The organism is Streptomyces sp. NBC_01428, assembly GCF_036231965.1.
GTDB lineage: Bacteria > Actinomycetota > Actinomycetes > Streptomycetales > Streptomycetaceae > Streptomyces.
On the sequence record NZ_CP109499.1, the window covers coordinates 5,607,067 to 6,529,812 of the forward strand.

Below are 922,746 nucleotides of genomic sequence, written 5' to 3' on the forward strand. Positions count from 1 at the left end.
GCTACTTGCCCGTGAACTTCTCGTACTCCTTGAGGACGTCCTCGGTGGGTCCGTCCATGCGCAGTTCGCCGCGCTCCAGCCACAGCACGCGGTCGCAGGTGTCGCGGATCGACTTGTTGTTGTGGCTGACGAGGAACACCGTGCCCGCGCTCTTGCGCAGTTCGCGGATACGGGCCTCCGAACGCCGCTGGAAGGAGCGGTCACCGGTGGCGAGCGCCTCGTCGATCATCAGGACGTCGTGGTCCTTGGCCGCCGCGATGGAGAAGCGCAGCCGGGCCGCCATGCCGGAGGAGTAGGTCCGCATCGGCAGGGTGATGAAGTCGCCCTTCTCGTTGATGCCGGAGAAATCGACGATCTCCTGGTAGCGCTCCTTGACCTGCTCGCGGGACATGCCCATCGCGAGACCGCCGAGGTAGACGTTCCGCTCGCCGGTGAGGTCGTTCATCAGGGCCGCGTTCACGCCGAGCAGGGAGGGCTGGCCGTCCGTGTAGATCTTGCCGTTCTCCACGGGGAGCAGGCCCGCGACCGCCTTGAGCAGCGTGGACTTGCCGGAGCCGTTGGTGCCGATCAGGCCGATGGCCTCGCCCCGGTAGGCCGTGAACGACACGGACCTGACGGCGTGGACCTTGCGGACGCCCGCGGCCTTCTCGGTCTGCTTGCGGCGCAGCATGCGGTTGAGGGCGGCGGTGGCGCTGCCGCGTCCGGCGCCGGTGCCGTTGACGCGGTAGACGATGTCGACGCTCTCGGCGATGACGGTGGGGATGCGTTCGGAGCCCGCTCCGGCCGCCGCCTCGGTGCCCTGCGGCGGGGCGTCCTGCGTCGCCTGCGTCTGCTGCGTGATGGTGTCAGCCACGGCCGTAGGTCTCCTCAGCCTTCCAGAAGTAGATGAAGCCGCCGACGCCGGCGACGAGCGCCCAGCCCACCGCGAGCGCCCAGACGTGGTGCGGCAGCTGGTGCGCGTGGAAGCTGTCGATGAGGGCGAAGCGCATCAGGTCGATGTAGACGGCCGCCGGGTTGCTCTCCAGCAGGACCATCGCCCAGTGCGGCAGCTTGTTGTTGCTGAGCACCTTGTCGATGCTCCACATGACACCCGAGACGTACATCCAGGTGCGCAGCAGGAACGGCATGAGCTGGGCGATGTCCGGGGTGCGGGCGCCCATCCGGGCCATGACCATCGCGACACCGGCGTTGAAGGTGAACTGGAGCACCAGCACCGGTACCGCGAGCAGCCACGAGGCGCTGACCGGCACTCCGAAGCAGAGCAGGATCACGACGAGCGCGGCCATCGAGAACAGCAGCTGCTGGAGCTGCTGGAGGGCGTAGGACACCGGGAGCGCGGCGCGCGGGAAGTGCAGGGCGCGGACCAGGCCGAGGCTGCCGGAGATCGCCCGGGTGCCCGCCATGATCGAGCTCTGCGTGAAGGTCCAGATGAAGACGCCGGTGACCAGGAACGGGATGTAGTCCGGGACGCCGTGCTTGGTGCCGAGCAGGATGCCGAAGATGAAGTAGTAGACCGCCGCGTTCAGCAACGGGGTCATCACCTGCCAGACCTGGCCGAGCTTGGCCTGGCTGTACTGCGAGGTGAGCTTGGCGGTGGCGAACGCGGTGATGAAGTGGCGCCGCGCCCACAGCTGGCGGACGTACGCCGGCAGGCTCGGGCGGGCGCCGCTGACGGTGAGGCCGTACCGGGCGGCGAAGGCCGCGGCGTCGTCGGCGGGGGAGGCCGGTGCCGCCGTCGCGGGCGGGGTGTGGAGGACCTGGCTCACATCCGTTGCTTTCGCTCGGGGGGTGGGGTGCGGGGCGTCCTGACCGTTTCGAGGACTGCTCTTTGCCGTTCTCTTACGTCGGGACGGGACCGTATCGTCGCAACGTGAGCGTAGGGCGGTCTACGTCGGAACGCAACCGTTTCGTCGTAACGGCCTATGCTGGTCCGTATGACCACGAACGCCGACACAGCCGCGAGTGCCGCCACGCCCGCGCCTGCCGACGGGAAGGCCCCGCGTCGCCGGGCCCCCGCCGGTGCGGCCGTCCTGAGGGAGGATGTGACCGAAGCAATCCGCGCCGCCGTCTTCGAGGAGCTCGCGGCGGTGGGGTACGCCCGGATGTCCATCGAGGGCATCGCCCGCCGGGCCGGGGTCGGCAAGACCGCGGTGTACCGGCGCTGGCGCTCCAAGCGCCATCTCGTGCTCGACCTGGTCTCGGCGATCGCCGTCCAGGGTCTGCCCGCCCCGGACACCGGCTCCCTGGAGGGCGACCTCCGCCTGCTCTACGAGGTCACCTCACGCGCCCTGCGGCATCCGGTCGCCGGGCAGATCATCCCCGACCTCCAGGCCGAGGCCGCCCGCAACCCCGAGATCGCGGACGCCCTCCAGAAGGCGCTGCGGGAGGGCCAGCAGGGTGTCGCGAGCGGCATCGTCGCGGCGGCCACCGCCCGGGGCGAGGTCCGCGAGGGCGCCGACCTCGACCTGGCCCTGGACCTGATGTCCGGCCCCCTGTACTGGCGGGCGGTCGTGGTCCGCGGTCCCAAGCTCCCGAAGCCCTACCTGGCCACCCTGGCCCGCACGACGGCGGCGGCGCTCAAGGCGTTGTGATCCCCTCGACGGGTGTCCGGGGCCCGTCGGCCAGCCGGCCGGCGAGCCCCGCAAGTCCGTCCGCCCGCAGCACGCGCCCGCCCGAACCCGGCAGGGGGACGTGCAGGACCTCGGTCCAGCGGGCGGGGACGGCTTCGTCCCCGTACACGGCGCCGGCGAGGGCGCCGGTCACGGCGGCGACCGTGTCCGTGTCGCCGCCGAGGTCGACCGCCGCGCGCAGGGCGTCCTCGAAGGAGTCCGTCGTCCGCAGCGCCCACACCGCCGAGCCGAGGCAGGGCCAGACCGCGCCGTTGAACTCGGTCGCCCGGTCCGGGTGCCAGTCGCCGGCGAGGACGGTCGCGTAGCGGGCGCGATGGTCCGGGTGGACCGCGCCCAGGGTGTCCGGGAGCGCGGTGAGGGGATCGTGTCCGACCAGGGCGGTGCGGATCAGCTCGTGGAGGATCGCCGTGCCCTCCCAGGCCGCTGGGTCGCCGTGGGTGAGTGCGGCGATCCGGCGGGCGGCGGACATCGTGACGTCCCGGCCGCAGGAGGCGAAGAACACGGCGGAGGTCGCGGCCCGCATCAACGAGCCGTTGCCGGCGGCGCGTTGACTGACCTGGAAGTGCAGGGCGGACGCGAGATCCCAGGGGTCACCGCTGGTGAGAACCGCTTCCGTCTGAAGGCCGATGTCCTTCGGCTCGGCTGCCGCCCACTGCCGGAACCCGTCGAAGACGTCCGGGAGTTCGAGCCCGCCGTGCCGGACCAGTGACTCGCCGAGGACGACCGCCATCTGTGTGTCGTCGGTCGCCTCGCCGGGGTCCCAGCCGCCGCCTCCGCACATCTCCCCACCCCGTCCGGGAACGGGAAAGCGCCGCGTGAACGCCCCTTCCGGCCCGAACTCGAAGGGAGCGCCGAGCGCGTCACCCACCGCGGAGCCGAGGATCGTGCCGATGGCCGTCATGGGGCGAGCGTACGGGGCGGGCCCGGGCCGGCTCCGGGCGGCGGTTCCGGCCCGGGCCGCGTGGGTGTGCCGCTCCGGGCAGGCCCTCCCGTCGGACCCGTCGGACCCGTCGGACCCGTCGGGCCGTCAGTCCCGCTTCGCCTCCGGGTGACTGCGGGTCCAGCCTGCCCAGGCCGAGGTGATCATGTCGTCGACGTCGTGACGGGCCTTCCAGGCGAGCTCCGTGGCGATGCGGTCGGCGGAGGCGACGACGCGGGACGGGTCGCCGGGGCGGCGGGGGGTGGTGACCGGCGGGCGGTCGTGGCCGGTGATCGCGTTGATGCGGTCGATCATCTCGCGGACCGAAACACCCTCGCCGCGGCCGATGTTGAGGGTGAGATCGGTGCCGGGCGAGGCTCGCAGCGCGCGGGCCGCGGCGACGTGGGCCTCGGCCAGGTCGACCACGTGGATGTAGTCACGGACGCAGGTGCCGTCGGGGGTCGGGTAGTCGTCGCCGAAGATGCGCGGCGGCGCGTTCTCCGTGAGCTTCTCGAAGACCATCGGGACGAGGTTGAAGACGCCCACGTCGGCCAGCTCGGGGGTCGCCGCACCGGCCACGTTGAAGTAGCGCAGGGACGCCGTGGACAGGCCGGTGGCACGGCCCGACGCGCGCACCAGCCACTCGCCCGCGAGCTTCGTCTCGCCGTACGGGCTCATCGGCGCGCAGGGCGTCTCCTCCGTCACCAGCTCCACGTCCGGCATGCCGTACACCGCGGCCGAGGACGAGAAGACGAAGGCGGTCACGGACGCGGCGGTCACGGCCTCCAGCAGGACGCGCAGCCCCTCGACGTTCTCCCGGTAGTAGTGCAGGGGCAGCTCCACGGACTCGCCGACCTGCTTCTTCGCCGCCAGGTGGACGACTCCGGTGATCGCGTGTTCCGCGAGGGTCCGGGCCACCAGCTCGCCGTCCAGAGTCGAGCCCACCACCAGCGGGACGTCGGACGGCACCCGCTCGGCGATCCCCGTGGACAGGTCGTCGTAGACCACGGCGTCCTCGCCCGCCTCGCGCAGGGCGCGGACGACGTGCGCCCCGATGTAGCCGGCGCCGCCGGTGATCAGCCAGGTCATGTGGGTCGTCCCCTCGTCGGTGAGCCCATGGTGCTCCGTCGTCCGTCGCCATGTGTCCGCGTGTATCAGTGAAGCAGGCGGCCGAGCCTGCGGCGCAGCACTTCGGTCATTCCTCGCCAACCGGACGCGGTGCGCAGGGCGAGCGCGCCCGCGTGGGTCCGGTACGGCTGAAGGAGGAGGACCCGGCCCACGGAATGGTGGACGTCCAGGACGACGCGGCGGCGCAGCAGGCCGGAGCCGCCGAGCGCGTGCGCGGTGACCTCCCGGTCCGTGCCGTCGCCGAAGCGCAGCGTCAGGCGCAGGTCCCAGGTGCCCGGTGCCAGCTCCGACAGCTCCACCGGTGTCTCGCCCGTCCACACGTCGCCGTACCGGTCGGGCAGCAGGCGGGCCTCGCCGCGCAGGCCCACCCTGCCGTCCTCGCGGCGGGTGAACACCACGTGCGCCGAGGCCGGACCCGACTGCGCCACCCGCCCGTACAGCTCGTGCAGGCGCAGCCGCAGCCGGGTGGCCCGCGCGCCGACGTGCAGCTCGGCGTCGACGGCGAGGGGCAGCAGGTGGGCCGGGCGCTCCAGGAAGTGCTCCAGGGTGACCTGCGGGAGGTCCGAGGACCAGACCGGGGTGTCGTCGGAGGCGCGGGAGTACGGGGGGAGCAGCCGCGCCGGGCGGGCCGCGAGTTCGCGCAGCCGGGGAAGGTCGCGCGGCGCGGGCGACGCGAGCAGCACACGGGCGAGGAGGCGGCCGGGGGCGCTCGGGTTGAGGGTGAGGTCGGCCGCGTCGAACGTCGAGAGGTAGGCGCGGGTGTGGTCCCACCAGTCGCGGCGGTAGGCGGCGGTGCGCAGCTCCAGCTCCCGCGTGTACATCCGCAGGTCGTGGTCGAGGAACTTGGCGTGCACGGCGCGGGCGAGCCGCTTCTCGCCGGCGCCGAGGAGGATCTCGTACGCCGCCCGGTTCGCCTCGGTGCGCGCGCGCCAGTTGGAGATGTCCCCGCGGTCCAGGGAGATGGACAGCCGCTCGGCGTCGCGCCGGACGTGCCAGACGTACACGGTGTCCGGGATCAGCGCGACGCGCGGCGCGGCGGCCAGGACGCGCGCGCTGAAGACGTAGTCCTCGTAGGGGTAGCGGCCCTCGGGGAAGCGGATGGCGTGCTCGCGCAGGAAGTCGGTGCGGTACAGCTTGTTGACGCAGAGGGTGTCGTGCGCGAGACGGGGGCGCCGGGAGGGGTTGGGGAGCACCGCGGGGCCCGCGTAGAGCGCGCGCTCCCAGGGGACTTCGCGACCCGACGGCAGCTCGCGGCGGACGCAGAGTCCGGCCGCGACCGGGACGCCGTGCGCCTCGGCGGTGCCGAGCAGGGCGTCCACCGCACCGGGAGGCAGGACGTCGTCGCTGTCGAGGAACATGACGTACGGGGCGGTGGCCGCGTCGATGCCGTCGTTGCGCGGGCTGCCGCAGCCGCCGCTGTTGACGGCCCGGTGGATCACCGTCAGGCGCGGCTCCTCGGCGGCGAGCGCGTCGAGGAGGGCGGCGCTGCCGTCCGTCGAGCAGTCGTCGACGGCGATCACCTCGCGCACGGCGTCGCCCTGGGCGAGGGCGGAGCGTACGGCGTCCGCCACATGGGCGGCGTCGTCGTAGCCGATGACGACGACGCCGACCTTCGCGCGATGAGGGGTCATGAGTGCGGTCCACGGTCCGGAATCGGATGAGTTGCCGCAATTCTCCGTTAAGGGGTCCTCAGTGTCCTGTCCGGAGACCGACGAGGGCGCGCCGCGCGCCGCGCGTCCGGCGCTGCGGGATGCGGCCCGTCGTGGCCGGAGGCAGTCCCGACCGCCACAGCCGTACGAGTGACAGGCCCGCCGCGGTGGCCAGCAGGCCGTTGCGCACGAGCATCAGCAGGCAGCCCGTCCAGGTGCTGTGGATCACCTCGCCGTACATCGCCGGGTACACGACCGTGCTGACCGCCGTCGCCGCCGCGATCAGCGCGGCGACCGGGCGTTGGGTGGTGTGCCGGGAGGTCAGGCAGACGGCGGCCAGACCCAGCAGCCACACCATGTACTGGGGACTGATCACCCGGCTCGTCACCGTGAACAGCAGGACGGCGGCGAGCGCCGCGTCGTACGGGGTGGCCGCGGTCCAGTGCCGAGCCCGCACCCGCCACAGCAGCAGGACCCCGAACGCCGCGACGGTCAGGGCGAGCGAGGCGGCCGCGACCGAGCTGACGTAGGGGCCGACGAACTCCATGGCGCCGTACTGGTAGCGGGCCGTTCCCGGCCAGCCGGCGTGACGCGCGAACCCCAGTACCGTGCCGCCGAGCGACTCGATCTGCACGCCCCGGCCGCCCTGCTGGCGCAGGAAGTCGAAGGGGTTGCGGAACGCGGCGGCGAGGACGGCGAGCAGCGCGGCGGCCGCGACCACGGCCGACGTCCAGGCCTCGCGGGTGGTCCGGCCCCGGGGCGTGCCGATCAGCGCCAGGGCGGGCCACACCTTCACCAGGGCGCCCAGCGCGGCCAGCGCCCCGCCCGCGCGCGGGGAGCGCGACAGCGCCAGCAGGGACAGCACGGCGAAGGCGGTGACCTCCACGTCGTACCGGGCGAGCGGGATGTGCAGCAGCAGCGGCAGGCCGAGCACCCACAGCAGGGCGCCGCGCAGACTGCGGCCGGTCCGCCGCCCCGCACACGTGAGGGCGACGGTGATCACCAGGTCCGCCACGAGGGTGAGCGCCACGAACGCCGTGACGTACGTCAGCCACGGCAGCAGCGCGGGCGCCAGCAGGACGGGCCCCGCGCCGGGCGGGTACTGCCACAGCCGGTCGCCCGCCGGGAACGCGCCCTGGGACAGGACGCCGTACCAGCGGAAGTAGAGATGTCCGACCTCGCGGGACACCCCGCCCCGGCCGAGGAGGCGGAGGTCGTCGTGGGCCAGGAGCCACAGCATCAGCGCGCGGGTGGCGAGCCAGGCGGCGGCGAGGGCAAGCGGGCGGAGGTTCCTGAGGGCGCTCATCAAGGCCGGATGGTAAGCCGCATGGATGGGCTATTGCGGGCGATACGCCGTCAATACCGGCCAAAGGTTGTTTAATAGCAAAAAATTTGGCCCATGGTGTATGCGTGGGTCAGGCGGTCGGCAGCGGGACGTCCGGAGACAGTGGCTGTGCTCGTGCCCGTGCTCGTGATGCTCGCGATCGGGCTCTGGGGACTCGACCGCGGTGCCATGTGGCGCGACGAGGCGGTGACCTTCCAGGTCGCCCGGCGCTCGGTGCCCCAGATCTGGCATCTGCTGCACACCGTGGACGCCGTGCACGGCCTGTACTACCTCGGGATGCACGCCGTCCTCGCCCCGCACCCCGGCGAGATCGCCCTGCGCCTGCCCTCCGTCTGCGGCGCCGCCGCGACCGCCGGCCTGGTCGCCGCCCTCGGCGTCCGGCTGTGCCGGCCGCGGGTCGGCCTGTGGGCGGGGCTCCTCTACGCCGTCACGCCCATGGCCGGCCACTTCGCGCAGGAGGGCCGCTCCTACGCGCTCGTCGCGGCCGGTGCGGCGGGAGCGACCCTGCTCCTGGTGCGGGCCGTGCCGTCCCCGCGGCCGGGTCCCTGGTGGGCGTACGGCAGCACCCTCGCCGTCACCTGTCTGCTGCACGAGATGGCCCTGCTCCTGCTGCTCGCGCACGCCTGCACGCTGGCCCTCGCGCGGCTTCCGGTGCGGATCTGGCGACGCTGGCTCACCGCCGCCGCGGGGGTGAGCCTCGTCCTGCTGCCGCTGCTCCTGGTCTCGCGGGGGCAGTCCGCGCAGGTCGCCTGGCTGTCACGGACCGGGCTCCGCAGCGCGGAGCGCCTGCTCGACACGTTCACCGGCCCGGCGCGGCTCGTGGTCCTGCCCTATCTCCTGCTCGCCGCCCTCGCGTTCGTGCCCGGCCTGCCCCGCCGCGGCGGGCTCACCCTCCCGGCCGTCGCCCTGCCGCTCGCCGCGGTGCCGCCCCTGGTGCTGCTGACCGTGTCGCGCTGGTGGCCCCTGTACGACGAGCGCTACGTCCTGTACGCGCTGGCCGGAGCCCCGCTCCTCGCGGCGGCCGGAGCCGACCGCCTCACCGGGCTGCTGCCCCGGCTCGTGCCGCACGCGGTCCTCAGCGGCGTCCTCGGCATCACCCTCGTCTTCGCGGTCCAGCTCCCGATCCTGCGTCAGGACCGCAGCCCCGACCGTCGCCCCGACAACCTGGCCGCGGTCTCCGCCGTCGCCCACCGCGAACTGCGCCCGGGCGACCCGGTGCTGTTCCTGCCCTCGCTCGCCCGGCGCGCGGCCCTGGCCTACCCGAGGGGGTTCCTGGGAATCCGCGACATCGCGCTGAGCGTCCCCGCCCCGGCCTCCGGCACGCTGTACGGCCAGGAGGCGGACGCCGCCGACCTGCGCCGCCGGCTGGCGGGCCTCGACCGGGTGTGGCTGGTCGCCGAACCGTTCGCGACGGTGCCCTCCTGGTATCCGGACAGCCCCACCGAACGCGTCAAACTCGCCGTGGTCGACGAGCAGTTCGTGCCCCGCGAGCAGGTCGTCCGCCGCGGGGTGACGATGCGTCTCTACGTGCGCAGGCCTATGCGGAGCCCGGCGTTTCCGACCGAGCCGCCCGGTCGAGAGCGGCCGTCAGTCGGTCGAGCCGGTCCCGGAGCTCTCGGATCTCCTCCAGGTCCGCCCCGGTAGCCGCCGCGATCCGCCGCGGCACGGACACCGCCCGCTCCCGCAGGGCGCCGCCCTCCTCGGTGAGCCGCACCTGCACGGACCGCTCGTCGCGCGTGCTGCGCTCGCGCAGGACGAGGCCCGCCGCCTCCAGTCGCTTCAGCAGCGGAGAGAGCGTCCCCGAGTCGAGCCGCAGATGCTCGCCGAGCCGCTTCACGGGCAGCTCGCCGTGCTCCCACAGCACCAGCATCACCAGGTACTGCGGGTAGGTGAGCCCGAGGTCCTTGAGGATCACCCGGTAGACACCGCCGAAGGCGCGCGAGGCGGCGTTCAGCGAGAAGCAGATCTGCTGGTCGAGGCGGAGGAAGTCCCCGTCGGAGGGGGCCGGGGAGATCGGCGCGGGTGTCGCGGTCATGTCCTCAGGATAGCTCGTGCGAGCCATTAAGTTGTGCACAACTGAATTGCGTGCTCTAATTCTGGTCGTGGGACCGCCGGACCGGCGGTCCCGCCAAGGAATCGACTTGAGAGGGATGGTCCTCATGGACACGCTCTACACCGCAGTCGCCACCGCCACCCACGGCCGCGACGGCCGTGCCGTGAGCTCCGACGGCAAGCTCGACCTCCAGCTGGCGATCCCGGTGGAGATGGGCGGCAGCGGGCAGGGCACCAACCCCGAGCAGCTCTTCGCCGCCGGCTACGCCGCCTGTTTCGCGAGCGCCCTCGGCGTCGTCGGCCGCGCCGCGAAGGTCGACGTCTCCGAGGCCGCCGTGACCGGCGAGGTCGGCATCGGCAAGCAGGGCGAGGGCTTCGGCCTGGCCGTCACGCTCCGCGTCGAGCTGCCCGACACCGTGGACGAGGCCACCGGCCGCAAGCTGGTCGAGCAGGCCCACCAGGTCTGCCCCTACTCCAACGCCACCCGCGGCAACATCCCGGTCGAGCTCGTCATCGAGTAGCAGGCGGGCGAGGCCGGTCAGCGGCCGGTGCGCACCGCCGGGCGGACCGCCGCGCCGGTGTCCCCGCCGCCGGCCGTCCCGGATCCCGTGCCGACCCGGGCCAGCACCTCCCCGGTCTCCCGGCTCCACGCCACCACCGTCGCCTCCTCGGGAACCCGCCGCCAGCGCGTCAGCAGCAGCCAGCGGACGTGGTACCGGCGGGCGACGGCGGTGCGTTCGGCCCGTGTCGAGGCCGGGTCGAGATAGGCGCGGACCGCCGCGACCCGCCGCCGCCGCTCGCCCTCGTCGAGGGCGGGGTCCGGCCAGGCGGGCGCGGCGAGGTCGGGGCCGTAGCCCGCGATCAGGTGCACCGCGTAGTACCCGTCGGTGATGACCGCCTCACCGGGCCCGATGTGCCGGGCCGCCCAGTCGTACGTCGGCCAGTGCGGCGGCTGGTCGAAGCCGACCGGGTCCAGCGCGCGCGGCACCACCGCCCCGGCCTGCACGGTGAGGAACCCGGTCAGCGCGGCACAGGCCGCCACCCACCCCAGCAGGCGCCGCCCCCGGCTCCACGGCCGCGGCGCCGCCAGCTCCACCCCGAGCGCGAACTGGAGCGGCACGAGCGTGAGCCCGAGGATCCTGCCGTACGTGTAGTGCCCGCTCGCCCAGCCGTAGGCGACCACCGCGCAGTCCAGCGCGAACAGCAGCACCAGCGGGTCACGCCATCCGTGCCCCCCGGGCCTGCGGGCGTTCCGGGCCCGCAGCCACAGGGCCGGCAGTCCGGCCAGGGCCAGCCAGAAGTGCCCGGGCATCCCGTCGTACAGCCGCTCGTGCATGGCGTCCACGCTGCGGTCCCCGGTCAGCGCGAGGACGTCGAAGTAGGGCCAGGCGTACGCGACGAGGAGGGCCACCGCGCCCGTCAGCAGCCAGCGGCCCACGACGGCCGGGCGCCGGACGCGCCGCGAGCCCGCCACGAACGCCACGGCTCCGAGCGCCGCCGCGATCGCGGTGATCGGGTGGACGAGCAGGATCAGCCCGTACAGCCCGCCGAGCGCCGCGTACCCCCACCAGCTGCTGAGACCCGCCGGGCCGACGAAACGGACCGGGCCGCCCGTGGTGCCCGCCGCGCGGGTGGCCGTGAGCGCCCAGGCCCAGAAGGTCAGTCCGATCGCGAACGTCGACGGATAACCGAGGTTGCCGGTCATCGACATCAGTCCGAGATAGCCGCTCCACCAGGCCCGCTCGGTGCCCCAGAGCAGCACCATCGCGAACAGGCAGAGGACCGGCGCCCACGGCCGGGGTGTCAGGCTCCGCACGAAACGGCCGATGCCCGTCAGCAGCACCAGCAGGTTCACCGGTCCGGACAGCCGCACCACCGCCCAGCCGCCGAGCCCGGTCAGCCGGGCGAACGCGCCCTGCGCCACCGCGTACGGCGAGTAGTACGGGCTGCCCGCGCCCGGCAGGTCCGCCATCGGGTGCAGCGGATGGAGCAGATGAGCCCGCAGGCGCTCGACGACCGCCGCGTGCTGGCCCGCGTCGCAGCACAGCGGGACACGCCAGTAGGCGAGCGTCACCACCAGCCAGAACAGGCCGCCGAACAGCTGGTACGGCGTCGGGCGCCAGGTGCCGCCGCCGCGCAGTGCCGTCGCGCCCCGGACGGCCCCCCGCCGGGCGAGGACATCGGCGCTCATCGGGCGGCGGGGAGGGCGGGCTCAACGGTTTGTGGCATCTGCGGTATATGCCCGTCGGTGCCGGGCCGCTAGCCCAAGATCACCTCATCGGGCGACCTCGGCGTCCCGCCGGGCGGGCCCCGGCACCGCGCCGGAGAGAGCCCGTACGCCCGGACGGACGACCGCGTCCAGGAGCAGCGGCAGGCCGACCACCGGGAGCAGCCACAGCACCACGATCAGCCGGTCGCCCCAGATGTTGATGTCCGGGTGCCCCGCCTGGTTCAGCACCCCGGTGAGCGCCGCCGCCAGCAGAAAGGGCGCGAAGGCGCGGTGCCGCCGCAGCGCACCCCACCCGGACGCCAGCACGGCCGCCAGGAACAGCGGCTCCCACAGCTGCCGGCGCAGCCACTCGATCCAGAACGCGCTCTCCAGATGGAAGAACTCCGGCCACGGACGGGCCCGGTCGGGGCGGGAGAAGTGCCCGGTCAGGAGATCCTGGAGGCTCTCCGACTCGGAGGGATAGTGGAGCACCTTCGCGAGCAGCACGGTGCCGAGCGCCGCACAGCCGGCGACCACCCCGAGCGTCCGCAACGGCCCGTCCCAGCGCCGCCGGCGCACCAGGTCCAGCGCGCAGACGGCGGCCAGACACAGGCCGAGGAAGAGCGCCTGCGAGTGCTTGACCGTGAAGAGGACGGCAAGCGACCCGCCCACCAGCCAGGTCCCGGCCCGCGCCCGGCCCTCCAGGAGCAGCGCGCAGCCCCACAGCGCCGCCAGCGTGACCGTCATCATCAGGCCCTCGGTCATCGGGCGCATCGCCGTCGTCCCGCACGGCAGGACGTAGAAGAGCGCCTGACCGGTCAGGGCCGCGCCGGTGGAGGTGCGCAGGGTCCGCAGCACGAGGAACACGAGAACGCCCCCGGCCACCGTCACGAGCACACTCGACACCCACAGGCCCCACGTCACCCCGAGGACCGTGACGAACGGCACCAGCAGCACCGGATAGCCGGGCCGCACCTCGAAGATCCGCATGAAGCGGGGCGGCATGAACGGCACCGTGCGGCCGGCCGTCTGACCGGCCGCGAGCCGCGCGGACACCCCCCGCCACTCGGCACGACGGCACTCCTCGACCACCCGGCGCGTCGGACTGGCGCGGTGGAAGCGCACCACGTCGACGGCCTGGTTGCGGCGGGCGACCGACGCCCTGCTCGCGCACGCGTAGTCGATCGTCCGGGCAGCGGCCTCGTGCTTGCTGTCGCCGCTCAGACTCAGCGCGTACGACAGGTAGTTCTTGGTGTCGGGGGTGTCCCGGCCGGTGATGTTGGCGAGCTGGAGCACGGCGAAGACCGCGGCGATCACCATCACCCAGCCGCGCGGGGACCGCGGCCGGCGCAGCGCCCGCGACCAGGAACGCGGGGAGCTCACGAGGACGCGAGGACGTCGTGTCCCGCCTGCGCGGGAACCGCGACGGCCGGGGCAGGGACATCGGGCCGCTCGCCGAGCATCAGCGTCCGCACCACCCGCTCGGCGGCCCTCCCGTCGTCGAACTCGCAGAACCGCGCCCGGAATCCGGCCCGCAGCCGCGCCGACTCGGCGTCCCGCCAGGACCCCGACGCGAACAGCCACGCCAACTCCCGCTGGGTGCCCGCCACATGGCCCGGAGCGTCCGAGGTGACGTCGAAATAGACGCCCCGGCTCGCCGCGTACGCGCCCCAGTCGTCGGCGAGGAGCACGATCGGCCGGTCGAGGTTGGCGTAGTCGAACATCAGGGCCGAGTAGTCGGTGACCAGGGCGTCGGAGGCGAGCATCAGGTCCTCGACGGACGGCTCGTCCGTCGCGTCGACCAGGACTCCCCGCCGGTGCAGCTCGGCCAGGCCCATCCCGCGCGCCGGACCGTCCGCGAGCGAGGGATGCAGCCGTACGACCAGGGTGTGGCCGTCCCCGAGATCGTCCGCGAACCGGGCCAGGTCGAGCCGGTCGGCATGCCCGCCGCGCACGTAGTCGCGTCGCGTCGGCGCGTACAGCACCACCCGGTTCTCCGCCGGGATGCCGAGGCGGGCGCGGACCGCGGCCCCGGCCCCCTCCTCGGAGCGGGCCCGCACGAGGATGTCGTTGCGCGGGCTGCCGGTGCGCAGCGAGGTGAAATGGCAGGGGTAGGCGCGGTCCCAGACCAGCTCCGAATGCCGGTTCGCGACCAGGCTGTAGTCCCACCGGTCGGCGCGGCGCAGCATCTGCGGCACGTCGAAGCCCTGGCGGGCACCGGGCTTGTGCAGCAGGTCCGCGGCCATGAACTTCAGCGGAGTGCCCTGATGCGTGTGGATGTGGACGCTGCCGGGGCGCTTCACCAGGGAACCGGGCCAGTTGACGTTGTTCACGAAGTACGTGGCCCGCGCGGTCACCCGCCGATAGCGGGGCGAGTCGAGCAGGACGTGCTCGGTGCCGGGCGGCAGCAGCGCGGCCTGCTCCTCGTCGCGGACGACCCACACACCCCGGATGTGCGGCGCGAGTTCACGCGCGGCCGTGTACACGGCCGCCGGGTCGCCGAGGACCCCGCGGTGCGAGAACGCCGAGTACACCGCGAGGTTCGGGTCCAGCGGGCGGTGTTCGTGCAGCGTGGACCAGCCGCGCTTGACCCGCACGGTCGCCGCCCTGCGCACCTGCTGCCCGCGCCGGCTCAGCTCCCGTCCCGCCCGCACCGCCTGCCGCCGCAGCCGGTACCGCGTGAACCCGCCCTCCAGCACCCGCAGTTCGGGCGGCACGGGGCCGCTCCGGTGCTTGCGGAACAGCGCTGCCGTCAGCCGGAAGAACTCGGCCTTGTCACCCTCCGGCAGCCGGTCCGGCTTGGAGAGGATGTCGAGACAGTGCTCGCCCATCTTGTGGTGCAGGTAAGGGCGCCAGCTCGACAGCTCGGGCCGGGCGTCGACGAACGCGAAGACCCGCTCGTACTGGTCGTGGATGTCGAAGTGCTTGCGGCTGGTGGTGGACAGGATGTTGCCCTGCCTGCGCTGCCGGTAGGCGAGGCAGATCCGGTCCAGCGCGGCGATCCGCCGGGCGCTGAGCATCACCGGGAACGTCCACGGCGTGTCCTCGTAGTAGCCGGGCGGGAAGGCGAAGCCCTCCGTCTCGACGAACCCGCGCCGGTAGACCTTGTTCCACACCACCATCAACAGGTCGAGGATCTCGGGGTGTTCGGACGCCGAGAAGGTCCCCGCGCCGGCCTCCGCGAGCACCCGGGCGAGCACGTTCCTGCGGGTGCCGCCCCACCAGTAGGTGCGGGCGTAGTCGAAGACCAGCACGTCCGGGTCCGCGGTCTCCTCCAGCCGGTCGGCGACGGCGCGCAGCGCCCCCCGCGTGAGGGTGTCGTCGCTGTCGAGGAAGAACAGGTAGTCCCCGGTGGCCAGGGGCATGCCCGCGTTGCGCGCGCGGCCGAGCCCCACGTTCTCCGGCAGGTGCAGCACCCGCACGCGCGGGTCGCGGTCCGCGTACTCGTCGAGGATCGCTCCGCAGCCGTCCGGGGAGCAGTCGTCGACGGCGATCACCTCGAGGTCCGTGTACGACTGCTCCAGGACCGAGTCGAGACACTCGCGCAGAAAGCCCTGCACCTTGAAGACGGGGACGATGATGCTGAAGCGGGGCACGTCAGCTCCTTACGAGGGTGGACGCGGCGGGAGCCGGGCGGCGTTCGGCGAGCGGCAGGACGGGCGGGATCGCCTCGGGGGGTTCGCCCAGCAGCACCCTGCGGACGACCCGCTCGGCGGCCCTTCCGTCGTCGAACTGGCAGAACCGCTCGCGGAACCGGGCGCGCAGAGCCGTCGCCTCCGGGTCGGCGTACGAGCCGTCGGTGAAGAGCGCGGCCAGTTCCCCGGGGGTGCGCGCGACCCGGCCCGGCGGCTCCTCCATCACGTCGAAGTAGACGCCCCGCGTCTCCCGGTAGACCTCCCAGTCGTCCGCGTACACGACGACGGGGCGGTCCAGGTTGGCGTAGTCGAACATGATCGACGAGTAGTCCGTGATCAGCGCGTCCGCGGCCAGGCAGACGTCCTCGGAGGAGCGGTGCCCGGTCACGTCGATGATCCGCCCCGAGCCGCGCCCGCTGCCCTCGTCGTAGAAGTAGTGGGCCCGCAGCAGGACGACGAACTGGTCCCCGACCGCCTCGCAGAACGCCTCCAGGTCGAGGCGGGACTCGAAGCCGGTGCTGTGGTCGCGGTGGGTGGGGGCGTACAGCAGGGCCGTCCGCCCCTCGGGCACCCCGAGGCGCTCACGGACCCGTGCCACGTCCTCGGCGGTCGCCGTGCAGTACACGTCGTTGCGGGGATAGCCGTACTCCAGGGCCTCGTAGCCGCCGGGGAAGGCCCGCTCCCACATCTGGGTGGAGTGCCGGTTGGAGGAGAGGTTGTAGTCCCAGCGGTCCACCCGGGACAGCAGCTTGGTGAAGCTGCCGGTCGCCGCGGCCACCACCGGATACGTCGACTGGTCGACGCCCATCTTCTTCAGCGGGGTGCCGTGCTGCGTCTGGACGTGCACGGAGCCGGGCCGTTTGACCACCGCGTCCGCGAAGTTGGCGTTGTTCACCAGGTACTTGGCGCGGGCGAGCACCTCCCAGGAGCGCCGGCTGCCGATCACCGCGTGCTCGACGTCCTTCGGGACCGCGTCCACCGCGTCCGGTTCCACCAGGAACACCGAGCGGATGTGCGGGGCCAGTTCACGGGCCTTGGCGTGGATCGCGGCCGGGTTGCAGGCGTATCCGCGGCCCCAGTACGCGCAGTACACGGCGAGGTTCTCGTCGAGCGGGCGGCGCAGCTGGGCGGCGTAGAAGGCCCGGGTGCGCAGCATCCTCGGACGCGGGACCCGCCGGACCGCTCCGGCCGCGGCCCGGTTGGCGCCGCGCAGGGCGCGGAACGCGCTGTAGGCGCCCGTAGCGAGCAGCCGGTGCTGCACGCCGAGGCTGCCTCCCGGAACGCGGTAGCCGGCCGGACGGTGGCGCCGGTAGAGCCGCCCCGCCCGGCGGAAGAAGGCCCGGCGGCGGCGCGCCGGCACCCGGGTGGGATGCGCGGCCGTCTTCAGGACCAGGGTGAAGAGCTGGCCGAACAGCGCCTTGGACCGGGCGGCGGGCACGGTCTGCTCGGCCACCCGGGCCAGCACCCGCTCGACCTGGTCGAGGAGTTCGAAGTGGTGCTCGCCCGGGGCGTTGAGCCGGCTGCCCTGGCGGCGCAGATGGTGGCGCACGCAGACCGTGCGCAGCACGGCCGTCCGCTCGGCGGCCACCGTCACCAGCCCGCCCCAGCCGGCGTCGGTGAAATGCCCCTCCGGGAAGGTGAGTCCACGCTCGACGAGGAAGGCGCGACGGTAGGCCGCGCTCCATGCCGGGACGTGCACGCCGAGGACCTCGGGGGCCTTGTCGAGCGGCGGTGTGCTCGGCTCGCCCTCCCACCAGTGCACCCGCTGGTGCCCGAAGTAGAGGACGTCCACACCGGCCGGCAGTGCAGCGTCCAGCGCGGTGAGCGCACCCTGCGCCAGCTCGTCGTCACCGTCGAGGAAGAGGACGTAGGTGCCGGTCGCCGCCGCGATCCCGGCATTGCGGGCCCCGCTCAGGCCGCCCGAGGGCGGCGAGTGGACGGGCGCCACCCGGGGGTCGCGGGCGGCGTATCCGGCGGCGACCGCCGCGGCCGGTGAGTCCGGCTCGTCGCAGACCGGGATCAGCTCGACGTCGCCGAAGGACTGGGTGAGGACCGAGTCCAGCGCGTGGGACAGGCGCCCGGCGACTCCGAAGGTGGGCACGATGACGCTGAAGCGGGGCATTCTGTTCTTTCTCTCAAGGGGCGCCGAACGGGGGTTTCATCGCCCGGGGCGCCCGGTCGGCCGCCACGTGGTCGGCCGGGTGGGGGTGGGCCGCGACGGGCTGGAGGGCACGCGGACTCCGGTTCAGTGCTGTTCGGTCAGGGGGAGGGCACCGCCCGGCGCCGGAACGGCCGCGAGCGGCGCGGCGGCGGCGACCTCGGGCGGGGCGGAGGCCCCCGTGCGGGGAGGCGCCTCGACGGCCGAGGGGACCGGGTGCCGCTCCGCGAACGGGATGAAGGGCGGCAGCCCCGCCGTCTCCCCGAGCACCACCCGCCGCACCACCCGCTCGGCGGCGCGCCCGTCGTCGTACGGGCAGAACCGCTCGCGGAACGCGGCCCGCAGCTGCGAGGAGCGCGAGCCCCGCCAGTGGCCGGTCGCGAAGATGTCGATCAGTTCGTCCTCGCTGCGGGCGACCGCGCCGGGCGGGAAGGCGCGCAGGTCGAAGTAGGTGCCGCGGGCGGCCTCGTACGCCTCCCAGTCGTCGGCGTGGACGACGATCGGCCGGTCCAGGCCCGCGTAGTCGAACATCAGGGACGAGTAGTCGGTGACCAGCGCGTCCGAGGCGAGGCAGAGCGACTCCACGCTCGGATGGTCCGACACGTCGATGAGCCGGCCGGCCGGGGCGTCGGTGAGCGGCGCGCCGTAGCGGTGGTGGGCGCGGGTGAGGATCACGAACCGCGGCCCGAGCTGCCGCAGCACCCGCTCCAGGTCCAGGGTGCGGCGCTGGCCGCTCCGGTAGTCGCGGTACGTGGGCGCGTACAGCACGGCGACCGCGCCCTCGGGGATGCCGAGCGACGCGCGCAGCCGGGCCACGTCGGCCGAAGTCGCCTGCTGGAACACGTCGTTGCGCGGCATCCCGTACTCCAGCGTGTCGTACGAGGAGGGGAAGGCGCGTTCCCAGACCAGCGTGGAGTGGCGGTTGGCCGACAGGCAGTAGTCCCACGTGTCGGCGTCGCGCAGCAGCTCGGCGAAGTCCGTGCCGCGGGCGGCGGCCGGCCGGTCCTGGAGGTCGAGGCCCATGTGCTTGAGCGGTGTCCCGTGCTGCGTCTGGATCACGACCTGGCCGGGCCGCTTCACCAGACTCCGGTCGAAGTCGACGTTGTTCACGAGGTACTTGGAGCGGGCGAGGGCCGTCCAGTAGCCGGCGGTCCCGGGGCGCAGCCGGCCGGTGGCGGCGGGGATCGTGTGATGGTGTTCGAGGTCGGCGATCCAGGTGGTGCGGACGTGCGGCGCGTACGTGCGGAACGCCGACTCCAGGGCGCCCGGGTTGCAGCCGTGTCCGCGGCCCCCGTGGCTGGAGAACACCGCGCGGTCGGCGCGCAGCGGGAGCCGGAGCTGCACCCGGTAGTGGAGCCGGAGCGCCGCGGTCCGTGCCGAGCGCCGCAGGGCGCCGGTCAGCCGCACGGCTCTCTTCCGGGCCCGCGACAGGAGCGACAGCAGCCGGTAGGTGCGGTGCGTGCCGAACCTGACCAGGACGTGCCGCAGAGGCAGCCGCAGTCCGGCGGGGGAGCCCGGCACGCGGTAACGCCGGTAGTGGTCGCGGGCCTTGCGCAGGAACTCGGCCCGCGCGCCGCGCGGCAGCCGGTCCCGCTTCACGAACACCGTGGAGAAGTGGTCGACCATGCGGCGGAACAGCAGCGGACGCCACCGCTCCAGCTCCGGGTGCGCGGCGACGTGCGCGAACACCCGGTCGTACTGCGCGAAGACGTCGAAGTGCTTGCGGCTGCTGGTGCCGAGGATGCTGCCGTGCCGCCGCTGGCGGTAGTGCACGCACACCCGGTCGAGCGTGGCGATCGACTCGGCGGACATCATCGCCGGATAGGTCCACGGCGTGTCCTCGTAGTACCCGGGCGGGAAGGTGAGGCCCTCGCGCTCGACGAACTCCCGGCGGTACGCCTTGTTCCAGACCACCATCAGCAGCCGGAGCAGGCCCGGCCGTTCGTCGAGCCGGAAGGGTGCCGGGCCCTCCTCGGACAGCTCCGCCGCGAGCTGGTTCCGCCGGACCTCGCCCGACCAGTAGGTGCGGGCGTAGTCGTAGACCAGCACGTCCGGTTCGGCGGTCTCCTTCAGCCGGTCGGCGATCGCGTGCAGTGCGTCCGGGGTGAGGGTGTCGTCGCTGTCCAGGAAGAGCAGGTAGTCGCCGGTGGCGCGTTCGATCCCCGCGTTGCGGGCGCGGCCGAGTCCCACGTTCTCCGGCAGGTGCACCGCGAGGACCCGCGCGTCGCGGGCCGCGAACTCGTCGATGATCGAGCCGCACGCGTCGGGCGAACAGTCGTCCACCGCGATGAGTTCGAGATCCGGATACGACTGTTCGAGCACCGATTCGAGGCACTCGTGCAGGTACGCCTGAACCTTGAACGCGGGGACGATGACACTGAACCGGGGCACGGGACATCCATGGGTCGGCGCGGGCATACCTGCCCGGGAACGGCCGAAGGGGTGACTTGGTTACGCCAGATGTGGCATACGGGGGATGTCCGGTGAACGGCGAGGGGCGGGCCGGTGTCCGGCCCGCCCCTCAAGTGCTCGTGCAGCCTGCTTATTTGACCGCGCCGGCCATCACGCCGGACACGAACTGCCGCTGGAACGCGAAGAACACGGCGAGCGGGATCACCATCGAGATGAAGGCGCCGGGCGCCAGCACGTCGATGTTGTTGCCGAACTGGCGTACCTGCGTCTGGAGGGCGACCGTGATCGGCTGGCTGCCCGAGTCGGAGAACACCAGCGCGACCAGCATGTCGTTCCACACCCACAGGAACTGGAAGATCCCCAGCGAGGCGATGGCGGGCCCGCCGAGCGGCATCACGACCCGGGCGAACAGCCGCAGTTCACCCGCGCCGTCCAGCCGGGCCGCCTCCAGCAGCTCCCGGGGTATCTCCGCGAAGAAGTTCCGCAGCAGGAACACCGCGAACGGCAGTCCGTACCCGACGTGGAAGAGGACCACGCCGATGATGGAACCGAAGATGCCGATCTTCCCGAAGAGTTCGGCGATCGGGAGCAGCGCCACCTGCACCGGCACCACCAGCAGGCCGACCACGCCGAGGAACCACCAGTCGCGGCCGGGGAACTCCATCCAGGCGAAGGCGTAGCCCGCCAGCGAGCCGATCACCACCACGAGGAGCGTCGCCGGCACGGTGATCAGCACCGTGTTGAGCAGCGAGTTGGTGATGTCGCTGTTCTCCAGGAGCTTCTGGTAGCTGTCCAGGGTGAGCTGCGAGGGCGTGGTGAAGACCTTCCACCAGCCGGTCGCGCTCATGTCCTCCGGCTTGCGCAACGAGGAGAGCAGCAGCCCGAGCGTCGGCACCAGCCAGAACAGGCCGACCAGGAGCAGGAAGACGCGCAGGACGCCGCCGCTGACGGCGCCCGCGATCCGTGAACCGAGCGACCGCCGGGCCGTCTTCGCCTCGGGTGCCGACGCCGTGTTCGTGAGACTTCCGGCATGGGCCGTCATCGCCGCACCTCCCGCCTGAGCCTGCGGACATTGAAGAGCATCACCGGGATCACCAGCAGCAGCAGGAACACCGCGATGGCGCTCGCGATGCCCGGCTGGCCCTCGGCGAACCCCTTCCGGTACAGCTCCAGGGCCAGCACGTTCGCGTCGTCCTGGGAGGAGCCCGGAGCGATGATGAAGACCAGGTCGAACACCTTCAGCACGTTGATCATCAGCGTCACGGCGACCACCGAGAGGACCGGCGCGAGCAGCGGCACCGTGATCCGGCGGAACACCTGCCACTCGTTCGCCCCGTCGACCCGGGCCGCCTCCAGGAGCTCACGCGGCATGCCCGCGAGCCCCGCGGCGATCAGCACCATCGCGAAGCCCGCCCACATCCAGATGTACGAGCCGATGATGGCGGGCGTGACCAGTGACGGGCCGAGCCAGTCGAGGCCGTTGTACGGCTCCTTGAAGTTGTCCGCCGGGAGCCGCAGCAGCGCCCCGTCGGCCTTGTCCGAGAGGGTGAACGTGCCGTCGCCGCCGACCGTCGTCGAGTCGACGACCTTGCCGTCCTTGACCGCCTCGATCCGCATCCCGGAGTAGCCCAGCTCGCTCGGGTCGACCTGGCCGAGCTTCCCCACGCCCTTGCCGCGGGTGAAGTCCTGCCAGGCGGTGCCGGTGACCTTGCCGGGGTCCGTGCTCGCCCGCACCGCCTTCTTGGCGCTGTCCGGCATCTGGTCCGGGGCGACACCCACCAGCGGCAGGGACACGGACTGTCCGGCCCGCACGGCGTCCCGGGTGACGAAGCCGCCCCCGTCGGCCTTCAGGGGCGACTCCCGGCCGAGGTGGGCCTTCGGGAACGCCGACGACGAGGCGAAGGTGTCGTGCACCCCCACCCACACCGCGTTCGCGATGCCCTTCTCCGGGTCCTGGTCGTACACCAGCCGGAAGATGATGCCGGAGGCGAGCATCGAGATCGCCATCGGCATGAAGACGACCAGCTTGAACGCCGTTCCCCAGCTCACCCGTTCGGTGAGCACCGCGAAGATCAGGCCCAGCGCGGTCGCGACCGTCGGGGCGAACACCACCCAGATGATGTTGTTCTTCAGCGCGGTGCGGATGCCGTCGTCGCTGAACAGCGCCTTGTAGTTGTCGATCCCCGCGAAACCGTCGCCCGACTGGTCGTAGAAACTGCGCACGACCGAGTACCCGATCGGGTAGACCACGAGCGCGCCGAGCAGCACCAGGGCGGGCAGCAGGAAGAGCGCTGCCACGGTCCTGCGGGTGCCGGTCACGCTCTTGCGCTTACGGGCCGGGGGCACCGGTGCGGTGCCCCCGGCCGTTGCCGACGTCATCGCCGGATCAGCCCTTGTAGGCCGCTGCGGCGTCGGCTTCGAGCTTCTTCTGGGCGCCCGCGACGTCCTTCGGGTTCTTCAGGAAGTCCTGGAGGTCCTTCCACTCGCCCTTGCCGGGCGTACCGCCGAACGACTGCGGGGCCTGGTCGGACATGTCGAAGCGGAAGTCGTCACCGGCCGCGACCAGCGCCTTGGCCATCTTCTGCTGGACCGCGTTGGGGTAGGCCGACAGCGCCACGCTCTTGTTCGGCGACAGATAGCCGCCGAGCTTCGCCTGGATGGTCGCCGCGTCGGGCGAGGCCAGGAAGGTGACGAGCGCCTGGGCCGGCTTGGAGTCCTTCAGGACGACCGCGGCGTCGCCACCGCTGACCACCGGCGGCTTGGCACCGACCGCCGGGAAGGGGAACACCTTCGCGTCCGTGCCGATCTTCGCCTTGGTCTCCGCGATGTTGACGGCCACGAAGTCGCCCTCGAAGACCATGCCCGCCTTCGGCTGGTCGCCACCGGTGAACGTCTGCGTCACCGACGCCGGGAACTCCGTCTGGAGCGCGCCGTCCGGGCCGCCCGCGATGAGGTTCTTGTCGCCCCAGATCTGGGCGAGCGTGGTCAGCGCGTCCTTCACGGACGGGTCCGTCCACTTGATCTTGTGCTGGGCGAGCTGGTCGTACTTCTCCGGGCCCGCCTGGGAGAGGTAGATGTTCTCGAACCAGTCGGTGAGCGTCCAGCCGTCCGCGCCGCCCACCGACACGGGGGTGACACCGGAGTCGTAGACGGTCTGCGCGGTGGTCAGGAAGTCCTTCCAGGTCTTCGGCTCCTTGGCGCCCGCGTTCTCGAAGACCTTCGCGTTGTACCAGACCAGCGACTTGTTGGCGGCCTTGTAGTAGACGCCGTACTGCTTGCCGTCGACCTTGCCGAGGTCCTGCCACCCCTGCGCGTAGTTCTTCGCCAACTGCGCCTGGGCCTCGGGTCCGACGGGCTTGGCCCACTTCTTGTCGACGGCCTGCTTGATGGCGCCGACCTGGGGGAGCATCGCGACGTCCGGCGGCGCGCCACCGGCGATCTTCGAGCCGAGGAAGTTGATGATCGGGTCCTGCGCGGGTACGAACGTGACCTTCGCGCCCGTCCGCTTCTCGAACTCCGCCAGCACCTTCTTGAAGTTGGCCTGTTCGGCGCCGGTCCAGACGGCGGCGACCTCCAGGGTGTCGCCGTCGAGCTTGGGCAGGGTCACGGAGCCGGTGTCACCGCTCGCGGTGGCCTTGCCGCCGTCGGTTCCCTTGTCCTTGCTGTCGTTGTCGCCGCCGCACGCGGTGAGCGTGAGCGCCCCCGCGACGAGCGCGGCAGCGGCGGCCTGCGCGGTCCTGCGTGAGCGGTGCGTGGCGTGATCGGTCGACCTGCGTGTACGAAGAGTGCTGCGCATCAGTGCCCCGTTCTCCGTTCTGCGTTCCTCGTTGAACGTCCGAACAGCTGTCCCGTGCGCTCCGGTCTACGCCTGGTCGCTCGAGGGCGGCAAGAGCGCCGGTACTGTCAAGTGAGCGATCGTGATTGGGTCGTGACGTCGGGCACCCCTGCGCGCGACCCGAACAGACCTCGCGAACAGGGCACTTGAGGCGGGTTCCCCGCTCCGGAAGCGTCGCTCAGGATCGGCCCGGGGCCGGACCGATCCCTCGGATCCACTACAGCAGCGACGGCACCTCGGCGGCGGAGACGGAACGTGCCGCGCGCTCCAGCGCGCTGGCGAGCAGGGCCAGGTCCGTCGGGCCGTTCCCCAGCTCGCGGACGGGGCGGCGGGCCGGCGGGTCGCCCATCCGATGCCACTCCAGGGGGACGACCGTGGGGCGCAGTGTCGCCGTGCGGGGGATGCGTCCGGTGACCCGGCCGCCCTGGAAGGGCGTTTCCCGCCCGTCCCGGCGCAGCAGACGGCCCCGCCCGGGGGAGGGCTCGTCCGGTCCCGGCGACGGCGCGTCCAGGGCGACGCGCAGCGCGGCGGACCGCGCCAGCTCCGACCCCGCCGTACGGCCGTCCACCGCGGACGCCGCCACGAGGTGCACCCCGAGCCGGTCGCCCTCGCGGGCCACGGCCTCCAGCGCCCGCACGACCGAACCGGCCGCCGGACGTCCCGGGGACCCCAACGGCGGTGACAGCAGGGCGTCCAGGTCGTCGACGACCACGACCAGGCGGGCCAGCGGCGGACCCGGCTCGGTCTGCCGGCGGGCCGCGGCGGGCCGCAGCCGCAGCGTCGAGCTGGACGGTGTGTCGAGGTCGGCGGCGCCGGTCGACGGCCTGGTGCCCGCCGACGGGCCGGGCGCGCGCTGGGCGACCAGCCGGCCGGACACCGCCTGCCCGGTGTGCCACTCGCCGAAGCCGAGCCGGCCGAGCAGCTCCGAACGCCGCTTCAGCTCCGCGCTCAGGGACTGCGCGAACTCCCGCATGCGAACGGGGTCGTTGGTCGTCAGATGAGTGGTGACGTGCGGCAGGTCGGTGCAGACCTGGAGGCCCTCACCGGCGGCCGCCGTGCCGTGCCCGCCCGTGCCGTCCCGGCCCTCCATCAGGACGATGCCGAGCCGGTCGGGCCGCTCGGCGGCGGCGAGGGACGCGGCGACCGAGCGCAGCAGCTCCGTGCGGCCGCTGCCCGGCGGGCCTTCGATCAGCAGGTGCGGGCCCTCGACATGGAGGTCGACGGCCACGGGGCCGCGCGGGCCCGCGCCGAGGACGGCCCTGGCCCGTCCGCCGAGCGCCTCCGTGTCGTCCGCGGCGTCCGCCCAACGCGCCATCAGGGAGGCGGGGGTGGCGCGCGCGAGGCCCAACTCGTCGAGCAGGCGGGCCGCTTGGGGCAGGGGGGCGGACACGCGGGTGTGCCGGTCGCCCTGTGCGCCGTCCGTCCGCAGCGGTGCGAGCGCCCGCGCGAACCGCTCGGCCCAGGCGAGCGACACGGCGTCCACCGCGGCGACGGTGCCGTGACCGACGGGACCGCGCGCCGGCCGGCCCGCGGTGCCGGGGGAGGTGCGGCCGGGGTGCGACGAGGACGATCCGGCGCCGGACCCGGATCCTCGTCCGGCTCCCGGATGCGGGATGCCCAGGTGCGTCGATCCGTCGTGGCGCGACGAGGCGGCCGACGGCCCGGTGTGCGCGGCGCCGGAACGCGGTGACGGCACCGGCGGCCCGGTGCGCTCCGACCCACCGTCGTGGAACGGGCCGTCGTCCGGTGCCCCGGTCCGGGGAGTCCCGCCGGGGACGGGATCGCCGGTACCGCCCGGCGCCACCCGCAGCAGCCGCAGTGCCGTGGCCACGTCCCCGCTGAGCAGGGCCACCGCCCCGCAGGCACGGAACGCGGGCACGACGGCGCATGCCGCCTCGTACGTCTCCGTCACCGGGGACGCGGGGGACGCTGCGGCCGTCTCGGCGAGACACACCACGTGGATACCGGCCCGCGGGCCCTCGTGCGTGAGGCGCAGGACGGCCTCCCGGACGTCCGCGCCACCGGGGTCGCCGTCCACGACGACCACCGTGTACGGGCCGTCGAAGCCGGTGTCCGGTCCGGAGCCGGTGTCCGGTCCGCTCCCGTCGCGCGCCCAGGAGGGCCGGTGTGCCGCACCGCGCGCGGGGTCGCCGGTGCCGGGTCCGTCGTGTCCGCCGCTGTCGTGCCGCTCCGCGCGCCGGGCGGCCGGGACGGAGCCACCGTCGCCGCCGGGGCGGGTGCCCCGCCGGCCCGGTCCGCCGTCCGTCTCCGCGAGGTGGTCCTCCAGGCGGCGCAGGAGTTCGTCGGTGCGCGCCGCCGCCTGTTCGCGGTCGTACGCGAGGAGGAGACGGCAGTCCTGCCCGTGGGTGGGACGCAGATGGGGGAGCCAGCCGAGCCAGGACCACTCGGCGCTGCGCTCCTGCACGGACCGGGCCCGGTCGGCGCTGATGAGGACGATTTCCAGCGCGTCGGGGGAGTGCAGCGTGGCGAGCTGGGCGACGACCGCGCGGGCCAGCCCCGCCAGCCGGGCCCTCGGTCCCGCGAGGCCCAGGGAACCGACCTCTCGGAGTCCCGTGGTCACCGGCACGGCGGGCAGCGCGCCCGCGCCGCCCGGGGTCGTCCGGTCGGTCGTGCCGAGCCGCACGGTCAGGGCCTCCGGGTGACCGGGGCCGCGCTCCCAGAGCCGGGGGCCCGGGCCGAGGGCGGTGAGCAGCAGCGCCGCCGGGTCGGGCCAGGTCTCGGGCGAGCGGTGCACGGCGGTCGGCAGGTCCCGCACCACGAGCGCTCCGTCGTCCCACGTCTCGGGCGCCGCGCCCTCCGGTCCGCCGCGGCTTCCGGTCAGCCGGCGGGCCCAGGCGCCGAGACCGCCGCGCCTGCGCATCCCCGCCGGAACGTCCGTGCCGCGCATCGGCGTGCCCTTGCGGGCGCCCGGGATGCCCGGTCCGGCGCCGAAGGTGTCCTCGGGCTCTCCTTCGGGCCATTCCCCGGTGGTCCCCGTGTGGCCGCCGCTCCCGCCGGGGCGTCCCCGCGCCCCCGCGGAGGCGCCGCCGCGCGGGCCGCCTTCGATCCGCGGTGCTCCGCCCTGCTCCGGCACGACGGGCGGCTCCGACCCCCCGTACCGCCCGTACTCCCCGGTTCCGGGGACCCCGTCCGCGGAGGCCCCCCACTCGGAGGTGCCGTAGGTGTGGTGGGTCGCGTCCGCGGGAGGCAGGGAGCCTCCCTGGAAGAGGGAGGCGCTGTCCCCGCGCGCGTGGGGGACCGCTCCGTGCGGCTGCCGGTCGTCCGGGGAGGCGCTCGGCGACGGGGCGGACGAGGGGAGCGGTCCGGCGGAGCCGCCGTCCGGGGCGTCGCGCGGGGCGCCCGCCGACACCCGGACGTGCCCTTCGCCGTCCGGGGCCGTCGCCAACGCGCCCGGGCCGCCGGGCGGGGCGAGGCGCAGGGCCGACTCGCCGACGCGCAGCAGGGCGCCCTCGGTGAAGCGGACGGGACGCTCGCCCACGCGGGCGCCGTCCAGCGTCGTGCCGTTCGTGGAGCCGGTGTCGGCGACCGAGACCCGGCCGTCCGGAGTGACCGTGACGGCGCAGTGCAGACGGGAGACGTCCGGGTCGTCCAGGGGTACGTCCGCCCGGGCGGAGCGGCCCACGTGGATCTGGCCGCCGTGCAGCAGATGGACCCCGCCCGCGTCGGGACCGGCGACCACATGGAGCTGGGCCGAGACGTCGTCCAGGTCGGGGCCCGGTTCGGCGGGCGCGCCCAGGCAGAGCACTGCGCCGTCCGTCAGGGGTGGCTCACCGAGGGTGCAGCGCTGGGCGTCGAGCCGCTCCGCGCCCGCGTACAGCACGATCTGGCCGCCACCGGGCTCTCGGCCCCGCTCGCCCTGGCCGGTGCCCCCGCTCCCCCCGACCGCCGAGGCCAGCCCCGACGCGACCGCGGCCAGCGCCGTCCCGGCGGGCGCGGTCACCAGCACATCGCAGGCCGCGGCGCGCCCCCGCGGCTCCGAGGGCGGGCCCAACGGGTCTACGACGGTCAGCCGGATCTGCATCGCCGTCAGGGGTCCCTTCCGCGCAGGTGCCCGCGACGAGGACGAGGCTGTGCTGCGGTCCCCCACCGCAGAAATCCCCCACCGCACACGGGCACGTCGGCCAGTACTGGAGGCATCCTCGCACCTGCCACTGACAACACGCCCGCCCCCCACCCGTAAGTGATCTTGATTGGTCGGCTCTGCCCGTAAAAGTGCCTGACCGGTAGCCGGCGGGTGTCCGCTTGAGATCGGTCACGTCCGGCTTCCGGCAACCAAGCGACCGGACCGAGCGTCTTTCCATCGAACATGCACGGGTAGCCGCACGTATGCGCTTATGCAGACCACAGGCGCGCGGGGGACCTATGGGCAAGCACACGACGAGAGCAGCCCGGTGCCCGGGAAGGCGGCACTACAGTGGGTCGGAAACCTGTACCACGGTGACCACGGTGGACGGACCAGGCAAGCAAGCAACAGGGAGCGCATGACGTGCGGCCGGTAGGGAGCAAGTACCTCCTTGAGGAGCCGCTGGGGCGCGGCGCCACAGGCACGGTCTGGCGCGCCAGCCAGCGGGAGACCGCGGGCGCCGAGGCCGCCGTCGCGGGCCAGCCCGGCGAGACCGTGGCGATCAAGGTCCTGAAGGAGGAGCTCGCCAGCGACGCCGACATCGTGATGCGGTTCCTGCGCGAGCGGTCGGTGCTGCTGCGCCTGACCCACCCCAACATCGTGCGCGTACGGGACCTCGTCGTCGAGGGCGACCTGCTCGCGCTCGTCATGGACCTGGTCGACGGACCCGACCTGCACCGCTACCTGCGCGAGAACGGGCCGTTCTCGCCCGTCGCCGCCTCCCTGCTGACGGCCCAGGTCGCCGACGCGCTCGCCGCCAGCCATGCCGACGGCGTCGTGCACCGCGACCTGAAGCCGGCGAACGTCCTGCTCAAGCAGGACGCCGGCGGGATGCACCCGATGCTCACCGACTTCGGCATCGCCCGCCTCGCCGACTCCCCGGGCCTGACCCGCACCCACGAGTTCGTCGGCACGCCCGCGTACGTCGCGCCGGAGTCCGCCGAAGGACGCCCGCAGACGTCCGCCGTCGACATCTACGGCGCGGGCATCCTGCTGTACGAGCTGGTCACCGGCCGCCCGCCGTTCTCCGGCGGGTCCGCCCTCGAAGTGCTGCACCAGCACCTCAGCGCCGAACCGCGCCGCCCCTCGACCGTCCCGGACCCGCTGTGGACGGTCATAGAGCGCTGCCTGCGCAAGAACCCGGACGAGCGGCCCAGCGCCGAGAACCTCGCGCGCGGACTGCGGGCCGTCGCCGCGGGCGTCGGCGTGCACGCGACCCCCGCGCAGATCGCCGCGGCCGACGGCGTGGGCGCCCTCCTCGCGCCCGACCCGTCCCCGGCGACCGTCCCGAACATGCCGGGTGCCGCCGACCCCACGCAGGTGCTCCCGCACAACGCGGGCTCCTACGACCCGTACGGCGCCACCAGCGTGCTGCCGCACACCTCCGGCGACGCCGACCCCACCTCCGTCCTGCCGACCCGCGGCGCGGCCGACCCGACCGCGGTCCTGCCGCCCGTGCCCCCGAACCAGCCGGGCGGCGGCCAGGGAGAGGACCCGCACCCCTGGCAGAACCAGCTCCGCGCGGCCCGCGACCGCAACGACCAGACGCAGGTCCAGTACCTCGACCCGAACGAGGACCCGCTGCGCCGCCGTCCCCAGCGACAGGTGGCCCGGCCGCAGCAGCAGCCCCAGCAACCCCAGCAGCAGCGACCGCAGCGCGGCCGGCAGCAGCAGCAGCAGGGCTACGGCTACCCGCAGCAGCAGGACCCGCAGCAGTACGCGCCGCGTCACCAGCAACAGCAGCCGCAGCGCTACGCCCCGGCTCCCCAGCAGCAGCCCCAGCCGCAGCGCTACGCCGAGCCGCAGCAGCCCGCGCCGCGTCCCGCGCGTGAACCCCGTCAGCGCAGCGCCAACCCCATGAAGATCCCGGGGCTCGGCTGCCTGAAGGGCTGTCTGTTCACCATCGTCATCCTCTTCGTGGCCGGCTGGCTGGTGTGGGAGTTCAGCCCCCTCCAGGACTGGATCGGCAGCACGAAGGGCTACTGGGCCCAGCTCAGCGACTGGTTCGACACGGTCAGCGGATGGGTCGGCGACCTCGGCGGAAGCGGCTCCTCGGGCAACTGACCCTGTGGATTTGTCGATATCTGACGGGTGATTTCCGCCTCGGGAGTGAAGGTTGGCTCCTCGGACGCGTACTTTTAGCGACAACACGCGTCTGTAGGAGCAGTCTTGGCACGCAAGATCGGCAGCCGGTACACCGCGAACCAGATCCTGGGGCGGGGGAGCGCCGGCACGGTGTGGCTGGGCGAGGGACCCGAGGGTCCCGTCGCCATCAAGCTGCTGCGCGAGGACCTGGCGTCCGACCAGGAGCTCGTGGGGCGCTTCGTGCAGGAGCGCACCGCCCTGCTCGGTCTCGACGACCCCCACGTGGTGGCGGTCCGTGACCTGGTCGTCGACGGCAACGACCTCGCCCTCGTCATGGACCTCGTCCGCGGCACCGACCTGCGCACCCGGCTCGACCGGGAGCGCAGGCTCGCCCCCGAGTCGGCCGTCGCGATCGTCGCCGACGTCGCCGACGGGCTGGCCGCCGCGCACGCCGCCGGTGTCGTCCACCGCGACGTGAAGCCCGAGAACGTCCTGCTCGACATGCAGGGTCCGCTCGGCCCGGGCGGATCCCACCCCGCCCTCCTCACCGACTTCGGTGTGGCCAAGCTCATCGACTCCCCGCGCCGCACCCGGGCCACGAAGATCATCGGCACCCCGGACTACCTGGCCCCCGAGATCATCGAGGGACTGCCGCCGCGCGCCGCCGTCGACATCTACGCCCTGGCCACCGTGCTCTACGAGCTGCTCGCCGGGTTCACGCCCTTCGGCGGCGGCCATCCCGGCGCCGTCCTGCGCCGCCACGTCACGGAGACCGTCGTCCCGCTCCCCGGCATCCCGGACGAGCTGTGGCAGCTCATCGTGCAGTGCCTCGCCAAGGCGCCCGCCTCCCGGCTGCGCGCTTCCGAGCTGGGAGCCCGGCTCCGGGAGCAGCTGCCGCTGCTGGCCGGGATGCCGCCGCTGGACGTGGACTCGCCGGACGCGGAGGGCGAGGAGGCGGACGAGGAGCGCCAGGAGAACGACGAGAGCGCGGAGCCGGCGGAGCCCGCCGCGGAGCGGGTGCGGCGCGGGGCCGTGCCGCTGGTGCCGGGGGCCGCGCCCGACTCGAACCGCGACACCCACACCTCGATGCGGGTGCCGGCGCCCGACGAACTGGCCGGCGGCGCCCGCGGCACCGCGCGGGCGCCCCGGGCCGCCGGCGCCCCCAGGCCCGGGTCCGCACGGCACCGTGCCTCCGCCCGGCGGCGGCGGATCACGCTGGGGGCCGCGGCGGTCGCGCTCGTCGCCGCGGTGGGGGTCGGCACCTGGCTCGCGACCTCCGGCGACGACGCCGGCGCGAACCCCCAGGACACCAAGAACTCGGCCCCGTCGTCCCCGTGAACCCGGTGTGAGGCCCCGGGTGTGAGACCCCGGGCGGGAGCCTTTCGCCCCCCTCCGCCCCCACCCGTCCCGTCCCTGAGGGCTGCGCCCCCGGACCCCCGCTTCGGCCCGGACGGCCTCGCCCTCGATCGCCGGACCGGCTGGACCCCCGGGGGACGAGGGCGGGCCCGGTTGTCGTAGCCGTTACGCTGGAGGCGTGGCAGTCGTCGATGTATCCGAAGAGCTCAAGTCCCTCTCCTCGACCATGGAGTCGATCGAGGCCGTCCTGGACCTCGACAAGCTGAGGGCAGATGTCGCCGTGCTCGAGGAGCAGGCGGCCGCGCCGTCCCTGTGGGACGACCCCGACGAGGCGCAGAAGATCACCAGCAAGCTGAGCCACCTCCAGGCGGAGGTCAGGAAGGCCGAGGCGCTCCGCGGACGCATCGACGATCTGAGTGTGCTCTTCGAGATGGCCGAGGAGGAGGACGACCCGGACACCCGCGCCGAGGCCGAGACCGAGCTCACGGCCGTCAAGAAGGCGCTGGACGAGATGGAGGTCCGCACCCTCCTGTCCGGCGAGTACGACTCCCGCGAGGCCGTCGTCACCATCCGCGCCGAGGCCGGCGGCGTCGACGCCTCCGACTTCGCCGAGAAGCTCCAGCGCATGTACCTGCGCTGGGCGGAGCGCCACGGCTACAAGACGGAGCTGTACGAGACCTCGTACGCGGAAGAGGCGGGCATCAAGTCCACCACCTTCGCCGTCCACGTCCCGTACGCCTACGGCACGCTCTCCGTCGAGCAGGGCACCCACCGTCTCGTGCGCATCTCTCCCTTCGACAACCAGGGGCGTCGCCAGACCTCGTTCGCCGGTGTCGAGATCCTGCCCGTCGTCGAGCAGACCGACCACATCGAGATCGACGAGTCGGAACTGCGCATCGACGTGTACCGCTCGTCCGGTCCGGGCGGCCAGGGCGTCAACACCACGGACTCCGCGGTGCGCCTGACCCACCTGCCCACCGGCATCGTCGTCTCCTGCCAGAACGAGCGGTCGCAGATCCAGAACAAGGCCTCGGCGATGAACGTGCTGCAGGCCAAGCTGCTGGAGCGGCGCCGCCAGGAGGAGCAGGCCAGGATGGACGCCCTCAAGGGCGACGGCGGCAACTCCTGGGGCAACCAGATGCGTTCGTACGTCCTGCACCCGTACCAGATGGTCAAGGACCTCCGCACCGAGTTCGAAGTCGGCAACCCCGAGGCCGTGTTCGGTGGCGAGATCGACGGCTTCCTGGAGGCCGGAATTCGCTGGCGCAAGCAGCAGGAGAAGTAACCCGCGCGAACGGCCGCGCCGGGGACGGGAATTCCCGACCCGCTGCGGCGGCCGCTTTGTCGACAAGGCAACTGCCGTCCACCGGACGGCAGTTGCCTTTGTTGTGGGGGTTCTCTGGGTTTTACGTCACAGTCACATGTCCTCACGACAGGCAAATGGCGCCCTTCCGGACATCGCGTACGCAACGACCTTGACGTTGCTGTGAAAACTGGGAAGGGTGACGCGTGGCATGCGTATCTCTGGGGCGCATGTGAACCGGGGGGCCGAGAGAGGCCACCTGTGACGCCGTGGCCCCGGGCGCTGCTCCACTGACGATCAGCTACTGGGGGTAGCAGGCAGATGACCAAGAAGACGCGGATCCGCGTGGCGCGGATAGCCGCCGGTGCGGTGATTGCCGCCGGTGCTTCGCTCACCGCTGCGGGTGCCGCTTCGGCGCTCGACCTGAATGTCGGCATCGGCGCGACCACCGCCGACGACCCGACGCCCACTCCGACCGACACGGGCATCCCGACCGAGCCGACCGGTGAGCCCACCGAGCCCACCGAGGAGCCGACCCAGCCCACGGAGGAGCCCACCGAGCCCACCGAGGAGCCCACGGAGCCCACCGAGGAGCCCACTCAGCCGACCGACGAGCCGACCGAGCCGACCGAGGACCCGACCTCGACCCCGACCCAGGGCGGCGGCTCGGGCACCGGCGGTAACGACGCCGACCCCGACGGCGGCTCCTCCGCCCAGGACGAGGGCTCCTCCGCCCTCACCGACACCGGCTCGGACACCGCCCCGCAGGGCAAGAACGACGGCGAGCTGGCCGAGACCGGTGCGGGCCAGACGACCTTCCTGCTGATCGGCGCCGCCACGATGATCGCCGGCGGCATCGGCTTCCGGATGCTCCCGCGTCTCGCGGGCGGCCGCGGCACCACCGCAGCCTGACGCGCACGCGCACCACGAAGGGCCCGGAGCACCTCGCTCCGGGCCCTTCGTCATGTCAGGGGCAGGTCATCGCCCTCGGGCCGTGATCGGCCGCGAGAGGCTCAGACGGTCTGGTGGGCCACCAGTGCCAGCGCGGCGACCAGCACCGCGAGCAGGGCGATCAGTGCCATCGGGTTCATGCCCGCGAAGGGGCTCTCCTGCTGGAGCCGCTCGCGGTTCGCGCGGCAGACGCGGCAGCGGCCCTCGCTGACAGGCCCCGCACAGTTAGCGCACACCAGTCGGTCGTACGTCATGCGCCGGCCCTCCTTGCGCTGTCTTCCGCGCCGCACCGACTCCTGCGGGCGCGTCGCTCTCTTAACGCTGCGGGGAACGCAACCGTTCCCCTTCCACTGTGCCAGGTTCCGCGGATTTCGGCGCGGCTCGCCTTATCCTGCCCCGCCGAGAAGTCCGCCAGCCGCTCGGATCGAGGAAAGATCCGGAGAGATCAAGGGAGAATCGGACCTCAGATCCGTGACAAAAAGTGCAAGCCGCGCGCAACCCCGTACGCCGACTGCGCTCGCACACCCGGTTCGCGTATGGTCACGCACACCTACCCCCGGCGACCCGTGGTGCATCCGTGATCCGATTCGACAACGTCTCCAAGGTCTACCCCAAGCAGACCCGCCCCGCCCTCAGGGATGTCTCCCTGGAGGTCGAGCGCGGAGAATTCGTGTTCCTCGTGGGCTCCTCCGGCTCCGGAAAGTCCACCTTCCTGCGACTGGTCCTCCGCGAGGAGCGGTGCAGCCACGGTCAGGTGCACGTCCTGGGCAAGGACCTCGCGCGCATCTCCAACTGGAAGGTGCCGCAGATGCGCCGCCAGCTGGGGACCGTGTTCCAGGACTTCCGTCTCCTGCCCAACAAGACGGTCGCCGAGAACGTGGCCTTCGCCCAGGAGGTCATCGGCAAGTCCCGCGGCGAGATCCGCAAGTCCGTGCCCCAGGTGCTCGACCTCGTCGGCCTGGGCGGCAAGGAGGACCGGATGCCCGGCGAGCTGTCCGGCGGTGAGCAGCAGCGTGTGGCCATCGCGAGAGCCTTCGTGAACCGGCCCAAGCTCCTCATCGCGGACGAGCCGACCGGAAACCTCGACCCGCAGACCTCCGTCGGCATCATGAAGCTGCTCGACCGGATCAACCGGACGGGCACCACCGTGGTGATGGCGACCCACGACCAGAACATCGTGGACCAGATGCGCAAGCGCGTCATCGAGCTGGAGCAGGGCCGACTCGTCCGCGACCAGGCACGCGGCGTCTACGGCTACCAGCACTGATCATCGACCACGGAAAGGTCTGAGGAAGACGCCATGCGCGCGCAGTTCGTTCTGTCGGAGATCGGTGTCGGTCTCCGCCGCAACCTGACCATGACCTTCGCGGTCGTCGTCTCGGTCGCCCTCTCGCTCGCCCTGTTCGGCGGGTCGCTCCTGATGAGCGACCAGGTGAACACCATGAAGGGCTACTGGTACGACAAGGTCAACGTCTCGATCTTCCTCTGCAACAAGAGCGACGCCGAGTCCGACCCCAACTGCGCCAAGGGCGCGGTGACCGCCGACCAGAAGAAGCAGATCCTCGCCGACCTGGACAAGATGACCGTCGTCCAGAAGGTCGCGTACGAGTCCTCGGACCAGGCGTACAAGCACTACAAGGAGCAGTTCGGCGACTCCCCGCTGGCCAGCAGCCTCACGCCGGACCAGATGCAGGAGTCGTACCGGATCAAGCTCCAGGACCCGGAGAAGTACCAGGTCATCGCCACCGCCTTCGACGGCCGGGACGGCGTGCAGTCCGTGCAGGACCAGAAGGGCATCCTGGACAACCTCTTCGGGCTCCTCAACGGTATGAACTGGGCCGCGCGCGCGGTGATGGCGATGATGCTCGTCGTCGCGCTGATGCTGATCGTCAACACCGTCCGCGTCTCGGCGTTCAGCCGGCGCCGCGAGACCGGCATCATGCGCCTCGTCGGCGCCTCCGGCTTCTACATCCAGGCGCCGTTCATCGCGGAGGCCGCGGTCGCCGGACTCATCGGCGGCGGTGTCGCCTGCGGGTTCCTGCTGATCGCCCGGTACTTCATCATCGACCACGGACTCGCGCTGTCCGAGAAGCTGAACCTGATCAACTTCATCGGCTGGGACGCGGTGTTGACCAAGCTGCCGCTCATCCTCGCGACGAGCCTGCTGATGCCGGCGCTGGCCGCGTTCTTCGCGTTGCGCAAGTACCTGAAGGTGTGACACATGCCAAGAGGGCCGTACCGTCAACCGGCGGTGCGGCCCTTCGCGTTGTCCTAGACTCACCGGCATGTCAGGCCGTGACCCGTTCTGCGAGCCCCGCCGCATGTGCCGCGGGGCGGCCCTGACGTTGGTGTTCGCGAGCGTCCTCGCCGCCGGTGCGGCGACCGGATCCTTCTCCGACGGCGCGCCGAAGGCCGCGGGCGACGGGCCCCGCCCGGCACCGGCTCGCCACCAGGAGACCGTCACCCGGGCGGCCGCCGAGGCGATGGCCGACGGCAAGTCCCCCATGGAGGCCGCCGAACGCGCCGTCAGCCGCAGCGGCGACCGCTGGGGCGCGGTCTACTCCCAGGGCGAGTACGAGGAGTTCGAGGAAGCGCTCGACGGCCGGTACACCGGCGTCGGCCTCTGGGCCCGCCGTGAGCGGGACGGACGGATCGAGGTCACCCGGGTCGCCTCCGGCTCGCCCGCCGCCGCGGCCGGCATCCACGAGGGCGACCTGCTGCGCTCCGTCGACGGCACCCGGGTGGACGGCCGGCCCGTCACCGAGGTCGTCGCCTTACTGCGCGGCGAGGCGGACGACGCCGACGCCGGCACCCAGGTCTCCCTCGGCCTGGAGCGCGGTTCGCGCAACTGGAGCCGCACCCTGCGCCGGGCCACCCTCTCCACGGACTCCGTGACCGTGGGCCGGCTCCCCGACGACGCCACCGTGATCAAGGTCGCCGCCTTCACCAAGGGGGTGGGCCACGCCGTACGGACCGCCGTCGACCGGGCTCCCCGGGGCGGCGGGATCGTCCTCGACCTGCGCGGCAACTCCGGAGGCCTGGTCACCGAGGCCGTCACCGCCGCCTCCGCCTTCCTCGACGGCGGCCTCGTCGCCACGTACGACGTGAACGGCGCCCAGCGCGCCCTGCACGCCGATTCCGGCGGCGACACCGCCCGGCCCCTCGTCACCCTCGTCGACGGCGGCACGATGAGCGCCGCCGAGCTGCTCACCGGGGCCCTCCAGGACCGCGGGCGCGCCGTCGTCGTCGGGTCCAGGACCTTCGGGAAGGGCTCGGTCCAGATGCCGAGCCGGCTGCCCGACGGCTCCGTCGCCGAGCTGACCGTCGGCCACTACCGCACCCCGGCGGGCCGGTCCGTCGACGGCCGGGGCATCACGCCCGACCTGGAGGCGGACAAGAAGCCCCTGGAGCGGGCCGAGACCGTTCTGAGCGGTCTGGGCGACCCTTCGTGACGCGCCGGGCCCCCTCCCGGTAATCGGCTTTCCCCCGAGGCCCCCGGTAGTGCGAAAATGGCCAGCACTATGAGCAAGGGAATGTACGTACCGAAGGAGTCCCAGCCCAAGCAGGGAGGCCAGGCCTCCGGCAAGGCCAAGGACGGCAAGCGCAAGATCGTCGCGCAGAACAAGAAGGCACGGCACGACTACGCGATCGTCGACACCTACGAGGCCGGGCTCGTCCTGACCGGCACCGAGGTGAAGTCGCTGCGGCAGGGGCGAGCCTCGCTGACGGACGGCTTCGTCCAGATCGACGGGAACGAGGCGTGGCTGCACAACGCCCACATCCCGGAGTACAGCCAGGGCACCTGGACCAACCACACCGTCCGCCGCAAGCGGAAGCTCCTCCTGCACCGCGAGGAGATCGACAAGCTGGAGGCGAAGACCCAGGAGACGGGTCACACGATCGTTCCGCTCGCCCTGTACTTCAAGGACGGCCGGGCGAAGGCGGAGATCGCGCTCGCCCGCGGCAAGAAGGAGTACGACAAGCGGCAGACCCTGCGCGAGAAGCAGGACCGGCGCGAGTCGGACCGCGCGATCGCGGCGGCCAAGCGCAAGCAGCGCGGCCAGTGAGAGCGGCTCCGCCGGAATAGGCTGGCACCGTCGTGCGTCGGTCACGTACGATGGCACCGCACCTCACCGTGGGTGTGGGTTCCTCTTCGGAGGGCCGGGCGTCACAGGCTGGTCGGTTAAGGCGGCCACCGGAGACGCATTGATAAATCAACATGGGGATGATCGGTTTCGACAGCGGCTGTTGAAGCAGGGGAAGCGTGTCGAGGAAGCGGCAATGATCTCGTTAACCATATGTCGCAAAAAATAATCGCCAATTCCAAGAGCGATTCCCAGTCCTTCGCCCTCGCTGCCTAATAAGCAGTGAGTGAAGGACCCTTAATGGGTGTCAGCCCGGGAGTGTTCCCGACCCGGATCCTGGCATAATCTAGGGGACTAAACCATCGAGCCCGGTCACGGGGTTCGCTGGGAAATCAAACAGTGACTGAGCCCGTCGGCGACTTGTTCGCGTGATCGCCGGGGCTGAGAAAATCACAGCGAACTGCACACGGAGAAGCCCTGATTTTGCACCGTTGGACGCGGGTTCGATTCCCGCCATCTCCACTCATCCCATGTGGGCCCGGGCCCCGTCGCTTTCGAGCGGCGGGGCCCGAGTCATGTCGCGGTCCGGGGTCCGCGGTCGTCAGTACGGCGAGCGTTCCGGATACGGCGCGTTCCCCGTGTCCGACGTGGACCACCTGGTCGAGACGGACTGACCATTCCGGCGTTCGTCCTCACGTGCCGCTTCAGGGAGTCGGCGTCCGCACCCCCGTACTCCCCCTCTCCACCAGCCGAGGTGCCAACAAGGTCGCCTCCGCGACCGGTGTGCCCGCCAGTTTCCGCATCAGCAGCTCGACCGCCTGTGCGCCCACCTCCGCCGACGGGATGGCGATGGACGTGACCGGGACGGGGAGGCTCTCGGCGAGTTCGTCCGGGCAGATCGCCGTGACCGACAGATCGGCCGGCACCCGCAGGCCGAGGTGGGCGAAGGCGTCGATCAACGGTTCCAGCACGGGCTCGTTGTGGACGACCACGCCCGTCAGACCTGGTTGCTCCCGCAGGAGTTGCTCGGCCATCCGGCGTGCCGCGGCGGGGGAGGCCTCGCAGGGGTGGACGGACGACACCAGGCCGGCCCGGTCGGCGGCGGCCGTGAACCCCTCCACGACCCGTTGCGCGAACGCCGTCCCCCGCACGTACACCTCGGGCGGCGAGCCGACCAGGGCGACGACCCGGTGCCCGAGCTCCGCGAGCCGTTCCACGCAGAGTTCGCCGGCCGCCCTGAAGTCCAGGTCGATACAGGTCAGGCCCTCGGCCGCGGCCGGGAAGCCGATCAGCACCGACGGCCGGTCCAGCGCCCGCAGCAACGACAGCCGGGGATCGTGCAGTTGGACGTCCATCACGATCAGCGCGTCCACCAGCGCCGTGTCCGCGACCCGGCGCAGCCCCTCCTCCCCCTCCTCCTGCGTGAGCAGCAGCACGTCGTGGTCGTGCCGCCGTGCCTCCGTCACCACCGACACCGCGAACTGCATCACGACCGGCACATGGATGCCCGCCCGCAGCGGCACGACCAGCGCCAGGACGTTCGAGCGGCTGCTCGCGAGGGCCCGGGCGCCCGCGTGCGGCCGGTAGCCGAGGCGGCGGATGCTCTCCTCGACGCGGCGCCGGGTCTCCTCGGAGATCGGCCGTTTGCCGCTGAGCGCGTACGAGACCGTGCTGGGGGAGACCCCGGCGTGCCGGGCCACATCGGTGATCTTGACCATCAGGCGGACTCCACCTCCAGGGACAGGAAGCCGGTGCCCGCGGCGGCCCGCACCTCACGCCCGTCCACGGCCAGCCCCCAGGGGGCAGCGGGATCCGAACAGGACGCGCGCAGGGTGTTCCCCTCGCGGACGACGGTGAAGGTCACCCCGCCGACCGGCACGGTCACCCGCATGCCCCGCTCCGGCCGGTACGCGTGCAGGGTGACCCCGTCCGCGTGGTCGTAGTCGGGCCGGTCCTCCACCGACCCCACCGGGATCACCGCGCCCGGCCGCACGAGCAGCGGAACGCTGGTGAAGTCGTGCCGCTCGCGGACCCAGCGCGGCCCGGTCACCGTCCGGCCGGTGAGGAGGTGCGTCCAGACGCCCTCGGGGACGTAGTAGGTGACCTCGCCCTCGTCGCTGAAGACCGGGGCGACCAGCAGGTCGGAGCCGAGCATGTACTGCCGCTCCAGATGCGCGCACCCCGGATCGTCCGGGAACTCCAGGACCATCGCCCGCATCATCGGCACCCCCTCAGTGTGGGCGGTGCGGGCGGCCCCGTACAGATACGGCATGAGGCGGAGCTTGAGCCGGGTGAACAGCCGCAGCACGTCCACGGCCTCCTCGTCGAAGAGCCACGGCACCCGGTACGACGACGAACCGTGCAGACGGCTGTGCGAGGACAGCAGCCCGAACGCGATCCACCGCTTGAACAGCGCGGGCGACGGCGTCCCCTCGAAGCCGCCGATGTCGTGGCTCCAGAACCCGAACCCCGACATGCCGAGGCTGAGCCCGCCGCGCAGGGACTCGGCCATCGACGCGTACGTGGCCTCGCAGTCGCCGCCCCAGTGCACCGGGAACTGCTGGCTCCCCGCGGTCGCCGACCGGGCGAAGACCACGGCCTCGTGCTCCCCCCGGTGCTTGCGGAGCACGTCGAACACGGTCCGGTTGTAGAGGTACGTGTAGTAGTTGTGCATCCGCTCCGGGTCGGCGCCGTCGGCGTACGCCACGTCGACCGGGACCCGTTCGCCGAAGTCGGTCTTGAAGCAGTCGACGCCCTGGGCGAGCAGCGCCTCCAGTTTCGAGGCGTACCACGCGCGGGCGCCCGCGCTGGTGAAGTCGACCAGGGCCATGCCCGGCTGCCACAGGTCCCACTGCCAGACGCTCCCGTCGGGTCTGCGGAGCAGGTGCCCGAGTTCGCGGCCCTCCGCGAACAGCGGTGAGCGCTGGGCGATGTAGGGGTTGATCCAGACGCTGATCCGCAGCCCCTTGTCCTTCAGGCGCGCCAGCATCGCCTCCGGGTCCGGGAACACCCGCGGGTCCCACCGGAAGTCGCACCAGTTGAACTCGCGCATCCAGAAGCAGTCGAAGTGGAAGACGGACAGCGGCAGTTCACGGTCGCGCATGCCGTCGATGAAGGAGGTGACGGTCGCCTCGTCGTAGGAGGTGGTGAACGACGTCGAGAGCCACAGCCCGAACGACCAGGGCGGCGGGAGGGCCGGCCGGCCGGTCAGCTCCGTGTACCGGCGCAGGATGTCCTTCGGCGTCGGGCCGTGGATGACGTAGTACGTCAACTGCTGGGTCTCCGCGCTGAACTGGACCCGGGAGACCGCCTCGGAGCCGACCTCGAAGGAGACCCGGCCCGGGTGGTCCACGAACACGCCGTAGCCCGCGTCCGTCAGATAGAACGGCACGTTCTTGTAGGCCTGTTCGGTGGCCGTGCCGCCGTCCGCGTTCCACATGTCCACGACCTGGCCGTTCTTGGCCAGGGGGCCGAACCGTTCGCCGAGGCCGAAGACCTGGGTGCCGACCCCGAGGTTCAGCTGCTCGCGCAGGTAGTGGGCGCCGTCCGCGTCCCGCATGATGCCCATGCCCTTGGGGCCGCTGCTGGTGAGCGTGCGGCCGTTCGCGCGGAAGTCGACGTGCCAGGGCGCGGTGCGGTCCACCCGGACGGACAGCGCGCCCGCGGTGAGTGTGGCGTGCGTGTCGTCGTACTCCACCAGCGGCTCGAACTCGCCCGTCCGTACCTCGAAATGGGGCCCCCGCGACCGCTCGCCCTGGAAGTGGGTGAACGTGACGCCGATGACGTCGGGCATCGGCGCGTGCGCGCTGATCGTCACGACCGGTCCCTTCAGCAGGTCCCCGCGGTGCCGGATGGGCTGCGTGGGTGCGTGGATCTCCAGGCCGTCCGGACCAGCGGTCACGTCGAGGACCTCGACCGGGTGAGCGGCGGTGACACCGTCGCGCAGCAGCCAGTAGCCGTCCGTGAACTTCACTGTCGTACCCCTTACTTGACTGCGCCGACGGCGATACCGCGGGTCAGGGTCCGCTGGAAGAGGAGGAAGAAGACGATGGCGGGCAGGACGCCCAGCAGGGCGGCCGCGTTCGTCATGGTGGCGTCCATCAGACGCTGCCCCTGGAGGACACCGAGGGCCACCGACACCGTCTGGTTGTCGTTCGAGATCAGCATGACCAGCGGCAGCAGGAACTCGTTCCACGTCCAGATGAAGAAGAAGACGAGGAGCACACCGATCGTCGGCCGGCTGACCGGCACCACGATCCGCCACAGCACCTGCCACCGGCTCGCCCCGTCGATCCGGGCGGCCTCGATGATCTCGCGCGGGAACCGCCCGAGCACCGAGGAGAGGAGATAGGTGCCGAACGCCGCCTGGATCACCGTGAACACGATGATCACGCTGAGCCGGGTGTCGTAGAGGCCGGCCTGCTTGCTCAGGTAGTACACCGGGTAGACCAGCGCCTCCTGCGGCAGCGTGTTCGCGAGGACGAAGAACGCCAGCACCCAGGTGCGGCCCCTGATCCGCCCGATGCCGATCGCGTACGCGTTCAGGACGGACAGCACGGCGGCACCCGCCGCCACCGAGCCCGAGATCAGCACCGAGTTGAGGAGCTTGCGCCCGAAGTCGACGCGCTCCCAGAAGTCCTTCAGGCCGTCGAGGTAGAGGCCGTGCGGGAGGCTCAGCGGGCCGTGCTCGGCGTACTCCGCGGGCGACTTGACCGCGTTGAGCGCGACGACGACGAAGGGCAGCACCATGAACAGGGCACCGACGACGAGCGCCAGCAGCACCGGATACCTGCGCAGCGCGGTCATCGGCCGCCCCCTTCCTCGGCGTTCTCGGCCCGCGACTGGAACCCCAGCGCGACCAGCGCGAGGGCCAGGATGACGACGGTCAGGACGGTGGAGATCGCGGCGCCGTAGCCGACCTGGGTCTTCTCGAAGAACGTCGTGAAGGAGAAGTAGGACGGCACGTCGGTGGCGCCGCCCGGACCCCCCTTGGTCAGCACGTACACCGCCCCGAACACCTTGAGCGCCGCGATCGTGCACCACAGCAGCACGACGGAGATCTCCGGGCGGATCTGCGGCAGCGTGATGTGCCAGAAGCGTCGCCACCAGCCCGCGCCGTCCAGTTCGGCGGCCTCGTACAACTGCGGGTCCACGCGCTGCAGGCCCGCCATGAAGACGACGAGCGGGAAGCCGATCTGCACCCACACCATCACGCCCATGACGCTGTACAGCGCGATGTCCGGATCGCCCAGCCAGTCCTGCTGCCAGGACCCGAGGCCGACCGCCTTCAGCAGGTCGTTGAGCGAGCCGTCCTCGGGCGCCAGGATCCAGCTCCACACGATGCCGGCGACCGCGATCGGCAGGACCTGCGGGAGATAGAAACAGGCACGCAGCACGGAGGCCGTCCGCGACCCGAAATGCTTGCCGACGAAGTCGAACAGGGCCGCCGCCAGCACGAGTCCGAGCGCGGTCGGTACGACGGCCATCGCGACGACCATGAACAGGCTGTGCCGGAACGACGCCCAGAACTCCGCGTCGCCCATCAGCTCCCGGTAGTTGGCGAGCCCCGTGAAGTGCGGGGTGCCCACCCCTTGCCAGTCGGTGAAGCTCACCCCGGTGTTCATCAGGAACGGCGCGACGACCACCACGAGGAACCCGGCGAACCCAGGGACGAGGAAGAGGGCGTAGGAGGAGCCCGGGCGGCGCGGGCGCGACGCTCCACCGCGCCGCCCGCGCGCCACCCGGACACTCCGCTCGACGGTGGCCGTCATGTCTTCGGTACGCCCTTGTCGTACGCCTTCTGCAACGCCGACAGGTAGTCGTCCGGCTTCTCGCTCCCGGTGATCAGCTTCTGCGTCTCCGAGACCAGGACGTCGTAGAAACCGGCGACGGGCCAGTCCGGATAGAAGGCGAGACCGTCCTTGCCGGACAGGGAGTTGAAGTCGGCGATCAGCGACTTGGCGCGCGGGTCGGTCACGGCGGCCGGGTCGGCCGCCACCGGGACACCGCCCTGGTTGCCCAGCAGGTTCTGGATCTTCTTCGACAGGGTGATGTCGATGAAGTCGTAGGCGAGTTCCTTGTTCTTCGCGCCCTTGGGGACGACCCACAGGTTGCCGCCGGAGCCGAGGGTGAGGTCGCTCCCGGGCCACAGGAAGGTGCCCCAGTCGAACTTGTTCTCCGCCTTGAAGCGGCCGTACCACCAACTCCCGCTGAACAGGATCGGGTTCTTCCCCTGGATGAAGGAGACTCCGGCGTCCTCGGCCTTGAGACCCGTGGACTTCTTGCCGATGTACCCCTTCTTCACCCAGTCGGCGAAGGTCTCGGCCGCGTACGTCCAGGCCGCGTCGTGGAAGTCGGTGCGGCCCTTGTACAGCTCGTAGCGGTCGACCCAGGAACGGTCGGCCTTGGAGAGAGCCAGCTGATAGAGGTACTGCTGGGCGACGTACTCGGCGCCCGCGTTGGCGAGCGGGGTGATGCCCTTCTTCACGAACGTGTCCATCGCCGCGGTGAGCTCGTCGACCGAGGTGGGCCGCGCGATCCCGTACTTCTTGAAGAGGTCCTTGTTGTAGAAGACCATCGTGTACTCGGCGTAGTCGGGCACGCCGTACCACTTGCCCGAGCCCATCACGCCGTTGGCGTCGTACCGGCTGATGGTCCGCACCCCGCCGGTGAGCTTCTTGTCCCAGCCGCGCCGGGTCACCTCGGGCGTGAGATCGGTGAGCAGCCCCTGCTTCGACAGCAGGCCCGCGGTCGCGTTGCCCTTGTTGTACTCCATCAGGTCCGGCGCGTCGTTCGAGTTGAGGACCATGGGCGCCGTCTTCTGGATCTGCTCGAAGCCCTTCTCCTCGAACTTCACCTTCACGCCCGGGTGCTGCGCCTCGAACTCCTTGATGGCCTCCTTCCAGGCCACCCCCATCGCACTGTCCGGCCCTTCGTAGTGCCACAGCCGCAGGGTCCGGCCGTCCGAGGAGCCGCTGTCCGAGCTGCCGCACGACGTGGCCAGCAGGGCGCCCGCCAGGGCCACGGCGGCCACCGCCGCACGCCTTCTTTTCGTCAACATCCACTGCCTCCAGGGGAGTTGGATGGGTATCGGGAGCGTCACGCGGCGATTGTCGAATCGTTTCGATGCGTGACGTCGAAGCGCTTCGACGGGGGAAGGTAGGTGGGGGAGGAGGACCCGTCAATGGGCTGCGCGGGAATTGGCGCACGGGTTCGACGGGTCGGACGGCACGGCGGCCGTGGCACGGATGCCCGCGCTCCGGTCCCCGGGCTCCGTCCGTGGCCCCCGCCGCGTCACGTCGAGGCCGGCGGCGGCCGGGATCCGCCGAGGGGCACCCGGCCGCACGCCCCGCGCGGCCACCGTGAACGCGAGCGTCGCCGCCAGGACCGGAACCCCGTACCCCGCCTCGGGGGACACGTGCTCCACCACCCAGCCCCCGGCCGCCGAACCGGCGGCCATCCCGCCGAGCAGGCCGGTCACCGCAAGGGTCATGCCCTCGTTCAACCGCCCCTCGGGCGTGCGCCGCTGGACCAGCGTCATCCCGGTCACCATCGTCGGAGCGGTCGCCATGCCCGCCACCAGCAACGCGCCCGCGAGCAGCGGCAGCGAACCCGTCAGCACGACGGCGAACAGCGGCAGCGTCAGCAGGACGGCCATGGCGGCGACACAGCGCGCGAAGCGCCGTTCGGCGAGCGACGCGGGAGCGCCCCCGCCCACCCCCACGGAGCCGTACAACAGCCCCGCCGCGCACGACCCCGCCGCCTGGAGCGCGAGCACCGCACCCGCCGCGGACCGGTGCCCCCGCTCGTCCGCGAACGCGATCGTCACCACCTCCATGGCCCCGAACACCGCGCCCGTCGCGAGGAAGGTGAACAACAGCGGGGGCATCCCGGGCGCGCGCACGGGCGACCGGGACACCGTCCGCGGCCGGAGCGGCGGCTCCGTCGACCGCTGGGCCGCGAACAGCAGGACACCCGTCATCAGCAGGACCGACGCCACGAGCATGCCCGCCTCCGGGAACAGCGTCCCGGACAGGAAGGCCGCGAGCACCGGACCGAGCATGAAGCACAGCTCGTCAGCGGCCTGTTCGAAGGAGTTCGCCGTGTGCAGGGCCGCCGGGTCGTCCGCGAGCAGGTGGGCCCAGCGCGCCCGGGACATGCCGCCGGTGTTCGGGGTGGTGGCCGTCGCGGCGTACGCGGCGAACAGCGTCCAGTCCGGAGCGCCGAACCGCACGCACAGCACGAGACCGATCCCGCCGAGCAGCGCGCAGGCCGTCGTGGGCACCGCCACCCGGGCCTGCCCGTGCCGGTCCACCAGGCGCGCGGTCCACGGAGCGACCACCGCCGTCGCCACCAGGCCGGTGGCGGTGACCGCGCCCGCGAGCGCGTACGAGCCCCGAGCACTCGCGATCATGACCACGGCGCTCACGCCGAACATGCCCATGGGCAGCCGTGCGACGAGGTTGCCGAGGGTGAAGGCGCGGGTGCCCGGGCGCGCGAACAGCCGGCGGTAGGGAGTGAGGGGTGACATGCGGCAACCCTCGCCCGGCACTCCGCGGGCGGTCCAACACCTGTTCCGTGGCGATTGACGCACCTGGGTTGTAGGTTCACGTGATGCCTGGTCGACGCCCCGTCCCCGGACCTCCCCGCGGATCACTCTCCGGAGCTTTCCCCGGACCCCTCCCCGGGCCTCTTCCCGGACACCTGGACCCTCGCCTGCTGCGCGCCTTCGTGGCCGTCGCCGAGGAACTGCACTTCACCCGGGCCGCCGCCCGGATGTACGTCGCCCAGCAGGCGCTGAGCCGGGACATCCGCCGGCTGGAGCGGGAGCTGGGGGCCGAGCTGTTCGTCCGTACGACCCGGCAGGTGACTCCCACGGTCGACGCCGAGCGGCTGCTGCCATACGCACGCCGCGTCCTCGAAGCGCACGACGCCCTGCTCGCCGCCTTCGCGCACCCGGGCGGCGCCGACCGCCCGCTCCTCGTCGACGTCAACACACCCGGCCTGGTCACCGGCCGCATCCTCGAAAGAGCCCGCGAACTCGCCCCCGCCTGCGAACTGATGGCCCGCTACGAGACCGGGCTGACCGGCGCCGCGACCGAACTGCTCGCCGGACGCCTCGACGCCTCGTTCGGCCGGTTCGCCGGACTCGACCCGGCCGTGCGGGCGCGCCTGGAGCAGCACTTCGTACGGTACGAACCCATGGCGGTCGTCCTGCCGGAGGACCATCGGCTCGCGGGACTGGACGAGGTGCCGCTGGCCGCCCTCTCCGGCGAGACCGTGTACGCGGGGGCCGGCAATCCCCGGACGCTGGAGTGGACCGATCTGGCGCGTCACCTGTTCGAGGGACGGGGGATCGACCTCGCGTCACCCGCGCCGGTGGCCGTCGGGCCCGAGGAGTTCCAGCGGGTGATGGCGAAGACCCGTACCCCCGTCCTCGCGGTGGTGGACTTCCCCGCCCTGGCTGGAACGGTGCTCAGACCGCTGGTCGACCCCGTCCCCCTGTCACCGGTGTCCCTGGTGTGGCGCAAGGGACTCGCGCATCCCGGGATCGACGCCCTCAGGCGTGCTGCCACCGAACTTGCGGGCGAGGAAGGATGGCTCATGAGTCACCTGGAAGGGTGGGTTCCCGCCAGGGAATCACTCGTCCTGATGACCCATGCATGAGACGTAACCCCACGAGTCCCTCACGGCGCTACATTTTTTCCTCCGGGCGCAGTGTGATATTTGGGGGCGCTTTGACCGGGTGGGGGCCCGGTCCGGACGACGAAGAGATGTAGGCCCGGAGTCGTCGCGCACCCCGTGAACAGTCCCGTGGGGGGAAGCACGTGCGCGTGGAGAACTGGCGAAATGACGCTCAACCGAATCGACGATCCGTCGATCAGCGGGACGGGCGGACAGCCGAACCGTCCCCGGGCCCAGGAGTCGCGGATCCGGTCGTCTGGCCGGAGGCCGGCGGCAGAACGGCATCGTGGCCGAGCAGGGGAGTTGGCATCAGTCCTGAGCGTGGGGAACGCGCCGACAGCGCCGTCGGCGGCTTCGGCGGACGTGCCGAACGAACCCCGGAACCCGACACGGCGCCGCTCCATGGCCGCGCGTCCGACGGCGGCCCGCTCTCCGGTGCCGCGGGAGACACCGGTCTCCTGCCCGACCGTGCGTCCGACGGCGACGCCGTGTCCGGAGGCGCCGACACCGAGGTGAGACCGTCGGCCGGGCGTTCCCGGTCGGGCCGTTCGGGCCGGTCACGCCTCCGCTTCGGCGGTTCCGGGGAGAGCGGGACGTCCTCCCGTGGCCGGCGGGCCAAGGGCCGGCCGTTCTTCGCCGATCCGCCGGCCGCCGACACCGCCGGATCGGAACCGCCGACCGAGGTGCTCACCGGACCCGCCGTGACACCCGGGCCGGACCCGGAGGCCGTGGCAGCCGGAGCGCGTCCGGTCCCGCCGTCCTGGGAACAGCCCGACGTCCCCGGGCACAACCACGACCCGCACGAGGTCACCGTCCAACTCGACGGCACGGGACGGCGGCTGGACGACCGGCTGGTCAAGCAGACCGAGGGCGGCGCGGCGGGCCAGGAGTCGGACGGCCCGGTCTTCGTCGACGAGTCCGGCCGCCGCAGCCGCCGCTACCGCCGGCTCGGCATCTTCGTCGCCGCGGCCTGCGCGGTCTACGCCGTCGTCATCGTCGCCACCCTCCTGTCCGGGAACTCGAACGCGCCCTGGCTGCCGGTGCCGGGCCAGAAGAAGGACCAGCCCGCGGGCAAGGTCGACACCTCGCCGCTGCCGTCCAAGGCGGTGGACCCGACCGCCCCCGGCGAGGCCGCCGCGCCCGGCACGGTGGAGACGGCCGCGGACGGCTCGACGCCCGCACCCGGGAAGACCCCGAAGGCCAAGGCCTCCGGCACGTCCAAGGCTCCCAAGGCGACGGGCGAGCCGAAGCCGAGCGCGTCGACGACGAAGAAGCCGAAGCCCGGCGTCACCTCGAAGGGCCCCGACCCCAAGCCGTCGAACCCGGTCGTCGACCCGCCCGCCGAATCGACCCCGCCCACGACACCCCCGTCCACGACACCCCCGGCCTCGGATCCGCCGGCCACCGGCGGTGGGGACGCGGGCGGCGGAACCGGCGCCCAGCCGGCGGGCTTCACGCCCTCGGCACCCGCCCCGAGCGACACGAGCTCGTCGGCGTCCGCCGCGCCGAGCGGCGTGTAGTCACCAGGGATCCGCGGTGCCGTTCCGCACACGCTCCACCGGCACCCGCCGGGCGGAACGGCTCACCGGTCGCACGCACCTCGCCGCCCGACGGCACGCGATCGACCGGCCGACACCGTGCGGGGCGGCCGCGGTCCGCGGGGCCGACGCCCACCGCGTCGCACCCGGGCGGCCGGTACCGGCCCCGGGCGACGGGCTGTCGTGCACCGGGGGCCACAGCGCCGCAGGCGACTCACCGCCGGCCGTCCGTCCGCCCCACCCCGGGTGGCTGCACCGGCACCCGCCCTTCGGGGCCGCACGCGGTCGTCCTCCGGCATCCGTCGTACGGGATCGCACGCGGACGCCCCTCGACCGGTACACCCGCGACCCCGGCCGTCACCACGGCCGGGGGCAACCCCGTCGGTGTCACGCCGAACCGCACGCGGTCCCTCGGGACCGGTCACCGCACGCGGTCCCTCGGGACCGGTCACCGCGCCGCGCCGGGTCCGTCCGGGCGGCGAGCGTCCCGAGTCCCCGTACACCTCACTCGTCCCTCATCACTCGTTCCCGGAGAACCCTCTCTGATGGCTTCCCGTACCAGCCGTCACGGTCCGGCGCCCAAGGCGCCCGGGCGTGGCTCACGCACCACCACGAAACGTCATCGTGACGCCCGGCGCCGGCGACTGCCGATGCGCTTCCTGCTGCCGATGTTCATCCTGCTCGCGATGATGGCGATGCTGATGCTGCGCGGCTACGTGCACAGCGAGATCCTCGCCGACCACCGCATCCAGCCCGAGGCCGCCACCGACAAGGTGCCGGAGAAGATCCTCGACGGCGGCCCCGTCATCGACACCCGCGGCGGCCGCACGACCAGCCTCGGCATCCCCGACCACCGCCTCGTCCTCACGTTCGACGACGGCCCCGACCCGACCTGGACGCCCCAGGTCCTCGACGTCCTCAAGGCGCACCACGCGCACGCCGTCTTCTTCGTCACCGGCACCATGGCCTCGCGCTACCCGGACCTGGTCGAACGCATGGTGCGGGAGGGCCACGAGGTCGGCCTGCACACCTTCAACCACCCCGACCTGTCGTACCAGTCGAAGAGCCGCATCGACTGGGAGCTCTCGCAGAGCCAGCTCGCCCTGGAAGGCGCCGCCGGCATCCGCACCTCACTGTTCCGGCCGCCGTACTCGTCCTTCGCCGACGCCATGGACGACCAGTCCTGGCCCGTCACGAAGTACATCGGCACCCGCGGCTACATCACCGTCGTCAACAACACCGACAGTGAGGACTGGCAGAAGCCGGGCGTCGCCGAGATCGTCCGCCGGGCCACGCCCAAGGGCGGCAAGGGCGCCATCGTCCTGATGCACGACTCCGGCGGCGACCGCCACCAGACCGTGCAGGCGCTGGACACCTTCATTCCCGAACTCCAGCAGCGGGGCTACGACTTCGAGAACCTCACCGAGGCACTCGACGCGCCGAGCGCGCACACCCCGGTCACCGGCCTCGACCTGTGGAAGGGCCGGGCCTGGATCTTCCTCGTCCAGGCCTCGGAAAGGACCACCGACGTCCTGGTCGTCGGCATCGCCGTCATCGGCGTCCTCGTGTTCACCCGGTTCGGTCTGATGCTGCTGCTCTCCGCCACGCACGCGCGCAAGGTCCGCCGGGCGGGCTTCCGTTGGGGACGGACCCCGATCACCGAACCGGTGTCGGTGCTGGTGCCCGCCTACAACGAGGCCAAGTGCATCGAGAACACCGTCCACTCCCTGATGGCGAGCGAACACCCCATCGAGATCCTCGTCGTCGACGACGGGTCGAGCGACGGCACCGCCCGCATCGTCGAGGACCTGGCCCTGCCGAACGTACGCGTCGTGCGCCAGCTCAACGCGGGCAAACCCGCCGCCCTCAACAGAGGCCTGGCGAACGCCAGTCACGACATCATCGTCATGATGGACGGCGACACCGTCTTCGAACCGGCGACCGTCCGCGAACTCGTCCAGCCCTTCGCCGACCCGCGCGTCGGCGCGGTCGCGGGCAACGCCAAGGTCGGCAACCGCGACTCCCTCATCGGAGCCTGGCAGCACATCGAGTACGTGATGGGCTTCAACCTCGACCGCCGCATGTACGACCTGCTGCGCTGCATGCCGACCATCCCCGGCGCCGTAGGAGCCTTCCGCCGCACGGCACTCGAGCGCGTCGGCGGCATGAGCGACGACACGCTCGCGGAGGACACCGACATCACCATGGCCCTGCACCGCGACGGCTGGCGCGTGGTCTACGCGGAGAACGCGCGCGCCTGGACCGAGGCCCCGGAGTCCGTCCAGCAACTGTGGTCCCAGCGCTACCGCTGGTGCTACGGAACCATGCAGGCCATCTGGAAGCACCGCCGTGCCCTCATCGAACGGGGTCCCTCGGGCCGCTTCGGCCGCGTCGGCCTGCCCCTGGTCTCCCTCTTCATGGTGCTCGCCCCACTGCTGGCACCCTTGATCGACATCTTCCTTCTCTACGGGGTCGTCTTCGGCCCGACGCAGAAGACGGTCGTCGCCTGGCTCGGAGTCCTCACCATCCAGGCAGTGTGCGCGGCCTACGCCTTCCGCCTGGACAAGGAACGCATGACCCACCTGATCTCGCTCCCCCTCCAGCAGGTCCTGTACCGGCAGTTGATGTACGTCGTCCTGCTGCAGTCCTGGATCACCGCCCTCACCGGCGGCCGGCTGCGCTGGCAGAAACTGCGCCGTACAGGCGTGGTGGGGGCACCGGGATCGGCCCCGCGCCAGCGGGAGCCGCAGGACGGGAACGAACGGAGGCCGGTCGGATGACCACGCACGAGTACCCGGTGGGGTCCACACCACCGCTGGGATCACCGAGGGTGGGGGTCCCGCGGCAGCCGGAGGGAGCGGGCGCACACCCCGGTCCGGGGACGGAGTCACCTCCTGACCCGGGGTCCCGGCGCCACGGGGGAGGAGTGCCGGAGCCCGGCCGGGGCGCGGCGCACCGGCGTACAGGGCACCCCTCCGCCGATCCTCCCTCCGCCGATCCGTCGTCCGCCGGTCGTCCGTCCGCCGATCCATCGGTGGCGGAACAACCCCCCTCCGCGCCCCGCCGCCCGGGCCGCGACCGCTATCTGGACCTGCTGCGCTCCATCGCCCTGGTGCGCGTGGTCGTCTACCACCTCTTCGGGTGGGCGTGGCTGTCGATCCTTTTCCCCTCCATGGGCGTGATGTTCGCGCTGGCGGGCTCGCTGATGGCGCGTTCGCTGAACCGGCCGGCATTCAGCGTGATCCGGGGACGCGTCCGGCGTCTGCTGCCTCCGCTGTGGGCCTTCAGCGCGGTGGCGCTGGCCCTGATGTTCGCCGGCGGCTGGAACCCCGCGCACGACCCGGACACCGGCGGCGGCGCGTGGGGCGTCATCGACGTGCTCAACTACATCGTCCCCGTGGGGGCTCCGCCCTATCCCGCGCACATCGGCTCGGAGTCCGGCCTGCTGGAGGCCACCTGGGCGGAGCAGGGCGCGGGCCCGCTGTGGTACCTGCGGGCGTACCTGTGGTTCGTCGTGGCGTCACCGGTCCTGCTGTGGGCGTTCCGCCGCGTTCCGTGGGCGACCCTGCTGGCGCCGCTCGCGCTGACGGCGGTCGTCGGCACGGGGCTGGTCACCATCCCCGGTGAAACGGGCAACGCCGTCACCGACTTCGCCGTCTACGGCGGCTGCTGGGTCCTCGGTTTCGCCCACCACGAGGGCAAACTGGCCGAGATCCCGCGCTACGTCGCGATCTCCTGCTCGGCCCTGGTGATGGGCTTCGCCCTGTGGTGGGCGTCGGGCCATCTGGGCCCCGAGGGCTGGGACATGAACGACATCCCGCTGGCCGACGCGCTGTGGTCCTTCGGGTTCGTGGTGATCCTGCTCCAGTACAGCCCCTCCTGGAAGGAACTGCCGGGCCGCCTGGCCAAGTGGGACAAGCTGGTGACGCTGTCCAACAACCGCGCGGTCACGATCTACCTCTGGCACAACATGCTCATCATGGCGACGGTCCCGATCCTCGACCAGATGTACGCCCTCCCCTTCATGGACAGCGAACGCGCAGGCGCCGCCCTCGACGAGACGTACTCGCTCTGGATGTTCGTCCTGGTCTGGCCTCTGATCGGCCTGGCCATCGTCGCCTTCGGCTGGATCGAGGACATCGCGGCGAAGCGGGCACCGCGGCTGTGGCCGAACGGGGCCGGCAGGAAGAGGGAGGGACGCCGGGGAAGAGGCTGAGCGCCGGAGCCGGCGGCAGACCGCCCATCCTCGACTCCCCTCCCCGCTCCCACAGTTGGCCACCGCAGGGCTTTGCGGTGGCCAACGTGGTGACGCATTGCACGCCGCCCTGTCACTCATTCGAAGGTTCCGCGGGGCAGGTTGATCACCCTTTGCCGGTCTTTGCCCGCCTGCTGTTGCGTGCTTGATACCGTTCGCTCTGGTGTCGTCCCGCCGGCCCCCGATAGCGTGTTGCTGCCCTTCCGCACCCCACGCCGCACAGGAGCCCGCCGTGAACCGCCGCCCCCGCCTGCTTGCCACAGCCGCCGCCGGCGCGACAGCCGCGCTGCTCCTGACCGCGTGCGGCGGCGGGGACGACGAGTCCAAGGGCAACGACAAGATCGCCGGGGCGGACACGGGGGGCTCGGCTTCGGCTTCTCCGAGTGCGAGTGCGTCGGAGGCGGCGGGGCGGCCGAAGATCCAGCTACCTTCGGACCTTCATTACTCCTTCGAGTGGAGTAAGACGGGCGACAAGGAGAAGGACGCGGTTCTCACGGACAGCGAGCAGTCGATCAAAGCTGTGGCTCTGGCGATCGCCAATCAGAACGCTCTCGATAAGGGCTACCTCTTCTACTACGAGGGCGAGGCGGCTGCGGCGACCCAGAAGTTCATTGCGGCCTACGTCAAAGCCAAGGCCCGCACGACCGGCGCCTATCGCTACTACGACGCTGCGGTGAACGTGACCGGATCCGGCAGTGCCTCTCTCGTGTATTGCGAGGACCAGGGCAAGGCCTACGACATGTATCTGAAGCCGAAGAAGATTGACAAGACGGCTGTCACGAAGAACAGCTACGTGCTTTACAACACCCAGCTCCGCAAGAACGACAAGGGCGTCTGGGTCATCGAGAAGCTTCTTTCCCAGAGGGGGAGTACCAAGTGCCAGCCCTGAGCACCGGGTCGCGCGTTCTGATCTCCTCCGCGCTGATCGGTTCGATCTGCTTGTGCGCCGCGCCCGCCATGGCCGACAACAAGATTGGCGGTGGCACTCGGACGCCTCCTCCGAATGGCCAGGCCCACGGTGATACGGATGGAAACGGCAACCTTTCCGCGACTGCCGGAGTTGTCGTCTTCGACCGTTCGAAAAACGGATCCGGCGATTCGACCGGCGCGGTCACTTCAGCATCCAGCAACTGGACGCCTCCAGCCTGTTACTACGCCCCGAAGTACACGCCGGATCAGCTCCAGAAGTATCTGGAGCCCATCTGGAGCGCGGAGTCGACTGGTCCTCAGTGGGATGCTGAGCAGCGGGACAAGTACGTCAACGGTGGCGAGGCCAAGGACTTCAACAAGGCCAAGACCGGCAAGGGCTATTGGTGGGACTCGTACGTCACCAAGGGGCGTGAAGGCGACCCAGGTGCCCTGAAGTGCACCAAGGGCATCTTCTGGGTGGACACGGGAACGCCCCCGCCGGCGGATATCCCGGAAGCGATCACGCCCGAGATCCTGGCCCAGCTCGCGTATGCGGAGATACGGGTCCCGTCGACCAAGGTCGATCTGGCCCCTGCGGGGACGACGAAGGTGAACCTGCCGACCTGGGCATGGCTGGACACGGCGAAGTTCAAGCCGGTGTCGGTGACGGCTTCGGTACCGCTGCTGAACGTGTCGGCGACGACCACCGCCGAGCCGGTCTCTCTGAAGATCGAGGCGGGGACGGCGGACGCGACGACGTATCCGGCGTCGGGAGTCTGCGAGATAGTCGGCGACCGCATCGGTGAGGCCTACGCCAAGGGCAAGGCGAAGCAGACACCACCCTGTGGGGTGAAGTATCTGCGCTCTTCGGGGGACGGCTCGTTCAAGCTGCGGGCGACCATCACGTGGAAGATCCACTGGACGGGTACGGGAGTCGCCGCCGCGCAGGATCTGCCCGATGGCACGTTCGGCGCCGAACAAGATGTGGTCGTGCAGGAAATCCAATCGGTTAATCGCTGAGTCCGGCTCTCCGGACTCGCTGAGGGATCCGGAAGAGGCACAGGGCGTGGCGGAGCGGTTAGCCGTTGACGGCGATGAGCTGTCGCACTTCATGAAGATGCTCAGAAAGTCGACCGACTCGCTGAAGGGTCTGCGCAGGGCGTTGGAGGACGCCACGGTCACCGGCCTGGGCACGGACGACCTCGATCGAGCCTGCGAGGACTTCCAGGACAACTGGAAGTTCGGAGCGGACCAGATCGGTGAACAGACCGAGGACCTGGCGAAGATCGTCGGAAAGAGCAGGGACAGCTACCGCGAGGTGGACAAGGCCCTGGAACAGGCCTTGGCGCACGGCAGGAGCGGGCATGCCCCGGGCGGGGGTACGCGGTGACGTACCCGCCCGGGGAGACGGGAGCGGCACTCGATCCGCGATCCCGCGCCGACCGCTCAAGGCCGCAGGGCCTCAAGTCAGCGCCGCCCATCCCGAACCCCGACTTTCCCCACCTCGGTTTCAATCCGGTGCCCGGCAGCACGGAAACCGTGCGGGGGCTGTGCAAGAAGCTCACGGGGTGCGCGAAGGTTCTCGAAGAGACACACGATCTTGTCACCAGGCTGATGGACGGCAGCTATTGGGAGGGCGACGCAGCGGTTGCCTTCCGCGAGCAGTTGGACGGCGGTCCGCTGCCCCTGAACTTGAAGAACGCCGCCCACTCCATCCGCAAGGCAGCCAGGCAACTCGATCGCTGGGAAGGCGAACTCGACGACCTTCAACGCCGGGCCACGAGGCTGGAGCGAGACGCGAAGGACGCCCAGGACGCGGTTGACCGTGCGAAGGGACATGCCGCACAGGCCGGCGACAATCCAGAGCTCGACAAGAAGAACTCCGGGCACGCGGACGCCAAGAAGGCTTTGGCCAAGGCGAATCGGGCTGTGGACGACGCCGAAGACGCCTTGGAGAAGATCCGAGCCAAGGCTCGCGAACTCGCCTCCGAACACGAGGACCAAGCGCAACATCGGGCCGCCAAGATCCGCGACGCAACGAAGAAACTGGCTCCGCACGAACCGGGCTGGTTCGACTCGGCACTCGACTGGCTGGCGGAGAACCTGCCGGACATCTTGAGCACGGTGGGGGCGGTGATTGGGCTGGTGGCGCTCTTCGTGGTTTCGGGCGGGACGGCTGCTGCGGTTTTGCTCCTTGCCGCTGCGGCTTTGAGCGGGACGTCTCTGGCCATGAGAGTCCTGGGCGACCCAACGTTGCGCGCGTCTCTGTGGGACGGCTTCACAAAGGGCGAATTCGACACAGACTTCTGGAGCAACTTCGTCACCGTCGGTGGTGATGCGCTGGGAGTGCTGCCAGGGCTCGCTGCGGCAGGCCGAGGGGCGGCGGTCGCTGTGCGAGCTTCGGGTGAGGCAGGCGAGGCACTAACTCTCATGGCACGAGTGGGCCGGTTCGGCGACGAAACCGTTGAGCAAGCGAAGGTCATTGCAAGCCTGGATAACGCGCTGCTCGGGGTCACCATTCGCGGCGCGCGTGCCGCACAGATTACGAAGGCAGTCGAGGTCACGTCGGCATCCATCGGTGTCGGCACAGCGGGCTTCGGCCTGGCCATGACCGCGGTGGACACAGACGACGACGGAATCAAGGACGGTTCCGTGGCGAGTGTCGACGGAGCACGACTCGGCCTAGACGCAGGAGGGCTATTCAATGTCGCTCGACATGTCTTCTGAGCCGGAAAGAGAGAGAAGTCGCCTGATGGATCCGACCGGCCATCACACTGCCTGGAACTACCCTCCCTCCAGACAAGCTTGGGTGCGACACATGGGCGCGACTGCTGGGCGCCTGATCGGATGGACTGCGGTCTGGATCGCGAGCCTTTTCCTTATCGTGGCAACCCCGCCGTGGAGTGGATGGATCTTTCTTCTTCCTCTCCTCTACGCGACCTTCCGAGCCGTCCTCCAACTCGCCTATATTCGCCCCTCGCTCTACATCCGACGCGTTCTCCAGCAGTACCCCTGGCAGCTGCTGACCGGAGTTCCTCGTGGTCGGAACAAGCATCCGGCGGTCCAAGAGGACGAGATGTGGCTGGAGTTGCCCAATCCTGAGCGGCCGGACGAGCAGATCCCCCTGCTTTTCCTCTCGGGCATGCGCACCTTCTGGTGGATGCGACGGTTCGGTACCGCCCGCACGAAGCCTGAACTGAAGGCACAGATCGAGCCTCTGTGGTTCGCCGGTGACCCTCGCTTCATCGCAGTGATTGCAGCCGGCAGCCGCAGTGGCACAGCGCCAAGGAGGCTGCATCTTCTCTACCAGCTCACCGCGACGGGCCGCCGCGGCGTCGCGCCGATCGACTGGGACGCCGGCCCCGCGGCCTTGGAACGCGCCCGTCGCTCCGGAGCCCACGTTCCCGCGCCCGTGAGCCCCCACCCCCACGTACACCCGCACTGACTCGCATCCGGCAGGACCTGATGACCACAACCCCCACCTTCACTGTCGCGGAATCGGCCGAAGACCCGGAAGCAGAGATCTGGTTCGCGGAGCCGGCGGGTTTCACCCCCGTCCCCCTCACCGCGTTGCTCCCGTCGCCGGACTCACCGTCGGCCGAAGAGCTGCGTTCGGCTCTGGCGCCCGTTCTCCGTGCAGCGCCGGACGAGATGGCCCGGCAGCAGTTCATCGCCCAGCTCGCCCAGGGCCAGGAGTTGCTCAAAGGCTTGAGTGAAGCCGGAATCGTCCACTGCTCGGTCGGCCTGCATCGCGATGACGTAGACGAGACGAGTTCGGGTGGGAGCAGGCCGCTGCTGTCATTCCTCACCGTCTCCTGGGTGCCGACAGCAGTGTCGCCACGTGCCGTGACCGCAGCTCGCGCGGTAGGTGACCCCCTCGGACGCACAAGGATCGAGTGCGCGGAACTCGCCTGCGGTCCGGCAACCTTCAGCGAGACGCTTCGCACACCGAGGGCGGGCTGCGGGCTGCCGCAGGTGCCTCTGATCCAGTTCCACGCTCACCTGCCGCACCCGGACTGCAAGCGACTCGCGGTCTGCACCCTGAGCACCACGGCTGTCGCACGTCACGAGCAGTACCGAGCGATCCTCCGCCAGGTGGCGGCCACGGTGTGTTTCGACAGCCCTCTGGAGGTGGCGGCCGGCTGAGCAGGACCGGTCAAGCCCTGGTAAACCGCCCCCACCTCACTCCTACGCACCCCCACCCCCATGAAAAGCTGACCCCCGTTGCTGCTGTGAACGTGGCTGGAGCGCGGGGAGTTGGGGGCGGGATGGGTAAGCGGCAGGTTCGGCAGATGTTCCGGTTGATGGCCTCGGGGGAGCCCGTGCAGCTCACCAGCCCCATGGCCTCCGTGAAGAAACTCGCCCGACTTGCCTTCATGGCGCAGCAGTTCGGGTACGAGTACGCGGACGTACGACAGGGCAGCGGCCGCAACAACGCGCTCACCATGCTCATCGTCCCCGACCTCGCCCCGCAGGCGCAGGCGCGCGCCGCGCAGAACTGGGCCCAGTATCCGAAGGCCGGCGACGGCGTCTCCCTTCCGCCCGTCGTCCCCGATGCCCTCGAACTCCTCAAGGCCCGGATCAACTTCGACCTCACCGGCAAGAACGCCGAGAAGCGGATGCGGTACGGGTTCGTCGGTCTCACCGTCGCCTGTGTGGTCCTCGGCGTCCGGACCGGCGGTGACTCCGTCGCCTGGACCGTCGCCGGAGTCCTGTGGGCCGTCCTCATGGTCGTCCTCGGCATCGGAATCGTCGTCACGCGCAAGCGCAACGCCAAGTTCGCGGCCCGGCTGCAAGCGGCCGGATTCGCTCCCGTGACGGAAGAGGGCGGGCGCGTGCGGTACCTGCCGCCGACCGCCGGGTACGGCGGATACGCCGGTTACGGCGGCCACGGCGGCCCACCCGGCGCCGGATACGGGGCGCAGACCCCCGGACCGTACGGACCGTACGGCCTCCACGGCGCCTACTCCCCACAGACCCCACAGACCCCGCAGGCGCCCCTCACTGCGCCGGCGCAGCCCACCGCGTCGGCCCAGTCCACCCCGCCGGGCCCCTACGCCCAGCCCGGACCGCAGACCCCTCAGACCCCTCAGACGCCTCAGGGCCCCTACGCCCAGCCCCCCACCCAGGGTCAGAGTCCCTACGGAGCCCAGGCCCCCGCTGCCCCCGCCGCCCCCGGCCCCTACAACCCCTCCGGCGCCGCACTCGCCCCGCACCCCAGCCCCAACCCGTACACCAGCCACACCCAGCCGCCGACGCAGCCGCAGCCACGGCCTCAGTCCCAGCCGCCGGCCCAGTCCTGACCCCGGCCCCCGGCTCCCGGCCCAGCCACCCTGCCCTTCCCTCCCCCGCCCCCACCACCCCCGCACGAGCCGTATACCTTTCCCCCGCCTCACCCCTCGCCCCCGCTCGTCCTCCCCCTCATCCCGCGCCCCGTCCGCACGCCCTTCGCGTCGCCCGTAACAGCTCCGACATCGTGGGGAACCCTGGCTGTCATGGGGCGTTGACAGGCTCCCGGTCATTCGCGGACCTATGAGAACCCCCTTCCCGGTGGCCGACGTGTTCGGTGCCGGACCACGACTCGACGAGTGCGAGGCGAGCGCCGGTCTATGTACGACGAACAGCAGGGGTCGGATCGAGGGGCGGGGGGTGTGCCCGGGCCTCTTTCCGGGTTCACCGTGGGGGTGACCGCCGCGCGGCGGGCCGGGGAGCTCGGGGCGTTGCTGCGCAGGCGCGGGGCCGCCGTCGTGCACGGGCCCGCCCTGCGGATCGTGCCGCTCGGTGATGACGGGGAACTGCGCTCGGTGACGCGGGAGTTGGTCGAGCGCGGGCCCGATCTCGTCGTGGCCAGCACCGCCGTCGGGTTCCGGGGGTGGGTCGAGGCCGCCCATGGGTGGGGTCTCGGCGCGGAGTTGCTCGCGCGGCTGGGGGAGGCCGAACTGCTGGCCCGGGGGCCCAAGGTGAAGGGCGCGATCCGGGCCCAGGGGCTGACCGAGGCGTGGTCGCCCGTCTCCGAGTCGATGTCCGAGGTCCTGGGACGGCTGCTCGACCAGGGAGTCGAGGGCCGCCGTGTCGCCGTACTGCTGCACGGTGAACCGCTGCCCGGGTTCGTCGAGTCGCTGCGCGCGGCCGGCGGTGAGGTCGTGCCCGTGCCGGTGTACCGGTGGATGCCGCCGCAGGACATCGGGCCGGTCGACCGGCTCCTCGACGCCGTCCTCACCCGCGGCCTGGACGCGCTCACCTTCACCAGCGCGCCCGCCGCCGCGTCCCTGCTCTCCCGTGCCGGGGACCGAGGACTGCGCGCGGACGTCGTCGCCGCCCTGCGCCACGACGTGCTGCCCGTCTGCGTCGGCCCGGTCACCGCGCTGCCGTTGCAGGCCGAGGGCGTGGAGACCGTGCAGCCCGAGCGGTTCCGGCTCGCGCCGCTCGTGCAGGTGCTCTGTCAGGAACTGCCGGGCAGGGCGCGGACGTTGCCCGTCGCCGGGCACCGGATGGAGATCCGCGGGCACGCGGTGCTGGTGGACGGCGCGCTGCGGCCCGTACCGCCCGCCGGGATGTCGCTGCTGCGGTCCCTCGCGCGGCGGCCCGGCTGGGTGGTGGCGCGGGCGGAACTGCTGCGCGCGCTGCCCGGAGCCGGGCGGGACGAGCACGCCGTGGAGACCGCGATGGCCCGGCTGCGGACGGCACTCGGCGCGCCCAGGCTGATCCAGACCGTGGTCAAGCGCGGCTACCGGCTCGCGCTCGACCCGGTCGCGGACTCCAAGTACGCCGACGCCTGAGGGTGGCGGAACAGGTACAGCGCGCGGGCGAGGCAGGCCAGGGCGACGGTCGAGAGCACGGCTCGTACGACGTTCCAGGCCACCCAGGTGTCCTCGAAGCGGTCGCGTACGGCGGCGGGTTCGGCGATCCGGGTGGGGGCGCCCGCGGCGGCCAGGTCGTCGTTGAGCGGGATGTTCACGGCCGCGGTGAGGACGACTGCGAGCGCGTAGGCGGCGAGGGCGGCGAACACCCACCAGCGGTGCGGGGCGCCGCGCGACTGCCAGGCGGCGACCGCCGTCAGGGCGAGTGCGCCCAGGAAGCTGAGGAAGAACACGGGGTTCTGGATGACGTCGTTGACGTTCTGCATGACCTCGATGAAGACGCGGTCGTCGCTGCGGGCCAGGGCGGGCATGATCGCGCAGGCGAAGATGTAGAAGACCCCGGCGATCAGGCCCATCGCGACGGTCGCCGCCCCCAGGACCCCCGCCGCCGTGCCGCGCCGCCGCACCGGGCCGGTGCCGGTGCCTGTGCCTGTGCCGGTGGGATGTTCGGTGTTCGTGGTGTTCGCGTCGGTCGTCATGTCCGTCAGTCAAGCGGTCCGGTCCGGCGGGTGACATGGCCGAGGAGCGCGGTCGCATACGCGGGCGTCCACCGTTTCGCGAGCGCGGGGCCGGGCCGCGGAACGGCGTACGGCGCGGCCGGTGCGCGGGTGTCGTGAACGTGTCCGGTACGGGGCGGTACGGAGTCTTCCGGCACGGCGTGCGGGCATGCACTGTAGGAGGGACCACGGCGGGTGACCCCAAGGCGGTGACAGGCGCATGGCAGCGGGCACGGCCACAGCCTCGTACGACCTGCGGTTCGACTCCGGGCGGATCTGCCTGGACCTGACGGCCACCACCCATCCCGACGAACGGCTCGACTCCGCGGGCCGGTTGCGCGCCTGGGTCGTCGCGTCCGGCCTGGTGCCCGCGGACACCCCACTGATCTCGGTGGACACCCTCTGGCTGCTCGGCTTCCGGGAACTGCGCGGGCACATCTCCCAGTTGGTGCGCGGCGAGCTGGACGGCCGGCCCGCCGACAGCGCGCTCGCCCGGGTCAACGCCGCGGCCCTGGCCGCGCCGCCCGCTCCCTGGGCCGTCCGCGCCGACGACGGCTCGCTGCGCCGGCGGCTGCACACCGAGCCCGGCTGCGCCGAACTGCTCGCCGTGGTGGCCCGGGACACCCTCGATCTGCTCACCGACCCTGCGGCGCGGGCGAGTCTGCGACAGTGCGAGGGTGACAACTGCCCGATCGTCTATCTGGACACCTCGCGTGGCCGGCGGCGACGATGGTGTTCGAGCGAGGTGTGCGGCAATCGGGAGCGGGTGGCCCGGCATCGCCGCAGGGCGGCCCTGGCCCGCGCCTGACCACACCCGTCCGTGATCCTCCTGTGACCGGAGGTGATCGATACGCTTCCTTTTCGCTGTCTTCACAACTCAAACAGAAAAAACCCTGTGCACTTTGAACACCCGCGTACCAGCACACGTACCCGGTGATGAGCGACCGACTGGGGGAACCCCCGGACACCGGAGGTAGGCGTGCGCAAGGATTCCGCCGTGGCTGACGAACGTAGGCCAAGGGCCCGACATCGCATGTCTCAGCAGTCCTCGTCGACCGAACCCGACGAGGAGCTGATGCGTGCGCTGTACCGGGAACACGCGGGGCCCTTGCTGGCGTACGTGCTGCGCCTGGTCGCAGGCGACCGGCAGCGTGCCGAGGACGTCGTGCAGGAAACACTCATCCGTGCCTGGAAGAACGCCGGCCAGCTCAATCGAGCGACCGGTTCGGTACGCCCCTGGCTGGTGACGGTCGCCCGACGCATCGTCATCGACGGCCACCGCAGTCGGCAGGCCCGGCCGCAGGAGGTCGACCCGTCGCCGCTGGAGGTCATCCCCGCGGAGGACGAGATCGACAAGGCGTTGTGGCTGATGACACTGTCGGACGCGCTGGACGACCTGACCCCTGCTCACAGGGAGGTACTGGTCGAAACATACTTCAAAGGGCGTACGGTCAATGAGGCGGCCGAGACCCTCGGCATCCCCAGCGGCACCGTGCGCTCCCGGGTGTTCTACGCCCTGCGGTCGATGAAGCTGGCTCTGGAGGAGCGGGGGGTGACGGCATGAACACGTACGGGGGTTACGGAACAGGTGGTCCGGGAGCCATGCAGGGTCCGCGGGGACAGCAAGGCCCCGGAGACATCCACGAAACCGTCGGCGCCTACGCCTTGGGCATCCTCGACGACGCCGAGGCAAGCGCTTTCGAGGAGCATCTGGCGACCTGCGAGTGGTGCGCCCAGCAGCTCGACGAGCTGGCCGGGATGGAGCCGATGCTCGCCGCGCTCGCGGACCTGCCCGCCTCGCAGGGCAGCCCGGCCATCGCGGAGTCCCTCTCGGCCCGCCCGAGCCCACGGCTCGCGGAGCGACTGGTCGACGAGGTCGCGGCACGCCGCGCCCACAAGCGCAGGCGTGGAATGTACCTGGTGGCCGCCGCGGCCGCACTGATCGTCGGCGGTCCGCTGACCGTCATGGCCGTCAACGGCGGCAGCGACGGCGGTACGACCGTGCCGCAGGCGCACGCGACCAGCCCCGCCAAGGCCGCCTTCGACGTGATGACGGACAAGACGCAGGCCACGGACCCGACCACCAAGGTCAACGCCGTCGTCGCCGTCGAGCCGAAGGACTGGGGTACCCACGCCGTCCTCCAGCTCAAGAACGTCAAGGGCCCGCTCAAGTGCTCCCTGATCGCCGTCGGCAAGAACGGCGAGCGCGAGACGGTCACCACCTGGGCGGTCCCGAAGTGGGGCTACGGCATCCCCAACGCCAAGGCCGAGGAGGCGAAGCAGCCGCTCTACGTGCACGGAGGCGCGGCCTTCACGCCGAACCAGATCGACCACTTCGAGGTCATGACCTTCGACGGGAAGCGGCTCGTCGAAGTGGACGCGTGAGCGAACCCCGGGCGCGCACGTAGCCCGGCGGGCCCCCCTTCGCGTACGGTTGACGGCTGCCCAGCACGTCAGAAGGGGGCCCGGTGGCCGCTCAGGCTCAGCAGGAATCCGCGGTCGGTTCGGTCCGTCCGTCCGCAGCGGAGAAGTCCGCCCAGGACGACTCCGTGAGGGACCGGGAGATCGGCGTCGAACAACATCATCTGGACCGGGTCTACCGGCGCCTCGAGGAGAAGATCCATGAGGCCGAGTTCCTGATGAACGACGCCGCCCAGCGCGGTCAGGTCGGCACGCCCGGAGCGCTCGCGGAACGCGACGCCCAGGTGTTCCGCGCCGGAATCCACCTCAACCGGCTCAACAACGAGTTCGAGGACTTCCTCTTCGGCCGGATCGACCTGCTCCTCGGGAAGGACGGCAAGAAGGGCCCCGACGGCGCGTACACGGCGGTCGAGCCCGCCGAGGGCGCGGTCCGCGAGGACAACACCGCCGACATCGCCGAGACGCTCCACATCGGCCGTATCGGCGTCCTGGACGCCGACTACTCGCCGCTGGTCATCGACTGGCGGGCGCCCGCCGCGGCCCCGTTCTACCGCTCGACCCCGGTCGACCCGGGCCGGGTCGTACGGCGCCGCGTCATCCGCTCCAAGGGCCGCAAGGTCCTCGGCGTCGAGGACGACCTGATGCGCCCCGAGCTGACGGCCGCGCTGGACGGCCGCCGGCTCTCCGTCGTCGGGGACGGCGCACTGATGGCCGCGCTCGGCCAGGCCCGCAGCCACTCCATGCGCGACATCGTGGCGTCGATCCAGGCCGAACAGGACCTGGTGATCCGCGCCCCCGCCGCCTCCGTGACCTACGTCGAGGGCGGCCCCGGCACCGGCAAGACCGCGGTGGCCCTGCACCGGGCCGCCTATCTCCTCTACCAGGACCGCCGCCGGTACGCGGGCGGCATCCTGATCGTCTCCCCGACCCCGCTGCTCGTCGCCTACACCGAGGGCGTCCTGCCCTCGCTCGGCGAGGAGGGCCAGGTCGCCATCCGCGCGATCGGCTCCCTCGTCGACGGCGTGAGCGCCACGCTGTACGACTCTCCCGCGGTCGCCCGCGCCAAGGGGTCGTACCGGATGCTGAAGGTGCTGCGGAAGGCGGCCCGCGGGGCGCTGGAGACGCCGGGCGGAGCGAACGGCCGGAACGGGTCGGGCGGCTCCCGTGAAGCGGCCTCCGGGCAGCTCGCCTTCGGCGAACCCGACACCGCGCCCGCCGGACCCCCCACCCGGCTGCGGGTCGTGGCCTTCGGACGCCGCGTCGAGCTGGAGTCCGCCGAACTCGACCGCATCAAGCACAACGCGCTCAGCGGGACGGCGCCGGTCAACCTGCTGCGCCCGCGCGCCCGCAAGCTGCTGCTCGACGCGCTGTGGGCGCGGTCGGGCGCCGGGACCCGGCACTCCGACCCGGAGCTTGCCGCCGAACTGCGCTCCTCGTTCGACGAGGACGTCACCTCCGAGGACAGCTTCCTGACGTTCCTGGACGCCTGGTGGCCCGAGCTGACCCCGCGCGGCGTGCTGACCGCGATGGCCGACGAGCGGCGGCTCGGACGCTGGGCGCGGCGGATCCTCAACCCGGGCGAGGTGCGCCGGGTGGCGCGCTCGCTGAAGCGGGACGGGCTGTCCGTGCACGACGTGGCGATGCTCGACGAGCTCCAGGCGATCGTCGGGATGCCCGCGCGGCCCAGGAAGCGCCGCGACCTGGACCCGCTGGACCAGCTCACCGGCCTGGAGGAGCTGATGCCGGTGCGCGAGGAGTCGCAGCGCGAGCGCGCCGAGCGGCTCGCCCAGGAGCGCACCGAGTACGCCCACGTCATCGTGGACGAGGCACAGGACCTCACGCCCATGCAGTGGCGGATGGTCGGCCGTCGTGGCCGGCACGCCACCTGGACGGTCGTCGGCGACCCGGCCCAGTCGTCCTGGTCCGACCCGGACGAGGCGGCCGAGGCGCGCGACGAGGCCCTCGGCACCCGCCCCCGGCGCCGGTTCACGCTCACCGTGAACTACCGCAACCCGGCCGAGATCGCCGAGCTGGCCGCCAAGGTCCTCGCGCTCGCGATGCCGGGCTCGGACTCGCCCTCCGCGGTCCGGTCCACGGGCGTCGAGCCGCATTTCGCCGTCGTCCGGGAGTCCCTCGCCCAGACCGTGCGCGCCGAGGCGGCCCGGCTGCTCGACCGCGTCGACGGCACGGTGGGTGTCGTCGTCGCCATGAACCGGCGCGAGGAGGCCGCCCGCTGGCTCGCCGGGCTCGGGGACCGCGTGGTGGCCCTCGGCAGCCTGGAGGCCAAGGGGCTGGAGTACGACGCGAACGTGGTCGTGTCGCCCGCGGAGATCGCGGACGAGTCGCCGGCCGGGCTGCGGGTCCTGTACGTCGCCCTGACACGGGCGACCCAGCAGCTGACCGTCGTCTCCAGCGACCGCGACGATCCCGACGCGTCCGGCGTCCCCGACCTGCTCAGGGACTGACCCCGTCCGCTTCGACCGCTCCGGTCCGCCCCCGCCCCACGCCTCGCCGAAAAAGAACTCCCGGGACGGGAATTGCCTTACGGGGATCCTTTGTTACCTTTGACGTGACACCGGCTCGATCCAAGCCCCCGGGCCCAACCTTCGTCGCTACGAGCGACCACTTGCCGCGAGGCGAGCATGGCGGGTCGGTGTCATGAACGTCGTCCTCCTCGGAGGACCTGAAGAGGCCCACGTCACCCCGTGACGTGGGCCTCTTTCGTTGCCCGGCCGATTCTCGTATGGTGGAATCCGTTTTCCGAAACCGCGAGCCCCTCGCGAACAAAACGTTCGCAATCCGGGGCGACTACCACGTACTCAGGGGTAGGTGCGACGATCGGACGGCACAAACGCAGTGACACGGTGAAAGCAGAGGAAGTCGGCCATGGCAACGGCGCCCAGCGTCTCCTACTCGAACACGGTCCGGCTGGAGGTGCCCGCGAGCGGAACGGCGGTCTCCCAGCTCACCACGGCCGTCGAGTCCAACGGAGGCTCGGTGACCGGCCTCGACGTGACCGCATCCGGCCACGAGAAGCTCCAGATCGACGTCACCATCGCGGCGACCTCCACCGCGCACGCCGACGAGATCGTCGAACAGCTGCGCCACATCGAGGGCGTCACCCTCGGCAAGGTCTCCGACCGTACGTTCCTCATGCACCTCGGCGGCAAGATCGAGATGCAGTCCAAGCACCCGATCCGCAACCGTGACGACCTCTCCATGATCTACACCCCGGGCGTGGCGCGGGTGTGCATGGCGATCGCCGAGAACCCCGAGGACGCCCGCCGCCTCACCATCAAGCGCAACTCCGTTGCGGTCGTGACGGACGGCTCCGCCGTGCTGGGCCTGGGCAACATCGGCCCCAAGGCCGCGCTGCCCGTCATGGAGGGCAAGGCGGCCCTCTTCAAGCGCTTCGCCGGCATCGACGCCTGGCCGCTGTGCCTGGACACCCAGGACACCGACGCGATCGTCGAGATCGTGAAGGCCATCGCCCCCGGCTTCGCGGGCATCAACCTGGAGGACATCTCCGCGCCGCGCTGCTTCGAGATCGAGGCCCGGCTGCGCGAGGCGCTCGACATCCCCGTCTTCCACGACGACCAGCACGGCACGGCCATCGTGGTGCTCGCCGCGCTGACGAACGCCCTGCGTGTCGCGGGCAAGGCCATCGGTGACATCCGCGTCGTCATGTCCGGCGCGGGCGCGGCCGGCACGGCCATCCTCAAGCTGCTGATCGCCGCCGGTGTGAAGAACGCCGTCGTCGCCGACATCCACGGCGTGGTGCACGCGGACCGCTCCGACCTCGTCGCCGCGGCCCCCGACTCGCCGCTGCGCTGGATCGCCGACAACACCAACCCCGAGGGCCTCACCGGCACACTGAAGGAGGCCGTCCGCGAGGCGGACGTCTTCATCGGCGTGTCGGCCCCGAACGTGATCGACGGCGACGACGTGGCCCGGATGGCCGACAACGCCATCGTGTTCGCGCTCGCGAACCCCGACCCCGAGGTCGACCCGGCGATCGCCCGGCAGACGGCGGCCGTTGTCGCCACCGGCCGCTCCGACTTCCCCAACCAGATCAACAACGTCCTGGTGTTCCCGGGCGTCTTCCGTGGCCTCCTGGACGCCCAGTCGCGTACCGTCAACACGGAGATGATGCTCGCCGCCGCTGCCGCGCTCGCGGACGTGGTGACCGAGGACGAACTCAACCCGAACTACATCATCCCCAGCGTCTTCAACGACAAGGTCGCGGGCGCGGTCGCCGGAGCGGTGCGCAACGCCGCGAAGGCGGCGGGGGTGACGGACGCGGCCAGTACGACCGCGTAGCCGAGCGGGCCGGGCCGGACCGCAGAACCGGCCGGAAGCGGCCGGTGGCCCGCCTGTGACGGGCGCCACGACCGCCCGCAACCCGGCGCGTCGCGGAACGCGGGGCCAGTGGCCGCCTCTATGGTGGCGGCCAGGCTCAGGCCTCGCAGGCCTTTCCGTGTGACCCCCAAGGGTGTTCGTGTGACTCCCAGGGGTGCCGGATTGGCTTTCCCGCCGCAGGTGGGGGCAGGATGCGTCTTCGGGCGCGACGGTCTGGCTACGGACCCGGGTCCGGGGGCCGACCGAGGACCCTGGCAGCATCGGCTTCACTGTGCCGGATATGCGGCTCCGCCGCGTGGCACGCCTCAACAGCAAGAAGAACACGGGAGTAACAACATGAACCGCAGTGAGCTGGTGGCCGCGCTGGCCGACCGTGCCGAGGTGACCCGCAAGGACGCCGACGCCGTTCTGGCCGCTTTCGCCGAGACCGTCGGCGAGATCGTCGCCAAGGGCGACGAGAAGGTCACCATCCCCGGCTTCCTGACCTTCGAGCGCACCCACCGTGCCGCTCGCACCGCGCGCAACCCGCAGACCGGCGACCCGATCCAGATCCCGGCCGGCTACAGCGTGAAGGTCTCCGCGGGCAGCAAGCTCAAGGAAGCCGCCAAGGGCAAGTAGTCCTGGCCGGTACGTTCCCGTAGGACGGGACACGTACGAGGCGCGGAACGCCGATGGGGCGGCCCCTTTCAGGGGGGCCGCCCCATCGGCGTACGTATCGCCACGAGCTTGTCCATGCTGTGCCTGCCCGGGGGATGACCCCCGGACCCCCAGCCGCAAGTGCCTGCCGGGGGCCGGAGCCGAGAGGCTGGGTCAGCCGAGCGCCTTGCCGGGGAGCTCGACCTTCGCGCCCAGCTCCACCAGCTTGTCCATGAAGTTCTCGTAGCCGCGGTTGATCAGGTCGATGCCGTGGACCCGCGAGGTGCCCTGGGCCGCCAGCGCCGCGATGAGGTACGAGAAGCCGCCGCGCAGGTCGGGGATGACCAGGTCGGCGCCCTGGAGCTTCGTCGGGCCCGAAACGACCGCGGAGTGCAGGAAGTTGCGCTGCCCGAATCGGCAGTTCGAGCCGCCGAGGCACTCACGGTAGAGCTGGATGTGCGCGCCCATCTGGTTGAGCGCGGAGGTGAACCCCAGCCGGGACTCGTACACCGTCTCGTGGATGATCGACAGGCCGGTGGCCTGCGTCAGGGCGACGACCAGCGGCTGCTGCCAGTCCGTCTGGAAGCCGGGGTGGACGTCCGTCTCCAGGGCGATGGACTTGAGCTGCGAGCCCGGGTGCCAGAAGCGGATGCCCTCGTCGTCGATCTCGAAGGCACCGCCCACCTTGCGGTAGGTGTTCAGGAACGTCATCATCGACCGCTGCTGGGCGCCGCGGACGTAGATGTTGCCCTCGGTCGCCAGGGCCGCGGAAGCCCAGGAGGCGGCCTCCAGACGGTCCGGGAGGGCCGCGTGGGTGTAGCCGCCGAGCGTGTCCACACCGGTGATGCGGATCGTCCGGTCGGTGTCCATCGCGATGATGGCGCCCATCTTCTGCAGGACGCAGATCAGATCCTCGATCTCCGGCTCCACCGCCGCGTTCGAGAGCTCCGTGACGCCTTCCGCGAGCACCGCGGTGAGCAGCACCTGCTCGGTCGCGCCGACCGAGGGGTAAGGCAGCTGGATCTTGGTGCCGCGCAGTCGCTGCGGGGCCTCCAGGTACTGGCCGTCCTCCCGCTTCTCGATCTTCGCGCCGAACTGGCGCAGCACCTCGAAGTGGAAGTCGATCGGCCGGCCGCCGATGTCGCAGCCGCCGAGGCCCGGGATGAAGGCGTGGCCGAGACGGTGCAGCAGCGGGCCGCAGAAGAGGATCGGGATGCGCGACGAGCCCGCGTGGGCATCGATGTCAGCGACGTTCGCGCTTTCGACATGGGACGGATCGAGGACCAGCTCGCCGGGTTCCTCACCCGGACGGACGGTCACACCGTGCAGCTGCAGCAGTCCGCGCACGACACGCACGTCGCGGATGTCGGGGACGTTGCGCAGTCGGCTCGGACCACTGCCCAGGAGGGCGGCGACCATGGCCTTCGGTACGAGATTCTTCGCACCGCGGACACGGATCTCGCCCTCAAGCGGGGTTCCGCCGTGGACAAGCAGGACATCGTCGTTGACGGTCATGTATCTCGCGTTCCGATGAGTTGGGCAGGTGTGAGTCGTCGGCAGGCCGGTCGTACGGGAGCCGAACAGCAAGGGTAATGGCCGCCCACCCCCCCTCTGTAAGCCCACGGACGCCTCAGGTGCGTCATAGCTTTGCCACAACACGAACCGTTCCGAAACGGGCACGCGGGGTCACCGCCCCCGGCGTGCGCGGTCGGCGCTCCGTTGCGCCCTGAGCTGCATTCACTCGCGTACGGGTATTGGCTCCCCACGGGACGGGAATGTGCGGGATCATGTCTGGCATGACCGAGGTGTCCTCGCTCACAGGGCGGCTGCTCGTGGCCACGCCCGCCCTGGCGGACCCGAACTTCGACCGCGCGGTGGTGCTGCTCCTCGACCACGACGAGGAGGGCTCCCTCGGTGTCGTCCTCAACCGGCCGACCCCCGTGGGCGTCGGGGACATCCTGGAGGCCTGGGCCGGCCTCGCCGGTGAGCCGGGTGTCGTGTTCCAGGGCGGCCCGGTCTCGCTGGACTCGGCGCTCGGCGTCGCGGTCATCCCGGGCGGGGCGTCGGCCGAGCGGGCGCCACTCGGCTGGCGGCGGGTGCACGGGGCGATCGGTCTCGTCGACCTGGAGGCCCCGCCGGAGCTGCTCGCCTCGGCCCTCGGCTCCCTGCGCATCTTCGCCGGTTACGCCGGCTGGGGCCCGGGCCAGCTGGAGAACGAGCTGGGGGAGGGCGCCTGGTACGTCGTGGAGTCCGAGCCGGGGGACGTCTCCTCGCCGGCCCCGGAAGGGCTGTGGCGCGAGGTCCTGCGCCGCCAGCGCAGCGAACTGGCGATGGTGGCGACGTACCCGGACGACCCCTCCCTGAACTGAGCCCCGTGGGGCCCCCGCGGCTCCTCGGAGTGGCACGCGACCCTTCCCTCAACTGATGGCCTCCGGCCCCAGTACCCTTGGCTCCATGAGCACTCTTGAGCCTGAGACCCAGCCCCAGCGAGGCACGGGGACGGGGACCCTCGTGGAGCCGACGCCGCAGGTGTCGCACGGCGACGGGGACCACGAGCGCTTCGCCCACTACGTCCAGAAGGACAAGATCATGGCGAGCGCGCTGGACGGCACGCCCGTCGTGGCGCTGTGCGGCAAGGTGTGGGTGCCGGGCCGCGACCCGAAGAAGTACCCGGTGTGCCCCATGTGCAAGGAGATCTTCGAGTCCATGGGCGCCGGCGGCGACCAGGGCAAGGGCGGCGGCGACAAGAAGTAACGCCACGGCTCTCCCCGGCGCAGTACGCCGCGTGGACCGCGCGAGGCCGCGGTGTCCCTGACGAGGGACGCCGCGGCCTTGTCGTGCGCGGGGTCGGAGGGAAGGGGTGGGGTGTGGAGTTGCTGCTGCGCGTCCTGGACGCGGTCCTCGGCGGAGGGGGGCACGGCCCGGGGGCCGGGCGGTGCGGTCCCGGTCTGCGGAGGCGGGTCGCCGAGAGGCGCGCCGTCAACGACGGGGTGTACGGCGACGGGGGCTCGGAGGCGAAGGATCTGGCCGAGCTGGCCGTCGCTTTGTGCGGGGCGGTGACCGGGGCCTGCGGCCTTCTGCTCGCGCGGCAGGGCGAGGCCGGTCACCCGCCGCCGACGTGGACCGTGGTGCTCGCCGCGCCCCTGTGCGCCTCCCTCGTGTTCGTCGGCGCCGGCGGCCTGCTCCGGTGGTGGTGCGGGGAGCGGTTCCTGAGGGGAGTGCTGCTGCCTCACCCGCTGGTGAAGCTCGAGTGCGCCGCCGCGGGTGCCCTCTTCGGAGGGGCCGTCCTGCTGGCGACCGGACCCGCGGCCGAGCGGCAGTGGGGGGTGCTGTCCCTGGGTGGTCACGCGTGGCTGCTCGTCGCGTCGATCCGCGCGTTGTCCGTGGTGAGCAGGCGGGCCGCGGGGCGGGCCGCTCGCGAGAAGCGTGTGGAGAAGCGCGACAAGACGGGCGACGTGGAGGGGGCCGAGGGCTGAGCGTTGCACGGAGTGCGTCGCGTGGTCACAGAGTGGTTGAGACCTCTTGTGGGCATGTTCATGTACTCCATAGCCTCCGGGGTGTTGTGCAGAGCAAAACCGCCATTGCGCATGTTGCAACGCGCGCACCCCCACCGGAGGACGCTCGATGAAGCTCTCTGCTCCCAGAATCCGCGCCGCCCGGACGGCCGCCGCCCTCGCGGCCCTGGTCGTCGCCACCGCCTGCGCCCCCCAGACCTCCGACAACTCCTCGTCCGGCAAGGACGAGAAGAGCGGCACCCTGCGCGTCTGGCTCTTCCAGGAGGTCGGCAACAAGCCCAAGGAGAAGGTGGTCGACGCGGCCGTCGCCGCCTTCGAGAAGGCCCACAAGGGCGCGCGGGTGAACATCGAGTACATCCCCGTGGAGACCCGCGCCCAGCGCATCAAGGCCGCCTTCAACGACCCGAAGAGCGCCCCGGACGTCATCGAGTACGGCAACACGGACACCGCCGGATACGTGAAGGACGGCGGACTCGCCGACATCTCCGGGGAGTTCGCCGCCTGGGACGAGGCCAAGGACACCGACCCGACCGCACGGCAGTCGGTCACCGTGGACGGCAAGGTCTACGGCGCCCCGTACTTCGTCGGTGTCCGCGCCCTGTACTACCGCACCGACGTCTTCAAGGAACTGGACCTCACCGTCCCGAAGACGCAGGCCGAACTGGCCGAGACCGCACGCAGGATCCACGCCGCGAAGCCCGACCTGTACGGGCTCGCCGTGGGCGGCGCCTACACGTACGGCGCGATGCCGTTCATCTGGGCCAACGGCGGTGAACTCGCCCAGGGCAAGGGCGGCTCCTACGCCTCCGCCATCGACAGCGCCGAGGCCCGGAAGGGCATCAAGGCCTACACCTCGCTCTTCGGCGACACCAACTGTCCCGCCGCCAAGTGCGCGGGCATGGGCGGCAACGACACGGTGACCGCCTTCGCCTCGGGCAAGGCCGCGATGGCGATCGGCGGCGACTTCAGCCACGCGGCGGTCGAGGCCGGGACGGTCAAGGGCACGTACGCGGTGGTGCCGCTGCCCGGTGTGAAGGCCGGCTCGGTCGCGCCCGCCTTCGCGGGAGGCAACAACCTCGGTGTCCTCAAGAGCACCGCGCACCGCACACTCGCCGTCGACCTGATGGAACAGCTCGCGTCCAAGAAGACACAGAGCGAACTCTTCGACGCGATGGGCTTCCTGCCGACCTACACCGACGTCCGCGAACAGGTCGCCGACCGCGAGCCCTTCGTCGCGCCGTTCGTGAAGACCCTCGCGTCCGGCGCCAGGTTCGTGCCGGCCTCGCCCGCCTGGGCGCAGATCGACGCCTCGCTGGTCCTGCCGACGATGTTCCAGGAGATCGTCAGCGGCAAGAAGGACGTGGCGAAGGCGTCCGAGGACGCGGCGAAGAAGATGAACGACGCGTTCAGCTCCGCGGGCTGAGCGGATGGCGACGCCCGACACCCTCGCCGAGCGCCCCGGACGGAGGGCGGCCACCAGGGCCGTCCCCCGTCCCGCCGGGCGCCGTGGCCGCGGACCCGCGGCCGGCCCCTCCCCGCGCGGGCGGGCCGGCCGGACCCCCTGGCTCTACCTCGCGCCCGCCCTGGTCGTCCTCGGCGGCCTGCTCGTCTACCCGATCTACCAACTCGGCCTGATCTCCTTCCTGGAGTACACACAGGCCCAGGTCAGCGGAGGACAGCCGACCACCTTCGTGGGCTTCGGCAACTACACCGAACTCTTCGCCGACGAACAGTTCTGGCAGGTGCTGCTCGCCACCGTGCTGTTCGCCGCGGCCTGCGTGGTGTCGACGCTGGCCACCGGATGCGCGCTCGCCGTACTGCTCACCCGCGTACGGGCCCTGCCGAGGCTCGCGCTGATGCTGGCCGCGCTCGGCGCCTGGGCGACCCCCGCGGTCACCGGGTCCACGGTCTGGCTGTTCCTCTTCGACCCCGACTTCGGCCCCGTCAACCGGGTGTTCGGACTCGGCGACCACTCCTGGACCTACGGCCGCCTCAGCGCCTTCGCCCTCGTCCTGCTCGAAGTGGTCTGGTGCTCCTTCCCGTTCGTGATGGTCACGGTCTACGCGGGCATCCGCGCCGTACCGTCCGAGGTCCTGGAGGCGGCCGCCCTGGACGGCGCCTCGCAGTGGCGGATCTGGCGGTCGGTGCTCGCGCCGATGCTCCGGCCGATCCTGGTCGTCGTCACCATCCAGTCGGTCATCTGGGACTTCAAGGTCTTCACCCAGATCTACGTCATGACGGGCGGCGGCGGCATCGCCGGGCAGAACCTCGTCCTGAACGTCTACGCCTACCAGAAGGCGTTCGCCGCCTCCCAGTACAGCCTCGGCTCGGCCATCGGCGTCGCCATGCTGGTGCTGCTGCTCGCCGTCACGCTGGTCTACCTGCGGCTGCTGCGCCGACAGGGGGAGGAACTGTGAGCCTGCTCAAGGGTGTTGTCCGGCGCCCGCGGCGTCCCTGGCGGCTCGCCGCCGAGACGACCGCCCTGCTCGTCGCCGTCGTGGTCGCCTTCCCCCTCTACTGGATGGTGCTCGGCGCCTTCAAGCCGGCCGGGGAGATCGAGTCCACCACGCCCCGGCCCTGGACGGCCTCGCCCACCCTGGATTCCTTCCGCCGCGTCTTCGGGCAGCAGGAATTCGGCCGTTACTTCCTCAACAGCCTCGTCGTGGCGGGCTCCGTGGTGATCGCGTCGGCACTCATCGCGTTTCTCGCCGCGACCGCCGTCACGCGATTCCGCTTCCGATTCCGGACCACCCTGCTGATCATGTTCCTGGTGGCCCAGATGGTGCCCGTCGAGGCCCTGACGATCCCGCTGTTCTTCGTCATGCGCGACGCCGGTCAGCTGAACACCCTGGGCTCGCTGATCCTGCCGCACATCGCCTTCTCGCTGCCCTTCGCGATCTGGATGCTGCGCGGTTTCGTGAAGGCCGTTCCGGAGGCGCTGGAGGAGGCCGCCTACATCGACGGCGCGAGCCGCGCGCGATTCCTCTGGCAGATCCTTTTCCCGCTGGTCCTCCCCGGCCTCGTGGCCACCAGTGTGTTTTCCTTCATCTCGGCCTGGAACGACTTCCTGTTCGCCAAGTCCTTCATCATCAGCGACACCTCGCAGTCCACCCTGCCGATGGCTCTTCTCGTCTTCTACAAGCCGGACGAACCCGACTGGGGCGGCGTGATGGCCGCTTCCACGGTGATGACGATTCCGGTGCTGATCTTCTTCGTTCTCGTGCAGCGACGACTCGTCTCCGGCCTCGGCGGAGCGGTAAAGGACTGATGGACATGATGGAAACGGGCCTGATTCCGGCGCCCCTCGCCGTCGAGGGCGGCGAGCGCGGGGCGTTCACCCTCGGCGTGGACACCACACTGTCCGCGGCCCCCGGCACCGAGGGCACCGAACGCTGGCTGCGCTCGACGCTCGGCGCCGCCCTCGGACTGCCCCTGCGACCTGCGCCGCAGGACGCTTCCGGCGGGGTGCGGCTGCTCCTCGACGACACCCTCGGAGCGGAGGCGTACCGGCTCGACATCGGGGAGGCCGGCGCCGAGATCCGGGGCGGCGACGCGGCCGGTGTGTTCTGGGGCGCGCAGACACTGCGTCAACTCCTCGGCCCCGACGCCTTTCGCCGCGCCCCCGTCGGCCCGGTGGCGTCCCGGGAAATCGCGGCCCGCACCATCGAGGACGCCCCCCGATTCCGCTGGCGCGGTCTCATGCTCGACGTGGCACGGCACTTCATGCCGAAGGAAGGCGTCCTGCGCTACCTCGACCTGCTGGCCGCCCACAAACTCAACGTCTTCCACTTCCACCTCAGCGACGACCAGGGGTGGCGTGTCGAGATCAAGCGCTACCCGAAGCTGACGGAGGTCGGTTCCTGGCGGGCCCGCACCAAATTCGGCCACCGCGCCTCACCGCTGTGGGACGACAAGCCGCACGGCGGCTTCTACACCCAGGACGACATCCGCGAGATCGTCGCCTACGCGGCCGACCGGCATATCGCCGTCGTCCCGGAAATCGACATCCCGGGGCACTCGCAGGCGGCCATCGCCGCGTATCCGGAACTGGGCAACACCGACGTCGTCGACACGGCCGCGCTGACCGTCTGGGACAACTGGGGCATCGCCAAAAACGTACTCGCCCCCACCGACGACACCCTGCGCTTCTACGAGGGGGTCTTCGAGGAACTCCTCGACCTGTTCCCCGCGGACCCGGCGCGCTTCCCGGAGTTCTCGGGCTTCTTCCACGTCGGCGGCGACGAGTGCCCCAAGGACCAGTGGAAGCAGTCGCCCACCGCGCAGGCCCGCATCAAGGAACTCGGGCTCGCCGACGAGAACGCCCTGCAGTCCTGGATCATCCGGCACTTCGACACGTGGCTCTCCGAGCGCGGGCGTCGGCTCATCGGCTGGGACGAGATCCTGGAGGGCGGGCTCGCGCCGGGCGCCGCGGTCTCCTCGTGGCGCGGCTACCAGGGCGGGGTCACGGCCGCGCGCGCGGGCCACGACGTCGTCATGTGCCCCGAGCAGCACGTGTACTTGGACTACCGCCAGGCCGCGGGGGAGGACGAGCCGGTCCCCATCGCGTACGTACGCACCCTGGAGGACGTCTACCGCTTCGAGCCCGTTCCCTCGCAACTCACCGAGGCGGAGGCGCGGCACGTGCTCGGCACGCAGGCCAACCTGTGGACCGAGGTGATGGAGGACCACACCCGCGTGGACTACCAGGCGTTCCCGCGGCTCGCCGCGTTCGCCGAGGTCGCCTGGAGCCGTCTCCCGGCGCCCGCAGAACGGGACTTCGCCGGTTTCGAACACCGGATGACCGACCACTACACGCGCCTCGACGCCCTCGGGGTGGGCTACCGGCCGCCGGCCGGACCGCTGCCGTGGCAGCGCCGGCCCGGGGTCCTCGGACGCCCGATCGAGGGAGCGCCTCCGAACGTGTGAGGCGGCCGCGGACCGGCATGCCCCGCACCCCGCTCCCCGCTCCCCACGCGCCGCTCTTCGGCCCGGTGACCCCAAAAGGAGAAAGGCCCCAGGGGTCACCGAAGAGTGGCAATGCGCGCTCACCGGTGATGCCGTGCGAAAACGGACCATCTCCCTGACGACAGGGGCGAATGCCTCCTAGCGGACCCCCGCGCCGAGTGCCGGGGAAGATGTGCCAGAGTTGCCACGTCCGCCCTGTCAGCACGTACCGTACGGCAGCACAGGTGGGACCAGGTGGGGCAGCGGGAAGGGGCAGCCGGTTTGACCACGCACGCACCGCAGGCGGCGCAGGCCGTGACGCTGCCCGTCTCGCTGGACGAGGCGGTCGCGGCACTGTCCGCCATGCCCGCCGCCGTTCCCGTCGCCGGCGGCACCGATCTGATGACCGCGGTCAACTCCGGGCAGCTCAGGCCGGCCGCGCTGGTCGGCCTCGGCCGGATCAGCGAGATCCGCGGCTGGCAGTACCAGGACGGACACGCGCTGCTCGGCGCCGGACTCACCCACGCCCGGATGGGCCGCCCCGACTTCGCCGCCCTGATCCCGGCGCTCGCCGCCGCCGCGCGGGCGGCCGGACCGCCGCAGATCCGCAACGCGGGCACCCTGGGCGGCAACATCGCCTCGGCCGCGCCCACCGGCGACGCGCTGCCCGTACTGGCCGCCCTGGAAGCCACGTTGATCATCGCCGGGCCCGGCGGAGCCCGCCGCGAGATCCCGGTGTCGCACCTGCTCGCGGGCGTGGACATGCTCCGCGGCGGCGAACTCATCGGCTACGTGCGCGTGCCGCTGCTGCACGCTCCGCAGGTCTTCCTGAAGGCCACCGGACGCACCGGACCCGGGCGGGCGATCGCCTCCGTGGCGCTCGTCCTCGACCCGGCCCGGCGCGGGGTGCGGTGTGCCGTCGGCGCCATAGCGCCGATGCCGCTGCGGCCCCTGGACGCCGAGGCGTGGGTGGCCCAGCTCATCGACTGGGACAACAGCCGCACGATCGTCCCCGAGGCGCTGACCGCGTTCGGGGAGTACGTCGCGGCGGCCTGCATCCCCGACCCCGTCCCCGCCGAGGACGGCTCCGTGCAACCGCTTCCGCCCGCAGTACTGCACCTGCGGCGCACCGTCGCCGCGCTGGCCCGACGAGCACTCGGGAGGGCGCTGTCGTGACCGACGACCAGCACGAGGAAGGCGCCCGCCGGAGCGGCGGCCGCTGGGACCCGCTGCCCCAGGGCGACTACGACGACGGCGCGACCGCCTTCGTCAAGCTCCCCGAGGGCGGCATCGAGGCCCTCCTCGCCTCCCGGGAGCCGCTCGCGGCGCCCGGACACGGATACGTCCCCCCGCAGATCGACGTGACGCCCGCCCCGCCCGACGCCGGTGACCCGGCGGCCGGCGGGACGTGGGGCGCGCAGGGCGGCGGCTCCTGGCCCGACCCGAACGCCGCGCAGCAGGGGGCCGGCGCGCGCGACGACCGGTTCGCCTACCAGCCGGGTGCCACCGGGCAGTGGGAGTACGCCGAATACGCCGAGACCCCTCCCGAGGGCACCGGCCACGGCTACGACGACGGACGCGGCGCGGCCCACGAGGGCGGACACGGCGCCGGGCACGACGTGACCGGGCAGTGGTCGATCCCCGTCGCCGTAGGTGATCTTCCGGACGAATCGGGCGAGTTCACCACATCGGCACTCGTCGAGCAGTGGGGCGGCACACCGCCCGCCACGCTGCCCGGCGGCGCGTCGGCGCCCTGGGCGAGCGAGATCGGACAGGCCGAGATCGGGCAGGCCTGGAGCGCCGAACCCCACGAGGCGCCCTCTGAGGGCCTCGCGGACTCCGAACCGCAGTCACCTCCGCCCCCGCACTCCCAGGCCCCCCAGCAGCCCGCCGAGCCCGCCCACGAGGCAGCCGGGTTCGCCACCCCCGAACCCGGCGCCGACCACGCGCCCGAGGCGCCGGAGCGGGACCCGGCGCACGAGACGTCCGACGGTGCCGGGGACGACACGTCCGACGACACCGGGACGCACGCCCCCGGCGGCCCGCAGACGCACGGCGACGACCTCGTGGCGGACGCCGACGACGCGACCCCCGACGCGGACCACCCGGCCACCGCCCCGCACGACGAACACCCCCTCGCCTCCTACGTCCTGCGCGTCAACGGCGCCGACCGGCCCGTCACCGACGCCTGGATCGGCGAGTCACTGCTCTACGTCCTGCGCGAGCGGCTCGGTCTCGCCGGCGCCAAGGACGGCTGCTCACAGGGCGAGTGCGGCGCCTGCAACGTCCAGGTCGACGGCCGGCTCGTCGCCTCCTGCCTGGTGCCCGGCGTCACCGCCGCCGGCAGCGAGGTGCGCACCGTCGAGGGCCTGGCCACCGAGGGACAGCCCTCCGACGTCCAGCGCGCCCTGGCCAAGTGCGGCGCCGTGCAGTGCGGTTTCTGCATCCCCGGCATGGCGATGACCCTCCACGACCTCCTGGAGGGCAACCCCGCCCCCACCGAACTGGAGACCCGCCAGGCGCTGTGCGGCAACCTGTGTCGCTGCTCCGGCTACCGCGGTGTCCTGGACGCCGTGCGCGAGGTCGTCGCCGAACGCGAGCACGCGTCGTCCGCACCCGACGACGGCCCGGACACGGACGAGGCCCGCATCCCGCACCAGGCGGGCCCCGGCGCCGGCGGCGTCCATCCGTCCGCCTACGAGGACGACGACGCCTACGGCTCCCAGGCCTCGCACGAACAGCCGTACGGCCAGGACGGAGGCCAGGCGTGACCAACCAAGCCGCGACCGCGACGACACCGGCGTCGCCGGAGACGGGCCCCGAGCCCCTGCCGCACGGACTGGGCGTCTCCCTGCCGACCGCGGAGGCCCGCGCCAAGACCGAGGGCACCTTCCCGTACGCGGCCGACCTGTGGGCCGAGGGACTGCTGTGGGCCGCCGTGCTCCGCTCGCCCCACCCGCACGCGCGCATCGTCTCCATCGACACCCGGCACGCGCGCGAGATGCCCGGCGTGCGCGCCGTCATCACCCACGAGGACGTCCCCGGCAGCGCCCTGCACGGCCGAGGAAGAGCCGACCGGCCGGTGTTCGCCTCCGAGGTCGTACGCCACCACGGCGAGCCCATCGCCGCCGTCGCCGCCGACCACCCCGACACCGCCCGGATGGCCGCCGCCGCCGTCATCGTCGAGTACGAGGTGCTCGAACCGGTCACCGACCCGGAGCAGGCCTTCGAGGCCGAACCCCTGCACCCCGACGGCAACCTGATCCGGCACATCCCGCTGCGCCACGGCGACCCGGACGCCGTCGGCGACATCGTCGTCGAGGGCCTGTACCGCATCGGCCGCCAGGACCCCGCGCCCGTCGGCGCCGAGGCCGGACTCGCCGTGCCCCGCCCCGACGGCGGCGTCGAGCTCTACGTCGCCTCCACCGACCCGCACACCGACCGCGACACCGCCGCCGCCTGCTACGGCCTCGACCCCGCGCGCGTGAAGGTCGTCGTCACCGGCGTCCCCGGAGCCACCGCCGACCGCGAGGACCAGGGCTTCCAGCTGCCGCTCGGCCTGCTCGCCCTGACCACCGGCTGCCCGGTGAAACTCACCGCTACGCGCGAGGAGTCCTTCCTCGGCCACGCCCACCGGCACCCGACCCTGCTGCGTTACCGGCACCACGCCGACGCCGAGGGCAAGCTGGTCAAGGTCGAGGCGCAGATCCTGCTCGACGCGGGCGCCTACGCCGACACCTCGGGCGAGTCGCTGGCCGCCGCGGTCTCCTTCGCCTGCGGCCCGTACGTCGTCCCGAACGCCTTCATCGAGGGCTGGGCCGTCCGCACCAACAACCCGCCCTCCGGGCACGTGCGCGGCGAGGGCGCCCTCCAGGTCTGCGCCGCCTACGAGGCCCAGATGGACAAACTGGCCAAGAAGCTCGGCGTCGACCCCGCGGAACTGCGGCTGCGTAATGTCATGGCCACCGGGGACGTCCTGCCCACCGGCCAGACGGTGACCTGCCCGGCGCCCGTCGCCGAACTGCTCCAGGCCGTACGCGACTTCCCGCTGCCCGCCCTCCCCAAGGACACCCCCGAGGACGAGTGGCTGCTGCCCGGCGGCCCCGAGGGCGCCGGCGAACCCGGCGCCGTGCGCCGCGGGGTCGGCTACGCGCTCGGCATGGTCCACATGCTCGGAGCCGAGGGCGCCGACGAGGTCTCGACCGCCACCGTGAAGGTCCACGACGGCGTCGCCACCGTGCTCTGCGCGGCCGTGGAGACCGGACAGGGCTTCACCACGCTGGCCCGGCAGATCGTCCAGGAGACCCTCGGCATCGACGAGGTGCACGTGGCGCCCGTCGACACCGACCAGCCCCCGGCGGGCCCCAGCTGCCGCGGCCGGCACACCTGGGTCTCCGGGGGAGCCGTCGAACGCGCCGCCAAGATGGTCCGTACGCAGCTGCTCCAGCCGCTCGCGCACAAGTTCGGCATGTCCACCGAGCTCCTCCAGATCACCGACGGCAAGATCACCTCGTACGACGGGGTCCTGTCGACCACCGTCACCGAGGCGATGGACGGCAAGGAGCTGTGGGCGACCGCGCAGTGCCGCCCGCACCCGACCGAACCGCTCGACGAGGCCGGCCAGGGCGACGCCTTCGTGGGCCTCGCCTTCTGCGCCATCCGCGCGGTGGTGGACGTCGACATCGAACTCGGCTCCGTCCGGGTCGTGGAGCTGGCGCTCGCCCAGGACGTCGGCCGGATCCTCAACCCGGCCCAGCTGACGGCCCGTATCGAGGCGGGCGTCACCCAGGGCGTCGGCGCCGCGCTGACCGAGAACCTCCGCACCGCCCGCGGCCTGGTCCGCCACCCCGACCTCACCGGCTACGCCCTCCCGACGGCCCTGGACACCCCCGACATCCGCATCGTCAAGCTGGTCGAGGAGCGTGACGTCGTCGCCCCCTTCGGGGCCAAGGCGGCCAGCGCGGTGCCGGTCGTGACGTCCCCCGCGGCCGTCGCGTCCGCCGTCCGGGCCGCCACCGGCCGCCCCGTCAACCGCCTCCCGATCCGCCCGCAGGCAGCGGTGGTGACGGCGTCGTGACCGCGCACGAGCCCGCTCACGACGGCACGGCACCCGACACCGGCCCCGCCGCACCGGACACCGGAGTCCCGGTCACCCGGGCCACCGCCGACGACCAGCCGCGTTACGAACCCCCGCCCAGTGTCGGAAAGCTGTTCTTCTGGGTGCTGCTCTTCGTCCTGGCCGCGGTGGTCGTCGTCGCGGGCGGCGTCTACTTCACCTGAGGCTCGGATACTTCACCTGAGGCTCGGAGCCCGGGGCGTCGGTCCCTGCGGCCGCGGAGCCCGAGCCCGAGCCCGAGGATCCCGGGTGAGCCGAGGGCCTCCCGGCGCTCGCCGACAGGACACCGGCAGCAGGCAAGAGAGTCTCGCTGGGAGTCCCGCTCGCCCCTCGGACCCCGCTCGCCCCTCGGACCTTGCTCGCGAGCCGCCCCGGCATCACTCGAGGAACGCTCCAGCCGGCCTCCTCCCGTGGTGCGGATCATGGGCGTGACCTGCCCGTCCCCGGTCGCCGGGGGACCCGTTCCCAAGGCCCCCCTGCGTTGTCAGTGGGGCGGCGTATGGTTCTCGCTCAATGGGGAACTGCCGTGGTACGACCGGCCGTTCTCACCGGGGGAAGCACAAGCGTTCACATGCGCGGGGGAGCCATGAGCACGACTGACACCGATGTCGGCGGCGCGATCACACTGACCGACCACGAGCTGGATCCGTACGTCACGCACGCGTCCACCCGGCACCTCCTCACGGGCGCCGGCCTGCCTGCCGCGAGCGCGCTGCTGGGGTTCGACGCGCTGCGGGAGCACGGCCTGCGCACCCTGGCCGATCTGACCGGCGGCGCCGACAGGCTCGCCGAGGAGCTGCGCGACCGGCTCGTCATCGGGGCCCTGCGGAACCTGGACCGGGACCTGGAGTCGCTCGTCCTCGACGGGACGACGGGTGAGGTCTCCTCGGCGCACGTCCCGCGGGATCCCGCGCACCTGGACCTGTCACCGCTGGCCCCCTCCCTGGAGGCCCTGCTGCGCTTCGCGGCGGCCACCGAGGAACTGACGGCGCCCGCCGACCGTCCGGGCCCGTTCGGCCCGAAGGCCGTCGCGGAGACGGCGGACCGGCTGGGCGCGGTCTTCGAGGACACCGCGGGCCCGGACGTGCCGCCGTACTGGCGGATGGCCGCGCTGATCCGCCCGCTGGCCCGCATCGCCGGGCCCGGCGAGGGACTCGTCCTCGGTCTGCCGAAGCGGCTGCTCGACGAGGAGTTCGGGGCGGGCGGGATCATGCGCTTCGAGGACGTCGACTTCCCGCGCGCCCTGACGCACGAGCCGACCCGCCGCTTCCTGCGCGAGACGGGCCTGCCCGAGGACGGGCTCCTCTTCCAGCTGGACACGGAGGTGCCGCTGCCGGCCCTCACCGAGTACTACGCGGACGAGCGCCCCGACGCGTTCGCCGCCGGTCACCTCCCGGTGACCGCCTGCCGCCTGATCCGCCTCGGCGGCCTCGTGGAGGACACGAGCCTGGTCGTCGACGGCGCCACGGGCGCGGTGCTCGCCTGGAGCGAACCGGACCTGACCCTGCGCCCGCTCAACGCGGACATCTCCACGCTCGCCTTCACCCTCTGGCTCCTGCACCGCGAGCGAACCCTGGACGCGGTCCACGGCCTGAGCGACTCCTACGAACACCTAGCGGCGACCCTGACGGAAACCCTCGCCACGGTGGACCCCGTCGCCTGCGACCGGACCCCGACCCTCCCGGGCGACGACGGCCTGCGCCACTGGCCCGAGATATTCGAGGACCGGGCGAGCGGCTCGCTGTACGCGTAGCGCCCCGGCGCGAGCGGTACCCGCGGGGCGGGCCGGTCCACCCGACGGCCTACGCCGGGACGAGGACGGTGAGCCAGTCCGCTTCGCGTGGCCGGTAACCGTGCCGGTTGCGCAGCCCGTGGACGATCGCGGGCACGTGGCCGGCGCCGTAGACGACGGCCACCCGGAGCGGCTCGTCGCCGTGCTCCGCGTGGATCTCGCCGAGAGCGTCGAGCACCCGCCGGTCACGCCGATCGGTGAGCGCGTGCTCCAGAGGATCGTCGGCCATCAACTCGGCCCGCAGGGTCGGCGGCAGATCCTCGACCGCCAGATCCTCGTCCAGGAAGGCGCGCGGCCCCCGCAGCGCGAACACCAGGCCCATCACCGGAGCCGCCACCATGAGCAGCGCGTACGTCCACCGCGACAGCTCCTTCAGGTCCGCGATCGCCTCCGCCGCGGTCACATCCGGATTGATGACCGGGACGCCTTCGGGCAGGAGCCGTGCGTCCCGCTGCTCCTGCAGACCGTTGCGCCGCCGGCGGGGGGCGAACCGGTAGGCGAGCGTGAGGGCACTCACTCCCACCGACCGGCCCCGGATCCCCTCGACGACGACGAGGTCGCACTCCTTGAGCCTGACGCGGATCTGGGAATAGAAGGTCGGCGACGCCACGTGCAGCATCGGGAAGATCACGAACTCGAGCGGGGTCCCTGTCCGCCGCATGGTGATCACAGCAGATCGGACGGCATATCCGGTCACCTCGATGATCTGCATGATCCCCCCCCCCGCGAAGCCCGCCCGGCCGATCGCTCATCCGTACGAGGACACGAGCCGGGGGAGGCTCGCGGTTCCGTCCCGGTGCGGCCCGGCCGCGGAGTGCGTGATGCTGTTACCGGTGTGATTCGTAAAGTCGTCATATGACCGACGACTTCCACGCTGTCCTCGCCAGTCTCGATGCGTGGCTGGAGGCCAACGCGCCCGCGGACTTTGCCGCCCTCAACCCACCCGCTGCGCAGGACGGCATCGACGCGGTCTCTGACCGTCGGTTCCCTCTGCACCCGGATCTGGTGGTGTGGTTGGGTCGTCACGACGGGGTCACCGCTACGAAGGGCCATGACGGTCCCGGCGTCATCATCCCCGGCGGGTTCCTCCTGCACGGTGCCGAGGGAATGAGTGCCGGTCAACGATCGCTGGAGGAAGCGATCGCTGAATGGATCGACGAGAACGAGTCGGAAGACCCCGGCCTGCGGGACATCTATGACGGCGTGTACGGGTACTTGTTCCACGTCCGGTGGGTTCCGATCGCCACGGATATCACCGGAGGCAAGCTCATTGTCGACCACCGTGGTGGAGACCGGTTCGGGAACGTGCTCTACGGTCTGCAGGCCGGGGACACGGACGGCCCGGTGAAGGTGTGGGACAGCCTTTCTCACATGTTCCGAGACCTGCTCGCCGCCCTGACTGAGGGGACGGAGATCCGCCTGCCCGGTCATGCCGATCCGATGACACCGCGCCTCTCCGGCACCGACGACGGTGCCTTTGTGAGGTGGGGGTAGGACGGAGCGGTTGTCGCAGACCGCGAGTGCGCCCGACCGGTCAACTGAGACGGAAACTGAGACGGACGACTAAAAGGGCGGCACTCCCGAAGGGGTGCCGCCCTTTTCTATGCCTGGTCAGGCAGGCAGAGGCCGTGGCGGGAATCGAACCCGCGTAACTCGCTTTGCAGGTAGCTCACTCAGCGGTGGTACTCAGATCAGCATGACCAGCCAAGACACCCCAGGTCAACCGAGTCGGCAGGGTTGAGGCGACTTGCCTAGCTCGGTCTGACCTCTCCTGCCTGGTGTCGGCAGCCCTTGAGGCTGCCGTCCCCGTAGCCCCCGGCCAAGAGAGCGAGGCTCTGTGCGGCCCTGTGAGCCACGTTCAGAGAGGCCCTGGACTGACTGCCTAGGGGTGGGGGGTCAAGCCCGTAGAGAGCCGTACAGGGCGTACAGGGGACTACAGGCGGGGAAGGGTGAGGGTAGGTCGACGTGCCTATATCCATTGCCATTACCTGTGGCGTATTCACCGCCCCCCTATTCAAGAGAGAAGGAGAGGCAGTCACCCCAGCCAATTCCTTCCCGCTCTCACTCAATCCGATATGCAGGGGTGGCGAGATCCCAGAAAGGGCAGGCTTCCGGGACAGGCGGGTGAATCGGTATATACCTACCCGGGGGTTATTAAACTGCGTCGACACTGTGACAGTGAGACCCCACAGAAATTCGTCATACATTACCGACGTACAGGGGTGGCTAGCTGTACGGAGCGGGGAGGGAAGGGGTGTAGGGGGACTGTCCAGAACAGGCATTAACATGCAAATAAACAAAGATAGAGCCACTCTTCTTTGCTTAAAGCCTGCATATCTCTGCTCTAACCCCTCTTTCCCCCGCTACAGCAAAGAAGGGACCCAGGGCGTTAAGCCCTGGAGTCCCCTTGGCTTCACTAATGAGCCAGTACGGGGGCCTTAAGCCCCCGGGCCTGAACTACACGTTCAGCTAATGGGAACACCTCTACCCCATAGCTCCTCTGCATGCTCAGAGAACCGGGAGTACATCCCTGACTCCCCGATACGTCGCAGGTGAAGTAGGGGGGAGTCGTGTCCGACCAACCTTGCAAGGTGCGGGGTAACCAGTGCCTCATTGTCGAATCTGAATACCGACAGGGATACATGGTTCACAGCATCATCAGCGGAGGAGAAACGAGCCTCTACCCCATCCACCTCTGTCAGCTTGGCAAGGTTCTCCAGGGTGATCCTGATTCGAGTGGAGACGGTGAGGGCCACATCTTCGATAACTTCCCTCTGTCTTGTCACGTCTCCGTTGGGATCGCCGACAAGGAACCTTACTCGGCACCCCTCTCCAGCCTTCTTCCGGATAGTACCGAGGAAGTCTGGCATCTGAGTCCACAGGAAGTAGTTCGTATAGCCAGCGAAGAACAGATCCTCTTTGGCTTTCTCTGTGAGTTCCGCCCAAACAGTAGAGGGGCAGGCGGACCGATAGGGATAGCTGTGAATGATTTCCCTATCCCCGCCCGTCTTGATTCGCTCCCTGACTGCTTTGGGCCAGATCATCTCTTCGTCAACTCCCAGTGCCTTGCTGGCGTCTTCACGGTTCCTGGCGTGAGGGATCAGTTCAGAGTCACTGACCCATCGCTCCACCGTCTTCCCTGAGACACCTACCCTCAGAGCCAGTTGCCGGGGTGACAGACCAGCGGACTCCATAGCTGATCGTAGGGCAGTGTTCAAGGCTCCCCCTAGGGACGTCTGGGCGTTCTTCCAAGCTACCGCCGAAACTGCCCAACTGTCCCTAGCTATGGCCCAGTACGCCCCTACGGGATGCCGACCATCTAGGCATGACAGATGAAGCGAGAGTGCGAGCCAGGGTTCCGGCTCGGGTGGCTCGGATCACTGACGAGATCCAGAACACCTATGGGGCGTTCGTTGGCCACTCGGTCAAGTGTGAGCACTGCAAGGAGGCGGGGTGGCGGTGCGAGGTGGCCGAGGGGCTGTGGCAGGAGTACAAGGCTGCGCAGAGAGACGCCGAGGGTTCGTAGCGAGAGCGGCGTGATGCGACAAGAGGGGGCCGGAGTAATGTCCGGCCCTCAGCCATGTAGTGGGAAGGCTTCCTGCCATACTCCGTCCGACATAGATGACTCACAGGAGTGGGCGTATGCAGAATCAGGGTGAGGGTCATGGCTGCTTTGGTGCACTGCTCGGTATCGTCCTATGGATATCGAGTGCCTTCTTTCTATCTCCGCTAGTGGGACTGTTGACCGTCATCGGGGTTGGTGTTGTCGGTCTGGCCATTTCATCTCGTGGTGAGGTCGACCACGGCGTCATTAGGGGACTGAGTAATGTCTCCTTCATTCTCTTCGCACTCCTCTTCCTCGTGACCCTGGCGGACGATCCCTTGCCTGATAGGTTGGCGGGTTCCAGCTTCGGCACGAGCATCTGCTGTCTTGTTATGTTCGGAGTGTTCGGGGCATCCCAAAAGCGAGGCTGAGAAGTTGGAGAACCAAAGGGGGGCGAGGCTTAATGCCTCGCCCTTTCTATGCAGTCAGCTCTAGTTCATCCCTGATCTTCCGGTACTGGCCAGATACGTAAGAGTTGCTGACTCCAATCTCCTTGGCCACCTCTGATGCCTTCCTGTTGTTCAGGAACCCATCCCTGATTGCCTTCTGGTTGTCGGTGAGGTGAACCTCTTCAGTGATATGTGAACCCCGAGCCGGCTGAACCCCTGAATTCTGAACCTGAACTGAACTCTGAAGTGAACTCTTCTTCGAGACAGTCTTGGTCACAGTGAACTCCTTCATCTGTTCACTCAGCTCTAGTTCAACCTCCCTGAACTTCCGTCGGTAGACAGGGGCAACCTCGGCAGCGAACACAAGGATCAGCGGGGCAATGGAGTGAATACCTACACCTACCCAGTCACCCAGAGCTGTTGAGGTCCAGGTGTTGAGGAAGAGGGAGGCCGTTCCTGTGACCCACCTAAAGGCGGTAGCCCACTTCCCTGACTTCTTCCCGTGTCTGGATAGGACCGAGTCAGCCGACAAGGATAGGACTAGGGCGGCATCCACAACGGATGGAAGAACCCACCCCGTCCATACCCACTGGGAATGCAGGGCAACGAGGGGCCCTCCTGTCATAAGAGAGAACAGGATCGCTCCTGCTGCAATCACCCACATCATCCCGTCCACAACCTTCCGGGTTCGGATGATGCTCTTGAGTTCATTCGCAATGTTCATCATGGTTCAGATCTCCTAGGTTCAGATTCAGGTTCAGTTCACGGGACCCGTTAAGGGTCCCGGTTCAGTTCACTTGGTTCAGGTTCATGGTTCAGCGGGGAACCCTTTACGGGTTCCGCTGTTGGTGCACTACTGGTTCAGTTCACAACTCCACGGCCTTAATGGCCGTGGTTCACTCGGCGGGGGAGAGGTAACAGTCTCGGTTCCCTCGAATGTGGCGGGGAAGAGAAGGGCTACCGCTTCAGTCAGTCAAAGAGGTCGGCAGCCCTTAAGGCTGCCGTTCAGTCCTCTTAATCAAAACGGGGCTGTCGGGCTAAGGCCCTTCGCCCCTGGTCCAGGTTCAGTCAGAACGAGACTCCGGGCTAAGGCCCTACGTCTCTTCTCCCCGCTAGCCTTTTCTCCCCGCCAACCAGCGCAGCGCTGTCCCGACCCCTAGGGAGGGCAAGCGGAGCATCTAGGTACAGCTATCAAGCGGGGGGAGTATTGGAGAACTGAACGGTTCTTACAGTTCTACATATACGTATGGGGGGAACCGAGAACCAGAACCGTTTAGCTGGCCAGCCGGTAGATGGTTCGGTTCCCTTCCTTGGAGCGGGTGAGGGTTCCCTACGTCTCTTCTCCCCGCTATCCGAATGGTGCGTAGCCCTAGCGGAGCACCAGGCGTACTAGGTGACTCCTGCCTAGACACAACATCACGCCACGTAGGACATGCGAGAGGCTTCCTTGCGGTCGCCTCTGCCCCTACGCCGGGTGATATTAGGTTCCTACTCTTCTGGCCATAAGTAGCGAGGGGCTCAAAGGTGCTCCCCACTAGGGACATAAGTCAGGGGCTAGCTCTGGACCCTCTGCTCATAAGCTGCGAGCGAGGGAGTGCTTGCCTACTACTAGGGACATAAGTCAGAAGGCTGGGCCTGCCCTACTAGGGACATAAGTCAGGCAGAGCCCTGAACCCCTGCTGTACCCGACTCCCTACTAGGGACATAAGTCAGGTTGCGGGAGATGCACTCCTACTAGGGACATAAGTCAGAGAGCTAGGATTCCTCTACTAGGGACATAAGTCGTAACGGCTGGAGGGTGGTTCCTGCTAGGGGCATTGTTGCTTCGGTGTGGAGCATCCCCTACTAGGGACATAAGTCAGAGCAGGGGTTCCCCCTGCTAGGGACATAAGTCAGCCCCACTCCTCGCAGTACTCGCCCTCACCCTCAAGCCAAGCCCTGTCGCTGAACTCCCCGACTTGCAGAGTGAACGTGGTCTTAGCTCCTCGCTTCTCTCCAACGGTCTCGACAGTCAGCCAGCCTGCTTCAACAAGAGCCTGAACTCCTCGCTCGGTGTACGAGACGAGATTCCCTGCCCGGTTCCGAATCCCTACAGCATCAGCCAGGGAACGCCAGGGGATAGTCACCTGGGAGTCGTCCCCTGCCAGCCTGGCTATCTGCCTGGCTACATCCCTTCCGGAGCGGGGCACGAAGTGAATGACGTCTCCGTACCAAAGGGCTGCCTGATCGGTAGGCGGGCAATGCTCAACAGCAAGAGCGAAGCCTCTCTTCCTCAGTTTGCGTCGATGCTCCCTGATCTCATCTGCATAGATGGAGAGGAACTCTGTTCTGTTGTCTCCGCTTTGGCCGGGGCGTGTCCTGCTCCTCGGCTTTTCCTGCTCTGCTTTCACCTTCAGGAAGGCTTGGGTCATGAGATGTGTAGTCAGGAAGTTCTTTCCTCCGACAGTTTCCCAGTCGAATTCCGTAGTCACGTTGGGGTAGTTCATGATTAGTCTCCTTCGTTGATGCACCAGAAAGGGGCCCTAGCCGTTATCGGCGTAGGCCCCTGTGCTGACATGTTGCGTAAATATGGAATGGCCGGGCCGGCTGCACCCTGGCATTTCAATTCTTCTTCGCCTTGCTGAGGCGCTGACAGTCTTTGCAGTATTGCTTCTTCCCTGAGGGTTGGTACTTATCTCCCGAGTACTCGATAGCGTCCTTGCTTTTACCACACCCCGGGCAGACCTTCCGGCCGTTCTCCCAGTAGTGCTGTCTACTCTTCTTCTTCAGCGGCCTAAGCTCTTCTCTCCGCCTGTACTTCTGCTGGTAATGCCCATCGCAAAGGCCGTAAGAGTTCCTCGGCTTCTCGCACTCGGTGAATCCGCACTGTCCTCTACTCATGTCCTCTTCCTTCCGCTCATGGTTATGGTGCTGGCCCTAAAGCCAGTGCCTCTGTTGGTCTCGGTTGTGCTCACTGACTTCTCAGCTTCTCCAGGATGTAATTGGCGTTCCCTGATCCCAGCTTGTCTAGGTAACGTATGTCTGCCTCAGAGAAGCAGCCTCTGTCCATAGCGGTAAGGAGCACTGCCCCGAAGTACAGGGCAGACCCTCGAACCCCAGCCTTCTCCCTAACCTTCTCCAGGTTCTCTTTGATCTCCACTCGAATCTCCGGGGATGCCTGGTGTTTAACTCCTCCTTCGTGCACCCATGCCTTAACCCCCATTGCGGTGAAAAGGTCTGCTGTGCTCTGAGCCAGCGTGTACTTCCTCTTTCCCATGGTCTTCTCCTTCTGTTCATAAAGAAGGGCCCACCGGCGCAATGCCGGGGGCCCGGTTCGGGTTGCTTCTGCTTAGCTCAACGGGAGAACAGTTCTCGACTCAGTCGCTCGTATCTCTCCTTGCTGATGAGCACTGCCTTAACTGATCCGTACTTGGTGAACTCGATTGTCTCTCCAGCCTCAGCCCTGCTAACCAAATCAGGGAGTCTGTCTCGGGCTTCAGTCGTGCTTACCTTCATCTCTTACCTATCCTCCATCTTGTTTGTAAGGAACTCCGCCTCTCGTGCCGTCCACTCTCGGAACGGCATGGGGTCGATTCCAATGTGATCCTTCATTGCTCGGGAGACTTCATGCATGTCTCTCCGGTTGTGCTTGTTCAGTAGCCAGTCGTCAAGACTGGCGACGTCAGGATGAATGCCTAGCTTCTCAGCCCAGCGGAGGAGAGTGGGGTCGGCGTAGAACTCCTCCATGTGCCCTGGGACTCTGAGGTGAATCCATTCCTCCTGAGCGATTGCCTCAAGGCTGGCACCACCCTTCATGACGGCAATCACCTGAACCGGTACTCCCTGGTTGTCTCGACTGGTTATGTCCTTCAGCCTCTTAAGCGAAGGGTTCGCGGTAGTCCCTATCTTCACGTTGCCGTTAACCAACCTGATGATGTAGGTCCAGCCATCCACATGCTTGGCTGTGGGATTCACTGCGTAGATATCTCTTGCCATCTTTCTGGCTCTGGTCCGGTTGTAAGCAGCCAGATCCCAAACGTGCTCCTGGCACAGTGGAATGGTCACCAGGCCAAGCTCCTTCATGGCTCCCAGGTTGGTGCAGTCTGCGTCTGAGCAAGTAATGGTGTTCGCGTTCATGGGCTGATCTCCCTTGTATAGGCCCTGAGAGTCTTTCTCCGGGCCGTTCGTGATGTGCTGGGACTCTTCCTTCACGGCTTCCCTGGTAAGTCCCCAGAGGGCCGTATGGCGACTCTGCGTTTGTCAGGCCGCCTTCATCCAGTGGTGCGGACTCACGTTCAGATCGATGGTGAATCCCAGGGCAATCGGGTGCTTGCACCTTCCACCTCGCCCACAGTGCTTGGCGAACTCCTGCTTAGTAGAGAACTCCTCTCGGCAGGCGCAGCACTGAAAGCCGGTGAGGGTGCGGGTGTAGTGACGCTTCATGGTGGATCTCCTTTACGGTTTGCCGACGAGAGTCAGCTAGTGGACGCACGAGGCGTAAGCCTGAGTGCGGGAATGTTGTGGTACCTCGGGATACAGGTATGGGGTACCTCGGATGAAAAAAGGGGACGGCCACGCTCGGGACGTCATGTCCCGTGCTGGCCATTGGTGGTGGTCTCGGAGTGTTGGGGTACCTCAGGGCCAAAGCAAAGGGCCCCGGGTCCTCTCGCGAAGAACCAGGGCCCTGCCGTGCCGTGCTACCCACGTCCTGTGCTTGCGCATCAGTGACGGAACCGATCGTGAACAGTGGAGACCAACCACATGAAGGAAGAGGCTCATCCGTGCCTCTGCACCTCTGGGGACTCACCTACTAGAGATGAACCCTCACAGCCGCAGAGTCTTGGAGTAGCAACCTCACTAAGTAGGTAACCTCTTTCAAGGACGGTTCTGCAAAGAGCGTTACCAAAGTGTGAGCCAGATCACTTGGGTTCTCGTCGGGAAACCCTCACTTATTAGGTAGGGACTTTCAAGAGCGGTTCTGCAACGTCGCCCATTGAAGTGTGAGCCAGATCACCGAACCCCCTGAGCGGAACACCCTCACCTATCAGGCAGGGCCCCCATCGCAAGAGAAGGCAAGCACGGCCAGCAGATTTCTTTCCGGGCGTGACCGCCTGCCCTCAAGTCTAGGGCTCGCTACGGGATTGGGTCCGGAATCACCCGTACCTTCATTCCCCGCCCAGGGACGGCAGCCCTTAAGGCTGCCGCTCACCTCACCCAGGTACGACAAAGGGCCCCAGGGAAGCCCCCAGAGCCCTTGCCTACCGTCGTGGCTAGTACCTGTCTCCCAAGCCCTGTACGGCAGTCACAGCCCTACTCACGGCCATGTCTGCCCCGTACCTCCTGAGCATGGCTGGGGACTTCCATCCCCGGATAGCCATAATGTTCTCCCCGGACACTCCTGCCGTCTGCAAGTCATCGCACCACGTATGACAGAAGGAGTGCGGGGTTACTGCGGATGGTTCGTATCCCGCCTGTTCGGCCCTCTTCTTCACGATCCGATAGAGACCCATGTACTTCAGCTCTTGCCGTGACCGAGTGCCCAACCAAAGGTGGGGGTTCGTCTCGGAGAGGCTGTGCTCGGCCCTTGCCCTGAGGTACCGAGTAAGGGCCTTCACTGTCTTCGGCTGGAGGGGGATGGTTCGCCCGTCCTTGGTGTTCCTGTTTCCCTTCAAGGGGACAACCACCAAAGTGTGTCCAGTGAGGTCTAGGTCTTGAAGCCTCAGATTCAGCAACTCTTCAGCCCTGAGACCCTCTGTGAGAACCCTGATGATTGCGTGGTCCCTCACTGTCTCGAAGTCCCTTACCTTCGATGACCCGTTACCTGTAGCCCTGAGCACATCTTCGATGAACTCCGTGCTGAGGGTCTTTGGCTTACCGAGTGCGGGTGCTGCGTACTTGTGGAACTTCGGGTGACGGTAGGGAGTGGGGTGCTCGTACTCCTCTTCCAGGAACTTGAACAACGGGCGAAGGTTCCTCTGGAGGGTGTTGGTTCCCCCTGTGTATCCGCCCTTGCCGTCCTGGCTCTTGGGTACGTCGTGTTCCTGGTAGTACCAGCGGAAGAACTTGTTCAGGGTGCCCACGTCGAGAGTGGTGAAGTCACCCGAGAGTCCTGCCTCGGTCATCCAGTTGGACAGGGTCACTCCAGCGAACCGGTAAGCGTTGATGCTCTTCCGCTGATAGGGCCTGCCGTACCGGTTGTTAGTGGTGCTGAGGTGGAGGTCGAATTCCTCCAGCATCGATGTGCGTACCTCTGCCCCTGACAGCTTGCCGACTGCCCGGAGTGGGGTTGCTGCTTCCTGGTGTCGGCTGGCGTCGTAGCCAGCCGTCCTGGTGGCACTGCGGAGAGGGGTCTTCCTTGCCGACACGGGGTCTCCCTGGCACAGGGGCCTAGGCAAGTGCGAGGTAGCCAAGCGACTTGCCCAGACCGGTTCTGATGGGAGCACCACCAGGGAGAGAGCCAGTCTGACCAGAAGAGTTGCCTGGTCAGACCTACTAAGAGAGGCCGTGGCGGGAATCGAACCCGCGTAACTCGCTTTGCAGGCGAGTCCCTGAACCACTCGGGCACACGGCCGTTCTCAGGTGCGGCACGGCTCACTCGTTCCGAACCTGATGAGTCGACCGTAGGCGGGTGGGACGGGCGGCTCAAGGGGTCCGGCACCGCTGCAACGGGACTGCCACACGCCGTTCATGAACGGGAGGTGGCGGCGCGGGGCGTGGTCGTAGGACCAAAGGACCGGATGATCACCGACTTCCGACAGGAGTCAGTGAGGGCTGCGCACCTTACGCTGACGGCCATGGCAGCACTGGAGACCTCCGACGTCACGACCGTTCCCCCCGAAGTGGAGGGCGACGGTATCGCGCGCTGAGCATCGGGATCGTCTCCGTGGTGCTGGTCATCGCCTTCGAGGCGACCGCCGTGGGGACGGCGATGCCCGTCGCCGCCCGGGAACTCGACGGGGTGGCGCTGTACGCGTTCGCCTTCTCCGGCTACTTCACGACCAGCCTGTTCGGGATGGTGCTCGCCGGACAGTGGTCCGACCGGGACGGACCGCTGGCGTCCCTCACGGTCGGCATCGGCGCGTTCGCCGGGGGGCTGCTGCTGTCCGGGACGGCCGGGGGCATGTGGCTGTTCGTCCTCGGGCGTGCCGTCCAGGGGCTCGGCGGAGGGCTCGTCATCGTCGCGTTGTACGTCGTCGTCGGGCGGGCCTACCCGGAGCGGTTGCGGCCCGCGATCATGGCGGCGTTCGCGGCGGCCTGGGTGGTGCCGTCCGTCGTCGGCCCCCTCGCCGCCGGAGCGGTCACCGAACACCTCGGCTGGCGCTGGGTGTTCCTCGGTATCCCGGCCCTCGTCGGCATCCCCCTCGCCCTCGCCCTGCCCCAGATACGCCGGCGGGCCGGGGGGCCCGCGACGGACGGGGAACCCGCCGACACCCCTATCGCCGGCGGCACCGGCAGCGACGGGTTCGCCCGCACCGGCACCGGCAGCGACGGACTTGCTCGCACCGGCACCGGCAGCGACGGACTTGCCCGCTCCGGCACCGGCAGCGACGGACTTGCCCGCTCCGGCACCGGCAGCGACGGACTTGCTCGCGTCGGCACCGGCAGCGACGAGGTCGCCCGCCCCGGCACCGGCGGGTTCACCGGCACCCACCCCTTCGGGCACGCCCCCGGCGACGCCTCCCCCGACCCCCTCACCTCCGACCCCCTCACCCCCGACCCCCTCGGTGCCGGCCCCCTCGACCGCGCGCCTCTTGCCGTCGAGGCCCTCGCCGCCGAAACCCTCCCCCCGGAGCCCCTCCGTCGCGCTCCCCTCGACCGGCGGCGTATCCGGCTGGCGTTCGGGATCGCTTTCGGGGCCGGGCTGTTGCAGTACGCGGCCCAGGATCTGCGGCTCCTCTCGCTCCTGCCCGCGCTGGCCGGTGTCGCCCTGCTCGTCCCCGCCGTGCGCGGGCTGCTGCCGCACGGCACCTGGCGGGCGGCGCGCGGGCTGCCGTCCGTCGTGCTCCTGCGCGGCGTCGCGGCCGGGTCCTTCGTCGCCGCCGAGTCCTTCGTGCCGCTGATGCTCGTCACCCAGCGGGGACTCTCCCCGACGCTCGCCGGGCTGTCGCTCGCCGCGGGCGGTGCCACCTGGGCGCTGGGCTCCTGGCTGCAGGCGCGGCCCGGCGTGGAGCCGCACCGGGAGCGGCTGATGTTCCTCGGCATGCTGCTGGTCGCGGCGGCCGTCGCGACCGCGCCCAGCGTGCTCCTCCCGGCCGTGCCCGTGTGGACCGTCGCCGTCGCCTGGGCCTTCGGCTGCTTCGGGATGGGGCTCGTGGTCGCCTCCACCAGCGTGCTGCTGCTCCAGCTCTCGGCCCCGCACGAGGCCGGTACGAACTCGGCCGCCCTCCAGATCTCCGACGCCCTGTGCAACGTCCTGCTGCTCGCCTTCGGCGGAGCCGCCTTCGCGGCGCTGGGCGGCGGCGCGATGGCCCACGCGGCGACCGGCACGGCCTCCGGCGCCCACGGATCCCACCCGGCCGCCTTCGCGGCCGTGTTCCTTCCGATGGCCGCCGTGGCGCTGGTCGGGGCGTGGGTGACGACACGTGTCAGGGAGCGGCGACCCGCGGCCGGGATCGGCCAGAAAGGCTGAGGCCGCGGCCCACGGGGGCTGCCGCGCGTCACGCGGCGGCGTCGACGGGCCGGGTGCGGGAGCGAGTGCGGACCGTCATGTGACGTCAGTCCCATCCACGGCGGACCCGGCGTCGTCCGCGCGGTGACACGCCGCGGGCGCCGGTAGGGTGGCCCGGTTGTCATACGTAGCCGAGCCGACCGCCCGTCTGCCGTCACCGCCACACCGACGCGCCGCGCGCGGACCCGGAAGCTCCCCATCGCCACCCAGACCGGAGACCGTGACTACCACCGCCGCCAGCGCCTCCTCGCACTCGCACCACCTCTCACCCGCCTTCCCCGGCCGCGCCCCCTGGGGCACCGCCAACAAGCTGCGCGCCTGGCAGCAGGGGGCGATGGAGCGGTACATCCAGGAGCAGCCGCGCGACTTCCTCGCCGTCGCCACCCCCGGCGCCGGCAAGACGACGTTCGCGCTGACGCTCGCGTCCTGGCTGCTGCACCACCACGTGGTCCAGCAGGTGACCGTGGTCGCGCCGACCGAGCACCTGAAGAAGCAGTGGGCCGAGGCGGCCGCGCGGATAGGGATCAAGCTGGATCCCGAGTACAGCGCCGGGCCGCTCAGCAAGGAGTACCACGGCGTCGCGGTGACGTACGCGGGTGTCGGTGTGCGGCCGATGCTGCACCGCAACCGCTCCGAGCAGCGCAAGACGCTCGTCATCCTCGACGAGATCCACCACGCCGGTGACAGCAAGTCCTGGGGCGAGGCCTGTCTGGAGGCGTTCGAGCCCGCCACCCGCCGGCTCGCGCTCACCGGTACGCCGTTCCGCTCCGACACCAACCCCATCCCCTTCGTCACCTACGAGGAGGGGAGGGACGGCATCCGCCGGTCCTCCGCCGACTACACGTACGGATACGGGTCCGCGCTCGGGGACGGGGTCGTGCGGCCCGTCATCTTCCTCTCCTACAGCGGCAACATGCGCTGGCGCACCAAGGCGGGCGACGAGATCGCCGCGCGCCTCGGCGAGCCGATGACCAAGGACGCGATCAGCCAGGCCTGGCGCACCGCGCTCGACCCGCGCGGCGAGTGGATGCCGAGCGTGCTGCGCGCCGCCGACCAGCGGCTCACCGAGGTGCGCAAGGGCATCCCGGACGCCGGGGCCCTCGTCATCGCCACCGACCAGGACTCGGCCCGCGCCTACGCCAAGCTGATCCGGGAGATCACCGGCTCCAAGGCCACCGTCGTCCTGTCCGACGACACCGGCGCCTCGAAACGCATCGACGACTTCGCGGCGAGCGAGGACCGGTGGATGGTCGCCGTCCGCATGGTGTCCGAGGGCGTCGACGTGCCGCGCCTCGCCGTCGGCGTGTACGCGACCACCATCTCGACGCCGCTGTTCTTCGCGCAGGCCGTCGGCCGTTTCGTGCGGTCCCGGCGGCGCGGCGAGACCGCGTCCGTGTTCCTGCCGACCGTCCCCGACCTCCTCACCTTCGCCAACGAGATGGAGGTCGAGCGCGACCACGCCCTCGACAAGCCGAAGAAGGAGGGCGAGGAGGACCCGTACGCCGAGTCCGAGCAGGAGATGGAGGAGGCGAACAAGGAGCAGGACGAGGACACCGGCGAGCAGGAGCAGTTCTCCTTCGAGGCGCTGGAGTCCGAGGCCGTCTTCGACCGCGTCCTCTACGACGGCGCCGAGTTCGGCATGCAGGCCCACCCCGGCAGCGAGGAGGAGCAGGACTACCTCGGCATCCCCGGGCTCCTCGAACCCGACCAGGTGCAGTTGCTGCTCCAGAAGCGACAGGCCCGCCAGATCGCGCACAGCCGCAAGAAGCCGGACGACGAGGCGGACCTCCTCGAACTGCCCGCCGAGCGGCGTCCGGTGGTCTCCCACAAGGAGATGCTGGAACTGCGCAAGCAGCTCAACACCATGGTCGGCGCGTACGTCCACCAGAGCGGCAAGCCGCACGGCGTGATCCACACCGAGCTGCGCCGCGTCTGCGGCGGCCCGCCGAGCGCGGAGGCCACGGCCGGGCAACTGCGCCAGCGGATCGCCAAGGTCCAGGAGTGGGCCACCCGGATGCGGTGATCCGCGGTCGCGGAGATCACCGGGACGCCTGACATCCGTGTCGCCGGGACGCCTGACATCCGCGTCGCCGGGACACCTGACACCCGTGCCGCCGGACACGCGCCATCCGTGTCCGTGAGCACCTGCGGCGCCTGACGCCACCTGACACCCGTGTCCGTCGCGGTCCGTGAGCGGTGCCGTCGGCGTGTGTTCCCGGGCCGGCCGATCGTCGGCCCCGGCCCCCGCCCCGGCGCCGGACCGCGGGACCGCGGACGCACATGGAGAACCGGTTACCTCGGCGCGGCCGATATCCGGAACCCGCCCCCCCTGCGCGGCGGCTTCCCTTTCAGGGGCGCGCAACTCTTCGGACCGGCGTGCGCCTCCGCCGGTGCGCTGCGTGCACGCGCGGTGTACGCGGAGTTCCGCGCGCTCCACGTTCCGGGACAAACGGAATCAGTCCGTACGAGCCGATGCCCGGATTCTGGACGGAGACTTCCGCTGAGCGGACCGGCTCGCTACTGTCCCGCTACGCACACGCCCCGTGGCAGCGCCGCCGCGGAGCGCAGCCGTGAAGCGACTCCGCCCGGGAAGAGCCCGGGTCGCCAGCCGACCGGCGGCCTCTTGAGCGCGTCGCCGACGGGACTCGGTGACGCATCCGCCGAGCGAGGGCCGTCGACCTCACCACTAAGGAGTGGGCGTCGTGACCGCGGAGACCTCTCAGACGCTCGACCGGGGACTGCGCGTCCTCAAGCTGCTCGCCGACACGGACCACGGGCTGACCGTCACCGAGCTTTCGAACAAACTGGGCGTCAACCGGACCGTGGTGTACCGGTTGCTCGCCACGCTGGAGCAGCACGCGCTCGTACGGCGGGACCTCGGCGGTCGTGCCCGGGTCGGTCTCGGGGTCCTGCGCCTCGGCAGCCAGGTGCACCCTCTGGTGCGGGAGGCGGCGCTGCCCGCGCTGCGCGCCCTGGCCGAGGACATAGGCGCGACGGCCCATCTGACGCTGGTCGACGGGACGGAGGCGCTCGCCGTCGCCGTCGTCGAACCCACGTGGACCGACTACCACGTGGCCTACCGGGCCGGGTTCCGGCATCCGCTGGACCGGGGAGCCGCGGGCCGCGCGATCCTCGCCGCCCGGCAGGCGCCGGTGGGGGATCCCGGGTACACGCTCACCCACGGGGAGTTGGAGGCGGGCGCCAGCGGGGCCGCGGCGCCGCTCATCGGGGTGACGGGGGTCGAGGGCAGTGTCGGGGTGGTCATGCTCGCGGACGCGGTGCCGGAGCGGGTCGGGCCGCGCGTGATGGACGCGGCCCGCGAGGTCGCGGACGCCCTGCGCTGACCCGGCAGCGGGTGGCGCCGACGCCCTCCGCGACGCGCCGGCGCCTTGACCGAAGCGCCGTGCGTCGACGGAGGCCCCACCGCCCGGGGTGCTGCGGGAACCGTCGCCCCGCGACCTGGCCGCTCCGTACGGACACGGTTCCCGAACGCGGGGACGTCTCGGCCCGTACCGCCCCGTCGGCCCGGGGTGATCCTTGCCCGGCCTCGCCCCGTGGGACCTGTCCGGAGGGCCCGGCGGCAGGGGACGTTAGATTGAACCCGTGCTCTCTCGCCTCACGCGCCCCAAGGCCGTCGCCGTCTGCGCCCTCCCCGTCGTGGCCCTCCTCGCCACGGCGGTGTTCGCGCCGCTGCCCTTCTCCCTGGCGCAGCCCGGCCTGACGGCGAACGTCCTCGGCGAGAACAAGGGCGACCCGGTGATCACGATCACGGGGGCGCCCACCCGCGACACCCGCGGCCAGCTCCGGATGACGACGATCGAGGCCACCGGGCCCGACGCGAAGATCTCCCTCGGGGACGTGCTCAGCGGCTGGTTCGCCACCGACAAGGCCGTGATGCCCCGCGACTCGGTCTATCCGAGCGGCGGCAGCGTCAAGGAGATCGAGCAGCACAACGCGAACGAGATGAAGAAGTCCCAGGACACCGCCACCGAGGCGGCGCTCGGCTATCTGCACGAGAAGGGCGACGTCAAGGTCACGCTGAAGCTCGCCGACGTCGGCGGACCGAGTGCCGGGCTGCTCTTCTCGCTCGGCATCGTCGACAAGCTGGACGGCGACGGCAGCGGCGGCGACCTCACGGGCGGCCGGGTCGTCGCGGGTACGGGAACGATCGACGCCGACGGCAAGGTCGGCGCGGTCGGCGGGGTCGCCCTCAAGACGCAGGCGGCCCGCCGCGACGGGGCGACCGTGTTCCTCGTACCGAAGGCGGAGTGCTCGGACGCGAAGTCGGAGCTGCCGAAGGGGCTGCGGCTGGTCCCGGTGACGAGCCTGCAGGGCGCGGTCGAGTCGCTGGTCTCCCTGGAGAAGGGCAAGGGCTCGGTCCCGAGCTGCTAGTCCGGACCCGCGAAAGGATCCGTCCGCCGCCCCGCTCAGAAGGCCGCGGCGGCCGTCCTCGGCGCGGAGGCCAGGCGGAGGCCGACCTCCACGAGGGTCCATCCGACGCGGGCGCGCAGCCGGTGGGGGCGGGCCTCGGCCGTGAGCCGGTAGGTGTCTGCCTCGGCCCGCAGTTCGGCGGCGCGCAGGTGGTGCAGCTGGAGTTGGGTGTCCGGGTGCATCGGTGTGACCTCTCTTCGATGGGGTCGGGCGTCGGGGTCGCGTGTCGTGGTGGGGCGTAGGGATCGGGCTTCCTCGGGGTGAGCCGGCTCGTTCGCGGCCCGCCTGCTCAGTCGGACGCCTGCGGGAACACGTGGGTGTGGAAGCGCAGTTGGGCCGCCTCGGTGTCGGCCTCGGGGCGTTCGAGGGCGGCGTAGCTCTCCAGCAGGGCGTGCATTTTTTCGATCAGTTCGCGGGACTGCGCCGGGGTCAGCCGGATCGTGAAGTCGCTCATGTCGGTGGCGCGGGTCCAGTCGTCGGACCAGTCGTCACGCGTGCCGAGCCACGTCGACAGCTCGCGGGCGTGGCTGGTGGCGACCTCGTGCAGGAACATGTCCGCCGCCCCGCGCACCGCCGGGTCCGGGTCCTTGAGCAGTTCCTCGTCGAAACCGAGCCCCTGGTCGGCCGCCTGCCACCAGCGCTCACGCCCCTTGCCCCGGTCCGGCGCGTCCTCGACGAAGCCGTGCGCGGCGAGCTGGCGCAGGTGGTAACTGGTCGCCCCGCTGGACTCGTTCAGCCGCTCGGCGAGCATCGACGCGGTGGCCGGGCCCCGGCGCCGCAGGCTGCTCAGCAGTTCCATGCGCAGCGGGTGGGCGAGACCGCGCAGGGAGCGGGCGTCGAGCCGCCGGTGCTGCGGCGGTGCCGGCGGCAGGGGCGGCTCCGGCGGGAGAGGGGCGTTCGGGGGGTGCGGTGGCTGCTGCTCCGTCATGCGTACAAAGGTAGCGTTGCAAAGACTTGCTTGCAACAGTTTCTTTGCAACTACTTCCCGGGACGGCCGAGGACCGCCCCGACCGGTCAACCGCCCTGCGGATCGGCCGAGTTCGCGGTCCCGTTCACTTCTGCTTGACGAACCCCTCCGACGTCATCCAGTCCAGAGCCACCTCGTGCGGATCCTGGCCCTCCACGTCGACCTTGGCGTTCAGGTCCTGCGCCACCGAGTTGTTCAGCGCCTTCGTCACCGGCTCGATGACCTGGGCGATCTGCGGATACTTCTTGAAGGCCTTGGCGTTGACCACGGGCGCGGCGTTGTAGTTGGGGAAGAACTTCTTGTTGTCCTGCATCACCTCCAGGTTCATCGACTTGATGCGCCCGTCGGTGGTGAACACCTCCCCGTACGTGCAACTGCCCTTCTTCACCTGGGTGTAGATGATCCCGGTGTCCATCTGCGTGATGTTCTTCGCCGGGATCGACATGCCGTACGCCTTCTCCATGCCCGGCAGTCCGTCGGCCCGGTTGGCGAACTCGCTCTCCACGCACAGGGTGACGGCGCCCGGGTCCGACTTCGACAGCGCGGCCACGTCGGAGAGCGTCTTCGTGCCGTACTTCTTGAAGTTGGCCTGGTTCATGGCGAGCGCGTAGGTGTTGTTGAGGACGGACGGCGGCAGCCAGACCACGCCGTTCTTCGTGTCGGCGTCGTGCACGGCCTGCCACTGCTTCTGCGGGTCCGTGATCGGCTTGCTGTTGCCGAGGTAGGTGATCCACGCGGTGCCCGTGTACTCGTACGTCGCGTCCGCGTCCCCGTTCTTGATCGCCTCACGCGTGCCGATCGACCCCTGGATACCGGTGCGGTCGATGACCTTCGCGCCGGCCGCCTGGAACGCGATGCCCATGATCGCGCCGAGGACCAGCTGTTCGGTGAACTCCTTCGACGCCACCGTGAGCGTGGCGCCCTTGAGGGGCTGTCCCTTCCCCACGGTGCCGGGCTCGACGTCGTCGGTCATCGGGGAGCCGCTGGTCAGCCCGCACCCGGACGCCAGCACGAGCAGTCCCGCGAACAGCGCGAGGGCACGGGTCCTTCTCGTGGGCGCGGTCACTTCTCCACCTCCAGGCCGCGCGGCCGCAGCAGCAGCTCCGCGAGCGACGCCAGCCAGTCGACCAGCAGGGCGAGAGCGACCGTGAGGACGGCGCCGAGGACCAGGACGGGCATGCGCTGGGTGGTGATGCCGGTGGTGATGAGGACGCCGAGCCCGCCACCGCCGCCGAAGGTGGCGAGGGTCGCGGTGCCCACGTTCAGGACGAGTGCCGTACGGACGCCGGCGAGGATCAGCGGGACCGCCAGCGGGAGTTCGACCCGGGTGAGGACGCCCAGCGGTGACATGCCGATGCCGCGGGACGCCTCCAGCAGGGTCGGGTCGTTCGCGTTCAGGCCGGCGATCGTGTTGGACAGGACCGGCAGGATCGCGTAGATCGTGATGCCGATCAGGGCCGACTTCTGGCCGGTGCCGAGCCAGATCACCAGGAGCGCCAGCAGACCGATCGCCGGGGTCGCCTGTCCCATGTTGGCGATCGTCATCGCGATCGGGGTGGCCTTCCGGAACGCCTTGCGGGTCAGCAGGATCCCCAGCGGGATCGCGATGATCAGCACGAAGAACGTGGAGATCGCCGTCAGCTGGATCTGCTGCCACAGGGCCTTGGACACCTGGCCGTTCGACAGGGCGTTCTTGGAGATCGGGTCGAGGTCCGCCTGCTGGAACCAGAGCCAGGTGCCCAGCAGCAGGGCGATCAGCAGGGCCGGCAGGAAGGTCAGCTTCTGCCAGCCGATCCGCCGCCGGGGCGGTTCGGCCGACGGCGGTGCCTCCCGCTCGCCCTCGCCGTCGCCGTCGCTGTCGTCGCGGAAGGCGAGCCCCTTCACCTCGTGCTCGCCCTCCGGGCGGTGTTCCGTCGGGGGAGTGTTCACGCCTTCGCCTCCCCGCCGTCGACGCCCTCCTGCTCGAACTGGGTCTGCTGGGCGCGTGCCTCCTCCAGCTCGTGCTGGTGCTCCATGGCCTCCAGCCGGTCGGCCTCCAGGAGTTCGTGCACGGAGTTCATCAGCGTCTCCATGTCGACCACCCCGGTGTACTCGCCGCGCCGCCCGGTGACCGGGACCCGGCCCGAGTTGTCCGTGAGGACCGCCTCCAGCGCGTCCCGCAGGGTGGCGTCCCGGGTCACCGTGTCGTGCACCAGGGTGCCCGCCCGCGCCAGCGACCCCTTGGCCCGCATCAGGTCGCCGCGCCGCAGCCACTTGTAGGGGCGGCCCCGCTTGTCGAGCAGCAGGATCTCGTTCGTGCCGCTGGAGCGGAGCTTGCCGAAGATGTCCTGGAGCGGGTCGTCGACGGTGACCGTCGGGTAGTCGGTGATCTCGACGTCCCGCACGCGGCTCAGGTTCAGCCGCTTCAGGGCGGCGCCCGCGCCCACGAAACCCGAGACGAAGTCGTCGGCCGGGTTGGTGAGGATCGCCTCCGGGGTGTCGAACTGCGCGATGTGCGAGTGCTCACGCAGGACCGCGATCCGGTCGCCGAGCTTGATGGCCTCGTCGAAGTCGTGCGTCACGAAGACGATCGTCTTGTGCAGCTCGTGCTGGAGCCGGATCAGCTCGTCCTGGAGGTGGTCGCGGGTGATCGGGTCCACCGCGCCGAACGGCTCGTCCATGAGGAGTACCGGCGGGTCCGCGGCGAGCGCCCGCGCCACCCCGACGCGCTGCTGCTGGCCTCCGGAGAGCTGGCGCGGGTAGCGGCCCTGGAACTCGGAGGGGTCCAGGCCCACCAGGTCCAGCATCTCCTCGACCCGCGCCTTGATCCGCGCCTTCGGCCAGCCGACCATCTTCGGGACGAGCGCGATGTTCTGGGCGACCGTCATGTGCGGGAACAGCCCGGACGACTGGATCGCGTACCCGACCTTGCGGCGCAGCTTCACCGGGTCCATGTCGGTGACGTCCTCGCCGCCGATCCGGATCCGGCCGCTGCTCGGCTCGATCAGCCGGTTGATCATCTTCAGGGTGGTCGACTTGCCGCAGCCGGACGGGCCGACGAACACGACGAGTTCGCCCGCCTTGATCTCCATGTTGACGCTGTCGACGGCCGCGTCGCGGCTGCCGGGGTAGCGCTTGGTGAGGTTCTCCAGCTCGATCGTGGCGCCCGTGGTCGACGAGGCGGCGGCGGCATCGGCGGTGTCGGGCCGCTCGGTGCGCCCGGTGGTGTCGGCGGTCTCAGGCACGGATCCCCCTCGGGATGGTCAGCCGGCCGATCAGGACGTACGCGGCGTCGAACAGCAGCGCGAGGATGATGATCCCGACCGTGCCGGCGAGCACCTGGTTGAGAGCGTTCTTGCTGCCCAGCGAGCTGATGCCGCGGAAGATCTCGTTGCCGAGTCCGGGACCGGAGGCGTAGGCCGCGATCGCCGCGATGCCCATCAGCATCTGGGTGGAGACCCGGATGCCGGTGAGGATGGGCGGCCAGGCCAGCGGCAGTTCCACGCGCACCAGCCGGGCCACCCGTGACATGCCGATCCCGGTGGCCGCGTCGACCAGCGAGGGATCGACGCCGCGCAGACCGACGATCGCGTTGCGCACGATCGGCAGCAGTCCGTACAGCGTCAGGGCGATGACCGTGGGCGGGACGCCCAGGCCCACGATCGGGATCAGCAGACCGATCATGGCGAGCGAGGGGATGGTCAGGATCGCCGAGGTCGTCGTGGTGGCGAGGTTGCCCGCCCAGTCGCTGCGATAGGTGAGGACACCGATCACCACCCCGATGAGGGTCGCCACGACCATGCACTGGAAGACCGCGCTGGCGTGTTGGTAGGCGTCCGTGAGCAGCTGCTCATGGCGGCTGCTCAGGTACTCCCAGAAGTTCACGCCACGTCACCTCGGTCGCTCGGTTCAGTGCTCGGTCGCTGCCTGTTCCACCAGCGGGATGATCCGCAGCGGAACCGGGTTCTCCATGACGATCGCCGTGGACGCCCGGACGATGCCATCAAATCCGACAACCCGGTCGATCACCCGCTGGAGGTCGGCGTTCGAGCGGGCCACCAGGCGGCACAGCATGTCCCCGCTGCCGGTGGTCGTGTGCAGCTCCAGGACCTCGGGCACGGTCGCCAAGTGGGCCCGTACGTCGGCCCCTTGGCCCTGCCGGATCTGCAGGGTGGCGAACGCGGTGACCGGGTAGCCGAGCGCGGTCGGGTCGACCTGGGGACCGAAGCCCCGGATGACTCCATTCGACTGAAGACGGTCCATCCGGGCCTGCACGGTGCCCCGCGCGACCCCGAGCCGCCGGGACATCTCCAGGACACCGATGCGCGGCTCCCGCGCGAGCAGGACGAGCAGTCGCCCGTCCAGATGATCGATCGCCACAGGTGCCTCCGGGATGGTCATCATGTACAGAAAGCCCGCCGGTGTGGGCCATCCGCTGTACAGATTGCTCAGCTGATACGCGAACTATTGCGCACCTTGCGGAACGGCGGGAGTCTGCGGCCATGACGCAGACCACACACCACACCCCCGACACCGCCCGGCAGGCCGACCCCTTCCCGGTGAAGGGGATGGACGCGGTCGTCTTCGCCGTCGGCAACGCCAAGCAGGCCGCGCACTACTACTCCACGGCCTTCGGCATGCGGCTCGTCGCCTACTCCGGACCGGAGAACGGCAGCCGCGAGACGGCGTCGTACGTCCTCGAGAACGGCTCGGCGCGCTTCGTCTTCACCTCGGTGATCCGCCCGACGACTCCCTGGGGCACGTTCCTCACCGAGCACGTGGCGGAGCACGGCGACGGCGTCGTCGACCTCGCGATCGAGGTCCCGGACGCGCGCGCCGCGTTCGCGTACGCCGTCGAGCACGGCGCCCGCGGCATCGTGGAGCCCCACGAGGTCAAGGACGAGCACGGCACGGTCGTCCTCGCCGCGATCGCCACGTACGGCCAGACCCGCCACACCCTCGTCGAGCGCACCGGCTACGAAGGCCCCTACCTGCCCGGTTACGCGGCCGCCGACCCGATCGTCGAGCCGCCCGCCAAGCGCACCTTCCAGGCCGTCGACCACTGCGTCGGCAACGTCGAACTCGGCCGGATGAACGAGTGGGTCGGGTTCTACAACAAGGTCATGGGCTTCACGAACATGAAGGAGTTCGTGGGCGACGACATCGCGACCGAGTACAGCGCCCTGATGTCGAAGGTCGTCGCCGACGGCACGCTCAAGGTCAAGTTCCCGATCAACGAGCCCGCCGTCGCCAAGAAGAAGTCGCAGATCGACGAGTACCTGGAGTTCTACGGCGGCGCGGGCGTCCAGCACATCGCGCTGAACACGAACGACATCGTCGAGAGCGTCCGCACCATGCGCGCGGCCGGGGTCCAGTTTCTCGACACCCCCGACTCGTACTACGACACCCTCGGCGAGTGGGCCGGCGACACCCGCGTCCCCGTCGACACCCTGCGCGAGCTGAAGATCCTCGTCGACCGCGACGAGGACGGCTATCTGCTGCAGATCTTCACCAAGCCGGTCCAGGACCGTCCGACCGTCTTCTTCGAGATGATCGAGCGGCACGGCTCGATGGGCTTCGGCAAGGGCAACTTCAAGGCCCTCTTCGAGGCGATCGAGCGCGAGCAGGAGAAGCGCGGCAACCTCTGACCGGCCGAGGGCGGGCCGCCTGCGGGCGGTCCCCCCGGACACGTCGACCCCCTCGGGTCCGGTGGAGGCGCGGCATCCACCGGACCCGAGGCGTGCCCGGCGCCGGCCACGCCCCGCCGGCAGGGGTGCTCAGCGCACGGTCGACGGGCCCGGCGCGGGAGCCGAGGGTGACCGCGGAGCGGCCGGCGCGACGGCGGGACCCGACGACGCCGGACGCGGCGCGGGCTGCGGAGCCGCCGTTCCCGGCGCACCGGCCGCCCCCGCACTCTCCCCGGACTCCCCGGCCGCCCCGGACTCCTCTTCGTGGTCCGACGGCTCCGGCAGGCCCTCGGCCGGCGGTTCGCCCAGCGCCGCCAGCGCCTGCTGCGCCGCGGGCACCAGGAGTGGCGAGAAGGACGGGTTGATCCGCAGCGCCTCCGCGAGATGCCGGCGGGCCGGACCCGTCTTCCCCAGACCTCGCTCGATCTCCCCCCGGTGGTACGCGTACAGCGCGCTGCGCACCTCGCCGCCGTGCTCCTTGTCCATGGTCCGGGTGGCGAACGTCAGCGCCTGCGCGTCGTCCCCGGCCCGGTGCAGCGCCCAGCCCAGCGCGTCCGCGACCGCGATCCCCGGCTGCCGGTCCCACTCGGCCCGCAGCCGCCGCACCGCCTCCTGCGGATCACCGTGGTCCGCCTCCAGGAACCCGATGACCAGCTCGTCGTCCACCCCGCCCACCGCGTCCCGCCGCACCAGCTCCCGCACCAGGTCGTACTGCACGCGCGCCGCCCCGGGAAGCCCGAGCTTCTCGTACAGCTCGCCCAGCTCCAGCGCGTAGCGCGGCGCGGGCCGCTTGGCGAGCGCCGTCTGATAGGCGCGCAGCGCCTCCGAGGTCCGCCCGAGCGCCGCCAGCGCGCGCCCCTGTCCGGCGAGCGCCCCGTGTTCGTCGGGGTCGGTGTTCACCGCCGCCCGGTAGTGGTCCAGCGACTCCTGGACGTCACCGCGCTCCCACGCCAGCTGCCCGCCCTGCTGGAGGAAGGCCGCCTGCTGGGAGGGCGTCGTCGCACCGGCGGTGGCGTCCGCGATCGCCGCCCCCGCGTCCTCCCGCCAGCCTCTGTCCCAGTAGGCCCGCGCCGCGACGGCCTGCGTCACCGGACCGGACCGCAGCGCCAGCAGCTTGTCGAGCGCCCTGCGCGTCGCCTTGGGGTCGCCGAGCCCGGTGTACGCGTCGACGAGCGCGGGATACGCCGTCCACCGCTTCGGCGCCAGCTTCACCGACGCCTCCCCCCACTGCTTCGCGGTCCGGAAGTCACCGCGCGCCACCGCGAGCCCGGCGAGCCCGTCCAGCGCCGCCGCGTTGTCCTTCGGCCGCACGTCCAGCGAGGTGCGCAGCGCCTTCTCGGCCTTCGGGTAGTAGGCGGCCGTCGCCGTCCGGCGGGCCTGCTCCGCGTAGGCGGTCCCGAGCACCGCCCACGACTGGTCGTCGCGCGGATGGGCCCGCAGATGCGTCTCGCGGTCACCGATGAGCGCCGCCAGATCGGGCAGCGCGGCGGGCGCGCCGGCCCCCACGGCGGTCATCGCCCGCGCCACCGGACCGGGGGAGGGCGGCGGCGCGCCGCCCGGGCCCGTGGAGGGCAGCAGCACCAGCACACCGCCGAGCACGACACAGCCGACGGCCGCACCGATCAGCACGCGCCGGGCGAGCGGCGAGCGGCCCGCACCGGGGGCCCCCGTCACCGCAGGCCCGTCCGGCTCCCCGGATCCCGGACCCGCGGCGTCCCCGGATCGCGGACCCACGGGCTGCCCCGGCCCCGGCCCTGCGGGCACCGGCTGTCGCTCTTCGATGTCCATGCCGCTCACTGTGCGTCAGTACGAAGACCACACCCCGGCTTGCCAAGCCCCGCGCGGATGGGGTTCACACCGATGGCCCCGGGTGCGACCCTGTGATCATGAGCCGTATCGAAGCCCCGCGCGATGAGGACACGGCAGTGACCGGCGGCCTCGTCGAACGCCTGCTGGGCGGCCTGCCGGCCGAGGCCGTTCTCACCGACCCGGACGTCACGGCCGCGTACGCCAACGACATGGCGAGCTTCTGCGAGGCGGGCGTTCCCTCCGTGGTCGTCCTGCCGCGCACCGTCGAACAGGTCCAGCACGTCATGCGTGTCGCGAGCGACCTGCGCGTCCCGGTCGTCCCGCAGGGCGCCCGCACCGGCCTGTCGGGCGCGGCGAACGCCTCCGACGGCTGTGTCGTGCTGTCCCTCGTGAAGATGGACCGCATCCTGGAGATCAGCCCGGTCGACCGCATCGCCGTCGTCGAACCGGGCGTGGTCAACGCCGCGCTCTCCCGCGCCGTCAACGAACACGGCCTGTACTACCCGCCGGACCCCTCCAGCTGGGAGATGTGCACCATCGGCGGCAACATCGGCACCGCCTCCGGCGGCCTGTGCTGCGTGAAGTACGGGGTGACCGCCGAGTACGTCCTCGGTCTCGACGTCGTCCTCGCGGACGGCCGGCTGATGTCCACCGGGCGCCGCACCGCCAAGGGCGTCGCCGGCTACGACCTCACCCGCCTCTTCGTGGGCTCCGAGGGCTCGCTCGGCATCGTCGTCCGCGCGACGCTGGCCCTCAGGCCGCAGCCGCCGCAACAGCTCGTCCTGGCCGCCGAGTTCGGGTCGGCCCGGGCCGCCTGCGACGCCGTCTGCCGGATCATGGAGGGCGGCCACGTCCCGTCCCTCCTCGAACTGATGGACCGTACGACCGTCAAGGCGGTCAACGACCTCGCCCACATGGGTCTCCCCGAGACCACCGAGGCGCTCCTGCTCGCCGCGTTCGACACGCACGACCCGGCGGCCGACCTCGCCGTCGTGGGCGCGCTCTGCGAGGCCGCGGGCGCCACCCAGGTGGTCCCCGCGGAGGACGCCGCCGAGTCCGAACTGCTGCTCCAGGCACGGCGGTTGTCGCTCACGGCGCTCGAAGCAGTCAAGGGCACCACGATGATCGACGACGTGTGCGTGCCGCGCTCCCGGCTCGGCGACATGCTGGACGGCATCGAGCGCGTCGCCGAGAAGTACGCCCTGACCATCGGCGTCTGCGCGCACGCGGGCGACGGCAACACCCACCCCACCGTCTGCTTCGACGCCGCCGACCCCGACGAGTCCCGGCGGGCCCGCGAGTCCTTCGACGAGATCATGGCCCTCGGCCTCGAACTCGGCGGCACGATCACCGGCGAGCACGGCGTGGGCGTCCTCAAGAAGGAGTGGCTGGCCCGCGAGATCGGCCCGGTGGGCGTCGAGATGCAGCGGGCGATCAAGGCCGCGTTCGACCCGCTCGGCATCCTCAACCCGGGCAAGCTCTTCTGAGACCCCAAGGGCTACTCACCGTCCACGGACTCGTCCGACGGCCACGGGTCGCGCAGCCACAGGTCGTCGGCCGCCGCGGCCGCACCCTGCTCCAGCGTGGCCGACAGCCTCGGTGAGGGCGCGAGCAGCTCGGCGAGGCCGGCGTCGATACCGAGCTGCTCGGCCTCGGAACCCGGGGGGACCGTCCTCAGGGTGCGCTCCAGCCAGGCCGACACCTGCGCGGCGGGCGCTTCGAGCAGCGCGTCGCCGTCCGGTGAACTCAACGCCATCAGGACGACGGACCGGCCGCCCACCTTCGTCGGCCACACCCGCACGTCGCCGTGCCCGCACGGCCGGAACACGCCCTCGACGAGCAGCTCACGGGCGAACGTCCACTCGACGGGATGGTCCGAGCCGATGTGGAAGGTGATGTGGACGGCGTACGGGTCGTCGGTGCGGTACGTCAGCCGGGCCGGCACAGGGATGCTGCGCTCGGGCGACAGGACGAGCTTGAGCTCCAGCTCGCGTTCCACCACGGTGTGCATGTCGATGCCCTTCCCTTCGTCGTGCACGGGCCCCTGGGCGGGCCCGTACGAGTGGAGAGCGCGTCCGGGCCGGACCATTACGCGGGTCGGGAGAAGTTTTTTTTCCGGGCCCGTCTCCCTCGTTCTCGGACACCTGCCGGACAGCTTCGTGACTCCGCTGCCACGAGGTGGCGGATCCTTGCCCGAAAGGGGTGGGTACGGCGGGACAGGCCGTGACACGCCCGCTGTTCTGGTAGATGTGGACCCCCAACACGACCCCCGAGCAGATACGGGACGACGGCCATGAGCGCCCCAACTCCGGCACCCGGCGACGACAGGCCCCGCGAGGGGTACTACCCGGACCCGTCCATTCCTGGATATGTCAGGTACTGGAACGGCGCCGCCTGGGTGCCGGGCACCAGCCGCCCGGCACCGTCCGCCGGCGAACCGCTCGTCGCTCCGGCCGGAGTGCGTCCCGGCCAGGTGCCCGGGCCCGCCCCGACCCCGGCGGAGGAGACCGGCCCGCACTTCTTCGACGAGGACCCCGAGCCCCGCACCGCGACGCCCTCGGAGGCGCAGCACGGCAGCCGGCCCGAGCCCGCCGCCGCGTGGGGCGCCGACCGCTCCCGGCAGACCGGCTTCGGCGGCGACCAGGACCGCCGGGTGTCGTGGGGCGCTCCGCAGGGACCCGACCCGCGGGTGCCGCGCTCGGCGGGGCCAGCCGACACGGCGTCCCGGCCCGACGGCGTGCCTGTCCACGCGGACGGCACGGCGACGATCCCGCCCGCCGGGCCCGCGGGCGGCGCACCGGCGCCCGCGGCCGGCGGCCCGGTGGTCTTCCGCCGCCCGACCGAGCCGGTGCGGCCCGCCGGCTCCGAAGGGCAGGGCGCCGCGCGCGGCACCGGCGGCACGAGCACCGCGGGGCAGGCGGGTTCGGGCACGGCCGACGGCCGGGCGCTGCCCGCGGCCGGACGCCCCGCCGGTGACCGGAGCCCCGCTCCGTCCGAGGGGACGATGGCCATCCGCGCGCTCTCCCCGCGCACCGACCGGCAGGGCACGGCGCCGGGCGCGGGCACGGGCCGTACGCCGGAAACGGCGCCCGCCGCCTCCAGCGCTCCCGCGGCTCCCGCCGCCCCCGGCCCTTCGGCCGGTGCCGGATTCGGGGCCGGACAGGCCGCACAGGCGGCCGCGGCTCAGGCATCCGCCCAGGCTCCCGCCCCGGCGCCCGCCCCCACGTCCGCGCCCGTACCCGCCGCGCCGGCCTCTCCCGCCGTGCCCCAACAGCCCGGCCCGGCCACGCCGATGGCGCCCGGGTCCGGTGGCGGGCAGCCGTCCTGGGCCCAGCAGGTGCACCGGCTCGCGGGCGAACCGGCCGAGGAGGGGGCGCCGGTCACCCCGTGGAAGCCTCCCGTGGAGGACGTGTTCCAGGCCGCCGCGCGCCGGCAGTCGGCGGCCCGTCCGGCGGGAATCGGCAGGCGGCTGGCCGCCCGCCTGCTCGACACCCTCGTCCTCGCGGCGGTCACCGGCGTGGCCGCCGTGCCGCTCGGCACCCGGGCGATGGACCACATCGACGAGAAGATCGACGCGGCCAAGCTGTCCGGTGAGAAGGTCACCGTCTGGCTCCTCGACGGCACGACCTCCGTCTGCTTCGGCGGCATCCTCGCCGTGCTCCTCGTCTTCGGCGTCCTCTACGACGCCCTGCCCACCGCCAAGTGGGGCCGCACCCTGGGCAAGAAGCTGTGCGGTGTCGAGGTGCGTGACATCGAAGGCCACGAGCCGCCGACCTTCGGGCGGGCCCTCGGCCGCTGGCTGGTCTTCAGCGTCCCGGGCCTCCTCGTCGTCGGTGTCGTCGGCGTCCTGTGGGGTCTGTTCGACCGGCCCTGGCGCCAGTGCTGGCACGACAAGGCGGCCCACACCTTCGTGGCCCAGCACTGACACGGAGGGGACGGCGCCCCGGGAATCCCGGAATCCGTCCCCCGGACGGCCCCTCGCCGGATGCGGAGGCCCGGGGTTCGCGGTCGACTCGGGCCATGAGCAGCGAACCGCCGCCCCCGGGCCCCGGCCAGCCGGACGACGACCCGTTCACGAAGCAGCCCCCGCCCGCGCAGGGCGGGGGTTCCCCGTACGACCCGCCGCCGGCCGGCGGCCAGCCGCCGCCCTACGGGGCCCAGCAGCCCCCGCCCGGCGGCCAGCCTCCCCCCGGCGGTCAGCCGCCGCCCTACGGTGGCCAACAGCCCCCCTACGGCGGCCAACAGCCCCCCGGCGGCGGACCCTACGGCGGTCAGCAGCCCCCGTACGGCCAGGGCGGGGATCCCTACGGCGGTGGCGGACCCTACGGTGGCGATCCGCTCGCCGGGATGCCGCCCCTCGCGGAGAGCGGCAAGCGCGTGCTCGCGCGCATCCTCGACATGATCCTCGTCGGCATCGTGGTGTGGCTGCTGTCCTGGGCGTTCGGCGTCACCGAGTACAACGTCGACTCGGACAAGATCGAGTACGGCAAGTCCTTCGGCCAGTCCCTGGTGGCCGCCGTGCTCTACGTCGCCTACGACACGGTGATGATCAGCCGGACGGGGCAGACCGTCGGCAAGAAGCTGTTCAACCACCGGGTCGCCAACCTCGACAACGGCTCGACGCCCTCCGTGCAGACCTCGCTGGTCCGCGCGCTGGTCCTGTGGCTGCCGTTCGCGTTCTGCTGCGCGTGCATCTGGACGGCGATCGCGGGCGGCTGGAGCTTCTTCGACAAGCCCTACAAGCAGGGCCTGCACGACAAGGCGGCCAAGACGGTGGTGGTCCGCACCGGCTGACCGCGCGACCGCGGCGGCGGTCCGGTTCCTCGATCACGAACGGCGGGCCCGTACTGCACGGGCCCGCCGTTCGTGGTCGAGGATCGACGCCTCCGGGGCGTCCGCGCGCGGCGTCAGCGCTCCGCGTGTTCGCGTACGCGGCGGCCGGGGGCCGCGGAGACGGACGCGGTCTCCCGCTGCGCCGGCACCTGTTCGCGGACAACGGGGGCGGCGGCGGACGGTGCCTGCCTGGGGAGCGGGACCGTCATGGCCACGAGCAGTCCGAGAGCGAGCGCCGAGAGGGTGATCAGCACGATCCCCAGACTCGAACTCGTCTGTGACAGCAGCAGCATGGCGAGAGTGGAGAAGATCACGGTGCAGGAACCGTAGGCAAGCTGTGCGGCGGTCGGACGAGGCATGGCAATCGTGTCCTCGGATGGAGTGCCTCCCCCCGGGTGCCTCTCGCGACGGGGGAGGGTGCGGACAGGAATCGGGGGTGGGACAACGGTGTCGACTTGGCTTTCCGCCGACTTCCCGACGCTCCGCCAATCGACTCTAATCGCCTGCATGCCCGACAGGAACGACCGGTAAGCGTGACCTTACCCACGGTGCCGGTGCACAGGGGGCGCACGGAGTCATCACGTCCACCAAGTGGACATCTCGACGCGCCGGTTGGGGGTTTGTGAGCGCGTCCGGATAGCGAACGACCGCTCCGCATAATGCACTTGCCAGGTTCAAGTCAAGATCTGTTTTTTCTTTGGTAACTCCGGTCAAATGTCGTCACTTGAATCGCGTTGCGCGCGCGGACCTCCATGACCCGGAACCCCCTCCGCGTGAACGGGCGCGGGGGAGGACATCAAGTGACCAACAGACCATGGACGTTCAGAGCAGCAGCGGTGGGCGTCGCCCTCGCAGCGGCTACCGCCACGTTCTCTACGTTTGCCGTGGCGGAGGCCGACTCGGCCGCCAAGTCACCGGTCGTGGACCGCCACGACCCGCAGCCGGCCAAGAACACGGTCGACCACGACCTGGACGGCCCGCTGAGCAAGACGCAGAACGCACAGCGCCAGGAGGCGCTGAGCCAGGTCATATCCGGCGACGCCTCGGTCAAGGACCGCAACGGCTCGAAGGTCGTTCAGCTCAAGAGCAAGAAGGGCTCGAGCAAGTACGTCGAGCTGGGCCGCGAGAAGACCGACAAGATCTTCACGATCCTGGTGGAGTTCGGCGACAAGACGGACCCGAAGTACGGCGGCTCCGCCGGCCCGCTGCACAACAAGATAGCCAAGCCGGACCGCAAGAAGGACAACAGCACGGCCTGGCAGGCGGACTACAACCAGAAGCACTTCCAGGACCTCTACTTCGGCACCGGCAAGAAGACCGAGTCGATGAAGAAGTTCTACGAGCAGCAGTCCTCGGGCCGCTACTCGGTGGACGGCGAGGTCGCCGACTGGGTCAAGGTCCCGTACAACGAGGCCCGGTACGGCAACAACGCCTGCGGCTCCACCAACTGCCCGAGCGTGTGGAACGTCGTCAGCGACGGCGTCACCGCGTGGGTCGCCCAGCAGAAGAAGGCCGGGCAGTCGGACGCGGCCATCAAGGCGGACCTGAAGCAGTTCGACCAGTGGGACCGGTACGACTACGACGGCGACGGCAACTTCAACGAGCCGGACGGCTACATCGACCACTTCCAGATCGTGCACGCCGGTGAGGACGAGTCCGCCGGTGGCGGCGTCGAAGGCACCGACGCGATCTGGGCCCACCGCTGGTACGCGTTCGGCACCGACGCGGGCGCCACGGGCCCCGGCGACAACAAGCTCGGTGGCGCGCAGATCGGCGACACCGGCATCTGGGTCGGCGACTACACCATCCAGCCGGAGAACGGCGGACTCGGCGTCTTCGCCCACGAGTACGGCCACGACCTCGGTCTGCCGGACCACTACGACACCGCCGGCGGTGACAACTCCACCGGCTTCTGGACCCTGATGTCCTCGGGTTCCTGGCTCGGCACCGGCAAGGACTCCATCGGTGACCTGCCCGGCGACTTCAACGCGTGGGACAAGCTGCAGCTCGGCTGGCTGAACTACGACACCGCCAAGGCCGGCAAGCAGTCCACCCACAAGCTGGGCATCGCCGAGTACAACACCTGGAACAAGCAGGCGCTCCTCGTCACCCTGCCGGACAAGGAAGTGACGACCACGGTCGTCAACCCGGCCCAGGGCGCGACCCAGTGGTGGAGCGGCAGCGGCGACAACCTGAAGAACACGCTGACCCGGTCGGTGGACCTCACGGGCAAGTCGTCGGCGAAGCTGACCCTCGACGGCTGGTACGACATCGAGGCGAACTACGACTACCTCTACACCGAGGTCTCGACCGACGGCGGTGCCAACTGGACCGCTCTCGACGGCACCGTGGACGGCGCCGCGATCCCGCGTGACGGCAGCGACAAGCCCGCCCTCACCGGCACGATCGACGCCTACGCGAAGCTGTCGTACCCGCTCGACGCCTACGCGGGCAAGAAGATCGACGTGCGTTTCCGCTACCAGACCGACGGTGGCGTGGCCCAGAAGGGCTTCGCGGCCGACGAGATCAGCGTGACCGCGGACGGTTCGGCGCTCTTCTCGGACAACGCCGAGTCGGCGGACGCCGCGTGGACCGCGGCCGGCTTCTCCCGCATCGGCGCGTCGTTCACCAAGGACTACGCGCAGTACTACATCGCGGAGAACCGCCAGTACGTGTCGTACGACAAGACCCTCAAGGTCGGCCCGTACAACTTCGGCTTCTCGACGACCCGTCCGGACTGGGTGGAGCACTACCCGTACCAGAACGGCCTGTTGATCTGGAAGTGGGACACCTCGCAGGCGGACAACAACACCAGCCAGCACCCCGGTGTCGGTCTCGCGCTCCCGATCGACGCGCACCCGAAGGCGCTGTGGTGGGACAACGGCACCCTGATGCGCAACCGCATGCAGGCCTACGACTCGCCCTTCAGCACGTTCCGCACGGACGGCATCACGCTGCACAACGCGGACGTCGCGACGAAGATCCCGTCGTCGAAGGGTGTCTCGGTCTTCAACGACCACACCAGTGACTACTACGACAACCGGAACCCCACCGGTGGCGTCAAGGTCACTGACACCAACACCAAGATCGAGATCGTCAAGGAGGCCAAGGACGGCTCGACGATCTCCCTCAAGGTTGGTCCCGCGGTGAAGTAGTCAGCATTTCCGCAGGTCAGAAGCGTATCGGCGGCAACCCCCTGGCGGGTTGCCGCCGATCGTGTTTAGGTGCGTCCTGTGCCTGGCTTATTGACACCGAATCGCACGGGGGTGTGACCGCATGGCCGCAGGAGGCTTCTGCAAGTTGCCGAACGGCAGCGTCGTGGTGGCGCTGAACCTGCCCAGTCCGGCAGGTTCCGGCAGCGGCTGTGTCCGGTTCCTCGTCGTCGCGCAGAACCGCGCCCGCGCCCTGACGCGGCTGCGGAACCTCGGCCTGCGCACCGTCTACCTGCGGGGCAACGCGGCTCCGCCGACCCCCGACGAGATCACCGCCGTCCTGCACCATCCGGACGGGCTGATATGGCGGACGGCACCCGACAGCACCGTCCCCGAGCTGACCCAGGAGCTGTGGCACCCGATCAGAGCCCTGCTCAGACGCCCGGCACCGCAGCCGTGAGCTCAGCCGTGAACTCAGCCGTGATCTCGGCGGCGACCGTGACAGGCGTCACGGAGTGTCCGCAGTGTCATGGGGTGTCACGAGGAGGCGCAGGTGTGTCGCGCTCCGTGCGCCGGGCCGTGGGCCGGGCGTGAACCGCTCCGGCCGGATCCGCTCCGCTGCGCTCAGACCACGGGCTTGCCCGTGAGCTCCACGCCGGCGGCGCGCAGCTCCTCCAGCGCGCGGTCCGTCGTCTCCTTCGCGACCCCCGCCGTCAGATCGAGCAGCACGGTCGTGCGGAACCCCTCGCGGGCCGCGTCCAGGGCGGTCGCCCGCACACAGTGGTCGGTCGCGATGCCGACCACGTCGACCTCGCCGATCCCGTGGGCCCGCAGCCAGTCCGCCAGCCCGGTCCCGTTCTCGTCGGCCCCCTCGAAGCCGCTGTACGCGGCCGCGTAGGCACCCTTGTCGAACACGGCGTCGATCGCGCCGGAGGCGACCGCCGGAGCGAAGTTCGGATGGAAGCCGACGCCCTCCGTGCCGGCCACGCAGTGCGCGGGCCAGGAGTGCACGAAGTCGGGGTTGTCGGCGAAGTGGCCGCCGGGGGCGATGTGCGCGTCGCGGGTGGCGACCACGTGCCGGTAGCCGGCGGGCGCCTGCCCGATCAGCTCCGTGACGGCGGCGGCCACGTCGGCGCCCCCGGCCACCGCGAGACTGCCTCCCTCGCAGAAGTCGTTCTGCACGTCTACGACGATCAAGGCGCGGCGCATGGGCGGTGTCCTTCGGCTATGGGGTCGGCGAACGTCGGCGAACTGGGTGTGCGGGCCGGGCCGTTGAACTTCCGAGCGTAGAGACTCGGAGGGCGGTGCGGGAGGGGCTGTCCGGCAGACATCCCGGGCGGGCGGGGGGCTGTGCGGCGTCCGCGGGCCCGGCCGGGCCCGCTGGCCGTTGCATTCCCGCTCACCGGAGGTTCATGCGCGGCGCCCCACGCACCCCACCCGCCTCCGGTACCTCAGACGTACTCGGTGGGCAGCACCGGTTCGCCCCGCGACAGCTGGGCCGCCGACAGGGGGAGTCGGGTGCGGGCCGCGGCATGCCGGTCGCGGACGACGTCGAGGGACTCACGGGCCAGGACCTGGCCGCCCTTGATCAGTTCCACCAGGAGCTGCTGGTCGGCCAGCTCCGCGGGGACCGGCCCGGTGCCGATGATCTCGGCCTCGGCGACCGCGTGCTCGTCCAGCCGCCGCGCGGCCCACTTGCGGCCGCCGATGGACGTCTTGCCGCCCGAGGACTTCTTCGCCACCGGCACCAGCGGCGCTGTCGGGTCGGCCGACTCGGCGCGGGCGACCAGCTTGTAGACCATCGAGCAGGTGGGGTGGCCGGACCCCGTCACCAGCTGGGTGCCGACGCCGTACGCGTCGACGGGCGCGGCGGCCAGCGAGGCGATCGCGTACTCGTCCAGGTCGGAGGTGACGACGATCTTCGTGTCCCGCGCGCCCAGCTCGTCCAGCTGCTCGCGCACCCGGTGGGCGACGAGCAGCAGGTCACCGGAGTCGATCCGGACCGCGCCCAGCTCGGTCCCGGCGACCTCGACGGCCGTCCGGACGGCCTCGGCGACGTCGTAGGTGTCCACCAGCAGGGTGGTGCCCCGGCCCAGGGAGTCGACCTGGGCCTGGAAGGCGTCCCGCTCGGTGTCGTGGAGCAGGGTGAAGGCGTGGGCGGAGGTGCCGACCGTCGGGATGCCGTACCGGAAGCCGGCGGCCAGGTCGGACGTGGTGGCGAAGCCGCCGAGGTACGCGGCGCGCGAGGCGGCGACCGCCGCCAGTTCGTGGGTGCGCCGGGCGCCCATCTCGATCAGCGGCCGGTCCCCCGCGGCGGAGGCCATCCGGGAGGCGGCCGCGGCGATCGCGGAGTCGTGGTTGAGGATCGAGAGGATCACGGTCTCCAGGAGCACACACTCCGCGAAGCTGCCCTCGACCCGCAGGATCGGCGACCCGGGGAAGTAGACCTCGCCCTCGGGGTAGCCCCAGACGTCCCCGCCGAAGCGGTACGAGGAGAGCCACTCCAGGGTCGGCTCGTCCACGATCCCCCGCTCGCCCAGGAAGGCGAGCACGTCCGCGTCGAACCGGAAGTTCTCGACGGCGTCGAGGACCCGTCCGGTGCCCGCGACGACCCCGTAGCGCCGCCCCTCGGGCAGTCGCCGCGTGAAGACCTCGAAGACGGAGCGCCGATCGGCGGTCCCGGCCGCGAGGGCGGCCTGCAACATCGTCAGCTCGTACTGGTCGGTGAAGAGTGCCGTCGACGGAACATCCACCGGCAGCCCAAGGTCCGCTGTGTTCATGGCAGGGATCGTACCCCCATCTCGTCACTTTGACGATTTCCGGGGTGTCTCCGGTCGTCCGGGGGAGTCGCGCCCCTTTTCCCGGTCCCCGTTTGTGCGGCTGCCCCCCTCTGGTGGCAGCATGGGCGCTGTGACGGCTCCCGCACCTCTAGAGATCGAGAAGACCGAGTCGGCGGAGGAGGTCTTCGCCGTACCCGAGCCGGACGTCCCCTGGGTGACCATCGTCCACAACGACCCGGTCAACCTCATGAGCTACGTGACGTATGTCTTCCAGACGTACTTCGGCTACTCCAAGGACAAGGCGACCAAGCTGATGATGGACGTCCACCACAAGGGCCGGGCGGTCGTCTCCAGCGGCTCGCGCGAGGAGATGGAGCGCGACGTGCAGGCCATGCACGGCTACGGTCTGTGGGCCACCCTCCAGCAGGACCGGAAGTAGCCGGACCTCCTCAGCAGGACCGGAAGCGGCCGGCCCCCCAGCGGGACCGGAAGCAGCCGGACCCTGTCCACCGACCGCCCGCAGGACCGGAAGCAGCGAACCCACTCCATGCCTGGACACTTCGAACCGCTCCCCGGCGGCGGCGCGGCCGTCGCCCTCGACGAGGTCGAGATCTCCATCATCCGCTCCCTCGCCGTCCAGCTCCTGGAGCTCATCGGTCCCGGCCCGGCGGAGAACGCCCCGGACGACCCGCTCGCCGAGCTGTTCGCGGAGGGCCCGAGCGAACCGCCCGGCGACCCGGTGCTCCGGCGCCTCTTCCCGGACGCGTACAGCGGCCCCGGCGTCGAGGCAGCCTCCGCGGAGCAGGCCGAGGAGCAGCGCGCCCACTCCTCGGAGTTCCGCCGCTTCACCGAGAACGACCTGCGCGCGGGCAAGCGCGAGAACGCCCTAGCCGTCATCCGCTCGCTGGACGGTCTGACCCCGGGCGACGGGGGAGCGGTCCTGAAGCTGGACGCCGCGCAGTCCGAGCAGTGGCTGCGCGCGCTGAACGACCTGAGGCTCGCGATCGGCTCCCGGCTCGACGTCGTCGACGAGGAGGACACCGACCTCCTCTACCGGCTCCCGGACGAGGACCCGCGCAAGCCGATGGTCATGGCGTACCTCTGGCTCGGCGGCCTCCAGGAGACCCTGGTCGAAACCCTGATGCCCTGAACCTTCGCACCCTCGGCCCCTATGCCCCGACCTGTCCGGACATAACGCCTCCGGTGTTCGCTCAACGGACGCTCAAATCCGGATAACGATCGCGTCACCGCCACCGCGCCCTATGGGGCGCGGTTCGACGTTTTGTCCGGTTCTTCCTGTGGTCTGCGCAACAGCGCCCTCCCTCTCCCGACGTTGCGGCCGTGATAAATCTTCACGACCGCCCGACGGGACACCACCCACGTCCCGCCGGGTGCGCCACCGAGCCGGCGGACCGCCGGCCAGGCACAGCTCCACGTATCCGGGGGGATCGGAAACCGATCCGTAGCCAAGGGACTGGCTCGGATCGGCATGGAGAAAGGCGCACCACACATGACCTCATCGCAGGTCGACAAGCAGTACGACGGCAGTGAGGCCGTGGGCGGCGACGCTCCCGAAGAGGGGTACGAGCGCGGGCTCGGCAGCCGTCAGGTCCAGATGATCGCGATCGGCGGCGCCATCGGCGTCGGCCTCTTCCTCAACGCCGGGGCCAACATCGCCAAGGCGGGCCCCAGCCTCATCCTGATGTACGCCCTCGCCGGCGTCATCATCTTCTTCATCATGCGCGCCCTCGGCGAGCTCCTGCTCTACCGCCCGGTCTCGGGTTCCTTCGCGGAGTACTCCCGCGAGTTCCTCGGCCCGTTCTTCGGCTACTTCACCGCCTGGACCTACTGGCTCATGTGGGTGGTCACCGGCATGGCGGAGCTGACCGCGGCCGCCATCTACATCAACTACTGGTTCCCGTCGATCCATCAATGGGTGTCGGCGCTGGTCTTCCTCGTCATCCTCTTCGTGGCCAACCTGATCTCGGTGAAGGTCTTCGGGGAGATCGAGTTCTGGGCCTCGATGGTCAAGGTCACCGCCCTGATCGGCATGATCGTGATCGGCCTCGGCGTGCTCACCTTCGGCTTCAGCGCCGCCGGTGACACCGCCTCCGTCACCAACCTCTGGCAGTTCGACGGCTTCTTCCCCAAGGGCATCGGCTCGTCCCTGATGACCCTCCAGGGCGTCATGTTCGCGTACCTCGCCGTCGAGCTCGTCGGCGTCACCGCGGGCGAGTCCGAGAACCCCGAGAAGACCCTCCCCAAGGCCATCAACACCCTCCCGTGGCGCATCGCCCTCTTCTATGTCGGCGCCCTCACGGTCATCCTCTGCGTCGTGAAGTGGACCGAGTTCATGCCCGGGGTGAGCCCCTTCGTGAAGGCGTTCGCCGTGATCGGCATCCCGGCCGGCGCGGGCATCGTCAACTTCGTGGTCCTCACCGCCGCCCTGTCCTCCTGCAACTCGGGCATGTACTCCACCGGCCGCATGCTGCGCAATCTGGCCGACAACGGCGAGGCCCCGAAGGCCTTCAACAAGCTCTCCTCGACGAAGACCCCGGCCCTCGGCATCACGGTCTCCGTCCTCTTCATGGGCATCGGCGTGGTCCTGAACTACGTCGTCCCCGAGAAGGCCTTCGGCTACGTCACCTCGGTGGCCACCGGAGCCGGCATCTGGACCTGGCTGATGATCCTGATCAGCCACATCCGCTACCGCCGCGCGGTGGACGCCGGCCGGCTCCCGGCCTCGTCCTTCCCGGCCCCCGGCGGCGCCAAGTGCAGCTACGTCGCGGTCGCGTTCCTGCTCTTCGTCACCGGCCTCATCGCCTACGACGCCGACTCCCGCGTCTGCCTGTACGTGATGGCCGTCTGGGCCGCGGCCCTGGGGATCGGCTGGGCCGTCCTCAAGGCCCGCAACCCGCAGATCACGCAGCGCCGTGAGCCGGAGCTCGAAAAGATCGGCTGACCTGGGAGAACCGTCGTCGGCCCTACCGGTCCCGCCCGCTCGGGCCGGCCCCGGAGGCCGCCCCGCGGTTCACCATGTGGGCCGCTCCGTACCACCCCTCGGTACGGAGCGGCCCTTCTGCTTATCCTGGCCAGCATGCTGACCATCACCCAGGCCCTGTTCGACCAGATCGTCGCGCACGCGCGCCAGGACCACCCCGACGAGGCGTGCGGCGTCGTCGCGGGACCGGCGGGAACCGACCGCCCCGAGCGGTTCATCCCGATGCTCAACGCGGCCCGCTCGCCCACGTTCTACGAGTTCGACTCCGGCGACCTGCTCAAGCTGTACCGCGAGATGGACGACCGCGACGAGGAGCCCGTCGTCATCTACCACTCGCACACCGCGACCGAGGCCTACCCCTCCCGCACCGACCTCTCCTACGCCAACGAGCCCGGCGCCCACTACGTGCTGGTCTCCACGGCCGACACCGACGCCGCGGGCCCCTTCCAGTTCCGCTCGTACCGGATCGTGGAGGGCGAGGTCACGGAGGAGGAGGTCAAGGTCGTAGAGGCGTACTGATCTCACCCATCGGTCAAAAATCGTCCGGAATGCGAGATCACACTCCGGGACCCGTACCGGGAATCGATACGATGAGCCCATGGTTTTCCACGACGTGAGCGACAAGACGCCGGGCGCCCTGCTCGTGGCGCGGCTGCACGTCGACCTGTGCAGGCTGCAGAGCGCCATCTGTACGCGCTGACCCGCCGCCGTACGGCCGAGAGCCGCGGCACCGCAAGCCCCGTACCACCCGCACCGCCCGCGCCGCCGCGCGTCTTCCGACCTGACTTTCCTTCCGACAGGAGCCCGCAGACATGGCCATCGAGGTCCGCATCCCGACCATCCTCCGCACCTACACGAACGGCGAGAAGGCCGTCGAGGGCGGCGGGGCGACCCTTGCCGAGCTCTTCGCCGACCTCGACACCCGTCACGCGGGCATCCGGGCCCGGATCGTGGACGGCGACGAACTGCGCCGCTTCGTCAACGTCTACCTGAACGACGAGGACGTCCGCTTCCTCGACGGCATCAACACCAAGCTGACCGACGGCGACAGCGTCACCATCCTGCCGGCCGTCGCCGGCGGCATGGCCTGATCGGCCGCTGGTCCCCGATGCGCTACGACTCCCCGCTCGCCGCGGTGGGCAACACCCCTCTGGTGCGCCTGCCGCGGCTGTCGCCCTCCGAGGACGTCCGGATCTGGGCGAAACTGGAGGACCGCAACCCGACGGGCTCGGTCAAGGACCGGCCCGCCCTGCACATGATCGAACAGGCGGAGAAGGACGGCCGCCTGACACCGGGCTGCACGATCCTGGAGCCGACCAGCGGCAACACCGGAATCTCGCTCGCCATGGCAGCCAAGCTCAAGGGCTACCGCATGGTCTGCGTGATGCCCGAGAACACCTCGCAGGAACGCCGTGAACTGCTCGGCATGTGGGGCGCCGAGATCATCCCCAGCCCGGCCGCGGGCGGTTCCAACACCGCCGTACGGGTCGCCAAGGAACTGGCGCGCGAGCACCCGGACTGGGTGATGCTCTACCAGTACGGCAACCCGGACAACGCCGGCGCGCACTACGCCACCACCGGCCCGGAGATCCTCGCCGACCTCCCGTCCGTCACCCACTTCGTCGCGGGCCTCGGTACCACGGGCACCCTCATGGGCGTCGGCCGCTTCCTGCGCGAGAACAAGCCGGACGTCAAGATCGTCGCCGCGGAGCCCCGCTACGACGACCTGGTCTACGGCCTGCGCAACCTGGACGAGGGCTTCGTCCCCGAGCTGTACGACGCCTCCGTCCTCACCACCCGCTTCTCCGTCGGCTCGGCGGACGCGGTCACCCGCACCCGGGAACTCCTCCAGCAGGAGGGCATCTTCGCGGGCGTCTCCACCGGCGCCGCGCTGCACGCCGCGATCGGCGTCGGCGCCAAGGCCGTCAAGGCCGGCGAGTCGGCCGACATCGTCTTCGTGGTCGCCGACGGCGGCTGGAAGTACCTGTCGACGGGCGTCTACACGGCGGCGACGACCGAAGAGGCGATCGCGACCCTCCAGGGCCAGCTCTGGGCGTAGCCCGGACGGCGAGCCCGTCGAAGCGCGAAACGCCGGAGGGCGTGAAGACCGGACCCCGGTCTTCACGCCCTCCGGCGTTTCGACGCTCTTCTCGCTCCGTTCTTCCCGCTCGGGAGGGCCGGCCGCCGCTGCCGACCGGCTTCCGACGGTCTCAGCCCGCCAGGTTCCGCACCTGGTCCCACAGCGCCGGATCGACCACACCCACCCGGCGCCGGAAGTCCCGCACCGACACCTCGCGCAGCTCGTCCGTCTCCAGATAGCTCGGCCGCCCCTGCGCGTCCCCGACAGCACCCGGGGGCAGCGGGATCACACCGGGCCGCTCGTCGTGGTACTTGCTGGTGATCTTCGCGACGGTCACCCGCTTCCCGCGCACCGTCAGCACCAGACACGGCCGGTCCTTGGCGCCGGGCCCGTCCTCGTAGGGCACGTTCGCCCACCAGATCTCCGCCGCCTTGGGCAGCGGTCCGCCACGGAGCCGCGCGCCCCGGCGCGGACCCGTGGGCCGGCCCGGGGGACGCTGCCGCCGGGCCGGCCGGCGCCCGCGGCGCCCCCAGCCGTCCACCACCGCCGCGATCAGCGCGAGCAATACCACCGCGGCCGACGCGAGCCACCAGGAGCTGTCCATACCGAAGAAGGTACCGGCGCGCATCTGCCCACGCCCGACCGGTACGGACCCCGGTTGACCCAAGGTCCATCCGAACCGGTGACACCACAGGTGAGTTCGCCCACAACAGCCCCTGGCGGAGGAGCGACCGGCCCTGACGCGCCTTAGGCTCGACGAACCGCACGACTCCCGTTCCCGTATCCGCAACCCGAGTACCTGCGCCCCCCACCTACTCTCTGCACAACCTGCCAGCGCGGAGGTTCCAGCTCTTATGAAGCTCACCGTCGTCGGCTGCTCGGGGTCGTTCCCGTCCGTGGAATCGGCCTGTTCGAGCTACCTCGTAGAGGCCGACGGCTTCCGGCTGCTCCTCGACATGGGCAACGGTGCCCTGGGCGAGCTGCAGCGCCACTGCGGTCTCTACGACCTCGACGCGATCTTCCTCAGCCATCTGCACGCCGACCACTGCATCGACATGTGCGCGTACTTCGTCGCGCGCTACTACCGTCACGACGGCGGCCGCTGCGACCCGATCCCCGTCTACGGACCCGAGGGCACGGAGCAGCGCCTGACGACGGCCTACGCCGACACGCCGTCCGCGTCCTCGATGAGCGAGGTCTTCGACTTCCACACCGTCAAGCCGAGCACCTTCGAGCTCGGCCCGTTCACCGTGCACACGGAGCGGGTGCGCCATCCCGTGGAGGCGTACGGGATCCGGCTGGAGCACGGCGGGCGGTCGCTGACGTACTCCGGGGACACCGGGCCGACCGAGGTGCTGGACGAACTCGCCCGCGACACGGACCTGTTCCTGTGCGAGGCGGCGTTCACCCACGGCAAGGAGGAGATCCCCGACCTCCACCTCAACGGCCGCCAGGCAGGCGAGTCCGCCACCCGAGCCGCCGCCCGCCGCCTCGTCCTCACCCACATCCCCCCCTGGACGAACCCCCGGACCAACCTCGCCGACGCCCGCACGGCGTACGCGGGGCCGTTGGAACTGGCGGTGCCTCGGGTGACGTACGAGGTGTGAGGTCCTTACTGCCCGGTTCCGCTCCGCGGGCCGGGCAGTAGGCGGCCCAGCATCGCGAAGTCCTCGGTCACGCTCTGCCCGGCGCCGCGCGCGACCGCCTTGCCGTAGGCCGGTTCGACCGCCTCGTAGCGTCCGCTGGAGAGTGCGAGGGTCGCCTGGAGTTCGAAGAGCCGGGCCATCAGGTGCCGGTTGCCCGGTTCCTCGTGCGGCTCGACGGCGCTGATGCCGTCGACGAGAGCGGACAGGCGCCCGAGCAGTCGGCTCGACTCCAGCACGGTGCGGTAGTACGTGGCCTCCACGGGGCGTCCCGCACCGGCGAGCAGCGCACTGTACGCGCGGATCTCTTCGGCTCCGCCGAACCGGACCGCCAGTTCGCACAGCAGGGCCCACGCGTCGATCGTGCGCTCCGAACGGTAGTCCGGCCCGACGCCGGGTTCGGACCCCTCGAAGGCCTTCTCGAGCCGGGCGAAGGCGGCCATCAGGTCCTGCCGGGACGTGGTCCGGTAGTCCAGGGTGTCGCGGACCTCGTAGAAGACCCACTTGGGGTGGCCCGGCTCCTCGGCGGCGGCCAAGCGGCAGAGCCTTCCGTACCGGTCGCGTTTTCCGCGGGCCTCGACCACCTCCGGCAGATAGCCCGCGTGGTCGAGCCGCGCGTCGATGCCGATACGCGCCGGACTGTTCCCCGAGGCGTCGTACGGGTGCTCGTGGACGCGACCGCGGAAGCGGAGGGCACTGCCGGAGCGCAGGGCGCGCTGCGTGTTGGTGTAGGTCGGGCCGTCGATGTCGGCGATGGTCGGCGAGACGACGAAGTCCGCCTCGGGCAGGATGTGGTCCAGGACGCCGAGCGCCCGCCGGATACGGCCCGCGTGGCCGGTGGCGAGGACCTCGTCCGCGTCGACGTGCAGGATCCAGCCCTCGGTGACGTGGCCGAAGGCGAGGTTGCGGTGGTGCGCGAAGTCGTCGACCCAGGCGGCGTTCAGGACGCGTACGTCGGCGCGGGCCTCGCGGGCGCGCCGCACGGTGGCGTCGGTGGATCCTGAGTCGATGAGCAGGCAGCGGTCGGTGTCGTGGACGAGTGCGCCGAGCGTGCCCGCGATGCGGTCCTCCTCGTCGCGGCTGAGGACGACGACGGTGACGGCCGTGGGCCGGTTCTCCTCGTACGAAGCCGCCAGCAGCGCGGGATCGGACGAGGCCAGCTCGGTCTCCGCGAGGTCCAGGGACACGGTGGTGATCAGGGCCAGGTCGTCGGCGAACCGGGACGCGGGGAGTCCGCCGTCCGTACGGACGAGATCGAGCAGCTGCGCGAATTTCATCGGGGGTGATGCCTTTCCCATGGGGGGTCGGCCGAGCGGCCGGGGTCAGCCGAGGGTGTGGCTGAGGTCGAAGTCGATGTCCTGGACGTGCCCGTGCGAGACCAGGACCTTCGTCCCCTTCACCGATCCCAGATGACCCCAGACGCGGACGAAGGTCCCGCGGTCGACGCCGCTGAACGTCTCGTCGAACAGGTAGACGTCCGGGGCGTGCAGAACGGCCCGGGCTATCGACAGCCGTTGGATCTGCCCGCGGGACAGTCCGGCGCCGCTCTCCCGGAGGGGTGCGTCCAGGCCGCCCGCGAGGGTGTCGAGCACTTCGAGGAAGCAGGCCACACGGCAGGCCTCGATGATGTCCGCCGTCGGGTGGGTGACGCCGAGCGTGAGGTTCTCGCGCAGCGAGGCGGTGAGCAGGACGGGGTTCTCGGGAACATAGAGGACGCGACGGCACAGGTCGGCCTCCCGGATCCGGCCGACCTCGGCACCGCCGAGGGTGATGCTGCCGCGGTATCCGGTGTGCGTGCCCGCGAGCAGGGCGAGGAGGGTGCTCTTTCCCGAGCCGTTCGCGCCGCGCAGCAGCACGCTGGTGCCGTGGGGAATGTCCAGGGTGATGCCGGAGAGTGCCGCGCGGCCGGAGCCCTCGTGGGTGAAGCCCAGATCCCTGACGCGCAGGTCGGCCGGCTCCAGCGGTGTCTGCGCCTCCTCGTCCGGCAGGCTCTGGCGGGCGTCGTCCCGCTGGAGGATGACGTCCCGGTACCGGCCGAGAGCGGCCGACGTGCGCTGGGCGGTGACCTGGAGCGAGGCGACGGAGTCCATGGCGCCGAGGAAGTAGCCGGACATGGTGAGGAATCCGAAGACCTGGCCGACGGTGAGGGAGCCGGAGAGCATGCGGCTGAGACCGGCCCAGGCGATCACCACGGTGAAAACGGTCTGGGTGGCCGTCTTGATCACCGCGTTGATGTTCTCCAGGCGCCCCAGCCTGGTCTCCGACGTGATTCTGCGGTCCAGTGCCCGTGCCATCCGTCCGAAGGCGAATTCACGACGTCCGTAGCCGATGAACTCCGTATGTCCCCGCAGTACGTTGAGCGTCTCGGACTTCAGGGTCGCATCGCGCTGGAGAGCTTCCTCGGCGGCGCTCCTGATGTGCGGAAAGAGGAGGAAGGAGCTGAGCAGATTGACCGTCGCGGGTGGGATCAGGAAAAGGAAAAGGGTGGGGCTCGACACCAGTAGATAAGTGCCGACGGAGAGCACGACGCAGAGGTCCACGGCGGCGCGTACGGCGGCAGCGGTGATCAGTCCCTGGATCTCCTGGACGTCGTCGATACGGCTGACCAGATCGCCCGGCCTGCGGCTCTTGAAATAGTGGGCCGGAAGACGCAGGAGCTTGCCGAGATAACGCTCGGAGAGCGTCCGCTGCAGGGACTGACTCAGTGCGACGATGACCCGGCCACGCAGGAACTGGATGCCGGCCGCCGCTATCGCGACGCCGATGAACTCGGCCGACAGGAGGGCGAGTCGTCCGCGGTTCCCGTCCCCCATGACCCGGTCCACCGCCACCTGCACGAACAGGCTGTTCAGCAGGGCGACGAGGGAGACGACGACGGTGGTGACGAGGACGACCGCGAGTTGTCCGCGGTGCTCCCGGACCGTCTGACGCAGCAGCCCGGGCGGCCCGGGCCGCCGGAGTCGCGCCACTGGCGACGGCCGTGCGGCCGGGCGGTCGGTGACCAGGACCTCGCCGTGGAACAGCTCGGCCAGCGTCGCGGACGGCAGCCGCATCGGCCGGGACATCAGGGGGTCGCCGACGATGAAGTCGCCCTGAGGGGTGACCTCGTGCACGACGACGAAGTGCCGGTACCCCTCGTCGTCCATCAGGATGACCGCAGGTCCCGCCAACCGCACGGCCTGGGCCAGCCCGTCGATGTCCAGGCGCAGCAGTTCGCTGTCGACGCCGTATCCCGCGAGGGCGTCACGGAGTCGGAGGAGACTCGAACCCTGCTCGCCGAGCCCGATCGCCTCGCGCAGGATCGCGGTGTCGATGACGACGCCGTGCCGCAACAGCACCGTGCGGACGCACGACGGGCCGCAGTCCGTCTCCCCGGACTGACGGGTGTGGTAGCTCTGCCACTTCAAGCTTGGATCTCCTGGGCCTGCCGGCGGAAAAAGGAGATGCCCGCCCCCGAGCAGGGGCGGGCACCGGTCGTCCTTACAGCTTGTCGCAGCCCAGCGACTTCCAGAGCTTGTAGTAATCCCCGTAGCTGCACGACATCGGATTCCCGATCTGCGCGAAGATCCATTCGCACCGGGCCCGACTCGGCTTGCCCTCACCGGAGGCGGCGGCGGCCTCCTCGTCGGTGAGCGCGGTGAACTGCATCTCGCGAAGAGCTTGAAGACTCATCGATTTCCCCACTTGTTCTGGTCTCGGCCGGCCTTCTTGGTCGTTTTCGTGGCCGGCCCGATGCCGACCGTAGACGCAGAACAATCAAATGATCAAGGTCAAATGATCAGTGACGGTGGTCACTTTGTCCGTTCGGAGTGGTGTCTTTCTTCGGTGGATCCATCATTCCGGGCATGCCGAATTCCCCGGACCGTCGGACGGTCCGGGGAATTCCGCTGTACGGGAGGAGGCTCGGTGTTACTTGGCCTCGGCCTTCAGGAGCTCCGCGAGCTCCTCGTCGGACTCGCGGCCAGGCGTCGGGAGGTTCCACTTGGTGATCGCGAAGCGGAAGACCACGTAGTAGACCGCGGCGAAGCACAGGCCGACCAGGACCAGGCCCCACGGGTTGGACGCGATGCCGATGTTCAGGCCGAAGTCGACGACGCCGGCCGAGAAGCCGAAGCCGTCCTTCATGCCGAGCGCCCAGGTCAGAGCCATGGAGACACCGGTGAGGACCGCGTGGATCGCGTAGAGCGCCGGCGCGATGAACATGAACGTGAACTCGATGGGCTCGGTGACGCCCGTGACGAAGGAGGTCAGGGCGAGCGAGAACATCATGCCGCCGACGACCTTGCGGCGCTCGGGGCGGGCGCAGTGCACGATCGCGAGGCAGGCCGCGGGGAGGGCGAACATCATGATCGGGAAGAAGCCGGTCATGAACTGTCCGGCCGACGGGTCGCCCGCCAGGAAGCGGGAGATGTCGCCGCTCTTGCCGTGATAGTCGCCCGCCTGGAACCAGGGGTAGGAGTTGAGCAGGTGGTGCATGCCGATCGGGATCAGCGCACGGTTGGCGACACCGAAGATGCCCGCGCCGACGGCGCCCGAACCGACCAGCCACTCACCGAAGTTGTGCAGACCCGTGCCGAGGACCGGCCAGATGTAGCCGAAGACGACGCCGAGGACCAGGCCCGCGAAGGCGGACAGGATCGGGACGAGGCGGCGGCCGCCGAAGAAGCCGGCCCAGTCGGGCAGCTTGGTGCGGTAGAAGCGTTGGTATATCAGCGCCACCACGATGCCCATGACGACACCGCCGAGCACCTTGGCGTCCACCGGGGCGTCGACCATGACGACCTTGCCGTCGACGGCCGTGGCCACCTTCGGCAGGTTCTTGTCGGTGAACGTGGCGAGCACGTTCTTGAAGACCAGGTAACCGACCACGCCGGCGAGAGCGGTCGAGCCGTCCGACTTCTTGGCGAAGCCGATCGCGATGCCCACCGCGAACAGCAGGGCCATGTTGTCGAGGATCGCGTTGCCGCCGGCCGCCATGAAGCCGGCGATCTTGGTGAGGAACGTCGGGAACGACGGGCGACCCAGCATGTCGGGGTTGCCGAGGCGCACCAGCAGTGCGGCGGCGGGCAGCACGGCGACCGGCAGCATCAGGCTCCGGCCGATGCGCTGCAGGACCGCCATCACGCCGGCGCCCCTGCCCTTCTTCTCCGCGGCGGGTGCCGCGCTGGCCGTGGTCATCAACTTCCTCCAGTAGGCAAGGCGCCGCCCAGGGGACAGTGATGAGGACGGCGGCGTCTTTGGGGGTACGCGGCGACTCGTCGGCCTCGCGTGGTCTACACCACTCAGTGGTGTAGACCTGTTGTAGCACGGTGAAGGCTGGATAAGGAACCCGCTGATTTTGTGGTCTCGGCCATAACGGGAAGAACTGGTTCCGGTCATGCCGAAGGGCCCCCGGACCAGGTGGTCCGGGGGCCCTTGGGGGAGAGCGGTGCTGGTGGGCGGCCCCTTCGGGGGGAGAGGGCTACGCCTTGGTCGTGTCCTCCACGTCCTCCTCCGGCTCCCGCCCCGGCGTCTTCAGATCGAACTTCGTGATCGCGAACCGGAAGATCGTGTAGTACACGGCCGCGAAGCACAGCCCGATCGGCACGATCGCCCACGGCTTCGTCGCCAGGTTCCAGTTGATGACGTAGTCGATCAGACCCGCCGAGAAACTGAAGCCGTCGTGCACGCCCAGACCCCACGTCACCGCCATCGAGACGCCGGTGAGGATCGCGTGCACCACGAACAGCAGCGGCGCGATGAACAGGAACGAGTACTCCAGCGGCTCCGTGATGCCGGTGACGAACGACGTCAGCGCCACCGACAGCATCAGGCCGCCCACCTCCTTGCGGCGGTGCGGCTTCGCGCAGTGCGTGATCGCCAGCGCCGCCGCGGGCAGCGCGAACATCATGATCGGGAAGAAGCCCGAGGTGAACTGCCCCGCGTTCGGGTCGCCCGCCAGGAACATGTTGATGTCACCGTGCACGACCTCCCCGTCCGGCTTGGTGAAGCTGCCGAACTGGAACCAGATGGGCACGTTCAGGAACTGGTGCAGGCCGATCACCAGCAGCGCCCGGTTGGCCAGGCCGAACACGCCCGCGCCCCACGCGCCCAGCCCGACCAGCCAGTCGCTGAAGTTCTCCAGCGCGTCACCGATCGGCGGCCACACCCACACGCACAACGAGGCGAACAGGATCGCCACGAACGCCATGATGATCGGCACCAGCCGGCGCCCGTTGAAGAAGCCGAGCCAGTCCACCAGCTTCGTACGGTGGAACCGCTGCCAGAAATACGCCGACAGCAGCCCGATCACGATGCCGCCGAACACCCCGGGGTTCTGGTAGGTGAACTCGACGACGGAGTTGTCCTCCAGCTGACACCCCAGCTTGATCGCCGTACTGCCTCCCGGGCAGTCCTCCGGGAACGCCCGCAGCACGCTGTAGTAGACGAGGAACCCCACCACCGCCGCGAGCGCCGTGGAACCGTCCGACTTCTTCGCCATGCCGATGGCCACGCCCACGCAGAACAACATCGGCAGGCCGAGCTGACCGTCGAGCAGCGCGCCGCCCGCCGCCCCCATCACCTTCGAGACGTTGTCCCAGCCGAGCCCGTCCGCCCCGAACACATCCGGCTGGCCCAGCCGGTTGAGGATGCCGGCGGCAGGCAGAACGGCGATCGGCAGCTGAAGACTCCGGCCCATCTTCTGCAGACCCTGGAAGGCCTTGTTCCAGCGGTTGCGCGCAGGTGAGACGGCACTCACGGCACTCATGGGCGTCCTCCGGGCCGGGCCGGTTTGGCGACTGCCCGTCAACTGGTGTAGACCAGTTGACGACGCGTCGCTCTGTCGTGCTCGCCATCATTCGGCACCCACGACATGACCGCTCGCGAAGATGGGCCAACTGTGGGTTACTGCGACAAAGCGGTTCTGATCAGGGAGTACGACATGGCCACGAAGGCTGAGAAGATCGTCGCCGGGCTCGGCGGCATCGACAACATCGAAGAAGTCGAAGGCTGCATCACCCGCCTGCGCACCGAGGTCCACGACGCCTCGCTGGTCGACGAAGCCGCCCTCAAGGCCGCGGGGGCCCACGGCGTCGTGAAGATGGGCACGGCCATCCAGGTCGTCATCGGCACCGACGCGGACCCCATCGCCGGCGAGATCGAAGACATGATGTGAGCACCCGGACCCGCTGAGGCACCCGCCGCTCCCGCTCACCGCGAGCGGCACCCCGCCCCGGCCGACCCGGCTCACCCTTGAGGGGCTGCTTCCGTCACCGGCGGACAGCCCCTCACCCGTGTGCCGATAGGCTCAGCCGCATGTCTCGCATCGACGGCCGCACCCCCGAACAGCTGCGCCCCATCACCATCCAGCGTGGCTGGAGCAAGCACGCCGAGGGCTCCGTCCTCGTCTCCTTCGGCGACACCAAGGTCTTCTGCACGGCCTCCGTCACCGAAGGCGTCCCCCGCTGGCGCAAGGGCAGCGGCGAGGGCTGGGTCACCGCGGAGTACTCCATGCTGCCCCGCGCCACCAACACCCGCGGCGACCGCGAGTCCGTCCGCGGCAAGATCGGCGGCCGCACCCACGAGATCAGCCGCCTCATCGGCCGCTCCCTGCGCGCCGTCATCGACTACAAGGCGCTCGGCGAGAACACCATCGTCCTCGACTGCGACGTCCTCCAGGCCGACGGCGGCACCCGCACCGCGGCCATCACCGGCGCCTACGTCGCCCTCGCCGACGCCGTCACCTGGGCCCAGGGCAAGAAGCTCATCAAGGCCGGCCGCAAGCCCCTCACCGGCACCGTCTCCGCCGTCTCCGTCGGCATCGTCGGCGGCGTCCCCCTCCTCGACCTCTGCTACGAGGAGGACGTGAAGGCCGACACCGACATGAACGTCGTGTGCACCGGCGACGGCCGCTTCGTCGAGGTCCAGGGCACCGCCGAGGCCGAGCCCTTCGACCGCAAGGAACTCAACGCCCTCCTCGACCTCGCCGTCGGCGGCTGCGACGAACTCGCCGCCGTCCAGCGCGCGGTACTCGAATCCACCGGTGAGGCAACCGCGCGTTAACTCCACGCGTTCTAAGGGGTACGGGCGCACGGTCCAGCCGTGCGCCCGCCGGCCACGTCAGGCGGATCGGGACGACCCCACCGCGGGACGCACCGGCCGCCGACGCGGCCGAACGCCATCATGCCCACGGGGAGGGACCGTTCCATGGCCGCGCGCCACCGCACTCGTCGCCGTACCGCCGCACTCGCCGTCACCGCCGCACTCGTCGTCCTGCCGGCGGCCGTCGGCTGCGACGCCGTCAACAAGGCGCTCGACTGCGTGCAGACCGCCGACTCGATAGCCGACAGCGTCACCGACCTCCAACAGGCGGTCGAGAACGCGGCCAACGATCCGTCGCAGACCGACGCGTCCCTCAACTCGATCGAGAACAACCTCGACAACATCGGCGACAAGACCGACAACGCCGACGTCAACAAGGCGGTCGACAACCTGAACAAGGCCGTCGCCAACGTCCGCACCGCCGTCAGGAACGGCGACGACACCCCCGACATCAGCCCCGTCACGGACGCGGCGGGCGAACTGACCAAGGTGTGCACGCCGTAGCAGCGCTCGGGACGGCACGGGCACCGGACCGCCGCAGCTCGCGGGACCGGACGCCCGTCCCGCGGCCGCGGCCCGCTCGGAGATACTGGCGGGCATGACCCGCCTGATCCTCGCCACCCGCAACGCCGGCAAGCTCACCGAACTGAAGGCGATCCTCGCCGACGCAGGCATCACGCACGACCTCGTCGGCGCGGACGCCTATCCCGACATCCCCGACGTCAAGGAAACCGGCGTCACCTTCGCGGAGAACGCCCTGCTGAAGGCCCACGCCCTCGCCCGCGCGACCGGGCTGCCCGCCGTCGCCGACGACTCGGGCCTGTGCGTCGACGTCCTGAACGGCGCCCCCGGAATCTTCTCCGCACGCTGGGCCGGCCGGCACGGCGACGACCAGGCCAACCTGGACCTGCTCCTCGCCCAGCTCTCCGACATCGACGCCCCGCACCGCGGCGCCCACTTCGCCTGCGCGGCGGCACTCGCCCTGCCGGACGGCACGGAACGCGTCGTCGAGGGCAAGCTCCTCGGCACCCTCCGCGCCACCCCGGCCGGCACCCACGGCTTCGGCTACGACCCGATCCTCCAGCCCGACGGCGACACCCGCACCTGCGCGGAACTCACCCCCGCGGAAAAGAACGCGATCAGCCACCGAGGCAAGGCGTTCCGCGAACTGGTACCGGTGGTACGGGAACTGCTGGGCTGACCGTCGGTCGGCCGGTACGCGGAGGGGCGCGCCATCACCGGATGGCGCGCCCCTGTTCCGCGGTGGGCCCGGTGGGATTCGAACCCACGACACACCGGACCTAAACCGGCGCCCTCTGGCCAGCTGGGGTACGGGCCCAACGCGGTCACTTTACTGGTCTGCGCGGGCCGCCCGTCCGCCGAGTCCGCGAGACGGTCCCCGCCGCGAGTGGGTCGCGGTCTGGCTGTGGCAGGACGGGCAGAGGTAGCGCAGGTTCTCCAGCCGGTCGTCCCACCGGTCGCCGTTGACGTGGTCGATCTCGAGCACCAGGCGTCTGCCGCGCCACCTGTCTCCGATGCCGCACTCGGCGCACGTGTGCGGTACACCGAGGTCGTCGAGGGCCCGCCGCAGGAGCGTGGTCCGGGTTCGCCGGGAGCCGGGCGCCCCACGACGCAGGACCTGCTCGGCGGACTTCCGGCGGGGTGACGGAACACCGCGCCGGTGCCCCTGCCCGGTGAAGTGATCGAACGTGATGCCGTACCTCTCGGCGCTACGCGTCACCCGCGCACGGCTGGTCGCGTTGTCCGCCATGCCGAGCGCCTTGAGCAGCCCGGCCAGGCTGCTGGACCGGGCTGCGGCCGGCCCGAGGGTCTCGGGCGGGATCAGACGCGGGCCGTACCCGCGGCCGCGGGTGAAGTGCGAGGTGTCGATCCCGAACTGGTCGAGCTTCTTTCGCACATGGCCGTACGGGCCGGTGTCGGGTGGGTGTCCCAGATACTCGAAGATCTCCCGCACGCTGTACGAGTGGGCCGCCGCCTCGGTGAGCAACTCCCGGCTGTAGGAGCGTTTCTCGCGGACGGGCAGGGGCTCGTGGACGAAGTGCGAGGTGTCGATCCCGTAGTGGTCGAGCCTGCGTCGCACATAACGCAGGCTCGGAGGTCCCAGCGGAGCGCCCAGGCGGCGCAGCAGATCGACCAGGCTGGTCGAGAGGTCCGCCGTCCTGGCCAGCGTGTCCCGTGGATACTTCGCCACGGTCACGCCGGCCTCCGCTTGCGCCCTCGGTACGTGTCCGTCACCGCATGACAGTTGGGGCAGAGGAGACGCAGGTTCCCAGGCCGGTTGTCCCACCAGTCGCCGTTCACGTGGTCGACCTCCAGGGTGAGCGGCCTGCCGTTCCACGCGGGACCCGTGCCGCACTCGGCACAGCACTCGGCCACCCCGGAGCGCAGCAGCTCGCGGCGGAGCCGCACTCCCGGAACTCTGCCCTTCTCCGGCGGCCGCAGGGTGAGGAGTCCGCCGGACGAGACCTTCGCGGACCTACGTCTGGGGCGCGCGAAGTGGGACGTGTCGATCCCGAGCGCCGTGATCCTGCGGGCCACGTGCGCCTGGTTGCCGCCGACCTGGCTGATCCCCAGGTGGCGTACGACGTCCTTGACGCTGGTCGATGCGGTCACGGCGGCACGCAGACGCTCCTCCGTGTGCCGCACCTGGTTCGTCATGAGATGGGTGATGTCGATGCCGGCCTCGCCCATCTTCTGCCGCAGATACCGGCGACTGCCCGGTGTCGGGCTCCCTCCGCACCAGCGGACCGCGTCATCGATGTGCCGCGTCTCGCGAGCCGCTTCCTGCAGCAGCTCACGGGTGTACCTCACGCTCATGTTCCCCCGTCCCCGGTTGCGCGTTCGCACCTCGAACGGATCAACGAGCAGCTCATCGGACGGTCACGCCCGACGCGGGCTCAGTGTCCGTCCGACGCCGGGAGCTCAATGCCCCGACGTCATCTTCAGCCCCACCACCGCCACCAGCAGCAGGCCGATGAAGAAGATGCGGGCCGCTGTGGCCGGTTCGCCGAGGAGGAGCATGCCGAGGACGGCGGCGCCGGCCGCGCCGATGCCGACCCAGACGCCGTAGGCCGTGCCGATGGGGAGGGTCTTCGCGGCGTACGAGAGGAGGACCATGCTGGCGACGATTCCCGCGCCGGTGAGCACGCTCGGGACCAGGCGGGTGAAACCGTCGGTGTACTTCATTCCGATCGACCAGCCGACTTCGAGCAGACCGGCGACGAGCAGCAGAACCCAGGCCATGGGGAACCTCCGAGAGACAGGACGACGGATGGACCGAAGTGCGTCGTCTTTGCCCTTGACCCGGTACGGCGCGTCTCGTCGGGGGTGTTTCCACCGTAGCAAAGGAATGCGGAAGGGGCTGGTGACCATGGTCACCAGCCCCTTCTCGCGGGATTCACCCCTACAAATACAGGCCCGTCGAGTCCTCGGACCCCTCGAACCGGTCCGCGGCCACGGCGTGCAGGTCCCGCTCGCGCATCAGCACGTAGGCGATCCCGCGCACCTCGACCTCGGCGCGGTCCTCGGGGTCGTACAGGACCCGGTCGCCCGGTTCGACCGTACGGACGTTCTGGCCCACCGCGACGACGTCGGCCCAGGCGAGACGGCGGCCGACGGCCGCCGTCGCGGGGATCAGGATGCCGCCGCCGGAACGCCGCTCGCCCTCGGCGGCGTCCTGCCGCACGAGCACACGGTCGTGCAGCATCCGGATGGGCAACTTGTCGTCGTGGGTGTTGTGCTGTTCCCGATTGGCGCTCACGCCCAGAACCTACCTGTCCCCGAGCCGTCCGTAGCCGGGCGGGTCAGCCCTTGCGCCGCCGCGTGCCCAGCACGAGCAGCCCGACGACACCGACCGCCAGCAGGGCCGCCGGCACGATGCGCTCCAGCCGGGGCGCACCCTCCTCGGTGACGAACTGCCCCTTCACGTCACCGACGACGCGGTTCACGCCGACGTAGGCGCGCCCCAGCGTGTGGTCGATGTTGGAGGCGACCTTGGCCTTGGCGTCTCCGACAATCGTCTTGGGGTGGACCCGCACGCCGATCTCGTCGAGCGTGTCGGCGAGCGTTGCGCGGCGGTTCTTGATGTCCGCCTCGATCTGCGCCGGAGTCCTGGTATCCGACGTGTCCGACGTATCCGACACCGCGCTGCCTCCGTGGTCGTGTAGTGACTGTCTGGTTCGGACAGTCTGTCAGCTCCCGCTGCGCCGCACCCCTCGGCACCCCCCATTACGCTCGTTCCGTATCCATTCCATCCCCTTGGCCACGTGAGGTTCCGATGAGCGAGCGACTGCAGCCCGGCGACACCGCCCCCGCCTTCACCCTGCCCGACGCCGACGGCAAGGGCGTCTCCCTGGCGGACCACAAGGGCCGCAAGGTCATCGTCTACTTCTACCCGGCCGCCCTCACCCCGGGCTGCACGAAGCAGGCGTGCGACTTCACGGACAACCTCGACGTGCTGGCGAGCGCCGGTTACGACGTCATCGGTGTCTCCCCGGACAAGCCGGAGAAGCTCGCCAAGTTCCGTGAGAAGGAGAACCTGAAGGTCACGCTGGTCGGGGACACCGACAAGTCGGTCCTGGAGGCGTACGGCGCCTTCGGCGAGAAGAAGCTGTACGGCAAGACGGTCGTCGGCGTCATCCGGTCCACCGTGGTGGTGGACGAGGAGGGCAAGGTCGAGCAGGCCTTCTACAACGTGAAGGCGACCGGGCACGTGGCGAAGATCATCAAGGACCTGGGGATCTGACCCGTTCGCCGCGGGTCGGTGCGGTTCGCCGTTCCGTACGGTTCGGCGTTCCGTGCGGTCCGGTGTTCCGAGCCGTTCGGCGCGCGGAGGCGACGCCCCTTCCGGGGGCTGTCTCCGCGCGCCGCCCGGCCCGTCAGGGCTTTCTGGAGGTGAGCGGGTTCAGCGGGCCCTCGCCCGCGATGGTGCCCGTTCCGCCGTCCGTGTCCCCGCCGTCGGTGCCGCCGTCCGTGGTGGATCCGGTGGTGCCGCCGTCGGTGGTGCCCCCGCCGTCGCCCCCGCCGGTGCCGTTCGTGGCGCCGCCCCCGGTGTCGGCGCCGCCGTTGGTCTGGCCCTGGTTCTGACCCGCGGTCTGCCCCTGGGTCTGGCCGTTGGTCCGGCCCGGTGACTGGCTGGCGCCCTGTGTCTGTCCCTGGTCCTGGCCCGGGGTCTGCTGCCCGCCGTCGGTGGTGCCCCCGTCGTCGTCCCCGGTGCTGTCCGGCTCGCTGGGTTCGAAGGAGGGGACGTCCTCCTGTTCCTCGGCGCCCGGCTGGAGCCGGAGGTCGAAGTCGGACGCGTCGGTGCCGTCGAGGGCGTCCTTGGTGAACTGGGCCCAGATCTGGGCGGGGTAGCCGCCGCCGTTGATGCGGGCCTGGCCGAGCGCGCCGTACAGGGACTTGTGGGCGCCGGTCTCGGGGTCCTGGCCCATCACGGAGACGACGGTGGCGAGGTCGGGGGTGTAGCCCGCGAACCAGGCGGCCGTGTCCTCCTCGGCGGTGCCGGTCTTGCCCGCGGCGGGCCGGTCGGCGGCCTGTGCGGCCTGCCCGGTGCCGCCGTCGACGACGCTCTGCAGCATGGACGTCGTCGTGTCGGCGGCCTCGCGGCTCACCGCCTGGGTGGTCTGTTCCTTCGGCAGCTCCACGTCGTCCTCACCGTCCTTGGTGATCTTCTCGACGAGGGAGTACGTGCCGTGCCTGCCGTGGTTGGCGAGCGTGGCGTACGCCTCCGTCATGTCGAGGACGCTGGCGGTGGCCGGGCCCAGGGCGATGGAGGGGGACGCCGTCAGGTCGGGGGTGTTCGCGGGCAGGCCGAGCGCGACGGCGGTCTTCTCCACCTTGGCGGGGCCGACGTCGACGGCCATCTGCGCGTACACCGAGTTGACCGACTTGTCGGTGGCGGTGCGGACGGTGATGTCACCGTACGAGACGCCGTCCTCGTTCTCCGGTGCGTAGGTGCCGCCGTTCCAGCCCTGCACCGGGCGCTTGTCGGTGCCGTCGTAGACGGTGTTCGGGGTGATCATGCGGCCGTCCTGGGTCGTGGAGAAGTTCTGCACGGCCGAGGTGAAGACGAACGGCTTGAAGGTGGAGCCGACCTGGTAGTCGCGGCGGGTCGCGTTGTTCACGTACTGCTTGGTGTAGTCGATGCCGCCGTACATCGCGCGGACCTTGCCGCTGGACGGGTCGATGGCGACGCCGCCGGCCCGGACGTACGAGTCGACCTTGCGGTTCTTCTTGTCGAGGCGGTCCATGACCTGGTCGTTCACGGCCTTCACGAAGGCGTCCTGCTTGGGCTTCTGCAGGGTGGTCGTGATGCGGTAGCCGCCGCTGGTGAGGGTGTCCTCGTCGAGGATCTTGTTCGAGGTCAGATAGTCGTTGACGGCCTGCACGAGGTAGCCGCGCTGGCCGGACATGCCCGCCGATCCCTTGGCCTGCTTGGGCGGCTCGAAGGTGACCCGGGCACGGGCCGGCTGGGTCAGCCACTTCTTCTTGACCATGCCGTCGAGGACGTAGTTCCAGCGGGCGAGCGCCGCCGCCTTGTTCTCGGGGTGGGCGATCACGTCGAACTCGCTGGGCGCGTTGAGCAGCGCGGCGAGGTAGGCGCCCTGGGCGACGGTCAGGTTCTGGGCGTCGACGCCGTAGTAGGCCTGCGCGGCGGCCTGGATGCCGTAGGCGTTGCGGCCGTAGTAGCTGGTGTTGAGGTAGCCCTCGAGGATGTCGTCCTTGCTCTTCTCCCGGTCCAGCTTGATCGAGATGAAGAACTCCTTGATCTTGCGGGTGACCGTCTGTTCCTGGCCCAGGTAGTAGTTCTTCACGTACTGCTGGGTGATGGTCGAGCCGGACTGCTTGCCCTTGCCGGTGGCCGTGTTCCAGCCCGCGCGGATCATCGCCTTGGGGTCGATGGCGGACTCGGTGTAGAAGTCGCGGTCCTCGGCGGCGAGGGTGGCGTGCTGGGCGTCCTTGGAGATCCGCGCGAGGGACACGTTCTCCCGGTTGACGTCGCCGTCGCGGGCGAGCTGGCTGCCGTCGGCGTACAGATAGACGTTGCTCTGCTTGGTCGCCGCGGCGTTCGCCGGCGGGATCTTGACGAGGTAGTAGCCGAGCGCGAAGAGGCCGACCACGACGAGGATCAGGCACACGAGGGTGCCCAGCACCATCCGCCACGTCGGGACGAGCCGGCGCCAGCCGGTCCGCTTCCGCTTCTCCTTCCGCTTCGTGCCGGGCCCGCCCGGTCCCGCCGCGGGTTCGCCGGCCGGGCGGGGGCCCGGTTCCGGTTCCCTGGGTGCCCAGCCCTGGTCGTTCCGCTGCGGCTGCGGCTCGTCACTCATCTGTTCGCCGGACTCCTGTTTCACGTCGTACGTCGCCGTACGACCTCTTACGCCTCATACGCCTGGTGCGCCCCTCTTGAAGACTGTCGCACCCTGCGTTTCGTTCCCTGATCCCGGCACGCGTCGCGCCGGAAAATGCCTGGCGGTGCCCACGGGGCCGGGGCTAGGCTCCTGCGCTTTGGCCCAACTTGGCTCAACGCGCGGAAGGAGGACGGGTTGTGGGCACGGCGCGGTTGTACGCGTCCGTCGCGGCGGGCGGTTTCCGGCGGTACGCCACCTATCGGGTCGCCACGGCCGCGGGCGTCTTCACGAACACCGTCTTCGGGCTGATCCTCGCCTACATCTTCATCGCGCTGTGGGACACCAGGCCGCACCTCGGGGGCTACGACCAGGCCCAGGCGCTCAGCTACGTGTGGCTGAGCCAGGCGCTGCTGATGGTGGTCGCGGTGATGGGCGGCGGCTTCGAGGACGAGCTGATCGAGCGCATCCGTACGGGTGACATCGCGATCGACCTGTACCGGCCGGCCGACCTGCAGCTGTGGTGGCTCGCGCAGGACATGGGACGGGCGCTGTTCCACCTGCTGGGCCGCGGGATGGTCCCGCTGGCCTTCGGGGCGCTCTTCTTCGACCTGGCGCTGCCCGCCGATCCGCTGACCTGGCTCGCCTTCCTGGTCGCGGTCACGCTCGGGGTGGTCGTCGGGTTCTCGATCCGTTTCCTGGTGGCGCTGTCGGCGTTCTGGCTGCTCGACGGCGTGGGTGTCTCGCAGCTCACCATGATCGCCGGGGTGTTCTGCTCGGGGATGCTGCTGCCGCTGAACGTGTTCCCGGGCACGCTCGGCGAGGTCGTACGGGCCCTGCCGTGGTCGTCGCTGATCCAGGCACCCGTGGACGTCCTGCTCGGCACGGCGGACCCGCTCGGCACGTACGCGTTCCAGGCCGCCTGGGCGCTCGTCCTGCTCACCGCCGGGCGGCTGCTCCAGTCGGCGGCGACCCGGAGGGTGGTGGTGCAGGGTGGCTGACCCTGTGGAGGAGGCGGTGCTGGAGCGGACGCCCGGCGTGAGCGGGGCACCGGAGTGGACGGCGGAGCCCTTCCCGCGGCAGGGGCCGTACGAGCGGCTGTGCGACGGGCTGCGCGCCTACCGGCTGATCACGGCGATGTGGATGCGCTCGACGATGGCCTACCGGGCGTCGTTCGCGATGACCGCGCTCGGGAACTTCGCCGCGACCGCCCTGGACTTCGTGGCGATCCTGCTGATGTTCTCTCAGGTCGACCGGATCGGCGGCTACGGACTGCCCGAGGTGGCCTTCCTGTACGGGGTGGCCGGCACCGCCTTCGGGCTCGCCGACCTCGCCCTCGGCTCGATGGACCGGCTCGGGCGGCGGGTCCGCGACGGCACGCTCGACACCCTGCTGGTGCGGCCCGCGCCCGTCCTCGCGCAGGTCGCCGCCGACCGGTTCGCGCTGCGCCGCCTCGGCCGCATCGTCCAGGGCCTGCTCGTCCTCGGCTACGCCCTCGCCGTCCTCGACATCCAGTGGACGCCGCTCAAGGTGCTGCTGGTCCCGGTGATGCTGCTCAGCGGCGGCGTGATCTTCTCGGCGGTCTTCGTGGCGGGCGCGGCCTTCCAGTTCGTCGCGCAGGACGCCTCCGAGGTGCAGAACTCCTTCACCTACGGCGGCAGCACGCTCCTGCAGTACCCGCCCACCGTCTTCGCCAAGGACATGGTGCGCGGGGTGACCTTCGTGCTCCCGCTCGCCTTCGTCAACTGGCTGCCCGCGCTGTACGTGCTGGGACGGCCGTATCCGCTCGACCTGCCGGCGTGGGTCGCCTTCACACCACCACTCGTGGCGGCGCTCTGCTGCGCGCTCGCCGGGATCGCCTGGCGCGCGGGACTGCGCGCCTACCGCAGTACGGGAAGTTAGACGTGAGGGGAACGGGCGTGGCCATCACCGAGGACGGCGGACCCACCGGTCCGGACAGCGCGCCGGCGGGCCGGGGCGGCGGGCCCGCGGGCCCGGACGCGGGCTTCATCGAACTGGACGGCGTCGAGAAGGTCTTCGACGTGCGCAAGCGGACGGGTTTCCTGCGCAGCGAGCGGCGGCAGGTGCGGGCGGTCGACTCGATCTCGTTCAGCGTGCCGCGCGGCGAGATGGTCGGCTACATCGGGCCGAACGGCGCCGGCAAGTCGACGACCATCAAGATGCTCACCGGCATCCTCACCCCGAGCGGCGGCCGGCTGCGCGTCGCGGGGCTGGACCCCTCCCGGGAGCGGACCCGGCTGGCCCGCCGGATCGGGGTGGTCTTCGGGCAGCGCACGACCCTCTGGTGGGACCTTCCGCTGATCGACTCCTACCGGCTGATGCACCGCATGTACCGCATCCCCGACGCGCGGTACCGGGAGAACCTCGACCGCTGTGTCGAACTCCTCGAACTCGGCGCCCTGTTGGACGTGCCCGTGCGGCAGCTGTCGCTGGGCCAGCGGATGCGCGGCGACATCGCGGCGGCGCTGCTGCACGACCCGGAGGTGCTCTACCTGGACGAGCCGACCATCGGGCTCGACGTGATCAGCAAGGCGCGGGTACGGGAGTTCCTGCGGGACCTGAACGCGGACCGCGGCACGACCGTCCTGCTCACCACGCACGACCTGACCGACATCGAGCAGCTGTGCCGGCGCGTGATGGTCATCGACCACGGGCGGCTGATGTACGACGGTCCGCTGGCCGGGCTGCACGAGGTGGGGGAGAGCGAGCGGACCCTGGTCGTCGATCTGGAGCGGGAACTCCCGCCGATCGAGGTGGAGTCGGCGCGGGTCGTGAAGGTGGAGGGACCGCGCCAGTGGCTGGCGTTCCCCGCGGCGCTCTCGGCGGCCCCGCTGGTGGCGCGGATCGCGGCGGAGTACCCGCTCGTGGACCTCTCGGTGCGGGAGCCGGACATCGAGGCCGTGATCAGCCGCATGTACGCGGAGAAAGCGGTCTCATGACGCCTCTCCTGGGCCGGGCCCCCGGCGTGTCCAAGGCGGCGAGCGGCATGGCGAGCGGGCCGGGGAACTCGTAGGCTGCTGTCCATGACGGACGACGAACTCCCGGAGCTGCGCGCCTCCGACGCCGATCGTGAACGGGTCGCCGAACAGCTGAGGGACGCCCTCGCCGAAGGCCGCCTCGACATGGAGGAGTTCGAGGAGCGGCTGGAGGCGACGTACAAGGCCCGTACCTACGGGGAGTTGACGCCGATCACCCGCGATCTGCCGGGCGCGGCGGTCGCTGCCCCGATCTCCATGGTCAAGCAGCCCGTGGACGACGGCAGTTGGGGCTCGCGGATCGTGGGCGGCGAGGGTTCCTCGTCGTGGGGCGTGGCCGTGCTGTCCGGATTCGAGCGCAAGGGCCGCTGGACGGTGCCGCGCCGCTTCAACTCCTTCGCCTTCATGGGCGGCGGTGAGATCGACCTGCGCGAGGCGAACTTCGCGGACCGCGAGGTCGTCGTCAACTGCGTCGCGGTCATGGGCGGGATGAACGTCATCGTGCCGCCCGGCGTCGAGGTCGTCGTCCGCGGTATCGGCATCATGGGCGGCTTCGACCACCGCGAGGAGGGCCGGCCGGGCGATCCCGGGGCACCCCGGGTGATCGTCACGGGCTTCGCCTTCTGGGGCGGCGTCGGTGTGGAGCGCAAGCTCACCCGCGCCGAGCGCCAGCGCCAGCGGGAGGAGCGCCGCCAGGAGAAGCTGGAGCGCCGGGCGGCCCGCAAGGAGCTCCAGGGGTCGCAGGGCGGCCGCCTCGGTGACGTGTTCGACGTCCTCGACGACGCGCGGGACCTGATCCGCGACCGGCACGAGGACCATCACGAGTACCGCGACGAGCGGGAGCAGGAGCGCCGCGAACGCCACGAGGAGCGCCGGGACCGTCACCGGGAGCGCCGCGAGGACCGCCACCGCCGGCACTTCGGCGACTACTGAACTCCCGCGGCCGCCGGGTCCGTTGACGGCCGCGGTAGCTGCTGCGGCCCCCGTGACCGGAGTGTCCCCGGCGTCCCCAATGTCCTCGTGGACGGCCGCGGCGCGCCCGCTGTCGCGAGCGCGCCGGTGGGCGTGAGGGGCCGGATCACAGCTCCGCCGGAGCCGAACCCTTCAGCTGCTGCAGGTCGAACACCTCGGCCATCCGCCGGAAGCCCCGGTCGCTCGGGTGGAGATGGTCCCCCGAGTCGTAGTCGGTCCGCAGCCGGCGCGGGTTGTACGGGTCGCGCAGGGCCGCGTCGAAGTCGACGACGGCGTCGTACACCTTCCCCGCGCGGATCTCGGCGTTCACGGCCTCACGGACGGTCTCCCGCTGGGGGGTGTAGCCCCGGTGGCCCTGGAAGGGCATCAGGGTGGCGCCGACGACGCGCAGGCCGCGGGCGTGCGCCTGCCGGACCAGGGTCCGCAGGCCTGCCGTGATGGTGCGCGGGTCGACCTGCCTCGGGTTGCGCAGGATGTCGTTGACGCCCAGGTCGATGACGACGGCCTTGACGTTCGTACGGTCGAGGACGTCCCGCCCGAAGCGGCTCAGCCCGCTGGGGTTGTCGGCGGGACGGCCGAGGCCCGCGGCGAGGATCTGGTTGCCGCTGATGCCCTGGTTCACGACGCTGTAGCGGGGCGTCTCACCGGTTCCGGCCGAGGCGCGCAGCCGCTCCGCGAGGACGTCCGGCCAGCGCCGGTTGGCGCCCACGGTGGAGGTGACGCCGTCGGTGAGCGAGTCGCCGAGGACGACGACCGTGCCCGTCGCCTCGTCGCTCAGCACGTCGACCGCCGTCAGGTAACGCCAGTACGGCGTCTGCTCGGTGTACGAGGCGCCGCTCACGTCCTCCGTACGGTCGCCCTGCGCGACGTACGAGAGCTGGCGTGCCATCGGGTGGTAGGTGACCGGTCCGGACGGCGTCGGCGAGTACGTCGTCACGAGGATGTCCGCGCCGCGCGGGATGCGTACCCGGACGGCGTCGCTCATCACCTGACCGCCCGCCGGAATCACGACGGCCGTCGCGCCGCCGAAGGTGAGGCGGCGCATGGTGTCGGCCGCGGCGGCGGCGTTGTTGTCGGTCGCGGCGACCGCGATCGTGGCGTGCGCGAGGGCCAGCGGCTGCTGTCCGTAGAGATTGGACAGCGTGATGCGGGCGCCCGTGCCCCCGACGGCCGCGTGCACGACGTTGCGCACGGAGCGGCCGGCCATGCCGTCGGCCTCCGTGCCGGGCTCGGCTCCGGCCGGGGACGCCGACCAGGCGCCGACCCAGGTTCCGGTGGAGGCGGGCGCGGCGGAGTTGTGCGACGTGCGCCCACTGGCGACGTCGGTCCGGGTGCCGCTGCCGTCGTCGGCGGCGACACCGATGTAGATGGCCCCCGAAAGGACCACGACCACGGCGAGAACCGCGGCGAGCAGGGCATAACCGTGACGCTTGGTCATGCGGTGCGTCTCTCCTCGAAACGATGGGAGCGAAATGCTCCGATGTGATCACCCCATGATGCGGCATGGGCCGGGAGGAGCACCGACGCACCCCCCTTTGGGTCCCACCGGTCGAATCCCCATCCGAACAGACGCCGGGAACTCGTGTGCCGTTCCAGTAGTCGGTCAAGAAGAGAGGGGAAAGAGACAATATTTACGGGGTGGGTCGGGTTCTGTGGACGGGTGGAGTGAATGGAACGCACGAAATCGGGTGAACCGGACGGCATGGAGCATGCCCGCCCCGGGGGCACCGCGAACACCACGGCGCCCGCCGCGCCGCCGGGCCGCGCGATGAACACCTTCAGCGCCTCCGACATCGAGAAGCGGCGCGGGGTGCGCCGGATGAAGGCGACCGCCACCGGCCTGCTGCTCCTCGTCGCCCTGGTGTACGTGCTGGCGAAGTGGGCCTCGCACGAGGGCGCGGGCGCCTGGGCCGACTATGTCGCGGCGGCCGCGGAGGCGGGCATGGTCGGCGCGATGGCCGACTGGTTCGCCGTCACCGCCCTCTTCCGGCACCCGCTCGGCCTGCCCATCCCGCACACCGCGATCATCCCCACCAAGAAGGACCAGCTGGGCGTCTCGCTCGGCGAGTTCGTCGGTGAGAACTTCCTCTCCGAGGAGGTCGTACGCCAGCGCCTGCGGGCCGTCGGCATCGGCAGCAGGCTCGGCATCTGGCTCGCGGACCCCGAGCACGCGGACCGGGTGACCGCCGAGCTGGCGGCCGCCCTGCGGGGCGCGCTGACCGTGCTGCGGGACTCGGATGTGCAGGCCGTGGTCGGCGAGGCCATCACCCGGCGCGCCGACGCCCAGGAGATCGGGCCCGGCATCGGCAAGATGCTGGAGCGGGTCGTCGCGGACGGCGGGCACCGGCGGGTCGTCGACCTGGTGGTCAGCCGCGCCCACGACTGGCTGGTCTTCCACGACGAGCAGGTCATGGACGCCGTGCAGGGCGGCGCCCCCGGCTGGACGCCCCGCTTCGTCGACAAGAAGGTCGGCGAGCGCGTCTACCGGGAGCTGCTCCGCTTCGTCACCGAGATGCGCGACTCCCCGGCCCACCCGGCCCGCGGCGCCCTCGACCGCTTCCTCACCGACTTCGCCTCCGACCTGCAGTCCGACACCGAGACCCGGGCCCGTGTGGAGCGCCTCAAGGGCGAGGTGCTCGGCCGCGGCGAGGTCCAGGACCTGATCGCGTCCGCCTGGACCGCCGTACGGTCGATGATCGTCTCCGCGGCGGAGGACGAGCGCAGCGAACTGCGGCTGCGGGTGCGGGCCTCCCTGCTCTCCCTCGGCGCCCGCATGGCCACCGAGCCCAAGCTGCAGGCCAAGGTCGACGGCTGGGTGGAGGGCGCCGCGGTGTACGTGGTGACGACGTACCGCACGGAGATCACCTCGCTCATCACCGACACGGTCGCCGGCTGGGACGCCGAGCACACGACGAAGAAGATCGAGGCGAACATCGGGCGTGACCTGCAGTTCATCCGGATCAACGGCACGGTGGTCGGCTCGCTCGTCGGCCTGCTGATCTACACCGTGTCGCGGGCGCTGGGAGCGTGACCGGGCGGCAGACGGGAGCGTGACCGGGCGGCAGACGGGGGCGTGACCGGGCGGGAGACGGGGGCGTAGCCGGGCGGAGCGGGCCGGGGCGTAAGCGGGCGGAGATCGGGGAACACGTGCGGCGTTCGCTCGACGGAGAGGGACCCCATGACCGCACCCGCCTCGCCGGCCCCCACGCCCGCGTCCACCGGCACCATCACCACCAGCGTGCCCGCCCGGCTGGACCGGCTGCCGTGGTCCCGCTGGCACTGGATGATCGTGATCGGCCTCGGCACCGTCTGGATCCTGGACGGCCTGGAAGTCACCACCGTCGGCAACATCGCGGGCCGCCTCTCCGAGGAGGGCAGCGGTCTCTCCATCACCTCGGCGCAGGTCACCGGTGTCGCCGCGGCGCTCTACGTGGCCGGCTCCTGCGTGGGCGCCCTCTTCTTCGGCTGGCTCACCGACCGCTACGGCCGCAAGAAGCTCTTCATGGTCACCCTGGTGGTCTATCTCGCCTCGACCGCCCTGACCGCGCTGTCCTTCGACGCCTGGTGGTTCTTCACCTTCCGCTTCCTCACCGGCTTCGGCATCGGCGGCGAGTACGCGGCCATCAACTCGGCGATCGACGAGCTCATCCCGTCCAAGTTCCGCGGCCGGGTGGACCTCATCATCAACGGCAGCTACTGGCTCGGCGCGATCGGCGGCGCCCTGCTGTCGATCCTCATGCTGAACACGGACATCTTCCCGAAGGACCTCGGCTGGCGGCTCACCTTCGGCCTGGGCGTCGTGCTCGGCCTGGTGATCCTGCTGGTCAGGCGGCACGTCCCGGAGAGCCCCCGCTGGCAGTTCATCCACGGCCAGGGCGACGCGGCGGACGAACTGGTCACCTCCGTCGAGGAGGAGGTGGAGAAGGAGACGGGCAAGGATCTGCCGCCGCCCGCGGGCGAGATCACCATCGAGCAGCGCAAGAGCATCGGCTTCGGGATCATCGCCAAGACCGTCTTCGCCCGCTACCCGAAGCGCGCCGTGCTCGGTCTCGCCCTCTTCATCGGCCAGGCGTTCCTCTACAACGCCATCACCTTCGGCTTCGGCGCCATCCTCACCAAGTTCTTCGACGTCCCCACGGGCGGCACCGGTTACTACTTCGCCGTGATCGCCGCCGGCAACTTCCTCGGCCCGCTGCTCCTCGGCAAGCTCTTCGACACCGTCGGCCGCCGGGTCATGATCTCCTCGACCTACCTGCTCTCCGGTGTCCTCCTGTTCGGCACCGCCTGGCTGTTCGACCAGGGCTCGCTGAACGCCGTGACGATGACGGCCTGCTGGTGCGTGGTGCTGTTCTTCGCCTCCGCCGGCGCCTCCAGCGCCTACCTGACCGTCTCCGAGATCTTCCCCATGGAGACCCGGGCCATGGCCATCGCCTTCTTCTACGCCATCGGCACCGCCGCCGGCGGCATCAGCGGCCCGCTGGTCTTCGCCGACCTCACCGAGTCCGGCGTCGTCGGCGACACGGTGCTCGCCTTCCAGATCGGCGCAGGTCTGATGTGCGCCGCCGGTCTGGTCGCCGTGTTCTTCGCCGTCAACGCCGAGCGCCGCGGACTGGAGGACATCGCCGCCCCGCTGTCGACGGCGCCCTCCAGCACCGGCACGACGTCCTCGACTCCGTCGACGCCCTCCGACTGAGTCCCGGTGCGGGGCCCTTCCGAGTATCCGGTTCTGAGTACGCGTACTCTGTCGGGCCCCCGCCGGGCACGTAACCCTCGTACGCATGACCGAGAAGCTGCTCCGCCCCCTGCGAACGCGCCCCTGGCCGGAACGCTGGCTGACGCGCGTGCTCGGCGCCGCCCTCTCCGGCGCGGCGTACCTCCTGTGCCTCCCGTGGGACCTGCGCAACCGCCCCGCGGCACCGGGCGCCACGCCGGAGACCACCCCGGTGACCGGCACGGGCGTCCTCGCCCTCGCCGTCTGCCTGCTGCTCCTGGCCGCCTACGTCGGCCACCGCGACGCCCTCGCCTGGCCGCTGCTGCTCGTCGCGGCCCCTCCCGCGGCCCTGCTGTACGTGTCCCTGCGCACGCATCCCGGAGTGCCCGACGGCTTCGTCGACGCCTGGCCGCTCACCTGGGCGTTCTTCACGCTGCTCGGCGCGGCGGGTGTACTGGTCGTGGCTGCGGTGGCCCGCCGGTTCAGGACAGACTGGACGGAGCCGGCCGACCTCGACGAGTGGATGGTGCTCGCCCACGCCCACCGTTCGTGACGCCGGCGGACAGGGTGCGGCCGGACAGGGCAGGGCGAGCAGGGGGCGGCCGGACAGGGCACGGGCGTGCAGGGCGTCCGGACCGCAGGACGCCACGCCCGCGCACCCCGCCATCGCCCGCCACCACGCCCCGCCACAGCCATCAGGAGGCACCACCGATGACCATCCGCAGGATCGTCCCCGACTTCCAGGTCGCCTCCGACCAGGACATGACGACGAACCGCGACTTCTACGGCCTGCTCGGGTTCGAGGAGGTCATGAACCAGGGCTGGGTCATGACCCTCGCCTCCCCGGCCAACCCCACCGCCCAGATCAGCTTCCTCACCGAGGAACGCACCGCGCCCGTCGTCCCCGACCTGAGCGTGGAGGTCGAGGACGTCGACGCCGTGTACGCGCAGGTCCTGGCGTCGGGCGCGGAGATCGTGCGGGACCTGCAGGACGAGGAATGGGGCGTACGACGGTTCTTCGTCCGCGATCCGAACGGGCGGGTGGTGAACGTGCTGGGGCATCGGGGCTGAGGGGGTCCACCGGCACGGGCCGGGCTCACCGGGACCGCCCGGGCTCACCGGATTCACCGGGACGGGCCGGGCTCACGTGGACCGACCGGGCTCACCGGCTTCACCGGGTGTCACTGGGCGTGGAAGTACCGGGTCCCCTTCTCGATGAAGTACGAGGCGTAGACACGGCCGAGGGCCGGCTTGCCGCGGTACATCCCCACGTACTGACGAGAACTGTCGACGACGACGGGCCGCGTCATACAGGCGAACTTGACCCGCTGCTGCGCCTCGGCCCACTGCACGGCCGCCGGATCGACCCGGTCGCTGACCAGCACAGGGAAGGCGCCGACGCCGTTCTGGAGGCCGACGGGCAGACCGCCCTTGGTGTCCTTGGCGTACTGCATCACCTGGTCGGTGAAGGCGGCGACGACGGGCACGGTTATCTCCGGGACCGCCGCGGCCACGGTGAACAGATGCAGCTTCGTGGCCATCCAGCTCATCCGGAACTCGGCCCGCCGCCCGACGAGCACGGGCACCCCGGCCCAGTCCTCCCACCGCGTGGCGCATCCGTCCTCGGTCAACCGTCCCTGCACGAAGGCCAGGTAGGCGCCGGGCGCCGACTGCTGTTGCTGCTGTGCGTCCATGCGCGGATCCTAGGCCGCCGCCCGACGCCGTCCGTCAGGCCCCTGTCGTGGACCCGGGGCGAATGATCATCAGGACCGTGACGGTGGCCCACAGCAGGTTGAAGATCCCGGTGACTATGGCGAGCCGAACGGTCGCCGCGCGGGCGGCCGTTGCCCTCTCTCCCGGCGCCTCCTCCACCACTCGGTCCCCCTCGGCCGTCTCCAGGACGGCGCTCTGGCGAGGCAGCACGAGCAGCGCGAGGACGCCGGCCGCGAGCGCGGTCAGCACGATGGAGACGATCAGCCAGGTGTCGCCGAGCACGCCCATGTTGCTCGCCGTGGCGAACCCGAACACGGGGACGGCGACGCCGACGACGGCGTACACACGACAGATGCGGTGCAGCAGCCGCGTGGTCGCGAGGGCGTCGGCATCACCCGGCGCACCGAAGGCCCGGCGCGCGGCCGGCGGGAACATGCTCGCGGCGACGGTCACGGGCCCGACGGCGACGATGGCGGCGATGACGTGGACGGCGAGGAGGAACTTGGTCACGGGGTGACCGTACGGGCGGAGACGGAGCACGCAGAAGTGGCGCTTTTGCCAGGAGGCAACGGATTTCAGCCAGTGGAAGGGACGGGGAATCCGGGGGCCCTGGGCAGGCAGCGATCCGCCGTCCGACCTGGCCGGAGCGCCAACCGCGAGGCCGCGGAAACACCGGCACGGGCACCGGGCACCGCCGCCGGACGGCCACCGCGCCCGCCGGCGCCCGCCACCGGGTGGATGACGGAAACCCGTCGCCCCTTTACGCTCCAGCCATGCACACCGTGGCCGTACTGGCGCTCGACCAGGTCATCCCGTTCGACCTCTCCGCCCCGATCGACACATTCGGCTGGGCCAGACTGCCGGACGGCCGCCCTGCGTACCGGACCCGCGTCTGCTCGGTCACGCCGGACGCGGAGGTGAGCGCGGGTGCCTTCACCCTGCGCGCGCCGCACGGCCTGGAGGCGCTCGCCGAGGCCGACACGATCGTCCTGCCGGGCCGGTCCGACCTGTCACTGCCCCTCCCGCCGGGCGTCGCGGAGGCGCTGCGCGCGGCCGCCGCGAACGGCACCCGGATCGCGTCGGTCTGCGTCGGCGCGTTCGTCTTCGCGGCCACGGGTCTCCTGGACGGTCTGCGGGCGACGACGCACTGGCGGGCGGCGGCGGAACTGGCCGCCCGTCACCCGGCGGTGACCGTCGACCCGAACGTCCTCTACGTCGACAACGGCCAGTTCCTCACGTCGGCGGGCGCGGCGGCGGCCCTGGACATGTGCCTGCACATGATCCGGAACGACCACGGCTCGGCGGTCGCGGCCGACGCGGCACGGCTGTCGGTCATGCCCCTCGAACGGGAGGGAGGGCAGGCCCAGTTCATCGTCCACGCGCAGCCGCCGGCGCCGGCGGGCACGGCGATGGAGCCGCTCCTCGCCTGGCTGGAGGAGAACGCGGAACGCGAACTGACCCTGGAGGACATCGCCGTCGAGGCCGGCACGAGCACCCGCACCCTCAATCGCCGTTTCCGCGAACAGACCGGCACGACGCCCTTGCAGTGGCTGCACCTGGCCCGGGTCCGCCGCGCCCAGTACCTCCTGGAGACGACCCGTCACCCGGTCGAACGCATCGCGACCCAGGCGGGCTTCGGCTCCCCGACGGCGTTCCGGGAACGCTTCAAAAGGGTGGTCGGCACGAGCCCCCAGGCGTACCGGCGGGCGTTCCAGGGGGAGAGGGCGGCCTGACCGGTCCCTCGGCCCGCGCTCAGCCCCGACGGTCGGAGACGGCCCAGGAGGCGAGGGCCACGGCCCCGGCGACACCGAAGACGGCGGGCCAGGCGCCCACCTTCTTGGCCAGCGGATGCGACCCGGCGAAAGCGGCGACGTAGGTTGCGGTCAGCACCCCGGCGGCCGTGCCGCCGGCCTGCCGCTTCCACTGCTGAGCGGCAACGGCCCCGGCGGCAGCCAGCACGACCCCGCCGAGCTCCCGCCTCCTGGTCCACCGGGCAACCCCGTACCCCCCGACAAGCCCCCCTGCGGCCACCACCGCGGCCGGTACCTTCACCATGACTGCCTCCTGCTGCTGCCTACACCGCCACGCCGATCACGCACGCCGGCCGAACGAACCGAGGCTAACGCGGGCGATTCGATGGAGTGCGGCGTCCCCCGCCTTGAGCGTGAGTGTGTGGGCGGCGTCACGCGTCTCGTCCGCGTGAGGGCTTCGCAGCCAAGGTCTCCACGAAGGTTCGCCAAGAACGCGAGCCGAATGCGACGACGGACCCGGCGGCCCGCTTCGAATCCCGCACGAGGATGCCGTCCGCGTCGAGAGCGCACTCGACACACTCGCCGCCCGCGCCGTTGCTGTAGGACGACGTGAACCACGGAGAGGTGCGGACGGCCGCGGGCGGTGCAGGGTTCATCTCGCGTACTCCTTGAGGACAGTCCTGATCAGTTCGGCCGAGCGCGGCGGGCTCAGAGCCGCCGCTCGCAGTCCGTCGAAGGCCCTTGTGTACTCCCGCACATGATGCTCGCCCTCAAGATAGACGGCGTCGGTGATGCCGTCCCGATAGACGAGGTCAGGGTCCTCCTGGTCAGGGAAGCCAAGCAGAGTGAACGCGCCGGTGACCGGATGGGTACCCGAGTCGAAGGGCAACACCTGTAGCGTCACACTGGCCAACTCGCATGTCTCCAGAACTCGTTCGAGCTGCTCGCGCATGAGCGCCCGGTTCCCGATGACGTTGCGCAACGCCCCTTCGTTCACGATGAACCAGGCATCGGGGCCGCCGGGCTCCCTGAGCATCGCCTGCCGCTCCATCCTGACCCGCACCGCGCGCTCCATGGCCTGGGTAGACATGTGGGCACCGGTCCAGTGGAGCTCGCCCGCGTACGCAGGGGTCTGCATCAGCCCGGGCAGGAGTTCGCACTGGTACTGGCGGAGGTTCGAGGCGTCGCGCTCCAGGCCGATGTAGATGGAGAACCATTCAGGGACGCCGGCACCGTGGGCCTGCCACCAATCCCGCGTCTTCGCCTGGCGGGCCAGCGTCATGAGGAACTCGCGCAACTCGTCGCTGGTGGCGTAGAAGCGGCACAACGCGTCGACGTCGGAGGGCTGGACCCGGCCGCTGCCCGTCTCCATGCGATTGACCTTGGAGCCGCTCCAGTCCAACGCCGCGCCGACCTGTGCGCAGGTCAACGAACTCTGCTCGCGGAGCTTCTTCAGCTCGATGGAGAGACGCCGACGGCGTGCCGTCGGTGAACCGGCCATCTCAACCCTCTTTCGGATAGCGGGTGTTCAGTCTCGCGCCAAGGGGTGTGCTTGCCAATCACACGGAAGTGGGAATCCCGCCGTGCACATTGCACGGCGGGATGCGCTGCCACCATCCTGACAACACCACCACTCACGGTGACGGGCGATAACGTTCCGTCGCCCGGCGGGCCGATGGTGATGGCGTGCGACGAGAGGAAACCCGGCAATGCAGCAGCAGGCGTGCGTGTGGCGCGAGCCGTGGAACGTGGCCTTCCTGGCCGAACCCGAAGAAGTGGCTGTCCTGCGCCGCATCGTGCGGCTCCACCTGGAGGGTTGTGGTCTGCGCGGGATCACGGACGCGGCAGAGCTCTGCGTGAGCGAGCTGGTGTCCAACATCATCACGCACGTCGGCGCCGGCACCCCGGCCACGCTGGCGATCTCGATGAACGGAGTCCGGCTGCGCATCGAGGTACACGACCCTGACACCCGCGCCCTGCCCACCCTGCTCGACGCGAACGCCGACTCCGAGAGTGGCCGAGGCATGGCCCTGGTCGAGGGAGTCGCCGACCGCTGGGGCGTCCAACTCACCCCCGACCGCAAGATCACGTGGTGCGAGCTGGAGACGAACCTCGCACCTCCGGCGGGCCCCGGCATCTTACGAACGGAGGCCCTTCTCAGCCTCTACGGAGCCGCATGCCTGCCCTCGGAGTCCAGCAAGCTGGGCAGAACGACGGCGGAGGAACTGGCGATCGCGGCCATCACCGACTTCCTCCACTGGACCAACGCACACGGATGCGACGCGGACGAGGTGCTGGACCGGGCGCAGATGCGCTACGAGGCCGACGTCGAGGTGATTCGGGTGCCGTCCCAGACGTCCGACCAGTGCGAAGAGGTCGACTCACCCACGCAGGTAGGTATGGATCGCTGACGCGATGGCGGTGCCAAGAGGGATGGGGACGGCGTTTCCGATCTGCCGCGCGATGTCGGTCTTCGATCCGCACCAACGGAAGGTGAGGGGGAAACCCTGTATGCGGGCGGCCTCGTAGTGCGTGATCGGACGATTCTTGCTCGGATGCAAATATCTGCCCTTCTCGGGCTTGAAGAACTCCGTGCGGATCGTGACCGACGGTTCGCCCATACGCAGGCGACCCATCACATCGCCGGTTCCGGTGTTGTGGTTGTCCCAGCTGGCCGTGGAGAGGTACAGGACTGGTGTTTTCACGCCGGAGGGTTTGTCGGTGAGGAAGGTTTCGATTCTTCCGTCCCCGTGCACCGTGTACCACTTATTTCGCAGATCCTTGCGGTTGCCGCCTGCAGGAATCGCCTCATAGCGGGCGCGCGAAAGCGCTTCGGGGTTCCGCTTGAAATGCAGGTCACGAGTGGTGAAAATGCCGGGGACGATCACGCCTACTTCGGAGACATAGTCCTTGCCGTCCGGTAGTTCTGTTCCTCGCAGTGGCAGTTGCTCGGATTCCTTGAAGACATCATCGACTGCTTCCCAGTACGGCAAGCCCGCATCGACACCGTCGAGTGCGGGAGCTGGGATGGTCGGTGCGCCCTTCGGGCGGCGACTGTGTGTCTTTGCCGGGTACGCCATCCTGCGCTGATCGTCGATGTCGCGACGAACGCCGATGACGATGGCCCGCCTGCGGGCCTGAGGCGCGCCGTAGTCGGCGGCGTTCAGCAGATACCGCTTGTGCTTTGCTTCCTCAGAGTCGGAGGGCTGGTGTCCCGGAGGGTCGATCAAGCGATACTCGCCGAGTAGGCCGCCCTGTTCCACCTCGCTGAGAAGGTTGCGGAATTCGTCGGACTTGAGAAACCGGTCGACATTCTCGATGACGAAGACCTTTGGGCGGATCTTCGCAACGATGCGAACGTATTCCTCCCACAGACGATTCCGCTCAGTGCCCCTCTTGTTGCGGTTCAGGGCGGAGAACCCCTGGCAAGGAGGTCCACCGACCACCACGTCAGCGTGCAGCGCCTCCTCCGACGGCTTCCAGTCCTCGATGTCCTCGAGATGAACACGTGCTGCTGGAAGGCTCGTGTCGAGGCGCTGAGTCCCGAAGTTCACGGCGTAGGTGGCGGCTGCGGCGAGGTCATGCTCCACGGCGGCCACGCTGTGGAAGACGGGCCGCCCGTCGTGCGCCCCCTCCGGGCGGTACTCGTGGAACCCCTGGGTGAAGCCGCCGCACCCACTGAACAGGTCGAGGACGGTGATGGGCCGGGGGTCGAGGGGGCGGGACGTGTGCATGGTGCGATCTTAGCTTCGGAGGGCGGTTGCGATGGCCTCTCCGACAGCTGTCGCCAGGGGCGGTGGCATTGCGTGGCCGATCTGTCGGTAGCGGGACGTCTTCCCGCCGAAGAAGCGCCAATCTGCCGGGATGGCTTGGATCATCGCGGCTTGATCGACAGTGAGCTTGGGCTGGCCTTCCGGCGGAAACGTGGAGTCCGGAGGTTCGTCACCGAGGCTGTTGCCGTTGACGCCCAGGGAGGCCCATGCCTTCTTGCTCCCCGTAGGACCGAGGTCGGCACCGCCACGTCGTTCTGAGCCCCCGACGAGAGCAGGTGCGATGCGGTCGGCTCCGTCGACCCAGTTCGCTGCGCCGAGCCAGCCCGCCGCAGACATGGAGGGGCCGAGGACCTGGCCGATTGTCGGAGCGGAAAGCGGACTCCGCTGAGGCCATGCAAACCGAGAGAAGTATGGGTCCTTCAGCGCGACGAGGAAGCCGCTACTACGGTTCTGCGGCACGCCGAAGTCGGCCGCGTTCAGCACTCTCCAGCTCCAGCGGTAGCCTGCCTCCCCGAGTTGTGCCTCGATCCACGAGCGGTCGGTGTCGAAAGCCGGACTCTCCACGAGATCCGGCACATTCTCCAAAAGCACGGCTGTCGGGTTGATCTCACGTATCAATGCGATCACGGCCCTGAGGACGCCTCGTTCCTCCGTGTCCTCGGTACGACCGACGGTTGCCGTTGACTTCACGCGGGGGAGTCCACCGCTCACGAGATCGACCCCCTGAATCTCGGGGCGTGTGGTCGGCCTGAAATCCAGCACATCCATGCAGATCACGTCCCATTCGGGCCGATTGAGGTCGATCGTGAAGCACGCGTCTGCCTTGCTGTCGAGGAGCAGGACGGGGTCAAATCCGGCTCGTTCGAGTCCGAGCGCCTGGGCGCCGGCGCCGGCGCAGAATTCCACCGATCGGAAGCGTCGAGAAGTGACGGGCGGCGTTCCCATTCCGTTCTGAGCAGAGCGCGGCTTCTCTTCGGACACGCTTGGCAGGGAGTGCGCGGTGGCGAGGGACGGTTGCTCGACACCTGCCCCTGTGGCGCCGGTTGCCGTCGACTGCGAAGCACTGCGCTGCGCATCGACGGACTCGGCCGCCACTCTCCGCAATTCTTCGTCGAGAGCTCGTTCCTCGATGCCGTCGAAGAGGACGAAGGGGGCGAGCCGGAGAAGCCTTTTGAGGAAATCGCGTAGAGTCTCACGTTCGTTGAGGCCGGTGAAGTCGAGATCCTTCCAAACGCGCAGGATGGCTCGAACCAGATGTGGGCTGCCCCCGAGTGCCGATCGGCGCGCATAGATCTGGTCGAAGGCGGCTTCGCCGAGGATGTTGAGCGCGCTATAGGGCTCCGGATCGTCGGACGAGCGGACGAGTTGAGCCCGCCACCACAACCGACCGAAGACGTGGCGGGTGAGGTCCGTACCCAGAACGCGGTCCCTCGGAGGTTGCGGATAGCGCCAGAAGGCGACATCAGGGAGCAGGACGAGCGCGAGGAAGGCCCAGACGTCTCTGGACGCGGCCTCCGCCGGGACCATACCCATTTCGGCGTGCAGCAGGGCGGCGAGTCGAAGGTCGAATTCAGCGTTGCGGGTGCGGTCGGATTCCTCCGGGAAGCCAGCGCGCTTGGCCAGATCGATGACCCCGTTGCGCAGCTCTTGCAGCTGACGCATCGACACCCGGTCGCCGCCGGTGGCCACATAGACGGCCGATTCGTGGGTGACGGCAACCTGACCGGCCAACTCGGCTGTGCTCAGGTGTCGGTACTCCTCGAAGAGCGGTCTAGCCTGCTCGGCGAGAAGCCGTGGGTACAGGAAGCTCATCAGGACACTCCGAACATCTTGACCGCGGCCTGCAGATCGGTTGCGAACAGGGCGGGCGCCTGGCGTCTACGTAGACGGACATCGGTGATCGACTGGTCGGGAAAAAGTTGGTCGAACAGACTCAACAAGGTGGCGCCCAGTGAACCATCGGCATAGTCCGCGTCCTCAGCGAAGTCGTCGTGACTGAGGGCATGCTCGATCATGATCCGAGCCGCGTCGGCATAGACGGCGGAGAGCACGATTCGATCGACGGGTCGAGGCTTTCCCGCATTCTCGAAGGCAGTCGCCGTCACGGTGTTCTGTTCGTTGACGAGTAGGAGCAGCGATCCCATGGTGGCGCTCTCCAAGCCTCCGCTGATCTGTAGGTGCCAGGCGGCTGCATCGGGGAAGGACGTTCGTGCGAAGTCGATGACCGCCATGGGGAACTGAGGTGCGTCCCCTTGGAGACGCAGGGTCTCCCGATCGCTCCACAGCACCGAACCCGCCCGCCGAGGGGACGAAGGTCGGGCTTCGTCACGGCGCTCCGCCAGGACCAAAGCGGTGTCGAGGAGGAGAACCCCGCCCAGATCTGCCCCACTTAGGCGGGTGTTCAGCTCCACCGCGACAGTCCCGTCGGCGGCCAGTCGAACGTGCTGCGCCGGACCGCCAAGGTTGGATCCGGTTGCGGTCCACACGACGGACAGCATCAATGGTGCGTCGCCGGCAAGGCCTGTCTCCGAGCGGGCACGATCCAGGTCGACGCGAACGGTTCGGCGTAGTTGCAGATCCATCCGGTAGTCCCAGTCCGGGAGGGCATCCGGCATGGGTACGTCTCCGTCTTCGGTCACGAGCAACCATGGTTCGGCCGCCAGGACGTCCTCCGTGGGAACCCGGTAGGGGAGAACTCGGCGAGTCACGCCTCTTTCACCGCCTCAACCCTCAGGCCGATTTCGGTCATGGTGTCCGGAGCCGGGCGGACCACGGCGCGCCAGAGGGACTCGCTGCCCTCGGTGACGAGTATTTCGGGAACGTGAAGGTGACCGGCATGGTCTTCCCAGCCCAGAAGCTCGGGCATGCTGGCCCCTATGGGGGGATCCGTCTCTCGTCCGGCCGAACCCGGCAAGGTCACGGCAAGGTCGATCCTTACCTGCTGAGTTCCGGGCACGGGCAGGCGGAACTCCTGAACGAGTACGGCTGCGTCGCCGCGATCATCGAAGTAGGGGTCGCCGACGTACTGCACTCGTGGGCGACGGCGTGGTGTGCGGGGGCCGTCGAATTCCGATGCCTCGTGGATCGATGGGCCGACGTTCTCGATGCCGGTTGCGGATTCCCCTCCTGAAGTCACGAGCGAACCCGTGTCTGAGGAGGACGAAGACGCTCGGCCCGAACGTGAGGACTCGGGGATGCCGTCGACATCAGGCGTGCGTGACCTGCGTACCGCTGTGCTTCCGGGTTTGGAGTAGGCGGTGGCCCCGCCGATTCCCCAGGCTCCACCGACCAATCCGGAGAAGAGTGAACTCGCCGCACCCAGTGCCACATTGCTTGCTCCCGCACGCGCCCCTCCGCCCAGAGAAAGAAGCTGGGCCTGAGCCTCTGCGATACGGGTGAAGGTGGTCTGCACGAAAGTGCTCTCGGGCCTGTCGAGGGACTGAGGGTTCCAGGCGTCGTGAGTGGGCGGTTCAGCCTTTGCATAGATCTCGTCCATGTCCTCGACCGCACGAAAGACGCCCGCGTAGCCCTGGTTGACGCTGGGCGGCTTCGGTCCTGGCTGGTAGGTGACGACGAGTTCAGCGGGTCGCATGAGACAGACGTGATGGACAACATCCTCGATGGCGAGCATGCGGGAGGCGCGAGTGGGCTCCAGCGCCGGCATGATCCGCTTCACCAGGCCGAGACGCCCCAGACGTCTCTTCGGTTTCAGGCAGTGCAGGTCGCTGCCGCCGGACCCTGCCATCTCTTCGTAGGCCGCCACGAACATGTTGAGGGGGCGGGTTTCCCGCGGATCGGGCACAGCATGCTCGACTCCGTCGCACGTGACGGAGAAACGCATCGCGGCGGGACTTTGATCAGTCGAGATCATTTTTGGCCACAGGTGCCAGGCGATGGTCTCCGCCAGGTATTCAGCCGCCTGCGGTGGTTCGAGTTCGTCCAGGTTCGGGTCGATGACGACTGTCGTTGTCCCGGTCTCTGTGGGACCGAAAGCCTTGAGGCCGAGGCGTTGGGCGGCGGCTTCGGCCGCTGCGCCCACAAGGGGTTCGACGACGTCTCCCGAGGTGTCGCCCCACCAGTGGCGACCTGTATAGCGGCGCGTTCCGGTGGGCTCGGTTGCCGCGTAGCTCTTCCACAGAGTGCAGCCGATGAGACGGGTCTCGAAACCACCCTGTGTCGTCCGACAGCGGGAGTGGACGAGGATGGTGCCGGGCTTGGACAGCAGATAGAAGATGCCTTTGCCGAAGCCGTAGGTACCACCCCCCAGAGCTGTATCGCGTGGCTCACCGATGTTGCGGATGAACGAAACGAAGTCGCGGTCGGGCCCCACGGCGTTGTCCGCTCTGGTTGGTCCCCCGAGCCCTCGCGTACCTCGGTCCGAAACGGACAGGAGACGGATCGAGCCGTTCCTGAGCGTGTCGCGCAAGGGGAAGGTATCGACACCGATGGGCGCGCCATCACCGAGAAGCTCCCGCCATGTACTGGCGTGCGCGGGGCTGACCGTCCACATGTCGATGCGGTATTCGACAGGGTCGCTTGACGACATGACGCGAGCATCCCAACTGTTCTGGGCGGACTCGCGGACGAGAATGGTGAGGAGATCGAGTTCTGGCCGACCCAGCTGATTGCGGATGCCCTCGGCGGCACTCGCACCGTCCGGAGGGTATGGCTGGGAAAACCAACGAGGCGCCGTCATGCGAATTCCTTGATCAAATCGTCGACTACCCGGGGTACCTGCGAGGGAGCCAGCGGGGCAGGCGTCTCACCGGACAGGTCGATGGTGTAGTCGACATCTATTGCCGACACCGCAAGCCCTGCGGCGCTGAGAGTCCGGCGTGTGAGCCCGGGGAAGTCCGGGCCGACTCGATACCACCTCTCCTCGCCGACCGCGAAGCGCACATCGCGGTAGCGATCCGCGTCGGCAAGGTGGTAGCCCGCCCTTGCGAGCAGTTCGAGAAGGGCACTCTCGTCGTCGCAGAGTTCGAGCGCTCTACGGACCATCTCCACGAATGCCGTACCGGGGGTGTCGCCCGTCGTGCGTCGCAAGCGGAACCATGCGAGCCACAGGGCCCCGCCTTCGGGCGCGTCCAGTTGGTCGAGCCCGTGAATCCGCGGCCTTCGTCCTTCGTTCTCCACGCTCGACTTGACCTCGACCGCAGTGGATCCGTTGGAGAAGTCGTGACGGTGCCCACTGGGGCCAGACCACACACGCGATGCGCTCGAGTCCTCCTCGAGGATGCGAGTGAGAACCAGCAATTCGCCGAAGAGACCGGCGAGCTGGTCAGGGCCAAGGGGGGCCACCTGCGTCTTGAACAGAGCCTTCCACCGGTCCAGGACGCGGTACAGCGCCTTGACCGGGTTCTCGGGCAGGGCGACGGTCGCTCCGAGCACATCCACGCACAGGTCGGTGAACAGATCGCTGAGATCGTCACGGAGACAGGCCAGATCGGCGTAGGCCTGATAGCTCTCCTCGTCCTCGAGTGCCCGTCTGCGCAGCGTCAGTACCGGCCCGTCCAGGCCCGGGCGGACCTTGCGATGAGAGTGGATCGGGAGCAGGAGGTGACGGTGGCCGGCGTGGTCGACCGCAACCGACAACGGATCGGCCGCGGGGGCAATGGGGAGTTGCGCGACGCGAAGATGCCCTTCACCCTTGGCCTGCTCGACATCGAGCGCAGTCCAACGCTCCTCTATGAGCCTACGAAGCGCCTCGTCGCTCATGCGTCCTCGCTGTCGAGCAGGCTGTAGTCCTCGTCCTCGATTCTGACGTTGGACAGATCCGCGGAGATGTACTTCTTGACCGTGCTGTCCGTGTCGAGAGGCTTGGGGAACACCAGACCGACGCCGATGACATGCTCTTCAGCGTTCAAGGCGGCACGTCGAATCTTCGACGGACTCGGCTCGGAAACCTTGTCGATCGGATACAGAACGAGCAGGCCCGTGTCGGGCAGTTGGGTGCGTCGGGCGGCCATGATGGCTTCCTCGGCCAGGCCTGCCACGTCTCCTGCCAGGTCCACCGCGGCATCTCGGCGGCTCATCAGGGTTTTGATGTCGGCGAAATCGGGCGTGGGGTGGGAAAGATCGAGTCGAGCGCGGACGTTACGCCCCACGGACACGTGGGGCGCGAAGGTGAAGTCCTCCCCGCTGGGATTGCCGACAATCGCCACATTCCACCTTCGGAGCGAGCCGGCCGCGACCCGCTTCCTGATGTAGTCGGTGATCAGGGCGGCGTCGTTCTCCGGAGACTTCTCGTGGAACTGGTAGGACGCCAAGAAGTCCGTGATGGCGTCGTGCGGAATGTCACGGAATACCCAGCGGCCCTGTGCCGTGCGTTCCTCCACGCGCACGGCGTTCGCGACCGAGGCGGAGACCAGGCGGCGTGCCGCGTCCACGTTGCGCCCCAACCACTCCGCGTTGGTGTGGAAGTAGTGCGTCTGAATCCGCTTGCCGCCGTAGGAAGAGGCAGCCGTGACCGCATCCCGCATCTTGGCGGCTGCGGTCACTCGTAGGTTGGGGTGGGTGCGCAGGCGCACCGCGAAGGTCAGAGGGGTCTCGTCCTCCGTCATGTAGACGTCGATGTCCCGCCGCATCTCCGTCTCTACCGTGGCCAAGTGTCGGAACCACTCGGCGAGTTCATCGGTCATCCAGATGCGAGGCAGGTCCGCGTAGCCGTTGCGGAAACCGAACCAGCGCCCCATCTGCAGCAGGGTGTCGTACGCCGAGACGGAACGTACGAAATAGCTGACGGACAGCCCCTCCAGAGTCAGCCCTCGCGAGAGGGTGTTTCCACCGACCGCTATGGCCACGACGGGACCGTTTTCGTAGTCGAGTCGATCCTCGCTGCTGGAGTTGTCCATGATGATGCGGCAACTGGCCAGGACGTCCGCCAATTCGGGGAGCAGTTCCTCGAACGGGACTTTCGTCTCGCCGAACTCCTCGGCCGAAACCTGCTTGGTCTCTCGATCCCAGAGGTCGCGCAGGCGTGCGAGCAGGTCCGTGTCGGTCAGGGACCGCACAGCCCGGTCGCGCAGGCGCTTCAGAGGCCTCTCGAAGCTGTTGTGCACTGAGGTGTTGACGCTGGTGTGGATCAGCATCGTGCTGTGCGGATTGCCGGTACGGCGTACGCGGCGGGCGGCTGTGACCAGCCAGAAGTACTCGACAGCGGTCTGCAGCGAGTCGGTGATGACAGGCTCGAAACCGTCGACATCGGCCCTCGTCTCCGGACGGACGCATGCGACGTCGTCTTCGGGGATCGATCGAATCATGTCGTAGCCGTCGTCGACCTGCTCCGGATCCTCGCCGTCGAGCGCATACCGACCGAAAAGGACCTCGGTACCGAAGTGGCCATTCGGCTTGGGGAGGTTGACGACGAAGTCCTTGGGATAAAGATCCTCGGCGCTCGGGTCGATCAACAGATTCGCGAAGGGGGAAGCGGTGTAGCCGACGTATGCGCTTCGGGGCAAGGAAGCCATGATGTCGAGGATCAACGGGTTGATGGACTTCGTGGCGACAGTGGCCTGATCCGCCTCGTCGTCGATGATCAACGCAGGACAGTCCTCGAGGTAGTCCGACGCCTTCTCGAGCCAGCGAGCCAGTTTCCGCAGCACTGTTGCGTTCTTCTTCACCACGCAGATGACCCGCGTTTTGTTGCTCTTCCCGAAGTAGGACGCAGGGTTCTCCTGAGGTGTGAAATCCTTTTCCAGTCCGGTCAGTTGTGACCACATCGAGGGATTGGGCTCCACCAACTGCTGTACGAGCCGTGCTTGGGTCTGACGTCGAAGCCCGTTGTGGATGCCGGCCAGAACGATGAAGAGTTTGTAGCCGCGGTCGGCTGCCTTCGCCATGACCGAAGTGAAGTTGGTCGTCTTGCCGGACTGTACGTATCCCACCACCAGTCCGCGCGTGGAAAACTCGCGCTCCTTGGGATGGTTCAGCAAGGAAACGACGCGAGTGGAGGACTCGTCGAGACTCCTGATCGCCGGCTCGTCGGACCAGCCGTCCTTACGAAGGAGGGTCGCGATTGCGGGCCAGCACTTGTCTCTGGGCTGTGGTCCCGTGTACCAGGTGTCCCGGTTACCCAGGATTACCGCATGCGGCTCTTCCATTTCCCGGATGCGTATGGTCTGGCGCTCGTGCCGGTCCCGGATCTCCTCGACGACTTCCGGACTGATCCCGAGTTGCTCAAGCCGCTTGATCGCTTCCGTAGGAGGAAATACGTCCAAGAGCGCCTTGAAAGTGTCGTACATGCCGTCGAATTCATCGGCCATAAGTTTCGGATGCCCCCGCCCTCGTTCTATGAGCCGTCGCGCCACAGCACCCTTGCAAGCCGCCCCCCTGGCGGCAAGGCAAGGCACCCCGAGGCGGGGTGTGTGCGTCACTCCTGCGCAACATCTCCACACTATTGGTTGTGACGGCCACCGATAAGGGAAACGAAGGCGTCGGCAGAACCGGATCCCGCGGTTACTCGGCGCCGGGGAGGCCTCTTGCCGGGTTCGCGTCGGTATGGGAGTTCGGTGCTTGCCCCGGGGGCGGGGGCAACCGTCGTTCCGCGAGGGCTTCCTTGATCCGACTCGCGACGGTCGCGCCGGCCTCGTGCTCCCAGAACCGCAGGACGACCCAGCCCGCGTCGATGAGGTGCCCGGTGGTTTCGCGATCCCTTGCCATGTTCTTGTCGAGCTTGGAGCGCCACCACTCCGCGTTGGCTTTGGGCTGAGTCGCATGTTCGGGGCAGCCGTGCCAGAAACAGCCGTCCATGAAGATCGCGATCTTCGCCTTGCCGAACACGATGTCGATCGTGCGCCGGGGAAGTCCGGGCACCGGCACATTGACTCGGTAGCGGAGGCCGGAGGCGTGCAGCAGCCGTCGAACGGCGATCTCCGGTGCGGTGTCGCGGGAGCCTTGACGGCTCATACGCGCGGACACGGCACGAGAGGACGGAACAGCATCAACCACAGGAGCATTCTGCCGGACCTGCCGGTGTGCCGGCTGGTGTGAGGTCGGAGAGCAGGCCCCGGACGCCGGTTTACGCAGTGCGGGGCGCCCGGGATCGACAGTCGCGGTCAGGCCCCGTGACACTCCCCATAAGCATTCCCCGACCCGCACCAGCACCCCGCCCCCCGCGACGGCGGCCACGCCACTGCCAGGCCTCGGGCCGCCAGTGTTGTCGCGTACTGGGGGAGGAGGGTCGTGTCCGAGGGGGAGGAGGCCTCGGAGGCTGCGAAGGCTTCGTAGGAGGGGACCGTGGCGGTGACGATGCCCAGGTTCGGGGTGCCCGACGAGGCCAGTTCGCGGAGGGAGGACTCTATGGTCGCGAGGTGCTCCTCGTGGGAGGGGTACTCCTCGGCGAGGTCCGGGTACGCGGCGACCAGTTCGGCCAGTTCGGGGGCCGACCAGTGCAGGACCGCCACCGGGAACGGGCGGGAGAGGGCCTCGCGGTAGGCGCCCAGTTCGGCCTGGAGGCGGCTGATCTCGGCCTGGAGTTCCGCCGGGTTGTCCGAGCCGAGCGACCAGATCCGCTTGGGGTCGTGGAGCTCGTCCAGGGAGATCGCGGACGAGTGCTGGGTGTCCGCCAGCGCGTCCCACTCGTCGTGCGCCGCGCCCAGCATCCGGCGCACCCGGTGCCGGCCGAAGAGCAGCGAACGCGTGGCGTACGGCGGCTCCGCCACGTCCGTCAGGAGCAGGGTCGCGCCCTCGGTGAACGTGTCCTGTGCCGCTTCGAGCTCGTCGTGGGTCTCCAGGGCCTCGGCGACGATGACCCACGGCGCCGGATCCCGGGGTGCCGCCGCGCGGACGCCGTCGATGATCGCGCGGGCCTCCGCCTCGTGGCCGTACTCCCAGAGGTTCGAGGCCTTCAAAGCACGCACCAGGTGGGGGTTCTCCAGCGGGTCCGTCGAGGACAGCAGACGGTCGTAGAGCGCGGTCGCGGCTGGGCGGTCTCCGGCCAGTTCGAGGTGGGCCGCCGCCTGCACGAGCAGGTGTTCGGCGTCCTCGGGGTAGAGGCCGGCGGTCCGCTCCAGGCGTGCCGCTTCGGCGGTGTGGTCGACGTTCTCGGCAGGCGTGTCGGGGCGCATGGATGACACCGTACTGCCGTTGGCCGACAAAGAAGAGAGAGGTGCTGGCCACAGCGGCGGGAGTCACCAAGGGCATATGCGGGAGGGGTGGGAGGGGTGCCTGCCCCGTGCGGCGGGTGAGGGCGGGGGCCCGGTGCACCGGTCGTGGCGGCCCGAGTTCCCCCGTGAGTGCGGCGCGGAGCTGCCCCGTCGCTCTGGTGACTTCGCGAGGTGGCGCCTATCGTGCGGGCCGGCGAAGGGGGCGGTCGGATGTGGGCTCCGGGGATCGTGCACCACGGGACGCGGCGACGGCGGGCGGCGTACCGGCGGGTGGTCTGGAGCGGTGCCGAGGTGCTCGTCACCGTCGGGGTGGTGCTGCTCCTCCTCGTCGCGCACCAGCTGTGGTGGACCAACCGGCAGGCGCGGCAGGACGCGGAGCACAAGGTGCAGGCGTTGGAGCGGGAGTGGGGGACGGCGGGAACCCCCGGGGCGGCGGGGGCAGCCCCGGGAGGCGATGACTCCGGTTCCGGTTCCGCCTCCGGTTCCGGGGCGGGAACGGGAGACGGGGGTCAGGACGGGAAGAACGGCGCCGGGGCCTCCACGGGGACGGCGTCCTCGCGCGGGGCCTCCTCCGACAGCGCCCGGACGACCCCCCGTTGGTCCCAGGCGTACGCCGTCCTCGGCATTCCCCGACTCTCCCTCCGGGTTCCCGTCGCCGAGGGCGTCAGCAAGGCGGACGTCCTCAACAAGGGGTACGTCGGCCACTACAAGGGCACCCAGCAGCCGGGGCAGGCGGGGAACTTCGCGCTCGCCGGGCACCGGAACACGCACGGGGAGCCGTTCCGGTACCTGCCGAGGCTCAGGCGCGGCGACACGATCACCGTCGAGACGAAGAGCGCGGTCTACACGTACGTCGTCGACCGAACCCTGCCGCAGACCTCGCCGAGCGACGGCGGAGTCATCCGGCCGGTGCCCCGCAGCATCGTGCGCCCGTCGTACGGGTACAGCGAGCCCGGGTACTACATCACGCTCACCACGTGCACCCCCGACTACACCTCCCGGTACCGGATGGCGGTGTGGGGGAAGCTCACGGCGATGCGCCCCCGATGAGGGGAGGGAGGGGCGGCCAGGGGTGAGCCCTGCCGAGCCGACCGCCACGCCTCCCGCCGAGCCGCGCTCCCCACCCGTCCCGCCGACCCGACCGCGGCGCGTGCCGGCGGGCCGACGCGGCGGCCGCTTCGGGACGGCCGGCGGTGAGCATCCTGTATAACGAACGGAAGGACCGACGCACGCGCCATGGACGAGAGGAGGGGCAGCCGATGATCCGTACCTGGGCCAACGCCCGTCCCGCCGCCGTCCTGGTGCTGCTGCTGCTCCAGGTCGCCCTGTTCGACACGGGCAGCCTCTCCGCGACCGTCGCGCTCGCCGCGACCGCCGCCGCCGGGTCCGCCTTCGCGGCCTGCTCGCTCATCGTGTCGCGCTGCGCGCCCGCCGTGCCCCGCACCCGGGTCCGTACGGCCATCCGCGACCGCGCCCGTCGTACGGCCTTCCTCGCGCAACGCGATCCGGACGCCCAGGGGCGCCCGCGGCCCAGGGCGCCCGGACACGCCCTCCCGACGGCCGCGTAGGGCACCCCTCTCCACCTTCTCCACCCCCCGGTGACCCCGCGTGGTCCGTCATGCCGCATTCCGCATCCCCGGCACGACGAGACCCCCGGAGGGCTCACCCATGTCCACGTTCCTGTCCGCTTTCGCGCACCTGGTCGAGAGCTTCGCCGACCTGCTCCAGCCCCTGTTCCACGCCTCGGCGGCCGCCGTCGCGATCGTCCTGTTCACCGCGCTCGTACGACTCCTCGTGCACCCCCTGTCGCGGGCCTCGGCGCGCGGACAGCGGGCGCGGGCCGCGCTCCAGCCGCAGATCACGGCGCTGCGCAAGAAGCACGGCAAGGACCGTGAGACGTTCCAGAAGGCCCTGATGGAACTGCACGCCGAGGAGAAGGTGTCGCCGCTCTCCGGCTGCCTGCCCAGCCTGTTCCAGATGCCGGCGTTCTTCCTGCTGTACCACCTGTTCTCCAGCTCGACGATCGGCGGCGACGCGAACTCCCTGCTCGGGCACACCCTCCTCGGAGCCCCCCTCGGCGGGCGCTGGGCGGGCGCGCTCGGTGACGGTGGGCTCTTCGGGGCCGCCGGTCTCGTCTACCTGGCCCTGTTCGCCGTCGTCGCGGCCGTGGCCACCTTCAACTTCCGGCGGACCAAGCGGATGACCGCCGCGGCGGCTCCGGCCGCGGTGGGTACCGACGGCGAACCCGTGCCCGGCCTCGCCTCGATCAACAAGCTCATGCCGTTCATGTCCTTCTTCACACTCTTCACCGTGGCCGTGGTGCCGCTGGCCGCCGCGCTGTACGTCGTCACCAGTACGACGTGGAGCGCGGTGGAGCGGGCGGTGCTCTACCGGGACATGCCGGGAGCCGCACCCGTCGCGGCCGCGCTCGTCTGACACCGGGGACGCGGCCGTCCCGGCGGTCCAGTCCGTGAACGGGGTCTTGCGGACTGGACCGCGAGCTTGGAGGATCGACCAGTCATCCGATGGCTGCACCCGTCGGTCGACGCCCGCGATCGAGGGAGATGGTGATCATGAAGCTGCTGCGAGTCGGTACGGCGGGGTCGGAGCGACCCGCGCTGCTCGACGCCCAGGGGACTCTGCGGGATCTGTCGGGTCTCGTTCCCGACATCGACGGGGGACTGCTCGCCGACGAGGCCGCGCTCGGACGGATCCGTTCCGCCGCCGAGTCCGGTGAGCTGCCCGTGCTGGACGCGACCGGGCTGCGCGTCGGGCCGCCGCTGGCCCGGATCGGCAAGGTCGTGTGCATCGGGCTGAACTACCACGACCACGCCCGCGAGACCGGGGCGGAGGCGCCCGGCGAGCCGGTCGTCTTCTTCAAGGCCTCGGACACCGTGGTCGGTCCGGACGACACGGTGCTCGTGCCGCGCGGGTCGGTGAAGACCGACTGGGAGGTCGAGCTGGCCGTCGTCATCGGACGTACCGCCCGCTACCTGGAGTCCCACGAGGAGGCGCTCGCCCACGTCGCCGGATACGCGGTGGCGCACGACGTCTCCGAGCGCGAGTTCCAGATCGAGCGCGGCGGGACCTGGGACAAGGGCAAGAACTGCGAGACGTTCAACCCGCTGGGGCCGTGGCTGGTGACCGCGGACGAGGTGCCGGACCCGCAGGCGCTGTCGCTGAAGCTGTGGGTGAACGGCGAGCTGAAGCAGGACGGTACGACCGCCGAGCAGATCTTCCCCGTCGCCGAGGTCGTCCGGTACGTCAGCCACTTCATGACGCTGTATCCGGGCGACGTCATCAACACCGGTACGCCGGCGGGGGTCGCCATGGGGCAGCCCGAGCCGAAGCCGTATCTGCGGGCCGGGGATGTCGTGGAGTTGGAGATCGCGGGGTTGGGGCGGCAGCGGCAGGAACTCAAGGGCGCGTAAGCGCTCCGCTTCGTTCGCGGTGGGGTCCGCTGGGGTCGGGGTCTCCTCCTGGCCGCGGGTGCGTTGTGGCTTGTCGCGCCGTTCCCCGCGCCCCTGAGTCGGCTTCCGCCTCATGTTCGCTGCGGGTGTGTCGTGGTTGCTCGCGCGGTTCCCCGCGCCCCTGGACGGGCGGCCCAACCGGTTCGGCCGCGGGTGCGTTGTGGCTTGTCGCGCCGTTCCCCGCGCCCCTGGACGGGGCGGCCCAACCGGTTCGGCCGCCCGTGCGTCGTGGTTGCTCGCGCCGTTCCCCGCGCCCCTCTCGGGGCGCGGGGGCATGGGGCGTTATGCCTTGAGGAACTTTTCCAGGGCCTCGACCACCAGGCGGTGGTCCTCGATCTGGGGGAGGCCGGAGACCACCACCGTGCCGATGACGCCCGTGTCCTTGACCGTGAGCGGGAACGCCCCGCCGTGGGCCGCGTACGTGTCGGGGTCCAGGCGGGAGGAGTCCTCGAACGTCGTGCCCTTCGCGCGGAACCGGGAGCCGACGAGGAGCGAGGAGCAGCCGTAGCGCTCGACCACGCGGCGCTTGCGGTCGATCCAGGCGTCGTTGTCCGGCGTCGAACCGGGCAGCGCCGCGTGGAACAGTTGCTGGCCCCCGCGACGGATGTCGACGGCGACCGGCGCGTTGCGCTCGCGGGCCAGCTCGACGAGGAGCGTGCCGAGGGTCCAGGCGTCGTCGTGGGTGAAGCGGGGGAGCGTCAGCCGGCGCTCCTGCTCCTCCAGCTCGGCGATCTCGGGTGCGGCGGGCGCGTTCACAGGGACACCACCACTCCCTCGTGCGCGGAGCGGCGGGCCGCCTCCAGGACGTCGAGCGCGGCGGCGGCCTCGTGCGCGGTCACCGGGTTCGGTGCGCCGTCGCGCAGGGCGGCGGCGACGGCCGCGTAGTACGCGGGGTAGGCGCCCGGGACGGTGGGCTGCGGGCGGCCGCCACCGGTCAGCGGGGACTCGCCGGAGCCGACGCGGCCCCACAGCGACTGCGGCTCCACGCCCCACGGGGACGCGCCGCCGGGACGCTTGCCCTCGCGCAGGTCGGCCTCCTGGGGGTCGAGCCCGTACTTGACGTAGCCCGCCTGCGAACCGAGGACGCGGAAGCGCGGACCGAGCTGCGCGGTCGTCGCGGACACGTAGAGGTGGGAGCGGACCCCGCTCGTGTGCGTGATCGCGATGAACGTGTCGTCGTCGGTCGCGGCGCCCGGCCGGCGGATGTCCGACTCGGCGTACACCGAGGCGGCGGGGCCGAAGAGGACGAGTGCCTGGTCGACGACGTGGCTGCCGAGGTCGTAGAGGAGACCTCCGATCTCTGCCGGGTCGCCGGACTCGCGCCAGCCGCCCTTGGGCTGCGGACGCCACCGCTCGAAACGGGACTCGAAGCGCCAGACGTCACCCAGTTCGCCCTCGGCGATGAGTCCCTGGAGGGTCAGGAAGTCGTTGTCCCAGCGGCGGTTCTGGAATACGGAGAGCAGAAGGCCGCGCTCGTCGGCCAGGGCGGCCAGCTCGCGTGCCTCGGCCGCCGTACCGGCGATGGGCTTGTCCACGACGACCGGGAGGCCCGCCTTGAGGGCCGCCGTCGCGATCGGGACGTGCGTCTTGTTCGGGGACGCGATGACGATCAGGTCGAGTTCGTCGGCGCGGGCCCACAGGTCGTCGGGCGTGGCGGCGAACCGGAGTCCGTCGCCGAACTCGGCGCGGGCCTGTTCCTGCCGCTCCGGGTTGGAGGTGACGACCGTGTCGAGGGTCAGGCCCTCGGTCGAGGCGATCAGCGGGGCGTGGAAGACGGAGCCCGCGAGGCCGTAGCCGACGAGACCCACACGGAGGGGCGTACCAGTCATGCCTGTCATGCCTCCCACTTTCGCAACGCTGTTGCCAAAGTGCAAGCGCGGGGGACAATGGGTCCCGTGAACAGGACCGATGTGGGTGGGAGCGGTGGCGTGACCGGGGTGCCCGGGGGCTCCGCACGGGGCAGTGGTGCCGGGGAGACCGGGGGTGCGGGGTCGGCCGGGGGCGCGGGGGCCGCGTCGGTCGTCGCTGGGCCCGGGACTCCCGGGGTGAATCTCCTTGCCCTGCGCAGCCACAACGCCGCGCTGGTGCTCGACCTGCTGCGCACGGCCGGGGCCGCCGGGATCAGCCGGCTCGAACTGGCCGAGCGCACGGGACTGACCCCGCAGGCCGTCAGCAAGATCACCGCGCGGCTGCGGGCCGAGGGTCTCGCCGCGGAGGCGGGACGCCGCGCGTCCACCGGCGGCAAGCCCCGTACGGTGCTGCGGCTCGTGCCCGAGGCCGGCCACGCCGTCGGCCTGCACCTCGACCGGGACGAACTGACCGCGGTGCTCTGCGATCTCACCGGCGCGGTGGTCGCCGAGCGGCGTGCCCCCCTGGACCTCGGGGCCGGGGCCGACGCGGTGGTCGAGGGCGCCGCCGGTGAGGTGGAGGCCCTGCTCGGCGGGGTGTCCCCGCTGGGCGTGGGAGTCGCGCTGCCCGGCCCCCTCGACCACACCCTCGGTGTCCTGCACCGGGTCACGGGCTTCCCCGAGTGGGACGGCTTCGCGCTGCGGGACGCGCTGGCCGGGCGGCTGGGGCTCCCGGTGGTCGTCGACAAGGACACCAACGCCGCCGCCCTCGGTGTCGCGGTGGGAGCCGGTTCCGGTTCCGGCCCGGTGGGCGGCGGGTCCTTCGCCTACCTGCATCTCGGGACGGGGCTGGGCGCCGGACTCGTGATCGGCGGGACCGTGCACCGCGGGGCCCGCACCGGGGCCGGCGAGTTCGGACACCAGGTCATCCAGCTGGACGGCCCGCTGTGCGAGTGCGGGAACCGCGGCTGCATCGAGGTGCTCTGCCTCGACGCGGTCGGACGCGGCACCCTCGACGAGGCGGCCCGGGTGCTCGGCGCCGGGGCCGCGAACCTCGTGGGCCTGCTCGACATCGACCTCGTGCTGCTGGGCGGACGGACGGTCGCCGCCCACGAGGAGGTCTTCGTACGGGGAGTCGGCGCCGTCCTCGGGGAACGGGCCCGGCGCGAAGGCGGCGGCACGGCGATTCCGGTCGGCGTGGCTCCCGGCGGTGCGCGCGGTGTGGCCGAGGGCGCGGCCCAGCTCCTGCTGGCCCCGCTCTTCGGACGGGGGGACGGCTGAGCGGAGGGGTGGGAAGTCCGGTGGTGGAGGGCCGGTTCTCGTGGCTCGGGATCAGGGTCCGTCCGGGCGGGTGATCCGGGGCGGGCGGGGGATTTCCGCCGCCGAACGGGGGGCCGGTGCGCGTGGCGTGCCGGGCGGCGTCGGCGAGGCGTGTCAAGGTCACGGCGCCATTGCCCCGTACCGCCTGACGCTTTCGAAGCTTCCGATCCCCGTCCCCCACCGATCGGCCCGAGGCTCCCCATGCGACTGCGTACGTCCCACCCGCTCGTCCCGACCGCCCTCGCCCTGAGCGCGGCACTCGCACCGGTGCCCGCCCACGCGCTCGAACCGCGTCCCGCGTGCGTGGCGTCCGACACCCATGACTTCCCCGTCACGAGCCGGATCCACGGCGGCCCGGACGACTACCGGCCGGGCGGCGACTTCGGGACCTGGTACCTCGACCTCACCAACACCACCGCGCACACCTGCGGCGCGATCCACCCCGTCGTCGTCCTCGTGGACAGCGGCAGGACGCTGCGGCCGGAGCAGCTGCGGATGGAGTTCTACGACGGCGGGCGGGCGCACCCGGTGACGTTCGAGCGGAGCGACGAGGCCGAGAACGTGGCGCCCTTCGACGACGGATTCCCCGGGTTCACCGTGGCGCCCGGCCGCACCCTGACCGTGAAGGTGCGGCTCTCCTTCTCCTCCGCCGCGACCGCACCGAACGACGTCGTGGCGAGCGCCTCGGTCGTGCAGCGGCACGGCGGCGACGGCGACTGGGTGGGGGAGTCGAACGACTACCGGTTCCACGTCGGGGACGACGGCGAGGACACCGGGCGGGAGCGGGACACGGACGAGGGCGGCACCACGGACCCCGGCACCGCCACGGCCGACGCGGGCACCGGCAGCGCGAGCCCCGGCACGGGGACCGCGACCGGGGGCACCCGGAGCCCCGGAACCGGCACCGCGAGCCCGGGTGCGAGCGCCGGCGCTTCCGCCTCCGCCGGTACGGGCCTCGCGGCGCCGGACGTGGACGAGCTGGCCAGGACCGGACCCGGCGGCGCCCCGAACCGTCCGGTACTGGCCGCGCTCGCGGTCGCCCTGACGGTCCTCGGAGCCGGACTGCTCCTCGTGGCACGGCGGTTGCGCGGCCGCCGCCGCTGAGACCTGGCCGCCGCACGGCCCGCGCCGTCTGCGACGATCGTGTCCGTGGACTACCCGAACGACCAGGCTCCCGGCGCCCCCGTCCGCTCCGGCATCCCGGAGCACGGCCGCATTCCGAAGTACTACGCGGTGAAGGCGCACATCGCCCGGCTCGTCGACGAGCTGGGCGAAGGGGGGCTCCTCCCCACCGAGCGGGACCTCTCGGAGAAGTACGAGGTCGCCCGGGAGACGGTGCGGCAGGCGTTGCGCGAGCTGCTGCTCGAAGGGAGGCTGCGGCGGCAGGGACGCGGCACGGTCGTCGCCGGCCCCAAGCTGGAGCAGCCGCTGTCGCTGGCGAGCTACACCGAGGGCGTCCGCAGACAGGGGCGGGTCCCCGGCCGTTCGCTGATCTCGCTCGACCGGTTCCCCTGTCCGGAATCGCTCGCCGCCGAGGCGGGTCTGGAGCGCGGTGAACCGGTGTGGCACATGGAGCGGCTGCTGCTCGCCGACGACGAGCGGGTCGGCCTGGAGAGCACGTATGTGGCGGTCGCCCGGGTCCCCGGACTCGACACCGACTTCGATCCCGACTCCTCCTTCTACGCCTATCTCCACGACCGGCTGGGCATCGTGTTCGGCGACGCCGACGAGCGGATCGAGACCGTGCTGGCCACCCCGCGCGAGGCGCTGCTGATCGGCACGCCGCCCGCCCTGCCGATGCTGCTGATCCACCGGATCTCCCGGGACACCGACCGGCGGCCGCTGGAGCGGGTCCGGACGCTGTACCGGGGCGACCGGTTCTCGTTCACCGCGCATCTCGGCGACTGATTCCGGCCAGATCGAGGCGGGCTGCGGCCCGCCTCTTTTCATCACGAGAAGATAACGGGTCTAGCCCAAATGTGATAGGCAGTTCACCATCTGGTTGCTGTCCGGACCCTTCCGATTCCCCCGTACCGAGGAGCGTGGCCGTTGTGAGAGTGATAGTCGTCGGAGCCGGCGTGGTGGGCACCCTGCACGCCTGGCATGCAGTGGAACGCGGCCACCAGGTCGTACAGATCGAGCGTGAGGCGGAGGCCCGCGGGGCCTCGCTGCGCAACTTCGGCCAGATCTGGGTGAGTGGCCGAGCAGGAGGAGAGGAGCTCGACACCGCCCTGCGGGCGCGTGACCTGTGGGAGCAGATCGGCGCCCGGGTCCCGGGCCTCGGGTTCCGGGGCTGCGGATCCCTGACCCCGCTGCGCAACGAGCGCGAGATCGCCGTCGCCGAGGCCGCCCTGGCCCGCGACGACGCGGCGGCCCGCGGCTACAAGCTGCTCACCGCCGGTGAGGCGCGCGCCGTGAACCCCGCGCTGCGCGGGACCTTCGAGGCCGCCCTGTCCTGCGAGCGCGACGCGGCCGTCGAGCCGCGCACCGCCCAGGTCGCGCTCCGCGCCGAGCTGCTGAAGTCCCCGGACTACACCTTCCTGCCGGGCCGCGAGGTCCGCGAGGTGATCGGCGAGAACGCGGTCCGCGACGACCACGGCGACGTCCACACCGGTGACGTCGTGGTGCTGTGCACCGGCGCCTGGCTCGGCGGTCTCGTCCGCGAACTGGCAGGACCCGAGCTGCCCGTACGGCGCGTGCGCCTCCAGATGATGCAGACCGACCCGCTGGGCGAGCCGCTCACCACCTCCGTCGCCGACGCGGACAGCTTCCGCTACTACCCGGCCTACCGGAGCGACGCGCTCGACGCGCTCAACGAAGGACAGCCGCAGACGCCGACCGCGGCCGAGCACCGGATGCAGCTGCTCATGGTGCAGCGCGCGGACGGCGGGCTGACCATCGGCGACACCCACGAGTACGAGCACCCCTTCGCCTTCGACACCCTCGAAGACCCCTACGACCACCTCACCGAGGTCGTCGAGTCCTTCCTCGGCCGCCCGCTGCCGAAGATCCGGCGCCGCTGGGCCGGGGTGTACGCGCAGTGCACCGACACCAGCCGGGTCGTGCACCGCCAGCGCGTCCGGGACGGCGTGTGGCTGGTCACCGGGCCCGGCGGGCGCGGCATGACCTGCTCACCCGCGATCGCAGAGACCACCGCCGACCAGCTGGGATGGTGAACGAGATGACCGAGCCGAACGAACCGAACGACATACGCCTTGTGGTCCTCGACATGGCCGGCACCACCGTGGCCGACGGCGGCCTCGTGGAGCAGGCCTTCGCCGCGGCCGCCGGCGAACTGGGCGTCGAGCCCGGGTCCGCGGACCACGCGGAGAAGCTCGACTACGTCCGCGCCACGATGGGCGAGTCCAAGATCTCCGTCTTCCGGCACCTCTTCGGCGAGGAGACCCTCGCCCGGCGCGCCAACGCCGCCTTCGAGAAGGCGTACGGGGAACGCGTCGACGGCGGCGCCGTCGCGCCGATCGCCGGGGCCCGCGAGACGATCGAGGAACTCCAGGCCGGCGGTCGGACCGTCGTCCTGAGCACCGGGTTCGCCCGCGTCACCCAGGACGCCATCCTCGCCGCCCTCGGCTGGCAGGACCTGGTGCCGCTCACGCTCTGCCCGGCGGACGCCGGAGGCCGCGGACGCCCCTACCCCGACATGGTCCTGGAAGCCTTCCTGCGGACCAAGGCCGCCGACGGGGTCGGGCAGACCGCCGTCCTCGGGGACACCTCCTACGACATGCTCAGCGGTGTCCGCGCCGGCGCCGGACTCGTCGCCGGCGTCCTCACGGGCGCCCACGACGAGGACGCGCTGCGCGCCGCCGGGGCCGGGCACGTCCTCGGGTCGGTGGCCGAACTGCCCGCCCTGCTGCGTGAGTTCACCGGCACCGGTGGGGACCGGCGATGAGCAGCGGGATCCGCTTCGACCGGGTGTCCGTCGCCTACGGCGGCACCACGGTCCTCGACTCCCTCGACCTGACCGTCGAACCCGGCGAGGTGATGGCCCTGCTCGGGCCGTCCGGCTCGGGCAAGACCACCGCGCTGCGGGCCGTCGCCGGATTCGTACGGCCCGCCGCCGGCCGGGTGTTCATCGGCGACCGCGACGTGACCGACCTGCCGCCGCACCGGCGCGGGATCGGCATGGTCGTCCAGCAGTACGCCCTCTTCCCGCACCTGCGCGTCGAGGACAACGTCGCCTTCGGCCTCAAGGCGCAGAAGGCCCCCAAGGGCGAGATCCGCGGGCGGGTGGCCGAGGCGCTGGAGATGACCGGGATGGCGGCGTACGCGCGACGCCACCCGCGGGAACTGTCCGGCGGACAGCAGCAGCGCGTCGCCATCGCGCGGGCCCTCGCCATCCGGCCCGGCGTCCTCCTGCTCGACGAACCGCTGTCCGCCCTCGACGCCCGGCTGCGCTCCGGCATGCTCACCGAACTCGCCCGGCTGCACCGCGAGTTGCCCGACGTGTCGATCCTCTACGTCACCCACGACCAGGTCGAGGCACTGACCCTGGCCGACCGGATCGCGGTCATGGACAGGGCCAGGCTGCGCGACGTCGGCACACCCCAGGAGCTGTACCGGGCGCCGCGCACCGAGTTCACCGCGTCCTTCGTGGGCAACGCGAACCTGCTGCCGGTGACCGTGGGGGCGGACGGGGTCGACTTCTCCGGGACCGAACTCAAGGTTCCGACCGGCGACGCCGCCCGGGGTGCGACGGCCACGCTGTGCGTCCGCCCGCACCTCGTCGGCCTCGGCGCCGGCCCCAACCAGGTCACCGGGACCGTCGCCGAGGTGCAGTGGAGGGGGTCCACCCACCGGCTGTACGTGGACGTGGCGGGCCACCGGATGATGGCCGACCTCCGTGAGCTGCGGAACCCGCCGGCACCGGGGGACTCCGTGGACCTGCACTTCGCGGCGGAGGACGCCGTACTGCTCTCGGCGGGCGTCCGCGGCAAGGAGGCCGTGGGAGCGGCCGCTGGGGGGAGCCGGGATGGCTAGCGCCGCGGTCGCCGCCCCGGCGAAGACGGCCACCAGGACCAGGACCAAAATCCCCGCCTGGATCTGGGCCCTGCCCCCCGTCGCCGTGCTCGGGCTGGTGTTCCTCTATCCGCTCGGGCTGGTCGTCCAGCAGTCGTTCCGGCCCGACACCGGGGGAACGTCGGCGCAGGCCTACGGGGACGTGTTCGCCTCGACCGCGTTCCGGGAGGCGCTCGGCACCACGGTGTGGCTGGCCCTCGGATCGACGGTCGGCTGCCTGGTCCTCGGGTTCGCCCTCGCCCTGGTCATCGCGTTCGTACCGTTCCCCGGCGGCAGGGCGGTCTCCAGGTTCATCGACGTCTTCCTGTCCTTCCCGTCCTTCCTGATCACGCTCGCGCTGCTGTTCGTCTACGGCACCGTCGGCATGGCCAACGGACTCTGGACGGGCGCCACCGGCGCCGCCGAAGGACCCTTCCAGTTCCTCACCACGCCCTGGGGAGTGCTCCTCGCGGAGATCACGTACTTCACCCCGTTCGTGATGCGGCCGCTGCTCGCCGCCTTCTCCGGCATCGACACCGGCCAGCTGGAGGTGGCCTCCTCGCTCGGCGCGCGGCCCGCACGGATCGTGCGGCAGATCATCCTGCCCGAGGCGCTGCCCGCGCTCGCCGCCGGCGGCAGCCTGGTCCTGGTGCTGTGCCTGAACGAGTTCGGCATCGTCCTGTTCACCGGGGCCAAGGGCGTCACCACCCTGCCGATGCTCGTGTACAGCAAGGCGATCCTGGAGTCCGACTATCCGGGAGCGTGTGTCGTCGCCGTCGTCAACGTCCTGATCTCCGTGGGCCTCTACGGCCTCTACCGGGTGGTGAGCCGCCGTGCTGGTGCATAGCCGCAAGGGGAAGTGGGCCACCTGGGCCGTCTTCTTCGTCCTCTTCCTGCCCCTGTTCGCCCTGCCCCTGCTCGTCGTCCTCGCCGCGTCGTTCGCCACGAACTGGTCGAGCGCGTTCCCGTCCGGCTTCACCACCGGGCACTACAGCGCCGCCACCCGCGGCGAATCCCTCCAGGCCCTCACCACCAGCCTGGTCACCGCCCTCACGGCGAGCGTGCTCGCGCTCGTCGTGGGCACCTGGGCGGCCCTCGCCGGGCACGCCCTGAAGAAGCGCGGAAAGACCCTCCTGGACGCGCTGTTCATGCTGCCGGTCGCCGTGCCGTCCGTCGTCGTCGGACTGGCGGTCCTGGTCGCCTTCTCCAAGCCTCCGGTGCTGCTCAACGGCACCCGGTGGATCGTCATCCTCGCGCACGCCGTTCTTGTCACGGCGTTCGCCCACCAGTCGGTGTCGGCCGCCATCGTGCGTCTCGACCCGGCCTACGGACAGGCCGCCGCCTCCCTCGGCGCCCGGCCCTCCCGCGTGCTGTGGCGGGTGCGGCTGCCGCTGCTGCTGCCCTCGCTCACCGCCGCCGCGGGCCTCTGCTTCGCCCTGTCCATGGGCGAGTTGAGCGCCACGATGATGCTCTACCCGCCGGACTGGACCCCGCTTCCCGTCCAGATCTACGCGGCCACCGACCGCGGCGCCCTGTTCACCGGCTCCGCGCTCGCCGTGGTCCTCATGACGGCGACCGTGCTCGTGCTGTTCGCCGTCTCCCGGATCCGCACCAAGGCCTCCTACCGCTGACGCGCTGATCCGTCCCACCGGGCCCCACCCTCAAACGCCGTGCCTACGCAAGGAGTTCACCTCGCCATGCCCAGAAACAACCGCTCGCTCCGCCTCGTCCCGATCGCCGCCGTGACCGGCAGCCTCGTCCTCGCCGGCTCGCTCACCGCGTGCGGCGGCGACTCGGCCGCCGCCGACGCCAAGGTCGTCACCGTGTACAGCGCGGACGGCCTCAAGGGCGAGAACGGCGACGGCTGGTACGACCAGGTCTTCAAGGATTTCGAGAAGAAGACCGGCATCAAGGTCAAGTACGTCGAGGGGGGTTCGGGCGAGATGGTCCAGCGGGCCGCCCGCGAGAAGACCAACCCGCAGGCCGACGTCCTCGTCACCCTCCCGCCGTTCATCCAGCAGGCCGACGGCAAGGGCCTGCTCCAGAAGTACGCGCCCAAGGGCTCCGACCAGGTCGACGGCGCCGACAAGGCCGCCGACGCCACCTGGACCTCCGTCGTCAACAACTACTTCGGCTTCGTCTACAACAAGAAGGAGCTGAAGCAGGCGCCCACCACCTGGGACGAACTGCTCGGTGGCACCTACAAGAACAAGATCCAGTACTCCACGCCCGGTGTCGCCGGCGACGGAACGGCCGTACTGATCAAGGCGATCCACGACTTCGGCGGCAAGGACGCGGCGCTCGCCTACCTGAAGAAGCTCCAGTCCAACAACGTGGGCCCGTCCGCCTCCACCGGCAAGCTCGCCCCCAAGGTCGACAAGGGCGAACTGCTGGCCGCCAACGGCGACGTCCAGATGAACTACGCCCAGTCCAAGGACATGCCGAACCTCGGCCTCTGGTTCCCGCAGGCCACCGACAAGGCCACCGACGCCGCCGGCAAGCCCACCACCTTCGCGCTCCCCTACGCCGCCGGCCTCGTCACCAAGGCCCCGCACACCGCGAACGGCAAGAAGCTCCTCGACTTCATGCTGTCCGCCGAGGCCCAGCAGCAGGTCAGCGAGATCGGCGGCGGCTTCTCCGCGCGCTCCGACGTCAAGGCCACCGACGCCAACGCCATCGCGCTGACCAAGCTGATGGACGGCGTCGAGGTCTTCGAGCCCGACTGGGCGGACATCGACAAGAACCTCACCACGTACGTCGAGGACTGGAAGTCCGCCACCGGCAGCTGAACCGCCGGCCACCGAACGGCCTTCGGCCGGGAGGCCGTTGGCCGCGCCCGCTCCACCCGCTCTACCCGCTCTACCCGCTCCACCCCCTCCACCCGCGACGCCCCTGGACCCGAACCGCCGGGGGCGTCGCCGCGCCCGACCGCGTCACCCCTCGCTGTTCCATCCGTGCTCCACACCCTCGTCCCCCTCCCGGAGGATCACGTGTCGTCACGCATGTCCCGTCGCTCCCTGCTCGCCTCCGCGGCCGGCCTCGCCCTCGCCGCCGGACCCCTCGCGTCCGTCGCCCGAGCCGCCGCCAAGACCCCCAAAGTCCTCGTCGTCGGCCTCGACGGCACCCTGCTGAACCGCGTCAAGGACGCCGACGCCCCGAACCTCGACGCCCTCATGGCCGCGGGCCTCACCGCACCCAGCAGCATCTACGCCAACCCGTTCGCGCCCACGCTCTCGGGTCCCGGCTGGTCCACCCTCATCACCGGCGTCTGGCCCGACAAGCACAACGTCAAGGACAACACCTTCACCGGCCAGAAGTTCGCCCAGTACCCGGACTTCCTCACCCGGATCGAGACCGCCAAGCCGTCCCTGTCCACGTACGCCGTCTCCTCCTGGGCACCCCTGACGGACACCGTCTTCTCCTCCAAGGTCGACACCCGCGTGTCCACCCCGAGCGCCGAGTACGACACCGGCACCACCGCGCGCGCCGTCGACCGGCTCCGCACCGGCAACCCCGACGCGGTGTTCGTCCAGCTCGACAACGTCGACCACGCGGGCCACAGCTACGGCGCCGCCAGTCAGCAGTACCTGGACGCCGTCCACGGCGTCGACACCCAGGTCGGGCAGATGGTCGCCGCGGTCAAGGCCCGTGCCACCTACGCCTCCGAGGACTGGCTGATCATGGTCACCGCCGACCACGGGCACACCGACGCCGGCGGCCACGGCGGCTCCAGCTGGCCCGAACGGCAGACGTTCATGATCGCGACCGGCCCCACCCTGGCCGCCGGTTCGGTGCGCCACGACGTCAAGATGCCGGACGTCGCCGCCTCCGCGCTCGCCCACCTCGGCGTCGCCATCGACCCGGCCTGGGGCCTCGACGGACGGCCCGTGCAGCAGCCCGCCCCGGACGACTTCGACGCGCTGCGCCCGCAGCTCGCCACCCGCGCGGACGAGACCGGCATCGGCGCCACGGTGATCGGCTTCACCCACACCGCGCCGAGCGGCTGGTCCGTCGACAACTCCGCGATGGGCACCGGCGGCGTCACCGAGTGGCGCGGCTGGTCCTTCACCACGGACGAGTTCTGGACCAAGGCGCAGGCCGACCAGAACCGCGAGAGCAACGTCCGCGCCCGCAACGTGTTCGCGGTCGCCGACGGTGACGAGTGGGAGGACAAGACCTTCTCGGGCACCTTCGACTCCACCCTCGTCAGCCCCGCCTACCCGGTCACCGGAGGCGCCGCCGCCACCCTCACGTACACCACCTACTACCGCCACGAGTCCCCGCAGAAGGGCGAGGTCCTCGTCTCCTACGACGGCGCCGCGCCGGTCGGCGTGAAGACGTACACCGCCGACACGTCCTCCCGCGTGGAGAAGCTGACCCTCCAGGTCCCTGCCGGGGCGCGGACCGCCCGGGTCCGGTTCCGCTACACCGGCGGGAACAACTGGTACTGGGTGATCGACGGCGTCTCGCTCAAGGCCGCCTGACCGCACGGTGTGATCCCGGCGAGACCGGGATCACAGAGTCCTGACTAGGCTGGGGGCGTCGGCACAGCGTCGTTCCGGCGCCCCCGGATCGAGTGCGTACGTACGCCACAGGACGGCAGGAGACCCAGCACATGTCAGAGCGCAAGCCCATCGAGTCGTGGCTCACCGACATGGACGGTGTCCTCATCCACGAAGGGGTGCCGATCCCCGGCGCCGACTCCTTCGTCAAGAAGCTGCGGGAGTCCGGCAAGCCCTTCCTGGTCCTGACGAACAACTCCATCTACACCGCCCGTGACCTGCACGCGAGGCTGCGGCGCATGGGCCTGGACGTGCCGGTCGAGAACATCTGGACCTCCGCCCTCGCCACCGCCAAGTTCCTCGACGACCAGCGGCCCGGCGGCACCGCGTACGTGATCGGCGAGGCCGGCCTGACCACCGCGCTGCACGACATCGGATACGTCCTCACCGACCACGAGCCGGACTACGTCGTCCTCGGCGAGACCCGCACCTACTCCTTCGAGGCCATGACCAAGGCGGTCCGGCTGATCAAGGGCGGCGCCCGGTTCATCGCCACCAACCCGGACGAGACCGGCCCCTCCACCGAGGGCCCGCTGCCCGCCACCGGCGCGGTCGCCGCACTGATCACCAAGGCCACCGGCAAGCAGCCCTACTTCGCCGGAAAGCCGAACCCGCTGATGATGCGGACCGGACTGAACGCCATCGGCGCCCACTCCGAGACCAGCGCGATGATCGGCGACCGCATGGACACCGACGTGCTGGCCGGGCTGGAGGCGGGGATGCAGACCTTCCTCGTCCTGACCGGACTGACCACACCCGGCGAGATCGAGCAGTACCCGTACCGCCCGTCGCAGGTCGTCGACTCGATCGCCGACCTCGTCGAGCGCATCTGACCGGCCGGGCGCCCGCGCCGGGCCCGAAACCCGAAACGCGCCGGACCGACCCGTTCGGAGCAACGGCGGCCCGCTGAAGATGCGGGCCACCGTCGCGCGGGGGACTCTCCAGATGTCTGGAGGTTTCACGATGCGCTCAGTGCGACTCACTCTCTGTGCCGGTGCGGTGGTCGCGGCCGCGTTCACCCCCGTCGCCCACGCGGCCGACGCGGGACCGGGCGGTGTCTCCGTGACGCCCGCGGGCCCCGGCTTCGGCAGCGACATCCGGCTGCGGGCCATGGGCTGCGCCGGCCGGACCGGGACGGCGGTGTCCGACGCGTTCGTCTCCGACGCGCGGCTGACCGGTCCCGGCGGCGGCGGGCTGGTCGGCGAGACCCGCGTCCGCACCTCCCTGCACCCCGGCAGCTACCCCGTCGAGATCGACTGCGACGGACACGCCGACCGGGTCAGAGGCACCGTCACCGTCGCCGACCCCGCCGCCTCGCCCGCCGTGACCGCGCCCGCCTCGCCCGTCGCACCCGTGCACGCGGGCGGCGGCGCCACCGCCCACTTCGGCTCGGTGGACGCCCGGGAGGCCGGCCCCGGCACCAGGCAGGCCGTGACCGGCCTGGTCCTCGCGGGCGTCGCCGCGGTCGCCGTCGCGCTCCGCAGCGCACGCCGGGGCCAGGACGGCCGCGACTGACATGGCCGAACGCGAACGCTCCTCCGGCGCCGGCCGGCTGCTCACCGGGATCGCCTGGCTGGTGCTGCTGCTCGGCCTGTGGCTGTGGGGGAGCCGGGTCACGGACATCCGGCTGGGGGTGTCGGCGCCGACCACCGGGGACATCGCGGCCGTCGGACGCCCGCCCGAGGTCCGGCTGCCGCACGCCGTCAAGCCGCTCGGCAACGCCCGCCCCCAGCGCGTCGACATCCCCGCGATGGGCGTGCAGGCCCCCGTGGTCGCCCGCGGGCTCGACCGCGCGGGCGCCATCGACCCGCCCCCGTACGACCAGCCCGGCGTCGTCGCCTGGTACGCGGCCGGCGTGGAACCGGGAGCCGTCGGCACCGCGCTGATGGTCGGACACGTCGACACCGACACCCGGCCCGCGGTCTTCTACAAACTCAGCTCCGTGAAGCCCGGCGACACCGTCCGGGTGGCCCGCGACGACGGGACGGTCGCGGAGTTCACCGTGGACGACGTCCAGGTACTCCCGCGCGACCACTTCGACGCCCGGCAGGCCTACGGGCCACGGGAGTCGGGGCGGGCCGAGCTGCGGCTGGTCACCTGCGGCGGGACCTTCGACAGGACCACCGGGACCTACACGGCGAACGTGGTCGTGTCGGCGTACCTCACCGGACGCGGCGTGTGAACCGGACGCCCGGACCGCCGACGCGCCGACCGGCACCCACGGGCCGGTGACCGGCGCCGTCACCGCAGCCCGGTCGGCGACCAGCTCCCCCCGAGAAGCCGCCGACCGGGCTGGTCCTCGACCGCGCGCGCACGGATCGCGGGAGTGACCCGGCGTCGACGCGGGAGGTCTGGGTCCCCGTCCGCCGGACTCGGCGGAGGGGCGGGACAACCGGCCGGGGGCTGGGGCCGTTGGGGGCCACCTTAGAGGGAACGGGCGACCGGGCCTAGAGGGTGTCCGAGGCCAACTCGGCCTGACCCGGGGCCCGGTGACGGTCGGGGGCCGGGGCTCGGCCCCGGTCGTGTCGGGGCTGTAACAGCTCCCGGACAAGGGCCGGAGACCCCGCGGCGCGGACGGTGGGTATGTCACGATTGACCCTTAGGACGGTGCACCCAAGGGGGAGTCGGATGTACGGCAACAAGGGTGCCGGGGCACGGGCGTCCATGGCGGTGCTGGGGGCGGCACTGCTGTTCGCGGGGTGCTCCTCAGGGGGCGGCGGCGGCACGGACGAGGAATCCGGGGCGCCGGTCACGCAGCAGCCGAAGAACGCGGACCCGTTCTGGGTCAACCCGGACGGGAACGCGGCCGAACAGGTCGCCGCCTACGCGAAGGCGGGCCGCGGCGACGACGCCGCGCAGATCCGCAAGATAGCGGGACAGCCGACCGGCGAGTGGATCGGCCCGGAGAACCCGGAGCAGGAGGCGCGCGGTTTCACCGAGGCCGCCGAGAAGGCCGACCGGGCCGCGATCCTCGTCCTCTACAACATCCCGCACCGCGACTGCGGCCAGTTCTCGCAGGGAGGCGCCGCCGACGGGAACGCCTACCGGACCTGGATCGACGCGGTGGCCCGGGGCATCGGGGACCGCCCCGCCACGGTGATCCTGGAGCCGGACGCCATCCTCCACCTGGTCAACCAGTGCACCCCGGAGGAGTTCCGGGGGGAGCGCTACGACCTGCTCAAGGGCGCCGTCACCCGGCTCACGTCCCTGAAGAACACGAAGGTGTACCTGGACGCGGGCAACGCCGGCTGGGGACACCCCGACCAGATCTTCGAGCCCCTGCGCGCCGCCGGGATCGACCGGGCGGACGGCTTCGCGGTCAACGTCTCCAACTTCTACGCGACCGGGGATTCCATCGCCTACGGCAAGCAGCTCGCGTCGAAGGTGGGGAACAAGCACTTCGTCGTCGACACCAGCCGCAACGGCAACGGCCCGTACACGCGGGGCAAGCCCGACGAGAACTGGTGCAACCCGCCGGGCCGCGCGCTCGGCGAGAACCCGACGACGAAGACCGCCGACCCGCTCGTCGACGCCTATCTGTGGATCAAGCGCCCCGGCGAGTCGGACGGCACCTGCAGGGGCGGCCCGAAGGCGGGCGACTGGTGGGCCGACTACGCGCTGAAGCTCGCGAAGGCCTCCAAGTAGCGGCGTCCCTCGGCACGCGAGAGGGCGCCCTCCGCCGGAGCGGGGAGCGCCCTCTTCGTCAACGCCCGTACCGTCAGGGCACCTTGACCCACTGCGCCTTGCTGGGCGTGCCCTGGTCGTCCGTCACGAACAGCATGTACCAGCCGGACTCCACGAGGTTCCGGTTCTTCGGCACGGTCACCGAGATCCCCTTCGCCGTCCTCGTGAAGTCCAGCGCGACGGACCGCTGGTCGACGTCGGTGACATGAGTGGACGCGCTCGGCCGGATCAGCCGCGCCGTCCTGATGGACGAGGCGTGCGCCGAGGTGAACGTCGCCGAGGCGCCCCGGGCGATCGTCCGCGGGCCCCCGGACAGCGAGGGCCGCGAATCGCGGTACAGGTACGGCGGCGTGTAGATCTCGATGCGCTGCTCGAACGTGGCCGGCTTGGTGCCGGCCTTGTCCGCGTAGAGCGGGTTGGAGCCGAAGAACATCACGCGGCCGTCGGGCAGCAGGATCGAGCCCGAGTGGTAGTTCCGGCCGACCAGCGGATCGGCGACCCGGTCGAAGCTGTTCGCCTTCGGGTCGTAGATCCGCGCCTGGAGGATGTCGGAGTCGCCGCGCCCCCGGTAGTCCTCGGAGCCGCCCGACACCAGGACCGTGTCGTCGGGCAGGATCGAGGACTGCGGATAGCGGGTGCCCTTCTCCAACCCGGGCCCGTCCACGAACGCCGGGTGCGGATCCTTGAGGTCGATCAGCCGGGTCCTCCTGCTGGACAGCTTGGACTCGCCGACCCCGCCGCCCCCGATCACCAGGTACTTCTCGTCCTGCGCGGGCGGCAGCAGCACGGTCCCGGACGTCTCCATCATGTTCGGGTCGCTCAGGCCCCCGAGCTTGGTGAACGTGTTGCTCGCCAGGTCCCACACGCCGGGGTCGCGGCCCACGTCGTCGGGGCCGTAGCCGGCGTTCGAGCCCGAGTAGAAGAGCTTGCCGTTCTGCATCAGGGAGATCGCCGGATAGGTGGGGAACTGCCGGATGCCCTTGGTGTACGTCCACTTCCTGGTCTTCGGGTCGAAGACCTCGTTCTTGCCGGGGACGAGCTGGCCGATCTCGTCCAGGCCGGAGAGGCTGAGGACCTTGCCGTCGCCGAGGGTGGTCAGCGTCGGGTACCAGCGGGCCTCGTTCATCGGGTCGACCTTGATGTACCGCTCGGCGACCGGATCGAACTCGTAGGCGTCGCGGATCCCCTGGAAGTCCTTCTTGTCCAGGGCGAGCTTCTGGGCGATCCCGTACGTGTTGCGGGCGTCGGAACCGCTCAGCCCGCGGATCCGGTAGTTGTCCTGGGTGCCGGTCTCGTACTTCTGGCCGCTCTTCTGGGCCTCGACGTAGATGCGGCCCAGTCCCGGGTCGTTGCGCAGGAACGCGCCGGTCTTCCTGTCGAAGACCTTCTTGGCGCGCGGTACGAGCACCGGGTCCTTGGAGACGAACGTCCTGCCGTTCTCCTTGCCGGTGAAGGTGCTGCCCGCCGGCAGGGTGATGGGCTTGTCCGGGTTCTCGTTGTGGACGACCATCAGGCCGCCCGCCTTGGTGACGTCCCCCTTCAGGGTCTCGTACCGCTTGGTGCCGCCCGCGATCAGCAGGTTGCCGTTCGCGAGCTGGGTGTGGCCCGTGCAGAAGAGGTCGGCGGGCGTCGGGATCTTCTTGACCGTGCCCTTGACCGGGTCCCAGATCCGCGTGTCGAACTTCTTCGCGTCGAAGTTCTGCTGGTTGTTCCCCGAGCCGGCGATCAGCAGGATCTTGCCCGTGTGCAGCAAGGCCGCGTGGATCGTGTTGAGGCGGTCCTGCTTCGGGAACTCGATGACGTCCCAGTGTCCGTTGTCGGCTTTGTACTCCGGCTTGTTGATCGTGTACTGGTGGTACTTGTCCGTCCCGAAGCGGTACAGCCACGGTCCGTTCATCCCGGCCAGCGCGAGCACCACCACCCCGGTGATCCCGAGGCGGCGGGCACGGCGGCGACGGGCACCGTCCTTCATTTCTTACGTCCCCCAAGGGCGATCTGCACGGTCTGGTCGCCGCTCCCGCCCGCCGCGGCCCAGCTGGGCTTGTGCTGCGGCGCGTGCGGGGCGTGCTGCTCCTGCGGCGGGGCCGGGGCCTGCTGCGGAACGGCCACGTTCTCGGGCACCGCCCGCCCCCTGCGCCGCTCCTGCCGCAGGCTCCAGCGCCAGGCGAGGATCGGCGACGCGGTGATCAGCAGGGCGACGGCGCCCCAGGTGATCATCGCCGGGTGGGAGTGGCCGAGGACGAAGCCGGCGGTGATCGAGCCGGCGAAGACCAGGATGAAGAACAGATGGATCCGGAACGTCCCGAACAGCGTGTCGGGGCTGGCCGAGTCGCCCTTGGGCGTCACCACGAACGAGCTCTTGCGGCGCAGCACGGTGTCCATCAGCGACCGTGCGTAGATCGGCGCGGACAGCGCCGACATCACCATTCCCGCCACACCGCCGGATCCCTCCGGCTCGTGCGGCGAGACGTTGTGCCGGCGGTTCCAGATGTACAGGCCGATCTGGAGCGCCGAGGCGTTGCCGTACAGCATCAGCCAGACCGTGGGGTCGATGTTCACGCCCGAGGCGCCGAGCCCGAGGAACAGGGCGCAACTCAGCGCCGCGAGGATCCAGTTGAGCGCCGACATGGGGTAGAAGATGATCATCATGGTGTAGTTGAAGAGCTTGCCCGGAGGCATGGTGGCGAAGCCCTTCCAGTACTGCTTGAGGATCGTCTCGTAGGTGCCCCGTGACCAGCGCAGCTGCTGGGTGAAGAAGTCCGTCCAGGCGCCCGGGCCCTCGCCGACGGCCAGCACGTCCGGCGTGTAGACCGACTTCCACCTGCGGCCCGTCGCCGGGTTCTTGGCACGGTGCATCTCGAACCCGGTCGCCATGTCCTCGGTGATCGAGTCGTACAGCCCGCCGATCTGCTTCAGCGCCCTGATGCGTACGGCGTTGGAGGTGCCGACGAACATCGGGGAGCCGTAGAAGTTGCCGGCCCGCTGGATGAGGGCGTGGAAGAGGAACTGCTGGGACTCGGCGGCCTTGGTGATGGGGTTGTCGTAATTGCCGTACACCTGGGGGCCGATGACGAAGCCGACGTTCGGGTCGCGGAAGAAGCCGAGCATCCGCTCCAGGTAGTTGGGCAGCGGCACGTGGTCGGTGTCGACCGAGGCGAAGTAGTCGTACGCGTCGCCGTGCGCGTCCAGCCAGGCGTTGTAGTTGCCGTGCTTGGTCTTCGCGCGGTGGGCGCCCTTGGGCCGGTTCCACTTCTCGACGCCCTTGCGGGAGAAGTGGTGCACGCCCAGGCGCGCGCAGACCTCCTTCACGTCCGGGTCGTCGCCCTCGTCGAGGAGCCAGATGTGCAGAAGGCCCCGGTGGCGCAGCCTGACGGCGGCCTCCAGGGTCTTCGTCACCATGGCGAGCGGTTCCTTGCCCGGCACGAACGAGGTGAGGAAGGCGACTCTGGTGCCGGTCTCGGGCACCACCGGGACCGGGTCGCGGGCGACCAGGGTGGCGTGCGCGTTCGACAGCACGTTCATGCAGCGGAAGAACTCGATCAGACCGATCGAGACCAGCATCACCATGTCGAGGGCCGGCAGGAAGTCGTAGGCGGGATAGTCGCGTTCGGTCCAGTGCTCGGGCTGGAGCAGCCAGCCGAGCAGCACCAGCGAGAGCAGCGGCGCGGCCCCCAGCATGAGCGCGGCTCTGAGGCGGTGCGGTTCCTGCGAGAGCAGGGAGCGGTACTGCACCCGGTACGGCTTGTCCGGGTCGGGCTGGGTGAGCGGGCCGGCGAGCCGGCTGTAGTGCTCGTAGTCGTATCTCGGCAGTGTGCTCTTGATCCTGCGGATGCTGCCGGTGCGGTGTGACGGCATGCGCAGCTGGGTCGTCTCGGACGGGTCGAAATCCTTTCGGGCACCCGTCGGCGTCGACGTCATGAGTCATCCCCCCAACACGCGCCGTCGGGCGCGTGTTCGTCGGTTCTCTTCGTCCGCCGGGGGTCCCCCTCGACCCTTCGCGGACGTGTCAATGGCAGACCGGGGCCAGCGCGTCGTCCACACCGTATGGACGTGGAACCCCGGCCGTCCGGTTGCGCGACGCCCCCCTCGGCGTCCGGCCATGAACGGGGCCCCCAACCCCCCATGCCGCAACCGGCCAAGCCCCCCACTTCTCTCAACTGCCATAAATCGACAGCCTCTTGCGGGCCCAGGGTTCTACGTCTCCCTTCATGATCGCAAGATGCGAAACGCGGTGTTAACCGGTCATACGCGCTAATTGGGACGCGTGTACGAAGAAGGGGCACAGGGGGGCGTCCGCGCGGGGGTCCCGGGGCATGACGAAGAGCCCCCTCGTCATGACGAGGGGGCTCTTCGGTCGGTGCGCCGCCAGGGACTCGAACCCCGGACCCGCTGATTAAGAGTCAGCTGCTCTAACCAACTGAGCTAGCGGCGCCTGCTGACGCGAAAACTCTACCCGACCCACGGGGGTGCTCATGACCGCGGGGGCGTGCTCCGCAGCAGGTGGGAGGGCTCCCGTACATCATTCGGACCGTCAACATGCGACACCGGACGACAGTTGAGAAACTGACGATTGTGCAGAAATGCGGACATTTCCATCTGGAGTGTGAGGGGCAACGCATGGAGACTCCGGTATTCGAGGAACTCGATCCCGCGAGCGACTGCGACTGCCCCGGATGCGTTCACTGGCGGCGCGTCCTGCCCCCAGGGTCCCGGGCGGCGGGCCCCGTGGGCCATCCGGCGACCCTCTCCCACGTACGCGGCCTCGCCCGGGCCGGGCGGACCCCCATGGCTCTCGCGCTGGCCGCCACGGCGGGCGCCGTCCTCGCGGCCGGGCAGGCGGTGCCGGCGGTCGCCGCCGCGCACGGACCCGCCCTGCCGGGCGTTCCCGCCGGTGACGAGCCCGACACCCCGCAGGGCGGCAAGGCGCCCCTGCACGGCCCCTCGGGAAAACCGGCGGCGGCGGCCAAGCCCGGCCAGGCGGCCAAGGCGCCCACCACCACCCGGGCCGAGATCATCAACCGGGCCAAGACCTGGATCGACGCGGACGTGCCGTACAGCATGAGCGCGTACTGGAAGGACGGCTACCGGCAGGACTGCTCCGGCTTCGTCTCGATGGCCTGGGGGCTCCCGGGCAACGAGTGGACGGGCAGCCTCGACAGCTTCGGGGTGCGGATCACCCGCGACCAGCTGCAGCCCGGGGACATGCTGCTCTTCCACAACCCGGACAACCCGGAGAAGGGCTCGCACGTCGTCATCTTCGGCGGCTGGACCGACTACACCCACACCTACTACGTCGCCTACGAGCAGACCCCGCCGCACGCGAGGAAGCAGTCCACCCCGTACGCGTACTGGTCGAACTCGGACCACTACGTGCCCTACCGCTACAAGGGGCTCGCGGAGGGCGCGGGCGGTGCGGAGCCGTCCACGCCGACGCCGCCGGCCACCCCGGGCACGGCGACCCGGTTCCCGGGGGCCGCCTACTTCGGGACCGGCGCGAACAACGCCTACGTCACCCAGCTCGGCAAGCTCCTGGTCGAGCGGGGCGGCGCCCGGTTCTACACCACGGGCCCCGGACCGCGCTGGACGAGCGCCGACCAGCGGGCCACCCAGGCGTTCCAGAAGGCGCAGGGCTGGACCGGCGCGGACGCGGACGGCCGGCCCGGACCGACCACCTGGGCCTATCTGACCGGCAAGAAGGGCAAGGACATCCCGCCCGTCGCCGGCAGCCCCGGAGCCCCGGGCACGGGCACCTCGCACCCCGTTCCCGCCTACCCCGGGCGCGCGATGTTCCGGCCCGGCGCGAACAACGCGTACGTCACCCAGCTCGGGAAGCAGCTCGTCAAGAAGGGGTTCGGCACGCACTACACGACCGGCCCCGGGTCCCGCTGGGGCGAGGCGGACCGGCGCAACGTCGAGGCGTTCCAGCGGGCCCAGGGCTGGCGCGGCGGGGCGGCGGACGGCTACCCCGGGCCGGAGACCTGGCGGCGGCTCTTCTCCTGAGCGCGCAGGACCCGGACCCCGGACCGGCCGGCTTCCCCCTCGGACCGGCCGGGCCCGCCCACGGCTCGTGAACACACTTCCAGGCGCGGAGGCATGGAGGCAGCTATGACTACGACGACGTCACACACCCCGGAACACACCCCCGAGCCCGGGGAGCCGCCCTCGCCGGAGCCCCGGCCCGAGGGCCCCGCCGAGGCCGGCGGCGCACGGGCCGTCCGGCTCATCCAGAACGAGGTGACCACCGAGATCCCCGTCCACCTGCTCTTCCGCGACGACCCCGACCCGGTGTCGGTGCCGCTCGCGCCCGCCGTCGTGGGCCGGCGGCGCGGCACCGGCGAACAGCCGAGGATCAGGCGGCCCGCCGCCGGCAGACCGCCCCGCCCCGTCCCGGAGGCCGACCCCGGCCTCGTGGAGCGGCCCGCCCGTGTCCTCCCGGGACTGGCGGGTGTGCTCGCCGGGACCTGCGGCGTGGCCGGCTGCGCCGTCACCTCGTGGTGGGCCGGCGTCCTGCCGCCCGCTCTCCTGGACGCCCTGCACCTGCCCCAGACCGTGGGTGCCGGGTTCGGTCCCGCGCAGTGGGCGGCGTACGTGGGGGCCGGCACCCTCGGGCTGTTCGGCTTCGGCGGTCTCGCCCGCGGCCGGACCGGACGCGCCTGGGTGCTGGGCCTCTTCGGGCGCTACCGCGGCACCGTCCGGCGCACCGGGCTGATGTGGGTCAACCCGCTGGTGCTGCGCCGCCGGGTCGACGTCCGGCTGCGGCACTGGCGCAGCGAGCCGATGTCCGTGGTGGACGCGAACGGCGTCGCGCTGCGGGTGGTCGTGCTCGTCGTCTGGCGCGTCAAGGACACCGCGCGGGCCACGCTCGGGGTCGACGACCACCAGACGTATCTGCGCGAGTGCGTGGAGGCGGCGCTGTCGCGGGTCCTCTCGCAGCAGCCGGCCGAACTGCCCCCCGCCGTGGTCAAGGACCTGACCCTGCGCAACACCGACGCGGTCGGTGAGGCGCTGACCCGGATGGTGGCCGCGGACACGGCCCCGGTCGGCCTGGAGGTCTTCTCCGCCCAGCCGACGCGGATCGAGTACGCACCCGAGATCGCCGCCGTGATGCAGCGGCGCCGGATCGCGGCCCTGGACGCGCAGCACCGGGACAGCGTGCTCGGCTCGGTCGTCGACTCGGTGGAGGACACGGTGACCCGGCTGACCATGCGGGGACTGGTCGAACTGGACGACTACGAGCGCAAGGCGCTGGTGAAGGACCTCACGGTGGCGTTCTGCACGGGGCGCGGAGAGGTGTCGTCGTAGGCGGGTCCGCGATTGGTATGGACATGTTCAACTACCCGCAATAATCTGGGACTTGGTCTAGACCTGAACACCGCGGCGCACGGCTCACGAGAACCTCCCCCACGTCCTCCAGGAGCGGCAGCATGCGCAAACGGACGAACAAGTCCCTCATCAGCGGCAAGACGAAGATGTACGCGGCGGCTCTCGGTCTCGCCACGGCGGGCACGTTCGTGCTCTCCAGCGGCGGGGCGAGCGCCCACGGCTACACCGACCAGCCCCTCAGCCGGCAGAAGATGTGTGCCAGTGGCGGCAGCGTCGCCAACTGCGGTGCCATCCAGTGGGAGCCGCAGAGCGTCGAGGGTCTCAAGGGCTTCCCGGCGGCGGGCCCGGCCGACGGGCAGATCTGCTCCGCGGGCCACACCAACTTCAGCCAGCTCGACCAGCCCAAGACCCCCGGGGGTGCGGCCTGGCCGACGACCAAGGTCAGCGCGGGGCAGAGCTACAGCTTCCGCTGGCAGTTCACCGCCATGCACGCGACGACCGACTTCAAGTACTTCATCACCAAGACCGGCTGGAACCAGAACCACGCGCTGACCCGCGCGGACCTGGAGACCACCCCGTTCCTGACGGTCCCCTACAACGGACAGCGCCCCCCGTCCACGCTCTCGCACACCGGCACCCTGCCGAGCGGCAAGAGCGGACACCACATCATCCTCGGGGTGTGGACGGTCGCGGACACGACGAACGCGTTCTACTCCTGCGCGGACGTGACGTTCTGAGACCGGCACGGTTCTGAGCCTCTCTTGAGGCGCGGACACCCCCGGCGCGGGTAGGTTCCCCGCACGCCGTCCCGACCGAGACGGCGTGCGGGGAAGCAAGGTCCGACCACCGGGGGTCCTGATGAGTGTGTTCTTCTACGCCGTGCCCGTACTGATCATCGCCGGGGTGCTGCTCGTCGCGGTCAAGGTGGTGCGCCGCTCGCTCGAACTGCGCAGCGCCTGGAGCAGCGGCCTGACCGCCGAGGGCCACTGCCTGCGCGCCTACACCACGACCGGCGGCGGCAGCGGCGATTCCTCCGTCACCACGACGCAGCACCACGTCTACGAGTTCACGACGCGTGACGGCCGCGCCGTCCGCTTCGACGAGGACAACGGCCGCCCGACCACCGTCGCGGGAGACGTCGTCACCGTGCACTACACCGCCGCACACCCCGAGAAGGCCACCGCCCACGCGCCGAGCCCGGTCAAGGCGGCGGCGGCCACCGTCGCCGTGCTGGCGTTCTGCGGCGTGCTCGTCGCCTTCTGCGTCGGCTTCATGATCACCTACCACGAGGTGTTCGCGGGGGACTCCTTCTTCGGCGGCATGTAGGACCGGCGCGGACGGCGCACGCACGGCTCTCCACATCTGACGGTCCGTCAATTACCGTGCGGCTCATGGGGTCCAGCAGGCATACCGTCGGGGAACTCGTGGCGCAGCGGTGGGGCGACCACCGGCCGGGGCTGTGGTTCGAGGGCCGGACCGTCAGTCACCACCAGGTGGCGGCGGGCGCGGCCCGACGGGCCGCGCTGCTCGCCGAACTGCTGCCGCCCGGCGCCCGGCCGCACCTCGGCGTACTGCTCGACAACACCCCCGAGTACCCGCTGTGGCTCGGCGCCGCCGCCCTCGCCGGAGCCACCGTCGCCGGGATCAATCCGACCCGGCGCGGAGCCGAACTCGCCCGGGACATCCTGCACACCGAATGCCGCGTCCTGATCACCGAGCGGGCCCACCTACCGCTGCTGACCGGCCTCGAACTCCCCGGCGTGCGGGTCCTGGTGACCGACACGGACGCCTACGGCGAACTCCTCGCGCCGTTCGAGGGGGCGACGCCCGACGCGTCCGCCGCGCGGCCCGACAGCCGGTTCCTGCTGCTGTTCACCTCCGGCTCGACCGGCGCTCCCAAGGCCGCGATCTGCACCCAGGGCAGGATCGCGGCCGCCGGGCTCTCGCTCGCCGGCCACTTCGGGGTGCGCCCGGACGACACCCACTACATCTGCATGCCGATGTTCCACGGCAACGCCGTGATCGCCGACTGGGCGCCCGCGCTGGCGGCCGGGGCGCGCGTCGCGCTGCGGCGCCGCTTCTCGGCGTCCGGGTTCCTCCCCGACGTCCGCGCCTGCGGCGCCACCTACTTCACCTACGTGGGCCGCGCGGTGCAGTACCTGCTGGCCACGCCCGCCCGACCCGACGACCGGGACAACCCGCTGCGCTTGGGATTCGGCACCGAGGCCGGCGCGGTCGACGCGGCCGCCTTCGAGAAACGCTTCGGCGCGCGACTGGTGGAGGGGTACGGATCCTCGGAGGGCGGCGCCGCCATCCAGCGCACGTCCGGCACTCCCGCCGGGGCCATCGGGCGGGCGGCCCCCGGAGACGACCTCGCGGTCGTCGACCCGCGGACCCGCCGCGTCTGCCCGCCGGCCCGCTTAGCCCCGGACGGCCGACTGCTCAACGGAGCAGAATCGATAGGGGAGTTGGTGAACCGTGGCACCAGCCCCTTCGAGGGCTACTGGCGCAACCCCGACGCCGACGCGGCCCGGCGCCACGGGACGGACCCCCGGCCGGACGCCCCCGCCGCGGAGCGGAACTGGTACTGGACCGGCGACCTCTTCTACCGGGACACGGACGGCTACCTCTACTTCGCCGGACGCACCGACGACCGGCTCCGCGTCGACAGCGAGAACCTCGCCGCCGCGATGATCGAGAACATCCTCGCCCGGTACGGGCACGCCGCCGCCGTCGCGGTGTACGCCGTGCCGGATCCGGTGGCGGGCGACCAGGTCATGGCGACGCTCGCCCTGCGGGACGGAGCCTCCTTCGACCCCGCGGACTTCGCGGCGTTCCTGGACACCCAGCCCGACCTGGGCACCAAGATGGCCCCCCGCTTCCTGCGGATCGCGGAGCGCATGCCCGTCACCGCCACCAACAAGATCCACCGGGTGGGCCTGCGGAGCGAGGGCTTCCACTGCCCGGACCCCGTGTGGTGGCGGCCCCCGGGCGAGCGGGCGTACCGGCCCCTGACGACGGCCGACACCGACAGTCTCGTCGCCCGGTACCGGGCCCACGGCCGGGAGGACCTCCTCTCCCGACCGGCCCGCGGGGCAGGGGAGTTGCCGACCGAGCGGACCCCGCGGACGTAGCCGGACGCGCTCCGGCCGACGGGTGCCGGAAGGTGGCCGGATCCGCGCCGTGCGCTCCCGCGGGCCGGATGGTGCGCGGTCACCGGGCCCCCTTACGGTGTTCGGCATGATCCGACCGGTGGCGTACACGGGATATCTCGTCGGCGGCGTGCTGGTCGGCGCGCCCCTGTCGGTGGGACTGCTGGCCCTCGGCACCCTGGGCGCGGCGCTGACCCCCGTCCTCGTCGGGCTCCCCCTGCTCGGCCTGCTCGCGCTGTCCGGCATACCCGTCGGCATCCTCGAACGCCGACGGGTGGCGTGGCTCGACCGGTCCGCCGTGAGGGACCCCGCCCGGGGTGACCCGCACGGCCACGCGCCCGTCGACCCGCACCGCACCCCGGCCGGGCCGGGACTCGGCCCCTGGGCCAGGCTCCGCTTCACCGAGCAGGCGACCTGGCGCGAACTGGCCTACACCGTGCTGCTCGCCTTCGTGCTGTGGCCGCTGGACCTGCTCGTCCTGGCCGGAGTGTTCGCCGTCCCCGGCGCCCTGCTCGCGGCCCCGGCCCAACTCGCCCTCTCCGGCGGTGAGACACGCGTCGCCAAGCTCTGGCTCGTCGACGGCTACCCGCAGGCGTCCCTGATCGCCGCGGGCGGACTCCTGCTGCTCCTCGCCCTGTTGTGGCCCCTCGCGTTCTACGCCCGGGCCCGCGCCGCCCTCGCCCGGCTGCTCCTCGCGCCACGCGAGACCGAGGTGCGACTCGCCGAGGTGACGGAGTCCCGGGCCCGGCTGGTGGCTGCCTTCGAGGCCGAACGGCGGCGCATCGAAAGGGACTTGCACGACGGAGCCCAGCAGCGGCTGGTCGCCCTGAGCGTGCGCCTCGGGCTCGCCCGCCTCGACGCCCCGCCCGAACTGGCGGACCGTCTCGCGCAGGCGCACCGAGAGGCCGACGAAGCGCTGGTCGAGCTGCGGGAGCTGATCCACGGCATCCATCCCCAGGTGCTCGCGGACTACGGCCTCGGGGACGCGATCGCCGACGCCGCCGACCGCTCCGCCGTCCCGGTGGAGACCGACGTCGAGCTGCCCCGGTTCACCGAAGCCGTCGAGTCCGCCGCGTACTTCGCCGTCCGCGAGGCGCTCGCGAACGTGGCCCGGCACAGCGGCGCCGCACGGGCGTGGATCAGCGCCGGCTGCACGGCGGGGGACCGGCACGGACGGCGGCTGTGGATCGAGGTGCGCGACGACGGCCGCGGCGGAGCCGTACCGCCCGGCGGCGCGGCCGGGAGGACGGGAGGGTCCGCGGGCCGGGCCGGTTCCGGCCTCACCGGGCTCGCCGACCGCCTCGCCGTCCTCGATGGAACACTGGCCGTCGACAGCCCGCCGGGCGGTCCCACCGTGCTGCGTATGGAGATCCCGTGCTGAGAGTCGTACTCGCCGAGGACGGCGTGCTGCTGCGGGAGGGCCTGGTGGGGCTGCTGAACCGCTTCGGACACGAGGTGGTCGCGGCCGTCGGCGACGCGGAGGCACTGCGGGACGCCGTGTCGGCGTACGCGCCCGACCTCGTCGTCACCGACGTCCGCATGCCGCCCGGCTTCCAGGACGAGGGACTGCGCGCGGCCCTCGCCCTGCGCGCCGCCGACCCGCGCCTCCCGGTGCTGGTGCTCAGCCAGTACGTCCAGCGTGCCTACGCCGCCGACCTCCTCGACACCGGTGACGGAACCGGCGTCGGCTACCTCCTCAAGGACCGGGTCGGGCAGGTCGAGCAGTTCGCGGACGCGGTCGAGCGGGTCGCGGCCGGCGGGACCGTCGTGGACCCCGAGGTCGTACGGCAGCTGCTGCGCCGCCGGCGCGATCCGCTGGCGACACTGACACCCCGCGAACGCGAGGTCCTCGGCCTGGTCGCCGAGGGCCGATCCAACGGCGCCATCGCCCGGGAACTGGTCGTCACCGAGGCCGCCGTCGGCAAGCACATCGGCAACATCCTGGGAAAGCTGGACCTGCCGCCGGCCGCGGGGACACACCGCCGCGTTCTCGCCGTACTCGCCTATCTGCGGGGGTAGTCGAGGCCCGGCGGGGTCGTCCGGAGTGCTGTGAAGGATGCCGTGGGAAGGAGTCCCGGCCGGTTCGCGCGGGGAGGATACCGGGACACGTGAGCCGATGGGCCCGCGTACCCGACGCCCGAGCCCGGCTGGGTCCTCGAACCGATCGGAGAGACCCCCTGGGGGCCGGACCGTGCACCCGGCCCGACGGTCCGGCGGTGCCCCACCCACCCTCGACAGCACCCGAAAGGCACTCATGTCCCCCACGCATGACCCGCTCGACCGCGGCCACGCCGACGACCTGCTCGCCTTCGTCAGGGCCAGCCCCTCGCCGTACCACGTGGTGGCGAGCGCGGCGCAGCGCCTGGAGAAGGCGGGCTTCGCGGAGCTGCGCGAGCGGGACGACTGGACGGCCGGAGCCGAGGGCGGCCGGTACGTCGTCCGCGCGGGTGCGCTGCTCGCCTGGTACGTGCCGCCGGGCGCCCCGGCCCACACCCCGTTCCGGATCGTCGGCGCCCACACCGACTCCCCGAACCTGCGGGTCAAGCCCACCCCGGACACCGGTTCGGCGGGCTGGCGGCAGATCGCCGTGGAGGTGTACGGCGGTGTGCCGCTCAACACCTGGCTCGACCGTGACCTGGGGGTCTCGGGGCGGCTGGCCCTGCGCGACGGATCGACCCGGCTGGTCTGCGTCGACAAGCCGCTGCTGCGGGTGCCCCAGCTGGCCATCCATCTGGACCGGACCGTCAACGACGGGCTCGCCCTGGACCGGCAGCAGCACATGGCCCCGCTGTGGGGGCTGGGCGACCCGCGGCCCGGTGCCCTGCTCGGCCGGGTCGCGGAGGCGGCCGGCGCCGACGTCTCGGAGATCCTCGGCTGGGACCTCATGCTCCATGACGTCCAGCCGCCCGGGTACCTGGGCGCGGACGAGGAGTTCATCGTCGCGCCCCGCCTGGACAACCAGATCTCGGTGCACGCGGGCGTCACGGCCCTCGTGGCCGCCGCCGGCTCTGGCCGGCCGCCCGCGCACATCCCGGTGCTCGCCGCCTTCGACCACGAGGAGGTGGGCAGCGGCTCCGACTCCGGCGCCCAGGGCCCTCTCCTGGAACGGGTCCTCGGCCGGACGGTGACCGCCCGCGGCGGGCGGGCGGACGACTTCGACCGGGCTCTCGCGGGAGCACTCTGCGTGTCCTCCGACATGTCCCACGCGGTCCACCCCAACTACGCCGAGCGGCACGACCCGGGCCACCACCCGCTGCCCGACGGCGGCCCGGTCATCAAGGTCAACGCCAACCAGCGGTACGCCACCGACGGCGCGGGATTCGCCGCGTTCGCCGGGGCGTGCGAGCGGGCCGGGGTGCCCTGGCAGCCGTTCGTCTCGCACAACGCGATGCCGTGCGGCACCTCGATCGGCCCGATCACCGCGGCCCGGCTCGGCGTGGCGACGGTCGACGTGGGGGTGGCGGGGCTGTCGATGCACTCGGCGCGCGAGCTGTGCGGGGCACGGGACCCCGGGCTGCTGGCGCGGGTGCTGACGGAGTTCGTCACGTCGGCGTAGGCCGACACGCATGAAGGCCCCCCACACAGGTGGGAGGCCTTCATCACGGTGCGCCGCCAGGGACTCGAACCCCGGACCCGCTGATTAAGAGTCAGCTGCTCTAACCAACTGAGCTAGCGGCGCATGACTCTCGCCTCCCGCTTCCGCGGGCGGCGACAAAAGAAATACTACCTGGTCCTCCAGGGTGCTTCCGACCACCCGCGCGACACCCCGGGGGCACCGGCGGGTGCCCGGTCCGGGGATGCCGTGCGGGCCGGGCCCTAGATCGAGAGGGAGAGCAGGACGGGGGCCGCTCCGCGGTTCAGCGTGTCCGCGGCGCGGCGCAGCCGGTGGGCGTGCTCGACCGGGAGGGACAGGGCGAGACAGCCGACGGAGGAGCCCGCGGTGATCGGGACGGCCGCGCAGACCGTGCCGATCGCGTACTCCTGGAGGTCGAGCACCGGCATGGTGGCCGGCTGGGAGTCCAGGCGGGACAGCAGCAGCCGTTCGCTGGTGATGGTCCGCGAGGTGAGGCGGGCCATCTTGTGCCGGGCGAGGTGGTCACGGCGGCCGTTGTGGTCGAGCTGGCCGAGCAGGCTCTTGCCGACCGCGCTGGCGTGCGCGGCGGAACGGAAGTCGACCCATTCGTTGACCGCGGGGGTGGCCGGGCTGTCCGCGTACTGGGTGACGTGCACCTCACCGTCGATGTACCGGCTGACGTAGACCGCCGCGCCGACCGAGTCGCGGAGCCGGTCGAGGGTCTGCTGGAGCGTCTCGCGCACGGCCTGGTCGCGGCCCTCGGCGGAGCCCAGGCGGCTGAGGGAGGCACCGGTCACGTACGCCCCGTCGGCGACCTGCTCGACGTACCCCTCGCGGCGCAGCATCCTGACCAGCGCGGTCAGCCGGTCACCGCCGAGGCCGGTCTGACGGGCGAGCTCGGCGTTGGTGACGCCGGTGGACTGCCGCGCCACCGTCTCCAGGACGCGCAGGGCGTCCTGAGCCGAGTGGTACGGCGCGGTCGGCTCGTTCTTCAGCGCCACGGTTTCCCCCTGCGCTTCATGGCCCGGCTCAAAAAAGACGTCGGTCCGGACGGCTGGGCTCACCCCACGATAGCCGTCAAGCTGCTCTCTGTGAGCGCCTGTTGACGAGATTGGTGGTGCGCTCCACGGCGCTCAGCAGGAGCGCACCACTCTGGCATATGCCAAGGTCACGGCCCATGGGGCATGCCCCGCGCGCCGGACCTCGCGCCTTCCCGTCCACCCCCGTCGTCCGCCCCCGGTCCACTCCCCGTCGTCACAGCACGGCGCTGAGGAATTCCCGGGTCCGTTCCTGCTCCGGATCGCTGAAGATCTTCTCCGGCGGACCGGACTCGATGACGTGGCCGGAATCGAACATGAGCACCTGGTCCGAGATGTCCCGGGCGAAATTCATCTCGTGGGTCACACAGAGCATCGTGATGTCCGTGGTGTGGGCGATGTCCCGGAGGACGTCGAGGACGCCCGCGACCAGCTCCGGGTCGAGCGCGGACGTCACCTCGTCCAGCAGCAGCACCTGCGGACGCATCGCCAGCGCGCGGGCGATCGCCACCCGCTGCTGCTGGCCGCCCGACAGCCGGCTCGGCCGCTCGTCGCACTTGTCCGCGAGACCGACCAGGTCGAGCAGCTCCCGCGCCCGCACCTCCGCCTCGTCCTTCGACATGCCGAGGACCGTCACCGGCGCCTCGGTGACGTTTCTGAGCACGCTCATGTTCGGGAACAGGTTGAACTGCTGGAATACCATCCCGATCTTCTTGCGGACCTCGCGGACCTCCTTCTCGCCCGCCGGGAAGAGCCGGTCGCCGGCGACGGTGATCGTGCCCTCGTCCGGTTCGGTCAGCGTCATCAGCAGCCGCAGGATCGTCGTCTTGCCGGAGCCGGACGGGCCGATCAGCGTGACGTGCTTGCCCGAGTCGACCCGGAAGTCGAGGTGGTCGAGGACGGTGTTGTCCCCGAACCGCTTGGTGACCTGGTCGAAGCGGATCAGCTCGCTGCCGTCCACCTTGGGGTTGGCCAGGTCCTTCAGCGGGCTGGTGTCGGTGTTCGTGTCAGCGGACAAGGCGTCGCTCCAGGGCTCGCAGCAGCAGGGAAGCCGGGTAGGAAATGAGGATGAAGGCCACGCCGATGACCGTGAGCGGCTCGGTGAACTGGAAGTGCTGCTGCGAGTACAGCCGCGCCTCCCCGAGCATCTCCAGCACGGTGATCGTCATCAGCATCGGGGTGTCCTTCAGCATGGCGATGACGTAGTTGCCGAGGGCCGGCACCACGCGGCGGATCGCCTGCGGCAGGATCACCGCCGTCCAGGTGCGCCGCACCGGCAGGCTGAGCGCCGTGGCGGCCTCCCACTGGCCGGCGGGCACGCCCTCGATACCGGCCCGGTAGACCTGCATCGTGTACGTCGAGTAGTGCAGCCCGATCGCGACGACACCGGTGGTCAGCGCGGAGAACGTGATGTTCCACTCGGGCAGCACGTAGAAGAGGAAGAACAACTGCACCAGCAGCGGGGTGTTGCGGACGAACTCGGTGACCACCCCGACCGGCCAGCGCACCCAGCGCGTCGGTGTCCGCATCAGCAGCGCCCACACCAGACCGAGCGCGAACGCGATCACCGAGCCGAGGGCCAGCGCCTGCAGGGTGACCAGCAGGCCGTCCCAGAAGTGCGGCATGAAGTCGCCGACGGCGTTCCAGTCCCACGTCATGAGGCACCTCCCGCGTTACCGGCACCGGCACCCACACCGGTCGTCTCCGCCCGCTTCAGTTCGCGCGCGGGCATGCTGTCCGGCTCCTTGCCGACCCCGGCCTTCAGCCGCTTCTCCAGACCGCGCATCAGGCGGGTGAGCAGGAAGGCGATGACGAAGTAGATCAGCAGGACGTACGTGTAGACCTCCGCGCTCTGCTGCAGCGCGAGCCGCACCAGGTTGGCGCTGAACGTCAGATCGCCCATGCCCATCACGGAGACCAGCGCCGTGCCCTTCAGCAGCTCGATGAGCAGGTTGCTGAACGGAGGCACCATCTCGGGTACCGCCTGCGGCAGCAGGATCAGCCGCATCCGCTGCCAGTGCGTGAAGCTGAGCGCGATCCCGCCCTCACGCTGCGCCGGGTCGACCGCGTTCAGCGCGCCGCGCACGATCTCCGAGCCGTACGCGCCGTACGTCAGCCCCAGCGCCAGCGTGCCCGCCCACAGCGGGACGAGCTGCCAGCCGAAGGCGAGCGGCAGCACGAAGTACACCCAGAAGATCATGATCAGGGCGGAGGTACCGCGGAACACCTCGGTGTAGAAGCCCGCGAGGAAGCGGACGATCCACCGGCGCGAGGTGCGCGCGATGCCGACCACGAAGGACATGGCACCGGCCAGCAGGGCGCTGCAGAAGAGCAGTTGGACCGTGACCCAGATGCCTTTGAGTACGAGTTCCCAGAGTCCCGATGTCATCCGCGGCACAGCTCCTTCGCGGTCATGTCGGTCATCTCGGCCTTGGTGAAGCCGAACGGCCGCAGGATGCGGAAGAGTTCGCCGCTCTCCTTCATCTTCCGCAGCTCGACGTTGAAGGCGTCCCGCAGCCTCGTCTCCGGCGAACGGAACGCGAAACCGCCGCCGTCGACGTGCGGCTTGCCCTTGACCAGCGGCGCGAAGGGCTTGGTGCTCTCGGTCTTGCCGGACTTCCTGACCACTTCGCGGACGGTCAGCGCGGTTCCCGCGAAGACGTCGGCGCGGCCCGCCTCGACGGCGTTCAGGCCGGCGACCTGGTCGGGCACGATCAGGATCTCGCTCTCCTTGTACCCGGCCTCGACCGCGTACTGGATCTCCGCGTAGCCCGTGCCCGTCGCGAACTTCGCCTTGCTCGCCACGACGTCCTTGTAGTCGTGCAGCCCCTTCGGATTGCCCTTGCGCACGATGAACGCGTCGAGCATCTGGTAGTCGGGGTCGGCGAAGATGACCTGCTCGCACCGCTCGGCGTTGATGTACATTCCGGCGGACACGACGTCGAACTGCTGCGAGTTGAGCCCGGGTATGAGGGAGCCGAACTCGGTCGGCACCGGCTGGACCCGGTCGACGCCCAGCCGCTTGAAGACGGCCTTGGCCAGTTCCGGTGCCTCACCGGTGAGTCGGCCGTCCCGGTCGATGTACCCGAAGGGGATCTCGCCCGCGATGCCCAGACGGACGACGCCCTGCGCCCTCAGCCGGTCGAGGAGATCGCCGCCGTCGGTCGAGGACGCGGTGTCCACCCGGCTGCAGCCGGCGGCACCGATCGCACCGAGCGCCGCGACCCCCGCGAGCAGCGACCGGCGCGTGGTTCCGGATGTGTGTCTGTCGTGTGCGCGGCTGTTTTCCTGTGCTTTCCCAAAAGGTGGAGCCATGGCCGCGCGGCTACCCGAGACCATGCGAAGTATTCGGATCGATTTCAGCCCCGTACGTCTCCGACGCGCACTTGACCTCGGGGGGACCATGGAATGCATGGCTGATCGATTCATCGAAGTCTCGCTGGTCAAGCGCGGTGTGCACTGCACCGCGAAACTCCTCGACGACCGCGCGCCGATCACCTGCGCGGCGGTCTGGGACGCCCTTCCGCTGAGCGGCGACGTCTACCACGCGAAATACGCACGCAATGAGATCTACGCTCTCTTCCCCCCTTTCGCGATATCCGAGCCACCCCTGGAAAATCCGACAGTTACCCCTATTCCGGGAGACCTCTGTTATTTCGCTTTCGCGGGAACGGAGCTGGGCACCAAGGCCTACGGCTACGACGCGGACGTCCGTCCCGGCACGACGGTGGTCGACCTAGCCCTCTTCTACGAGCGCAACAACCTGCTCCTGAACGGGGACGTGGGCTGGGTCCCCGGCATCGTCTGGGGCCAACTGGTCGAGGGCCTCGACGAGATGGCCGAGGCCTGCAACGACCTGTGGCGGACCGGCGCCGCGGGGGAGACGCTCAGCTTCCGGCGGGCCTGAGGCCGGCCGCGGGTCTCCGGCACCGGCGTCACCGGTGCCGGAGACCCGTCGGCTACGCCGCGGGAGCCGCGGGGGGTACCACCCCGGCGGCGCCCGCCTCGTACAGGGCGTGCGCGGTCCGCAGGACGAGGTCGTCCCGGTGCCGGGCCGCGACGATCTGCATCCCGACCGGCAGTCCGTCGCCGTCCAGACCGACGGGGACCGTCGCTGCGGGCTGCTGCGTCAGGTTGAAGGGATACGTGAACGGCGTCCAGCCCGTCCAGCGGCGCAGTCCCGAGCGGGCCGGCACCTCGACGCCCGCGGCGAACGCCGTCAGCGGCAGCGTCGGTGTGACCAGCACGTCGTACTCCGTGTGGAACAGGCCCATGCGGCGGCCCAGCGCCATCCGGACGTCCGTCGCGGCGAGATACTCCAGCGCGCTGTACCGGGCGCCCCGGCCGCAGATCTCCCGCAGCCCCGGATCGAGCAGGGCCCGCCGCTCGGGCCCGAGTTGCTGGGTCACCCGGGCCGCCCCGCTGAACCACAGGGTGTGGAACGCCTCCACCGGGTCGGTGAAGTCCGGGTCGGCCTCGGTGACATGGGCGCCGAGACCGGCGAGGCGTTCCACCGCCCGCCGGACCGCCGCGGCGACCGCGGGTGCGACCGCGACCTGTCCGCCGAGGGACGGCGAGTACGCGACGCGCAGTCCCCGCACGCCGCCGTCGAGGGCGTCCACGAAGGAGCCGTTCGCCGGTCCGAGCGCGGACCAGTCGCGGGCGTCCGGCGCGCCGATCACGTCGAGCATCAGCGCGGCGTCGGCGGCGTCCCGGGTCATCGGCCCCACGTGCGCGAGCGTCCCGAAGGCGCTGGCCGGGTGGAGCGGCACCCTGCCGTACGTCGGTTTCAGCCCGAAGATCCCGCAGAACGCGGCCGGTATGCGCACACTGCCGCCGCCGTCCGTGCCGAGCGACAGCGGACCCGCGCCGAGCGCGACGGCCGCCGCGCTGCCCCCGCTGGAGCCGCCCGCGGTGCGCGCGACGTCGTACGGGTTGCGGGTCACGCCCGACAGCGGCGCGTCCGTGACCCCCTTCCAGCCGAACTCGGGCGTCGTCGTCTTGCCGAGGAACACCGCGCCGTGCTCGCGCAGCCGGGCCACCGACGGCGCGTCCTCGTCCCAACGCCCCTGCTCATTCACGGTCTTCGAGCCGCGCAGCGTCGGATGCCCGCGGAGCAGCAGGATGTCCTTCACCGTGACGGGCACCCCGTCCAGCAGGCCCGCCGGCTCCCCGCGCCGCCAGCGGTCCGCCGAGGCGCGGGCCCGGGCCAGGGCGTCGTCCGCGAGGAGGCGGACGAACGCGTTCACGGCGGGCTGCACCCGCTCGGCCCGTGCCAGGGCGGCGCGCGTCACCTCCTCGGGGCCGAATTCGCCCTTGCGGTACCCGTCGACGAGTTGTACGGCGGTCAGCTCGGTGAGTTCCGACATCGGCCCCTCCACGGCGGTTCAGTGCCCGGGTACGTACCCACGCTTCTTGTCGACCACGTTCCGCAGGGGCTTACCCGCCGCCCAGAGGTCGTACAACTCCAGGAACTGGGTGCCCAGTTCGTCCCGCCAGCCGATGGTGTCCCCGCTCATGTGCGGCGACACGATCAGACCGGGGACCTGCCACAACGGACTGTCGGGGCCCAGCGGTTCGTGCTCGAAGACGTCGAGGGCCGCGCCCGCGATCCAGCGCTTCGACAGCGCCTCGGCGAGCGCCCGCTCGACGACGAGCTGACCGCGCCCCACGTTGATGAACCGGGCCGAGGGCTGCATCGTCCCGAAGCGCCGCGCGTCGAACATGCCGCGCGTCTCCTCGGTGAGCGGCGCGGCGCACACCACCCAGTCGGCGCGGGCCGTCAGCCGGTCCAGCTCCGCCGGGCCGTGGATCCCGGTGCGGGGCGTGCGGCCGACCAGGGCCGTGGTGATGTCGAGTGCCTTGAGCGTGCGGACGATCGCCCGTCCGATCGGCCCGGAGCCCACCACGCAGGCCCGGGTGCCGGCCACGCGCTGCGACGCGCGGTGGCGCCACTCACGGTCGCGCTGGAGGTCCCAGGTCCGCGGCAGGTCCTTCGCCATGGCGAGCACCAGCGCCGCCACGTACTCGGCGATCGGCTGGTCGAACACCCCGCGCGCGTTCGTCACCACCGTCTCGGAGGCGGCGAGTTCGGGGCACATCAGATGGTCCACACCGGCGCTCGCGGTGTGCACCCAGCGGGGCCGCGGACCCTCGCCCGGCCACGCGCGGCGCACGGCGTCCGAGGCGAAGTCCCACACGAGCAGCGCGTCCGCGGACGGCAGCTTCTCCGCGAGGGTCGAGGCGTCGGCGTGCTCGACCCGCACGCGGCCGGTGAGGCGGCCGAGGCGGGGGAGGGGATCGGCGTCCAGGACGAGCAGGGTGGTCCCGGGGGGCGAGGAGGGGGACGGGGTGGGGGACATACGGGCGTTCATCGGAGGAAACCGTTTCGCAATGCGAGTCCGCTTCTCTGGGGTGTCCTGAGGCGAGATGACCGGGGGGACGTGCGGGCGAACAGGGGTCGAAGCCGTCTGAGATGCGCGGATTGACCACGCTCGCACCCGAACCTACCTTCGTCAACACGGGCCCGCACACGGTCCGTTGCCCACCTGTTTCCCTTCGTGAGGCCGGTGTCAGCCATGGACGTTTCCTTTCTCGGCGGTCCGCATCCGCAGCGTGGGGTCGGTGTCGTCGCCCCGTTCGACTTCGCCCTCGACCGCGAGCTGTGGCGCTGGGTCCCGGCCGAGGTCTCCCTGCATCTGACCCGCACGCCGTTCGTGCCGGTCGAAGTCAGTCTCGACCTGGCCCGGCTGGTCTCCGAGCACGAGACCCTCGGCGACGCGGTACGCGCCCTGAACGCGGTCGCCCCCGAGGTCGTCGCGTACGCGTGCACCTCCGGCAGCTTCGTCGGCGGGGTCGCCGGGGAGAAGGCCATGTGCGAGGCGATGACCCGGGCGGGCGCCCTCCCCTCGCTCACCACCTCCGGCGCCCTGCTGGACGCCCTCACGGAACTCGGTGCCCGCCGGATCGCCCTGGTCACCCCGTACACCGTCTCGGTCACCCAGTCCCTGGAGGAGTACCTCGCCGAGGCGGGCATCACCGTCACGGACCGCGCCTTCATGGGCCTGACCCGGCACATCTGGAAGGTCCCCTACCGCGACGTCGCCGACATGGCCCGCCGGGCGGTGCGCGGCCACGCCGACGCCCTCTTCATCAGCTGCACCAACCTTCCGACGTACGACGTCATCCCCCAGCTGGAGGCCGAGCTGCGGATCCCGGTGATCTCGGCCAACCAGGTGACGATGTGGGCGGCACTGCGCCAACTGGGTACCCGAGCGGTGGGCCCCTATCAACGGCTGATCGATTCCGCCGCCCGAAGGGACCCGGTACTGCCGGAAGAACAGGAAGGTTGGGCATGACCGCACTCGGATTCCTCTACCCCGGCCACTCGGCCGAGGACGACTACCCGCGCATGGAGCAGCTGCTCGGCAGCGATGTCCGCCTGACCGTCGTCCACACGGACATCGGGGAGGACGCCCACCGCGTGGACGCCCTGCTCGAGATGGGGTCCGCGGAACGCCTGGAGGCGGGTGTCGAGGAGCTGCGCCTGTCCGGGGCCGAGGCCGTGGTCTGGGCGTGCACCAGCGGCAGCTTCGTCCGCGGCTGGCAGGGCGCCCACGAGCAGGTCCGCGGCCTCGCCCGGTCGGCGGGCCTCCCCGCCTCCTCGACGTCCTTCGCCTTCGCGCACGCCGTCCAGGAGATCGGGGCGACCCGCGTGGCGATCGGGGCCACCTACCCCGAGGACGTGGCCGCGCTCTTCGCCGCGTTCCTCAAGGAGGCCGGTACCGAGGTGGTGGCCGTGAGCGCCTCCGGCGTCGTCACCGCGGCCGAGGTCGGCACCTGGGAGTACGACCAGGTGCTCGCCCTGGCGCGCGACGTGGACCGCCCCGACGCCGAGGCGGTCCTCCTCCCGGACACCGCCCTGCACACCGTGGCGCACATCCCGGACCTGGAGAAGGAACTCGGCAAACCGGTCCTCACCGCCAACCAGGTCTCGGTCTGGGAGGCACTCCGCCTGACGGACCGCCGCGTGAACGCCCCCCGCCTGGGCGCCCTCTTCACCAGGGAACCCATCGTCCAGGCGTGATCTCTTCAGCCCCTCCGGCCCTCGCGGCCATCCAGCCCCTCCGGCGGTTGAGGAGCGGGGTCCGGGGCGGAGCCCCAGGTACGGGACGGGCAGGGGCGGAGGGGGCGAAGAAGGCCGCTTTCCCCGCCCACCCCCGGGGTCAGCCGGAGGAGAAGGAGGAATAAACGGAGCCACCCTCCTGTTGGGAGACGCGAGGACACGATCGCGGAGCAACAGGAGGCACCCCCGGTGGACGAGACGGCCGAAACGGGCGAGATCCGAGGCACGACACAGGGCACCGCCCCGGTCCCCCTCTCCGTACTGGACCTGGTCACCGTGGGCGCGGGCCGCACCGCGACCGACGCCCTGCGCACCAGCGTGCAGATCGCCCGCCTCGCGGAATCCCGCGGCTTCCACCGCTACTGGGTGGCGGAGCACCACTCGATGCCGGGCGTGGCCAGCTCCTCGCCCGCGGTGATCCTCGCCCACCTGGCCGCCCACACGGACCGCATCCGGCTGGGCTCCGGCGGAGTGATGCTCCCGAACCACGCCCCGCTGGTCATCGCGGAGCAGTTCGGCACCCTCGAAGCGATGGCCCCCGGCCGCGTCGACCTCGGCCTCGGACGGGCCCCCGGAACGGACGGGGCCACCGCCGCGGCGCTGCGCCGCTCCCAGCGGCTCAACGAGGGCGCCGACGACTTCCCCGAGCAGCTCGCGGAACTCACCCGCTTCCTGGACGACGACTTCCCCGACGGTCACCCGTACGCGCGGATCCACGCCGTGCCGGGCCCCGTCCAGTCCACCTCGCCCGGCGGCGTCCAGTCCCCGCACCGGCCGCCGATCTGGCTGCTCGGCTCGTCCGGCTTCAGTGCCCGGCTCGCCGGAGTGCTCGGTCTGCCCTTCGCCTTCGCCCACCACTTCTCGGCGCAGAACACCGTTCCTGCGCTGGACCTCTATCGCGAGTCCTTCCGGCCGAGCGCGGTCCTCGACGCCCCCTACGCCCTCATCGGCGTCTCCGCGCTCGCCACGGACGACGAGCGGGAGGCCCGCCGCCAGGTGCTGGCCGCCGCCCTGAACATGGTCCGCCTGCGCACCGGCCGCCCGGGACTCGTCCCGACGCCGGAGGAGGCCGAGGCGTACGAATTCAGCCCGATGGAGCGGGAGTTCATCGACTCCTGGAACGCCAACGTCATCCACGGAACCGCCGACGAGGTGCGCACCGGACTCGACGACCTCCAGAAGCGCACCGGCGCCGACGAGTTGATGATCACGGGCAACGCGCACGGCGGCGACGTGCGGCTGCGCTCCTACGAACTGATCGCGGACGCCTACGGGTTGCCGAAGGCCCACGACACCGAGGTCTGAGGGCAGGTCCGCGGACCCGGGGGACCGGGTGAGGCGGGGAAGGGCGGGGTGGCCGCGTCCGGCCGCCCCGCCCGGGCCCGGTCAGGCCAGCGGGCAGGCGCCCGAGGTCAGCAGCGCGGAGATACGGTCCGGTGCCACCGGCCGGGAGTAGAGCCACCCCTGTCCGGTGTCGCAGCCGATCCCGCGCAGCCGGGACGCCTGCGAGGCCGTCTCCACGCACTCCGCGGTGACGGTCAGCCCGAGCCGGTGCGCGAGCTGGATCAGCGCCTCGACGATGACCTCGTCGGCCGGGTTCGGGTGGGCGGAGCTCCCGTCGGCGTTCTCGTACTGGAAGCCGCGGACGAAGGAGCCGTCCAGCTTCAGCACGGACACCGGGAGCCGGCTGAGGTAGGCGAGGTTCGAGTAGCCGGTGCCGAAGTCGTCGATCGCGATGCGGACGCCCATGTCGCTGAGCGCCTGGAGGGCCTGGAGCGGGCGGCCCGCCGAGCCCATCACCGCCGACTCCGTGAGCTCCAACTGCAGCAGATGCGGGGCGAGTCCGGTCTCCGCCAGGATCTCCGCCACGTCGGCCACCAGATCGGAGTCCCAGACCTGGCGCACGGCGACGTTGACGCTGACGAAGAGCGGCGGCGCGTCCGGATGGTCCAGCTGCCAGCGGCGGGCCTGCCGGCAGGCGGTGGCCAGCACCCAGCGGCCGAGCTGCACGATCGACCCGTCCTCCTCGGCCAGTCCGATGAACCGATTCGGCGTCAGCATGCCGAAGCGCGGATGGTTCCAGCGGACCAGCGCCTCCACCCCGTGCACGCCGCCGTCCTCCATGCCCACCAACGGCTGGTACTCCAGGGCGAATTCGCCGCGCTCGACGGCGGACCGCAGAGTGGAGGACAGGGCCTGGCGCGTCATGCGGTGCGCGTTGCGCTCCGGGTCGAAGAGTGTCCAGCGGCCCTTGCCGTCGGCCTTCGCCCAGTACAGCGTGGTGTCGGCGGCCTGCATCAGACCCGTCGCGGTCGTCCCGGTGGCCCGCCGCTCGACGACCCCGATGGACGCCGACAGGGACAGCCGCTGACCCGACAGGTCGAACGGCGCCTGGAGCGCCTTCAGTACGGACTCGGCGAGGTCCGCCACCTGCTCGGTGCCGGTCGAGTCCTCGACCAGCAGCGCGAACTCGTCGCCCCCCAGCCGCGCCACCAGGGGTGACGTGGCCCGGGCGTGCCCCGCCTCGTCGGCACAGCGCGTCAGCCGCTCCGCGACGGCCGCGAGCAGCCGGTCCCCGACCCGGTGGCCGAGGGTGTCGTTGACCGCCTTGAAGCCGTCGAGGTCCAGATAGCAGAGTCCGATCCGGCCGGTACCGCCGTCCTCGTACGCCTCCGCCTCCAGGGCCGCCGTCAGCCGTTCGAAGAACAGCGTGCGGTTGGGCAGCCGGGTCACCGGGTCGTGCATCTGCAAGTGCCGCAGCCGGGCCTGGAGTTCGCGCCGGGGACCGATGTCGGCGACCGACACCAGGACGGCCTCCTCCTGCGGGGGCAGCGGGGTGACCGTGATCTGCACCCAGAGGGAGTGGCCGTCGGGGTGCTTGAGCCGGCGGGTACAGCGCAGTCGTGCCTGCCGGCCGCGCAGCACCTCGCGGTAGGCGTGCCAGGTCCGGGCGTCGGAGGCCAGGTCCACCAGCTCGGAGGCGGACCGCCCGGCGAACGCGCGCGCCTCGACGCCCAGCAGCATGGCCAGGGACTCGTTCGCGGTGACGACGGTGCCGTCGCGGTCCACGACGGCCATCGCGAGGGGGGCGGTGGCGAACGCCGCCTGGAAGGCGCGGGGTGACGTTCCGTCGGGAGCCGCCGGCTCCACGGCCGTCCCCGGTGACCCGGAGGGCACGGGTGGTGGGGGAGGGGCGGATGTGCCGGGGGAGGACCCGGCGGACGGACGAGAAGACGTGTCGACGTGACGCTCTGTGACGGTCGGCCGGACGAGGTCTCCCGCGGGCGCCGGCCCTTCGGACGTTCCGCTCACCGCTCGCTCCCGCAGTGCAGTCGTTCTTCGTATGGGTCTCTCGGGTGGTCGGCCGGACTGGGCGGCCGCACAAGCCGTGTCGGTGCAGGAAAGTGTGCCGATCATAGAGGCTGGCCTCGGAACGGTGCAGCCCCTGTCCAGTGTCCCGGAACAACCACCCGTTCTGACAGATCGTTTCTGCCTGCATCTGGACGGGTTCCTTCCTCTGCCGACCGCATGTGACGTTCCGTGAGTGGTCGGGGGTGTCGCCCCGTCAGCCCTCTCACTCTTCTGGTGCAGACAAACAGGGCGAAGTAATACAAATACACACAGGCTGGGTGCGGTGTCCCGAAATCCGCATCCGGAGGTCGACGTGCCGCGTCCGCTCCCCCTGGGGGTTCTCACTCGTGGGACCCTGCGCGGCCTCGCCCGTGACGGGCTGCCCCGCTGGCGCAGGAACGCGGCTGCGTTCACCTCGATGACCGCGCTCGCCGCGACCTCCCTGGTGCCCGGCCCCGCGCTCGCCGAGCCCCTCGCGGACCCCTGCGCCCTGACGCGCACCGAGGCGCACCACTCGGAGGGCGCCGACACCTGGAACTCCTCCTACGTGCGCCCGACCCGTCCCCTCGACGCCGTGATGGTGTTCCTGTCGTTCCCGGACTCCACCCCGACCACCACGCCGGCCGAGCTGACCGGCGACTACTTCCCCGCCACCAGCCGTTTCTTCGAACGCGCCTCGTACGGCAGGTTCACGGTCCGCCCGCATCCCCAGCGCGCCTGGATCCAGATGCCGCACCCCTCCACCTCGTACGCCATACAGCGCGACTGGAACGCCACCGACCGGGCCGCCTATCTGCGCGACGCCCTCGCCGTGTCCGACCCGCAGGTCGACTTCTCGCGCTACGACGTCGTCTACTTCGTCGCCGACCCGGACGCGCCGGGCGTCGACTCCGACGCCACGAAGGTCGTCAACCTGGACGCACCGCTGCGCGCCGACGGCAAGGACATCCGCCGGGTCGTCACCGTCTTCGAGAAGCACCCGCCGGACCGCCTCGTCCTCGCGCACGAGACCGGCCACGTCTTCGACCTGCCCGACCTGTACCACCGCCCCGAGGACGGCAAGGGCGACTGGGACACGTACGTCGGCGACTGGGACCTCATGGGCAGCCAGTTCGGCCTCGCGCCCGACCTCTTCGGGTGGCACAAGTGGCGGCTGGGCTGGCTGGATCCGAACCAGGTCGCGTGCGTACGGGGTTCCGGCACCACCCGTCTGACGCTGGAACCGCTCGGCGCCGGGCCGCCGGCCGGATCCGCGGGTTCGGCGGGTCCGGCGGTGCGGCCGGTGGGCGGCACGGGTTCCGTCGGCGCGGCCGGCGCCTCGGGCGGGGCGCCGGGCAGTGCCGGTGGGGCGGCCGAGCCCGGAGCGCTGGGGGTCGCCGCCCTCCCGGGCACGCGGACGTTCGGTGTCGGACGGGGCACCAAGCTGGCGGTCGTCCCGACGGGCCCCGGCAGCGCCCTCGCCTTCGAGGCACGCGGCTCGGTGGGCAACGACGGCTCGACCTGCACGCAGGGGGTGCTCGTCTACCGGGTGAGCAGCGACACCGAGTCGGGCGGCGGCCCCGTCCAGGTCCTCGACGCCCACCCGCACACCGAGGCCTGCTGGGAGGACTCGGTCTACCCGCCCCTGGCGGACGCCCCGGTGAGCGTCGGCGAGAGCTTCACGGTGCCGGGCGAGAACGTCCGGGTGGCGGTGGAGGACCGGACCGCGTCGGGCTCCTGGACGGTCCGGATCACGACGGGCTGAGCGGACGCGGCGAGGTCGGGGGAGTGGGGGGAAACGACGAGAGCGGGACGCTCGCGTTTCCGCGATCATCCCGCTCTCGTTGGCGTGCGCCGCCAGGGACTCGAACCCCGGACCCGCTGATTAAGAGTCAGCTGCTCTAACCAACTGAGCTAGCGGCGCCTGCTGACGTCGTAGACCTTAGCATCCTGATCCGCGCGAGGAAAAATCGATATCCGCACCGCCGCCGACACCGCCGCACGGGCCGCCCGGACGGCCGCCCAGAGCAGGATCTCGGGTCCGGGGAGCCATGGCTGACGGGTGTCGGGGGCGACCAGCCAGCGCGCGTCGTGCCGGCCGGGGTCCGCCGTGACCCCGGGCGCGGCGAGCGCCGGAACGGTCACCGCGTCCCCGCTGCCGTGACAGAGCAGGGGCGGCACCTCGCGGCAGCGGCCCACGTGCCCGCCCGCGGCTCCGTGCCCCGCGGAGTCCCGCCCCTCGGATCCCCACTCCTCCCAGCGCATCAGGGACGGCAGTCGCTGGGCGGTGCCGGGCGCGGCGAACAGCAGCATCCGCCCGCGGTACGCGGCCACCGGGCCCGAGCCCGGGCCGTCGTCCCAGAGCCGGTCGAGCATGCGGCGGCCGAAGAGCGACGGTGCGCTGACGACGTCGAAGGCGCTGCCGCACGGCAGCACGACCGGCGCGTCCGGCCGCTCCGCCCAGAGGGCGAGCATGCTTCGCGGATACGTTCCTGCCGAGGCGAGCCAGGCGGCTCCCTCGGAGGTGACCCCCGAGGCGTCCCGCCACTCGGGCAACGGCGTTCCGGGGCTGTGCGGGGTGCTGCTGGCCGGGTTCCGTGTGCTGCTCATGACGTATACATCTACCGGCGGTGAGCGGCCCGTTCCGGAGGGTTGCGAAAAACCGGGACAGGAGCGGGTGGAGGGGAGTATCTTGCCCGCCTGGCATATGCCAGCGATCTTGCGGCGGCAGGGACGACCTGACCGTCCCCCCGGCTTCCCGGCGGCCTGCGGGTGCCTCGGCGAGGTTCCGGACGGCGGGCCGCGACGTGCCGCGCTGTGCCGGGACCGGGCCCCACCGGGAGGCGGTGCGGGACTCCGGCTCCGCCCGTCGCGCGGGGCCGGGGCCCCGGTGGGGCGGGCCGGTCCGGGCCGGGTGCCGGGGCACGTGGTCGGACCGCCGGTGGAGGCGGAGGGTCGGCGGGGCCGCGGGGCACGCCGCGCCAGGCCGGAGGCCGAGGCCTGCCGGGGCCGGCGGCGGGTGCGCGGTGACTCGGGCGGCGATTGTGCAGCCCGAGCGCCGGGCTGCACGACTCCCGGTCTGCGGGTGGCCGTGTCCTGCCGGAGGGCGAGGCGCGGCGCAGCCGAGGGGGTGGGGGAACGGGCGGAGGCTGTGGCGGTCCCCCGGCGCCGGTGGCTGCGGCCCCGGTCGGCGGGGAGGCCCGCAGCAGGCCGTGGGCCGGGTGGCCCGGACCTGGGCCGGCGGACGGTGCGCGAGGACGTGGCGGAAGCCGTGCCGTGCCCGGGGTCCGGTGGTCGCACGGCTCCCGGTACGCGGGTGGGCGCCGGCCCCGGTCAGAGGGTGTCCGACACTCCGTGGCCGTGGCCGCCGCCCTCGGCGCCGGAGAGCAGGTCGCGGCCGTACTCGACCATCTTCTTCGCGTAGTCCTCGGTCCACTCGGCCCGCTCGGCGATCTCCGTCGTGGTCAGCCGGTCGAAGCGGCGCGGATCGGCGAGCTGCGCGGCCGCGATGGCCTGGAACTCGAGCGCCCGGTCGGCAGCGGCGCGGAACGCCTGCGTCAGCTCCGTGGCCCGGTCCAGCAGCGCGTGGGGATCGTCTATCGACTCCAGGTCGAAGAAGTGCTCCGGGTCCCCGGCGGCCTCCGCGGGCTCGAAGAGCAGGGGCGCGGGGCGAAGCCGCGGTTCGTTCCGACGCGGCGTGGGCTCCGCCATGTCTTCTCCTCCTCGTACGGTTCAGGTGCCCCTCTCGGAAGAGGGCCACCGTCCATTGTCCCCTGGCGGCGCAAGTGGGCCCCCGGGGGCCGGGTGCGCCCCCTGTGCGGGGGCCCGGTCCGCCGGTTCGCGCCGGGCCGGTCCGCAGTGGCTCGGTCCGGCGGCGGGACGGTCCCTGGGCCGGGGCTCAGGGGCGCCACGCCACCCGATGTTCCTCCAGATGGGACAACACGGAGTGGTTGGCCTCCCAACCGTCCGGGAACTTCACCGTGACGCCCAGCTGGACCGGCTCGGTCGAGGGGTGGTCGTCCAGCAGGTCGCCCACGCCCTCGCGGCACACCACGATGCAGGCGTGCCGGTGCCGGGAGGCGAGCACGCACAGCCGCCCGGTCTCCAGATGGAACGCCGTGGCGTCGGGCCGTCCCGACAGCGGGTGCAGGACGACCGTGACGTCGAACTCCCGCCCCTGGAGCCGGTTCGCCGTGTCGACGGTGACGTCCGTGACGCCGAGGCCCGACAGCGCCGCGCGCACGGCCGCGGCCTGGTCCCGGTGCGCGGTGCCGACCGCGATCCGGTCGGCGGTCAGCGGCACCGGATCCGGCGCCCGCTCCGAGGTGGCCGCGCCGCCCCGGTCGAGCAGCCGCCGGACGACCTCGGCCACCGCCCGTACGGCCTCCGGGTCCGTGCGCGGAGTGTGCCGGGCGGGGAGCTGGAGCAGACCCCAACCGGACTCCGCCGCCTCGTCGATGACCCGGTCGGTCCCCGAACCGTCCGACGGGACACCGAAGTTCAGCCGCCGGTCGGCGTGACCGGTGCCGCTGCGGAACGGCGTGTACGGATAGAAGGCGTCCGAGACGAGCGGGGCCGCCGACGCGGGCAGCCGCCAGGACACCGGCAGCCGGTGCTGCGGCAGGTGCGGATTGTGGGCGAGCAGCGTCGTCACCGCGGACGCGGACGGGTCGTACGACAGGCCGGCCCACTGCTCCGAGCCGACGATGGCGAACGGGTCCAACTGGCCGGGGTCACCGACGAACAGCGCCCGCTCGAAGAGTCCCGCGACGGCGAGCAGCGCGTCCGAGCGCATCTGGTACGCCTCGTCCACGATGGCGTGCCGCCAGGGCTCGACCCCCTTGACGTGGGCCCACTTCGCCGCGGTGGAGATGACGACGTCCAGGCCCGCCAGGTCGGCCGCCTTCGTCGACTTGCGGACCTGGTCCAGGCCGTCGAGCGCCTTGTCGTACGGGTCGGAGTCACTGCTGTGCAGCCGCCCCACCGGCACGTCGGGGGCCTTCTCGGCGATCCGCAGCACCAGGTCGTCGACCTGGGCGTTGGTCTGCGCGATGACCATCAACGGGCGCCCGGCCGCGGCCAGTTCGAGAGCCGCGCGGACCACGAGCGTCGACTTCCCGGCGCCGGGAGGCGAGTCGACGACGACGCCGCGGTCGGTGCCGTGCAGGGTGTCGCGCAGGATCGCGTCGGTGGCGCGGGCGGCCTCTGCACCCGGGTCGAAGACGGCGGTCACAGGACGTCCTCCTCGGTCACCGGGTCCGGCAGCGGCAGCGCGTCCGGCTCACCCGGTGGCCCCCCGTGCGTCCACGGCGTGTCCTCCGGGTCGGGCAGCTTGGCGCCGCCGCGCTGCTCGTGCTCGAAGAGGGTGAAACAGAGGAGGTCCCCCTTCTCCGGCACGGACCCGGCCTCCGGCTCCTTGCCCCGGCCCATCTTGTCGGTGATCCGCAGCACCACGGCGGCACCCTCGTCCTCGTACCCCACGAACTCCGCGGACTGCGGTTTCCCGCCGAGCGAGCGGTACACCTTGGCCCGCTCGCCGAGGTGCGGGCGGTCGTCGGTGCGGACGGTGACCAGGGGGCGCGGACTCGGCCGCTTGCCCTCGCTGTACGCCATGACGACGTCGGTGACCTCGCCCGCGAACGCCTCTCCGGAGAGCCGCCGTCCCGCCATCACCAGCGGGTCGTCCAGCGCCTCCTGCGCTTCCAGGCGCGCCTGTTCCCGCTCGCGGGTGGCCAGCTTGTTCGCCGCGGTGACGGCGTCGTCCCGGCGCGGCTGCGGCGGCTCGCCCGCCACCACCCGGTCGCGGTGACCGGTGAACGACCAGCGGTCCCGGGTCCACCGGTCGGCCGCGCGCGGTCCCTCGGGCAGGGAGCGCAGCAGGTCGAGCCCGTGCCAGACCGCGTCCCAGGTGGGCCGGGTGACGCTCGCGACGAGATCACGGATCCGCCGCTCGGCCGCGGTCAGTTCACCGAGCCGGTCGTCCGCCTCGACGCCGTCCTCGGCGGCGGCGAACGCCGTCCGCGCCCGGTCGTACGCCTCGATGGCGGGGGCGAGCAGCTGGTTGTCGAAGGCGGGGTCGGTGGCGGGGCCGGCGGGCGGCCACACCAACTGGCCCCGGGTGTCCCGCTGGAGCTCGGCCCGCACCGCGGCCTCGGCGCCGGGCTCGCCCTCCGGAGGGTCGATCCAGGCGAGCAGTGCCCCGAGGTGCTGGTCCTCCAGGCTGCTCTGGCCGGTGGCCCAGTGCCGCGCGAGCACGTCGGTGAGAGCGAGCAGCAGGGCGGAGCCGGGCACCCGGGCCCGCTCCCCGAAGTGGGTGAGCCAGCGCCCGGACAACGGCACCCGCGGCGGCGCCGGATGCGGTGCCTCGGGATCCTGCTCGGCGGTGCGGCGGAACCGGGTGGAGCGCCCGAGGAGCCGCACGAACTCGATGCCCGCGCGGCCCGGCACGATCAACTGCGGCGCGTCCGAGCACAGTTCGACCTCGACCTTGACGCGCTTGCCGGTCTCCGGGTCGGTGTCGCTGCGCTCGGCCGCCTCGACCACGTCCGCGAACGTGTCGATGTACGGCAGGACGACGTCCGCCAGCTCGGCGAGGAACGCGAACCGCAGGTCGCGGTCGCGGGGCTGCGGCACGACCAGCAGCCGCGGCGCGTCCCGGTCGGTGCCGACGAGCGCGCCGAGCGGCGCCCCCGCTTCGCCCGCGGTGGTCAACGGCACGAACACCAGCGGCCGCTCGACGAGATGGCGGTGCAGCACGGTCGCGGTGGGCTGCGCCCGGCCGCTCTCGACGGCCTCCAGCCGGGCGAGCGTGGAGATCAGCGACATGCGCCCGCCTCCCGGCCGTCGCCCGACGCGGCGGTCGCCGACACCTGGGCCGGCACGGCGACCCGGCCGCCGAGCGCCTCCGCCCGCAGCCGGGCCGCTCTCCGCAGCGCCGCGACGGCCGGGTCCGCCGGATCGCCGGCGTCCCCGTGCGCCGCCGCGAGGACGTCGGTCACCGTCGTGAGACCGCCCAGCTCGGCACGCAGCGAACGGCCCAGGGACGTCACCACGCCCCGCGCGCGGGAACGGGCCCGGCAGTGGAAGGCCAGCTCGCAGGCGGACAGGCATTCGGGCGCGTACGTCGCGGGAACCGCCTCGACGGCCGTGATCAGCTCCTCGGCCGGGAGGTCGGGGGAGAAGCAGCTGCCCTCGGGCAGGGCCGCCGCGATGTCCTCGACCCGGGTGAGGCGCGCGAGCTGCCGGCGGGTGACGGCGCGCTGCTTGCGCACGTCGACGGCCGAGGCGGTGGGGAGGTTGGAGAAGTCCTTCGGGCAGACCAGCAGGACGCGGTGGCGGACCTCGGGAGCGGGATCGAGGCGGGCCGCGACCTCCTCCAGTGCGAGGACGTACACCGCGGACTGCCGGGCGGCGGCGCCCACCTTCGCCGGGTCGGCCGAACCGTCCAGCATCGGGAACGACTTGATCTCGACGACCGTCCAGCCGCCGTCGGGGTGCACGACCACCGCGTCCGGCTCCAGGAACGCGGCGGAACCCGCGACGTCCAGGGCGAGCATCGGATGGTCGAGCAGCGTCCAGCCGCCGGTGCCGGTGGCCTCGCGCAGGGCGAGGGCCGTACGGGCGGCACGCCCCTCGGGGCCGATCGCGCTCAGGTCGGGCACGGTACCGGAGCCGGGTGCCTCGGCGCCGGGGTCGAGCTTCTCGTGCACCAGCCGCAGCAGCTCGGCACCGCCGTCGGCCTTGACGCGGGCCTCGAACGCGTTGCCCCGCATGAAGGCGAACTGCGACTGGCCGAACGCGGACGGCGCACCGAGCGCGCCCGCCAGCTTCGCCTTGTCGACCCCCGCGCCGTCCAGCAGGGCCCGGCGGTCGCAGCCCGGGTTGGCCGCGAGCGCCGCGAGGGCGCGCGCGTCCAGTGCCTTCGGTGGGACGTCCGGACCGCGCAGCTCAGCGAGCTGCTGCCGCAGCGCCGTCCCCCGCGTCCGCGGGAGAGGCACCCGGCTCGGCTCCCGGTCCGGATCGGGACTCGCGCTGTCGGGGGATGCGTTCACCCGGGGAAGTCTGGCACCCCGCACTGACAATCGCGGAACCCTCGCCCCGCGCGACACCCGCGACCCACGGGACACGGCCCTCGAAGAGCGACCACAGGCGGTTCGCCGTGCGCATCACGAACGGGGTCAGCAGCAGGCCGACGCCCATCACGGCGGCGCCCGCGACGGCGTCCAGGAAGTAGTGGTTGGCGGTGCCCATCACGACGATCGTGGTGAACAGCGGATAGACGACACCGGCGACCTTCGCGGCGGGCGTACGGCCGTGGCGCCACAGCATCACGCCGCACCACAGCGCCCAGCCCACGTGCAGGCTCGGCATCGCCGCGTACTGGTTCGTCATCCCGCCCATGCCGCGCGGGGCGCTCGCCTCGCCGCCCCACCAGCCGTAGTCGCTGTACTGGGCCATGGTGTCGACGAAGCCGTGCCCCGGCGACAGCAGGCGGGGCGGGCACGTCGGCAGCAGCGTGAAGCCGATGAGGCCGATGAACGTGGAGGTCATCAGCCAGGTGCGGGCCGCGCGGTAGCGGACGGCCCGGGAGCGGAACAGCCAGACGAGGATGGCGGGCGTCACCAGGTAGTGCAGTGACGCGTACCAGAAGTCGGCGGGCACGCCCAGCCAGGCCTCGCGCGTGAACAGCCGGTTCAGCGGGTGCTCGGCGTTGAGGCGGAGGACCTTCTCGATCCGCAGGATCTGCAGGCCGTGGTCGACCGCGCCGGCCGTGTCGCCCCGGGCGAGCAGCCGGCCCGCCGAGTAGCACGCGTACACGAGGACTATCAGCGGGAGCTCGGTCCACCAGCGGAGCCGGCCCTGCGCGGCCGCGGACCTGCGCAGCTCGGTCCACCGGCGCAGCCGGGCGCGTGGTGCCGCCTCCGTACGCGGTGCATCGGTCTGCGGCATCCGATCGCCCTCCCCCATCTGCTCGTGGCCCTTCGTCTCGTCTGTCGTGACCCGACAGTCTGCAGTCTGCTGACGGCGGTGTGTGGCCACATGGGATTTTACGGTGCGTGCGGCCGCCCCGAAGGGGCGCCCCCGGTCCTCAAAGACGCGGAGATCGCCCCCCGGGTTGCCTCGCGCGCCGGTGCGCGATGATGGAGTGACCGACTTGTCAGCGGTTCCGAGTGCCCGTCCCCTCGCGCCGCCCGTCCCGGAAAGGCTCTTCTCCATGGCACCGCGCATCCTGCTGGCCCGGCACGGACAGACCGAATGGTCGCTGTCCGGAAAGCACACCGGCAGGACCGACATCCCCCTCCTCGACGAGGGGCGGCGCGGCGCCAAGCTGCTGGGCGAGCGGCTGCACCGGCCGCCCCTGGACGGGCTCCGCGGTGTCGAGGTGCGCACCAGCCCGCTGGTCCGCGCGCGGGAGACCTGCGAACTCGCCGGTTTCGGGGACCGCGCCGACACCTGGGACGCGCTCATGGAGTGGGACTACGGCGCCTACGAGGGGATGACCCCGGCCGAGATCCAGGCGGTCCGGCCCGGCTGGTTCATCTGGCGCGACGGGGTCCCCGGGGGCGAGACCCTGGAACAGGTCACCGCGCGCGCGGACGAGGTCGTCTCCTGGGCCCGCTCCGCCGACCGTGACGTGCTGGTCTTCGCCCACGGCCACATCCTGCGGTCGATCGGCGCCCGCTGGCTCGGACTCCCGCTGGACTTCGCGGCCCGCGTCCGCCTGAACCCGACCTCGCTGTCGGTGCTCGGCTGGGCCTACGGCGAGCCGGCCATCGAGACGTGGAACGACTGCGGACACCTGAGCGTCTGAGCGGCGATTCCGGCGATTCCCGCGGCTCCGGCGGGTTTCACGCCGTGCGCGGCAGGCTCGCGTGGCGGTCCAGGAACGCCGAGACGCCCGAGGCCCTGCGGTGCGGGAGCAGGACCCGGGCCGTGCCCGCCAGCATGGTCTGGATGCGGGAGGACTGGACCTCGCTCAGCAGCTCCAGGACGCGCAGCCCGGCGACGGCGGCCTCGTCCGGCCGCCCGCCGCGCGCCAGGTCGTCGGCCAGCTCGGCGGTGTAGAGGGCGATGTTGCGGGTGAAGTGCGGGTCCTGGAGGTCGGCCGCGCGGCGGGCGTGCCGGGCCGCCCGGGGCCAGTCGCCCAGCATCGACCAGCACTGCGCCTCCAGACCCTCCAGTTCGGCCTCCCCGTAGAACGTCATCCACTCGGGGTCCGTCTCGGCGGGGCCGCGCTCGTAGAGGGCGTGCGCACGGGCCATCGCCTGCTCGCAGCTCCTGCGGTCGGCGAGTCCCGCCCAGCCGCCCGCCTCGCGCAGCGCGAGCAGCGAGAGCAGGCGGGGGGAGCCGAGGGGGCGGGCCGCGCGCTGGGCCGCCTGGGCCGCGCGCACCGCCTCGCGCGGGCGGCCGGCGTCACGGGCGAGGAACGCGGTGTTGCAGAAGGCGTGCGCTTCGAGGCCCCCGTCGTCGGCCGTCCGCGCGGTCGCGAGCGCCTCCGCGTAGTGCGAGCGGGCGTCGTCGAAGCGCCCGGAGTCGTGGGCGAGCCAGCCCACCGAGATGGCCAGTTCTCCCGCGCCGGAGTACAGCCGGTCGGCGGTCGCCCGCCGGGTGGTGCCGGCGTCGAGCAGCTCGTAGGCGGTGCGCAGCGGGGCCGCCGCGCGCCGGTACAGGCCGTCGGCCCCGTGCCGGTCGTCGAGCAGCCGGATCTTGCGGACCGCCTCCTCCAGGGCGCCGGCCTCGGAGGTTCCCGCGCGGTGGACCCGCCGTTCGGCGGCCGCGGCGCTGTTGCCGAAGGCCACCGCGAAGGGTCCGAGTGAGGCCGCCGCCACGGTGGCGGTGCCTCCCGTCATGAATGCGCGACGCTGCACGTCGCTCTCCTCGTGGTTCTGACCGTTTTCCTCGTACGGGGCGTACGGATCGCATCCGGGATGCGGGTCGTACGGGGCGTGCGGATCGTGCGCGGCGTACGGGGGCTGCGGCTCGTAGGGGGTGGGGTGATGCGGGTTCGGCGTCTCGTACGTCCCTCGTGCCTCGTCCGTCTCATACGAGGCGGGCGAAGGGCTCGTGGGGTGCTCGGGGAGCGCCTCGTCCGTGCCCCGCGCCCCGCGTCCGCGTACCCATGAGCGGGGTGCGAAACCCAGGTCGGTCAGCGTGCGGCCGGGGAACATGTGCAGGAACACCCGCTCGTACGCGTAGTTGGGACAGCGGATCTCGCCCGCCTCGACGCGCCCGATGTAGCGCGCGTCGCAGCTCACCCGCTCGCCGATGTCGCGCGCGGCCCGCCGGACCAGCGCGGCGAACTCGCCGGGGGAGCGCGGGCCGCGCAACCGCCTGAAGGCGAGATTCGGCCGGGGTGGCCTGGGGGACGGGGACGAGGTCATCGTTGACGACGCCATGGCCGGGCCCTCTCTTGCGAACCGTCGAACCATGCCGGAGGCGGGGCGAGTTGCCCGGGTTGTGCCCAGTAGATGCCTGCTTCCGGCGGGGCAAGAACGTACCTGCTGTGACAACGCCACCACGCTGGGTTTGGCTACAAACCGGATATCTCATCCACGATCCGCCATGAACTGCCATCCTTTGCGGCGCAGTTTCGCCGTAGCCGTTGACGTCCTGGCGCGTTGAACCCGATGGACCGGGAGCCGCCCGAACTCCCGACCCACTCGTCATGAGGAGGGGTTCCGTTGGAGGCCGGGATGCAGATCAGGCAGAGCACCGAGGCACGTACACCGCTGTCGACGGCACAGCACGGACCGTCCCCGGAGTACGGCGCCCCCCAGCGCCCGGTCGCCGAGTGCGACCTCGTGACCGTTCCGGCACGTCAGGGGCTGGAGGCGGTCGACATTCTGCGCCGCGGCGCCTGCGACGCCGTGGGGCCCGTGCTGCACGACGACGACTGCGACACCCTCGGCTTCCTGGTGCCGCCGGGCACCGCGGACGCCTGGGACGTGCCGGGCAGCACCTGCACACAGACGGAGGGCCGCGGCCTGCGGCTGGCCCCCGAGCCCCCGGTCGAGGGCTCGGACTGGCTCCTGCCGCCCGGCGAGGCCGACCTCGCCACCGACCCGGCGGTGCTGCGGGCCGCACTGGGCGAGGCGGCCCGGCTCATCGAGGCCGCGGACGGCTGCCAGTGACCGCGCCCGCCGCCCGCCGTCCGTCCCCGGTGACCCGCCGCTGAGCCGAGCCCCCCGCGCCCCCCGATAATGGCGGGATGGCACGGGCGAAGAACCAGCGGTCGGACGACCGCCGCGACACGGGACGGGCCGCGCGGCGCGGTCAGGCGGCCGAGGCGGTCGTCGAGACCGTCGACGGCGGGCTCGCCGAGCTGCTGCCCGACCGGGACCGGGCGCGCGCCTGGACGCTGCTCATCGACGGCGCCCCGCAGTCCCACGTGGACCTCGACGACCCGTCCTACCTGAGCTTCGAGTACCAGCGCCGCCTCGGCCACGTCATCGACCTCGTCGCACCGACGGGCAAGCCCGTGCAGGCCGTGCACCTCGGCGGCGGAGCGTTCAGCCTCGCCCGCTACGCCGCCGCGACCCGCCCCCGGTCCACCCAGCAGGTCGTCGAGCGGGACGCCGCCCTCGTCCGACTGGTCCGCCGCGAGCTGCCGTTGGACCCGAACGCCCGGATCAGAGTGCGGTCCACGGACGCCCGCGAAGGTCTCGCCAAGGTGCCCGACGGCTGGGCCGACCTGGTCATAGCGGACGTCTTCAGCGGCGCGCGCACCCCGGCCCACCTCACGTCCGTCGAGTTCGTCACCGAGGTCCGCCGCGCTCTGAAGGCCTCCGGGGTCTACGCCGCGAACCTCGCCGACGGACCGCCGCTCGCCCACCTCCGCGGCCAGATCGCCACCGTGGCCGCCGTCTTCCCCGAACTCGCCCTGATCGCCGACCCGGCGGTGCTGCGCGGCAAACGCTTCGGCAACGCCGTCCTCGTCGCCTCCGGGCTGCCGCTCCCGGTCGCCGAACTCACCCGCCGCGCGGCCTCCGACCCGCACCCCGCGCGGGTCGAACACGGCAGGCAGCTCGCCGACTTCACGGGCGGCGCCGTGCCGGTCACCGACGCGGTGGCCGTGGCGTCACCGGCCCCGCCGCCCTCGGTCTTCCGCTGACCCGGAGCCCCATCCACGGCAGGACCGGGCCCGGCGGGACGTCAGTACGTCCCGATCTCCACGCGGGGCGGCCCGTCGTGCCAGGTGCAGAACACCGACACCCGGTCCGCGCCCGCGGAGTACTCCACGCGGATCCACGACTCGGTCTTCCACACCTGCATCGACCAGCCGGCCTTCGGCGTCGCCGAGACCAGCGTCGCGTAGGCGGGACCGATGTCGAAGACCGCCCGGCCGCCGTCGGTGTCGTAGCTCTTGACCTGGCCGGAGGCGCTGGGGGAGGCGGGCGGGGGGCTGCCGCCCGGTGTCGCGGACGCCGACGGTGTCGCGCTCGGCCGCGGCGTCGCCGACGGCCTGCCCGACGCCTTCTTCGACGGCTCGGCCCGATGGGTCGAGGAGGCCAGTGGCTTCGACTCCTGCGTCGTCGCGCCGGCCGCCGTGATGGGCAGGGCGCGCGGCGGGTCGTACGCCGTCCCCGTCATCACCGTGTGCACACCCCACCACGACAGTGTGACCGCCGCGCCCGTGGCGAGCGACCACGCGAGTACGTGTACGAATCCTCTGCGCATCGCGGCCATACTGCACCACGCGCCCCACGGGTGTCTCAGGGACCCGGCACCGCCGGGAGGCGCCGCGGACGTCCGGCCGGGATTGTCCACAGGTGCCCGGCACAGGTTGTCCACAGGCACCCTGGGCCATCGCCCGGATGGGCTACGGTGCCGCCCATGGCAAGTGTGCTCGTGGTCGAGGACGACCAGTTCGTGCGCTCGGCCCTCATCCGGCATCTGACCGAGGCCGCACACACCGTGCGCAGCGTCGGTACGGCCCTGGAGGCGCTGCGCGAGGTCGCCCATTTCTCCTTCGACGTCGTGATCCTCGACCTCGGACTGCCCGATCTGGACGGGTCCGAGGCGCTGAAGATGCTGCGCGGCATCACCGACGTGCCGGTCATCATCGCCACCGCGCGGGACGACGAGACGGAGATCGTCCGCCTGCTGAACGACGGCGCGGACGACTACCTGACCAAGCCGTTCTCGGTCGAGCACCTGTCGGCGCGGATGGCCGCCGTGCTGCGCCGTTCCCGCACGAGCACGGCCGACGCCCCGCCGTCCACGGTCATCCGCGTCGGCGGCCTCGCCATCGACCCGCTGCGCCGCCAGGCCGAACTGGACGGCGTACGACTCGACCTCACCCGGCGCGAGTTCGACCTGCTCGCCTTCCTCGCCGGCCGCCCCGGCGTCGTCGTCCCGCGCAAGGAGCTGCTCGCCGAGGTGTGGCAGCAGGCGTACGGCGACGACCAGACCATCGACGTCCATCTGTCCTGGCTGCGCCGGAAGCTGGGCGAGACGGCGGCACGGCCGCGCTATCTGCACACCCTGCGCGGCGTCGGCGTGAAGCTGGAGCCGCCGAGAGCGGAGCGACCGCTGTGAGGTGGGCCCTGGTCAAGGTCTGCGTGGCGGTGACCACGATGGTCGTCGTCGCCTTCGCGGTGCCGCTCGGCCTGGTCATCAAGGAGATGGCACGCGACCGGGCGTTCTCGAACGCCGAGCGGGAGGCCGCCGCCATCGCGCCCGCCCTCTCCATCACCACCGACCGGGACGAGCTGGACCGCGTCGTCGCCTCGGCCGGCTCGGACGCGGGCATCGGCGTGCACATACCCGCCGCCGACCGGGAACCGGCGGTCGAGATCGGCAAGCGGCGTGCCGCCGCCGAGGACATCGCCATGACCCGCAAGCTCGGCCGGGCCTCCACCACGGAGGTGGCCGGCGGATCGACCCTGCTCCAGCCCATCGCCATCAGCTCGGGCGAGATCGCGGTCGTCGAGGTGTACGTCCCCGAGGCCGAGGTCAGCAACGGCGTGGGCACCGCCTGGGCGGTCCTCGCCGCGGTCGGCGTCGCGCTCATCATCGGCTCCGTGGCGGTCGCCGACCGGCTCGGCATCCGTATGGTCCAGCCCGCGCAGCGCCTGGTCGAGAGCGCGCACGAGCTGGGCGAGGGGAAGCTGGGCTCCCGGGTGCCCGAGGAAGGGCCCACCGAACTGCGGCTGGCCGCCGTCGCGTTCAACGCGATGGCCGACCAGGTCGTCCAACTCCTCGCCAACGAACGAGAGCTGGCCGCCGACCTCTCGCACCGGCTGCGCACCCCGCTGACCGTGCTCCGCCTCAACACCGCCTCGCTCGGCGACGGTCCGGCGGCCGAACAGACCCGGGCCGCCGTCGAGCAGCTGGAGCGCGAGGTCGACACGATCATCCGGACGGCCCGGGACGCCAAGCCGCAGACCGCGGCGATCGGAGTCGGCGCCGGCTGCGACGCGGCCGAAGTGGTCCGTGAGCGGATGGACTTCTGGTCGGCGCTCGCCGAGGACGAGGGCCGCAAGGTGCGCGTGGCCGGGGTGGACCGGCCGGTCCGCATCCCCGTGGCCCGCGCCGATCTCGCGGCCGCGCTCGACGCCCTCCTCGGCAACGTCTTCCGGCACACCGCCGAGGGCACGGCGTTCGCGGTCGACGTGCACAACGGCGAGGACGCGGTGATCGTGCTGGTCTCGGACGCGGGACCCGGCATCGTGGACCCCGAGGCCGCCATGGCGCGCGGCCGCGGCTCGGGCAACGACGGCTCGACCGGGCTCGGCCTGGACATCGTGCGCCGGCTCGCGGAGTCGACCGGCGGTGACGTACGGATCGGTTCCTCCGTGCTGGGCGGGACCGAGGTGCGCATCTGGATCCAGCTGGACGGCCGGGCGCCGGTCCGCCGCGGCCACCGGGGGACGGTCCGCCGCCGCAGGCGCGGCGCCGGCGTGAGCTGAGCACGCCCGACGAGAAACGGAGCTCCGGCCGCGGGTGACCACGACGGACCGGCCGTCCGGTCGCGGCCGCGCGCCGGGACGATCCGCCCCGCGCCGGGCCGATCCGCCCCCGTGCCGGCCGTTCCCCGCCCCCGCGCCGCCCCCGCCGAACCGCCCATATTGGTCTCGACCTTTAACCGTCCCCGATGCCTTCCTTAAGCGGACCCTAAGATCCTCAACCTCCGCCCGGATGGGCCGGTTTGACCGATTCCGGATCGCTAGCGTGTGCCGCACCCCCATGGGACCCCCCCTGAGAACCCCGTGAAACCGCGAAGGCAGGCACGCGATGAGCAGTACGCACCGGCGCAAGGTCAGTGGCAGGAACAAGGCGATAGGCGGCGTGGTCGCCGCGGCCGTGGTAGGCGGCGGCGCCCTCCTGTTCACCGGCAGCGCGCAGGCGGCGAGCGTCGGCGCGGCGTACACGAAGACCAGCGACTGGTCGACCGGATACACCGCGCAGTACGTCGTCACCAACGACACCGCCCAGGCGAAGAAGGACTGGAAGCTGGAGTTCGACCTGCCCTCCGGCAACACGCTCGGCTCGCTGTGGAACGCCACGTCGAAGGTGAGCGGTCAGCACGTGACCGTGAGCCCCCCGTCCTGGGACAAGGACGGGCTGGCGCCCGGTGCGACCGTCACCGTCGGATTCGTCGTGAACGGCACCGCCGACCCGACCGGCTGTCTCATCGACGACGCCAGGTGTTCGGTGGACGGCGGCGCGACGCCCGAACCGAGCGGCCGCCCGAGCGAGTCCGCGAGCCCCACGGCGAGCCCCGTGCCGACCGCCACCGCTTCGCAGAGCGAGAGCCCGAAGCCCACCGCGACGGCCACCACCGCGACCCCCACCCAGAGCTCGGGCAGCGGCAGCGCCACGACGGCGGGCTTCGCGCCCTACGTCGACACCTCGCTCTACCCGGCCTTCGACCTCGTCAAGGCGGCCGAGGCCACCGGCGTGAAGAACTACAACCTCGCCTTCATCACCGACGGCGGCGGCTGCACCCCCAAGTGGGGCGGCGTCAGCGACCTCGCGAGCGACGCGGTGGCCTCCCAGATCGGCGCGCTGCGCGCCAAGGGCGGCGACGTCCGGGTCTCCTTCGGCGGCGCCTCCGGCTCCGAGCTGGCCACCACCTGCTCCTCGGCGGACGCGCTCGCCGCGGCGTACGGCAAGGCCGTCGACGCGTACAAGCTCACGAAGGTCGACTTCGACATCGAGGGCGGGGCGCTGCCGAACACGGCCGCGAACACCACCCGCGCGAAGGCCATCGCCAAGCTCCAGCAGCAGCACCCCGGCCTGGACGTCTCGTTCACCCTGCCGGTCATGCCCGAGGGCCTCACCCAGGACGGCGTGAACCTCCTCTCCAACGCCAAGTCGAACGGCGTGCGGATCACCACCGTGAACATCATGGCGATGGACTACGGCCCCGCGTACAGCGGTGACATGGGCACCTACGCCGAGCAGGCCGCCACCGCCACCCAGGCGCAGATCAAGGGGGTCCTCGGCCTCTCCGACAGCGCCGCGTGGAAGGCCGTCGCCGTCACCCCGATGATCGGCGTCAACGACGTCTCGTCCGAGGTCTTCAAGGTCGACGACGCCGCGCAGCTCGTGACGTTCGCGCAGTCGAAGGGCCTCGGCTGGCTCTCCATGTGGTCCGCGACCCGCGACAAGCAGTGCGCCGGCGGCGCCAAGAACTCCGCCGACCCGGTCTGCTCCTCCATCACGCAGAGCGACGGCGCCTTCTCGAAGGCCTTCGGGGCCTACAAGTAGCCATCCGAAAACGGGGGTTGCGCGCCCCGGCCGGACTCCGCACCCCCCACCCGGCCGGGGCGTCGTGGCGTTCCTCCCCGCCCGGAGACACATCGGGGCGCGGCACCCCCCTCGGTGCCGCGCCCCGTTCCCGTGTCCCCGCCCCTTGTTCCCCCCCGCGCGGGCCCGCGCGCCCGGCCTACTCGGCGGGCGCGACCGGCGCGAGCGTTCCGGTGCGTGCGGCCTGGCCGTACCAGTGGGCGCTCGACTTCGGGGTGCGGACCTGGGTCGCGTAGTCGACGTACACCGCGCCGAACCGCTTGCCGTAGCCGTACGCCCACTCGAAGTTGTCCAGCAGGGACCAGAGGTAGTAGCCGCGGACGTCCGCGCCGTCGGCGATCGCCCGGTGCACGGCGGACAGGTGGCCGTTCAGGTAGGCGATGCGCTCGGGGTCGTGGACGCGTCCGTCCGGGTCCGGCTTGTCGTCGTAGGCGGCGCCGTTCTCCGTCACGTACAGCGGCAGGCCCGGCACCTCGCGGGTGTAACGCATGATCAGATCGTGCAGACCCGACGGGTCGATCGTCCAGCCCATCTCCGTGCGCTCGCCCGGCGTCTGGTGGAACGCGACGTCGTCCGCCCCGGGCCAGGGGGAGTGCGAGCTGGCACCGTGACCGTCAGCGCGCGGACCGTCCGCGGGCGCCTCTGCGGCCGAGACCAGCGTCGGCGTGTAGTAGTTGAGACCGAGCGCGTCCAGCGGCTGCTTGATCGTCTTGAGGTCGCCCTCCTGGACGAACGACCAGTCGGTGACCGACCGGGTCGCCGCGAGGAGCGTCTGCGGGTACGCGCCGTGCAGCATCGGTCCGTGGAAGATGCCGTTGGCGAGGTCGTCGATGCGCTGCACGGCGTCCAGGTCCGCCGGGTCCTGCGAAACGGGCCTGACCACCGAGGAGTTGAGGCTCACCGCGACCGAGTTGCGGGACGGCATCACGGAACGCAGCGCCGACGTGCCGAGTCCGTGGGCCAGGTTGAGGTGGTGGGCCGCGCGCAGGGCGGCCACCGGGTCCGTCCGGCCGGGAGCGTGCACCCCGGAGCCGTAGCCGAGGAACGCGCTGCACCAGGGCTCGTTGAGGGTGATCCACTGCTCGACGCGGTCGCCGAGCGCCTCGCCCACGATCTGCGCGTACTCCGCGAACCGCAGCGCGGTCTCCCGCTCGGGCCAGCCGCCCGCGTCCTCCAGCTCCTGCGGCAGGTCCCAGTGGTAGAGGGTCACGGCGGGCTTGATGCCGTGCGCGAGCAACTCGTCCACCAGCCGGCGGTAGAAGTCGAGGCCGCGCTGCACGGCGGGACCCCGGCCGGTCGGCTGCACCCGCGACCAGGAGACCGAGAAGCGGTACGCGCCCAGGCCGAGGTCGGCCATCAGGGCCACGTCGTCGCGGTAGCGGTGGTAGTGGTCGACAGCGATGTCGCCGTGCTCGCCGCCGGCCGTCCTGCCCGGCGTATGACTGAAGGTGTCCCAGATCGAGGGGGTGCGGCCGTCCTCCCGCACCGCCCCCTCGATCTGGTACGCGGAGGTCGCCGCACCCCAGAGAAAGGCCGGAGGGAAGGTCAGGGGCGATACGGACTCAGGCATGGAAGCGCTCCCAAGGGGGTCGTGAAGACCGACGGGTTGGAGGAGGGGGAGAGGCGGGAGTACGGGGGCCGGGGCAGCGGTGGCCCGGCCCCCGGGCGAGCGGTCAGCCCTTGATCGCGCCCTGCATGATCCCGCCCACGATCTGCTTGCCGAACAGCAGGAAGGCGATGAGCAGCGGCAGGGTGCCGAGCAGCGCGCCCGCCATGATGACGGCCTGGTCGGGGATGTATCCGGTGCCCAGCGAGTTCAGGGCGACCTGCACGGTCGGGTTCTGCTGGTTGAGCGCGATGATCGGCCACAGGAAGTCGTTCCAGGCCATCACGAACGTCAGCAGGCCGAGTACCGCCATGGCCGGCCGCGCCGCCGGGAAGACGACGTGCCAGACGACCCGCAGACTGCTGGCGCCGTCGACCCGCGCCGCCTCGATCAGCTCGGTGGGCAGCGCCTGCACGAGGTACTGCCGCATGAAGAACGTGCCGAAGGCGCTCACCAGGGTGGGCAGGATGACCGTCTGCAGCTGGTTGGACCAGCCGAGGTTGCTCATCCACAGGTACAGCGGGACGACCGCGAGCTGCGGCGGGATCATCATCGTGCCGATGGTGAGCACCAGCAGCAGGCCGGAGAACCTGAACCGCAGCTTGGCGAAGGCGAATCCGGCGAGCGTGGAGAACACGACCGTGCCGACGGTGATGGTCCCGGCGACGATCGTGGAGTTGACCATCGCGGTGCCGAGCCCGGCCTGCTCCCACGCGGCCTGGAGGTTCTTGAACAGGTTCCCGCCGAACCACAGCGGGGGCGGCGACTGTGCCAGCCGCTCGTTGTTGCGGGAGGCCGCGATGGCCGTCCAGACCAGCGGAGCGAGCGAGACCAGCGCGAGGACGGTCAGGACGAGATAGGTGACCGGGCCCGCGTGGAGCTGCTTGCCCGCGCCGATGATCCTGCGGCGCCCGGGGACCCGGTCCTCCGGCTCCTTCGCCCCTGCCTGAGGTGCAGTCAGTTCAGTGGTGGTCATTGGGATTTCCTCAGCCGTCGGGTGACCAGCAGGTTGATCACGGCGATGATCAGCAGGATCAGGAACATGGTCCACGCGATCGCCGACGCCTTGCCGAGGTTGCCGATGGTCCAGCCCTGGTCGTACATGTAGAGGCCGAGCGTCTGGTACTGGTGCGCGGAGCCGCCCTTCGACCCGCTGACCCCGCCGAACAGGAGCGGCTCACCGAAGACCTGCGTCGCGCCGATGGTGGAGACGACCACGGTGAACAGGATCGTCGGCCGCAGCATGGGGACCGTCACGTGGCGGAACTGCTGCCAGCGGCCCGCGCCGTCCAGCGCCGCCGACTCGTACAGGTCGGCGGGGATCGCCTGCATCGCCGCCAGGTAGATCAGCGCGTTGTAGCCGGTCCACCGCCAGATCACGATCGAGGAGACGGCGAACTGGCCGCCCCAGTCGGACTCGCGCCAGTTGATCGGGTCGACCCCGACGAAGTGGAGCAGCCAGTTGATCATGCCGCCGTCCCACGAGTACAGCAGCGTGAAGACGAGCGTCGCCGCCGCCACCGAGGTGGCGTACGGGGTGAGCATCACGACCCGCCACACGGTCGAGCCGCGCAGCCGGTAGTTGAGCAGGTGGGCGATCCCGAGGGCCATGACCAGCTGCGGCACCGTGGAGATCACGCCGATGGTGAAGGTGTTCTCCAGGGCGTTCCAGAAGAACTCCGAGGACAGCAGGTTCTTGTAGTTGTCGAGACCGGCCCAGGTCTGGTGGTCCAGGCCGGAGAGCTGCACGTTGTGCAGCGAGTACCAGGCCGTGTAGAGCAGCGGCACGAGCCCGAAGGCCCCGAAGAAGATGAAGAAGGGGGCGATGAACGCGTACGGCGACGCCTTCATGTCCCAGCGGTACAGCCGGCTGCGCCAGGAGTCCGGGCCCGGCGGTGGCGTACCGCGACCCTGAGCGCCCCGGGCCGCGCCCGGCTGGGAGCCGGGCGCGGCGTCGGCGCTCGTCGCGGGGTGCGCGAGAGCCTGCTTGGAGCTGGTCACTGGCCGAGCACGTCCTTGATCTCCGCCTTGGCCGCGTTCCAGCCCTGCGAGGGGGACTTGCCCTTCTGCTCGACCTGGAGGATGCCCACGTCGGTGATCGCGGTGCCGATCGGCTGGTCCTTGGTGCCGAAGTTCTGGACCGGGATGGTCTTCGCCGAGTCGGCGAAGATCTGGGTGATCGGCGCGTCCGAGAAGTACGACGTCGTCGCGGTCGCCGGCTTCAGGGTGTCGTACGCCGCGGGCGTCGACGGGAAGCTGGCCTGCTTGGCGAAGACCTTCGCCTGCTGCTCGGGCGCGGTCAGCCACTTGGCCAGGGCGATGGCCTCCTTCTGGTGCTTGCCCGCCGTCGGCACGCCGATGAACGAACCGCCCCAGTTGGCCGCGGTCGGCGCGGCCGCCACGTCCCACTTGCCCTTGCCGGCGTCACCGGACTTCTCCTGGATGTAGCCCATCATCCAGGCGGGGCAGGCCACCGTCGCGAAGGAACCCTTGGCGAAGCCCTGGTCCCACGTCGGGTCGAACTGCTTCAGCTTCGCCGACATGTCGCTGGTCGCCACCGTCATCGCGGCGTTCCAGGACTTCTTCACGCCCGTGGACTTGTCCCAGATGACGTTGCCGTCCTTGTCGTAGTACCGCTGGCTCTCGCCACCGAGGGCCGCGTTGTAGACCGAGGAGGCGGAGTCCACGAACTTGGTGCCGCTCGGCGCCTTCTTCATGTACTGCTTGCCGAGGTCGACGTACTTGGCCCAGTCGCCCTTCCACTGCGCGGCGAGCTTGGTGCGGTCGGTCTCCAGACCGGCCTTCTTGAACAGGTCCTTGCGGTAGCAGATCGCCATCGGGCCGATGTCCGTACCGAGCGCGATGGTCTTGCCGTCCTTGTTGGTGGCCTGGGCGAGCTTCCAGTCCAGCCACTGCGACTTGTCGACCTCCTTGCCGAGGTCGACGAACTTGTCGGCCTGGGTCTGGACGGCCTCCGTTATGTTGCCGACCTCGATCGCCTGGATGTCGTCGGTGCCGGAGCCGGCCTGCAGACGGGTGAGCGTCTTGGGCCAGTAGACGTCGGTGCGGGTGGTGACGTTCTCCTTGATCGAGATGTCCGGGTGCTGCTTCATGTACTCGTCGTACAGACCGGCCTGCTTGTAGCCGAAGACGCCGAAGGTGCCGACGGACAGGGTCGTCTTGCCCTTGGCGTCGCCCCCGTTGTTCGCGTCCGACGAGCCGCTGTCCGGGTCGCTGGAACAGCCGGCCAGCAGCCCCGTGGCGAGCGCGGCGACGGCCGCGATGGCCCCCAGCCTGCGGGATCGGCGGGTACTCGTGCGCATTGCGTCCTCCTGTTGCCTGACGTGCCGACCCCCCGGCCAACTGCATTGGTGGCGCCCGTTGTTACTCGCTGCGGCTCGGGCGGGGAACGTGCGGGTTGTGTATGTGTCAGGTACTGTGGGAGCGCTCCCACCAGTGATGTGTTGAAGAGTCGTCGGTTCCCGCGGGGGTGTCAAGGGTGGGGGAGCGGAGAGATGCGTTCAGTTATCGGCCTGTTAGCTGAAGATGTCATTCCGCTACATGGCCAGAGTTGTCTTATAGCCCCTTCGGAGCCCGAAGGCGAGCGCCGGGGTGCGGGAAGGGCCCCCACGCGGACGTGAGCGGCGCTCACCTCGGCGGACGGGGCTGTTAGATTCCAGGCCACTTGGTGTCGACGGGAGGGCGAAGCCCATGGCAGTCCACGGAGCGCGGGGCCGCAGCGGCGGGCGGCCCACCCTCGAAGAGGTGGCCGCGCGCGCCGGCGTGGGCCGCGGCACGGTCTCCCGGGTGATCAACGGCTCCCCGCGGGTCAGCGACGCGACCCGCGCCGCGGTCGAGGCGGCGGTCGCCGAACTCGGGTACGTCCCCAACACGGCGGCCCGGGCCCTGGCCGCCAACCGCACGGACGCCATCGCCCTGGTGGTCCCCGAGCCGGAGACCCGGTTCTTCGCGGAACCGTACTTCTCGGACATGCTGCGCGGTGTCGGGGCGGAACTCTCCGACACCGAGATGCAGTTGCTGCTGATCTTCGCGGGCAGCGACCGGGAGCGGGAGCGCCTCGCCCAGTACCTGGCGGCGCACCGCGTGGACGGGGTGCTGCTCGTCTCGGTGCACGCGGACGACCCGCTGCCCGACCTGCTCTCCCAGCTGGAGATCCCGGCGGTGATCAGCGGCCGGCGCTCGGCCGAGGAGACGCTGCCGTCGGTGGACTCCGACAACTACGGCGGGGGCCGCGCCGCCGTGCAGCACCTGGTCGCCCGCGGCCGGCGCTCCATCGTCCATCTCGCCGGCCGCATGGATGTGTACGGAGCCCAGCAGCGCGTCGCCGGATACCGCCAGGGACTGCTCGACGCGGGCCGTCCGGTGGACGACCTGCTGATCGTGCCGGGCGACTTCACCGAGGAGGGCGGCCGCCGGGCCATGACCCTGCTGCTGGAGCGCTGCCCCGACCTCGACGCGGTCTTCGCCGGCTCCGACGTCATGGCGGCGGGCGCCCGCCAGGTCCTGCGCGAGACCGGCCGCCGCATCCCGGACGACGTGGCCCTGATCGGCTACGACGACTCGGCCATAGCCCGCCACATGGAACCGCCCCTCACCAGCGTCCGCCAGCCCATCGAGGACATGGGCCGCGCGATGACCGACCTCCTCCTCGGCGAAATAGCGGACCGCCGCCCCGCCACCTCCCGCACCCTGGAGCAGCGCCAACTGGTGCTGCCCGCCGAGCTGGTGGTGCGGGCGTCTTCGTAGTCCCGGTGCTCCGGCTGCTCCCGGGCCGCGGGCGAACACCTTCCAGCGTTGAACCACTGGCCGGAAGCGGTCGTGTTGAGCGTCACATGTGGCAACCGTGTCGTTCGCACAACGGGCTTCGACCCTTGTGGTGAGGCGGTGTGCGCAGATTCCCGCCCGTGGCGGATGCAAACGGAAGGGATCTTTCAGCCGTCCCCGGCCCGCTGGTGCCGTGGCCTGGGAATACCTGTGGAGACCGCTGATCCGTCTGGACTAGCGTTGCCGTCGAACCGGGGGGAAGCGGTCCCTGACCAGGACCTTTTCGTGTCCCCCCACATCGATGATCAGGGGGAAGCAATGCGCAGGACTGTAGCCCTTGCCACCGTCGCGACCGCGCTCGCGGGATCGCTGGCCGGCTTCGGAGGCCAGGCGATGGCCGTGTCGAACGGGACGGCGCCGCGAGTGTCGCAGGCGTCGTCGCAGGCGGCCGGTTGCGTGACGGTCGTCCGCTGGTACAACAAGCGCTTCAACCGCATGGTCGAGGTGAAGAACAGCTGCGCCCGCACGGCGTGCTTCAGCGTCACGGTGGCCGCACGGCGGGACCCGGACCTCTCGATCGGCAAGAACAAGAAGGAGTCCTTCGCCTACGGCGGGGTCGCCTGGACCAAGGGCTCGGGCATCAAGAACAAGGCCTGCTGACCCTCACCTCCCTCTCGCGGCCGCGTCCGGACCGTGAGCTCGAGTGACGGCCCGGAAGTGCCCTCCGCACCGGGACGCGGGACCTCCCAGGTCTCTCGCCCGGAGCGGAGGGCACTTCTCGTGCGCCCGCCGCCCCGCCACCTCCCGCACGGGCGGGTTCGACGCGCCCGGAATGCCTGGCCTGCGGTTTCCGTCCCTTCGGAGGGCTCGGTAGGGCAGGCTGATGGGCATGGTCCTGCATCCCTTGCTCGGAGTCGACGAAGTGCCCGCCGTGGAGACGTACTTGGGCCGGGTGGGTGAAGTGTTCACGGTGTTCCGTGAGCAGGACTCCGGGTGTGTGTCCTACGGAGTGCGCCTTCTCGACGGCGCCCGCTGGTTCGTCAAGGAGGCCGCCGACGAACGGGGCCGCCGCTCGCTCGACCGGGGATGGGCGTTCCACCGGTCCGTCCGGCACACCGCGATCGTGCCCCAGGTCCACCGGATGGCCGTCCGGGACGGGTGGGCGGTGGTCATGCCGTGGCGCGAGGGCGAGGTGCTCCACCACCCCACGGAGGGCAACCCACGGGACCGTACGGCCCCGGGCAGCCCGATGGCCCGCTTCCGGTCCCTGCCCGTCGCCGACATCCTGCGTGCCTACGACCGGGTCCTCGACGCCCACCTCGCCGTCGAGGCCGCCGGTCATGTCGCCGTCGACTTCTACGACGGCACGCTGCTCTACGACTTCACCGGCCGGACGGTCCACCTCGTCGACCTCGACGCGTACCGGCCCGGCCCCTTCGTCCTCGACGAGGAGCGGCTGCCGGGCTCACGACGGTTCATGGCGCCCGAGGAGTTCGAGCGCGGGGCCGTGATCGACACCCGGACGACCGTCTTCACGCTCGGCCGGGCGGCCCGTCTGCTGCTCGACGCGGGCGACGAGGAACGGGCCTGGCGCGGCACCCCGGAACTGCTGGCGGTCGTCGAGCGCGCCACGTTCCCCGCTCCGGACGACCGCTTCCCCGACGTCCACCACTTCGCGGCGGCGTGGCGCACGGCCGGCGGCGCCCGGCAGCGCTGACCTCAGCCACGCACCGTCAGTTCCCAGCGGACCTCGCCGTCCTGCCACGCGTCGGTCGGCGAAAGACCCGCCGCCGCGGCGACGGCGGCGGAGGCGTGGTGCGCGGGGTGGACATGCGCGACGACCGTACGGACGCCGAACGCGCCGGTCAGCAGCGGGACCAGGGACCGGGCCGCCTCCACCGCGTACCCGCGCCCCTGCCAGGGCGTCCCCACCACCCAGGCGATCTCCGCGGCCTCCCCCTCGACGGTGGCCTGGACGGTCCCCACCAGGCACCCCTCCGGACGCGCCCGGAGCACCCAGTTGCACCAGACGACGGCGGGGTCCGGGGAGCCCGCGACGAGCCGTTCGTACCGCGCCCGCAGCGCCTCGGCGGTGAGCGGCTCCCCGCCGATGAACGCGTGCAGCGCCGGATCGGACAGCACGGCGGCCATCTCCTCGGCGTGCGCGGCGCGCAGGGGGACCAGGTCGAGCCGGGCGGTGGTGGTGTCGGGCTCGGGGTCCATGGCGTCTCCGTTCGGCGGCCGCCCGGGGGGCCGGGGCACCCCGGGAACGCAATCAGCCGGTGACCTGTTCAACAGGTCACCGGCTGACTACTCAGGGTGAGTGACGGGACTTGAACCCGCGGCCACCTGGACCACAACCAGGTGCTCTACCAACTGAGCTACACCCACCATGTCCGGTCTTCGTGCTTCTCCGACCGGCCGAGAAAAAGTGTACAGGGTCGGAAGGGGTGCTCGCGCACGGCTTTTTCCGGGGCCCGGACGGGCCCCGTCAAAGGCCTACTCGGTGGGTACGACGTGCTTGGCGGCGATGGTGCGGGCGGTGTCCGAGTCGGGTCCGGGCTGCGGGACGAAGATCGCCTCGCGGTAGTAGCGGAGCTCGGCGATGGACTCGCGGATGTCGGCGAGCGCGCGGTGGTTGCCGTTCTTGTCGGGGCTGTTGAAGTACGCCCGGGGGTACCAGCGGCGCGCCAGCTCCTTCACCGACGAGACGTCGACGATGCGGTAGTGGAGGTAGCCCTCCAGGCTCGCCATGTCGCGCAGCAGGAAACCGCGGTCGGTGCCGACGGAGTTCCCGCACAGCGGCGCCTTGCCGGGCTCCTTCACGTGCTCCCGTACGTAGGAGAGGACCTGCGCCTCGGCGTCCGCCAGGGTCGTGCCCCCGGCGAGCTCCTCCAGCAGACCGGACTTCGTGTGCATCTGGCGCACCACGTCCGGCATCGTCTCCAGGGCGGCGTCCGGCGGGCGGATCACGATGTCCACACCGTCGCCGAGTACGTTCAGCTCCGAGTCGGTGACCAGCGCGGCCACCTCGATGAGCGCGTCATCCGACAGCGAGAGCCCGGTCATCTCGCAGTCGATCCACACCATGCGATCGTTCATGTGTCTCACCCTACGGCCCGCCCCGGCCAGGTGGACCCGCCCGTGCGCCGGGCCGCCGCGCCGGATCGCCCGGCGCACGGCATGCGTGAGGGCCCGCACCCGAAGGCGCGGGCCCTCACGGACAGGGCGGTCGGGCTAGGGCGCGCTGCGCTGCCCGGGCAGGCCGGCCCGGCCCGCGACGTACAGCTCGGGCCGTTCGCGCAGCGCGTCAGGCGCGAGCGCCGAGGCGCCCAGGGCCGCCGCGGTGCGGCGGGTCTGCATCGGGACCGGACCCGGATGCTCCTGGTGCACCGACGCCGGCGGTCCGACCGGACCCGTCACGCTCTCCGGGTCCACCGAACGTTCCGCCTGCGGCCGGCGGGCGCGGTACGCCGCCCGGTACGCGGCCGGGGACGATCCCAGCTGGCGCCGGAAGTGACCCCGCAGCGCGACCGGTGAGCGGAAGCCGCAGCGGCCCGCCACCTCGTCGACCGAGTAGTCGGACGTCTCCAGCAGCCGCTGTGCCTGCAGCACGCGTTGCGTGATCAGCCACTGCAGCGGAGCACTGCCGGTCAGCGAACGGAACCGGCGGTCGAAGGTGCGGCGGCTCATGTAGGCGCGCGCCGCCAGCGTCTCCACGTCGAACTGTTCGTGGAGGTGCTCCAGCGCCCAGGCGACGACCTCGGCCAGCGGGTCGGCGCCGATCTCCTCCGGCAGCGACCGGTCGAGATAGCGTTCCTGGCCGCCACTGCGCCGGGGCGGCACCACCAGACGCCGGGCGAGCGCGCCGGCGGCCTCATTGCCGTGGTCCGTGCGCACGATGTGGAGGCAGAGATCGATTCCGGCCGCCGTCCCCGCCGACGTGAGCACGTCGCCGTCGTCCACGAAGAGTTCGCGGGGGTCGACGTGCACCGACGGATAGCGCTTGGCCAGTGTCGGTGCGTACATCCAGTGGGTGGTCGCCGGACGGCCGTCCAGTAAACCGGCCGCGGCCAGCACGAAGGCGCCGGTGCACAGTCCGACGATGCGGGCACCTTCCTCGTGCGCGCGGCGCAGTGCGTCGAGTGCCTCCTCGGGTGGTGGCGAGGTGATCGACCGCCAGGCGGGCACGACCACCGTGCCGGCCCTGGAGATCGCTTCCAAGCCATGTGGTGCGGTGAGTTCCAGGCCCCCTGTGGTCCGCAGCGGGCCTTCCTCGCCGGCGCACACCAGAAGGCGGTAGCGCGGCACGCCGGCGTCCTGGCGGTCAATCCCGAACACCGACAACGGTATGGAACTCTCGAAGATGGGGCCGCCGCTGAACAGCAGCACCGCGACGATCTCCTTGCGGCGTCGCCCGGACAGCTTCCGGGCCGCGGCATCCGGCGCGGCAGTGGAGTCGTGGCTCATCCTGCTAAGCCCCCCTCGGTGGTCGCGGCTCCTCGGTTGTGTCGCTCCTGCACGTTTCCCCTCGGTCCTGCACGAGTCCCCCGCCGTAAGACAAGATCGAATCTACTGTGTCCCGTGGCGCCAAGGTGACCAGATCGGTACTCCGCAGAATGTCGACATGGCAACTTGGCGTGAAGCATTCGATCACGAAGCGTTGCACTCGTGGGCCGTGCAGGGAAGTGCGCCTCGTGGCCGTGGCCAATCCACGTAGGGTGCGTGCGCCCTCCGTACCCCTTTCGGTGCAGGTGGAACGGGGGTTGGGGGGTCGTTCGACCAAGGGATGGGCCATAACGAGAAGTTGGCTGAAAAGAAACGCAGGAGTGCGCGCAAACCGGTCAGTCGACCGGCTGGTTCCCCGCACCGTGACGCCCGCCACGACGGGTTCCCGAGCCGCTCGTGCCACGTTGGCCGCCCCCCGTCCCCGCACCGTTCCCGCGTCCCGCGCCCGCCGCCGGACCCGGCGCGGTCCTCCCGTGCCGGCCCCGCTGCTGCGGTGCGCGCTGCCGCGCCGACGACCGTTCGGCGTCCCGCTGTTGCTCGCGCAGGACGGCCGCGCCGCGCTCGGACCGGCGCAGCAGCACCAGGCAGGCTCCGGTCACGGCCGCGAGACCGAGGGCGGTTCCGGTCGCGCCGGCCAGTGAGGTGCCGTACCAGAAGAGGACCACGGGGACGAGGACGCAGCTGAAGGCCGCCCAGCGGACCAGGTCGCTCACCGTGTCGGTCGCGGGCGCCGGCGCGGGGCGGGGGGCGGCGTGCGCTCCGGGGTGCACCGCGGGGTGCGATCCGGACGGGGGTGCGGCGGGGCGCGATCCGGACGGGGGCACGGCGGAAGAAGAGGACGGGGCGGACGGGCGGGGGGCGGTGTCGGGTCCGGGCACGTTCTGCTCCCTAGTACTCCTGTTGTTCTCCATGCTCTCCATGGCGGTGGCTGCGCAGGGTTCAACGCCTGGTCGACCGGCCGGTCACTGCCCGGGCGCCCGACTCCGCCGTCCGGCAGGGTGGCACACGACGCGCGCACCCGCCCGTACGGTCAGGAAAGCGCCCGTCCCCGGGTGAACCCCGTGCAAACCGCCTGTACGGGGCAGCAACCATTGCGTTACGGGCGCCTCTCATGCATGCTCCCTGGAACGCCGCGTAAGGCGCGCGGGATCTGGGCAGAGGAGGCGTGCCGCCGTACCCTTGGGGGTATGGGGTCGGGAAGATGTTTCCCGGACACAGCTCTGCCGATCGCAGTCGTCCCCACCACGAGGATCCAGACGCCGAGACAATCATGGCCGGTCACGAATTCTTCGATCACGCGGACCGCAAGCGCCCGCTCGCCGATCCCACGGCGGCCGAGCCCCTGGCGGCGGAAGCTCCGCGCCAGTCCTGCGATCCCGCCTTCAAGCACGGCGTCGTCGTCGGTTTCGACGGCTCGACGTCCAGCGAGCGCGCCCTCGCCTACGCGATCGGCATGGCTCACCGCTCAGGCTCGGGCCTGATCATCGTGCACGTGGCCAACCGGCTGCCCACCACCGTGTGGGCGGGCTGCGAGCCACCCGTCTTCGTCGACGTCCCCGACCACCGCACCGAGGTGCTGGGACTGGAACTGGCCTGCGCCGAGTACCTCTCCGAGGTCCCGTGGATCCTGGTCGAGCGCGGCGGCGACATCTGCCACGAACTCGAAGAGGTGGGGCGGGAGTACGAGGCGGACGCCATCGTCGTCGGCTCCACGCACGGCATCGTCGGGCGCATCTTCGGCTCCGTCGCCGGGCGGCTCGCCAAGCGCGCCAGGCGCCCCGTGATCGTCATTCCCTGACGTCGCGTCACGCCGGCCGCACCGATGCGGGGAGCGGCCTCCCGCTTCTCCGTGAGCCTCTCCGCGCGGCGGGTCAACCTACCGGCGCGTAGCGGGTGTTCGTGCCCTGGTGGGGGGAATACACCGGACGCCGGTCCTTGTGGCGGCGACCGCCGGGACGCGCATCTTCCGCACCGGACAGCAGGACACCCGACGCCGCCCCCGGACTGCCGCGACGCGCCGCGGCCGGGGTGTGACGGCCACCGGCTGAGACCGGCGCGGGCCGGGGCAATTGGGCGGCTCCGGCCCTTCGGGGACGGTCCCCGTGCACAGGTGGCGCGCACGGGGACCGTTCATGTCCGGCTTTTCGTGGGGGACTTGGCGGAGCGGACTACTCGACGGTGACCGACTTGGCCAGGTTGCGCGGCTTGTCGATGTCCCGGCCGAGCGCCAACGCCGTGTGGTAGGCGAGCAGTTGGAGCGGGATGCCCATCAGGATCGGGTCCAGCTCGTCCTCGTTCTTCGGGACGACGATCGTCTGGTCGGCCTTCTCCTGCTCCTGGTGCGCGACCGCGAGGATCTTGCCGCTGCGGGCCTTGATCTCCTCCAGCGCGGCGCGGTTCTTCTCCAGCAGGTCGTCGTCCGGGACGATCGCGACCGTGGGGAGCGCCGGCTCGATGAGGGCCAGCGGACCGTGCTTCAACTCCGAGGCCGGGTAGGCCTCGGCGTGGATGTACGAGACCTCCTTGAGCTTCAGGGAGGCCTCACGGGCCACCGGGTAGCCCCGGACGCGGCCGATGAACAGCATCGAGCGGGCCTCGGCGTACTGCTCGGCCAGCTTTTTGATCTCGTCCTCGCGCTCCAGGATCTCGGAGATCTGCGCGGGCAGTTTGCGCAGGCCCTCGATGATCCGCTTGCCGTCGCGGACCGACAGGTCGCGGGTGCGGCCGAGGTGCAGGGCGAGCAGCGCGAACGCCACCGTGGTGTTGGTGAAGCACTTCGTCGAGACGACGCAGACCTCGGGGCCCGCGTGGACGTACATGCCGCCGTCCGCCTCGCGGGCGATCGCGGAGCCGACGACGTTGACCACGCCGAGCACCCGCGCGCCCTTGCGCTTCAGTTCCTGCACGGCGGCGAGCACGTCGTACGTCTCACCGGACTGGGAGACGGCGACGTACAGGGTGTCGGGGTCGACGACCGCGTTGCGGTAGCGGAACTCGGAGGCCGGCTCGGCGTCCGCGGGGATGCGGGCCAGCTCCTCGATCATCTGGGCGCCGATCATGCCCGCGTGGTACGAGGTGCCGCAGCCGAGGATCTTCACCCGGCGGATCTGGCGCGCCTCGCGGGCGTCCAGGTTCAGGCCGCCGAGGTGGACCGTCGAGAACCGGTCGTCGATCCGGCCGCGCAGCACCCGGTCGACGGCCTCGGCCTGCTCGTGGATCTCCTTGTGCATGTACGTGTCGTGGCCGCCCATGTCGTACGACGCGGCCTCCCACTCCACGGTGGTCGGCTCGGACGTCGTCCGGGTGCCCTCGGTGGTGTAGGTCCGGAAGTCGTCGGCCTTGAGGGTGGCCATCTCGCCGTCGTCGAGGGTGACGATCTGGCGGGTGTGGGTGACCAGCGCGGCGATGTCCGAGGCGACGAACATCTCCTTCTCGCCGATGCCGAGCACGACGGGGGAGCCGTTGCGCGCCACCACGATGCGGTCGGGGAAGTCGGCGTGCATCACGGCGATGCCGTAGGTGCCCTCGATGACCCGCAGGGTCTCGCGGACCTTGTCCTCCAGCTTCTCCTGCTGGGACCGGGCGATGAGGTGGGTGAGGACCTCGGTGTCGGTCTCGGAGAGGAACTCGACGCCGTCCGCCTCCAGCTTCTTGCGCAGGTCGGAGGCGTTGTCGATGATGCCGTTGTGGACGACGGCGACCGAGCTGTCGGCCGACATGTGGGGGTGCGCGTTCACGTCGGAGGGGGCGCCGTGCGTGGCCCAGCGGGTGTGGGCGATACCGGTGGTGCCGGCGAACCGCTTGGGGACCTTGGCCTCCAGGTCACGGACCCGGCCCTTGGCCTTGACCATCTTCAGACCGGCGGCCTTCGGGGAGGTCACGACGATGCCCGCCGAGTCGTAGCCGCGGTACTCCAGGCGCTGCAGGCCCTCCAGGAGCAGCGGCGCCACGTCACGCCTGCCGATGTATCCGACGATTCCGCACATATATACGTATTCCTCAGCCGTAGACGATGCGGCGCAGCTGCCGGAGGCTGAGCTCGGGCGGCGCGACCGCGCGGTACTTCAGGTCCGCCTCGATCCGATCGAAGATCGTCGCGTTCACCAGGCCCTGTGCCTGGAGTTCGCGGTGGCGGCGACGGACGTACTCCTCGGTCGTCTCGTCGAACCAGGCGAGCACGTCCTGGACCACACGCAGCGCCTCGCCCCGGCTCAGGGGCGTGGACCGCGTCAGATGATCAACAAGTTCGTCGTGCACCCGTTGATCCTGGGGTACCGGAAGGCGATTCGCAAGAATCCTGCCCGATATCGGGCAAGGGGTTGTTGAAACTCTTATGGACCGCTGTTTGCACGCTGTCCATCCGGCGTCTTGCGCCCCGTCGATTGCCGAGAGCAACTTCTGGAGCCATGGACACTCCACGCATGGGCGTACCCGAGCGGCTCGCCGAGAACATGAGCATGGCCGAGCAGCACGAGTACCTGCGCGCCAGGTTCTCCCGGCGCAACATGATCAGAGGCGGCGCCGTGACCCTCGGCGCCGTCGCCGGCGGCGCCTTCGTGCCCGCCGCCGTGGCACAGGCGGCGGTCCCGGCGCGGCGGACCTCCGCCCCCGCCCCGACGGAGAAGGTCGACGGCGCGCTCGTCGCCCCCTTCGGACGCCACCTCGCCTTCGGCAACGACCCGCGCACCGAGATGACCGTCTCCTGGCAGGTGCCGACCGCGGTGAGCCGCCCCTACATCCGCATCGGCGCCCACCCCTGGGACCTCTCCCGCAAGATCGACGCCGAGGTCCGCACCCTCTACACCCCGGCCGGCGTGGGCGCGAGCGGCGACCACACCCAGTACTACCTGCACGCCAGACTCACCCACCTGCGCCCCGGGAAGACGTACTACTACGGCGTCGGCCACGCGGGCTTCGACCCCGCCGCGCCCCACCTCCTCGGCACGCTCGGCACCTTCACCACCGCGCCCGACCGCGCCGAGCCCTTCACCTTCACCGCCTTCGGCGACGAGGGCGTCGGCTACCACGGCCTCGCCAACGACGCCCTGCTGCTCGCCCAGAACCCGGCCTTCCACCTGCACGCCGGCGACATCGCGTACGCGGACCCGTCCGGCGCGGGCAAGAAGGAGGACACCGGCTTCGACTCGCGCATCTGGGACCAGTTCCTCGCCCAGACCGAGACCGTCGCCAAGCAGGTCCCCTGGATGCCCGCCTACGGCAACCACGACATGGAGGCCTGGTACTCGCCCAACGGGTACGGCGGCGAGGAGGCCCGCTGGACGCTGCCCGACAACGGCCCCGACAAGGCCAACCTGCCCGGCGTCTACTCCTTCGTCCACGGCAACACGGCGATCATCTCGCTGGACGCCAACGACATCTCCTTCGAGATCCCGGCCAACCTCGGCATCTCCGGCGGCACCCAGACGAAGTGGCTGGAGACCCAGCTCAAGAAGTACCGGGCCGCGCGGGACATCGACTTCGTCGTGGTCTTCTTCCACCACTGCGCGTACTGCACCTCCACGGCGCACGCCTCGGAGGGGGGCGTGCGACAGGAGTGGGTGCCGCTGTTCGAGAAGTACACCGTCGACCTGGTGATCAACGGCCACAACCACCAGTACGAGCGCACCGACGTCATCAAGAACAACGCGGTCACCAAGAAGCTCCCGATCGGCGGCACCGCCTACCCGGAGACCGACGGCGTCGTCTACGTCACGGCGGGCGCGGCCGGCCGCAGCCTCTACGCCTTCACCGCCCCCGAGTCCTACGAGGGCAAGGAGAACGAGGTCGAGTCCGTCGCCTCCTTCGTCAACCTGAAGGACGGCAAGCAGAACGAGACGGTCACCTGGTCGCGCGTGCGCTACCTCAACTACTCGTTCCTGCGCGTCGACGTCACGCCGGCCTCCCGGGGCCGCCTGGCCACCCTGAAGGTCCGCGGCATCGCCGAGACCGGCGCCGAGGTCGACCACTTCACGGTCGCCCGCCGGGCCAAGTAGACGCCCCCGAAGGCCCCATACACCCCGAGCGCCGGGGGTACGGCCGACGGCCCCGCGAGCGGGCGGTCCTCGACACGTCTGTCCTCACAGGCGTTTGAGGACCGCCTGCTTGGCCAGCGCGAACTCCTCCTCGGTCAGGACGCCCTCCCGGCGCAGCTCGCCCAGTTCCCTGAGCCTGCGCAGCAGGGCGTCGTGATCGGCCTCGGCCGCGGGCGCGGGGATCGCGGCCCGGTCCGCTCCCGCGGCCGGCAGCGCGGCCTCCTCGGGCACGGACACCGCCGGATGCGGCAGCCGCGCCTGCACCGCCGCGGCGATCAGCGCCATCAGCGGATCCTTCTTGAAGCCCCACAGCTCCACCGAGTTGGGGTCGTACTTCGGCGGCGCCTTCGTCTCCGCGCCCCGCACGGAAAAGCGCAGACAGCCGTTCTCCAGACCCACCGCCGGATGCCACTCGACGGCCGTGATGTCGCCGAGGGCGAGCGTGCGCGCACCGGCCGCCGACTTCGCCTCCTCCGTCTTCCAGTTCCAGTCCAGGCGTACGGACTCCCCGTCGAAGGTCGCCGTGCCGTCACCGGCGGAGGCGGACAGCGGGACCGCGGGACCGGGCAGCAGAAAACCGTCGACCGGCCCCGCGGGCACCTCGTCGAGCAGCAGCGCGTTCCGCACCTCGTCCACGAAGTACTCGGCGACGCCGAATCGGTCCGCCTCGACCGTCAGCTGGTACGGATCGTTCGGCTCGCCGAGCTTGCCGCCCGTCGCCTGGAGCAGGGGGTCCGCGCCGTCCCGCAGCCGCAGCCTCAGCCGCCCCGCCTTCTTTCCCTGCTCCAGCGAGACACCCGCCAACGCCCCCAGCGGAACGGCGAGTTCGCCCAGTTCCTTGCGCAGCAGGCCGACGTTCCTGTCCCGTCCCGGGGTCAGCCGCAGCGCGTCGCCGTCGAAGACCCAGGTGCCGTCCCGCTGGATGATTTCCGCCATGAAGGGGATTGTTCCACCGCGACTGCGGGAGAGTGGTCTCGACCAATTCGACGGCACGGTGAGCGGCCCGCCCCCGGGGCCGCTCGGAGCCCGTGCCGGGCATCGATGGGAGCGCATGTGAGACAGCACCACCGAACGCCCCGCCTTCTCGGAACACTGCTGCTCGTCGCCGCGGCCGGCCTCTCCCTCTCCGGAGCCGCCCCGACCGCACCGGCCGCACCGGCCACCCCCTCCACCCCCACCCCCCTCGGCCGGGTCGTCCCCGCCCCCGCCTCCGTCGACCCGGGCGGATCCCCGTACCGCGTCACCCGGGACACCCGCATCCGCGTCGACGACTCCCGCGCCGTCCGCGCGGTCGGCGCCTACCTCGCGGACGTCCTGCGGCCCTCCACCGGCTACCCGCTCCCCGTCACCGCCCACGGCGACGGACAGATCCGACTGCGACTCGGCGGCAAGGGACTCGGCGAGGAGGGCTACCGCCTCGTCAGCGGCAGGTCGGGCGTCACCATCACCGCCGGCCGCCCCGCCGGCCTCTTCCACGGCGTCCAGACCCTGCGCCAGCTGCTCCCCGCCGCCGTCGAGAAGAACACCGTCCAGTCCGGACCCTGGCCGATCGCCGGCGGCACCGTCACGGACACCCCGCGCTACGGCTACCGCGGCGCCATGCTCGACGTCTCCCGCCACTTCTTCACCGTCGCCCAGGTCGAGCGCTACATCGACGAACTCGCCCTCTACAAGGTCAACAAGCTGCATCTGCACCTCAGCGACGACCAGGGCTGGCGCATCGCCCTCGACTCCTGGCCGCGCCTCGCCACCCACGGCGGCTCCACCCAGGTCGGCGGCGGACCCGGCGGCTTCTACACCAAGGCCGACTACCGCCGGATCGTCCGCTACGCCGCCTCCCGCTACCTGGAGGTCGTCCCGGAGATCGACATGCCCGGGCACACCAACGCCGCGCTCGCCTCGTACGCGCGGCTGAACTGCGACGGGGTCGCGCCACCGCTCTACACCGGCACCGAGGTCGGCTTCAGCTCGCTGTGCGTGAACAAGCCGGTGACGTACGACTTCGTGGACGACGTCCTCCGCGAACTGGCCGCCCTCACCCCGGGGAAGTACCTCCACATCGGCGGCGACGAGGCCCACTCCACCAGCCACGCCGACTACGTGACCTTCATGGACAAGGTGCAGCCGCTCGTCGCCAAGTACGGCAAGAAGGTGATCGGCTGGCACCAGCTGACCGGAGCCACCCCGGCGAAGGGCGCCATCGCGCAGTACTGGGGGCTCGACGACACCGACGACGCCGAGAAGGCGCAGGTCGCCCGGGCCGCGCAGAACGGCACCGGCATCGTCCTGTCGCCCGCCGACCGGCTGTACCTCGACATGAAGTACACCGCCGACACCCCGCTCGGCCAGGACTGGGCCGGACTCGTCGAGGTGCGCAGGGCGTACGACTGGGATCCGGGCGGCTACCTCGCCGGCGTGCCCGCATCGGCCGTCAGGGGCGTCGAGGCGCCGCTGTGGACGGAGACCCTCGCGAGCTCCGCCGACATCGACGTCATGGCCTTCCCGAGGCTGCCCGGCGCCGCCGAACTCGGCTGGTCGCCCGCGTCGACGCACGACTGGGACACCTACAAGGTGCGCCTCGCCGCGCAGGCCCCCCGCTGGGACGCGCTCGGGATCGGCTACTACCGCTCGCCCCAGGTCCCCTGGCCCGCCGGCTGAACCGCACGCCCCGGCCCGACATGCGACGGGCGCCCCGGAGGACCGTCTCCGGGGCGCCCGCCCGTGTGTGGGGCTCCCGGGAGCCCGGTGCTCAGAACCCGGCGATCGGGTTCTTCAGGGTGCCGATCAGCTGGAGCGCGCCCGACGGGTCCGCCAGGTCCACCATCTGCCGGTTGTCCCGCAGCTGGAGCCGGTTGAGACAGGACAGCGCGAACTCGGGGGCGAACAGGTCGTACTGCCGGAACCTGTCCTCCAGTTCGGGCGTCGCCTCCTGATAGGCACGCACCGACTCGGCGACCGTGCGCCAGAAGTCGTCCTCGTCGAGGAGGCCCTCGGCCGCCAACTGCGCCGCCAGGAAGCGGAAGTAGCAGTCGAAGACGTCCGTGAAGACGGACAGCAGCTTCTGGTCCTCGGGGACCTCGACACGGATGCGCTCGACCGCGGGCGGCAGCACCGCCTGCGGGTCCAGCACCGCGATCTCCTCGGCGATGTCCTTGTAGACCGCCCGCCGCACCGCCCCGTCCTCCAGCACCAGGATGACGTTCTCGCCGTGCGGCATGTAGACGAGGTCGTACGCGTAGAAGCTGTGCAGCAGCGGAGTGAGGTAGGCGCGCAGGTAGTCGCGCAGCCACTCCACCGGTGTCTGCCCCGACCGCTCGATCAGCGCGCCCGCGAAGGACGCGCCCTCGTGGTCGACGTGCACGAGGGACGCCATCGTGGCGAGGCTCTCGCCCTCCTGGAGCGAGGACACCGGGCTCTCGCGCCACAGCGCGGCCAGCATCTTGCGGTACGGGGAGTACCGGTCGGTGGCGGCCTCGTACTCCAGATGCCGGTAGCCGACGGCGGCCCGCTCGCGGATGATCGACAGACCCGTCGACTTCAGCACCGGGTCGTTCTCGATGAGCTGCGCCAGCCAGTCGTTGATGGCCGGGGTCGCCTCCATGTACGCCGCGGACAGACCGCGCATGAAGCCCATGTTGATGACGCTCAGCGCCGTCTTCACATAGTACTTCTCGGGGTGCGACGTGTTGAAGAACGTCCGGATCGACTGCTGCGCGAGGTACTCGTCGTCGCCCTCGCCGAGGCAGACCAGGTGGCGCTGGGCGACCTCGGCGGCGAAGGTCACGGACAGCTTGTTCCACCACTGCCAGGGGTGGACGGGGATGAGCAGGTAGTCCTCCGGGTCGAGCCCCTGCGCGGACAGCGTGCCGGCGAACCGCTCGACCGTCTCCGCGCCCAGCTCGTCCCGCACGAACGACTCGTACGCGATGCCGACACCGGCCGTGAACGCGGCCCGCGAGCGGTGCGCGGCCAGCCACACCAGCCGGACCGGGCTCGCGGTCTCGGGGGCGTAGGCGAGGTACTCGTGCACCCCGAAGCCGAGCCGCCCGTTGTTGGCGACGAAGCAGGGGTGGCCCTCGGTCATGCCGGTCTCGATGGCCTGGAAGCCGGCGCCCGCCAGCTCACGGACCGGGATCTGCGGCTTGGTGAGCTTGAAGCAGGTACCGGAGAGCGTGGAGGAGATCTCCTCCAGGTAGACCGGCAGGATCTCGTCGCTCAGCCCCAGCGACTCCTTCAGCTCGATGAAGAAGTCCAGCGCGGCCAGCGGGAGTTCGGCGCCGTCGCGGTGCCGGGTGATGGACTCGGCGTCCACCTGCCAGTGGTCCAGCGCGCGCCGGACGGCCGTGTAGCGGTAGCGGGTCTGTCCGTCGTCGCCGCGGACCTCGTACCGGCCGTCCGGCAGCAGCTCCGGGGTGATCAGCCGCTCGTGGGCGAACTCGGCGAGCGCCTTGCGGACGAGGAGGCGGTTGGCGGTGGCCCAGCGCTCGGGGGAGAGGTGGGCGACGCTGTCGGCGAGGGTCATGCCGCCACCGCCTTCTCGAACCGCTCCCGGGTGCAGAAGCTCAGCAGCGCCTTCTTCTCCGGCTTCTGGATCTCCCGCTCCGGCACGAAGCCGACGGCCTCGTTCAGCGCGTGCACCGCCTTGTTGCCCACGTCGGGCTCCACGACGACCCGGCGGGTGGCCGGGTCGGCGAACAGGTCCTCCATCACCGCGGTGATGACGGCACGCGTGAAGCCGTGCACGGGGGTGTCGCTCGGCGCGACCAGGAAGTGCATGCCGACGTCACCGGGTTCGGGCTCGTACAGGCCGACGAGTTCGATGTACCGCGGGTCGTAGCGCTCCATCAGGAAGACGGGCTCGCCGTCCAGCAGACCGAGGTACGCGTGGTGGTGCTCGCTGGCCGCTATGGCGCTGTACTCGCGCTCCACGTCGTGCAGTTTCGCCTCCTGCATCATCCAGAAGGCGGCCTTCGGATGCGTCACCCAGCGGTGCAGCAGCGGGGCGTCCCCGACGGGGTCGAGGGGACGGATGTGGAACGTGCCGATGGCGGTGCGGGTGGGGGTGGTCATACGGAGAACTCCTGGAACGCGATGGTCTTCTCGACCGGGTAGTACTCGGTGCCGAGCAGTTCTCGGATGATGTACGCGTTGCGGTACGCGCCCATGCCGAGGTCGGGCGAGGTGATCGAGTGGGTGTGGACGCCCGCGTTCTGCAGGAAGATCCCGCGTCCCGTGGTGTCGATGGCGTAGTTGCGGGCCACGTCGAAGTTGCCCTGGGTGTCGTAGCGCAGCCGGTCGCGGACCGGGGCGAGGAACGCCGGCTCCGTGTAGCGGTAGCCCGTGGCGAGGATCAGGCCCTCGGAGTGCAGCTCGTAGTCCTTGACCTGCTCCTGCTGGCGCAGGCCCAGCGTGTACGTGCCGTTCTCGTGGCGCACCGACTCCAGCGCGGAGTTGGTGAGGAGCCGCGCGGGGACCGGGCCGCCGAGGTTCTTCTGGTAGAGCAGGTCGAAGATCTCGTTGATCAGGTCGCCGTCGATGCCCTTGAACAGGCCCTTCTGCTCGGCCTGGAGACGGTAGCGGGTCGGCTCGGGCAGCGCGTGGAAGTAGTCGATGTACTCCGGGGAGGTCATCTCCAGGGTGAGCTTGGTGTATTCGAGCGGGAAGAAGCGCGGCGAGCGGGTCACCCAGTTCAGCCGGTAGCCGTGCACGTCGATCTCGCCCAGCAGGTCGAGGAAGATCTCCGCGGCCGACTGGCCGCTGCCGACCAGGGTGATCGACTCCTTGGCCTGGAGCTCCGCCTTGTTCTGCAGGTAGCGGGAGTTGTGGATGTAGTCGCCGCCGAGGCCCGCGCAGGCCTCCGGTACGTAGGGCTGGGTGCCGGTGCCGAGGACCAGGTGCCGGGCGCGGTACACCTCGCCGGCCTCCGTCCGCACGACGTACACCTCGTCCTCGTACGTCACCTCGGCGACCGTCGTCCCGAAGCGGACGCTGCTCAGCTTGTTCGCGGCCCAGCGGCAGTAGTCGTCGTACTCGACGCGCAGCGGGTAGAAGTTCTCGCGGATGTAGAACGAGTACAGGCGGCCCGATTCCTTCAGGTAGCTGAGGAAGGAGTACGGGGACGTCGGGTCGGCGAGGGTGACCAGGTCCGACATGAACGGGGTCTGGAGGTGCGCGCCCTCCAGGAACATCCCGGAGTGCCACTCGAAGTTCGGCTTCGACTCCAGGAAGACGCCGTCGAGTTCGGCGATCGGTTCGGTCAGGCAGGCGAGGCCGAGGTTGAAGGGCCCGAGCCCGATCCCCACGAAGTCGTGGGTCTTTTCCGTGGTGTCAGCAAGCGCGGTCAAGGGAGTCTCCCAGGTACTGCTCGGCGTGGCCGGCGATCAGGTCGAGGACGGCGGCGATGTCGTCCACCGTCGTCTCGGGGTTGAGCAACGTGAACTTCAGGTAGTGGCGTCCGCCGACCTTGGTGCCCGCGACGACGGCGTCACCGGAGGCGAACAGGGCCTTGCGGGCGTACAGGTTGGCGCGGTCGATCTCGGCCGGGTCGGTGACGCCGGACGGGATGACGCGGAAGACGAGGGTGGAGAGCGAGGGTTCGACCACGACGTCGAAGCGCGGGTCGGCGGCGAGCAGTTCCCAGCCCCGCGCGGCCAGGTCGCAGACCTCGTCGAAGAGTTCGCCGATGCCGTCGGCGCCCATCACCCGCAGCGTCATCCACAGCTTGAGGGCGTCGAAGCGGCGGGTGGTCTGGAGGGACTTGTCGACCTGGTTGGGGATGCGCTCCTCGACCATCCGGCGCGGGTTGAGGTACTCCGCGTGGTAGGTCGCGTGCCGCAGGGTGGCCACGTCGCGGACCAGCAGGGCCGAGGAACTCACGGGCTGGAAGAAGGACTTGTGGTAGTCGACGGTGACGGAGTCGGCGCGCTCGATGCCGTCGATGCGGCCGCGGTTCTTCAGCGAGGCGAGCAGCCCGCAGCCGTAGGCCGCGTCCACGTGCATCCAGGTCCCGAACTGCGAGCAGAGTTCGGCGACTTCGGGCAGGGGGTCGATGGAGCCGAAGTCGGTGGTGCCGGCGGTGGCGACGACGGCCATGGGGACGAGGCCGTTCTCCTTGCAGCGCTCCAGCTCCCGGGCGAGGGCGAGCGTCTGCATGCGCTTGTCGTGGTCGACGGGGATCGAGACGACGGCGTCGGGGCCGAGGCCGAGGAGTTTGGCGGACTTCCTGACGCTGAAGTGGCTCACCTCGGAGGCGAAGATCCGCAGGTCGGCGAGGTGGTCCGACTTGGCCTCCTCGCGGGCCAGGAGAAGCGCCTGGAGGTTGGACTGGCTGCCGCCGCTGGTGAACACGCCGTCGGCGGAGGGGCCGAAGCCGATGCGCTCGTTCGTCCAGTCGATGAGCTTGCGCTCGATGAGGGTGCCGCCGGCCGACTGGTCCCAGGTGTCCAGGGAGGAGTTGACGGCGGAGAGCACGGCTTCGCCGAGCACGGCCGGGATGACGACCGGGCAGTTGAGGTGGGCGAGGTAGCGGGGGTGGTGGAAGTAGATCGCGTCCTGGAGGTAGACCTCCTCCAGTTCGTCGAGGACGGCCGTCGTGTCGTGGAGCGGCTTGTCGAGGTCGATCCCCTCGATGCGGGGAGTGAGGTCGTCGACCGTGACACCCGTGAACGGGCGGGTGGTGGTGGCGAGTTTGGCCGCCACCCGCTCGACGCCTTCGGTCACGGAGCGGCGATACCGGTCCGCGGTGGTGTCGTTGAGCAGGTGCGAGCGCATGTGGGGGTCCTCCGTGCGGGGGAGAGTCCGAGCGGGACAGGAGAAAGGGCGGGTCGCGACGTTCGACTTAGGTTAGCCTAACCTAAGTCGATCACGCGTTCCGCCCGGTCCCGCTCCCGCCCGGCGTGACATACGCCTCGTGCGAGTCGCCGAAGAGCCGTCTTGTCGTGCGGTCAACTACTCCCCGCTGTCTCGCAGTTGTTCCTCCGTCAGTCCCTCTCGCCAGTAGCCGACGAAGGTGACCCGGCGGCGGTCGACGCCCCGCTCGCGCACGAGATGTCTGCGCAGTTCCTTCACACGGCCGGACTCTCCGGCTATCCAGGCGTACGGCGCCCCGGCGGCCGGGAGCCGGGCGGCCCGCACCGCGTCGAGGCCCATGGAGGCCTCCGCCCCGACGTGTCCGTCCCGTACGAGCCAGGTGATCTCGGCGTCGGCCGCCGTCACCGGTTCCTGGATGTCCTCGGTGTGCTGGACCTCCAGCCAGGCCCGCACGCGCAGTCCCGCCGGGAGCGATTCGAGGATGGCGCAGGCGGCGGGCAGGGCCGTCTCGTCGCCCCAGAGGACCACCAGGTCGGTGTCGGCCGGCGGCCGGAAGCGGATGGCCCGGTTGTCCGCGAGGGCGGGACCGAGCAGGGCGACCCGGTCGCCGGTGCGCGCGCCGGAGGCCCAGCGTGAGGCGGGCCCCGCGGGGACGGCGGCGCCCGGTTCCGTGCCGTGCAGCACGAAGTCGATGTCGATCTCCGTGGGCCCGCCGGGCTCGCGGCGCAGCGAGCGCAGGGTGTACGAGCGCATCACGGCCCGGACGTCGTCGGGGAGTTCACGCCATCCCTGCCACCAGCCCTCTCCGAGCTCGACCGGCACGGCCGGCTCGCTCTGGCCGGGGTGCGGCAGGAAGAGGGACAGGGACTGGTCGCGCCCGTCGGAGTGGAACGCCTCCAGGTCGGGCCCGCCGAAGGTCACCCGGACCAGAGACGGACCGAGCCGCCTCGTCGTTACGACCCGGAGGGAGAAGAAACGGAACGGGGCGGCTACGGCCGTCGTCATGCATGCTCCTGAGAGATCGTCAGGGGGTCACGGTCGGCGGGTGACGCCGGGGTGTCAGGCGACCTTCTTGGCGTTCTCGATGGCCTCGGCGAGCTTGTCGAGGATCGGGGTGCACTTGTCGTACGACAGGATCGGCTCGGGGGTGCGCGCGATGACCTGGCCGGCCTTGACGGCGGGCAGCTTCTTCCAGGTGGCCTCGGTGATGTCGGCCGGCTGGATGGTCGAGGTGCGGTCGTCCATGATGATGACGTCGGCCGGGTACTTGTCGACGTTCTCCCAGCTCAGGTTCTCGAACCAGCCGCCGCTGGCCTTCAGGGCCTTGGCGGAGGGCTCGACGATGTTCACGCCGAGCGCCTTGAAGTACTCCAGGTCGATGGAGAGGTTGGAGCCGGAGACGTAGAAGATGTCCTGGCTCGCGCTGCCCGCGAGGACCTTGATCTCCGGGCGGGCCTTGGCGGCCTTGCGCAGCCGCTCGGCGGCCGTCTCGAACTTCTTCTTCGCCTCGACGATCTTCGCGGACTTCACGTCGGCGCCGAGCGACTCGGCCAGGGCGAGCATCCGCTGGAGAGGCTGCGGCATCTGCACGTCGAAGACGGAGAGGCCGACGCTCGGGGCGAGCTTGAGGATCTTGTCCTTGGACTCCTCGGGGACGTACCAGAGGGTGCCCGCGGCGTCGAACATGGTGGAGATCAGGACGTCGGGAGCCAGGCCCGCGTACTTCTCGATGTTGAACTGGCCCCACTCGTTGCCGAGGACGGTCAGCTTGCTGACGTCCATGTCGCCGGCCTGGACGTCGGCCTTGCCGTCCTTGGTCGTCGTCGGGCCGAAGACACCCTTGACCTCGATGCCGTAGTCGAAGAGGGCGGCGGCGACACCGGTGAAGGCGACGATGTTCGCCGGGGTCTTGTCCAGCTTCACCGTCGTGCCGCGGTCGTCCTTGAACGTCCACGGGCCGGACTTGGCGGCCTTCGCCGCGTCCGAGCCACCGTTCTTCGAGGCGTCGTCGTCGCCACAGGCGGCGAGGACGGCGCCGAGGCCGAGGGCGCCGCCCGCGGCGAGGATGCCGCGACGGGTGAGGTGGGTGGCACGGGCGTTGGACATGAGTGTGACTGCTTTCGGCACGGGGCGGCGAAACGCCCGCCGGACAAGTTCGAAGGTAGGTTAGCCTAACCTCATCAACTGTCCAGCGGGCGGGGTGCCTCGCGGGGGGACGTAACGGGCGGAACGTCACGGACCGCCCGGGTCGCGGGGCTGCCGAGCCCCGGAGGTCCGGAGGTCAGCCCGTGAGCCCCAACTCCCGGGCGATCAGCATGCGCTGGACCTCGCTGGTGCCCTCGCCGATCTCCAGGATCTTGGAGTCGCGCCACATGCGGGCCACCGGGTACTCGTTCATGAAGCCGTAGCCGCCGTGGACCTGGGTGGCGTCCCGGGCGTTGTCGACGGCGATCGTGGAGGAGTACAGCTTGGCGATCGCCGCCTCCTTCTTGAACGGCTCACCCGCGACGAGGCGGGACGCGGCGTCGCGCCAGCCGACGCGGGCCATGTGGGCCTTCATCTCCATGTCGGCGATCTTGAACTGGATCGCCTGGTTGGCGCCGATCGGCCGCCCGAACGCATGCCGCTCCTTGGCGTAGCGCACCGACTCGTCCACGCAGCCCTGCGCGAGCCCGGTGGCCAGCGCGGCGATGGCGATGCGGCCCTCGTCCAGGATGCGCAGGAACTGGGCGTAGCCGCGGCCCTCTTCACCGAGCAGGTTCGCCGCGGGGACGCGCACGTCGGCGAAGGACAGCTCGCGGGTGTCCGAGGCGTTCCAGCCGACCTTCGAGTACGGGGCCGCGACCGTGAAGCCCGGGGTGCCGGAGGGGACGATGATCGCGGAGATCAGCGGCTTCCCGTCGGGCTTGCGGCCGGTGACCGCGGTGACCGTCACCAGGCCGGTGATGTCCGTACCGGAGTTGGTGATGAAGCACTTGCTGCCGTTGATGACCCACTCGTCGGTGTCGGGGTCGAGCCGCGCCGTCGTCCGGGTCGCGCCCGCGTCCGAGCCGCCGTCCGGCTCCGTCAGGCCGAACGCGCCGAGGATCTCGCCGGAGCAGAGCCGGGGCAGCCACTCGGCCTTCTGGGCGTCCGTGCCGAACAGGTGGATCGGCATGGCGCCCAGCGAGACGCCCGCCTCCAGGGTGATGGCCACGGACGAGTCGACCCGGGCCAGCTCCTCCAGGGCGACACCGAGGGCGAGGTAGTCGCCGCCCATGCCGCCGTACCCCTCCGGGAACGGCAGGCCGAACAGGCCCATGCGGCCCATCTCCCGCACGATCTCGTACGGGAACTCGTGCCGCTCGTAGAGGTCGCCGATCTTGGGGGCGACGACGTCGTGCGCGAACTCCTCCACCGTGCGGCGGAGCTCCTCGAGTTCGGGGGAGAGGCGGTGGTCCAGCGACATGGGGATCACTCCTGGTGGGACTGAGTCGAGTTACCGAGCGCTTTGACGGTGCGGGAGGGGCTGGGTCGGCCCAGTCGTCCGGCCATCCACACGCTGGTGGCGGTGAGGCGGCCGAGGTCGACCCCGGTGTCGATACCGAGGCCCTGGAGCATCCACACGAGGTCCTCGGTGGCGAGGTTGCCGGTCGCGGACTTCGCGTACGGGCAGCCGCCGAGGCCGCCCGCGGAGGCGTCGACGGTGCTGACGCCGTGCTGGAGGGCGGCCAGGGTGTTGGACAGTGCCTGGCCGTAGGTGTCGTGGAAGTGCACGCCGATCGCGCTGGTCGGCACGCCCCCCGCGTTCAACTCGGCCAGCAGCGACCCCACATGGCCGGGGGTGGCCACGCCGATCGTGTCGCCGAGGCTCAGCTCGTCGGCGCCCATGTCCATGAGCGCCTTGCAGACCCGGACGACCTGATGGACCGGGACCGGCCCCTCCCACGGGTCGCCGAAGCACATCGAGACGTAGGCGCGGACCGTGAGCCGGCCGTCCTTCGCGCGGCGCACCACGGGCTCGAACATGGCGAGCGCCTCGTCGAGGCCGCGGTTCAGATTGGCCCGGGCGAAGGACTCCGTCGCACTGGCGAAGACGGCGACGTGCCGGGCGCCGAGCGCGAGCGCCCGGTCCAGTCCGCGTTCGTTCGGCACGAGGACGGGGAGTGCCACCGGCAGTTCGGACACCTGGGGGAACAGCTGCTCGGCGTCGGCCAGTTGGGGAACCCACTTGGGGTGCACGAAGCTGGTCGCCTCGATGGTGGTCAGTCCCGCGCCGGCGAGGCGGCGGATGAACTCCGCCTTGACCTCGGTGGGCACGGTCGCCTTCTCGTTCTGCAGACCGTCGCGTGCGCCGACCTCGTAGATCCGCACCCGGGCGGGCAGGTCCTCGGCCGGTACGGCCATCGGCAGGCCCAGTTCGGACGTGCTCATGCTGTCTCCGCCTCCTCGGCCGGGGTGACGACCGCGAGGACCTGGTCCATCGCGACGGTGGTGCCCGGCGTGACGTCCAGCTCGCTGACCGTGCCGGCGTGCGGGGCGGAGATGACGTGCTCCATCTTCATCGCCTCGACCACCAGCAGGCTCTGTCCGGCGGTCACCTCGTCGCCGACGGCGACCTTCACGACGGTCACCGTGCCCGGCATCGGGGCGGTCAGCGAGTCGGCCCCGGCGTGCGCGGCGCCGGTCAGCGAGGCGGCCACCGGGTCGTGGTCGCGGACGTGCCAGGCGTCGCCGTCGCGGCCGATCCAGTCGCCGGCGCGGTGGAAGGTGTGGCGCACCCCGTCGAGGGTCACCGCCACCTGTCCCGCACCGACCGTGTGGGTGCCGCGCGGGGTGTAGGCGACGGGGTCGAGGACCCGCAGCGAGAACGTGGCCGGCTTCGGCGTGCCGCCCAGCCGCCAGCCGGTGGGCACGGAGAACGGGTCGGTCCAGCCGTCGCCCGCCGGGGTCAGCCCGTCGAGCCGCACGGCGGCGGCCGCCTCGTACACCTCATCCGGCACTCCGTCCGGGACCAGGCCGGCCGCCTCGCGCTCGACCAGTCCGGTGTCCAGGTCGCCGGCCACCACGTCCGGGTGGGCCAGCAGCCGGCGCAGGAAGCCCGCGTTGGTCTGGACGCCGAGGGTGACCGTGTCGGCGAGCGCGGCCCGCAGGCGGCGCAGCGCCGTCGGCCGGTCGGGGCCGTACGCGATGACCTTCGAGAGCATCGGGTCGTAGAGGCTGCCCACCTCGGTGCCCTCCGACAGGCCCGAGTCGGTGCGCACCCCGTCGCCCTGGGGCTCGCGCAGCGCGAGCACCGTGCCGCCGGAGGGGAGGAAGCCGCGCGCGGGGTCCTCGGCGCAGATCCGCGCCTCCACGGCGTGCCCGGTGAGGGTGATGTCGTCCTGCCCGTAGGGGAGCGGCTCACCGGCGGCGACCCGCAGCTGCCACTCGACGAGGTCGAGGCCGGTGACCAGTTCGGTGACCGGGTGCTCCACCTGGAGGCGGGTGTTCATCTCCATGAAGTAGTACGACGAGGCGTCGCCGCCCGGGACGATGAACTCGACCGTGCCCGCGCCGCGGTAGCCGCAGGAGCGGGCCGCCTGGACGGCCGCCTCGCCCATCGCGGCCCGGGTGGCGGGGTCGAGGAACACGCTGGGCGCCTCCTCGATGATCTTCTGGTGGCGGCGCTGCAGCGAGCACTCCCGCTCGCCCAGGTGCACCACGTGGCCGTGTCCGTCCGCGAGGACCTGGATCTCGATGTGCCGGGGACGGTCGACCCAGCGCTCCACGAGGAGGGTGTCGTCGCCGAAGGAGGCGCGTGCCTCGCGGCGGGCGGCGGCGATCTCCTCGGCGAGGACGGCGGCGTCGCGGACCAGGCGCATGCCCTTGCCGCCACCGCCCGCGCTCGGCTTCAGGAGCACCGGCACGCCGATCTCGCGGGCGGCCTCGATCAGTTCGTCGTCGGTCAGACCGCTGCCGGAGGAGCCGGGGACGACCGGGACCCCGGCCTTCTTCACGGTCTCCTTGGCGCGGATCTTGTCGCCCATGAGCGAGATCGCCTCGGGGGACGGCCCGATGAACACGAGTCCTGCGTCCGCGCAGGCCTGCGCGAAGGCGGCGTTCTCGGCGAGGAAGCCGTACCCCGGGTGGACGGCCTGGGCGCCGGTCCGGGCCGCCGCCTCCAGCAGCCGCTCCACCGACAGATAGCTCTCGGACGCGGGCGCGGGCCCGATCCGTACGGCCGTGTCGGCCTCGCGGACGTGCCGCGCGTCGGCGTCGGCGTCCGAGAAGACGGCCACCGAGCGCACGCTGAGCGCGCGCAGCGTGCGGATGACGCGTACGGCGATCTCGCCCCGGTTGGCCACAAGCACCGTGTCGAACATGGGTCCCCTCACATCCGGAAGACGCCGAACTGGGGGTCACCCAGGGGCGCGTTGGCACAGGCGGTCAGGGCGAGTCCCAGGACCTGCCGGGTCTCCATCGGGTCGATCACTCCGTCGTCCCAGAGGCGGGCCGTGGCGTAGTAGGCGTTCCCCTGCTGTTCGTACTGCCGGCGGATCGGCGCCTTGAAGTCCTCCTCGTCCGCGGCCGGCCACGACTCGCCGCGTCCCTCCAGCTGGTCGCGCTTGACCGTCGCGAGGACCGAAGCGGCCTGCTCGCCGCCCATCACGGAGATCTTCGCGCCGGGCCACATCCACAGGAAGCGCGGCGAGTACGCCCGGCCGCACATCGAGTAGTTGCCCGCTCCGTACGACCCGCCGATCACGACGGTCAGCTTCGGCACGCGGGTGCAGGCGACGGCCGTCACCATCTTGGCGCCGTGCTTGGCGATGCCACCGGCCTCGTACTGCCGGCCGACCATGAAGCCCGAGATGTTCTGGAGGAACACCAGCGGGATGCCGCGCTGGTCGCACAGCTCGATGAAGTGGGCGCCCTTCTGGGCCGACTCGGAGAAGAGGATGCCGTTGTTCGCGACGATGCCGACCGGGTGGCCGTGGATCCGGGCGAACCCGGTGACCAGGGTCTGCCCGAACTCGGCCTTGAACTCGGCGAAGCGGGAACCGTCCACCACGCGCGCGATGACCTCGCGCACGTCGTACGGGGTGCGGGAGTCGACCGGCACCGCGCCGTACAGCCCGAACGGGTCCACCTTGGGCTCGACCGACTGCTCCACCGACCAGGGCAGCCCCCCGCGCGCGGGGAGGGTGGCCGCGATGTTCCGGACGATCCGCAGGGCGTGCGCGTCGTCCTCCGCGAGGTGGTCGGTGACGCCCGACACGCGGGAGTGGACCTCGCCGCCGCCCAGCTCCTCGGCCGTGACGACCTCGCCGGTGGCGGCCTTCACCAGCGGCGGACCGCCGAGGAAGATCGTGCCCTGACCGCGGACGATCACCGCCTCGTCGCTCATCGCCGGGACGTACGCCCCGCCCGCCGTGCAGGAGCCGAGGACGGCGGCGATCTGCGGGATGCCCGCCCCGGACATCCGCGCCTGGTTGTAGAAGATCCGCCCGAAGTGGTCGCGGTCGGGGAACACCTCGTCCTGCATCGGCAGGAAGGCACCCCCGGAGTCCACGAGGTAGATGCACGGCAGGCGGTTCTCCAGCGCGACCTCCTGGGCGCGCAGGTGCTTCTTCACCGTCATCGGGTAGTACGTGCCGCCCTTGACCGTGGCGTCGTTGGCGACGATCACGCACTCCCGGCCGCTGACCCGGCCGATCCCCGCGACGACGCCGGCGGCCGGGGCCGCCCCGTCGTACATCCCGTCGGCGGCGAGCGGCGCCAGCTCCAGGAAGGGCGAGCCGGGGTCGAGGAGGGTGTCCACGCGGTCGCGGGGCAGCAGCTTTCCGCGCGCGGTGTGCCGGGCGCGCGCCTTCTCGCCGCCGCCGAGCCGCGCCGCGGCCAGCTTGTGGCGCAGCTCCTCGCCCAGCGCGCGGTGCGCGGCCTCGTTGGCCCGCCAGGCCTCCGACGCGGGATCGGCCGCGCTCGTCAGCTCCGGTGCCTCGTGCATCCTGCGGTCCCCTCACCAGGTGGTCGACCAGTTAATGAGCGTTAACGCATTTCCTTCAGGTTAACGACCGCTAACCTCCCTGTCTAGAATCACTTGTATGGCCACGAGAACCGACGCCCCCACCCGCCGCGAGCAGATCCTCAAGGAGGCGGCCCGGCTCTTCGCCGAGCGCGGCTTCCACGGCGTGGGCGTGGACGAGATAGGGGCGGCGGTCGGCATCAGCGGCCCCGGGCTGTACCGGCACTTCCCGGGCAAGGACGCGATGCTCGCCGAACTGCTGGTCGGGATCAGCGGCCAGCTCCTCACGGGCGGCAAGCGCCGGGTGGCCGAGGCGGAGGGGGGCGCCGGGGCGCTGCTCGACTCGCTCATCGAGGGCCACATCGACTTCGCGCTCGACGACCGCCCCCTGATCACCCTGCACGACCGTGAGCTGGACCGCCTGCGGGACAGCGACCGCAAGCTCGTGCGCCAGCTCCAGCGGCAGTACGTCGAGCTGTGGGTGGAGGTGGTCCGCGAGGTGTACCCGGAGCTGGCCGAGCCCGCCGCCCGGTCGGCCGTGCACTCGGTCTTCGGTCTGCTGAACTCCACCCCGCACCTCGGGCGCCCCGGCGCCCTGCCCGGGCGTGCCGTGACGGCGGAGCTGCTGCACCGGATGGCCCGGGGCGCCTTCGGGGCGGCGGCGGTGGCCCCCGGCGCGTGACGAGCGTCTCGGGCGGTGGCCCCTGGACGTCTGTCGTGACCGGCGGGTAACGTGGTATCTGAGCAAGCGCTTAGACATGACCCAGGTATTCAGGTGGAGGTGGCGGCGGTGCGCCGTACTGTGTTCAACGAGGACCACGAGGCGTTCCGGGAGACCCTGCGCGCCTTCATCGAGGCCGAGGTCGTCCCGGTCTACGACGAGTGGTTCGCCGCCGGCCAGGCGCCGCGCGACTTCTACCTCAAGCTCGCCGAGCTCGGCATCTTCGGCATCCGTGTCGACGAGGAGTTCGGCGGCGCCGGCATCGACTCGTACAAGTTCGAAGCCGTGATGTACGAGGAGACCGCGCGCGCCGGTGTCCAGTTCGGCGGCTCGGGCGTGCACGTGCTGCTCGGCCTGCCCTACATCAAGATGCTCGCCACCGACGAGCAGAAGAAGCGCTTCCTGCCGAAGTTCGTCACCGGCGAGGAGATGTGGGCCCTCGCGATGACCGAGCCGGGCACCGGCTCCGACCTCGCGGGCATGAAGACCACCGCCAAGCTCTCCGAGGACGGCACGCACTACGTCCTCAACGGCTCCAAGACCTTCATCACCGGCGGCGTGCACGCCGACCGTGTGATCGTCTGCGCGCGCACCTCCGCGCCCACCGCCGACGACCGCCGCTTCGGCATCTCGCTGTTCGCCGTGGACACCAAGTCCGAGGGCTACTCCATCGGCCGCAAGCTCGACAAGCTCGGCCTGAAGACCTCCGACACCGCCGAGCTGGCGTTCGTCGACGTGAAGGTGCCCGTCGAGGACCTGCTCGGCGAGGAGAACAAGGGCTTCCACTACCTGGGCCACAACCTCGCCTCCGAGCGCTGGGGCATCGCCTTCGGCGCCTACGCGCAGGCCAAGGCCGCCGTCCGGTTCGCCAAGGAGTACGTCCAAGAGCGCACGGTCTTCGGCAAGCCCGTCGCCTCCTTCCAGAACACCAAGTTCGAGCTGGCCGCCTGCCAGGCCGAGGTGGACGCGGCCGAGGCCGTCGCCGACCGCGCCCTGGAGGCCCTCGACGCGGGCGAGCTGACCCCCGCCGAAGCCGCCAGCGCCAAGCTGTTCTGCACCGAGGTCGCGCACCGCGTCATCGACCGCTGCCTCCAGCTGCACGGCGGCTACGGCTTCATGAACGAGTACCCGATCGCCCGCCTGTACGCGGACAACCGCGTCAACCGCATCTACGGCGGCACCAGCGAGATCATGAAGACGATCATCGCCAAGAACATGGGCCTGTAAGGACCGCGAAACGACTGCACGGTACAACTGCCCCATGAGCGAGGCACTTCAGTCCCTCCTCGATCTGCTCGACCTCGAGCGGATCGAGGAGGACATCTTCCGCGGCCGGTCCCGTTCGGCCGTCGTCCCCCGCGTCTTCGGCGGGCAGGTGGCGGCGCAGGCACTGGTCGCCGCCGGGCGCACGGTCCCGGGGGACCGGCACGCCCACTCCCTGCACGCCTACTTCCTGCGGGCGGGCGATCCGGGCGCGCCCATCGTCTACACCGTGGACCGCATCCGGGACGGCCGGTCCTTCACCACCCGCCGGGTGGTCGCCGTCCAGCACGGACAGCCGATCTTCCACCTCTCCGCGTCCTTCCAGACGTACGAGGAGGGCCTGGAGCACCAGGCGACGATGCCGCCGGCGCCCGACCCCGAGACGCTGCCCACGGCCGCCGAGCTGCTGCCCCGGTACGCCGACCGCTTCTCCGGCTCCGACGTCCTGGAACGCCTCCTGGAGACCCGCGAGTCCGTCGACCTGCGCTACGTCGACCCGCCGCCGTACGGCACCGTCGGCGAGCCCCGGGAACCGCGCTCCCAGGTGTGGTTCCGCACCAACGGCAAGCTCGACGGCGCCGTCGACCAGCCGCTGCTGCACGTCGTCCTCGCCACCTACGTCTCCGACATGACCCTCCTCGACTCGGTCCTCCTCGCCCACGGGCGCGGCGGCTGGGTCACCGGGGACGTCGTCGGGGCGTCCCTGGACCACGCCATGTGGTTCCACCGCCCGTTCCGCGCCGACGAATGGCTCCTGTACGACCAGGAGTCGCCGTCCGCGTCCGGCGGCCGGGGCCTCGGCCAGGCCCGCATCTACACCCGGGACGGCCGCCTCGCCATCTCGGTCATCCAGGAAGGCGTGGTCCGCGTCCCCCGGTAGGCCGTTCGCCGGTAAGACTGGGGCATGACTGAAGCAGCGCGGGACGAAGCGGCCGGTCCTGACGGCGGGGGCGAGAGCGTCGCCACGGTGATCGTCGCCGCCGTCGCCAATCTCGGGATCGCCCTCGCCAAGGCGGTCGCCGGCATCATCAGCGGATCCAGCGCGATGCTGTCGGAGGCCGCGCACTCCGTCGCCGACACCGTCACGGAGATCCTGCTGCTGACGGCCCTGAAACGCAGCGAGAAACCGGCCGACGAGGAGCATCCGCTGGGCTACGGCCCCGAGCGCTACATCTGGGCGCTGCTCGCCGCCGTCGCCACCTTCGTCGGCGGCGCCGTCTTCTCGATCTACGACGGCGTGCACACCCTGGTCGCGGGGGAGGAGCTGGGCAACCCCCTCGTCTCGTACATCGTGCTCGGCGTCGCCTTCCTGCTGGAGGGCTTCTCCCTGCGGACGGGACTGCGGCAGGCCCGCGGCGAGGCCGCCCGCGTCGACACCACGTTCAAGCACTACCTGCGGCACACGCCGGACACCGCCGTGAAGGCCGTCGTGCTGGAGGACTCGGCGGCGCTGGTCGGCCTGGTGCTCGCCGCGGGCGGCCTGCTGGGCGGCCAGCTCACCGGCTCGGGCGTCTGGGACGGCGTCGCCTCGCTCCTCATCGGCGTGCTGCTGCTCTACGTCGCCTGGGTGCTCGGCCGGTCCAACGCGGAACTGCTCATCGGACGGCCCCTGCCCAAGGCGATGCGCGAGCGGATCCGGGCGGAGCTGCTGGCGGTCGAGCACGTGGAGGCCGTCCTGGAGCTGACCACGCTCGTGCAGGGCCCGCGGGAGGCACTCGTGGCCGCCAAGGTCGACTTCCGGGACGTGTCGACGGCGGCCCAGATCGAGTGGGCCTGCGAACAGGCAGAGGACCGGCTCCGGACGGTGTTCCCCTCGGTGATCCGGGTCTACCTGGACCCGACGCCGGGGTACGCCCAGCGCCGGGCGGAGGGCCTGAACCCCTGGCCGTGACGGGACGCGGACCGCTCACCCGGGGATCCGGGCCACGCACGGGTGCCGTACGGCGTGCCGGGCGTTACGCCAGGCCGGCTTCCTTCAGCAGATACGCGGTCATCGGGTCGTAGTGGCGCGGGCTGACGACGTGGTCGTCGAGCGGGACCACGACCTGGACGGTGCCCTCCGCCTCGGCGAGGAACAGGGCCGGGTCGTTGCAGTCGGCGTAGCCGACGGAGTCCACGCCCTGCTGGCCCGCGCGGCCCGCCCAGCCGTGGTCGGCGACGACCAGGTCGGGCAGCGGGCGGCCCTCGCGCGCCAGGCCGTCGAGGATCGCGCGCATCGGCTCGCCGGAGTGGGTGTGCCACAGCGTGGCCCCGTGCTCCAGCATGGCGACGTCCGCGAACTGCATGACGTAGCCCTCGTCCGTCTGGAGGCCTTCCGGGATCACCACGATCTCGCAGCCGGCGGCGCGCAGCGCGGCGGCCGTGGCGCGGTGCACGTCGAGCAGACCGCCGGGGTGGCCGGTCGCGAACAGCACCCGCTGGCGCCCCTCGGCCGCCTTGCGCAGCCGGGCCGCGAGGCGGTCCAGACCGTCCACGGTCAGCTCGGGATCGATGGTGTCCTGCCCGTACCGGAACTCCGGGTCGTCGTTGACACCGACCCGCTCCGCCATCACCGCGAGCACGTCCTGCTCGTCGGTCCAGCGGTCGCCGAGCTCCAGGCCGAGCCACCAGTTGCGCTCGCCGTTGGCCAGCTTGCGGTAGTGGGAGAGGTTGTTCTCGCGGGGGGTGGCGACATCGCCCGCGATGCGGGTCTTCACGAGATGGTCGACAAGTTCGGCGCGGCTGGGAGTCCCGGGTATCGGCATACCCCCATTGTGCCGGTGGGTTCCGGTCGGGGGCGCGGCTGTCCCGGTCGCTGGGACGTGTGTCACTCGGGTGTGCCGGGAGGGTGCGGTGCCGGGGCCCGGTGGTCCGCGGCCGGGGCAGGGCCCGTTGTCAGTGGCGTGGTGCAGGATCGCTGCCACGGGTCGAGGGACGCCGGGAGATGTCCGAGGGACGGGGGAAGCAGTGGCGGTCACCAATGGTCGGGTGGGGGAGCACGCGTTCCTGCGCGGGATGTACGCCGACGGGTACTACCCGGACCACGTCGTCGACCGCGGCCGGGTGATCCTGCTCGGCCTGTGCGAGCGGATCGAGGCGGAGCGGCCCGCGGACCTCGCCGCGCTGTACGTGCTCACCCACGCGGCGACCGAGGAGTTCAACGCGCTCCAGGACGCGTTCTGGGAGGCGGACAGCGACATCGAGACGGTCGCCCGCGAGGAGATAGCGGAGGACTTCTGGTTCGTGGCCTCGGCGTACGGGTTCGCCGCCGCGGACGTGGAGGAGCTGATCGCCCCCCGGGACTGGTGAGTTCGCGGGGGCGGAGGCCGCCGGACCCCCGACGGCCCGTTCGTCACCCGGATCGGAGCGCGAACCACAACTCCATCCGCACGTCCGGATCGTCGAGGTCCGCCTCCAGCAACGCCGAGCAGCGGGCGATGCGTTGGCGGACGGTGTTGCGGTGGACGGAGAGGGCCACCGCCGTCCGGTCCCAACTGCCGTGCAGGGAGAGCCAGGCGCGCAGGGTCTCGGTCAGCGCGGGCGTCCCCGCGACGGGAGCGAGGAGGACGAGGGCGTGGGCCTCGGCGTCGCCCGCCGGGAGGAGATCGGCGAGCGCGGGGCGCTCGCCGTGCCGGACCAGGGCGGTGCGGGTCGCTCGGGCGCGGGCCAGCGCGCGGGCGGCCTGGGTGTCGGCCGCCGTCCAGGCGTCCGGGCCGGCGGGCGCGCCGACCCCGCAGGTCCAGCCGGGCTGCTCGGCGGGCACGCGGTCACCGGGGACGAGGACGCGGACCACGTCACCCTCCACGTCGACCAGCGCGGAGCCCAGAGCCGCCCCCAGCGCGGTGGCGGTGACGGCGTCCGGCGCCGGCCCTTCCCCGGTACGGCACGCGTGCACGACGGTCCACCGCTCGCCGCCGAGGAGCGGCGCCACCGCCTCGGGCGCGGCACCGAGCAGCAGCCGCACCAGCGCGGCCGACCTGGCCGCACCACTGCCGCTCTGCTGCTCCCCGGTGAGGAGGGAGAGCAGCACGGACGCGACGGAGGCGATCGTGTGGTCGCCCGGGTCGCGGCGTGGCGCGGCGACCCCGAGCACGAAGCCCTGACCGCTGCCGAGCGCGTAGGCCGCGAGATGGACACCGCCGACGGTGTCGGTGGCGGACGAGGGCCTCGGGGAAGCGGCCCCCGCCCCTTCCCACGGGCGGACGACCCCGGCCAGCTCGGCGAGGGCGGCCTCGGCGGGCGTCGCGGCGAGACGCGCGTCGGCAGCACCGGTCCCGCCGGCGGGCGGGTCAGCGGGGGTGCGGGGCGAGGGGTTCGCCGGTGAGTCGTCGAGGGCGCCGGCGGCCGTGCTCGCGCGGGTGGCCCCGGGGGTGCCGGTGGCGCCGCCCGCCGAGGTGGCCGTCGGGCCCTCCGGGGAGGCGTCCCCCGAGGCACCCCGCCCGGAGGCGCTCCCCGTCGTCGAGGCATCCGGGATCCTGCCGGTCCGGGCCAGTTCCGTGCCCTCCGGGCCGTACAGGACCGCGAGGCCGCCCACCCGCTGGGCGAGCTGGCGGAGCACGGCCGGGACCGGATCGGGGCGGGCCGCCGCTGCCGCGAGGCTCTGCTGGGCCTCCGTCACCCGCCGCAGCTCCGCGAGCCGGGCCTGCGCCATGAGCTGCCACACCGCCCGGGCGACGCCGGAGAACGTCGTCCGGGGCGGCACCTCCAGCAGTGGCAGGCCGTGGGCGTCGCAGGCCGCGACCAGCTCGGGCGGCACCCGGTAGTGCACCGGCGCCAGGCCGAAGCCGAGGGCCGCGCCACCCGCCGCCACGATCCGGGACACATAGGCGTCGAAGTACTCCCGCAGACGTCCGGCGGCGTCCCCGGCGCGCGAAGGGGCGTCCTGCCCGGCGGCCGGGTCCGGGACGTGGACCCCGGCGGTCAGCAGCAGCTCGCCGCCCAGCAGGTAGGGGTAGGGGTCGGACATCTCCGAGGTGTGCGCCCACCGGATCACGGTGCCGCTCCCGGCGGGACCGGCGATCCGCCGCAGCCCCAGGTCCTCGCGGGCGAGGAGCGCCGACAGCGCCACCGGGGGAGTCGGCGGGACGGCGGGGGCCGGGGCGACGGCGGGAGCCTGCGGGGCTGACGGTGACCGGGGGTCCGGCATGGTGGACGGTTCCTCCATCCGGCTCGGATCGAATGGATGAAACGTACACTTCGCAGTCGCTTTCCGGCCACCTAGTGTCGGTCCCGACCGGCGGCCGCGGGTACGGGCGGATGTCCCCGCGACCAGTCGCCGGCTCCCCACACCACCGCACGACACGCCACCCAGTGCCCGGAGGAGACCCATGGCCGTCGACTACACAGTGATCGTCGTCTATCTGGCCGGCATGCTGGCCATGGGCTGGTGGGGCATGCGCCGCGCCAAGTCCAAGAGCGAGTTCCTGGTCGCCGGACGGCGCCTCGGACCCGCCATGTACTCGGGCACCATGGCCGCCATCGTCCTCGGCGGCGCGTCCACCATCGGCGGCGTCGGGCTCGGCTACCAGTACGGCCTCTCCGGGGCCTGGATGGTCTTCACCATCGGACTCGGCCTGCTCGCCCTCAGCGTCTTCTTCTCCGCGCGCATCGCCCGCCTGAAGGTCTACACCGTCTCCGAGATGCTCGACCTGCGCTACGGCGGCCGGGCCGGCCTCATCTCCGGCGTCGTCATGTGGGCGTACACCCTGATGCTGGCGGTCACCTCGACCATCGCGTACGCCACGATCTTCGACGTCCTCTTCGACATGAACCGGACGCTCGCGATCATCATCGGCGGGTCGATCGTCGTCGCCTACTCGACCCTCGGCGGCATGTGGTCGATCACCCTCACCGACATGGTGCAGTTCGTCGTCAAGACCATCGGCGTGCTGCTCCTGCTGCTGCCCATCGCCGTCGTCAAGGCCGGCGGGTTCAGCGCGATGAAGGCCAAGCTGCCCACCGAGTACTTCGACCCGCTGGGCATCGGCGGCGAGACGATCTTCACCTACGTCCTCATCTACACGTTCGGCATGCTGATCGGGCAGGACATCTGGCAGCGCGTGTTCACCGCGCGCGGTGACAGGACGGCCAAGTGGGGCGGCACCGTCGCCGGCACCTACTGCCTGGTCTACGCCGTCGCCGGGGCCGTCATCGGCACCGCGGCCAAGGTCATGTACCCGAAACTGCCCAGCGCCGACACCGCCTTCGCGACCATCGTCAAGGACGAACTCCCCGTCGGAGTGCGCGGCCTGGTGCTCGCCGCCGCGCTCGCCGCCGTGATGTCCACCTCCTCCGGCGCCCTCATCGCCTGCGCCACCGTCGCCAACAACGACATCTGGTCGCGGCTGCGCGGTGCCGTGAAGCCCGGCGCCGCCGAACACGACGAGGTCAAGGGCAACCGCGTCTTCATCCTGATCATGGGCGTCGCGGCGATCGGCACGGCGATCGCGCTCAACAACGTCGTCGAGGCGCTGACCGTCGCGTACAACCTGCTCGTCGCCGGACTGCTCGTGCCGATCCTCGGCGGCCTGCTCTGGAAGCGCGGCACGGCGCAGGGCGCGCTCGCCTCCGTGGTCGTGGGCGGTCTCGCCGTCGTCGGCCTGATGGCCGGCTACGGCATCCTCGCCAACGAGCCCGTCTACTACGGGCTGCTCCTCTCCCTGGCCGCCTACGTGATCGTCTCGCTGGCCACGCCCGCGACCGACGCCGCGGTCCTGGCCGTCTGGCGCGAGCGGCTGGCCGGCCGCGGCGCCGAACCCTTGTCCGAACCGGTCCCGGTTCACCAGTAGAGTCGTACTAGTTGTACTTAGTTGTACATACGCGACGAAGCGTAGGAAAGAAGGCATCACCCCATGAGCAACGAGACGCCCCGCGGCCCCGTCGACTCGTCCCGCGTCCCGCGGTACGCCGGCCCCGCGACCTTCGCCCGGCTGCCCCGCCTCGACGAGGTCGGCACCGCCGACGTCGCCGTCGTCGGTGTGCCGTTCGACTCCGGCGTCTCGTACCGGCCGGGCGCCCGCTTCGGCGGCAACGCCATCCGCGAGGCGTCCCGGCTGCTCCGCCCCTACAACCCGGCCCAGGACGCCTCGCCGTTCGCCCTCGCCCAGGTCGCGGACGCCGGTGACATCGCGGCGAACCCGTTCAACATCAACGAGGCCGTGGAGACGGTCGAGGCCGCCGCCGACGAACTGCTCGGCACCGGCGCCCGGCTGATGACCCTGGGCGGCGACCACACCATCGCCCTGCCCCTGCTGCGCTCCGTGGCCAAGAAGCACGGCCCGGTCGCGCTGCTCCACTTCGACGCGCACCTCGACACCTGGGACACCTACTTCGGCGCCGAGTACACCCACGGCACGCCGTTCCGCCGGGCCGTCGAGGAGGGCATCCTCGACACCGAGGCGCTCTCGCACGTCGGCACCCGCGGCCCGTTGTACGGCAAGCAGGACCTCACCGACGACGAGAAGATGGGCTTCGGCATCGTCACCTCGGCGGACATCTACCGCCACGGCGCCGACGAGGTCGCCGACCAGCTCCGCCAGCGCATCGGCGACCGCCCGCTCTACATCTCCATCGACATCGACTGCCTCGACCCGGCGCACGCGCCCGGCACCGGCACCCCCGAGGCGGGCGGCATGACCTCCCGCGAGCTCCTGGAGATCCTGCGCGGACTCTCGTCCTGCAACCTGGTCTCCGCCGACGTCGTCGAGGTCGCCCCGGCCTACGACCACGCGGAGATCACCGCCGTGGCGGCGTCCCACACCGCCTACGAACTGACCACCATCATGTCCCGCCAGATCGCGGAGGCCCGGAACAAGTGACCCACGACCACGACCTGGTGCTCCGTCCGACGGCGTCGCAGACGGAGGCCGCGCTCAACCCGCCCCCCGGCCGCAACGGCGGAGACCTGGTCGTGGAGACCCTCTCCGGTCTCGGTGCGACGACCGTCTTCGGGCTGCCCGGCCAGCACGCGCTCGGCATGTTCGACGCCCTGCGCCGCTCCTCCCTCCAGTACGTCGGACTGCGCGTCGAGAACAACGCCGGGTTCGCTGCGGACGCCTACGGCCGCGTCACCGGCGAGGCCGCGCCGCTGCTGCTGTCCACCGGCCCCGGCGCGCTGACCTCGCTGGCCGCCCTCCAGGAGGCGCGGGCCGCCTCCGCGCCGGTGCTCGCCATCAGCAGCCAGATCCCCACCGCGGGCCTGGGCGGCGGACGCCACGGCTATCTGCACGAACTCCCCGACCAGCAGGCCTCGTTCCGGGGCGTGGTCAAGTCGGTCCACACGGTCCGTACGCCGTCGCAGATCCCCTCCGCGATCGCCGCGGCCTGGGAGTCGGCGCTCACGGCCCCGCACGGACCGGTGTGGGTGGAGATCCCGCAGGACGTCCTCCTCGCGGAGACCTCCCTGCCCGTGGTGACCGCGATGGACGCCACCCCCGAGGACGTCGTCCCGCGCCCCGAACTCACCGCGCTGGCCGCCCATCTGCTCTCCACGGCCGACCGCCCCGCGATCATCGCGGGCGGCGGTGTCGTGCGCGCCGACGCCTCCGGCAAACTGCGCCTGCTCGCCGAGCGGCTGAACGCGCCGGTCGTCACCACCTTCGGCGGCAAGGGCGCCTTCCCCTGGGAGCACCCGCTGTCCCTCCAGTCCTGGCTGGAGGACCGGCACACGACCGACTTCCTGGAGGACGCCGACGTCCTGCTCGTGGTGGGCTCGGGACTCGGTGAACTCTCCTCGAACTACCACACGTTCAAGCCCCGCGGCCGGGTGATCCAGATCGAGGCCGACCTCGGCAAGCTGGAGTCCAACCACCCGGCGCTCGGCATCCACGCGGACGCCCGCCTCGCGCTCTCCACGCTCCTGGAGACGGTGGAGGAACGCCCCGACGCGTCGGCGGCGGACCGGGTGACCTCGGTGCTCGCCCAGGTCGCGGACCGTATCGCCGGCCAGGAACTCACCCTGGAACAGGACGTGCTGGCGGCCGTCCGCCGCGCCCTGCCGGCCACCTCGCCGTCCTTCTGGGACATGACGATCCTGGCCTACTGGGCGTGGTCGGCCTTCGACCCGCGCGGCACCAACACCATGCACTCCGCCCAGGGCGCCGGCGGTCTCGGCTACGGCTTCCCCGCGGCGCTCGGCGCGGCCGCCGCCGACCCCTCCCGACCGGTCCTCGCGGTGTCCGGCGACGGCGGCGCGCTGTACTCCATCGCCGAGCTGGCGACGGCGAAGCAGTACGGCCTGCCCGTCACCTGGCTCATCGTCGACGACGGCGGCTACGGCATCCTGCGCGAGTACATGACGGACGCGTTCGGCCAGGCGACCGCCACCGAGCTGTCCCGCCCCGACTACGTGGCCCTCGCCGAGTCGTTCGGCGTCCCGGGCACCCTCACCAGCCCCGAGACGCTGGAGGCGGACCTGGCCGAGGCGCTGGCCGCCCCCGGCCCCTCGGTGGTCGTGCTGCCCGCCGTGCTGCGCATGTTCGCGCCGACGCACCTGGACTGACCGGGCCGGACGCGGCGGAAACACCGGAGCGCCGGGGAGTGTGCGCGACACTCCCCGGCGCTCCGTCGTGTGCCGCGGGTCAGCGCAGGGACGCGCCGAAGCGCGCCTTCACGTCGGGGGCCGCGATGGTCTTCGGGCCGAACGCGAGGGCGGACGTGGTGGTCAGGCCGGTCGTCGTGCCGCGGAGCACCCAGACCGCGCCGGCCGAGGCGTTCTCGGCGGTGGAAGAGGCGGCGAGGTCACGCCGGCCGTTGCCGTCGACGTCCAGCAGCGCGGTGGCCACGCCGAACCGGTCGTCCGTCTCGGCGACGCCGGGCATCCCGGCGGTGTCCTGGTGGAAGACCTGGGTGCCCGCGCCGGTCACGCCGGAGGCGCCGCCGTGCACGAGGGCGACCGAACCGGCGTCGGCCACACCGGCGACGTCCTCGCCGGCGATGCCGAGCGCGATGTCCGCGTAGCCGTCACCGGTGACGTCGGCGACGGAGACGGCGGAGCCGAGCTCGTCGCCCTCCTCCTGGACGCCGGGGAAGCCGGCCAGGTCCTGGTCGAAGGTCTGCACGTGGTCGGTGAGTCCGGCGGAGGAACCGTAGGCGATCCGCACCTTGTCGTTCCAGCCGTCGGCGCCGACGACGACGTCGTCGAAGCCGTCGCCGTTCACGTCGCCGACACCGGTCCCCGACGCGGTCTGGCTCACGCCGTCACCGGGGGCGTCGGTGCGCTTGAAGCCCGTCGGGCTGCCGTACAGCAGCCGGTTGCCCCAGGTCCCGTCACCGGTGTAGTACCACTGCACGATGTCGTCCCGGCCGTCGCCGTTGACGTCGCCGACCTGGCCGGAGACGACGGGACCGGTGATCGAGTCGCCGTCCTCCTCGCAGCCGCCGCCGGTGGCGCAGGTGGCGTCGTCCTCGTCGTAGCCCCACCAGGCGGACTTGTCGAGGATGTTGAGGACGGCGGCCGGCTTTCCGGCGCGCGAGACCGGGCCCTTCCACAGGGTGGCCGGGGCGCCCGCGGGGTCGTCCCCGCCGACGGACTGCGCGGAGAACAGGGCGAGGTCGGTGGTGCCGTCGCCGTCGAAGTCACCGGCCTCGGGCGCGGCGCCGTACCCGGCGATCGCGGTGCCGCCGGTGAGCCCGGAGGCGGAGCCCCACAGGACGACCGAGCCCGTCGTGCCGCCGGCGATCACGAGGTCGGTGTAGCCGTCCTTGTCCAGGTCGCCCTTGGTGAAGGCCGAGCCGAAGCGCTGGCTCGCGGTGGCGGAGCCGGGCACGCCCGCGGTGGAGCGGCTGACGATCTGCTTCTTCGCGGTGGACAGGCCGCTCGCGGAGCCGTACATGATCGCCACGTACCCGGCCTTGGCCTTGCTCGACACGGTGGCGTCCGGCGCTCCGACGACCAGGTCGGCGTAGCCGTCCTTGTTGAAGTCGTCCTGGACGGCCGCCGATCCGGTGGCCGCCTGCGCGGTCGCCCCGGTGAGGGCCCAGGCGCCGGCTCCCCCGGCCAGCAGGGCGGCGGCGGCCAGGGGCGCGGTCAGCCGCGTGGAACGGTCGCGGCGTCGTGCTCGGGACATCAGGTGCTGCCTTTCGTCGTCTTCCGGACGCGGTGGTCCGACGCGTCCACGGAGTGCGACTCGGGCAGGGCGTCACTGGTTGTACACCCTCAGGCCATTCATTTGTCACCATCCGGCGACAGCGGCGCGCATGGGCCGCCTGAACTCCCGTGATCACCGCGGGAGTTCAGGCGACTACTGCGACCGGTGGGGCTACCAGATCGCCTCGACCCACTCCGGGTGGTCGATGAACGGGTTGCGGTTGTGCTGGTAGGTGTCGTAGATGACCTGGTTGCGCTTCTCCTCGAAGGCGCTCGGCGGGTCCTGCTCGTTCCACTGCTTCAGCACGGACAGCTTGCCGATGTACGGCGCGCTGCCGTTGTTCACCTTCTCGTCCGGCTCCAGGTCGGCGAACCCGTCGCCGCCGTCGTAGCGCACGGCCATGTAGAGGATCATGCGGGCCACGTCGCCCTTGTCCGCGGCGCGCGGCTCGAAGGAGTCGGAGTCCACGCGGCTGCCGCCGCCGTTGGTCACCGTGCTGCCGCCGTTGTCGAAGTCCAGGTTGCCGCGGATGCCGTTGACCTGGACGTCCGCCGGGCGCAGGTGGTGCAGGTCGGTGCCGGGTCCGGTCACCTCGCCGAAGTCGCCGTGCGACTTGGCCCAGGTGTGCTCACGGTTCCAGTCGCCGACGTCACCGCCGTTGAGGGACTTGCTGCGGGAGACGCCGCTGTACAGCAGGATCACGTTGCTGCTGTTGTTCGGGTCCTGGTCGGTGACCTTCAGCGCGTTCCAGACCGCGGAGTACGAGATCTTGCTCTGGCTGCTGATGATCGTGTGCAGCGAGGACTTGAGGCTCGTGCCGGTCTTGCCGACCGCGTTCTTGTAGTACGTGCTGTCGTACGAGGTGTTCGTCGCGCTCGCGGGGGACGCGGTGACGGCCGGGAGGGTGAGTCCGACGAGTACCGCGGACGTCGTCAGCGCCAGGGTCTTCCAGCGCCGTATGTGCGTGGCGGGCATGGGGGTGTCCGTTCTACGCGGGTTGAATGGAGCGGATAACCGGGAGCGTGACATGGACATGCGGTGCATGGGGTTAAGGAGAAGTGTCGGTTCTGTGTCGGGATTCAACAAACTGTGCGGCGCGCACGGGAGTTGACGCGCCGGCGGCGCCCGACCGGAAACGGGCCTCCGTCGGAGGCCTCCCCGCCCGTCCCGTCCCGCCGCGCCCGTCCCGCCCCGCCGACCGCCCTCCCGGCCGTGCGGCTCCCGTCGTCAGAGCACCCGTACAGCTGTCGTCAGAACACCTGTACAACTATCGGACGCCTCGGAGAGTCATCTGGGGCGAGCGCGCCGGGGGTGCGCTCGTATCGGTCCAAGGGGATGGGAAGCCTCCATGACTCACCGGATATCCCGGGGTGCCCGTGTGCTCGCAGCGAGCCTGGGCGCCGGGGTGATCGTGCCGTTCGCGGTCGCCGCGGCTCCCGCCGCCGCCGCGCCGGCGCCCACCGTCAGCTGTACGTCGGGCAAGGCCGGTCTGGCAGCCAAACTGCAGAAGGACATCACCGCCGCGCTCGCGGGCCGCAAGGGCACCGTCGCGGTCGGTCTCTACGACCGCGGCACGAAGACCACCTGCACGCTGCGGAGCACGTCCGCCTTCGACTCGGCCAGCGTGGTGAAGGTGACCGTGCTCGCCACGCTCCTGTGGGACGCCAAGAAGCACGACCGGTACCTGACGTCCCGCGAGACGGGCCTCGCCACCGCGATGATCACCCAGTCCGACAACAACGCGACCACCTCCCTGTGGAAGCAGCTCGGCACGACGAAGGTCAAGGGCTTCCTCACCGCCGCCGGGATGACGGAGACCAAGCCGGGCGCCGACGGCTACTGGGGCCTCACCCAGATCACGGTGCGTGACGAGCAGAAGCTGCTCGCGCTGCTCACCGCCAAGAACTCCGTGCTGAGCGACAACGCGCGCGCCTATGTCCTGAAGCTGATGGGCAAGGTGATCTCCTCGCAGCGCTGGGGCACCCCGGCCGGGGCGCCCTCGTCGGTCACGGTGCACGTCAAGAACGGCTGGCTCTCCCGTGCCGCCAACGGCTGGCGGGTGCACAGCGTCGGCACGTTCTCCGGCGGTGGCCACGACTACACGATGACGGTGCTCACGCAGGGCAACAGCACCATGGACTACGGCGTCGCCACCATCCAGGGCGTCGCCCGGGCCATCCACAAGGACCTCGTCCCGGTCACCGTCAGTGCCCACCGGTACACGCCGACCTCGGCGCCCAGGGAGGCCTTCCCTGCCGTTCCGGCGCACTGACCGCGCGCCCCTCCACGCCTCCGCCCGCCCGGCCTCCGCGCCCGGCGGGCGGAGGATTGTTGCGGAGGGATGAAATCCGCTTCGTGCGGTGTTGGTGCCTCCGGCGGAGTGAGTTCTACGGAAGGTACCGGCGTGGCGACGGAACGGGGATGGGCACGGCGACTCGCCGGGTACGCGTGGCGGTACCCGAAGGACGTGGTGCTCGCACTCGGGTCGTCCCTGGGCGGCATGGCCCTGATGGCCGTCGTCCCGCTGATCACCAAGGTGATCATCGACGACGTGATCGGCGACCGCAGCCGCGGCATGGCCCCCTGGGCGGGCGCGCTGATCGGCGCCGCCGTCCTCGTCTACGCCTTCACGTTCGTCCGCCGCTACTACGGCGGCCGGCTCGCCCTCGACGTCCAGCACGACCTCCGGACCGACATGTACCGGACGATCACGCGGCTGGACGGGCGGCGGCAGGACGAGCTGTCCACCGGGCAGGTCGTGGGCCGCGCGACCAGCGACCTCCAGCTGATCCAGGGCCTGCTCTTCATGCTCCCGATGACCATCGGGAACGTGCTGCTCTTCCTGATCTCCCTCGGGATCATGGCCTCGCTCTCCCTGCCGCTGACCCTGGTCGCGCTGGCCGTCGCCCCCGCCCTCTGGTTCGTCGCCAAGCGCAGCCGCTCCAAACTGCACCCGGCCACCTGGTACGCGCAGGCGCAGGCCGCGGCCGTGGCGGGCGTCGTCGACGGCTCCGTCAGCGGCGTCCGCGTGGTCAAGGGCTTCGGCCAGGAGGAGCAGGAGACCGGCAAGCTGCGCGAGGTCGGCCGGCGCCTCTTCGCGGGACGCCTGCGCACCATCCGGCTGAACGCCAAGTACACCCCGGCCCTCCAGGCCGTGCCCGCGCTCGGCCAGGTCGCGATGCTCGCCGTCGGCGGCTGGCTGGCGGTGCGCGGCCAGATCACCCTCGGCACCTTCGTCGCCTTCTCCACCTACCTCGCGCAGCTCGTCGGACCGGTGCGGATGCTCGCGGTCGTGCTGACCGTCGGACAGCAGGCCCGAGCGGGCGCCGAGCGGGTCCTCGAACTCATCGACACCCGGCCGTCGATCAAGGACGGCACCAAGGACCTGCCCGCCGACGCGCCCGCCACCGTCGAGTTCGACGACGTGTCGTTCGGCTACGAGGAGGGCCGGCCGGTCCTCGACGGGCTGAGCTTCGAGATCCGCGCCGGCGAGACCCTCGCGGTCGTCGGCACCTCCGGCTCCGGCAAGTCGACCGTCTCGCTGCTGATGCCCCGCTTCTACGACGTGACGCACGGCGCCGTCCTCGTCGGCGGCCACGACGTGCGTGAGCTGACCACCGCGTCGCTGCGCGCCGCGATCGGGCTCGTCCCCGAGGACTCCTTCCTCTTCTCCGACACCGTCCGCGCCAACATCGCCTACGGCCGCCCCGACGCCACCCAGGACGAGATCGAGACCGCGGCCCGCGCCGCCCAGGCACACCGCTTCATCGCCGAACTGCCCGCCGGCTACGACACCACCGTCGGCGAGCACGGCCTCACCCTCTCCGGCGGCCAGCGCCAGCGCGTCGCACTCGCCCGGGCGATCCTCACCGACCCCCGGCTGCTCGTCCTCGACGACGCCACCTCCGCCGTGGACGCCCGGGTCGAGCACGAGATCCACGAGGCGCTGAGCCACGTCATGGAGGGCCGCACCACCCTGCTGATCGCCCACCGCCGCTCCACCCTGAACCTCGCCGACCGCATCGCCGTCCTCGACGGCGGCCGGCTCGCCGACATCGGCACCCACGAGGAACTCCAGGCCCGCTCCGCGCTCTACCGGCGGCTGCTCACCGACCCGGACGAACTCGGCGGCGTCTCCCCGGGCCACGCCCGCCCGGCCGCACCCCGCGAGGACACCTCCGTACGCGAGGAACTGGACGCCGAGTTCGACGCCGAGCGCGGGGTGACACCGCACCTGTGGACGGGCGACCGCGAACCCCGCGACACCGCGCTCGACGGGATGCCCGCCACCCCCGGACTCCTCGCCCAGGTCGAGGCGCTGCCCCCGGCCACCGACGTGCCGGACGTCGACGAGGCCCAGGCGGTCCGCGCCGAGGACTCCTACGGACTGCGCCGGCTGCTCCGCGGGTTCGGCGCCCCGCTGCTCGTCAGCCTCGCGCTGGTCGCCGTCGACGCCGTGATGACCCTGCTGCTGCCCGTGCTGATCCGGCACGGCATCGACCAGGGCGTCACCCGCGTCGCGCTCGGCGCGGTGTGGGCGGCCGCGGCCTTCGGCCTGGTCACGGTCCTCGTCCAGTGGGCGGCGCAGATCGGTGAGACCCGGATGACGGGCCGCACCGGCGAACGGGTCCTCTACGCGCTGCGCCTGAAGATCTTCGCCCAGCTCCAGCGCCTCGGCCTCGACTACTACGAGCGGGAACTGACCGGCCGGATCATGACCCGGATGACGACCGACGTCGACGCCCTGTCGACGTTCCTGCAGACTGGCCTGGTCACGGCCTTCGTCTCCGTCGTCACCTTCTTCGGCATCATGGGCGCCCTCCTGATCATCGACGTCCAGCTGGCCCTGGTCGTCTTCGTGACCCTCCCGCCGCTCGTCATCGGCACGTTCTTCTTCCGCCGCGCGAGCGTCAAGGCCTACGAACTGGCCCGCGAACGCGTCTCGCTCGTCAACGCCGACCTCCAGGAGTCGGTGTCCGGACTGCGCATCCTCCAGGCGTTCCGGCGCGAGGACGCGAGCGGAGCGCGGTTCACCGAGGGCAGCGACAGCTACCGCAGCGCGCGCATCCGCGGACAGTGGCTGATCTCCGTCTACTTCCCCTTCGTGCAGCTGCTCTCCTCGGTGGCCGCCGCGGCCGTGCTGATCGTGGGCGCCCACCGGATCGACGCCGGCACCCTGTCCACCGGCGCCCTGGTCGCCTACCTCCTCTACATCGACCTGTTCTTCGCGCCCGTGCAGCAGCTCTCGCAGGTCTTCGACGGCTACCAGCAGGCCACCGTCTCGCTGGGCCGCATCCAGGAACTGCTCCAGGAGCCGACCTCGACGAAGACCGCCGAGGAGCCCCTCGACGTGCTGTCGCTGCGCGGCGAGATCGCGTTCGAGGACGTCGACTTCGCCTACGGGCCCGCGGGCGAGAGCGAGGAGGCGCTCAGCGCGGTGTCGCTGCGCATCCCGGCCGGGCAGACCGTCGCCTTCGTCGGCGAGACCGGCGCGGGCAAGTCGACCCTGGTGAAGCTGGTCGCCCGCTTCTACGACCCGACCGGCGGGCGGGTCACCGTCGACGGCACCGACCTGCGCGCCCTCGACATCACCTCCTACCGGCACCGCCTCGGCGTCGTCCCCCAGGAGGCCTACCTCTTCCAGGGAACCGTCCGCGACGCCATCGCCTACGGCCGTCCCGACGCCGGTGACGCCGAGGTGGAGGCCGCCGCGCGCGCGGTCGGCGCCCACGACATGATCGCCACGCTGGAGGGCGGCTACCTCCACGAGGTCGCCGAGCGCGGACGCAACCTCTCCGCCGGCCAGCGCCAGCTGATCGCACTGGCCCGCGCGGAGCTGGTCGACCCGGACGTGCTCCTCCTGGACGAGGCGACCGCCGCGCTCGACCTCGCCTCCGAGGCGCTGGTCAACCAGGCCACCGACCGGCTCGCGGGCCGCCGTACGACGCTCGTCGTCGCCCACCGGCTGACCACGGCCGCCCGCGCCGACCGGGTCGTGCTGATGGACCACGGCCGCGTCGCCGAGGACGGCACCCACGACGAACTGCTGCGCCAGGACGGCCGGTACGCCGCGCTGTGGCGGACCTTCGTCGGCGACCCGGAGCCCGAGGAGCCCGTCGGCTCCACCGCCTGACACCGGAGATCCTGCGGCGCGGCGGACGGGGGACGGGAGTCGCCGCCGCGCGCAACCGTCCGACGTACGTTCTGCGTCCGTACACCCGTACGCTGTCTGCGGGCGGAAGGGGCGAGAGTGGACCGTGGTGCGATACGTCGACGGCTGGCGGTCGGCGTGGCCGTGCTGGCCGCGTCCGCGGTGCTCGCGCTCGTGAGCCCGGGCAGTGCCCAGGCCGCCTCCAGTTCCTGCTCGGGCCGCAAGGTCCGCACCCTGTCCTTCGCGACGGGCTCCGTGCGGATCTACCGCCGCGGCGACTACGTGTGCGCCGTGACCGTCCCCAAGAAGCCGGGCGCCCGCAAGTGGATGTCCGTCAGCGTGCAGGCCCGCGGCGGCCGCCCGGTGGTCGACTCCGGGCACTTCACCCGTCGCGCGGGCCCGGTGACCGTCCACGCGGGCCACCGCTGCGTCCTGTTCAGGGGATCGGTCGGCTCGGGTTCGGTGAACTCGGGCTGGATCCTCTGCTGAGCCGTCTCGGGTTCGTCCGGCCGGTGCGGCCGCATCACGACAAACGCACAGACTTCACCCAAGGGCCCCTGGTGTCACGGGAGTTGCTCCGCTAGGTTCCGGCGGACATCTGCCACATCCCAGGGAGGGTGCATGCGCAAGGCGCTCAGATGGCTGCTGGCGCTCACGGTGCTCATAGGCACACTGAGCACGGCCGGGGCCGCCACCGCGGCCCCGCCGGAGGCCCACGGCACCACCACCGCGGCCCCGCCGGAGGCCCACGGCACCACCACCGCGGCCCCGCCGGAGGCCCACGGCACCACCACCGGCACCACCGATCGGGCCGACGAGGACATCAAGGACCGCCTCCTCGCGATCCCGGGCATGAGCCTCGTCGAGGAGAAGCCCTACACGGGCTATCGGTTCTTCGTCCTGAACTACACCCAGCCGGTCGACCACCGGCACCCGTCCAGGGGCACGTTCCAGCAGCGCATCACGGTGCTGCACAAGGACACCGAACGCCCGACGGTCTTCTACACCGGCGGCTACAACGTCTCCACCACGCCGAGCCGCCGCGAGCCGACCCAGATCGTCGACGGCAACCAGGTCTCCCTGGAGTACCGCTACTTCACGCCGTCCCGGCCCGCGCCGGCCGACTGGTCCAAGCTCGACATCTGGCAGGCGGCCAGTGACCAGCACCGCGTCTTCCGGGCCCTCAAGCCGATCTACCACAAGAAGTGGATCGCCACCGGCGGCTCGAAGGGCGGCATGACGGCTACCTACTTCGAGCGCTTCTACCCGCGTGACATGGACGGTGTCGTCGCCTACGTGGCGCCCAACGACGTCGTCAACGACGAGGACTCGGCGTACGACCGCTTCTTCACGCAGGTCGGCACCAAGGAGTGCCGCGACCGGCTGAACGCCGTGCAGCGCGAGGCCCTCGTGCGCCGGGAGCCGCTGGAGAAGAAGTACGCGGCCTACGCCGCCGACAACGGCTACACCTTCACCACCGTCGGCAGCCTCGACAAGGCGTACGAGGCCGTCGTGCTCGACTACGTGTGGGGCTTCTGGCAGTACAGCCTGCTCGCCGACTGCGACACGATCCCGGCGAACGCCGCCACCGCCACCGACGACGAGATCTGGGACTCCGTCGACACGATCTCCGGCTTCTCGTTCTACACCGACCAGGGCCTGGAGCCGTACACGCCGTACTACTACCAGGCGGGCACCCAGCTCGGCGCGCCGACGATCCACTTCCCGTACATCGAGCGGAAGTACGTCCACTACGGCTACCAGCCGCCGCGGAACTTCGTGCCGCGTTCCATCCCGATGAGGTTCCAGGGGTCCGCGATGCGTGACGTGGACAGCTGGGTCCGCCACCACGCGCAGCACATGCTGTTCGTGTACGGCCAGAACGACCCGTGGGGCGCCGAGCGCTTCCGGGTCGGTTCCGGTGCGCGGGACGCGTACGTCTTCACCGCCCCCGGGATGAACCACGGGGCGAACGTCGCCGGGCTCGCCGCCGACCAGAAGGCGCTCGCCACCGCCCGCATCCTCCAGTGGGCGGGCGTCGCCCCCGCGGCGGTCGCGGCGGACCCGTCGGCGGCCCGGCCCCTCGCGCCGTACGACGCGAAGCTGGACCGGCGTGACGTCGAACGGGAGATGACCCTGCGCCCGTGAGACCGGGGCCGCGCCCGCTCCGCTCACACGGGGCGGGCGCAGCCCACCGTCCGCGCGCCGCCGAGCTCGACGTAGAGCGCCGTGACGGCCGGGCACGCGGCGCGGCTGGTCACCGCCGACGTCACCCGGTACTCCGGGGGTTTCCTGCCCGTGCCGTCGCACGCCGTCTCGCGGACCTCGCCGCGGCCCGCGCCGTAGACGCAGTCACCGACGATGGTGCGGGGACCCCCGCCGCCACCCGGGTCGCCGGGGTGCGGGGGTTCGAGGCCGCGCATGCAGGCGTAGCCCTGCGGGACGGTGCCGTCGCCGTCCTCGTCGGAGGCCGGCCTGCTCTCGCTGATGTGCAGCACGAAGTCGGTGGTCGCCGGGCAGGCGGGGCCGTCCGCGGCCCTGCCGTCGTGCCGGGCGACCACCCGGGCTGCGGCCCGTTCGCTGGAGCAGGGCACCTCGGTGAAAGTGGTCGTGCCGAACGAACTGCACTCGCCCCGGGCGAGGAAGACCGTTCCGTAGCCGGAGACGCGGGTCGCCGCCGGGGACGGGAGGGGCTCGGCGGCCCCGGCGCCCGACCACCGGTCGCACCCCGTGAGGGCGGCCGCGACCAGCAGCAGAGCGGCCGCCCCGCCCGCCGGACGCCGGAACACCGAGCTGGCTCGCATGGCTTCCCCCCGTACCCCCGCCCAGCGTGGCCCGCCGAGGCGGGCACACGCCAGACATCCGGGTCCCTTTGGCTCACTTGGGGGTGGGCCGCCGGGTGGGCTGCGTACGGCTAGTACGTCAGGCCGTACCCGATCGGATACAGCACCTGCGTCGGGTCGTCCGCCCGCTGCACGGCCACCGGGAGCGTGCCGCGCGGCTCCGCCCGGCCCGCGATCACCCGGGCGGCGGCGCGCACTTCGACGTCGATCCAGGAGTAGGCGGCCACGCAGGCGCCGACCCCGGGGAGCTGGGCGACGTCGTACGGATTGCGGACGGAGACGGCGACCACGGGCACGCCCGTGGCGACGAGCCGCTCGACGAGGGTCTTCTGGGACCCCGTCGCCGTGACGTTGTACGTGGCGACGACCACGACGTCGGCGCCGCCCGCCGCCGTGACGGCCTCGGTGATCTTCGCCGCCGTCGGTGCCGTGCCCGTGGACAGGGCGGTGGCGGTGAAGCCCAGTTCGGTCAGGGCGCCCGCGAGCACCGTGGTGGGCGGCCCGTCGGAGAGCGAGGGGGAGGCCGGGTCGGCACCCACCACGAGCACCTTCGGGGTGCGCCGCCGGGACAGCGGGAGCAGCTTCTCCTTGTTGACCAGCAGGGTCGTGGTCCGCTCGGCGATCCGGTCGGCCTCCCTGAGATGGGCGCGGGTGCCCACCACCCGGTCGACGGCCGCGTCCTCGACGTACGGGTCGCTCAGCAGGCCGAGCTTCGCCTTGAGCCGCAGGACGCGCAGGATCGATTCGTCGAGGCGGGCCTCGGTCAGTTCGCCGCCGCGGACCGCGTCCAGCACGGCGTTCCACGCGACGTGCAGGTCCGGCGGGTTGAGGAGCTGGTCGACACCGGCCTTCAGGGCGAGGACCGGGACGCGGTCGTCGCCGTACTTGGTCCGCACGCCCTCCATGCCGAGCGCGTCGGTCACCACCACCCCGTCGTAGCCGAGTTCGCCGCGCAGGATGCCGGTGAGGATCGGGTGGGAGAGGGTGGCGGGGTCGCCGGCCGGGTCGAGGGCCGGGACCATGATGTGCGCCGTCATGATCGAGTCGATGCCGGCCCGGATCGCCGCGCGGAACGGCACCGCGTCGAGCTTCTCCCACACCTCGCGGGTGTGGGTGATGACCGGGAAGCCGAAGTGGCTGTCGACGGCGGTGTCGCCGTGCCCGGGGAAGTGCTTGGCCGTGGCGGCGACGGCCGAGCTCTGGTAGCCCTTCACCTCGGCCGCGACCAGGCCGGCCACGGCGTCCGGGTCGGCGCCGAAGGAACGGACGCCGATCACCGGGTTGGCCGGGTTGACGTTCACGTCGGCGTCGGTGGAGTAGTCCTGGCGGATGCCGATCGCGCGCAGCTCGGCGCCGCTGATGGTGCCCACCGTCCGGGCGTCGGCCCGCGAGCCGCCCGCTCCCAGCGCCATGGCGCCGGGGAACAGGGTCGCGGGCTTGCCCACGCGGGCCACTATCCCGTGCTCCTGGTCGGTGGAGATGAGCACGGGCAGCCCGCGCGGCTGGTCCAGCGAGGCGCGCTGGATGCCGTTCGACAGGTCGGCGATCTGGTGCGGGTCGCGGGTGTTGTGCGCCCAGGCGAAGTAGATGATGCCGCCGACGCGGTACTTGGCGATCAGCTCCTCGGCGGTCCTGACGCCGATCTCCGCGAGGTTGGCGTCGATGTCGGCCTGATCGGGTGCGGTGGCCGAATGGCCGTAGACCCGCATCACGAACAGCTGGCCGACCTTCTCCTCCAGGGTCATCCGGGACACGATGGCGCGCAGCGCCTTGTCGCCGTGCGGGGCGCGGGCGCCGGACGCGTGGGCGACGGGCCCCGTGGCCAGTGCGGCGGTGACGCCCGCCGTCGCGGCGAGAACCGTGCGCCGGGAGGGTCTTGACGGTGTGTTCGGCCCGTCCGGACCGGACGGTCCTGCGGTGCTTCCCGTGCTGGAGTCGCGCACAAGCGCTCCTTCCCTCGTGAAGGAAACTTCCAAGGAGCCACGAATATCCAGGAAGTTTCTTCCAGTCAAGGGTGTGCACAGTAACGGGAGGCGGGCCGCCACCGGCGCAGTTGGAGGGGGGCGCGCCGGTGGCGGCGTGCTGCCGGCCGCAGGCGGCGGAGAGGGTAAGTCAGCGATCGCAGCCAGCAGCGAGGCCGACACCGCTCTGCGGAGACTCATCCGGCAGCATGCGGTTGGGACGAAGCGGGAGGACCCGGGGTTCCCGGAATCGGGGAGAACGCCACAAGTCGGTACGGACGGGGCGCGGGGGACCGGTGGTCCGTCGGGCCCGGCGTCGAGGAGGGCGGGGTGCCGAGGAGGGCGGGGTGCCGGTGGCACGGAGTCGGCGGCGCGGAGTCGGCGGTGCCTGTGTGCCGGGCCGCGGAGGCCCTGAACCGATCGGACCGGTGGCGCGGGCGGGCGGCCCCGTCGGGCCGGAGGGCGCAGGGCGTGGTTCATAGGGTCGGGGGTGGACGGCCCGCGCCGACCCGGGCCGGGGAGCGGCTCAGTTCCGCGCCGACACCGCGGGCCAGTGGGCCTGGAGGGTGCGGACCGTCTCCGCGATGGCCGGCCGGCGAGCCGCTCCCGAGCGCCACAGCGCGTACAGACGGCGCACCGGCAACGGATCGAGCGGCACCTCCACGACCCCGGCGGGCAGGGGTCCGCGGCCGAGCCGGGGGATGAGGGCGACGCCGAGACCCGCCGCGACGAGGGCGACCAGGGTCGGGTTCTCGTCGGCCTGGTGGACGATGTCCGGCTCGCAGCCGGCCGCGCGCAGCGTGCGCACCAGCCAGTCGTGGCAGACCCGCCCCGGTGGCTGGCAGATCCACCGCTCGCCGCCGAGGTCCTCCCGCCGCACCGAGGCCCGCCCGGCGAAGGGATGCCCGGCCGGGACGAGCAGATCGCACAGGTCCTCCCCGATCGGGGCCTGCTCCACACCGGGCGGCGCGGGCAGCGGGGCGATGTCCCAGTCGTGCGCGATCGCCAGATCGACCGCCCCCCGGGCCACCAGGTCGACGGACAGATGCGGGTCCACCTCCGTCAGCCGGGTGTCCAGCGCCGGATGGCGGACGGCCAGATCGGCCAGTACTGCGGGCAGCAGACCCCTGGCGGCCGAGGCGAACGCGGCCACCGTCAGCCGTCCGGCGGGCAGCCCCCTGCGCTCCTCCAGCTCCGTCTCGGCACGCTCCACGATCGCCAGCAACTGCTGCGCGGCCGCCGCCAGTTGCTCGGCCTGCTCGGTCAGCCGGACGCCGCGCCCGCGCCGCTCCAGCAGCACCGTCCTGGTCTCCCGCTCCAGCTTGGCGATCTGCTGGGACACCGCGGAGGGGGTGTAGCCGAGCGAGGCGGCGGCGGCGCCGACCGTGCCGTGCACCGCCACGGCGTGCAGGGCGCGCAGACGCTGGAGATCGAGCATGGGGGCCTCCCGGGACACGACATCGCACGCCGCCAGCATACGTAAGCGTTGCTTCATCCATTGATGCAGACATCCGCGCTGGTGCTACACGGTGGGCTCGTCGGATGCTCGACGCATGCGCCCCGCCCACATCGCCCTCGCCGTCCTCGTCGCCGCCGCCTGGGGCGTGAACTTCACCGTCATCGAGGTCGGCCTCGACCACTTCCCGCCCCTCCTCTTCTCGGCCCTGCGCTTCCTCGTGGCCGCCCTGCCCGCCGTGTTCCTCGTGGGCCGCCCCAAAGTGGCGTGGAAGTGGATCGTGGCCGTCGGACTCGCCCTCGGCGTCGCGAAGTTCGGGCTGCTGTTCATCGGCATGGACGCCGGGATGCCCCCCGGCCTGTCCTCCCTCGTGCTCCAGATCCAGGCGGTGTTCACGGCGCTCTTCGCCTTCGCCTTCCTCGGCGAACGCCCCACCCGCGTCCGGGTGGCGGGCATGGCGGTGGCCCTGTGCGGAGTGGGCCTCGCCGCCGTCGACGAGGGCACGGCGGGACCGCTCGGCGCCTTCGCCCTGGTCATCGCGGCGGCCGCCTGCTGGGGCGTCTCCAACGTCCTCACCCGCAAGGCGTCCCCGCCCGACCCGCTCAACTTCATGGTGTGGGTGAGCACCGTCCCCGTCCTCCCGCTGCTCGGCCTCTCGCTGCTCACCGAGGGGCCCTCCCGCGACCTCGACGCGCTGCGCGCCCTGGACTGGCAGGGCGCCGGAGTCGTCGTGTACGCCGCCTGGATCACCACCGTCTTCGGTTTCGGCGCCTGGGGCTGGCTGCTGCACCGGCATCCCGCGTCCACCGTCGCCCCCTTCTCGCTGCTCGTCCCGGTCTTCGGGATGTCGTCGGCCGCCCTGTTCCTCGGCGAGTCCGTCGGCCCGCTGCGCTGGGCGTCCGCCGCCCTGCTGGTGGGCGGGGTCGCCCTCACCTCACGGACACCCCGGGCCGCCCGGGCGGCGCGCACAGCGCTCTTGTCGAGCCCGGCGCCGGCGGTTAGCGTCCCGACGGACAGCGCTCCCCGCGCCTGCGACCCGACCGGGAAAGCGGCCCGCCCATGACCTCCGAAGCCCCCGCCCCCGCCGTCACGCTCGCCGTCGTCGGTGCCGGCGACCGGGGGACCCGCCACGCGCGCTGGGCCCTGGACCACCCCGGGCGGGCCACCGTCGTGGCCGTCGCCGAACCCCGTGAGACGCGCCGCCGCCGCTTCGCCGCCGCCCACGGCCTGGAGCCGGACGCCGCCGTCGGGGACTGGCGGGACCTCGCCGAGCGCGGCCGGATCGCCGACGCCGTCCTGATCTGCACCCTCGACCGCGAACACCTCGAACCGGTCCTGCGGTTCGCCGCCCTCGGCTACCACATCCTGCTGGAGAAGCCGATGGCCCTCACCGAGGACGAGTGCCGGCGGATCGTCGACGCCGTCGAGCGCGCCGGGGTGACCCTCGCGCTCGGGCACGTCCTGCGCTACACCCCCTACACCCGCGCCGTGAAGGAGGTCGTCGACTCCGGGCGGCTCGGCGACGTCGTCAGCGTCCAGCACCTGGAACCCGTCGGCTTCTGGCACCAGGCGCACTCCTTCGTGCGCGGCAACTGGCGCAACACGCAGGAGGCGACGTCGATGCTGATGGCCAAGTCCTGCCACGACATCGACTGGCTGCAGTACGTCCTCGGCCAACCCCCCGTCCGCGTCTCCAGCTTCGGACACCTCTCGCACTTCCGCCCGGAGAACCGGCCCGAGGGCGCGGCCGACCGCTGCCTCGACTGCGCGGTGGAACCCGACTGCCCCTACTCCGCCCGGCGCGAGTACGGCGACCGGCTCGCCCGCGGCGAACACCACTGGCCGCTCAGCGTGCTCCTCGACGACTTCACGCCCGAGGCCCTGGAGACGGCCCTGCGCGAGGGCCCCTACGGGCGGTGCGTGTACGCCTGCGACAACGACGTGGTCGACCACCAGGTGGTGTCGATGGAGTTCGCCTCCGGGGCCACCGCCACCTTCACCATGACCGCGTTCACCGAACAGGCCGACCGCCGGACCCGGATCTTCGGCACCCGGGGCGAACTGCGCGGCGACGGCGAGAACGTGAGCGTCTACGACTTCCTGACCCGGACCGAGGAGGCCGTCGACCTCGGCCGCGCGGGCGGCATGGACGCGGCGGGCGGGCACGGCGGAGGCGACGCCGGCCTGATGGACGCCTTCGTCGCCGCGGTCGCTACCAAGAACCCCGGCCTGGTGAAGTCCGGCCCGCGCGAGTCCCTCACCAGCCACCTCACCGTCCTGGCCGCCGAACGCGCCCGGCACGCCGGCACCGTGGAGACGGTCTAGACCCGACCGTCACGGGTGTCCGGCGGAATCCCGGGCCGCCAACCCCACTGCCGTGGAGCGCAGTTGATCGCGCACGGCGGTCAGCACCGGGTCGGACTCCGCGCCCGCGCGCACCGCCGCGAACACGTTCCTGGACGGCTGCGCGCCCAGGATGCCCAGCAGGGCGAGCCGTCGGTGCGCGTACAGCGGCCGGACGAGCCGCGGGACCAGGGCCACCCCCCGGCCCGCCTCGACCAGCGCGGCCAGGGCGCCCCAGTCGTCGACCGCGTGCCGGACGTCCGGGGTGAAACCGGCGGCGGCGCAGACCGAGCGGGCCACCGCGCCGCAGCAACTGGCCGGGTCGCCGACGATCCAGGGCTCGCCGGCGAGTTCGCGCAGATCGACGGGGGCGGCGCCCGCGAGCCGGTGACCGGCGGGCAGCGCCAGGTCCAGGACGTCCCGGAGCAGGTCGAGACGGTGGTAGCGCCGGTCGGTGTGCGGGGGAGCGGCCGCGAAGTCGACGGCCACGGCGAGGTCGACCTGCCCGGCGTCCAGAGCGGTGAACAGGTCCGGGGGCTCCGCCTCGACGACGTCGATCCGCACGTGCGGCAGCCGGTCCGCCAGTGCCGTCAGCGTGTCCGGGAGCAGGCCGAGGATGCCGCTGGAGAAGCAGCCGACCGTGACCGTTCCGCGGCCGCCCCCGTCGTAGGCGGCCAAGTCGGTCCGGGCGCGCTCCAGTTGCGCGGCGATCAGATCGGCGTGCGCCAGCAGCACCCGGGCCTGCCCGGTCAGCCGGACGCCCCGGCCGTCCCGTTCGGTCAGCGGCACGCCCACCTCGCGGGCGAGCGCGGCGAGTTGCTGGGAGACGGCGGAGGGCGTGAGGTGCAGGGCCTCGGCGGTGCGGGCCAGGCTGCCCCGCCGCCGGAGCTCCCGCAGCACGGTCAGGCGACGCAGATCCATGGTGAAGGTCTCGCTTACCTGTTCCACCGGAAAAGATTAACTGGACCGATGGCCCCGCGGTCGGAAACGATCGGCCCATGACCACGGACGACCGGAGCGGGACCCCGCCCACCACCGACGAGCGGCCCGCCACCCCGATCACCGCCCGGGACGGCGCGGGCGTCGAACGCTCGTTCCTCATCCTGCACGGCTGGCAGAACCACCGGCCCGCCGGCCACTGGCAGCACCGGCTGGCCGACCGCCTCCGCGAACGCGGGCAGCACGTCGTGTACCCGCAACTGCCGGATCCCGACACGCCGGACCCGGAGGTGTGGCTCGCCGAGTTCGCCCGCCACCTCGACGCGTTGCGGGGTGCCGAGCGGGTGGTCCTCGCGCACAGCGCCTCCGCCGTGCTGTGGCTGCACGCCGTCGCCCGCGCGCTGCCGGGCCTGGACGGCGTCGACCGGGTGCTGCTGGTCGCCCCGCCCTCGCCCTCCGTCCTCGCCGGTCTGCCGGAGATCGCCGCGTTCACCCCGGCCGGGCTGGACCCGCGCGCCCTCCCCGGTTCCATCCGGCTGGTCGCCGGCGACGACGACCCGTACTGCCCGGAGGGTGCCGACGCCGTCTACGGCGAGCCACTGGGCATCCCCACGGAGATCCTGCCCGGCGCCGGGCACCTCGACCTGGACGCCGGGTACGGGCCGTGGCCGGCGGTCCTGGACTGGTGCTTCGACGGTTCGGTCCGGCTCACCGGCCGCTCGGGGTAGCGCGCGGCCCGGCGGTCCGTGCCCGGGTCACGTCCCGTCCCCTCTCGTCCCGGACCCGGCGGACCGGGACGCCCTCACGCCCGCCGCTCCGCCTCGGCCGCCCGCTGTTCCGCCTCGGCCGCCCGCTGTTCCGCCTCGGCCACGAGCCGGGCGAGGTGCTCGCGCCCCGCTCCCAGCAACCCCTCCAGCGGCGCCGCCCGCTCGTACCACCGCTTCTCGTACTCCCAGCACAGCCAGCCGTCCCACCCGTTCCGTACGAGGACGTCCACGCACGCGCCGAGCGGGAGGACCCCCGAGCCGAGCGGCAGCGGGGTGGTGTCCCCGGCCGACGCGATGTCCTTGACCTGCGTGTATCCGAGGAAGGGCGACAGCGCCGGGTAGGTCTCGTCGGGGTCCTCACCGCCGAGCCAGGTGTGCATCACGTCCCACAGGGACCCGACGTGGTGGTGGCCGACCCGGCCGAGGACCCGCATCGCGTCCACGCCGGTGCGGTGCGAGTCGTGGGTCTCCAGCAGGATGCGCACGCCGAGGTCGGCGGCGTACTCCGCCGCGGTGCCGAGCCGCCGTGCGGCCGTCGCGTCCGACTCCGCTGCGCTCGCCCCGGGATCGCCGCCGGGGAAGACCCGGACGAACGGAGCGTTCACGTCCCGCGCCAGTTCGGTCAGTTCACGCATCTCGCGCAGCACCGGCGCGTCGTCACCCGGTTCCGCGACCCGCGCGTACCCCGCGACGCCGAGCACCTCAACCCCGCCCGCCGCGAACTCCGCGGCCACGGAGGCCCGTTCACCCGCCCCGATCCCGGGATGCACGGGCTCCTCCGGGTGCGCCCGCAGCTCGACCCCCTGATAACCGTGCGCGACGGCCAGCCGCACGACATCGGCGACGGGCAGCCCGGGCACACCGAGAGTGGAGAACGCCAGCTTCATGGCCGGGACCCTACGGCCTCCCCGACGGCCACCCAAGACCGCCCCGGGGCCTCGCGAGACGGGACCCGCCCCCGTCCGGCAGCGTCCCGGACGGGGGAGCACCACGGCGACGCCCGTCGGGCTCACCGCACGGCGCCGGACTCTCGGGGCCCGGGCCCGTACCGAAGTTCGGCGGCCCGTGAGACGGCCGGGTCCCGGACGCGGGCACCCGTCCCGCGGCACCGACCACCGCTTACGGCCGAGGCGCGCAGCCGTGAGACCGACGGGCGGGCCGGAGGGGGCCCAACTCCCGGGATGCCGGGAACGTGCCGGGAGGAGCCCCGACTCCCAGGACACCGGGGACAATGGGCTCGGAGAGAACCTCCACCCCCGGGACGCCGGGGAGGAGCCTCCCGTGGAGCGGAGGGGGAGTCACCCCCGGGGAACCCCGGTGGACCCTCGTACCATCAACTCGCCCCGGACCGTGGCGATCCCGCCCGGCGGAGGGTCCTCGCGGTTCATGGCGATGCGGCCGGCGCGGGCGCCCGCCTCGGAGAGCGGCAGGCGCACGGTCGTGAGGGCGGGGACCGCGTCGACGCTGAAGGGCAGGTCGTCGAAGCCCGCCACGGACACGTCGTCCGGGATGCGCAGCCCGGAGTCGCGCAGCGCCGCGCAGGCGCCCAGCGCCACGGTGTCGTTCGCGGCGACCACGGAAGTCAACTCCGGCGCCCGGCGCAGGAGTTCAAGAGTCGCCTCGTACCCGGAGCGGCGGTCGTAGCGGCCGTGCACGGTGAGCCGTGGATCCTCCTCGACACCGTGTGCGGCGAGCGCGGCACGGTGGCCCTCCAACCGGTGGCGCGTCGTCGTGCGCTCCTCGGGGCCCGCGATGTAGCCGACCCGCCGGTGACCGAGGCCGAGCAGGTGATCGGTGAGCTGCCGGCCGCCGCCGCGGTTGTCGAAGGTGAGCGCGATCGCGTCCGGAGCGTCCGGCGCGGGCGGCCGCCCGCAGAGCACCACCCGGGTGCCCGCCTCCGCCAGCCGGCGCAGCTTCGCGGCGACGGCGGCCGCGTGCCCCGGGTTCTCGATCGCGCCGCCAGTGAGGACGACCGCGGCGGCGCGTTGGCGCTGAAGGAGCGTGAGGTAGGTGAGTTCGCGCTCCGGGGAGCCGCCGGTGTTGCACACGACCCCGAGCCGCTCCCCGCCCGCGCGCCCCCCGGGGCCGCCGATCTCGGACTGGATCGCGGCGGCCATGATGCCGAAGAAGGGGTCGGCGATGTCGTTGACCAGGACGCCGACGAGGTCGGAGGTCGCGGCGGCCAGTGAACTGGCGGGACCGTTCAGCACGTAGTCCAGCTCGTCGACCGCGCGCAGCACCCGCTCCCGCGTGGAGGAGGCCACGGGATAGTTCCCGTTCAGCACACGCGACACCGTCGCGGGAGAGACCTGCGCGCGGGCCGCCACGTCCGCCAGGGTCACCGTCATCTCGTCGTCCTCCGGTCGCGCGTCCCGCCGTACCTCGTCGTACGGCGGCTACGTCGTCGTGCCTGGTCGTGCCTCGTCGAACGGCGTCGAACACGGGGGCGGGGCCGAACGCGCCGCCTCCCGTGGTCGGGGTTCGTGCAGACCATACGGCCAACGGCCCCCGTCGTTCGCCCCCTCGAACAACTCGACCTGGCGACGGTCTTGTCCCGAACAGTGAACAGAGGCTAGCTTCTCACCGCATAGAAAGCGCTTGCTGTCATGCTCGTCCGAGTATGCGCGGCGCCTGACGCGGACGAAGGGAACGACGTGACACGCAAGACGGTGCGCATCGCCATGAACGGCGTGACGGGGCGCATGGGCTACCGCCAGCACCTCGTCCGCTCGATCCTCGCCCTGCGCGATCAGGGCGGCCTCGACCTGGGCGACGGCACCTTGCTGTGGCCCGAGCCGGTCCTCGTCGGGCGCCGCGAGCCCGCCCTGCGGGCGCTCGCCGAACGGCACGGCCTCGACCACTGGTCGACCGACCTCGACGCCGTCCTCGCCGACCCCGAGGTCGAGATCTACTTCGACGCCCAGGTCACCTCCGCCCGCGAGGAGGCCCTGCGCAGGGCCGTCGCCGCGGGCAAGCACATCTACACCGAGAAGCCGACCTCCACCGGTCTCGACGGGGCGCTCGACCTGGCCCGGCTCGCCCACGCCTCGGGTGTCCGGCACGGCGTCGTCCAGGACAAGCTCTTCCTCCCCGGCCTGCTCAAGCTCAAGCGGCTGATCGACGGCGGCTTCTTCGGCCGCATCCTGTCCGTCCGCGGGGAGTTCGGCTACTGGGTGTTCGAGGGCGACTGGCAGCAGGCCCAGCGGCCCTCCTGGAACTACCGCTCCGAGGACGGCGGCGGCATCGTCGTCGACATGTTCCCGCACTGGGAGTACGTCCTGCACGAGCTGTTCGGCCGGGTCACCTCGGTGCAGGCGCTCACCGCCACCCACGTCCCCCAGCGCTGGGACGAGCGGGACAAGCCCTACGACGCCACCGCCGACGACGCCGCCTACGGCATCTTCGAGCTGGAGGGCGGCGCGGTCGCCCAGATCAACTCCTCCTGGGCCGTGCGCGTCAACCGCGACGAACTCGTCGAGTTCCAGGTCGACGGCACGGAGGGATCCGCCGTCGCGGGACTGCGCAACTGCCGCGTCCAGCACCGCGGCACGACACCGAAGCCGGTCTGGAACCCCGACATCCCCGCCACCTACTCCTTCCGCGACCAGTGGCAGGAGGTGCCCGACAACGCCGAGTTCGACAACGGCTTCAAGGCCCAGTGGGAACTGTTCCTGCGGCACGTGTACGCCGACGCCCCCTACCACTGGGACCTCCTCGCGGGCGCCCGTGGCGTACAGCTCGCCGAACTGGGCCTGCGCTCCTCGGCCGAGGGCCGCCGTCTCGCCGTACCGGAGATCACGCTGTGACCATCCGACTCCCCGGCGCCGACGGCCGGTTGCGGTCCTACGAGCCGCGCACCGACCCCCTCGTCGTGCTCCCCGACGGCGCGCCCCTCGCCTCCCGCACGGTCTTCTCGGCCGCCCACGTCGTCGCCGACCCGTACGCCGACGTGTCGCCCGGCGTGCCCGCCGCCGTCGACTGGGACGCCACCCTCGCCTTCCGCCGCCACCTGTGGTCCCACGGCCTCGGCGTCGCCGAGGCGATGGACACCGCGCAGCGCGGCATGGGCCTCGACTGGACCACCGCGGCCGAGCTCGTCCGCCGCTCCGCCGCCGAGGCGCGCGCCACCGGCGGCGCCATCGCCTGCGGTGTCGGCACCGACCAGCTCACCGGTCCCGCCACCCTCGACGAGGTCCGGGCCGCCTACGAGGAACAGCTCGCCCTCGTCGAGGAGTCGGGCGCGCGGGCGATCCTGATGGCCTCCCGCGCGCTCGCCGCGACCGCCGCCGGACCCGAGGACTACCTCGACGTCTACGGCCACCTGCTGCGGCAGGCCGCCGATCCGGTGATCCTGCACTGGCTGGGCCCGATGTTCGACCCGGCCCTGGAGGGCTACTGGGGATCCGGCGACCTCGACGCGGCGACCGAGGTGTTCCTGGAGGTGATCGCCGCCCACCCGGACAAGGTCGACGGCATCAAGGTGTCCCTGCTGGACGCCCGGCGCGAGGTCGACCTGCGCCGCCGCCTCCCGGACGGCGTCCGCTGCTACACCGGCGACGACTTCAACTACCCCGAGCTGATCGCGGGTGACGAACAGGGCTTCAGCCACGCGCTGCTCGGCATCTTCGACCCGCTCGGACCGGCCGCCGCACGGGCCGTCCGCGTCCTGGACACCGGAGACGTCAAGGGATTCCGCGAACTCCTCGATCCCACGGTCGAGTTGTCCCGTCACCTCTTCGAGCACCCGACCCGCTTCTACAAGACCGGCGTCGTCCTGCTGGCCTGGCTCGCCGGCCACCAGGAGCACTTCACGATGGTGGGCGGACTCCAGTCGGCGCGCTCCCTGCCGCACCTGGCCCGCGCCTACGAACTGGCCGACGGTCTCGGCCTGTTCCCGGACCCGTCGCGCGCCGAGACCCGGATGAAGAGCCTGCTGGCCGTCTACGGAGTGACCTCATGAACAGCCTCGCCCGGTTCTCCGTCAACCAGATGACGGTCAAGCAGCTCTCCCTGCCCGACCTCGTGAAGTCCTGCCTGACGCTCGGCGTCGGGGGTGTGGGCCTGTGGCGCGAACCCGTGCGCGCCCACGGGGTGGAGGCGGCCGCCGCTCTGGTCCGTGACGCGGGCCTGACGGTCACCAGCCTGTGCCGGGGCGGCTTCCTCACCGCCCTCGACCCGGCCGAGCGGGCGAACGCCCTGGACGACAACCGCGCCGCGGTCGACGAGGCGGCGACCCTGGGCACGGACACCCTCGTCCTGGTGTCGGGTGGACTCCCGGCCGGCTCGAAGGACCTGCACGGCGCCCGTGAACGCATCGCCGACGCCCTCGCCGAACTGGGCCCGTACGCCGCCGCCCGGGGGGTGCGGCTCGCCGTCGAACCGCTCCACCCGATGTACGCCGCCGACCGCTGCGTGGTCTCCACCCTCGCGCAGGCCCTCGACCTCGCCGAACGGTTCCCGGCCGAGCAGGTCGGCGTCACCGTCGACACGTACCACCTCTGGTGGGACGACACGGCCCCCGCCCAGATCGCCCGCGCGGGCGCCTCCTGCCGCATCCACGCCTTCCAGCTCGCCGACTGGACGACCCCGCTGCCGGAGGGCGTCCTCAACGGCCGCGGTCAGCTGGGAGACGGCTCGATCGACTTCCGGGAGTGGCGCGGGTACGTGGAGGCGGCCGGGTACACCGGGCCGATCGAGGTCGAGCTCTTCAACGACGTCCTGTGGGCCCGGGACGGCCACGAGGTGCTGGCCGAGACGGCCGCACGGTACCTGGAGCACGCCGTCTGACCTGGGATCCGACCCCCGGGAAAAAAACTTCAGAAGTCCGTGCAACCCTTCCCGCACCTCGCGGGTCGTACTTGGCATCAGGACACCTGGAGGGGGATCTGGGGGGATCGCGGGGTTCTGATACGGAGGGGAAAGCCGAGGGGCCCGGTCGACGGACCGGGCCCCTCGAAACTTTTCCGCACCGCACCGCACCGAACCTCGCCGCACCGCACCCGGGCGGGCCGCCCCGGCACGGATCGCGCGGACCGGCGGATCAGAAGAAGACCCCGCAGCGCAGCAGCACGTTCGCGTACGGCCGGGCCTCACCCGTGCGGACCACGAGCCGCGCACCCGCCGACAGCGACTTCAGCTCCTCGTGCCCGACCAGGACGAGACCGGGCACCCGCGCCACCAGCAGGTCCGCCGTCGCCGGGTTCGCCTCCCGCACCTCGCGCGCCGCCGTCCCGCCCTCCACCACCAGCTCGGCCAGCAGCCCGTCCAGCACCTCCGCGAAGGACGGCACACCCGCCCGGAACGCCAGGTCGACGACGCGCGGCCCCGCCGGGATCGGCATCCCCGCGTCGCACACCAGCACCCCGTCCCCGTGCCCCAACTCCGCCAGCGCGCCCGCCAGATGACGGTTCAGGATTCCGGACCGCTTCACAGCGCGGCCACCTCCTCGGCGGTCGGGAACGACTCCTGCGCCCCGGCCCGGGTGACCGCGGCGGCACCGACCCGGGCCGCGTACCCCGCTGCCTCCGGCAGCGACTCCCCGCGCCCCAGCCGCCAGGCCAGCGCGGCGGTGAAGGCGTCGCCCGCGCCCGTCGTGTCCACGGCCGCGACCCGCACCGACGGCACCCGGACCCGGGCGCCGGCCCGCTCCGCCACCAGCGCGCCCGCCGCGCCCAGCGTGATGACCACCGACCGCGGGCCGAGCGCGAGCAGCGCCGTCGCCCATTCCTCGGGCGAGTCCCCGAGGTCGTCCCCGGCGATCACCCGTGCCTCGTGCTCGTTCACGATCAGCGGGTCGCAGGCGGCGAGCACCTCGGAGGGCAGCGGACGCGGCGGCGACGGGTTCAGCACCAGACGACCGCCCTCCGCGAGACTCCGTACGACCTCCACGACCGTCTCCAGCGGGATCTCCAGCTGGGCCGACACCACCCGGGAGGCATGGAAGAGGCTCCCGGCGGCCCGCACGTCCTCCGGGGCGAGCCGGCCGTTGGCACCCGGCGACACCACGATGCTGTTGTCCCCGGACGGATCCACCGTGATCAGCGCGACCCCGGTCGGAGCCCCGCCGACGAGGACGCCGACGGTGTCGACGCCGGCCGCGCGCTGCGCGTCGAGCAGCAGCCGTCCGTGGCCGTCGTCGCCGACCCGGGCGAGAAGCGCCGTGCGCGCCCCGAGCCGGGCCGCGGCGACCGCCTGGTTGGCGCCCTTTCCGCCCGGGTGGACGACGAGATCGGAGCCGAGCACCGTCTCGCCCGCCGCCGGCCGCCGCTCGACCCGGACCACCAGGTCTGCGTTGGCCGATCCCACGACCAGAAGGTCGTAGTCGTACATGAACTGTCTCCCTGCAGAGATGAGTCGAGCCGATGTGCGCGGGACCGGGTGCGGCGGGCCGGCAGGTGCCGGCCCGCCGCACCCGGTCCGGTGTCAGCCGCCGAACCCGGCGACGTTCTCCTTCGTGACGACCTTCACCGGCACCTTCACCGTCTCCTGGACCTTCTTGCCCTCGGCGGCCCGCAGCGCGTTGTCCACCGCGATCCGGCCGAGCTCCTTGGGCTGCTGGGCGACGGACGCGTACAGCGTTCCCGCGGAGACCGCCTTCAGACCGTCGGGCGTGCCGTCGAAGCCGATGACCGAGACCGACTTCCCGGCCTTCGAACCGAGCGCCTTGACCGCGCCGAGCGCCATCTCGTCGTTCTCGGCGAAGACGCCGTCGACGCCGGGGTGCGCCTGGAGCAGGTTCGTCATCACGTCGAGGCCCTTGGTGCGGTCGAAGTCCGCGGGCTGCCGGGCGACGACCTTGATGCCCGGGTACGCCTTCAGGCCCTCGGCGAAGCCCGCCCCGCGCTCACGGCTCGCGGATGTGCCGGCCAGACCCTGGAGAATCACGATCCTGCCCTTGCCGCCCAGCTTCTCGGCCAGCGCCTTCGCGCCCAGCTTGCCGCCCGCGATGTTGTCGGAGGCGACGAGCGCGGCCGTCTTCGCCTTGTTGACGCCCCGGTCGACGCCGACGACGGGGATGTCCGCCGTGTTCGCCGAACGGACCGAGGGGCCCGCCGCGTCCGAGTCCACCGGGTTCACGATGATCGAGCCCAGCCCCGAACTGGTGAAGTTCTGCAGCTGGTTGGCCTGCTGCGAGGCGTCGTTCTGCGCGTCGGTGACGGTCAGGTCCACCCCGCGCTTCTTCGCCTCCTGCTGCGCGCCCGCCTTGATCTGCACGAAGAACGGGTTGTTCAGCGTGGAGAGGGACAGGCCGACCTTCTGCGTCGTCGAGGTGGACGAGCCGCCGTGCACGAAGGACATCGCGCCGACGACCGCCGCCGCGACCACGGCCGCGATGACGTACGTGGCCGCCTGCTTGCGCCGGTCCCCGCCCGAGGCGCCCCCGCCGGCGACCGGAGTCGCCCCGGCCTTGCGCCGCACGGTGTCGAGCAGCACGGCCAGCGCGATCACCACACCGATGACGACCTGCTGCCAGAACGCCGACACCGACAGGAGGTTGAGACCGTTGCGCAGTACCGCGAGGATCAGCGCGCCGATGAGCGTGCCGGACGCCTTGCCGGTGCCGCCGGCCAGCGAGGCACCGCCGATGACCACCGCCGCGATGGCGTCGAGTTCGTAGCCCTGCGCGGCCTGCGGCTGCGCGGAGGACAGCCGGGAGGCGAGCACGATGCCCGCGGCGGCGGCGAACAGCCCCGACAGGGCGTAGATCGCGAGCTTCTGCTTCTTGACCCGCAGGCCCGACAGGCGCGCGGCCTCCTCGTTGCCGCCGATCGCGTACATGGACCGGCCGATGTACGTCCGGCCGAGGATCACGGCCGTGATCAGGCCCATGACGGCCATGACCAGGACCGGCACCGGCAGCCAGCCGCCGAGCGTGTCACCGAGGTGCGAGACCGAGTCGGGGAAGGCGATCGGGCTGCCCTGCGAGATCACCAGCGACAGACCGCGGCCCACCGACAGCATGGCCAGCGTCGCGATGAAGGGCGGCAGTTTCCCGTACGAGATCAGCACGCCGTTGACCAGGCCGCAGGCGATTCCGGTGGCGACCGCGAGGAGCACCGCGATCCAGACCGGTATGCCCTGTGATGTCGCCGTCCAGGCGAGGACGGTGGCCGACAGGGCGGCGACCGAGCCGACCGACAGGTCGATGCCCGCCGAGACGATCACGAAGGTCACGCCGAACGCGAGGATGGCCGTGACGGCGGCCTGGACGCCGATGTTCAGCAGGTTGTCCGTCGTCAGGAAGTCCCCGGACAGCGCCGACATCGCGATGACGAGGACGATGAGCGCGGTGAGCGCCCCGTTGTCGAGCAGCAGGCGGCGGACCGCGGAGGCGCCGCTCGTGCCCGCTGTGCTCGGTTGCGTGTCAGTGGCCACGGGGGGCCTCCTTGTCGTTCTCGTTCGTGGTGTCGTTCGGGTGCGCGGTGGCGGGTGTGCCGACGGCCAGGGCCATCACGGAGTCCTGGGTCGCCCGGTCCGCGGTGAGTTCGCCCGCGATCCGGCCCTGGGCCATCACGAGGACCCGGTCGCTCATGCCGAGGACCTCGGGCAGATCGCTGGAGATCATCAGGACGGCGGCACCGGCGGCCGTCAGTTCGTTGACGAGCTGGTAGATCTCGACCTTGGCGCCGACGTCGATGCCCCGCGTCGGCTCGTCGAGGATCAGCACCTTGGTGTCGGCGAGCAGCCACTTGCCGATGACGACCTTCTGCTGGTTGCCGCCGGACAGGGTGCGCACGTGCTGGCCGAGCCCGGCCATCCGGACACCGAGCTGCCCGGCGATCCGCGCCGCCGCGGCCCGCTGGCCCTTGAGGTCGACGAGGCCGCCGTGGGTCGCGGAGCGCAGCGTGACCAGGCCGAGGTTCTCCTCGACGGAGGCGTCCAGGAGGAGGCCCTGGCCCTTGCGGTCCTCGGGCACGAGCCCGATGCCGGCCTCCATGGCCGCGTTCACGTCGCCCCGCCGCAGACCGGCCCCGGCGACCTTCACGGAACCCCGGTCGTAGGGGTCGGCGCCGAAGACGGCCCGGACCACCTCGGTGCGGCCCGCGCCCACGAGCCCCGCGATGCCGACGACCTCACCGGCCCGCACCTCGAAACTCACGTCGTGGAACACCCCGTCCCGGGTGAGCCCCTCGACGGTCAGCAACGCGTCGCCGGCGTCCGCCCGTTCGCGCGGGTACTGCTGCTCGATGGAGCGTCCGACCATCAGGCGGACGAGTTCGTCCTCGGGCGTGGAGGCGGGCACCTGACCGACGCTCCGGCCGTCGCGGATGACCGTGACCCGGTCGCCGAGGGCGGCGATCTCGTCCAGGTGGTGGGTGATGAAGACGACGCCGACACCGGTCTCGCGCAGCCTGCGCACGATCCGGAAGAGCTTGTCGACCTCCCCCGAGGTGAGCACGGCGGTCGGCTCGTCCATGATCAGGACACGGGCGTCCAGGCTCAGCGCCTTGGCGATCTCCACCATCTGGAGCCGGGCGACGCCCAGTTCACGCACCCGCGCGCGGGGGGACACGTTCACGCCGACGCGCTCCAGGAGCGCCGCGGCGTCCGCCTCCATCCTCTTGCGGTCGATCAGCCCGAAGCGGCGCGGCTGCCGGCCCAGGAAGATGTTCTCGGCGACCGTCAGATCGGGGACGAGGTTGAACTCCTGGTAGATGGTGGCGATCCCGAGCCGCTCGGAGTCCTGGGCGCCGTGGATGCGCACCTCCTCGCCGTCGACGAGGACGCGCCCCGCGTCGGGCCGGTAGGCGCCGGAGAGCATCTTGATCAGCGTGCTCTTGCCCGCGCCGTTCTCGCCGAGCAGCACGTGCACCTCGCCGCGGCGCAGGTCGAAGTCGACGCTGTCGAGCGCGACCACGCCGGGAAAGGTCTTGCGTATGCCCTCGATGCGCAGCAACGCGTCCTGGCCGCTCACGTCCTGGTCGCTCACGACTGGCTCCTTCGTACGGGGGACTGCTGTGCGGGGGCGGGCCGCACGGGGGCCTGCCCGGTCGCCGGGGCGCCGCACGAGCGGCGTACGACGAGACGGGCGGGGAGGGTGACGGACCGCGGGGTCCGTCCCTCGATGCGGTCGACCAGGGCGCGGACGGCGGCCCGGCCCAGTTCGCCCGTGGGCTGGGCGATCGCGGTGACCGGCGGATCGGTGTGCACGAACCAGCGGATGTCGTCGAACGCGGCGAGCGCGATGTCGTCGGGGACGCGCAGCCCGCGCGCGCGGACCGCGTCCAGCGCGCCGAGCGCCATCAGGTTGTCGGCGGCGAAGACGACCTCGGGCGGTTCGGCCAGGTCGAGGAAGGCCTCGGTGGCGCGGCGGCCGCTCTCGGCCTGGAAGTCGCCCTGCCCGATGTAGGCGTCGGGCAGCGCGATCCCGAACGCGGCGAGGGCCTCGCGGAAGGCCTCCACCCGCTCGCTGCCGGTCGTGGTGGCGGCCGGGCCCGCGATGATCGCGAGCCTGCGGTGGCCGAGGCCGTGCAGGTGGGCGACCAGGTCCCGGACCGCCGCGCGTCCGTCGGCCCGGACCACCGGCACGTCGAGACCCGGGATCCAGCGGTCCACGAAGACCATCGGAGTCCCCGCGCGCGCGGCGTCCAGCATGCCGGGGGAGCCGCCGTCGGTGGGGGAGACCAGCAGGCCGTCGATGCGCCGGTCCAGCAGGGTCCGTACGTGGTGGTCCTGGAGGTCGGGCCGCTCGTCGGCGTTGCCGATGATGACGCTGTAGCCGAGGGCGCGGGCCTCCTCCTCGACGGAGCGGGCCAGCTCGGTGAAGTACGGGTTCAGCACGTCGCTGATGACCAGGCCGAGGGTGCGGGTCTGGTCGGTGCGCAGGGAGCGGGCGACGGCGTTCGGGCGGTAGCCGAGGCTCCGCACAGCGGCCAGCACGCGGGTGCGTGCCTCCTCGCTGACCGACGGGTGGTCGTTCAGCACCCGCGAGACCGTGGCGACGGACACGCCTGCCTCGGCGGCAACGTCCTTGATGCTCGCCATCGTCGCTCCACCTCCTCGTGGAATCGATTACACGGAGGATTGGAATCGATTACACGGGCGTGGGGCAACCCCCTGACGGCATCCCGCAACCGGATCGTGATGTACCGCTTCCCGGGGCGCGTGTCCCTTTCGGGCGGGATCGTCCACAGGGGCCGCGGCGGTGTCGGAGGGGGGCGGTACCGTCGGATCATGTCCACTCAGGCGGGGGCCGACCAGCAGGGCGAGCGGCGAACGGCGACGCTGGAAGGCGTGCTGGAGCGCATCACGTACGCGAACGAGGAGAGCGGTTACACGGTCGCGCGGGTCGACACCGGCCGCGGCGCGGGCGACCTGCTCACGGTGGTCGGAGCGCTCCTCGGCGCGCAGGCCGGCGAGTCCCTGCGCATGGAGGGCCGCTGGGGCTCCCACCCGCAGTACGGCAAGCAGTTCACGGTGGAGAACTACACGACGGTGCTCCCCGCCACGATCCAGGGCATCCGCCGCTATCTCGGCTCCGGCCTGGTCAAGGGCATCGGCCCCGTCTTCGCCGACCGGATCACCCGGCACTTCGGGCTGGACACCCTGCGGATCATCGAGGAGGAGCCGAAGCGGCTCATCGAGGTCCCCGGACTCGGCCCCAAGCGCACGGGCCGGATCGCCGACGCCTGGGAGGAGCAGAAGGCGATCAAGGAGGTCATGCTCTTCCTCCAGACCGTCGAGGTCTCCACCTCCATCGCCGTGCGCATCTACAAGAAGTACGGCGACGCGTCGATCTCCGTCGTGAAGAACCGGCCCTACCGCCTGGCGTCGGACGTCTGGGGCATCGGCTTCCTCACCGCCGACAAGATCGCCCAGTCGGTCGGTATCCCGCACGACAGCCCGGAGCGCGTCAAGGCCGGCCTCCAGTACGCGCTGTCCCAGTCCACCGACCAGGGCCACTGCTATCTCCCCGAGGAGCAACTGATCGCGGACGCGGTGAAGTTGCTCCAGGTCGACACCGGCCTGGTCATCGAGTGCCTGGCCGAGCTGGCCGCCCCCGCCGAGGAGGGCGAGGAGCCCGGGGTCGTCCGCGAGAAGGTGCCGGGACCGGACGGCGGCGACCCGGTGACGGCGGTCTACCTGGTCCCCTTCCACCGCGCCGAACTGTCCCTCGCCGCCCAGGTGTTGCGCCTGCTGCGCACCGACCGCGACCGGATGCCCGGCTTCCGCGACGTGGCCTGGGACAAGGCCCTCGCGTGGCTGAAGGACAGGACGGGCGCGGAGCTGGCCCCCGAGCAGGAGGCGGCCGTCCGGCTCGCGCTCACCGAGAAGGTCGCCGTGCTCACCGGCGGCCCCGGCTGCGGCAAGTCGTTCACCGTCCGCTCGATCGTCGAGCTGGCCCGCGCCCGGCGCGCCAAGGTGGTCCTCGCCGCCCCCACCGGCCGGGCCGCCAAGCGGCTCTCCGAGCTGACCGGCGCCGACGCGTCCACCGTGCACCGCCTGTTGGAGCTCAAGCCGGGCGGCGACGCGGCGTACGACAGGGATCGCCCGCTCGACGCCGACCTGGTCGTCGTCGACGAGGCCTCGATGCTCGACCTGCTCCTCGCCAACAAGCTGGTCAAGGCGGTGCCCCCGGGCGCGCACCTGCTCTTCGTCGGCGACGTGGACCAGTTGCCCAGCGTCGGCGCGGGGGAGGTGCTGCGCGACCTGCTCGCCGACCGCGGCCCGGTCCCCGCGGTGCGGCTCACCCGGGTCTTCCGCCAGGCCCAGCAGTCCGGCGTGGTGACCAACGCGCACCGGATCAACTCCGGGCAGCACCCCCTCACCGACGGCATGAAGGACTTCTTCCTCTTCGTCGAGGACGACACCGAGGAGGCGGGCCGGCTCGCGGTGGACGTGGCGGCCCGTCGGATTCCGGCCAAGTTCGGCCTCGACCCGCGCCGGGACATCCAGGTCCTCGCACCCATGCACCGGGGCCCCGCGGGCGCCGGCCATCTCAACGGCCTGCTGCAGCAGGCCATCACCCCCGGCCGCCCCGACCTCGCCGAGAAGCGGTTCGGCGGCCGCGTCTTCCGCGTCGGCGACAAGGTCACCCAGATCCGCAACAACTACGAGAAGGGCGAGAACGGCGTCTTCAACGGCACGGTGGGCGTCGTCACCTCCCTCGATCCCGTCGAGCAGCGCCTGACGGTGCGCACGGACGAGGACGAGGAGGTGGGGTACGAGTTCGACGAACTCGACGAGCTGGCGCACGCCTACGCGCTGACCATCCACCGCTCCCAGGGCAGCGAGTATCCGGCGGTGGTGATCCCGGTCACCACCAGCGCGTGGATGATGCTCCAGCGCAATCTGCTCTACACGGCGGTGACCCGCGCCAAGAAGCTGGTCGTCCTCGTCGGTTCGCGCAAGGCGATCGGCCAGGCGGTGCGTACGGTGTCGGCGGGACGCCGGTGCACGGCCCTGGACTTCCGGCTCTCCGGCGTCTGATCCGCAGCTTCTCCGGCCTGCGGAGCGGGGGGACGCAAAAAATGATCGATCAAATGAGTCACGAAGGTCACAGAGACCTTCCGGATGCGCGGCCGGCGGGGCAGGATGAGCAGGTTGGCGGCACTGAGTGCCGCCAATAGGCCCAATGGTCGACCCCGAGTGCACTCTCCAGGGCCAAATGGGGGATGGTAGAGACAGTCAGGGCACCTCGAAGAAGAGGCACAACGTCGGTGAGGGATGACGTGAGCGACAACTCTGTAGTACTGCGGTACGGCGATGGCGAGTACACCTACCCGGTGATCGACAGCACCGTCGGCGACAAGGGCTTCGACATCGGCAAGCTCCGCGCCCAGACCGGTCTGGTGACGCTGGACAGCGGGTACGGCAACACCGCCGCCTATAAATCCGCGATCACCTATCTCGACGGTGAGCAGGGCATCCTCCGGTACCGCGGCTACCCGATCGAGCAGCTGGCCGAGCGTTCCACCTTCCTTGAGGTGGCCTACCTGCTGATCAACGGTGAGCTTCCGAACATCGACGAGCTCTCCACCTTCAAGAACGAGATCACGCAGCACACCCTGCTGCACGAGGACGTCAAGAACTTCTACAAGGGCTTCCCGCGCGACGCCCACCCGATGGCGATGCTGTCGTCGGTCGTCTCGGCGCTGTCGACCTTCTACCAGGACAGCCACAACCCGTTCGACGAGAAGCAGCGCAACCTCTCCACGATCCGGCTGCTCGCGAAGCTTCCGACGATCGCGGCGTACGCGTACAAGAAGTCGATCGGCCACCCCTTCGTCTACCCGCGCAACGACCTCGGGTACGTCGAGAACTTCCTGCGCATGACCTTCTCGGTCCCCGCGCAGGAGTACGAGCTGGACCCGGTCGTCGTCTCCGCGCTCGACAAGCTGCTCATCCTGCACGCGGACCACGAGCAGAACTGTTCGACCTCCACCGTGCGTTTGGTCGGCTCCTCGCAGGCGAACATGTTCGCCTCGATCTCCGCCGGCATCTCCGCCCTGTGGGGCCCGCTGCACGGCGGCGCCAACCAGTCGGTCCTGGAGATGCTGGAAGGCATCAAGGCCAACGGCGGCGACGTCGACTCCTTCATCCGCAAGGTGAAGAACAAGGAGGACGGTGTCCGCCTGATGGGCTTCGGCCACCGGGTGTACAAGTCCTTCGACCCGCGCGCGAAGATCATCAAGGCGGCGGCGCACGACGTCCTGTCCGCTCTCGGCAAGTCCGACGAGCTGCTGGACATCGCGCTCAAGCTGGAGGAGCACGCGCTCTCCGACGACTACTTCGTCTCGCGCAACCTCTACCCGAACGTCGACTTCTACACCGGCCTCATCTACCGGGCCATGGGCTTCCCGACCGAGATGTTCACGGTCCTGTTCGCTCTCGGCCGGCTGCCGGGCTGGATCGCCCAGTGGCACGAGATGATCAAGGAGCCCGGCTCCCGCATCGGTCGCCCCCGTCAGATCTACACGGGTGTCGTCGAGCGCGACTTCGTGCCGGTCGAGGGCCGCTGAGGCTCGTACGAGACGGTCGGGCCCCGCACGCGGGGCCCGCTGAGCCCGTACGCGGGACCGGCTGATCCCGTCCGGAGAAGCTGAGCCCGTACAAAGAAGCAGAAAACGGAAAGCGCCCTGCTACTGGTCCCCCCACGGGCCGGCAGTCAGGGCGCTTTCCTTGTCCCGGTGCGGATTCCCCCCACGGGATCCGGCCGGGCGTCTGTGGGACAGCGCCTGAATCGCTGTGTGCCGGCACGGGGCCGGCGGTGAGCAGAACGAGCAGAACCCGTCATGCCGCGGTGGTGCTCGTGCTGCGGTCGGTGCGGTGCGATCTGCCGGGACCCGTACGGATCGGGAGGGCCGCTCAAAGCTCCCCGCTGTACGCGCCCCGGCGACGCAATTTCCGGGAACGTCCCCCAAGACATCCCCAGATGTCAGTCACGCCCCCCAAGACGCTTCTGACATCGCCAACTTAGACTCACGAACCCCTTCGATGGTTACGTTCACATCACTGTGATCTGTGTCTCTTGCATATGTCCTGAAGATAGGCAAGAGCCCCGATACGGGAATCGAGGTCCCAGCGTAAGGAAGATGCGCGAGCCTTGTGAAGAGCTTATGTGAGGCTGCCGTTGGACTCTAGGGGGACTCTTAACTCCGTCGTCACGAGAATGCCCGGAGCCGAAGGCTGTTCGTCACCACGAACACCGAGGAGAAGGCCATCGCGGCCCCCGCGATCATCGGGTTCAGCAGCCCGGCGGCGGCCAGCGGCAGTGCCGCCACGTTGTAGCCGAACGCCCAGACCAGGTTCCCCCTGATCGTCGACAGGGTCCTGCGCGCCAGCCGGATCGCGTCCGCGGCCACCCGCAGGTCCCCGCGCACCAGCGTCAGATCGCTCGCCTCGATCGCCGCGTCGGTTCCCGTGCCCATGGCGAGCCCCAGGTCGGCGGTGGCGAGCGCCGCCGCGTCGTTGACCCCGTCGCCCACCATCGCGACGCTGCGCCCCTCGGCCCGGAGCCGCTCGACGACGGCCACCTTCTCCTCGGGCAGCACCTCGGCGAACACGTCGGCGGCGTCGATGCCGACCGCCCGCGCGACGGCCTCGGCGACCGCGCGGTTGTCCCCGGTCAGCAGGACCGGTGTGAGCCCGAGGGCCCGCAGGTCGCGTACGGCCTCGGCGCTGGTCTCCTTGATCGTGTCGGCGACGGTCAGGACCCCCACGGCCCTGCCGTCCAGGGCGACCACGACGGCCGTGCGCCCCTCCGCCTCGGCGGCTTCCTTCGCGCGCGCCAGCGTGTCCGGGAGCGGATCGGGGAACCGGCCCACGGTGACCTCGTGGCCGTCCACCCGGCCGCGCACCCCGCGACCGGGCACGTTCGCGAAATGCTCGGGCGCCGGAAGGCCACCGACGCGCCGAACCGCGCCTGCCGCGACGGCGCGGGCGACGGGATGCTCGGAGGCGTGCTCCAGGGCTCCGGCGAGCCGCAGGACGTCCTCCTCGGTCGTGCCCGCGGCGACGTACACCTCCTGGAGGCTCATGCGTCCGGTCGTCACCGTGCCGGTCTTGTCCAGGACGACGGTGTCGACGCGGCGGGTGGACTCCAGGACCTCGGGTCCCTTGATGAGGATGCCCAGCTGGGCTCCCCGGCCGGTGCCGACCATCAGGGCGGTCGGGGTGGCCAGGCCCAGCGCGCAGGGACAGGCGATGATCAGCACCGCGACGGCGGCGGTGAACGCGGCGGCCGTGTCGCCGGTGACGGCGATCCATGCCGCGAAGGTGCCGAGCGCGATGAGCAGCACCACGGGCACGAAGACCCCGGAGATCCGGTCGGCGAGCCGCTGCACCTCCGCCTTGCCGTTCTGCGCGTCCTCCACCAGCCGGGCCATCCGCGCGAGCTGTGTGTCGGCGCCGATCCGGGTGGCCTCGACGACGAGCCGGCCTCCTGCGTTCACGGTCGCGCCGGTGACGGCGGCGCCGACGGTCACGTCCACGGGCACGGACTCGCCGGTCAGCATGGAGGCGTCGACGGCCGACACGCCCTCGACCACCGTGCCGTCGGTGGCGATCTTCTCGCCGGGCCGCACGACGAAACGGTCGCCCACGGCCAGCCGTGCCACCGGGATCCGGACCTCGCGGCCGTCCCGCAGGACGGCCACGTCCCGGGCGCCGAGCTCCATCAGGGCCCGCAGCGCCGCTCCGGCGCGCCGCTTGGAACGGGCCTCCAGGTAGCGGCCGAGCAGGATGAAGGCGACGACGCCGGAGGCGACCTCCAGGTAGAGCGTGGAGGCACTGTCCGTACGGGAGACGGTGAAGGAGAAGCTGTCCCGCATCCCGGGCATGCCCGCGTCGCCGAAGAACAGTGCCCACAGGGACCAGCCGAACGCGGCGAGGGTGCCGACCGAGACCAGGGTGTCCATGGTGGCGGCGCCGTGCCGGGCGTTCGTCAGGGCGGCCCGGTGGAAGGGCAGTCCGCCCCAGACCACGACGGGCGAGGCGAGCGTCAGCGCGAGCCACTGCCAGTTCTCGAACTGCAGCGGCGGGACCATCGACATCAGCACGACGGGCAGCGCGAGCAGCGCGGAGACGGTCAGCCGCCGGCGCAGGGCGGCCGTCTCGGGGTCCTCGTCGGCGGTGGGCGGCGCGGTCTCCTCGGGAGCCGGTGGCGGGGGCTCCTCGGCGGTGTAGCCGGTCTTCACGACGGTGGCGATCAGATCGGCGACCTGTACCCCGAGCGGGTACGTGACGCGGGCCTTCTCCGTCGCGTAGTTGACGGTGGCGGTCACGCCGTCCATGCGGTTGAGCTTCTTCTCCACGCGCGCGGCGCAGGAGGCGCAGGTCATCCCGCCGATGGAGAGCTCGACCTGTGAGGTCGCGGTCCCGTCGGCGGCTATCTCGGGTGGTGCGGTGGACATCGTCCGGCTCCCGGAATCAGCCGGTCCGTGCGGAGGCAGTATCAGCTGGTCGGCACGGCCCGGTGCGGAGGGAAAGGTGCGGCCGCTCAGGCCCGGTCGGCGAGCTCGAAGCCGGCCTCGTCGACCGCGGCGCGGACGGCGGCCTCGTCGAGCGCGCCCTCGGAGACGACGGTGACCTCGCCGGTCGCCGCGACGGCCTTCACCGAGCTGACGCCGGGGATCTCGGAGATCTCGCTGCTGACGGCGCCTTCGCAGTGTCCGCAGCTCATGCCGCTCACCTGGTAGACGGTGGTGACGGAACCCGGGGTGTCGGTCTGCGCGGTCATGGCGTGACTCCTCGTCGAGGCGTGTGCTGCGTACGGGTACGAAGGGGGACTCCGGGTGCCCAGGGTTCCCTCCGACTGTCACCAGACTATACCCCTAGGGGGTATGAATCCAACCGACGTCGGTGAGGGGCGGGCCTGTCGGTCGCCGGGTGATTTGTCCGCACCCTATGGCAGATGCCGGGGAGGCCGCCGCCGTGACGGTGGGCGCGCTGGCGACGAAGCGGGCGCCGCGGGGCCTCAGCGGCCGTCGGCGGCTCCGCCCCCGAGCAGCGGTTCCAGATAGCGGTACATGACCGTCTTCAGCTCGGCGACGTACGCGTCCCGCTCGGCGCCCTCGTGGGCCATGATCAGCGTGAGGCCGGCCTTGAAGAGCATGAGCGTCATGTTCGCGGTGCGGCTGCGCTCCTCGGCCGGGCTGTCCGGCAGGCGGGCCGCGATCAGATCCTCCACCCGGGTGAGGATCGCGCCGTGCAGGGTGCTGATCTCCTCGACGATCCGCCCCGGGGTGTCGGGGGCGTGCATCAGGATCCCGAAGGCGGGGTTCTCCACGTTGAACGCGATCAGCGGGTCGAGCACCGCGTCGAGCATCCGGTCGAGCGGGAGGCCGGTGTTCTCGGCGGTCAGCGCCTGCCCGTGGGAGGTGGCCCAGTGCTCCAGCAACTGGTCGCTGAGGCCGACCGCGATGGCTTCCTTGTTCGGGAAGAACTGGTAGAGCGTGCCGGGTGAGACGCCCGCCTCGCGCGCGATCGCGTTGGTGCTCGCCCCCGTGTAACCGGACCGGCAGAACACCGAGGCCGCCGCCTCCAGGAGCTGGGCGATCCGGCGTTCCCCGCGCGCCTGACGGCGGCGCGGCTTCTCCTCGGCGCGCTCCTGCGGCGCCGGCGACTCCTCGGTCTGCTGATTCTCGGGCACGGGTTATCCCCAGCTTCTCGGGACGCGATTGACAAACACGAGCGCTCGCTCGCATTCTTGAAAAACGCGAGCGATGACTCGTGTTTGCCGATTCTATGGCAATGGGCGACCCATGCTGCCTGCACGGAAGCGGGCCCTCGGGGTCACGGTGAAGGGGACACCGCATCATGTCCGAAGTCAACAGCGCGGGTGACGGGCCCGGGGCGGGCCCCGACCAGGGGAAGAGCGAGCCCGCGGACCGGGGCGGCAGCGCCGCTCCGCCCCCGGCCGAGGGCGGGGACGCGGACGGTCGCGGCACCGGCGCGCGGCTCGGCGGCTGGACCCGGTTCGTCACCGCGCGGCCCCGCCTCTCCCTGCTCGTCGCCCTGCTGCTGACCGCGCTCGCCGTGGTCGCCGGCAGCGGCGTCGCCGACCGGCTCGGCAGCGGAGGCTGGGAGGACCCGACCGCCGAGTCGACGTACGCGACGAAGGCGCTGGAGCGGGAGTTCCCCGCCTCGCAGCCCAACCTGCTGCTCCTGCTCCGCGCGGGCGGCTCCTCGGTGGACGACCCCGCCGTCGCCGCCGAGGCGAAGCGCGTCACCGCGCGGCTGGCCGCCGAGCCGGGCGTCACCGGCGTCGGGTCGTACTGGCAGTCCGGTTCCCCCGCCCTGAAGTCCCGGGACGGTCACGAGGCGCTGATCGCCGCCCGGATCACGGGCGACGAGACGGCGGCCGCCGACACCCTGGACCGCCTCGCCCCCTCCTACCGCGGCAGGAGCGGACCCGTCGAGGTCGAGATCGGCGGCCCGGTCGCCGTGCGGCACGAGATGCAGACGACCATCCGCGAGGACCTGACCCGGGCCGAGCTGATCGCCCTGCCGGTGACCCTCCTGCTGCTGGTGATGGTCTTCGGCAGCGCGATCGCGGCCCTGCTGCCGCTCGGCGTCGGCATCTTCGCGATCCTCGGCACCAACGCCGTGCTCCGCGGACTCACCGAGGTCACGGACGTCTCCGTCTTCGCGATGAACCTGACGACGGCCCTCGGCCTCGGCCTCGCCATCGACTACGCCCTGTTCATCGTCCGCCGGTTCCGCGAGGAGCTGGCCACCGGCGCCGCACCGCGCGCCGCCGTCGGCACCACGCTGCGCACCGCGGGCCGCACCGTGCTCTTCTCCTCCCTCACCGTCGCGGTGTCACTGGCCGCGATGCTGCTCTTCCCGCAGTACTTCCTGCGCTCCTTCGCCTACGCCGGCATCGCCGTGGTGCTGCTGGCCGCCGGCGCCGCCCTGATCCTGCTCCCGGCCGCCCTCGTCCTCCTCGGCCACCGGGTCAACTCCCTGGACCTGCGGCGCCTGTTCCGGCGCGGCGCGCCCCGGGCCGCCGAGGGCGGGGCCGCCTGGGGCCGGACGGCCTCCCTGGTGATGCGCAGGGCGCCGCTGTTCGTCGTGGCCACCACCGCCGGCCTCATCGTCCTCGGACTGCCCTTCCTGGGCGTCACGTTCGGCACGGCCGACGACCGCCAGCTGCCCTCGACGGCCGAGTCCCATGTCGTCCAGCAGCACATCCGCGACGGCTTCCCGGGCAGCCCTGGAGGCGGCCTGGAGGTCCTGGCCGAGGGCCCGGCCACCGCCACCCAGTACGCCGAGTACGGCAAACGGATCGCCGCCCTGCCCGGGGTCCAGCGGGTGGACGGACCCCTGGTGAAGGGGGACGCGGCCTACTTCACGGTGCTGCCCAAGGGCGAGGCGGTGGACGAGGGCGCCCAGCGGCTGGTGGGTGAACTGCGCGCCACGCACGCCCCGTTCACCACGGCGGTGACCGGCACGGCCGCCGTCCTCGTCGACTCCAAGGACGCGATAGGCGACCGGCTCCCCTGGGCCGCCGGGTTCATCGCGATCGTCACCCTGCTCCTGGTGTTCCTGCTGACCGGCAGCGTCCTGATCCCCGTACAGGCGGTGCTGCTCAACGCGCTCAGCCTGACGGCGATGTTCGGCGCGGTGGTCTGGGTCTTCCAGGACGGGCACCTCTCCGGCCTCCTCGACTTCACCAGCTCCGGTTCCATCGAGACGACGCTCCCGGTCCTGATGTTCTGCGTCGCCTTCGGCCTCTCCATGGACTACGGCGTGTTCCTCCTCTCCCGCATCAAGGAGGAGTACGACCACACCGGCGACCACCAGGAGGCCGTCCGCTTCGGGCTCCAGCGGACCGGCGGGCTGATCACCGCCGCCGCCGTCATCCTCGCCGTGGTCATGGTCGCCATCGGCACCTCCCGGGTGGCCAACACCAAGATGCTCGGCCTGGGCATCGCGCTCGCCGTCCTGATGGACGCGATGGTCGTCCGCAGCCTGCTGGTCCCGGCGGTCATGCGCCTCACCGGCCGCGCCACCTGGTGGGCGCCCGGACCGCTGCGCCGCTTCCACGACCGGTTCGGCCTGAGCGAGGGGGAGGCGCCCGCGGCGGTGACGGCGCCGGCGGCCGAGCCCGCGGGGGAACCGGAGCCCGACCGGGATCCGGTGGAGGCGCGCTGAGCAGCCCTTAGGGTTCCCCGCGGAAGGTCGTCTCCGGAGAAGGGCGGGACCCATGCGGGCAGTGGTGTTCGAGCGGTACGGGGAACCGGCCGAGGTCCGGGAGGTCCCGGACCCGCGGCCGACGGAGCACGGAGTGGTGGTGCGGGTCGGGGCCACCGGCCTGTGCCGGAGTGACTGGCACGGTTGGATGGGCCACGACCCGGACATCGCGCTGCCGCACGTCCCGGGCCACGAACTCGCCGGCGTCGTCGAGGCGGTGGGGTCCCGGGTGACCGGGACGCGCGCCGGCGACCGGGTCACCGTCCCGTTCGTCTGCGCCTGCGGGAGCTGCCCCGCCTGTGCGGCGGGCGACCAGCAGGTGTGCGAGCGGCAGACCCAGCCGGGGTTCACGCACTGGGGTTCCTTCGCCGAGTACGTGGCGCTGGACCACGCCGACGTGAACCTCGTCGCGGTCCCGGAGGAGATGTCCTTCGGGACGGCCGCGTCGCTGGGCTGCCGGTTCGCCACCGCGTTCCGCGCGGTCGCCGTCCAGGGCCGGGTGCGCGCGGGGGAGTGGGTCGCGGTGCACGGGTGCGGTGGCGTCGGCCTGTCGGCGGTGATGATCGCGGCGGCGTCCGGGGCGCGGGTCGTGGCCGTCGACGTGTCCCCGGCGGCGCTCGGTCTGGCACGGAAGTTCGGGGCGGCGGAGTGCGTGGACGCCTCCGCCGTCGCGGACCCGGCGGAGGCGGTGCGCGACCTGACCGCCGGCGGCGCCCACCTGTCGCTGGACGCCCTCGGGTCGCCCGCCACCTGCGCCGCCTCGGTGAACGGACTGCGCCGCCGCGGACGCCATGTCCAGGTCGGCCTGCTGCCCTCGCCGACCGGCGTCACCCCCGTCCCGATGGCCCGGGTGATCGGCCTGGAGCTCGAACTTCTCGGCAGCCACGGCATGGCGGCCCACGCCTACCCCGCGATGCTGGAGCTGGTGCGCGCCGGAGTCCTGCGGCCCGACCTCCTGGTGACCTCCACCATCGCCCTGGACGCGGCCCCGGCCGCGCTGGCGGCCATGGGGTCGGCGCCGGGCTCGGGTGTGACGGTCATCGAGCCGTGGGGCCGAGGCTGACCCGGCCCGCGCGGCCGCGGAGCCGAGGGCGCGGGCCGGCCGTCAGACCGCGGGTGGGCCGGGGCGGCCGCGGTGGGCGGCCCATTCGTGGGCCAGGACCGACATCCGTACCGCGTCGATCCACTCCCCGTCGTGCAGCAGCGTCTGGCGCTCGACCCCCTCGGCCACGAAGCCGGCCTTCTCGTAGGCGCGCCGGGCCCGGGGATTGAAGGTGAAGACCTGCAACGAGACCCGATGCAGGCCCAGTTGCTCGAAGGCGTGGCCCACGATCAGCCGGGTGGCCTCGGTGCCGAGCCCGCGGTCACGGCCGCGCGGACCGACGAGGATACGGAACGTGCAGTTGCGGTTGTGCTCGTCCCACTCGAACAGGACGGCCTCGCCGACCAGTTCACCGGTGGCGCGGTCCACCACGCCGAGGTCCATCCGGTCCGGCTGATCGGAGCGGGTGCCGTACCACTGGCGCAGCCGCTCCGCCCCGAACTCCGCGACGGGGCTGCCGGTGAGCCGCAGGACGTCCGGGTCGCGCAGGATCTCCGCCATCACCGGGACGTCGTCCGCGGTGAACGGGCGCAGCACGGTCCTCTCACCGGTGAGGACGGGTTTCTCGGAGAAGCTCATCGGTGGATCATCGACGGACGCGCGGCGGTGCGGCAATCGAATTAGGCGCCGGCCGGAGCGGCGGGCCGGCGAGGGACCGGACGTGCGCCGGCCCGGTGCCCCGGCGGAAGCGGGGCGCCGGGCCGGCGGCGGTCAGTCGGTTCTGCGTCCCCGGTTTCCCGGGCGGGAGGCGACCCAGGCGCGGACCGTGTCCGCGTACCAGTAGGGCTTCCCGCTCTCGACGTGGTCCGGCGGAGGGAGCAGCCCGTGCTTGCGGTACGAACGCACCGTGTCCGGCTGCACCTTGATGTGCGCGGCGATCTCCTTGTACGACCAGAGTCTGGGGTCGGTCATGCGGGGCACCTCCCTGCGCGCGCCGCGGCGGCGGCCTGGGGCGGCCGGCGGGGGAGCCGGGGCGCTGCGCTGGTGATCACAAAGCCTGTGCCCCTTGAACGACACGGAGTGAGCGCCGGGCAGCGGCTGTCGACCGGGTGTGACGCAAGACCCGCGTACACGCGACATCTGTGACACGGAGGTGGCATTTGTGACACGGGTGACGCATTTGCCCCGTGTGGCCCCGCATGCCCTCGGCCCCGCATGCCCTCAGGTCCTCCGGCCCCGGGCCGTCCGGCTCCGTGCGCCGCGGCGCCCTCAGGCCCCGGCGCCCTCAAGCCCCGGCGTCCCCCCGGCTCTCAGACCCCGCAGGACCTCAGGAACGCTCGGGTGCGCCGGGCGATCGGCAGGGGCTTGTCCGGCGGGCACGGGTACATGTCCTGCTCAACGATCGCGAAGAGGTCGACGCCGAGCTGCTGCGCGGCGGCCAGCACGGGTTCCAGCGCCGGTACGCCCGACGGCGGTTCGCACATCACGCCGCGCGCGACCGCGGGCCCGAACGGCAGCTCCTCGGCGCGCACCGAGGCCAGCACCAGCGGGTCCACCTGCTTGAGGTGGAGGTAGCCGATGCGTTCCCCGTACGTCTCGATGAGCTTGACGCTGTCGCCGCCGCAGTAGGCGTAGTGACCGGTGTCGAGGCACAGGGAGACCAGCGAGGAGTCGGTCGCGTCGAGGAAGCGGGTGACGTTCTCCTCGCTGTCGATGTGCGTGTCCGCGTGCGGGTGGACGACGATCCGCAGCCCGAAGCGCTCCCGCACCTCGTGGGCGAGCCGCTCGGTCTGCGCGGTGAGACTGCGCCACTGCGTCGGCGTCAGCGTGCTGTCCTCCAGCACGGCGCCGGTCTTGTCGTCGCGCCAGAACGCCGGGATGACGACCAGGTGCTTCGCGCCCATCGCCTGGGTCAGCGCGGCGATGTCCGCGACGTGCTCCCAGGTCGCGTCCCAGACCTCGGGCCCCCGGTGCAGCCCGGTGAACACCGTCCCCGCCGACACGGTGAGCCCGCGCCGGGCCGTCTCCTCGCGAAGGACGGCGGGGTCGGTGGGCAGATAGCCGTAGGGGCCCAGCTCGATCCACTCGTACCCGGAGCCGGAGACCTCGTCGAGGAAGCGCTGCCAGGGCACCTGCCGCGGGTCGTCGGGGAACCAGACGCCCCAGGAGTCGGGAGCCGAACCGATCCGGATGCGCGACAGTGAGGACGGAGGCGACGACTCCGGCGTCGGCTGGGGCTCGGGCCGCGGCGATGACTGAGGTGACAACGACGTCATGGGCGCCAGCTTCCGGCCGCTCCGAAGAGGTGTCAAGAGCGTCGTCCGAATGTCCGGACAAAACGTTGACAGGGCTCCCCGCGCGGGGCTAGACCTGGGGACAGCCGGAGGGAAGGGAACGGGATGGCGTACGAGCTGATCACCATGGGGCGGATCGGGGTGGACCTCTATCCCCTGCAGGCGGGGGTGCCGCTGGCCCGGGTGACGTCCTTCGGCAAGTTCCTCGGCGGCTCGGCGACGAACGTCGCGGTGGCCGCCGCGCGACTCGGACGGCGTACGGCCGTCATCACCCGGACGGGTGATGATCCCTTCGGTGTCTACCTCCACGACGCGCTGCGCGGTTTCGGCGTCGACGACCGCTGGGTCACCGCGGTCCCCGGACTGCCGACCCCCGTCACCTTCTGCGAGATCTTCCCGCCGGACGACTTCCCGCTGTACTTCTACCGGCTGCCCAAGGCCCCCGACCTGGAGATCGACGCGCACGAACTCGACCTCGAAGCCGTGCGCGACGCCCGGGTCTTCTGGGTCACCGGCACCGGGCTGTGCGCGGAGCCCAGCCGCACGGCCACCCTCGCGGCGCTGGCCCACCGCGCCCGGTCCGGCACGACCGTCTTCGACCTCGACTGGCGCCCCATGTTCTGGCAGGACCCCGCGTCCGCCCGCCCCTTCTACAAAGAGGCCCTGCGCCACACCACCGTCGCCGTCGGGAACGTGGACGAGGTCGAGATCGCCACCGGGGAGCGCGACCCGCACGCCGCCGCAGCGGCCCTCCTGGACGCCGGTGTCGAACTCGCGGTGGTCAAGCAGGGCCCCAAGGGCGTGCTCGCCGTCCACCGCGACGGCACCTCCGCCGAGGTCCCGCCCCTGCCCGTCGAGGTCCTCAACGGCCTCGGCGCGGGAGACGCGTTCGGCGGCTCCCTCTGCCACGGGCTGCTCGCCGACTGGGACCTGGAGCGGATCATGCGGCACGCCAACGCGGCGGGCGCCATCGTCGCCTCCCGCCTGGAGTGCTCCTCCGCGATGCCGACCGCGCACGAGGTCGAGGACGCGCTCGCCGCCGGAGCGGTGCGGTGAGGGCGGGCCACGTCGGGGGCGCGCACCAGGAACAGGGCGGCGACGCGGGCCCGTCGGCCGGCCACGGCGCCCCGCCCACGGCCTACGCGGCGCTCCGCCCGCCGTCCCCCCGTGTCGACGTCGCCCGCCTCGCGCGCACCCGGGCCCGGCACCCCGAGGCGGTCGCGGAGGCCGCCGCGCGACGGGTGCGCCGACCCCTGCTCGGCGACTCCGGCCGGCTGATGATCGTCGCCGCCGACCACCCGGCGCGTGGCGTGCTCGCCGTCGGTGACCGCACACACGCCATGGCGAGCCGCGCCGACCTGCTGGAGCGGCTCTGCCTCGCGCTCTCCCGCCCCGGCGTCGACGGCGTGCTCGCCACCGCCGACATCCTCGACGACCTGCTGCTGCTCGGCGCACTCGACGACAAGGTGGTCATCGGGTCGATGAACCGGGGCGGCCTCGCCGGCTCGGCCTTCGAACTGGACGACCGGTTCACCGGACACCGCCCCCAGGACATCGAACGGCTCGGCTTCGACGCGGGGAAGCTGCTGCTGCGCATCGACTACGACGACCCGGGATCGCTGCGGACCCTCGAATCGGCCGCCCGCGTGATCGACGCGATGGCGGAACGCCGACTCCCGGTCTTCGTCGAACCGTTCCTCTGCCGTCGCCGGGAGGACGGCACGCTGCGCAACGATCTGAGCGCCGAGGCCGTCACCAAGTCGCTCGCCATCGCCGCCGGACTGGGCGGCAGTTCGGCGTACACCTGGCTCAAGGTCCCCGTGACCGAGAACCCCGACGACATGGCCCGCGTCATGGAGACGTCCACGCTGCCCGCGGTGCTGCTGGGCGGGGAGGTCGGCGACGACCAGGAGGGTGCCTACGAGAAGTGGCGCGGCGCGCTCCAACTCCCCACCGTCCAGGGGCTGGTGGTGGGACGCTCGCTGCTGTACCCGGCGGACGGCGAGGTCGCCGCTGCCGTGGACACCGCCGTGGGACTCCTGTGAGGAGCGCATGAGCGGTCCGGGCGCCGGGCTGCACGTGCCGAGAGGCACCGCCGCCGACGCGCACTACGCGCTCGACATCGACCCCGCGCGGGCCGGCTGGACCCACAGCGCCCTGCGGATCGTGGAACTGGCACCAGGGGGTACCCATACCTTCACCACCGGCGACAGCGAGTGGATCGTGCTCCCGCTCGCCGGTGGCTGCACGGTGCGCACCAAGGACGGCATGGACGAGCAAGAGTTCCATCTCCTGGGCAGAGAGGGCGTGTTCGACGGAGTCACCGACTTCGCGTACGTGCCCCGTGACGCCCTGGCCCACATCGCCTCCGGCGTGGGAGGCCGCTTCGCCCTGGCAGGAGCGAAGTGCGAGCGCAGACTCCCCGCCCGCTACGGCCCCGCGCCGGAGGTTCCCGTCGAGCACCGCGGCAGCGGCGGCTGCGCCCGCCAGGTGCGCAACTTCGCCGCCGCGGACGTCTTCGCGTGCGACCGGCTCATCGCCGTCGAGGTGATCACCCCCGGCGGCAACTGGTCCTCGTACCCGCCGCACAAGCACGACGAGGACGTGCCCGGCGTCGAGTCCCGGCTGGAGGAGATCTACTACTTCGAGATCGAGGGCCCGAACGGTTTCGGCTATCAGCGCGTATTCCCTTCCCGTGAGGGCGGTTCGGACGTCCTCGCCGAGGTCCGCACCGGCGATGCCGTCCTCGTCCCCGACGGATGGCACGGTCCGTCCGTCGCCCAGCCCGGCCACGCCATGTACTACCTGAACGTCATGGCCGGGCCGGGCCGGGACAGGCAGTGGCGGATCCGCTTCCACCCCGGACACGAAGAGAGCACAGGGGGATACCGATGACCTCGACGACGAGGCTGACGGTCGCGCAGGCGCTGGTGCGGTTCCTGGCCGCCCAGCACACCGAACGGGACGGCGCGCGACAGCGGTTGATCGGCGCCACCTGGGGCATCTTCGGGCACGGGAACGTCGCCGGGATCGGTCAGGCACTCGTCGAGTACGCGGACGTGATGCCCTACCACCAGGGCCGCAACGAACAGGCCATGGTGCACGCGGCGGTCGGCTACGCCCGGCAGAGCGGCCGGCTCGCCACGCACGCCGTGACCACCTCCATCGGCCCCGGCGCCACCAACCTCGTCACCGGTGCCGCCCTCGCCACGGTCAACCACCTGCCCGTCCTGCTGCTGCCCGGCGACGTCTTCGCCACCCGCCCCGCCGACCCGGTGCTCCAGCAGCTGGAGGTCCCCTTCGCCGGGGACGTGTCCGTCAACGACTGTCTGCGCCCGGTGTCGAGGTACTTCGACCGGATCACCCGCCCCGAGGCGCTGATCCCGGCGGCGCTCCAGGCGATGCGCGTGCTCACCGACCCCGTCGACACGGGCGCGGTCACGCTCGCGCTGCCGCAGGACGTGCAGGCCGAGGCGTACGACTGGCCGGAGGAGTTCTTCGCCGAGCGGACCTGGACCGTGCGGCGCCCGGGTGCCGACCCCGGTGAGCTGGCCGCCGCCGTCGCCGCGGTCCGGGGCGCCCGGCGTCCGCTGATCGTCGCCGGCGGCGGGGTCCACCACAGCCGCGCCGAGGAGGCCCTCGCCGAACTGGCCTCCGCCACCCGCATACCGGTGGCCTCCACCCAGGCGGGCAAGGGTTCGCTGCGCTGGGACCACCCGCAGGACGTCGGCGGCATCGGGCACACCGGCACGGCGACCGCCGACGAGCTGGCCCGCACCGCCGACCTGGTGATCGGCGTCGGCACCCGCTACACCGACTTCACGACCGCCTCGGGCACCCTGTTCGGCGCCACCGGCGTCCGCTTCCTCAACCTCAACATCGCCGCCTACGACGGTCACAAGCTCTCCGGCCTCCCGCTGATCGCCGACGCGCGCGCGGGCCTGGAGGCCCTCACCGGGGCGCTGCTGCCCCACCGGCACCGCGTCGAGCCCGCCTACGTCACCGAGTACACGGACGACAAGGAGCGCTGGGAGTACCGCGTCGACGCGGCCTACGAGGCCGAGGACATCGACATCCGGCCCACCCAGCCACAGGTCCTGGGCGTCCTCGACGAGCTGGTCACCGAGGACGACATCCTGATCAACGCGGCCGGCTCGCTCCCCGGCGACCTGCACAAACTGTGGCGGGCGCGGTCGCGGGACCAGTACCACGTCGAGTACGGGTACTCGTGCATGGGCTACGAGATCCCGGCCGCGATCGGCGTCCGGATGGCGGCCCCCGACCGGCCCGTGTGGGCGCTGGTGGGGGACGGCACGTATCTGATGAATCCGACCGAGATCGTCACCGCCGTCCAGGAGGGCGTCGCCATCAAGGTGGTCGTCCTGCAGAACCACGGGTACGCGTCGATCGGCGGCCTCTCCGCCTCGGTGGGCGCCGAGCGGTACGGCACGGCCTACCGCCACCGCGCTGCGGACCGTACGTTCACCGGGGCGCCGCTGCCGGTCGATCTCGCGGCCAACGCGGCCAGCCTGGGCATGCGGGTTCTGCGCGCGAAGACCGTGCGTGACCTGCGGACCGCCCTCGCCGCGGCGCGCGCCGCGGACACTCCCACTTGTGTCTACGTGGAGACCGAAACGGCAGACACAGTGTCGGGCGCGCCCCCGGCCCAGGCCTGGTGGGATGTACCTGTGGCCGAGACCGCGACCCGATCGTCGGCGGTGGCGGCCCGCGAGGAGTACGACCGGCACGTCGCCGCCCGACGCCGCCATCTGTGAAGGAGTTTTTGGCCATGACGAAGACCGTCGACCACTGGATCGGTGGCAAGCCAGTCGAAGGTGTCTCGGGTACGTACGGGCCGGTCACGGACCCGGCGACCGGGGCCGTGACCACGCGGGTCGCGTTCGCGAGCGTCGACGAGGTCGACGCCGCGGTCGCCGCGGCCAAGGAGGCCTACGCGACCTGGGGCACCTCGTCGCTGGCCAAGCGGACCACGATCCTCTTCAGGTTCCGCGCGCTGCTCGACGCCCACCGCGACGACATCGCCGCGCTGATCACCGCAGAGCACGGCAAGGTCCACTCGGACGCGCTCGGCGAGGTCGCGCGCGGCCTGGAGATCGTCGACCTGGCGTGCGGGATCACCGTGCAGCTGAAGGGTGAGCTGTCGACCGAGGTGGCCTCCCGGGTCGACGTGTCCTCGATCCGCCAGTCGCTCGGCGTCGTGGTGGGCATCACCCCGTTCAACTTCCCGGCCATGGTGCCGATGTGGATGTTCCCGATCGCCATCGCGTGCGGCAACACCTTCGTCCTCAAGCCCTCCGAGAAGGACCCGTCGGCCGCGATGAAGATCGCCGAGCTGCTCGCCGAGGCCGGCCTGCCCGAGGGCGTCTTCAACGTCGTGCACGGTGACAAGACCGCCGTCGACCGCCTCCTGGAGCACCCGGACGTCGCGGCCGTGTCCTTCGTGGGCTCGACGCCGATCGCCCGCCACATCCACACCACCGCCGCCGCGAACCACAAGCGCGTGCAGGCCCTGGGCGGCGCCAAGAACCACATGCTGGTCCTGCCGGACGCCGACCTGGACGCGGCCGCCGACGCCGCCGTCTCCGCCGCCTACGGCTCGGCCGGCGAGCGCTGCATGGCGATCTCCGCGGTCGTGGCGGTCGGCTCCATCGGTGACGAGCTGGTGGCCAAGATCCGCGAGCGCGCCGAGAAGATCAAGATCGGTCCCGGCAACGACCCGGCGTCCGAGATGGGCCCGCTGATCACCGCCGCCCACCGCGACAAGGTCGCCTCGTACGTGACGGGCGCCGCCGCCCAGGGTTCCGAGGTCGTCCTCGACGGCACGGGCTACACCGTGGAGGGCCACGAGGACGGCCACTGGATCGGCCTCTCGCTCCTGGACCGGGTGCCGGTGACGGCGGACGCGTACAAGGACGAGATCTTCGGCCCGGTGCTGTGCGTGCTGCGGGTGGACACCTACGAGGAGGGTGTGGCGCTGATCAACGCGTCCCCCTTCGGCAACGGCACCGCGATCTTCACCCGGGACGGCGGCGCCGCCCGCCGCTTCCAGCTGGAGGTGGAGGCGGGCATGGTCGGCGTGAACGTGCCGATCCCGGTGCCGGTCGGCTACCACTCCTTCGGTGGCTGGAAGGACTCCCTCTTCGGGGACCACCACATCTACGGCAACGACGGCACACACTTCTACACCCGCGGCAAGGTCGTCACCACCCGCTGGCCGGACCCCTCCGAGGCTCCGACAGGCGTCGACCTGGGCTTCCCGCGCAACCACTGAGCCCCACGGAACCCCCCCGATGAAGCCGTCCGCATAGCGGACGGCTTCATCTTTTTTTGACGCGCCCGCAACGATTCCCGTAGAGGGGGGAGGAACCGGGTGGCGCAGGGTATCTGTCGTGGCTGCCTTCGAAAGCATGGTCACATTTCACAAGGGCTTGTTGATTGATGTGCCAGAGCGTCCGAGCCTCAGAAAGTGATGTGACGTCCGTCGCTTTACGGTTGCGGATTCCGCAGGTAAACGGCCATTGACGCAACGGTTTCCGTCAAGGTTCCATCAACGCGGGAGCGGACGAAGAGACGTACGACACGAGCCGCCGGAGGCGATAACGCTCCCGCCCGAACCACCTGACGCACGAGTCGATCGGAACCGCCTTCATGACCGACACGCTCCGCCCTGTCGAGACCGCCGCCCCGGACGCCGCCCTCACGACGACCGGGAACCCCCAGAAGCTCAAGCGCTCCATCGGCATCGTCGGCGGGACCCTGCTGACGCTCTCGTGCGTGACACCCGCGTCGACGCTGTTCGTCGTGGTCCCCGACCTCTTCTCGTCCCTCGGCACGGCCACCGCGCTCACCATCGCGATCGGCTCCGTGCTCTGTATCGCCGTGGCGTTCTGCTACTCGGAGCTGGGCACCCTCATCCCCAGCGCCGGCGGCGAGTACGCCATGGTCTCCACGCTGGCCGGACGCCTCGCGGGCTGGCTGGTCTTCGTGCTCTCCCTGCTGGTCGTCATGATCGTGCCGCCGGTGATCGCCATGGGCACCGCTGACTACCTGGCGCCCCTCGTGCATCTGAACCCCTCGATCGCCGGCGCCGGGGTGATGCTCCTGGCCACCCTCGCGGGCCTGCTCGACCTGCGCGCCAACGCCTGGATCACCGGCATCTTCCTCGTCCTCGAGGTCATCGCCGCGGGCGTCGTCGCCGTCCTCGGCTTCGCACACAGCGAGCGCGGCGCCGGCAGTCTCGTCTCCCTGCAGGTCTCCGGCTCCGGCGGCCACACGGACACCGTGACGGCCATGCTCGTCGTCTCCGGACTCGCCATCGCCCTGTTCATCACCCAGGGCTTCTCGACCGCCGTCTACCTCTCCGAGGAGCTGGAGAACCCGCGCCGCAACGTCGCCCGCACGGTCCTCGCCACGCTCGCCATCTCCACCGTCATCATCCTGGTCCCGGTGATCGCCATCACCATGGGCGCCCCCGACCTGTCCGCCCTCACCGGCGGCGACATCAGCACCATGGTCACGGCCTGGTCCAACTCCGCCGTCGGCACCTTCGTGAGCCTCTGCGTGGCCCTCGCGATCATCAACGCGGGCATCGTCATGGTCATCCAGAACTCCCGCGTCCTGTTCGCCTCGGCCCGTGACAAGGCGTGGCCCGGCCCGGTCAACAAGGGCCTGTCCCGGCTCGGCCGCTTCGGCTCCCCCTGGGTCGCCACCCTCCTGGTCGGCGTCCCCGGCGCGGCCCTCTGCTTCGTCAACCTGGACACGCTGTACGGCGTGACGGGCGTCTCCGTGACGGCGATGTACCTGCTCGTCGCGGTCGCCGCGCTGCTCGCCCGGCGCGGCCACCACCGCCACACCCCCGCCTGGCGGATGCCCCTGTGGCCCGCCGTCCCGGTCCTGCTGATCGCGGTCCTCGCCTACATCCTGACCCAGCAGGAAACGGTCTACCTGCTGTGGACCGGCGGCATCACGGCGGTCGCCACCCTGTACTGGGCCTTCTATCTGCGCCCGCGCCGCGACACCCGCTGGCTGGTGTCGATCCCGGAGGACGAGCAGGTCTGACCGGGGCCCCTGCCCGCCCGGCCTCAGACCGGACGGGCCGCCGGGCTCAGCCGAAGTCCCACGTCACCACCGTGCACGTCCCGTCGTCCTTGCCGTCCGCGCTGCGGTACACGGCAAGGGCGACGTCGTTCCCGGTGTCCACGCCCACCCACATCCCGTAGCAGCCGCGTTCCCGTGCCAGGGAGGCGAGTTCACGGACCAGCGCCCGCCCGATCCCGCGCCGCCGGAAGGGCTCCGCCACCGCCAGCTCGTACAGGAACATCTCGGTGCCCTTGTCCGGGTGGACCGTCTCGACGCCGCTGACGAAGCCGACGGGATCGTCACCCTCGTAGGCCAGGAACAGGTGGTGCCCCTGGGTCTCCAGGAACCGCCGCGCCCACTCCGGACGCACGGGGTTGTCGAAGAGGTACTCGGCGGCGGTCAGTTCCGGCACGGTGGTCGCGCGGCGCAGGTCCATGGCCCGTTCGTACCACGGACGCGGTACACGGGGGCCGTACCGTACTCCCGTGGGAGGGGCCCGGGTTCAGCCGGGCGGCTGCCCCGGATGTCCGTGGGCACCCGTACCGTTGAGGCATGGATCTTCGACTGCCCCGGCCGCGTCTGCCGCGCCGGGGACGCCTGCCCGCCCGGACGGACGCGCGCGCCCGCTGGAGGTGGGCGGCCGCCGGCGCGGCCCTCGTGGTGCTCGCCGGCGCGGGCACCTGGACGGCCGTCGCCTCCGACGACCCGCAGGGCGTGCACCGCAGCGACCGGATGATGTCCATGGGCGGCGGAGTGCGGATCGACACCTCGTACTTCACCACCGGCCCGTCCGCGCAGCGCCGCCCCGCCGTCCTCCTCGCCCACGGCTTCGGCGGCAGCAAGGCGGACGTCCGCGGCGAGGCCGAGAAGCTCGCCCGCGACGGGTACGCGGTGCTGACCTGGTCGGCCCGCGGCTTCGGCCGGTCCAACGGCAGGATCGGACTGAACGACGCGCGGGGCGAGGTCGCCGACGCCTCCCGGCTCATCGACTGGCTGGCCGAGCGCCCCGAGGTCCGGCTCGACAAGGCCGGCGACCCGCGCGTGGGCATGGCCGGCGCCTCCTACGGCGGGGCCGTCTCCCTGCTGACCGCCGCGCACGACCCGCGCGTCGACGCCATCGCCCCGTCCATCACGTACTGGAACCTCGCCGACGCCCTCTTCCCGAACGGCGTGTTCAAGAAGGTCTGGGCCGGCCTCTTCATCAACTCCGGCGGCGGCTGCCAGCGGTTCGAGGCCGAGCTGTGCGCGATGTACAACCGGGTCGCGGAGTCCGGAAAACCGGACGCGGCGGCCAAGAAGCTCCTCCAGGAGCGCAGCCCCGAGGCCGTCGCCTCCCGCATCAAGGTGCCCACCCTCATCGCGCAGGGCCAGACGGACTCGCTCTTCCCGCTCGGCCAGGCCGACGCGATGGTGAAGGCGCTCCGCGCCAACCGCGCACCCGTGAAGGTCGACTGGATCTCCGGCGGGCACGACGGCGGCGACATGGAGGCGGACCGCGTCAGCTCCCGTGCCGCCTCCTGGTTCGACCGCTACCTGAAGGACGACAAGGGCGCCGACACCGGCCCCGCCTTCCGTGTCACCCGCACCGGAGGCATCGACTCCACCGACGGCGCCGCCCTGCTCCGCGGCGCGAGCGCCGACCGCTACCCCGGACTGGAGAGCGGCCGCCGCACCGTCGCACTGACCGGCCGGGAGCAGACGTTCCAGAATCCGGCAGGCGCCAGCCCGCCCGCCATCTCCGCCCTGCCCGGGCTCGGCGACTCGGGAGGCCTCACCCAGCTCTCCTCCCTCGGCGTCGGCATCGGCATCGACTTCCCCGGCCAGTACGCCCACTTCCAGTCCGCGCCCTTCCGGGACGACCTGCGCGTCACCGGCTCGCCCACGGTCACGGTGCACGTGAAGTCGAGCAGCGACGACGCCGTCCTCTTCGGCAAGGTCTACGACGTCGGCCCGGACGGCAGGCGCCAGGTGCTGCCCTCCCAACTCGTCACCCCCGTGCGGGTGGAGGGCGCGAAGTCCGGCAAGGACGTCCGCCTCACCCTGCCCGCCGTCGACCACGAGGTGCAGAAGGGCCACCGGCTCCGCCTGGTCCTCGCCTCGACCGACCTGGGCTACGCCTCTCCGGTCGCCCCGGCCACGTACACCGTCGCGGTGAAGAGCGGCCTCCAGGTGCCCACGGCACCCGGCGTGACGACCGCCGCCGCGCCGCTCCCCTCGTGGGTGTGGTGGCTGCCGGTCGCCGGCGCGCTCGCCGCGCTGGCCCTGCTGGTCACCGGCCGCCGCCGCACCACCGCGCCGGCGCCCGACCCCGCGCTCGCCGAGGTCCCGCTCCAGATCACCGACCTGAGCAAGCGCTACGCGAAGTCGGCCGACCGGTACGCCGTGCGCGATCTGTCGTTCCGGGTGGAGAAGGGCCAGGTCCTCGGCCTGCTCGGGCCGAACGGCGCGGGCAAGACGACCACCCTGCGCATGCTGATGGGCCTCATCAAGCCCGACGACGGCGAGATCCGCGTCTTCGGGCACGCCATCCGCCCCGGCGCCCCCGTCCTCTCCCGGGTCGGCGCGTTCGTCGAGGGCGCCGGCTTCCTCCCGCACCTCTCCGGCCGGGAGAACCTGGAGCTGTACTGGCAGGCCACCGGCCGGCCCCCCGAGGACGCCCACCTCGAAGAGGCCCTGGAGATCGCCGGCCTCGGCGACGCGCTGGCCCGCGCCGTGCGCACCTACTCCCAGGGCATGCGCCAGCGCCTCGCCATCGCGCAGGCCATGCTCGGCCTCCCGGACCTGCTGATCCTCGACGAACCGACCAACGGCCTCGACCCGCCGCAGATCCGCGAGATGCGCGGGGTGATGATCCGGTACGCCGCCGCGGGCCGCACCGTCATCGTGTCCAGCCACCTCCTCGCCGAGGTCGAGCAGTCCTGCACCCACCTGGTGGTCATGGACCGCGGCCGGCTCGTCCAGGCCGGCCCCGTCTCGGAGATCATCGGCTCCGGCGACACCCTGCTCGTCGGCACCGCGGCACCCGTCGACGCACCCGTCGTCGAGAAGGTCGGCGCCCTCCCGGGCGTCGTGTCGGCCCTCGCCACCGAGGACGGACTGCTCGTCCGCCTCGGCGCCGACGGCAGCGCGCAGCGGCTCGTCGCCGAACTCGTGCGCCTCGACGTGCCGGTGGCGGCGGTGGGACCCCACCGCCGGCTGGAAGACGCGTTCCTCACCCTCATCGGAGGCTCCGCATGAGCACGCTCGTCGAGCGCACCGAGACGGCGGACGGGTACCGGGCGCGCCGCACCCTGCCGCTGCGCGTGGAACTGCTCCGCCAGCTCAAGCGCCGCCGCACCCTGGTGATGGGCGCGATCCTCGCGCTGCTGCCCTTCGTCCTCGTCGCGGCGTTCGCGATCGGCGGCGAGCCGGGCGGGCGCAACGGCCAGGTCACCCTGATGGACACGGCCACCGCGTCCGGCGCCAACTTCGCCGCAGTGAACCTGTTCGTCTCCGCCGGCTTCCTCCTGGTGATCCCGGTCGCCCTGTTCTGCGGCGACACCATCGCCTCGGAGGCGAGCTGGTCCTCCCTGCGCTATCTGCTGGCGGCCCCCGTGCCGAGAACGCGCCTGCTGTGGTCCAAGCTCACCGTGGCGCTCGGCCTCAGCCTCGCCGCGATGATCCTGCTGCCGGTCGTCGCCCTCGCCGTCGGCACCGCCGCGTACGGCTGGGGACCGCTGGAGATCCCGACCGGCGGCGCGCTCTCCCCGGGCGTGGCCACCCAGCGCCTGCTCGTCGTCATCGCGTACGTCTTCGTGTCCCAACTGGTCACCGCCGGGCTCGCGTTCTGGCTGTCGACGAAGACCGACGCCCCGCTCGGCGCGGTCGGCGGCGCGGTCGGCCTGACCATCGTGGGCAACGTCCTGGACGCGGTCACCGCCCTCGGCCACTGGCGCGACTTCCTGCCCGCGCACTGGCAGTTCGCCTGGGCCGACGCCGTCCAGCCCACCCCGGAGTGGGGCGGCATGATCCAGGGCACGGCGATCTCCGTGACGTACGCGCTCGTCCTGTTCGCCCTGGCCTTCCGCGGCTTCCGGCACAAGGACATCGTGTCGTAGCGGTGTCGTCGGCCGCCGCCGGGCCGGACCCGGCGGCGGCCGACGACACCCCCAGGTCTCCGGAAGATCACCCACCGGTCTCGAAACCCCGCCGCCGTGGCCGGTTCGAGACGCTTCCGCAACGCTCCTGAGCGCTCGTCCGGGCCCCCTCCGGCGTCACAGTCACACACGTCGGGCCACACCAGGGCCGTACGACCGAGGGGGCACGGATGGGGAAGAACCACATACGCACGGCGGACGGCGCAGGCAGCGGGACCGGTGGCGCCCGGAGGACGGGCCGCCGACGCCCGAGTGTCCCGCTGCTCGCCCTCGCCGCCGCGGGCGCCGTCCTGCTCAGCGGGTGCGGCGCGGGCAGCGGCGACAACTCCTCCGACGGCAGCAAGGCCTCCCGTCACGACATCCCGCTCCCCGGTCGGCCGACCGGCGGGAGCGCCGAACGCGACCAGGAGGGCGAACAGTCGGGCGCCCCCGACGCCACCCCCTCGGCCGACTACCTCTCCACCTTCGCCCTCGACGTCGACACCGCATCGTACGGCTACGCCCGCCGCTCCCTCGCGAACGGCCGCGCCCCGGACCCGTCGACGATCCGCCCCGAGGAGTTCGTCAACAGCTTCCGCCAGGACTACGAACGCCCCGAGGGCGACGGCTTCTCCGTCACCGTCGACGGAGCCCGCACCGACGACGCACGCTGGTCCCTCGTCCGCGTCGGCCTCGCCACCCGGGCCGCCGAGACCGAGAGCCACCGCCCGCCCGCCGCCCTCACCTTCGTCATCGACATCTCGGGCTCCATGTCCGAACCCGGCCGCCTCGACCTGGCCCGCGCCTCCCTCGACGTGATGACCGACCGGCTGCGCGACGACGACTCGGTCGCCCTGGTCACCTTCAGCGACGAGGCCGAGACCGTCCTGCCGATGACCCGGCTCGGCGACCACCGCGACCGCGTCCACAAGGCGATCGACCGCCTGGAACCGACCGACTCGACCAACCTCGGGGCGGGCGTGCGCACCGGCTACGCGACCGCCGTCGAAGGCCTGCGCAAGGGCGCCACCAACCGCGTCGTCCTCGTCTCCGACGCCCTCGCCAACACCGGCGACACCGACGCCGACAGCATCCTCGAACGGATCTCCTCCGCCCGCCGCGAGCACGGCATCACCCTCTTCGGCGTCGGGGTCGGCAGCGAGTACGGCGACGCCCTCATGGAACGCCTCGCCGACAAGGGCGACGGCCACACGACCTACGTCTCCAGCCGCGACGACGCCTACACCGTCTTCTGCGACCAGCTCCCGCAGAACATCGACCTCACGGCCCGCGACGCCAAGGCACAGGTCGCCTTCGACCCCGAGACGGTCGAACAGTTCCGCCTGATCGGCTACGACAACCGCAAGGTCGCCGACGACGACTTCCGCGACGACCGGGTGGACGGCGGCGAGGTCGGCCCCGGCCACACCGTCACCGCGCTCTACGCCGTCCGCACCCGCCCCGGCGCCTCCGGCCGGCTCGCCACCGCGACCGTCCGCTGGCTCGACCCCGACAGCCGCACGCCGCACGAGAACTCCGGCCGGCTGGGGACCGGCTCGCTCCGCGCCGACGTCTGGGCCGCCCCGCCCGCCTTCCAGATCACCGCCGTGGCCGCCTACTTCGCCGACGCCCTCCGCTCGGGCGACGCGCGCTGGAGCGCCCTGCCCGGCGGACGCCCGCTCGGTGAACTGGCCTCCCGCACCCGCGATCTGGCGCGCGCCACCGACGACAAGGACGTCGAGGCCCTCGCCACCGCCATCGGCCAAGCCGACGACCTGAACGTCTGCGACCCGGACTGCCTCCGGTAGCCCCACCGGAACCCCGGGCGGGAACTGATCGTGCGCGACCCATTGAATTTCTGTTACGCGCGAGTAAGTTGACCCGGGAGTAAGGACCCTGCGACCGGGAGCCGTGATGGGCGTACGCAAGGATCTGAAGCGGGCGAAGCGGCGTGCGGGCCTGCCGAGCACGAGTCGGGTGGAGCTGGTCAGGGACGAGAGCGGTACGGTCCGCGAGGCACGTACCGCCCGTCTGGCACCGGCTCCCACCACCGGGAGCACGGCCGATCTGCCGTTCACCAACGCGGCCGAGGCCCCCGGCGCGATCGTCCTGCGCCGCCCCGGAGCCGGCGCGTGGACCCCGGTGACCGCCACCGCCTTCGCCCGTGAAGTCACCGACACGGCCAAGGGGTTGATCGCGGCCGGCCTCGAACCGGGCGGCCGGGTCGCCGTGATGTCCCGTACCCGCTACGAGTGGACGGTCCTGGACTTCGCGATCTGGGCGGCCGGCGGCCAGACCGTCCCCGTCTACGCGACCTCCTCCGCCGAGCAGGTGGAGTGGATCGTCCGGGACTCCGGCGCCCGCTTCGTGATCGTCGAGACCCCCGGCAACGCGGACACCGTGACCACCGGCACCGCCGGTCACCCCGAACCGCCGCGCCTCTGGCAGCTCGACGCCGACGCCCTCGGTGAACTCGCCTCGCTGGGACGGGACATCACCGACGAGGAGGTCGTCAAACGCCGGGCCGCGCTCACCCCCGACACGGTCGCGACGATCTGCTACACCTCCGGGACCACCGGCCGGCCCAAGGGCTGCGTCCTCACCCACGCCAACCTGCACGCCGAGGCCGCCAACACCGTCGAGCTGCTGCACCCCCTCTTCAAGGAGGTCACCGGCCAGACCGCGTCCACGCTCCTCTTCCTGCCGCTCGCCCACATCATGGGCCGCAGCCTGCAGATCGCCTGCCTGATGGCCCGCATCGAGGTGGGCCACTGCCCGAGCATCAAGCCCGACGAACTCCGGCCCGCGCTCAAGGAGTTCCGGCCCACCTTCCTGGTCGGCGTGCCGTACCTCTTCGAGAAGATCCACGCCACCGGCCGCGCCACCGCCGAGAAGATGGGCCGCGCCGCCTCCTTCGACCGCGCAGACCGCGTGGCCGTGCGCTTCGGAGCGGCGTACCTGAACAAGTTCCTCGGCACCGGCAAGGGTCCCGGTATCGGCCTCTACGCCGCCTGGGCGCTCTACGACCTGCTGGTCTACCGCCGTGTCCGCAAGGAGATCGGCGGCCGCGCGCACTACGCCATCAGCGGCGGCTCCCCGCTCGACCGCGACCTCAACCTGTTCTTCTACGCCGCCGGAATCCTCGTCTACGAGGGCTACGGCCTCACCGAGACGACCGCCGCCGCCACCGTCGTCCCACCGCTCGGCCCGCGCCCCGGCACGGTCGGGCTGCCGGTCCCGGGCACCACCGTCCGGATCGCCGACGACGGCGAGGTGCTCATCAAGGGCGGAGTGGTCTTCGGCGCCTACTGGAACAACCCGGCGGCCACCGACGCCGCCCTGACCGACGACTGGTTCGCCACCGGCGACCTCGGCGCCCTGGACCAGGACGGATACCTGACGATCACGGGCCGCAAGAAGGACATCCTCATCACCACGGGCGGCAAGAACGTCTCTCCCGCCGTGCTGGAGGACCGGCTGCGCAGCCGTGCCCCCGTAGGCCAGTGCCTCGTCGTCGGCGACAACCGGCCGTTCGTCGCGGCCCTCGTCACCCTCGACCCGGAGGCCGTCGCGCACTGGCTCGACGTCCGCGGACTCCCGGCGGACACCCCGCTCGCGGACCTCGTGACCGACCCCCGGATGCGGGCCGACGTCCAGAAGGCGGTGGACCACGCCAACGCGGCCGTCTCCCGCGCCGAGTCGATCCGCGCCTTCGCCCTGGTGGAGGGGGAGTTCACCGAGGACAACGGCCTGCTCACGCCGTCCCTGAAGGTGAAGCGGCACGCGGTGACGTCGGCGTACGCGGCCGACATCGAGGCGCTCTACGGGAACTGACGGGCCGCCCGGCCCACCCGCCCCCGGACACGGGAACAGCGGGCCGCTCCGAAGAGCGACCCGCTGTCCGCGGAGCTGAGGGTGATCAGCTGCCGGCCGAGCCGTTGCCCGACAGGACCGGGATGTTGTCCAGGATGTGCGACAGCGGCTCGTCGCCCTTGGCCTGGGTGGAGTTCTCGGTGCACTGCTGGTTCTGCGGCGCGGAGAGGATCGGCACGTCCTGGAGGACGGTGACCGGGACCAGGCCGACGAGCGAGGCCAGGTTGGCCTTGACGGGCAGGCCGACACAGGGCTTGTTCAGCGAGCCCTGCACGAGCGAGAGCTGGGGGCTCATGTCGCCGTGCGTGGCCTGGTTGCCGTACTTCTGGACGGAGCCGTTGCCGTTCGTGGTGGTGACGCCGTCATCGTTGCCGATGGCGAGCGCCTGGGGGGCGGCGGCAGCCGAGACACCGGCGATGGAAGCGGCAATGGCCGCGGTCGCCCAGAGCTTCTTCATGGTGGTTTTGCCCTTTCGGAGAGCGGACTCCGAGCGGAGCCGCGTCATGATCAACAGTGCTGCGGATGGTGCGGTTGCGGGGTGTACCCCGAATGGCCCACGGGAAGTTTCCGGGGCCGGACGTCACCGCCGCTGTCGTCGTGGAGGTGACAGCGGCAGCGGGCCGCCAAAGGTGCGGGCGGCCCGCTGTACGCGGTGACGGGTCAGCTGCCGAGGGAGCCGTTGCCCGACAGGACCGGGATGTTGTCCAGGATGTGCGACAGCGGCTCGTCGCCCTTGGCCTGGGTGGAGTTCTCGGTGCACTGCTGGTTCTGCGGGGCCGAGAGGATCGGCACGTCCTGGGCCACGGTGACCGGCACGAGGCCGACGAGCGAGGCGAGGTTGGCCTTCGCGGGCAGGCCGATGCAGGGCTTGTTCAGCGAGCCCTGGATGAGCGCCATCTGCGGGCTCATGTTGCCGTACGTGGCCTGGTTGCCGTAGATCTGCGCGGCGCCGTTGCCCTGGGTGGTGGTGACACCACCGTCGTTGCCGATGGCCAGCGCCTGCGGCGCGGCGGCAGCCGTGGCTCCGACGACGGAAGCGGCGATCGCCGCAGCAGCCATAACCTTCTTGATCACTTGCTGATCCCTTCTGGAGTAACCCCGTCCACCGGAGCGACCTGGACAACTGGACCCGGCCCGCATAGTTGCTGCGATTCACCCCAATGGCCCATATGCACGGCATGAACGTCACGTGCTCGGGCCAGAGGTTCCGTGAATTCGGACGGGGTGAACAGTCCGTTCGGGTGACGCCGCGGAACCAATCCGGCCGGCTCCGGTTGATGTGGGAGCAGGAATATGTGTCACAGGCAGGAAAGGAACCCGGAGAAATGCTCAAGAAGGCAATGGCCGTGGCTGCTGTCGCGGCTTCCGTCGTCGGTGTCTCGGCGGCGGCCGCCCCGCAGGCGCTGGCCGTCGGCAACGACGACGGTGTCACCACCACCAACGGGAACGGTGCCGAGCAGTCGTACGGCAACTCCGTCGCCAAGGGCGACCTGAGCCCGCAGGCCTCGCTCGTGCAGGGCTCGCTGAACAAGCTCTGCCTCGGTGTTCCGGTCAAGGTCAACGCGGGTTCGCTCGTCGGCGTCCTCGTCCCGGTCACCGCCCTTCAGGACGTGCCGGTCCTCTCCGCGCCGCAGAACCAGCAGTGCGCCGAGAACTCCACCCAGGGCAAGGGTGACGAGCCGCTGTCGCACATCGCGGACAACATCCCGGTCCTGTCGGGCAACGGCTCCCTCGGCAGCTGACCCCCGGCCGGGCCCGGGTCGCGCGCTCCGTCCGACGCGCGGCCCGGGCCCGCTCCGCGTTCCCGCCCGTACCGTGACGGATTTTCCTGTCGGAATTCCCGGTGCGTGAACACCCCGCGGGAAACCGTTCCCCCCTTTCCAGGGAAACGCTTCTTCTTCGCCGCACTCCCGAAAGAAGCGTTTCTCCTGCTGTGGCCGTTCGCGCGTACCGTCCGCTCAGGGCGATTCGAGTGAATTACCAAGCGGCGCGCGCTCCGCAGTTTCTTCGGTCGTCCGTCCCTCGTTTACAGCCTGCAGGTCATGGTGCGAGCCGTTCAAGTTGTGCTCGCTCGGTCTCGGCCGACAAAGGGGCATGACCGCAGAGAAGGGAAAGCACGTGAAGCACAAGAAGAGCGCTGCTGTCGTCGCCGGCGCGATCATGGCCCTGGGCATGGCTGCCCCGGCCTTCGCGGACGCGGGTGCCGAGGGTGCCGCCGTCCACTCTCCCGGTGTCCTCTCGGGCAACGTGATCCAGGTTCCCATCCACATCCCCGTCAACGTGTGCGGCAACTCGATCAACGTGATCGCCCTGCTGAACCCGGCGTTCGGCAACACCTGCGTCAACGACTGACGCTTCCCGGCACCTCAGCCGCCCCCGGCTGTGCCACGGCCGGCCTTGGACCGCAGTGCGGCCCGAGGCCGGCTTCCTCACTTCTACCAGCAGGAAGAAAACAAGAGTGCGACAGAACCTGAGTAGGGGAGTGGTCGTGGCAGCGGCCGCGACAAGCATCATGTCCCTGTACGCCAGCCCGGCCTTCGCCGACTCCGGCGCGGTGTCGGCCGCCTCGGGCTCGCCGGGCGTCGCGTCGGGCAACAACGTCCAGGTCCCGGTGAACGTGCCGCTGAACGCCTGCGGCAACACGGTCGACGTGGTCGCGGCGCTCAACCCCGCCTTCGGCAACTCCTGCGCCAACCCGTCGGGTTCGCACGGCAGGCACGCCGCACCGCGCATCCCCGCCCAGCAGGACACCGGCTCCGGCCACGGCGGCTCCGGCCATGGGGGCTCCGGCCACTCGGGCGGCGGTCACGGCGGCGGAGCGTACGGCGGCGGCCACGGAGGCTCCGGCTACGGGGACTCGGGCCACGGTCACTCCGGGTACGGCGACTCCGGCTACGGCGACTCCGGCTATGGGGACTCCGGCTATGGGGACTCGGGGTACGGGGACTCCGGCTACGGCGGACACGGTCACCACGGGGGTCACGGTGGCTCGTCCGCGCACGGCGCTGCCCACGACTCGCCGGGCGTGTTCTCCGGCAACCACGCCGGTGCCCCCGTGGATGTCCCGGTCGAGCTGTGCGGCGACACCGTCGACGTGATCGGCATCGGGAACCCGGTGTTCGGCAACGAGTGCGGTCACCAGCACACCCCGGGAGGCTACGGCTCCACCCCGGACGAGGACTGCACCCCGCCCGTCACGCCCCCGCGGACCCACGAACACCCGCCCACCGAGACGCCGTTCACGCCCGTCTCGTACACCCCGCCGCCCACGGTCCACGAGCAGCCGCCCGCGCCGCCCGCCCCGGCACACCACCGGTCCACGCCCCCGGCCGCGCTGGCGGAGACCGGCGGCGCGGGACTGGCGGAGACCGCGGCCGTCAGCCTGTTCCTGCTCGCCGGCGGCACGGTGATGTACCGGCGGAGCCGGGTCGCCTCGCGTCCCTGACACCACCGGGAGCCGGACGCGGTGACGCGTCCGGCCCCGGACCTTCGTGCCCCCGGACCCCGGGCCCGTCGGTCAGCTCCGGGCGCCGAGTTCCTCGTCGGATCCCCTCGGCAGACGGGACGCGGGCGCCGGAACCCGTGCGCCGCCCGGCTCCGCGCGCAGCCGGCGCCGTACGCCCCGCACGAGCGTGTCCGCGGTGAAGCCGGCACCCTGCACGAAACGCATGGCGGGTCCGAACGAGGACGCCGTGACCAGACCGGCCATGAACAGCCCCGGCACAGAGGACTCGAAGTCCCTGCCGATGGCGGGGGAGCCGTCGGGCAGGGCGGCCACGCCCGCCCGGAGTTCGTCGGCGAGCAGCCCGAGCCGGTCGCGCCGGCCCCGGAAGCCGGTGGCCGCGATGATGTGGTCGGTCTCCAGACAGGTCGGTGTGCCGTCCAAGTCCACCGTCTCGACGCGCAGGCCGATCCCCGACGCGTAGGCCGACGTGACCTCGTGACCCAGCATCAGCTCGACGACGGGTTCGACGCGGTCGCGCACCCACCAGGCGCCCGCGGGCCCCAGCGCGGTCGCCGCGATCCGGGTCCGGGTGGGTTCCGGGAGCCGTCGGAAGAGGCCGGGGCGCTCGGCGTAGAACCAGTTGCGCCAGCCGCAGCCGAGACCGCTGTGCGGGGCACGGGCCGCCCGCCACCACGGCCGGTCCCGGGCAGGCGGCACGTCGTTCCAGTTCAGCCGGCCCGCGCGGGCCAGCACCCGCACCCGGGTGCCCTGTTCGGCAAGGAGCGCCGCCGTCTCCAGGGCGGCCTGGCCGCCCCCGATCACCGTGACGTGACGGTCGCGGAAGCGGGAGAGATCGCCGTGGTGGCTGCTGTGCGACACCTGCTCGGGGCCGAGGTCGCGCAGCACGGGCGGCACCTCGACGAAGGGCGTGACGCCGACGGCCAGGGCGACCGTCCTGGCGCGCAGCACCTCGCCGTCGTCGATCAGCGCCTCGAAGCCGCCGGCGCAGGCCCGGACGCGGACGACCGTGCGTTCGTCGACGTGCGGCACGGCGTTGCGGGCGAACCACAGCCCGTAGGACGCGAACATCCCGACCGGGATCGGCTCGCCGTGCCGGGCCGTCACACCGCGGCCCGCGCAGTACGTCTCCAGGCGCCAGCGGCCCTCCGGGTCGGAGAGGTTCGACGCCCACGGCTCCGACTTCAGGAACATGCCGGCGGGCATGTGGTCCCGCCAGGAGGACATGGGACGGCCGAGGACGCGCAGGCTCAGCCCGGCGGCCGCGGCGTGGGACGCGATGGACAGGCCGTAGGGTCCGGCTCCCACCACCAGGAGGTCGTACATCAGTGGCTGCTCGCTTTCTCGTCGTCGGCAAGGGAGTCGGCAAGGGAGCCGGCCGGCGCGTCGGCCGACGGGGCGGGCGGGGGAGCGGGCGCGGGTACGGTCCTGGTGCCGGGGCGGGCGACGGCTTCGCCGCGCGGGCGGACGACCGTCGGGTCCGGGCCTGGGACGACGGGCCCCTCCACGGGCAGCGCGACCTCTTCGAGCGCCTCGGTCACCGCCGCCTCCAGCCCCGGCGCTCCACCGGCCGTCGCGTCGTCCGACTCCTGTGACGCGGCCGGTCCGGACAGCAGACGGGCGGCGCGCTGGGTCAGCCGGCGCGGCACGTGCCGGGTCCACAGGCTCCACATCGCCCGGCCCGGCGCGGGGTCGTCCGGCGCGTGCCAGGCGAGTTCGCGCCCCGCCGGGCGCGGACGCGGACGCAGGGCGCCGAGCGGCGCGTAGTTCTCCACGACGAACGCGCGGCCCGGAAGCGGCTCCGGTTCGGGGATCCGACGGTGGGTCAGATCCAGATGCAGGGCGCGGACGACGTCCAGGCCGCCGCCGTCCTCGAAGAGCCGGAACTGGGCGCCGGGGCGGGGGTTGAAGTCGAGCAGGTGGTAGCGGCCCGTCGTGCCGTCCCTGCGGAAGTCGAGGTCGAAGATGCCCCGGTAGCCGAGAGCCGTGGTGAGCCGTTCGACCAGCGTCTCCAACTCGGGGTTGGGCGTCCAGCGGCCGACCGCCGTGAGGCCCGCACCGCGCGGCCAGGACAGGTGCTTGCGGCCCGCGCCGCCGCCGTGCGTGGTCCCAGACCGGCCGACGTATCCGTGGAAGAACCAGTCCCGGTCGGGCCCCGGCGGCAGGAACGCCTGGAGCAGCAGCGGGCTGCCCGCCTCCGCGCCGCGCAGATAGAGGTCCTGTGCCTCCCGTGCGGAGCGCACCACGACGGTGCTGCGCAGTCCGGTCCCGGCCGGGATCAGCCACGGACGGCTCCACTTGGCCATCACCGGCAGCCCCAGCTGCCAGGCCGCGGCGGCGGCCTGTGCCGGGCTCTCCGGGATCAGGGTCACCGGGTGCGGAACACCCACGCTCGCGCAGACGGCGGCCAGTTCGGCCTTGTCGGCGACGCGTTCGGCCAGGCGGCCCGGCTGCTGCGGCAACAGGTACCCGCCGGCGAGGTCCTCGCCCATGCGGCCCACCGCCAGCGCGCTCGCGTCATCCATCGGGACCAGCACCGCCGGCCGGGAGACCCGCGCGGCCACTCGGCGCAACACCGCGGCGATGTCCGCGGTGGAGGAACCCGGCGGCGGCGGGGGGTGCATCTCGCACACGAAGCGCGATCTGCGGACGGGACTTCCCTCCGAGTCGGCGACGACGTGAACCTCCACACCGGCCCTGCCGAGTGAGCGCACGGCTCCCAGAGTTCCGTGGTGAAAGGGATTCCGGTCGATGCGCAACAGAACGGCGGGGACCCGGGTGTCGAGAATCTGCACAGGCTTTTCCTTCGGATCGGCGACGGGGTCGTTGTAGGGGTGGGGAACGCTTCAGGGGCGTTTTCGGGAACGGGCCCGGACGTTCGGTGATGGACGCGCGAGCGGGTGGGTCACCCGTGCGAGTGATCATCAGCTGCGGAGGCAGGGGCCTCGGTTGGCGGAATGGGTATTCGTATGACTGAGTGTCAGTAATCGGATACGTAAATCCGAGAAACAAGAGGGAGAGAGGAGCAGGCATGGCCCCACAGCAGCATCGGCCCCGGAACAGAAGGCTGGCGTTCGTCGCGGCCGGCATCGTCACGTCGGTCGCACTCGCGTCGGGTCCGGGATACGCCGTGGGCGCCGGGGTGGGTCGGGTCGGCGATCCGCCGGCTCCTACGCCCACGGTGGTGGCACCGCCCGCGGCCTCCCCGCCCACCGGCGGGACCCAGACCCCGCCCCCGGTCCCCAGCCCGCCGGTCGGCGCGCACGCCGCGTCCGGCAAGCCCGCGGCGGCCGGCGCGACACCCGCGCCCACCGCGCAACCCGCGGCCCGGCAGCCCGCCTTCGGCGCCTACCTGGACTACGGCGCCAGGGGTATCGCGCGGATCGCCCAGCTCAGCGAGTGGCTGGGCGGGACCGAACTGCGCGTCGGGCACACGTATCTGCCCGGTGACCGCTGGAGCAACATCGAGGGCGCGCCCGGGTTCCTGGACGCCTGGGCGGACTGGCGTCGTGACCAGGCCGACCGGATGCTCGTCCTCAACGTCCCGATGATGGAGCGCAACGAGGACCGGGTCTCCGACGACGAGGTCAGGAGCCTGCTCGCCGAGGCCTCCTCCGGAGCGTTCGACAGCCATTTCCGCGCGCTCGCCGAGCGTCTCGTCGAGCTGAAGGTGCCGGACACCGTCATCGTGCTCGGCTGGGAGATGAACGGCATCACGTACACCCATCGCTGCGGTCCCGACCCGGAGGCCTGGAAGAAGTACTGGAACAGGATCGTCACCACCATGCGCGCGGTGCCGGGGCAGAAATTCAAGTTCGACTTCGCCCCGAACCGCGGCCGGGACGGCATTCCCTGGACACAGTGCTATCCCGGGGACGACACGGTCGACATCATCGGCATGGATTCGTACGACCAGCCGTCGGGGCTCTCATTCGACGAGCAGGTGAAGGAGCCGTACGGGCTTCAGGAGCAGGTCGACTTCGCGAAGGCCCACGGCAAGCCCATTTCCTATCCCGAATGGGGCCTGTTCCGCAACGGCGACAACGCGGAGTACATGAAGCGCATGCTCGGCTGGATCGACGAGCACAAGCCGCTGTACAACACCCTCACCGACTACTGCCCGCACGGCGTGTGGCAGTGCGAGGACAATCCGAAGGCGTCCCAGGCCTACCGTGCCGCGCTGTCCGGCCGGACCGACCCGACGGCCCCGCCGTCGCCGGAGCCGACCCCCAAGCCGACACCGAAGCCGACGCCGAAGCCCGAGCCGACCGGGCCGGTCACGCCCGTTCCCCTTCCCCCGCCGAACTGTTCGCCGCTGGACCTGGGCGACTGGGTGGAGTACTGGATGGGCGGCAAGCTGTGCCTGCGCTTCGACTGGTGGTCGCGCAACCGGTGAACCCCGGGTGGCGGCGGGTCGTTCAGGGCCTGCCGCCACCGCGTTCCCTCCAACTGCGCAGCAGCGCCTTGCCCCGCCGGCGCGCGGCGACGTCGCAGACGACCGCCGACATCAGCGGTGCGGTGAACCGGCGGGCGAGGAGCAGCCGCTGGTTGACGACCGGCTCCGGACGCCAGTGCCGCTTGTACGGTTCGTCGCCGCGCAACAGGCTCAGGGTCCCGCGGCCTCCCGCCTCGGTGTGCCGGGAGCACGCGTTCAGCAGCATCACCGCGACGTCCGCCTTGCGCTCGCGCAGCCGCGGATGGGCGCCGTACAGATAGCCGCCCGCCAGGCGGGGCGACAGCAGCGTGAGGTCCACGGCGACGACCGTGCCGTCGAGACGGAACTCGGTGACCACCGCGTCCCCGGAGCGCGCCATCGGGACCACCGAGCGGACCAGATGCTCCGCGAACCGCTCCTGCACGTGCTCGCTCGTCACCTTCCGGCCCTGCCACTGCAACTGGTGCAGTTCGAGCAGCCGACGCAGCGCCGCGTCCACCTCGTCGAGGCCCACGACCCGTTGCTCGACCCCGAGCGCGGTGAGCTTGCGCAGCTTCGCCCGGACGCGCTGCGCCTTGGCCGAGGGCAGCCGGCCCACCAGTTCCTCCATCGAGGTGGCGGGCAGCTCCAGGCACAGCGAGTCGCCGACCCGGCGGCGGGGGCCGCGCCAGCTCTCGTAGATCCGCTCCACCGCCCCGCCGGGACGGACCTCGCGGAAGTCGATCAGCGCGGTGCGGGCGGCGGCCGACAGGCCCTCGGTGAGCGTGGCCGCCCACCGGTCGGCCTGCTCGTCGTCGAGGAGCACGTCCGCGTAGTCGGAGATGGCTCCGCCGAGCGGGACGAGGGCGGGCAGCGGGCGGCGCACCAGCATCAGGGGCGCGGCCGCCCGCAGCTCACCGTCCTCACGGACGACCACCAGACGCAGCCGGCCCGGTGTCCCGTACGACAGCCACCACGAATGCAGCCAGGCGTGACTCTGGAACGCGGTGACGGCGCCGCACCGGCGGTACAGGCGATCCCAGGCGGGCCCCAGCTCCGCGAACTCCCTCTCGTCGGTGATGAGTTCCGCTCGCGCGGCCCTCCGTACGCCGGTCCGGAGCGTCTCGGTCACAGCGCTCCGTGCACATCGGCGGCGGTGGCGGGGCTCGGCACGGAGGCCGGCCGGGCCGCGTCGGCCGACCGGCGGGGGCGGACCAGCAGCACGAGGCCGCCGAGCAGGCCACCCGCGCTCGCGCCGACCAGGCCGGTCACCGTCGCCGACGCGGAGGACGCCGAGGCCGGCTTCACCGCGCGGGAGAACGACAGCAGCTGGACGTGCGTGTCCTTCTGGTTGTCGTTGGCGTGCTGGGTCAGCGAGCGCGTGACCGCGTTGGCCATGTCGGCGGCGCGGTCGGGGCGGGAGGAGGTCGCCGACACGGCGACCATCGGGGCGTCCGGCGAGGTCGCCGTCCGCACGTCCGCCTGCAGCGTCCTGACGGGGACACCGGCCCACACCTGCGCGTCGCCGAGGACCGCGAGCTGGGTCGCGACCCGGCCGTACGCCTGGGCGAAGCCGAGCGCGGCCGACGGGTCACCCTTGTCGGTCGGCACGGCGATGACGTAGCTCGTCGCCGTGTAGGTCGGGGTCTTCACCACGCCGTACGCGCCGCCGAGCAGGCCGCCGAGCACGGCTCCGGCGGCGAGCAGCGACCACGGGGGCATGGATTTCGCCCGGGCGAGGCCCGTTCCCGCGGAACGGTGGCCCCTGGTGAGGTTTTCGGACATGAGGAACTCACTCCAGTTCAGGTGCGCGAGACAGCGGCCGCGTACACGTCCATGAGCCGTGCGGCGCTGCGGGTGATGCAGTAGTGGTGGGCGGCGTCCGCCGCCGCGCGGGGGGCCGGGCCCTCCGTACGGACGCGGGCCAGGGCGCGGACGAACGAGTCGGCGTCGCCCCCGACCCGCAGGGCGCCGCGGGCCGCTTCGGGCGGCAGGTCCTCGACGGCCGGGCAGGAGACGTACAGCACCGGCAGTCCGGCCGCCATCGCCTCCACCACGGCCAGCCCGAACGCCTCCTCCGGGCTGGGCGAGGCGAGGACGTCCATGGCTCCTATCAGCGACGGCAGGTCGGCGCCGGGGGAGCCGCCGGTGGGGCGTTCGCCGGTGAAGAGCACCCGGTCCGCCACCCCGGCGTCGTGCGCGGCGCGCCGCAGCACGCTCTCCTCCGTGCCGCCGCCGACGAGCAGCAGCCAGCAGTCGTCGGGCAGTTCGGCCAGCGCCCGGATCAGGACGTCGAACCGCTTGCCCGCCGCGAGGCGTCCGACCCCGCCGACGACGTACGCGCCCTCCGGCAGCCCGAGCCGGCGGCGGGTGCGTTCGCGCAGCACGGGGGCGAAGCGGAAACGGGCCACGTCGACGCCGTTCGGCACGACCTCGATGCGCGGCCCGGGCACGCCCCAGCGGCGCAGCCGGTCGGCGACCGTGGGCGACACGGCGACGGTGGACCGGCCGAGCCGCTCGCTGGCCAGGTAGAGGGCGCGGACGCCGGAGCTGAGTCGGCGCCCCTCCATCTGGGAGTCGCCGAGGGAGTGTTCGGTGGCCACGACGGCCTTCACCCCGGCCAGCCGGGCGGCGAGCCTGCCGTAGACACAGGCCCGGTAGAGGTGGGTGTGCACGAGGTCGTAGCGGCCCGCGCGGATCACCTTCACCAGCCGGGGCAGTGCCCCGAGGTCACGGTTGCCGGTCATGCCGAGGTCGATCACGCGCACACCGTCGTCGGTGAGTCCGGCGGCGACGGCACCCGGGTTGGTGAGCGTCACGACGTCGCACTCGACGGGCAGATGCCGCAGCAGCAGCCGCAGTTGCTGCTCGGCGCCGCCGACCCCGAGGCCGGTGATGATGTGCAGCGCCTTCATCAGACCCCCTCGACGGGGCGCCGGCGCAGTCGGTGCAGCTTGTGCTTCAGGAGCATGCGTACGGGGGTGTCGTTCTCGCCGACGTGCACGCGGGGGAGGGCGTGCGGGCCGGAGAGCGGGCCGGGGTCGATCGCGCACCCGTAGCCGTACCCGGCGTCGCGGACGGCGTCGACGACCCGCTCGTCGATGGTCCCGTAGGGGTAGCAGAAGCCCTCGACCGGAGCGCCGATCAACTCCGAGAGCACCGCTCTGCTCTCCGCGACCTCGGCGTGCAGCACCGTGTCGTCGGCCTTCGTCAGGTCGACGTGCGTCAGGCCGTGCGAGCCGACCTCGACACCCTCGGAGGCGGCGGCGAGCCGGATGCCCTGCTTGGACAGCAACGGCTTGCGGGGGCCCAGCGGGTCCCAGCCGTTGTCGCCGCCGAGCCGTCCGGGCAGCACGAAGAGGGTGGCGCCGAAGCCGTACCGGTGCAGGAGGGGGAGCGCCGTGTCGACGAAGTCCGCGTACCCGTCGTCGAAGGTGAGACCCACCAGGTCACGGGCCTCGCCGCGGGCGCGGGCGGCGAGCAGGTCGGCCATCCCCACCCCGCGCAGCCCGCGGCGGCGCAGCCAGCTCAGCTGCTGGTCGAGGCGGTCCGGGGAGACCGTGATGCGGTACGGGTCGTCGGAGCAGTCCCCGACGGAGTGGTACATCGCCACCCAGGGCGGGGCGTCGAGGGAGCTCGTGCCGGTACGTCTGCTGCTGTCAGCGGAAACGGGCATACGGAACCCTTCGTGTGACGGAACGGAGTGCGGGTGCGAACCCCTCGACCCGGAGGATCCAGGCCAGCAGGGCGAAGACGACGGTCACGACCGTGCCGCCGAGGACGAGGCCGAGCAGCGGGGAGTCCGGGCGGCTCGCGCACAGACCCCCGGCCACCGCGGCGACCAGCGCGGCCCGCAGCGGTTTGCCGATCTCGGTCAGCACCCGGCGGGTGCGGATCGGCACACTGCGCGGCCCCGTGCCGTACAGCAGGAGCACGGCGCTGAGGGTGATGCCGGTGGCGTTGGCGGCGGCGATGCCGCACACCCCCCACGGGCCGACGGCCAGGACGCCGATCCAGGAGGTCGCGATGATCCCGGCGGTCATCGCGAACAGCGGGTACCAGGTGGGCCGCCCCGAGGAGAAGTACGACCGCACGAGCGCGCCGACCAGCGTGTGACCGAGCAGTCCGAGCGCGTACACCCGCATGACCGACGCCGTGGCGGCCGTGTCCGCGGCGGTGAACGCGCCCCGCTGGAAGAGGAGCTGGATGATCTGCGGTGCGCAGGCGGCGACCGCCGCCGCGCCCAGCAGCACCGTGCAGGACACGAGCGCCAGATCGCGCTCCACCCGGTCGCGGGCCCGCTCCGTGTCCCCCTCGGCGATCGCCTGCGCGACCACCGGGAAGGTGACCGTGCACAGCATCAGCGAGAGGACCATCGGCATCTGCGCCACCTTCTGCGCGTAGTTCAGATGCGAGATCGCCCCGGCGGGCAGCGAGGAGGCGAGGAAGCGTTCGACGAGGACCTGGGACTGCCGGCAGAGCGCGAAGAGCAGCACCGTGCTGACGAGCGTCAGGTCCATCGGCCGGGCCGGCTCGCTCTCCAGGAGTTCTCCGGCCGACTCCTTGCGCCGCAGCTGCCGTCCCACCGAGGGGAGTTGCGCCACCACCATCAGGGCGCCGCCGACCGCCACCCCCAGCGCCGCCGAGCGCACGCCCCAGCGGCTGCCGAGGACGAACATCGCCGCGATGATCCCGGCGTTGTACGCCACGTAGATCGCCGCCGGCGCGACGAACCGGCGGTGCGCCCGCAGGGCCGCGCTGCAGTAGCCGGCCAGTCCGAAGGAGAACACGCAGGTCGCGGTCAGCCGGGTGCAGTCCACCGCGAGCCGGGGGTCGGGCAGGCCGGGCGCGAGCGCCTCGACGAGGTAGGGGGCGCCGGCGATCAGCAGCGCGCCGACCGCGGCGAAGGCGAGCGTCAGCCGCGGCAGCGTGGCGGCGACCAGGGCCCGTACGGGATCCCCCGCGTCTCCCCGCGCGCGCCGGGCGACGGCCACGCTGAACAACGGGACCAGCACGAAGGCCAGTCCGTCCTCGATCAGCAGCGTCGCCGCGAACTCCGGGACCGTCCACGCGACCAGGAACGCGTCCGTGTCCGATCCGGCCCCGAACAGGTGGGCGAGCGCCTGGTCCCGGCCGAGGCCGAGGACCGCTCCGGCGATCGAGAGCGCGACGGTGACCAGCGCGGCCTTCGCGAGGAACCGGTTGGAGGCGGCCGCTTCGGACCGGGCCTCCTGCTGCCCGGGGCCGGGAGGATCGGTGGAGGGGAGAGCGGGCGGAGCGGTACGGGCGCCGGGGAGCGCCGCACCGGCGGACGCCGTCGCCCCGGCCTCCGCCGTCGTACCGGCGCCCGCCCTCGCCCCGGGTTCCGTCGCCCCACCGGCTGCCGTCGTCGCGCCGGGGTGCGTCCCCGTACCCGCGGCCGTCGTCCCGCTGGGTTGCGCCGCCGTGCCCGTGGTTGCCATCGGTGCCCACCCCGCTGCCGTGCCGGTGGTCGAGCTGGTCGGCGCCGGGTGGCGGGCCGCGCTCGCGGCGGTCGGCCCGACGCCGGTGGCCCGCTCGGAGTTCCGTTCCGCGTCCGCCCCTGCCCCCGTGTCCGCGCCCTCGTTCGCGTCCGTGTCTTCCCCCGCCCTGGGCGGCGTGACCGTCATCGCGCCGCGGCCTCCTCGGGTACGGAAGGGGCCGCGGCCGGGGCCTCCGGGCCGGCCGGGGCCGCCTGGTCGACCAGCGCCCACCAGCCGATGAGGCCGAACACGACAGCGGTCAGCACCGTGGAGGGGCCGCCGATGTCCGCGTACACGAAGTCGGTCAACTGCCAGACGATCAGCCCGCACGCGACGAGCGCGCAGTCCGTGCCGGCCGGGATCCGGGCCCCGGCGGACCGGGCCCCCGGGGGTGTGCGCCGTACCCGGAGGAGCCCGCGCAGCGCGCACACCAGAAGCGCGAGCCAGCTGCCTCCGAGCGCGAGCAGCCCGATGAGGCCCTGCTCGCTGAGGACGAGGAGGTACATGTTGTGCGGGGAGAGCAGCGCCTGCTTGTGGAAGGCGGCGCCCGCGCCCGCGATGTCGCTGCCCGCGGAGAGGGCGAGCGAGGCGTGGCCGTCACGGTTGTCGGGGAATCCCTTCAGCCCGACGCCTGTGAGCGGGTGTTCGCGCCACATGTCGGTGGCGGCGGCCCACATCGTGTACCGGTCGACGACCGACTGGTCGGGCGCGTCCGTGACCTGTGTGATGCTCGCGATGCGCTCCTGCAGCATCGCGGTGCCGACTCCGAGGCCGCCGACCAGGATCACCCCGGTGGCGAGAACCACCGCGCCCACCTTCGCCGCGCGACGCAGGCCCGCGAGGACCAGCTGTGCTCCGCAGGCCACGGTGGTGGCGATCCAGGCACCCCGGCTGAACGACAGGGCGAGCGGCAGCAGCAGGGCCAGCGCGCAGGCCGTGGCGACCGCGCGCTGACGTGCCGCGCTCGTCCCGAGGGCCAGCGCCACCGCGCAGACCAGCCCGAACGCGACGACCGTCGCCATCCCCATCACGTCCGTCGGCCCGAAGGTGCCGACCGCGCGCACGTCCTCGCCCTGGTAGGAGGCGCCGGTCCCGGTGACGTACTGCTGCACGCCGACCGCCCCCTGCCACAGCGCCAGGCCGACGAACGACCAGGCCAGCAGCCGGAAGTCGCGCCGGTCGCGTACCGAGAGCAGGACGGCGGCGGGGACCAGCACGAAGATCTGGAGGTACCGGGCGAGGCCGGTGATCCCGGCCCCCGGGTCCGCCGCCCCGGCCGCCGCGACCGCGATGCCGACCACCGGGAGCCCGAGGACCACCGCCGCGGTCGCGGACAACGGACGCCGACGGGCCCGTACGAGACGGATCGCGCAACTCACCACGACCACACCGGACATGGCGTCCGCGATGTTCGCGCCGCCCTCGCCGCCCGGCGCGACCGGCAGCCCGAGCAGGGCGATCACCACGACGACGGGCAGCACCGGCAGCGCGCGCCGCAGGACGGCGATCGCGCTGTCCAGCGGAGTGACGGTCAGGGCGTCGCTCATCGGCTCAGCTCCCCGTCGGACGGACGAGCGCGGCGGCCGTGCGCAGCAGGATGCAGATGTCCTGCCACAGCGACCAGTTGTCGATGTAGGCGTTGTCGAACCGGCAGCGGTCCTCGATCGAGGTGTCGCCGCGCAGCCCGTGCACCTGGGCGAGGCCGGTGATGCCGGTCCGCATCCGGTGCCGGGCCGCGTAACCGGGGTAGGTCTGGCTGAACTTGGCGACGAAGTACGGGCGTTCGGGGCGCGGCCCGACCAGGCTCATGTCGCCCCAGAAGACGTTCCACAGCTGGAGCAGCTCGTCGAGCGAGGTGCGCCGCAGGAAGTGGCAGAAGGGGCTCATCCTCAGCTCGTTGGCCACACTCCAGCGGGTCGCCGCCTCGTGCGCGTCGACCGGGCGGTGGGTGCGGAACTTCAGCAGGGTGAAAGGCCGCCCGTCCTTGCCGATGCGCTCCTGCCGGAACACCACCCCCGGCCCGTCGCTCAGCCGCAGGACCACCGCGCAGAGCAGCAGCAGCGGACTGACCATGAGCAGCAGCGTCCCGGAGACGGCGACGTCCAGCAGCCGCTTGCCGACGCTGGAGCGGCGCAGCGTCATGGACAGCCGGCGGCAGGCGAACCCGGCCAGCGTGTCCCGCCCGTCCCGCTCGTACGACGGGGAGTCCGCGTCGACCTCCCACAGCTCGCAGCCCGCCTCCGCCAACGCCCGCAGCATCGGGGCGCGTTCGGCGGCGGGCTCCACCACGAGCACGGACCGCACGCCGTTCTGGATGAGGGCCCGCTGCACCTCCTCACCGGTCGTCAGGACCGGCAGGCCCTCGACGCCGGCCGGCTGGTCGGCGACGACACCGACCGGCCGGACCCCGCAGTTCGGGTGACGCAGGAAGGCCGCCGCCACCCGTTGCGCCGTCGCGGCGGGGCCGACGACCAGGGCCGCGCCCGGGTGCAGGACCAGGGACCGGCGGCGGCGCCAGTGCACCGTGCCGCGCCCCGCGCAGCTGATCGCCGACTGCGCCGCGCAGCCCAGGACGAGCGTCCGCGCGGACAGCGCGGCGTCCGGGACGAGCGCGGCGACCAGCGCCGCGAGCGTGCACCAGGTGACCGCGACCCGCGCGCACAGGGTGGGCAGTTCGTCGAGCAGGACCGGTACGGGCGCCGGACGGTAGAGCGACGCCCGCGCGTTCAGAGCGACCACGCCGACCAGCAGCGCGACGACGAACAGCGGATGCCTGCTCTCCGTGAGCGCCTGCCCGCTCGCCAGAGCCGCGACGGCGTCCACGGCGACCAGCGGCGCCCAGGCGGCCCGCCGGGCCGCCGTCCGCCGGCCGGCCGGAAATCTGAAACCACCGTCGGCCCCGCGTGGAGGGATGACCGAGACGGGCGAGAATCCGTACTCCCGGGGCTGTCCGCCGGGGGAGGGAACGGTGCTTTCCGCAGTCACGAGTGGATGGACTCCCTGCACTCGGTGTGGTCCCCGCACGCGGCGCTCCCGGCGTGCTGCGCCGGTACGCCGGCCAGCAGTTCGCGGTAGACCCCCGCGACCGCGTCGGCCGTGAGGCGCACGTCGTGCGTGGTCAGTACATGGCGGCGCCCCTGCCGGCCGAGCGACTCGCGCAGCTCCGGTTCGGACAGCAGGGCGCCGATCGACTCGGCGAGGGGTTCCGGCTCCCGCGCGGGGACCAGACAGCGGGGGTCGTGACCGGCCGGGAGGCTCTCCCGCGCGCCGTCCACGTCCGTCATCACGACCGGACGGCCGCAGGCCATGGCCTCCAGGGGGGCCAGCGCCATGCCCTCCCAACGGGACGGCAGCACCACGAGATCGGCGGCCTGGTACCAGGGCACGGCGTCGTCGGTGGCCCCGGCGAACAGCACGTCACGCGGTGCGCCCGCGCGCAGCCGGGCGGAGTCCGGGCCGTCCCCGACGAGCACCAGCCGGGCCTCGGGGACCCGCCGCAGCACCGCGTCCCACGCCTCCAGCAGGACGTCCTGCCCCTTCTGCCGGCACAGCCGTCCCACGCACACCACCAGCGGGGCAGCCGGGTCCACCCCGGCGAGCTGCGGAAGTCCTGCGCGTACGGCGTCCGGGAGCGCGGGGCGGAAGCGCTCCGGGTCGACCCCGTTGGGGATCACCCGCCACTGGGCGCTCACCCCGGCGTGCACGCCGGTCGTGCGCTCCGCGTCGCTCACGCACACCACCCGGGACGCCCAGCGCGCCCCCCACCGTTCCCACCGGAGCGCCAGCGCGGCCGCGGTGCCGTCGACCGCCTCGAACGACCAGGCGTGCGGCTGGAACACCGTCGGCACGCGTCCCCGCAGGGCGAGCCGGGCCGCGAGACCCGCCTTCGCGCTGTGCGCGTGCACCACGTCGGGCCGCACCCGCGCCAGCACCCGGCCGAGCCGGCGCACCTCCTGCGGCAGCAGCCGCCCCGGCGCGCGCGTCGCCTGCCAGGGCCGGACGTCGGCGCCGAGCTCCCGCACCTCCCGGGCGAAGGCGTTGCCGTCCGGGCAGGCGACGGTCACCCGGGTTCCGGCGGCCAGCTGCGCCCGGACGAGGTCGGCGACCACCCGGGCGACGCCGCCGTCGACCGGCTGCGTGACATGAAGGACACGCGGCGGAGGGTCGGTGGACAGATACATGCGCGGTTCCTTGCTCACGGGCGGCGCGCCGGGGCGCGCGTCACTGCTTCGCGTCGACGGCGGCGAACAGTGCCCCGACCCAGGCCGCGTCCCGGTGCGAAACGATCCGGAAGGCCAACTGGTCACCCCCGGAACGGATCCCCTTGCCGAATTCGAGAACGTCCGAGTCGTAGCCGAGCGTGTTCGAGTACGCGGGCACCCGGCGCGTCGTCGCAGGTCCGGGCTCACTGATGGTCGAATTCAGCACATCGTCACGAGGGTTGGCGGCGTCGCTCAGCACCGTGGGCGCTCCGGGGCCGGTCGAAAGGGCGAGCGAGTCACCCGTACTGCCGCGGTCGCCGTTGTACGCGACCAGGCCCACCCGGCCCCTGACGGTCCCGGGGAGCGACATCGGGCCCAGCGGCACCGAGCGCTCCGCGTCGTCCGGGCCCAGCGTCCCGAAGCCGTCCCACACGGACAGATGCCTGAGCGGCTCCGCCTTCTTCTCGTACGCCACCACCAGCGTCCAGCCGCCCCACGCACCGGCGGCCGTCCTGCCCTTGGCGACGTTGACCTGGGCCACGGTCCACAGCCCCCCGCCGCTCGCCCGCACCAGCCGCGTCACGTCCGCCGAGGCCTGGAACGCGTCCGCCCCCTGCGCCACCCGGTGCCCGACCACGCTGTCCGCGAGCAGTTCCTTGTACTGGCCGCCGGGCTCGGCGATCAGCACCCGGCCGTTGTCCTTCGGCGGCTTCTGCTCGCCGACACGGAGGTTGCCGCCCCAGTACAGGCGCGCGTACGTGACGTGCGCTCCCTTGGGCAGCCGCACCTCGGAGCGGCTGGAGTTGTAGGTGTTCGGGTCCTTGTCGACGTCGATGTAGAACATGTCGAAGTCGCCGTTGGCGGCCCGGCCGCCCGCCCGGGCGGTGGAGCACGCGTTCGCCGCGGAGCGGGTGGCGCCCGATGCCGTCGCCCCGCGCCGGTGGCCGGCGGCCTTCGCGGGAGCCGCGGGGTGCTGGGCCCGTGCCGAACCGCGGCAGCTGATCGAGGAGTTCGCCGCCCGCACGATCCCGCCGTGCTGGAGCGCGTGGTACCGCTGCGTGAAGGCCGGGCTCTCCGCCTCCGCGGCGGGTCCGGCGGCGGTCGCGGCGGCGGCCGGCGCCCACAGGGTGGCGAGGGCGGAGCAGCCCACCATCGCACGGCGCAGCAGCAGACCCGGAGAAATACGCATGACCGGCGGTGCCCTTTCGGGGGAAAAGGTTCTGGACCAGCGGAGGGACGGACATCTGCAGAGCGAATCGGTGCGCGCCGGCTCCCCGTCTCTCTTCCGGCGCCGGTCGGCGTCTGGTCGCAGGCGCCCTCGGGAGGTGGCCGACTCTAGCTGTTGTCCGTATTTATGGGTGAAACCTGTGATGTGTGTCGGATTCGTGAAGCCCGGCCGTTTGTGAGATCACCCCTTTGGAGGCACAACCCGCGTGCGCGCCGCGCGTTGAATGCAGAGCCGGGCAACCCGCCCGGATGTTGTGTCGACTTCCAAGGAGCATTTCTCCATGTCGCGTATCGCTAAGGGCCTGGCCCTGACCTCCGTTGCCGCCGCCGCCGTGGCCGGCACCGCCGGCATCGCCGCCGCCGACAGCGACGCGCACGGCGCGGCCGCCCACTCCCCGGGCGTCCTGTCGGGCAACGTCCTGCAGGTTCCCGTCCACGTCCCGGTCAACGTCTGCGGCAACACCGTGAACGTCATCGGCCTGCTGAACCCGGCGTTCGGCAACACCTGCGTCAACGGCTGACGTCTGCGCGGATCTTCTGCCGGCCGCCCTCCCCGACGGGAGGGCGGCCGGTTCGCGTTGCCCCGAACGGGGGAGACCCGCAGCGGGGCCCGGCATGGCTCCTCACCTGCGGCGATGACGGTGGTAGAGGCACCCGTCGATTACGTAGGGCATGCGAACGGTTGCAGAGTGCGATGACTGCTTTCACGGTGGAGTCAAGATCCGACGCACCACCGAAGGGAACATCCATGCGTGCTCTGCCCGTACGGCGCATCGCGACCTCCGCACTCTGTGCCACGCTTCTGATCGGGATCGCCGCACCGGCCTCCATGGCCGCCGACGGCGACCTGCCGCGTGGCCACAGCCATGCGGCGGCGCCCGTACCCGGCGCGGACGCGCTTCTGGCGCAGACCAAGACCCTGGGCGACATAAGCGGCGTCCTGGCCCCGGTCACCGCCCTGGTCGACGCCGCGCTCAAGGCGGACAACGGCCAGATTCCCGCCGACCAGGCGACGAAGCTCGGCCAGGCCGCCAAGGACGCCATCGCCAAGGTCACCGCCGCGGCTCCGGTCGCTCCGCCGGCCGCCGCCCCCGCCGTCCCGGCCGTGCCGCCCGTCGCGCTGCCGGCCGTGCCCCCGCTGTCCAAGAACGCCGAGCGCCCGCGGGCCCTGGCCGCCGCGGACGTCAAGGCCGACGCGCTGACGGCCCTGCAGACCGCCGTCGACTCGCTGGTCAAGGCGGTCACCTCGGGTGACGCCGCCTCGGTCGTCCCCGCGGCCACCGCCGTGGTGACCGGGCTCGTCAACTTCGTCGTCGCCACCGTTCTCGGCGGCGGCCTCCCGGCGCCGAACCTGCCGGGCCTCCCGGCGCTTCCGGCGCTGCCGACGAGCGCCCTCCCGACGGGTTCGCTGCCGGTCTCCTGACGGACCGTCCGCGAACCGGGCGCCTCGCCCACCGGCCGCCGTACCGACCCCGCAGGGTCGGTACGGCGGCCGGTTCCGTCTGTCCGCGCACCGTCCGCCCGCCTCTTATATGAGAATGCGACACGCCGGTCATTCGGGTGGGGTGCAGGAATTTTCTGCACGCGGGGTTTCCGTCGCGTTCGGGGCTCGTTAGCCATGTCAAAGAGGAATTCCCTCTGGTGACATGAGTTGCCGAAGAAAGGAACACGATGAAGTCCCTCAAGGCCGCCGCTGTAGTCGCCGGGTCCCTGGTCGTCGCCGGTGCCGCCGCACCCGCGTTCGCCGCCGGAGCCTCCGACCTCACGCCCTCCAGCCTCAACGGCGCCCTGGAGACCATCACCAGCCAGCGTTCGCTCAGCGTGCAGGACGTCATGCCCCTGCAGCACCAGTCGAACGCGCTCGACACCGAGAACAAGAACTCTCTGCTCAGCACCGTGAGCGGCACGACGAAGGCGCTCAACGCGGCCGGCGGCCCCTCGCAGCTGCTCGGCGGACTTCCCCTTCAGAAGTAGTGGAAAGAATTCATCGCGTGTCTTTCCTCGACGTGCGCGGGCATTTCCTTAGGCTCGTGGGCAAATCTCCGAGGAAAGGGCTGACGATGAACTCTGCCAAGAAGGCCGCGCTGATTTTCGCCACCGCCGGAATGGCCGCCGGTGCCGCCGCGGGCAGCGCTGTCGCCGACTCCGGTGCCGAGGGCGCGGCGGTCAAGTCCCCGGGTGTCGCCTCCGGAAACGTCATTCAGGTCCCCGTGCACGTTCCGGTCAACGTCTGCGGCAACACGGTCGACGTCATCGGTCTGCTGAACCCGGCGTTCGGCAACACCTGCGTCAACGACTGACGTCGTACGGCCATGCGCCGAAAGGACCGATTCCGCAGCCGTGGAATCGGTCCTTCGCGCTGTTCGAGTCGCGTCCTTCGTTCGTGTGGTCGCGCGGCCGGTCATCGCCCGGGCGGGTGAAATCGGGAAGGGGCCCGAACGGATGCGCCGATAAGGTTCCGCGGTGACCTCAACCTCAAGCCAAATGAGCCCCCTTCGGGCCGTCGATCTCGGCACGCTCGCCGTCATGGCATTCAGTGGTGAAGCTCCCGACGGCGACATGCCCTACCTCCTCGCCTACTCCCTGGGCGACGGCGAGGGCGGCCCGGAAGGATCCGCCTCCGCCATCCGGCAGCTGCTGACCGACAACGGGATCCCCGTCGGCGAGACCCTCATCGACGGGTCCAAGCACCCGAGCCTGCCGCTCACCCTGCTCGTCGAGGGCGGCCAGGCCGTCGTCCGGATGCCGCACCTCAACGCCCAGTGCGTCGCCCCGACGGAGTGGCTCGCGGCGGTGGGCGAACGCGGCTACGCCTACTTCCTGTTCGCCACCCGCGCCTGGCCCGTCGCCCAGCCCGGCAAGCCCGTCGCGCCGGAGGACCTGACGGCCTTCGCGGGCGACGAGGACACCCTGCTCAGCGCCGCGCACGTGCTGCTGCCCGCGCGCAGCCTGCGCGGCTGATGACGGCCGCCGCAGGGCCGGGGGACGGCGTCGCGGGCAGGGGTGCGCGCGGGCACGCCGTGGGCAGCAGCCGTGCCCTCGCCCTGCTGCTGGTGATCACGGGGGCGGCCGGGCTCCTCGCCGCGTGGGTCATCACGATCGACAAGTTCAAACTGCTCGAGGACCCGAACTTCGTGCCCGGGTGCAGCCTGAACCCGGTCGTGTCCTGCGGCAACATCATGAAGAGCGACCAGGCCTCCGCCTTCGGGTTCCCCAACCCGATGCTGGGCCTGGTGACGTACGGCGTCGTGACCTGCGTCGGCGTGAGCCTGTTCGCCCGGGCCGCGTTCCCACGCTGGTACTGGCTGATCCTCAACGCCGGAATGCTCTTCGGCGTCGGATTCTGCACCTGGCTCCAGTTCCAGTCGTTCTACCGGATCAACTCGCTGTGCCTCTGGTGCTGCCTGGCGTGGGTCGCCACGATCATCATGTTCTGGTACGTCACATCATTCAACGTACGACATGATTTTCTACCCGCTCCGGAATGGCTCAAGACATTCCTCGCGGAATTCACCTGGGTTGTTCCGGTCCTGCACATCGGTGTCATCGGAATGCTGATTCTGACCCGATGGTGGGATTTCTGGACGAGCTGATCATTCCTATCGGACGACTATTGCGTCCGGCGGGGGAATATTTCGCTGATGGCGTTCCCGGCATCGTTACGCGGTACGGACGCAGAGCCACCGAATCCTGAAAGGGACCGTACCTGAGATGAAGCCGACCACACGAGGAACTCTCGCCGCCGTCATGACCGGGGTGGCGGCGGTGGTGGGTGCCGCCGCCGCGACACCCGCCGTCGCGGCGGACACGGTCCCCATCCCCGTGCCGCTGAACGGTGTCGAGCAGGCCCTCAACCTGCGGACGCCCCACATCGCGGGTGAGCTGCCGGTACCGGTGCCCGGCTCGCCCGAGGGACCCCGCTACGTCGAGGGCCGGATGCTGCCCGACCGCACGCTTCCCCAGCTGCCGCTCGTCGGCGGGCTGCCCGGGGCGGACCTGCGGACGCCCCTGCCGCACATCCTCGGTGAGGGCTTCGACCACCTCGGGGTCTCGGCGCCCGCCGCCGACCTGCGGACGCTGACCCCCGGGCTGTCCCTGCAGGCCCCGCTCGGCGCGCCGAACGCCGACCACTTCGGTCTCCCCGACGTGAAGCTGCCGCAGGCCGCCGTGCTCACGCCGCTGCTGCAGACCGTCCCGGGGGCGAACGTGGAGACGGGCTCCGGCGCCTGAGACCCGCGCGGTCGCGGTCCCGGGAGTCCGGCCCGGGCCCGCCGCCCGAACCATCCGGCGCCGCCGTCGTTGAACCCTGCTGAAGACGCTGCATCCGCCTCAATCCGTGGAGGAGACAAGCATGTTCGTCAGCTGGGTGTCGAGCAGATTACGGGGGCGCGGACCGAACCGTGCGCCGGCCGGCCGGGTGCCGGGCCGGGGCGCGGAACGCCTTGCCGACACCATGGCCGTGACCCGGCGCGGTGTGACGCGGGGCCTGCTGGTCTCGGCCGTCGCCGTGGCACTGGCCCCCGTCGTCGCCGCCTCCCGGGCCTCGCGCCCCGAGCGGCAGGACGACCTCTCCTTCGACGAGGTGTACCGCGGCCGCCACCTGCTCGGCAGGAGGAGCGGCTCGGACGGCCGGGTCGCGTTCACCGGCGCGGAGTGGCTGGTCACGGTGGACGGCAGGCCCCTGCACCTGATGCGTCGGGCGGACGGCGGCTATCTCAGCATGGTGGACCACTACGTGTCGTACCCGACGGCCCTGGAGGCCGCGCGTGCCGCCGTCGACGAACTGGACCCCGCCGAACACCTGCGGGCCATGAAGGCCATGGACGGCATGGACGGCATGAAGGGGATGGACGGTGCCGGCGGCGACCGGAGCGGCGGGGGCGGGAGCACGCCGTACGGCAGCGGTACGGAAGGGGGCGGCCACCACCATGGTGTACACGCGTAAGGACGTCAGCACGCTGACCAGCTCGGAGCGGCGCCGTTTCGTCACCGCGATGCTGGAGGTCAAACGCCGGGGCCAGTACGACGAGTTCGTCCGCACGCACATCGACTACTACGTCGCGGACGGCGACGACGGGCTGCGCGCGGCCCACATGACGCCGTCCTTCCTGCCCTGGCACCGGCGCTTCCTGCTGGAGCTGGAAGGTGCCCTGCGCAAGGTGGACCCGTCGGTGAGCGTGCCCTACTGGGACTGGACACGGGACCGTGCGACGACGTCCGCGCCCTGGACCAAGGACCTGCTCGGCGGCAACGGGCGGAGTTCGGACCGGCAGGTGACGACCGGGCCGTTCGCCTACGCGCAGGGCAAGTGGATCATCAAGGAGGGGGTGACGGACGGGGTGTTCCTCACGCGGGACCTCGGCCGGCCGCGACAGCCGCTCCAACTGCCCACGGCAGGCGACCTGAACGCCGCCCTGGCGGACCCCGTCTACGACACGTCGCCCTGGAACTCCACGTCCACGCGCGGCTTCCGCAACAAGCTGGAGGGGTGGGGGCACGGGTCGGGCAACGCCGCCTGGGCCAACCACAACCGCGTCCACCGCTGGGTCGGCGGTCACATGCTGGGCGGCGGATCCGTCAACGATCCCGTGTTCTGGCTGCACCACGCCTTCGTCGACCTGCAGTGGTCGCGCTGGCAGCAGCGGCACCGCGGTGCCCGCTATCTGCCCGAGCGCCCGCCGGGTCTCGGGAACTCCCAGCGCGGCCGGATCATCGCCCGCAACGAGGAGATGCCCCCGTGGGGCGTGACGCCGCAGTCGATGGAGGACCACAGCGCCGTCTACCGGTACGCGTGAGGCCGTCCACCGTCCGCACACCGGGGACGGCGAGGCCCCCGGCAGCGACTTCCTGCCGGGGGCCTCTCGCGTGGCGTGGGTCAGTGGCCGTAGCCGTAGCCGCCGCGGTCCTTGTCCTTGCCGTGGCCGCCGTCGTTCGAGCAGTGGTTGCCGAAGGCCGGGTTCAGCAGGCCGATGACGCTGACGGTGTTGCCGCACACGTTGACCGGGATGTTGACCGGCACCTGGATGACGTTGCCCGAGAGGACGCCGGGCGAGCCGACGGCCGCACCCTGGGCGCCCGCGTCAGCCATGGCCAGACCGGCCCCGCTGATGACAACGGCACCCGTGCCGAGGGCGACTGCGGCGACCTTCGCGATGCGAGACATCACGTTCTCCTTTGGTTCGATGAGCGCGGTGGCACGGACGCGACCGCACTCCCCCTTCAACGCGCCCGCCCACACCTGGTCACGGGCGTTGACCGGGGTATCGCCCACCGACCGGCACCGGACGGGCGGCGGAAATTCGCTTCGGTCCGCCCCACCCGCTCAACTAGCCTGCCGGGCATGCCGACCGACCGATCCACCGAACGGGCCAGTGACCAGAGGGCCGAACAGCCGACCGCTCCTGCCCCGTCCGCCCCGCCTGCCCCTTCCGCCGAGCGGAGCGCACCGGCCGAGCGGACCGAGCCGGTCGAGCCGGCCGACCTCGCCGGCACGGTCGGCCTCTTCGCGGAGGAGTCCCGCGCCCGCGTGTTCGCGGCCGTCGTCCTCGGCGCGACCACCCCCGTACAGGTGACCGAGCGGACGGGCCTGTCCCCGAAGCAGGCCACCACCGCGCTGCGCAGGCTGCGGGACCAGGGCGTGATCGCGGAGGGCGCCGACGGGCTCGCCGTCGTCTACGACCGCTTCCGCAAACTCGCCCGCTCCGCACGGGAGTCGAAGCCCGCGGCCGAGAGCTACGGCTCCGGGGACGAGCAGTCCGAGACCGTACTGCGGACCTTCGTGCGCGACGGCCGTCTCGTGCGGCTGCCCGCCCAGTGGGAGCGCAAGCTGGTCGTCCTGCGGCACATCGCCGAACGGACCTTCGAGCCGGGCGTCGAGTACCCGGAGCGGACGGTCAACGAGAAGCTGCGCGCCTGGTGCGAGGACGCCCCCGTCGACCATGTGACGCTCCGGCGCTACCTCGTGGACCTGCACCACCTGCACCGCCGGGTCGGCGTCTACCGCCGGCCCGCCGAGGCCGCCTGAGCCGCGGGCCTTGACCGGCCGGCCGGGTCAGCCGAGCAGGCGTACCGGACTGCCCGCCAGGTACGCCTCGATGTCCTCGACCGCCGCGCCGTAGTACGTCGCGTAGTTGGACCGCGACACGTAGCCGAGGTGCGGGGTGGCCAGCAGGCGGGGGGCCGACCGCATCGGGTGATCCGCGGGCAGCGGCTCCACGTCGAACACGTCGATGCCCGCTCCGGCGATCCGCCCGGCGTGCAGCGCGGCGAGCAGGGCCTCCTGGTCGACGATCGCCGAGCGCGAGGTGTTGACGAGGAAGGCCGTCGGCTTCAGCAGAGCCAGCTCGGCGGCGCCGACGAGGCCCCGGGTGCGGTCGCCGAGCGCGAGGTGCACGGACACGAAGTCGCTGCCCGCCAGCAGCTCCTCCTTGGAAGGGGCGAGCTCCACCCCCACCTCCTCGGCGCGTTCCTTCGTGAGGTTCTGGCTCCACGCACCGACCCGCATGCCGAACGCGAGCCCCACCTGGGCCACCCGGGCGCCGATCTTCCCGAGCCCCAGCAGACCGAGCCGGCGGCCGTGCAGATCGGCGCCGACGGTGCTCTGCCAGGGGCCGCCCGACCGCACCGCCTCGTGCTCGGTGACGATGCCCCGCGCGAGACCGAGCAGCAGCGCCCAGGTCAGCTCGACGGGAGGCGTCGAGGAACTCGGCGTGCCGCACACGGTCACCCCGTGCGCCTTCGCCGCCGCGTAGTCGATGACGCTGTTGCGCATCCCGGACGCGACGAGCAGCTTCAGCCGGGGCAGCCGGGCCAGCAGCGAGGCCGGGAAGGGCACCCGCTCGCGCAGCGTCACGACGATGTCGAACGCGGCGAGAGCGGCGGCCAGCGCGTCCTCGTCGACGACGTGACCGTCGAAGGAGGTGACCTCGACCCGGTCCGTGACCGGCGACCAGTCGGCGATCCTGGTCGCCACCCTCTGATAGTCGTCCAGCACGGCACAGCGAAGTCGCATGTCGGATCCCTCCCAGGCTCAGCCGGACCCTATCCGAGCGACCGTGGGACGAGCCCGGCGGCCCGTGACGGACGGCTCACCGGGAAGCCCCCACGGCCACTCCCTCCCCATGGCAGTATCTGGGCTTCATGAGTGCGTCCCCTGCGGTACGGAGCCTGCGCGCGGCGGTGTTCGCCGTGCTCTGCGTGCTGCTGGCGGCCGGCGGGCACGTGCTCGCCACCGGGCAGGCCCCCTCGCGCGGCGCCGTCGGCGCGGGCCTCCTCGTCGTCTTCGCCGTCGGCTGCGCGCTGTGCGGCCGCGAGCGGTCCCTGCTCGGGATAGCCGGGGCCATGCTGGGCGCGCAGACCGGACTCCACCTCGGGTTCGGGGCCGGGCGCCCCCAGATGACGATGACCATGCACGGGGCGCACATGACGTACGCCCACAGCCACGCCCTGACACCGCACGCCACGGCCGCCCACATCGGCGCCGCCCTCCTCGCGACCTGGTGGCTGCGGCGCGGCGAGGCCGCCCTGTGGTCCCTGCTGCGCCGGGCCGTCGCCTTCGTGCCCGGGCTCGCCGCCTGGTGGAAGGGGCGCACGGGACCGGCACCCGTACGACCGCCCGGAGAGGCCGCGGGCCGCTCGGCCGAACCGCGGCCGCTCCGCCAGGCGCTGCTGCGGCACGCCGTCTCCCGCCGGGGACCGCCGGCAGGGCTCGTGTCCACGCCCTGACCACGTCCCCTCCCGTACGGAGTTCCCCAGATGTCCCCGACGAGCACCACCCTGCGCCGCACCGGCACCCTCGCCGCCCTCACCCTGGCGGGTGTCCTGGCCGCGGCGGGCGCGGCCTCCGCGCATGTGACGGTCCACCCCGAGAGCTATGCCAAGGGCGCCACGGACGGCGTCCTGAGCTTCCGCGTCCCCAACGAGGAGGACACCGCGAGCACCACGAAGGTGCAGGTGTTCCTGCCCACCGACCATCCCGTCCTCGGGGTCCTGGTCACGCCGCAGGCGGGCTGGACCGCGAAGGTCACGACCACGAAGCTGAAGAAGCCGGTGAAGACGGACGACGGCACGATCACCGACGCCGTCTCCGAGATCACCTGGACCGGCGGCAGGATCCGCCACGGCGAGTTCCAGGACTTCGACGTCGCCTTCGGTCAACTGCCCGACGACACCGGCCGGCTGAGCTTCAAGACGCTCCAGACCTACTCGGACGGCAGCGTCGTCCGCTGGATCGAGGAGGCGAAGGAGGGTGCCGACGAGCCGGAGAATCCCGCCCCCGCGCTGACGCTCACCGCCGGAGGCGCGGGGGCCGAGGCCTCGAACGGGTCCGGCGGGGCCGCCGGTTCGGACGCCGACTCGGCGGCGCCGTCGTCCGCGTCGTCCTCGGCGTCCTCGAAGGACACCAAGGAGTCCACCGCGAGCGACGCAGCCGATGACTCCACCGCCCGCTCCCTCGGAACGGCCGGCCTGGTCGTCGGCGTCCTCGGCCTGATCGCGGCCGGGTTCGCCCTCGCCCGCGGCCGGAACGCCCGCCCCTGACCCACCCCGTCACGCGCCTCGCCGACCGGAGCCTCCGGTGGGCGGGGCGCGTGACGTCCAGGGGTCTCGTACCCCCCGGCCTCAGTCCTGCGCCGGTCCCTGTTCGGGTGTCTGCTTCCGGCGGACGAAGAGGACCGCCGCACCGCCGACGAGGACGAGCGCGATGGCGACCCCGGCGATGACCGGCGTCGCGCCCGAACCGCCCGTCTCCGCCAGGTCACTGCCCCCGGAGCCGCCGCCGCCGATCGAGGCGGGGCTCGGCTCACCGACCGTCTGGGTCGTGATGTCGCTCGCGCCGCCCTGGGTCCTGCAGTCCAGCACGCCCTTGAACCGCTTCGCGAAGCCGCTCGGACCGCTGATCGTGAAGTCGTACGCCTGGTCCTCCTGGAGCGGGACCGTCATCGTCTGGGCCGCGCCCGCCGCGATGGTGTGCTCGACACCCATCAGCTCGAACGTGAACGCCTCGTCGCCCTTGTTGACCGCCGTGATGTCCACACCGCCGTCGGCGCAGTTCTTCTCGGCGGTCAGCGCGGGTATCGCACCCTTCGCCGCCCAGTCCACGGTCGCCGTGGCGGAGACGGTGGACTCGCTGGAGCCCGCCAGGATCTGCGTCTGGCTGCGGGAGTCGGAGGCGAAGGCCCGCCCGACCGGCACGCTCGTGGACGCCTGCACGGTCAGCGACGCCGATCCGTCCGCGCTGTCCTTCGGTATGTCGAAGAAGAGACGGCTGCCGTCGGCCGCCGAGGTGACCGGCTTGCCGTGCCCGTCGACGACCTTCACTCCGCTGGCGGCCGTGTCCGCGGGCGGGGCCACCGTCACGCCGTCCGCGTCCGTGTGGACCGTGACCGGGCCGAGCCGCTCGCCCGGGTGACCGGAGACCGCGGCCGGGGTCAGGGTGAGCGAGGCGTCGGGCTCCGGGAGGTTCCGGGCGTTCCTCTGCAGGTAGTCCGCGAGCTTCTCCGCCTTCGGGTCCGCCGCGTCCACGTCGGCGCCGTCCGAGTACCGCCAGATGGCCACCTGGGTGCCCGCCGCCGCGTCCTGTTCGGTGAGCCCGCCGACGCCGGCCTTCTCGGCCAGCGCCGTCAGGTCGTTCACCTGCGGGTAGGAGTTCCGCAGGATCCAGCGGATCCTGCCCGCGTCCTTGTTGCCGCTCAGCGACGTGCCGCTCCAGGAGGTCTCCTGGTACCTGGCGTCCCGCTGCGTCGGGTTGTGCAGGTCGATGCAGTACGTCTGGAGCGTCCCGCCGTCGTCGACGGACATCTCGAAGAGTCCCGCGGAGACCCAGGAGTCCTCGCCGTGGTCGTGGATGACCGCCGACCCGTACGTCTTCAGGTCGCCGAGGGTGGCGGTCGCTCCGCCGGGGCTCTGCGGCGTCTCGTCGGCGACGGCCGTGCCGGCGGTGGCGACGGCCCCCGCGGCGACGAGCCCCGACACCAACGTCGCGGCGGCGAGACGGGCTGCCCCTCGCCTGCACGCGGACAACGCAGAAAACGCGGAAAGCACAGAATTCCCCTTCATGCAGGACCCGTTGACATGGGGGGACGGTCCCGCCAGCAGAATCAGAAGCCCCGAGAGCTGTGTTCGGCATCCTAAGGAAGGCGGCACAACGCTCTCCCCGGTCAGGTCGTCCGATAACCGATCCGACTCGGAATCGTTACCGCCCTACGGCTGGGAGCTGCGCTTATCGACAAATCCACGCGGTTTGATTCACGGCGCATCCGTCGATAAGCCGCAGTCCGTCGATAAGCCGCAGTCCGGTCAGAGAGCGGCCCTCTCTGACCTCACGTCACTCCCGCCGGTTCGGACTGCTGTCGGGCCGCGTCCTCCGCGGGTTCCTCGGGCGCCGACTCCCAACTCGGCTCGGGCCGGCCGCCTGTGCCGCCCCCGGCCTGCTCGCCGTCCCTGGCCGGGCGCCTGAACGCCGACGTGCCGCGGGAGAGGTCGTGGCCGATCGCCACCGCGTCGATGTCCGCCGACGTCCAGCTCTGCCCGTCACGGGTCTCGGTACGCACCTTCAGCCTGCCCTGCACGATGACGGGATCACCCACCGACACCGAAGCCCCCACGTTCGTCGCGAGCGCCCGGTTCGCCCACACCGTGAAGAAGTTGGTGTGCCCGTCCGTCCACCCGCTCTTCTCGCGGTCCCAGTACCGCGAGGTCACCGCCAGCCGGAACCGCGCCGACGCGCCGTTCGCCAGCTCCCGGTACACGGGCCGTGTCGCCACGTTGCCCACCGCGCACACCATCGTCTCGTTCATCGCGAATTCCCTCCCGTGCGAATGCGTCCGCCGCGGCGACCGCATGCGCTGCGGTCGCCGCGAGATCAGACTGCCTTCGCCGGGCCGGGCCCGCCGGGCCCTGTGCACCGCCGGACGGTTGTGGACAACCGCGTCACCCGACCGGGGCACCCGCCGGCGCCACGCCCATGACCCGCCCGTACTGCTCCCGCACCTCGCGGTACCGCAGCAGCTCCGCCGCCACCGGATCGAGGACCCGGGCCCGGCCGCAGCCGGCCGCCGCCTCCCGCAACCGGCGCTCCGCCTCGAGGCCGTAGCGCCGGGCGGGCCCGCGGGCCGCCATCCTGCTGCTCCACTCGACGGCCGGACCGCCGACGATCCCGCACACCATCAGCAGCACCGGAACCCCGAGGTTCGGCGAGGCGATCCCGACGATCTGCGCCACCAGCCAGAGCCCGCCGACGACTTGGACGATCGTCATCATGGCCTGCGCGAGGACCGCGACCGGCCACCAGCCGGGCCGCGGCGGCCGGCCCACCGGAGTGACCGCGCGCGCCGCCATGTCGTCCAGTGCCTCGGGCAGCCCCTGCGCGCCGCGTACGGCCGCCTCGCGCACCGCCTGCGCCCAGGGGAGCGGCAGGCCGTAGGCCGCCCGGTCCGCGACCGTCCGCACCGCCTGCTCCACCCGTTGCCGCGCGGTGGCCTCCTCGTCCGCCGGCGCCCGCACGGGCAGCCGGCCGGTCGGCGGTTCGCGCCGGTCCTGGTACCAGCGCCAGAGCCGCAGCCAGGGGGTTCCGCACGCGCGGTTGGCGTTGCGGCGCCAGGCGCGTTCGGCCGCCTCGCCGGCCGCGACGGCACCCACCGCGTCCGCGAGCCGGTCCGCGAACTCGTCGCGTGCCTCCTCGCTGAGCCCGATCCGGCGCCCGGTCGCGTAGACCGGCCGCAGCCGCGCCGCCGCCGCGTCGAGATCGGCCGAAATTCGCCGGGCGGCCGCTCCGCGTTCCCCCACGAACTGGCCCAGACACTCCCGCAGTTCACCGATTCCGTCGCCGGTGAGCGCGGACAGCGCGAGGACCGTCGCGCCCGGCTCGCCGTACTCACCGAGCGCGATGCCGTCCTCGTCGAGCAGGCGCCGCAGGTCGTCGAGCACCTGGTCGGCTGCCTCGCCGGGGAGCCGGTCCACCTGGTTGAGGACGACGAAGGTGACCTCCGCGTGCCCGGCCAGCGGCCGCAGGTAGCGCTCGTGCAGGACGGCGTCCGCGTACTTCTCCGGGTCCACGACCCAGATGACGGCGTCGACCAGCGCCAGCACGCGGTCCACCTGCTCACGGTGCTGGACCGCGGCGGAGTCGTGGTCGGGGAGATCGACCAGCACCAGGCCGCGCAGCTGGGCCTCCGCCTCCGCGCTCTGCAGCGGGCGCCTGCGCAGCCGCCCGGGGATGCCGAGCCGGTCGATGAGGGTGGCCGCGCCGTCGCTCCAGCTGCAGGCGATCGGCGCCGAGGTGGTCGGCCTGCGGACGCCGGTCTCCGAAATGGCCACGCCGGCCAGCGCGTTGAAGAGCTGGGACTTGCCGCTGCCGGTGGCGCCGGCGATGGCGACCACGGTGTGCTCCCCGGACAGCTTGCGGCGGGCCGCCGCCTCGTCCAGGACACGTCCGGCCTCGGCGAGCGTCCTGCTGTCCAGCCGGGTGCGGGAGAGCCCCACCAGCTCGCGCAGCGCGTCCAGGCGGGAGCGCAGCGGCCCGTCGTACGCGAGCGGCGCGGGCGCGGCCGGTGCGGAGGCCCGGGTCTCCACCAGCGGCGTCTGGTAGCGGACGGGGGCCGACTCGTTCACGCGCCGCGCGATGAGGCCGTCGTCCCAGACCGGGCCGTCCTCCGCGCGGGCGGCGGAGTCGCCGGTACGGGGCGTGTCCGTCCGGGCCTGGCCGTCGCCCCGGGAGGCGTCGCCCTTCCTGGCGGAGCCGGCGTCCCGCGTGGCGCCGTTCGCGCGGGACGGGGCCTCGTCGCCCTCGCCCCGCGCGCGTGGCCCGGCCACCGGGGCGCTCTTGGGGGCGCCCGCACCCGAGGCGCCCTCGGTCCGTGCGCCCTTGGTCCGTGCGCCCTTGGTCCGAGCGTCCTCGCCGTCCCTGTCCGCCCCGGCGTCTTTACCGGCCCCCGCTGCCGAAGCGGCCGCCTTCGGGGCGTCGTTCTCGTCCGGGGACGCGGAGCGCCCGCCGCCGGCGGAGGCCGGGGAGCCCGCGGAGGCTGTGGGGGCCGCGGAGTCCTCGGAACGTGCGCCGGTGTCCCCGGAGGCGGTGTTCTCGGGGGTGCCCTTCTGGGAGTGGGCCCCTTCGGAGCGGGTTCCTTCGGGACGGACCCCTTCGGGACGGTCGTCGCCGGAAGGGTCCTCTCCGTGTCGGACGTCGCCGGAGGGGTCGTCTCCGGGACGGTCGGCGTGATCCGTGTGGTCAGTGACGGCAGTCACCGCGGTCACCTCTCCTTCTGCAGTACGGACAGCGCGGCGATGAGTTCGGCCTGGGGTTCCGGGTGGACGTCGAGCGCGTCGAGCGGTGCGAGCCGGCGCTCGCGTTCGGTGTGCAGGGCCCCGTCGATGAGCTCCGTGAGCAGCCGGCCGCCCTTGTCGCGGAGCCTCAGCGCCCCGTGCGCCCCGATCCGCTCGGCGAGCCCCTCACCTGCGTTGCGCGCCCTGCGGCCGCCGAGGAGGGCGGTGGCGACGAGCGCGGCCACCACGGAGGGGTCCGGCGCGACGCTCTTGTCGAGGTCGCGCACCTCCTCCTCGGCGTACTCCTCCAGGACGCGCCGCCAACGGCGTACGGCCATGCCGATGCGGTGCTCGGCGCTCTCCAGCGTGGGGTCACGGTCCGTCAGCCCCGGCGAGTCCGAGGCGGGTTCACGGCGCCAGGCGTCGTCCACGCGCTCGTCGGCGGCCGTCACCGAACACAGCAGCAGGGCGGACAGGCTCTCCACGAGCGCGTCCAGCAGCTCGTCGGCGCTGCAGTCGAGGGGATAGGCCCGCCACCGCTTGAGGGCGTCCCCGGAGAGCACGGCGCCGGCCTGCAAACGGCCCTTCACGCGTGTGTGTTCGCTGTCGTACGCCCCGTCGACGGCCGCCGTGAGCCGGGTCGCCGCCGCGTACTGGGCGGCCGCCGCGCTCGCCAGCTCCGGCATCCGCGACTTCATGGAGTCGAGCACGCCGTAGGCCGTGCGGGCCATCGCGCCCTGCCGGGCCCCTGGGTCCTGCACATGGTGCGCGAGCCAGGTGCGCAGCGGCGCGACGGCCGTGGCGGGCAGCAGGCCACCGCCCCAGGCGGACTCGGGGAGTTCGGGCACCGTGAAGCGCGGGACGTCGCCGAGCCCGGCCTTGGTGAGCAGCGCGCCGTACTGCCGGGAGACCTCGGAGACCACCTGGTGCGGCACCCGGTCGAGGACGGTCACCAGCGTCGCCTTGTGCTCCTTGGCGGTGCGCAGCAGATGCCAGGGAACGGCGTCGGCGTAGCGGGCGGCCGTGGTGACCATCACCCAGATGTCGGCCGCGCAGATGAGTTCGGCCGCCAGGACGCGGTTGTCGGCCAGCAGGGAGTCGACGTCGGGCGCGTCCAGGAGGGCGAGTCCGCGGGGGAGGGTGTCGGCGGTCTCGATGCGCAGGACCCGCTCCCCGCGGTCGCCGAGGGCGGGGAGTTCGTCGCCCGGCTCCTGATGGGGCACCCACACGCGCGTGAGCTGGGGCAGCACACGCATCCCGCTGAACCAGTGGTGGTCCTCGGGATGGCACACCAGCACCGGGGTGCGGGTCGTCGGGCGGAGCACGCCCGCCTCGCTGACCCGGCGCCCCACAAGGGAGTTGACGAGTGTCGACTTGCCGGCGCCGGTTGAGCCCCCGATGACGGCGAGAAGCGGTGCTTCGGGTTCTCTCAACCGGGGCACCAGATAGTCGTCGAGCTGGGCGAGCAGTTCGTCGCGGTTGGCACGCGCTCGTGGAGCCCCCGGAAGGGGCAGCGGGAAGCGTGCGGCGGCGACACGGTCGCGCAGGGCGGAAAGTGCGTCGAGCAGCTGAGGCCGTACGTCCAAGGTCACCACATGCGAAGAATGCCCAATTTTGGAGGCTTTCTGAAGCATATGGGTATGTCTGCGCGCCGACCGGACACAGGGGGCGGAAGGGATGACTGGGGCGCAGGCATAACGAGTGCACAACACCCGATGCGTGAGGCGCCAAAAGCGGTGCACGATTCGTACCCGCCTGCGATTATCAGGACCGCTTCACCGAACCTCCACATTGAGCCACGGAGGTGAAGCATGAGGGACAGGGATGCGGGAGCCCTATTCTTGTCCCCGGCAAGGTCAGGGATCAGCCCGTACCAGGGCACCAGGACACCGGCCGACACAACCGGCCCCCGTAGCTCAGTGGATAGAGCAGGCGCCTTCTAAGCGCTTGGCCGCAGGTTCGAGTCCTGCCGGGGGCGCCAGTCTCCGCCCTCCCTCGGGAGGGCCTTTTGCTGTTCCGGTCGCGCCCGGCGATCCCGCCGCGCCGCCCCGTCCGGGCGTCCTGGACCTCGTCGCACGCCCCTCCGGGAGGGTCCGGGGGCGCGATTTCCGGCTTCAGAGTGATCCTTTCGGCGTACGGCATTCACCTCGCCGTACGGCCGAACGGCGCAGCCGTCCCTGCCCTCCGGACCGTCCCGCGGTGCCCGCAGGTCACCTGAGCGTGTGCGAGGTCCTGCCCGAGGCGTCGTCGATCTCGTCGTGGGCCTTGGTCAGCAGGCGCATGGCGAGCTCGTTCAGCGCGCGCCCGCCGGCGACCTCCTCGCCGACCCTGGGCTGGTTCGCGTCGGACGGATGGCGGCTGGCGTATCCGTGGGCCCGCATCTCGCTCCCGTCGGGGAGCCGCACGAGGGCGGCGGCCCGCGTGCGGTGCTCGTCCTCCTCGAATTCCATCTCGACGTGCCAGCCCACCGTGGTCCGTGGCCGGTCCTTCGTCTGTGTCATCGCGATCACCTCCGGAGCCGCGTCCCCCGCCGGTCCCCCTGATGAACCCCTTGACGGATCCCCTCCTGAAAGTGTCCTCCTCAGGACGGTCCCGCACGAGACGGGCCGGAGCCCCGGGGGTCGCGAGCGGCGGGTGGGGACGGGCGGTGACGGTTCCGCTACCGGCACGGACGGTGAACCGCCAGGTCACAGCTCCCCGATGAGACTGGTTTCCGTCGAGGGGTGGCCGTCAGGCAAGATGGGGTGTATCTGCCCACTCCCGATTTCAAGCGTCCGGACGGTTTCTCTTGGCTGAGTTCATTTACACCATGCGCAAGACGCGCAAGGCGCACGGCGACAAGGTGATCCTCGACGACGTCACCCTGAGCTTCCTCCCGGGCGCGAAGATCGGTGTGGTCGGTCCGAACGGTGCCGGTAAGTCCACCGTTCTCAAGATCATGGCGGGCCTCGAGCAGCCCTCCAACGGTGACGCGTTCCTGTCGCCCGGCTACAGCGTCGGCATCCTCATGCAGGAGCCGGAGCTGGACGAGTCCAAGACGGTGCTGGAGAACGTCCAGGACGGCGCCAAGGAGCTCATGGGCAAGCTCAGCCGCTTCAACGAGGTCGCCGAGCTGATGGCGACCGACTACTCGGACGCGCTCATGGAGGAGATGGGGAAGCTCCAGGACGACCTGGACCACTCCAACGCCTGGGACCTCGACGCGCAGCTCGAGCAGGCCATGGACGCCCTGGGCTGCCCGCCCGGCGACTGGCCGGTCACCAACCTCTCCGGCGGCGAGAAGCGCCGCGTGGCGCTCTGCAAGCTGCTGATCGAGGCTCCGGACCTGCTCCTCCTCGACGAGCCCACCAACCATCTCGACGCCGAGTCGGTGAACTGGCTGGAGCAGCACCTCACGAAGTACGCGGGCGCCGTCGTCGCCGTCACGCACGACCGGTACTTCCTGAACAACGTCGCCGAGTGGATCCTCGAACTCGACCGCGGCCGCGCGATCCCCTACGAGGGCAACTACTCCACGTACCTCGACAAGAAGGCCGCCCGCCTCAAGGTCGAGGGCCGCAAGGACGAGAAGCGCGCCAAGCGGCTCAAGGAAGAGCTGGAGTGGGTCCGCTCCAACGCCAAGGGCCGCCAGACCAAGTCCAAGGCCCGCCTCGCCCGTTACGAGGAGATGGCGGCCGAGGCCGACAAGATGCGGAAGCTGGACTTCGAGGAGATTCAGATCCCGCCGGGCCCGCGCCTGGGCTCCATCGTCGTCGAGGTCCAGAACCTCTCCAAGGCGTTCGGCGACAAGGTCCTCATCGACGACCTCAGCTTCACGCTGCCGCGCAACGGCATCGTCGGCGTCATCGGCCCGAACGGCGCGGGCAAGACCACGCTGTTCAAGATGATCCAGGGCCTGGAGACGCCGGACACCGGCGCGATCAAGGTCGGCGACACGGTCAAGATCAGTTACGTCGACCAGAGCCGCGCCAACATCGACCCCAAGAAGACGCTGTGGGCCGTCGTCTCCGACGAGCTCGACTACATCAACGTCGGCCAGGTCGAGATGCCGTCCCGGGCCTACGTGTCCGCCTTCGGCTTCAAGGGCCCGGACCAGCAGAAGCCCGCGGGTGTCCTCTCCGGCGGTGAGCGCAACCGGCTGAACCTGGCGCTGACCCTCAAGGAGGGCGGCAACCTGCTGCTCCTCGACGAGCCCACCAACGACCTCGACGTGGAGACCCTGTCCTCGCTCGAGAACGCGCTGCTGGAGTTCCCCGGTGCGGCCGTGGTCATCTCCCACGACCGCTGGTTCCTGGACCGGGTCGCGACGCACATCCTCGCCTACGAGGGCGAGTCGAAGTGGTACTGGTTCGAGGGCAACTTCGAGTCGTACGAGAAGAACAAGGTCGAGCGTCTCGGCGCCGACGCGGCCCGTCCGCACCGCGCCACCTACAAGAAGCTGACCCGGGGCTGATCGGTCTTGCGCCACATCTACCGCTGCCCGCTGCGCTGGGCGGACATGGACGCGTACGGCCACGTCAACAACGTGGTGTTCCTCCGCTACCTGGAGGAAGCCCGTATCGACTTCCTGTTCCGCCCGGAGAAGGACTTCAAGCAGGGGTCCGTGGTGGCGCGTCACGAGATCGACTACAAGCGGCAGTTGGTCCACCGGCACGCGCCGGTGGACATCGAGCTGTGGGTGACGCAGATCCGTGCGGCGTCCTTCACCATCGCCTACGAGGTGAAGGACCCGGACCAGGTCTACGTCACCGCCTCGACGGTCATCGTGCCGTTCGACTTCGAGCAGCAGCGCCCGCGCCGGATCACCGCCGACGAGCGCGACTTCCTGGAGTCCTACCGGGACGACGCGGACGAGGCCGTCGCGGCATGACCGTCCTGCACCTCGCCGACGCGGGGGAGGCTGCCGATCTCGGCGCCTTCCTCGCCCGGCTGGTCCACTACGACCGTGCGGCCGCCGTGCGTCTCCAGGCGCACGGCACCACCCTCGCGGTGTTCGGCCGGCCCCCCTCGTTCGAGGTCCTCGCGATCCGCACGGCACGGCTGGCCAAGCCCTACGAGCACGGCCTCGACGACACCCTCGACGTGACCGTCTCCGCGGGCGAACTCCTGGAGTCCATCGACGAGTCGGCGGCCACCGCGACCGTCCCGGGCGCCGTCACCGGACCGCCGTGGGCCGGGGTGCTGCCGCCGCGCGGGGGCTGGCGCCAGGAACCGGGGCTGCCCGCCCCGGACGCCGTGCGCGCCACCGTCGCCGCCGTGGTCGCCGAATTCCGCTCCCGTACGCAGGAGTTGGCGCCCGAGCTGCGGACCCGCGCCGAACTCGACCGGCTCGGACGGGAGATCTGGTCCCGGCCGCTCGGCGACACCGTGCTGCCCGTCCGGGCCGCGCACGCCGCCCAGTCGCTGGGATTCCTGCGCCCCGTCGCGTCCGCCGCCGCGCGTGTCCGGCCGTCCGCCGCCCGGGTCGCGGACGACCCGCGGCTCCCGTCCGGTGAGGGCGAGTTGGGGCTGTACTCGTCGGGGGCCTGGCTGCGGCTGCGCACCCCCTTCGGGTCGATCGCCGTCCGCAGGGCGGGACTCGGCGTTCTGGACGTCAGCGTCCAATGACCCGGCCCCGGCTGGAACCGCCGGGTCACTCGGGACGGCTGTCGTCCGGCCACACGCCGATGTGGTCCGCCTCCAGTTCGAGGGCCACGCGGTCCCGCATGCCCAGCGTCCGCGTGTAGTCCGCGGGGAGCTGCAGACGCCCCGCCCGGTCGAGCATCGCGTACTCGCGGGCCACCACCGCCTCCTGGCCCGTCGCCGCGTCGACCTCCGTACGGCGCAGCACCTCCGTGGACGTCCGGCCGTCGCGGATGGCGACCGTGCGACGGACCTCCGAGGCGACCGCCTGGTCGTGCGTGACGATCACGATCGTCGTCCCCAGCCGCTCGTTGGCCGTGCGGAACGCGCCGAAGATCTGCTCGGCGGTGTGCGAGTCCAGCTCGCCGGTGGGCTCGTCGGCGAGCAGCACGGCCGGCGCGTTGGCGAGAGCCACCGCGATCGCCACCCGCTGCTGCTGGCCGCCCGACATCTGGTGCGGGCGCCGGGCGGCGCAGTCGCCGATCCCCAGCAACTCCAGCAGCTCCAGGGCCCGTTCGGACTGCGCGCGACGGCTCGTGCGGCGGGCCGCCAGCTGCATCGGCAGAGCCACGTTCTGGGCAGCCGTCAGATAGGGCAACAGGTTGCGGGCGGTCTGCTGCCAGACGAAGCCCACCACCTCCCGGCGGTAGCGCAGCCGGTCCTTGGCGCTCATCGTGAGCAGATCGCGGCCGGCGACCCGCGCCGCGCCCGCCGTCGGGGTGTCCAGTCCGGCCAGGATGTTCATCAGGGTCGACTTGCCGCTGCCCGAGGCCCCCACCACAGCCATCAACTCGCCCTCCCGGACGAGTAGATCGAGACCCTGGAGCGCCTGCACCTCCACCCCGTCCGTGGTGAAGATCCGCACCAGGCGGTCGCAGGTGATCAGGGCGTCGTGGCCGTAGGCGGGGCGGTCCCGGCGCGCGGCGGCACGGTCCGCGAGGTCGGCGAACGTCGGGCCGGCCGGCTGCGCGGAACCGGCGGCCTCCGTCGGGTCGGCGGTGGTCATGGGCGACTCCCGGTGCTGCTCGTCGAAGGGGTGCGCGAGGTGGCGGCCGGGCCGGCGGGCGACCTGCGGTGCACGGGTCCTGCCGTCGGGGCGGGCGAGCCGGTGAGCGGCCTGCGGTGCGCGGGTGCTGCCGTCATCGGCCGTCCCCCGCCCGCAGCTCCCGGACCGAACCGCGCCGCCCCGTCCACCACGCCTGCGCCAGCGCGACGCCGGTGGCGACGACCAGCACGGCGAGGGACGGGACGAGCAGCGAGAGCGCGTCCGTGCGGAGGCGGGCCGTTCCTCCGGGCGCGGGGCGGCCGGCGACCGCGATCGCCGTCAGATCGAGCCCGGGGGCGAGGAGACGGATGGCCGCCCAGCCCGTGAGCGCGCCGCCCACCGCCGCCAGCAGGGCCTGCGGCAGGGACTCCAGGACCAGCAGGCGCCGCCCCTGGGCCCGGGTGAGGCCCATCGTGCGCAGCCGGGCGAGGAGCGCCGAGCGTTCCGGGGCGGCCCGGACGAGGGCCAGCAGCAGTGCCAGCACCGCGTATCCGGCGCCTGCCGCGACCGCCGCCGTGTAGATCCGCTCGGCGCCGGACTGGAGGGGCGAGTGGACGTACGCCGTGCGCACCTCCGCGCGCAGCCGTACGTCCACGCCGCCGCCCGCCGCCCGGCGCAGGGCGGCCCCGTCGAGGTGGCCGCCGGTGAGGAGCAGCGCGGTCGGCCGCGCGGCCCGGCGGGTGAGCGCCTCCCGGTCCACGACGAGGAAGTCCAGGTCGGTCACGGCGGGCGTCACGTCCCGTACGGCGGCGATCCGCACGGTCACCTTGCTGTCGTCCTCCAGTTGTACGGAGAACGGGGCGGTTCCGAAGCGGTCGGCGAGGGAGGGGGAGGCGATGGCGGGGACCACGGCCTTGCCGCTGCCGCTGCCGCCCGGTCCGGTGGCGCGGAGGGTGCGCGCCGGGAACCCTCCGAGGTCGAGCTCCCGGGACAGCTGTCCGTAGGGGCCCGGTTCGACGCCGACCAGCGCCGCCGTCTCGCCTGCGGTGCCCGACCCCCTGCGGGCCTGGGCGCGGTAGGCGACGCTCACGGGGACCGCCTCGCGCACGCCCCGGATGTCGCGGATCCGGCCGGGCAGAGCGGTGTGCAGGGCGTGCGTGGCCTCGATGCGGGCGTCGGCGCCGGTGGCGAGGAGGGCGGCGTGGTCGCGGGCGGTGTGCACGCCCGCGAGGACCGAACCGCCGAAGGCCGCCGTGGTGAGCGCCGTGAGGAGGGCCAGCAGGGGCAGAGCGGTGGAGGCCGAGGTGCGGCCCGCGCGGGCCAGCGAGAGAGGGGCGACCACTCCGCGCAGGCGCCCGGCGGGTCCGGCCAGCCGGCGCAGGGGGAACGGATAGAGCCGGACGAGGACCAGCGCCGCGATGACGCCGACCAGCACCGGTGCCAGGGCGACCAGTTGGTCCCCGGACCCTCCGGAGGAGCCCGCGTCGTCGGTTCCCCCGCGCCGCAGGGCGGCCACCGCGGCCGTCGCGAGCACCAGCACGGTGAGTTCCGCGACCGTGCGGCGCCGTGAGGGACGGACGGAGGCGATGTCCTCGCGGCCCCCGTGGACGCGGACCGCGCGGTGGGCGAACGCGGCGCGCACCGGCAGGGCGACGCAGGCGAGGACGGTCACCGCGAGGGCGGCGGCCACGGCGGAGGAGAGGCGGGCGTGCGGAACGGCGAGCAGCGCGGCCCCGAGGCCGAGCGCCCCCGCCGGGACGGCGACCACGGCCGTCTCGGCGAGGAGCCGGCCGAGGACGCCGGGCAGCGAGCCGCCGCGGGCGCGCACCAGGGCCAGCTCGCCGCGGCGGCGCTCGGCGGCGAGGCCGCTCGCCATGAGGACGACGACCGCGGCGACCGTGCCCGCGCCGAAGGCGGCGACGGCCACCAACGGGGCGATGCCGGAGCGCAGTTCGGTGAAGGACGACAGGACCTCGTCGAGATCCGTCGTCGCGTCCGTCAGCGGGTCCACGCGCTCTCGGATCCGCGCCAGACCGGGGCCCGACTCCAGCGCGGCGACCGCCGAGGCGAGCCCGGACACGTCGTGGGCGGTCGGACCGGACGTGTCCGGGGCCACCTGCCAGTACCGCTCGGGCTTCCCGGGCGTGCCGAGCAGGACGGGTCCCGCGTCCGGCGCGAGCAGCAGGGCGCCGATCCAGTACGTGCCGCCGTCGCTGGGCAGCTGGATGAGGGACGGCTCGCGGATCAGCGGGGTGGACATCCAGTACGCGCCGTCCGGCTCGCGCGGCGCGACGATGCCGGTGATCCGTACGGCCAGCGGCGCGCGCTCCAGGCCGGGCACGTGGATCACCGAACCGACCTTGATGTGCAGGGTCCTGGCGGTCTCGGTGGTGACGGCCGCCTCCACCTCGGACGTCGTCGCGGTGACCGGGTCCGTCGCGCGGGGCAGCCGGCCCGAGGCGGGCCGGGAGTGAGCGCCGAGGGCGTTCTGCGCGACGAGGGCGACGCGCGGCGGCAGCCCGCTCGGCCGGGCCAGGAAAGAGTCCGACGCGTCGGTGGGGTCGGACGTGCGCACCCCGTACGAGGACTGGGCGCGGTCGGCGACCAGGGGCTTGTCGACGGCGGCCAGCACGGCGTCGTACCCCTTGCGCAGCGCGGCCTCGCGCAGGGCGTTCTCGCCCTCCCCCAGGGAGAGTTCGAGGTCGGGCCGCGGGGCGAAGAACTGGACGGTGGTCCGTCGCGGTGACGCGTCGTCGAGGGTCCGGCGCAGCCCCGCGTCCTCGTACCGGTCGACGGCGCGGGGGAAGGCAGCGGCCAGCGCGGCGGTGAGCGCGACCAGCAGGGCCAGGGCGAGAGCCGCTGCCGGGGCGGCACGCAGCCGGGTGCGCACCCAGGGGGCCGGCACCCGTGGCCCGGAGGCTCGGGCGGGCCCGCGCGTTCCGGCCTTCGTGCCGTCGTCCGTGCCCGTCATGTCACTCGCCTCCCTGCCGGCGCAGCGAACTGTCGGCGTCCGGGCGGCGCAGCGCCATGAACGCGGTGATGGCCAGCGGTGTCACGGCGACGCCCGCCAGCAGCACGGCGATGTGCGGCAGGGGGAGCCGCACCAGGACCGCGGGGACCGGGCGGGTGGCCTCCGAGGTCAGGACGATCAGCGGGACCACCGCGCGGGTCAGCACCGTGCCGAGCGCCGTCCCCACCACGAGGGCCAGGCCCACCAGGACGCCCTGCTCGGCGGCGATCAGCCGGGCCAGCTGGCGGCGCGGCGCGCCCAGCGCCCTGAGCACGGCGAACTCGTCCCGGCGCTCGCGCAGCGAGCCCGCCGTGCTCACCGCGAACCCGACCGCGGCCAGCGCCGCCGCGACGACGGCCGCCGCCGCGAACGCGGCCTCGGGGCCCGCTCCGAACGGGTCGTCGCGCAGCCGGTCGGCGACCTCGTCGCGCACGACGACCTGGGACGGTTCGGTGCCGGGCTGCTTCCGCAGGGCCGCCGCGACCCGTGCCGCGTCGCCCGGCGCGGTGTCCAGCCACCACTCGGTGGGCGGCACGCTCTGCCCGTGGTGCGTCTGCAACACCCGGTTCACGGCCCGCAGATCGACCAGCAGCCCCCCGCCGTCACCGTCCCCGCCGTCCGCCTCCGAGGTGGTCGGCAGGGCCCGTACGGTGTCCGCGATCGTCACGCGCACCGTCTCGCCCGCGAAGGGCACGTCCAGCTGCTGCCCCTTCCGCGCTCCCGCCGCCTTCAGGAAGCGGTCGGTCGCGACCGCCATGACCTCGGGGACGGCCGACCGGTCCGGGTGCAGACGGACCGTCACCGAGGTGACCTGCCAGGCCAGGTCGGCCGGCACGTAGCCGGTGCCGTAGCGGACGGACAGGGCCGCGGCGGACGCCTTCAGCCGCGGGCGCGTGGGGCGCGTGGCGTCGTCCGGTGCCGTCGCCGTGCTGCTGGTCTGCGCGTCGGCCTTCCAGCCGGCCGGCAGGGCGAGCCGCCGCCGTGCCCCGTCGGCGCCGCTGACGTTCACCTCCCGCAGGTCCACCCGGTGCCGCTGTGCCGTGTCGACGGGCTGGGTCATGTCCAGCTGGACGCCGGTCAGGGTCAGGGGTCCCGTCGCGAGGTCCAGTGACAGGGCGTGAAGCCGTCCGTCGGCGGGCAGTTGACCGATCCGCTCGGTGTACGGCGTCCCGAAGCGGTCCTCCAGCGTCGCCGACACGTCCACCTCCACGCGGGCGTTCGAGCTGCGCAGCCGCATCACCAGGCCGAGCCGTGTCGAGCCCTCGGGGATCGCGACCCCGCCGGTGGTCCCCTTCACCGCGAGCCCCTTCAGCAGCGGTCCCGCGGGCCGTGCCGCCAGGTCGCCGCGGAGCAGCATCCCGTCGGCGGCGTGCGCGGTGTCCAGCGCGAGGAGCGCCGCCGTACGGCCGCCCGACAGCGGCAGGGTCGTCCGGAGGGCGGGCGCCGCCGCGCGGACGCCCGGGAACGCGGCGAGGACGGCCGCCTCGCCCGGTCCGGCGTCGCTGTCCCCGGTCACGCGCACCGACGTACCGGCGCGGAAGTCCGCCTGGTCGTCCTGGGAGCGGTTCCAGGAAGCGCCCTGGCCGATGGCCAGCATGCCCATCGCCACGGCGAGGACCAGCAGCAGGACCGGGCCCGCGCCGCGCATCGGGCGCCGGCTGAGCTGCCAGCCCGCGAGCGCCGCGGGCAGCCCGCGGCCGCCGGCCGCCCGGTGCTCGGCGAGCCGGGCCACGGGGGGCAGCAGCCGCAGGGTGAGCACGGTCCCGGCGAGCAGCGCGAGGGCGGGCGCCGCCACCAGGAGCGGATCGATGCCGAGCGACCGCACGCCGGTTCCCGCGGTGGTGCCCTGCTGCCCGGAACCGCCGGTCAGGGCGCCGGAGGTCTGCCGGTCCAGCTGCCAGTAGGCGACGGCGGCGATCACCAGCAGGCCGATGTCGGCGCCCGCGCGCACCGGAGCGGGCAGCGCCCGTGCCCGTCCCGGGGGCCTGTCGCCCGAGGTGAGCGCCGGCAAGGTCACCGCGAGGGCGCAGCCCAGCGCCACTCCCGCGCCGACGAGCCACACCCCGCCCCGTCCCTGGGCGACGTCCAGGCGCAGACCGATGCGGGCCAGCGCTCCCTGCCCGGCGAGCAGCCGGGTCAGCGGTCCCGCGACCAGCGGCGCGCACAGGGCCGCCGGGACGGCCAGCAGCAGCGCCTCCAGGGCGGCGAGTCCGGCGATCCGCCGACGGGAGGCTCCCCGGGCCCGCAACACCCTTGTCTCGCCCGCCCGTTCGGCGCTCAGCAGCCGGGCGACCAGCAGCAGCGCGTATCCGGCCAGGAGCGCCAGTTGCAGGGCGACGATGAGCAGGGTGGAGCGCGACACGAGCAGCGAACGTTCGACACCGTCCAGGATCTCCGGCAGCGAGGTCGTCACGGCGGTGGCCCCGCTCAGCGCCCGGTCCTTGCGCAGGGCCAGTTGTCCGGTCCGTGCGGACTCCCGCAGGGCCGCGATGCCGTCGGGCGAGAGCGTCGAGAAGTCCGCGGAGGCCTGCCACGCGGACTCCCCGGCGCTGACCCGGCCGCCGGTGAGGACGGTGGGGTCGGCGAGGAGCGGACCGTACGTGGTGAAGTCGACCTTCTTGATCCCTCGGCCACCCAGCTCGTCCAGCCGCCAGTAGGGCGCGTCCGCCCGGGCGGGCCGGTACAGGCCGGTGACCCGGACCTCGCGCCGGGGACCGCCGAGCCGGTCGACCAGGCTGAGGCGCGCGCCCGGCTCCAGACCGAGCCGTTCGGCCGCCGCCGCGGGCAGGGCCACCTCGATCGCGGTGCCGCCGGAGCCGGCCGCCGGGCCGGGCAGCCGTCCCGCGGTGACGTCGACCTGGGTGCGGTCGAGCGCGGCGAAGTGGGTGAGGTCGGGGTCCCCGGCCCGCGCGGCGGGCTCCTGGAGGGAGCGGGGGAGCGCGTAGGAGCCCGAACGCACCAGCGTGCGCACGGTCACCGGATATCCGCCGAAGGTCCGCCGGGCCCCCGCGCGGACGGCGTCGTCGGCGGCGGCCCGCTGGTCCTCGGGAACGTCCGCGCGGACGACGAGCGCGGCGTCCGCGGTGTTGCCCGGGTCCCGGAGCGCGTGGCGCATCGAGGCGTCGCCGATGGCGGCGGAGTAGGCGGTGAGCGTCGCGAGGACCGCGGTGGTCAGCAGAACCGTGAGCAGGGCGGCGGCCAGCAGAAGGCGGTGCGCCCGCGCGCGCAGTAGGACGAACCCCGTCACCCGGCCCCCCGCCGTCGTTCCGGATCTCGGACGAGCGCGATGCTTTCAGAGGGGAGGGCCCGAGGGTAAGCGCTTGTAGGCCCGCCTTGACCGGATCGTGACCGGAATCCGACGCCGAACGACCGGAATGCGCCCGTCAGTGACCGGTGATCAGCCCGCCGTGTTCACCATCGAGGCGGCCGCGTACGTCAGGTAGTTCCACAGGGTGTGCTCGTGCTCCGCGGAGAGGCCGAGCTCGTCGACCGCGACGCGCATGTGCCGGATCCAGGCGTCGTGCGCGGCCTGGTCGACCTTGAAGGGCGCGTGCCGCATCCGCAGCCGGGGGTGCCCGCGGTTCTCGCTGTACGTCGTCGGGCCGCCCCAGTACTGGATCAGGAACAGTGTGAGCCGCTCCTCGGCCGGGCCCAGGTCCTCCTCCGGATACATGGGCTTCAGCAGCGGATCCTCGGCGACCCCCTCGTAGAAACGGTGCACGAGACGGCGGAAGGTCTCCTCGCCGCCGACCTGCTCGTAGAAGGTCTGCTCCTGCAACGTGCCGCGCCGAATCTCATTCACGTCCCCATGCTCTCAGACGGGGTGACCGAGGACCCAGGGCTTAGGACCACGCCCGGTGACCGCGGCCGCTCGCCCGGCGGGCCGTCCGGCAGCACAGTGGAGGTATGGCCGCGCATGCTCCGGAGTCCGCGACGGAGGACCTCGCCCGCCGGGCGCGGGCGGCCCTGGTGCGCGAGATCGACCGGAGCGGGGCCTTCGCCGCCGACCCGGCCTGGCGGGAGGCCTTCGAGGCCGTCCCGCGCCACCTCTTCGTGCCCTTCTACTACGTGGGCGGCGCGGCCGGCACGGGCGGCTTCGAGCGGGTGTGGAGCGAGGACCCGGACCCGCGGGCCCGGGACGACTGGCTGCGCGGCGCCTACGAGGACGCCCCGCTCGCGACCCGGGTGCGCGACGGCGAACTCGTCTCCTCCAGCAGCCAGCCGTCACTGATGGCCAGGATGCTGGCCGAGCTGGACATACGGGACGGGCATCACGTCCTGGAGATCGGCGCCGGGACCGGCTACAACGCGGCCCTGCTCGCACACCGTCTCGGCGACTCCCGGGTGACGACGATCGACCTCGACGCGGAGATCACCGAGGCCGCACGCCGGCACCTCGCCCGGGCCGGACACCACCCGCACGTCGTCACCGGCGACGGCGCCCGCGGGGTGCCCGAACGCGCGCCCTTCGACCGGATCGTCGCCACCTGCACCCTCACCACGATCCCGCCCGCCTGGCTGCCCCAGTGCGCGCCCGGCGCCCGCATCCTCGCCCCGCTGGCCACCGGCCTGATCGCGCTGCGTGTGCGGGGCCCGGGGTGCGCGGAGGGCACCTTCCTGCACACGCCCGCCTACTTCGTGCCGCTGCGCGGCGGCACCTCGCCCGCCCCGCGGCCCGACCGGCTCGGCGGGCTGCCCGGGCGGGCCCAGGGCGAGGACCTGCTCCGGTTCCTGCTGACCCTGACGGCGGGCCGCCTCGACCCGCAGGACGCGTACGCGCTGTGGGAGCGCGAGGGCCGGCCCGAGCGCGAGCGCTACGGGGTCACGGCCGGCGACGGGCCCGCCCGCGCCTGGCTGGACGATCCACGGGGGCCGTACGTCTGGCCGCTGGCCTGAGACGGCGGCCCCGGACCGGTCAGGGCGCCCGGGGACGCCCCGGTACGCCCGGAGGCGGTGTTCCGGACTCTTCCGGAACACCGCCTCCGTCGCCGCAGATCCGTCGGACCCGTGGAGCCCTCCCTCAGCCCCGCCGGATCGTGATCGTCGTCCAGGCACCCACGTGCACCCGGTCGCCGTCCTGGAGCGGCACCGGGACGAACGGCTGGATGGGCTCCTCGCCGCCGTTGACCGTGGTGCCGTTCGTCGAGTTCTGGTCGACGACCGCCCAACCGCCGTCCGGTTGCTGGACCAGGACCGCGTGCTGGTGCGAGACGCCCGGGTCCTCCGGCGGCACCGACAGGTCGATGTCCGGGGTGTCGCCGGTGGAGTGCCGGCGGCGGCCGATGGTCAGCTGGTTGCCGGTGAGCGGACGCTGCTGCTCGGGCGAGTAGGCCGGCAGGTTCAGACCCGCGGCCTCGGGGCCCGAGCGCTGCATCATCGCCATGAAGTACTCGCGGTCAGGACCGATCGTCGCACTCCACGACAGTGGCTGCTGCTGGTAGCCGGGGCCGGGCGGGGCCTGGGTGGCACCGGGCTGCGGGTAGCCGTAGCCGCCACCGCCCTGGCCGGGGCCGCCCTGACCGCCGGGCGAACCGGCCGTCGGCGGGGAGATGACCCAGTCGTCGTCACCACCGCCGAAGCCGGGGCCACCGGACTGCGGTCCGCCCTGCTGCGGCGGCCGGCCCTGGGTGAAGGGGGCGGCGGGCTGCTGGGTGTAGGCCTGCTGCGGAGCGCCCTGGCCGCCGGGCGTGGGCCCGGGCGGCTGCGGAACCGGACGCGCCGGGTCGGCGCCGAAGCCCTGGTCCCCGCCGAAGGCAGGATCGCCGCCGAAGGCCGGGGGGCCGCCGTACTGCCGGCCGGGCGGGCCCGGCGGGATCGGCTCGGCCGGCCGGTTCATCTGCGAGGGCCGCGAGCTCTGGTAGTCGAACGGATCGTGGCCGGGGCCACCGGGACCCGGGCCGCCCTGTCCGCCCGGCCCCTGCTGCTGGAACCGCGGCGGGCCGGCCTGCTGACCGGGACCGCCCTGGACTCCGGGGCCACCCTGCTGACCGGGGCCACCAGGACCGCCGGGGCGACCGGGGCCGCCGAAGGGCGACGGGCCGCCGGGACCACCCGGCGCGGAGCCGGTGGGGCGCGGCGCGGCCGGGGTGTAGGACGTCGCCGTGTTGGTGAGGTAGTTCCACCGGCACTCCTCGCAGAACGGCGCGGCGCCCTCACGGGGCGTGCGGCACTGCGGGCAGAGCTCGGGTTCGCCGTCCGGCACGGCGGACAGGTGGGAGCGCCCTCCGCCCTGCTGCGGCGAACCGGGCGGCGGATAGCCGTATCCGGCGCCGGGGGGCGGCGGGGGCAACGGGGGCACGGCACCGGCCATGCGGTGACCGCAGACCTCGCACCAGTCGTCGGAACCCGACTGGTGTCCGTTCGGGCAGGTCGGCATGTCGGCGCTTCCCCCTCTCCTTTTCCGGTCGTTGTGACCGGGTTTCTCCGCTTCCCCTCGGGAACCGGGCTCGCTACTTCTTTACACGAACAGTCTTTGTGGACCGTGTCTCGAGGGTCATCTCGTCGGCCTCCTCGACCCGGGCCTTCAATCGCACAGTACCTGCAGCGGCGTCGACCACGTCCACCACCTTCGCAAGCAGTTTCGCAGTATCGGCGTTGCCGGAGGCGCCGGCGAGCTGGACGGCCCGTCCCAGCTTGGCCGTTGCTCCGTCGACATCTCCCGCTTTGCGCAGATCCAGGCCCTGTTGGATGACTTGTGCCAGTTCGGCCTGGCCCGTGTAGTGCGCGACCTGGGGGTTGATGGACGTCGAGGCGACCATGTCGTCGGTCCACACGGCCCGTACGAGACCCTGTGCGCCGAGGTTGTGCACGCTGCCGTCGGCCTGCGGGATCACCAGGGAGACCCGGGCCGCGAGCATCTCCTGGCCGATGCCCGCCGTCGGGACCTGGACGCAGACGTGGTAGTCGCGGGACTCGTCGCCCCACGAGCCGGTGGGGTAGTCGCCCGCGCGCGGGCCGGCCTCGGTACGGCGGTCGGTCAACTCCTCGACCGTGGGCGCCACTTGCTTGACGAACTTGATCTCGGTGCCGACCGGCGTCCAGAGCCGCAGCGCCACGTCGGCGACCTCCTTGCCCATCGCCGTCTCCATCATCTGCGTGAAGTCGGCCGCCAGGGCGGCAGGGTCGGCGACGATGTCGGAGGTGCCGAGCAGCGCCGAGGCGATTCCGGTGACCTCCTTGACCTCCCAGTCGGTGCCCACACCCCGCGCGTCACAGGTGAAGCGCCCGGCGCAGGATGCGAGGGCGGCCCTCAGGTCCTCGGGCGACTCGTGCTCGTTGCGGCCGTCGGTGAGCAGGATCCCGTGCCGGATGGACACGTCCGCGGAGGACAGCAGGCGGTCGGCGAGCCGCAGCCAGGTGCCGATCGCGGTGCCGCCGCCCGAACTGAGCTTGCGCAGCGCCTGCTTGGCCTGGCCGCGGGTGGCCGCGTCGGCGACCGCCAGCCGGCCGTTGCCCGGGTAGACCTCCTTGGCGACGTGCGTGCCGCCGATCACCGCGAAGTGCACGCCGTCGCGCAGCGTGTCGATCGCGGCGGACGTCGCGTCGCGGGCGTTGCGCATCTTGGTCGGCGGGTAGTCCATCGAGCCCGAGCAGTCGACCATGACCACCACCGCGGCGTCCGGACCCTGACCGGCCGTGTACAGATGCGGCGCGGCGACCGCCGTGCCGACGGTGCCGCCGCCGGTCGAGCTCACCGTGACGATCGCGCTGACCTCACGCCCGCCCTCGGGCAGGTACTCGTTCTGGTACACGTCGACCGAGAACTGCGGCACGTTCGACTTCGAGAAATTGGCCATGCCTTCTGTGTCCCCCTCGCGCCCCCGCCACCGGCGGGGGCCATGACTGTGCGGACCGGTCCCCTTCGGTCCTCGGCCGTCCCCGTCCGTTCGTCGGCCTCAGGCCGATCCTGCCCCCTGGACGGGCGCGGGGAACGGCAGGACGGCCACTGTTACGTTGTCGTGGCCCCCGCCGTCCAGCGCGTGGCCGACCAGGACCTGGGCGCTGTGCAGCGGCCGCTCGGCGGCGTCGGGGGGCACGGCCGCGGCCATGTCCTCGGCCGCCTCCGCGTAGTTCCACAGCCCGTCGGTGCAGACCACCACCACACCCGGCCGGTCCGGCTTGAAGGACGCGGTGTGCGGCTCCAGTTCGTAGGCGTCGGCGCCCAGCCAGCCGGTGATCGCGTGGGCGCGCTCGTCGGCGTACGCCTCCGCCTCGTTCATCAGGCCCGCGGCGACCATCTGCGCGGCCCACGAGTCGTCCTCGGTGAGCCGGGCGGGCAGCGAGGTGCGGTCGACGGGAACCCAGTAGGCGCGGCTGTCGCCGACCCAGCCGACGATGAGCAGGGCCGGGGTGACGACGGCGCCGACGATGGTGCAGGCGGGCGCGTTCACGTGCGGGGCGTGGTCGCCCTGCGCGGTGGACGGGTCGGCCAGCGCGTTGACGGCCTCCGCCGCCGCGACGATCGCCTCGTGCAGGGCCTGCTGCGGGTGTGTGCCGAGCGGCAGGGCGGCCATGAGCGACTCGCTCGCCGCGCGGGACGCCGCGAGGGACGCCTCGTCGGGGCGGGTCGCCGAGGAGACGCCGTCGCAGACGATCGCGACGACGGCGGGGGAGCCGTCGGGCAGCGCGGTCGAGGAGATCGCGAACGCGTCCTCGTTGCGGTGGTGGCGCAGACCCCGGTCACTGACCGCGGCGACCGCGCCCAACTCCTGCTCCATGTGATCGCGTTCCCGCGGCTGCGCGTGGCCGCAGTTCTCGCAGTACCCGTCGGTGTCGACCTGGCCGGACCGGCACGCCACGCACGTCCTGCCGCCCGCGGGGGGCGCGGGCAGGTCGGCGGTGCGGGGGTCGGCGGGGACGGCCGGCGCTCCGGGGGCGGCCGGGACGCTCCCGGCGGCCGGCGGGGCGAGCGGGTACTCGTCGGGCTCCGGGGGCCGGTCGAACCGTACGCCCGACGGATGATCGCCGTGCGGGTGCTCCGGGTGCGGGAGTTCGGAACCGCCCGAGTCGGTGCCCCGGATGTCGGCGGCGTGGTGCACCGGCGCGGGCACGTCGGAGGTGTCGGCCTCCGGCGCCACCGGCCAGTCCACGGAAGGCGCCGGCGGGGGCGGCGGCGCCGCCGGTGCCGCGGGAGCCGCCGCGGGGGCGCCCGCCGCGGCGCCGTTGATGGCGATGGTGGGGTGGTCCTGCGGTGGTGCCGGCGCCGTCGACAGGTCGTAGCCGCACGCACCGCAGAAACGGTCACCCGCCTCCAGCGGCTCCTCGCAACTGGGGCACCGCGAAAGGGCCGTGGGCTGGGGCATCTGGGACATCAATCACACCCACGTCCGGGGGCGGTAACGGTTTGCACGTTCCACCAGGTCGATCCTCTCCTCGCCGCCCCGCGCGAGCCGGGCCAGCGTCCGGTAAGAACGTTCGAGGCCGAAACGGAGGCCGCGCTCGTCCAACGCGCTGCCGAGCAGCACATGTCCGCCTCCGGAGGCCGGAGCGGAACCCTGGCTACCGGAGAGTACCCAGTCCAGGGCGCAACCGAGGACCTCCGTCGACAACTGCTCGCGTCGCACCGCGTCGAGACCGAACCCGTCGAGCGCCTCGACCTGCCCCGCGGCGGCCGTCAGGTCGTCCAGGAACGGCGGCGCGGCGGCGTCCGCGACCGGGCGCTGCCGCAGCCGCGCCCGCACGGCGGCGACCCGCGCCGCCGTGTAGTGGATCGACGACTCCGGCACGGACTCCAGGGTGCTCACGGCGGCCCGGCGGTCCCCGGCGGCGAGCTGCACGCGGGCCAGGCCGAACGCCGCACTCACATAACTGGGGTCCGTCGTCCAGACCAGGCGGTAGTACTCCGCCGCGTTGTCCAGCTGGCCGAGCACCTCCGCGCACAGTCCGAGGGCCAGCTTCGGCGCGGGCTCGCCGGGGAAGGCGTCGTACACGGCGTCGAAGGACAGGGCCGCGATCTCGTTGCCGCCCGTCGCGAGCGCCGTGACACCGCGGTACCAGACCACCCGCCAGTCGTCCGGGTGGTCCGACTCCAGCGCCTCCACCCCGTGCTGCGCGGCGGCCACCTCGCCCATCTCCAGACGGGCCCGCAGTTCACGCAGCCGCAGCTCCGGGGAGCCGGCCGGGGCCGCGTGCAGTGCGGCGATCAGCTCGGCGGGCGCCGACGCGATGAGTCCCGCGAGGAAGCCGGCGTTCGGGTCGCCCGGGTCCACCCGCGGAACGGGCAGGGCGAGCGCGGCGGCGGCCGCGGGCACGGGCTTGACCAGCGTGGGGGAGTCCGGACGCGGCGGCAGGGCCGCCGCGCCGTTGCCGCCCGCGGGCAGCGACGGCGCCGCCCTCCTGCCGCGGACGGGCACCACCCGGGCCCCGAGCCGCGAGACGTCCTCGGCCACCGCCCCGAACAGCTCCGTGTCGGTGACCTTCGTCTCCGGCCCGAACAGCGTCGACAGCGCGGGCCGCGCCCGCCCCGTCTGGAGGGACACCACCTCGCGCAGCACGCCGGTCAGCTGCTCGGCCATCTCCTGCGCCGACGCGAACCGGCGCGCTGGATCCGGGTCGGTGGCGCGCACCAGCAGCCGGTAGAACGACTCGTACTGCCGGAAGACCTCGATGTGGCCGGGGTCGGGCAGGGAGTCCACGAAGACGTTCGTGTAGCCCTGGAAGTCGAAGGTGAGGACCGCGAGCGTCCGCGCGACCGTGTAGAGGTCGGAGGCGACGGAGGGGCCCACCTCGGCGACCTCGGGCGCCTGGTAGCCCACCGTGCCGTAGATGGCCGACTCGTCGTCGTCCATGCGGCGCACCGCGCCCATGTCGATCAGCTTGAGCTGGTCCTCGGTCTGGATCGCGTTGTCGACCTTGAAGTCGCAGTACAGCAGGTTGCGGCTGTGCAGATGGCCGAGGGCCTCCAGCGCCTCGATGCCGTACGCGCAGGCCTGTTCCACCGGCAGCGGGTCCCGCTTGCCGTCCGCCGTCCGCCGGTCGTTGGCGATCTCCTTCAGCGACTTGCCGCCGACGTACTCCATGACGATGTACCCGTCCAGCGAACCGGTCCGCTGGTCGAGGTGCTCGACGAAGTTGTAGATCCGCACGATGTTGGCGTGCTCGATCTCCGCGAGGAAGCGCCGCTCGGAGATCGCCGCCGCCATCGCGTCCTGGTCGCCCGTGTCCAGCAGCCCCTTGAGGACCACCCAGCGGTCGGAGACCGCGCGGTCCACGGCGAGGTACACCCAGCCGAGCCCGCCGTGCGCGAGACAGCCCGCCACCTCGTACTGGCCGTGCACGATGTCACCGGTCTGCAGCTTCGGCACGAACGAGTACGGGTGGCCGCACTTCGTGCAGAAACCCTCGGTACGGCCGGGCAGGTCGCCGCGTGAACGCCCCACCGGCGCACCGCAGTCGGAGCGCGAGCAGAACCGCTTGCGCTCGGGGACCTCCGGGTTCTCCTGCACCATCTCGCGCGGATCGGGACGCGGCACGCCCGGGACCTCGACGAGACCCGCGCCGAGCCGGCCCCGGCCGGAGGAACCCGCCGTCGAACCGGAACTGCGCACCGACACCGAACGGCCCGTCGAACCGCCGGACACCGACCGCGACAGCCGGCCGGACACCGAGCGCCGCGACTGCGAGGAGCGCGACGACGTCCGCGAGCTGGCCCGCGAACTCCCGCGCACACTCCCGCTGGTGGAACCGCGCGCGGCACCGCCGCCCGCCGTCACCCCCGTCGGAGGCGAGTTCACCGTCCCCTTCCCGGACACGACCGGGGCGAGCCCGCACGTGTCGCAGTACAGCTCGCCCCCGCCCATGTCCTCGTACGACCCCTCGCAACCGGGCCGCTGGCATCTCTGTCGTTCACCCACAGCGTGCTCACTCACGCCGCACCCCCTTCCCCGCTCACGCGTCGGGCCCCCTGTGCTCCGCCCGGTCCTGCGGTCCGCCCTGCTCCGGCACCCTCGGGCTCAACGCCTCCGCGGCCGCCCGCTGATACCGCAGCACCGCCTCCTCCGCCACCCGGAGATCGCAGGGAGCGCTCCACAGCATGCGCCGGGCCGCGTCGTAGCGCTCCACGAGGAACGGGTCCTCGGCGAAACCGAGCCGAGCGACCTTCGCCTTGTACGCGTCGAGCCGGCCGCGCAGCTCCGCGCGGACCGCCAGCGGCGCGGTGACCGCCGTCAACGACTCACGGGCCCGCAGCAGTTCGTCCTCCGCCTTCTCCTCCAGCGCCTCCAGCAGCGGTGACAGACGGTGCCACTGCGCGTGCCTGCGGTACTCCGCGGCCGCCGCCAGCTGTTCCTGCAACGCCGTCGGCGGACCGCTCACGGCGGGCACCTCCGACGCGGCGATCTTCGCGAGGACCTCGCCGCGGGCACTGCGCGCCTCGGCGAGCGTGCGGTCCGCCCGGCTCAGTACGTCCCGCAGCTTCACCAGCCGCGCCTCCGCGTCCTGGCGCACGGTGAGCACCGCGTCGATCTCGCGGCGCACCTCCTCCAGGGCGCGCGCCTCACGGTCGTACGCCGTCGTGTCCGGCCGGCCGCCACCGGGGGCCGAACTCCCCTGCGCCGGCGTCCAGAAGGCCAGCGGGTCGGAGATGACCTGCTCGCGCAGGGTGGTCAGGGTGCGGGTGATCCGCTCCAGGTCGTCGCCCGAGGGATGCTCGCCGGGGCGCACGCCCACGGAGTGCGCGAGCCGGCGGGTGCGCTGGAGCTCGGCGGCCAGTAAATCGATCCGGGCGGGCAGCGCGGACCACACGGCGTCCGCGCTGACGACCATGTCGAGCGAGGACGCGTACAGGTCGTTCATCCGGTCCACCAGCGCGGCCAGCGTGAACCGCTCGCTGAGCTTGCCGGTGCCGGCCAGCGTCGGCGCGTTCGCCGTGGCCGTGGTGGAACCGGCGACCGTGATGCCCGATCCCCGCAGCAGCTCGGTCAGTTCGACCAGATCCTCACGGCTGGACCAGCGCCGGCGGGAGCGGATCTCGCGCGCGGAGCGCAGCGCGTCCGCGTAGGCGTCGAAGTACGCCCACAGCAGCGTGATCGAGGCGTCCGCGGACGTCCAGCGCTCCTTGGTCGTGCCGGTGAGTTCGGCGCCTTCGAGGAGCCTGCGGCCCGCGTGGTCCTGCAGGGCGAGGAGGGAGGTCTCGATGGCCTCGTGCTCGGCGGCGAGGCGCGCCAGCGCACGGTCCGCCTCGTCCCGGTCCAGCACCGGCGCGGGGGGCTCCGTGGCGCCCATCGATCACCTCTCGCTTCCTGTCCGTCCCCGCGCGCTCGGCGGCGCGCCGGGGCAACTCTCCAGTGGTATCAGGTCGGTTACTCGTAGTGGACGGTGGGCGGTTCCTTCGAGGGGGAGTCGTCCTTGAGGGTCGGCGCGAGCCACTTGTCGTAGGACTGGCGCCAGCCGTTCTTGCGGTAGTCCGCGAGGATCTGGTTCACCCGGCGGACCAGGTCGTCCGAGTCCTTGCGCATGGCCACGCCGTAGTACTCGGTGGTGAAGGTGTCGCCCTTCAGCCTGACCGTCGGGTCCTGCGCCGCCTGGCTCGCGGCGAGCGCGCCGTCGGTCACCACCGCGTCGGCCTCACCCAGCTGGAGCCGCACCAGGCAGTCGAGCTGGTTGGGGACGGTGATGACGGTGGCGGACGCGACCATCTTGTCGGTCGTCAGCTTGGCCAGGGCCGTCGATCCCGACGCCGCGCAGATCCTCTTGCCGGCGAGGCTCTTGTCGTACCCCGTGATCGAGGAGCTGTCCGGGGCGAGCACCTGTTGGCCGGTCTTGAAGTAGGGCGCGGAGAAGGCGACGTCCTTCAGCCGGTCGCAGGTGATCGTCATCGTGCGGACCACCATGTCGACCGTGCCGTCCTTGACGGCGGAGATGCGCTGGCTGGTGGGGATGGCGCGGAACTGGACGGCGTCCGGGTCGCCGAGGATGTCCTCGGCGATGGCGTGCACCAGGTCGATGTCGAAGCCCTCCAGGTCGCTGCCGGCCTTCGGGTTGTTCGGGTCGCGGTAGCCCCAGCGGTAGCTGTTCTGGTCGACGCCGACGATCAGCCGCCGGTCCTTGCGCGCCTTGATGGCCTCGATCGTCGGCCCGTCCGCGCTCGACGGCGCGGGGCTCCGGTCCTGCGGGTCGGTGCACTTCTCGGCCGTGGCCTGGGTGCCCCGGCCGAGGCCCTGACCGCCCAGACCCGCGCCGCCCTCCCCGTGCGCGTCGCTGAGCGGCAGCAGCAGCGCGAAGACGAGCGCGACCGCGCAGGCGACCGCCATCGCGCCCACACCGCCCCAGCCGCGCAGGCTCGCCCTCAGACGTCGTGCGATCATCGCCGCTCCCCCTCTCACCGGTACTCCGAAAGCCTGCGCCCGACGCCGAACACCGCGCCGGCCGCGGCCAGTACCGCGAGGACCGCCGCGCCGACCGGAAGCCCGCTCATGGCCCCCAGGCCGTCGCTCGCCGCCTGCTTGAACTCGGTCTGCTCGTGCGTCAGCGCGCGCGTGAGGCTCTTGTCGACGCCGTTGAAGCACGCGCCCGTGGGCTTCTTGTCCGCGGAGCCGATGACCTTGTCGAGCGCGTCCTGGTACTTGCCCTGCTTGTCGAGCGCGCGGGCTTCCTTGTGGCGGACCTTCCACTCCTTCATGTTGGACGTCGCGGTCCGTACGGGCTGCTCACCCGCCGCGTCGTCCGCGAGGCTCGCCGCCACGGCGAGGCCCTTGGTGAGCTGCTTCATCTCCGTGTCGAACTCGCTGTCGTACAGGTCGACCGTCGTCTCGTCGGGCAGCGTCTTGGTCTCCGCGCCGCGGCTGACCAGGGTGAGGTTCTCGTTGCCCCGCGCCTTCAGGGACGCGATCTGCGCGTCGTGCAGCACGTTCAGGGACCGGACCCCGTGCTCGTAGGACTCGTCGAGCCCGGCCCGGGCGAGGGTGTGCCCGACGGCCAGCCACAGCAGGACGACCACGGACGCGGCGGTCGCGGCGGCCAGGCCCTGGTTCATCACGCGGTTCGTCCGGCGGTAGTTGCGCCGCTGCGCCCACACGAGCGCGCCGAGCGCGACGAGGCCGAGGGCGATCGCCGCCCACGGGTAGGGCTTCGCCTCGGCGTAGTCCGCGTTCAGCCGCTGGTTCTCCCGCGTGTAGAGCTGCTGGGCCTTCGGCAGCATCTGTTCCTGCATCTTCTCGTTCGCGTACCGCAGATAGGCGCCGCCCAGCGGGAAGCCCTGCCGGTTGTTGGCGCGGGCGCGCTCGACCAGGCCGGTGTACTCGGGCAGCAGCCTGTTCAGGTCGGCGATCGTGGCCGCCGAAGCGGAGCCGGGGTCACTGCTGTTGGCCGCGGTGACGAGCTTCTCCGAAGCCGTCCGGATGTCCCGGTCGTACTGGTCCCGGGACTCCTGCGTCTCCTGGCCGCCCGCCAGGAAGCCGCTGGCGGCCGCGGTGTTGGCGTCGGCGAGGGAGCGGTAGATGTCGGCCGCGCTCGCGCTCAGCGGCTGGCTGCTGTTCAGCACGTTGTCCGCGGCGTCCGAGCGCTGCGTCATCTGCAGGGCGGTGACCGCGCCGAAGGCGACGACCAGCAGGGCCAGGAGCGCGCCGATGATCCGCAGGCGTCCGGGCTCCGTCGTCGCCGCGGCGCGCAGCCGGTCCACGCCCTCCGCCCACGCCGTACGCCGGGGCGGAGCGGCCGGTGCCGCGGTGGTCACCGGCGGCGGCCCCTGGGGAACTCCGGGCCCGGCCGGCGGCACGGGAGGTCCGGACTGCGGCGGCACGGCCGGCATCGTCGGGGCGCCCCGACCCGGTGGCGCCGCACTGCCTTTCGGCGGCTGTGTCACTTGACCTCCCCCATGGTCATCCGTCCGGTCGCGCTCGCCGCGGACGCGGCCGGCGCGGCCGTACGGCGTAGGTGCACGGCGGCAAGTATCGCCGCCGGGACCGGCATCCGCACAGGCCTTGCCTGGATCTTGTTCGGATCACGGCGCAGCACGAAATCGCCGGCACCGCCCCCTGCCCATGAACACGTGTTCCGGTCCGGTTCGGTTCCCGCGCCGGCGCGGCGGAACGCGGGGGCGCCCCCGCGCGCGCCCCCGCGTTCCACCGGTCCGGTCAGACCCCTTCGTAGAAGGCCCGCACGCGCGCGTGGACGTCGTGCCCCGCGCTCACCCGGTCCAGGCCGAGCAGCGCCGCACCCAGCACGGGCGGGGCCGCGACCACCTGCGGGACCGCCTTCGGGGCGCGGGCGGCGAGGAGTTCGGCGATCCGGTCGTCGAGCTGCGGATGCCGGGCCGCGAGGATGCTGCCGCCGAGGAGGACCGGAGTCTCCTCCGTGAGCAGGTCGAGGCGGGTCAGCGCCACCGTGGCCATGGCGACCACCTCCTCCGCGAGCCGGTCGACGAGCCCGCGGGCCACCGGGTCGCCGTCCACGGCGGTGGCGAACAGGACCGGGGTCAGTTCGTGCCGGCGCGCGTTGCCGATGTGCTCCAGGTGGAGCGCCTCGATGAGCGCGTACATGGAGTCCAGGCCGAAGTGCGCGGGCAGGGTGCGGGAAAGGGCGGTGGGTCCGCCCCGGCCGTCCTCCGCCCGTGCCGCGTGCCACAGGGCCTCCTCGGCCAGACCCCAGCCGCCGCCCCAGTCGCCGGAGATGCGGCCGATGGCGGGGAAGCGGGCGGTACGGCCGTCGGGACGCATGCCGACGCAGTTGATGCCGGCACCGCACACCACGGCGACACCGCGCGGGTCGGCTATCCCGGCGCGCAGGATCGCGAACGTGTCGTTGCGCACCTCCACGCCCGCGCCCCACGCCCGCGCGTCCAGCGCCGCCGCCAACTGCTCCTCCTCCACCGGAAGATCGGCGTTGGCGAGACAGGCGGAGACGTGCTCGACCGAGGTGACGCCCGCCTCCGCGAAGGCCCGCCGCACGGCGTCGGCGAGCACGTCGACCGCGGTCTCGACACCGACCACCGGGGGCCGGAAGCCGCCGCCGCGCGCGGTGCCGGTGACCCGGCCGTCCGCGGTGACCACGGCGACGTCGGTCTTGCTGTTCCCCGCGTCGATGGCCAGCACGAGGCCGGTGGGGTCTGCGGGGCCGGACCCGGCGGCCGTCCCGGCGCCGGACTCCGTCGAGGTCATGCCCACGCGAGGTGCTCCCGGTTGTGCGCGATCAGCTGGTCGGTCAGGGTGTCGGCGTAGGCGTACTGGCCGATCAGGGGGTGGGCGAGCAGGGCGCGGAAGACCCGGTCGCGGCCGCCGCGCAGGGCGGCCTCCAGAGCGAGGTCCTCGTACGCCGTCACGTTCGCCATGAGACCCGCGTACAGCGGGTCCACGGCCGGCACCGCGAGCGGCGTCGGGCCCTTGGCGTTGATCGCGGCCTGCACCTCGATCACCGCGTCGTCCGGCAGGAACGGCAGGGTTCCCCGGTTGTACGTGTTCACCACCTGATAGGGGCTGCCGCCTCCGCCGAGCAGCGACGCGGCGAGGTCCACGGCGGCCTCCGAGTAGAAGGCGCCGCCGCGACGGGCCAGCAGCTCCGGCTTCTCGTCGAGCGCCGGGTCGCCGTACATGGTCAGCAACTGCCGCTCCATCTCGGCGACTTCGGCGGCCCGGGAGGGCTTGGTGCGCAGCTCCTCGACGACGGCGTCGTGCGCGTAGAAGTAGCGCAGGTAGTACGAGGGGACCACGCCGAGCCGGTCGACGAGGCTGCGGGGCAGCCGCAGGTCGTCGGCGACGGCGTCCCCGTGCTCGGCGAGCAGCTTGGGCAGCACGTTCTCGCCCTCGGGGCCGCCGAGGCGCACCCCGGTCTCCCAGGTGAGGTGGTTGAGGCCCACGTGGTCGAGGTGCACGTCGGCGGGGGAGACGCCGAGCAGGCCGGCGAACTTCCGCTGGAAGCCGATCGCCACGTTGCACAGGCCGACCGTCTTGTGGCCCGCTTGGAGGAGGGCACGGGTGACGATGCCGACCGGGTTGGTGAAGTCGATGATCCAGGCGTCCGGGTTGCTGCGGCGGACCCGCTCGGCGATGTCCAGCACCACCGGGACGGTCCGCAGCGCCTTGGCCAGACCGCCCGCGCCCGTCGTCTCCTGTCCGACGCAGCCGCACTCCAGCGGCCACGTCTCGTCCTGCTGGCGGGCCGCCTGGCCGCCGACCCGGAGCTGCAGGAGCACCGCGTCGGCGCCCTCCACGCCCGCGTCGAGGTCGGAGGTCGTGACGATCCTGCCGGGATGGCCCTGCTTGGCGAAGATGCGCCGCGCCAGGCCGCCCACCAGCTCCAGGCGTTCGGCCGCCGGGTCCACGAGGACGAGTTCCTCGACCGGCAGGGTGTCCCGCAACCGGGCGAATCCGTCGATGAGTTCGGGGGTGTAGGTCGACCCTCCGCCGACCACGGTGAGTTTCATGGTTAACCCTTCACTCCGGTGAGCGTGACACCCTCGACGAACGCCTTCTGCGCGAAGAAGAACACGAGGATCACGGGGGCCATGACCAGAACGGTCGCGGCCATGGTGAGATTCCAGTCGGTGTGGTGCGCGCCCTTGAACGACTCCAGGCCGTAGGACAGGGTCCAGGCGCCCTGGTTCTCCGAGGCGTAGATCTGCGGTCCGAAGTAGTCGTTCCAGGCGTAGAAGAACTGGAACAGCGCGACGGCCGCGATACCGGGCTTCGCCATCGGCAGGACGACCCTCAGCAGGGTCCGCAGATCCCCGCAGCCGTCGACCTTGGCGGCGTCCAGGTACTCGTTCGGGATGGTCATCAGGAACTGGCGCAGCAGGAAGATGGAGAACGCGTCGCCGAACGCCATCGGGATGATCAGCGGCCACAGCGTTCCGGACAGGTCCAGCTGCTTGGCCCAGAACAGGTACATCGGGATGATCACGACCTGCGGCGGCAGCATCATCATCGAGATGACCAGCATCAGGGACAGGTTCCGGCCCCGGAAGCGGAACTTGGCGAGCGCGTAGGCGACCGGGATCGACGAGACGACGGTCAGCACGGTGCCGAAGCCCGCGTAGAGCAGGGTGTTCTTCCACCAGGTGAGGAAGCCCGGGGTGTCGAAGACCTTCTTGTAGTTGCCCCATTCCCAGGTGTGCGGGATCAGGTCGCGGCTGAGTGCCTGGCTGTCGCTCATCAGCGAGGTCAGGAACACGAACACGAAGGGCAGGACGAAGAAGAGGGCGGCGGCGAGGCCGAGCGAGTGGATCGCCACCCACTCCAGGAGCGCCTTGCGGCGGGCGGTGCGTTCGGCGGGGGAGACGGGCTTCGTCAGTTCCGCCGGCTTGTCGAGTACGTGGGTCATCGGTCAGTCACCTGCCTGGATGAGACCGCCCCGGCGCCGCATCAGGAACGCGGTGAACACCATGGACAGGGCGAACAGCACGAGCGCGACCACACAGGCGGAGCCGTAGTCGAAGCGCTGGAAGCCGAGGTTGTAGACGAGCTGGGGCAGGGTGAGCGTCGACTTGTCGGGATAGCCGGGCTCGAACTGCGTGCCGGCGCCCTGGATGACGCCCGAGGCGACCTTCCCGGCGATCAGCGGCTGCGTGTAGTACTGCATGGTCTGGATCACGCCGGTGACCACGGCGAACATCACGATGGGCGAGATGTTCGGCAGGGTGACGTACCGGAAGCGCTGCCAGGCGGAGGCGCCGTCCAGCTCGGCGGCCTCGTACTGCTCGGTCGGCACGTCGAGCAGCGCGGCCATGAAGATGACCATCAGGTCGCCGATGCCCCACAGGGCGAGCAGGGTGAGGGCCGGCTTGGACCAGGAGGGGTCGTTGAACCAGCCGGGGGCCGGGATGCCGACCTTCTCCAGGATCGAGTTGACCGGTCCCGTGCCGGGGTTGAGCAGGAAGGCGAAGGCCATGGTGGCCGCCACCGGCGGAGCGAGGTAGGGCAGGTAGAAGAGGGTGCGGAAGACACCCGTGGCCGTCTTGATCTTCGTGATCAGCAGGCCCACGCCGAGTCCGAACAGGACGCGGAGGGTCACCATGACGAGGACCAGCCACAGGGTGTTGCGCAACGCGGGCCAGAACAGCGGGTAGTTCTCGAAGACGTAACGCCAGTTCTTCGTCCCCGCCCACGTCGGCGGCTTGAAGCCGTCGTAGTGCATGAAGGAGAAGTAGACGGTCGAGAGCAGCGGGTAGGCGAAGAAGACCGCGAACCCGATCAACCAGGGCGACATGAAGGCGAGGGTCCGAAGCGCCGCCCTGCGGCGCTTCGAAGCCAGCGTGACAGTGCTCATCGGGTGGCTACTTCGCCTGCGCGATGTCCGTGTCGATCTGCTTGGCGGTGGATTCCAGGCCCGCCTTCAGATCCTTCGTCTTGCCGCTCTCGTAGTCGTATCCGAACTGCTGGAGCGTCACGAGGTAGGTGCCGCCGTTGATGGACGCCGGCGTGGTCGTGGAGTTCGGGTTCGACGCGATGTCCAGGAACGTCTTGAACCGCGGGTCGTACTTCAGCTTCGGCGACTTGAGGGCGGCGAGCGTCGAGGGCACGTTGTGGATGGCGTTGGCGAAGCCGACCACCGCGTCCGTGTCCGTCGTCATGTACTTGACGAACTCCCAGGCCGCGTTCTGCTTCTTGCTGGTGGCCGCGATGCCCGCGATGGTGCCGGTGATGTAGCCCTTGCCGTACTGGTCCGCCTGGTCGTCCGGGACGGGCAGCGGGGCGACGCCGATCTCGAAGCCGGGCTTGGCCTCCTCGGCCATGCCGAGCCGCCACTCGCCGTCCAGCTGCATGGCGACCTGACCGGTGTGGAAGGGGTGCTTGGGGCCCCACTCGTCACCGAGCTTGGAGCGGTAGGTCTCCAGCTTCTTGAAGCCGCCGAGCTCGTCGACCAGCTTCTTCTGGAGGGTGAAACCGGCCGTGAAGGCGGGGTCCTTGGCGACGTTCGACTTGCCGCTGCCGTCGAAGTACGTCGGCGAGAACTGCCCGAAGTAGTGCTCGGTGGTGGACTCCCAGCCGTGGTAGTTCGGCATGAAGCCGAGCTGCGAATACGAGTCGCCCTTGGCGACGGTGAGCTTCTTGGCGTCCTTCTCGAACTCCGACCAGGTCTTCGGCGGGGAGGAGATCCCGGCCTTCTCGAAGGCGGTCTTGTTGTAGTAGAGGCCGTACGCGTCACCGAGCAGCGGCACCGTGCAGCGGTTGCCGTCGAACTGGGTGTACTCGTTCATCGCCTTCGGGAACGTCGTCTCCGGGTCGATGTCCGACTTCTTGAAGAAGGGGTTGAGGTCGACCAGCGCGCCCGAGGAGCAGAACTTGCCCACGTTGTTCGTGGTGAACGAGGAGATCACGTCGGGCGCCTTGTCACCGCCGGCCCGCAGCGCCTGGTTGATCTTGTCGTCCGTCATGTTGGCGACGACGTTGACGTGGATGTTGGGGTGCGCCTTCTCGAAGCCGGCGACCATCGACTTGACGGCCTTGACCTCGCCCGGCGCGCTCCAGGCGTGCCAGAAGTTGATCGTCTGTTCCTTGGACGCGTCGTCGCTCCCGCCGCTGTCGGACTGGCCGGTACACGCGGTGGCGAAGAGGGCTATCGAGGCGGAGGCGGCGAGCGCGACCGCCGCCTTTCGGGATATTCCGGGCATGACGAGATCTCCCTGCGAAGGACGGGGCGGAACGGGGTGACGGGCGGGACGGTGACGGTGATGGGCTCGGCGGTGCCGAGTCGGTGGTGCGGATCAGCGGGAGGTGTCGAAGACCTCGTCGCGGGTGGCTGCCAGGGCGCTCTCCAACGCGCCGCGCAGTACGGGGTGTTCGTGGACGCCGCCGACCACGAGGCGCGGCCGGGACGCGGCCAGCTCCTCCAGCTCGGCCTGGACCAGGGCGCGCAGTGGTTCGCCGCCCGCGGTGAGCGACGAGCCGCTGAGCACGACGAGTTCGGGATCGAGGACGGAGACCAGTGAGGCCAGACCGGTGGCGAGGCCGGTCGCGTAGGTCTCCAGGAGCTGCCGGTACGGACCGTCCGCGACGGCGGCGGCCCGCTCGACGAGGGTGGCGGCGACCTCGGTGTACGGACCCGCGGGCAGGTCCTTGATGCCGAGCTCGCGGGCGAGCTTGGGGAGCGCCTGGGAACCTGCCAGTTCCTGGTAGCCACCGCTGTTGGCCTTGGTCACCTGGCGCACCAGGGGCGCCCCGGGCACCGGCAGGAAGCCGACCTCGCCCGCGCCGCCGGTCCAGCCGCGGTGCAGCCGGCCGCCGAGGACGAGCGCGGCGCCGAGACCGCCCTCGTTCCACAACAGGACGAAGTCCTCGTGCCCCTGGGCGGCGCCGAGGCGCTGCTCCGCGATGGCGACGAGATTGACGTCGTTCTCGTACTCGACGGGCATCGGCAGCGCGGCCGCCAGTTCGTCGAGCAGCGTCGGGGTGTGCCAGCCGGGCAGGTGCGAGGCGTACCGCAGCCGGCCGGTGTTGGGGTCGAAGGCGCCGGGTGTGCCGATGACCAGGCGGCGGACGTCGTCCCGGGCGAGCCCGGCGGCCTTGACCGCGCCGTCGAGGGCGTCGGTGACCTGGCGTACGACGGGCTGGGCGGGGCGGCGGCCGGGGGTGGGCAGTTCGTACTCGCCGACCGTCCGGCCGGTGATGTCGGCGACGGCGGCGAGGACGCGGTCCGGGGTGACGTCCAGGCCCGCCGCGTGGCCGGCGCCCGGATTGACCGCGTACAGCTGGGCGTTGGGGCCCGGGCGGCCCTCGCTGGTGCCGGTGGCGAGCACCAGGCCCGCCGCTTCCAGGCGGGCGAGGAGCTGCGAGGCGGTGGGCTTGGACAGCCCGGTGAGCTTGCCGATGCGGGTCCGGGAGAGGGGGCCGTGCGCGAGCAGCAGGTCGAGTGCGGCCCGGTCGTTCATGGCGCGCAGGACGCGCGGAGTGCCCGGCGTACCGGCGGATCCTGCCATGTCTGTCGCCACCTGCCCTTCTCGGCCGACCAGCTTCCCAGGGGTGCCTTCGGTAAGTCCACCCAAGATCATTGTTAGGAAAGTTTCCTATTGCTGGTGCGAGGAAAGTAGGCCGGGTGGGGCGGAGGCGTCAAGAGAAACCACCCCCGAGGCAACCGACTCGTTACCTGCGGGGGTGGTGCTGTTCGAGGTCGGGGCACTGCCGTTCGAGATGGTGCGCGCTTGTTCGACGGCGTGACGGGTGCGACCCGTTCGCGGAGGCGGCGGTACGTGGACGGAGGCGGCACCCGAGGTGACCGGGTGCCGCCTCCTTCCGGCGGGCGAGTGCCGTCGCGCTACTTGGCCGTGCTCGGCGGGGTGGGTCCCGGGACGATCGGGGCCGCCGCGAGGGACTGCGGGGACGTCGGGTTGGCGTGCGCCGAGGGGGCCGCGACGCTCTCCGACGGGTCGACCGGCTCCTCCTCGTGGGCCGCCGCCACTCCGCCGACGATCCGGATGTCCGCCTCGTCGAAGGCCCGCTTGATGCGCCAGCGCAGCTCGCGCTCGACGGACAGGGCCTTGCCGGGCATGGTCTTCGCCGAGACGCGGACCACCATCGAGTCGAGGAGCACGCTGTCCAGGCCGAGGATCTCGATCGGGCCCCACAGGCGCTCGTTCCAGGGCTCTTCCTTGCTCATCGCCTCGGCGACGTTGTTCAGCACGGACTGGACCTGGTCCAGGTCCTCCGAGGCGCGGACGGTGACGTCCACGCCGGCCGTGGCCCAGCCCTGGGAGAGGTTGCCGATGCGCTTGACCTCGCCGTTGCGGACGTACCAGATCTCGCCGCCGTCGCCGCGCAGCTTCGTCACGCGCAGGCCCACCTCGATGACCTCGCCGGACGCGACGCCCGCGTCGATCGTGTCACCGACGCCGTACTGGTCCTCCAGGATCATGAAGACGCCGGAGAGGAAGTCCGTGACCAGGTTGCGGGCGCCGAAACCGATGGCCACACCGGCCACACCGGCCGAGGCGAGCAGCGGGGCCAGATTGATCGCGAACGTGCCGAGGATCATCAGCGCGGCGGTGCCCACGATCAGGAAGGACGCGACCGAGCGCAGGACCGAGCCGATGGCCTGCGAGCGCTGCCGGCGGCGCTCCACGTTCACCAGCAGACCGCCCAGCGAGGTGCCGTCGACGGCCTGCACCGTGCGGTTCATGCGGTCGATGAGCTTGGTGATCGCCCGCCGCACCATCACTCTCAGCACCGCGGCTATCACCACGATGAGCAGCACGCGCAGACCGATCGCGAGCCAGGTCGACCAGTTCTCCTCGACCCAGCTCGCTGCGTTGGTCGCACTTTCCTGGGCGTCCTGAAGCGTGGGGGCGACCCGACCTGTCGTCGACGGGGACGGCGACGGGGTCGGGGCGGCGGCCAGGGCCGATAGGACGGTCAGGGACACGGCAGGTACCTCCAGGCGTAGCGGTCCGCCCACGGCCGGGGACATAAGAGGCGCCGTTCGGGCAGAACCACCACACTAACGGGGCATCGTGTGTGGATCGTTGTGTTCAGTGGGGGAGAGACGGTGCTCACCTGGGGATGTAGGGGGTGTGGTCGAAAACACTCCCAGCCCGTTACCGGGACATGGTGGCGCTTCCACCAGGCATGAGGAGAGACTGGCTACAGATCGTCCCGGCGCGAGCCACGCGCCGCCGGCGTACAAGGAGGCATCCGTGCCGCACGTCCTGGTTCTCAACGCGTCGTACGAGCCGCTCGGCGTCGTACCGCTCCGCCGCGCGCTCGTCCTCGTCCTGGAGAACAAAGCCGTCTCCCTCGAGGAATCCGGCGCCTTCCTGCACAGCGCGACCGTTACTGTCCCCGCACCCAGCGTGGTCCGGCTGAAGAGGTTCGTACGGGTTCCCTACCGAGGGCCCGTCCCGCTGACCAGGCGAGCTCTGTTCGCCCGTGACGGCGGCCGGTGCATGTACTGCGGTGGCGTCGCAACCAGCGTCGACCACGTCATCCCGCGCTCCCGTGGGGGTCAGCACGCCTGGGACAACGTGGTGGCGTCCTGCCGCCGCTGCAACCACACCAAGGCCGACCGCCACCTGGTCGAGATCGGCTGGCGTCTGCGCCACAAACCCGCCCCGCCGACGGGGCTCGCCTGGCGCATCATCGGAACCGGGCACAGGGACCCGCGCTGGATGCCCTACCTGCAGCCTTACGGCGCGGACGACGCGATGGCCCGGATCGACGGCATTTCAGCCTGACGATCCGGGCTTTTGTGTTGGCACACCCCGTGCGGCACGCCGTGCCCGGACCGCCGGGAGGACCCCTGTGCCTCCCGGCGGACGGGCGCGTCCGCATGCGCGCCCCTCAGAGGTGGCGCAGCTCCGCGGGCCGCATGGAGCGGCGCAGCAGGGGCAGGGACGTGGCCGCGGCGAGCAGGCAGGCCGCGTAGACGGCGAAGGGGACCACCAGCGGCACCAGGGGGACCGTCCCGTGGCCGGCCAGCTGTCCGTACCAGAAGCCGACGACGAGCCCTCCGGCACCGGCGACCGCGACGGCCGGGGCGAGCGGCAGGGCCGTCTCCAGGAGCAGCGCGCGGCCGAGCACGCTCCGCGGCACGCCCGCCGCGACCTGCGCCGCCAGGCCCCGGCGCCGGGTGGCCAGCGACTCGGCGGTGCCCACGGCGAGCCCGGACAGGGCGAGCGCGAGAGCGATCAGGATCGCCGCACCGGTGAGGTCGACCCCGGTGGTGTAGAAGGACAGGTTCGCCCCGAGCATCCCGGGGTCGCGTCCGGTGAGGTCGTCGAGCAGCACCTGGCGTACGCCCACGAAGGCGGTCCCCACGACGGTCACCAGCAGCACCGCCGCGTGGCTGCGGGCCCCGGCCCACGGGTCGTCCCGCAGCCGTTCGGCCGCGATCAGGGTCGCCGCGTTCCCGGTGCGTTCCGCGAGCACGCGGCCGATCAGCCGGGCGGCGGCGCCCGCCGCCCGGACGGCGCCGAGGCCGGTGAGGATCACCACGGTCAGCACGAACCCCTGGGTCGTCTCGTAGCCGCCGAGGCGGCTCGGGCCGAGGGCGAGGCCGGTGAGAAGGATCACCAGCGCCGTCACGAGGACGACACGGCCCGGACCCCGTCCCCGCGCCGGACGGGTCCGGCGCACGTGGCCCAGCGGCGAGGCGACGACACGGCGCAGCGCGAACACGCTCACCAGGGCGCCCAGCACGGGCACGGCCACCGCGACCAGCGCGCACGCCGTCCAGAGAAGAGCGGGCGGGTCCGGCCACCGGTGCCACAGGTACGGAACGGCGACGGCGGTGGGGGCCACCGAGCCGATGAGGCAGGCGAGTCCGGTCTCCAGGGCGGCGATCCGCCGCACCTGGCCGGGAGCCGCCCCCGCGAGGCGCAGTGCGGCGAGCCGCCGGTCGCGGTGGACGGCGCCGACGCGGGCGCACTGCCCGAGGAAGCCCAGCACCGGCACCAGCAGGAGCACCAGGGCCAGGACCACGCCGGAACGCTCGCCGGGGTTGTCGAGCAGGCCGTCGGCCACCGGCACCCTGCGGCTCCCGCGGATCGAGAGGACCGCCACGGCGGTCAGGCCGAGGCCGGTGGCGAGAGCCGCGCCGGCCGCCGTCAGCGTCACGCGCCACCACTCCCGCCGGTCGGAGCCGCGGGTCAGGAGCAGGGCGAGTCCGAGGTCCGTTCTCACCGGGGCACCTCCTGGACCCGGAGTGCGCCGGGAGCCGTCGACGCGAGGCCGTGGCCGGCCGCCGCGCCGTCCCGCAGCGCGACCTCCCGGTCCGCGTACGCCGCCACCTGGGCGTCGTGCGTGACCAGGAGGACCGCCGTGCCGGACGCCCGCGCGGTCCGGATCAGCGCGCTCATCACCTGCTCCCCGGCGAGGGAGTCGAGGGCGCCGGTCGGCTCGTCCGCGAACACGATCCTCGGTTCCGTCGCCAGGGCCCGGGCCAGCGCCACCCGCTGGGCCTCGCCGCCGCTCATCTCGCCGGGCCGGCTCGCCGCCCGCTCCTGGACGCCGAACCGCTCCAGCCAGGCGCCCGCCCGCTCGCGCGCCGCCGGGCGGGGTGTGCCCGCGAGCATCAGCGGCAGCGCCACGTTGTCGGCGGCCGTCAGCTCGGGGATCAGCTGTCCGAACTGGAACACCACCCCGAACTCCGTCCTGCGCAGCTCGCTGAGCCGCTTCTCGGGCAGCAGGTCGAGGCGCTCACCGGCGTACTCCACCGTCCCGAGGTCGGGCCGGACGATGCCCGCCAGGCAGTGCAGCAGCGTCGACTTGCCGCTGCCGCTGGGTCCCGTGACCGCGACCACCTCGCCGGCGGCCAGCTCGATCGAGGCGCCGCGCAGGGCCTGGGTGGGCCCGTGGGCCTTGACCAGGCCGTGGGCGGCGAGAAGGGGAGTGCTCATGTCGCGTCGACCTCCGCGGTCAGAGGGACGAGCCGGGCCGCGGTGGTGTTCATCCAACGCAGGTCGGCGTCCAGGTGGTTGAGGGCGTAGTCGGCCGAGAGGACGGTCGCGAGGTCGGCGCCGGGCTCCGTCTTCACGGCGGTGAGTTCGCGCATCCGCTCCATGTGGGCGAGGCGCTGGGCGCGCAGGTAGCCGGCCGGATCCGCCGAGGCGAGGATCGAGACGACGACCTTGGCGAAGATCTCGTTCGTCACGAAGGGGGCGGGCGGGGTGATCTCGCCCGCCCACCGGGCCAGTTCGCGCGAGCCGTCGTCGGTCGAGCGGTACAGCGTCCGCTCCGGACCGCCGTCCGAGTCGGTGCCGTCGATCGCGGCGAGTCCGTCGCGGACCAGCCGTTGCAGCGTCGTGTAGACCTGCCCGTAGGCCAACGGGCGTGCCTGCGGGAAGCGTTCGTCGTGCCGTCGCTTGAGGTCGTACCCATGGCTGGGTCCTCCGGCGAGCAGCCCCAACAGGATGTGACGGGTGCTCATGGACTGAGTATGTACTCAATATATGTACTGAGTGAATAGCTGGCCGGAAGATCGCCGAAAATTGATCACCGGGGGCAGCCGTGTCCGGCCCGCGGGTCAGTCCGCGACCGCGTAAACCCCCACCGACCACAACGAATACCCGTACTTGGTCGCGCGCTTGACGCCCTGGACGCGCAGGTAACGCGCATCGCGTTCGTCGAAGCGGACGTCCTCCCGGCCGCCCCGGCTGTCCGTCACGGTGGCCGCCGTGCGCCAGACGCGGCCGTCGGCGGAGACCTGCACCCGGTAGGCGGAGGGGTGGGCGTCCTGCCAGTGCAGGGTGAGGCGGCCGAGGCGGGCCGGTTCGGCCAGACGCACCTGCCACCAGGCGCCGTCCTCGACGGGGGAGGACCAACGCGTCGCCGGGTCACCGTCGTTGGCCGCCGAGGCCGGGAAGTCCGGGGTCTCGTCGCCGGACGAGGAGGCCGTGCCGCTGCGCGCCAGGTCGGGGCCCGCCGTGCGGGGGAAGGCCCGGACGGTCAGGGTGCGGGTCTCGGAGCCGAACGTGACCGGCACCTCGTAGGTGCCCGAGGGGGTGCCCGGCGCGACCGTGACCTCGACCGGGGTGTCGACGACCGCGCCGCGCGGGAGCGTCGCGGAACTCCGCCGGACCTCGACCCGGATGCCCTTGGGGGCCTTCGCGGTCAGTTCGCCGCGGACGTCGGAGGGGCGCAGTGAGGTGATCCGGGCCGTCACCCGCAGGCTGCCGCCGATCTCCGCGTCCGCCGTCGAGCGGGTCAACTCCAGTGCGGCGGCGGGGGAGTCGGCGAACCACGGCACGAGATGCCGGACCTGGTCGCGGGTGGGCCCGCTGACCCGGAGCGCGTCCGTGCGCACGTCTGGCGTGTGGATCTCCGTCGCGCCGCCGGCCGTCAGCGGGCCGAGGCGCCGCCAGCCCTCGCCGGGCACGTGCGCCTCGACGGATCCCGTGGCGGCGGGGTCGGTGAGCACGCTCACGGCGGTCAGCGTCCGGGGGTGCGCAAGGGTGAGGGTGCGGGGATCGGCCTCCTCGCGCGCTCCGCCGTCCTGCTGTCCGCCGTCGTGCCGGGGCGCGTCGTCCCGCGCGTGACCGGAGTCGTCCCGGGTGCCGCCGCCGGTGTCCGCCCGGCCGTCGCCCTTCGGCGTCGTCCCGTCCGCCGTCCCGCCGGGCTTGGTCCGTCCGCCGGGCCGGGCCGACGGGTCGTTGTCGAGCCCGGCCCACCGCTGGTACGCGGAGCGGGCCTTCGTCAGGAACGGGTCGAGCACGCCCTTGCCGACCGTCACCCCGCTCGCCGCGAGTTCGGTGCGCAGCCGCTCCAGGGTGCGGTACGCCGTCCAGGCGGCCGTCGCGTCACCCCGCTCCTGTGCGGCGGACAGGTCGACGGCCGTCTCGCCTGCCTCCCCGTACCGGGCCAACTGCGCCGTCCAGGGCTCCACTTCGGCGGCGACGGGGCGTCCGGCGAGCCGCTTCGGGGTCTCGCGCATCACGGTGAACGCGGCACGCAGCCGCTCGGCCGCCGTCGCGTTCGCGGCCCGGTCGGTCGTCGTCCGCGCCTGCCAGAACGCCGCGATGAGCGGGCGCAGATACGCCGACTCCTCGCCGCCCAGGACGGACGAGGCCTCGTTCCCGGCCAGTGCGCGCAGCGCGGCGGACCGCCGGGCGTCCCCGTCCGCGAGGTCCTCGATCGCGGCCTTCCAGGACTCCTGCGGGCGGTAGTCCCGCGGGTTCCACGCGTAGTCGGCCGCGGTGAACAGCGGGATGCGGGAGGCCTCGGCCTGGGGCATCGCGTTCGCCAGCAGCGCCGCCGAGCCCGTCGCGACCGCGGGCTCACGCCCATCGTAAGGGCCGAGGAACACCCGGTCCTGGGCATAGTCGTTGACCGGGTAGTTGTCCATGGTGACGAGCCGGTGGCCGCCGAACACCTCGCGGGTGCGGGCCAGTTCGCCGCCCGTGATGGTCTTCGGCACGACCCCGACGCCCGTCCAGGCGACCTCGACGCCCTCGGCCAGGGCGCCCGCCAGCAGGCGCCGGTAGTCCGTCGAACCGTCCTCGTAGTACTCCGTCGGCATCAGGGACAGCGGGGCCACGTCCGGGTGGCGGGCGGCGAGGTGCCGGGCCACGGCGTTCGCCACCCGCGCCTGTGCCCGCGCCGCCGCCGCGGGCCCCGAACCGAAGGTGTCCGCGTCCGCCCCGCAGTGCCACTCGCTGTAGCTGACGTCCTGGAACTGGAGCTGGAACGCCCGGAATCCGAGCGCCCACATGGCGTCGAGTTTGCGGGTGAGGGCCGACACGTCGGCGTCCGAGGAGAAGCACATCGCCTGCCCCGGGGCCACCGTCCACGCCGGCGTCACATGGTTGCGCCGAGCCCGCTCGGCCAGGTCCCGGAAGTGCGCGCGCTGCGCGGCCGGGTACGGCTCACGCCAGCGCTCCTGCCGGTAGAGGTCGTCGCCCGGCGCGTAGACGTACCGGTTCTGCTTGGTCCGTCCCATGAAGTCGAGCTGCGCCAGGCGCTGGTCGGTGGTCCACGGGCTGCCGTAGAACCCCTCGGTGGTGCCGCGCACACCGGTTCCGGGCCAGTCCCGGACCACGGCCCCGGCGATCCTGCCGTCCGTGCGCACGAGTTGACGGAGCGTCTGGACCGCGTGGAACAGGCCGTCCTCGCCGACGCCCGCGAGCGCGAGGGTGTCGCGGCCGTCGACCCGGCCCACTGCCAGCCGGTAGCCCCCGGTGGGGAGGTCTGCGCGCGGAGCCGCGCCGAGCGCCGTGAGGGCACGCTCGAGGGCGCTCGGACCGGCACCGGGGACGCCGTTCGCGCCCCACCGCCCGCTGCCCGCCGCTTCCGTACCCAGCCGCACCACCAGGGCGTGCGCAGGAAGGGTGTCCCCCTCGCGCGCCGTGCCGATCCGCCGGGCGCCCGCCTCGCGCAGAACCGAGCGCAACGCCTCGACGGCGTACGGGTCGGGCGTGCCGTCGGAGGTGCCGGGGGCAGCCGAGGAAGCCGTCGCGTGCCGGTCGGTGGTGACCCCGGGCGCGTACGGAGTGTGCGGCGTGCCGGGGGCGTACGGGGCCGCCGTCCCGCCCGCCGGACCGGTGACCAGGACGACCTCGTCGGGGACGGTGACCGGGGAACCCTTCGCGCGCAGCGACTGCGGACGCGGCCACACGGAGGGCACACCGCCGGCGGTGGTCCCCGCGTCGTCCGCGGAGGCCGCGGGACCGGCGTCGGGCGGCGCCGCGACGGCGACGGGAGCCGTCCCGAGAGCGCTCGCGACCACGGCGAACGCGAGTGCGGTCGTCCCCTTCGCCCGCCGGAGCCGCACGCTTCCCCCTCGTAGCCAGCCGCCCGGCCACCGCGCCGGAGTGGCGACGAGCCCACCATCCGGGTGGTGGGGGTGTCAACGAGAGTGGCCGAAGTGTCAGGATTGCCCCAGCCTGGAGGGGCGGCCCGGAGGGACGGGACGGCAGCGGAGTGTGACCAGAAGCACGTTGTTCGTCCGTGTACGTCTGCCGTCGCGCCCGCTGGGTAGGGCTGCGGTGACCGCCTGGGCATGCCTCTCCGGCAACGGCACGCCACCGACCGCCGGAATGCCCTCGGACGCCGTACCCGACTCGACCAAGGAGGCCCCCGTGGCCGCATCGGCTCACCTGCTTCTCTCGGCCCTGTCCAAACGCGACGCGGAGCCGTCCTTCCCCGGCCAGCGCGGCGGACGCGCGTCCGCCGAGCCCGAGGCCGCCGACCTCTGCCTGCTCAGCGCGGAAGGCGCCTGCACGGAGCTGCCGCTGACCAGCGAACCCCCGCTGCCCGACGCGGAACCCCTGACCAGCGAGCCGCCGCTGGCCGACGCCGCGCACCTGACGAGCGAGCCCACCTCCACCGGCGCCGCGTCGGGGTTCTAGATGGCATCGAGTGGGCCCGCCGAGCCGCAGCGGACGCCGTCGGATCCGGCACCGCGGACACCCCTGTCCCGGCTCGCCGAACTGCATGGCGTCGCCCCCGCCTACAACCCCTCCCCGGACCGCACGGTCGCCGCCCCGGACGCCGCGCTCGTCGCGATCCTGGCCGCCCTCGGCGTCGACGCGAGCACTCCGGACGCCGTCACCGCCTCCCTCGCCCGCCACGAGGCCGAAGCGGCCCGGCGCCTGCTGCCGCCGACCGTGGTCTGCTGGGGCGGCCTGGCCCCCGCCGGGCTCGACGCGCTGCCCGACGGCACCCGGCTGCGCGTCACCACCGAACAGGGCGAGGCCCGCGCCTCCGCCGAGGGGCTGCCCCCCGGTGTCCACACGCTGCACGCCACCGCGCCCGACGGCCGCACCGCTGACGCCCACCTCGTCGTCGCTCCCACCCGGCTGCCCGCGCCGCCCGGACGCACGTACGGCCTGCTCGTCCAGCTCTACTCCCTTCTCTCCCGCCGCTCCTGGGGCATGGGCGACCTCGGGGACCTCGCCGAGCTGACCGCCTGGGCGGGACGCGCGCTCGGCGCCGGATTCGTGCAGGTCAACCCGCTGCACGCGGCCGTGCCCGGTCACCCCACCGACCCCTCCCCGTACCGGCCCTCGTCCCGGCGCTTCCCCGACCCGGTGCACCTGCGGGTCGAGGACGTCCCCGAGTACCCGTACGTCGAGGACCCCGAGCGGCTGCGCACGGTGCTGAAGCGGGCCGAGCAGCTGCGCGAGTCCGTCCTGGGCAAGGGCGCGCTGATCGACCGCGACGCCGTCTGGGAACTCAAGCGCGAGGCACTGGAAGCGGTGCGTGCCGTACCGCTCGGTCCCGGCCGGCGCGCCGCCTACGCCGACTTCCTCGCCGAGGAGGGCCAGGCGCTGGAGGACCACGCCACCTGGTACGCGCTCGCCGAGGTGCACGGCTCCGACTGGCGCAGCTGGCCCGAGGGCCTGCGCGACCCCCGCTCGCCGGAGACCGCCCGGGCGCGCGGCGAGCTGATGGACCGCGTCGACTTCCACAGCAGGCTGGCCTGGCTCACCGACGCCCAGCTCGGCGCCGCCCAGCGCTCGGCGACCGACGCGGGCATGGCCGTCGGCCTCGTCCACGACCTCGCCGTCGGCGTCCACCCGGACGGGGCCGACGCCTGGGCGCAGCAGGAGCACTTCGCGGCCGGCATGTCCGTGGGCGCGCCCCCGGACGCCTTCAACGCGCGGGGCCAGGACTGGGGTCTGCCGCCCTGGCGGCCCGACCGGCTCGCCGCGTCCGGATACGCCCCCTACCGCCGCCTCCTGCGCGCCCTTCTGCGTCACGCGGGCGCGCTGCGCATCGACCACGTCATGGGTCTGTTCCGGCTCTGGTGGGTCCCCCAGGGGCAGCCGCCCACGGAGGGCTCCTACGTCCGCTACGACGCCGAGGCCATGCTCGCGATCCTGGTCCTGGAGGCGTCCCGGGCCGGGACCCTGGTGATCGGCGAGGACCTCGGCACGGTCGAACCCGGGGTGCGCGAGACGCTCCAGGAGCGCGGGGTGCTCGGCACGTCCGTGCTGTGGTTCGAGCGGGACTGGGAGGGCGACGGCCACCCGCTGCCCCCGGAGAGCTGGCGCGCCGACTGCCTGGCCACCGTCACCACCCACGACCTGCCGTCCACCGCGGCCCGGCTCACCGGTGAACACGTCGAACTGCGCGCCGGCCTCGGCCTGTTGCTCGGCTCCCTCGACGAGGAGCGGGCCGCCGCCGCGGCGGACACCCGGGAGTGGCTCGCCCTGCTGTCCCGGCTCGGGCTGCTGCACGGCCCGGCCGGCGGCAGCCCCGCGTCGGCGGAGGAGGCCGAGATCCAGGCCGTGCACCGCTTCCTGCTGCGCACCCCGGCCCACATGATCGGCGTCTGGCTGCCGGACGCCGTCGGGGACCGGCGCCCGCAGAACCTGCCCGGCACGTGGGACCAGTACCCCAACTGGCGGCTGCCCGTCGCCGACGCGGAGGGCCGTCCGGTCACGCTGGAGGACCTCGCCGCGTCACCCCGGCTGCACGCCCTCCTGGAGGTCGTCCGGACGGAGAGCGGCCCGGGCGGAAGCCCGGTCGGCGAGGTCGGCGGCGGGCCCGCGCCGGGGCCGGGAGGGGCGCCGTGACCTCCGTACGGCACCCCCGGGCGCGCGCGTCCTTCAGGTGTTCGCTACGTTTGCACCGTGGACAAGAAGAACGCTCTGCGCGCCGGTGCCCTGGCCGCCGGTACGACGCTGATGATGCTGCTCATGACGTCCCCCGCGCTCGCGCTGACCCGCGACGACGGTGACGACCCCGGCAACGGGCTGAGCGTGCTGGACACGCTGGGCCTCTACGTCGCGGCGCCGCTCGTGCTGTTCGCGGTCATCGCCGGCCTGGTGATGGTCCTGGACAAGTCCGACAAGCAGCCGAAGCAGGGCTGAGCGCCGCTCGCCCCACCACGTCTCTCCGTCGAGGGAGTTTCCGCACCCACCGGGTGCGGGGACTCCCTCGACGCGTTCGCGCGGGGTTCTCCGCAGGCCGGGCGGGCCGAGCTCCCGGGACTCCGGGCGCTCCGGGCGGTCCGGCGGAGGTTCAGTCGGCGGTCGCGGCCAGCAACGGACGCAGCAGAGCGGCCAATTGGGTGGCCTGGTCGCCGTCGAGGGCCGAGAGCGCGGCCGTCTGGACGGCGAGTCCGGTGCCCACCGCCTCGTCGATCAGCCGCAGGCCCTCGTCCGTCAGGGTGACCTGCAGGCCGCGCCGGTCGTGCGGATCGGGGGACCTGCGGAGCAGTCCGGCGCGTTCCAGTTTGTCCAGGCGTCCGGTCATCCCGCCGGTGGTGAGCATGAGCGTGGCCGAGAGCTGACGGGGCGAGAGCGTGTACGGGGCGTCCGAGCGGCGCAGGGTGGCCAGCACGTCGAACTCCCCGCGCGAGATCCCGTAGCGCGCGTACGCCTTCTCCATCCGGTCGCCCAGCGCCCGCGAGATCCGGAACACGCGCCCGAAGACCTCCATCGCGGCGGTGTCGAGATCCGGCCGGACCGCGGCCCACTGCTCGATGATCGCGTCGACGGGGTCCTGGGGGGTGCTCATGGGGCCGAGTATCCGCCGCGCCGCAGGTGGCCCGCAAGAAAGTGGCCCGCAAGTGAGCGGCGTGCGAGGGGGCGGCACGAAGGGAGCGGCGCGAAGGGAGCGGCGCGAAGGGAGCGGCAGGTCAGGGAGTGGGGCGCCGCCCGGCGGATCCGCGCAGGTAGGCCGGCCCTAAGTTGATCAGCAGTAAGTATCTTGCATCTAATTAGCTTAGGGCTAAGCTAATAGTCATGGCCACGAACCGCTTCGCCCTGACCGCGCTCACCGCGCTCACCGCGCTCGCCCCGGTCTCCTGGGGCAGCACCTACGCGGTCACCACCGAGTTCCTGCCCGCCGACCGGCCGCTGTTCACGGCCGCGCTGCGCGCCCTGCCCGCGGGGCTGCTGCTCCTCGCGCTCGCCCGCGTGCTGCCGCGGGGCGTCTGGTGGGGGAAGGCGGCCGTGCTGGGCGCGCTGAACATCGGCGCGTTCTTCCCGCTGCTGTTCCTCTCCGCGTACCGGCTGCCCGGCGGCATGGCGGCCGTCGTCGGCTCGGTCGGGCCGCTGTTCGTGGCGGGCCTCTCCGTGCTGCTGCTCGCCGACCGGCCGACCCTCCGTACGCTCCTCACCGGCGTCGCCGCCGCGCTCGGGGTCAGCCTCGTCGTCCTGAAGGCCGCGGGCGCGCTCGACCCCGTCGGGGTCCTGGCGGCGCTCGCCTCCACCGCCTCGATGTCCGCGGGGACCGTGCTCACCAAGCGCTGGGGCCGGCCCGACGGGGTCGGCCCGCTCGCGCTGACCGCCTGGCAGCTGACGGCGGGCGGGCTGCTGATCGTGCCGGTGGCCCTCGCCGTCGAGGGGGCCCCGCCCGCCCTGGACGGCCGCGCGGTCGGCGGCTACCTGTACCTCGCCCTGGCGAACACGGCGGTCGCCTACTGGCTCTGGTTCCGCGGCATCGGCCGTCTGACCGCCACCCAGGTCACCTTCCTCGGCCCGCTCTCACCGCTCACCGCGGCGGTCATCGGCTGGGCCGCCCTGGGACAGACCCTCACCCCACTCCAACTGGCCGGGATGGGGCTGGCGTTCGGTGCAACGATCCTCGGCCAGCTGAGGACCCGCGAACCCGCCACGGCGGCGGCCGCCACCGCCGCCACCTCCCGCAGGGGGGCCGCGATCGTGCGACAGGCCCCTCGGCCCGTCGGTCGTGCCGAGGGGAACGCTCCGGAAGACACGATGGACCTGTCGGCTCCGGGCTCGCGACGGTAGGCCTCCGGGCGGACGCCTCGCCGGCCGCCCCTCAGCCCCGTTCCACCGCGTACAGGAAGCAGCCGTGCTCCACCGCCCGCACATGGACGAGCGCCACCTCCGGGTCGGTGAAGGCCTCGCCGAAGGCCTCCTGGAACGCGTCCGGGGTCTCCACCAGCCGGCCGCCCAGGATGTGTCCCTCGGCCGAGTAGCGGCGCAGGACGCGGTGGGCGTTCGTGAAGGGGAGATCCCCGTCCGCCGGGCCCGCGCAGTCGTCGGCGTGCACGAAGACCGGACCCTGCTCGTCGTACGCCCCCGGGTCGGTGCCGGTCCGCGCGGCCCGGCGGCGCAGCGGGGCGTACGAGACGAGGGCGATGCGCTCGCCGGGTTCGCTGCGGCGCAGGCAGCAGCGCAGCGGCGCGCCGCCCTCCGGATCGGTCAGCGCGACGACCGGGCGACCGGCGTCGTCGCCGTCGCGGAGCTCCTTCAGGACGGTCGGGGGGATGGGCCGTGCGGTGTACGTCGTCATGGCTCCAGGCTCGCGCCCGCGCGGGCCGGGCACCGGCGGGAAACGGACATCGCCTTCCGTGCGGGTCCCGTGGAAGGATGGCGCAACCCACACATAACGAGGAGATGACCGCGTGCCTGGCACAAACCTGACCCGCGAAGAGGCGCAGCAGCGCGCGAAGCTGCTCACCGTTGACTCGTACGAGGTCGATCTCGACCTCTCCGGCGCGCAGGAGGGCGGCACCTACCGGTCCGTGACCACGGTGCGCTTCGACTCCGCCGAGGACGGCGCGGAGTCGTTCATCGACCTGGTCGCCCCGACCGTCCACGAGGTCACCCTCAACGGCGACCCGCTCGACCCGGCCCAGGTCTTCGAGGACTCGCGGATCGCCCTGCCCGGTCTGCTGCAGGGGCGCAACGTCCTGCGCGTCGTCGCGGACTGCGCGTACACCAACACCGGTGAGGGTCTGCACCGGTTCGTCGACCCCGTCGACCAGCAGGCCTACCTCTACACCCAGTTCGAGGTGCCCGACGCCCGCCGCGTCTTCGCGTCCTTCGAGCAGCCGGACCTGAAGGCGACCTTCCAGTTCACCGTGAAGGCGCCGTCCGGCTGGACGGTCATCTCCAACTCGCCGACGCCGGAGCCCAAGGACGACGTCTGGGCCTTCGAGCCGACGCCGCGGATCTCGTCGTACATCACCGCGCTGATCGTCGGCCCGTACCACTCCGTGCACAGCGTGTACGAGAAGGACGGACAGTCCGTGCCGCTCGGCATCTACTGCCGTCCCTCGCTCGCCGAGTTCCTCGACTCCGACGCGATCTTCGAGGTCACCCGGCAGGGCTTCGACTGGTTCCAGGAGAAGTTCGACTACGCGTACCCCTTCAAGAAGTACGACCAGCTCTTCGTGCCCGAGTTCAACGCGGGCGCGATGGAGAACGCGGGCGCGGTCACCATCCGCGACCAGTACGTGTTCCGCTCGAAGGTCACCGACGCCGCCTACGAGCTGCGCGCCGAGACGATCCTGCACGAGCTCGCCCACATGTGGTTCGGCGACCTCGTGACCATGGAGTGGTGGAACGACCTGTGGCTGAACGAGTCGTTCGCCACCTACACCTCCATCGCCTGCCAGGCCCACCACGCGGACAGCCGGTGGCCGCACTCCTGGACCACCTTCGCCAACTCGATGAAGACGTGGGCCTACCGGCAGGACCAGCTGCCCTCGACCCACCCGATCATGGCGGAGATCCGCGACCTCGACGACGTGCTCGTCAACTTCGACGGCATCACGTACGCCAAGGGCGCCTCGGTCCTCAAGCAGCTCGTCGCCTACGTCGGCATGGACGAGTTCTTCAGCGGCGTCCAGGCCTACTTCAAGGCCCACGCGTTCGGGAACACCCGGCTGTCCGACCTCCTCGGCGCGCTGGAGCAGACCTCCGGACGCGACCTCGGGACCTGGTCGCAGAAGTGGCTCCAGACCGCCGGCATCAACATCCTGCGCCCGGAGATCGAGACCGACGCCGACGGTGTCATCACCTCCTTCGGTGTCCGCCAGGAGGCCCCCGCGCTGCCCGCCGGCGCCCAGGGCGAGCCCACGCTGCGTCCGCACCGCATCGCGGTCGGCCTCTACGACCTCGACGCGGACAGCGGCAAGCTCGTCCGCGGCGAGCGCGTCGAGCTGGACGTGGACGGGGAGCTGACCGCCGTGCCGCAGCTCGTCGGCACGCGCCGCCCCGACGTGATCCTCCTGAACGACGACGACCTGTCGTACGCCAAGGTCCGCCTCGACGAGGACTCGCTGGCCTTCGTCACCGAGCACCTCGGCGACTTCGAGTCCTCCCTGCCGCGCGCCCTGTGCTGGGCCTCGGCCTGGGACATGACCCGCGACGCCGAGCTGCCCACCCGCGACTACCTCGCCCTGGTGCTGTCCGGCATCGGCAAGGAGTCCGACATCGGTGTCGTCCAGTCGCTGCACCGTCAGGTGAAGCTGGCGATCGAGCTGTACGCCGACCCGACGGCCCGCGAGACGCTGCTGACCCGCTGGACGGACGCCACCCTCGCGCACCTGCGGGCGGCCGAGGCCGGCAGCGACCACCAGCTCGCCTGGGCCCGCGCCTTCTCGGCGACCGCCCGCACGCCGGAGCAGCTCGACCTCCTGGAGGCCCTCCTGGAGGGCCGCGAGACCGTCGAGGGCCTCGCCGTGGACACCGAGCTGCGCTGGGCGTTCGTGGAGCGGCTCGCCGCCGTCGGCCGCTTCGACGAGGCGGAGATCGCCGCCGAGTACGAGCGGGACAGGACGGCCGCGGGTGAGCGGCACGCGGCCACCGCCCGGGCGGCCCGGCCGACCGAGGAGGCGAAGGCGGAGGCGTGGGCCTCGGTCGTCGAGTCCGACAAGCTCCCGAACGCCGTGCAGGAAGCGGTCATCGGCGGCTTCGTGCAGACCGACCAGCGTGAGCTGCTCGCCCCGTACACGGACAAGTTCTTCGCCGTGGTCAAGGAGATCTGGGACGGCCGCTCGCACGAGATCGCGCAGCAGGTCGCCGTCGGTCTCTACCCGTCCGTGCAGGTCTCCGAGGAGACCCTCGCGAAGACGGACGAGTGGCTGGCCTCGGCCGAGCCCAGCGCCGCCCTGCGCCGCCTCGTCTCGGAGTCCCGCTCGGGTGTCGAGCGGGCGCTGAAGGCCCAGGCGGCCGACGCGCAGGGGGCCACCGCGTAGGACGTGCCCGACGGGAAACCGTGACGGCGGGCGGGGAGAGCGGACCGGTCTCCCCGCCCGCCGTCGTATTCCCGCACGCCGTCGTCCCGCCACCCGTGGCAGGGGCCGGTCGGCACCGGTCCGTACCGGTCAGTGGGGGACCATTCCGCCCGTGACGTTGACGAACGTCCCCGTGATACCGCCCGCCAGGTCCGAGGCGAGGAACGCGGCGGTGGCGGCGATCTCGGCGAGGGTCGGGTTGCGGCGGGTCATGCGCATCCCGGCGAGGTTCGCGAGCAGCCCCTGGAGGGCCGCGTCGTCGAGGTTCATGTTGCTGTCGACGGCGGCGAGCTTCTCCCGGGTCAGCGTCTCGGGCACCCCGGCCGCCCACAGGCCCACGACCCGCAGGCCGTGCGGTCCCTGCTCCGTGGCCAGATTCCGCACCAGCGTGTCGATCGCCGCGTCCGCCGGCCCGGTGCCGCCCATCATCGGACTGCCGTGCGCGGAACCGCTGTCGAGGGTGAGGACCACGCCCGAGCCGGAGCGGGCCATGCGCCGGGCGGCGGCGCGGGCGGTGATGAAGTTGGTGCGGACGCCGGTCTCGACGGGCCGTACGAAGTCCTCGACGGACAGGTCGACCAGCGGCAGGCCCTGCACGTCGCCGCGTGTGACCAGGTTGAAGGAGATGTCGAGGGCGTCCAGCGAGGCGATGTGCGCCTCGACCGCCGCCTCGTCCAGCGCGTCGAGCACGGCGGTCTCGGCGTGCCCGCCCGCCGCCGTGATGTCCTTGGCCACCGTCTCCAGGGTGTCGGCCGTGCGCCCCACCAGGTGCACACGGGCGCCTTCGCGGGCGAAGGTGCGGGCGACGGCGCCGCCGATGGATCCGCCCGCGCCGTAGACGACCGCGGTCTTGTCGGTGAGCAGCATGGTGATCTCCTGAGGTGTTCGTTCGCCGTATGGGTCCTGTGTCCGCGTAGGGCAGGCCGTGCCGGTCGGCCGTACGCGTCGGTCATACAGACGTCACGCCCCCGCCCCACTCATCGGTCGGCGTCCGTCCCACGGCGCGGACCGCTCGGCGGACGGGTCGCCGCATCGCTCGCCCGGCCGCTCGCCGGGCCGCTCATCGGTCCGCCGGGAGCCGCAGCGGCAGACCGAACGCGAGGAAGAGGTGCGGCTCGAACGAGGTGATCTCCACGATGCGGTCGCCCTCGATGCGCAGGACGTCCAGGACCTGGGCCCGGTAGACCGTCGTACCCGGGCGCCGTACGTAACCCCCGGCCGCGAGCTGCCCGTTGGCCCGCGCGGGCAGGTGGCGCCAGTGCCCGAGGAACATCGGGGAGGCCGGGTCCAGGCTGATCCGCAGGAACTCGGTGATCGCCTCCCGCCCCACGAACCAGAACGGGTTCGGCGGCATGGTGAGCGCGATGTCCTCGCTGAGCAGGCCGGTGAACAGCGTGAGGTCGAGGCTCTCGGCGGCGGCCATGTAGCGCCGCAGGACCTCCCGCTCGCGGGCGTCGGTCTCCGCGGTCCACTCGGTGCGGCGCCGGGGCAGCCGGTCGCGCAGCGTGGGCCGCGCGCGCTGCAGCGCGCTGTTGACCGAGGCCACCGTCATCTCCAGGGCCTCGGCCGTCTCGGCGGCGGACAGCCCGAGGACGTCCCGCAGGACCAGTACGGCGCGCTGGCGGGCCGGCAGATGCTGGATGGCGGCCAGGAACACCAGCTCCAGGGTCTCCCTGGAGACGGCGAGCGCGTCCGGCTGCTCCTGTGCCGAGGGCAGGTCCTCGTCGGGGTAGGGCTGCAGCCAGGTGACACGGGCCGGGGGCTCGGCGCTGCCGTGGTTCATGCCGGGCAGCGGCTCGTAGCGCTGCGGGCGGCGGGCCGTGCGCCGCTGGAGGTCCAGACAGGCGTTGGTGGCGATCCGGTACAGCCAGGTCCGTACGCTCGCCTTCCCGGCGTAGCCCGCGCGGGCCCGCCACGCGCGCAGGAACGTCTCCTGCACGAGGTCCTCCGCGTCGTCGTAGGACCCCGACATGCGGTAGCAGTGCACGCGCAGCTCGCGGCGGTACGGCTCGACGAGCACGGCGAAGCCGCTCTCGTCGAGGACGGACTCCGCCCCGGAGTCGTGCGCCAGGGCCTCGCGCCGGCCGGAGTCCGGCGTCGCGTGGTCGTGCGTCGCCTGGTCGTGCGTCACGCGGTCGTGCGTGACGGAATCCGGCGAGCCCGAGCCCGAGCCGGGGCCGCCGGGGTCTCCCGGGGAGGCGGGCGACGAGGGCGGGGGAGGGACCGCCGGTTCCGTCACGGCGGCGGGCGTGACGGAACCGTCCGTCGCCGAGTCGCGGGCCACCCGGGCGATGCGGCGCAGCTGTCCGACGGAGGAGGCCAGGTCGTTCACACCGGAGTAGAAGACCGACGGAGGCTGCGGCACCAGGTCCTCGACCTGCCGGCCGATCGCGGCGATCAGGCCGCGCACGGTGTCGGCGGGTGCCGCCCGGCGGTCCCGGTACGCCTTCTGCCGGCAGGCCGCCGAGCAGTACACGGAGGAACGCCCCGTGCGTCCGGCCCGCCCGGGCAGGGGCTTCCCGCAACTGGGGCACACGGTGTCGGCGACCACGGGGACCTCCGGGCTCTTTCGTCACGCGGGGACGACGTGACGCTATCGGCTCGAAGGCCCCGCGCACCGGGGAAGCGCCGTAACCGACCGGCGTCCGCGCGCCCCGCGGATCACGGGCCGCCGTTCGTGCGGAGCCGGGCCGCCGCCCTGCGGGACCCCTGCCCGTGCGACGCGGGAGCGCCCTGCGCCGGCGGGGGACGCGGGAGCGCCTTGCGCCCGCCGGGGACGCGGGAGGGGCGGGGTGCCGGCCGGCACCCCGCCCCTCCCGAACCGTCCGGTGGCCCGGAACGTCAGCTCCGGAGGTCCTTCAGCTCGGCCGCGACCAGCTCCGCGATCTGGACCGCGTTCAGCGCGGCGCCCTTGCGGAGGTTGTCGTTGGAGACGAACAGCGCGAGGCCGTGCTCGGCGGTCTCGTCCCGGCGGATGCGGCCGACGAACGACGCGTCCTTGCCGGCGGCCTGGAGGGGCGTCGGGATGTCGGAGAGGACGACGCCCGGGGCGCCCGCGAGCAGCTCGGTGGCGCGCTCGGCGGAGAGGGGCCGCGCGAAGCGGGCGTTCACCTGGAGGGAGTGGCCGGAGAAGACCGGGACACGGACGCAGGTGCCGGAGACCTTGAGGGCGGGGATCTCCAGGATCTTGCGGGACTCGTTGCGGAGCTTCTGCTCCTCGTCGGTCTCGTTCAGGCCGTCGTCGACGACGGAGCCGGCCAGCGGGAGCACGTTGAACGCGATCGGCCGCTTGTAGACCTGCGGCTCGGGGAAGTCGACCGCCTCGCCGTCGTGGGTCAGCTTGTCGGCCTCGGTGACGACCTTGAGGGCCTGGCCGTGCAGCTCGGCCACGCCCGCGACGCCCGAGCCGGACACCGCCTGGTAGGTGGCGACGACGAGCGCCTCCAGGCCCGCCTCCTCGTGCAGCGGCTTCAGGACCGGCATCGCGGCCATCGTCGTGCAGTTCGGGTTGGCGATGATGCCCTTGGGGCGGTCGGCGATCGCGTGCGGGTTCACCTCGGAGACGACGAGGGGGACCTCGGGGTCCCTGCGCCAGGCGGAGGAGTTGTCGATCACGACGGCACCCTGCGCGGCGACCTTCTCGGCCAGCGCCTTCGAGGTCGTGCCGCCGGCGGAGAAGAGCACGATGTCCAGGCCGGAGTAGTCCGCCGTGGAAGCGTCCTCCACCGTGACACCGTCGACGACCGTCCCGGCCGAGCGGGCCGAGGCGAACAGGCGCAGCTCGTCGACCGGGAAGTCCCGCTCGACGAGGATCCTGCGCATGACTGTGCCGACCTGACCGGTGGCTCCGACGATTCCGACCCTCACGGCGACTCCCTTTGCGTGCGTTTTACGTGGTCCAGCGTTTCCATCATGCGTCTGACCCGGCCCCGCGTGTCCAATCCTTTCGCCGTGCCGTCCGAGGATCGGGACGCCTCCAGGGGGCTCCGGGAGCCCGATCCTGCGGCGGTCCGACGTCCGGGTACGAAGAAATCGCCCCGCGACGAAGGGGAACCGCAAGCCGTACGGTGTGGGCCCCGTCATGGTTTCCGGTCCGGTGTGACGTACGACTCGAAGTGGGCCGAACGTTTCGGCCCGCACCGGCGTCCTAGGGGAAACGCGGGAGGGGAGGGTGGCTGTGCTGCGCAGAAAGCCACGCCGCGCACCGGGGGCGGACGACCCCCTGGACGCGGCGCAGGAACGCCGGGTGCGGGCCGTGCTCGCGCTCGGCGGGGTGCCCCAGGCGGATCTGCCGGACGGGGTGCAGCAGGTACGGCTGCGGCTGCTGGAGCGCGCGGCCAAGGGGGACGAGGCGCCGCGCGACGTGTCCGCCTGGGCGGCGGTCGTCGCCTCGAACCTGGCGATGGACTGGCACCGGGCGAAGCGCCGGCAGGAGCGGATCGGTGAACGCCTCGCCTCGCTGCGACAGGTGGAGCAGCCCTCCGACGAGGAGTCCAGCGTGCTCGCGCTGGCCGTCGCACAGGGACTGGACGAACTGCCCGACGCCCAGCGCCAGGTCGTCGTCCTGAGGTTCTACGCCGATCTGCCCGTGCGCGGGATCGCCGACGAACTCGGCATACCCGAGGGCACGGTCAAGAGCAGGCTGCACACGGCGGTCCGCGCGCTGCGCGCCCGCCTGCACGAGGACGAGGTGGTGTGACGTGGCCGAGTACGAAGGGGTCGACGCGCTGCTGGCCGCGATCACGGACGCGTCACTACCCCAGGGTGCCCGCGACGACGTCGTGTTCATGGCCGAGCACCGTGCGGCCCGCGAGGACGTGGACATGCTCCGGGAGCAGCTGATCGTCATCGGGGACGCTCTGGCGGACCCCGGGAACAGCACCGGGACCGCCGACGCCGCCAAGAAGGCCCGGCAGACCGGGAAGGCCGGGAAGGCCGGGAAACCGGCGGGTGCCAAGACGCCCACGGTCACCGGGAGGCCGGGACAGGGACGTCCGGGGAGTGCCCCGGGCCGCTCCCGCCGGCGCGGCGCGTTCGCCGTCGGCGCCCTCGCGGCGGCCGCGGTGGCCTCCCTGGTCGTCGGCATGGGCTGGCTGGTCGCGCAGGGCGGGGCCGGAGCGAACGACACGTCATCCGCCGACTCCAAGAGGGCCGACACCGGCGGGAGTCTGCTCAGTGCGCCGGGCTACCTCGCCTGCTCCCGGCTCGTGGCCGAGGGCACGGTCGCCCGCGTGAGCCAGGAACCCGGCACCGGACAGGACCGGATCACCCTCGACGTCTACCACTACTACAAGCCGGCCAAGGGCGAGAAGGAGATCACCTTCCTGATGGAGAAGGACGTCTTCCCCCGGCTGCACCAGGGCGACGAGGTGCTGGTCGGCATCCCGCGCGGCGCGGCGGGCCCCGACATCTGGACCACGGGGGACGAGGCCATCGCCCGGGAGCGCTCCTGGATCGTCAAGGCACTGCCCGAGTCCCGCGGCATGAAGTGCGGGGAGTGAGGGGCGGCCCGGCCCGCCGACCGTGACGGGTGGCGTGGGCCGGCGACGGCGACGGCGACGGTGACCGGCGGCCTGGGCGGGCGACGCCGACGGACGGTACGAGCCGCGCGCAGGGGCCGTGGCGCACACGAAAGGGCGGGCGCCCGTTTCCGGACGCCCGCCCCGTGCCCGTACCGCTCACGCGGCCGGAGGCCTACGCCGTCACGGCGTGACCTTCTCGATCTTCACGCTGCCGGTACCCGCGACGGTGCCGTGCGCGTTCACCAGCTGGACCTGACCGAAGAACTCGCGTCCCTCGGGCGCGGCCGCGGCGGCGGTGACCGAACCGGACACCGTGGCCGAGGCGCCGGTGGCGAGCTTCACCGGGGTGGAGTCGTCGACCGTGACCGTGCCGAGCGCGCTGGAGAAGAACACGTCCAGGTAGTCGTACGCGGTCGAGCCCGACGGAACCGAGTAGCCCGCGACCTCGACGGTGTACGTGCCGGCGGCGGGGGAGGCGATGGAGACGGCCTCCTCCGAGTCACCGTCCGCGGACTGCCCGACGACCGTCCCGGCGGCGTCGTACACCGTCAGGTCCAGGTCGGCGGCGGTGTCCGAGACGTTGCCGATGGACACGTCGAGCGACGCGGCGCCCGCGGGCACCTCGACCGTGGTGGTCTGCGTCGCACCGTCGGCGATGGTCGGCCGGGTGCTCTTCGAGGAGCCGAGCGGGCCGCCCTTGAGCTTGCCGTCGATCGAGGCGAAGTTGTTCGTCACCTTCCAGGAGGCGGTGGACGGGACGCCCACCTTGGCCTCCGGGACGGTCACGACCGCCGGGTCGAACGCCGCGCCGAGCACGGCGACGTCGAGCTTGTACGGGTTGTCGAGCAGCGGCGAGGTGCGGCGCGCCTCGACCTCGATCTCCCAGACACCGGCCTGCGGGTCCGCGTACGAACGCACGTCGGGCTTGCAGCCGTTGCCGTCGAGGTAGTTGTTGTAGCAGTACGGGGTGCCGGTGTCCTCGACCGGAACGCCGTACGGGTGGATCGAGATGAACCGGGTCTGGCTCTTGTCCTTCAGCCCGCCGATCGCGACCTCCAGTGCGGAGGCGCCCTCGGGGACCGTGACGAAGGAGGACGTGGTGCTGTTGCGCTGCACCGAACCCGACGCCTTGTAGGTGTACTTGACCGGCGCGGAGACGACGACGGTCGACAGGATCTGCTTGTCGACGCCCTCGGTGCGCGGGTCGTCGACCTCCAGGATCGCGCTCTTGAGACCGGCCGACCGCGGGGCGGCCTGCACCTTGACGGTCACCGGCTGGTTCAGCGGGAGCCTGACCTCGTCCGAGCCGACGATGCGGAAGGTGTTCTCGGCGTTGTTCTCGAAGTACAGCTCGTGCCGGATCGCCCGGTCCTCACCGGACGTACGCGTCACGGTGATGTCGTACGTCCTGCGCTCGCCGGCCTTGAGGCCGCCCTCGCGGTCGTAGAGACCGGTGCCGAAGCCCGGCGTCTTCAGCGCGTAGTCGATCGCGGTGTCGACCGGCGCCTTCACGGCGTAGTCGTGGGCGGTGGCGCCGTCACGGATCGAGTCCCAGGCGTCGGGGATGTTGATGAGCCCCGCACCCTCCTCGTACGCCTGGACGCCCTTGATGTGGTCGGCCGTCGACGTCAGCGCGGTGCGCAGGGTGGCCGGGGTGAGGGCGAGGCCCTTCTGCTTCGCGGCGCTGATCAGCAGGGCGGAGGCGCCCGCGGCCTGCGGGGACGCCATCGAGGTGCCCTGCAGCATCGAGTAGCCGGCCGGCAGGGTGTAGCCCGCCTCGGCGACCGGGGAGCCCGGCAGCCAGGTCTGGGTGGAGTTGATGGAGGCGCCGGGCGCGCTCAGCGTCGGCGTGAAGCCGCCGTCCTCACGCGGGCCGCGCGAGGAGAAGGGCAGCATCGCGTACTTCTTCTCCACCTGCGAGCCGTAGTTGGAGGCCCAGGTGTCCTTGGAGATGGTCGCGCCCACCGAGATGACCTTGTCGGCCAGGCCGGGGTCGCCGATGGTGTTCGCGCCGGGGCCGGAGTTGCCCGCGGAGATGACCAGCTGGACGCCGTAGGTGTCGATGAGGCGCGTGTACAGCTCGCTGCGCGCGTTGTTGCCGTCGTTGAGCGCCGGCAGTCCGCCGATGGACATGTTCACGATGTCGACGCCACGGTTGGCGACGAGGTCGATCATGCCCTCGGTGAGCGCGACGTTGGTGCAGCCGCCGGTCCAGGTGCAGGCGCGCGAGGAGACGATCTTCGCGCCGGGGGCCGCGCCGTTCATCTTCCCGCCGAACAGGCCGTTCGCGGAGGTGATGCCCGCGACGTGGGTGCCGTGCTCGGACTCGATGACGCCGATGTTGACGAAGTCGCGCTTCTGGCCGACCCAGTCGCCGCCGTACGGGTCCATCGGGACGTCCTTGCGGATCTCCACGACGAAGGGCTGGCGCTCGACGACGTCCGTCGCCGGGTTGTCGGTACCGAAGTAGCCGATCTGGAAGCCGTCCTTGTACGGCTTCATCGGCTTGTCGTCGGTGAAGTTGCCGTTGTTGTCCAGGTCGACGGTGACCGTGCCCGCGGCCGGGTCGTAGAGCACGCCCCACACGTCGGTCGTGTCGCCGTCGCGGTTCGCGTCGCCCTTGGCGTCACCGCCGGCCGTCGACGACTCGCGGAAGGTGCTGATCTCGTACGATCTCGCCGGCGCCGTCCACGTCCGGCCGCTGTACGTGAAGGTGGGCCCGGCCACGGGGGTGATCATCGGGCGCCAGGTCGCGTCGCTGTCGAGGATCGGGTCCGTCGAGGTCACCCAGTCGACGATCTTGCGCTCGCCGGTGGTGGTCTTCTGGAGCGCCGGGTGGCCGAGGTCGACGCCCGAGTCCAGGATGCCGATGGTGACCCCGCGGCCGTCCGCCTTGGGGTGGTCCTTCACGAAGTCGACGGCACCCGTCTCGAAGGACGGGTTGTACGGGTTCTCCGCCGGCGTGTTCTTGCCGGGGGCCCGGTACGTGGTGGCCGTCGAGGTGTTGCTGCCGTGCTTCGCGGTGTCGGCGCTCGGCGTCGGGTCGTCCAGCGCGATCTCCTGGCGCAGGTCGATCCCGTGCACCGAGGACAGTTTCGCCGCGGCGGCGATGGCCGCGTCCGCCCGGCCCGTCGGGACGGTCGCCCGGACGTAGCCGAGCTTGTCGTAGGTACGGCCCACGGAGCCGCCCTTGACCGCGTCCAACTGCTCGGCGACCTGCTCGGTCCGGCCGGGGGCCGTGGCGATCATCATCGTGACGTTCTTGTCGCCGTTCGCCTTGGCCTCGGTGAGGAGGTCGGCGTCGCTCGAACCGAGCTTGGCGGCTGCTGACTTGGTGCCGGGGTCGGCGGTGGGCGCACCCGGGTCAGCGGAGAAGGCCATGGGTATCGGGCCGGCCGCGGAGAGCGCGGCCACCAGGCCCGCGGCCACGGCAATGCGGGCCACGCGTCTCGCGCCCGATATCGGGGCGCGTTGAGGGTCGGAGATCATCTGCATCCCTTGTAGGTAAAGGAACGAGCGTGGAGCGGCCGGTTCCGACGGTCGATACGGGCCGGTCGCGTCAGTCCGGTATGTGGACCCGGATGACCGCTCAGCTTTGCCTAAGGGGCAGTTGTTTGGGGAGAGTTGACCGTGGCGGGATGGACACATGGCGTACTTCCGCCACACGCCATGCCGGTGATCACCTGCTATCGGGCGATATTGCGGATGATCCCGGTGTCCGGCTCTGCCGATTCGGCGCCTTTTCATGCGCGGGCCGTGGCGGCACGCTTTCGTGCTGTGACGGCGATCTGTCCGCCGAGTGTGCCCGGAGTGACCTCTCTCCCGGGCCAACGGCCGCGCCGCGCACGGGGAATGAGGCCCCCCTACCCAGGAAGGTGAACGCGGAGTGACCGGGCCCGGGCCGTTCGGACAGGGCTCCATGGACGCGCAGGGTGGGCCAAGATCCACGTACGGTGATCGGCGCCGGGCGTTGCTGCCGAGTTAACGCGCAGGTCACCCCCGCTGCCAACGATCCATGGTGAGCGGGGTGTTCGTTCCTGGCGCCCCGCGACCACAGCCGACGCGTTCGCACTCGGGGAGACCGCGCCATGTCGCGCACACGCTCTGTCGCCGCCGTACCCGCTCTCAACCGCCGCACCCTGCTGGCCGCCACCGGAGCCCTGTCGCTCTCGGCCGGCGTCGGCCTCGCCCTGCGCCCGGAGGCCCCGGCGCACGCCGCGACCCCGGGACGGGAGACCGTCGCCGACTCCGTCGCCCAGTCCGAGGCCCGGTCGGCGGCGGTCACTCCGCTCGCCCCGCCCGAGCTGGTCCCCTACACCCGCGGCACCACACTGCGCGGCGTCGCCGTCCCGCGTTCGGGCACCTCCGGATACCGGCGGCTCGGCGACGGCGCCGGCTGGCAGCGCGTCGTCCGGGACGAACTGGCCGCGGGCAAGCAGGGCCGCGCCGACCGCCGCACCGCGCTCGCCTCCTTCGTGCAGCTCACCGACCTGCACCTGACCGACGCCCAGCACCCGCTGCGCCTGGAGTACCTGCGCGCCCAGAACAAGAGCTTCTGGCGCCCCCAGGAGACCCTGACCGTCGCCGGAGCCGTGTCCCTCGTGGAGCGGGTCAACTCCCTGCGGGGAGCCCCCGTCACCGGCTCCCCGCTGCACTTCGTGATGACCACCGGCGACAACACGGACAACAACTCCAAGACGGAACTGGACTGGTTCCTGAAGGTCATGAGCGGCGGCCGCATCAGCCCGAACAGCGGCGACCCGCGGCACTACGAGGGGGTCCAGGCCAGCGGGCTGAAGACCTACTGGCAGCCGGACGCGGCCCTGCGCGACGCCGACAAGCAGGTCGGGTTCCCGCGCATCCAGGGGTTCCTGGAGGCGGCCATCCGTGAGCTGCGCAGTCCGGGCCTGAGCCTGCCCTGGTACTCCACCGTCGGCAACCACGACGCCCTTCCGCTGGGCTGCTACGGCACCCGGGGCGACTCGTACCTCACCGAGTTCGCCGTCGGCGGCAAGAAGCTGATGTCCCTGGGCGCGGCGGAGTGCGACAAACTCGCCAAGAGCATGAAGAAGGGTTCCAGCCCGAAGGGTGCCGAGGTGCACGCCCTGCTCAAGGCGCACACCCGTCAGATGCGCTCGGTCACCCCGGACGAGAACCGGGCCCCGTTCACGCCCGCCGAGTACCTCAAGGCGCACCTCGACCCGGCCCACACCGGGCCCGGCCCGATCGGCCACGGCTACTCCTCCGCGAACCTCTCCGCGGGCACCCAGTACTACACGTTCCGCATCGCCGAGGACGTCATCGGGGTCAGCCTCGACACCACCGACCCGGGCGGCCACTACGAGGGGTCCCTTGGCACGGCGCAACTGCGCTGGCTGGAGAAGACGCTGGGCGACAACAAGGACGCCTACGTCATCGTCTTCAGCCACCACACCAGCAAGACGATGCGCAACCTGAACGCCGACCCGGCCCACCCGGGGGAGAAGCGGCACGGCGGGGACGAGGTCGTCGCCCTCCTCGCGCGCTTCAGCAACGTGCTGGCCTGGGTGAACGGCCACTCCCACAAGAACGACATCACCCCGCACGCGGCCCCCGGCAACCGCTCCTTCTGGGAGATCTCCACCGCCTCGCACGTCGACTTCCCCCAGCTCGCCCGCGTCATCGAGCTGGTCGACAACAAGGACGGCACGCTCTCCCTGTTCACCACCCTCATCGAGTCCGCCGCACCGCACGCCACGGACTTCTCCGACCTCAGCCAGACGGGCCTGGCCGCGCTCTACCGCGAGCTGTCCTTCAACACGCCCGGCGCCCGCACCGACCTCGCCGGAACCTCGCGCGACCGCAACACGGAGCTGATCCTGAAGAAGGGCTGAAAACCGCTCAACGCACGCGGACCGGGCAACCCCGCGCCGCGGACCCGGGTCCGTTCCCCTGACACGTTCGACCGTGAGACGGGGGAAGACATGAGGGTACGTACGGGACTTGTGGGAATCACCACCGTGGCGATCGCCACGGCACTGGCGGGCACCGCGGTCGCGGCGCCCGCCGCGGGAGCGGGCCACGCGCCGACCCGGCAGGCCATGGAGGCGGCCGTGCGCGACGGCGTGCCGGGCGTGACGGCGACGGCCTCCGGCCGGCACGGCACCTGGTCCGCGACGGCGGGCACCGGCGACCTGCGCACCGGCGCTCCGCGCTCCACCGCCGACCGCTACCGCGTCGGCAGCATCACCAAGACGTTCGTCTCCACCGTGCTGCTCCAACTGGAGGCGGAGGGGCGGCTGTCGCTGGACGACACGGTGGACCACTGGCTGCCCGGCGTGGTGCGGGGCAACGGCAACGACGGACGGAAGATCACGCTGCGCCGGCTCCTGAACCACACGAGCGGGATCTTCGACTACACGACCGACGACGACTTCGTGCGCACCTACTTCGCCAAGGACGGCTTCCTCCGGCACCGCTACGACACCGCGACACCGGAGCACCTCGTCGCGATCGCCATGGCCCACGAACCCGGCTTCGCGCCGGGCGCCTCCTGGAGCTACTCCAACACGAACTACATCCTCGCCGGAATGGTGATCCGTGAGGTCACCGGGCACTCGTACGCCACGGAGATCCGCGACCGCATCGTCGAACCGCTCAAACTGCGCGGCACGTCCGTTCCCGGCACCACGGTGACGCTCCCGCGACCGAGCAGCAGGGCCTACTCCAAGCTGGCCAGGACCACGACGGGACCGACGTACGACGTCACCACCCTCAACCCGACGCTCGCCGCCTCGGCGGGCGGGATGATCTCCGACAACGCCGACCTGAACCGCTTCTACACGGCCCTCCTGCGCGGCCGGCTGCTGCCGCGCAAGCAGCTCGCCGAGATGAAGACGACGGTCCGTGTCGACGAGATCCCGAACGCGCGCTACGGCCTCGGCCTCATCGACCGCGAACTGAGCTGCGGCGTCCACGTGTGGGGCCACGACGGCGGCATCCACGGCTCGACGTCGTCGGCCGTCACCACGGCGGACGGCCGGCACGCCCTCGCCTTCAACTTCAACGGCGACTGGTCGGGGGACAGCGACGCCGTGATCGAGGCCGAGTTCTGCGGGAAGCGGCCGGAGCCGGTCCGGGCGGACCGGATCTCCTAGCCACGCCCGGCGCCCGCCGCCCGCCGTCTTCCGCTCTAGTCCGCGGCCGGCGCCGTGAAGCTCACCTTCGCGGTGTCGACCGTGGCCGCGTGCCGGCCCGGCGCGTCCTGCTCCCGCCAGTACAGGTTCGTGTGCGCGATGACCTGGGCGGGAGCGGGCGCGCCGTACGCGGTGAGGTCCTCCGTGGTGTGGGCGTCGCCGACGAGGGTGACGTCGTACCCGCGGGTGAACGCGCCGTGCAGGGTGGAGCGGACGCAGGCGTCCGTCTGGGCGCCGGTGACGACCAGGTGGCCGACCCCTCGCTGGGCGAGCACGTCCTCCAGGTCGGTGGCCTCGAACGAGTCGCCGTAGTTCTTGTGGACGAGGGGCTCGGTCTCCTCGCGGACCAGCTCCGGCACGTAGGTCCAGGCTTCGCTGCCGACCTTCATCCCGTCGTCCGAGTGCTGCACCCAGATCACCGGCACCGCTTCGGCGCGGGCCTTGGCGGCCAGGACGTTGATGTTCTCGATCACCTCGGCGCGACGGTGGGCGGCGTCCACCGCGCCGTGTTGCATGTCGACCACCAGCAGTGCGGTGTTCGGGCGACCGGGCAGGGTCGTCATCGGGCTCTCCCCTCGGGCGTCCTGCTCGTCACGGCAGGCACGTCGGGCCATGGATCTCCTGTCCCCTCCACAGTAGAACGGCCCACCGACAACGCCCCTCCGAACAGGGCTCCGGTCCTCCCAGACCTCCCGGACGTCCCGGCCGAGAAGGGGCGGCAAGGGTCGAGAAGGGGAGGGCGCACGGGAAGGGGCCCGCGCCGTCGCGCGAGCCCCTTCCCTCCCCTCCTGCCACCACCCCGGTCCGTCCCTACCGGGGCAGCACCACGACATGCGCCGCGGGATCGCGGTCGTCCGACGCCATCAGCGCGGTACGGACGACCGTGGCCTGCTGCTCCATCGCCTCGCGGAGCTTCTTCGGCGTGATGTGGACGACGGTGATCCCGAGCCGCTCCAGCACCTCACGCTTGCGGGCGTACTCCGACCAGAGCGCGTCCTCGTCCTGCCGCGGGGCGCGGGTGTCCAGCTCGACCGCCACCGCCTGCTCGGGCCAGTACGCGTCGAGGCCGCCGATGTGCGGGCCGCCGGGCAGCCGCAGGTCCACGTTCCACACCGGGTCGGGCAGGCCGTGCTCGCGGACCATCCGGTACAGGCGGTCCTCCGCGATCGCCCGGCCCTCCGCGAGCAGCGAGTCCACCGCGTCCACCACGTGCGGCCGGCCCAGCAGCCGGGCCGCCGTCAACTCCCGCACCACGGCGGCCGGTTCACAGTGTCCTCCGCGCACCGCTTCCGTCAGCAGCCGGCGCACGACGTCGGCGTCGGAGAGTTCCGCGACCGCGTCGGCCAGCGCGCGGGGCACCGGGGCGACCGGGACGCCGGTCACGAACGCGGGCGCGGGCAGCGAGGGCGTCCGCACGATACGGACGCAGCCCGTCGAGCGCAGTCGGCGCAGCCGGGGCACCAGCACGTCGATGGTGTCGAGGGAGAGCAGCGGCGGCGCCGTGGTGAACCCGTGCAGGGCCAGCGCCGCCAGGCCCGTGACCAGCACGTCCGCGAACCGCTGCGGGGCGTGCGGCTCCTCGGCGCCCGGCTGGACCGGGATGGAGGCCACCCGGTGGGGGGCGGGGGAGCGGGCGGTGTACAGCAGCGCGGCCTGCAGCCGCTCCTCGGCGGTGGGCGGGCCGGGGTGGAGCAGGACCACACCCGGAAGGATCTGCTGCCAGGCTCCGCCCGCCCGGCACTGCTCGTTCGTCTCGGCGGCGGTGACGCCGTGGCTGCGCAGCTGAGTCGTGGTCAGGACCCGGCGCTGCACGTGGGACAGGTGGCGGAGGGGGCGGGGGGAGAGCGGGGTGTTGTGGTTCATGATCCGGGGTTTCCCGCCCGGAAGCCGTCCTCTAACCGCTGTTACACGCTCGTCGACAAATCAGGACAAGCCTGCACTAAAGTACGGGCGTTCGAGTGCCGAAAGGCGCTGGTCCGGACGGGGACTAATAGGGGTTACGGCTCTGAATACCTGTATTTCGTAACCAGTGGTCCCGTCGGATGAAGTCACCGGAGAGGACGCCGGCCGAAGCGCCGGGGTGCGACGTGCCGCCGAGTCCACCGCCGGTGCGCCGCGGGAACACCGCGGGAAGCACGGTGAGAACGCGGCGAGAACGCGGCGAGGGCACCGGACGCGCGCGGCGCCGGTGCCCTCGAAGCGGAGTGCGTCGTGCGGGTGTTCAGCCCGCGGCGATGTCGCAGGCCTGACCGCGCAGCGCCCGTGCCAGGTCGTCGCGGGACTCCAGCACGAGCCGGCGCAGCGCGGGCGCCGCGTCCTCGTGCGCGGCGAGCCACGCGTCCGTCGCCTCCAGGGTCTCCGGGGAGTCCTGGAGTCCGGGGAACAGTCCCCTGACCACGTCCATGCCGATCTGGATCGACCGCTCCTCCCAGACCCGGTCGATCGCGGCGAAGTAGCGGGCGGTGTAGGGCGCGAGCAGCTCGCGGCCGGACGGCTGGGCGAAGCCGGCGATGGTCGCCTCGACCAGGGCGTTGGACAGCGCGTCCGACTCCACGACGGCCGCCCAGGCCTGCGCCTTGACCGCCGCCGAGGGGCGGGCCGCCAGGCAGCGGACCTGGTGCCGCTTGCCGGACGCCGTGTCGTCGCGGGCGAGTTCGGCGCCGATCACCGACTCGTCGGCCACGCCGTGCGCGGCCAGCGGCTCCAGGAACGCCCAGCGCAGTTCCTGGTCGACCTCCAGTCCGTCGATCTTCGCCGTGCCCTTCAACAGACCCTGGAGCAGCTGGAGATCGGCCTCGCCCGACGCGACGTGGGCGAAGAAGCGCGCCCACGCCAGCTGGTGCTGGCTGCCCGGCTCGGTGAGCCGCAGCTCCTTGAGCGCGCCCTCGGCCAGCGACCGCGCGCCCTCGGCACGCCAGTCCGGCGCCACGTAGTGGACGAGCGCGGAGTCCGCCCAGCCGTGCAGCGTCTGGAGGACGCCGATGTCGGACTCGCGGCCGGCGAAACGCAGCACCAGACCGATGAAGTCCCGCGCCGGCATCAGCGCGTCACGCGTGAGGTTCCACAGCGCCGACCAGCACAGGGCCCGCGCGAGCGGGTCGGTCATCTCGCCGAGGCCGTCCCGCAGCGCGGCCAGCGAACCCTCGTCGAAGCGGATCTTGCAGTACGTGAGGTCGTCGTCGTTGACGAGAACCAGGTCCGGGGCCTGTGCGCCGGCCAGGTCCGCGACGACCGTCCGCGGACCGTCGACGTCCACCTCGGCACGCGCGTACCGGACGAGCGCGCCGTCGCCGCCCTCGCGCAGCGACTCACGCCGGTAGAGGCCCACGGCCACCCGGTGCGGGCGCAGTTCGGGGTGGGACTCCGCGGCCTCCTGGAGCACCGCCAGCTCGGTGACGCGCCCCTCGGAACTCAACACCACCTGCGGGGTAAGGGAGTTGACGCCCGCCGTCTGCAGCCAGGAGCGGGCCCAGACGGCCATGTCCCGTCCACTGGTCTCCTCCAGGACGGACAGCAGGTCGCCGAGGCGCGTGTTGCCGTACGCGTTCCGCTTGAAGTAGCGGCGCGCGCCCTCCAGGAAGGCGTCCTGCCCGACGTACGCCACGAGCTGCTTGAGGACGGAGGCGCCCTTGGCGTAGGTGATGCCGTCGAAGTTGAGCTTGGCGTCCTGGAGGTCGCGGATGTCGGCGGTGATCGGGTGCGTGGAGGGCAGCTGGTCGGCGCGGTAGGCCCAGGCCTTGCGGCGGTTGGCGAAGGTGATCCAGGCGTCGGTGAAGCGGGTCGCGCCCACGTTGGCGAACGTGCCCATGAAGTCGGCGAAGGACTCCTTCAGCCACAGGTCGTCCCACCACACCATGGTCACGAGGTCGCCGAACCACATGTGCGCCATCTCGTGCAGGATGACGTTCGCCCGGGCCTCGTACGACGCCTGCGTCACGTTGCCGCGGAAGATGTACTCCTCGCGGAAGGTCACCAGGCCCGGGTTCTCCATCGCGCCGAGGTTGTACTCGGGCACGAACGCCTGGTCGTACTTCCCGAAGGGGTACGGGTAGTCGAAGTGGTCGTGGAAGAAGTCCAGCCCCTGCTTCGTCACCAGGAACACGTCGTCGGCGTCGAAGTGCGGGGCGAGGCCCTTGCGGCACATCGCGCCGAGCGGGATCTCCAGCGTCGTACCGTCGTCGAAGCTGCGCGTGTAGGAGTCCGTCACGTAGTGGTACGGGCCCGCGACGACCGCCGTGATGTACGTCGAGATCGGCTTGGTCTCGGCGAACTGCCAGACACCGTCCGCGAGTTCACCCGCGCCGTTGCTCCAGGCCGTCCAGCCCTCCGGGGCCCGGACCGAGAAGCGGAACGGGGCCTTGAGGTCCGGCTGCTCGAAGTTGGCGAACACGCGCCGCGAGTCCGCCGGCTCGTACTGCGTGTACAGGTAGACCTCGCCGTCCTCGGGGTCGACGAAGCGGTGCATGCCCTCACCGGTGCGGGAGTAGGCGCACTGGGCGTCCACCACGAGCTCGTTCTCCGCGGCGAGGTCCTCCAGCCGGAGCCGCACGCCGTCGAAGACCTCGCCCGGGTCGAGGTCGCGGCCGTTGAGCGAGACGGCCGTGACGCTCGGCGCGATCAGGTCCGCGAAGCTCGCGGCGCCCGGCTCGGCGCAGCGGAAACGGAGCGTGGTGACCGACCGGAAGGTGCGGGGACCGCCGTCCGCGTCGCCGGGCTCCGTCTCGCCGACGGCCGAGCGCAGGTCGAGGAAGACGTCGTAGCTGTCGACGGACAGCAGTGCCGCCCGCTCCTGGGCCTCGTCGCGGGACAGGTTCTCACCGGGCACGGCTGCACTCCCTCATGGCGTCATAGACATGTGTGAACAGGACCGATCCTGCCATGTGCCCCTGTGGCCGGACAGCACGGTGCCGAGGACGCCCGCGCGACGGCGCGGGCGGCCGGGAGGAGCGGAACGGGGGCGCCGTGCGGGAATGGCGCGGACGGCCTCGTGCGTTGGACCCGTAAAGCCCGCGTTCCGAGGAGAGCCATGTCCGAGCAGACCGCTCAGCCCAGTTCCGGCAAGACCCCCGTCGACTTCTGGTTCGACCCGCTGTGCCCCTGGGCCTGGATGACCTCGCGGTGGGTGCTCGAAGTGGAGAAGGTCCGCGACATCGAGGTGCGCTGGCACATCATGAGCCTCGCCGTCCTGAACGAGCCCAAGCTGGACGAGCTGCCCGAGGAGTACCGCGAGCTGCTCTCCACCAAGGCCTGGCAGCCGATCCGGGTCGTCACCGCCGCCTGGCAGAAGCACGGCGAGGACGTCCTCGGCCCGCTGTACACCGCGCTCGGCACCCGCATCCACAACGAGGGCGCGGGCCCGACCAGGGAGGCCATCGTCGGCGCCCTCGCCGACGTCGGGCTGCCCGCCGACCTGATCGACTACGCCGACCAGGACGACTTCGAGTTCGACGCCGAGCTGCGCGCCTCCCACAAGGAGGGCATCGAGAAGGTCGGCCAGGACGTCGGCACCCCGGTCATCGCCGTGCCCGGTGCCGACGGCGAGCAGATCGCCTTCTTCGGTCCCGTCGTCACCCCCGCGCCCAAGGGCGAGGAGGCCGCGAAGCTGTGGGACGGCACGCTGCTGGTCGCCTCGGTGCCCGGCTTCTACGAGCTCAAGCGCTCCCGTTCCGCCGGTCCGGACTTCAGCAACCTGTAGTCCGGCTCCCGGCCCGGCGCTCTCCGCCGGCCGGTCCGCTGCTCCCCGGGGCCCGGCACACGCCGGGCCCCGGTCGCGTGTCAGGTGGCGGCCTGGGCCTCCGGGAAGTCGCCCCCGTCCCGCCAGTTGATCCACCGCTGGAAGCGGCGGCAGCCCTTCCGCGTGCAGCGGTGATAGGCGGCCGGGTCGTCCACCTCCAGGATCCGGCGCACCTGCGCCTCCTCGTCCTTGGTGAGCTTGCGGAACCGCTGCAGCGGTCCTCCGCAGTTCGGGCAGCGCACGTCCACGGCGACACCTCCGTGTGGAACCGGTCCGGGGGCAGAGAGCGGGCACGAGGGCCGGAGGCGTCCGGGTGCCGGACGCCGGCCCCGCGAGCGTATGCGCTCCCCGGGTCGGCCCACGGTCCCAAATTCCGTCCCGCCGCGACGCCCTTTCACTCCGAGCGCCCCCTGCGCAGCACGTTCCGCTCTCATCTTGCGGCCCCGCCCCCACGAGGGTTCCGGTTCCGGCCGCGCGTGTCCTGAAGGCGGGCTCGTCGTCCGGACCGGCGTACCCGGAGATCCCGGGCAGGGGAGAGCCCCTGCGAGTCATGTCCTCGCAGGGGCTCCCTTTCTTCCGCCCGCTCCGTGAAAGGTGAGAAGACGATCACGAGCAGGACGCTTCACGCTCCAGGCGTCCGGGGGCGCGTACGGACGGGCACGCGCCCTCGCACCCCTCGCTTTATTGCGAACAGGTCGCAACTGCACGCTAGCAGCAACAGGAGGCGAGTGTGTGTCCGGGCACGCCACCGGATCGTGCGAGCTCCGGCAACCGCGCCCGGGTACGCGAAAGGGGCCCCCGCGCGATGTCGTCCTCGCGTGAGGGCCCCTCGGGCGGGGCGGCCGGGCCGGTCAGGCGCGGGCGCGGGTCCGCTGGCGGGCGTAGCCGACCGCTGCCAGGAACAGCGTCATGCCGCCCGTGGAGTAGAGCTGCACGCGGGTGTCCGGCTCCCGGGCCATCAGGGCGAAGACGGCGACCATGCCGGCCAGCGCGATCCAGGTCAGCGCGGGGAACGCCCACATGCGGACGACCAGCTTCTGCGGCGCCTCCCGGTCCAGGCGCCGGCGCAGCCGCAGTTGGGAGACCGCGATGAACATCCAGACGACCAGGATCACCGCGCCGATCATGTTCAGCAGCCAGGGGAAGACGTCGTCCGGACGCCAGTAGCTGAGGACGACACAGGCGAAACCGAAGACGCAGGAGACGAGCACGGCGACCCGCGGCACCCCCGACGAGACGCGGCCGAGGGCCTTCGGGCCCTGCCCGCGCTCGACCAGGGAGTAGGCGATGCGCGAGGAGCCGTAGATGTTCGCGTTCATCGCCGACAGCAGGGCCACGAGGATGACCACGTTCATCAGCTGTCCGGCGCCCGGGATGCCGAGGTGTTCGAGGGTGGCCACGTACGGGCCGCTGGTGACGACCGCCTCGGAGTCCCACGGCACGAGGGTGACGATGACCGCCATCGAGCCGACGTAGAAGAGCGCGATGCGCCACATCGCGGTGCGGACCGCGCTCGCGACGCCCTTGACCGGGTCCTGCGACTCGGCCGCCGCGATCGTCACGGTCTCCAGACCGCCGTACGCGAACACCGAGGCGAGCAGTCCGATGACGAGCCCCTCACCGCCGTTCGGCAGGAAGCCCCCGTCGCCCGTGAGGTTGGCGGTGCCCGGAGCGTCCGTGCCGGGCAGGACACCCGTGATGGCCAGGACGCCGAGCACGAGGAACAGCGCGATGGCGCCGACCTTGAGGGCCGCGAACCAGAACTCGAACTCGCCGAAGTTCTTCACGGCGGCGAGGTTGGCCACGCAGAAGACGACCATGAACAGCGCCACCCAGGCCCACTCGGGCGTGCCGGGCAGCCAGCCGGTGACGATCTTCGCGGCGCCGATGCCCTCCAGGCCGACCGCCGTGCACAGCAGCACCCAGAAGGCCCAGCCGGCCGTGAAGCCGGCCCAGGGCCCGATCGCCCGCTCGGCGTGCGCCGAGAAGGATCCGGAGGACGGATACGCGGCCGACATCTCGCCGAGCATCCGCATCACCAGCATGACGAGCAGACCCGATACGGCGTACGCGATGACGATGGACGGACCGGCGGCGGCGATGCCGGCGCCGGAGCCGACGAACAGTCCGGCGCCGATGACACCGCCGAGGGCGATCATCGAGAGGTGGCGCTGCTTCAGACCGTGGGACAGGGGCGCTTCGGCGCCGGCGGAGCCGGGTGGGGTGTCGCCGGGCGGGGTGTCGAGGGTGGTGCGGGACATGAGAGCGGGGGGTCCCTTACGTGCGAGTGCGTGCGAGCGGCAAAAACGCCCACAGTCTGGGCAGCCGCACCACCGGGAGGGCAAGGCCGCCCAGCATGCGGACGCGATCCGTACGGAGCGTGAGGTTCCGTTCACTTCGGGGTCGGGGTCGGGGGCCGGGCCGCAGGTGGAGCTGGGCCGGGGCGCCGGTTCGGTCACGGTGACGCGAGCGCCGCGCACCCCTCGTTGGGAACACGGCGACCCCTTTGGTGAGTCCCTACAGTCGCGCCCGGCGCCGGAGCGCGGCACGGACCACGTCACCGCAGTGACCAGCATCACCTCCGCGCGGGTGTACGGGCCGTTCTTTGTGAGGAGCCCACCAAGCGCGCGCTCCGCCCTTTGTCGAGCGCTGACGGTGATCACCCGTACGCCCCTGGGATAGCGTCACCGTGTCCCGACCTGCCTCCCCTCGAACTCCCCAGGAGTCCGTGGGGCATCCCCTTCGCCGGAGTCCCCATGAGCACCGCTGCCGCCACGTCCTCCCGACCCGGCGAGGTCCTCGCCGACCTCCTCCCGGCCTCCCGCGTCCGCGACGTCGCCCTCGTGGTCGGCGGTGCCGCACTCACCGGACTCGCCGCCCAGATCTCGCTGCCCGTCCCGGGGTCCCCGGTGCCGGTGACCGGCCAGACCTTCGCCGCGCTGCTCGTCGGCACGGCACTCGGCGCGCGCCGCGGCTTCCTGTCCCTCGCGGTGTACGCGCTGGTCGGCATGGCCGGTGTCCCGTGGTTCGCGGGCGGCGGCTCGGGTGCCGCGGCGCCGTCCTTCGGCTACGTCCTCGGCATGCTGCTCGCGTCGACGGTCGTCGGGTCCCTGGCCCGCCGTGGCGCCGACCGCTCGGTCCTGCGCATGGCGGGCACGATGCTCATCGGCGAGGCGATCGTCTACGCGATCGGCGTGCCCTACCTGGCCCTGGCCACCGGCATGTCGGCGAGCGCGGCCGTCGCGGCGGGCCTCACGCCGTTCCTGATCGGCGACGCCCTCAAGGCCGCACTGGCCATGGGCCTGCTGCCGACGGCATGGAAGCTCGTCGACAAGAAGTGACGCGCGACGAGAAGTGACGCTGGACAAGAAGTGATGCTCGACGTGAAGTGAAGCGCGTCGAGCCGGACATCACGTCCCGGAGGACGTGACGTTCAGCGGAAGAGGCCCGCCGGGGGTGTCCCACCCCGCCGGCGGGCCTCTTCCGCGTTCTCACCCGAGGTCGCGCCCGGCGGTCACGCCTCCTGGCGCGGCCTGCGGCGGACCCACCACATGCCCGCGGCCCCGGCCGAGATCAGGGCCGCGCCCGCCGCACCGAACGGCAGGACCGAACTCCCCGGACCGGTCTTCGGCAGCGAGTCCCCGCCCGGTGCCACCGGCTTGTTGTCCGTGCCCAGCAGCAGCGGGGTGGCCGGTGCGTTCGGCGACGGGTTCGTCGTCCCGAACGGAACCGGTCCCTGTTGCCAGTAGGTCTTCTTCCCGTCGCCCGTCTGGACCGGAAGACAGATCTTTCCGGTCTTTCCCAGATCGAACGTGGCATCGACGGCGAACGATTTCGACTTGCCCACCGCGAGATTGCCGACGGAACACACGAAACCGCTGTTCGAACCCTCCGGGAGATCCTTTTCTCCCATCGCCGTGCAGCCCTTCACGTTCTTGACCTTCAGGCCGTCGAAACCGACCACCAGCAGTCGGATGTCACCGCTTTCCTTTGTCCCTTCGTTCTTTACCGTGGCGGTCATTGCCGTCTTCTGCGTACTGTTGTCGACCGAGATCTTCGACGGCAGCAACGTGGTCACCTTCACGCCCGCCGGCGCCTTGTCCATGGCCTTGCCGCCCTTGCCGCTGCCCGGTCCCTGGTCGTCCGCGACGGCGGTGTGGGAAAGGATCACCACGGCCGAGAAACATGCCGCGAGCAGAGATCCCGTAATGGTCGTCGTGTGACGAGAACGCATGTTCGCCCCCCTTGGCTGCGCCTGAATTCGCAGTACTTGAAGAGGTACCACAAGATTTCTCCGCACTATGCTGGTACGGCCTGAAGTGTGACCATTGTGTTTCTGTTGTGACGGGCGAATGTGGCTGATGTTGAGGGGGTGGGGGGATTGTCGGCGCACGTACAGGGTGGTGTTCCGGGATTATTGGTGACCGGGCGCTATCGACTGGTCGAGAGTATTGGCCAGGGGGGAATGGGGCGGGTGTGGCGAGCCGCCGACGAAATGCTCGACCGGCAGGTCGCGGTCAAGGAAATGCGCATAGACGGACTCGATCCCGAGGACACCCGCACGCGCCGGGAGCGCACCCTGCGCGAGGCGCGGGCCACGGCCCGGATCGACCATCCGGGCGTCGTCCGCATCTACGACGTGGTGGACGCGAGCGAGCGGCTGTGGATCGTCATGGAACTCGTCGCCGGCCGCTCGCTCGAACGGGTCGTGGCGGAGGACGGTCCGCTGGACCCGCGTGAGGCGGCCCGTGTCGGTCTCGAACTGGTCGGCGCGCTGCGGCAGGTGCACGCCGGGGGAGTGCTGCACCGCGACATCAAGCCGGGCAACGTGCTGGTGGAGCGCGCCGGACGGCGGCGCGTCGTCCTCACCGACTTCGGGATCGCCGCGCTGCAGGACGCCGAGGCGCTCACCATGGCGGGCATGCTCGTCGGCTCCCCCGACTACATGGCGCCCGAGCGGATCTCCGGCCGCCCGCAGGGGCCGCCCTCCGACGTGTGGTCCCTCGGCGCCACCCTGTGCGCGGCCCTCGGCGGCCGCTCCCCGTTCTCCCGCGCCACCACGTACGCGACCCTGCACGCCGTCCTCTACGAGGAGCCGGTTCTCCCGGCTGCCGCCGGTGTGTTGCGGGACATCCTCGCCGCCCTCCTGGAGAAGGAGCCGGACACCCGGCCCGGCCTGGAGGAACTGGAGACGGCGCTGGAGGAGATCGCCCGGCCCCCCGCCCCCGGGTCGGCGGCCACCCGCCCGTTGACGGAGGGCCCGGAGTACGACTTCACCACCGGCGTCGAGTTCGGCCCCGCGTACGGCCGCACCCGAACCGAAGGCCCCGGGCGCACCCCGGGCGCCGGGCGGGAACCCGACCGCTCCTCGGCCCACGGGCGGCAACCGGGACACGCTTCCACGCCCGACCACGGTCAGGCTCCCCACCGCCCGCCGGCTCCGCCCCCGGACCGGACGCCCCCGACGCCTCCGGTTCCGCAACACGGCCCGGCGACTCCGGGCGCGGGTCACGAACCGGGTGACGCGACCGCGCCGGCCTCCGAACGCGGACGGACGTCCTCGACACCCCCGGGTCCCGACGGCGGACCCGGACCGGCCCGCCCCGCCGGTCCGCGTTCCGCCCGGGCTCCGGGGCCCGCGCCGACGCAGAGCGCCGCGCACGGACGGAATCCCGCCGTCCTGCCCGGCCCAGGGGCCGAACCGGGCGCCGCGCCTGCCTCACCCCCGCGTTCCGGGCAGACCCCCGGGCCCGCCTCCACGCCGGGCGCAGGGCACGGACGGCAAACCGCCGCGACGCCCCCGGGCCCCGGTCGCGGCCCGGCCCCTGCCTCCACCCCCGGTCCGCGTTCCGGGCAGGCGCCCGGGGCCGCGTCCACGCCGGGCGCCGGCCAGGGTGAGGACCCCGCGACGACGCCGGGCTCGGACCACGGACCCGGCCCGGGGTACTCGCCCACCGTCGTCTCCCCGAGCGGGCCGATCTCCGAGCGCACTCCGGCGTCGCCCGTTGGGGAGCCCGATTCCCGGCCCGGCGCCTCGGTCCCCGTGCCGGCACATCCCGCCCCCTCGGAAGCGGCGTCGGCCCCGGCGCACGACTCCGCTCCAGGACGCCGGGCCGAATCCGACGCCACACCTCCATCCACACCCCCATCCCCGTCCCCACTCGAACCGCACTCCGCGCACCGGCCGGTGACGGACCGGCGCGACGTGCCGGGCACCCCTCCCGAACCGGCCTCGGAGCCCGTCCTCGACCCGCCGCCGCGCCTCCCGTCGGGGCGCGAACCCGGCCGCGAGCGCGACTTCCCGCCTCAACCCGCCCCCGGAGCGGGGAAGTTGTCCGAACCCCCTTCGGATCTCACGGACGAGTCCGCACGTCCCGAGGCCGACGCGGCCCCTGAACCCGCGCCTGCCCCCGACCCGAAGTCCCCGGCGCCCGCAGCGTCGCCCACGCGCGCTCTGCTCGACGCCCGGCGCATCCGGGCGACGCGCCTCCCGGCGGACCTGCCCGAAGCGACCCCGCCACTGGAGGAGCCGTTCTCGGGGGAACCGGCGGAGGGTTCCTCGCCCGCGGAGGATCTCCCGCAGGACGAGGGGACGCCCGCCGACCCCGGGGGACCCCTCTCCGTACAGGACGCCGTCCCGGTCCCGCGTACGCCGGCCCGCACGAGCGCGCCCGACTTCCGGAAGCACGCGCGGGCCCGTTCCGCGGAGGGTGTCCCGGCGAGCGGCGCCGGGGCCCTCACCCGGGGCCCCGTTCCGCCGGCCACGGCCAACGCCTCCACCGAAGCGCCGTCCGAACCGCGCGGGGAACCCCGTTCGGAGACCCCGTCCCACCTGCCTACCGCACCGGTGTCCGTCCTGCCGCCACGGGGTGAACTCCCGGGCCCCGCCGCACAGTCGACTCCGGAAGCCGGGTCTCCGCCGGGAGCCGGGGAGGACGGCGGGACGGCCACCGGGCCCGGCGGGCGGGGCGGCAGGCGCCGTGTCGTCGTCGCGGCCGCCGGTCTGGTGGTCGCCGGGGCGGTCGCCGGGATCGTCCTCGCGCTGTCGGGCGGCGGCTCGCCCGAGGGCCGGAGCGCCGCGTCGCCGGGAGCCTCGTCGGCGGCCACCGCCTCGTCCGCGGACGGGGGCCCCACGTCCGCCTCACCCACCGTCGAGGGCACCTCGCGCCCGCCCAGCCTGCCCCCGGGAGCGCACCGGGAGGCCGGGGGATACGCGTGGGTGACGCCGAAGGGCTGGCGCCGCGACCTGCAGACGGGCTCGGAGGTGCACTACACCTCGCCCGACGGCGCCCAGGAACTCGCGGCCAAGTCCTCCCTCGCCAAGGGGAACCTGATGGACACCTGGCAGACCTCGGAGCAGAACGCCCGGCAGGGCCAGGACTACCGGAAGATCCGGCTGGAGGAGACGACGTTCCAGGGCAGGCCCGCGATCGTCTGGGAGTACACGTTCACGATAAAGGGGGTGGGCTGGCACGCCCGGCTGCTCGGCTTCGACGTCGACGGGAAGTCGTACCAGATCAACACCTGGTACCACCGGGACATCGAGGACGGGGCCGTCGCGACCTACCACCAGGTGAAGAAGAGCTTCACCGTGCTGTGAACAGGGAGAGGGGCCCGCGGCGCAGTGCCGCGAGCCCCTCTCCCGTCAGGCCGGGAGGGCGGGTCAGGCGCCGACCTCGGCCTGCTCCTCGTCGCGGGACGCGCTCGCGAGCGGTCCCGCGGCCGAGGACGAACCGGCGCCGAGCTTCTGCCGGACGACGGCGATGGCCACCACGACCGCCGCGACGAGCAGCGACAGCAGCACGGTCGTACGGCCGTCGTGCTCGGTGTCGGTCAGCATGTAGCCGAGCACGAAGACGATCAGAGCCGCGGTCGCCCACGTCAGGTACGGGTAGAGCCACATCTTCACGACGAGCTTCTCCGGCGCCTCACGCTGGATGATCTTCCGCATGCGCAGCTGCGAGAAGCAGATGACGAGCCACACGAACAGGGCGACCGCACCGGAGGAGTTGACCAGGAAGAGGAAGACCGAGTCCGGGAACTTGTAGTTGAAGAAGACGGCGACGAAGCCGAACACGACCGAGACGACGATGGCGGTCATCGGCACACCGCGCCGGGTGGTCCGGGCGAAGGCCTTGGGCGCGTCCCGGCGCTCACCGAGCGAGAACGCCATCCGCGAGGCCGTGTAGAGACCGGAGTTGAGACAGGACAGCACCGAGGTCAGCACGATGAAGTTCATGATCTCGCCGGCGTGCGCGATGCCGAGGGAGTCCAGGGCCGCGACGTACGAGCCCTTCTCCTTGATCGCCGGGTCGTTCCACGGCACCAGGGTGATGACGACGAGGATCGAGCCCAGGTAGAAGACGGCGATACGCCAGATGATGCTGTTCGTCGACTTGGTCACCGCCCGCTGCGGGTCCGAGGACTCGCCGGCCGCGAGCGTCGCGATCTCGCTGCCCATGAAGGAGAAGACGACCAGCAGCACACCGGTGAGGATCGCGCCGGGCCCGTGCGGCAGGAACCCGCCGTGCTCGCTCAGATTGCCCACCCCCGCCTTGTCGGCGTGGACGCCGGGCAGCACGCCGAAGATCGCGAGGGCGCCGACGACGATGAACGCGCCGATCGCCACGACCTTGATCCCGGCGAACCAGAACTCGAACTCGCCGTACGAACCCACGGAGACCAGGTTCGTCGCGGTCAGGACGATCATCACGATGAGCGCCCAGCCCCACTGCGGTACGGCGGGCACCCATCCTTCGAGGATCGTGGCGCCGGCGGTGGCCTCCACGGCCAGCACCACCACCCAGAAGAACCAGTACAGCCAGCCGATGGAGAAGCCGGCCCAGCGGCCGAGCGCGCGGTCGGCGTGCGCGGAGAACGAACCCGAGGTCGGGTTGGCGGCGGACATCTCGCCGAGCATGCGCATCACCAGCACCACGAGCGTGCCGACGAGCGCGTACGAGAGGAGGATGCCGGGGCCCGTGGTGGCGATGCCGGTGCTGGACCCGACGAACAGTCCGGCTCCGATGACACCGCCGATGGCGATCATCGTCAGGTGACGGTTCTTGAGTCCGGCCTGGAGGCCGCCACCGGGTTCTCCGGGGCCTCCTGGGGCCTGTGCGGCCTTCGTGGGGGTCGGCTGCGAGGTCATGAGGGGGATTCCTTTGCGCCGGATGAGCAGATTCCCGTACACGGCGTCCCATCCGTACGAGCGGTGTACGGGGAACGCGTCGCTCCATCGTGTGGACCGGCGTACGAGTTGGTCCAGTGAAACGGAGGCAAAGGAATTCGTGAACCTTTGAATCCAGATCGTTACTTGAGGTTTCCTTGAGGTTCTGTAGTATTGCTCACGTTTTTCGGCCGTCGGCCCCGGCGAGGCCGGACCGGGACGGGCGTGACACACTCGGACCATGCGTGTGTATCTCGGCTCCGATCATGCCGGTCTCGAACTGAAGAACCACCTCGTCGAGTGGCTCAAGGCCGCGGGCCATGAGCCCGTCGACTGCGGGCCCCACATCTACGACGCCCAGGACGACTACCCGCCGTTCTGCCTCCGCGCCGCCGAGCGCACCGTGGCGGACCCGGGCTCGCTCGGCATCGTCATCGGCGGCTCCGGCAACGGCGAGCAGATCGCCGCGAACAAGGTCGCCGGCGTACGCGCCGTGCTCGCCTGGAGCGAGGAGACCGCCGCGCTGGGCCGCGAGCACAACAACGCCAACGTCATGTCCGTCGGCGCCCGCATGCACACCGAGGAAGAGGCGACGAAGTTCGTCGAGACCTTCCTCGGTACCCCGTTCACCGGCGAAGAGCGCCACGTCCGCCGCATCCAGATGCTCGCGGACTACGAGACGACGCGGGAACTCCCGCCCATCCCGGCGCACCACCCGCAGCAGCCGTAGGACCGCGGAACCGTTCGGGGCCCGGGACGCCGGGCCCCGCGACGAAGGACCACCAGGAGGACCCGTGCCCGAGGGGCACACCATTCACCGGCTCGCCCAGGACTACCTCGGCGCGTTCGGCGGCCGCGCGGCCCGGATCACCAGTCCCCAGGGCAAGTTCAGCGACGCCGCGGCCCTCCTCGACGGGTCCGTCCTCACCACCGCGGAAGCCCACGGCAAGCACCTCTTCCTCGGCTTCCGCGACGCCGACTGGGTCCACATCCACCTCGGCCTTTTCGGCAAGGTCGGCTTCGGTGCGACGCCCGCCCCACCGCCCACCGACACCGTCCGCCTGCGTCTCGTGAACGACACCGCCCACGTCGACCTGCGCGGCCCCACCACCTGCGCCCTCATCACGGACGACGAGAAGGGCGCGATACACGACCGGCTGGGCCCCGACCCACTGCGCCCCGACGCCGACCCCGCGGCGGCCTACCGCCGGATCTCCCGCAGCCGTACGACGATCGCCGCCCTGCTGATGGACCAGAAGGTCATCGCGGGCGTGGGCAACGTCTACCGCGCCGAGGTCCTCTTCCGGCACGGCATCGATCCGTACCGCGCGGGCAAGGACCTCCGGGCGGGGGAGTGGGACGCGATCTGGGCGGACCTGGCCGACCTCATGCGCGAGGGCGTCCGCACCAACCGCATCGACACGGTCCGCCCCGAACACACCCCCGACGCCATGGGGCGGCCACCGCGCGTGGACGACCACGGCGGCGAGGTCTACGTGTACCGCAGGGCCCACCTGCCCTGTCACCTCTGCGGCGGCGAGATCCGCACCGCCGGTCTCGCCGCCCGCAACCTGTTCTGGTGCCCTACCTGCCAACAGGCCTGAAACGGGGGCCGGTCCGCGGCCCGTGCCCGGTCCTTCGCTAGAACCCGTGCGGCAGCCAGGGCGCGACCACCGACGTGAACGCCATCGACGCCTCCGCCAGCGCACCCTGACGCAGCTCCCGCACCCGCCCGGCCGCCGCGAGCGAGGCGAGCGGTACACCGCCCAGGTACGCCGCACCCAACTCCCGCACGGACAACGCCAGATCGGGTGAATCGCCGGTCCGGACGCAGGAGGCGCCCTTCGCGTCGCCGGTGAGCCGCCAACGCCCCTCGTTCCAGGGGCAGAAGGCGTCCTCGACCTCCAACACCACGTCCACCGGGGCCTGATACGTCCGCGCCTCCAGCGCCGCCCCGACGTCGACGAGCCGCACATGCAGCGCGTCCTTCAACCGCACCTGACAGCGCCGGATGTCCGAGACCAGGTGCTGCCAGTCCTCGTCCACGGGCCGGCCCCGGGTGCGCAGCGTCGTCGTCAGGTCGACGTCGGACAGGAACCGCCACAGGGCGGCCCGCGCCGGCGCGTCCGTCCCCTCCAGATCCTCCAGCTGCACCACGCCGTCGTGCCCCGCCGGACCCCAGCCCGGCTTCACCCGGAAACGCGTGTAGCCCACCGCCGAGCCGTCCCGTTCCGCGACCACGCACTGCAGAGGGGACGCGCCGTCCCGCTCGCCCTCCGGGTCGAGCACCTGGAGCCGCTCCCAGCCCGGCTGCCGCGCCAGCATCCCCGGACGCTCCGGCACGCGCCGCGCGTACACCGCCTCGCACACGTCGAGGACGTCGCCCGGCGCCGCGTACCGCAGCCGTACGTCGTCCGTCCCCGGCGGCACGGACAGCCGCACGCGACCGGTGTCGATCTCGGCGTTGATCTGCAGGGTCCCGATGCCGTAGCCGAACCGGCCGTAGATCGCCGGTTCCGACGCGGTCAGCACGGCGAGCGGCTCGTTCCCCGCACGGAGATCGTCCAGCTGCCGTCGCATCATCGCGGTGAGCACCCCGCGCCGCCGGTGCGTCGCGGCCACGCTCACCATCGTCACGCCGGCCGCCGGCACCGAGGCGCCGCCCGGGACGGTGACGCGGAAGGAGAAGGCCCCCGCCGTACCCACACACTCCTCGCCGTCCCACACGCCGAGCGAACGGTCGTACTCTGTGAGCGCGTTCCACAGTTCGCGCTCCTCGGACGACTCCGCCACACCTCCGAACGCGCGGATCAGGTTCTCGTACCACTTGTCCCAGTCGGCCTGCCGGAGCACCCGGACGTCAGTCGTCATAGCCCATGCCTACCAGGGCAATGCGGTACGAGCGAGGGAATTTCGCCCGTTGCCGAGCCCCCTGACCGGAACGTGTCGGTGAAGTTCTCTGTGAAGTTGAGCGCTCGGACGGGGGACAAGTGGGACCTCCCGTGCCAAGCACCTGGTCCGATGGATAGGGTCCCGAACTAATGGCAGCAGGACGAGAGCGGCGCTCGGAGGCCGATACGTTCGCGGCCCGGTTGAAGAAGCTGTGGCACCGGGCCCGCACAGGGCTGCGCAGATCCGCCGTGGACTACTTCCGCGGCGACGGTTCCGACTGGATCGCCCTCGCCGGCCTGCTCATCACGATCCCCGTGATCGCCGCCACCACCCTGGTGAACTCGGTGTGGTGCTCACCCGCCGTCCTCGTCCTGCCGATCGTCGCCGGCGGCCTGCTGCTCCGCCCCGCGAGCCTGCTCGGGCTGTACGCGGCGGCCGCCACCGCGCTGATAGTCGAGTCCGTGAAGCTCGGCCCCTACACGGAGGGCCCCTCCCGGGTCACCCCCGGCGTGGTCCTGGTCGTCGCGGCCTGCGGTTTCTTCGGCCTGCTGATCGCCCAGTTCCGCAGCCGGGTGGGCGTGCCCTGGCGACGCGGCGGCACCATGCTCTTCGACCTGCGCGAACGCATCCGGGTGCAGAGCAAGCTGCCGCAGCTCCCGGTGGGCTGGCACCGCGAGATGGCGCTGCGCCCGGCGGGCGGCCAGTCGTTCTCCGGCGACTTCGTCGTGGCCGCCCGGACGAACGGCGGCCGGACCCTCGAAGTCGTCCTCACCGACGTCTCCGGAAAGGGGATGGACGCCGGCTCCCGCGCCCTGCTGCTGTCCGGAGCCTTCGGCGGCCTGCTCGGCTCGCTCCCGCCGCACGCCTTCCTGACCGCGGCCAACGGCTATCTGCTGCGCCAGGACTGGGACGAGGGCTTCGCCACCTCGATCCACCTGGTGCTCGACCTCGACTCGGGCGACTACGAACTCTTCTCCGCCGGACACCCGCCGGGCCTCCAGCTCAGCGCGGGCAGCGGCCGCTGGGAGGAGAAGGCCGCGGAGGGCCCGCTCCTCGGTGTGTACGACGGTGCCCAGTTCGACCCGGTGAAGGGCTCGCTGCGGCCCGGGGACGTGTTGATGCTGTTCACGGACGGTCTGGTCGAAACCGCCGAGCGCGACATCGTCGAGGGCATCGACCGGCTCACCGGCGAGGCCGACCGCTATGTCGCCGGCGGCTTCCACGGAGCCGCCTGGCATCTCATCGAGGCCGTCGCCAAGGACGTCAACGACGACCGGGCGCTGCTGCTGATCTGCCGCGAGGGCCTGACCCCGGTGCGCTGACCCCGGTGCGGGCCGGGCGGATCGGGGCGGATCCGGGGCCCCGCCCGGACGGCAGGCCGCGGACATCACGGTTTTCGGCAAGAAGGCGGCAGCGAGGTGTTCCGAGGGGACACTGAACCCGTGACGCAACCTCTCCTGACCCTCGCCGAAGTCGAGGCGCTCGCCCGCACGGCGCACGCCGCCCAGACCGACAAGGCCGGCCGCCCGTACGCCGAGCACCTCCAGGCGGTGGCGGACGGCGTCCGCGAACGCGGCGGCGACGAAGACCAGATAGCAGCGGCCTGGCTGCACGACGCCGTCGAGGACGACGCCCTCTCCGAGGAGTGGCTGACCGAAGCCGCGCTGACCCCTCGTACGAAGGACATCGTGCTGGCGCTCACCAAACAGGACGGCGAGTCCGCGGAGGCCTACGCGCGCCGCATCCGCACCACCCGTGGCGCCCTGTTGGTCAAGGCGTCCGACCTGGCGCACAACGCGGACCCGGTCCGCCTCGCGGTCCTCGACGAGCACACCCGGGCCCGGCTGACGAAGAAGTACGCGGCGATGCGCTCCCTGCTGGGACTCCCGCCCGCCTGAACACCCCTGCTCCCGAGGCCACTTGGCCGCGTCCCGGCGCGGCCGGGAGAGCATGCCCGCGCCACGCGCGAGGGCGGGCCCGGGATCACTCCCGGGCCCGCCCTCCGCCATGTCTCCCGACGGCCGTGCGCCGTGCTTCTAGGCGTTCGCCCTGGCCCGCTCCCGGGCCAGCTCCGCCGCGTCCTGCTTGAAGGCCCACTCCATCTTCGGCTCCATCGCGAAGCGGAACATCCGCTGGACGGGCCGGGTGCACAGCACGGTGATCAGCGCCGCCGCGACGACCGTCACGAAGATCTCACCGACGGGGGTCTGCACCCAGCCGTGGTCGAGCCAGTTCCACTGCCGCGAGGCGCGGACCACGAAGCCGTGCAGCAGGTAGCCGTACAGCGTGCCGGCGCCGAGCGCCGTGAACCAGTACTGCCGTCCCGGGACCCAGGCGAAGAAGCACGCGGTGAGCAGGAGCGAGCAGCCGAAGAGCGCCAGCGTCATGACCACGCCGGCCCACCAGGGAGCGCCGAGTTCCTGTGCCGCGTCGCGGTGGTAGAACCAGGAGTCGTTCATCCGGGGCCCCGCCCAGTAGCCCACGGCCAGGGCCAGGGCGACGACGGGCACCGACAGGACGCGCACCTCGCGGCGGCGCACCATCTGGAAGTGCTCGGGCTTCATGACCAGGCCGAGCACGAAGAACGGCAGGAACTGCAGGACCCGTTGGAGGTCCAGGTCGTTACCGATCTCCGGCGAGACGCACGCGAGCGCGGCGAGGCCCAGCGCCAGGGGCACGGGCCAGCGGACCAGCTTCCACAGCGGGGCCGTCAGCCGCCAGACGAACAGCGCGATCAGGAACCAGGTGAGATACCAGGGATCCAGCAGACTGATCGTCTGGTCCGCGTTGCCTCCGACATAGCGGTCGAACAGCGAGTACGCGGTCTCGAAGAGGACGTACGGGACGACGACGCCGGTGACGAGCCGCTTCAGGCGGTCGGGGCGCATGTCGAAGTTCCGCGAGAAGTAGCCGGAGATGATGATGAAGGCCGGCATGTGGAAGCCGTAGACGACGACATAGAGCGCGTCGACCGTGCGGCTCTGCCCCTTCAACGGCTCCCAGGTGTGGCCCATCGCCACGAGCACGATGGCCAGGTACTTGGCGTTGTCGAAGAAGGCGTCGCGGCTCTTGGGCTTGCCGCCCGGCGCCGAGCCCGCGGTCGCGGAAGTTTCCGCGGGCGACGACCGGGGAGAGCGCGGACCCGGCACCCCGTCCTTCGGCTGCACCGCCGGAGGGAGTGGCGACCCGGTGCGGCCCTGGGGTCGGAGTGTGTTGGTCACAGGCCCTCCCGCCACGAACTTCCGGGGGCGGTCCTGAGCCTCGCTGCGCATACGGGAGACGTGGCGTGGTGGGACATCTGAGGCACCCTAGCGTTCTCTGTGTGTTCTCGTAAAACCTTCGATCTCATTACCTGCTATCACCTGCGCATACCCCGGATTTGAAGATGTGTGCCTGTCGATTCACACAAGATCGCGCGGGCCGATTCCCCTGCCGGGAAGGGGTGTTCTGTCCCGCTTCATACCGACTAAAGCGTGCATAACGCCCGCGGGCGACTCTGGTCATATGTCCGGTTCATTAGGCTTTAGTTACCCGTCTTGAGTGCCCGCGGTGTGCCTGTGGCAACAATTCGAATTACCTGCGAACAGGGTGTGTGGACATGGCAACGACCTCTATTGATTTCCGGTGAGGGGGTGCTCCCGAATTGCCGTACGGCGCCTCGGAGTCGGCTCCGGCGCGAGAGCGATGCCGTGCGGGCGACGCCGTGAACCGGTGTGTCCTTGGTCAGCTCTTGGGTCTGTCCTTGGCCAACGATGCGTCACCTGCCGCATACGAACGGCTCGTTGGTGGCACGATGGTTCTGGCGGGGGTGTGCGGGGCTGCACCTCCGGGCCGGGAGTGCGGGACCGACCGTAGGGTGTGATCAGTTGTGGCCATTTCGCTGTCAGTGGTGCTGCTGTTGGCGATCATCCTCGTGGTACTGATCCGAGGAGGATCGATCAAGGCGGGACCTGCCATCGTCGCGGTGCTCTTCGGCTTCTTCCTCGCGTCGACCGGCATGGCCCCGTCCATCAACCGGTTCCTCAACTCGATAGCGGAGACGATCAACTCGATCAGTTTCTGAGGCCGCCGGCCGCCGGACCTCCCGTGGGCACCCGCGACGGGAGTCGCCTCGGCGTCGACATCGGGGGATCGCCGCGACGGGTCGCCCCGAGCGCGGCACCCGAGGTCCCCTCGGCGGACGGGGCGCGCAGGGCGGCGGCGGCCGACAGCACGCGCGGAGCCCCGGGGAACGACCGAGGGCCAGGCAGAGGATCGAACCTCTGGCCTGGCCCTACGTCATATGGAGCGGGCGACGGGAATCGAACCCGCGTAGCTAGTTTGGAAGACTAGGGCTCTACCATTGAGCTACGCCCGCACAGGGTGCGCCGCAGGTCAGCGACCGCGGCACTGGAAGCATCGTAGCGGGTCGGCCCCCCTCGGCGCACACCCCGTTTCCTTCCGCGTTCCTCGCCGTGTCGACCCGGCGAAATGCGGCAGCCGCACCGCTTGCGGGCATGTACCCTACGTGTCGCACCGACGGGGTGTGGCGCAGCTTGGTAGCGCGTCCGCTTTGGGAGCGGAAGGCCGTGGGTTCAAATCCCGCCACCCCGACCACCGGCAGAACCAGCCGGGGCCCTGCCTCGGCAAGATCACCTTTTGGGGCGTGTACCGCCTGCGGTTACTATGCAAGCTGCGTGCCCGTATGTCTGCACTGTTACGTCTCTCAAGGGCCGCGCGAATCCGCCCAGCTCTGCCCGACCGGCAGAAGCACGCAGCAGAACCCCCAAGAAGTCAGCCACAAGGAGACCGAACCGTGAAGAGCGCCGTGGAGACCCTGAACCCGACTCGGGTTCGGCTCACTGTCGAGGTGCCCTTCGAGGAGCTCAAGGACAGCCTCGACGCGGCGTACAAGAAGATCAACCAGCAGGTCACGGTGAAGGGGTTCCGGAAGGGCAAGATCCCGGCGCGCGTCATCGACCAGCGGTTCGGTCGCGGCGCCGTGCTCGAAGAGGCCGTCAATGACGCGCTCCCGAAGTTCTACACCGAAGCGGTCAACGAGGCTGAGCTGAATGTCCTCGGACAGCCCGAGGTCGACATCACCGAGCTGAAGGACGGCGAGACGCTGAACTTCACCGCCGAGGTCGACATCCGTCCCGCCATCGAGATCCCGGACTACTCCGGCATCGAGGTCGAGGTCGACGCCGTCGAGGTCAGCGACGAGGACGTCGAGAAGGCCGTCTCCGACCTGCGCGAGCGTTTCGCCTCGACCTCCCCGGTCGAGCGCGCCGCCCAGGACGACGACGTCGTCACCCTCGACCTGGAGGCCAAGGTCGACGACGAGGTCCTCGAGGACGGCGTCGCCAGTGGCGTCTCGTACACCATCGGCTCGGGTGAGCTGCTCGACGGCATCGACGAGGCCGTCAAGGGCCTGGAGGCCGGTGGCGAGACCACCTTCGCCTCCGAGCTGAAGGGTGGCTCCGCCGCCGGCAAGGAGGCCCAGGTCACCGTCAAGGTCACCCAGGTCGCCGCCCGTGAACTGCCCGAGCTGGACGACGAGTTCGCGCAGCTCGCCTCCGAGTTCGACACCCTCGACGAGCTGAAGGCCGACAGCCGCAAGCGCCTCGAGAACATGAAGCAGTACGACCAGGCCACGCAGGCCCAGGAGCGTGTCCTGGAGAAGCTGCTCGAGCTGGTCGAGGTGCCCGTCCCCGAGAAGCTGCTCGAGGACGAGATCCAGACCCGCAAGCACAACCTCGAGCACCACCAGCTCGGCCAGATGGGCCTCGACCTCGCCAAGTACCTGGAGATCCAGGGCAAGACCGAGGAAGAGTTCGACGCCGAGACCAAGGAAGCCGCGGTCAAGGGCATCAAGACGCAGTTCGTCCTCGACGAGCTCGTCAACAAGGAGAAGCTGAACGTCAACCAGGAGGAGCTCACCGAGCACCTCATGCGGCGCGCGCAGTCCTCCGGCATGTCCCCCGACCAGTTCGCCCAGGCCGTCGTCGAGGGCGGCCAGGTTCCGATGCTCGTCGGCGAGGTCGCCCGCGGCAAGGCCCTCGCGGTCGTCGTCGAGGCCGCCACGGTCAAGGACACCAACGGCGAGGTCGTCGACCTGGACGACGAGGACGAGGCCGACGAGACGGCCGAGACCGTCGAGGCCACCACCGAGGCCGAGGCCGAGGACAAGCCCGAGGCCTGATCACCTCATCTTGTACGCCTGAGAGCCGCTGGGCCCCGGAGACGTTCTCGTCTCCGGGGCCCAGCGGCTTTCAGGGGGCGCGGGGAACTGCGCGAGCGACCCCCACCGCCCCGCAGCCGCGCCACGGGTGCCAGGGCCATCGGACCGCGCGGCCTGTCAAGGCCCCCACAGGCTCTCCGAGCCCCTCCGGGGACGGGATCAAAACCCCGGTCAGGCCAGCGCAGCGCATGCGCTCACAGCGAACAGTTCCCTCTGCGGGATTCCCCGGAGGGACCCGCGCGTTAGGGTCCATGAATACGAGGGCAGGGGAGTCCCCGAAGCCGCCCCGAGCGGTGTAAAGCACCGGGGTCCCACGCCCCCAGCAGAAGACGTGAGACGGCCCGGCGCCGTCGTAAGACGAGCAGGTGGATACGTGACGAATCTGATGCCCACAGCTGCCGGCGACCCCATCGGTGGTGGCCTCGGCGACCAGGTCTACAACCGACTGCTCGGCGAGCGGATCATCTTCCTCGGCCAGGCGGTCGACGATGACATCGCCAACAAGATCACGGCGCAGCTGCTGCTCCTTGCCTCCGACCCGGACAAGGACATCTACCTCTACATCAACAGCCCCGGCGGATCGATCACGGCCGGCATGGCGATCTACGACACCATGCAGTACATCAAGAACGACGTGGTGACGATCGCGATGGGCATGGCGGCCTCGATGGGCCAGTTCCTGCTCAGCGCGGGTACGCCCGGCAAGCGTTTCGCCCTGCCGAACGCCGAGATCCTGATCCACCAGCCGTCCGCGGGTCTCGCGGGCTCGGCCTCGGACATCAAGATCCACGCCGAGCGGCTGCTGCACACCAAGAAGCGGATGGCGGAGCTGACCTCCTTCCACACCGGTCAGACCGTCGAGCAGATCACTCGTGACTCGGACCGCGACCGCTGGTTCGACCCGATCGAGGCCAAGGAGTACGGCCTCATCGACGACATCATGCCCACCGCTGCCGGTATGCCGGGCGGCGGCGGCACCGGGGCGGCGTAAGCCCCTCCAGCGCCCCCGGAGGCGGCGCAGGGCCCCTGGTCGCCCCCCGGGTGACACAGGGCCCCGGCGCGGCCCCCAGCCGACCGCTCAGCCCTTTTCAGGCTTTTCAGGAGACACAGTGAACGACTTCCCCGGCAGCGGCCTCTTCGCCCGCACTGAGGCCGAGTACACCGGTCCTCGTGCGGAGTCCCGCTACGTCATCCCGCGCTTCGTCGAGCGCACCTCGCAGGGCGTGCGTGAGTACGACCCGTACGCGAAGCTGTTCGAGGAGCGCGTGATCTTCCTCGGCGTGCAGATCGACGACGCCTCAGCCAACGACGTCATGGCGCAGCTCCTGTGCCTGGAGTCGATGGACCCCGACCGTGACATCTCGGTCTACATCAACAGCCCCGGTGGCTCGTTCACGGCCCTCACGGCCATCTACGACACGATGCAGTTCGTGAAGCCGGACGTCCAGACGGTCTGCATGGGCCAGGCCGCCTCGGCCGCCGCGATCCTGCTGGCCGCCGGCACCCCGGGCAAGCGCATGGCGCTCCCGAACGCCCGTGTGCTGATCCACCAGCCGTACAGCGAGACCGGCCGCGGCCAGGTCTCGGACCTCGAGATCGCCGCCAACGAGATCCTCCGGATGCGCTCGCAGCTGGAAGACATGCTGGCCAAGCACTCGACCACGCCGATCGAGAAGATCCGCGAGGACATCGAGCGCGACAAGATCCTCACGGCTGAGGACGCGCTCGCGTACGGCCTGATCGACCAGATCATCTCCACCCGGAAGATGAACAACTCGGCGGTTGTCTGACGTACCGCTGTATCGTCTGCCGTTCCCCGGCGCGGTTCGCTGCGAAGTGAACCGCGCCAAGGGGGGCCCGAACGAGGGGCTCGGCAAGGTACCGTCGGACATAAGGCAGCACCAGGAGCCGCTGGATCCAGGCGACTCCCAGGCGAAGGGGAAGCACACCGTGGCACGCATCGGTGACGGCGGCGATCTGCTCAAGTGCTCGTTCTGTGGCAAGAGCCAGAAGCAGGTCAAGAAGCTCATCGCAGGCCCCGGTGTGTACATCTGCGACGAGTGCATCGACCTCTGCAACGAGATCATCGAGGAAGAACTCGCGGAGACGAGCGAGGTGCGCTGGGAGGAACTCCCCAAGCCTCGCGAGATCTACGAGTTCCTCGAGGGATACGTCGTCGGACAGGAGTCCGCGAAGAAGGCGCTCTCCGTCGCGGTGTACAACCACTACAAGCGCGTCCAGGCCGGTGAGAACAGCGCGGGCCAGAATCGCGAGGACGCCATCGAGTTGGCGAAGTCCAACATCCTCCTGCTGGGCCCCACGGGCTCCGGCAAGACGCTGCTCGCCCAGACCCTCGCGCGCATGCTGAACGTCCCGTTCGCCATCGCGGACGCGACGGCGCTGACGGAGGCGGGATATGTCGGCGAGGACGTCGAGAACATCCTGCTGAAGCTCATCCAGGCCGCCGACTACGACGTCAAGAAGGCCGAGACCGGGATCATCTACATCGACGAGATCGACAAGGTGGCCCGCAAGAGCGAGAACCCGTCGATCACGCGTGACGTGTCCGGTGAGGGTGTCCAGCAGGCCCTGCTCAAGATCCTCGAGGGCACGACGGCCTCGGTCCCGCCGCAGGGCGGTCGCAAGCACCCGCACCAGGAGTTCATCCAGATCGACACGACGAACGTCCTGTTCATCGTGGGCGGAGCGTTCGCCGGTCTGGAGAAGCTCATCGAGTCGAGGGCCGGCGCCAAGGGCATCGGCTTCGGCGCGACGATCCGCTCGAAGCGGGAGCTGGAGTCCAAGGACCAGTTCGAGGACGTCATGCCGGAGGACCTGGTCAAGTTCGGCATGATCCCCGAGTTCATCGGGCGTCTCCCGGTGATCACCTCGGTCCACAACCTGGACCGCGAGGCCCTCCTCCAGATTCTCGTCGAGCCGCGCAACGCGCTGGTCAAGCAGTACCAGCGCCTCTTCGAACTCGACGGCGTGGAGCTGGACTTCGAGCGTGAGGCCCTGGAGGCCATCGCCGACCAGGCCATCCTCCGCCAGACCGGCGCGCGAGGCCTGCGCGCGATCATGGAGGAAGTCCTCCAGGCCGTGATGTACGAGGTCCCGTCCCGCAAGGACGTCGCCCGCGTGGTCATCACCGCCGACGTCGTCTTGTCGAACGTCAACCCGACCCTGATCCCCAGGGACGCCCGCCGCGGCGGCCCGGGCGAGCAGAAGACGGCGTAACGCGACACCAGACGAAGAAGGGGCGCCCGGCGGATTCCGTCGGGCGCCCCTTCGTCTTGGCCGGGCGCGTGCGGCTTCCGCTGCCCGAACCGAAACGATCAAGCCATGTTCATGGGAAATCCTGAAACCGCGCTGCTCCGCGTGGTTTGGTCACCGCGTTCGCATCGACCGTGCGTTCGATTGTCTGACGCAGTGAAACGGGAGGACCCGGTATGAAGTCGCAGAAGTTCAAGCGCATCTCCATGGCGGCAAGTGTGGTCGCGGCCTTGGGGGTTGTGCCCCTCGCCACGGCAGGACCGGCCTCCGCCACGGTCAAGCAGTGCACGGGTGTGGTGAGCCACGCCGGATACGTCGTGGGCCCGAAGGTGAAGACCGCGTGCGGCTGGCCGCACGTCGGCGGGCAGGCCAACGCCATGTGCCTTCAGAAGCTGATGCTCGCCGGTGTCCGGTACGACGTGGCGAACACCGCCTGTCAGTGGGCCTGAGCGGGTAGCTGATACGCGCGGAGGGGCGCGGCCGACCGGCCGCGCCCCTCCGCTGTGCGGTGAACCGCTAGGCCTTGACGCGCACGTCCTTGCGGAACTTGGCCGTGAGGTCGGCCGCGGCGCTCAGGTCGGGGCTCTTGCCCGTCATGGCGGCGGCCAGGTCGACGTCGATGATGACGCCGAGGGTGCTGTGGTCGCCCCAGATGCACACCGGCATGTGGATCTCGCTCGGGCCGGTGCCGGACGAGTCGGTGTCCTTGACCTTCGTCTCCTGGCACTTGAGCACCGCGCCGTCGAGACCGCTCGGGGTGTAGGCCTTGGGGCTGCCGACGACCTCGCCGTCGCCGTCCTTGGTGGCGCTCTTCTTCATCTCGGCGAACATGCCGTCGACGACTGCCTCGGGGTCGGCGATGTCGCCGTACACGCCCATGAAGTTGATCATCTTCAGGGCGAGCGGGTTGTCCTTGTCCCCCGACTGGTAGCCGGCGTGCACGTCCTGGGCGTTCTTCACGCCGTGCTTCTCGGCGTCCTTGACGTCGTTCGCGTCGAAACCACCGCTGTCGGCGTCACTGGACTTCTTGTACTCGCCGCCGAGAACCGTCGCCGGAGTCGTCAGCTTGTGAGGGCCGTCGTCGGCGACGTCCGCGCCGCCCCCGCCCCCGCCGATCGCGAAGTACACGCCCACGGCTATCGCCGCGACCACGGCGACGCCGCCGATGATCAGGCCCGTCTTCTTCTTGCCGCCGGACGGCACCGGCGGCATCGGGGCGGTGTTGTACGGGGGCTGGCCGTACGGGGGCTGCTGGCCGTAGGGAGGGGTCTGCGGCTGGCCGGGCTGCGGGGCCTGCTGCGGGTAGCCGTAACCGGGCTGCGCCGGGGGAGCCTGCTGCGGGTACCCGTAGCCCGGCTGGGGAGCCTGCTGCGGCGGCTGGCCGTAGGGGCCCGGCTGGCCGTAGGGCCCCGGCTGTGGGGGCTGCCCGCCGCCCGGCTGACCGTACGGTCCGGGCTGCTGGGGCTGCCCGCCGTACGGGCCCGGCTGGTTGTAGCTCATTTCTGGGTTCCCCTCCAGATGCTTATGTGTTCCTCACATCCTGGCGCACAGGGCGAGGGGCCAGGTCTCCGGGGGCCGCACCGTTACGAAGTAATCCCGTTTCGGGACACGGGTGTGACGCCCCTAAACTGACCCCGTGACCGAGAACTCTCAGCAGCCGCAAGCAGCGCCCACCTCCGAACTGCCGACCCAGTACGCGCCGGCCGATGTAGAGGGGCCGCTCTACGAGCGCTGGGTGGAACGGGGTTACTTCGAGGCGGACGCGAAGAGCGACAAGCCGCCGTTCACGGTCGTCATCCCGCCGCCGAACGTCACGGGCTCCCTCCACCTCGGGCACGCCTTCGAGCACACGCTCATCGACGCCCTCACCCGCCGCAAGCGCATGCAGGGCTTCGAGACGCTGTGGCAGCCCGGCATGGACCACGCCGGCATCGCCACGCAGAACGTCGTCGAGCGGGAGCTCGGCAAGGAGGGCAAGTCCCGGCACGACCTCGGCCGGGAGGCGTTCGTCGAGCGCGTCTGGCAGTGGAAGGCCGAGTCCGGCGGACAGATCTCCGGGCAGATGCGCCGCCTCGGCGACGGCGTCGCATGGTCGCGCGAGCGCTTCACCATGGACGAGGGCCTCTCCCAGTCCGTCCAGACGATCTTCAAGAAGCTCTACGACGACGAGCTGATCTACCGCGCCGAGCGCATCATCAACTGGTGCCCCCGCTGTCTGACCGCCATCTCGGACATCGAGGTCGAGTACCAGGACGACGACGGCGAGCTGGTCTCCATGAAGTACGGGGACGGGGACGACGCGATCGTCGTCGCCACCACCCGTGCCGAGACGATGCTCGGTGACACCGCCGTCGCGGTCCACCCCGACGACGAGCGGTACAAGCACCTCGTCGGCAAGCTCATCCGCCTCCCGCTGACCGAACGGTCCATCCCGGTCGTCGCGGACGAGCACGTCGACCCCGAGTTCGGCACCGGCGCCGTCAAGGTGACGCCCGCCCACGACCCGAACGACTTCGAGATCGGGCAGCGCCACGACCTGCCCAACATCGCCGTCATGGACGAGCACGCCGTCATCACGGTCCCCGGCCCCTTCCAGGGCCTGGACCGCCTGGAGGCCCGCTCCGCCATCGTCGCCGCCCTGCGCGCCGACGGCCGGATCGTCGCCGAGAAGCGCCCCTACGTCCACTCGGTCGGCCACTGCTCGCGCTGCAAGACCACCATCGAGCCGCGGCTGTCCATGCAGTGGTGGGTCAAGGTCGGCCCGCTCGCGAAGGCCGCCGGCGACGCGGTCCGTGACGGCAAGGTCAAGATCCACCCGCAGGAGATGGAGAAGCGCTACTTCGACTGGGTCGACAACCTCCACGACTGGTGCATCTCGCGGCAGTTGTGGTGGGGCCACCGCATCCCCGTCTGGTACGGACCGGGCGGCGAGATCGTCTGCGTCGGACCGGACGACGAGGCCCCCACGGGCGAGGGCTGGCACCAGGACACCGACGTCCTCGACACCTGGTTCTCCTCCGGCCTGTGGCCGTTCTCCACGCTCGGCTGGCCCGAACAGACCGAGAGCCTCGCGAAGTTCTACCCGAACTCCGTCCTGGTCACCGGTTACGACATCCTCTTCTTCTGGGTCGCCCGGATGATGATGTTCGGCCTGTACGCGATGGACGGCACCCCGCCGTTCCACACCATCGCCCTGCACGGCATGGTCCGCGACCAGTTCGGCAAGAAGATGTCCAAGTCCTTCGGGAACGCGGTCAACCCGCTGGACTGGATGGACAAGTACGGCAGCGACGCCCTGCGCTTCACGCTCGCGCGCGGCGCCAACCCCGGTGTCGACGTGCCGATCGGCGAGGACTGGGTCCAGGGCTCGCGCAACTTCGCGAACAAGATCTGGAACGCCACCCGCTTCGCGCTGATGAACGGTGCGACGGTCGAGGGCGAACTCCCGCCCGCCGAGGAGCTGTCGGCCACCGACCGCTGGATCCTGTCCCGGCTGAACACCACGGTCGCCGAAGTGGACGCCCTCTACGACGACTTCCAGTTCGCCAAGCTGTCGGACGCCCTGTTCCACTTCGCCTGGGACGAGGTCTTCGACTGGTACGTCGAGCTGTCCAAGACGACGTTCATGGCGGGCGGCGAGCCCGCGAAGGTCTCCGGCCGGGTCCTCGGCGAGGTCCTCGACGTCACGCTGCGGCTGCTCCACCCGATCGTCCCGTTCGTCACGGACACGCTCTGGACGACGCTCACCGGTGGCGAGTCCGTCGTCATCGCCGAGTGGCCCAAGGACAGCGGCTTCCGCGACACCGCCGCCGAGCGCGAGATCGAGTCGCTCCAGTCGGTGATCACCGAGGTCCGCCGCTTCCGCAACGACCAGGGTCTCCAGCCCGGTCAGCGGGTCCCGGCCCGGCTGGTCCTCGACGGGACGGCGTTCGCCCCGCACGAGGCGGCCATCCGCCAGCTGCTGCGCCTCCAGCCGGAGGGCGACAGCTTCGCGGCCACGGCGACCCTGCCGGTGGCCGGAGCCACGGTCGCGCTCGACCTGTCGGGCACGATCGACATCGCCGCCGAGCGCAAGCGGCTCGCCAAGGACCTCGCCGCCGCCGAGAAGGAGAAGGCGCAGGCCAACGCCAAGCTCGGCAACGAGGCGTTCCTGGCGAAGGCACCCGATCAGGTGGTGGACAAGATCCGCACCCGCCTCGCCAAGGCGGACGAGGACATCACCCGCATCCAGGACCAGCTGACCCGCCTCCCCGAGGCGTAGTCGCCGGCCCCACGGAGACACGAAGGCCCCCGGACCGCTCGGTCCCGGGGGCCTTCGCCGTACCCGACCGAGAGTTTTTCGCCCCCTCCGCCCCTACCCGTCCCGTACCTGGGGCTCCGCCCCGGACCCCGCTCCTCAAACGCCGGAGGGGCTGAATTGTCACGAGCGCCGGAGGGGCTGAAGGAGCTCAGGCCGGCGGAGGGGCTGAAACGCCTCAGGTCGCCGGAGGGGCTGAAACGCCTCAGGTCGGCGAGAGGCTGAAAGATCTCGGGCGGCGGAGGGGGCGAAAAACACCCAGACGTCCGCACCCCCCGCCCCCTCCGTAGACTGGCCCCGTGAGCGACCTCCCCCCGCACGACAGCAGCGCGCCCGACGACCCGGAGCGTGATCCGCTCGGTCTCTTCGAGGAGATCGTCGAGGCCGAGACCGACCGTGACCCCGACCTCGCGGTGATCGCGGCGGGCAGCCGCACCCTGCGCACCCAGGGCCACGACGGCCGGCAGGCCGACGTACCCGCGCGCCCCGCCGACCCCGAGGTCGACAAGGCGCTGCGCGAGGTCGAGACGGAACTGGCCGGCCGCTGGGGCGAGACCAAGCTGGAGCCCTCCGTCGACCGGATCGCCGCGCTGATGGACGTCCTCGGCGATCCGCAGCGCGCGTACCCCTCGATCCACATCACGGGCACGAACGGCAAGACGTCCACGGCCCGCATGATCGAGGCGCTGCTGAGCTCCTTCGACCTGCGCACCGGGCGTTACACCAGCCCGCACGTCCAGTCGGTCACCGAGCGGATCAGCCTGGACGGGGCGCCGATCTCCGCCGAGCGGTTCATCGAGACGTACAACGACATCAAGCCGTACATCGAGATGGTCGACGGGCAGCAGGAGTACCGGCTGTCGTTCTTCGAGGTGCTGACCGGCATGGCCTACGCGGCCTTCGCCGACGCTCCCGTGGACGTCGCCGTCGTCGAGGTGGGCATGGGCGGCAGCTGGGACGCCACGAACGTGATCGACGGTGATGTCGCCGTCGTGACCCCCATCGACCTCGACCACACCGACCGTCTCGGCGAGACGCCCGGCGAGATCGCCGTCGAGAAGGCCGGGATCGTCAAGCAGGACTCCACCGTGATCCTGGCCCAGCAGCCGGTCGACGCGGCCCAGGTGCTGCTGAAGAAGGCCGTCGAGGTCAACGCGACCGTGGCCCGCGAGGGCCTGGAGTTCGGCGTCGTCGCCCGCCACGTCGCGGTCGGCGGACAGCTCCTGACGCTGCGCGGTCTCGGCGGCGAGTACGAGGAGGTGTTCCTGCCGCTGCACGGCGCCTACCAGGCGCACAACGCGGCGGTGGCGCTGGCCGCCGTCGAGGCGTTCTTCGGCGTCGGCGCGGCGCACGCCGAGCGGCTGGACATCGACACCGTGCGCAAGGCGTTCGCCTCCGTCACCTCGCCGGGCCGGCTGGAGATCGTGCGCCGGTCGCCGACCGTGGTGCTCGACGCGGCGCACAACCCGGCCGGCGCCCGGGCCACCGCCGAGGCGGTGAGCGAGGTGTTCGACTTCAGCCGCCTCATCGGGGTGGTCGGCGCGAGCGGCGACAAGAACGTGCGGGAACTGCTGGAGGCCTTCGAGCCGATCTTCGCCGAGGTCGTCGTCACGCAGAACTCCAGCCACCGCGCGATGGACGCGGACGAGCTGGCCGGGATCGCCGTCGAGGTCTTCGGCGACGACCGGGTGCAGGTCGAGCCGCGGCTCGACGACGCGCTGGAGGCCGCGATCACGCTCGCCGAGGAAGAGGGCGAGTACGCGGGCGGCGGCGTGCTGGTCACCGGATCCGTCATCACGGTCGGCGAGGCCCGGCTGCTCCTCGGGAGGGGCTGACTGTCGTGCGCGTGCTCTGTGCTTCCACGCTGATCGGCGAGTTCTTCGTCATCGGCTTCGCCGGTCTCGTGGCCATGAAGGAACCCGATCTGTCCACGGCCACGGTCTGGACGGTCTGCGGTGTCCTGATGCTGCTGAGCGTGCTGCTGTGCGGCATGATCACCCGGCCCGGCGGTGTCCAGCTCGGCTGGGCGCTGCAGATCCTGCTGATCGGCGGCGGCTTCTTCGTCCCGTCGATGTTCGTCCTCGGCGCGATCTTCGCCGCCCTGTGGTGGGCGTCGGTCCACTACGGGCGGAAGATCGACGAGGCGAAGGCGCGGTTCGCCGCCCAGGCCGCGTCGGGGGGGGAGGGCACCGCCCCGGAGCGGACCCGGTCCCAGCCGCAGGCGGAGGCGGGCGGCACGCCGGCGTAGGTCTGCCGGGAGGGGGCGGCGACGCGCCGCCCCGGGCCGGTCGTTGGGACGGGAGGGTGGGCGCGCGTATCACCTGACGCTGCGTGACAGCGCCCCCGACACGCCCTGTAGCCTCGGTGACCCGCACATTTGTGACCTGAAGGAGCCACCCCGTGAGCCAGCGCACCCTCGTCCTCCTCAAGCCCGACGCCGTCCGTCGCGGCCTGACCGGCGAGATCATCAGCCGTATCGAGCGGAAGGCCGGCTGGCAGATCACCGCGCTGGAGCTGCGGACCCTGGACCAGGACACGCTGGAGCAGCACTACGGCGAGCACAAGGGCAAGCCCTTCTACGAGCCGCTGGTGCAGTTCATGGCCTCCGGCCCGGTCGTGGCGCTCATCGTCGAGGGCGAGCGGGTCATCGAGGGCGTGCGCGCCCTCGCCGGTCCCACCGACCCGATCGCCGCCGCCCCCGGTTCCATCCGCGGTGACTTCGGCGTGATCGTCCGCGAGAACCTGATCCACGCCTCGGACTCCGAGGAGTCCGCCGAGCGCGAGGTGAAGATCTTCTTCCCCGGCCGTGGCTGAGCGTCGCAGCGACGTCCCGTTCCCGCGTACGGGGGGTCCGGCGGCCGTCCGGTGGATCTTTCGAGCGCGGCGCGCGGCAAATTTTCGAGAATTTTTCTGAGGGGGCGTCAGCCGCTCTCGGAGTGCCTGACCTGGGGCGGCCGTGAAATTTCCGGCCGTCCCGTGGCATATGCGTGCCGATCGGGGGAACGCGTGCCCCCGATGGCCCGTCTCCAGAAGCGAGGCGGCTCATCATCTGCTGACAATGGCGAAGACCCTCGCGCAGTGTTCGGGCAGGCGCGTCTACGATGGAAGCCTTCACGTCACTGCACCCACCTCGCCGTCCTAAAAAGCCGTCAAAGCTCCACTTGGGAAGGCCAGACGAATCCTGATGGGGAACTCAATGTCGTTCATCGGCCGTGACATGGCTGTCGACCTCGGGACCGCCAACACGCTGGTGTACGTCAGGGGTCGCGGGATCGTACTCAACGAGCCGTCCGTCGTCGCGATCAACACCAACACCGGTGGCATCCTCGCGGTAGGCGCCGAAGCGAAGAAGATGATCGGGCGGACCCCCGGCAACATCGTTGCCGTGCGTCCGCTGAGGGACGGTGTCATCGCCGACTTCGAGATCACCGAGCGCATGCTCCGCTACTTCATCCTGAAGATCCACAAGCGGCGCTACCTCGCCCGCCCCCGTGTCGTCGTCTGCGTGCCCTCCGGCATCACAGGCGTCGAGCGCCGTGCCGTCATCGAGGCGTCGTCCCAGGCCGGGGCCCGCCAGGTGCACATCATCGAGGAGCCCATGGCCGCGGCCATCGGCTCCGGCCTGCCGGTCCACGAGGCCACGGGCAACATGGTGGTGGACATCGGCGGCGGCACCACGGAGGTCGCGGTCATCTCGCTCGGCGGCATCGTCACCGCCCAGTCCATCCGCGTCGCGGGCGACGAACTGGACAACGCGATCATCCAGCACATCAAGAAGGAGTACTCCCTCCTTCTCGGTGAGCGGACGGCCGAACAGATCAAGATCACGATCGGTTCGGCGTACGACCTCGACAATGACGAACACACCGAAATCCGCGGCCGGGATCTCGTTTCCGGGCTGCCCAAGACCGTCGTCATCTCCGCGGCCGAAGTGCGCAAGGCCATCGAAGAGCCGGTCAACGCGATCATCGACGCCGTGAAGACGACCCTCGACAAGTGCCCGCCGGAACTCTCCGGTGACGTGATGGACCGCGGAATCGTTCTGACCGGCGGCGGAGCCCTGCTGCGCGGTCTCGACGAGCGGCTCCGCCGCGAGACCGGTATGCCGATCCACATCGCCGAGGACCCGCTCGACAGCGTGGCGCTCGGTGCCGGAAAGTGCGTCGAGGAATTCGAGGCGCTCCAGCAGGTTCTGGACGCGCAGCCCCGCCGATGACGTAACGCTTCGATTCCGCCGTACGAGATGATCTCTTCTCGTACGGCGGATCGTTGGTGTGGAGGCATAAACTCCTGCGACATAGAGACATAACCTCTCCCATAACAGTCACCCCGTCCTCCACTCCATCACCCCAGCCTCATCGCACCCACGGGCCGGCTTCTCGCCCGGGGTGCGCCCCTGTTGACCCATTTCGACGAGGAAGGCACGGCCGCCGCACGTGAGGGACACACGAGAGAGCCGGCTGCTCCTGGTGCTGCTGATCGCCATCGCGTTCGCACTGATCACGGTGGACATCCGCGGCGGGCAGGACTCACCGGTCGACGGTGCCCGCCAGGCCGCCGCGACGGTCTTCGGCCCGATCGAGAACGGGGTGTCGTCCGCGGTCGACCCCGTCGGCAACGCCGTCGCCGCGGTCCGCGACTCGGGCGACCGCCACGACCGCGTCGCCCAACTGGAGCACGACAACGCTGCGTTGAAGGCGAAGCTCGGCAGCGACGACCGCAACCGCAGCCGCCTCAAGCAGCTCGACAAGATGATCAAGGTGGCGGGCGAGGGCCAGTACGGGATCAAGGGCGCCGAGGTGATCGCCATAGGAGCGGCCCAGGGCTTCTCCTGGACCGTCACCATCGACGTCGGCGCCCATGACGGCATCAAGCGCGACATGACCGTCCTGAACGGCGACGGACTCGTCGGCCGCGTCACCACCGTCGGCCCGGACACCGCCACGGTGCTGCTCGCCAACGACCCCGACTTCACCGTCGGCACGCGCATGGAGTCGACCGACGAACTCGGCTTCGCCTCGGGACAGGGCGACAGCCCGCTGCGCGTCGAACTCCTCAACGCCAAGGCGAAGATCAAGAAGGGCGACCGGCTGATCACCTTCGGCTCCCAGGCCGACAAGCCGTTCGTCCCCGGCGTGCCCGTCGGCACCGTCTCCCGGGTCGACCCCTCCGGCGGCGACCTGACCCGCACGGTCTACGTCAAGCCGTTCGTCTCGTTCACCAAGCTCGACATCCTCGGGGTCGTCGTGACCGCCCCGAAGAGCGACCCGCGCGACGCCGTGCTGCCGCCGAAACCCAAACCCACGCCCACACCGACGGTGACCGTCACGGTCACCCCCTCGGCGAACGCCCCCGTCGACGGCCAGCAGCAGTAGCAGGAGGAGCCGAATCCCATGCGTTTCAACAGGATGCTGCTCTCCGTCACCCTGGTGGTCGTCGCCCTGGTGATCCAGGTGAGCGTTCTTGCCCGTCTCCATCTCCCGGGCGCCGTCCCGGACCTGGTGCTCCTGACCGTGATCGCCCTCGCCATGGTCTACGGCCACGTCGGCGGCGCGCTCATCGGCTTCGGCGCCGGTCTGCTCTCCGACGTCGTCCCGCCCGCCGACCACGCCGCAGGGCGCTACGCCCTGGTCCTGTGCGTCATCGGCTACTGCGCCGGCCTGGTCAAGCCGGAGAACGGCCGGCTCAAGTCGGCCACCGGCCCGATGGCCGTGGTCGTCGTCGCCGCGATCGGATCCACCCTGCTCTACGCGGGAGTCGGCGCCCTCGTCGGCGACACCGCCGCCCGCCACGTCGGGCTGACCAGCCTGCTGTTCACCGCGGCCCTCTACGACCTGCTGCTCGCGCCGTTCGTCGTCCCCGTGGTGATGGCACTCGCCCGGCGCGCCGAGAACGACCCGCTCGCCGAGGGCGGTTCGGCCGGCAAGGCCGGCGACGTCTCGACCGGCTGGCTGTCCTCCGGCACCGGGCTGCGCATCGGAAGCCAGCGCAGCGGACTGCGCGTGAAGGCCGCCAAGGCGCGGGTCGCCCGCGCGGGACGCATCAAGGGGGTGAAGCGCCTGTGAGGACACCGAGGAGATCCGTCCGGCCCTCGTCCCAAGCGCCGCACGGCTCACGGAACTTGGCCGGCCGCGGGCTCGCCGCGCACAGGTTCGCCGTGTACTCGTATGTCACGTACACACACTGAGAGGGGGAGGCACAAGCAGTGACCAACATCCCGGAGACCGGCCGGACCCCACGGGTCCAGATCCGGCTCGTCGTCATCCAGATTCTCGTACTCTCCCTCCTCGGCACCCTGGGCGGCCGCCTCTGGTACCTCCAGATCCGCAACGGCGACGAATACGCCAAGGAAGCCTCCGGCAACCACGTCCAGCAGGTCGTCCAGCCCGCCGTGCGCGGCTCGATCCTCGACGCGCGCGGCGTGCCGATCGCCGACAACGAGACCCGGCTCGTGGTCTCCGCCTCGCGCACCGACCTGCTGAAGATGCGGGACGACGGCCGCGCCGTCCTCACCAAGCTCGCCGGCGTCCTCGGCCTCAAGCCCAAGGACGTCATGGAGAAGGTCCGGCTGTGCGACGCCAAGACGCCGCAGCCCTGCTGGAACGGCTCGCCCTACCAGCCCATCCCCATCACCGACGAGGCCACCGCCAAGCAGGCCCTCCAGATCCGCGAGCGCTCCGAGGACTTCCCCGGCATCAGCGCCGAACCCGAGGCCGTGCGCCGCTACGCCGCCCCCGGACAGGCCAACACCGCCCAGGTGCTCGGCTACCTCTCGCCCGTCACCGACGACGAGATCACCAAGGCCAAGGACACCGACTCCCCGTACCTGCGCTCCGACCAGGTCGGACGGTCGGGCCTGGAGCGCGAGTACGACAAGGAACTGCGCGGCAAGGCCGGCGTCACCCGCTACGAGGTCGACAACCTCGGCCGTGTCATCGGCCAGGCCAAGAGCGACAAGGCCGAGCCCGGCGAGAACCTCGTCACCAGCATCGACTCCCGGGTCCAGCGGGTCGCGGAGTACGAGCTGAACGACGCGATGAAGGTCGCCCGCACCCAGTTCGACAAGATCACCGGCGAGAACTACAAGGCCGACTCCGGTGCCGTCGTGGTGATGGAGGCCAAGACCGGCCGTGTCGTCGCCATGGCGTCCAACCCGTCGTACGACCCGAACGCCTGGGTCGGCGGCATCTCGGGCAAGGACTACACCGCCCTCACCGGCAAGAAGTCGAACTACCCGCTGCTGAACCGGGCCATCCAGGGTCAGTCCGCGCCCGGCTCGACGTTCAAGGTGATCTCCACGGCCGCCGCCGTCGAGGCCGGATACGCCTTCGACGGGCACTACCCGTGCACGAGTTCCTACTCCGTCGGCAACCAGGTCTTCAAGAACTTCGAGGGCGAGAGCTTCGGCCCCATCTCCCTCGGCCGCGCCCTCGAGGTCTCCTGCGACACCGTCTTCTACGGCCTCTCCGACAACGAGTGGAAGAGGGACGGGGGCATCAGCCCGAAGAAGACCCCCAAGGACTACTTCTACAAGGCCGCCCACCAGTTCGGTCTCGGCAAGGAGACCGGCATCGACCTCCCCAACGAGGTCACCGGCCGCGTCCCCGACCGCAAGTGGAAGGCGGACTACTGGAAGGCCAACAAGGCCGTCTGGTGCAAGACCGGCAAGAAGGGCGGCACGTACGTCCAGCAGATCGCGTACGAGAACTGCCTCGAAGGCAACCGGATGCGCGAGGGCGACTCGATCAACTACTCCATCGGTCAGGGTGACACCCTCGTCACCCCGATCCAGGAGGCGGCCATCTACTCCGCGGTCTCCAACGGCGGCACGCTGTACGCCCCGACCATCGGCAAGGCCCTCGTCAGCCCCGACGGCAAGACCGTCCAGGAGATCAAGCCGAAGAAGAACGGCAGACTGCCGGTCGACCAGGCGACGCTGAGGGGGATAAACGATGCCTTCGCGGGCGTCGTCACCCGCGGTACCGCCGCCTGGAAGTTCGGCGGCTGGCCCCAGGACAAGATCCCGCTGCACGCCAAGACCGGTACCGCCGAGGTCTACGGCAAGCAGACGACGTCCTGGCTCGCCACGTACTCCAAGGACTACACGATCATCATGACGATCTCCCAGGCCGGTACGGGTTCGGGAGCGTCCGGTGAGGCCGTGCGCAAGATCTACAACGCGCTCTACGGCGTCTCCGCGGACGGCGCCATCGACAAGAAGAAGGCCCTCCTGGCCACCCCGCAGAAGAGCCTGCCGAAGATCGAGAGCGACGGCTCGATCGACTCCCCGGAGGTCTCCAAGGACCCGGTCAAGGACCTGAAGGCCAACGACGCCCTCCGGGACGGGACCACGGACCCGGGCCAGGACCTCCCCGCGGGCACGACACCCTCACCGACCGCCGCGAACCGTGACACCCGCAGGCGCTCGGCCCGCCGGGGGAAGCCGCGGGGGAAGAAGGTCCTGACATGACCACCGCGGCGACCAACGGCTTGAGGATCTGACATGACCGGAGCCAACAACTTCTCCGTCTCCGGGTACGGACCCGAGCGCGCGGGCTGGACACGCCTGTTCGCCCGCGACTCGCTCGCCCGCCGGCTCGACTGGCCGATACTGTTCTCGGCCGTCGCGCTCTCCCTGATCGGCGCGGCCCTCGTCTACTCGGCGACCCGCAACCGCACCGAGATCAACCAGGGCGACCCGTACTTCTTCCTCATCCGCCATCTGATGAACACGGGCATCGGCATCGGCCTGATGATCGGCACGATCTGGCTGGGCCACCGCACCCTGCGCACGGCCGTGCCGATCCTGTACGGCCTGTCGGTCTTCATGATCCTGCTGGTGCTGACCCCGCTCGGCGCGACGATCAACGGCCAGCGCAACTGGCTCGTCGCCGGCGGTCTGTCGCTCCAGCCCGCCGAGTTCATCAAGATCACGATCATCCTCGGCATGGCGATGCTGCTGGCCACGCGGGTCGACGCGGGCGACAAGCAGTACCCCGACCACCGCACGGTGCTCCAGGCGCTGGGCCTGGCGGCCGTACCGATGATGATCGTGCTGCTCATGCCCGACCTCGGCACCATCATGGTCGCGGTCATCATCGTGCTCGGCGTCCTGCTGTCCTCCGGAGCCTCCAACCGCTGGGTGTTCGGCCTGATCGGCGCGGGTGCCCTCGGCGCGATCGCCGTCTGGCAGCTCAAGATCCTCGACGAGTACCAGATCAACCGCTTCGCCGCCTTCGCCAACCCCGACCTCGACCCGGCCGGCGTCGGCTACAACACCAACCAGGCCCGCATCGCCATCGGTTCCGGCGGCCTCTTCGGCACCGGCCTCGGCCAGGGCTCGCAGACGACCGGCCAGTTCGTGCCCGAGCAGCAGACCGACTTCGTCTTCACCGTCGCCGGCGAGGAACTCGGCTTCGTCGGAGCGGGCCTGATCCTGGTCCTCCTCGGCGTGGTCCTGTGGCGCGCCTGCCGCATCGCCCGCGAGACGACCGAGCTGTACGGCACGATCGTCGCCGCCGGCATCATCGCCTGGTTCGCCTTCCAGGCCTTCGAGAACATCGGCATGACGCTCGGCATCATGCCGGTCGCCGGTCTACCCCTGCCCTTCGTGTCCTACGGCGGATCCTCCATGTTCGCCGTCTGGGTCGCGGTGGGGCTGCTGCAGTCGATCAGAGTGCAGCGGCCGATGTCGGCATAGGCGCCCCGGGCGGCCGGGGCGACTGCGGGACCCCTGAGGTCCGGCCGCACCGGCCGCCCGGCCGCACCCGCCAGGACGTCGAGCGGGGGCCGCAAGCCGGCCAGGAGAGGCCGATCGGGTACTGCCCAGGGCGCCGTATCGCGTCTAGATTCGGTTCATGGCGGACACGAAACGCGAGATCGAGCGCAAGTACGAGGGTCCCGCAACCGAGAACGGCGCCGACGGCCTCCCGGACCTCGGCGGCGTCCCGGGCGTCGCCGCCGTCGTGGACCAGGGCGTCACCGAACTCGACGCCACCTACTACGACACCCGCGACCAACGCCTCGCCGCCGCCTCCCTCACCCTGCGCCGCCGCACCGGGGGAGCCGACGCCGGCTGGCACCTCAAACTCCCCGTCTCCGACGGCGTACGCGACGAGATCCGCGCACCCCTCTCCGACACGGTGCCCCGCGCCCTGTCCGGCCTGGTCCGCTCCCGGGTGCGCGACACCGAACTCATCCCCCTCGTCCGCCTGTTGTCCGCCCGAGACGTCCGCCACCTCGTCGACGGCTCAGGCGCCCTGCTCGCCGAGGTCAGCCTCGACCGGGTCCGCGCGGAGCGGCTCGACGGAGGCGGGGGCACCGCCGCCTGGACCGAGATCGAGGTGGAACTCGCCGACGGCGGCGACCCCGCCTTCCTCGGCACGGTCGAGAAGAGACTCCGCAAGGCCGGCCTGCACCGCTCCGCCGCACCCTCCAAACTCGCCAAGGCGCTCGCGGAGACCGGTGAGCCGGCCGGCAAGCGAGGCCGCAAGCGGGCGCTGAAGGGCGGGCACCCGTCGAAACCCGGCCCCGCGACAGACCCCGCCCCCGCGACGGACCCCGTCACCGCGGGCGACCACGTCCTCGCCCACCTCCGCGCCCAGCGCGACGCCATCGTCGAACTCGACCCCGACGTCCGCCGCGACCTCCCCGACTCCGTGCACAGCATGCGCGTCGCCACCCGTCGCCTGCGCGGCACCTTCGGCTCGTACGCCAGGATCCTCGACCCCGCCGTCACCGGGCCGATCGGCGACGAGCTGAAATGGCTCGCCGGCGAACTCGGCGTCGACCGCGACCGGGAGGTCCTCACCGAGCGCCTCACCCAGGCCCTCGGCGAACTCCCGCGCACCCTGGTCGTCGGCCCCGTCCGCGCCCGGCTGCGCACCTGGGCGCACGCCCGCCACGGCGGCTCCCGGCGCCGCCTCCTCGCCGTGCTCGACGGCAAGCGGTACCTGGCACTCCTGAGCGCCCTCGACGCCCTCGTGAACGACCCGCCGCTGCTCCGGGCCGCCGCCGGAGACCCCGAAAGGGTCATCGCCAAAGCGGTCCGCAAGGACTTCGCGAAGGTCTCCGACCTCGTCGCACAGGCACTCGGCGGGGAGCCCGGCACCGACCGCGACGTCGCCCTGCACGAGGCCCGCAAGAAGGCCAAGCGCACCCGCTACGCCGCCGAGACCGCCCTCCCCGCGCTGGGCGCTCCGGCCGCCGGCCTCACCAAGGCCATGAAGGCGCTCCAGGGACTCCTCGGCGACCACCAGGACAGCGTGATGACCCGCGAGGCCCTGCGGGAACTGGCGGCCCTGGCACACGCGGCGGGAGAGAGCTCGTTCACCTACGGGGTGCTGTACGGCCGCGAGGAACAGCGTGCCGCGGCGGTCGAGGCGGCGCTGCCGGAGGCCTGGCGGGCGACGCTGGAGCAGGCGTCCGTCTGACGGCCACCGCCCGGGGGGCGGACGACCGTGGGCGGAGGGGGCTCCCGTCCGCGTTACGCTGAATGGTCACCCCTGTCGGCTCACGAAGGTTCGCGAGATGTCTGCCGAAACCGCTGTGTCGGTCTTCCCACAGCTCGAAGCCCTGCTCCCGCATGTGCAGAAGCCCATTCAGTACGTCGGCGGAGAACTCAACTCCACGGTGAAACCGTGGGAGGAGTGCGACGTCCGCTGGGCGCTCATGTACCCCGACGCGTACGAGGTCGGCCTGCCCAACCAGGGCGTCATGATCCTCTACGAGGTGCTGAACGAGCGCGAGGGCGTCCTCGCCGAGCGCACCTACAGCGTCTGGCCCGACCTGGAGGAGCTGATGCGCGAGCACCGGGTCCCCCAGTTCACCGTGGACAGCCACCGCCCGGTGAAGGCCTTCGACGTGTTCGGCCTGTCCTTCTCCACGGAGCTGGGCTACACGAACATGCTGACCGCCCTCGACCTGGCCGGCATCCCGCTGGAGTCGAAGGACCGCACCCTCGACGACCCGATCGTGCTGGCCGGCGGGCACGCCGCGTTCAACCCCGAGCCGATCGCCGACTTCATCGACGCGGCGGTCATCGGCGACGGCGAGCAGGCCGTGCTCGACATGACGGAGATCATCCGCACCTGGAAGGCCGAGGGCCGCCCGGGAGGCCGCGAGGAGGTCCTCTTCCGCCTCGCGAAGACCGGCAACGTCTACATCCCCGCCTTCTACGACGTCGAGTACCTCCCCGACGGCCGGATCGCCCGCGTGGTCCCGAACAAGTCGGGTGTCCCGTGGCGCGTCTCCAAGCACACGGTGATGGACCTCGACGAGTGGCCCTACCCCAAGCAGCCCCTGGTCCCCCTCGCGGAGACCGTCCACGAGCGCATGTCGGTGGAGATCTTCCGCGGCTGCACCCGCGGCTGCCGCTTCTGCCAGGCCGGCATGATCACCCGCCCGGTGCGCGAGCGGTCCATCACCGGCATCGGCGAGATGGTGGAGAAGGGCCTGAAGGCGACCGGCTTCGAGGAGGTCGGCCTGCTCTCCCTGTCCTCCGCCGACCACTCGGAGATCGGCGACATCGCCAAGGGCCTCGCGGACCGGTACGAGGAGGACAAGATCGGTCTCTCCCTGCCCTCCACCCGCGTGGACGCCTTCAACGTCGACCTGGCGAACGAGCTGACCCGCAACGGCCGCCGGTCGGGCCTCACCTTCGCCCCCGAGGGCGGCTCCGAGCGCATGCGCAAGGTCATCAACAAGATGGTCTCGGAGGAGGACCTCATCCGGACCGTCTCCACCGCCTACGGCAACGGCTGGCGCCAGGTGAAGCTCTACTTCATGTGCGGGCTGCCGACCGAGACGGACGAGGACGTCCTGCAGATCGCCGACATGGCGATGAACGTGATCGCCGAGGGCCGCAAGGTCTCCGGCCAGAACGACATCCGCTGCACGGTGTCGATCGGCGGCTTCGTCCCCAAGCCCCACACCCCCTTCCAGTGGGCGCCGCAGCTCTCCGCCGAGGACACGGACGCCCGCCTCACGAAGCTCCGCGACAAGATCCGCGGCGACAAGAAGTACGGCCGCTCGATCGGCTTCCGCTACCACGACGGCAAGCCCGGAATCGTCGAGGGCCTGCTGTCCCGCGGCGACCGCCGCATCGGCTCCGTCATCCGCGCCGTCTACGAGGACGGCGGCCGTTTCGACGGCTGGCGCGAGCACTTCTCGTACGAGCGCTGGATGCGCTGCGCCGACAAGACGCTTCCCGACTTCGGCGTGGACCTCGACTGGTACACGACCCGCGAGCGCTCCTACGAGGAGGTCCTGCCCTGGGACCACCTGGACTCCGGTCTCGACAAGGACTGGCTCTGGGAGGACTGGCAGGACTCCCTCGACGAGACCGAGGTCGACGACTGCCGCTGGACCCCCTGCTTCGACTGCGGCGTGTGCCCGCAGATGGACACGAGCATCCAGATCGGCCCGACCGGCAAGAAGCTGCTGCCGCTGACCGTCAAGAACGCGGCTCCGGCGGCCGGCGGGCACGCGCACTGAGGGCACGTGCGACGCGGAACCGAACGAGGCGCCCCCTTCCCGACGGAAGGGGGCGCCTCGCTGTGCGGCCGTCCTCAGGCGTGGCCTGTCCCCGGGCCGTACGCCGCCGCGATGTCCTTCGACGCGGCCCAGCGGCTGTAGGTGGGGGACTGGGGCCAGCCCTCGGGGGAGTCCTGCCACTCCTCCTGGCGGCCGTACGGCAGGAGGTCGATGAGCGCGAAGGTGTGGCTCAGCTGCTCGGTGCCGCGGCCTTCGGTGTGCCAGGTGCGATAGACGGTGTCGCCGTCGCGCAGGAACACGTTGACGGCGAAGCCGCCGCCGGGCGGGGCGCCGACATCCGTCCCGAACGGGCTGTCGGCCGTCGAGTACCACGTCATCCGGTTGCCGACCCGCTCCTTGTAGGCGAGCGCCTCGTCGACGGGGCCCTGGGTGACGACGACGAAGCGGGCGTCGTACCGGTCGAGGAACTCCAGGCGGGTGTACTGCGAGGTGAACCCCGTGCAGCCGGGGCACTGCCACTCCTGCCCGGCGAACCACATGTGGTTGTAGACGATCAGCTGCCGCCTGCCCTCGAAGACGTCCGCGAGCCGGACGGGGCCGTCGGCGCCCTCCAGCGTGTACTCCGGCATCTCGACCATCGGCAGCCGGCGGCGCTCGGCGGCGACGGCGTCGAGCTCCCGCGTCGCGGCCTTCTCCCGCGCCCGCAGGGCCTCCAGCCGGTGCTCCCAGGTCGCGCTGTCGACGACGGGTGGTAGTGCGCTCATGGTCCCCTCACAGAACTCGTACGCGACGTTCCCTTGTGCAGAGGCAGACTGCGCGAGGGGCGGGAACTCATCGGCCGCGTACGGCCGATGCCCGCCCGCACCGCGGCGACGCCGGTTGCCCGTGCGTCGCATCCATCGGGGTGGTCGCTGCGTCTAGGCAGGTATGGATCTGGAAAAACCGTCCGCCGGGCCGGTCGGGCCGCCCGGGGCGGGAGCCGAGGGCTGTCTCGCCGTGGCGATCCGCGTTCCCGTGCGGATCGTGGTGCTCGTGCTCGTCGTGCCGGTGCGCATGCTGTGGGACGCGTGCGTCGTGGGCGGGCGGCTCCTCCGGGACACCGCGCTGCGCCCGCTGGGGCGGGTCGTCGGCTGGGTGGCGCGGGCCCTGTTCGTCTGGCCGTGGGTGGCCCTGTGGCGGTACGTCGTCGTGCCGCTCGGCACGGCACTGGCCTGGCTGGGGCGGGTGCTGCTCGTGGTGCCGGCGGTGTGGCTGTACCGCGCGGTCCTGACCCCGCTCGGCCACGCGCTCGCCCGGTTCGCCGGCGGCGTCGGGTCGGTGCTGGGCTGGATGTACGCGCGGCTGCTCACGCCCGTGGGACATGCCGTCGCCGCGCTGCTCAGGGGCATCGGGCTCGTCCTCGGCGCCGTCGGCGGCGGTCTGTGGACCGTGGCCGCCTGGCTGGCGCGGTACCTGGTGGTCGTGCCGGCCACCTGGTTGGCGCGGTACCTGGTGGTCGTACCGGCCACCTGGCTCCACCGGTGGGTGCTCACCCCCGTGGCGAGAGCGGTCGTCCTGCTGCTCACCGGGCTCGTGTGGGTCGTACGGATGATGCTGCTCGGCATCGGCGCCGTCCTCTACTGGACGGCGCGCGTCCTGCTGGTGCTGCCCGCGCTCGCGCTGTGGCGCTGGGTGCTCGTCCCGGTCGGCCGGGCGCTCGCCGTCGTCGGACGGGAGGTCGGCGACGCCCTCGGGCACGCGTGGCGGGTCGCCGGACACCTCTCGCTCGCCGTCGGACGGTTCCTCGGACGGCTCCTGACATGGATCCTCGTGGATCCGGCCCGCTGGGCCTACCGGACCGTGCTGACGCCGGTCGGGCACACCGTCCGCGACCTGGTGCTCAAACCCGCCGCCGAGGCGGCACGCAGTGCGGGGAGGGCGGCACGGCAGGCCCTGGCCGCCGCGCGCGACGGGGCGCGCCAGGCCCGCGCCGACTTCCGCCGTCTGCTCTTCGGCCCGCCGGGGGAGCCACAGCTCGCCGGGGCCCCGGAATCACGGCCCGCGCCACCGCCGGAACCACGGGCCGGCGTCGCCCGGGAGCCGGACCCGCTCGGTCCGAGGGAACCAGTCGCGGGCGGTACACGTACTCTAGGTAGCAGTACGACCGCACTCACGAAGGACTGAACGACACTGGGCAAGCGACAGCCCGAAGGCCCGCCTCCCGCTCCCGCGGTGCAGCGCGTCCGACTGCGCTACACCAAGCGCGGCCGCCTCCGGTTCACCAGCCACCGTGACTTCCAGCGCGCCTTCGAGCGTGCCCTGCGCCGTGCCGCCGTCCCGATGGCGTACTCGGCCGGGTTCACGCCCCATCCCAAGGTGTCGTACGCCAATGCCGCACCCACCGGCACGGGCAGCGAGGCGGAGTACCTGGAGATCGCGCTCACCGAGGCGCGCGACCCGGAGAGGCTGCGCGAGCTCCTCGACGAGTCGATGCCCTCGGGCCTCGACATCATCGAGGCGGTGGAGGCCCGCACCTCGGGTCTCGCCGACCGGCTCACGGCTTCCGTGTGGGAGCTGCGGCTCGACGGCGTGGAACCGGCCGAGGCGGAGCGCGCGGTGGCGGCGTTCATGACCGCCGAGACCGTCGAGGTCAGCCGCAAGACCAAGAATGGCGTACGGACGTTCGATGCCCGGAGCGCCGTGGCGGGTCTTGAGACGGTCCCCGGGACGCACGGTCCCCAGGCTGATAGGCCGAGCGACCAGGCCTGTGCGATACTGCGGCTGGTTGTTCGGCACGTGACGCCTGCCGTTCGACCCGACGACGTCCTGTCCGGTCTTCGCGCCGTGGCCGACCTGGCGCCGCCGGTCGCCGCAGCGGTGACCAGGCTGGCGCAGGGGCTGTTCGATGAAGAGACCGGCACGGTGACCGACCCGCTCGCGCCCGACCGCGAGGCAGTCGCAGCCGCCCCAGCCGATCGCACAGGGGCCGCCGAAACTGCCGCCGCGAAGGCGTCGGCGTAGGGAAGTCCCGCGTAAGGACGCACGTCGTAGCGCCGCCCTCGTATCCGGGAGCCACCTGGGTCGGGCAGCGCACCCCACCAGAAGACTTTCGCCAGGCCGTACGCACACATGGCGTACGGAACCGGCGAGACAGGACACAGAGAGCTCCCGTGCGGCGCCCGCGCCCCGGACGGCGGCACCGCGCATCGCGCGAGCCGCGGACGTCACCGGCACTGCCGGACCAGGCGCGGCGCCCGGGAGCCTGACGGGAGATCCACCCGCATGCTCGAGCCGACCGAAGCCGCCGAGCCCTCCACGGGCGCCGGCGACAACAACAACAGCCCCAGCGACACCCTGCCGCCGCGGCGCCGCCGCCGTGCCGCGTCGCGCCCCGCCGGTCCTCCGACCGCCGCCTCCGAGGCCGCGGCCGAGACCACCGCGCCGGCCATACCGGCCGTCGCGTCCGCCGCATCCGTCGCGGACGAACCCACCACCGCGGCCACGGACCTCGTGGACCCGGAGGCCGAGGAGACGGACGAGGCGGCCCGGGCCGCAGCGGCCGAGGCTCCCGCGGCCGACACCGAGGACGCCGCACCGCGCCGTTCGCGCCGCCGCGCCACCCGCCGTGTCTCGGCCCCCGCCGGTGTGCCGGTGGCCGATGAGGCCACCGAGATCGCCGAGACCGTGGTGCCCGCCCCGGCGGCCGTCGCCGAGCCCGCCGCCCAGGCGGCCGAGGAGACCCCGGCCCCCGTCGAGGAGCCCGCTCCCGCCGGCCGCACGCGCCGCCGCGCCACCCGCAGGGTCGCCGCGCCCGCCGCCGCCGAGGCCGCCGAGACCGTGACGGCTCCCGCCGAGCCCGTCGCCGCCCCGGTGCAGGCCGAGGCACCCGCCGAGACGGTGGAGGCGGAGGTGGAGGAGGAAGCAGCTCCCCGCCGCGCCACCCGTCGCCGTGCCACCCGGCGCGTCTCCGCCCCGGCCGCCGCGCCCGAGGGCGAGCCCGCCGACGAGCGTGTGGAGGCGCCCGTGACCAGCGAGAGCAAGCCCGCGGAGTCCGAGCGTCCCGAGGCCGCCGACGCCGCACCCGCCGAGGACGCAGGCCCGCGTCGTGGCCGCCGCCGCGCCACCCGTAAGGCCGCCGGTGGTTTCTCGGCGCCCGCGCCGAAGGAGACCGACGACTCCTCGCGGCGTCCCGGCCGTCCCGCCGTCGCCGTCTTCCAGGCGCCGGTGTTCACCGAGCCGATGTTCCAGACGCCGGAGCGCGCCGCCGCCGCGGCCGCAGCCGAGGCGGCCGGAGCGAGCACCGAGGCGCCCGAGCCCGTCGAGGCCCCCGAGTCGGCCGAGGCCGTCGAGGAGCCCACCGGCGGTCGTCGCAGCCGCCGCCGTCGCCGGGCCGTCGAGGACGAGCCGGTGACCGTGGCCGCCGAGGAGCCGCAGGACGTCCAGGACGTCCAGGAGGTCCAGGAGGTCGAGGAGTCCGCCGAGGACGCCGAGGACACCGCCGAGGGTGACGACGGCGAGGAGGAGTCCGCGGGCTCCCGTCGTCGCCGTCGTCGTGGTGGCCGTCGCCGTCGTCGCGGTGACTCCGGCGACTCGGAGCACGAGTCCGCCTACTCCGGCGACGAGGACGAGGCCGCCGAGCAGGCCGCGCAGGACGCCGAGGACACCGCCGAGCAGGTCGAGGAGGACGCCGAGGAGTCCGACGACGACGAGCGCGGGGAGTCGGGCGGCTCCAGCAGCAGCCGTCGCCGGCGCCGCCGCCGTCGTCGCGCCGGTGACTCCGGTGGCGACAGCGAGGCGGGCGACAACGACCCCGAGCGCACGGTCGTCAAGGTCCGCGAGCCGCGGAGCAAGAAGGACGAGCGGCACGGCGACGCCCAGGACGAGGTCCAGTCCATCAAGGGCTCGACCCGGCTGGAGGCGAAGAAGCAGCGTCGCCGCGAGGGCCGCGAGCAGGGCCGCCGCCGCGTCCCGATCATCACCGAGGCCGAGTTCCTGGCCCGCCGTGAGGCCGTCGAGCGGGTCATGGTCGTCCGCCAGAGCGGCGAGCGCACCCAGATCGGCGTCCTCGAGGACAACGTGCTCGTCGAGCACTACGTCAACAAGGAGCAGTCGACCTCGTACGTCGGCAACGTCTACCTGGGCAAGGTCCAGAACGTGCTGCCGTCGATGGAGGCCGCCTTCATCGACATCGGCAAGGGCCGCAACGCCGTGCTCTACGCCGGTGAGGTCAACTTCGAGGCGCTCGGCATGGCCCACGGGCCGCGCCGCATCGAGTCCGCCCTCAAGTCCGGCCAGTCGGTCCTCGTGCAGGTCACCAAGGACCCGATCGGCCACAAGGGCGCGCGTCTGACCAGCCAGGTCTCCCTCCCGGGCCGCTACCTCGTGTACGTGCCCGAGGGCTCCATGACCGGCATCAGCCGCAAGCTGCCCGACACCGAGCGCGCGCGTCTGAAGACCATCCTCAAGAAGATCGTCCCCGAGGACGCGGGCGTCATCGTGCGCACCGCCGCCGAGGGCGCGAGCGAGGACGAGCTGCGCCGCGACGTCGAGCGTCTGCAGGCGCAGTGGGAGGACATCCAGAAGAAGGCGAAGAGCGGCAACGCCCCGACGCTGCTCTACGGCGAGCCGGACATGACCGTCCGTGTCGTCCGCGACATCTTCAACGAGGACTTCTCCAAGGTCATCGTCAGCGGTGACGAGGCGTGGGACACCATCCACGGCTACGTCGCGCACGTGGCGCCCGACCTGACCGAGCGCCTGTCGAAGTGGACCTCCGAGGTCGACGTCTTCGCGACGTACCGGATCGACGAGCAGCTGATGAAGGCGCTGGACCGCAAGGTCTGGCTGCCCAGCGGCGGTTCGCTGGTGATCGACAAGACCGAGGCGATGATCGTCGTCGACGTCAACACCGGCAAGTTCACCGGCCAGGGCGGCAACCTCGAAGAGACCGTGACCAGGAACAACCTGGAGGCGGCCGAGGAGATCGTGCGCCAGCTGCGGCTGCGCGACCTGGGCGGCATCGTCGTCATCGACTTCATCGACATGGTCCTGGAGTCCAACCGCGACCTGGTCCTGCGCCGCCTGCTGGAATGCCTGGGCCGTGACCGCACCAAGCACCAGGTCGCCGAGGTGACCTCGCTGGGCCTGGTCCAGATGACCCGTAAGCGGGTCGGCCAGGGCCTGCTGGAGTCGTTCTCCGAGACCTGCGTCCACTGCAACGGCCGCGGTGTCATCGTGCACATGGAGCAGCCGACGTCCGTCGGTGGCGGCGGCAAGCGCAAGAAGCGCGGCCGCGGTGGCGCCGAGCAGGTGCACGAGCACGACCACGACCACGACCACGAGACGGCCGAGGAGCCGGAGACGGTCGAGACGGAGGCCGAGGTGGCCGCCGAGGTCGCCGCGCCCGTCGCGGTCGAGCCCGACTTCCAGCCGGACGAGGAGCTGTACGGCAGCGCCGCCGAGGCGGAGGCCGCCGCGGGCCGTGGCCGTTCGCGGCGTCGCGCCACCCGGCGCGCGTCGGCTCCGGCCGGTGCGCCGAAGGCCGAGGAGCGCGCTCCCCGCAGCCGCCGCGAGGAGCGGGCCGAGCGGGCGGCCGCCCGGTCCCGTGAGGCCGCCGAGGCCGAGCCGGCCGCGGTCGAGGACCCGGTCGTCGAGGCGCCGGTCGCCGTGCGGCAGGTCGCGGAGCAGCCGGTCGTCGAGGCGCCCGTCGAGGAGACCCCGGCCCCCGTGGCCGCCGTCGCCGAGGAGGACGCCGCTCCCAAGGGCCGTACGCGCCGCCGTGCGACCCGGAAGGTGTCGGCGCCCGCCGGTTCGCCCAAGGAGGCCGAGGAGACCGTGGTGACGGTCACGGAGCCCGCTCCGGCGCCCGTCGCCGAGGCCCCCGCGGCCGAGCCGACGCCCGAGCCGGTGGCGGAGAGCGCCGCTCCGGCCCGCCCGCGCCGCCGTGCGGTCCGCAAGGCCACCGCGCCGACCGCGTCCGAGGAGGCGGCCGTCACGGTCGTCCCGTCGGCCGCAGCCGAGCCGGTCGCCGAGCCCGCCGGGACGGAGGCCGCCGAGGCCGACGCCGACGCGCCGGCCGCCAAGAAGACCGCGCGCAAGACGGCGGCCAAGAAGGCGCCCGCCAAGAAGGCCGCCGCCAAGAAGACCGTGGCGGCCAAGAAGACGGCCGCGAAGAAGACCACCACGGCCAAGAAGGCGACCACCAAGAAGACGGCCGCCAAGTCCACGGCGAAGAAGACCGTGGCCGCGGAGCAGACCGCTCCCGCCGTCACGGCCTCGGCCGACGAGGGCTGACCCAGCCCCTGACCCGCGTGTGGTCCCGCCCCTCGGGGCGGGACCACACTGGTTTGCGGGCCCGGCCCACCGGCCGGGCCCGCGCCGCGTCGGGGGCCCGCGCCGATTGCGTCACGGCGGTCTCCGGCCGAGCCCGGGCCGGTTTGACCCCGGTGGGGACGGTCTCGTAACCTGGACCGTCGGCGTGTCCATCGACACGCCACATCCCCGTAAACCTTTCTTCCTCCCGGGCACTCCGGTGGCCGGGAGAGGTTGCCCGTGTTCCTTCCCGGGCGACTGGACTGCGGGGGTGCCGTTCCCGAGCGAGAGAGAGATCCGCGTGTACGCCATCGTGCGCAGCGGTGGTCGCCAGCACAAGGTTGCTGTCGGCGACATCGTTGAGGTTGACAAGATTTCCACTGCCAAGGTTGGCGACACGGTCGAGCTCTCGACCCTGCTCGTTGTCGACGGCGAAGCCGTGACGAGCGACCCCTGGGTCCTGGCCGGCATCAAGGTCCAGGCCGAGATCGTGGATCACCACAAGGGCGTCAAGATCGACATCCTTCGCTACAAGAACAAGACCGGCTACCGCCGTCGTCAGGGCCACCGCCAGCAGTACACGGCGATCAAGGTCACTGAGATCCCCGCGGCTGCGAAGTAAGGGTAGGGACTGAGACATGGCACACAAGAAGGGCGCATCGTCCACTCGGAACGGTCGCGACTCCAACGCTCAGCGGCTCGGTGTGAAGCGCTTCGGCGGTCAGACCGTCAACGCCGGTGAGATCCTGGTCCGCCAGCGTGGCACCCACTTCCACCCCGGCGTCAGCGTCGGCCGTGGCAAGGACGACACGCTGTTCGCGCTGGCCGCCGGTGCGGTCGAGTTCGGCAAGCACCGTGGCCGCAAGGTCGTGAACATCGTTCCGGTCGCCTGATCCAGTCCCGTCGAGGCTGATCCGTCCCCCGCGGACGGACCCGTGCCTCGGGGCCCAGGCTCCGCAGAACAGAGTTCTTCGCGAGGCGGACCTCACTTCCCCCACGGGAAGAGGGTCCGCCTTTCGCGTGTTACGTAAGAGACATTCCGTACGTACAAGAAGTACCGAAGTGCTGGAGGCACCCCACATGACCACCTTCGTGGACCGCGTCGAGCTGCATGTCGCCGCGGGTAGCGGAGGTCACGGCTGTGCCTCCGTACACCGGGAGAAGTTCAAGCCGCTGGGCGGCCCGGACGGCGGCAACGGCGGCCGTGGCGGTGACGTGATCCTGGTCGTCGACCAGTCCGTCACCACGCTGCTCGACTACCACCACTCGCCCCACCGCAAGGCCACCAGCGGCAGGCCCGGCGAGGGCGGCAACCGCTCCGGCAAGGACGGCCAGGACCTGATCCTGCCCGTGCCGGACGGCACGGTCGTCCTCGACAAGGAGGGCAACGTCCTCGCGGACCTCGTCGGACACGGCACCTCGTTCGTCGCGGCCGAAGGCGGCCGCGGCGGCCTCGGCAACGCGGCCCTCTCCTCGGCCCGCCGCAAGGCGCCCGGCTTCGCGCTGCTCGGTGTGCCCGGCGGGTTCCTGGACATCGTCCTGGAGCTCAAGACCGTCGCCGACGTGGCCCTGGTCGGCTACCCGAGCGCCGGCAAGTCCTCGCTCATCTCCGTCCTGTCCGCCGCCAAGCCGAAGATCGCGGACTACCCCTTCACGACCCTCGTCCCGAACCTGGGCGTCGTGACCGCGGGCGAGACCGTCTACACCATCGCGGACGTCCCCGGCCTCATCCCCGGCGCCAGCCAGGGCAAGGGCCTCGGCCTCGAGTTCCTGCGCCACGTCGAGCGGTGCAGCGTCCTCGTCCACGTCCTGGACACGGCCACCCTGGAGTCCGAGCGCGACCCGATCTCCGACCTCGACATCATCGAGGAGGAGCTGACGCAGTACGGCGGCCTGGACAAGCGGCCCCGCATGGTCGTCCTCAACAAGATCGACGTGCCGGACGGCAAGGACCTGGCCGAGATGGTGCGCCCCGACCTGGAGGCCCGCGGCTACCGCGTCTTCGAGGTCTCCGCGGTCGCCCACATGGGCCTGCGGGAGCTGTCCTTCGCCCTCGCCGAAGTGGTCGCCCAGTCGCGTGCCGCCAAGCCCAAGGAGGAGGCGACCCGCATCGTCATCCGTCCGAAGGCGGTCGACGACGCCGGCTTCACCGTCGCGCAGGAGGAGGACGGTCTCTACCGCGTGCGCGGCGAGAAGCCCGAACGCTGGGTGCGCCAGACCGACTTCAGCAACGACGAGGCCGTCGGCTACCTCGCCGACCGGCTCGCCCGCCTCGGTGTCGAGGAGAAGCTGATGAAGGCGGGCGCCCGCTCCGGCGACGGCGTCGCCATCGGCCCCGAGGACAACGCGGTCGTCTTCGACTGGGAGCCCACCGTCATGGCCGGTGCCGAGATGCTGGGCCGCCGCGGTGAGGACCACCGCTTCGAGGCCCCGCGCCCCGCCGCCCAGCGCCGCCGCGACCAGCAGGCCGAGCGGGACGAGTCGCAGAAGGAGTACGACGACTTCGAGCCGTTCTAGCCGGACGGCCACGAGCCGTCCCCCCAGGAACAGCGAGAACAGCAGCGCGGGCCCGACCTCTCCGGAGGCCGGGCCCGCGCTGCTGTCGCGGCCTGGGGCACCGGGCGGAGCGTCAGGCGCGCCCCGTGCTGCCACCGGTCCGGGGGAGCGCACGGAAAGAGGGCCGGCGACTCGTGTCGAGTCGCCGGCCCTCCTCCTGGCTCGGCCCTGTTCAGCCGCGCCGCGTCACGCGTTGACGGAGTCCTCGGCGCCGTGGTCCTCGCTGTCCGAGGAGTCCGCGTCGGAACCGAGCCCCTGCTCGGACTCGTGCGCGGAGTCCTCGGCCGCCCCGCGCTGCGAGGGGATCTCCGCGGCGAGCCGCGCGGTCATCCGCACCCGGCGCTCGTCCGCCTTCGTGCACAGCTCCGCGATCGCCGCGTCGAAGCGGGCCAGCGACGGCGGGTCCGAGGGGCCCAGGAGGTGCTCCTTGAGTTCGGCGCGGGCCGCCGTGAACGCGTCCCGCTCCGGGTGACGGACCGCGTCCAGGAGGGCCGGGACGCCGTCGGCCGAGGGCGAGAGGATCGCGCCCGCGGACACCGTCGGGAACCCGGCGCGGAACGCCGCCTCCGGCAGGCCCGAGGTGTTGGCGACCGCGTACGGCTTCTCGCTGGACAGCCAGTCCGAGACGACCGAGGAGACGTCGCTGATCAGCAGGTCGGCCTCGTTGAAGCAGCTGAAGATCGCCGGACGCGGGCCCGTGACGATCTGGTGCTCCCACTCCGGGAAGGACGCCCAGAAGGCCGCCCCCCACGCCGCCGTGGCCCGGCCGATCTCCGCCTCGCGGTCGCCGCGCGGCGCGCCCTGCAGCAGCATGCGCTCCATCTCGTCCGCGCTCGTACGGAAGGCGGTCGAGGTCAGGGTGTCCAACTCGGCCGTGCGGCGCGCCAGTTCGGCGGCGGTCTCCGGGCCGGGACGGGCTCCGGAACGCCGGGTGTTGGCCTCGCGGATCATCGCCATGATGCGGTCGTTCGCCGCACCGGCGCGCGGGTCGACGGAACCGGTCATCGGGTGCGGCTTGTACAGCAGGCGCACGCCCTCGTCGGCGAGCAGGTGGCGCACGATGTTCTCGCCGGCCAGCACCACCGAGGTGTTGCCCGGGTTGCCGTCCCAGCCCTCCCAGGTGGGGGCGTAGAGGACGGTCGTGTACGTGCCCGTGGGCGGGCCCGAGAAGAGGCGTATCGGGGTCAGCTGCGGCCGGCCCACCTCGACGATGTTCTTGTCCTCGACGCCGACCTCGGCGAGCGCGTACCGCTCACGGGCGGCGGGACCGGCGACCCACACCTCGTCGTACGCCTTGGCGTACGGGTTGCAGGAGGACAGCTTGTCGCTCTCGCCGTGGTTGATGAACGCGTGCTTGATCGTGGGGATGCGCAGGACCTGGGAGGTCTTCGCGGCGTTCGCCGGGTGCAGCATCATCTTCAGCGTCGAGTTCTCCAGCGAGAACATCGTGGAGACCTTGGGGAAGCAGATGATCGGGACGTCGGTCGCGTCGATCTTCTGCACCATGAAGCGCTCACGCAGCACGATCAGCGGCCGGGCGTCGATCTGCGACAGCGTCGAGAGCCACATGTTGGCCTGGTACGCGGACGTGGTGCCGCCCGAGAAGTACATGGCGACGGTGGGCTGGTACTCCTCCAGCCACGAGTCGACCCACTCCATGACCTTCGCCTCGTTCTTGGCGCGCTTCCCGGGAAGCAGCCAGGTGCCGAGGTGGACGATGCCGCCGAGGGCCAGCGCGATGGCGACGCCCTCGCCGATGCCGCCCCACAGGGCGTTCGTGGTGGCGGCGGTGACGAGCAGGCCAGCCGTCGCCGGGACGGAGAGGGCCAGCAGCCGGTGACCCTGGCGGCGGGCCAGGATGCGCGGCGGCGCGGCGCTCAGACGCAGTGCGGACGCGTCGATGTTGCGGGTGACGATCGGCAGCGTACGTGTGCGGCGCACCAGGACCGAGACGGCGTGGCAGGCGAAGTGCAGGGCGTACAGGACGCATATCGCGATCAGCAGGGGCGCCTGCTCGTGCGTCGGGTTGATGCCGTCGATCCGCAGCAGCCCCACCATGATCAGCATGTCGCGCAGCAGTTGGCGGACGGTGATGTCGAAGCGGACCTTGCCGAGCAGCGAGAGCAGACCGGGGTCGCGGTACTGCAGATACACGTCCAGAAGGAGACCCGCCGCACTCGCGGCGACGAACACCGGGACGTTCGGCAGCAGCGCGGAGACGATCTGGGCCGTGAGGAAGGCGAACATCGCGAGCAGCGCGGAAAGCTGCACGATGCGACGGGGGGCGAGGCCTGCGGAGGGCACGGGCTGGGCTCCTGCGAGGGGGATGCAGCGGATGGGGGATCGTGCGGCCGAGCTGTCACCAACAGAGGGCCGACGACTGACCGTATGACCTGAAGACCCGGCTAGCAATCTTCCGTGGGAACAATCACTGCATAGGGCACATAATGCCCGGAGACTCTGTGAGCGAGCCCTCAGCAGGCCGTGTGCCGACTGGCCGGACGCCGCTCGGCGAGCCCTCCGGAAGCCACCCGGAAATCCTGCCGACGGCCACCTCGGGACCTCCGTCCGGCAGGCCCCGGAGCCCCCGCCCCGCACGGCCCCCGCACCCGCGCCTCATCGATCGGCGGGCTCCGGCGACCACGCTCCGTCGCCGCCCGGGAACCGTGGGCGTCCGCCCGTCGGAACGCGGAACCGCCGGGGAGGCCCGCTCGCGTAGATTGCAGACACCGGGCTGGTCGGAACATTGGGGATGGCGTGTCAGCGGCAAGGAATGCGGTGCGGGCGGGCGTGGCCGAGGCCCACAGGATCGTCGTCAAGGTGGGCTCCTCGTCGCTCACCACCGCCTCCGGCGGCCTCGACGCCGACCGGGTCGACGCCCTCGTGGACGTCCTCGCCAAGACGCACGGCGGCGGCGCGCGCGAGATCGTCCTCGTCTCCTCCGGAGCCATCGCCGCCGGACTCGCGCCGCTCGGGCTGCGCCGCCGCCCCAAGGACCTCGCCCGCCAGCAGGCCGCCGCCAGCGTCGGCCAGGGGCTCCTGGTGGCCCGCTACACCGCCTCCTGCGCCCGCTACGGCATCCGCGTCGGGCAGGTGCTCCTCACCTCCGACGACACCAGCCGCCGCTCCCACCACCGCAACGCCTCGCGCACCCTCGACAAGCTGCTCGCGATGGGCGCCCTCCCGGTCGTCAACGAGAACGACACCGTCGCCACGGACGAGATCCGCTTCGGCGACAACGACCGCCTCGCCGCGCTCGTCGCCCATCTCGTCCACGCCGACCTGCTCGTCCTCCTCTCCGACGTGGACGGCGTCTACGACGGGGACCCCAGCCGGCCCGGCACCTCGCGGATCGCCGAGGTCCGCGGCCCCGCCGATCTCGCGGGCGTCGAGACCGGCAGCGCGGGCAAGGCCGGCGTCGGCACCGGCGGCATGGCCACCAAGGTCGAGGCGGCCGGAATCGCCGCGGCCGCCGGCATCCCGGTGGTGCTGACCAGCGCCGTCCACGCGGCGGACGCCCTCGCCGGCCGGGACACCGGCACCTACTTCCACGCTACCGGCAAACGCTCCGCCGACCGGCTGCTCTGGCTCCAGCACGCCTCCACCCCGCAGGGCGCGCTCACCCTCGACGACGGCGCCGTCCGCGCGGTCGTCCAGGGGCGCAAGTCGCTGCTGCCCGCGGGCATCGCCTCCGTCGAGGGCGAGTTCACCGCCGGGGACCCCGTCGAACTGCGCGACAGCACCGGCCGGGCCGTCGCGCGCGGGCTGGTCAACTTCGACGCCAAGGAGATCCCCCAACTGATCGGCCGCTCCACCCGGGAGCTGGCACGGGAACTGGGGCCCGCCTACGAGCGCGAGGTCGTCCACCGCGACGACCTCGCCCTGCTCAACCCCTGAGTCACCCGCCCCGGCGTCCCCGGCCGCACCCCGGATCGACTGTCCGCTACACCCGTAAACGGCTGATTCCGCCGCCCCCACCGGGGGACGTTCCGTAAAACCGCCACACGACGGCTTCTCACCTGCTCAACTTTGTGACAGGGAGAGTCCGGGATTCGGTACGACCATCGGGTTAAGGAGGCCGTCGTGAGACGAGTGCGCCCTGGGGCGGCGGCGTCCCGCGGTGGTCCCGCCTCCCGTGCGGCAGGCGAGGAGCGAGCCCTCACGAGCGTCGCGGCCGGCGACACCTACGAGGGCGAGCAGCCCGCCGAACAGCCCCGGCTGTGGCACGTCACGCTGAGCGTCTCCGGCGGCGAGGCACCGTTGACCGAGGTCAGGCGCGGCCTCGAACAGCTCGCGCACGACCACCCCTTCCTCCTGACCAGCCGGTACGCCAACGACCACGCGGAGATCCGCTACTGGGAGGAGGCCCGCGACCTGCACGACGCGGCGGCGGTCGCGCTGCGCCTGTGGGGCGAGCACCGGCAGACCGCCAAACTCCCGCCCTGGGAGATCGTCGGCCTGGAGGTCATCGACCGCGAGACCTACCACCAGCGCATCGCCGAGGGGTACGGACCGCTGCCCGCGACCCCCGTCGGAGTTCACCCCTTTTGAGCCCGTCTCGGGGTGTGGGACAACCGCTGAACCGTCGTGCCCGGCGCACTACGCTTCCCTCATGACCACGCTCTCGCCGTACGACTCGATGTCCCCGGTCACCCAGGCCGCCTACCGCGCGAAGTCCGCCGCCGCCGACCTGGCGCCCCTGCCGCGGTCCGAGAAGGACGACGCGCTGCTCGCGATCGCGGACGCGCTCGAGGTCCGTACGAGCGAGATCGTCGCCGCCAACGCCAAGGACATCGCGAAGGCCCGCGAGGCCGGCACCAGCGAGACCGTCGTCGACCGGCTCACGCTGACTCCCGAGCGGGTGCGCGCCATCGCCTCGGACGTCCGGGACGTCGTGGCGCTGCCCGACCCGGTCGGCGAGGTCGTCCGCGGCTCGACGCTCCCGAACGGCATCGACCTGCGCCAGGTCCGCGTCCCGCTCGGCGTGGTCGGCATCATCTACGAGGCCCGCCCGAACGTGACGGTCGACGCGGCCGCCCTCTGCCTGAAGTCCGGCAACGCGGTCCTGCTGCGCGGTTCCTCCTCCGCCTACGAGTCGAACACCGCCCTCGTGCGGGTCCTGCGCGACGCGGTGGGCGGCGCCGGACTGCCCGCCGACGCCATCCAGCTCGTGCCCGGCGAGGGCCGCGAGTCGGTCCGCGAGCTGATGCGCGCCCGCGGCCTGGTCGACGTCCTCATCCCGCGCGGCGGCGCGTCCCTCATCCGCACGGTCGTCCAGGAGTCCACCGTCCCGGTCATCGAGACCGGCACCGGCAACTGCCACGTGTACGTCGACGCCCAGGCCGACCTCGACATGGCCGTCGACATCCTCATCAACTCCAAGGCCCAGCGGCCGAGCGTCTGCAACTCCGCCGAGACCCTCCTGGTCCACCAGGACATCGCCGCAGAGTTCCTGCCGCGCGCCCTCGACGCCCTCGCGGACGCCGGTGTGACCGTGCACGCGGACGAGCGCGTCCTCGCCTACGCGAAGGACTCCAGGGCCACCGTCGTCGAGGCCACCGCCGAGGACTGGGACACCGAGTACCTGTCGTACGACATCGCCGCGGCCGTCGTCGACTCCCTCGACCGGGCCGTCACCCACATCCGGCTGTGGAGCTCCGGCCACACCGAGGCCATCGTCACGACCTCGCAGCAGGCCGCCCGCCGCTTCACACAGCTGGTCGACTCCACGACGGTCGCGGTGAACGCCTCCACCCGGTTCACCGACGGCGGCCAGTTCGGCTTCGGCGCCGAGATCGGCATCTCCACGCAGAAGCTGCACGCACGCGGCCCCATGGGGCTGCCGGAGCTGACGAGCACGAAGTACATCGTCACCGGCGACGGCCACATCCGCCGCTGATCGGCCGCTGATCCGCCGGCACCGCCGCGCCCCCGGGATCCCGGGGGCGCCCGGGGCACCCGGGGCCCATGGGGCGAACCCGCGGGCCCACGGGGGCGCACGGGGCGTGCGACGGGTGGTGCGGGACCGTCCGACGACGCCCGGCGCGTCTTGTCAGGTGGATGAATTTCCGTACCGTCTGCCCAAATTGACCCCCCAGGTCTACTCTGGATCCGTGCCGGAGGACGTGGGGGGCACGCCGTTCCCTGACGGCTGGGAGCCCGACGACAACCGTGACCGCGGGGGTGCGGACGAAGAGTTCGCCTCCGTGGTCTTCGACGAGGACTTCGTCCGGGCGGCGGTGATCCACGAGCCGACCGCCGTGGAGAGACTGCTCTCCGCCGCGCAGGCCCGCGCGGAGGCGTCCGAGGCCGAGGCGCGCCGGGCGCACGCCCGCGGCCTGCGCTCCGACGACTACGAGGACGGCTTCGGGCCGGACGACCACGGCGATTTCGGCCACGATCCCGACCTGGACGACCTCGACGACAACGACCTCCTCGAAGGCCGCTACGGCGCTCCGGGGACGTACGGCCGGATCTACGGCAAGCACGCGCGCTGGCACCGTCCGGTCGCCTGGATCCTCGCCCTCGTCATGGGCGTCGGCATGGTCGCCCTGGCCTTCACCGCGGTCTACCGGGGCGCTTCCGGCGCCCACGACGAACAGATACCCCCGCCCGCCTCCACCGGCCTCGAACAGGGCCGTGAGAAGGTCACCGGCACCGGTCCCTCCGCCTCGGCCGACTACTCCCACCCGGCCGTCTCCGCGGTGCCGCGGACCCCCTGACGCCGAGGGGCCCGGCGGAGCCGTGACGATCCCTCGAACAGCGTGGCCGTCCTGGTGAGAACCTGTCAGAACTTGTCGCACACCGCAGCGTTTACCGAGGCTCCCGGAGACCTACTCTGAAGGTATGGGCGGGCCTGGAGACCCACCTGAGGGGACACCCGAGGGCGCCCCCGCCGGTGGAGAGGACGAATACCGATCCGTCGTCTTCGACGAGTCGTTCGTCCGTGCTGCCCGTCTCCAGGAGTTCTCCGCCCAGGAACGCATGGCCGACCACAGCCCGGCCGTACGCCGCCGGCCACCCCTGCGGCGCGGACTGTCCCGCCAGGCGCTGGTCCTCGTCCTGCTGATCGCCATCGCCTTCGGCACCGCGATCTACATGGGCGTGCGCCACCCGTACCAGACCCCCACCACCCAGTCGGCCGAACCGCTGCGGATGACCGTGATCCCGCTCGCCCCGCAGACCCCGGTGCCGGGCTCCACCGACCCCGAGCAGCTGTACGCCGACAGCCCCGCCGCGCAGTTCCGCATCGGCGCCGACGGCATCACCCTGCCCGCGTCCCGGCGTACCGCGCACTTCTCCGACAGCCAGGTCGTCAGCGCCCTGACCACCGCCAAGGACTACCTGGTCGAGTCCGCCCTCGACCCGAGCGTCCTGACCGGCGGCGCCACCCGGCCCGTGCGGATCCTGCTCGACCCGCGCCAGCTCGACCAGTTCGACGAGAGCTTCGAGCACCCGCTCGCCGACGGCCGGCACGCGCCGACCGGCTGGCTGGTCCGCTTCGACGCGACCCGGGCCCGGCTCGCCGACCAGCGGATCCGGGTCCAGGGCACCCTCCAGGCCGCGGAGTTCGACGCGAACACCCTGGAGGTCATCGCCGACCACACCTTCGTCTACGCGCTCAGGCCGGCCGGCGGGGACGCCCGGGCGAAGGCGTCCCTGTTCACCGTCCGGCGCGAACTGCACTTCCGCTTCGACCGCGACGACCTGCGCATGCACCAGGCCGAGCTGGCGGTGTCGTACGTCCAGGCAGGCCCGCTCACCTGCTCCGACGACTCCGTGAGCCGGCTGCACCCGCTGCTCGCGGGCCAGACGGCCAGGGCGGGCGGCCCCGCCGGCACCGACCCGTACGCCACCGGGAGCGCCACGGCCCTCTGCGGAACCCTGGCCAGGAGCGCGCAGCCGAAGCTGTAGCCGGCGAGGCGGCCACCGGCCGCCCGGCGCCGGGCGGTCAGCCGCGGCTGTCGGTGCCCTCGTCGCCCGTGTCGCCGGTGCCGCCCGCCCCGCCGTCCTTGCCGCTGCTGCCGCTGTCCTTGCCGGCCGCGCTGTCCGTGCCGCTGCCGAAGCCGCCGAAGCCGCGCCGGACCCGGCCGCCGAGGTCGCCCGCGCCGCCCGCGATGTCGCTGACCAGCTTCATCAGCGGGTCCTTGGAGTTCTTCATGTCGGTGGCGTAGCTGGCCGCCGACTGCCGGAACGAGTCCGACACCGAGGTGTCCTTGTCCTCGTCGCGCCGCGGGTAGTGGCCGTCCATGATCCGCTGGTGGTCGCGGGACTCAGCCCACTTCTTCAGCTCGGCCGCGCGGACCGCGGTGAAGGGGTGGGTACGGGGCAGCACGTTCAGGATCTTGAGCACGGAGTCGCGCAGGTCGCCCGCCGACTCGTACTCCTCGGCCTGCGCGAGGAAGGCGTCCACGTTCATCTCGTGCAGGTGGTTGCCGCCCGCGATCTTCATCAGGCCGCGCATCGAGGCCCGCAGGTCCTGGCCGACCAGGAGGCCGGCGCGGTCCGCGGACAGCTCCGACTTGCGGAACCACTCACGCAGCGCGGTCACGATCGCCATGATCGCGAGGTTGCCCAGCGGGATCCAGGCGACCCGGACCGCGAGGCTGGTGAGGAACAGCAGGATCGTCCGGTAGACGGAGTGACCGGACAGCGCGTGGCCGACCTCGTGGCCGACGACCGCCCGCATCTCCTCCTCGTCCAGCAGCTCGACGAGGCCGGTCGTCACCACGATGATCGGGTCGTCCAGGCCGATGCACATGGCGTTCGGCTGCGGGTCCTGGTTCACGTACATCGGCGGGACCTTCTCCAGGTCCAGGATGTAACAGGCGTCCCGCAGCATGTCGTTGAGGTGCGCGAACTGGGCGTCCGAGACCCGCACCGAGTCCGACAGGAACAGCAGCCGCAGACTCCGCTCGGGCAGCAGACCGCTGAGCGCCTTGAAGACCGTGTCGAAGCCGCTCAGCCGGCGCAGGGCCACCAGGGCCGAGCGGTCCGCCGGGTGCTCGTACGCCCGCGAGGAGATCCCCTCGAAGCGCCTGCGCTGCCTGCTCGGCACCTTCTCGTGCCCGTTCTGCTGCCGGTCGCCGTCGGACATGTCTTCCCCCATGTGCGTCTGCTGTGTGCCTGAATGCCTTGTGTGCCCCCGAGGCAGGGCCCAGCCTAGGCGGAGATACCGTGGACGGGCAGTACAGCGAAGGAGTCGTACGTCATGGAGCACATTCCCGCAGCCGGCTGGCTCACGGAAGCCGCGCACGCGGCGGACAAGCAGGGCCCGGGCAATCTGCTCCGCGTCGTGCTCGTCGTCATGGTCATCGGCGTGGTGTTCGCCGCCTGGTTCCTGCTGCGCGGGTACAAGCGCGAGGACTGATCCGGCACGGGACGGCCACCGGCCCCGGCGGGGCGGTCACGGCAACCGGCGTCCCCAACGGCGGAGTCGGCGTGTTCGCGGCCGGGGCGCCCGCATACGATGAGCCGACGTCTTTATCCCGCCCTCCCCACACTCGACTTCGCTCGAGCGGGGGGACCCTCATCGGATAGGTCTGCCGAGATGAGCTTCCACAGCACCGCCGCCCAGTTGGTCACCGTCGCCGCCGAGGGCGAGAACGGCGGCAACCACGAAAGCCTCAGCCCGTACCTGACCGGCGGCGGCGCCCTGGTCATCCTGCTCCTGCTGCTGTGGATCACCACGCGCTTCAACCGCGACCGCTGAGCCCCACCGGCCCCGTCCGGGGCCCCTGTCGGCCGGAGCCCGTCGGCCGGGCCGGTAGGGTCTGCACGCATGGGAGAGCAGGACATGCCTACCGGTCCGGCGAGTGACACGGGCAGCGGCGCCGACGGCGCCGCCACGGACGGCGCGAGCGGCACGGCCGGCAGCGCGGCGAAGCGGCTGACGGCCGGTCCCAGGGGCGGGCCCTCGAATCCGGGCAAGCGCCGTCTCGGCGTCATGGGCGGCACGTTCGACCCGATCCACCACGGTCACCTGGTGGCGGCCAGCGAGGTCGCCGCCCAGTTCCACCTCGACCAGGTCGTGTTCGTGCCGACCGGCCAGCCGTGGCAGAAGACCGACCGCAAGGTCACCCCGGCCGAGGACCGCTATCTGATGACGGTCATCGCGACCGCCGAGAACCCGCAGTTCTCGGTGAGCCGCATCGACATCGACCGCGGCGGGCCGACGTACACCACGGACACCCTGCGCGACCTGCGCTCGCTCAATCCCGACGCGGACCTCTTCTTCATCACCGGCGCCGACGCGCTCGGCCAGATCCTCACCTGGCGCTACACCGAAGAGCTGTTCTCCCTCGCGCACTTCATCGGGGTCACCCGGCCCGGCCACACCCTGACCGACCCGGGGCTCCCGGAGGGCGGTGTCTCGCTCGTCGAGGTTCCCGCGCTCGCCATCTCGTCCACAGACTGCCGTGCGAGAGTCGCCAAGGGCGATCCCGTCTGGTATCTGGTGCCGGACGGTGTGGTGCGCTACATCGACAAGCGTGAGCTGTACCGCGGCTAGTGAGCCGAGAGGGGCACCCGGTGAACGACCGATACGACGGATACACGGGCGGCGATCCGTACGAACTCGTCGGCTACGACGAGTTCGGGCAGCCCGTGTACCGGCAGGTGCCGCAGCAGCCTGCCCAGGGGTACGACGGCTACGGCGCCCAGCAGCAACAGGGCTACGGCTACGACCCCTACGCGACGGGCACCCAGGAGCCCGTCCACCCCGTCCAGCCGTACGACACGGGGCAGCAGCAACAGGCGTCCCCGTACGACACCGGTCAGCAGCCGACGGCGTCCCCGTACGACACGGGACAGCAGCCCACGGTGTCGCCCTACGACACCGGCCGGCAGCCGAGCGCCCAGCCCTACGGCTCCCACGACGCCTACGGCACCGGTGCGCCCGGCGCCGGCGGGCCCGCCGGGACCGGGTACGACGCCTACGGCCGGCAGGGCGCGGGCACCGGTCAGCAGCCCCGGGTCGTCGCCGAGCAGACCGCGTACATCCCGCAGCAGGCCGGGCCCCAGGAGGACGACGACAGCCCGCTGCGCGCCGACCGGGACTACCGCACCGAGCAGTTCGCCTTCGTCGAGGAACCGGAAGCCGAGTCCGAGGACGTCATCGACTGGCTGAAGTTCACCGAGAACCGCACCGAGCGCCGCGAGGAGGCCAGGCGCCGCGCGCGCGGCCGGGTCGTCGCGCTCGTCGTGGTCCTCGCCCTCGTCGTCGTCGGAGGCGCCGGCTACCTCTGGTACGCGGGCAAGCTGCCCGGCACCTCCTCGGACGCCAGGCCGGGGACCAGCACGGCCGTCACCGCCCAGAAGCGCGACGTGATCGTCGTCCACCTGCACAACACCAAGGGCGGCGGGACCTCCACGGCACTGCTCGTCGACAACACCACCACCCGGCAGGGCACCACCGTCCTGCTGCCCAACGCGCTGGCCCTGACGGACGACGACGGCTCGACGACCACGCTCGCCAAGTCCGTCGACAGCGACGGCTCGTCCGGCACCCGGGACGCGGTCGACACCGTGCTCGGCACCAACATCCAGGGCACCTGGCGGCTCGACACCCCCTACCTCAACAACCTCGTCGAACTCGTCGGCAACGTGGACATCACCACCAACGCCGACGTGCCGGACCCCGAGTCCAAGAAGAAGGGGGAGGCCCCGCTCGTCAAGAAGGGCGCGGACCAGACCCTCAGCGGCAAGATGGCCGTCGCCTACGCCACCTACCGGGCCCCCGGCGAGGCGCAGAACGCGCAGCTGGAACGGTTCGGCCAGGTCATGCAGGGAGTGCTGCGCAAGCTGTCCTCCGACAAGCAGGCCGCGACGACCACCGTGCAGACGCTGGCGCAGATCCTCGACCCGTCCCTGACGGACCAGGACCTCGGCGCCTTCCTCTCCAAGCTCGCCGACCTCGCCAAGGGCGGCGACTACAAGACCGCGCTGCTCCCCGTGCAGCAGGACGGCACCCTCGGCGAGAGCGCCTCCAGCAGCGTGATCAAGGACATCCTCGGCGGTACGGCGAAGAGCCCGGACGCCGACGCCGCGGTCCGCGTCGGCATCAAGAACGCCACCGGCGACAAGGCGGCCACCGGACAGGCCCGCGTCGTCCTGGTCAACGGCGGCTACACCTACCTGGACGCCGGATCCGCCGGCGCGGCCCAGAGCGTGTCGCAGATCACCTACGGCGACGCGGCGAAGAAGGACGACGCCGTGGAGGTCGCCAAGACGCTGGGGCTGCCGACCAGCACGGTCAAGAAGGGCACGGTCACCAACAACGCCGACGTCTCGGTCGTCCTCGGCCAGGACTACAAGGTCGACACGGCGCCCAAGGGGTGACCGCGACCACGCCCCGGGGCAGCCCGGGGCGTGGTCGCGGGAAACGCGTGGGGGGTCCTCGGCGGTCCGTGAGACCCTTGAGTCATTACTGACCGCCGACGGAAAGCCGCGTAGTGACCGCCACGGACCGCTCCATCGAGCTCATCAAGACCGCCGCACAGGCGGCCGCAGACAAGCTCGCGCACGACATCATCGCCTACGACGTGAGCGATGTGCTCTCGATCACCGACGCCTTCCTGCTGGCGTCCGCCCCGAACGACCGCCAGGTCAAGTCGATCGTCGACGAGATCGAGGAGCGCCTCAGCAAGGAGCTCGGCGTCAAGCCGGTGCGCCGCGAGGGCGACCGCGAGGCCCGCTGGGTCCTGCTCGACTACGTCGACATCGTGGTGCACGTCCAGCACAGCGAGGAGCGTGTCTTCTACGCCCTCGAGCGCCTGTGGAAGGACTGCCCCGAGCTGGACCTCCCCGAGGAGGCCAAGGCGACCCGCGGCAAGGGCGCCGAGCACGCCAAGTTCCAGGCCGAGGAGGACTCCGCCGAACTGGAGGAGCTGCGGTGACCGGTGGGGCCGAGAAGAGGCCGGGCGCGGAGAGCGGCGGCAGGCCGGGTCGCGGCCGCCGCCTCATCCTCTGGAGGCACGGCCAGACCTCGTGGAACGTGGAGCGCCGCTTCCAGGGCACCACGGACGTCGCGCTGACCGAGACGGGTGTCGGGCAGGCCAGGCGCGCCGCCCGGCTGCTCGCCTCGCTGAAGCCCGACGCCATCGTCGCCTCGGACCTCCAGCGGGCCGCGAACACGGCCGCCGAGCTGGCCGCGCTGACCGGCCTCGAGGTCACGCACGACGAGGGCCTGCGGGAGACCTACGCGGGCGTCTGGCAGGGCCTGACGCACGAGGAGATCATCGCCCGCCACGGCGAGGAGTACGCCGCGTGGAAGCGCGGTGAGGCCGTCCGTCGCGGCGGAGGCGAGCTGGAGAGCGAGGTCGCCGACCGCGCCGCCCCCGTGGTGCTGCGGCACGCGGAGAAGCTCCCGGACGACGGCACGCTCGTCGTCGTCAGCCACGGCGGCACGATCCGCACCACGATCGGCCGTCTGCTCGGCCTGGAGTCCCAGCACTGGGAGAGCCTCGGCGGGCTGTCCAACTGCTGCTGGTCGGTCCTCGGCGAGGGCGCCCGCGGCTGGCGGCTCCTGGAGCACAACGCCGGCACGCTGCCCGAACCGGTGCTCGGCGACGACGACTGAGCGGTGCCACGGAAGGCCTCCGTCCGGTCCCGCGGGCCCGGACGGACCGGATTTCACTTTCCGGCTGGTCGCAGGCTAAAGTTCTTCTTGTTCGGCCCGCAGGGCGGGAAGAACACACGGGGCTATAGCTCAGTTGGTAGAGCGCCTGCATGGCATGCAGGAGGTCAGGAGTTCAATTCTCCTTAGCTCCACGGATCGACTCCCTTTCGAGTTATCGAAGAGTCGTTGATCGCTTGTGAAGATCCCGTCCCCGGCAGGGGGCGGGATTTTTCGTTGTCCTCCGCTTGAGTCAGTTGGCGCCGCCGGGCGTATATCTCTGCGGACACCCTCCTGGCGTGCATGAATGCGCGGGCCGCGACGGCCGCGCCGGGTCCCGTGTCCGGACTGGTACGAAGGCGTCGCTGACCGTATTGCCGCTGCCGTGGCAGAATCAAACGGCCGGAAGGGGGCGCGGCCCGACGGGAGGGAGAACCGATGCCTGCCAGCATCATCGAGGAGGTCGAGGATCTCCCCGATGCGGTACTGACCCGGAAGCCAGCCACCCTCCTCGACTGCCCGTCCTGCGGATCGGCCCACATCGCCCAGGTTCTCGGCGACAATGGTGGGATCTCCTACGTGTGCACGGCCTGCGGCCACAGCTGGAGCTGATCGATGGGTGCACACAGGCGGAAGTGCGATTGGTGCGGCAGTGGTACGCCCATCGTCCGCGACATGGAGCCGGTCAACCACGACTACCAGTACTGGTGCGAGGAGTGCGCGCGGGCACTGATCATAAAAGGCGACCCGATCGAGACATATCGGGAGCTGGAGGGCGAGCCGATCTACGGCCGGCTCCTCGACGAGCACTGCACCCTCAAGCGGTTCTACTCGTTCGCCACGGCCTGACCGGGGAGTCCCGGGCCGGGTCGGCGAATCCGACATTTAGCCTCAATCGGCGCGTACGGGAAACGATTTGGTGGTTCCCCAGGGGGACCGTGTAATGTTGGCGTCGCCGCCGGGGAAACCGGGCGGAACGGCCGGGAAGCGGTTACGCCGCTGGTCGCGAGGGGCTATAGCTCAGTTGGTAGAGCGCCTGCATGGCATGCAGGAGGTCAGGAGTTCAATTCTCCTTAGCTCCACAGCAGTTGACAGCGGGTCACCCGGATCGGGTGGCCCGCTTCTTCGTTGTCCCGCGCCGGAAGGCAGCGAGAAGCGGGCCACCGGTCACCGGTGGCCCGCTTTCTCGTGTTCAGCGTCCTCGCGGGCTCATCGGCCGCTGCCCAGGGCACGCCGGCCGCGCCCCTGGGACAGCACCGGCAGGTTGTTGCGGGCCGGCGCGGCGGACCGGGTGTCCTCCTCCAGGCGCAGGGCGAGCGCCGGGCAGCGCCGTACCGCCCGCAGGGCCTTCGCCTCGGCGTAGCGGGGCACGGAGGCCTGCGCGACGGTCGGGAAGCCGTCGGCCCCCAGCTCGAAGACCTCGGGGAGGATGTCGGCGCACAGGCCGTGCCCGCGGCACAGCGTCCAGTCGACGTAGATCTTCTGGCGGCTGGAGCCCGTGTCCTGCTCGCCCTGGCCGCCCGGGATGCCCGCGGGTGCCCTGCCGCCCTCGAAGAGCGGCAGAACGCCCTCCACGGGCCGTCCGCAGCCGTTTCCGAGGACATGGGCGGCCAGGTCGTCCGTGAACGCCTTGAGGGTCGACTCGATGAACATCGCCGAGCCGTCCGGGTGGGAGCACGCGCCGCGCCGCTTCACGGACTTGGCGACCTGCTTCACGGCCTCCAGGGCCGCGGGGCCGCCGCCGTTGAGGATGTCCTCCAGGCCGCGGGCCGCGGCCGGCAGCCCGAGGTAGCAGGGACCGCACTGTCCCGCGCTCTCCTCGGCCAGCCACTGGGCCACCCGCAGCGATTCGCCGAGCGGGCAGGTCTGCTGGGTGATCGGCATGATGGCGCCGGCGCCGAGCGCGCCGCCCACCGCGGCCAGGTTGTCGCGCGAGACGATCGCCTCGTTGACCGCCGCCGCGTCCAGCCACTTGCCGTGATAGCCGCCGGTCAGCACGCCCTGCGGCATCGGCGGGGCGCCGGCCAGCTGGAGGACGTACCGCAGCGGCACGCCCGTGGGGACCTCGATCACCATGGGGCGCGCGACCGCGCCCGAGACGGTGAGCATGACGGTGCCGGGCTCGTCGTAGAGGCCCGTGTTGCGGTAGCGGTCGGGGCCGATGCGGGCTGCGATGGCCAGCTGGGCGAAGGTCTCCGCGTTCGACAGGAGGGTTGGCGCACCGCCCACACCGCTCTGTGACGCGCTGATCTTGCGGCCCGGCGGGATGGCCGGCCCGCCGTCGATCGACCGCACCAGCGAGGCGGCGGCCCCGGTCACCATCCGGACCGGATTGCGCTGCACCCGCGCGCGCAGCGGCGATCCGCGCCGGTTGCTCAGGCCGCGTTCGGCCAGCGCGGCCTCCATGGAGCGCTGGGTCGATTCGCGGGTCACGCCGATCACGAGCGTGCGCGCCCCCATGGCCTCGGCGGCCAGCAGGGCGCCGTCCAGGATCAGGTGCGGGGCACGGTTGATGAGCACCGTGTCCTTGCGGCAGGCCGGTTCGTCCTCGCTTCCGTTGACGACGACCACCGGGCGGATGCCCTTCTTGATGGCCGATTCGGCAACCGAGCGCAGTTTCTTGGCGAAGGGGAAACCGGCGCCGCCGCGCCCCTTCAGGGAGATCGCCTCGGCGAGTCCCGCGAGCTGTTCGCCACCCATCGGTTCGAGCGGACCGTGCACCTTCAGGTGCATGGGCAGATCAAGACGTTCAACCAGGTCGAAACCCGACGTGAGCTGCGGAAGTCCGACGACGCGGACCTCCGGGACGTCGGGCAGGGCCTCGTTCACTTAAAGCCTCCGGAAGGGGCGTTCCATGATTCACCGGAGCCAGGAGCGTCGAAGGCGCCCGGCAGTACGTCAGGCGTGGGACCGCTGTCGTACGTGTCGTTGGTGTTGTACGTGCGATAGGCGGCATTCGACTCACCGGTGTCGTACACGTCACTCATGCCGTACGCGTCGACGGCCGGATTGTCATAGACCGGGATGTTGTATCCCGTGTCGGCCAGCGGGTCGTACGCCGACTGCGGGGCCTCACCGACGGGGGGCGGCGAGGGGACGGGCCAGCTGCCCGACGCGCCGCCGGCGTCGACGCGGGGGAACATCTCGGTCGGCTGCATGGCCGGCGGCATCGGGAACTGCTGCGTCCCGCCGGCCCCGGAGCCGTCGCCGCCGGGGGTGGACACGGCCCGGTAGGCCGCGGCGAAACCGTTCGTGCCCGCGTTCGCCGCGCCTGCTTCCGCGGCGGTGTCGTACGGCGCGGAGGGGGAGTCCATGCGCTGGGAGGGGACGAAGTTCCCGCCCGCGGGCGGCCGGGCCGAGCGTGCCGAGAAGCCCGGCAGGGGGGCCTCCGCGTTGGCCGCGCGGGACGCGTCGAGGTCCTCGCGGAAGTCGCGGGCGCCGGGGCCGTTGTTGTTGCCCATGAGCGCGAGGACGCGAGCCGCGACCTTGCGCTTGACGGGGGCGGGCGCCACCCGCAGCGCCAGCGCGCCCATGACCGCGACGAGGCACAGGCTGTAGAGGATGGTGAAGATCGGCTTCGCCTGTCGACCCGCGTAGAGCCCGTGGACCAGCGCCGAGCACCAGGCGGGGTAGGCCAGCATGTGCACCGCGCGCCAGCGGGCCGCGATCGGCGCCGGGGAGGCGAAGGCGCTCCGCAGCGCACCGGTGATCGCGGTGAAGACCATGAGCAGGGCGGCCAGCGAGCCGAAGCCGATGAGGCCGGCCGTGCCGGTGACACCGAGACCGAAGGGGACGAGGGCGGCGAGCAGGGTGGTGTGGTCGAGCGCCAGTTTGACGGTGATGTGCAGGAACAGGAAGGCGACGGAGGAGACGGCGGTGGTCCGGTGCACGGCCTGTGCCACCAGCCGCTGGCGGGTGTTCAGGAAGATCCGGTCGGTGGCGACGAGGCCCCAGATCACCGAGCACGACAGAGCGACCAGCGACAGCACGCCGGCGCCGAAGTTCAGGAAGTCACGGACTCCATTGCCTCCCACCAGGACGACCACGGGGATGAGGAGAAGGGCGGCAGCACTGGCCGCCCCGTAGGCCGAACGGCCCGCTCGGGGAAGCGAGCTGTTGTTGCGACGAGGGTTCATGGAGGGTTACTCCCAACGGTTCGGGGAAGCGGTCCCGAAGCCGCACTCTAGGTCGAGAGATACGGGCGAGTTCGAGGTTTGAGTTATTGCGTTGTTACCAAAGGGCAATGAGGTCTTTGTGTTGTCCCCTGGTGTCCGTTACGCGAAGTAAGATTTGAACTTTGTTCAGCTTTTTCGGTGCTCGGGGCGGGTGGCACGGAGTGCCGGAGTGCGCCGAAAGCTCGTCGCGGCCCGCGCGGGCGCTGCGGTACCCTGACGCCATGCGTGCCGTACGCCTTCTGCTTAGCGAGCCGCGCTGATCAGTCCCGAACCACTGACGAATCGTGGTCGGAATCGGCGCGGCGTCCCCTCCTGTGCGAGGGGCTTTTTCATTTCCTGAGTGTCAGCCGCTGGCAGAGACGATCGATGGAGCTTTGAGGATCATGAGCGAGACGAACACCGCTGCCACCGCCGAAGTGGCCGCGCCGCACCGCTACACGGCCGCCCTGGCGGCCGACATCGAGGCACGCTGGCAGGACTTCTGGGACGCCGAGGGCACGTACGAGGCGCCGAACCCCGTCGGGGACCTGGCCGGTGATCCCGAGCTGGTCGCCAAGCCCAAGAAGTTCATCATGGACATGTTCCCGTACCCCTCCGGTGCGGGCCTGCACGTCGGGCACCCGCTGGGCTACATCGCCACCGACGTCTTCGCCCGCTTCCAGCGCATGACCGGCCACAACGTCCTGCACACCCTGGGCTTCGACGCCTTCGGCCTGCCCGCCGAGCAGTACGCGGTGCAGACCGGCACGCACCCGCGCGTGTCCACCGAGGCCAACATGGAGAACATGAAGGTCCAGCTGCGCGCGCTGGGCCTGGGCCACGACAAGCGCCGGTCGTTCGCCACGATCGACCCCGAGTACTACAAGTGGACCCAGTGGATCTTCCTGCAGATCTTCAACTCCTGGTACGACGACGAGGCCGGCAAGGCCCGTCCGATCGCCGAACTGGTCGCGCAGTTCGAGTCCGGTGAACGCGGCGTCGGCGGCGACCGCTCCTGGAACGAGCTGGACGCCGCCGAGCGCGCCGACGTCCTGAGCGAGTACCGCCTGGCGTACGCCTCCGACGCCCCGGTCAACTGGTGCCCCGGCCTGGGCACCGTCCTGGCCAACGAGGAGGTCACCGCCGACGGCCGTTCCGAGCGCGGCAACTTCCCCGTCTTCAAGGCCAAGCTGCGCCAGTGGAACATGCGCATCACCGCCTACGCGGACCGCCTGCTGGACGACCTGGACGCCCTGGACTGGCCCGAGGCCATCAAGCTGCAGCAGCGCAACTGGATCGGCCGCTCCGAGGGCGCACGCGTCGACTTCCCCGTCGACGGGGAGGCCATCACGGTCTTCACCACCCGCCAGGACACCCTGTTCGGCGCCACCTACATGGTGCTGGCGCCCGAGCACCCGCTGGTCGAGAAGTTCACCCCGGCCGCCTGGCCCGAGGGCACCCACGACGCGTGGACCGGCGGACACGCGACGCCCGCCGAGGCCGTCGCCGCCTACCGCGCGCAGGCCGCCTCGAAGTCCGACGTCGAGCGGCAGGCCGAGGCCAAGGACAAGACCGGCGTCTTCACCGGCGCGTTCGCGACCAACCCGGTCAACGGCGAGCAGGTCCCCGTCTTCATCGCCGACTACGTGCTGATGGGCTACGGCACCGGCGCGATCATGGCCGTCCCGGCGCACGACACCCGCGACTTCGCCTTCGCGCGCGCCTTCGAACTGCCCGTGCGCTGCGTGGTCGAGCCCTCCGACGACCGCGGCACCGACGCCTCCACCTGGGACGACGCCTTCGCCTCGTACGACGCGAAGATCGTCAACTCCACCGGCGACGAGATCTCCCTGGACGGCCTGGGCGTCGTCGACGCCAAGGCGCGCATCACCGAGTGGCTGGAGCGCCGGGGCATCGGCCGGGGCACCGTCAACTTCCGGCTGCGCGACTGGCTGTTCAGCCGCCAGCGCTACTGGGGCGAGCCCTTCCCGATCGTCTACGACGAGGACGGCATCGCCCACCCGCTGCCCGAGTCGATGCTGCCCCTGGAGCTGCCGGAGGTCGAGGACTACTCGCCGCGCACCTTCGACCCGGACGACGCGGACACCTCCCCGGAGACCCCGCTGTCCCGCAACGAGGACTGGGTGAACGTCACCCTGGACCTGGGCGACGGCCGCGGCCCCCAGAAGTACCGCCGCGAGACCAACACCATGCCCAACTGGGCCGGTTCCTGCTGGTACGAGCTGCGCTACCTGGACCCGCACAACGACCGGAAGCTGGTCGACCCGGTCGTCGAGCAGTACTGGATGGGCCCGCGCGAGGGACAGCCGACCGGCGGCGTCGACCTGTACGTCGGCGGCGCCGAGCACGCCGTGCTGCACCTGCTGTACGCCCGCTTCTGGTCCAAGGTGCTGTTCGACCTGGGCCACGTGTCCTCGGCCGAACCGTTCCACAGGCTGTTCAACCAGGGCATGATCCAGGCCTTCGTGTACCGCGACAGCCGCGGCATCGCCGTACCGGCCGCCGAGGTGGAGGAGCGCGACGGCGCCTACTACTACCAGGGCGAGAAGGTCTCCCGGCTGCTGGGCAAGATGGGCAAGTCCCTGAAGAACGCGGTCACTCCGGACGAGATCTGCGCCGAGTACGGCGCGGACACCCTGCGCCTGTACGAGATGGCGATGGGCCCCCTGGACGTGTCCCGCCCCTGGGACACGCGCGCGGTGGTCGGCCAGTACCGCCTGCTGCAGCGGCTGTGGCGCAACGTCGTCGACGAGGCGACCGGCGAGGTCACCGTCGTCGACACCGCCGGGGCCGACGTCGAGGAGAGCACCCTGCGGGCCCTGCACAAGGCCATCGACGGCGTGCGCCAGGACCTGGAGGGCATGCGCTTCAACACCGCCATCGCCAAGGTCACCGAGCTGAACAACCACCTGACCAAGGTGGGCGGCCCCGTCGCGCGCCCGGTCGCCGAGGCACTGGTCCTGATGGTCGCGCCGCTGGCCCCGCACATCGCCGAGGAACTGTGGCGCAGGCTGGGCCACACCGACTCGGTCGTCCACCAGGACTTCCCGGTCGCCGACCCGGCGTACGTCGTGGACGAGACCGTGACCTGCGTCGTGCAGGTCAAGGGCAAGGTCAAGGCCCGCCTGGAGGTCTCCCCGGCGATCTCCGACGAGGAGCTGGAGAAGGTGGCGCTGGCCGACGAGAAGGTCGTCGCGGCACTGGGCGGCGCGGGGATCCGCAAGGTCGTCGTGCGGGCGCCGAAGCTGGTCAACATCGTCACCGCCTAGGGCCCCACGGCTTCGCCGGCGCGGCTCGGGGTAGTCCCCTACGGGCAGGTTCGGGGTTCTTCCGGAACTCCGAACCTGCCCGCAGCGTTTACCGTTGAGAGCGCGGCCACGCCTGCCGCGACCGGTCCGAGGAGGAGTGTGATGGGAACAGTGATCACCGTGATCGCCCTGCTCTTCCTGCTGTTCGTGGTGCTGGGCGCCTACGCGACGGTGAAAGTCGTCGGTGCCGCCAAGCGCGGCGTCGACCGCACGATCACGCAGGCCCGCCGCACCGTCGAGGACCACACCCTGCGGGCGAAGACCTTCACCCAGTTCGGTCCCCAGGGCGAGCTGGCCCAGCTCCGCCTGAAGCTGCGCACCTCGATGCGGGCCACCCAGGAGGCCCTCCAGGCGAGCGTGGCGGAGGACGAGTCCCTCAAGGAGTCCCTGAGCCTCTTCGAGCGGCTCAGCGCGCACGGACACGAGCTGGACGCCGAGCTGAAGCGCCTGGAGGCCGAGCCCGACCGGGGCGCGCTGGCCACCCGGCTGCCCGGCCTGCGCGAGCGCACCGAGCGGATCACGCGGTCGGCGGACTCGCTGCGCTGGGCCGCCCGTGACCGGGCGCACCGCTTCGCGGGCGACGACCTGGACACCCTGAGCAGCCAGATCGACCTGGAGGCCGGAGCGCTGCGGCACTGGACGAAGGAGCCGGGGCCCGCAGCGTCCTGGCCCGACGCCCCCGCGGCGGACGCCGGTACAGCCGACGGACAGACCTGGCCCGAGACGCCGCGCTCCCGCACCCCGGAGCAGCCCACGCGCTCGGCCATCACGCCGCCGGGCCAACGTCCCACCTACCCCTGGCAGAAGAAGCCCCGCCCCGAGAGCACCACGTGATCCGGCCGCCCCGGTCACAGGCACCCGGGCCCGGGCTGCCACCCACCCGTATCGACAGGTAATCTCCAGCTCATGTCCCGCCATGTCGCGATCGTCACCGATTCCACGGCCTACCTGCCGACGCGGACGATGGAGCGCCACGGCATCACAGCGGTCCCGCTGACCGTCGTCCTCGGCGACCAGGCGCTCGAAGAGGGCACCGAGATCTCGGCCCGCTCCCTGGCCCTGGCGCTCCAGAAGCGCCGCCCCGTCACGACGTCCCGGCCCAGCCCCGAGATGTTCGCCGAGACCTACCGCCGGGTCGCCGCGGCCGGCGCCACCGGCATCGTCTCCCTGCACCTGTCCTCGGAGTTCTCCGGCACCTACGACGCCGCCGTGCTCGCCGGACGGGAGGCACCGGTGCCGGTGCGGGTGGTCGACACGGGGATGGTCGCGATGGCCCTCGGATTCTGCGCACTGGCAGCCGCCGAGTCCGCGGAGGCGGGCGGCACCGTCGACGACGCGGTGACGGCGGCCGAGAAGCGGGCCGCGGGCATGTCCGCGTTCTTCTACGTCGACACCCTCGACTACCTCCGCCGCGGCGGCCGGATCGGCGCCGCGCAGGCCCTGCTGGGGTCCGCGCTCGCCGTGAAGCCGCTGCTCCAGCTCGACGACGGCCGCATCGAACTCCTCGAAAAGGTCCGCACGGCGTCCAAGGCCATCGCCCGCCTGGAGGAGATCGTCGCGGAGCGTGCCGGCAGCGCCCAGGTCGACATCGCCGTCCACCACCTGGCGACCCCCGAGCGGGCGTCGGCCCTCGCCGACCGGCTGCGCGTACGCGTGCCCGGCCTCGTCGAACTGCACGTGAGCGAGGTGGGCGCGGTGATCGGGGCGCACACGGGACCCGGGCTGCTCGCGGCGGTCGTCTCGCCTCGCTGAGGCACCCGGCTCGCCGACTGCGATCGACCGAGCCGGGGCTCCCGCCGTACTTCTCCGACCGGGCCCGCGCCCGCGTGAGTGACGGAGATATCCACAAGTGGGCGGTCGTCCACCGGAATTGACCATGATCATCGCGAGTGGGCCGGATTGCCGGATCCTCGCCGCATGGCACTTCGATCGAGCTCACGCACCGCGACTCCGACCAGCGGCCCGGGCCGCGGCCCCGTCTCCGACGGCCGCAGCCGCCACCGCCGTCACCACCCACGAAGCCGCGCGCACCGCCACGAGGCGTCGGCGGCCGCCCTGCGCCTGCGTGCGGAGGCTCTCCTTGCCGAACGGACCACGAGGCACGGGGAGTTGGGGAGCGATCCGCCGGGCGCTGATCCGGAGGTGAGGGACGGCCCGGGAGCGCCGGGGGCCTTGGTGAGGCCGGCCCGCCTGGAGGGTCCCGGAGGTTCCGAGGGCTGGAGGAACCTGGAGGACTTGAGGGGATCGCGGCGTCCGCGGGGGAGCACCGTGCGGGGGACCGGGCCGCTCGGTGCCGGCGGCGGGATTCGGGAGAGCCCCGAGGTTCCTCAGGAGGAGAGGGGCGAGCGTTCGGGGCACGGCTCCGAGGGCTTTCATGACGGGAACGGGAACGGGGGCGGGGACGGGGGCGGGGACGGGCCCGCGACGGGTCTGCCGGGAGGCGAGCGTCCTGCGGAGGCGAGCGCGCCCGCGGGGTTGGCCCTCCGAGGGGTGGGGGCGTATGCCGAGTGGCAGCTTCGGGCGCGCGCCGCGTCGTTACGACCCGCCCCGGCTCGGACGGGTTCGGGGGAGGGGGCCTTGGGTGATGCGGGCCGGGACACCCGGTCTCGCCGCGGGGCCCTCGGTCGCTCGGGCGCCGAGGCCGGCCTGCAGTCGGACACCCGCTTCGACGTGCGGCGCGACCGGCATGCTGATCCCGACCGGCATTCCGATGCCCGTCTCGACCTGCGCTCCGGCTCTCGGCCTACCTCGCTTCCTGACATGGTTCCGGACGAGCTGGAGGACACCGGTGCCGGTGTTGGCGCGGGTGGAGGTGTCGGGGCGTGGCGGGAGCGGGTCGGGCCGGCCGTGCGGGAGCGGCTGCCGTTGTGGCTCCAGACGCGGTGCGGTCTGGAGCGCAGGAGCGTGGCCGCGCTGACCGTGCTGCTGGTCGCGGCGGCTGTCTTCGCCGTTCAGCACTTCTGGGTCGGCAGGCCGCAGCCGGTGCGTGCCCCCGAGGTGGTACGGGCGGCGGTCCCGTTCGGGAGCAAGGGCGGGGAGCGCGAACAGTCCGGTACCGCGCGGGGAGCGGGCGCCTCGACCGGAGCCTCCGGCCCCACCGGTGTCGCCGGGAGCCGGATCGTCGTCGACGTCGGCGGCAAGGTGCGAACCCCCGGACTCCAGCGGCTGCCGAGGGGCTCCCGGGTGGAGGACGCCCTGCGGGCGGCCGGCGGCGTGCGGCTCGGCACGGACACCGGCGGGCTCAACCGTGCGCGTCTGCTGGTCGACGGGGAGCAGATCGTGGTCGGAGCGGCGGTGCCCCCACCGGGAGCGGGGCCCGGGGCGGGGCTTTCCGGGGCGGGGTCGAATGGGGCGGGTCCGGCCGGAGCGGCAGGAGGCGCGGCCGGTGCGGCACCCTCGGCGCCGATCGCCCTCAACACGGCCACGGTCGACCAGCTCGACACACTGCCCGGCGTCGGCCCCGTGCTGGCCCGGCACATCATCGACTACCGCACGGCGCACGGCGGGTTCCGCGCGGTCGACGAACTCCGCGAGGTGAACGGAATCGGCGATCGCCGATTCTCGGACCTCCGGGACCTGGTGCAGCCATGAGCGACAGGGGAGAGAGGGGCGGCGGGAGCGGCACCGCGAAGGGCGCCGCGAGCGGCACCGGCTTGGCGGCTGACGGTCCGCAGGCCGGACCGCTTCCGGGTACGCGCTCGGCCGGACCGCTTGTGCCTTCGCGCTCGGTCGGGTCGCCTTCGGGTGCGCGCTCGGTCGGACCGCTTGCGCCTACGCGCTCGGTCGGACTGCTTGTGCCTTCGCCCTCGCTCGGGTCGCCTTCGGGTACGGGCTCGGTGGGGGCGGCGACGAGCGCGAGGGATGTGCGTCCGGCGAGCAGCGAGCCGGCATCACACGCCTCGGGCCGCAGGTCCGTCCACGCCGACTCCGGGAAGCGACTGGGCGCCGCACACCCTCGGGTGGAGGGGCCGGTGGACCTCCGGCTCGTGCCGCCCGCCCTGGCGGTCTGGGTGACGGCTGCCCTGCTGGTGGGGGCGTCGCCGGGGTGGGTCACCGGCGTGGCGGTGGTGTCCCTGGTGGCCGCGGGCCTGCTGCTGTCGGTCGGGCGGTCCGAAGCGCGTTCAGGGGTGCTAGGCGAACCTGCTTCCGCCTCGGCACTCGGAGGTTCCGTCCGCCGACGCGGGGTGTTCGCGACGTGGCGGGGGCGTGGAGGAGTACGACCGGGCGGGTGGCCCCGCGTCTCCGCGGCCGCCGTGCTGCTCTGTGTCTCCGCGGCCGCGGCCTCCGCGGGGCTGCACGGCGCGGACGTGCGGCGCGGCCCCGTGCCGGCGCTGGCGAAGAGGTTCGCCCAGGTGACGGCCGACGTGGAGGTCACCTCCGATCCACGGTTCACCCGGCCCCGGATCACCGGGGACCACATGGCGCCGACAGCGCTGCTCTTCGACGCGCGGGTCAGGAGGATCGTCGAGGCGGACGGCTCGGTGCTCGCCACCCGGACGCCGGTGCTGGTGATCGTCGACACGCGCTCGCGGCGCGGGCCCGACCGGGGCACGGGCGAGCGCTCACCCTGGCTGTCGCTGCTGCCGTCCACGCGGGTGCGGGTGGCGGCGAGGGTCGTGCCGGCTCTGTCCGGCGGGGACGACGTCGCGGCGGTGCTGCGGGTCCGGGGGAGCGCGCCGCCGGAGGTGGTGGCGGAGCCGTCGGGGCCGCAGCGGTTCGCCGGACGGCTGCGGGAGGGGCTGCGTGCGGCGACCGACGGTCTGGAGGCGGACGCCCGGGCGCTGCTGCCGGGCCTGGTCGTCGGGGACACCGCGCGGGTCACACCGGAGCTGGACGAGGCCTTCAAGGCGACCGACCTCACTCACCTCCTCGCCGTCAGCGGCGGGAACTTCACGATTCTGCTCGCCCTGTTCATCGGCCCGGCGGGCCTCGCCCAGCGGGTGGAGCGGCGCGGACTCGCACCCCGGCTCGGTGTCCCGCTCCGGGCGACCGCCCTGCTCGGCGGTGCGCTCACCCTCGCCTTCGTGATCGTGTGCCGGCCGGACCCGAGCGTGCTGCGGGCGGCGGCCTGCGGATCGATCGCGCTGCTCGCCATCGCGACCGGGCGCCGCAGATCGCTGATCCCGGCGCTCGCCACCGCGGTACTGCTGCTGGTGCTGTACGACCCCTGGCTGTCCCGCAGTTACGGCTTTCTGCTGTCGGTGCTCGCCACCGGCGCCCTGCTGACGGTCGCCCCGCGCTGGAGTGCGGCGCTGCGCCGGCGCCGGGTACCTCCCCGGCTGGCGGAGGCGCTTGCCGCGGCCGGCGCGGCGCAGGCTCTGTGCGCGCCCGTGGTCGCCGTGTTGTCGGCGCGGGTCAGCCTGGTGGCGGTGCCGTGCAACCTCCTCGCGGAGTTCGCGGTCGCGCCGGCCACGGTGCTCGGCTTCGGGACGCTGGCGACGGCCTCCGTGGCGATGCCGGTCGCCAAGGTCTTCGCGTGGTGCGCGAGTTGGCCCGCCCGGTGGATCGCGGAGATCGCGCGCACCGGCGCCGCCCTGCCCGGCGGGGGAGTGGACTGGCCGGGGAGTTGGGCGGGCGCCGGTCTGCTGGCGCTCGTCACGGTTGTCGTCGTGCTCGTGGGACGGAGACTGCTGCGGCACCCCTGGCTGATCGGCGCCTGCCTGGTGGTGTTCCTGCTGGTCGTGGTGCAGCCGCCGCCGCTGACGAGGGTGATCACGGGATGGCCGCCGCCCGGCTGGCGGTTCGCGATGTGCGACGTGGGACAGGGCGACGCGACGGTGCTGGCCGCGGGTGACGGCAGCGCCGTGGTGGTGGACGCCGGGCCCGACCCGGTCGCGGTCGACCGCTGTCTGAGCACCCTCGGCGTCACCAGGATCCCGCTCGTCGTGCTCACGCACTTCCACGCCGACCATGTCGCGGGGCTGCCGGGTGTGCTCGACGGGCGGTCGGTGGGCGCGATCGAGACAACCGGGTTCGGAGAACCGCCGGATCAGGCCGAGTTCGTCAGGAGGGAGGCGGCCGCGCGACACATCCCCGTGACCCGGGCCGCGGCCGGCGAGCGGCGTCGCACCGGCGCGCTCGACTGGCAGGTGCTGTGGCCGCCACCGGATCCGGCCCCGACGCCGGACGGTCCGAACGACGCGAGCATCACCCTGCTCGTCCGGACGGCCGGGCTGCGGCTGCTGCTGCTCGGGGACCTCGAACCACCCGCGCAGCAGGCCCTGTTGAGGTCACCCGCAGCTTTGGAGGTAGGCGGTGTGGACGTGCTCAAGGTCGCCCATCACGGGTCCTCCTACCAGGATCCCGAGCTCATACGCCGGGTGGCGCCGCGCCTCGCGCTCATCTCCTGCGGCAGGGACAACGTCTACGGGCATCCCGCCCCGAGCACGGTGCAGGCGCTGCGGGCCGGGGGCGCGGTGGTGCTGCGGACCGACGAGGACGGGTCGCTCGCCGTCACGAGTGCGGGCGGGGCCTTGAGTGTGGCGGGACACTGAGGACATGAATTCCGCACAGGCCGACGCCTACCTCCGCCGCATCGGGGCTCAGCACCCCGCGTGGCCCACGTCCGACGTGCTGCGCGAGCTTCAGCTGCGCCACCTGAGGACGGTGCCGTTCGAGAACCTGTCGATCCACCTCGGTGAGGAGATCGTGCTGGACGAGAAGAGGCTGCTCGACAAGCTGGTGGGCGCGCGCAGAGGAGGCTTCTGCTACGAACTGAACGGCTCCTTCGGGGCGTTGCTGAGCTCGCTCGGTTTCGACGTGACGCTGCTCGCGGCGCGGGTGTACGGGGATGACGGGAAACTCGGGATTCCCTACGACCATCTCGCGCTGCGGGTGCGCACGGTGGACGGAGGCGACTGGATCACCGACGTCGGCTTCGGAGCGCACAGCCACTACCCGCTGGCCTTCGGGGAACGGGGCGAACAGCGGGATCCGGGCGGGGTGTTCGGGGTCGTCGAGGCCGGACCGGACGCGGCCGGGGTGCGGGGCGCCGGCGACGGGCGGGAGAGCAAGGACCTGGACGTCACCCTGGGCGGCAAGCGCCAGTACCGGCTGGAGATGCGGCCGCGGGTGCTCGAGGACTTCGTCGTCGGGGCCTGGTGGCACAGCACGTCGGCGCTGTCGCACTTCTCCCGCTCGCTGGTCTGCTCGCGGGTCACGAAGGACGGGGGACGGATCACGCTCAGCGGCAGGAAGTTCACGGTGACGGCCCCCGACGGGGCGAAGGAGGTGACGGAGGTCGCCACGGACGAGGAGGTGCTGGCGGTCTACCGGGAGCGCTTCGGCATCGAGCTGGACCGGGTGCCGGGGGTCAGGCAGGCGAGGTGACCTCCGGGGCGAGGTGACCTCCGGCCCGGCGCCCTGCTCCCCGCCCGTGGCTCGCTAGGCTCCCTGCCCCGATGGTCCGCCCTGCTCCGCGCCCCGCTCCCGCCCTGCTCACGGCCTTGTTTCCCACCCCGTTCCGGTCCGTTCTCGTGCCCTGTCGCTCCGAAAGCCGCCCCGGGGGCAAGTCACGTCGGGCGTACCGGAAAATGTCCGGGTGAGCGAAGTGAGACATGTGCTGGTGCTGCCCGACCGTGATGCCGCGGAGGAGGCGGCGGAGGCCGTCGGGGACAGGTTCGGGCTGCACGAGGAGCCGCAGCTCGTCCGGGACGCGCTGGCCGGCGAGGACGATGCCGAGGACGCGCAGTGGCTCGTCGTCCTGACGGACGCCGACGAGCGGCTGGACCCGAAGGAACTGGACGAGTTCGCGGCGGAGTGGGACGGCTGGCGCGAGGAGCCGTGACCCCGGGCGGCCTGCGCGGGAACTCGTGACCCCGGGCGGCCCTCCCGGCCGACCCGGGCCGGTCATGTGCGGCACCCGTGTCAGGGCGGCTGTTCGCCTCGCCGGGGTCGCCCCCCGGGAAACGGGTGGCCGCCTCCCTCGGGAACGGGAGGCCCCCCCCCGGAGAACGGGAGGCCGGCCCCGCTCGGGATCAGGAGGCCGGCCCCCCCGGGGAACGGGTGGCCGGGGCGCGTGGGGGCCGTGGGAGGGCGGGTTCGGTTGTCGGTGGCGCGTGGGATGCTTTCGGGGATGGCCAAGAAGACCGCACAAGACGACCCCCTCTCCCCTGTCACGCTCGCCGTGGGCCAGGAGGACCTCCTGCTCGACCGTGCCGTGCAGGAGGTGGTGGCCGCGGCCCGGGCCGCCGACGCCGACACGGACGTACGGGACCTCACCTCGGACCAGTTGCAGCCCGGCACGCTCAACGAGCTGACGAGCCCCTCGCTCTTCGCCGAGCGCAAGGTCGTGGTCGTACGCAACGCGCAGGATCTGTCGGCGGACACGATCAAGGACGTCAAGACGTATCTCGGGTCGCCCGCCGAGGAGATCACCCTGGTGCTGCTGCACGCGGGCGGTGCCAAGGGCAAGGGGCTGCTGGACGCCGCGCGGAAGGCCGGGGCGCGGGAGGTCGCGTGCCCGAAGATGACGAAGGCGGCGGACCGGCTGGGGTTCGTGCGGAGCGAGTTCCGGGTGCTGGGGCGTTCGGCCACGCCGGAGGCCTGTCAGGCGCTGGTGGACTCCATCGGGAGCGACCTGCGCGAGCTGGCGTCGGCGGTGACGCAGCTGACCGCGGACGTCGAGGGGACGATCGACGAAGCGGTCGTCGCGCGCTACTACACGGGACGGGCCGAGGCATCCAGCTTCACGGTGGCGGACCGGGCCGTCGAGGGGCGGGCCGCGGAGGCGCTGGAGGCGTTGCGGTGGTCGCTGTCGACCGGTGTGGCCCCGGTCCTGATCACCAGCGCGCTAGCGCAGGGCGTGCGGGCGATCGGGAAGCTGTCCTCGGCGCGGGGCGGCCGGCCCGCCGACCTCGCCCGTGAGCTGGGAATGCCGCCCTGGAAGATCGACCGGGTGCGCCAGCAGATGCGCGGGTGGACGCCGGACGGGGTGTCCGTGGCCCTGCGGGCCGTCGCGGAGGCGGACGCCGGGGTCAAGGGCGGCGGCGACGATCCGGAGTACGCGCTGGAGAAGGCGGTCGTGACGATCGCCCGCGCGGCCCGCTCCGGCCGCGGCTAGGAACAGGCCCTGCCCCCGCCCCACCCTCCTCGCCCGGAGCCGACCTAGCTCTGAGCCGACCGCGCTCTGAGCCGGCCTCACCTCACGTCGGCCTTACCTCACGTCCGCCTCGCCTCACGTCGGCCGCTGTCCGATGGCGTCCCTCATGGTCAGTGCCCCACCTCACGCCGAAGGCCCCGCTCGTCTCCCGTAGGGGAGGAAGCGGGGCCTTCGGTTCGAGATGGGTGGATCCACGCCCGCGTGGCGAACGCAGATCGTGCGCGGATCCGGGGTGTCGGTCGGGAGCGGAGAGAGAGGGCCCGCTCGGGTCCGGCCGACGGTCACGTCAAGTAAGTCAGAGGGTGAGCCCGAGGGGCTCAGCCGACTCAGCCCTTGAGGGCGGCGACCTTCGAAGCAAGCGCCGACTTCTTGTTGGCGGCCTGGTTCTTGTGGATGACGCCCTTCGAGACGGCCTTGTCGAGCTGGCGCGACGCGGCGCGCGTGTACTCGGTGGCCTTCTCGACGTCACCCGCGGCCGAAGCCTCGCGGGCCTTGCGGATCGCGGTCTTCAGGGAAGACTTGACGGCCTTGTTGCGCAGCCGGGCCTTCTCGTTGGTCTTGATCCGCTTGATCTGGGACTTGATGTTCGCCACGAATGAGCCTTTACAGGTTCAGGCAGGCGAGACAGCACGTCTCACCCGCCGTTTGATTTTCTTGGGTGCGTCTCCTGCAGAGAGGGCACGAGACACAGCCACCCAGGCTACCAGTCCGCGTGCGACCGGCCCAAACCGGTCTCCGCCGCCCGCGGAGGAGGCCGTGGGGCGGGCGCGGAAGACGGCGCCGGACACCCCGATCGAGCGGGGCGATCCCCGCTCACACGGCCCAAACCGGTCGCAGCTCCCCACGCGTGGGACGATGGAGCCTACGTATCGATCCGACCCGAGGCGACAGGCGCCTCAAGAGACAGGACCCTGCGTGCCCGCGACCCCTAACAATGCGCCCGAGCCGAGCCGTACCGACCCGGCTCTGCTCCGCAATTTCTGCATCATCGCGCACATCGACCACGGCAAGTCCACTCTCGCCGACCGCATGCTCCAGCTGACCGGGGTGGTTGACCAGCGGCAGATGCGCGCTCAGTACCTCGACCGCATGGACATCGAGCGCGAGCGTGGGATCACGATCAAGTCCCAGGCCGTCCGGCTGCCCTGGGCGCCCTCCGAGGATCCGGGCAGCACCCACATCCTCAACATGATCGACACCCCCGGGCACGTCGACTTCACGTACGAGGTGTCCCGGTCCCTCGCGGCCTGCGAGGGCACGGTCCTGCTGGTCGACGCGGCCCAGGGCATCGAGGCGCAGACTCTCGCCAACCTCTACCTGGCGATGGAGAACGACCTCAAGATCATCCCCGTACTGAACAAGATCGACCTGCCGGCCGCCCAGCCGGAGAAGTTCTCCGAGGAGCTCGCCAACCTCATCGGCTGCGACCCCGAGGACGTCCTCAAGGTCTCCGCCAAGACCGGTCTCGGCGTCGAGGCGCTCCTCGACCGGGTCGTCGCCGAGATCCCGGCCCCGGTCGGCGTCCAGGACGCCCCGGCCCGCGCGATGATCTTCGACTCGGTGTACGACTCGTACCGCGGCGTCGTGACGTACGTGCGTGTCATCGACGGTCAGCTCAACAAGCGTGAGCGCATCCGGATGATGTCCACCGGGGCGACCCACGAGCTGCTGGAGATCGGCGTCTCGGCCCCCGAGATGAAGGCGGCCGACGGGCTCGGTGTCGGCGAGGTCGGCTACATCATCACCGGTGTGAAGGACGTCCGTCAGTCCAAGGTCGGTGACACGATCACCACCCTGCACAAGGGCGCGACCGAGGCCCTCGGCGGGTACAAGGACCCCAAGCCGATGGTCTTCTCGGGCCTGTATCCGCTGGACGGCTCCGACTACCCCGAGCTGCGCGACGCGCTGGACAAGCTCCAGCTGAACGACGCGGCGCTGGTGTACGAGCCGGAGACCTCGGCGGCGCTGGGCTTCGGCTTCCGTGTCGGCTTCCTCGGTCTGCTGCACCTCGACGTGATCCGCGAGCGGCTGGAGCGCGAGTTCGGGCTCGACCTGATCGCGACCGCCCCGAACGTGGTCTACCGCGTCGAGATGGAGGACCGCAGCGAGCACATCGTCACCAACCCGAGCGAGTTCCCCGAGGGCAAGATCGACAAGGTCTTCGAGCCCGTCGTGCGCGCGACCATCCTCGCGCCCTCGGAGTTCATCGGCTCGATCATGGAGCTGTGCCAGACCCGGCGCGGCACCCTGCTCGGCATGGACTACCTCTCCGAGGACCGCGTCGAGATCCGCTACACCCTGCCGCTCGCCGAGATCGTCTTCGACTTCTTCGACCAGCTGAAGTCCAAGACCCGCGGTTACGCCTCGCTGGACTACGAACCCACGGGCGAGCAGACCTCCAGCCTGGTCAAGGTCGACATCCTGCTGCACGGCGACAAGGTGGACGCCTTCTCGGCGGTCACCCACAAGGACCAGGCGTACGCGTACGGTGTCCGGCTGGTCGCCAAGCTGCGTGAGCTGATCCCGCGGCAGGCCTTCGAGGTCCCGATCCAGGCGGCCATCGGCTCCCGGGTCATCGCCCGCGAGACCATCCGCGCCATCCGTAAGGACGTCCTCGCCAAGTGCTACGGCGGTGACATCTCGCGTAAGCGGAAGCTGCTGGAGAAGCAGAAGGAAGGCAAGAAGCGCATGAAGATGGTGGGCTCTGTGGAGGTTCCGCAAGAGGCCTTCATCGCCGTGCTGTCCAGCGACGACAGCGGCGGCGGCGCCAAGGGCAAGAAGTAGTCACCCGGGATGCCGAGTTTCAGGGCCCGTCGCGCTTCGGCGCGGCGGGCCCTGTGCTTGTCTGCGGAGTGTGTCCTGGTCGAAGTGGCGGGCCGCCGCCTCTTACGCACCGGCCGGGCGCGTTCTACTCTGATCTCTGCTCGGTAGTTACTCGCGAGTTAAACAACAGCCGCAATTGAGCCAGCCGCAACGCCGCGGGCCCCGGAGGATGTCGTGAGCGACACACAGACCCTGATCGAGAACCGTCCGCCGTCCGTCGCGGCCCTCTTCCTGGAGCGCGTCGCGGCCACACCGGACGCCGAGGCCTACCGCTACCCGGTACCGGCCGCGGGTGACGGCCCCGACGAGTGGAAGTCACTGAGCTGGAGCGAGGCCGCCGAGCGGGTCTTCGCCATCGCCGCCGGTCTCATCGAACTCGGTGTGGAGCCCGAGCAGCGCGTCGCGCTCGCCTCCTCCACCCGGGTCGAGTGGATCCTCGCCGACCTGGCCATCCTGTGCGCCGGCGCGGCCACCACAACCGTCTACCCGCAGACCAACGCCGAGGAGTCGGCGTTCATCCTCTCCGACTCCGCGAGCAGGGTGCTCATCGCGGAGGACGCCGCCCAGCTCGCCAAGGCGCGGGACAAGCGGGCGGACCTTCCCGAGCTCGGCCACGTCGTGGTCATCGACGCTGAGGGCGCGGAGAGCGACGACTGGGTCCTCACCCTCGCCGACCTGGAGAAGCGCGGCGCCGCCTACCTGGAGAAGCACCCCGAGCTGATCAAGGAGCGCGTCGGCGCGATCACCGCCGACCAGCTCGCCACCCTCATCTACACGTCCGGCACCACGGGCCGCCCCAAGGGTGTCCGGCTGCCGCACGACAACTGGTCGTACATGGCGAAGGCGATCGCCTCCACCGGCCTGGTCGGCCAGGACGACGTCCAGTACCTGTGGCTGCCGCTCGCGCACGTCTTCGGCAAGGTCCTCATCTCCGGCCAGATCGAGGTCGGGCACGTGACCGCCGTCGACGGCCGCGTCGACAAGATCATCGAGAACCTGCCGGTGGTGCAGCCGACCTACATGGCGGCCGTCCCGCGCATCTTCGAGAAGGTCTACAACGGGGTCGCGGCCAAGGCACGGGCCGGCGGCGGCGCCAAGTACAAGATCTTCCAGTGGGCCGCCGAGGTGTCCCGCGAGTACGCGAAGGTCAGCCAGGACAACTTCCGCCGTACCGGCTCCGCCTCCGTGCCCTTCGCGCTCGGCGCCAAGCACAAGGTCGCCGACACGCTCGTCTTCGCCAAGATCCGCGAGGCCTTCGGCGGCAACCTGCGCGCCTGCGTCTCCGGCTCCGCCGCCCTCGCGCCCGAGATCGGCTACTTCTTCGCCGGCGCCGGCATCCACATCCTGGAGGGGTACGGACTCACCGAGTCCTCCGCCGCCTCCTTCGTCAACCCGGGCGAGGCCTACCGCACCGGCACGGTCGGCAAGCCGCTCCCCGGCACCGAGGTGCGCATCGCGGACGACGGCGAGATCCTGCTGCGCGGCCCCGGCATCATGGAGGGCTACCACGGGCTGCCCGAGAAGACGGCCGAGGTGCTGGAGGCCGACGGCTGGTTCCACACCGGCGACATCGGTGAGCTGTCCCCGGACGGCTACCTGCGGATCACCGACCGCAAGAAGGACCTCATCAAGACCTCGGGCGGCAAGTACATCGCGCCCGCCGAGGTCGAGGGTCAGTTCAAGGCGGTCTGCCCGTACGTCTCCAACATCCTCGTGCACGGCGCCGACCGGAACTTCTGCACCGCCCTCATCGCGCTCGACGAGCCGTCGATCATGGAGTGGGCGAAGGACAACGGCCTGGAGCGCAGGTCGTACGCCGAGGTCGTCGCCGCGCCCACGACGGTCGCCATGGTCGAGGGCTATGTGAAGGAGCTCAACGAAGGTCTCCAGCGCTGGCAGACCATCAAGAAGTTCCGTCTCCTGCCCCGCGACCTGGACGTCGAGCACGGCGAAATCACCCCGAGCCTCAAGCTCAAGCGCCCGGTGGTCGAGCGGGAGTACAAGCACCTGATCGACGAGATGTACGCGGGCAGCCGCGAGGCGTAGCCCCCGGCCCGGTCCCGCGCCCGCGACCTCTGCGCCCCCGGTCTCGACCGGGGGCGCAGTCGTGCACGGCCCCCGACGCCGTTGCCGGGACGCGGCCGCCGGGTCCTAGGCCCGGTCCCGGCGCAGGTCCGCGAGCAGCGCCTCCATCCGCCCCAGCTGCTCGCGGAGTCCTGCCGCGTCGTCGAGGGTGCCGGCCGCGAGCTGCCTCTCGATGCCGCGGAGCCGGTCGGCGAGTTCGTCGAACCGCTCCTCTTCACGGGCCAGCAGGCGCTCCAACTGCCGGTTCTTGCGGTGCAGATCGAGGAAGACGGTGACCTTGGCGCGCAGCACCCACGGGTCGAACGGCTTCGTCAGATAGTCGGCGGCCCCGGTCGCGTACCCGCGGAAGGCGTAGCCCGCGTCGGCGTCCGTGCCCGTCAGGAAGATGATGGGAACGTCCTTGGTCTGGTCGAGCCGCTTGATGTTCGCGGCCGTCTCGAAGCCGTCCATGCCCGGCATCCGGATGTCGAGCAGGACGACGGCGAACCGCTGCCGCAGCAGTGCCTTCATCGCCTCCTCGCCCGAACGCGCCCGTACCAACGGCTCGTTGAGGGAGCCGAGGACGGCCTCCAGGGCGATCAGGTTGTCCTCCATGTCGTCGACCAGGAGGATGCTCGCGCGCTCGCCGTTCGTTGCCTCACTCATGATGACGGTGCCTCACTCGGTCCGCGTCCTGTCGGTGCCCCGCCCCCGCGGTGCGTCGGCCGCCGGTTCGGCGGCAGCCGTGTCCGGGCCGGTGGCGGTCCCCCCGCCTTCCGCAGTACCGGGGGCGTCCGGCTCCTCCCCGTCGTCCGTACCCTCGGGATCGAGGAGGGCGCAGACGACGGTGAGGAGCCGGTCGACGTCCACCGGCTTGGGTACGTAGTCGTTGGCGCCCCGCGCGATGGACTTCTCGCGGTCGCCGGGCATCGCCTTCGCGGTCAGCGCGACGATGGGCAGCCCCATCCAGCGGGGAGCGCGGCGGATGGCGGAGATCGTCTCGTAGCCGTCCATCTCCGGCATCATGATGTCCATCAGCACCAGTTCGACGTCGGGATTGCGCTCCAGCGTCTCGACGCCCTCGCGGCCGTTCTCCGCGTACAGCACGGGCATGCCGACCCGGCCGAGCACATGGGTCAGCGCGAAGACGTTGCGGATGTCGTCGTCCACGATCAGCACCCGCCTGCCCGGCAGGACCCGGCCCGCCCGGCCCGCCTGCCAGGCCTCCAGCTTGGTGGGGGCCGGCCAGGTGTCGTCGGTGCCGTGGACCGTGTAGGGCTCGGCCGACAACTGCTCGGGCAGGGCGACGAGATGGTCCTCGCGGGTCGGTCCCGTCGCCGCGTTCCCGGGGCTCACCACCGGCACGTACAGCGTGAAGGTGGAGCCCCTGCCGGGTGTGCTCTCGGCCACGATCCGGCCGCCGAGCAGCCCGGCGATCTCCCGGCTGATGGACAGCCCGAGGCCCGTGCCGCCGTACTTGCGGTTGGTGGTGCCGTCGGCCTGCTGGAACGCCTCGAAGATCACCGGGAGCTTCTCCGGGGCGATGCCGATGCCGGTGTCGGAGACGGCGAAGGCGATCACGGTGTCGCCGCTCTCCCGACTCCGGTCGGGGTCCGTGACGCGGTCGACGCGCAGCTCGACGCGGCCGCTCGCGGTGAACTTGATGGCGTTGGAGAGCAGGTTGCGCAGGATCTGCTGGAGCCGCTGCTCGTCGGACCACATCTCGCGCGGCACGTCCTCGCCGACCGCCACCTCGAAGGCGAGCCCCCGGTCGTGGGTGAGCGGACGGAAGGTGGCGTGGACGTAGTCGAGGAGCTTGATGAGCGGCAGCCTCTTGGGGCGTACGTCCATCCGGCCGGCCTCGATCTTCGACAGGTCGAGGATGTCGTTGATGAGCTGGAGGAGGTCCGAGCCCGAGCGGTGGATGGTCGTCGCGAACTGCACCTCCTGGTCGGAGAGCCGGCCGTCGGGGTTGTCGGAGAGCAGCCGGGCCAGGATCAGCAGGGAGTTGAGCGGTGTGCGCAGCTCGTGCGACATGTTCGCCAGGAACTCCGACTTGTACTGCGAGCTGGTCGCGAGGAGGGCCGCCTTCTCCTCCAGTTCGGCGTTGGACCGCTGCAGCTCCGCCTGCTGCGACTGGAGTTCGTCGGAACGGTCCTGCAACTGGATGGCGAGCCGCTGGGACTCGCCGAGCAGCGACTCCGTACGGGAGTTGGCGATGATCGTGTTGATGGCGACGCCGATGGTGTTCACGAACTGGTCGAAGAAGGCGAGGTGGACGTCGGAGAAGCGGGAGAACGAGGCGAGTTCGATGACACCGAGGAGCTTGTCCTCGAAGAGGATCGGGATGATGACGACGCTGGCCGGAGCCGCCTCCCCGAGCCCGCTGTTGATCTTGATGTAGTCGGGCGGGGCCTCCTCGACGAGGATCCGCTTCTTCTCGCGGGCCGCCTGCCGGACCAGCCCGTGCACCGGCATGCCGCCGGTGTCGACGGTCGCGCCCTGCGCCGCGCCGTACCCGGCGATGAACGCGAGTCCCTTGGCGGGCACGGCCGTGCGCAGCGCGGGTTCGTCCTCCTCGGGGTCGGCGAGGAAGAAGGCTCCGTACTGCGCGTTCACCAGCGGGGTCAGCTCGCGCAGGATCAGGTCGGCGACCTCCATCAGGTCGCGGTGGCCCTGCATCAGCGCGGCGAGGCGGGCGAGGTTCGACTCCAGCCAGTCCTTGGCGCGGGTCGTCTCGCGCAGGTTGGCCACCATCAGGTTGATGTTGTCCTTCAGCTCGGCGACCTCGCCCTGCGTCTCCACCGTGATCGAGCGGGACATGTCGCCCTGGGCCACCGCGGACGCCACCTCGGCGATCGCGCGGACCTGGGTGGTGAGGTTGGAGGCGAGCTCGTTCACGTTCGTCGTCAGGCGCTTCCAGGTGCCGTACACGCCCTCGACCCGTGCCTGGCCGCCGAGCCGGCCCTCCGAACCCACCTCGCGGGCCACCCGGGTGACCTCGGAGGAGAACGACGACAGCGTGTCCACCATCGTGTTGATCGTCGTCTTCAGTTCGAGGATCTCGCCGCGGGCGTCCACGTCGATCTTCTTCGACAGGTCGCCCTGCGCCACCGCCGTGGCCACCTGGGCGATGTTGCGGACCTGCGAGGTCAGGTTGTCCGCCATGTAGTTGACGTTGTCGGTCAGGTCCCGCCAGACGCCCGAGACCCCGAGAACCTGGGCGCGTCCGCCGAGCCGCCCGTCCGTGCCGACCTCGCGCGCCACCCGGGTCACCTCGTCGGCGAACGCGCGCAGTTGCTCCACCATCGTGTTGACGGTGTCCTTCAGCTCCAGGATCTCGCCCCGGGCGTCGACCGTGATCTTCTTCGACAGGTCGCCGTTGGCGACGGCGGTGGTGACCTGGGCGATGTTGCGGACCTGCGAGGTCAGGTTCAGGGCCATGAAGTTGACGTTGTCGGTGAGGTCCTTCCAGACGCCCGACACCCCGCGGACCTGCGCCTGGCCGCCGAGGTTGCCCTCGGTGCCGACCTCGCGGGCGACGCGGGTGACCTCGTCGGCGAAGGCGGAGAGCTGGTCGACCATCGTGTTGATCGTCGACTTCAGCTCCAGGATCTCGCCCTTCGCCTCGACGGTGATCTTCTTGCCGAGGTCGCCCTGCGCCACGGCGGTGGAGACGAGGGCGATGTTGCGGACCTGAGAGGTCAGGTTGTCCGCCATGAAGTTGACGTTGTCGGTGAGGTCCTTCCAGACGCCCGACACGCCCCGCACCTGCGCCCGGCCGCCGAGGTTGCCCTCGGTTCCGACCTCGCGGGCGACGCGGGTGACCTCGTCGGCGAAGGCGGAGAGCTGGTCGACCATCGTGTTGATCGTCGACTTCAGCTCCAGGATCTCGCCCTGGGCGTCGACCGTGATCTTCTGGCTGAGGTCACCGTTGGCGACCGCCGTGGTGACCTGTGCGATATTTCGAACCTGTGACGTCAGGTTGGACGCCATGAAGTTGACGTTGTCGGTGAGGTCCTTCCAGACGCCCGACACCCCCCGCACCTGCGCCCGCCCGCCGAGCCGCCCCTCGGTGCCGACCTCGCGGGCCACCCGGGTCACCTCGTCGGCGAACGCGGAGAGCTGGTCGACCATCGTGTTCACGGTGAGCTTCAGTTCCAGCAGCTCACCGGTCGCCTCGACCGTCACCGTACGGGTCAGGTCGCCGCGTGCCACCGCCGTGGTCACCAGGGCGATGTCCCGCACCTGGGCGGTCAGCCGTGAGGCCATCGTGTTGACCGCCTCGGTCACGTCCCGCCAACTCCCGGACAGGCCGGTCGCCTTGGCGCGGCCGCCGAGCCGCCCCTCGGTGCCGACCTCGCGGGCGACCCGGGTGACCTCGCCGGTGAACAGGGAGAGCTGGTCGACCATCTTGTTCACGGCGCGGCCCAGCCGGCGCAGGTCGCCCCGCAGTTGACGGTTGCCGTCGTGCAGGTCGACACGCTGGGTCAGGTCGCCGCCGGCCACCGCGTCGAGCACGCGGGTCGCGTTCGCCGCGGGCGCCACCAGCGCGTCGAGCAGCTGGTTCACGTCGTCCACGCGCGTCGTCCACTTGCCGCCGCCGGGGCTGGCCGCGAGCCGCTCGTCGAGCCGTCCGTGCCGGATCAGCTCCCTGCGGACGCGCTGTACCTCGGAGTTGAAGTGCGAACTGCGGTCCATGATCTGGTTGAACATCGTGTTCAGCTCGGCGACCAGACCGTGCGCCGTCTCCGGCACCTTGCTGAAGTCGCCGTCCCGCGCCGCGGTCATCGCGGCGAGCAGGGGGCGCAGCTCCGATGCTCGAATCTGTCCGTCTTCGAGCACATGCATACCACTGTTCTCACTCATGACGGCCCACTTCGGTGACTCGACGCTTATGGGCGCGGTCAGTCTGTCACCCTGTCCGCACCGGCTGAGGTGTATTCGTCCGAACTGCTCAGGGAGCCGCACCGTGGGGGCCATTCCGACGCAACGCGAGTCCATGGCGTGCGCTCCGGGTGCGCCCGCGCACCACCGGGCCGGCCAGGACACCGTGGCCCGCACGACCCTGCCGGGCACTCCGCTCGCCCCCGGAGCCGCCCGCCGCTACCTCCGTGACACGCTCGTGGGCTGGGCCGAACTGGCCCTGCCCGGCGCGGAGATCATCGACGACCGGCTCACCGACGACGCCGCCGTGGTGGTCAGCGAACTCGTCACCAACGCCGTCGTCCACGCGGGCACCGACGTCGAGCTGCTGTGCCGCCTGGAGCACGCCCCCGACGGCCCGCCCGGCCCGCTGGTCGTCGAGGTGACCGATCATCACCCCGCCCGCGCGATACGCGACGACAGTCCCGAACGCCCCTACGGGACACCGGAGTACGGGCGGGGCCTGCGTCTCGTCTCCGCCCTCTCCGAGGCCTGGGGGATCACCTACCGCCCGGGCGTCAAGACGGTCTGGGCGCGCCTGCTGCTCGACGGCGGCGCCGACGCGTTCACGGCGGACGCCCCGTCCTCGGCCGACGTGTTCGCGGTGGACGGGGACGACCTCACGGGGAGAGGCGGCCGGGCGGGCACGGACGGCGCCGCGGGTACCGGCGGGAAGAACGGCGCGCAGGCCGGGCCGGCCGACGGCGCCTCCGGGAGCCGCCGCACGCGTGCCCACCGCCCCGGTGGACAGGGTCCGGCGGGCCCCACCGCGACCGCGTCCGTCTTCGCGGCGCCGGTCCCGGGGCACGGGGCGTCCGTCCCGGGTGGGGACGCCCTCGACCCGTCCGGCTTCCACGCGGTCACCCCGGCCGGCACGGCCCCCGGCGGCCCACGGAACCCCTCCGAGGGGCGGGACTGGCTCGACCGCGGGGCCCTCTCCTTCCTCGCCGAGGCCTCCGACCTGCTGGCCGGGCAGCTCGACGAGGACCTCGTCGCCGCGCTCGCCGGACAGCTCCTCGTCCCGCGGCTCGCCGACTGGTGCGCGGTGTGGCTGGAGGACGAGGCCACCGACCGGGCCGGCGGACTCGGGCTCGCCCTCGGACCCCGGCTGGCCCGGGTCTGGCACGGCAGCGAGAACCTCATCGAGGACCTGCGCGACGCCCTGGAGAAGGACCCGCCGCGGCTGCCCGACGCGGTCCGCTCCCGCGCCGTGCCCGTGCCCTGGCCCGGCGAGGCGCTGGGCCCGCGCGGAGCGAGCGGCGCCGCCCTGGCGTACCGGCTGATCGCGGGCGGCCGTCCGCTCGGCACGCTCGTCATCGGCAGGGCCGGACCCACCGGTTTCGCGGACGAGGTCAGCGGGCTCGTCGAGGACCTGAGCCGCCGGATCGCGCTCGCCATCGGCGCGGCCCGCCAGTACGCGCGCCAGGCCACCATCAGCAGGGTCCTGCAGCGCGGGCTCCTGCCGGGCGCGGTCGCCGAGATCCCCGGCGTGCGCAGCGCCCTCGTCTACGAGCCGCTCGACAAGGGCGGCCCCAGCGGCGACTTCTATGACGTGTTCCCGGCCGGGGACGGCCGCTGGTGCTTCGCCGTCGGCGACGTCCAGGGCAAGGGCCCCGAGGCCGCCGTCGTGATCGGGCTCGCCCGGCCCTGGCTGCGGCTGCTGGCCCGCGAGGGCTACGACGTGGCGGACGTCCTCGACCGCCTCAACCAGCTCCTCCTCGACGACGCGACCGAGGCCGCCGACGCGGCGGCCCGGGCGCTCGTGGCGGCCGGCGGCCCCGGGCTCGGCACCGATCTCGGCCCGCAGACCCGCTTCCTGTCCATGCTCTACGGCGAACTGGTTCCCTTCGAGGGCGGCGTGCGCTGCACCCTCGCCTCGGCCGGACACCCGCTGCCGCTGCTGCTGGCCCCCGACGGCGACGTACGGGAGGTGGCCCGTCCGCAGACCCTGCTCGGCGTCTTCGAGGACCCCGGCTACACCTCCGAGTCCTTCGACCTGCACCCCGGCGACACCCTGCTCTGCGTCACCGACGGCGTGACGGAGCGGCGCGAGGGGACCCGGCAGTTCGACGACGACGACGGGCTCGCGCACGCCCTCACGGGGTGCACCGGCCTGAACGCCGAGCTGGTCGCGGAACGCATCCGCGCACTCGTGCACGAGTTCGGGAGCCGCCCGCCGGAGGACGACATGGCCCTGCTGGTGTTACAGGCCGAGTAGCCCCGGCCCCGCCCCGCCCCGGTCCGGCCCCGGCGACAGGCCGGGCGACGAGGAGCGCGCCCGTTCGTCCACAGGCCGGGACCGTTCACTCCGCCCGTGCTGGACAATGGAACGCATGCCTTCCGCACTCCCCGACGGTGAGCCCGTCCCCGATGACGGGGCGCTGCCCGCGCACGCCCTGGCCGGGGCGGCCGAGCGGCCCCTCGGGTTCTACCTCCACGTCCCCTACTGCGCGACCCGCTGCGGGTACTGCGACTTCAACACCTACACGGCGACCGAGCTGCGGGGCACCGGAGGCGTGCTCGCCTCCCGCGACAACTACGCGGACACCCTGACCGACGAGGTCCGCCTCGCCCGCAAGGTCCTCGGCGACGACCCGCGTCCCGTCCGCACCGTCTTCGTCGGGGGCGGCACGCCCACCCTGCTGGCCGCCGACGACCTCGTCCGGATGCTGGGGGCGATCCGTGACGAGTTCGGTCTCGCGGACGACGCCGAGATCACCACGGAGGCGAACCCGGAGTCGGTCGACCCGGAGTACCTCGCGACGCTCCGCGCCGGCGGCTTCAACCGCGTCTCCTTCGGGATGCAGAGCGCCCGGCAGCACGTGCTGAAGGTGCTGGACCGCACCCACACCCCCGGCCGCCCCGAGGCCTGCGTCGCCGAGGCCCGCGCGGCCGGCTTCGAGCACGTGAACCTCGACCTGATCTACGGCACCCCGGGGGAGTCCGACGACGACTGGCGGGCCTCCCTCGAAGCAGCCCTCGGCGCCGGCCCCGACCACGTCTCGGCCTACGCGCTCATCGTCGAGGAGGGCACCCAGCTCGCCCGCCGCATCCGCCGCGGCGAGGTCCCGATGACCGACGACGACGTCCACGCCGACCGCTACCTCATCGCCGACGAGGTGATGGCCGAAGCGGGCTTCGACTGGTACGAGGTGTCGAACTGGGCCACCACCGAGGCGGCCCGATGTCTGCACAACGAGCTGTACTGGCGCGGCGCGGACTGGTGGGGCGCGGGCCCCGGCGCCCACAGCCACGTCGGCGGCGTCCGCTGGTGGAACGTGAAGCACCCCGGGGCCTACGCGGCGGCGCTGGCCTCCGGCCGGTCCCCGGGCGCCGGGCGCGAACTCCTCTCCGACGAGGACCGCCGCGTCGAGCGCATCCTGCTCGAACTGCGGCTGCGCGAGGGCTGCCCGCTCTCGCTGCTCCGCCCCGACGGCCGCACGGCCTCCCGCCGCGCCCTGTCCGAGGGCCTCCTCGAACCGGGCCCCTACGACGAGGGCCGCGCCGTCCTCACCCTGCGCGGCCGCCTCCTCGCGGACGCGGTCGTCCGGGACCTGGTCGACTGACCGGACGACGACGCAGGAAGCCACCGCGGCCCCGGACACCACCGGACGGGCGGCCGGACGCGACCGTGCCCGGCCGTGGCGCGGTCCGGCCTACTCCGGCGCCGTGACGAAGTCGATCAGTTCCTCGACGCGGCCCAGGAGTTCGGGCTGGAGGTCCTTGTAGGAGTGGACCCGGGACAGGATGTGCTGCCAGGCCGCGCCGGTGTTCTCCGGCCAGCCCAGGGCCCGGCACACGCCCGTCTTCCAGTCCTCGCCGCGCGGCACCCGGGGCCAGCCCGGGATGCCCACGGAGGACGGCTTCACGGCCTCCCAGATGTCGATGTAGGGGTGGCCGAGCACCAGGGCGTGCTCACTCGTCACCGCCGCGGCGATCCGGGACTCCTTCGAGCCGGGCACCAGGTGGTCGACGAGCACGCCGAGCCGGGCGTCCGGGCCCGGCGCGAACTCCTCGACGATCGCGGGAAGGTCGTCGACGCCCTCCAGGTACTCCACGACGACGCCCTCGACGCGCAGGTCGTCGCCCCAGACCCGCTCGACCAGTTCGGCGTCGTGGCGGCCCTCCACGTAGATGCGGCCCGCCCGCGCGACCCGGGCGCGGGCGCCGGGCACCGCCACCGAGCCGGACGCGGTACGGCTGGGACGTACGGGTGCCGCGGACGCCGGGCGGACCAGCGTCACCACCCTGCCCTCCAGCAGGAAGCCGCGCGGCTCCATGGGGAACACCCGGTGCTTGCCGAAGCGGTCCTCCAGGGTCACCGTGCCCGCCTCGCAGCCGATCACCGCGCCGCAGAAACCGGTGCCGGGCTCCTCGACCACCAGACCCGGGTCCGCCGGGACCTCGGGCACGGGCTTGGGCTTCTTCCACGGCGGGGTCAGGTCCGGAGAGTACTGGCGCATTCGCATGACGATAGGAGAAGCACGCCGGGGCTCACCGCGACACGCCGAAACGCGCGGCCAGCTCGTCCCGCTGCGAGCGGACGAACGCGGCGTCCACCAGCGCTCCGTGGCCGGGCACGTACACAGCGTCCCGCCCGCCGAGTGCGAGCAGCCGGTCGAGCGCCGCCGGCCAGCGCGACGGGACCGCGTCGGGGCCCGCCTGCGGCTCGCCGGACTCCTCGACCAGGTCGCCGCAGAACACCACCGAAGGGTCGCCCGGCACCACGGCCACGAGGTCGTGGGCGGTGTGGCCCTCACCGATCCGCACCAGCCGCACCAGGGCGCCCTCGCCGAGTTCCAGGTCCCGGGTGCCCCGGACGCCGTGCGCGGGGCGTACGAGGGCGTCCGCCGCCTCCCGTGCCGCCCCGGGGTCCAGCCCGTTGCGCACCGCGTCCGCCCGCAGCTCCTCACGACCGTGCTCGTACACCCCGGACGAGCCGTCCGCGACGAACACCTCGGCGCCCGCGAACGCCACGGCGCCGAAGACATGGTCGAAATGCGGGTGGGTGAGTGCGAGGTGCGTCACGTGCCGCCCCGGGCCGAGCAGCCGCTCCGCCTCCGCGCGCAGCGCCGCGCCCTCCGCGACACCCGACCCGGCGTCGATCATCAGCGCCGCGTCCCCGCCGACGACGAGCCCGACGGTGCAGTCCCAGCCCGGAAGCCGCCGCCGGCCGATCCGGGGCGTCACCCGTTCCCACCCCAGCTCTTCCCAAGTCAGCCTCATACGGCGACGCTAGCGGTGACCGGGTGTCGCGCACGACATCGCAGGCCCGCCCTTGCCGGGGTCGTGCCTCACCGCCGTACACTGGCCCGGGGAACGCTGGCACTCGGGCGCGTTGAGTGCCAGGCGAAAAGCCACGAAGGCCACGAAGACCACGGAGTCGACTTCTGGAGGTGTGCGCGATGCTCAGTGAACGCAGGCTCGAGGTGCTCCGCGCCATCGTCCAGGACTATGTGGGCACCGAGGAGCCGGTCGGCTCCAAGGCGCTCACCGAGCGTCACCGGCTCGGCGTCTCGCCGGCGACCGTCCGCAACGACATGGCGGTCCTGGAGGACGAGGGCTACATCGCCCAGCCGCACACCAGCGCCGGACGCATCCCCACGGACAAGGGATACCGGCTCTTCGTCGACAAGCTCGCGGGCGTCAAGCCGATGACCGCGCCGGAGCGGCGCGCCATCCAGAACTTCCTGGACGGAGCCGTCGACCTCGACGACGTCGTCGGCCGGACGGTGCGGCTGCTCGCGCAGCTCACCCGGCAGGTCGCCGTCGTGCAGTACCCCTCGCTGACCCGCTCGACCGTGCGGCACGTGGAACTGCTCTCGCTCGCCCCGGCGCGCGTGATGCTCGTGCTGATCACGGACACCGGCCGGGTCGAGCAACGCATGATCAACTGCCCCGTCCCGTTCGGTGAGACTTCTCTCGCCGATCTGCGGGCCCGGCTCAACAGCCGGGTTGCGGGCCGCCCCTTCGCGGACGTCCCGCAGCTCGTGCAGGACCTCCCCGACGCCTTCGAGGCGGAGGACCGGGGTACGGTCTCGACAGTGCTCTCCACCCTGCTGGAGACACTTGTCGAAGAGACCGAGGAGCGGCTGATGATCGGCGGGACCGCCAATCTCACCCGTTTCGGACATGACTTCCCTCTCACCATCCGTCCGGTGCTCGAAGCGCTGGAGGAGCAGGTCGTGCTCCTCAAGTTGCTTGGAGAGGCCGGGGATTCGAGCATGACCGTGCGAATCGGTCATGAGAACGCGTATGAGGGACTCAACTCCACGTCCGTGGTCTCGGTCGGCTACGGTTCGGGCGGCGAGGCAGTAGCCAAACTCGGCGTGGTCGGCCCGACCCGCATGGATTACCCGGGAACGATGGGAGCGGTACGAGCGGTGGCACGGTACGTCGGACAGATCCTGGCGGAGTCGTAAGTGGCCACGGACTACTACGCCGTACTCGGCGTGCGCCGCGACGCGTCCCAGGACGAGATCAAGAAGGCGTTCCGGAGGCTCGCGCGCGAGCTGCACCCGGACGTCAATCCCGATCCGAAGACGCAGGAGCGCTTCAAGGAGATCAACGCCGCCTACGAGGTGTTGTCGGACCCGCAGAAGAAGCAGGTCTACGACCTCGGCGGCGACCCCCTGTCCCAGCAGGGCGGAGGCGCCGGCGGCTTCGGCGCTGGCGGCTTCGGGAACTTCTCGGACATCATGGACGCCTTCTTCGGCACGGCGTCGCAGCGCGGACCGCGCTCGCGCACCCGCCGCGGCCAGGACGCCATGATCCGGCTGGAGATCGAGCTGGACGAGGCGGCCTTCGGCACCACGAAGGACATCCAGGTCGACACGGCCGTCGTCTGCGCGACCTGCAACGGCGAGGGCGCCGCACCCGGGACCTCCGCGCAGACCTGTGACATGTGCCGCGGCCGCGGCGAGGTGTCCCAGGTGACGCGGTCCTTCCTCGGCCAGGTCATGACCTCGCGGCCGTGCCCGCAGTGCCAGGGCTTCGGCACCGTGGTCCCGACCCCGTGCCCCGAGTGCGCGGGCGACGGCCGGGTCCGCTCCCGCCGCACCCTCACGGTCAAGATCCCGGCCGGTGTGGACAACGGCACCCGGATCCAGCTCGCGGGCGAGGGCGAGGTCGGCCCCGGCGGCGGCCCCGCCGGCGACCTGTACGTCGAGATCCACGAGCTGCCGCACTCGACGTTCCAGCGTCGCGGCGACGACCTGCACTGCACGGTCACGATCCCGATGACGGCCGCAGCCCTCGGCACCAAGGTGCCCCTGGAGACCCTCGACGGCATGGAGGAGGTCGACATCCGTCCGGGCACGCAGTCCGGCCAGTCGATCCCGCTGCACGGCCGGGGCGTCACGCACCTGCGCGGCGGCGGCCGGGGCGACCTCATCGTGCACGTCGAGGTCACCACGCCCACCAAGCTCGACCCGGAGCAGGAGCGGGTCATGCGCGAGCTCGCGGCGCTGCGCGGCGAGGAGCGGCCCACCGGCCAGTTCCAGCCCGGGCAGCAGGGGCTCTTCTCCCGGCTGAAGGACGCCTTCAACGGACGCTGACGCGACGGCGGCACGGGGCGGTATTCCCGCCCCGTGACCGCCCGCCGCGCCACCCCGTAACCGAGCGGACGGCCGGATTCGGACTTGTACGGAGGACGTGACAACATGCCGTCATGTCCTCCGCGCTGACCGATCTCTTCCCTCACCCGATCGTGCAGGCCCCCATGGCGGGCGGCGTCTCCGTCCCCCAGCTCGCGGCCGCCGTGTCCGAGGCCGGCGGGCTCGGATGCCTCGCCGCCGGGTACAAGACGGCCGACGGCATGTACCAGGAGATCAAACAGCTGCGCGGGCTGACCGGCCGTCCCTTCGGCGTCAACCTGTTCATGCCGCAGCCGGAGTACGCGGACTCCTCGGCGGTCGAGGTCTACGCCCACCAGCTCGCCGGTGAGGCGGCCTGGTACGAGACCGAACTCGGCGACCCGGACAGCGGCCGTGACGACGGCTACGACGCCAAGCTCGCCGTCCTCCTCGACAACCCGGTGCCGGTGGTCTCCTTCCACTTCGGCATCCCGGCCCAGGACGTGCTGGAGTCACTGAACCGCGCCGGCACCCTCACCCTGGTCACCGCGACCACGGCCGAGGAGGCCCTCGCCGTGCAGCGGGCGGGCGCCGCCGCCGTCATCGCCCAGGGCGTCGAGGCCGGCGGACACCAGGGCACCCACCGCGACAACCCGGAGACCGACCGCGCGGGCATCGGACTGCTCTCGCTGGTCGCCCAGATCCGCGAGACCGTGGACATCCCGGTCGTCGCCGCCGGAGGCATCATGCGCGGCAGCCAGATCGCCGCCGTCCTCGCCGCCGGCGCCGACGCGGCCCAGCTCGGCACCGCCTTCCTCGCCACCCCCGAGTCCGGCGCGAACGCCGTCCACAAGGACGCCCTGACCAACCCGCTCTTCGTACGCACCGAACTGACCCGCGCCTTCTCCGGACGCCCGGCCCGCGGCCTGGTCAACCGGTTCCTGCGCGAGCACGGCCCCTACGCCCCCGCCGCGTACCCGGACGTCCACCACCTCACCTCGCCGCTGCGCAAGGCGGCCGCCAAGGCGGCCGACGCGCAGGGCATGGCGCTGTGGGCGGGCCAGGGCCACCGCATGGCGCGCGACCTGCCCGCCGCACAGCTGGTCGAGGTGCTGGTCGCCGAACTCGCCGCCGCCAGGACAGCGTTGTCGTCGCCCGGCGACACCCCGGACGGGGGCACGGCCCGATGACGGCACCCGTGTTCCTCGTCGACCACTTCGACGCGGGCGGCGGCGGACGCTACGTCCTCGACGGACCCGAGGGACGCCACGCCGTCTCCGTGAAGCGGCTGCGCGCCGGCGAGGACGTCGTCCTCACCGACGGGGCCGGCCGCTGGGCGGACTGCGTCGTCCTCGACACCGAGGACAAGGACCGGCTCGTCGTCCGGATGGACTCGGTGAGCGAGGAGCCGGCCGAGGAACCGCGGATCACCGTCGTCCAGGCGCTGCCCAAGGGCGACCGGGGCGAACTCGCCGTCGAGACCATGACGGAGACCGGCGTCGACGGCATCGTCCCCTGGGCCGCCTCCCGCTGCATCACCCAGTGGAAGGGCGACCGGGGGCTCAAGGCGCTCGCCAAGTGGCGCGCCACCGCACGCGAGTCCGGCAAGCAGTCCCGCCGGGTGCGCTTCCCGGAGGTCGCGGACGCCATGTCGACCCGACAGGTTGCCGCACTTCTCGCCAAAGCCGACCTCGCCGCCGTCCTGCACGAGGACACCGAGCTGGGCACCGAGCCCTTCGCGACCGCGGCACTGCCCGAGTCCGGGGAGATCGTCCTGGTCGTCGGCCCCGAGGGCGGGATCTCCCCCGAGGAGGTCGCGCTCTTCACCGAGGCGGGCGCGAGGACGTTCCACCTCGGGCGTACGGTGCTGCGTACGTCCACGGCCGGGACCGTGGCCGCCGCACTGCTGCTGGCCCGCACCGGCCGCTGGTCCTGACCCCAACCGCCCGCCCAACCACGGGGGATCCGCATGGAACTCGCCCAGGTACGGCTGCTCGTCTCCGACTTCGCCGCCTGCTACCGCTTCTACTCCGAGGTCCTCGGCCTCAAGCCGCAGTCCGGCGCGACCGGGGGACCGTACGAGAAGTTCAGCCCCGTCACCGGTTCCGCCGGCATCGCCCTCCAGGACCGGGCGATGATGGCCGAGGTGCTGGGCGAGATCGGCGAGGACGTCACCGGACACCGTTCGCTGGTCGTGCTGCGGGTGGACGACCTCGACACCTACTGCGAACAGCTCGTCTCGCGCGGCGCGGACGTGCTCCACGGACCCGCCCCCATGACCGACCGGATGCGCGTCGCGCACCTCAGGGACCCCGAGGGCAACCTCGTGGAACTCCAGGAGTGGCTGCTCCTCCTCGGCTGAACCGGCCCCGGACGGTGCCCGGAACTCCTTCGGGTGGTTGTGCCCCTCATGGCCGCATGCGGTCTACCGCACCGCGCCCCGCGGTGGCACGCTGCCGTCCATGGGGGCTTTGAGACGGATCAGGAGCCGGACCGGGCGCAGGCGGGCGCTGATGGCCCTCGGGCTGGGCGCGGCCGGGGTGTTCGGCGCGACCGCGTGCGAACCCGGGGACGGACTGAGCGCCGCCACCGTGGCGTACACCACCGACCAGACGGCGACCAAGCAGCTCGAACGGCAGAACGTGAACGTGCGGTGGCTCACCTGCACCGCCAACTACGGCAACGCCGGCAAGGTCTACACGCCCGGCAGGTCGCCCGCGCCGACCGAGAACACCGTCGCGAGCGTCGACTGCCAGGGCCAGACCGACGACGGACGGGACATCGTCGTCAAGGGCAAGGTCACCCGCGCCGTCGACGGCGCCTGCGTGCGCGGCGACCTGACCGCCACCGTCGGCGGCAAGCAGTGGTTCCACGTGAGCGGCCTCGGCAACTGCGACGCCACCAACAACCCCACCCCACCCGCCACTTACCGTCCTCCGAACGGGCCCGACCCCACCGTCACGGTCACCGTCACGAAGACCATGTGGTGCAAGGGCGACCCCACCTGCTGGCCCGCACAGGGCAAGTGACCTGCCCGGCCGTCCACGGATCAAGTGATCCGAACCCCTGTCGGGCCGCGTCCCGGCTGCATAGGGTGACCGGGTGACAGAGTCCGCAGCCTCCGCGTATCTCCGGTTTCCGCATCTGCACGGCGAGTTGGCCGTCTTCACGGCCGAGGACGACATCTGGGCCGCCCCCCTCGACGGCGGCGGCCGCGCCTGGCGCGTCAGCGCCGACAACGCACCGGTGAACCACCCGCGCATCTCCCCGGACGGCACGACCGTCGCCTGGACGTCCACGCGCGACGGCGCCCCCGAGGTCTACGCCGCCCCGCTGGCCGGCGGACCCACCAGACGCCTGACGTACTGGGGCAGTTCGCGGACCCAGGTCCGCGGCTGGACCCCCGACGGACACGTCCTCGCCCTCAGCACCCAGGGCCAGGCCAGCCTCCGCCGCAGCTGGGCCCGCGCCGTCCCGCTCGACGGCGGCCCCGCCACCCTCCTGCCCTACGGACCCGTCGGCGACGTCGCCCACGGCGAGCCCGGAGTCGTCCTGCTGTCCGCCCCGATGGGCCGCGAGGCTGCCTGGTGGAAGCGCTACCGCGGCGGCACCGCGGGCAAGCTGTGGATCGACCGCGACGGCGACGGCGAGTTCGTCCGCCTGCACGAGGACCTCGACGGGAACATCGAGTACCCCCTCCGGGTCGGCGACCGGATCGCCTTCCTCTCCGACCACGAGGGCGTCGGCGCCCTGTACTCCTCCCTCGCCGACGGCACCGACCTGCGCCGCCACACCCCGCTCGACGCGTTCTACGCCCGGCACGCCGCCACCGACGGCACCCGCGTGGTGTACTCCACCGCCGGTGAACTCCGGCTCCTCGACGACCTCGACGGAGCCGAGCCCCGCCGCCTCGACATCCTCCTCGGCGGGCAGCGCGCCGACCAGCAGCCCCACCCCGTGAACGCCGCCCGCTGGTTCTCCACCGCCGCCCCCGACCACACCGGACGCGGCAGCGCCGTCTCCGTGCGCGGCGCCGTCCACTGGATCACCCACCGCTCGGGACCGGCCCGCGCGCTCGCCGCCGACCCCGGCGTCCGCGCCCGGCTGCCCCGCGCCTTCCGTGCCGAGGGCGAGGAACACGTCGTGTGGGTGACGGACGCCGAGGGCGACGACGCCCTGGAGTTCGCGCCCGCCACCGGCGTCGCCCCCGGAGCCACCCCGCGCCGGCTCGCCGCCGGAGCCCTCGGCCGCGTCCTCGGCCTCGCCGTGGCACCCGACGGCAGCCGCGCCGCCGTCGCCTCCCACGACGGACGCGTCCTGCTCGTCGAGCGCGAGACCGGCGAGGTCCGCGAGGTCGACCGCAGCGAGGACGGCGAGGTCGACGGTCTCGTCTTCTCGCCCGACTCGGCCTGGCTCGCCTGGTCGCACCCCGGCCCGCGCCCGCTGCGCCAGCTCCGCATCGCCAACACCACCGACCTGTCGGTGACCGAGGCGACCCCGCTGCGCTTCCGGGACTACGCGCCGGCGTTCACCCTCGACGGCAAGCACCTCGCCTTCCTGTCGGCCCGCGCCTTCGACCCCGTCTACGACGAGCACGTCTTCGACCTGGCCTTCGTCGGCGGCTCCCGGCCGTATCTGATCACCCTCGCCGCGACCACGCCGTCCCCCTTCGGACCGCAGCGCCACGGACGCCCCTTCGAGGCCCCGGACAAGGACGAGACCCCCGACGGCGAGGGCACCCCCAGCACCCGGATCGACCTCGACGGACTCGCCGACCGCATCGTCCCGTTCCCCGTCGAGGCCGCCCGCTACTCCACCCTGCGCGCCGCCAAGGACGGCCTGCTGTGGCTGCGCCACCCCGTCCGCGGCGTGCTCGGCGCCTCCCGTGCCAACCCGGACGACCCGGACCCGCGGACCGAGCTGGAGCGGTACGACCTCGCCCAGCAGCGCATCGAGCATCTCGCCGCCGACGCCGACCACTTCACCGTCACCGGCGACGGCAAACGGGTCCTGCTGTGGACCGACGGAAAGCTCAAGGTCGTGCCCAGCGACCGGCGCGCGTCGAACGACGACGAGAGCGACACCAACATCACCGTCGACCTCTCGCGGGTGCGCCAGACCGTCGACCCGGCCGCCGAATGGCGCCAGATGTACGACGAGACCGGCCGCCTCATGCGCGACAACTTCTGGCGGCCCGACCTCGGGGGCGTCGACTGGGACGCCGTCCTCGACCGGTACCGGCCCGTCCTCGACCGGGTCGCCACCCACGACGACCTCGTCGATCTGCTCTGGGAGGTCCAGGGCGAACTCGGCACCTCCCACGCGTACGTCACCCCGCGCGGCGGACACCGCGGCGGCGACGGCGCCCAGGGCCTCCTCGGGGCGGACATCTCCCGCCACGAGGACGGCGGTTGGCGCATCGACCGCATCCTTCCCTCGGAGACCTCCGACCCGGACGCACGGGCCCCGCTCGCCGCGCCCGGCGTCGCGGTGCGCGCCGGGGACGCGATCGTCGCGATCGGCGGCCGGCCGGTCGACCCCGTCGCGGGCCCCGGCCCCCTGCTCGTCGGCACGGCGGGCAAACCGGTCGAGCTGACCGTCTCCCCGGCGGGCGGCGGCGACCCGCGGCACGCCGTCGTCGTACCGCTCGCCGACGAGGAACCCCTGCGCTACCACGCCTGGGTCGCCGACCGGCGCGCCTACGTCCACGAGCGGTCCGGCGGACGACTCGGCTACCTGCACGTGCCGGACATGGTCGGCTCCGGGTGGGCGCAGCTCCACCGCGACCTGCGCATCGAGGTGGCCCGCGAGGGCCTGGTGGTGGACGTCCGGGAGAACCGCGGCGGCCACACCTCCCAGCTCGTCGTGGAGAAACTCGCCCGGCGGATCGTCGGCTGGGACCTGCCCCGCGGACTGCGTCCCTACAGCTACCCGGAGGACGCGCCGCGCGGCCCCGTCGTCTCCGTCGCCAACGAGTTCTCCGGCTCCGACGGCGACATCGTCAACGCGGCGATCAAGGCACTCGGCATCGGCCCCGTGGTCGGCACTCGCACCTGGGGCGGCGTCATCGGCATCGACAGCCGCTACCGCCTCGTCGACGGCACCCTCGTCACCCAGCCCAAGTACGCCTTCTGGCTGGAGGGTTACGAGTGGAACGTGGAGAACCACGGCGTCGATCCCGACGTCGAGGTCGTCCAGGCCCCGCAGGACCACGCGGCCGGCCGCGACACCCAGCTCGACGCGGCGATCCGGATCGCGCTCGCCGCACTGGAGGAGAACCCGGCCAAGACGGCCCCCGCACTGCCGCCGCTGTGACCGGCGGGGCGGGGCGGCCGTGAACCGTCCGTCCCGCCGGGGCGACTAGCATGCGCAGGGTAATGACCGGCCGGCGTGAGGAGGCACACGCATGATGGGCGAGCCGCAGGACGACTGCCTGTTCTGCAAGATCGTGGCGGGACAGATCCCGGCGACGCTGGTGCGCGAGACCGACACGACCGTGGCGTTCCGCGACATCAACCCGCAGGCCCCGACCCACGTCCTGGTCATCCCCAAGGTGCACTACCCGGACGCCGCGTCCCTCGCGGCCGCCGAACCCACCGTCGCGGCGGACGTCCTGCGCGACGCCGGCGAGGTCGCGGCCGAGGAGAAGCTGGACAGCTACCGCATCGTGTTCAACACGGGCAGCGGCGCCGGACAGACCGTCTTCCACGCGCACGCCCACCTCCTGGGCGGCCGCGGACTGCAGTGGCCCCCCGGATAACCGGCCTTGTCCGCACGTGAACTGGTCGTCCTCGGGACCGCAAGCCAGGTCCCGACCCGGCACCGCAACCACAACGGCTACCTGCTCCGCTGGGACGGCGAGGGTCTCCTCTTCGATCCCGGCGAGGGCACGCAGCGCCAGATGCTGCGGGCCGGCGTCGCCGCGCACGACCTGAACCGCATCTGCGTCACCCACTTCCACGGCGACCACGCCCTCGGCCTGCCCGGCGTGATCCAGCGCGTCAACCTGGACCGCGTCCCGCACGAGGTGACCGCCCACTACCCGCTCTCCGGACAGCACTTCTTCGAGCGGCTGCGCCACTCCACCGCCTATCGCGAGACCGTCGGGATCACCGAGGCACCGGTCGCGGACGACGGAGTCCTCGCCACGACCCCCGCGTACACGCTGGAGGCCCGCAGGCTCTCGCACCCCGTCGAGTCCTTCGGCTACCGCCTCGTCGAACCGGACGGCCGGCGCATGCTGCCCGAGCGGCTCGCCGAACACGGCATCAAGGGCCCCGACGTCGGGGTGCTGCACCGCGAGGGCACGCTGCGCGGCGTCTCCCTCGACGACGTCAGCGAGGTGCGGCGCGGCCAGCGGTTCGCGTTCGTCATGGACACCCGGCTCTGCGAGGGCGTGGACGCGCTGGCCGAGGACTGCGACCTGCTCGTCATCGAGTCGACGTTCCTCGACGGCGACCACCAGCTCGCCTCGGACCACGGGCACCTGACCGCCGGCCAGGCGGGCCGGGTCGCCAAGCAGGCGGGCGTCCGGCATCTCGTGCTCACCCACTTCAGCCAGCGCTACTCCGACCCCGCCGCCTTCGAGCACGAGGCCCGCGCGGCGGGCTTCGACGGCGAACTGACGGTGGCCCACGACCTCGTGAGGGTCCCGGTCCCGAAACGCCGGTGACACCCGGCGCCGGGAAGGTGCCGGCCGGCCCTTGCGTCGGCCGGACCCGTGCCCGGTGCCGGGAAGGTGCCGGTTTCGGACTGTCCGGGATCCGACCGTACGATGCTTCGATGTCCCTCCCCAAGGCTGAACTGCACCTCCACATCGAAGGCACCCTCGAACCCGAGCTGGCCTTCGCGCTCGCCGCCCGCAACGGCGTGACCCTGCCGTACGCCGACACCGAGGACCTGCGCACGGCGTATCTCTTCGACGACCTCCAGTCGTTCCTGAACCTGTACTACGAGCTCATGGCCGTGCTGCGGACCGAGCAGGACTTCGCCGACCTGGCCGACGCCTATCTCGCCCGGGCCGCCGCGCAGGGCGTGCGGCACGCCGAGATCTTCTTCGACCCGCAGGCGCACATCGCCCGGGGCGTGTCCATGGGGACGGTCGTCGAGGGGCTGTGGCGGGCGCTCGGGCGCAGCGAGGAGACCCACGGCGTCTCCACCCAGCTGATCATGTGCTTCCTGCGCGACGAGTCCGCCGAGTCCGCCATGGACACCCTGGAGGCCGCGAAGCCCCACCTCGACCGGATCGTCGGCATCGGCCTCGACTCCGCCGAGGTCGGCCACCCGCCGGTCAAGTTCCGCGCCGTGTACGAGGCCGCCGCCGCGCTCGGTCTGCGGCGCGTCGCGCACGCGGGCGAGGAGGGCCCGCCCGCCTACATCACCGAGGCCCTGGACGTCCTCGGCGTCGAGCGCATCGACCACGGGCTGCGCTGCATGGAGGACCCCGAGCTGGTCGAACGGCTCGTCCGGGACCGGGTGCCGCTGACGCTGTGCCCGCTGTCGAACGTACGGCTGCGCGCCGTGGACGTGCTGGCCGAGCACCCGCTGCCCGCCATGCTGGACGCCGGCCTGCTCTGCACGGTCAACTCCGACGACCCCGCCTACTTCGGCGGCTACGCCGGTGACACCTTCCGTGCCGTGCGCGAGGCCCTGGGACTCGGCCCCGAGCGGCTGCGGGAACTGGCGCGCAACTCCTTCGAGGCGTCCTTCCTGGAGCACGACGAGGAGCGGCGCGCCCGCTACATCGCCGAGGTGGAGGCGTACGAGTTCTCGTGACGGGGGCGGGAGCCCGGCCGGGCGTTCCCCGGCCGGGCCTCGCGCGCCTTCCGCTCCGGACGCGTCACACGCCTTCCGCCGCGGACGCCGCCGTCGCCGCTCCGGCGTGCCGGGGGCCGGCCGTGCCGTACGCCTCCCGTGGGGCGGGCACGGCGTCCAGCGGGCTCCCGGCGACCGGGATCTCGACGACCGGCAGACGCGCGAACGGGTCCTCGGCGGACGGGCTGTCCGCGAGAAGGTCCGCCAGGCCCGCGACGTCCGCGCCCGTGACCTGCCCGGCCGCGCTCTCCACGGCCGCCGTCTCCGGTACGGGAATGTCGACGACCGGGATCTCGACGACCGGGATCTCGGCGAGCGGGATCTCGGCGAGCGGGATCTCCACGACGGGGATCTCCACGACCTGGCTGCGGCGCGGGCGCCGGGCGACCAGGGTCATCGGGACGGTGACCAGCAGCAGGCCGGCCGCGAGGACCAGGCCCATCGCCGGATAGCCCGCCCGCGCCGACAGCAGGCTGCCGGTGAGCGGCCCGCACGCCGTACCGAGCGAGGACGCGGAGCCGACGAGGACCGCCCACCGGCCGCGCCGGTCCATCGACGCGGCGAGCCCGATCACGTACGACAGGACCACCGGGTACAGCGTGTTCCAGGCGATCTCACCCGTCGCGAACGACGTCAGGTCGGACGCCGCCGCGCTCAGCGCGATGCAGCCGGCGATCAGCACCGTGCCCAGGCCGATCGGCAGTGCCCCGCCGAGCCGCGGTCCGAGGACCCCCGCGCACACGACGCCGAGGAGTCCCGCCCCCAGTGCCACCGCGAACACCGCGCCGACGGTCACCTCGCCGAGCCCCGCCTGCGTGAGCCCGATCCGGCCGCTCACCCCCCACAGGGAGTTCTGCGCGAGCGACCAGAAGAGCATCGCCGCCGCGAGCAGCAGGCCGGAGCGGCGGTACGGCAGCGGGCCGGCCGGGCGCACGGTCCGCGTCGCCGCGGAGCGGGCCGGCAGACGGCCCGTCAGCGGCAGGACGAGCAGCGCCGTGACGGCGATCGCGGCCAGGGGGACGCCGTGCGCCGGGCCCAGGTGCGGGATCGTCAGATACAGCGCGCCCGCGAGGGCGGAGACGCCGAGCAGACCCGTGGTGGTGACGCGGTGCGGGTCGCGGCGGCCGGCGATCCCGGTCGCGGCGACCGTGGTGGCCGTACCGGAGCCGAATCCGCCGACGACCGCGCCGGCCACGACGAGGGGGAGCGCGGTCGACAGCGCGGCGGTGCCGTAGCCGGCGACCGCGAGGAGCAGCCCGGCGCGGGCGAGCCGGCGGGGGCCGAAACGGTCGACGCGGGAAGCGAGCAGGAAGCCGGCCGAGGCCGAACTCAGCAGCAGGACACTGCCGATGGCTCCGGCCTGGGTCGCCGACAGCGGGAGTCCCGCGTCGAGGCGGCCGACGGTGGTGGGGAGGAGATACGCGGCGAGGTACCCGGCCGTGAAAAGGGCGACGAGTGGCCAGGGCGTGGTGGTGCGGGCGGACACGGGCGTTCCCAGGGCATGCGAAAGGAGCGGCTCAAGAAGGGGGATGGGGCGGCTGTCGACGGACAGGAACGCGCGGGGCAATTTGTATCAAGGCGATGGCACCTCGAAAAAGGCGGGAGGGTGTGATCTGGAGCACCTTCTGTTTGGGGAGGGGAGCCGGGGGTAGATGGCCCGCCATTTCCCGGGGCCGTCGAGGACGTGGAGGCCCTCCCCGCGCACGGGGAGACGGTGTTCCCGCAGGTGGGGGAGCAAGCCCCACGGCATGGCCGGACGCCGTCACCGGACCCGTGGAGGCCGGCCGCCCACACCGGGAGGGCCCGCCGGACTGCCCCGCCGCCGCACGGGCAGGAGCCCACGAGGGCTCCGCGCCGAAGACGGTCCCGCGCCGGACGGCCCTCACGTGCGACACCCGCCGGACCCGCGGCACCGACGCCGGCCACCAGGACGGCGGCCCGCACCGACCACGGCGACGCCCCGGCGTGACCCACGGCCCGGACGGCGGGTGTGGTGCACACTGGCCAGATCCGTACCACCCCAGGGAGCACACCGTGATCGCGTCCAACGGCGAAGGACCGTTCGTCCAGGCACATGTGGACCCGCTCGCCGGGCTGCGCACGCCGCAGGACCCGCCCTGGGACGTCTACCTCACCGGCACCGTCTTCCTGGACATCATCTTCACCGGCCTCGACTCCGCCCCCGTGCGCGGCACCGAGTCCTGGGCGCGCGGCATGGGTTCGAGCCCCGGCGGGGTCGCGAACATGGCCACCGCCCTCGCCCGCCTCGGCCTGCGCACCTCCCTGGCCGCGGCCTTCGGGGACGACCACTACGGCGAGTACTGCTGGGACGCCCTGGAACAGGGCGAGGGCATCGACCTGTCCGCCTCCCGGACCGTGCCCGACTGGCACTCCCCGGTCACCGTGTCCATGGCCTACGAGGGCGAACGGACCATGGTCAGCCACGGCCACGAGCCGCCACCCGTGGAAGCGGCAGCCGCCCCCGACCGCCCGCCCCGCGCACGGGCCGCCGTCGCCTCCCTCACCCCCGGCGTCCGCGACCCCTGGATCGCCCAGGCCGCGAGCCGCGGCACCCGGATCTTCGCCGACGTCGGCTGGGACGACACCGGCCGCTGGGACCTCGCCGGCCTCGCCGACCTCGCCCACTGCGAGGCGTTCCTGCCCAACGCCGAGGAGGCCATGCGCTACACCGGCGCCGACTGCCCCCGCGCCGCGGCCCACGCGCTCGCCGAACACGTACCGCTCGCGGTCGTCACCCTCGGCTCCGAGGGCGCCTACGCCGTCGACGGCCGCACCGGCGACAGCGCGGCCGTCCCCGCCATCGCCGTCGAGGCACTCGACCCCACCGGCGCCGGAGACGTCTTCGTCGCCGGATTCGTCATGGGCACCCTCGCCGACTGGCCCCTCGCCGACCGCCTCGCCTTCGCCGGCCTCACCGCCGCGCTCTCCGTCCAGGACTTCGGCGGCTCCCTCTCCGCGCCCGGCTGGTCGGAGATCGCCGCCTGGTGGCGCCGCGTCCAGTCCGTCGACGACCAGGATCCGACGGCGCTGCGCCGGTACGCCTTCCTGGAAGGACTGCTGCCCGCGGTCACCCGCCCCTGGCCGCTGCGCCGCGCGGTGCCGACGATCGGCTTCGGCCGCTCGGTGTGAGGTCACGACCGCGTGACGTGAGGAAAAGCCCTACGGCTCTGTCAGCGCCGCGACGTACGCTGGGAGACGCAACGCTGCCCGTGTGGCAAGCGTGCCGACCGAGGAGGATACGCAGGCCTACAGAGCCGGCCCATGACTCAGACACCCACAGCTCACGGCCCCGCCCAGGGGCAGGCGCGCGCGCACTTCACCGTCCCGGCCAAGCACCCCATGGTGACCGTTCTGGGGTCCGGAGACTCGCTGCTGCGCGTGATCGAGACGGCCTTCCCGGCGGCCGACATCCATGTCCGGGGCAACGAGATCAGTGCGGTCGGCGACGCCGGTGAAGTCGCTCTCGTCCAGCGCCTGTTCGACGAGATGATGCTGGTGCTCCGCACCGGGCAGCCCATGACGGAGGACGCAGTGGAACGCTCGATCGCCATGCTGAGGGCGAGCGAGAACGGGGAGGGCGACGGCCAGGAGACACCGGCCGAAGTGCTCACGCAGAACATCCTGTCCTCGCGAGGCCGCACCATCCGCCCCAAGACGCTCAACCAGAAGCGCTACGTCGACGCCATCGACAAGCACACCATCGTGTTCGGCATCGGCCCCGCCGGCACGGGCAAGACCTACCTCGCCATGGCCAAGGCCGTCCAGGCCCTGCAGTCCAAGCAGGTCAACCGCATCATCCTGACCCGCCCCGCGGTCGAGGCCGGCGAGCGCCTCGGCTTCCTCCCGGGCACGCTCTACGAGAAGATCGACCCCTACCTGCGCCCGCTGTACGACGCGCTGCACGACATGCTCGACCCCGACTCCATCCCGAAACTGATGGCCTCGGGCACGATCGAGGTGGCACCGCTGGCATACATGCGCGGCCGGGCCCAGCCGCTCTTCACGAACGTACTGACACCGGAAGGCTGGCGCCCCATCGGCGACCTTCAGGTGGGCGACCTGGTCATCGGATCGAACGGAGAACCCACCCCGGTTCTCGGCGTCTATCCGCAGGGCGAGAAGGACGTCTACCGGGTCGCCGCCCAGGACGGCTCCTGGACGCTGGCCTGCGGCGAGCATCTGTGGACAGTACGGACGCGCGACGACAGGCGTCGTGACAAGCCGTGGCGCGTCCTGGAGACACAGGAGATGATCGGCAACCTGCGGGCGGCACACGCTCGCCGGTACGAGCTGCCGATGCTCACGGCCGCGGTCAGCATGCCCGAGCGTGAGGTTCCCATGGACCCCTACGCGCTGGGCCTTCTTCTCGGAGACGGCTGCCTCACCGGCTCGACCACGCCTTCGTTCGCTTCGGAGGACCGAGAGCTGGTGGAGGCGCTGGACGCAGCACTTCCCGGGGTCACCCTCCGGCACCGGGGCGGCCCGGACTACACGCTCAACCGGATCAAGAGCCCGGGCGACGTGGTCACCCTGGAGAACCCGGTCACGCGGATCCTGCGTGAGCTGGACCTGCTCCGGACGCGCTCGCACTCCAAATTCGTGCCCGACGACTACCTGCACAACTCGGCCGAGGTGCGTCTGGGGGTCCTCCAAGGGCTCCTGGACTCGGACGGTGGTCCGGTCACGCAGGAGGACCGCACGTGCCGGATCCAGTACACGACGACCTCGATCCTGCTCCGCGACGACGTGATCTCCCTCGTGCGGTCGCTGGGCGGCGTCGCGTACACCCGTCGACGGGCGGCAGAAGGCCGCAAGCCCGGAAGGGCCCATGGCCGTGACGTGCGTTTCAATCACGACGCGCACATCGTCGACATCCGCCTCCCCGAAGGCATCGAGCCCTTCCGCCTCGCCCGCAAGCGCGACAAGTACCAGGAGGCCGGCGGCGGCGGACGCCCGATGCGGTTCATCGACAGCATCGAGCCCGCGGGCAGGGAGGAGACGGTCTGTATCCAGGTAGCAGCCGAGGACTCGCTGTACGTCACGCAGGACTACCTGCTGACGCACAACACCCTCAACGACGCCTTCATCATCCTGGACGAGGCCCAGAACACGAGCCCCGAGCAGATGAAGATGTTCCTCACCCGGCTCGGCTTCGAGTCGAAGATCGTGATCACCGGTGACGTGACGCAGGTCGACCTGCCGAGCGGCACCAAGTCGGGTCTGCGGCAGGTCCAGGACATCCTGGAAGGCCTCGACGACGTGCACTTCTCACGGCTCACGTCCCAGGATGTCGTCCGGCACAAGCTGGTCGGCCGTATCGTCGACGCGTACGAGAAGTACGACAGCGAGAACGGCACCGAGAACGGCACGCACAAGGGCCGCGGCAACGCCGGACACAAGGGGAAGTAGACCAGCACGACCATGTCGATCGACGTCAACAACGAATCCGGAACCGAGGTCGACGAGCAGGCGATCCTCGACATCGCCCGCTACGCGCTCGCGCGGATGCGCATCCACCCGCTCTCCGAGCTCTCGGTGATCGTCGTGGACACCGACGCCATGGAGCAGCTCCACATCCAGTGGATGGACCTGCCCGGCCCGACGGACGTCATGTCCTTCCCGATGGACGAGCTGCGTCCGCCGTCGAAGGACGACGACGAGCCGCCGCAGGGCCTGCTCGGCGACATCGTGCTCTGCCCCGAGGTCGCCGAGCAGCAGGGCAAGGACGCCGAGACGCAGCACTCCATGGACGAGGAGCTCCAACTCCTCACCGTCCACGGAGTGCTGCACCTCCTCGGCTACGACCACGAGGAGCCCGACGAGAAGGCCGAGATGTTCGGCCTCCAGGCCGCCATCGTGGACGGCTGGCGCGCGGAGAAGGGCATGACGGGTCCCTCACCGGCCCCGACCGTGTCATGAGCCCACAGCTTGTCATCGGTGCCATCGCCCTCGTCGTCGTCGCCTGGCTCGCCGCCTGCGCGGAGGCAGGGCTCGCCCGCGTCTCCAGCTTCCGCGCCGAGGAGGCCGTCCGCAGCGGCCGGCGCGGCAGCGCGAAACTCGCCCAGATCGCCGCGGACCCGACGCGCTACCTGAACGTCGCGCTCCTCGTCCGTGTCGCCTGCGAGATGGCGGCCGCCGCGCTCGTCGTCTACGCCTGCCTCCAGGAGTTCGACAGGACCTGGCAGGCCCTCTCCGTCGCGATCGCCGTCATGGTCCTCGTGTCGTACGTCGCGGTCGGCGTCTCGCCGCGCACCATCGGCCGTCAGCACCCGCTGAACACCGCGACGGCCGCCGCGTACGTCCTGCTGCCGCTGGCCCGCGTCATGGGCCCGATCCCCCCGCTGCTCATCCTCATCGGCAACGCGCTCACCCCCGGCAAGGGCTTCCGGCGCGGCCCGTTCGCCTCCGAGGCGGAACTGCGGGCACTCGTCGACCTCGCCGAGAAGGAGTCCCTCATCGAGGACGAGGAGCGCCGCATGGTGCACTCCGTCTTCGAACTGGGCGACACCCTCGTGCGCGAGGTCATGGTGCCGCGCACCGACCTCGTCGTCATCGAGCGCTACAAGACGATCCGGCAGGCCCTCACCCTGGCCCTGCGCTCCGGCTTCTCGCGCATCCCGGTCACCGGGGAGAGCGAGGACGACATCGTCGGGATCGTCTACCTGAAGGACCTCGCCCGCAAGACGCACATCAGCCGGGACGCCGAGTCCGAGCTGGTGGCCACCGCCATGCGCCCCGCCACCTTCGTGCCCGACACGAAGAACGCGGGCGACCTGCTGCGCGAGATGCAGCAGGAACGCAACCACGTCGCCGTCGTCATCGACGAGTACGGCGGCACCGCCGGCATCGTCACCATCGAGGACATCCTCGAGGAGATCGTCGGCGAGATCACCGACGAGTACGACCGCGAACTGCCCCCCGTCCAGGACCTCGGCGACGACCGCTACCGCGTCACCGCCCGCCTCGACATCGGCGACCTCGGCGAGCTGTACGGCTTCGAGGCGTACGACGACGAGGACGTGGAGACCGTCGGCGGTCTCCTGGCCAAGGCCCTCGGCCGGGTGCCCATCGCCGGCGCCTCCTCGGTCGTCGCCCTCCCCGACGGACGCGAACTGCGGCTCACCGCGGAGGCCTCGGCCGGCCGCCGGAACAAGATCGTCACGGTGCTCGTCGAGCCCGTCGGCCCGGACGGTCCCGCACCGGAGGAGAAACCGGAGTGACCCCGCGGCAACTGCGCGCGTTCTGCCTGTCCTTCAACGCCTCGGTCGAGGACTTCCCCTTCACCCCGGAGACCTCCGTCTTCAAGGTGCTCGGCAAGCTCTTCGCCCTGACGAACCTGGACGCGCGCCCGCTCACGGTCAACCTCAAGTGCGACCCGCAGGACGCCCTGCGCCTGCGCGAGCAGCACCCCGGACTGATCATCCCGGGCTACCACATGAACAAGCGGCACTGGAACACGGTGACGGTCGACGGCGAACTCCCGGACCGCCTGGTCCGGGAGCTCGTCGAGGATTCGTACGACCTCGTCGTCGCCGGCCTGCCCCGTGCCGAGCGGCTCCGGCTCGACCGGCCCTGACGACCGCCCGCCCGGGGCCGCGCCCCGCGCGAGGTCAGCCGGCCCGGCCCGCGCCGCGCCGCCCGAGGCCCACCGCGACCAGCACCGCCGCCGCGAGGACGATCGCCGCGTCCAGCAGGAGAACCGTGTGGACACCGGTCAGCAGGTCGTCGGACGTCGTCGCGAGGACACCGAGCAGCGGGATGCCGATCGTGATGCCCACCTGCTGGGTGGACGTCACCAGGCCGGTCGCCAGCCCCTGCTCCTCGTCGGGAACCCCCGAGGTGACGGTCAGCCCGTACGAGATGATCGCGCCCAGGTGGCACATGCTCGCCAGCGACACCGCGGCCGTGGCGATCCACACGGACCAGCCGTGCGTGCCGAGCAGCAGCAGCGCCGCCACGAACAGGCCCTGCCCGGCCAGCGATCCGACCAGCGTGCGGCGGGCGCCGACCCGGCCGATGACCTTCGGCGCGTACATCCCGGCGACGGCCGACAGCACACCCTGCGCGCCGAACACCAGGCCCGTCTCGAACGCCGACAGACCGAGCGTCTCCTGGAGGTACAGGGTCAGCACGAACACGACCGTCGACATCATCGAGAAGGTCACCAGACCGCCCAGGTTGCCCCACGCCACCGTGCGGCGGCGCAGCATCGGCAGGCTGACCAGCGGGTCGGCGGCACGGGACTCGATCCGGACGAAGGCGCCCAGCAGCAGCACACCGGCGACGAGCGAGACGATCACGTCGGCGCCGCCGAAGCCGTTCTCCGCGGCCGTGGACAGGGCGTAGATCAGGGCCAGCAGTCCGCCCGTGACGGCGACCGCGCCCGGCACGTCCAGGCGGGGACGCTCAGGGGTCCGGGACTCGGGCAGCAGACCCGGCGCCAGCGGCAGCACGACCAGCGCGAACAGCGACAGCAGCCCCATCGTCGAACGCCAGCCGAGGACGTCGGTCAGGACCCCGCCCGCCACCATCCCCACGGTGAAGCCGAGCGACAGCACCGTGCCCGAGACACCGAGCGCCCGGTCACGCGCCGGACCCTCCGGGAACGTCGTGGTCAGCAGCGACATGCCGGTCGGCACGATCGCCGCGGCGCCGAGCCCCTGGAGGGCCCGCCCGGCCAGGAACGACGCCGGGTCCCAGGCGAAGGTCGCGAGCAGCGAGGCCGCCCCGAACAGGGCGAGACCCGCGAGGAAGAGCCGGCGGCGTCCGAACAGGTCGCCCATGCGGCCGAAGAGGAGCAGGAAGCCGCCGGACGGCAGGGCGAACGCGGTGACCGCCCACTGCAGCGCGGCCCGGCTCATGCCGAGGTCGCCGCCGAGCACGGGCAGCGCCACGTTCAGGACGGAGAAGTCCAGCGCGACCATGAACTGCGCGGCGCACAGCACGAACAGGACGAGCCGGTCGCGCCGTGACAGCCGCTCCGCCCGGGGTGGCCGGTGCACCCGGTCCGGGTGCGCCGGGGTGCCGCGGCCGGCCGGGAGGGAGTCGGTGGTGGTGTCGCCGGTGGTCTGTGTCGTCGTCTCGATGGGCATGGCAAGAGCATCCGGCGGCCGGAACACCCGTGGGGAGCCGCAACTTATGCTGGTGGTCGCACCACCAGCCACCGCAGCGGACCGGCCGGTGCACCGAAGGGGGAGGCAGACGTGACGGAGGACGTCCTCGGGACCGGGACCCAACGGCGCAGGGAACTGCGCGAGTTCCTGATGAGCCGCAGGGCGCGGATCTCACCCGCCGAGGCCGGGCTCCCGGACGGCGGCGCCCGCCGCCGCACACCGGGACTGCGCCGTGAGGAGGTCGCCGTCCTCGCGGGCGTCGGCGCCTCCTGGTACCAGTGGCTGGAGCAGGGGCGGGACATCTCCGTGTCGCCGCAGGTCCTCGACGCGGTCGCCCGGGTGCTGCGGCTCAGCAACACCGAGCGCCGCCACCTGTACACGCTGGCCGGACTGAACCCGCCCGCGCCCGAAGTCGCCCCCGCCGACCGGGACATGTGCGACGGGCTGCGCCGGCTGATCGACACGTGGATGCCGTACCCGGCGCACATCATGGACCCGTACTACAACTGCGTGATGTACAACGACGCGGCCTCGGTGGTCCTCGGCATGCGGCCGGAGAACACCCAGAACTGCATCGTCGACTTCTTCACCGACCCGCTCTACCGCGGCCGTTCCCGCACCTGGGAGCGGAACGCGCGGACCGTCGTCGCCCAGTTCCGCGCCTCCTGCGCCGCCGCGCCGGACGACGAGGGCTTCCACGAGGTGCTGGCCCGACTGACCGAGGTGAGCGAGGAGTTCGCGCGGCTGTGGGAGGAGCGGGACATCGAGGACGCCGGCCAGATCCGCAAGGAGCTCGACCATCCGCTGGTCGGGCTGCTCGCCGTCGAGTCGACCGCGATGAAGGTGCCGGTCCGTCCCGACCTCACGATCGTGCTGCACACCCCGCTGCCGGAGGCGAACACGGCGGCGAAGCTGGAGTGGCTGGCGTCGCCGGAGGGCCGGCGGGGGTCGATGTACCCGGTGGCCGGCTGACCGGTGGCCGGCGGTGCTCCGCAGTGGGCGGCGGTGATCCGCCGCGTCCGCCGACCCGTCGGCGGGGGCCCGCTCCGGCACTTCGTATGCTCTGGTCATGACCGACAGCAACGCGCTCGACCCCGAGGACCGCAAGATCGTCACCCTGGCCCGCTCCGCGCGGGCCCGCAACGGCGTGCCCGAGGGGGCGGCCGTACGGGACGAGACCGGGCGGACGTACGTCGCCGGGACCGTGGACCTGCCCTCGCTGCGGCTGAGCGCCCTGCAGACGGCCGTCGCGATGGCCGTGGCGTCCGGGGCGAAGTCGCTGGAGGCGGCGGCCGTGGTCTCCGAGGCGGACGCCCTCACCGACACGGACCGCGCGGCCGTGTCCGACCTCGGCGGCCCCGGCACGCCGGTGCTGCTGGCGGGGCTCGACGGCGCCGTCCGCCTGACGGTCACCGCCGGCTGAACCCGGGCCCGCGCCGGACCCGGGGGTCGCGGCGGGGACGTCGGCGACCGCTCAGAAGCCGAGCTTGCGGAGCTGGCGCGGGTCCCGCTGCCAGTCCTTGGCGACCTTCACGTGCAGGTCGAGGAAGACCGGAGTGCCGAGGAGCGCCTCGATCTGCTTGCGGGACTTGATGCCGACGTCCTTCAGCCGCTTGCCCTTCGGGCCGATGACGATGCCCTTCTGGCTGGGCCGCTCGATGTAGACGAAGGCGTGGATGTCCAGGAGCGGCCGGTCGGCGGGCCGGTCCTCGCGCGGCAGCATCTCCTCGACCACGACGGCGATGGAGTGCGGGAGTTCGTCGCGCACGCCCTCCAGGGCGGCCTCGCGGATCAGCTCCGCGATCATGACCTGCTCGGGCTCGTCCGTCAGGTCGCCCTCGGGGTAGAGCGCGGGCCCCTCCGGCAGCAGCGGGACGATCAGGTCGGCCAGCAGACCCACCTGCTGGTCGGCGACCGCCGACACCGGGACGATCTCCGCCCATTCGAATCCCAGCTCGCGCCCGAGCTGGTCGATCGCGATGAGCTGCTCGGCGAGCGTCTTGCTGTCGACGAGGTCGGTCTTCGTGACGATCGCGATCTTCGGCGTCTTCTTGATCGACGCGAGTTCCTTCGCGATGAAACGGTCACCCGGGCCGAGCTTCTCGTTCGCCGGCAGGCAGAAGCCGATCACGTCGACCTCGGCCCAGGTCGTGCGGACGATGTCGTTGAGCCGCTCGCCCAGCAGGGTGCGGGGTTTGTGCAGGCCAGGGGTGTCGACCAGGATCAGCTGCGCGTCGGGCCGGTGCACGATGCCGCGCACCGTGTGCCGGGTGGTCTGCGGCTGGTCCGCGGTGATCGCCACCTTCTGGCCGACCAGAGCGTTCGTGAGGGTGGACTTGCCCGCGTTGGGGCGGCCCACGAAGCAGGCGAAGCCGGCGCGGTGGGGTCCCACGGCCTCGGGGGCGCGCGAGGTGCCCTCGCCCTCGGACGGCTCGGATGACTGGTTGCGAACGCTCATGGCGCCCATTGTCCCTGATCGTCGGGGGCCCGCCGTACCAAGTTGTTCGAGTCGCCGGAACCGGGTCCCCGGGCCGCCGGGTGAACACCGGCGGGGATCTTACGGAGCGGGGCCGCAGCGCCTACGATCACCGGCCATGAAGCTCATCACCGCGATCGTCAAGCCCTACCGGCTCGACGAGGTCAAGACCGCACTCCAGGAGATCGGCGTGCACGGCCTGACCGTCACCGAGGCCAGCGGATACGGGCGCCAGCGCGGCCACACCGAGGTGTACCGCGGCGCCGAGTACCAGGTCGACCTCGTCCCCAAGGTGCGGATCGAGGTCGTCGTCGAGGACGCGGACGCCGACGCGGTCGTGGACACCGTGGTCAAGGCCGCGCGGACCGGGAAGATCGGCGACGGCAAGGTGTGGACCGTCCCGGTGGAGACGGTGGTGCGGGTCCGCACGGACGAGCGCGGCCCCGACGCGCTCTGACTCCCACCGCCACCGCCGGTGACCGCCACCGCTCGGGTCACCTCGTCCCGGCGGCCGGGGTCATGTTCTGCAGGCCCACCACGCGCAGCAGCTGCAGACGCTCGTGGGACGCGGTGCCGGGGCGGGCCGTGTGGACGAGGAGGAGCTGGTTGGCTTCGGAGCTGAGCAGGAACTCGCAGTCGAGTTCCAGCATGCCGACGATCGGATGCAGGAACCGCTTCGTCGCCGCGCGCCGCACCGCGACCTCGTGCGTCTCCCACAGCTCGGCGAACTCCGCGCTCGTGGCGAGGAGTTCGGCCACCAGCGCGGCGGGCACCGGATCGGCGGGGCGGGCCGCGGTGACCGCGCGCAGGTTGGCGACGTGCGAGCGGGCGTGCTCGGCGCGGTCCTCGGCCGGGAACAGGGCCTCGGACCGCGGGGCGGTGAAGAACCGCCGGACGACGTTGCGCCCCGGCTCCATCTCTCCCGACAGAGCGGCCGAGAGGGCGTTCTGCGCGAGGACGTCGCCGTAGTCGGTCATGACCATCGCGGGCGCGTCGTGCAGCCGGTCGAGGATCAGCAGCAGCCCGGGACGCACGTGCGTCGACGCGCCGGCCGCCCGCGGCGGCTCCTCGCCCACCAGGTGGAACAGATGGTCGCGCTCGTCCCCGGAGAGCCGCAGCGCCCGCGCCAGCGCGCCGAGCATCTGGCGGGAGGGGCGCGGACCACGTGACTGTTCGAGACGGGTGTAGTAGTCCACCGACATGCCCGCCAGGGCCGCCACCTCCTCACGGCGCAGCCCCGGGGTTCGGCGCCGCGATCCGGCCGTGAGCCCCACGTCGGCGGGGTCCAGACGGGCACGGCCGCGGCGTAGGAAGTCGGCGAGTTCGGCTCGGTTCACCCCTCCAGCGTGACCCGGACCGCCGGACTTATCCAGGCACCGCCACTCCCTGGATCAGGAGGTCTCTCCCGCCCGGGCCCGCACCGGGGGACGGTGGAGGCCGACGAGAGGAGCACGACATGCTGACACTGGTGACCGGAACGACGGGCGAGGTCGGACGCCGCTTCGTCCCCCGCCTCCTGGGACAGGCCCCCGCGGGGGACCGGGTCCGGGTCCTGGTCCGCGACGAGACCCGCGCGACGGCCCTCGCCGACCTCGGCGCAGAGATCGCCGTCGGCGACCTGCGTGACGCCGACACCCTCGGCAAGGCCCTCGCCGGCGTCGACGCGGTGGTGAACATCGCGGCCGCCTTCCGGGGCGTGCCGGACGAGGAGGCGTGGGCGGTGAACCGCGACGCCGCCCTGGAGCTGGGCCGCGCCGCCGAGGCCTCCGGGGTGGCACGGTTCGTGCAGGTCAGCACGAACCTGGTGTACGGGACGGGCCGTGGCCGACCGCTCACCGAGGACGACGCGAGCATGCCCGGCGGAGAGATGTGGGGCGCCTACCCGGCGTCCAAGGCGGAGGCCGAGCGCGGCCTGCTCGCCCTGGAGGGCGGCATGGACGTGCGGATCGGGCGGCTCGCGTTCGTCTACGGGGAGGGCGACCCGCACCTCGCCGCCGTGATGCGCTGGGCCGGGAACTGGGCCGCCGGACAGCGCCTGCAAATGGTCCACCACGCGGACGTCGCCCAGGGCCTGCGCCGCATCCTGTACGCCCCCGGCGCGGCGGGCCGGATCTACAACATCGCCGACGACGCCCCCGTCACGACCGTCGACCTGCACCGGATCAACGGCGTCGAGGTGCCGCCCGCCCTGTACGAGCTCACCGACTCCGACCCGTGGCACGGGATCGTCTCCACCGACCGCATCCGCCACGAGCTGGGCTTCCGCCCGATCCACCCCACCGTGTGGAGCGCCCGCGACGCCGGCGCCCTGTGACCGGACCGGAGTTCCCGCCGGCACCTTCTCCCCCCCCCGGGTCCCTCCTCAGTCCACCCCCTTGATCCGCCCGACCAGCACCGCTCCCGCGAGACCGATCACCGCCGCGACCGCGTACAGCACCCGGTAGCCGCCCAGATACGTCACGACCGGCGCCGCCAGGGCGGGGGCGGCGACCTGGGGGAGGGCGTTGGCGATGTTGATGACGCCGAGGTCCTTGCCGCGGTCGAGCGCCGTCGGCAGGACGTCCGTCATCAGGGCGAAGTCGACGGAGGTGAACACGCCGAAGCCGACACCGAGGACGGCCGCCGCGACGATCGCGCCGGGCCAGGTCTGCCACCCCGCCAGCGCCGCGGTGGCCACCGCCATCAGGACGCCGGACCAGACCACGAACGGTTTGCGGCGGCCCACCCGGTCCGACCACACCCCGCCGACCACGACGGTGGCGAGCAGCGTGACGCCGTTCACCGCGGTGAGGATCAGGACGCCCTGCTCGGGATCGTCGTGGTGCAGCCGGTCGCGCAGGTAGTAGAGGAGATACAGCAGCACGAGGGCGTTGCTGAGGTTGATGAGGAAGCGGGTCAGCCACGCCCACGCCAGGTCGGGGTGGCGGCGCGGGCTCAGCCGGAAGGAGCCGAGGAAGGCCCGCGGGGACCAGTCGGGCCGGTCCGCCGCGGGCAGCCGCAGGTCCTCGTACCGCAGCACGTACGGCAGGACGCCCACCAGCGTGAACACCGCACAGGCCGCGTAGCCGCCGCCGGTGCCTCCCGCCGCCGTCGCCAGCGCGGTGCCGCCGACCACGCCGAGGATCTGCGCGGCGCCCAGCCAGCCGCCCACCGAGCCCCGCTGGGACCTGGGCACCCGGTCGGGGACGGCGGCCGTGACCGCGGCGAACGCGGCGTTCAGGGTGAGCTGGACCAGGCACCAGCCCGCCGCCGCCGTCCACGGACCGTCGGCCCGCCCCAGGAGCAGCAGGGACAGCGCGCCGCCGGCCGCTCCGGCCACGATCCACGGCGTGCGGCGGCCCCGGCGTGAGGTCGTCCGGTCAGAGAGCGCGCCGAACAGCGGGTTGGCGATCAGCGAGACGACCGCGCCGGCCCCCGTGATCCAGGCCAGCAGCGTCTCCTTGGACATGCCGGTGCCGGGCGCGAAGTCCTCCGCCTGCGCGGCGAGGAGGATCTGCAGAGGCCCGTACCAGCCCACCCAGATCGCCCCGTTGGCGAGGGAGAGCGCCGACGTCCAGCCCCGGCCCACCCGTTCGACGGGCTCGGCGAGCGCCCCGGCGGGCACGGCCGGTCCGGTCGCGGTCATCTCTGTGCCCGCAGCACGTCCCGCAGCCATCGGTAGGAGGCCTTGGGCGTTCGCTCCAGGGTGTCGAAGTCGACGTGGACGAGACCGAAGCGGCGCGCGTACCCCTCCGCCCACTCGAAGTTGTCCAGAAGCGACCAAACGAAGTAGCCGCGGACGTCGACGCCCTGCTCCGACGCCCGGTGCAGCGCGCGGACATGACCGTCCAGGAAGGTGATCCGTTCCTGGTCGTCGATGCCGTCGTAGGAGCAGCCGTTCTCGGTGATGACGACGGGCGGGAGCCGCTGTCCGTAGCGCTCGCGGAAGCCCGTGAGCAGTTCGGTGAGCGCCTCGGGCACCACCGGCCAGCCGAAGTCGGTCACCGGGTACCCCTCCAGCTCGTGGACGGTGAAGGGCAGGTCGGCGGGCAGGCGGAGTCCGCCGAACTCGATCTCGGTTCCCTCGGGGGCGCCCACCCGGGTCGGCTGGTAGTAGTTGATCCCGTACCAGTCGAGGGGCTCGCCGATGATCTTCAGGTCGGCCTCGACGTCGCCGGGCATCAGCGTCTCGACGCCCTCGGGATAGCGGCCGAGCAGGACCGGGTCGGCGAACAGGCGGTTGAGCAGCAGGTCGTAGAAGTCGGCCGCCGCCACGTCCTCTGCGCGGGAGGAGGCGGCCCAGGTCGGGCCGTGCGAGTTGGCGATGCCGATGTCTCCCGCGCCGGCCGCGCGCAGCGCCCGGACGGCGAGACCGTGCGCGAGGAGCTGGTGGTGGGCCACCGGCAGCGCGTCGAACAGGAGCCGCTCGCCGGGGGCGTGCGCGCCGAGCGCGTGGCCCAGCAGGGTGTGTTCGGCGGGCTCGTTGAGGGTGATCCACTTCGTGACGCGGTCACCGAGCCGTCCGGCGACCGTTCCCGCGTACGCGGCGAACCGCTCGGCGGTGTCCCGGTCCCGCCAGTCGAGCTCCGCCGGCAGGTCCCAGTGGAACAGGGTGGGGACGGGCCGGACACCCGCCGCGCACAGGGCGTCGACGAGACGGTCGTAGAAGTCGAGGCCGCCGGGGGAGTTCACCCGGGGCCAGGACACCGAGAAGCGGTACGCGTCCACGCCCAGACCCGCGAGGAGCTCCACGTCCTCGGGGTAGCGGTGGTAGTGGTCGCAGGCCACCGCGGCCGTGGAGCCGTCCTTGACGCGGCCGGGTTCGGCGGTGAAGGCGTCCCACACCGACGGGGCGCGCTCACCGACGGCCCCCTCGATCTGGTGGGCCGAGGTGGACACGCCCCAGAGGAAGCCGGGCGGGAACTGCGGGAGGGGGTTCGTCGCCATGCGCGCGATCATCCGTACCCCGGGTAACGGAAGTCAACGGTGCGGCGAGGACCGGACGTTGACACCCCCGCCGGCCCCGCCCGTCGCACCCCTTGGCTAGGCGCCCTCCTTGAGCACCCGGGAGATCAGCTCGCGCTGGTCCTCCGTGAGGCTCGGGTCGGCCGCGTGGACCGTCGTGCCGTCCACCGTGATCCGGTAGCCGAAGCCGTCCGGGACACCGGGCGGGGGAGTGTCCCGCCCGGCGGCGAGCGTCCGCTCGGCCAGGGCGTGCCAGTCGGCCGCGTCGGGCCGTCCCGAGGTGTCCACCTCCGCACGGCGCTCGATGCCCGCGAACCCGCCCGTACGCCTCACCGAAATACGCATGGCCCCTGTCTAGCCGACACGGCCGCCCGCGGCCACGGCCCCGACGCGGAACGGCACCCGCTACGTGGCCGGAACCCCCACCTGCTCCCAGGCCTTGACGACCGCCTGGAGCTCCTCCCCGTCGTTGTACCGGGAGCGCGCCGCGGCCAGCGTGAGCCGCGCGAAGTCCGAGAACAGGGCCTGCTGCGGCAGCTCCCCGCCGGTCAGGACGTCGTACCAGATCTGCCCGGCCCGCTCCCACGCGTGCCCGCCGAGTGCCTCGGCGACGAGGTAGAAGGCGTGGTTGGGGATGCCCGAGTTGATGTGGACGCCGCCGTTGTCACGGCCGGTGCGGACATAGCCGTCCATCGTGCCGGGCTGCGGGTCCTTGCCGAGCACGTCGTCGTCGTACGCGCTGCCCGGCTCCTTCATGGACCGCAGGGCGGAGCCGGTGACCCGCGGGGCGAGGAGCCCGGCGCCGATCAGCCAGTCGGCCTCGGCGGCGCTCTGGCCGAGCGTGTACTGCTTGATCAGTGACCCGAAGACGTCCGACATCGACTCGTTCAGCGCGCCCGGCTGGCCGAAGTACGTGAGGTTCGCCGTGTACTGGGTGACGCCGTGGGTCAGCTCGTGCCCGATGACGTCGACCGGGATGGTGAAGTCGAGGAAGATCTCGCCGTCCCCGTCGCCGAACACCATCTGCTCGCCGTTCCAGAAGGCGTTGTTGTAGTCGTTGTCGAAGTGCACGGTGGCGTCGAGCGGCAGGCCGTCGCCGTTGATCGAGGAGCGCTGGTAGGCGTTCAGGTACAGCTCGAAGGTGGCGCCGAGGCCGGCGTACGCCCGGTTGACGGTGGCGTCCTTGCCAGGCTCCTCGCCCTCGCCGCGGACCCGGGTGCCCGGCAGGTCCTGCCCGTGGCGTGCGTCGTAGATCGTGCGGTGCGGCTGCCCGCCCGCCGCGTCCGGCGGCGCGGCGACGGAGGGCGCGCCGAGGACGGTGGTCAGCCGCCGGTGGGTGCGCTCGTACGCGTCCCGCTCCAGGGTCTGGCGGGCGGGACCGGCGAGCGCGGGGTCCTCGCTGCTCGCGAGCCGGTCGAGGACGTGGGGCGGCACGATGGTGCAGAAGACGGGCTCGAAGCCCCCGTTGGTGGTCATGCCCGGCACCCTTGCACTGAGTTATGCCACTGTCACTACCTGCAACCATGATTGGTGAAATGCGGCGAAAGGGAGCCGGACCGTCCGCTCGGAAGTGGCATGACGCACGTTTTGTCCTCTTCGCCACCCGTGATCCCGCATACTGATACGGCCCCCCGAGACCAGCGCGACTCGGCTAGGCTGCGGAGCATCATGCGTTTCGGGCTGCTTCTCCTTAGCTGCCGCGGCGAGGGCCTGTAGTCGAGGCCGACCCCCTCCCCGCGGAGTCTGGCGTTGCGCCGTCGGCCGTCCTTTCGGACATCCTGAGGAGCCCACGCATCATGGCGAACAGCCACAGCAGCGAGCAGACCCGCGCCAACCGCCAGCGTCCCACGTCGATGCCGGTCCACAAGTACGGCCAGTACGACCAGGTCGACATCCCCGACCGGAACTGGCCGAACAACCGGATCACCGTCGCCCCCCGCTGGCTCTCCACCGACCTGCGTGACGGCAACCAGGCCCTGATCGACCCCATGTCGCCCGCGCGCAAGCGCGAGATGTTCGACCTGCTGGTGAAGATGGGCTACAAGGAGATCGAGGTCGGCTTCCCGGCGTCGGGCCAGACGGACTTCGACTTCGTCCGCTCGATCATCGAGGACGAGACGGCGATCCCCGACGACGTGACGATCTCCGTACTGACCCAGGCCCGCGAGGACCTGATCGAGCGGACCGTCGAGTCGCTGAAGGGCGCCCGGCGCGCCAACGTCCACCTGTACAACGCGACCGCCCCGGTCTTCCGCCGCGTCGTCTTCCGCGGCTCGAAGGACGACATCAAGCAGATCGCGGTCGATGGCACCCGCCTGGTCGTCGAGTACGCGGAGAAGCTGCTGGGCCCCGAGACCGAGTTCGGCTACCAGTACAGCCCCGAGATCTTCACCGACACCGAGCTGGACTTCGCCCTGGAGGTCTGCGAGGCGGTCATGGACGTCTGGCAGCCCGGCCCGGGCCGCGAGATCATCCTCAACCTGCCCGCCACCGTGGAGCGTTCCACCCCCTCCACGCACGCGGACCGCTTCGAGTGGATGGGCCGCAACCTGTCCCGCCGCGAGCACGTCTGCCTGTCGATCCACCCCCACAACGACCGCGGCACCGCCGTCGCCGCCGCCGAACTGGCCCTGATGGCCGGCGCCGACCGCGTCGAGGGCTGCCTGTTCGGCCAGGGCGAGCGCACCGGCAACGTCGACCTGGTCACCCTGGGCATGAACCTGTTCTCGCAGGGCGTCGACCCGCAGATCGACTTCTCCGACATCGACGAGATCCGCCGTACGTGGGAGTACTGCAACCAGATGGACGTCCACGCCCGTCACCCGTACGTCGGCGACCTCGTCTACACCTCCTTCTCCGGCTCCCACCAGGACGCCATCAAGAAGGGCTTCGACGCCATGGAGGCCGACGCCGCCGCCAAGGGCGTCACCGTCGACGACATCGAGTGGGCCGTGCCGTACCTGCCCATCGACCCCAAGGACGTCGGCCGCTCCTACGAGGCCGTCATCCGCGTCAACTCGCAGTCCGGCAAGGGCGGTATCGCGTACGTCCTGAAGAACGACCACAAGCTGGACCTGCCGCGCCGTATGCAGATCGAGTTCTCGAAGCTCATCCAGCAGAAGACGGACGCCGAGGGCGGCGAGGTCACCCCGAAGGACATCTGGGCGACCTTCCAGGACGAGTACCTGCCCAACCCCGCGAACCCGTGGGGCCGCGTCCAGGTCAGGACCGGCCAGTCCACCACGGACAAGGACGGCGTGGACGCCCTCACCGTCGAGGCCACCGTCGACGGCGCGGACACCGTCCTGAGCGGTACCGGCAACGGCCCGATCTCCGCGTTCTTCGACGCCCTGCAGTCCATCGGCATCGACGTACGCCTGCTGGACTACCAGGAGCACACGATGAGCGAGGGCGCCTCCGCCCAGGCCGCCTCGTACATCGAATGCGCGATCGGCGACAAGGTTCTGTGGGGAATCGGCATCGACGCGAATACGACACGCGCCTCGCTGAAGGCCGTCGTCTCCGCCGTCAACCGCGCCGCCCGCTGACCCGTTCCACCTGCGTCTTTCCGGCCCCGTCCGCCTTCCGAGGCGGGCGGGGCCGCCGTCGTGTACCGGCCAAACCGCACCGGGGTCACGGACGGGTCTCGTCCGGGGTACTGACGGCGCCTCGACAATGTGGCTAACATCACGCCAGCGCGGCGATGTTGCCGTGGGGGTACCTCCCACGCCTTTAAGGCTGTGGGGGAGTTACGGAGGTGTGCGACGTGCTGCCAGGATGGGGACGAAACGGTCGCTCGGTTCAGGTTCCCCGCATCCTGGGCACCCGTACGGCGTGGAGCACCGTCGGCGACGGCGAGTTCTTCTGCCCCGGCTGCGGGGGCGACCGCAACTACCAGCGGCTCACCGGACGCCGCCGCTTCACCCTCCTCGGCGTCCCCGTGCTGCCGCGCGGCGAGACCGGACCCGTCGTCGAGTGCGCCGCCTGCCACCGCCACTACGGTGCGGACGTCCTCGACCACCCCACCACCACCCGCTTCTCCGCGATGCTCCGCGACGCCGTCCACACCGTCGCCCTCGCCGTCCTCGCCGCCGGCGGCACCTGCGCCCGTACGTCGCTGGAGACCGCGGCGTCCGCCGTGCGCTCGGCCGGCTTCGACGACTGCACCGAGGACCAGCTCGGCGCGCTCGTCGAGGCACTCGCCGCCGACACCGGCCGCCTCTTCGGCGAGCCCTGCGGCGCGAGCCTGGCCATAGAGCTCCACGAGGCACTGGACCCGCTGGCCCCGCATCTCGCCCCCACCGGCCGCGAGGCGATCCTCCTCCAGGGCGCCCGCATCGCCCTGGCCGACGGCCCCTACACGCCCGCCGAGCGGGACGCCCTCGCCACCGTCGGCGCGGCCCTCACGATCTGCTCGGACGACGTCACCCGCCTCCTCGCGACGGCCCGCACCCCGTCCTGACCGTCCTGCCGCCTGACCGTTCCGACGCCTGACTGTCCTGACGTCCTGCCCGTGCCGACGTCCTGACCCTTCCGGCTGACCCTTCCGGGACGCCACCTCCGTCGCCCGCCCCGTCACCCGGCTCCGCGCCCCCGCTCGCCGCCTCAGCCGGCGCCGTCCGCGCGCGTCCGCCGCGACATCGGAGTGAACCGACACCCCGTCAGAGTGCCCTCGCCCCACAGGTATTGCTGTGCTCCACGACGCCCACTAGCTTCTCTCAGGACATCCCACGTCCCATGTCCGACGTGGTCCGCGCAGTCCGCGAAGTCCAGGGAGTGCCATGACCGTCACGACCCGCATGGCCGCGTTCGCCAGTGCCGCAGGACTCCTCACCGCCCTCGCCGCCACCGGCGGCACCGCCTCCGCCGCGCCCCTGCACGGCCGGCAGTGCACCTCCTCCGTCCCGTACACCGCGGGCCGCGACGGCTACGACACGTACCGCATCCCCGCGACCGTCACGACCCGCGCCGGCACCCTGCTGGCCTTCGCCGAGGGCCGGCACAGCGGTGCCGGCGACACCGGCGACATCGACGTCGTCCTCAGACGCTCCCCGGACGGAGGCTGCACCTGGGGCCCGCTCCAGGTCGTCACCTCCGGCGACGGCGACACCCGCGGCAACCCGGCCCCCGTCGTCGACCCCCGCAGCGGCCGCGTCGTCCTGCTCACCTCCTACAACAGCGGCGCCGTGAGCGAGGCGCAGATCATGCGCGGCGAGGTCACCGCGGACCAGAGCCGCCGCGTCTTCGTCCAGAGCAGCCGCGACGACGGCCGCCACTTCACGGCTCCGCGCGACGTCACCGCCGCCACCAAGCTGCCCGACTGGCGCTGGTACGCCACCGGACCCGGCCACGCGATCGCCCTGCGCCACGGCCCGCACGCCGGACGCCTCGTCGTCCCCGCCAACCACTCCGCCGCCCCGCCCGCCGGCTCCGCCGACACCGGCCAGGAGGCCAGGTACTACGGCGCCCACGCCCTCTACAGCGACGACGGCGGACTCACCTGGCACCTCGGCTTCGTCGACGACACCTACGACGGGAAGGACAACGCCAACGAGAACGCCGTCGCCGAACTCCCCGACGACAGGCTGTACTTCAGCGCCCGCGACCAGAACGGCACGAGCCCCGGCAACCGCCTCGACACCTACTCCGGTGACGGCGGCGAGACCCTCGACCGCCCCTACGCCGTCCAGCCCACCCTGAACGACGTCCCCGTCGTCCAGGGCAGCGTCCTCCAGCTCACCGGCGGACCCGCCGCGCCGCTCCTGTTCGCCGGCCCGTCCGTCCCCACCGCCCGCCGCTCCATGGCCCTGTGGCGCAGCACGACGGCGGGCGCCGGCTTCACCCGGGCGGCCACCCTGTCCGCGGACCCGGCCGCCTACTCCGACCTCGTCCAGCTCGGCCCGTCCCGCGTCGGGATCCTCTACGAGACGGGCGTCAGCGGCCCCTACGAGAGCATCACCTTCCGGCGCCTGCCCGTGAACGGCCCGACCGGATAAGGCGAACCCGGCGGCGCGGACCCGGCCCCGTACGGCCCGGACGGGACGAGGCCGGGCGGCACGGGCCGGGCGTACGGGCCGGGTCGCGCGGGCGGGGCGATACGGGCCGGGCAGCAGTGCCCGGCCCCCTACAACAGCCCCGCCCCCGCCAGGTACTTGCCCACCCGCTCGACCTCCCCCTCCGACAACGGCACCTGAGGCTCCGCCGTCGCCGGGCAGGCGATGACCCCCCGCAGGAACAGCGCGGCCTTGAACGCGCCGAGCGCCGACGAACTCCCGCCCATCCGGACGGGATCGCCGACGCCCACCATCCCGAACAGCTCGCACAGCCGCTCCTGCTCCGCCCGCGCCCCCGCCGCGTCCCCCGCCGCGCACAGGTCGTACAGCCGTACGTAGCCCGCCGGGTCGACGTTGGCCAGCCCCGGCACCACGCCGTGCGCGCCGAGGGCGAGCGCCGCGTCGACGACGACCTCCGAACCGGTGAGAGCGGTGAACCCGCCGGCACCGGGCAGATCACGGGCCCCGGTGACGACCGACCGGAACGGACCGAGGTCACCGCTGGAGTCCTTGAGACCGGCGAGGACACCCTCCGCCGCCAGAGAGAGCACCAGCTCCGGGTGCAGCTTCGTGTGCACGGAGGCCGGCAGGTCGTACGCGAACACCGGCAGCCCCGCCCCGGCCGCCACCAGCCGGAAGTGCCGGGCGATCTCGGCGGGGTGGGTCCGCGTGTAGAACGGCGCCGTCACCACGACCGCGTCCGCGCCCGCGGCCCGCGCCGCCCGCGCGTGGTCCAGGACGCGCGGCGTCGTCATGTCGATCGCACCGGCCAGCACCGGCAGCCGGCCCGCCACGTGCCCGGCCGCCGTCTCCACCACCAGCCTGCGCTGCGCGTCCGTCAGATAGGCCACCTCGGACGTCGAACCGAGCACGAACAACCCGTGCACCCCGGCGTCCATCAGATGGTCGATCAGCCGCACGAGGGACGCGACGTCCACCTCGCGGTCCGGGGTCAGGGGAGTGCAGACGGGCGGTACGACACCGGTCAGCGGGGCGGGGAAGGTCATCAAGGCTCCCTGGTGTGCTGCTGGAACGTGGCGTCGGCCAGGGCGGTGGCCGCGACGGCGGACTCGGCCTGCGCCACCAGGGCGCGTGTCGACCGGCCCTCCTCCACAGGATGGTGGCACCGGAAGCGGTGCCCCGGCACCGACGCGGCCGTGAACTCCGGCATCCCCTCCGCGCAGTGGTCGTCCGCCTTCCAGCAGCGGGTGCGGAACGGGCACCCGCTGGGCGGCCGCGTCGCCGACGGCACCGGCCCGGCCAGCGGAATCGGGTCGATCGGATCCAGCAGCCCCGGCGTCGCCGAGAACAACGCCCGCGTGTACGGGTGCCGCGACCGCTCGGTGACCTCACCGGCCGGCGACTCCTCCACCACCCGCCCCAGATACATCGTGATCACCCGGTCGCTCATCCGCCGCACCGTCTGGATGTCGTGCGACACGAACACCAGCGCCAGACCCAGGCGTTCCTTCAGATCGAGGAGCAGATTCAGGATCTGCGCCCGCACCGACACGTCCAGCGCGCTCGTCGGCTCGTCCGCCACCACCAGACCCGGATCCAGCGCCAGGGCCCGCGCGATCGCCACCCGCTGGCGCTGCCCACCCGACAACTGGCCCGGCAACGCGTCCGCGAGAGCCCGCGGCAGACCGACCAACGCCATCAACTCCCGCACCCGGTCCTCCCGTTCGGCCGGAGTCCCGCGCCGGTGCACATCCAGCGGGTCCCGCAGGATCCGCCGCACGGGCAGCCGCCGGTTCAGGGCCGTCGACGGATCCTGGAAGATCATGCCCGTGCTCGCCCCGACCGCCGTCCGCCGCGCGTCCGGCTTCAGCGACCACAGATCGTCCCCGTGGAACGTCACCGTGCCCGACGTCGGCCGCTGCACCCCCACCAGCACCTTCGCCAGCGTCGACTTCCCGCACCCCGACTCGCCGACCACCCCCACCGTCTCCCCGGGCGCCACCGCCAGATCGACACCCGTCAGCGCGTACACCCGGTCCCGGGTGAACACCCCGCCGCTGCGCGCCCGGTGCACCACATGCGTGTCCGTCAGCCGCACCAGCGGCTCCGCCCCGAAACTCGCCCGCTCCGTCACCGGCCCGCTCATCCGGAAACCCCCGGCGTCCCCTGCGCAGCGTTCACTTCACGGCCTCGCTCTCCGCGGTCACCAGGTCGACGGCCGGACGGTGACAGGCCGCCGTGTGCGTCGGCGGCCCCACCAGGACCGGCGCCGTCGACCGGCACACCTCGCCCGCCAGCGGACACCGGTCGGCGAACCGGCAGCCGGCCGGGAAGTCGGCGGGGGAGGGCACCACCCCCTTGATCTGCGTCATCCGCTCCGCCGCCGACTCAAGCGACAGCACGCTGCCCAGCAGCCCCCGCGTGTAGTGATGCGCCGGCGACTCCACCAGATCCGCCGTCACCCCCGTCTCGACGATCTGCCCGCCGTACATCACCACCACCCGGTCGGTGACCGCGGAGACCAGCGCCAGATCGTGCGACACGAGGACCAGAGCGAAGTCCAGCTCCGCCCGCAGCCGCAACAGCAGTTCCATGACCTGCGCCTGCACCGTCACGTCCAGCGCCGTCGTCGGCTCGTCGGCGACGATCAGACGCGGTTCACGGGACAGGGCCATCGCGATCAGCACCCGCTGACGCTGCCCGCCCGACAACTCGTGCGGATAACTGCGCAGGGTCCGGCCGGCGTCCAGACCGACCAGCTCCAGCAGTTCGGCCGCACCACGCCGGCCACCGCGCCGTATCACCTGCTTCAGCTGCGCCCTGATCGTCATCGCCGGGTTCAGCGACGACAGGGCGTCCTGGTAGACCATCGCCATCTCGTGGCCCAGCAGCCGGCGCCGCACCCGCATCGGTTCGCCCACCAGCTGCCGCCCGTCGAAACGGACCTGGCCGCGGACCCGGGCCCCCTTCGGCTCCAGGCCCATCACCGTCAGCGCCGTCAGCGACTTCCCGCACCCCGACTCGCCCACCAGCCCCACCACCTCACCGGGAAACACGTCGAAGCTGATCCCGTCGACGATGTCCACCCCGCCGTGCCGGCCGTCGAACCCGATCGCCAGCCGCTCGACGGCGAGGACCGGCCGCAGGGCCAGCGGCCGGGGCCGGGCCCGGGACCGCAGCCGGGCCGCGGCCTCCGCGAGGCCGGGCAGTTCGAGGACCGTGCCGCTGCCCGGCTCGGGCGCCTCCAGCCGGTCCTCGGCGGGCGGCACCGGCACCCCACGCGCCGCGGGCGCCGCCCACGCGTCGGAGACCCCCTCGGAGAGGATGTTCAGACACAGCACGGTGACCAGCATCAGCAGCCCGGGGAACACGGTCGCCCACCAGCCGCCGGTCAGCACCATGTTCTTCCCGTCGGCGATGACACTGCCCCAGGACGGGTCCGGGGGCCGCACGCCCGCGCCGATGAACGACAGCGACGCCTCGAACACGACGGCCTCGGCGACCTGCACGGTGCAGAACACCAGCACCGGCGCCGCACAGTTCACGGCCACGTGCCGCAGCACGATGTGCGGGGTACGGGCGCCGATCACCTGCTCGGCCGTCACGTAGTCCTCCCCGTACTGGTCGAGGACGTTCGCCCGGACGACCCGCGCGACCGGAGGGGTGAACAGGAACGCGATCGCGCAGATCAGCACGGTGATGCCGCCGCCGAACACGGCGACCAGCACGGCGGCCAGCGCGATGCCGGGGAACGCCATCACCACGTCCAGGCAGCGCATCAGCGTCTCGTCGACCCCCTTGCGGGACGTCGCCGCGAACGCCCCGAGGAGCGAACCCACCACGAGGGCGAGCGCGGTGGCGCCGAGACCGATCGCCAGCGACCACCGCGCCCCGTACATCAGCCGGCTCAGGATGTCCCGGCCGAGACTGTCCTGCCCCATCCAGTGGCCCGCGGACGGATGCCCCGTGCCGCCGACCGGCGGCAGCTGGTCGAGCGGGTCGTGCGGGGCGATCAGCGGCGCGAACAACGCCACCAGCACGACCACGGCCAGGAAACACACCGCGATCCGCGACAGCGCCGGCAGCCTGCGCCAGCCGCGCAGCCGGACACCGGGCCGGGCGAGGACCCCCGCCAGTTCCCTCCGCGTGAACATCAGGACGCCTCCCTCAGTCGTGGGTTGACCAGCAGGTACAGGAGGTCGATGACGAGGTTCACCACCACGAAACCGGTGGCCGTGGTCAGGACGACGCCCTGCACGACCGCCGGGTCGCCGTTCTGCACGGCGTCGATCATCAGCTTGCCCATGCCGGGCAGCGAGAAGATCGTCTCGATGACGACCGCGCCGCCCAGCAGATAGCCCACGCGCAGACCCAGCACGGTCAGCGGGTTCATCAGCGCGTTGCGCAGCACGTTGCGGCCCACCACCACCCGGGGCGGCAGCCCGCTCCCGATCGCGGTGCGCACGTAGTCCTTGTCGAGTTCCTCCACCACGGACGTCCGCACGATCCGGGTGAGCTGCGCAGCGACCGGCAGGGACAGCGCGAGCGCGGGCAGCGCCATCGTCCTCAGCCAGCCGGTGAGCGAGTCGGCGGGGTTGATGTAGCCGCCGGTCGGGAACCAGCCCCGGTCGACGGCGAGGTACTGGATCATCAGGAGCGCCAGCCAGAAGCCCGGCGCGGCGACCCCGGTCAGCGACACGACCCGGATGATCTGGTCCGGCAGCCGGTCCCGGTGGATCGCCGCCGTGACCCCGCCGAGCAGCGCCAGCACCACCGCGATGCCGAGGCCCAGGAACGTCAGCTGGAGGGTCAGCGGCAGCGCGGTGGTGACCTGCTCGACGACCGGCGCCCGGGTCAGCGCGCTGGTGCCCAGGTCGCCGTGGAGGAGGTCCCCGACGAAGTGGACGTAGCGCACGGGCAGCGGGTCGAGCAGGCCGTTCCGCTCCCGGAAGGCGTGCAGTTGTCCCGGGGTGGGGTTGGCGCCCTGGAAGAACGCGGACGCCGGGTCGACGTCCGAGAACCGCATCACCAGGAACACGAACAGGACGATCCCGAGCATCAGCGGTACGAGCAGCGCGACGCGGCGCAGCAGGATCCTGACGATGACGACCACGTGCCGACTCTCCTGTCGCCTAGACCCACTTGGCTTGCAGCAGGTTGATGCCCGGGTAGGGCTGCGGCCTTATCCCGGTGAGCCGGTGCGGGTTCCACGCGGTCATCAGCTCGTTGTGCACGACGGGGTAGAGCACGGCCTGTTCGGCGACGACGTCGATGTAGTCCTGGATCATCGTCTTCTTCCGGCCGGCGTCCGGTTCCCGGGTCGCCCGGTCCATGTCCTGGAACAGCTTCCTGGCGACCGGGTCGCCGGCCCAGCGGGCGTAGCCCATCCACAGGTTCTGCGGGCCGTAGTTGTAGTGCATGATCAGGTCGGCGTCGAGGCCGAACTGGTTGGGGTTCGAGGCGGCGGCGACCACCTGGTAGTCCTGCTTCTGGTCCATCTTGGTGAACACGGCCGTGGTCTCCTGCGGTGCCAGGGTCGTCTTCACGCCGATCGCGTCCCAGGACGCCTTGATCGTCGGCAGGCAGTCCACGATCCAGCTCACGTTCACCGCCAGGATCTCGACCTCCAGCCCCTTGACGCCGGCCTCCTTCAGAAGCCTCTTCGCCTTTTCCGGGTCGTAGGAGTAGACGGTCTTCGCGGGCCGGTAGGAGGGGTTCGCCTCGTTCAGGAACGACGTCGAGGGCCTGCCGTGCCCCTTGAGGGCGACCTCGACCATCTTCTGCGTGTCGATGGCGTGGTGCAGCGCCTGCCGGACGCGGACGTCGTCGAACGGCTTGTGCTGCGTGTTGAACATGAGGAACAGGTTGTTCATGCCGGCGCCGCCCCGCACCGTCATGCCGCCCCTGGTGAGCTGCCCGATGTTGGCGTACGGGATGTTGTCGGCGATCTGTGCTCCGGCGCTCGCCCCGGAGATCCTCGCGACGCGCGGCGCGGCGTCCACTATGGTCAGCCAGTTCATCTTCTTGAAGGCGGCCCTGCGCGGCCCGTTGTACGCGGCGAACGCCTCGAACGTCGTGTTCGACTTCGGGTGGTGTGCGGTCTGCCGGTACGGTCCCGAGCCGATCGCCTTCCCCCGGATCGCGTCGTCCCAGGCACCCGGCAGCGAGAACACGTGCCGGGGCATGATCTTCGCGAGCGTGAGCCGGGCGATCCCCTCCGGGAAGGGGAACTTGAGGACCAGCTCCACGTTCCGCGCGTCGATCTTCCGGACCTCCTTCAGCCAGCTCGCGAAGAAGCCCTTGGCCAGCGTCTGGGTCTTCGGGTCGAGGATCCGGTCGAAGACGAACACCACGTCGTCGGCGGTGACCGGCTTCCCGTCGTGGAAGGTGGCGCCCGAGCGCAGCGTGAACGTCCATGACGTGCCCGTCAGATCGGCGGGCACCCGGGTGGCGAGCGCCGCGTACGGCGCGCGGGAGATCGGGTCCGTGTCGAGGAGACCCTCGTAGATGTGGTTGTTGGCGGCCATGCAGAACGCCGACGCGGTCTGCGTCGGGTCCCAGCTGCCGTCGTTCCCGTAGCCGATCACGGCCGTCAGGGTGGCGTTCCTGCCGCTGCCCGAGTTCCCCGTGTCGTTGGTGGACTCCGGCCCGGACGAACAGGCCGCCAGCGACGAGGACAGTGCGGCGGCGGCGCCCAGGGCGCCCGTGTACTTCAGGAACGACCGGCGGTGCAGCGCCGGAGCGGTGGTCACGTCGCGCACGGTTCCTCCAGCAAGGAGTGGTCCAGTTGAGCGGTCCGGTGAAGCGGTGGAGCGGTGGAACGGCCGGTCCTCGGCGCCGCGGACCCCGGACCGGTCGGACGGCCGCCCCGGGCCCGCGCGACAGGAGATACGACGTCCTACGTCATGGGCGGCAGCGCGACCATAAAAGGGGGCGTCGAGGGGGTCAAGGGATCGCACACGAATGGCGTATCTTCCACTGGTGCGACCAATGACGGCTGGAAACAGGGGCAGTTGGCCGAACCAGGACTTTAATCAGCCCAGAGGTGGGACGTCCGATGTCCAGCGAGCGTACGATGCGGCGCATGCCTGAGGAGACCGGGAACCGGGGCCGGGCCGAGCGCCGGGTGACCAGCCAGATCCAGCGCGAGGTCATGCAGCTGATCCTCGACCGGGGGCTCCCCGCAGGCTCCCCGCTGCCCACCGAGACCGAGCTGATGAACGACCTCGGAGTGAGCCGCAACTCCGTCCGCGAGGCCCTCAAGGCCCTCCAGGCGCTCGACATAGTGGAGATCCGGCACGGCTACGGCACCTATGTCGGCGAAGCGTCCATGACCCCCCTCGTCGACGGCCTCACCTTCCGCACCCTCGCCCGCCCGGACGACCCCACCGGGGCCCTCGCCGAGATCCTCCAGGTCCGCGAGGTGCTGGAGGAGGGCCTCATGAGCCGGGTCGCCGACGTCCTCACCGAGGACGAACTCGACCGGCTCGAAACCGTCGTCACCCGGATGGAGACCGCCGCCCGCGACGGACGCTCCTTCCCCGAACTCGACAGCGAGTTCCACGAACTCCTCTACGCCTCCCTCGGCAACCCCCTCGTCCCCCAGCTCCTCAACGCCTTCTGGACCGTCTTCCGCCGCGTCGCCGCCGTCCGCGGCTGGACCGACGACATCACCCCCGAGGTCACCGCCCGCCGCCACCGCGACATCCTCACCGCCCTCCGCGCCCGCGACGTCGAGGGCGCCCGCCACGCGATGTCCGACCACTTCCGCGGCATCGAGGCACGAGCGGCCCAGGGCGCCCGCGGCGTGAGCTGACCCCCGCCGGGTCCGCCGCCCGGTCGTCGGGCGGCGGTACGGCCCGTCCGTACGGCCGCTCACGGTGCCGTGCAGGGGCGGCGGGGCCGAGGCAGCGGGGCGCCGAGACGTCGGGGCGCCGACGTCCAACAGGCCTGTCCGACAACCCCGTCGACGAGCGGACCCCCTCGTCTCCGCCGCCCCTACCCTGACCTCATGGCCGAAACCGGACCCGAACCCCAGCCTGGCACCCCGCCCGACTCCGGCGCCGCGAACGGCACGTGGGAGCCGGGTGGCGCGGGTGTCCTGTGGCTGCCCTCCGGACGCCTGGTCCGCGGGCGGGCACTGCGGCGCCCCCTCCCGGACGACGGCACCCCGCCGCCCACGTACGCCGTGTATCTCCTCGGCAAGGAGCCGCCGCCGGTGCCCTGGGAGGCCCGCTGGCTGCGATGGCCCGACTTCCGGCTCCCCGCCGACCGCGCCGAGGCCCGCGCCGTCCTGACCGACGCCTGGCGGCGGACGGCCGGCGAACGCGTCGAGATCGCCTGCGGAGGCGGCCGGGGCCGCACCGGCACCGCCCTGGCCTGCCTCGCCGTCCTCGACGGCGTCCCGCCCGCCGAAGCGGTCGCCCACGTCCGCCGCCACTACGACCGCCACGCGGTGGAGACCCCCTGGCAACGCGCCTACGTACGCCACTTCGCCCCGCAGGACCGGACCTGACCCGAACGACAGGGGCCGGGCGGCGGACCCCCGCCCCCCGCCCACCGACCGGCTGACGCGCCCCCCGGACACCCGACGGCTCAGACCGTCAGCTCCGTCAGCGCCGCCCCCGGCAGGTCCGTGGCAACGCTGTCGTGGCGGACGAACCACTCCGTGGCCATCAGCCTCCGCCGTTCCTCCGGGGAGAGTCCGGCGAGCCGGCCCGGCAGCGCGCCGCGCTCCACCTCGGAACGGTGGGCGAACACCGCCTCGATCTTCCGGTCCAGCCAGGGACCGGCCTCGACCGTCGCGGTCACCCACGCGTCCGGGACACTGAACATCGGCCTGCCCTCCCGGACCAGCAGCGGGCCCAGCTCCCGGGCGGCGGAGTCGGGATGCGTGGCCAGATAGACGGCGCCCGCCCGCCACGCCGGGCCCGCCTCCGGATAAAGCTGGTCCAGCCCGGCGGCCTGCACCGCGAGCACCGCCACCCGGTGCGTGTGCACATGGTCCGGATGGCCCGTCAGCCCGCCGTACGCGTCGTGCGTCACCACGATGTCCGGCCGGACCTCCCGGACATGCGCCACCAGCCGCCGTACCGCCTCGTCCAGCGGCGCGTCGCAGAACCGCACCGCCCCCGGCGCCGACCCCGGGAAACGCGCGTCGGCGTAGCCGAGCAGGCGGGGCGCGCCCGCGCCGAGGACGCTCAGCGCGTCGGCGAGTTCCGCCGCCCTCCGGGTGTCCTCCGCCCAGGTCGCCGTCACGACCGCCGTACGCGCTCCCGACGCCGCGTGCCGGGCCAGCACACCACCCGCCGACAAGGACTCGTCGTCCGGATGCGCGAACACCCCCAGAAGGCTCGGAAGGGTCATCGCCGGGTCGTCCTCCCCCACGGAGCGGTCGGTCACAGGGCAGTGCAGGCTACCCTTCCCCGCCCTCCGCCCGGGCCGCGTCACCCGTCCGCCGGTACCCCCGTACACCCGGCGGATCCGCCGCCCCCGCCCGCGGCCGCCGCCAACCCCCGCAACCCGCACGGCACTTGCCGCCGGCCGATCCTGCCGAGTGTAGATGCGGAGCGTCACCACCAGGATGCGAAGGGTGAAACCGGGCGGCACGGGGGAGCAGGGTGAAGGAAGAACGACCGCGGCCACCCGCACGGGACCACCCCCGGACACGGGCACCCGCACCGGCACCGCGGACACTCCGAGGCACCAGGTACGAGCACACGCACCACTCGGAGGACGACACTCGGCGCACCGCGCCGAAGAGGCGGAGGAAACCGTGAAGCAATCGCCCACGGCGCTCGCCCACGCCGACACCACGCCGCCGGTCCCGCGGACCGCCCCGCCGGCCGCGGCACCCCCGCCACCCCGCCCCGCGGTCGTCCGCGGCGGCCGCTCCACCAGAGCCGCCCGCCGCCGGCGACCGGCGGCCCCGCGATGAACCCCTCCACGCCGACCCCACCGGTCGGCTCGTACGCCGTCGACACGCACACCGGGAAGGTGGGCATGGTCACAGGACACGAAGGGCCCCGCGTCCGGCTGAGGCCGCTCGGCGGCGGCAGGGAATGGGAGTGCCCGCCCGACGCCGTCCGGCGCGCCACCGCCGCGGAGCGGATCAGCGCCGCCACCGCCTACGCCAACGCCCGCAGCCGCGGCGAGGTCCCCTGACCCCCGCCCGACCGGACCGGGACGGACAGGGCCGGGCCGACCAGCCGCGACCGTCCGGACCCGAGCCCGACTGAGCCAGCCGCGACAGCCCGGGACGCGACTGACCCGGACCCGACCGAACCCGGCCGACGGCGCCCACCTCCCGCGAGGCCCTGCCCCCGCCCGCCCCGCCCGGTGCGACCACCCGCCACTGCCGCCCCACGCCCCGAGCCGCCCGCCCGCAGTCCGCCCCAGCCCCCGGCCGGACCCCCCGAACCGGCCCCCCGCACGCAATCGAGCCCATCCGGGCCAGGACGTCGGTGCCGTAGGCGAGAATGGGCCCCATGAGTCTGTTCCGCGACGACGGCATCGTGCTGCGCACCCAGAAGCTGGGCGAGGCGGACCGGATCATCACCCTCCTCACCCGCGGTCACGGCCGCGTACGCGCGGTGGCACGCGGCGTCCGCCGCACCAAGTCCAAGTTCGGCGCCCGCCTCGAACCCTTCTCCCACGTCGACGTCCAGTTCTTCTCCCGCGGCAGCGAACTCGTCGGACGAGGCCTCCCGCTGTGCACCCAGAGCGAGACCATCGCCCCCTACGGCGGCGGCATCGTCACCGACTACGCCCGCTACACCGCCGGCACCGCCATGCTGGAGACCGCCGAACGCTTCACCGACCACGAGGGAGAACCCGCCGTCCAGCAGTACCTGCTGCTCGTCGGCGGACTGCGCACCCTCGCCCGCGCCGAACACGCGTCACACCTCGTTCTCGACGCCTTCCTGCTGCGTTCCCTCGCCGTCAACGGCTACGCCCCCAGCTTCGGCAACTGTGCCAAATGCGGCATGCCCGGACCGAACCGGTTCTTCTCGGTCGCCGCGGGAGGTTCCGTCTGCGTCGACTGCCGCGTCCCCGGCAGCGTCGTACCCTCGCCCCAGGCCCTCGAACTCCTCGGCGCCCTCCTCACGGGAGACTGGGAGACCGCGGACGCGGCCGAACCACGCCACGTCCGTGAGGGCAGCGGACTCGTGTCGGCCTACCTCCACTGGCATCTGGAACGCGGACTGCGTTCCCTGCGTTACGTGGAGAAGTAACCGGCCACCGCACCGGCACGGACAACACCGGCCACCGGCACCATCGCACCGAACACCGGCACCACCGCACGAGAGCAAGAGCAAGAGGGAGACGAGAAGCACATGGTCGTACGCGGGATCCTGGGACGCCAGCGCCGCGAGTACAAGACGCCGGAACCGCACCCCTCCGGTGCCCGCGCGCCCAAACTCCCCGGCGAACTCGTCCCCGGCCACGTCGCCGTCGTCATGGACGGCAACGGCCGCTGGGCCAAGGAACGCGGACTGCCCCGCACCGAGGGCCACCGCGTCGGCGAGGGCGTCGTCATGGACGTCCTCAAGGGCTGCATCGACCTGGGCGTGAAGAACCTCTCCCTCTACGCCTTCTCCACCGAGAACTGGAAGCGCTCCCCCGACGAGGTCCGCTTCCTCATGAACTTCAACCGCGACGTCATCCGCCGCCGCCGCGACGAGATGGACGCACTCGGCATCCGGATCCGCTGGGTCGGCCGCATGCCCAAACTGTGGAAGTCCGTCGTCCAGGAACTCCAGGTCGCCCAGGAGCAGACCAAGGACAACGACGCCATGACCCTGTACTTCTGCGTCAACTACGGAGGCCGCGCCGAACTCGCCGACGCCGCCAAGGCGATGGCCGCCGACGTCGCCGCCGGCCGCCTCGACCCCGACAAGGTCTCCGAGAAGACCATCCAGAAGTACCTGTACTACCCGGACATGCCGGACGTCGACCTGTTCCTCCGCCCCAGCGGCGAGCAGCGCACCTCCAACTACCTCATCTGGCAGTCCAGTTACGCCGAAATGGTGTTCCAGGACGTGCTGTGGCCCGACTTCGACCGCCGCGACCTGTGGCGCGCCTGCGTCGAATACGCCCAGCGCGACCGCCGCTTCGGCGGCGCCGTCCCCAACGAGGACCTCCTCGCCATGGAACAAGGCATGAGGGGCGACGGCTCCTGACACCCGCCGCCCCCCTGCCCGCGGTCCCGACCGAACCCGCACACCACGACAACGGCCCCTCACCCCGGACGGGGGAGGGGCCGTGACCGACGACGAAACTCAGCCCTTCGCCGCCGCACACTCCGCGCACTCCGCACACGTACCGAAGATCTCCACCGTGTGCGCCACGTTCACATACCCGTGCTCCGCGGCGATGGCCTCCGCCCACTTCTCCACGGCCGGACCCTCCACCTCCACCGCCTTGCCGCACACCCGGCACACCAGATGGTGATGGTGCTCCCCGGAGGAACAGCGCCGGTACACCGACTCACCCTCCGACGTCCGCAGCACATCCACCTCACCGGCGTCCGCCAGCGACTGCAACGTGCGGTAGACCGTGGTGAGCCCCACCGAGTCGCCCTTGTGCTTGAGCATGTCGTGAAGGTCCTGCGCGCTGCGGAACTCGTCGACCTCGTCCAGCGCGGCCGCCACGGCGGCACGCTGCCGGGTGGAACGGCCCCGAACGGGCGATCCAGCGGTTGTCACCGTTGCCTCCTCACGTCTGCCCTTGCCCGGCCATTGTGCCAGCCCGCACTCCGCCCGGTCAGACGCCGACCGTGCTCTCCGGACCCCGCGACGCCGGAATCGCGCACTCCACCGGATCCCCGGCCTCCCGGACAGCCGCCGCCGCCCGGGCCCGCCGCCGCGCCACCGGAGCCGCCAACGCCGTCAGCACCACGAACGCCCCGATCGTCAGCAGCACGATCGTCGCCCCCGGCGGAACATCCTGGTAGTACGACGTCACCGTCCCCCCGATCGTCACACTCACCCCGATCGCCACCGCGATCGCGAACGTCGCCGCGAAACTCCGGCTCAGCTGCTGCGCCGCCGCCACCGGCACCACCATCAGGGCACTCACCAGCAGCAGACCCACCACCCGCATCGCGACCGTCACCGTCACCGCCGCCGTGACCGCCGTCAGCAGATTCAGCGCCCGCACCGGCAGACCCGTCACCCGCGCGAACTCCTCGTCCTGGCTCACCGCGAACAACTGCCGCCGCAGCCCCACCGTCACCAGCACCACGAACGCCGCCAGAACACAGATCGCCGTCACATCCGACTGGCTCACCGTCGACAGCGAACCGAACAGATACGACGTCAGGTTCGCGTTCGAACCACCCGGCGCGAGATTGATGAACATGACGCCACCCGCCATACCCCCGTAGAACAGCATCGCCAGCGCGATGTCACCCCGCGTCCTGCCGTACCAGCGGATCAGCTCCATCAGCACCGCACCCAGCACCGACACCGCCGTCGCCATCCACACCGGCGACCACGACAGCAGAAAACCCAGCCCCACACCCGTCATCGCCACATGACCGATGCCGTCACCCATCAACGCCTGACGCCGCTGCACCAGATAGATACCGACGGCCGGCGCCGTGATCCCCACCAGCACCGCCGCGAGCAGCGCCCGCTGCATGAACGCGTAATCAAGGATCTCCATCAGCTCAACAGCCCCGTCCGGATCGGCCCGGCGTCGTGCGCCGCGTGCGGATGTACATGGTCATGACCGGGCAGCGCGTGCTGACCCACCGCCCGCGGCGGCGGACCGTCGTGCAGCACACACCCGTCCCGCAACACCACCGCACGGTCGATCAACGGCTCCAGCGGTCCCAGCTCGTGCAGCACCAGCAGCACCGACGCGCCCTGTGCCACCTGGTCACGCAGTGTCGCCGCCAAGACCTCCTGGCTCGCAAGGTCCACTCCCGCCATCGGCTCGTCCATGATCAGCAACTCAGGCTCGGACGCCAGCGCCCGCGCGATCAGCACCCGCTGATGCTGACCCCCCGACAACGCGTTCACCGAGTCCCTCGCCCGGTCCGCCATCCCCACCAGCTCCAGAGCCCGCCGCACCGCCACGTGATCGGCCTTGCGCAGCACACCGAAACGCGCCCGCGACAACCGCCCCGACGCCACGATCTCCGTCACCGTCGCCGGCACACCACCCGCAGCCGTCGTCCGCTGCGGCACGTACCCCACCCGCCGCCAGTCACGGAAACGACGCCGCGGCACCCCGAAGACCTCGATCTCGCCGGCACTCACCGGAACCTGCCCGATGACACTGCGCACGGCCGTCGACTTCCCCGAACCATTCGCTCCCAGCAGCGCCACCACCTCACCGCGGCGCACCGTCAGATCAACACCCCGCAGCACCGGACGCGAACCCAGCTCGGCCCGCACCCCGCGCAACGACACCACCGCCTCACCCGCGGCCCTCATGTCCTCCACCACCGTCACCTCGCCCCCAGAGCCGTCTGCAGCGCCTTCAGGTTCGACCGCATGACCTCCATGTAGTCGTCACCCTTCGACTTGCCGGTGATCCCCTCGATCGGATCGAGGACATCCGCCCGCAGCCCCGCGTCCCGCGCGATCGTCCGGGCCGTCTTGTCACTCACGAGCGTCTCGTAGAACACCGTCGTCACCCCGTCGGCCTTCGCCAGCGTCTCCAGCCCCCGCACCCGCTTCGCGCTCGGCTCCGACTCCGGATCCAGTCCGTTGATGGCCTCCTCCGTCAGCCCGTACCGCTCCGCGAGGTAACCGAACGCGGCGTGCGTGGTGATGAACGTCTTCGTGTCCGTGTGCGCCAGCCCGTCACGGAAGTCCTTGTCCAGCGCGTCGAACTTCTTCCGCAGCGCCGCCATGTTCCTCGCGTAGTCCCCGGCATGCCGCGGATCGGCCTTCTCCAGCCCCTTCGCGACGCCTTCCGCCACCTGACCGAACCGCACCGGGTCCAGCCAGACGTGCGGATCGGCGGCCCCCGCCTCCTCGCCCGCACGGTGATCGTGTTCGGCCGCGTGCCCGCCGACCTCGTTCCCGTGCTTCTCCAGCGTCGTCAGCGACGCCGCGTCGATCTTCGTGCCCACCTCGGACTGGGCGACCGCGTCGTCGACGGCCGGCTGCAGGTTCTTCAGATAGAGGACGGCGTCCGCCTCCTGCAGCTGCGCGGTCTGCCGCGCGCTGATCTCCAGGTCGTGCGGCTCCTGACCGGGCTGCGTCAGATTCGTCACGCTCACATGCGACCCGCCGATCTCCTCGGCCAGGTACTGGAGCGGATAGAACGACGCCACCACGTCGAGCTTCCCCCCGCCCTTGCCGTCGGCCGATGCCGAACCCGAGCAGGCCGAGAGGACCCCGAGACCGAGGGCGGTGGCCACCAGCGCGGCGGACCCGGATATGAGGCGTCGTCGTACGTTCATGACAGTCATTTTCAACAAAGGTGGAAACGATTGTCAATACGCCCGCCGCGCGGACCAATCACAGACCAGCGACAGACCAGCGAGAGGCGAGCGAGAGGCGAGCGAGAGGCGAGCGAGAGGCGAGCGAGAGGCGAGCGACAGAGCACCTACCGCCCGCTCACGCCGCCCCCACCCCCACCAGCACCCCCCTCGAAAACACCCACCAACCGGATGTAACCCCCAGCGAGCCGCCCACCCAGCGAACCGATTTGATACAGAGGTGGGCCACGCCGGTAACCTGAAGCATTCGCTGCCGTCCGTCCGTAATGAAGAGAGCACCGTGGCCGCCGACAAGATCGACACCATCGTCAGCCTGAGCAAGCGCCGTGGCTTCGTTTTCCCCAGTAGTGAGATCTACGGCGGACAGCGTGCCGCCTGGGACTACGGCCCGCTCGGCGTCGAACTCAAGGAGAACATCAAGCGCCAGTGGTGGCGCTACATGGTCACCTCGCGTGAGGACGTCGTCGGTATCGACTCATCGGTGATCCTGGCCACCGAGACCTGGGTCGCCTCCGGACACGTCGCCACCTTCTCGGACCCCCTCACCGAGTGCACCTCCTGTCACAAGCGCTACCGCGCCGACCACCTCGAAGAGGGCTACGAGGCCAAGCACGGCCGCCTCCCCGAGAACGGCCTCGCCGACATCAACTGCCCCAACTGCGGCAACAAGGGCATGTTCACCGAGCCCAAGCAGTTCTCCGGCCTCCTGAGCACCCACCTCGGCCCCACCCAGGACAGCGGCTCCATCGCCTACCTGCGCCCCGAGACCGCCCAGGGCATCTTCACCAACTTCGCCCAGGTACAGACCACCTCGCGCCGCAAACCCCCCTTCGGCATCGCGCAGATGGGCAAGTCCTTCCGCAACGAGATCACCCCCGGCAACTTCATCTTCCGCACCCGCGAGTTCGAACAGATGGAGATGGAATTCTTCGTCAAGCCGGGCGAGGACGAGAAGTGGCAGGAGTACTGGATGCAGGAACGCTGGAACTGGTACACCGGCCTCGGCCTCCGCGAAGAGAACATGCGCTGGTACGAGCACGCCCAGGAGAAGCTCTCCCACTACTCCAAGCGCACCGCCGACATCGAGTACCGCTTCCAGTTCGGCGGCAACGAATGGGGCGAACTCGAAGGCGTCGCCAACCGCACCGACTACGACCTCGGCGCCCACTCCAAGGCCTCCGGCCAGGACCTCTCCTACTTCGACCAGGAAGCCGGAGAGCGCTGGACCCCGTACGTCATCGAACCCGCCGCCGGCGTCGGCCGCGCCATGCTCGCCTTCCTCCTCGACGCCTACATCGAGGACGAAGCCCCCAACGCCAAGGGCAAGATGGAGAAGCGCACCGTCCTGCGCCTCGACCCCCGCCTCTCACCCGTCAAGGTCGCCGTGCTGCCGCTGTCGCGGAACCCGGAGCTCTCGCCCAAGGCGAAGGGACTGGCCACCGCGCTGCGCCAGCACTGGAACATCGAGTTCGACGACGCCGGCGCCATCGGCCGCCGCTACCGCCGCCAGGACGAGATCGGCACCCCCTTCTGCGTCACCGTCGACTTCGACACCCTCGACGACAACGCCGTCACCGTGCGCGAGCGCGACTCCATGAAGCAGGAGCGCGTCTCCCTCGACCAGATCGAGGGCTACCTCGCCAGCCGCCTCGTCGGCTGCTGACCCACGCACCACGCACCACGAAGCCCCCGGCTCCCACCAGGGAACCGGGGGCTTCGCGCCGCCCGGACACGGACCGTCGTCCTCAACGACCCCGCGAACGAGCCGCCGGCCGCCTCAACGGCCCTGCAACGCCTTCACGTTGTCGCCGAACGTCCAGTTCTTCGAACCATCCCAGTTCACCGACCAGGTCATCAGACCCTTCAGACCTGTCCCGTAGTGCTTCCACGCCTGCGACACCAGACTCGGCGCCATGTAACCGCCCCCCGCACCCGACTGCGCGGGCAACCCCGGCACCTGCTTGTCGTACGGCACCTTGACCGTCGTCCCCTGTACCACGAGACCCTTGTTCAGGCAGTCCGTCTGCGCCGTGAACCCCTGCACCGTGCCCGCCGAGTACGAGTCACCGGCACACCCGTACATGCTCCCGTTGTAGTACTGCATGTTCAGCCACCACAGCCGGCCGTTGTCCGCGTACTTCTTCACGATCGGCAGATACGCGCCCCAGATCGACCCGTACGTGATGCTGCCACCCGTCACATACGCCGTCTCCGGCGCCATCGTCAGCCCGAAGTTCGACGGCATCTTCGCCAGCACCCCGTCGATGATCCGGATCAGGTTCGCCTGCGACGCCGACAACTGACCGATGTTCCCGCTGCCCGTCAGCCCCGTCTCGATGTCGATGTCGATCCCGTCGAAGTTGTACTTCTTCAGAATCGGCACGATCGTCGCCACGAAACGGTCCGCGACCGCCGAGGAACTCAGATCGATCCCCGCGGCCGCGCCACCGATCGACATCAGGATCGTCTGCCCCGACGCCTTGGCCGCGCACATCTCGGCGGGCGTCGCGACCTTCACCCCCGCGTCCATCCCGTCCTCCCACAACGCCGTCCCGTCCGAACGGATCACGGGAAACGCCGCGTTGAGCACGTTGTAACCGTGCTGGGCGATCCGCGCGTCGGTGATCGGCGTCCAGCCGAACGGCGGATGCACCCCGTTGGACGAGCCGTCCCAGTTCTCCCAGTAGCCCTGGAGAACCTTGCCGGCCGGACGCGACTTCACGGCACAGGTGTCGGCCGCGGCGGCACTGGGCGCACCGGCCACCGACAACGGGGTCAGGACCGCCGCTGCCAGGGCGACGGCGAGCAGGCGGAGCTTGCGACGAATCATGCGAGGCCTCCCGGTGGGGGGTGCGGTGAGGTGTCGAGCTGTCGTAGGCATGACATTCGCGCGGTCCAGACCATTCGTCAATAGGTCTGGACCAGGGTTTCGGCCGCGCGAGGAGGTGTGGGCTGACAACTAACAGATGACAGCTGACAGATATTGAAATCTGTCAGCTGTCATGCCAAGGTGAAGGAGTACCGCCCCTCCAAGGACCACCAAGGAGCTCTCATGCAAACCCGCCCCCTCGGAACCACCGGCCCCCAGGTCTCCGCCCTCGGCCTCGGCTGCATGGGCATGTCCGCGCTCTATGGGGACGCGGACCGGGCCGAGTCCGTCGCGACGATCCATGCCGCGCTCGAAGCGGGCGTGACCCTGCTCGACACGGGCGATTTCTACGCGATGGGTCACAACGAGATGCTGATCGGGGAGGCGCTGCGTTCGGCGTCGGCGGCGTCGCGTGAGCGGGCGTTGACGAGTGTGAAGTTCGGGGCGTTGCGGGATCCGGACGGGGGCTGGTCGGGGTATGACGGGCGTCCTGCGGCGGTGAAGAATTTCGCCGCCTATTCCTTGCAGCGCCTCGGTGTCGATCATATCGATGTGTACCGGATCGCCCGGGTCGATCCCGGAATTCCCATCGAGGAGACCGTGGGTGCGATCGCGGAGCTGGTGGAGGCCGGGCATGTGCGGCACATCGGGTTGAGCGAGGCCGGCGCGGACTCGATCCGGCGTGCGGCGGCGACGGCGCCGATCTCGGATCTGCAGATCGAGTATTCGCTGATCTCGCGGGGCATCGAGGGGGAGATCCTCGCGGCGACGCGTGAGCTGGGGATCGGGATCACGGCGTACGGGGTGTTGTCGCGCGGGCTGATCTCGGGGCATTTCACGGCGGACCGGCAGTTGGGGGCGAACGACTTCCGGGCGATGAGTCCCCGTTTCCAGGGCGACAATCTGCGGCACAACCTCTCGCTGGTGGACGCGTTGCGGAAGATCGCCGAGCAGAAGGGTGTCAGCGTCGCGCAGATCGCGATCGCGTGGGTGCTGTCGCGGGGCGAGGACATCGTGCCGTTGGTGGGTGCGCGGACCCGGGAGCGGCTCGCGGAGGCGCTGGGCGCTCTGGACGTGACGCTGGACGAGGCGGACCTGGCGGCGATCGAGCGGGCGGTGCCGGTGGACGCGGCCGCCGGTGACCGTTACCCGGCGGCGCAGATGGCACATCTCGACAGCGAGCGCTGACAGTACCGGCAGGTACGGTCTTCGTCATGGCACAGACCGGTGAAGCACTGACGGCGGAGCGCATCCTCGTGGCGACGGAGGAGGTGCTGCGCCGCCATGGCCCGGCCAAGGCGACCGTGGTGGACGTGGCGCGTGCGCTGGGTGTCAGCCACGGCAGTGTCTACCGGCATTTCCGTACGAAGGCGGCGCTGCGGGAGGCGGTCACGAAGCGGTGGCTGGACCGGACGTCGGCGACGCTGGGGGAGATCGCGGGGTCGGCCGCGCACCCGGCTCCGGTGGCTCTGGAGCACTGGCTGGGCGCGCTGTTCACGGCGAAGCGGCACAAGGCGGGGGACGATCCGGAGCTGTTCGCGACGTACACGGTGCTGCTCGGTGAGGCGAGCGCGGTGGTGGAGGAGCACATCGCGGAGCTGGTGGAGCAGGTGACGCAGATCGTGTTCCGGGGTGTTCAGGAGGGCGATTTCTCGTCGGTGGACGGTGATTCGGCGGCGACGGCGCGTGCGGTGTTCGACGCGACGGGCCGTTTTCACGATCCGGCGTACGCGGGTGAGTGGGAGCAGCCGGGGATCGAGGCGGAGTTCGTGGCGGTGGTCCGTCTGCTGTTGCGTGGTCTGCGTCGTCGTATCGACTGAGGTCGCTCGCCCGGGGTGCCCGGGACGGTGGTGGTGGACCCCGGCGGGGTGGACTCGCCGGGGTTTCAGTTTTCCTTGGGGTCGACGGTCGCCTGGTGGGCTTCGGCGAGGTGTTCCTCGGCTTTGAGCCAGGGGAGGAACTGGGCGTTCTTGCGCCAGCCGCAGGTGTCGCATCGGATGGTGCGTTGGACGCCGGTGCGTTGGACGCGGACGGTGTGTTCGCGGCCGTGCTGGTCCCAGCGGCTCACTTTGCTCTGGTTGATCTGCAGCATGACACCTCCTGGTGGACCGTTTCGTCTGCGGTAGGAGTGTGCAGCATCGGGAAGATCAACGGGGGCTGTCGGGCGGTGAGTTCGGTGGTGGGGGTGGTCGGTCAGGAGGGTGCGAGGTGTCCTTCGGCGGCTTCGACGGCGGCGGTGGTGACGTTGACCTGGTGTTCTATCTGGTGGTCGACGGGGACCCAGGTGGCGGTGAAACTCGCGGAGTAGGCGGCGCACCAGCGTGTGATGAGGGCTTCCAGTTCGGTGCGTTGGGGTGCGGTGGCGGGGGTGGGGGCGTGTTCGTCGAGGAGGCGCAGGAGCATGGCGGCGGCCCGGAGCGGGGTGCGGCGGGCGAAGCCCTCGATGCTGGCGGTGCGGGCGCGGGTGAGGTCGGGCAGCGGGGTGTAGGTGGGGTGGGCGGGGTCCCAGCTGTCGGCGAGGGCGCCGCAGACGCGGAGGGTTTCGGCGATGGCGCGGCGGATGCTGAAGGCGGGGTCCGGGCCGGGTGGGGGGAGGTGGGGGCGGGCGCGTTCGTAGTGGGTGCGGGTGGTGTGGGTGTGGGCGCGCAGGCGTTCGGCCCAGTGGCGCAGGCGTTGTTCGGGGGCGGGGTCGGGGGTGAGGTCGGCGAAGCGGGGGGCGGCCCAGACGGGGACTTCGATGACGGCGGTGACGCCTCCGTAGGCGTGGGGGGCGAGCCAGGTGGAGTGGTGGGCGTTCTCGGGGAAGGCGGTGGGGCGTTCGGGGGCTCCGGGGGGTGGGAGGACGAAGACGCCGGGGGCGGTGGCGGGCCAGTGGAGGGCGTCCAGGGGGGCGTTCTCGACGGGGATGGAGAGGCGTTCGGCGGAGGTGGTGAGGGTGCGGTCGAGGCCGGGGACGTCGCGGGTGAGTTGGGCGAAGGTGCCGCCGATGTCGGTGCTGTGGAGGGTGATCTGGACGTAGGGGCGGATGCGGCGGATGACGTCGAGGAGGGCGCGGCTCTCGGGGAGGTAGCGGGGGCGGGGGAGTGCGGGTGCCCATTCGGGTTGTTCGTCGGGGGCGGGGCGGAAGAAGTGGCGGTACTGGTCGAGGAGGGTGGCGGCGTGGTGGCCGCCTTCGTTGAGGCGGGCTCCGTCGGGGTCGAGGCACAGCACGAGGTGCCATACGGTTCCGGGGTGTTCGCCGGCCAGTGCCCGGTGGGCCAGCGCGAGGAGGGTGCCGCCGCCGACGTATTCGTTGGGGTGGGCGCCCGCGACCACGAGGGCGTGCCGTGGGCCTCTTCCGACGCTGAGCATCCGTAGGGGGGTGCCGCGGCGGGAGTGGCCGATCGTGGTGAGCCGGCATCTGTCGGGGTGCCGGGTCGCGAGGGCCTTGGCGGTGCGGGTGACGTCGGCGGGTGTGGGGTAGTTCAGTGTCCGGTTCCGCCGGTGCCCGTGGTGGGCCTCTGGTCCGGTGTGCGGATCTTGGTGTGGGCCACGGGGCCTCCTCGGATCGCGGAGCGGTCGACGGGGGCGTGCGGCTGGGCGGTCGCCGGGCGCGGGTCCGTTCGACTTCAGTGCGACTCAGTACGACATGGTGTGCGGGGAGTGTCAACAGCCCCTGGGGAATGGGTAGTTGGCGGCATGACGGGTGCATGTGCCGGTGGCCGCGCGGGCGGTGGGCGAGGGGTGTGCGGGGGTGTTGCCCGGGGTGGCCGGGCGGGGGTGCGGGGTCAGGCGATGGTGCGGGGGAGTCGCAGGCTGAGCGCGGTGGTGAGGGCGATGCCGGCGAGTTGGACGAGGAGGGTGGTGACGAGGGCGTCCCGGGTGCCGTGGGTGGGGGCGAGGGACAGGAACAGGGTGCCGAGGGTGGCGACGCCGACGGCGAGGGAGGCCTGCTGGGTGGTGGCCATCACGCCGCTGCCGACGCCGGCGCGGGTGGCGGGGATCTCGGAGAGGACGATCCGGATGAGGACGGGCAGCTGGAGTGCCTGTCCGGCTCCGGCGACGGCCGCTCCGGGGAGGAGTTGCCACACGCCGAGGTCGGGCCAGGAGCGTGAGGCGGCGAGGGCGATGAGGGCGACGCCGATGCCCTGGAGGATTCCGCCGGCGGTGACGACGCGGGTGCCGTAGCGGGCGATCAGCCGGGGGCCGCACAGGGAGGTGACGAAGAAGACGACGGCGAGTGGGGCGAGGGCGAGTCCGGCGGCGACGGGGCCGAGGCCTTCGCCCTGTTGGAGGGCGACCGCGATGACGAACATGAAGCCGCTGAAGCCGATGGAGAACGGCACGATCATGATCAGGCCGCGGCGCAGCGAGGTGATCCGGAACAGGCTGGGCGGGACGAGCGGGGTGCGGCCGTTGCGGTCGGCGTGGCGTTCGACGAGGTAGAAGGCGGTGGCGGCGAGGGGGAACAGGGCGAGGGAGAGCCAGGTCCACAGGGGCCAGCCGGCGGCGCGGCCCTCGGTGAGGGGGGCGAGGAGGGCCAGCAGGGCGACGGCGAGGAGGACGGTGCCGGGGGCGTCGACGGGCTCGGGGCGCCGGGAGCGGGTCTCGGGGACGGCGCGGGCGGCGAGGAACAGGCCGAGGACGACGACGGGCACGTTGACGAGGAAGACGGAGCGCCAGCTGCTGCCGGCGATGTCGGCGGCGACGAGGACGCCGCCGAGGATCTGTCCGGCGATCATGGACAGGCCGGCGGTGGCGCCGTACAGGCCCATGGCCTTGGCGCGGCGGGGTCCGGCGGTGGCGGCCTGGATGGTGGCGAGGACCTGGGGCAGCATCGCGGCGGCCGCGGCGCCCTGGGCGACGCGGGCGGCGACGAGGGTCCAGGCGGTGGGGGCGAGTCCGCAGGCGAGGGAGGTGAGGCCGAAGGCGGCCATGCCGCCGAGGAAGAACCGGCGGCGGCCGAAGAGGTCGCCGAGGCGTCCGCCGAGGACGAGGAGGACGGCGTAGGCGACTCCGTAGCCGGCGACGACGAGTTCGAGGACGGACTCGCTCGCGTGCAGGTCGTGGCCGATGGTCGGGAGGGCCACGTTGACGATGAAGAAGTCGATCAGGGGCAGGGCCGCTCCGAGCAGCACGGTGAAGAGTCCGAGGCCGCCGAGGGCGGGTGGGGCGGCGGGGGCGCGGGCGGTGGTCGTGAGGGTTCCGGTTTCGGTCACGTCCTCCAGGGTTCTCCCGGTCTCAGGCTGGTACCAGAGTCTTCTTATCCTGGTAGAAGGAGTACCTGGCAACAGGCTGCGGTGAGCGGCAGGCTGGAGGCATGACGACGATGGCACGGGACGCGACCACGGGTTCGGCGGGGGCACGGTCCACCGGGGTGGCCCGGGTGCCGGGCGGAGTCGCCCCTGTTCCTGCGGATCCCGCCGGCAGCGTCGAGGGCGTTCCCGGGCAGGCGGTGTCGTCGGGTGCCGCGGCGGGGCGGGGCAGCGAGATCCGGCGGCACGAGCTGGCGACGTTCCTGCGCAGCCGCCGTGAGCGCATCACGCCGGAGCAGGTGGGGCTGCCCCGGGGGCGTCGGCGGCGCACTCCGGGGCTGCGCCGCGAGGAGGTCGCGCAGCTCTCGGCGGTGGGGGTCACCTGGTACACGTGGCTGGAGCAGGCGCGGGACATCCAGGTGTCCGAGCAGGTTCTCGACGCGCTGGCGCGGACGCTGCTCCTGGACGCCGGTGAACGCGCGCATCTCTTCCAGCTGGCCGGTGCCGTGGATCCGTCGCCGGCCGCGCAGTGCTCGGGGATCACGCCGGCGCTGCGTCTGATGCTGCGGCAGCTGGAGCCCGTACCGGCGTGCATCCAGAACAGCCGCTACGACATCCTGGCGTACAACCGCACGTACGCCCGGCTGATGATGCGGGACCTCGACACGGTGCCGCCCGCGGACCGCAACTGTCTGGTGCTCGCGTACACGAACGCGGAGTGGCGCGAGTCGATCGTCTTCCTGGACGAGGCGATGCGGTTGATGGCGGCGCGGCTGCGGGTGTCGATGGCCGGGCATCTGGGGGAGCCGGCCTGGAAGATGCTGGTGAAGCGGCTGCGGACGGAGTCGGCGGAGTTCCGCGAGATCTGGGAGCGGTACGAGGTGGTGAGCGCGCGCGGCAAGACGAAGCAGTTCGTCAGCCCGTACGTCGGTCTCGTCACGGTCGATCACACCGACCTGTGGCTGGCGCCCGCGCAGGGCGCCCGCATGGTGACGTATCCGCCGGCCGACGAGCAGAGCCGTCAGCGCCTGGAGCGGCTCCACGCGATCGCCCTGGAGGCGGAGGCGGGGGAGGCGGGGGAGGCCGGAGCCGCCTGACGGTGAGGCGCGGCCCGACCACTGCCGACCTGCGCCGCCCAGGACGGTGAACGGCCCGGGCGCCACCGGCCCGAGCCGCTCGCTGTCTGAGCCCCTTGCCGTCCGGCCCCTCGCTGTCCGGGCCTCGTGCTCTCCGGGGTGGGGTCAGGCGGCCGTGCTGTCCTGGGCCCGGACGCCCACCGGTTCCGCCACCTCCGGCGCCTCCAGCAGGCGGGCGGTGCGGTCGGCGGTGCCGCGGGCCCAGCGTCCGCTGGTGAGCGCGCCGAGGACGAGGACGGCGAGGCCGCAGGCGGTGATGATCCACCAGCCGGGGCGGGCCGCGGAGACGAACGTGGCGCGGTAGGCGGAGGCATGGATGCCGGAGGCGAGGGCCGCGCCGATGACGGCGACACCGAGGGTGCCGCCGATCTGGCGGCTGGTGGAGGCGACGGCCGCGGCGACGCCGGCCTGGGTGCGGGGCATGCCGGAGACGGCGGTGTTGGTGATGGGGGCGTTGACGAAGCCGAAGCCGAGGCCGAAGAAGACGTAGCCGATGACGAGCGTGACGTTCGACGTCTCGGCCTCGAAGGCGGCGAACAGGACGCCGCTGATGGTCATGGCGACGCCGGCGATCAGCAGGGACATGCGGGGGCCGCGGCTGCCGACGAGGCGTCCGGAGACGGGCGCGCAGACGAAGCAGAGGGCGGCCATCGGGAGCATCCACAGGCCGGCGTGCAGGGCGTCGAGGCCGCGGACGTTCTGCAGGTAGAGCGTCGACAGGAACAGGAAGCCGCTGAGGGCGGCGAACGCGCTGACCGCGATGACGGTCGCGCCGCTGAACGGGGCCGAGCGGAAGAAGCGCAGGTCGATGAGGGGTTCGTCGCGGCGGGGCTCGTACCACAGGAGGCCGAGCAGGGCGGCGAGGGCGATCGCGCCGAAGGCGAGGGTGTGGGCGAGGCCGGAGGTGGGCGCCTCGATGATCGCGTAGGTGAGGGAGCCGAGGAGCGCGATGACGAGGAGCTGGCCGACCGGGTCGGGGCGGCGGGCCTTGGGGGCGCGGGACTCGGGGACGAAGCGCAGGGTCAGCAGGAGGGCGGCGAGGCCGACGGGCAGGTTGATCCAGAAGATGGAGCGCCAGCCGACGGTGTCGACGAGCAGTCCGCCGACGAGGGGGCCCGCGGCCATCGAGATGCCGACGACGGCGCCCCACACGCCGATCGCGCGGGCGCGTTCGCGGGGGTCGGTGAAGGTGTTCGTGATGATCGACATCGCGACGGGGTTGAGCATCGAGCCGCCGACGGCCTGGATCATCCGGAAGACGATGAGGGTGTCGAGGCTCGGGGCCAGGGAGCAGAGCACCGAGCCGATGGTGAACAGGACGAGGCCCGCCATGAAGACCTTGCGGCGGCCGATGCGGTCGGCGGTGGAGCCCGCGAGCATCAGCAGGGAGGCCAGCACCAGGGTGTACGCGTCGATCGTCCATTGCATGCCCGCGACGCTCGCGTGCAGTTCCCTCTGCATCGAGGGGAGGGCGACGTTCAGGATGGTGACGTCGAGGCTCACGATCAGCAGACTCATGCAGCAGATCGCGAGCACCAGCATGCGGTGGCGGTGGCTGAGCTCAGGCATTCCGTCAGCGTACGCCGACGTCGATAGTGTGTCTAACTAATGACCTCTACACGATCTTCTGCGCGGGCACCCGGCGCCGTACGCCACAATGGGGGAATGCCCACGCCCACGTCCACCGTGAACTCCGTGCTGTCGATCGGTCCCCACCAGGTGCAGCCGCCCGTCGTCCTCGCCCCCATGGCGGGCATCACGAACGCGCCGTTCCGCACCCTGTGCCGGGAATTCAGCGGCGGCAAGGGTCTCTTCGTCAGCGAGATGATCACGACGCGGGCGCTGGTCGAGCGCAACGAGAAGACCATGCAGCTGATCCACTTCGACGCGAGCGAGACGCCCCGCTCGATCCAGCTGTACGGCGTCGACCCCGCCACCGTCGGCAAGGCCGTCCGCATGATCGCGGAGGAGGGCCTCGCCGACCACATCGACCTCAACTTCGGCTGCCCGGTCCCCAAGGTGACCCGCAAGGGCGGCGGCTCCGCGCTGCCCTACAAGCGCCGCCTGCTGCGCGCGATCCTCCGCGAGGCCGTCAGCGGCGCCGGGGACCTGCCCGTCACCATGAAGATGCGCAAGGGCATCGACGACGACCACATCACCTTCCTCGACGCCGGACGCATCGCGGTCGAGGAGGGCGTGACCGCGATCGCCCTGCACGGCCGGACCGCCGCCCAGCACTACGGCGGCACCGCCGACTGGGACGCCATCGCCCGGCTGAAGGAGCACGTGCCGGAGATCCCCGTCCTCGGCAACGGCGACATCTGGTCCGCCGACGACGCGCTGCGGATGGTCCGCGAGACCGGCTGCGACGGCGTCGTCGTGGGCCGCGGCTGCCTCGGCCGGCCCTGGCTGTTCGGCGACCTGGTCGCCGCGTTCGAGGGCCGCGAGGAGTACGCCCGTCCGACGCTGCGCGAGGTCGCGGCCGTCATGGTCCGGCACGCCACCCTGCTCGGCGAGTGGATCGGCGACGAGGCGCGCGGCGTCATCGACTTCCGCAAGCACGTCGCCTGGTACCTGAAGGGCTTCTCCGTCGGCTCCGAGATGCGCAAGCGCCTCGCGATCACCTCCTCGCTCGCCGAACTCTCCGACGGGCTCGCCGAGCTGGACCTCGACCAGGAGTGGCCCGCCGGCGCCGACGGCCCCCGCGGCCGCACCTCCGGCAACAACCGCGTCGTCCTGCCGGACGGCTGGCTCAAGGACCCCTACGACTGCGCCGGCGTCGGCGAGGACGCGGAACTCGACACCTCCGGCGGCTGAACCCCGGCCGCGGGTCACAGGCCGCCACCGGCCGCGGGTAGCAGGCGCCCACCGCCCTCCGGCGGATTGCCCGGCCCTCCCGGACCGGACCGGACCGGGACTCACGGCTCCCCGCCAGGCCCGGACAGCCCACCCGGCCCGCCGGGACCCCGGTACGACAGCGGGCGCTCACGGTCCGACCCGCAGCCGCGCCCGGACGGCCCGCCGCGCCTCGGCACGGAGTCCCCGCCTCGGCGCACCGCCCCGCACAGCACGCGGCGGTGCGCGGACCGGCCCCGACCGGTCCGCGCGTTCCCCCGCCCCCGCGGCGGACCTCAGGCGCCGCCGACCGCCGTGAGCAGAGCCAGGGGAGCCGCCGCCGAGCGGGACTCCCGGACGCAGGCGTGCGGGTACGGCACCGGTTCGGCGTGGGTCTCCCGGTCGTAGCCCGCGAGGACCTCGGGCAGCCGGTGGCCGGCCGCCGTCGCCGCGTCCACCAGCCCGTGGGCCACCGTCCGGGCCTCGTCGTGCAGGCCGTACCGGGAGAGCCCCAGCGTGATGAGCGCGTTGTCGTGCGGCCAGACCGAACCGCGGTGGTACGACAGCGGGTGGTACGCCGACTGGCCCGAGGCGAGGGTGCGGACGCCCCAGCCGGAGAAGAAGTCCGGCTCCAGCAGCCGGCGGCCCACCAGCTCGCCGTACTCCTTGTCGAGCAGCCCCGACCACAGCAGATGGCCCGCGTCCGAGGCCAGCGCGTCGACGTGCCGGCCGTCACCGTCCAACGCCAGCGCGGGGAAGGCGTGTTCACTCATCCAGAAGTCCCGCTGGAAGCGGTCGCGCAGGTCGGCGGCGGCCTGCTCCAGAAGCGCCGCGTACACCTCGTCGTCCCAGACGGTCCGGGCGAGATGCGCGGTGCGGCGCAGCGCGTCGTACGCGTACCCCTGCGCGCCCGCCGCCATCACCGGCCCGCTCGGACGGCTGCCGTCGGCCGAGCACATCGCGCCGGGGGAGTCCTTCCAGTTCTGGTTGGCGAGGCCGCCGCCGTCCGCGCGGTAGACGAGATAGCCGCGCGAGGTCAGCCCGCCGTGGTCCAGCATCCAGCCGATCGCCGCACGGGCGTTGGACTCCAGCCTGCGGGCGAGGGACGCGTCGCCGGTCTGCTCCGTGTACGCGCCGAGCAGCACCAGGAACAGCGGAGTCGCGTCCACCGAACCGTAGTAGCGGCCGTACGGCACCTGCCCGAAGTGAGCGAGTTCGCCGTGCCGCACCTCGTGCACGATCTTGCCGGGCTGCGCGACCGTGTCCGCCCCGACCTCGACGGCCTGGGTCGCGGCGAGCGCGGGCAGCGTCGCGGCGGCGAGCTGCGGCCGGTAGGGCAGGGCGAAGAGCGAGGTGAGCAGGGCGTCCCGGCCCAGCAGGGTGAGGAACCAGGGGACTCCGGCGGCCGGCACCCGCAGCTCCTCGCCGTCCGGGCCGCGGGCCGGGACCTGGAGCACGGCGAGGTCGGACAGACCCCGCGCGCAGGCCGCGGCCAGCTCGGGCCAGCCGGTCGGGAAGGGCACGCCCTGCGCGAACTCGCCCTCCAGCGCCAGGAGTCGCTCGTTCGCGGCGGCGGGGGAGGCGGGCACGCTCGGCGCGTGCGCGGCGCCGTGCGGACGGGCCGCGACGCGCAGCGCCAGCTCCGCGGAGCCGTGCGGTTCGAGATCCAGCGCCCACACCAGGCGGCGGGCGCCCGTGCCGGTCTCCTCGACGCCGTCCGGGGCGGGTTCGGAGGTGACCGTCGTACAGGACCGCCACTCCCCGCGCCGGTAGCTGAACTCGACCCCGTCATCCAGGACTTGGCGCTGCCGGACGACACCGGTCTTGGCGTACGTCCGGTAGTCCGAGCGCAGTTCGAACTGGTCCGTGAAGTCGGCGTCCGCGGTGACCGCGATACGGACCGTGGTGGGCGTCGGGCGGTTGCTGGTGACGCGCAGCGCCTCCACGAACGCGCCCTCGGCGACGGCCTGTTCACGGAAGAGGGTGTACGCGGGCGGTTCGTTGCGGCCGCCCCGCGGGACCAGTACGCAGCGGGCGGTGTCGCCGTCCGCGACCGGGGTGAGTGCCTCGGGCACCGCCCCGTCCACCGTCAGCTGCCACCGGCTGAGGTGCCGTGCGTCCCGCACGAACAGCCCGTCCGGGGAACTGCCGCCCCGTACCCCGCTGATGTCCCCTCCGTCGTCCACGGCGGCGAACGTCCCCCCGTGCACGAGCAGATGATGCCGTTCCGTCATCCCCGGTCCCCTCCCTCGGCGCCCGTCCCGGCGTCGTAAGCGCTCGATAACCCCGTGCTGTGTGCCGTGTTCACCAACGTGCCGCGCCCGGCCTCGGACACGACCGGCTCCGGCCTGCCGGTGGAGTGCAGCAGGTCGAGGGTCAGTGCCGCCGTCCAGCTGAACCCGAGTGCTCCGCAGGCCTCGCCGGTGTACGGGTCCACGTACTCGGCGAACTCCGATTCCCCGGCCGTGTCGAGCAGGGCGGTCCGCAGGGCGTCCGCCCGTCCGTGCTCCCCGTGCAGCCGCAGCCCGCGCTCCAGCAGCCAGTTGGTGTTGAACCAGGCCGGGCCCCGCCAGTAGCGGTGCGGGTCGAAGGCGTCGCCGGTCAGGTCGTAGCTGGGCGCGAGGCGCGCGGCGCCGCCGAGCGCGAAGTGCGGGCCGCTCGCGGTCCGTACGAGCGTGGCGGCGATCTCGCGCGGCAGCGTCGGCAGAATGAGGGGCAGCAGTCCGGCGACGCTGCGCTCGGGGATCGGCCCGCTGCCGCGGCCGTCCGGGCCGCCGCGCTCGTCCCGGCAGAAGAACAGGCCCTCCGCCGGGTCCCACAGCCGGTCCACCAGGGCCGCCGTCAGCCGCTCGGCGCGCGCGTGGCGTGCGGTGCCCGCCGCGCCGAGTTCCTGCGCGATCTCGGCCAGCGCGTGCTCGGAGGCGATCAGCAAGGCGTTGAACGCGGGGTCCTCGACGGCGAACTCGCCGCCCCCGTCCGCGTATCCGCGGTCGCGGTAGTCGGCGGCGAGGCGCACGTACCGCCCGTAGTCGAGGTCGGTGGGCCGGTCCTCGGGGGCGCCGTGGGCGAGGTCCGCGCGGCGGAAGGAGCGGGCGGGCGCGGGGGTCACGCGGCTGAGCGGCGCGTCCCAGCACGGGCTGTTGTCCATGCCCTGCTCCCAGGGGTGGACCACGCTGGCGAGGCCGCCGCCGCCCAGGTCCCGGCGGTGCAGGAGATAGCGGTGCCAGGCCGCCAGCCGCGGGTACATCCGGGGGAGGAACGACCGGGCCCGCGACAGTCCGGGGTCCGCGCGGTGCACCAGCCACACGGCGAGCGCGTGCACCGGTGGCTGCACGATGCCCGACGTCTGTACGGTGCGCGGGGCGCCCGCCGCGCGGCCCGCGGTCGAGGAGCGCCAGAAGTCGGGGCTCGGGAAGTACGCGTCCAGCGGGACGGAGGGGTTGAACACGATGTGCGGGACACGCCCGTCGGCCCACTGCGCGCCGAGCAGGGTCTCCAGCTCCGTCTGCGCGCGCAGCGGGGACAGATGACGCAGCCCGATCGCGACGAACGCGGAGTCCCACGACCACTGGTGCGGGTACAGACCGCGCGAGGGCACCGTGGACGTTCCCGTCCAGTTGCCGTCCAGCACCCGGGACGCCCTGAGGTGCAGGGAACCCGACGGCCCCGCGGGATCGTATACAAGTGGTCCGGTACGGGCGATTCCGCCCGGACCGGGCGGAGTGGGCGGGCCGGAGGCGTGCACGGGAGTGCCGGAGGGGCGCAAGGGGGCGGTGAGTCCCCTGCGCAGGGCGGTGAGCTGGGTTGTGCTGTCCACTCAGGTCTCCCCGAAGACGTCCGTCCGACCAGTTCGGCACTAGCTACCGTAGGGTTACGTCTATTTAACACGCAAAACTCAATATGTAATGCAGAGTTGAGGAACGCAAGGGGGTGCGCATGACCGGAAGGGCGGCGAGGACCGTGAACCAGGCAAGCGCCGGACAGCTGCTCGAACTGGTGCGCAGCGGCCGGGCGACCACCCGTGGCGCGCTCCAGCAGGCCACCGGCCTGTCACGGGCCACGGTCGGCCAGCGCCTGGACCGGCTGTTCCGCGCCGGCTGGCTCCGCGAGGGCGCCGGCGGCCCGGTCGACTCACCGCTCGGCGGCCGCCCCTCCATCACGCTGGAGTTCGACGACGCGCACGCGGTCGTCCTGACCGCCGACCTCGACACCCGGCACGCCCGGGCCGCCGTGGTCACCCTGACCGGCGAGATCCTCGCCGAGCACGCGGGCCTCCTGGTGATCGACGAGGGGCCCGAGGCGGTGCTCGGCGAACTGGGGCGCTGGTTCGCCGAACTGCTGGAGAAGTCCGGCCGGGGCGCCGACGCGGTCTGCGGCATAGGGCTCGCGGTGCCGGGCCCGGTCGACATCGACACCGGGCGCGTGGTGCAGCCGCCGATCATGCCGGGCTGGGACGGTTACGACATCCGGGGCCGGCTGGCCCGCGCCTTCGCCGAACACGCGGGCACCGACCGCTGCGCCCGCGTCCCCGTGCTCGTCGACAACGACGCCAACCTCATGGCGTACGGGGAGCAGCGCACCGGCTACCCGGACTGCTCGGCGTTCGCCCTGGTCAAGGTCTCCACCGGTATCGGCGCGGGCATGGTCGTCGGCGGCGCCGTGTACCGGGGCGTGGACGGCGGGGCCGGCGACATAGGGCACATCCGGGTCGGTGCGGACGCGCCCTGCCGGTGCGGCTCGTACGGCTGTCTCGCGGCCGTCGCCAGCGGCGGCGCGGTGGCGCGGCGGCTCGCCGAGGCGGGTGTGCGGGCGACCTCCGGCTCCGACGTGCGGGATCTGCTGACGGCCGGTCACCCCGAGGCGATGGCCCTGGCCCGGGAGGCGGGCCGGCAGGTCGGGGACGTCCTGGCCACCGTGGTCACGCTGCTCAACCCGGGTGTGCTGATGATCGCCGGAGACCTGGCCGGCACGCCCTTCCTCACGGGCGTGCGCGAACTGCTCTACCAGCGGGCGCTGCCCCGCTCCACCGCTCATCTGGACGTGGTGACCTCGCGGCTCGGGGAGCAGGCCGCGCTGGTGGGCGCCGGGGCGCTCGTCGTGGAGCACCTCTATGCCCCGGAGCGCGCCGAGGAGCGGCTCGCGGCGCTCGGTGTGTGACAGGCGTGTCCCTATCCGGATCGTGGTCCGCATGATGGAACCGGGCCGCTCCGCGGGGCGTGATTCTCGCCACCCTTGAGGGGGTCATTGCTCAGATGAGCGGATCGTGGGCGACTGCACTTCCCTAAGGGGTGGCACTCAGTGCCACCCTCTGATCGTTCATCGATTAAACTCAGACGTGCCGATGGGTGCTCACCTGAGCGTGCTGGCCGGTCTACGGGCGTTGATGCGTTCAAGAAGTGAAAACACCGGCGCCGGATGGCTTGCCAAGCCTTGACTTTCGATCTGGTGGCGGACGGGTGGTTACAGGCGCATGACGCGCAAGTGGACGTACCCACGCGCCTTCGATCTGGGTATGTTCCCCCTCGTCAGGGCAGCCACCGCGACGTCGAGGAGTCGAGACTCGTGTCGGAAAACAAAGATCCCCACGTAGCTGAGAGCGGCGACAGCGGCGTCGGCGGAGCGAAGTTCGTTTACGACTTCACCGAGGGCAACAAGGAACTCAAGGACCTTCTCGGAGGCAAGGGTGCCAACCTCGCCGAGATGACCAACCTGGGTCTTCCCGTCCCGCCCGGCTTCACCATCACCACCGAGGCGTGCAAGACGTACCTCGACAGTGGCGAGGAGCCGGCGGCACTGCGTGACGAGGTGAGTGCGCACCTCGACGCCCTCGAGGCGAAGATGAGCAAGAAGCTCGGCCAGGCCGACGACCCCCTGCTGGTGTCGGTCCGCTCCGGCGCGAAGTTCTCCATGCCCGGCATGATGGACACCGTCCTGAACATCGGCCTCTCCGACAAGTCGGTCCAGGGCCTCGCCAAGCAGGCCGGCGACGAGCGCTTCGCGTGGGACTCCTACCGCCGCCTCATCCAGATGTTCGGCAAGACGGTCCTCGGCGTGGACGGCGACCTCTTCGAGGAGGCGCTGGAGGCGGCGAAGCACCTCAAGAAGGTCGCGGTCGACACGGACCTCGAAGCGGCCGACCTGAAGAAGCTCGTCACCAAGTTCAAGAGGATCGTCAAGACCGAGGCCGGCCGGGACTTCCCGCAGGACCCGCGCGAGCAGATGGACCTCGCCATCCACGCGGTCTTCGACTCCTGGAACACCGAGCGCGCCAAGCTCTACCGCCGCCAGGAACGCATCCCGCACGACCTCGGCACCGCCGTGAACGTCTGCTCGATGGTCTTCGGCAACCTCGGCCCCGACTCCGGCACCGGCGTCGCCTTCACCCGCGACCCCGCCTCCGGCCACCAGGGCGTCTACGGCGACTACCTCCAGAACGCCCAGGGCGAGGACGTCGTCGCCGGTATCCGCAACACGGTCGCGCTCGCCGAGCTGGAGTCGATCGACAAGAAGTCGTACGACCAGCTCATGCAGATCATGGAGACCCTGGAGAACCACTACAAGGATCTCTGCGACATCGAGTTCACCATCGAGCGCGGCCAGCTGTGGATGCTCCAGACCCGCGTCGGCAAGCGCACCGCGGGCGCGGCCTTCCGCATCGCCACCCAGCTCGTGGACCAGGGACTCATCGACGAGGCCGAGGCCCTCCAGCGGGTGACGGGCGCCCAGCTCGCCCAGCTGATGTTCCCGCGCTTCGACGAGGACGCGAAGGTTCAGCAGGTCGGCCGGGGCATCGCCGCGTCGCCGGGCGCCGCGGTCGGCAAGGCGGTCTTCGACTCGTACACCGCGGTGAAGTGGTCCCGTTCCGGCGAGAAGGTCATCCTGGTCCGCCGTGAGACGAACCCCGACGACCTGGACGGCATGATCGCCGCCGAGGGCATCCTGACCTCGCGCGGCGGCAAGACGTCCCACGCGGCCGTCGTCGCCCGCGGCATGGGCAAGACCTGTGTCTGCGGCGCCGAGGAGCTGGAGGTCGACACCAAGCGGCGCCGGATGACCGTGCCCGGCGGGCACGTCGTCGAGGAGGGCGACCTCATCTCGATCGACGGCTCCAGCGGCAAGGTCTACCTGGGCGAGGTCCCCGTCGTCCCGTCCCCGGTCGTCGAGTACTTCGAGGGCCGGATGCACGCCGGCGCCGACGACGCCGACGAGCTCGTCGAGGCCGTCCACCGGATCATGGCCTTCGCCGACCGCAAGCGCAGCCTGCGCGTACGCGCCAACGCCGACAACGCCGAGGACGCGCTGCGCGCCCGCCGCTTCGGCGCCCAGGGCATCGGTCTGTGCCGCACCGAGCACATGTTCCTCGGCGACCGCCGCGGGCTGGTCGAGCGCCTGATCCTCGCGGACACCGACGCCGAGCGCGAGGAGTCGCTGAAGGCACTCCTGCCGCTCCAGAAGAAGGACTTCGTCGAGCTGTTCTCGGCGATGGACGGCCTCCCGGTCACGGTCCGTCTCCTGGACCCGCCGCTGCACGAGTTCCTGCCGGACATCACCGAACTGTCGGTGCGGGTCGCGCTCGCCGAGTCCCGCAAGGACGCCAACGAGAACGACCTGCGCCTGCTCCAGGCGGTGCACCGCCTGCACGAGGCGAACCCGATGCTGGGCCTGCGCGGAGTGCGCCTCGGCCTCGTCATCCCCGGCCTGTTCACCATGCAGGTACGGGCCATCGCGGAGGCCGCCGCCGAACGCAAGAACGCCAAGGGCGACCCGCGCGCGGAGATCATGATCCCGCTCGTCGGCACCGTCCAGGAACTGGAGATCGTCCGCGAGGAGGCCGACCAGGTCATCGCCGAGGTCGAGGCCGCCACCGGCGTCCGGCTGAAACTGGCGATCGGCACGATGATCGAACTGCCGAGGGCCGCGCTCACGGCCGGCCAGATCGCCGAGGCCGCCGAGTTCTTCTCCTTCGGCACCAACGACCTCACCCAGACGGTGTGGGGCTTCAGCCGCGACGACGTGGAGGCCTCCTTCTTCACGGCGTACCTGGAGAAGGGCATCTTCGGCGTCAGCCCCTTCGAGACCATCGACAAGGACGGCGTCGGCGCCCTGGTGAAGTCCGCGGTGGAGGCCGGCCGCGCGACCCGCCCCGACCTGAAGCTCGGCGTCTGCGGCGAACACGGCGGCGACCCCGAGTCGGTCCACTTCTTCCACGAGGTCGGACTCGACTACGTCTCATGCTCCCCCTTCCGCATCCCCGTCGCCCGCCTGGAAGCGGGCCGAGCGGCCTCCAGCTCGAAGGGCAGCGACCACCGCTAGAACCCCGGAACCCCGCCGGCCACTCACCCTCACCGGCCGGCGAGGCTCCGGCGCCCGACCCGAAGGGGCGGCAACCCTGTGCGGGGGTGCCGCCCCTTCGGGGTGTTCCGCCCGTGGTTAGGATCCCGATCATGAATGAGGGGGCCGGGGGGTTCGTCCAGCACGACCGGGACAGCGACACGGAGGCGCAGTTCGTCTACCGGCTGACGGCCGAGGACTGGAAAGAGGCGCTGCGCGTCCAAGCCCGACGGTCACCGGCCAAGTTGGTGGGCGGGGGGTTGCTCATCCTGGGTGCGCCGATGGTCAGTGCCCTGTTCCTCGATCTCCCCGTGTGGGGGTGGATCGTCCAACTGGTGGCTGGTATCGGAGTGGCGTACTGGCAACTGGTCACGAACTGGCGCACCCATGTGCGCAAGGCGATGGGTGTGGCCGAGTCGCACGGAGAGTTCCGCACGGTCGTGAACGACCATGGCGTGATCTTCAGCTCCGCCAAGCGAGCTTTCGAAGCCCTCGAATGGGGGCACTTCCACGCACACCTGGAAACACCACGGCTCTTCGTGCTGCTGTCCGGCTCACGCTGGTCCCCGATCATGATCCTTCTCCCCAAGCGGGGTGCTCGGAGAACCGAGGACATCGAGCGCCTCCGAGCGATCCTGGCCTGGAAACTGAAGCGGCTCTAGCGTCCCGCGTCGTAGATCCCTTGCCGGATCCGTCCCGAGGTGGCGATCGGTCTCCTGGGGCAGCCCGCACGAGTTGACCGTCAGCCCGGATACGGCGTCGGCCGGTTCTCGACCGCGTGCTCCAGGCGCAGGCGTTGAGTGTCTCCTGGCATCGAGCGCGCCCGACGCTGTCGAGTCGGTGACGCAGCTGCTCCGTGGCCACATCGGCGTGCCGGCGCCCTACCTGCGGGCCGCAGCCGCCCGGATGTCGGGGGAGGACATCCCCCGCTACCGCGCCCACGCCCGGCGGCTGGCCCGCGTGGCCAACGCCCTTTCGGTCACTGCGAGAGCCCCGGCTGATCAGTCCGCCGGCACCGCCCTTCGTCTGTCGCACCGTGTCCACGCCCCGTCCCCCCTAGGCTGGGCCCCCCGTCGTCCCCCGAAGGAGCCCCCATGCCCCGCTGGACCGCTCAGGACGTCCCCCGGCAGAAGGGGCGTACCGTCGTCGTCACCGGGGCCAACAGTGGGCTCGGGTATGTGACCGCGCGGGAGTTGGCGCGGCAGGGGGCGCGGGTCGTGCTCGCGTGTCGGAGTGCCGAGCGGGGGGCCGAGGCCGGGGACCGGATCGTGGCCGACGTGCCGGGGGCCGATGTCGCGTTCCTGCGGCTGGACCTCGGGGAGCTGGACTCCGTGCGGGAGTTCGCCGCCACGGTCTCGCGGACGTACGGGCGGCTCGATCTGCTCGTGAACAACGCCGGGGTCATGGCGCTGCCGCCCGGCCGCACCGCCGACGGGTTCGAGACCCAGTTCGGCGTCAACCACCTCGGGCACTTCGCGCTCACCGGGCTGCTGCACCCGCTGCTCGCCGACACCCCCGGCGCCCGGATCGTCACCGTCTCCAGCATGGTCCACGCGCTCTCCAACATCGACCTCGACGACCTGAACAACGACCGGCAGCCCTACCGCAAGTGGATCGCCTACGCCCGGTCGAAGTCCGCCAACCTCCTGTTCACGCACGAGCTGGCACGCCGGCTGTCGCGCGCCGGATCCGGCGTCGTCGCCGCCGCGTCGCACCCCGGCTACGCCTCCACCAACCTGCAGACCGCCGGGCCCCGCATGGAGGGCCGCCGCGGCGCCGAGCGGCTCATGGAACTCGGCAACCGCGTCTTCGCGCAGAGCGCCGAAGCCGGCGCCCTGCCCAGCCTGTACGCGGCCACCGCCCCGGACGTGGCACCCGACACCTTCGTCGGGCCGTCCTTCGCGATGTGGCGCGGCTCGCCCGCGCCGTCCTGGCGGGCCCCCTGGACCCGCGACGACCGCGCGGGGGAGCTGCTCTGGGCCGCGTCCGAGGAACTGACCGGCGTCGCCTTCGAGGGACTCAAGGACTGAACGCGCGGCCGACGCGGGTCCGTCAAAGCAACTGGTCCGAACCTCAGAACTCGCTCAAGCCTGACGAGATCCATGGACGGCACACGCACCGCGTCCATAGGGTCGCGATCATGCCCGACATATCGCTGACCACGGTCCTCGTCCTCTGCGTCGCCGCCCTGGCGGCCGGGTGGATCGACGCCGTGGTCGGCGGCGGCGGACTGCTCCTGCTGCCCGCCATGCTGCTGGGCCTGCCCGCCGGCACCTCCGCCGCGTACGCGCTCGGCACCAACAAGGCGGTGGCGATCGTCGGTACGACGGGCGCCGCGGTGACGTACGCGCGCAAGGCACCCGTCGACGTACGGCTCGCGGTCCGCATCGGGCTGGCCGCGCTCGCCGGCTCCACGGCCGGCGCGTTCGTCGCGGCGGGCTTGAGCACGGAGGTGCTCAAGCCGGTCGTCATGGTCGTGCTGCTCGCCGTCGGCATCTTCGTGATCGTGCGGCCGGCGTTCGGCACCGCGCCGGCGACCACTCCGGTCTCCGGGCGCCGCGTCCTCGCCGCGATCGGCCTCGCGGGCCTCGGCATCGGCTTCTACGACGGGCTGATCGGCCCCGGCACCGGCACGTTCCTCGTGCTCGCACTGACCGCGCTGCTCCACCTCGACCTGGTGACCGCCTCCGCCACCGCCAAGATCGTCAACTGCTGCACCAACGCGGGCGCCCTCGCCACCTTCGCGTGGAAGGGCACCGTCTTCTGGGAACTCGCCGCCCTGATGGCCGTGTTCAACCTCGCCGGCGGCATGGTCGGCGCCCGGACCGCGCTCAAGAAGGGCAGCGGTTTCGTCCGCGTCGTGCTCCTGACCGTCGTCTTCGCGCTGGTCGCGAACCTCGCGTACGAGCAGTGGCTGGCCTGAGGCCGTCGGCCTCCCGGCACGCGCGGGCCGGGACGCACGGGCCGGGACGCGTCCCGCGACGCCGTCCCGGTGTCCGGCCCACCCCTCAGCGGCTGCCCGTGAGATGGGCGAAGACGACCACGTTGCCCTGGTAGCCCGTCGACCGGGAGTAGCCGCCGCCGCAGGTGATGACCCGCAGCTCCGGCCGGCGGGCCGCGCCGTACACCTTGGCGTCGGGGAAGGCCCGCGCGTCGTACACCTCGACCGCGTCGACCGTGAACACCGCCGTGCTGCCGTCGAGCCGGTCCACCTCGACCGTGCCGCCCTTGCGGACGGCGCCCAGGTCGTAGAAGACGGCGGGGCCCTCGGCGTTGTCGACGTGCCCGGCGACGATCGCCGTGCCGCGCTCGCCGGGCGAGGTTCCCGACTCGTACCAGCCGGCCAGGTTCTTCTTCTCCGCGGGCGGCACGTCCAGGCTGCCCTGCGGAGTGAGACCGAGGCCCATGAGCGGGGCGTCCACCCCGATCGCGGGGATACGGATGCGGTCCGGCGGGGAGTGCGGCAGCGCCGGCGCGGCGGACGGCGCGCGGTCCCCGCCGGTCCCCGCCTCGGCCGCCGACGGCTGCGGCGGCGGATGGGCCTCGGAGCCGCTGCGCAGCAGCCAGGCGCCCGAGCACAGGGCGAACACGGTGACCGACGCTATGGCGATGTTGCTGACCCGGCGCACACGAGCCTCCTCACAGGGTCCTCTCCGGGGCCGGGGCCGGCCGGGCCCGACGGCTGGGAGGGGACGCGATCGGTCCCCTTCCCCCTCCGCGCCGCGAGGGGCGTCGGGCCACGGAGGGGGAGGGGACGGCGGTAACCGGCGGACGGACGGCGGAGGGTGTCCGTCAGATCCCGTCGCCTCTCGCCCGGCGATGCAGGAGCCAGGTACCGCCCGCGGCGGCGACGGCCAGTGCCGCCACTCCCGCCGCGGTCTGGACGGGGTCGGGGCCCAGCGCGCCGCCGACACCGGTGTTCACATGGCCGCGCGGCTGGACCTGCTCGCGCGTCGAGGTCAGCGTCACGATCAGGTCGCCGGTGACCAGCCGGCCGTCCGCGCACTTCGCGACGATCTCGTACGTTCCCGGCTGCGCGCTCGGCGGTACCCGGAACTGGCCGATCGCCTCCTCCTCGTGCGCGCTCGCCGCGAGGGTGAAGGTGCCGGCGCCCACCGCGTCCGCGTCGCCCGTCGCGGTGCCGTCGCCGGGGCAGGCCGACGTGTTGACGGTGACGTCGGCGCCCGGGACGACGGTGGACGGGAACACCTCCAGGCTCCCGCCGTCCTCTCCGTACACGGGCGCGGCGGCCAGACCCGCGGCGGCGACGGCGAGCGCGGTACCGGTCAGCATCCGGGCGGTACGTCGCATCGTGCTAGCTCCTCCGAGGGGGCCCGGCCCGCGACACCCCCAAGTGCCGCTGCGTCGGTCGTGCCCCTGCTCTACCGAGGTAAGTGGCACCGGCACCGGTCCGCTCTCTGATGGATCGTCAGAAATGTGGTGAACGGGTGTCGGACGGCCCCGCCGGGCTGGCGGAAGCGCCGCTGTTCCAGCAGGTCACCGGCGTCCGCCTGGCGTGTCGCCGGGAGAACCCGAAGGGCGCGGCGCCGGGGGTGTGAACGGGTGACCGGCGGTTCGGGCGCGGGCCGTCCCGGTGTACGCCGTGGTGACGGCGCGGTGGTCCGGTACGCCGGTGACCAGCCGGCGCGGACGCTTGACCTCAAGAATGGTTGAGGTAAGAGGCTGTGCGGCATGAAGACAACCACAGCCCCTTCAGTCGTTCCCGCGTCGGCCGCGGAGCCGTCGGCCCTGTCGCGGGCCGAGGCCGCCGCGCCGGGACCGGTGGTCGAGCCGCCCGTACGGGTCGCCGTGGTCATCGGCAGCAATCGCGAGGGCCGGTTCGGTCCTGTCGTCGCCGGCTGGCTGCTCGACCGGATCGCGGAACGGGACGACTTCCTCCCCGAGGTCCTCGACGTCGCCTCCGTCGACCTCCCGACGGCCCTGTCGTCCTCGCCGTCGCCCGCGGTGGCCGCCGAGCTGGCGAAGGTGACGCCCGCCCTCGCCGACGCGGACGCCTTCGTCGTCCTCACCCCCGAGTACAACCACTCCTTCCCCGCGGGCCTGAAGAACCTCGTCGACTGGCACTACGGCGAGTGGCGGGCCAAGCCCGTCGCCCTGGTGTCCTACGGGGGCGTCTCCGGAGGCCTGCGGGCCGTCGAGCACCTGCGGCAGGTCTTCGCGGAGCTGCACGCCGTCACCGTGCGGGACACCGTGTCCTTCCACGGCGCCGGCGCCGCCTTCGACGAGGCCGGCCACCCGCGCGATCCCGCGGGACCCGCCGCCGCGGCGAACGCGATGTTGGATCAACTGGGCTGGTGGGCGCGGGCCTTGAAGGACGCGCGGGGGCGACGGCCGTACGCGGGATGAGGTGCGCGAGGTGCGCACCGTCATGGCCGGCGGGGAACGGGCCGTGGGCAGACGGGCGTTGGTGCCGTCTGCCCACGGTGGGCGGGATTCCCGGAGGCGGAGAGGTCAGGCGACCGAGACCGCCGACCAGGCGGCCGCCACGGCGTTGTACTCCGTGCTGCCCGCGCCGTACAGGTCCTTGGCCGCGTTCAGCGTGGCGGTGCGGGCGCCCGCGTACTTCGTCGAAGACGTCATGTAGACCGTCAGAGCGCGGTACCAGATCCTGCCCACCTTGTCGTGCCCGATGCCGGAGACCGTCGAGCCGTTGCAGGTGGGGGAGTCGTAGTCGACGCCGCCCACCGTCCTGGCCCCGCTGCCCTCCGCGAGGAGGTAGGCGAAGTGGTTGGCGACGCCGGAGGAGTAGTGGACGTCGAGGCCGCCGACCGAACTGCTCCAGCAGTCGGCCGAGTTGCCGTCCTTGGAGGGCTTGTCCATGAAGCGCAGGGCGGGCTTGCCGAAGCCGGAACGGACGATCTTCTCGCCGATCAGGTAGTCACCGGGGTCCGCCGCGTTGTTCGCGTACCACTCGACCATGGTGCCGAAGATGTCGGAGGTCGCCTCGTTCAGGCCGCCGGACTCGCCCGAGTAGGTCAGCGCGGCGGTCTTCGAGGTGACGCCGTGCGACATCTCGTGCCCCGCGACGTCGAGCGCGACCAGCGGCCCGAACGTCGTGCCGTCACCGTCCCCGTACGTCATGCAGAAGCAACTGTCGTCCCAGAAGGCGTTGTTGTAGTTGTTGCCGTAGTGCACGCGGTTGTAGGAGCCCTTGCCGTCGCCGGCTATGCCGTTCCTGCCGTGCACGTTCTTGTAGTAGTCCCAGGTCTCGTCGGTGCCGTACTGCGCGTCCACCGCCGCGGACGCGCGGTCCGCCGTCGCGCCGGTGCCCCAGTGGTTGTCCGCGTCGGTGAACAGCGTCGCGGGCGCCCGGCTGATGCAGATCCCGAAGATGCACAGGTCCGTCTTGTTCGCCGCGTCCCCGGTGTACGTGTTCCCGCGCGTCGGGTCCTTGAGCTGGTTCGTCGACCCGGACGCGGTCGTCTCCAGTGAAACGGTGCCGCTGTACAGCGACTTGCCGTCCCCGGTGGCCGTCTCGATGGTGTCCCAGGCGTCGATCCGGGCGCCGGTGCGGGCGTCGGTGAGGACCAGGCGGGCGACCGGATTGCCGAGACTGTCCTGGGCCACCACGGTGGTGCGCCAGGCGAGCCTCGGTGCCCCGTGCAGGGCGTCGACGACGAGCTGCGGCTCGGCCGTCACCTTGCGCAGCGCCTCGCCCGGGTTGGCGGCGCGCAGGGCCGACGCGGCGAGGTCGGCGGCCTTCGGCGCGGACAGCGCCGGGGTGACGCTGCTCAGGGAGACGGCCCTCGTGGTCGCCCGGTCGGCGCCGCGGTACGTGCCGCCCGGCGCCAGGTGCACCACGAAGTCACCGCCGAGGACGGGCAGATGACGGTACGTCCGGTCGTAGCGGACGTGCTGGGTGCCGTCCCGGTCCACGACGACGTCCCGTACGGAAGTGTCCTGCGCGGAGGTGAGGCCCAGGCCCGTGGCGTGGTCCACCAGCGCGGCGGCCGCGTTCGTGACGGCGGCGGCCCTGGTGGGGCGGGCGTCGGCGTGCGCGGTGGGCGCGAGCGCGGCGGCCAGCAGGGCCGCCGCGGCCGCGGCGGCGAGAGAGGAACCTCGGATGTGCCGTGTCCGACTCATCGGTCTCCTTGGGAAGGCCCTGGGGGAGGGCGCGTGGGGGAGGGCCGCACAGCCGCCTCGAAGGCGCTGCACAGCTGCCTCAGATTTAAGGGTTCATGACATGTCATGTCCATAGCGCCTCCGCGGTGGACGCGGGATGCGGCGAGAATCGTTTCCGTACCCCCACGAATGGAGACGATCATGGAGACGCCGGCCTGCCTGGCCGTTCTGACCACCATCGACTCGGCCGAGAGGGCAGGGGAGTTGGCCCGTGGCGCGGTTGCCGCGCGGGTCGCGGCCTGCGCACAGATCTCGGGACCGGTCACCTCCGTCTACCGGTGGCAGGGCGCGGTCGAGACGGCCACCGAGTGGCAGATCCACTTCAAGACGACCGAGGTCCGCTACCCCGCCCTGGAGGCGTACCTCCGCGAGGCCCACGCCTACGAGACGCCCGAGATCATCGCGACCCCGGTCGTCGCGGGCGGGGCGGACTACCTGCGGTGGGTGGCGCGGGAGACGACCCCGTGAGCGGAACGGGACCGCCCTTCTTCGTCTACGGCACCCTGCGCCCCGGCGAGCGCAACCACGACCTGTTCCTGCGCGGCCGGACCCGCTCCGAACAGCCCGCACGGATGCCGGGGCTCGTGCTCCACCCGGGGCCCGGATACCCGTACGCCGTCGAGGAGGCGGGCGGCACGGCGACCGGCGACCTCGTGACCGCACTGCCCGCCGCGTACGAGGAACTCCTCGCGGAACTCGACGCGTTGGAGGAGTACGTACCGGGCGATCCGCGCAACCTGTACGAGCGGGTGGCGCGCGACGCCGTCCTCGCCGACGGCACGGCCGTCCGCGCCTGGGTGTACGTCGCGGCGCCCTCCGTCGCCGCGCGCCTGCGGGCCGCCGGACGCCCGATCGCGAGCGGGGGGTGGCACGGCACGACGGCGGACGCGCCCGCACCCGGCCCCGGCTGAGCCGCCGTCACCGGTACGGGGTGCACCCGTGCGGGTGGCCGGCCCGTGCGCCCCGCCCGCCCGCGCGCCGGTACCCCCTAGGGTCCGGCCATGACCGACCGCGACCTCACCAGGCGACGTGTCCTCGCGCTCGGCGGCGCGGCCGTCGGCGCCGCCCTGGGCATCGGCCTCAACTCCTGCTCCGCCGAACCGAAACCGGACGCCTCCCCGGGCCCACGGACCGCCGCCCCTCCGAAGCGGCCGGACGGGCAGCCGTCGGCGCCCGCCGCGGACACCGCGGGCGGCGACTGACGTCCCGCGCCGCTCACCCCGGCCGGCCCAGGCCCGAGCGGAGCCGGACGTACGCGCGCGGCGCCGTCTACCGGCCCGCCGCCAGTGCCCGGGCCACCCCGTGCTCCTTGCGGCCGAGGAACCGCGGGTCCGGCCGGAACACCGCGTCCAGGGCGGCCTTGCCCGCCGCGAAGATCTCCCGGGTGCCGCCGTAGTACCAGGTCGCGTCGTGCTTGGCGTCGACACCGATCCCGTACGAGCGGACACCCGCCGCCCGGCACAGGGCGACGGCCCGGCGGATGTGGAAGCCCTGACTGATCAGGACCGCCTCGCGCACGCCGAAGATCCTGCGCGCCCGGACGCACGAGTCCCAGGTGTCGAAACCGGCGTAGTCGCTGACGATCCGCCGGTCCGGCACCCCGTGCGCGGTGAGATAGGCGCGCATCGCGTCCGGCTCGTCGTAGTCCTCACGGCTGTTGTCGCCGGTGACGAGCACGACCTCGATCCGGCCCGCCCGGTACAGCTTCGCGGCCGCGTCCAGCCGGTGCGCGAGATACGGCGACGGCTCGCCGTCCCACAGACCCGCGCCGAAGACGACCGCCACCGGGGTGCGCGGGGCGTCCGCCGTCGTCCGCAGCCGGTCGCCCGTCGTCACGTACATCCACGTCATCGGGAGGAGGGCCAGCACGCACAGCACCATCAGCGCCTGCACCGCCCGTCGTCGGCCCGGCCGGGTCCGCGGCAGGCGTACCGCGCGCAGCAGCCGGAGCGGGCGCGGCCGGCGCAGGACCGGACGCTTCGGGCGCGGCATACGCGGCAGTCGCGGCATGGTCGATGTCCCCCAGATGACGTCACGCGTGGGTGCGGGCCGGGTCCCGCGGCCGGGTCCGACGGACGCCGATCCTCACGTACGTGTTCGACACAGGAGGACGCGACGCAAGCCCGTTCGGTTCGCCGGGGCGTCGTGAGTGCTGTCACCCGTGACGCGGGAACCGCAGGTGGGAGCCGGTCGTCCGGCAGGAGTACCGTGCGGTGAACCGCCGGAAAACGCCCGACATGCCCGTGCAACGGCCCGGCAACCTCCTACCGCGAGGATCGCCCCCATGACGGCGTCGCACCCAGAACGAGACGAGTCCCCGGCCCGCTCCGCGGAGCCGCCGCGCGCCGACCGGTTCGACGGGCAGCTCGACACCACGGCGCAGCTGATGAACCGGATCACCAGTCAGCTCGGCAGCCAGCTCAGCCTGGTCTCGCTCAACGGCACCCGCCGTCCCGCGCCGCCCCCGCTCGTGCTGGCCGCCCACGGCAGCCGCGACCCGCGCGCGCTGAGCACCGTCCGCGCCCTGGCCGAACGCGTCCGCGAACTGCGCCCGCACCTGACCGTGCGCCTCGGCCACATCGACGTGAGCGACCCGCCGCTCTCCGGCACGCTCGCCTCGCTCGGCGGCGGACAGGGCGCCGGCGCCGTGCTCGTCCCGCTGCTGCTCGGCCGCGGCCACCACGTCCGGCGCGACCTGCCCCGGGCGGCGGCGGCCGCCCCCGGCCCGCCGGTCCGCGTCGCCGCTCCGCTCGGCCCGCACCCGCTGCTCGTCGAGACCCTCCACGACCGGCTCGTGGAGGCCGGGTGGCCGGCCGGGATGAGCGACGCGGCCCGCCGCGCCAGCGCCGTCGTCCTCGCCTCCGCCGGCTCCCGGCTCGTGGAGTCCGCCGCCGACACCCGCCGCACCGCCCTCCTGCTCGCCGAACGGCTCGGCGTGCCCGTCGTCCCCGCGTACGCCTCCGGCGCCGCCCCGACCGTCCCGGCCGCCCTGCGCGCCCTCGCCGCCCGGGGCCGCCACCGCGTCGCCGTCGCCTCCCACTTCACCGCCCCGGGCCGGCTCGCCTCCCGCTGCGCCGAGGCCGGCCCGTGGATCCGCGCCGAACCCCTCGGCGACCACCCGGCGATGGTCCGTCTCGTCCTGCACCGCTACGACCAGGCGCTCGCGACTCCCGAACCCGCCCCGGAACGCACCCTCACCCCCGCCTGACCCCGGCGGTTCCCGGCCCTCCCGTGCCCGTCGCCACCGGTGCCGGGCACCCCGCCTGTCACCGGCTGCGTCTACTGTCGGTGCATGGAAGGCATGGAACCGCACGCAGCAACACCCGCACCGAAGGCCCCCGAGAACCCCGCCGCCCACGACGAGTACGACGTGTCCGCCGTCGAGCGCCGGGCCGTCGAGCCCGACAAACACCCCGGCCGCACCGCCTTCCAGCGCGACCGCGCCCGCGTCCTGCACTCGGCCGCCCTGCGCCGCCTCGCCGGCAAGACCCAGGTCGTCACCCCCGGCACCCTGCCCCAGGTCCTCGGCTCCGCCCGCGGCACGGAGATCCCCATCCAGGTGTGGGACGCCAGCCCCCGCACCCGGCTGACCCACTCCCTGGAGTGCGCGCAGGTCGGCCGCGACCTCGGCGCCGCCCTCGGCTGCGACCCCGACCTGGTCGAGGCGGCCTGCCTCTCGCACGACCTCGGCCACCCGCCCTTCGGGCACAACGGCGAACAGGCGCTCAACGAATTCGCCGAGGACTGCGGCGGGTTCGAGGGCAACGCCCAGTCGCTGCGCCTGCTCACCCGGATCGAGCCCAAGCGCTTCGTGCGCAGCGACATGGTCGCCTCGGCGCCCGCCGACGCCGACGAGGACCTCGTCAGCGTCGGCCTCAACCTCACCCGGGCCGCCCTCGACGCCGCCACCAAGTACCCGTGGCCCAGAGGCGCCTGCCCCACCGACCCCGCGTCACCCAAGTTCGGGGTCTACGAGGACGACCGGCCGGTGTTCGACTGGATCCGCCGGGGCGCCCCCGGCACCCGGACCTGCTTCGAGGCCCAGGTGATGGACTGGTCCGACGACGTGGCCTACTCGGTGCACGACGTCGAGGACGGCCTGCACGCCGGCCACATCGACCCCGCGAGTCTGACGTCCGGGCCCGAGCGCGCGGAGATCTTCGCCGTCGCCATCGGCCGCTACGTGCCCGCCGACACCGGACCGGACGAGCTGGCCGAAGCGCTCGACCGGCTCCTCGCCCAGGAGTGGTGGCCGCACCGCTACGACGGATCGGCCGTCGCCCAGGCCCGCCTGAAGGACGCCACCAGCCAGCTCATCGGCCGGTTCTGCCTGGCGGCGGAGGGCGCCACCCGCGCCCGCCACGGCAGCGGCCGCCTCACCCGGTACGCGGCGGAGCTGGTCGTCCCCCGCGCCGCCCGCCACGAGTGCGCCGTCCTCAAGGCGGTCGCCGACCGGTACGTCATGCAGCGCGCCGAACAGGAGCGGCTCCGCGCCGACCAGCGGATCGTCGTCGCCGAACTCGCCGAGGCGCTCACCGCCCGCGCGCCCGAGGTGCTCGATCCGCAGTTCCGCGCCCTGTTCGAGCACGCGGCCGACGACCGCGCGCGCAAGCGGGTGATCGTCGACCAGATCGCATCCCTCACGGATGCCTCGGCGCGTTCCCTGCACCTCAGGCTCACCACGCGTTCCCATGGAGGCGCCGGAGTGTGACCCTGCGTGGCCTGATCGGGCCACTCCCCCTTCCCGCATCACGCTCCGTGCGGGACTCTCGCATATGGCGACATCCTTACGAGGAGGCATCAAGTGGTCGACGCGGATCAGACATTCGTCATCGTCGGAGGAGGCCTGGCAGGCGCCAAGGCGGCCGAGACGCTCCGAGCGGAGGGCTTCACCGGACGCGTGATACTGATCTGCGACGAACGCGACCACCCCTACGAGCGTCCGCCGCTGTCCAAGGGCTACCTCCTCGGCAAGGAGGAACGCGACAGCGTCTTCGTCCACGAACCCGCCTGGTACGCGCGCAACGACATCGAGCTGCACCTCGGCCAGACCGTCGACGCGATCGACCGCGAGGCCAGGACCGTCCGCTTCGGGGACGACGGCACCCTCGTCCACTACGACAAGCTCCTCGTCGTCACGGGCTCCGAGCCGCGCCGCCTCGACATCCCGGGCACCGACCTCGCCGGCGTGCACCACCTGCGCCGCCTCGCCCACGCCGAGCGGCTCAAGGGAGTCCTCGCCGCCCTCGGCCGGGACAACGGCCACATCGTCATCGCCGGAGCCGGCTGGATCGGCCTGGAGATCGCCGCGGCGGCCCGCGAATACGGCGCCGAGGTCACCGTCGTCGAACACGGGGCGACCCCGCTGCACAGCGTGCTCGGCCCCGAACTGGGCCAGGTCTTCGCCGAGCTGCACCGCGAGCACGGCGTGCGGTTCCACTTCGGCGCCCGGCTCACCGAGATCATCGGCCAGGACGGCATGGTGCTGGCCGCCCGCACCGACGACGGCGAGGAGCACCCCGCGCACGACGTCCTCGCCGCCATCGGCGCCGCCCCGCGCACCGGCCTCGCCGAGGCCGCGGGCCTGGAACTCGCGGGCCGCGAGCACGGCGGGGGCATCGCGGTCGACGAGATGCTGCGCACCTCCGACCCCGACGTGTACGCCGCCGGCGACGTCGCCTCCTTCCACCACCCCCTCTTCGACACCCGGCTGCGCGTCGAGCACTGGGCCAACGCCCTGAACGGCGGACCGGCCGCCGCCCGCTCCATGCTGGGCCGCGGCACACCGTACGACCGGGTGCCCTACTTCTTCTCCGACCAGTACGACGTCGGCCTGGAGTACTCGGGCTGGGCGCCCCCGGGGACGTACGACCAGGTGGTGATCCGCGGAGACGCCGGCAAGCGCGAGTTCATCGCCTTCTGGCTGAAGGAGGGCAGGGTGCTCGCCGGGATGAACGTGAACGTGTGGGATGTCACGGACCCGATCCAGCAGCTCGTCCGCTCCCGGATCCAGGTGGACGCCGACGCGCTCGCCGACCCGCACGTCCCCCTGGACAGCCTGCTCCCCTGACGCACGGCGGCACCCGCCGCCCCACCCCTCCCGTGCCGGGGTCCGGAGCAGTTCCCCCGGACCCCGGCACGGCGTCCCTCACCTCGCCCCGGGAGTGTCCGTCCGGCCCCGTAGAATCACCACGTGGCCGGCAGGATCAACGACGAGGACGTGAAGGCGGTTCGGGACGCGGTCCCGATCGACGCCGTGGTGTCCGAGTACCTCCAGCTGCGCAACGCGGGCGGCGGGAACCTGAAGGGCCTGTGCCCCTTCCACGACGAGAAGTCACCGTCGTTCCAGGTCAGCCCCAGCAAGGGCCTCTTCCACTGCTTCGGCTGCCAGGAGGGCGGCGACACCATCACGTTCGTGATGAAGGTCGACCACCTCACCTTCTCCGAATCGGTGGAGCGCCTCGCCGGCCAGGCCGGCATCACCCTGCGCTACGAGGAGGGCGGGTACAACCCCTCCCACCAGCGCGGCGAGCGGATCCGCCTGGTCGAGGCGCACAAGGCCGCCGCCCAGTTCTACATCGAGCAGCTCGGCACCAGCCCCGAGGCCGACACCGGCCGCACGTTCCTCGCCGAGCGCGGGTTCGACCAGGCCGCCGCCGCCCACTTCGGTGTCGGCTACAGCCCCCAGGGCTGGGACCACCTCACCCGCCACCTGCGCGGCAAGGGCTTCACCGACAAGGAGCTGGTCCTCTCCGGCCTCTCCCAGGAGGGCCGCCGCGGCCCCATCGACCGCTTCCGCGGCCGCCTCATGTGGCCCATCCGCGACATCGGCGGCGAGGTCGTCGGCTTCGGCGCGCGCAAGCTCTACGAGTCCGACAACGGCCCGAAGTACCTGAACACGCCCGACACGGCGATCTACAAGAAGTCCCAGGTGCTGTACGGCATCGACCTCGCCAAGAAGGACATCGCCAAGAGCAGCCGGGCGGTCGTCGTCGAGGGATACACCGACGTCATGGCCTGCCACATGGCCGGCATCACCACCGCCATCGCGACCTGCGGCACCGCGTTCGGCACCGACCACATCAAGATCCTCCGCCGCCTCCTCATGGACAACGGCTCGGCCCGGGTGATCTTCACCTTCGACGGCGACGCGGCCGGCCAGAAGGCGGCCCTGCGCGCCTTCGAGGACGACCAGAAGTTCGCCGCCGAGACGTACATCGCCATCGCCCCCGACGGCATGGACCCCTGCGAGCTGCGCCTCGCCAAGGGCGACGAGGCCGTCGCCGACCTCGTCGAACCGCGCACACCGCTCTTCGAGTTCGCGCTGCGCCAGATCGTCCTGCGCTACGACCTGGAGACCCCGGCCGGCCGCGCCGCCGCCCTCGACGAGGCCGCCCCGATCGTCGCCCGCATCAAGAACAGCGGCGCCCAGCACGAGGTGGCCGTACAGCTCGCCGGCATGCTCGGCATCCTCGACACCCAGTTCGTCGTCAAGCGGGTGGCGCAGCTGGCCCGTTGGGCACGCGACCGCGGCGGCAGGGGACCCGCCCCCGCCGGGAACCGCGCCCAGCAGACGTACACCGCCGCCCAGGCCCCGACGAACGGCGGCCCGGCCCTCACCCTGCGCAACCCCGTCTTCGCCACCGAGCGCGAGCTGCTCAAACTCGCCCTGCAGCGCCCCGAACTGGTCGCCCCGGCATTCGACGCGTACGGCATCGACGAGTTCACCGCACCCCCGTACGCCGCGGTGCGCCAGGCCGTCATGGACGCGGGCGGCGCCGACCACGGCGTTCAGGACCCCCAGGAGTACCTGATCCGCGTCCGCGACGCCGCCCCGGACGACGCCGTACGGGCCATGGTCACGGAACTGGCGGTCGAGGCGATCCTGCGCAAGACGGTCGACGAGACGTACGCGGGCGACCAGCTCGTCGCGGTCCGCCGCCGCGCCGTCGACCGCCGCATCCGGGAGGTCCAGGGCTCCCTGTCCCGGCTCAGCGCGGGCGGCGACCCGGCCCAGCTGGCAGCCGTGCAGAACGAGTTGTGGGTCCTCCAGCAGTACGGGCAGGCGCTGCGCGAGAAGGGCGCCGAAGCCCTCTGAGGCCGGCCCGGGCCCGCGGGGCCGGGGTGGTGCGCGCGGTCGCGGCGGGGCGCGCGGGCGGCGGGACGCGTCCGCGGGGGCCCGGCACATGCCAATCCCGGACCGTCTCCCACCGCTTTCGGCTCCGCTGAACTGCGCACTCGTCCGGAACGGTCACCAGGCGGTCACGGACCGGACGCAAAAAGTCACCGCACGCCCCTCGTGGCGGCGATGTGTCGTACTCCACACTGGGTTCCGGTGCCTGAGTCCTCGGAGCGCGGCCGACCCGCACGCGACGGGTTCCCTTTTCCCGCGGTTCCGCCAAACGACTACGGGATGGACAGCGGCGAGGCCGTCGAGCCCATCCCGGACGTACCGCTGCCGCACGACTCAGCAGCGACATTCCTGGAGGTCGCCCCCGTGCAGACCCAGACCCTCGCCGAGACCGACAACACCACCGTCACGGACGCGGACGCCGACGTCGTCGCGGCGGTACCCGCGCAGAGCCGTGCCGCCCACCACCCCGAGGCCGACCCGGACGGCCCGCCGCAGAACCCCGGGGCAGAGGCGGAAGTGGAGACCGAGGCCGAGGAGCCCGCCGAAGTGCCGCGAGGCCGTGCCGCCGACACCGGCGGCCCCTCGTCGGACCTGTTCCGCCAGTATCTGCGCGAGATCGGGCGGATCCCGCTGCTCACCGCGGCCGAGGAGGTCGAGCTCGCCCGCCGCGTCGAGGCCGGGCTCTTCGCGGAGGAGAAGCTCCGCCTCGCCACGGACCTGGACAGCCAGCTCGCCCTCGACCTCGACAAGATCGTCGTCATGGGCCGGATGGCCAAGCGCCGGCTCATCGAGGCGAACCTGCGGCTCGTCGTCTCGGTGGCCAAGCGGTACGTGGGGCGCGGGCTGACCATGCTCGACCTGGTCCAGGAGGGCAATCTCGGGCTCATCCGGGCGGTCGAGAAGTTCGACTACGCCCGCGGCTACAAGTTCTCCACGTACGCCACCTGGTGGATCCGGCAGGCCATGTCCCGCGCCCTCGCCGACCAGGCACGCACCATCCGCGTCCCCGTGCACGTGGTCGAGCTGATCAACCGGGTGGTCCGGGTGCAGCGGCGGATGCTCCAGGAGCGCGGCTACGAACCCAGTCCCGAAGAGGTCGCCGCCCATCTCGACCTGACCGGCGAGCGGGTCAGCGAGGTGCTGCGGCTGGCCCAGGAGCCGGTGTCCCTGCACGCGCCCGTGGGGGAGGAGGACGACGTCGCCCTCGGCGACCTCATCGAGGACGGCGACGCCGCCTCACCGGTCGAGTCCGCCGCGTTCCTGCTGCTCAGGCAGCACCTGGAGGCGGTGCTGTCGACGCTGGGGGAGCGGGAGCGGAAGGTCGTGCAGCTGCGGTACGGGCTGGCGGACGGGCGGCCGCGGACCCTGGAGGAGATAGGCCGCATCTTCGGTGTCACGCGCGAACGCATCCGGCAGATCGAGTCCAAGACCCTCAACAAGCTGCGGGACCACGCCTTCGCGGACCAGCTCCGCGGCTATCTGGACTGACCCGTCCCCGGCAGGGGGCGCCGCCCCCGGACCCCCCGCTCCTCGAAGCCGGAGCGGCTGAAGGATCTTCAGCGGGGTCCAGGGACAGCGGCCGTGCCCTAGGGCCTGTCGTTTGGATCATGCGGCGGGTCGCGGGGCTGGGCACGCCCTCCCCCAAGCTCTTCGAGCAGGGGGGACCCCCAGCCGCGTTGTCGTCGGTTGCCGACGTCCCCCAGCCTTCGGCCGGGAGGTGCCCCCACCGCGTCGTCGCCCTCCTCCGCCTTGCAGCTGCACGCACCCAGCCCCGCTCGGCCCAGCCGACAAGGCACCGCACCTCGGCGCCGCCTGATCCAAACGACAGGCCCTAGTCGACCTCGGCGACCGCCTGGGCGAACTGGGCCTGGTAGAGGCGGGCGTAGGCGCCGCCGGACTCCAGCAGCTCGGCGTGCGCGCCCTGTTCGACGATCGCGCCGTCCTCCATCACGAGGATCGTGTCGGCGTCCCGGATCGTCGACAGGCGGTGGGCGATCACGAACGACGTCCGGCCGTGCGCCAGCTTCGCCATCGCCTTCTGGATCAGCACCTCGGTCCGGGTGTCCACGGAGCTGGTCGCCTCGTCGAGCACCAGGATGACCGGGTCCGACAGGAAGGCCCGGGCGATGGTGATCAGCTGCTTCTCGCCCGCGCTGACGCCCGATCCCTCGTCGTCGATCACGGTGTCGTAGCCGTCGGGCAGCGTACGGACGAACCGGTCGGCGTGCGCGGCGCGCGCCGCCTCCTCGATCTCCCCGCGGGTGACCTCCCGCGCGGCGCCGTACGCGATGTTGTCGGCGATCGTGCCCCCGAACAGCCAGGTGTCCTGGAGCACCATGCCGACGGCGGCCCGCAGTTCGTCACGGGAGATGGACGCCACGTCGACCCCGTCGAGGGTGATGCGGCCGCCCGTGACGTCGTAGAACCGCATCAGCAGGTTCACCAGGGTGGTCTTGCCGGCCCCGGTCGGGCCGACGATGGCCACCGTCCGGCCCGGCTCCACCGTCAGCGAGAGGTCCTCGATGAGCGGCTTCTCCGGGTCGTAGCGGAACGACACGTGTTCCAGCGCCACGCGCCCGCGCAGTTCGGCGGGGCCGGCCGAGACCGCCGGGTCCGCCGGCTGCTCGTCCGCGTCGAGGATCTCGAAGACCCGCTCCGCCGACGCCACGCCCGACTGCACCAGGTTCGCCATCGACGCGACCTGCGTCAGCGGCATCGAGAACTGGCGGGAGTACTGGACGAAGGCCTGCACGTCACCGATCGACAGCGTGCCGGAGGCGACGCGCAGTCCGCCGACCACCGCGACCAGCACGTAGTTGAGGTTCGAGACGAACATCATCAGCGGCTGCATGATCCCGCTGTTGAACTGGGCCTTGAACCCGGCCTGGTAGAGCTTCTCGTTCTGCTCGGCGAACTGCGCGGCCGACTCGTCGGCCCGCCCGAACACCTTCACCAGGTTGTGGCCGGTGTACATCTCCTCGATGTGGGCGTTGAGCTTGCCGGTGGTGCGCCACTGCTGCACGAAGTGCGGCTGCGAGCGCTTGCCGATCCGGGTCGCGACGACGAACGACAGCGGCACCGTGACCAGCGCGACGAGCGCGAGCAGCGGCGACACCCAGAACATCATCGCGAGCACGCCCACGATGGTCAGCAGCGAGTTGACGAGCTGGCCCATCGACTGCTGGAGGGTCTGCTGGATGTTGTCCATGTCGTTCGTGGCCCGGCTGAGGACCTCACCGCGCTGCCGCTTGTCGAAGTACGACAGCGGCAGCCGCGACAGCTTCGCCTGGAGGTCCTCGCGCATCCGGAAGACGGTCCTGTTGACGGACCGGTTCACCAGCCGCGTCGCGACCGCCATCAGCAGGCCGGCCAGCAGGAACGTACAGAGCGCGATCAGCAGGACGTTGCCGACGGCGTGGAAGTCGATGCCCTCGCCGGGGGTGAAGGCCGTGCTCTTGAGCATGTCGGCGACGGCACCCTGGCCGTGCGCGCGCAGCGAGTCCAGGGACTCGGCCTTGGTGGCGCCGGCCGGCATCTGCCGGCCGACGATGCCCGCGAAGACCAGGTCGGTGGCCCGGCCGAGGATCTTCGGGCCGACCACCGACAGGCCGACGCTGAAGACCACGGCGACCAGCATGACGTACAGCGTGGCGCGCTCGGGCTTGAACTGGGTGAGCAGCCTGCGGCCCGACACCTTGAATTCCATCGAGCGCTGGTCCGGGCCGCTCCCGGCCATCATGCGCCCCATCGGCCCGGCCATCAGGCGGCCTCCGCTTCCGTCAGCTGGGAGAGGACGATCTCCCGGTAGGTCTCGTTGTCGGCCATCAGTTCGTGATGGCGTCCGGTGCCGACGACCCGGCCCTCGTCGAGGACCACGATCCGGTCGGCGTCGCGGATGGTCGACACCCGCTGGGCGACGATCACCACGGTGGCCTCGGCGGTCTCCTCGGCGAGCGCCGCGCGCAGGGCCGCGTCGGTCGCGTAGTCGAGGGCCGAGAAGGAGTCGTCGAAGAGGTAGATCTCGGGGCGCTGCACGAGGGTGCGGGCGATGGCCAGGCGCTGGCGCTGGCCGCCCGACACGTTGGTGCCGCCCTGGGCGATCGGCGCGTCCAGGCCGCCTTCGAGGCGCTCGACGAAGCCCTTGGCCTGCGCGACGTCCAGCGCGTGCCACAGCTCCTCGTCGGTCGCGTCGGGGTTGCCGTAGCGCAGGTTGGTGGCGACCGTCCCGGCGAACAGGTACGGCTTCTGCGGGACCAGTCCGACCGTTCTGGCCAGCAGCTTCGGGCCGATCGTCGCGACGTCGACGCCGTCGACGAGGACCTCGCCGTCGGTGGCGTCGAACAGCCGGGGGACCAGGCCGAGGAGCGTCGACTTGCCGCTGCCCGTCGAGCCGATGACGGCGGTGATCTCCCCGGGGCGTGCCACGAGGTCGACGGACTTCAGGACCGGCTCCTCGGCGCCCGGGTAGCGGAAGCCCGCGCCGCGGAGCTCCAGGTGGCCGTGACGGCGCAGCTCCAGGACGGGCGCGAGGGGCGGGACCACGCTGCTGTCCGTGCCCAGGACCTCCTGGATGCGCTCGGCGCAGACCTCCGCGCGCGGCACCATCATGAACATGAAGGTGGCCATCATCACGGACATGACGATCTGCATCAGATAGGCGAGGAACGCGGTGAGGTCACCGATCTGCATGCCCCCGCTGTCGATGCGGTGGGCGCCGAACCAGACGACCGCGATGGACGACAGGTTCACCACCGTCATGACGATCGGGAACATCAGCGCGAGCATCCGGCCGGTGGCCAGCGACGTCTCGGTGAGGTCGGTGTTGGCGCCCTTGAAGCGCTCCTTCTCGTAACCGTCGCGGACGAACGCGCGGATCACCCGGTTGCCGGTGATCTGCTCGCGCAGCACCCGGTTCACGGTGTCCAGGCGCACCTGCATCGTGCGGAAGAGGGGGCGCAGCCGGCGCACGATCAGCGTGACGCAGATGCCGAGGGTCGGCACCACGGCGATGAGCACCGCGGACAGCGGCACGTCGAGGCCGAGGGCCAGGATGATGCCGCCCACACACATGATCGGGGCCGACACCAGGAGGGTGAACGTCATCAGTGCGAGCATCTGCACCTGCTGGACGTCATTGGTGGTGCGGGTGATCAGCGAGGGCGCCCCGAAGTGACCCATCTCACGGGCGGAGAAGGACTGGACGCGGTCGAAGACGGCGGCCCGGACGTCCCGGCCGACCGCGGACGCCGTGCGGGCGCCGTAGTAGACGGCTCCGATGTTGCAGACGACCTGAGCCAGCGAGATGCCGATCATCAGGGCGCCGAAGGACAGGATGTAGTCCGTGTCCCCCTTCACGACACCGTTGTCGATGATGTGCGCGTTCAGCGTGGGCAGGTAGAGCGTGGCGCAGGTCTGCAGGAACTGCAGCAGCACCAGGAGGGCGATGGGTTTCTTGTACGGACTGAGGTGGGTCCGCAGGAGTCGTATGAGCACGCGGGGTCTCTCGGGATCGTCGACGGCTGGGTGATCGGCGGGCGCTGGATGGTGCACCACCCCCTATCGTCGGACACTCCACCGGTGTTACCTCAAGCGAATAACCCAAGTGCGGACCAAGAACCGGCCATGGCTCCGTCCGGGGACGTACGCCTGGTCGGATCCCGTGAGCCGGTCCGAACCCGTTACGCCCGGAACGCCCCGGGATGCGTCTGTTCCCGTACGGACACGTACTGCTGGCGTACGGCCTGGCCCACGGCGAGTTCCTCGCCCGGCTCCAGCACCTGGGCGACCGGACCCTGCCAGTTGGGCGGGTTCCGCGGGTCGAGGGTGCCCTGGGAGGCGCCGAGGGCCCAGGCGGCCTGGCGGGCCGCGCCGAGCGCCGCGTAGTCCGCGGGCTGCGGCACCACGACCGGCGCGCCGAACAGCGCGGGCGCCACGGCCTGGACGGCGGGAAGCTCCGCGGCCTGGCCGAGCAGGAAGATCCGGCGGACGTCGACACCGCGCCCGCGCAGGACGTCGAGCGCGTCCGCGAGCCCGCAGAGCATGCCCTCGAACGCCGCCCGCGCGAGATGCTCGGGCCGCATCGACTCCCGGCGCAGCCCCGCCAGGGTCCCCGCCGTGTGCGGCAGGTTCGGCGTGCGCTCGCCCTCCAGGTACGGCAGCAGGACCAGCCCGTGCGAGCCGGGCGTCGACTTCATCGCCAGGTCGGACAGGCCCTCCAGGTCCGGCACGCCGAGCATCTCGGCGGCGCCGCGCAGGGCCCGTACGGCGTTGAGGGTGCTGACGACCGGGAGGTGCATGCCGGTCGCGTCCGCGAGGGAGGTGATCATGCCGGTGGAGTCCACCAGCGCCTCGGTGTGCACGGCCATCACGGAACCGGAGGCGCCGAGCGACACCACCGCGTCGCCGAGCCCGATGCCGAGCCCGAACGCCGCCGCCATGGTCTCGCCGGTGCCGGCGGATATCAGCAGCCCCTCGGGCGTGGTCCCCGCCGCGTCGGCCGGGCCGAGCACCTCGGGGAGCGCGGCCCCATGGCCGAGTGCGAGTTCGATGAGGTCGGGGCGGTAGCCGCCGGTCGCCGCCGACCAGTAGCCGGTGCCGGAGGCGCCGCCCCGGTCCGTGGTCCTGCGCACCGGCCGGCCGAGCAGCTGCCACACCAGCCAGTCGTGGGCCTGGAGCAGCATGGCGGTCCGCCGCGCAGCGTCGGGTTCGGTCTTGTTCAGCCAGCGGAGCTTGGTCACCGGCTGGGCGGCCTGCGGGACGCTGCCCACGGCCTGTGCCCATGCCTCGCGCCCGCCGAGCGCGTCGATCAGATCGGCCGCGGCGACCTGCGCCCGCTTGTCACCGCCGACCAGCGCGGGCCGCACGGTGTTGCCCTGTACGTCCAGCGGGACGAGGCCGTTCTGCTGCGCGGACACGCCGATCGCCTGCACGCCTTCGAGCAGGCCGCCGCCGGCGGCCTCGCCCAGGGACAGCAGCCAGGCCTGTGGATCCACGTCGGAAGGACGTCCGCCGCCCTCGGCGCCGTCGAGCGGGTGCGGCGCGTAGCCCTGCCGCAGCACGGTGCCCGTGTCCGCGTCGCAGACGACGATGCGAGTGAAATCGGGCGAACTGTCCAACCCGGCGACTATCCCCATGGGCGAAATTCTGCCGTACGACGGGGGGTGGCGGCGCCGGGTGGGTGCACGAGATCCGGCGCGGCCCCTGATTCCCCTGGTGTCACGGGTGTGCCGGTCAGGTGTTGCTGGTGCCCCAGTCGTCCTGTCCGGCCCCGCCCGTGTTCCGCTGCCGCAGCGAGCGGACCCGGTCGGTGACCGAGTCGGGGACGCGGTCGCCCACCTTCTCGCTCACCGTGTGGAACGCCTTGCCCGCGATCGCGCGGCCCTGCTGGGCGGCGGTCTCGGCGGTGTTGCGCACCGCCGGGTTCTGCGAGACCTGGCGAGCGGACTTCCTCAGCTGTTCGTAACGCTCTCGCCCGGCGCGCGTGCCGAGCACGTACCCCAGGGCCAGTCCGGCGACGAATGTGAGCTTGTAGCGCATGACAGCCACCCTTCCCTTGCGTCGGCATCGGTACGGAGGGAACCGATTGGCGGAGCACCCCCCTGCTTGCGCTAATGTATGTGTCGCAGCGAGCGCACGCCCCCTGGCGAATACCCAGGTAGGTGCGTTCGATGCAACGAGACATTCCCCTGTAGCTCAATTGGCAGAGCAGCCGGCTGTTAACCGGCAGGTTACTGGTTCGAGTCCAGTCGGGGGAGCTCGGTCTCCTGTAGCTCAATTGGCAGAGCAGCCGGCTGTTAACCGGCAGGTTACTGGTTCGAGTCCAGTCGGGAGAGCAACGGAAGAGGACCCCTCAGGGGTCCTTTTTCATGTCCGGGGGAACCGCTCGGGGCACGCCGAAGTCCTCATGGTCGTGCGATGCCGACCATCCGAAGCAGGAGATCGTATGAGCGGCTATGCTGCGGCAGACGGCGCGCACAAATGTGCGCGGCGCGCCGTAACGGGGCGGTAGCTCAGCCGGTTAGAGCAGCGGACTCATAATCCGTCGGCCGTGGGTTCGAGTCCCACCCGCCCCACCACACGCTACGCGTGAAGAATCGATGCGACCAGCAACTTCGCTGGTGGATCAGGCGAGTTGAGAGCCCGCGAGGGCGCCCCGCCCGACCGTGGAACCCCGGTCGCAGGGCCCTCGCGGAGGCCCCCCCTTCCGCCCAACTCGCCCCTCACCCGAACGGCCTGACCGGGCCTCGGACGGAGTACACGCGAGCCGCCCCGAGGCCGTACCGGAGAGGCCCGCGGCACTGATCGCGGGGCCTTCACAAGGCCCCCTCCGGGCGGCCGCACCCACCGGATCCCGCGCCGGACCCCCAGGCGCCCTCCAGGACACCCGCCGCACCGGTCCCGTCCCGGTCGGCGCCGGTCCCGTCCCGCTCCGCACCGGGTCCGCACCCGGTCCGCGGGGCCCGTCTCCTCCCCGGGGGGACGAGAGCGCCGTACCGAACATGCTGCTCGGAGGGTAGGAGCCGTTCTCCGTGGGCACCATGCGTCTAAGCGCGTCGGTGATGACGCGGGGGATCGTCAGTCATGAGGAGGGGTCATGAACCGTCAGATCCGGATTCGCGTCAGCCGCCGGCCCGCAGCGCCGCGCGAGATGCCGATCGACCGCAGGACCCCGTCGGGGCGCATCCTGCCGTACTGAACCGGCCGTCACTCCCAGCCGGTTCCGCTGTTCCCCGCCCTGTTCTCCCTCCTTCTCCTTCACCCTCCTTCACTCTCCTTCTCCCGCTCCCGCTCCCGTCCGGAGCCCGCCGAGCCGCGAGTGGCTTGATCTGATGGTCAGGTTGACTCACGAACTCGTTTCGTCGTACATCCGGGCGGGCAGTCACTCGGCAGCGTTTGTCCCGGTCCGTCCGGACCGAGGGAGGGGGAGCGCTGTGCGTGACCATGTGCGTTCGGCGGACGGCCGGTTGCTGCGCGTCGAGATCTCGGGGGACCCACGGGGACGCCCCGTGTTCCTGCTGCACGGCATGCCCGGCAGCCGCGTCGGACCGCGGCCCCGGTCCATGTTCCTGTACCAGCGCGGCACCCGGCTGATCAGCTACGACCGCCCCGGGTACGGGGGATCGGACCGGCTCCCGGGACGGCGCGTCGTCGACGTCGTGCAGGACGTCACCTCCATCGCGGACGCGCTCGGCATCGAGCGGTTCGCCGTGGCCGGCCGGTCCGGGGGCGCCCCGCACGCGCTGGCCTGCGCCGCGCTGATGCCGCAGCGGGTGACCCGGGCCGCGGCCCTCGTGGGACTCGCGCCGCGCGGCGCCGAGGGGCTCGACTGGTTCGCCGGGATGGCACCGTCGAACGTCAACGAGTTCCGGACCGCGTTCACCGACCCGGACCGCTTCACCGCCCGGCTGATCCCGCGGTCCGCCGCCATCCGCCGGGACCCGGTCCGCCTCCTGGAGGACCTGCGCCCCGAACTCACCGCCGACGACCGGCAGATCGTCTCCGACAACACCATCCGCTCGATGCTGCTGCGCAACTACCGCGAGGCGCTGCGGACCTCCCCGTACGGCTGGATCGACGACGCGCTCGCCCTCACCGGGACCTGGGGCTTCGAACCGGCGGACATCCGCGTGCCGGTGCTGCTCTGGCACGGGGTGAAGGACGTGTTCTCCCCGGCCTCGCACTCCTCCTGGATGGCCGCCCGGATCCCCCGGGCCACCGCCGTCCTCGAACCCACCGCCGCGCACTTCGCCGCGCTGCGGGCCCTGCCCAAGGTGCTCGCCTGGCTGCTGGCCGACACCCCGGTGTGGCCCGGCAGCAGGAGGAGCCGCGCGGTGACCTCCGGCGCGGGCGCCCACGCCGACGTCCCGCAGGCACCGTCCGGCCGGGCGCGCTCGCAGGCTGCCGCCGCGCTCTGAGGATTCCGGGCGGTGTGCACCCGAAAGGGCCCGCGGTCCGGTCGGTCACCGGGCCCCGGCACGAGACGGGGCCCCGCTCACCGGACGCCCGTCGCGACCGTTCCCCGACGTCCGGAGTGCGTCTCCGTGCCGGGGCCCCGGCCCACCGGCCCGTGTTCGCGACGTGAGACCCCGACGTCGTCGGGGCGCCCGGAGCAGCCGGCCCTCGGCCACTCCGGGCGCCCCCGCGCCTCACACCGCCAGCGGTTCCAGGTCCCGGTAGATGCGGCGGTCGTCCGCGGCGACGCGGGTCAGGCCGTTCTCCTCGCCGAGCAGCGCGCGCAGCTCCGACAGGGCCTCCTCGCGCAGCCGGCGGGCCTCGTCACGGCGGCCGAGCGCGGCCAGGGTGAGGCCCGCGTTCGCGACGACCGCGAGGGTCTCCGGGTGGTGCGGGCCGAGCACCGTACGGAGGGTCACCATCGCCTTCTCCTCCAGGTCGCGGGCCTCCTCCAGCCGGCCCTGGTCGGCGAGGACGTTGGCGTAGTTGACGCCCGTGAACAGGGTGTGGGGGTGCTTCTCGCCGAGGACCTCGCCCATCCGCCGCAGCACCTTGCGGAACACCTTCTCCGCCTCCTCGGCGTCGCCGCAGCCCCAGTGGAAGATCCCCAGGTTGTTCAGCGCCGCCTGGGTGTACGGGTGGGCCTCGCCCGGCACCTTCATGTACTCCGTGAGGGCGTCCCGGGCCACCTCGCGCGCCGCCTCCCGCTCGTCCGCCGCGAACAGGTCCGCCGCCATGTTGAGGTCGCAGGCCAGCGAGTCCGGCGTCGGCGCCTCGTACTGCTGCCGGTACTGCGCGCGCGTCGCCGTCGTGAGCCGGCGGGCGTCCTCGAACTCGCCCGCCCGCCGCAGCGACACCGCGAGGGACTTGGCGCAGCTCAGCGTGCCCGGGAAATCCTTGCCGAGGATGCGCTTGTGGGCGTCGTAGGCGCGGGAGAGGAGGGAGACCGACTCGCCGTAGCGGCCGACCTCGCGCAGGTCGCGGCCGAGGCGGGCCGCCGAGGCGAGCGTGTACGGATGGTCCGGGCCGAGGACCTCGGTGCGGCGGTCGAAGGTCTCCTGGTCGAGGACGCGGGCCTCGCCGTACCGGCCGACCATGCGCAGCGCCAGCGCGAGGTTGTTGGCGGCGCTCAGGGTGCGGCGGTGCGACTCGTGGAAGATCTGCCGGAACCCTTCGTGCGCCTCGCGCGCGTAGTCCACCGCCGACTCGTACACCCCGAGTGCCGCGAGGTCGCTGGCGAGGCCGGACATGGTGACGTACGTGTGCGGGTGCGTGGGCCCGAGGACGCGCTGCTGGCGCTCCAGGAGCGCCGTGTTGATGTCCCGGGCCTCCACGTAGCGGCCCTGGGACCGCAGGACGTTGCCGAGCTGGCAGCGCAGGTACAGGAACTGCACGTCGTCCTCGCCGAGGATCGGCTCCCAGTGGGCGAGGAGCTCCTCGGCGAGCGCCTGCGCACCGGGGAACTCGCCGCGCTTCCACAGATAGCGGACGCGGTCGATGAGGAGCCTGCGGGTGGCGGAGTCGGTGCAGTTGCGGGCGTCCGAGGCCGCAAGATGCGGCCAGATGACCGCGAAGCGCGGCCAGGTCTCCGGGTCGTCGATCGGTTCGTCGCCGTCGGGCCGGCAGCCCGCGAGGACCGTGTGTACCACGTGCCGGGCCTGCCGCTGCTCCTCCTCGGTGAGCTGCGACCGGATCACGGCCTGCACCAGCCGGTGGACCTGGATGCTGTTGCTGACCTGGTCGACCTTGGCGAGCGCGAACCGGCCGATCTCCCGGATCACCCGGCCCAGCAGCAGGCTCTCCTGGAGCGCCGGGTCGTACGGCCTGAGGGCGTCGATCATCTCCTTGCTGTAGAGCAGGTGCGAGGAGATCGGCTCGGCGGCCAGGAACGCGCACAGCTGGAGCAGCCGCACCGACGCCGGGGACCGTTCGCGGAGCCTGGCTATGGAGATGTTCCAGGTCGCGGCCACCGTCTGCGGATAGTCCGCGGGCTGGTTGAGGTCCAGGACCTCGGTGGTCTGTTCGGCGAGCTGGCGCAGGTAGTCCTCGATCGGGGTGGCCGTCTCCGCGAGCCAGGCCGCCGCCTGCTCGACGGCCAGGGGCAGGTCACCGACCGCCGTCGCGACCCGGTCGGCCTCCTCCACGGTCAGCCCGGAGGCGCGCCGGGTGAGGTGCTCGACGCTCTCCTCGCGCAGGAACACGTCGATGGGCAGGGAGGCGCCCTGCTGCGCCCACGCCTGGTTGCGGGAGGTGACGAGGATGTGGCCGCCGCCACCGGCCGGGAAGAAGCGGGTGAGGCGGGCCGGGTCGTCGGCGTTGTCGAAGATCAGGATCCACCGCTTGGTCGGCGCCCCGCGGGCCAGCATCTGCACGGCCTCCTGGCTGGCCAGGTTGATGTCCTCGCCGCTGGGCGCGCCGATGCGGGCGGCGAGTTCGGCGAGCGAGGAGACGACGTTGCCGGGGTCCTCCGCGGAGATCCACCACACCAGGTCGTAGTCGGCCATGAACCGGTGCACGTACTCCAGCGCCACCTGGGTCTTGCCGACGCCGCCGAGGCCGTACAGCGCCTGCGGCTGCGGCAGCACGACGGAGATGCCGCCGCCGAGCTGGTCGCGGACCCGGTCGAGGATGACGTCACGGCCGGTGAAGGTGTTGTTCCGCTGCGGCGCGCTCCAGATGGCCGGGGTGCTGCCCGGGAACCGGGGCCCCGCCGCGCCCGGTTCGACAGGCCGGCCCGGCAGTTCCAGGGCGCCGAGGAGCGCGCCGACGCACTGGGCCTCGTCGAGCCGGTGCAGGTCGACCGGATTGCGGTCGAGGTAGGACTGCGGGAGGTGCACCTCGTCCACCCGGACGGGGACGACGCTGCCGTGCGCCGCGTCGTGCGGGGCCTCGTCCTCGGCGTCCGTCAGGGCGCGCCAGAGGGGGTCGGCGTGCCGGGACTTGCGGAACGCCTTGGACAGCAGCACGAGGGTGCGGGTCGCCGGGTCCGGGCGGTCGACGGGGCCGGACGCGACGTCGTGCGGGGTGACGCGGCAGCCGGCCCGCTTGAGGAGCGACTCGATCCAGTCCGCCCACACGCGGTTCTCCGCCGTGTACGCGATGACCACGTCCGCCGCGGTGGAGATCGGCCGCCGCCTGAGGAAGGCGTCCCGGCAGCGCAGCCGCACCGGCTCCGGCACCGGCGGCAGGGCGGTCACCGTGCCGTCCGTGATGACCGCGGTGAGCCGCTCGAAGGCGGACAGCAGCGAGTTGGCGATGCCGCTCTCGTCGCCGACGGTCGCGAGGGTCTCCTCGTAGGCGTAGTACGGGCGGTACGGGATCTCGACGGCACCCCAGTAGGCGGTCAGCTCCTCGCCCGCCATCTCCTCGCCGCCGAGCCCCTTGGGCAGTCCGTCGAACTTCAGACGGGCCAGCGCCCGGCCGGCGTCCACCTTCTCCTTCTCGCCCTCGTCGATGCGCATCGGCACCGGCAGGACCCGGATGGGCCGCTTGCGGTAGCCGTCCTCGACGCTGCGGGCGACGGCCGCCGCGCCGTCGAGGGACTGGTCGCTGAGCGTGAAGCAGTCCACCAGCACGTCGGGCATCTGGATGGTGCAGATGTCGGCGTTGTCGGAGAGCCCGGTACGGCTGTCGATCAGCACGTAGTCGTAGGAGGACCGCATGTCGTCGCGCAGGGCGTCGAGGAAGAGACCGCCGCCGAGCCGTTCGTAGAAGTTGTCCCACTCGAAGGAGGACACGCTCGCCGAGTACGAGCGGTCCTGGCGGCCGGCGGAGAGGAAGTCGAGCGAGCCGCCCTCCTGGAAGCGCAGTCCGAGGCGCTCGGGCGTCAGGGAGATGGCGTGCTGCTCGACCCGCGCGTAGTCCCGGTGCCACTCGCCGGAGCGCTGGGTTCCGGTGGTCGCGGCCCACGCGTACTCGTTGATGATGTCGATGACGCCGGTGGTGGCCGCGAGCGCGTTGGGGTCGAGGAAGGGATGGAAGAAGCGGTGCAGGCCGGGAGCCTCCAGGTCCCAGTCGACGGCGAGGACGCGCCTGCCGTTGGCGGCGAGGATCCAGGCCGTGTTGGCCAGGGCCATGGTGCGGCCCGTGCCTCCCTTGTACGAGTAGAAGGTGATGATCCGTCCGTCCTGCACGGCCGTCATGCTTCTTCTCCTCCGTGGTCGGATCCGCCTTCGGGCAGCGGCGGGTGGGTGGGGCCCATCAGACGGGGCCGGCGGACGGCCGGGCCCGCGGGCGGATGCGCCTCGGCGTGCTTCAGGTACTGCCGGGTCGCGTGCGCGACGACGACAGGGAGTACGTCGGTGAAGGCCTTCAGCGTGGGCACGCCGTTGACGGCGACCCGGCAGTCCGCGCGCCGCCCCCGGTCGAGGATCAGCGGCAGCGTCCGTTCGAGCTCCGCCGCCAGTCGCCGGCCCTCCTCGCCGTGGCACTGGATGTCGGTCCGGTTCCAGGGGACGACCGCGCTGATCCACGGCCGGGCGCTGGCGTCGAACGCCTTGAGCCTGCGGGCCCGTTCCTCGTCGGTGAGCGCCCAGCGGTCGACGAGCAGGATGCCCGGATGGCTCGGTCCCGCCTTCTCCGTGTCGTCCGCGCCCAGGTCGTCGTCGGTGGTCTCGTCGTCGAACGAGGACACCGTGATCCGGTAGTCGAGGGAGCGGATGAGCTCCTCGGCGAGCGCGGGCAGCGAACGGGTCGACTCCGAGTGGTACGGGTTCCAGTCCTGGGCGTCCTCGCCGTACGGGCGGGTGTCCCGGTGCTCGGGGATGCTGTGCCGGGTGGGCGCCGCCACCGTCAGATGGATCCGCCGGGGTCCCTCGCCGCGCGGCTTGAACGCGCTCGGCGTGCTCTCGTAGGGGCGCGGTCTGCTGGACGGCAGCGGGGACTCCTGCGCGATCTGCACGATCCGCTGGGCGAGGCCGAGCACCGTCTCCTCGTACTCGTCACGCAGCCGGTTCAGCTTGATCAGACCGTAGATGCCGTTCGCGGCGTAGCGGTCCCCGAACTGGGCGTGGTCCACATGGATGTGCCGTACGGAATCCGGGAGTTGGGCGTAGTCGATATGCGTCCACAGGGCCGGGACGATCGCCTGCACGGCGCCGTTGCTGGTGGCCCGGGCCCGCAGAATGCGTTCGTTGAAGGCGAACCATTCCCGCCCGCAACTCTCACTGGTGAAGTAGCGCGGCGAGAACAGCGGAACGAACACACGGCAGTTGGCGAGGTTCTCGCTGAGTTTCTCCGGCCACCCGTCGCCCGAACGCATCTCCCGGTCCATGAACCCGGCGGGCACCCCCGCGGGCAGGTCGGTCAGGGCCATGATGTGGTCGCACAGATCGGTGAAGAGGACCTGCACCCAGTGGTCCGGGTCCCCGCCGCCGGGCCCCCAGGCCGGTGTGTGGGCGTAACTCAGAAAGAAGTACGGCCGGTTGTCCGATGCCCGTTCAGGTATGTCCACGCGCCCCCCTGCCTGTGGATTTGACCCCTACGGGATGTTCACCTGGCCGGAACCCACAATCTTCCCGACCGAGGCCCCGCGCGGGTCGCCTCTTTCACGTCAATCCCTGGCGATATCCAGACATCTGGACCCCGGCGAGATCGACGGCCTCCCGCATCCCGAAGAGCCGCACCGCTCTCCCCGCCATTTCCCGTTCCACCGGGAGATCACGCGGCAGCCGCGCCCCGATCGCCCCGAAGTCCCCGTCGTACAGGGTGATGTCCTCGTACGAGATCCAGTGACCGGGCCGCCCGATCACACAGGAGTACGAGCGGAGCGGTGGCGTCGGCCGCAGCCGGTACTCGGCGAGGTGGAACGCGCTGCACACCTCGAACCCCACCCGGAACAGCAGGACATGGGCGCCGGCCGCGTAGAGCGCGCCGAGCGGGGAGCGTTCGCCGAGGTGGCAGTCCGGGTCGTGGACGCCGAGCAACTCGGCCGACCGCGGGCCGAGTCCGGCCAGTGAGGTGTGCGGGTGGGTGCTGCGGGCGGCGCCCGGCGTGGTGCGGACGCACTCGGCGAGCACGCCCATCGTCGGGCAGGGCGTGGTCGGGACGTCGAACGGTGGCCGTGACGCGCGGAACGCCCGCTCCTCCTCCTCGGTCATCCCCGCCGTGAGCTCCTGGTAGGCCCGCGAGGTGAACGAGTTCTCCGGCGAGAACGCGGGCACGACGAGGGTGCCGTCCGGACCGAGCGCGTCGAGCAGCGCGTCCCGCACCGCGGCGGCCCGCAGGCCACTGCCGCCGAGGGAGGCGTGCACCATGAGGACGCCTCCGCGCGGAACACCCACATCCCTGAATAAATCGTCCAGTTGGCGCGCGTCAGTCACGGTGGCCGGACCGGCTCGTAGGGAGCGCGCTCGCCGCCTGCCTCAGCTCGGCGCGCAGCTCGTCCGCCAACACCGCACCGGTCGCGGTGAGTTCGTGGGCGGGGCGGGCCGCCAGCAGGTCGAGGGCGCGGCCGGCCCGCTCCAGTGCGGCGGTGTGCTCGGCCGCCTCGCCGGCCCAGTACGCGGCGTTGCCCAGCTCTCCGCTCGCCTCGTCGAGCAGCCGGCCGGCCCGGTTGCCCGGCACGTTCAGGTCGGCCGTCTCGCGCAGCGCCCGCAGACGCGCCAGCCGTGCGGCGCGCGGCAGTTCCCTGACCAGGTCCTCGGGCTCGAAGTCCACGGCCAGGCCGATCGCGCCGAGCCCGTGCGCGCCGAGCCGTACGCCCGTTCCGGCGGCGAGCGGAGTGACGGTGGTCAGCGCCACCGCGTGGACGCGGCCCCGCTCGAGAGGATGCCGCTCCTCCAGCAACACGTAGGCCCGGCGCAGCCGTTCGGTGAACCGGGCGAGGCCGCTGGGGCCCAGCGGCTCGGCGACCGGCACGGAATAGCAGTCGCGGAGCGGGTCGGAGTCGTCCAGGAGCAGCAGCGTGCCGTCCGCGAGGGGGACCGTGGGCACGGGGCGCCACCCGGCCGAAGCCTCACCCGGGGTGAACTCGTCACCCCAGAGGGTGCTCACCCGCAGCTCGCCGGCCTTCACCGAGACGGCCACGGGCCCCGCCTCCCGCAGGGTGAGGGTGCCCAGCGCGGGCAGGTGCAGTGCGGCGGTGGGGTGGTCCCAGCGGAGTTCGAGGTCGGCGCGGGCGCGGACGGCGACGGCGACGGCCGTCGCGGCGAGCGGCGCGGCGGAGGCGGGGTCGTGCAGGGCGTCCCTCAGCGCGGTGCGGACGTAGGGGTGCGCGAGAGTCCTGTCGAGGTGGGGGGCGACGTCGGGGGCGCCGTCCAGCTCCAGGAAGGCCCTCCACACGCCGGACCAGTCGGGCTCCGCCCGGTGCCGGTCGGCGGCGGCCGCCAGGAGGGTCCTGTTCAGCTCACCCTGGTGCCAGACGAGGTCGTCCGTGCTGCCCACGACGGGGGACAGCGCGCGGTCGGTGATCCGCTCCGCCACACCGTCGACCAGCGTGCGCAGGTCTTCGCAGAAGACGGACGGGTTGTCGAACGCGCCCTCGCTGCTGTAGCGGTGCGCGTAGAGGCCCCCGCCGCAGGATTCCACGACCGGGCACGAGCGGCAGGTGTCGCTGAGGCCTGCCAGGCCCGACTGGCGCGCGCGCACACCGGGGTGGAGCGCGAACTCGTCGAAACTGTGCTCGACGACGTCGTAACCCGTCGCGGGGGCGCCGTCGTATGCCGTCTTCAGCGAGTCGGCCTGCTCGAAGCTGCCGTCGGTCTCGACGACCGCGAGATCACTGGGGGCGAGTCCCATGGCCTCCGTCAGGCTCGGTCCCCCGCGCAGGGTGCTGAGAACCGAGTCGAAGGTCCGCACCGGGACGGTGCGCCCCTGCTGCTCCCAGTGATCGAAGATCTTCAGGAGCCAGTCGGCGTACACGGTCGGAGCGTCCGCGGGCCGGGGGGGAGGGTTGTCCCACGTGGAGTGCGGAAGGAGGTAGTCGATCCTGGGCGGGTCGAGCGCCACCAGCGCTTCGTGCACGGCGATCGGGTCGTTGGCCACGTCCACGGTGCACAACAGTCCGCTGTAGAGGTGCCTGTACTCCTCCGAGCGCAGCAGGCCGATGCCCTTCACGGCCCGCTCGTAACTGCTGCGCCCGCGGCGGTCGAGCCGGTGGCGGTCGTTGGAGGAGCGGTCGCCGTCGAGCGAGACGCTGACTTTGACGCCGAATTCTTTGAATACATTCAGATGGCGGGTGTTCAGCTGCACACCGTTGGTGTGAATGCGGAGGTCCAGCGTGGTGACCGGGGTGATAACGCGTTTGAGTTCCGCACAGATGTTTCTCATCCGGGAGGGGCCCACGAGAAGTGGTTCGCCACCGTGAAGGATCACGGAAACCGAGGGGAGTTCATGTGCTTCCGCATAGGCCGCCAATCTCTCGGCGACCCTTCCGACCGTTTCCTCGGAAATTACGGTCGGGCGCCCTTTCCAGCTCTGATCGGCATGCTCGTACACATAGCAGTGGTCGCAGGCGAGATCGCATCTGCTATGGATCTTGAGGACGAGTTGCTGCAGCTTCACCCGGTGAAGGGTAGCGTCAGGCCGCCACCTCGAGGGCCGTCAACTCCATGATCAATCAAGGGAGTTGGCGCCTCGTGGACACAAACGTGGGCGCAGCCGGCGGCGAGGTCCCACCGGATGCGCCCAGAGCGGGACGGGTGGCCCCTACAGCGCCGAGTCGAAGGTGATCGGCTTGATCGGACGCCTTTCGAGGACGTCGGTCATGCGTCCCGTGGACGCGGTGATGGCCGACAGGGGAGTGTGCTGCCTGGGCAGGGACTCAGGAGCGGTCGAGTGCTGCGGCGCCGGCGTCACCGAAGGGTTCATGTGAGGACTTTCGACTCTGAGGCTACATGTTTTTTGGCCTTCTCAGCCGGACCCTACAGGAGATCAACAACATTGGCCTGGGGGATCGGTGGATTCCCGGCGGATTCTGCGGTATGAGGGCCAGGTCAATACCGGAGGCCGGCCGGGTCGGGCCAGTTGATCCGCCCAGGTGAATACGGAACGTCCGTTCGGCAGGTGCAAACCGGTCACAGCGGTGACTGCCAGATGAACGGAGAGTCCGGGCCGCCGCCGGCCGCCGGGGAGTCGTCCCGGACGGTGAGCCGCACGGCGGGCCTGCCGTCCGGCAGGGCGGCCGTCGCGTCGACGGCGACCTCGATCCGGGAGACCCCGGTGCGCCGTGAGGCGACGGCGAGGGCGCGGCGCAGGGCGGCGACGAGGTGTCCGGCGACGGACTCCGGGATCCGGTCCTCGACGGGGCCGGTGAACCGGACGGACGGCTGGAAACCGAGCGGGGCTCCCGCGCCCGCCGTCTCGCGCAGCACCTTGCCGCGGAAGGTGGTGGGCGCGTCGGCGGGCGGCTGCTGGAGGGCGAAGATCGCGGTGCGGACCTCCTGGATCGTGGACTGCAGCTCGTCGACGGCGTGCCCGAGCGTCGCCCGCACCTCCGCGCCCTCGCCGTCCCCCGGCTTGCTCGCCCCCGCCGCGTCCGTCGCGCCGACGGTCCCCTCCGCCCGGCTCCGGCGCAGCGTGGACTCCAGCATCATGCCGGTGGCGAACAGGCGTTGGACGACCAGGTCGTGCAGGTCGCGGGCGATGCGGTCGCGGTCCTCGTAGACCGCGAGGCGCTCCCGGCTGTGCCGGGCACCGGCGAGGACGAGTGCGAGCGCGGCCTGCGAGGCGAACTGGGTGGCCAGCAGACGTTCGACCCGGGTGTAGGGGCGGTCGCCCCGGGCGCGCGGCAGGGCCAGCGTGCCGATGAGCCGGCCCTCGGTCTCCAGGGGCAGCATCATGCTCGGCCCGAACCGGGAGCGCACCGGCGTCGTCATCCGCGGGTCGGTCGCCGAGTCGTCGATGAACACCGGCTCCCCGCCCAGGAGTTGTTCGAGGACCGGGCTGCCGGGCGTGATGGTGGTCCCGACGATGCCGTCCGGGTCCTCGTGCGTGGAGGCGGCCACGATCTCCATCCCGCCCTCCGGGGTGGGCTGGAGGATCACCCCGGCCGCCGCACCCGCGAGGAGCCGGGCCCGCTCGGCGACCGTCAGCAGCGCGTCGTCGGCGCTCTCCCCGGTGAGCAGGGCCGTGGTGACGGCGGCGGCGCCCTCGATCCAGCGTTCGCGCTGCCGGGCCGTCTCGTACAGCCGGGCGTTGGCGATCGCGATCCCGGCCTGGGTGGCGAGGAGCCGGACCACCTGCTCGTCCTCCGAGGTGAAGGGGCCGCCGGACCGGTCCGCGAGGTAGAGGTTCCCGAACACCTCGTCACCGACACGGATGGGGACGTCCAGACAGAGGTCGGGGGCGGGGTGCGGGTCGGCGTCGGCCCCGGTTTCGGCGCCCGCCTCGGCCCCGGGGCCCGCCCCGGTGGCCGTTCCGGTCCCGCCGCGGCTGTCGCCGGGGCCGGTGCTGTCGCCGTGTCCTTCACCTTCGCCGTCGCCGTCGCCGGTGGTGCTGGTGCCGGTGCCTTCGCGGTCGGCGCCGTGCTCGTGCCGGTCGCCGGCGTCGTGCCCGGGGCCGGCGCCGGCGCCCTCGGCGGCCGTTCCGGGGGCCGAGGGCCGGTCGGGCGCCGTCGTGCGGATGCGGACCAGGCCGTCCCGGCCCGGGTCCGTCGTGCCGAGGGCCGCGGACCGGGCGCCGGTCAGCTCCGCCGCCGCGTCCACGATCCGCTGGAGCGTGGCGCGCAGTTCGAGGTCGGTGCCCACGCGCAGCACCGCTTCGAGAAGGGGAGGGAGCCCGGGGACGGGATCGGGCCCGCGGCCGGGTACGTGTGCGGGACCGGTCATGCGAGACCCCCGGGCACCGGGAGTCAGCCGGCCAGCGGGTCCAGGATCAGCGGCTCGATCTTGCCCTCCAGCATGTAGCCGAGTCCCTGGACGGCACAGACGTCGGGCCGTTCCGCGATGTGCACCGGCATGCCCGTCGCCTGCCGCAGCATCTGGTCGAGGCCCGGCAGCAGCGCGCTGCCGCCGACCATCATGATCCCGCGGTCGGCGAGGTCGGCCACCAGGTCGGGCGGGCAGGTGCGGAGCACCTTGCCGATGCCGTCGAGCACCGCGGTCAGCGGGGTCTGGATCGCGTTGCGCACGGCGGCGGTGTCGACCTGCACGGAACGGGCGAGGCCGGTGGCGACGTCCCGTCCGTGGATCTCGGTGAGGGCCGGTCCGTGCGGGGTGAGCCCGTTGCCGGAGAGCGCGATCTGCAGGGGGCGTACGGCCTGGCTCGGCAGCATCAACTCGTGCTGGTGGCGCAGGTGCTGGACGATCGCGTGGTCGACCGCCTCGCCGCCGACGGGGATGCGCTCGGCCGTCACGATCGAGCCCAGCGACAGGACGGCGAGCTGGGTGGCGGCGGCCCCGCACACCATGATCATGGTGGCCTCGGGCCGTTCGACGGGCAGACCGCAGCCGACCGCGGCGGCGATCAGGGTGTCCACCAGCTCGACCCGCCGCGCCCCGAGGCCGACCAGCGTCTCGATCGCCGCGCGCTGCGCCAGCGGGTCCGCGTCGTGCGGGGTGCAGGCGGCGGCCCGCAGCCGGGGCTTGCGGCGCAGCGCGCGGCGCACCTTGTCGCCGAGCAGGTGACGCAGCATCCGCTGGGCCATGTCGATGTCGACCACCGTGCCGCCGGAGACGGGACGCACGACCCGGATGTAGTCGGGCGTACGGCCCGTCATCTTCTCCGCGAACTCACCGACCGCGATCAGCGCGCCCGTCTTCGTGTTGATCGCCGCGACGCTCGGCTGGTCGACGACCAGGCCCGCGCCCTTCACGTACACGCGGGTCCTCGCGGCGCCCAGGTCGACGGCGAAATGGCAGCGGCGCAACTGCTCCAGGCTGGCGGTCATGGCGGGTCCTCCCGAGAGCGCAGACCGTGTGGGGCTCCGCCGGGCGGCGGTCCTCTCTTCGCATCCTCGGCGCGCGGGGCGGGCGCCGCCCTTTGTGGGGGGCCGGGCGGGGTGCCGCTGGACGGGTGGTCTTCCCCCGCCCGCTCCCGCGCACGGCCGGAGTGGTCCGCGCCGGGCTCCCGGAGTGCCCGTCCGGCCGGCGGCATCCCCGGTCGGCGCGGGCCGATGACGGATGGTCAGCCCGCCCGGGTCCGGTCACCGGGACGCCCGACTGACACCGCGTCAGTGAGTTGCCGGCCCCCTGCCCCCGGCGGTCCGACGGGCCGCTCGGACCTGTCCCGGTTTCTGTGGCTCCTACCGCCGTGTCCCCGTCCGTGACCTGGCGGGAAGCCGCCAGGGCGCCTTCCCGCCAGGTTCCGTCAACACCCCCGCAACACAAGCCCCCCGACACTCTTCGCAAGCCCCGGGCACCACCCCCGTCCGGCGCGGTACGGCGATGAAGAGAGGGCACCAATGACCAGAGGACCAGCGAGACGTCCGGCGGCGCTGCTGTCGGCCGGGCTCGTGCTCGCCCTGCTGCCCATGGGGCGGGCCGGCGCGCTCGACGCCGCGGGAACCGGCGACACCGGCACCCCGGCGTCGAAGCGGGCCGCGTCCGCGGCGCACACCGTCACCCTCGTGACCGGCGACAAGGTGACCGTCACCGACGTCGGCGGCGGCAAGAAGACGGTGTCCGTGGTGCGGCCCCGGGGTGCCACCGGAGCGGTGCGCACCCAGGTGGCCGACGGGGCCGTCACCGTCGTACCCGACGAGGCGCTGCCGTATCTGCGGGCGGGCACCCTCGACCGTCGGCTGTTCGACGTGAGCGAGCTGATACGCCAGGGGCTCACCGATCAGAAGACGCACGAGCTGCCGCTGATCGTCACCTACGACGCCAAGGCACGGGCCCTGATCCCGGCCGGGGCCGAGCGGACCCGGGCACTGCCCAGCATCCGCGGCGCCGCCGTCGACGCGGACAAGGGCCGGACGTTCTGGAAGGCGGTGACCCGCCAGGACGGCATCGGCAAGGTATGGCTCGACGGGCGCGTCAAGGCCGACATGGCCGAGAGCAACGCGCAGATCGGCACCCCCGAGGCGTGGGAGGCCGGTCTCACCGGCAAGGGCGTGACCGTCGCCGTCCTCGACACCGGTGTCGACACCGGCCACCCCGACCTGGCAGGACGCGTCACGCAGACCAAGAGCTTCATCGACGGACAGGAGGTCGCCGACCGCAACGGGCACGGCACGCACGTCACCTCCACCGTCGGCGGCAGCGGCGCCGCCTCCGACGGCAAGGAGAAGGGCGTCGCGCCCGACGCCACGCTCGCCGTCGGCAAGGTGCTCAGCGACGAGGGCTCGGGCAGCGACTCGCAGATCATCGCCGGCATGGAGTGGGCCGCCCGCGACGTGCACGCCAAGGTGATCTCGATGAGCCTCGGCTCGACCGAGGCCAGTGACGGCACCGACCCGATGGCCCTGGCCGTCGACAGCCTCTCGAAGGAGACCGGCGCCCTCTTCGTCATCGCCGCGGGCAACACCGGCGCCCGCTCCTCCATCGGCTCGCCCGGCGCCGCCGACTCCGCGCTGACCATCGGTGCCGTCGACTCCGCCGACGAGGCCGCCTACTTCACCAGTGCCGGACCGCGCTCCGGCGACAACGCCCTCAAGCCCGACCTGTCCGCGCCCGGCGTCGACATCCTCGCCGCCCGCTCGACGCTCGTCGACGGCAGCGGCCCGTACACGACGATGAGCGGTACGTCGATGGCGACCCCGCACGTCGCGGGCGTGGCCGCGCTGCTGGCGCAGAAGCATCCCGACTGGACCGGCGCGCAGCTCAAGGACGGGCTGATGTCGACGTCGAAGCGGCTCGACGCCTCCGTCTACCAGCTGGGCGCGGGCCGGGTGAGCGTCCCGGACGCGACCGGCGCGGAGATCACCGCCACCGGCAGCGCCGACCTCGGCTTCCACGGCTGGCCCTACGAGGACGACAAGCCCGTCACGAAGACCGTGACGTACACCAACTCCTACGACGCGGCGGTGCGGTTGACGCTCGCCGCGGAGGGGGCCGGCGAGGGTGTCGCCACCCTCGCCGACACCACGCTCACCGTGCCCGCGCACGGCACCGCCTCCACCACGGTCACCGGCGACGCGGCGAAGGCACCGGTCGGCGACACCTCCGGGCAGATCGTCGCCTCGGTGGACGGCACCCCCGTCGCCCACACCGCGTTCGGGCTGGTCAAGGAGGAGGAGCGGTACACGCTCACCGTCCACGTGAAGGACCGGGACGGCAGGCCGACCGCAGCCGACCTCGCGGTGCAGCAGTTCGCCGCGGGCACCGACCCCTACCCGGCGTCCGTCGGGGAGTCCGGCACCGTGAAGCTCCGGCTGCTGCCGGGCACGTACGGCCTGACGTCCTTCCTCGACGTGCGCGGCAGCCACGGCGCCGACTCGCTCGGACTCGGCTTCCTCGCCGCACCCCAGATCACCCTCGACCGGGACCGCGACGTCACCCTCGACGGACGGACGTTGCGGGAGATCGCCGCCAAGGTCGACCAGCGCACCGAGACCCGGCAGCTGCTGATGGAGTACGACCGCAACGCGGGCGGCTCCGACCTGTTCGGCGCGGTCCAGGTGCCGGTCATGTACGACAGCATCTTCGCGGCGCCGACCCCGAAGGTCACCGAGGGCAGCTTCGACTACCGGACCGTGTGGCGCCTCGGGAAGCCCCTCCTGGAGGTGAAGGGCGTCGGGGACGCGCTCGCCCAGCCCGGCGGCACCCTCATCGAGGGCCGCAGCAAGCTGTCCCTCGTCGACGTCGGTGACGGACCGTTCACCGGGGTGCGCGGCAAGGCCGCCCTCGCCACGCTCACCGACGGCGTCGAGCCGGCCGCGCTCGCCCAGGCGGCCCAGGACGCGGGCGCCAAGGCCCTGTTCGTCACCGACGGCACGGCGGGACGCCTCAACGCCTGGTTCGGCACGGACGACTACGCCGACCGGTCCCTTCAGATCGCCACCGTGAACACCGCGGACGCGGCGAAGCTGCGCTCCTCCCGGACCGTCGACATGACCGGCACCCGCAACACGCCCTACGTGTACGACCTTTCGCAGGGCTACCGGGGCGCGGTCCCGGACCGGAGCCTGACCTACGAACCCGGACACCGTGAACTGGCCGTGCTGGACACGAAGTTCCACGCGGTGAAGCCGGTCTCGGGCAGCGAGTTCCGCTACTCGATCGCCGCCCCCTTCCCGATCGGCATCGGCTTCCAGGAGCGCGTCGACTACCCGGCCGAGCGCACCGACTACGTCTCCACCGGCCCCGGCCAGACCTGGACGGAGTCCGCGTTCGTCGGCGAGGGCACGCTGGAGGAGCGCAGCGGCCTGGTCCCCTACAAGGGCGGCACCCACGACACCCTCGACTGGTTCAAGCCGGTCTGGCACCCCTGGCTCGGCACCGGACTCGGCTGGGGCCAGCAGCGCAACGGCAACCAGATCCAGTTCAACACCCCCGGCTGGGGCGACTCCGGGCCCGACCACACCGGCTTCGGCGACGTGTGGAGCGAGGAGTCCGGGATGACCCAGACCACCTCGGTGTACCAGGACGACGTCCTCGTCGACCGGGGCACCAGCTCCGCCGCCTACGTGTGGGAGGCGCCCGCCGACGAGCACACCTACAAGGTCGTCACGGACACCGCCCTCGACCCGGAGCGCTGGAAGCTCTCCACCAAGGGGCACACCGAGTGGACCGTCCGCTCGGCGGCCACCCCCGAGGACCGCTCCACCTTCCTCCCGCTCCTCAACCTCGGCTTCGACGTCGGCACCGACCTCACGGGCGACGTCCGCCACGGCCTCGTCCCGGTGGGCCTGTTCGCCGAGTACGTGAAGGGCGCGCCGGACACCGGCACCATCGGCGGCGGAAAGCTGGAGGTGTCCTACGACGACGGGAAGACCTGGAGGAAGGTGCCGCTCCTCGGCCACCAGGCCTCCTGGAAGGGCCTGTTGGCCGTCCCGCGCGGCGCCGGCTTCATCTCGCTGCGGGCCTCCGCGCGGGACGACCAGGGCGGCACGGTCACCCAGGAGATCATCCGGGCGGTGGGCGTGAAGTGACCGGCCGCCGCGCGGCACCCCCGCGACCAGCGGGTGCCGCGCGGCCGGCCCATGGAACGGGAGACCCGGCACCCCGGCTCCTCCGCACAGGAGGGACACGGCGCGCCGGTCCCCCGGGCGGCCGTCGGTTCCCCTTGGGAGGGGGGAGCCGGCGGCCGCGTCCGTTCACCCCCGGAAGGGCTCCGCGATGCCCCGGATCACGCCGAGCTCCAGCAGGTCCTGCGGCCGGACGCGGAGCTGGTCGGCGGTCGCGTGGACCTCGCCGGCGGGCCGCTTGAGGATCGCAGCGGCCGCCTCCGGAGCGATGACGGAGAAGTAACTGTCCGGCGTGGCCCACGTGTTGCCGGGCGCGGCCAAGGCCAGTGCGCCGCCCGAGCCGCCCTCCCCGATCACCAGCGTCGTGACCGGCGTCCGGGCGGTCGCCACCGCGGCGAACAGGTCGGCGATCGCCGGCCCGGCCCCCTGCCCCTCGGCCTCCGCGTCGTTCGCCGCGCCCGGGGTGTCCACCAGCGTCAGCACCGGGACGCCGAGCCGGCCCGCCAGCCGGACCAGCCGGGCGGCGGTGCGGTACCCCGCGGGACGGGTCGCCGTCCCGCGCTGGGCGGCGAACGCGACCGTCCGCCCGTCGCGCGTGCGGCCGAAGCCGCACTCCATGCCGTCGTCGGTGCCGCCGCAGCGGTCGCCGCGGATCGTCGCCCGGCGGGTGAAGTACGCGTCCAGATAGGCGTCGGCACGCGGACGTCCGCCGGCGCGGGCGCGCTCCACCGCGTCCCAGCCGGTGGCGGGCAGCCCGCCGACACCCAACGCGGCCGGGACGGGGGCCGGTTCGGCGGACGGACGGCCGAGCAGGTCCAGCCAGAGGGCCAGCGTCTCCCGCAGCACCTCGCGGGGGACCAGCGCGTCGACCGCGCCGGCCGCGAGCTGCGCCTGGGCCGTGTACGCGGCCGGGTCCGCGTCGGCCGGCCGGACGCGGGAGCCGGCGAAGGCGACCTGGGCGCCGGGCAGCGCCAGGGTGACGTCGGCGCCCGCGCCGAGCGTGGCCCAGCCGCCGCCGGTCGTCGGGTCGCGCACGACGGCGACCTGCGGGAGCCCGGCCTCCCGGGTGAGCTCCGACTGCCGCGCGACGCGCTGGAGCTGGGTCAGGGCGACCATGCCCTCCTGCATCCTGCTGCCGCCGGTGGCGACGAGCGTGACGACGGGCAGCCCGTGGGCGCGGGCGTGCGTGTGGGCCGCCTCCAGGCGGGCCCCGGTGCGCTCGCCGAGGGAACCGCCGAGGAAGCCGAACTCGAAGGCGACCAGGACGGCGGTGACCGGTCCGAGCGGCTCCCTGCCGTCGGTCGTCGTGCCGAAACTCGCCGTCCCGAACGTCGCCGTGCCGCAGACGACGGACTCCTCCTCGCCGGTGCGGTCGGCCGCGCGGGCCCGCGCCGCGTCGTACCCGTCCCACGCCAGCGGGCCGTCCGGGCCGGACTTCCCCTCGGGGGAGGGGAGTTCGGCGAAACTGTCGGTGACCTGGGCGATGGCCTCGCGGGCCGAGAAGCGTTCAGTCACGGGGCAGCTCCCTCTTGAGGATCTTGCCCATGTCGTTGCGGGGCAGCTCGTCCAGGAACCGCACCGTGCGCGGCCGCTTGTGCGGCGCGAGGCTGCCGGCCACATGATCGGCCAGCTCCCCGGCGGACGGCGGACGGTCCGGGTCGGCCGGCACGATCCAGGCGGCCACCCGCTCGCCGAGGTCGGCGTCGGGCTCCGCGGCGACGGCGGCCTCGCGCACACCGGGGTGGTCGAGCAGCGCGTTCTCGATCTCCCCCGCGCCGATCTTGTAACCGCCGCTCTTGATCAGGTCGGTGGCCTTGCGGCCGACGATCCGGACGGCGCCGTCCGGATCGAGGACCGCCATGTCGCCGGTACGGAACCAGCCGTCCGCGGTGTACGCGGCGGCCGTCGCGTCGGGCCGGTGCAGGTACTCGGTGAACAGGTTCGGTCCCCGCACCTGGATCTCGCCCACGCTCGTGCCGTCGTACGCGCCGGTCGGGGTGCCGTCGGCCTCGTACCCGGCGATCGTCGTCCCGTCCTCCTCGACGAGCCGCAGTCCGACCCCGGGCAGCGGAACGCCCACCGTGCCGGGCCGGCCCTCCGCGTCCGCCCGCACGCTGGTGTTCATCAGCGTCTCCGTCATCCCGTACCGCTCGACGACCCGGCGGCCCGTCGCGGCCGTGATCCGTTCGTGGTCGTGCAGCGGCAGCGCCGCGGACCCCGACACGAGCAGCCGCGCCCGGCCGAGCGCCGCCGCCAGCTCCGGATTCCCGTCGAGTTCCTCGGCGATCCGGTGGTACATCGTCGGCACCCCGAACAGCATGGTCGCCCCGGCGTCCAGCTCCCGCGCCACCCCTTCGGTGCTGAACCTCCCGAGGTGCCGCACGGACCCGCCGCGCCGCAGCGGGCCCAGCACGCCGAGGATCAGCCCGTGCACATGGAACAGGGGCAGTCCGTGCACGAGGACGTCGTCGCCGGTCCACTGCCAGGCGTGGGCGAGCGCGTCCAGCGTCGAGGCGACCGCCCGCCGCGGGATGACGGCACCCTTGGGCGGGCCGGTGGTCCCCGAGGTGTACACGACGAGGGCCGGAGCCGTGGGGTCGGTGACCGAACCGGCGGACCCGAAGGCGTCGGACCCGCCGGCGTCGGCCGTGTCCGGAACATCCGGCGGCGCCGCCGGGCCGGCGCCGCCCGTGCCGGGGACCTCGACGTCGATCCTGCGCAGTGCCGCGAGCGGGGCGGGCAGGGTCTCACCCGGGGCGGCGAGCACCAGGGACGGCGCGCTGTCACCGAGGATGTGCCCCAGTTCCGCCACTCCCGACTTCGGGTTGAGCGGCACCGCCGGCACTCCGGCGAGCAGCGCGGCGACGACGCCCACGGCCGTCTCCAGGGTCGGGGTCGCCCACACGGCGACCCGCCCGACACCGTCGAGCCGCGCGGCCAGCGCCCCTGCGGAGGCGGCGAGTTCCGCGTACGTCAGGGACCGATGACCGAAGCGCAGCGCGGACCGGTCCGCGACCGAGCCGCTCACCAGGGCCGGGAAGAGGGAGAACACGAGGACTCCTTGCCGTGAGACTTCACCGGGACGGACAGCCTCTTCCTACACGATGGCGGTCCCGTGGCGGGCGGTCGGCCGCCCCCTCCGCGTCGGGGACGTGGAGGGCGGGTGCGGACGCCGTGACGATCGCCCGGGATGCGGGCTCGATCGTCCGGGAACCGTGGCGCCGACGGACCGGGCCCCGTAATGTCGGCCGGGCGCGACAACTTGATGAGTCAACTGCCGGGAGCCCTTTGGTGAGTCAGTCCCCGCCACCCCGTGCCGAGACCCGCGTACGCCTCGACGTGCCGACCGCCGGGCAGGGCCAGGACCGGGGCGACGTCCTCGTCCGGTGCGTCCTCTCCTCCCGGCCGGTCCTGCGCGTGGAGTGGGTCCGGGCGGTACGGGCGGCCGGGCCGGTGCGCGACGTCCGGACGGGCGGAGCGACGGGCGGCGAGGGAGCGGACCGATGAAGCGGCCGGCCGGCGCCGTCGGAAGACTGCTCACCGCACTGCGCCCGCGCGGCGCCCGCTCCGGGACACGGGCCCTCGCGGTGGACCTCGGCCGGGAGCTCCGGCACCGGATCGACGCTCCCGTCGACGTGCGGGAGCTGGCCCGGGCGCTGTGCGAGGAGATGAGCCGGCGGCGGGGCGGCCGGCCCGTCCAGCTCCGCTTCGAACGGTTCCCGGACGAGATCGAAGTGACCGGTCTGTGGATGGAGTTCGGCGACTTCGACCTGGTCGTCGTCGAGGAACGCGCGGAGACCGTTCAGCAGCTCGTCATCCTCGGCCACGAGCTGTGGCACATGAAGGAAGGGCACCGCGACCACCACGTGGACGGCGCCTCCGCCGTCGCACGCGCCGCGCTCTCGGGCCGTCCCGACTGGACCGGGACGGGCGCGCCGCCGCGACGCGAGTTCGCCCTCACCGTCGCCGCCCGTGACGGATCACGGCAGGCGGACGAGGCCCGGGCCGAGGAGTTCGGCCTGCATCTGGCGAGCGTCTTCCGCTCCTGGCTGGCCCGCCCCGGCGGCCGGGGCACGGTCGACCCGGTCGGCCGCGCCATCCGCACCTCGCTGGGCTACGGCCCCCAGGACTGACCGGCGCGCGCCCCGGGCCCCGCTCCCCGGACGGACACCGGCCCCGCGCACCCGCCGGAGGACCGATAACGGCTTGGCCCGAGGGCACGGGTGGTTGTTAGCCTGCGGCGGGATCGTCCCGAAGTGGCACGCCGGTGCGGCGCGTCCGTGACCGTACGCCGGTGTCGTACGAGGAGGGAGTCGTCGTGGCCCGTATCGCGCTCGTCACGTACAACCCGGGCGAGGAGCCCACCGTCGACCGGGACCTGGCGGTGCTGCGGCAGGCGCTGGAGGACGCCGGGGCCGAGGCCGCCGTCGTGCACTGGGACGACCCGGACACCGACTGGGCCGCGTTCGACCTGGCGCTGATCCGCTCGACCTGGGACTACAGCTGGCGGCTGGCCGAGTTCACCGAGTGGGCCGAGCGGTGCGGGGGCCTGACCCGGCTGCTGAACCCGGCGCGGGTCGTGCGCTGGAACACGGACAAGCGGTATTTGGGGGACCTCGCGGAAGCGGGCGTCCCGGTCGTCCCGACCCGGTACCTCGCGCCGGGTGACGCCGTCGACCTGCCCGCTGACCGCGAGTTCGTCGTGAAACCCACGGCCGGGGCGGGCGCGCGCTACGCCGCCCGGTACACGCCGAAGGAGCGCGAGACGGCGGTCGGCCAGCTCGCGCGGATGCACGCCGAGGGGCTGACCGCGATGGTCCAGCCCTATCTGGCGAACATCGACGTCCGGGGCGAACGGGCCCTGCAGTTCTTCGGCGGACGGCTGCTGCACGCCAGCCGCAAGGGAGCGGTGCTGGAGCCGGGCACTCCCTACGACGGGGCCAAGACGCCGCACCCGCGGCTGGAGGCCTGGGAACCCACGGCGGCCGAACGGGCCGTCGCCGAGCGGGCGCTGGCCGCCGTCCCGGGCGGCGCGGACTCCGTGCTCTACGCGCGCGTGGACCTCGTCGACGGCGACGACGGACAGCCCCTGGTGATGGAGCTGGAGCTCGTCGAGCCGAACCTCTTCCTGTTCCTGCACCCGGGGTCGCTGCCCGTCGTCGTCGACGCGATCGTCGAGGCCGCCGCCGCTCAGTGACCCGGCGGCGCCGGATCGGGCGCGGGACCCTTCACGGCCACCCGCTGCAGCAGCCCCCACGTGAACTCCGCCGCGCACTCCTGGCGCACGCCCGACGCGTCGGGGGCCGTGAACGCCAGCCCCCAACGGGTCGGGGCGGTGCCCTCCAGCGGCCGGACGGGAGCGAAGGCGCGGGCCACCTCGTCGACCGTGCAGGACCAGGGAACCATGTCGTCCAGGGTCTCCAGGGCGGGGCCGTCGGCACCGGGGGCCCGCACCAGCCACTCGTTCCAGGCGACGCCGTTCCCGGTGACGAGGACCTCGAAGCGCAGGGTGGGCCACAGCGGGACCGGCCACTGGAGGGCCTCGCAGGCCAGGTCGCCGATCCGGCGGCCCGCCGAGGACTCGGGGACGCCGAGGACCGAGCGGTACCGGGAGGCCGCCGACCGCTGCCGCGGCGCGTGCAGCATCGCCTGCCAGCGGCGGTTGGCCTCCCGCATGTCCGCGATGGACACCCCCAGGGCATGGCGGGCGTCCTCGACCAGGTCAGGCTGGTGGTCGGCCATGCGGCGCAGCAGGACCAGCTGGAAGTCGAGCGGGGTGAACGGGGTGGTGGGGCGTCTGGCCGGCATGGGATCCATCGTCGCGCACCGGCCGGCCGCCCGGACGCCGGCCGTCCGGCAGGAACAGCACCGAGTTCACGTAACGGGGTCCGCGCGGCGGCAGCACCCGGCGCAGCAGCCCCTGTCCGGCGACGTACGCCGTCCGCGCCTGGTGCTCCTCCAGGGGGAAGGAGGCGAGCGGCAGCCAGCTCCTGCCGGGGAGTACCCAGCCCGCGTACCCGAGCCCGGCCAGCTGCTCGACGACCGGGGCGACCGGCTGGATACGGGACTCGAGTTCGACGAAGAGGGCGGGCCGGTCGCGGGCCAGCAGGTTCCGGGCGCCGCGCAGCACGGCCGGTTCGTTGCCGTCCACGTCGATCTTGACGAAGCCGACGTCCCGCAGGTCCAGGCTGTCCAGGGTGAGACAGGGCACCTCCAGGGCGCGGGCGTGGATGTCCCTGCGGACCAGTGAGGACACCCCGCGGTCGCCCGCGTCGCCGGCGGGCAGCCACAGCCGGGCGGTGCCCCGGTGGTCGGAGGCGGCGGCCCGGACCACCCGCACGTTGCCCGGGGTGCCCGACGCGAGCAGCCGGGCCAGGTGCGGTACGGGTTCCACGGTCACCACGCGGCGCGCCCGGCCGGCGAGCCGGTGCGTCCAGGGGCCGTACCAGCCGCCGACGTCCACCGCCGTGCCGCAGTCCGGCGGGCAGAGGTCGGCGAGCCGGGCCAGTTCGGGCTCGAAGCGCGGGTAGACGAACCGGGCCGCCGCCGCGACGAGACGGGTGGGCACGAAGGGGGCGACGCGCGCGGCGAGGGTCCGGTCGTCCGCGCGGTGGCCGGCGGACGCGCTCACGGGGCCATCCGCCGCAGGAGTTCCCGGTGTTCGTCCTCCGTCACCTGCTGTCCGGAGGACGGCAGCAGCTGCGGGATGCCGTCCACGACCGGATAGCGGCGGTGCAGACGCGGGTTGTAGAGCGCCTCCTCGGTATGCAGCTCCGCGTCGGGCGGAAGGAGGTGCAGAGGCCCCTTGTCGAGGGGGCAGGCAAGGATCCTCAGCAGGGGGTCGTCGGGGGTCATGGGGGTGTCAACTCCTTGGCGCCGGGGGAGGGTTGCGGCGCCGTTTCCTGTCCGGGCATGGCGAGCAGGACGGCCACGGCGAGAACGGTGCCGGCCAGCCGCAGGGTGAGCCGGACCGGGTCGTGCGGCAGCGCCTCCCCGAACGTGAGGGTGCCGAGCACCGCCGTGAACAGACAGCTCACGGTCGTGCAGACCGGCACGATCAGCGACGCCCGGCAGCGCTGGAGCGCCGCCTGCGACATGACCAGGCCGAACGCGCCGGTGAAGAGCAGGAGATAGGGGTACGGGGAGCGCAGCAGCCCGAGCACCGCACCGGCCGTTTCGTGGGTCGTCAGCCGGCCCGACACCCCCTTCACGGCCAGTGAACTCACCCCGTACAGCAGGCCCACCGCCACCCCGTACTCGACCCCGCCGGGCGGTGCGCGGTGCGGTTCCCGGGAGCGCCGCTCCGCCCGCCCGTACAGCCACAGGCCCAGGGCGAGCGTCGGCAGGCAGACGGTGAGGACCAGCGGGGCGGGAGCGCCGCGGCCGACCGTGTCCGAGCTCTCGCGCAGGGACAGCACGACCATCAGCAGGGCCGCCAGGATCGCCCCGAGCGCGTACCGTTCCCGGCCCGTCGTCCGCTCGCCGAGCAGCCGGGAGGACAGCAGCACGAGCAGCACCAGTCCGGAGACGAAGATGCCCTGGGCGGCGGCGATCGGCAGCGTGCGGTACACGGCGAGCTGTGCGGCGAACCCGGAGGCCAGCGCGAGGGAGCCGCCGATCCACAGCGGGCTGCCGAGGACCAGCCGCAGCAGCCGCGCGGGACGCCGGAAGTCCACCTCGGGCATCGTGCCGAGCGCCCGCTTCTCCAGGACGAATCCGGTGCTGTACAGCACGTTCGCGAGCAGCGCCGCGATCACTCCCCACCACATGGCTACGTCCTTCGCGCGTGCAGGAGCAGGATCGAGGACAGCGACGGCACGGCACAGGCCAGCCGGTCCAGCGGCCGCAGCGGGCGCGGCACCCCGTGGAAGGGGGCACCCGCGAGCCGGACGACCTCGAAGCCCGACGCGGCGACGAACTCCCGCAGAGCGCGGGCCGTGTAGAGCCGCAGATGGCCCACGACCTCCCGCCCGGGACGGCCGTGCACGGCGCGCAGGCTCACCTCGGAGAAGACGGGCTGGACCCCGGCGAGCAGCAGGCCGCGGTTGTACCAGGCGGCGAGGTTGGGGGTGGACAGCATCAGGTGCCCGCCGGGGCGCAGCACCCGGCGGATCTCGTCGAGCGCCCCGTCCGGGTCGACGAGATGCTCGACGACCTCGCTGAACAGCACCGCGTCCGCCGACTCCCGGGCGAACGGCAGCCCGCCGCCGGTGAGTTCACCACGGACCGTGTACGGGACGCGGGTGCGGGCCCGGCGCAGCGCGTCCTGCGACCAGTCGACGCCGACCACCCGGTGTCCGGCGAGGAGTGGCGCCGCGGCCCGGGCGGCGGTGCCGTCGCCGCAGCCGATGTCGAGCACGGTCCGCGCGCCCCCGGTGGCGGGGCCGAGCGCCGCGGCCAGCATCCGCGCCTGGCGCAGGGTGCGCGCGGCACCGGAGGCGACGGGGACGGCCGGGTCCTCGTAGAAGTCCCGGAGCCCGCCGCCGTGGTGGGCCGCGGTCGTGACCGGGGCGGGGTCCGTGGACCGGGCGCGGGCCGTCATCGGCCGCTCGCCCCCGTCTCCTCGGTCGCGTGCAGGTAGTGCTCGAAGAGGTCGCGGAGGTGGGCCCCGTCGCCGTGCCCGAGCAGCGAGCGCGACCAGCGCAGCGAGACGTGCAGGCGCCCCGCGGTGGACGCGGTGGTGACGGTCAGCCCACGGGGGGTGCGGGCGGGCGCGGAGAACCAGACGGCCCGGGCACGGCCGGCCTCCTCACCGAAGTCCAGGGCGTACGGGATGCGGCCGATGTTGCTGAGCAGGCAGGTCGAGGTCCACGGCCCGGCCGCCCTGCGCAGCCCCCTGGTGACGGCGGCCCGCCAGGCCACCGGAACGACCGGCGCGGTCAACAGGGCTGCCCCGTGCCCGAGTTGCGGTCGGTCGGCGGCCTTCAGCGCCCGTGTGCGGGTGGCGGTGCGGCGCAGCAGCTCGCCCATGCGGGAGGCGTCCACCTCGGCGGGGGAGAACGTCACCTCCACCAGCCGGGTCCCGTTGCCGATCGGCATGTCCGCACCGCGCGGACGGTCGTCCACCGGCATCGTGATGCGCAACGGCCGCGGCCGCTGCCCGTGTTCGCGGTTCCAGTGGGCGACCGTCAGCGCGGTGGCGGCCATCAGCTGGTCGTTGACCGTGTAGGGGGAGCCCTGGGGGCGGCGCGGCACGGCGAGTTCGGTGACGATCAGCCCGTTGCCCGGGGCGGACTCGGGGGCGCCGGAGGCGACCCGGGCGGGCGGCGCCCACACGGACGGGGTGCCCGCGTCCCCGGGCTCGACGGCGTCCGGAGGGCGGACGGGCGGTGCGGCCGGGGTGTTGTCCCGGCCGCCGTACAGTTCCGCCGCGGTGGCGAGCACCCGGAGACAGGCGGGGCCGTCCAGGGCGGTGTGGTTGATGGTGAGAAAGAGGACCGTGCCGTTGCCGTTGCTGATGTTGTTGCTGCCGGCGCCCGTGGCCGGGTCGGCGCTGGTGCCAGTGGGGGTGTCCGGGGCCGCCCCGCCGTTCGCCGCCGGGCCCGCGCCCTCCACCACTTCCAGGCGGACGGGCGGGGACGCCGACAGGGGCGGGGCCGCCTCCAGACATCTGGCCCGCGCGGCCCGCAGGGAGTCCCGGCCGTGCGGCGTGAAGGACACCACCGCCGTGTCCGGCTCCGGGGTCAGCTCCCACTCGTAGCGGCGCCGGTACCAGCGTCCCGGGGCCTCGCGCATCAGCACCCGCGGATGGCGCCGCAGCGCCTCGGTGAACGCGGCCGTCAGCCGGTCCCGGTCGAGCGGACCCGGGAGATGGATCTCGATGTGCACGGTCTCCGGCTCCGCCTCCTGGAGGCAGTGCCGGGCGACCTCGTCCACCACCGGGAACGGAACGCGCACCGGTCGTCGTGCGGGGCCGCCCGTGCCGTCGCGTGCGGGATGGTCCACCGTGGTCATGAGGACGCCCCCTTCCCGGGGTCGTTCCGGGGCTCCCCGGGCGCCACGGCCCGCAGCCCCGGCATGCGGAACGCCCTGCGCGGCGCGGGCCGCGCCGCCGCCGGATCACCTTCGGACCGCAGCGGCTCGGGCCCGCGCGCGGACACGGTGGGCCCGGCGACGATCCCGGGCTCCGGCGTCCGGGAGAGCGCGGGTGCCTCGGAGCACCCGGACTCCGGTGGACCGGCGGGGTCCCCGGACGGGACACCACGGGACGGCGACGGGCCTGGAGCGCGATCGGACGCGACACCGCCGGACTGCCGCGGTCCGGAGCTGGATTCGGGTTCTGTCATCACCGACTCACCTCCTGCCGGGCGGAGTTCGACGTCGGCCCGATCGAACTCGCCCTGACCTGAACGGACTTCGACATCGCCGGTACGAGTCGCGCGGGGTGCACCGGCCGCACCGGCCGCATCCCCGGCCCCGGCCTCCGCTTCTCCCGTCCGCTGCCCGTCGGGCCCCGTATCGGAGTGCTCCCGTTTCGACAGGTCCGCTCCCCGGCGGGACCGGAACCCCGCGGGGAGGGTGCGCGGGCCGGGGGATCCGCCGCGTTCCCGGCGGGGCAGGGGGGCGGCCGGGGGTGGCCCGGGGTCCGGTGCCGGTGCCGCTCCGGGTGGGGCCGGCACCTCCCGGCCCCGTGACGCCCCCACGCTCACCAGCCCCGCGAACAGGCCGATGAGCGCGAGGAGTTGGGCGACGGTGCCGAACGCGCCCTCGCCCGCCGAGGGAGGCGAGCCCGCGCCCGTCGCGGCGGCGATCCCGGCCCCGGCGAGGGCGAGGAACGCGATGGGGACGAGGAGCGGGTGCCGGCGCCGGGCGAGCAGGGCGAGGGCCGGGACCAGCAGGGCGAGGAACCCCGCGACCACGACGCCGACCAGGGTCAGGGCGACCAGCCCCAGCCAGATCCCCGGTGCGGGCGGCACCGGCTGCGGCTCGTCGGGGTTGGGCTCCCGACGGCGCCACACCACCAGTCCCACGAGCACCAGGATGCCGACGCCGCCCGCGATCAGCCCGGCCTCGTAGGTCGTCGCGGGCCCGTACGACAGCGTGACCGTGCCGCCCGCTCCGGACGGGATCCGCCAGCCCTGCTGCCAGCCGTCGAGCCGGACCGGCGTCAGTTCCTTGCCTCCGAGGGTGGCCTTCCAGCCGTCGTTGAAGTTCTCGTACGTCGTCAGGTACGAGGCCGCGCCCGAGCCGACCGTCACCTCGCGGCGGTCGCCCAGCCAGTCCCGTATCCTCAGGCCCCGCCCCGTGGTGCCGGCCTCCGCCGGGGTGCCGCGGGTCAGCGTCACGTCCGTCACGGCCAGCGGACCGCCGTCGCCCGCCTCGACCCGGTGCGCACCCTCGGCGAGGCTCAGATCGCCGTCCTCACGCCCTTGCTGACAGAGCGTCACCTCGACGGGCCGGCGTTCCACGAGATCCCGCACGGTTCCTTGCGCGCTCGTCCCGTACAGCTTCCCGTCGACCGCCACGACCGGGCCCTCGCCGCAGGGCAGCGCGAAGGGCCGGGTCCCGGCGGGCTGCGGGGTGCGGTACTGGTCGAGGCCGGGCACGTACGCCTCGGTCAGGCCGACCGGCAGCCGCAGGCCGGCGCCGGCGACGGGGTTGTGGACGGTGAGCCGGGCCGTTCCGGTCACCTTGATGTCGAGATGGTCGGTCGTGACGGGGTCGAAGCGGGCCCAGCCGTTCTCGTCGACGCCGACGACCGCCGCGCCGTCCGGGGAGCTGATCTCGACCTTCGTCGGCCGGGTCGACAGGCCGCCCGCCGGCGCCAGCACGACGGAGGACACCGGCTGTTCGCCCGGCCAGCTCAGATGGATCGTCGGATCGGAGCCCGCGATCCACGCCGTCGTCAGGTCGCCGTCGGTGAGGTTGCGCGCGGACACACCCGCGCCGAGCCGGGCCGTCGAGTCCGCCGTCGCCGTGATCCGGCCCTGCTGCTCGGGCGCGACCTCGTACAGCAGCCGGTCGAGTTCCGTGCCCGGTACGGGAACGGCGCTCGCCTTCAGCGAGTACGTGCCCGCCGTCGAGGTGGAGAAGACGCGGTGCAGGCCCGCCTCGGTGCCCGTGGGGGAGAGCCCGGTCGGGTCGGTGGAGCGGTGCAGGGACACGATCTCGGCGGTCGCGTCCGCGCCGGAGGCATCCGTGGGCAGCCGCAGCAGCCGGGTCACCCGCACGTCGGGGAGGCCGATCTCGGAGAAGCCCGCGCCGGTGAGCCCGGCGCGCTGCGCGGTCGATCCGGTGATCGTGATGCGCAGCCAACCCGTGGACCCTGGGGGGGCCTTGACGCTCTGCTTCCTGCCGTCGGGCAGGAGATAGCTGGAGACGGAGCCCTTCTCGGTCTCCACCCGGACCCGGGTCGCCGCCGAACGCACACCGTCCTGCGGGAGCGGGATCACGTCGAAGGAGGCGGGCATGTCCACGGAGCCGTCGAAGCGGATCCGCAGCCACTGCCCGTCCGCCGACCCCGCCGTGCCCTCCGCCCACGCGGTGTCGGGGTTGCCGTCGAAGGCGTTCACCGGGTCGTACTGCGGGAGATGGAACAGCCAGTTGCCGCTGGACGACGCGGTCACCGACCGGGCGCCGCGCAGTTCCGCGACGGTCTGGTGTCCGACGCCGTCGGTCGGCAGGATCTGCCGCGGCGCGCGCCCCGGGTCCTGCACGCTGTCGCTGTCGTTGCGCTGGTCACGCGTGTACGTGTACGAGGTGTTCGCGTCGACCAGACCGAAACGGGTGTCGGCGCGCCGCAGCCCGTCCCCGACGATCTGCACGCCGGCGGTGCCGAGCCCGGGGTGGTTGTCGCCGGTGAGGACGGCCGCGCGGCCCCGGACCGCCGGATCGGCGGCGAGCGGGAGCAGCGCCTCGGGACCGCCGGAGACCACGGCGGTGTCCGCGATCGGCTTCAGCCCGGCCTGCCCGGGCCGGGCCACCGCCGTGTCGGCCGGCTCGTAGATCTCCACGGCGCGCTGCCGCGGATAGAGGCCCTCGACCTGGAGCGGGGTGTCGTTCGCGATGCGCCCGCCGGTCGTCACCGGACCGAACCCGGTGACCCGCCGGTAGCCGGACTGCTCCAGCGTCCGCTTCACCGTCGCGGTGGGGACGTGGCCGAGCTGGTCGGGGTCGAGGTCGTTGCGGACCACGACGTAGTACAGGCCGGCCCGGCTCAGGTAGTCCGCCAGTCCCGGGACGTCGCCCCCGGTCAGCAGGGCCTGCTCGACCGCGTCCATGGCGCGCCGGTTGCCCGGGGTGCCGAAGGGCACGTAGTCCCGTTCGGCCCAGCGGGAGTCGGCGAGCACGTCGAGGGGTTCGTCGATGGGGGAGCCCCACGTGTAGATGCCGTGCGCGGTGGCGGGGACGACGAGGGCCCGGGAGTCGGGCGAGTACTTCTCCAGCCAGTCGGCGGTGGTGTGCCAGTACCGGGGCAGCTCCTGGAACGAACCCGGCTGAAGGATCGCGCCGTTGAGGTAGGGCCAGGCGAGGCCCGGCAGGACGAGGACCGCCGCGATCAGCGGGGCGAGGCGTCTGCCGCGCACCGGGCGGGCGCCGTGCGTGCGGGTCGCGACCCCCACCAGGTGCGCGAGACCGAGGACGAGCGCGAGGGCGAGGCCGGTCTGGAACTTGTAGATGTTGCGGAAGGGGACGAGCCGGCCGTTCAGCCAGTCCTGCGCCACGCCGTGGAAGGGTGCCCCGAGCGAACCGCCGTACCCGGCCAGGGTGATGAGGACGACCGACAGGACGGTCAGCACGAGCCACCGGCGTTCGGGCAGGTCCCGTCGCGCCAGACCGGCGAGCCCGAGCCCCGCCGCGAGCGCCGAGCAGACGATCACGATCACCGAGGACGCGACGGACCAGCCGGCCGGCAGCCAGGCCTCCCCGAAGTGCAGGTAGGCCACCCAGTTGCCCGCGCCGCGCAGCGACTCGGTGGCCGACATGGTGGCCGTCGTCGTCTGCGAGGTCTCGATGTAGGGGAGGAAGTTCTCGCCGTACACGCCGAGCAGCAGCAGCGGGATCCACCACCAGGCCGTCGCGAGGATCACGCCCGGCACCCACCAGCCGATGAGTCCGCGCTGCCGGGGCCCCCGCGGCCGCGTGAGCAGATAGAGCCCGACGGGGAGCAGGGAGGCGAGGGTGGCCGCCGCGTTCACGCCGCCCATGAAGGGGACGACGAGCGCCGAGCGCAGGGCCGCGATCCGCGCGGTGTACCGCTCGTCGGTCAGCGGCAGCAGCACCCACGGCAGGAACGCGCCGGGCAGCGCGGCCGCCGAGGTCGACCCGACGACGACGGTGAACACCGGCCACAGCGCGTACGCGACGGCGGCGAGCAGCCGGGACGCGCGGCTGCCGGTGCCCAGCCGCTCGGCCAGCCGGAGCGCCCCCCAGAAGGCCACCGACACCACGACCGACAGCCACAGCCGCTCCGCCAGCCACACCGGCAGATGGACGAGTCGGCACAGCCCGTAGTACGGCAGCATCGGCCAGGCATAGCCGACGTACTGGTCCTGGATGCCCCCGAAGCCGCCCCGGTCGTGCCACAGCTGACCCAGGTCGGAGAGGAACTGCCAGGGATCCTGCGTCACCCCGAGCTTGGTGTCGAAGGTCGCCCGCCCGGGGTGCACGGCGAGGAACAGCGCGAACACCACGGCCCAGAACCCCAGCAGCCACCGGCGTGAGCGGGGCCCCTCCGGGGGGCCGGACGCGCCTGCTGCGGGGCGGACGGCTGCCGGGGGAGGGGCCTGGACCGTGCTCGTCATGGTGGACACCGCCGGAGGATGAGGAGGAGGTTCCAGGTGGCGAACTCGCGCAGCCCCGGTGCCTTGGTGACGGCTTCCGCGAGGAAGGGCCAGTAGCGGGAACGCGCCGAGACGAGCGTGACGTCGTCGCGGGCGCGGACCTGCCGCAGGGTGGTGCCGACGTGCACGGCGAAGAGGTTCTCGCCGAGGGTGTGCTTGGCGGGCCTGCCCGTACGGCGCCGGTAGCGGGCGCGGGCCCGCTCGGCGCCGAAGTAGTGCCAGGGCGCCCACTCGTGACCGCCCCAGGGGGACAGCCAGTTGGTGAACGCGACGTAGATCAGCCCGTCCGGGCGGGTCACCCGGACCATCTCGCTGAGGAACGTCTGCGGATCCGCCACGTGCTCCAGGACGTTGGAGGAGAAGCAGACGTCGGCGACCCCGTCCGCGAGCGGCAGCAGATAGCCGTCCGCGACGACGGCCCCGCCGGGCGGCTCGGCCCCCAACTCCCGTACGTCCGGCTCGAAGAGGTGGGCCTGGGCGCCGCGCCGGCGGAACTCCTCGGTGAAGTAGCCGCCGCCGCCCCCGACATCCACGACCGTCCGGCCCGCGACGGCGCCGTGCACCGCCTCGACCTGGTCGGCCGCGTCACGGGCGAGCAGCGCGTAACAGGCCGCCGGGTCGTCCTGCTCGTGCAGGAAGGCCCGGAACAGTGCGAGGGAACGGCGCAGGGAAGGGTCCTTGAGCCCGCTGCCGCCGACCGGACCGGCGCCGCTGCCGGCCCGTCCGCGTCCGGCGGCCGTCACGGTGCCCAGCCCCTCACCGCCTCCGCGGCCACCGCCCGGAACCGGCGGACCGTGTGGTTCCAGCGGAAGGCGGCGGCACGGTCGCGGGCCGCCCGGCCCATCAGCGCGCGGCGGCGGGCGGACAGGGCGAGGGTGCACCAGGCGGCCGCGAAGGAGGACTCGCCGCGCACCAGCACGCCTGTCTCGCCGTTCACGACGGAGTCCCGGAGCCCCGGCACGTCGAAGGCGATCGCCGGCGTCTCCCGCGCCGCCGCCTCGGTGACCACCAGACCCCAGCCCTCCACCGCGGAGGGATGCAGCAGCAGCCACGCGGCGCACAGCAGCCGGTGCTTCTCCGCCTCGGAGACATGACCCGTGAACTCCACGCCGTCTCCCGCGAGTTGCTGGAGACGCTCACGCTCGGGGCCGTCGCCGACGATCACCAGCCGGCCGCCGGTGACGGGCCGGACCCGTTCCCACAGCCGCAGCAGCAGATCGATGCGTTTGTACTCCACCAGCCGTCCCACGGCGACGAACAGCGGCTCGGGTGAGCGCGCGGCACGCGGCCCCGGCTCCTCCACCCCGTTGTGCACGACCCGGATACGGTCCCGTTCGACGCCGATCGCGTGCAGCGCCACCGCCGTCGACGGGGAGACGGCGACCAGCAGGTTGCCGCGCTGGGCGCCGGCCAGAGCCCAGTGTTCGAGGCGCCGGCCGAGCCGCGCGGCGGGCGCGAGCGGTCCGCCGAACCGCATCGGCCACAGGTCCGTGTGCACGTGGTTGACCAGGCAGAGCGTGGGCCCGTGATGCCACAGGGGGGTCAGGTACGGCAGCCCGTTGCACACCTCGACGAGCAGGTCGCAGCCCCCGACCTCGCGGTGGAAGGCGGGCCGGGCGCGCAGGAAGTGCCCGAGGTCGCCGCCCGCCGAGACGACCCGGTAGCCGTGGCCCGACGAGGGGCCGCCGCACACCAGGGTGACCTGGTGGCCCAGCCCGGTCAGCCCCTCGGCCAGCCGGTCGACCAGGAGTTCGGAGCCGCCCGCCGCCGGGTTGCCGAGATCGCGGCGGGCGAGGAAGACGATGCGGCGCGGACGCGGGGAGGGCGCCGGAGGGTACTGCGCGGCCCGCGGGGACGGGGTGCGCAGCGGGGACGGTACGTGCTGGGGCATGGGTGCTCCAACTCGTCTCGGGGTGCGGAACTCAGTGTGGGGGGCTGGACGGGGCGCCGGTCCTCGGTGGTCGTGCCGCCTGGGGTGCCTTCCGTGGGTGACGGGCCGGCGTCGCGGGTGACGCCGGGTGCGCCCGGCGGCGGGGGACGCTGGGCGCTCGGCTGTAACGGGGCTGTGAAAGCGCTGTGTTCGGGTGGGGTGGACAGTTTTCGCCGAGCCGTTCGCGTCGGCTACTCACCGAGGTGACAATTTCGGGGCTTTGTGGAGCTGACGGCACATCACATCGTGAGGGTCGGCGGGGGCGAAGCGGACGAACCGGGATCCCGTCGCCCGCGTACCAGCAGGACGGCCCCCGCCGCGGCCAGGAGGAACCCCAGCAGACCGGCGCCGATCGGCAACGTCGTTCCCAGCAGCCGCAGTTGGCCGCTCTCGGTCCTCGCCTGCTCGACCTGGTCGCGCTGGGTCGCCGCCGTGAAGGCCAGTTTCCGGCTGTCCAGCAGCACCGCCGCGTCCTTCGTGCCGCCCGGGGCCCGCAGCGTCTTGCGCGGGCCGACCTGTGCGTAGATCACCCGACCGGTGCGCTGGTCGACGACCAGCTCGACGAGGTGGTTGGCGTACCACTCCTCGGCGAGCACCTGGCTGCGCTGCGGTTCCCCGACCAGCGCGCCCGGCACCTGCCGCGTGCCGGTCCGGGTGGCGGGGACGGACCCGGTGAACCGGTAGCCCCGGTACCCGCGGATCTTCTTCGTGCCCCGGTAGTGCAGGGTGACCGGGGCGCCCAGGGAGTTGTCCCACCACCGGTAGTCGTGTTCGCGCACGTCGAAGGGGAACTTCAGATAGGCGTCGCCCTCGTAGTACGGGTGCTCCCGGCAGCAGTGCACCGGTTCGTTGGACCGCCGGTCGGTGACCCAGCGTCCGGGCATGAACTCCAGCGCGTCGCGCGGGTCGGCGGCCGGCAGGGAGGCGTTCGTGTCGACCGTCGTCGTCACGTCCCAGACCGCGCGGCCACTGCGTTCGCTGTCGGCGACGTCGCCGCGCACCACCTGGGTCACGGTGATGTCCTGACCGGGCACGGTCTCGGCCTTGTCGAGGTCGAAGACGCTGCCGGTGCCCTGGTAGACAGCGGTCGTGTCGATGTCGATCGGGTTCACGGCGGCACGCGGTTCCACGTACCAGGCGAGCATCGGGGCCAGCACGAGCAGGAAGGTGCCGAGGCCGACGAGGATCAGGGAGACGGGCGAGGACTTACGGCGCATCCGGGCACTCCAGTGGCTGAGGAGGCTCGACGCACGGGTGATATCAGCTGGTGCGAGGTGATACGGATGCGTCGACACCGTGGGAGAAAGTGCGCGTGCGGTACGGGCCGGGAACCGTAGGCGCACCCTTGACGGGGTGTCAATGCATTGTCGAGACTGGCTCCTGCCGGGCGGGACCGGCGCAGGCGCTGTCCGTGGGACCGCTCGACCGGCGGTCGCACGGGTTTCCGGGGTGGGGACGACCTCCGACAGAGAGGCTGACCCTGCGATGTCCAGACTGCTCGCCGTGGCGCTCACCGTCGCGGCCTCCGCCGCACTCGCCGTGGGTGCCGCACTCGGCATCGTCGCGCTCCTCGACGCGACCCCCGACCAGCCGAACACCCCACTGATCACGTACCAGAACGCCGCCCGGGAGCGCTGACCGTGCCGAGCCGCAGAGGCACCCGGCCGGCGCTGTCACGGCAGCCCGAAGAGCCCCGGCCCCCGTGGCGGGCCGGATCCGGCGTCGTCCCCGCGGAGTCCCCGCCCCGCCAGGACGGGACCGGGCCCCCGGGCCCGACCGGTGAGCGGCCCGGCGGGCGCCCGTCCGGTCGCGAACGACCTGCCGATCCCGAGCCCCCCGTCGACCGCGAACGACCGGCGGATCCCGAAGGGCCGACTGCCCGCGGCCCCGGACCCGGTGAGCTGCCCGGGCCCGATGCCGCGCGCGCCGGTCGCGGACCCCGGCGGAGCCGGACCGACCCGCCCGGCCGCGAAGGTCCCGGCACGGCGGAGACGGCATCCGGTCCCGGTCCCGCCGCGTCCGCGCCCGGAGCACGCCGCACACCGGCCGCCCGCGCCGGAGCCGCCCCGGCCCGCTCCGCCTGGCGCGACGTGCCGCGCCGCCAGGTCCGGCAGTTCGCCACCATCGCCATGGCCGAGGCGCCCGGGCTCGCCGAGGAGATCCTGCGCGAGATCCGCCGGGAGTACCCGCACCTGCCGCTCGTGCTCGACGACTTCGGCGAGCCGATGGCCCTCGTCGGCATCCGCCGCGCCATCGAGGTCTTCGTGCAGCACCTCGGAACGGCCGAGGGCCGCCCGCGCGTCCACCCCGAGGTCTTCCAGGAGTTCGGCCGGGGCGAGGGCCTGCACGGCCGCAGCCTCGACTCCCTCCAGGCCGTCTACCGGCTCGGTGTCCGGCTCGCCTGGCGGCGGTTCGCTGAGATCGGGCAGCGCGTCGACATGCCGCCCCCGGCGATGTACGAACTGGTCGACGCCGGATACGAGTACCTCGACGGCCTCGTCGACCAGTCCGTCCGCGGCTACGCCGAGGCCGCCGCCCGGCAGGCCGGGGAACGGCTGCGTCTCCAGCGGCGCCTGATGGAACTCCTGCTCTCCGAGCACCACCCCCGGGGCGACCTCGCCGAGGGCCTCGCCGAACGGGCCGCCCGGGTCGGCTGGCCGCTGCCCGGCCGGCTGGCCGTCGGTGTCCTGCTGCGGCCGGCCCGTGAGGCGGTCGCGCCCGCCGTCGGCCAGAGCGTGCTGCTCGACATGGAGTACGAGCAGCCGCGCATGGTCGTGCCCGAACCGGACGCGGCCGGCCGGCCCGAACTGCTGCACCGGGCGCTGACCGGATGGTCCGGCGCGCTCGGCCCGCCGGTCCCGCTCGCCGACGCCGCGAAGTCGCTGCGCTGGGCCGAGGCCGCCGTGGGCCTCATGGAACGCGGGCTGCTCCCCGGCGGCGAGGTGCTGCACTGCACGGAGCACACCGAGGCACTCGTCCTCCTCCAGCCCGAGGAACTGATCGACGACCTGGCCCTGCGCTGCCTGGAACCGCTCGCCCACTGCGGGCCCACGCACGGCAGACGGCTCGCGGAGACCCTGCTGGCCTGGCTGGAGACACGCGGCGGCGCCCCCGAGGTCGCGGCCCGGCTCGGCGTCCACCCGCAGACCGTCCGCTACCGCCTGCGCCAGATCAGGGAACTGTGGGGCGACGAGATCGACGACCCGGACCGGCGGTTCGAACTCGAACTCGTCCTGCGGGCCCAGCGGCTGCGCGGCGTACTGGGCGACCCCCGGACCCGCCGCTGACCCCGGTGCCCGCGTCGGCGGCCACGGCCCGTCCGACCCGGCCACCGGACCCGGCCCCGGACTGCCCACCGGACCCGTCCGCCCCGCCCGGCCCACGTGTCCCGCCGCCGCGCGCCCTCACCGGGGACCCCGCCCCACCCATTGCCCGCCCAAGCCCACTATGACTAGCCTGTGTTCGTCATGCCGATCGTCTGTTGAAATTTCGAACATATGGGAGGGGGCCGGCTGTGGGACGCCTCGTACCTGCCGTGACCCGGGCTCTGGACATCCTGGAACTCTTCCTCGACGGGGACGGCACGCTCTCCGCCCCCGACATCGTGCGCCGGCTCCGGCTGCCGCGCACCACCGTGCACGAACTGGTCACCACGCTCTGTGCCCGCTCGTACATCGTGCAGGTGCCGGGGCAGCCGGGACGCTATCGCCTCGGCGTCCGGCCCTACCAGCTCGGCAGCCGGTACGCCGAGCAGCTCGACCTCGCCGCCGAGGGTCAGCAGGTCGCCCGCTCCGTCGCCGAGACCTGCGACGAGACCGTGCACGTGGCGATCCTCGAAGGCACCGACGTCATCTACATCGCGAAGGTCGACTCCACGCACGCCGTACGCATGGTGTCCGCGGCCGGCCGGCGTCTTCCCGCGCACTGCACCTCCGTCGGCAAGATGCTCCTCGCCTCGCTGCCCGAGCAGCAGCTGACCGCGCGGATCCCCGACGACGCCGACCTCGTCGCCATGACGCCCAACAGCATCACCGAACCGGGAGCCCTGCGCGAGGCCCTCGCCGAGATCCGCAGCCGCGGGGTCGCCGTCGAGAACCAGGAGTCCAACCCGGACGTCAGCTGTGTCGCCGCCCCGGTCCGCGACCGCACGGGACAGGTCGTCGCCGCGCTCTCCGTCTCCGTGCCGATGATCCGCTGGAGCGACGAGCGCCGCGCCGAACTGGAGCAGCTCGCCGCGAAGGGCGCGGCCGAACTGTCCGAGCGCCTCGGCCACCGGAGCGTGGGATGACGGCCGTCGAGGTCGCGGTCCGCGCGCACGCCGCGCTCGGCGAGGGCCCCACCTGGGACAGCGCCGCCGACCGCCTGATCTGGGTCGACATCCTCGGCTCCCGCGTCCACACCTACGAGCCCGCCACCGGCCGCCGTACGGTGCTGGCCACCGAGCAGCACGTGGGCGCGGCCAAGCCCCGCGCGGGCGGCGGCCTGGTCGTCAACCTCCGTGACGGGGTGGGCCTCTACCCGCCGGCGGCGTCCGGCGGCTCCACCGGCGCCGGCGGGGCGGCGCCGTTCCGCTGGCTGCACCACGACCCCGTCCCGGGACGCCGGGCCAACGACGCGGCCGTCGCCCCCGACGGCTCGCTGTGGTGCGGAACGATGCGCTACGACGAGGCGCCGGGCGGCGGCACCCTCACCCGGATCGCGCCCGACGGCACGGTCCGCCCGCTCCTCGACGACGTCGCCGTCAGCAACGGCACCGGCTGGAGCCCGGACGGCCGCCGCGTCTACTACGTCGACTCGCCGACCCGCCGCATCGACGTGTTCGACCTGGACGACGACGGACTCCCGGTGAACCGGCGGGCGTTCACGGCCGTCGAGGACGGTTTCCCCGACGGTCTGACGGTGGACGCCGAGGGCGGTGTCTGGGTGGCCCTCTGGGACGGAGGGGCGGTCCGCCGCTACACCCCGGACGGCGCGCTCGACCGGGTCGTTCCGCTGCCGGTCCGCCGCCCCACCGCCTGCGCCTTCGGCAGCACCGGCCTCACCGACCTCTACATCACCACCGCCCGTACCGGCCTGGCGCGCCCGCACCCGCTGTCCGGCTCCCTGCTGGTGGTCCCGGGAGCCGGAAAGGGCCTGCCGCAGCCGCCGTTCGCCGGATAGCGCCGGCCGGCGGGCCTACCGTACGGCGCCGGGGGAGTCGACCGGGGCCACCGGCACTCCTCCGGCCGCGCTGCCCAGCAGGGTCAGTTCCACCCGCCCCGGACCCGCCGGGGTGGTCCCGTCGGACAGCACGGCGAGGGCCAGCGTGTTGGAACCCCGGGTGCGCAGCACCCCGTTGGGCAGGACGAACGTGTGCTGGGGGCCCACGTCGTTGATGTACTGGCCCATGTTCCAGCCGTTCAGGAAGATCTGGACGCGGTAGGCACGGGACGGGTCGTCGGTGAGGGTGAGGCCGATCGACGCGTCCACGCCGCTCTCGACGGCGAGCCGGAACCCGGTGCGGTACCAGGTGACGCCCTGCCGCTTCTCGGCGCGCGGGAGGTCCACGAGCTTCCAGCCGCCGTCGGCGAACCCGGGAAGATGCCAGCCGTGCCGCTCTCCGTGCAGGCCACCGTTGTTGAGCGGTCCGCGCACCCGGTCGGGCGCGCCCTCGCCCTGGATGCGCCAGCCGATCGCCGGGGACGCCCCCGCGAAGGTGACGGCCGTGAGTCCGCGGGCGGCCTTGTGGCTGTCGTTGGCCCGGCCGTCCTCGTCGTGCTGCATGCGGCGGACCAGCACGGACAGCACATGGGAGCGGCCGGGCCGTGGCCGGACCGGGAAGGTCGCGGTGGCCGACCAGGTCCCCTGCCGCACCGTCTTCCTGTCCGGCACCGGCATCCGGTGCGTGCCCAGCGGTTCGCCGTCCAGCCAGGCCATCAACAGGCCCTGGGCGCCCGCGACATAGGAGAGCGCCACGGACTCGGCGTCGCCCCCGGCACCCTCGTCGTCGAAGTGCCCCCGGTACCAGACGTCTCCGTAGTGGAAGCCGTAGTCGTCGGCGAACAGCACGGGCTGCCCGGCGGGGACGGGGGTGACGCTGTACGTGGTCCTCCGGTCGGCGACCCGCCACGCCGAGTCGTCGTGGTCGGCGGCGGACTCGGGGTTCTCGGCGGACCGGCGCCAGGTGGTCAGGGCGGGCAGGCGCACCGACGGCACCCCGGGCAGCCGCTGTTCGGCGCGCAGGCTTCCCGAGGTGGTCGTGCGGGTTCGCAACGTGCCCTGGTTCCAGACGAGTTCCTCCGTCCCGCGGGGCCCCCACACCTCCAGGTCCGCCGCGTCCACGGTGTCCCCGGTGAGATGGAGGGTGCCGCCGCGCAGGGCCGCCGTGCGCAGCAGTGCCGGGCCGCGCACCAGGACCGGGCCCGAGGGGGTGTCGTACCGCCACAGCCGGCGGGAGCTCTCGTCGTCGGCGAGCAGCAGCAGGAGGGGGGCGCCGACGCCGCCGCCCTCGACCAGGACCCGGGTGACGCCGTCCAGCCGGGCGTCGATCCGCAGCACCCCGTCCTCGAAGCCGTGCCGCGCCGTGCCGTCCAGCACGGTGACCGTCGGCTCGCTCGCCGCTTCCAGGCAGGTGCGGGTGGACTCGCCGGAGCGGCCGGTGAACACGGCGATGTCCTGGCGCCCTGCGGTCAGGCGGAGCATCGGCTGGGCCGTCGAGTACCGCAGGGTGCGCCGCCCCAGGGAGATCCCGGTGACCAGGAGCCGTGCGTCGAGGCCGGGCACCGGCACCGGAACGGTCGTCCCCGCGAGCGGCACCGAGGCCACCGCCTCGGCGGCCGAGTCGTTGCGCAGCACGTGGACATGGGCCTTCGTGTCCGGGTTGACCAGGTGGTAGGTCTTGATGCCGAGGTCGGCGCCCAGGTCGTCGGACGGGATCGCCTCGGCCCGGTCTAGCTTCGCCAACTCCGGCACGGAGTGCAGTAGTTGGCCGATCTGGTGCATGGGCGTGAGCTTCTCGGTCGGCTGCCGGCCCTCGTCGAGGGCGGCCCCGTAGTCGTACGAGGTGTAGACGATCGGGGCGGGCAGCCAGCCCCAGGACGTGCCGCCGAAGGTCATGTAGACGTTGTGGACGGTGATGCCGTTGGCGAGGTTGGTGAGGTAGAACCGGCGTTCGTAGGCGGCGTCGCGGGTGCGGCGGGACTCCGCGTACCCCTTGCCGTCGAACTCGGCGCCGCCCCACGGGTCGAACCAGCCGCCGCCGAACTCGGGGATGAACCCGGGGGTGCCGGGGCTCGCGGTCGCGCCGCCCTTGGTGCCGCCGATGCCGAAGTGGCCCCAGTCCGGCGGGGTCTTGAAGGGCGACGGGTAGCCGTCGAAGCCGTACAGGTAACGGCCCCGCTCGCCGCCGGTGTCGAAGGTGCCCGGCGCCCAGTGGCCGTTGCGGCCCTTGTCGTTGTGGAAGAGCGGCACGTCGATGCCGTCGGCCCGGACCTTCGCGTAGAGGTGTGCCATGTAGTCGCGGCCGGCGGGCTCGGTGACGTGGTTGTCGTACTCGTTCTCCAGCTGGTAGAGGACGACCGTGCCGCCGCCGTCGGTGTACTGGTGGCGGGAGACGATCCGGTCGACGGCGGTCAGCCACTGGTCGACGTGCTTCAGGTACGTCGGGTCGGAGGTGCGGGCCACGCCCGGCGTGGCGGTCAGCCAGCCGGGGAAGCCGCCCGCGTCGACCTCGGCGTTGATGTAGGGGCCGGGGCGCAGGATGACGTACAGCCCGGTCTCGGCGGCGGTCCGCAGGAACAGGTCGAGGTCGCGCACCCCGGTGAAGTCGAACGTGCCCGGAGCGGGCGAGTGGTAGTTCCACGCGACGTAGATGCTGACGGTGTTGTAGCCGTGGGCACGCAGCTTCTGCAGCACGTCCCGCCACAGGGACGGGCTCGGCAGCCGGAACGGGTGGACCTCGCCGGACCAGATCACCAGACGCCGGCCGTCGACGAGCATCGAGTAGCGGTCGAAGCCGACGGTGTGTTTCCGGCCGTCGGCCCCGGGCGGCGCGGGAGCGGGTCCGGTGGGTGCGAGGGCCGTCCTTCCGGCGGCGCTCGCCACGTCACTGCCGCTGCCGCCGAGGGAGAATCCGAGTGCGGCGGTGCCGGCGAGTGCGCTGAAGGTACGTCTGCTCAACACCATGCGGGTCCTCCCGGGGACGGCGATGGGGATCCCCCCGGCCGGGCCGGGCCCGAGCACCCGGGGGCGGGTGCGGCCATTGTCCACATAGGCAGGTCATTTCATGGTCATATGAGGTGCCCGGCGCGGGGGGATTACGCGGTATGGGCCTTACGGGGGACGCCGCCGCCCGCCGGACGACGGCATCCTCCTCTCCCGCGCACGCCCCGCGGCACCCCCCGGGGGGCCGGGACTCGCCGGACCGTCAGGAGAGGTGGTACTGCCGGCGGGCGGTCAGGCCGCCGTCGGTGAACGTGAAGTGGGCGTCGGGCGGGAAGAGGCCCTTCGCGGCGGTGCAGTAGAACTCCTCGACGTGGCCGTTCGTCGCCGGCCAGTTCGGGTAGCCCTCGCGCCGCAGGACGCAGGAGTCCTCCGACACGACGGACCACACCTGCGCCTCGGTCATGCCGAGCCGCGTCCCGTCGTACTGCGCGAGTGTCACGGACGGTGCCTTCACCTCCAGCAGGAACTCGCTGCGCTTCTCCCGCATCCTGCCGTCCGCGGTGAACGAGAAGCCGCCGTAGGGCGCGTAGTCGCTCGACTCGGCCCAGCACATCACGCTGTCCCCGAAGAGCCCGCCGGTCTCGCACGCCTGGGAGCCGCCGCCGATCTGCCAGACCTGGTCCTTCGTCATGCCGAACTGGATCTGGCGGTATCTCTCGGGGGTGAACCCCGAGTACGCCTGCGCGCTCGTGGCGGCCCCGAGCACCGCCGCACCCGCCGCGGCGGCCGCCACCGCGAGACGCCACTTCTTCGCCCTCGTCGTCATCCCTGCTTCTCCTCGCTCGCCGTGCACGTCGTACCGACGGGCGGGACGCTAACGACCGCCGGTCTCCGGCCGGTCTTCCGGCCGCGGATCCGTGACGAGGAGCGGGTGGGGCGGCGGGACGGGTGCCGGCCTGTTCAGCGGGCCGTCTTCGCTATCGACGTCAGGACGGCCTCCGCGTCGCCGCCCGGGGCCACGGCCGCGCCGATCCTCGACCGGATCGAGGCGGACACCCTCGACCAGTTGGTCTCGGCGAGCGGGTACAGGTCCATGCCGTCCAGGGCGTCGAGGCCGTGCCACAGGGCGCTGTAGCGGCGGTCGGCGCGCAGGTCCGCCGTCACCGTCGCGGTGACCGGGAGCAGCTGGTACTCGGTGGCCTGCTCGCGGACGTACTTGTCGCCGTACAGGAAGTCGAGGAACGCGCCCGCCTCCTCGCGGTGCCCGCCCTGCTCGAACGCGACGACCCAGTCGGCGGTGCCCATGGTCGGCACCTCCTTGCCGGTGCTGCCGGGCAGCGCGACGGTGCCGTACGGCACGTTCTGCGACGAGTCGTCGATCTGCCGCATCAGTGAGAGCGGGGCGTTCACCATGCCGGCCTCGCCGTCGACGAAGGCGGCCAGCGCCGCGCTCCGGTTCAGCCTGCCCGGTGCCACCGGGCCGGTGAGCCCGGGCTCGACGAGGTTCGTCCTGAGCCAGGTGAGCGCCGAGACGTTGGCCTCGGAGACGAGGTCGTAGCCGCCGGCGCTGCCGGTGTAGCCGCCGTCGCCCGCCAGCAGCCATCCCAGCGTCTCCGCCTCGGCCTCCTCGGGCCCGAACGGCAGCGCGATCGGGTACTTCACGCCCTGCGCCTTCAACGCCCGCGCGTCCGCAGCGAGTTCCCGCCAGGTGGTGGGGGCGTCGAGGCCGGCCCGCCGGAACAGGTCCTTGTTGTAGTAGAGCAGCCGGGTGCTCGCGGTGAACGGCATCGCGTACTGGGTGCCGTTCACCTTTCCGGCGTCCGCGAGGCTGCGCACGAACCCGGCCTGCACGGGGATCGAGAGCACCTCGTCGGCGGAGTAGAGCCGGCCGGCGGCAGCGTACTGGGCGAAGCTGCCGCTCTGCACGATGTCGGGCGCCTTGCCGTGCTTCACCAGCGCGGCGACCTTCGCGTCCACGGTGTCGGCCGGGTAGACCGTCGTCACCACCCGGATGCCGGGGTGGGCCGCCTGGAAGGCGAGTCCGACGCGGTCCCAGTAGCCCTGGGAGTTCTTGTGGACGCTGTCGCCGTAGTTGGTCGCGACGACGGTCAGCGTGGTGGTCCCCGCGTCCTCCGTCCCCTGCCCCGTCCCGCAGCCGGCCGCGCTCGCCGTGAGGCCGAGCGCGGTTGTCACCGTCACCAGGATCCGGGTACTGCGACGCACGGCCACCACCTCTGTTCCAGCCACGCTCGACGCGCGTAGACGAAGAGCGTCGATCGTAGGCCCGGAGGCGGGTGGCGCACAGGGCCCGGCCGGTTGCGTTTTGGTTCCGGCGATGTGTCGGCGCCGGCGCACGTCGAGGAGTGTGCGGAGCGGGAGGGTGTCGGCGGGCCCCGGCCGCGATCCGGGCGCGGGAGCCCGGATCGGAGTCCGGATCGCGGCCCGAGCGGGACGCCGAAGGGCCCGTCGGGGGTGGCCTGTTCAGCCTGCCTGGTTGTAGAGCATCGCGCCGACGGCTCCCCAGCCGCCGGTCGACTGGGGTGGGGGAGGGGGTTCGGGCTGGGTCCTGCCGCGGACCTGGGCGGCCGTCAGCCCGCCCTGCGCGCCGAGCGACGCGGCGTTCGCCATGCCGGGCATGCCCGTCTGCGCGGCGGCCGGCTGGAGTCCGGCCGGCTGGGCCGGGGCGGGCATGGCGACCGGCGGCATCTGGGCGGGCATCGCGCCCGGGCTCTGGGCCGGCGCGGGCCAGGTGCCGGGCTGCGGCACGCCCTGGGGCGCGGCCTGCGGGGCGGCGTAGGCGGCGGCCGCGAACGGCTGCGGGGCGGGGCGGGGCGGAGCCGCCGCGGGCTGCTGGTCGGGGAAGATCACGGCGGCGGCGGGCCGCACGGGCGGAGCGGGCGGCAGGACGGGCGCCGGCGCGGCGGCGGGCGCGGGCCGGACCTGGGGAGTCGTCCCGGGCCAGGCGCCCGCCTGGGCGGCCAGCCCCTGCATCCCGGCGCCGTTGGTGGCGCCGACCAGACGGTCGACGGCCGCCGTACCCGAGCTGTAGCCGGTCCCTGTGCTCAGCTCCGGTACGGCGGCACCCCTCCTGGACCCGTAGAGCACCTGCTCCAGGCCGGACACCAGGCGACGCACGTCGGCCTGGGGGCGCACCACGAGTCTCAGGAAGCGGCTGGACGAACCGATCTTGTTGCCGCACTCGCGGACCAGGATGCGGTGCTCGGTGAGCATCCGGTCCCGGACCACGGTCCCCTCGGCGCCCACGGGAAGGCGGACGAAGAGGAAGTTGCCCTGTGAGGGATAGACCGTCAGACCGGGCAGCGCGGCCAGTTCGCGGGCCATGTCGAGCCGGTCGCGGCGGACCATGTGGAGGCTCTCCATGTACTCGGCGCCGTGCTCCTTGAGCATGAACACCACGGTCTCCGCGAAGGAGTTGAGGTTCCACTTGGGCAGCATCGAGCGGACCTTGCCGGCCAGCGCGGGGTTCGCGACCATGTACCCGAAGCGGATGCCGTGCAGCCCGAAGTTCTTGCCGAGGCTGCGCAGCACGATGACGTTGGGCCGCATCACCGCGTCCTCGACGACGCTCGGCTCGGACTCGGCGTCGGCGAACTCCAGGAACGACTCGTCGATGACGATCAGGTCCAGGTCCGCCATCGCGTCCATGAACTGGATGACGGACTGACGGGGCAGGAAGCCGCCGTCGGGGTTGTTCGGGTTGCACAGGACGGCGACCCGGGTGCCGCGGGCGCGGATGAACTTCGCGTAGGCGGCGAGGTCGAGGGCGAAGCCGGTGGACTCCTGGAGCGGGAACATGTCGACCCGCTTGCCGGTCTCCATGGGCTGGTCGGTCCAGCGGCCGAACGTGGGGACGGGGATGGCGAGGGACTCACGGACCAGCAGGTGGTCGATCCAGGTGATGAGCTCGGTGGAGCCGTTGCCCATCGCGACGCACTGCGGCGGGAGCTGGAGCAGCGAGCACAGCTCGGCGGTGATGGTGTCGGCGCTGCTCGGGTAGTAGGTGATGATCTCCCGCAGCCGGCCCGCGAGTTCGTCGAACATCGCGGGGGTGGGGAAGTACGGGTTGCACGGAATGCAGAAGTCCACGGGTCCGGCTCCGTCACCCTCCCGCGTCAGTGCGGCCATCGACGGGCTGTGCGCCGCGGTGCCGCGAAAGAGCGAGGTGACATTGCCTGCCATGGAACCTCCGTAGGGGGCGGGCCCGCTGGGGAGGACGGACCCTTGGACGTGGGGTGGCCCGTGCGGGGGAGCACGGGCCGCCCTTCCATACGGATACGGAGGTGGCGCTGTTCAATCGGCGGGAAATCGTGTGGACCCGGTGAACCGGTGGTGAAGGCCGGTCACGGACCGAAGGTGTGCACGGTGCTCGTCCGGTACGTCCGCCCCGGTCGCAGCACCGTCGAGGGGAACGACGGGTGGTTCGGGGAGTCCGGGAAGTGCTGGGTCTCCAGGCACAGCGCGTCGCCCTGGCGGTAGATGCGACCGCCGGTGCCGAGCAGGGTGCCGTCCAGGAAGTTGCCCGAGTAGAACTGCAGGCCCGGCTCGGTCGTCGAGATCCTGAGGGTACGGCCCGAGGACGGGTCGCGCAGCGTCGCGATGTGCTCGGGCCGGGCGGAGATTCCCTTGTCGAGGACCCAGTTGTGGTCGATTCCCTGGCCGTACAGGAGTTGCTGGTGGCCCACCCGGATGTCCTCGCCGACCGTCTTGGCGCGGCGGAAGTCGAACGGTGTGCCCCCGACCCGGGCCAGTTCGCCGGTCGGGATGAGGCCGGCGTCGACCGGGGTGTAGCGGGCGGCGGCGATCTCCAGCTCGTGGTCGTAGATCGAGCCGCTGCCCTCACCGGCGAGGTTCCAGTAGACGTGACTGGTGAGGTTGACGACGGTGGCCCGGTCGGTGGTCGCCTCGTAGTCGACGCGCCAGTCGCCGTGCCGGTTCAGGGTGTAGGTGACCTTGGTCCGGAGGGTGCCGGGGTAGCCCATCTCGCCGTCGGCGCTGGTGTAGCGCAGGACGAGCCCGACATCGGTGCCGGAGGTGAAGCCGGCCACGTCCCAGACGCGTTTGTCGAAGCCCTGGGCGCCGCCGTGCAGGCTGTTGACGCCGTCGTTGACGGAGAGCTGGTGGGTGGTGCCGTCGAGCGTGAACCGCCCCTTGGCTATCCGGTTGCCGTACCGGCCGATCAGCGCCCCGAAGTAGGGGCTCTTCGCGACGTAGTCGTCGAGACCGGCGAAGCCGAGGACGACGTTGCGGTACCGGCCGTGCCGGTCGGGGATCTCCAGGGACTGCACGATCCCGCCGTACGACAGGACCTTCAGGCGGGTGCCGCCGTTCTCCAGCGACCACCGGTGGACCTTCGTCCCGTCGGCGAGTCTGCCGAAGAGTTCCTTGGCGGGCCCGCCGCCCGCGGAGGCGTGCGCCGTTCCGGCTCCGGCGGCGGCCGTGAGCCCCGCCGCGGTTGCCGCTGCGATGACCGTACGTCTGCTCATGTCCATGTGCGGCTCCTGCACTGGAAGGGGCCCCGCCCGGCCGGGCGGGGCCCGGCCGACTTACGAACCGACCTTGCGCTTGTTCCACACGTCGAAGCCGACCGCCGCGAGCAGCACCAGGCCCTTGATGACCTGCTGCCAGTCGCTGCCGACGCCGACGAGGTTCATGCCGTTGTTCAGCACGCCCAGGACGAGACCGCCGATGATCGCGCCGAGGACCGTGCCCACGCCGCCGCTCATCGACGCGCCGCCGATGAACGAGGCCGCGATCGCTTCGAGTTCGAAGTTCAGACCGGCCTTGGGCGAGGCCGCGTTGAAGCGGGCGGCGAAGACCAGACCCGCCAGGGCCGCGAGCATGCCCATGTTCAGGAAGACCAGGAAGGTGACCTTCTTGTCCTTCACGCCCGACAGCTTCGCCGCCGGGAGGTTGCCGCCGATCGCGTAGATGTGCCGGCCGATGACCGCGTTGCGCATCAGGTAGCCGAAGCCGGCGACCAGGACACCGAGGATCAGCAGGACCACCGGAGCGCCCTTGTAGCTGGCGAGCAGCAGGGTGACGGTGAACACCGCCGCGATCAGCGCGACGAGCTTGAGGAGGAAGAGGTTCCGGGGCAGGACGTCGAGGGAGAACTCCTGCTGCCGCTTGCGGTCGCGGACCTCCTGGAACACCACGAAGGCGATCAGGGCGATGCCCAGCAGCAGCGTGAGGTTGTGGTAGTTCGTGTCGGGTCCGACCTCGGGCAGGAAGCTGTTGGCGACCTTCTGCAGACCCTCGGGGAACGGGCCGATCGTCTGGCCCTTGAGGAAGATCTCGGTCAGGCCGCGGAAGGTCAGCATGCCCGCGAGGGTCACGATGAACGACGGTATGCCGAGGTACGCGATGAGGAAGCCCTGCGCGGCGCCCGCCGCCGCGCCGATGGCCAGACACAGCACCAGGGCGAGCGGCCAGGAGAGGTCGTGGTTGACCATCAGCACGGCGCCGATCGCGCCCACGAACGCCGTCAGCGAGCCGACCGAGAGGTCGATGTGGCCGGCGATGATGACGAGCATCATGCCGATCGCGAGGATCAGGATGTAGCTGTTCTGCAGCACCAGGTTGGAGACGTTGCGGGGCAGCAGCAGGTCGCCGTCGGTCCACACGGCGAACAGCACCACGATCAGACCGAGGGCGAACAGCATGCCGTACTGCCGCATGTTGCGGCGCATGCCGTCCAGCATCAGCTGGAGCAGGCTCTCTCCCGTGTCCGAGCCGCTCTTGCCGGCCGGCGCGGGGGCCGGCGTCTTGGCGGTCACATCCGTGCTCATCGGCTTACCTCTTTGTCCTTTGTCATCTGACGCATCAGCGATTCCTGCGAGGCTTCCGCCCGCGAGAACTCACCCGTCAGCCGTCCCGCTGCCATCGTGTAGATGCGGTCGCACATGCCGAGCAGCTCCGGCAGCTCGGAGGAGATGAAGACGACCGCCTTGCCCTCGGCCGCCAGCCGGTCGATGACCGTGTAGATCTCGAACTTGGCGCCCACGTCGATCCCGCGGGTCGGCTCGTCGAGGATCAGCACCTCGGGCCCCGCGAAGATCCACTTGCTGAGGACGACCTTCTGCTGGTTGCCGCCCGACAGCTTGCCCACCGGCTCGAAGACGGTCGGCGCCTTGATGTTCATGGAGGTGCGGAAGCCCTCGGAGACCTGCCGCTCCTCGTGCTCGTCGACGATGCCGCGCCGGGCGACCTTGCCCAGGGAGCTGAGCGTGATGTTGCGGTTGATCGTGTCGATGAGGTTGAGGCCGTAGTGCTTGCGGTCCTCGGTGACGTACGCGATCCCGTGCCCGACCGCCTGGGACACGGTCTTCGTCCGGACCTCCTCGCCGTCCCTGAGCACCGTGCCGCCCGCGTAGCGGCCGTAGGAGCGCCCGAAGACGTTCATCGCCAGTTCGGTGCGCCCGGCGCCCATGAGTCCGGCGATGCCGACGATCTCCCCGCGCCGCACGGAGATCGACACGTCGTCGACCACCTTGCGCTGCTGGTCGATCGGGTGGAACACGGTCCAGTCGCGGATCTCCAGGGCGGGCGCGGCGCCCGCCTCGGGGTGGTGCGGGGTCCGCTCCGGGAAGCGGTGTTCCAGGTCGCGGCCGACCATGCCGCTGATGATCCGGTCCTCGGTGGTCTCCGCCGCCTTCACGTCGAGCGTCTCGATGGTCCGCCCGTCGCGCAGGATGGTCACCGAGTCCGCGACCCGCTCGATCTCGTTCAGCTTGTGGGAGATGATGATCGAGGTCATGCCCTGGTTCTTCAGCTCCAGGATGAGATCCAGGAGTTTGCCGCTGTCCTCGTCGTTCAGGGCGGCGGTCGGCTCGTCCAGGATGAGCAGCTTCACCTTCTTCGACAGCGCCTTCGCGATCTCGACGAGCTGCTGCTTGCCCACGCCGATGTCCGCGACGCGGGTCTGCGGGTTCTCGTCGAGCCCGACCCGCCGCAGCAGTTCGGACGCGTGCCGCAGCGTCTCGGTCCAGCTGATGAGTCCACGGGTGGCGTGTTCGTTGCCGAGGAAGATGTTCTCCGCGATGGAGAGGTACGGCACCAGGGCCAGTTCCTGGTGGATGATCACGATGCCGTGCTGCTCACTGGCCCTGATGTCCTTGAACGTGCAGACCTCCGAGTCGAAGAGGATGTCCCCCTCGTAACTCCCGTGCGGGTGAACGCCGGAGAGGACCTTCATCAAGGTCGACTTGCCGGCGCCGTTCTCCCCGCAGATGGCATGGACCTCGCCCTGCTGGACGGTCAGAGTGACGTCCGACAGCGCCTTGACGCCGGGAAAGGTCTTGACGATCGAGCGCATTTCCAGGACGGGTCCCGCCATGGTCGTGCCTTCCAATCAGTAGGGGGCGGCGGTTACTTGAGGTCGGTGGCCTTGTAGTAGCCCGTGGTGACGAGCTCCTTCTCGTAGTTGGACTTGTCGACGCTGACCGGCTGCAGCAGGTACGCGGGGACGACCTTGGTGCCGTTGTCGTAGGTCTTGTCGTCGTTGATCTCGGGCTTCTTGCCCTTGAGCGCCGCGTCGACCATGTTCGAGGCCACCGTCGCCAGCTTGCGGGTGTCCTTGTAGACGGTCTGCGTCTGCTCGCCCCTGATGATCGACTTCACCGACGCGAGTTCGGCGTCCTGGCCCGTGACGACCGGCAGCGGCTTGCTCTTGGAGCCGTAGTCGTCCGACTTCAGCGACGAGAGGATGCCGATCGAGATGCCGTCGTAGGGCGACAGCACGGCGTCGACGTGCTCGCTCTTGTACGCCGAGGTGAGGATGTCGTCCATCCGCTTCTGCGCGGTGCCGCCGTCCCAGCGCAGCGTGGTGACCTGGGTGAGGTTGGTCTGCCCGGACCTCACGACGAGCTGCTTCTTGTCGATGTAGGGCTGGAGGACGTTCATCGCGCCCTGGAAGAAGTACTTCGTGTTGTTGTCGTCGTTGGAGCCGGCGAACAGCTCGATGTTGAACGGCCCCTTCTTGCTGCCGTCCTTCAGGCCGAGCTTGTCGACGATGTAACCGCCCTGCAGCTCACCGACCTTGGTGTTGTCGAACGACGCGTAGTAGTTGACGTTCTTGCTGCCGAGGATCAGCCGGTCGTAGGAGATCACCGGGATCTTGGCGTCGGCGGCCTGCTGGAGCACGTTGTTCATCGACTTGTTGTCGATGGCGGCGATGATCAGCGCCTTCACACCCTGCGTGATCATGTTCTCGATCTGCGAGACCTGCTGGTCCGGGTCGTCCTCCCCGTACGCCAGCTTGGTCTTGTAGCCCTTCGACTGGAGGTTCTTGACGACGTTGTTGCCGTCGGCGATCCAGCGCTCGGACGACTTGGTCGGCATCGAGATGCCGATCGTGGCGCCCTTCGTGCTGCCCCCCTTGTCGTCACTGCCGCCGTCGCTGTCCTGCCCGCAGGCGGACAGGGTGAGGGCGAGGGAGGCGGCACCGGCGATGGCGGCGATGGCGGCTCTGCGGTTGCGCATGATGATCAGTCCTTGTTCTTCTCGTCGTTGAGAGAGGGCAGCGGGTGGTGCGGCGGGTCAGAGCGGGGTGACATCGGTGGGAAAGCGGTGGAGCGGCCCGGGCATGCGGGAACCGAGCGGCGCCATGTCGCCGTCCGCGCCGTGCCGGGCGAGCAGGTCGAGCGCGAGCCGGCCGCGCCGTACGCGCTCCCGGGCGGTGCTCAGGGTCAGGTCCCGCAGATGGGTGCCGTACGGGTAGATCCCGGGGGCCTTGGACAGCCCGAACTTCAGATAGAGCGGTGCGCCGCGCCGGATCAGCTCGGCGACCTCGTACATCCGCACGTACCCGCCGAGGTCGTCGGGGGCCTCGATGTACATGTCCATGGGGGCGGCGGAGATCCGCCGGATCTCGGTCAGGTGACTGAGCGTCAGGTCGCTCGGCACGTTGACCGAGTCGGCGCCGAGGTGCTCGTACACCGCGTACGCGGCCGGGTTGACCGGGCCGATCAGCGCCGAGACCTTGAGGGTGGTGTCCGCCGGGATGATCCCCGCGGTGCGCGCCCGGTGCAGCGTCCACAGCACCCCCTCGTCCGCGACGAGCAGGCACTTGACCCCCAGCTCGGTGGCGCGGACGGCGTCCTCGACGCAGCCGGCGACCGCGTCGTGGCCGCGGGCGCGCAGCCCGCCGCCGCGCGAGTCGGTGCGGACCGAGGCGCCGATGTCCCAGGTGCCGCGCGGGCCGGTGAAGAGGCAGAGCTCGATGTCGCGTTCACCGGTGGCCTCGACCATCTCGGTGATCTCGGCGTCGGTGAGCATCCAGACACCGCTGCCCTGGCTGATCCGGTGGATCGGCACGTCGAGCCGCGAGGACTCCTTGAGGACCGCGGCCAGCGCCTCGGGGCCCTCGACGGAGGGCACCTCGGTGCGCCAGCGGCCGCCTCCCGGGAAGGTGTGCGGCGAGGTGTCGGCGGGGGAGAGGGCGGGCGCGCCCAGGCCCAGCGCGGCGAGCGCCCGCTCGCCGGGTCGCCGGGCCGCCGTGGGAGAGGCATCGGTCGTCACAGGCTGTCCTTCACGTTCGATATTTCGGACAAGGTTCGCGTCTTGGGGTGTGCGGAGACCCGGGGAGTACGCCGGCACGGGACTGTCAGGAAGCCCCGCACCGGCGTACGGCTCGGGTGGTCACGGTTTCAGCAGGACCTTGCCGACCTCGGGGTCACCGGACCCCACCAGCTCGATCGCCTCCGCGAACGCGGCGAGCGGCAGCTCGTGCGTCACCAGGGGCGTCGGGTTCAGCAGTCCGGCGCCGAACACCCGGACCGTGTGCGCCCAGGCGTCCGGCGGTGCTCCGAACACGGTGTGCACCTCCAGCTGCCGTACGACCAGGTCGGTCGGGTCGAGGCCCTCCGCGCCCGGCGCCGGGATCCCCGTGAGGACCAGGCGTCCGCCGCGCCGCAGCAGGGAGGCGGCGGTGCGCGCGGCGGACGCCGATCCCGCGGTCTCCACGACGACGTCGAAGCCGCCGGGGAGTTCCTCGTCGCGGGTACGGAAACCGGTGGCGCCGAACTCCTTCGCCAGCGCGGCCCGGTCGGGGCGGGTGCCCACCACGAGCAGCTCGGCGGGGGAGCCCGCCCGGAGGAACTGCACCGCGAACATCCCGAGCGTTCCGGTGCCCACCACGGCCACCCGCTCACCGGGCAGCGCGTTCGCCTTGAGGGCGGCGGCCGCGATGCAGGCGGCCGGCTCCAGCAGGGCGGCGGCGGTCAGGTCGGCGGTGTCGGGCAGCACGTGGAGCAGCCGTGCCGGGAGCGTCAGCGTGGCCGCCATCGCGCCGGGAACGGTGAAGCCGGTCTCCTCGTATCCCGCCGTGCACAGGGTCGTCTCGCCCGCGTGGCAGCGGTCGCAGACCTGGCAGTTGCGGAAGCCCTCGCCGACGACCTTGCGGCCGGTGAGCGTCGCGGGGACGCCGGCTCCGACCTCCTCCACGGTCCCGGACCACTCGTGCCCGGGGGTGAGGGGGTAACGCACGTACCCTTCGGGCCGGTTGCCCTGGTAGACCTCGCGGTCGCTGCCGCAGATGCCGACCGCGTGCACCCGCACGAGCGCCTCGCCCGCCGCGGGCCGCACCGGCTCGTGCGGGACCAGCCGGTGCTCGCCCGGCCTGTCGACGACGACCGCGGTACTCACGCGTTCCCCTTGGGCCTGCGCTGCTCCCAGCCGTCCGCCCAGAGGTCGAACCGGGCCTGCTGCTGGGGGAACTCGGCCGCCGCGTCGACGTCCAGCTCGACGCCCAGACCGGGTTCGTGGGACAGCTCGAAGTAGCCGTCCACGACCTGCGGGGCGCCCTTCACGACCTTCTTGATCTCCGCGTCCGCGAAGTCGTTGAAGTGCTCCAGGATCTTGAAGTTCGGTGTGCTGAAGCCGACTTGGAGGGAGGCCGCGGTCAGGACCGGGCCGCCGACGTTGTGCGGCGCGACCAGCACGTAGTGGGCCTCGGCGGTGGCGGCGAGCTTGCGGGTCTCCCAGATGCCGCCGATGTGGCCGACGTCCGGCTGGATGATGTCGACGGCCTGGCTCTCGAAGAGTTCGCGGAACTCGATCCGGTCGTGGATCCGTTCGCCGGTGGCGACCGGGATGTCGACCTTGGCGGCCACCTTCTCCAGCGCCTTGAGGTTCTCCGGCGGCACCGGCTCCTCCAGCCACGCGGGCTGGAACGGCGCGAGCTCGCGGGCCAGCCGGACCGCGGTCGACGGGGAGAACCGGCCGTGCATCTCCAGCATCAGCTCGGTCTCCGGGCCGATCGCGTCGCGCACCGCCTCGATGAGCGACACCGAGTAGAGCGTGGCCTCGTGGTCCAGCTCGAAGTGGCCGGTGCCGAACGGGTCGATCTTCAGGGCCCGGTAACCGCGCGCGACGACCTCCTGGGCGGCCTTGTGGTAGGCCTCCGGGGTCCGCTCGGTGGTGTACCAGCCGTTGGCGTACGCCTTCACCTTGTCGGTGACCTTGCCGCCGAGGAGCTGCCATACCGGCACCCCGAGCGCCTTGCCCTTGATGTCCCAGCAGGCCATCTCGATGACCGCGACGCCGGACATCACGATCTCGCCGGCGCGACCGTAGTCGCCGTACTTCATCCGGCGGACCAGGTCCTCGACAGCGAAGGGGTCCGAGCCGAGAATGTGGTTGGTCCGGGCCTCGTGCAGGTAGCCGATCAGCGCGTCGGTGTGGCCCAGCATCCGGGTCTCGCCGACTCCGGTGATGCCCTCGTCGGTGTGCACCTGGACGTAGGTCAGGTTCCGCCAGGGTGTCCCGACCACGTGTGTGGTGATTCCCGTGATGCGCACGGCAGTTGCCCCCTGTGCTTCTCTGTTCGAAATTTCGTCACACGTTCGAAATGCTGGCGTGACAGTAGAGACGCGGCCCGGGGGGTGTCAATGGTTCGCGCAGAGAACGGTTTCGGCGGGCCTCGCGCGGGACAGTGTCGTGCGGCGGGGCCGTGTGCCGGGGGAGGCCTCGCGCGGGCGGCGCCGGTGGTGCGGATGGAGGGAAATGGCCGGGGGTGTCGCGTACCGCCATGCCGGAACTCCGGGTTCCGCACAGAACTTTCACAGGCGCGCCTAGGAACGTTACCGAGGGTGAACTTAGTCTTCCCGCGTCATGGACTACTGCCACGCGTGCCGACGGCACCTCAACGGCGCCCTTGCCTGCCCCGGGTGCGGCATCCCGGTCGAGGGCCTCCGCGCCGAAGAACCCCGGGTCCCCGCCGAACGGCCCGGCGCGCGGGAGCGGGACGCCGACCCGGTCTACGGTGCCGTCTACGACGGAGGGGTCGCGTACGACCAGGGAACCGTCTACGACGGCGGCACCTCATACGGGGACGGCACCTCGTACGACGACGGCACCCCGTACGGGGAGGGCACTGCGTACGACGGCGGCACCACATACGACGACGACGCCTCCCGCGGCGCCGACTCCGCTGCCGGCGACGGGAGTTCGCGTGATCCGGGGCATCCGGACGATCCGGTCGGTCCGGGCGAGCCGGAGGAGCTGGAGGGGCCGGACGCGGAGGGCGGTACCAGCCGCCGTGACCGCAAGGCCGCAGCGCACCGCAGGCGCCGCCGCCGCACCGTGTTCGTCGTGGCCGGCTTCGTCCTCGCCGCGGGCGGTCTGAGTCTCGCCGAACTCGGCGTCGACGCACCCGGGTTGGGTCCCAGCCCGGCGGCGGCCGGCGGTGAGTCGCCCGACGGTTCGGCGGCCGAGGCGAAGGACGCCGCGCAGCCGAAGGCCGGCACGCCGGGCCCCGGTGACGCCTCGGCCGGACGGACACCCGACGCCTCGGCCTCGCCCTCGGCCTCCGGTTCACCCTCCGCGTCCGCGTCCGCGACGAGCGCGAAGGGCACCAAGGACGCCCAGTCGGCGACCGCGGGCACGCTCCCGAACCGGCCCTCGAAGACGGCGCCCGCCCCCTCGGCCTCGCGGACCTCGACCCCCGCCACGACGGCCCCGACGACCTCGGCCCCGCCGCCGGACCCGGCCCCCTCGGAGACGTGCAGCCGCTTCCTGTGGTGGTGCGCCTAGCATCTGCCGTCCGGGTCGTGCCGGACCGCGGGGAGCGGGTCCCCGGGGAACGGGTCCCCAAGGCTCCCGGGACTCCCGGGCCCGCGTGCGGCACGGTCAGCCCGCGGTGCCGTCCGGCTCCAGCATCCTGGAGAGCAGGTCGCGCAGGGTCAGCCGCTCCTGCTCCGACAGGCCGGCCAGGGGTTCGCGCGCGAACTTCAGGGAGTCGCGCAGGCCCCCGGCCACTGTGCGCCCCTCGGCCGTCGCGGCGGCCAGTTTCACCCGGCGGTCCGCCGGATCGGGGCGCCGCTCCACCAGGCCCCGCGCCTCCAGCCGGTCCACGATCCCCGTGACGTTCGACGGCTCGCACCGCAGCTTCTGCGCCAGGCGGCGCATGGGCAGGGGCTCCAGCGAGAGCAGACTCAGCAGCCGTGCCTGCGCGCCGGTCAGGGCGTGCTCGGCCGCGGCGTCCTCGTACTCGTCGTGGTAGCGGGCCACGACCGTGCCGATCAGCTCGACGACCTCCATGGTCAAGGGGTCGATCCGGGGTCTCTTCTGGGTGGCCATGCCTCCGAGCGTACCCCGTTACTTGACATCATGAAATATTCAGGCGCATGGTTGTTTCAGGTAATGAAGTACTTGTTGCCGTGGACGAACCACCGCTGAACCGCCAGAGCCGCTCGCCCGTCACTGTGAAAGGCGCACCCTCATGTCCGAGACCCCCCACCTCCCCGCCGTCAACCGTGAATGGCAGCTGGTCAGCCGTCCGGTCGGCTGGCCCAAGCCCGAGGACTTCGCCCTGGTCGAGGCCGAGGTGCGGCAGCCGGGACCGGGCCAGGTCCTGGTGCGCAACGCCTATGCGTCCGTCGACCCGTACATGCGTGGCCGCATGAGCGCCGCCAAGTCCTATGTCGCGCCCTTCGAGCTGGGGAAGACCATGCAGGGCGGCGCGGTCGGCGAGGTCGTCGCCTCGAACGCGGAGGGCATCGCCGTCGGCGACCACGTCCTGCACTTCCTCGGCTGGCGCGAGTACGCGGTCGTGGACGCCAAGCAGGCCGTCAAGGTCGACCCCGAGGCCGCGCCGCTCTCCACGTACCTCGGCGTCCTCGGCATGACCGGCCTCACCGCCTACGCGGGGCTGCTGCGCGTCGCGGACTTCAAGGAGGGCGACGCGGTCTTCGTGTCCGGCGCGGCCGGCGCGGTCGGCAGCCAGGTCGGCCAGATCGCGAAGCTGAAGGGCGCCTCGCGTGTCATCGGCTCCGCCGGTTCCGACGAGAAGGTCAAGCTCCTGGTCGAGGAGTACGGCTTCGACGCGGCCTTCAACTACAAGAACGGCCCGGTCTCCCAGCAGCTCCGCGAGGCCGCACCCGACGGGATCGACGTCTACTTCGACAACGTGGGCGGCGACCACCTGGAGGCGGCGATCGGCTCCCTCAACCGGGACGGCCGCATCGCGATCTGCGGCATGATCTCCGTCTACAACAGCACCGAGGCCGTCCCCGGCCCGAAGAACCTGGCCCGTCTGATCCAGACCCGCGGCCGCATCCAGGGCTTCCTCGTCGGCGACCACTACGACCTCCAGCAGGAGTTCGTCCAGGAGGTCGGCGGCTGGGTCCGCTCCGGCGAGCTGAAGTACAACGAGACGGTCGTCGAGGGCATCGAGAACAACCTGGAGGCCTTCTTCGGCGTCCTGCGCGGCGACAACACCGGAAAGATGATCGTCAAGCTCTGACCTGCCCCGACCCGCGCCGACCTGCTCGGACGCGAAGGGTCCACCGCCCCCGGCCGCCCTCGGCGACCGGGGGCGGGCCTGTCGCCGGACTTCCGACATGCGATAACTTCTTTCCGAAGTCGTCGCGATCGTGGGCGCGAGTCGCGACCGGCCAAGGAGGAGCGCACCGTATGTCCATCCAGCAGTCCGAGGTCCTGTACACCGCAGTCGCCACCGCCGAGAACGGGCGGGACGGCCGCGTCGCCACCGACGACGGCAAGCTCGACGTCGTCGTCAACCCGCCGAAGGAGATGGGCGGCAGCGGCGCCGGCACCAACCCGGAGCAGCTCTTCGCCGCCGGGTACAGCGCCTGCTTCCAGGGCGCCCTCGGTGTCGTGGCCCGGCAGGAGAACGCCGACATCACCGGCTCGACCGTCACCGCGAAGGTCGGCATCGGCAAGAACGACGACGGTTTCGGGATCATCGTGGAGATCTCCGCCACGATCCCGAACGTCGACGCCGGCACCGCCCGCGCGCTCCTGGAGAAGGCCCACCAGGTCTGCCCGTACTCGAAGGCGACGCGCGGCAACATCACCGTGACGCTCGCCTGACGGCGCCCGTCGCACGCCACGGAGGCCGCACCCCGGGACGCGGGGCGCGGCCTTCGCCGTGCCCGACGACGGATCCGGTGCCGCGCCCGGCGGAATCCGGTCGCCACCGCCCCGTGATGTCCCGCGCGGCACCCCGATATGGTTCCCCCCATGCGCGATCTCGGGGTGGGTTTCGGTCATCTGTTGCGGGGCCAGCGATGGGTGGTCCGGCACGGCAAGCAGTACGGGTTCGGCCTGCTGCCCGGGCTCATCACGCTCGTGCTGTACGCGGGGGCGCTGGTCGGACTCGGCATGTACGGCGAGGACCTCGTCACCTGGTCCACCCCGTTCGCCGACCACTGGACCAGCCCCTGGTCCGGCCTCTTCCGCGGCTTCCTCACCGCCGTGCTGTTCGCCCTCGCGCTGCTCCTGGCCGTCGTCACCTTCACCGCCGTCACCCTGCTGATAGGCCAGCCCTTCTACGAGAACCTCTCGGAGAAGGTCGACCGTGACGTCTCCCCGGACGGCAGCGCCCCCGAGTCGGGGCTGCCGCTCTGGCGGGAACTGTGGATCTCCGGACGCGACAGCCTCCGGATCGTGGTGCGGGCCGCCGTCTGGGGCGTGCTGCTCTTCGCGCTCGGCTTCGTGCCCTTCGTCGGCCAGACCGCCGTCCCGGTGCTCGGCTTCTTCGTCACCGGCTTCTTCCTCACCGAGGAACTCGTCGCCGTCGCCCTCCAGCGCCGCCGGGTCGATCTGCGCACCCGCCTCACCCTGCTCCGCTCCCGCAAGACGCTGGTCTGGGGCTTCGGCACACCGCTGGCCCTGGCGTTCGTCGTGCCGTTCGTCGCGGTGTTCCTGATGCCGGGCGCCGTCGCGGGCGCCACCCTGATGGCCCGGGACCTGCTCGGCGAGGAGACGGGCGAGGGCGCGAGCGACGCCGAGGTCTCCGCGGCGGCCGCGGCGGAGGAGACCGCCACTCCGTGACCGGAGGCCCCGGCCCCTCCGGTTCAGCCGCGCGACCGCCGCGCCGCGCCGACGGCGGGTGTCCCGGAACCCGCGGCCACCGTCAGGATCGCGCGCACCTGGGCGACGATGTCGAGGCGGTTGCGCACGAACGCGGGGTCCGTCACCGCTCCGCTCGCCGGGTCCGTGTTCCCGGGCCCGAACTCCAGCACGGGCGTGTGGACATGGCCGCCCGGCAGGCTCGCGCCCAGGCCGAGACGGTCGCGCAGCAGGGTCGCCCGGTAGGCGATCTCGTTGGACAGGTAGTCCCCGCCGCCGCCCGCGCGGGCCTGCGATCCCGGCGTCGGTCCGTCGTCCCGGACGACCGGATCGGCGCCCCCGGCCGGGATCTCGGTCACCGCGGTGTGGTCGTAGACCGGGAAGCGCCCCGTCGGCGCGGCGACGATCCGCGCGTACGGGAGGGTCGTCGACGTCCACTGGGGCTGCGCGGCCGGGTCGGTCACCGGCACGGTCCCGGTGCTGGAGACGTTCTCGTTGTCCGGGAAGCCGCCCCGCCAGGCCCCGTTGGTGCGCTCCACGTCGAACCGGCCGACGCGGCCCTGGCTGACGGTCGTGAACAGGTCCACGTGCGGAAGGTACGGGCCGAGGGCGCGTTCCACCGCGCCTTCGGCGAAGTCCCGCCAGCGGACGGGGAAGACGACGGCCTCCACCCGCGCGGGCCCTTCCGCCGTCCGGATCGTCGTGCCGTCCAGGGCGAGAGCGGTCGCCCCGGAGGGGTTGGAGATCCGGACGTCCCGGTCCAGGGTGAACGGGTCGAACCCGGTGACGAGGATCCGCTTCACCCGGTCGCGCGGCGGATAGCGCACGGCGTCCTGGCCGCGTGAACCCCGCTCCAAGGCGTCGAGCAGGCGGCCGCGGCAGGCGTCGGTCACCCCGAACGCGGGCTGCCACCGCCGGACTTCGAGGGTCATGCCGAGCCGGGCCCAGTACAGCGGCCGGTCGTCGTCCCGGCTCAGGTCGCCGCCCGCGGGGCCCCGCCCCTGGACCCGGTCGACCGCCCGCTGCCACAGGCGCGCACCCTGCCGCCGGACGATCCGCTCGGCCTGCGCGTACGACCCGGCCCGCGCCAGCGCCCGTGCGAACTCCGGTGCCACCGTGTCGAATCCGGAGCGCCGCAGGATCTCCTGCGGTGCCGCCCGGTCGAGCCGCCGCTCCTCGGCCGTGGGAACCCCGGTGGCGGTGGCGGTGGGCGCGGCCGGAAGGGCCGAGGCGGCGGGCGGTGCGGCGAACCCCGCCAGCAGTGCGAGCCCGAGGACGCCGATCCGAACGCGGAGACGATTCAAGGGAGTTCGGGCCTTCCGTCGCGTGGGGGTGCAGCCGGACGGCGCCGAGTATCCCGTGACGCGTGGGACGGGCGCCATGGCGCGGGGCCGATGTGGCCGAAGCGCGCCGGTCGTCCGACGGTGGAGTCGCTCACGGGGAGAACGCGGCCGCCGAGGTCCGCAGCGCGGCCTGGAACGCCGTGCGGGCCGGTGTCAGGGACGGCCCGCGCGGGGTCGCCGCGTACACCGCCCGGGCGGGCGCGGCCTCGTCGCGGACCGGGACGAGCGCGATGCCGGGCCGTACGGCCTCGGCGGCGAGCGCCGGGACCGGGGTCACCCCGAGCCCGGCGGCGACGTACCCCTGCCGGGCGGTCCACTCGGCGACGACGTGCGCGATGCGTGGCCGGAACCCGTGCCGCAGCGCCGCGTCGAGGAGTGTCCCCTCGGACCGCCGGCTCCCGGACACCCAGTCCTCGTCCGCCAGTCGGGGCAGCCGCACCCGGCCGGTCCGGCCGGACGCGCCGGCGGAGGTGGAGGTCGTCGCCGCGGTCGGCGCCCCCGTGACGGGGTGAGCCGGGCGGCGGCGCAGGAGAGAGCGGTCAGTGCTCGCCGAGCAGTGTCAGGAAGTCACGGAACGCGGCCGGCATGTCCACCGACTCCGGGTCCAGCAGCCATTGGTACTGGAGCCCGTCCATCACGGCCACGAGCAGGGGGGCGGCGCGCTCCGGCGTGAGGCCGCTCGGCAGCCGCTCCCCGTACTCGGCGCGCAGCACCGCGGCCATGTTCGCGCGGACGGCGGTGTAGCGCCGGGTGAAGAACTCGCGCGCCGGGTGCCCCTCCGTGACGCTCTCGCCGAGCAGCGCGGAGAACGTCTGGATGATGCCGGGCCGCATCGCGTTGTACTCGACCAGCGAGACGAGCAGATCGGACCGCCACGCGCTGTCCGGCACGGCGTCCCACTGGTCGCGCTCCTTGAGCACGGCGACGAGCAGCGCCTCCTTGGTCGGGAAGTGGTGCAGCAGGCCCTGCTGGGTGAGTCCCACGCGCTCGGCGACCGCGGCGAGGCTCGCGCCCCGGTAGCCGCGCTCGGCGATCACCTCCAGCGCCGCACGCACGATCTCCGCGCGCCGCTCCTCACTCCTGGTCCTGGTCGCCATGGCGTCACCGTACGGCATCCGATCACCGCGATTGTAACGGCAGAATAACGAAACCTACCGCTCTACAGGTAGCCGATGCAGGATGGAGGCCACAGACGGCTTTCAACGAGGAGGTGCCGCCATGGCGGAGACAGCGGTGGACACGGCGAAGGACCCGCAGGGGGCGGACGCGGCCCGCGAGGCCGTCGTCGAGGCGGCGCTCGCCCGCCTCGACCTCGACGCGAAGGCGCGCCTGCTGGCCGGCCAGAACATGTGGACGCTCCCCGCGCTCCCCGAGATCGGGCTGCCGTCGCTGGTCATGTCGGACGGCCCGATCGGCGTCCGCGGCGTCCACTGGACCGCCGACGACCCCTCCGTCGCCCTGCCCTCGCCCACCGCCCTCGCCGCCACCTGGGACCCGGAGCTGGCCCGCCGCGCCGGCACGCTCCTCGCCCAGGAGGCCCGCCGCAAGGGCGTCCACGTCCTGCTCGCCCCCACCGTGAACCTGCACCGCTCCCCGCTCGGCGGGCGTCACTTCGAGGCCTACAGCGAGGACCCCCTGCTGACCGGCGCGATCGGCAGCGGCTACGTCCGGGGCGTGCAGTCCGGCGGAGTCGGCACCACCGTCAAGCACTTCGTCGCCAACGACGCCGAGACCGACCGCTTCACCGTCGACAACCTCGTCTCCGAACGCGCCCTGCGCGAGCTCTATCTGGCCCCCTTCGAGACCATCGTCGAGAACGCCCACCCCTGGGGCATCATGACCGCCTACAACCAGGTCAACGGCACCACGATGACCGAGCACCGCCACCTCGTGAACGAGGTCCTGCGCGGCGAGTGGGGCTTCGACGGCTTCAACGTCTCCGACTGGATGGCCGGCCGCGCCACCAAGGCCGCCATCGAGGGCGGCCTCGACGTCGCCATGCCCGGCCCCCGCACCGTCTACGGCGCCCCGCTCGCCGCCGCCGTCCGGGCCGGCGAGGTCGACGAGGCCACCGTCGACACGGCCGTCCGCAACGTGCTGCGCCTCGCCGCCCGCGTCGGCATCCTCCAGGGTGCCGAGCCCGTCGTGACCGACCTGCCCGCGACCGTCGACGGAGAGGCGCTGGCCCGCGAGATCGCCCGCCGCGCCTTCGTCCTCGTCCGCAACGAAGGCGCCCTGCCGCTCACGGAAGGCCGTCGCGTCGCGCTCATCGGGGCCGCGGCCCGCGACGCCCGTGTCCTCGGCGGCGGCTCCGCCACCGTGTTCCCCGCCCGGGTGGTCTCGCCCCTCGACGGCCTCACCGCCGCCCTCCCCGAGGGCACGCTCAGCTACGCCGTCGGCGCCGACCCGACCGTCGAACTCCCCGTCGCCGACAAGGGGTTCGAGCTGCGTGCGGTCTGCCGCGACGCCACGGGGGAGACCATCGGCAGCGGCTCGGCCCCGAGCGGCCAGATCCAGTGGATGGGTGACGACCTGCCCGAGGGCGTCACCCACGACACCCTCCACACCGTGGAGCTGACCGGCACCTTCACCCCGCGCGACACCGGCCTGCACACCTTCGGCGTGAAGGGCCTCGGCGCGTTCACCCTCACCGTCGACGGCACGACCTGCTTCGACGGCGTCCAGGGCACCGACAAGGACGACCCCTTCATCACCTTCTTCGGCGCCCCCGTCCCGCGCGGCCGGGCCGAACTCACCGCCGGAACGCCCGTCGAGGTCTCCCTCACCTACGTCGTCGCCCTCCCCGAGGACATCCCGATGAAGGTCGTCGGCTTCTCGCTCGCCCACCAGGAACCGGTGCGCGACGCCGACGAACTGATCGCCGAGGCCGTCGAGGCCGCCCGCGCCGCCGACACCGCCGTCGTCGTGGTCGCCACCACCGACCGCGTCGAGTCCGAGGGCTTCGACCGCGCGGACCTCGGGCTCCCCGGCCGCCAGGACGAGCTGGTGCACGCCGTGGCCGCCGCCAACCCCAACACCGTCGTGATCGTCAACTCCGGCTCCCCGGTGGAGCTTCCGTGGCGCGACGAGGTCGCCGCGGTGCTCCTGAGCTGGTTCCCCGGCCAAGAGGGCGGCGCCGCCCTCGCCGACGTCCTCACCGGCGCCCACGAGCCCGGCGGCCGCCTCCCCACCACCTGGGGCTCCCTCGCCGACGCCCCGGTCACCCGGGTCGCCCCGGCCGACGGCGAACTCCCCTACACGGAGGACGTGTTCATCGGCTACCGCGCCTGGGAGAAGGAGGGGCGGACCCCCTCCTACCCGTTCGGCCACGGACTCGGCTACACCGACTGGACGTACGAGGCGATCGAGGTCGAGGGAACGACCGTGACCGTCCGGGTCCGCAACTCCGGTGAGCGCGTCGGACGCGAGGTCGTCCAGGTCTATCTCGCCCCCACGGAACCGGACGCGGAGCGGCCCGCCCGGGCGCTCGCCGGATTCGCCGTCGTCGAGGCCGCCCCCGGCGCGAGCGTCGAGGCCGTCGTGGAGCTGCCGCGCCGCGCGTTCGAGCTCTGGGACACCGCCGCCGGCGGCTGGGCGTTTGTGAAGGGTTCGTACGAGATTCAGGCAGGGCGTTCCCTCATGGACCCCCGGCTGCGCACGATCATCGAGGCGTGACCGGCGCACGTCCCCCCGAGCAGCCCCGGTCCGGAACCTGACCTCCGGACCGGGGCTCGCCCTTCTCCTGTCGCCAGGGCCTGTCGCCCTAGTCCCGCGTGGAGAACGCGTACACCGTCTCCGACCGGTAGACCTGGCCCGGCCGCAGCTCGGTGGTCGGGAACTCCGGCCGGTTCGGCGAGTCGGGGAAGTGCTGGGTCTCCAGCGCGATCCCGTCGTTGGGAGCGAACGGGGCGTCGAGGTGGTCGGCGGTGTAGAACTGCAGGCCCGGTTCGGTGGTCGCCACGGTCAGCACCCGCCCGGACGCCGGATCGTGCAGCTCGGCCACCTCGACCGGCGTGTCCGTGATCCCCTTGTCGAGCACGAAGTTGTGGTCGTACCCCGCCCCCGTCTTGCGCGCGGTGCGGAAGTCGAAGCGGGTGCCCTCGACGGGCTCCAGCTCCCCGGTCGGGATGAGGTCGGCGTCGACCGGCGTCAGCCGCGAGGCGTCCAGCCGCAGCTCGTGCCCGATCGCGCTGCCGGATCCGCTCAGGTTCCAGTACGTGTGGTTCGTCAGGTTCAGCACCGTCGGCGCGTCACCGACCGCCTCGTAGACGATGCGCAGCGCGCCCCGCTCGTCGAGGGTGTAGGCCGCGGAGACCTCCACGCGGCCCGGGAAGCCCTCCTCGCCGTGCGGGCTGACCCGGGAGAGCCGCACCCCGTGTTCGAGCGGCTCCGCGTCCCACACCCGCTTGTCGAAGCCCCCGTCGCCGCCGTGCAGCGAGTTGGGCCCGTTGTTCGGCGCCAGGTGGTAGGTCGCCCCGTCGAGCGGGAAGCGCGCCCCGCCGATCCGGTTCGCGTACCGCCCCACCAGGGCCCCGAGATACGGCTCCGGGTGCTCCACGTACCCCGCCAGGTCGGGGAAGCCCAGCGTGACGTCGAGGGCCCGCCCGTCCCGGTCCGGCACCTCGGCCGACTGCACGATGCCGCCGTACGTGAGCACACGCACCCGGACCCCGGCCCGCTCCAGCGTGAAGCGGTGGACGGGGGTGCCGTCGGAAAGTGTGCCGAAAAGTTCGCTCATGGGAGAAACCCTAGGTGACGGGCTTCCGCGCGGTAACGGTCCGGTAGGCGATCTCCGCGAGTCGGGCCTGGCCGTCCGTGCTCGGGTGGAACCAGTCCCAGTGGCTCAACTGGTCCGTGCCGAAGCGGTAGTCGAACACGGCGTTCCCGTCGAAGCGGCAGTACCGGTCCTTGGCGCACACCTCGCGCAACACCTGGTTGTAGGCCTCCACCCGGTCCTGCACCCGGTCCCGGCGCAGGGTGGCCGCCGACGTGAGCGAGTCGGCGTCACCGAGCATCGAGGGACAGATGCCCAGCTTCCAGATCTGCTTGCCCAGCGCGTTGCCCCGCCCCTGCGACCACAGCCGCTTCAGGTCCGGCACGCTCGACACGTACACCTGGGTCTTGGGCAGTGTCCCGCGCAGGGTGTCCATCGCGTCCTGGAACGAGCGGCGGAAGGACGTCACCGACGTCATCGCCGAGGTGGAGGCGCGGCAGGCGTCGTTGGCGCCCGCCATCACCGTGACCAGCGCCGGCCGGCGGGTCGCCGCCTGCGCCATCTGGCCGGGCAGGTCGTCCATCCGTGCGCCGGTCACCGCGTAGTTCCAGCTCCGCTCCGCCGCCCCGGTCCTGCCGAGCAGCCGGACCGCGAGACTCCTGACCCGCGGATCGCTGCCGGTCGCCCAGGACACCTCGGGGCAGTCGGACAGCACACTGCACGCGTCGAACCCGCGGGTGATGGAGTCGCCGACGGCGGCCATCGACGCCGGGCTGCGGTCCCACGCCGGCGTGGGCCTCGGGGACCCGTGGCCCCCCGTGCCGCTGGGCGCCGAGGAGTTGCCGCCGGAGGCGTCGCACCCGGCGGCGCCGAGGAGGGCCGCCACCGCGACGGCGAGGACGGCCCGTGAACGGTGGCCGCGATTGCGCATCCCCTGGTCTCCTCGTTCGTTGTACAGGGTTGGTCGGCACCCGCTCCGTGCGGTCGGTCGCACCACGTCGTACAGGGCCGGCCACCCGCTTTCCACGGGGCGGCCGGACCGGCCCGGAAACCGTTCCGGACCCCCGCAGGAGGTCCGGACGCGTCCCGCCGGGTGAAACCTCGGAGTTCACGGCGCCAGGACCGACGGTACGTCACACTCCTCGCGCCACCGCACGGTAGCCTCGCCCCGTGGCCGCCCTGCCACTGCCGTTCCGCTAAGTTACAAGATGTCTCGCTCTGTCCGGAGGCCCCAGTGACGACACGTGGAGTTCTCTACGTGCACTCCGCGCCCCGCGCGTTGTGCCCCCATGTCGAGTGGGCGGTCGCGGGGGTGCTCGGCACGCGCGTCAACCTCGACTGGATCCGGCAGCCCGCCGCGCCGGGCACCTGGAGATCCGAGTTCTCCTGGAAGGGCGAGGTCGGCACCGCCTCCAAGCTCGCCTCCGCGCTGCGCGGCTGGCACCTGCTGCGCTTCGAGGTCACCGCCGAACCCTGCTCCACCGCCGAGGGCGAGCGCTACAGCTGCACCCCCGAACTCGGCATCTACCACGCCGTCACCGGCATCCACGGCGACATCCTCATCCCCGAGGACCGGCTGCGCGCCGCGCTGCTGCGCTCCCAGCGCGGCGAGACCGACCTGGAGGCCGACCTCGCCAAGCTGCTCGGCAAGCCCTGGGACGACGAACTGGAACCCTTCCGCTACGCGGGTGAGGGCGCCCCGGTCCGCTGGCTGCACCAGGTCGTCTGACCCGCGAAACGCCGAACGGTGTGTGGCCCGTACCCCTGGATCCGGGGGTACGGGCCACACACCGTCGCACTGCGATGAACCGGCGTCAGATCGTGCGGAACGCCAGCACCACGTTGTGGCCGCCGAACCCGAACGAGTCGTTCAGGGCGGCGATACGGCCCTCGACGGGCAGTTTGCGCGCCTCGCCGCGGACGATGTCGGCGGCGGCCTCGGCCTCGGGGTCGAGGTTCTCCACGTTGATGGTCGGCGGCGCGATCCGGTTGTACAGCGCGAGCACGGTCGCGACGGACTCGACGCCACCGGCGCCACCGAGGAGGTGACCGGTCATCGACTTGGTCGCGGACACCGCGAAGTGGTCGGCGTCGTCGCCGAACACCTTGCGCAGCGCCTTCAGCTCGGCCACGTCGCCGGCCGGCGTCGAGGTGGCGTGCGCGTTCACGTGCACGATCTCGGCCGGGTCCAGGTCGGTGCTGTCGAGCAGGTGCTGCAGCGCGCGGGAGATGCCGCGGCCCTCGGGCTCCGGCTGCACGATGTCGTGCGCGTCGGCCGAGATGCCCTGGCCGACCGCCTCGGCGTACACCCGGGCGCCGCGCTGGGCGGCGTGCTCGGCGGACTCCAGGACGAGGACGCCGGCGCCCTCGCCGAGGACGAAGCCGTCACGGGCGACGTCGTAGGGACGGGAGGCGCCCTCGGGGTCGTCGTTGTTCTTGGACATCGCCATCATGTTGCCGAACGCGGCGATGGGAAGCGGGTGGATGGCCGCCTCGGTGCCACCGGCGACGACGACGTCGGCGCGGCCCGTGCGGATCATCTCGATGGCGTAGCCGATGGCCTCGGCGCCGGAGGCGCACGCGGAGACCGGGGTGTGCACACCGGCGCGGGCGCCGACGGCGAGACCCACGTTGGCGGACGGGCCGTTCGGCATCAGCATCGGGACGGTGTGCGGGGAGACGCGGCGTACGCCCTTCTCCTTCAGCACGTCGTACTGGTCGAGCAGGGTCGTCACGCCGCCGATGCCGGAGGCGATGACAGCGCCCAGCCGGTCGGGGTCGACGCTCTCGTCCTCGCCCGCCTTGTCGGTGAAACCGGCGTTCGCCCAGGCCTCCTTGGCCGCGATCAGCGCGAACTGCGCCGAGCGGTCCAGGCGGCGGGCCTGCGGGCGGGGGATGACCTCGCCCGGTTCCACGGCGATCTGCGCCGCGATGCGGACCGCCTGGTCGGCGGCCCACTCCTGCTCCAGGGGGCGGACGCCGGAACGTCCGGCGATCAGGCCCTCCCAGGTAGAGGCTGCGTCGCCACCCAGCGGTGTGGTTGCGCCGATACCGGTGACGACCACGGTGCGATTGGTCGGGCTCACGGGAATTCTTTCTCCAACGGATACGAGGATTCAGCGGCGCCACCGCCGGGTGGCGGGGCATCAGCCCAGGCGGACCGGGGCACTAGGCCCCGGCGAACCCGGGCGGTCGGCCCAGGTGATCGACGGATCAGGCCTGGTTCTTGAGGATGTAGGACGTCGCGTCGCCGACCGTCTTGAGGTTCTTGACGTCGTCGTCGGGGATCTTGACGTCGAAGCGCTCTTCGGCGGCGACGACGACCTCGACCATGGACAGCGAGTCGACGTCCAGGTCGTCGGTGAAGGACTTGTCCAGCTGGACGTCCTCGGTGGGGATCCCGGCGATCTCGTTGACGATCTCGGCGAGACCTTCGACGATCTCTTCCTGAGTGGCGGCCATGTCAGGCGCTCCTTCGGTGTGTTTACAGAGGGTGGCGATATTCCGTACGGACCGGATGATCCGGCACGGAGTGCCTAGGGGAGGGTAACGACCGTCGCGGCGTACACGAGACCCGCCCCGAAGCCGATGACGAGCGCGGTGTCGCCGCTCTTCGCCGCTCCGGTCGCCAGGAGCCGCTCCATAGCGAGCGGGATCGAGGCGGCCGAGGTGTTGCCGGTGGTGCGCACGTCACGCGCGACCGTGACGTGTTCCGGCAGTTTGAGGGTCTTCACCATCGAGTCGATGATCCGCTCGTTGGCCTGGTGGGGAATGAAGACGTCCAGGTCGTCCGGGCTGATCCCGGCCGCTTCCAGCGCCTGCTGCGCGACCTTCGCCATCTCGAACACGGCCCAGCGGAAGACCGCCTGGCCCTCCTGCGTGATGGCGGGGAACTTGATCTCGCCCTTGGAGTCGAGCGGAAGCTGGGTGACGTCGCCGACGTGGAAACGGTCCCAGGGAACGGTCTGCTTGATCGTGCCGGCCTTGTCGCCCTCGCTGCCCCACACGGTCGGGCCGATGTGCGGCTCGTCGGAGGGACCCACGACGACCGCGCCCGCGCCGTCACCGAACAGGAAGGCCGTCGCGCGGTCCTCCAGGTCGGTCAGGTCGGAGAGCCGCTCCACGCCGATGACGAGGACGTACTCGGCCGAACCCTCGACGATCATGCCCTTGGCGAGGGTCAGGCCGTAGCCGAAGCCCGCGCAGCCGGCCGAGATGTCGAAGGCCGCGGCCTTGTTCGTGCCGAGCTTGTCGGCGATCTCGGTGGCGATGGCGGGGGTCTGGCTGAAGTGCGACACGGTGGAGACCACCACGGCGCCGATCTGGTCGGCGTTGATCCCGGCGTCGGCGATGGCCTTGCCGGACGCCTCGATCGACATCGCGGCGACGGTCTCCTCGTCGGAGGCCCAGTGCCGGGTCTCGATGCCGGAGCGCGAACGGATCCACTCGTCGGAGGAGTCGATCGTCTCCAGGATCACCTCGTTGGGCACCACGCGGACGGGGCGGTAGCCGCCGACGCCGAGAATGCGCGCGAACGGAGCGCCCTTGGGTGCCTTGATCTTCGACATGCTCTCGGGCTCCTTAGGCCGCGCTGTGCTCGGCGATGAGCTCGCGAGCTGCGTCGAGGTCGTCGGGTGTCTTCAGGGCCAGCGTCGTGACGCCGGGCAGCGCGCGCTTCGCCAGACCGGTCAGCGTGCCGCCGGGGCACACCTCGATCAGCGCGGTCGCGCCGAGTTCCTTGAAGGTCTCCATGCACAGGTCCCAGCGGACCGGGTTGGCGACCTGGCCGACCAGCCGCTCGACGACCTCGGCGCCGGTGGCGACGGCCCTGCCGTCCCGGTTCGACACGTACGTGACCCGCGGGTCGGCGGGCGTCAGGTCCTGGGCGGCCTTCGCCAGCGCCTCGACGGCGGGGGCCATGTGCTCGGTGTGGAACGCGCCCGCGACCTTCAGGGCCACGACCCGCCGGACACCCTCGGGCTTGTCCGCCTCCAGAGCGGCCAGCTGCTCCAGCGTGCCGGCGGCCACGATCTGGCCCGCGCCGTTCACGTTCGCCGGGGTCAGGCCCAGCTTCTCCAGGTGTGCGACCGTCGTCTCCGGGTCGCCGCCGAGCAGCGCCGACATGCCGGTCCGGGTGACCGCGGCGGCGTCGGCCATCGCGAGGCCGCGCCCCCGCACGAGGGTCAGCGCGGCGGTGTCGTCGAGCACTCCGGCGAACGCGGCGGCGGTGATCTCGCCGACGCTGTGGCCCGCGACGGCACCGGGGTTCACGTCACCGAGGGCGGCGGCGGACAGCAGACCCGCGGCGACCAGGAGCGGCTGGGCGACCGCCGTGTCGCGGATCGCGTCCGCGTCGGCCTGGGTGCCGTAGTGGGCGAGGTCGAGCCCGATGGCGTCCGACCACGCGGCGACGCGGTCGGCGGCACCGGGGAGTTCGAGCCAAGGAGTCAGGAAGCCGGGCGTCTGGGCGCCCTGGCCGGGAGCGACGAGTACGAGCACTCTCACACTCTCTCTTGTGGACGGCCACGGCCGCCCGTGGGGACAGGGACGAAGAACACGAGGGGGAATTGTAGGTCCCCGACAAAAGGCTAGGTCTGGGGATCTCCATCGGCGAGACGCCCCAGGATCAGCGCGATCCGCAGCGTGAACGCGGATCGTACATCCGAGGGCGACCAGCCGGTGACGTCAGTCACACGTCGGAGCCGGTAGCGCACGGTGTTGGGATGGACGAAGAGCATCCGGGCGGCCCCCTCCAGGCTGCTCGCCTGCTCCAGATAGACGCTGAGCGTCTCCAGGAGCGCGGAGCCGGCCTCCTCCAGCGGTCTGTAGATCTCCTCCACCAGCTGCTCGCGGGCGGACGGATCGGAGGCGATGGCGCGCTCCGGCAGCAGATCGTCCGCGAGAACCGGGCGCGGGGCGTCCTGCCAGGCGGTACATGCCTTGAGACCGGCGGCGGCGGCCTGCGCGGACCGGGTCGCGGCCAGCAGGTCGGGCACGATCGGCCCGGCGACGACCGGTCCCGCGGCGTACGGGCCGATCAGCGACTTGGCGACGGCGAGGGGGTTGTCGCTGCCGCCCGCGATGACGACCAGCCGGTCGCCGAGCACGCCGGTCAGGACCTGGAGCTTGGCGTGCCGGGCGGCCCGCCGGATCGCCTCGACCGTCAGTTCGCTGTCACCGTCGGGGGCCGTGCCCAGCACCACGCAGACATGTTCGGGCGAGTTCCAGCCGAGCGCGGCCGCCCGGGAGACGGCACCCTCGTCGGCCTCGCCGGAGAGCACGGCGTTCACGACGAGGGATTCGAGCCGGGCGTCCCACGCGCCGCGGGCCTCCGCCGCCTGCGCGTACACCTGGGCGGTCGCGAAGGCGATCTCGCGGGCGTATACGAGGAGCGCCTCGCGCAGCACGGACTCGTCGCCGGGGGCCGCCACCTCGTCGATGGCCGACTCCATGACCTCGATCGTGGTGCGCACCATCTCCACGGTCTGGCGCAGGGTGATCGCCCGGGTCAGCTCGCGCGGCGCGGTTCCGAAGACGTCGGTGGAGATGGCCTGGGGCGCGTCGGGGTGCCGGAACCACTCGGTGAAGGCGGCGATGCCGGCCTGGGCGACCAGCCCGATCCACGACCGGTTCTCCGGTGGCATGGCCCGGTACCACGACAGCGTCTCGTCCATGCGCGTGATCGCCTGGGCGGCGAGACTGCCGGACGACTTCTCCAGCCGCTTGAGGGTCGCGGAGTGCGCGTGGACGTCGTGCGCTGGGCGCTCGGTGTTGCTCGCTTCGGGTTCGGGCACGGGACAAGACTGCCTTATCAGGACGGAGCCGTGCGGCGGCGGGTCGCACGTAAGCGGGGAGGCCGGGCGTCCGGCCGGGGCTACGGTGGTGGACGTGATGGACGTCCGCCGCGCCGAAGAGCGCTACCGCGGAGGGGACCCGGCGGCCGGGATCTCCTCGCTCCACGCCTTTTCCTTCGGCCCGCACTACGACCCCGACAACCTCCGCTTCGGCGCGGTGATCGCCTGCAACGAGGAACGGCTCGATCCCGGGGCGGGCTTCGACGAGCACCCGCACAGCCATACCGAGATCGTCACCTGGGTGGTGGAGGGGGAGCTGACCCACCGTGACTCGGCGGGGCACGAGTCGGTGCTGCGGCACGGCGACGTCCAGCGGCTCAGCTCGGCGGGCGGTGTCCGGCACGTCGAGCGCAACGACGGCGAACTCCCGCTGGTCTTCGTGCAGATGTGGCTCGCCCCGCTGGAACCGGGCGGCGACCCGTCGTACGAGATCGTGCACGGCATCGCCGACTCCACGCCGTACGCCCTGCCCGAGGCGGGTGCCATGCTGCACGTGCGCCGTCTGACGGCGGGTGAGCGCACCGCCGTCCCGGACGCGCCCTTCGTCTACGTCCACGTCGTCCGGGGTGAAGTCCGCCTGGACGGCGAGGAACTGGGCGAGGGCGACGCGGCCCGCATCGCGGACGCGAAGGACATCGAACTCGTCGCGGGCGTGCCCGCCGAGCTGCTGATGTGGGAGATGGCCGTCGGCTGACTCCGGAGGCCGCCGTCAGGACACCGCTAGACCGCCGCGTCGAGTTCGCGGATCAGCCGTGCTCCCTCACGGGTCATGATCTCCGGGTCCCGCAGGGCGTTGGAGAGCAGGGACATGCCCTGGTAGGCGCCGACGAGGGTGAGCGCGCGGCCCTCCGGGTCGGCGTCGCCGAGCTCCCGGTACTGCCCGGCGACCCAGTCCAGCAGCAGCCGGACCACCTGCCCCGCCGCGAGGTCGAGGCCGCCGTCGTCCCGCTTGTCGAGCTCCGCGGCGAGGGTGCCGGTGGGGCAGCCGTAGCGGGCTGCGGTGTCGCGCCGCGAGACCCACGCGCCGACGAGTCCCTTGAGGCGCTCGCGCGGATCGGGGAGCCGGTCCAGCTCGTCGGTCAGCTCCTTCAGATGCCCGGCGTGCTCGGCGAGGGCGGCCTCGACCAGCTCGTCCTTGGTCTTGAAGTAGTAGTAGACGTTGCCCGCGGGGACGCCCGCGGCGCGGGCGATGTCGGCGATCGTCGTGCGCTCCACGCCCTGCTCGTGCAGCACCCGGGCCGCCGCCGCCGTCAGCAGGCGCCGCTTGCCGCCCGCCCGGGCCCGGGGGCTCCGGACCTTCTCTGAGTCAGTCACCCGACTGACTATAGACAGCCGTGCGCGCCGCTTGCTAGCGTCGCCCCGTCGAACTAAGTCAGTCGACTGACTAAATCTTCACGAGGAGACCGGCATGTACGTGGTGACAGGAGCGACCGGGAACGTGGGACGGGCGCTGGTGCGCAGGCTCGACGACGCGGCGCTGCCGGTGACGGCGGTGGCCCGGCGGATCACCGGCGCGGACGTGCCCGAAGGCGTCCGGACGGTGGCGGCCGACCTCGCCGAACCCGCCGGGCTGGGCCCCGCGTTCGACGGGGCCGAGGCGCTGTTCCTGCTGGTGGCGGGGGAGGACCCGCACGGCGTCCTGGGCGCGGCGAAAACCGCCGGCGTCCGGCGGGTGGTGCTGCTGTCCTCGCAGGGCGTCGGCACCCGGCCGCAGGCCTACGAACACCCGGCCCGCTTCGAGCGGGCGGTACGGGAGTCGGGCCTGGACTGGACCGTCCTGCGGTCCGGCGGGATGGCCACCAACGCGTTCGCCTGGGCCGGATCCGTCCGGGCCCGCCGCGAGGCCGCGGCCCCGTTCGGCGACGTCGGGCTGCCGTTCGTCGACCCCGACGACGTGGCCGCCGTCGCGGCCGCCGCGTTGCACGGGGAGGGCCACGCCGGGGCCACCTACACGCTGACCGGTCCCGCCGCGACGACCCCGCGGGAACGCGCCGCCGCCATCGCCGCCGCACTGGGCGAGCCCGTGCGCTTCACCGAGCAGACCCGCGAGGAGGCGCACACGCAGATGGCGGCCTTCATGCCGCTGCCGGTGGTCGAGGGCACCCTCGCCATCCTCGGCGAACCGACGGAGGAGGAGCGCCGGGCCGGCCCCGACGTGGAGCGGGTGCTGGGCCGCGCGCCGGGCACGTTCGCCGGCTGGGCGCGGCGCAACGCGGCGGCGTTCCGCTGAGCGGACGGGAGGCGCGGCCGTCCCCGCCGGCCTCTCCTCAGGCGCCGAGTTCGGCCAGCACCGCGTCGGTGAACGGGGTCCACGCCTCGATCGCCCAGGGTCCGAAGGCCCGGTCCGTCAGGGCGACGCAGGCGGCACCCGCGACCGGGTCGACCCACAGGAACGTACCGGACTGGCCGAAGTGGCCGAAGGTCCGCGGGGAGGACGAACTCCCCGTCCAGTGCGGCGACTTGGAGTCGCGGATCTCGAAGCCGAGACCCCAGTCGTTGGGGCTGCGGTGTCCGTAGCCGGGCAGGACGCCCTTCGTGCCCGGGTACTGCACGGTCATCGCCTCCGCGACCGTGCGCGGGTCCAGCAGCCGGGGGGCCTGGAGCTCGGCGGCGAAACGGACGAGGTCCTCGACCGTCGAGACACCGTCCTTGGCGGGGGAGCCGTCCAGTGTCGTCGCGGTCATGCCGAGCGGTTCGAGGACCGCCTGGCGCAGGTACACCGCGAAGGGCATCTCCGCGGCCTTGGCGATGTGGTCCCCGAGCACCTCGAAACCGGCGTTGGAGTACAGCCGCCGCTCACCGGGCGCGGAGGTCACCCGGTGTTCGTCGAAGGCGAGACCGGAGGTGTGCGCGAGCAGATGCCGGACCGTCGAGCCGGGAGGCCCGGCCGGTTCGTCGAGCTCGATCGCCCCCTCCTCGTACGCGACGAGCGCGGCGTACGCGGCGAGCGGCTTGGTGACCGAGGCGAGGGCGAACCGGTGCTGCCCCGGGCCCTGGGTGCCCACGACCGTGCCGTCCGCGCGGACGACCGCGGCGGCGGCGGTGGGAACGGGCCAGTTCGCGATCAGCGCCAGACTCTGCAAAGACATGCGGCCGAGCCTAAGCCGCTCACAGGGTCAGCCGCATCGAGGGGTCGGGCTTGCGGACGAAGCCGAGGGACGCGTACAGCGGCTCGGCCTCGGCGGACGCGTTGAGGTCGACCTGCCCGACGCCCCGCTCGCGGAACCAGTCGAGGAGCGTCTCCATGCAGGCGCGGGCGTACCCGCGGCGCCGGGCGTCGGGGTCGGTGGCGACACTGAAGACGTGCCCGACCGCGCCGTGCGGGTTCTCCGCCCGCCCGATCCGGTACTCGACCGTCCCGGCGACGAGGGCCGCGAGCGCGCCGGGCCGGTCCGGGTGGTCGACCACGAAGGCCACGAAGGACTCCTGCGGATCGGCGAGCTTCGCGCGTACGGTGGGCAGCGAGGCGGCATGCCACGCGCTGGAGCTGTCGGCGGCGAAGACCGAGTCGATCATCACCTGGCGCAGGCGGAGCACTTCCCGGGCGTCTTCGGCTGTGGCACGGCGTACGAGACTCATGATCGGCACGCTAGCCACCCGCACCGGGGCGCGTCCTCGCATTTTCGGCGGATTCCGCTTGCTTCGAGTGCACTCCAAGGTTTTAGCGTGGGGGCCATGACCGTGATGGAGACGACAGCCGAGGCCGTCGAGACCGACGCCGACACCTGCGCCGGACCGCCCGAGGGCGACCGGCGCCCGGACGGCCAGGACAACTACACGATCAGCGAGGTCGCCGCGTACACAGGCCTCAGCGCGCACACCCTGCGCTGGTACGAGCGCATCGGGCTTATGCCGCACATCGACCGCTCGCACACCGGCCAGCGCCGCTACAGCAACCGTGACCTGGACTGGCTCGGCCTGGTCGGCAAGCTCCGGCTCACCGGGATGCCGGTCGCCGACATGGTGCGGTACGCCGAGATGGTGCGCGCGGGCGACCACACCTACCGGGAGCGCTACGAACTCCTGGAGGCGACCCGACGGGACGTCAAGGCCCGGATCGCGGAGCTCCAGGACACCCTCGCGGTGCTCGACCGCAAGATCAGCTTCTACGGTGACGCCGGGCGGGCACTGGCGTCGGAGAGGTCCCGATGACGGACAGCAGGATCGCGACGGCACGGCTCGGCGCGGACGGACCCGAGGTCGGTGTGCAGGGTCTCGGCTGCATGGGGATGAGCTGGGCGTACGGGCCGCCGGACGCCGAACAGTCCCGGGCCGCCCTGAGCCGGGCGCTGGAGCTGGGCGTGACCCTCTTCGACACCGCCGACGCCTACGGCAAGGGGGAGAACGAGACCTTCCTGTCCTCCTTCGTCGGAGCGCACCGGGACGACCTCGTCATCGCCACCAAGTTCGCGCTGACCAGCTCGCCGGACGACCCCTACAAGCGGATCGTCCGCAACGACGCGCCCTACATCCGCGCGGCCGTCGAGGCGAGCCTGCGCCGGCTGGACGTCGACGTGATCGACCTCTACTACATGCACCGCCGGGACGTGGACATCCCCATCGAGGAGACCGTCGGGGTCATGGCCGAACTGGTCCGCGAGGGCAAGGTCAAGCACCTCGGGCTGAGCGAGGTCACCGCCGGCGAACTGCGGGCCGCCCACGACGTCCACCCCATCACCGCCGTGCAGTCCGAGTGGTCGCTGTTCAGCCGCGACATCGAGGCGGCCGTGGTGCCCGCGGCCCGCGAACTCGGGGTCACCCTGGTGCCGTACTCACCGCTCGGCCGCGGCTTCCTCACGGGATCGTTCGCCAACGCCGACGAGGACCTGACCTCGGACGACTTCCGTCGCACGATGCCCCGCTTCACCGGCGAGAACGCGAGCGCCAACGCCGCCCTCCTCGAACCGGTCCGCACGGTCGCCGCCGCGCACGGGGCCTCGCTCGGCCAGATCGCGCTGGCCTGGGTCCAGCAGCGCGGCAGCGTCCACGGACTGACCGTCGTGCCGATCCCGGGGACCACCAAGAGCCGGCGGGTGGAGGAGAACACGGCGGCCACCCGCATCGTCCTGACCGACGGCGAACTGGCCCTCCTGGAGCCGATCGCGGGCAAGGTGGCGGGCGACCGCTACGCGGACATGACGTTCTCGTCCGCCGGCCGCGAGTGAGCGCCGGGTAGCCGCCCGGGCGCGCCGGGCATCACGGGGCGGGCGGGACCCGGCGCACGCCCTAGAGCTGCGCCAGGAGTTCCGCCTTCTTGGTGGAGAACTCCTCGTCGGTGACGAGCCCCGCCTCGTGCAGCTCGCCGAGGTGCCGGATCCGGTCGGCGATGTCGGCCGGGTCCCGGCGCGGCACGGCGGACGCGGTCACCGGCGCGGGGCTCGCGGAGCGCGCCGCGGCCAGCACGGCCGCCGCGAACGGCAGGGACTCGTGGACCGGTCCGTAGCCGAGACCGAAGACCACGGCCGCGGGGTCCTGGTCCGCCTGCGCGGGCTGCGCGATGACGGGCTCGCGCCGCAGCAGACGCAGATGGCCCTCGAACACCTCCGGGGAACGCCATTCGACGCCGCTCAGCGCGGAGACCGGGAACGTCTGGTCGCCGGCCTTCCACTTCGCCGACGAGGCGCCCGTCCAGAACCAGCGGAAGGACACCGCCTTGCCGTCGAAGGAGGCTTTCCCGTCGTACGCCTTGAAGCTGAGGGGTGCCTCGGGCGGTTCCACCAGGAAGCGCTCGGCCGGTTCGTCGTCCGCGGTGAGCCGGGCGCGCAGTTCGTCCGCGTAGTACTCGGCGAGTGTCTCGCGCTCGGCGGGCAGCACCAGGCGGTAGGGGTCGCACCCCTCCTTGAGCTGTCCCGCGGCCGCCTCCATGAGGGGGTCGGCGCCGGGTCTCGGCACCGCGCGCAGCACGACCGTGCCCCGCTTCCCGGGCGTGAGCGTCACCGCCGCGACCGCGTCGAGAGGGATGCGGCGTTCGCCGAGCGCCTGGAACAGCTTCGGCGTGCGGATCCCCCGTTCGAAGCGGATGACCACGGAGTCGGACTCGAACTCCCAGGCGGCATGCAATCCGGCCAGTACGTCACCCATGCGGGCCATCGTATGCGGCACGCAAGCCTCCGTCGCCTCTCCGGGCGGACCGCGATTCTTTCGGTCTCTACGCGCGTCAGGCCGCTGTCGCGGCGGACAAACCCGCCCGGCAGCCGCCGTCGTCGTGCGCGCATCGGACCGCGCGGTACGCGCCAATGCCGATCTCCGCGAAGTTGCGGAGACTTTCCGTTCCCGGCTGGAAGTAGCCGGCGTGTCCCTTCGCCCCGTCGGCGGACAGGAGGCGCGCCCCGAACCCCTTCGACACCGGGTCCGCGCCGTGCCCGAGGCCGCCGACCTCCAGATGGGGCACGTCCCGGATCCAGTCGTCCGCGTCGCGCATCGCCCACACCCGGGCAGTGGTGTGCAGACCGGCGGTGTTCGCCGCCCGCATGCCGGGGCTGCCCGCCACCGCTATGTCGGAGACCCGGGAGGGCAGCGAGTGGGCCGCCACCCCGCACAGCACCGAGCCGTAGCTGTGGCAGTAGAGCGCGACCGGCTTGGTCCCCGGTAGTGCCCGGAGCAGCGCGTTCAGCCGTACCGCGCCTTCCTGGGCGCGCATCGCGGTGGCCGAGTCGATGCCGAGCCCGCTGGGTGCCGTGTAGTCGGCCCACGCGATGACGGCCGTCCGCGCAGCGGGGTCGGCCGCGCGCTGCGCCGCGTACAGCGAACTCGCCATGCCGACGGGCGCGGAGTACTGCTTGTCCGTGCGCTGGAAGGTGAGCAGGTCGGTGTCGACGCCGGGCACCACGACGGAGACGCGCCGGGCGGTGTCGAGGTCGCCGAACACCTCGGCGATCCGGCCCGATCCGTTGGGGTCGAAGGCGAGGATCTTCCGGTCGCCGTCCAGCAGTGCCTCGTAGCGGTGCATCCGGCGGCCGGCGTCGTACTGGCCGACGGCGGAGAACCGCTTGTCGTGCGTGCGCCGTTGTTCGACCTTGCGTTCGTGTTGCAGCGCGAGGCGGTTGGCCTGGTACCGCAGGGTCACCGGGGCGCCGTTCATGTTGCCGACCGCGAGCGGATAGCGGTGGGCGAGCCGAGCACGCTGGTGGGCGTCGAGCGTGTCGAAGAAGCCGGCCAGCCGGGCGGGCGTGGCGTCCGGGTCCGGAAGCCGGTGTCCGGCGATGCTGCCGTGCTCCCACGCGGAGCGGGACGCCTGGAGCGGGGAGGGTGCCCGGTGGCTGTGGAGCGCGGTCCAGCCACTGGTGGCCAGCATCACGAACACCACGGCCAGCGCGAGCAGCGCACGCCAGGCGTTGAGTTGGGGGGTGGAGTCGAAGGAAGTCACTGAGAGGACACCCTAGGAGAAGTGGGGTGCCTCCCGTTAAACGAGTGACTGGGATCACGTTTCTGGTGGGGTAATTGGGGCAAACCGGGTTCAGTTTGAGTTAAATAGTCACACTCTGTTGGCGAATTCCTGCGACGCGTGTGCGAGTTGTGACGCTCTGTGCGGGGTCTCGGGGGTCCTCGCTGTCATGACCCCGCAGAGGGCTCCGGCGGCTCGACGGACGGCCGGTCCGGCCGGGTGTCCCACTTCTCCGCCAACGCGGGCCCCACATGGTCGAGATAGGAGGCCGTCAGCGCGCGGATCGCCGCCACGCTGGTGTCCTCGCCCGCGCCCCACCGGCGGCCCGTCACCCGCATCACCCCGCCGAACACCGCGACGGCGATGCGCGGCCGGGGGTCCGCGTCCACGTCGAGGCCCTCGCGCTCGGCGATCAGCCGCGCGATCTCCTCCTCGATCTCCTCCGAGCGGCGCAGGTGGGCCGCGAGCAGTGCGGGCGTCGACTCGATCAACTGGTAGGTGCGCATGTGGAGTTCGATCGGCACGACGGCCTCGATCGCCTCGCCGATGGTGTCCCAGCTCTCCAGGACGGCTCGCCGCAGCGCCTCCAACGGGGCCTCGTGGGACGGCCGTTCGCGCACGGCGTCGATGAAATGGGACTCGCTGAGCCGCTGCAGGAAGAGGGCGGCGTCCTCCTTGCCCGCGAAGTAGCGGAAGAAGGTGCGCTGCGAGACGTCGACGGCCTCGGCGATCTCGTCGACGGTGGTGCGCTCGTACCCCTGCGCGACGAAGAGTTCGAGGGCGGCCCGCAGCAGGGCGTCCCGGGTGCGCTGCTTCTTGCGCTCGCGCAGGCCGGGGCGGGGTGCCGCCGTCGTCGCGGCAGGCGTCGTCGCCGCTGCCGCCGGTCCGGCGCTGCCGCCCGTGTCCGTCATGGTCCCGGAACCTCTCCCTCGCGTCCCTCCCCGAACAGTCGGCCCAGTTCAGCCTATCTGTGAGTAACGTGACAGTTACCGACTTGTGAATTGGTTTGTCAACTGTCAGTGACTGTCACTAGCCTCGAAAACATGACTAGTCAGACCACCATCGACAAGCCGGAGCCCGGCGACAAGGCTCCGGTCTCCCCGTCGGACGGGGCCCCGTCCACGGGCCTGCGCGGCCATCCGTGGTTCACCCTCATCACCGTGGCCGTCGGGGTCATGATGGTGGCCCTGGACGGCACCATCGTCGCGATCGCCAACCCCGCCATCCAGAAGGACCTCGGCGCGAGCTTCGCCGACGTCCAGTGGATCACCAACGGCTACTTCCTCGCCCTCGCGGTCACCCTGATCACCGCGGGCAAGCTCGGCGACCGCTTCGGCCACCGGCAGACCTTCCTCATAGGCGTCCTCGGCTTCGCCGCGGCCTCCGGTGCGATCGGCTTCTCCAGCAGCATCGCCCTGGTCGTCACCTTCCGCGTCTTCCAGGGCCTGTTCGGCGCCCTGCTGATGCCGGCCGCGCTCGGCCTGCTGCGCGCCACCTTCCCGGCCGAGAAGCTGAACATGGCGATCGGCATCTGGGGCATGGTCATCGGCGCCTCCACCGCGGGCGGCCCGATCCTCGGCGGCCTGCTCGTCCAGCACGTCAGCTGGCAGTCGGTGTTCTTCATCAACGTGCCCGTCGGTGTCCTCGCGCTGGTCCTCGGCACGCTGATCCTCACCGACCACCGCGCCGCGAACGCCCCGCGCTCCTTCGACCTCCTCGGCATCGCGCTGCTCTCCGGCGCCATGTTCTGCCTGGTCTGGGCCCTCATCAAGGCGCCGGCGTGGGGCTGGGGCGACGGTCTGACCTGGACCTTCCTGGTCGTCTCGATCGCCGGCTTCGTGCTCTTCGCCCTCTGGGAGAAGCGGGTGAAGGAGCCGCTGATCCCGCTCGCCCTGTTCCGCTCCGTGCCGCTGTCGGCCGGTGTGGTGCTGATGGTCCTGATGGCCATCGCCTTCCTCGGCGGTCTGTTCTTCGTCACGTTCTACCTGCAGCGGGTGCACGGCATGAGCCCGGTCGACGCCGGTCTGCACCTGCTCCCGCTGACCGGAATGATGATCGTGGGCTCGCCGCTGGCCGGCGCCCTGATCAGCAAGGTCGGCCCGCGCATCCCGCTCGCCGGCGGCATGGCGCTCACCGCGGTCTCCATGTACGGCATGTCCACGCTGGACACGGACACGAGCAGCCTGGTCATGTCGATCTGGTTCGCCGGTCTCGGCCTCGGTCTCGCGCCGGTCATGGTCGGCGCCACCGAGGTCATCGTCGGCAACGCGCCGATGGAGCTGTCCGGTGTCGCCGGCGGGCTCCAGCAGGCCGCCATGCAGATCGGCGGCAGCCTCGGCACGGCCGTGCTGGGTGCCGTCATGGCCTCCAAGGTCGACAGCGACCTCGCGGGCAACTGGGCCGACGCCAAGCTGCCGCCGCTCACCCCGGCCCAGCTCGACCAGGCGTCCGAGGCCGTCCGGGGCGGCGTCGCGCCGGTTCCCCCGGGCACGCCGGCCGCGATCGCCGCGCGGATCACGGACGTCGCCCACGACACCTTCATCTCCGGCATGAGCCTCGCCTGCCTCGTCGCCGCGGCCGTCGCCGTCGTGGCGGTGTTCGTGGCACTGCTCACCAAGCGCGGCGACAACGCCGACGCCGCCGGAGCGGGCGCCGGACACATCTGACGGACGGGGTCACCCGGGGATCGCGTGGCGGAATGTCGCCTATCCGGGTGATCACGCTCACGTTCCCTCCCGTTCGGCACACGCCGCAGGTCACAGTGGGTCAAGTCCTCCGTACGGCCTGGAGGGCGACCGGGTCTGCGGCGCGCTGCCGGAGGGGGGTGGCGCGCGTGCAGGTCTGTACGCGTGGAACGGGGGTACCCGAGGCATCGACCCGAACCGACCGAGAGGTCACGGGAGTTCAGGAGTTGATGATGGCGGGCTTCGGAAACGGTACGCGCAGGTACCCCCGTTCACGTGGCCGGATGGGACCACGGACCGGGCCGGACAGCGCGACCTTGGGCATCATCGGAGTCGTGTGCGCGGTTGCCGGCTTCTTCACGCTGGGAATCGTCCTCGGGCCGGTCGCGATGATCTGCGGCTGGTTCTCGATGGGGCGCCGCTGGACGGGCTCGGGGCCGGTACCGGCTCTGATCGCCCTCGTCCTGGGAGCGATCGACACACTCCTGGCGATCATCTGGCTGGCGGGCGGCGCGGGCAACGGCCTGCTCTGAGGCCGCTCGACGGCTGTCACCTGTTGTGGGCCCGTGTGCCGCTGCGAGCGGCGCGCGGGCCCACAGGTCTAGGTGGGGGAGTGCTCCTCGGACCCTGACGGCAGGGGGTGCGGGAGGAGACCCGGGGTGCCCGTGAGGGCGGTGAGCTCGGCGCGCAGGGCCCGTACCTCCTGGGTGAGGGCCTCGATCGCCGCGGTCTGCCGGCGTTCCTCCACGTCGTCCTTCTCGAACCGGGAGATGAACCAGGCGGCGATGTTCGCGGTGACCACACCGAGCAGGGCGATCCCCGACAGCATCAGACCGACGGCGAGGACCCTGCCCATCCCGGTGGTCGGGGCGTGGTCGCCGTACCCCACGGTCGTCATCGTCGTGAAGGACCACCACACCGCGTCACCCAGCGTCCGGATGTTCCCGTTGGGCGAGTCCCGCTCCACGGACAGCACGGCGAGCGAGCCGAACATCAGCAGTCCGACGACCGCGCCCCCGACGTACGTCGTCAGCCGGATCTGCGAGGCCATCCGCGCCCGCCGCCCCACGAGCATCAGCGTGGAGACGAGCCGAAGGAGCCGCAGCGGCTGGAGGATCGGCAGGACCACCGCGCACAGATCCAGCCAGTGGGTCCGGACGAAGTCCCGCCGCCGGCCGGAGAGCGCGAGCCGTACCAGGTAGTCGGCCGCGAACGCCCCCCACACCACCCACTCCACCACCGTGCAGGTGAGCGCCACCGCCGGTTCCGCGTCGCTGTCCACGATCGGCACGGCGTACGCGAGGGCGAAGGCCACCGCGAGGACGAGCAGGGGCCGCTGGGTGTGCAGCTCCCAACGGGCCTGAGCCGATTCTTGCGTCATGAGCGCATCGTAGGAAGAAAGGCGGAGGGGCGGCGGGCCGATCGGCCCGCCGCCCCTCCGCTTCGCCGCGAACGGCTACGCGTCCCCGCCCGCAGCGCCCGGGTCCGCCGCCGTCACGTCCAGGAGCTGGTAACGGTCCACGGCCTGCTTCAGCACCGACCGGTCCACCTTGCCCTCACGGGCCAGCTCGGTCAGCACGCCGACCACGATCGACTGCGCGTCGATGTGGAAGAACCGGCGGGCCGCGCCGCGCGTGTCCGCGAAGCCGAAGCCGTCCGCGCCGAGGGACTGGTAGGTGCCGGGCACCCAGCGCGCGATCTGGTCCGGGACCGAGCGCATCCAGTCCGAGACGGCCACGAACGGGCCCTCGGAGTCGGACAGCTTCCGCGTCACGTACGGGACGCGCTGCTCCTCCTCGGGGTGCAGCAGGTTGTGCCGCTCCACGTCGACGGCCTCGCGCCGCAGCTCGTTCCAGGAGGTCGCCGACCAGACGTCCGCCCGGACGTTCCAGTCCTCGGCGAGGATCCGCTGGGCCTCGACGGCCCACGGGACGGCGACACCGGAAGCGAGGATCTGCGCCGGGATGGTGCCCGACGTGCCCGCGGCGTAGCGGTGGATGCCCTTGAGGATGCCCTCGGTGTCCACGTTCTCCGGCTCGGCCGGGTGCTGGATCGGCTCGTTGTACACGGTGAGGTAGTAGAAGACGTCCTCGCCGTGCGGGTGTTCCTCGGTCGAGCCGTACATCCGGCGCAGGCCGTCCTGCACGATGTGCGCGATCTCGAAACCGAACGCCGGGTCGTAGGCGACACAGCCCGGGTTCGTCGAGGCGAGCAGCTGCGAGTGGCCGTCCGCGTGCTGCAGGCCCTCACCGGTCAGCGTCGTCCGCCCGGCGGTCGCGCCCAGCACGAAACCGCGCGCCAACTGGTCGGCCATCTGCCAGAACTGGTCGCCGGTGCGCTGGAAACCGAACATCGAGTAGAAGACGTAGACCGGGATGAGCGGCTCGCCGTGGGTGGCGTACGCCGAACCCGCGGCGATCAGCGAGGCCGTGCAACCGGCCTCCGAGATGCCGTCGTGCAGCATCTGGCCGGTCGGCGACTCCTTGTAGGCGAGGAGCAGTTCACGGTCCACCGACTCGTACTGCTGGCCGAGCGGGTTGTAGATCTTCGCACTCGGGAAGAACGAGTCCATGCCGAACGTGCGGTACTCGTCGGGCGCGATCAGCACGAACCGCCTGCCGATCTCCTTGTCCCGCATGAGGTCCTTGAGGAGTCGCACAAAGGCCATGGTCGTCGCGATGGACTGCTGACCCGAGCCCTTCTTCACGCTCGCGTACGTCTTGTCCTCGGGCAGTGCCAGGGGCTTCGACCGCACGACACGCGTCGGGACGTACCCGCCGAGCCCCTTGCGGCGGTCGTGCATGTACTGGATCTCCTCCGAGTCCCGGCCCGGGTGGTAGTACGGCGGCGCGCCGTCCTCCAGCTCCTTGTCGGAGATCGGCAGGTGCAGGCGGTCACGGAAGCCCTTGAGGTCGGCGACCGTCAGCTTCTTCATCTGGTGCGTGGCGTTGCGGCCCTCGAAGTTCGGGCCGAGCGTCCAGCCCTTGACCGTCTGCGCGAGGATCACCGTCGGCTGGCCCGAGTGGGTCTTGGCCGCCGAGAACGCCGCGTAGATCTTCTTGTGGTCGTGTCCGCCGCGGCCCAGGTGCAGGATCTGGTCGTCGGTCATGTTCTCGACCATGGCGCGCAGCCGGTGGTCGTCGCCGAAGAAGTGGTCGCGGATGTACGCGCCCGTCTCCGTGGCGTACGTCTGGAACTGGCCGTCCGGCGTGGTGTTCAGCCGGTTGACCAGCACGCCGTCGCGGTCCTGGGCGAGCAGCGGGTCCCAGGTGCGGTCCCAGACCAGCTTGATCACGTTCCAGCCGGCGCCGCGGAACTGCGACTCCAGCTCCTGGACGATCTTGCCGTTGCCGCGCACCGGGCCGTCGAGGCGCTGGAGGTTGCAGTTGACGACGAAGGTCAGGTTGTCCAGGCCCTCGCGCGCCGCGATCGAGAGCTGGCCGAGCGACTCCGGCTCGTCCATCTCGCCGTCGCCGAGGAACGCCCAGACGTGGGACTTGGAGGTGTCGGCGATGCCGCGCGCCTCCATGTAGCGGTTCATCCGGGCCTGGAAGATCGCGCCGAGCGGGCCGAGGCCCATCGAGACGGTCGGGAACTCCCAGAAGTCCGGCATCAGCCGCGGGTGCGGGTACGAGGACAGCCCGTAGGGCGCCTTCGACTTCTCCTGGCGGAACGCGTCGAGCTGCTGCTCGGAGAGCCGGTCCAGGAGGAACGCGCGGGCGTAGATGCCCGGCGAGGCGTGCCCCTGGAAGAAGATCTGGTCGCCGCCGTCGCCCTCGTCCTTGCCGCGGAAGAAGTGGTTGAAGCCCACGTCGTAGAGCGAGGCCGAGGAGGCGAAGGTCGCGATGTGGCCGCCCACACCGATGCCGGGGCGCTGCGCCCGGGAGACCATCACGGCCGCGTTCCAGCGGGTCGCGTTCAGGACCTTGCGCTCGATCTCCTCGTTGCCGGGGAAGAACGGCTCGTCCTTGGTGGCGATCGTGTTGACGTAGTCCGTGCTGCGCATCTCGGGCACGGCCACGCGCTTCTCGCGGGCCCGCTCGATCAGCCGCAGCATCAGATAGCGGGCGCGCTCACGGCCGCGCTGGTCGACGGCGGCGTCGAGCGAGTCGAGCCACTCCTGAGTCTCCTCAGGGTCGAAGTCCGGGACCTGGCTGGGAAGGCCGCCAATGATGACCGGGTTGCGATCGGATCCGGAAGCCACGCTGTTCCTTCGCTGTCAGAGGGCTGTCTGCGGTGGGTTTCCCCTGTATCTGCACCGTTCCCCATCGTGTACCTCGGGAACGCATACGTCATCTCTACTTAGGGGTAACCGAGACGCTCGTGCAGACCGCTGGGACGGGCCCGACCAAAACGCAACGATACGCTCAGTACGTGACGCGTTCCGCAAAGCCGTTCGGTTCTCGTAGGCTCCAAGGGTTCCGAAGTTCATAAATGGGGCAGAAGGGTGTGGTGCGCGTCACGAGGCCTGATGAAGGCCCACCGGGAGGTGCGTCGGCACTGCCAGGATCGTCACCGTTTCGGCGGTCTCGACGGCCGGGTACTTGCGCGATCCGCTCCGCCCGTGTGGACTACGGCCAATGCTGCGCGCACGCGCGTGGCTGAGACTCCCCCGAGCTCTGGACGAGTGGGGGGAGACCCCAATCCCGAAACATGATCAGGAGGCAAGCCGTGAGCGCGACCGCGGACCACGCGGAGGAGCGGACCAACCCGGCCGCCAGGCTGGGGTTCGAGCCCGGACAGGTGGTCCAGGAGATCGGCTTCGACGACGACGTTGACCACGAGCTCCGTGAAGGCATCGAATCGCTGATCGGCCAGGATCTGGTCGACGAGGACTACGACGACACCGCTGACGTGGTGCTGTTGTGGTTCCGGGACGAGGACGGCGATCTCACGGACGCACTGGTGGACGTCATCGGTCTCCTCGAGGACGGCGGCATGATCTGGCTGCTGACCCCGAAGACCGGCAGGGACGGTTACGTCGAGCCCAGCGACATCAGTGATGCCGCACAGACAGCCGGCCTCTCCCAGACGAAGAGCATCTCCGTCGGCAAGGAATGGTCGGGCACCCGCCTGGCCACCCCCAAGTCGAAGCGCTGAGCTGCAGCCCCGTCTGCAAGCAGAGCATCCGTGAGGCCCCCGCCGAGCCACCTCGGCGGGGGCCTCACGCATGCCCGCGACCACCCGGACGGCGCCCGTCCGTCCGCCCCGTGATCCACCCGGCGGGACCGCACCGGGGCCCGACGACGATCACTGCGTACGCTGGTCGTCACCCGAACAGACCCTTGGAAGGGAAGCGAGTGAGCATGACCGTCGACGTCGGCACCAAGGCACCGGACTTCGAGCTGAAGGACAACCACGGCGCCACCGTGAGGCTCTCCGACTTCCGGGGCGAGAAGAACGTGGTGCTGCTCTTCTACCCCTTCGCCTTCACCGGGGTGTGCACGGGCGAGCTGTGCTCCCTGCGGGACAACCTGCCGCAGTTCACCGAGCGCGACACCCAGCTGCTCGCCGTGTCCAACGACTCCATCCACACCCTGCGGGTCTTCGCCGAGCAGGAGGGCCTGGAGTACCCGCTGCTGTCGGACTTCTGGCCGCACGGCAACGTCTCGCGCGCCTACGGCGTCTTCGACGAGGACAAGGGCTGTGCGGTGCGCGGCACGTTCATCATCGACAAGGAGGGCGTGGTCCGCTGGACCGTCGTCAACGCCCTGCCCGACGCGCGTGACCTGAACGAGTACGTCAAGGCGCTCGACACCCTGTGATTCTTCGGTTCCAAGCCCTGCGGGGCACGGGAACCCGTCACTAGGATCGGATCGTTGATCCGATACCAACGCACCTACGGGGCGCCCCGCCCCTGAACACCATTGGGAGGACTCGTGGGAGTCAGCCTCAGCAAGGGCGGCAACGTTTCGCTGTCGAAGGAGGCCCCGGGACTGACCGCGGTCATCATCGGTCTGGGGTGGGACGTCCGCACCACCACCGGCACGGACTTCGACCTCGACGCCAGCGCCCTGCTCACGAACGACCAGGGAAAGGTCTCCGGCGACCAGAACTTCGTGTTCTTCAACAACCTGAAGAGCCCGGACGGCTCGGTCGAGCACACCGGTGACAACACCACCGGCGAGGGCGAGGGCGACGACGAGCAGATCAAGGTCAACCTCGCCACCGTCCCGGCCGACGTCCAGAAGATCGTCTTCCCGGTCTCGATCTACGACGCCGAGAACCGCCAGCAGTCCTTCGGCCAGGTCCGCAACGCGTTCATCCGCGTGGTGAACCAGGCGGGCGGCGCGGAGATCGCCCGCTACGACCTCTCCGAGGACGCCTCGACGGAGACCGCGATGGTCTTCGGCGAGCTGTACCGCAACGGCGCGGAGTGGAAGTTCCGCGCCATCGGCCAGGGGTACGCCTCGGGCCTGCGCGGCATCGCGCAGGACTTCGGCGTCAACGTCTGAGCCCTCGGGCCTCAGCCGTCCGGCCCGGCGCCGCACCTCTTCGGTGCGGCGCCGGGCCCGCTGTACCAAGTGAAGATCGACCTCGGGGAGGACCAGCATCATGGGTGTCACACTCGCCAAGGGGGGCAATGTCTCCCTCTCGAAGGCCGCGCCGAACCTCACACAGGTGATGATCGGGCTCGGCTGGGACGCGCGCTCGACCACCGGAGCCGACTTCGACCTCGACGCCAGCGCCCTGCTGTGCAACGGCGGCCGGGTGCTCGGGGACGAATGGTTCATCTTCTACAACCAGCTCAAGAGCCCGGACGGCTCGGTCGAGCACACCGGTGACAACCTCACGGGTGAGGGCGAGGGCGACGACGAGTCGATCCTGATCGACCTCTCCAAGGTGCCGGCCAACGTCGACAAGATCGTCTTCCCGGTCTCCATCCATGACGCGGACAACCGCGGCCAGACCTTCGGCCAGGTCAGCAACGCCTTCATCCGTGTCGTCAACCAGGCCGACGGCCAGGAACTCGCCCGCTACGACCTGTCCGAGGACGCCTCCACGGAGACGGCGATGATCTTCGGCGAGGTCTACCGCTACAACGCCGAGTGGAAGTTCCGCGCGGTCGGCCAGGGATACGCGTCGGGGCTGCGGGGCATCGCACTCGACTTCGGGGTGAATGTTTCCTAGGCCCACCTGTTTCGGTCGAAGGCGGCCCTCTACACTTCGTGGTCAACAGTAGGTAAAGACGAGTGCGGCGCGGGGGAAGCCCTCCTCCGAGCGACCGCTGGGGGTGCCCCCACCACACGATGATTGGGTAGCCAGTGCTTCTGAAAACCTTCGGCTGGTCGTTCGCGATTACCGCGCTCGGTCTGGTCGCAGCGGCCTTCTACGGGGGGTGGACCGCCTTCGGCATCGTGGCGATCCTGGCCGTCCTGGAGATCTCGCTGTCCTTCGACAACGCGGTGGTCAACGCCGGAATCCTGAAGAAGATGAGTGCCTTCTGGCAGAAGATCTTCCTCACCGTCGGTGTCCTGATCGCCGTCTTCGGTATGCGTCTGGTGTTCCCCGTCGTCATCGTCGCCATCAGCGCCAAGATCGGCCCGATCGACGCGGTCGATCTCGCGCTGAACGACAAGGACCAGTACCAGCAGCTGGTGACCGACGCGCACCCGTCGATCGCCGCCTTCGGTGGCATGTTCCTGCTGATGATCTTCCTCGACTTCATCTTCGAGGACCGGGACATCCAGTGGCTGCGCTGGATCGAGCGTCCGCTCGCCAAGCTGGGCAAGGTCGACATGCTGTCGGTCTGCATCGCCCTGATCGTCCTGCTCATCACCTCCTTCACCTTCGCGGTCAACGCCCACCAGCACGGCGGCGGGCACGCCGACAAGGCGCAGACGGTGCTGATCTCCGGCATCGCCGGCCTGATCACGTACATGGTCGTCGGCGGGCTCTCCGGCTACTTCGAGGACCGTCTCGAAGAGGAGGAGGAGCGGGCCCACGAGGAAGAGGAGGAGGCCGAGCGGAGCGGCAAGAAGAAGCCGGCCGTCGTCCTCGCCGGGCAGGCGGCGTTCTTCATGTTCCTGTACCTGGAAGTGCTGGACGCGTCCTTCTCGTTCGACGGTGTCATCGGCGCCTTCGCCATCACCAACGACATCGTGCTGATGGCGCTCGGTCTCGGCATCGGCGCCATGTACGTCCGGTCGCTCACCGTCTACCTGGTCCGCCAGGGCACCCTCGACGACTACGTCTACCTGGAGCACGGCGCGCACTACGCGATCGGCGCGCTCTCGGTGATCCTCCTCGTCACCATCCAGTACCAGATCAACGAGGTCATCACCGGCCTCGTCGGTGTCGTCCTGATCGCCTGGTCCTTCTGGTCCTCCGTGCGCCGGAACAAGGCGCTCGCCGAGGCCGAGGGAAAAGCCCCGACCTCGGACGAGAAGGCTGAGGTCTCGTCCGGGGTGTGACACCCCTCCGCCGTCCGGGGTGTGACACGGCCCCGGTTGAGGAACGCTCTGAGCGGGGCGGCCGTAGAGGACAGGTCCTCGACGGCCGCCCCGCCGCATACCGAGGAACGTGGGGGGCGGAAATGGGCATCTGGCAGGACCTGTGGCGGGGGCGCTCGGCGGACTTCGACTCCGGCAGCGCGGCCACCAACTCCATCGAGCTGACCAAGCGCAACCACACGGTGTCGCTCACCAAGCAGGGCGCGGCCACCGGCAACCTGCGCATCAACCTCTCCTGGCGGATGCGCACCTCCGACATCGGCGGGCCGCAGCGCGAGAGCCTGCTGCGCCACCCCTTCCGCACCTTCAAACCGGAAGTGGTCCAGGCGCACACCCAGAGCATGGTGAACGTCGACCTCGACCTCGGGGTCATGTACGAGCTGACGGACGGCACCAAGGGCGTCGTCCAGCCGCTCGGCGGCTTCCTCGGCGAACTCAACGGCCCGCCGTTCGTGAAGCTCAGCGGCGACGACCGTTTCGGTTCGGGCTCGGGCGAGACGGCCTTCGTCAACCTCGACCACCGCGACGACATCAAGCGGCTGCTGGTCTTCGTCTACATCTACGACCAGACCCCGGCCTTCGACCGCACCCACGCCATCATCACGCTCTACCCGAGCAACGGCCCGCGCATCGAGATCGGCCTCGACGAACGCCACCCGCAGGCCCGCTCCTGCGCCGTCGTCATGATCGAGAACAACAAGGGCGAGCTGACCGTGCGCCGCGAGGTGAAGTTCGTGTACGGCTTCCAGGCCGAACTCGACCGCCTCTACGGCTGGGGCCTCCAGTGGGGCCGCGGCTACAAGTCCAAGGTCGAGCGCTAGGACACGCCCCGGGCCCTGATCCGAGCGGCGGGCCCCAGGGCGAACCGGGCCCGGCGGGCGGTGCGGGGCTCCGGGCTCAGCGGCCGATGAACTGCGGTCCCTGCGGCGGCAGCCGGAAGTCCGGGTCCGGCCCCGCGCCGACGGCCTGCGGGAAGCCGTACGCGGGCGGCGCGGCCGGCGCGGTCTGGGGCTGCGGATAGCCGTAGGCGGACGGGGCGCTCTGCTGACCGGCCGGCTGCGGATAGCCGTACGCCGGTTCCGTCAGGGCCGCCGCGGCCGGCTGCGGATAGCCGTACGCGGGCTGGTGCGGCACCGGGGCCGGCTGCCGGGGGAGCGGCGGGACCTGCTCGGGCGGCAGCGGCACCGAGGTCTCCGGGGTGCCCGCGGGCGCCGCCCAGGTGCTCGCCTCCGGAGCGGAGGCGGCCGCGGCGGCCGCCGCCTCGGACTCGTCCACCGAGATCCCGAAATCGGTCGCGAGACCGACCAGACCATTGGAGTAGCCCTCGCCCAGCGCCCGGAACTTCCAGCCCTCACCGCGCCGGTACAGCTCGCCGCAGATCAGCGCGGTCTCCGCCCCGGTCTCCGGCCTGACGTCGAAGTACGCCAGCGGTTCACCGTCCGTGACACCGGCGTCGTACAGCAGAATGCGCAGATCACGTACGCGATCGAAGGTGACGTCGTCCGCCGATGCGACCAGGAGAATCTGTCCGACTCCGGACTCGACACCCGCCAGATCTGTCTGGATCGTGTCGGTGAGGCCCTCGGCGCCACGCTTCTTGCCGAGCCGCCACACCTTGCCCGACGGATGGCGGGGCTGGTTGTAGAAGACGAAGTCCTCGTCGGATCGCACACGACCGTCGGGGCCGAGGAGCAGCGCCGACACATCGACATCGGGGACACCCTGCCCGGGCGTCCAGCACAGGACGGCGCGCACCGCTGTGGCGTCCAGCGGGACGTTCGACCCCTTCGGCATGGCGTGCGTCATACGGCCATCCTGCCCTCTCGGTCCTGGTCACGACAATGCGGGGTCGACCCGGAACCGGCGAGTGTTGGACACGGCCGAGTTACCTGAACTTCACGCCCTGCGGGAACCCCTGACATTGATCCATACGTACTATTACCGGCCACATCACATCCGGCCCAGCAGCCGCAGCCCACTAGCCGCCACGGGGGAGTCTCATGCGTCATTTCGGTCACATCACCCCGGAAGAGCGGCAGCGCCTCTTCCACCGCGAGCCCGGCGTCTTCACGGCCGACTCGCCGGCCCGCGTCCTCGCCGCCGCCCTCGGGGCCACCCTGTACAGCCCGGCCACCCGACCGCAGCTCGCCGACGACATCGTCAAGCAGACCACGCGGGGCGTTGTCTCGATGGTGCTGTGCCTGGAGGACTCGATCGACGACTCCGAGGTCGTGGGCGCCGAGGAGAACCTGGTCCGCCAGTTCACCGACCTGGCCGCACGCCCCGACACCGGAGAGACCCCGCTGCTGTTCGTGCGGGTCCGCCACCCCGAACAGATCCCCGACCTCGTGCGGCGCCTCGGCCCCGCCGTCCGGCTGCTCTCCGGATTCGTGATGCCGAAGTTCACCGAGGAGCGCGGCATGCCGTTCCTGGAGGCCCTCGCCTCCGCCGAGGCCTCCAGCGGCCGCCGGCTCTTCGCCATGCCGGTCCTGGAGTCCCCCGAGCTGCTCTACCGCGAGTCACGCGTGGAGACCCTGGAGGGCATCTCCCGCGCCGTCGACAAGTACCGCGAGCGCGTCCTCGCCCTGCGCCTCGGCGTCACCGACTTCTGCTCCTCGTACGGCCTGCGCCGGGCCCCCGACATGACGGCGTACGACGTGCAGGTCGTCGCCTCCGTGATCGCCGACGTGGTGAACATGCTGGGCCGGGCCGACGGCACCGGCTTCACCGTGACCGGACCCGTCTGGGAGTACTTCCGGGTCCAGGAGCGCATGTTCAAGCCGCAGCTGCGCCGCAGCCCCTTCCTGGAGGGGCAGGCGGAGGAGCTGCGCGAGACACTGATCGAGCACGCCATGGACGGTCTGCTGCGTGAGATCGCTCTCGACCAGGCCAACGGCCTGATGGGCAAGACCTGCATCCACCCGTCGCACGTGCTGCCCGTGCACGCGCTGTCCGTGGTCAGTCACGAGGAGTTCAGTGACGCGCAGGACATCCTGCGGCCGGAGCGCGGCGGCGGAGGCGTCCTGAGGTCGGCGTACACGAACAAGATGAACGAGGTGAAGCCGCATCGCGCCTGGGCGGAGCGCACCCTGCTGCGCGCCGAGGTCTTCGGGGTCGCCCACGAGGACATCGGCTTCGTCGAGCTGCTCACCGCCGGACTGCCCGAGTGACGCGGCCCGGCCGGGCGACGCGGAAACCGATCACCGAGGACTTGATGAACACCCCTGCGCAGGACCCGAACGACCCCGCACGACCGGCCGGGCCGGACGTGCCGGACCTGCCGTCCGGGGCGAGCGCCCCGGACGGCGGGCAGGGCCAGGGCGCCGTGCCTGACGCGCCCTGGACGGGCTCCTGGGTCGCCGAGCGGCTCGGCGTCGAGCTGGTCGGCGACGAGCGGCTGAGCGGGATGCTCGGTCTCGCGCTCCGGCGCAACCCCAAGCGCGCCCACCTGCTCGTCTCGAACGTGCTGGGCAAGCACGTGCCGCAGTCGCCCTCCGTCGTGCACGGCCAGGGCGTCGCCCTGGGCCGGCGCGTGCGCGACCTGCTGGGCACCGAGGAGGCCCGCGAGGCCGTCGTCCTCGGGTACGCCGAGACGGCCACCGGGCTCGGTCACTCGGTCGCCGACGGGGTGGGTGTCGCCCCCTACCTCCACTCCACCCGCCGTCCCGTCGCCGGTGTCGCGCGCGCCGGCGGCTTTGAGGAGGCCCACTCGCACGCCACCTCGCACCTGCTCCTGCCCGAGCACCCGGACCTGCTCGCCGGCCCCGGACCGCTGATCCTCGTCGACGACGAGTTCTCCACCGGCAACACCGTCCTCAACACGATCCGCGACCTCCACGAGCGCTACCCGCGCGAGCGGTACGTCGTGGTGGCGCTCGTCGACATGCGGTCGGAGGCCGACCTGGCCCGCTTCGAGCGGTTCGCCGCCGAGATCGGCGCCCGCGTCGACCTGATCGCGGCCGCGTCGGGCACGGTGCGTCTGCCCGAGGGCGTCCTCGAGAAGGGGCAGGCACTGGTCGCCGAGCACGAGCGGGAGGCGCCGGACGCCCCCGCCACCGGCAGCCCCGGCCGTGCCGTGCGCGTCGAGCTGGGCTGGCCCCGCGGCCTCCCGGACGGCGGACGGCACGGATTCACCCCGGGCCAGCGAATACGCCTGGACGGCGCCCTGCCCGCGATGGCCGCCCGGCTCGCCGAAGCCCTGCCGGACGACGCCCGCCGCGTGCTGGTGCTCGGCTTCGAGGAGCTGATGTACGCGCCGCTGCGCCTCGCCCGCGAGCTGGAGCAGGTGGTGTCCGCCGAGGTGCGCTTCTCCACGACGACCCGCTCCCCGGTCCTCGCACTCGACGACCCCGGCTACGCGATCCGCAGCCGCATCGTCTTCCCGGCGCACGACGACCCGGACGACGGCCCCGGCGCCCGCTTCGCCTACAACGTCGCGGGCGGCGGCTTCGACGCCGTCGTGGCGGTCGTCGACTCCACGGCCGACACCCCCGAACTGCACGCCCCCGACGGCCTGCTGGCCCGGCTCGCGGCGCACACCCCGAGCATCCTGCTCGCCGTCGTCCCGTCGTACGTCCCCGCACGGCCGTCCACCGAAAGGCCCTCCATGCTGCCCGAGCCCCTCCGCGGCCCCGCCTTCTCCTCGTACGCGCCCGACGAGGTCGGCTGGCTGCTGCAGGACCTCTCGGACGTGACGCTGGAGGCGCCCACCGAGGAGCGCGAGGAGGCCATCCAGAGCGGCGGCGCCCACTACGCGGAGTCGCTGCCGGTGGAGTACCAGCCGAGCACCCAGTACCAGGAGCTGTTCCACGCGGCCCTCACCACCTCGGCCGCCCGGATCGCCGAGGCCGTCGGCGCCGTCACCGAGGTCGTCCTCGCCGAGCGCTCCCCGCGGCCAGTCCTCGTCTCCCTCGCCCGGGCCGGCACACCCGTCGGCGTCCTGATGCGCCGCTGGGCCCAGCACCAGCACGGCCTGGACCTGCCGCACTACGCCGTCTCCATCGTCCGCGGCCGCGGCATCGACGCCAACGCGCTGCGTTATCTCGCCGCCCACCACGACCCGGCCGACGTCGTGTTCGTCGACGGCTGGACGGGCAAGGGCGCCATCACCCGCGAACTCGCCGACGCCATCGCCGAGTTCGAGCAGGCCGAGGGCGTCTCCGGCTTCGACCCGGAGATCGCGGTGCTCGCCGACCCCGGCTCGTGCGTCCGCACGTACGGCACCCGCGAGGACTTCCTCATCCCCTCCGCCTGCCTCAACTCCACGGTCTCCGGGCTCATCTCGCGAACGGTGCTGCGCTCCGACCTGGTCGGCGAACACGACTTCCACGGCGCGAAGTTCTACCGCGAACTCGCCGGGTCCGACGTCTCCGTCGAGTTCCTGGACGTCGTCGCCGCCCACTTCCCCGACGTCGCCGAGGCGGCCCGCGACCGGGCGAAGGAGCTGCTCGCCGCCGACCGCACCCCCACCTGGGAGGGCTGGGCCGCCGTCGAGCGCATCAGCGAGGAATACGGCATCCACGACGTCAACCTCGTCAAGCCGGGCGTCGGCGAGACCACCCGGGTGCTGCTGCGCCGGGTCCCCTGGAAGATCCTGGCGCGCGCCGGAGCGGGCGCCGACCTCGACCACGTCCGGCTGCTCGCCGGACAGCGCGGGGTGCCCGTCGAGGAGGTCGGCGAACTCCCCTACACCTGCGTGGGGTTGATCCACCCGAAGTTCACGCGCGGCGCGACCGGTGCCGACGGCAAGGCGGTGACCGCCTGATGTCCGCGCCCAAGGTGCTCGTCGCCAGCGACCTCGACCGCACGCTCATCTACTCCTCGGCCGCGCTCGCGCTGACCATGCCGGACGCGCGGGCGCCCCGGCTGCTCTGCGTCGAGGTGCACGAGAGCAAGCCGCTGTCCTACATGACGGAGACGGCCGCCGGGCTGCTCACCGAACTCGGCGACCTCGCGCACTTCGTGCCCACCACGACCCGCACCCGCAAGCAGTACCAGCGCATCAACCTGCCCGGTCCGGCACCCGAGTTCGCGATCTGCGCCAACGGCGGACACCTGCTCGTCGACGGGGTCTCCGACCTCGACTGGCACCGGAGCGTCATGGACCGGCTCGCCTCCGAGTGCGCGCCGCTCGCGGAGATCCGGGAGCACCTCGCGGACACCGCGGACCCGGTCTGGGTGCGCAAGCACCGGATCGCCGAGGACCTGTTCGCCTACCTGGTGGTGGAGCGGGAACTGCTTCCCGAGCAGTGGGTGAAGGACCTGGCCGTCTGGGCGGAGAACCGCGGCTGGACGGTCTCGCTCCAGGGCCGCAAGATCTACGCCGTGCCGAAGCCGCTCACCAAGAGCGCGGCCGTGCGGGAGGTCGCCCGCCGCACCGGCGCCGTCCTCACCCTGGGTGCCGGCGACTCGCTGCTCGACGCGGACCTGCTGCTCGTCGCGGACCGCGGCTGGCGCCCGGGTCACGGCGAGCTGGCCGAAGCGGACTGGACGGCACCGGCGATCACCGCGCTGCCCGAGCGGGGCGTCGCGGCGGGGGAGCGGATCCTCCGCGAGTTCGTGCACGCCTGCGCCGCACCCGAACTCGCCTGATTCATGCGGGTGTGCCCCGGACCGTCCGGTCCGGGGCACACCCGTGACGTGCGGTCCGGGGCGCACCCGTGTCGAACGCGCTGCCCGGGGCATACGCACTGCCGTCGAGGATCGACAGCACCCGAATAAGGCCGAGATGGAAGATTTGTCGTTTTCGAACGTGCCGCGTCTCACACCGCGGTGCACGCTTCGGGCATACCTGAAGATCTCCTGAGAAATCTCCCCGGATCAGCCGCAGCAACCTCCGCCGCAACACCCGCCTCCGCCGCCGCCCGCACCGGGCGCGGGAGCCGGCGCGGACGCCGAACCGCCGGTGGCGACGGCGACCGTCGACAGGAGTTTGACCGTGTCGTCGTGACCGGCCGGGCAGGCCGCCGGAGCGGCCGATTCGGCCATCGGACGGCTGAGTTCGAAGGTGTCGCCGCAGGTCCGGCAGCGGTACTCGTAGCGAGGCATGCCGACAGGTTAGCCGGAGGAGGCCCGCTTCCGGAGGGTCTCGCGGCGCTGGATCCGTGCCGTTCGGCGAGCCGCCGGGCGACCGTCCGCGACCGGAACGAGGTCGATTCGTGTCCCGCCCGTCACTCGGCTCTCTTGGCCCCTGTGCTTTTTTGTCTGGTCGCTGATCGAAGCGATCCCCGAGGTCGCTGATAATTTAATACTGCCGCGACGAGCCGCAAGGTCGGGGATGGGGGGCTCGCAGCCGCGTGAGCGGCCGCTGCATCTACCCGCGCGCGCAATTCAGAAGTGCGGAGGGAGACGCAGTCGTGACCCAGACTTGGCATCGAAACGATGCCCGGCATCCCTTGTCCACGGGCCGTCCACGCGCCGGAGCGCGCCGTGGTTGACCCGATCGGAGCGCACCGCCCCGGCGGCACCCGCCGCAAGCCGCAGCCAACCCCGCTGTCCCGGCTGGCCACCCGCCTCGCACCCCTCGCGCCCCTCGGCCGCCGCCTGAAGCCCGCCTACCCGCGACCGGGCCGGGCCGGCTGGCGACGCTGGATGCCCTCCTGGCGCCAGTGGCTCGGCGCCCTCGCGCTCTCCATCGGCCTGAGCGGCTCGCTGCTGGTCATCGCCTACGCCGCGACGGACATCCCGCAGAACCTCAACACGTACGCGACCCAGCAGGACAACGTCTACTTCTGGGCCGACGGCACCCCCATGGCCCGTACCGGCTGGGTGCGCCGCCAGGCCATGCCGCTCAAGGACATCCCCCCGGACGTCCGCTCGGCCGTCCTCGCGGCGGAGAACGAGAGCTTCTACTCCGACCCCGGGATCTCCGTCAAGGGCATCACCCGCGCCCTGGTGCGCACGGTCGGCCAGGGCGACACCCAGGGCGGCTCGACGATCACCCAGCAGTACGTCAAGAACGTCTACCTGAACCAGAACCGTTCGGTGAGCCGCAAGTTCACCGAGGCCATGATCTCCCTCAAGCTCGACAACAAGTTGAGCAAGGACGAGATCCTTGAGGGGTACCTCAACACGAGCTGGTTCGGGCGCGGCACCTACGGTCTGCAGCGGGCCTCCCAGGCCTACTACGGCAAGGACGTGAGCCGCCTCAACGCCAGCGAGGGCGCCTTCCTCGCCTCGCTCCTCAAGGGCGCGGGCCTCTACGACCCCACCCTGAGCGAGGCCAACCACAAGCGGGCCGTGGAGCGCTGGTCCTGGATCCTCGACCGGATGGTCAAGACGGGCAAGCTGTCCGCCTCCGAGCGGGCCACCTACACGAAGTTCCCCGAACCGCTCGAGCAGGGGCGGGCGTTCGACACCGGAAAGCAGAGCGACTACCTGGTCGAGCTGGCGACCCAGTACGCGAAGAAGGCCGGGCACATCTCCGACCGCGACTTCGACCTCGGCGGCTACCAGATCTACACGACCTTCGACCGCAAGCGGGAGAAGAAGCTCACCGACACCGTGACCGAGGCCCGCGCCAAGGCGAAGAAGGACGACCCGGACAAGGCGAAGAACGCCCACTACGGCGCCGCCTCGATCGCCGACGACGGACGGATCCTCGCCGTCTACGGCGGCCCCGACCACCGTACGCAGGGCTACAACGAGTCCAACGCGACCACCGTGCCCGCCGGTTCGGCCTTCCTGCCGTTCGTCTACGCGGCGGGGCTGCAACACGGCGTCCACAAGACCCGCGAGGGCGCGGTCACACCGGTCACCCCCGAGTCCGTGTACGACGGCAACGACGGCATCCCGGTCAGCACCCCGGAGGGCCCCTACTGGGACCGCAGCGGCAAGAAGGTCGCCGCCCACAACGACGGGAAGAAGGACCACGGGCAGGTCACGCTGCGCCAGGCGCTCGCCGCCTCCGTGAACACCCCGTTCATGCAGCTCGGCATGGACACCGGCCTGGACAAGGTGCGCGCGACCGCCGAGGCCTCGGGCCTGCTCTCCTCCAGCATCGGACCCCAGGTACCCACACTGTCGCTGGGCAGCTCCACACCCAGCGCGATCCGCATGGCCAACGCGTACGCCACCTTCGCCGCGGACGGGACGCACACCGAGCCGTACTCGGTGCGCCGCGTCACCCGCAACGGCTACCGCGTCACCCTGGACACCCCGGCGCCCCATCGCGCGATGAGCGCGGAGGTGGCCCGCGAGGTCACGGAGGCGCTCTCCGACTCCTTCCGCACCGCCCACCCGGGCGCCGCAACCACCACGGCGCAGGTGGCGGGCAAGAAGGGCACGACGCAGGACGACAAGGCGGCCTGGTATGTCGGCACGAACCGTGACGTCTCGACCGCGGTGGTCCTCTACCGCATCGACCTGTCCAAGAGCCTCGAACCGCTTCCCCTCGAAGGGATCGCCGGCACACCCGAGACCGACGTCCCGTACGGCATCTGGTCCGGCGCGATGAGTCCGCTGCGCTGACCCCGTCGGCCGGCCGTCCGGACCGGCCCCCTCCGACGGCCGCCGTCCGGCCGCGTCCCCTTCCTCAGACCCCCCTCGCAGAATGTGCCCCGTATGAACTCGAAGCACAGCCGGCGCCGACGCCGGGAGCCCGAACAGCCTTCTGCCGCCGCCTCGGCACGCCAGGGCTTCGCGGCCATGACGGCGTTCCTCGTCGTCACGTCCCTGACCGCCACCTACCTGGCCCTGAACACGGACAGCACCACACCGGCGGGCTCCGCCGGAGTGCACGCCTCCGACGACGCCGCCAAGGCGAAGAAGGAACCGGCGTGGGACGGAAAGACGAAGATCCTCGGCGACGGTTCCACGTCCTACACGGGCCCGCAGAAGGGCGAGTTGAAGGCCGTACCGCTCAAGCCCGGTGAGAAGCCGCCCCAGTTCGTCGTCTTCTCCTGGGACGGCGCCCTCCAGGGCGACGACAAACTGTTCTCCCACTACCGGGAGATGGCCGAGCAGTACAACGCCCACATGACGTTCTTCCTGACCGGGATCTACCTGCTGCCCAAGAACAAGAAGACGCTCTACGAGCCTCCGATGCACAACCCGGGCGCGGCGGCGATCAGCTACCCCACCGACGAGCACATCCGCACCACGCTCGCCGAACTCGGCAAGGCGTGGAAGGCGGGCAACGAGATCGGCACCCACTTCAACGGCCACTTCTGCGGCGACAAGGGCGGCGGGGACTGGAGCGTCGAGGAGTGGGAGAGCGAGATCAACCAGTTCTTCTCCTTCGTCGAGAAGTGGAAGACCAACACCGGCTACAGCGATCTGCCGGCGCTCCCCTTCGACCCGGCGAAGGCCATCAGCGGCGGGCGCGCCCCCTGCCTCGAAGGCCAGAAGAACCTGCTCAAGGCGATGAAGGCCACGGCGAAGAAGTACGACTGGCGCTACGACGCCAGCTCGGCCGGGGACTTTCAGATATGGCCCGCCAAGAAGGAGGGCGTCTGGGACTTCCCGCTCCAGATGCTCCCCTACGAGAACGGCAAGTACCAAGGCCTGTCCATGGACTTCAACTTCCTCTACAACCAGTCCGACGGCGAGACCGACGGAGATCCGGCCCAGTACCCGCAGTGGGAACAGGAGACCGTCAAGTCGTACATGGCCGGTTTCGACCGGGTCTACTACGGCAGTCGGGCGCCGCTGTTCATCGGCAATCACTTCGAGGACTGGAACGGGGGCATCTACATGAAGTCCATCGACCAGGTCATCAAGAGCGTGTGCACGAAGAAGGGCGTCCGCTGTGTGTCCTTCCGTGAACTGACCGACTGGCTCGACGTGCAGAAGCCGGAGACCCTGGAGCGCCTGCGCAGCCTCGACCCGGCCCAGTCGCCGGACTGGTCGACGGTCGTGAAGTAGCTGGTCGCAACGGCGCCCGCGGGGTCGCCGCGGCGACTTTGAACATCAACTTACCTCGGACATAAGGGACTCGGTTGCACTCCGGCCCAACTCTTCGCGAACCCGACACAGTTGCGGAGAATATGTAAAGGGACACGTGCGGGTGACCCGCCCAGGAACGGGTGCGGGGTCCCACGACGGGTCGCCGGGGAGCACCCGCGCGTGGCGGGCCGAGGGCCTGCCGAGGGCCTACGGAGTCACGGGTGGGACCTGCCGCGGGCGGCCGTTTCCGGCGGACCGGGACTCGGTGTCCCGGGGCCGACCGCTCACGGCGTCTTCAGACGCCCCCGCGCTCCTCGCGGATCTGGGAGACGACCCCGGCCACCGTCTGCCGCACGGCCTCCGTCTCGGTCAGGAAGTGCCAGTAGTCGGGGTGACGCCCCTCCAGCGTGGCGACGGCCCGGTCCAGCCGGGCGACGGACTCGTCCAGCGGGCGCGCCTGCCGCGGATCGGGAGTGCTGCGGCCCGCCATGGCCAGCCGCTGCGCGTCCCGGATCGCGAAACGGGTCCGGTCGATCTCCGCCTGCGGATCCTTCTGTACGGCGTTCAGCCGCCGCAGCCGGTCACCCGCCGCCGAAACGGCCTCGTCCGTGTTGTTGAGCAGCGCGCGCACCGTCGCCAGCAGCGCGGTCGCGTCCGGCCAGCGCTGCGCCTCCCGCGCCGCCCTGGCCTCCTTCAGCTTCGCCTCGGCCTGCCGTACGTTCTCCTCGGCCGCGTCCGGTACGTGCTGGAGGTCCTGCCAGCAGGCCGCGGAGAACCGGCGCCGCAGCTCGCTCAGCACCGGTTCCACCTGTCCGGCCCGGGTCGTCAGCGACTGGGCGCGGGTCCGCAGCGACACCAGCCGGTGGTCGATCTCCGCGGCCCGTTCCGGCAGCCGCTCCGCCTCCGCCCGTACCGCCCCGGCTTCCCGGGAGACCCGCTCGGCACGCTCCAGGGTCTCCGGCACACCGTGCTGCCCCGCACCCTGGTTGAGCTTGGTCAGCTCGGGGCCGAGCGTGGCGAGCCGGGCGGCGAGGTCGTCGGCCCGGAGCCCCGACTGCCGTACCGCGTCCAGAGCGTTCGACGCGGCGAGGAGGGACTGCCGGGCGCGCTCGACGGCCGGGGCGAGCCGGGCGAGCTGGGTCTCGGCCTTGCCGAGCAGCGGGCCGAGACCCTGCTCGAACCGGTCCAGTTCGGTCTTCACCCGGCCCAGCTCGTCCTTGGCGGCCGTCAGCTCGGTGCGGGCCCGGGCGGCGACCGACGCCTCCAGCTCGTCGCGGTCCAGATCGTGGGCGTCGACGGCGGTGATGTACTTCTGGCTGGCCTCGTCGATGCGCCGCCCCAGCGCCTCGAAGTCGGAGACCGCGCGCCGGGCGGCCGGGGAGTCGTCCACGGCCGTGATCGTCTCGATCGAGATGCGCAGGTCGCGCTGGGCGGTGTCGAGCTCGTAGAACGCGGCGGCGGCGGCGTCCTTGGCGGCCTGCGCCTCGGCCCGCTGCCCCTCGGCCCGCCCGCCGAACCAGCGCCGCGTACCGCCCCCGGCGAAGGCCGCGGGCAGGACGAGGGCGGCCAGCACGGGGAGGGCGACGAGGGTGAGCACGTCACGGGCGGCGGCGAAGGAGCGGGAGGGGCGCGTGGAGGGCTCCGAAGGGGGGATCGCCGGGACGGGGCCGTGCGGGCCGGGTACGGGGCCGCCTGTCGACGTACCGGACGCAACGGACGCACCGGAGGTACTGGACTGGTGCGTACCCGACTGCTGCGCACCGGACCGGTGCGCCTGCGTGGAACCGGCGTCCTCCGCGCGGTCGCGCTGCGCGGGCACCGGCCCTGTCGGCGGGGGGCCCTGCCTGACGGGAAGGGGGTGGGCCGGCCGCGCTGATCGCGCGAACGGCGAGTACGGCCGCGAAGGTGTCGCCGTCACATCCCTCTCCCGTGCTGTCATCCGCTTGCCCGGCTGTCATTCTCCCACCGGTTAGGGACGAACACACGGGCCGGTCAGTTCGCGGTTCGCACCGTGATCTTTCCGTCGCCCGTGTGAGCCGAGACACGGTGCGTGCTGGAGGCGTCACGCGGCACGTCCACGTGGACCGAGCCGTCACCGCTGCCCGTCGTCACGCGGTAGCCGGCGTGGGGCAGCACGATCGACACGGAACCGTCGGCGGTCCGGGAGTCCACCAGATCGGGTACGGAGGCGAGTTCGAGCCGTACGGAGCCGTCCTCGGTACGGGCGCGCACGTTCCGGGCGTCCACGCCGAGCGCCTGGATGGAGCCGTCGGCGCTGCGCAGGTCGAGCGGTCCCGAGGAGTCGCTGACCCGCACGGATCCGTCGGCCGTACGGATGGTCAGGGCCTCGGCGAAGCCCCGGGCGCTCACTCCTCCGTCCCCGTCCCGTACCTTCACAGCCACGCCGCGCGGCACGACGATCCGGTGGCGGGCGGAGCAGTCGGCGATCACGCCGGAGCACTTCATCCGCAGGACGAGCCGGTCGTCGCCCTTCATCGCCCAGGTCACCTTCGGGTCCCCGCCGACGGTGACGTGGCCCTGGAACCACCGGGTGACCTGGACCTCGTCCGACTTCGCGGAGTCCGACACGACGAGATCGAGCGAGGAGTCGTCCGAGTCGACGGTCAGGGTCCGGCCGTGCAGCGCGAAGGAACGGTGGTCGGGGTCCTTGTCGTCCCCGGCGGACGCGCCGCACGCGGTGGCGACGGCGACGACCGCCAGCACGACACCCCCGACGCCGGCGGCACGAAGGGTCCGGGCACGGGCAGGTGTACGAGCCATGATGATCTCCCCCTGAAACGGTCTGCGAGTCGCTCCGCACCCTCGACCGAACCCGGTCCACGAAGCCACTTCGAAGGTATGGGCGCCCACGCCCAGGGCCCATCCGGGCCGCTCCCGGATGCGGGGTGGGGATAACCCCCGGCCGGGACCACCTCCGCCGCGTGCCCCCGGATACGGGTTTGCGGGTCAGGCCCCCCGGCAATGTAGGCTATCGACTCGTTCTGGGCGCGTAGCTCAGGGGTAGAGCGCCGCCCTTACAAGGCGGATGTCGGCGGTTCGAAACCGTCCGCGCCCACCAGTCTCAGGACACGACTAAGGCCCAGGTCAACCGGTGCGAAGCCGGGTGCCTGGGCCTTGATCTTTCGCGGCGACTTTTCGCCGCCGTGCCACTCACGTGCCAGATGGTCCGTGCGGAGGCCGCTTCACCTTCTTGATCTGACCGTCCACGTAGTCGGCGATCTGGTGATCACGCCCGTTGACGAGGTGCTGATAGACCAGCGCGGCCCGCACCGACGAGTGGCCCATGCGGTGCATCAGCTCACGGGTGGTGGCGCCGCCGGTCGCGGCGAGGGTGTTCCCGGTGTGCCGGAGATCGTGGAAGTGGACGTCACCGAGACCGGTCGCGGTCAGCGCGCGGAGCCAGATCCGCCGGAAGTTGTTCCGCCGCAGAACACCGCCGCGGGCGCCGACGAAGACGAGCCCAGTCCGGCCGGCCTCTGCGTGCTCGGCCAGGTGCTGCGCCAGCTCGGGCACGATCGAGGCCGGGAACGCCACGGTGCGGACACCCGCAGCGCTCTTGGGCGCCTTGACCGTGAGGCCTTCGGTTCGGGTCTCGGCGTACGAACGGCGGACGGAGACGGTTCGGGCCTCCAGGTCGATGTCCCGGCGCTGGAGCGCGGCCAGCTCGCCGAAGCGGAGTGCGGCGAACGCGGCCAGGAGCACCAGGGCGCGGCAGTGAGGGGGGACCGCGTCGGCGAGCCGGTACACCTCGGGCACGGAGAGGAACGGCCGCTCGGTGTGGGTGACCGTGCCCGCGCCCTTGACCCGGCACGGATTGCGTTCGATCAGCCCGTCATCCACGGCGGTGTTCATGACGGCCCGTAGGACTTGGTACGCCTTGGAGACGGTGGCCGGCCCAACCCCGGCGTCGAGGAGGTCTGTACGCCAGCGCCGTACCTGCGGAGTGGTGATCTCCCGGAGGGGGATCGTGCGGAACGTCGGCAGGATGTGCCGGTTGAGCACGCCGGCGTTGCGCTCTCGTGTGGTGGCCGCGTAGTCACGATCCTTGAACCACGACTGCGCGAAGTCACCGAACGCAATCTTCACGTCCGGGTTCGTCCAGTCACCGTCGAGGATCTTGGCCTCTTGCTTGACGAGCCAGCGGTCCGCATCTGTCTGCGTCGCGAACGTCGTGTCAGCCGTCCGCATCAGACCGTCCGGACCCCGGTAGCGGGCCTGGAAGCGGCCAGAGGGCAGCTTGCGCACGGAGCCGAAGCGGCGACGGCGCCTCTTGGAGTTAGGCATCAGGCCACCGCCTTCAGGCGCGAGGCACGGACCGTGATCGGCTCCACGGTGTGCTCCGTGATGTAGGCGTCCACGGCACTCTCCGGGATGCGGACGTGCCGACCGACCTTCACGAAGGTGATGCGTCGCTCGGCTATCAGCCGACGGGGGAAGCGCGCGGAGGTGCCGAGGACTTCGGCCACCTGGTCGACGCTGAGGTATCGCTCTTTCATGCGGCGGCTCCTTCCGGGGCGAGTTGGTCGTGCAGGGCTTCGCGTGCTGTTTCGCGGTTGTGCTGGAGGTCGCGGGCGACGGTGGCGGCGAGGGCGGATTCGCCGGGGGTGTGGCCGTGGCCGGCGTATTGCCAGTCGGCCAGGACGAGGACGGTGTCCGGCTCGCGGTCGTCCAGGCCGAGGGCTTGGCGTTCCTGTGCGGCGCGGAAGTCGGCGCGGGCCTGGCGGAGTTCGCCGAGGGTGGTGGAGTACCGACGCGACTTGGAGGAGAAGTGGCCGCGGAACCCGAGCATGTGAGCCCAGGCCCACAGCCGCCGTTCCGGGTAGAGCGGATCGAGGTGCTTGCACGCCTCAATGAGTCGGCGAGTGTGGTCGGGGATCTCGTGGCGGTCGAGTTCGGAGAGTTCGCCGATGCGTCGGTCGAGGCTGCCGGTGTTCTCGGCGGCTTTGGTGGCGTACTTCGCGACGTAGGAGGCGACTGCCTGTTCGGTGATGTCGGAGCCGTCTCCGAACGCCTTCACGGGGCGTACGTCGAGCTGCGTTCCCCATCGGAAGGTGCGGGCGGGTTCGTCCTGGACGGCCGGGGCGGATACCGAGGTGTAGGAGTGCGCCGCGGCGGCGTGGATCGCGTCGGTGAGAAGGCCGGCGCTCGCCCAGGACGGGGGCGGGGTGTCGGGTCCGTCCGGTCCGTCGAGGCGGATGACGGCGTGGAAGTGGAGGGCGCCGCGCTTTTGGAACTCGGCGACCTTGCCGTACGAGACCCGCACATGGGCGGATAGTTCACTTCGAGTGAGGCCGGCGCGGGCGGCGACCTCGCGGCGGAGTCGGGTGGTGAAGCGCTGCCAGAGGTCGCCTGCCTGGTTGTTGAAGAGGACCGCTCCCGCGTAGTCGTAGGTGGCCGGGTCGAGTGCCGTGCCGAGGGTGGGGTCGTCGGCGGGGTGGCGGGTGCCGCAGCGGCAGATGCCTCGCTCGGGACGGTTGTGGACGGGGCCGAAGGACGGGGCTGTGAGCGTGGCGAAGACCCTGGGGTGATCGCGGACGGTGGAGGGGATGTCGCGGCGGTCGTCGCCCGCCAGGCCCGCGCGGATCAGGTGGTAGGTGTCGCCCGCGTACGTCCAGGCGCAGGACGGGCAGCGGGAGGCCCGGCGGTTGCCGCACGCGACCCGCAGCCGTCCGCCCGGCTCGGATTCGGTCGAGTAGTGGTGGAGGGTCTCGCCGGTGGTCTTGTCCTTGCTGAGGGTCCAGCCGGTGAGGTGGATGGGGTCGGCGCAGCCGCCGGTGCGGCGGATCTGCTCGTGCCAGCGGTCGAAGTCGTCGGCCGAAGCCACCCTCAGCAGATCGCCGAGGGTGGTCGGGTCGAGCTGGGTTGCGAGGTTCAACGGCGCCATCCCCGCTTCTGAGGGGTGCTGGCGTTGCGGCTGGACGCCTCGTTGGAGGAGCGGCCGGCGGGGGTGCCCTTCGCGGCGCGGTCCTTGTCGTGCAGGTGGTGCGCCTTGGCGATCTTCTTCAGGCGGTCGTAGTCGCCGTCGATCGGGTCCGGCGGAATGCGGTCGACTCCTCGGCTCCAGTTGCGCGGCATCAGACGCTCACCGCCTGACGCACGGCGGGGCGGGTGGTCGTGCCGGTGCCGTGGCAGGCCGGGCAGTGGGCGGTAATGGTCCGCAGGTGTCCACGTCGGTCGCGGCCGCCGAGGGTGACGGCGGCGGAGGCGAAGCCGTCGCAGTCGGGGCAGATCCGGGACCGGGCTCGGGTGCGGTGCGTCATGCCGGGAGTTCCTTTCGATTGCGGTTGGAAGGGGCCGGACCGTCCGGGCGGCGGCGATGCTTGGCGGCTTGTGCGTCGCCCGGAGGCCGGTCAGGCGGAGGCGGGGCGTTGCCCGCGGCGGGTGGCGCGTCCCTTGGCCGCGTACATGGCAGCGTCGGCAGCGGCCAGGGCGTCGGGGAGCGTGCGGGTGGGCAGGTCGGCAAGGCGGCACGAGCCCAACGAGGCGGCGAGCGGCAACATCTGTCCGGCGTGGAGGAAGGGCCGGTGCAGATCGCGGCTCAAGTCCCCCAGCTGGGCCCCAGCGAGGGGATCGACGACGGCGACGAACTCGTCACCTCCGAGCCGTCCAGCGATGCCGTGCCGCCCGCACCAGTTGGACGGCAACGGGCCTCACGTGCGGAGTCATGACGGCCGGCAGCTGCTTCGTGGTTAAGGCGTGCTGATGCCGGCATCAGAGGGGCCACGGCAGGAAACGAGGCAGCTCACGCAGCTGGGGGACGTGCACGACTTCCTCGATGAGGTTCGGTTGCGCCCCGGGATGTGGCTGCGTGGCAGTTCCTTGCAGCATCTTGAGTCGGTGCTCATCGGATACCGAGTCGCCTTGGGAGTGCACGGCATCCCGGAGGACTTCGACTTCTGGAGTCCCGGCAGTCAGGGGCCGTTCGCGGAGTGGCTCTGGCAGCGCCTGGGCCATAAGTACCCCAGCGCTCTGGGATGGGCGGTCGAGATCGAGCGCGAGGCTGAAGCGACGAACAAGCCCGCGGTGGAGCTGTTCTTCAGCTTGCTGGACGAGTACCGCGCGGAGCGCAGCGAAGCCAAGGGATAGAACTTTCTCTACTTCATTCAAGCCCCGGCTGCGCTCCGCTCCGCCGGGCGCGCTTCCCGGCTCCGCTGCGGGCGCCGCTCCTGCCTTCGGCCCGCTCCGCCCGCGCTGCGCCGACGCGCGCCCACATGTGGATAGGGCCGGGTGGCCATGAGAGTCGATCACCGCATAGCGCGGCCACGGTCAAGAACAGAGCCTCCGGCGGGGGATCGGCCGGCACCGGGATAGAGGGGGCGCCGTTCCCGGCCGCGGGTCCACAGTGGCGTGCGTGGGGAACTCCCATCCCGTCCGCCATCGACCCAGGCGAAGCCGAGCAGACGCGGCCCATGGCGTCCAGGTCGTTCGTACAGTGGCGCGCTCCACCTGGACGCCATGAACCACGCCCGCTCCACGGTGTGTGGGTCGACGGCGGACGGGAAGGGAGCTGAGGTGGGTTGTGGGCTGATTTACCTCCTAGGCCGCCGCGGAAGGGACGACGATGCTCCGTCGCATGATTCCGCGCATCTCAATGAGCCGGTCCCCGAACGCTGATTGCCGAAACCCTTGTTGCCGCCAATGACTACTTGGCACGGTTGCGTGATCTTGGTAAGGCTAAGCCGGACTTCTGCCGCAGTAGCCGAAGGACAAGCAAGGTTCTCGTGCCCGGGCGCCTGCGGTTCATCTACGCTTCCTGATCTCCAGGATGCCCGCTCGGGTCCTGTTCGTAGAGAAGACGACTTCGCCGTGAGCTTCCAATAGAGTTCTCCCCACCTGGCAGCCAAGCAAAAATAGGAGGTAACCGATGTCCGATTCTCATGTCGACCTGTCAAACCACTCGGCTACGTTGCTCTTTGGGGAACACTTTGTTCGCTATGTTCTGGCCCTAGATGAAGGCGAGTTTGCATATAGTCCAAGCAACTCAGCACAAGCTGCCGGACTCGCAGTTATGAACGAAGTCTCAAAAGCGACCGCGACGGAACACCCTGATGTCCGATCGGCCAATCTTGCTGTCTATCTTTGCCGATACGTCAACGACACTGCCATCGCCAACGCAATCCGTGAGTCTTGCGGTGGAGAGTTTCCACCTCCCGACCCAGAGACGGACGATGCACTACTTAATTCTCTGCTTTCAGTTGGCCGCCAACTCTACCCGGGTTTTCTCATCTCCCCTCCGTCCCCTGATCCATTGAATTCACACTTTGCGTGTGGCGCTGAAATTTCAGCGCACTCCAGCGGAAAGGGCTTGGAGAGGAAGGTACTCAGCGACCCCGATCTTAGCCGCCTGTTCCCAGGGTCTAGTCATTTGCTCGCCTTGTCCGATCGAGAATTGATGCGCGAATTGAACTCGGTGACATCCCTCGTGACAACCTCAAGTATTCGGGGCTGTCTGCCACTACAGGTCTACAGCCTCGGTGTTCACGTCCTAAACGGAGCATTCCGAAGAATTACCTTGAGCGGCAAACCTTCTATGAGCCGCTTCCTTACGGAGATCTCGCGCGTTCTCGATGAGATGCGCGCCCTGGCTAGAGGGGAGGAGACCCACCTGCCGGTAGCCATCGGCCTGGGAGGTCTGGTCGTATCGGAAGGAATTAGCTTGTCGCTCGGACGAGCGAAACTAGCCAACCGGGAGTTCTATCACCGAAGCCAGTATCACGCGTTCATTCAACCTACCCTCACGTTCAATCTCCCCATAAAGCTGCTCAATGTTTGCAAGGTTGAATTCACCGAGAACGGGATCACACAATCGGATGTAGCGAAGTTCCAGACTGAATTTGACATGTGGGATAAAACGCTTGATGAAATCGTAACTCGCGCGTCTTTTTCCCTTTTGATGGCCTCTGGCGATCCCTGCCCTTCTGGTGGTTACCCGGCATTCACAGGAGTGCTGCATCCATTTGTCTTCCACCCCACCATGTACGGCCGCGAGCGGCTCACGCCCGTAGTGAAGGGAATCGCAATCGACCAGGCCTATGCCACCAAGGCCCGAGCTTGGGCGTCTACCCTTGAAACGAGTCATCCGAAAAATCTAAACGTTGCGCTGCGAAGAATCGTCAAAGCTGCGAATGGGAGGCTGGAGCCGGCCGACATTCTAGTAGACGCCGTACTCGCCTGGGAAAATATGTTCAGTGGAACGCCGGAAACCAACCTGCGTGTCTGCGGATCCATCGCTCACATTCTAGAACCTAACGACTTCGACAAGCGCTTCGAACTTTTCAGGGAGCTTAAGAAGATCTACACGATGCGCAGTAATATCGTTCACGGTAAATCGGAGCCATCTTTGGTGCAGTTGCATTCAGCGGCAGAATCGGCGCTCGAAACCGCCCTCAGTAGCATGCGGGCACTTTACCGAATTCCCGAACTTCTCTCGGCAAAAGACGCAGCTGAACGGGGATCAATGACTCTCCTGGGCATCGCTTCGACGTCGAAGCAGCAGAAAGAAGCATGACATGGAGCGGTCCAAGGCCGCGCGTCCTGTGGCAGATCGCTGCGTTTGCGTTGCAGAGGTCACCAGCTCAGGCAACAAAATGAGTGTCTGGCCCTGGCGTCAGCCGACGGCCGCAGCCCGAGCGGGCTCGGATCGAGCTTGTAAAGCGGCGCTCACGCACGAGCGCCCTCCCGGGCCGTGGAAGGGCGCTCAATGGTGACCAACGTCGATAGGTGACAGCTCGGCAGCAGGTCAGAGCATTGATCGATTAGGCGGCCACAGGTCACGGCCCCGCGTGATTAGTTGTGGCTGTGCAGAGCGCGGTGCCCAAAGTCCGGTCCGCCTCTGGGGCGTGCGAGGTCGCCTGACGCCGACCCACCAATAACAGAAGTCCACGGCATCTGAGCTGTTCGGAGCCGTGGACTTCTGCAGTCCCGCTGATCAGGGGAAGGGCCGGCTTGTGACGTCCCCTTTACGGAAGTGACGCATACAGGCGCCCTGACTCCCACTTCCTATCAAACTGTGTCTTGAAGAAGTCGTACCATCCGGGATCGTTCTGCCGGGTGACTGTGAAGGTTGGACGCTGCCAATGATCCGCCCGGAAAGTCGCTATTCGCATAACGATTTTTCCATGTTTGGTTGACGGATCGGAAGCGATTACGGTGTTATGGGGAACGTAACTGAGGGTCTTGATCTCCAACTTTCCGACTATGGTCCCTTCGATTGGTGCAGACAATCTTCTAAGGTTGGCCTCTAGGTTGGAGCTAAGCTCGTCCGCACCGTGATTTTCTGCCTCGCTTGCCGCGATAGTCATGGCCATGCTGTTCGGCTCAATCACGAGAATTTTGATATGTAGACCTGCGGTGACAGCTCTCCTGATCTCATCCGCGTAGGAGACAAGGTGTATTCCGAGCGTCCAGCCGTGAAGCCATACTTCTCGCGATGATGAGATCATCTCCCTGATCTCATCCCTGTCGTCAACCTCGGAGAAGAAGCGATCTGCGCTCGGTCGGGCTTTGATTTCAGTCAAAGACTGATTGATCTGCTCACTCTGTGAGCGCGATCGCAAAAGAGATATGGCCACAAGAGCTAGGATTGCTAGAATTCCGGAGGTTATTACCTCCTTTGAGACGTTCCCCGCTAGTCCTAGAACGCCAAATGTCACCGCTGCCACTAGGGTTACGTAGAGATCCAAGCTGCGTATAGCAGCATGCACCATGATCGAAAACCTCGGACCGGGCATGTCCCCCCCGTATAGCGGACCTTCTCCGCAAGGGTTCTCTCCAACTTGGTATGTCTCGAACCGTGCATGGAACAGAACAGTGCGCGTGGTCCGCTGGCCCCCGAGGTGGCGGCTGCGGACGCCGGGCAGTAGAGGCGATCACCGGTCTCCGGCGCTGGGGTACTCATACGTGTAGACGGCGCGCTGTACGCCATAGCGTTGGCGGAGGTCACGGCCATGCCGCTCGGGATGGACCCCCCGGCCCTCGGGGCCTTCGTCAGTGGGGAGGTCGTGTGGCACGTCGCCCACAACCACCAGGTCAAGGTCCGGCTCGATGAGTGGCTGGCAGCCGACGAGTGACCTCCGCTGGGCCGTCCGAGGCCGCTCAGTGGTGACCGGCGACGTCTACTAACGACAGCCGTAGCCCGCGACAGCCGCAGGCCACCCGTTTGGATCTGCGAAACTGCTACAGCCATGCCTAGGCCCGGAGAACTGAACTTACGTTCGCTGGCCTTATGCGCCAGGAGTCGTCAATCGGAACGTGCCACAGCCGTGCCACATCGTGCGGTCAACCACGGTCAACGACGGCTCGCAGCAGTCGAGATGTGCTGTTCACCAGGGCCGGCGCTATAGCCGGAGTGACGTGGACGGAGAAGCCGACGACCATGTCCGCCCTTACAAGACAGCGATCCAGCTCTCGAAGACCAGAGCCTTGCGATCAGTACGGCCGCGGGACCTGGTGGGCGTCCAGCGCGGCGGTGTATCGCTCTAGCACCTCATCGAGGTCAGCCAGTAGAAGGCCGGCGGTTTCCCGCGCTCCGGCGAGGTCGCCCTGGTCGCATGCTTCGAGGACTTCGGCAACTTCGCTGCGGATGACGGAGAGGGAGTCCCCCTGGATCAAGACGCCGGGGAACCGGCGCGGAGGCAGGCGCACCACAGCGTTGTTCCCGCCGTCCGTGAACAGCTCTGCCTCAACACGTTCCATGGCACCATCCAACCTGACATCACCGGCTGACATCAACGACGGCGTACGCAGGCAGCCTTGAGCAGCCGAACGCGCCCGACGAACGAGGACCTAAAAGCTCCAGGGCGGTTGTTGGATCGAACTTACGAGGCGGATGTCGGCGTTTCGGAACCGTCCACACCCAGCAGACAAAGGACCCCCAGCCGATCACGGCTGGGGGCCTTGACGTTCCGGTCCGAAGGGGGCGCCGGATCCCGTCGCTCTGCAGGTGCCGCGTCGTCAGCCGAAGCGTGTGAGTGGCTGCTTCATGCCTGGGTGGCAACGGGCATCGTGTGGTGAGCCGTCGTTGTGGGAGGGCCATCGCCCCGGTTCAGTTCAGTTGCTCCGCCAAGCCGACGATGATGCCCTCCGGGCCGCGGACGTAGCAGAGCAGGTAGCTGTTCTCGAAGCGGGCGATCTCTCCGACGAGTTCGGCGCCGTGAGGGCGCAGGCGGGCGACGGTGTCCTCGATGTCGTCGACGGCGAACATGACGCGGTGCGTGCCCAGGATGTTGTGCGGTGGGTTGCGCGGTCCGGCACTTGTTGCCAGCGGGCTACGGTACTTCGCCAGTTCGAGGCGGCTGTGTCCGTCCGGGGTCCGGACCATCGCGATGTCGCAGCGGACGCCGTCGAGTCCGGTGCACTGGTCGGCGACGAGGCCCTCGACCGTCGCCCTGCCCTCCAGCTCCATACCGAGTTCCACGAAGAACGCGACGGCGGCGTCCAGGTCCTCGACGACGATGCCGACGTTGTCCATCCGCTGAATCGCCATGCTGGTCTCTCCTTCTTCCTGCTGCGGCCGGTGGTGGCTGCTGATGTCCCTGGGACGGAGCCGGTGGCACGTTCTCGACATCCGCAGACTGCCGAGTTCCGAAGAATTCGGATCGTGCCTCAGGCCAGGGGCATCCGGGTGTACCAACCCACCGCCGGGACGGTGGAAAGGGTTCCCGCGAGGGCCCGCACCATGGGCGCCACGCCACGCCGTTCCTTTGCCGCGCCACGCCGTACCACGCCACGCTGCGGTGCGTTGCGCCGGGCTGTGCGAGGTGTGGGTCAGGTCGTAGCGAGGTGTCCCAGGGTGTGCCGGACGTCAGTGTTCCGCGGGCCGGTCGCGGCGTCGTAGCGCCGGGACGACCGCGGAGACGGCGGCGGTCACGGCGAGGCTTCCCATCATCACCAGCACCACGCCGACTACGAAGAGGCCGCTGGAGTCGTCCGACCAGTCGTAACCGGCGGCAAGGGTGAGGCCGGCCGTGGTGCCGGCCACGGCGCCCGCGACGTAGTGCCGGGACACTGCCCAGAACACGGGTGGCAGCAGCGTCAGCACCAGGCCGATCACCTGCCACGCCTCGTACGGGCCCGTCGTCGAGCCGTCGGGGTGCACGTCGCGGTGCTGGTCCCAGCCCAGCCAGGCTGCCCACAACGCGACCGACAGCGCGGCCAGCAGGAGCATCGACACGAGCTGGGGAACTGGTTTCAGTGATCTTTGAGGCATGGCCCAAGACTTTCCGATCACCGGTTCACCGGCCAGAGCGCAGATACTCAGCTCCGCCCGAGTACATCAGCCATGGACACAGGTCGAGCGCGTCGAGGCCCCGCCCCGCCTCGCCTAGCCGGGTCGGGTCGGCCGTCGAGCTCGGCCCCAACTGGTCGCGCGTCGAGGCGAGTTCGCCCAACTGCCGCACCGCGCGCCTGGAGGCCCCCGCAGACGTCTGCCCTCCGGCCGCCGGCGTGACGGCGGTGACCCGCGCGCCCCGCAGCCCACCCACCTCGCCCCCCGGAGACGCGCGAGGCCCGGACCTGCCGGGTGTACGGCAGGGATCCGGGCCCGCGGCGGTGGCGAGGTGGCCCAAGTCAGACCGGCGCGACCCCGTCGCCCGCGCGCTTCAGGCTCATCCGCGCCTCCACCTTCGCCGGGGGCGCGACCTCCGACCAGTAGCGGTGGCCGGAGACGAACACGGCGAGTTCGAGTTCGCGTTGGCGGAGCTTCTCGACCTCGGCCTGTTCGTCGGGGCTCCAGCCGGGGGAGGCGGGGCGTTCCACCTTGCGCCAGCCGCCGGTGTCGCTGAAGCCGTCCAGCGGTTCGACCGACCAGGGGAGTCGTTTCAGCAGGGCCAGCAGCTCGGCCCGGACCTGATGCAGCTCCTCCTGACCGGCCAGGAGGTCACTCGGAAAGTCGTAGGTCTCAGCCACGTGCCAATGATACGTCTGTTCGATTTTATGGGGCGAGTTTCTTACGGGAGTTCACGCGAACGGGTGTTCCGTATCCCGCTGACCTGGGGGAAAGCGGGCAGCGGGTGAGTGTGCAGGCAGGCTGTGCAGGTGGAACTGGACAGTCTGGACTGATTAATTTACGGTGGCGGAATGGCTCAGGACAGCACTCCTCCGTACGACCCGGGCGTCTCGGACTCCGCCGCCCGCGCCGCGCAGGATCTGCGGGTCGCGTTCAGCCTTCTCCGGCGGCGGATCCGGGAGGTCTCCGAGAAGCAGGACCTCACGCCCTCCCAGGTCTCCGCGCTCACCCTCGTGAGCAAGAGCGGTGCCGCCACCGCCAGCGCGCTCGCGGCGACGGAGGGCGTCCGGCCCCAGTCGATGGCCGCGACTCTCGCCGCCCTCGACCAGTACGGCCTCATCCAGCGCAACCCGGACCCCGGTGACGGCCGGCGGCAGCTGATCACCCTCACGGAGGCGGGGCGCGAGCGCGTCGAAGGCACCCGGGAGGCCCGCTCCGCCTGGCTCGCCCACGCCTTCGAGGAGCGCTGCACGGAGGAGGAGCGGCAGACGGTCATCGCGGCGATGGCCCTGCTGGAACGGCTGACCCGCCCGTGATACCCACGCTCCGCGCGCGGTTCCAGCAGCGCTTCACCCCGGCCGGCGACGGCGGGCCGCCCGACCGGTTCGACCGCCGGCTGATCGCGCCGATGGTCCTCGGCTCCGTACTGAACCCGGTCAACTCCTCCATGATCGCGGTGGCGTTGGTGCCGATCGGCAGCGCGCTCGGCGCTCCGCCCTCGCAGACCGCGTGGCTGGTCTCCGGCCTCTACCTCGCCACCGCCGTCGGGCAACCGGTCATCGGACGGCTCGTCGACATGTTCGGGCCGCGCCGCCTGTATCTCATCGGTACGGCCATGGTGGGCGTCGCCGGGCTGCTCGGCTCCGTCGCCCCGAACCTCGGCGCGCTGGTCGCCGCCCGGGTCCTGCTCGGATTCGGCACGTCGGCCGCGTATCCCGCCGCGATGCACCTCACCCGCAGCGAGGCCGAACGCACCGGACGGGACAGCCCGGCCGGTGTGCTCACGGCGCTCGCGGTCTCCGCGCAGACCGTCTCCGTGATCGGCCCCACCCTCGGCGGGCTGCTCATCGGCCTGGGCGGCTGGCGCACCATCTTCCTCGTCAACGTGCCGCTGTCACTGGCCTGTCTGGTCCTCGGCGCCCTCCGGCTGCCCAAGGCCACCAAGATCGCCCAGGGTGCCCAGGGTGCCCAGGGTGCCCAGGGCGCCGACCGTGCTGCGGACGCGGGGGGCGTGCCCGTTCCCGTCGCGCGTGGCATCGACCTTCCCGGCATGGCCCTCTTCGCCGCCCTGCTCGTCGCGCTCATGGTGTTCCTGATGAAACCGCGGGCCGAGGACTGGTACCTGCCGGTGCTCGCCCTCCTCGCCGGCGCCGCCTTCGCGCGGCGTGAACTCCGGGTCCCCGAACCGTTCATCGACCTGCGGGTCCTGGGTGGCAACGGACCCCTGCTGGCCACCTTCCTGCGCCAGTTCCTCAGTTACACCACCGCGTACGCCTTCCTGTACGGGTTCACCCAGTGGCTGGAGGAGGGGCGCGGACTGCACGCGGCGGCCGCCGGGCTCGTCCTGCTGCCGCTGTCGCTGACCGGACTGCTCGTCTCCGCGATCACCGGACGACGGGAGGCCGTGCGGGGCAAGCTGGTGGTCGGAAGCCTCGTCCAGATCGCCGGATGCGCGGCGATGCTGACCCTCCAGGCGGGCAGCGCGCTGTGGCTGCTGGCGGCGGTCGGTGCCCTCATGGGCGTCCCGCAGGGCCTCAACGGCCTGGCCAACCAGAACGCCCTCTACCGGCAGGCCGACCCCGCCCGGATCGGCTCCGCCGCGGGCCTGCTGCGCACCTTCATGTACCTCGGCGCGATGGCCGCCTCCGCGGCCGACGCGGCCTTCTTCCAGCACGGCGCCGACACCGGCGGCCTGCACCACCTGTCCCTTTTCATGCTCGCCGGAGCAGTGCTGCTCCTGGCGGTCACCGTGATCGACCGGTCACTTGGCACCCTCACCCCCCGAAAGGCCTGACCATGGCAGTCACCACCATCGACCCCCGCACCGCGCTCGTCGTCATCGACCTGCAGAACGGCATCGTCGGCAACCCGGGCGTCGGCCCGCACCCCGCCGCCGACGTCGTCGAGCGGTCCGTCCGCCTCGCGGACGCCTTCCGCGGCCACGGCCTGCCGGTCGTCCTCGTCCGGGTCACCGCCGCGGCCGACGGCGCGGACGCGGTGAGCGGACGCACCGACGGAGCGAGCCGCGGCCGCAGCTTCCCCGAGGGCTGGGACGTCATCGTCGACGACCTGGCCGGGCACCCCGAGGACATCACCGTCACCAAGCGGAACTGGGGCGCCTTCTACGGCACCGACCTCGACCTGCAGCTGCGCCGCCGCGGGATCACCCAGATCGTGCTGACCGGCATCGCCACCAGCATCGGCGTGGAGTCCTCCGCCCGTGCCGCGCACGAGCACGGCTACCACGTCACCCTGGCCACCGACGCGATGACCGACCTCGACGCCGAGACGCACCGCAACAGCGTCGAGCGGATCTTCCCGCGCCTCGGGGAGACCGGCACCACCGACGCGATCCTCGAGGTCCTCGACAAGTCCCGCGCCTGAGCGGGGAGAACCCCAAACACCCGGGCCGTGGCCGGAGTTCGCGAACTCCGGCCACGGCCCGGGTGTTTGGGGTAGCGGTGTGCGGTCAGGCGGCGGAGCCGGAGGGCGGCGTCAGGTCCCGTACGAGAGCGGAGGCCACCGGCACCGGCACCCCGGCGCGGTCCGCAGCGCGCAGCAACGCGCCGCCGATGGCGTCGAGTTCGAGGGTGCGGCCGGTCTCCGCGTCACGCTGCATCGACGACTTGGCGCCCGGCGGGAACGCGTCGTAGCGGGCCAGCGCGGCCGCCGGATCGACCGGGGCGCCGGACGCCCGGCTGACCGCCGCGGTCTCCTCGACCAGCGCGGTCAACTCGTCGCGGTGCAGGGTGCGTACGTCACCCAGCGGGAGTCCGTACCGTGTCGTCAGCAGCGCGAACGGCGCGAGGAACGACATCTTCGCCCACAGTGTCGCCGCCTCCTCGTCCTCGACGCGGACGCCCACCCCGGCCTCCGCCAGCGCGGCGGCGAGCGCGTCGACCCGGGGGCGGGACGCCGTCTCGGCGGTCAGGTCGACGTCGGCGAACGGACTGCCGTGCTCGATCACGCCCGGCGCGGTCCGCGTCGACTCGACCCGGATCACCGCGGGGGCCACCTGCTCGGGGCGGTAGCGCTCGCGCAGCAGGGCGGGGTGCTCGACGCCGTTCAGGAACGGCACGATCAGGGCGTCCTCGCCCAGCACCTTCGCCGGGACCCGCTCCAGGGCGGCGTCCAGGGAGGTCGCCTTGACCGCGATCAGCAGCGCGTCGACCGGCTCCCGCAGCTCGGTGTCCGCGGACACCCGGGCCGTGAAGTCCCCGAACAGACCGCTCCGTACCTCGATGCCGTCGGCGGACAGGGCCCGTGCGGTGTCCTCCCCGGCCAGGCAGACCACCCGGTGGCCCGCGCGGGCCAGCACCGCCGCGAGGAGCCCGCCGACCCCTCCCGGACCCAGTACCGCCACGGTCAGCCGGTCGTTCGCCATACGTCCTCGATCCTCCGAACGGGACCCGCGGAGAGCCGTCGGGTCATGATCAGCACAATCCGCGCGACCGGCGGCACTATTCCCGGGTCCGCGGGTCGCGCACTCCCCGGGCCTGCGGGTTTGCGCAGGGGGCCCCACGATCGCGCCGGCCGCGCGACACTGGACGCATGTGCCGCAGCATCAAGACACTCCGTCCGCCGTCGATCCCCGAGGAAGCGACCGACGAGGAGATCCGCGCCGCCGCTCTGCAGTACGTGCGCAAGGTCTCCGGGTTCCGCGCCCCGGCCGCCCACAACCAGGAGGCCTTCGACCGGGCCGTCGAGGCCGTCGCCGCCGCGACCACCGACCTCCTCGAAACCCTGGAGGTACGGGGCGTGCCGGCCCGGCGTGCCGGGTAGCGTGCCGGACGCTCAGGCGCCGGTGCCCTGCTCACGTACGGCCGGCTTGCGCACGAGGTAGGCGGCGCCCGCCCCGGCGATGAACAGCGCCCCGAACGACACGCCCGTCGCCAGCCAGGTGGCGCCCAGCCACTGGCCGCCGAAGTAGCCGAGCCCCACGCTGTAGCCGGCCCACGCGACGCCGGCGAGCACCGACCAGGGCAGGAACTCGCGGACCCGGCGGTGCGCCGCGCCCGCGCCGAGCGAGACGACCGAGCGCCCGGCCGGTGCGAAACGGGCGACGACCACGAGCACCCCGCGTGCCCCGCCGCCGCGCGCCAGCACGTCGCCGAGACGTTCCTGCGCCTGTGTGAGGCGGCGCGAGCGGGCGATCGCGCGGTCCAGGCGTTCGCCGCCGCGCCAGGCGAGGCGGAACGCCACCAGGTCGCCGAGCACCGAGGCCGTGGCCGCGCAGAGGGTCAGCACCAGCAGGTCGGGGACGGCGTGCGGAACGGCGCCGGTGGCGGAACCCGCCGCGGCCGTTGCCGCGGTGATCACCAGCACCCCGCTCGGCAGGACCGGCAGGAACACATCAAGGACGACGGACACGGCGACCGCCGCGTAGATCCATGGGCTGCCCGTCAGCGACCCCACACTCTCCAGCACCGAAACACTCCCCCGGAATCCCCCGTAGGCACGGACCGTGCCGCGACGTCGCGGGGAGCGGCAGGGGCGGCCAGTACAGCCATACAGCGTACGCCGCGGGCGGGGCCGGAGATCCACGGGGGCCGCATGTGTCGGTCACATCACGTTCACCTTCCCGCACGCTCCGGTCACGTCCGGACACGGCGGCGCCCGCCTCCCGTGACCGGGGGCGGGCGCTGTCGTGCGGTGCGGGCGCGGCGCCCGTGGGTCAGGCGGTGACGGGCTCCGCGGCCCGCTGCTCCTCGGCGGCGGGGGTACGGGCGGTGAGCAGCCGGTCGAGGCCGAGCGCGCCGGAGCCGGTGAAGACGAGCAGGAGCATGGCCCAGCAGAACAGGGCGGAGAGTTCGCCGCCGTTCTGGATCGGCCACAGGGCGGCCGACTGGTGCACGTCGAAGTAGGCGAACGCCATGGAGCCCGAGGCCACGAAGGCGGCGGCGCGGGTGCCGAGGCCGAGGAGGACGAGGGCGCCGGCGACGAGCTGGATGACGGCCGCGTACCAGCCGGGCCAGGTGCCCGCGTCGAGGGTGCCTCCGTCGGTGCCGGCCGCGCCGCCGAGCACGCCGAAGAGCGAGGCGGTGCCGTGCACGGCGAAGAGCAGGCCGACGACGATGCGGAACAGGGCTATGGCGTACGGCTGGGCGCTGTTGAGGCGTCCGGTCATGTGGGGAACTCCTTCGGTCTGATCCGGGCCGCAGCGGGCCGGACCGTGGGGACGGAACCGAGTGAGCCACCTACGTTAGGTGCGCCTAATCTATGCTTGCAAGTTCAACATTCGGCCACGGCGCGGCCTCCGTTTCCGGTTCCGCTTCGGCCGTCGCCGCACGTAGCGCGGCTCGCGCCACCGCGTCGGCGTCCGAAAGCGTGACCGAATCCACTCCGGGTCTCGCGCCCGCCGCCGTCACCCAGTGCACGCCCTCCGTGGGCACACCGAACGCGAACCGCCGCGCGTGCGACCGGCCCTGACGGTCCATCAGGCGGTAAGGCCGCTCGGTCACGTCCAGGCCGCCGGTCTCGTAGCCGTCCACCGTGTGCGGGCGGCACGCTCCCGTCTTCAGCAGCCGGGCCAGAAGTTCGTCGCCGGTCCGGCGCACATCCGGTTCCGGTAGCCGCGCCTCCACGAGGGCCGTCACGCGGACACCCGAGCCCGGCACGTCGGGTGAGTGCGCCACCCACGCGCCGTCCTCGGCCCGCACGTCGAGCCGCGGACCGAGCACCTCCACGACACCCGCCTCGATCAGCGCGGCCAGCTCCTCGACCCGGCGGCGGGGCGGGCCGATGGAGAGGAACGCGTTCAACGGCGTGTACCAGCGGTCCAGATGGGACCGGCGGGACTCTCCCGGCAGACCGCGGTGGTCCACGATCCGCCGCAGCTCGTTGCGCAGGTCCCGCAGCACGTCCAGCGCCGCCTTCAGAGGGCCGGCCACGTTGCCGAGCGCGGCCTGCGCGGCGTCCTCGCGCAGATGGTCCAGCAGCCACTCCCGCCAGTCCGCGCGCCCGGTGAACTCCCGCCCGGCGTATGGGCGCGAGACACGGTCCCACGACCAGCGCTCCGCCTCCCCGATCCCGAACGCGCCGAGCACGGCGGCCTCTTCGTCCGTGCGACGGGCGACGGCCAGGAAACGCTCCCGGAAGGCGCCGGCCCGCCCCGAGGGCGCCAACAGCCGCTCGTAGTAGACCGTCTCGACCTCCTTGGCGACCAACGGCCATATCTCCCGCAGGAAGTCCGGCGCGTCACCGGAGTCCGCCCGCTTGCGGAACCCCCCGATCACCTCGTCCGTCAGGACGAGCGGAACGTGCCGCCCGTACGGGCCCTTCGCGTTGTCCCCGCGCGCCTGGTACGGGACGCCGCGCCGCGAACCGGCGTACACCCGCGGCTCGTCGCCCGACGGCACATAGCGCAGCCCCGCGCCCGCCCGCACGAAGCGCCCGCCACGGCCCTCGGTCAACAGGGCCATGTGATCGAAGAAGTTGAGCCCGAGCCCCCGCAGCAGGACCGGCTCGCCCGGCGCGAGGGACGAGAGGTCGACGTCGGCGGGATTGGCCGGCGGGATGTGCAGCAGGCCGTGCCGCGCCGCGTGCGCGGAGAGCCGCTGCTGCGCCGCGTCCGGGAGCACCGGCAGATGCCCCTGGGCGAGCACCACGGCGGCCAGGCCCGTGAGCGTGCGGCCACCGGACAGGGCCAGCGTCTGACGGGCGTCCGGGCCGTCGGTGAGCCGCAGCGCCCGGGCCGCGTGCACCTCGACCCGCACCTCGGGCGGCGCCCCGCGCACCACCTCGCCGAACACCCACTCCAGATAGCGGCCGTACTGGGTGCGGGTCGGATACGCGTCCGGACCCAGCTCGCCGCCCGCCCACGTGTGCAGGCTCGGCCCCGGCCGGACCGGCCCCGAGCAGTCCACGCTCTCGTCGGTGAACAGGGTCACCTGCGAGGCCACGGTGTTCATCAGCAGATGCGGCGACTGGGTGGTGCGCCAGACCCGGCCGGGGCCGGGGGGCGACGGGTCGACGACATGGACCGTCAGCCGCGCACCCGGCGCGAGCAGCTCGGGGGCGGACGCGCAGAGGCGCTCCAGGACGCTCGTGCCGCGCGGGCCCGCGCCGACGACGGCCACGGAGATCCGCGGGGACCCGGCGGTCGCCGGGAACCCCGCCGCGACGGGCGCGGCGGAACACTGGGGGGAGGGCTCTGCAGACAAGGGTGTGACTCCCGGGCGTGGGGGCGCAGGACGGCTGACCGTCCACTGGAAGCGGACGGTCCGCCTCATCATGCCGCCGGGCGCTGTGCGAACCGAGCCCCGGAGCGAAGGATCGGCACCCGGTGTGGGATGCGTCACGATCATCGGGGACAAACGGCCCAACAACCAGGCGAAAAGGTCCTATTGCGGTGCGAGTGCGGACTCCCGCACCGTCCGCAGCTGGACGGCTCCGCCCGTCCGGTCGTCGCGACCCCGCACCACCTTCTCGAGGCGCAGGGAGGCCGAACGCCCCCGAAGGGTCAGCGTCATGAGCTGGTTGCCGAACCAGGGGCCGCCCGACCGGTTCCAGTCGACCGACGGGCGCGCGCAGCGGCCGTGCCGGGCAAGGCGGTTGCCGAGCCCCCGCGCGAGGCGGCTCCAGCCGAAGCGGAAACCGAGCCGGATCTGCGGCGGGACGGAGTTGTGGACGGGCGAGCACGTCAGCTGGACCACATGGGCCGCCGGCTGCCGGGCGGGCTCGGCCCAGACGGGCTCGGCGACATAGGCGTGGTGCACGTCCCCCGAGAGCACGCACACGGTCGCCGGCGCGTGCTCGCCGGATCCCACGTCGGCGATGAGGTCCGCCAACTCCTCGAAGGACTGCGGGAACGCCGCCCAGTGCTCCAGGTCCGCCGTGCGCCGCAGCTTCTCGCCGAACCGTGCCCAGCGGGCGCCCCGCTCCCCGCGGCACAGCGCGGCGTCCCACGCCTCCGCCTGGTGGATCAGCGGCGGCAGCAGCCAGGGCAGCGACGTGCCGATCAGCAGGTGGTCGCGGGTCTCCGGCGCGTCCAGGGCCTGTTCGCGCAGCCACGCCGACTCGCCGGGGTCGAGCATCGCCCTGTTCTGCTCGTCCAGGACGCGGGCCGCGCGGCTGTCGACCATCAGGACCCGGGTCCTGCCGAAGTCGCGGCGGTAGCTCCAGCGGACCGAGGCCGGATCGGAGTCGGCCTGTGCGGCGAAGGCCCGCAGCACGTCCGTGCCGTCGGGCGTCTCGCGCACCGCCGCGTACAGCGGATTGTCCGCGAGCTCGTCGGGGGAGAGGTTGCCGAGGTGCTGGTGGACCCAGTACGACATCAGGCCGCTCAGGATCCGTTCGCGCCACCACGGGGTCGCGCGGATGTCCTCGAGCCAGGCGTCGCTGGTGTTCCAGTCGTCGATGACGTCGTGGTCGTCGAAGATCATGCAGCTGGGCACGGTGGACAGCAGCCAGCGGATCTCGGGGTCCAGCCAGGACTCGTAGTAGAGCCGGGTGTACTCCTCGTAGTCCGCGACCTGATGGCCCGGGGGGTCCGCCAGGTCCCGGCGGGACGCTATCCACGCGCGGGTCGCGTCCGAGACCTCGTCCGCGTACACCTGGTCGCCCAACAGCAGCAGTACGTCCGGGCGTTCGCCGTCCGGGTCCGCCGCGACGCGGGCCGCGAGGGTGTCCAGCGCGTCGGGCCCGACCGGGTCCTTCTCGTCCGCGGGCGGCGCCGCCCAGCGGCAGGAGCCGAAGGTGACACGGACCGCCGCCTCGTCACCCGCCGAGGTGCGGACCACCGAGGGAGGGAAGGCGGACCCGGGAAGCGGCCACACCGTCACGTCGTCGAGCAGCACCTCGTACGCCGTCACGGTGCCGGGCGTCAGCCCGCTCACCGGCACCAGCGCGTAGTGGTGGCCCGCGACCTGGAACGTCGGGGCCGATCCCGACGTCCCGTCCGCGCAGCGCACCTCGGCGGTGCACGGGCGGCTCGCTTCGACCCAGAAGGTCGCGGACGAACCGTCGACGTACCTCAGCAGCGGCCCCAGGCGCAGCTCGGCCATGAATGATCACCCTCCTCCGTCGCCCCGTACGGTACGGAACGACGGAGGCCGGTGGCGAGGTTCCGGACACCGCGGCGATGCCGTGGGGGGAGCGGTGCCCGGAATTCACGGGGAGGCGGGCGCCCGGGGGCGGCCCTGCCGGTACGGGTCAGCAGCCGTTCAGGACCGAGCTCAGCTTGGACTTCTCGGCGGAGTCGACCTTGAGGTTGTAGTAGTACTTCACCTGCACCCAGGCGCGGACGTACGTGCAGGCGTACGAGCTGAGCGGGGGCATCCACTCGGCCGGGTCCTTGTCGCCCTTCGACTGGTTCACGTTGTCCGTCACGGCCAGCAGCTGCGGGCGGGTGACGTCGTTGGCGAAGCCCTGGCGCTGCGCGGTGGTCCAGGCGCTGGCGCCCGAGTCCCAGGCCTCGGCGAGCGGCACGAGGTGGTCGATGTCGAGGTCGGACGCGGCCGTCCAGTTGGCGCCGTCGTAGACGGAGTGCCACGACCCGCTGGTGGCCGTGCAGGCCGAGGTGGTGACGACGTTCGTGCCGTCGCGCTTGAGGACGTACTCACGGGTGTCGCAGGTGCCGCTGATGGTGATCCAGGTGGGGAACAGGTCGCGGTTGTAGCCGGTGCGGTTCTCCGTGGCGACGGTGAGGGACGCGAGGTAGGTGCGCGCGGTGGCCGCGCTGACCGGGGTGGGGAGGGCGGCGGAGGCGGTCGGGCCGTTGAAGACACCGGCCAGGGCTATCAGTCCGGTGGCGGCCGCGAGTATGCTCAGCCGTCGACGCGCGTAGACCTTTGGCATGCGAACTCCCTTGGGGTGTGGGGGTGTTGGAGTGCGAGCGAGCGGGCGAACGAATGCTCGCGGGGGTGTGTTGCCGGGAGATGAGTACGCGGTTAGAAATTAGTGACGCGTACATGACATGACAAGGTGTGGGGCGAAAGTTTCGGCGGAGGGTGTGAGGGCGCTCACGTCTTTCTGTGGGTGTGCGGTGCTTGGGGGCTTTTCGGCGGGCGGCCCGGGGTGCTCCCGGGGTGCGGGGACCTTCGGCCTGCGGGGCCCGTGCGCCGGTCGCGTACTATGAACGGCGCAGAAGGGGAGTAGCTCTTCGCCGGACCGTCGACATACTGCTCAGCTCGTCTGAGCCGGCGCCCGGAGGCAGACCTCGTCCACGAGGCCGGCCAGCGAGACCTTCGGCAAGCAGTGCACATGCCCGTGCCGGGCCTACCGGCAAGGGTTCTTCCGCTCGCGCCTCTCGGTGCGGGCGCCGCTGTGTGCTGCCGTGCCGAGGTGTCGCGCAGTCACGGAACGCGCAGTCGCAACTCTCGGCGGGGCAGCCCGACCGATTGAGGAATTTTGATCAGCTTCAGCGTGATGGCGCTCGTCTTCGGTGTCGTCTTCCTTGCCGAACTGCCGGACAAGACCGCGCTCGCCGGCCTCGTCCTCGGCACGCGCTACCGCGCCTCCTACGTCTTCGCCGGCGTCGCCGCCGCGTTCGCCGTCCACGTGGCCCTCGCCGTCGCGGCGGGCAGTGTCCTGACCCTGCTGCCGCAGCAGATCGTGCACGCGGTCACCGGTGTGCTGTTCCTCGGCGGCGCGGCCGTGCTGCTGATGAAGAAGGGCGAGGACGAGGAGGAGGTCCGCGACCCGGAGAACCAGAGCTTCTGGAAGGTCTCCGGGGCGGGCTTCATGCTCATTCTCGTCGCCGAGTTCGGCGACCTCACCCAGATCATGACCGCGAACCTCGCGGCCCGTTACGACGACCCCGTGTCGGTCGGCGTCGGCGCGGTGCTGGCGCTGTGGGCGGTCGCGGGGCTGGGCATCGTGGGCGGCAAGGCACTGATGAAGCGGGTGCCGCTGTCGCTGATCACCAAGGTGGCCGCGTTGCTGATGGTGGGGCTGGGGGTCTGGAGCCTGTACGAGGCGGTCGCGGGCTGAGGTTCGGCTGCGCGCCGGGCGGTACGGGTGCCTTCGGCTGCGGCTCCGGTCCGGTTCCGGCTTTTCCGGTCCGGTTCCGGCTTCGGCTCGGTCCGGTGGGTGGGGCGGGGCCGTGCCGGTACATCCGCCCGTCGCCGCTGAATCAGACGTGGGTCGAGATGCGGGAGCTGCTCGATCCGGACGTAAGCGACGGGCATGTGATGTACCGGCACGGCCCCTCGCGTCCGATGCCGGGTGCGGGTCGACGGGGGCGAGATTCAGCCCCTGGGGATTCGGCCCTCATCGGGTTTTGGGAAGCGGAGCCCCGTGCTGGGTCGGGGGTGGGAGGTGTGTTTGGTCTCTGTCCGGTGGGTGGCCGAGGGGTGTCTGTTGAAGGGGTCTGGGGTTGACCCTGTGGGTCGGATGGCATAAGGGCAGGTCAGGGGTGGTGGCGCCGAGGGGTGCTTGTTTTGTATCGTGAAGGAACAAAGTGGCTCCCGCCCGCACCTCCCTGACCGGTGGGCGGGGCCGCCTTGTTCCCGGGGGATTCTTGAACCCCCACCCCGCACCTTGGAGCATGCCGATGACGACGGCCACGACCGTTCTGACCGCCCGCGCCCTCCTGCTCGACATGGACGGCACCCTCGTCAACTCGGACGTCGTCGTCGAGCGCTGCTGGCGCCGCTGGGCCGACCGGCACGGGCTGGACGGGGACGAGGTCATGAAGGTCGTCCACGGCCGCCAGGGCTACGCCTCGATGGCCGTCCTCCTGCCGGACCGGCCCATGGAACAGAACTACGCGGACAACACGCGGATGCTGGCCGAGGAGACCGCCGACATGGACGGCGTCGTCGAGATCCCGGGTGCCACCGAGTTCCTCGCCTCCCTCGCCGGAGTCCCCCACGCGCTCGTCACCTCCGCGGACGTGGCGCTCTCCAACGGGCGGATGGCCGCCGCCGGTCTCGGACTCCCCGACGTACGGGTCACCGCCGAGTCGGTCGGGGCCAGCAAGCCGGATCCCGAGGGGTTCCTCAAGGGGGCGGCCGAACTGGGGGTCGCGCCCGAGGACTGCATCGTGTTCGAGGACTCCGGGGCGGGGATCGCCGCGGGGCGGGCCGCCGGGATGCGGGTCGTCGGGGTCGGACCCCGCGCAGGGTTCCATGCGCCGGACGTGCTCGTACGGGACCTCACCCAGGTGCGGGTCGAGTCCCTCGGAGACGGGACCCTTCGCCTTCACATCGGCTGAGAAGGTCCTTGGGGGAGCGTGCGGGTTGGCTGGGGCCGGCTTTTTCGCCCCCTCCGCCCCTACCCGACCCGTACCTGGGGCTCCGCCCCAGACCCCGCTCCTCAAACGCCGGAGGGGCTGAAATTCACGCACGGCCCGCAGTCGGCATCCGGCGGGAGGGGCCGTGCCGGTACATCACATGCCCGTCGCTTACGCCCGGATCGAGCAGCGTTCCCGTTTCTTCTTCCGTCTGATTCAGCGGCGACGGGCGGATGTACCGGCACGGCCCCGCACCACCCACCGGACCGAAACCCGGCCGGTGCCGAGGCGCAGCCCCGGTTCACGGTTGGGACGTCTCCGACTCCAGGCTCGTGCGCGTGGCGGCTCCGTAGACGCCCGACGGGTCCGACGTGATGCCGCGTGCCCACTGGTACCAGCGCACGGCGTCTTCGAGGTGGCGGTCGAAGTGGCCGTCCGCGTCGCCCATGTACATCCTCAACTGGCTCATGCGCAGCTGGAGTTCGGTGACCTCGGGGCCGTCGTCGCCGCGTTGCAGGGTCGGCGCGGGTCCCAGTCCCTGCTGGCCCCCCGTGTCCGCCGCCGACCCCGTCGCGGTGGCCGTCGCGCTCGGCGGAGCGGACGAGGAGGACGACGAGACCGACGGTGACGGCGACGCCGACGTGCTCGCCCCGGACGCCGACGGCGAGGGGCTCGCGCTCAGGGAGGACGCCGGAGCCGCCGGTGCCGACACCGTGGGCGAGGTGCTCGCCGACGGGGCCACCGACGCCGCCTTCGGCGACACGTCCGGCACGCTCGCCCGTACGTCCTCGGGCAGGGCCCCGTCCCGCGCGGGAGTGTCGTACGAGAGCAGGCCGCCCGCGAACCCCGCGGCGGCCACCATCGTCACCACGACTCCGGCCGCGGCCAGGATCCCGTTGCGCCGTCTGCGCCCCGGCCGTCCGGCCCCGGCGGCCGCCGCCGTCCCGGGGTGCGAGGCGTGCTCCTGGAACAGCCGGACGTCGGCGGCCCGCGGCTCCGAAGGGAGCGCCTGCAGCCGCATGGTCGCGTCGACCGGAAGGGCCGCGTCTGCCGGTACGGCCGCCAGCCGCATCGTGGAGGCCGAGGGGGCCTCCCCGGCCGGCGGCGGCACGATCCCGGGTTCACCGGGTTCACGGGGTTGCCCGGCCGGCGCGGCGGTGGCGGCCGTGCCTGAGGCGTCCATCGGTCCGGGCCGTGTGCCGGCACCGTTCACCGGGCCGGCGCCCCCGCCCGCGACCGGACCCCCGGTTCCGGTCGTCGTGGCGCCCGCGGCCGGTATTCCGGTCGGCTCCGGCCCCGGTGCGCCCCCCGGCACACCTGCGGCCACGCCGTCCCGGCTCAGCTCCACGTAAGGGCGTATGCGCAGTGGGTCGAAGTCCTCGGCCGCCGCGGCCTCCGCCGTGCGGGCGTCCCGGAGGGCGTCGGACGCGCGGCGGGTGCAGGTGCAGGACGGGGTGCCGTCCGGTGCGCGATGGGCGGCGCACCGGGGGCAGACATGCCCGGTCTGTTCAGTCACGAGTGGGTCCCTCCCCAGAGAACTCCAGAGATTATCCGGACGCCCTTCACACAACCTTCAACGAGCCCCCCGGAATCCCGGATTCCGGACGCCTCGACAGGCCATAACCGGACACACCGATCAGGATGGAGGGTGATCGAGACCCTCGGGGCGCAGGGAGGCCGAATGACCGGGGACGCGCACGGTTCGCAGACGCCCGCCGGCCGCGGCACGGACGGGCCGGACGGGCCGGACGCACCGACCGGCCCGGGCCCGGGTGCCGGTGGCGCGGGCGACGGCGACGGCGGCCACGGCGGCGACGGACAGGACAGCGGGACCGGCTTCGCCGGTCCGATCGACCCGCACGAGTCCGTCGCGGTCAGCGAGTCCGCCGTGCGCCGCCGTACGGCGGCGGCCACCGATGCCCGCGACAGCGTGCACGGCAGCGTCATCGTGTCCATCGGCGCGCTGCTGCTCGGCATGCTGCTCGCCGCGCTGGACCAGACGATCGTGTCGACCGCGCTGCCCACCATCGTCAGCGACCTCGGCGGCCTGGAACACCTGTCCTGGGTGGTCACGGCCTATCTGCTCGCGTCGACGGCGGCCACTCCGCTGTGGGGCAAGCTGGGCGACCAGTACGGCCGCAAGCGGCTGTTCCAGACGGCGATCGTGATCTTCCTGATCGGGTCGGCGCTGTGCGGCATGTCGCAGAACATGGGCGAGCTGATCGGGTTCCGGGCGTTGCAGGGGCTCGGCGGCGGCGGCCTGATGGTGCTGTCGATGGCGATCGTCGGAGACCTCGTCCCACCGCGCGAACGAGGCAAGTACCAAGGCCTGTTCGGGGCGGTCTTCGGAGCGACGAGTGTGCTCGGACCGCTGCTCGGCGGGGTGTTCACCCAGCACCTGAGCTGGCGCTGGGTCTTCTACATCAACCTGCCCGTCGGCGTCGTCGCACTCGTCGTCATCGCGGCGGTGCTGCACATCCCGAAGAAGTCGGCCCGCCATGTCATCGACTACCTCGGTACGTTCCTGATCGCCGCGGTCGCCACCTGTCTGGTCCTGGTGGCCTCGCTGGGCGGCACCACCTGGGACTGGGACTCGCCGCAGATCATCGGTCTCGCGGTGCTCGGCGTGCTCCTCGGCTTCGCGTTCGTCTCGGTGGAGCGACGGGCGGCCGAACCCGTCCTTCCGCTCAAGCTCTTCCGCGTCCACACTTTCACGCTGTCGGCGATCATCAGCTTCATCGTCGGCTTCGCGATGTTCGGCGCGCTGACCTATCTGCCGACGTTCCTCCAGGTCGTGCAGGGTGTGACACCCACGCTGTCGGGTGTGCACATGCTGCCGATGGTCTTCGGACTGCTGCTGTCGTCCACGGTCTCCGGGCAGATCGTCAGCCGGACCGGCCGCTGGAAGGTGTTTCCGGTGGCGGGCACCGGCATCACCGCCATCGGCCTGCTCCTGCTGCACCAGATGGACGAGAACAGCAGCACCGCCGAGATGAGCGCGTACTTCTTCGTCTTCGGCCTGGGCCTCGGCCTGGTCATGCAGGTCCTGGTGCTGATCGTGCAGAACGCGGTCCCGTACGAGGATCTGGGCGTCGCCACCTCCGGCGCGACGTTCTTCCGGTCCATCGGCGCCTCGTTCGGCGTCGCGATCTTCGGCACGGTCTTCGCGAGCCGTCTCGGCGACAGCCTGACGAAGGCCCTGGCGGGGCAGAACCTGCCGCCGGGCATCACGACGGACTCGCTCAAGGCCGACCCGAAGGGGATCGGCGCCCTGCCCCCCGACCTGCAGCCACCGGTCCTGCACGCGTTCGCGACGTCGATCACCGACGTCTTCCTGTACGCGGCCCCGGTCGCCGTGCTCGGCTTCGCGCTGGCCTGGTTCCTGCGGGAGGACAGACTGCGCGGGTCGGTCACGGCCCCCGACGTCACGGAGACGCTCGCCAGCAATCCCGTCGAGCGGTCGTCGTACGACGAGGTGTGCCGGGCGCTGTCCGTGCTCGGCACACGGGAGGGGCGGCGCCAGATCTACGAGGAGATCACCGAGCGGGCGGGCTACGACCTGCAGCCGGCGGCGAGCTGGCTGCTGCTGAGGATCAGGAAGTACGGGTGGGCGGAGCCCGCCCTGCTCGCCGAGAAGAGCACGGTTCCGCTGGGCGTCGTGCTGGCCGGCACCCGCCAGATCGAGGAGCGCGGCCTCGCCCGGCGCGAGGGCCTGGACCTGGTGCTGACGGACGAGGGACGCGCCGCCGCCCGGAAGCTGTCGCTGGCCCGTGAGGAGTCGCTCGCCGCACTCCTCGGCGACTGGTGGAGCCCGGACCGGCCGACCGACCTCACCCAGCTGGTGGTGGAGCTGAACGAGGAGATGTGCGGCTCCGACGCGGAACGCCCGCACGAGGGCGGGCCGTCACCGGTCAGGCGTCTGGGGGAGCCTGCCTGAGACATCGGCCCGGTCGTGGCGGGAGACGGCCCCGGCCCGCGTGGTGACGGAGAGGTGGGCGGGAGCGGAGGTGGGGCCTCGGCCCTACGCGCCGTGACCGCCGCCGTTTGAGGAGCGACTTCCGGGCAACCCGGGTGAAGAACCGGCCCGTTGGGTCGAGAACCCCGGAAGGCATCCATGTCCACAGGCGTGATCATCGCTCTGATCGTGATCGTGGTGGCCGTTGCCGTCGTCGCGGCCGCCCTGACCCTCCTCAACCGACGGCCGCCCGGCGGCCGTACCCTTCGGCGGCGCTTCGGCCCGGAGTACGACCGTGCCGTCGCCCGGCACGACGGTGACACCAAGGCCGCCGAGGCCGACCTCGCCGAGCGGGTGAAGCTGCACGGCGGACTGCGCGAGAAGGCCCTCGACCCCGCGGACCGGGAGCGGTTCACGGCCGGTTGGACCGCCGCGCAGGAGCGCTTCGTCGACTCCCCGGGCGAGGCGGTGGCCGAGGCCGACCGGCTGCTCGGCGACCTGGCCGGAGCACGCGGGTTCCCCGGCGTTGAGCAGTACGAGGAGCAGGTCTCCGCACTGTCCGTGCACCACGGACACCACGTCCACGGCTACCGCACGGTGCACCGGGCCGCGCTCGCCCGTACGGACAAGGACGGCACCGTCGACACCGAGCAGATGCGCGAGGCGATGCTCGAGGCCCGCGTCCTGTTCGAGGACCTGATGAGCCCGGACCGCGGGGACAGGTCCACCGCTCCCGTGCGGGACACGGACGGCGCGGACGACGTGAGCGAGTCCGAGGACGACCGCTCCCGGCGCACCCGGCGGTTCGGCATGACCAAGAACGACCGGCACACCGAACCCGCCTAGCCCGCCGACAACGACGCGAGCGCGAACACGCGGAGCGTCGGGAGCACGGCGGACCGCCGGGCACCCGACAGCACCGAGACGTCCAACAGACTTCCAACCACGACACTCGCTCCCACCTGCCCTGGTCGTTCACCAGGCGCCAGGAGAAGGGGAGTTGAGGAAGGTGAACGCGATGAAGCCCGAGCAGGACCCTGAGCGCAACCCGTCCGGCGACGCGGCCATGAAGGGCCGTGTCACCCCGGTGCCCCCCGAGCGTCCCGAGGACGACCGGGCGAAGGCGGCCGACAGCGCCTCCGACGAGGACGTGTCGCGCCGTGAGGCACTGAAGGGCCATCTGGACCCCACGGCCGACGAGCAGACCCCGGGCGACCGGGCGAGGGCCGGCGACACCGCCGCGGTCCGGTCGGCCACGACGAGCGACGACACGAAGTCCCGCACCGGCACCACCGGCACGAGCACCGGCATCGGCGACGAGGCGAAGTCCCGCACCGGCACCGGCGGTACCACCGGCACGAGCACCGGCATCGGTGACGAGGCGAAGGCGGCCCGCGCGGCCCGGACCGGCGACGACATCGCCGCCCGGACGACCGGGACCGGCACGCCGGCCCGCGAGAGCGCGGACGTCCGCAGCGGTGAGCGCGCCGCCTCGCACGAGGACCGGACGAGCCGTACCGGTACGGGCCGGTCGGTCACCTCGCGTGACACGGACCTGGACACGGACAACGCCAAGCCCGGTTCCGCGTCGCGCGACGCCGGCGGCGTGCGCCGTGACACCGCGGGAGCGCTCCCCACGAGCGGCTCCGCGGACAGCGGCACCCGTACGGACGGCAAGGCCCACGGTCAGGGTTCCGCCAAGGACCCGGCCAAGGACTCCGGGAAGCACGGGGAGCGGCTGCTCCCCGGCGACGAGTACGACAAGTTCTCGGAGCGGATGCGGCACGCGGTCGGCGGGTTCGTCGACGGGCCGGAGGCGTCCGTCGAGGAGGCGGACCACGTCCTCGAGGAGCTCGCGAGCCGGTTCACGGAAGCCGTGTCCCAGCGTCGTCGTTCCCTGCGGACCTCCTGGCAGTCCGGCGGTGAGGGCAAGGCGTCGGCCTCCGACACCGAGAAGCTGCGGCTCGCCCTGCAGGACTACCGCGAGATGACCGAACGGCTGCTGCACATCTGAGCCGCCCTCGGACACCGCAGGCACCGTGAGGCCGCGTCCCGGACCATGTTCCGGGACGCGGCCTCACGGCGTTCGCGCGGTCGGGACGACCGCGCCGTTCCCGCCGTCCGGTCCGCGGGCGGGCCCGTCCCCGGACGGCCGGGCCGCCGTTACGCGGCTCCGTCTGCGCAGGCTAAGGCGGTCCGGCCCTCGCGGGCCGCGCGCCACTCCTGGACGATCTTCTCCACGTCGTAGGGCTTCAGCCCGAGGGGCGGACCCGGCGGCGGCTTGAACATGACCTCACGGATCTTGGCGTTGATGTCCTCGACGATCCGCCGGAGGGCCCGCTCCGAGGGCGCCGCGGCCGCCGCGACGAGGGCGTCCTCCGCCTCCTTGCGCAGGGCCAGCGTGGGCGGCAGCACCGACAGGCCCTCACGGGCCATCTTCCGCTTGATCCACCAGAGTTCGTCGTACGGCGTGTCGGTGACCGCGGGCAACGGCTTTCCCGCGCCCGGGAGTTCGTCGAACTCGCCGCGGGACTCCGCCTCGCGGATCTGCCGGTCGACCCAGGACTCGAAGCTGACACCGGGTGGCTTGCGCTCCGTCATGGGTCCATTGTGCCGGAGGCCGCACCAGGACGGGAATGGTCGAATTATCATGCGGCGGCGGCGTGGGAACCACGTCGCGTCAGGACACTGGGACCAGCACCCTTCACGAAGGAGCACGCGTGCTCGAACTCACCATGGCCACGATGTCCGGCGGGGACGCCGGCGCGACGGCCGGGATGCTGATGGCCGACGCGCCGAGCGACCCCGGGGCCATGCTGCGGGTGGGCCGGGACCGGGCCGTGTGCCGGCTCGCGACCCCCGACGACTGGCTGTTCGTGTCCCGGGTCCACCTGGAGTTCCTGTGCGGACCGGACGGCTCCTGGCAGGTCACCTGGCTGCAGGGCTCCCACCCGGAGCCGTCCTCCGAGGTCCGGCTGGCCCTGGTGGGCGTGCAGCCGCAGCCGCTGCCGTACGGGGGCACGGCCCGGCTGCCCGCGGGCGGCTCGGGCGAACTCGTCATCCAGGACCGCACGGGCCCCCGCACCGTGAACGTGGGCTTCTACCACGAGACCTAGGCCGGACACGGCCGAGGCCTGGTGCGGGGCCGGCGGATCGGCAGGGGTGGGCCGGGCGGCTCAGGCGTGTACGCGGGCCAGGGCGAAGCCGTCGTAGCCCTTGCTGCCGACCGTCTGGACCGCCGTGCCGTCCAGCCGGGGGTGCGAGGCGATGAGTTCGAGCGCGGCCCGGGTGCCCCGCACGCTCGGGTCGGTGCTCGTCGCGTCGGTGACCGCGCCGCCGCGGACGACGTTGTCGAGGACGATCACGCTGCCGGGCCGGGTGAGCCGGACCGCCCAGTCCAGGTAGTGGGCGTTGTTCACCTTGTCCGCGTCGATGAAGACGAAGTCGAAGGGCTCGGGGTTCTCGTCCGCCAGTTTCGGCAGGGACTCCAGGGCGGGGCCGACCCGCACCTCGGCGAGCTCGGCCAGGCCGGCCCGGGCGAGGTTGCCGCGGGCGACCTCGGCGTGCCGGGGGTCGTACTCCAGGGTGACCAGCCGGCCGTCGGCGGGCAGGGCGCGGCCGAGCCAGATCGTGCTGTAGCCGCCGAGGGTGCCGATCTCCAGGATGCGGCGGGCGCCCTGGATCTCGGCGAGGAGCCGGAGCAGCTTGCCCTGGTTCGGGGCGACGTTGATGGGGGGCAGTCCGGCCGCGTCGCTGTCGCGCAGCGCGGCGGCCAGCGTCTCGTCGGCGGGGGCCAGGAGGGTGGTGAAGTGGTCGTCGACGTCGGTCCAGACCTGCGACTCGCTCATGCACCGGGCCTTTCGTATGCCTAGTTAGATGCGCTAAGTATCTCAGGGGGAAACCTAGTCGTCCGCGCCGGTGCCTGCCAGCCGGTTCCGGGCCCGGCGCTCCGGTGCCGTCCGGCCGGGGGCGGGCCGGCGGGCACGGTACGGCGAAGGGCCGCGGTCGCGGGGCGTGGTGCCCCGCGACCGCGGCCCTTCGAGATCCGGCCGGCGGGCGCGGTGTCAGTCGCGCGCGGGCGCGGGCTCCACGGCGGGCGCGGAACCCGGCAGCGGGCGGCCCGCCGACTCCGACATGAACCAGACGGCCACACCGCCGATGACGGCCGCGGCCATCATGTAGTAGGCGGGCATCATCATGTTCCCGGTCGCTCCGATGAGGGCGGTGACCACCAGCGGGGTGGTGCCGCCGAAGAGCGAGACGGAGATGTTGAAGCCGATGGACAGCGAGCCGTAGCGGACCCGGGTCGGGAAGAGCGCCGGGAGCGCGGCCGGCATCGCGGCGGTGAAGCAGACCAGCAGCAGGCCGAGGGCCCCCATGCCGAGGGCGATCGCGACCAGGCTGCCCTGGCGGATCAGCAGCAGCGCCGGAACGGACAGGGCGAGGAAGCCCGCGCAGCCCGCGGCGATCACCGGGCGACGGCCGATCCGGTCGGTCAGCGCACCGGCGAAGGGCTGCACGATCATCATCAGCGCCATCACGCCGAGGACCACGAGCAGACCGTGCGTCTCGTCGTACTTCAGCTCGCTGGTCAGGTAGCTCGGCATGTAGGACAGCAGCATGTAGTCGGTGACGTTGAAGACGAGGACCAGGCCGACGCACAGCAGCAGGGCGCGCCACTGGCCGGTGATCATCTCGCGCAGCGGCACCTTGGGGCGGTCCGCCTCGGCCTTGTCCAGTTCCGCGGTGAACGCCGGGGTCTCCTCCAGGCGCATCCGCAGGTAGAGGCCGATGATGCCCATCGGGCCGGCGATCAGGAACGGGATGCGCCAGCCCCAGGAGAGCAGGTCGTCGGTGGAGAGCAGGGCGGTCATCAGGGTCACCAGACCCGCGCCGCCGATGTATCCGGCGAGCGTGCCGAACTCCAGCCAGCTGCCGAAGAAGCCGCGCTTCTTGTCGGGCGCGTACTCGGCGATGAACGTCGAGGCGCCCGCGTACTCGCCGCCGGTGGAGAAGCCCTGCACCAGACGGGCCGCGAGGAGCAGGATCGGGGCGCCGACGCCGATCGAGGCGTACGACGGGATCAGGCCGATCGCGAACGTGCCCGCCGCCATCATGATCATCGTGAGGGCGAGGACCTTCTGGCGGCCGATGCGGTCGCCGAGCGGGCCGAAGACCATGCCGCCGAGCGGGCGGACCAGGAAGGCCGCGGCGAAGGCGCCGAAGGTCGACAGGAGCTGGGCGGTCGGGTTGCCCGAGGGGAAGAAGACCTTGCCCAGGGTCACCGCGATGTAGCTGTAGACACCGAAGTCGAACCATTCCATCGCGTTGCCGAGCGCTGCCGCCTTCACAGCGCGCTTGACGAGCGCGGGGTCGGTGACGGTGACCTCTGGGGATGCCGGGCGGGCGGGGGCCGGGACGGATGTCGCGGGGGCTACCGGGGTCGCGGTGGGCAAGGGCCTTCCTTCCGCAGGGGACAGGGACGCGGCCCGCCCGGAGGCGGAACCGAGGCCTGCCCGGAGGCAGGCCGAAAAGCGACCTTAGAGCCACTCGTCCGGATGACGTGGAGCGAGCGGGTGGTCGCGGAACGCGCCTAAAGGCGGCGTATGCAGGCAGGACGCGGCGCTCCGGAGCGCCCCGCGGGCGTCCCGTCTGTGAGGTATGTCGCGGCCCCCGGACGGAACCGGCGTCTCGGACGACTATCGTCATTCGGGCAAAAGGGAGATCCGTGTCAGGGGGAGCGAGGGTTGCCCGCGTCTTTCGACGGGGCGGCGTGAGCCTCGTAGGGTCCTGACAAGGAGTGACGTACACGGCGTACGGGACATAACGGAACAACGGGGGCGGGAGGGTCGACGAGGCGTGGCGAACGTGGAGCACGGCGGACGAGCGGGAAATGCCTTCGCGGCAGGAGCACAGCCCGCGAGAGCCCGGCTGCGCGCGCTCCGCGTCGGGCTCTGGGTGATCGCCGCCCTCCTCGCCGCACGGCAGGTCGCCGCCGTCCTCGGCACCCCCAAGGCGGACCGGCTGACGGACCTGGAGACCTGGGTCGGACCCGACGGCGTCCTGCACGTGAAGGGCTCGCTGTACGACTCGACGCAGTTCACCGGGACCCCGTTCGGGGGACTCGTCCTCAAGCCCCTCACCCGGGCGGCCGAACAGGCCCTCGGCTGGGGCTGGACCTTCGGCACCCTGCTGCTGGTCGTCGCGCTCGGCCTGGTCGCCGCACGCGCCCTGCCGCAGCCCGTCAGCCGCCGTACGGCACTGCTCGCCGCACCCGTCGCCATCAGCCTGCTGATGCTGTCACTGCCCGTGCGCAACGCCCTCTACCTCGGCCAGACCAGCATCCTCCCGGTCCTGCTCGTCCTCCTCGGCTGCTTCGCCGTGCGCGAGGAGCGGGCCTGCGGCGTCCTGATCGGTCTCGCCGCGGCCCTCCAGCCCACCGTGCTGCTCTTCGCCCCGCTGCTCTGGTTCACCGGCCGCCGCCGGGCCGCTGCCTCCACCGGCATCACCTTCACCGCCCTCACCGCGCTCGCCTGGGCGGCGATGCCCCACGACTCGAACACCTACTGGGTGCACCACCTCGCGGGCGTCGGCCTCGGCCGGGCCGCCGACGACCTCGCCAACCAGTCCCTGCACGGCGCGCTGCTGCGCTTCGGCCTCAGCGGCCCCCTGGAGATCGGGCTGTTCCTGGCCCTCGGCGCGGCCGTCGCCGTCCTCGGACTGCGCCGCGCGGTGTTCTACGCCCGCGACGGGCAGCTCCTCCTCGCCGTCGCCATCACCGGCTGCGTCGCCGTCGCCGTCTCGCCCACCACCTGGCAGTACCAGCTGCTGTGGGTGCTGCTCGCGGTCGTCGGCCGGGTGGGCAGGAAGACCTCGGACCGCTTCATGTGGCCCGTCGCCGTCGTCCTCGTCATGACCCTGCCCGGGAAGATGATGCTGCCGAACATGGCGGTGCTCCACCCGGTGCGCGACAACGTCGTGCTGATCGCCGCGCTGGCCGCGGCCACCCTCGTCCCGTTCCTGTCCCGCTCCTCCGCGTACTACCGGGCGCCGGTCCCCACCGACTACGCCGAGCCCGTGCCCACCCGGTGGAAGCGCGTACCGCTGCTGCCCCTCCCCGGCCGCGTCCTCGCCCGTCCGAACCTGCTGCTCGAACTGCTCCTGATCCGCGTCGGCTACTCCGCCTACCAGCAGGTCAGGCTCGCCGCGACCGGCGGCACCAACGCGGGGGGCCGGGCCACCGCCGAGCACCACGGCGACCAGATACTCGCCGTCGAACGGTTCCTGCGCATCGACATCGAGCACTGGGTCAACCACGCGGTGTTCAAGATCGGGTTCCTGCGCGACTTCTTCGACTTCTACTACGAGTCGTTCCACTTCTTCGTCCCGCTGGGCGTCCTCGCGGTGCTCTACGTCCGCCGCCCCGCCGACTACCGCTGGGCCCGCTCGGCCCTCGGCTTCGCGACCCTGTTCGCCCTCGTCGGCTTCTGGCTCTACCCGCTCGCCCCGCCCCGCCTGATGCCGGGCCTCGGCGTCATCGACACGGTGCACGGGGTGCAGGACTTCTCCAAGCCGGACTACGGCACGCTGACCGCGCTCACCAACCAGTACGCGGCGATGCCCTCGCTGCACTTCGGCTGGTCCCTGTGGTGCGGGCTCGTCATCGCGATCCTGGCGCCGAAGTGGTGGATGAAGGCGCTGGGCCTGCTGCACCCGTTGTTCACGGTCTCCGCGATCGTCGCGACCGGCAACCACTGGACCCTGGACGCCGTCGGCGGCGCCGCCGTGGTCGCCGCGGGCTTCGGACTGACCTACCTCCTCCAGGGCCCACGGGCCCGGACCCCGGGGAAGACGGTCGAGGCCGGTGCCGAAGTGCCGGTTCCGGCCACCGGCCGTGTCCGGAGCTGACCCGCGGGACGGGCCGGCGGATGCCGGGAGGCCGCCGGCCCGAGCGATGAGGCGCCCGCTACGCCTGCCGGACCTGGAGTTCCTTGACGCCGTTCAGCCAGGCGGAGCGCAGCCGGCGCGGGTCGCCGGAGAGCCGCAGGCCGGGCATCGCGTCGGCGATCGCGTTGAAGATCAGGTCGATCTCCAGGGTGGCCAGCGATTTGCCGAGGCAGAAGTGCGGGCCGCCGCCGCCGAATCCGAGGTGCGGGTTCGGGTCGCGGGTGATGTCGAAGACCTCGGGGTTCTCGAACACCTCGGGGTCGTGGTTGGCGGAGGAGTAGAAGATGCCGACGCGGTCGCCCTTGGCTATCCGCTGCCCGCCCAGCTCGGTGTCCTGGGTCGCGGTGCGCTGGAAGGCGACGACGGGGGTCGCCCAGCGGACGATCTCCTCGGCGGTGGTCCTCGGGCGCTCCCGCTTGTAGAGGTCCCACTGGTCGGGGTGGGTGAGCAGGGCGTGCATGCCGTGCGTGATGGCGTTGCGGGTGGTCTCGTTGCCGGCGACGGCCAGCAGCAGGACGAAGAAGCCGAACTCGTCGGAGGCGAGGTTGCCCTCGTCCTCCGCCGCCACCAGCGTGCTGACGATGTCCTTCGCCGGGCACTGCTTGCGGTCGGCGGCCATGTTCATCGCGTACGAGATGAGTTCGGTCGCCGAGTCGGCGCCGATCTCCTCCGTGATCGCGTACTCCGGATCGTCGTACGCCACCATCTTGTTGGACCAGTCGAAGATCTTGACGCGGTCCTCCTGCGGGACGCCGATCAGCTCGGCGATCGCCTGCAGCGGCAGTTCGCAGGCCACCTGGGTGACGAAGTCGAAGGCTCCGTCCGGGCCGGCCTGCGCGAGCGCGTTCGCCACGATGGAGCCGGCCCGGGCGCGCAGCGCGTCCTCCAGCGAGCGGATGGCGCGCGGGGTGAAGCCGCGCTGCACGATCTGGCGGACCCGGGTGTGCTCCGGCGGGTCCATGTTCAGCATGATGAGCCGCTGGACCTCGATCTGCTCCCGCTGGATGTGCTCGTTGAAGCGGATGACGGCCGTGTTGAGGAACGAGGAGAACAGTTCGGGGTGCGTCGAGACGTACTTGACGTCCGCGTGCCGGGTGACGGCCCAGTAGCCGTCGTCCCCGAAGCCCGCGACGCCGTGCTGCTGCGGGATCCAGTGGACCGCTTCGGCCCGGCGCAGCTCGGCGAACTCCGGGAGCGGCACGCGGTGGTGCAGTACGTCGGGGTCGGTGAAATCGAACCCGTCGGGCAGCGCTGGACAGGGCATCGGCAACTCCGGGTCTCGCGCCTACGGCGATTCTGACGGTCCATCAGGAACAGGGAATCGCCGTGAAGGTAGTAACGGGTTCTACAAGTGGCAAGAGGTGCGGGGCCCTCAATTCCGTGCGGGATTCGTGCAGATCACGACTTCGGGAGCTGCACGACCCTTGCGGCGCGGGGGGTCCGCTCAGCAAACTGCACGCAGAACTGGTACGCGTTCTAGTTCTGCGCGGTGGGTGGGCCGGGACGCCCCGCGCTGCGCGGGTCAGCTGGGCCTGGCCGCCGGGCAGGCCTGAGGAGAGGACGAGCCCCCATGGCCGCGGAACCCGTGATCGTCGAAGCCGTACGGACGCCCATCGGCAAGCGCGGTGGCGCGCTCGCCAATCTGCATCCCGCCTATCTCCTGGGCGAGACCTACCGTGAACTCCTCGGCCGTACCGGCATCCACGCCGACTGCGTCGAGCAGATCGTCGGCGGCACGGTGACCCACGCCGGCGAGCAGTCGATGAACCCCGCGCGCACGGCCTGGCTGGCCATGGGACTGCCCTACGAGACCGCCGCGACGACCGTCGACTGTCAGTGCGGCTCCTCGCAGCAGGCCTCGCACATGGTCGCCAACATGATCGCGGCGGGGGTCGTCGACGTCGGCATCTCCTGCGGCGTCGAGGCGATGTCCCGGGTGCCGCTCGGGTCCGGCTCCAAGCACGGGCCGGGCAAGCCGTTCCCCGACGAGTGGAACGTCGATCTGCCGAACCAGTTCGAGGCGGCCGAGCGGATCGCGCGGCATCGCGGGCTGACGCGCGAGAACGTCGACTCCCTCGGGCTCATCTCGCAGGAGCGGGCCGCGATCGCGTGGTCGGAGGAGCGGTTCAAGCGGGAGACGTTCGCCGTGCAGGTGCCGACGACCGAGGAGGAGCAGGCGGCCGGGCAGGGCATGTGGCGGCTCGTCGACCGGGACGAGGGGCTGCGCGACACGTCGATGGAGGCGCTGGGGCGGCTGAAGCCGGTGATGCCGACCGCCGTGCACACGGCCGGCAACTCCTCGCAGATCTCCGACGGTGCGGCGGCGATCCTGTGGGCGTCCAAGCGGATGGCGCGGGCGCTGAAGCTGCGGCCCCGCGCGCGGATCGTGGCGCAGGCGCTGGTGGGGTCCGATCCGCACTTCCACCTGGACGGGCCGATCGACGCGACGCGGGCCGTGCTGGGCAAGGCGGGGATGTCGCTGAAGGACATCGACCTCGTCGAGATCAACGAGGCGTTCGCTTCCGTGGTGTTGAGCTGGGCGCAGGTCTTCGAGCAGGACCTGTCCAGGGTGAACGTCAACGGGGGCGGGATCGCGCTGGGGCATCCCGTGGGGGCCACGGGGGCTCGGCTCATCGCCACGGCGCTGCACGAGCTGGAGCGTCAGGACAAGGAGTTCGCGCTGGTGACGATGTGTGCGGGTGGGGGGCTGGCGACGGGGACGATCCTCCAGCGGCTGTAGGCGCCTTCTGGCGTCCCGTGCACGGCTGCGGTCCGGTGGGTGGGTCGGGGCCGTGCCGGTACATCCGCCCGTCGCCGCTGAATCAGACGTGGAACATCAACGCCGGGCTGCTCGATCCGGGCGTAAGTGACGGGCATCTGATGTACCGGCACGGCCCCTCACGCCGGATGCCGGGTGCGGGCAGTACGTGATTTTCAGCCCCTCCGGCGATTGAGGAGCGGGGTCCGGGGCGGAGCCCCGGGGTGGGAAGGGTAGGGGCGGAGGGGGCGAGAAACGCTTGTGGCCCGGGCGGGAGGGCGGTGCCGCGGGCCCGAGGGGTGAGGGGTGTAGCCGGCCCCGGGTACGCAGAAGGCGGCGGCCCCGGGGATCGGGGGTCGCCGCCTGCTTGTGGGCCGGCTCAGTACCAGCCGTTGGCCTGCCAGAAGTTCCACGCGCCGGCCGGGCTGCCGTAGCGGGAGTTCATGTAGTCGAGACCCCACTTGATCTGGGTCTTGGGGTTGGTCTTCCAGTCGGAGCCGGCGGACGCCATCTTCGAGCCGGGCAGGGCCTGGACCAGGCCGTACGCACCGGAGGAGGAGTTGGTCGCGCTGGGGTTCCAGCCGCTCTCGTGCTCCACGATCTTGCTGAAGGCGTTGAACTGGCCGGAGTCCGGGATCATCTTGTGCGCGATCGTCTTCGCGGAGGAGGCGCTGGTCGGCGTGGCGGCCTGGGCGGGCGCCGCGGCCAGGACCATGCCGGCGGTGGCAGCGGCCACAGCGGCACCGGCGAGGGCCTTCTTCGGGGAGGAGACGGCGCGACGGATGACAGAGACGGACACGGAGAACCTTTTTCTTCGGGGACATGAGGTCGCTCGCATGCCGTGACCACGTGAAGCGGTGGGGCGTACGTCGGCGCCGCGACCCGGGTGGGCCGTCGGCGCCTGGCGACTGCTCCAGAGAAACAGGCTCAGCGGCTGTCCGCAATGACCCTTTTTACTAGTGGTGGTCGCATCAGCGATGAAAGTCCCCTGTGTGACCTGAGTCTCAAACCCCAGGTGGGAGGGGGTTTCGATGCGTTCATGTCATGGGGTGGGGCTACGAAGCCGCTTCGTAGGTGACCTAAGTCCTGTGGGCCGCCTCACTCCGGGTCCGACGGAGGGTGCGCGCGTCGCCACGGGGTGTCGTCCGCCGGTGTGACGTGGGTCGCCGGTCAGCGGGGGTCGAACGTGACGGGGCTCTCGAAGGCGGCCCGGCGGGTGGCCCGGCGCAGCGCCTTCAGAAGGGTCGCGCCGAGCGTCAGCGTGAGGACGACCGTGACGACCGCGCGTCCCAGGTCCCAGCCGAGGGACGTGGCCAGGCAGTACGCGAGGAACCGCGCGAGGTTCGTGGGCAGCGTGGCGTCCGGGTCGAAGGCGACGTTCGAGGCCAGCGCGTCCATGAAGGGCCAGCCGGACAGGTTCATGACCGTGCCGTACGCGAAGGCGGCGAGGAACCCGTACCCGGCGAGCATCAGCAGTTCCCCGCGACCGCGCAGCCGGTCGGGCCCCGGCAGCAGACCCGCCCCCATCGTGAACCACCCCATGGCCAGCATCTGGAACGGCATCCAGGGCCCCACCCCGCCCGTGAGCAGGGCCGAGGCGAACATCGTCACGGAGCCGAGCACGAACCCGAAGCCCGGCCCGAGCACCCGCCCGCTCAGCACCATCAGGAAGAACATCGGCTCGATGCCCGCGGTCCCCGCCCCGACCGGGCGCAGCGCGGCGCCGGTCGCGGCCAGTACCCCGAGCATGGCGACCGCCTTGGGGCCGAGCCCCGACTCGGAGATCGTCGCCGCGACGACGGCGACCAGCAGGACCAGCAGCCCCGCGAACAGCCACGGGGCGTCCTGGGCGTGCGCGCCGACCTGCGAACCGGGGCCCGCGAGGAGCGGCCAGCCGAACCCGGCGACTCCGGTCGCGCTGACCAGGGCCAGGGCGGCGACGGACCGCGGGCCGAGGCGGACGGCCCTGGCCTGCGGCTGCACGGACCGGGCGGTGCGCCCGGCCGATTCCGGGGCGCTCATGCGAGGGCCTTTCCGACCTGGGCGACGGTGAGCCAGGGCTCGGGGGCGAGGATCTTGGCGACCTGCGGGGCGAAGGACGGTGACGCCACGACCACCTCGGCCGTCGGCCCGTCGGCGACGACCTCGCCGTCCGCGAGGATCACCACGCGATGGGCCAGGTCCGCCGCGAGCTCCACGTCGTGGGTGGCGAGCACGATGGCGTGACCCTCGGCGGCCAGCCCGCGCAGCACGGTCACCAGCCGGGCCTTCGCCGCGTAGTCCAGGCCGCGGGTCGGCTCGTCGAGCAGCAGCAGCGGGGGCCGGGCCGTCAGGACCACGGCCAGCGCCAGGGCCAGCCGCTGCCCCTCCGACAGGTCGCGGGGATGCGTGTCGTCGCCGATGTCCGGCAGCAGCTCCGACACCAGCGCCCGGCAGGTCCCGGCCGCTGCCGCGGCGTCCTCGTCGGCCGCCGCGCACTCGGCGGCCACCGTGTCCGCGTACAGCAGATCCCGGGGCTCCTGCGGTACGAGTCCGACGCGGCGCACGAGATCGCGCGGCGCCGTGCGGTGGGGTACCGCGCCGCCGACCCGTACGGAGCCCGCAGCCGGTTCGACGAGCCCGACCAGCGCCCCGAGCAGCGTCGACTTCCCGGCACCGTTGCGGCCCATCAGCGCGATCGTCTCGCCGGGGCCCGCGGTGAGGTCCACCCGGCGCAGCGCCTCCACCCGTCCGCGCCGCACGGCCAGCGAGCGGACGACGGCCACCTCGGCCGGGGCGGACGACGCGGGAGCGCCGGGGGTGACGGGGGCGGGCCTGCCGAGGAGGCGGGCGAGGAGGGGGCGGGAGGGGGCCGCCGGTGCGACGGCCGCCGGGTGTCCCGCCGGGCCGTGCGGTGCCGCGACTCCCGTGGGGGCTCCTGCCTCGGGGGACCCCTGGGTCTCGCGGCGGATTCCGGCGAGGCGCTCGCGCAGGGGTTCCGCCCGGCGGCGCGCGTCGCGGACGGTCAGGGGGAGCGGGGACCAGCCGGCCAGGCGGCCCAGCTCCACCACGGGCGGGCGGACCGGTGAGACGGCCATGATCTCCGCCGGGGTGCCCAGTGTCAGGGGCGCTCCGGGCGCGGGGAGGAGGGCGAGCCGGTCGGCGTACTGGACGACGCGCTCAAGGCGGTGCTCCGCCATCAGGACCGTCGTACCGAGGTCGTGGACGAGGCGCTGGAGGACGGCGAGGACCTCCTCCGCGGCGGCGGGGTCCAGGGCCGAGGTGGGCTCGTCGAGGACCAGCACCCGGGGGTGCGGGGTCAGGACGGAACCGATCGCGACGCGTTGGCGCTGGCCGCCGGACAGGGTGGCGATCGGACGGTCCCGCAGGTCCGTGAGGGAGAGCAGGTCGAGGGTCTCCTCGACACGGCGCCGCATCACCGACGGGGCGAGGCCGAGCGACTCCATCCCGTAGGCGAGTTCGTCCTCCACCGTGTCCGTCACGAAGTGGGACAGCGGGTCCTGGCCCACCGTGCCCACCACGTCGGCGAGTTCACGCGGCCGGTGCGTGCGGGTGTCCCGTCCCGCCACGGTGACCCGGCCGCGCAGGGTTCCGCCCGTGAAGTGCGGGACCAGTCCGCTCACCGCGCCGAGCACCGTCGACTTGCCGACCCCGGACGGGCCGACGAGCAGCACGAGTTCACCCTCCGGGACGTCGAGGTCCACCCCCTGGACGGCGGGTCCGGCCGCGCCGGTGTACGTCACGGAGACGTCCTCGAAGCGGATCATGAGGGCTCCTCGGGGGCCGGGGTTCGCAGGGGGGTCGGGGCCACGAAGGCGGGGAGCAGGCCCAGCAGGACGGCCGCCGCGGGCCCGAGCGGCAGGGTGGGAGCGACGAGGGGGACGACACCGGGGCGCAGGGCGGCGGGGTCGCCGGACGCGGCCAGGATCATCAGGGCCGCCACGGCCGCGCCGGATCCGGCGACCAGCCAGGCCCGCACGCCCCACACGTCGGGCCGGTAGCGGGTCCGCAGGGAGCGCCGGCCGCCCAGCCACAGGCCGCCGAGCGCCGCGGCGAGTCCGGCCAGCAGCACCGGCAGCCCGTACGTGCCGCCCTCGGCCGTCAACAGCCCGTAGGTGCCCGCGCACACGCCGAGCAGCCCGCCCAGGGTGAGGGCACCGGTCGTGCGGCGGACGGCGGGCGGAACCTGGGCCGTGCGCCCGTATCCGCGCGCGTCCATCGCGGCGGCCAGCGCGACCGAACGCTCCAACGCGCCTTCGAGGACCGGCAGTCCGACGTGCAGCAGCCCGCGCAGCCCCCGGTCGGGACGCCCCCGGAGCCGGCGCGCGGCGCGCAGCCGCTGGGCGTCGGCGATCAGATGCGGTGCGAAGGTCAGCGCGACGACCACGGCGACCCCCGCCTCGTACAGCGCCCCCGGCAGTGACTTGAGCAGCCGCGCCGGGTTCGCGAGGGCGTTCGCCGCGCCGACGCAGACGAGGAGGGTGGCCAGCTTCAGACCGTCGTACAGCGCGAAGACCACGCCCTCGGCGGTGACCCGGCCGCCGACGCGGATGCCCTGCGCCCAGTGCGGCAGCGGGAGTTCGGGGAGGGTGACGATCACGTGCGTGCCCGGGATGGGGGAGCCGAGGAGCACCGCGAAGGCCAGCCGGACGATCAGGACCGCGGCGGCCAGTTTCACGAAAGCGGTGTAGGAGCGGGCCCAGGGCGCGTCACTGCGGTGGGTGGCCACCACGTATCCCGCGACTCCGATGAGGAGGGCCAGGATCAGGGGGTTCGTGGTGCGCGAGGCCGCGGTGCCGAGGCCCAGGGCCCAGATCCACCAGGCTCCCGGATGCAGGGCGCCCGCGCGGGCCGACCACGGCGGCCGGGCCGGGGAGCCGGGCGGCGCGGCCGGTCCGTCGCCGGTCTCCCGGCGGCCCGGTTCCGGCAGGCCGGCGTCCGGCCGTCCCGGGGGACGGCCGGGGCGGCTCCGGTCCGTGGCCGCGGCGGTGGGATGTGCACGGTCGCCGGTGTTCATGGTCGCGCTCAGCCCCTGCGGCGGCGGGCCTGCCGGACGGCCGCCGCGCCGAGCGCCGCCACCGCGGCGACGCCCGCCCACAGGCCCACCGACGGACCGTGACCGGCCGGCTCGGCCGCACCCGGCCGGGCGGACGCGGTGGGTTCGGAGGCCGCGACCTGGTCGCCGCAGCCCGTGCGCGGGTAGCCGGAGATCGCGCACAGCAGGGCGTTGGTGTCGTAGCGCAGCGGTTTGGCGACCGCCGCCAGCGCCTCCGCGGTGCTCGCGTCGGGGGCGACGCGGGCGCACGCGGTGCGCGGGGCGGGCGGCCGCTCGCCGGACGGCGCGTCCGCGGCCGTGCCGGAGTCGATGACCAGCGCCACGCGCTTCGTGCCCCGCTCGGCGGCCGTGCCGGCACAGATCGCGGCGAAGTCCCGCTCCCCGCGCGGCTGTACGGCGTGCCGGGAGTCCTCGCTCACGGCGAAGCGGAAGCCCTCGACGTCACCGTCGGACGGCCGCGCGGTCGACGGGCCCTGGGTCGCGTACGTCCACTTCCCGCCGGCCAGGTCCCAGAAGGACCAGTAGCGGTAGCCGACCGCCCGGGCCTGCCCCGCGCCGCCGAGGACGAGGAGCAGGAGGGCGAGGGCGAGCGCCAGGGCCGGCGCGGTCGTCCGGCGGACGGTCACAGCTGTCGGTTCTTGTTGCGGCCGCTGATCAGGAAGCCGATGCCGACACCGGCGACCAGGCCGACACCGACGATCCACCACACGCCGAGCCCGCCGCCGTCGTCCTTCTTCTCGTCGTCCTTCTTCTCGCTCGGCGTGGCCGAGGCGCCCGCCGTGCTCGGCGCCGGGCCCGTCGCGTTCAGCTTCGCGACCAGGTCCTGGCCGCCGAAGTCACGCGGGTCGGTGCCGGTGCTGTGCGCGGCGAAGATCAGCTGCGCGTACGCGGCGGGGCCGGACTTGGCGGCCCAGGCGGCGGAGTTCTTCTCCAGCCAGGCGAGCGGCTTCTTCGCCTCCTTCGTGGCCCCGATGGACGACAGGGCCACGACCGCGTCCGCCGTGTTGCCGTAGTCGGGCTGGTCATCGGCACCGGGGAGCGAGGACTTCAGGTACGAGGTCTTGGCCAGCGCCCCGGCGAGGTAGTTGGCGCCGTTGCCCGCCGCGTCCGCCCGGTCGGGGGTCTCGGTGGTGACGCATCCCGTGAGGGCGTTCGTGTTTCCGGTCTGCGCGACGAAGCCCTGGCCCATGCCGGCCGTCACGCCCGCGGCGGTCGCGTCCGCGTTCGCCGCGAGCCTGCCCTTCTTGTCGGGCTGGTAGGCGAAGGCGCCGCCACCGTTTCCCTTGCACGGCATCGACAGCGTCAGCAGCGCGTCGTAGGGGGACTTGCCGTCCCTGGAGACGCTCTGGGGCTTCTTGCCGACCGCGTGCAGCGCGCCGACCACGACGGACGTCGAGTTGGTGTCGCTGGGCCCGCCGGCCATGTAGCCCCAGCCGCCGTCCTTGTTCTGCGCGGACTTCAGCCAGGTCACCGCCCGGCCGGTGGCGTCGTCGTGCCCGCCGAGCGCGGCCAGCGCCTGGACGGCGGCGGCGGTGCTGTTGGTGTCGACCTGCGTCTTGGCGTCGCACGCGGCGGAGGCGTCGGCGCGGAACGCGGCGAACGCGCCGTTCGCGCACTGCTGCCCGGTCAGCCAGTCCACGGCCTTCGCGGCGGGACGCACCCCGGCGGTGTCCTGGGCGAGCAGGGCGAGGGACTGCCGCCACACGCCGTCGTACGTCGGGTCGGTGGAGCCGTAGAGGCCGGAGGGGATCGCCGTCGACGGCGAGGGGGAGGAGTCCGCCGCGAGGGCGGCCGGTGCGAGCACCGCTCCGATCACGGTGGTGGCGGCCAGTACCGCGGCGGTGCGGCGAACGAACATGACTCTCCCAGTGGGGAGCCGGGCAGCACCGGGTACGACGAGGCATCCCGGGCGGCTCCGGCTCCGTATCCCTCGACGGTGCCGGCCGTCGGCGGACTGCCGAGGGCGCGAGCCGGTCACATCCCGGGCGAGGCGATCCGGCTCACCGCCGAAGCGGCTCACGGTTGCGGGTCAGCGCCGGATTTGCACCGGCTTCTCCTCGTACGGGTGTGATGACGACGGGCTCACTCTACCGGCCGTACGAAAGAACTTTCGTGCCGCCTGTGCGCCCGCCGGGGGCGGCGTTAGGTTCGGGCCATGCGGACGGGGAGACTGCTCGGTTCGGGGCGTTCGGCGGACGTCTACGAGATCGACGAGGCGTGGGTGCTGCGGCGGGACCGCGGCGGCTGGGGCGACGCGACGGCCGAGGCCGTCGTCATGCGGCACGTCCACGAGCACGGCTATCCGGTGCCGGGCGTGCGGGCCGCGACCCGCGCCGACCTGGTCATGGAGCGGCTGTCGGGGCCGACCATGCTGGAGGCGTTCGGGCAGGGGCTGCTGTCCCCGCCGGAGGCGGGCCTCGTCCTGGCCCGGCTGCTGCGCCGGCTGCACGCCGTGCCCGCGCGGTTGTCCGCCGATCCCGCGGTCCGCGTCCTGCACCTGGACCTGCACCCCGACAACGTGATGCTCACCCCGGACGGACCGAAGGTCATCGACTGGGCCAACGCCGAGGAGGGGCCGCCCGGCCTCGACTGGGCCACGTCCGCGGTGATCCTCGCCCAGGTCGCCGTGGGCGGCGGACCGATCGGCGACGTGGCGGGCGAGACGCTGGACGCCCTGCTCGACGCGAACGAGGACCAGGTGACGGAGAGCGCGCTGGCCGAGGCGCTGCGGCGCCGGGCGGCCAACCCGACGATGAGCGGCCGCGAGGTCGAGCTGCTCGGGGACGCGGAGGACCTGATCCGGGTGGTGCTCGGCCGGCGGTGAGCCGGCGCCCGTCCCACCAACCCGCGGCCGCCCGACAGCTTCTCCGTCCCCCTCGGCCCCTGCCCGACGCCGGTCCACCCGAAGCGGGGGCTCCGCCCCGGACCCCGCTCCTCGACGGCCGGAGGGGGTATCGCGTCCGGACTCATCCCGCCGTCGCGCGCCAGAAGGCGCACATCAGGGGGGTGGGCGTCGGACCCGTCATGCCGGTCTGGGTGAGCAGCAGGGCGACCGTTCCGGTGGACGGCACGAGGTGGCCGGTCGTGCCGGTGCCGCCGGTCCAGCCGTAGCGGCCGGGGACGTTCCACGGCTCGGTCGGGGCGATGTCGACCGGGGCGCCGTAACCCCACAGCGGCTGAGGACCGCGCCCGCCGAGGACCGCGCGGCCGATATGTGTGGGCCGGGACGCCGACAGGGGACCGCGTACGGCCAGGGGGTGGGGAGTCGAAGCCGCACGACGAGTGGCGGCAGGCCGACGGGGCCGTACGGCGGCCGGACGCCGGAGAGTCAGACCGCTACGTACGTCACCGGGTCGGTGCCCGTCACCGCCTCGGCCCGGCCCAGCTTCACCAGGCGCCGCACGTGCGCCTCGGCCTCCGACACGGCGATGTTCCGTGACCCGTACGGGATGTCGGCCCAGGGGCGGTTCCACTCCATGCGCTCGGCGATCTGCCAGGGGGTGAGCGGGGTGGCGAGGAGGGTCAGCAGGCCGGTGAGGCGGTCCTCGTGGTGGGCGAGCAGCTCGGTGACGCGGGCGGGCGCGTCGGTGAACACGTGCTGGTGGGCCGGGAGGACCTCGGCGGGGGCGAGCCGGCCGACGCGCTCCAGGGAGTCGAGGTAGTCGCCGAGCGGGTCGGCGATCTCGGCGAGGCCCTCGTCCCCGTCCGCGTACGGAGGGCGGCCGTGGGTGTCCGGATCCTCGTAGAGGCCGATGTGCGGGGTGATCCTCGGGAGCAGGTGGTCGCCGGAGAACAGGCGTCCGTTGCCCGCCAGCCGGGCGGGGTGTTCCTCCTCCAGGTGGAGGCAGACGTGGCCCGGGGTGTGGCCGGGGGTCCAGACCGCGCGCAGCCGGCGGCCGGGCAGCGGGAGGAACTCGCCGGGGACGATGTCGCGGTCGGGCAGCGCGGGGGAGAAGCCCGGCAGGGTGCCGGTGCGGCGCAGGGAGGTGCCCGCGCCGCGCAGGGGGGCGATGTGGTCCTCCGGGGCGCCGGACGCCTCCAGTTTGGCCACCATGTAGGCGAACCAGCGCTCGGGGCGGTTCTCCCGGGTGCGCCGCACGATGGCGGTGTCGGCCGCGTGCATCGCGATCCAGGCGCCGGACGCCTCGCGGACGCGGCCGGACAGGCCGTGGTGGTCGGGGTGGTGGTGCGTGATGACGACGCCGTGGATCTCCTCGACGGAGGTGCCGCAGTCCGTGAGCCCCTCGGTGAGGGTGTCCCACGAGGCGGGGTCGTCCCAGCCCGTGTCGACGAGCACCGGCCCCGCGTCGGAGTCGAGCAGATAGACCAGGGTGTGACCGAGGGGGTTGTCGGGGATGGGGACGCGGATCGACCGTACGCCCCCGCCGTGATCGCTCACCTGCGCCATGCGCTCCCACCCATCGCCGAGTTGCGGACACTATAACTAGAACGGGTTCCAATGGGAGCCCAAGTCGACTGTCCGGTACGCGGTGTTCACCGGTCGGGTCCGCGCCGTGGACTCATGTGACCGGAACTGGTATCAGTTCTCGTATCTGATGAAGCGTCAGAAGTGCTGGCAGTGGGCGTCCCTGGGAGGCAGTCGGCCATGACCGAGCTCGTGGAACACGGACAGCTGTTCATCGGCGGGGCGTTGACCGACCCCCTGGGCAAGGGCGTCATCGAGGTGATCTCGCCGCACACCGAGGAGGTCATCGGGCGGGTGCCGCACGCGTCGACGGCGGACGTCGACCGGGCCGTCGCCGCGGCGCGCCAGGCGTTCGACGAGGGGCCCTGGCCACGCATGAGCCTCGACGAACGGATCGCGGTCGTCACCCGCATCAAGGACGCGATCGCCGTACGGCACGAGGAGATCGCCCGTGTCATCTCCTCCGAGAACGGCTCCCCCTACTCGTGGAGCGTCCTCGCGCAGGCACTCGGCGCGATGATGGTCTGGGACGCGGCGATCACGGTCGCGCGCGGCTACACCTACGAGGAGGCGCGCGACGGCGTCCTCGGCAAGCTGCTCGTGCGGCGCGAGCCGGTGGGGGTGGTTGCGGCCGTCGTGCCGTGGAACGTCCCGCAGTTCGTGGCGGCGGCCAAGCTCGCTCCCGCGCTGCTGACCGGCTGCACCGTCGTCCTCAAGCCGTCGCCCGAATCACCCCTGGACGCCTATCTGCTCGGGGAGATCGCGCAGGAGGCCGGACTGCCCGAAGGGGTGCTGTCGATCCTCCCGGCGGACCGCGAGGTCAGCGAGTACCTGGTCGGACACCCCGGCGTCGACAAGGTCTCCTTCACCGGTTCGGTCGCGGCCGGGCGGCGCGTGATGGAGGTCGCCTCCCGTCATCTCACCCGCGTGACGCTGGAGTTGGGCGGCAAGTCGGCGGCCGTGGTGCTGCCGGACGCCGATCTCGACACGGCGGTGCCGGGGATCGTGTCGGCGGCCTGGATGAACAACGGCCAGGCCTGCGTGGCCCAGACCCGCATCCTCGTCCCGCGCTCCCGCTACGACGAGTTCGCGGACGCCTTCGCCGGCGCGGCGAACGCCCTGGTCGTGGGCGACCCGCTGGACCCGGCCACTCAGGTCGGCCCGCTCGTCGCCGAACGCCAGCGGCGCCGCAACCTCGACTACATCCGCATCGGCCAGGAGGAGGGCGCCAAGATCCTGGCGGGCGGCGGGCGCCCGGAGGGTCTCGACCGCGGCTGGTACGTCGAGCCGACCCTCTTCGGCGACGTCGACAACTCGATGCGCATCGCCCGCGAGGAGATCTTCGGCCCCGTCATCTGCCTGCTCCCGTACGGCGACGAGACCGAGGCCGTGAAGATCGCCAACGACTCCGACTACGGGCTCAGCGGCAGCGTCTGGACCGCGGACGTCGCCCACGGCATCGACATCGCCCGCCGGGTCCGCACCGGCACCTACTCCGTCAACACCTTCAGCCTCGACATGCTCGGCCCGTTCGGCGGCTACAAGAACTCGGGCCTGGGGCGGGAGTTCGGACCCGAGGGGTTCGGCGAGTTCCTGGAGCACAAGATGATCCACCTGCCGGCCGGCTGGGAGGCGTGAGGATGGGCGACCGCTGGCAGGTCGAGGTCGACCGCTCCGTCTGCATCGGCTCCGCCCAGTGCGTCCACCACGCCCCGGACGCCTTCCACCTCGACACCGCCCGCCAGTCCCACCCCACCACCCCGGAGACGGACGCCACCGAACAGATCCTCGAAGCCGCCGAGGGCTGCCCGGTCGAAGCCGTCATGATCACCCTGCTGGGCAGCGGGGAGCCGGTGTTCCCGCCGGAGGAGTAGGGGGCGGGGCGCCGGACGGGGGCTGCCCGGCCCTCGGTTACGCTCCACCGGTTCCGACCGATCGACCGGGGTGGGCAAGCGTGCACAAGACCGAGGCCAAGGAGCTGCTGGAGCAGGCGAGGGCGGCGTGGGAGGCCGAGGAGTGGCTGCGGTCCGCCGACCTCTACGAGCGGGTCCTGGAGCACTTCCCCGACGAGCGGCCGAGCGCGGTGTGGTGGTACGACGCCGCGCTCGCCCACAAGTTCCTCCGGAACTGGGACAAGGCCCTCGACCTCGGCCGGGAGGCGGCTGCCCGCGCCCCGCGCGGGGAGGGCGATCCCGCCTACTGGAACCTCGGCATCGCCGCCACGATCCGGCGCGACTGGACCACGGCCCGCGCGGCCTGGGCCGGCTTCGGCATCGAACTCCCCGAGGGCGAGGGCGAGATCGACGGCCGTTTCGGGGTCGCCTGTGTACGGCTGGACACGGACGGACAACGGGAGGTCGTGTGGATCGAGCGGTTGTGCCCGACCCGGGGGCGCGTGGTGAACGTGCCCGTGACGGGCGGCCGGCGGTACGGCGAGATCGTCGTGCACGACGGCGAGCCCACGGGCGAGCGTGTCTTCCGCGGCACGACCTGTCCCGTCTTCGACGAGCTCGAGCTCTTCGAGCCGTCCGAGCTGCCGACGTGGGAGGTGACGGTCGGCGCGGGCGACGCGGCGGACCTGGAGGCCCTGCTGGCCCTGTTCGCCGAGCACGGTCTCGGCGCCGAACCCGCGAGCGCGGTGCGGATGCTCTGCGCGTGTTGCAGCGAGGGAACCCATCAAGTGGACCGCGAGGTACGGGCGGGAGCCCAGGCGGTGTCGCTGGCGGCTCCCGAGCAGGAGGCGCGCCGCCTCCTGGACCGCTGGGCCGGCGAGAAGGCGATCGGTCGCAGCTGGAGCGGGCTGGCGCGGCCGGGCCTGGCCCGCCCGGACTCGCCGGGCGGCCCGTGAGCCGCACGCTCGCGTCTGCGGACGGCCCGTTCCTACGGTTCCCCCGGGGCCGTCAGGTCGATCAGGCGGCAGACCGTCTCGATGTCTATCTTGACCTGGGCGATCGAGGCGCGGCCCGAGAGCCAGGTGATCAGGGCCGAGTGCCAGGTGTGCTCGATGACGCGGACCGCGGAGAGCTGCGCCGGGGTCGGGTCGTCGAGGCCCATCGCGTCCAGGATGATCACCGTCGTCTGCCGGGACACCTGGTCGACCTCGGGGCTGACGCTGCGGTCGGCGAAGGTGAGGGCGCGGACCATCGCGTCCGCGAGGTGCGGCTCGCGCTGGAGGGCGCGGAACGCCCGCATCAGGGTCTCCGCCACCCGCTCCGCGGCGCTCTCCCCGGCCGGCGGCCGCTTGCGCAGCGTTCCGTGCATGTGCTCCAGCTGGTCCTGCATCGTGGCGACCAGCAGATGCACCTTCGAGGGGAAGTACCGGTACAGCGTGCCGAGCGCGACCTGCGAGGACTCCGCGACCTCGCGCATCTGCACGGCGTCGAAGCCGCCCCTGCTGGCCAGTTGCGCGCTCGCGTGCAGGATGCGGCGGCGACGCGCCTCCTGCCGCTCGGTGAGCGGCGGGGACGCGGGGCGGGAGGTGATGTGCGGGGTGGAGTGCGCCGACGCGTGCCCCGCGCCGGAGGACGCGGCAGGCCTGCCCGCACCCGGCGCCGGTCGCGCGTTCTTCGAGTCCGCCTTGGCTTCCGCAGACATGGTTCCGTTCCGTGACATCGGCGAGCGAGCGAGGAGTCCGCGCGGCAGGGCCGTCCGCCGCGCCGCGGACCAGCCGACCACGCCGCGCGGTCGTGGCGTGAATCACCTGATCCACCGCTCACACTGGCGCTACCTGCCGGTAGATTCAATGCTCCTTGAACGATCAAGTCTGAAACTTGTTCTAGATTAGCGTCCCGGCGTAATCTCGCGGGAAAGTGCAGGGAGAAGGGGGCCGGAAGTGACCGCTGAGGCCATGGAGGCGGGCCCCGGGGAGGGTACGGCAGCCGACGGGGAACCACCCCTGAGGATCGCGCTCCTCACGTACAAGGGAAACCCGTTCTGCGGCGGCCAGGGTGTGTACGTACGGCACCTCTCGCGCGAACTCGCCCGTCTCGGGCACCGGGTCGAGGTCATCGGCTCGCAGCCCTACCCCGTCCTCGACGAGGGCCTGCCCGGCCTGAGCCTCACCGAGCTCCCCAGCCTCGACCTGTACCGCCAGCCCGACCCGTTCCGCACCCCGGCGCGCGACGAGTACCGGGACTGGGTCGACGCCCTGGAGGTCGGCACCATGTGGACCGGCGGCTTCCCCGAGCCGCTGACCTTCTCGCTGCGCGCCCGCCGTCATCTGCGCTCCCGCCAGGGAGAGTTCGACGTCGTCCACGACAACCAGACGCTCGGATACGGCCTGTTGGGCGATGTCGGCGCCCCGCTGGTGACGACGATCCACCACCCCATCACCGTCGACCGGCAGCTGGAGCTGGACGCCGCCGAGGGCTGGAAGCGCCGCGCGTCCGTCCGCCGCTGGTACGCCTTCACCCGGATGCAGAAGCGCGTCGCGCGCCGCCTCCCGTCGGTGCTCACCGTCTCCGGCACCTCCCGCCAGGAGATCGTGGAGCACCTGCGCGTCGAGCGGGACCGCATCCACGTCGTCCACATCGGCGCGGACACCGACCTTTTCTCGCCGGATCCGTCCGTCCCCCAGGTGCCCGGACGCATCGTCACCACCTCCAGCGCGGACGTCCCGCTCAAGGGCCTCGTCTTCCTCGTCGAGGCGCTCGCGAAGGTACGCGCCGAACACCCCGGCGCCCACCTCGTCGTCGTCGGCCGCCGCGCCGAGGACGGACCGGTCGCCCAGGCCATCGAGCGCTACGGCCTCGACGGCGCCGTCGAGTTCGTCAAGGGCATCTCCGACGCCGAACTCGTCGACCTCGTCCGCTCGGCCGAAGTCGCCTGCGTGCCCTCCCTGTACGAGGGCTTCTCGCTGCCCGCCGCCGAGGCGATGGCCACCGGCACGCCCCTGGTGGCCACCACCGGCGGCGCCATCCCGGAGGTCGCGGGCGCCGACGGCGAGACGTGCCTCGCGGTCCCGCCCGGCGACTCGGGCGCCCTGGCCGCCGCCCTGACCCGGCTCCTCGGCGACGCCCCGCTGCGCACGCGGCTCGGCGCCGCCGGCCGCGCGCGGGTCCTGGAGCGCTTCACCTGGGCGCGGGCGGCCGAGGGCACGGTGGCCCACTACCGCGCGGCCATCGCCCTCTCCGCACCCCGGCCGCCGGCCCGCCGGGCGACCCCCGCGGTGACGCCGGCCGCGGCCTCCGTCCCGCCCGTCGCCCCGGACACCGACCGCGCGGCCGCAGCGGACGCCGGACCCGCCGACGCCGCGGCACAGACTCCCGCCACCGAACCCGTTGCAGCCAACCGCGAAAGCAGGGCCACGTGCTGACCGTCGACTTCTCCCGGTTCCCGCTCGCCCCGGGCGACCGTGTCCTGGACCTCGGATGCGGGGCCGGCCGGCACGCGTTCGAGTGCTACCGGCGCGGCGCCCAGGTCGTGGCGCTGGATCAGAACGGCGAGGAGATCCGCGAGGTCGCGAAGTGGTTCGCCGCGATGAAGGAGGCCGGTGAGGCGCCCGCCGGGGCGACCGCCACCGCGATGGAGGGCGACGCGCTCCATCTGCCCTTCCCCGACGAGTCCTTCGACGTCGTCATCATCTCCGAGGTCATGGAGCACATCCCCGACGACAAGGGTGTCCTCGCCGAGATGGTCCGCGTGCTCAGGCCGGGCGGCCGGATCGCGATCACCGTGCCGCGCTACGGCCCGGAGAAGGTCTGCTGGTCCCTGTCCGACGCCTACCACGAGGTCGAGGGCGGCCACATCCGCATCTACAAGGCGGACGAACTGCTCGCCAAGATCCGCGAGGCCGGACTGCGCCCCTACGGCTCCCACCACGCGCACGCCCTGCACTCGCCCTACTGGTGGCTCAAGTGCGCGTTCGGCGTCGACAACGACAAGGCGCTGCCCGTGCGGGCGTACCACAAGCTCCTGGTCTGGGACATCATGAAGAAACCGCTGGCCACCCGGGTCGCCGAACAGGCACTGAACCCGCTGATCGGCAAGAGCTTCGTGGCGTACGCGACCAAGCCCCACCTGCCGCGCCTCGCCGGCGCGACGGACTCCGGCGCGAGCACCCCCGAGGCGGACGCCACGTGACCACTCCCCGGACAGAACACCTCGTCCTGCCCGGGGTCCTCACCGCAGAGGAGGCCGCCGTCACCGTGCGCGGCATCCTCGCGGTGCAGCGCCCCGACGGAGCCCTCCCGTGGTTCCGCGGTCACCATCTCGACCCGTGGGACCACACCGAGGCGGCCATGGCGCTCGACGCGGCCGGGGAGCACGAGGCCGCCGAACGCGCCTACGCGTGGCTGGCCCGGCACCAGAACGCGGACGGATCCTGGTACGCGGCCTACGCCGACGGGCAGTTCGACGAGGTCACCGACCGCGGCCGGGAGACCAACTTCTGCGCGTACATCGCGGTCGGCGTCTGGCACCACTACCTCGCCACCGGCGACGACGCGTTCCTGGACCGCATGTGGCCCGCCGTCTACGCGGCCGTGGAGTTCGTGCTGCGCCTCCAGCAGCCCGGCGGACAGATCGGCTGGAAGCGCGAGGACGACGGGACGGCCGTCGACGACGCGCTGCTGACCGGGAGTTCGTCGATCCACCACGCGCTGCGCTGCGCCCTGGCCATCGCCGAACAGCGCGAAGAGCCGCAACCCGACTGGGAGTTGGCGGCCGGCGCACTGCGCCACGCGATCCGGTGCCACCCGGAGCGGTTCCTCGACAAGGACCGCTACTCCATGGACTGGTACTACCCGGTGCTCGGCGGCGCGATGACCGGCGCCGAGGCCACGTCACGTATCGAGGAGGGCTGGGACCGCTTCGTGGTGCCCGGCTTCGGGGTGCGCTGCGTGGTCCCCAACCCGTGGGTGACCGGCGGCGAATCGGCCGAACTCGCCCTCGCCCTGTGGGCGGTGGGCGAGTCCGACCGTGCCTTGGAGATCCTTCAGTCCATCCAGCACCTGCGCGATCCGGAGACCGGCCTGTACTGGACGGGGTACGTCTACGAGGACCGGGCCGTCTGGCCCGAGGAACTCACCACCTGGACGGCGGGCTCCGTGCTGCTCGCCGTCGCCGCACTGGGCGGTGACGAGGCAACCTGCGCCGTCTTCAGCGGTGAGCGCCTGCCGACGGGGCTGGACCCCGACTGCTGCGCCCGGACCTGACCGGCGGATCAGGCCCGGGACCCACTGGACATCCGGACCCTCCGGATGTTCCCGGTCGTCAGTGCCGGTGCATGCGGTTCGCTATGGCGTGCCCGATGAACAGGTAGACGACGGCGGCGAGACCGTAGCCGGCGACGACACGCGCCCACTGCTCGTCGAAGGTGAACAGGTCACGCGACCAGCCGGCGAGCCAGCTTGCCAGGTTGTGGATGAACTGCACGAGGTCGTTGCCACGATTGGCGTCGAGCAGATACATCAGAATCCAGAGACCGAGGATGACGGCCATAACATCCGCGACGATCGCGATGACCGTCCCCGCAGAATTCGAGCCGTTGCGATATCGAGGGGACATGACCAGCGTGTTGCCCGGCGCCGCTGAATGAAACCCGAACGGCTTCGGTCAAGTGGCGCAGGTGTGCGAACCGGGTGAGGCTGCCGTGGAGAGCCGTGTCGCCCCGGGGCCGGGGAGGACCGGCGGACCAGGGAGAACCGTTCCCCCATCCGGAGGATCCCGTGCCCGTACCCGTACGGCGCCTGTTCGTGGCGCTGACCCTCTGCTGTGCCCTGATCGGCGGTGCCACCGCCTGTGGCAGCGACAGTTCCAGTTCCTCGCAGCAGGACACCGCCGCCGTCGTCCCCGCGAAGGGCACCCCCACGCCGACGACCTCCGCCGAGAAGCAGAAGTTCGCCAAGACCCGCTTCGTGGCGAACGCGGGGCTCGCGGCCGGCGCGACCTACCAGTGGATCGTCAAGCCCTACAAGGCGGGCAAGTTCAAGAAGGGCGCCAAGGGGCGCAAGCTCGCCCTGGTCAAGGCCGGACTCGCGGGCGCCTTCGCCTACAACCGCCTCAAGGCCGCCTCGAACAACGCCAAGGGCGACCCGACGCTCGCCAAGGCCGTCGCCCCGCTCACCGCGGGCATCGACGCCCTGAAGGACCTGCCGGCCAAGCTCCGCAAGGGCGACTCCACCGACTCCGTCACGAACTCCTTCGACGACGTCATCAACAAGGTGAAGGAAGCAGGCAAGAGCGCGGGCGCCGAGGTCAAGGACAAGGTGCCGTCGGCCTCGCAGCTCAGCGGCAGCTGACCGTAGCAGGACCGATCTCCCGCCGCCGGCCTAGGAGTTGAGCTCCGCGAGCACGCGCAGGGTGTGGGGGTCCGGGGACAGGACCAGCAGGTCGGTCACCGGGCCCTTGCGCCACGACTCCAGCCGTTCGGCGATGCGTTCACGCGGTCCGACGAGCGAGATCTCGTCGGCGAAGGCGTCCGGCACGGCCGCCACGGCCTCCTCGCGTCGCCCTTCGAGGAACAACCGCTGGATCCTGCGGGCCTCCTCCTCGAACCCCATGCGGGCCATCAGGTCGGCGTGGAAGTTGCGGGCGGCGTGCCCCATCCCGCCGATGTAGAAGCCGAGCATCGCCTTGACCGGCAGCAGCCCCTCGGCCACGTCGTCGCAGACCTGCGCGCGGGCCATCGGCGCCACCAGGAAGCCCTCGGGCAGGTCGTCGAGCGCCGCCCCGTACGCCTGCGGCCGGTTCGGCGCCCAGTACAGCGGCAGCCATCCGTCCGCGATCCGGGTCGTCTGCGCCACGTTCTTCGGGCCCTCCGCGCCGAGCAGGACGGGCAGGTCGGCCCGGAGCGGATGCGTGATCGGCTGCAGCGCCCTGCCGAGCCCCGTACCGTCCGCCCCCCGGTACGGATGCGAGTGGAAGCGCCCGTCCAGCTCCACCGGGCCCGCCCGCCGCAGGACTTGGCGTACGACGTCGACGTACTCCCTGGTCGCGGTCAGCGGCGACCTCGGGAACGGCCGCCCGTACCAGCCCTCGACGACCTGCGGACCCGACAGCCCGAGCCCGAGCATCATGCGCCCGCCGGACAGATGATCCAGGGTGAGCGCGTGCATCGCGGTGGTCGTGGGGGAGCGGGCGGCCATCTGCGCGACGGCGGTGCCCAGTCGGATGCGTGAGGTCCGCGCCGCGATCCAGGTGAGCGGCGTGAACGCGTCCGAGCCCCACGACTCCGCGGTCCACACCGAGTGGTAGCCGAGCCGCTCCGCCTCCTGAGCGAGCGGCACATGGTCCGCCGAGGGGCCGCGCCCCCAGTAGCCGAGCGCGAGACCGAGCCGCATGTCGCCTCCAGAGCCAGCATTCTGACGATCCGTCAGGTCACGGGATGCTGCGACTGTACGACAACGGCCCCCCGCCGGAAAGGGCGAGGGGCCGGTGCGAGGGCGAAGCGGGGGTCAGCCGCGCTGGATCCCCGACGTGTCCTGCAGGACACCACGACGGCCGTCCTGCGTCTGCGCCACCAGGGCCGCACCACGCTGCTCGACGGCCAGGTACCAGGTGCCCGGCGCCAGTTCGGCGATCGGCGACTGCGCGCCGTCCTCCGAGAACAGCGGCCGCGCGACCGGCACGGCGAACCAGAACGGCGAGAAGTCCTGCGAGGGCTGCTGCGGCGGCGGGGTCGACGACTGCGGCTGCGGCTGGTTCGGCTGCCCGCCGAACGGCTGTCCCTGCTGCGCGGGCTGGGCACCGTAAGGCTGCCCCGGCTGTCCGGGCTGCCCCGGCTGTCCGGCACCCGGGTACCCGTACCCACCCTGCGGCTGACCGCCGTAGGGCAGAGGGGCGGCCGGCTTGGGGGCGCCGACGAGGGCGGCCTGGAGCGGGGGAAGGAGCGGAGTCGCCACGGCGGCGGCCGCGAGGATGAGGGCGGCGATGAAGCCGAGGATGGTTCCGGCGGCTGCATTGGTCCTGTCCGGAACGTCAACCAGCGTCCAGAACATGGTCCACGCGACGAGGACCGTGAAGGCCACGCCGACCGTGCCGAGGTCGAGCCCCGCGACCTTGCGCGGCTGCGGCAGGCAACGATTGGCGACGATCAGGGCGGCACCGATGACACCGCCCATGTAGACGCCAAGACCGGTGCCGAGGCTGTCCCATGCGTTCTGGTCGAAGTCGAACCCGGAAACGGTGTAGAGCTGCAGGAACGACGCGATGAACAGCAATACCGCTGCTCCGATCACCACGCCGTCGCCTCGAGTGAGGGAGCGGATATTCACTTCAGGTCCTTCGTCAGTCGTCTCGTCATCGGTGGAGGCATCGCTGTTCGCCGTGTCGCCGTCATGGTGTCGCCGTCGGGTCCCGGTGTGCAGCGCGGGGGCGGCCCCTCATCGTACGGACGACACTATCGCCCGTCCTAGGAGGGTGTCCGCCGGGTTGGACGCGTCGATCACTACCCGTGCAGGAAGCTCACGATTCCCTCAGAGATCCCCCGTGCCGCCTTCTGCCGCCAGGCGCCGCTGGTGAGCAGCGCGGCATCCTTGCTGTCGCGCATGTTGCCGCACTCGATGAACACCTTCGGAACCGTTGACAGATTGAGACCGCCGAGGTCCGTCCGCACGTCAAGACCGGTGCCGTCGCCGATGTAGTTGGAGGGGGCGCTGCCCGTCTCGCGGACGAAGAGGCCGGCGATGCGCTCGCCCAGTTCTCGCGAGGACGCGACGATCGGGCGGGTGTCGGCGCCGCCCGCGTGCACGGACCCCGGCAGGATCACGTGGAACCCGCGGTTGCCGGACGCCGAGCCGTCGGCGTGGACGGAGACGACCGCGTCCGCGTGCGCCTTGTTGCCGATCCGGGCCCGCTCGTCGACACAGGGACCCCAGGAGCGGTCGCCGTCGTGGGTCAACTTCACGGTGGCGCCCTCGTGTTCGAGGATCGTCCGCATCCGGTTCGCCACGTCGAGGGTGAAGATGGCCTCCGCGTACCCCGCGTTGGTCGACGTCCCCGTCGTGTCGCACTCCTTGCGGTTCGTGCCGATGTCCACCTTGCGGTTGATCTCGGACGTGTGCTGGAAGTTGCCGGGGTTGTGCCCCGGGTCGATCACCACGACCTTGCCCTTCAGGGGGCCGGAACCGGCCGGCTTCGCACCGGTCTCGGAGCCCGACGGGGAAGCCTTCGGGGACTTCCCCGGCTTGCTGTCGTCCCGCGCGGTCGCGGAGGCGGAACCCGCCGCCGAGGGGGCGCCGGAGCCGGGCGCCGAGGACGACGTGGCGGGGGCGGCCCGGTCGGACCCGCCTCCCGAGTCGTTCCCGACGGCCAGCCACACCAGCCAGCCGGCCAGTGCGCCCGGGACGAGCGCGGCGACCGCGACGGTGAGGGGCCCGCGCCGGAAACGGCGCGGCTGGGGCGGATCGAAGTCAGGGCCTACGTACGACACGTCAGCCACCCTAGCGGGCGTCCACCGTGTCCACGGGGTCCGCACCGATGCCGGGACGGTTCGAGGGAAGGGCCCGCCGGGCGCGGGCCCTTGCCGATGCCGGTCAGATCCCCGCCCCGGTCCGCCGCAGCACCCGCAGCGAGTCCATGACCCCGATCTCGGTGAACGCGCCCGATTCCAGGGCCCGGAGGTAGACGCGGTACGGGGCCTGGCCGGTGAACTCGTCGACGGGGTCCGGGAAGACGTCGTGGATGACGAGGAGGCCACCCTCGGCGACATGGGGCGCCCAGCCCTCGTAGTCCCCGCTCGCGTGCTCGTCGGTGTGGCCGCCGTCGACGAAGACGAGACCGAGGGGCGTGCGCCAGAACGCGGCGATCTGCGGCGAGCGGCCGACCAGCGCGACGACGTGGTCCTCCAGGCCCGCCCGGTGCAGGGTCCGGCGGAACGTGGGCAGTGTGTCCATGCGCCCGATCTCCGGGTCGACCGTCGACGGGTCGTGGTACTCCCAGCCCGGCTGCTGCTCTTCGCTGCCCCGGTGGTGGTCCACCGTGACGGCGGTCACGCCCGCCTCACGTGCGGCGTCGGCCAGCAGGATCGTCGAGCGGCCGCAGTAGGTGCCGACCTCCAGGAGCGGCAGCCCCAGCCGCCCGGCCTCGACGGCGGCCTCGTACAGCGCCAGCCCCTCGGCCGTCGGCATGAACCCCTTGGCCGCCTCGAAGGCGGCGAGGATCTCGGGCTTGGGTGCCGCGGGCATGGGGTCCTCCATCGGTGCGAACGGCGTCGACGGTGTCGACGACCTCAACAGCGCGCACGTCGTGAGCGTTGCGGGCGACGGGCCGACCCATCGTGCACCACACCCCCGCCGCGTGGGCGACGGGGGTGTGGATGATCACGTGCCGAGGAGCGGGCCGGGGTCAGGCGGTGACGCCCGCGTTCTCGCCGGGCAACGCCAGATCGAGGTCGACAGGCCGGTCGTCGCCCGCGTGCGTCGCGGACGAGGCGAGCGGGCCGTGGCCGGCGGCCCGGGCGGCGAGCACGTACGCGCCCTGCGCCGGGACGGCGAGCGCGTAGCCGCCGTTCTCGTCGGAGAGGGTGGCGCCCGCCTGCCGGCCACGCCGGTCGATCAGGGTGACCTTGGCGCGGGCGACCGGGTCGCCGGACGCGTTCAGGACCCGGCCGCGGAAGCCGCCGAGCACCTCGTGCGCACGCTCCAGCGCGGCCTCCTCCTCGCTGCTCGCGCGCAGCTGCGGCGCGGAGGCCTGGCGCTGGCGGGGCAGGAAGAGGGCCAGGACCAGGCCGACCAGGACGGCGCCGGTGGCGATCATGAACGACACCCGGAAGCCGTGCATGGTCGGGATCGCGGCGCCGCCGACGTGGTTCGCCGTGTTGGCGAGCACCATGCCGATGACGGCGCTCGACACGGACGTGCCGATGGACCGCATCAGGGTGTTCAGGCCGTTCGCCGCACCCGTCTCCGAGGCCGGGACGGACCCGATGATCAGGGCGGGCAGCGAGGAGTAGGCGAGCCCGATGCCCGCGCCGAGGACGACGGCGATGACCAGGGACTGCCAGGCGGCGCTCATCAGGCCGAGACCGGCGCCGTAGCCGATCCCGATGATCACCATGCCGAGGATGAGGGTGACCTTGGGGCCGTACTTCGCCGACAGCCGCGCGTACACCGGGGCCGTGACCATCATCGTCAGGCCGAGCGGCATCACGAGCAGGCCCGCGCTCACCATCGACTGGCCGAGGCCGTAGCCGGTGGACTTCGGGAGCTGGAGGAGCTGCGGCAGGACGAGGGAGACGACGTAGAAGGAGACGCCGACCATGATCGAGGCGAGGTTGGTGAAGAGGACGGCCGGGCGGGCCGTGGTGCGCAGGTCGACCAGCGGGGCCTTCAGGCGCAGCTCCATCACGCCCCACAGCAGCAGGACGGCGACGGACGCGCCGAAGAGGCCGAGCGTGGTGGGCGCGGTCCAGCCCCAGTCGCTGCCCTTGGTGATCGGCAGCAGGAAGAGCACGAGACCGACGGACAGGCCTATCGCGCCCAGCACGTCGAAGGTCCCCTGGGCCCGCATCGGGGACTCCGGGACGACGAGCAGGGTGAGGACGATGGAGATGACACCGAGGGCCGCGGCACCGTAGAAGAGCGCGTGCCAGTTGGCGTGCTGCGCGACGAGGGCCGCCGCGGGCAGCGCGAGACCGCCGCCGACGCCGATCGAGGAGCTCATCAGCGCCATCGCGGAGCCGAGCTTCTCGCGGGGGAGCATGTCGCGCATCAGGCCGATGCCGAGCGGGATGGCGCCCATCGCGAAGCCCTGGAGCGAACGGCCCACGATCATCGGCAGCAGCGTGCTGGTCAGTGCGCTGATCAGGGCGCCGACCACCATGATGGACAGGCTGGTCAGCAGCATGCGCCGCTTGCCGAAGAGGTCGCCGAGGCGGCCCATGATCGGGGTGGCAACGGCGCCCGCGAGCAGGGTCGAGGTCAGGACCCAGGTGGCGTTGCTGGGCGCGGTTCCCAGCAGTGCCGGCAGGTCCTTGATGACCGGGACGAGCAGGGTCTGCATCACCGCGACAACGATGCCCGCGAACGCGAGCACCGGCACGGTCGCGCCGCTCGGCCTCCGCGCGGGCTGGTCGGTCGTCGTGTGCGTCATTGCGTGGGGCCTCCAGGCCGTAAGAAAGCGAGCACTCAGAAGAGAGGTGAAGCGGAAAAGGGGTGATCCGTGCGGATTCGAGGGACGGTCGGTCGGGCTGATCCATGCGGATGCGGGGACGTCGGTCGGCTGATCCGTGCGGAATACGTGCAAGGAGAACCCGGTGTGCCCGGGCAACTATTCCGATGCTTCGGCGTACTAACGAATTCTTGACCGTTCCATGAGGATCTGACCTACCGTCAGAATGGAACGTGTTCTAGTCTGGCGCCCGATCCACGCACCTTGGGCCTTCGGGGAGGCACGCATGGGCATCGCGATCACGCCGGAACAGCGGGAGCTGGCCGAGGCCGTCCATGGCTGGATCGCCCGCGCCGTGCCACCCGAGGAGGTCCGAAAACTCCTCGACGCCCCGGGCACCGGCCGCCCGCCGTTCTGGGACGCGCTCGCCGCGCAGGGGCTGCTCGCCGTGCACCTTCCGGAGGAGTACGGCGGGGGCGGCGGCGACCTCCTCGACCTCGCCGTGGTCGTGGAGGAGGCCGCGCGGGCGGCACTTCCGGGACCGTTCCTCGCGCACGTCCTCGCGGCAGCGGTCCTCGCGTCGGCCGCCTCCGCGTCCGCCGTCCCCGCGTCCACGGCTCGGACCGCCGGGGATTCTCCCGGGCCGGGCGACCGCGGTGCGGGCGGGCTCGGCGGGCTCCGCGGTCTCCTGCGGGATCTCGGCTCCGGGAACCGTGTCGGGGCGGTCGCGTTCGGCGCCGGTTCCCTGACCGCCGAGGCCGTGGACGGCGGCGGATACCTGCTCGACGGGGTCGCGCCACCCGTGCTCTCCGGCGCCGACGCGGACGTCCTGGTGCTCGTGGCGTCCGTCGTGACCGGCGGGCCGGCGAGACGTCCGGGGGCCGGCGACGCGGCAGGAGGCGATCCGGGCGGTGGCGGAGAGCGCCGGGGTGATCCGAGCGGCGGCGGAGGGGCCGGGGGTGATCCGGGGCGCGGCGGAGGGTCCGAGGCGGGGAGCGGGTCCGTCTGTCTGGTCGTCGACGCCCGGGATCTCGTCGTACGGCCGCACGAGAGCGCCGATCCCACGCGGGGGACCGCCGAGGTGCGCGCCGAGGGGGTCCGGGTCGGCGCCGACCGGGTGCTCGCGGCGGGCCCGCCGACGGTCCGGGACCTGGCCGCCGTCGTCCTCGCCGCCGACGCCTGCGGCACCGCCGCGTGGGCGCTGGACACCGCGGCCGGGCACGCCCGGGTCCGCGAACAGTTCGGCCGCCCCATCGGACGGTTCCAGGGCGTGAAGCACCTGTGCGCCGGCATGCTCGTCCGGCTGGAACAGGCCCGGGCCCTCACCTGGGACGCCGCACGCACCGGGCGGGAGCCGTCCCCCGTACGGGAACTGGTGGCCTCCCTCGCCGCGGGCTCCGCACTCGACGCCGCCCTCACCTGTGCCGAGGACTGCGTCCAGATCCTCGGCGGCATCGGATTCACCTGGGAACACGACGCCCACCTGTATCTGCGCCGCGCCCTCGTGGCGCGCCAGCTCTACGGGGCCGGGAGCGGACACCTGCGCCGGGCCGCCCGGCTCGCCCGGGACGGCGTACGCCGGGAACTGCGCCTCGAACTCCCGCCCGAGGCCGACCGGTACCGCTCCGAGGCCCGCCGGGTGATCGACCCGGTGCGCGGTCTCGACCCCGCGGCGGTCCGCAGGGCGCTGGCGCCCACCGGCTACGCCGCCCCGCACCTGCCCCCGCCCCACGGGCTCGGCGCGGGACCCGTCCGGCAGCTCGCCGTGCAGCAGGAGCTGGCGGCGGCGGGCGTACGGATCGCCGACCTCGGGATCGCCACCTGGGTCGTGCCGTCCCTCATCGCCCATGGCACCGCCGCCCAGCAGGAGCGCTATCTGCTGCCCACGCTGCGCGGAGACCTGCTGTGGTGCCAGCTCTTCTCCGAGCCGGACGCCGGTTCCGACCTCGCCTCGCTGCGCACCCGGGCCGAGCGCACCGCGGACGGCCGGTGGCGGATCAACGGGCAGAAGGTGTGGACGAGCGCGGCGCAGTGGGCCGACCACGGCATCCTGCTCGCCCGGACCGACCCGGACGCACCCAAGCACCGGGGGCTCACCTACTTCCTCGTCGACATGAAGACCACGGACGGCATCGACGTCCGGCCCCTGAAGGAGATCACCGGGGACTCCCTGTTCAACGAGGTCTGGTTCGACGACGTGCTGCTCCCCGCGGACGCGGTCGTCGGCGAGGTCGACGACGGGTGGCGGGTCGCCCGCAACACCCTCGGCAACGAACGCGTCCACATGGCCGACCAGTTGACCTTCGACACCGGTCTGGAGGCGCTGATACGGGCGGACGTCGACGCGGCCCGGCTGGGCGCCCTGCTCGCCGAGGCGCACGCCCTGGCCTGCATCGGGCTGCGCACGACGCTCCAGCAGGTGTCCGGCACCGAACCGGGCGCGGGCGCCTCCGTACGGAAGCTGGTGCAGACCGCCCACCAGCAGCGGGTCGCCGAACTCGCCCTCGAACTCCTCGGTCCCGAGGGCGCGTTGCGCGAGGGGCCGGGCGAACGGGCCGTGCACGGCTTCCTGCTCTCCCGCTGCCTGACGATCGCCGGCGGCACCACGCAGGTCCAGCTCAACGTCGTCGCCGAACGCATCCTCGGCCTGCCACGAGACTAGGAGCGCCACCGCCATGACAGCCAAGCCCGCCAAGCCCGCCACGAGCACCGAGCCCGCCACGAGCACCGACCCAGCCAGGCCTGCCAAGCCGGCCAAGTCCGCCATGAAGTCGTACGTCGTCGGGGTCGGCATGACCCGGTTCGAGAAGCCCGAGACCCGGGACTGGCAGTACTGGGACATGGTCCGGGAGGCCGGTTCCGGCGCCCTCGCGGATGCGGGGATCGCCTACACCGACGTGGAGCAGGTCCCCGTCGGCTACTGCTTCCAGGCGTCCACCGCCGGTCAGCGCGCCGCGTACGAACTCGGCCTGACCGGCGTGCCGGTGTACAACGTGAACAACAACTGCGCGACCGGAGCGAGTGCGTTGATGCTCGCGCGGCAGTTCGTCGAGGGTGGCCTCGCGGACTGCGTCCTCGCGCTGGGCTTCGAGAAGATGAAGCGCGGCGCCCTCGGATCGGGCGCGGACGGCGGCGACTTCTCGACCTCGCCGGTCGCCCGCCACTACGGGATCATGGCCGCCCGGCACGGCTTCGAGATGACCCCGCCCACCGCGCAGATCTTCGGCGACGCCGCCCGGGAGCACATGGAGCGGTACGGCACCACCGAGGCCCAGCTCGCCGCCGTCGGCGCCAAGAACCACCGGCATTCGCAGCACAACCCGTACGCGCAGTTCCAGGACGTGTACTCCGTCGACGAGATCCTCGCCGCCCGGACCGTGCACCGGCCGCTGACCAAGCTCCAGTGCTCGCCGACCTCGGACGGGGCCGCCGCCGCGGTCGTCGTGTCCGAACGGTTCGTCGACCGCCACGGACTCGGGGACCGGGCCGTCGAGATCGTCGCGCAGGCGATGACCACCGACACCGAGGAGTCCTTCGCCTCCGGCTCCTGCATCGACGTCGTCGGCCGGCCGATGTCACGCGAGGCCGCGCGCCAGGTGTACGAACGCTCCGGACTCGGCATCGGGGACGTGGACGTCGTCGAACTCCACGACTGCTTCTCCGTCAACGAGCTGCTGACCTACGAGGCGCTCGGCATGTGCGAGGAAGGGGAGTCCGGCAAGCTCGTCGAGTCCGGCGCGACGACGTACGGCGGACGCTGGGTGGTGAACCCCTCGGGCGGCCTGATCTCCAAGGGGCATCCGCTGGGCGCGACCGGCATCGCCCAGGTCGCCGAACTCGTCTGGCAGGTGCGGGGCGAGGCCGCGGCCCGCCAGGTGCCCGGCGCGCGCGTCGGGCTCGCCCACAACATCGGCCTGGGCGGCGCGGCCGTGGTCACGCTGCTGCGCGCGGGTGTCTGAGGCGGCCCCCCCGCCCGTCCCACGGCCTAGGTCCGGCGGCCGCGCCCGGCTGCGTCGAAATCCCGATGCCAGGAGCGTCCGCCGGTTGAGAGCATGACACCCATGCTCCGAGCCGCTGAAGACACCCGTACCTCCGCACCGGTCGCGCCACCCGCCTGGGTGGTGATCGCGCTCGCCTGCGCCGGACAGTTCCTCGTCGTCCTCGACGTGTCCGTCGTCAACGTGGCGCTGCCGTCCATGCGGGCCGACCTGGGGCTGAGCGCGCCGGGGCTGCAATGGGTGGTGAACGCCTACTCGATCGCCTTCGCCGGGTTCATGCTGCTCGGCGGCCGGGCCGGAGACCTGTACGGCCGCAAGCGGATGTTCCTGGTCGGGCTCGCCCTCTTCACCCTCGCCTCGGTCGGCGGAGGCCTCGCGCAGGAGGGCCCGCAGCTCCTGGTGGCGCGGGCCGTGCAGGGGCTCGGGGCGGCCGTGCTCGCGCCCTCGACGCTGACGATCCTGACGTCGGCCGTCCCGGCGGGCGCCGCCCGTGCGCGTGCCATCGCGACCTGGGCGGCCGTCGGGGCCGGGGGCGGTGCCGCGGGCGGACTCGTCGGCGGCCTGCTCGTGGACGGGCTGTCCTGGCGCTGGGTCCTGCTCATCAACGTGCCCGTCGGCGCCGTCGTGCTGGCGGGCGCCGCCCGCTGGCTGGTGGAGAGCCGCGCCGGGAACGGGCGCCGCCTGGACCTGCCGGGCGCACTCCTCGTGACGGCCGGGCTCGCCACCCTCGCCTACGGCATCGTGCAGACGGAGGCCGAGGGCTGGACGTCGGCGGCGACCCTGGTGCCGCTCTGCGCCGGACTGGCCCTCATCGGAGCCTTCCTGGCCGTCGAGGCACGGACCAAGGCACCCCTGATGCCCTTGACGCTGCTGCGGGTGCGGTCGGTGTCCTCGGCGAACGCGGCGATGTTCGTCAGCGGCTCCGCCATGTTCTGCATGTGGTTCTTCATGACCCTCTACGCGCAGAACGTCCTCGGCTACTCGCCCCTCGGTGCCGGTCTCGCCCTGATGCCCAGCTCCCTCGCGGTGGTCCTCGGCTCGAAGCTGGCGCCCCGGCTCATGACGGTGACCGGACCGCGCACCGTCGCCGTCCTCGGCACCCTCCTCGCGGCGGTCGGCTTCGGCTGGCAGTCCACGATGACGGCGGCCGGCACCTATCTGACGGCGATCATGCTCCCGGGCATCCTGATGATGGCGGGCGCGGGCCTCGCGCAGACCCCGCTCGCCTCCCTCGCCACCTCCGGCGCGACCCCACAGGACGCGGGCCTGGTCTCGGGACTGGTCAACACCTCGCGCGTGATGGGCGGTTCCCTCGGCCTCGCCGTCATGTCCACCATCGCCGCGGCCCGCACGGGGGACAGCCTCTCCGCCGAGTCCCTCACCGCCGGCTACGCCCTGGCCTTCCGCACCAGCGCCGCCCTGCTGGTGGCCGGTGCCGCCCTGATGCTCGTATGGCTGCCACGGAGAACGTCACGCGGATGAGGCAACGGGATCGGGCCCTCGTGGACTCCTTCACGCATCGAGGAGGTGTTCATGGGGGATCGGAAGCAGTCCCGGGACGAGGAGTTCCATCGTTTCGTCCTCGGCCGCTGGCCGCGGCTGATGCGTACGGCGTTTCTCCTGACGGGGGAGCAGCACGCCGCTGAGGACCTGGTCCAGGCGACGCTGGAGCAGGTCTACGTCGCCTGGCGCAGGGTCGCCGCGGCGGACGAACCGGAGGCGTACGTGCGGCGCGTGATGATCAACGCGCACGCGCGCAGACACCGCAGGAAGCTCAAGGAGTTCCTCGCGCCGAGGGACGACTCGGGCCTGACACACGAGGTCCCCGACCGCGCGGACCCGATCGGGCGGGCCGACGACCGCGGCGCCCTGCTCACCGCACTCGCCCAACTGCCCCCGCGGCAGCGCGAGGCGGTCGTCCTGCGCTACTGGGAGGACCTGAGCGAGATCCAGACGGCGGCCGCGATGGGCTGCTCGGTGGGTGCCGTGAAGAGCAACGCGGCCAAGGGAATCGCGAAACTCCGTGTCGTACCGGGCCTGGCCGACATGGTGACCTACGGAGGGCGGGCGTGATGGGCGGGAACGGACAGGCGGAGCACGACGGGGCGGCGGACCGGGACATCGCCGTGCTGCTCGCGGAGGCGGCCGACGGGGTGAGGATCGGCGCCGTCCCGTACCGGGAGCTGGTGCGCGGTGGACGCCGGCGCAGGGCGCGCCGCTGGACCCTGGCCGCGGCGGCGGCCCTCGTCGTCGCCGGCTCCGTGGGAACGCTGGCGTCGGCCGGCGGGACGGACGGCGAGGGACGCCGGGTCGTGCCGGCCGCGACCGCGCCGGTGACACCGGACTCCCGGCAGGTCGACAAAGCGCGGAGCACGGCCGTGGCGCGCGGGACCGACCACGGCGAGGACTGGACGGTGGAGGCCCTGGTGTGGGGGGCGCCGCGCAACGTGTCGGAAGCGCGGGCCCAGTTGAAGACGATGAGGAGGTACGCCCTCGTCCCCGCCGGCATCCACGCTCCTTCGGACCTGGTCGGCAAGGGCTGGTACTACGGCCGTCTGATGCGCGACGGCGGGTTGGTGTCGACGTTCATGAACGCCCCGGTGGAGAAGGGAGGCACGCCGCCCGACGGACAGGTCGCGGACGCCGCGACGCTACTGGACCCGGAGGCCGCGGGCGGCTCGCGGCGGCTCGTCGTCGGCCGGGTCGCCCCGACCGCGCTGGAGGTCACCTGCACCTGGGACGACGGCACGAAGGTGAAGGCCGCTCCGGCCGCCCCGGGCACGGGTCTCGTCGGCGACTTCGAGGACCTGGTCCGGCCGGTGGACGGATCGCGGGCGAACTGGTTCACCTGCGTGGCACCCAAGGGCGAGGACCACCGCTCGGGGGCGGCGAAGGTGACGAAGGTGGCGAAGGGGTCCTGACGGGGCCGGCGGCCGGACCGGCCGTCCGCCCTACAGCCACCCCTGCTGGCGCGCCTCGCGCATCGCCTCCATGCGGTTGCGGGTGCCCGTCTTGCCGATGGCGGAGGACAGATAGTTGCGGACCGTCGACTCCGAGAGATGGACGCGGGCGGCGATGTCCGCGACCGTCGCGCCGTCGGCCGACGCCTTCAGGACGTCGCACTCGCGCGGGGTGAGCGGACTGGGCCCGGCGCTGAGCGCGGCGGCGGCGAGCGCCGGGTCGATGACGGTCTCGCCGGTCAGCACCCGGCGGACCGCCTGCGCCAGCTCCTCCACGGGCCCGTCCTTGACGAGGAACCCGGCCGCGCCCGCCTCCATGGCCCGGCGCAGATACCCGGGGCGGCCGAAGGTGGTGAGGATCAGCACCCGGCAGTCCGGCACCTCCTCGCGCAGCGCGGCGGCGGCGTCCAGTCCGCTCATCCCGGGCAACTCGATGTCCAGCAGGGCCACATCGGGCCGGCTGACGAGTGCGGTGTCCACGATCTCGTCGCCCGCGGAGACCTGGGCGACCACCTCGATGTCCGCCTCCATCCCGAGGAGCAGGGCGAGCGCCCCGCGCATCATCCCCTGGTCCTCGGCGAGCAGCACGCGGATGGACTTGGCGGGGCGGTGGTCCCGGGGCATCTCGTTCACGGGCCAAGGGTAGGCGGCGGCGGCCGCCACGGGCCGACGATCGGCCCTTCCCCGGTGAGGACGCGTGGCGACGGCCGCCGCACCGGCCCACCGGAAGCGCCGGCCGCCTCACCGGCCGGGCATCGGCACCCTCCCGGCGGCCCCTCCCGGCGGGCCCTCCCGGACGACCGGCCCCCGGACGACCGGCCGCCGTACGACCGACCCCCGCACGGTCGTTGCCGCCGGGCCTCCGGCGTCATCCTGCGCCCGGCCCGGGGCCGGGGCCCCGCGTCCTAGCTCGACATCCCCGTCAAGTCCACTGCCTCCACCGGCAGTTCGGCTCTCACCCGGAAGCCTCCACGCGGCGTCCGGCCCGCCTCCAGGGAGCCGCCCGCCGCCGCGAGACGTTCGCCGAGGCCCTTGAGGCCGGTGCCGCCGCCCGCGTCGGGCGTGGCCGGGGCCGCCTCGGTGCCGTTGTCGGAGACGGTCAGGCGGACCAGGTCCGGGGTGCCGTCGACGGTGATCTCGCAGCCGGTCGCGTCGCTGTGGCGCACGATGTTGGTGACGGCCTCCCGCAGCACCCAGCCGAGCAGGGCCTCGCTCTGCGGGACGAGCGGCGGCCCCGACTGGCGTACGACCGGCTCCACCCGTGCCGCGGACAGTGCCGAGCGGGCGCGGTCCAGCTCCGTGGCGAGGCTGCCCTCCCGGTATCCCGTCACCGCCTCCCGGATCTCCGTGAGCGCCTGCCGCCCCACCGACTCGATGTCGGTGACCTGCACGAGCGCCGCGTCCAGGTCGCGCGGAGCCAGCCGGCGGGCCGCCTCCGACTTGACCACGATCACGGACAGCGTGTGCCCGAGCAGGTCGTGCAGGTCCCGGGAGAAGCGCATCCGCTCCTTCTCGACCGCCTGGCGGGCCAACTCCTCACGCGCCGAACGCAGTTCACGCACGGCTTCGGAGAGCGAGAGGATCGCCGCCGTCACCATCGTCGACAGGAACGTGCCGTACGCGACGTTCAACGCGTCCCAGCCCGCCTGGACGGACGACACCACCGCGGCGAGCGCCGTCAGGGCGAGGCCCGTCCTGCCGAGCCACGGACCACGCAGCACCGCCCCCGTGGCCAGCCCGAGCAGCGGGAAGAAGTACAGCCAGCTCCCGCCGTACCCGACGGCCAGCCCGCACGTGATGACGCCCATCACGACGAGCGCCACCCGCGTGGAGCGGGACTCCCGCTTGTCCTTCACGAACGCCCGGAACGTCACGTAGATGTACAGCGAGTTGAAGGCGAACAGGCCCACGGCGCCGATCCACGGCTGGGCCGTCCTGCCCTGGAGGAGGTTCGAGAAGGAGCCCAGCCCCATCAGCAGCCACGGCAGCAGCGCGAAGCCGGTGGGCGGCGGCCCCGGGTTCTCGGGCACCTTCCCGCCGCTGCGCCGCGCCGCCCGCCGGTCGGCCTTGAACCGCTCCATGTCGGCCTTCCAGACGGCCCGCTCCGCCCGCCACGCCCGCACCTGGCAGGTGAGGCCCCTCATCAAGGACATGTCCCGCTCCCCGTTCAGACGGTTCGTGCGGATCGACGGTACGAGACGACCGCGTACGAACCGAAGGCCATCAGCCAGCCCGTCAGCACCGCGGCCGCCGCGAGCGACGGCGCACGGCCCTCCGTGACCGCCACACCGAGCTGCGCGAACCGGTTCGTGGGCGTGTAGGCCGCGACCGAACGCAGCCAGCCGGGGAAGAGCGCGAGCGGGAACCACAGCCCGCCGACCACCGACAGCCCCAGGTTGCACACCATGTTCGCGACGCCCGTGGTCTGCGCGGTCAGACGGTAGCCGTTCCCGAGGCCCAGCAGGGTGAACGGGACCGAGCCGATCCACAGCAGCACGGCGGTCGCCGCCCACTGCCAGGCCGCCAGCCGTACGCCGTTGACCAGACCGCCCGCCGCCAGCACCGCCACGATCGCCGGGAGCACCGTCACCGAGCCGGTCAGCGCCCGCCCGAGCACCACCTGGCGCGACGTCATCGGCGTGACCCGCAGCTGCCGCAGCCAGCCGGTCACCTTGTCCTCGGCGACGCCTCCCCCGGTGTTGAGCGCCGAACCCACCGCGCCGTACGCGGCCATCCCCACCATGGACGCCGTCTTCCAGGCGCCGTCGTCCCCACCGCCCAGGTTGGTGAACAGCAGATACATCATCACCGGCATCCCCACGCCGCCGATCACGAAGCCGGTGTCGCGCAGCGTCCGGCGCACTTCGAGCCGCAGATAGTCGATCATCACACCGTCTCCAGAACGTGCGAGGTGAGGGCCAGGAAGGCGTCGTCCAGGGAGGCGGGGGCGACTTCGAGGCCGCGTATCGCCCCCAGCTCCGCCAGTGCGATCACGGTCGCGTCCGGATCGTCCGTGCGCAGCCGGGCCCGGTCCCCGCGCACCTCGACGGCCACCACGCCCGGCAGCAGCGCCAGACCCTCGGTGCCCCGCCCCGCCAGGTCGAACGCGACCAGCCCGCCGCCCGCCGACCGCCTCAGCTCCTCCCCGGTCCCGTCCGCGACGAGCCGCCCCCGGTCGAGGACGACGATCCGGTCCGCGTGCGCGTCGGCCTCCTCCAGATAGTGCGTGGAGAAGAGGACGGTGTGGCCGCGCAGCGCGTAGGCCCGCATCGACGCCCAGAACGCGTGCCGCGCCTCCACGTCGAGCGCCGCCGTCGGCTCGTCGAGGACGATCAGCGCGGGGTCCCCGGCGAGCGCCAGAGCGAACCGGACCCGCTGTGCCTGACCGCCGGACAGCCGGTCCGCGCGCCGCCCCGCCAGCTCCTCGACGCCCGCGAGCCGCAGGGTCTCGGCGACCGGGAGCGGTGCCGGATAGCGGCCCGCCACGAAGGAGACGAGCTCCTGGACGGTGACGCGCGACACGGGCCGGGTGTCCTGCAGCATCGCCCCGACCCGGCCGGCCCGCACCGCCTCCTGCGGGCGGCCGCCGAACAGCGCGACCGAGCCCCCGTCCGGTTCGTTCAGGCCGAGCAGCAGCGAGATCGCCGTCGACTTGCCCGCGCCGTTGCGTCCCAGCAGCGCCACCGTCTCGCCGCACGCCACGTCCAGGTCGATGCCGGCCACCGCGCGCACCGCGCCGAACGTCTTGACCGCCCCCGTGAAGGACACGGCCGGTGGTGTCCCCGTCGTCTGTGTCATGAGAACGACGCTAGAGCTCCGGCGGAGCCACCGGCAGATGCAGTTGTCAGCAGTCACCCAGGACAAATGTCATGGTCGCCCCGGCGGCGGCCCGGCGCCCTCGAAGGCCCGCGCCACGACTCGATCTGACATGGTGTCAGGAGTCTTCACAAGTGCTGAGGGCTGGGCTATACAGGGGTTCGCCGGACTGGAACGCGTTCTAGAACGGGCGGGTTCCCCGGCCCCGGTGTCGACCTCGGTGCGGCCGACGGTGCGGACGGTCGCACCGAGGTCTTTCGCGCAGTCGAGTCAGGAGCCCCATGCCCATTGACGCCGCCAAGGCCGTCGCCGCCGAACCGCGGACCGGCGAGATCGCCTGGAGCCACAAGGACGTCCAGCTCTACCACCTCGGCCTCGGCGCGGGCGTGCCCGCGACCGACCCCGACGAGCTGCGCTACACCCTCGAATCCAGGCTGCACGTCCTGCCGAGCTTCGCCACCGTCGCGGGCGCCGGCTCACCGGGCGTGATCAGCGGTCTCTCCATGCCCGGCGTCGACGTCGACCTCGCCCGCGTGCTGCACGGCGGCCAGACCGTCCGGCTGCACCGCCCGATCCCCGCCGAGGGCACGGCGACCGCAACCGGCCGGATCGCCGCGGTCTACGACAAGGGCAAGGCGGCCGTCCTCGTCATGCGCACCGAAGTCGCCGACGCCGAGGGCCCCTTGTGGACGAACGACGCCCAGATCTTCGTACGCGGCGAGGGCGGCTGGGGCGGCGACCGGGGCCCCTCCGCCCGCCTCGAAACCCCGTCCGGCGATCCCGACCGGACCGTCGAACGCCCCGTCCGTGAGGACCAGGCGCTGCTCTACCGGCTCTCCGGCGACCGGAACCCGCTGCACGCCGACCCCGAGTTCGCCAAGCTCGCCGGGTTCGACCGGCCGATCCTGCACGGGCTGTGCACGTACGGCATGACGCTCAAGGCCGTCGTCGACACCCTCCTCGGCGGCGACGTGACCCGCGTCCGCTCGTACACCACCCGCTTCGCCGGCGTCGTCTTCCCCGGCGAGACCCTGCGCATCCGGATGTGGCGCCACGACGGCGCGGTCCGGGTGACGGTGAGCGCGGCCGAGCGGGACGACGCGCCGGTCCTCGCCGACACCACCGTCGATCACACCTGACCGCCGAACCCACGTGACCCGTCGCACGAACCATCCCGAGGGGAGCCGCACCATGCGCGCAGCCGTACTGCACGAGATAGGCCAGGACAAGCTCGAAGTCCTCGACGACGTCGAGGCGGTGGGCTTCGGGCCCGGAAAGGTGCGCATCCGTGTCCGCGCCACCGGGCTGTGCCACTCGGACCTGTCGGCGATGAACGGCGTGCTGCCGCAGCCCGCGCCGTTCGTCCCCGGCCACGAGGGCGCCGGCGAGATCGTCGAGGTCGGTGACGGAGTGGGTCATCTGAAGGCGGGCGACCGGGTCGTCGTCTGCTGGCTGCCGGCCTGCGGCGTCTGTCCGGCCTGCAAGCGCGGCCAGACCGAGCTGTGCCTGGCCGGCTTCATGAACGCGGGCACCCCCAACTTCCGGCGGCCCGGCGGCGACGTCTTCGGGTTCGCCGGCACCGGCACCTTCACCGAGGAGGTCGTCGTCGACGCGGGCTGCGCCGTCCCCATCCCCGACGACGTGCCCTTCGACATCGCCGCCCTGATCGGCTGCGGCGTCACCACCGGACTCGGCGCCGCCCTCAACACCGCCGACGTGGAGGCGGGTTCGTCGGTCGCCGTCATCGGCTGCGGAGGCGTCGGCATCTCCGCGATCCAGGGCGCCCGCCTCAAGGGAGCCGCCGAGATCGTCGCTGTCGACCCGGTCGCCTCACGCCGCGAGGCGGCCCTCCGCTTCGGCGCGACCCGGGCCGTGTCGCCCGAGGAACTCGGCGACGCCAAGCAGTCGGTGACCGCGGGCGAGGGCTTCGACTACGTCTTCGAGGTCGTCGGCAGGTCCGCCACCGCCCGCACCGCCTACGACCACACCCGCCGCGGCGGCACGCTCGTCGTCGTCGGAGCCGGCGCCATGGACGACTTCCTCCAGCTCAACATGTTCGAGCTGTTCTTCGACGAGAAGCGCATCCTGCCCTCCATGTACGGCGGCGGCGACGTCCTGCGCTCCTACGAACGCACCATCGCCCTGTGGCGGGCCGGACGCATCGACCTGGAGAGCCTCATCACCCACCGGGTACCGCTCGCCGGGATCAACGAGGCCCTCGACCAGATGCGTTCGGGCACCGCCCTGCGGACGTGCATCGAGATCTGACCCGTTCCGAGACCGCCCGAGGGCCCGCCGACCACGAGAGGAGGGCCGGGTGTCCCGCGAGACTCCGCCCTCCGAGGCCCCCCACGACAACCGCTAAGGACCCTGATGTCACTGCCACTTGACGGGCTGACCGCGATCGTCACCGGTGCGGGCCGCGGCCTCGGCCGGGCCGAGGCACTGGAACTCGCACGGCTCGGCGCGGCCGTCGTCGTCAACGACTTCGGACAGCCCGGACGGGACGGTTCGGGCGAGGCCTCGGACGCCCCCGCGGAGCAGGTCGCCGCGGAGATCCGCGCCGCGGGCGGCCGGGCCCTCGCCCACACCGGGGACGTCGCCGACCACGAACAGGCCCGGGAACTGGTCGAGTCGGCCGTCACCGCGTTCGGGAAGCTGGACGTCCTGGTCAACAACGCGGGCATCCTGCGCGACCGCATGGTCTTCTCCATGACCGAGGACGAGTGGGACTCCGTCATCCGAGTCCACCTCAAAGGCCATTTCAACACCACCCACTTCGCGTCCGCGCACTGGCGGGCCCGCTCCAAGGCCACCGGCGCACCGGTGTACGGGCGGATCGTGAACACCTCCTCGGAGGCCTTCCTCGCCGGATCCGCCGGACAGCCCAACTACGCGGCGGCGAAGGGCGGGATCGTCGGACTGACGACCTCGACGGCCCTGGCGCTCGCCAAGTACGGCGTCACGGCCAACGTCATCTGCCCGCGCGCCCGCACCCGTATGACCGAGGACGTCTTCGCCGGATTCGGCAGGCCGGACGAGGGACTCGACCCGCTCGCCCCCGAGCATGTCGCCCCGCTCGTCGGCTATCTGGCCTCGCCCGCCGCCGCCGACGTCAACGGACAGCTCCTCGTGGTGCACGGAGGCATGGTCGCCGTCGTCGAACGACCCCGGGTGGCGGCCCAGTTCGACAGCAAGCAGGACACCTTCAGCCACGACGAACTCGACGGGCTGCTCACCCCGTACTACGCGGACCGGCCGCGCGGTGAGACGTTCGCGGCGGCCGAGGTGCTGGGCCTCAAGAGGGACCGGGACGGCACCGCCCGCTGAGCCGCGCGGCCGTCCGTCGGCGAAGCGTGCCGCCGGGAGGGCCCCGGCGCGGATGCGGACGTGGACACCCGCACGGACAGGGAACGGCCCCGCTCGTCTTGGTGCGAGCGGGGCCGTGTGCCGTTCGGATCGTCGACGCGACGAGAACCGGCGGAGCCGTCAGATCGCCGTGCCCGACTGACCGGGCTGACCGGACGGCTTGCGGTGGCGCCCCTGGGGGCTCGCCTCGTCGTCGTGGCCGGAGACCGGTCCACGGTGTCTGCCGTGGCCGTCCGACCGGCCCGTCGACGTCTCGTGGACGTCCGAGCCCCGCGTTTCCCTGGTGCTGGTGTCGTTCATTGAAGTGTTCACCCCGTATGCAAGATCCTTCTTTTCAGCCGGGGGAGTCTAACGTGCCGTCATCGCCCCGGTGGCGGAGGGTGACGTTTCTTCATCCTCTCCGCCCGTTTCCTCCCCGCCTCCGGGCGCGGTCGCCGCCGGATGCCCGGGAGAGGCCGCGTCCGGGACCGCGACCCCGGGCGGCGCGATCTCTCCCCCCGACGCCTGCTCGACAGGCGTGGGCGGGCCGGCGTGCAGGGGACGGCGGTGGGTCGGGGGCGTGCGACGGGCGGGGACGTCCGGGTGTACCGGGCGGTCCGGCGACTCCGTACGGTCGGGGCCGCCCGGGCTCCCCGCATTCTCCGGGCCCTCGGGGCTCGGGGACGTCTCCGGGCTCCACCCCGCGTCGTGTGCGGGCGCCTGCGGGTGGGCCGGGGGTGCGTCGCGCCACGGCTGCTCGGGCGGGAGCTGCTGGGGCTCGAAGCTCCGCAGCGGGGTCTCGCCCCGGAACGCGGTGAAGTCCGCGAAGCTCCCGGAGCCGGGGGAGTCGGCGATCCGCGTGAAGCCGGTGAACTCCGGTGTTCCCGTGAACTCCGGTGCGCCCGTGAACTCCGCTGCGCCCGCGGGCTGGGCGGAAACGGGGGGCTGCCGGTGTTCGGGGAGCGGTGCGGAAACGGGGAGCGGTGCCGAAACGGGGAGCGGTGCCGAGACGGGGAGTTGCCGTTGGCCGGAGGGGTGCGGGGAACCGGCGGCTCCCGACTGCTCCATCGGCAGTCCTCCGCGGTCGAACGCGGTCTGCTCCAGGGGCGGTTCGCCGCCGTCGAGGGCGCCCTGCTGCTGGGGTTCCAGGGGTAGTTCGCGTCCACCGAAGTCGGCCTGCTGCTGGGGTGCGAGCGGCGGCTCGGGCTCACTGAAGCCGTCTTGCCCCAGGGGCAGTTCGGTCCCGCCGTGCGAGACCGCGGGACGTACCTCGACCTCCAGGGGCAGGGACGCGACGAACCCGGCGCCGAGACTCCTGCCGGGCGGGGGTGTCGCGGCGACCTTGGTCCAGAGGCCGGGCCTCGGCCGGCGCGGTTCCGTCGGCTCGGGTGCGACCGGCGGGACGGGCCGCTCCCTTTCGGCCGCCGGTGCGTCGACGCCGGTGGTGGTGTCGGCGTACGGGGTCGGGGCCGGTGTGCGCTGGATCTCGACCGGTACCGCGAGGAGGCGCGGCCCGGGACCGGGCGCCCCCGCTGCGGGCGCTCCGACGGTCGACGTCCCCGCACCCGAGGTCACCGCACCCGCCGACACAGCACCCGACGACATGGCACCCGCCGACGCCGGCCCAGGTGTCTGAGCCCCCGGTTCCCCCGGCCCCGGTGTCTCCTCGTGCCGGGGTTCCGGGGTGGCGGTGTGCCGGTGTACCCCGGCGGCCGGGGTCACGGGGGCGGCGTCGGTCTGCGGGGGCCGGCGGGTGGCGTCCGTCTGTCGGGCCGGGTGGGCGTCGGACGTGCGGAGCACGGGACCCGCGCTCACCACCGGATTCCGGGAGGTGGCCAACCGGCCGTGCAGAGAGGCTTGTTGCAGGGGGACCGGCCGAGGCGCGGGGCGCTCCGAGGGAACCGGGTCCCCCCGGTCCGGCTCCCTCGCCCCCGTGGACACCTGCAGCCGGGCGACACCGCACGGCACGCCCCCGTTCGCATACGGCAGGTGGAGCACACCCTCCCTGGTCCACAGCCCGGTGCCCGCCAACCAGCCCTCGGGTACCGGCCGGTGGTCGATCCGGCGCTCGGACGGGCGCCACATCCCCACCCAGGTGCCGCCCGGACCGTCGATGCGCAGGGCGACCGCGCAGGCCTCCGGGGTCAGCACCTGGCCCGGCTGGATGGCGAACGGCGTGATCGAGCAGCCTGTCGCCGTCAGGCACTCCGGGAAGCGGACCGGCAGCGTGCTGCCGAGCACACCCCAGCCGAGCCGCTCCCGGCCGGGCGAGGGGGCGTCGGAGCGGATCAGCAGAAGTCCGCTGTCCGCGTCCGCGAGGAGCAGCCGGTCGTTGCTGCGCTCGGCGATCTGGAGGAGCGGCGAGACCTCTCCGCCACGCTCCAGGTCGACGACGACCGTCTTGGTGCGGCCGCCGTGGAAGCGGTCCAGCGCGAGCAGCCGTCCCGAGCCGTCCAGCCACACCCCGCCCGAACAGTGCCCCGGGATCTCGGCGAGATGCTCGGGACCGAACGCGCCGCCCGCCACCAGCCACACCGCCGTGGACCCCCGTCCCACGGCGAGCGCGTAGGCCCGCTCCCCGTCCGGCGCGGGCGGCAGCAGCCGCAGCCGGGTGCCCCGGTCGGGGCACTCGACCGCGCCGAGCGGCAGCTCACCGGTGCCCGGCCCGGTGGGGTACAGGAGCGAGAACGCGTGGCGTCCGTCCGCGACCCGATGGATCAGCACCCTCCCGTCCGTCAGCGGCAGCACCTCGGTGCCGGGCTCCTCCGGCTGGTGGGAGGGCAACGGGACGGCGTACGGCTCCGGGCCGTCCAGCGTCCAGCGCTCCGGGTACCAGGACTCGCCGTCGCTGGTCAGCCGCGCCCCGTAGGTCCCGTCCGCGGTGATGACACAGGCGGGCGGAGCGGCCCACCCACTCGCGGCGTCGTCGTCCCCGTCGCCCATCCCGCCCTCGCTCGCCACCACGGGCTCCGTCGCACCGGCCGTCATCGTTCGGTCACCTCCGGCGACGAAGGTAGTTTTCGCACGCACAGACGGGGGACCGACGGGCTGCGGCTTCACACATAAGGGTGGCCATGTCGGGATTCGCCTGAGGGAACGGGGGCGGATGTGCTGAACGGTGCCGTGGAAGGGAGGGGCGGACGCGCCCCGGACGGGGGCGGACGGAGCCGGTGCGGCGGCGGCCGGGGACGCCCGGCCGCCCGGGCACCGGCCGGGTGGTCCGCGGCCGGTCGGAGAGGCACCCGGGCCAGGTAGCCTTTCCCCGTGCCCCGTCTGTCTGAAGTCATCTCCGCGCTCGAATCCCTCTGGCCTCCTCAGCAGGCCGAGAGCTGGGACGCGGTCGGCACCGTCTGCGGCGCCCCGGACCAGGACGTCACGCGCGTGCTGTTCGCCGTCGACCCGGTCCAGGACATCGTCGACGAGGCGGTGAAGCTGGGCGCCGACCTGCTGGTCACGCACCACCCGCTCTATCTGCGCGGGACGACGACCGTGGCGGCGGACACCTTCAAGGGCCGCGTCGTGCACACTCTGATCAAGAACGACATCGCGCTGCACGTCGCCCACACCAACGCCGACCGCGCCGATCCGGGCGTCAGCGACGCCCTCGCCGGAGCGCTGGACCTGCGGGTCGTACGGCCGCTCGTGCCCGACCCGACGGACCCCGAGGGCCGCCGGGGCCTCGGCCGCGTGTGTGAACTCGACCACCCGCTGACCGTGCGCGAACTGGCGGCGCGGGCTGCCGAGCGGCTGCCCGCCACCGCGCAGGGCATCCGCGTCGCGGGCGACCCCGAGGCGCTGGTGCGCACCGTCGCCGTCAGCGGCGGCTCGGGCGACAGCCTCTTCGACGACGTACGCGCCGCGGGCGTGGACGCCTTCCTCACCGCGGACCTGCGGCACCACCCCGCCTCCGAGGCGCGCGCCCACAGTCCTCTCGCGCTGCTCGACGCGGCGCACTGGGCCACCGAGTGGCCCTGGTGCGAGCTGGCCGCCGCCCAGCTCGACGAGATCTCCGACCGGAAGGGATGGGGACTGCGCGTCCACGTCTCCCGGACGGTCACCGACCCCTGGACCGCTCACGCGGCCTCTCACAACGACACATCAGGAGCCCCCAACTGAACGCCGAGCCCGCCGACCAGATCCGACTTCTCGACGTCCAGGCATTCGACGCCCGCCTGCAGCAGCTCGCGCACCGGCGGAGGTCGCTTCCCGAGCACGCCGAGATCGAGTCGCTGAACAAGGACCTCACCCAGCTGCGCGACCTGCTCGTCGCCGCGCAGACCGAGGAGAGCGACTGCGCCCGCGAGCAGACCAAGGCCGAGCAGGACGTGGACCAGGTGCGCCAGCGCGCCGTCCGTGACCAGCAGCGCCTCGACTCGGGTGCCGTCACCTCCCCCAAGGACCTGGAGAACCTCCAGCGCGAGATCACCTCGCTCGCCAAGCGCCAGGGCGACCTGGAGGACGTGGTGCTGGAGGTCATGGAGCGCCGTGAGTCGGCGCAGGAGCGGGTCGCCGAGCTGACCGAGCGCGACGCGTCCGTCCAGTCGAAGATCGACGACGCCACCGGGCGGCGCGACGCGGCGTTCGAGCAGTTCGACACCGAGGCCGCCACGGTGACCAAGGAGCGCGCGGTCATCGCCGGCAGCGTGCCCGCCGATCTCCTCAAGCTGTACGACAAGCTGCGCGAGCAGCAGGGTGGCGTCGGTGCCGCCCGGCTGTACCAGCGCCGCTGTGAGGGCTGCCGCCTGGAGCTCAACATCACCGAGGTCAACGAGGTGAAGGCCGCGTCCCCCAGCACCGTGCTGCGCTGCGAGAACTGCCGTCGCATCCTGGTGCGTACGTCCGAGTCCGGCCTGTAGCAGTTTTCGGCCCGTAGCAGTCAGGGAGTCCGTCGCGTGCGGGAGTTCATCGTCGAGGCCGACGGAGGTTCCCGGGGCAACCCGGGGCCCGCGGGCTACGGGTCCGTGGTGATCGACGCGGTCACGGGGGAGACGCTGGTGGAGCGCGCCGAGTACATCGGGGTCGCCACCAACAACGTCGCGGAGTACCGCGGCCTGATCGCCGGGCTGCGGGCGGCCCGCGACCTCGACCCGGCCGCGCGGGTCCGGGTCCGCATGGACTCCAAGCTGGTCGTCGAGCAGATGTCTGGCCGCTGGCAGATCAAGCACCCCGACATGAGGCCCCTGGCCGCGGAAGCGGCCCGGGTCCTTCCCCGCTCGCAGGTGACCTACGAGTGGATCCCCCGCGCCCAGAACAAGCACGCGGACCGCCTGGCCAACGAGGCGATGGACGCAGGCAAACGCGGCGAACCCTGGACCCCACCGACCGGCGAAGCCGCGGGTCCGGGGGCGCCGGTTGAGGGGCGCGGGGAACTGCGCGCCCAGCCACAGCGCCCCGGCACCGGGACTGTCCAGGGGCGCGGGGAACTGCGCGACCAGCCACAGCCGAGCGGCAGCCGGACGGCGACCGAGGCCCCCACCTCACCCTCCGGCGGCGAAGCCGCGAGTGCAGGGGTGCCGGTTGAGGGGCGCGGGGAACTGCGCGACCAGCCACAGCCGAGCGGCAGCCGGACGACGACCGAGACCCCCACCCCACCCCCCGGCGGCGAAGCCGCGAGTGCAGGGGTGCCGGTTGAGGGGCGCGGGGAACTGCGCGACCAGCCACAGCCGAGCGGCAGCCGGACGACGACCGAGACCCCCACCCCACCCCCCGGCGGCGAAGCCGCGAGTGCAGGGGTGCCGGTTGAGGGGCGCGGGGAACTGCGCGACCAGCCACAGCCGAGCGGCAGCCGGACGACGACCGAGGCCCCCACCCCACCCCCCGGCGGCGAAGCCGCGAAGGCCACGGACGACAGACGCGCCGCGCACAACGTGGCGACCACCCCCACCGTCGGCTGGGGCGCACCCCCCGACATGGGCGCCCCCGCCACCTTCGTCCTCCTGCGCCACGGCGAGACCCCCCTGACCCCGCAGAAGCGCTTCTCGGGCAGCGGCGGCAGCGACCCGTCCCTCTCCGACGTGGGCCGGCAGCAGGCCGAGCGGGCCGCCACGGCACTGGCCGCCCGCGGCACGATCCAAGCCGTCGTGGCGTCCCCGCTGGCCCGCACCCGCGAGACCGCGGCGGTCGTCGCCGCCCGTCTCGGCCTCGACGTGACCGTCGACGACGGCCTGCGCGAGACGGACTTCGGCGCCTGGGAGGGACTGACCTTCGGCGAGGTCCGCGACCGGTACCCGGACGACATGAACGCCTGGCTCGGCTCCCCGGACGTCGAACCGACCGGCGGCGGCGAGAGCTTCGCCGCGACCGCCCACCGCATGGCGGAGACCCGCGACAGACTGACCGCCGCCTACGCGGGCCGCACCGTCCTGCTCGTCACGCACGTCACCCCGATCAAGACCCTGGTACGGCTGGCCCTGGGCGCCCCGCCGGAGTCCCTGTTCCGCATGGAGCTGTCGGCGGCGTCCCTCTCCGCGGTGGCCTACTACGCGGACGGCAACGCGAGCGTCCGCCTGTTCAACGACACCTCGCACCTGCGTTGAGCACCCGCCGGCGACGAGCGCACCGGCGCCGCGGGCACGGACCCGAGGGCTCAACCCCGCCGGGCGGCCCGGCTCCGGAGGATCTCGGCGCTCTCCCGGTCCGCGGGCAGGAACGCCTCCAGGTGGAGTTCGGCGAGCGTGACGTCCACCGCCGTCGCGAACGACGTCAGCGTGGTGAGCAGCCTCAACTCGCCCTCCTCGCACCGCAGTCGCAAGGGCACCGCGAATCCGAGGTGATCGCCGCCGGGCTCGCCGACCGGCACGTACCGCGCCAACTCCGCTGCCAGCGCGTCGAGTCGGGGATCCGGGCTGCGCAGGGACCGGCCCCGCACGTTCTCGACGATGTGCTGCCCCCACGCGTCCAGATTCACCACCCGGGACGCCATCCCGCGGGGATGCAGGGCCAGCCGCAGCACGTTCACCGGCGGTGCCAGCAGATCGGGCGCCGCGCCCTCGGTCAGTACGTCGAACGCCGCGTTCGCCGCGACCAGTTCACCCAGCGGCCCCGCCACCACCGCCGGATACGGCAGATGCCCTTCGAGAATGCTGTCCAACGCCTCCCGTACGGGCTTCAGTACCTCCGCGTCGAGCGGCGACTCGGCGAACGCCGGCGCGTAACCGGCCGCCAGCAGCAGCGCGTTGCGCTCCCGCAGGGTGAGGTCCAGTGACGTGGCGAGCCTGATCACGACCTCCCGGCCGGGCACGGACCGCCCCCGCTCGATGAAGCTGACGTACCGCTGTGTCGTCCCGGCCCGCGAGGCCAGCTCCAGCTGACTCATCCGGCGAGCGGTACGCCAGCGCAGCAACTCCCGCGCGAGGGGCGGCGGTTCGACGGAGAGAGAGGTGCCGGTCGTCATGGGGTCAGTTGTACGCCGGCGGACCGGTGGACGGCACCGACAGCCGACACCGGGAGGCCGATACCGAGAGGCCGACACCGGGACCCGCCTTCTGGGCTCGTCCCGCTGCACCCGCAACCCGTCATACCCGGCCGGGAATTGAGCGCGACGCCCGTCCCGAACAGCATGGACGCATCCACACAGGAGCCCACCCAGGGAGCGGGACATGCGCGCCTACCACCTCGAAACCCCCGGCACGGTCGACGGCATCGTCCCGCGCGAGCAGGCCCGGCCGGAACCGGGCCCCCGCGACATCCTCGTCCGGGTCCGCGCCGCCTCCCTCAACAAGCGCGACCTGCTGATCCTGCGGGAGACCTACCCCCTCAAGGCCGCACCGGACGTGATCCCGGTGAGCGACGGAGCGGGGGAGGTCGTCGCGGTGGGGGCGGAGGTGACCCGGTTCGCGGTGGGGGACCGGGTGGCGGGCACGTACTTCCCGAACTGGCTGGACGGCCGGATCACCCCGGACCGGTTCGACCAGCCGGGCGCCACCCTCGACGGCATGCTCACCGAGTACGCCCGTCTCGACCAGGAGGCCGCGGTGCGCGTCCCGGACCATCTGACCTGGGAGGAGGCGGCCTGCCTGCCGTGCGCCGGGGTGACCGCCTGGCACTCCCTGACGGGTGGCGAGGCGCTCGCTCCCGGCCACACCGTCCTCACCCTGGGCACCGGAGCGCTGTCCCTGTTCGTCGTGCGGTTCGCCAAGATGCTGGGAGCCGAGGTCGTCGCGACGACATCGAGCCCCGCGAAGGCCGACCGGCTCCGGGCCCTGGGCGCGGACCACGTCGTGGACTACGCCGCACATCCCGAATGGGGGCTCAAGGTCAGGGAGTTGACCGGCGGTCGCGGCGCCGACCTCGTCGTCGAGACCAACGGGCCCGAGACCATCGAGCAGTCGGTACGGGCCGCCGCCCTGTACGCACAGATCGTCCTCCTCATCACCGGCAGCCCACGCAGGCCGGGCATCGAGATCTCCAACGCCGCGTACGCGGGCAGCCTGGCCACGATCCGCCGCGTGTTCGTCGGCAGCCGCGCCCACTTCGAGTCCATGAACAGGGCGCTGCGACTGCACGGCGTGCGACCGGTCGTGGACCGCGTCTTCGGATTCGACGAAGTGCGGGAGGCGTACCGCTACTACGAGAGCGGCGCGGCCTTCGGCAAGGTGGTCGTCCGGGTGGGCTGAGGAGGGCCCCTGCGTGCCGGGCGGGACCGTGGGCCCCGGCTCGTCCTAGCGCCGCAGAGCCGACGCCTCCCGGGCCAGCTGCTCCACCAGCGGCCAGTCGCGTGCCGCGACCGCGTCCGACGGGAGCATCCAACTGCCGCCCACACAGCCCACGTTCGGGAGGGCGAGATAGTCCGGCGCGGTGTCGGGTCCGATGCCGCCGGTCGGGCAGAACCGGGCCTGCGGAAGCGGCCCCGCCAGTGACTTGAGGTACGGCGTACCGCCCGCGGCCTGCGCGGGGAAGAACTTCATCTCGCGCACCCCGCGTTCCAGCAGCGCCACCACCTCCGACGTGGTCGACACCCCCGGCAGGAACGGCACCCCGGACGACTTCATCGCGTCGAGCAGCGCGTCCGTCCAGCCCGGGCTGACCAGGAAGCGGGCGCCCGCCGCGACCGACTGGGCCACGTGCTCCGGTGTGAGCACGGTGCCCGCGCCGACCACCGCGTCCGGCACCTCCGCCGCGATGGCCCGGATCGCGTCGAGCGCGGCCGGGGTCCGCAGCGTCACCTCGATCGCGGGCAGCCCGCCGGCGACCAGCGCCCGCGCCAGGGGAACGGCGTCGGCGGCGTCCGCGACCACGACGACGGGCACGACGGGCGCCAGATCCAGGACGGAGGCATGCGGAGACGGGGGCAGCGGCGAAGTCATGCCCACATCCTGCCCGGGGTGTGCAGCATGCGCAAAGGTCGTTGCACATGCTGCAATCCGAGGGAGGGTCCTCAGGGAAGTGATCTCAGCGCGGACCGTCCGTGATCTCGGCGGGGACCGGCCCGTGATCTCGGCATGGACCGGTCCGTGGTCTCCGCGTGGACCGGTCCGTCAGTGGATCTCCGTCACCACCACGTCGAGCGCCCAGGGCCGGCCCGCCCGGCCGGGCGCCTCCGCCTCGACCGTGTACCCGAGGTCCCGCAGCGCCTCGACCAGCGCGGCGGGGTTCTTCGGTGCCGCACCCGCACTCAGCAGGCTCCGGACGATCTTTCCCTTGGTCGCCTTGTTGAAGTGGCTCACGACGGAACGCTTCTCGACGCCGTCCACCCGCTGCGCGTGCAGCACCCGTACCGTCGCCGTGCGCCCCGCGACCTCGCCCTTCGGCTTCCAGGCCGCCGCGTACGCCGAGGACCGCAGGTCCAGGACCAGTCCGTCACCCGCCGCCTCCGGGAGCGCGGTCGCCATCGGCGCACGCCAGTGCGCGCCCAGCGCTCCGAGGCCGGGCAGCTTCACACCCATCGAGCAGCGGTACGACGGGATCCGGTCCGTCACCCGCACCGCGCCCCACAGCCCCGAGAACACCAGCAGCGACCGGCTCGCGCGCCGCTTGGCCGCGGTGTCCAGCGTCGCCAGGTCGAGGGAGTCGTAGAGGACACCGGTGTAGATCTCCCCGGCCGGACGCGCGCCCGCGGTCCGCAGCTCGGTGTTCTTCGCGATCTCCCCGCGCAGCCCCTCGCTCAGCCCGAGGACCTCACGCGCCTTCTCCTCGTCGGCCGCGCACAGCTCGACCAGCTCGTCGAGAACCGCCTGGCGTGCCTCCGTGAGCCCGGGCAGGGACAGCGACTCCAGCTTGAGCGGGGTTCCCCGGCCGGAGGAGGCCTTCCCTTCGGAGGGGGGCAGCAGCACGAGCACGGTTGGATCTCCTCACGGTGGAAACGGCCCGGCGCCAGCCTAAACGGTGTGCGCGGGCCGTCCGGACGGCCCGCTCCTGGGCGAGGGGTCCCCCTTCGGCGTGCCCATCGGGGACCCCCGGCCTAGGCTCGACCCATGCCTCGCCGTCGCGTCCGTGTCACCGGTGCACCGGAGGCTCCGCTGCGAGCCGCCCTCAGCGCGTTGCGAACGGAACTCGGCGTGCCCGAGGCGTTCCCGGCCGAGGCGCTCACGGAGGCCGCGCAGCCGCCCCGGCTGCCCGCGTACGACGCGACGGACATCCCGCTGTTCACCATCGACCCGCCGACGTCCCAGGACCTCGACCAGGCGATGCACCTGTCGCGCCGGGAGAACGGCGGCTACCGGGTCCGGTACGCCATCGCCGACGTCGCCGCGTTCGTGACCCCCGGCGGGGCCCTGGACGCCGAGGCCCACCGCCGCGTGATGACCCTCTACTTCCCCGACGAGAAGGTCCCCGTCCACCCGCCGGGCCTCTCCGAGGGCAGGGCCAGCCTCCTCCCGGACCAGACCTGCCCCGCCGTCCTGTGGACGATCGACCTCGACGCCGATGGCCGCACCGAGGCCACCGACGTGCGCCGCGCCCTCGTCCGCAGCCGCGCCAAGCTCGACTACGCGCACGTGCAGCGGCAGATCGACGCGGGGACCGCGGAGGAACCTCTCGCGCTCCTCAAGGACGTCGGCACGCTCCGCGAGGCCCTGGAGGTCGAACGCGGCGGCATCTCGCTGAACGTGCCCGAACAGGAGATCGTCGAGACGGACGGGACGTACGAACTCGCCTACCGCGCCCCGCTGCCCGCCGACGGCTGGAACGCCCAGATCTCCCTGCTCACCGGCATGGCCGCGGCGGACCTGATGCTCGCGTACGGCACCGGAGTGCTGCGCACCCTGCCCGCCGCGCCCGACGGAGCGGTCGGACGGCTGCGCCGCACCGCCAGGGCCCTGCGCATCGACTGGCCGCACCACGTCTCGTACGCACAGCTCATCCGCTCCCTCGACCCGCACCGGCCGCACCACGCCGCCTTCCTCCAGGAGTGCACGACCCTGCTGCGCGGCGCCGGGTACACCGTCTTCCGGGACGGCGTCCTCCCCGAGGCCACCGCGCACGCCGCCGTCGCCGCGCCCTACACGCACTGCACGGCCCCGCTGCGCCGGCTCGTCGACCGCTACGCCGCCGAGATCTGCCTCGCGGCCGTCGCCGGGCAGCCGTCGCCCGAGTGGGCCCTCGCCGCTCTCGACGCCCTCCCCAAGGAGATGGCGGACGGCGGCCGGCGCGCGGGGACCGTCGAGCGCGAGTGCGTCGACATCGTGGAGGCCGCCCTGCTCAAGGACCGGGTCGGCGAACTCTTCGAAGGCTGCGTGGTCGACGTGCAGGAACACGAACCCACCGTCGGAACCGTCCAGTTGGAGTCCCCGGCGGTCTTCGCCCGGATCACCGGCGGCACCTCCCGGCTCCCCCTGGGCGAACGCCTCCGGGTCCGCCTCACCCAGGCCGACCCCGGCACGACGAAGGTCCAGTTCGCCCCGGCCTGACCGCTCCGGAGGCGGAGGACTCCGCTCCCCGGGCCCGTCGGCGTATCCGACGGCCGCCGCCCGGCATGGAAACGGCACCCGTCCGCGTTGTCCATCCAGCGGTACCGGCACACGGCACCGGAGCGGACACGGGGGAGGACGGAACGGTGACGGACGACGCCGGGGCGGTACGGTCCCCGACCCGCCGGGAGGAGGCCCGCTGGACCCGGGCCACCCTCGGGCGCGACGGACAGCCCCTCGACCTGCTGACCGCCCGCTTCGACCGGCACCGCTACGCGCCGCACGCCCACGACGAGTTCACCATCGGGGTGTGCGTCGGCGGCTCCGAGATCATCGACTACCGCGGCGGCCACATCCGCGCCGTCCCGGGCTCCATCGTCGTCCTCGCGCCCGGCGAGATGCACACCGGCGGACCGGCCGCCTGCGACGGCTACGCCTACCGCGCCCTGTACGCGCAGCCGTCGCTCCTCACCGAGGCAGTCGTCGGCCCGCCGCCGCACTTCCGCGAACCCCTCCTCGACGACCCCGAACTCGCCGCCGCGCTGCGCGCCGCGCACACCGAACTGAGCGCCTGCCCCGACCCGTTGGAGGCGGAGTCATGCTTCCCGTGGCTGCTCGCCGCGCTCGTCCGACGCCACTCCACGGCCCGCCCGGACCGCGACGGGATCCCCGGCGCAGCGGGCATCGCCACCGTCGTACGGGACCGCCTCGCCGGCGAGCTCCAGGCCCCGCCCTCCCTCGCCGTCCTCGCGGCCGACCTCGGCCTGTCCCGCTACCAGCTCCTGCGCGCCTTCCGTACGACCGTGGGAATACCCCCGTACGCCTGGCTGGCCCAGCACCGCGTCCAGCGGGCCCGCCGGCTCCTGGAGTCCGGGCTGCGCCCCGCCGAGGTGGCCGGCCTCGTCGGCTTCGCGGACCAGGCGCACCTGACACGCTGGTTCCGCCGGGTGCTCGGGGTGACCCCGGCGGCGTACCGCACGAGCGTGTTCCCGCGATGACAGGGGGCGTCGGCCGGTGACGGCGGCGCAACAGCGTTCAAGACGGTCGAGGCCCGACAGCCCGAGACTGCGCGTATGACTGCACGTGGCTGGTTCCTGTTCTCCCTGATGGGAGTGGTCTGGGGCATCCCCTACCTGATGATCAAAGTGGCGGTGGACGAGGTGTCCCCGTCGGTGGTGGTGTTCACGCGCTGCGCGATCGGTGCCGCGCTGCTGCTGCCCTTCGCGATCCGCCAGGGCGGCCTGACCCGGACGGTGCGGGCCCACTGGCGCCCGATGCTGGCCTTCGCGTGCATCGAGGTCATCGTCCCGTGGTGGACCCTCACGGACGCCGAACGCCACCTGTCCAGCTCCACCGCCGGCCTGCTGATCGCCGGGGTGCCGATCGTCGGCGTCGCCGCGGCCCGCCTCCTCGGCGACACGGAGCGCCTCGGCGCCCGGCGCGTCATCGGCCTCGCCCTCGGCCTGTCCGGCGTCGCGGTCCTCACGGTCCCGCACCTGACCGGCGGCGACACCCGGTCGCTCGCGGAGGTGCTGCTGACGGTCGTCGGCTACGCGACGGCGCCGGTGATCGCGGCCCGCCGACTCAAGGACGTGCCCTCGCTCCATCTGACGGCGCCGTGCCTGGCGCTGGCGGCCCTGGTCTACGCCCCCGCGGCGGTCCTCACCCGCCCCGCCGCCGTCCCCTCCGCCCACGCCCTGGCCGCCCTCGCGGGCCTCGGCGTCATCTGCACGGCGATCGCGTTCGTCGCCTTCCTGGAGCTGATCAGGGAGGCGGGCCCGACGCGGGCGACGGTGATCACGTACGTCAACCCGGCGGTGGCCGTGGCGGCGGGCGCACTGTTCCTCGACGAGTCGCTGACCACGGCCGTGATGGTCTCCTTCACCCTCATCCTGGCGGGCTCGGTCCTCGCGACGGCGGCCACCGGTCCGCGCCGCCCCGTCCGGCCGGTACCATGGTCGACACGGCAGACGAGCCGGGCGGGCGGCCGCGTGGAGGTCCTTGTGGACCTTCCCGAGGAACGTCCGGGCTCCACAGGGCAGGGTGGTGGCTAACGGCCACCCGGGGTGACCCGCGGGACAGTGCCACAGAAAACAGACCGCCGAGAACTCCGGTTCCCGGTAAGGGTGAAACGGTGGTGTAAGAGACCACCAGCGCCTGAGGTGACTCAGGCGGCTAGGTAAACCCCACCCGGAGCAAGGTCAAGAGGGAGCACCTCGGTGCTCCTGCGCGGACGTTCGAGGGCTGCTCGCCCGAGTCCGCGGGTAGACCGCACGAGGCCGGCGGCAACGCCGGCCCTAGATGGATGGCCGTCACCGCGACGTCCGCGAGGACCCGCGGTACAAAACCCGGCGTACAGCCCGACTCGTCTGCCCTTAGTGCCGCTGGCCAGCGGATATCTGGTCGGATTCTGACCGGTTCGAGCGAGAGCGCGGCCGCGTACGTAGTTGTGAACGGAGCTGCGGGGGCGGGGACGCCGACGTCCCCGGGGGCCTGACCTGAGGCAAGCGACTTCTGCCTTGGAGTATCCGGGTTCCGCCGCGATGGCCGAGCAGGCTACGAGTCCGGCCAGTGGGTACCTCTTTGACAGCCACGGTTGATCCAAAGGTCCTACACGGCGAGTTGCATGTCGGGCGATCGATCCGGCGCACGCACTCGTGACGAGGCAAGAGGTTTCATCTCGTTTGCGGTTTTAGCAGTTGACCGTGCGGCACTATCCCGCAGTGAGCGACGTGACAGTCGATCTTCCGGACTTCACCAGCTCATGCAGCCTCGCCCGAGTCTCCGGATCTGTCGAATAGATGGCCGTGCCGACCATGCCACGCGTCAAGAGTACTTTGTATGTATTGCGGATCAACCGATCTACGTCGATGTCCGATGCCGCAGTCGTGCCGTTCCCCCTCCGCAAGGCGGGGTCCTTGGAAGCGGCCCGGTCGATGACCCAGCCGTTCTCCCGCCACACGAGGTCGGGCCCGATGATCACACCGCTCCAGTCGTACTCGAAGCCTTGCGCCGTGTAGACGCAGCCGACTTGACCGAAGCCCGCAGTGTCAGTGGCCCAGAGCGCCGAAGGCGGTGCACCCATGATCGACCGCTCACCCTTGAGGTTCCACGGCCGTCCCCAGTCTCCGATCTGAACATCGGCGGGAAGCGCCTCACCGGGCTTGGCGTCCGACCAGCGCCAACAGAACCCGGCTGACAGTCGGGCCCCGTATCCCTTCGACCGCTTTATGTCCAGGAGGGTTTCCAACTCCTCCGGAGAATCGACGACATCGAGCTGCATCCGACCATCGGGCTCCCATGCGACGGGCTCGTCGCCCTCCAGCCCCAGCAGCCGTACGACCCACCGCAGGTACGCGTCGCTCCCACCACAGCGGAACTGGCTGTCCAGTTCCACTACCCGGCACTGCAGGTTCTTCTGCGCGGCCGCTGCCCTGATCTCCTCGACGGTCCCCGTCTCCCCGGGCCGTACAACCTGGTGCTGGTCCAAGAGGAAGACGGGCACGCGAGCCACGTCGATCAGTTCCTCAAGCTGCCGCTTACCAGTGCGTTGCGCTGCCGGAGTGAAACGGCTGGCAGAAGTCTCTCGCACACGATGGGCTTCGTCGCACACCAGCACGTCCAGGCTGTTCCGCCTGGCGGTTGCGAAACTGTTGAAGTACTTGAAGAGGTCCCGCACTTCGGGCTTCCGCGCGCCGGCCACCTTGCGCATGGTCTTCGTGAACGACTGCGAGCCGGTGGCGTGCAGAGCGGGAACTCCACGCCGGTACAGCTCCCCGAGGAGCGACAGGGCGATCACGCTCTTGCCGGTCCCCGGGCCGCCCGTGATGATCACAACCTCTTTGCGATCAGCCTCGTTCGCCCGCTCGACGGCCTTCAGCACGGTCTCGTACGCCACACGTTGCTCGTCGAGAAGCACGAACTGCTCCCGCTCGCGGACCTCCTGCGCCGCGACGGCCATCAACTGCTTCGAAGGCTGGACTTTGGCGAGCAACAACTCGTCGGCTGCCTCGGCTCCGGATGCGGTGGCCAGCTTCGACCGCAGGTACGCCAGAAATGCCCCGCGCCTGTCCGCCGTGAACATGCGGCCGCGCTCACTGAGTTCGACTTCGTCGAGGCCGGCCACGCCGGACGTGGTTGCGTTGTGGAGGTACGCGACGCCCGAAATCCGCTCAGGGTGCTGGGCGAGCGCCCCGTTGAAGGCGACGAGGTAGTCGCAGTAACCCCGTACCTGCTCGATGGGGTTGAGGACCGGATGGGAGTAGTCGGCCAGGAGGCACAGCAGAGGATCATCATCGTCGGGGTGAGCCTCGCTCCACTGCTTGAGCTCAACGACGACGTACGAGGGCTCGCCGGTCCGGGGATGGACTCCGGCGAGAACCGCATCGGCACGCTTGCTGGTCAACGGCAGCCCGAACTCCAGCAGCACTTCAACTTGGCCGAGCCCGGCATCGAGCAGCGCGTCGGTGAGAGCCGGGATGCTCCGATCCCAGGAGCGCGCTTCCGCCGTGCTCGGACTGTACCCGTGCACCCGAGTGAACTGTTCGGTGAGATACAAGCCCAACGATCCTTCGAGACGGCGGGCGGCGACTGCAACGGCGGAGTCGCGGAACAGCAAGAGAGGCCCCCAGGCAGCACGAAACAACTCGTGCGGGTGGGGGCATGTCCTGAGGCGGAAGCCCGGCGGGCCGCGTTGACGATTGATCGAATGCTACCGAACGACGTGCGAGGCCGACTGGCGGAATAGCGCCGTCACGCACTGACGATCTTGCGCATCGGTTTGGGGAGCGGATGCTGTACCGAGCTGATCACATGCCCGCGGAGAGCGTCCCGCGTGGCCTCGTCCGTCGAGTAGATCACCACACCCATGATCCCGCGGGTCAGCAGAACGTGGTAGGCGTTACGGATGCATCGGTCGATATCGACCTCGTCGATCGTCCTGGGCCGCAGCTCCGGGTCATGGGTGGCGGTCCGGTCGATGACGAAATGCCCCTCACGCCAGACTAGATCAGGGCCGATGATCACGCCTACCCAGTCGAACTCGAAGGTCTGGGCGGTGTAGACGCAACCGACCTGTCCGGTTCCCCGTGGGTCGGTGGCCCAGAAGTCGGCATCGGGTGCGCCCTCAACGGCATAGCCGCTCTTCACGTTCCAAGGCTGCTGCCAACCGTCGATGGCGACGTCCGGGACCAGCTCGCCGTTCTCGTCCGGATTGCTCCACGGCCAGCAGAAACCGGCGACCGTTCGCGTGCTCGCCCCTGTGAGCCGCTGCTCTTCAAGGAAGTCCGTCATTTCCTGTGGAGAGTCGGCGAGGTGAACCTGCATCCGCCCGTCGGGCACCCAGGCCTGAGGCGTGTGTACGCCGACGCTGAGCAGCTTCAGTACCCAGTCCCGGTAGTAGGCACTTCCCTGAGCCCGGAACATGCCACCGAGGTCGATGAGGGTGTGCCGAAGCCCCAACGCCTTCGCGCGTTCGATCAGGTACTCGGCCGTGCCGACCTCGCCGGGGCGAAGGGACTGCCAGTCGTCGAGCAGGAAGACGGGGACGCGCGCCGCTTCTATGATTTCGTCGGCCTGAGGGCGTGGGTTCTCCCGCTCCTCGCGCGGCGTGTACCGGTCGACGGAGTGGCGGCGAATGCGGTGTGCCTCGTCGCAGACGACCACGTCACAACTGTCCGGCGGCAGCTTCTTCAGCTGGTTGAAGTAGGTGAACAGCCTTGTGGCTTCCTTCTTCAGCTGTCCCTTCATGCCACGCGGCGCGTTCTGCGTGTAGGTCTCGCGAAGGGTCAGGGTGAGGGCCTTGGCTCCGGACGCGTGAACGACGTTCCAACCGGCCTGGTCGAGGGTGCGCCGGAGTTCGAGCGCGATGGCGCTCTTGCCGCTGCCCGGCCCGCCCCGGACGATGATGACTTCCTTGGTGCCGCCCTCACGGACCCGCTGTACCGCTTCGTGCACGTCCTGGTGCGCCAGCTCCTGCTCGTCCAGCAACTGGAAACGCTCCGGCGGTCCCATACGCGTGGGGAGGTTGACGTCGGCGATCTTCGGAGGATCGTACTCGGGGGAGTCGATCAATGCCTGGGCGGCCTCTCCACCCGGCAGTGCGGCCAGCCGCGCACCCAGCAACTTCCGGAAACGCTCGAACCGGTCCATGGTGTAGAGCCGCCCGTGCTCGCTCTCCGGAAGCTTGAACAGCTCTCGCACGTCGTCGTCGTGAGCGTTGTGCATCAGTACCGCTCCGACGACGCTCTCGGGCTTGCCGCGCAGGGCGGCTTTGTACTGCACCAGGTAGTCGCAGTACTTCTGCACCTGCCGGACCGGATGCAGCTTCCAGTTGGCGAAGCCGAGATCGACAGCGACCGACCGCTCCGGGTGCACGGTGGAAGAACGTTGCTGCTTCAGCTCGATCAACACGTACGAGGGTGCGCCGCTGCCCGGGTGCACGCCGGCCAGGAGCATGTCCACATCGGCGTCGGTGTGCGGAAGCCCGAACTCTATGAACACCTCCACCTGACCAAGGCCGCGCTCGATGAGGGCATTGATCACCGGAGGGAGACTGTTCTCCCATGCCTCGACAAGACTGTTCGCCGGAGGCGTTCCGTCCTGGTCCTTCTTCCGCTTGTGCTGGTCCTTGTAGGCCAGGATCAGCCGTTCGGTCAGCGGACGATGAGCCATTCCAGGTTGGCGCTTGACCTCTTCGGCCAGCGAGGCGGCAGACTCCCGGAGCAGATAGGACGACAAGGACTTCCCCCACGGCACGCCGAATCCTTGCGGGTGGAGGCATGTCCTTGGAAGCGGAAGCCTGGCGGGCCGCGATGACAGCCTCAAACACTAGCTCGATTCGGAGCCGTGGGTGCAAGATCGAGCCAGGCACCTCAAGGAGTCACGGGGAGGGAGATAATCGCTGCAAGGTACGGTCGTCCGGAAGATTTTTAGGCGCATCGCACCCGGACGATCAACAACCCGCTGCACTTCAACGACGCCAAGGACCTCAAAAGCCAGCTGCAGTGGGCCGCACGGCAACTGCGCTTCACGGGTTCGGTGCCGAAGCAGACGGTGCCTGACGCCGCATCCCAGCTTGGCCTTCCTGTGGTCCATGAACAGGCGCTGAAGGGACTCAAGTTCAACGCGGCATTGCCACGCCGCCTCGCCGAGGCGAGACTGGCGGATCTGGAAGGGGCCGTTGCAGTGCTCGACGAGCCGGTCCGGTTCAGTAGCATGCCAGGTTGAGCAGCGGTTGTGCGTGGGGTTCGGAGGTTACGTCGCAGGCGCTGATGGCGCGGGAACGGTGGCAGCGGTAGCCAGGTCGAGAGGAGAGCGCTGCCCAGGGATCACCACCGCTGGTGCAGTCAGGGCGGTGCCTGCCGGAGCAAACAACTTTGCTGCTGACTGATGCCCGCGTGCATCGGAGACGACGACCCCGCCCGTCCACTTGCCCGTTGGCGCCTGATAGCGGTGCTGGAGCTTTCCGAGGCGAGGGCAATGCCGGTCTCGTACCTCGATGAATCCCGGGTGACAGTGGACATTGCCTGTCAGGTCATTGGCGTAGGTCACGGCGGCCGACGGCGCCAGCACGGCGCTTACCAGGAGATCGGCGATCTGTAGACCCAAGTGTGTGTCACTGTGGCCGAAGACCGGAGACTCGGGCAGGTGGGGCATCACGTCGCCCCCCTTGGCGAACTTTCGGGTCGTCACACAGTGCACGTTGCCGACGTTGTCGCTGGGATTGCGGCTGTCCAGCACTGCGATGCCGCTGCTGGAGCTCTCCGCAAGGTAGTGCTCGAAGTTCGCGCACAGAGCGGTCACAGAAGCCGCGTACATGGCGGTGTCGTCATTGACGACACCGTCCTGCTTCACCCAGATGCGAGCCATGACCCTGCAGTCGCGACGTTCCAGAATCGTCAGGAGATGGTCGAGGAAACCGTGCGCCATGCGTCTTTGGTTGCGCCCCGGCCGGCGGAAGGACTTGCGTATCGTCTCGCCCTTGATTTCATGGTGTACAACCTGACTCAAGGTGGGCACTTTGCGCAGTTCAGGCCTGAATTGCTTCTTGAGGGCGATGAAGTCCCAGGCGAGGCCTTTGATCTGGCTCTCCGGCACAGTGAATCCGCCGATAACCATGACCGGAACGGAGTCGGCCAGAACCGGGTTGAGGACCTGTCCGGTCCCGGACTCATCGAGGTAGCACAGGTGCAAGACCTTCCCCCTAGGTGCACAAACAGCTATGGCCGACCCCAAATCCTTGGGAGACGGCCATAGGAGGTTCCACGCCGAGCGGAGCTCGGTCGCAGAGTGGTGTTCGTTCTGAGGCGGAGCGTAGTGGAGTGCGCTTGTGACGGGCAATCGGAGCGTGGCCGAGGCTGGGGTGAAGGGCGGTTTTGCGCCACGCTGCAGCGCTACTCCAGTGAAGGCCGACATATCGGGACCGGGGTCTGTGAGAAGTTAAGGCTGACAGATAGGGCTCGGCACAGTCGTCGCGATCGGCGTCCCCTCCGATGGCTGATTTCCCTAACCCGTGGATGCTTGCTGCACCGTGCCCCATCCTCGCGACAGGACGCGCGGCTCCAGACTGGTCTGGCGTTTACAGCCGGCGTCGCTCCATCACGTCAGTGAGCCGGGGTGCCCGAAGGATGCGGCTCGCCATCGGGGGGTCCTGTCCTGCTTCCGGGGACGGTCCGGCCTGGGGATGCGGGGGCGGCGAAGTTGGCCGGGTTCAGCATGACGGCTCCGAATTCGCGGGCCAGGAGCCCGTGAATGGTCTCCCAACTGCGGATACGGCTGCGCTCACGCCGTTCGGTCCGTCGTTCGTGCAGCCTCATCCCCCCGAAGATCGCCAAGGCGCAGGCCAGGATGAGGGCGATGAGGGCGTAGATCGGTGTGTAGCGGTCGTCGAACATCGACCGTTGGTCGTCCACCTGCCGGGCGTTGATGCCGAAGAAGCCGAAGAGCAGACTCAGGGTTCCGGAGACCGTGGTGACGAAGGTGATTGCCACGACCGTCCGGATACGACGCCGGTCGCCCGCTCGCTGCTCGGCACTCTCGACAGAGGTGAGTTCGGCGGCGATGGCGTTGCTGAGCCGGCCCAGCATCTGGCCGATCGTGCTGGAGCGTCCGGTCAGACCCATCGCGGAGTAGAGGGCGTTGTGGAAGCTCTCCACGCGTAAGGCCGGGACGAGGGTTCCGATGTCACCGCCCGCTTCGACGCTGTAACTGAGCTCCAGTTCGAGATGGCTCAGGCCTTCGGAGATCGACTCCAGCATCGTCCGGCGGCGATGGGTGTCGCGTTCGGTTTCGGACCGGGCCCGGAACCGGTGTCCGTAGGCGTAGGCGACTTCCCGGATCTCCCGCAGGCGTGCGGCCGAACCCACTGTCTGCACGGCGGAGAGCAGGACACCGTTCTCGATGTAGTCCTGATGGCCGCAGATGAGGCTCGCGTACGGCCCGAGGGCGCCGACTGTGGTGGGTCGTCTGTTGAGTTCGGCGGGGTAGCTGATGGAACTGTGTTCCGGGCGGTACGGAAGATCGGAGCGGTAGATGACGCGCTGGATGACATCGTCGCCCGGCGCATCCTCCGGAGAGGACACACTGCGGAAGACCAGTTGGTGTCGTTCGGGGAGGAAGCCCCTGGTCGCTGCGTCGCCGTTCGGCGCGTGATGGCCGACTCGTTCGCCGGCGAGCTGTTCCAGCGGGACACCGCCGCATTCGATGCTCGCGTAGTAGAGGTCCTCCATCAGCGGAACCGACTCGACAAGTCCCAGGGGAACGTCCAGCGTCAGCGCCACCAGCACCTGGCCGGAGGGGTGCAGGAAATGCCACAGAGTCGCGGCCATCGGCAGGCCGGTCTGCCAGCGTTGACACACCAGCGAGGCGCAGTCGAGGGACTCCTTCCTGAGGACTCTGGGTAACTGCTCCTTCGCCATGTCGTAGAAGGGTGTCAGCCGGCCGAAGGCCAGGAGGTCCGTCGGAGCATGACCGTCCGGCGGGAGCCGGGCCGGGTCGCAGACCCAGGACGTCGAATAGACCGTGGTGATGCGGAGGTGGGGCCGGGAGGCATAGGGAGCGAAGAGCCCGCCGGCCGTGCCGTCAGAGCGCGTGCCAGCGCCGTTCAAGGTCACCCTTTCGCAGAGACTCCATACGCAGCGCGAATTCGTCCGCCGCGTCGCCGGACTGGGCGATCTGCATCAGCCAGGTCGTCATCCCCAACTCCCGCGTGGTGCGGAGTACCGGATAGCCGTGCCACTCGGTGACGTCGGTGCCGTAGGTGAGCGCGAAGGCCGCGTACTCGGCGGGTTGCAGATCGAACCGGTCGACAGCCATTGCGGTGGGCACCAGGTCCCAGGCCCGTGGGCCCAACGCCACTGCCTCGTAGTCGATCAGGAGGGTGCGGTCGCTGTTGCGCAGGACGTTGCCGCGATGGGCGTCACCGTGGACCAAGTGCTGTGGTGACGAGGCCACGAGCGTACGGAAGTCGTCCTCTGCGCTGTCACAGGCTTCGGAAAGGAAGCGGACGTCCTCCCGTCGGATGCCTGATGCCACGTCAAGACGGCGACGCATGACGGGAAACGGGTCCAAGACCGGGAGGGGAAAGTCAGGATCCGGCAGCGCGTGAAGATCGCGGAGGAGCGTGGCGAGCGGGGCACAGGCTGTCGGGGGAGAGCTGTCCGGCACGAACTCCCAGAAGGTCACCAGTCGGCCGTCCGCTTCGACCGGCTGTGGCGCGTCCGTCGGATGAACGGATGGGAAGCCGGACCGGGCGAGCCAGCGTGCGACGGCGAGTTCCTTGGCGACCTTGTCGGCCATCTCCGCCGACCGGGCGACTCTGACTACGGTATCCACCTCGGGAAGGGCGAACAGGGCGTTCTCGCCGAGCCGCAGGAGCTTCGCGTCCGGGAACTGGGGCAGTCCGGCGGAGTCGCACGCGGCCAGCATGGCCCGTCGCGCGTTGGCCTCGGTCAACCCGTCATGAGTCTCATGGAAGTCCATTGCCGTCAGCCTCCCGAGGCGTTGGATCAGCTGTCAAGGCGTGCGCCCCGCTGGAGAAGCCCGTAGGGGTTCCGACACGGGACCGCGAGCGGCGGATGTCTGCCGGTGAGCCGACCCTTGATCGGGGCCGCACGGCCTCTTGCCCGGCTGCTCACGCGGGCATCCGTGTTCTCGGCTCGCCGTCCCCCTGTGGATACTCCCGCCCCAGCGCCCCCGCCAACTCCCCCCTACCCCGAATCCCCAACTTGCGGAAGGTGCTGGTCAGGTGGGTTTCCACGGTGCGGCGGGCCAGGTGGAGGAGGGTGGAGATTTCCGGGTTGGTGCGGCCGTTGGCTGCCAGGGTGGCTATGCGGCGTTCGCTCGGGGTGAGGGCGTCCGTGCCGGTGCGGGGGGCCGCCGCGCGGCGGGCGCCGGCCTCGCGCAGGGCCTGCTGGGCCTCGGTGTGCAGGCGGACCGCGCCGAGGCGCTCCGCGCGTTCGGCCGCCTCGCGCAGGGGCTCACGGGCGCGCGTCCGCTCCCCGGCCGCGGTCAACTGGCGGCCCTGGGCGATCAGCGCGGCCGGCAGTTCCGTACCGGCGGGTGCCTCGCGCAGCAGGCGTACGGCGCGGTCCGCGAGGTCCAGGCCCTGTCTGCCGCCGGTCGCCGTGCCGAGGGTGCTCAGTGAACGCCCCACCAGGCGGGGCGTGTTCCAGACGGTGGCCAGGCGCAGCTCCTCCCGCGCCAGCGCGAGGGCCTCCTCCGGGCGGCCCAGGGCCACCCGGCACTCCGCCGCCGCCGTGCGCCACGGCGTCACCACGGGACTCAGCACCTCCCGCGCCGACTGCCGGCGCCCGCACTCCAGGAAGTCGTCCAGCGCCGCTCCCGGGTCGCCGTCGGCCGCGCGCAGGACCCCGCGTGCGTAGAGGAAGCGGTTCGCCTCCCAGGAGTCGGGGGCGTCCCGCAGCTCGACGTCGCCCGCGAGTGCGGTGGCCGTGTCCGTACGGCCCTGCCCCACCAGGGCGAGGACGGCGAGCGCGTCCTGGTTGCCCGGGGCGCGGCCGACGGGACGGGTGGCCGGGACGACGTCCTCGTGGGCGCCGCGGGCCGCCGCGATGTCGGCCCGTACGTTCAGCAGGGCCGCGTGCATCGGATGCAGGAGCGACGCGCTCTGGCCCGCGAGGCCCCGCTCCACCAGGCGTTCCGCCTCGTCGAGTTCGTCGGCCCACTGGGCGACGGCGGCGGCCGTGCCCAGGAGGAACGGCTCGCCGAGCGGGTCCGACGGTTCCTCCAGGAGCGCGCGGACGCGTCGTACGGCGGTCCGCGCCGACGTCAGGCCCGCCGTCGCCTCGTACCGCACGAGCAGCGCCCGGCCCGCCGCGCCGACCAGGTGGGGGGAGCGTTCGGCGGTCTCGCGCAGCCACCGGTACATCTCCCGCCGTACGTCCGCGTCCTGGTCCGACAGCAGTGCCGAGGCCGTCTGGACGGTGCGGGCCAGGTCCGGGTGGTCGCGCAACTGCTCGTCCAGGGACCTCAGTACGCCGATCGCGGCGCGCGTCTCACCCTGCCCGGTCAGCGCCGTGCCCAGGGCGACCGCCGCCCGCACCCGGTCACGGGGCGTGCCCGGCAGCCGTACGGCCTCGGCGAGCCGTGACATCCCCGCGGCCGGCCGGACGGTCAGGAACTCCAGCGACCCCAGCTCGGTGAGGACCGCGGAGCGGCGTTCGGGCGTCAGGGGCTCCTCCAGGGCGCGGCGCAGGAAGGCCGGTGCGTCGCCGGCCCTGCCCGCGCGGACCGCGGCGGACGCGGCGTCCAGCAGCACGCCGACCGCCCACCCGGCACCGATCGCGGGCGCCCGCAGGACGTGCCCCGCCACCGCCTGAGCCGGATCGCCCCGCCGCAGCATCGTCTCCGCCGCCGCCCGGTGGGCCGCCTGGCGCCGCGCTCCCGGCCAGCCGCTCGCCACCGCGTCCCGGAGGAGGGGGTGGGAGTAGTCGGGGTGGCCGCCCACGGGCGAGGGGCGCAGCATCCCGAGGCGGGTCATCGACGTCAGCCAGCCGGGGACCCGGGCGGGGTCGGCGCCGGACATCCCGGCCAGCAACTCGGCGTCGGCGTACGGCGCGTGGCCGGCGGAGTCCGTCGTCGCGAGCGCGAGCGAACGGGCCACGTCGGCGGTCGTCGGGCCCGCGCAGTCCAGCCACCACGACACGGCCGCCGGGTACGCGCCGGGGTAGAGGGCCGCGCAGGTCGACGGGACGGGAGCGGGGGACCGCGCACCGGGCACCGCGCGCAGGTCGTCCAGGAGGGCGTGCAGCAGCAGCGGGTTGCCCGCGCAGGCCCGTACGCAGTCGTCCACCCAGGCGTCGGCAGGGGCGTCGTCGAAGGCCGAACGGACCAGCTCCGCCGCCGAGTCGGTGCTCAGTGGGGCCAGGGTGTGGGTACGGACCAGGTCGGGCGAGAGGCCGTGGGCGAGGCCGGGCCCCGCCGGACCGACGTCGTACTGCGTGCGCTCGGTCACCACCAGCAGCACCGGCAGGCGGTCGATCTGCCGGGCGGCGGCGGCGAGCCACTGCCGGGAGTGCTCGTCGGCGCGGTGCACGTCGTCGACGGCCACCAGCAGCGGCGCGTCGCCCGCGTGCGCGAGCAGCAGGCGCCACAGCCGGGCAGCCGCCCGGCCATGGTCGTGGACGGGGGACGGCGGCTCCGTCCCGCGCCCGCTGTGCTGCCCCAGCGCGTCCTGGTCCAGGGAGAGCAGGTCGAGCACGGCCGCGAAGGGGGGATGGGGGTCCGGCGAGCAGCGGGCGCGCAGCACCCGCATGCCGTGCGTCTCCCCGTGACCGGCGGCGGCTTCGAGGAGGGCGGTGCGGCCGGTGCCGGTGGCGCCCGACAGCAGGAGCAGCCGGCCGGTGCCGCCGCGGGCCCGAGCGGCCTCGGCGGCCACCAGCTCCAGCGCGTCCCCGCGTTCGCGAAGTGGTCCGCGTACGGACATCACTGCCTCCCGCAGTCGTGGATCCGCTGACGCCGATCTCGTGGTGTCTCTCGTGGTGCTCCACGATTGTGCGGACCTCTGTTGGCACAGGAGTGTGATTTCAGCCCTCTGTCACCGACCCCACAACGACGGACGGCACGTTGACTCGGGAGAAGCGGTTGCACAGTTCAGCCCGGACGGCAGGCATCGAGGCGTCCCTGGAATCGGCATCCGAACCGGGCACCGACCACGGCCCCGCGGGCGCGCCGCCCCGCATCCCGGTCGTGGTCCACACCGCGGACCCCATCTCCCGGGCCGGGGCGCTGAGCCAACTGCGCGGCAACCCGCTGATCGACCTGCGTGACGAGACGGAGGCCGGCCCCGACACCGTGGCCGTGCTGATCAGCGAGACGCCCGACGCCACCACCCTCGCCCGGCTGCGCCGGCTGGTCCGTGCCGAGGGCGCCCGTGCCGTGCTGGTGGTGAACTCCGTCCGGGAGGCCGAGCTCCTCGACGTCATCGCCTGTGGCGCCGCCGCTGTCGTCTGGCGGCACGAGGCCACCGCGCAGCGTCTGTCGCAGGCCGTGCTCGCCGCCGCGCGCGGGGACGGGGACCTGCCCGCCGACCTGCTCGGGCGGCTGCTCAGCCAGGTGGGCACGATGCAGCGCTCGGCGTCCGGCCAACCCGGCGCCCCCGTGTCGGGGCTGACACCGCGCGAGATCGACGTGCTGCGCCTGGTCGCGGAGGGGCTCGACACCGCGGAGATCGCGAGCAAGCTCTCCTACTCCGAGCGCACCGTCAAGAACGTCATGCACGGGCTGACCACCCGGCTGCGCCTGCGCAACCGGGCGCACGCGGTGGCCCACGCCCTGCGCGAGGGCTACATCTGACCGGCGGGGCAGCCGCCGCTGCCCGATCGGGCAGCGGCCCTTGTTCCGGGCGGTCGATCGGGCACCGGGACGCGCCCGCCGATCCGTCCGGACAGCCGTGTCCGGAGCGGGAGCCGTGTCGCCGCCCGCCGACCGGCACGGCGTGCGCCGTCCCCCGTCCCACCTCGGAGAACGGCTGATTTCCGTCCCCCGGACGAACACGGGAAACACCACGGACCCGTGCCCCGGAGTGCGGGGCACGGGTCCGTGCGGACGTGCATCAGGTCCGTGCCGGGCGCGGGGTCACGGTCCCGGCGGGACCGCGCCGTTGCCCGCGTGGACCATCAAACGCGGACCGTGAACCGGCGCCCAGGGCAGCTCAGTTGGTGACCGTGAACCAGGTCGCCCGGGACTTCTGCCACTCCGGGTGGTCGAGGTCCTTCGCCTCGGTGCCGTCGCCGTACAGGTCGGCCGAGCCGTCGTCCGTGATCAGCTGGGCGCGGGCGCCGGACACGCTGAGATCGGGGACGTCCACGACCGCCTCCCAGCCGCCGGGGTCCGAGGTCGGCAGGTCGAGACGCTTGACCGGGGCGTGCGCCGCGTTGCCGTCCCAGGAGTAGAGCGCGTACGGGTCGGAGTTGTCGTCCGCGGCCCAGGAACCGGCGACGATCAGGTACTGGTTCGACGCGTTCTTACGGATGTCACGGATCGCCAGACCGCCGAGGTCGAGCTCGATCGGCGTGCCGAAGACCGCCTTCGAACCGCTGCTCAGCACCTTGTCGAAGTTGGTGACCGGCACGATGAGCGCCTTGCCGCCGGGAACCGCGGGAGCGAGCGGTGCGCGGAAGCCGAGGTAGGCCGTGGTCGTCGAGCCCGGCGCGAACTCCAGACCCTCCACGTTGAACCCGTCGATCTGCTTGGGGATCTGGCCGTCCTCGGTGCCGTCCGCGAAGCCGTAGCGGTCGCCGTTCGCCTCGTCCCAGGCGACGAGGTCGTCCCGCAGCTTCTTGTACGAACGGCCGTAGGTGAGGTTGGTGGAGGCGCCGGAGCCGGTCACCGTCGTGGTGAACACGGTGTTGCGGTCGGCCTTGTACTCGCCGTCCTTGTTGTTGCCGAGCGAGCCCGTCCAGTAGATCGTGTCGCCGACGCGCGTGGCGCCCTCGATGTCGATCTCCTTGGACACGCCCGCCTTGGAGCCGAAGTCCCAGGTCTTGACGGGCGCGCCCGACGCCGAACGGTCGTACAGGCGGAGCGTGTTGGACTCGTCGTCCGCGACGACCGCGTAGCCGCCGCCGACGTCGACCGCCGCCGAGGCGTCGCTGGAGCCGGTGAAGTAGCGGGTGTCCGTGGGGTGTTGCACGGACGCCGAGGCGGCGTAGTGCAGCGTCTTGGTGACCTTCTTGCCGTCGACGCCGGTGACCTGCACCGTGAGGTCCGTGTAGCCCAGGCCGCGCGCGGCGACCGCGACCTTGCGGGTGGCGCCCGTGCCGCTGACGGTGGCGTCGGTGGTGGTCGCCACCGAGGTCTTGCTGCTCTTGGTGACCGTGACGGCGAGCGCGCCGGCGTCGGCCCCGCTCTGCGCGACGGTCACGTTCACGGTCGGATCGCCGGTCGCGCCCACCGCGCCCGACAGATACGTGGCCGACAGGGAGAGGCTCGGCGTGCCGTAACTCGCCGCGTGTGCCTGGCTTCCCAGCCCCATGGCCGCGAGCGTCAGCACGCCGCCGATGACGGCGGTCGTCCGGCGGCCTCTGGGGAAAGCGTTGTCCTGCACGGGGGCCCTTTCGTCGACGCGATGTCGACGAGAAGGCTGTGCGGCGTCCGCCAACTCCCGGCTGCGCCGCGCTGTCCGGGAGGTGAACAGATGCGGTCACCGAGGACGCGGCCCAAGGGCACCCCGGAGCCGACCGCCAACTCCCCTGCCTCGTAGGAAGGGTGGAGGCGGAGCGGGAGGGGTCGGCGGAACCCGCCGGACGGTGGGGGAGCGAGGCGAGAGCGGCGAGTGCCGGGTGGAGGTGAGGGGAGAGCGGCGAGTGGAGGGTGGGCGCGCCGGGTGGGGAGCAGGGTCAGGGGCCCGCGTCGGACTGGGGCGGCCCCGCGGCCGGTTCGGGGGCCGGTTCGGCGTCAGGAGAAGGGTCCGGACGCAGGGAGCGGTCCGTCACCGAGGCGAGGTGCTCCGCGAACACCTCGCGCGCGTCGGGCGCGAGTTCCCGCAGCGCCACCATCGCCGTGATCATGACATCGCACAGTTCCGACCGGACGTCGTCCCAGGTGTGGCTCACGCCCTTGCGCGGGTTCTGGCCTGTCGCGCCGATCACCGCCTGGGCGACCTCGCCGACCTCCTCCGACAGCTTCAGCACCCGCAGGAGGAGCCCCTCCCGGCCGCCGTGCGCCCGGTTCGCGGTCAGCCAGCCGTGCAGCCGGTCGATCGCCTCCCACGGGTCCGGTGGGCCCGCCGTGGTGCCGGCGGTGCCCGCCGGGCCCTCCGGGCGGGCACGGTTCGTCGGGGCGTCACGGTCCATCGGGTCGTCGTCACGGTCCTGGTCGGCCATGGGAGCAGCCTCCCCCGCGGCGGACCGGCCGACTCCTACTCCTCGAACAGGGCTTCCTGCTCGCCCTGCTGCGCCGTGCGGAGCCGGCTGTTGCGGGTGCCGATGACGACGGCGGTGACCGCGGCCGTGACACCGAGTGCGATCGGCACCATCCAGCCGCGGTTCACGGCGTGGCCCAGCGCGTGGTCGACCGACAGCCGCCCGGGGCCCGTCACCGCGAGACCCGCCGCGGCCAGTCCGAGCGACGCCGCGTACTCGTAGCCGCCGGACTGCGCGAAGAACCCGTTCGGTACATGCACCGCGGCCGCTCCGGCCATCGCCCCGGCCGCGGCGGCACCGGCCGCCGGGGTGGCGAGGCCGAGGGCGAGGAGAGCGCCGCCGCCCGCCTCGGCGAGGCCCGCCGCCGTGGCGCTGGCCTTGCCGGGGGAGTAGCCCATGGCCTCCATGGCCGCCCCCGTCCCTTCGAGGCCGCCGCCCCCGAACCAGCCGAAGAGCTTCTGCGCTCCGTGCGCGGCCAGTGCGCCGCCCGTGCTCAGACGGAGCAGCAGCAGTCCCAGATCACGCCGGTCGAAACAGGTCACGGTGACTCCCAGTGCAGACAACGGCAACGGTTCCCTCCCGGGTCTCCACCGTCGCACCGATCACACGCGCCCGGTGTTCCCGCGCGGCCGTTCGGGTGGCGGGCTCCGGGGACCGGTGTGAGTCTGCTTGCCATGACGATTCAGGTAGCGAAACTCAGCGACCCGGCCGTCCGGGCCTTCGTCACCGCCGTGAACGCGCACGACCGCGACGCGTTTCAGTCGGTCCTCGCGCCCGGGGCCACCATGTCCGACGACGGCTCCGACCGGGACGTCGCCGACTGGACCGACCGGGAGATCTTCTCCTCCCGGGGCCACATGGACGTCGACAACGAGTCCGCCGGCGGCCGCTCCCTCGTCGTGCGGTACCGCAACGACGCCTGGGGCGAGATGAAGACCAAGTGGACGTTCACCGTGGACGACGGCGGCCGGATCAGCCGCTTCGAGACCGGCCAGGCCTGACCGAGGCCGGCCGGGGGACGCCGGTCGGACCCCGGGAGGTCCGGCCCGGGCCGGACCTCCCGCCCCGTGGGCTTGTGTTCGCGTGCGCTCCAACTCCTAGCGTCCCTGGGCATGGAGAGCTTCGGGAACAGGACACTGGGAAGCAGCGGCATCGAGGTGAGCGCGCTCGGCTTCGGCTGCTGGGCCATCGGCGGTGAGTGGGCGACGCCGGGCGGGCAGCCGCTCGGCTGGGGCGCGGTCGACGACGAGGAGTCCGTACGGGCCGTCCGCCGCGCCCTCGACCTCGGCGTGACCTTCTTCGACACGGCGGACGCGTACGGGGCCGGGCACAGCGAACGGGTGCTGGCGCGGGCCCTCGGCAAGCGACGGGCCGACGTGGTCCTCGCCACCAAGTGGGGCAACGTCATCGACGAGGACCACCGGCTCCTCACCGGCGCCGACGACTCCCCGGCGTACGCCCGACGCGCCCTCACCGCCTCGCTCCGCCGCCTGGACACCGACTGGATCGACCTCTACCAGCTGCACCTCTCCGACGCCGAACCCGACCGGGCCGCCGAACTCCGTTACACCTGCGAGGAGTTCGTGCGGGAGGGACTCGTCCGGGCCTACGCGTGGAGCACCGACGATCCGGAGCGTGCGGCGGTCTTCGCCGAGGGCGAGCACTGCGCGGCCGTGCAGCACCGGCTGAACATCCTCCAGGACGCCCCCGAACTCGTCGCGTTCTGCGAGGAGTCGGGGCTCGCGAGCATCAACCGCAGCCCGCTGGCGATGGGGTTGCTGACCGGCCGCCACACCTCCGGCCGTTCCCTCGCCGCGGGCGACATCCGCAGCGCGCCGCCCGCCTGGCTGCCCGGATTCACCGGCGAGGGCGGCGCCGACCCGGAGTGGCTGGCCCGGGTGGACGCCCTCAAGGAGATCCTGACCAGCGGCGGGCGCACCCTCGCCCAGGGAGCCCTCGGCTGGCTGTGGGCCCGCAGCCCCCGGACCGTGCCGATCCCGGGCTTCCGCTCGGTCGCCCAGGCCGAGGAGAACGCGGGCGCGATCGCCCGAGGGCCGCTCACCGCCGCCCAGATGACCGAGGTCGACCGGGTGCTCGGGCGGTGAACGGCCCCACGGGTTCCCACGCGAGAGTGCGGGCGCCGGACGTCCGGTCTCCCTGTACGACCCCGAACTGCCGCTCGTAGACGCACGGTTCCCCTGTACGACCCCGAACCATCGGGTCGTGGAGGTCTGTTCCCCCTGCGCGACCCCGTACGGCCGGGTCGTCCAGGGGGAACGGGGCGGTGCCCTGCGGCGCGTACGGCACCGCGGCGGCGTCCCGGGCGCGTACGCCTACGGGACGGCGGGCTGGGAGTCGTACGGCTGCTGCGCCGGCTGCGGTCCCTCGTGGTCCTGCCGGGCCGAGTGCCGCGGGGCCGCGCGGCGCGCGCCGCCCTGCTCGGTCAGGGTGATCCGGCCGGCCCGGATGGTGGCGAGGCGCGGCGCACGACGGGCGATGGACGAGTCGTGGGTGACCATGACGAACGTCAGCCCGTACTCGTGCCACAGTCCTTCCAGCAGGCCCATGATGTCGTCGCGGGTGCCCTCGTCGAGGTTGCCGGTGGGCTCGTCGGCGAGCAGCACCTTCGGTTTCTTGACCAGCGCGCGGGCGATGGCGACGCGCTGCTGCTGGCCGCCGGACAGCTCGGTCGGGACGTGCGCGAGCCGCTCGCCGAGTCCGACCGAGCGGAGCGCCTCGGCGGCCCGCTCGCGCCGTTCGGCGGGCTTCACGCCGAGCGGGACGAGGGCGGTCTCGACGTTCTCCTGGGCGGTCAGCGTCGGGATGAGGTTGAACGACTGGAAGATGATGCCGATCTTCTCGGCCCGCAGCCGGGTCAGCCTGGCCTCGCTGATGGAGGCGAGGTCCACGCCGTCCAGCTCGACGCGGCCGGAGGTCGGCCGGTCGAGGCCGCCGATCATCTGGAGCAGCGTCGACTTGCCGCCGCCGGTGGGGCCCTGGATGACGAGCTGGTCGCCGTCCTCGATGGCGAGGTCGACGCCGCGCAGCGCCTCGACGGTCTCCTTGCCCCGCGTGTAGCGCTTGGTGACGCCGGTGAGTTTGTACATGAGGTTCTCCGAGGGTGAGGGGTGGGGCGCCGCGGCCCGGGGGAGTGGACGCGGCGCCCCGGCTCTTGGGGTGTGGCCCGGGGTGTGGCCGGGAGCGGTTACGCGACGCTGCGCAGCGCGTCGGCCGGGCGCATCCGCGAGGCGCGCCAGCCGCCCATGGCGCCGGCGATCAGGCCGCCCGCGATGGCGAGGCCCGCGGCCAGCGCGATGGTGGTGACCGAGACCGGCGCCGAGAGCGCGATGTCCACGGTGTTCTTGGCCGCGGAGGCGGCCTGCCGGCCGGGACCGCCGCCACCGGGACCGCCCATCCCGCCTCCGCCGCCGGTGGAGCCGAGCTGCGCCGTCAGCTTCGGGCTGATCGCGGTGACGACGGCCGCCGCGCCGACGCCGAGGGCGATACCGAGGGCGCCGCCGAGCAGGCCGTTCACCATGGACTCGCCGACGACCTGCCGGGTCACCCGGCGGGAGGGCCAGCCGAGCGCCTTCAGGGTGCCGAACTCGCGCACCCGGCGGGAGACGGCGGACGAGGTGAGCAGCGCCGCCACCAGGAACGCGGCGACCAGGACGGCGATCGACAGCCACTTGCCGACGCTGGTCGCGAGGTTCGAGGCCGTCGACAGCGAGCCGGAGACGGTGTCGGCGAGGTCCGCGGAGGTCGTGACCGTCGTGCCCGAGATGTTCTTCTGGATGGCCGCCTTGACCGTGTCGATCTGCTTCGAGTCGGTGGCCTTGACGTAGATCGTGGTGACCTTGTTCTTCGCGTCGCCGAGCGTCTGGGCCTGCTTCAGGGGCAGGTAGACGTCGGTGGTCGACTCACTGCTGTCGGGCGTCGCGATCCCGATGATCTTGTACGTGGTGCCGGAGATCTTGACGGTCTTGCCGACCGTGTACTTGTTCTCCTTGGCGTACGACGTGGCGAGCACCGCGACCTTGGCGTCGCTCTGCGCGGAGGTGAACGTCGTGCCCGTGGTGATCTTCGAGGTGGCGAGCGGGCCGAGGTCCTGGTGGGTGACGTCGACGCCCGCGACGGAGTACGAGTTCACGTCGAAGGAGGCTCCGCCGCCCTGCACCTGCGGGGTGCCGGTGCCGCCGTTCTGGCCGCCGCCGGGTCCGCCCTGCTGTCCCGAGCCCGAGGTGGAGGACTTCGCCTTGCCCTGGGTGAAGGAGCCGTCGACCTTGGTGACGTTCAGGCTCAGCGCGCCGACCGCGCTCGCGACGCCCTTCTGCGCGGCGACCCGGGTGACGAGCGAGGATTTCAGGGACTGCCCGCCCTGGGTCATCACCCGGTCCGAACTCTGGCTCTTGCCGCTGTCCGCCTTGGCGTCGAAGTCGAATTTCGGGCGGCCCGAGGAATTGCCCGTCGGTGCCGCCTGGGCCTTGGTGACCGTCATGTCGGTGCCGAGTCCGTACAGCGACTTCAGGACCTTGTCCTGTGCCTGCTGCATTCCGGCCGACACCGAATTGACGGTGATGACCAGCGCGATTCCGAGCGCCAGACCCAGGGCGATCACCAGCGCCGCCTTCTTGCGCCGGCTCAGCTCACGCTTGAGATAGATGCCAAACATCCCGTTCCTCAATGGTTCTTGGCGCCCGCTGTGGGCGCGGCCACACGCTAGGGAGGAACCTTTGATCCGGGCTGAGTGGCGGATGTGCGCGAACTGAGAAAACGGGGCCCCACATCATTCTTTGGTCAGACAGCGCATTCCTGGGCGGTGAAGGGGTCATTGACAGGAAAGGCCTGTTGGATGGCGGACGGTCACAGACGGCGGGACCGCCCGCCGCGCTTCTCCCGGTGGGACGGCGGACGGTGCGCGGGCGGGCCCGCGCTCGCCCCCGGGCGGCCCGCTCGCCCCGACGTTCGCGGTGTCTTTGCCGCCCCTTTGGAAGCGGCTTCCCTTCCCTTTGTCACCCCGCTGTCGGGGCCCGCGGAGCGGCTTTGTACGGTCCCGGGATGCGTGATTCTTCCGGGCTCTCCCGCCGTGCCGCTCTGGGCCTCGCCGCCGCCGTGCCGCTCGCCGCCGCGACGGCCGCCACCGCGTCCGCCGCCACCACGATCGGCGGTGCGCGCCTCGGCCGCACCGGGGTCCAGGCGAGCGGCGGCACGGCGCTGCCCAAGCACCTCACGGCCCGCTCCTGGCTGATCGCGGACCACACGAGCGGCCAGGTGCTCGCCTCGTACCGCGCGCACCAGCGCCTCGCGCCGGCCTCCACCCTGAAGATGCTGTTCGCGGACACCGTGCTGGCGAAGTTCGAACGCACCGAGACGCACCGGGTGACCGACGTCGAGATCGCGGACGTCCCCGCGGGCTCCAGCCTGGTCGGCATCAAGCCCGGCATCACCTACACCGTCGAGCAGTTGTGGCAGGGCGTCTTCCTGCGCTCCGGCAACGACGCGGTGCACGTGCTCAGCCACATGAACGGCGGCGTCCCGGCGACGGTCGCCGAGATGCAGGCCAAGGCGAAGGACCTGCAGGCCCTGGACACGCACGTGGTCAGCCCGGACGGATTCGACCACCCGGGCCAGCTGTCGTCCGCGTACGACCTGACGCTGTTCGCCCGGCACGGCCTCGCGAGCGCCGACTTCCGCGGCTACTGCGCGACCAGGACGGCCGATTTCCCGGCCGGCGGCAAGAAGACCTTCCAGATCCAGAACACCGACCGCCTGCTGACCGGCGCGTGGGGTCTGAAGACGTACGACGGCCTGATCGGCGTCAAGAACGGATACACCAGCCACGCCGGCAACACCTTCACGGGCGCCGCGACGCGCGACGGACGGACCCTGCTCGTCACGGTGATGCACCCCAAGAGCGGCGGCAACGGCGTCTACGAGGAAACGGCCCAATTGCTCGACTGGGGCTTCCGGAACGCCTCGGTCGACCCGGTGGGGACGCTCGTCAAACCGATCAGCGAGGGCGGCGCGAGCGCGGCCCCCACGCGCAGGGCGACGGCGAAACCTGCGGCGGGCGCTCCGGCGGCCGCCGCGAAGAGCGACGGCCCGCCCTGGGGGCTGGTCGGCGGGGCCGGGGGAGCGGTCGTGCTGCTCGCCGGGGGCGCGCTGGCGCTGCGCAACCGCCGCCGTCGCCCGGCGGAGGATCAGGCCGACGCGTCCGCCGAGGGCCGCGGGCGTCGCCGCGAGCGCTGACGCGGGACCGCGTGCGCGGGCCGCACAACACAGCACGGCACCGCACAGCCCTGACAGCTGTGCGGTGCCGGCAATGACGGCGACAGCCGCTCCGTGACCCGGTGCTTTCCTCACGCCTGCGCGCGAGGCCCGCCCCCACCCGGACCGCGGAACGACGGTCGCCTCCCCCCTCGGTGCGGACCATCGGTCCTACCGAAGTCTCTTCCTCCGAGTGTGAAGCTCTCGTGGAGGAGGTGTTGAGCATAAGCCCATCACCGGCTCGTATGGTCCGGAGAGTCAGCTTCCGTTTGTGTAGGTTGAGGACTTGACCAGATGCGGTGAACGCTCGGCCCGCTTCCCGCGTACACAGAGGACGGGCCGCCCCGACGGCGACGGCGGGGCGTGGCGCGGGTCAGCCGCGTCCGACGTAGGGCATCGCGGACGCCAGGACGGTCGCGAACTGCACGTTCGCCTCCAGCGGCAGCTCGGCCATGTGCCGCACCGTGCGGGCCACGTCGGCCACGTCCATCACCGGCTCGACCGCGAGTTCGCCGTTCGCCTGGAGCGTGCCGGTCCGCATCCGCTCCGTCATGTCGGTGGCCGCGTTGCCGATGTCGATCTGGCCGCAGGCGATCCGGTACGGACGGCCGTCCAGGGACAGCGACTTGGTCAGGCCCGTCAGCGCGTGCTTGGTCGCGGTGTACGCGATCGACTGCGGCCGGGGCGTGTGCGCCGAGATCGAGCCGTTGTTGATGATCCGGCCGCCCTGCGGGTCCTGCTCCTTCATCTGCCGGTACGCCGCCTGCGCGCACAGGAACGCGCCGTTCAGGTTCGTGTCCACGACGTGCCGCCAGGCGTCGTAGGGCAGTTCCTCGACCGGCACCCCGCCGGGGCCGAACGTCCCGGCGTTGTTGAAGAGCAGGTCCAGCCGCCCGAACCGGTCGCGTACGGCGGTGAACAGGGCGGCGACCTCGTCGGGGTGCGAGACGTCCGTGCGGACGGCGATCGAGGGCGCCTCGGGCACGAGGGCCGCCGTCTCCTCCAGGGTCTCGGTCCGGCGCCCGGCCAGCGCCACCGACCAGCCGGCACGCAGCAGTTCGGCGGCCACCGCGCGGCCGATGCCGGAGCCCGCTCCGGTCACCACCGCGGTCTTCGTCTCCGGGGGATGCGGGTGATTCATGGCGTTCATGGGCCCGCAGCGTACGGGAGGGGCTTTTGACGCGGCCGACATCCGGAACTCATCCCCCCGCCATGTGCCTGTTGTGTACGCGCCAAGCAGCCGTCGATCCTGACCACTCCAATGCCGAGTACCACCACCGTCAGGGGAGGGCCAGATGACACCCGCAGGCCAACAGCACCCGTCGCAGCACGCCCCCGAACTCCGCGCCGTCGCACGGCACATCGGGCGCCGCCGCTTCCTCACCGTCACCGGCGCGGCCGCCGCGCTCGCCTTCGCCGTCGACCTCCCGGCCGCCGGTACGGCGAGCGCCGCCGAACTCGACGCGGCGAGAATCACCGAGAACCCCTTCACGCTCGGCGTCGCCTCCGGCGACCCGCTGCCCGGCTCGGTGCTGCTGTGGACCCGGCTCGCGCCCGCCCCGTACCAGCCCGACAGCGGCCTGCCCGCCGAACGCGTCACCGTCCACTGGGAACTGGCGCACGACGACCGCTTCCGCCGGATCGTGCGGCGCGGCACCGCCACCGCGCACCCCGAGTACCACCACGCCGTGCACGTCGAGGTCGGCGGGCTCGCCCCCGACCGCGTCTTCTTCTACCGCTTCAAGGTCGGCGGCTGGACCAGCGAGACGGGCCGCACCCGCACCGCGCCCGCCCCCGGCGCCCGTGTCTCCGCGCTCACCCTGGCCGCCGTCTCCTGCCAGGCGTACCACGACGGCTACTTCACCGCGTACCGCCACCTCGCCGAGGAGGACGTCGACGTCGTCTTCCACCTCGGCGACTACCTCTACGAGTACGCCGTCAGCTCCGTCGGCGGCGCCCGCAACTACACCGACCGGACGCTCCCCGACCTGTTCAACCACGAGACCCTGACGCTGGAGGACTACCGCCTGCGGTACGCCCTCTACAAGTCCGACCCCGACCTGCGGGCCGCGCACGCCGCGCACCCCTTCGCCGTCACCTGGGACGACCACGAGACGGAGAACAACTACGCCGACGACATCGACGAGAACGACGGCCCGCCGGAGGAGTTCCTGCTGCGCCGCGCCGCCGCCTACCGCGCGTACTGGGAGAACCAGCCGCTGCGCCGCGCGCAGCTCCCGGTCGGCCCGGACGCCCAGCTCTACCGCCGGCTCCGCTGGGGCAGGCTCGCCCAGTTCGACATCCTCGACACCCGCCAGTACCGCTCCGACCAGGCCTACGGCGACGGCTCGCACGTCCCCGGGCCCGAGTCGGACGACCCGGCGCGCACCATCACCGGCGCGACGCAGGAACGCTGGCTGATCGACGGCTGGCGGGACTCACGGGCCCTGTGGAACGTCGTACCGCAGCAGGTCACCTTCGCCCAGCGCAAGCTGGACCTGAACCCCGTCGCCAAGGTGTCCATGGACGCCTGGGACGGCTACCGGGCCTCCCGGCAGCGGATCCTCGCGGGCGCCCGGTCCACCGGGACCGAGAACCTGATGGTGCTCACCGGGGACGTGCACGTGGGGTACGCCTTCGACCTCCTCGACGACTTCGACGACCCCTCGTCGGCGGTCCTCGGCACCGAGATCGTCGCCACCTCGATCACCAGCGGCAAGGACGGCGCCGACCGGCCGGCCAACTGGGCCACCTACACCCAGGCCAACCCGCACCTGAAGTTCTACAACGGGCGGCGCGGCTACGTGACCGTCGAACTGGGCCGGGAGGCGGCGCGGGCCGACTTCAGGACCGTGTCCGCGGTGACGACCCCGGGGGCGCCGGTCACCACCGCCGCCTCCTTCGTGACGGAGGTCGGAGACCAGGGGCTCAAGCAGGCCTGACGTCCGGTCCGCCGGCCTCGCCGGGATAGCGGACGCCGACGCGGTCCCGGATCGTGTCGAGCGTCCGCATCACGGCGAGCGTGCCGTCCAGCGGGACGAGCGGGGACTCCCGCTCGCCCGCCCGCAGCGCGCGCATCACCTCGGCGGCCTCGTGCCGCAGGCTGTTGCGGGGCCCCGCCGACGGCTCCGCACGGAACGTCTGCGGCTCGCGGCCGTCGCGGTGCACCACGAAGTGGTCCGGGAAGAAGAAGCCGTCCGGCACGTCGATGCGGCCCTCGGAGCCGGTCACGGAGGCGGCCACCGGAGTACCGCCGTTGATGGAGCAGTGCACCGAGGCGAGAGCACCGCTCTCGAAGGAGAGCAGCGCACCCGTCTGGAGATCGACGCCCTCCTCGGAGAGCACCGCTCGCGCGACCACGTCCGAGGGTTCCCCGAGCAGCAACTGCGCGAACGACACCGGATAGACGCCGAGATCGAGGAGCGCGCCGCCCCCCTGCGCGGGGTCCCGCAGCCGGTGCGAGGGCGGGAAGGGCCCCGCGAGACCGAAGTCGGCCTGCACGGTGCGGACCTCACCGATCACCCCGTCGTCGACCAGGGTCTTCAGCTGCCGGACCAGCGGATTGCAGTACATCCACATGGCCTCCATCAGGAAGCGGTCGTGCCGCCGGGCGAGGGCGACGAGTTCGCCCGCCTCCCGCGCGTTCAGCGTGAACGCCTTCTCGCACAGCACGTGGCGCCCCGCCTCCAGACACATCCCGGCGGCCTGCCGGTGCGCCGCGTGCGGAGTCGCGACGTACACGACGTCGACGTCCTCGTCCGCCGCGAGCGAGGCCCAGTCCCCGTACGCCCGGGGAATCCCGAACCGTTCGGCGAACGCCTTCGCCGAGGCGTCCGTCCGCGAGGCGACCGCCACGACCTCGGCGTCCGGCATGTCCACCAGGTCCGCCGTGAACGCCGCGGCGATCCCGCCCGTCGCCAGAATCCCCCACCGCACGCGTTCGCGCTCGCCCGTCATGCCCGCACCTCGATCTGTGACCCCGAACACGCTGTTCGAACTGAGAGCATAGGGGGCGCATCACTCGGAGAGGGAGGGCACATGCCCGAGCGTGGCCGCACCACGCGGGAACAGGAAAGCCCGCACGGGCACATACCGGACGCGACCGCCGCGGACACCGCACCGGTGCCCGCCGCCGAACCCCGGCAGGCCCGGGGCCGGACGGCGCGACCGGCCGCGGGCCCGGGCTCGGCCGGCCGCACCGGACTCCTCGTCACCCTCGTCCTCGGCGGGCTCACCGCCACACCCCCGCTCGCGATGGACATGTACCTCCCGTCGCTGCCCGAGGTCACCGGAGCCCTGCACGCGCCCGCGGCGACGGTGCAGCTCACCCTCACCGCCTGCCTCGCGGGCATGGCACTCGGCCAGCTCGTCGTCGGCCCGATGAGCGACCGCTGGGGCCGCCGGCGCCCGCTGCTCTCCGGACTCGCCGTGTACGTCGTCGCCACGGTGCTGTGCGCGCTCGCCCCGACCGTCGAACTCCTCGTCGCCTTCCGCCTCGCCCAGGGCCTCGCGGGCGCGGCCGGCATCGTCATCGCCCGCGCCGTCGTGCGCGACCTCTACGACGGCGACGCCATGGCCCGCTTCTTCTCCACCCTCATGCTGATCTCCGGGGTCGCCCCGGTCGTCGCGCCGCTCATCGGCGGACAGATCCTGCGCGTCACCGACTGGCGGGGCGTCTTCGTGGTCCTCACCGCCGTCGGCATCGCGCTCACCGCGGTCGTCTGGGCGAAACTCCCCGAGACGCTGCGGCCCGAGGACCGGCACGTGGGCGGCGTCGGCGAAGCGCTGCACGCCATGCGCGCGCTGCTCGCCGACCGGGTCTTCGCCGGCTACATGCTCGCCGGCGGCTTCACCTTCGCGGCCCTGTTCGCCTACATCTCCGCCTCCCCGTTCGTGATCCAGGAGATCTACGGCGCCTCCCCGCAGACGTTCAGCCTGCTCTTCGGCGTGAACTCCGTCGGCCTCGTGATCACGGGCCAGATCAACGGCAAGGTGCTGGTCGGCCGGGTCCCGCTGGAGAAGGTCCTCGCCACCGGCCTCGCCCTCGTCGTCCTCGCCGCGACCGCGCTGCTCCTCATGTCCACCGGCGTCTTCGGGAACGTCGGACTCGTCCCCGTGTCCGCCGCGCTGTTCGTCCTGATGTCCGCGATGGGCCTCGCCCTGCCCAACACCCAGACGCTCGCCCTCATGCGGGTACGGCACGCGGCCGGTTCCGCCTCCGCGCTGCTCGGCACGACCTCCTTCCTCATCGGCGCGGTCGCCTCACCGCTCGTCGGCATCGCGGGCGAGCACACCGCCGTCCCGATGGCCGTCGTCCAACTGGCGGCCGTACTGGTGGCCGTCGCCTGCTTCGTGGGACTGTGCCGTCCCCGGCGCACGGGGCCCACACCGGACGGAAAGGCGGCGGACAGCTGAGCGCTCCGAGACTGCGGATCGACACACCGGAACGCGCCGGACTCGACGCCGGAGAGCTGCGACAGCTCGCCGGCGAGGTCCGCGCCCTCACCACCGGGCCCGACCCGTGGGCGGCGGGCGTCGTGCTGGTCGCCGGGCGCGGCCCCGTCATCGCCGTCGAGGAGGCGGCGGGATGGGCGGTCCGCTACGCGGCCTACGACGAGAAGACCGACGCCGGGACCGAGCTGGCGGCCGGGGCCCGTGTGCCGGCGACCGTGCACACGCCCTTCGACCTGGCCTCGCTCACCAAGCTGTTCACGGCGGTCGCCGCGGTGCAGCAGCTGGAGCGCGGCACCCTCGGCATCGACGCGCGGGTCGGCGCGTACCTGCCCGAGTTCCGCGGTGTCCGCGAGCACGGCGTCACCGTACGGCAGCTGCTCACCCACACCTCCGGGCTGCGCCCCGAACTCCCGCTGTACGACTGCCCGGACGACGCGACCCGGCTGGCGATGCTGCGGGCCGAGGCCCCCTCGTCCGAGCCGGGGGAGTACCTGTACTCCGACCTCAACCTGATCCTCCTCCAGTACGTGCTGGAGCGGGTCAGCGGGCGGTCGCTCGACGTCCTCGTCCGGGACGGCATCACCCGCCCGCTCGGCATGAACGCCACCGCCTTCGGCCCCTGCCCGGGCGCCGCCGCCACCGAGGACCAGCGCCGGCCCTGGGGCAAGGCGGACCGGGGCATGCTGCGCGGGGTCGTGCACGACGAGAACGCCTGGGCGCTCGGCGGCGTGGCCGGTCACGCGGGCCTCTTCTCCACCGCCCGCGACCTGGCGGTCTTCTGCCGCACCCTGCTCGCCGGCGGCAGTTACGGTCCCGCGCGCATCCTCGGCCCCGACTTCGTCGAACTCCTGCTGACCCCGCCCGGCCTCGGATTCGCCCTGGACCAGCCCCGGTTCATGGGCGCCCTCGCGGGCGGCGGCGCGGCAGGCCACACCGGCTTCACCGGTACGTCCCTGGTCCTCGACCCGGTGACGGGCACCTTCCTGGTCCTGCTCGCCAACACCGTCCACCCACGCCGCCGCCCGCCGGACAACACCCCCCGCGCAGCAGCGGCAACCCGCCTCCGCCGAGCGGTACGCGGCACCTGAGCCTCCGCACGCCGCCGACGGCGCGGGGCGCATCGCTACCGCGTGCCGCCGACGGCGGGGAGGTCGCACGGGCGAGCCGAGGTTGTCGGGTGACAGTCACGGGTGGTGCGCGGGCGGGGAGAGGGCCCGGCCGGAGGCCGGGGACGGTTGGCCACCGCGTGCCGCCGACGGCGGGGAGTCCCCACGGGCGAGCCGAGGTCGTCGGGTGACAGCCACGGGTGGTGCGCGGGCGGGGAGACGCCCCAGGTCGGGGAAGAGCGCCCGTGCTACGGGCGACCCGCCGTACCTGAGAGAATCGGCCCCGTGAACGCCCCCCAACCCACCGCCGACACCCTGCGCAGCGCCCTCGCCGGCCTGCTCGACGGTCTCCCGCCGAAGGCCGCCGCACAGGCGGTCGAGCGGCTGATCGTCAACTACCGGGGGACCACCCCGACGCACGCGCCGATCCTGCGGGACCGCTCGGACGTGGCGGCGTACGCCGCGTACCGGATGCCCGCGACGTTCGAGGCGGTCCGCGCGGCCCTCGACGCGTTCGCGGACGCGGTACCCGGCTGGGCGCCGGGAAGCCATGTGGACGTCGGCGGCGGCACGGGCGCGGCGACCTGGGCGGTGAACGCCACCTGGGAGGGCGCCCGCCCGGTGACCGTGCTCGACTGGGCCGAGCCCGCGCTGGCCCTCGGCCGGGAGATCGCCGCCGCCAACCCCGAACTGACCGGCGCCACATGGCAGCGCTCACGGATCGGAGCGGCGCTCACCATCGAGAGCACCGATCTCGTCACGGTCTCCTACGTGCTCGGCGAACTGACCGAGGACGACCGCGCCTCGGTCGTGGACGCCGCCGCGAGCGCCGCACAGGCCGTCGTGATCATCGAGCCGGGCACGCCCGACGGCTACACCCGTGTCCTCGCCGCCCGCGACCGGCTGATCGACGCCGGCTTCCACGTCGCCGCCCCCTGCCCGCACAGCGCGGCCTGCCCGATCGTCCCCGGCGAGGACTGGTGCCACTTCTCCGCCCGGGTCGCCCGTTCCTCCCTGCACCGTCAGGTCAAGGGCGGCTCCCTGCCCTACGAGGACGAGAAGTTCAGCTACGTCGCCGCGACCCGCTTCCCGCCCGAGCCGGCGCCCGCCCGCGTCGTGCGCAGGCCCCAGATCCGCAAGGGCCAGGTCCTGCTCGACCTGTGCGGACCGGACGAGTCCCTCCACCGGGAGACGGTGACCAAACGCCACGGCCCGCTCTACAAGGCGGCCCGGGACACGGACTGGGGCGACGCCTGGCCGCCGCCCGAGGAGGCCTAGACCCCGCCCGGAAGCCCGGGCCGCGCACCGGGAGGGCCGCGAGGACCGGCAGAGCGGGCGGATCGCGGGGCTCGCGGCTCACCCCCGGAGTTCCTGCGTGCAGCACTTCACGCTGCCGCCGCCCTTCAGGAGTTCGCCGAGGTCGATGCCGACCGGAGTGAAGCCGCGGTCGCGGAGCGGGCCGAAGAGACCGGCCGCCTCCTGGGGGAGCAGGACGTTCAGGCCGTCCGAGACCGCGTTCAGACCCATCGCGGCGGCGTCCTCGTCGGTGGCGGTCAGCGCGTCCGGGAACAGCCGGCGCAGCACCTCGCGGCTGCCGGGGGAGAACGCCCGCGGGTAGTACATGACCTCGTCCGTCGTGTCGTCGAGGACGGCGAGCGCCGTGTCCAGGTGGTAGAAGAGCGGGTCGACGAGGTCCAGGCCGATCACCGGACGGCCGAAGAACTCCTGCGCCTCACCGTGCGAGAGCGGGCTCGCCCGGAAGCCGCGGCCCGCGAGGACGTACGAGGCGGTGACCGCGAAGTCGCCCTCGCCCTCGTTGACGTGGACGGGCTCCAGGACCTCGGCGAACCCCCGGGCGCGGAACCACTCCAGGTGCGCCGCCGCCTCCGGCGCACGCTCCCGGAAGGCGAACCGGGCACCGAGCACCCGGCCGTCCACGACCGTCGCGCCGTTCGCCGCGAAGACCATGTCCGGCAGGCCGGGGCGGGGGGCGAGTTGCTCGACGGTGTGGCCGAGGGAGCGGTAGCGGTCGCGGAGGTCCTCCCACTGGGCGAGCGCGAGCGGCACGTCGACCGGCTTGGCGGGGTCCATCCACGGGTTGATCGCGTACGTGACGTCGAAGTGCACCGGGGGGCACATGAGGTAACGCCGGGGCGTGGCACGACGGAGAGGGTGCAAGGAAGGCTCCTTACGCAACCGCAGGGGCAGTTGATGCTCATGGTGCGCCGTGCGCCCCTCCGCCGCCCGCAGGCGGACGGGTGGTGTCCGCCGTCCGCGTCACGGGCGCCCCGCCCGGCCGCCGGAACGCCCGCGGGAAACGCCACGGGACCCCCGCCCGGGACGCCCGGGCGAATCCCGGCCGGGGGTACAGCGCGTACATCGGAACCCCGACCGTGCGGCCCGCCGCAACGCCGATCGCAACGCCGACCGGAACGCCGGCCGGAACCGCGACCGGGGCCCCCGTCGGAACCCCCGCCGCGACGTCCGTCCACGGGTGCCCGCCGGACGCGAGACGCCCCGTATCGCGGTCCTGGTAGGTTCGCCCCATGGCCGAGATGCCCAGCTCCAGCCCCGATTCCGCCCCGGCACCCGGCCCCGCCGGGCGGCCCGCCCCCGACGCCACCCGGCGCAGCGAGAAGTCCCGCCGCGCGATCTTCGCCGCCGCCCTGGCCCTGGTCGGCGAGAGCGGCTACCCGAAGACCACGATCGAGGGCATCGCGGCCCGGGCCGGGGTCGGCAAGCAGACGATCTACCGGTGGTGGTCGTCCAAGGCGGAGGTGCTGCTGGACGCCTTCATGGACCTCGGCGAACAGGCCGCGCGGGCCGCGGGACAGGAGCCGTACACCCTCCCGGACACCGGCGACCTGGCCGCCGATCTCAAACTGGTGCTGCGCGCCACCGTCGACGAGCTGCTCGACCCCGCCTTCGAGGTGCCCTCCCGCGCCCTCGCCGCCGAGGGCCTGGTGAACGACCGGCTCGGCGCCGAGTTCGTCGCCAAACTGCTCGAACCCCAGCTCCAGCTGTACGTCCGGCGCCTGCGCTCCGCCCAGGACCAGGGCGAGGTCCGCCCGGACGTCGACCCCCGGATCGCCCTGGAACTGTTCGTCTCCCCGCTCGCCCAGCGCTGGCTCCAGCGCACCGCCCCGATCACGTACGACTACACGGACACCCTCGTCGACTACGCCCTGCACGGTCTCGCCCCGCGCTGACGGTCCCGTCACCCTCCGAGCGGCCCGTAAATCGTCATACATCATGCGATAACACCTGATCAGGGCCCGGCGAACGCATCGCCCCACCTACCCCGGTTGTCGGCTCCGGCCACCCGGGGCGCAGGATGGTGGGACCATGGGCAAAGGACGACGAGTGCACTACGGCTTGGCGAGGGGATAGATGAGCGCAGAGTTCGGAAGCCGCCCCGGCGCGCAGGGCAGGATCTCCCAGTGGCTGCGCGGACGCCGGCCCAAGCCTCCCGCGGAGACGTCCGACGCCCGGCGTGAGGCCCTGCTGCTCGCCGCCGCGGACGCGGGTCTGCCGCTCGCGCAGGCCGCGTACCCCGCGGGCCACCGCTGCTCCTGCGACCGCGTCGGCTGTCCCACACCCGCGCGTCACCCCGTCTCCTTCGCCTGGCAGACGCAGTCCACCACCGACCGCGCCCAGATCGAGCGCTGGGCCCGGCACCAGCCGAAGGCGAACTTCATCACCGCGACCGGCATGACGCACGACGTGCTCGACGTGCCGCTGGAGGCGGGCCGTGAGGCGCTGGAGCGGATACTGGCCGCCGGCGTCGACGTCGGCCCGGTCGCCGAGACCGGCGACGGCCGCATGCTCTTCTTCACCCTCACCCGCGGTACGCCCGAGGACGAGGACGAGTGGTGGCCCTGCGAGCTGGACTGCCACCCCGAGACGATGGACGAGCACCCCGGGTTCCGCTGGCACTGCCGCGGCTCGTACGTCCTGGTGCCGCCGGCCCAGCTGCCGGGCGGTCTGAGCGTCGACTGGGTGCGCGGTCCCGAGCACCCGCTGCCCGACCCGCTCACCCTCCTGGAACACCTCACGGACGCGTGCGCCCGCTACGCCGGGGAGAACGGCGGCGCGGAGCGGCTCGCCGCCTGGCCTCACCGGGGCTGATCGGAGACCGGTCCGGCCCCCCGGGGCCGGACCGCGCTCACTCGCCCTTCGCGCCGGTCAGTCCCTCGACCCGTCCGAGGACGGACACCCGCTGGTCGTCCGCGCCCTTCGCCGGGTCCAGGGCCACCTGGTTGGAGACGAACTCCAGGGTCAGGGACTGCTTGATCTCACCGGTCGTCAGCGCCTGGACGTCCGCGCTGGGCGTCGGGATCGCGCTGCCCTCCGCGGCGGTCTGCTTCTCGAAGCGGTGCGTCGTGAAGAACACCAGCGCCCCGCCGTCCGCGGTGCGCAGACCCACCGGCGCGTGGTCGCCCGTGGTCAGCGGCTCGTCGATGTACTGCCGTGCGAGCCCCGGCCGGTTGGCGAACTTCTTGCGCTGGGCCCGCCACAGCGAGGTGTGCGTCCCCGCCGCGAACGTGTCGCCGCCCGCCCGCAGATAGGTCGCGTAGGTGCTGCCGAGCTTCTCCGGCTCGACGGCGAGCGCGGCGTCGTCGGCCGTGACGGGCTGCGCCCAGCCGTCCTTGTCCCGCGTGAACCGCGGCACCTCGTCGGCGGTGAGGACCGTCAGATACGAGGCCTGCCACACCTCGGCGGCGCTGCCCCGGGTGAAGACCATCAGCCAACGGCTGCCCGGCGCGCCCTTGTTGGCCGCCGTGTTCGCCACGAACCAGCGCGGCCACGCCGCCTTCGCGGGTATGGAGAACGTCGCGTCCCGGAACTCCAGCGCCGAATGCGCGGGATTCCCACCGGGGCTGTTCTTGTGCCCGGCCTTCAGCTTGGCGGCGTCGATGTCCGCGAGCGGACCGGTCACCCGGTCCGCGTCCTGCGAACGGTCGTACGTCTTGTCCGCCTTGTTGTAGGCGGCGGTGAAGTCCTTGAGCGCGCGGGCGGCTTCGGCGCGGGTCGCCGCCGGGACGACCTCCCGCTCACCGTGCACCACCACGCAGCCGCTCGCGGCGACGGACAGAGCGGTCACCGCTCCCGTCGCCAGGACGAAACGGCGGAGGCTGCCGGAACTACGAGGCCTTCGTGGGCTGCGACCCGTGTGATCCCTGCTCATCAGGTGCCTTCACCTTCCCCTTCCCGGAGGCGAACCCTACCGGGGCGAGGAAGATCGCGAGTGTCGGGACCAGGTAGAGCGCCCACACCGTGACCTGGAGGACGGTGGGGTCGGGCTGGAAGTTGAAGACGCCCTTGAGGAGGGTGCCGTACCAGCTGGTGGGGTCGATGGTGTTGCTGATGTCGAAGGCCAGGCTGGTGAGGCCGGGGATGAAGTCGGCTTCCTGGAGGTCGTGGACGCCGTAGGCGAGGACGCCGGCGGCGACGACGACGAGCATGCCGCCGGTCCAGGTGAAGAACTTGGCGAGGTTGATCTTGAGGGCGCCGCGGTAGAACAGCCAGCCGAGGAGGACGGCGGTGGCGAGGCCGAGGGCGACACCGATGAGGGGGCGGGGGGTGCCGTCGCTGGCGGCGTGGACGGAGGCCCAGACGAACAGGGCGGTCTCCAGGCCTTCGCGGCCCACCGCGAGGAAGGCGGTGGCGACGAGGGCGCCGGTGCCCATGGCGAGGGCGGCGTCGAGCTTGCCGTGCAGTTCGGTCTTGAGGTGGCGGGCGGTGCGCCGCATCCAGAAGACCATCCAGGTGACGAGGCCGACGGCGACGATCGACAGGGAGCCGCCGAGGGCTTCCTGGGCCTGGAACGTCATTTCCTGGGAGCCGAATTCGAGGGCGCAGCCGAAGCCGAGGGCGACGGCGATGGCGACGGCGATGCCGCCCCAGATCGGCTTGAGGGCGTCCCTGCGGTCCGTCTTGACGAGGTAGGCGATGAGGATGCAGACGACGAGGCTGGCTTCGAGGCCCTCGCGCAGGCCGATCAGGTAGTTGGAGAACATGGTCAGGCCTCCTTGGAGAACAGCGTGCGGCCCCACCAGTCGTCCTTGTCGCGGACGCCGGGCGGGACGGCGAACAGCGCCGAACTCACGTGCTGGATGTACTCGTTGAGGGCGTCGGTGCGCGCGAGGCTGCGCTGGACGGGGATGAAGCCCTTGCGGACGTCGCGCTGGTAGGCGAGGAAGAACAGGCCTGCTTCGAGGCGGCCGAGTCCGTCGGTGCCGTCGGTGAAGGAGTAGCCGCGGCGCAGGATCGTCGCTCCGTGGTTGGCGTCGGGGTGCGCGAGGCGGACGTGCGCGTCGGGCTTCATCGCCTTGAGGAACGGCTCGTCGTGTTCCTTGGCCTTGCCGACGGGGGCGCCTTCGCCCTTGTCCCGGCCGAAGACGTCTTCCTGTTCCTGGAGGGAGGTGCGGTCCCAGGTCTCGATGTTCATGCGGATGCGGCGGGCGACGAGATAGGAGCCGCCGGTCATCCAGTCGCTGCCGTCGCCGTCGCCGACCCAGACGAACTTCTTCAGGCGGTCGGTCTCGGTGCCGGCGATGTTGCGGGTGCCGTCCTTGAAGCCCATGAGGTTGCGGGGGGTCTGGGCGTCGGGGGTGGTGGAGGAGGTTTTGCCGAAGCCAAGCTGGGACCAGCGGATGGCGACGGTGCCGAAGCCGATGCGGGCGAGGTTGCGGATGGCGTGGACGGCGACCTGGGGGTCGTCGGCGCAGGCCTGGATGCACAGGTCGCCGTTGCTGCGGCTCTTGTCGAGGTTGTCGCCGGGGAACTGGGGGAGGTCGACGAGGGCGTCGGGGCGGCGGTCGGCGAGGTCGAACTTGTCGAACAGGGACGGTCCGAAGCCGATCGTCAGGGTCAGCCGGGAGGGGCTGAGGCCGAGGGCTTCGCCGGTGTCGTCCGGGGGTGCCTCGGCGAGGCCGCCGTAGGCGCCGTCGCCGACGGTGTGTCCGGCGGTCATGCGGGCGGCGGCGCGGGTCCAGTCCTTGAGGAGCTGGACGAACGCGGCGCGGTCGTCGGTCTTGACGTCGAACGCGGCGAAGTGGAGGCGGTCCTGGACCGGGGTGGCGATGCCGGCCTGGTGGGTGCCGTGGAAGGGGACCGGACCCGAGGTGTCGGACCCGGCGGGGTCGACGTCGTTGCCGGTGCGGGTCATCGCGACGGCACCGCCGGCCACGGCGGCACCGAGCGCGAGCCCGGCACCGCCCCAGCCGATCAGCGAACGCCGGGACGGCGCGGAGCCGCCTGCGGCAGGTCCGGTGTCCTCCGTGCCCTCCGTGCTGTCCTGGGCGTTCGTCATGATGCTGTTCCTCTGTCCGCGACTACTTGACGACGGCGGCGGCGAGCTTCGACAGGGGCTCGGCGAGCGCGTTGACCCCGTCCGACAGCTCCTTGGTCTGCGCCTTGGTGAGCGTGTCGTACGAGACGAAGCCGTCCGAGGTCTTGTCGGTGCGGTACTTGTCGAGCAGCGTGTCGAGCGCCGTGAACTGCTTGTCCAGGTTGGTCGTCAGGGCCTTGTCGTTCTGCTCGGCGACCGGCTTGAGCAGCTCGTACGCCTTCTGGGCGCCTTCGACGTTGGCCTTGAAGTCGCTGAGGTCGGTGTGCGAGTAGCGGTCCTCCTCGCCGGTGACCTTGCCCGTGGCGACCTCGTCCAGCAGCTCCTTGGCACCGTTGGCCATCGACGTCGGCGTGATCTCGGCCTTGCCGACCCGCTTCTGCCAGTCCTTCAGGTCCGTGACGAGCTGGTCGGCGAGCGTCTTCTGCTCGGCGCCGATCTTCTTGTCCTGCCAGAGGGACTTCTCCAGCGCGTGCCAGCCGGTCCACTTCTGGCCCTTCTCCAGGCCGTCCGCGCGGGTGTCCGTCTTCGGGTCGATGTCACCGAAGGACTCGGCGATCGGCTCGGTGCGCTCCCAGCCGACGCGGGAGGGGGCGAAGGCCTTCTTGGCGGCTTCGAGGTCGCCGGCCTTGATGGCGTCGGCGAACGTCTGCACCTTGGGGATCGTGGCGTCGGCCTGCTCCTGCGCGTACTCGCGGTAGGCGGCGACGGCCTTGTCCAGGCGCGGGTCGCGCCGGGCGACCTTGCCGCCGGTCACGGTGAGCTTCTGGCGCACGCCCAGGCCCTTCATGCCCGGGCGGCAGGCGATCTGGTACGAACCGGCCTTCACCTCGGCGGTCAGCGTGTACTTGGTGCCCGGGCCGATGTTCTCCTTCTCGGAGACGATCCGGTCGTCGGGGAAGAGGATCTCGACCTCGGTCGCCTTCGACCCCTTGTTCTCGATCTTCAGCGTGACCTGTCCGGCCGGCACCGACTTCACCGAGGTGTCGCACTTCGCGTCGGCGGCGGTCACCTGGATCGCGTCGCCGTTCTTGGCGTCGCTCTTCTCGGTGCAACCCGTGACGGCGGCCAGAGCTGCCGCGGTGGCGGCAGCGGTGACAACAGAGAGTCGGACGGCTCGCATTCAGGCTCCAAGAGAAGTCGGACAAACCGCACGGAGGTCCCCCGTCGGCATGGTGAGGCTGGCCTAACTTATCTGAGGCTTGCCTTGGTGATACCCGGTCGTTCGGTGATTCAGCTCTCACAGTCGCCGTACAGAAACAGCGAGATCACGGTGACTCAAAACAGACCCCACGGGAGGGTCAAGGAAAGGTCAAGCGTCCCGTCTCGGCGTGATGAGCGCGGCGCCGGTGCGCGGATGCGGGAGCACCTCGACCGGCTGCCGGTAGACGTCGCTCAGCAGGCCGTCGGTGAACACCTCCGCCGGCGGACCGTCGGCCGCGATCCGGCCGGCGCACAGCACCGCCGTCCGGTCCGCGTAGGCCGCGGCGAGGCCCAGGTCGTGCAGCACCACGACCACGGCGTCACCGGCGGCCGCCCGCTCCCGGCACACCCGCAGGACCAACTCCTGGTGCCGCAGGTCGAGTGCGGCCGTCGGCTCGTCGAGAAGGAGCAGCGGTGCGCGCTGGGCGAGCACCCGGGCGAGCGCCACCCGCGCCCGTTCGCCGCCGCTGAGCGCGGCGAACGAGCGGGGCGCGAACCCGGTGACCTCGGTGGCGGCCATGGCGGAGGCGACCGCGGTGTCGTCGTCGTGCGGGGTGTGGGCCCAGGGCGCCCGGCCCATCCGGACGACCTCCTCGACCGTGAACGGGAACGACAGGGCCGCCGCCTGGGGCAGCACGGCCCGGCGAAGGGCGAGTTCGGGCGCCGTCCACTCCGTCGCCGGACGCCCGTGCAGCCGTACGACCCCCTCGGCGGGCGGCAGATCGGCCGCCAGCGCGGACAACAGGGTGGACTTTCCCGCCCCGTTGGGTCCGACCAGGGCGAGCACCTCACCGGCGCGGGCGCTGACGTCCACGCCGCGCAGCACCTCCTCGGTGCCCAGCCGGACGTGCAGGTCCTCGGTCTGGGCCAGGACGTCGCCCGGGGCGGGCCGGGGAGGCGGCACGGGCCGCGCCGTCCCCGGCAGCAGCAGGCGCAGGGCCGTGCGCGGCAGCCGCGAGGGCGTCGTCGGCCCGGACTTCGTACGAGCGGTTCTCACGCCCAGCCTCCTTGCTTGCGGCGGGTCCTGCGCAGCAGCCACAGGAAGAACGGGCTGCCCAGCAGGGCGGTGAGGACACCGAGGGGGAGTTCCGCGGGCTGGGCGATCGTGCGGGCCGCGAGGTCGGCGGCGAGCAGCACCGCCGCGCCGCCGAGCGCGCTGCCCGGGATCAGGAACCGGTGCCCGGGACCGGCCGCCATCCGCAGCAGGTGCGGGACGACGAGACCGACGAAGCCGATGATCCCGGAGACGCTGACGGCGGCCGCGGTGAGCAGCGCGATGACCAGGACCAGGACGATCCGCAGCCGTTCGACGTCCACGCCCAGGTGCCGGGCCGGGCGTTCGCCGAGGGCCAGCAGGTCGAGCCGGCGGGCGTACAGCGGTGCCACCGCCAGACCGGCCACGGCGCAGGGCAGTACCGCGAGGACCTTCGGCCAGGTCGCCTGCGCCAGTGATCCGAGCTGCCAGAAGGTGATCTGGTTGACGGCCGCCGAGTCCGCGAAGAACAGGAACAGTCCGATCAGCGCGCCCGTGAAGGCGTTCAGGGCGATGCCGGTGAGGATCAGCGTGACGACCTCGGTGCGCCCGCCCGAGCGGGACATGGCGTAGACGATCAGCACCGTCGCGAGGCCCGTCACGAAGGCGACGGCGGGGATCGTCCAGCTGCCGATGAAGTCCAGGCCGAGCGCGATGGCCGCGACCGCGCCGACCGCCGCGCCCGACGAGACGCCGATGACGCCCGGTTCGGCCAGCGGGTTGCCGAACACGCCCTGCATCAGGGTGCCGGCGCAGCCCAGCGAGGCGCCGATGAGCAGCGCGAGCACGATGCGCGGGAACCGTACGTCCCACAGGACCGACTCCGGGACCCGGTCCAGCGAGCCGCCGCCCAGTCCGATCCGGTGCGCCACCGAGCCGAGCACGTCACCGACGGGGATCGGGTACGCGCCGATGCCGGCCGCCACGGGTATCAGGACGAGCAGGGCGGCGACCAGCCCGCCGGTCAGGAACCAGGGCACACCCCGGGGCCGCTTCCGCGCGGGAGCGGTGGGGGAGGGTTCGACGGCGGCGGGACCGGTGTCCCGGGGGCCGACGGGGTCGGCGGCGGGTGCGGCGACCGTCTCCGGGGCCGGCCGGGCGGCGGTCACGCGGCGTCCCCGTACAGCTGACGCACCATCGACTTCAGCACCTGGTCGGTGCGCGGGCCGTAGTTGAGCAGGACGCCGTCCTCGACGGACACGATCCGGCGCTCCATCCCGGCCGGGGTCTGGGCGACGCCCGGGATCTTGACGAGCCCGTCGACGCCGCCCACCGATTCCAGGCCCTTGGACATCACGAGGATCGCGTCGGGCGCGGCCTGTGCCAGTGCCTCGGTGGTGATGGCGGTGAAGTCCTTGCTCAGGCCCGACGCGGCGCCCGCGTCGACCGCTCCGGCCGCTTCGAGCAGCGACGTCGCTCCCGAGCCCCGGCCGCCGATCAGATAGACGGAGGCGGACCCGCGGAGGTAGAGGAAGGCCACGCGCGGATGGTCCGCGTGGGCCGGAACCGCCGCGCGCACGGCGGCGATCCGGTCCTCGGACCGCTGCGTCAGCCGTTTCCCGGCGGCGGGTACGCCGAGGGCGTCGGCCACCGCCCGGATGCGTGGGCCGACGTCCTGGAGGCTCTGTGCCGGGTCCACGACGAGGACCGGGACGCCGGCGTCGCGGATCTGCTCCATGGCCTCGTCGGGTCCGGTCGTCCTCTCGGCGAGGACGAGGTCGGGGCGCAGCGAGAGGACGCTCTCGGCGGAGACGTCGTGGTTGCGGGTCACGACCGGCAGCTTCTTCGCCTGGTCGAAGGTGGCGGTGATGTCGCGGGCGACGACGTGGTCGCCGAGGCCGAGCGTGAAGACGATCTCGCTGAGGCTTCCGGACAGCGGCACGATCCGGTCGGCCTTCTCGACGGTGACCTTCCTGCCGCCGGACGAGCGGACGGTGACCGGGAGTCGAGGCTTCCCCGGCGATGCCAGGGGCTCGACGCGGTTGGCTCCTGCCGCTCCCTCGCCCCGGGCCGCGGCGGTCGCGGCCGCCGGTGCGGGACCGGCCGAGCCGCCGCACGCGGTCAGGGTGAGGGTGAGGGTGAAGGCGGACAACAGCGCCCCCGCCAGTCGTCTGCGCAAGCGTTGCACTGTCCCGTCATTCCTCTCGGTACTCTTCCGACCCATCCGGACGATAGTTTAGGTTAGCCTTACCTAAGCCGCTACCGCCTCTTCAGGCACCGGAATCCGGAGGACATCCATGCCCGCGCGATTGAGGGCTCTGGCCGCCGTGGTCTGCGCGGCCGTGCTGGGCGCTCTGCTCACCGCCACGGCCGCCCACGCCGCGAGCCGCACCGTGCAGGGCGGCCGCCTCGACTGGGGCATCAAGTCGTCCTTCCAGAGTTACGTCACCGGTCCCATAGCGAAGGGGAGTTTCTCGCTCACCGGCGGCGCGGCCACGGTCGGCGCGAGCCAGTTCCGTTTCCACTCGGCCAGCGGCTCGTACGACGGCGGCACCGGCGCCTTCACCGCTTCGTACGCGGGCGGGGTCCACTTCGTGGGACACCGGCAGAGCGGCGGCGCCTACGAACTCGACATGACGATCAGCCGCCCCACCGTCCGCCTCGCCGGCGGCGGCGGCACGCTCTACGTCGACATCACCAGCAAGGCGAAGGGCACCGGGGCGGTCACGACGTCCTCACAGGTGCCCTTCGCCACGCTCTCCCTCGGCGGCATCGACATGAAGGGCGGCGGCACCGCCGTCCGGCTCAACAACCTCCCCGCCACGCTCACTTCACAAGGAGCCAGGTCGTTCGCGGGGTACTACACCGCGGGCACCGCGCTCGACCCGGTGAGCCTGGAGGCCGACGTGCGGGCCGCGCCGTCGCCCCGGCAGTCGACCACCGCCGCGCCCGAGCCGACGTCGAAGCACCCGGCCGAGAAGCCGGCGTCGGGCGCGATCGAGGACGGCGCCGTCGACTGGGGCGTGCGCCGCACCTTCCGCGAGTACGTCACCGGGCCCGTCGCCGACGGAAAGTGGACGCTGACCGCCGGCGCCCAGGACGGCGGCGCGCTCTTCCGCTTCCCCGAGGGGCAGGGCACGTACGACAAGAAGAAGCACACCCTGACCGCCGCCTTCGACGGTGCCGTGCGCTTCACCGGACACCAGGGACTCGACCTGCGGCTGAGCGCACTGCGCGTCTCCGTCGCCGACGGCAGGGGCACGCTGTACGCCGACGTCGCGAGCGCCGGACTCACCGGCAGGAAGGTCCCTCTCGTGACCTTCGCGGCGAAGAACCTGACGCCGAAGAACGGGCTGCTCCAACTGGCCGAGGTGCCGGCCGAGTTGACCTCCCGGGGCGCGAAAGCCTTCGGCGGGGTGTACCGGGGCGGCACCGCGATGGACCCCCTGACCCTCTCCGTCGCCCTCACCGACGACGCGCGACTGCCCGCCCTGCCCGACCTCGGCACCTCCGCGTCCCCCGCCCCGCAGGCATCGAGGACCACCGACGACGAGAAGGCCGCCGCCGCGCCCCGGACGGAGAACACCGCGAGCGACACCTCGGACGGCGGGTCCGCCGTGCCGCTCGGCATCGCCGCCGCCGTCCTGCTCGCCGCCGCCGCGGTCCTCGCCCTCGTGATCGTGCGCAGGCGCCGTCGGCGTCCCGCACCGGGCGCGACGCCGGGCGCGGAAGGCGCCGCCGACGAGGCGGAGTCCGGGCCGCCGGCGGCATCCCCGACCACCACCTCGGCCGGCACCGGTACCGCTGCCGGCACCAGTCCCCCCTCCGCGCAGGCCCCGCGGGCCGCAGCCGAGCCGGACCCGTCGGACGCTCCGGACGCCTCCGGCTCGGCATCGGCCCCCGCGTCCGCGGACAAGGACTGACACCCACCCATCGAGCCCCTCCGCCCCCCCGGCGGAGGGCGCCCACCCCTGAGGAGACCCACGATCATGGCCGCCATCAGCCGCCGCCGCCCCCTCGCCCTCGCCGCCGCCGTCGCGGTCGCCCTGGGGGCCGGCGCCCTCGCCGTCACCAGCGCGTCGGCAGCCGAAGCACCGCTCAAGGACTACGAGTTGACCTGGGGCATCAAGCAGTCCTACCGCTCGTACGTGACCGGCATGGCGGCCGGTTCCTTCACGCCCGCCGGCGGAGCGACCCAGGCCGCCGACAACGGAGCGTTCACCTTCGCCGGAGGCACCGGCACCTACGACTCCGACACCCACGCCGTGCGGCTCGGCTTCGCGGGCAGCCTGAAGATCGCCTCGAAGCTGCACGGCTTCGACCTCACCCTGTCCGACGTCAGGTTCGACAGCGGCGCCGCCGAGATCACCGCCGACGTGACGAGCGGCGGCACCACCCAGGACGACGTCCCGCTCGCCGACGTCACCGTGACCCGCACCATGACAGGCATGGAGACCAGGCTGACCAAGGAGGCGGCGACCGTCCTCGGCAGCGCGAGCTACGAGGGGGCCGCGGGCGACCCGCTCACGGTGGTGCAGAAGACGCCCCCGACGCAGTCCCCGTCGCCGACCGGCAGCCCCTCCTCCTCGACGTCCCCGTCGCCGACGACGTCGACCTCCCCGAAGCCGACCGGATCGGCCTCCTCCACGGCGTCGCCCTCCGCCTCGCAGACCACGAGCCCGAGCGCCTCGGCCTCCGAGACCGGCGCCGCCACCCAGGGCGACATAGCCGACGGCACCCTCGGCTGGGGCGTCAAGCAGTCCTTCCGCACGTACGTCGTGGACGGCCCGGCGAAGGGCAGGATCACGGCGTCCGGCGGCGCGACGCAGGCCTCCGGCAACGGCGACTTCACCTTCACCGAGGCCACCGGAACCTACGACACCGACGCCGACACCCTCAAGGCCGCCTTCAAGGGCGCGGTGAACTTCAAGGGCCATGAGGCGAACGGCAGTTACGGACTCGACCTCACCCTCAGCGGCCTCACGGTCGAGCTCGACGGCGGCACCGGCGAGCTGACCGCCGACGTCGAGAGCCTCGGTAGGACCAGTGACGACGTCGTCCTCGCGCACCTCACCGCGGGCACCTCCGACCTGAAGGCCGAGGACGACGTCATCAGCCTCGACGACGTCACCGCCGAACTGACGAAGGCGGGCGCGCAGGCCTTCGGCGGCTTCTACACCGAGGGCACCGTCCTCGACCCGGTCGACCTGTCGGTGGCCCTCAGCGACGACGCCCAACTCCCCGACGGCAACGGCGACGGCGGCTCGGGCAACGGCTCCGGCACCGGAGGCTCCGGCGACTCCGGCACGACGTCCGGCACCACCGGCGGCGGCGGCACGACCGGCTCCACGACGGGCGGCGTGACCGGCGCCCTCGCCTCCACCGGCTCGGACGTCCCCACGGGCGCCCTCGGCGCGGCGGCCGCGGTCACCGTCGCGGCGGGCGCGGGCGTGGTCATCGCGGTCCGCAGGCGCCGCCAGGCCTGATCCCCGGCCGCACGACCGCCCACCCCGCACGCGGCCCCCTGGAGGGGGAACCGACCGGGGTGGGCGGTCGCGTGCCCGGGTGGTGTTTGAATGCCGGAGTGACTGACTACGACGTGCTGCGGGTCTTCTGCGGACCCGACGGCGGGTATGGCAATGAACTCGGTGTCGTGCGCGAGGGCTCGGTGATGCCGGACCGGGCGGAGCGGCAGGAGTTCGCCGCGAAACTCGGGTTCAGCGAGACCGTGTTCGTGGACGACCCCGAGCGCGGGGTCATCGACATCTACACGCCGACCCTGCGGCTGCCCTTCGCCGGACACCCCTGCGTCGGAGTGGGCTGGCTGCTCGACGTGCCCGAACTGGTCACGCCCGCCGGGGTGGTGGGGGTCCGGCTGGACGGCGAGTTCAGCTGGATCGAGGCGCGCGCGGCATGGGCGCCGCCGCGCACCCTCGAGCGGTACGCGTCCGTGGCCGAGGTCGACGCACTGGCCGTGCCCGCGCCGGGGGAGTGGATCTACGCCTGGGCCTGGCAGGACGAGGCCGGCGGCCGGGTACGGGCCCGGGCCTTCCCCGGCCGCGACGACGGCATCGACGAGGACGAGGCCACCGGAGCGGCGGCCATCCTCCTGACCCAACACCTGGGCCGGGCCCTCAATATCACCCAGGGCAACGGCTCCCAACTCCTCACGGCCCCCCAGCCGAACGACTGGGTGGAAGTCGGCGGCCGAGTCCACCTCGAACACTGAGAGACCCACGACGTCAGAGGCGCGAGGAACGCCGCGAGCAACCCCCACGGCCCCGCAGGCCCATGTCAGGGGCGCGGGAAACGCCGCGAGAAACCCCCACGGCCCCGCAGGGGCATGCCAGGGGCGCGGGGAACTGCGCGAGCAACCCCCACCGGCCCGCACGGCCTGGCCGGCGCCGACGGATGGCCCCCGCAGGGCCATGTCAGGGGCGCGGGGAACGGCGCCAGCAACCCCCACGGCCCCGCACGGGATCGACGGCGCCGACGGATGGGCCCCGCAGGGGCTCCCAGGGGCGCGGGGAACGGCGCGAGCAACCCCCACCGGCCCGCACGGCCTGGAACGGCGCCAACGGATGGCCCCCGCAGGGGCATGTCAGGGGCGCGGGGAACTGCGCGACCGACCCCCACCCACCCGCACGCATCCGGTGAACCCCAAGCCCCCCGAACCCGACGCCCCCCGCAGGGGAGTCGCAAAGGGGCCCGGGGAAAACCCCAGGCCCCGACAAGACGAAGAAGACGATCACGCCGAGAGCGGGAACTCCTCCCCGAGGTCCCGGAACACCCCGGTGTTCAGGGCGAACGCCCGCTTGCACTCCGCCACGATCCGCTGCTTCTCCAACTCGTCCGCCAGGACCCCGTCCAACAGCTCCCGATAACCCCGCTTGAAGGCCGCCGGGTTGGAGATGCCCTCGAACACGTAGAACCGGACGCCGTCCCCCTTGCGGCTGAAGCCCCACGTCTGCTCCGCCTTGCCCCGGATGATCTGACCACCGGAGAGGTCGCCGAGATAGCGCGTGTAGTGGTGGGCGACATAGCCGCCGGGCCACTCGCGGGCGCACTCCGCGACCCGGTCCGCGTACGCCCGGGTCGCGGGCAGCGCGGTGAGCGTGGCCCGCCAGTCCGGACCCCGGAGGTGGGCGAGGTCGCGCTCCAGTGCCGCGCGGCGCAGCAGCTCCGGGCGGATGAAGGGGCCCGCCACGGGATCGGCGGCCAGCCGCGCGGTGTCCGCCTCCGACTCCAGCGCCGCGTAGACGAACCACAGCTGCTCGGTGTAGCGCGCGTACGCCTCGACACCCAGCCGGCCGCCGAGCAGGTCGCTCATGAACGTCGAGGTCTCCGCCTCGGTGTGCTGCTCGTGCGACGCGGTGCGGATGAGCGTCGAGAAGGGCGTGCTCGCCGGCGTCATCGTGTCCGACGTGTCCGACGCGTTCATGGGGCCTCCGAGGCCGAGGAGAAGGGCGGGAACTGGTGCGAGATCCCTCGTATCTTCTATGGTTAGGCTTACCTAAGTCAACAGCCTTCCCGACACCGTGTCGGTAAAACCGTACCCCGATTCTGGCCCCGAACCACATGGGAAAGCCCGCCCTGTGGACAGGGCGGGCTCAAGGGATCGACGGCCGGACGGCGCAGCCGCGTGGACGGCCGGCGCTACGGCAGCGTGAGGATCTCCGTGCCGGAGTCGGTCACGACGAGCGTGTGCTCGAACTGCGCCGTCCGCCTGCGGTCCTTGGTGACGACCGTCCACCCGTCGTCCCACATGTCGTAGTCGTGCGTGCCGAGCGTCAGCATGGGCTCGATGGTGAAGGTCATCCCGGGCTGGATGACGGTCGTCGCGTGCGGACTGTCGTAGTGCGGGACGATCAGCCCGGAGTGGAACGACGAGTTGATCCCGTGACCGGTGAAGTCCCGCACGACCCCGTACCCGAACCGCTTGGCGTACGACTCGATGACGCGCCCGATGATGTTGATCTGCCGCCCCGGACGGACCGCCTTGATGGCGCGGTCGAGGGACTCACGGGTCCGCTCCACGAGCAGCCGCGACTCCTCGTCCACGTCACCGACCAGGTAGGTCGCGTTGTTGTCGCCGTGCACGCCGCCGATGTACGCGGTCACGTCGAGGTTCACGATGTCGCCGTCGCGCAGCACCGTGGAGTCCGGGATGCCGTGGCAGATGACCTCGTTGACCGAGGTGCACAGCGACTTGGGGAAACCGCGGTAGCCGAGGGTCGACGGGTAGGCGCCGTGGTCGCACATGTAGGCGTGCGCGACCCGGTCCAGCTCGTCCGTTGTGACGCCGGGCGCGATGAGCTTCGCGGCCTCGGCCATCGCCTGTGCGGCGATCCGTCCGGCGATCCGCATCGCCTCGATCGTCTCGGGCGTCTGCACCTCCGGGCCGGTGTACGGCGTGGGCGCGGGCTTGCCCACGTACTCGGGGCGCCTGATGTTTCCCGGCACGGGACGGGTGGGGGAGAGCTCCCCTGGTACGAGCAGCGACTGGCCAGACATGCCAGCGAGTCTAACCAGCGGTCATGGGGGAACATGTCCCTGGCGAAAGGAGCTGGTGATGGCCCTGTTCAAGAAGCGGACGGTCGGTAAGCCCGGCGAGTGGTACTACTGCCTGGAGCACAAGAAGGTCGAGGAGGGCCCCGACTGCCCGGCCAAGGACCGCTTCGGCCCGTACACCTCCCGCGAGGAGGCCCAGCACGCGATGGAGACCGCGCGCGAACGCAACCTCGAATGGGAGACGGACCCGAACTGGCACGACGCGTCGGAGAAGGCCCCGGGCTCCGAGGACGACTGACCGGGCCCGGGCTCCGGGGGCACGACGCGGACGGGCCCGGGGCCGAGCGCCCCGGCCCGCTGCCTCAGGCGGCGGGCACCGACGGCTCCTGGGCCACCGACGCCGCACGCGCGGCCCGCATCCGGCGCGCGTGCTCGTTCGTCCGCTCGTCGTAGCGCATCAGCTTCGGCAGGCCCACGGCCAGCAGGCCCACCGCCGCGACACACAGCGCCCCACCGGCCCACACCGACGTCCGTACGGTCGTCCACGCGGCCATCCCGCCGGAGCGCACCTGGCCCAGCTGGGGCCCGACGGAGTACGACAGCAGTTCGATCCCGGCGAGGCGTCCGCGCAGCTCGTCCGGGATGGTCTGGTTCCAGATCGCGGCCCGGAAGATCCCGCTGACCATGTCGCAGCTGCCCGCGAGCGCGAGGAAGAACAGCACCAGCCAGACGTTGTGCACCAGACCCGCGCCGACCATCGCGAGGCCCCAGCAGACGGCCGCCAGCGCCACCATCCGGCCGTGCCGGTGGATCCGCGAGGTCCACCCGCTGGTCAGGCTGACGACCAGGGCGCCCGCGGGCAGGGCCGCGTACATCAGGCCCAGCGACCAGGCGGCGTCCAGGTCGTCCGCGAGGAACGGCAGCACCGCGAGCGGCATCGCGAAGAACATCGCCGCGAGGTCGATCGCGTACGTGCCGAGCAGCTCCTTGCGGCTCCACGCGTACCGGGCGCCCTCCGCGATGGACCGCAGCGACGGTTTCGCCGCCTCGTGGGAGGCGGGGGACGCGGCGATCCTGGCGATCATGACCACCGACACGGCGAAGGTCACCAGGTCGACGGCATAGGCCCAGCCCAGTCCCGCGTACGCCACGACGACGCCCGCGAGCGCGGGTCCGGCCACGCCGCCCACCGTCCAGCGCAGCGAGTTGAGCGCGGCGGCGGCCGTCAGGTGTTCGTGGGCCACGATCCGCGGGGTGAGGGCGTCCATCGCGGGACGCTGCACGGCGCTGAGGGCCGCGGACAGGGCGGCGATCACGTACAGGGGCCACACCGCGGGATGCGGCAGGACCGCGTTGAGGAGCAGGGCGGCGCTCAGCACACCCTGTCCCGCCTCCGTGGTGACGATCAGCTTGCGCTTGTCCAGGGCGTCGGCGAGGGCACCGCCGTACAGCCCGAAGACGATCAGCGGGATCAGCTCGGCCGCACCGATCGCACCCACGGCGGCCGTCGACCCGGTGAGCTCCTTCATCTGCACGGGCAGCGCGACGAACGTCAGGAAGCTGCCGAAACCGGTGACGAGGCCCGCCACCCACAGCCGCCGGAAGTCGGCGGAGGTCCGCCAGGGCGCGAGATCGGGCAGCAGGGCGCGCAACGGGGAGGCAGGGGTGTCATCACTCACGACGGGCCATGCTCTGCGGAAAGGGGAAGGCGGGCAAATCCTTTTTCCCCGGCCGGCGGCAGCGGCGGTCCGCTGCGCCGGTCCGTCGGCGGCCTCGGGACCGGAGCCGGGTACGGGTCGGCTACCAGCGGTACGACGGTGGCGCCGTCACCTGGTCGGCCAGGTGGGACAGCCGGTCGCGCAGGCGGCGGCGGCCCCGGGGCGAGGGCAGCGCGTTCTCCCCGGCCGCCGCGCCGACCAGATGCTGCACGGTGTCGAGGTCGAGCTCAGGGGCGGGCGGCACCGTGAGCGACTCGTGGGCCAGCGCGGGCAGTTCGCCGCCGACGGCCGACAGGGCGAGGACCGTCGCCCCGGCCCGGCGGGCGTCGTGCACCCGTTCCAGCAGCGGGGCCCCGGGCGCGTCCGGCGCCACCACCAGCAGTGTCTCCCCGCGTCGCGCGGCCTCGATCCGGCCGAGGCCCACCGCCAGATGCGCCGGATCGGACTCCCGCGCGCCGTGCCGCACCAGCGTCGGCGCCAGCTCCGGAGTCCCCGACCACGCCGCCTCGTCGACCAGATGGGCCGCGAGATGCCACGGCTCGTACCCCTCGGATCCGACCAGCAGCAGCCCGCCGCCGTGCGACACCACGGACCCCCGCAGCGTCCCCCCGAACCGGCGGGTGGCCCCCAGCCACTCGGTTCCGGCAAGCACCTCGCGCAGCAATGCGACCCGTACGGCGTCCATGGCCGCATCCTCGCGCAACCGGCGCTTCGTGACCCGGAGTTCACCCCGAATTCGCCCGACATGGGGACATGCCCGCACCACCGACCCCACCGGCCACCGCGAAGGAGCCCGACCATGACAGATCCGAGCACCACCGGGCCCGGCACCGGCACCAGCACGGAGCCGGGACCACCGCCGACCGGCACCGACGGGCCGCCCGCCGCGACCGACCCGGCGGTGAGCGTCCCCTTCCGGGGCGGCCGGGAGGGCTACGCGAGCTACCGGATCCCCGCCGTCGTCGTGACGGGGGCGGGCACGCTGCTGGCGTTCTGCGAGGGCCGGGTCGGCTCCGCGAGCGACCACGGACACATCGACATCGTCCTCAAACGGTCCGTGGACGGCGGCCGCACCTGGGGACCGCCGCAGGCCGTCGCCCGCAACGGCGTCAACCTCGCCGGCAACCCCGCACCCGTCGTCCTCGACACCGGCCGCGTCCTGCTCGTCCACGTCCGCGCCGCCGCGACCGCCACCGAGGACGCCCTGCTGCGCGGCAAGGTGAAGGCCGCCGACGGACGGCGCGTGTGGGTGCAGCACAGCGACGACGACGGACTCACCTGGTCCGGACTCAAGGAGATCACCGGGCAGGTGAAGAAAGCCGGCTGGCGCTGGTACGCCACCACACCCGGGCACGCCCTCCAGCTCCGCTCCGGCCGGGTGGTCGTCCCCGGCAACCACACCCTGCCCCCCACCGGCACGGACAACGGCACCGAGGCGAAGTACAACAGCGGCCACTGCCTGCTCAGCGACGACCGCGGCGCGACCTGGTACCTCGGCTACCTCGACGAGAACACCAACGGCTACGTGAACGTGAACGAGACCACCGCCGCCGAACTCCCCGACGGCAGGCTGTACTTCAACACCCGCAACGACTCCCCGTCGCCCGGCAACCGCGCCGACGCGTACTCCCGGGACGGCGGCCGCACCCTGGAGAAGCCCTTCCGCCCGCAGGCCGGCCTCGTCACGCCCGTCGTCGAGGGCAGCCTGCTCCAGCTCCGCGACCCCGACCTGCTGCTGTACTCCGGGCCCGCCGACCCCGAGTTCCGCGCGGTGATGACCCTCCGTGCCTCCACCGACGGCGGCACCACCTGGCGCACCGCGCACACCGTGGACGGACTGCCCGCCGCGTACTCCGACCTCGTCCGGGTGGACGCCACAACCGTCGGACTCCTCTACGAGACGGGCGACTTCGGCGCGTACGAGACCGTCACCTTCCGGCGCGTCCCGGTGACCGCGCTCGGGTGACCGCGCTCACCCGGGCGCACCGCCACCTGACACGCGGGGCGCCCGTCCGCGCACGTAAGGTCGGCCCATGACCTCTACTGACAGTGCACAGAAGGCCCCCGCCAAGGACCCCTGGGATCTGCCCGACGTGTCCGGGCTCGTCGTCGGCGTGCTGGGCGGCACCGGTCCGCAGGGCAAGGGCCTCGCCTACCGGCTCGCCCGGGCGGGACAGAAGGTGATCATCGGTTCGCGCGCCGCGGACCGCGCCCGCGCCGCCGCCGACGAGCTCGGCAACGGCGTCGAGGGGGCCGACAACGCGGAGACCGCGCGCCGCAGCGACATCGTGATCGTCGCCGTGCCCTGGGAGGGCCACGGCGACACCCTCGCCGCGCTGCGCGAGGAACTGTCCGGGAAGCTCGTCGTCGACTGCGTCAACCCGCTCGGCTTCGACAAGAAGGGCGCCTACGCGCTGAAGCCGGAGGAGGGCAGCGCCGCCGAACAGGCCGCCGCCCTGCTGCCCGACTCCCGCGTCACCGCGGCCTTCCACCACCTCTCGGCCGTGCTGCTCGCGGACCCCGCGATCGAGCAGATCGACACCGACGTGATGGTCCTCGGCGAGGAGCGGGCCGACGTCGAGATCGTGCAGGCGCTCGCCGGCCGCATCTCCGGCATGCGCGGCGTCTTCGCGGGCCGGCTGCGCAACGCCCACCAGGTCGAGTCCCTGGTCGCCAACCTGATCTCGGTCAACCGGCGCTACAAGGCCCACGCGGGCCTGCGGGTGACGGACGTCTGAGACGGGCCCCGGGACGGCGAGGGCCGCACGGGGGACGCCGACGGTCCGGGGCTGGCCGGGCCGGGTGCGTGGGGGACACTGGTGACAAGCAGTGTCCCCCCGACAGGAGCCGACCCCATGCCCCGCCTCGCTCTCTACGCCCTCGCCGTCTGTGTCCTCTCCGTGGCCGCGGCCGTCGTCTCGTTCGTCCAGGGCAGCTGGCTCGGCGTCGTGTGGGTCCTGCTCGCGGGCCTGTCCTCGAACATGACCTGGTACTACGCGCGCCGCGGCCGGGTGCGTGAGGGCTCCGGTCCGGTCAGCGACTGACGGTGCAGAACTCGTCGACGCCGTCCCAGAAGCGGTAGAGGTCCTGACCGCAGTAGCGCTGCACGTCGTCGATGCCGAGGCCGCCGAGGATCGAGTAGATCGCGTCGAAGAACGCGGTGTTCACCGACGGGATCCACAGCACGGCGAACACCGCGAGCAGACCGAACGGCGCGAACGGCTCGACCTGGCGCCGGATGCCGTACGACAGCCACGGCTCGATCACGCCGTAGCCGTCGAGGCCCGGGACCGGCAGGAAGTTCAGGATCGCGGCCGTCACCTGGAGCAGGGCGAGGAACGCCAGCGCGTAGCGGAACGCGTCCGGGACGCCGTCCAGGCCGCCGAGCCAGAACGGCGCCGTGCACACGACGGCGAACAGCACGTTCGTCAGCGGACCGGCCGCCGAGATGAGGCTGTGCTTCCAGCGGCCCTGGATGCGGTTCCGCTCGATGAAGACCGCGCCGCCGGGCAGGCCGATCCCGCCCATGATCACGAAGATCACCGGCAGCACGATGCTCAGCAGGGCGTGCGTGTACTTCAGCGGGTTCAGCGTCAGATAGCCCTTGGCGCCGATCGAGATGTCGCCGCTGTGCAGGGCGGTGCGCGCGTGCGCGTACTCGTGCAGGCACAGGGAGACGATCCAGGCGGCCGTCACGAACAGGAAGACGGCCAGACCGGGCTGCTCGGCGAATCCCGTCCAGGTCGCCCAGGCGGTCACCGCCATGACGGCCACGATCCCGACGAAGACGGGGCTGATCCTCCGGTCGCTGCGGCGGGTCGCGGCGGTGGTCATGGGGCTCCCTGGACTGGCTGGACTGACGACGACGGTGCTCGGGCCTGCCCGACCGTACCGGGCTCACGCGGAAAACGTCTCGCCATCGGGTATTGGTTCCGGAGAGGGTAGGGGCGGACAACCGCGCCCACGTCACCGGCCGGACGGGCGCGGCGGCCACCGGGCCGGGCCGCCGAAGCGGCCGTGTCCCGGAGACGGCGGGCGCAGGGGCCGAGGGAGGCCGGCCGGCCACCGGGTACGTCCGGCGGCCACCGGGTACGTCCGGTGGCGCGGCAGCGGCAGCGGCAGCGGCGGCGCGACAGGACCGGAGCCGCCCGTTCCGCACCCGTTCCGCACCCGTCCATGCCGAACCCGACCGCCCCGACCCCGCACCCCAGGCCACCGGAGACAATGGACCCCGTGCGCTACCGCATCCTCGGAACCACCCAGGCACTCCGCCCCGACGGCACGGCCGTTCCGGTCGGCGGCGCGCGGCTGCGCGCCCTGCTGACCGTCCTCGCGCTGCGGCCCGGACGGACCGTCTCCGCGGCCGTGCTGGTCGACGAGGTGTGGGACGGCGACCCGCCCGCCGACGCGCCCGGCGCGCTCCAGGCACTGGTGGGCCGGCTGCGCCGGGCCCTCGGCGCGGACGCGGTCGAGTCGGTGGACGGCGGCTACCGGCTGGCCGCCGCGGCCGACGACATCGACCTGAACCGCTTCGAGCGGCTCGCGGGGGAGGGTGCCCGCGCCCTCGCCGACGGCGACCCCGCCAAGGCCGCCGCCGTGCTGGACGACGCCCTGGCCCTGTGGCAGGGCCCGGCCCTCGCCGATCTCCCGGACCGCACCGCCGAGTCCGCCCGCTGGGAGACCCGGCGGCTCGACGTCCTCCGGGCCCGCCTGACCGCCTCCCTCGCGCTGGGCCGGGCCGAGCAGGTGCTGCCCGAACTGAGCGCCCTGTGCGATCTGCATCCGCTCGACGAGCCACTGCACGTCCTGCGGCTGCGCGCCCTGCGCGACGCCGGCCGGCCCGCCGCCGCCCTCGCCGCCTACGAGTCCGTCCGCGCGCTCCTCGCCGACCGGCTGGGCTCCGATCCGGGCCCGGAACTGCGCGCCCTGCACGCCGAACTCCTGACCTGGGACACGGTTCCCGGACCGGCCGGAACCCCGGGGCGGACCCGGCCGGCCACCGTGGACCGGGCGGCGCCCGGCTCCGCCCGGGACGGTCACGCCACCGGCCCCGCCCGCGGCCCCGCGGACTCGCGCGCCACCGCGGGCGCCCGCCCCGGCCCGGCAGCCGGGCTCCTCCCCTTCTCCCCGGGCGCCGCCGCGACGGCCGCCCCGGGAACGGCCGGCACCGGCCCGGGTGCCCCCTCCCGGAACGGCGCGGGCCCGGACCCGGACGGCGCCGCCCACACGCCGGGTACGGCGAACCCGGTTCCTCCCGCCGCCCTGCCGCCCGGCAACCTGCGAGCCCGGCTCACCTCCTTCGTCGGCCGCGAGTCGGACATCGATGCCATCCGCGGGGACCTCGCGGGCGCCCGCCTCGTGACGCTGCTCGGGCCGGGCGGAGCCGGCAAGACACGGCTCTCGCAGGAGGTCGCCGAGGCCCTCGCCCCCGCCCTCCCGGACGGCGTCTGGCTCGCCGAACTCGCCCCCGTCGACGACCCGAAGGCCGTGCCCGAGGCCGTCCTGACCGCCGTCGGCGCCCGCGAGACCGTGCTGCGCGGCGCCGGCGCCGAGGAGATGCGGGCCGTCGCCGACCGGCACGACGACCCGCTCACCCGGCTCGCCGAACACTGCGGCAGACGCCGCATGCTGATCGTCCTCGACAACTGCGAACACGTCGTCGACGCCGCCGCACACCTCGCCGAGGCACTCCTGGAACGCTGTCCGGGACTGACCGTCCTGGCCACCAGCCGCGAACCCCTCGGCGTGCCGGGGGAGTTGGTGCGCCCCGTGGAACCACTGCCGGAGCCCGTCGCGCTGCGGCTGCTCGCCGACCGGGGCGCCGCCGCCCGTGCCGGCTTCCGCGTCGAGGACGATCCGGAGGCGGCCGCGGAGATCTGCCACCGCCTCGACGGGCTCCCGCTCGCCATCGAACTCGCCGCCGCCCGGCTGCGGATGCTCACCCCCCGGCAGATCGCCGACCGGCTCGACGACCGATTCCGGCTGCTCACCTCGGGCAGCCGCACGGTACTGCCCCGCCAGCAGACCCTGCGCGCCGTCGTCGACTGGTCCTGGGACCTGCTCGACGCGGCCGAACGGGACGCCCTGCGGCGGCTGTCCGTCTTCGCCGGAGGCTGCGACCTGGCCGCCGCCGAGGCCGTCTGCGGCCCGGCCGCACTGGACGTCCTCGGCTCCCTGGTCGACAAGTCCCTGGTCGTCGCGGCCCCTTCGGGCGAGGGAGGAATGCGCTACCGGCTGCTGGAGACCGTCACCGAGTACGCGGCGGAACGCCTCGACGAGTCCGGCCGCCGCGAGACCACCGAGCGCGCCCACCTCACGTACTACCGCGAACTCGCCCGCACCACCGACCCGTTGCTGCGCGGCCCCGAGCAGCGGGCCGCCATCGAGGTTATCGAGCGGGAGTACGAGAACCTGCGCACCGCCCTGCGCCGCGCGGTCGCCGCACGGGACGAGCAGGAGTCCCTGTGCATGGTCCTCTCGCTGGCCTGGTACTGGCAGATCCGCGACCAGCGCGTCGACGCCCGCGCCTGGTCCCGGGAGGTGATGGCGCTCGGCCCCGACCCCTTCCTGCCGCCCGCCATGCCGGTCCCCCCGCTGTACGAGCGGTGCACGGACGCGCCGCCTCCGATGCGCGCGGAGATCCTCGACGAGGCCCGGCGCGGTGTCCATCTGTTCCATCTCGCCTATATGGACATGGACATGGACGCCTGGCAGACCCCCGAGGCGCGGGACAAGCTCCGCACGATCGCGGCGACCTACGAACCGGGCACCCCGCAGACCTGCCGCAGCCCCGGCAACCTCTGGTTCTACGCGGTGCTCCTCACCGGCACCCTGGAACAGGTCACCGCGGTCATCGACGCGTCGGTGCGCACCTGCCGCGAACTCGGCTACGAGTGGGAGCTGGCCGCCGCCCTCCAGATGCGGGCCAACATCCACGCCAACCGCTCCGACCTGGCGGGCGACGCCACCGCGGACGCCGACGACGCGCTGGAGATCTTCGTCCGGATCGGCGACGCCTGGGGGGCCGCGGAGTCGCTCTCCGCCCGCGGCGAGTCCCACGAACGCACCGGTGACTACGCGGCCGCCGCGGCGGACTACGCGGAGGCCGCCCGGTACGCCGAGCAGCTCGGCGCCCGCGCCCAGAAGGCGGTGCTGACCGTCCGGCTCGCCAGCATGCGCATCGAGCTGGGGGACGCCGAGCAGGGCGAGCGGATGCTGCGCGAGGTGCTGGCCGAAGGCAACGGCGCCCACAACGAAGCCATGCCCGCCGCCCGGCTCTTCCTCACGACCTGGCTGGGCCGCAGCGACCGCGTCACCGAGGCGCGCGAGCAACTGCGCCTGCTGCGCGAGCAGTTCGGCGCCAGCACCTTCATGGTCTTCGACGGGTTCGTGGTCGGCCTGGAGGCCTGGCTCGACACGATCGACGGGCGGTACGAGAGCGCGCTGGACAACGCGCGCCGTGCGGTGCGGCAGTCCATCGACCCGCTCGCCAAGATGATCGCCCCGCACATGGTCTCCGCGCACCTGACCACCGCGGCCATCGCGCTCACCGGCCTGGACGGCGGTCGCCGGGCCCGTGACGCGGCCCGGCTGCTGGGCGCCGCCGACGGGCTGCTGCCGCCGGGGCACTTCGCCGGCCCGATGGAGGCGGAGGTGCGCCGGCAGGCCGAGACGGGGGCGCGTGCCCTGCTGGAGGAGGCGGACTTCGCGGCCGCGTACGCGGAGGGCGACGGCCTCTCCGCGGAGGAGGCCGCCGCCCTCGTCTGAGACGCGACGCGAACCGGCGGGCCATGGCTCCGGAGGCCGTGGCCCGCTGCGAACGTCAGCTCTTGGTGCGGAACTTGTGGATCGCGATCGGCGCCATCACCACCGTGAGCCCGGCGGTCCAGGCCAGCGTCACCCACAGGTCGTGGGCGACCGGGCCGCCGACCATCAGGCCACGCGCGCTGTCCGCGAGCGCCGACAGCGGGTTGTAGTCCGTGAAGTTCTGCAGCCAGCCCGGCATGGTCTGGGTGGGCGAGAAGATCGACGAACCGAACTGGAGCGGCATCAGGACCAGGAAGCCCATCGCCTGGACGGACTGGGCGTTCTTCATCGTCACGCCGAGGACCAGGAAGATCCACATCAGGGCGGAGCCGAACAGCGTCGCGAGTCCGACGGCGGCGAACAGGCCGGGCCAGTTCTCGATGTCGAAGCCGACGAGCACGCCCACGACCAGGAGGATCGTCGTGGCGACGAGCATCCGCATCAGCTCCACCACGATCTTGGCGAAGAGCACGGACCCCTGGCCGATCGGCAGGGTCCGGAAGCGGTCCATGACGCCGGTGTGGAAGTCCTGGTTGAAGCCGGTGCCGACGGCTGTCGCGATGTTCATGCCCATCATGGCCAGCAGGCCGGGCACGACGTACTGCACGTACTGCTGCTGTCCGCCGCCCAGGGACTGGCCGATGGAACCGCCGAAGACGTACACGAAGAGCAGGGTGAAGACGACCGGCATCAGGACCGCGTCGAACATCGACTCGGGGTCCTGCCGGATCCACAGCAGGTTGCGGCGGACCAGGGCGCCGATGTGGCGGGCGTGCGCGCGGGGCGAGATGCGGGAGTCGCCCTCGGCGGCGAGGGGGGCTTCCAGGACGGCGGTACTCATGCGGAGACCTCCTCGTAGGCGCGGGCGGGGATCTCGTCCTGCGGGGCACTGGCCTTGTGGCCGGTGAGGGACAGGAACACCTCGTCCAGACTGGGCAGTTCGGTGGAGATGGCGGCGATGGTGATGCCGCGCGCGGTGACCGCGCCGACGACGGCGGTGAGCTGCTCGTCGCTGAGGATCGGGACCAGCACGCTGCCGGTCTCGCTGTCCACGATCGTCGTGGCGAGGCCGGTGAGGCCCATCTCGTCGAACATGGCGGCCAGCGGGCGCAGTTGCAGCGGGTCCAGCGGGCGGATCCGCAGCGTGCGGCCGCCGACACGGGCCTTCAGCTCGTCGACCATGCCGTTCGCGATGACCTTGCCGCGGTCGATGACCGTCAGCTCGGAGGCCAACTGCTCGGCCTCCTCCATGTACTGGGTGGTGAGCAGCACGGTGACGCCGTCGGCGACCATGCGCTTGACCTCCTGCCACACCTCGTTGCGGGTGCGCGGGTCGAGGCCGGTCGTCGGCTCGTCCAGGTACAGCACGGCCGGGCTGCCGATCATGGAGGCGGCCAGGTCGAGCCGGCGGCGCATACCGCCGGAGTACGTGGACGCCGGGCGCTTGGCGGCGTCGGTGAGGGAGAAGCGCTCCAGGAGCTCGTCGGCCCGCCTGCGGGCGTCCTTGCGCGGCAGGTCGAGCAGCCGCCCGATCATGTAGAGGTTCTCCCAGCCCGGGAGCTTCTCGTCGACCGAGGCGTACTGGCCGGTCAGCCCTATCACCCGGCGCAGCTGCCGGGGCTGCTTCAGTACGTCGTACCCGGCGACCGTGGCCTGTCCGGCGTCCGGGGTGACCAGGGTGGACAGGCAGCGGACGAGGGTGGTCTTGCCGGCGCCGTTGGGGCCCAGTACGCCGAGGACGGTGCCCTCGCGGACATCCAGGTCGACCCCGTCCAGCGCCTTGGTCGCGCCGTAGTGCTTGACCAGACCCCGCACGGTGACGGCGCTGCGGCCGGTCGCAGCTTGTCGGGGCGTGTTGTCGATTCGCGTCATGTCCACAAGGTGTCAGCCGCCACCGACAAACGACCGACAGGACGCCTACAGCACGCCGACTGCTACCGATAGGTCGCCGACAGTCGGCCGACAGGGCGGGGGAGAGCGGCCGACAGCGTGCGGAAGAGCCCGGTGGGCGAGCCGGGAAAGGCGACAACCCGCCGACGGGGGAAGATCGGCGGGTTGCCTTGGTGCCACAGTGGCTCAGGAGCCCGGAGGGGCCCGGTGGTGCTAGTGGACGGAGTGTTCGTCGAGCGGGAACGTCCCGCCGACCACGTCCTCGGCGAACGAGCGGGCCGCGTCGCCCATGACCTGGCGCAGGTCGGCGTACTTCTTGACGAACTTCGGCACCTTGCCCCCGGTCAGACCGAGCATGTCGGTCCACACCAGCACCTGCGCGTCGGTCTCCGCGCCCGCGCCGATACCGACGGTCGGAATCTGCAGCGTGCGCGTGACCTCGGCCGCGAGCTCCGCCGGGACCAGTTCGAGGACGACGGCGAAGGCGCCCGCGTCCTGGACGGCCTTGGCGTCCCGCAGCAGCTGCTGCGCTGCCTCCTCGCCCCGGCCCTGCACGCGGTAGCCCATCGAGTTGACGGACTGCGGGGTGAGGCCGATGTGCGCCATCACCGGGATGCCCGACTCCACCAGCAGCTCGATCTGGCGGTGCGAGCGCTCGCCGCCCTCCAGCTTGACCGCGCCCACCCCGGCCTCCTTGACCAGCCGGGTCGCCGAGCGCAGCGCCTGCACCGGACCCTCCTGGTAGGAACCGAAGGGCAGGTCGCCGACGATCAGGGCACGGCTGGTGCCCCGTACGACCGCGGCGGACAGCATGGTCATCTCGTCCATGGTGACGGGGACGGTGGTCTCGTACCCCAGGTGGCAGTTGCCGGCCGAGTCGCCGACGAGCATGACCGGGATGCCGGCCTCGTCGAAGACGGACGCGGTCATCGCGTCGTAGGCCGTCAGCATGGGCCACTTCTCGCCGCGCTCCTTGGCGGCGGTGATGTCGCGCACCGTGATGCGGCGGGTGCTCTTTCCTCCGTACAGCGCCTTGCTGCTGTCGGTGGCCTTGAGGGCACCATCCGCAGGCTGCTTCTGGGCAGCCGAAAGCTGCGTCATGGCAACGGCTCCTTCTGTCATCTCGTGGCGCCCTGACGGCGTCCCCGGATCACCTCCATGGTGGCATCTCGTGCCACGCGCGGCTAGACCGGGCCCGCCGCCCCGGTGTCTGCTTCGCCACTGCGGCTCTCCGGGCGGTCCGGCTCCGACCGGAGACGCCGTCCTCCCGGGGACGGCCCCCGGTCCGTTCGTAAGTTCTGCGTAAAGCCTTTCCGATACGAGACGGTGCCGTATCGAATATCCCCTAGGGTGTTCCCCATGACAACTTCCGCTCCTCCGTCCGAACGGCGCGTGCCCGAGGCGGTGCACAGGCGCCGCTGGGCGATCCTCGGCGTGCTGATGCTCAGCCTGCTGATCGTGGTGCTCGACAACTCGATCCTGAACGTCGCGATCAAGACGATCTCGACCCCGGCACCCACCGGTCTCGGCGCCACCCAGGGCGAGCTGGAGTGGGCCATCAACGCCTACACGCTCGTCTTCGCCGGACTGCTGTTCACCGCGGGGCTCCTCGGCGACCGGCTCGGCCGCAAGAAGGTCCTGCTCGCCGGTCTCGCGGTGTTCGGCATCGGATCCGCGCTCGCCGCCGAGTCCGGCTCGCCGGTCCAGCTGATCGTGTTCCGCGCACTGATGGGTTTCGGCGCCGCCTTCGTGATGCCCGCGACCCTCGCCGTCCTGATGAACGTGTTCGAGCGGGACGAGCAGCCCAAGGCCATCGGCATCTGGGCGGGCGGCGTCGGCCTCGCCATCGCGATCGGACCGATCACCGGCGGTGTCCTGCTCGACCACTTCTGGTGGGGCTCCGTCTTCCTGATCAACGTCCCGATCGTGATCCTCGCGATCGGCCTGATGGTCTGGCTGGTCCCCGACTCCCGCGACCCGAACCCCGGACGCCTCGACCCGGTCGGCGTCGTCCTCTCGGTCGTCGGCCTCGTCCTGCTCGTCTACGGCATCATCAAGGGCGGTCAGCTCGCCGACTTCACCGACCCGCAGGTCCTCGCGACCATCGGCGCCGGTCTCGTGGTCCTCATCGGCTTCGTCATCTTCGAGAAGCGCAGCGACCACCCGTCGATCGACGTCTCGTACTTCCAGAACAAGGTCTTCTCCGCGGCCATCTCGGCCATCGCGCTGGTCTTCTTCGCGCTCATGGGCGTGACCTTCTTCTCGGTCTTCTACACCCAGAGCGTGCGCGGCTACTCGCCGCTGCAGACCGGCCTGCTGATGCTCCCGCTGGCCGCCGCCCAGATCATCTTCGCGCCCCGCGCCCGGCTGGTCGTCGACCGCTTCGGCAACCGCGCCACCTGCACCGCCGGCCTCGTGATCATCGCCGCGATGCTCGCCGCGTTCGCCACGCTGGAGGCCGACACGCCGATCTGGATCCTCGAGGTCATCTTCTTCCTGATGGGCACCGGCATGGCGCACATCATGACCCCGACCAGCGTCGTCATCATGCAGGCGCTGCCCCGCGAGAAGGCGGGCTCCGCGTCCGCGCTCAGCAACACCTTCCGCCAGGTCGGCGGCGCCCTCGGTATCGCCGTCCTCGGCTCCGTGCTCTCCACGGCCTACCGCAACGGCATCGAGGACAAGCTCTCCCTCGTCCCGGCACCGCTGCGGCACACCGCCGGCGAGTCCATCGAGGCCACCCTCGGCGTCGCCGCCAAGCTCGGACCGCAGGGCAAGGCCCTCATCACCCCGGCGAACGACGCGTTCCTGCACGCCATGCACGTCACCGCCCTGTGCGGCGCGGGCGTCGCGGTCATCGGCGCGGTGGTCGTCGCCCTGTTCCTGCCGGGCCGCCCGCCGGCACAGCAAGCGGGCAAGGACGAGGCCGAGTTGGTGACGGCGACGCCCGCTCAGGCCGGACAGGACTGATCACGGCGTACGGACCGCGGGCACCCCCACCGGGCGGTGCCCGCCACCGCCGTGCACGGGGGGACAATGGCAGCAGGTCGAGGATGGGAACGGAGTTCGACGTGAGTCTCGCGGAAGGCCGTGACAGGCAGGGGTGCCCCAACCGGGGAAGGCCCCGCAGCGAGGCCGTGGAGCACGCCATCATCGAGGGCGTGATGAAGCTCCTGGAAGAGGGAGTTCCGCTCGCGGACATCTCCATCGAGCGGCTCGCCCGCACCGTCGGCGTCGGCAAGGCGACCATCTACCGCCGCTGGAGCGGCAAGGACGAACTGTTCGTCGACGTGATGCGCGCCGCCGAACCCCAGGACCCCGAACTCCCCGGCGTCTCCATGCGCGACGACCTCGTCGTCCTGCTGGAGTCGCTGCGCCGCCGCGGCCTGGTCAGCCGCTCCTCGGCGATCCTGCACAACGTGCACGCCCAGATGAAGAGCAGCCCCAAACTCTGGGCCGCCTACGACGCGACCGTCATCGCCCCCCGACGCCAGATCGGCTACGAGGTGCTGCGCCGCGGCCAGGAGAACGGCGAACTCCGCGCCGACGTCGACATCGAACTCCTCAACGACATGTTCGTCGGCCCGATGCTCGTGCGGACCGTGATGCGCCCCGACACCGATCTGCCCGAGGGCCTCGCCGAACAGGTCGTCGACACACTGCTCGAAGGGCTGCGCCCCGCCCGGCCGTGAACCGGACTGTTCCTGACGGTGCGAATGTGCGCGTTTCGTCACAGAGGGCATGCCACGGGCCTCCGAACGGAACTCCGGACGTGAAGTTCTACGTCCCTCTGCCCGTACGGCCGTCCAGGACGGCGAGAACGACACCGAACATCCCCTAGGGTCGTAGCCGAGGGGCAGACGGTGCGCACGGCAGTTTGTGAGGCGACGGTATGGCGCAGGCGTATATGACGGAGACGGGCAGCGGCGGCCACGGGCCGGACCGCAGAGGATCCCGGTTCCGGCGCCTGTTCGACGGCTGGCGCGGGGACCGCGGCATCTGGCGGCGCGGCCTGGTCCTCGCCGCGATCGCGATCCTCCTCGCCCTGGTGATGCTCACCCACGCGCAGATCCCCAACCGGATCGGCAACCTCGGCAGCCTCACCGAGACGTTCCTGCCCTGGGCCGGACTCCTCATCCCGGTCCTGCTGGTCCTCGCCCTGGTGCGCAAGTCCGTCACGGCCCTGATCGCCGTGCTGCTGCCCGCCGTCGTCTGGCTGAACGTCTTCGGCGGGCTGCTCACCGACAAGACCGGCAGCGGCGGCGACCTCACCGTCGCCACCCACAACGTCAACGCCGACAACCCGGACCCGTCCGGCACCGCCCGCGACGTGGCCGCCTCCGGCGCCGACGTGCTGGCCCTGGAGGAGCTGACCGCGTCCGCCGTGCCCGTGTACGAGCGGGCGCTCGCCTCGACGTACAAGTACCACTCGGTGCAGGGCACCGTCGGGCTGTGGAGCAAGTACCCCCTCAGCGGCACCCGGCCCGTGGACATCAAGCTGGGCTGGACGCGCGCGATGCGGGCGACCGTGACCGCACCGGCCGGCCAGGTCGCCGTGTACGTCGCCCACCTGCCGTCGGTGCGCGTGAAGATGGAGGCCGGGTTCACCGCCCGGCAGCGCGACAAGAGCGCCGACGCGCTGGGCGAGGCCATCGCCGACGAGCCGCTGAAGCGGGTCGTCCTGCTCGGTGACCTGAACGGCACGATGAACGACCGCGCCTTGAACGCCGTCACCGCGCAGATGCGCTCCACCCAGGGCGCGGCGGGCAGCGGCTTCGGCTTCAGCTGGCCGGCGTCGTTCCCGATGGCCCGGATCGACCAGATCATGGTCAAGGGCATCGAACCGGTGACCTCGTGGACCCTGCCCGAGACCGGCAGCGACCACCTCCCGGTCGCCGCCCGCGTCTCGATGGACGCAACCGCCTCTTAACCTCCTGGAATACTGGGCCCGGCAGACTTTGTTCACCGGCTGAACTTAACGTTCGATCCGCGACCCGCACACATGGCCGTGTGCGGGTCGAGCCGTGCGCCCGCGAGCCGTACGCCCCCGCGTGCGCACGCGACCCGCTCGTCCCCGCTTCTGTGAAAGGCCTCTCATGCCTCTGGCCCTGCTCGCCCTCGCCGTGGGCGCCTTCGGCATCGGCACCACCGAGTTCGTCATGATGGGGCTGCTGCCCGACGTCGCCGACGACCTGCACATATCCATTCCGACCGCGGGACACCTCGTCTCGGCGTACGCGCTCGGTGTCGTGATCGGCGCCCCGCTGCTCGCCGCGGCCACCGCCCGGATGTCCCGCCGCACGGTCCTCATCTCCCTCATGGGCCTCTTCGTGGTCGGCAACGCGCTCTCCGCGTTCGCCCCCGACCACCACTGGCTGCTCGCCGCCCGCTTCCTGAGCGGTCTGCCCCACGGCGCCTTCTTCGGCGTCGGCGCCGTCGTCGCCACCGGCCTGGTCGCCCCCGAGCGCAAGGCCCGCTCCGTGTCGCTGATGTTCCTCGGCCTGACCGTCGCGAACATCATCGGCGTCCCGGTCGCCACGGCGATGGGCCAGCACCTGGGCTGGCGCGCCACCTTCCTCGGCGTGAGCGTGATCGGCGTCGCCGCCATCGCCTCGCTGTTCCTGCTGATCCCGCACGACCGCGCGCACGCCACCGAGGGCGGCCTGCGCGGCGAGCTGGCCGCGCTGCGCTCGCTGCCCGTCTGGCTCGCCCTCGGGACGACCGTCGCGGGCTTCGGCGCGCTCTTCTCCGCGTACAGCTACATCACGCCCATGCTCACGGACTCCGCCGGATACGCCGAGGGCAGCGTCACCCTGCTGCTGGCGCTCTTCGGTGTCGGCGCGACCGCGGGCAACCTGCTCGGCGGCCGGCTCGCGGACCACTCGCTGCGCGGCACCCTCTTCGGCGGCCTGGTCTCCCTGGTCGCGGTCCTCGCGCTCTTCCCGGTCCTCATGGGAGCCCAGTGGAGTGCCGCCGTGGGCGTGACCCTGCTCGGCACGGCGGCCTTCGTCACCGGCTCGCCGCTCCAGCTCATGGTCATGGAGAAGGCCGCGGCGGCACCGTCCCTCGCGTCCTCCGCGAACCAGGCCGCGTTCAACCTCGCGAACGCCGGCGGCGCCTGGATCGGCGGGCTCGCCCTGGCCGCGGGCTTCGGCGCGACCTCGCCGGCCGTCGCCGGAGCCGCGCTCGCGGTCCTGGGGATCGCGGTGGCGGGCACCGCGTACGCGGTGGACCGGAGCCGCACCACGCGGCCGGTCCCGCACGCGCGCGTGGTCGCCTCGGGCGTGCCCGACCGGCCGGAGGCGCTGCGCCGCTGAGCCGGGCCCGGGGAGCCGCGCCGCCGGAACCGTCCGGGGGCGCGGCGCCCGCCCCGCGGCCGGGCCCCCGGCCCCCGTGAGGCCGGCCCCCGGCTCTCGGAGGGGTCAGTCCTCGGTCTCCGGCGGATCGAAGCGGGCCAGGTCGCGCAGCCAGGTGCGGGCCGAACTGTCGGACGGCGCCCGCCAGTCGCCGCGCGGCGACAGCGAACCACCGGCCGAGACCTTCGGCCCGTTCGGCATCGCCGAGCGCTTGAACTGCGCGAACCCGAAGAAGCGGCGGCAGAACACGTCCAGCCAGCGCCGGATCTCCGGCAGGTCGTACGCGTCCCGCTTCGCCGCCGGGAAGTTGGGCGGCCAGGCGCCCGCGTCCGGGTCGTGCCACGCGTGCCAGGCCAGGAAGGCGATCTTCGACGGCCGGAAGCCGTACCGCAGCACGTAGAACAGGGTGAAGTCGTGCAGGGCGTACGGGCCGATCCGCGACTCGGTGGACTGCATCTCCTCGCCCGGTACGAGTTCCGGGCTGATCTCGGTGTCGAGGATCGCGGCGAGCGTCCGGTCGGTGTCCTCGCCGAACTGGCCGCTGCCGATGACCCACCGGATCAGATGCTGGATGAGCGTCTTCGGCACACCCGAGTTGACGTTGTAGTGGCTCATCTGGTCGCCCACACCGTACGTGGACCAGCCGAGCGCCAGCTCCGACAGGTCACCCGTGCCGAGCACGATGCCGCCACGCTGGTTGGCGAGCCGGAACAGGTAGTCGGTGCGCAGTCCGGCCTGGACGTTCTCGAAGGTCACGTCGTACACGGGCTCGCCGGAGGCGAAGGGGTGGCCCATCTCGTCCAGCATCAGCCGGGCGGTCGGCGTGATGTCCAGCTCGGCCGCGGTCACACCGAGGGAGCGCATCAGCTCGTGCGCGTTGCCCTTGGTGTGGTCACTGGTGGCGAAGCCGGGCAGGGTGAAGGCGAGGATGTCGCTGCGCGGGCGGCCCGCCCGGTCCATCGCACGGGCCGCCACGATCAGCGCGTGAGTGGAGTCGAGCCCGCCGGACACCCCGATGACCACCTTCGGGCCACCGATCGCCGCGAGCCGCTGCTGCAGCCCCGCGACCTGGATGTTGTACGCCTCGTAGCAGTCCTGGGCCAGCCGGTCGGGGTCCGCGGGCACGAACGGGAAGCGCTCGATCCGGCGCCGCAGCCCCAGGTCACCGGCGGGGGCATCGAGCCGGAACGACAGGGTCCGGAACTCGGCGGTGCGGCTGGAGTGGGTGCGCCGGTTGTCGTCGAAACTGCCGGTCCGCAGCCGCTCCTGGCGCAGCAGGTCGAGATCGACGTCCGCCACGGAGAACTGGTCGTCGAGCGGGAAGCGGTCGGACTCGGCCAGCAGCGTCCCGTTCTCGTAGATCATGGTCTGGCCGTCCCAGGACAGGTCCGTGGTCGACTCGCCCAGCCCGGCCGCCGCGTACACGTACGCGGCGATGCAGCGCGAGGACGCCGAGCGGCACATCAGCTTGCGGTCCTCGGCCCGGCCGACGGTGATCGGGCTGCCGGAGAGGTTGGCGAGGACGGTCGCGCCCGCCAGGGCCGCCTCGGCGCTCGGCGGCACCGGCACCCACATGTCCTCGCAGATCTCCGCGTGCAGCACCAGACCCGGCACGTCGTCGGCGGCGAACAGCAGGTCCACGCCGAACGGCACGGTCTCGCCGTCCAGCCGCATCGAGCCACCGCGCTCGTCGTCGCCCGCCGCGATCTGCCGGCGCTCGTAGAACTCCCGGTAGTTCGGCGGGTACGACTTGGGCACGACACCGAGGACCCGGCCCCGGTGCACGACCACCGCGCAGTTGTAGACCCGGTTGCGGTGACGCAGCGGGGCGCCCACGACCAGGACCGGCAGGAGCTCCGCCGACCCCGCCACCACCGTACGGAGCGCTTCCTCGACCTGGTCGAGCAGCGCGTCCTGGAGCAGCAGGTCCTCGATCGAGTAGCCGCACAGCCCCATTTCCGGGAAGACGGCGACGGCGACACCCTCGTCGGCGCACCTGCGCGCCTGGCGCAGCACCGCCTCGGCGTTGGCCTGCGGGTCCGCGATGACGGTGTGGCCCGTGCAGGCGGCGACGCGTGCGAAGCCGTGCTGATAGAGCGACCGGAAGTTCAGAGGAGGCACCCGGCCAGTGTAATCGTCAGAGCGACGCGATGGCATGCGGGTGGGGAGGCCCGCTGCCCGCTCGGGCGCGGAACGCGCGATGCGCCCGCCTCCACCGGAGAGGCGAGCGCATCGCGGGTGAGTGCCGGTCAGTGACGGCTGTACGAGCTGACGTAGCCCGGGGCGGGTGAACCCACGCCGGTCACGTCGTCGTAGCCCTTCACGGCCTTCAGCGAGCTGTCCGCGCCGAGGGTGCGCACCGAGGTGAGCAGACCGTCCGCCGCGTCGATGCCGTTCGCGAAGTCGACACGCGCCACGGCGAGTCCGGAGCCCTTGACGGGGTGGTCCGTGACGTCGTGGTACGCCTTCGAGCCGGCCTTGGAGTAGATCGACGGATTGGCGAAACCGATCGCCTTGCCGCCGCGCGCCTCCTGGGCGAGCGCCTGAACCGCCGCGATCACCGGAGCGGCGAGCGAGGTGCCGCCGATGCGGTACTCGCTGTACTGCTCCGTCCCGTCCGGGAAGGTCTGCGTCTGGCCGACCTTGAAACCGGTGTTGGGGTCGGCGATCGCCGAGATGTCGGGGACGACCCGGTTGCCCGCGGCGTTGTTCGCCTTGGCCAGCGCGTTCGGGACGACGCCCTTCTGGTAGTACGGCTCCGCCACGGTCTTGCTCGTGCCGCCGCCCGCACCCGAGGTGAACGCGCCCGGGAACCCGGTCCAGCTCTTGCCGTCCTCGGACAGCGAGGCCTTCTCGGTGCCCCAGCCGGTCTCCCACAGGTACTTGTCGCCCTTGCCGACCGCCAGCGAGGTACCGCCGACCGCCGTCACCCAGGCCGAGTTGGCCGGGGTGTCGACCTGCTTCGTGCCGGTGTTGGCGACCTCGTCACCGTTGTCACCGGAGGAGAAGTAGAAGCCGATGCCCTCGACCGCGCCGAACTGGAAGACCTGGTCGTAGGCCGCCGCGAGGTCCGGGGTCTGGTTGGCCTCGATGTCGCCCCACGAGTTGGAGACGATGTCGGCCAGGTGCCCGTCGACGATCTTGCTGAGCGAGTCGAGCAGGTCGTCGTCGTAGCAGGACGCGGCACCCACGTACGTGATGCTCGCGCCCGGCGCGACGGCGTGCACGGCCTCGACGTCGAGGGTTTCCTCGCCGTACCAGCCCGCCGCCCCGCACTCCTCGGTCTTCGTGTACCCCGCCGGCAGCACCTGACGGAGCTGGCTGGTGGAGTACTTCGCGTCACCGTGCTTCGCGGCGTAGGTGGCCGCGTCGTAGGCGATGGTCGGTGAGGCGTACGCGTCCGTGATGGCGACGCGGACGTTCTTGCCGGTGCGGCTGCCCGCTCCGTACGCGGCACGCAGCTGCTTGCCCGTGTACCCCTGCACGGCGTACGGGATCTTCTTCCCGTAGGCGGAGGGCAGGGCACTCGCGGTGTTCGAGCCGTAGTACGAGGAGAACGGCCCGGCGTTCTTGAACACCGCGTCCGGCGGCGGCAGCTGGTCCGCGTGCTGCGCCTTGTGCGGGGCGTTGTCCAGGCCGGTGACGGTCAGGACGGCGCCGTTCAGGGCGGCCGGCGCGGAGGCCGTCTTCGACGGCGCGCGGTAGGTCTTCTTGCCCTTGGTGAAGTTGTGCAGCTGCGTGCCGAACGCCTTCTCGGCGGCGGCCACGTCACCGGTGACGGAGACGTAGTGCTGCGTGGTTCCGGTGACCTTCAGGCCCGCGGACCGCAGCCACGAGGTCACCGCGGCGACCTGCGCCTTGGTGGCGCCGAAACGTGCCTGCGTCTTCTTGGCGCTCAGGTACTTGCCGTACGAGGCCGAGTTCGGGTCGGACACGGACCTGGCGTACGCGGCCAGACCCTTGGCGTCCCGGCCGGCGAGGTAGACCCGGGCCGAGACCTGGGAGCTGTCCGAAGCAGCGCCCTTGTCGGCCGTGGCGGTGGCCCACGCGGGCTTGGTGCCCGAGAGGGTGTCCCGGCTCGGACCGTCCGCGGCGTGGGCCGCGGGTATGCCGAACGCCAGCGCACCGGCGAGCAGCGGCAGTGTCGCTGCCATGCTCACCCCGGCACGCCTGGTGGCGCGATTGGATCTCATAGAACCCCCTGCGATGCGGTTCGTCGCATGTAGTGGTTGGTCGGTGAACCACGTGGGACCCCACACCCTGCTGGCAGGGCGCGGGAATGGATCACAGATGGGGGCCACTCTTACGATGAACCGTTCATGCCAGGGGAATGAAAGAGCCAAGGAAACCCCAAGTGGCCGTGATTCACGGTTGTTTGGGGCGGTTTGATGGATCTTCATGCCCAAGATCGAGGGTTTTCCCTCGGTCTGTCGGGATCACCGGCAGGGTCGGAGCCAGGCGCGCCACGGGGACGGTGGAACAGGGCGGGTGACGGGGAGGGTGGAACAGGGCGGGCGCGCGACGGACCACTGGCACAGGGCGCGGTGGAACCGTCCGGAACCCGACGGCCGGTGACGGGGCGTCCGTCCTCCTAGTCGCGCGGCTTCGCGCCCCGCTGGTCGAGCAGGTCGGCCATCAGGTCGAGCTCCGACTGCTGCGAGGCGACCATGCCCTGCGCGAGCCGCTTCTCCACGCCGACCGTGCACTTCTCGACGCAGCCCTCCGCCATGTGGATGCCGCCCTGGTGATGGTCGGTCATCAGCTGGAGGTAGAAGACCTCGGCCTGCTTACCGTCGAGCGTGCCGAGCCGCTTCATCTCGGTGTTGGTGGCCATGCCCGGCATCAGCGAACCGTCCTTGCCGGAGGCCATGTCGCCCATGCCCATCCAGGTCATCGGCGGGTCGGCCGACACCTTCGGCAGCTCCCACAGGTCGAGCCAGCCGAGCAGCATGCCCCGCTGGTTGGCCTGCGTCTGCGCGATGTCGTACGCGAGCCGCCGCACCTCCGTGTTCTTGGTGCGGTCCCGGACGATGTACGACATCTCGACGGCCTGCTGGTGGTGGACCGCCATGTCCCGGGCGAACCCCGCGTCGGCCGAGTCGGCGGCGGGCGCCCGCATCCCGGAGTCGTCGCCGTCGGCCACCGCGTACGTGATCGCCCCGGCCGCAACCAGCACGGCCGCCGCGCCGCCCGCGACCCACCCGACGTGCCTCACTGCGCGAGACCGTTGGTGCAGGCGGCACCCGGTTCGGGCGTCTGCTTGCCCTGCACGAACTCCGAGAAGAACGCGTCGACGTTCTTGTCGGTCGCGCTCGTCACCGTGCGCTGCTTGCCCCAGGCACTCAGCATGATCGGGTCCTTCTGGTCGTCGACCGGGCTCATCAGCGTGTACGGGGTCTTCTTGACCTTCGCGGCGAGCGCCTTGACGTCGCCCGCGGACGCCTTGCCGTTGTACGTCACCCACACGGCGCCGTGCTCCAGCGAGTGCACGGCGTTCATGTTGTTGATCGCCTTGGTGTAGACGTCGCCGTTGCAGTTCATCCAGACCTGGTTGTGGTCACCGCCGACCGGGGGCTCCATCGGGTAGGACACGGTCTTCGTGACGTGGTTGCGCGCGAGGGTGCCCTTCCAGGTCCGCACGCCGTCCGCGCCCGTGTCGAAGTGCCCGGAGGCCTGCTTCGCGTCGCTCGCGGTGCTCTTCTCGTCGTCGGACCGCGACTGGACGAGCACGACACCGCCGACGGCCAGACCGGCGACGACGACCACGCTCGCGGCGATCACCAGGATCCGGTTGCGCCGGGCGCGCGCACGCTCGGCACGGCGCAGTTCCTCTATACGGGCCTTGCGCGTCGCGGTGGCGGTGTTCTTGGCGGAACCCATGGTGAGTCCTTATGAGGATGGGACGGTCGGTGCGCTGATCGTAATCGTGCGGGGAGCCTTGTCGGCAGGGCGGGCGCGGGATTGGCCGAAGCCGTACGGGGCCGGTCCCGGAGCGGTTGAGGGTCGGCCCTTACAGGCGGGGCCGTGAGCAGGCAGTATGGGCACCGGAGCAGGACACCTCCCGTACGCGAGGCGTTCAGACCGAGGTCGCCCGGCCGATCAAGGTCCGCAACGCGCATGAAATGGTGTTGTGGTGGGATGCTCAGGAGCCCCGATCGTCTCCGAGGCGTGGGAGCAGGCGGCCTGACCAGCAAGGATGGGTGGAAGCGGAAGATGGACAAGCAGCAGGAGTTCGTGCTCCGGACGCTGGAGGAGCGTGACATCCGGTTCGTACGTCTGTGGTTCACGGACGTGCTCGGCTTCCTCAAGTCGGTGGCCGTGGCCCCGGCCGAGCTGGAACAGGCCTTCGACGAGGGCATCGGCTTCGACGGCTCCGCCATCGAGGGCTTCGCCCGTGTCTACGAGTCCGACATGATCGCCAAGCCGGACCCCGGCACCTTCCAGGTGCTGCCCTGGCGGGCCGAGGCGCCCGGCACGGCCCGGATGTTCTGCGACATCCTCATGCCCGACGGCTCCCCGTCCTTCGCGGACCCGCGCTACGTCCTCAAGCGGGCCCTCGCCAAGACGTCCGACCTGGGCTTCACCTTCTACACCCACCCCGAGATCGAGTTCTTCCTGCTGAAGAACCGCCCGCTCGACGGCTCGCGGCCCACCCCCGCGGACAACTCGGGCTACTTCGACCACACCCCGCAGAACGTGGGCCAGGACTTCCGTCGCCAGGCCATCACGATGCTGGAGTCGATGGGCATCTCGGTCGAGTTCAGCCACCACGAGGGTGCCCCGGGCCAGCAGGAGATCGACCTGCGGTACGCCGACGCGCTCTCCACGGCCGACAACATCATGACCTTCCGGCTGATCATGAAGCAGGTCGCGCTGGAGCAGGGCGTGCAGGCCACCTTCATGCCGAAGCCGTTCTCGGAGTACCCGGGCAGCGGTATGCACACCCACCTCTCCCTCTTCGAGGGCGACCGGAACGCGTTCTACGAGTCCGGCTCGGAGTACCAGCTCTCGAAGGTCGGCCGCTCCTTCATCGCCGGCCTCCTGAAGCACGCCGCGGAGATCTCCGCCGTCACCAACCAGTGGGTCAACTCCTACAAGCGCATCTGGGGCGGCTCGGAGCGCACGGCGGGCGCCGGCGGCGAGGCTCCCTCGTACATCTGCTGGGGCCACAACAACCGCTCGGCCCTCGTCCGCGTCCCGATGTACAAGCCCGGCAAGACCGGCTCGGCGCGGGTCGAGGTCCGCTCCATCGACTCGGGCGCGAACCCGTACCTGGCGTACGCGCTGCTGCTGGCCGCGGGCCTGAAGGGCATCGAGGAGGGCTACGAGCTCCCGCCGGGCGCCGACGACGACGTCTGGGCCCTCTCCGACGCCGAGCGCCGCGCGATGGGCATCGAGCCCCTCCCGCAGAACCTCGGCGAGGCCCTGGCCCTCATGCAACGCAGCGAACTCGTCGCCGAAACCCTCGGCGAACACGTCTTCGACTTCTTCCTCCGCAACAAGAAGTCGGAGTGGGAGGAGTACCGCAGCGAGGTCACGGCCTTCGAGCTGCGGAAGAACCTGCCGGTGCTGTAGGGGCATACCGGGGCGGGCCTCTCGCGGGGGCCCGGTAAACGGCGCGCAGGGCCGGCGGTCGTCGATCGCCGGCCCTGCGGTGTGTTCGGCGTGGTCAGCCGATGTACGCCGGGGACACCGCCGCCGTGCTGATGCGGTGCGGGACGCCCGTGCCGTCGGACGGGAGGGTGTACAGGTCCGCTCCGTAGTCGCCGGGGAGGGCGTAGACCAGGGTGTGGTTGTCGCGCCAGACCGCCTGGTCGTCGACGCTGCGGGGCTCCGCCAACGCCGTTTCGTGGCCCGTGGCCAGGTCGAGGACGTACAGGTGCCACGGGGCGTCCGCCGGGAGGCCCTTGACGCGCTTCTTGTAGGCGACGCGGGTGCCGTCGGGGGACAGGGACGGGCACTCGACGTCGGTGTGCACGGTGGTGACGGTGCGGGCCCGCAGGTCACCGCGGACCAGGTAGGTCGAGCCGTGCGTGGCCATCGTGGCGTAGAAGGTGCGGTCGTCCGACGCGAACGTCACTCCCCAGAAGTTGACGTCCGCCGCGTGATAGGTCCGCCCGTCCTTGATCACCCGGTACGCCTCCAGCGACGGTGTCAGCCGGCCCGTGCGGGTGTCGACGATCGCCGCCCGCGTCGAGAAGTTCGTGCCCGCGTACGAGTCACCGCCGACGAACGCCGTCCAGGCCGCGAACCGTCCGCTGGGCGAGACCCTGGCCCGGGACGGGATCCCCGGCACGTCGTAGCGGGCCCTCTCGTGCAGCGTGGCGTCCAGGATCACCGCCCGGTAGGTGTCCTGGACCGTCCCGTGCTGCGCCTGGAGGCACACGCCCGTGCCCGAAGCCGCGTAGAAGCGGAGGCACTTGACCTTCGACGCGACGCGCGGGGCCGACGGGTCCGACGCCGGGACGGAGGTCAGTTCGTCGCGGTGCGGACCCCACGCCATGTTGCGGAACACCAGCCGCCGGGAGTCGGTCAGGGACACCGGCCCGGCGCTGATCCGCGGGCCCCCGGGCCGGGCCTGGTTCCTGCGGTCCGCGCGCGCCGAGGCGTGCAGCACCGAGGCCACCGCGACGCCCGCGAGGACGACCAGGGCACAGATCAGGACCAGGATGCGGTTGCGGAGCGTCATACGAGGCCTTCCGAGGGGACGGAGGGGCGGATCGGGCGGAGGCCGAGCGCGAGGACGGCGCACAGGGCGAGCAGCACGGCCGACGCCGTCAGCGCCGTACGGTCGCCCCACGCCGTCCACGCCGCCCCGAACCCGAGCGAGCACACGAACCGGGCCAGGGCCTGGCCCGTCTGGACGAGCGCGAGCCCGGAGGAGCGCAGCTCGGTCGGCACGCTGTCCGAGGCGGCGGCCATCAGGACGCCGTCGGTCGCCGCGTAGAAGCCGCCGTGCAGCAGCAGGACGGCACAGGCGGCCGCCGTTCCCTGCCAGGAGCTGAGCAGCAGGGCGTACGCGAGGAGCAGGGCGCCGTGCCCGCCGACGAACACCCGCCACCGGCCGGTCCGGTCCGCGAGGCGGCCGAGCGGGACCGCGAGAAGGAGGAAGGCGGCGGCGGTGCCGAGCGGCAGCAGCGCGAACCAGCGGTCCGGTACTCCGAGACGCCGCTGGAGGAGCAGGAACACGAACGAGTCGCTCACCGTGGCGAGCCCGAGCAGCAGCGCGCAGACCGCGATACGCCGCAGCTCCGGGCGATGGAGGAGGGCCAGCGCGGCGCGCAGGGTGGGGCGGGGTGCGGGGGCCGGTCCGGCCGGTGCACCGGCGCCGGTCGCGCATTCGAGGCCAGCGGGCCCGGGCGGGGCCCCCGCCCCGGCCACGGACTCTGACCCGACCCCGGACTCTGACCCGACCCCGGACTCGGACCCGGCCCCGGACCTGGAGCCGTACGCAGGCCCGGACCCGACCCCGGACTCGGACCCGGCCCCGGACCTGGAGCCGTACGCAGGCCCGGACCCGACCCCGGACTCGGACCCGGCCCCGGACCTGGAGCCGTACGCAGGCCCGGACCCGACCCCGGACTCGGACCCGGCCCCGGACCTGGAGCCGTACGCAGGCCCGGACCCGGACCCGGAGTCGGACGCGGGCCCGGACCCGGAGTCGGACGCGGGCCCCGACATCGCCCCCGACCCGGCGGAGGCCCCGGTGTCGGACGGCCGCACGTCGCAGGCGCCGGTGCCGGAAGGCCGCAGGCCGGCCCCCGTGCCGGACGGCCGCACGGCGCCCGCCCCCGTGTCGGAAACCCGCGCGGCGCCGGCATGCGCCGCAGCGCCCCCCGGCACGAAGAGCACCAGCACCAGCACACCCACCACCGCCACGCAGAAACTCACCATGAACACGGCGTCGTAGCCGTCGACGGTGGCGCGCAGGATCAGGAAGGCGACGAGCGGGCCGAGCAGCGCGCCCGCCGTGTCCATCGCGCGGTGCACGCCGAAGGCCCGGCCGCGGTTCTCCGGGGTGCTGGACAGGGAGATCAGGGCGTCGCGCGGGGCGGTGCGCAGCCCCTTGCCGGTGCGGTCGGCTGCGAGGACCAGGCCGATGGGGGTGAGCGTCTGCGCCACCAGGAGCAGCGGTTTGCAGGCCGCCGAGAGCGCGTAGCCGGCGCCCGCCACCCACTTGTGGCGGCCGCCTCCCCGGTCGGCGAGATGGCCGCCGACGAGCCGGACCAGGGCCGAGAAGCCGTTGTAGATCCCGTCGAGGAGTCCGAAGCCCAGCGGGGACAGGCCGAGGCCCGCCACCAGGTACAGGGGCAGCACCGCCGTCACCATCTCGGAGGACACGTCGGTGATCAGGCTGACCGTGCCGAGGGCCAGCACCGTGGGCGCGACCGCGGCACGGCGCCGCCCGGCTCGGGGCCGGGCGGCGCTGTCCGCGGACGGGGTCGTCGCCGGCGCCTCCGGAGCGACGGCGCGGCTGTCCGCTACATACATGTCAGGACGTCCAGATGCCCGTGATGTCCTTGGCGGAGGCGGCGTTGCCGGCGTGCGTGAGGCCGTGCATGTCCTCCAGCGTGCGCAGCAGGTCGTAGTGGTTGTAGGTGGTGGCCGAGGAGGAGCCCGGGGTCACCTGCTGGCCGTACAGCACGGTCGGGATCTTGTTGCCGGCCAGGCGGTTGTCCTCGTCGAAGGTGACGACGAGGAGGCTGTTGTGGGTCTTGGCCCAGGTGGCGTACGCGCCGAGCTTGTTCTTCAGCCAGGTGTCACCGGTGGACACCGAGCAGTCGTGCATGTCGCTGCACAGGTTCGGGACGACGAAGGAGACCTGGGGGAGTGTCGTGTAGTCCGTGGGGAACTGCGTGAACGTCTTGGCGCTGGACGTGGGCACGTTGCTGAAGCCGAACCAGGGGTTGTGCTTGCGCGCGTAGTCGCCGCTGCTGCAGGTCGTCGAACCCTGGCTGGGCAGCGTCTCGTTGTAGCTGCCCCAGGTCTTGCCCTTGGCGATCAGCTCGGAGGCGAGGTTCGGGGCGGAGGAGAAGCCGGGCGTGTAGCAGCTGTCGTCCGTGATCCCCTGCGTGGAGCCGGAGAACAGGGCGAAGTAGTTGGGCTGGCTCGGGTGCGTCTCGGCGTACGACTGGGAGAGGTTGGCCCCGCCGGTCTTCAGCGAGTTGATGTAGGGGGCGCTGGAGGAGCCGATCACCTGGCTGTACGCGTGGTTCTCGAAGACCACGACCACGACGTGGTCGGGAGTGGGGACGGCCGCCGCGGCGTGCGCGGGGGCCGAGCCGGCGAAGCCGGTCCAGATCCCGGCCGCTGCCGCGGTGAGGGCGAGAGCGGATGCCACGACGGCACGACTGCGGCGGTACACGTTTCTGCCGGGCACTGCAGACCTCCGGTGAGTGGGGGGCGACGACGGTGGCGGTGCGGACAGAGCATGCACACGCCAACATTCCCGGGGCCCACGTCTCTCAACCGGCGGAGTGAAGAGCGGATGAACGGCTGCCGTCGCGGCCCTCCCGGCGGCCGGGGATGCTGCCGCCGCGCCCCCGGACAGCCAGAGACGCGACGCCCCGGCGGCCAGGGATGCTGTTGTCACACCCCCCGCGGCAGCCGGGGACGCCCGCCGTCGGAGCCCGCCCCCCTCAGCGCTCGCGGGCGAGTTGGCCGAGTACCTGGTGGAGCGGCTCCGTCGCCCGCTTCCGGTACTCCTGGATCGCCCACCCGTTGCCGTCCGGGTCCTTGAAGTACATGAAGGTGGCACCGTCCCGCGGCGCGAACGCCACCGGCTCGCTCACCTCCAGGCCGCGCGCGGTCAGCTCCTCGTACGCCGCCGCCGCGTCCTGCACGCACAACTGCATGCCGTGGTACGTCCCCGGCCGCGGCGTTCCGGTCGGGATCTGGAGGCCGTCGACGAGGGCGATCGAGCATCCGGACCCCGGCGGCGTCAGCTGCACGATCCGGACCCCCTCCATCACCTCGCCGTCCAGATCGACGTGGAAGCCCACCTTGTCCCGGTAGAACTCCTTGGCCCGGTCCACGTCCGAGACGGGCAGAACGATCACTTCGAGGGTCATGTCCACGGTTCGACTCCCTTGTCCCACGGCACACGGCTCTGTCCACACAAGCCCAGACCGGCGCGGGGCGCCACCCCGCCGACCGGGGTTAGGCTCGCTTCGCACGACCTTGATCCGAAAGCGGTGCGGGGTCCGATCCGACGGGAGGCCGGGATGACGGCGCCGGGGCGCAGGAGCAGCACCTTCTCACGGCTGCTGCGGCACGGTTTCACCGATCCCTCGGCGGCCGAGCGTCTGCTGGAGGGCCCCGAACTCGCGCCCATAAGAGTCGACCCGGTCCTCCTGGACGCCCTCGGCGCGACCGCCGATCCCGACCTCGCCCTCCTCGGACTCGTCCGGCTCGTCGAGGCGCAGGACGGCGACTCCGCCCGGCGGGAGCTCCTCGACACCCTGATCGCGGCCAAGCCGCTGCGGGACCGGCTCCTCGGTGTCCTCGGCGCCTCCGAGGCACTCGGCGACCACCTCGCCCGGCACCCCCGGGACTGGCAGGCCCTCGTCACCTACGAGGCGCAGGACCTGCACCCCGGCGTCGCGGAGTTCGAGGCGGGACTCGCCGACGCCGACGACCCCGTCGCCCTGCGCGTCGCCTACCGCCGCTGCCTGCTCTCCATCGCCGCGCGCGACGTGTGCGGCACCACCGACCTCGCGCAGACCGCCGCCGAGCTCGCCGACCTCGCCACCGCGACCCTGCGTGCCGCGCTCACCATCGCCCGGGCCGCCGCGCCCGACGACGCGGCGCTGTGCCGGCTCGCGGTGATCGCGATGGGCAAGACCGGGGGACACGAGCTGAACTACGTGTCCGACGTCGACGTCATCTTCGTGGGGGAGCAGGCCGAGGGCACGGACGCCGCGGACGAGTCCAAGGCCGTGCAGGCCGCGACCCGGCTCGCCTCCCACATGATGCGCATCTGCTCCGAGACCACGGTCGAGGGCAGCATCTGGCCGGTCGACGCCAACCTCCGCCCCGAGGGGCGTAACGGCCCGCTGGTGCGCACACTCAGCAGCCACCTCGCCTACTACCAGCGCTGGGCGAAGACCTGGGAGTTCCAGGCCCTCCTCAAGGCCCGGCCGGTCGCCGGAGACCTGGAGTTGGGCGAGGACTACGTGGCCACGCTGGCCCCGCTGGTGTGGCACGCCGCCGAGCGGGACAACTTCGTCGCCGACGTGCAGAAGATGCGCCGCAGGGTCGTCGAGAACATCCCGGCCGCCGAGATCGAACGCGAGCTGAAGCTCGGACCCGGTGGTCTGCGGGATGTCGAATTCGCCGTGCAGCTCCTCCAGTTGGTGCACGGCCGGGTCGACACGTCACTGCGCAGCGGCACCACCCTGGACGCGCTGAAGGCACTCGCCACCGGCGGCTACGTGGGCCGCGCCGACGCCGTGCAGCTCGACGACGCCTACCGCTTCCTGCGCTCGATGGAGCACCGCATACAGCTCTTCCGGCTGCGGCGCACCCATCTGGTGCCGGAGGACGACGCCGACCTGCGGCGCATCGGGCGGTCGCTCGGTCTGCGCGTCGACCCCGTCAAGGAGCTGAACCGCGAGTGGAAACGGCACGCCTCCGTGGTGCGCCGGCTGCACGAGAAGCTCTTCTACCGGCCGCTGCTCGACGCCGTCGCCCAACTCGCGCCGGGCGAGACCAGGCTGAGCCCCGGCGCGGCCCGGGAGCGGCTCGTCGCGCTCGGCTACGCCGATCCGGCCGCGGCGCTGCGTCACCTGGAGGCCCTGGCGTCCGGGGTCTCCCGCAAGGCCGCCATCCAACGCACCCTGCTGCCGGTCCTGTTGGGCTGGTTCGCGGACTCGGCCGACCCCGACGCCGGCCTCCTCAACTTCCGCAAGGTGTCGGACGCGCTCGGCAAGACCCCGTGGTACCTGCGGCTGTTGAGGGACGAGGGAGCCGCTGCGGAGAACCTCGCCCGGGTGCTCTCGGCGGGGCGACTGGCCCCCGACCTGCTGCTGCGGGCGCCGGAGGCGGTCGCGCTGCTCGGCGACGGCGAGGGCGGCGGCCTCGAACCGCGCGACCGTGCCCACCTGGAGCAGGAGATCCTCGCCGCGGTACGCCGGGCCGACGGCGGCGAGCAGGCCGTGACCGCGGCGCGCGGGGTGCGGCGGCGGGAACTGTTCCGCACGGCCGCGACGGACATCGTCGCCTCCTACGGCACCGAGGAGACCCCGGCCGTCGCCGACCAGGGCGCCCTGGTCGACCTCGTCGGCGGCGCGGTCTCCGACCTGACGGCGGCGACGCTCGCCGGGACACTGCGGGCCGTGGTGCGTGACGGCTGGGGCGACACCCTGCCCACCCGGTTCGCGGTGATCGGCATGGGCCGTTTCGGCGGCCACGAACTCGGCTACGGCTCCGACGCGGACGTCCTCTTCGTGCACGAACCCCGCGAGGGTGTCGACGAGCAGGAGGCCTCGAAGGCCGCGAACCGCGTGGTGTCCGAGATGCGGCGGCTGCTGCAGATCTCCAGCGCGGATCCGCCCCTGCTGATCGACGCGGACCTGCGCCCGGAGGGCAAGTCCGGACCGCTGGTGCGGACGCTGAAGTCGTACGAGGCGTACTACCGGCGCTGGTCCCTTGTCTGGGAGTCCCAGGCTCTGCTGCGGGCGGAGGTCGTCGCGGGCGACGAGGACCTGGGGGGCAGGTTCATCGAGCTGATCGATCCGCTGCGGTATCCGGCGGAGGGGCTGGGCGAGGAGGCCGTACGGGAGATCCGGCGGCTGAAGGCCCGGATGGAGTCGGAGCGGATGCCGCGCGGCGCCGACCCGACGCTGCACAGCAAGCTCGGGCGCGGCGGCCTGTCCGACGTGGAGTGGACGGTGCAGCTCATCCAGCTCCGGCACGGCTGGGCCGAGCCGGGACTCAGGACCACCCGGACGAGGGAGGCGCTGGCCGCCGCGTGTGCCGCGGAGCTGCTGTCCACCGAGGACGCGGCCACGCTGGACGAGGCGTGGGTCCTCGCCACCCGCGTACGGAACGCCGTGATGCTCGTACGGGGCCGGGCCGGCGACACCTTCCCCTCCGACGGCCGGGAGCTGGCCGCCGTGGGCCGCTACCTGGGCTACGGTCCCGGCCACGTCGGGGACATGCTCGACGACTACCGCCGGACCACCCGCCGGGCCAGGGCCGTCGTGGACGAACTGTTCTACGGAGCGTGACGCCCGGGCCTCAGGTCTTCGCCGGCAGGTTCTGTTCGGCGCCGGTGCCCGGGACCCGCTGCGGCAGCCGGTAGGGCAGCGCCCCGTACCAGAGGCGGGCCACCAGGAAGCCGAAGGCCAGGCACAGCATGCCGCCCACCGCGTCCAGCCAGAAGTGGTTGGCCGTCGCGACGATCACCATGAGGGTGGCCGCCGGGTAGAGCAGGCCCAGGATGCGGGCCCAGGGCGCCGAGGCCAGGGCGAAGACGGTCAGGCCGCACCACAGCGACCAGCCGATGTGCATGGACGGCATCGCGGCGTACTGGTTCGACATGTGTTTCAGGTCGCCGGAGGCCATCGATCCCCAGGTCTGGTGGACCGTGACGGTGTCGACGAAGGTCCCGCCGGTCATCAGGCGAGGTGGCGCGAGGGGGAAGAAGTAGTACCCGAGCAGGGCCACCGCCGTGGTCGCGAAGAGCGCGAGCCGGGCGGCCCCGTACCGGCCGGGATGGCGACGGTACAGCCACACGAGAACACCCAGCGTCACCACGAAGTGCAGCGTCGCGTAGTAGTAGTTCATCCCGATGATCAGCCATGTCGCCGAGTTCACGGCATGGTTGACCGACTCCTCCACGGCGATGCCGAGGTGGTGCTCCAGCCGCCAGATCCAGTCCGCGTTGCGCAGCGCCTCGTGCCTCTGCTCCGGCACGGCGTTGCGGATCAGCGAATAGGTCCAGTAACTGACGGCGATGAGCAGGATTTCGAACCAGAGGCGGGGGCGACGCGGGGCCCGCATACGACGCAGGAGGTTGTGACCCGCCTTCTCCTCCGCGACAGGTTGTGGAGTGGCCTCATTCCGGCCTTCCAGTGTCGTCACGGTCGTCTCACCCATAGGCGCAGAGTCTGCCAGAAAAGCCTTCGACCACCGATCATCCACCGGATGGGTTCGAGTCGCACTTTCTACGCCCAGAGCGGGCCGTAAACCCGCAGATCATCCTATTCAAGGACGATGACGGTCCCCCGGCGCCGAAGCCGTCGAGCCGCGCACCACCAGTTCCGGCATGAACACGAACTCGCTGTGCGGCGCGGGCGTCCCGCCGATCTCCTCCAGGAGCGTGCGCACCGCCGCCTGCCCCATGGCCGGCACCGGCTTGCGGATCGTGGTGAGCGGCGGGTCGGTGAACGCGATGAGCGGCGAGTCGTCGAATCCGACGACCGAGACGTCCGTGGGAACCTCCAGGCCGCGCTGGCGCGCCGCCCGTATCGCGCCGAGCGCCATCATGTCGCTGGCGCAGACGATCGCCGTGCAGCCGCGGTCCATCAGGGCGCTCGCGGCGGCCTGGCCGCCCTCCAGCGTGTACAGCGAGTGCTGGACCAGTCGCTCCTCGACGTCGGCGGGCAGGAGACCCAGCTGCTCCTGCATCGTGCGCACGAAGCCCTCGATCTTGCGCTGCACCGGCACGAACCGCTTGGGGCCGAGCGCGAGCCCGATGCTCGTGTGCCCGAGGGAGGCGAGGTGGGTGACGGCCAGGGCCATCGCCGCGCGGTCGTCCGGGGAGATGAACGGCGCCTGCACCTTGGGCGAGAAGCCGTCGACGAGGACGAAGGGGACACCCTGGCCGCGCAGTTGTTCGTAGCGCTGCATGTCGGCGGAGGTGTCGGCGTGCAGTCCGGAGACGAAGATGATGCCCGCGACCCCGCGGTCGACCAGCATCTCGGTCAGCTCGTCCTCGGTGGAGCCGCCCGGGGTCTGCGTCGCGAGGACGGGGGTGTAGCCCTGGCGCGTCAGGGCCTGCCCGATGACCTGCGCGAGCGCGGGGAATATCGGGTTCTCCAGCTCGGGGGTTATGAGGCCCACCAGGCCCTCGCTGCGCTGCCGCAGACGGACGGGGCGCTCGTAGCCCAGTACGTCGAGCGCGGCCAGGACGGACTGGCGGGTGGTCGCGGCGACGCCCGGCTTCCCGTTCAGGACGCGGCTGACAGTCGCTTCACTGACCCCCGCCTGGGCTGCGATGTCGGCAAGCCGTGTGGTCACAGGATTGGACTGTACCGGTCGTGTCCCGCCCTGCCCACCAACCGGACGCCGTGTGCGGGCGGTTGTACGGCCCGCTGCGGGCTGCTGCGTCATCGCGCTCCCTCGTGTTCCGGTCGGATCGGCGTCCCGGGCGTGCGCCGCGGGAAAGGGTGGCTCCTGCAAGGCGCTGACGGCCCGATGATCCCCGTGCGCGACATCGATGGCAAGAGCTTGCAGAGTCTTGCACAGCGGCCCCGAACTCCGCTGAGCGGCCTCGCACAAGGGTTTCGGGGTGATGCAGGGGAGGTCACGGCGCCGTAACTCTCGGCAGCTCTTGCACTTTTTTGCTGCAAGGTCTTTCGCGCCGCTTACAACGCTGTTACGTTCACGTCGCCCGGCGGACGCAACGGCGCAGTCGGCAAGTCGGCAAGGGGATCGGGCGGGACCGCATCCCCACCTACTCGGGCTTTCACCCTCAAGGAGATCTCATGCGGCGTGGCATAGCGGCCACTGCGCTGGTGGCGTCCCTCGCCCTCGCGGCGACGGCCTGCGGCGGCAGTGACAGCGGCAGCGACAAGTCGGACGGCCCCACCACCATCACCTGGTGGGACACCTCCAACGCCACCAATGAGGCGCCGACGTACAAGGCCCTGGCCCAGCAGTTCGAGAAGGCCAACCCCGGTATCAAGGTCAAGTACGTCAACGTGCCCTTCGACCAGGCGCAGAACAAGTTCGACACGGCCGCCGGCTCCAAGGGCGCCCCGGACATCCTGCGCTCCGAGGTCGGCTGGACCCCGGCCTTCGCCAAGAAGGGCTTCTTCCTGCCGCTCGACGGCACGGCGGCCCTCGCCGACCAGGCCAAGTTCCAGCCCAGCCTGATCGAGCAGGCCAAGTACGACGGCAAGACGTACGGTGTCCCGCTGGTCACCGACACCCTCGCCCTCGTCTACAACAAGGCGCTCTTCAAGAAGGCCGGCATCACCGAGGCCCCGAAGACCTGGGCCGACCTGAAGACCGACGCCGCGAAGATCAAGTCGAAGACCGACGTCGACGGCTACTGGGGCTCGACCCAGGCCTACTACGCGCAGTCCTTCCTCTACGGCGAGGGCACCGACACGGTCGACGCCACCGCGAAGAAGATCACCGTGAACTCGGCCGCCGCGCAGAAGGCGTACGGCACCTGGCAGGGGCTGTTCTCCGGCAAGGGCCTGCACAAGGCCGACACCACCGCCGACGCGTACGCCCACATCCAGGACGCGTTCGTCAACGGCAAGGTCGCCGCGATCGTCCAGGGCCCCTGGGAGATCACGAACTTCTACAAGGGCTCGGCCTTCACGGACAAGGCGAACCTCGGTATCGCCACCGTCCCGGCCGGCTCCAGCGGCAAGGCGGGCGCCCCGACCGGCGGCCACAACCTCTCCGTGTACGCGGGCTCGGACAAGGCCCACCAGGAGGCCTCGCTGAAGTTCGTGAAGTTCATGACCTCCGCGAAGTCGCAGGCGACGATCGCGCTCAAGAACTCCACGCTGCCGACGCGTGACGACGCCTACACCTCCGAGGTCAAGGCCGACCCGGGCATCGCCGGCTACCAGACGGTGCTCTCCGCCGCCCAGCCGCGCCCGGCGCTGCCCGAGTACAGCTCGCTGTGGGGCCCGCTCGACACCGAGCTGCCGAAGATCGCGGGTGGCAAGGAGTCCCTGGACAAGGGCCTGAGCAACGCCGAACTGGCGATCGCCAAGCTGGTCCCGGACTTCAGCAAGTGAGCCCGTGTGGCCGCCGGTTCCGCACCCCCGCCGGACGGGGGAACGGTTCCGGCGGCCACCGGCCGTGTGCGCCCAACTCCTGATCTTGCAGAAGGTGTCGAACCATGACAGTCGCCATCGACCGAGCGACCGGCAAGCGCCGCGGTGACCGAGCACCGCGCCCCGGCCGGACGCAGCGTCTGAAGCACTCGTACCAGAAGTACTGGTACGCGTACGCGATGATCGCCCCGGTCGTCGTCGTACTCGGCGGATTGGTGCTCTATCCCCTGGTGCGGGGCCTCTACCTGACGCTCACGGACGCCAACAGCCTCAACTCGGCCCGCACGATCGGCGTCAACCACATCGACGCCACCTACAAGTTCATCGGCCTCGACAACTACAAGGACATCCTCTGGGGGCCGACGTCGTACGACCGCTTCTGGTCGCACTTCATCTGGACCATCGCCTGGACCGTCCTGTGCGTCGCGCTGCACTACTGCATCGGCCTCGGCCTCGCGCTGCTGCTCAACCAGAAGCTGCGCGGCCGCACCGTCTACCGGCTGATCCTCGTGCTGCCGTGGGCCGTGCCGACGTTCGTCACCGTCTTCGGCTGGCGGTTCATGCTCGCCGACGGCGGCATCATCAACGCGATGCTCGACGCGGTGCACCTGCCCTCGCCGGCGTGGCTGGAGGACACCTTCTGGCAGCGGTTCGCCGCGATCATGGTCAACACCTGGTGCGGTGTGCCGTTCATGATGGTCTCGCTGCTCGGCGGACTCCAGTCCATCGACTCCACGCTGTACGAGGCCGCCGAGATGGACGGCGCAGGCGCCTGGCAGCAGTTCCGGTACGTCACCCTGCCGGGCCTCAGGTCGGTCAGCTCCACCGTGGTGCTCCTCGGGGTGATCTGGACCTTCAACCAGTTCGCGGTGATCTTCCTGCTGTTCGGCAACACCGCCCCGGACGCGCAGATCCTCGTCACCTGGGCCTACTACCTCGGCTTCGGACAGCAGCCGCGCGACTTCGCGCAGTCGGCCGCCTACGGTGTGCTGCTGCTGGCCATCCTCGTCGTCTTCACCTCCTTCTACCGCCGCTGGCTGAACCGCAATGACCAGCAGCTCGCGATCTGAGGCGGGAGTCTCCATGAGCACCACCACCCTGCGGACGCCGCCGGCCGAAGAGGCCCCCGTCCCCGACGCGTCGCCGCGTCCGGCCCGGAAGCGCGGCGAGCGAAGCCGCGCCGGCGCGCTCGCCTCCCACGGCATCCTGACCGTCGCGAGCCTCGTCGCGCTGTTCCCGATCGCCTGGCTGGTCTTCCTGTCGCTCGGCCCGGACAAGGACGACTACCTGCACCCCGGACGCATCTGGGACACGATGACGTTCGACAACTACTCCTTCGTGCTCCAGCACACGAACTTCTTCGACTGGATGAAGAGTTCGCTCATCGTGTCGCTGGGCACCACGGTGATCGGCGTGATGGTCGCGGCCACCACGGGCTACGCGGTCTCGCGCATGCGCTTCCCCGGCTACCGGAAGTTCATGTGGGTCCTGCTGGTCACCCAGATGTTCCCGATCGCCGTGCTGATCGTGCCGATGTACCAGATCCTCTCGGACCTGCAGCTCATCGACTCCTACCTCGGCCTGATCCTCGTCTACTGCTCGACGGCCGTCCCCTACAGCGCCTGGCTGCTCAAGGGGTACTTCGACACCATCCCGTTCGAGATCGACGAGGCCGGACGCGTCGACGGGCTGAGCCCCTTCGGCACCTTCTTCCGGCTGATCCTGCCGCTCGCCAAGCCCGGCCTCGCGGTGGCCGCGTTCTACAACTTCATCACCGCGTTCGGCGAGGTCGCCTTCGCCTCGACGTTCATGCTGGACGACTCGAAGTACACCTTCGCCGTCGGACTCCAGAGCTTCGTCAGCGAGCACGACGCCCAGCGCAACCTGATGGCCGCGACCGCGGTCCTGGTCGCGATACCCGTGTCCGCGTTCTTCTACCTCGTGCAGAAGAACCTGGTGACCGGCCTGACCGCGGGCGGCACGAAGGGCTGACCCGCACGGGACGCCCCAGAACGCCCGCCACCGAAAGACTCCCGCGCGCCCCTGGCGCGCGGGTGGCGGCCGCGGTGCCCATCCGACCCCGCCGGTACCGCGGCCGCCTCATCTCCCCGTCTTCCGCACCGACTTCGTCATCGCCCACACCGACCTCGTCGGCCCCGATCTCCACCGCCCGTGCTCCGCGAACCGCGCGAGCAGGGGCCGCCCCCACCGAACTCCTCCCCGCGGCCGGCCGCGCCGGGGCGCGGGGAACCCATCGCATCAAGGACGCCATGAGCCAGCACTCCGCCGACCAGGCCCCGAACTCCGTTCTCGCCACCGTCGCCGCGCACCGCGACTGGTGGCGCGACGCGGTGATCTACCAGGTCTATCCGCGCAGCTTCGCCGACAGCAACGGCGACGGCATGGGCGACCTGGAGGGCGTACGCTCCCGACTCCCGTACCTGCGCGACCTCGGCGTGGACGCCGTGTGGCTCAGCCCCTTCTACGCCTCGCCGCAGGCCGACGCCGGCTACGACGTGGCGGACTACCGGGCCGTCGACCCCATGTTCGGCAACCTCCTGGACGCCGACGCGCTCATCCGCGACGCCCACGGGCTCGGCCTGCGGATCATCGTCGACCTGGTGCCCAACCACTCCTCGGACCAGCACGAGTGGTTCAAGCGCGCCCTGCGCGAGGGCCCCGGCTCCGACCTGCGCGACCGCTACCACTTCCGTCCCGGCAAGGGCGCGGACGGCGAACTGCCGCCCAACGACTGGGAGTCCATCTTCGGCGGCCCGGCCTGGACCCGCGTCACCGAACCGGACGGCACCCCCGGCGAGTGGTACCTGCACCTCTTCGCGCCCGAGCAGCCCGACTTCAACTGGGAACACCCCGCCGTCGGTGACGAGTTCCGCTCCATCCTGCGGTTCTGGCTCGACATGGGCGTCGACGGCTTCCGTATCGACGTCGCGCACGGCCTGGTCAAGGCGGAGGGCCTGCCGGACCTCGGCGACCACGACCAGCTGAAGCTGCTGGGCAACGATGTCATGCCGTTCTTCGACCAGGACGGCGTGCACGAGGTCTACCGGCAGTGGCGCACCATCCTCGACGAGTACTCCGGTGAGCGCATCTTCGTCGCCGAGGCGTGGACGCCGACCATCGAGCGCACCGCGAACTACGTGCGCCCCGACGAACTGCACCAGGCCTTCAACTTCCAGTACCTGGGCACTCATTGGGACGCGGCCGAGCTGCGTTCGGTGATCGACCGCACCCTCGACGCGATGCGTCCGGTCGGCGCCCCCTCCACCTGGGTGCTGTCGAACCACGACGTGACCCGGCACGCCACCCGGTTCGCCAACGAGCCCGGCCTCGGGACCCAGATCCGTACCGCCGGGGACCGGGAGCTCGGCCTGCGCCGGGCCCGCGCGGCGAGCCTGCTGATGCTGGCGCTGCCCGGCTCCGCCTACCTCTACCAGGGCGAGGAACTCGGCCTGCCCGACGTCGTCGACCTGCCCGACGAGGTGCGCCAGGACCCCGCCTACTTCCGGGGCGCCGGACAGGACGGCTTCCGTGACGGCTGCCGGGTGCCGATCCCGTGGACCCGCGCCGGCACCTCGTACGGCTTCGGAGACGGCGGCAGCTGGCTGCCGCAGCCCGCCGCGTGGGCGGAGCTGAGCATCGAGGCGCAGACCGGCGTGGCGGGCTCGACCCTGGAGCTGTACCGCGACGCGCTGGCGGTGCGCCGCGAGCGTTCGGACCTCGGCGCCGGTGACTCCGTCGAGTGGCTGGACGCGCCCGAGGGCGTCCTCGCCTTCCGGCGCGGCGAGGTCGTCTGCACCGCGAACACGGGCGCCGAGGCCGTGACCGTGCCGGTATACGGCCGGGTGCTCGTCGCGAGCGGCGAGGTGACCGTGTCGAAGGGCGGCGAGGCGAAGCTGCCCGCCGACACGACCGTGTGGTGGGCAGCCTGACCCTGCCCCGCCACGGCTGAGCGGTGCCCCGGTCCTCCTGGACCGGGGCACCGCTTTTTCACGCCCTGAAATCTCTTACGACATCTTGCTGAAACTTGTTGGCAAGAGATACGTTCCGGCACACGCCCGACTGATTTACCGGGCAACTTCCTTCCAGGGCCCCCCACTTGTACCCCGGAGCCCCGGTCACCCGCACCCGCACACCCCCACCGCACAACGACGTGCAGGAGATGACATGGCCAAGAGAACTCTTGCCACCGCGCTCGCGCTGGCCGCCGGCATGGCCGCCTCGGTGGTCCTCCCCGCCGGTACCGCCGAAGCCACTCCGCCCGGCACCAAGGACGTCACCGCCGTCCTCTTCGAGTGGAAGTTCGACTCGGTCGCCAAGGAGTGCACCACCACGCTGGGCCCCGCCGGATACGGCTACGTCCAGGTGTCCCCGCCCGCCGAGCACATACAGGGCTCGCAGTGGTGGACCTCGTACCAGCCCGTCAGCTACCGGATCGCCGGGCGTCTCGGTGACGCCACCGCCTTCAAGAACATGATCAACACCTGTCACGCGGCCGGCGTGAAGGTCGTGACGGACACCGTGATCAACCACATGTCCGCCGGCTCGGGCACCGGCACCGGCGGCTCCTCGTACACGAAGTACAACTACCCCGGTCTGTACTCCTCGTACGACATGGACGACTGCACCGCCAGCATCAGCGACTACACCAACCGCTCCAACGTCCAGAACTGCGAGCTCGTCGGCCTCGCCGACCTGGACACCGGCGAGGAGTACGTCCGGTCCACCATCGCCGGATACCTGAACACCCTGCTCGGCTACGGCGTGGACGGCTTCCGCGTCGACGCGGCCAAGCACATCCCGGCGGCCGACCTCGCCAACATCAAGTCCCGGCTGAGCAACCCGTCCGCGTACTGGAAGCAGGAGGTCATCTACGGCGCCGGAGAGGCCGTCCAGCCCACCGAGTACACCGGCAACGGCGACGTCCAGGAGTTCCGCTACGCCTACGACCTCAAGCGGGTCTTCAACAACGAGAACCTGGCCTACCTGAAGAACTACGGCGAGGGCTGGGGATACATGAACAGCTCCGTGGCCGCCGTCTTCGTCGACAACCACGACACCGAGCGCAACGGCTCCACCCTCACCTACAAGGACGGCGCGAACTACACCCTCGCCAACGTCTTCATGCTCGCCTACCCGTACGGCGCCCCCGACATCAACTCCGGCTACGAGTGGTCGAACGCGGACGCCGGGCCGCCCAACGGCGGCACCGTCAACGCCTGCTGGCAGGACGGCTGGAAGTGCCAGCACGCCTGGCCGGAGATCAAGTCGATGGTCGCCTTCCGCAACACCACCCGCGGGCAGGCGCTGAGCAACTGGTGGGACAACGGCAACGACGCCATCGCCTTCGGCCGCGGCAGCAAGGGCTTCGTCGCCATCAACCACGAGACCTCGTCGCTGAGTCGGACGTACACGACCTCCCTCGCGGCGGGCACCTACTGCAACGTGCAGAACAACACGCAGGTCACGGTGAACGGTTCGGGGCAGTTCACGGCAACTCTGGGCGCCAACACGGCACTCGCGATCTCCGCGGGCAAGTCCAGCTGCTGAAAAGCCTTTCCGCATGTTGCAAGACTCTTGCTGTAAACCTTGCGTGAGCGATACGGTCACGCGGGCGTTCGGCACCGAAGCCGGAACGCAGCGCGGGGTCGGACCCGAGTACGCCGTCATCGCTAGGAGTTCACTGCTGTGGACCTGATACCGAGAGGGTCGGCGCGCCGCTTCGGCCGCCCCCGGCTGCGCGCAGCCGTCCTCGCCGCCGCACTGGCCGTATCGCTCGCGCAACCCCTCGCGGCGCGGGCCGAGACCCCGCCCGCACCCCCGTCCGACGCCAGGCTCGCCGCCGAGCCCGCGCGGCACGACGCCACCCGCGACCAGTTCTACTTCGTGATGCCGGACCGCTTCGCCAACGGCGACAAGGCCAACGACGAGGGCGGACTGACCGGGTCCCGGCTGTCGACCGGGTACGACCCGACCGACAAGGGCTTCTACCAGGGCGGCGACCTCAAGGGCCTGACGAAGCGGCTCGACTACATCAAGGGCCTCGGCACCACCGCCATCTGGATGGCGCCGATCTTCAAGAACCAGCCCGTGCAGGGCACCGGCAAGGACGCCTCGGCCGGCTACCACGGTTACTGGATCACCGACTTCACCCAGGTCGACCCGCACTTCGGCACCAACAAGGACCTGGAGAAGCTGATCTCCGCGGCCCACGCCAAGGGCATGAAGGTCTTCTTCGACGTCATCACCAACCACACGGCCGACGTCGTCGACTACCAGGAGAAGTCCTACGACTACCTCTCCAAGGGCGCCTTCCCCTACCTGACCGAGGACGGCCGGCCCTTCGACGACGCCGACGGCGGCCACGGCTTCCCGTCCGTGGACACCGGCTCCTTCCCTCGCACGCCCACCGTGCCCGCCGCGAAGAAGCACGCCAAGGTCCCGTCCTGGCTCAACGACCCGACCATGTACAGCAACCGGGGCGACTCCACCTACGCGGGCGAGTCCACCACCTACGGCGACTTCTCCGGCCTCGACGACCTGTGGACCGAGCGTCCCGAGGTGGTCAGCGGCATGGAGAAGATCTACGAGCGCTGGGTGAAGGACTTCGGCATCGACGGCTTCCGGATCGACACCGTGAAGCACGTGAACATGGAGTTCTGGACGCAGTGGGCGACCGCCCTCGACGCGTACGCCGCCCGGCACGGCCGCAAGGACTTCTTCATGTTCGGCGAGGTCTACTCCGCCGACACCTCGGTCACCGCTCCGTACGTCACCGAGGGCCGGCTCGACGCCACCCTCGACTTCCCCTTCCAGGACGCTGCCCGCTCGTACGCCTCCCAGGGCGGCAGCGCGAAGAAGCTGGCGTCGGTGTTCGGGGACGACTACAAGTACACGACCGACAAGGCCAACGCCTACGAGCAGGTCACCTTCCTCGGCAACCACGACATGGGCCGCATCGGGTACTTCCTGGACCAGGACAACCCGAAGGCGACCGACGCCGAACTGCTGAAGAAGGACCGGCTCGCCAACGAGCTGATGTTCCTCAGCCGCGGGAACCCCGTCGTCTACTACGGCGACGAGCAGGGCTTCACCGGCTCCGGCGGCGACAAGGACGCCCGGCAGACGATGTTCGCCTCGAAGGTCGCCGACTACCTCGACGACGACGAGATCGGCACCGACCGCACCCACGCGAGCGACGCCTACGACACGAACGCCCCGCTCTACCGGCAGATCAGCGACCTCTCCCGGCTCCGCAAGGCCAACCCGGCCCTCACCGACGGCGTCCAGACGGAGCGCTACGCGGCGGACGGCGCCGGTGTGTACGCCTTCTCCCGTACGGACGCGAAGTCCGGCACCGAGTACGTCGTCGCCGTGAACAACGCGGACGAGGCCAGGTCGGCGACGTTCGCGACGGGTTCGGCGGGCAGGGACTTCCGTGGCATCCACGGCACCTCCGCCTCCGTGCGCAGCGACGCCGACAAGAAGATCACCGTCTCCGTGCCGGCCGGTTCGGCGATCGTCCTCAAGGCCGCAGGCCGGCTCGCCGCCCCCGCGACGAAGCCGACCCTGACCCTCAAGGCCCCCGACACCGGCGCGACCGGCACCGTCGAGCTCGGCGCCGACGTCACCGGCGGGCAGCTCGACCGGGTCGTCTTCGCCGCCCAGGTCGGAACCGGCGCGTGGCGCACCCTCGGCTCCGCCGACCACGCCCCGTACAAGGTCACCCAGGCCATCGGCAAGGACGTACCGGCGGGAACACCCCTGCGTTACAAGGCCGTCGTCGTCGACTCCGCGGGACGCACCGCGAGTGCCACGGCCGCCTCGGTCACCGGTACCCCGCCCGCGGCGGAGATCCCTACGGCGTCCTCCCGCGACTACGCGATCGTCCACTACAAGCGCACCGACGACGACTACACCGACTGGCGGCTGTACGCCTGGGGCGACCTCGCGGACGGTGAGGCCACGACCTGGCCCGCCGGCCACGACTTCGTGGGACGCGACGCCTACGGCGCCTTCGCCTACGTCAAGCTGAAGCCCGGCGCCTCCACGGTCGGCTTCCTCGTCATCGACAAGGACGGCAACAAGGACGTCGCCGCCGACCGCTCCATCGACGTCACGAAGACCGGTGAGGTCTGGCTGGAGCAGGGCAAGGAGCCGGTCCTCACCGAACGGCCCGCCTACCCGGCCCAGGACAGGACCAAGGCCGTGCTCCACTACCACCGCGCCGACGGCGACTACACCGGCTGGGGCCTGCACGTGTGGACCGGGGCCGCGACGCCCACGGACTGGACGAAGCCCCTGGAGCCGGTGCGCACCGACGCCTACGGAGCCGTCTACGAGGTGCCGCTCGCCGAGGGCGCGACCAGCCTCAGCTACATCCTCCACAAGGGCGACGAGAAGGACCTCCCCAGCGACCAGTCCCTCGACCTGACCGCGAACGGCCACGAGGTGTGGATGCTGGGGGGCCAGGAGAAGTACCTGCTCCCGCAGCCCGCGGGCAGCGCGGCCGCCCTCGACCTCAGCACCTCCAAGGCCGTCTGGATCGACCGGGACACCGTCGCCTGGAACGGCTCCGACGCCGCCGTCTCCACCCAGCTGCTGTCCTCCCGCGACGGCTCGATCGCCGTCAAGGACGGGACGCTGACCAGCGACGACGACCGCTGGCTGCGGCTGGAGAAGACCACCCTGACCGACGCCCAGAAGGCCGCCTTCCCGCACCTGAAGACGTACACCGCCTGGTCCGTCGACCCGCGCGACCGGGACCGGGTCCGGGCCTCGCTCGGCGGCCAGCTCGTCGCCTCGCAGCGCGCGGCGAACGGCGCCGTGCTCGCGGCGACCGGCGTCCAGACCGCCGGCGTCCTGGACGACCTGTACGACGCGCGGACGGCACACCTCGGACCGGTCTTCCACGACGGCGTCCCCACCCTGTCGGTGTGGGCCCCCACCGCGCAGTCGCTGAGCCTCGACCTCGACGGCACCACCGTCGCGATGCGACGCGACGACTCCACCGGCGTGTGGTCGGTGCGGGGCAAGCGCTCCTGGACGGGCAAGCCCTACCGGTACGTCGTGAAGGTGTGGGCGCCGACCGTCGGCAAGCTCGTCACCAACAAGGTCACCGACCCGTACTCCGTCGCCCTGACCACCGATTCCGAACGCAGCCTGGTCGTCGACCTGGACGCCGGGAACCTCGCTCCGTCCGGCTGGTCCGCGCTGAAGAAGCCCAAGGCCGTGCCGCTGCGGGACGCGCAGATCCAGGAACTCCACATCCGGGACTTCTCGGTGGCGGACACGACCGTCCCCGCCAAGGACCAGGGCACCTACCTGGCGTTCACCGACAAGAACAGCGACGGCTCGAAGCACCTGAGGCAGCTGGCGGCGTCCGGCACCTCGTACGTGCACCTGCTGCCGGCCTTCGACCTCGCGACCGTGCCCGAGAAGAAGACGGACCGGGCGACGCCGGACTGCGACCTCGCCTCCTTCCCGGCCGACTCCGAGAAGCAGCAGGAGTGCGTCGCGAAGAGCGCCGCGAAGGACGCCTACAACTGGGGCTACGACCCGTACCACTACACGGTCCCCGAGGGCTCGTACGCCACCGACCCGGACGGCACCGGGCGCACGGTCGAGTTCCGGAAGATGGTCAAGTCGCTGAACGAGGACGGCCTCAGGGTCGTCATGGACGTCGTCTACAACCACACCGCCGCGAGCGGCCAGGCCGACACCAGCGTCCTCGACCGGATCGTCCCCGGCTACTACCAGCGGCTCATGGCCGACGGCAGCGTGGCCACCTCCACCTGCTGCGCGGGCACGGCCCCCGAGAACGCCATGATGGGCAAGCTCGTCGTGGACTCGCTCGTCACCTGGGCCAAGGAGTACAAGGTCGACGGCTTCCGCTTCGACCTCATGGGACACCACCCCAAGGCCAACATCCTGGCGGTCCGCAAGGCCCTCGACGCGCTCACCCTCGCGAAGGACGGCGTCGACGGCAAGAAGATCGTCCTCTACGGCGAGGGCTGGAACTTCGGCGAGGTCGCCGACGACGCCCGCTTCGTCCAGGCCACCCAGAAGAACATGGCCGGAACCGGGATCGCGACCTTCTCCGACCGCGCTCGCGACGCCGTGCGCGGCGGGGGCCCCTTCGACGAGGACCCCGGCGTCCAGGGCTTCGCGTCCGGCCTCTACACCGACCCCAACTCCTCGTCCGCCAACGGCACACCGGCCGAGCAGAAGGCCCGGCTGCTGCACTACCAGGACCTCATCAAGGTCGGCCTGACCGGCAACCTGGCCGCGTACCGGTTCACCGACTCCGCCGGCAAGGAGGTCACGGGCTCCGAGGTCGACTACAACGGCCAGCCGGCCGGCTACGCCGCGGCACCGGGCGACGCGCTCGCCTACGCCGACGCACACGACAACGAGTCCCTGTACGACGCGCTGACCTACAAACTGCCCGCGACGACCGGCGCCGCCGACCGGGCCCGCATGCAGGTCCTGGCGATGGCGACGGCCACCCTCTCGCAGGGACCGTCCCTCTCCCAGGCCGGATCGGACCTGCTGCGCTCCAAATCCCTGGACCGCAACTCCTTCGACAGCGGTGACTGGTTCAACGCCATCCACTGGAACTGCCAGGACGGCAACGGGTTCGGCCGCGGGCTGCCGCCGGCCGCGGACAACGCGGCGAAGTGGCCCTACGCCAAGCCGCTGCTGACGACCGTCTCGGTCGGCTGCGCCCAGATCGGCGGCACCTCCGCCGCCTACCAGGACCTGCAGCGCATCCGCACCGGCGAGGACGTGTTCTCGCTCTCCACGGCGGCGCAGGTGCAGGCGAAGCTCTCCTTCCCGCTGTCCGGCGAGGACGAGACCCCCGGAGTGATCACCGCGCGCCTCGGCGACCTCGTGATCGTCTTCAACGCCACTCCGGAGCAGCAGGAACAGGAGGTCGGCTCCCTCGCCGGGACGGCGTACGCGCTGCACCCGGTGCAGGCCAAGGGAGCGGACCCCGTCGTCAAGTCCTCGTCCTACGCGCGGACCTCGGGCACCTTCACGGTCCCGGCCCGGACGGTGGCGGTGTTCACCCGGACCCCGTAGCCGGGGGCCCGGCAGGCGTACCGGCCCCGGCGCTCCGGGGAACCACACCCCGGTGCTCCGGGACCCTCACCCGCCCCGCCCGGCCCTCGTGGCCGGGCGGGGCGGGGCTAGGGTGTCCGGGACTTTCCCGCCCGGAACAGGAGCGCCCCATGCCGCAGATCACCGTCGACTACTCCGCGTCGCTCGACGACGCCTTCGACCGGCAGGGCTTCGCCCTGGCGCTGCACGAGGAGGTGGTCGTGACGGCCGCGGCGAAGATCGGTGCCTGCAAGACGCAGTTCCGCCGCGCCGAGGACACCGTGGTCGGCGCGGACACCGCCGGGCACGCCGTCGTGCACGTCACCCTCGGGCTGCTCGCCGGGCGGACCGAGGAGGTCAGGACGAAGCTCGCCGAGGCGACCCTGGACCTGCTGCGCACCCATGTGAAGCCGGCCGGGGGAGTGGAGCTGCACGCCTCCGCCGAGGTCCGCGACCTCGACCCCTCGTACCGCAAGTTCGAGGCGTAGCCCCGGTCTCCCGCGCCCGCTCCTAGGACGCGGGCGGGGTGGCCAGCGAGATGAGCCGGACGGCGAGGTCGGTGAACGGGCCGTCGCCCGGCTCGCCCTCCAGCCCCCTGCGCAGCAGAGCGGCCACCTCGTCGTCGTAGGCCGCGCTCACCGCGGCCAGCGCCGCGAAGTCGTGCACGAGCTGGACCTCCAGCTCACCGCGCGGGATGCGCCGGCCGTCCAGCCAGATCAGCGCGGTCGACTCCACCAGGGAGATCCAGGAGCGGACGACCAGTTCCAGCCGGGCCGGGGGGTTCTTCACGTCCAGGTGCGACAGGACCTGGAGGTACGCGGCCTGCCGGACGGAGTCGACCAGCGCGTTGGTGGTGGAGGAGCCGACGGCCGGGCCGCCTCGCATCAGCGCGGCGAAACCGGGCCCGTGATCGTCCACGAAGTCGAAGAACCGGCGCATCACCCGCAGCAGCCGTGCCCCGAGCGGTCCCTCGTGCGCCTCCACGAAACGGCCCGCGAGATCGTCCGCGGCCCGCTGCAACGCGGCCTCGTACAGGCTGAGTTTGCCCGGGAAGTAGTGGTAGACGAGCGGACGGGAGATGCCCGCGGCGGAGGCTATCTCGTCGATGGAGACCTCGTCGGGCGAGCGTCGGCTGAACAGGTCGAGGGCGACGCCGATCAGCTGCTGCCGTCGCTCCTCGACACCCATCCTGCGGCGTACCCCGGTTGTCATGCGGACACCTTACCGATCGGAACCGGCCCCGGAACGGGCCGGTCCGGGCCGCCGGCGCTCACATGTCCAGCACGATGCGCTCCCCCCGCGCGCGGGAGACACAGATCAGCATCGAGTCGTCACGCTCCGCGTCCGTCAGCAGTTCGTCCCGGTGGTCGATCTCGCCCTCCAGGACGCGCTGTTGGCAGGTCCCGCAGAACCCCTGCTCGCACGAGTACAGGGTGTCGGGGAACTCCGCGCGGACGGCGGCGAGGACCGAGGAGTCCGCGGGCACGGTCACCGTACGCCCGCTGCGCCGCAGTTCCACCTCGAAGGAGCTGTCGCCGGACCCGGGCGCCCGGGCCGTGAACCGCTCCAGGTGCAGCGTGCGGCCCTCGGGGACGCGGGCCTCGACCGCGGCCATCAGCCCGTCGGGACCGCAGCAGTAGACGGCCGCGCCCTCGGGAAGGTCCGCGAACAGGCCGTCCAGGTCGGGCAGTCCGTCCTCGTCCTCGGCGACCACGGTGACCCGCGTGCGGTCGAGCTTCTCGATCTCCTCCAGGAACGGCATCGACGCGCGCGTCCGGCCGCCGTACAGCAGCCGCCAGTCGGCGCCCTCCCCGACGGACCGCAGCATCGGCAGGACGGGGGTGATGCCGATCCCGCCCGCGACGAACACGTAGGCCGGGGCGTCCACCAGCGGGAAGCGGTTCCGCGGCCCGCGCACCTCGACCTCCGTGCCCTCCTGGAGCTGCTCGTGCACCTCCCGCGATCCGCCCCGCCCGTCCTCGACCAGCCGGGTCGCGACGGTGTACGAGGAGCTGTCCTCCGGGTCCCCGCACAGCGAGTACTGCCGGACGAGCCCCGAGGGCAGCACCAGGTCGAGATGGGCGCCGGGCTCCCAGGACGGCAGGTCCGCTCCCTCCAGGCGCAGTTGGACGACACCGTCGGCGACCCGCTCGTGCCGGGTGACCAGGAGCCGCAGCGCACGCGAGCGGGGCCGGCCCGAGACCGGTTCCTCCAGGGCGGGCAGCGGCCACAGCGGCGACGCCCCGATCCGGCGCCGCAGCGCCCGCCGGACCAGCAGGGCCGTACCGGCGACCGCGACGACGGTCCGCAGCCTGGGCATCACGCGGCACCAGCACCCTTCTCTGCGAGGGAGGCCGCCACGGCGGCCGGGGAGGAGGCCAGATAGGCGACGGCCTGTTCGGTGGAGCCCTCCTGCGAGGGGTGGTACGTGCGGCTCAGATAGCGGGGGATCGACCGGAGCATGGCGCCGGTGGACGGCAGCACGCCGCGCCTGCCGCTGACGTAGAAGTCCTTGAAGGTCGCGCGGCCGTCCGCCAGCGTCGGGTCGTTCTCCATGAAGAACCGGGATCCGCGCTGCCACAGGAACACGAGCGCGGTGAAGGCGGTCGCCCACGTCCGCGCCCGCCGCCGGTAGCTTCCGTCGACGTGCTGAAACAGCTCGAACGCCACCGAGCGGTGCTCGACCTCCTCGGCGCCGTGCCAGCGCAGCAGGTCCAGCATGGTCGGGTCGGCGCCGCGCCGGTCCAGCTCCCGCGCGTTCAGCACCCAGTCGCCGAGGAAGGCGGTGTAGTGCTCGATCGCCGCGATCAGGGCGACCCGCTCCAGCAGCCACCACCTGCGTGCCCTGCCCGGCGGCAGGGTCCGGTCGCCGAGCAGCTTCTCGAAGAGCCAGTCGACCTGCGCGGTGTACGGCGTCGGGTCGAGACCCAGCTCCTTGAGGTGCGGCAGCACCTCGTCGTGCGCCTGCGAGTGCATCGCCTCCTGGCCGATGAACCCGATGACGTCCGCGCGCAGCCGCTCGTCGCGGATCAGCGGCAGCACCTGCTTGTAGACGTGCACGAACCACCGCTCACCGGCGGGCAGCAGCAGATGCAGCACGTTGATGGTGTGCGTGGCGAACGGATCGTCCGGCACCCAGTGCAGCGGTGTGTCCTCCCAGGAGAACGACACCTTGCGCGCCTTGAGCGCCGTCCACTCGGACTCGACCGGCAGGGGCAGCCGGGCCTGCGTGTTAGACATGGCGTCAATGTACTGACGGGTAGGCGCGTGGAGAACCCCTGTGGGCCGACTTATTTACGTACACGTCAGCAACCTGTGGCCGAAACGACGCTGTCGGCCACCCCGCCCGAGGTGGCCGACAGCGTCGAGGCGTCCGGTTCAGCGCAGTCCGCTGATGCCCCGGCCGTCCGCCAGGGTCCCCTTCAGCTGGGCCTGCGCCCCCTGCTTCGTCCGTACGGCGAGCAGTGGTCCCTCGGCCGAGCCGCGCACCCCGCCGCTTGCCGTGACCGACGCCGTGTCCTTGGTGCCCGCAGCGAGCAGATACCAGGACCCGGCGCCCGACTTCCACAGCACGCCGGCCAGCACGTGCGGGTCGCGGGAGCCGCACGCGGGGGAGTTCTCGGCCTTCGCCGCCACCGCCCCGTACGTCCCGCCGGGCGTGCGGAACTGGGCCAGCACCCGGGTTCCGCCACCCCGCCAGGTGTCGGCGCGGGTGCACACCCAGGTCGCCGAGCCGCTCGCGTCGGGCAGCGACTGCTGCGCGAACTGCCAGGCGTTCACCGACCGCACGCCCTGCGAGCGCACCGAGGCGAGGGAGCACGCGAAGGGCGCCCAGCCCCGCAGGTTCGCGGCGCCCGTCGCCTCCCGCGGGGCGGCGGGCCGGCCCGAGGTGAGGTGGGCCGGGATCAGCTCACCGAGGTCGCTGAGCAGCCGGGAGCCCGAACCGTCGTCGACCTGGAGCACGTTCCACGAGGTGCAGGCCCCGGTCTGCGGCGGGCCCGCCAGCGGCGAGGTGGAGCCGTCGGCGGACAGCGTGAGGTCCATCGTGCCGGTGTTCGGCTTCAGCAGATCGCGCTCGCCGGCCTTCTTGACCCAGGGCGCCGTCAGATAGCGGACGTTGCCGTCGGCGCGGCTCAGCACCACCGCGCTCGCCTCGGCCCCGCGCGCCCCGTCCACCCGCGCGAAGTCGAGGGCCGCGCCGCTCGTGCCGTCCTTCGGCTCGGCGTAGCGGGCGATGCGCAGACCGTCGTACAGGAGCACCACCCGGGCCTGGTCGACGGTGCCCGCGTAGAGCAGCTGGGGCGGTCCGGGCGGGGCGCCCGACGGGGTGCCCGGTGTCGCCGACACCTGGACGGACTCCCCGGGCCTCGCCCACACCGCGAGCGCGCGGCGCAGCAGCCCGCTGTCCTTGACGAGGTCGCCGCGCGCGGGCCACACCGAGAAGTCGGTGCGTGCGGACGACTCCCAGGCGGCGGGCGCCACCCGCTCCAGCCGGGCCGGGTTCAACGCGGCCTCGGCGGCCGGGTTCTGCGCGTACGAGGGGGCCGCGGCACCGTCCGGGCCCCAGCCGTCGCCCGGCAGGCCGAGCAGCGCGCCGCACACGGTCAGCGCGGCGGCGGCCGCGAGGGCGGCCCGCAGGTGCTGCCTGCGCCGCATCAGGTCGGTGGGCCGGGCGTGCAGCGAACAGGGGTCGAACTCCGGGGAGGCGAGCAGTGCGTCCCGCGCCTCGACGCCGGCCGCCTCCGTGAGCGCCGCCGTCGGGTCCGCCACGCCCGAGGCCGCCAGCATCCTGCGCAGCTGCGGGTCGGGCAGCTTCTCCAGGCCGCGCAGCACGTACGCGGCGCGGCCGGGGCCGGAGAGCGTGGACAGCAGCTGGTCCAGGGCGAGTTCGTCGGCGCCGCCCGACCGCGGGAACAGCCGCAGGCCCCACACCTGGGGGAGCAGCGGCGGCAACTGGGACCGCTTCGGCCAGGCGCGCCGCTTCAGCGGCAGCCCGGCCTCCAGCGCCGAACGCACCACCTGGAGACGGACGAACGCGTAGCCCGGGTCGCCGTCACGGCCGCCGCCGCTCTGCTGCGCCGGGATGACCGACGCGTCGCCGGACGCCCGGCCGCGGGGCAGCGCGCGCTGGGTGAGGGCGTGCGCCGTCAGGACCCGCCGGTTGCGGCCGAGGCTCGGCGGCAGCACCAGATATGCGAGCCGGACCAGCCGCGGGTAGTGCTCGACGAGTGCCGCCTCGGCCTGCTCGACGTCGACGACCGTTCCGGAGGAGGCTGCGGGGCGTTTGGCTACATCCTGTGACTGCACGTTCAGCAAAACGAGCGAACGGGTGGATGGTCACCGGCCCCGCCGGGGGCTCAGGAGCCGGACTCCTCCGGCTCCACCAGCAGACGGGCGTAGTTCGCCATCGACCGCTGATAGCGGGGCAGATGAGGGGCCAGCGCGCCGATCACCAGGGCCAGGCCCTCGCGTTCGCGGCCGAGGTCGGCGAGGCAGAGCGCGAGGCAGGCGCGTACCGCGTCGTCCAACTCGTCCGACGGCGCGACCAGTTCGGGGGTGAGGAGCTTGACACCCTCGTCCGCCTGTCCGATGTTGCGCAGCGAACTGGAGAGCTGGATCTTGGCGCGCCGCCCCTTGTAGCCGCTGAGGCCGCGGGCCAGGGCCTCGCGGTACAGCGGCACGGCCCGGTCCGAGTGGCCCGTCGAGTCCCAGGCGCAGGCCTGCTCGAAGGGGCCGAGGGGGCTGTCGGCCGGCAGTTCGGCGACCAGGGCGTCGATCACCGCCCGGAAGTCCGCCGCCCGCTCTTCCTCGTAGGTGTCGAAAGTGGCCCAGGCGGCCGCCGTACGCTCTTCCCAGTCTTCGTTCACGAGTGACACCCTCGCACAGCTGTACCACCAGCGGTATCGGGTTCCCCACGCGGAAACGGCGTCCCGTTGAGCACGGGGCCGCCCGGAGCCGTACTCGAGGACAGAGCCCTGGCCGGGGCTCGCTTCGGCGTGAGCGCCGACAGGTACCGGAGGAACGTATGAGGGTGACACGCGAGAGGCTTCTGGCCGGGGCGGCCGTGGCCGTCCTGCTGACGCTGACCGGCTGCGGCGGCGGATCGGACGACAAGGCGGCCACCGCCCGGGAGACCGTGCCGGCCACGGCGACCGGCAGCCTGGAGGACCTGGCGGCCGAGGTGAAGTGCCGCCCCGACATCCAGACCGACGCGGACGAGATCCGCCAGGGGGTCTGCAAGGTCGACGCCGGAAAGTTCATCCTGGCGACCTTCGCCACCGACCGCGGTCAGCGCGAGTGGCTCAACGGGGCGAAGGACTACGGCGGTTCGTACCTCGTCGGCGCCAAGTGGGTGGCCGTCGGCGACCAGAAGACGGTCACCTCCCTGCGCGGCCGGCTCGGCGGAACCCTGGAGGAGGGCACCTCGCACGGAGGGCACTCCGGTCACGAGCACAGCGGCTGACGAAGCGGAGCCTCCCCGGCCCGACGGGCCGGGGACTGGGGACTGGGGACTGGGGACTGGGGACACAAGAAAGCCGGTGGCGGGAGAATCCCGCCACCGGCTTCCTCATGGGGGTCACTTACAACGCTGGCCCTTGTTGATGCAGTTGACCATCTTGTTCATCAGGTTGTCGTCGAAGACGTTGATGAAGTCGTCGTGGTCGGTGGCCGCCTTGTGCAGCTGCTCGGGGAATCCGTCCACCGCGTAGGCGTTCTTGATCTGCCCGTTCTGCAGGGTCGGAGCACGGAAGCCGTAGACGAGGCGCATCGTCAGCTGCGGAATGGCCTTGAAGCCGTTGCCGCAGTTGCCCTGGGCGTCCGCGAAGGCCACGTGCGTGCGGTGGTTCGCGCTGTCGATGTTCACCCCGTCCCAGCAGCTCTGGAAGGCGAAGGTGCGTACCACGGTGCTGCCGCGCGGGCAGATCGGGTACTGCTGCGTGAGCTGCACCTTGTTCTCGAAGCCGGTGCAGGACCAGTGGGCGTTGGCGTTCGCGAGACCGTTGGTCGTGGTCTTCGCGTCACCCGTGATGATGCGCAGGAACTTCGGCATCGCGACGACCTGGCTCTTCGCGCTGCCGACGAACTTGATCTGCGCCTGCTTGACCTGCTGGATCTGGCCGACGTTTCCTTCCTTGCCACCGCCGTCGTTGTTCTGGTCGAAGTCCTGCGTACCGTTCTGGATACGCACGACCGGCCAGTAGTACGTCGACTTGTCACCCTGGTTGGCGCAGGTGGTCTTGGCCGCGGCGAACGTGTCGTTGTTGGCGAACGCGTCGTTCGACTGGTTGCCGACGTAGTCGTGCAGGTGGTGCGCGCCGTTGCTGACGCCGGGCGCCACGATGACGTTGTCGGTGTTGAACTTCTTGTTCGCGTTCACGCCGCAGGACGTGGTGAACGTGCCCGTCGAACCGCCGGCCCGGGTCCGTGCCTTGCGGGGCACGTTCGCCTGGACCTTGGTGATGTCGACGAAGTCCGCGGCGAGCGGCCCGTTGCCGGCCTGACCGCCGTTGCCCGTCTGCTGTCCGCCGCCCTGCTGGCCGCCGGCGCTCGCGCTGGCCGAGGGCGAGGGAGCCGGGCTGGCCGTCCCGCCGTTGTTCTGGCCACCGTTGTTCTGACCGCCGTTGTTCTGGCCGTTGTTGCCCCAGCCGGCGTTGGTCTGGCTGGCGGGCGTCCCCGTGCAGGAGGACAGGCCGTCGAGCGAGGACGGTGCGTTTCCGCCGACCCGGCTGATCTCCAGCTTGATCCGGTCGATGATCACCGACCGGTTGTTCTTCAGCGGTCCGAGGATGGAGTTCTGGACGAAGCTCGCGTCCCTCGTCTGCGCGTCACGGGTGGTGGCGAGCCGCTGGTAGGCGGCGGTGATCTGCTGGTCCAGCGTGGCGAGTTCGCCGTCGACCTCACCACGGGCCTTGTTCGGCACGTTGGTCAGCTTCTGACCGACGTCCGGACAGCTGATGGTGGCCACCTGAGCGGTGGCGGCCTTCGTGGTGTTGGGAGAAGAGTTCTCCTCGTGCGCCGAGGCGTAGAAGTTCGCCCAGACCAGTCCACCCCCGCCGATAGCGAGCGCTGCCGATGCGGCGATGGCCCGAACGGCCAGCGGCGAACGGCGTTTTCGTACGTTGCGTCCCATGGAACTCCTCTGACTTCCTTGCGGGGCATCGAGGGCGCCCGACAGGAGTGAAGCGGCTCCATTCCATACGCACGGGGCGGGTGGGGTGTTCAGAAACCCCAGAAAATCTTAGAAGTTCGTGAGGTCAATTCGGGCACAATGGGCTCAGAAGCATCCGAATTCACGGGAGTTGATGTCGCTCAAAAGGTTTGAGGGCGCTTTTTGACTGAAATTCAGTGGGCGTCCCGGTCCAAATAGGCGAGTACCGCGAGGACGCGTCGATTGTCGTCGTCCGACACCTCCAGGCCCAGCTTGGCGAAGATGTTGGAGGTGTGTTTG

763 protein-coding genes, 15 tRNA genes, 2 other RNA genes, 5 pseudogenes and 1 riboswitch (1 of these 786 only partly in view) are annotated in these 922,746 nt (G+C 71.8%); of the genes and pseudogenes, 395 read left to right on the forward strand and 390 right to left on the reverse strand.

All coding sequences use genetic code 11. The features are described 5' to 3' along the window. Window position 1: 1 nt before the first annotated feature. Together OG406_RS24300 and OG406_RS24305 are read right to left on the reverse strand one after the other, a co-directional pair. Window positions 2-763: an ABC transporter ATP-binding protein gene (locus OG406_RS24300; RefSeq protein WP_164374100.1), complete on the reverse strand. Its 762-nt coding sequence runs from the start codon at window positions 761-763 to the stop codon at window positions 2-4. Between the two features lie 82 nt (window positions 764-845). Next, entirely contained in the window at window positions 846-1,766 is a 921-nt protein-coding gene (locus OG406_RS24305) for an ABC transporter permease (protein ID WP_081217614.1), read from the reverse strand. Window positions 1,767-1,922: 156 nt separating this feature from the next. Here OG406_RS24305 and OG406_RS24310 point away from each other — a divergent pair, with 156 nt between their 5' ends. After that, window positions 1,923-2,591: a TetR/AcrR family transcriptional regulator gene (locus OG406_RS24310; protein ID WP_164374085.1), complete on the forward strand. Its 669-nt coding sequence runs from the start codon at window positions 1,923-1,925 to the stop codon at window positions 2,589-2,591. On the opposite strand, the gene OG406_RS24315 is transcribed toward OG406_RS24310, so the two are convergent. The 4 genes from OG406_RS24315 to OG406_RS24330 form a co-directional block, all read right to left on the reverse strand. Further along, the gene (locus OG406_RS24315) at window positions 2,578-3,531 is read right to left on the reverse strand and encodes an ADP-ribosylglycohydrolase family protein (RefSeq protein WP_329187743.1); all 954 of its coding nucleotides are present in this window, start codon (window positions 3,529-3,531) and stop codon (window positions 2,578-2,580) included. The two genes, OG406_RS24310 and OG406_RS24315, sit on opposite strands and share 14 nt — an antisense overlap. Before the next feature lie 126 nt (window positions 3,532-3,657). After that, window positions 3,658-4,638: a UDP-glucose 4-epimerase GalE gene (gene galE / locus OG406_RS24320; protein WP_329187744.1), complete on the reverse strand. Its 981-nt coding sequence runs from the start codon at window positions 4,636-4,638 to the stop codon at window positions 3,658-3,660. A 65-nt stretch (window positions 4,639-4,703) separates the two neighbouring features. Continuing rightward, on the reverse strand, window positions 4,704-6,308 hold the full coding sequence (locus OG406_RS24325) for a glycosyltransferase family 2 protein (RefSeq protein WP_329187745.1): 1,605 nt from the start codon (window positions 6,306-6,308) through the stop codon (window positions 4,704-4,706). 58 nt (window positions 6,309-6,366) lie between these two features. Continuing rightward, complete coding sequence (locus OG406_RS24330; protein WP_329187746.1) at window positions 6,367-7,632, reverse strand: glycosyltransferase 87 family protein; 1,266 nt, start codon at window positions 7,630-7,632, stop codon at window positions 6,367-6,369. Between the two features lie 147 nt (window positions 7,633-7,779). Between OG406_RS24330 and OG406_RS24335 the strand changes: the two genes are divergently transcribed. Then, a complete protein-coding gene (locus OG406_RS24335) occupies window positions 7,780-9,315 on the forward strand; it encodes a glycosyltransferase family 39 protein (protein WP_329187748.1) in 1,536 nt (511 codons plus the stop codon). On the opposite strand, the gene OG406_RS24340 is transcribed toward OG406_RS24335, so the two are convergent. Then, entirely contained in the window at window positions 9,209-9,706 is a 498-nt protein-coding gene (locus OG406_RS24340) for a MarR family winged helix-turn-helix transcriptional regulator (RefSeq protein WP_164374091.1), read from the reverse strand. The two genes, OG406_RS24335 and OG406_RS24340, sit on opposite strands and share 107 nt — an antisense overlap. A 124-nt stretch (window positions 9,707-9,830) precedes the next feature. Between OG406_RS24340 and OG406_RS24345 the strand changes: the two genes are divergently transcribed. After that, on the forward strand, window positions 9,831-10,244 hold the full coding sequence (locus tag OG406_RS24345) for an organic hydroperoxide resistance protein (protein ID WP_081221601.1): 414 nt from the start codon (window positions 9,831-9,833) through the stop codon (window positions 10,242-10,244). Between the two features lie 17 nt (window positions 10,245-10,261). On the opposite strand, the gene OG406_RS24350 is transcribed toward OG406_RS24345, so the two are convergent. From OG406_RS24350 to OG406_RS24390, 9 genes are all read right to left on the reverse strand, one after another. Next, on the reverse strand, window positions 10,262-11,914 hold the full coding sequence (locus tag OG406_RS24350; RefSeq protein ID WP_267050980.1) for a hypothetical protein: 1,653 nt from the start codon (window positions 11,912-11,914) through the stop codon (window positions 10,262-10,264). An 84-nt stretch (window positions 11,915-11,998) separates the two neighbouring features. Beyond that, the gene (locus tag OG406_RS24355; RefSeq protein WP_267051637.1) at window positions 11,999-13,252 is read right to left on the reverse strand and encodes a hypothetical protein; all 1,254 of its coding nucleotides are present in this window, start codon (window positions 13,250-13,252) and stop codon (window positions 11,999-12,001) included. A gap of 59 nt (window positions 13,253-13,311) precedes the next feature. Next, on the reverse strand, window positions 13,312-15,528 hold the full coding sequence (locus OG406_RS24360) for a bifunctional glycosyltransferase/CDP-glycerol:glycerophosphate glycerophosphotransferase (protein WP_329187751.1): 2,217 nt from the start codon (window positions 15,526-15,528) through the stop codon (window positions 13,312-13,314). Window position 15,529: 1 nt separating this feature from the next. Beyond that, window positions 15,530-17,689: a bifunctional glycosyltransferase/CDP-glycerol:glycerophosphate glycerophosphotransferase gene (locus OG406_RS24365; RefSeq protein ID WP_164374093.1), complete on the reverse strand. Its 2,160-nt coding sequence runs from the start codon at window positions 17,687-17,689 to the stop codon at window positions 15,530-15,532. Window positions 17,690-17,812: 123 nt separating this feature from the next. Next, window positions 17,813-20,116 (reverse strand): bifunctional glycosyltransferase/CDP-glycerol:glycerophosphate glycerophosphotransferase, encoded by a 2,304-nt coding sequence (locus OG406_RS24370; protein WP_329187753.1) that lies wholly within the window; start codon window positions 20,114-20,116, stop codon window positions 17,813-17,815. Window positions 20,117-20,267: 151 nt separating this feature from the next. Next, window positions 20,268-21,179: a carbohydrate ABC transporter permease gene (locus tag OG406_RS24375; RefSeq protein ID WP_164374095.1), complete on the reverse strand. Its 912-nt coding sequence runs from the start codon at window positions 21,177-21,179 to the stop codon at window positions 20,268-20,270. After that, complete coding sequence (locus OG406_RS24380) at window positions 21,176-22,516, reverse strand: carbohydrate ABC transporter permease (RefSeq protein ID WP_203661095.1); 1,341 nt, start codon at window positions 22,514-22,516, stop codon at window positions 21,176-21,178. Before OG406_RS24380 ends, OG406_RS24375 begins: the two co-directional genes overlap by 4 nt. Window positions 22,517-22,523: 7 nt before the next feature. Next, the gene (locus tag OG406_RS24385; RefSeq protein ID WP_329187756.1) at window positions 22,524-23,933 is read right to left on the reverse strand and encodes an ABC transporter substrate-binding protein; all 1,410 of its coding nucleotides are present in this window, start codon (window positions 23,931-23,933) and stop codon (window positions 22,524-22,526) included. A gap of 256 nt (window positions 23,934-24,189) precedes the next feature. Beyond that, window positions 24,190-28,014, reverse strand: a complete 3,825-nt coding sequence (locus OG406_RS24390) for an FHA domain-containing protein (protein ID WP_329187758.1) — start codon at window positions 28,012-28,014, stop codon at window positions 24,190-24,192. A 465-nt stretch (window positions 28,015-28,479) separates the two neighbouring features. Here OG406_RS24390 and OG406_RS24395 point away from each other — a divergent pair, with 465 nt between their 5' ends. The 4 genes from OG406_RS24395 (at window position 28,480) to OG406_RS24410 (ending at window position 33,772) form a co-directional block, all read left to right on the forward strand. Next, the gene (locus tag OG406_RS24395) at window positions 28,480-30,180 is read left to right on the forward strand and encodes a serine/threonine-protein kinase (RefSeq protein WP_266848172.1); all 1,701 of its coding nucleotides are present in this window, start codon (window positions 28,480-28,482) and stop codon (window positions 30,178-30,180) included. Window positions 30,181-30,285: 105 nt separating this feature from the next. Then, window positions 30,286-31,539, forward strand: a complete 1,254-nt coding sequence (locus OG406_RS24400) for a serine/threonine-protein kinase (RefSeq protein WP_266614179.1) — start codon at window positions 30,286-30,288, stop codon at window positions 31,537-31,539. A 196-nt stretch (window positions 31,540-31,735) separates the two neighbouring features. After that, entirely contained in the window at window positions 31,736-32,842 is a 1,107-nt protein-coding gene (gene prfB / locus OG406_RS24405; protein WP_081217594.1) for a peptide chain release factor 2, read from the forward strand. A 339-nt stretch (window positions 32,843-33,181) separates the two neighbouring features. Further along, window positions 33,182-33,772 carry a hypothetical protein gene (locus tag OG406_RS24410; protein ID WP_329187763.1) on the forward strand — a complete coding sequence of 197 codons (591 nt, stop codon included), beginning with the start codon at window positions 33,182-33,184 and terminating at the stop codon, window positions 33,770-33,772. A gap of 101 nt (window positions 33,773-33,873) precedes the next feature. Here the strand turns inward: OG406_RS24410 and OG406_RS24415 are convergent, their stop codons facing one another. After that, window positions 33,874-34,065, reverse strand: a complete 192-nt coding sequence (locus tag OG406_RS24415) for a hypothetical protein (protein ID WP_081217590.1) — start codon at window positions 34,063-34,065, stop codon at window positions 33,874-33,876. A 323-nt stretch (window positions 34,066-34,388) separates the two neighbouring features. On the opposite strand from OG406_RS24415, the gene ftsE reads away from it, so the two are divergent. From ftsE to ssrA, 5 genes are all read left to right on the forward strand, one after another. Next, on the forward strand, window positions 34,389-35,078 hold the full coding sequence (ftsE, locus tag OG406_RS24420) for a cell division ATP-binding protein FtsE (protein ID WP_164374975.1): 690 nt from the start codon (window positions 34,389-34,391) through the stop codon (window positions 35,076-35,078). 33 nt (window positions 35,079-35,111) lie between these two features. Beyond that, on the forward strand, window positions 35,112-36,029 hold the full coding sequence (gene ftsX, locus OG406_RS24425) for a permease-like cell division protein FtsX (protein WP_164374974.1): 918 nt from the start codon (window positions 35,112-35,114) through the stop codon (window positions 36,027-36,029). Window positions 36,030-36,096: 67 nt separating this feature from the next. Then, entirely contained in the window at window positions 36,097-37,263 is a 1,167-nt protein-coding gene (locus tag OG406_RS24430; protein ID WP_329187767.1) for a S41 family peptidase, read from the forward strand. A 69-nt stretch (window positions 37,264-37,332) separates the two neighbouring features. Beyond that, window positions 37,333-37,878: an SsrA-binding protein SmpB gene (gene smpB, locus OG406_RS24435; RefSeq protein ID WP_081217580.1), complete on the forward strand. Its 546-nt coding sequence runs from the start codon at window positions 37,333-37,335 to the stop codon at window positions 37,876-37,878. A gap of 154 nt (window positions 37,879-38,032) precedes the next feature. After that, window positions 38,033-38,421: a transfer-messenger RNA gene (gene ssrA / locus OG406_RS24440) on the forward strand. Window positions 38,422-38,600: 179 nt separating this feature from the next. Here ssrA and OG406_RS24445 read toward each other — a convergent pair. From OG406_RS24445 to OG406_RS24470, 6 genes are all read right to left on the reverse strand, one after another. Next, window positions 38,601-39,614: a LacI family DNA-binding transcriptional regulator gene (locus tag OG406_RS24445; protein WP_203661572.1), complete on the reverse strand. Its 1,014-nt coding sequence runs from the start codon at window positions 39,612-39,614 to the stop codon at window positions 38,601-38,603. Further along, window positions 39,614-41,869: an alpha-xylosidase gene (gene yicI, locus OG406_RS24450; protein WP_164374972.1), complete on the reverse strand. Its 2,256-nt coding sequence runs from the start codon at window positions 41,867-41,869 to the stop codon at window positions 39,614-39,616. Before yicI ends, OG406_RS24445 begins: the two co-directional genes overlap by 1 nt. An 11-nt stretch (window positions 41,870-41,880) precedes the next feature. After that, window positions 41,881-42,702 (reverse strand): carbohydrate ABC transporter permease, encoded by an 822-nt coding sequence (locus OG406_RS24455; RefSeq protein ID WP_164374971.1) that lies wholly within the window; start codon window positions 42,700-42,702, stop codon window positions 41,881-41,883. Then, window positions 42,699-43,667, reverse strand: a complete 969-nt coding sequence (locus tag OG406_RS24460) for a carbohydrate ABC transporter permease (RefSeq protein WP_164374970.1) — start codon at window positions 43,665-43,667, stop codon at window positions 42,699-42,701. Before OG406_RS24460 ends, OG406_RS24455 begins: the two co-directional genes overlap by 4 nt. Beyond that, window positions 43,664-44,956: an extracellular solute-binding protein gene (locus OG406_RS24465; protein WP_327409684.1), complete on the reverse strand. Its 1,293-nt coding sequence runs from the start codon at window positions 44,954-44,956 to the stop codon at window positions 43,664-43,666. The genes OG406_RS24460 and OG406_RS24465 overlap by 4 nt, the downstream gene beginning before the upstream one ends. A 120-nt stretch (window positions 44,957-45,076) precedes the next feature. Beyond that, the gene (locus tag OG406_RS24470) at window positions 45,077-46,426 is read right to left on the reverse strand and encodes an MFS transporter (protein ID WP_329187773.1); all 1,350 of its coding nucleotides are present in this window, start codon (window positions 46,424-46,426) and stop codon (window positions 45,077-45,079) included. A gap of 83 nt (window positions 46,427-46,509) precedes the next feature. Between OG406_RS24470 and OG406_RS24475 the strand changes: the two genes are divergently transcribed. The 12 genes from OG406_RS24475 (at window position 46,510) to OG406_RS24530 (ending at window position 61,061) form a co-directional block, all read left to right on the forward strand. After that, window positions 46,510-47,562, forward strand: a complete 1,053-nt coding sequence (locus tag OG406_RS24475) for a LysR family transcriptional regulator (RefSeq protein ID WP_329187774.1) — start codon at window positions 46,510-46,512, stop codon at window positions 47,560-47,562. Window positions 47,563-48,068: 506 nt separating this feature from the next. Further along, the gene (locus OG406_RS24480; protein WP_329187776.1) at window positions 48,069-49,100 is read left to right on the forward strand and encodes a hypothetical protein; all 1,032 of its coding nucleotides are present in this window, start codon (window positions 48,069-48,071) and stop codon (window positions 49,098-49,100) included. Window positions 49,101-49,663: 563 nt separating this feature from the next. After that, on the forward strand, window positions 49,664-51,898 hold the full coding sequence (locus OG406_RS24485) for a glycosyltransferase (RefSeq protein WP_267050969.1): 2,235 nt from the start codon (window positions 49,664-49,666) through the stop codon (window positions 51,896-51,898). Next, the gene (locus OG406_RS24490) at window positions 51,895-53,334 is read left to right on the forward strand and encodes an acyltransferase family protein (protein ID WP_267050968.1); all 1,440 of its coding nucleotides are present in this window, start codon (window positions 51,895-51,897) and stop codon (window positions 53,332-53,334) included. The genes OG406_RS24485 and OG406_RS24490 overlap by 4 nt, the downstream gene beginning before the upstream one ends. A gap of 271 nt (window positions 53,335-53,605) precedes the next feature. After that, window positions 53,606-54,262, forward strand: coding sequence for a hypothetical protein (locus tag OG406_RS24495; RefSeq protein WP_266848193.1), 657 nt, complete (start codon window positions 53,606-53,608; stop codon window positions 54,260-54,262). A 68-nt stretch (window positions 54,263-54,330) separates the two neighbouring features. After that, a complete protein-coding gene (locus OG406_RS24500) occupies window positions 54,331-55,302 on the forward strand; it encodes a hypothetical protein (protein ID WP_443067149.1) in 972 nt (323 codons plus the stop codon). A gap of 91 nt (window positions 55,303-55,393) precedes the next feature. Then, entirely contained in the window at window positions 55,394-55,672 is a 279-nt protein-coding gene (locus OG406_RS24505) for a hypothetical protein (protein WP_266614149.1), read from the forward strand. Beyond that, complete coding sequence (locus OG406_RS24510) at window positions 55,669-57,009, forward strand: hypothetical protein (RefSeq protein ID WP_329187779.1); 1,341 nt, start codon at window positions 55,669-55,671, stop codon at window positions 57,007-57,009. Before OG406_RS24505 ends, OG406_RS24510 begins: the two co-directional genes overlap by 4 nt. Then, the gene (locus OG406_RS24515; RefSeq protein WP_329187781.1) at window positions 56,987-57,727 is read left to right on the forward strand and encodes a hypothetical protein; all 741 of its coding nucleotides are present in this window, start codon (window positions 56,987-56,989) and stop codon (window positions 57,725-57,727) included. The genes OG406_RS24510 and OG406_RS24515 overlap by 23 nt, the downstream gene beginning before the upstream one ends. Before the next feature lie 20 nt (window positions 57,728-57,747). Continuing rightward, window positions 57,748-58,428 (forward strand): hypothetical protein, encoded by a 681-nt coding sequence (locus tag OG406_RS24520; protein WP_329187783.1) that lies wholly within the window; start codon window positions 57,748-57,750, stop codon window positions 58,426-58,428. 122 nt (window positions 58,429-58,550) lie between these two features. After that, entirely contained in the window at window positions 58,551-59,585 is a 1,035-nt protein-coding gene (locus tag OG406_RS24525) for a DUF3824 domain-containing protein (protein ID WP_329187784.1), read from the forward strand. A gap of 306 nt (window positions 59,586-59,891) precedes the next feature. Further along, window positions 59,892-61,061, forward strand: coding sequence for a uroporphyrinogen-III synthase (locus OG406_RS24530; protein ID WP_329187786.1), 1,170 nt, complete (start codon window positions 59,892-59,894; stop codon window positions 61,059-61,061). Here the strand turns inward: OG406_RS24530 and OG406_RS24535 are convergent. Next, on the reverse strand, window positions 61,010-61,498 hold the full coding sequence (locus OG406_RS24535; protein WP_402682479.1) for an anthrone oxygenase family protein: 489 nt from the start codon (window positions 61,496-61,498) through the stop codon (window positions 61,010-61,012). The two genes, OG406_RS24530 and OG406_RS24535, sit on opposite strands and share 52 nt — an antisense overlap. Window positions 61,499-61,859: 361 nt before the next feature. Here OG406_RS24535 and OG406_RS24540 point away from each other — a divergent pair, with 361 nt between their 5' ends. From OG406_RS24540 to OG406_RS24565, 6 genes are all read left to right on the forward strand, one after another. Further along, window positions 61,860-62,447, forward strand: a complete 588-nt coding sequence (locus OG406_RS24540; RefSeq protein WP_329187790.1) for a CGNR zinc finger domain-containing protein — start codon at window positions 61,860-61,862, stop codon at window positions 62,445-62,447. A 225-nt stretch (window positions 62,448-62,672) separates the two neighbouring features. After that, a complete protein-coding gene (locus tag OG406_RS24545; RefSeq protein WP_037619265.1) occupies window positions 62,673-63,203 on the forward strand; it encodes a sigma-70 family RNA polymerase sigma factor in 531 nt (176 codons plus the stop codon). Between the two features lie 38 nt (window positions 63,204-63,241). Further along, window positions 63,242-64,024, forward strand: coding sequence for an anti-sigma factor family protein (locus OG406_RS24550; protein ID WP_266620004.1), 783 nt, complete (start codon window positions 63,242-63,244; stop codon window positions 64,022-64,024). Window positions 64,025-64,107: 83 nt separating this feature from the next. Next, a complete protein-coding gene (locus OG406_RS24555) occupies window positions 64,108-66,525 on the forward strand; it encodes a HelD family protein (RefSeq protein WP_329187793.1) in 2,418 nt (805 codons plus the stop codon). A gap of 421 nt (window positions 66,526-66,946) precedes the next feature. Then, window positions 66,947-68,380 (forward strand): NAD-dependent malic enzyme, encoded by a 1,434-nt coding sequence (locus OG406_RS24560; protein WP_081217550.1) that lies wholly within the window; start codon window positions 66,947-66,949, stop codon window positions 68,378-68,380. A 375-nt stretch (window positions 68,381-68,755) separates the two neighbouring features. Next, the gene (locus OG406_RS24565) at window positions 68,756-69,037 is read left to right on the forward strand and encodes an HU family DNA-binding protein (protein WP_007382399.1); all 282 of its coding nucleotides are present in this window, start codon (window positions 68,756-68,758) and stop codon (window positions 69,035-69,037) included. A gap of 192 nt (window positions 69,038-69,229) precedes the next feature. Here OG406_RS24565 and murA read toward each other — a convergent pair whose 3' ends face one another. After that, the gene (gene murA, locus OG406_RS24570) at window positions 69,230-70,570 is read right to left on the reverse strand and encodes a UDP-N-acetylglucosamine 1-carboxyvinyltransferase (protein WP_081217549.1); all 1,341 of its coding nucleotides are present in this window, start codon (window positions 70,568-70,570) and stop codon (window positions 69,230-69,232) included. A 281-nt stretch (window positions 70,571-70,851) separates the two neighbouring features. On the opposite strand from murA, the gene OG406_RS24575 reads away from it, so the two are divergent. The 12 genes from OG406_RS24575 (at window position 70,852) to OG406_RS24630 (ending at window position 84,383) form a co-directional block, all read left to right on the forward strand. Further along, entirely contained in the window at window positions 70,852-71,424 is a 573-nt protein-coding gene (locus OG406_RS24575) for a YqgE/AlgH family protein (protein WP_081217547.1), read from the forward strand. 85 nt (window positions 71,425-71,509) lie between these two features. After that, window positions 71,510-71,809, forward strand: coding sequence for a DUF3039 domain-containing protein (locus tag OG406_RS24580; protein WP_081217546.1), 300 nt, complete (start codon window positions 71,510-71,512; stop codon window positions 71,807-71,809). 113 nt (window positions 71,810-71,922) lie between these two features. Continuing rightward, on the forward strand, window positions 71,923-72,531 hold the full coding sequence (locus tag OG406_RS24585) for a hypothetical protein (protein ID WP_329187795.1): 609 nt from the start codon (window positions 71,923-71,925) through the stop codon (window positions 72,529-72,531). A 148-nt stretch (window positions 72,532-72,679) separates the two neighbouring features. Beyond that, the gene (locus OG406_RS24590; RefSeq protein ID WP_164374953.1) at window positions 72,680-73,993 is read left to right on the forward strand and encodes an extracellular solute-binding protein; all 1,314 of its coding nucleotides are present in this window, start codon (window positions 72,680-72,682) and stop codon (window positions 73,991-73,993) included. Between the two features lie 4 nt (window positions 73,994-73,997). Next, complete coding sequence (locus OG406_RS24595) at window positions 73,998-74,987, forward strand: carbohydrate ABC transporter permease (protein WP_329187797.1); 990 nt, start codon at window positions 73,998-74,000, stop codon at window positions 74,985-74,987. Then, on the forward strand, window positions 74,984-75,838 hold the full coding sequence (locus tag OG406_RS24600; protein WP_164374951.1) for a carbohydrate ABC transporter permease: 855 nt from the start codon (window positions 74,984-74,986) through the stop codon (window positions 75,836-75,838). The genes OG406_RS24595 and OG406_RS24600 overlap by 4 nt, the downstream gene beginning before the upstream one ends. A gap of 8 nt (window positions 75,839-75,846) precedes the next feature. Continuing rightward, on the forward strand, window positions 75,847-77,496 hold the full coding sequence (locus OG406_RS24605; protein WP_329190956.1) for a beta-N-acetylhexosaminidase: 1,650 nt from the start codon (window positions 75,847-75,849) through the stop codon (window positions 77,494-77,496). 300 nt (window positions 77,497-77,796) lie between these two features. Further along, complete coding sequence (locus tag OG406_RS24610; protein WP_081217539.1) at window positions 77,797-78,690, forward strand: FAD binding domain-containing protein; 894 nt, start codon at window positions 77,797-77,799, stop codon at window positions 78,688-78,690. After that, window positions 78,687-80,285, forward strand: coding sequence for a (2Fe-2S)-binding protein (locus tag OG406_RS24615; protein WP_329187799.1), 1,599 nt, complete (start codon window positions 78,687-78,689; stop codon window positions 80,283-80,285). Before OG406_RS24610 ends, OG406_RS24615 begins: the two co-directional genes overlap by 4 nt. After that, a complete protein-coding gene (locus OG406_RS24620) occupies window positions 80,282-82,591 on the forward strand; it encodes a xanthine dehydrogenase family protein molybdopterin-binding subunit (protein WP_081217537.1) in 2,310 nt (769 codons plus the stop codon). Before OG406_RS24615 ends, OG406_RS24620 begins: the two co-directional genes overlap by 4 nt. Continuing rightward, window positions 82,588-82,794, forward strand: coding sequence for a hypothetical protein (locus tag OG406_RS24625; protein WP_329187800.1), 207 nt, complete (start codon window positions 82,588-82,590; stop codon window positions 82,792-82,794). The genes OG406_RS24620 and OG406_RS24625 overlap by 4 nt, the downstream gene beginning before the upstream one ends. A 422-nt stretch (window positions 82,795-83,216) precedes the next feature. Then, window positions 83,217-84,383: an SUKH-4 family immunity protein gene (locus OG406_RS24630; RefSeq protein ID WP_266614116.1), complete on the forward strand. Its 1,167-nt coding sequence runs from the start codon at window positions 83,217-83,219 to the stop codon at window positions 84,381-84,383. Window positions 84,384-84,432: 49 nt separating this feature from the next. On the opposite strand, the gene OG406_RS24635 is transcribed toward OG406_RS24630, so the two are convergent. Further along, window positions 84,433-85,134: a hypothetical protein gene (locus OG406_RS24635; RefSeq protein ID WP_329187802.1), complete on the reverse strand. Its 702-nt coding sequence runs from the start codon at window positions 85,132-85,134 to the stop codon at window positions 84,433-84,435. A 143-nt stretch (window positions 85,135-85,277) separates the two neighbouring features. Between OG406_RS24635 and OG406_RS24640 the strand changes: the two genes are divergently transcribed. Next, window positions 85,278-85,916, forward strand: a complete 639-nt coding sequence (locus tag OG406_RS24640) for an SMI1/KNR4 family protein (RefSeq protein WP_329187804.1) — start codon at window positions 85,278-85,280, stop codon at window positions 85,914-85,916. Between the two features lie 971 nt (window positions 85,917-86,887). Here OG406_RS24640 and OG406_RS24645 read toward each other — a convergent pair. Continuing rightward, window positions 86,888-87,466, reverse strand: coding sequence for an XRE family transcriptional regulator (locus tag OG406_RS24645; protein WP_329190958.1), 579 nt, complete (start codon window positions 87,464-87,466; stop codon window positions 86,888-86,890). Between the two features lie 598 nt (window positions 87,467-88,064). Here OG406_RS24645 and OG406_RS24650 point away from each other — a divergent pair. Further along, on the forward strand, window positions 88,065-88,397 hold the full coding sequence (locus OG406_RS24650) for a hypothetical protein (protein WP_329187805.1): 333 nt from the start codon (window positions 88,065-88,067) through the stop codon (window positions 88,395-88,397). Between the two features lie 46 nt (window positions 88,398-88,443). Here OG406_RS24650 and OG406_RS24655 read toward each other — a convergent pair whose 3' ends face one another. The 9 genes from OG406_RS24655 to OG406_RS24690 form a co-directional block, all read right to left on the reverse strand. Next, complete coding sequence (locus tag OG406_RS24655) at window positions 88,444-89,142, reverse strand: hypothetical protein (RefSeq protein WP_329187808.1); 699 nt, start codon at window positions 89,140-89,142, stop codon at window positions 88,444-88,446. A gap of 1,165 nt (window positions 89,143-90,307) precedes the next feature. Further along, a complete protein-coding gene (locus tag OG406_RS24660; protein WP_329187810.1) occupies window positions 90,308-90,901 on the reverse strand; it encodes a hypothetical protein in 594 nt (197 codons plus the stop codon). A 115-nt stretch (window positions 90,902-91,016) separates the two neighbouring features. Further along, window positions 91,017-91,295, reverse strand: a complete 279-nt coding sequence (locus OG406_RS24665) for a hypothetical protein (protein WP_329187812.1) — start codon at window positions 91,293-91,295, stop codon at window positions 91,017-91,019. A 70-nt stretch (window positions 91,296-91,365) separates the two neighbouring features. Beyond that, on the reverse strand, window positions 91,366-91,671 hold the full coding sequence (locus OG406_RS24670; RefSeq protein WP_329187813.1) for a hypothetical protein: 306 nt from the start codon (window positions 91,669-91,671) through the stop codon (window positions 91,366-91,368). Between the two features lie 77 nt (window positions 91,672-91,748). After that, entirely contained in the window at window positions 91,749-91,910 is a 162-nt protein-coding gene (locus tag OG406_RS39445; protein WP_443067103.1) for a type II toxin-antitoxin system Phd/YefM family antitoxin, read from the reverse strand. A 3-nt stretch (window positions 91,911-91,913) separates the two neighbouring features. Beyond that, window positions 91,914-92,606, reverse strand: a complete 693-nt coding sequence (locus OG406_RS24675; protein ID WP_329187814.1) for a hypothetical protein — start codon at window positions 92,604-92,606, stop codon at window positions 91,914-91,916. 48 nt (window positions 92,607-92,654) lie between these two features. Next, window positions 92,655-92,837, reverse strand: a complete 183-nt coding sequence (locus OG406_RS24680) for a hypothetical protein (protein ID WP_329187815.1) — start codon at window positions 92,835-92,837, stop codon at window positions 92,655-92,657. An 827-nt stretch (window positions 92,838-93,664) separates the two neighbouring features. Continuing rightward, complete coding sequence (locus tag OG406_RS24685; RefSeq protein WP_329187816.1) at window positions 93,665-94,759, reverse strand: tyrosine-type recombinase/integrase; 1,095 nt, start codon at window positions 94,757-94,759, stop codon at window positions 93,665-93,667. A gap of 134 nt (window positions 94,760-94,893) precedes the next feature. Continuing rightward, window positions 94,894-94,965: transfer RNA gene (locus OG406_RS24690), tRNA-Cys, on the reverse strand. 312 nt (window positions 94,966-95,277) lie between these two features. On the opposite strand from OG406_RS24690, the gene OG406_RS24695 reads away from it, so the two are divergent. The 4 genes from OG406_RS24695 to OG406_RS24710 all read left to right on the forward strand — a co-directional run bounded on the left by OG406_RS24695 (window position 95,278) and on the right by OG406_RS24710 (window position 101,454). After that, the gene (locus OG406_RS24695) at window positions 95,278-97,023 is read left to right on the forward strand and encodes an MFS transporter (protein WP_329187818.1); all 1,746 of its coding nucleotides are present in this window, start codon (window positions 95,278-95,280) and stop codon (window positions 97,021-97,023) included. A 259-nt stretch (window positions 97,024-97,282) separates the two neighbouring features. Beyond that, window positions 97,283-99,085 (forward strand): DEAD/DEAH box helicase, encoded by a 1,803-nt coding sequence (locus OG406_RS24700; protein WP_081217531.1) that lies wholly within the window; start codon window positions 97,283-97,285, stop codon window positions 99,083-99,085. Between the two features lie 679 nt (window positions 99,086-99,764). Beyond that, window positions 99,765-100,406: an IclR family transcriptional regulator gene (locus tag OG406_RS24705; RefSeq protein ID WP_081217530.1), complete on the forward strand. Its 642-nt coding sequence runs from the start codon at window positions 99,765-99,767 to the stop codon at window positions 100,404-100,406. A 259-nt stretch (window positions 100,407-100,665) separates the two neighbouring features. Continuing rightward, a complete protein-coding gene (locus OG406_RS24710; RefSeq protein WP_081217529.1) occupies window positions 100,666-101,454 on the forward strand; it encodes a S16 family serine protease in 789 nt (262 codons plus the stop codon). Window positions 101,455-101,489: 35 nt separating this feature from the next. On the opposite strand, the gene OG406_RS24715 is transcribed toward OG406_RS24710, so the two are convergent. From OG406_RS24715 to OG406_RS24745, 7 genes are all read right to left on the reverse strand, one after another. Then, the gene (locus tag OG406_RS24715; RefSeq protein ID WP_164374946.1) at window positions 101,490-101,675 is read right to left on the reverse strand and encodes a hypothetical protein; all 186 of its coding nucleotides are present in this window, start codon (window positions 101,673-101,675) and stop codon (window positions 101,490-101,492) included. Window positions 101,676-101,782: 107 nt separating this feature from the next. Next, entirely contained in the window at window positions 101,783-102,421 is a 639-nt protein-coding gene (locus tag OG406_RS24720) for a winged helix-turn-helix domain-containing protein (RefSeq protein ID WP_164374945.1), read from the reverse strand. A 124-nt stretch (window positions 102,422-102,545) separates the two neighbouring features. Further along, window positions 102,546-103,433 (reverse strand): glycine betaine ABC transporter substrate-binding protein, encoded by an 888-nt coding sequence (locus OG406_RS24725; RefSeq protein ID WP_164374978.1) that lies wholly within the window; start codon window positions 103,431-103,433, stop codon window positions 102,546-102,548. 89 nt (window positions 103,434-103,522) lie between these two features. Beyond that, entirely contained in the window at window positions 103,523-104,344 is an 822-nt protein-coding gene (locus OG406_RS24730) for an ABC transporter permease (RefSeq protein WP_241539897.1), read from the reverse strand. Window positions 104,345-104,385: 41 nt separating this feature from the next. Beyond that, window positions 104,386-105,684 carry a betaine/proline/choline family ABC transporter ATP-binding protein gene (locus tag OG406_RS24735; protein WP_164374944.1) on the reverse strand — a complete coding sequence of 433 codons (1,299 nt, stop codon included), beginning with the start codon at window positions 105,682-105,684 and terminating at the stop codon, window positions 104,386-104,388. Further along, on the reverse strand, window positions 105,677-106,324 hold the full coding sequence (locus tag OG406_RS24740; RefSeq protein ID WP_081217523.1) for an ABC transporter permease: 648 nt from the start codon (window positions 106,322-106,324) through the stop codon (window positions 105,677-105,679). The genes OG406_RS24735 and OG406_RS24740 overlap by 8 nt, the downstream gene beginning before the upstream one ends. Window positions 106,325-106,348: 24 nt before the next feature. After that, a complete protein-coding gene (locus OG406_RS24745; protein ID WP_179165248.1) occupies window positions 106,349-106,819 on the reverse strand; it encodes an Lrp/AsnC family transcriptional regulator in 471 nt (156 codons plus the stop codon). Between the two features lie 122 nt (window positions 106,820-106,941). Here OG406_RS24745 and hppD point away from each other — a divergent pair, with 122 nt between their 5' ends. After that, window positions 106,942-108,087, forward strand: coding sequence for a 4-hydroxyphenylpyruvate dioxygenase (gene hppD / locus OG406_RS24750; protein ID WP_164374943.1), 1,146 nt, complete (start codon window positions 106,942-106,944; stop codon window positions 108,085-108,087). Between the two features lie 129 nt (window positions 108,088-108,216). On the opposite strand, the gene OG406_RS24755 is transcribed toward hppD, so the two are convergent. Then, on the reverse strand, window positions 108,217-109,914 hold the full coding sequence (locus OG406_RS24755) for a tetratricopeptide repeat protein (RefSeq protein ID WP_329187822.1): 1,698 nt from the start codon (window positions 109,912-109,914) through the stop codon (window positions 108,217-108,219). Between the two features lie 92 nt (window positions 109,915-110,006). Here OG406_RS24755 and OG406_RS24760 point away from each other — a divergent pair, with 92 nt between their 5' ends. Then, a complete protein-coding gene (locus OG406_RS24760) occupies window positions 110,007-111,422 on the forward strand; it encodes an FAD-binding oxidoreductase (RefSeq protein WP_266614101.1) in 1,416 nt (471 codons plus the stop codon). Window positions 111,423-111,433: 11 nt separating this feature from the next. Here OG406_RS24760 and OG406_RS24765 read toward each other — a convergent pair whose 3' ends face one another. After that, entirely contained in the window at window positions 111,434-111,946 is a 513-nt protein-coding gene (locus tag OG406_RS24765; protein ID WP_329190960.1) for an SsgA family sporulation/cell division regulator, read from the reverse strand. Window positions 111,947-112,228: 282 nt separating this feature from the next. Between OG406_RS24765 and OG406_RS24770 the strand changes: the two genes are divergently transcribed. Both OG406_RS24770 and OG406_RS24775 read left to right on the forward strand, forming a co-directional pair. After that, the gene (locus tag OG406_RS24770) at window positions 112,229-113,860 is read left to right on the forward strand and encodes an RDD family protein (RefSeq protein WP_329187824.1); all 1,632 of its coding nucleotides are present in this window, start codon (window positions 112,229-112,231) and stop codon (window positions 113,858-113,860) included. A 95-nt stretch (window positions 113,861-113,955) separates the two neighbouring features. Beyond that, window positions 113,956-114,729, forward strand: coding sequence for an RDD family protein (locus OG406_RS24775; RefSeq protein WP_266848245.1), 774 nt, complete (start codon window positions 113,956-113,958; stop codon window positions 114,727-114,729). A gap of 113 nt (window positions 114,730-114,842) precedes the next feature. Here OG406_RS24775 and OG406_RS24780 read toward each other — a convergent pair whose 3' ends face one another. After that, complete coding sequence (locus OG406_RS24780; protein ID WP_266614095.1) at window positions 114,843-115,127, reverse strand: hypothetical protein; 285 nt, start codon at window positions 115,125-115,127, stop codon at window positions 114,843-114,845. 441 nt (window positions 115,128-115,568) lie between these two features. Here OG406_RS24780 and OG406_RS24785 point away from each other — a divergent pair, with 441 nt between their 5' ends. Beyond that, window positions 115,569-117,923 carry an immune inhibitor A domain-containing protein gene (locus OG406_RS24785; RefSeq protein WP_329187827.1) on the forward strand — a complete coding sequence of 785 codons (2,355 nt, stop codon included), beginning with the start codon at window positions 115,569-115,571 and terminating at the stop codon, window positions 117,921-117,923. Window positions 117,924-118,044: 121 nt separating this feature from the next. After that, window positions 118,045-118,380 (forward strand): hypothetical protein, encoded by a 336-nt coding sequence (locus OG406_RS24790; RefSeq protein WP_266614093.1) that lies wholly within the window; start codon window positions 118,045-118,047, stop codon window positions 118,378-118,380. Window positions 118,381-118,544: 164 nt separating this feature from the next. Here the strand turns inward: OG406_RS24790 and OG406_RS24795 are convergent, their stop codons facing one another. Together OG406_RS24795 and OG406_RS24800 are read right to left on the reverse strand one after the other, a co-directional pair. Continuing rightward, window positions 118,545-119,129 carry a nicotinamidase gene (locus OG406_RS24795; RefSeq protein WP_164370705.1) on the reverse strand — a complete coding sequence of 195 codons (585 nt, stop codon included), beginning with the start codon at window positions 119,127-119,129 and terminating at the stop codon, window positions 118,545-118,547. Between the two features lie 242 nt (window positions 119,130-119,371). After that, window positions 119,372-120,700 (reverse strand): nicotinate phosphoribosyltransferase, encoded by a 1,329-nt coding sequence (locus OG406_RS24800; RefSeq protein WP_329187830.1) that lies wholly within the window; start codon window positions 120,698-120,700, stop codon window positions 119,372-119,374. A 121-nt stretch (window positions 120,701-120,821) separates the two neighbouring features. Here OG406_RS24800 and clpS point away from each other — a divergent pair, with 121 nt between their 5' ends. The 7 genes from clpS (at window position 120,822) to OG406_RS24835 (ending at window position 125,760) form a co-directional block, all read left to right on the forward strand. Further along, a complete protein-coding gene (gene clpS, locus OG406_RS24805; RefSeq protein ID WP_081217511.1) occupies window positions 120,822-121,139 on the forward strand; it encodes an ATP-dependent Clp protease adapter ClpS in 318 nt (105 codons plus the stop codon). 108 nt (window positions 121,140-121,247) lie between these two features. Further along, complete coding sequence (locus tag OG406_RS24810) at window positions 121,248-121,850, forward strand: DUF2017 domain-containing protein (RefSeq protein WP_164370704.1); 603 nt, start codon at window positions 121,248-121,250, stop codon at window positions 121,848-121,850. A gap of 360 nt (window positions 121,851-122,210) precedes the next feature. After that, window positions 122,211-123,662 (forward strand): amino acid permease, encoded by a 1,452-nt coding sequence (locus OG406_RS24815; protein ID WP_164370703.1) that lies wholly within the window; start codon window positions 122,211-122,213, stop codon window positions 123,660-123,662. A gap of 135 nt (window positions 123,663-123,797) precedes the next feature. Next, window positions 123,798-124,220 carry a Mov34/MPN/PAD-1 family protein gene (locus OG406_RS24820; protein WP_081217508.1) on the forward strand — a complete coding sequence of 141 codons (423 nt, stop codon included), beginning with the start codon at window positions 123,798-123,800 and terminating at the stop codon, window positions 124,218-124,220. A 79-nt stretch (window positions 124,221-124,299) separates the two neighbouring features. Next, window positions 124,300-124,401, forward strand: a complete 102-nt coding sequence (locus OG406_RS24825; RefSeq protein WP_323178196.1) for a putative leader peptide — start codon at window positions 124,300-124,302, stop codon at window positions 124,399-124,401. 112 nt (window positions 124,402-124,513) lie between these two features. After that, entirely contained in the window at window positions 124,514-124,792 is a 279-nt protein-coding gene (locus OG406_RS24830) for a MoaD/ThiS family protein (RefSeq protein ID WP_081217507.1), read from the forward strand. A gap of 17 nt (window positions 124,793-124,809) precedes the next feature. Then, window positions 124,810-125,760 (forward strand): PLP-dependent cysteine synthase family protein, encoded by a 951-nt coding sequence (locus tag OG406_RS24835; protein ID WP_164370702.1) that lies wholly within the window; start codon window positions 124,810-124,812, stop codon window positions 125,758-125,760. Between the two features lie 151 nt (window positions 125,761-125,911). Here OG406_RS24835 and OG406_RS24840 read toward each other — a convergent pair whose 3' ends face one another. Next, window positions 125,912-126,385: a type II toxin-antitoxin system PemK/MazF family toxin gene (locus OG406_RS24840; RefSeq protein ID WP_329187836.1), complete on the reverse strand. Its 474-nt coding sequence runs from the start codon at window positions 126,383-126,385 to the stop codon at window positions 125,912-125,914. Between the two features lie 250 nt (window positions 126,386-126,635). On the opposite strand from OG406_RS24840, the gene OG406_RS24845 reads away from it, so the two are divergent. Next, window positions 126,636-127,388, forward strand: a complete 753-nt coding sequence (locus OG406_RS24845; protein WP_164370700.1) for an MBL fold metallo-hydrolase — start codon at window positions 126,636-126,638, stop codon at window positions 127,386-127,388. Window positions 127,389-127,393: 5 nt separating this feature from the next. Here OG406_RS24845 and OG406_RS24850 read toward each other — a convergent pair whose 3' ends face one another. The 5 genes from OG406_RS24850 to OG406_RS24870 all read right to left on the reverse strand — a co-directional run bounded on the left by OG406_RS24850 (window position 127,394) and on the right by OG406_RS24870 (window position 134,172). Then, window positions 127,394-128,701, reverse strand: a complete 1,308-nt coding sequence (locus tag OG406_RS24850; protein WP_329187838.1) for a glycosyltransferase — start codon at window positions 128,699-128,701, stop codon at window positions 127,394-127,396. Window positions 128,702-128,746: 45 nt separating this feature from the next. After that, window positions 128,747-130,831 carry a peptidase domain-containing ABC transporter gene (locus tag OG406_RS24855; protein ID WP_329187840.1) on the reverse strand — a complete coding sequence of 695 codons (2,085 nt, stop codon included), beginning with the start codon at window positions 130,829-130,831 and terminating at the stop codon, window positions 128,747-128,749. Between the two features lie 73 nt (window positions 130,832-130,904). Continuing rightward, a complete protein-coding gene (locus OG406_RS24860; protein ID WP_179165246.1) occupies window positions 130,905-131,096 on the reverse strand; it encodes a hypothetical protein in 192 nt (63 codons plus the stop codon). A 237-nt stretch (window positions 131,097-131,333) separates the two neighbouring features. Then, window positions 131,334-132,602, reverse strand: coding sequence for a PTS transporter subunit EIIC (locus OG406_RS24865; RefSeq protein ID WP_266848259.1), 1,269 nt, complete (start codon window positions 132,600-132,602; stop codon window positions 131,334-131,336). Window positions 132,603-132,885: 283 nt separating this feature from the next. After that, on the reverse strand, window positions 132,886-134,172 hold the full coding sequence (locus OG406_RS24870; protein WP_164370698.1) for a PTS transporter subunit EIIC: 1,287 nt from the start codon (window positions 134,170-134,172) through the stop codon (window positions 132,886-132,888). Window positions 134,173-134,346: 174 nt separating this feature from the next. Here OG406_RS24870 and OG406_RS24875 point away from each other — a divergent pair, with 174 nt between their 5' ends. From OG406_RS24875 to rdgB, 4 genes are all read left to right on the forward strand, one after another. Next, window positions 134,347-134,580, forward strand: coding sequence for a glucose PTS transporter subunit EIIB (locus tag OG406_RS24875; protein WP_069920430.1), 234 nt, complete (start codon window positions 134,347-134,349; stop codon window positions 134,578-134,580). 140 nt (window positions 134,581-134,720) lie between these two features. Then, window positions 134,721-135,467: a ribonuclease PH gene (rph, locus tag OG406_RS24880; RefSeq protein WP_266614077.1), complete on the forward strand. Its 747-nt coding sequence runs from the start codon at window positions 134,721-134,723 to the stop codon at window positions 135,465-135,467. Window positions 135,468-135,611: 144 nt separating this feature from the next. Then, complete coding sequence (locus OG406_RS24885; RefSeq protein WP_081217499.1) at window positions 135,612-136,010, forward strand: hypothetical protein; 399 nt, start codon at window positions 135,612-135,614, stop codon at window positions 136,008-136,010. Between the two features lie 94 nt (window positions 136,011-136,104). Then, window positions 136,105-136,707, forward strand: a complete 603-nt coding sequence (gene rdgB / locus OG406_RS24890) for an RdgB/HAM1 family non-canonical purine NTP pyrophosphatase (RefSeq protein WP_266848263.1) — start codon at window positions 136,105-136,107, stop codon at window positions 136,705-136,707. 63 nt (window positions 136,708-136,770) lie between these two features. On the opposite strand, the gene OG406_RS24895 is transcribed toward rdgB, so the two are convergent. The 6 genes from OG406_RS24895 to OG406_RS24920 all read right to left on the reverse strand — a co-directional run bounded on the left by OG406_RS24895 (window position 136,771) and on the right by OG406_RS24920 (window position 139,669). Next, window positions 136,771-136,845: transfer RNA gene (locus tag OG406_RS24895), tRNA-Leu, on the reverse strand. Between the two features lie 12 nt (window positions 136,846-136,857). Then, window positions 136,858-137,724 carry an HNH endonuclease signature motif containing protein gene (locus OG406_RS24900; RefSeq protein WP_329187843.1) on the reverse strand — a complete coding sequence of 289 codons (867 nt, stop codon included), beginning with the start codon at window positions 137,722-137,724 and terminating at the stop codon, window positions 136,858-136,860. Beyond that, complete coding sequence (locus OG406_RS24905; protein WP_329187845.1) at window positions 137,721-138,344, reverse strand: HNH endonuclease signature motif containing protein; 624 nt, start codon at window positions 138,342-138,344, stop codon at window positions 137,721-137,723. Before OG406_RS24905 ends, OG406_RS24900 begins: the two co-directional genes overlap by 4 nt. A 105-nt stretch (window positions 138,345-138,449) precedes the next feature. Continuing rightward, a complete protein-coding gene (gene sugE, locus OG406_RS24910) occupies window positions 138,450-138,770 on the reverse strand; it encodes a quaternary ammonium compound efflux SMR transporter SugE (protein WP_081217497.1) in 321 nt (106 codons plus the stop codon). 37 nt (window positions 138,771-138,807) lie between these two features. Beyond that, a riboswitch (guanidine-III (ykkC-III) riboswitch) is annotated at window positions 138,808-138,875 on the reverse strand. 55 nt (window positions 138,876-138,930) lie between these two features. Continuing rightward, window positions 138,931-139,233 carry a GroES family chaperonin gene (locus OG406_RS24915; RefSeq protein ID WP_103554526.1) on the reverse strand — a complete coding sequence of 101 codons (303 nt, stop codon included), beginning with the start codon at window positions 139,231-139,233 and terminating at the stop codon, window positions 138,931-138,933. A gap of 97 nt (window positions 139,234-139,330) precedes the next feature. Further along, window positions 139,331-139,669 (reverse strand): DUF3618 domain-containing protein, encoded by a 339-nt coding sequence (locus OG406_RS24920; RefSeq protein WP_266614071.1) that lies wholly within the window; start codon window positions 139,667-139,669, stop codon window positions 139,331-139,333. Between the two features lie 134 nt (window positions 139,670-139,803). Here OG406_RS24920 and bcp point away from each other — a divergent pair, with 134 nt between their 5' ends. Then, complete coding sequence (bcp, locus tag OG406_RS24925) at window positions 139,804-140,271, forward strand: thioredoxin-dependent thiol peroxidase (RefSeq protein ID WP_329187848.1); 468 nt, start codon at window positions 139,804-139,806, stop codon at window positions 140,269-140,271. Between the two features lie 133 nt (window positions 140,272-140,404). Here the strand turns inward: bcp and OG406_RS24930 are convergent, their stop codons facing one another. Continuing rightward, a complete protein-coding gene (locus OG406_RS24930; protein WP_329187850.1) occupies window positions 140,405-142,852 on the reverse strand; it encodes a transglycosylase domain-containing protein in 2,448 nt (815 codons plus the stop codon). Window positions 142,853-143,070: 218 nt separating this feature from the next. On the opposite strand from OG406_RS24930, the gene OG406_RS24935 reads away from it, so the two are divergent. The 4 genes from OG406_RS24935 (at window position 143,071) to OG406_RS24950 (ending at window position 146,799) form a co-directional block, all read left to right on the forward strand. Beyond that, a complete protein-coding gene (locus tag OG406_RS24935) occupies window positions 143,071-143,871 on the forward strand; it encodes an ABC transporter permease (protein WP_329187852.1) in 801 nt (266 codons plus the stop codon). Window positions 143,872-143,908: 37 nt separating this feature from the next. Beyond that, window positions 143,909-144,772 carry an ABC transporter permease gene (locus tag OG406_RS24940; RefSeq protein ID WP_266849562.1) on the forward strand — a complete coding sequence of 288 codons (864 nt, stop codon included), beginning with the start codon at window positions 143,909-143,911 and terminating at the stop codon, window positions 144,770-144,772. 107 nt (window positions 144,773-144,879) lie between these two features. Then, entirely contained in the window at window positions 144,880-145,830 is a 951-nt protein-coding gene (locus tag OG406_RS24945) for an ABC transporter ATP-binding protein (protein WP_081221590.1), read from the forward strand. An 84-nt stretch (window positions 145,831-145,914) separates the two neighbouring features. After that, a complete protein-coding gene (locus OG406_RS24950) occupies window positions 145,915-146,799 on the forward strand; it encodes a DUF1707 SHOCT-like domain-containing protein (RefSeq protein ID WP_164370694.1) in 885 nt (294 codons plus the stop codon). Between the two features lie 145 nt (window positions 146,800-146,944). Here the strand turns inward: OG406_RS24950 and OG406_RS24955 are convergent, their stop codons facing one another. After that, complete coding sequence (locus OG406_RS24955; protein ID WP_164370693.1) at window positions 146,945-148,276, reverse strand: SGNH/GDSL hydrolase family protein; 1,332 nt, start codon at window positions 148,274-148,276, stop codon at window positions 146,945-146,947. 231 nt (window positions 148,277-148,507) lie between these two features. Here OG406_RS24955 and OG406_RS24960 point away from each other — a divergent pair, with 231 nt between their 5' ends. From OG406_RS24960 to OG406_RS24975, 4 genes are all read left to right on the forward strand, one after another. After that, window positions 148,508-149,869: a DUF445 domain-containing protein gene (locus OG406_RS24960; protein WP_382748661.1), complete on the forward strand. Its 1,362-nt coding sequence runs from the start codon at window positions 148,508-148,510 to the stop codon at window positions 149,867-149,869. Between the two features lie 147 nt (window positions 149,870-150,016). Further along, the gene (locus tag OG406_RS24965) at window positions 150,017-151,531 is read left to right on the forward strand and encodes an MFS transporter (RefSeq protein WP_329187855.1); all 1,515 of its coding nucleotides are present in this window, start codon (window positions 150,017-150,019) and stop codon (window positions 151,529-151,531) included. Window positions 151,532-151,616: 85 nt separating this feature from the next. Beyond that, entirely contained in the window at window positions 151,617-152,102 is a 486-nt protein-coding gene (locus tag OG406_RS24970; RefSeq protein WP_329187857.1) for a hypothetical protein, read from the forward strand. A 158-nt stretch (window positions 152,103-152,260) separates the two neighbouring features. Next, window positions 152,261-152,620 (forward strand): VOC family protein, encoded by a 360-nt coding sequence (locus OG406_RS24975; protein ID WP_266848277.1) that lies wholly within the window; start codon window positions 152,261-152,263, stop codon window positions 152,618-152,620. A gap of 110 nt (window positions 152,621-152,730) precedes the next feature. On the opposite strand, the gene OG406_RS24980 is transcribed toward OG406_RS24975, so the two are convergent. Together OG406_RS24980 and OG406_RS24985 are read right to left on the reverse strand one after the other, a co-directional pair. Then, a complete protein-coding gene (locus OG406_RS24980) occupies window positions 152,731-153,243 on the reverse strand; it encodes a levansucrase (protein WP_266848281.1) in 513 nt (170 codons plus the stop codon). A 34-nt stretch (window positions 153,244-153,277) separates the two neighbouring features. Further along, window positions 153,278-153,772: a DUF2269 family protein gene (locus tag OG406_RS24985; RefSeq protein ID WP_329187860.1), complete on the reverse strand. Its 495-nt coding sequence runs from the start codon at window positions 153,770-153,772 to the stop codon at window positions 153,278-153,280. 263 nt (window positions 153,773-154,035) lie between these two features. Between OG406_RS24985 and OG406_RS24990 the strand changes: the two genes are divergently transcribed. Then, window positions 154,036-154,995, forward strand: coding sequence for a GlxA family transcriptional regulator (locus OG406_RS24990; protein ID WP_329187862.1), 960 nt, complete (start codon window positions 154,036-154,038; stop codon window positions 154,993-154,995). A gap of 19 nt (window positions 154,996-155,014) precedes the next feature. Here the strand turns inward: OG406_RS24990 and OG406_RS24995 are convergent, their stop codons facing one another. The 3 genes from OG406_RS24995 to OG406_RS25005 all read right to left on the reverse strand — a co-directional run bounded on the left by OG406_RS24995 (window position 155,015) and on the right by OG406_RS25005 (window position 156,514). Beyond that, window positions 155,015-155,317 carry a hypothetical protein gene (locus tag OG406_RS24995; protein WP_329187864.1) on the reverse strand — a complete coding sequence of 101 codons (303 nt, stop codon included), beginning with the start codon at window positions 155,315-155,317 and terminating at the stop codon, window positions 155,015-155,017. 127 nt (window positions 155,318-155,444) lie between these two features. Further along, window positions 155,445-155,669 (reverse strand): DUF397 domain-containing protein, encoded by a 225-nt coding sequence (locus tag OG406_RS25000; protein WP_266614041.1) that lies wholly within the window; start codon window positions 155,667-155,669, stop codon window positions 155,445-155,447. Next, complete coding sequence (locus OG406_RS25005; RefSeq protein WP_267050927.1) at window positions 155,666-156,514, reverse strand: helix-turn-helix domain-containing protein; 849 nt, start codon at window positions 156,512-156,514, stop codon at window positions 155,666-155,668. The genes OG406_RS25000 and OG406_RS25005 overlap by 4 nt, the downstream gene beginning before the upstream one ends. 208 nt (window positions 156,515-156,722) lie before the next feature. Between OG406_RS25005 and OG406_RS25010 the strand changes: the two genes are divergently transcribed. Then, window positions 156,723-157,424 carry an ATP-binding protein gene (locus OG406_RS25010; protein WP_329187866.1) on the forward strand — a complete coding sequence of 234 codons (702 nt, stop codon included), beginning with the start codon at window positions 156,723-156,725 and terminating at the stop codon, window positions 157,422-157,424. Here OG406_RS25010 and OG406_RS25015 read toward each other — a convergent pair. From OG406_RS25015 to OG406_RS25050, 8 genes are all read right to left on the reverse strand, one after another. Then, the gene (locus OG406_RS25015) at window positions 157,395-158,747 is read right to left on the reverse strand and encodes a DNA cytosine methyltransferase (protein ID WP_329187869.1); all 1,353 of its coding nucleotides are present in this window, start codon (window positions 158,745-158,747) and stop codon (window positions 157,395-157,397) included. The two genes, OG406_RS25010 and OG406_RS25015, sit on opposite strands and share 30 nt — an antisense overlap. Window positions 158,748-158,756: 9 nt before the next feature. Next, on the reverse strand, window positions 158,757-160,598 hold the full coding sequence (locus OG406_RS25020; protein ID WP_329187870.1) for a DNA cytosine methyltransferase: 1,842 nt from the start codon (window positions 160,596-160,598) through the stop codon (window positions 158,757-158,759). Beyond that, window positions 160,598-161,425 (reverse strand): hypothetical protein, encoded by an 828-nt coding sequence (locus OG406_RS25025; protein WP_329187872.1) that lies wholly within the window; start codon window positions 161,423-161,425, stop codon window positions 160,598-160,600. Before OG406_RS25025 ends, OG406_RS25020 begins: the two co-directional genes overlap by 1 nt. Before the next feature lie 65 nt (window positions 161,426-161,490). Then, window positions 161,491-163,482, reverse strand: a complete 1,992-nt coding sequence (locus tag OG406_RS25030; protein WP_329187873.1) for a hypothetical protein — start codon at window positions 163,480-163,482, stop codon at window positions 161,491-161,493. Next, window positions 163,479-164,504, reverse strand: coding sequence for a PD-(D/E)XK motif protein (locus tag OG406_RS25035; protein ID WP_329187875.1), 1,026 nt, complete (start codon window positions 164,502-164,504; stop codon window positions 163,479-163,481). The genes OG406_RS25030 and OG406_RS25035 overlap by 4 nt, the downstream gene beginning before the upstream one ends. Next, the gene (locus OG406_RS25040; RefSeq protein ID WP_329187877.1) at window positions 164,501-167,050 is read right to left on the reverse strand and encodes a Z1 domain-containing protein; all 2,550 of its coding nucleotides are present in this window, start codon (window positions 167,048-167,050) and stop codon (window positions 164,501-164,503) included. The genes OG406_RS25035 and OG406_RS25040 overlap by 4 nt, the downstream gene beginning before the upstream one ends. 193 nt (window positions 167,051-167,243) lie before the next feature. Further along, complete coding sequence (locus OG406_RS25045) at window positions 167,244-167,693, reverse strand: very short patch repair endonuclease (protein ID WP_327409725.1); 450 nt, start codon at window positions 167,691-167,693, stop codon at window positions 167,244-167,246. Window positions 167,694-167,842: 149 nt separating this feature from the next. Beyond that, window positions 167,843-168,853: an SEC-C domain-containing protein gene (locus OG406_RS25050; RefSeq protein WP_266614023.1), complete on the reverse strand. Its 1,011-nt coding sequence runs from the start codon at window positions 168,851-168,853 to the stop codon at window positions 167,843-167,845. Between the two features lie 249 nt (window positions 168,854-169,102). Here OG406_RS25050 and OG406_RS25055 point away from each other — a divergent pair, with 249 nt between their 5' ends. The 4 genes from OG406_RS25055 to OG406_RS25070 all read left to right on the forward strand — a co-directional run bounded on the left by OG406_RS25055 (window position 169,103) and on the right by OG406_RS25070 (window position 172,323). Beyond that, window positions 169,103-169,942 carry a class E sortase gene (locus OG406_RS25055; RefSeq protein WP_164370680.1) on the forward strand — a complete coding sequence of 280 codons (840 nt, stop codon included), beginning with the start codon at window positions 169,103-169,105 and terminating at the stop codon, window positions 169,940-169,942. A 209-nt stretch (window positions 169,943-170,151) separates the two neighbouring features. Further along, complete coding sequence (locus tag OG406_RS25060) at window positions 170,152-170,460, forward strand: DUF6412 domain-containing protein (protein WP_081217473.1); 309 nt, start codon at window positions 170,152-170,154, stop codon at window positions 170,458-170,460. A 100-nt stretch (window positions 170,461-170,560) separates the two neighbouring features. Further along, complete coding sequence (locus OG406_RS25065) at window positions 170,561-171,328, forward strand: YidC/Oxa1 family membrane protein insertase (protein ID WP_329187878.1); 768 nt, start codon at window positions 170,561-170,563, stop codon at window positions 171,326-171,328. A gap of 137 nt (window positions 171,329-171,465) precedes the next feature. Continuing rightward, the gene (locus OG406_RS25070) at window positions 171,466-172,323 is read left to right on the forward strand and encodes a fumarylacetoacetate hydrolase family protein (protein WP_164370678.1); all 858 of its coding nucleotides are present in this window, start codon (window positions 171,466-171,468) and stop codon (window positions 172,321-172,323) included. Window positions 172,324-172,644: 321 nt separating this feature from the next. Here OG406_RS25070 and OG406_RS25075 read toward each other — a convergent pair whose 3' ends face one another. Further along, a complete protein-coding gene (locus tag OG406_RS25075; RefSeq protein WP_081217471.1) occupies window positions 172,645-173,118 on the reverse strand; it encodes a heme-degrading domain-containing protein in 474 nt (157 codons plus the stop codon). Then, complete coding sequence (locus OG406_RS25080) at window positions 173,115-174,200, reverse strand: Gfo/Idh/MocA family oxidoreductase (RefSeq protein WP_164370677.1); 1,086 nt, start codon at window positions 174,198-174,200, stop codon at window positions 173,115-173,117. Before OG406_RS25080 ends, OG406_RS25075 begins: the two co-directional genes overlap by 4 nt. A 48-nt stretch (window positions 174,201-174,248) precedes the next feature. On the opposite strand from OG406_RS25080, the gene OG406_RS25085 reads away from it, so the two are divergent. From OG406_RS25085 to OG406_RS25150, 14 genes are all read left to right on the forward strand, one after another. Then, window positions 174,249-175,490 (forward strand): ROK family transcriptional regulator, encoded by a 1,242-nt coding sequence (locus OG406_RS25085; RefSeq protein ID WP_329187882.1) that lies wholly within the window; start codon window positions 174,249-174,251, stop codon window positions 175,488-175,490. A gap of 240 nt (window positions 175,491-175,730) precedes the next feature. Further along, on the forward strand, window positions 175,731-176,633 hold the full coding sequence (locus tag OG406_RS25090; protein WP_329187884.1) for a hypothetical protein: 903 nt from the start codon (window positions 175,731-175,733) through the stop codon (window positions 176,631-176,633). A gap of 45 nt (window positions 176,634-176,678) precedes the next feature. Continuing rightward, entirely contained in the window at window positions 176,679-177,437 is a 759-nt protein-coding gene (locus OG406_RS25095; RefSeq protein WP_329187886.1) for a GntR family transcriptional regulator, read from the forward strand. Window positions 177,438-177,580: 143 nt separating this feature from the next. Then, the gene (locus OG406_RS25100; RefSeq protein ID WP_329187888.1) at window positions 177,581-178,705 is read left to right on the forward strand and encodes a TIGR03364 family FAD-dependent oxidoreductase; all 1,125 of its coding nucleotides are present in this window, start codon (window positions 177,581-177,583) and stop codon (window positions 178,703-178,705) included. A 5-nt stretch (window positions 178,706-178,710) separates the two neighbouring features. Further along, a complete protein-coding gene (locus OG406_RS25105; protein ID WP_329187889.1) occupies window positions 178,711-179,436 on the forward strand; it encodes an HAD family hydrolase in 726 nt (241 codons plus the stop codon). Next, the gene (locus tag OG406_RS25110; RefSeq protein ID WP_266848301.1) at window positions 179,433-180,524 is read left to right on the forward strand and encodes an ABC transporter ATP-binding protein; all 1,092 of its coding nucleotides are present in this window, start codon (window positions 179,433-179,435) and stop codon (window positions 180,522-180,524) included. The genes OG406_RS25105 and OG406_RS25110 overlap by 4 nt, the downstream gene beginning before the upstream one ends. Then, window positions 180,517-181,389, forward strand: coding sequence for a 2-aminoethylphosphonate ABC transporter permease subunit (locus tag OG406_RS25115; protein ID WP_329187892.1), 873 nt, complete (start codon window positions 180,517-180,519; stop codon window positions 181,387-181,389). Before OG406_RS25110 ends, OG406_RS25115 begins: the two co-directional genes overlap by 8 nt. Then, window positions 181,376-182,173: an ABC transporter permease gene (locus OG406_RS25120; RefSeq protein WP_329187893.1), complete on the forward strand. Its 798-nt coding sequence runs from the start codon at window positions 181,376-181,378 to the stop codon at window positions 182,171-182,173. The genes OG406_RS25115 and OG406_RS25120 overlap by 14 nt, the downstream gene beginning before the upstream one ends. Before the next feature lie 66 nt (window positions 182,174-182,239). Next, entirely contained in the window at window positions 182,240-183,331 is a 1,092-nt protein-coding gene (locus tag OG406_RS25125) for a 2-aminoethylphosphonate ABC transporter substrate-binding protein (protein WP_329187894.1), read from the forward strand. Window positions 183,332-183,544: 213 nt separating this feature from the next. Then, window positions 183,545-185,026 carry an alkaline phosphatase family protein gene (locus tag OG406_RS25130; protein WP_267051632.1) on the forward strand — a complete coding sequence of 494 codons (1,482 nt, stop codon included), beginning with the start codon at window positions 183,545-183,547 and terminating at the stop codon, window positions 185,024-185,026. Window positions 185,027-185,157: 131 nt separating this feature from the next. After that, on the forward strand, window positions 185,158-185,937 hold the full coding sequence (locus OG406_RS25135; protein ID WP_164370667.1) for an HAD-IIA family hydrolase: 780 nt from the start codon (window positions 185,158-185,160) through the stop codon (window positions 185,935-185,937). A 130-nt stretch (window positions 185,938-186,067) separates the two neighbouring features. After that, window positions 186,068-186,619, forward strand: coding sequence for a hypothetical protein (locus OG406_RS25140; protein ID WP_266848310.1), 552 nt, complete (start codon window positions 186,068-186,070; stop codon window positions 186,617-186,619). Window position 186,620: 1 nt separating this feature from the next. After that, window positions 186,621-187,286: a class F sortase gene (locus OG406_RS25145; protein WP_164370665.1), complete on the forward strand. Its 666-nt coding sequence runs from the start codon at window positions 186,621-186,623 to the stop codon at window positions 187,284-187,286. 446 nt (window positions 187,287-187,732) lie between these two features. After that, window positions 187,733-188,749, forward strand: a complete 1,017-nt coding sequence (locus OG406_RS25150) for a glycoside hydrolase family 6 protein (RefSeq protein ID WP_266848314.1) — start codon at window positions 187,733-187,735, stop codon at window positions 188,747-188,749. Between the two features lie 73 nt (window positions 188,750-188,822). On the opposite strand, the gene OG406_RS25155 is transcribed toward OG406_RS25150, so the two are convergent. The 3 genes from OG406_RS25155 to OG406_RS25165 form a co-directional block, all read right to left on the reverse strand. Further along, window positions 188,823-190,760: a kelch motif-containing protein gene (locus OG406_RS25155; protein WP_329187897.1), complete on the reverse strand. Its 1,938-nt coding sequence runs from the start codon at window positions 190,758-190,760 to the stop codon at window positions 188,823-188,825. Continuing rightward, on the reverse strand, window positions 190,757-192,706 hold the full coding sequence (locus OG406_RS25160) for a glycosyltransferase family 2 protein (RefSeq protein WP_329187898.1): 1,950 nt from the start codon (window positions 192,704-192,706) through the stop codon (window positions 190,757-190,759). Before OG406_RS25160 ends, OG406_RS25155 begins: the two co-directional genes overlap by 4 nt. 440 nt (window positions 192,707-193,146) lie before the next feature. After that, window positions 193,147-193,220: transfer RNA gene (locus OG406_RS25165), tRNA-Lys, on the reverse strand. Window positions 193,221-193,405: 185 nt separating this feature from the next. On the opposite strand from OG406_RS25165, the gene OG406_RS25170 reads away from it, so the two are divergent. The 8 genes from OG406_RS25170 (at window position 193,406) to OG406_RS25205 (ending at window position 202,819) form a co-directional block, all read left to right on the forward strand. Beyond that, the gene (locus OG406_RS25170) at window positions 193,406-194,788 is read left to right on the forward strand and encodes a peptidoglycan-binding protein (RefSeq protein ID WP_329187899.1); all 1,383 of its coding nucleotides are present in this window, start codon (window positions 193,406-193,408) and stop codon (window positions 194,786-194,788) included. Window positions 194,789-194,893: 105 nt separating this feature from the next. After that, the gene (locus tag OG406_RS25175) at window positions 194,894-196,090 is read left to right on the forward strand and encodes an SPFH domain-containing protein (protein ID WP_164370660.1); all 1,197 of its coding nucleotides are present in this window, start codon (window positions 194,894-194,896) and stop codon (window positions 196,088-196,090) included. Window positions 196,091-196,212: 122 nt separating this feature from the next. Continuing rightward, window positions 196,213-196,848, forward strand: a complete 636-nt coding sequence (locus tag OG406_RS25180) for a lytic polysaccharide monooxygenase auxiliary activity family 9 protein (RefSeq protein WP_081217453.1) — start codon at window positions 196,213-196,215, stop codon at window positions 196,846-196,848. Window positions 196,849-196,969: 121 nt separating this feature from the next. Continuing rightward, window positions 196,970-197,437: a DUF3592 domain-containing protein gene (locus OG406_RS25185; protein WP_267050902.1), complete on the forward strand. Its 468-nt coding sequence runs from the start codon at window positions 196,970-196,972 to the stop codon at window positions 197,435-197,437. Window positions 197,438-197,502: 65 nt separating this feature from the next. Then, window positions 197,503-199,245, forward strand: coding sequence for an AMP-binding protein (locus OG406_RS25190; protein WP_329187902.1), 1,743 nt, complete (start codon window positions 197,503-197,505; stop codon window positions 199,243-199,245). Between the two features lie 106 nt (window positions 199,246-199,351). Next, on the forward strand, window positions 199,352-200,644 hold the full coding sequence (locus OG406_RS25195; RefSeq protein ID WP_329187904.1) for a sensor histidine kinase: 1,293 nt from the start codon (window positions 199,352-199,354) through the stop codon (window positions 200,642-200,644). Further along, window positions 200,638-201,282, forward strand: coding sequence for a response regulator transcription factor (locus OG406_RS25200; RefSeq protein ID WP_266613975.1), 645 nt, complete (start codon window positions 200,638-200,640; stop codon window positions 201,280-201,282). The genes OG406_RS25195 and OG406_RS25200 overlap by 7 nt, the downstream gene beginning before the upstream one ends. 235 nt (window positions 201,283-201,517) lie before the next feature. Then, window positions 201,518-202,819, forward strand: a complete 1,302-nt coding sequence (locus OG406_RS25205) for a M18 family aminopeptidase (RefSeq protein ID WP_329187907.1) — start codon at window positions 201,518-201,520, stop codon at window positions 202,817-202,819. 49 nt (window positions 202,820-202,868) lie between these two features. Here OG406_RS25205 and OG406_RS25210 read toward each other — a convergent pair. From OG406_RS25210 to ehuB, 6 genes are all read right to left on the reverse strand, one after another. Next, a tRNA-Lys gene (locus OG406_RS25210) sits at window positions 202,869-202,942 on the reverse strand. A gap of 137 nt (window positions 202,943-203,079) precedes the next feature. Next, on the reverse strand, window positions 203,080-203,838 hold the full coding sequence (locus OG406_RS25215) for an IclR family transcriptional regulator (protein ID WP_329187909.1): 759 nt from the start codon (window positions 203,836-203,838) through the stop codon (window positions 203,080-203,082). 253 nt (window positions 203,839-204,091) lie between these two features. Continuing rightward, window positions 204,092-204,892 carry an ectoine/hydroxyectoine ABC transporter ATP-binding protein EhuA gene (gene ehuA / locus OG406_RS25220; protein ID WP_164370653.1) on the reverse strand — a complete coding sequence of 267 codons (801 nt, stop codon included), beginning with the start codon at window positions 204,890-204,892 and terminating at the stop codon, window positions 204,092-204,094. Then, window positions 204,882-205,532 (reverse strand): ectoine/hydroxyectoine ABC transporter permease subunit EhuD, encoded by a 651-nt coding sequence (ehuD, locus tag OG406_RS25225; protein ID WP_081217447.1) that lies wholly within the window; start codon window positions 205,530-205,532, stop codon window positions 204,882-204,884. The genes ehuA and ehuD overlap by 11 nt, the downstream gene beginning before the upstream one ends. After that, a complete protein-coding gene (ehuC, locus tag OG406_RS25230) occupies window positions 205,529-206,263 on the reverse strand; it encodes an ectoine/hydroxyectoine ABC transporter permease subunit EhuC (protein ID WP_081217446.1) in 735 nt (244 codons plus the stop codon). Before ehuC ends, ehuD begins: the two co-directional genes overlap by 4 nt. Then, a complete protein-coding gene (gene ehuB / locus OG406_RS25235; protein WP_164370651.1) occupies window positions 206,260-207,189 on the reverse strand; it encodes an ectoine/hydroxyectoine ABC transporter substrate-binding protein EhuB in 930 nt (309 codons plus the stop codon). The genes ehuC and ehuB overlap by 4 nt, the downstream gene beginning before the upstream one ends. A 97-nt stretch (window positions 207,190-207,286) precedes the next feature. Here ehuB and OG406_RS25240 point away from each other — a divergent pair, with 97 nt between their 5' ends. Beyond that, window positions 207,287-207,781 (forward strand): DUF3830 family protein, encoded by a 495-nt coding sequence (locus tag OG406_RS25240; RefSeq protein ID WP_329187912.1) that lies wholly within the window; start codon window positions 207,287-207,289, stop codon window positions 207,779-207,781. A 52-nt stretch (window positions 207,782-207,833) separates the two neighbouring features. Here the strand turns inward: OG406_RS25240 and OG406_RS25245 are convergent, their stop codons facing one another. Together OG406_RS25245 and OG406_RS25250 are read right to left on the reverse strand one after the other, a co-directional pair. Further along, window positions 207,834-209,243 carry an amidase gene (locus OG406_RS25245; protein ID WP_267050898.1) on the reverse strand — a complete coding sequence of 470 codons (1,410 nt, stop codon included), beginning with the start codon at window positions 209,241-209,243 and terminating at the stop codon, window positions 207,834-207,836. An 18-nt stretch (window positions 209,244-209,261) separates the two neighbouring features. Continuing rightward, entirely contained in the window at window positions 209,262-210,236 is a 975-nt protein-coding gene (locus OG406_RS25250; RefSeq protein WP_267051631.1) for a D-2-hydroxyacid dehydrogenase, read from the reverse strand. Between the two features lie 216 nt (window positions 210,237-210,452). Between OG406_RS25250 and OG406_RS25255 the strand changes: the two genes are divergently transcribed. The 3 genes from OG406_RS25255 to OG406_RS25265 all read left to right on the forward strand — a co-directional run bounded on the left by OG406_RS25255 (window position 210,453) and on the right by OG406_RS25265 (window position 213,304). Further along, the gene (locus OG406_RS25255; protein ID WP_164370647.1) at window positions 210,453-211,232 is read left to right on the forward strand and encodes a maleate cis-trans isomerase family protein; all 780 of its coding nucleotides are present in this window, start codon (window positions 210,453-210,455) and stop codon (window positions 211,230-211,232) included. Continuing rightward, the gene (locus tag OG406_RS25260; protein WP_081217440.1) at window positions 211,229-211,960 is read left to right on the forward strand and encodes a maleate cis-trans isomerase family protein; all 732 of its coding nucleotides are present in this window, start codon (window positions 211,229-211,231) and stop codon (window positions 211,958-211,960) included. Before OG406_RS25255 ends, OG406_RS25260 begins: the two co-directional genes overlap by 4 nt. Before the next feature lie 228 nt (window positions 211,961-212,188). After that, window positions 212,189-213,304, forward strand: a complete 1,116-nt coding sequence (locus tag OG406_RS25265) for an LLM class flavin-dependent oxidoreductase (RefSeq protein WP_266848343.1) — start codon at window positions 212,189-212,191, stop codon at window positions 213,302-213,304. An 81-nt stretch (window positions 213,305-213,385) separates the two neighbouring features. Here the strand turns inward: OG406_RS25265 and OG406_RS25270 are convergent, their stop codons facing one another. After that, complete coding sequence (locus tag OG406_RS25270) at window positions 213,386-215,311, reverse strand: putative bifunctional diguanylate cyclase/phosphodiesterase (protein WP_266613954.1); 1,926 nt, start codon at window positions 215,309-215,311, stop codon at window positions 213,386-213,388. A gap of 322 nt (window positions 215,312-215,633) precedes the next feature. Here OG406_RS25270 and OG406_RS25275 point away from each other — a divergent pair, with 322 nt between their 5' ends. Further along, entirely contained in the window at window positions 215,634-217,094 is a 1,461-nt protein-coding gene (locus OG406_RS25275) for a M6 family metalloprotease domain-containing protein (protein ID WP_266613952.1), read from the forward strand. Between the two features lie 85 nt (window positions 217,095-217,179). On the opposite strand, the gene OG406_RS25280 is transcribed toward OG406_RS25275, so the two are convergent. The 7 genes from OG406_RS25280 to OG406_RS25310 form a co-directional block, all read right to left on the reverse strand. Next, window positions 217,180-217,253, reverse strand: a tRNA-Lys gene (locus tag OG406_RS25280). Further along, complete coding sequence (locus tag OG406_RS25285; protein WP_164370645.1) at window positions 217,244-217,939, reverse strand: bifunctional DNA primase/polymerase; 696 nt, start codon at window positions 217,937-217,939, stop codon at window positions 217,244-217,246. Before OG406_RS25285 ends, OG406_RS25280 begins: the two co-directional genes overlap by 10 nt. Before the next feature lie 723 nt (window positions 217,940-218,662). Beyond that, entirely contained in the window at window positions 218,663-219,040 is a 378-nt protein-coding gene (locus OG406_RS25290) for a hypothetical protein (RefSeq protein WP_326843126.1), read from the reverse strand. A 187-nt stretch (window positions 219,041-219,227) separates the two neighbouring features. Then, entirely contained in the window at window positions 219,228-220,562 is a 1,335-nt protein-coding gene (locus tag OG406_RS25295; RefSeq protein ID WP_164370643.1) for an AAA domain-containing protein, read from the reverse strand. Continuing rightward, on the reverse strand, window positions 220,559-222,154 hold the full coding sequence (locus tag OG406_RS25300; RefSeq protein WP_327409746.1) for a hypothetical protein: 1,596 nt from the start codon (window positions 222,152-222,154) through the stop codon (window positions 220,559-220,561). The genes OG406_RS25295 and OG406_RS25300 overlap by 4 nt, the downstream gene beginning before the upstream one ends. Continuing rightward, complete coding sequence (locus OG406_RS25305; RefSeq protein ID WP_329187919.1) at window positions 222,145-223,326, reverse strand: hypothetical protein; 1,182 nt, start codon at window positions 223,324-223,326, stop codon at window positions 222,145-222,147. The genes OG406_RS25300 and OG406_RS25305 overlap by 10 nt, the downstream gene beginning before the upstream one ends. Continuing rightward, a complete protein-coding gene (locus OG406_RS25310; protein ID WP_081217431.1) occupies window positions 223,277-224,278 on the reverse strand; it encodes a phosphatase PAP2 family protein in 1,002 nt (333 codons plus the stop codon). The genes OG406_RS25305 and OG406_RS25310 overlap by 50 nt, the downstream gene beginning before the upstream one ends. Before the next feature lie 265 nt (window positions 224,279-224,543). On the opposite strand from OG406_RS25310, the gene OG406_RS25315 reads away from it, so the two are divergent. Then, complete coding sequence (locus tag OG406_RS25315; protein ID WP_081217430.1) at window positions 224,544-225,140, forward strand: histidine phosphatase family protein; 597 nt, start codon at window positions 224,544-224,546, stop codon at window positions 225,138-225,140. Window positions 225,141-225,177: 37 nt separating this feature from the next. Here the strand turns inward: OG406_RS25315 and OG406_RS25320 are convergent, their stop codons facing one another. Beyond that, window positions 225,178-226,725 carry a DUF3824 domain-containing protein gene (locus tag OG406_RS25320; RefSeq protein WP_329187920.1) on the reverse strand — a complete coding sequence of 516 codons (1,548 nt, stop codon included), beginning with the start codon at window positions 226,723-226,725 and terminating at the stop codon, window positions 225,178-225,180. 297 nt (window positions 226,726-227,022) lie between these two features. Between OG406_RS25320 and OG406_RS25325 the strand changes: the two genes are divergently transcribed. Both OG406_RS25325 and OG406_RS25330 read left to right on the forward strand, forming a co-directional pair. Continuing rightward, window positions 227,023-227,460, forward strand: coding sequence for a hypothetical protein (locus OG406_RS25325; RefSeq protein WP_164370639.1), 438 nt, complete (start codon window positions 227,023-227,025; stop codon window positions 227,458-227,460). Window positions 227,461-227,537: 77 nt separating this feature from the next. Continuing rightward, entirely contained in the window at window positions 227,538-228,440 is a 903-nt protein-coding gene (locus OG406_RS25330; protein WP_267050890.1) for a spermidine synthase, read from the forward strand. A 41-nt stretch (window positions 228,441-228,481) separates the two neighbouring features. On the opposite strand, the gene OG406_RS25335 is transcribed toward OG406_RS25330, so the two are convergent. Further along, window positions 228,482-229,006 carry a hypothetical protein gene (locus tag OG406_RS25335; protein WP_164370637.1) on the reverse strand — a complete coding sequence of 175 codons (525 nt, stop codon included), beginning with the start codon at window positions 229,004-229,006 and terminating at the stop codon, window positions 228,482-228,484. 156 nt (window positions 229,007-229,162) lie between these two features. On the opposite strand from OG406_RS25335, the gene OG406_RS25340 reads away from it, so the two are divergent. From OG406_RS25340 to OG406_RS25350, 3 genes are all read left to right on the forward strand, one after another. Then, window positions 229,163-229,867, forward strand: a complete 705-nt coding sequence (locus OG406_RS25340; protein WP_081217427.1) for a response regulator transcription factor — start codon at window positions 229,163-229,165, stop codon at window positions 229,865-229,867. Next, complete coding sequence (locus tag OG406_RS25345; protein WP_164370636.1) at window positions 229,864-231,240, forward strand: sensor histidine kinase; 1,377 nt, start codon at window positions 229,864-229,866, stop codon at window positions 231,238-231,240. Before OG406_RS25340 ends, OG406_RS25345 begins: the two co-directional genes overlap by 4 nt. 325 nt (window positions 231,241-231,565) lie before the next feature. After that, entirely contained in the window at window positions 231,566-233,044 is a 1,479-nt protein-coding gene (locus OG406_RS25350; RefSeq protein ID WP_329187924.1) for a glycoside hydrolase family 18 protein, read from the forward strand. Window positions 233,045-233,222: 178 nt separating this feature from the next. Here the strand turns inward: OG406_RS25350 and OG406_RS25355 are convergent, their stop codons facing one another. The 4 genes from OG406_RS25355 to OG406_RS25370 form a co-directional block, all read right to left on the reverse strand. Further along, complete coding sequence (locus tag OG406_RS25355; protein ID WP_164370634.1) at window positions 233,223-234,653, reverse strand: GH1 family beta-glucosidase; 1,431 nt, start codon at window positions 234,651-234,653, stop codon at window positions 233,223-233,225. Between the two features lie 103 nt (window positions 234,654-234,756). Next, entirely contained in the window at window positions 234,757-235,665 is a 909-nt protein-coding gene (locus OG406_RS25360) for a carbohydrate ABC transporter permease (protein WP_329187925.1), read from the reverse strand. Beyond that, window positions 235,662-236,690 (reverse strand): carbohydrate ABC transporter permease, encoded by a 1,029-nt coding sequence (locus OG406_RS25365; RefSeq protein WP_081217423.1) that lies wholly within the window; start codon window positions 236,688-236,690, stop codon window positions 235,662-235,664. Before OG406_RS25365 ends, OG406_RS25360 begins: the two co-directional genes overlap by 4 nt. Next, a complete protein-coding gene (locus tag OG406_RS25370; RefSeq protein WP_164370632.1) occupies window positions 236,687-238,012 on the reverse strand; it encodes an ABC transporter substrate-binding protein in 1,326 nt (441 codons plus the stop codon). The genes OG406_RS25365 and OG406_RS25370 overlap by 4 nt, the downstream gene beginning before the upstream one ends. A 388-nt stretch (window positions 238,013-238,400) precedes the next feature. On the opposite strand from OG406_RS25370, the gene OG406_RS25375 reads away from it, so the two are divergent. The 3 genes from OG406_RS25375 (at window position 238,401) to OG406_RS25385 (ending at window position 241,191) form a co-directional block, all read left to right on the forward strand. Beyond that, window positions 238,401-239,456 carry a LacI family DNA-binding transcriptional regulator gene (locus tag OG406_RS25375; RefSeq protein WP_164370631.1) on the forward strand — a complete coding sequence of 352 codons (1,056 nt, stop codon included), beginning with the start codon at window positions 238,401-238,403 and terminating at the stop codon, window positions 239,454-239,456. A 336-nt stretch (window positions 239,457-239,792) separates the two neighbouring features. After that, window positions 239,793-240,134, forward strand: coding sequence for a hypothetical protein (locus tag OG406_RS25380; RefSeq protein ID WP_164370630.1), 342 nt, complete (start codon window positions 239,793-239,795; stop codon window positions 240,132-240,134). A gap of 229 nt (window positions 240,135-240,363) precedes the next feature. Beyond that, on the forward strand, window positions 240,364-241,191 hold the full coding sequence (locus OG406_RS25385) for a serine/threonine protein kinase (protein WP_164370629.1): 828 nt from the start codon (window positions 240,364-240,366) through the stop codon (window positions 241,189-241,191). Window positions 241,192-241,193: 2 nt separating this feature from the next. Here OG406_RS25385 and OG406_RS25390 read toward each other — a convergent pair whose 3' ends face one another. The 5 genes from OG406_RS25390 to OG406_RS25410 form a co-directional block, all read right to left on the reverse strand. Next, on the reverse strand, window positions 241,194-241,697 hold the full coding sequence (locus OG406_RS25390) for a GNAT family N-acetyltransferase (protein ID WP_266613930.1): 504 nt from the start codon (window positions 241,695-241,697) through the stop codon (window positions 241,194-241,196). Window positions 241,698-241,792: 95 nt separating this feature from the next. Beyond that, window positions 241,793-241,865 (reverse strand) — tRNA-His (locus tag OG406_RS25395). A 108-nt stretch (window positions 241,866-241,973) separates the two neighbouring features. Beyond that, on the reverse strand, window positions 241,974-242,576 hold the full coding sequence (gene orn, locus OG406_RS25400) for an oligoribonuclease (RefSeq protein ID WP_081217418.1): 603 nt from the start codon (window positions 242,574-242,576) through the stop codon (window positions 241,974-241,976). A gap of 135 nt (window positions 242,577-242,711) precedes the next feature. Continuing rightward, window positions 242,712-243,944, reverse strand: coding sequence for a helix-turn-helix domain-containing protein (locus tag OG406_RS25405; RefSeq protein WP_164370627.1), 1,233 nt, complete (start codon window positions 243,942-243,944; stop codon window positions 242,712-242,714). Window positions 243,945-244,318: 374 nt separating this feature from the next. Further along, a complete protein-coding gene (locus OG406_RS25410) occupies window positions 244,319-244,861 on the reverse strand; it encodes a hypothetical protein (RefSeq protein ID WP_443067104.1) in 543 nt (180 codons plus the stop codon). A gap of 392 nt (window positions 244,862-245,253) precedes the next feature. Between OG406_RS25410 and OG406_RS25415 the strand changes: the two genes are divergently transcribed. Beyond that, the gene (locus OG406_RS25415) at window positions 245,254-245,781 is read left to right on the forward strand and encodes a universal stress protein (RefSeq protein WP_164370626.1); all 528 of its coding nucleotides are present in this window, start codon (window positions 245,254-245,256) and stop codon (window positions 245,779-245,781) included. Window positions 245,782-246,151: 370 nt separating this feature from the next. Here OG406_RS25415 and glmS read toward each other — a convergent pair whose 3' ends face one another. Further along, complete coding sequence (gene glmS / locus OG406_RS25420) at window positions 246,152-247,969, reverse strand: glutamine--fructose-6-phosphate transaminase (isomerizing) (protein ID WP_081217414.1); 1,818 nt, start codon at window positions 247,967-247,969, stop codon at window positions 246,152-246,154. Window positions 247,970-247,982: 13 nt separating this feature from the next. Beyond that, window positions 247,983-248,240: a hypothetical protein gene (locus OG406_RS25425; protein WP_164370625.1), complete on the reverse strand. Its 258-nt coding sequence runs from the start codon at window positions 248,238-248,240 to the stop codon at window positions 247,983-247,985. 164 nt (window positions 248,241-248,404) lie between these two features. On the opposite strand from OG406_RS25425, the gene OG406_RS25430 reads away from it, so the two are divergent. Further along, window positions 248,405-249,976, forward strand: coding sequence for a purple acid phosphatase family protein (locus tag OG406_RS25430; protein WP_203659378.1), 1,572 nt, complete (start codon window positions 248,405-248,407; stop codon window positions 249,974-249,976). 84 nt (window positions 249,977-250,060) lie between these two features. Here the strand turns inward: OG406_RS25430 and OG406_RS25435 are convergent, their stop codons facing one another. Then, entirely contained in the window at window positions 250,061-250,951 is an 891-nt protein-coding gene (locus OG406_RS25435) for a DUF4429 domain-containing protein (RefSeq protein WP_164370623.1), read from the reverse strand. Between the two features lie 105 nt (window positions 250,952-251,056). On the opposite strand from OG406_RS25435, the gene OG406_RS25440 reads away from it, so the two are divergent. Beyond that, window positions 251,057-252,673 (forward strand): beta-N-acetylhexosaminidase, encoded by a 1,617-nt coding sequence (locus OG406_RS25440; protein WP_164370622.1) that lies wholly within the window; start codon window positions 251,057-251,059, stop codon window positions 252,671-252,673. A 91-nt stretch (window positions 252,674-252,764) separates the two neighbouring features. On the opposite strand, the gene OG406_RS25445 is transcribed toward OG406_RS25440, so the two are convergent. The 10 genes from OG406_RS25445 to OG406_RS25490 all read right to left on the reverse strand — a co-directional run bounded on the left by OG406_RS25445 (window position 252,765) and on the right by OG406_RS25490 (window position 265,793). Further along, window positions 252,765-254,537 carry an IucA/IucC family protein gene (locus OG406_RS25445; RefSeq protein WP_329187934.1) on the reverse strand — a complete coding sequence of 591 codons (1,773 nt, stop codon included), beginning with the start codon at window positions 254,535-254,537 and terminating at the stop codon, window positions 252,765-252,767. After that, window positions 254,534-255,085, reverse strand: coding sequence for a GNAT family N-acetyltransferase (locus tag OG406_RS25450; RefSeq protein WP_267050878.1), 552 nt, complete (start codon window positions 255,083-255,085; stop codon window positions 254,534-254,536). Before OG406_RS25450 ends, OG406_RS25445 begins: the two co-directional genes overlap by 4 nt. Further along, window positions 255,082-256,359, reverse strand: coding sequence for a lysine N(6)-hydroxylase/L-ornithine N(5)-oxygenase family protein (locus tag OG406_RS25455; protein ID WP_329187937.1), 1,278 nt, complete (start codon window positions 256,357-256,359; stop codon window positions 255,082-255,084). The genes OG406_RS25450 and OG406_RS25455 overlap by 4 nt, the downstream gene beginning before the upstream one ends. Beyond that, window positions 256,343-257,785 (reverse strand): lysine decarboxylase DesA, encoded by a 1,443-nt coding sequence (desA, locus tag OG406_RS25460; RefSeq protein WP_164370619.1) that lies wholly within the window; start codon window positions 257,783-257,785, stop codon window positions 256,343-256,345. Before desA ends, OG406_RS25455 begins: the two co-directional genes overlap by 17 nt. A 177-nt stretch (window positions 257,786-257,962) precedes the next feature. Further along, window positions 257,963-258,829, reverse strand: coding sequence for a siderophore-interacting protein (locus OG406_RS25465; protein ID WP_329187939.1), 867 nt, complete (start codon window positions 258,827-258,829; stop codon window positions 257,963-257,965). A 54-nt stretch (window positions 258,830-258,883) separates the two neighbouring features. Further along, entirely contained in the window at window positions 258,884-259,930 is a 1,047-nt protein-coding gene (locus OG406_RS25470) for an ABC transporter substrate-binding protein (protein WP_266848377.1), read from the reverse strand. A 175-nt stretch (window positions 259,931-260,105) separates the two neighbouring features. Continuing rightward, complete coding sequence (locus OG406_RS25475; protein ID WP_329190966.1) at window positions 260,106-261,266, reverse strand: acyl-CoA dehydrogenase family protein; 1,161 nt, start codon at window positions 261,264-261,266, stop codon at window positions 260,106-260,108. Between the two features lie 11 nt (window positions 261,267-261,277). Beyond that, the gene (locus OG406_RS25480; protein ID WP_329187941.1) at window positions 261,278-262,237 is read right to left on the reverse strand and encodes a hydroxymethylglutaryl-CoA lyase; all 960 of its coding nucleotides are present in this window, start codon (window positions 262,235-262,237) and stop codon (window positions 261,278-261,280) included. After that, window positions 262,234-264,168, reverse strand: coding sequence for an acetyl/propionyl/methylcrotonyl-CoA carboxylase subunit alpha (locus tag OG406_RS25485; RefSeq protein ID WP_329187942.1), 1,935 nt, complete (start codon window positions 264,166-264,168; stop codon window positions 262,234-262,236). The genes OG406_RS25480 and OG406_RS25485 overlap by 4 nt, the downstream gene beginning before the upstream one ends. An 8-nt stretch (window positions 264,169-264,176) precedes the next feature. Beyond that, on the reverse strand, window positions 264,177-265,793 hold the full coding sequence (locus OG406_RS25490; protein WP_329187944.1) for a carboxyl transferase domain-containing protein: 1,617 nt from the start codon (window positions 265,791-265,793) through the stop codon (window positions 264,177-264,179). Window positions 265,794-265,890: 97 nt separating this feature from the next. Here OG406_RS25490 and OG406_RS25495 point away from each other — a divergent pair, with 97 nt between their 5' ends. The 4 genes from OG406_RS25495 to OG406_RS25510 all read left to right on the forward strand — a co-directional run bounded on the left by OG406_RS25495 (window position 265,891) and on the right by OG406_RS25510 (window position 269,686). Continuing rightward, entirely contained in the window at window positions 265,891-266,493 is a 603-nt protein-coding gene (locus OG406_RS25495; protein ID WP_164370613.1) for an SACE_7040 family transcriptional regulator, read from the forward strand. Between the two features lie 108 nt (window positions 266,494-266,601). Next, window positions 266,602-267,759, forward strand: coding sequence for an acyl-CoA dehydrogenase family protein (locus tag OG406_RS25500; protein ID WP_081221578.1), 1,158 nt, complete (start codon window positions 266,602-266,604; stop codon window positions 267,757-267,759). 34 nt (window positions 267,760-267,793) lie between these two features. After that, the gene (locus OG406_RS25505; RefSeq protein WP_329187947.1) at window positions 267,794-268,675 is read left to right on the forward strand and encodes an acyl-CoA thioesterase; all 882 of its coding nucleotides are present in this window, start codon (window positions 267,794-267,796) and stop codon (window positions 268,673-268,675) included. A 24-nt stretch (window positions 268,676-268,699) separates the two neighbouring features. Then, window positions 268,700-269,686, forward strand: a complete 987-nt coding sequence (locus OG406_RS25510) for a cation diffusion facilitator family transporter (RefSeq protein ID WP_164370611.1) — start codon at window positions 268,700-268,702, stop codon at window positions 269,684-269,686. Between the two features lie 64 nt (window positions 269,687-269,750). Here OG406_RS25510 and OG406_RS25515 read toward each other — a convergent pair whose 3' ends face one another. Then, window positions 269,751-270,539, reverse strand: a complete 789-nt coding sequence (locus tag OG406_RS25515) for a phosphatase (protein ID WP_164370610.1) — start codon at window positions 270,537-270,539, stop codon at window positions 269,751-269,753. Window positions 270,540-270,741: 202 nt separating this feature from the next. Between OG406_RS25515 and OG406_RS25520 the strand changes: the two genes are divergently transcribed. Then, the gene (locus OG406_RS25520; RefSeq protein ID WP_267050873.1) at window positions 270,742-271,083 is read left to right on the forward strand and encodes a DUF5713 family protein; all 342 of its coding nucleotides are present in this window, start codon (window positions 270,742-270,744) and stop codon (window positions 271,081-271,083) included. A gap of 43 nt (window positions 271,084-271,126) precedes the next feature. Here the strand turns inward: OG406_RS25520 and OG406_RS25525 are convergent, their stop codons facing one another. After that, on the reverse strand, window positions 271,127-272,920 hold the full coding sequence (locus OG406_RS25525; protein WP_329187949.1) for a PucR family transcriptional regulator: 1,794 nt from the start codon (window positions 272,918-272,920) through the stop codon (window positions 271,127-271,129). Window positions 272,921-273,101: 181 nt separating this feature from the next. Between OG406_RS25525 and OG406_RS25530 the strand changes: the two genes are divergently transcribed. The 3 genes from OG406_RS25530 (at window position 273,102) to OG406_RS25540 (ending at window position 277,273) form a co-directional block, all read left to right on the forward strand. After that, the gene (locus OG406_RS25530; RefSeq protein WP_266848385.1) at window positions 273,102-274,562 is read left to right on the forward strand and encodes a sodium:solute symporter; all 1,461 of its coding nucleotides are present in this window, start codon (window positions 273,102-273,104) and stop codon (window positions 274,560-274,562) included. Between the two features lie 63 nt (window positions 274,563-274,625). Further along, window positions 274,626-275,591, forward strand: a complete 966-nt coding sequence (gene speB, locus OG406_RS25535; protein ID WP_329187950.1) for an agmatinase — start codon at window positions 274,626-274,628, stop codon at window positions 275,589-275,591. Beyond that, window positions 275,588-277,273, forward strand: a complete 1,686-nt coding sequence (locus OG406_RS25540; protein WP_329187952.1) for a thiamine pyrophosphate-binding protein — start codon at window positions 275,588-275,590, stop codon at window positions 277,271-277,273. Before speB ends, OG406_RS25540 begins: the two co-directional genes overlap by 4 nt. 79 nt (window positions 277,274-277,352) lie before the next feature. Here OG406_RS25540 and OG406_RS25545 read toward each other — a convergent pair whose 3' ends face one another. Next, complete coding sequence (locus OG406_RS25545) at window positions 277,353-278,840, reverse strand: FG-GAP repeat domain-containing protein (protein ID WP_164370605.1); 1,488 nt, start codon at window positions 278,838-278,840, stop codon at window positions 277,353-277,355. Window positions 278,841-279,032: 192 nt separating this feature from the next. After that, window positions 279,033-279,836, reverse strand: coding sequence for an endonuclease I family protein (locus OG406_RS25550; RefSeq protein WP_266613891.1), 804 nt, complete (start codon window positions 279,834-279,836; stop codon window positions 279,033-279,035). A gap of 373 nt (window positions 279,837-280,209) precedes the next feature. On the opposite strand from OG406_RS25550, the gene OG406_RS25555 reads away from it, so the two are divergent. The 4 genes from OG406_RS25555 (at window position 280,210) to OG406_RS25570 (ending at window position 287,160) form a co-directional block, all read left to right on the forward strand. Further along, entirely contained in the window at window positions 280,210-281,133 is a 924-nt protein-coding gene (locus OG406_RS25555) for a serine hydrolase (RefSeq protein WP_329187954.1), read from the forward strand. Window positions 281,134-281,265: 132 nt separating this feature from the next. After that, on the forward strand, window positions 281,266-284,994 hold the full coding sequence (locus OG406_RS25560; RefSeq protein WP_329187956.1) for an ABC transporter ATP-binding protein: 3,729 nt from the start codon (window positions 281,266-281,268) through the stop codon (window positions 284,992-284,994). A 117-nt stretch (window positions 284,995-285,111) separates the two neighbouring features. Continuing rightward, window positions 285,112-285,501 carry a hypothetical protein gene (locus OG406_RS25565; protein WP_267050867.1) on the forward strand — a complete coding sequence of 130 codons (390 nt, stop codon included), beginning with the start codon at window positions 285,112-285,114 and terminating at the stop codon, window positions 285,499-285,501. A gap of 132 nt (window positions 285,502-285,633) precedes the next feature. Further along, on the forward strand, window positions 285,634-287,160 hold the full coding sequence (locus OG406_RS25570) for a S28 family serine protease (RefSeq protein WP_329187958.1): 1,527 nt from the start codon (window positions 285,634-285,636) through the stop codon (window positions 287,158-287,160). A gap of 23 nt (window positions 287,161-287,183) precedes the next feature. Here OG406_RS25570 and OG406_RS25575 read toward each other — a convergent pair whose 3' ends face one another. The 3 genes from OG406_RS25575 to OG406_RS25585 all read right to left on the reverse strand — a co-directional run bounded on the left by OG406_RS25575 (window position 287,184) and on the right by OG406_RS25585 (window position 291,254). Further along, complete coding sequence (locus OG406_RS25575) at window positions 287,184-287,816, reverse strand: hypothetical protein (protein WP_329187960.1); 633 nt, start codon at window positions 287,814-287,816, stop codon at window positions 287,184-287,186. A 110-nt stretch (window positions 287,817-287,926) separates the two neighbouring features. Beyond that, window positions 287,927-289,798 carry a glycoside hydrolase family 3 protein gene (locus tag OG406_RS25580; RefSeq protein WP_267050864.1) on the reverse strand — a complete coding sequence of 624 codons (1,872 nt, stop codon included), beginning with the start codon at window positions 289,796-289,798 and terminating at the stop codon, window positions 287,927-287,929. A gap of 544 nt (window positions 289,799-290,342) precedes the next feature. Beyond that, a complete protein-coding gene (locus tag OG406_RS25585) occupies window positions 290,343-291,254 on the reverse strand; it encodes a LysR family transcriptional regulator (protein WP_326843149.1) in 912 nt (303 codons plus the stop codon). A gap of 115 nt (window positions 291,255-291,369) precedes the next feature. Between OG406_RS25585 and OG406_RS25590 the strand changes: the two genes are divergently transcribed. Both OG406_RS25590 and OG406_RS25595 read left to right on the forward strand, forming a co-directional pair. Further along, window positions 291,370-292,335, forward strand: a complete 966-nt coding sequence (locus OG406_RS25590; protein WP_329187961.1) for an EamA family transporter — start codon at window positions 291,370-291,372, stop codon at window positions 292,333-292,335. Further along, window positions 292,332-293,597, forward strand: a complete 1,266-nt coding sequence (locus OG406_RS25595; RefSeq protein ID WP_329187963.1) for a Gfo/Idh/MocA family protein — start codon at window positions 292,332-292,334, stop codon at window positions 293,595-293,597. The genes OG406_RS25590 and OG406_RS25595 overlap by 4 nt, the downstream gene beginning before the upstream one ends. A 9-nt stretch (window positions 293,598-293,606) precedes the next feature. Here OG406_RS25595 and OG406_RS25600 read toward each other — a convergent pair whose 3' ends face one another. Then, window positions 293,607-294,563 carry a LysR family transcriptional regulator gene (locus OG406_RS25600; RefSeq protein WP_327409773.1) on the reverse strand — a complete coding sequence of 319 codons (957 nt, stop codon included), beginning with the start codon at window positions 294,561-294,563 and terminating at the stop codon, window positions 293,607-293,609. Window positions 294,564-294,613: 50 nt separating this feature from the next. Here OG406_RS25600 and OG406_RS25605 point away from each other — a divergent pair, with 50 nt between their 5' ends. After that, window positions 294,614-295,282: an RBBP9/YdeN family alpha/beta hydrolase gene (locus OG406_RS25605; protein ID WP_329187965.1), complete on the forward strand. Its 669-nt coding sequence runs from the start codon at window positions 294,614-294,616 to the stop codon at window positions 295,280-295,282. A gap of 74 nt (window positions 295,283-295,356) precedes the next feature. On the opposite strand, the gene OG406_RS25610 is transcribed toward OG406_RS25605, so the two are convergent. Both OG406_RS25610 and OG406_RS25615 read right to left on the reverse strand, forming a co-directional pair. Continuing rightward, the gene (locus OG406_RS25610; protein ID WP_329187967.1) at window positions 295,357-296,208 is read right to left on the reverse strand and encodes a sugar phosphate isomerase/epimerase family protein; all 852 of its coding nucleotides are present in this window, start codon (window positions 296,206-296,208) and stop codon (window positions 295,357-295,359) included. 411 nt (window positions 296,209-296,619) lie between these two features. Then, window positions 296,620-297,669: a LacI family DNA-binding transcriptional regulator gene (locus OG406_RS25615; RefSeq protein ID WP_267050858.1), complete on the reverse strand. Its 1,050-nt coding sequence runs from the start codon at window positions 297,667-297,669 to the stop codon at window positions 296,620-296,622. Window positions 297,670-297,975: 306 nt separating this feature from the next. On the opposite strand from OG406_RS25615, the gene OG406_RS25620 reads away from it, so the two are divergent. Genes OG406_RS25620 through OG406_RS25630 form a run of 3 tightly spaced genes read left to right on the forward strand, consistent with a single transcriptional unit; the run spans window position 297,976 to window position 301,108 of the window. After that, the gene (locus tag OG406_RS25620; RefSeq protein WP_329187969.1) at window positions 297,976-299,127 is read left to right on the forward strand and encodes a Gfo/Idh/MocA family protein; all 1,152 of its coding nucleotides are present in this window, start codon (window positions 297,976-297,978) and stop codon (window positions 299,125-299,127) included. Further along, window positions 299,124-300,281 (forward strand): dihydrodipicolinate synthase family protein, encoded by a 1,158-nt coding sequence (locus tag OG406_RS25625; RefSeq protein WP_329187971.1) that lies wholly within the window; start codon window positions 299,124-299,126, stop codon window positions 300,279-300,281. Before OG406_RS25620 ends, OG406_RS25625 begins: the two co-directional genes overlap by 4 nt. Next, window positions 300,278-301,108, forward strand: a complete 831-nt coding sequence (locus OG406_RS25630) for a sugar phosphate isomerase/epimerase family protein (RefSeq protein ID WP_329187972.1) — start codon at window positions 300,278-300,280, stop codon at window positions 301,106-301,108. The genes OG406_RS25625 and OG406_RS25630 overlap by 4 nt, the downstream gene beginning before the upstream one ends. A gap of 253 nt (window positions 301,109-301,361) precedes the next feature. Here OG406_RS25630 and rbsD read toward each other — a convergent pair whose 3' ends face one another. The 5 genes from rbsD to OG406_RS25655 all read right to left on the reverse strand — a co-directional run bounded on the left by rbsD (window position 301,362) and on the right by OG406_RS25655 (window position 307,306). After that, complete coding sequence (rbsD, locus tag OG406_RS25635) at window positions 301,362-301,751, reverse strand: D-ribose pyranase (protein WP_267050854.1); 390 nt, start codon at window positions 301,749-301,751, stop codon at window positions 301,362-301,364. Next, on the reverse strand, window positions 301,748-302,650 hold the full coding sequence (locus tag OG406_RS25640) for a ribokinase (RefSeq protein ID WP_329187974.1): 903 nt from the start codon (window positions 302,648-302,650) through the stop codon (window positions 301,748-301,750). Before OG406_RS25640 ends, rbsD begins: the two co-directional genes overlap by 4 nt. A 93-nt stretch (window positions 302,651-302,743) precedes the next feature. Beyond that, window positions 302,744-304,696 carry an ABC transporter permease/substrate-binding protein gene (locus OG406_RS25645; protein WP_329187975.1) on the reverse strand — a complete coding sequence of 651 codons (1,953 nt, stop codon included), beginning with the start codon at window positions 304,694-304,696 and terminating at the stop codon, window positions 302,744-302,746. Further along, window positions 304,686-306,236 carry a sugar ABC transporter ATP-binding protein gene (locus OG406_RS25650; RefSeq protein WP_329190968.1) on the reverse strand — a complete coding sequence of 517 codons (1,551 nt, stop codon included), beginning with the start codon at window positions 306,234-306,236 and terminating at the stop codon, window positions 304,686-304,688. Before OG406_RS25650 ends, OG406_RS25645 begins: the two co-directional genes overlap by 11 nt. A gap of 11 nt (window positions 306,237-306,247) precedes the next feature. Continuing rightward, window positions 306,248-307,306, reverse strand: a complete 1,059-nt coding sequence (locus tag OG406_RS25655; RefSeq protein ID WP_081217373.1) for a LacI family DNA-binding transcriptional regulator — start codon at window positions 307,304-307,306, stop codon at window positions 306,248-306,250. A 189-nt stretch (window positions 307,307-307,495) separates the two neighbouring features. Between OG406_RS25655 and recD2 the strand changes: the two genes are divergently transcribed. Together recD2 and OG406_RS25665 are read left to right on the forward strand one after the other, a co-directional pair. Then, window positions 307,496-309,751, forward strand: a complete 2,256-nt coding sequence (gene recD2 / locus OG406_RS25660; RefSeq protein WP_329187977.1) for an SF1B family DNA helicase RecD2 — start codon at window positions 307,496-307,498, stop codon at window positions 309,749-309,751. Window positions 309,752-309,993: 242 nt separating this feature from the next. Further along, complete coding sequence (locus OG406_RS25665) at window positions 309,994-311,283, forward strand: citrate synthase (RefSeq protein ID WP_081217371.1); 1,290 nt, start codon at window positions 309,994-309,996, stop codon at window positions 311,281-311,283. A 642-nt stretch (window positions 311,284-311,925) separates the two neighbouring features. On the opposite strand, the gene OG406_RS25670 is transcribed toward OG406_RS25665, so the two are convergent. From OG406_RS25670 to OG406_RS25680, 3 genes are all read right to left on the reverse strand, one after another. Then, the gene (locus OG406_RS25670; protein WP_266848419.1) at window positions 311,926-314,175 is read right to left on the reverse strand and encodes a heavy metal translocating P-type ATPase; all 2,250 of its coding nucleotides are present in this window, start codon (window positions 314,173-314,175) and stop codon (window positions 311,926-311,928) included. Between the two features lie 86 nt (window positions 314,176-314,261). Further along, the gene (locus tag OG406_RS25675; protein ID WP_164370583.1) at window positions 314,262-314,501 is read right to left on the reverse strand and encodes a heavy-metal-associated domain-containing protein; all 240 of its coding nucleotides are present in this window, start codon (window positions 314,499-314,501) and stop codon (window positions 314,262-314,264) included. A 237-nt stretch (window positions 314,502-314,738) separates the two neighbouring features. Then, window positions 314,739-315,413, reverse strand: coding sequence for a TetR family transcriptional regulator (locus OG406_RS25680; RefSeq protein WP_164370582.1), 675 nt, complete (start codon window positions 315,411-315,413; stop codon window positions 314,739-314,741). Between the two features lie 167 nt (window positions 315,414-315,580). On the opposite strand from OG406_RS25680, the gene OG406_RS25685 reads away from it, so the two are divergent. Then, on the forward strand, window positions 315,581-317,920 hold the full coding sequence (locus tag OG406_RS25685) for an MMPL family transporter (RefSeq protein WP_329187982.1): 2,340 nt from the start codon (window positions 315,581-315,583) through the stop codon (window positions 317,918-317,920). A 52-nt stretch (window positions 317,921-317,972) separates the two neighbouring features. After that, window positions 317,973-319,022 (forward strand): zinc-dependent alcohol dehydrogenase family protein, encoded by a 1,050-nt coding sequence (locus OG406_RS25690; RefSeq protein ID WP_329187983.1) that lies wholly within the window; start codon window positions 317,973-317,975, stop codon window positions 319,020-319,022. Between the two features lie 42 nt (window positions 319,023-319,064). Here OG406_RS25690 and OG406_RS25695 read toward each other — a convergent pair whose 3' ends face one another. From OG406_RS25695 to OG406_RS25705, 3 genes are all read right to left on the reverse strand, one after another. After that, window positions 319,065-319,640 (reverse strand): GNAT family N-acetyltransferase, encoded by a 576-nt coding sequence (locus OG406_RS25695; RefSeq protein ID WP_329187985.1) that lies wholly within the window; start codon window positions 319,638-319,640, stop codon window positions 319,065-319,067. A gap of 132 nt (window positions 319,641-319,772) precedes the next feature. Continuing rightward, on the reverse strand, window positions 319,773-319,973 hold the full coding sequence (locus OG406_RS25700) for a helix-turn-helix transcriptional regulator (RefSeq protein WP_081217364.1): 201 nt from the start codon (window positions 319,971-319,973) through the stop codon (window positions 319,773-319,775). A gap of 338 nt (window positions 319,974-320,311) precedes the next feature. Further along, the gene (locus OG406_RS25705; protein WP_329187986.1) at window positions 320,312-321,277 is read right to left on the reverse strand and encodes a sugar phosphate isomerase/epimerase family protein; all 966 of its coding nucleotides are present in this window, start codon (window positions 321,275-321,277) and stop codon (window positions 320,312-320,314) included. A gap of 123 nt (window positions 321,278-321,400) precedes the next feature. Between OG406_RS25705 and iolC the strand changes: the two genes are divergently transcribed. From iolC to OG406_RS25735, 6 genes are all read left to right on the forward strand, one after another. Then, a complete protein-coding gene (iolC, locus tag OG406_RS25710; RefSeq protein ID WP_329187987.1) occupies window positions 321,401-322,351 on the forward strand; it encodes a 5-dehydro-2-deoxygluconokinase in 951 nt (316 codons plus the stop codon). Next, a complete protein-coding gene (locus OG406_RS25715) occupies window positions 322,348-323,340 on the forward strand; it encodes a Cgl0159 family (beta/alpha)8-fold protein (protein ID WP_164370576.1) in 993 nt (330 codons plus the stop codon). Before iolC ends, OG406_RS25715 begins: the two co-directional genes overlap by 4 nt. Window positions 323,341-323,347: 7 nt before the next feature. After that, window positions 323,348-324,190: a 5-deoxy-glucuronate isomerase gene (gene iolB / locus OG406_RS25720; RefSeq protein ID WP_164370575.1), complete on the forward strand. Its 843-nt coding sequence runs from the start codon at window positions 323,348-323,350 to the stop codon at window positions 324,188-324,190. Further along, window positions 324,187-326,070: a 3D-(3,5/4)-trihydroxycyclohexane-1,2-dione acylhydrolase (decyclizing) gene (gene iolD, locus OG406_RS25725; RefSeq protein WP_266848430.1), complete on the forward strand. Its 1,884-nt coding sequence runs from the start codon at window positions 324,187-324,189 to the stop codon at window positions 326,068-326,070. The genes iolB and iolD overlap by 4 nt, the downstream gene beginning before the upstream one ends. A gap of 14 nt (window positions 326,071-326,084) precedes the next feature. Further along, a complete protein-coding gene (mmsA, locus tag OG406_RS25730; RefSeq protein WP_267050846.1) occupies window positions 326,085-327,587 on the forward strand; it encodes a CoA-acylating methylmalonate-semialdehyde dehydrogenase in 1,503 nt (500 codons plus the stop codon). A 377-nt stretch (window positions 327,588-327,964) separates the two neighbouring features. Next, window positions 327,965-329,374, forward strand: coding sequence for an APC family permease (locus OG406_RS25735; protein ID WP_329187989.1), 1,410 nt, complete (start codon window positions 327,965-327,967; stop codon window positions 329,372-329,374). Between the two features lie 46 nt (window positions 329,375-329,420). On the opposite strand, the gene OG406_RS25740 is transcribed toward OG406_RS25735, so the two are convergent. Beyond that, entirely contained in the window at window positions 329,421-329,831 is a 411-nt protein-coding gene (locus OG406_RS25740) for a GNAT family N-acetyltransferase (RefSeq protein WP_081217356.1), read from the reverse strand. Window positions 329,832-329,947: 116 nt separating this feature from the next. On the opposite strand from OG406_RS25740, the gene OG406_RS25745 reads away from it, so the two are divergent. The 4 genes from OG406_RS25745 (at window position 329,948) to OG406_RS25760 (ending at window position 337,344) form a co-directional block, all read left to right on the forward strand. Then, window positions 329,948-332,632 (forward strand): alpha/beta fold hydrolase, encoded by a 2,685-nt coding sequence (locus tag OG406_RS25745; RefSeq protein WP_329187992.1) that lies wholly within the window; start codon window positions 329,948-329,950, stop codon window positions 332,630-332,632. Then, window positions 332,629-333,492: an ABC transporter permease gene (locus tag OG406_RS25750; protein WP_081217354.1), complete on the forward strand. Its 864-nt coding sequence runs from the start codon at window positions 332,629-332,631 to the stop codon at window positions 333,490-333,492. Before OG406_RS25745 ends, OG406_RS25750 begins: the two co-directional genes overlap by 4 nt. Window positions 333,493-333,701: 209 nt before the next feature. Further along, window positions 333,702-335,318 carry a vWA domain-containing protein gene (locus tag OG406_RS25755; RefSeq protein ID WP_329187997.1) on the forward strand — a complete coding sequence of 539 codons (1,617 nt, stop codon included), beginning with the start codon at window positions 333,702-333,704 and terminating at the stop codon, window positions 335,316-335,318. A 106-nt stretch (window positions 335,319-335,424) separates the two neighbouring features. Next, complete coding sequence (locus tag OG406_RS25760) at window positions 335,425-337,344, forward strand: AMP-dependent synthetase/ligase (RefSeq protein ID WP_267050843.1); 1,920 nt, start codon at window positions 335,425-335,427, stop codon at window positions 337,342-337,344. An 85-nt stretch (window positions 337,345-337,429) separates the two neighbouring features. Here the strand turns inward: OG406_RS25760 and OG406_RS25765 are convergent, their stop codons facing one another. After that, window positions 337,430-337,840 (reverse strand): rodlin, encoded by a 411-nt coding sequence (locus OG406_RS25765; protein ID WP_081217351.1) that lies wholly within the window; start codon window positions 337,838-337,840, stop codon window positions 337,430-337,432. A gap of 203 nt (window positions 337,841-338,043) precedes the next feature. Further along, complete coding sequence (locus tag OG406_RS25770) at window positions 338,044-338,457, reverse strand: rodlin (RefSeq protein WP_081217350.1); 414 nt, start codon at window positions 338,455-338,457, stop codon at window positions 338,044-338,046. A 251-nt stretch (window positions 338,458-338,708) separates the two neighbouring features. Here OG406_RS25770 and OG406_RS25775 point away from each other — a divergent pair, with 251 nt between their 5' ends. The 3 genes from OG406_RS25775 (at window position 338,709) to OG406_RS25785 (ending at window position 340,828) form a co-directional block, all read left to right on the forward strand. Next, entirely contained in the window at window positions 338,709-339,125 is a 417-nt protein-coding gene (locus OG406_RS25775; protein WP_081217349.1) for a rodlin, read from the forward strand. A gap of 352 nt (window positions 339,126-339,477) precedes the next feature. Further along, on the forward strand, window positions 339,478-339,735 hold the full coding sequence (locus OG406_RS25780; protein ID WP_323179399.1) for a chaplin: 258 nt from the start codon (window positions 339,478-339,480) through the stop codon (window positions 339,733-339,735). Between the two features lie 106 nt (window positions 339,736-339,841). Beyond that, window positions 339,842-340,828, forward strand: coding sequence for a chaplin (locus tag OG406_RS25785; protein ID WP_329188003.1), 987 nt, complete (start codon window positions 339,842-339,844; stop codon window positions 340,826-340,828). A 72-nt stretch (window positions 340,829-340,900) separates the two neighbouring features. On the opposite strand, the gene OG406_RS25790 is transcribed toward OG406_RS25785, so the two are convergent. Together OG406_RS25790 and OG406_RS25795 are read right to left on the reverse strand one after the other, a co-directional pair. Continuing rightward, window positions 340,901-342,172: an FAD-dependent oxidoreductase gene (locus tag OG406_RS25790; RefSeq protein WP_329188004.1), complete on the reverse strand. Its 1,272-nt coding sequence runs from the start codon at window positions 342,170-342,172 to the stop codon at window positions 340,901-340,903. Beyond that, window positions 342,172-343,641 carry a carboxylate--amine ligase gene (locus OG406_RS25795; RefSeq protein ID WP_329188006.1) on the reverse strand — a complete coding sequence of 490 codons (1,470 nt, stop codon included), beginning with the start codon at window positions 343,639-343,641 and terminating at the stop codon, window positions 342,172-342,174. Before OG406_RS25795 ends, OG406_RS25790 begins: the two co-directional genes overlap by 1 nt. Window positions 343,642-343,877: 236 nt before the next feature. On the opposite strand from OG406_RS25795, the gene OG406_RS25800 reads away from it, so the two are divergent. Then, window positions 343,878-345,242 carry a glycoside hydrolase family 26 protein gene (locus OG406_RS25800; RefSeq protein ID WP_329188007.1) on the forward strand — a complete coding sequence of 455 codons (1,365 nt, stop codon included), beginning with the start codon at window positions 343,878-343,880 and terminating at the stop codon, window positions 345,240-345,242. Window positions 345,243-345,264: 22 nt separating this feature from the next. On the opposite strand, the gene OG406_RS25805 is transcribed toward OG406_RS25800, so the two are convergent. The 9 genes from OG406_RS25805 to OG406_RS25845 are packed head-to-tail and all read right to left on the reverse strand — an operon-like array spanning window position 345,265 to window position 356,152. After that, complete coding sequence (locus tag OG406_RS25805; RefSeq protein WP_267050839.1) at window positions 345,265-346,392, reverse strand: GNAT family N-acetyltransferase; 1,128 nt, start codon at window positions 346,390-346,392, stop codon at window positions 345,265-345,267. Further along, the gene (locus OG406_RS25810) at window positions 346,389-347,045 is read right to left on the reverse strand and encodes a lipopolysaccharide biosynthesis protein (protein WP_081217343.1); all 657 of its coding nucleotides are present in this window, start codon (window positions 347,043-347,045) and stop codon (window positions 346,389-346,391) included. The genes OG406_RS25805 and OG406_RS25810 overlap by 4 nt, the downstream gene beginning before the upstream one ends. A 17-nt stretch (window positions 347,046-347,062) precedes the next feature. Continuing rightward, the gene (locus tag OG406_RS25815) at window positions 347,063-348,175 is read right to left on the reverse strand and encodes a glycosyltransferase (protein WP_329188010.1); all 1,113 of its coding nucleotides are present in this window, start codon (window positions 348,173-348,175) and stop codon (window positions 347,063-347,065) included. Continuing rightward, window positions 348,175-348,936: a polysaccharide deacetylase family protein gene (locus OG406_RS25820; protein WP_241539690.1), complete on the reverse strand. Its 762-nt coding sequence runs from the start codon at window positions 348,934-348,936 to the stop codon at window positions 348,175-348,177. Before OG406_RS25820 ends, OG406_RS25815 begins: the two co-directional genes overlap by 1 nt. Next, window positions 348,920-350,908 (reverse strand): lipid II flippase MurJ, encoded by a 1,989-nt coding sequence (locus OG406_RS25825; RefSeq protein ID WP_329188013.1) that lies wholly within the window; start codon window positions 350,906-350,908, stop codon window positions 348,920-348,922. The genes OG406_RS25820 and OG406_RS25825 overlap by 17 nt, the downstream gene beginning before the upstream one ends. Continuing rightward, on the reverse strand, window positions 350,905-352,308 hold the full coding sequence (locus OG406_RS25830) for an O-antigen ligase family protein (RefSeq protein WP_329188015.1): 1,404 nt from the start codon (window positions 352,306-352,308) through the stop codon (window positions 350,905-350,907). Before OG406_RS25830 ends, OG406_RS25825 begins: the two co-directional genes overlap by 4 nt. A gap of 4 nt (window positions 352,309-352,312) precedes the next feature. Continuing rightward, a complete protein-coding gene (locus OG406_RS25835; protein WP_329188017.1) occupies window positions 352,313-353,746 on the reverse strand; it encodes an exopolysaccharide biosynthesis polyprenyl glycosylphosphotransferase in 1,434 nt (477 codons plus the stop codon). After that, window positions 353,743-354,942 (reverse strand): glycosyltransferase, encoded by a 1,200-nt coding sequence (locus OG406_RS25840; RefSeq protein ID WP_267050835.1) that lies wholly within the window; start codon window positions 354,940-354,942, stop codon window positions 353,743-353,745. Before OG406_RS25840 ends, OG406_RS25835 begins: the two co-directional genes overlap by 4 nt. Window positions 354,943-354,982: 40 nt before the next feature. Beyond that, window positions 354,983-356,152, reverse strand: a complete 1,170-nt coding sequence (locus OG406_RS25845) for a DUF3344 domain-containing protein (RefSeq protein WP_329188019.1) — start codon at window positions 356,150-356,152, stop codon at window positions 354,983-354,985. A 319-nt stretch (window positions 356,153-356,471) separates the two neighbouring features. Between OG406_RS25845 and chpG the strand changes: the two genes are divergently transcribed. From chpG to OG406_RS25890, 9 genes are all read left to right on the forward strand, one after another. Then, window positions 356,472-356,711 carry a chaplin ChpG gene (gene chpG, locus OG406_RS25850; protein WP_081217336.1) on the forward strand — a complete coding sequence of 80 codons (240 nt, stop codon included), beginning with the start codon at window positions 356,472-356,474 and terminating at the stop codon, window positions 356,709-356,711. 227 nt (window positions 356,712-356,938) lie between these two features. Continuing rightward, window positions 356,939-357,613, forward strand: a complete 675-nt coding sequence (locus OG406_RS25855; RefSeq protein ID WP_329188021.1) for a hypothetical protein — start codon at window positions 356,939-356,941, stop codon at window positions 357,611-357,613. A 248-nt stretch (window positions 357,614-357,861) separates the two neighbouring features. Next, on the forward strand, window positions 357,862-358,164 hold the full coding sequence (locus OG406_RS25860; RefSeq protein ID WP_266848466.1) for a hypothetical protein: 303 nt from the start codon (window positions 357,862-357,864) through the stop codon (window positions 358,162-358,164). Between the two features lie 86 nt (window positions 358,165-358,250). Beyond that, window positions 358,251-358,490, forward strand: coding sequence for a chaplin (locus tag OG406_RS25865; RefSeq protein ID WP_081217333.1), 240 nt, complete (start codon window positions 358,251-358,253; stop codon window positions 358,488-358,490). A 163-nt stretch (window positions 358,491-358,653) separates the two neighbouring features. After that, window positions 358,654-359,151, forward strand: a complete 498-nt coding sequence (locus OG406_RS25870) for a DUF5949 family protein (protein WP_329188023.1) — start codon at window positions 358,654-358,656, stop codon at window positions 359,149-359,151. Next, a complete protein-coding gene (locus tag OG406_RS25875; RefSeq protein ID WP_267050833.1) occupies window positions 359,151-359,783 on the forward strand; it encodes a vitamin K epoxide reductase family protein in 633 nt (210 codons plus the stop codon). Before OG406_RS25870 ends, OG406_RS25875 begins: the two co-directional genes overlap by 1 nt. A 118-nt stretch (window positions 359,784-359,901) precedes the next feature. Further along, complete coding sequence (locus OG406_RS25880) at window positions 359,902-360,420, forward strand: hypothetical protein (RefSeq protein ID WP_081217330.1); 519 nt, start codon at window positions 359,902-359,904, stop codon at window positions 360,418-360,420. Window positions 360,421-360,541: 121 nt separating this feature from the next. Then, complete coding sequence (locus OG406_RS25885; protein ID WP_406360644.1) at window positions 360,542-361,135, forward strand: tyrosinase family oxidase copper chaperone; 594 nt, start codon at window positions 360,542-360,544, stop codon at window positions 361,133-361,135. Then, window positions 361,119-361,985 (forward strand): tyrosinase family protein, encoded by an 867-nt coding sequence (locus OG406_RS25890; protein ID WP_327409791.1) that lies wholly within the window; start codon window positions 361,119-361,121, stop codon window positions 361,983-361,985. The genes OG406_RS25885 and OG406_RS25890 overlap by 17 nt, the downstream gene beginning before the upstream one ends. A gap of 80 nt (window positions 361,986-362,065) precedes the next feature. On the opposite strand, the gene OG406_RS25895 is transcribed toward OG406_RS25890, so the two are convergent. After that, window positions 362,066-362,353, reverse strand: a complete 288-nt coding sequence (locus OG406_RS25895; protein ID WP_164370556.1) for a chaplin — start codon at window positions 362,351-362,353, stop codon at window positions 362,066-362,068. Window positions 362,354-362,530: 177 nt separating this feature from the next. On the opposite strand from OG406_RS25895, the gene OG406_RS25900 reads away from it, so the two are divergent. Next, on the forward strand, window positions 362,531-363,214 hold the full coding sequence (locus OG406_RS25900; RefSeq protein WP_329188026.1) for a DUF2087 domain-containing protein: 684 nt from the start codon (window positions 362,531-362,533) through the stop codon (window positions 363,212-363,214). A 27-nt stretch (window positions 363,215-363,241) separates the two neighbouring features. On the opposite strand, the gene OG406_RS25905 is transcribed toward OG406_RS25900, so the two are convergent. Continuing rightward, window positions 363,242-364,201: a D-2-hydroxyacid dehydrogenase family protein gene (locus OG406_RS25905; protein ID WP_329188028.1), complete on the reverse strand. Its 960-nt coding sequence runs from the start codon at window positions 364,199-364,201 to the stop codon at window positions 363,242-363,244. 128 nt (window positions 364,202-364,329) lie between these two features. Here OG406_RS25905 and OG406_RS25910 point away from each other — a divergent pair, with 128 nt between their 5' ends. Continuing rightward, window positions 364,330-364,914, forward strand: a complete 585-nt coding sequence (locus tag OG406_RS25910) for a hypothetical protein (protein ID WP_329188030.1) — start codon at window positions 364,330-364,332, stop codon at window positions 364,912-364,914. 30 nt (window positions 364,915-364,944) lie between these two features. After that, window positions 364,945-365,727, forward strand: coding sequence for a YcnI family protein (locus OG406_RS25915; protein WP_329188031.1), 783 nt, complete (start codon window positions 364,945-364,947; stop codon window positions 365,725-365,727). Between the two features lie 81 nt (window positions 365,728-365,808). Here OG406_RS25915 and OG406_RS25920 read toward each other — a convergent pair whose 3' ends face one another. From OG406_RS25920 to OG406_RS25935, 4 genes are all read right to left on the reverse strand, one after another. Continuing rightward, a complete protein-coding gene (locus OG406_RS25920; protein ID WP_329188033.1) occupies window positions 365,809-367,230 on the reverse strand; it encodes a Cys-Gln thioester bond-forming surface protein in 1,422 nt (473 codons plus the stop codon). 278 nt (window positions 367,231-367,508) lie between these two features. Then, the gene (locus OG406_RS25925; protein WP_267050826.1) at window positions 367,509-367,985 is read right to left on the reverse strand and encodes a single-stranded DNA-binding protein; all 477 of its coding nucleotides are present in this window, start codon (window positions 367,983-367,985) and stop codon (window positions 367,509-367,511) included. A gap of 133 nt (window positions 367,986-368,118) precedes the next feature. After that, window positions 368,119-370,428, reverse strand: a complete 2,310-nt coding sequence (locus tag OG406_RS25930) for a GTPase (RefSeq protein ID WP_404125302.1) — start codon at window positions 370,426-370,428, stop codon at window positions 368,119-368,121. Window positions 370,429-370,433: 5 nt separating this feature from the next. Continuing rightward, the gene (locus tag OG406_RS25935; protein WP_267050824.1) at window positions 370,434-372,041 is read right to left on the reverse strand and encodes a dynamin family protein; all 1,608 of its coding nucleotides are present in this window, start codon (window positions 372,039-372,041) and stop codon (window positions 370,434-370,436) included. Window positions 372,042-372,351: 310 nt separating this feature from the next. Here OG406_RS25935 and OG406_RS25940 point away from each other — a divergent pair. Beyond that, window positions 372,352-372,427, forward strand: a tRNA-Arg gene (locus tag OG406_RS25940). A gap of 229 nt (window positions 372,428-372,656) precedes the next feature. On the opposite strand, the gene OG406_RS25945 is transcribed toward OG406_RS25940, so the two are convergent. Continuing rightward, window positions 372,657-372,947: a DUF1876 domain-containing protein gene (locus OG406_RS25945; protein WP_164370884.1), complete on the reverse strand. Its 291-nt coding sequence runs from the start codon at window positions 372,945-372,947 to the stop codon at window positions 372,657-372,659. A gap of 287 nt (window positions 372,948-373,234) precedes the next feature. Between OG406_RS25945 and ettA the strand changes: the two genes are divergently transcribed. The 3 genes from ettA to OG406_RS25960 are packed head-to-tail and all read left to right on the forward strand — an operon-like array spanning window position 373,235 to window position 376,053. Next, window positions 373,235-374,899 carry an energy-dependent translational throttle protein EttA gene (ettA, locus tag OG406_RS25950; RefSeq protein WP_164370883.1) on the forward strand — a complete coding sequence of 555 codons (1,665 nt, stop codon included), beginning with the start codon at window positions 373,235-373,237 and terminating at the stop codon, window positions 374,897-374,899. Between the two features lie 6 nt (window positions 374,900-374,905). Further along, window positions 374,906-375,316, forward strand: coding sequence for an acyl-CoA thioesterase (locus OG406_RS25955; protein ID WP_164370882.1), 411 nt, complete (start codon window positions 374,906-374,908; stop codon window positions 375,314-375,316). Next, window positions 375,313-376,053 carry a hypothetical protein gene (locus tag OG406_RS25960; RefSeq protein WP_164370881.1) on the forward strand — a complete coding sequence of 247 codons (741 nt, stop codon included), beginning with the start codon at window positions 375,313-375,315 and terminating at the stop codon, window positions 376,051-376,053. Before OG406_RS25955 ends, OG406_RS25960 begins: the two co-directional genes overlap by 4 nt. A gap of 25 nt (window positions 376,054-376,078) precedes the next feature. Here the strand turns inward: OG406_RS25960 and OG406_RS25965 are convergent, their stop codons facing one another. The 4 genes from OG406_RS25965 to OG406_RS25980 form a co-directional block, all read right to left on the reverse strand. Further along, on the reverse strand, window positions 376,079-377,074 hold the full coding sequence (locus OG406_RS25965) for an ABC transporter ATP-binding protein (RefSeq protein WP_329188042.1): 996 nt from the start codon (window positions 377,072-377,074) through the stop codon (window positions 376,079-376,081). Between the two features lie 133 nt (window positions 377,075-377,207). Next, on the reverse strand, window positions 377,208-380,024 hold the full coding sequence (locus tag OG406_RS25970) for an FtsX-like permease family protein (RefSeq protein ID WP_329188045.1): 2,817 nt from the start codon (window positions 380,022-380,024) through the stop codon (window positions 377,208-377,210). A 1-nt stretch (window position 380,025) separates the two neighbouring features. Beyond that, window positions 380,026-383,310, reverse strand: coding sequence for an ABC transporter permease (locus OG406_RS25975; RefSeq protein ID WP_329188047.1), 3,285 nt, complete (start codon window positions 383,308-383,310; stop codon window positions 380,026-380,028). A gap of 150 nt (window positions 383,311-383,460) precedes the next feature. Further along, the gene (locus OG406_RS25980) at window positions 383,461-383,865 is read right to left on the reverse strand and encodes a globin (protein WP_164370877.1); all 405 of its coding nucleotides are present in this window, start codon (window positions 383,863-383,865) and stop codon (window positions 383,461-383,463) included. Window positions 383,866-383,969: 104 nt separating this feature from the next. On the opposite strand from OG406_RS25980, the gene OG406_RS25985 reads away from it, so the two are divergent. Then, window positions 383,970-384,959, forward strand: a complete 990-nt coding sequence (locus OG406_RS25985) for a methyltransferase domain-containing protein (RefSeq protein WP_266613758.1) — start codon at window positions 383,970-383,972, stop codon at window positions 384,957-384,959. Window positions 384,960-385,083: 124 nt separating this feature from the next. Here OG406_RS25985 and OG406_RS25990 read toward each other — a convergent pair whose 3' ends face one another. The 14 genes from OG406_RS25990 to OG406_RS26055 all read right to left on the reverse strand — a co-directional run bounded on the left by OG406_RS25990 (window position 385,084) and on the right by OG406_RS26055 (window position 404,393). After that, window positions 385,084-386,439: an FHA domain-containing protein gene (locus OG406_RS25990; RefSeq protein ID WP_329188049.1), complete on the reverse strand. Its 1,356-nt coding sequence runs from the start codon at window positions 386,437-386,439 to the stop codon at window positions 385,084-385,086. Between the two features lie 73 nt (window positions 386,440-386,512). Beyond that, entirely contained in the window at window positions 386,513-387,859 is a 1,347-nt protein-coding gene (locus tag OG406_RS25995; protein ID WP_164370874.1) for a vWA domain-containing protein, read from the reverse strand. Window positions 387,860-387,958: 99 nt separating this feature from the next. Then, complete coding sequence (locus OG406_RS26000) at window positions 387,959-389,377, reverse strand: PP2C family serine/threonine-protein phosphatase (RefSeq protein WP_329188051.1); 1,419 nt, start codon at window positions 389,375-389,377, stop codon at window positions 387,959-387,961. Next, on the reverse strand, window positions 389,378-391,861 hold the full coding sequence (locus OG406_RS26005; RefSeq protein WP_329190970.1) for a serine/threonine-protein kinase: 2,484 nt from the start codon (window positions 391,859-391,861) through the stop codon (window positions 389,378-389,380). Between the two features lie 88 nt (window positions 391,862-391,949). Beyond that, a complete protein-coding gene (locus OG406_RS26010) occupies window positions 391,950-393,284 on the reverse strand; it encodes a hypothetical protein (RefSeq protein WP_164369291.1) in 1,335 nt (444 codons plus the stop codon). Between the two features lie 77 nt (window positions 393,285-393,361). After that, window positions 393,362-394,366, reverse strand: a complete 1,005-nt coding sequence (locus tag OG406_RS26015) for a glutamate ABC transporter substrate-binding protein (protein WP_266848498.1) — start codon at window positions 394,364-394,366, stop codon at window positions 393,362-393,364. 14 nt (window positions 394,367-394,380) lie between these two features. Then, complete coding sequence (locus OG406_RS26020; RefSeq protein WP_329188053.1) at window positions 394,381-395,862, reverse strand: hypothetical protein; 1,482 nt, start codon at window positions 395,860-395,862, stop codon at window positions 394,381-394,383. Window positions 395,863-396,133: 271 nt separating this feature from the next. Further along, complete coding sequence (locus OG406_RS26025) at window positions 396,134-397,156, reverse strand: N-acetylglucosamine kinase (protein ID WP_164369294.1); 1,023 nt, start codon at window positions 397,154-397,156, stop codon at window positions 396,134-396,136. Next, window positions 397,153-398,418: a 6-phospho-beta-glucosidase gene (locus OG406_RS26030; RefSeq protein ID WP_329188055.1), complete on the reverse strand. Its 1,266-nt coding sequence runs from the start codon at window positions 398,416-398,418 to the stop codon at window positions 397,153-397,155. The genes OG406_RS26025 and OG406_RS26030 overlap by 4 nt, the downstream gene beginning before the upstream one ends. 2 nt (window positions 398,419-398,420) lie before the next feature. Then, on the reverse strand, window positions 398,421-399,314 hold the full coding sequence (locus tag OG406_RS26035; RefSeq protein ID WP_081217305.1) for a carbohydrate ABC transporter permease: 894 nt from the start codon (window positions 399,312-399,314) through the stop codon (window positions 398,421-398,423). 3 nt (window positions 399,315-399,317) lie between these two features. Beyond that, window positions 399,318-400,259: a carbohydrate ABC transporter permease gene (locus OG406_RS26040; RefSeq protein WP_164369296.1), complete on the reverse strand. Its 942-nt coding sequence runs from the start codon at window positions 400,257-400,259 to the stop codon at window positions 399,318-399,320. Between the two features lie 7 nt (window positions 400,260-400,266). Next, a complete protein-coding gene (locus OG406_RS26045; RefSeq protein ID WP_329188057.1) occupies window positions 400,267-401,604 on the reverse strand; it encodes an ABC transporter substrate-binding protein in 1,338 nt (445 codons plus the stop codon). 93 nt (window positions 401,605-401,697) lie between these two features. Further along, a complete protein-coding gene (locus tag OG406_RS26050) occupies window positions 401,698-402,909 on the reverse strand; it encodes an ROK family transcriptional regulator (protein WP_267050813.1) in 1,212 nt (403 codons plus the stop codon). A 335-nt stretch (window positions 402,910-403,244) separates the two neighbouring features. Then, a complete protein-coding gene (locus OG406_RS26055; RefSeq protein ID WP_164369299.1) occupies window positions 403,245-404,393 on the reverse strand; it encodes a mechanosensitive ion channel family protein in 1,149 nt (382 codons plus the stop codon). Window positions 404,394-404,619: 226 nt separating this feature from the next. On the opposite strand from OG406_RS26055, the gene OG406_RS26060 reads away from it, so the two are divergent. After that, complete coding sequence (locus OG406_RS26060) at window positions 404,620-405,156, forward strand: HNH endonuclease (protein ID WP_081217300.1); 537 nt, start codon at window positions 404,620-404,622, stop codon at window positions 405,154-405,156. Window positions 405,157-405,262: 106 nt separating this feature from the next. Here OG406_RS26060 and OG406_RS26065 read toward each other — a convergent pair whose 3' ends face one another. The 4 genes from OG406_RS26065 to OG406_RS26080 form a co-directional block, all read right to left on the reverse strand. Continuing rightward, the gene (locus OG406_RS26065) at window positions 405,263-406,603 is read right to left on the reverse strand and encodes an FtsX-like permease family protein (RefSeq protein ID WP_329188060.1); all 1,341 of its coding nucleotides are present in this window, start codon (window positions 406,601-406,603) and stop codon (window positions 405,263-405,265) included. Next, window positions 406,600-407,319 carry an ABC transporter ATP-binding protein gene (locus OG406_RS26070; RefSeq protein WP_164369301.1) on the reverse strand — a complete coding sequence of 240 codons (720 nt, stop codon included), beginning with the start codon at window positions 407,317-407,319 and terminating at the stop codon, window positions 406,600-406,602. The genes OG406_RS26065 and OG406_RS26070 overlap by 4 nt, the downstream gene beginning before the upstream one ends. Next, window positions 407,316-407,849: a PadR family transcriptional regulator gene (locus OG406_RS26075; protein WP_266613736.1), complete on the reverse strand. Its 534-nt coding sequence runs from the start codon at window positions 407,847-407,849 to the stop codon at window positions 407,316-407,318. The genes OG406_RS26070 and OG406_RS26075 overlap by 4 nt, the downstream gene beginning before the upstream one ends. 96 nt (window positions 407,850-407,945) lie before the next feature. Then, a complete protein-coding gene (locus tag OG406_RS26080; protein WP_443067150.1) occupies window positions 407,946-411,041 on the reverse strand; it encodes a beta-N-acetylglucosaminidase domain-containing protein in 3,096 nt (1,031 codons plus the stop codon). 454 nt (window positions 411,042-411,495) lie between these two features. On the opposite strand from OG406_RS26080, the gene OG406_RS26085 reads away from it, so the two are divergent. The 3 genes from OG406_RS26085 to OG406_RS26095 are packed head-to-tail and all read left to right on the forward strand — an operon-like array spanning window position 411,496 to window position 414,234. Then, the gene (locus tag OG406_RS26085; RefSeq protein ID WP_081221567.1) at window positions 411,496-411,765 is read left to right on the forward strand and encodes a hypothetical protein; all 270 of its coding nucleotides are present in this window, start codon (window positions 411,496-411,498) and stop codon (window positions 411,763-411,765) included. Further along, complete coding sequence (malQ, locus tag OG406_RS26090; RefSeq protein WP_329188065.1) at window positions 411,766-413,937, forward strand: 4-alpha-glucanotransferase; 2,172 nt, start codon at window positions 411,766-411,768, stop codon at window positions 413,935-413,937. A gap of 57 nt (window positions 413,938-413,994) precedes the next feature. Then, window positions 413,995-414,234, forward strand: coding sequence for a hypothetical protein (locus tag OG406_RS26095; RefSeq protein WP_266613727.1), 240 nt, complete (start codon window positions 413,995-413,997; stop codon window positions 414,232-414,234). Between the two features lie 151 nt (window positions 414,235-414,385). Here OG406_RS26095 and OG406_RS26100 read toward each other — a convergent pair whose 3' ends face one another. Next, a complete protein-coding gene (locus OG406_RS26100; RefSeq protein ID WP_164369306.1) occupies window positions 414,386-414,883 on the reverse strand; it encodes a MarR family winged helix-turn-helix transcriptional regulator in 498 nt (165 codons plus the stop codon). Between the two features lie 227 nt (window positions 414,884-415,110). Here OG406_RS26100 and OG406_RS26105 point away from each other — a divergent pair, with 227 nt between their 5' ends. Beyond that, window positions 415,111-416,121: an EamA family transporter gene (locus OG406_RS26105; RefSeq protein WP_329188069.1), complete on the forward strand. Its 1,011-nt coding sequence runs from the start codon at window positions 415,111-415,113 to the stop codon at window positions 416,119-416,121. Between the two features lie 31 nt (window positions 416,122-416,152). Here the strand turns inward: OG406_RS26105 and OG406_RS26110 are convergent, their stop codons facing one another. Further along, complete coding sequence (locus OG406_RS26110) at window positions 416,153-416,629, reverse strand: DUF1203 domain-containing protein (RefSeq protein WP_329188070.1); 477 nt, start codon at window positions 416,627-416,629, stop codon at window positions 416,153-416,155. Between the two features lie 112 nt (window positions 416,630-416,741). On the opposite strand from OG406_RS26110, the gene pepN (OG406_RS26115) reads away from it, so the two are divergent. Next, window positions 416,742-419,321 (forward strand): aminopeptidase N, encoded by a 2,580-nt coding sequence (gene pepN, locus OG406_RS26115; RefSeq protein WP_329188071.1) that lies wholly within the window; start codon window positions 416,742-416,744, stop codon window positions 419,319-419,321. A gap of 129 nt (window positions 419,322-419,450) precedes the next feature. Here the strand turns inward: pepN (OG406_RS26115) and OG406_RS26120 are convergent, their stop codons facing one another. The 3 genes from OG406_RS26120 to OG406_RS26130 all read right to left on the reverse strand — a co-directional run bounded on the left by OG406_RS26120 (window position 419,451) and on the right by OG406_RS26130 (window position 423,227). Continuing rightward, window positions 419,451-420,227, reverse strand: coding sequence for an SDR family NAD(P)-dependent oxidoreductase (locus tag OG406_RS26120; RefSeq protein WP_164369310.1), 777 nt, complete (start codon window positions 420,225-420,227; stop codon window positions 419,451-419,453). A 193-nt stretch (window positions 420,228-420,420) separates the two neighbouring features. Continuing rightward, complete coding sequence (locus OG406_RS26125; protein WP_329188073.1) at window positions 420,421-421,911, reverse strand: sigma-70 family RNA polymerase sigma factor; 1,491 nt, start codon at window positions 421,909-421,911, stop codon at window positions 420,421-420,423. Between the two features lie 290 nt (window positions 421,912-422,201). Continuing rightward, window positions 422,202-423,227 carry an aspartate-semialdehyde dehydrogenase gene (locus tag OG406_RS26130; protein ID WP_329188074.1) on the reverse strand — a complete coding sequence of 342 codons (1,026 nt, stop codon included), beginning with the start codon at window positions 423,225-423,227 and terminating at the stop codon, window positions 422,202-422,204. Between the two features lie 304 nt (window positions 423,228-423,531). Here OG406_RS26130 and OG406_RS26135 point away from each other — a divergent pair, with 304 nt between their 5' ends. Further along, entirely contained in the window at window positions 423,532-424,059 is a 528-nt protein-coding gene (locus tag OG406_RS26135) for a sigma-70 family RNA polymerase sigma factor (protein ID WP_164369313.1), read from the forward strand. Window position 424,060: 1 nt separating this feature from the next. After that, entirely contained in the window at window positions 424,061-424,861 is an 801-nt protein-coding gene (locus OG406_RS26140; protein ID WP_267050804.1) for a hypothetical protein, read from the forward strand. A 201-nt stretch (window positions 424,862-425,062) separates the two neighbouring features. Here the strand turns inward: OG406_RS26140 and OG406_RS26145 are convergent, their stop codons facing one another. After that, on the reverse strand, window positions 425,063-428,371 hold the full coding sequence (locus OG406_RS26145) for a S8 family serine peptidase (RefSeq protein ID WP_329190973.1): 3,309 nt from the start codon (window positions 428,369-428,371) through the stop codon (window positions 425,063-425,065). Window positions 428,372-428,970: 599 nt separating this feature from the next. On the opposite strand from OG406_RS26145, the gene OG406_RS26150 reads away from it, so the two are divergent. Together OG406_RS26150 and OG406_RS26155 are read left to right on the forward strand one after the other, a co-directional pair. Continuing rightward, window positions 428,971-430,755 (forward strand): TIGR03767 family metallophosphoesterase, encoded by a 1,785-nt coding sequence (locus OG406_RS26150; protein WP_329188076.1) that lies wholly within the window; start codon window positions 428,971-428,973, stop codon window positions 430,753-430,755. Between the two features lie 90 nt (window positions 430,756-430,845). After that, complete coding sequence (locus OG406_RS26155; RefSeq protein ID WP_329188079.1) at window positions 430,846-432,018, forward strand: serine hydrolase domain-containing protein; 1,173 nt, start codon at window positions 430,846-430,848, stop codon at window positions 432,016-432,018. A gap of 35 nt (window positions 432,019-432,053) precedes the next feature. Here OG406_RS26155 and OG406_RS26160 read toward each other — a convergent pair whose 3' ends face one another. The 3 genes from OG406_RS26160 to pepN (OG406_RS26170) all read right to left on the reverse strand — a co-directional run bounded on the left by OG406_RS26160 (window position 432,054) and on the right by pepN (OG406_RS26170) (window position 436,882). Further along, on the reverse strand, window positions 432,054-432,620 hold the full coding sequence (locus tag OG406_RS26160) for an isochorismatase family protein (RefSeq protein ID WP_164369346.1): 567 nt from the start codon (window positions 432,618-432,620) through the stop codon (window positions 432,054-432,056). Between the two features lie 247 nt (window positions 432,621-432,867). Next, a complete protein-coding gene (locus OG406_RS26165; RefSeq protein ID WP_266613708.1) occupies window positions 432,868-433,920 on the reverse strand; it encodes a hypothetical protein in 1,053 nt (350 codons plus the stop codon). 358 nt (window positions 433,921-434,278) lie between these two features. Next, window positions 434,279-436,882, reverse strand: a complete 2,604-nt coding sequence (gene pepN, locus OG406_RS26170) for an aminopeptidase N (protein ID WP_329188081.1) — start codon at window positions 436,880-436,882, stop codon at window positions 434,279-434,281. Between the two features lie 201 nt (window positions 436,883-437,083). On the opposite strand from pepN (OG406_RS26170), the gene OG406_RS26175 reads away from it, so the two are divergent. Then, complete coding sequence (locus tag OG406_RS26175) at window positions 437,084-437,752, forward strand: mycothiol-dependent nitroreductase Rv2466c family protein (RefSeq protein ID WP_164369318.1); 669 nt, start codon at window positions 437,084-437,086, stop codon at window positions 437,750-437,752. A gap of 80 nt (window positions 437,753-437,832) precedes the next feature. Here OG406_RS26175 and OG406_RS26180 read toward each other — a convergent pair whose 3' ends face one another. Continuing rightward, complete coding sequence (locus OG406_RS26180; RefSeq protein ID WP_164369319.1) at window positions 437,833-438,039, reverse strand: hypothetical protein; 207 nt, start codon at window positions 438,037-438,039, stop codon at window positions 437,833-437,835. A 603-nt stretch (window positions 438,040-438,642) separates the two neighbouring features. Further along, entirely contained in the window at window positions 438,643-440,052 is a 1,410-nt protein-coding gene (locus OG406_RS26185) for an amino acid permease (protein WP_329188082.1), read from the reverse strand. Window positions 440,053-440,547: 495 nt separating this feature from the next. Between OG406_RS26185 and OG406_RS26190 the strand changes: the two genes are divergently transcribed. After that, window positions 440,548-441,132 (forward strand): biotin transporter BioY, encoded by a 585-nt coding sequence (locus OG406_RS26190; RefSeq protein WP_164369321.1) that lies wholly within the window; start codon window positions 440,548-440,550, stop codon window positions 441,130-441,132. Window positions 441,133-441,305: 173 nt separating this feature from the next. Here the strand turns inward: OG406_RS26190 and OG406_RS26195 are convergent, their stop codons facing one another. Further along, window positions 441,306-442,025, reverse strand: coding sequence for an LPXTG cell wall anchor domain-containing protein (locus OG406_RS26195; RefSeq protein WP_329188085.1), 720 nt, complete (start codon window positions 442,023-442,025; stop codon window positions 441,306-441,308). Window positions 442,026-442,256: 231 nt separating this feature from the next. Here OG406_RS26195 and OG406_RS26200 point away from each other — a divergent pair, with 231 nt between their 5' ends. Then, on the forward strand, window positions 442,257-445,391 hold the full coding sequence (locus OG406_RS26200) for a serine/threonine-protein kinase (RefSeq protein ID WP_329190975.1): 3,135 nt from the start codon (window positions 442,257-442,259) through the stop codon (window positions 445,389-445,391). Window positions 445,392-445,454: 63 nt separating this feature from the next. On the opposite strand, the gene OG406_RS26205 is transcribed toward OG406_RS26200, so the two are convergent. After that, complete coding sequence (locus OG406_RS26205; RefSeq protein ID WP_329188087.1) at window positions 445,455-446,942, reverse strand: amino acid permease; 1,488 nt, start codon at window positions 446,940-446,942, stop codon at window positions 445,455-445,457. Between the two features lie 259 nt (window positions 446,943-447,201). Here OG406_RS26205 and OG406_RS26210 point away from each other — a divergent pair, with 259 nt between their 5' ends. Both OG406_RS26210 and OG406_RS26215 read left to right on the forward strand, forming a co-directional pair. Beyond that, window positions 447,202-447,690: a ribose-5-phosphate isomerase gene (locus tag OG406_RS26210; RefSeq protein ID WP_081217270.1), complete on the forward strand. Its 489-nt coding sequence runs from the start codon at window positions 447,202-447,204 to the stop codon at window positions 447,688-447,690. Window positions 447,691-447,754: 64 nt separating this feature from the next. After that, entirely contained in the window at window positions 447,755-448,564 is an 810-nt protein-coding gene (locus OG406_RS26215; protein WP_266613700.1) for an Fpg/Nei family DNA glycosylase, read from the forward strand. A gap of 37 nt (window positions 448,565-448,601) precedes the next feature. Here the strand turns inward: OG406_RS26215 and OG406_RS26220 are convergent, their stop codons facing one another. Beyond that, window positions 448,602-449,831 (reverse strand): GNAT family N-acetyltransferase, encoded by a 1,230-nt coding sequence (locus OG406_RS26220; RefSeq protein ID WP_164369324.1) that lies wholly within the window; start codon window positions 449,829-449,831, stop codon window positions 448,602-448,604. A gap of 170 nt (window positions 449,832-450,001) precedes the next feature. Here OG406_RS26220 and OG406_RS26225 point away from each other — a divergent pair, with 170 nt between their 5' ends. Together OG406_RS26225 and OG406_RS26230 are read left to right on the forward strand one after the other, a co-directional pair. Continuing rightward, window positions 450,002-451,174, forward strand: coding sequence for a PP2C family protein-serine/threonine phosphatase (locus OG406_RS26225; RefSeq protein WP_081217267.1), 1,173 nt, complete (start codon window positions 450,002-450,004; stop codon window positions 451,172-451,174). A gap of 120 nt (window positions 451,175-451,294) precedes the next feature. Next, entirely contained in the window at window positions 451,295-451,750 is a 456-nt protein-coding gene (locus OG406_RS26230; RefSeq protein WP_164369325.1) for an HD domain-containing protein, read from the forward strand. Between the two features lie 138 nt (window positions 451,751-451,888). Here OG406_RS26230 and OG406_RS26235 read toward each other — a convergent pair whose 3' ends face one another. Continuing rightward, the gene (locus tag OG406_RS26235) at window positions 451,889-453,073 is read right to left on the reverse strand and encodes an acyltransferase family protein (RefSeq protein WP_329188090.1); all 1,185 of its coding nucleotides are present in this window, start codon (window positions 453,071-453,073) and stop codon (window positions 451,889-451,891) included. A gap of 647 nt (window positions 453,074-453,720) precedes the next feature. Here OG406_RS26235 and OG406_RS26240 point away from each other — a divergent pair. Continuing rightward, the gene (locus tag OG406_RS26240) at window positions 453,721-453,915 is read left to right on the forward strand and encodes a hypothetical protein (RefSeq protein ID WP_016435177.1); all 195 of its coding nucleotides are present in this window, start codon (window positions 453,721-453,723) and stop codon (window positions 453,913-453,915) included. A 220-nt stretch (window positions 453,916-454,135) separates the two neighbouring features. Here the strand turns inward: OG406_RS26240 and OG406_RS26245 are convergent. Further along, a tRNA-Gly gene (locus OG406_RS26245) sits at window positions 454,136-454,209 on the reverse strand. Window positions 454,210-454,371: 162 nt separating this feature from the next. On the opposite strand from OG406_RS26245, the gene OG406_RS26250 reads away from it, so the two are divergent. The 6 genes from OG406_RS26250 to OG406_RS26275 all read left to right on the forward strand — a co-directional run bounded on the left by OG406_RS26250 (window position 454,372) and on the right by OG406_RS26275 (window position 459,794). Next, a tRNA-Pro gene (locus OG406_RS26250) sits at window positions 454,372-454,448 on the forward strand. Window positions 454,449-454,647: 199 nt separating this feature from the next. Then, window positions 454,648-456,033 (forward strand): trigger factor, encoded by a 1,386-nt coding sequence (gene tig / locus OG406_RS26255; RefSeq protein ID WP_267050785.1) that lies wholly within the window; start codon window positions 454,648-454,650, stop codon window positions 456,031-456,033. 424 nt (window positions 456,034-456,457) lie between these two features. After that, window positions 456,458-457,063, forward strand: coding sequence for an ATP-dependent Clp protease proteolytic subunit (locus OG406_RS26260; protein ID WP_060897745.1), 606 nt, complete (start codon window positions 456,458-456,460; stop codon window positions 457,061-457,063). 118 nt (window positions 457,064-457,181) lie between these two features. Next, window positions 457,182-457,862, forward strand: a complete 681-nt coding sequence (locus OG406_RS26265; protein WP_081217263.1) for an ATP-dependent Clp protease proteolytic subunit — start codon at window positions 457,182-457,184, stop codon at window positions 457,860-457,862. Window positions 457,863-458,022: 160 nt separating this feature from the next. Beyond that, window positions 458,023-459,309 carry an ATP-dependent Clp protease ATP-binding subunit ClpX gene (gene clpX, locus OG406_RS26270; protein WP_081221566.1) on the forward strand — a complete coding sequence of 429 codons (1,287 nt, stop codon included), beginning with the start codon at window positions 458,023-458,025 and terminating at the stop codon, window positions 459,307-459,309. A 212-nt stretch (window positions 459,310-459,521) separates the two neighbouring features. After that, window positions 459,522-459,794, forward strand: coding sequence for a hypothetical protein (locus OG406_RS26275; protein ID WP_329188092.1), 273 nt, complete (start codon window positions 459,522-459,524; stop codon window positions 459,792-459,794). Between the two features lie 67 nt (window positions 459,795-459,861). Here the strand turns inward: OG406_RS26275 and OG406_RS26280 are convergent, their stop codons facing one another. Further along, window positions 459,862-460,845, reverse strand: a complete 984-nt coding sequence (locus OG406_RS26280; protein WP_329188094.1) for a hypothetical protein — start codon at window positions 460,843-460,845, stop codon at window positions 459,862-459,864. Between the two features lie 136 nt (window positions 460,846-460,981). Between OG406_RS26280 and OG406_RS26285 the strand changes: the two genes are divergently transcribed. From OG406_RS26285 to OG406_RS26335, 11 genes are all read left to right on the forward strand, one after another. Then, complete coding sequence (locus tag OG406_RS26285) at window positions 460,982-463,606, forward strand: valine--tRNA ligase (protein ID WP_266848536.1); 2,625 nt, start codon at window positions 460,982-460,984, stop codon at window positions 463,604-463,606. A 335-nt stretch (window positions 463,607-463,941) separates the two neighbouring features. After that, window positions 463,942-465,477 carry a bifunctional tetrahydrofolate synthase/dihydrofolate synthase gene (folC, locus tag OG406_RS26290; RefSeq protein ID WP_266613683.1) on the forward strand — a complete coding sequence of 512 codons (1,536 nt, stop codon included), beginning with the start codon at window positions 463,942-463,944 and terminating at the stop codon, window positions 465,475-465,477. Window positions 465,478-465,482: 5 nt separating this feature from the next. After that, window positions 465,483-465,890 carry a DUF4233 domain-containing protein gene (locus tag OG406_RS26295; RefSeq protein ID WP_329188098.1) on the forward strand — a complete coding sequence of 136 codons (408 nt, stop codon included), beginning with the start codon at window positions 465,483-465,485 and terminating at the stop codon, window positions 465,888-465,890. A gap of 152 nt (window positions 465,891-466,042) precedes the next feature. Next, complete coding sequence (gene ndk / locus OG406_RS26300; RefSeq protein ID WP_164369334.1) at window positions 466,043-466,456, forward strand: nucleoside-diphosphate kinase; 414 nt, start codon at window positions 466,043-466,045, stop codon at window positions 466,454-466,456. A gap of 382 nt (window positions 466,457-466,838) precedes the next feature. After that, window positions 466,839-467,858, forward strand: a complete 1,020-nt coding sequence (locus OG406_RS26305; protein ID WP_164369335.1) for a rod shape-determining protein — start codon at window positions 466,839-466,841, stop codon at window positions 467,856-467,858. 220 nt (window positions 467,859-468,078) lie between these two features. Next, entirely contained in the window at window positions 468,079-469,017 is a 939-nt protein-coding gene (gene mreC / locus OG406_RS26310; protein ID WP_081217256.1) for a rod shape-determining protein MreC, read from the forward strand. Window positions 469,018-469,035: 18 nt separating this feature from the next. Then, complete coding sequence (gene mreD, locus OG406_RS26315; RefSeq protein WP_164369336.1) at window positions 469,036-469,707, forward strand: rod shape-determining protein MreD; 672 nt, start codon at window positions 469,036-469,038, stop codon at window positions 469,705-469,707. Between the two features lie 140 nt (window positions 469,708-469,847). After that, entirely contained in the window at window positions 469,848-472,112 is a 2,265-nt protein-coding gene (mrdA, locus tag OG406_RS26320; protein ID WP_266848542.1) for a penicillin-binding protein 2, read from the forward strand. A 33-nt stretch (window positions 472,113-472,145) separates the two neighbouring features. After that, window positions 472,146-473,342, forward strand: coding sequence for a rod shape-determining protein RodA (gene rodA / locus OG406_RS26325; RefSeq protein ID WP_081217253.1), 1,197 nt, complete (start codon window positions 472,146-472,148; stop codon window positions 473,340-473,342). A gap of 157 nt (window positions 473,343-473,499) precedes the next feature. Then, window positions 473,500-475,074 (forward strand): CYTH and CHAD domain-containing protein, encoded by a 1,575-nt coding sequence (locus tag OG406_RS26330; protein ID WP_329188104.1) that lies wholly within the window; start codon window positions 473,500-473,502, stop codon window positions 475,072-475,074. Between the two features lie 97 nt (window positions 475,075-475,171). Next, on the forward strand, window positions 475,172-477,136 hold the full coding sequence (locus OG406_RS26335; RefSeq protein WP_266613670.1) for a TIGR03960 family B12-binding radical SAM protein: 1,965 nt from the start codon (window positions 475,172-475,174) through the stop codon (window positions 477,134-477,136). Between the two features lie 74 nt (window positions 477,137-477,210). Here OG406_RS26335 and OG406_RS26340 read toward each other — a convergent pair whose 3' ends face one another. Beyond that, entirely contained in the window at window positions 477,211-477,900 is a 690-nt protein-coding gene (locus tag OG406_RS26340; protein ID WP_329188107.1) for a DUF899 domain-containing protein, read from the reverse strand. 163 nt (window positions 477,901-478,063) lie between these two features. Here OG406_RS26340 and OG406_RS26345 point away from each other — a divergent pair, with 163 nt between their 5' ends. The 6 genes from OG406_RS26345 (at window position 478,064) to obgE (ending at window position 486,943) form a co-directional block, all read left to right on the forward strand. Then, window positions 478,064-479,299, forward strand: a complete 1,236-nt coding sequence (locus OG406_RS26345; RefSeq protein WP_329188109.1) for a hypothetical protein — start codon at window positions 478,064-478,066, stop codon at window positions 479,297-479,299. Window positions 479,300-479,347: 48 nt separating this feature from the next. After that, entirely contained in the window at window positions 479,348-480,136 is a 789-nt protein-coding gene (locus OG406_RS26350) for a TIGR03936 family radical SAM-associated protein (RefSeq protein ID WP_164369342.1), read from the forward strand. 261 nt (window positions 480,137-480,397) lie between these two features. Then, window positions 480,398-484,408, forward strand: coding sequence for an Rne/Rng family ribonuclease (locus OG406_RS26355; protein ID WP_329188110.1), 4,011 nt, complete (start codon window positions 480,398-480,400; stop codon window positions 484,406-484,408). A gap of 319 nt (window positions 484,409-484,727) precedes the next feature. After that, entirely contained in the window at window positions 484,728-485,048 is a 321-nt protein-coding gene (gene rplU, locus OG406_RS26360; protein WP_081221565.1) for a 50S ribosomal protein L21, read from the forward strand. 16 nt (window positions 485,049-485,064) lie between these two features. Beyond that, window positions 485,065-485,319, forward strand: coding sequence for a 50S ribosomal protein L27 (gene rpmA, locus OG406_RS26365; RefSeq protein WP_164370757.1), 255 nt, complete (start codon window positions 485,065-485,067; stop codon window positions 485,317-485,319). Window positions 485,320-485,506: 187 nt separating this feature from the next. Then, window positions 485,507-486,943 carry a GTPase ObgE gene (obgE, locus tag OG406_RS26370; RefSeq protein WP_164370758.1) on the forward strand — a complete coding sequence of 479 codons (1,437 nt, stop codon included), beginning with the start codon at window positions 485,507-485,509 and terminating at the stop codon, window positions 486,941-486,943. A 225-nt stretch (window positions 486,944-487,168) separates the two neighbouring features. On the opposite strand, the gene OG406_RS26375 is transcribed toward obgE, so the two are convergent. Then, window positions 487,169-489,286, reverse strand: a complete 2,118-nt coding sequence (locus OG406_RS26375; protein WP_329188113.1) for a hypothetical protein — start codon at window positions 489,284-489,286, stop codon at window positions 487,169-487,171. Between the two features lie 486 nt (window positions 489,287-489,772). Between OG406_RS26375 and proB the strand changes: the two genes are divergently transcribed. From proB to OG406_RS26400, 5 genes are all read left to right on the forward strand, one after another. Then, window positions 489,773-490,879, forward strand: coding sequence for a glutamate 5-kinase (proB, locus tag OG406_RS26380; protein WP_266613658.1), 1,107 nt, complete (start codon window positions 489,773-489,775; stop codon window positions 490,877-490,879). 195 nt (window positions 490,880-491,074) lie between these two features. After that, on the forward strand, window positions 491,075-491,533 hold the full coding sequence (locus OG406_RS26385) for a hypothetical protein (protein ID WP_164370814.1): 459 nt from the start codon (window positions 491,075-491,077) through the stop codon (window positions 491,531-491,533). A 61-nt stretch (window positions 491,534-491,594) separates the two neighbouring features. Continuing rightward, window positions 491,595-492,881 carry a glutamate-5-semialdehyde dehydrogenase gene (locus tag OG406_RS26390; RefSeq protein ID WP_164370761.1) on the forward strand — a complete coding sequence of 429 codons (1,287 nt, stop codon included), beginning with the start codon at window positions 491,595-491,597 and terminating at the stop codon, window positions 492,879-492,881. Between the two features lie 214 nt (window positions 492,882-493,095). Next, on the forward strand, window positions 493,096-493,704 hold the full coding sequence (locus OG406_RS26395; protein ID WP_266613656.1) for an SCO2584 family spore wall biosynthesis protein: 609 nt from the start codon (window positions 493,096-493,098) through the stop codon (window positions 493,702-493,704). A gap of 124 nt (window positions 493,705-493,828) precedes the next feature. Further along, window positions 493,829-494,896: an SCO2583 family membrane protein gene (locus tag OG406_RS26400; RefSeq protein ID WP_266613654.1), complete on the forward strand. Its 1,068-nt coding sequence runs from the start codon at window positions 493,829-493,831 to the stop codon at window positions 494,894-494,896. A 37-nt stretch (window positions 494,897-494,933) separates the two neighbouring features. Here the strand turns inward: OG406_RS26400 and OG406_RS26405 are convergent, their stop codons facing one another. Next, complete coding sequence (locus OG406_RS26405) at window positions 494,934-496,091, reverse strand: M48 family metallopeptidase (protein ID WP_443067105.1); 1,158 nt, start codon at window positions 496,089-496,091, stop codon at window positions 494,934-494,936. Window positions 496,092-496,193: 102 nt separating this feature from the next. Here OG406_RS26405 and OG406_RS26410 point away from each other — a divergent pair, with 102 nt between their 5' ends. The 10 genes from OG406_RS26410 (at window position 496,194) to OG406_RS26455 (ending at window position 501,679) form a co-directional block, all read left to right on the forward strand. After that, complete coding sequence (locus OG406_RS26410) at window positions 496,194-496,352, forward strand: hypothetical protein (protein WP_179165235.1); 159 nt, start codon at window positions 496,194-496,196, stop codon at window positions 496,350-496,352. Between the two features lie 180 nt (window positions 496,353-496,532). After that, a complete protein-coding gene (locus OG406_RS26415; protein ID WP_179165234.1) occupies window positions 496,533-496,694 on the forward strand; it encodes a hypothetical protein in 162 nt (53 codons plus the stop codon). Window positions 496,695-496,763: 69 nt separating this feature from the next. Further along, a complete protein-coding gene (gene nadD / locus OG406_RS26420; protein ID WP_164370765.1) occupies window positions 496,764-497,492 on the forward strand; it encodes a nicotinate-nucleotide adenylyltransferase in 729 nt (242 codons plus the stop codon). A 20-nt stretch (window positions 497,493-497,512) separates the two neighbouring features. Then, window positions 497,513-499,321 (forward strand): LCP family protein, encoded by a 1,809-nt coding sequence (locus OG406_RS26425; RefSeq protein WP_329188117.1) that lies wholly within the window; start codon window positions 497,513-497,515, stop codon window positions 499,319-499,321. Window positions 499,322-499,434: 113 nt separating this feature from the next. After that, window positions 499,435-499,878, forward strand: a complete 444-nt coding sequence (gene rsfS / locus OG406_RS26430; RefSeq protein ID WP_081217237.1) for a ribosome silencing factor — start codon at window positions 499,435-499,437, stop codon at window positions 499,876-499,878. Further along, a complete protein-coding gene (locus OG406_RS26435; protein WP_081217236.1) occupies window positions 499,875-500,561 on the forward strand; it encodes a histidine phosphatase family protein in 687 nt (228 codons plus the stop codon). Before rsfS ends, OG406_RS26435 begins: the two co-directional genes overlap by 4 nt. Before the next feature lie 118 nt (window positions 500,562-500,679). Beyond that, window positions 500,680-500,752, forward strand: a tRNA-Ala gene (locus OG406_RS26440). 283 nt (window positions 500,753-501,035) lie between these two features. Then, window positions 501,036-501,209, forward strand: a complete 174-nt coding sequence (locus OG406_RS26445) for a hypothetical protein (protein WP_329188120.1) — start codon at window positions 501,036-501,038, stop codon at window positions 501,207-501,209. A gap of 3 nt (window positions 501,210-501,212) precedes the next feature. Further along, a complete protein-coding gene (locus OG406_RS26450) occupies window positions 501,213-501,446 on the forward strand; it encodes a hypothetical protein (protein WP_010986886.1) in 234 nt (77 codons plus the stop codon). Window positions 501,447-501,606: 160 nt separating this feature from the next. Then, a tRNA-Ala gene (locus OG406_RS26455) sits at window positions 501,607-501,679 on the forward strand. Window positions 501,680-501,806: 127 nt separating this feature from the next. Here the strand turns inward: OG406_RS26455 and OG406_RS26460 are convergent. After that, window positions 501,807-503,426: an NADH-quinone oxidoreductase subunit NuoF family protein gene (locus OG406_RS26460; RefSeq protein WP_164370768.1), complete on the reverse strand. Its 1,620-nt coding sequence runs from the start codon at window positions 503,424-503,426 to the stop codon at window positions 501,807-501,809. Continuing rightward, window positions 503,423-504,733 (reverse strand): ferric reductase-like transmembrane domain-containing protein, encoded by a 1,311-nt coding sequence (locus OG406_RS26465; protein ID WP_329188123.1) that lies wholly within the window; start codon window positions 504,731-504,733, stop codon window positions 503,423-503,425. Before OG406_RS26465 ends, OG406_RS26460 begins: the two co-directional genes overlap by 4 nt. A 422-nt stretch (window positions 504,734-505,155) precedes the next feature. Here OG406_RS26465 and leuS point away from each other — a divergent pair, with 422 nt between their 5' ends. The 8 genes from leuS (at window position 505,156) to holA (ending at window position 517,141) form a co-directional block, all read left to right on the forward strand. Beyond that, on the forward strand, window positions 505,156-508,041 hold the full coding sequence (gene leuS, locus OG406_RS26470; RefSeq protein ID WP_267050772.1) for a leucine--tRNA ligase: 2,886 nt from the start codon (window positions 505,156-505,158) through the stop codon (window positions 508,039-508,041). Between the two features lie 141 nt (window positions 508,042-508,182). Next, window positions 508,183-508,914 (forward strand): hypothetical protein, encoded by a 732-nt coding sequence (locus OG406_RS26475; protein ID WP_164370771.1) that lies wholly within the window; start codon window positions 508,183-508,185, stop codon window positions 508,912-508,914. 72 nt (window positions 508,915-508,986) lie between these two features. Beyond that, a complete protein-coding gene (locus OG406_RS26480) occupies window positions 508,987-509,832 on the forward strand; it encodes a DegV family protein (protein WP_164370772.1) in 846 nt (281 codons plus the stop codon). Between the two features lie 1,008 nt (window positions 509,833-510,840). After that, window positions 510,841-511,671 (forward strand): helix-hairpin-helix domain-containing protein, encoded by an 831-nt coding sequence (locus OG406_RS26485; RefSeq protein WP_443067106.1) that lies wholly within the window; start codon window positions 510,841-510,843, stop codon window positions 511,669-511,671. A gap of 272 nt (window positions 511,672-511,943) precedes the next feature. Continuing rightward, window positions 511,944-514,574, forward strand: a complete 2,631-nt coding sequence (locus OG406_RS26490) for a ComEC/Rec2 family competence protein (RefSeq protein WP_329188126.1) — start codon at window positions 511,944-511,946, stop codon at window positions 514,572-514,574. 4 nt (window positions 514,575-514,578) lie between these two features. Continuing rightward, window positions 514,579-515,409: an arylamine N-acetyltransferase family protein gene (locus OG406_RS26495; RefSeq protein ID WP_329188127.1), complete on the forward strand. Its 831-nt coding sequence runs from the start codon at window positions 514,579-514,581 to the stop codon at window positions 515,407-515,409. Window positions 515,410-515,620: 211 nt separating this feature from the next. Continuing rightward, the gene (locus OG406_RS26500; RefSeq protein ID WP_081217228.1) at window positions 515,621-515,866 is read left to right on the forward strand and encodes a hypothetical protein; all 246 of its coding nucleotides are present in this window, start codon (window positions 515,621-515,623) and stop codon (window positions 515,864-515,866) included. Between the two features lie 288 nt (window positions 515,867-516,154). Next, the gene (gene holA, locus OG406_RS26505) at window positions 516,155-517,141 is read left to right on the forward strand and encodes a DNA polymerase III subunit delta (RefSeq protein ID WP_266613630.1); all 987 of its coding nucleotides are present in this window, start codon (window positions 516,155-516,157) and stop codon (window positions 517,139-517,141) included. Window positions 517,142-517,506: 365 nt separating this feature from the next. Here holA and rpsT read toward each other — a convergent pair whose 3' ends face one another. Next, a complete protein-coding gene (gene rpsT, locus OG406_RS26510) occupies window positions 517,507-517,773 on the reverse strand; it encodes a 30S ribosomal protein S20 (protein ID WP_081217227.1) in 267 nt (88 codons plus the stop codon). 322 nt (window positions 517,774-518,095) lie between these two features. Here rpsT and lepA point away from each other — a divergent pair, with 322 nt between their 5' ends. Then, window positions 518,096-519,964: a translation elongation factor 4 gene (gene lepA, locus OG406_RS26515; protein WP_164370777.1), complete on the forward strand. Its 1,869-nt coding sequence runs from the start codon at window positions 518,096-518,098 to the stop codon at window positions 519,962-519,964. A gap of 213 nt (window positions 519,965-520,177) precedes the next feature. Beyond that, window positions 520,178-522,049: an AMP-dependent synthetase/ligase gene (locus tag OG406_RS26520; protein WP_164370778.1), complete on the forward strand. Its 1,872-nt coding sequence runs from the start codon at window positions 520,178-520,180 to the stop codon at window positions 522,047-522,049. Window positions 522,050-522,154: 105 nt separating this feature from the next. Here OG406_RS26520 and OG406_RS26525 read toward each other — a convergent pair whose 3' ends face one another. Both OG406_RS26525 and OG406_RS26530 read right to left on the reverse strand, forming a co-directional pair. Beyond that, window positions 522,155-522,736 carry a response regulator gene (locus OG406_RS26525; protein ID WP_164370815.1) on the reverse strand — a complete coding sequence of 194 codons (582 nt, stop codon included), beginning with the start codon at window positions 522,734-522,736 and terminating at the stop codon, window positions 522,155-522,157. A 9-nt stretch (window positions 522,737-522,745) separates the two neighbouring features. Continuing rightward, window positions 522,746-526,858, reverse strand: coding sequence for a HAMP domain-containing protein (locus OG406_RS26530; RefSeq protein WP_329190981.1), 4,113 nt, complete (start codon window positions 526,856-526,858; stop codon window positions 522,746-522,748). Between the two features lie 181 nt (window positions 526,859-527,039). Between OG406_RS26530 and OG406_RS26535 the strand changes: the two genes are divergently transcribed. Both OG406_RS26535 and hemW read left to right on the forward strand, forming a co-directional pair. Further along, a complete protein-coding gene (locus OG406_RS26535; protein ID WP_329188132.1) occupies window positions 527,040-529,211 on the forward strand; it encodes a SpoIIE family protein phosphatase in 2,172 nt (723 codons plus the stop codon). 115 nt (window positions 529,212-529,326) lie between these two features. Next, a complete protein-coding gene (gene hemW, locus OG406_RS26540) occupies window positions 529,327-530,559 on the forward strand; it encodes a radical SAM family heme chaperone HemW (protein WP_164370780.1) in 1,233 nt (410 codons plus the stop codon). A gap of 90 nt (window positions 530,560-530,649) precedes the next feature. Here hemW and OG406_RS26545 read toward each other — a convergent pair whose 3' ends face one another. Continuing rightward, window positions 530,650-531,456 carry a DUF3097 domain-containing protein gene (locus tag OG406_RS26545; protein WP_081217220.1) on the reverse strand — a complete coding sequence of 269 codons (807 nt, stop codon included), beginning with the start codon at window positions 531,454-531,456 and terminating at the stop codon, window positions 530,650-530,652. A gap of 31 nt (window positions 531,457-531,487) precedes the next feature. After that, complete coding sequence (locus OG406_RS26550) at window positions 531,488-532,219, reverse strand: MBL fold metallo-hydrolase (RefSeq protein ID WP_266613622.1); 732 nt, start codon at window positions 532,217-532,219, stop codon at window positions 531,488-531,490. A gap of 179 nt (window positions 532,220-532,398) precedes the next feature. Here OG406_RS26550 and hrcA point away from each other — a divergent pair, with 179 nt between their 5' ends. The 10 genes from hrcA to OG406_RS26600 all read left to right on the forward strand — a co-directional run bounded on the left by hrcA (window position 532,399) and on the right by OG406_RS26600 (window position 543,342). Next, complete coding sequence (gene hrcA / locus OG406_RS26555; protein WP_081217218.1) at window positions 532,399-533,415, forward strand: heat-inducible transcriptional repressor HrcA; 1,017 nt, start codon at window positions 532,399-532,401, stop codon at window positions 533,413-533,415. Further along, entirely contained in the window at window positions 533,416-534,549 is a 1,134-nt protein-coding gene (gene dnaJ / locus OG406_RS26560) for a molecular chaperone DnaJ (protein WP_081217217.1), read from the forward strand. 113 nt (window positions 534,550-534,662) lie between these two features. Then, window positions 534,663-535,757 (forward strand): nitronate monooxygenase, encoded by a 1,095-nt coding sequence (locus OG406_RS26565; protein ID WP_081217216.1) that lies wholly within the window; start codon window positions 534,663-534,665, stop codon window positions 535,755-535,757. Then, window positions 535,754-536,503 carry a 16S rRNA (uracil(1498)-N(3))-methyltransferase gene (locus OG406_RS26570; RefSeq protein ID WP_329188138.1) on the forward strand — a complete coding sequence of 250 codons (750 nt, stop codon included), beginning with the start codon at window positions 535,754-535,756 and terminating at the stop codon, window positions 536,501-536,503. Before OG406_RS26565 ends, OG406_RS26570 begins: the two co-directional genes overlap by 4 nt. Before the next feature lie 33 nt (window positions 536,504-536,536). Further along, on the forward strand, window positions 536,537-536,929 hold the full coding sequence (locus OG406_RS26575; RefSeq protein ID WP_081217214.1) for a VOC family protein: 393 nt from the start codon (window positions 536,537-536,539) through the stop codon (window positions 536,927-536,929). Between the two features lie 100 nt (window positions 536,930-537,029). Further along, entirely contained in the window at window positions 537,030-537,596 is a 567-nt protein-coding gene (locus OG406_RS26580) for a hypothetical protein (protein ID WP_385390773.1), read from the forward strand. 73 nt (window positions 537,597-537,669) lie between these two features. Beyond that, complete coding sequence (locus OG406_RS26585; protein ID WP_329188139.1) at window positions 537,670-540,882, forward strand: S41 family peptidase; 3,213 nt, start codon at window positions 537,670-537,672, stop codon at window positions 540,880-540,882. A gap of 91 nt (window positions 540,883-540,973) precedes the next feature. Further along, entirely contained in the window at window positions 540,974-541,327 is a 354-nt protein-coding gene (locus OG406_RS26590) for a histidine triad nucleotide-binding protein (protein WP_164370786.1), read from the forward strand. Between the two features lie 6 nt (window positions 541,328-541,333). Then, window positions 541,334-542,239 carry a ribonuclease Z gene (locus OG406_RS26595; protein WP_164370787.1) on the forward strand — a complete coding sequence of 302 codons (906 nt, stop codon included), beginning with the start codon at window positions 541,334-541,336 and terminating at the stop codon, window positions 542,237-542,239. Window positions 542,240-542,349: 110 nt separating this feature from the next. Beyond that, window positions 542,350-543,342 carry an adenosine deaminase gene (locus OG406_RS26600; RefSeq protein WP_164370788.1) on the forward strand — a complete coding sequence of 331 codons (993 nt, stop codon included), beginning with the start codon at window positions 542,350-542,352 and terminating at the stop codon, window positions 543,340-543,342. 64 nt (window positions 543,343-543,406) lie between these two features. Here the strand turns inward: OG406_RS26600 and OG406_RS26605 are convergent, their stop codons facing one another. Next, on the reverse strand, window positions 543,407-544,867 hold the full coding sequence (locus tag OG406_RS26605; protein ID WP_329188143.1) for an MFS transporter: 1,461 nt from the start codon (window positions 544,865-544,867) through the stop codon (window positions 543,407-543,409). A 548-nt stretch (window positions 544,868-545,415) separates the two neighbouring features. Between OG406_RS26605 and OG406_RS26610 the strand changes: the two genes are divergently transcribed. The 5 genes from OG406_RS26610 to OG406_RS26630 all read left to right on the forward strand — a co-directional run bounded on the left by OG406_RS26610 (window position 545,416) and on the right by OG406_RS26630 (window position 550,978). Beyond that, the gene (locus OG406_RS26610) at window positions 545,416-546,531 is read left to right on the forward strand and encodes a carbohydrate kinase family protein (protein WP_164370790.1); all 1,116 of its coding nucleotides are present in this window, start codon (window positions 545,416-545,418) and stop codon (window positions 546,529-546,531) included. A 132-nt stretch (window positions 546,532-546,663) separates the two neighbouring features. Then, the gene (locus OG406_RS26615) at window positions 546,664-548,811 is read left to right on the forward strand and encodes a PhoH family protein (RefSeq protein ID WP_267050764.1); all 2,148 of its coding nucleotides are present in this window, start codon (window positions 546,664-546,666) and stop codon (window positions 548,809-548,811) included. A gap of 12 nt (window positions 548,812-548,823) precedes the next feature. Beyond that, window positions 548,824-549,321 carry an rRNA maturation RNase YbeY gene (ybeY, locus tag OG406_RS26620; protein ID WP_164370792.1) on the forward strand — a complete coding sequence of 166 codons (498 nt, stop codon included), beginning with the start codon at window positions 548,824-548,826 and terminating at the stop codon, window positions 549,319-549,321. Further along, window positions 549,318-550,622, forward strand: a complete 1,305-nt coding sequence (locus tag OG406_RS26625) for a hemolysin family protein (protein WP_164370793.1) — start codon at window positions 549,318-549,320, stop codon at window positions 550,620-550,622. Before ybeY ends, OG406_RS26625 begins: the two co-directional genes overlap by 4 nt. After that, window positions 550,619-550,978, forward strand: a complete 360-nt coding sequence (locus OG406_RS26630; RefSeq protein ID WP_164370794.1) for an MmcQ/YjbR family DNA-binding protein — start codon at window positions 550,619-550,621, stop codon at window positions 550,976-550,978. Before OG406_RS26625 ends, OG406_RS26630 begins: the two co-directional genes overlap by 4 nt. Window positions 550,979-551,012: 34 nt before the next feature. Here the strand turns inward: OG406_RS26630 and OG406_RS26635 are convergent, their stop codons facing one another. Next, the gene (locus tag OG406_RS26635) at window positions 551,013-552,494 is read right to left on the reverse strand and encodes an MFS transporter (RefSeq protein WP_329188148.1); all 1,482 of its coding nucleotides are present in this window, start codon (window positions 552,492-552,494) and stop codon (window positions 551,013-551,015) included. A gap of 171 nt (window positions 552,495-552,665) precedes the next feature. Between OG406_RS26635 and OG406_RS26640 the strand changes: the two genes are divergently transcribed. Together OG406_RS26640 and OG406_RS26645 are read left to right on the forward strand one after the other, a co-directional pair. After that, on the forward strand, window positions 552,666-553,487 hold the full coding sequence (locus OG406_RS26640; RefSeq protein ID WP_164370817.1) for a helix-turn-helix transcriptional regulator: 822 nt from the start codon (window positions 552,666-552,668) through the stop codon (window positions 553,485-553,487). A 97-nt stretch (window positions 553,488-553,584) separates the two neighbouring features. Next, window positions 553,585-553,938, forward strand: a complete 354-nt coding sequence (locus OG406_RS26645; RefSeq protein WP_266848594.1) for a cytidine deaminase — start codon at window positions 553,585-553,587, stop codon at window positions 553,936-553,938. A gap of 51 nt (window positions 553,939-553,989) precedes the next feature. On the opposite strand, the gene era is transcribed toward OG406_RS26645, so the two are convergent. Then, window positions 553,990-554,982: a GTPase Era gene (era, locus tag OG406_RS26650; protein ID WP_203659481.1), complete on the reverse strand. Its 993-nt coding sequence runs from the start codon at window positions 554,980-554,982 to the stop codon at window positions 553,990-553,992. 127 nt (window positions 554,983-555,109) lie between these two features. Here era and OG406_RS26655 point away from each other — a divergent pair, with 127 nt between their 5' ends. After that, complete coding sequence (locus tag OG406_RS26655) at window positions 555,110-555,448, forward strand: P-II family nitrogen regulator (RefSeq protein ID WP_164370798.1); 339 nt, start codon at window positions 555,110-555,112, stop codon at window positions 555,446-555,448. Between the two features lie 37 nt (window positions 555,449-555,485). Here OG406_RS26655 and OG406_RS26660 read toward each other — a convergent pair whose 3' ends face one another. Continuing rightward, window positions 555,486-556,328 carry a helix-turn-helix transcriptional regulator gene (locus tag OG406_RS26660; protein WP_329188152.1) on the reverse strand — a complete coding sequence of 281 codons (843 nt, stop codon included), beginning with the start codon at window positions 556,326-556,328 and terminating at the stop codon, window positions 555,486-555,488. Window positions 556,329-556,447: 119 nt separating this feature from the next. Here OG406_RS26660 and OG406_RS26665 point away from each other — a divergent pair, with 119 nt between their 5' ends. Then, window positions 556,448-557,305 (forward strand): NAD-dependent epimerase/dehydratase family protein, encoded by an 858-nt coding sequence (locus tag OG406_RS26665; RefSeq protein WP_329188155.1) that lies wholly within the window; start codon window positions 556,448-556,450, stop codon window positions 557,303-557,305. A 48-nt stretch (window positions 557,306-557,353) separates the two neighbouring features. Here OG406_RS26665 and OG406_RS26670 read toward each other — a convergent pair whose 3' ends face one another. From OG406_RS26670 to OG406_RS26685, 4 genes are all read right to left on the reverse strand, one after another. Then, the gene (locus OG406_RS26670) at window positions 557,354-558,616 is read right to left on the reverse strand and encodes an MFS transporter (protein WP_329188157.1); all 1,263 of its coding nucleotides are present in this window, start codon (window positions 558,614-558,616) and stop codon (window positions 557,354-557,356) included. After that, entirely contained in the window at window positions 558,613-559,929 is a 1,317-nt protein-coding gene (locus OG406_RS26675) for a GH1 family beta-glucosidase (RefSeq protein WP_164370802.1), read from the reverse strand. The genes OG406_RS26670 and OG406_RS26675 overlap by 4 nt, the downstream gene beginning before the upstream one ends. Before the next feature lie 84 nt (window positions 559,930-560,013). Continuing rightward, window positions 560,014-560,280 (reverse strand): protealysin inhibitor emfourin, encoded by a 267-nt coding sequence (locus tag OG406_RS26680; protein ID WP_081217194.1) that lies wholly within the window; start codon window positions 560,278-560,280, stop codon window positions 560,014-560,016. Between the two features lie 60 nt (window positions 560,281-560,340). Continuing rightward, entirely contained in the window at window positions 560,341-561,411 is a 1,071-nt protein-coding gene (locus OG406_RS26685; RefSeq protein WP_329188159.1) for a M4 family metallopeptidase, read from the reverse strand. A gap of 320 nt (window positions 561,412-561,731) precedes the next feature. Here OG406_RS26685 and leuA point away from each other — a divergent pair, with 320 nt between their 5' ends. The 3 genes from leuA to OG406_RS26700 all read left to right on the forward strand — a co-directional run bounded on the left by leuA (window position 561,732) and on the right by OG406_RS26700 (window position 565,931). Beyond that, window positions 561,732-563,483, forward strand: coding sequence for a 2-isopropylmalate synthase (leuA, locus tag OG406_RS26690; protein WP_164370805.1), 1,752 nt, complete (start codon window positions 561,732-561,734; stop codon window positions 563,481-563,483). A gap of 218 nt (window positions 563,484-563,701) precedes the next feature. Continuing rightward, complete coding sequence (locus OG406_RS26695) at window positions 563,702-564,397, forward strand: tellurite resistance TerB family protein (RefSeq protein ID WP_267050758.1); 696 nt, start codon at window positions 563,702-563,704, stop codon at window positions 564,395-564,397. Between the two features lie 319 nt (window positions 564,398-564,716). Further along, complete coding sequence (locus OG406_RS26700; protein ID WP_329188162.1) at window positions 564,717-565,931, forward strand: sialidase family protein; 1,215 nt, start codon at window positions 564,717-564,719, stop codon at window positions 565,929-565,931. Window positions 565,932-566,059: 128 nt separating this feature from the next. Here the strand turns inward: OG406_RS26700 and OG406_RS26705 are convergent, their stop codons facing one another. The 5 genes from OG406_RS26705 to OG406_RS26725 are packed head-to-tail and all read right to left on the reverse strand — an operon-like array spanning window position 566,060 to window position 572,710. Then, window positions 566,060-566,995 (reverse strand): dihydrodipicolinate synthase family protein, encoded by a 936-nt coding sequence (locus OG406_RS26705; protein ID WP_266613584.1) that lies wholly within the window; start codon window positions 566,993-566,995, stop codon window positions 566,060-566,062. Beyond that, window positions 566,995-568,095, reverse strand: coding sequence for an ABC transporter ATP-binding protein (locus OG406_RS26710; protein WP_329188165.1), 1,101 nt, complete (start codon window positions 568,093-568,095; stop codon window positions 566,995-566,997). Before OG406_RS26710 ends, OG406_RS26705 begins: the two co-directional genes overlap by 1 nt. Window positions 568,096-568,126: 31 nt before the next feature. Further along, window positions 568,127-570,103 carry a dipeptide/oligopeptide/nickel ABC transporter permease/ATP-binding protein gene (locus tag OG406_RS26715; RefSeq protein ID WP_329188167.1) on the reverse strand — a complete coding sequence of 659 codons (1,977 nt, stop codon included), beginning with the start codon at window positions 570,101-570,103 and terminating at the stop codon, window positions 568,127-568,129. Further along, window positions 570,103-571,062 (reverse strand): ABC transporter permease, encoded by a 960-nt coding sequence (locus OG406_RS26720; protein WP_329188169.1) that lies wholly within the window; start codon window positions 571,060-571,062, stop codon window positions 570,103-570,105. Before OG406_RS26720 ends, OG406_RS26715 begins: the two co-directional genes overlap by 1 nt. Window positions 571,063-571,081: 19 nt before the next feature. Continuing rightward, window positions 571,082-572,710 carry an ABC transporter substrate-binding protein gene (locus tag OG406_RS26725; RefSeq protein ID WP_329188171.1) on the reverse strand — a complete coding sequence of 543 codons (1,629 nt, stop codon included), beginning with the start codon at window positions 572,708-572,710 and terminating at the stop codon, window positions 571,082-571,084. 314 nt (window positions 572,711-573,024) lie between these two features. On the opposite strand from OG406_RS26725, the gene OG406_RS26730 reads away from it, so the two are divergent. Next, window positions 573,025-573,765 carry a FadR/GntR family transcriptional regulator gene (locus tag OG406_RS26730; RefSeq protein ID WP_179165374.1) on the forward strand — a complete coding sequence of 247 codons (741 nt, stop codon included), beginning with the start codon at window positions 573,025-573,027 and terminating at the stop codon, window positions 573,763-573,765. Window positions 573,766-573,960: 195 nt separating this feature from the next. Next, a complete protein-coding gene (locus OG406_RS26735) occupies window positions 573,961-574,464 on the forward strand; it encodes a protein-tyrosine phosphatase family protein (RefSeq protein WP_329188173.1) in 504 nt (167 codons plus the stop codon). A gap of 80 nt (window positions 574,465-574,544) precedes the next feature. On the opposite strand, the gene OG406_RS26740 is transcribed toward OG406_RS26735, so the two are convergent. Further along, on the reverse strand, window positions 574,545-575,315 hold the full coding sequence (locus OG406_RS26740) for a PIG-L deacetylase family protein (RefSeq protein ID WP_329190983.1): 771 nt from the start codon (window positions 575,313-575,315) through the stop codon (window positions 574,545-574,547). Between the two features lie 567 nt (window positions 575,316-575,882). Here OG406_RS26740 and OG406_RS26745 point away from each other — a divergent pair. From OG406_RS26745 to OG406_RS26755, 3 genes are all read left to right on the forward strand, one after another. Continuing rightward, window positions 575,883-576,113 carry a hypothetical protein gene (locus tag OG406_RS26745; RefSeq protein ID WP_266613570.1) on the forward strand — a complete coding sequence of 77 codons (231 nt, stop codon included), beginning with the start codon at window positions 575,883-575,885 and terminating at the stop codon, window positions 576,111-576,113. Window positions 576,114-576,436: 323 nt separating this feature from the next. Then, window positions 576,437-577,183, forward strand: a complete 747-nt coding sequence (gene recO, locus OG406_RS26750) for a DNA repair protein RecO (RefSeq protein ID WP_164370848.1) — start codon at window positions 576,437-576,439, stop codon at window positions 577,181-577,183. 102 nt (window positions 577,184-577,285) lie between these two features. Next, window positions 577,286-578,131, forward strand: coding sequence for an isoprenyl transferase (locus tag OG406_RS26755; protein WP_164370847.1), 846 nt, complete (start codon window positions 577,286-577,288; stop codon window positions 578,129-578,131). Between the two features lie 99 nt (window positions 578,132-578,230). Here OG406_RS26755 and OG406_RS26760 read toward each other — a convergent pair whose 3' ends face one another. From OG406_RS26760 to OG406_RS26775, 4 genes are read right to left on the reverse strand one after another with little or no spacing between them, the layout of a single operon-like run. Beyond that, complete coding sequence (locus tag OG406_RS26760; protein ID WP_081217180.1) at window positions 578,231-578,656, reverse strand: Fur family transcriptional regulator; 426 nt, start codon at window positions 578,654-578,656, stop codon at window positions 578,231-578,233. Between the two features lie 58 nt (window positions 578,657-578,714). Next, window positions 578,715-579,617: a metal ABC transporter permease gene (locus OG406_RS26765; RefSeq protein WP_164370846.1), complete on the reverse strand. Its 903-nt coding sequence runs from the start codon at window positions 579,615-579,617 to the stop codon at window positions 578,715-578,717. Beyond that, window positions 579,617-580,393 (reverse strand): metal ABC transporter ATP-binding protein, encoded by a 777-nt coding sequence (locus OG406_RS26770; RefSeq protein WP_266619972.1) that lies wholly within the window; start codon window positions 580,391-580,393, stop codon window positions 579,617-579,619. The genes OG406_RS26765 and OG406_RS26770 overlap by 1 nt, the downstream gene beginning before the upstream one ends. A gap of 14 nt (window positions 580,394-580,407) precedes the next feature. After that, window positions 580,408-581,370, reverse strand: coding sequence for a metal ABC transporter substrate-binding protein (locus OG406_RS26775; RefSeq protein WP_329188179.1), 963 nt, complete (start codon window positions 581,368-581,370; stop codon window positions 580,408-580,410). Between the two features lie 319 nt (window positions 581,371-581,689). Between OG406_RS26775 and OG406_RS26780 the strand changes: the two genes are divergently transcribed. Further along, entirely contained in the window at window positions 581,690-583,072 is a 1,383-nt protein-coding gene (locus OG406_RS26780) for a glycine--tRNA ligase (protein WP_081217177.1), read from the forward strand. Between the two features lie 114 nt (window positions 583,073-583,186). Here OG406_RS26780 and OG406_RS26785 read toward each other — a convergent pair whose 3' ends face one another. Further along, window positions 583,187-584,239, reverse strand: a complete 1,053-nt coding sequence (locus OG406_RS26785) for a chitinase (RefSeq protein WP_329188181.1) — start codon at window positions 584,237-584,239, stop codon at window positions 583,187-583,189. 222 nt (window positions 584,240-584,461) lie between these two features. On the opposite strand from OG406_RS26785, the gene OG406_RS26790 reads away from it, so the two are divergent. Together OG406_RS26790 and OG406_RS26795 are read left to right on the forward strand one after the other, a co-directional pair. Then, window positions 584,462-585,466 (forward strand): aldo/keto reductase, encoded by a 1,005-nt coding sequence (locus OG406_RS26790; protein WP_164370843.1) that lies wholly within the window; start codon window positions 584,462-584,464, stop codon window positions 585,464-585,466. 26 nt (window positions 585,467-585,492) lie between these two features. Continuing rightward, a complete protein-coding gene (locus tag OG406_RS26795; RefSeq protein ID WP_081217174.1) occupies window positions 585,493-586,098 on the forward strand; it encodes a TetR family transcriptional regulator in 606 nt (201 codons plus the stop codon). Window positions 586,099-586,163: 65 nt separating this feature from the next. On the opposite strand, the gene OG406_RS26800 is transcribed toward OG406_RS26795, so the two are convergent. The 3 genes from OG406_RS26800 to OG406_RS26810 form a co-directional block, all read right to left on the reverse strand. Then, window positions 586,164-586,370, reverse strand: a complete 207-nt coding sequence (locus OG406_RS26800) for a hypothetical protein (protein WP_081217173.1) — start codon at window positions 586,368-586,370, stop codon at window positions 586,164-586,166. Between the two features lie 101 nt (window positions 586,371-586,471). Next, window positions 586,472-587,746: a M14 family zinc carboxypeptidase gene (locus tag OG406_RS26805; protein ID WP_267051617.1), complete on the reverse strand. Its 1,275-nt coding sequence runs from the start codon at window positions 587,744-587,746 to the stop codon at window positions 586,472-586,474. A 299-nt stretch (window positions 587,747-588,045) separates the two neighbouring features. Further along, on the reverse strand, window positions 588,046-589,476 hold the full coding sequence (locus OG406_RS26810; protein WP_329188182.1) for an MFS transporter: 1,431 nt from the start codon (window positions 589,474-589,476) through the stop codon (window positions 588,046-588,048). A gap of 101 nt (window positions 589,477-589,577) precedes the next feature. Here OG406_RS26810 and OG406_RS26815 point away from each other — a divergent pair, with 101 nt between their 5' ends. Then, window positions 589,578-590,609 (forward strand): helix-turn-helix transcriptional regulator, encoded by a 1,032-nt coding sequence (locus OG406_RS26815; RefSeq protein ID WP_443067107.1) that lies wholly within the window; start codon window positions 589,578-589,580, stop codon window positions 590,607-590,609. Between the two features lie 144 nt (window positions 590,610-590,753). On the opposite strand, the gene OG406_RS26820 is transcribed toward OG406_RS26815, so the two are convergent. Further along, a complete protein-coding gene (locus tag OG406_RS26820; protein WP_326843233.1) occupies window positions 590,754-592,217 on the reverse strand; it encodes an MFS transporter in 1,464 nt (487 codons plus the stop codon). Between the two features lie 96 nt (window positions 592,218-592,313). Here OG406_RS26820 and dusB point away from each other — a divergent pair, with 96 nt between their 5' ends. Beyond that, window positions 592,314-593,465 carry a tRNA dihydrouridine synthase DusB gene (dusB, locus tag OG406_RS26825; protein WP_329188184.1) on the forward strand — a complete coding sequence of 384 codons (1,152 nt, stop codon included), beginning with the start codon at window positions 592,314-592,316 and terminating at the stop codon, window positions 593,463-593,465. A 314-nt stretch (window positions 593,466-593,779) separates the two neighbouring features. Here the strand turns inward: dusB and OG406_RS26830 are convergent, their stop codons facing one another. Both OG406_RS26830 and OG406_RS26835 read right to left on the reverse strand, forming a co-directional pair. Continuing rightward, a complete protein-coding gene (locus tag OG406_RS26830) occupies window positions 593,780-595,717 on the reverse strand; it encodes an amylo-alpha-1,6-glucosidase (RefSeq protein ID WP_329188186.1) in 1,938 nt (645 codons plus the stop codon). Next, window positions 595,714-597,186 carry an MGH1-like glycoside hydrolase domain-containing protein gene (locus OG406_RS26835; RefSeq protein WP_329190988.1) on the reverse strand — a complete coding sequence of 491 codons (1,473 nt, stop codon included), beginning with the start codon at window positions 597,184-597,186 and terminating at the stop codon, window positions 595,714-595,716. The genes OG406_RS26830 and OG406_RS26835 overlap by 4 nt, the downstream gene beginning before the upstream one ends. Window positions 597,187-597,419: 233 nt before the next feature. Between OG406_RS26835 and OG406_RS26840 the strand changes: the two genes are divergently transcribed. From OG406_RS26840 to OG406_RS26860, 5 genes are all read left to right on the forward strand, one after another. Continuing rightward, window positions 597,420-598,640: an ROK family protein gene (locus OG406_RS26840; protein WP_329188188.1), complete on the forward strand. Its 1,221-nt coding sequence runs from the start codon at window positions 597,420-597,422 to the stop codon at window positions 598,638-598,640. A gap of 405 nt (window positions 598,641-599,045) precedes the next feature. After that, the gene (gene ppdK / locus OG406_RS26845) at window positions 599,046-601,796 is read left to right on the forward strand and encodes a pyruvate, phosphate dikinase (RefSeq protein ID WP_164370837.1); all 2,751 of its coding nucleotides are present in this window, start codon (window positions 599,046-599,048) and stop codon (window positions 601,794-601,796) included. 131 nt (window positions 601,797-601,927) lie between these two features. Next, a complete protein-coding gene (locus tag OG406_RS26850; protein WP_164370836.1) occupies window positions 601,928-602,476 on the forward strand; it encodes a YcxB family protein in 549 nt (182 codons plus the stop codon). Between the two features lie 432 nt (window positions 602,477-602,908). Beyond that, window positions 602,909-603,844 carry an oxidoreductase gene (locus OG406_RS26855; RefSeq protein ID WP_329188191.1) on the forward strand — a complete coding sequence of 312 codons (936 nt, stop codon included), beginning with the start codon at window positions 602,909-602,911 and terminating at the stop codon, window positions 603,842-603,844. Window positions 603,845-603,954: 110 nt separating this feature from the next. Beyond that, window positions 603,955-604,737: a sulfite exporter TauE/SafE family protein gene (locus OG406_RS26860; RefSeq protein WP_267050739.1), complete on the forward strand. Its 783-nt coding sequence runs from the start codon at window positions 603,955-603,957 to the stop codon at window positions 604,735-604,737. Window positions 604,738-604,822: 85 nt separating this feature from the next. Here the strand turns inward: OG406_RS26860 and OG406_RS26865 are convergent, their stop codons facing one another. Next, the gene (locus tag OG406_RS26865; protein ID WP_164370833.1) at window positions 604,823-605,443 is read right to left on the reverse strand and encodes a class F sortase; all 621 of its coding nucleotides are present in this window, start codon (window positions 605,441-605,443) and stop codon (window positions 604,823-604,825) included. A 163-nt stretch (window positions 605,444-605,606) separates the two neighbouring features. Continuing rightward, window positions 605,607-606,125 (reverse strand): hypothetical protein, encoded by a 519-nt coding sequence (locus OG406_RS26870; RefSeq protein WP_164370832.1) that lies wholly within the window; start codon window positions 606,123-606,125, stop codon window positions 605,607-605,609. 381 nt (window positions 606,126-606,506) lie between these two features. On the opposite strand from OG406_RS26870, the gene OG406_RS26875 reads away from it, so the two are divergent. Next, window positions 606,507-607,181 (forward strand): NADPH-dependent FMN reductase, encoded by a 675-nt coding sequence (locus OG406_RS26875; RefSeq protein ID WP_329188195.1) that lies wholly within the window; start codon window positions 606,507-606,509, stop codon window positions 607,179-607,181. A 105-nt stretch (window positions 607,182-607,286) separates the two neighbouring features. Here the strand turns inward: OG406_RS26875 and OG406_RS26880 are convergent, their stop codons facing one another. Then, window positions 607,287-608,918 carry a M4 family metallopeptidase gene (locus tag OG406_RS26880; RefSeq protein ID WP_329188197.1) on the reverse strand — a complete coding sequence of 544 codons (1,632 nt, stop codon included), beginning with the start codon at window positions 608,916-608,918 and terminating at the stop codon, window positions 607,287-607,289. A 180-nt stretch (window positions 608,919-609,098) separates the two neighbouring features. Between OG406_RS26880 and cutA the strand changes: the two genes are divergently transcribed. The 3 genes from cutA (at window position 609,099) to OG406_RS26895 (ending at window position 610,159) form a co-directional block, all read left to right on the forward strand. Continuing rightward, window positions 609,099-609,425, forward strand: a complete 327-nt coding sequence (cutA, locus tag OG406_RS26885) for a divalent-cation tolerance protein CutA (RefSeq protein WP_239154977.1) — start codon at window positions 609,099-609,101, stop codon at window positions 609,423-609,425. Continuing rightward, the gene (locus tag OG406_RS26890; RefSeq protein WP_329188201.1) at window positions 609,422-609,868 is read left to right on the forward strand and encodes a gamma-glutamylcyclotransferase family protein; all 447 of its coding nucleotides are present in this window, start codon (window positions 609,422-609,424) and stop codon (window positions 609,866-609,868) included. Before cutA ends, OG406_RS26890 begins: the two co-directional genes overlap by 4 nt. Window positions 609,869-609,958: 90 nt before the next feature. Beyond that, window positions 609,959-610,159, forward strand: a complete 201-nt coding sequence (locus OG406_RS26895) for a twin-arginine translocation signal domain-containing protein (protein ID WP_266613535.1) — start codon at window positions 609,959-609,961, stop codon at window positions 610,157-610,159. A 67-nt stretch (window positions 610,160-610,226) separates the two neighbouring features. Here OG406_RS26895 and OG406_RS26900 read toward each other — a convergent pair whose 3' ends face one another. Beyond that, complete coding sequence (locus OG406_RS26900) at window positions 610,227-610,949, reverse strand: SanA/YdcF family protein (RefSeq protein WP_164371886.1); 723 nt, start codon at window positions 610,947-610,949, stop codon at window positions 610,227-610,229. A 292-nt stretch (window positions 610,950-611,241) separates the two neighbouring features. Between OG406_RS26900 and OG406_RS26905 the strand changes: the two genes are divergently transcribed. The 5 genes from OG406_RS26905 to OG406_RS26925 all read left to right on the forward strand — a co-directional run bounded on the left by OG406_RS26905 (window position 611,242) and on the right by OG406_RS26925 (window position 618,579). Beyond that, the gene (locus OG406_RS26905) at window positions 611,242-612,165 is read left to right on the forward strand and encodes a sirohydrochlorin chelatase (protein WP_266848636.1); all 924 of its coding nucleotides are present in this window, start codon (window positions 611,242-611,244) and stop codon (window positions 612,163-612,165) included. An 84-nt stretch (window positions 612,166-612,249) separates the two neighbouring features. After that, entirely contained in the window at window positions 612,250-613,668 is a 1,419-nt protein-coding gene (locus OG406_RS26910; protein ID WP_329188206.1) for a deoxyguanosinetriphosphate triphosphohydrolase, read from the forward strand. Between the two features lie 93 nt (window positions 613,669-613,761). Next, window positions 613,762-615,027 (forward strand): NAD(P)/FAD-dependent oxidoreductase, encoded by a 1,266-nt coding sequence (locus OG406_RS26915; RefSeq protein WP_329188208.1) that lies wholly within the window; start codon window positions 613,762-613,764, stop codon window positions 615,025-615,027. A gap of 123 nt (window positions 615,028-615,150) precedes the next feature. Beyond that, window positions 615,151-617,055 (forward strand): DNA primase, encoded by a 1,905-nt coding sequence (gene dnaG / locus OG406_RS26920; protein WP_081217151.1) that lies wholly within the window; start codon window positions 615,151-615,153, stop codon window positions 617,053-617,055. 237 nt (window positions 617,056-617,292) lie between these two features. Beyond that, the gene (locus tag OG406_RS26925; protein WP_164370731.1) at window positions 617,293-618,579 is read left to right on the forward strand and encodes an RNA polymerase sigma factor; all 1,287 of its coding nucleotides are present in this window, start codon (window positions 617,293-617,295) and stop codon (window positions 618,577-618,579) included. Window positions 618,580-618,922: 343 nt separating this feature from the next. Here the strand turns inward: OG406_RS26925 and OG406_RS26930 are convergent, their stop codons facing one another. The 4 genes from OG406_RS26930 to OG406_RS26945 form a co-directional block, all read right to left on the reverse strand. After that, on the reverse strand, window positions 618,923-620,851 hold the full coding sequence (locus OG406_RS26930; RefSeq protein WP_164370732.1) for an ABC transporter ATP-binding protein: 1,929 nt from the start codon (window positions 620,849-620,851) through the stop codon (window positions 618,923-618,925). After that, window positions 620,851-622,584 carry an ABC transporter ATP-binding protein gene (locus tag OG406_RS26935; RefSeq protein WP_164370733.1) on the reverse strand — a complete coding sequence of 578 codons (1,734 nt, stop codon included), beginning with the start codon at window positions 622,582-622,584 and terminating at the stop codon, window positions 620,851-620,853. The genes OG406_RS26930 and OG406_RS26935 overlap by 1 nt, the downstream gene beginning before the upstream one ends. Window positions 622,585-622,769: 185 nt before the next feature. Then, window positions 622,770-624,224 carry an FGGY family carbohydrate kinase gene (locus tag OG406_RS26940; RefSeq protein WP_164370734.1) on the reverse strand — a complete coding sequence of 485 codons (1,455 nt, stop codon included), beginning with the start codon at window positions 624,222-624,224 and terminating at the stop codon, window positions 622,770-622,772. Window positions 624,225-624,321: 97 nt separating this feature from the next. Continuing rightward, window positions 624,322-624,627 (reverse strand): YtxH domain-containing protein, encoded by a 306-nt coding sequence (locus OG406_RS26945; RefSeq protein WP_164370735.1) that lies wholly within the window; start codon window positions 624,625-624,627, stop codon window positions 624,322-624,324. A gap of 145 nt (window positions 624,628-624,772) precedes the next feature. Here OG406_RS26945 and OG406_RS26950 point away from each other — a divergent pair. The 4 genes from OG406_RS26950 (at window position 624,773) to OG406_RS26965 (ending at window position 627,005) form a co-directional block, all read left to right on the forward strand. Then, window positions 624,773-624,845, forward strand: a tRNA-Asn gene (locus OG406_RS26950). A 5-nt stretch (window positions 624,846-624,850) separates the two neighbouring features. Beyond that, window positions 624,851-624,923 (forward strand) — tRNA-Asn (locus OG406_RS26955). Window positions 624,924-625,089: 166 nt separating this feature from the next. Next, window positions 625,090-625,166, forward strand: a tRNA-Ile gene (locus OG406_RS26960). An 855-nt stretch (window positions 625,167-626,021) separates the two neighbouring features. Then, window positions 626,022-627,005, forward strand: a complete 984-nt coding sequence (locus OG406_RS26965; protein ID WP_164370736.1) for an alpha/beta fold hydrolase — start codon at window positions 626,022-626,024, stop codon at window positions 627,003-627,005. A gap of 231 nt (window positions 627,006-627,236) precedes the next feature. Here OG406_RS26965 and fxsT read toward each other — a convergent pair whose 3' ends face one another. From fxsT to OG406_RS27000, 7 genes are all read right to left on the reverse strand, one after another. Beyond that, entirely contained in the window at window positions 627,237-631,184 is a 3,948-nt protein-coding gene (gene fxsT / locus OG406_RS26970) for an FxSxx-COOH system tetratricopeptide repeat protein (protein WP_266613522.1), read from the reverse strand. After that, complete coding sequence (locus OG406_RS26975) at window positions 631,181-632,494, reverse strand: TIR-like protein FxsC (RefSeq protein WP_266848645.1); 1,314 nt, start codon at window positions 632,492-632,494, stop codon at window positions 631,181-631,183. The genes fxsT and OG406_RS26975 overlap by 4 nt, the downstream gene beginning before the upstream one ends. A 94-nt stretch (window positions 632,495-632,588) precedes the next feature. After that, complete coding sequence (locus OG406_RS26980) at window positions 632,589-633,296, reverse strand: AAC(3) family N-acetyltransferase (protein ID WP_329188215.1); 708 nt, start codon at window positions 633,294-633,296, stop codon at window positions 632,589-632,591. Between the two features lie 58 nt (window positions 633,297-633,354). Beyond that, complete coding sequence (fxsBH, locus tag OG406_RS26985) at window positions 633,355-635,544, reverse strand: radical SAM/SPASM protein FxsBH, inactivated beta-hydroxylase extension form (RefSeq protein ID WP_329188216.1); 2,190 nt, start codon at window positions 635,542-635,544, stop codon at window positions 633,355-633,357. 144 nt (window positions 635,545-635,688) lie between these two features. Continuing rightward, the gene (locus OG406_RS26990; protein ID WP_164370741.1) at window positions 635,689-635,850 is read right to left on the reverse strand and encodes a hypothetical protein; all 162 of its coding nucleotides are present in this window, start codon (window positions 635,848-635,850) and stop codon (window positions 635,689-635,691) included. Window positions 635,851-636,056: 206 nt separating this feature from the next. Further along, a complete protein-coding gene (locus OG406_RS26995; RefSeq protein WP_329188218.1) occupies window positions 636,057-637,808 on the reverse strand; it encodes a GAF domain-containing protein in 1,752 nt (583 codons plus the stop codon). Between the two features lie 23 nt (window positions 637,809-637,831). After that, a complete protein-coding gene (locus OG406_RS27000; protein WP_081217139.1) occupies window positions 637,832-638,869 on the reverse strand; it encodes a rod shape-determining protein in 1,038 nt (345 codons plus the stop codon). A gap of 513 nt (window positions 638,870-639,382) precedes the next feature. Here OG406_RS27000 and OG406_RS27005 point away from each other — a divergent pair. Continuing rightward, window positions 639,383-643,012: a S8 family serine peptidase gene (locus OG406_RS27005; protein ID WP_329188221.1), complete on the forward strand. Its 3,630-nt coding sequence runs from the start codon at window positions 639,383-639,385 to the stop codon at window positions 643,010-643,012. A 165-nt stretch (window positions 643,013-643,177) separates the two neighbouring features. Here OG406_RS27005 and OG406_RS27010 read toward each other — a convergent pair whose 3' ends face one another. Continuing rightward, a complete protein-coding gene (locus tag OG406_RS27010; RefSeq protein ID WP_329188223.1) occupies window positions 643,178-644,563 on the reverse strand; it encodes a carboxyl transferase domain-containing protein in 1,386 nt (461 codons plus the stop codon). Then, the gene (locus OG406_RS27015) at window positions 644,556-646,100 is read right to left on the reverse strand and encodes an acyl-CoA synthetase (RefSeq protein ID WP_329188225.1); all 1,545 of its coding nucleotides are present in this window, start codon (window positions 646,098-646,100) and stop codon (window positions 644,556-644,558) included. Before OG406_RS27015 ends, OG406_RS27010 begins: the two co-directional genes overlap by 8 nt. 239 nt (window positions 646,101-646,339) lie before the next feature. On the opposite strand from OG406_RS27015, the gene OG406_RS27020 reads away from it, so the two are divergent. The 3 genes from OG406_RS27020 (at window position 646,340) to OG406_RS27030 (ending at window position 648,245) form a co-directional block, all read left to right on the forward strand. Then, entirely contained in the window at window positions 646,340-646,555 is a 216-nt protein-coding gene (locus tag OG406_RS27020; RefSeq protein ID WP_329188226.1) for a hypothetical protein, read from the forward strand. Then, window positions 646,552-647,181, forward strand: coding sequence for a toxin-antitoxin system, toxin component (locus tag OG406_RS27025; RefSeq protein WP_329188228.1), 630 nt, complete (start codon window positions 646,552-646,554; stop codon window positions 647,179-647,181). Before OG406_RS27020 ends, OG406_RS27025 begins: the two co-directional genes overlap by 4 nt. A 185-nt stretch (window positions 647,182-647,366) precedes the next feature. Next, on the forward strand, window positions 647,367-648,245 hold the full coding sequence (locus OG406_RS27030; protein WP_164370753.1) for an ATP-grasp domain-containing protein: 879 nt from the start codon (window positions 647,367-647,369) through the stop codon (window positions 648,243-648,245). On the opposite strand, the gene OG406_RS27035 is transcribed toward OG406_RS27030, so the two are convergent. From OG406_RS27035 to OG406_RS27080, 10 genes are all read right to left on the reverse strand, one after another. Next, window positions 648,239-648,865: a hypothetical protein gene (locus OG406_RS27035; RefSeq protein ID WP_266848661.1), complete on the reverse strand. Its 627-nt coding sequence runs from the start codon at window positions 648,863-648,865 to the stop codon at window positions 648,239-648,241. The two genes, OG406_RS27030 and OG406_RS27035, sit on opposite strands and share 7 nt — an antisense overlap. Then, window positions 648,771-649,679, reverse strand: coding sequence for an FkbM family methyltransferase (locus OG406_RS27040; RefSeq protein ID WP_266848663.1), 909 nt, complete (start codon window positions 649,677-649,679; stop codon window positions 648,771-648,773). The genes OG406_RS27035 and OG406_RS27040 overlap by 95 nt, the downstream gene beginning before the upstream one ends. Continuing rightward, a complete protein-coding gene (locus OG406_RS27045) occupies window positions 649,676-649,903 on the reverse strand; it encodes a Trm112 family protein (RefSeq protein WP_164370748.1) in 228 nt (75 codons plus the stop codon). The genes OG406_RS27040 and OG406_RS27045 overlap by 4 nt, the downstream gene beginning before the upstream one ends. Further along, entirely contained in the window at window positions 649,900-650,805 is a 906-nt protein-coding gene (locus tag OG406_RS27050) for a hypothetical protein (protein WP_266849592.1), read from the reverse strand. Before OG406_RS27050 ends, OG406_RS27045 begins: the two co-directional genes overlap by 4 nt. 14 nt (window positions 650,806-650,819) lie before the next feature. Further along, window positions 650,820-651,590 (reverse strand): class I SAM-dependent methyltransferase, encoded by a 771-nt coding sequence (locus OG406_RS27055; protein WP_267050723.1) that lies wholly within the window; start codon window positions 651,588-651,590, stop codon window positions 650,820-650,822. Continuing rightward, the gene (locus OG406_RS27060) at window positions 651,587-653,002 is read right to left on the reverse strand and encodes a condensation protein (protein WP_329188233.1); all 1,416 of its coding nucleotides are present in this window, start codon (window positions 653,000-653,002) and stop codon (window positions 651,587-651,589) included. Before OG406_RS27060 ends, OG406_RS27055 begins: the two co-directional genes overlap by 4 nt. Next, complete coding sequence (locus OG406_RS27065) at window positions 652,999-657,792, reverse strand: alpha-(1->3)-arabinofuranosyltransferase domain-containing protein (RefSeq protein WP_329190990.1); 4,794 nt, start codon at window positions 657,790-657,792, stop codon at window positions 652,999-653,001. Before OG406_RS27065 ends, OG406_RS27060 begins: the two co-directional genes overlap by 4 nt. Then, entirely contained in the window at window positions 657,789-658,574 is a 786-nt protein-coding gene (locus OG406_RS27070) for a class I SAM-dependent methyltransferase (RefSeq protein WP_443067108.1), read from the reverse strand. The genes OG406_RS27065 and OG406_RS27070 overlap by 4 nt, the downstream gene beginning before the upstream one ends. Further along, window positions 658,571-659,722, reverse strand: coding sequence for a glycosyltransferase family 4 protein (locus tag OG406_RS27075; RefSeq protein WP_329188235.1), 1,152 nt, complete (start codon window positions 659,720-659,722; stop codon window positions 658,571-658,573). Before OG406_RS27075 ends, OG406_RS27070 begins: the two co-directional genes overlap by 4 nt. A gap of 278 nt (window positions 659,723-660,000) precedes the next feature. Beyond that, window positions 660,001-660,978 carry a DUF3068 domain-containing protein gene (locus OG406_RS27080; RefSeq protein ID WP_329188236.1) on the reverse strand — a complete coding sequence of 326 codons (978 nt, stop codon included), beginning with the start codon at window positions 660,976-660,978 and terminating at the stop codon, window positions 660,001-660,003. A gap of 268 nt (window positions 660,979-661,246) precedes the next feature. Here OG406_RS27080 and OG406_RS27085 point away from each other — a divergent pair, with 268 nt between their 5' ends. The 4 genes from OG406_RS27085 (at window position 661,247) to OG406_RS27100 (ending at window position 664,921) form a co-directional block, all read left to right on the forward strand. Beyond that, a complete protein-coding gene (locus OG406_RS27085; RefSeq protein WP_179165229.1) occupies window positions 661,247-661,399 on the forward strand; it encodes a hypothetical protein in 153 nt (50 codons plus the stop codon). Between the two features lie 452 nt (window positions 661,400-661,851). Then, complete coding sequence (locus OG406_RS27090; RefSeq protein ID WP_266619957.1) at window positions 661,852-663,048, forward strand: helix-turn-helix domain-containing protein; 1,197 nt, start codon at window positions 661,852-661,854, stop codon at window positions 663,046-663,048. Between the two features lie 227 nt (window positions 663,049-663,275). Then, window positions 663,276-664,049 carry an IclR family transcriptional regulator gene (locus OG406_RS27095; protein WP_266613502.1) on the forward strand — a complete coding sequence of 258 codons (774 nt, stop codon included), beginning with the start codon at window positions 663,276-663,278 and terminating at the stop codon, window positions 664,047-664,049. Next, window positions 664,046-664,921 carry an SMP-30/gluconolactonase/LRE family protein gene (locus OG406_RS27100; protein WP_329188240.1) on the forward strand — a complete coding sequence of 292 codons (876 nt, stop codon included), beginning with the start codon at window positions 664,046-664,048 and terminating at the stop codon, window positions 664,919-664,921. The genes OG406_RS27095 and OG406_RS27100 overlap by 4 nt, the downstream gene beginning before the upstream one ends. Window positions 664,922-664,936: 15 nt before the next feature. Here the strand turns inward: OG406_RS27100 and OG406_RS27105 are convergent, their stop codons facing one another. From OG406_RS27105 to OG406_RS27155, 11 genes are all read right to left on the reverse strand, one after another. Further along, on the reverse strand, window positions 664,937-667,924 hold the full coding sequence (locus OG406_RS27105) for a beta-galactosidase (RefSeq protein ID WP_329188242.1): 2,988 nt from the start codon (window positions 667,922-667,924) through the stop codon (window positions 664,937-664,939). A 241-nt stretch (window positions 667,925-668,165) separates the two neighbouring features. Continuing rightward, window positions 668,166-668,729 (reverse strand): BLIP family protein, encoded by a 564-nt coding sequence (locus tag OG406_RS27110; protein ID WP_329188244.1) that lies wholly within the window; start codon window positions 668,727-668,729, stop codon window positions 668,166-668,168. A gap of 134 nt (window positions 668,730-668,863) precedes the next feature. Next, window positions 668,864-670,126 (reverse strand): ABC transporter substrate-binding protein, encoded by a 1,263-nt coding sequence (locus tag OG406_RS27115; RefSeq protein ID WP_329188246.1) that lies wholly within the window; start codon window positions 670,124-670,126, stop codon window positions 668,864-668,866. A 258-nt stretch (window positions 670,127-670,384) separates the two neighbouring features. Continuing rightward, window positions 670,385-672,103, reverse strand: coding sequence for a pyridoxal phosphate-dependent aminotransferase (locus OG406_RS27120; RefSeq protein ID WP_266848679.1), 1,719 nt, complete (start codon window positions 672,101-672,103; stop codon window positions 670,385-670,387). Between the two features lie 161 nt (window positions 672,104-672,264). After that, complete coding sequence (locus OG406_RS27125) at window positions 672,265-673,413, reverse strand: aldose epimerase family protein (protein WP_267050715.1); 1,149 nt, start codon at window positions 673,411-673,413, stop codon at window positions 672,265-672,267. 54 nt (window positions 673,414-673,467) lie between these two features. Next, on the reverse strand, window positions 673,468-674,712 hold the full coding sequence (gene mmsB / locus OG406_RS27130) for a multiple monosaccharide ABC transporter permease (RefSeq protein ID WP_267050714.1): 1,245 nt from the start codon (window positions 674,710-674,712) through the stop codon (window positions 673,468-673,470). Continuing rightward, window positions 674,709-676,259, reverse strand: a complete 1,551-nt coding sequence (gene mmsA, locus OG406_RS27135) for a multiple monosaccharide ABC transporter ATP-binding protein (RefSeq protein WP_266848683.1) — start codon at window positions 676,257-676,259, stop codon at window positions 674,709-674,711. The genes mmsB and mmsA (OG406_RS27135) overlap by 4 nt, the downstream gene beginning before the upstream one ends. A gap of 32 nt (window positions 676,260-676,291) precedes the next feature. Further along, a complete protein-coding gene (gene chvE, locus OG406_RS27140; protein ID WP_327409885.1) occupies window positions 676,292-677,404 on the reverse strand; it encodes a multiple monosaccharide ABC transporter substrate-binding protein in 1,113 nt (370 codons plus the stop codon). Between the two features lie 57 nt (window positions 677,405-677,461). Further along, complete coding sequence (locus OG406_RS27145) at window positions 677,462-678,442, reverse strand: hypothetical protein (RefSeq protein WP_329188251.1); 981 nt, start codon at window positions 678,440-678,442, stop codon at window positions 677,462-677,464. Between the two features lie 120 nt (window positions 678,443-678,562). Next, window positions 678,563-679,567 (reverse strand): zinc-dependent alcohol dehydrogenase, encoded by a 1,005-nt coding sequence (locus OG406_RS27150; RefSeq protein WP_267050713.1) that lies wholly within the window; start codon window positions 679,565-679,567, stop codon window positions 678,563-678,565. Next, a complete protein-coding gene (locus tag OG406_RS27155) occupies window positions 679,564-680,721 on the reverse strand; it encodes a mandelate racemase/muconate lactonizing enzyme family protein (RefSeq protein WP_329188252.1) in 1,158 nt (385 codons plus the stop codon). The genes OG406_RS27150 and OG406_RS27155 overlap by 4 nt, the downstream gene beginning before the upstream one ends. 313 nt (window positions 680,722-681,034) lie before the next feature. Here OG406_RS27155 and OG406_RS27160 point away from each other — a divergent pair, with 313 nt between their 5' ends. Then, window positions 681,035-681,955 carry an SCO2400 family protein gene (locus OG406_RS27160; protein ID WP_329188254.1) on the forward strand — a complete coding sequence of 307 codons (921 nt, stop codon included), beginning with the start codon at window positions 681,035-681,037 and terminating at the stop codon, window positions 681,953-681,955. A 96-nt stretch (window positions 681,956-682,051) separates the two neighbouring features. Here OG406_RS27160 and OG406_RS27165 read toward each other — a convergent pair whose 3' ends face one another. Further along, entirely contained in the window at window positions 682,052-682,501 is a 450-nt protein-coding gene (locus tag OG406_RS27165; protein WP_266613492.1) for a MarR family winged helix-turn-helix transcriptional regulator, read from the reverse strand. Between the two features lie 142 nt (window positions 682,502-682,643). Here OG406_RS27165 and OG406_RS27170 point away from each other — a divergent pair, with 142 nt between their 5' ends. The 3 genes from OG406_RS27170 (at window position 682,644) to OG406_RS27180 (ending at window position 685,219) form a co-directional block, all read left to right on the forward strand. Then, window positions 682,644-683,666 (forward strand): NADP-dependent oxidoreductase, encoded by a 1,023-nt coding sequence (locus OG406_RS27170; protein ID WP_266613490.1) that lies wholly within the window; start codon window positions 682,644-682,646, stop codon window positions 683,664-683,666. A 170-nt stretch (window positions 683,667-683,836) separates the two neighbouring features. After that, on the forward strand, window positions 683,837-684,256 hold the full coding sequence (locus OG406_RS27175; protein WP_164375613.1) for an organic hydroperoxide resistance protein: 420 nt from the start codon (window positions 683,837-683,839) through the stop codon (window positions 684,254-684,256). Between the two features lie 150 nt (window positions 684,257-684,406). After that, the gene (locus OG406_RS27180; protein WP_329188258.1) at window positions 684,407-685,219 is read left to right on the forward strand and encodes an EI24 domain-containing protein; all 813 of its coding nucleotides are present in this window, start codon (window positions 684,407-684,409) and stop codon (window positions 685,217-685,219) included. Between the two features lie 23 nt (window positions 685,220-685,242). On the opposite strand, the gene OG406_RS27185 is transcribed toward OG406_RS27180, so the two are convergent. The 3 genes from OG406_RS27185 to OG406_RS27195 all read right to left on the reverse strand — a co-directional run bounded on the left by OG406_RS27185 (window position 685,243) and on the right by OG406_RS27195 (window position 687,695). Further along, window positions 685,243-686,541 (reverse strand): pyroglutamyl peptidase, encoded by a 1,299-nt coding sequence (locus OG406_RS27185; RefSeq protein WP_329188260.1) that lies wholly within the window; start codon window positions 686,539-686,541, stop codon window positions 685,243-685,245. 130 nt (window positions 686,542-686,671) lie between these two features. Beyond that, window positions 686,672-687,019: a LysR substrate-binding domain-containing protein gene (locus tag OG406_RS27190; RefSeq protein ID WP_329188262.1), complete on the reverse strand. Its 348-nt coding sequence runs from the start codon at window positions 687,017-687,019 to the stop codon at window positions 686,672-686,674. A 100-nt stretch (window positions 687,020-687,119) separates the two neighbouring features. Continuing rightward, window positions 687,120-687,695, reverse strand: coding sequence for a TetR/AcrR family transcriptional regulator (locus OG406_RS27195; protein WP_081217109.1), 576 nt, complete (start codon window positions 687,693-687,695; stop codon window positions 687,120-687,122). Between the two features lie 103 nt (window positions 687,696-687,798). Between OG406_RS27195 and OG406_RS27200 the strand changes: the two genes are divergently transcribed. Continuing rightward, entirely contained in the window at window positions 687,799-690,255 is a 2,457-nt protein-coding gene (locus tag OG406_RS27200) for a glycoside hydrolase family 3 protein (protein WP_329188265.1), read from the forward strand. A gap of 88 nt (window positions 690,256-690,343) precedes the next feature. Here the strand turns inward: OG406_RS27200 and OG406_RS27205 are convergent, their stop codons facing one another. Next, entirely contained in the window at window positions 690,344-691,318 is a 975-nt protein-coding gene (locus OG406_RS27205; RefSeq protein ID WP_266613484.1) for an aldose epimerase family protein, read from the reverse strand. A 10-nt stretch (window positions 691,319-691,328) separates the two neighbouring features. Further along, window positions 691,329-692,225: an SGNH/GDSL hydrolase family protein gene (locus OG406_RS27210; protein WP_266848697.1), complete on the reverse strand. Its 897-nt coding sequence runs from the start codon at window positions 692,223-692,225 to the stop codon at window positions 691,329-691,331. A gap of 303 nt (window positions 692,226-692,528) precedes the next feature. Between OG406_RS27210 and OG406_RS27215 the strand changes: the two genes are divergently transcribed. Further along, window positions 692,529-693,023: a DUF3145 domain-containing protein gene (locus tag OG406_RS27215; RefSeq protein WP_164375619.1), complete on the forward strand. Its 495-nt coding sequence runs from the start codon at window positions 692,529-692,531 to the stop codon at window positions 693,021-693,023. Between the two features lie 85 nt (window positions 693,024-693,108). On the opposite strand, the gene fabF is transcribed toward OG406_RS27215, so the two are convergent. The 5 genes from fabF to fasR all read right to left on the reverse strand — a co-directional run bounded on the left by fabF (window position 693,109) and on the right by fasR (window position 698,088). Next, entirely contained in the window at window positions 693,109-694,380 is a 1,272-nt protein-coding gene (gene fabF, locus OG406_RS27220) for a beta-ketoacyl-ACP synthase II (protein WP_266613479.1), read from the reverse strand. A gap of 127 nt (window positions 694,381-694,507) precedes the next feature. Further along, the gene (locus tag OG406_RS27225) at window positions 694,508-694,756 is read right to left on the reverse strand and encodes an acyl carrier protein (protein ID WP_081217104.1); all 249 of its coding nucleotides are present in this window, start codon (window positions 694,754-694,756) and stop codon (window positions 694,508-694,510) included. 74 nt (window positions 694,757-694,830) lie between these two features. Next, the gene (locus OG406_RS27230; protein ID WP_164375621.1) at window positions 694,831-695,862 is read right to left on the reverse strand and encodes a ketoacyl-ACP synthase III; all 1,032 of its coding nucleotides are present in this window, start codon (window positions 695,860-695,862) and stop codon (window positions 694,831-694,833) included. Window positions 695,863-695,875: 13 nt separating this feature from the next. After that, window positions 695,876-696,793, reverse strand: a complete 918-nt coding sequence (locus tag OG406_RS27235) for an ACP S-malonyltransferase (protein WP_164375622.1) — start codon at window positions 696,791-696,793, stop codon at window positions 695,876-695,878. 89 nt (window positions 696,794-696,882) lie between these two features. Continuing rightward, entirely contained in the window at window positions 696,883-698,088 is a 1,206-nt protein-coding gene (gene fasR, locus OG406_RS27240) for a fatty acid biosynthesis transcriptional regulator FasR (protein WP_081217101.1), read from the reverse strand. 94 nt (window positions 698,089-698,182) lie between these two features. Here fasR and OG406_RS27245 point away from each other — a divergent pair, with 94 nt between their 5' ends. Further along, on the forward strand, window positions 698,183-698,842 hold the full coding sequence (locus OG406_RS27245; RefSeq protein ID WP_266848702.1) for a pirin family protein: 660 nt from the start codon (window positions 698,183-698,185) through the stop codon (window positions 698,840-698,842). A gap of 26 nt (window positions 698,843-698,868) precedes the next feature. Here the strand turns inward: OG406_RS27245 and OG406_RS27250 are convergent, their stop codons facing one another. Next, complete coding sequence (locus tag OG406_RS27250; RefSeq protein WP_164375624.1) at window positions 698,869-699,462, reverse strand: TetR/AcrR family transcriptional regulator; 594 nt, start codon at window positions 699,460-699,462, stop codon at window positions 698,869-698,871. Between the two features lie 94 nt (window positions 699,463-699,556). Here OG406_RS27250 and OG406_RS27255 point away from each other — a divergent pair, with 94 nt between their 5' ends. Beyond that, window positions 699,557-700,378, forward strand: a complete 822-nt coding sequence (locus tag OG406_RS27255; protein WP_164375625.1) for an SDR family oxidoreductase — start codon at window positions 699,557-699,559, stop codon at window positions 700,376-700,378. 37 nt (window positions 700,379-700,415) lie between these two features. Here OG406_RS27255 and OG406_RS27260 read toward each other — a convergent pair whose 3' ends face one another. Continuing rightward, window positions 700,416-701,237, reverse strand: coding sequence for a serine hydrolase domain-containing protein (locus OG406_RS27260; RefSeq protein ID WP_329188273.1), 822 nt, complete (start codon window positions 701,235-701,237; stop codon window positions 700,416-700,418). Between the two features lie 19 nt (window positions 701,238-701,256). Beyond that, window positions 701,257-701,727, reverse strand: coding sequence for a GNAT family N-acetyltransferase (locus OG406_RS27265; RefSeq protein WP_164375627.1), 471 nt, complete (start codon window positions 701,725-701,727; stop codon window positions 701,257-701,259). 96 nt (window positions 701,728-701,823) lie between these two features. On the opposite strand from OG406_RS27265, the gene OG406_RS27270 reads away from it, so the two are divergent. Together OG406_RS27270 and OG406_RS27275 are read left to right on the forward strand one after the other, a co-directional pair. Further along, the gene (locus OG406_RS27270) at window positions 701,824-702,300 is read left to right on the forward strand and encodes a MerR family transcriptional regulator (protein WP_164375628.1); all 477 of its coding nucleotides are present in this window, start codon (window positions 701,824-701,826) and stop codon (window positions 702,298-702,300) included. Further along, on the forward strand, window positions 702,297-703,313 hold the full coding sequence (locus OG406_RS27275; protein ID WP_329188275.1) for an aldo/keto reductase: 1,017 nt from the start codon (window positions 702,297-702,299) through the stop codon (window positions 703,311-703,313). The genes OG406_RS27270 and OG406_RS27275 overlap by 4 nt, the downstream gene beginning before the upstream one ends. A 61-nt stretch (window positions 703,314-703,374) precedes the next feature. Here OG406_RS27275 and OG406_RS27280 read toward each other — a convergent pair whose 3' ends face one another. The 3 genes from OG406_RS27280 to OG406_RS27290 form a co-directional block, all read right to left on the reverse strand. Next, on the reverse strand, window positions 703,375-704,238 hold the full coding sequence (locus tag OG406_RS27280) for a DUF4429 domain-containing protein (RefSeq protein ID WP_266619953.1): 864 nt from the start codon (window positions 704,236-704,238) through the stop codon (window positions 703,375-703,377). 67 nt (window positions 704,239-704,305) lie between these two features. Then, window positions 704,306-705,514 carry an alpha/beta hydrolase gene (locus OG406_RS27285; protein ID WP_164375630.1) on the reverse strand — a complete coding sequence of 403 codons (1,209 nt, stop codon included), beginning with the start codon at window positions 705,512-705,514 and terminating at the stop codon, window positions 704,306-704,308. A gap of 185 nt (window positions 705,515-705,699) precedes the next feature. Then, the gene (locus OG406_RS27290; RefSeq protein WP_329188277.1) at window positions 705,700-706,443 is read right to left on the reverse strand and encodes a TetR/AcrR family transcriptional regulator; all 744 of its coding nucleotides are present in this window, start codon (window positions 706,441-706,443) and stop codon (window positions 705,700-705,702) included. Window positions 706,444-706,575: 132 nt separating this feature from the next. Between OG406_RS27290 and OG406_RS27295 the strand changes: the two genes are divergently transcribed. Both OG406_RS27295 and OG406_RS27300 read left to right on the forward strand, forming a co-directional pair. Further along, the gene (locus tag OG406_RS27295) at window positions 706,576-708,198 is read left to right on the forward strand and encodes an MFS transporter (RefSeq protein WP_266613462.1); all 1,623 of its coding nucleotides are present in this window, start codon (window positions 706,576-706,578) and stop codon (window positions 708,196-708,198) included. Window positions 708,199-708,446: 248 nt separating this feature from the next. Further along, on the forward strand, window positions 708,447-708,749 hold the full coding sequence (locus tag OG406_RS27300) for a small hydrophobic protein (protein ID WP_164375633.1): 303 nt from the start codon (window positions 708,447-708,449) through the stop codon (window positions 708,747-708,749). 68 nt (window positions 708,750-708,817) lie between these two features. On the opposite strand, the gene OG406_RS27305 is transcribed toward OG406_RS27300, so the two are convergent. Together OG406_RS27305 and aceE are read right to left on the reverse strand one after the other, a co-directional pair. Then, on the reverse strand, window positions 708,818-709,597 hold the full coding sequence (locus tag OG406_RS27305) for a potassium channel family protein (RefSeq protein WP_164375634.1): 780 nt from the start codon (window positions 709,595-709,597) through the stop codon (window positions 708,818-708,820). A gap of 75 nt (window positions 709,598-709,672) precedes the next feature. Further along, complete coding sequence (gene aceE, locus OG406_RS27310; protein WP_164375635.1) at window positions 709,673-712,420, reverse strand: pyruvate dehydrogenase (acetyl-transferring), homodimeric type; 2,748 nt, start codon at window positions 712,418-712,420, stop codon at window positions 709,673-709,675. Between the two features lie 467 nt (window positions 712,421-712,887). On the opposite strand from aceE, the gene OG406_RS27315 reads away from it, so the two are divergent. From OG406_RS27315 to OG406_RS27340, 6 genes are all read left to right on the forward strand, one after another. Next, window positions 712,888-713,316, forward strand: a complete 429-nt coding sequence (locus OG406_RS27315) for a DUF3052 domain-containing protein (protein WP_164375636.1) — start codon at window positions 712,888-712,890, stop codon at window positions 713,314-713,316. A gap of 206 nt (window positions 713,317-713,522) precedes the next feature. Further along, window positions 713,523-713,981: a peroxiredoxin gene (locus tag OG406_RS27320; RefSeq protein ID WP_164375637.1), complete on the forward strand. Its 459-nt coding sequence runs from the start codon at window positions 713,523-713,525 to the stop codon at window positions 713,979-713,981. A 114-nt stretch (window positions 713,982-714,095) separates the two neighbouring features. Next, entirely contained in the window at window positions 714,096-714,671 is a 576-nt protein-coding gene (locus OG406_RS27325) for a TerD family protein (protein WP_081217085.1), read from the forward strand. A 100-nt stretch (window positions 714,672-714,771) separates the two neighbouring features. After that, complete coding sequence (locus tag OG406_RS27330) at window positions 714,772-715,347, forward strand: TerD family protein (RefSeq protein ID WP_081217084.1); 576 nt, start codon at window positions 714,772-714,774, stop codon at window positions 715,345-715,347. Between the two features lie 134 nt (window positions 715,348-715,481). Next, window positions 715,482-716,630 (forward strand): DUF475 domain-containing protein, encoded by a 1,149-nt coding sequence (locus tag OG406_RS27335; protein ID WP_164375638.1) that lies wholly within the window; start codon window positions 715,482-715,484, stop codon window positions 716,628-716,630. A 122-nt stretch (window positions 716,631-716,752) separates the two neighbouring features. Then, on the forward strand, window positions 716,753-717,490 hold the full coding sequence (locus OG406_RS27340; protein ID WP_164375639.1) for a TerD family protein: 738 nt from the start codon (window positions 716,753-716,755) through the stop codon (window positions 717,488-717,490). Between the two features lie 76 nt (window positions 717,491-717,566). On the opposite strand, the gene OG406_RS27345 is transcribed toward OG406_RS27340, so the two are convergent. After that, window positions 717,567-718,475: a TerD family protein gene (locus tag OG406_RS27345; protein WP_164375640.1), complete on the reverse strand. Its 909-nt coding sequence runs from the start codon at window positions 718,473-718,475 to the stop codon at window positions 717,567-717,569. Between the two features lie 194 nt (window positions 718,476-718,669). Between OG406_RS27345 and OG406_RS27350 the strand changes: the two genes are divergently transcribed. From OG406_RS27350 to OG406_RS27360, 3 genes are read left to right on the forward strand one after another with little or no spacing between them, the layout of a single operon-like run. Beyond that, entirely contained in the window at window positions 718,670-719,839 is a 1,170-nt protein-coding gene (locus tag OG406_RS27350; RefSeq protein ID WP_081217080.1) for an HpcH/HpaI aldolase/citrate lyase family protein, read from the forward strand. 44 nt (window positions 719,840-719,883) lie between these two features. Continuing rightward, window positions 719,884-722,433 (forward strand): phosphoribosyltransferase, encoded by a 2,550-nt coding sequence (locus tag OG406_RS27355; RefSeq protein ID WP_443067109.1) that lies wholly within the window; start codon window positions 719,884-719,886, stop codon window positions 722,431-722,433. Beyond that, the gene (locus OG406_RS27360; protein ID WP_164375642.1) at window positions 722,433-723,260 is read left to right on the forward strand and encodes an HAD family hydrolase; all 828 of its coding nucleotides are present in this window, start codon (window positions 722,433-722,435) and stop codon (window positions 723,258-723,260) included. Before OG406_RS27355 ends, OG406_RS27360 begins: the two co-directional genes overlap by 1 nt. 228 nt (window positions 723,261-723,488) lie before the next feature. Here the strand turns inward: OG406_RS27360 and OG406_RS27365 are convergent, their stop codons facing one another. Beyond that, window positions 723,489-723,716, reverse strand: a complete 228-nt coding sequence (locus OG406_RS27365) for an FmdB family zinc ribbon protein (protein ID WP_081217078.1) — start codon at window positions 723,714-723,716, stop codon at window positions 723,489-723,491. A 381-nt stretch (window positions 723,717-724,097) separates the two neighbouring features. On the opposite strand from OG406_RS27365, the gene OG406_RS27370 reads away from it, so the two are divergent. Further along, window positions 724,098-726,137: a transglycosylase domain-containing protein gene (locus OG406_RS27370; protein ID WP_266613448.1), complete on the forward strand. Its 2,040-nt coding sequence runs from the start codon at window positions 724,098-724,100 to the stop codon at window positions 726,135-726,137. Between the two features lie 93 nt (window positions 726,138-726,230). Continuing rightward, complete coding sequence (locus OG406_RS27375; RefSeq protein ID WP_443067110.1) at window positions 726,231-727,532, forward strand: hypothetical protein; 1,302 nt, start codon at window positions 726,231-726,233, stop codon at window positions 727,530-727,532. 316 nt (window positions 727,533-727,848) lie between these two features. Here OG406_RS27375 and OG406_RS27380 read toward each other — a convergent pair whose 3' ends face one another. Both OG406_RS27380 and OG406_RS27385 read right to left on the reverse strand, forming a co-directional pair. Continuing rightward, window positions 727,849-729,207, reverse strand: coding sequence for a hypothetical protein (locus OG406_RS27380; protein WP_164375654.1), 1,359 nt, complete (start codon window positions 729,205-729,207; stop codon window positions 727,849-727,851). A gap of 338 nt (window positions 729,208-729,545) precedes the next feature. Then, window positions 729,546-730,334, reverse strand: a complete 789-nt coding sequence (locus OG406_RS27385; protein ID WP_329188282.1) for a DUF4097 family beta strand repeat-containing protein — start codon at window positions 730,332-730,334, stop codon at window positions 729,546-729,548. Window positions 730,335-730,557: 223 nt separating this feature from the next. Here OG406_RS27385 and OG406_RS27390 point away from each other — a divergent pair. Continuing rightward, a tRNA-Val gene (locus tag OG406_RS27390) sits at window positions 730,558-730,632 on the forward strand. 92 nt (window positions 730,633-730,724) lie between these two features. Here OG406_RS27390 and OG406_RS27395 read toward each other — a convergent pair. The 6 genes from OG406_RS27395 to OG406_RS27420 all read right to left on the reverse strand — a co-directional run bounded on the left by OG406_RS27395 (window position 730,725) and on the right by OG406_RS27420 (window position 734,218). Beyond that, entirely contained in the window at window positions 730,725-731,858 is a 1,134-nt protein-coding gene (locus OG406_RS27395) for a tyrosine-type recombinase/integrase (RefSeq protein ID WP_329188283.1), read from the reverse strand. After that, complete coding sequence (locus OG406_RS27400; RefSeq protein ID WP_329188284.1) at window positions 731,858-732,070, reverse strand: helix-turn-helix domain-containing protein; 213 nt, start codon at window positions 732,068-732,070, stop codon at window positions 731,858-731,860. The genes OG406_RS27395 and OG406_RS27400 overlap by 1 nt, the downstream gene beginning before the upstream one ends. Further along, window positions 732,067-733,449 carry a replication initiator protein RepSA gene (gene repSA, locus OG406_RS27405; RefSeq protein ID WP_329188286.1) on the reverse strand — a complete coding sequence of 461 codons (1,383 nt, stop codon included), beginning with the start codon at window positions 733,447-733,449 and terminating at the stop codon, window positions 732,067-732,069. Before repSA ends, OG406_RS27400 begins: the two co-directional genes overlap by 4 nt. After that, a complete protein-coding gene (locus OG406_RS27410; RefSeq protein WP_329188288.1) occupies window positions 733,446-733,649 on the reverse strand; it encodes a hypothetical protein in 204 nt (67 codons plus the stop codon). The genes repSA and OG406_RS27410 overlap by 4 nt, the downstream gene beginning before the upstream one ends. After that, complete coding sequence (locus tag OG406_RS27415; RefSeq protein ID WP_329188290.1) at window positions 733,649-733,834, reverse strand: hypothetical protein; 186 nt, start codon at window positions 733,832-733,834, stop codon at window positions 733,649-733,651. Before OG406_RS27415 ends, OG406_RS27410 begins: the two co-directional genes overlap by 1 nt. A gap of 90 nt (window positions 733,835-733,924) precedes the next feature. After that, the gene (locus OG406_RS27420) at window positions 733,925-734,218 is read right to left on the reverse strand and encodes a diguanylate cyclase domain-containing protein (protein WP_329188291.1); all 294 of its coding nucleotides are present in this window, start codon (window positions 734,216-734,218) and stop codon (window positions 733,925-733,927) included. Window positions 734,219-734,333: 115 nt separating this feature from the next. Here OG406_RS27420 and OG406_RS27425 point away from each other — a divergent pair, with 115 nt between their 5' ends. Together OG406_RS27425 and OG406_RS27430 are read left to right on the forward strand one after the other, a co-directional pair. After that, window positions 734,334-734,660, forward strand: coding sequence for a hypothetical protein (locus OG406_RS27425; protein ID WP_329188294.1), 327 nt, complete (start codon window positions 734,334-734,336; stop codon window positions 734,658-734,660). A 778-nt stretch (window positions 734,661-735,438) separates the two neighbouring features. Then, window positions 735,439-737,082, forward strand: coding sequence for a hypothetical protein (locus tag OG406_RS27430; protein ID WP_329188296.1), 1,644 nt, complete (start codon window positions 735,439-735,441; stop codon window positions 737,080-737,082). Window positions 737,083-737,533: 451 nt separating this feature from the next. On the opposite strand, the gene OG406_RS27435 is transcribed toward OG406_RS27430, so the two are convergent. Next, on the reverse strand, window positions 737,534-738,256 hold the full coding sequence (locus tag OG406_RS27435; RefSeq protein WP_329188298.1) for a hypothetical protein: 723 nt from the start codon (window positions 738,254-738,256) through the stop codon (window positions 737,534-737,536). Window positions 738,257-738,502: 246 nt separating this feature from the next. On the opposite strand from OG406_RS27435, the gene OG406_RS27440 reads away from it, so the two are divergent. Further along, the gene (locus OG406_RS27440; protein ID WP_329188300.1) at window positions 738,503-738,643 is read left to right on the forward strand and encodes a hypothetical protein; all 141 of its coding nucleotides are present in this window, start codon (window positions 738,503-738,505) and stop codon (window positions 738,641-738,643) included. Between the two features lie 358 nt (window positions 738,644-739,001). Here the strand turns inward: OG406_RS27440 and OG406_RS27445 are convergent, their stop codons facing one another. The 4 genes from OG406_RS27445 to OG406_RS27460 all read right to left on the reverse strand — a co-directional run bounded on the left by OG406_RS27445 (window position 739,002) and on the right by OG406_RS27460 (window position 741,479). Next, window positions 739,002-739,268 carry a DUF6959 family protein gene (locus OG406_RS27445; protein WP_329188302.1) on the reverse strand — a complete coding sequence of 89 codons (267 nt, stop codon included), beginning with the start codon at window positions 739,266-739,268 and terminating at the stop codon, window positions 739,002-739,004. Between the two features lie 349 nt (window positions 739,269-739,617). Beyond that, complete coding sequence (locus OG406_RS27450; RefSeq protein ID WP_081217003.1) at window positions 739,618-740,058, reverse strand: VOC family protein; 441 nt, start codon at window positions 740,056-740,058, stop codon at window positions 739,618-739,620. Window positions 740,059-740,376: 318 nt separating this feature from the next. Continuing rightward, complete coding sequence (locus tag OG406_RS27455; protein ID WP_329188304.1) at window positions 740,377-740,781, reverse strand: hypothetical protein; 405 nt, start codon at window positions 740,779-740,781, stop codon at window positions 740,377-740,379. Window positions 740,782-741,140: 359 nt separating this feature from the next. Then, a complete protein-coding gene (locus OG406_RS27460; RefSeq protein ID WP_081217001.1) occupies window positions 741,141-741,479 on the reverse strand; it encodes a hypothetical protein in 339 nt (112 codons plus the stop codon). Between the two features lie 171 nt (window positions 741,480-741,650). Here OG406_RS27460 and OG406_RS27465 point away from each other — a divergent pair, with 171 nt between their 5' ends. From OG406_RS27465 to OG406_RS27475, 3 genes are read left to right on the forward strand one after another with little or no spacing between them, the layout of a single operon-like run. Continuing rightward, complete coding sequence (locus tag OG406_RS27465) at window positions 741,651-742,115, forward strand: MarR family winged helix-turn-helix transcriptional regulator (RefSeq protein ID WP_164371684.1); 465 nt, start codon at window positions 741,651-741,653, stop codon at window positions 742,113-742,115. Next, on the forward strand, window positions 742,112-743,593 hold the full coding sequence (locus tag OG406_RS27470; protein WP_443067111.1) for an MFS transporter: 1,482 nt from the start codon (window positions 742,112-742,114) through the stop codon (window positions 743,591-743,593). The genes OG406_RS27465 and OG406_RS27470 overlap by 4 nt, the downstream gene beginning before the upstream one ends. Before the next feature lie 2 nt (window positions 743,594-743,595). Then, a complete protein-coding gene (locus OG406_RS27475) occupies window positions 743,596-744,183 on the forward strand; it encodes a hydrolase (RefSeq protein ID WP_329188309.1) in 588 nt (195 codons plus the stop codon). Between the two features lie 85 nt (window positions 744,184-744,268). Here the strand turns inward: OG406_RS27475 and OG406_RS27480 are convergent, their stop codons facing one another. Next, window positions 744,269-745,183 (reverse strand): ketopantoate reductase family protein, encoded by a 915-nt coding sequence (locus tag OG406_RS27480; RefSeq protein WP_164371686.1) that lies wholly within the window; start codon window positions 745,181-745,183, stop codon window positions 744,269-744,271. A 167-nt stretch (window positions 745,184-745,350) separates the two neighbouring features. On the opposite strand from OG406_RS27480, the gene OG406_RS27485 reads away from it, so the two are divergent. After that, window positions 745,351-745,581 (forward strand): DUF2277 domain-containing protein, encoded by a 231-nt coding sequence (locus OG406_RS27485; RefSeq protein WP_164371687.1) that lies wholly within the window; start codon window positions 745,351-745,353, stop codon window positions 745,579-745,581. A gap of 12 nt (window positions 745,582-745,593) precedes the next feature. On the opposite strand, the gene OG406_RS27490 is transcribed toward OG406_RS27485, so the two are convergent. From OG406_RS27490 to OG406_RS27510, 5 genes are all read right to left on the reverse strand, one after another. Then, the gene (locus OG406_RS27490; protein ID WP_081216996.1) at window positions 745,594-746,226 is read right to left on the reverse strand and encodes a DedA family protein; all 633 of its coding nucleotides are present in this window, start codon (window positions 746,224-746,226) and stop codon (window positions 745,594-745,596) included. A gap of 247 nt (window positions 746,227-746,473) precedes the next feature. Continuing rightward, on the reverse strand, window positions 746,474-746,926 hold the full coding sequence (locus tag OG406_RS27495) for a DoxX family protein (protein WP_329188311.1): 453 nt from the start codon (window positions 746,924-746,926) through the stop codon (window positions 746,474-746,476). A gap of 85 nt (window positions 746,927-747,011) precedes the next feature. Next, window positions 747,012-748,883, reverse strand: a complete 1,872-nt coding sequence (locus tag OG406_RS27500; RefSeq protein WP_443067151.1) for an FAD/NAD(P)-binding protein — start codon at window positions 748,881-748,883, stop codon at window positions 747,012-747,014. 258 nt (window positions 748,884-749,141) lie between these two features. Continuing rightward, window positions 749,142-750,803, reverse strand: a complete 1,662-nt coding sequence (locus tag OG406_RS27505; protein WP_266613421.1) for an alkaline phosphatase D family protein — start codon at window positions 750,801-750,803, stop codon at window positions 749,142-749,144. Between the two features lie 148 nt (window positions 750,804-750,951). After that, entirely contained in the window at window positions 750,952-751,596 is a 645-nt protein-coding gene (locus tag OG406_RS27510; protein ID WP_164371690.1) for an HNH endonuclease family protein, read from the reverse strand. A gap of 552 nt (window positions 751,597-752,148) precedes the next feature. On the opposite strand from OG406_RS27510, the gene OG406_RS27515 reads away from it, so the two are divergent. After that, a complete protein-coding gene (locus tag OG406_RS27515; RefSeq protein WP_081216992.1) occupies window positions 752,149-752,730 on the forward strand; it encodes a TMEM165/GDT1 family protein in 582 nt (193 codons plus the stop codon). Between the two features lie 556 nt (window positions 752,731-753,286). After that, window positions 753,287-753,955: an HAD-IA family hydrolase gene (locus tag OG406_RS27520; protein WP_382756059.1), complete on the forward strand. Its 669-nt coding sequence runs from the start codon at window positions 753,287-753,289 to the stop codon at window positions 753,953-753,955. A 319-nt stretch (window positions 753,956-754,274) separates the two neighbouring features. Here OG406_RS27520 and OG406_RS27525 read toward each other — a convergent pair whose 3' ends face one another. After that, a complete protein-coding gene (locus OG406_RS27525; RefSeq protein WP_329188316.1) occupies window positions 754,275-755,489 on the reverse strand; it encodes a peptidoglycan-binding domain-containing protein in 1,215 nt (404 codons plus the stop codon). Window positions 755,490-755,654: 165 nt separating this feature from the next. Here OG406_RS27525 and OG406_RS27530 point away from each other — a divergent pair, with 165 nt between their 5' ends. The 3 genes from OG406_RS27530 to OG406_RS27540 all read left to right on the forward strand — a co-directional run bounded on the left by OG406_RS27530 (window position 755,655) and on the right by OG406_RS27540 (window position 759,942). Further along, window positions 755,655-757,910, forward strand: a complete 2,256-nt coding sequence (locus OG406_RS27530; RefSeq protein ID WP_443067112.1) for a DHA2 family efflux MFS transporter permease subunit — start codon at window positions 755,655-755,657, stop codon at window positions 757,908-757,910. Between the two features lie 177 nt (window positions 757,911-758,087). Beyond that, entirely contained in the window at window positions 758,088-758,774 is a 687-nt protein-coding gene (locus tag OG406_RS27535; protein ID WP_329188317.1) for a hypothetical protein, read from the forward strand. Between the two features lie 172 nt (window positions 758,775-758,946). Beyond that, the gene (locus OG406_RS27540) at window positions 758,947-759,942 is read left to right on the forward strand and encodes a hypothetical protein (protein ID WP_329188320.1); all 996 of its coding nucleotides are present in this window, start codon (window positions 758,947-758,949) and stop codon (window positions 759,940-759,942) included. A gap of 149 nt (window positions 759,943-760,091) precedes the next feature. Here OG406_RS27540 and OG406_RS27545 read toward each other — a convergent pair whose 3' ends face one another. After that, the gene (locus OG406_RS27545; RefSeq protein ID WP_329188322.1) at window positions 760,092-760,529 is read right to left on the reverse strand and encodes a J-domain-containing protein; all 438 of its coding nucleotides are present in this window, start codon (window positions 760,527-760,529) and stop codon (window positions 760,092-760,094) included. A gap of 119 nt (window positions 760,530-760,648) precedes the next feature. On the opposite strand from OG406_RS27545, the gene OG406_RS27550 reads away from it, so the two are divergent. Continuing rightward, on the forward strand, window positions 760,649-761,044 hold the full coding sequence (locus OG406_RS27550) for a hypothetical protein (RefSeq protein ID WP_164371695.1): 396 nt from the start codon (window positions 760,649-760,651) through the stop codon (window positions 761,042-761,044). A 60-nt stretch (window positions 761,045-761,104) separates the two neighbouring features. Here OG406_RS27550 and OG406_RS27555 read toward each other — a convergent pair whose 3' ends face one another. Then, complete coding sequence (locus OG406_RS27555) at window positions 761,105-761,776, reverse strand: O-methyltransferase (protein ID WP_164371696.1); 672 nt, start codon at window positions 761,774-761,776, stop codon at window positions 761,105-761,107. 216 nt (window positions 761,777-761,992) lie between these two features. Further along, window positions 761,993-763,384 (reverse strand): glycine betaine/L-proline transporter ProP, encoded by a 1,392-nt coding sequence (gene proP / locus OG406_RS27560; protein ID WP_164371697.1) that lies wholly within the window; start codon window positions 763,382-763,384, stop codon window positions 761,993-761,995. Window positions 763,385-763,787: 403 nt separating this feature from the next. Here proP and OG406_RS27565 point away from each other — a divergent pair, with 403 nt between their 5' ends. Continuing rightward, window positions 763,788-765,836 (forward strand): bifunctional glycosyltransferase 87/phosphatase PAP2 family protein, encoded by a 2,049-nt coding sequence (locus OG406_RS27565; RefSeq protein ID WP_267050689.1) that lies wholly within the window; start codon window positions 763,788-763,790, stop codon window positions 765,834-765,836. Between the two features lie 58 nt (window positions 765,837-765,894). On the opposite strand, the gene OG406_RS27570 is transcribed toward OG406_RS27565, so the two are convergent. Beyond that, window positions 765,895-767,139, reverse strand: coding sequence for a cytochrome P450 (locus OG406_RS27570; RefSeq protein WP_164371699.1), 1,245 nt, complete (start codon window positions 767,137-767,139; stop codon window positions 765,895-765,897). A 306-nt stretch (window positions 767,140-767,445) separates the two neighbouring features. On the opposite strand from OG406_RS27570, the gene OG406_RS27575 reads away from it, so the two are divergent. Further along, window positions 767,446-768,615, forward strand: a complete 1,170-nt coding sequence (locus OG406_RS27575; RefSeq protein ID WP_266613397.1) for a steroid 3-ketoacyl-CoA thiolase — start codon at window positions 767,446-767,448, stop codon at window positions 768,613-768,615. A gap of 397 nt (window positions 768,616-769,012) precedes the next feature. On the opposite strand, the gene OG406_RS27580 is transcribed toward OG406_RS27575, so the two are convergent. From OG406_RS27580 to OG406_RS27605, 6 genes are all read right to left on the reverse strand, one after another. Further along, window positions 769,013-769,432 carry a transglycosylase SLT domain-containing protein gene (locus tag OG406_RS27580; protein ID WP_081216981.1) on the reverse strand — a complete coding sequence of 140 codons (420 nt, stop codon included), beginning with the start codon at window positions 769,430-769,432 and terminating at the stop codon, window positions 769,013-769,015. A 371-nt stretch (window positions 769,433-769,803) separates the two neighbouring features. Beyond that, entirely contained in the window at window positions 769,804-770,655 is an 852-nt protein-coding gene (locus OG406_RS27585) for an ECF transporter S component (RefSeq protein WP_329188325.1), read from the reverse strand. Beyond that, the gene (locus OG406_RS27590) at window positions 770,652-772,400 is read right to left on the reverse strand and encodes an ABC transporter ATP-binding protein (protein WP_329188327.1); all 1,749 of its coding nucleotides are present in this window, start codon (window positions 772,398-772,400) and stop codon (window positions 770,652-770,654) included. The genes OG406_RS27585 and OG406_RS27590 overlap by 4 nt, the downstream gene beginning before the upstream one ends. Next, on the reverse strand, window positions 772,397-773,650 hold the full coding sequence (locus OG406_RS27595) for an energy-coupling factor transporter transmembrane component T (RefSeq protein ID WP_323178208.1): 1,254 nt from the start codon (window positions 773,648-773,650) through the stop codon (window positions 772,397-772,399). Before OG406_RS27595 ends, OG406_RS27590 begins: the two co-directional genes overlap by 4 nt. A gap of 8 nt (window positions 773,651-773,658) precedes the next feature. Further along, window positions 773,659-774,315, reverse strand: a complete 657-nt coding sequence (locus tag OG406_RS27600) for an SCO2322 family protein (protein ID WP_266848761.1) — start codon at window positions 774,313-774,315, stop codon at window positions 773,659-773,661. Next, window positions 774,312-775,547, reverse strand: a complete 1,236-nt coding sequence (locus OG406_RS27605) for a terpene cyclase/mutase family protein (RefSeq protein WP_164371628.1) — start codon at window positions 775,545-775,547, stop codon at window positions 774,312-774,314. Before OG406_RS27605 ends, OG406_RS27600 begins: the two co-directional genes overlap by 4 nt. Window positions 775,548-775,844: 297 nt before the next feature. On the opposite strand from OG406_RS27605, the gene OG406_RS27610 reads away from it, so the two are divergent. Further along, window positions 775,845-776,513 carry a phosphotransferase gene (locus OG406_RS27610; RefSeq protein WP_164371627.1) on the forward strand — a complete coding sequence of 223 codons (669 nt, stop codon included), beginning with the start codon at window positions 775,845-775,847 and terminating at the stop codon, window positions 776,511-776,513. A 142-nt stretch (window positions 776,514-776,655) separates the two neighbouring features. On the opposite strand, the pseudogene OG406_RS27615 reads toward OG406_RS27610, so the two are convergent. Next, a pseudogene (locus tag OG406_RS27615) lies at window positions 776,656-776,859 on the reverse strand (serine hydrolase domain-containing protein); the annotation flags it as partial. 158 nt (window positions 776,860-777,017) lie between these two features. Beyond that, window positions 777,018-778,097 carry an MBL fold metallo-hydrolase gene (locus OG406_RS27620; RefSeq protein ID WP_329188332.1) on the reverse strand — a complete coding sequence of 360 codons (1,080 nt, stop codon included), beginning with the start codon at window positions 778,095-778,097 and terminating at the stop codon, window positions 777,018-777,020. Window positions 778,098-778,295: 198 nt separating this feature from the next. On the opposite strand from OG406_RS27620, the gene OG406_RS27625 reads away from it, so the two are divergent. The 3 genes from OG406_RS27625 to OG406_RS27635 all read left to right on the forward strand — a co-directional run bounded on the left by OG406_RS27625 (window position 778,296) and on the right by OG406_RS27635 (window position 780,963). Continuing rightward, the gene (locus OG406_RS27625) at window positions 778,296-779,753 is read left to right on the forward strand and encodes an aldehyde dehydrogenase (RefSeq protein ID WP_329188334.1); all 1,458 of its coding nucleotides are present in this window, start codon (window positions 778,296-778,298) and stop codon (window positions 779,751-779,753) included. A 2-nt stretch (window positions 779,754-779,755) separates the two neighbouring features. Beyond that, window positions 779,756-779,989, forward strand: a complete 234-nt coding sequence (locus OG406_RS27630) for a ferredoxin (RefSeq protein WP_081216971.1) — start codon at window positions 779,756-779,758, stop codon at window positions 779,987-779,989. A gap of 80 nt (window positions 779,990-780,069) precedes the next feature. Next, complete coding sequence (locus tag OG406_RS27635; protein WP_164371624.1) at window positions 780,070-780,963, forward strand: tetratricopeptide repeat protein; 894 nt, start codon at window positions 780,070-780,072, stop codon at window positions 780,961-780,963. 32 nt (window positions 780,964-780,995) lie between these two features. Here the strand turns inward: OG406_RS27635 and OG406_RS27640 are convergent, their stop codons facing one another. After that, complete coding sequence (locus tag OG406_RS27640) at window positions 780,996-781,709, reverse strand: TetR family transcriptional regulator (RefSeq protein ID WP_203659883.1); 714 nt, start codon at window positions 781,707-781,709, stop codon at window positions 780,996-780,998. A 238-nt stretch (window positions 781,710-781,947) separates the two neighbouring features. Here OG406_RS27640 and OG406_RS27645 point away from each other — a divergent pair, with 238 nt between their 5' ends. From OG406_RS27645 to OG406_RS27655, 3 genes are read left to right on the forward strand one after another with little or no spacing between them, the layout of a single operon-like run. After that, on the forward strand, window positions 781,948-783,429 hold the full coding sequence (locus tag OG406_RS27645; protein WP_329188335.1) for a glycosyltransferase family 4 protein: 1,482 nt from the start codon (window positions 781,948-781,950) through the stop codon (window positions 783,427-783,429). Further along, window positions 783,423-784,196 carry a class I SAM-dependent methyltransferase gene (locus OG406_RS27650; protein WP_081216968.1) on the forward strand — a complete coding sequence of 258 codons (774 nt, stop codon included), beginning with the start codon at window positions 783,423-783,425 and terminating at the stop codon, window positions 784,194-784,196. The genes OG406_RS27645 and OG406_RS27650 overlap by 7 nt, the downstream gene beginning before the upstream one ends. Then, a complete protein-coding gene (locus tag OG406_RS27655) occupies window positions 784,193-785,269 on the forward strand; it encodes a prenyltransferase (protein ID WP_081216967.1) in 1,077 nt (358 codons plus the stop codon). Before OG406_RS27650 ends, OG406_RS27655 begins: the two co-directional genes overlap by 4 nt. Before the next feature lie 58 nt (window positions 785,270-785,327). On the opposite strand, the gene OG406_RS27660 is transcribed toward OG406_RS27655, so the two are convergent. After that, a complete protein-coding gene (locus tag OG406_RS27660) occupies window positions 785,328-785,621 on the reverse strand; it encodes a hypothetical protein (protein WP_164368992.1) in 294 nt (97 codons plus the stop codon). 161 nt (window positions 785,622-785,782) lie between these two features. Here OG406_RS27660 and OG406_RS27665 point away from each other — a divergent pair, with 161 nt between their 5' ends. Further along, the gene (locus OG406_RS27665; protein WP_329188337.1) at window positions 785,783-786,355 is read left to right on the forward strand and encodes a hypothetical protein; all 573 of its coding nucleotides are present in this window, start codon (window positions 785,783-785,785) and stop codon (window positions 786,353-786,355) included. A gap of 30 nt (window positions 786,356-786,385) precedes the next feature. On the opposite strand, the gene OG406_RS27670 is transcribed toward OG406_RS27665, so the two are convergent. From OG406_RS27670 to OG406_RS27690, 5 genes are all read right to left on the reverse strand, one after another. After that, the gene (locus OG406_RS27670) at window positions 786,386-787,396 is read right to left on the reverse strand and encodes an LLM class F420-dependent oxidoreductase (protein WP_329188338.1); all 1,011 of its coding nucleotides are present in this window, start codon (window positions 787,394-787,396) and stop codon (window positions 786,386-786,388) included. A gap of 114 nt (window positions 787,397-787,510) precedes the next feature. Then, window positions 787,511-788,329, reverse strand: a complete 819-nt coding sequence (locus OG406_RS27675) for a DUF5336 domain-containing protein (protein ID WP_329188340.1) — start codon at window positions 788,327-788,329, stop codon at window positions 787,511-787,513. A gap of 173 nt (window positions 788,330-788,502) precedes the next feature. Then, window positions 788,503-789,486 carry an N-acetylmuramoyl-L-alanine amidase gene (locus OG406_RS27680; protein WP_329188342.1) on the reverse strand — a complete coding sequence of 328 codons (984 nt, stop codon included), beginning with the start codon at window positions 789,484-789,486 and terminating at the stop codon, window positions 788,503-788,505. A 103-nt stretch (window positions 789,487-789,589) separates the two neighbouring features. Continuing rightward, window positions 789,590-790,240 carry a class I SAM-dependent methyltransferase gene (locus tag OG406_RS27685; protein ID WP_164368987.1) on the reverse strand — a complete coding sequence of 217 codons (651 nt, stop codon included), beginning with the start codon at window positions 790,238-790,240 and terminating at the stop codon, window positions 789,590-789,592. 160 nt (window positions 790,241-790,400) lie between these two features. After that, window positions 790,401-792,146, reverse strand: coding sequence for an MFS transporter (locus tag OG406_RS27690; RefSeq protein ID WP_327409918.1), 1,746 nt, complete (start codon window positions 792,144-792,146; stop codon window positions 790,401-790,403). Between the two features lie 304 nt (window positions 792,147-792,450). On the opposite strand from OG406_RS27690, the gene OG406_RS27695 reads away from it, so the two are divergent. The 5 genes from OG406_RS27695 to OG406_RS27715 all read left to right on the forward strand — a co-directional run bounded on the left by OG406_RS27695 (window position 792,451) and on the right by OG406_RS27715 (window position 799,083). Next, window positions 792,451-794,826 carry an acyl-CoA dehydrogenase gene (locus tag OG406_RS27695; protein ID WP_329188344.1) on the forward strand — a complete coding sequence of 792 codons (2,376 nt, stop codon included), beginning with the start codon at window positions 792,451-792,453 and terminating at the stop codon, window positions 794,824-794,826. Window positions 794,827-794,929: 103 nt separating this feature from the next. Beyond that, window positions 794,930-796,123, forward strand: a complete 1,194-nt coding sequence (locus tag OG406_RS27700; RefSeq protein WP_266849606.1) for a lipid-transfer protein — start codon at window positions 794,930-794,932, stop codon at window positions 796,121-796,123. Window positions 796,124-796,216: 93 nt separating this feature from the next. Continuing rightward, entirely contained in the window at window positions 796,217-797,644 is a 1,428-nt protein-coding gene (locus tag OG406_RS27705) for a DHA2 family efflux MFS transporter permease subunit (RefSeq protein ID WP_443067113.1), read from the forward strand. 51 nt (window positions 797,645-797,695) lie between these two features. Then, window positions 797,696-798,235: a SigE family RNA polymerase sigma factor gene (locus OG406_RS27710; protein ID WP_266848781.1), complete on the forward strand. Its 540-nt coding sequence runs from the start codon at window positions 797,696-797,698 to the stop codon at window positions 798,233-798,235. Beyond that, window positions 798,235-799,083: a hypothetical protein gene (locus OG406_RS27715; RefSeq protein ID WP_329188348.1), complete on the forward strand. Its 849-nt coding sequence runs from the start codon at window positions 798,235-798,237 to the stop codon at window positions 799,081-799,083. Before OG406_RS27710 ends, OG406_RS27715 begins: the two co-directional genes overlap by 1 nt. 30 nt (window positions 799,084-799,113) lie before the next feature. Here the strand turns inward: OG406_RS27715 and OG406_RS27720 are convergent, their stop codons facing one another. From OG406_RS27720 to OG406_RS27735, 4 genes are all read right to left on the reverse strand, one after another. Continuing rightward, window positions 799,114-799,746 carry a response regulator transcription factor gene (locus OG406_RS27720; protein ID WP_266849608.1) on the reverse strand — a complete coding sequence of 211 codons (633 nt, stop codon included), beginning with the start codon at window positions 799,744-799,746 and terminating at the stop codon, window positions 799,114-799,116. Between the two features lie 281 nt (window positions 799,747-800,027). Next, on the reverse strand, window positions 800,028-801,275 hold the full coding sequence (locus tag OG406_RS27725) for a sensor histidine kinase (RefSeq protein WP_266848785.1): 1,248 nt from the start codon (window positions 801,273-801,275) through the stop codon (window positions 800,028-800,030). Between the two features lie 14 nt (window positions 801,276-801,289). Next, a complete protein-coding gene (locus OG406_RS27730) occupies window positions 801,290-802,009 on the reverse strand; it encodes an ABC transporter permease (RefSeq protein ID WP_164368980.1) in 720 nt (239 codons plus the stop codon). Further along, a complete protein-coding gene (locus OG406_RS27735; RefSeq protein WP_164368979.1) occupies window positions 802,009-802,920 on the reverse strand; it encodes an ABC transporter ATP-binding protein in 912 nt (303 codons plus the stop codon). The genes OG406_RS27730 and OG406_RS27735 overlap by 1 nt, the downstream gene beginning before the upstream one ends. Before the next feature lie 299 nt (window positions 802,921-803,219). Between OG406_RS27735 and OG406_RS27740 the strand changes: the two genes are divergently transcribed. The 3 genes from OG406_RS27740 to OG406_RS27750 all read left to right on the forward strand — a co-directional run bounded on the left by OG406_RS27740 (window position 803,220) and on the right by OG406_RS27750 (window position 806,268). Continuing rightward, window positions 803,220-804,077, forward strand: a complete 858-nt coding sequence (locus tag OG406_RS27740; protein WP_267050676.1) for a MaoC/PaaZ C-terminal domain-containing protein — start codon at window positions 803,220-803,222, stop codon at window positions 804,075-804,077. Window positions 804,078-804,129: 52 nt separating this feature from the next. Further along, window positions 804,130-805,206, forward strand: a complete 1,077-nt coding sequence (locus OG406_RS27745) for a Zn-dependent alcohol dehydrogenase (RefSeq protein WP_081216952.1) — start codon at window positions 804,130-804,132, stop codon at window positions 805,204-805,206. Between the two features lie 105 nt (window positions 805,207-805,311). Continuing rightward, window positions 805,312-806,268 carry a 3-oxoacyl-ACP reductase gene (locus tag OG406_RS27750; protein WP_267050675.1) on the forward strand — a complete coding sequence of 319 codons (957 nt, stop codon included), beginning with the start codon at window positions 805,312-805,314 and terminating at the stop codon, window positions 806,266-806,268. Between the two features lie 159 nt (window positions 806,269-806,427). Here OG406_RS27750 and OG406_RS27755 read toward each other — a convergent pair whose 3' ends face one another. Together OG406_RS27755 and OG406_RS27760 are read right to left on the reverse strand one after the other, a co-directional pair. Further along, entirely contained in the window at window positions 806,428-806,607 is a 180-nt protein-coding gene (locus tag OG406_RS27755; RefSeq protein ID WP_266613329.1) for a hypothetical protein, read from the reverse strand. A 1,622-nt stretch (window positions 806,608-808,229) separates the two neighbouring features. Continuing rightward, window positions 808,230-809,274: pseudogene (locus tag OG406_RS27760) on the reverse strand (hypothetical protein); the annotation flags it as partial. Between the two features lie 276 nt (window positions 809,275-809,550). Between OG406_RS27760 and OG406_RS27765 the strand changes: the two are divergent. From OG406_RS27765 to OG406_RS27775, 3 genes are read left to right on the forward strand one after another with little or no spacing between them, the layout of a single operon-like run. Further along, window positions 809,551-810,402: a Nif3-like dinuclear metal center hexameric protein gene (locus OG406_RS27765; RefSeq protein WP_164368975.1), complete on the forward strand. Its 852-nt coding sequence runs from the start codon at window positions 809,551-809,553 to the stop codon at window positions 810,400-810,402. Further along, window positions 810,399-811,142 carry a zinc ribbon domain-containing protein gene (locus OG406_RS27770; RefSeq protein ID WP_203658461.1) on the forward strand — a complete coding sequence of 248 codons (744 nt, stop codon included), beginning with the start codon at window positions 810,399-810,401 and terminating at the stop codon, window positions 811,140-811,142. The genes OG406_RS27765 and OG406_RS27770 overlap by 4 nt, the downstream gene beginning before the upstream one ends. Window positions 811,143-811,178: 36 nt before the next feature. Further along, window positions 811,179-812,822 carry a bifunctional RNase H/acid phosphatase gene (locus OG406_RS27775; protein WP_329188356.1) on the forward strand — a complete coding sequence of 548 codons (1,644 nt, stop codon included), beginning with the start codon at window positions 811,179-811,181 and terminating at the stop codon, window positions 812,820-812,822. A gap of 50 nt (window positions 812,823-812,872) precedes the next feature. On the opposite strand, the gene OG406_RS27780 is transcribed toward OG406_RS27775, so the two are convergent. Next, on the reverse strand, window positions 812,873-813,679 hold the full coding sequence (locus OG406_RS27780; protein ID WP_329188358.1) for a helix-turn-helix domain-containing protein: 807 nt from the start codon (window positions 813,677-813,679) through the stop codon (window positions 812,873-812,875). A 205-nt stretch (window positions 813,680-813,884) separates the two neighbouring features. On the opposite strand from OG406_RS27780, the gene OG406_RS27785 reads away from it, so the two are divergent. Beyond that, window positions 813,885-814,901 (forward strand): zinc-dependent alcohol dehydrogenase family protein, encoded by a 1,017-nt coding sequence (locus OG406_RS27785; RefSeq protein ID WP_266613320.1) that lies wholly within the window; start codon window positions 813,885-813,887, stop codon window positions 814,899-814,901. A 45-nt stretch (window positions 814,902-814,946) separates the two neighbouring features. Here OG406_RS27785 and eda read toward each other — a convergent pair whose 3' ends face one another. Both eda and yaaA read right to left on the reverse strand, forming a co-directional pair. Beyond that, window positions 814,947-815,591 carry a bifunctional 4-hydroxy-2-oxoglutarate aldolase/2-dehydro-3-deoxy-phosphogluconate aldolase gene (gene eda, locus OG406_RS27790; RefSeq protein ID WP_329188362.1) on the reverse strand — a complete coding sequence of 215 codons (645 nt, stop codon included), beginning with the start codon at window positions 815,589-815,591 and terminating at the stop codon, window positions 814,947-814,949. Window positions 815,592-815,762: 171 nt separating this feature from the next. After that, a complete protein-coding gene (yaaA, locus tag OG406_RS27795; RefSeq protein ID WP_329188364.1) occupies window positions 815,763-816,563 on the reverse strand; it encodes a peroxide stress protein YaaA in 801 nt (266 codons plus the stop codon). 135 nt (window positions 816,564-816,698) lie between these two features. On the opposite strand from yaaA, the gene OG406_RS27800 reads away from it, so the two are divergent. From OG406_RS27800 to rnpB, 4 genes and pseudogenes are all read left to right on the forward strand, one after another. Then, the gene (locus OG406_RS27800) at window positions 816,699-818,132 is read left to right on the forward strand and encodes an RNB domain-containing ribonuclease (RefSeq protein ID WP_329188366.1); all 1,434 of its coding nucleotides are present in this window, start codon (window positions 816,699-816,701) and stop codon (window positions 818,130-818,132) included. A gap of 146 nt (window positions 818,133-818,278) precedes the next feature. Beyond that, on the forward strand, window positions 818,279-819,130 hold the full coding sequence (locus OG406_RS27805) for an AraC family transcriptional regulator (protein WP_329188368.1): 852 nt from the start codon (window positions 818,279-818,281) through the stop codon (window positions 819,128-819,130). Between the two features lie 138 nt (window positions 819,131-819,268). Then, a pseudogene (locus tag OG406_RS39450) lies at window positions 819,269-819,985 on the forward strand (DMT family transporter); the annotation flags it as partial. A 118-nt stretch (window positions 819,986-820,103) separates the two neighbouring features. Next, window positions 820,104-820,504, forward strand: an RNA gene (gene rnpB, locus OG406_RS27820) — RNase P RNA component class A. Window positions 820,505-820,845: 341 nt separating this feature from the next. On the opposite strand, the gene OG406_RS27825 is transcribed toward rnpB, so the two are convergent. Both OG406_RS27825 and OG406_RS27830 read right to left on the reverse strand, forming a co-directional pair. After that, entirely contained in the window at window positions 820,846-822,750 is a 1,905-nt protein-coding gene (locus OG406_RS27825) for a DUF2075 domain-containing protein (RefSeq protein WP_329188372.1), read from the reverse strand. A gap of 134 nt (window positions 822,751-822,884) precedes the next feature. Further along, window positions 822,885-824,870, reverse strand: coding sequence for a DUF2075 domain-containing protein (locus OG406_RS27830; RefSeq protein ID WP_329188373.1), 1,986 nt, complete (start codon window positions 824,868-824,870; stop codon window positions 822,885-822,887). A 300-nt stretch (window positions 824,871-825,170) separates the two neighbouring features. Between OG406_RS27830 and OG406_RS27835 the strand changes: the two genes are divergently transcribed. Then, window positions 825,171-825,359: a hypothetical protein gene (locus tag OG406_RS27835; RefSeq protein WP_329188374.1), complete on the forward strand. Its 189-nt coding sequence runs from the start codon at window positions 825,171-825,173 to the stop codon at window positions 825,357-825,359. Between the two features lie 27 nt (window positions 825,360-825,386). On the opposite strand, the gene OG406_RS27840 is transcribed toward OG406_RS27835, so the two are convergent. The 4 genes from OG406_RS27840 to OG406_RS27855 all read right to left on the reverse strand — a co-directional run bounded on the left by OG406_RS27840 (window position 825,387) and on the right by OG406_RS27855 (window position 832,077). Then, complete coding sequence (locus OG406_RS27840) at window positions 825,387-826,325, reverse strand: DUF3800 domain-containing protein (RefSeq protein ID WP_329188377.1); 939 nt, start codon at window positions 826,323-826,325, stop codon at window positions 825,387-825,389. A gap of 410 nt (window positions 826,326-826,735) precedes the next feature. After that, window positions 826,736-828,238 (reverse strand): hypothetical protein, encoded by a 1,503-nt coding sequence (locus OG406_RS27845; RefSeq protein WP_329188379.1) that lies wholly within the window; start codon window positions 828,236-828,238, stop codon window positions 826,736-826,738. Further along, complete coding sequence (locus OG406_RS27850; RefSeq protein WP_329188381.1) at window positions 828,213-829,112, reverse strand: phosphotransferase enzyme family protein; 900 nt, start codon at window positions 829,110-829,112, stop codon at window positions 828,213-828,215. Before OG406_RS27850 ends, OG406_RS27845 begins: the two co-directional genes overlap by 26 nt. 151 nt (window positions 829,113-829,263) lie before the next feature. Continuing rightward, window positions 829,264-832,077 (reverse strand): AAA family ATPase, encoded by a 2,814-nt coding sequence (locus OG406_RS27855; protein WP_329188382.1) that lies wholly within the window; start codon window positions 832,075-832,077, stop codon window positions 829,264-829,266. Between the two features lie 197 nt (window positions 832,078-832,274). Here OG406_RS27855 and OG406_RS27860 point away from each other — a divergent pair, with 197 nt between their 5' ends. Beyond that, complete coding sequence (locus OG406_RS27860) at window positions 832,275-832,946, forward strand: helix-turn-helix transcriptional regulator (RefSeq protein WP_164373143.1); 672 nt, start codon at window positions 832,275-832,277, stop codon at window positions 832,944-832,946. A 358-nt stretch (window positions 832,947-833,304) separates the two neighbouring features. Here the strand turns inward: OG406_RS27860 and OG406_RS27865 are convergent, their stop codons facing one another. The 3 genes from OG406_RS27865 to OG406_RS27875 all read right to left on the reverse strand — a co-directional run bounded on the left by OG406_RS27865 (window position 833,305) and on the right by OG406_RS27875 (window position 836,058). Next, window positions 833,305-834,627, reverse strand: a complete 1,323-nt coding sequence (locus tag OG406_RS27865; RefSeq protein WP_239155561.1) for a hypothetical protein — start codon at window positions 834,625-834,627, stop codon at window positions 833,305-833,307. Window positions 834,628-834,991: 364 nt separating this feature from the next. Then, window positions 834,992-835,477 carry a MazG-like family protein gene (locus OG406_RS27870; protein ID WP_385628268.1) on the reverse strand — a complete coding sequence of 162 codons (486 nt, stop codon included), beginning with the start codon at window positions 835,475-835,477 and terminating at the stop codon, window positions 834,992-834,994. Between the two features lie 35 nt (window positions 835,478-835,512). Then, window positions 835,513-836,058, reverse strand: a complete 546-nt coding sequence (locus OG406_RS27875) for a DoxX family membrane protein (RefSeq protein ID WP_081216939.1) — start codon at window positions 836,056-836,058, stop codon at window positions 835,513-835,515. Between the two features lie 132 nt (window positions 836,059-836,190). Between OG406_RS27875 and OG406_RS27880 the strand changes: the two genes are divergently transcribed. Beyond that, window positions 836,191-836,517, forward strand: coding sequence for a hypothetical protein (locus OG406_RS27880; RefSeq protein ID WP_081216938.1), 327 nt, complete (start codon window positions 836,191-836,193; stop codon window positions 836,515-836,517). Window positions 836,518-836,628: 111 nt separating this feature from the next. Continuing rightward, window positions 836,629-837,621 (forward strand): aldo/keto reductase, encoded by a 993-nt coding sequence (locus OG406_RS27885; RefSeq protein WP_329188384.1) that lies wholly within the window; start codon window positions 836,629-836,631, stop codon window positions 837,619-837,621. Between the two features lie 228 nt (window positions 837,622-837,849). Here the strand turns inward: OG406_RS27885 and OG406_RS27890 are convergent, their stop codons facing one another. Next, window positions 837,850-838,623: an ABC transporter ATP-binding protein gene (locus OG406_RS27890; RefSeq protein ID WP_329188385.1), complete on the reverse strand. Its 774-nt coding sequence runs from the start codon at window positions 838,621-838,623 to the stop codon at window positions 837,850-837,852. Between the two features lie 98 nt (window positions 838,624-838,721). Beyond that, window positions 838,722-840,188, reverse strand: a complete 1,467-nt coding sequence (locus OG406_RS27895) for an ABC transporter permease (RefSeq protein ID WP_329188387.1) — start codon at window positions 840,186-840,188, stop codon at window positions 838,722-838,724. 386 nt (window positions 840,189-840,574) lie between these two features. Between OG406_RS27895 and OG406_RS27900 the strand changes: the two genes are divergently transcribed. Then, window positions 840,575-841,765, forward strand: a complete 1,191-nt coding sequence (locus OG406_RS27900; RefSeq protein WP_329188389.1) for a D-alanyl-D-alanine carboxypeptidase family protein — start codon at window positions 840,575-840,577, stop codon at window positions 841,763-841,765. Window positions 841,766-842,156: 391 nt separating this feature from the next. Here OG406_RS27900 and OG406_RS27905 read toward each other — a convergent pair whose 3' ends face one another. Further along, entirely contained in the window at window positions 842,157-842,933 is a 777-nt protein-coding gene (locus OG406_RS27905) for an SDR family oxidoreductase (RefSeq protein WP_329188390.1), read from the reverse strand. 145 nt (window positions 842,934-843,078) lie between these two features. Here OG406_RS27905 and OG406_RS27910 point away from each other — a divergent pair, with 145 nt between their 5' ends. Further along, window positions 843,079-844,725, forward strand: a complete 1,647-nt coding sequence (locus OG406_RS27910) for an alkaline phosphatase D family protein (protein WP_329188391.1) — start codon at window positions 843,079-843,081, stop codon at window positions 844,723-844,725. Here the strand turns inward: OG406_RS27910 and OG406_RS27915 are convergent. Then, a complete protein-coding gene (locus OG406_RS27915; protein WP_164373118.1) occupies window positions 844,712-845,740 on the reverse strand; it encodes a Gfo/Idh/MocA family protein in 1,029 nt (342 codons plus the stop codon). The two genes, OG406_RS27910 and OG406_RS27915, sit on opposite strands and share 14 nt — an antisense overlap. 81 nt (window positions 845,741-845,821) lie before the next feature. Between OG406_RS27915 and OG406_RS27920 the strand changes: the two genes are divergently transcribed. The 3 genes from OG406_RS27920 to OG406_RS27930 all read left to right on the forward strand — a co-directional run bounded on the left by OG406_RS27920 (window position 845,822) and on the right by OG406_RS27930 (window position 849,621). Continuing rightward, a complete protein-coding gene (locus tag OG406_RS27920) occupies window positions 845,822-847,198 on the forward strand; it encodes a multidrug effflux MFS transporter (RefSeq protein ID WP_266848821.1) in 1,377 nt (458 codons plus the stop codon). After that, window positions 847,144-848,325, forward strand: coding sequence for a serine hydrolase domain-containing protein (locus OG406_RS27925; protein ID WP_266848823.1), 1,182 nt, complete (start codon window positions 847,144-847,146; stop codon window positions 848,323-848,325). The genes OG406_RS27920 and OG406_RS27925 overlap by 55 nt, the downstream gene beginning before the upstream one ends. A 303-nt stretch (window positions 848,326-848,628) precedes the next feature. Further along, window positions 848,629-849,621 carry a small ribosomal subunit Rsm22 family protein gene (locus tag OG406_RS27930; RefSeq protein ID WP_329188397.1) on the forward strand — a complete coding sequence of 331 codons (993 nt, stop codon included), beginning with the start codon at window positions 848,629-848,631 and terminating at the stop codon, window positions 849,619-849,621. 78 nt (window positions 849,622-849,699) lie between these two features. Here OG406_RS27930 and ddaH read toward each other — a convergent pair whose 3' ends face one another. Further along, window positions 849,700-850,521: a dimethylargininase gene (gene ddaH, locus OG406_RS27935; protein ID WP_443067114.1), complete on the reverse strand. Its 822-nt coding sequence runs from the start codon at window positions 850,519-850,521 to the stop codon at window positions 849,700-849,702. Between the two features lie 377 nt (window positions 850,522-850,898). On the opposite strand from ddaH, the gene OG406_RS27940 reads away from it, so the two are divergent. Further along, the gene (locus OG406_RS27940) at window positions 850,899-851,552 is read left to right on the forward strand and encodes a TetR/AcrR family transcriptional regulator (RefSeq protein ID WP_239155565.1); all 654 of its coding nucleotides are present in this window, start codon (window positions 850,899-850,901) and stop codon (window positions 851,550-851,552) included. Between the two features lie 181 nt (window positions 851,553-851,733). Continuing rightward, entirely contained in the window at window positions 851,734-852,471 is a 738-nt protein-coding gene (locus tag OG406_RS27945) for a bifunctional DNA primase/polymerase (RefSeq protein WP_164373122.1), read from the forward strand. Between the two features lie 37 nt (window positions 852,472-852,508). On the opposite strand, the gene OG406_RS27950 is transcribed toward OG406_RS27945, so the two are convergent. From OG406_RS27950 to OG406_RS27980, 7 genes are all read right to left on the reverse strand, one after another. Continuing rightward, entirely contained in the window at window positions 852,509-853,531 is a 1,023-nt protein-coding gene (locus OG406_RS27950; RefSeq protein WP_329188398.1) for a hypothetical protein, read from the reverse strand. Next, window positions 853,488-854,363 carry an iron uptake transporter permease EfeU gene (efeU, locus tag OG406_RS27955; protein ID WP_164373124.1) on the reverse strand — a complete coding sequence of 292 codons (876 nt, stop codon included), beginning with the start codon at window positions 854,361-854,363 and terminating at the stop codon, window positions 853,488-853,490. Before efeU ends, OG406_RS27950 begins: the two co-directional genes overlap by 44 nt. Window positions 854,364-854,365: 2 nt before the next feature. Then, window positions 854,366-855,658 (reverse strand): iron uptake transporter deferrochelatase/peroxidase subunit, encoded by a 1,293-nt coding sequence (efeB, locus tag OG406_RS27960; protein WP_267050633.1) that lies wholly within the window; start codon window positions 855,656-855,658, stop codon window positions 854,366-854,368. Between the two features lie 22 nt (window positions 855,659-855,680). Further along, window positions 855,681-856,817: an iron uptake system protein EfeO gene (gene efeO, locus OG406_RS27965; protein ID WP_081216922.1), complete on the reverse strand. Its 1,137-nt coding sequence runs from the start codon at window positions 856,815-856,817 to the stop codon at window positions 855,681-855,683. A gap of 189 nt (window positions 856,818-857,006) precedes the next feature. Continuing rightward, on the reverse strand, window positions 857,007-857,834 hold the full coding sequence (locus OG406_RS27970; RefSeq protein WP_329191011.1) for a heme ABC transporter ATP-binding protein: 828 nt from the start codon (window positions 857,832-857,834) through the stop codon (window positions 857,007-857,009). Between the two features lie 56 nt (window positions 857,835-857,890). Next, window positions 857,891-858,910 (reverse strand): FecCD family ABC transporter permease, encoded by a 1,020-nt coding sequence (locus tag OG406_RS27975; protein ID WP_329191013.1) that lies wholly within the window; start codon window positions 858,908-858,910, stop codon window positions 857,891-857,893. 125 nt (window positions 858,911-859,035) lie between these two features. Beyond that, window positions 859,036-860,094 (reverse strand): heme/hemin ABC transporter substrate-binding protein, encoded by a 1,059-nt coding sequence (locus tag OG406_RS27980; protein ID WP_329188401.1) that lies wholly within the window; start codon window positions 860,092-860,094, stop codon window positions 859,036-859,038. Between the two features lie 73 nt (window positions 860,095-860,167). Between OG406_RS27980 and OG406_RS27985 the strand changes: the two genes are divergently transcribed. The 3 genes from OG406_RS27985 (at window position 860,168) to OG406_RS27995 (ending at window position 864,099) form a co-directional block, all read left to right on the forward strand. Continuing rightward, a complete protein-coding gene (locus tag OG406_RS27985) occupies window positions 860,168-861,793 on the forward strand; it encodes an HtaA domain-containing protein (RefSeq protein ID WP_329188403.1) in 1,626 nt (541 codons plus the stop codon). A 66-nt stretch (window positions 861,794-861,859) separates the two neighbouring features. Then, window positions 861,860-863,356 (forward strand): HtaA domain-containing protein, encoded by a 1,497-nt coding sequence (locus tag OG406_RS27990; protein WP_329188404.1) that lies wholly within the window; start codon window positions 861,860-861,862, stop codon window positions 863,354-863,356. Between the two features lie 98 nt (window positions 863,357-863,454). Next, entirely contained in the window at window positions 863,455-864,099 is a 645-nt protein-coding gene (locus OG406_RS27995; RefSeq protein WP_164373131.1) for a PhzF family phenazine biosynthesis protein, read from the forward strand. A 519-nt stretch (window positions 864,100-864,618) separates the two neighbouring features. On the opposite strand, the gene OG406_RS28000 is transcribed toward OG406_RS27995, so the two are convergent. Further along, complete coding sequence (locus tag OG406_RS28000) at window positions 864,619-865,311, reverse strand: biliverdin-producing heme oxygenase (RefSeq protein ID WP_329188406.1); 693 nt, start codon at window positions 865,309-865,311, stop codon at window positions 864,619-864,621. A gap of 215 nt (window positions 865,312-865,526) precedes the next feature. After that, the gene (gene map / locus OG406_RS28005; protein WP_164373133.1) at window positions 865,527-866,384 is read right to left on the reverse strand and encodes a type I methionyl aminopeptidase; all 858 of its coding nucleotides are present in this window, start codon (window positions 866,382-866,384) and stop codon (window positions 865,527-865,529) included. A 58-nt stretch (window positions 866,385-866,442) separates the two neighbouring features. Here map and OG406_RS28010 point away from each other — a divergent pair, with 58 nt between their 5' ends. Further along, window positions 866,443-866,679 carry a hypothetical protein gene (locus OG406_RS28010; RefSeq protein WP_329188407.1) on the forward strand — a complete coding sequence of 79 codons (237 nt, stop codon included), beginning with the start codon at window positions 866,443-866,445 and terminating at the stop codon, window positions 866,677-866,679. A 64-nt stretch (window positions 866,680-866,743) separates the two neighbouring features. On the opposite strand, the gene OG406_RS28015 is transcribed toward OG406_RS28010, so the two are convergent. Together OG406_RS28015 and OG406_RS28020 are read right to left on the reverse strand one after the other, a co-directional pair. After that, the gene (locus tag OG406_RS28015; RefSeq protein WP_266613275.1) at window positions 866,744-868,060 is read right to left on the reverse strand and encodes an MFS transporter; all 1,317 of its coding nucleotides are present in this window, start codon (window positions 868,058-868,060) and stop codon (window positions 866,744-866,746) included. A gap of 121 nt (window positions 868,061-868,181) precedes the next feature. After that, window positions 868,182-868,784 carry a hypothetical protein gene (locus tag OG406_RS28020; RefSeq protein ID WP_164373135.1) on the reverse strand — a complete coding sequence of 201 codons (603 nt, stop codon included), beginning with the start codon at window positions 868,782-868,784 and terminating at the stop codon, window positions 868,182-868,184. Between the two features lie 114 nt (window positions 868,785-868,898). Here OG406_RS28020 and OG406_RS28025 point away from each other — a divergent pair, with 114 nt between their 5' ends. From OG406_RS28025 to OG406_RS28035, 3 genes are all read left to right on the forward strand, one after another. Beyond that, the gene (locus tag OG406_RS28025; protein WP_329188410.1) at window positions 868,899-870,065 is read left to right on the forward strand and encodes a sialidase family protein; all 1,167 of its coding nucleotides are present in this window, start codon (window positions 868,899-868,901) and stop codon (window positions 870,063-870,065) included. 67 nt (window positions 870,066-870,132) lie between these two features. Beyond that, window positions 870,133-870,837, forward strand: a complete 705-nt coding sequence (gene npdG, locus OG406_RS28030) for an NADPH-dependent F420 reductase (protein ID WP_081216910.1) — start codon at window positions 870,133-870,135, stop codon at window positions 870,835-870,837. Window positions 870,838-870,954: 117 nt separating this feature from the next. Next, window positions 870,955-871,143: a hypothetical protein gene (locus tag OG406_RS28035; RefSeq protein ID WP_081216909.1), complete on the forward strand. Its 189-nt coding sequence runs from the start codon at window positions 870,955-870,957 to the stop codon at window positions 871,141-871,143. On the opposite strand, the gene OG406_RS28040 is transcribed toward OG406_RS28035, so the two are convergent. Continuing rightward, window positions 871,133-871,933 carry a site-2 protease family protein gene (locus tag OG406_RS28040; protein WP_164373139.1) on the reverse strand — a complete coding sequence of 267 codons (801 nt, stop codon included), beginning with the start codon at window positions 871,931-871,933 and terminating at the stop codon, window positions 871,133-871,135. The two genes, OG406_RS28035 and OG406_RS28040, sit on opposite strands and share 11 nt — an antisense overlap. Before the next feature lie 390 nt (window positions 871,934-872,323). Here OG406_RS28040 and OG406_RS28045 point away from each other — a divergent pair, with 390 nt between their 5' ends. Continuing rightward, window positions 872,324-875,866, forward strand: a complete 3,543-nt coding sequence (locus OG406_RS28045) for an AfsR/SARP family transcriptional regulator (protein WP_329191015.1) — start codon at window positions 872,324-872,326, stop codon at window positions 875,864-875,866. Between the two features lie 55 nt (window positions 875,867-875,921). Here the strand turns inward: OG406_RS28045 and OG406_RS28050 are convergent, their stop codons facing one another. The 3 genes from OG406_RS28050 to panB form a co-directional block, all read right to left on the reverse strand. Continuing rightward, entirely contained in the window at window positions 875,922-876,746 is an 825-nt protein-coding gene (locus OG406_RS28050) for an ABC transporter permease (RefSeq protein WP_081216906.1), read from the reverse strand. Beyond that, window positions 876,743-877,777 (reverse strand): ATP-binding cassette domain-containing protein, encoded by a 1,035-nt coding sequence (locus OG406_RS28055; RefSeq protein WP_164373202.1) that lies wholly within the window; start codon window positions 877,775-877,777, stop codon window positions 876,743-876,745. The genes OG406_RS28050 and OG406_RS28055 overlap by 4 nt, the downstream gene beginning before the upstream one ends. A 231-nt stretch (window positions 877,778-878,008) precedes the next feature. Next, window positions 878,009-878,896: a 3-methyl-2-oxobutanoate hydroxymethyltransferase gene (gene panB, locus OG406_RS28060; RefSeq protein WP_164373203.1), complete on the reverse strand. Its 888-nt coding sequence runs from the start codon at window positions 878,894-878,896 to the stop codon at window positions 878,009-878,011. Window positions 878,897-879,154: 258 nt separating this feature from the next. On the opposite strand from panB, the gene OG406_RS28065 reads away from it, so the two are divergent. From OG406_RS28065 to OG406_RS28080, 4 genes are all read left to right on the forward strand, one after another. Then, window positions 879,155-880,765 carry an MFS transporter gene (locus OG406_RS28065; protein ID WP_164373204.1) on the forward strand — a complete coding sequence of 537 codons (1,611 nt, stop codon included), beginning with the start codon at window positions 879,155-879,157 and terminating at the stop codon, window positions 880,763-880,765. Window positions 880,766-880,866: 101 nt separating this feature from the next. Then, a complete protein-coding gene (locus tag OG406_RS28070; protein ID WP_266613262.1) occupies window positions 880,867-881,487 on the forward strand; it encodes a TetR/AcrR family transcriptional regulator in 621 nt (206 codons plus the stop codon). 200 nt (window positions 881,488-881,687) lie between these two features. Beyond that, a complete protein-coding gene (locus OG406_RS28075; RefSeq protein WP_267050626.1) occupies window positions 881,688-882,725 on the forward strand; it encodes an endonuclease/exonuclease/phosphatase family protein in 1,038 nt (345 codons plus the stop codon). Window positions 882,726-882,891: 166 nt separating this feature from the next. Further along, window positions 882,892-884,112 (forward strand): MFS transporter, encoded by a 1,221-nt coding sequence (locus OG406_RS28080; protein ID WP_267050625.1) that lies wholly within the window; start codon window positions 882,892-882,894, stop codon window positions 884,110-884,112. 105 nt (window positions 884,113-884,217) lie between these two features. Here the strand turns inward: OG406_RS28080 and OG406_RS28085 are convergent, their stop codons facing one another. The 4 genes from OG406_RS28085 to OG406_RS28100 form a co-directional block, all read right to left on the reverse strand. Continuing rightward, entirely contained in the window at window positions 884,218-886,263 is a 2,046-nt protein-coding gene (locus OG406_RS28085; protein WP_434481590.1) for an NAD(+) synthase, read from the reverse strand. A 137-nt stretch (window positions 886,264-886,400) separates the two neighbouring features. Next, entirely contained in the window at window positions 886,401-888,305 is a 1,905-nt protein-coding gene (locus OG406_RS28090; RefSeq protein ID WP_239155580.1) for a S53 family peptidase, read from the reverse strand. Between the two features lie 437 nt (window positions 888,306-888,742). After that, window positions 888,743-889,366, reverse strand: a complete 624-nt coding sequence (locus OG406_RS28095; RefSeq protein ID WP_164373208.1) for a DUF305 domain-containing protein — start codon at window positions 889,364-889,366, stop codon at window positions 888,743-888,745. Continuing rightward, entirely contained in the window at window positions 889,363-890,031 is a 669-nt protein-coding gene (locus tag OG406_RS28100; protein WP_329188417.1) for a DUF3105 domain-containing protein, read from the reverse strand. Before OG406_RS28100 ends, OG406_RS28095 begins: the two co-directional genes overlap by 4 nt. 333 nt (window positions 890,032-890,364) lie before the next feature. On the opposite strand from OG406_RS28100, the gene glnA reads away from it, so the two are divergent. Next, entirely contained in the window at window positions 890,365-891,726 is a 1,362-nt protein-coding gene (glnA, locus tag OG406_RS28105; RefSeq protein ID WP_164373210.1) for a type I glutamate--ammonia ligase, read from the forward strand. 94 nt (window positions 891,727-891,820) lie between these two features. Here glnA and OG406_RS28110 read toward each other — a convergent pair whose 3' ends face one another. The 5 genes and pseudogenes from OG406_RS28110 to OG406_RS28130 all read right to left on the reverse strand — a co-directional run bounded on the left by OG406_RS28110 (window position 891,821) and on the right by OG406_RS28130 (window position 896,228). Next, entirely contained in the window at window positions 891,821-892,840 is a 1,020-nt protein-coding gene (locus OG406_RS28110) for a TolB family protein (RefSeq protein WP_329188420.1), read from the reverse strand. Beyond that, a pseudogene (locus OG406_RS28115) lies at window positions 892,837-893,460 on the reverse strand (MFS transporter); the annotation flags it as partial. The pseudogene OG406_RS28115 and the gene OG406_RS28110, both read right to left, overlap by 4 nt. 513 nt (window positions 893,461-893,973) lie before the next feature. Beyond that, window positions 893,974-894,642 (reverse strand): annotated as a pseudogene (locus OG406_RS28120) (MFS transporter); the annotation flags it as partial. A 1-nt stretch (window position 894,643) separates the two neighbouring features. Continuing rightward, window positions 894,644-895,531, reverse strand: a complete 888-nt coding sequence (locus OG406_RS28125) for an alkaline phosphatase family protein (RefSeq protein WP_267050620.1) — start codon at window positions 895,529-895,531, stop codon at window positions 894,644-894,646. A gap of 259 nt (window positions 895,532-895,790) precedes the next feature. Further along, window positions 895,791-896,228 carry a VOC family protein gene (locus OG406_RS28130; protein WP_329188422.1) on the reverse strand — a complete coding sequence of 146 codons (438 nt, stop codon included), beginning with the start codon at window positions 896,226-896,228 and terminating at the stop codon, window positions 895,791-895,793. A 147-nt stretch (window positions 896,229-896,375) separates the two neighbouring features. Here OG406_RS28130 and OG406_RS28135 point away from each other — a divergent pair, with 147 nt between their 5' ends. Continuing rightward, the gene (locus OG406_RS28135; RefSeq protein ID WP_329188424.1) at window positions 896,376-899,381 is read left to right on the forward strand and encodes a bifunctional [glutamine synthetase] adenylyltransferase/[glutamine synthetase]-adenylyl-L-tyrosine phosphorylase; all 3,006 of its coding nucleotides are present in this window, start codon (window positions 896,376-896,378) and stop codon (window positions 899,379-899,381) included. Between the two features lie 10 nt (window positions 899,382-899,391). Here OG406_RS28135 and OG406_RS28140 read toward each other — a convergent pair whose 3' ends face one another. Next, the gene (locus tag OG406_RS28140) at window positions 899,392-900,252 is read right to left on the reverse strand and encodes a phosphatase PAP2 family protein (protein ID WP_164373216.1); all 861 of its coding nucleotides are present in this window, start codon (window positions 900,250-900,252) and stop codon (window positions 899,392-899,394) included. 108 nt (window positions 900,253-900,360) lie between these two features. Next, on the reverse strand, window positions 900,361-901,395 hold the full coding sequence (locus tag OG406_RS28145; RefSeq protein WP_266613208.1) for a LacI family DNA-binding transcriptional regulator: 1,035 nt from the start codon (window positions 901,393-901,395) through the stop codon (window positions 900,361-900,363). A gap of 467 nt (window positions 901,396-901,862) precedes the next feature. Here OG406_RS28145 and OG406_RS28150 point away from each other — a divergent pair, with 467 nt between their 5' ends. The 7 genes from OG406_RS28150 (at window position 901,863) to OG406_RS28180 (ending at window position 914,785) form a co-directional block, all read left to right on the forward strand. Next, window positions 901,863-903,137, forward strand: a complete 1,275-nt coding sequence (locus OG406_RS28150) for an extracellular solute-binding protein (RefSeq protein ID WP_329188428.1) — start codon at window positions 901,863-901,865, stop codon at window positions 903,135-903,137. Between the two features lie 104 nt (window positions 903,138-903,241). Continuing rightward, entirely contained in the window at window positions 903,242-904,246 is a 1,005-nt protein-coding gene (locus OG406_RS28155) for a carbohydrate ABC transporter permease (RefSeq protein WP_266848870.1), read from the forward strand. Window positions 904,247-904,259: 13 nt separating this feature from the next. Continuing rightward, entirely contained in the window at window positions 904,260-905,168 is a 909-nt protein-coding gene (locus OG406_RS28160; RefSeq protein ID WP_164373219.1) for a sugar ABC transporter permease, read from the forward strand. A 278-nt stretch (window positions 905,169-905,446) separates the two neighbouring features. After that, entirely contained in the window at window positions 905,447-907,126 is a 1,680-nt protein-coding gene (locus tag OG406_RS28165) for a glycoside hydrolase family 13 protein (RefSeq protein WP_266613205.1), read from the forward strand. Between the two features lie 235 nt (window positions 907,127-907,361). After that, window positions 907,362-908,744, forward strand: a complete 1,383-nt coding sequence (locus tag OG406_RS28170; protein WP_329188431.1) for an alpha-amylase — start codon at window positions 907,362-907,364, stop codon at window positions 908,742-908,744. A 144-nt stretch (window positions 908,745-908,888) separates the two neighbouring features. Next, window positions 908,889-914,279, forward strand: coding sequence for a pullulanase-type alpha-1,6-glucosidase (gene pulA / locus OG406_RS28175; protein WP_443067152.1), 5,391 nt, complete (start codon window positions 908,889-908,891; stop codon window positions 914,277-914,279). Window positions 914,280-914,428: 149 nt separating this feature from the next. Next, window positions 914,429-914,785 carry a 5-carboxymethyl-2-hydroxymuconate Delta-isomerase gene (locus OG406_RS28180; RefSeq protein ID WP_329188435.1) on the forward strand — a complete coding sequence of 119 codons (357 nt, stop codon included), beginning with the start codon at window positions 914,429-914,431 and terminating at the stop codon, window positions 914,783-914,785. A gap of 22 nt (window positions 914,786-914,807) precedes the next feature. Here the strand turns inward: OG406_RS28180 and OG406_RS28185 are convergent, their stop codons facing one another. From OG406_RS28185 to OG406_RS28205, 5 genes are all read right to left on the reverse strand, one after another. Then, window positions 914,808-915,509: a TetR/AcrR family transcriptional regulator gene (locus tag OG406_RS28185; protein WP_266848874.1), complete on the reverse strand. Its 702-nt coding sequence runs from the start codon at window positions 915,507-915,509 to the stop codon at window positions 914,808-914,810. Between the two features lie 58 nt (window positions 915,510-915,567). Next, window positions 915,568-916,617 (reverse strand): PDR/VanB family oxidoreductase, encoded by a 1,050-nt coding sequence (locus OG406_RS28190; RefSeq protein WP_164373223.1) that lies wholly within the window; start codon window positions 916,615-916,617, stop codon window positions 915,568-915,570. Then, the gene (locus tag OG406_RS28195) at window positions 916,617-917,537 is read right to left on the reverse strand and encodes a metal-dependent hydrolase (protein WP_329188438.1); all 921 of its coding nucleotides are present in this window, start codon (window positions 917,535-917,537) and stop codon (window positions 916,617-916,619) included. The genes OG406_RS28190 and OG406_RS28195 overlap by 1 nt, the downstream gene beginning before the upstream one ends. Before the next feature lie 138 nt (window positions 917,538-917,675). Continuing rightward, window positions 917,676-919,604, reverse strand: a complete 1,929-nt coding sequence (locus tag OG406_RS28200; protein ID WP_329188439.1) for a hypothetical protein — start codon at window positions 919,602-919,604, stop codon at window positions 917,676-917,678. A gap of 50 nt (window positions 919,605-919,654) precedes the next feature. Continuing rightward, window positions 919,655-920,164, reverse strand: a complete 510-nt coding sequence (locus OG406_RS28205; protein ID WP_081221517.1) for a tetratricopeptide repeat protein — start codon at window positions 920,162-920,164, stop codon at window positions 919,655-919,657. A 158-nt stretch (window positions 920,165-920,322) separates the two neighbouring features. On the opposite strand from OG406_RS28205, the gene OG406_RS28210 reads away from it, so the two are divergent. Beyond that, the gene (locus OG406_RS28210) at window positions 920,323-920,760 is read left to right on the forward strand and encodes a hypothetical protein (protein WP_329188440.1); all 438 of its coding nucleotides are present in this window, start codon (window positions 920,323-920,325) and stop codon (window positions 920,758-920,760) included. A 114-nt stretch (window positions 920,761-920,874) separates the two neighbouring features. Here the strand turns inward: OG406_RS28210 and OG406_RS28215 are convergent, their stop codons facing one another. After that, window positions 920,875-922,428, reverse strand: coding sequence for a DUF1996 domain-containing protein (locus tag OG406_RS28215; protein ID WP_164373227.1), 1,554 nt, complete (start codon window positions 922,426-922,428; stop codon window positions 920,875-920,877). Between the two features lie 212 nt (window positions 922,429-922,640). Then, window positions 922,641-922,746, reverse strand: the final stretch of a protein-coding gene (locus OG406_RS28220) for a LuxR C-terminal-related transcriptional regulator (RefSeq protein WP_164373228.1). The gene runs 551 nt beyond the window's last position; 106 of the gene's 657 nt are visible here — the last part of the coding sequence; its start codon lies beyond the right edge, outside the window; its stop codon occupies window positions 922,641-922,643.

Bases quoted from the DNA above. Each gene is read 5' to 3' on its own strand.
- OG406_RS25175 (WP_164370660.1), top strand. From the start codon at position 194,894: ATGACTACGACGACGTCACACACCCCGGAACACACCCCCGAGCCCGGG.
- OG406_RS26645 (WP_266848594.1), top strand. From the start codon at position 553,585: ATGACCGACAGCAACGCGCTCGACCCCGAGGACCGCAAGATCGTCACC.
- OG406_RS27720 (WP_266849608.1), bottom strand. From the start codon at position 799,746: ATGCCCCGGGACCACCGCCCCGCCAAGTCCATCCGCGTGCTGCTCGCC.
- hrcA (WP_081217218.1), top strand. From the start codon at position 532,399: ATGCTCAGTGAACGCAGGCTCGAGGTGCTCCGCGCCATCGTCCAGGAC.
- OG406_RS27290 (WP_329188277.1), bottom strand. From the start codon at position 706,443: ATGACGGACACGGGCGGCAGCGCCGGACCGGCGGCAGCGGCGACGACG.
- OG406_RS25085 (WP_329187882.1), top strand. From the start codon at position 174,249: ATGGGTCCCGTGAACAGGACCGATGTGGGTGGGAGCGGTGGCGTGACC.
- OG406_RS27465 (WP_164371684.1), top strand. From the start codon at position 741,651: ATGGCTCAGGACAGCACTCCTCCGTACGACCCGGGCGTCTCGGACTCC.
- OG406_RS25765 (WP_081217351.1), bottom strand. From the start codon at position 337,840: ATGAAGAAGCTCTGGGCGACCGCGGCCATTGCCGCTTCCATCGCCGGT.
- OG406_RS24580 (WP_081217546.1), top strand. From the start codon at position 71,510: ATGAGCACTCTTGAGCCTGAGACCCAGCCCCAGCGAGGCACGGGGACG.
- OG406_RS25495 (WP_164370613.1), top strand. From the start codon at position 265,891: ATGGCCACGAGAACCGACGCCCCCACCCGCCGCGAGCAGATCCTCAAG.
- OG406_RS27705 (WP_443067113.1), top strand. From the start codon at position 796,217: ATGACACCCATGCTCCGAGCCGCTGAAGACACCCGTACCTCCGCACCG.
- OG406_RS27005 (WP_329188221.1), top strand. From the start codon at position 639,383: ATGACCAGAGGACCAGCGAGACGTCCGGCGGCGCTGCTGTCGGCCGGG.
- OG406_RS27730 (WP_164368980.1), bottom strand. From the start codon at position 802,009: ATGATCGACTATCTGCGGCTCGAAGTGCGCCGGACGCTGCGCGACACC.
- OG406_RS25160 (WP_329187898.1), bottom strand. From the start codon at position 192,706: ATGACGTCGACGCCGACGGGTGCCCGAAAGGATTTCGACCCGTCCGAG.
- OG406_RS25385 (WP_164370629.1), top strand. From the start codon at position 240,364: ATGGTCCTGCATCCCTTGCTCGGAGTCGACGAAGTGCCCGCCGTGGAG.
- OG406_RS27270 (WP_164375628.1), top strand. From the start codon at position 701,824: ATGACCGTGATGGAGACGACAGCCGAGGCCGTCGAGACCGACGCCGAC.
- OG406_RS24845 (WP_164370700.1), top strand. From the start codon at position 126,636: ATGAAGCTCACCGTCGTCGGCTGCTCGGGGTCGTTCCCGTCCGTGGAA.
- OG406_RS25055 (WP_164370680.1), top strand. From the start codon at position 169,103: ATGTGGGCTCCGGGGATCGTGCACCACGGGACGCGGCGACGGCGGGCG.
- OG406_RS27555 (WP_164371696.1), bottom strand. From the start codon at position 761,776: ATGAGCGAGTCGCAGGTCTGGACCGACGTCGACGACCACTTCACCACC.
- OG406_RS27920 (WP_266848821.1), top strand. From the start codon at position 845,822: ATGCCCGAGCGTGGCCGCACCACGCGGGAACAGGAAAGCCCGCACGGG.
- OG406_RS26655 (WP_164370798.1), top strand. From the start codon at position 555,110: ATGAAGCTCATCACCGCGATCGTCAAGCCCTACCGGCTCGACGAGGTC.
- OG406_RS27170 (WP_266613490.1), top strand. From the start codon at position 682,644: ATGTCCGAGACCCCCCACCTCCCCGCCGTCAACCGTGAATGGCAGCTG.
- OG406_RS26840 (WP_329188188.1), top strand. From the start codon at position 597,420: ATGACCGGAAGGGCGGCGAGGACCGTGAACCAGGCAAGCGCCGGACAG.
- OG406_RS26150 (WP_329188076.1), top strand. From the start codon at position 428,971: ATGTCGCGCACACGCTCTGTCGCCGCCGTACCCGCTCTCAACCGCCGC.
- OG406_RS25775 (WP_081217349.1), top strand. From the start codon at position 338,709: ATGCTCAAGAAGGCAATGGCCGTGGCTGCTGTCGCGGCTTCCGTCGTC.
- OG406_RS25005 (WP_267050927.1), bottom strand. From the start codon at position 156,514: ATGGCCGGTTCACCGACGGCACGCCGTCGGCGTCTCTCCATCGAGCTG.
- OG406_RS27595 (WP_323178208.1), bottom strand. From the start codon at position 773,650: ATGAACACCGGCGACCGTGCACATCCCACCGCCGCGGCCACGGACCGG.
- OG406_RS25865 (WP_081217333.1), top strand. From the start codon at position 358,251: ATGAACTCTGCCAAGAAGGCCGCGCTGATTTTCGCCACCGCCGGAATG.
- OG406_RS26410 (WP_179165235.1), top strand. From the start codon at position 496,194: ATGGAGCACATTCCCGCAGCCGGCTGGCTCACGGAAGCCGCGCACGCG.
- OG406_RS27210 (WP_266848697.1), bottom strand. From the start codon at position 692,225: ATGCGCAATCGCGGCCACCGTTCACGGGCCGTCCTCGCCGTCGCGGTG.
- OG406_RS25300 (WP_327409746.1), bottom strand. From the start codon at position 222,154: ATGTCGCTGATCTCCACGCTCGCCCGGCTGGAGGCCGTCGAGAGCGGC.
- OG406_RS28110 (WP_329188420.1), bottom strand. From the start codon at position 892,840: ATGACGCTCCGCAACCGCATCCTGGTCCTGATCTGTGCCCTGGTCGTC.
- OG406_RS26675 (WP_164370802.1), bottom strand. From the start codon at position 559,929: ATGATCGCGCGCATGGCGACGAACCCCCTCCCGCAGTTCCCGCCCGGC.
- OG406_RS24380 (WP_203661095.1), bottom strand. From the start codon at position 22,516: ATGACGTCGGCAACGGCCGGGGGCACCGCACCGGTGCCCCCGGCCCGT.
- OG406_RS26390 (WP_164370761.1), top strand. From the start codon at position 491,595: ATGACCACGCTCTCGCCGTACGACTCGATGTCCCCGGTCACCCAGGCC.
- OG406_RS27950 (WP_329188398.1), bottom strand. From the start codon at position 853,531: ATGAGCAGGGATCACACGGGTCGCAGCCCACGAAGGCCTCGTAGTTCC.
- OG406_RS27480 (WP_164371686.1), bottom strand. From the start codon at position 745,183: ATGGCGAACGACCGGCTGACCGTGGCGGTACTGGGTCCGGGAGGGGTC.
- OG406_RS27715 (WP_329188348.1), top strand. From the start codon at position 798,235: ATGGGCGGGAACGGACAGGCGGAGCACGACGGGGCGGCGGACCGGGAC.
- OG406_RS26175 (WP_164369318.1), top strand. From the start codon at position 437,084: ATGTCCGAGCAGACCGCTCAGCCCAGTTCCGGCAAGACCCCCGTCGAC.
- OG406_RS25910 (WP_329188030.1), top strand. From the start codon at position 364,330: ATGAGTGCGTCCCCTGCGGTACGGAGCCTGCGCGCGGCGGTGTTCGCC.
- OG406_RS25640 (WP_329187974.1), bottom strand. From the start codon at position 302,650: ATGTACGACTACGACCTTCTGGTCGTGGGATCGGCCAACGCAGACCTG.
- OG406_RS26400 (WP_266613654.1), top strand. From the start codon at position 493,829: ATGGGCGGGCCTGGAGACCCACCTGAGGGGACACCCGAGGGCGCCCCC.
- OG406_RS24860 (WP_179165246.1), bottom strand. From the start codon at position 131,096: ATGAGTCTTCAAGCTCTTCGCGAGATGCAGTTCACCGCGCTCACCGAC.
- OG406_RS28045 (WP_329191015.1), top strand. From the start codon at position 872,324: ATGGACCCCGTGCGCTACCGCATCCTCGGAACCACCCAGGCACTCCGC.
- npdG (WP_081216910.1), top strand. From the start codon at position 870,133: ATGACCTCTACTGACAGTGCACAGAAGGCCCCCGCCAAGGACCCCTGG.
- OG406_RS25810 (WP_081217343.1), bottom strand. From the start codon at position 347,045: ATGTCCGAAAACCTCACCAGGGGCCACCGTTCCGCGGGAACGGGCCTC.
- OG406_RS24410 (WP_329187763.1), top strand. From the start codon at position 33,182: ATGACCAAGAAGACGCGGATCCGCGTGGCGCGGATAGCCGCCGGTGCG.
- OG406_RS27625 (WP_329188334.1), top strand. From the start codon at position 778,296: ATGACCGAGCTCGTGGAACACGGACAGCTGTTCATCGGCGGGGCGTTG.
- OG406_RS27640 (WP_203659883.1), bottom strand. From the start codon at position 781,709: ATGTCTGCGGAAGCCAAGGCGGACTCGAAGAACGCGCGACCGGCGCCG.
- OG406_RS27355 (WP_443067109.1), top strand. From the start codon at position 719,884: ATGAACACCCCTGCGCAGGACCCGAACGACCCCGCACGACCGGCCGGG.
- OG406_RS25445 (WP_329187934.1), bottom strand. From the start codon at position 254,537: ATGACCCTCGCCGACAGCGTCGCCCACCTCTCCCCCGAGCGCTGGGCC.
- OG406_RS25925 (WP_267050826.1), bottom strand. From the start codon at position 367,985: ATGAACGAGACGATGGTGTGCGCGGTGGGCAACGTGGCGACACGGCCC.
- OG406_RS27195 (WP_081217109.1), bottom strand. From the start codon at position 687,695: ATGCCGTACGGTGACGCCATGGCGACCAGGACCAGGAGTGAGGAGCGG.
- OG406_RS27725 (WP_266848785.1), bottom strand. From the start codon at position 801,275: ATGTCCTTGATGAGGGGCCTCACCTGCCAGGTGCGGGCGTGGCGGGCG.
- ehuC (WP_081217446.1), bottom strand. From the start codon at position 206,263: ATGACATCGGGACTCTGGGAACTCGTACTCAAAGGCATCTGGGTCACG.
- OG406_RS25525 (WP_329187949.1), bottom strand. From the start codon at position 272,920: ATGCCGGACCCCCGGTCACCGTCAGCCCCGCAGGCTCCCGCCGTCGCC.
- OG406_RS27205 (WP_266613484.1), bottom strand. From the start codon at position 691,318: ATGAGCGAACTTTTCGGCACACTTTCCGACGGCACCCCCGTCCACCGC.
- OG406_RS27160 (WP_329188254.1), top strand. From the start codon at position 681,035: ATGGACTACTGCCACGCGTGCCGACGGCACCTCAACGGCGCCCTTGCC.
- OG406_RS24330 (WP_329187746.1), bottom strand. From the start codon at position 7,632: ATGAGCGCCCTCAGGAACCTCCGCCCGCTTGCCCTCGCCGCCGCCTGG.
- OG406_RS25015 (WP_329187869.1), bottom strand. From the start codon at position 158,747: ATGCACACGTCCCGCCCCCTCGACCCCCGGCCCATCACCGTCCTCGAC.
- OG406_RS25515 (WP_164370610.1), bottom strand. From the start codon at position 270,539: ATGCCGATACCCGGGACTCCCAGCCGCGCCGAACTTGTCGACCATCTC.
- OG406_RS24485 (WP_267050969.1), top strand. From the start codon at position 49,664: ATGGCTTCCCGTACCAGCCGTCACGGTCCGGCGCCCAAGGCGCCCGGG.
- orn (WP_081217418.1), bottom strand. From the start codon at position 242,576: ATGAACGATCGCATGGTGTGGATCGACTGCGAGATGACCGGGCTCTCG.
- OG406_RS25155 (WP_329187897.1), bottom strand. From the start codon at position 190,760: ATGAAGGACGGTGCCCGTCGCCGCCGTGCCCGCCGCCTCGGGATCACC.
- OG406_RS25115 (WP_329187892.1), top strand. From the start codon at position 180,517: ATGGCTAGCGCCGCGGTCGCCGCCCCGGCGAAGACGGCCACCAGGACC.
- OG406_RS25250 (WP_267051631.1), bottom strand. From the start codon at position 210,236: ATGTCCCCCACCCCGTCCCCCTCCTCGCCCCCCGGGACCACCCTGCTC.
- OG406_RS24530 (WP_329187786.1), top strand. From the start codon at position 59,892: ATGTACGACGAACAGCAGGGGTCGGATCGAGGGGCGGGGGGTGTGCCC.
- OG406_RS26715 (WP_329188167.1), bottom strand. From the start codon at position 570,103: ATGTTCACGCGGAGGGAACTGGCGGGGGTCCTCGCCCGGCCCGGTGTC.
- OG406_RS27265 (WP_164375627.1), bottom strand. From the start codon at position 701,727: ATGAGTCTCGTACGCCGTGCCACAGCCGAAGACGCCCGGGAAGTGCTC.
- OG406_RS25965 (WP_329188042.1), bottom strand. From the start codon at position 377,074: ATGACCACCGCCGACCCGACGGAGGCCGCCGGTTCCGCGCAGCCGGCC.
- OG406_RS28160 (WP_164373219.1), top strand. From the start codon at position 904,260: ATGAGCACCACCACCCTGCGGACGCCGCCGGCCGAAGAGGCCCCCGTC.
- OG406_RS26550 (WP_266613622.1), bottom strand. From the start codon at position 532,219: ATGAGGCTGACTTGGGAAGAGCTGGGGTGGGAACGGGTGACGCCCCGG.
- OG406_RS26220 (WP_164369324.1), bottom strand. From the start codon at position 449,831: ATGACGACTGACGTCCGGGTGCTCCGGCAGGCCGACTGGGACAAGTGG.
- OG406_RS27105 (WP_329188242.1), bottom strand. From the start codon at position 667,924: ATGGTGTTGAGCAGACGTACCTTCAGCGCACTCGCCGGCACCGCCGCA.
- OG406_RS27785 (WP_266613320.1), top strand. From the start codon at position 813,885: ATGCGCGCCTACCACCTCGAAACCCCCGGCACGGTCGACGGCATCGTC.
- OG406_RS25630 (WP_329187972.1), top strand. From the start codon at position 300,278: ATGAACAGCCTCGCCCGGTTCTCCGTCAACCAGATGACGGTCAAGCAG.
- OG406_RS27035 (WP_266848661.1), bottom strand. From the start codon at position 648,865: ATGGATCCCATGCCGGCCAGACGCCCCACCACCCCGTTCACCCCGCTC.
- OG406_RS27375 (WP_443067110.1), top strand. From the start codon at position 726,231: ATGAACTCGAAGCACAGCCGGCGCCGACGCCGGGAGCCCGAACAGCCT.
- OG406_RS25150 (WP_266848314.1), top strand. From the start codon at position 187,733: ATGTACGGCAACAAGGGTGCCGGGGCACGGGCGTCCATGGCGGTGCTG.
- OG406_RS27400 (WP_329188284.1), bottom strand. From the start codon at position 732,070: ATGAAAGAGCGATACCTCAGCGTCGACCAGGTGGCCGAAGTCCTCGGC.
- OG406_RS25060 (WP_081217473.1), top strand. From the start codon at position 170,152: ATGATCCGTACCTGGGCCAACGCCCGTCCCGCCGCCGTCCTGGTGCTG.
- OG406_RS24770 (WP_329187824.1), top strand. From the start codon at position 112,229: ATGAGCGCCCCAACTCCGGCACCCGGCGACGACAGGCCCCGCGAGGGG.
- obgE (WP_164370758.1), top strand. From the start codon at position 485,507: ATGACCACCTTCGTGGACCGCGTCGAGCTGCATGTCGCCGCGGGTAGC.
- OG406_RS27495 (WP_329188311.1), bottom strand. From the start codon at position 746,926: ATGACCGGACGCCTCAACAGCGCCCAGCCGTACGCCATAGCCCTGTTC.
- OG406_RS26570 (WP_329188138.1), top strand. From the start codon at position 535,754: ATGACGGCACCCGTGTTCCTCGTCGACCACTTCGACGCGGGCGGCGGC.
- OG406_RS28190 (WP_164373223.1), bottom strand. From the start codon at position 916,617: ATGCCCAGGCTGCGGACCGTCGTCGCGGTCGCCGGTACGGCCCTGCTG.
- OG406_RS27510 (WP_164371690.1), bottom strand. From the start codon at position 751,596: ATGCCAAAGGTCTACGCGCGTCGACGGCTGAGCATACTCGCGGCCGCC.
- OG406_RS26210 (WP_081217270.1), top strand. From the start codon at position 447,202: ATGCGTGTGTATCTCGGCTCCGATCATGCCGGTCTCGAACTGAAGAAC.
- clpS (WP_081217511.1), top strand. From the start codon at position 120,822: ATGGGCGCTGTGACGGCTCCCGCACCTCTAGAGATCGAGAAGACCGAG.
- OG406_RS26190 (WP_164369321.1), top strand. From the start codon at position 440,548: ATGAGCACCGCTGCCGCCACGTCCTCCCGACCCGGCGAGGTCCTCGCC.
- OG406_RS25380 (WP_164370630.1), top strand. From the start codon at position 239,793: ATGCGCAGGACTGTAGCCCTTGCCACCGTCGCGACCGCGCTCGCGGGA.
- OG406_RS25290 (WP_326843126.1), bottom strand. From the start codon at position 219,040: ATGGCGGAGCCCACGCCGCGTCGGAACGAACCGCGGCTTCGCCCCGCG.
- OG406_RS26930 (WP_164370732.1), bottom strand. From the start codon at position 620,851: ATGGCCGGGCCGATGGGGCGCATGATGGCCGGGAGCGGCCCGGACCAG.
- iolD (WP_266848430.1), top strand. From the start codon at position 324,187: ATGACCTCGACGACGAGGCTGACGGTCGCGCAGGCGCTGGTGCGGTTC.
- OG406_RS24815 (WP_164370703.1), top strand. From the start codon at position 122,211: ATGACCTCATCGCAGGTCGACAAGCAGTACGACGGCAGTGAGGCCGTG.
- OG406_RS28150 (WP_329188428.1), top strand. From the start codon at position 901,863: ATGCGGCGTGGCATAGCGGCCACTGCGCTGGTGGCGTCCCTCGCCCTC.
- OG406_RS26205 (WP_329188087.1), bottom strand. From the start codon at position 446,942: ATGACCTCGCAGCCGACCCCCACGAAGGCCGCACAGGCCCCAGGAGGC.
- OG406_RS27800 (WP_329188366.1), top strand. From the start codon at position 816,699: ATGCCTCGCCGTCGCGTCCGTGTCACCGGTGCACCGGAGGCTCCGCTG.
- OG406_RS27345 (WP_164375640.1), bottom strand. From the start codon at position 718,475: ATGACGCACGCCATGCCGAAGGGGTCGAACGTCCCGCTGGACGCCACA.
- OG406_RS25145 (WP_164370665.1), top strand. From the start codon at position 186,621: ATGGCCGAACGCGAACGCTCCTCCGGCGCCGGCCGGCTGCTCACCGGG.
- OG406_RS24725 (WP_164374978.1), bottom strand. From the start codon at position 103,433: ATGACCGACGACGTCGAGCCCGGCACCGTGGGGAAGGGACAGCCCCTC.
- OG406_RS24930 (WP_329187850.1), bottom strand. From the start codon at position 142,852: ATGAGTGACGAGCCGCAGCCGCAGCGGAACGACCAGGGCTGGGCACCC.
- OG406_RS27670 (WP_329188338.1), bottom strand. From the start codon at position 787,396: ATGCGGCTCGGTCTCGCGCTCGGCTACTGGGGGCGCGGCCCCTCGGCG.
- OG406_RS27260 (WP_329188273.1), bottom strand. From the start codon at position 701,237: ATGTCTTTGCAGAGTCTGGCGCTGATCGCGAACTGGCCCGTTCCCACC.
- OG406_RS25195 (WP_329187904.1), top strand. From the start codon at position 199,352: ATGATCCGACCGGTGGCGTACACGGGATATCTCGTCGGCGGCGTGCTG.
- OG406_RS25875 (WP_267050833.1), top strand. From the start codon at position 359,151: ATGACGGCCGCCGCAGGGCCGGGGGACGGCGTCGCGGGCAGGGGTGCG.
- OG406_RS24990 (WP_329187862.1), top strand. From the start codon at position 154,036: ATGCACACCGTGGCCGTACTGGCGCTCGACCAGGTCATCCCGTTCGAC.
- OG406_RS24715 (WP_164374946.1), bottom strand. From the start codon at position 101,675: ATGCACCCGGACACCCAACTCCAGCTGCACCACCTGCGCGCCGCCGAA.
- OG406_RS25985 (WP_266613758.1), top strand. From the start codon at position 383,970: ATGGCCGCGCATGCTCCGGAGTCCGCGACGGAGGACCTCGCCCGCCGG.
- OG406_RS26415 (WP_179165234.1), top strand. From the start codon at position 496,533: ATGAGCTTCCACAGCACCGCCGCCCAGTTGGTCACCGTCGCCGCCGAG.
- OG406_RS26940 (WP_164370734.1), bottom strand. From the start codon at position 624,224: ATGGGGATAGTCGCCGGGTTGGACAGTTCGCCCGATTTCACTCGCATC.
- OG406_RS26045 (WP_329188057.1), bottom strand. From the start codon at position 401,604: ATGCCCGGAATATCCCGAAAGGCGGCGGTCGCGCTCGCCGCCTCCGCC.
- OG406_RS26280 (WP_329188094.1), bottom strand. From the start codon at position 460,845: ATGAGCTACAACCAGCCGGGCCCGTACGGCGGGCAGCCCCAGCAGCCC.
- OG406_RS24465 (WP_327409684.1), bottom strand. From the start codon at position 44,956: ATGTTGACGAAAAGAAGGCGTGCGGCGGTGGCCGCCGTGGCCCTGGCG.
- efeO (WP_081216922.1), bottom strand. From the start codon at position 856,817: ATGCGAGCCGTCCGACTCTCTGTTGTCACCGCTGCCGCCACCGCGGCA.
- OG406_RS25370 (WP_164370632.1), bottom strand. From the start codon at position 238,012: ATGCGCACGAGTACCCGCCGATCCCGCAGGCTGGGGGCCATCGCGGCC.
- OG406_RS27985 (WP_329188403.1), top strand. From the start codon at position 860,168: ATGCCCGCGCGATTGAGGGCTCTGGCCGCCGTGGTCTGCGCGGCCGTG.
- OG406_RS27230 (WP_164375621.1), bottom strand. From the start codon at position 695,862: ATGTCGAAGATCAAGGCACCCAAGGGCGCTCCGTTCGCGCGCATTCTC.
- OG406_RS26145 (WP_329190973.1), bottom strand. From the start codon at position 428,371: ATGATCTCCGACCCTCAACGCGCCCCGATATCGGGCGCGAGACGCGTG.
- rodA (WP_081217253.1), top strand. From the start codon at position 472,146: ATGACCGGAGCCAACAACTTCTCCGTCTCCGGGTACGGACCCGAGCGC.
- OG406_RS26075 (WP_266613736.1), bottom strand. From the start codon at position 407,849: ATGAGCACCCGTCACATCCTGTTGGGGCTGCTCGCCGGAGGACCCAGC.
- OG406_RS26305 (WP_164369335.1), top strand. From the start codon at position 466,839: ATGTCGTTCATCGGCCGTGACATGGCTGTCGACCTCGGGACCGCCAAC.
- OG406_RS24590 (WP_164374953.1), top strand. From the start codon at position 72,680: ATGAAGCTCTCTGCTCCCAGAATCCGCGCCGCCCGGACGGCCGCCGCC.
- hemW (WP_164370780.1), top strand. From the start codon at position 529,327: ATGCCTTCCGCACTCCCCGACGGTGAGCCCGTCCCCGATGACGGGGCG.
- OG406_RS27545 (WP_329188322.1), bottom strand. From the start codon at position 760,529: ATGACGGAGCGCAAGCCACCCGGTGTCAGCTTCGAGTCCTGGGTCGAC.
- OG406_RS24665 (WP_329187812.1), bottom strand. From the start codon at position 91,295: ATGAGTAGAGGACAGTGCGGATTCACCGAGTGCGAGAAGCCGAGGAAC.
- OG406_RS27610 (WP_164371627.1), top strand. From the start codon at position 775,845: ATGCGGACGGGGAGACTGCTCGGTTCGGGGCGTTCGGCGGACGTCTAC.
- OG406_RS27570 (WP_164371699.1), bottom strand. From the start codon at position 767,139: ATGCCCTGTCCAGCGCTGCCCGACGGGTTCGATTTCACCGACCCCGAC.
- OG406_RS27880 (WP_081216938.1), top strand. From the start codon at position 836,191: ATGACGATTCAGGTAGCGAAACTCAGCGACCCGGCCGTCCGGGCCTTC.
- OG406_RS26050 (WP_267050813.1), bottom strand. From the start codon at position 402,909: ATGGCAGGATCCGCCGGTACGCCGGGCACTCCGCGCGTCCTGCGCGCC.
- OG406_RS25450 (WP_267050878.1), bottom strand. From the start codon at position 255,085: ATGACCACCCCCACCCGCACCGCCATCGGCACGTTCCACATCCGTCCC.
- OG406_RS25970 (WP_329188045.1), bottom strand. From the start codon at position 380,024: ATGACGGGCACGGACGACGGCACGAAGGCCGGAACGCGCGGGCCCGCC.
- OG406_RS24355 (WP_267051637.1), bottom strand. From the start codon at position 13,252: ATGGTGATCGCCGCGGTCTTCGCCGTGCTCCAGCTCGCCAACATCACC.
- OG406_RS25065 (WP_329187878.1), top strand. From the start codon at position 170,561: ATGTCCACGTTCCTGTCCGCTTTCGCGCACCTGGTCGAGAGCTTCGCC.
- OG406_RS26110 (WP_329188070.1), bottom strand. From the start codon at position 416,629: ATGACGACGTACACCGCACGGCCCATCCCCCCGACCGTCCTGAAGGAG.
- mmsA (WP_267050846.1), top strand. From the start codon at position 326,085: ATGACGAAGACCGTCGACCACTGGATCGGTGGCAAGCCAGTCGAAGGT.
- OG406_RS25550 (WP_266613891.1), bottom strand. From the start codon at position 279,836: ATGCCCGCCACGCACATACGGCGCTGGAAGACCCTGGCGCTGACGACG.
- OG406_RS25905 (WP_329188028.1), bottom strand. From the start codon at position 364,201: ATGCGACTTCGCTGTGCCGTGCTGGACGACTATCAGAGGGTGGCGACC.
- OG406_RS25750 (WP_081217354.1), top strand. From the start codon at position 332,629: ATGAGCACGCTCGTCGAGCGCACCGAGACGGCGGACGGGTACCGGGCG.
- OG406_RS24790 (WP_266614093.1), top strand. From the start codon at position 118,045: ATGGCCGCAGGAGGCTTCTGCAAGTTGCCGAACGGCAGCGTCGTGGTG.
- mreD (WP_164369336.1), top strand. From the start codon at position 469,036: ATGCGTTTCAACAGGATGCTGCTCTCCGTCACCCTGGTGGTCGTCGCC.
- smpB (WP_081217580.1), top strand. From the start codon at position 37,333: ATGAGCAAGGGAATGTACGTACCGAAGGAGTCCCAGCCCAAGCAGGGA.
- OG406_RS25745 (WP_329187992.1), top strand. From the start codon at position 329,948: ATGGATCTTCGACTGCCCCGGCCGCGTCTGCCGCGCCGGGGACGCCTG.
- OG406_RS26665 (WP_329188155.1), top strand. From the start codon at position 556,448: ATGCTGACACTGGTGACCGGAACGACGGGCGAGGTCGGACGCCGCTTC.
- OG406_RS26910 (WP_329188206.1), top strand. From the start codon at position 612,250: ATGGAAGGCATGGAACCGCACGCAGCAACACCCGCACCGAAGGCCCCC.
- OG406_RS28090 (WP_239155580.1), bottom strand. From the start codon at position 888,305: ATGGCAGCGACACTGCCGCTGCTCGCCGGTGCGCTGGCGTTCGGCATA.
- OG406_RS26815 (WP_443067107.1), top strand. From the start codon at position 589,578: ATGACGACGATGGCACGGGACGCGACCACGGGTTCGGCGGGGGCACGG.
- OG406_RS24975 (WP_266848277.1), top strand. From the start codon at position 152,261: ATGACCATCCGCAGGATCGTCCCCGACTTCCAGGTCGCCTCCGACCAG.
- OG406_RS24415 (WP_081217590.1), bottom strand. From the start codon at position 34,065: ATGACGTACGACCGACTGGTGTGCGCTAACTGTGCGGGGCCTGTCAGC.
- OG406_RS27535 (WP_329188317.1), top strand. From the start codon at position 758,088: ATGTCCACAGGCGTGATCATCGCTCTGATCGTGATCGTGGTGGCCGTT.
- OG406_RS25035 (WP_329187875.1), bottom strand. From the start codon at position 164,504: ATGAGCGACGAGGCGCTTCGTAGGCTCATAGAGGAGCGTTGGACTGCG.
- OG406_RS25895 (WP_164370556.1), bottom strand. From the start codon at position 362,353: ATGTCTCGCATCGCGAAGGTCGCCGCAGTCGCCCTCGGCACGGGTGCC.
- dusB (WP_329188184.1), top strand. From the start codon at position 592,314: ATGCCCACGCCCACGTCCACCGTGAACTCCGTGCTGTCGATCGGTCCC.
- OG406_RS25315 (WP_081217430.1), top strand. From the start codon at position 224,544: ATGGCACCGCGCATCCTGCTGGCCCGGCACGGACAGACCGAATGGTCG.
- OG406_RS28180 (WP_329188435.1), top strand. From the start codon at position 914,429: ATGCCGCAGATCACCGTCGACTACTCCGCGTCGCTCGACGACGCCTTC.
- OG406_RS26485 (WP_443067106.1), top strand. From the start codon at position 510,841: ATGGTTCCGGACGAGCTGGAGGACACCGGTGCCGGTGTTGGCGCGGGT.
- OG406_RS26185 (WP_329188082.1), bottom strand. From the start codon at position 440,052: ATGTCCCGCACCACCCTCGACACCCCGCCCGGCGACACCCCACCCGGC.
- OG406_RS24565 (WP_007382399.1), top strand. From the start codon at position 68,756: ATGAACCGCAGTGAGCTGGTGGCCGCGCTGGCCGACCGTGCCGAGGTG.
- OG406_RS27300 (WP_164375633.1), top strand. From the start codon at position 708,447: ATGATGGCGGGCTTCGGAAACGGTACGCGCAGGTACCCCCGTTCACGT.
- OG406_RS27890 (WP_329188385.1), bottom strand. From the start codon at position 838,623: ATGTACAAACTCACCGGCGTCACCAAGCGCTACACGCGGGGCAAGGAG.
- OG406_RS25545 (WP_164370605.1), bottom strand. From the start codon at position 278,840: ATGTCCCGAGCACGACGCCGCGACCGTTCCACGCGGCTGACCGCGCCC.
- ybeY (WP_164370792.1), top strand. From the start codon at position 548,824: ATGTCGATCGACGTCAACAACGAATCCGGAACCGAGGTCGACGAGCAG.
- OG406_RS25405 (WP_164370627.1), bottom strand. From the start codon at position 243,944: ATGAGCCACGACTCCACTGCCGCGCCGGATGCCGCGGCCCGGAAGCTG.
- ehuB (WP_164370651.1), bottom strand. From the start codon at position 207,189: ATGGCTCCACCTTTTGGGAAAGCACAGGAAAACAGCCGCGCACACGAC.
- OG406_RS25205 (WP_329187907.1), top strand. From the start codon at position 201,518: ATGTCCCCCACGCATGACCCGCTCGACCGCGGCCACGCCGACGACCTG.
- OG406_RS25590 (WP_329187961.1), top strand. From the start codon at position 291,370: ATGCGCCCCGCCCACATCGCCCTCGCCGTCCTCGTCGCCGCCGCCTGG.
- OG406_RS25435 (WP_164370623.1), bottom strand. From the start codon at position 250,951: ATGGCGGAAATCATCCAGCGGGACGGCACCTGGGTCTTCGACGGCGAC.
- OG406_RS25610 (WP_329187967.1), bottom strand. From the start codon at position 296,208: ATGAAGCTGGCGTTCTCCACTCTCGGTGTGCCCGGGCTGCCCGTCGCC.
- OG406_RS24660 (WP_329187810.1), bottom strand. From the start codon at position 90,901: ATGAACTACCCCAACGTGACTACGGAATTCGACTGGGAAACTGTCGGA.
- leuA (WP_164370805.1), top strand. From the start codon at position 561,732: ATGGCGAACAGCCACAGCAGCGAGCAGACCCGCGCCAACCGCCAGCGT.
- OG406_RS26990 (WP_164370741.1), bottom strand. From the start codon at position 635,850: ATGAACCCTTCGGTGACGCCGGCGCCGCAGCACTCGACCGCTCCTGAG.
- OG406_RS26165 (WP_266613708.1), bottom strand. From the start codon at position 433,920: ATGAACCACAACACCCCGCTCTCCCCCCGCCCCCTCCGCCACCTGTCC.
- OG406_RS27900 (WP_329188389.1), top strand. From the start codon at position 840,575: ATGCGTGATTCTTCCGGGCTCTCCCGCCGTGCCGCTCTGGGCCTCGCC.
- efeU (WP_164373124.1), bottom strand. From the start codon at position 854,363: ATGTTCTCCAACTACCTGATCGGCCTGCGCGAGGGCCTCGAAGCCAGC.
- OG406_RS24630 (WP_266614116.1), top strand. From the start codon at position 83,217: ATGAGCACGACTGACACCGATGTCGGCGGCGCGATCACACTGACCGAC.
- recD2 (WP_329187977.1), top strand. From the start codon at position 307,496: ATGTCCACTCAGGCGGGGGCCGACCAGCAGGGCGAGCGGCGAACGGCG.
- OG406_RS26530 (WP_329190981.1), bottom strand. From the start codon at position 526,858: ATGACCGCGGCGCGGGACGGCGACTTCAGCAAGGTGCCGGAGACGGCG.
- OG406_RS24455 (WP_164374971.1), bottom strand. From the start codon at position 42,702: ATGACCGCGCTGCGCAGGTATCCGGTGCTGCTGGCGCTCGTCGTCGGT.
- OG406_RS24995 (WP_329187864.1), bottom strand. From the start codon at position 155,317: ATGGTGAAGGTACCGGCCGCGGTGGTGGCCGCAGGGGGGCTTGTCGGG.
- OG406_RS26100 (WP_164369306.1), bottom strand. From the start codon at position 414,883: ATGAGCACCCCCCAGGACCCCGTCGACGCGATCATCGAGCAGTGGGCC.
- OG406_RS25335 (WP_164370637.1), bottom strand. From the start codon at position 229,006: ATGCGCAGAGGATTCGTACACGTACTCGCGTGGTCGCTCGCCACGGGC.
- OG406_RS27180 (WP_329188258.1), top strand. From the start codon at position 684,407: ATGCGCGATCTCGGGGTGGGTTTCGGTCATCTGTTGCGGGGCCAGCGA.
- iolB (WP_164370575.1), top strand. From the start codon at position 323,348: ATGAGCGGTCCGGGCGCCGGGCTGCACGTGCCGAGAGGCACCGCCGCC.
- nadD (WP_164370765.1), top strand. From the start codon at position 496,764: ATGGGAGAGCAGGACATGCCTACCGGTCCGGCGAGTGACACGGGCAGC.
- OG406_RS24950 (WP_164370694.1), top strand. From the start codon at position 145,915: ATGACGGACGACGAACTCCCGGAGCTGCGCGCCTCCGACGCCGATCGT.
- OG406_RS26895 (WP_266613535.1), top strand. From the start codon at position 609,959: ATGACCGACCGCGACCTCACCAGGCGACGTGTCCTCGCGCTCGGCGGC.
- OG406_RS25685 (WP_329187982.1), top strand. From the start codon at position 315,581: ATGTCCGAAGTCAACAGCGCGGGTGACGGGCCCGGGGCGGGCCCCGAC.
- OG406_RS27910 (WP_329188391.1), top strand. From the start codon at position 843,079: ATGACACCCGCAGGCCAACAGCACCCGTCGCAGCACGCCCCCGAACTC.
- sugE (WP_081217497.1), bottom strand. From the start codon at position 138,770: ATGGCCTGGGTTCTGCTGCTCGTCGCCGGTCTGCTCGAAGTCGGCTGG.
- OG406_RS27660 (WP_164368992.1), bottom strand. From the start codon at position 785,621: ATGTCCCCTCGATATCGCAACGGCTCGAATTCTGCGGGGACGGTCATC.
- OG406_RS25885 (WP_406360644.1), top strand. From the start codon at position 360,542: ATGTTCGTCAGCTGGGTGTCGAGCAGATTACGGGGGCGCGGACCGAAC.
- OG406_RS26700 (WP_329188162.1), top strand. From the start codon at position 564,717: ATGACCGTCACGACCCGCATGGCCGCGTTCGCCAGTGCCGCAGGACTC.
- OG406_RS26945 (WP_164370735.1), bottom strand. From the start codon at position 624,627: ATGCGCTACAAGCTCACATTCGTCGCCGGACTGGCCCTGGGGTACGTG.
- OG406_RS24390 (WP_329187758.1), bottom strand. From the start codon at position 28,014: ATGCAGATCCGGCTGACCGTCGTAGACCCGTTGGGCCCGCCCTCGGAG.
- OG406_RS24775 (WP_266848245.1), top strand. From the start codon at position 113,956: ATGAGCAGCGAACCGCCGCCCCCGGGCCCCGGCCAGCCGGACGACGAC.
- OG406_RS26055 (WP_164369299.1), bottom strand. From the start codon at position 404,393: ATGTCCCCGGCCGTGGGCGGACCGCTACGCCTGGAGGTACCTGCCGTG.
- holA (WP_266613630.1), top strand. From the start codon at position 516,155: ATGGCCAAGAAGACCGCACAAGACGACCCCCTCTCCCCTGTCACGCTC.
- OG406_RS27320 (WP_164375637.1), top strand. From the start codon at position 713,523: ATGACCGTCGACGTCGGCACCAAGGCACCGGACTTCGAGCTGAAGGAC.
- OG406_RS27410 (WP_329188288.1), bottom strand. From the start codon at position 733,649: ATGCCGCGCAACTGGAGCCGAGGAGTCGACCGCATTCCGCCGGACCCG.
- mmsB (WP_267050714.1), bottom strand. From the start codon at position 674,712: ATGAGCACGGATGTGACCGCCAAGACGCCGGCCCCCGCGCCGGCCGGC.
- OG406_RS26875 (WP_329188195.1), top strand. From the start codon at position 606,507: ATGAAGACAACCACAGCCCCTTCAGTCGTTCCCGCGTCGGCCGCGGAG.
- OG406_RS26820 (WP_326843233.1), bottom strand. From the start codon at position 592,217: ATGCCTGAGCTCAGCCACCGCCACCGCATGCTGGTGCTCGCGATCTGC.
- OG406_RS24535 (WP_402682479.1), bottom strand. From the start codon at position 61,498: ATGGGCCTGATCGCCGGGGTCTTCTACATCTTCGCCTGCGCGATCATG.
- OG406_RS25105 (WP_329187889.1), top strand. From the start codon at position 178,711: ATGACCGAGCCGAACGAACCGAACGACATACGCCTTGTGGTCCTCGAC.
- OG406_RS26785 (WP_329188181.1), bottom strand. From the start codon at position 584,239: ATGATTCGTCGCAAGCTCCGCCTGCTCGCCGTCGCCCTGGCAGCGGCG.
- OG406_RS28065 (WP_164373204.1), top strand. From the start codon at position 879,155: ATGACAACTTCCGCTCCTCCGTCCGAACGGCGCGTGCCCGAGGCGGTG.
- OG406_RS28215 (WP_164373227.1), bottom strand. From the start codon at position 922,428: ATGGGACGCAACGTACGAAAACGCCGTTCGCCGCTGGCCGTTCGGGCC.
- OG406_RS24595 (WP_329187797.1), top strand. From the start codon at position 73,998: ATGGCGACGCCCGACACCCTCGCCGAGCGCCCCGGACGGAGGGCGGCC.
- OG406_RS26200 (WP_329190975.1), top strand. From the start codon at position 442,257: ATGGGGCGGGTGTGGCGAGCCGCCGACGAAATGCTCGACCGGCAGGTC.
- OG406_RS24310 (WP_164374085.1), top strand. From the start codon at position 1,923: ATGCTGGTCCGTATGACCACGAACGCCGACACAGCCGCGAGTGCCGCC.
- OG406_RS25310 (WP_081217431.1), bottom strand. From the start codon at position 224,278: ATGCCGCAGACCGATGCACCGCGTACGGAGGCGGCACCACGCGCCCGG.
- OG406_RS25010 (WP_329187866.1), top strand. From the start codon at position 156,723: ATGCAGCAGCAGGCGTGCGTGTGGCGCGAGCCGTGGAACGTGGCCTTC.
- OG406_RS26025 (WP_164369294.1), bottom strand. From the start codon at position 397,156: ATGACCTCGACGGAGTCCGGCGCCGGGACGGCCGCCGGGTCCGGCCCC.
- eda (WP_329188362.1), bottom strand. From the start codon at position 815,591: ATGACTTCGCCGCTGCCCCCGTCTCCGCATGCCTCCGTCCTGGATCTG.
- OG406_RS27700 (WP_266849606.1), top strand. From the start codon at position 794,930: ATGAAGTCGTACGTCGTCGGGGTCGGCATGACCCGGTTCGAGAAGCCC.
- OG406_RS26640 (WP_164370817.1), top strand. From the start codon at position 552,666: ATGAGCCGCAGGGCGCGGATCTCACCCGCCGAGGCCGGGCTCCCGGAC.
- OG406_RS24345 (WP_081221601.1), top strand. From the start codon at position 9,831: ATGGACACGCTCTACACCGCAGTCGCCACCGCCACCCACGGCCGCGAC.
- OG406_RS28165 (WP_266613205.1), top strand. From the start codon at position 905,447: ATGAGCCAGCACTCCGCCGACCAGGCCCCGAACTCCGTTCTCGCCACC.
- ehuD (WP_081217447.1), bottom strand. From the start codon at position 205,532: ATGACGTGGGACTGGAACGCCGTCGGCGACTTCATGCCGCACTTCTGG.
- OG406_RS24850 (WP_329187838.1), bottom strand. From the start codon at position 128,701: ATGAAATTCGCGCAGCTGCTCGATCTCGTCCGTACGGACGGCGGACTC.
- OG406_RS27450 (WP_081217003.1), bottom strand. From the start codon at position 740,058: ATGGCGATTCAGCGGATGGACAACGTCGGCATCGTCGTCGAGGACCTG.
- galE (WP_329187744.1), bottom strand. From the start codon at position 4,638: ATGACCTGGCTGATCACCGGCGGCGCCGGCTACATCGGGGCGCACGTC.
- OG406_RS24780 (WP_266614095.1), bottom strand. From the start codon at position 115,127: ATGCCTCGTCCGACCGCCGCACAGCTTGCCTACGGTTCCTGCACCGTG.
- OG406_RS25820 (WP_241539690.1), bottom strand. From the start codon at position 348,936: ATGCCCGTTTCCGCTGACAGCAGCAGACGTACCGGCACGAGCTCCCTC.
- OG406_RS24575 (WP_081217547.1), top strand. From the start codon at position 70,852: ATGACCGAGGTGTCCTCGCTCACAGGGCGGCTGCTCGTGGCCACGCCC.
- OG406_RS28210 (WP_329188440.1), top strand. From the start codon at position 920,323: ATGAGGGTGACACGCGAGAGGCTTCTGGCCGGGGCGGCCGTGGCCGTC.
- OG406_RS25615 (WP_267050858.1), bottom strand. From the start codon at position 297,669: ATGACGGTGACCCTGGCGGACGTGGCGGCCCGCGCGCAGGTCTCTCCC.
- OG406_RS26580 (WP_385390773.1), top strand. From the start codon at position 537,030: ATGGGGGCTTTGAGACGGATCAGGAGCCGGACCGGGCGCAGGCGGGCG.
- OG406_RS25595 (WP_329187963.1), top strand. From the start codon at position 292,332: ATGACCTCCGAAGCCCCCGCCCCCGCCGTCACGCTCGCCGTCGTCGGT.
- OG406_RS26340 (WP_329188107.1), bottom strand. From the start codon at position 477,900: ATGAGCGCACTACCACCCGTCGTCGACAGCGCGACCTGGGAGCACCGG.
- OG406_RS24830 (WP_081217507.1), top strand. From the start codon at position 124,514: ATGGCCATCGAGGTCCGCATCCCGACCATCCTCCGCACCTACACGAAC.
- OG406_RS28155 (WP_266848870.1), top strand. From the start codon at position 903,242: ATGACAGTCGCCATCGACCGAGCGACCGGCAAGCGCCGCGGTGACCGA.
- chpG (WP_081217336.1), top strand. From the start codon at position 356,472: ATGTCGCGTATCGCTAAGGGCCTGGCCCTGACCTCCGTTGCCGCCGCC.
- OG406_RS25690 (WP_329187983.1), top strand. From the start codon at position 317,973: ATGCGGGCAGTGGTGTTCGAGCGGTACGGGGAACCGGCCGAGGTCCGG.
- OG406_RS27620 (WP_329188332.1), bottom strand. From the start codon at position 778,097: ATGGCGCAGGTGAGCGATCACGGCGGGGGCGTACGGTCGATCCGCGTC.
- OG406_RS24810 (WP_164370704.1), top strand. From the start codon at position 121,248: ATGCCTGGACACTTCGAACCGCTCCCCGGCGGCGGCGCGGCCGTCGCC.
- efeB (WP_267050633.1), bottom strand. From the start codon at position 855,658: ATGACGAACGCCCAGGACAGCACGGAGGGCACGGAGGACACCGGACCT.
- OG406_RS27870 (WP_385628268.1), bottom strand. From the start codon at position 835,477: ATGGCCGACCAGGACCGTGACGACGACCCGATGGACCGTGACGCCCCG.
- OG406_RS26745 (WP_266613570.1), top strand. From the start codon at position 575,883: ATGAACCCCTCCACGCCGACCCCACCGGTCGGCTCGTACGCCGTCGAC.
- OG406_RS25030 (WP_329187873.1), bottom strand. From the start codon at position 163,482: ATGACGGCGCCTCGTTGGTTTTCCCAGCCATACCCTCCGGACGGTGCG.
- OG406_RS27630 (WP_081216971.1), top strand. From the start codon at position 779,756: ATGGGCGACCGCTGGCAGGTCGAGGTCGACCGCTCCGTCTGCATCGGC.
- OG406_RS26900 (WP_164371886.1), bottom strand. From the start codon at position 610,949: ATGCCGCGCCCGAAGCGTCCGGTCCTGCGCCGGCCGCGCCCGCTCCGG.
- OG406_RS25530 (WP_266848385.1), top strand. From the start codon at position 273,102: ATGGCCGTCGACTACACAGTGATCGTCGTCTATCTGGCCGGCATGCTG.
- OG406_RS27750 (WP_267050675.1), top strand. From the start codon at position 805,312: ATGTCACTGCCACTTGACGGGCTGACCGCGATCGTCACCGGTGCGGGC.
- OG406_RS25735 (WP_329187989.1), top strand. From the start codon at position 327,965: ATGACCGACACGCTCCGCCCTGTCGAGACCGCCGCCCCGGACGCCGCC.
- OG406_RS26480 (WP_164370772.1), top strand. From the start codon at position 508,987: ATGTCCCGCCATGTCGCGATCGTCACCGATTCCACGGCCTACCTGCCG.
- OG406_RS26035 (WP_081217305.1), bottom strand. From the start codon at position 399,314: ATGACCCACGTACTCGACAAGCCGGCGGAACTGACGAAGCCCGTCTCC.
- OG406_RS28050 (WP_081216906.1), bottom strand. From the start codon at position 876,746: ATGAGTACCGCCGTCCTGGAAGCCCCCCTCGCCGCCGAGGGCGACTCC.
- OG406_RS24645 (WP_329190958.1), bottom strand. From the start codon at position 87,466: ATGATCTGGCCCAAAGCAGTCAGGGAGCGAATCAAGACGGGCGGGGAT.
- OG406_RS25790 (WP_329188004.1), bottom strand. From the start codon at position 342,172: ATGTACGACCTCCTGGTGGTGGGAGCCGGACCCTACGGCCTGTCCATC.
- OG406_RS27755 (WP_266613329.1), bottom strand. From the start codon at position 806,607: ATGAACGACACCAGCACCAGGGAAACGCGGGGCTCGGACGTCCACGAG.
- OG406_RS25490 (WP_329187944.1), bottom strand. From the start codon at position 265,793: ATGCACGAGGCACCGGAGCTGACGAGCGCGGCCGATCCCGCGTCGGAG.
- OG406_RS25945 (WP_164370884.1), bottom strand. From the start codon at position 372,947: ATGACACAGACGAAGGACCGGCCACGGACCACGGTGGGCTGGCACGTC.
- OG406_RS24520 (WP_329187783.1), top strand. From the start codon at position 57,748: ATGACCACAACCCCCACCTTCACTGTCGCGGAATCGGCCGAAGACCCG.
- OG406_RS28140 (WP_164373216.1), bottom strand. From the start codon at position 900,252: ATGGGTGAGACGACCGTGACGACACTGGAAGGCCGGAATGAGGCCACT.
- OG406_RS25995 (WP_164370874.1), bottom strand. From the start codon at position 387,859: ATGGCCAATTTCTCGAAGTCGAACGTGCCGCAGTTCTCGGTCGACGTG.
- OG406_RS27585 (WP_329188325.1), bottom strand. From the start codon at position 770,655: ATGAGCGCCCCGGAATCGGCCGGGCGCACCGCCCGGTCCGTGCAGCCG.
- OG406_RS24560 (WP_081217550.1), top strand. From the start codon at position 66,947: ATGGCAACGGCGCCCAGCGTCTCCTACTCGAACACGGTCCGGCTGGAG.
- OG406_RS24375 (WP_164374095.1), bottom strand. From the start codon at position 21,179: ATGACGGCCCATGCCGGAAGTCTCACGAACACGGCGTCGGCACCCGAG.
- OG406_RS27855 (WP_329188382.1), bottom strand. From the start codon at position 832,077: ATGTCCGTACGCGGACCACTTCGCGAACGCGGGGACGCGCTGGAGCTG.
- OG406_RS27175 (WP_164375613.1), top strand. From the start codon at position 683,837: ATGTCCATCCAGCAGTCCGAGGTCCTGTACACCGCAGTCGCCACCGCC.
- OG406_RS27710 (WP_266848781.1), top strand. From the start codon at position 797,696: ATGGGGGATCGGAAGCAGTCCCGGGACGAGGAGTTCCATCGTTTCGTC.
- OG406_RS27125 (WP_267050715.1), bottom strand. From the start codon at position 673,413: ATGGACATGAGCAGACGTACGGTCATCGCAGCGGCAACCGCGGCGGGG.
- OG406_RS27445 (WP_329188302.1), bottom strand. From the start codon at position 739,268: ATGGAACGTGTTGAGGCAGAGCTGTTCACGGACGGCGGGAACAACGCT.
- OG406_RS27520 (WP_382756059.1), top strand. From the start codon at position 753,287: ATGCCGATGACGACGGCCACGACCGTTCTGACCGCCCGCGCCCTCCTG.
- OG406_RS26005 (WP_329190970.1), bottom strand. From the start codon at position 391,861: ATGGGCGGGGGCGAGCTGTACTGCGACACGTGCGGGCTCGCCCCGGTC.
- OG406_RS27415 (WP_329188290.1), bottom strand. From the start codon at position 733,834: ATGACGCACCGCACCCGAGCCCGGTCCCGGATCTGCCCCGACTGCGAC.
- OG406_RS26800 (WP_081217173.1), bottom strand. From the start codon at position 586,370: ATGCTGCAGATCAACCAGAGCAAAGTGAGCCGCTGGGACCAGCACGGC.
- OG406_RS25140 (WP_266848310.1), top strand. From the start codon at position 186,068: ATGCGCTCAGTGCGACTCACTCTCTGTGCCGGTGCGGTGGTCGCGGCC.
- OG406_RS26705 (WP_266613584.1), bottom strand. From the start codon at position 566,995: ATGACCTTCCCCGCCCCGCTGACCGGTGTCGTACCGCCCGTCTGCACT.
- OG406_RS24835 (WP_164370702.1), top strand. From the start codon at position 124,810: ATGCGCTACGACTCCCCGCTCGCCGCGGTGGGCAACACCCCTCTGGTG.
- OG406_RS24980 (WP_266848281.1), bottom strand. From the start codon at position 153,243: ATGGACGCACAGCAGCAACAGCAGTCGGCGCCCGGCGCCTACCTGGCC.
- OG406_RS25675 (WP_164370583.1), bottom strand. From the start codon at position 314,501: ATGACCGCGCAGACCGACACCCCGGGTTCCGTCACCACCGTCTACCAG.
- OG406_RS27740 (WP_267050676.1), top strand. From the start codon at position 803,220: ATGCCCATTGACGCCGCCAAGGCCGTCGCCGCCGAACCGCGGACCGGC.
- OG406_RS27430 (WP_329188296.1), top strand. From the start codon at position 735,439: ATGTCCGATTCTCATGTCGACCTGTCAAACCACTCGGCTACGTTGCTC.
- OG406_RS26855 (WP_329188191.1), top strand. From the start codon at position 602,909: ATGCCCCGCTGGACCGCTCAGGACGTCCCCCGGCAGAAGGGGCGTACC.
- OG406_RS25655 (WP_081217373.1), bottom strand. From the start codon at position 307,306: ATGGCGAGCATCAAGGACGTTGCCGCCGAGGCAGGCGTGTCCGTCGCC.
- OG406_RS25350 (WP_329187924.1), top strand. From the start codon at position 231,566: ATGAGCAGTACGCACCGGCGCAAGGTCAGTGGCAGGAACAAGGCGATA.
- OG406_RS27980 (WP_329188401.1), bottom strand. From the start codon at position 860,094: ATGGGTCGGAAGAGTACCGAGAGGAATGACGGGACAGTGCAACGCTTG.
- OG406_RS24795 (WP_164370705.1), bottom strand. From the start codon at position 119,129: ATGCGCCGCGCCTTGATCGTCGTAGACGTGCAGAACGACTTCTGCGAG.
- OG406_RS24445 (WP_203661572.1), bottom strand. From the start codon at position 39,614: ATGGTCAAGATCACCGATGTGGCCCGGCACGCCGGGGTCTCCCCCAGC.
- OG406_RS25260 (WP_081217440.1), top strand. From the start codon at position 211,229: ATGACCGCACTCGGATTCCTCTACCCCGGCCACTCGGCCGAGGACGAC.
- glnA (WP_164373210.1), top strand. From the start codon at position 890,365: ATGGACAAGCAGCAGGAGTTCGTGCTCCGGACGCTGGAGGAGCGTGAC.
- OG406_RS28020 (WP_164373135.1), bottom strand. From the start codon at position 868,784: ATGGACGCCGTACGGGTCGCATTGCTGCGCGAGGTGCTTGCCGGAACC.
- OG406_RS25505 (WP_329187947.1), top strand. From the start codon at position 267,794: ATGAGCGAGGCACTTCAGTCCCTCCTCGATCTGCTCGACCTCGAGCGG.
- OG406_RS27695 (WP_329188344.1), top strand. From the start codon at position 792,451: ATGGGCATCGCGATCACGCCGGAACAGCGGGAGCTGGCCGAGGCCGTC.
- OG406_RS26105 (WP_329188069.1), top strand. From the start codon at position 415,111: ATGGCCACGAACCGCTTCGCCCTGACCGCGCTCACCGCGCTCACCGCG.
- OG406_RS26275 (WP_329188092.1), top strand. From the start codon at position 459,522: ATGAAGTCGCAGAAGTTCAAGCGCATCTCCATGGCGGCAAGTGTGGTC.
- OG406_RS24605 (WP_329190956.1), top strand. From the start codon at position 75,847: ATGGAAACGGGCCTGATTCCGGCGCCCCTCGCCGTCGAGGGCGGCGAG.
- OG406_RS24955 (WP_164370693.1), bottom strand. From the start codon at position 148,276: ATGACCAAGCGTCACGGTTATGCCCTGCTCGCCGCGGTTCTCGCCGTG.
- OG406_RS24680 (WP_329187815.1), bottom strand. From the start codon at position 92,837: ATGAAGCGTCACTACACCCGCACCCTCACCGGCTTTCAGTGCTGCGCC.
- OG406_RS25840 (WP_267050835.1), bottom strand. From the start codon at position 354,942: ATGTATCTGTCCACCGACCCTCCGCCGCGTGTCCTTCATGTCACGCAG.
- OG406_RS24800 (WP_329187830.1), bottom strand. From the start codon at position 120,700: ATGAACACAGCGGACCTTGGGCTGCCGGTGGATGTTCCGTCGACGGCA.
- map (WP_164373133.1), bottom strand. From the start codon at position 866,384: ATGTCTGGCCAGTCGCTGCTCGTACCAGGGGAGCTCTCCCCCACCCGT.
- OG406_RS26830 (WP_329188186.1), bottom strand. From the start codon at position 595,717: ATGACGGAACGGCATCATCTGCTCGTGCACGGGGGGACGTTCGCCGCC.
- OG406_RS26905 (WP_266848636.1), top strand. From the start codon at position 611,242: ATGACGGCGTCGCACCCAGAACGAGACGAGTCCCCGGCCCGCTCCGCG.
- OG406_RS27365 (WP_081217078.1), bottom strand. From the start codon at position 723,716: ATGCCTCGCTACGAGTACCGCTGCCGGACCTGCGGCGACACCTTCGAA.
- fxsT (WP_266613522.1), bottom strand. From the start codon at position 631,184: ATGACGGCCGTGCAGGACGGACGGATCATCACCTTCTACTCGTACAAG.
- chvE (WP_327409885.1), bottom strand. From the start codon at position 677,404: ATGCGCAACCGCAGAGCCGCCATCGCCGCCATCGCCGGTGCCGCCTCC.
- OG406_RS24490 (WP_267050968.1), top strand. From the start codon at position 51,895: ATGACCACGCACGAGTACCCGGTGGGGTCCACACCACCGCTGGGATCA.
- OG406_RS25375 (WP_164370631.1), top strand. From the start codon at position 238,401: ATGGCAGTCCACGGAGCGCGGGGCCGCAGCGGCGGGCGGCCCACCCTC.
- OG406_RS26995 (WP_329188218.1), bottom strand. From the start codon at position 637,808: ATGACCGGTCCCGCACACGTACCCGGCCGCGGGCCCGATCCCGTCCCC.
- OG406_RS26475 (WP_164370771.1), top strand. From the start codon at position 508,183: ATGGGAACAGTGATCACCGTGATCGCCCTGCTCTTCCTGCTGTTCGTG.
- OG406_RS25330 (WP_267050890.1), top strand. From the start codon at position 227,538: ATGGCACGGGCGAAGAACCAGCGGTCGGACGACCGCCGCGACACGGGA.
- OG406_RS27255 (WP_164375625.1), top strand. From the start codon at position 699,557: ATGTACGTGGTGACAGGAGCGACCGGGAACGTGGGACGGGCGCTGGTG.
- OG406_RS27850 (WP_329188381.1), bottom strand. From the start codon at position 829,112: ATGGACTTCCATGAGACTCATGACGGGTTGACCGAGGCCAACGCGCGA.
- OG406_RS25485 (WP_329187942.1), bottom strand. From the start codon at position 264,168: ATGTTCGACACGGTGCTTGTGGCCAACCGGGGCGAGATCGCCGTACGC.
- OG406_RS26600 (WP_164370788.1), top strand. From the start codon at position 542,350: ATGTCCCTCCCCAAGGCTGAACTGCACCTCCACATCGAAGGCACCCTC.
- OG406_RS26755 (WP_164370847.1), top strand. From the start codon at position 577,286: ATGGTCGTACGCGGGATCCTGGGACGCCAGCGCCGCGAGTACAAGACG.
- OG406_RS24755 (WP_329187822.1), bottom strand. From the start codon at position 109,914: ATGGACATCGAAGAGCGACAGCCGGTGCCCGCAGGGCCGGGGCCGGGG.
- OG406_RS24915 (WP_103554526.1), bottom strand. From the start codon at position 139,233: ATGCTGCACGACCGTGTGCTCGTGCGGCAGGACGCCGCCGAGGGCGAG.
- OG406_RS26685 (WP_329188159.1), bottom strand. From the start codon at position 561,411: ATGACCACCAACGGGGGCTTCGAGCCCGTCTTCTGCACCATCGTGCCG.
- OG406_RS25130 (WP_267051632.1), top strand. From the start codon at position 183,545: ATGTCCCGTCGCTCCCTGCTCGCCTCCGCGGCCGGCCTCGCCCTCGCC.
- OG406_RS27385 (WP_329188282.1), bottom strand. From the start codon at position 730,334: ATGGCTCGTACACCTGCCCGTGCCCGGACCCTTCGTGCCGCCGGCGTC.
- OG406_RS25470 (WP_266848377.1), bottom strand. From the start codon at position 259,930: ATGTCCAACGCCCGTGCCACCCACCTCACCCGTCGCGGCATCCTCGCC.
- OG406_RS26225 (WP_081217267.1), top strand. From the start codon at position 450,002: ATGGCAGCAGGACGAGAGCGGCGCTCGGAGGCCGATACGTTCGCGGCC.
- OG406_RS27225 (WP_081217104.1), bottom strand. From the start codon at position 694,756: ATGGCCGCCACTCAGGAAGAGATCGTCGAAGGTCTCGCCGAGATCGTC.
- OG406_RS26465 (WP_329188123.1), bottom strand. From the start codon at position 504,733: ATGAACCCTCGTCGCAACAACAGCTCGCTTCCCCGAGCGGGCCGTTCG.
- OG406_RS26590 (WP_164370786.1), top strand. From the start codon at position 540,974: ATGATGGGCGAGCCGCAGGACGACTGCCTGTTCTGCAAGATCGTGGCG.
- OG406_RS25570 (WP_329187958.1), top strand. From the start codon at position 285,634: ATGCGCAAGGCGCTCAGATGGCTGCTGGCGCTCACGGTGCTCATAGGC.
- OG406_RS25285 (WP_164370645.1), bottom strand. From the start codon at position 217,939: ATGAGCAGCACACGGAACCCGGCCAGCAGCACCCCGCACAGCCCCGGA.
- cutA (WP_239154977.1), top strand. From the start codon at position 609,099: ATGGAGACGCCGGCCTGCCTGGCCGTTCTGACCACCATCGACTCGGCC.
- OG406_RS27055 (WP_267050723.1), bottom strand. From the start codon at position 651,590: ATGACGGCCCGCGCCCGGTCCACGGACCCCGCCCCGGTCACGACCGCG.
- recO (WP_164370848.1), top strand. From the start codon at position 576,437: ATGAGTCTGTTCCGCGACGACGGCATCGTGCTGCGCACCCAGAAGCTG.
- OG406_RS28055 (WP_164373202.1), bottom strand. From the start codon at position 877,777: ATGACGCGAATCGACAACACGCCCCGACAAGCTGCGACCGGCCGCAGC.
- OG406_RS26860 (WP_267050739.1), top strand. From the start codon at position 603,955: ATGCCCGACATATCGCTGACCACGGTCCTCGTCCTCTGCGTCGCCGCC.
- OG406_RS26575 (WP_081217214.1), top strand. From the start codon at position 536,537: ATGGAACTCGCCCAGGTACGGCTGCTCGTCTCCGACTTCGCCGCCTGC.
- OG406_RS26635 (WP_329188148.1), bottom strand. From the start codon at position 552,494: ATGCCCATCGAGACGACGACACAGACCACCGGCGACACCACCACCGAC.
- OG406_RS27360 (WP_164375642.1), top strand. From the start codon at position 722,433: ATGTCCGCGCCCAAGGTGCTCGTCGCCAGCGACCTCGACCGCACGCTC.
- OG406_RS25860 (WP_266848466.1), top strand. From the start codon at position 357,862: ATGAAGTCCCTCAAGGCCGCCGCTGTAGTCGCCGGGTCCCTGGTCGTC.
- OG406_RS25070 (WP_164370678.1), top strand. From the start codon at position 171,466: ATGAAGCTGCTGCGAGTCGGTACGGCGGGGTCGGAGCGACCCGCGCTG.
- OG406_RS26345 (WP_329188109.1), top strand. From the start codon at position 478,064: ATGGATCTGGAAAAACCGTCCGCCGGGCCGGTCGGGCCGCCCGGGGCG.
- OG406_RS26710 (WP_329188165.1), bottom strand. From the start codon at position 568,095: ATGAGCGGGCCGGTGACGGAGCGGGCGAGTTTCGGGGCGGAGCCGCTG.
- OG406_RS27025 (WP_329188228.1), top strand. From the start codon at position 646,552: ATGAAGCGGCCGGCCGGCGCCGTCGGAAGACTGCTCACCGCACTGCGC.
- OG406_RS25825 (WP_329188013.1), bottom strand. From the start codon at position 350,908: ATGACGGTCACGCCGCCCAGGGCGGGGGAAGACACGGACGCGAACGAG.
- OG406_RS27110 (WP_329188244.1), bottom strand. From the start codon at position 668,729: ATGACGACGAGGGCGAAGAAGTGGCGTCTCGCGGTGGCGGCCGCCGCG.
- OG406_RS25080 (WP_164370677.1), bottom strand. From the start codon at position 174,200: ATGACAGGCATGACTGGTACGCCCCTCCGTGTGGGTCTCGTCGGCTAC.
- OG406_RS25090 (WP_329187884.1), top strand. From the start codon at position 175,731: ATGCGACTGCGTACGTCCCACCCGCTCGTCCCGACCGCCCTCGCCCTG.
- OG406_RS26015 (WP_266848498.1), bottom strand. From the start codon at position 394,366: ATGATCGCACGACGTCTGAGGGCGAGCCTGCGCGGCTGGGGCGGTGTG.
- mmsA (WP_266848683.1), bottom strand. From the start codon at position 676,259: ATGGCGGGACCCGTCCTGGAAATGCGCTCGATCGTCAAGACCTTTCCC.
- OG406_RS27165 (WP_266613492.1), bottom strand. From the start codon at position 682,501: ATGGCCACCCAGAAGAGACCCCGGATCGACCCCTTGACCATGGAGGTC.
- OG406_RS26775 (WP_329188179.1), bottom strand. From the start codon at position 581,370: ATGAACGTACGACGACGCCTCATATCCGGGTCCGCCGCGCTGGTGGCC.
- OG406_RS25740 (WP_081217356.1), bottom strand. From the start codon at position 329,831: ATGGACCTGCGCCGCGCGACCACCGTGCCGGAACTGACCGCCGCCGAG.
- OG406_RS24650 (WP_329187805.1), top strand. From the start codon at position 88,065: ATGCAGAATCAGGGTGAGGGTCATGGCTGCTTTGGTGCACTGCTCGGT.
- OG406_RS25900 (WP_329188026.1), top strand. From the start codon at position 362,531: ATGCCGACCGACCGATCCACCGAACGGGCCAGTGACCAGAGGGCCGAA.
- OG406_RS27045 (WP_164370748.1), bottom strand. From the start codon at position 649,903: ATGACCCCCGACGACCCCCTGCTGAGGATCCTTGCCTGCCCCCTCGAC.
- leuS (WP_267050772.1), top strand. From the start codon at position 505,156: ATGAGCGAGACGAACACCGCTGCCACCGCCGAAGTGGCCGCGCCGCAC.
- OG406_RS28040 (WP_164373139.1), bottom strand. From the start codon at position 871,933: ATGACCACCGCCGCGACCCGCCGCAGCGACCGGAGGATCAGCCCCGTC.
- OG406_RS27530 (WP_443067112.1), top strand. From the start codon at position 755,655: ATGACCGGGGACGCGCACGGTTCGCAGACGCCCGCCGGCCGCGGCACG.
- glmS (WP_081217414.1), bottom strand. From the start codon at position 247,969: ATGTGCGGAATCGTCGGATACATCGGCAGGCGTGACGTGGCGCCGCTG.
- OG406_RS26565 (WP_081217216.1), top strand. From the start codon at position 534,663: ATGTCCTCCGCGCTGACCGATCTCTTCCCTCACCCGATCGTGCAGGCC.
- OG406_RS26030 (WP_329188055.1), bottom strand. From the start codon at position 398,418: ATGAAACTCACCGTGGTCGGCGGAGGGTCGACCTACACCCCCGAACTC.
- OG406_RS25430 (WP_203659378.1), top strand. From the start codon at position 248,405: ATGGGCGTACCCGAGCGGCTCGCCGAGAACATGAGCATGGCCGAGCAG.
- OG406_RS25000 (WP_266614041.1), bottom strand. From the start codon at position 155,669: ATGAACCCTGCACCGCCCGCGGCCGTCCGCACCTCTCCGTGGTTCACG.
- OG406_RS26010 (WP_164369291.1), bottom strand. From the start codon at position 393,284: ATGGGCGCCACGGAGCCCCCCGCGCCGGTGCTGGACCGGGACGAGGCG.
- OG406_RS27080 (WP_329188236.1), bottom strand. From the start codon at position 660,978: ATGCGCCGTAAGTCCTCGCCCGTCTCCCTGATCCTCGTCGGCCTCGGC.
- OG406_RS27745 (WP_081216952.1), top strand. From the start codon at position 804,130: ATGCGCGCAGCCGTACTGCACGAGATAGGCCAGGACAAGCTCGAAGTC.
- OG406_RS27685 (WP_164368987.1), bottom strand. From the start codon at position 790,240: ATGCCCGCGGCACCCAAGCCCGAGATCCTCGCCGCCTTCGAGGCGGCC.
- OG406_RS26160 (WP_164369346.1), bottom strand. From the start codon at position 432,620: ATGACGACCCTGCCCGGTCGCCCGAACACCGCACTGCTGGTGGTCGAC.
- OG406_RS27915 (WP_164373118.1), bottom strand. From the start codon at position 845,740: ATGACGGGCGAGCGCGAACGCGTGCGGTGGGGGATTCTGGCGACGGGC.
- OG406_RS26850 (WP_164370836.1), top strand. From the start codon at position 601,928: ATGAATGAGGGGGCCGGGGGGTTCGTCCAGCACGACCGGGACAGCGAC.
- OG406_RS25125 (WP_329187894.1), top strand. From the start codon at position 182,240: ATGCCCAGAAACAACCGCTCGCTCCGCCTCGTCCCGATCGCCGCCGTG.
- iolC (WP_329187987.1), top strand. From the start codon at position 321,401: ATGGCGTACGAGCTGATCACCATGGGGCGGATCGGGGTGGACCTCTAT.
- OG406_RS26260 (WP_060897745.1), top strand. From the start codon at position 456,458: ATGCCCACAGCTGCCGGCGACCCCATCGGTGGTGGCCTCGGCGACCAG.
- OG406_RS24670 (WP_329187813.1), bottom strand. From the start codon at position 91,671: ATGGGAAAGAGGAAGTACACGCTGGCTCAGAGCACAGCAGACCTTTTC.
- OG406_RS27735 (WP_164368979.1), bottom strand. From the start codon at position 802,920: ATGACACAGACGACGGGGACACCACCGGCCGTGTCCTTCACGGGGGCG.
- OG406_RS26670 (WP_329188157.1), bottom strand. From the start codon at position 558,616: ATGACCGCGACCGGACCGGCCGTGCCCGCCGGGGCGCTCGCCGAGCCC.
- OG406_RS25700 (WP_081217364.1), bottom strand. From the start codon at position 319,973: ATGACCGACCCCAGACTCTGGTCGTACAAGGAGATCGCCGCGCACATC.
- OG406_RS24635 (WP_329187802.1), bottom strand. From the start codon at position 85,134: ATGCAGATCATCGAGGTGACCGGATATGCCGTCCGATCTGCTGTGATC.
- OG406_RS26330 (WP_329188104.1), top strand. From the start codon at position 473,500: ATGGCGGACACGAAACGCGAGATCGAGCGCAAGTACGAGGGTCCCGCA.
- OG406_RS24885 (WP_081217499.1), top strand. From the start codon at position 135,612: ATGGCCGCGCGCCACCGCACTCGTCGCCGTACCGCCGCACTCGCCGTC.
- OG406_RS25780 (WP_323179399.1), top strand. From the start codon at position 339,478: ATGACCGCAGAGAAGGGAAAGCACGTGAAGCACAAGAAGAGCGCTGCT.
- OG406_RS27940 (WP_239155565.1), top strand. From the start codon at position 850,899: ATGCCCAGCTCCAGCCCCGATTCCGCCCCGGCACCCGGCCCCGCCGGG.
- OG406_RS26450 (WP_010986886.1), top strand. From the start codon at position 501,213: ATGGGTGCACACAGGCGGAAGTGCGATTGGTGCGGCAGTGGTACGCCC.
- OG406_RS25990 (WP_329188049.1), bottom strand. From the start codon at position 386,439: ATGCCGACCTGCCCGAACGGACACCAGTCGGGTTCCGACGACTGGTGC.
- OG406_RS26615 (WP_267050764.1), top strand. From the start codon at position 546,664: ATGACTCAGACACCCACAGCTCACGGCCCCGCCCAGGGGCAGGCGCGC.
- OG406_RS25180 (WP_081217453.1), top strand. From the start codon at position 196,213: ATGCGCAAACGGACGAACAAGTCCCTCATCAGCGGCAAGACGAAGATG.
- OG406_RS24475 (WP_329187774.1), top strand. From the start codon at position 46,510: ATGCCTGGTCGACGCCCCGTCCCCGGACCTCCCCGCGGATCACTCTCC.
- OG406_RS24825 (WP_323178196.1), top strand. From the start codon at position 124,300: ATGGTTTTCCACGACGTGAGCGACAAGACGCCGGGCGCCCTGCTCGTG.
- OG406_RS26120 (WP_164369310.1), bottom strand. From the start codon at position 420,227: ATGCTGCTCACCGACAAGACCGCGGTCGTCTACGGCGCGGGCGGATCC.
- OG406_RS24505 (WP_266614149.1), top strand. From the start codon at position 55,394: ATGAAGATGCTCAGAAAGTCGACCGACTCGCTGAAGGGTCTGCGCAGG.
- OG406_RS27330 (WP_081217084.1), top strand. From the start codon at position 714,772: ATGGGTGTCACACTCGCCAAGGGGGGCAATGTCTCCCTCTCGAAGGCC.
- OG406_RS26740 (WP_329190983.1), bottom strand. From the start codon at position 575,315: ATGACCCTTCCGAGCCTTCTGGGGGTGTTCGCGCATCCGGACGACGAG.
- OG406_RS28100 (WP_329188417.1), bottom strand. From the start codon at position 890,031: ATGGGTTCCGCCAAGAACACCGCCACCGCGACGCGCAAGGCCCGTATA.
- OG406_RS25360 (WP_329187925.1), bottom strand. From the start codon at position 235,665: ATGACCACCACTGAACTGACTGCACCTCAGGCAGGGGCGAAGGAGCCG.
- OG406_RS24905 (WP_329187845.1), bottom strand. From the start codon at position 138,344: ATGAGCGTGAGGTACACCCGTGAGCTGCTGCAGGAAGCGGCTCGCGAG.
- OG406_RS26070 (WP_164369301.1), bottom strand. From the start codon at position 407,319: ATGAGCACTCCCCTTCTCGCCGCCCACGGCCTGGTCAAGGCCCACGGG.
- OG406_RS24960 (WP_382748661.1), top strand. From the start codon at position 148,508: ATGGAACGCACGAAATCGGGTGAACCGGACGGCATGGAGCATGCCCGC.
- OG406_RS26735 (WP_329188173.1), top strand. From the start codon at position 573,961: ATGGCCGAAACCGGACCCGAACCCCAGCCTGGCACCCCGCCCGACTCC.
- OG406_RS24965 (WP_329187855.1), top strand. From the start codon at position 150,017: ATGACCGCACCCGCCTCGCCGGCCCCCACGCCCGCGTCCACCGGCACC.
- OG406_RS27295 (WP_266613462.1), top strand. From the start codon at position 706,576: ATGACTAGTCAGACCACCATCGACAAGCCGGAGCCCGGCGACAAGGCT.
- OG406_RS25855 (WP_329188021.1), top strand. From the start codon at position 356,939: ATGCGTGCTCTGCCCGTACGGCGCATCGCGACCTCCGCACTCTGTGCC.
- OG406_RS26790 (WP_164370843.1), top strand. From the start codon at position 584,462: ATGCAAACCCGCCCCCTCGGAACCACCGGCCCCCAGGTCTCCGCCCTC.
- era (WP_203659481.1), bottom strand. From the start codon at position 554,982: ATGGGCGCCATGAGCGTTCGCAACCAGTCATCCGAGCCGTCCGAGGGC.
- OG406_RS28000 (WP_329188406.1), bottom strand. From the start codon at position 865,311: ATGAACGCGTCGGACACGTCGGACACGATGACGCCGGCGAGCACGCCC.
- OG406_RS24655 (WP_329187808.1), bottom strand. From the start codon at position 89,142: ATGATGAACATTGCGAATGAACTCAAGAGCATCATCCGAACCCGGAAG.
- OG406_RS27100 (WP_329188240.1), top strand. From the start codon at position 664,046: ATGACGGCCGTCGAGGTCGCGGTCCGCGCGCACGCCGCGCTCGGCGAG.
- OG406_RS28035 (WP_081216909.1), top strand. From the start codon at position 870,955: ATGCCCCGCCTCGCTCTCTACGCCCTCGCCGTCTGTGTCCTCTCCGTG.
- OG406_RS26795 (WP_081217174.1), top strand. From the start codon at position 585,493: ATGGCACAGACCGGTGAAGCACTGACGGCGGAGCGCATCCTCGTGGCG.
- OG406_RS25585 (WP_326843149.1), bottom strand. From the start codon at position 291,254: ATGCTCGATCTCCAGCGTCTGCGCGCCCTGCACGCCGTGGCGGTGCAC.
- OG406_RS25135 (WP_164370667.1), top strand. From the start codon at position 185,158: ATGTCAGAGCGCAAGCCCATCGAGTCGTGGCTCACCGACATGGACGGT.
- speB (WP_329187950.1), top strand. From the start codon at position 274,626: ATGAGCAACGAGACGCCCCGCGGCCCCGTCGACTCGTCCCGCGTCCCG.
- OG406_RS25890 (WP_327409791.1), top strand. From the start codon at position 361,119: ATGGTGTACACGCGTAAGGACGTCAGCACGCTGACCAGCTCGGAGCGG.
- OG406_RS25240 (WP_329187912.1), top strand. From the start codon at position 207,287: ATGGCTGATCGATTCATCGAAGTCTCGCTGGTCAAGCGCGGTGTGCAC.
- OG406_RS26770 (WP_266619972.1), bottom strand. From the start codon at position 580,393: ATGAGGGCCGCGGGTGAGGCGGTGGTGTCGTTGCGCGGGGTGCGGGCC.
- OG406_RS26040 (WP_164369296.1), bottom strand. From the start codon at position 400,259: ATGAGCACTGTCACGCTGGCTTCGAAGCGCCGCAGGGCGGCGCTTCGG.
- OG406_RS24325 (WP_329187745.1), bottom strand. From the start codon at position 6,308: ATGACCCCTCATCGCGCGAAGGTCGGCGTCGTCGTCATCGGCTACGAC.
- OG406_RS25465 (WP_329187939.1), bottom strand. From the start codon at position 258,829: ATGACGACGGCCGTAGCCGCCCCGTTCCGTTTCTTCTCCCTCCGGGTC.
- OG406_RS27895 (WP_329188387.1), bottom strand. From the start codon at position 840,188: ATGTTTGGCATCTATCTCAAGCGTGAGCTGAGCCGGCGCAAGAAGGCG.
- OG406_RS27200 (WP_329188265.1), top strand. From the start codon at position 687,799: ATGGCGGAGACAGCGGTGGACACGGCGAAGGACCCGCAGGGGGCGGAC.
- OG406_RS27350 (WP_081217080.1), top strand. From the start codon at position 718,670: ATGCGTCATTTCGGTCACATCACCCCGGAAGAGCGGCAGCGCCTCTTC.
- OG406_RS24525 (WP_329187784.1), top strand. From the start codon at position 58,551: ATGGGTAAGCGGCAGGTTCGGCAGATGTTCCGGTTGATGGCCTCGGGG.
- OG406_RS26355 (WP_329188110.1), top strand. From the start codon at position 480,398: ATGCTCGAGCCGACCGAAGCCGCCGAGCCCTCCACGGGCGCCGGCGAC.
- OG406_RS25800 (WP_329188007.1), top strand. From the start codon at position 343,878: ATGGCCCCACAGCAGCATCGGCCCCGGAACAGAAGGCTGGCGTTCGTC.
- OG406_RS24970 (WP_329187857.1), top strand. From the start codon at position 151,617: ATGACCGAGAAGCTGCTCCGCCCCCTGCGAACGCGCCCCTGGCCGGAA.
- OG406_RS25575 (WP_329187960.1), bottom strand. From the start codon at position 287,816: ATGCGAGCCAGCTCGGTGTTCCGGCGTCCGGCGGGCGGGGCGGCCGCT.
- OG406_RS27120 (WP_266848679.1), bottom strand. From the start codon at position 672,103: ATGGCAGGCAATGTCACCTCGCTCTTTCGCGGCACCGCGGCGCACAGC.
- OG406_RS24765 (WP_329190960.1), bottom strand. From the start codon at position 111,946: ATGCACACCGTGGTGGAACGCGAGCTGGAGCTCAAGCTCGTCCTGTCG.
- OG406_RS28010 (WP_329188407.1), top strand. From the start codon at position 866,443: ATGGCCCTGTTCAAGAAGCGGACGGTCGGTAAGCCCGGCGAGTGGTAC.
- bcp (WP_329187848.1), top strand. From the start codon at position 139,804: ATGAGCGAGCGACTGCAGCCCGGCGACACCGCCCCCGCCTTCACCCTG.
- OG406_RS28135 (WP_329188424.1), top strand. From the start codon at position 896,376: ATGACGGCGCCGGGGCGCAGGAGCAGCACCTTCTCACGGCTGCTGCGG.
- OG406_RS28080 (WP_267050625.1), top strand. From the start codon at position 882,892: ATGCCTCTGGCCCTGCTCGCCCTCGCCGTGGGCGCCTTCGGCATCGGC.
- OG406_RS24640 (WP_329187804.1), top strand. From the start codon at position 85,278: ATGACCGACGACTTCCACGCTGTCCTCGCCAGTCTCGATGCGTGGCTG.
- OG406_RS26495 (WP_329188127.1), top strand. From the start codon at position 514,579: ATGAATTCCGCACAGGCCGACGCCTACCTCCGCCGCATCGGGGCTCAG.
- OG406_RS27590 (WP_329188327.1), bottom strand. From the start codon at position 772,400: ATGATCCGCTTCGAGGACGTCTCCGTGACGTACACCGGCGCGGCCGGA.
- OG406_RS25695 (WP_329187985.1), bottom strand. From the start codon at position 319,640: ATGAGCTTCTCCGAGAAACCCGTCCTCACCGGTGAGAGGACCGTGCTG.
- OG406_RS25110 (WP_266848301.1), top strand. From the start codon at position 179,433: ATGAGCAGCGGGATCCGCTTCGACCGGGTGTCCGTCGCCTACGGCGGC.
- OG406_RS25415 (WP_164370626.1), top strand. From the start codon at position 245,254: ATGGCCGGTCACGAATTCTTCGATCACGCGGACCGCAAGCGCCCGCTC.
- OG406_RS27475 (WP_329188309.1), top strand. From the start codon at position 743,596: ATGGCAGTCACCACCATCGACCCCCGCACCGCGCTCGTCGTCATCGAC.
- OG406_RS27305 (WP_164375634.1), bottom strand. From the start codon at position 709,597: ATGACGCAAGAATCGGCTCAGGCCCGTTGGGAGCTGCACACCCAGCGG.
- OG406_RS26155 (WP_329188079.1), top strand. From the start codon at position 430,846: ATGAGGGTACGTACGGGACTTGTGGGAATCACCACCGTGGCGATCGCC.
- OG406_RS26980 (WP_329188215.1), bottom strand. From the start codon at position 633,296: ATGGTGCACGCCTCCCTCGGCGGCAGTGGCCTGCGGGCCGCCGCGGTG.
- OG406_RS25340 (WP_081217427.1), top strand. From the start codon at position 229,163: ATGGCAAGTGTGCTCGTGGTCGAGGACGACCAGTTCGTGCGCTCGGCC.
- OG406_RS25960 (WP_164370881.1), top strand. From the start codon at position 375,313: ATGACCGTCCTGCACCTCGCCGACGCGGGGGAGGCTGCCGATCTCGGC.
- OG406_RS24500 (WP_443067149.1), top strand. From the start codon at position 54,331: ATGGCCGACAACAAGATTGGCGGTGGCACTCGGACGCCTCCTCCGAAT.
- OG406_RS27000 (WP_081217139.1), bottom strand. From the start codon at position 638,869: ATGACCGCCAGCCTGGAGCAGTTGCGCCGCTGCCATTTCGCCGTCGAC.
- OG406_RS26545 (WP_081217220.1), bottom strand. From the start codon at position 531,456: ATGCGCCAGTACTCTCCGGACCTGACCCCGCCGTGGAAGAAGCCCAAG.
- OG406_RS26405 (WP_443067105.1), bottom strand. From the start codon at position 496,091: ATGGGGGAAGACATGTCCGACGGCGACCGGCAGCAGAACGGGCACGAG.
- OG406_RS24870 (WP_164370698.1), bottom strand. From the start codon at position 134,172: ATGAGTGCCGTGAGTGCCGTCTCACCTGCGCGCAACCGCTGGAACAAG.
- OG406_RS26765 (WP_164370846.1), bottom strand. From the start codon at position 579,617: ATGGAGATCCTTGATTACGCGTTCATGCAGCGGGCGCTGCTCGCGGCG.
- OG406_RS25830 (WP_329188015.1), bottom strand. From the start codon at position 352,308: ATGAGCGACGCCCTGACCGTCACTCCGCTGGACAGCGCGATCGCCGTC.
- OG406_RS26335 (WP_266613670.1), top strand. From the start codon at position 475,172: ATGTCTGCCGAAACCGCTGTGTCGGTCTTCCCACAGCTCGAAGCCCTG.
- OG406_RS27060 (WP_329188233.1), bottom strand. From the start codon at position 653,002: ATGACCACGGTGGACCATCCCGCACGCGACGGCACGGGCGGCCCCGCA.
- OG406_RS27065 (WP_329190990.1), bottom strand. From the start codon at position 657,792: ATGACGAGCACGGTCCAGGCCCCTCCCCCGGCAGCCGTCCGCCCCGCA.
- OG406_RS24315 (WP_329187743.1), bottom strand. From the start codon at position 3,531: ATGACGGCCATCGGCACGATCCTCGGCTCCGCGGTGGGTGACGCGCTC.
- OG406_RS25190 (WP_329187902.1), top strand. From the start codon at position 197,503: ATGGGGTCCAGCAGGCATACCGTCGGGGAACTCGTGGCGCAGCGGTGG.
- OG406_RS24365 (WP_164374093.1), bottom strand. From the start codon at position 17,689: ATGCCCCGCTTCAGCGTCATCGTGCCCACCTTCGGAGTCGCCGGGCGC.
- OG406_RS24820 (WP_081217508.1), top strand. From the start codon at position 123,798: ATGCTGACCATCACCCAGGCCCTGTTCGACCAGATCGTCGCGCACGCG.
- OG406_RS27605 (WP_164371628.1), bottom strand. From the start codon at position 775,547: ATGTTCGTTCGCCGCACCGCCGCGGTACTGGCCGCCACCACCGTGATC.
- OG406_RS24720 (WP_164374945.1), bottom strand. From the start codon at position 102,421: ATGACGGAGCAGCAGCCACCGCACCCCCCGAACGCCCCTCTCCCGCCG.
- OG406_RS25325 (WP_164370639.1), top strand. From the start codon at position 227,023: ATGCAGATCAGGCAGAGCACCGAGGCACGTACACCGCTGTCGACGGCA.
- murA (WP_081217549.1), bottom strand. From the start codon at position 70,570: ATGACCGTCAACGACGATGTCCTGCTTGTCCACGGCGGAACCCCGCTT.
- OG406_RS26730 (WP_179165374.1), top strand. From the start codon at position 573,025: ATGCGGCGCATGCCTGAGGAGACCGGGAACCGGGGCCGGGCCGAGCGC.
- OG406_RS24430 (WP_329187767.1), top strand. From the start codon at position 36,097: ATGTCAGGCCGTGACCCGTTCTGCGAGCCCCGCCGCATGTGCCGCGGG.
- OG406_RS25880 (WP_081217330.1), top strand. From the start codon at position 359,902: ATGAAGCCGACCACACGAGGAACTCTCGCCGCCGTCATGACCGGGGTG.
- OG406_RS25040 (WP_329187877.1), bottom strand. From the start codon at position 167,050: ATGGCCGATGAATTCGACGGCATGTACGACACTTTCAAGGCGCTCTTG.
- OG406_RS24350 (WP_267050980.1), bottom strand. From the start codon at position 11,914: ATGAGCGCCGATGTCCTCGCCCGGCGGGGGGCCGTCCGGGGCGCGACG.
- OG406_RS24840 (WP_329187836.1), bottom strand. From the start codon at position 126,385: ATGGACAGCTCCTGGTGGCTCGCGTCGGCCGCGGTGGTATTGCTCGCG.
- OG406_RS26870 (WP_164370832.1), bottom strand. From the start codon at position 606,125: ATGCGACGTACCGCCCGGATGCTGACCGGTACCGCGCTCGCCGTCGCC.
- OG406_RS25480 (WP_329187941.1), bottom strand. From the start codon at position 262,237: ATGAGCACGTCCGAACTGGGCCTGCCGATGGCCGTACCGGCCGAGGAC.
- OG406_RS27485 (WP_164371687.1), top strand. From the start codon at position 745,351: ATGTGCCGCAGCATCAAGACACTCCGTCCGCCGTCGATCCCCGAGGAA.
- OG406_RS27455 (WP_329188304.1), bottom strand. From the start codon at position 740,781: ATGCCTCAAAGATCACTGAAACCAGTTCCCCAGCTCGTGTCGATGCTC.
- OG406_RS25050 (WP_266614023.1), bottom strand. From the start codon at position 168,853: ATGCGCCCCGACACGCCTGCCGAGAACGTCGACCACACCGCCGAAGCG.
- OG406_RS25020 (WP_329187870.1), bottom strand. From the start codon at position 160,598: ATGAGCTTCCTGTACCCACGGCTTCTCGCCGAGCAGGCTAGACCGCTC.
- OG406_RS24540 (WP_329187790.1), top strand. From the start codon at position 61,860: ATGGCAGCGGGCACGGCCACAGCCTCGTACGACCTGCGGTTCGACTCC.
- OG406_RS27505 (WP_266613421.1), bottom strand. From the start codon at position 750,803: ATGGCCGAGCTGCGCCTGGGGCCGCTGCTGAGGTACGTCGACGGTTCG.
- OG406_RS25170 (WP_329187899.1), top strand. From the start codon at position 193,406: ATGGAGACTCCGGTATTCGAGGAACTCGATCCCGCGAGCGACTGCGAC.
- OG406_RS24470 (WP_329187773.1), bottom strand. From the start codon at position 46,426: ATGTCACCCCTCACTCCCTACCGCCGGCTGTTCGCGCGCCCGGGCACC.
- OG406_RS27280 (WP_266619953.1), bottom strand. From the start codon at position 704,238: ATGGCCCGCATGGGTGACGTACTGGCCGGATTGCATGCCGCCTGGGAG.
- OG406_RS25390 (WP_266613930.1), bottom strand. From the start codon at position 241,697: ATGGACCCCGAGCCCGACACCACCACCGCCCGGCTCGACCTGGTCCCC.
- OG406_RS39445 (WP_443067103.1), bottom strand. From the start codon at position 91,910: ATGAAGGTAAGCACGACTGAAGCCCGAGACAGACTCCCTGATTTGGTT.
- OG406_RS28025 (WP_329188410.1), top strand. From the start codon at position 868,899: ATGACAGATCCGAGCACCACCGGGCCCGGCACCGGCACCAGCACGGAG.
- OG406_RS24865 (WP_266848259.1), bottom strand. From the start codon at position 132,602: ATGACCACGGCCAGCGCGGCACCCGCCGCGGAGAAGAAGGGCAGGGGC.
- OG406_RS26445 (WP_329188120.1), top strand. From the start codon at position 501,036: ATGCCTGCCAGCATCATCGAGGAGGTCGAGGATCTCCCCGATGCGGTA.
- OG406_RS27075 (WP_329188235.1), bottom strand. From the start codon at position 659,722: ATGCCCCAGCACGTACCGTCCCCGCTGCGCACCCCGTCCCCGCGGGCC.
- OG406_RS25510 (WP_164370611.1), top strand. From the start codon at position 268,700: ATGACTGAAGCAGCGCGGGACGAAGCGGCCGGTCCTGACGGCGGGGGC.
- ftsX (WP_164374974.1), top strand. From the start codon at position 35,112: ATGCGCGCGCAGTTCGTTCTGTCGGAGATCGGTGTCGGTCTCCGCCGC.
- OG406_RS27780 (WP_329188358.1), bottom strand. From the start codon at position 813,679: ATGACGACCGGCACCTCTCTCTCCGTCGAACCGCCGCCCCTCGCGCGG.
- OG406_RS27885 (WP_329188384.1), top strand. From the start codon at position 836,629: ATGGAGAGCTTCGGGAACAGGACACTGGGAAGCAGCGGCATCGAGGTG.
- OG406_RS25705 (WP_329187986.1), bottom strand. From the start codon at position 321,277: ATGACGTCGTTGTCACCTCAGTCATCGCCGCGGCCCGAGCCCCAGCCG.
- OG406_RS24515 (WP_329187781.1), top strand. From the start codon at position 56,987: ATGTCGCTCGACATGTCTTCTGAGCCGGAAAGAGAGAGAAGTCGCCTG.
- OG406_RS27575 (WP_266613397.1), top strand. From the start codon at position 767,446: ATGGCCGCGGAACCCGTGATCGTCGAAGCCGTACGGACGCCCATCGGC.
- OG406_RS26680 (WP_081217194.1), bottom strand. From the start codon at position 560,280: ATGCGTATTTCGGTGAGGCGTACGGGCGGGTTCGCGGGCATCGAGCGC.
- OG406_RS27540 (WP_329188320.1), top strand. From the start codon at position 758,947: ATGAAGCCCGAGCAGGACCCTGAGCGCAACCCGTCCGGCGACGCGGCC.
- OG406_RS24460 (WP_164374970.1), bottom strand. From the start codon at position 43,667: ATGACGGCCACCGTCGAGCGGAGTGTCCGGGTGGCGCGCGGGCGGCGC.
- OG406_RS25755 (WP_329187997.1), top strand. From the start codon at position 333,702: ATGGGGAAGAACCACATACGCACGGCGGACGGCGCAGGCAGCGGGACC.
- OG406_RS27690 (WP_327409918.1), bottom strand. From the start codon at position 792,146: ATGACGCACACGACGACCGACCAGCCCGCGCGGAGGCCGAGCGGCGCG.
- OG406_RS27990 (WP_329188404.1), top strand. From the start codon at position 861,860: ATGGCCGCCATCAGCCGCCGCCGCCCCCTCGCCCTCGCCGCCGCCGTC.
- malQ (WP_329188065.1), top strand. From the start codon at position 411,766: ATGGCATCGAGTGGGCCCGCCGAGCCGCAGCGGACGCCGTCGGATCCG.
- OG406_RS27275 (WP_329188275.1), top strand. From the start codon at position 702,297: ATGACGGACAGCAGGATCGCGACGGCACGGCTCGGCGCGGACGGACCC.
- OG406_RS27905 (WP_329188390.1), bottom strand. From the start codon at position 842,933: ATGAACGCCATGAATCACCCGCATCCCCCGGAGACGAAGACCGCGGTG.
- OG406_RS28195 (WP_329188438.1), bottom strand. From the start codon at position 917,537: ATGTCTAACACGCAGGCCCGGCTGCCCCTGCCGGTCGAGTCCGAGTGG.
- panB (WP_164373203.1), bottom strand. From the start codon at position 878,896: ATGACGCAGCTTTCGGCTGCCCAGAAGCAGCCTGCGGATGGTGCCCTC.
- OG406_RS26625 (WP_164370793.1), top strand. From the start codon at position 549,318: ATGAGCCCACAGCTTGTCATCGGTGCCATCGCCCTCGTCGTCGTCGCC.
- OG406_RS27945 (WP_164373122.1), top strand. From the start codon at position 851,734: ATGAGCGCAGAGTTCGGAAGCCGCCCCGGCGCGCAGGGCAGGATCTCC.
- OG406_RS25555 (WP_329187954.1), top strand. From the start codon at position 280,210: ATGACTCACCGGATATCCCGGGGTGCCCGTGTGCTCGCAGCGAGCCTG.
- OG406_RS28075 (WP_267050626.1), top strand. From the start codon at position 881,688: ATGGCGCAGGCGTATATGACGGAGACGGGCAGCGGCGGCCACGGGCCG.
- OG406_RS25320 (WP_329187920.1), bottom strand. From the start codon at position 226,725: ATGGCGTCGTCAACGATGACCTCGTCCCCGTCCCCCAGGCCACCCCGG.
- OG406_RS25815 (WP_329188010.1), bottom strand. From the start codon at position 348,175: ATGAAGGCGCTGCACATCATCACCGGCCTCGGGGTCGGCGGCGCCGAG.
- OG406_RS25185 (WP_267050902.1), top strand. From the start codon at position 196,970: ATGAGTGTGTTCTTCTACGCCGTGCCCGTACTGATCATCGCCGGGGTG.
- OG406_RS26880 (WP_329188197.1), bottom strand. From the start codon at position 608,918: ATGAGTCGGACACGGCACATCCGAGGTTCCTCTCTCGCCGCCGCGGCC.
- desA (WP_164370619.1), bottom strand. From the start codon at position 257,785: ATGCGCTCGCACCTGCTCAACGACACCACCGCGGACCGGTATCGCCGC.
- OG406_RS24385 (WP_329187756.1), bottom strand. From the start codon at position 23,933: ATGCGCAGCACTCTTCGTACACGCAGGTCGACCGATCACGCCACGCAC.
- OG406_RS27085 (WP_179165229.1), top strand. From the start codon at position 661,247: ATGTCCAGACTGCTCGCCGTGGCGCTCACCGTCGCGGCCTCCGCCGCA.
- OG406_RS25245 (WP_267050898.1), bottom strand. From the start codon at position 209,243: ATGTCGGAACTCACCGAGCTGACCGCCGTACAACTCGTCGACGGGTAC.
- rph (WP_266614077.1), top strand. From the start codon at position 134,721: ATGTCTCGCATCGACGGCCGCACCCCCGAACAGCTGCGCCCCATCACC.
- OG406_RS28185 (WP_266848874.1), bottom strand. From the start codon at position 915,509: ATGACAACCGGGGTACGCCGCAGGATGGGTGTCGAGGAGCGACGGCAG.
- OG406_RS25045 (WP_327409725.1), bottom strand. From the start codon at position 167,693: ATGAGCCGTCAAGGCTCCCGCGACACCGCACCGGAGATCGCCGTTCGA.
- OG406_RS25760 (WP_267050843.1), top strand. From the start codon at position 335,425: ATGGGCGTACGCAAGGATCTGAAGCGGGCGAAGCGGCGTGCGGGCCTG.
- OG406_RS25845 (WP_329188019.1), bottom strand. From the start codon at position 356,152: ATGCGTATTTCTCCGGGTCTGCTGCTGCGCCGTGCGATGGTGGGCTGC.
- rdgB (WP_266848263.1), top strand. From the start codon at position 136,105: ATGACCCGCCTGATCCTCGCCACCCGCAACGCCGGCAAGCTCACCGAA.
- OG406_RS24545 (WP_037619265.1), top strand. From the start codon at position 62,673: ATGTCTCAGCAGTCCTCGTCGACCGAACCCGACGAGGAGCTGATGCGT.
- OG406_RS25670 (WP_266848419.1), bottom strand. From the start codon at position 314,175: ATGTCCACCGCACCACCCGAGATAGCCGCCGACGGGACCGCGACCTCA.
- OG406_RS24550 (WP_266620004.1), top strand. From the start codon at position 63,242: ATGCAGGGTCCGCGGGGACAGCAAGGCCCCGGAGACATCCACGAAACC.
- rpmA (WP_164370757.1), top strand. From the start codon at position 485,065: ATGGCACACAAGAAGGGCGCATCGTCCACTCGGAACGGTCGCGACTCC.
- OG406_RS25255 (WP_164370647.1), top strand. From the start codon at position 210,453: ATGGACGTTTCCTTTCTCGGCGGTCCGCATCCGCAGCGTGGGGTCGGT.
- OG406_RS24340 (WP_164374091.1), bottom strand. From the start codon at position 9,706: ATGACCGCGACACCCGCGCCGATCTCCCCGGCCCCCTCCGACGGGGAC.
- OG406_RS27340 (WP_164375639.1), top strand. From the start codon at position 716,753: ATGGGCATCTGGCAGGACCTGTGGCGGGGGCGCTCGGCGGACTTCGAC.
- OG406_RS25915 (WP_329188031.1), top strand. From the start codon at position 364,945: ATGTCCCCGACGAGCACCACCCTGCGCCGCACCGGCACCCTCGCCGCC.
- OG406_RS25440 (WP_164370622.1), top strand. From the start codon at position 251,057: ATGGGAGCGCATGTGAGACAGCACCACCGAACGCCCCGCCTTCTCGGA.
- OG406_RS28170 (WP_329188431.1), top strand. From the start codon at position 907,362: ATGGCCAAGAGAACTCTTGCCACCGCGCTCGCGCTGGCCGCCGGCATG.
- OG406_RS24875 (WP_069920430.1), top strand. From the start codon at position 134,347: ATGGCCACGAAGGCTGAGAAGATCGTCGCCGGGCTCGGCGGCATCGAC.
- OG406_RS27395 (WP_329188283.1), bottom strand. From the start codon at position 731,858: ATGCCTAACTCCAAGAGGCGCCGTCGCCGCTTCGGCTCCGTGCGCAAG.
- OG406_RS25605 (WP_329187965.1), top strand. From the start codon at position 294,614: ATGACCACGGACGACCGGAGCGGGACCCCGCCCACCACCGACGAGCGG.
- OG406_RS26195 (WP_329188085.1), bottom strand. From the start codon at position 442,025: ATGCGTTCTCGTCACACGACGACCATTACGGGATCTCTGCTCGCGGCA.
- OG406_RS27865 (WP_239155561.1), bottom strand. From the start codon at position 834,627: ATGGGGCTGGGAAGCCAGGCACACGCGGCGAGTTACGGCACGCCGAGC.
- hppD (WP_164374943.1), top strand. From the start codon at position 106,942: ATGACGCAGACCACACACCACACCCCCGACACCGCCCGGCAGGCCGAC.
- OG406_RS25355 (WP_164370634.1), bottom strand. From the start codon at position 234,653: ATGCCTGAGTCCGTATCGCCCCTGACCTTCCCTCCGGCCTTTCTCTGG.